General features: G+C 71.0%; 798 protein-coding genes, 5 tRNA genes, 6 pseudogenes and 2 riboswitches (2 of these 811 cut by a window edge). Of the genes and pseudogenes, 430 read left to right on the plus strand and 379 right to left on the minus strand.

Annotation, left to right across the window (positions count from 1 at the left end; all coding sequences use genetic code 11):
- Positions 1 to 35 carry the 3' end of an N-acetyltransferase family protein gene (locus AC0VYD_RS00785; RefSeq protein ID WP_475478096.1) on the plus strand. The gene continues 433 nt to the left of window position 1, outside the view, so the window shows 35 of its 468 coding nt (coding positions 434-468); its start codon lies beyond the left edge, outside the window; its stop codon occupies positions 33 to 35.
- A 72-nt stretch (positions 36 to 107) separates the two neighbouring features.
- Here AC0VYD_RS00785 and AC0VYD_RS00790 read toward each other — a convergent pair whose 3' ends face one another.
- Complete coding sequence (locus AC0VYD_RS00790) at positions 108 to 734, minus strand: MerR family transcriptional regulator (RefSeq protein WP_475478097.1); 627 nt, start codon at positions 732 to 734, stop codon at positions 108 to 110.
- Between the two features lie 102 nt (positions 735 to 836).
- Between AC0VYD_RS00790 and AC0VYD_RS00795 the strand changes: the two genes are divergently transcribed.
- The 5 genes from AC0VYD_RS00795 to AC0VYD_RS00815 all read left to right on the plus strand — a co-directional run bounded on the left by AC0VYD_RS00795 (position 837) and on the right by AC0VYD_RS00815 (position 4,043).
- Positions 837 to 1,871 carry a hypothetical protein gene (locus tag AC0VYD_RS00795; protein ID WP_475478098.1) on the plus strand — a complete coding sequence of 345 codons (1,035 nt, stop codon included), beginning with the start codon at positions 837 to 839 and terminating at the stop codon, positions 1,869 to 1,871.
- The gene (locus AC0VYD_RS00800) at positions 1,808 to 2,059 is read left to right on the plus strand and encodes a Smr/MutS family protein (RefSeq protein WP_475478099.1); all 252 of its coding nucleotides are present in this window, start codon (positions 1,808 to 1,810) and stop codon (positions 2,057 to 2,059) included. The genes AC0VYD_RS00795 and AC0VYD_RS00800 overlap by 64 nt, the downstream gene beginning before the upstream one ends.
- A gap of 50 nt (positions 2,060 to 2,109) precedes the next feature.
- Complete coding sequence (locus AC0VYD_RS00805; protein WP_475478100.1) at positions 2,110 to 2,388, plus strand: antitoxin of toxin-antitoxin stability system; 279 nt, start codon at positions 2,110 to 2,112, stop codon at positions 2,386 to 2,388.
- Entirely contained in the window at positions 2,385 to 2,666 is a 282-nt protein-coding gene (locus tag AC0VYD_RS00810) for a type II toxin-antitoxin system RelE family toxin (RefSeq protein WP_475478101.1), read from the plus strand. The genes AC0VYD_RS00805 and AC0VYD_RS00810 overlap by 4 nt, the downstream gene beginning before the upstream one ends.
- 267 nt (positions 2,667 to 2,933) lie before the next feature.
- The gene (locus AC0VYD_RS00815; RefSeq protein ID WP_475478102.1) at positions 2,934 to 4,043 is read left to right on the plus strand and encodes a Kelch repeat-containing protein; all 1,110 of its coding nucleotides are present in this window, start codon (positions 2,934 to 2,936) and stop codon (positions 4,041 to 4,043) included.
- A 12-nt stretch (positions 4,044 to 4,055) separates the two neighbouring features.
- Here AC0VYD_RS00815 and AC0VYD_RS00820 read toward each other — a convergent pair whose 3' ends face one another.
- Positions 4,056 to 4,487 carry a DUF5946 family protein gene (locus tag AC0VYD_RS00820; protein ID WP_475478103.1) on the minus strand — a complete coding sequence of 144 codons (432 nt, stop codon included), beginning with the start codon at positions 4,485 to 4,487 and terminating at the stop codon, positions 4,056 to 4,058.
- A 105-nt stretch (positions 4,488 to 4,592) separates the two neighbouring features.
- Here AC0VYD_RS00820 and AC0VYD_RS00825 point away from each other — a divergent pair, with 105 nt between their 5' ends.
- Complete coding sequence (locus tag AC0VYD_RS00825; RefSeq protein WP_475478104.1) at positions 4,593 to 5,156, plus strand: GNAT family N-acetyltransferase; 564 nt, start codon at positions 4,593 to 4,595, stop codon at positions 5,154 to 5,156.
- A gap of 235 nt (positions 5,157 to 5,391) precedes the next feature.
- Positions 5,392 to 5,877 carry a hypothetical protein gene (locus tag AC0VYD_RS00830; protein ID WP_475478105.1) on the plus strand — a complete coding sequence of 162 codons (486 nt, stop codon included), beginning with the start codon at positions 5,392 to 5,394 and terminating at the stop codon, positions 5,875 to 5,877.
- A 212-nt stretch (positions 5,878 to 6,089) separates the two neighbouring features.
- On the opposite strand, the gene AC0VYD_RS00835 is transcribed toward AC0VYD_RS00830, so the two are convergent.
- The 3 genes from AC0VYD_RS00835 to AC0VYD_RS00845 form a co-directional block, all read right to left on the minus strand.
- On the minus strand, positions 6,090 to 6,899 hold the full coding sequence (locus tag AC0VYD_RS00835; RefSeq protein ID WP_475478106.1) for a hypothetical protein: 810 nt from the start codon (positions 6,897 to 6,899) through the stop codon (positions 6,090 to 6,092).
- A 223-nt stretch (positions 6,900 to 7,122) separates the two neighbouring features.
- Positions 7,123 to 8,496, minus strand: a complete 1,374-nt coding sequence (locus tag AC0VYD_RS00840; RefSeq protein ID WP_475478107.1) for an alpha/beta hydrolase domain-containing protein — start codon at positions 8,494 to 8,496, stop codon at positions 7,123 to 7,125.
- Positions 8,497 to 8,624: 128 nt separating this feature from the next.
- Positions 8,625 to 9,563, minus strand: coding sequence for a PfkB family carbohydrate kinase (locus AC0VYD_RS00845; RefSeq protein WP_475478108.1), 939 nt, complete (start codon positions 9,561 to 9,563; stop codon positions 8,625 to 8,627).
- A 207-nt stretch (positions 9,564 to 9,770) separates the two neighbouring features.
- On the opposite strand from AC0VYD_RS00845, the gene AC0VYD_RS00850 reads away from it, so the two are divergent.
- Together AC0VYD_RS00850 and AC0VYD_RS00855 are read left to right on the plus strand one after the other, a co-directional pair.
- Entirely contained in the window at positions 9,771 to 10,607 is an 837-nt protein-coding gene (locus AC0VYD_RS00850) for a VOC family protein (protein ID WP_475478109.1), read from the plus strand.
- 65 nt (positions 10,608 to 10,672) lie between these two features.
- Positions 10,673 to 11,467, plus strand: a complete 795-nt coding sequence (locus AC0VYD_RS00855; RefSeq protein WP_475478110.1) for a VOC family protein — start codon at positions 10,673 to 10,675, stop codon at positions 11,465 to 11,467.
- A 64-nt stretch (positions 11,468 to 11,531) separates the two neighbouring features.
- On the opposite strand, the gene AC0VYD_RS00860 is transcribed toward AC0VYD_RS00855, so the two are convergent.
- The 3 genes from AC0VYD_RS00860 to AC0VYD_RS00870 form a co-directional block, all read right to left on the minus strand.
- Positions 11,532 to 13,103 (minus strand): long-chain-fatty-acid--CoA ligase, encoded by a 1,572-nt coding sequence (locus tag AC0VYD_RS00860; RefSeq protein ID WP_475478111.1) that lies wholly within the window; start codon positions 13,101 to 13,103, stop codon positions 11,532 to 11,534.
- Between the two features lie 107 nt (positions 13,104 to 13,210).
- On the minus strand, positions 13,211 to 14,101 hold the full coding sequence (locus tag AC0VYD_RS00865; RefSeq protein WP_475478112.1) for an amidohydrolase family protein: 891 nt from the start codon (positions 14,099 to 14,101) through the stop codon (positions 13,211 to 13,213).
- A 108-nt stretch (positions 14,102 to 14,209) separates the two neighbouring features.
- Entirely contained in the window at positions 14,210 to 14,698 is a 489-nt protein-coding gene (locus AC0VYD_RS00870; RefSeq protein WP_191273875.1) for an Lrp/AsnC family transcriptional regulator, read from the minus strand.
- Positions 14,699 to 14,886: 188 nt separating this feature from the next.
- Here AC0VYD_RS00870 and AC0VYD_RS00875 point away from each other — a divergent pair, with 188 nt between their 5' ends.
- Both AC0VYD_RS00875 and AC0VYD_RS00880 read left to right on the plus strand, forming a co-directional pair.
- Positions 14,887 to 16,164 carry an MFS transporter gene (locus tag AC0VYD_RS00875; protein WP_475478113.1) on the plus strand — a complete coding sequence of 426 codons (1,278 nt, stop codon included), beginning with the start codon at positions 14,887 to 14,889 and terminating at the stop codon, positions 16,162 to 16,164.
- 371 nt (positions 16,165 to 16,535) lie between these two features.
- Complete coding sequence (locus AC0VYD_RS00880; protein ID WP_475478114.1) at positions 16,536 to 17,822, plus strand: MFS transporter; 1,287 nt, start codon at positions 16,536 to 16,538, stop codon at positions 17,820 to 17,822.
- 75 nt (positions 17,823 to 17,897) lie between these two features.
- On the opposite strand, the gene AC0VYD_RS00885 is transcribed toward AC0VYD_RS00880, so the two are convergent.
- The 5 genes from AC0VYD_RS00885 to AC0VYD_RS00905 form a co-directional block, all read right to left on the minus strand.
- Positions 17,898 to 18,638 carry an anti-sigma factor gene (locus tag AC0VYD_RS00885; RefSeq protein ID WP_475478115.1) on the minus strand — a complete coding sequence of 247 codons (741 nt, stop codon included), beginning with the start codon at positions 18,636 to 18,638 and terminating at the stop codon, positions 17,898 to 17,900.
- Positions 18,632 to 19,222 carry an ECF RNA polymerase sigma factor SigK gene (sigK, locus tag AC0VYD_RS00890; protein ID WP_452540257.1) on the minus strand — a complete coding sequence of 197 codons (591 nt, stop codon included), beginning with the start codon at positions 19,220 to 19,222 and terminating at the stop codon, positions 18,632 to 18,634. Before sigK ends, AC0VYD_RS00885 begins: the two co-directional genes overlap by 7 nt.
- A gap of 145 nt (positions 19,223 to 19,367) precedes the next feature.
- Positions 19,368 to 20,018 (minus strand): fasciclin domain-containing protein, encoded by a 651-nt coding sequence (locus AC0VYD_RS00895; protein WP_475478116.1) that lies wholly within the window; start codon positions 20,016 to 20,018, stop codon positions 19,368 to 19,370.
- Between the two features lie 97 nt (positions 20,019 to 20,115).
- Positions 20,116 to 21,816 (minus strand): molybdopterin-dependent oxidoreductase, encoded by a 1,701-nt coding sequence (locus AC0VYD_RS00900; RefSeq protein ID WP_475480145.1) that lies wholly within the window; start codon positions 21,814 to 21,816, stop codon positions 20,116 to 20,118.
- 89 nt (positions 21,817 to 21,905) lie between these two features.
- Positions 21,906 to 22,520 carry a fasciclin domain-containing protein gene (locus AC0VYD_RS00905; protein WP_475478117.1) on the minus strand — a complete coding sequence of 205 codons (615 nt, stop codon included), beginning with the start codon at positions 22,518 to 22,520 and terminating at the stop codon, positions 21,906 to 21,908.
- A gap of 241 nt (positions 22,521 to 22,761) precedes the next feature.
- Here AC0VYD_RS00905 and AC0VYD_RS00910 point away from each other — a divergent pair, with 241 nt between their 5' ends.
- Positions 22,762 to 24,354, plus strand: a complete 1,593-nt coding sequence (locus AC0VYD_RS00910; RefSeq protein WP_475478118.1) for an OmpA family protein — start codon at positions 22,762 to 22,764, stop codon at positions 24,352 to 24,354.
- Between the two features lie 160 nt (positions 24,355 to 24,514).
- Here the strand turns inward: AC0VYD_RS00910 and AC0VYD_RS00915 are convergent, their stop codons facing one another.
- On the minus strand, positions 24,515 to 25,303 hold the full coding sequence (locus AC0VYD_RS00915; RefSeq protein ID WP_475478119.1) for an SDR family NAD(P)-dependent oxidoreductase: 789 nt from the start codon (positions 25,301 to 25,303) through the stop codon (positions 24,515 to 24,517).
- 136 nt (positions 25,304 to 25,439) lie between these two features.
- Here AC0VYD_RS00915 and AC0VYD_RS00920 point away from each other — a divergent pair, with 136 nt between their 5' ends.
- Entirely contained in the window at positions 25,440 to 26,093 is a 654-nt protein-coding gene (locus AC0VYD_RS00920; RefSeq protein WP_475478120.1) for a TetR/AcrR family transcriptional regulator, read from the plus strand.
- A gap of 74 nt (positions 26,094 to 26,167) precedes the next feature.
- Here the strand turns inward: AC0VYD_RS00920 and AC0VYD_RS00925 are convergent, their stop codons facing one another.
- The 7 genes from AC0VYD_RS00925 to AC0VYD_RS00955 all read right to left on the minus strand — a co-directional run bounded on the left by AC0VYD_RS00925 (position 26,168) and on the right by AC0VYD_RS00955 (position 36,231).
- The gene (locus tag AC0VYD_RS00925; protein ID WP_475478121.1) at positions 26,168 to 26,857 is read right to left on the minus strand and encodes a hypothetical protein; all 690 of its coding nucleotides are present in this window, start codon (positions 26,855 to 26,857) and stop codon (positions 26,168 to 26,170) included.
- A gap of 164 nt (positions 26,858 to 27,021) precedes the next feature.
- The gene (gene lpdA, locus AC0VYD_RS00930; RefSeq protein ID WP_475478122.1) at positions 27,022 to 28,428 is read right to left on the minus strand and encodes a dihydrolipoyl dehydrogenase; all 1,407 of its coding nucleotides are present in this window, start codon (positions 28,426 to 28,428) and stop codon (positions 27,022 to 27,024) included.
- A gap of 126 nt (positions 28,429 to 28,554) precedes the next feature.
- Entirely contained in the window at positions 28,555 to 29,535 is a 981-nt protein-coding gene (locus AC0VYD_RS00935) for a DedA family protein (protein WP_475478123.1), read from the minus strand.
- A gap of 131 nt (positions 29,536 to 29,666) precedes the next feature.
- Positions 29,667 to 31,349, minus strand: coding sequence for a hypothetical protein (locus tag AC0VYD_RS00940; protein WP_475478124.1), 1,683 nt, complete (start codon positions 31,347 to 31,349; stop codon positions 29,667 to 29,669).
- 73 nt (positions 31,350 to 31,422) lie between these two features.
- On the minus strand, positions 31,423 to 32,529 hold the full coding sequence (locus tag AC0VYD_RS00945) for a winged helix DNA-binding domain-containing protein (protein WP_475478125.1): 1,107 nt from the start codon (positions 32,527 to 32,529) through the stop codon (positions 31,423 to 31,425).
- 116 nt (positions 32,530 to 32,645) lie between these two features.
- Positions 32,646 to 35,024, minus strand: a complete 2,379-nt coding sequence (locus AC0VYD_RS00950) for a trehalase-like domain-containing protein (RefSeq protein WP_475478126.1) — start codon at positions 35,022 to 35,024, stop codon at positions 32,646 to 32,648.
- 490 nt (positions 35,025 to 35,514) lie between these two features.
- Entirely contained in the window at positions 35,515 to 36,231 is a 717-nt protein-coding gene (locus AC0VYD_RS00955; RefSeq protein WP_475478127.1) for a class I SAM-dependent methyltransferase, read from the minus strand.
- A gap of 171 nt (positions 36,232 to 36,402) precedes the next feature.
- Here AC0VYD_RS00955 and AC0VYD_RS00960 point away from each other — a divergent pair, with 171 nt between their 5' ends.
- The 5 genes from AC0VYD_RS00960 to AC0VYD_RS00980 all read left to right on the plus strand — a co-directional run bounded on the left by AC0VYD_RS00960 (position 36,403) and on the right by AC0VYD_RS00980 (position 40,333).
- Positions 36,403 to 37,233, plus strand: coding sequence for an SDR family NAD(P)-dependent oxidoreductase (locus tag AC0VYD_RS00960; RefSeq protein ID WP_475478128.1), 831 nt, complete (start codon positions 36,403 to 36,405; stop codon positions 37,231 to 37,233).
- A 107-nt stretch (positions 37,234 to 37,340) separates the two neighbouring features.
- Positions 37,341 to 37,604 (plus strand): phosphoribosyl-ATP diphosphatase, encoded by a 264-nt coding sequence (locus AC0VYD_RS00965; protein ID WP_191273940.1) that lies wholly within the window; start codon positions 37,341 to 37,343, stop codon positions 37,602 to 37,604.
- 87 nt (positions 37,605 to 37,691) lie between these two features.
- Positions 37,692 to 38,546: an ATP phosphoribosyltransferase gene (hisG, locus tag AC0VYD_RS00970; RefSeq protein WP_475478129.1), complete on the plus strand. Its 855-nt coding sequence runs from the start codon at positions 37,692 to 37,694 to the stop codon at positions 38,544 to 38,546.
- Positions 38,547 to 38,735: 189 nt separating this feature from the next.
- Positions 38,736 to 38,894, plus strand: a complete 159-nt coding sequence (locus tag AC0VYD_RS00975; protein ID WP_475478130.1) for an LPXTG cell wall anchor domain-containing protein — start codon at positions 38,736 to 38,738, stop codon at positions 38,892 to 38,894.
- Positions 38,891 to 40,333, plus strand: a complete 1,443-nt coding sequence (locus tag AC0VYD_RS00980; protein WP_475478131.1) for a glycosyltransferase — start codon at positions 38,891 to 38,893, stop codon at positions 40,331 to 40,333. The genes AC0VYD_RS00975 and AC0VYD_RS00980 overlap by 4 nt, the downstream gene beginning before the upstream one ends.
- Before the next feature lie 49 nt (positions 40,334 to 40,382).
- Here the strand turns inward: AC0VYD_RS00980 and AC0VYD_RS00985 are convergent, their stop codons facing one another.
- The gene (locus AC0VYD_RS00985) at positions 40,383 to 41,864 is read right to left on the minus strand and encodes a cellulase family glycosylhydrolase (RefSeq protein ID WP_475478132.1); all 1,482 of its coding nucleotides are present in this window, start codon (positions 41,862 to 41,864) and stop codon (positions 40,383 to 40,385) included.
- Between the two features lie 58 nt (positions 41,865 to 41,922).
- Here AC0VYD_RS00985 and AC0VYD_RS00990 point away from each other — a divergent pair, with 58 nt between their 5' ends.
- The gene (locus AC0VYD_RS00990; RefSeq protein WP_475478133.1) at positions 41,923 to 42,495 is read left to right on the plus strand and encodes a hypothetical protein; all 573 of its coding nucleotides are present in this window, start codon (positions 41,923 to 41,925) and stop codon (positions 42,493 to 42,495) included.
- A gap of 175 nt (positions 42,496 to 42,670) precedes the next feature.
- Here the strand turns inward: AC0VYD_RS00990 and AC0VYD_RS00995 are convergent, their stop codons facing one another.
- Together AC0VYD_RS00995 and AC0VYD_RS01000 are read right to left on the minus strand one after the other, a co-directional pair.
- Positions 42,671 to 43,201 carry a hypothetical protein gene (locus tag AC0VYD_RS00995; protein WP_475478134.1) on the minus strand — a complete coding sequence of 177 codons (531 nt, stop codon included), beginning with the start codon at positions 43,199 to 43,201 and terminating at the stop codon, positions 42,671 to 42,673.
- 151 nt (positions 43,202 to 43,352) lie between these two features.
- Positions 43,353 to 43,757, minus strand: coding sequence for a DoxX family protein (locus AC0VYD_RS01000; protein ID WP_475478135.1), 405 nt, complete (start codon positions 43,755 to 43,757; stop codon positions 43,353 to 43,355).
- A 133-nt stretch (positions 43,758 to 43,890) separates the two neighbouring features.
- On the opposite strand from AC0VYD_RS01000, the gene AC0VYD_RS01005 reads away from it, so the two are divergent.
- On the plus strand, positions 43,891 to 44,601 hold the full coding sequence (locus tag AC0VYD_RS01005) for a spermine/spermidine synthase domain-containing protein (protein WP_475478136.1): 711 nt from the start codon (positions 43,891 to 43,893) through the stop codon (positions 44,599 to 44,601).
- Positions 44,602 to 44,628: 27 nt separating this feature from the next.
- On the opposite strand, the gene AC0VYD_RS01010 is transcribed toward AC0VYD_RS01005, so the two are convergent.
- The 7 genes from AC0VYD_RS01010 to trxA all read right to left on the minus strand — a co-directional run bounded on the left by AC0VYD_RS01010 (position 44,629) and on the right by trxA (position 51,036).
- Positions 44,629 to 44,847, minus strand: a complete 219-nt coding sequence (locus tag AC0VYD_RS01010) for an EF-hand domain-containing protein (protein WP_475480146.1) — start codon at positions 44,845 to 44,847, stop codon at positions 44,629 to 44,631.
- A gap of 197 nt (positions 44,848 to 45,044) precedes the next feature.
- Positions 45,045 to 45,953 carry a phosphate ABC transporter permease PstA gene (gene pstA, locus AC0VYD_RS01015; protein WP_475478137.1) on the minus strand — a complete coding sequence of 303 codons (909 nt, stop codon included), beginning with the start codon at positions 45,951 to 45,953 and terminating at the stop codon, positions 45,045 to 45,047.
- Positions 45,950 to 46,954: a phosphate ABC transporter permease subunit PstC gene (gene pstC, locus AC0VYD_RS01020; protein WP_475478138.1), complete on the minus strand. Its 1,005-nt coding sequence runs from the start codon at positions 46,952 to 46,954 to the stop codon at positions 45,950 to 45,952. Before pstC (AC0VYD_RS01020) ends, pstA (AC0VYD_RS01015) begins: the two co-directional genes overlap by 4 nt.
- A 106-nt stretch (positions 46,955 to 47,060) precedes the next feature.
- Positions 47,061 to 48,206, minus strand: coding sequence for a phosphate ABC transporter substrate-binding protein PstS (pstS, locus tag AC0VYD_RS01025; protein ID WP_475478139.1), 1,146 nt, complete (start codon positions 48,204 to 48,206; stop codon positions 47,061 to 47,063).
- 385 nt (positions 48,207 to 48,591) lie between these two features.
- A complete protein-coding gene (locus tag AC0VYD_RS01030) occupies positions 48,592 to 49,377 on the minus strand; it encodes a response regulator transcription factor (protein ID WP_475478140.1) in 786 nt (261 codons plus the stop codon).
- A gap of 49 nt (positions 49,378 to 49,426) precedes the next feature.
- A complete protein-coding gene (gene pstB / locus AC0VYD_RS01035) occupies positions 49,427 to 50,299 on the minus strand; it encodes a phosphate ABC transporter ATP-binding protein PstB (RefSeq protein ID WP_475478141.1) in 873 nt (290 codons plus the stop codon).
- 314 nt (positions 50,300 to 50,613) lie between these two features.
- Positions 50,614 to 51,036: a thioredoxin gene (gene trxA, locus AC0VYD_RS01040; protein WP_475478142.1), complete on the minus strand. Its 423-nt coding sequence runs from the start codon at positions 51,034 to 51,036 to the stop codon at positions 50,614 to 50,616.
- Positions 51,037 to 51,263: 227 nt separating this feature from the next.
- Here trxA and AC0VYD_RS01045 point away from each other — a divergent pair, with 227 nt between their 5' ends.
- Positions 51,264 to 51,611: a YidH family protein gene (locus tag AC0VYD_RS01045; protein WP_475478143.1), complete on the plus strand. Its 348-nt coding sequence runs from the start codon at positions 51,264 to 51,266 to the stop codon at positions 51,609 to 51,611.
- Complete coding sequence (locus tag AC0VYD_RS01050; protein ID WP_475478144.1) at positions 51,608 to 51,976, plus strand: DUF202 domain-containing protein; 369 nt, start codon at positions 51,608 to 51,610, stop codon at positions 51,974 to 51,976. Before AC0VYD_RS01045 ends, AC0VYD_RS01050 begins: the two co-directional genes overlap by 4 nt.
- Positions 51,977 to 52,223: 247 nt before the next feature.
- On the opposite strand, the gene AC0VYD_RS01055 is transcribed toward AC0VYD_RS01050, so the two are convergent.
- From AC0VYD_RS01055 to AC0VYD_RS01065, 3 genes are all read right to left on the minus strand, one after another.
- Positions 52,224 to 53,207, minus strand: a complete 984-nt coding sequence (locus tag AC0VYD_RS01055) for an NAD-dependent epimerase/dehydratase family protein (RefSeq protein WP_475478145.1) — start codon at positions 53,205 to 53,207, stop codon at positions 52,224 to 52,226.
- Between the two features lie 87 nt (positions 53,208 to 53,294).
- Positions 53,295 to 54,008 carry a PIG-L deacetylase family protein gene (locus tag AC0VYD_RS01060; protein WP_475478146.1) on the minus strand — a complete coding sequence of 238 codons (714 nt, stop codon included), beginning with the start codon at positions 54,006 to 54,008 and terminating at the stop codon, positions 53,295 to 53,297.
- 107 nt (positions 54,009 to 54,115) lie between these two features.
- Positions 54,116 to 54,868, minus strand: a complete 753-nt coding sequence (locus AC0VYD_RS01065; RefSeq protein ID WP_475478147.1) for a WbqC family protein — start codon at positions 54,866 to 54,868, stop codon at positions 54,116 to 54,118.
- Positions 54,869 to 55,201: 333 nt separating this feature from the next.
- Between AC0VYD_RS01065 and AC0VYD_RS01070 the strand changes: the two genes are divergently transcribed.
- Positions 55,202 to 56,758, plus strand: a complete 1,557-nt coding sequence (locus tag AC0VYD_RS01070; protein WP_475478148.1) for a glycosyltransferase family 2 protein — start codon at positions 55,202 to 55,204, stop codon at positions 56,756 to 56,758.
- A gap of 122 nt (positions 56,759 to 56,880) precedes the next feature.
- Positions 56,881 to 57,306, plus strand: a complete 426-nt coding sequence (locus AC0VYD_RS01075; RefSeq protein ID WP_475478149.1) for a DUF3817 domain-containing protein — start codon at positions 56,881 to 56,883, stop codon at positions 57,304 to 57,306.
- Here the strand turns inward: AC0VYD_RS01075 and AC0VYD_RS01080 are convergent.
- From AC0VYD_RS01080 to AC0VYD_RS01105, 6 genes are all read right to left on the minus strand, one after another.
- Positions 57,282 to 58,082, minus strand: coding sequence for an SURF1 family protein (locus tag AC0VYD_RS01080; protein ID WP_475478150.1), 801 nt, complete (start codon positions 58,080 to 58,082; stop codon positions 57,282 to 57,284). The two genes, AC0VYD_RS01075 and AC0VYD_RS01080, sit on opposite strands and share 25 nt — an antisense overlap.
- A 363-nt stretch (positions 58,083 to 58,445) precedes the next feature.
- Complete coding sequence (locus AC0VYD_RS01085) at positions 58,446 to 59,477, minus strand: Fic family protein (RefSeq protein WP_475478151.1); 1,032 nt, start codon at positions 59,475 to 59,477, stop codon at positions 58,446 to 58,448.
- A 558-nt stretch (positions 59,478 to 60,035) separates the two neighbouring features.
- Positions 60,036 to 60,554 (minus strand): type II toxin-antitoxin system RelE family toxin, encoded by a 519-nt coding sequence (locus AC0VYD_RS01090; RefSeq protein ID WP_475478152.1) that lies wholly within the window; start codon positions 60,552 to 60,554, stop codon positions 60,036 to 60,038.
- Complete coding sequence (locus AC0VYD_RS01095; RefSeq protein WP_475478153.1) at positions 60,554 to 60,859, minus strand: prevent-host-death family protein; 306 nt, start codon at positions 60,857 to 60,859, stop codon at positions 60,554 to 60,556. Before AC0VYD_RS01095 ends, AC0VYD_RS01090 begins: the two co-directional genes overlap by 1 nt.
- A 91-nt stretch (positions 60,860 to 60,950) precedes the next feature.
- Positions 60,951 to 61,142: a type II toxin-antitoxin system VapB family antitoxin gene (locus AC0VYD_RS01100; protein WP_191276325.1), complete on the minus strand. Its 192-nt coding sequence runs from the start codon at positions 61,140 to 61,142 to the stop codon at positions 60,951 to 60,953.
- Between the two features lie 99 nt (positions 61,143 to 61,241).
- Positions 61,242 to 61,781, minus strand: a complete 540-nt coding sequence (locus AC0VYD_RS01105; protein ID WP_475478154.1) for a DinB family protein — start codon at positions 61,779 to 61,781, stop codon at positions 61,242 to 61,244.
- A 150-nt stretch (positions 61,782 to 61,931) separates the two neighbouring features.
- Here AC0VYD_RS01105 and AC0VYD_RS01110 point away from each other — a divergent pair, with 150 nt between their 5' ends.
- The gene (locus tag AC0VYD_RS01110) at positions 61,932 to 62,699 is read left to right on the plus strand and encodes an alpha/beta fold hydrolase (RefSeq protein WP_475478155.1); all 768 of its coding nucleotides are present in this window, start codon (positions 61,932 to 61,934) and stop codon (positions 62,697 to 62,699) included.
- A 70-nt stretch (positions 62,700 to 62,769) separates the two neighbouring features.
- Here AC0VYD_RS01110 and AC0VYD_RS01115 read toward each other — a convergent pair whose 3' ends face one another.
- Entirely contained in the window at positions 62,770 to 63,180 is a 411-nt protein-coding gene (locus tag AC0VYD_RS01115) for a VOC family protein (protein WP_475478156.1), read from the minus strand.
- Between the two features lie 355 nt (positions 63,181 to 63,535).
- Here AC0VYD_RS01115 and AC0VYD_RS01120 point away from each other — a divergent pair, with 355 nt between their 5' ends.
- The 5 genes from AC0VYD_RS01120 to AC0VYD_RS01140 are packed head-to-tail and all read left to right on the plus strand — an operon-like array spanning position 63,536 to position 66,358.
- Entirely contained in the window at positions 63,536 to 64,417 is an 882-nt protein-coding gene (locus tag AC0VYD_RS01120; protein WP_475480147.1) for an ABC transporter ATP-binding protein, read from the plus strand.
- Positions 64,414 to 65,268 carry an ABC transporter permease gene (locus AC0VYD_RS01125; RefSeq protein WP_475478157.1) on the plus strand — a complete coding sequence of 285 codons (855 nt, stop codon included), beginning with the start codon at positions 64,414 to 64,416 and terminating at the stop codon, positions 65,266 to 65,268. The genes AC0VYD_RS01120 and AC0VYD_RS01125 overlap by 4 nt, the downstream gene beginning before the upstream one ends.
- Entirely contained in the window at positions 65,261 to 65,530 is a 270-nt protein-coding gene (locus AC0VYD_RS01130; protein ID WP_452540334.1) for a helix-turn-helix transcriptional regulator, read from the plus strand. Before AC0VYD_RS01125 ends, AC0VYD_RS01130 begins: the two co-directional genes overlap by 8 nt.
- A 42-nt stretch (positions 65,531 to 65,572) precedes the next feature.
- Positions 65,573 to 66,133: a hypothetical protein gene (locus tag AC0VYD_RS01135; RefSeq protein WP_475478158.1), complete on the plus strand. Its 561-nt coding sequence runs from the start codon at positions 65,573 to 65,575 to the stop codon at positions 66,131 to 66,133.
- Between the two features lie 39 nt (positions 66,134 to 66,172).
- Entirely contained in the window at positions 66,173 to 66,358 is a 186-nt protein-coding gene (locus tag AC0VYD_RS01140) for a type II toxin-antitoxin system Phd/YefM family antitoxin (protein WP_475478159.1), read from the plus strand.
- Between the two features lie 4 nt (positions 66,359 to 66,362).
- On the opposite strand, the gene AC0VYD_RS01145 is transcribed toward AC0VYD_RS01140, so the two are convergent.
- Complete coding sequence (locus AC0VYD_RS01145) at positions 66,363 to 67,031, minus strand: class II aldolase/adducin family protein (RefSeq protein ID WP_475478160.1); 669 nt, start codon at positions 67,029 to 67,031, stop codon at positions 66,363 to 66,365.
- A gap of 312 nt (positions 67,032 to 67,343) precedes the next feature.
- On the opposite strand from AC0VYD_RS01145, the gene AC0VYD_RS01150 reads away from it, so the two are divergent.
- The 5 genes from AC0VYD_RS01150 to AC0VYD_RS01170 all read left to right on the plus strand — a co-directional run bounded on the left by AC0VYD_RS01150 (position 67,344) and on the right by AC0VYD_RS01170 (position 74,743).
- Positions 67,344 to 68,870, plus strand: coding sequence for an aldehyde dehydrogenase family protein (locus AC0VYD_RS01150; RefSeq protein WP_475478161.1), 1,527 nt, complete (start codon positions 67,344 to 67,346; stop codon positions 68,868 to 68,870).
- A gap of 208 nt (positions 68,871 to 69,078) precedes the next feature.
- Positions 69,079 to 70,647 (plus strand): GMC family oxidoreductase, encoded by a 1,569-nt coding sequence (locus AC0VYD_RS01155; RefSeq protein ID WP_475478162.1) that lies wholly within the window; start codon positions 69,079 to 69,081, stop codon positions 70,645 to 70,647.
- Positions 70,644 to 71,810 carry a quaternary amine ABC transporter ATP-binding protein gene (locus AC0VYD_RS01160; RefSeq protein WP_475478163.1) on the plus strand — a complete coding sequence of 389 codons (1,167 nt, stop codon included), beginning with the start codon at positions 70,644 to 70,646 and terminating at the stop codon, positions 71,808 to 71,810. The genes AC0VYD_RS01155 and AC0VYD_RS01160 overlap by 4 nt, the downstream gene beginning before the upstream one ends.
- Position 71,811: 1 nt before the next feature.
- The gene (locus AC0VYD_RS01165; protein ID WP_475478164.1) at positions 71,812 to 73,770 is read left to right on the plus strand and encodes an ABC transporter permease; all 1,959 of its coding nucleotides are present in this window, start codon (positions 71,812 to 71,814) and stop codon (positions 73,768 to 73,770) included.
- Positions 73,771 to 73,825: 55 nt separating this feature from the next.
- A complete protein-coding gene (locus tag AC0VYD_RS01170; RefSeq protein ID WP_475480148.1) occupies positions 73,826 to 74,743 on the plus strand; it encodes a glycine betaine ABC transporter substrate-binding protein in 918 nt (305 codons plus the stop codon).
- A 329-nt stretch (positions 74,744 to 75,072) separates the two neighbouring features.
- Here AC0VYD_RS01170 and AC0VYD_RS01175 read toward each other — a convergent pair whose 3' ends face one another.
- The 8 genes from AC0VYD_RS01175 to purS form a co-directional block, all read right to left on the minus strand.
- On the minus strand, positions 75,073 to 75,321 hold the full coding sequence (locus tag AC0VYD_RS01175) for a hypothetical protein (protein ID WP_475478165.1): 249 nt from the start codon (positions 75,319 to 75,321) through the stop codon (positions 75,073 to 75,075).
- A 108-nt stretch (positions 75,322 to 75,429) separates the two neighbouring features.
- Positions 75,430 to 77,412 carry a hypothetical protein gene (locus AC0VYD_RS01180; protein ID WP_475478166.1) on the minus strand — a complete coding sequence of 661 codons (1,983 nt, stop codon included), beginning with the start codon at positions 77,410 to 77,412 and terminating at the stop codon, positions 75,430 to 75,432.
- Between the two features lie 324 nt (positions 77,413 to 77,736).
- Positions 77,737 to 78,303, minus strand: a complete 567-nt coding sequence (locus tag AC0VYD_RS01185; RefSeq protein ID WP_475478167.1) for a hypothetical protein — start codon at positions 78,301 to 78,303, stop codon at positions 77,737 to 77,739.
- A gap of 246 nt (positions 78,304 to 78,549) precedes the next feature.
- Complete coding sequence (gene purL, locus AC0VYD_RS01190; protein WP_475478168.1) at positions 78,550 to 80,844, minus strand: phosphoribosylformylglycinamidine synthase subunit PurL; 2,295 nt, start codon at positions 80,842 to 80,844, stop codon at positions 78,550 to 78,552.
- 80 nt (positions 80,845 to 80,924) lie between these two features.
- Positions 80,925 to 81,458: a hypothetical protein gene (locus AC0VYD_RS01195; protein ID WP_475478169.1), complete on the minus strand. Its 534-nt coding sequence runs from the start codon at positions 81,456 to 81,458 to the stop codon at positions 80,925 to 80,927.
- Positions 81,459 to 81,499: 41 nt separating this feature from the next.
- Entirely contained in the window at positions 81,500 to 82,195 is a 696-nt protein-coding gene (gene purQ / locus AC0VYD_RS01200; protein ID WP_475478170.1) for a phosphoribosylformylglycinamidine synthase subunit PurQ, read from the minus strand.
- A gap of 258 nt (positions 82,196 to 82,453) precedes the next feature.
- Positions 82,454 to 82,933 carry an ATP-binding protein gene (locus AC0VYD_RS01205; protein ID WP_475478171.1) on the minus strand — a complete coding sequence of 160 codons (480 nt, stop codon included), beginning with the start codon at positions 82,931 to 82,933 and terminating at the stop codon, positions 82,454 to 82,456.
- Positions 82,934 to 83,120: 187 nt separating this feature from the next.
- On the minus strand, positions 83,121 to 83,363 hold the full coding sequence (gene purS, locus AC0VYD_RS01210) for a phosphoribosylformylglycinamidine synthase subunit PurS (RefSeq protein ID WP_014910038.1): 243 nt from the start codon (positions 83,361 to 83,363) through the stop codon (positions 83,121 to 83,123).
- A 276-nt stretch (positions 83,364 to 83,639) separates the two neighbouring features.
- Here purS and AC0VYD_RS01215 point away from each other — a divergent pair, with 276 nt between their 5' ends.
- Entirely contained in the window at positions 83,640 to 84,275 is a 636-nt protein-coding gene (locus AC0VYD_RS01215) for a sigma-70 family RNA polymerase sigma factor (RefSeq protein ID WP_475478172.1), read from the plus strand.
- Between the two features lie 292 nt (positions 84,276 to 84,567).
- Here the strand turns inward: AC0VYD_RS01215 and AC0VYD_RS01220 are convergent, their stop codons facing one another.
- Complete coding sequence (locus tag AC0VYD_RS01220) at positions 84,568 to 85,626, minus strand: lysostaphin resistance A-like protein (RefSeq protein WP_475478173.1); 1,059 nt, start codon at positions 85,624 to 85,626, stop codon at positions 84,568 to 84,570.
- 521 nt (positions 85,627 to 86,147) lie between these two features.
- Between AC0VYD_RS01220 and pdhA the strand changes: the two genes are divergently transcribed.
- The 3 genes from pdhA to AC0VYD_RS01235 are packed head-to-tail and all read left to right on the plus strand — an operon-like array spanning position 86,148 to position 89,672.
- Entirely contained in the window at positions 86,148 to 87,263 is a 1,116-nt protein-coding gene (gene pdhA / locus AC0VYD_RS01225; RefSeq protein ID WP_475478174.1) for a pyruvate dehydrogenase (acetyl-transferring) E1 component subunit alpha, read from the plus strand.
- 3 nt (positions 87,264 to 87,266) lie between these two features.
- Positions 87,267 to 88,247: an alpha-ketoacid dehydrogenase subunit beta gene (locus AC0VYD_RS01230; protein ID WP_475478175.1), complete on the plus strand. Its 981-nt coding sequence runs from the start codon at positions 87,267 to 87,269 to the stop codon at positions 88,245 to 88,247.
- Between the two features lie 18 nt (positions 88,248 to 88,265).
- The gene (locus tag AC0VYD_RS01235; protein ID WP_475478176.1) at positions 88,266 to 89,672 is read left to right on the plus strand and encodes a dihydrolipoamide acetyltransferase family protein; all 1,407 of its coding nucleotides are present in this window, start codon (positions 88,266 to 88,268) and stop codon (positions 89,670 to 89,672) included.
- Between the two features lie 371 nt (positions 89,673 to 90,043).
- Here AC0VYD_RS01235 and AC0VYD_RS01240 read toward each other — a convergent pair whose 3' ends face one another.
- Positions 90,044 to 90,976, minus strand: coding sequence for an AEC family transporter (locus AC0VYD_RS01240; protein WP_475478177.1), 933 nt, complete (start codon positions 90,974 to 90,976; stop codon positions 90,044 to 90,046).
- 441 nt (positions 90,977 to 91,417) lie between these two features.
- On the opposite strand from AC0VYD_RS01240, the gene AC0VYD_RS01245 reads away from it, so the two are divergent.
- Positions 91,418 to 91,597 carry a hypothetical protein gene (locus AC0VYD_RS01245; RefSeq protein WP_475478178.1) on the plus strand — a complete coding sequence of 60 codons (180 nt, stop codon included), beginning with the start codon at positions 91,418 to 91,420 and terminating at the stop codon, positions 91,595 to 91,597.
- 26 nt (positions 91,598 to 91,623) lie between these two features.
- On the opposite strand, the gene AC0VYD_RS01250 is transcribed toward AC0VYD_RS01245, so the two are convergent.
- The 10 genes from AC0VYD_RS01250 to AC0VYD_RS01295 all read right to left on the minus strand — a co-directional run bounded on the left by AC0VYD_RS01250 (position 91,624) and on the right by AC0VYD_RS01295 (position 109,033).
- Positions 91,624 to 92,055 (minus strand): GerW family sporulation protein, encoded by a 432-nt coding sequence (locus tag AC0VYD_RS01250; RefSeq protein ID WP_475478179.1) that lies wholly within the window; start codon positions 92,053 to 92,055, stop codon positions 91,624 to 91,626.
- 93 nt (positions 92,056 to 92,148) lie between these two features.
- The gene (locus AC0VYD_RS01255) at positions 92,149 to 94,179 is read right to left on the minus strand and encodes a protein kinase (protein WP_475478180.1); all 2,031 of its coding nucleotides are present in this window, start codon (positions 94,177 to 94,179) and stop codon (positions 92,149 to 92,151) included.
- A gap of 22 nt (positions 94,180 to 94,201) precedes the next feature.
- Positions 94,202 to 96,295 (minus strand): protein kinase domain-containing protein, encoded by a 2,094-nt coding sequence (locus AC0VYD_RS01260; RefSeq protein WP_475478181.1) that lies wholly within the window; start codon positions 96,293 to 96,295, stop codon positions 94,202 to 94,204.
- Positions 96,296 to 96,311: 16 nt separating this feature from the next.
- Positions 96,312 to 98,372, minus strand: coding sequence for a WD40 repeat domain-containing serine/threonine protein kinase (locus AC0VYD_RS01265; protein ID WP_475478182.1), 2,061 nt, complete (start codon positions 98,370 to 98,372; stop codon positions 96,312 to 96,314).
- 175 nt (positions 98,373 to 98,547) lie between these two features.
- Complete coding sequence (locus tag AC0VYD_RS01270; RefSeq protein ID WP_475478183.1) at positions 98,548 to 100,644, minus strand: protein kinase domain-containing protein; 2,097 nt, start codon at positions 100,642 to 100,644, stop codon at positions 98,548 to 98,550.
- Positions 100,645 to 100,747: 103 nt separating this feature from the next.
- Positions 100,748 to 102,799, minus strand: a complete 2,052-nt coding sequence (locus AC0VYD_RS01275) for a protein kinase (protein WP_475478184.1) — start codon at positions 102,797 to 102,799, stop codon at positions 100,748 to 100,750.
- Positions 102,800 to 102,890: 91 nt separating this feature from the next.
- A complete protein-coding gene (locus tag AC0VYD_RS01280; RefSeq protein ID WP_475478185.1) occupies positions 102,891 to 104,954 on the minus strand; it encodes a protein kinase domain-containing protein in 2,064 nt (687 codons plus the stop codon).
- Between the two features lie 17 nt (positions 104,955 to 104,971).
- Positions 104,972 to 107,065, minus strand: coding sequence for a WD40 repeat domain-containing serine/threonine protein kinase (locus AC0VYD_RS01285; protein ID WP_475478186.1), 2,094 nt, complete (start codon positions 107,063 to 107,065; stop codon positions 104,972 to 104,974).
- A gap of 195 nt (positions 107,066 to 107,260) precedes the next feature.
- Complete coding sequence (gene solA / locus AC0VYD_RS01290; protein ID WP_475478187.1) at positions 107,261 to 108,472, minus strand: N-methyl-L-tryptophan oxidase; 1,212 nt, start codon at positions 108,470 to 108,472, stop codon at positions 107,261 to 107,263.
- A gap of 189 nt (positions 108,473 to 108,661) precedes the next feature.
- A complete protein-coding gene (locus AC0VYD_RS01295) occupies positions 108,662 to 109,033 on the minus strand; it encodes a hypothetical protein (protein ID WP_191276415.1) in 372 nt (123 codons plus the stop codon).
- 584 nt (positions 109,034 to 109,617) lie between these two features.
- Between AC0VYD_RS01295 and AC0VYD_RS01300 the strand changes: the two genes are divergently transcribed.
- Positions 109,618 to 110,901: an MFS transporter gene (locus tag AC0VYD_RS01300; RefSeq protein ID WP_475478188.1), complete on the plus strand. Its 1,284-nt coding sequence runs from the start codon at positions 109,618 to 109,620 to the stop codon at positions 110,899 to 110,901.
- Between the two features lie 55 nt (positions 110,902 to 110,956).
- Here the strand turns inward: AC0VYD_RS01300 and AC0VYD_RS01305 are convergent, their stop codons facing one another.
- Positions 110,957 to 112,378, minus strand: a complete 1,422-nt coding sequence (locus AC0VYD_RS01305; protein ID WP_475478189.1) for an MFS transporter — start codon at positions 112,376 to 112,378, stop codon at positions 110,957 to 110,959.
- 57 nt (positions 112,379 to 112,435) lie between these two features.
- Between AC0VYD_RS01305 and AC0VYD_RS01310 the strand changes: the two genes are divergently transcribed.
- On the plus strand, positions 112,436 to 113,260 hold the full coding sequence (locus AC0VYD_RS01310) for a helix-turn-helix transcriptional regulator (RefSeq protein WP_475478190.1): 825 nt from the start codon (positions 112,436 to 112,438) through the stop codon (positions 113,258 to 113,260).
- Positions 113,261 to 113,525: 265 nt separating this feature from the next.
- Here AC0VYD_RS01310 and AC0VYD_RS01315 read toward each other — a convergent pair whose 3' ends face one another.
- On the minus strand, positions 113,526 to 114,266 hold the full coding sequence (locus AC0VYD_RS01315; RefSeq protein ID WP_475478191.1) for a UTRA domain-containing protein: 741 nt from the start codon (positions 114,264 to 114,266) through the stop codon (positions 113,526 to 113,528).
- 362 nt (positions 114,267 to 114,628) lie between these two features.
- Between AC0VYD_RS01315 and AC0VYD_RS01320 the strand changes: the two genes are divergently transcribed.
- Genes AC0VYD_RS01320 through AC0VYD_RS01330 form a run of 3 tightly spaced genes read left to right on the plus strand, consistent with a single transcriptional unit; the run spans position 114,629 to position 115,448 of the window.
- Positions 114,629 to 114,871, plus strand: a complete 243-nt coding sequence (locus tag AC0VYD_RS01320) for a hypothetical protein (RefSeq protein WP_475478192.1) — start codon at positions 114,629 to 114,631, stop codon at positions 114,869 to 114,871.
- Positions 114,871 to 115,203: a hypothetical protein gene (locus tag AC0VYD_RS01325; RefSeq protein WP_475478193.1), complete on the plus strand. Its 333-nt coding sequence runs from the start codon at positions 114,871 to 114,873 to the stop codon at positions 115,201 to 115,203. The genes AC0VYD_RS01320 and AC0VYD_RS01325 overlap by 1 nt, the downstream gene beginning before the upstream one ends.
- Positions 115,200 to 115,448 carry a hypothetical protein gene (locus AC0VYD_RS01330; protein WP_475478194.1) on the plus strand — a complete coding sequence of 83 codons (249 nt, stop codon included), beginning with the start codon at positions 115,200 to 115,202 and terminating at the stop codon, positions 115,446 to 115,448. Before AC0VYD_RS01325 ends, AC0VYD_RS01330 begins: the two co-directional genes overlap by 4 nt.
- A 223-nt stretch (positions 115,449 to 115,671) precedes the next feature.
- Here AC0VYD_RS01330 and AC0VYD_RS01335 read toward each other — a convergent pair whose 3' ends face one another.
- The 12 genes from AC0VYD_RS01335 to AC0VYD_RS01390 form a co-directional block, all read right to left on the minus strand.
- Positions 115,672 to 117,489 carry an acyl-CoA dehydrogenase gene (locus AC0VYD_RS01335; RefSeq protein ID WP_475478195.1) on the minus strand — a complete coding sequence of 606 codons (1,818 nt, stop codon included), beginning with the start codon at positions 117,487 to 117,489 and terminating at the stop codon, positions 115,672 to 115,674.
- A 308-nt stretch (positions 117,490 to 117,797) separates the two neighbouring features.
- Positions 117,798 to 119,585 carry a thiopeptide-type bacteriocin biosynthesis protein gene (locus AC0VYD_RS01340; RefSeq protein ID WP_475478196.1) on the minus strand — a complete coding sequence of 596 codons (1,788 nt, stop codon included), beginning with the start codon at positions 119,583 to 119,585 and terminating at the stop codon, positions 117,798 to 117,800.
- On the minus strand, positions 119,582 to 121,039 hold the full coding sequence (locus AC0VYD_RS01345) for a hypothetical protein (protein WP_475478197.1): 1,458 nt from the start codon (positions 121,037 to 121,039) through the stop codon (positions 119,582 to 119,584). The genes AC0VYD_RS01340 and AC0VYD_RS01345 overlap by 4 nt, the downstream gene beginning before the upstream one ends.
- On the minus strand, positions 120,991 to 122,808 hold the full coding sequence (locus AC0VYD_RS01350; RefSeq protein ID WP_475478198.1) for a YcaO-like family protein: 1,818 nt from the start codon (positions 122,806 to 122,808) through the stop codon (positions 120,991 to 120,993). Before AC0VYD_RS01350 ends, AC0VYD_RS01345 begins: the two co-directional genes overlap by 49 nt.
- Complete coding sequence (locus tag AC0VYD_RS01355; RefSeq protein ID WP_475478199.1) at positions 122,799 to 124,604, minus strand: hypothetical protein; 1,806 nt, start codon at positions 124,602 to 124,604, stop codon at positions 122,799 to 122,801. The genes AC0VYD_RS01350 and AC0VYD_RS01355 overlap by 10 nt, the downstream gene beginning before the upstream one ends.
- Positions 124,597 to 125,745 (minus strand): hypothetical protein, encoded by a 1,149-nt coding sequence (locus AC0VYD_RS01360; RefSeq protein WP_475478200.1) that lies wholly within the window; start codon positions 125,743 to 125,745, stop codon positions 124,597 to 124,599. Before AC0VYD_RS01360 ends, AC0VYD_RS01355 begins: the two co-directional genes overlap by 8 nt.
- 4 nt (positions 125,746 to 125,749) lie before the next feature.
- The gene (locus AC0VYD_RS01365; RefSeq protein WP_475478201.1) at positions 125,750 to 128,488 is read right to left on the minus strand and encodes a lantibiotic dehydratase; all 2,739 of its coding nucleotides are present in this window, start codon (positions 128,486 to 128,488) and stop codon (positions 125,750 to 125,752) included.
- Positions 128,485 to 129,366: an ABC transporter permease gene (locus tag AC0VYD_RS01370; RefSeq protein WP_475478202.1), complete on the minus strand. Its 882-nt coding sequence runs from the start codon at positions 129,364 to 129,366 to the stop codon at positions 128,485 to 128,487. Before AC0VYD_RS01370 ends, AC0VYD_RS01365 begins: the two co-directional genes overlap by 4 nt.
- Complete coding sequence (locus AC0VYD_RS01375) at positions 129,363 to 130,340, minus strand: ABC transporter ATP-binding protein (RefSeq protein ID WP_475478203.1); 978 nt, start codon at positions 130,338 to 130,340, stop codon at positions 129,363 to 129,365. Before AC0VYD_RS01375 ends, AC0VYD_RS01370 begins: the two co-directional genes overlap by 4 nt.
- Positions 130,341 to 130,421: 81 nt before the next feature.
- Entirely contained in the window at positions 130,422 to 130,604 is a 183-nt protein-coding gene (locus tag AC0VYD_RS01380) for a thiazolylpeptide-type bacteriocin (RefSeq protein WP_191275677.1), read from the minus strand.
- A 185-nt stretch (positions 130,605 to 130,789) separates the two neighbouring features.
- Positions 130,790 to 130,972 (minus strand): thiazolylpeptide-type bacteriocin, encoded by a 183-nt coding sequence (locus AC0VYD_RS01385; RefSeq protein WP_191275675.1) that lies wholly within the window; start codon positions 130,970 to 130,972, stop codon positions 130,790 to 130,792.
- 247 nt (positions 130,973 to 131,219) lie between these two features.
- A complete protein-coding gene (locus AC0VYD_RS01390) occupies positions 131,220 to 132,053 on the minus strand; it encodes an aldo/keto reductase (RefSeq protein ID WP_475478204.1) in 834 nt (277 codons plus the stop codon).
- A gap of 194 nt (positions 132,054 to 132,247) precedes the next feature.
- Between AC0VYD_RS01390 and AC0VYD_RS01395 the strand changes: the two genes are divergently transcribed.
- Entirely contained in the window at positions 132,248 to 132,850 is a 603-nt protein-coding gene (locus AC0VYD_RS01395) for a suppressor of fused domain protein (RefSeq protein ID WP_475478205.1), read from the plus strand.
- Positions 132,851 to 133,152: 302 nt separating this feature from the next.
- On the opposite strand, the gene AC0VYD_RS01400 is transcribed toward AC0VYD_RS01395, so the two are convergent.
- The 4 genes from AC0VYD_RS01400 to AC0VYD_RS01415 all read right to left on the minus strand — a co-directional run bounded on the left by AC0VYD_RS01400 (position 133,153) and on the right by AC0VYD_RS01415 (position 135,333).
- Positions 133,153 to 133,353, minus strand: a complete 201-nt coding sequence (locus AC0VYD_RS01400) for a DUF397 domain-containing protein (RefSeq protein ID WP_475478206.1) — start codon at positions 133,351 to 133,353, stop codon at positions 133,153 to 133,155.
- A 5-nt stretch (positions 133,354 to 133,358) separates the two neighbouring features.
- On the minus strand, positions 133,359 to 133,865 hold the full coding sequence (locus AC0VYD_RS01405) for a DUF5753 domain-containing protein (RefSeq protein ID WP_475478207.1): 507 nt from the start codon (positions 133,863 to 133,865) through the stop codon (positions 133,359 to 133,361).
- Between the two features lie 422 nt (positions 133,866 to 134,287).
- Positions 134,288 to 134,479 carry a DUF397 domain-containing protein gene (locus AC0VYD_RS01410; RefSeq protein WP_475478208.1) on the minus strand — a complete coding sequence of 64 codons (192 nt, stop codon included), beginning with the start codon at positions 134,477 to 134,479 and terminating at the stop codon, positions 134,288 to 134,290.
- 11 nt (positions 134,480 to 134,490) lie between these two features.
- Entirely contained in the window at positions 134,491 to 135,333 is an 843-nt protein-coding gene (locus AC0VYD_RS01415; protein ID WP_475478209.1) for a helix-turn-helix domain-containing protein, read from the minus strand.
- Between the two features lie 424 nt (positions 135,334 to 135,757).
- On the opposite strand from AC0VYD_RS01415, the gene AC0VYD_RS01420 reads away from it, so the two are divergent.
- The 6 genes from AC0VYD_RS01420 (at position 135,758) to AC0VYD_RS01445 (ending at position 141,025) form a co-directional block, all read left to right on the plus strand.
- The gene (locus AC0VYD_RS01420; RefSeq protein WP_475478210.1) at positions 135,758 to 136,270 is read left to right on the plus strand and encodes a hypothetical protein; all 513 of its coding nucleotides are present in this window, start codon (positions 135,758 to 135,760) and stop codon (positions 136,268 to 136,270) included.
- 159 nt (positions 136,271 to 136,429) lie between these two features.
- Positions 136,430 to 136,948: an ATP-binding protein gene (locus tag AC0VYD_RS01425; protein ID WP_475478211.1), complete on the plus strand. Its 519-nt coding sequence runs from the start codon at positions 136,430 to 136,432 to the stop codon at positions 136,946 to 136,948.
- Positions 136,945 to 137,418: a hypothetical protein gene (locus AC0VYD_RS01430; RefSeq protein ID WP_475478212.1), complete on the plus strand. Its 474-nt coding sequence runs from the start codon at positions 136,945 to 136,947 to the stop codon at positions 137,416 to 137,418. Before AC0VYD_RS01425 ends, AC0VYD_RS01430 begins: the two co-directional genes overlap by 4 nt.
- Positions 137,419 to 137,520: 102 nt before the next feature.
- Positions 137,521 to 139,572 carry an acyltransferase family protein gene (locus AC0VYD_RS01435; RefSeq protein ID WP_475478213.1) on the plus strand — a complete coding sequence of 684 codons (2,052 nt, stop codon included), beginning with the start codon at positions 137,521 to 137,523 and terminating at the stop codon, positions 139,570 to 139,572.
- Positions 139,573 to 139,763: 191 nt separating this feature from the next.
- Entirely contained in the window at positions 139,764 to 140,066 is a 303-nt protein-coding gene (locus AC0VYD_RS01440; protein WP_191275659.1) for a helix-turn-helix domain-containing protein, read from the plus strand.
- Positions 140,067 to 140,164: 98 nt separating this feature from the next.
- Positions 140,165 to 141,025, plus strand: coding sequence for an alpha/beta fold hydrolase (locus AC0VYD_RS01445; RefSeq protein ID WP_475478214.1), 861 nt, complete (start codon positions 140,165 to 140,167; stop codon positions 141,023 to 141,025).
- Between the two features lie 169 nt (positions 141,026 to 141,194).
- Here the strand turns inward: AC0VYD_RS01445 and AC0VYD_RS01450 are convergent, their stop codons facing one another.
- From AC0VYD_RS01450 to AC0VYD_RS01460, 3 genes are all read right to left on the minus strand, one after another.
- A complete protein-coding gene (locus AC0VYD_RS01450; protein WP_475478215.1) occupies positions 141,195 to 146,255 on the minus strand; it encodes a DNA repair ATPase in 5,061 nt (1,686 codons plus the stop codon).
- 11 nt (positions 146,256 to 146,266) lie between these two features.
- The gene (locus tag AC0VYD_RS01455; RefSeq protein ID WP_475478216.1) at positions 146,267 to 148,312 is read right to left on the minus strand and encodes an SPFH domain-containing protein; all 2,046 of its coding nucleotides are present in this window, start codon (positions 148,310 to 148,312) and stop codon (positions 146,267 to 146,269) included.
- A 210-nt stretch (positions 148,313 to 148,522) separates the two neighbouring features.
- Positions 148,523 to 148,960 (minus strand): nuclear transport factor 2 family protein, encoded by a 438-nt coding sequence (locus tag AC0VYD_RS01460; protein WP_475478217.1) that lies wholly within the window; start codon positions 148,958 to 148,960, stop codon positions 148,523 to 148,525.
- 340 nt (positions 148,961 to 149,300) lie between these two features.
- Here AC0VYD_RS01460 and AC0VYD_RS01465 point away from each other — a divergent pair, with 340 nt between their 5' ends.
- Positions 149,301 to 152,273, plus strand: a complete 2,973-nt coding sequence (locus tag AC0VYD_RS01465) for an AfsR/SARP family transcriptional regulator (protein ID WP_475478218.1) — start codon at positions 149,301 to 149,303, stop codon at positions 152,271 to 152,273.
- A gap of 22 nt (positions 152,274 to 152,295) precedes the next feature.
- Here AC0VYD_RS01465 and AC0VYD_RS01470 read toward each other — a convergent pair whose 3' ends face one another.
- Positions 152,296 to 152,454: a hypothetical protein gene (locus AC0VYD_RS01470; protein WP_475478219.1), complete on the minus strand. Its 159-nt coding sequence runs from the start codon at positions 152,452 to 152,454 to the stop codon at positions 152,296 to 152,298.
- A gap of 305 nt (positions 152,455 to 152,759) precedes the next feature.
- Between AC0VYD_RS01470 and AC0VYD_RS01475 the strand changes: the two genes are divergently transcribed.
- The 12 genes from AC0VYD_RS01475 (at position 152,760) to AC0VYD_RS01530 (ending at position 184,174) form a co-directional block, all read left to right on the plus strand.
- On the plus strand, positions 152,760 to 154,058 hold the full coding sequence (locus tag AC0VYD_RS01475; protein ID WP_475478220.1) for a helix-turn-helix domain-containing protein: 1,299 nt from the start codon (positions 152,760 to 152,762) through the stop codon (positions 154,056 to 154,058).
- A gap of 124 nt (positions 154,059 to 154,182) precedes the next feature.
- Complete coding sequence (locus AC0VYD_RS01480; protein ID WP_475478221.1) at positions 154,183 to 154,623, plus strand: cobalamin B12-binding domain-containing protein; 441 nt, start codon at positions 154,183 to 154,185, stop codon at positions 154,621 to 154,623.
- The gene (locus AC0VYD_RS01485; protein ID WP_475478222.1) at positions 154,620 to 155,888 is read left to right on the plus strand and encodes a methylaspartate mutase; all 1,269 of its coding nucleotides are present in this window, start codon (positions 154,620 to 154,622) and stop codon (positions 155,886 to 155,888) included. The genes AC0VYD_RS01480 and AC0VYD_RS01485 overlap by 4 nt, the downstream gene beginning before the upstream one ends.
- Positions 155,889 to 155,948: 60 nt before the next feature.
- The gene (locus AC0VYD_RS01490) at positions 155,949 to 156,953 is read left to right on the plus strand and encodes an asparagine synthetase A (RefSeq protein WP_475478223.1); all 1,005 of its coding nucleotides are present in this window, start codon (positions 155,949 to 155,951) and stop codon (positions 156,951 to 156,953) included.
- Complete coding sequence (locus AC0VYD_RS01495) at positions 156,950 to 158,212, plus strand: glutamate synthase-related protein (RefSeq protein ID WP_475478224.1); 1,263 nt, start codon at positions 156,950 to 156,952, stop codon at positions 158,210 to 158,212. Before AC0VYD_RS01490 ends, AC0VYD_RS01495 begins: the two co-directional genes overlap by 4 nt.
- Positions 158,213 to 158,323: 111 nt before the next feature.
- Positions 158,324 to 167,833 (plus strand): amino acid adenylation domain-containing protein, encoded by a 9,510-nt coding sequence (locus AC0VYD_RS01500; protein ID WP_475478225.1) that lies wholly within the window; start codon positions 158,324 to 158,326, stop codon positions 167,831 to 167,833.
- Positions 167,834 to 168,105: 272 nt separating this feature from the next.
- Positions 168,106 to 168,894: a thioesterase II family protein gene (locus AC0VYD_RS01505; protein WP_475478226.1), complete on the plus strand. Its 789-nt coding sequence runs from the start codon at positions 168,106 to 168,108 to the stop codon at positions 168,892 to 168,894.
- 72 nt (positions 168,895 to 168,966) lie between these two features.
- Entirely contained in the window at positions 168,967 to 169,998 is a 1,032-nt protein-coding gene (locus AC0VYD_RS01510) for a TauD/TfdA family dioxygenase (protein ID WP_475478227.1), read from the plus strand.
- On the plus strand, positions 169,995 to 171,830 hold the full coding sequence (locus AC0VYD_RS01515) for a non-ribosomal peptide synthetase (protein WP_475478228.1): 1,836 nt from the start codon (positions 169,995 to 169,997) through the stop codon (positions 171,828 to 171,830). The genes AC0VYD_RS01510 and AC0VYD_RS01515 overlap by 4 nt, the downstream gene beginning before the upstream one ends.
- 146 nt (positions 171,831 to 171,976) lie before the next feature.
- Positions 171,977 to 182,503, plus strand: a complete 10,527-nt coding sequence (locus tag AC0VYD_RS01520; RefSeq protein WP_475478229.1) for an amino acid adenylation domain-containing protein — start codon at positions 171,977 to 171,979, stop codon at positions 182,501 to 182,503.
- Between the two features lie 2 nt (positions 182,504 to 182,505).
- On the plus strand, positions 182,506 to 182,706 hold the full coding sequence (locus AC0VYD_RS01525; protein ID WP_475478230.1) for an MbtH family protein: 201 nt from the start codon (positions 182,506 to 182,508) through the stop codon (positions 182,704 to 182,706).
- A 166-nt stretch (positions 182,707 to 182,872) separates the two neighbouring features.
- Positions 182,873 to 184,174, plus strand: coding sequence for an MFS transporter (locus AC0VYD_RS01530; RefSeq protein ID WP_475478231.1), 1,302 nt, complete (start codon positions 182,873 to 182,875; stop codon positions 184,172 to 184,174).
- 47 nt (positions 184,175 to 184,221) lie between these two features.
- Here the strand turns inward: AC0VYD_RS01530 and AC0VYD_RS01535 are convergent, their stop codons facing one another.
- The gene (locus AC0VYD_RS01535) at positions 184,222 to 184,911 is read right to left on the minus strand and encodes a DUF1449 domain-containing protein (RefSeq protein ID WP_475478232.1); all 690 of its coding nucleotides are present in this window, start codon (positions 184,909 to 184,911) and stop codon (positions 184,222 to 184,224) included.
- A gap of 500 nt (positions 184,912 to 185,411) precedes the next feature.
- Here AC0VYD_RS01535 and AC0VYD_RS01540 point away from each other — a divergent pair, with 500 nt between their 5' ends.
- Positions 185,412 to 188,237: an AfsR/SARP family transcriptional regulator gene (locus AC0VYD_RS01540; protein ID WP_475478233.1), complete on the plus strand. Its 2,826-nt coding sequence runs from the start codon at positions 185,412 to 185,414 to the stop codon at positions 188,235 to 188,237.
- Here the strand turns inward: AC0VYD_RS01540 and AC0VYD_RS01545 are convergent.
- On the minus strand, positions 188,230 to 188,418 hold the full coding sequence (locus tag AC0VYD_RS01545) for a hypothetical protein (RefSeq protein ID WP_475478234.1): 189 nt from the start codon (positions 188,416 to 188,418) through the stop codon (positions 188,230 to 188,232). The two genes, AC0VYD_RS01540 and AC0VYD_RS01545, sit on opposite strands and share 8 nt — an antisense overlap.
- Before the next feature lie 305 nt (positions 188,419 to 188,723).
- On the opposite strand from AC0VYD_RS01545, the gene AC0VYD_RS01550 reads away from it, so the two are divergent.
- Entirely contained in the window at positions 188,724 to 189,170 is a 447-nt protein-coding gene (locus AC0VYD_RS01550; RefSeq protein WP_475478235.1) for a response regulator transcription factor, read from the plus strand.
- Between the two features lie 16 nt (positions 189,171 to 189,186).
- Here AC0VYD_RS01550 and AC0VYD_RS01555 read toward each other — a convergent pair whose 3' ends face one another.
- Positions 189,187 to 189,372, minus strand: coding sequence for a hypothetical protein (locus AC0VYD_RS01555; RefSeq protein ID WP_475478236.1), 186 nt, complete (start codon positions 189,370 to 189,372; stop codon positions 189,187 to 189,189).
- A gap of 173 nt (positions 189,373 to 189,545) precedes the next feature.
- On the opposite strand from AC0VYD_RS01555, the gene AC0VYD_RS01560 reads away from it, so the two are divergent.
- The 7 genes from AC0VYD_RS01560 (at position 189,546) to AC0VYD_RS01590 (ending at position 199,921) form a co-directional block, all read left to right on the plus strand.
- Positions 189,546 to 190,457: an LLM class flavin-dependent oxidoreductase gene (locus tag AC0VYD_RS01560; protein ID WP_475480149.1), complete on the plus strand. Its 912-nt coding sequence runs from the start codon at positions 189,546 to 189,548 to the stop codon at positions 190,455 to 190,457.
- Between the two features lie 164 nt (positions 190,458 to 190,621).
- Positions 190,622 to 190,801 carry a plantaricin C family lantibiotic gene (locus AC0VYD_RS01565; protein ID WP_475480150.1) on the plus strand — a complete coding sequence of 60 codons (180 nt, stop codon included), beginning with the start codon at positions 190,622 to 190,624 and terminating at the stop codon, positions 190,799 to 190,801.
- 450 nt (positions 190,802 to 191,251) lie between these two features.
- Positions 191,252 to 191,440: a plantaricin C family lantibiotic gene (locus AC0VYD_RS01570; protein WP_475478237.1), complete on the plus strand. Its 189-nt coding sequence runs from the start codon at positions 191,252 to 191,254 to the stop codon at positions 191,438 to 191,440.
- 245 nt (positions 191,441 to 191,685) lie between these two features.
- On the plus strand, positions 191,686 to 194,568 hold the full coding sequence (locus AC0VYD_RS01575) for a type 2 lanthipeptide synthetase LanM family protein (RefSeq protein ID WP_475478238.1): 2,883 nt from the start codon (positions 191,686 to 191,688) through the stop codon (positions 194,566 to 194,568).
- Between the two features lie 116 nt (positions 194,569 to 194,684).
- Positions 194,685 to 194,888, plus strand: coding sequence for a class II lanthipeptide, LchA2/BrtA2 family (locus AC0VYD_RS01580; protein WP_475478239.1), 204 nt, complete (start codon positions 194,685 to 194,687; stop codon positions 194,886 to 194,888).
- Positions 194,889 to 194,963: 75 nt separating this feature from the next.
- A complete protein-coding gene (gene lanM, locus AC0VYD_RS01585) occupies positions 194,964 to 197,777 on the plus strand; it encodes a type 2 lanthipeptide synthetase LanM (protein WP_475478240.1) in 2,814 nt (937 codons plus the stop codon).
- Complete coding sequence (locus AC0VYD_RS01590) at positions 197,777 to 199,921, plus strand: peptidase domain-containing ABC transporter (RefSeq protein ID WP_475478241.1); 2,145 nt, start codon at positions 197,777 to 197,779, stop codon at positions 199,919 to 199,921. Before lanM ends, AC0VYD_RS01590 begins: the two co-directional genes overlap by 1 nt.
- Before the next feature lie 178 nt (positions 199,922 to 200,099).
- On the opposite strand, the gene AC0VYD_RS01595 is transcribed toward AC0VYD_RS01590, so the two are convergent.
- From AC0VYD_RS01595 to AC0VYD_RS01605, 3 genes are read right to left on the minus strand one after another with little or no spacing between them, the layout of a single operon-like run.
- The gene (locus AC0VYD_RS01595) at positions 200,100 to 200,870 is read right to left on the minus strand and encodes a hypothetical protein (protein WP_475478242.1); all 771 of its coding nucleotides are present in this window, start codon (positions 200,868 to 200,870) and stop codon (positions 200,100 to 200,102) included.
- Positions 200,870 to 201,778, minus strand: coding sequence for an ABC transporter ATP-binding protein (locus AC0VYD_RS01600; RefSeq protein WP_475478243.1), 909 nt, complete (start codon positions 201,776 to 201,778; stop codon positions 200,870 to 200,872). The genes AC0VYD_RS01595 and AC0VYD_RS01600 overlap by 1 nt, the downstream gene beginning before the upstream one ends.
- A gap of 24 nt (positions 201,779 to 201,802) precedes the next feature.
- Entirely contained in the window at positions 201,803 to 202,045 is a 243-nt protein-coding gene (locus AC0VYD_RS01605) for a DUF2599 domain-containing protein (RefSeq protein ID WP_475478244.1), read from the minus strand.
- Positions 202,046 to 202,395: 350 nt separating this feature from the next.
- Here AC0VYD_RS01605 and AC0VYD_RS01610 point away from each other — a divergent pair, with 350 nt between their 5' ends.
- The 3 genes from AC0VYD_RS01610 to AC0VYD_RS01620 all read left to right on the plus strand — a co-directional run bounded on the left by AC0VYD_RS01610 (position 202,396) and on the right by AC0VYD_RS01620 (position 205,587).
- A complete protein-coding gene (locus AC0VYD_RS01610; protein ID WP_475480151.1) occupies positions 202,396 to 203,757 on the plus strand; it encodes an MFS transporter in 1,362 nt (453 codons plus the stop codon).
- Between the two features lie 96 nt (positions 203,758 to 203,853).
- Positions 203,854 to 204,291 carry a YciI family protein gene (locus AC0VYD_RS01615; RefSeq protein WP_475478245.1) on the plus strand — a complete coding sequence of 146 codons (438 nt, stop codon included), beginning with the start codon at positions 203,854 to 203,856 and terminating at the stop codon, positions 204,289 to 204,291.
- Positions 204,292 to 204,333: 42 nt separating this feature from the next.
- Positions 204,334 to 205,587: an RNA polymerase sigma factor gene (locus AC0VYD_RS01620; RefSeq protein WP_475478246.1), complete on the plus strand. Its 1,254-nt coding sequence runs from the start codon at positions 204,334 to 204,336 to the stop codon at positions 205,585 to 205,587.
- Positions 205,588 to 205,719: 132 nt separating this feature from the next.
- Here AC0VYD_RS01620 and AC0VYD_RS01625 read toward each other — a convergent pair whose 3' ends face one another.
- Positions 205,720 to 206,283: a CGNR zinc finger domain-containing protein gene (locus AC0VYD_RS01625; RefSeq protein WP_475478247.1), complete on the minus strand. Its 564-nt coding sequence runs from the start codon at positions 206,281 to 206,283 to the stop codon at positions 205,720 to 205,722.
- Positions 206,284 to 206,345: 62 nt separating this feature from the next.
- Here AC0VYD_RS01625 and AC0VYD_RS01630 point away from each other — a divergent pair, with 62 nt between their 5' ends.
- Together AC0VYD_RS01630 and AC0VYD_RS01635 are read left to right on the plus strand one after the other, a co-directional pair.
- A complete protein-coding gene (locus tag AC0VYD_RS01630; protein ID WP_475478248.1) occupies positions 206,346 to 207,182 on the plus strand; it encodes an alpha/beta fold hydrolase in 837 nt (278 codons plus the stop codon).
- 93 nt (positions 207,183 to 207,275) lie between these two features.
- Positions 207,276 to 208,259, plus strand: a complete 984-nt coding sequence (locus AC0VYD_RS01635) for an NAD-dependent epimerase/dehydratase family protein (protein WP_475478249.1) — start codon at positions 207,276 to 207,278, stop codon at positions 208,257 to 208,259.
- 337 nt (positions 208,260 to 208,596) lie between these two features.
- Here the strand turns inward: AC0VYD_RS01635 and AC0VYD_RS01640 are convergent, their stop codons facing one another.
- Positions 208,597 to 209,142 carry a carboxymuconolactone decarboxylase family protein gene (locus tag AC0VYD_RS01640; protein WP_475478250.1) on the minus strand — a complete coding sequence of 182 codons (546 nt, stop codon included), beginning with the start codon at positions 209,140 to 209,142 and terminating at the stop codon, positions 208,597 to 208,599.
- 138 nt (positions 209,143 to 209,280) lie between these two features.
- Here AC0VYD_RS01640 and AC0VYD_RS01645 point away from each other — a divergent pair, with 138 nt between their 5' ends.
- Entirely contained in the window at positions 209,281 to 210,132 is an 852-nt protein-coding gene (locus AC0VYD_RS01645; RefSeq protein WP_475478251.1) for an AraC family transcriptional regulator, read from the plus strand.
- 46 nt (positions 210,133 to 210,178) lie between these two features.
- Positions 210,179 to 210,889, plus strand: a complete 711-nt coding sequence (locus AC0VYD_RS01650) for a glutamine amidotransferase (RefSeq protein ID WP_475478252.1) — start codon at positions 210,179 to 210,181, stop codon at positions 210,887 to 210,889.
- A gap of 206 nt (positions 210,890 to 211,095) precedes the next feature.
- On the opposite strand, the gene AC0VYD_RS01655 is transcribed toward AC0VYD_RS01650, so the two are convergent.
- The gene (locus AC0VYD_RS01655; protein ID WP_475478253.1) at positions 211,096 to 211,692 is read right to left on the minus strand and encodes a Uma2 family endonuclease; all 597 of its coding nucleotides are present in this window, start codon (positions 211,690 to 211,692) and stop codon (positions 211,096 to 211,098) included.
- 126 nt (positions 211,693 to 211,818) lie between these two features.
- Positions 211,819 to 212,838 carry an ethyl tert-butyl ether degradation protein EthD gene (locus tag AC0VYD_RS01660; RefSeq protein WP_475478254.1) on the minus strand — a complete coding sequence of 340 codons (1,020 nt, stop codon included), beginning with the start codon at positions 212,836 to 212,838 and terminating at the stop codon, positions 211,819 to 211,821.
- A 184-nt stretch (positions 212,839 to 213,022) separates the two neighbouring features.
- Here AC0VYD_RS01660 and AC0VYD_RS01665 point away from each other — a divergent pair, with 184 nt between their 5' ends.
- A complete protein-coding gene (locus AC0VYD_RS01665; protein ID WP_475478255.1) occupies positions 213,023 to 213,187 on the plus strand; it encodes a hypothetical protein in 165 nt (54 codons plus the stop codon).
- Positions 213,188 to 213,308: 121 nt separating this feature from the next.
- On the opposite strand, the gene clpB is transcribed toward AC0VYD_RS01665, so the two are convergent.
- The 5 genes from clpB to dnaK all read right to left on the minus strand — a co-directional run bounded on the left by clpB (position 213,309) and on the right by dnaK (position 220,504).
- A complete protein-coding gene (gene clpB / locus AC0VYD_RS01670; RefSeq protein ID WP_475478256.1) occupies positions 213,309 to 215,936 on the minus strand; it encodes an ATP-dependent chaperone ClpB in 2,628 nt (875 codons plus the stop codon).
- Positions 215,937 to 216,021: 85 nt separating this feature from the next.
- Positions 216,022 to 216,567 carry a heat shock protein transcriptional repressor HspR gene (locus tag AC0VYD_RS01675; RefSeq protein WP_475478257.1) on the minus strand — a complete coding sequence of 182 codons (546 nt, stop codon included), beginning with the start codon at positions 216,565 to 216,567 and terminating at the stop codon, positions 216,022 to 216,024.
- Positions 216,564 to 217,724, minus strand: coding sequence for a molecular chaperone DnaJ (gene dnaJ / locus AC0VYD_RS01680; RefSeq protein ID WP_475478258.1), 1,161 nt, complete (start codon positions 217,722 to 217,724; stop codon positions 216,564 to 216,566). Before dnaJ ends, AC0VYD_RS01675 begins: the two co-directional genes overlap by 4 nt.
- A gap of 148 nt (positions 217,725 to 217,872) precedes the next feature.
- Positions 217,873 to 218,604 carry a nucleotide exchange factor GrpE gene (gene grpE, locus AC0VYD_RS01685; protein ID WP_475478259.1) on the minus strand — a complete coding sequence of 244 codons (732 nt, stop codon included), beginning with the start codon at positions 218,602 to 218,604 and terminating at the stop codon, positions 217,873 to 217,875.
- 43 nt (positions 218,605 to 218,647) lie between these two features.
- The gene (dnaK, locus tag AC0VYD_RS01690) at positions 218,648 to 220,504 is read right to left on the minus strand and encodes a molecular chaperone DnaK (RefSeq protein ID WP_475478260.1); all 1,857 of its coding nucleotides are present in this window, start codon (positions 220,502 to 220,504) and stop codon (positions 218,648 to 218,650) included.
- Positions 220,505 to 221,124: 620 nt separating this feature from the next.
- Between dnaK and AC0VYD_RS01695 the strand changes: the two genes are divergently transcribed.
- The gene (locus tag AC0VYD_RS01695; RefSeq protein ID WP_475478261.1) at positions 221,125 to 223,344 is read left to right on the plus strand and encodes a (Fe-S)-binding protein; all 2,220 of its coding nucleotides are present in this window, start codon (positions 221,125 to 221,127) and stop codon (positions 223,342 to 223,344) included.
- Positions 223,345 to 223,470: 126 nt separating this feature from the next.
- On the opposite strand, the gene AC0VYD_RS01700 is transcribed toward AC0VYD_RS01695, so the two are convergent.
- Entirely contained in the window at positions 223,471 to 224,727 is a 1,257-nt protein-coding gene (locus tag AC0VYD_RS01700) for an alpha/beta hydrolase (protein WP_475478262.1), read from the minus strand.
- Positions 224,728 to 224,800: 73 nt separating this feature from the next.
- Between AC0VYD_RS01700 and AC0VYD_RS01705 the strand changes: the two genes are divergently transcribed.
- Positions 224,801 to 225,400: a TetR/AcrR family transcriptional regulator gene (locus tag AC0VYD_RS01705; RefSeq protein WP_475478263.1), complete on the plus strand. Its 600-nt coding sequence runs from the start codon at positions 224,801 to 224,803 to the stop codon at positions 225,398 to 225,400.
- A gap of 107 nt (positions 225,401 to 225,507) precedes the next feature.
- On the opposite strand, the gene AC0VYD_RS01710 is transcribed toward AC0VYD_RS01705, so the two are convergent.
- Positions 225,508 to 225,837 (minus strand): hypothetical protein, encoded by a 330-nt coding sequence (locus AC0VYD_RS01710; RefSeq protein WP_475478264.1) that lies wholly within the window; start codon positions 225,835 to 225,837, stop codon positions 225,508 to 225,510.
- Positions 225,838 to 226,551: 714 nt separating this feature from the next.
- Here AC0VYD_RS01710 and AC0VYD_RS01715 point away from each other — a divergent pair.
- The 3 genes from AC0VYD_RS01715 to AC0VYD_RS01725 all read left to right on the plus strand — a co-directional run bounded on the left by AC0VYD_RS01715 (position 226,552) and on the right by AC0VYD_RS01725 (position 231,341).
- Positions 226,552 to 227,556: an ABC transporter ATP-binding protein gene (locus AC0VYD_RS01715; protein WP_475478265.1), complete on the plus strand. Its 1,005-nt coding sequence runs from the start codon at positions 226,552 to 226,554 to the stop codon at positions 227,554 to 227,556.
- 86 nt (positions 227,557 to 227,642) lie between these two features.
- Positions 227,643 to 228,485: an ABC transporter permease gene (locus AC0VYD_RS01720; RefSeq protein ID WP_475478266.1), complete on the plus strand. Its 843-nt coding sequence runs from the start codon at positions 227,643 to 227,645 to the stop codon at positions 228,483 to 228,485.
- Positions 228,486 to 228,674: 189 nt separating this feature from the next.
- Positions 228,675 to 231,341 (plus strand): sensor histidine kinase, encoded by a 2,667-nt coding sequence (locus AC0VYD_RS01725; protein ID WP_475478267.1) that lies wholly within the window; start codon positions 228,675 to 228,677, stop codon positions 231,339 to 231,341.
- Between the two features lie 46 nt (positions 231,342 to 231,387).
- Here AC0VYD_RS01725 and AC0VYD_RS01730 read toward each other — a convergent pair whose 3' ends face one another.
- The 3 genes from AC0VYD_RS01730 to AC0VYD_RS01740 form a co-directional block, all read right to left on the minus strand.
- Positions 231,388 to 232,143, minus strand: a complete 756-nt coding sequence (locus AC0VYD_RS01730; protein WP_475478268.1) for a hypothetical protein — start codon at positions 232,141 to 232,143, stop codon at positions 231,388 to 231,390.
- Between the two features lie 168 nt (positions 232,144 to 232,311).
- On the minus strand, positions 232,312 to 232,809 hold the full coding sequence (locus AC0VYD_RS01735) for a hypothetical protein (RefSeq protein ID WP_475478269.1): 498 nt from the start codon (positions 232,807 to 232,809) through the stop codon (positions 232,312 to 232,314).
- A gap of 304 nt (positions 232,810 to 233,113) precedes the next feature.
- Positions 233,114 to 233,686, minus strand: a complete 573-nt coding sequence (locus tag AC0VYD_RS01740) for a gamma carbonic anhydrase family protein (RefSeq protein WP_473037012.1) — start codon at positions 233,684 to 233,686, stop codon at positions 233,114 to 233,116.
- A gap of 375 nt (positions 233,687 to 234,061) precedes the next feature.
- Between AC0VYD_RS01740 and AC0VYD_RS01745 the strand changes: the two genes are divergently transcribed.
- Both AC0VYD_RS01745 and AC0VYD_RS01750 read left to right on the plus strand, forming a co-directional pair.
- On the plus strand, positions 234,062 to 235,315 hold the full coding sequence (locus AC0VYD_RS01745) for a cell division protein DivIVA (protein WP_475480152.1): 1,254 nt from the start codon (positions 234,062 to 234,064) through the stop codon (positions 235,313 to 235,315).
- A gap of 124 nt (positions 235,316 to 235,439) precedes the next feature.
- Positions 235,440 to 235,889 carry an N-acetyltransferase family protein gene (locus AC0VYD_RS01750; protein ID WP_475480153.1) on the plus strand — a complete coding sequence of 150 codons (450 nt, stop codon included), beginning with the start codon at positions 235,440 to 235,442 and terminating at the stop codon, positions 235,887 to 235,889.
- Here the strand turns inward: AC0VYD_RS01750 and AC0VYD_RS01755 are convergent.
- The gene (locus tag AC0VYD_RS01755) at positions 235,880 to 237,592 is read right to left on the minus strand and encodes an MDR family MFS transporter (protein ID WP_475478270.1); all 1,713 of its coding nucleotides are present in this window, start codon (positions 237,590 to 237,592) and stop codon (positions 235,880 to 235,882) included. The genes AC0VYD_RS01750 and AC0VYD_RS01755 overlap by 10 nt on opposite strands.
- Before the next feature lie 192 nt (positions 237,593 to 237,784).
- Between AC0VYD_RS01755 and AC0VYD_RS01760 the strand changes: the two genes are divergently transcribed.
- Positions 237,785 to 238,387: a TetR/AcrR family transcriptional regulator gene (locus AC0VYD_RS01760; RefSeq protein ID WP_475478271.1), complete on the plus strand. Its 603-nt coding sequence runs from the start codon at positions 237,785 to 237,787 to the stop codon at positions 238,385 to 238,387.
- A gap of 136 nt (positions 238,388 to 238,523) precedes the next feature.
- Here AC0VYD_RS01760 and AC0VYD_RS01765 read toward each other — a convergent pair whose 3' ends face one another.
- Positions 238,524 to 238,844: a hypothetical protein gene (locus AC0VYD_RS01765; protein ID WP_475478272.1), complete on the minus strand. Its 321-nt coding sequence runs from the start codon at positions 238,842 to 238,844 to the stop codon at positions 238,524 to 238,526.
- A gap of 182 nt (positions 238,845 to 239,026) precedes the next feature.
- Here AC0VYD_RS01765 and AC0VYD_RS01770 point away from each other — a divergent pair, with 182 nt between their 5' ends.
- Positions 239,027 to 239,677: a class I SAM-dependent methyltransferase gene (locus tag AC0VYD_RS01770; protein ID WP_475478273.1), complete on the plus strand. Its 651-nt coding sequence runs from the start codon at positions 239,027 to 239,029 to the stop codon at positions 239,675 to 239,677.
- Between the two features lie 76 nt (positions 239,678 to 239,753).
- Here AC0VYD_RS01770 and AC0VYD_RS01775 read toward each other — a convergent pair whose 3' ends face one another.
- Positions 239,754 to 240,134, minus strand: coding sequence for a RidA family protein (locus AC0VYD_RS01775; RefSeq protein ID WP_191275515.1), 381 nt, complete (start codon positions 240,132 to 240,134; stop codon positions 239,754 to 239,756).
- 188 nt (positions 240,135 to 240,322) lie between these two features.
- Between AC0VYD_RS01775 and AC0VYD_RS01780 the strand changes: the two genes are divergently transcribed.
- A complete protein-coding gene (locus tag AC0VYD_RS01780; protein ID WP_475478274.1) occupies positions 240,323 to 241,921 on the plus strand; it encodes an N-acyl-D-amino-acid deacylase family protein in 1,599 nt (532 codons plus the stop codon).
- Positions 241,918 to 242,823, plus strand: a complete 906-nt coding sequence (locus AC0VYD_RS01785; RefSeq protein ID WP_475478275.1) for a sugar kinase — start codon at positions 241,918 to 241,920, stop codon at positions 242,821 to 242,823. The genes AC0VYD_RS01780 and AC0VYD_RS01785 overlap by 4 nt, the downstream gene beginning before the upstream one ends.
- Positions 242,824 to 242,855: 32 nt before the next feature.
- On the opposite strand, the gene AC0VYD_RS01790 is transcribed toward AC0VYD_RS01785, so the two are convergent.
- The gene (locus tag AC0VYD_RS01790; RefSeq protein WP_475478276.1) at positions 242,856 to 243,221 is read right to left on the minus strand and encodes a MerR family transcriptional regulator; all 366 of its coding nucleotides are present in this window, start codon (positions 243,219 to 243,221) and stop codon (positions 242,856 to 242,858) included.
- A gap of 64 nt (positions 243,222 to 243,285) precedes the next feature.
- On the opposite strand from AC0VYD_RS01790, the gene AC0VYD_RS01795 reads away from it, so the two are divergent.
- The gene (locus AC0VYD_RS01795) at positions 243,286 to 244,011 is read left to right on the plus strand and encodes an SDR family oxidoreductase (RefSeq protein WP_475478277.1); all 726 of its coding nucleotides are present in this window, start codon (positions 243,286 to 243,288) and stop codon (positions 244,009 to 244,011) included.
- A 68-nt stretch (positions 244,012 to 244,079) separates the two neighbouring features.
- On the opposite strand, the gene AC0VYD_RS01800 is transcribed toward AC0VYD_RS01795, so the two are convergent.
- A complete protein-coding gene (locus AC0VYD_RS01800; RefSeq protein ID WP_191275509.1) occupies positions 244,080 to 244,391 on the minus strand; it encodes a hypothetical protein in 312 nt (103 codons plus the stop codon).
- 247 nt (positions 244,392 to 244,638) lie between these two features.
- Between AC0VYD_RS01800 and AC0VYD_RS01805 the strand changes: the two genes are divergently transcribed.
- Together AC0VYD_RS01805 and AC0VYD_RS01810 are read left to right on the plus strand one after the other, a co-directional pair.
- The gene (locus AC0VYD_RS01805; RefSeq protein ID WP_475478278.1) at positions 244,639 to 244,938 is read left to right on the plus strand and encodes a DUF6412 domain-containing protein; all 300 of its coding nucleotides are present in this window, start codon (positions 244,639 to 244,641) and stop codon (positions 244,936 to 244,938) included.
- Positions 244,939 to 245,034: 96 nt separating this feature from the next.
- Complete coding sequence (locus AC0VYD_RS01810) at positions 245,035 to 245,742, plus strand: YidC/Oxa1 family membrane protein insertase (protein ID WP_475478279.1); 708 nt, start codon at positions 245,035 to 245,037, stop codon at positions 245,740 to 245,742.
- Between the two features lie 57 nt (positions 245,743 to 245,799).
- Here AC0VYD_RS01810 and AC0VYD_RS01815 read toward each other — a convergent pair whose 3' ends face one another.
- From AC0VYD_RS01815 to AC0VYD_RS01825, 3 genes are all read right to left on the minus strand, one after another.
- Positions 245,800 to 246,417: a superoxide dismutase family protein gene (locus AC0VYD_RS01815; protein ID WP_475478280.1), complete on the minus strand. Its 618-nt coding sequence runs from the start codon at positions 246,415 to 246,417 to the stop codon at positions 245,800 to 245,802.
- Between the two features lie 66 nt (positions 246,418 to 246,483).
- Positions 246,484 to 246,972, minus strand: coding sequence for a DUF3291 domain-containing protein (locus AC0VYD_RS01820; RefSeq protein ID WP_475478281.1), 489 nt, complete (start codon positions 246,970 to 246,972; stop codon positions 246,484 to 246,486).
- A 32-nt stretch (positions 246,973 to 247,004) separates the two neighbouring features.
- Positions 247,005 to 247,682: a helix-turn-helix transcriptional regulator gene (locus AC0VYD_RS01825; protein ID WP_475478282.1), complete on the minus strand. Its 678-nt coding sequence runs from the start codon at positions 247,680 to 247,682 to the stop codon at positions 247,005 to 247,007.
- Between the two features lie 84 nt (positions 247,683 to 247,766).
- On the opposite strand from AC0VYD_RS01825, the gene AC0VYD_RS01830 reads away from it, so the two are divergent.
- Together AC0VYD_RS01830 and AC0VYD_RS01835 are read left to right on the plus strand one after the other, a co-directional pair.
- The gene (locus tag AC0VYD_RS01830; RefSeq protein ID WP_475478283.1) at positions 247,767 to 248,399 is read left to right on the plus strand and encodes a YigZ family protein; all 633 of its coding nucleotides are present in this window, start codon (positions 247,767 to 247,769) and stop codon (positions 248,397 to 248,399) included.
- Between the two features lie 118 nt (positions 248,400 to 248,517).
- On the plus strand, positions 248,518 to 250,047 hold the full coding sequence (locus AC0VYD_RS01835; protein ID WP_475478284.1) for a hypothetical protein: 1,530 nt from the start codon (positions 248,518 to 248,520) through the stop codon (positions 250,045 to 250,047).
- A gap of 119 nt (positions 250,048 to 250,166) precedes the next feature.
- Here the strand turns inward: AC0VYD_RS01835 and AC0VYD_RS01840 are convergent, their stop codons facing one another.
- From AC0VYD_RS01840 to AC0VYD_RS01855, 4 genes are read right to left on the minus strand one after another with little or no spacing between them, the layout of a single operon-like run.
- Entirely contained in the window at positions 250,167 to 251,306 is a 1,140-nt protein-coding gene (locus AC0VYD_RS01840) for a methyltransferase domain-containing protein (RefSeq protein WP_475478285.1), read from the minus strand.
- Complete coding sequence (locus AC0VYD_RS01845; RefSeq protein WP_475478286.1) at positions 251,303 to 251,812, minus strand: hypothetical protein; 510 nt, start codon at positions 251,810 to 251,812, stop codon at positions 251,303 to 251,305. The genes AC0VYD_RS01840 and AC0VYD_RS01845 overlap by 4 nt, the downstream gene beginning before the upstream one ends.
- On the minus strand, positions 251,809 to 252,030 hold the full coding sequence (locus AC0VYD_RS01850; protein WP_475478287.1) for a hypothetical protein: 222 nt from the start codon (positions 252,028 to 252,030) through the stop codon (positions 251,809 to 251,811). The genes AC0VYD_RS01845 and AC0VYD_RS01850 overlap by 4 nt, the downstream gene beginning before the upstream one ends.
- Entirely contained in the window at positions 252,027 to 252,242 is a 216-nt protein-coding gene (locus AC0VYD_RS01855; RefSeq protein WP_475478288.1) for a hypothetical protein, read from the minus strand. Before AC0VYD_RS01855 ends, AC0VYD_RS01850 begins: the two co-directional genes overlap by 4 nt.
- 197 nt (positions 252,243 to 252,439) lie before the next feature.
- On the opposite strand from AC0VYD_RS01855, the gene AC0VYD_RS01860 reads away from it, so the two are divergent.
- Both AC0VYD_RS01860 and AC0VYD_RS01865 read left to right on the plus strand, forming a co-directional pair.
- Positions 252,440 to 253,291 carry a helix-turn-helix domain-containing protein gene (locus tag AC0VYD_RS01860; RefSeq protein ID WP_475478289.1) on the plus strand — a complete coding sequence of 284 codons (852 nt, stop codon included), beginning with the start codon at positions 252,440 to 252,442 and terminating at the stop codon, positions 253,289 to 253,291.
- Between the two features lie 34 nt (positions 253,292 to 253,325).
- Positions 253,326 to 253,490: a DUF397 domain-containing protein gene (locus AC0VYD_RS01865; RefSeq protein ID WP_475480154.1), complete on the plus strand. Its 165-nt coding sequence runs from the start codon at positions 253,326 to 253,328 to the stop codon at positions 253,488 to 253,490.
- A 215-nt stretch (positions 253,491 to 253,705) separates the two neighbouring features.
- Here AC0VYD_RS01865 and AC0VYD_RS01870 read toward each other — a convergent pair whose 3' ends face one another.
- Positions 253,706 to 254,392, minus strand: a complete 687-nt coding sequence (locus AC0VYD_RS01870) for a hypothetical protein (RefSeq protein ID WP_475478290.1) — start codon at positions 254,390 to 254,392, stop codon at positions 253,706 to 253,708.
- 507 nt (positions 254,393 to 254,899) lie between these two features.
- On the opposite strand from AC0VYD_RS01870, the gene AC0VYD_RS01875 reads away from it, so the two are divergent.
- Genes AC0VYD_RS01875 through AC0VYD_RS01885 form a run of 3 tightly spaced genes read left to right on the plus strand, consistent with a single transcriptional unit; the run spans position 254,900 to position 255,827 of the window.
- Entirely contained in the window at positions 254,900 to 255,361 is a 462-nt protein-coding gene (locus tag AC0VYD_RS01875) for a hypothetical protein (RefSeq protein ID WP_475478291.1), read from the plus strand.
- A 16-nt stretch (positions 255,362 to 255,377) separates the two neighbouring features.
- Complete coding sequence (locus AC0VYD_RS01880; protein WP_475478292.1) at positions 255,378 to 255,554, plus strand: hypothetical protein; 177 nt, start codon at positions 255,378 to 255,380, stop codon at positions 255,552 to 255,554.
- 21 nt (positions 255,555 to 255,575) lie between these two features.
- Positions 255,576 to 255,827: a hypothetical protein gene (locus AC0VYD_RS01885; RefSeq protein ID WP_475478293.1), complete on the plus strand. Its 252-nt coding sequence runs from the start codon at positions 255,576 to 255,578 to the stop codon at positions 255,825 to 255,827.
- 434 nt (positions 255,828 to 256,261) lie between these two features.
- On the opposite strand, the gene AC0VYD_RS01890 is transcribed toward AC0VYD_RS01885, so the two are convergent.
- Positions 256,262 to 256,903: a hypothetical protein gene (locus AC0VYD_RS01890; RefSeq protein ID WP_475478294.1), complete on the minus strand. Its 642-nt coding sequence runs from the start codon at positions 256,901 to 256,903 to the stop codon at positions 256,262 to 256,264.
- Between the two features lie 249 nt (positions 256,904 to 257,152).
- Here AC0VYD_RS01890 and AC0VYD_RS01895 point away from each other — a divergent pair, with 249 nt between their 5' ends.
- From AC0VYD_RS01895 to AC0VYD_RS01920, 6 genes are all read left to right on the plus strand, one after another.
- Positions 257,153 to 259,093, plus strand: a complete 1,941-nt coding sequence (locus tag AC0VYD_RS01895; protein ID WP_475478295.1) for a methylmalonyl-CoA mutase family protein — start codon at positions 257,153 to 257,155, stop codon at positions 259,091 to 259,093.
- Positions 259,090 to 261,339, plus strand: a complete 2,250-nt coding sequence (gene scpA / locus AC0VYD_RS01900) for a methylmalonyl-CoA mutase (RefSeq protein WP_475478296.1) — start codon at positions 259,090 to 259,092, stop codon at positions 261,337 to 261,339. The genes AC0VYD_RS01895 and scpA overlap by 4 nt, the downstream gene beginning before the upstream one ends.
- Complete coding sequence (meaB, locus tag AC0VYD_RS01905; RefSeq protein WP_475478297.1) at positions 261,336 to 262,358, plus strand: methylmalonyl Co-A mutase-associated GTPase MeaB; 1,023 nt, start codon at positions 261,336 to 261,338, stop codon at positions 262,356 to 262,358. The genes scpA and meaB overlap by 4 nt, the downstream gene beginning before the upstream one ends.
- Before the next feature lie 351 nt (positions 262,359 to 262,709).
- Positions 262,710 to 263,081 carry an STAS domain-containing protein gene (locus AC0VYD_RS01910; RefSeq protein ID WP_191275438.1) on the plus strand — a complete coding sequence of 124 codons (372 nt, stop codon included), beginning with the start codon at positions 262,710 to 262,712 and terminating at the stop codon, positions 263,079 to 263,081.
- Between the two features lie 367 nt (positions 263,082 to 263,448).
- Positions 263,449 to 264,432 carry a LacI family DNA-binding transcriptional regulator gene (locus AC0VYD_RS01915; protein WP_452540623.1) on the plus strand — a complete coding sequence of 328 codons (984 nt, stop codon included), beginning with the start codon at positions 263,449 to 263,451 and terminating at the stop codon, positions 264,430 to 264,432.
- A gap of 113 nt (positions 264,433 to 264,545) precedes the next feature.
- On the plus strand, positions 264,546 to 266,513 hold the full coding sequence (locus tag AC0VYD_RS01920) for a glycoside hydrolase family 31 protein (protein ID WP_475478298.1): 1,968 nt from the start codon (positions 264,546 to 264,548) through the stop codon (positions 266,511 to 266,513).
- Here the strand turns inward: AC0VYD_RS01920 and AC0VYD_RS01925 are convergent.
- Positions 266,503 to 268,539 (minus strand): beta-galactosidase, encoded by a 2,037-nt coding sequence (locus AC0VYD_RS01925; RefSeq protein ID WP_475478299.1) that lies wholly within the window; start codon positions 268,537 to 268,539, stop codon positions 266,503 to 266,505. The genes AC0VYD_RS01920 and AC0VYD_RS01925 overlap by 11 nt on opposite strands.
- Positions 268,540 to 268,587: 48 nt before the next feature.
- On the opposite strand from AC0VYD_RS01925, the gene AC0VYD_RS01930 reads away from it, so the two are divergent.
- The 3 genes from AC0VYD_RS01930 (at position 268,588) to AC0VYD_RS01940 (ending at position 274,229) form a co-directional block, all read left to right on the plus strand.
- A complete protein-coding gene (locus tag AC0VYD_RS01930) occupies positions 268,588 to 270,813 on the plus strand; it encodes a glycosyl hydrolase family 95 catalytic domain-containing protein (RefSeq protein ID WP_475478300.1) in 2,226 nt (741 codons plus the stop codon).
- Between the two features lie 148 nt (positions 270,814 to 270,961).
- Positions 270,962 to 273,733, plus strand: a complete 2,772-nt coding sequence (locus AC0VYD_RS01935; RefSeq protein WP_475478301.1) for a cellulose binding domain-containing protein — start codon at positions 270,962 to 270,964, stop codon at positions 273,731 to 273,733.
- 211 nt (positions 273,734 to 273,944) lie between these two features.
- Positions 273,945 to 274,229 carry a type II toxin-antitoxin system Phd/YefM family antitoxin gene (locus AC0VYD_RS01940; RefSeq protein ID WP_475478302.1) on the plus strand — a complete coding sequence of 95 codons (285 nt, stop codon included), beginning with the start codon at positions 273,945 to 273,947 and terminating at the stop codon, positions 274,227 to 274,229.
- 5 nt (positions 274,230 to 274,234) lie between these two features.
- Here AC0VYD_RS01940 and AC0VYD_RS01945 read toward each other — a convergent pair whose 3' ends face one another.
- The 3 genes from AC0VYD_RS01945 to AC0VYD_RS01955 are packed head-to-tail and all read right to left on the minus strand — an operon-like array spanning position 274,235 to position 277,816.
- Positions 274,235 to 275,146: a carbohydrate ABC transporter permease gene (locus AC0VYD_RS01945; protein WP_475478303.1), complete on the minus strand. Its 912-nt coding sequence runs from the start codon at positions 275,144 to 275,146 to the stop codon at positions 274,235 to 274,237.
- The gene (locus AC0VYD_RS01950) at positions 275,143 to 276,162 is read right to left on the minus strand and encodes an ABC transporter permease (RefSeq protein ID WP_475478304.1); all 1,020 of its coding nucleotides are present in this window, start codon (positions 276,160 to 276,162) and stop codon (positions 275,143 to 275,145) included. Before AC0VYD_RS01950 ends, AC0VYD_RS01945 begins: the two co-directional genes overlap by 4 nt.
- Entirely contained in the window at positions 276,155 to 277,816 is a 1,662-nt protein-coding gene (locus AC0VYD_RS01955; protein WP_475478305.1) for an extracellular solute-binding protein, read from the minus strand. Before AC0VYD_RS01955 ends, AC0VYD_RS01950 begins: the two co-directional genes overlap by 8 nt.
- 201 nt (positions 277,817 to 278,017) lie before the next feature.
- Here AC0VYD_RS01955 and AC0VYD_RS01960 point away from each other — a divergent pair, with 201 nt between their 5' ends.
- From AC0VYD_RS01960 to AC0VYD_RS01970, 3 genes are all read left to right on the plus strand, one after another.
- Complete coding sequence (locus tag AC0VYD_RS01960) at positions 278,018 to 280,864, plus strand: glycoside hydrolase family 3 C-terminal domain-containing protein (protein WP_475478306.1); 2,847 nt, start codon at positions 278,018 to 278,020, stop codon at positions 280,862 to 280,864.
- A 161-nt stretch (positions 280,865 to 281,025) separates the two neighbouring features.
- Positions 281,026 to 283,536 carry a PEP/pyruvate-binding domain-containing protein gene (locus tag AC0VYD_RS01965; protein WP_475478307.1) on the plus strand — a complete coding sequence of 837 codons (2,511 nt, stop codon included), beginning with the start codon at positions 281,026 to 281,028 and terminating at the stop codon, positions 283,534 to 283,536.
- 67 nt (positions 283,537 to 283,603) lie between these two features.
- On the plus strand, positions 283,604 to 283,807 hold the full coding sequence (locus AC0VYD_RS01970) for a hypothetical protein (protein ID WP_475478308.1): 204 nt from the start codon (positions 283,604 to 283,606) through the stop codon (positions 283,805 to 283,807).
- 108 nt (positions 283,808 to 283,915) lie between these two features.
- Here the strand turns inward: AC0VYD_RS01970 and xylA are convergent, their stop codons facing one another.
- A complete protein-coding gene (gene xylA, locus AC0VYD_RS01975) occupies positions 283,916 to 285,073 on the minus strand; it encodes a xylose isomerase (RefSeq protein ID WP_475478309.1) in 1,158 nt (385 codons plus the stop codon).
- 108 nt (positions 285,074 to 285,181) lie between these two features.
- Complete coding sequence (locus AC0VYD_RS01980) at positions 285,182 to 286,420, minus strand: ROK family transcriptional regulator (RefSeq protein WP_475478310.1); 1,239 nt, start codon at positions 286,418 to 286,420, stop codon at positions 285,182 to 285,184.
- 73 nt (positions 286,421 to 286,493) lie between these two features.
- Here AC0VYD_RS01980 and AC0VYD_RS01985 point away from each other — a divergent pair, with 73 nt between their 5' ends.
- Positions 286,494 to 287,075, plus strand: a complete 582-nt coding sequence (locus AC0VYD_RS01985; RefSeq protein WP_475478311.1) for a GNAT family N-acetyltransferase — start codon at positions 286,494 to 286,496, stop codon at positions 287,073 to 287,075.
- Positions 287,076 to 287,100: 25 nt separating this feature from the next.
- The gene (locus AC0VYD_RS01990; RefSeq protein ID WP_475478312.1) at positions 287,101 to 287,571 is read left to right on the plus strand and encodes an NUDIX hydrolase; all 471 of its coding nucleotides are present in this window, start codon (positions 287,101 to 287,103) and stop codon (positions 287,569 to 287,571) included.
- A 40-nt stretch (positions 287,572 to 287,611) separates the two neighbouring features.
- Here AC0VYD_RS01990 and AC0VYD_RS01995 read toward each other — a convergent pair whose 3' ends face one another.
- From AC0VYD_RS01995 to AC0VYD_RS02015, 5 genes are all read right to left on the minus strand, one after another.
- On the minus strand, positions 287,612 to 288,079 hold the full coding sequence (locus tag AC0VYD_RS01995) for a hypothetical protein (protein ID WP_475478313.1): 468 nt from the start codon (positions 288,077 to 288,079) through the stop codon (positions 287,612 to 287,614).
- Between the two features lie 197 nt (positions 288,080 to 288,276).
- Positions 288,277 to 288,537: a DUF6504 family protein gene (locus AC0VYD_RS02000; RefSeq protein ID WP_191275397.1), complete on the minus strand. Its 261-nt coding sequence runs from the start codon at positions 288,535 to 288,537 to the stop codon at positions 288,277 to 288,279.
- 111 nt (positions 288,538 to 288,648) lie between these two features.
- On the minus strand, positions 288,649 to 289,428 hold the full coding sequence (locus tag AC0VYD_RS02005) for a M48 family metallopeptidase (protein WP_475480155.1): 780 nt from the start codon (positions 289,426 to 289,428) through the stop codon (positions 288,649 to 288,651).
- A gap of 257 nt (positions 289,429 to 289,685) precedes the next feature.
- Positions 289,686 to 290,372, minus strand: a complete 687-nt coding sequence (locus AC0VYD_RS02010) for a DivIVA domain-containing protein (RefSeq protein ID WP_475478314.1) — start codon at positions 290,370 to 290,372, stop codon at positions 289,686 to 289,688.
- A 32-nt stretch (positions 290,373 to 290,404) separates the two neighbouring features.
- A complete protein-coding gene (locus AC0VYD_RS02015) occupies positions 290,405 to 290,530 on the minus strand; it encodes a hypothetical protein (RefSeq protein ID WP_475478315.1) in 126 nt (41 codons plus the stop codon).
- A 520-nt stretch (positions 290,531 to 291,050) separates the two neighbouring features.
- Here AC0VYD_RS02015 and AC0VYD_RS02020 point away from each other — a divergent pair.
- Positions 291,051 to 292,421 carry an LPXTG cell wall anchor domain-containing protein gene (locus AC0VYD_RS02020; RefSeq protein WP_475478316.1) on the plus strand — a complete coding sequence of 457 codons (1,371 nt, stop codon included), beginning with the start codon at positions 291,051 to 291,053 and terminating at the stop codon, positions 292,419 to 292,421.
- A gap of 108 nt (positions 292,422 to 292,529) precedes the next feature.
- Here the strand turns inward: AC0VYD_RS02020 and AC0VYD_RS02025 are convergent, their stop codons facing one another.
- Positions 292,530 to 293,441, minus strand: coding sequence for an N-acetylmuramoyl-L-alanine amidase (locus AC0VYD_RS02025; RefSeq protein WP_475478317.1), 912 nt, complete (start codon positions 293,439 to 293,441; stop codon positions 292,530 to 292,532).
- A gap of 398 nt (positions 293,442 to 293,839) precedes the next feature.
- On the opposite strand from AC0VYD_RS02025, the gene AC0VYD_RS02030 reads away from it, so the two are divergent.
- Positions 293,840 to 295,018: a hypothetical protein gene (locus tag AC0VYD_RS02030; protein ID WP_475478318.1), complete on the plus strand. Its 1,179-nt coding sequence runs from the start codon at positions 293,840 to 293,842 to the stop codon at positions 295,016 to 295,018.
- 209 nt (positions 295,019 to 295,227) lie between these two features.
- Here AC0VYD_RS02030 and bldC read toward each other — a convergent pair whose 3' ends face one another.
- Together bldC and AC0VYD_RS02040 are read right to left on the minus strand one after the other, a co-directional pair.
- Entirely contained in the window at positions 295,228 to 295,431 is a 204-nt protein-coding gene (bldC, locus tag AC0VYD_RS02035) for a developmental transcriptional regulator BldC (RefSeq protein WP_013155387.1), read from the minus strand.
- 706 nt (positions 295,432 to 296,137) lie between these two features.
- On the minus strand, positions 296,138 to 296,971 hold the full coding sequence (locus AC0VYD_RS02040; protein ID WP_475480156.1) for a DUF8083 family protein: 834 nt from the start codon (positions 296,969 to 296,971) through the stop codon (positions 296,138 to 296,140).
- A 253-nt stretch (positions 296,972 to 297,224) separates the two neighbouring features.
- Here AC0VYD_RS02040 and AC0VYD_RS02045 point away from each other — a divergent pair, with 253 nt between their 5' ends.
- A complete protein-coding gene (locus AC0VYD_RS02045) occupies positions 297,225 to 297,452 on the plus strand; it encodes a DUF3073 domain-containing protein (RefSeq protein ID WP_191275385.1) in 228 nt (75 codons plus the stop codon).
- A gap of 154 nt (positions 297,453 to 297,606) precedes the next feature.
- Here AC0VYD_RS02045 and purM read toward each other — a convergent pair whose 3' ends face one another.
- The 3 genes from purM to AC0VYD_RS02060 form a co-directional block, all read right to left on the minus strand.
- The gene (purM, locus tag AC0VYD_RS02050; protein WP_475478319.1) at positions 297,607 to 298,671 is read right to left on the minus strand and encodes a phosphoribosylformylglycinamidine cyclo-ligase; all 1,065 of its coding nucleotides are present in this window, start codon (positions 298,669 to 298,671) and stop codon (positions 297,607 to 297,609) included.
- A gap of 117 nt (positions 298,672 to 298,788) precedes the next feature.
- Complete coding sequence (gene purF / locus AC0VYD_RS02055; RefSeq protein WP_473036943.1) at positions 298,789 to 300,285, minus strand: amidophosphoribosyltransferase; 1,497 nt, start codon at positions 300,283 to 300,285, stop codon at positions 298,789 to 298,791.
- A 65-nt stretch (positions 300,286 to 300,350) separates the two neighbouring features.
- Positions 300,351 to 300,803, minus strand: a complete 453-nt coding sequence (locus AC0VYD_RS02060) for a sterol carrier family protein (RefSeq protein WP_475478320.1) — start codon at positions 300,801 to 300,803, stop codon at positions 300,351 to 300,353.
- Between the two features lie 454 nt (positions 300,804 to 301,257).
- Here AC0VYD_RS02060 and AC0VYD_RS02065 point away from each other — a divergent pair, with 454 nt between their 5' ends.
- Positions 301,258 to 301,875, plus strand: coding sequence for a DUF47 family protein (locus tag AC0VYD_RS02065; protein WP_473036941.1), 618 nt, complete (start codon positions 301,258 to 301,260; stop codon positions 301,873 to 301,875).
- A 40-nt stretch (positions 301,876 to 301,915) separates the two neighbouring features.
- On the opposite strand, the gene AC0VYD_RS02070 is transcribed toward AC0VYD_RS02065, so the two are convergent.
- Positions 301,916 to 303,475, minus strand: a complete 1,560-nt coding sequence (locus tag AC0VYD_RS02070; protein WP_475478321.1) for a PucR family transcriptional regulator — start codon at positions 303,473 to 303,475, stop codon at positions 301,916 to 301,918.
- 169 nt (positions 303,476 to 303,644) lie between these two features.
- On the opposite strand from AC0VYD_RS02070, the gene AC0VYD_RS02075 reads away from it, so the two are divergent.
- Positions 303,645 to 304,901, plus strand: a complete 1,257-nt coding sequence (locus AC0VYD_RS02075; protein ID WP_475478322.1) for an NAD(P)/FAD-dependent oxidoreductase — start codon at positions 303,645 to 303,647, stop codon at positions 304,899 to 304,901.
- Positions 304,902 to 304,973: 72 nt separating this feature from the next.
- Positions 304,974 to 305,432, plus strand: a complete 459-nt coding sequence (locus AC0VYD_RS02080) for a GreA/GreB family elongation factor (RefSeq protein WP_475478323.1) — start codon at positions 304,974 to 304,976, stop codon at positions 305,430 to 305,432.
- Between the two features lie 61 nt (positions 305,433 to 305,493).
- Here AC0VYD_RS02080 and AC0VYD_RS02085 read toward each other — a convergent pair whose 3' ends face one another.
- Complete coding sequence (locus AC0VYD_RS02085) at positions 305,494 to 306,462, minus strand: hypothetical protein (RefSeq protein WP_475478324.1); 969 nt, start codon at positions 306,460 to 306,462, stop codon at positions 305,494 to 305,496.
- Positions 306,463 to 306,668: 206 nt separating this feature from the next.
- Between AC0VYD_RS02085 and AC0VYD_RS02090 the strand changes: the two genes are divergently transcribed.
- Positions 306,669 to 307,085: a PaaI family thioesterase gene (locus AC0VYD_RS02090; protein ID WP_475478325.1), complete on the plus strand. Its 417-nt coding sequence runs from the start codon at positions 306,669 to 306,671 to the stop codon at positions 307,083 to 307,085.
- Positions 307,086 to 307,134: 49 nt separating this feature from the next.
- On the opposite strand, the gene AC0VYD_RS02095 is transcribed toward AC0VYD_RS02090, so the two are convergent.
- From AC0VYD_RS02095 to AC0VYD_RS02125, 7 genes are all read right to left on the minus strand, one after another.
- Positions 307,135 to 308,100, minus strand: coding sequence for a nucleoside hydrolase (locus tag AC0VYD_RS02095; protein WP_475478326.1), 966 nt, complete (start codon positions 308,098 to 308,100; stop codon positions 307,135 to 307,137).
- Positions 308,100 to 308,879, minus strand: a complete 780-nt coding sequence (pstB, locus tag AC0VYD_RS02100; RefSeq protein WP_452540680.1) for a phosphate ABC transporter ATP-binding protein PstB — start codon at positions 308,877 to 308,879, stop codon at positions 308,100 to 308,102. The genes AC0VYD_RS02095 and pstB (AC0VYD_RS02100) overlap by 1 nt, the downstream gene beginning before the upstream one ends.
- A gap of 19 nt (positions 308,880 to 308,898) precedes the next feature.
- Entirely contained in the window at positions 308,899 to 309,978 is a 1,080-nt protein-coding gene (gene pstA / locus AC0VYD_RS02105; RefSeq protein WP_475478327.1) for a phosphate ABC transporter permease PstA, read from the minus strand.
- Entirely contained in the window at positions 309,975 to 310,940 is a 966-nt protein-coding gene (gene pstC, locus AC0VYD_RS02110; RefSeq protein ID WP_475478328.1) for a phosphate ABC transporter permease subunit PstC, read from the minus strand. The genes pstA (AC0VYD_RS02105) and pstC (AC0VYD_RS02110) overlap by 4 nt, the downstream gene beginning before the upstream one ends.
- Before the next feature lie 305 nt (positions 310,941 to 311,245).
- The gene (gene mshD / locus AC0VYD_RS02115; RefSeq protein WP_475478329.1) at positions 311,246 to 312,223 is read right to left on the minus strand and encodes a mycothiol synthase; all 978 of its coding nucleotides are present in this window, start codon (positions 312,221 to 312,223) and stop codon (positions 311,246 to 311,248) included.
- 140 nt (positions 312,224 to 312,363) lie between these two features.
- Positions 312,364 to 313,521 (minus strand): hypothetical protein, encoded by a 1,158-nt coding sequence (locus AC0VYD_RS02120; RefSeq protein ID WP_475478330.1) that lies wholly within the window; start codon positions 313,519 to 313,521, stop codon positions 312,364 to 312,366.
- Positions 313,522 to 313,807: 286 nt separating this feature from the next.
- A complete protein-coding gene (locus AC0VYD_RS02125; protein ID WP_475478331.1) occupies positions 313,808 to 314,578 on the minus strand; it encodes a winged helix-turn-helix transcriptional regulator in 771 nt (256 codons plus the stop codon).
- 108 nt (positions 314,579 to 314,686) lie between these two features.
- Between AC0VYD_RS02125 and AC0VYD_RS02130 the strand changes: the two genes are divergently transcribed.
- From AC0VYD_RS02130 to AC0VYD_RS02165, 8 genes are all read left to right on the plus strand, one after another.
- On the plus strand, positions 314,687 to 314,944 hold the full coding sequence (locus AC0VYD_RS02130; protein WP_473036928.1) for a MoaD/ThiS family protein: 258 nt from the start codon (positions 314,687 to 314,689) through the stop codon (positions 314,942 to 314,944).
- A 34-nt stretch (positions 314,945 to 314,978) separates the two neighbouring features.
- Positions 314,979 to 315,245, plus strand: coding sequence for a glutaredoxin family protein (locus AC0VYD_RS02135; RefSeq protein ID WP_475478332.1), 267 nt, complete (start codon positions 314,979 to 314,981; stop codon positions 315,243 to 315,245).
- Between the two features lie 348 nt (positions 315,246 to 315,593).
- Positions 315,594 to 316,286 (plus strand): redox-sensing transcriptional repressor Rex, encoded by a 693-nt coding sequence (locus AC0VYD_RS02140; RefSeq protein WP_475478333.1) that lies wholly within the window; start codon positions 315,594 to 315,596, stop codon positions 316,284 to 316,286.
- Positions 316,287 to 316,430: 144 nt separating this feature from the next.
- On the plus strand, positions 316,431 to 318,005 hold the full coding sequence (locus AC0VYD_RS02145) for a glutamyl-tRNA reductase (RefSeq protein WP_475478334.1): 1,575 nt from the start codon (positions 316,431 to 316,433) through the stop codon (positions 318,003 to 318,005).
- Entirely contained in the window at positions 318,002 to 318,958 is a 957-nt protein-coding gene (gene hemC / locus AC0VYD_RS02150; protein ID WP_475478335.1) for a hydroxymethylbilane synthase, read from the plus strand. The genes AC0VYD_RS02145 and hemC overlap by 4 nt, the downstream gene beginning before the upstream one ends.
- A gap of 133 nt (positions 318,959 to 319,091) precedes the next feature.
- Complete coding sequence (locus AC0VYD_RS02155; RefSeq protein ID WP_475478336.1) at positions 319,092 to 320,783, plus strand: bifunctional uroporphyrinogen-III C-methyltransferase/uroporphyrinogen-III synthase; 1,692 nt, start codon at positions 319,092 to 319,094, stop codon at positions 320,781 to 320,783.
- 41 nt (positions 320,784 to 320,824) lie between these two features.
- Positions 320,825 to 321,823, plus strand: a complete 999-nt coding sequence (gene hemB / locus AC0VYD_RS02160; protein WP_475478337.1) for a porphobilinogen synthase — start codon at positions 320,825 to 320,827, stop codon at positions 321,821 to 321,823.
- Between the two features lie 136 nt (positions 321,824 to 321,959).
- Positions 321,960 to 322,562: a bifunctional DNA primase/polymerase gene (locus AC0VYD_RS02165; RefSeq protein ID WP_191275694.1), complete on the plus strand. Its 603-nt coding sequence runs from the start codon at positions 321,960 to 321,962 to the stop codon at positions 322,560 to 322,562.
- A gap of 27 nt (positions 322,563 to 322,589) precedes the next feature.
- Here AC0VYD_RS02165 and AC0VYD_RS02170 read toward each other — a convergent pair.
- From AC0VYD_RS02170 to rraA, 3 genes and pseudogenes are all read right to left on the minus strand, one after another.
- Positions 322,590 to 322,717 (minus strand): annotated as a pseudogene (locus AC0VYD_RS02170) (LuxR C-terminal-related transcriptional regulator); the annotation flags it as partial.
- 82 nt (positions 322,718 to 322,799) lie between these two features.
- Positions 322,800 to 323,957 carry a calcium/sodium antiporter gene (locus AC0VYD_RS02175; RefSeq protein WP_475478338.1) on the minus strand — a complete coding sequence of 386 codons (1,158 nt, stop codon included), beginning with the start codon at positions 323,955 to 323,957 and terminating at the stop codon, positions 322,800 to 322,802.
- 362 nt (positions 323,958 to 324,319) lie between these two features.
- Complete coding sequence (gene rraA / locus AC0VYD_RS02180) at positions 324,320 to 324,802, minus strand: ribonuclease E activity regulator RraA (protein ID WP_475478339.1); 483 nt, start codon at positions 324,800 to 324,802, stop codon at positions 324,320 to 324,322.
- Positions 324,803 to 325,097: 295 nt separating this feature from the next.
- Here rraA and AC0VYD_RS02185 point away from each other — a divergent pair, with 295 nt between their 5' ends.
- The 5 genes from AC0VYD_RS02185 (at position 325,098) to AC0VYD_RS02205 (ending at position 329,405) form a co-directional block, all read left to right on the plus strand.
- Positions 325,098 to 325,769, plus strand: coding sequence for a phosphatase PAP2 family protein (locus AC0VYD_RS02185; RefSeq protein ID WP_475478340.1), 672 nt, complete (start codon positions 325,098 to 325,100; stop codon positions 325,767 to 325,769).
- Positions 325,770 to 325,932: 163 nt separating this feature from the next.
- Positions 325,933 to 327,234, plus strand: coding sequence for a glutamate-1-semialdehyde 2,1-aminomutase (gene hemL / locus AC0VYD_RS02190; RefSeq protein WP_475478341.1), 1,302 nt, complete (start codon positions 325,933 to 325,935; stop codon positions 327,232 to 327,234).
- Positions 327,235 to 327,288: 54 nt separating this feature from the next.
- Entirely contained in the window at positions 327,289 to 327,924 is a 636-nt protein-coding gene (locus tag AC0VYD_RS02195) for a histidine phosphatase family protein (protein WP_475478342.1), read from the plus strand.
- 219 nt (positions 327,925 to 328,143) lie between these two features.
- A complete protein-coding gene (locus tag AC0VYD_RS02200) occupies positions 328,144 to 328,242 on the plus strand; it encodes a 30S ribosomal protein bS22 (protein WP_013155353.1) in 99 nt (32 codons plus the stop codon).
- Positions 328,243 to 328,469: 227 nt separating this feature from the next.
- Positions 328,470 to 329,405, plus strand: coding sequence for an NAD-dependent epimerase/dehydratase family protein (locus AC0VYD_RS02205; RefSeq protein ID WP_475478343.1), 936 nt, complete (start codon positions 328,470 to 328,472; stop codon positions 329,403 to 329,405).
- A 76-nt stretch (positions 329,406 to 329,481) separates the two neighbouring features.
- Here the strand turns inward: AC0VYD_RS02205 and AC0VYD_RS02210 are convergent, their stop codons facing one another.
- Positions 329,482 to 330,288 (minus strand): HAD family hydrolase, encoded by an 807-nt coding sequence (locus AC0VYD_RS02210; RefSeq protein WP_475478344.1) that lies wholly within the window; start codon positions 330,286 to 330,288, stop codon positions 329,482 to 329,484.
- A 248-nt stretch (positions 330,289 to 330,536) separates the two neighbouring features.
- Between AC0VYD_RS02210 and AC0VYD_RS02215 the strand changes: the two genes are divergently transcribed.
- From AC0VYD_RS02215 to AC0VYD_RS02240, 6 genes are all read left to right on the plus strand, one after another.
- Entirely contained in the window at positions 330,537 to 331,685 is a 1,149-nt protein-coding gene (locus AC0VYD_RS02215) for a putative quinol monooxygenase (protein WP_475480157.1), read from the plus strand.
- A gap of 239 nt (positions 331,686 to 331,924) precedes the next feature.
- Positions 331,925 to 332,623 carry an LmeA family phospholipid-binding protein gene (locus AC0VYD_RS02220; RefSeq protein ID WP_475478345.1) on the plus strand — a complete coding sequence of 233 codons (699 nt, stop codon included), beginning with the start codon at positions 331,925 to 331,927 and terminating at the stop codon, positions 332,621 to 332,623.
- Positions 332,623 to 332,946 (plus strand): TlpA family protein disulfide reductase, encoded by a 324-nt coding sequence (locus tag AC0VYD_RS02225; RefSeq protein ID WP_475478346.1) that lies wholly within the window; start codon positions 332,623 to 332,625, stop codon positions 332,944 to 332,946. Before AC0VYD_RS02220 ends, AC0VYD_RS02225 begins: the two co-directional genes overlap by 1 nt.
- A 149-nt stretch (positions 332,947 to 333,095) precedes the next feature.
- Positions 333,096 to 333,182, plus strand: coding sequence for a putative leader peptide (locus AC0VYD_RS02230; protein ID WP_355267795.1), 87 nt, complete (start codon positions 333,096 to 333,098; stop codon positions 333,180 to 333,182).
- Between the two features lie 390 nt (positions 333,183 to 333,572).
- Positions 333,573 to 334,418, plus strand: a complete 846-nt coding sequence (locus AC0VYD_RS02235) for a sulfurtransferase (RefSeq protein ID WP_191275304.1) — start codon at positions 333,573 to 333,575, stop codon at positions 334,416 to 334,418.
- Positions 334,415 to 334,720 (plus strand): DUF1416 domain-containing protein, encoded by a 306-nt coding sequence (locus AC0VYD_RS02240; protein ID WP_191275302.1) that lies wholly within the window; start codon positions 334,415 to 334,417, stop codon positions 334,718 to 334,720. Before AC0VYD_RS02235 ends, AC0VYD_RS02240 begins: the two co-directional genes overlap by 4 nt.
- A 134-nt stretch (positions 334,721 to 334,854) precedes the next feature.
- Here the strand turns inward: AC0VYD_RS02240 and AC0VYD_RS02245 are convergent, their stop codons facing one another.
- Positions 334,855 to 335,100, minus strand: coding sequence for a hypothetical protein (locus tag AC0VYD_RS02245; protein WP_475478347.1), 246 nt, complete (start codon positions 335,098 to 335,100; stop codon positions 334,855 to 334,857).
- A 398-nt stretch (positions 335,101 to 335,498) separates the two neighbouring features.
- Here AC0VYD_RS02245 and AC0VYD_RS02250 point away from each other — a divergent pair, with 398 nt between their 5' ends.
- From AC0VYD_RS02250 to AC0VYD_RS02260, 3 genes are all read left to right on the plus strand, one after another.
- Entirely contained in the window at positions 335,499 to 337,691 is a 2,193-nt protein-coding gene (locus tag AC0VYD_RS02250) for a hypothetical protein (RefSeq protein WP_475478348.1), read from the plus strand.
- 86 nt (positions 337,692 to 337,777) lie between these two features.
- Complete coding sequence (locus AC0VYD_RS02255) at positions 337,778 to 339,034, plus strand: MurT ligase domain-containing protein (RefSeq protein WP_473036910.1); 1,257 nt, start codon at positions 337,778 to 337,780, stop codon at positions 339,032 to 339,034.
- Between the two features lie 11 nt (positions 339,035 to 339,045).
- Positions 339,046 to 339,759: a type 1 glutamine amidotransferase gene (locus tag AC0VYD_RS02260; protein ID WP_191275293.1), complete on the plus strand. Its 714-nt coding sequence runs from the start codon at positions 339,046 to 339,048 to the stop codon at positions 339,757 to 339,759.
- Positions 339,760 to 339,849: 90 nt separating this feature from the next.
- Here AC0VYD_RS02260 and AC0VYD_RS02265 read toward each other — a convergent pair whose 3' ends face one another.
- Positions 339,850 to 342,030, minus strand: coding sequence for an Orn/Lys/Arg family decarboxylase (locus AC0VYD_RS02265; RefSeq protein WP_475478349.1), 2,181 nt, complete (start codon positions 342,028 to 342,030; stop codon positions 339,850 to 339,852).
- A 391-nt stretch (positions 342,031 to 342,421) separates the two neighbouring features.
- On the opposite strand from AC0VYD_RS02265, the gene AC0VYD_RS02270 reads away from it, so the two are divergent.
- Positions 342,422 to 343,123, plus strand: coding sequence for a DUF4352 domain-containing protein (locus tag AC0VYD_RS02270; RefSeq protein ID WP_475478350.1), 702 nt, complete (start codon positions 342,422 to 342,424; stop codon positions 343,121 to 343,123).
- Between the two features lie 31 nt (positions 343,124 to 343,154).
- On the opposite strand, the gene ygfZ is transcribed toward AC0VYD_RS02270, so the two are convergent.
- Together ygfZ and AC0VYD_RS02280 are read right to left on the minus strand one after the other, a co-directional pair.
- Entirely contained in the window at positions 343,155 to 344,174 is a 1,020-nt protein-coding gene (gene ygfZ, locus AC0VYD_RS02275) for a CAF17-like 4Fe-4S cluster assembly/insertion protein YgfZ (RefSeq protein WP_475478351.1), read from the minus strand.
- Between the two features lie 345 nt (positions 344,175 to 344,519).
- A complete protein-coding gene (locus tag AC0VYD_RS02280) occupies positions 344,520 to 345,065 on the minus strand; it encodes a heme-binding beta-barrel domain-containing protein (protein ID WP_473036905.1) in 546 nt (181 codons plus the stop codon).
- A 216-nt stretch (positions 345,066 to 345,281) separates the two neighbouring features.
- Between AC0VYD_RS02280 and AC0VYD_RS02285 the strand changes: the two genes are divergently transcribed.
- Together AC0VYD_RS02285 and AC0VYD_RS02290 are read left to right on the plus strand one after the other, a co-directional pair.
- A complete protein-coding gene (locus AC0VYD_RS02285; RefSeq protein WP_475480158.1) occupies positions 345,282 to 346,058 on the plus strand; it encodes a hypothetical protein in 777 nt (258 codons plus the stop codon).
- A 4-nt stretch (positions 346,059 to 346,062) separates the two neighbouring features.
- Positions 346,063 to 346,425, plus strand: coding sequence for a DsrE family protein (locus tag AC0VYD_RS02290; RefSeq protein WP_475478352.1), 363 nt, complete (start codon positions 346,063 to 346,065; stop codon positions 346,423 to 346,425).
- Positions 346,426 to 346,545: 120 nt separating this feature from the next.
- On the opposite strand, the gene AC0VYD_RS02295 is transcribed toward AC0VYD_RS02290, so the two are convergent.
- The 5 genes from AC0VYD_RS02295 to AC0VYD_RS02315 all read right to left on the minus strand — a co-directional run bounded on the left by AC0VYD_RS02295 (position 346,546) and on the right by AC0VYD_RS02315 (position 351,505).
- Complete coding sequence (locus AC0VYD_RS02295; protein ID WP_475478353.1) at positions 346,546 to 347,292, minus strand: phosphoglyceromutase; 747 nt, start codon at positions 347,290 to 347,292, stop codon at positions 346,546 to 346,548.
- Positions 347,293 to 347,382: 90 nt separating this feature from the next.
- Complete coding sequence (locus AC0VYD_RS02300; protein ID WP_475478354.1) at positions 347,383 to 347,895, minus strand: YbjN domain-containing protein; 513 nt, start codon at positions 347,893 to 347,895, stop codon at positions 347,383 to 347,385.
- 68 nt (positions 347,896 to 347,963) lie between these two features.
- Positions 347,964 to 349,274, minus strand: a complete 1,311-nt coding sequence (mshA, locus tag AC0VYD_RS02305; protein WP_475478355.1) for a D-inositol-3-phosphate glycosyltransferase — start codon at positions 349,272 to 349,274, stop codon at positions 347,964 to 347,966.
- A 109-nt stretch (positions 349,275 to 349,383) separates the two neighbouring features.
- Positions 349,384 to 350,376 carry an alpha/beta hydrolase gene (locus tag AC0VYD_RS02310; protein WP_475478356.1) on the minus strand — a complete coding sequence of 331 codons (993 nt, stop codon included), beginning with the start codon at positions 350,374 to 350,376 and terminating at the stop codon, positions 349,384 to 349,386.
- Between the two features lie 169 nt (positions 350,377 to 350,545).
- Positions 350,546 to 351,505, minus strand: a complete 960-nt coding sequence (locus AC0VYD_RS02315; RefSeq protein ID WP_475478357.1) for a YbgA family protein — start codon at positions 351,503 to 351,505, stop codon at positions 350,546 to 350,548.
- Positions 351,506 to 351,591: 86 nt separating this feature from the next.
- On the opposite strand from AC0VYD_RS02315, the gene AC0VYD_RS02320 reads away from it, so the two are divergent.
- On the plus strand, positions 351,592 to 352,899 hold the full coding sequence (locus tag AC0VYD_RS02320) for a cryptochrome/photolyase family protein (RefSeq protein WP_475478358.1): 1,308 nt from the start codon (positions 351,592 to 351,594) through the stop codon (positions 352,897 to 352,899).
- A gap of 48 nt (positions 352,900 to 352,947) precedes the next feature.
- Here the strand turns inward: AC0VYD_RS02320 and AC0VYD_RS02325 are convergent, their stop codons facing one another.
- The 3 genes from AC0VYD_RS02325 to AC0VYD_RS02335 form a co-directional block, all read right to left on the minus strand.
- Entirely contained in the window at positions 352,948 to 353,112 is a 165-nt protein-coding gene (locus tag AC0VYD_RS02325; RefSeq protein ID WP_191275266.1) for a hypothetical protein, read from the minus strand.
- A 4-nt stretch (positions 353,113 to 353,116) separates the two neighbouring features.
- The gene (locus AC0VYD_RS02330) at positions 353,117 to 353,554 is read right to left on the minus strand and encodes a hypothetical protein (RefSeq protein WP_475478359.1); all 438 of its coding nucleotides are present in this window, start codon (positions 353,552 to 353,554) and stop codon (positions 353,117 to 353,119) included.
- A 123-nt stretch (positions 353,555 to 353,677) separates the two neighbouring features.
- The gene (locus AC0VYD_RS02335; protein WP_475478360.1) at positions 353,678 to 354,202 is read right to left on the minus strand and encodes an O-acetyl-ADP-ribose deacetylase; all 525 of its coding nucleotides are present in this window, start codon (positions 354,200 to 354,202) and stop codon (positions 353,678 to 353,680) included.
- 643 nt (positions 354,203 to 354,845) lie between these two features.
- Here AC0VYD_RS02335 and AC0VYD_RS02340 point away from each other — a divergent pair.
- From AC0VYD_RS02340 to AC0VYD_RS02355, 4 genes are all read left to right on the plus strand, one after another.
- Positions 354,846 to 355,394 carry a DUF4352 domain-containing protein gene (locus AC0VYD_RS02340; protein ID WP_475478361.1) on the plus strand — a complete coding sequence of 183 codons (549 nt, stop codon included), beginning with the start codon at positions 354,846 to 354,848 and terminating at the stop codon, positions 355,392 to 355,394.
- Positions 355,395 to 355,800: 406 nt separating this feature from the next.
- Positions 355,801 to 356,163 carry a BlaI/MecI/CopY family transcriptional regulator gene (locus AC0VYD_RS02345; protein ID WP_475478362.1) on the plus strand — a complete coding sequence of 121 codons (363 nt, stop codon included), beginning with the start codon at positions 355,801 to 355,803 and terminating at the stop codon, positions 356,161 to 356,163.
- Between the two features lie 5 nt (positions 356,164 to 356,168).
- Positions 356,169 to 357,113, plus strand: a complete 945-nt coding sequence (locus tag AC0VYD_RS02350; RefSeq protein ID WP_475478363.1) for a M56 family metallopeptidase — start codon at positions 356,169 to 356,171, stop codon at positions 357,111 to 357,113.
- Between the two features lie 131 nt (positions 357,114 to 357,244).
- Positions 357,245 to 357,544, plus strand: a complete 300-nt coding sequence (locus AC0VYD_RS02355; RefSeq protein ID WP_191275256.1) for a DUF2516 family protein — start codon at positions 357,245 to 357,247, stop codon at positions 357,542 to 357,544.
- Positions 357,545 to 357,643: 99 nt separating this feature from the next.
- Here the strand turns inward: AC0VYD_RS02355 and AC0VYD_RS02360 are convergent, their stop codons facing one another.
- The 3 genes from AC0VYD_RS02360 to AC0VYD_RS02370 form a co-directional block, all read right to left on the minus strand.
- Entirely contained in the window at positions 357,644 to 357,838 is a 195-nt protein-coding gene (locus AC0VYD_RS02360) for a DUF397 domain-containing protein (RefSeq protein ID WP_475478364.1), read from the minus strand.
- Between the two features lie 269 nt (positions 357,839 to 358,107).
- Entirely contained in the window at positions 358,108 to 358,296 is a 189-nt protein-coding gene (locus AC0VYD_RS02365; RefSeq protein ID WP_475478365.1) for a DUF397 domain-containing protein, read from the minus strand.
- A gap of 9 nt (positions 358,297 to 358,305) precedes the next feature.
- Positions 358,306 to 359,148 carry a helix-turn-helix domain-containing protein gene (locus AC0VYD_RS02370; protein ID WP_475478366.1) on the minus strand — a complete coding sequence of 281 codons (843 nt, stop codon included), beginning with the start codon at positions 359,146 to 359,148 and terminating at the stop codon, positions 358,306 to 358,308.
- 202 nt (positions 359,149 to 359,350) lie between these two features.
- Here AC0VYD_RS02370 and AC0VYD_RS02375 point away from each other — a divergent pair, with 202 nt between their 5' ends.
- The 3 genes from AC0VYD_RS02375 to AC0VYD_RS02385 are packed head-to-tail and all read left to right on the plus strand — an operon-like array spanning position 359,351 to position 360,137.
- The gene (locus AC0VYD_RS02375) at positions 359,351 to 359,569 is read left to right on the plus strand and encodes a hypothetical protein (protein ID WP_475478367.1); all 219 of its coding nucleotides are present in this window, start codon (positions 359,351 to 359,353) and stop codon (positions 359,567 to 359,569) included.
- Positions 359,569 to 359,904 (plus strand): hypothetical protein, encoded by a 336-nt coding sequence (locus AC0VYD_RS02380; RefSeq protein WP_475478368.1) that lies wholly within the window; start codon positions 359,569 to 359,571, stop codon positions 359,902 to 359,904. The genes AC0VYD_RS02375 and AC0VYD_RS02380 overlap by 1 nt, the downstream gene beginning before the upstream one ends.
- Entirely contained in the window at positions 359,904 to 360,137 is a 234-nt protein-coding gene (locus AC0VYD_RS02385) for a hypothetical protein (protein WP_475478369.1), read from the plus strand. The genes AC0VYD_RS02380 and AC0VYD_RS02385 overlap by 1 nt, the downstream gene beginning before the upstream one ends.
- A 515-nt stretch (positions 360,138 to 360,652) precedes the next feature.
- On the opposite strand, the gene AC0VYD_RS02390 is transcribed toward AC0VYD_RS02385, so the two are convergent.
- From AC0VYD_RS02390 to AC0VYD_RS02400, 3 genes are all read right to left on the minus strand, one after another.
- Positions 360,653 to 363,052, minus strand: a complete 2,400-nt coding sequence (locus AC0VYD_RS02390) for a hypothetical protein (RefSeq protein WP_475478370.1) — start codon at positions 363,050 to 363,052, stop codon at positions 360,653 to 360,655.
- A 92-nt stretch (positions 363,053 to 363,144) separates the two neighbouring features.
- Positions 363,145 to 364,077 (minus strand): neutral zinc metallopeptidase, encoded by a 933-nt coding sequence (locus AC0VYD_RS02395; RefSeq protein WP_475480159.1) that lies wholly within the window; start codon positions 364,075 to 364,077, stop codon positions 363,145 to 363,147.
- Positions 364,078 to 364,217: 140 nt separating this feature from the next.
- Complete coding sequence (locus AC0VYD_RS02400) at positions 364,218 to 365,177, minus strand: neutral zinc metallopeptidase (protein WP_475478371.1); 960 nt, start codon at positions 365,175 to 365,177, stop codon at positions 364,218 to 364,220.
- 159 nt (positions 365,178 to 365,336) lie between these two features.
- Between AC0VYD_RS02400 and AC0VYD_RS02405 the strand changes: the two genes are divergently transcribed.
- Together AC0VYD_RS02405 and dtd are read left to right on the plus strand one after the other, a co-directional pair.
- Complete coding sequence (locus tag AC0VYD_RS02405; RefSeq protein ID WP_475478372.1) at positions 365,337 to 367,187, plus strand: DUF2207 domain-containing protein; 1,851 nt, start codon at positions 365,337 to 365,339, stop codon at positions 367,185 to 367,187.
- 62 nt (positions 367,188 to 367,249) lie between these two features.
- On the plus strand, positions 367,250 to 367,675 hold the full coding sequence (gene dtd / locus AC0VYD_RS02410; protein WP_475478373.1) for a D-aminoacyl-tRNA deacylase: 426 nt from the start codon (positions 367,250 to 367,252) through the stop codon (positions 367,673 to 367,675).
- Between the two features lie 19 nt (positions 367,676 to 367,694).
- On the opposite strand, the gene AC0VYD_RS02415 is transcribed toward dtd, so the two are convergent.
- The gene (locus tag AC0VYD_RS02415) at positions 367,695 to 368,336 is read right to left on the minus strand and encodes a pyridoxamine 5'-phosphate oxidase family protein (RefSeq protein ID WP_475478374.1); all 642 of its coding nucleotides are present in this window, start codon (positions 368,334 to 368,336) and stop codon (positions 367,695 to 367,697) included.
- A 67-nt stretch (positions 368,337 to 368,403) separates the two neighbouring features.
- Here AC0VYD_RS02415 and pdxR point away from each other — a divergent pair, with 67 nt between their 5' ends.
- The 4 genes from pdxR (at position 368,404) to AC0VYD_RS02435 (ending at position 374,020) form a co-directional block, all read left to right on the plus strand.
- On the plus strand, positions 368,404 to 369,834 hold the full coding sequence (gene pdxR / locus AC0VYD_RS02420) for a MocR-like pyridoxine biosynthesis transcription factor PdxR (protein WP_475478375.1): 1,431 nt from the start codon (positions 368,404 to 368,406) through the stop codon (positions 369,832 to 369,834).
- A 483-nt stretch (positions 369,835 to 370,317) separates the two neighbouring features.
- Positions 370,318 to 370,620, plus strand: coding sequence for a hypothetical protein (locus AC0VYD_RS02425; RefSeq protein ID WP_475478376.1), 303 nt, complete (start codon positions 370,318 to 370,320; stop codon positions 370,618 to 370,620).
- Positions 370,621 to 370,790: 170 nt separating this feature from the next.
- Positions 370,791 to 371,516, plus strand: coding sequence for an ABC transporter ATP-binding protein (locus AC0VYD_RS02430; protein ID WP_475478377.1), 726 nt, complete (start codon positions 370,791 to 370,793; stop codon positions 371,514 to 371,516).
- A complete protein-coding gene (locus tag AC0VYD_RS02435; protein ID WP_475478378.1) occupies positions 371,513 to 374,020 on the plus strand; it encodes an FtsX-like permease family protein in 2,508 nt (835 codons plus the stop codon). The genes AC0VYD_RS02430 and AC0VYD_RS02435 overlap by 4 nt, the downstream gene beginning before the upstream one ends.
- Positions 374,021 to 374,262: 242 nt before the next feature.
- On the opposite strand, the gene AC0VYD_RS02440 is transcribed toward AC0VYD_RS02435, so the two are convergent.
- Entirely contained in the window at positions 374,263 to 374,961 is a 699-nt protein-coding gene (locus AC0VYD_RS02440) for a response regulator transcription factor (protein WP_017581312.1), read from the minus strand.
- Positions 374,958 to 376,151, minus strand: a complete 1,194-nt coding sequence (locus AC0VYD_RS02445; protein ID WP_475478379.1) for a sensor histidine kinase — start codon at positions 376,149 to 376,151, stop codon at positions 374,958 to 374,960. The genes AC0VYD_RS02440 and AC0VYD_RS02445 overlap by 4 nt, the downstream gene beginning before the upstream one ends.
- Positions 376,152 to 376,275: 124 nt before the next feature.
- On the opposite strand from AC0VYD_RS02445, the gene phoU reads away from it, so the two are divergent.
- The 3 genes from phoU (at position 376,276) to ispF (ending at position 378,260) form a co-directional block, all read left to right on the plus strand.
- A complete protein-coding gene (phoU, locus tag AC0VYD_RS02450) occupies positions 376,276 to 376,938 on the plus strand; it encodes a phosphate signaling complex protein PhoU (RefSeq protein WP_191276163.1) in 663 nt (220 codons plus the stop codon).
- Positions 376,939 to 377,275: 337 nt separating this feature from the next.
- A complete protein-coding gene (locus AC0VYD_RS02455; RefSeq protein WP_026129182.1) occupies positions 377,276 to 377,758 on the plus strand; it encodes a CarD family transcriptional regulator in 483 nt (160 codons plus the stop codon).
- A 31-nt stretch (positions 377,759 to 377,789) separates the two neighbouring features.
- Positions 377,790 to 378,260, plus strand: coding sequence for a 2-C-methyl-D-erythritol 2,4-cyclodiphosphate synthase (ispF, locus tag AC0VYD_RS02460; RefSeq protein ID WP_475480160.1), 471 nt, complete (start codon positions 377,790 to 377,792; stop codon positions 378,258 to 378,260).
- 193 nt (positions 378,261 to 378,453) lie between these two features.
- Here ispF and AC0VYD_RS02465 read toward each other — a convergent pair whose 3' ends face one another.
- Positions 378,454 to 380,385, minus strand: coding sequence for a DUF2637 domain-containing protein (locus tag AC0VYD_RS02465; RefSeq protein ID WP_475478380.1), 1,932 nt, complete (start codon positions 380,383 to 380,385; stop codon positions 378,454 to 378,456).
- Positions 380,386 to 380,804: 419 nt separating this feature from the next.
- Between AC0VYD_RS02465 and cysS the strand changes: the two genes are divergently transcribed.
- The 3 genes from cysS (at position 380,805) to AC0VYD_RS02480 (ending at position 386,629) form a co-directional block, all read left to right on the plus strand.
- On the plus strand, positions 380,805 to 382,208 hold the full coding sequence (gene cysS / locus AC0VYD_RS02470; RefSeq protein WP_475478381.1) for a cysteine--tRNA ligase: 1,404 nt from the start codon (positions 380,805 to 380,807) through the stop codon (positions 382,206 to 382,208).
- A gap of 202 nt (positions 382,209 to 382,410) precedes the next feature.
- Positions 382,411 to 383,391: a 23S rRNA (guanosine(2251)-2'-O)-methyltransferase RlmB gene (rlmB, locus tag AC0VYD_RS02475; protein ID WP_475478382.1), complete on the plus strand. Its 981-nt coding sequence runs from the start codon at positions 382,411 to 382,413 to the stop codon at positions 383,389 to 383,391.
- A 109-nt stretch (positions 383,392 to 383,500) separates the two neighbouring features.
- Positions 383,501 to 386,629, plus strand: coding sequence for a BTAD domain-containing putative transcriptional regulator (locus AC0VYD_RS02480; protein ID WP_475478383.1), 3,129 nt, complete (start codon positions 383,501 to 383,503; stop codon positions 386,627 to 386,629).
- 9 nt (positions 386,630 to 386,638) lie between these two features.
- Here AC0VYD_RS02480 and AC0VYD_RS02485 read toward each other — a convergent pair whose 3' ends face one another.
- Positions 386,639 to 387,283, minus strand: coding sequence for a response regulator transcription factor (locus AC0VYD_RS02485; protein WP_475478384.1), 645 nt, complete (start codon positions 387,281 to 387,283; stop codon positions 386,639 to 386,641).
- Positions 387,271 to 388,173: a sensor histidine kinase gene (locus tag AC0VYD_RS02490; protein WP_475478385.1), complete on the minus strand. Its 903-nt coding sequence runs from the start codon at positions 388,171 to 388,173 to the stop codon at positions 387,271 to 387,273. The genes AC0VYD_RS02485 and AC0VYD_RS02490 overlap by 13 nt, the downstream gene beginning before the upstream one ends.
- A 571-nt stretch (positions 388,174 to 388,744) precedes the next feature.
- Between AC0VYD_RS02490 and AC0VYD_RS02495 the strand changes: the two genes are divergently transcribed.
- The 5 genes from AC0VYD_RS02495 to AC0VYD_RS02515 all read left to right on the plus strand — a co-directional run bounded on the left by AC0VYD_RS02495 (position 388,745) and on the right by AC0VYD_RS02515 (position 394,985).
- Entirely contained in the window at positions 388,745 to 389,455 is a 711-nt protein-coding gene (locus AC0VYD_RS02495; RefSeq protein ID WP_475480161.1) for an ABC transporter ATP-binding protein, read from the plus strand.
- 2 nt (positions 389,456 to 389,457) lie between these two features.
- Positions 389,458 to 392,004, plus strand: coding sequence for an ABC transporter permease (locus AC0VYD_RS02500; protein WP_475478386.1), 2,547 nt, complete (start codon positions 389,458 to 389,460; stop codon positions 392,002 to 392,004).
- A gap of 152 nt (positions 392,005 to 392,156) precedes the next feature.
- Positions 392,157 to 393,137 (plus strand): ATP-binding cassette domain-containing protein, encoded by a 981-nt coding sequence (locus AC0VYD_RS02505; protein WP_475478387.1) that lies wholly within the window; start codon positions 392,157 to 392,159, stop codon positions 393,135 to 393,137.
- Positions 393,134 to 393,961: an ABC transporter permease gene (locus AC0VYD_RS02510; RefSeq protein ID WP_475478388.1), complete on the plus strand. Its 828-nt coding sequence runs from the start codon at positions 393,134 to 393,136 to the stop codon at positions 393,959 to 393,961. The genes AC0VYD_RS02505 and AC0VYD_RS02510 overlap by 4 nt, the downstream gene beginning before the upstream one ends.
- A 64-nt stretch (positions 393,962 to 394,025) precedes the next feature.
- Positions 394,026 to 394,985 (plus strand): ArsR/SmtB family transcription factor, encoded by a 960-nt coding sequence (locus AC0VYD_RS02515; RefSeq protein ID WP_475478389.1) that lies wholly within the window; start codon positions 394,026 to 394,028, stop codon positions 394,983 to 394,985.
- Between the two features lie 87 nt (positions 394,986 to 395,072).
- Here AC0VYD_RS02515 and AC0VYD_RS02520 read toward each other — a convergent pair whose 3' ends face one another.
- The 4 genes from AC0VYD_RS02520 to AC0VYD_RS02535 form a co-directional block, all read right to left on the minus strand.
- Positions 395,073 to 395,282 carry an MbtH family protein gene (locus AC0VYD_RS02520; protein WP_475478390.1) on the minus strand — a complete coding sequence of 70 codons (210 nt, stop codon included), beginning with the start codon at positions 395,280 to 395,282 and terminating at the stop codon, positions 395,073 to 395,075.
- Positions 395,283 to 395,355: 73 nt separating this feature from the next.
- Complete coding sequence (locus tag AC0VYD_RS02525; RefSeq protein WP_475478391.1) at positions 395,356 to 403,152, minus strand: amino acid adenylation domain-containing protein; 7,797 nt, start codon at positions 403,150 to 403,152, stop codon at positions 395,356 to 395,358.
- A gap of 31 nt (positions 403,153 to 403,183) precedes the next feature.
- Positions 403,184 to 404,542, minus strand: coding sequence for a serine hydrolase domain-containing protein (locus AC0VYD_RS02530; protein WP_475478392.1), 1,359 nt, complete (start codon positions 404,540 to 404,542; stop codon positions 403,184 to 403,186).
- Between the two features lie 598 nt (positions 404,543 to 405,140).
- Positions 405,141 to 405,374 carry a hypothetical protein gene (locus AC0VYD_RS02535; protein WP_475478393.1) on the minus strand — a complete coding sequence of 78 codons (234 nt, stop codon included), beginning with the start codon at positions 405,372 to 405,374 and terminating at the stop codon, positions 405,141 to 405,143.
- Positions 405,375 to 406,191: 817 nt separating this feature from the next.
- On the opposite strand from AC0VYD_RS02535, the gene AC0VYD_RS02540 reads away from it, so the two are divergent.
- The 4 genes from AC0VYD_RS02540 (at position 406,192) to AC0VYD_RS02555 (ending at position 421,869) form a co-directional block, all read left to right on the plus strand.
- The gene (locus AC0VYD_RS02540; protein ID WP_475478394.1) at positions 406,192 to 420,255 is read left to right on the plus strand and encodes an amino acid adenylation domain-containing protein; all 14,064 of its coding nucleotides are present in this window, start codon (positions 406,192 to 406,194) and stop codon (positions 420,253 to 420,255) included.
- A 107-nt stretch (positions 420,256 to 420,362) separates the two neighbouring features.
- Positions 420,363 to 420,435 (plus strand) — tRNA-Thr (locus AC0VYD_RS02545).
- Between the two features lie 748 nt (positions 420,436 to 421,183).
- Positions 421,184 to 421,456: a hypothetical protein gene (locus tag AC0VYD_RS02550; protein ID WP_475478395.1), complete on the plus strand. Its 273-nt coding sequence runs from the start codon at positions 421,184 to 421,186 to the stop codon at positions 421,454 to 421,456.
- A gap of 164 nt (positions 421,457 to 421,620) precedes the next feature.
- A complete protein-coding gene (locus tag AC0VYD_RS02555) occupies positions 421,621 to 421,869 on the plus strand; it encodes a hypothetical protein (protein WP_475478396.1) in 249 nt (82 codons plus the stop codon).
- Between the two features lie 192 nt (positions 421,870 to 422,061).
- Here the strand turns inward: AC0VYD_RS02555 and AC0VYD_RS02560 are convergent, their stop codons facing one another.
- Both AC0VYD_RS02560 and AC0VYD_RS02565 read right to left on the minus strand, forming a co-directional pair.
- A complete protein-coding gene (locus AC0VYD_RS02560; protein WP_475478397.1) occupies positions 422,062 to 424,641 on the minus strand; it encodes a glycoside hydrolase family 9 protein in 2,580 nt (859 codons plus the stop codon).
- A gap of 130 nt (positions 424,642 to 424,771) precedes the next feature.
- Positions 424,772 to 425,341 carry a TetR/AcrR family transcriptional regulator gene (locus tag AC0VYD_RS02565; RefSeq protein ID WP_475478398.1) on the minus strand — a complete coding sequence of 190 codons (570 nt, stop codon included), beginning with the start codon at positions 425,339 to 425,341 and terminating at the stop codon, positions 424,772 to 424,774.
- A gap of 101 nt (positions 425,342 to 425,442) precedes the next feature.
- On the opposite strand from AC0VYD_RS02565, the gene AC0VYD_RS02570 reads away from it, so the two are divergent.
- Complete coding sequence (locus AC0VYD_RS02570) at positions 425,443 to 426,354, plus strand: alpha/beta hydrolase family protein (RefSeq protein ID WP_475478399.1); 912 nt, start codon at positions 425,443 to 425,445, stop codon at positions 426,352 to 426,354.
- A gap of 142 nt (positions 426,355 to 426,496) precedes the next feature.
- On the opposite strand, the gene AC0VYD_RS02575 is transcribed toward AC0VYD_RS02570, so the two are convergent.
- Entirely contained in the window at positions 426,497 to 426,691 is a 195-nt protein-coding gene (locus tag AC0VYD_RS02575; protein ID WP_191276188.1) for a DUF1918 domain-containing protein, read from the minus strand.
- Positions 426,692 to 426,821: 130 nt separating this feature from the next.
- Here AC0VYD_RS02575 and AC0VYD_RS02580 point away from each other — a divergent pair, with 130 nt between their 5' ends.
- Positions 426,822 to 427,028 carry a hypothetical protein gene (locus tag AC0VYD_RS02580; RefSeq protein WP_475478400.1) on the plus strand — a complete coding sequence of 69 codons (207 nt, stop codon included), beginning with the start codon at positions 426,822 to 426,824 and terminating at the stop codon, positions 427,026 to 427,028.
- 16 nt (positions 427,029 to 427,044) lie between these two features.
- Here AC0VYD_RS02580 and AC0VYD_RS02585 read toward each other — a convergent pair whose 3' ends face one another.
- The gene (locus AC0VYD_RS02585) at positions 427,045 to 427,491 is read right to left on the minus strand and encodes a hypothetical protein (RefSeq protein WP_475478401.1); all 447 of its coding nucleotides are present in this window, start codon (positions 427,489 to 427,491) and stop codon (positions 427,045 to 427,047) included.
- A gap of 131 nt (positions 427,492 to 427,622) precedes the next feature.
- On the opposite strand from AC0VYD_RS02585, the gene AC0VYD_RS02590 reads away from it, so the two are divergent.
- The 6 genes from AC0VYD_RS02590 (at position 427,623) to leuE (ending at position 432,808) form a co-directional block, all read left to right on the plus strand.
- Positions 427,623 to 428,432, plus strand: a complete 810-nt coding sequence (locus AC0VYD_RS02590) for a DsbA family protein (RefSeq protein ID WP_475478402.1) — start codon at positions 427,623 to 427,625, stop codon at positions 428,430 to 428,432.
- A gap of 5 nt (positions 428,433 to 428,437) precedes the next feature.
- Entirely contained in the window at positions 428,438 to 429,373 is a 936-nt protein-coding gene (locus AC0VYD_RS02595) for a cytochrome c biogenesis CcdA family protein (protein WP_475478403.1), read from the plus strand.
- The gene (locus tag AC0VYD_RS02600; RefSeq protein ID WP_475478404.1) at positions 429,363 to 430,607 is read left to right on the plus strand and encodes a PQQ-binding-like beta-propeller repeat protein; all 1,245 of its coding nucleotides are present in this window, start codon (positions 429,363 to 429,365) and stop codon (positions 430,605 to 430,607) included. Before AC0VYD_RS02595 ends, AC0VYD_RS02600 begins: the two co-directional genes overlap by 11 nt.
- 55 nt (positions 430,608 to 430,662) lie before the next feature.
- Complete coding sequence (locus tag AC0VYD_RS02605; RefSeq protein WP_475478405.1) at positions 430,663 to 431,040, plus strand: BlaI/MecI/CopY family transcriptional regulator; 378 nt, start codon at positions 430,663 to 430,665, stop codon at positions 431,038 to 431,040.
- Positions 431,037 to 431,984 (plus strand): M56 family metallopeptidase, encoded by a 948-nt coding sequence (locus AC0VYD_RS02610; RefSeq protein ID WP_475478406.1) that lies wholly within the window; start codon positions 431,037 to 431,039, stop codon positions 431,982 to 431,984. Before AC0VYD_RS02605 ends, AC0VYD_RS02610 begins: the two co-directional genes overlap by 4 nt.
- 125 nt (positions 431,985 to 432,109) lie before the next feature.
- A complete protein-coding gene (gene leuE / locus AC0VYD_RS02615) occupies positions 432,110 to 432,808 on the plus strand; it encodes a leucine efflux protein LeuE (RefSeq protein WP_475478407.1) in 699 nt (232 codons plus the stop codon).
- Between the two features lie 131 nt (positions 432,809 to 432,939).
- On the opposite strand, the gene AC0VYD_RS02620 is transcribed toward leuE, so the two are convergent.
- The 5 genes from AC0VYD_RS02620 to AC0VYD_RS02640 all read right to left on the minus strand — a co-directional run bounded on the left by AC0VYD_RS02620 (position 432,940) and on the right by AC0VYD_RS02640 (position 438,647).
- Complete coding sequence (locus AC0VYD_RS02620) at positions 432,940 to 434,193, minus strand: ATP-grasp domain-containing protein (protein ID WP_475478408.1); 1,254 nt, start codon at positions 434,191 to 434,193, stop codon at positions 432,940 to 432,942.
- A gap of 54 nt (positions 434,194 to 434,247) precedes the next feature.
- The gene (locus tag AC0VYD_RS02625; protein WP_475478409.1) at positions 434,248 to 435,624 is read right to left on the minus strand and encodes a methylaspartate mutase; all 1,377 of its coding nucleotides are present in this window, start codon (positions 435,622 to 435,624) and stop codon (positions 434,248 to 434,250) included.
- Positions 435,621 to 436,058: a cobalamin-dependent protein gene (locus AC0VYD_RS02630; protein ID WP_475478410.1), complete on the minus strand. Its 438-nt coding sequence runs from the start codon at positions 436,056 to 436,058 to the stop codon at positions 435,621 to 435,623. The genes AC0VYD_RS02625 and AC0VYD_RS02630 overlap by 4 nt, the downstream gene beginning before the upstream one ends.
- 78 nt (positions 436,059 to 436,136) lie before the next feature.
- Positions 436,137 to 437,351, minus strand: coding sequence for a fatty acid desaturase (locus tag AC0VYD_RS02635; RefSeq protein ID WP_475478411.1), 1,215 nt, complete (start codon positions 437,349 to 437,351; stop codon positions 436,137 to 436,139).
- Between the two features lie 39 nt (positions 437,352 to 437,390).
- Positions 437,391 to 438,647: an MFS transporter gene (locus tag AC0VYD_RS02640; RefSeq protein WP_475478412.1), complete on the minus strand. Its 1,257-nt coding sequence runs from the start codon at positions 438,645 to 438,647 to the stop codon at positions 437,391 to 437,393.
- Positions 438,648 to 439,271: 624 nt separating this feature from the next.
- Between AC0VYD_RS02640 and AC0VYD_RS02645 the strand changes: the two genes are divergently transcribed.
- From AC0VYD_RS02645 to AC0VYD_RS02690, 10 genes are all read left to right on the plus strand, one after another.
- Positions 439,272 to 440,018 (plus strand): SDR family NAD(P)-dependent oxidoreductase, encoded by a 747-nt coding sequence (locus AC0VYD_RS02645; RefSeq protein WP_475478413.1) that lies wholly within the window; start codon positions 439,272 to 439,274, stop codon positions 440,016 to 440,018.
- 41 nt (positions 440,019 to 440,059) lie between these two features.
- Positions 440,060 to 440,386: a YciI family protein gene (locus tag AC0VYD_RS02650; RefSeq protein ID WP_475478414.1), complete on the plus strand. Its 327-nt coding sequence runs from the start codon at positions 440,060 to 440,062 to the stop codon at positions 440,384 to 440,386.
- A 1-nt stretch (position 440,387) separates the two neighbouring features.
- Entirely contained in the window at positions 440,388 to 441,698 is a 1,311-nt protein-coding gene (locus AC0VYD_RS02655; RefSeq protein WP_475478415.1) for an aminotransferase-like domain-containing protein, read from the plus strand.
- Complete coding sequence (locus tag AC0VYD_RS02660) at positions 441,695 to 442,948, plus strand: ATP-grasp domain-containing protein (RefSeq protein WP_475478416.1); 1,254 nt, start codon at positions 441,695 to 441,697, stop codon at positions 442,946 to 442,948. Before AC0VYD_RS02655 ends, AC0VYD_RS02660 begins: the two co-directional genes overlap by 4 nt.
- Before the next feature lie 67 nt (positions 442,949 to 443,015).
- A complete protein-coding gene (locus AC0VYD_RS02665; protein ID WP_475478417.1) occupies positions 443,016 to 444,128 on the plus strand; it encodes an LLM class flavin-dependent oxidoreductase in 1,113 nt (370 codons plus the stop codon).
- A 127-nt stretch (positions 444,129 to 444,255) separates the two neighbouring features.
- A complete protein-coding gene (locus tag AC0VYD_RS02670; RefSeq protein WP_475478418.1) occupies positions 444,256 to 444,768 on the plus strand; it encodes a flavin reductase family protein in 513 nt (170 codons plus the stop codon).
- 16 nt (positions 444,769 to 444,784) lie between these two features.
- Entirely contained in the window at positions 444,785 to 446,473 is a 1,689-nt protein-coding gene (locus AC0VYD_RS02675) for a GH3 family acyl-acid amido synthetase (RefSeq protein WP_475478419.1), read from the plus strand.
- Positions 446,470 to 447,366: an alpha/beta fold hydrolase gene (locus tag AC0VYD_RS02680; RefSeq protein ID WP_475478420.1), complete on the plus strand. Its 897-nt coding sequence runs from the start codon at positions 446,470 to 446,472 to the stop codon at positions 447,364 to 447,366. Before AC0VYD_RS02675 ends, AC0VYD_RS02680 begins: the two co-directional genes overlap by 4 nt.
- Positions 447,359 to 448,567, plus strand: coding sequence for a mandelate racemase/muconate lactonizing enzyme family protein (locus tag AC0VYD_RS02685; RefSeq protein WP_475478421.1), 1,209 nt, complete (start codon positions 447,359 to 447,361; stop codon positions 448,565 to 448,567). Before AC0VYD_RS02680 ends, AC0VYD_RS02685 begins: the two co-directional genes overlap by 8 nt.
- Entirely contained in the window at positions 448,567 to 449,451 is an 885-nt protein-coding gene (locus AC0VYD_RS02690) for an FAH family protein (protein ID WP_475478422.1), read from the plus strand. Before AC0VYD_RS02685 ends, AC0VYD_RS02690 begins: the two co-directional genes overlap by 1 nt.
- A 58-nt stretch (positions 449,452 to 449,509) precedes the next feature.
- Here AC0VYD_RS02690 and AC0VYD_RS02695 read toward each other — a convergent pair whose 3' ends face one another.
- The gene (locus AC0VYD_RS02695) at positions 449,510 to 451,153 is read right to left on the minus strand and encodes a nucleotidyl transferase AbiEii/AbiGii toxin family protein (protein ID WP_475478423.1); all 1,644 of its coding nucleotides are present in this window, start codon (positions 451,151 to 451,153) and stop codon (positions 449,510 to 449,512) included.
- Between the two features lie 102 nt (positions 451,154 to 451,255).
- On the minus strand, positions 451,256 to 451,846 hold the full coding sequence (locus AC0VYD_RS02700) for a TetR/AcrR family transcriptional regulator (RefSeq protein ID WP_475478424.1): 591 nt from the start codon (positions 451,844 to 451,846) through the stop codon (positions 451,256 to 451,258).
- 81 nt (positions 451,847 to 451,927) lie between these two features.
- Between AC0VYD_RS02700 and AC0VYD_RS02705 the strand changes: the two genes are divergently transcribed.
- Positions 451,928 to 452,800, plus strand: coding sequence for an oxidoreductase (locus tag AC0VYD_RS02705; RefSeq protein ID WP_475478425.1), 873 nt, complete (start codon positions 451,928 to 451,930; stop codon positions 452,798 to 452,800).
- 82 nt (positions 452,801 to 452,882) lie between these two features.
- Here the strand turns inward: AC0VYD_RS02705 and AC0VYD_RS02710 are convergent, their stop codons facing one another.
- The 5 genes from AC0VYD_RS02710 to AC0VYD_RS02730 all read right to left on the minus strand — a co-directional run bounded on the left by AC0VYD_RS02710 (position 452,883) and on the right by AC0VYD_RS02730 (position 459,287).
- Positions 452,883 to 455,405 carry a penicillin acylase family protein gene (locus AC0VYD_RS02710; RefSeq protein WP_475478426.1) on the minus strand — a complete coding sequence of 841 codons (2,523 nt, stop codon included), beginning with the start codon at positions 455,403 to 455,405 and terminating at the stop codon, positions 452,883 to 452,885.
- Between the two features lie 171 nt (positions 455,406 to 455,576).
- Complete coding sequence (locus AC0VYD_RS02715; protein ID WP_475478427.1) at positions 455,577 to 456,632, minus strand: nitronate monooxygenase; 1,056 nt, start codon at positions 456,630 to 456,632, stop codon at positions 455,577 to 455,579.
- Positions 456,633 to 456,723: 91 nt separating this feature from the next.
- Positions 456,724 to 458,004 carry an MFS transporter gene (locus AC0VYD_RS02720; RefSeq protein WP_475478428.1) on the minus strand — a complete coding sequence of 427 codons (1,281 nt, stop codon included), beginning with the start codon at positions 458,002 to 458,004 and terminating at the stop codon, positions 456,724 to 456,726.
- 120 nt (positions 458,005 to 458,124) lie between these two features.
- Entirely contained in the window at positions 458,125 to 458,625 is a 501-nt protein-coding gene (locus tag AC0VYD_RS02725) for a hypothetical protein (RefSeq protein ID WP_475478429.1), read from the minus strand.
- A 143-nt stretch (positions 458,626 to 458,768) separates the two neighbouring features.
- Positions 458,769 to 459,287 carry an ATP-binding protein gene (locus AC0VYD_RS02730; RefSeq protein ID WP_475478430.1) on the minus strand — a complete coding sequence of 173 codons (519 nt, stop codon included), beginning with the start codon at positions 459,285 to 459,287 and terminating at the stop codon, positions 458,769 to 458,771.
- Between the two features lie 245 nt (positions 459,288 to 459,532).
- Here AC0VYD_RS02730 and AC0VYD_RS02735 point away from each other — a divergent pair, with 245 nt between their 5' ends.
- Together AC0VYD_RS02735 and AC0VYD_RS02740 are read left to right on the plus strand one after the other, a co-directional pair.
- Positions 459,533 to 460,354, plus strand: a complete 822-nt coding sequence (locus tag AC0VYD_RS02735; protein WP_475478431.1) for a helix-turn-helix domain-containing protein — start codon at positions 459,533 to 459,535, stop codon at positions 460,352 to 460,354.
- Positions 460,341 to 460,523: a DUF397 domain-containing protein gene (locus tag AC0VYD_RS02740; protein ID WP_475478432.1), complete on the plus strand. Its 183-nt coding sequence runs from the start codon at positions 460,341 to 460,343 to the stop codon at positions 460,521 to 460,523. The genes AC0VYD_RS02735 and AC0VYD_RS02740 overlap by 14 nt, the downstream gene beginning before the upstream one ends.
- A gap of 118 nt (positions 460,524 to 460,641) precedes the next feature.
- On the opposite strand, the gene AC0VYD_RS02745 is transcribed toward AC0VYD_RS02740, so the two are convergent.
- Positions 460,642 to 461,187, minus strand: a complete 546-nt coding sequence (locus tag AC0VYD_RS02745; RefSeq protein ID WP_475478433.1) for an NUDIX hydrolase — start codon at positions 461,185 to 461,187, stop codon at positions 460,642 to 460,644.
- A 570-nt stretch (positions 461,188 to 461,757) separates the two neighbouring features.
- Complete coding sequence (locus AC0VYD_RS02750; RefSeq protein ID WP_475478434.1) at positions 461,758 to 462,942, minus strand: restriction endonuclease; 1,185 nt, start codon at positions 462,940 to 462,942, stop codon at positions 461,758 to 461,760.
- Between the two features lie 265 nt (positions 462,943 to 463,207).
- On the opposite strand from AC0VYD_RS02750, the gene AC0VYD_RS02755 reads away from it, so the two are divergent.
- Genes AC0VYD_RS02755 through AC0VYD_RS02765 form a run of 3 tightly spaced genes read left to right on the plus strand, consistent with a single transcriptional unit; the run spans position 463,208 to position 465,474 of the window.
- Positions 463,208 to 463,996: a hypothetical protein gene (locus AC0VYD_RS02755; protein ID WP_475478435.1), complete on the plus strand. Its 789-nt coding sequence runs from the start codon at positions 463,208 to 463,210 to the stop codon at positions 463,994 to 463,996.
- A gap of 39 nt (positions 463,997 to 464,035) precedes the next feature.
- Positions 464,036 to 464,983, plus strand: coding sequence for a NaeI family type II restriction endonuclease (locus tag AC0VYD_RS02760; RefSeq protein WP_475478436.1), 948 nt, complete (start codon positions 464,036 to 464,038; stop codon positions 464,981 to 464,983).
- Entirely contained in the window at positions 464,980 to 465,474 is a 495-nt protein-coding gene (locus AC0VYD_RS02765; protein ID WP_475478437.1) for a very short patch repair endonuclease, read from the plus strand. Before AC0VYD_RS02760 ends, AC0VYD_RS02765 begins: the two co-directional genes overlap by 4 nt.
- Here AC0VYD_RS02765 and AC0VYD_RS02770 read toward each other — a convergent pair.
- On the minus strand, positions 465,430 to 466,548 hold the full coding sequence (locus AC0VYD_RS02770) for a DNA cytosine methyltransferase (RefSeq protein WP_475478438.1): 1,119 nt from the start codon (positions 466,546 to 466,548) through the stop codon (positions 465,430 to 465,432). The genes AC0VYD_RS02765 and AC0VYD_RS02770 overlap by 45 nt on opposite strands.
- Before the next feature lie 344 nt (positions 466,549 to 466,892).
- Here AC0VYD_RS02770 and AC0VYD_RS02775 point away from each other — a divergent pair, with 344 nt between their 5' ends.
- Together AC0VYD_RS02775 and AC0VYD_RS02780 are read left to right on the plus strand one after the other, a co-directional pair.
- Positions 466,893 to 467,618: an HNH endonuclease gene (locus AC0VYD_RS02775; RefSeq protein ID WP_475478439.1), complete on the plus strand. Its 726-nt coding sequence runs from the start codon at positions 466,893 to 466,895 to the stop codon at positions 467,616 to 467,618.
- 31 nt (positions 467,619 to 467,649) lie between these two features.
- Positions 467,650 to 467,850, plus strand: a complete 201-nt coding sequence (locus AC0VYD_RS02780) for a hypothetical protein (RefSeq protein ID WP_475478440.1) — start codon at positions 467,650 to 467,652, stop codon at positions 467,848 to 467,850.
- 208 nt (positions 467,851 to 468,058) lie between these two features.
- On the opposite strand, the gene AC0VYD_RS02785 is transcribed toward AC0VYD_RS02780, so the two are convergent.
- Genes AC0VYD_RS02785 through AC0VYD_RS02795 form a run of 3 tightly spaced genes read right to left on the minus strand, consistent with a single transcriptional unit; the run spans position 468,059 to position 472,854 of the window.
- On the minus strand, positions 468,059 to 468,718 hold the full coding sequence (locus AC0VYD_RS02785) for a TetR/AcrR family transcriptional regulator (protein WP_475478441.1): 660 nt from the start codon (positions 468,716 to 468,718) through the stop codon (positions 468,059 to 468,061).
- A 9-nt stretch (positions 468,719 to 468,727) separates the two neighbouring features.
- Complete coding sequence (locus AC0VYD_RS02790) at positions 468,728 to 471,343, minus strand: PEP/pyruvate-binding domain-containing protein (protein WP_475478442.1); 2,616 nt, start codon at positions 471,341 to 471,343, stop codon at positions 468,728 to 468,730.
- The gene (locus AC0VYD_RS02795; RefSeq protein WP_475478443.1) at positions 471,340 to 472,854 is read right to left on the minus strand and encodes an MFS transporter; all 1,515 of its coding nucleotides are present in this window, start codon (positions 472,852 to 472,854) and stop codon (positions 471,340 to 471,342) included. The genes AC0VYD_RS02790 and AC0VYD_RS02795 overlap by 4 nt, the downstream gene beginning before the upstream one ends.
- Before the next feature lie 268 nt (positions 472,855 to 473,122).
- Between AC0VYD_RS02795 and AC0VYD_RS02800 the strand changes: the two genes are divergently transcribed.
- Positions 473,123 to 473,878: an SDR family NAD(P)-dependent oxidoreductase gene (locus tag AC0VYD_RS02800; RefSeq protein WP_475478444.1), complete on the plus strand. Its 756-nt coding sequence runs from the start codon at positions 473,123 to 473,125 to the stop codon at positions 473,876 to 473,878.
- A 60-nt stretch (positions 473,879 to 473,938) separates the two neighbouring features.
- On the opposite strand, the gene AC0VYD_RS02805 is transcribed toward AC0VYD_RS02800, so the two are convergent.
- Positions 473,939 to 474,208, minus strand: a complete 270-nt coding sequence (locus AC0VYD_RS02805) for an HPr family phosphocarrier protein (RefSeq protein WP_475478445.1) — start codon at positions 474,206 to 474,208, stop codon at positions 473,939 to 473,941.
- A gap of 451 nt (positions 474,209 to 474,659) precedes the next feature.
- Here AC0VYD_RS02805 and AC0VYD_RS02810 point away from each other — a divergent pair, with 451 nt between their 5' ends.
- Positions 474,660 to 476,393 carry a phosphoenolpyruvate--protein phosphotransferase gene (locus AC0VYD_RS02810; protein ID WP_475478446.1) on the plus strand — a complete coding sequence of 578 codons (1,734 nt, stop codon included), beginning with the start codon at positions 474,660 to 474,662 and terminating at the stop codon, positions 476,391 to 476,393.
- A gap of 147 nt (positions 476,394 to 476,540) precedes the next feature.
- Here the strand turns inward: AC0VYD_RS02810 and argJ are convergent, their stop codons facing one another.
- Entirely contained in the window at positions 476,541 to 477,701 is a 1,161-nt protein-coding gene (gene argJ, locus AC0VYD_RS02815; RefSeq protein ID WP_475478447.1) for a bifunctional glutamate N-acetyltransferase/amino-acid acetyltransferase ArgJ, read from the minus strand.
- 173 nt (positions 477,702 to 477,874) lie between these two features.
- Between argJ and AC0VYD_RS02820 the strand changes: the two genes are divergently transcribed.
- Positions 477,875 to 478,906 (plus strand): serine hydrolase domain-containing protein, encoded by a 1,032-nt coding sequence (locus tag AC0VYD_RS02820; protein WP_475478448.1) that lies wholly within the window; start codon positions 477,875 to 477,877, stop codon positions 478,904 to 478,906.
- Here the strand turns inward: AC0VYD_RS02820 and otsB are convergent.
- Positions 478,875 to 479,696, minus strand: a complete 822-nt coding sequence (gene otsB, locus AC0VYD_RS02825) for a trehalose-phosphatase (protein WP_475480162.1) — start codon at positions 479,694 to 479,696, stop codon at positions 478,875 to 478,877. The two genes, AC0VYD_RS02820 and otsB, sit on opposite strands and share 32 nt — an antisense overlap.
- 223 nt (positions 479,697 to 479,919) lie before the next feature.
- Entirely contained in the window at positions 479,920 to 480,204 is a 285-nt protein-coding gene (locus AC0VYD_RS02830) for a DUF3263 domain-containing protein (protein ID WP_475478449.1), read from the minus strand.
- A gap of 230 nt (positions 480,205 to 480,434) precedes the next feature.
- Here AC0VYD_RS02830 and AC0VYD_RS02835 point away from each other — a divergent pair, with 230 nt between their 5' ends.
- Positions 480,435 to 481,595: a S8 family serine peptidase gene (locus AC0VYD_RS02835; RefSeq protein ID WP_475478450.1), complete on the plus strand. Its 1,161-nt coding sequence runs from the start codon at positions 480,435 to 480,437 to the stop codon at positions 481,593 to 481,595.
- A 217-nt stretch (positions 481,596 to 481,812) separates the two neighbouring features.
- The gene (locus tag AC0VYD_RS02840; protein WP_475478451.1) at positions 481,813 to 482,418 is read left to right on the plus strand and encodes a GrpB family protein; all 606 of its coding nucleotides are present in this window, start codon (positions 481,813 to 481,815) and stop codon (positions 482,416 to 482,418) included.
- Positions 482,419 to 482,499: 81 nt separating this feature from the next.
- Here the strand turns inward: AC0VYD_RS02840 and AC0VYD_RS02845 are convergent, their stop codons facing one another.
- A complete protein-coding gene (locus tag AC0VYD_RS02845) occupies positions 482,500 to 483,945 on the minus strand; it encodes an alpha,alpha-trehalose-phosphate synthase (UDP-forming) (RefSeq protein ID WP_475478452.1) in 1,446 nt (481 codons plus the stop codon).
- A 327-nt stretch (positions 483,946 to 484,272) separates the two neighbouring features.
- A riboswitch (SAM riboswitch) is annotated at positions 484,273 to 484,412 on the plus strand.
- Between the two features lie 13 nt (positions 484,413 to 484,425).
- Here AC0VYD_RS02845 and thrC point away from each other — a divergent pair.
- The 3 genes from thrC (at position 484,426) to groL (AC0VYD_RS02860) (ending at position 488,184) form a co-directional block, all read left to right on the plus strand.
- Positions 484,426 to 485,685 (plus strand): threonine synthase, encoded by a 1,260-nt coding sequence (thrC, locus tag AC0VYD_RS02850; protein WP_475478453.1) that lies wholly within the window; start codon positions 484,426 to 484,428, stop codon positions 485,683 to 485,685.
- Between the two features lie 65 nt (positions 485,686 to 485,750).
- Positions 485,751 to 486,029: a ubiquitin-like small modifier protein 1 gene (locus AC0VYD_RS02855; RefSeq protein WP_191276270.1), complete on the plus strand. Its 279-nt coding sequence runs from the start codon at positions 485,751 to 485,753 to the stop codon at positions 486,027 to 486,029.
- Between the two features lie 523 nt (positions 486,030 to 486,552).
- The gene (gene groL / locus AC0VYD_RS02860) at positions 486,553 to 488,184 is read left to right on the plus strand and encodes a chaperonin GroEL (RefSeq protein WP_475478454.1); all 1,632 of its coding nucleotides are present in this window, start codon (positions 486,553 to 486,555) and stop codon (positions 488,182 to 488,184) included.
- A 109-nt stretch (positions 488,185 to 488,293) separates the two neighbouring features.
- Here the strand turns inward: groL (AC0VYD_RS02860) and zwf are convergent, their stop codons facing one another.
- From zwf to AC0VYD_RS02875, 3 genes are all read right to left on the minus strand, one after another.
- Positions 488,294 to 489,715, minus strand: a complete 1,422-nt coding sequence (gene zwf, locus AC0VYD_RS02865; RefSeq protein ID WP_475478455.1) for a glucose-6-phosphate dehydrogenase — start codon at positions 489,713 to 489,715, stop codon at positions 488,294 to 488,296.
- 121 nt (positions 489,716 to 489,836) lie between these two features.
- On the minus strand, positions 489,837 to 490,283 hold the full coding sequence (locus AC0VYD_RS02870; protein ID WP_475478456.1) for an NUDIX domain-containing protein: 447 nt from the start codon (positions 490,281 to 490,283) through the stop codon (positions 489,837 to 489,839).
- Positions 490,284 to 490,373: 90 nt separating this feature from the next.
- Positions 490,374 to 490,754, minus strand: coding sequence for a hypothetical protein (locus tag AC0VYD_RS02875; protein WP_475478457.1), 381 nt, complete (start codon positions 490,752 to 490,754; stop codon positions 490,374 to 490,376).
- A gap of 470 nt (positions 490,755 to 491,224) precedes the next feature.
- On the opposite strand from AC0VYD_RS02875, the gene AC0VYD_RS02880 reads away from it, so the two are divergent.
- Complete coding sequence (locus AC0VYD_RS02880) at positions 491,225 to 491,512, plus strand: ribbon-helix-helix domain-containing protein (RefSeq protein WP_191268917.1); 288 nt, start codon at positions 491,225 to 491,227, stop codon at positions 491,510 to 491,512.
- Positions 491,513 to 491,771: 259 nt separating this feature from the next.
- On the opposite strand, the gene AC0VYD_RS02885 is transcribed toward AC0VYD_RS02880, so the two are convergent.
- A complete protein-coding gene (locus AC0VYD_RS02885) occupies positions 491,772 to 492,527 on the minus strand; it encodes an SAM-dependent methyltransferase (RefSeq protein WP_475478458.1) in 756 nt (251 codons plus the stop codon).
- A 140-nt stretch (positions 492,528 to 492,667) separates the two neighbouring features.
- On the opposite strand from AC0VYD_RS02885, the gene AC0VYD_RS02890 reads away from it, so the two are divergent.
- A complete protein-coding gene (locus AC0VYD_RS02890; protein ID WP_475480163.1) occupies positions 492,668 to 493,270 on the plus strand; it encodes a Uma2 family endonuclease in 603 nt (200 codons plus the stop codon).
- A 28-nt stretch (positions 493,271 to 493,298) separates the two neighbouring features.
- Here AC0VYD_RS02890 and AC0VYD_RS02895 read toward each other — a convergent pair whose 3' ends face one another.
- A complete protein-coding gene (locus AC0VYD_RS02895) occupies positions 493,299 to 495,122 on the minus strand; it encodes an ABC transporter ATP-binding protein (RefSeq protein WP_475478459.1) in 1,824 nt (607 codons plus the stop codon).
- Positions 495,119 to 496,846, minus strand: coding sequence for an ABC transporter transmembrane domain-containing protein (locus tag AC0VYD_RS02900; protein ID WP_475478460.1), 1,728 nt, complete (start codon positions 496,844 to 496,846; stop codon positions 495,119 to 495,121). The genes AC0VYD_RS02895 and AC0VYD_RS02900 overlap by 4 nt, the downstream gene beginning before the upstream one ends.
- Before the next feature lie 198 nt (positions 496,847 to 497,044).
- Between AC0VYD_RS02900 and AC0VYD_RS02905 the strand changes: the two genes are divergently transcribed.
- Positions 497,045 to 497,827 (plus strand): hypothetical protein, encoded by a 783-nt coding sequence (locus AC0VYD_RS02905; RefSeq protein ID WP_473036820.1) that lies wholly within the window; start codon positions 497,045 to 497,047, stop codon positions 497,825 to 497,827.
- 72 nt (positions 497,828 to 497,899) lie between these two features.
- Here the strand turns inward: AC0VYD_RS02905 and AC0VYD_RS02910 are convergent, their stop codons facing one another.
- A complete protein-coding gene (locus AC0VYD_RS02910; RefSeq protein WP_475478461.1) occupies positions 497,900 to 498,355 on the minus strand; it encodes an NUDIX hydrolase in 456 nt (151 codons plus the stop codon).
- 137 nt (positions 498,356 to 498,492) lie between these two features.
- Here AC0VYD_RS02910 and AC0VYD_RS02915 point away from each other — a divergent pair, with 137 nt between their 5' ends.
- Positions 498,493 to 499,593 (plus strand): zeta toxin family protein, encoded by a 1,101-nt coding sequence (locus AC0VYD_RS02915; protein ID WP_475478462.1) that lies wholly within the window; start codon positions 498,493 to 498,495, stop codon positions 499,591 to 499,593.
- A gap of 41 nt (positions 499,594 to 499,634) precedes the next feature.
- Here AC0VYD_RS02915 and AC0VYD_RS02920 read toward each other — a convergent pair whose 3' ends face one another.
- Positions 499,635 to 500,606 carry a R2-like ligand-binding oxidase gene (locus AC0VYD_RS02920; RefSeq protein ID WP_475478463.1) on the minus strand — a complete coding sequence of 324 codons (972 nt, stop codon included), beginning with the start codon at positions 500,604 to 500,606 and terminating at the stop codon, positions 499,635 to 499,637.
- Positions 500,607 to 500,832: 226 nt separating this feature from the next.
- Between AC0VYD_RS02920 and AC0VYD_RS02925 the strand changes: the two genes are divergently transcribed.
- Complete coding sequence (locus AC0VYD_RS02925) at positions 500,833 to 501,069, plus strand: hypothetical protein (protein WP_475478464.1); 237 nt, start codon at positions 500,833 to 500,835, stop codon at positions 501,067 to 501,069.
- A gap of 6 nt (positions 501,070 to 501,075) precedes the next feature.
- Here AC0VYD_RS02925 and AC0VYD_RS02930 read toward each other — a convergent pair whose 3' ends face one another.
- The 5 genes from AC0VYD_RS02930 to AC0VYD_RS02950 form a co-directional block, all read right to left on the minus strand.
- Positions 501,076 to 502,722: a DNA repair helicase XPB gene (locus AC0VYD_RS02930; protein WP_452540912.1), complete on the minus strand. Its 1,647-nt coding sequence runs from the start codon at positions 502,720 to 502,722 to the stop codon at positions 501,076 to 501,078.
- 123 nt (positions 502,723 to 502,845) lie between these two features.
- Positions 502,846 to 503,292: a hypothetical protein gene (locus AC0VYD_RS02935; protein WP_475478465.1), complete on the minus strand. Its 447-nt coding sequence runs from the start codon at positions 503,290 to 503,292 to the stop codon at positions 502,846 to 502,848.
- A gap of 60 nt (positions 503,293 to 503,352) precedes the next feature.
- Positions 503,353 to 503,853: a hypothetical protein gene (locus AC0VYD_RS02940; RefSeq protein ID WP_475478466.1), complete on the minus strand. Its 501-nt coding sequence runs from the start codon at positions 503,851 to 503,853 to the stop codon at positions 503,353 to 503,355.
- 145 nt (positions 503,854 to 503,998) lie between these two features.
- Entirely contained in the window at positions 503,999 to 504,421 is a 423-nt protein-coding gene (locus AC0VYD_RS02945) for a hypothetical protein (protein WP_475478467.1), read from the minus strand.
- Between the two features lie 121 nt (positions 504,422 to 504,542).
- Positions 504,543 to 507,005, minus strand: a complete 2,463-nt coding sequence (locus tag AC0VYD_RS02950; RefSeq protein WP_475478468.1) for a helicase-associated domain-containing protein — start codon at positions 507,003 to 507,005, stop codon at positions 504,543 to 504,545.
- 164 nt (positions 507,006 to 507,169) lie between these two features.
- Here AC0VYD_RS02950 and AC0VYD_RS02955 point away from each other — a divergent pair, with 164 nt between their 5' ends.
- The 4 genes from AC0VYD_RS02955 (at position 507,170) to AC0VYD_RS02970 (ending at position 513,230) form a co-directional block, all read left to right on the plus strand.
- Positions 507,170 to 507,967 (plus strand): hypothetical protein, encoded by a 798-nt coding sequence (locus AC0VYD_RS02955; protein ID WP_475478469.1) that lies wholly within the window; start codon positions 507,170 to 507,172, stop codon positions 507,965 to 507,967.
- Between the two features lie 447 nt (positions 507,968 to 508,414).
- On the plus strand, positions 508,415 to 508,798 hold the full coding sequence (locus tag AC0VYD_RS02960; protein ID WP_475478470.1) for a cold-shock protein: 384 nt from the start codon (positions 508,415 to 508,417) through the stop codon (positions 508,796 to 508,798).
- Positions 508,799 to 509,095: 297 nt separating this feature from the next.
- On the plus strand, positions 509,096 to 509,851 hold the full coding sequence (locus tag AC0VYD_RS02965) for a DUF3027 domain-containing protein (protein ID WP_475480164.1): 756 nt from the start codon (positions 509,096 to 509,098) through the stop codon (positions 509,849 to 509,851).
- Positions 509,852 to 510,089: 238 nt separating this feature from the next.
- Positions 510,090 to 513,230: a sacsin N-terminal ATP-binding-like domain-containing protein gene (locus AC0VYD_RS02970; RefSeq protein ID WP_475478471.1), complete on the plus strand. Its 3,141-nt coding sequence runs from the start codon at positions 510,090 to 510,092 to the stop codon at positions 513,228 to 513,230.
- 84 nt (positions 513,231 to 513,314) lie between these two features.
- Here AC0VYD_RS02970 and AC0VYD_RS02975 read toward each other — a convergent pair whose 3' ends face one another.
- Both AC0VYD_RS02975 and AC0VYD_RS02980 read right to left on the minus strand, forming a co-directional pair.
- Positions 513,315 to 513,668, minus strand: coding sequence for a hypothetical protein (locus tag AC0VYD_RS02975; RefSeq protein ID WP_475478472.1), 354 nt, complete (start codon positions 513,666 to 513,668; stop codon positions 513,315 to 513,317).
- Positions 513,665 to 514,033 (minus strand): hypothetical protein, encoded by a 369-nt coding sequence (locus AC0VYD_RS02980; protein ID WP_475478473.1) that lies wholly within the window; start codon positions 514,031 to 514,033, stop codon positions 513,665 to 513,667. The genes AC0VYD_RS02975 and AC0VYD_RS02980 overlap by 4 nt, the downstream gene beginning before the upstream one ends.
- Positions 514,034 to 514,187: 154 nt before the next feature.
- Between AC0VYD_RS02980 and AC0VYD_RS02985 the strand changes: the two genes are divergently transcribed.
- Positions 514,188 to 514,421, plus strand: coding sequence for a GntR family transcriptional regulator (locus AC0VYD_RS02985; protein WP_475478474.1), 234 nt, complete (start codon positions 514,188 to 514,190; stop codon positions 514,419 to 514,421).
- A 95-nt stretch (positions 514,422 to 514,516) separates the two neighbouring features.
- On the opposite strand, the gene AC0VYD_RS02990 is transcribed toward AC0VYD_RS02985, so the two are convergent.
- Positions 514,517 to 515,392, minus strand: coding sequence for an MOSC domain-containing protein (locus AC0VYD_RS02990; RefSeq protein WP_475478475.1), 876 nt, complete (start codon positions 515,390 to 515,392; stop codon positions 514,517 to 514,519).
- A gap of 199 nt (positions 515,393 to 515,591) precedes the next feature.
- Between AC0VYD_RS02990 and AC0VYD_RS02995 the strand changes: the two genes are divergently transcribed.
- Positions 515,592 to 517,163 carry an MFS transporter gene (locus tag AC0VYD_RS02995; RefSeq protein ID WP_475478476.1) on the plus strand — a complete coding sequence of 524 codons (1,572 nt, stop codon included), beginning with the start codon at positions 515,592 to 515,594 and terminating at the stop codon, positions 517,161 to 517,163.
- Positions 517,164 to 517,232: 69 nt separating this feature from the next.
- Here the strand turns inward: AC0VYD_RS02995 and AC0VYD_RS03000 are convergent, their stop codons facing one another.
- Complete coding sequence (locus AC0VYD_RS03000) at positions 517,233 to 518,735, minus strand: DUF7059 domain-containing protein (RefSeq protein WP_475478477.1); 1,503 nt, start codon at positions 518,733 to 518,735, stop codon at positions 517,233 to 517,235.
- A gap of 53 nt (positions 518,736 to 518,788) precedes the next feature.
- Entirely contained in the window at positions 518,789 to 519,064 is a 276-nt protein-coding gene (locus tag AC0VYD_RS03005; protein WP_475478478.1) for a DUF2530 domain-containing protein, read from the minus strand.
- A 221-nt stretch (positions 519,065 to 519,285) separates the two neighbouring features.
- Here AC0VYD_RS03005 and AC0VYD_RS03010 point away from each other — a divergent pair, with 221 nt between their 5' ends.
- The 3 genes from AC0VYD_RS03010 to thpR all read left to right on the plus strand — a co-directional run bounded on the left by AC0VYD_RS03010 (position 519,286) and on the right by thpR (position 522,964).
- Positions 519,286 to 520,743 carry an NCS2 family permease gene (locus AC0VYD_RS03010; protein ID WP_475478479.1) on the plus strand — a complete coding sequence of 486 codons (1,458 nt, stop codon included), beginning with the start codon at positions 519,286 to 519,288 and terminating at the stop codon, positions 520,741 to 520,743.
- 162 nt (positions 520,744 to 520,905) lie between these two features.
- The gene (locus tag AC0VYD_RS03015) at positions 520,906 to 522,357 is read left to right on the plus strand and encodes an MFS transporter (protein WP_475478480.1); all 1,452 of its coding nucleotides are present in this window, start codon (positions 520,906 to 520,908) and stop codon (positions 522,355 to 522,357) included.
- Between the two features lie 25 nt (positions 522,358 to 522,382).
- On the plus strand, positions 522,383 to 522,964 hold the full coding sequence (thpR, locus tag AC0VYD_RS03020) for an RNA 2',3'-cyclic phosphodiesterase (RefSeq protein ID WP_475478481.1): 582 nt from the start codon (positions 522,383 to 522,385) through the stop codon (positions 522,962 to 522,964).
- A gap of 188 nt (positions 522,965 to 523,152) precedes the next feature.
- Here the strand turns inward: thpR and AC0VYD_RS03025 are convergent, their stop codons facing one another.
- Positions 523,153 to 523,872, minus strand: coding sequence for a 3-keto-5-aminohexanoate cleavage protein (locus tag AC0VYD_RS03025; protein ID WP_475478482.1), 720 nt, complete (start codon positions 523,870 to 523,872; stop codon positions 523,153 to 523,155).
- Positions 523,873 to 523,965: 93 nt separating this feature from the next.
- Here AC0VYD_RS03025 and AC0VYD_RS03030 point away from each other — a divergent pair, with 93 nt between their 5' ends.
- The 3 genes from AC0VYD_RS03030 to AC0VYD_RS03040 all read left to right on the plus strand — a co-directional run bounded on the left by AC0VYD_RS03030 (position 523,966) and on the right by AC0VYD_RS03040 (position 526,674).
- Positions 523,966 to 525,060: a hypothetical protein gene (locus tag AC0VYD_RS03030; protein ID WP_475478483.1), complete on the plus strand. Its 1,095-nt coding sequence runs from the start codon at positions 523,966 to 523,968 to the stop codon at positions 525,058 to 525,060.
- A gap of 211 nt (positions 525,061 to 525,271) precedes the next feature.
- Positions 525,272 to 525,895: a hypothetical protein gene (locus AC0VYD_RS03035; RefSeq protein WP_475478484.1), complete on the plus strand. Its 624-nt coding sequence runs from the start codon at positions 525,272 to 525,274 to the stop codon at positions 525,893 to 525,895.
- Positions 525,892 to 526,674 (plus strand): lysostaphin resistance A-like protein, encoded by a 783-nt coding sequence (locus AC0VYD_RS03040; RefSeq protein ID WP_475478485.1) that lies wholly within the window; start codon positions 525,892 to 525,894, stop codon positions 526,672 to 526,674. Before AC0VYD_RS03035 ends, AC0VYD_RS03040 begins: the two co-directional genes overlap by 4 nt.
- Positions 526,675 to 526,767: 93 nt before the next feature.
- Here the strand turns inward: AC0VYD_RS03040 and AC0VYD_RS03045 are convergent, their stop codons facing one another.
- Entirely contained in the window at positions 526,768 to 527,862 is a 1,095-nt protein-coding gene (locus tag AC0VYD_RS03045; protein ID WP_475478486.1) for a DUF418 domain-containing protein, read from the minus strand.
- 307 nt (positions 527,863 to 528,169) lie between these two features.
- On the opposite strand from AC0VYD_RS03045, the gene AC0VYD_RS03050 reads away from it, so the two are divergent.
- The 3 genes from AC0VYD_RS03050 to AC0VYD_RS03060 all read left to right on the plus strand — a co-directional run bounded on the left by AC0VYD_RS03050 (position 528,170) and on the right by AC0VYD_RS03060 (position 531,104).
- Positions 528,170 to 528,793, plus strand: coding sequence for a hypothetical protein (locus AC0VYD_RS03050; protein ID WP_475478487.1), 624 nt, complete (start codon positions 528,170 to 528,172; stop codon positions 528,791 to 528,793).
- Between the two features lie 102 nt (positions 528,794 to 528,895).
- Positions 528,896 to 530,821 (plus strand): ICP22 family protein, encoded by a 1,926-nt coding sequence (locus AC0VYD_RS03055; RefSeq protein WP_475478488.1) that lies wholly within the window; start codon positions 528,896 to 528,898, stop codon positions 530,819 to 530,821.
- 79 nt (positions 530,822 to 530,900) lie between these two features.
- The gene (locus tag AC0VYD_RS03060) at positions 530,901 to 531,104 is read left to right on the plus strand and encodes a hypothetical protein (RefSeq protein ID WP_475478489.1); all 204 of its coding nucleotides are present in this window, start codon (positions 530,901 to 530,903) and stop codon (positions 531,102 to 531,104) included.
- Between the two features lie 131 nt (positions 531,105 to 531,235).
- Here the strand turns inward: AC0VYD_RS03060 and AC0VYD_RS03065 are convergent, their stop codons facing one another.
- Positions 531,236 to 531,517 carry a hypothetical protein gene (locus AC0VYD_RS03065; RefSeq protein WP_475478490.1) on the minus strand — a complete coding sequence of 94 codons (282 nt, stop codon included), beginning with the start codon at positions 531,515 to 531,517 and terminating at the stop codon, positions 531,236 to 531,238.
- 75 nt (positions 531,518 to 531,592) lie between these two features.
- On the opposite strand from AC0VYD_RS03065, the gene AC0VYD_RS03070 reads away from it, so the two are divergent.
- The 17 genes from AC0VYD_RS03070 (at position 531,593) to AC0VYD_RS03150 (ending at position 558,023) form a co-directional block, all read left to right on the plus strand.
- On the plus strand, positions 531,593 to 532,417 hold the full coding sequence (locus tag AC0VYD_RS03070; RefSeq protein WP_475478491.1) for a MerR family transcriptional regulator: 825 nt from the start codon (positions 531,593 to 531,595) through the stop codon (positions 532,415 to 532,417).
- A gap of 789 nt (positions 532,418 to 533,206) precedes the next feature.
- On the plus strand, positions 533,207 to 534,073 hold the full coding sequence (locus AC0VYD_RS03075) for a hypothetical protein (RefSeq protein ID WP_475478492.1): 867 nt from the start codon (positions 533,207 to 533,209) through the stop codon (positions 534,071 to 534,073).
- Between the two features lie 128 nt (positions 534,074 to 534,201).
- Positions 534,202 to 536,595, plus strand: a complete 2,394-nt coding sequence (locus tag AC0VYD_RS03080; RefSeq protein WP_475478493.1) for a hypothetical protein — start codon at positions 534,202 to 534,204, stop codon at positions 536,593 to 536,595.
- Between the two features lie 27 nt (positions 536,596 to 536,622).
- Complete coding sequence (locus AC0VYD_RS03085) at positions 536,623 to 539,727, plus strand: hypothetical protein (RefSeq protein ID WP_475478494.1); 3,105 nt, start codon at positions 536,623 to 536,625, stop codon at positions 539,725 to 539,727.
- Positions 539,728 to 540,034: 307 nt separating this feature from the next.
- Positions 540,035 to 540,364: a hypothetical protein gene (locus AC0VYD_RS03090; RefSeq protein ID WP_475478495.1), complete on the plus strand. Its 330-nt coding sequence runs from the start codon at positions 540,035 to 540,037 to the stop codon at positions 540,362 to 540,364.
- 138 nt (positions 540,365 to 540,502) lie between these two features.
- Positions 540,503 to 541,804 carry a hypothetical protein gene (locus AC0VYD_RS03095; RefSeq protein ID WP_475478496.1) on the plus strand — a complete coding sequence of 434 codons (1,302 nt, stop codon included), beginning with the start codon at positions 540,503 to 540,505 and terminating at the stop codon, positions 541,802 to 541,804.
- Between the two features lie 297 nt (positions 541,805 to 542,101).
- Positions 542,102 to 543,649: a phage tail tip lysozyme gene (locus AC0VYD_RS03100; protein ID WP_475478497.1), complete on the plus strand. Its 1,548-nt coding sequence runs from the start codon at positions 542,102 to 542,104 to the stop codon at positions 543,647 to 543,649.
- Between the two features lie 114 nt (positions 543,650 to 543,763).
- Positions 543,764 to 544,807, plus strand: coding sequence for a hypothetical protein (locus AC0VYD_RS03105; RefSeq protein WP_475478498.1), 1,044 nt, complete (start codon positions 543,764 to 543,766; stop codon positions 544,805 to 544,807).
- The gene (locus AC0VYD_RS03110) at positions 544,807 to 545,457 is read left to right on the plus strand and encodes a hypothetical protein (protein ID WP_475478499.1); all 651 of its coding nucleotides are present in this window, start codon (positions 544,807 to 544,809) and stop codon (positions 545,455 to 545,457) included. The genes AC0VYD_RS03105 and AC0VYD_RS03110 overlap by 1 nt, the downstream gene beginning before the upstream one ends.
- Before the next feature lie 164 nt (positions 545,458 to 545,621).
- A complete protein-coding gene (locus AC0VYD_RS03115) occupies positions 545,622 to 546,713 on the plus strand; it encodes a hypothetical protein (RefSeq protein WP_475478500.1) in 1,092 nt (363 codons plus the stop codon).
- A gap of 3 nt (positions 546,714 to 546,716) precedes the next feature.
- A complete protein-coding gene (locus AC0VYD_RS03120) occupies positions 546,717 to 547,400 on the plus strand; it encodes a hypothetical protein (RefSeq protein ID WP_475478501.1) in 684 nt (227 codons plus the stop codon).
- 42 nt (positions 547,401 to 547,442) lie between these two features.
- Positions 547,443 to 547,955, plus strand: a complete 513-nt coding sequence (locus AC0VYD_RS03125; protein WP_475478502.1) for a hypothetical protein — start codon at positions 547,443 to 547,445, stop codon at positions 547,953 to 547,955.
- Between the two features lie 95 nt (positions 547,956 to 548,050).
- Positions 548,051 to 548,968, plus strand: a complete 918-nt coding sequence (locus AC0VYD_RS03130) for an AAA family ATPase (RefSeq protein WP_475478503.1) — start codon at positions 548,051 to 548,053, stop codon at positions 548,966 to 548,968.
- Between the two features lie 266 nt (positions 548,969 to 549,234).
- A complete protein-coding gene (locus tag AC0VYD_RS03135) occupies positions 549,235 to 551,019 on the plus strand; it encodes an AAA family ATPase (RefSeq protein ID WP_475478504.1) in 1,785 nt (594 codons plus the stop codon).
- Between the two features lie 123 nt (positions 551,020 to 551,142).
- Positions 551,143 to 553,413 carry a hypothetical protein gene (locus AC0VYD_RS03140; protein ID WP_475478505.1) on the plus strand — a complete coding sequence of 757 codons (2,271 nt, stop codon included), beginning with the start codon at positions 551,143 to 551,145 and terminating at the stop codon, positions 553,411 to 553,413.
- Between the two features lie 157 nt (positions 553,414 to 553,570).
- Complete coding sequence (locus AC0VYD_RS03145) at positions 553,571 to 557,575, plus strand: type IV secretory system conjugative DNA transfer family protein (RefSeq protein WP_475478506.1); 4,005 nt, start codon at positions 553,571 to 553,573, stop codon at positions 557,573 to 557,575.
- A gap of 178 nt (positions 557,576 to 557,753) precedes the next feature.
- A complete protein-coding gene (locus AC0VYD_RS03150; RefSeq protein WP_475478507.1) occupies positions 557,754 to 558,023 on the plus strand; it encodes a hypothetical protein in 270 nt (89 codons plus the stop codon).
- Positions 558,024 to 558,171: 148 nt separating this feature from the next.
- On the opposite strand, the gene AC0VYD_RS03155 is transcribed toward AC0VYD_RS03150, so the two are convergent.
- Positions 558,172 to 559,179, minus strand: a complete 1,008-nt coding sequence (locus tag AC0VYD_RS03155; protein WP_475478508.1) for a glycerophosphodiester phosphodiesterase family protein — start codon at positions 559,177 to 559,179, stop codon at positions 558,172 to 558,174.
- A gap of 125 nt (positions 559,180 to 559,304) precedes the next feature.
- Entirely contained in the window at positions 559,305 to 560,426 is a 1,122-nt protein-coding gene (gene serC, locus AC0VYD_RS03160; protein ID WP_475478509.1) for a phosphoserine transaminase, read from the minus strand.
- A gap of 225 nt (positions 560,427 to 560,651) precedes the next feature.
- Here serC and AC0VYD_RS03165 point away from each other — a divergent pair, with 225 nt between their 5' ends.
- From AC0VYD_RS03165 to AC0VYD_RS03185, 5 genes are all read left to right on the plus strand, one after another.
- Complete coding sequence (locus tag AC0VYD_RS03165; RefSeq protein ID WP_475478510.1) at positions 560,652 to 564,254, plus strand: ABC transporter substrate-binding protein; 3,603 nt, start codon at positions 560,652 to 560,654, stop codon at positions 564,252 to 564,254.
- Between the two features lie 13 nt (positions 564,255 to 564,267).
- Positions 564,268 to 564,921: a pyridoxamine 5'-phosphate oxidase gene (pdxH, locus tag AC0VYD_RS03170; RefSeq protein ID WP_475478511.1), complete on the plus strand. Its 654-nt coding sequence runs from the start codon at positions 564,268 to 564,270 to the stop codon at positions 564,919 to 564,921.
- Positions 564,922 to 565,334: 413 nt separating this feature from the next.
- Complete coding sequence (locus AC0VYD_RS03175; protein WP_473036786.1) at positions 565,335 to 566,033, plus strand: iron-dependent transcriptional repressor DtxR; 699 nt, start codon at positions 565,335 to 565,337, stop codon at positions 566,031 to 566,033.
- A gap of 152 nt (positions 566,034 to 566,185) precedes the next feature.
- Positions 566,186 to 568,471 (plus strand): SpoIIE family protein phosphatase, encoded by a 2,286-nt coding sequence (locus tag AC0VYD_RS03180; RefSeq protein WP_475478512.1) that lies wholly within the window; start codon positions 566,186 to 566,188, stop codon positions 568,469 to 568,471.
- Positions 568,472 to 568,733: 262 nt separating this feature from the next.
- Positions 568,734 to 569,537 carry an NPP1 family protein gene (locus AC0VYD_RS03185; RefSeq protein WP_475478513.1) on the plus strand — a complete coding sequence of 268 codons (804 nt, stop codon included), beginning with the start codon at positions 568,734 to 568,736 and terminating at the stop codon, positions 569,535 to 569,537.
- Between the two features lie 132 nt (positions 569,538 to 569,669).
- On the opposite strand, the gene AC0VYD_RS03190 is transcribed toward AC0VYD_RS03185, so the two are convergent.
- A complete protein-coding gene (locus AC0VYD_RS03190; protein ID WP_475478514.1) occupies positions 569,670 to 569,837 on the minus strand; it encodes a hypothetical protein in 168 nt (55 codons plus the stop codon).
- 40 nt (positions 569,838 to 569,877) lie between these two features.
- Complete coding sequence (locus AC0VYD_RS03195; RefSeq protein ID WP_475478515.1) at positions 569,878 to 571,020, minus strand: acyl-CoA dehydrogenase family protein; 1,143 nt, start codon at positions 571,018 to 571,020, stop codon at positions 569,878 to 569,880.
- A 205-nt stretch (positions 571,021 to 571,225) separates the two neighbouring features.
- On the opposite strand from AC0VYD_RS03195, the gene AC0VYD_RS03200 reads away from it, so the two are divergent.
- From AC0VYD_RS03200 to AC0VYD_RS03215, 4 genes are all read left to right on the plus strand, one after another.
- Positions 571,226 to 573,268, plus strand: coding sequence for an MDR family MFS transporter (locus AC0VYD_RS03200; RefSeq protein WP_475478516.1), 2,043 nt, complete (start codon positions 571,226 to 571,228; stop codon positions 573,266 to 573,268).
- Positions 573,269 to 573,418: 150 nt separating this feature from the next.
- Positions 573,419 to 574,561: an acetyl-CoA C-acetyltransferase gene (locus tag AC0VYD_RS03205; protein WP_475478517.1), complete on the plus strand. Its 1,143-nt coding sequence runs from the start codon at positions 573,419 to 573,421 to the stop codon at positions 574,559 to 574,561.
- Between the two features lie 110 nt (positions 574,562 to 574,671).
- Entirely contained in the window at positions 574,672 to 574,968 is a 297-nt protein-coding gene (locus AC0VYD_RS03210) for a toxin-antitoxin system HicB family antitoxin (RefSeq protein WP_191268842.1), read from the plus strand.
- Positions 574,965 to 575,441 (plus strand): type II toxin-antitoxin system VapC family toxin, encoded by a 477-nt coding sequence (locus tag AC0VYD_RS03215; protein WP_475478518.1) that lies wholly within the window; start codon positions 574,965 to 574,967, stop codon positions 575,439 to 575,441. The genes AC0VYD_RS03210 and AC0VYD_RS03215 overlap by 4 nt, the downstream gene beginning before the upstream one ends.
- A gap of 64 nt (positions 575,442 to 575,505) precedes the next feature.
- Here AC0VYD_RS03215 and AC0VYD_RS03220 read toward each other — a convergent pair whose 3' ends face one another.
- From AC0VYD_RS03220 to AC0VYD_RS03230, 3 genes are read right to left on the minus strand one after another with little or no spacing between them, the layout of a single operon-like run.
- On the minus strand, positions 575,506 to 576,150 hold the full coding sequence (locus AC0VYD_RS03220) for a hypothetical protein (RefSeq protein ID WP_475478519.1): 645 nt from the start codon (positions 576,148 to 576,150) through the stop codon (positions 575,506 to 575,508).
- Between the two features lie 49 nt (positions 576,151 to 576,199).
- Positions 576,200 to 577,432: a winged helix-turn-helix domain-containing protein gene (locus AC0VYD_RS03225; RefSeq protein ID WP_475478520.1), complete on the minus strand. Its 1,233-nt coding sequence runs from the start codon at positions 577,430 to 577,432 to the stop codon at positions 576,200 to 576,202.
- Between the two features lie 57 nt (positions 577,433 to 577,489).
- A complete protein-coding gene (locus tag AC0VYD_RS03230) occupies positions 577,490 to 579,442 on the minus strand; it encodes an acyl-CoA dehydrogenase family protein (protein WP_475478521.1) in 1,953 nt (650 codons plus the stop codon).
- A 345-nt stretch (positions 579,443 to 579,787) separates the two neighbouring features.
- Here AC0VYD_RS03230 and AC0VYD_RS03235 point away from each other — a divergent pair, with 345 nt between their 5' ends.
- Both AC0VYD_RS03235 and AC0VYD_RS03240 read left to right on the plus strand, forming a co-directional pair.
- Positions 579,788 to 580,612: an exodeoxyribonuclease III gene (locus AC0VYD_RS03235; protein ID WP_475478522.1), complete on the plus strand. Its 825-nt coding sequence runs from the start codon at positions 579,788 to 579,790 to the stop codon at positions 580,610 to 580,612.
- A 32-nt stretch (positions 580,613 to 580,644) separates the two neighbouring features.
- Positions 580,645 to 581,556 (plus strand): ribokinase, encoded by a 912-nt coding sequence (locus AC0VYD_RS03240; protein WP_475478523.1) that lies wholly within the window; start codon positions 580,645 to 580,647, stop codon positions 581,554 to 581,556.
- A gap of 48 nt (positions 581,557 to 581,604) precedes the next feature.
- Here AC0VYD_RS03240 and AC0VYD_RS03245 read toward each other — a convergent pair whose 3' ends face one another.
- Positions 581,605 to 582,210: a YceI family protein gene (locus tag AC0VYD_RS03245; RefSeq protein ID WP_475478524.1), complete on the minus strand. Its 606-nt coding sequence runs from the start codon at positions 582,208 to 582,210 to the stop codon at positions 581,605 to 581,607.
- A gap of 329 nt (positions 582,211 to 582,539) precedes the next feature.
- On the minus strand, positions 582,540 to 584,285 hold the full coding sequence (gene argS / locus AC0VYD_RS03250; RefSeq protein WP_475478525.1) for an arginine--tRNA ligase: 1,746 nt from the start codon (positions 584,283 to 584,285) through the stop codon (positions 582,540 to 582,542).
- A gap of 98 nt (positions 584,286 to 584,383) precedes the next feature.
- Here argS and AC0VYD_RS03255 point away from each other — a divergent pair, with 98 nt between their 5' ends.
- Positions 584,384 to 584,815 carry a protein-tyrosine phosphatase family protein gene (locus AC0VYD_RS03255; RefSeq protein ID WP_475478526.1) on the plus strand — a complete coding sequence of 144 codons (432 nt, stop codon included), beginning with the start codon at positions 584,384 to 584,386 and terminating at the stop codon, positions 584,813 to 584,815.
- Positions 584,816 to 584,828: 13 nt separating this feature from the next.
- Here the strand turns inward: AC0VYD_RS03255 and plsX are convergent, their stop codons facing one another.
- Positions 584,829 to 585,911: a phosphate acyltransferase PlsX gene (gene plsX, locus AC0VYD_RS03260; protein ID WP_475478527.1), complete on the minus strand. Its 1,083-nt coding sequence runs from the start codon at positions 585,909 to 585,911 to the stop codon at positions 584,829 to 584,831.
- Between the two features lie 454 nt (positions 585,912 to 586,365).
- Between plsX and AC0VYD_RS03265 the strand changes: the two genes are divergently transcribed.
- Positions 586,366 to 587,709: a KamA family radical SAM protein gene (locus tag AC0VYD_RS03265; protein ID WP_191269104.1), complete on the plus strand. Its 1,344-nt coding sequence runs from the start codon at positions 586,366 to 586,368 to the stop codon at positions 587,707 to 587,709.
- A 242-nt stretch (positions 587,710 to 587,951) separates the two neighbouring features.
- On the opposite strand, the gene AC0VYD_RS03270 is transcribed toward AC0VYD_RS03265, so the two are convergent.
- Together AC0VYD_RS03270 and AC0VYD_RS03275 are read right to left on the minus strand one after the other, a co-directional pair.
- The gene (locus AC0VYD_RS03270; RefSeq protein WP_191268812.1) at positions 587,952 to 588,185 is read right to left on the minus strand and encodes a DUF397 domain-containing protein; all 234 of its coding nucleotides are present in this window, start codon (positions 588,183 to 588,185) and stop codon (positions 587,952 to 587,954) included.
- 451 nt (positions 588,186 to 588,636) lie between these two features.
- On the minus strand, positions 588,637 to 589,539 hold the full coding sequence (locus tag AC0VYD_RS03275) for a helix-turn-helix domain-containing protein (protein WP_475480165.1): 903 nt from the start codon (positions 589,537 to 589,539) through the stop codon (positions 588,637 to 588,639).
- 298 nt (positions 589,540 to 589,837) lie between these two features.
- Here AC0VYD_RS03275 and AC0VYD_RS03280 point away from each other — a divergent pair, with 298 nt between their 5' ends.
- Together AC0VYD_RS03280 and AC0VYD_RS03285 are read left to right on the plus strand one after the other, a co-directional pair.
- Positions 589,838 to 590,389, plus strand: a complete 552-nt coding sequence (locus AC0VYD_RS03280; protein WP_475478528.1) for an ATP-binding protein — start codon at positions 589,838 to 589,840, stop codon at positions 590,387 to 590,389.
- Between the two features lie 145 nt (positions 590,390 to 590,534).
- Complete coding sequence (locus AC0VYD_RS03285; protein ID WP_452540999.1) at positions 590,535 to 590,897, plus strand: STAS domain-containing protein; 363 nt, start codon at positions 590,535 to 590,537, stop codon at positions 590,895 to 590,897.
- Positions 590,898 to 591,036: 139 nt separating this feature from the next.
- Here the strand turns inward: AC0VYD_RS03285 and glmS are convergent, their stop codons facing one another.
- Positions 591,037 to 592,890 (minus strand): glutamine--fructose-6-phosphate transaminase (isomerizing), encoded by a 1,854-nt coding sequence (gene glmS / locus AC0VYD_RS03290; RefSeq protein WP_475478529.1) that lies wholly within the window; start codon positions 592,888 to 592,890, stop codon positions 591,037 to 591,039.
- A 332-nt stretch (positions 592,891 to 593,222) separates the two neighbouring features.
- Between glmS and coaA the strand changes: the two genes are divergently transcribed.
- Together coaA and AC0VYD_RS03300 are read left to right on the plus strand one after the other, a co-directional pair.
- A complete protein-coding gene (coaA, locus tag AC0VYD_RS03295) occupies positions 593,223 to 594,134 on the plus strand; it encodes a type I pantothenate kinase (RefSeq protein ID WP_475480166.1) in 912 nt (303 codons plus the stop codon).
- Positions 594,135 to 594,316: 182 nt separating this feature from the next.
- Positions 594,317 to 596,529, plus strand: a pseudogene (locus tag AC0VYD_RS03300) (HelD family protein).
- Positions 596,530 to 596,611: 82 nt separating this feature from the next.
- On the opposite strand, the gene AC0VYD_RS03305 reads toward AC0VYD_RS03300, so the two are convergent.
- Positions 596,612 to 597,340 (minus strand): DUF998 domain-containing protein, encoded by a 729-nt coding sequence (locus AC0VYD_RS03305; protein WP_475478530.1) that lies wholly within the window; start codon positions 597,338 to 597,340, stop codon positions 596,612 to 596,614.
- A 238-nt stretch (positions 597,341 to 597,578) separates the two neighbouring features.
- Between AC0VYD_RS03305 and AC0VYD_RS03310 the strand changes: the two genes are divergently transcribed.
- Positions 597,579 to 598,481 (plus strand): universal stress protein, encoded by a 903-nt coding sequence (locus tag AC0VYD_RS03310; protein WP_475478531.1) that lies wholly within the window; start codon positions 597,579 to 597,581, stop codon positions 598,479 to 598,481.
- Positions 598,482 to 598,497: 16 nt separating this feature from the next.
- Here the strand turns inward: AC0VYD_RS03310 and AC0VYD_RS03315 are convergent, their stop codons facing one another.
- Positions 598,498 to 598,881: a MerR family transcriptional regulator gene (locus AC0VYD_RS03315; protein ID WP_475478532.1), complete on the minus strand. Its 384-nt coding sequence runs from the start codon at positions 598,879 to 598,881 to the stop codon at positions 598,498 to 598,500.
- Between the two features lie 65 nt (positions 598,882 to 598,946).
- Between AC0VYD_RS03315 and AC0VYD_RS03320 the strand changes: the two genes are divergently transcribed.
- The 4 genes from AC0VYD_RS03320 (at position 598,947) to AC0VYD_RS03335 (ending at position 603,116) form a co-directional block, all read left to right on the plus strand.
- Positions 598,947 to 600,188 (plus strand): MFS transporter, encoded by a 1,242-nt coding sequence (locus AC0VYD_RS03320; RefSeq protein WP_475478533.1) that lies wholly within the window; start codon positions 598,947 to 598,949, stop codon positions 600,186 to 600,188.
- Positions 600,189 to 600,585: 397 nt separating this feature from the next.
- The gene (locus AC0VYD_RS03325) at positions 600,586 to 602,394 is read left to right on the plus strand and encodes a phosphoenolpyruvate carboxykinase (GTP) (RefSeq protein WP_475480167.1); all 1,809 of its coding nucleotides are present in this window, start codon (positions 600,586 to 600,588) and stop codon (positions 602,392 to 602,394) included.
- Positions 602,395 to 602,538: 144 nt separating this feature from the next.
- Positions 602,539 to 602,787, plus strand: coding sequence for a toxin HicA (locus AC0VYD_RS03330; protein ID WP_475478534.1), 249 nt, complete (start codon positions 602,539 to 602,541; stop codon positions 602,785 to 602,787).
- Positions 602,784 to 603,116, plus strand: coding sequence for a type II toxin-antitoxin system HicB family antitoxin (locus AC0VYD_RS03335; RefSeq protein WP_475478535.1), 333 nt, complete (start codon positions 602,784 to 602,786; stop codon positions 603,114 to 603,116). The genes AC0VYD_RS03330 and AC0VYD_RS03335 overlap by 4 nt, the downstream gene beginning before the upstream one ends.
- Before the next feature lie 82 nt (positions 603,117 to 603,198).
- Here AC0VYD_RS03335 and AC0VYD_RS03340 read toward each other — a convergent pair whose 3' ends face one another.
- From AC0VYD_RS03340 to AC0VYD_RS03350, 3 genes are all read right to left on the minus strand, one after another.
- Complete coding sequence (locus tag AC0VYD_RS03340) at positions 603,199 to 603,741, minus strand: hypothetical protein (RefSeq protein WP_475478536.1); 543 nt, start codon at positions 603,739 to 603,741, stop codon at positions 603,199 to 603,201.
- Between the two features lie 77 nt (positions 603,742 to 603,818).
- The gene (locus AC0VYD_RS03345; protein WP_475478537.1) at positions 603,819 to 605,474 is read right to left on the minus strand and encodes a sodium/solute symporter; all 1,656 of its coding nucleotides are present in this window, start codon (positions 605,472 to 605,474) and stop codon (positions 603,819 to 603,821) included.
- Positions 605,471 to 605,893 (minus strand): hypothetical protein, encoded by a 423-nt coding sequence (locus AC0VYD_RS03350; RefSeq protein WP_475478538.1) that lies wholly within the window; start codon positions 605,891 to 605,893, stop codon positions 605,471 to 605,473. The genes AC0VYD_RS03345 and AC0VYD_RS03350 overlap by 4 nt, the downstream gene beginning before the upstream one ends.
- Before the next feature lie 235 nt (positions 605,894 to 606,128).
- Here AC0VYD_RS03350 and AC0VYD_RS03355 point away from each other — a divergent pair, with 235 nt between their 5' ends.
- The gene (locus tag AC0VYD_RS03355; protein WP_475478539.1) at positions 606,129 to 607,325 is read left to right on the plus strand and encodes an IS110 family RNA-guided transposase; all 1,197 of its coding nucleotides are present in this window, start codon (positions 606,129 to 606,131) and stop codon (positions 607,323 to 607,325) included.
- A gap of 33 nt (positions 607,326 to 607,358) precedes the next feature.
- On the opposite strand, the gene AC0VYD_RS03360 is transcribed toward AC0VYD_RS03355, so the two are convergent.
- The 5 genes from AC0VYD_RS03360 to fdhD form a co-directional block, all read right to left on the minus strand.
- Positions 607,359 to 608,147, minus strand: a complete 789-nt coding sequence (locus tag AC0VYD_RS03360) for a LytR/AlgR family response regulator transcription factor (protein ID WP_475478540.1) — start codon at positions 608,145 to 608,147, stop codon at positions 607,359 to 607,361.
- Positions 608,144 to 609,160, minus strand: a complete 1,017-nt coding sequence (locus AC0VYD_RS03365; RefSeq protein WP_475478541.1) for a sensor histidine kinase — start codon at positions 609,158 to 609,160, stop codon at positions 608,144 to 608,146. The genes AC0VYD_RS03360 and AC0VYD_RS03365 overlap by 4 nt, the downstream gene beginning before the upstream one ends.
- Before the next feature lie 268 nt (positions 609,161 to 609,428).
- On the minus strand, positions 609,429 to 611,123 hold the full coding sequence (locus AC0VYD_RS03370) for a solute symporter family protein (protein WP_475478542.1): 1,695 nt from the start codon (positions 611,121 to 611,123) through the stop codon (positions 609,429 to 609,431).
- The gene (locus AC0VYD_RS03375; protein ID WP_475478543.1) at positions 611,120 to 611,521 is read right to left on the minus strand and encodes a DUF485 domain-containing protein; all 402 of its coding nucleotides are present in this window, start codon (positions 611,519 to 611,521) and stop codon (positions 611,120 to 611,122) included. The genes AC0VYD_RS03370 and AC0VYD_RS03375 overlap by 4 nt, the downstream gene beginning before the upstream one ends.
- A 265-nt stretch (positions 611,522 to 611,786) precedes the next feature.
- Positions 611,787 to 612,668: a formate dehydrogenase accessory sulfurtransferase FdhD gene (gene fdhD / locus AC0VYD_RS03380; RefSeq protein ID WP_475478544.1), complete on the minus strand. Its 882-nt coding sequence runs from the start codon at positions 612,666 to 612,668 to the stop codon at positions 611,787 to 611,789.
- A 184-nt stretch (positions 612,669 to 612,852) separates the two neighbouring features.
- A riboswitch (guanidine-III (ykkC-III) riboswitch) is annotated at positions 612,853 to 612,919 on the plus strand.
- A gap of 31 nt (positions 612,920 to 612,950) precedes the next feature.
- Between fdhD and AC0VYD_RS03385 the strand changes: the two genes are divergently transcribed.
- Positions 612,951 to 613,265, plus strand: coding sequence for a DMT family transporter (locus tag AC0VYD_RS03385; protein ID WP_475478545.1), 315 nt, complete (start codon positions 612,951 to 612,953; stop codon positions 613,263 to 613,265).
- A gap of 64 nt (positions 613,266 to 613,329) precedes the next feature.
- Positions 613,330 to 613,686, plus strand: a complete 357-nt coding sequence (locus AC0VYD_RS03390; protein WP_475478546.1) for a VOC family protein — start codon at positions 613,330 to 613,332, stop codon at positions 613,684 to 613,686.
- A 46-nt stretch (positions 613,687 to 613,732) separates the two neighbouring features.
- Here AC0VYD_RS03390 and AC0VYD_RS03395 read toward each other — a convergent pair whose 3' ends face one another.
- The 11 genes from AC0VYD_RS03395 to AC0VYD_RS03445 all read right to left on the minus strand — a co-directional run bounded on the left by AC0VYD_RS03395 (position 613,733) and on the right by AC0VYD_RS03445 (position 624,093).
- Positions 613,733 to 614,251 (minus strand): DUF2087 domain-containing protein, encoded by a 519-nt coding sequence (locus AC0VYD_RS03395; RefSeq protein ID WP_475478547.1) that lies wholly within the window; start codon positions 614,249 to 614,251, stop codon positions 613,733 to 613,735.
- A 96-nt stretch (positions 614,252 to 614,347) separates the two neighbouring features.
- Complete coding sequence (locus AC0VYD_RS03400) at positions 614,348 to 615,160, minus strand: HAD family hydrolase (RefSeq protein ID WP_475478548.1); 813 nt, start codon at positions 615,158 to 615,160, stop codon at positions 614,348 to 614,350.
- Positions 615,161 to 615,234: 74 nt separating this feature from the next.
- Positions 615,235 to 616,173, minus strand: a complete 939-nt coding sequence (locus tag AC0VYD_RS03405) for an STM4011 family radical SAM protein (protein ID WP_475478549.1) — start codon at positions 616,171 to 616,173, stop codon at positions 615,235 to 615,237.
- A gap of 5 nt (positions 616,174 to 616,178) precedes the next feature.
- Positions 616,179 to 617,585, minus strand: a complete 1,407-nt coding sequence (locus AC0VYD_RS03410; RefSeq protein WP_475478550.1) for an STM4012 family radical SAM protein — start codon at positions 617,583 to 617,585, stop codon at positions 616,179 to 616,181.
- Positions 617,582 to 618,430 carry an STM4013/SEN3800 family hydrolase gene (locus AC0VYD_RS03415; RefSeq protein ID WP_475480168.1) on the minus strand — a complete coding sequence of 283 codons (849 nt, stop codon included), beginning with the start codon at positions 618,428 to 618,430 and terminating at the stop codon, positions 617,582 to 617,584. Before AC0VYD_RS03415 ends, AC0VYD_RS03410 begins: the two co-directional genes overlap by 4 nt.
- 68 nt (positions 618,431 to 618,498) lie before the next feature.
- The gene (locus AC0VYD_RS03420) at positions 618,499 to 619,707 is read right to left on the minus strand and encodes an STM4014 family protein (protein ID WP_475478551.1); all 1,209 of its coding nucleotides are present in this window, start codon (positions 619,705 to 619,707) and stop codon (positions 618,499 to 618,501) included.
- Positions 619,704 to 620,762: an STM4015 family protein gene (locus AC0VYD_RS03425; RefSeq protein WP_475478552.1), complete on the minus strand. Its 1,059-nt coding sequence runs from the start codon at positions 620,760 to 620,762 to the stop codon at positions 619,704 to 619,706. The genes AC0VYD_RS03420 and AC0VYD_RS03425 overlap by 4 nt, the downstream gene beginning before the upstream one ends.
- Positions 620,763 to 620,826: 64 nt before the next feature.
- A complete protein-coding gene (locus AC0VYD_RS03430) occupies positions 620,827 to 621,909 on the minus strand; it encodes an STM4015 family protein (RefSeq protein WP_475478553.1) in 1,083 nt (360 codons plus the stop codon).
- Between the two features lie 29 nt (positions 621,910 to 621,938).
- The gene (locus AC0VYD_RS03435; protein WP_475478554.1) at positions 621,939 to 622,229 is read right to left on the minus strand and encodes a hypothetical protein; all 291 of its coding nucleotides are present in this window, start codon (positions 622,227 to 622,229) and stop codon (positions 621,939 to 621,941) included.
- Positions 622,230 to 622,378: 149 nt separating this feature from the next.
- Positions 622,379 to 623,437, minus strand: coding sequence for an STM4015 family protein (locus tag AC0VYD_RS03440; protein WP_475478555.1), 1,059 nt, complete (start codon positions 623,435 to 623,437; stop codon positions 622,379 to 622,381).
- A 164-nt stretch (positions 623,438 to 623,601) separates the two neighbouring features.
- Entirely contained in the window at positions 623,602 to 624,093 is a 492-nt protein-coding gene (locus AC0VYD_RS03445; RefSeq protein ID WP_475478556.1) for a MerR family transcriptional regulator, read from the minus strand.
- Positions 624,094 to 624,150: 57 nt separating this feature from the next.
- Between AC0VYD_RS03445 and AC0VYD_RS03450 the strand changes: the two genes are divergently transcribed.
- The 3 genes from AC0VYD_RS03450 to AC0VYD_RS03460 all read left to right on the plus strand — a co-directional run bounded on the left by AC0VYD_RS03450 (position 624,151) and on the right by AC0VYD_RS03460 (position 626,977).
- Positions 624,151 to 624,741, plus strand: coding sequence for a class I SAM-dependent methyltransferase (locus AC0VYD_RS03450; RefSeq protein ID WP_475478557.1), 591 nt, complete (start codon positions 624,151 to 624,153; stop codon positions 624,739 to 624,741).
- 91 nt (positions 624,742 to 624,832) lie between these two features.
- Positions 624,833 to 625,624, plus strand: a complete 792-nt coding sequence (locus AC0VYD_RS03455) for a class I SAM-dependent methyltransferase (RefSeq protein WP_475478558.1) — start codon at positions 624,833 to 624,835, stop codon at positions 625,622 to 625,624.
- Between the two features lie 114 nt (positions 625,625 to 625,738).
- Positions 625,739 to 626,977: a phospholipase D-like domain-containing protein gene (locus AC0VYD_RS03460; protein WP_475478559.1), complete on the plus strand. Its 1,239-nt coding sequence runs from the start codon at positions 625,739 to 625,741 to the stop codon at positions 626,975 to 626,977.
- Between the two features lie 88 nt (positions 626,978 to 627,065).
- Here the strand turns inward: AC0VYD_RS03460 and AC0VYD_RS03465 are convergent, their stop codons facing one another.
- The gene (locus AC0VYD_RS03465) at positions 627,066 to 627,287 is read right to left on the minus strand and encodes a hypothetical protein (RefSeq protein WP_475480169.1); all 222 of its coding nucleotides are present in this window, start codon (positions 627,285 to 627,287) and stop codon (positions 627,066 to 627,068) included.
- Positions 627,288 to 627,620: 333 nt separating this feature from the next.
- Positions 627,621 to 627,693, minus strand: a tRNA-Arg gene (locus tag AC0VYD_RS03470).
- A 476-nt stretch (positions 627,694 to 628,169) separates the two neighbouring features.
- Between AC0VYD_RS03470 and AC0VYD_RS03475 the strand changes: the two genes are divergently transcribed.
- Positions 628,170 to 629,225, plus strand: coding sequence for a D-alanyl-D-alanine carboxypeptidase family protein (locus tag AC0VYD_RS03475; protein WP_475478560.1), 1,056 nt, complete (start codon positions 628,170 to 628,172; stop codon positions 629,223 to 629,225).
- A gap of 110 nt (positions 629,226 to 629,335) precedes the next feature.
- Here AC0VYD_RS03475 and mscL read toward each other — a convergent pair whose 3' ends face one another.
- The 4 genes from mscL to AC0VYD_RS03495 form a co-directional block, all read right to left on the minus strand.
- Positions 629,336 to 629,743, minus strand: coding sequence for a large conductance mechanosensitive channel protein MscL (mscL, locus tag AC0VYD_RS03480; RefSeq protein WP_475478561.1), 408 nt, complete (start codon positions 629,741 to 629,743; stop codon positions 629,336 to 629,338).
- Between the two features lie 78 nt (positions 629,744 to 629,821).
- Entirely contained in the window at positions 629,822 to 630,478 is a 657-nt protein-coding gene (gene cpaB, locus AC0VYD_RS03485; protein ID WP_475478562.1) for a Flp pilus assembly protein CpaB, read from the minus strand.
- Between the two features lie 196 nt (positions 630,479 to 630,674).
- The gene (locus tag AC0VYD_RS03490) at positions 630,675 to 631,067 is read right to left on the minus strand and encodes an FmdB family zinc ribbon protein (protein ID WP_475478563.1); all 393 of its coding nucleotides are present in this window, start codon (positions 631,065 to 631,067) and stop codon (positions 630,675 to 630,677) included.
- 271 nt (positions 631,068 to 631,338) lie between these two features.
- Positions 631,339 to 631,962 carry a 5-formyltetrahydrofolate cyclo-ligase gene (locus AC0VYD_RS03495; protein WP_475478564.1) on the minus strand — a complete coding sequence of 208 codons (624 nt, stop codon included), beginning with the start codon at positions 631,960 to 631,962 and terminating at the stop codon, positions 631,339 to 631,341.
- A gap of 171 nt (positions 631,963 to 632,133) precedes the next feature.
- Here AC0VYD_RS03495 and galU point away from each other — a divergent pair, with 171 nt between their 5' ends.
- From galU to AC0VYD_RS03535, 8 genes are all read left to right on the plus strand, one after another.
- Positions 632,134 to 633,075: a UTP--glucose-1-phosphate uridylyltransferase GalU gene (gene galU / locus AC0VYD_RS03500; RefSeq protein WP_191268748.1), complete on the plus strand. Its 942-nt coding sequence runs from the start codon at positions 632,134 to 632,136 to the stop codon at positions 633,073 to 633,075.
- Positions 633,076 to 633,233: 158 nt separating this feature from the next.
- Positions 633,234 to 634,460, plus strand: coding sequence for a molybdotransferase-like divisome protein Glp (gene glp / locus AC0VYD_RS03505; protein ID WP_475478565.1), 1,227 nt, complete (start codon positions 633,234 to 633,236; stop codon positions 634,458 to 634,460).
- 143 nt (positions 634,461 to 634,603) lie between these two features.
- Positions 634,604 to 635,107, plus strand: a complete 504-nt coding sequence (moaC, locus tag AC0VYD_RS03510; protein ID WP_473036730.1) for a cyclic pyranopterin monophosphate synthase MoaC — start codon at positions 634,604 to 634,606, stop codon at positions 635,105 to 635,107.
- Entirely contained in the window at positions 635,100 to 635,609 is a 510-nt protein-coding gene (locus AC0VYD_RS03515) for a MogA/MoaB family molybdenum cofactor biosynthesis protein (protein ID WP_475478566.1), read from the plus strand. Before moaC ends, AC0VYD_RS03515 begins: the two co-directional genes overlap by 8 nt.
- A 254-nt stretch (positions 635,610 to 635,863) precedes the next feature.
- The gene (locus AC0VYD_RS03520; RefSeq protein WP_475478567.1) at positions 635,864 to 636,583 is read left to right on the plus strand and encodes a GNAT family N-acetyltransferase; all 720 of its coding nucleotides are present in this window, start codon (positions 635,864 to 635,866) and stop codon (positions 636,581 to 636,583) included.
- A gap of 403 nt (positions 636,584 to 636,986) precedes the next feature.
- Entirely contained in the window at positions 636,987 to 637,682 is a 696-nt protein-coding gene (sepX, locus tag AC0VYD_RS03525) for a divisome protein SepX/GlpR (protein WP_475478568.1), read from the plus strand.
- Between the two features lie 69 nt (positions 637,683 to 637,751).
- A tRNA-Ala gene (locus tag AC0VYD_RS03530) sits at positions 637,752 to 637,825 on the plus strand.
- 376 nt (positions 637,826 to 638,201) lie between these two features.
- Positions 638,202 to 638,819: a TetR/AcrR family transcriptional regulator gene (locus AC0VYD_RS03535; RefSeq protein WP_475478569.1), complete on the plus strand. Its 618-nt coding sequence runs from the start codon at positions 638,202 to 638,204 to the stop codon at positions 638,817 to 638,819.
- Between the two features lie 45 nt (positions 638,820 to 638,864).
- Here the strand turns inward: AC0VYD_RS03535 and AC0VYD_RS03540 are convergent, their stop codons facing one another.
- Together AC0VYD_RS03540 and AC0VYD_RS03545 are read right to left on the minus strand one after the other, a co-directional pair.
- On the minus strand, positions 638,865 to 639,587 hold the full coding sequence (locus AC0VYD_RS03540) for a response regulator (protein ID WP_475478570.1): 723 nt from the start codon (positions 639,585 to 639,587) through the stop codon (positions 638,865 to 638,867).
- A 316-nt stretch (positions 639,588 to 639,903) separates the two neighbouring features.
- Entirely contained in the window at positions 639,904 to 640,578 is a 675-nt protein-coding gene (locus tag AC0VYD_RS03545; RefSeq protein WP_475478571.1) for a hypothetical protein, read from the minus strand.
- Positions 640,579 to 641,492: 914 nt separating this feature from the next.
- On the opposite strand from AC0VYD_RS03545, the gene AC0VYD_RS03550 reads away from it, so the two are divergent.
- Positions 641,493 to 642,020 carry a hypothetical protein gene (locus AC0VYD_RS03550; protein WP_475478572.1) on the plus strand — a complete coding sequence of 176 codons (528 nt, stop codon included), beginning with the start codon at positions 641,493 to 641,495 and terminating at the stop codon, positions 642,018 to 642,020.
- A gap of 43 nt (positions 642,021 to 642,063) precedes the next feature.
- Here AC0VYD_RS03550 and AC0VYD_RS03555 read toward each other — a convergent pair whose 3' ends face one another.
- The 3 genes from AC0VYD_RS03555 to AC0VYD_RS03565 form a co-directional block, all read right to left on the minus strand.
- Positions 642,064 to 642,372 (minus strand): sec-independent translocase, encoded by a 309-nt coding sequence (locus AC0VYD_RS03555; protein ID WP_475478573.1) that lies wholly within the window; start codon positions 642,370 to 642,372, stop codon positions 642,064 to 642,066.
- A gap of 169 nt (positions 642,373 to 642,541) precedes the next feature.
- Positions 642,542 to 642,745: a cold-shock protein gene (locus AC0VYD_RS03560; protein ID WP_017543917.1), complete on the minus strand. Its 204-nt coding sequence runs from the start codon at positions 642,743 to 642,745 to the stop codon at positions 642,542 to 642,544.
- 333 nt (positions 642,746 to 643,078) lie between these two features.
- The gene (locus AC0VYD_RS03565; RefSeq protein WP_475478574.1) at positions 643,079 to 644,716 is read right to left on the minus strand and encodes a dolichyl-phosphate-mannose--protein mannosyltransferase; all 1,638 of its coding nucleotides are present in this window, start codon (positions 644,714 to 644,716) and stop codon (positions 643,079 to 643,081) included.
- Positions 644,717 to 644,827: 111 nt separating this feature from the next.
- Between AC0VYD_RS03565 and rsmI the strand changes: the two genes are divergently transcribed.
- Entirely contained in the window at positions 644,828 to 645,703 is an 876-nt protein-coding gene (rsmI, locus tag AC0VYD_RS03570) for a 16S rRNA (cytidine(1402)-2'-O)-methyltransferase (protein WP_475478575.1), read from the plus strand.
- A 66-nt stretch (positions 645,704 to 645,769) separates the two neighbouring features.
- Positions 645,770 to 646,432 (plus strand): AIM24 family protein, encoded by a 663-nt coding sequence (locus tag AC0VYD_RS03575; protein ID WP_475478576.1) that lies wholly within the window; start codon positions 645,770 to 645,772, stop codon positions 646,430 to 646,432.
- 127 nt (positions 646,433 to 646,559) lie between these two features.
- Here AC0VYD_RS03575 and secD read toward each other — a convergent pair whose 3' ends face one another.
- Positions 646,560 to 649,199 (minus strand): protein translocase subunit SecD, encoded by a 2,640-nt coding sequence (gene secD / locus AC0VYD_RS03580; RefSeq protein WP_475478577.1) that lies wholly within the window; start codon positions 649,197 to 649,199, stop codon positions 646,560 to 646,562.
- Between the two features lie 123 nt (positions 649,200 to 649,322).
- Positions 649,323 to 649,784: a hypothetical protein gene (locus AC0VYD_RS03585; RefSeq protein ID WP_475478578.1), complete on the minus strand. Its 462-nt coding sequence runs from the start codon at positions 649,782 to 649,784 to the stop codon at positions 649,323 to 649,325.
- A 270-nt stretch (positions 649,785 to 650,054) separates the two neighbouring features.
- On the opposite strand from AC0VYD_RS03585, the gene metG reads away from it, so the two are divergent.
- On the plus strand, positions 650,055 to 651,872 hold the full coding sequence (metG, locus tag AC0VYD_RS03590) for a methionine--tRNA ligase (RefSeq protein ID WP_475478579.1): 1,818 nt from the start codon (positions 650,055 to 650,057) through the stop codon (positions 651,870 to 651,872).
- 66 nt (positions 651,873 to 651,938) lie between these two features.
- On the opposite strand, the gene AC0VYD_RS03595 is transcribed toward metG, so the two are convergent.
- The 3 genes from AC0VYD_RS03595 to AC0VYD_RS03605 are packed head-to-tail and all read right to left on the minus strand — an operon-like array spanning position 651,939 to position 653,538.
- Complete coding sequence (locus tag AC0VYD_RS03595; RefSeq protein ID WP_475478580.1) at positions 651,939 to 652,916, minus strand: NAD(P)-dependent alcohol dehydrogenase; 978 nt, start codon at positions 652,914 to 652,916, stop codon at positions 651,939 to 651,941.
- 2 nt (positions 652,917 to 652,918) lie between these two features.
- On the minus strand, positions 652,919 to 653,188 hold the full coding sequence (locus AC0VYD_RS03600) for a hypothetical protein (RefSeq protein WP_191268714.1): 270 nt from the start codon (positions 653,186 to 653,188) through the stop codon (positions 652,919 to 652,921).
- Positions 653,188 to 653,538, minus strand: coding sequence for an ArsR/SmtB family transcription factor (locus AC0VYD_RS03605; RefSeq protein ID WP_475478581.1), 351 nt, complete (start codon positions 653,536 to 653,538; stop codon positions 653,188 to 653,190). Before AC0VYD_RS03605 ends, AC0VYD_RS03600 begins: the two co-directional genes overlap by 1 nt.
- A 161-nt stretch (positions 653,539 to 653,699) precedes the next feature.
- On the opposite strand from AC0VYD_RS03605, the gene AC0VYD_RS03610 reads away from it, so the two are divergent.
- The gene (locus AC0VYD_RS03610) at positions 653,700 to 654,623 is read left to right on the plus strand and encodes a TatD family hydrolase (protein ID WP_475478582.1); all 924 of its coding nucleotides are present in this window, start codon (positions 653,700 to 653,702) and stop codon (positions 654,621 to 654,623) included.
- Positions 654,624 to 654,656: 33 nt separating this feature from the next.
- Here the strand turns inward: AC0VYD_RS03610 and rsgA are convergent, their stop codons facing one another.
- The 4 genes from rsgA to AC0VYD_RS03630 form a co-directional block, all read right to left on the minus strand.
- Positions 654,657 to 655,778 (minus strand): ribosome small subunit-dependent GTPase A, encoded by a 1,122-nt coding sequence (rsgA, locus tag AC0VYD_RS03615; protein ID WP_475478583.1) that lies wholly within the window; start codon positions 655,776 to 655,778, stop codon positions 654,657 to 654,659.
- Positions 655,779 to 656,063: 285 nt separating this feature from the next.
- Positions 656,064 to 656,945: an MHYT domain-containing protein gene (locus AC0VYD_RS03620; RefSeq protein ID WP_475478584.1), complete on the minus strand. Its 882-nt coding sequence runs from the start codon at positions 656,943 to 656,945 to the stop codon at positions 656,064 to 656,066.
- A gap of 162 nt (positions 656,946 to 657,107) precedes the next feature.
- On the minus strand, positions 657,108 to 657,935 hold the full coding sequence (locus AC0VYD_RS03625; RefSeq protein ID WP_475478585.1) for an MHYT domain-containing protein: 828 nt from the start codon (positions 657,933 to 657,935) through the stop codon (positions 657,108 to 657,110).
- A 187-nt stretch (positions 657,936 to 658,122) separates the two neighbouring features.
- The gene (locus tag AC0VYD_RS03630) at positions 658,123 to 658,761 is read right to left on the minus strand and encodes a TetR-type transcription factor C-terminal domain-containing protein (RefSeq protein ID WP_473036708.1); all 639 of its coding nucleotides are present in this window, start codon (positions 658,759 to 658,761) and stop codon (positions 658,123 to 658,125) included.
- Between the two features lie 300 nt (positions 658,762 to 659,061).
- On the opposite strand from AC0VYD_RS03630, the gene AC0VYD_RS03635 reads away from it, so the two are divergent.
- The 4 genes from AC0VYD_RS03635 to AC0VYD_RS03650 all read left to right on the plus strand — a co-directional run bounded on the left by AC0VYD_RS03635 (position 659,062) and on the right by AC0VYD_RS03650 (position 661,467).
- Positions 659,062 to 659,763: a carbonic anhydrase gene (locus tag AC0VYD_RS03635; RefSeq protein WP_475478586.1), complete on the plus strand. Its 702-nt coding sequence runs from the start codon at positions 659,062 to 659,064 to the stop codon at positions 659,761 to 659,763.
- A gap of 331 nt (positions 659,764 to 660,094) precedes the next feature.
- Entirely contained in the window at positions 660,095 to 660,595 is a 501-nt protein-coding gene (locus AC0VYD_RS03640) for a hypothetical protein (protein WP_475478587.1), read from the plus strand.
- 98 nt (positions 660,596 to 660,693) lie between these two features.
- Positions 660,694 to 661,065: a hypothetical protein gene (locus AC0VYD_RS03645; RefSeq protein ID WP_191268698.1), complete on the plus strand. Its 372-nt coding sequence runs from the start codon at positions 660,694 to 660,696 to the stop codon at positions 661,063 to 661,065.
- A 156-nt stretch (positions 661,066 to 661,221) separates the two neighbouring features.
- The gene (locus AC0VYD_RS03650; protein ID WP_473041055.1) at positions 661,222 to 661,467 is read left to right on the plus strand and encodes a hypothetical protein; all 246 of its coding nucleotides are present in this window, start codon (positions 661,222 to 661,224) and stop codon (positions 661,465 to 661,467) included.
- An 81-nt stretch (positions 661,468 to 661,548) separates the two neighbouring features.
- On the opposite strand, the gene AC0VYD_RS03655 is transcribed toward AC0VYD_RS03650, so the two are convergent.
- The 8 genes from AC0VYD_RS03655 to AC0VYD_RS03690 form a co-directional block, all read right to left on the minus strand.
- A complete protein-coding gene (locus AC0VYD_RS03655) occupies positions 661,549 to 662,553 on the minus strand; it encodes a sugar phosphate isomerase/epimerase family protein (protein ID WP_475478588.1) in 1,005 nt (334 codons plus the stop codon).
- Positions 662,554 to 662,631: 78 nt separating this feature from the next.
- Positions 662,632 to 662,988 carry a ThuA domain-containing protein gene (locus AC0VYD_RS03660; RefSeq protein WP_475478589.1) on the minus strand — a complete coding sequence of 119 codons (357 nt, stop codon included), beginning with the start codon at positions 662,986 to 662,988 and terminating at the stop codon, positions 662,632 to 662,634.
- Positions 662,989 to 663,168: 180 nt separating this feature from the next.
- On the minus strand, positions 663,169 to 664,041 hold the full coding sequence (locus tag AC0VYD_RS03665) for a sugar phosphate isomerase/epimerase family protein (protein ID WP_475478590.1): 873 nt from the start codon (positions 664,039 to 664,041) through the stop codon (positions 663,169 to 663,171).
- A complete protein-coding gene (locus AC0VYD_RS03670; protein ID WP_475478591.1) occupies positions 664,042 to 665,253 on the minus strand; it encodes a substrate-binding domain-containing protein in 1,212 nt (403 codons plus the stop codon).
- A gap of 6 nt (positions 665,254 to 665,259) precedes the next feature.
- Positions 665,260 to 666,354, minus strand: coding sequence for an ABC transporter permease (locus AC0VYD_RS03675; RefSeq protein WP_475478592.1), 1,095 nt, complete (start codon positions 666,352 to 666,354; stop codon positions 665,260 to 665,262).
- Positions 666,351 to 667,430, minus strand: coding sequence for an ABC transporter permease (locus tag AC0VYD_RS03680; RefSeq protein WP_475478593.1), 1,080 nt, complete (start codon positions 667,428 to 667,430; stop codon positions 666,351 to 666,353). The genes AC0VYD_RS03675 and AC0VYD_RS03680 overlap by 4 nt, the downstream gene beginning before the upstream one ends.
- The gene (locus tag AC0VYD_RS03685; protein WP_475478594.1) at positions 667,427 to 668,986 is read right to left on the minus strand and encodes a sugar ABC transporter ATP-binding protein; all 1,560 of its coding nucleotides are present in this window, start codon (positions 668,984 to 668,986) and stop codon (positions 667,427 to 667,429) included. Before AC0VYD_RS03685 ends, AC0VYD_RS03680 begins: the two co-directional genes overlap by 4 nt.
- Positions 668,983 to 670,149, minus strand: coding sequence for a Gfo/Idh/MocA family protein (locus AC0VYD_RS03690; RefSeq protein WP_475480170.1), 1,167 nt, complete (start codon positions 670,147 to 670,149; stop codon positions 668,983 to 668,985). Before AC0VYD_RS03690 ends, AC0VYD_RS03685 begins: the two co-directional genes overlap by 4 nt.
- A 115-nt stretch (positions 670,150 to 670,264) precedes the next feature.
- On the opposite strand from AC0VYD_RS03690, the gene AC0VYD_RS03695 reads away from it, so the two are divergent.
- Both AC0VYD_RS03695 and AC0VYD_RS03700 read left to right on the plus strand, forming a co-directional pair.
- Positions 670,265 to 671,497, plus strand: a complete 1,233-nt coding sequence (locus AC0VYD_RS03695) for an ROK family protein (protein ID WP_475478595.1) — start codon at positions 670,265 to 670,267, stop codon at positions 671,495 to 671,497.
- Between the two features lie 68 nt (positions 671,498 to 671,565).
- The gene (locus AC0VYD_RS03700; RefSeq protein WP_475478596.1) at positions 671,566 to 671,850 is read left to right on the plus strand and encodes a hypothetical protein; all 285 of its coding nucleotides are present in this window, start codon (positions 671,566 to 671,568) and stop codon (positions 671,848 to 671,850) included.
- A 45-nt stretch (positions 671,851 to 671,895) separates the two neighbouring features.
- Here AC0VYD_RS03700 and AC0VYD_RS03705 read toward each other — a convergent pair whose 3' ends face one another.
- The 4 genes from AC0VYD_RS03705 to AC0VYD_RS03720 all read right to left on the minus strand — a co-directional run bounded on the left by AC0VYD_RS03705 (position 671,896) and on the right by AC0VYD_RS03720 (position 675,308).
- Entirely contained in the window at positions 671,896 to 672,807 is a 912-nt protein-coding gene (locus AC0VYD_RS03705; protein WP_475478597.1) for a hypothetical protein, read from the minus strand.
- Positions 672,808 to 672,868: 61 nt separating this feature from the next.
- The gene (locus AC0VYD_RS03710) at positions 672,869 to 673,780 is read right to left on the minus strand and encodes a hypothetical protein (protein ID WP_475478598.1); all 912 of its coding nucleotides are present in this window, start codon (positions 673,778 to 673,780) and stop codon (positions 672,869 to 672,871) included.
- Positions 673,781 to 673,899: 119 nt separating this feature from the next.
- On the minus strand, positions 673,900 to 674,469 hold the full coding sequence (locus AC0VYD_RS03715) for a hypothetical protein (protein WP_475478599.1): 570 nt from the start codon (positions 674,467 to 674,469) through the stop codon (positions 673,900 to 673,902).
- 206 nt (positions 674,470 to 674,675) lie between these two features.
- A complete protein-coding gene (locus tag AC0VYD_RS03720; protein WP_191268684.1) occupies positions 674,676 to 675,308 on the minus strand; it encodes a DUF6069 family protein in 633 nt (210 codons plus the stop codon).
- Between the two features lie 89 nt (positions 675,309 to 675,397).
- Between AC0VYD_RS03720 and alr the strand changes: the two genes are divergently transcribed.
- The 6 genes from alr (at position 675,398) to AC0VYD_RS03750 (ending at position 680,401) form a co-directional block, all read left to right on the plus strand.
- Positions 675,398 to 676,525, plus strand: coding sequence for an alanine racemase (gene alr / locus AC0VYD_RS03725; protein ID WP_475478600.1), 1,128 nt, complete (start codon positions 675,398 to 675,400; stop codon positions 676,523 to 676,525).
- Between the two features lie 117 nt (positions 676,526 to 676,642).
- Positions 676,643 to 677,155, plus strand: a complete 513-nt coding sequence (tsaE, locus tag AC0VYD_RS03730; protein ID WP_475478601.1) for a tRNA (adenosine(37)-N6)-threonylcarbamoyltransferase complex ATPase subunit type 1 TsaE — start codon at positions 676,643 to 676,645, stop codon at positions 677,153 to 677,155.
- Between the two features lie 12 nt (positions 677,156 to 677,167).
- On the plus strand, positions 677,168 to 677,839 hold the full coding sequence (gene tsaB, locus AC0VYD_RS03735) for a tRNA (adenosine(37)-N6)-threonylcarbamoyltransferase complex dimerization subunit type 1 TsaB (protein ID WP_475478602.1): 672 nt from the start codon (positions 677,168 to 677,170) through the stop codon (positions 677,837 to 677,839).
- The gene (gene rimI, locus AC0VYD_RS03740) at positions 677,827 to 678,312 is read left to right on the plus strand and encodes a ribosomal protein S18-alanine N-acetyltransferase (RefSeq protein WP_475478603.1); all 486 of its coding nucleotides are present in this window, start codon (positions 677,827 to 677,829) and stop codon (positions 678,310 to 678,312) included. The genes tsaB and rimI overlap by 13 nt, the downstream gene beginning before the upstream one ends.
- Positions 678,305 to 679,336 carry a tRNA (adenosine(37)-N6)-threonylcarbamoyltransferase complex transferase subunit TsaD gene (tsaD, locus tag AC0VYD_RS03745; RefSeq protein WP_475478604.1) on the plus strand — a complete coding sequence of 344 codons (1,032 nt, stop codon included), beginning with the start codon at positions 678,305 to 678,307 and terminating at the stop codon, positions 679,334 to 679,336. The genes rimI and tsaD overlap by 8 nt, the downstream gene beginning before the upstream one ends.
- 108 nt (positions 679,337 to 679,444) lie before the next feature.
- Complete coding sequence (locus AC0VYD_RS03750; protein WP_475478605.1) at positions 679,445 to 680,401, plus strand: zinc-binding dehydrogenase; 957 nt, start codon at positions 679,445 to 679,447, stop codon at positions 680,399 to 680,401.
- A gap of 82 nt (positions 680,402 to 680,483) precedes the next feature.
- Here the strand turns inward: AC0VYD_RS03750 and AC0VYD_RS03755 are convergent, their stop codons facing one another.
- A complete protein-coding gene (locus AC0VYD_RS03755) occupies positions 680,484 to 682,622 on the minus strand; it encodes a coiled-coil domain-containing protein (RefSeq protein ID WP_475478606.1) in 2,139 nt (712 codons plus the stop codon).
- 383 nt (positions 682,623 to 683,005) lie between these two features.
- A complete protein-coding gene (locus AC0VYD_RS03760; protein WP_475478607.1) occupies positions 683,006 to 684,277 on the minus strand; it encodes a THUMP-like domain-containing protein in 1,272 nt (423 codons plus the stop codon).
- Positions 684,278 to 684,503: 226 nt separating this feature from the next.
- On the opposite strand from AC0VYD_RS03760, the gene groES reads away from it, so the two are divergent.
- The 10 genes from groES to AC0VYD_RS03810 all read left to right on the plus strand — a co-directional run bounded on the left by groES (position 684,504) and on the right by AC0VYD_RS03810 (position 696,516).
- Positions 684,504 to 684,812 (plus strand): co-chaperone GroES, encoded by a 309-nt coding sequence (gene groES, locus AC0VYD_RS03765; protein WP_191268663.1) that lies wholly within the window; start codon positions 684,504 to 684,506, stop codon positions 684,810 to 684,812.
- Positions 684,813 to 684,930: 118 nt separating this feature from the next.
- Positions 684,931 to 686,535: a chaperonin GroEL gene (groL, locus tag AC0VYD_RS03770; RefSeq protein ID WP_191268661.1), complete on the plus strand. Its 1,605-nt coding sequence runs from the start codon at positions 684,931 to 684,933 to the stop codon at positions 686,533 to 686,535.
- Positions 686,536 to 686,717: 182 nt separating this feature from the next.
- A complete protein-coding gene (locus AC0VYD_RS03775) occupies positions 686,718 to 687,368 on the plus strand; it encodes a sigma-70 family RNA polymerase sigma factor (RefSeq protein WP_475478608.1) in 651 nt (216 codons plus the stop codon).
- A 276-nt stretch (positions 687,369 to 687,644) separates the two neighbouring features.
- A complete protein-coding gene (gene guaB, locus AC0VYD_RS03780; protein ID WP_475478609.1) occupies positions 687,645 to 689,135 on the plus strand; it encodes an IMP dehydrogenase in 1,491 nt (496 codons plus the stop codon).
- Between the two features lie 120 nt (positions 689,136 to 689,255).
- Complete coding sequence (locus AC0VYD_RS03785; protein ID WP_191269080.1) at positions 689,256 to 690,362, plus strand: GuaB3 family IMP dehydrogenase-related protein; 1,107 nt, start codon at positions 689,256 to 689,258, stop codon at positions 690,360 to 690,362.
- 188 nt (positions 690,363 to 690,550) lie between these two features.
- Complete coding sequence (locus AC0VYD_RS03790) at positions 690,551 to 691,417, plus strand: lytic transglycosylase domain-containing protein (protein WP_475478610.1); 867 nt, start codon at positions 690,551 to 690,553, stop codon at positions 691,415 to 691,417.
- A gap of 159 nt (positions 691,418 to 691,576) precedes the next feature.
- Positions 691,577 to 693,310, plus strand: a complete 1,734-nt coding sequence (gene glpD, locus AC0VYD_RS03795) for a glycerol-3-phosphate dehydrogenase (RefSeq protein ID WP_475478611.1) — start codon at positions 691,577 to 691,579, stop codon at positions 693,308 to 693,310.
- Positions 693,311 to 693,398: 88 nt separating this feature from the next.
- Positions 693,399 to 694,430, plus strand: coding sequence for a hypothetical protein (locus AC0VYD_RS03800; RefSeq protein WP_475478612.1), 1,032 nt, complete (start codon positions 693,399 to 693,401; stop codon positions 694,428 to 694,430).
- Positions 694,431 to 694,463: 33 nt separating this feature from the next.
- Positions 694,464 to 694,928, plus strand: a complete 465-nt coding sequence (locus AC0VYD_RS03805; protein WP_475478613.1) for a hypothetical protein — start codon at positions 694,464 to 694,466, stop codon at positions 694,926 to 694,928.
- Between the two features lie 64 nt (positions 694,929 to 694,992).
- Positions 694,993 to 696,516, plus strand: a complete 1,524-nt coding sequence (locus tag AC0VYD_RS03810; protein WP_475478614.1) for a 3' terminal RNA ribose 2'-O-methyltransferase Hen1 — start codon at positions 694,993 to 694,995, stop codon at positions 696,514 to 696,516.
- 58 nt (positions 696,517 to 696,574) lie between these two features.
- On the opposite strand, the gene AC0VYD_RS03815 is transcribed toward AC0VYD_RS03810, so the two are convergent.
- Complete coding sequence (locus AC0VYD_RS03815; protein WP_475478615.1) at positions 696,575 to 697,828, minus strand: RNA-guided endonuclease InsQ/TnpB family protein; 1,254 nt, start codon at positions 697,826 to 697,828, stop codon at positions 696,575 to 696,577.
- A 170-nt stretch (positions 697,829 to 697,998) separates the two neighbouring features.
- On the opposite strand from AC0VYD_RS03815, the pseudogene AC0VYD_RS03820 reads away from it, so the two are divergent.
- The 4 genes and pseudogenes from AC0VYD_RS03820 to guaA all read left to right on the plus strand — a co-directional run bounded on the left by AC0VYD_RS03820 (position 697,999) and on the right by guaA (position 706,130).
- A pseudogene (locus AC0VYD_RS03820) lies at positions 697,999 to 700,537 on the plus strand (polynucleotide kinase-phosphatase).
- Between the two features lie 276 nt (positions 700,538 to 700,813).
- A complete protein-coding gene (locus AC0VYD_RS03825; RefSeq protein WP_475478616.1) occupies positions 700,814 to 703,252 on the plus strand; it encodes an endonuclease/exonuclease/phosphatase family protein in 2,439 nt (812 codons plus the stop codon).
- Positions 703,253 to 703,415: 163 nt separating this feature from the next.
- Positions 703,416 to 704,429 (plus strand): UDP-glucose 4-epimerase GalE, encoded by a 1,014-nt coding sequence (gene galE, locus AC0VYD_RS03830; RefSeq protein ID WP_475478617.1) that lies wholly within the window; start codon positions 703,416 to 703,418, stop codon positions 704,427 to 704,429.
- A gap of 120 nt (positions 704,430 to 704,549) precedes the next feature.
- Complete coding sequence (guaA, locus tag AC0VYD_RS03835) at positions 704,550 to 706,130, plus strand: glutamine-hydrolyzing GMP synthase (RefSeq protein WP_475478618.1); 1,581 nt, start codon at positions 704,550 to 704,552, stop codon at positions 706,128 to 706,130.
- 82 nt (positions 706,131 to 706,212) lie between these two features.
- Here guaA and AC0VYD_RS03840 read toward each other — a convergent pair whose 3' ends face one another.
- Positions 706,213 to 708,078, minus strand: a complete 1,866-nt coding sequence (locus tag AC0VYD_RS03840; RefSeq protein ID WP_475478619.1) for a serine/threonine-protein kinase — start codon at positions 708,076 to 708,078, stop codon at positions 706,213 to 706,215.
- A 259-nt stretch (positions 708,079 to 708,337) separates the two neighbouring features.
- On the opposite strand from AC0VYD_RS03840, the gene AC0VYD_RS03845 reads away from it, so the two are divergent.
- The 5 genes from AC0VYD_RS03845 (at position 708,338) to AC0VYD_RS03865 (ending at position 713,576) form a co-directional block, all read left to right on the plus strand.
- Complete coding sequence (locus tag AC0VYD_RS03845; protein WP_475478620.1) at positions 708,338 to 709,288, plus strand: 4-(cytidine 5'-diphospho)-2-C-methyl-D-erythritol kinase; 951 nt, start codon at positions 708,338 to 708,340, stop codon at positions 709,286 to 709,288.
- A 96-nt stretch (positions 709,289 to 709,384) separates the two neighbouring features.
- Positions 709,385 to 710,095: a thiamine pyrophosphate-dependent enzyme gene (locus AC0VYD_RS03850; protein WP_475478621.1), complete on the plus strand. Its 711-nt coding sequence runs from the start codon at positions 709,385 to 709,387 to the stop codon at positions 710,093 to 710,095.
- A 12-nt stretch (positions 710,096 to 710,107) separates the two neighbouring features.
- Positions 710,108 to 711,007, plus strand: coding sequence for a transketolase family protein (locus tag AC0VYD_RS03855; RefSeq protein WP_475478622.1), 900 nt, complete (start codon positions 710,108 to 710,110; stop codon positions 711,005 to 711,007).
- Positions 711,008 to 711,182: 175 nt separating this feature from the next.
- Positions 711,183 to 712,964 carry an ABC-F family ATP-binding cassette domain-containing protein gene (locus tag AC0VYD_RS03860; protein ID WP_475478623.1) on the plus strand — a complete coding sequence of 594 codons (1,782 nt, stop codon included), beginning with the start codon at positions 711,183 to 711,185 and terminating at the stop codon, positions 712,962 to 712,964.
- A 117-nt stretch (positions 712,965 to 713,081) separates the two neighbouring features.
- The gene (locus tag AC0VYD_RS03865; RefSeq protein WP_191268628.1) at positions 713,082 to 713,576 is read left to right on the plus strand and encodes a glutathione peroxidase; all 495 of its coding nucleotides are present in this window, start codon (positions 713,082 to 713,084) and stop codon (positions 713,574 to 713,576) included.
- A 149-nt stretch (positions 713,577 to 713,725) separates the two neighbouring features.
- Here the strand turns inward: AC0VYD_RS03865 and AC0VYD_RS03870 are convergent, their stop codons facing one another.
- Together AC0VYD_RS03870 and AC0VYD_RS03875 are read right to left on the minus strand one after the other, a co-directional pair.
- A complete protein-coding gene (locus tag AC0VYD_RS03870) occupies positions 713,726 to 713,980 on the minus strand; it encodes a DUF397 domain-containing protein (protein WP_475478624.1) in 255 nt (84 codons plus the stop codon).
- On the minus strand, positions 713,977 to 714,750 hold the full coding sequence (locus AC0VYD_RS03875) for a helix-turn-helix domain-containing protein (RefSeq protein WP_475478625.1): 774 nt from the start codon (positions 714,748 to 714,750) through the stop codon (positions 713,977 to 713,979). Before AC0VYD_RS03875 ends, AC0VYD_RS03870 begins: the two co-directional genes overlap by 4 nt.
- A gap of 97 nt (positions 714,751 to 714,847) precedes the next feature.
- Here AC0VYD_RS03875 and AC0VYD_RS03880 point away from each other — a divergent pair, with 97 nt between their 5' ends.
- The 3 genes from AC0VYD_RS03880 (at position 714,848) to AC0VYD_RS03890 (ending at position 717,414) form a co-directional block, all read left to right on the plus strand.
- Positions 714,848 to 715,198, plus strand: a complete 351-nt coding sequence (locus tag AC0VYD_RS03880; protein WP_475478626.1) for a hypothetical protein — start codon at positions 714,848 to 714,850, stop codon at positions 715,196 to 715,198.
- 64 nt (positions 715,199 to 715,262) lie between these two features.
- On the plus strand, positions 715,263 to 715,754 hold the full coding sequence (locus tag AC0VYD_RS03885; RefSeq protein WP_475478627.1) for a hypothetical protein: 492 nt from the start codon (positions 715,263 to 715,265) through the stop codon (positions 715,752 to 715,754).
- Positions 715,755 to 716,160: 406 nt separating this feature from the next.
- Positions 716,161 to 717,414, plus strand: coding sequence for an HNH endonuclease signature motif containing protein (locus tag AC0VYD_RS03890; RefSeq protein ID WP_475478628.1), 1,254 nt, complete (start codon positions 716,161 to 716,163; stop codon positions 717,412 to 717,414).
- A gap of 380 nt (positions 717,415 to 717,794) precedes the next feature.
- Here AC0VYD_RS03890 and AC0VYD_RS03895 read toward each other — a convergent pair whose 3' ends face one another.
- The 4 genes from AC0VYD_RS03895 to AC0VYD_RS03910 all read right to left on the minus strand — a co-directional run bounded on the left by AC0VYD_RS03895 (position 717,795) and on the right by AC0VYD_RS03910 (position 721,138).
- A complete protein-coding gene (locus tag AC0VYD_RS03895) occupies positions 717,795 to 718,769 on the minus strand; it encodes a GDSL-type esterase/lipase family protein (protein WP_475478629.1) in 975 nt (324 codons plus the stop codon).
- A gap of 99 nt (positions 718,770 to 718,868) precedes the next feature.
- Complete coding sequence (locus tag AC0VYD_RS03900) at positions 718,869 to 719,378, minus strand: MarR family winged helix-turn-helix transcriptional regulator (protein WP_475478630.1); 510 nt, start codon at positions 719,376 to 719,378, stop codon at positions 718,869 to 718,871.
- 112 nt (positions 719,379 to 719,490) lie between these two features.
- The gene (locus AC0VYD_RS03905; RefSeq protein ID WP_475478631.1) at positions 719,491 to 720,147 is read right to left on the minus strand and encodes a TetR family transcriptional regulator; all 657 of its coding nucleotides are present in this window, start codon (positions 720,145 to 720,147) and stop codon (positions 719,491 to 719,493) included.
- A 13-nt stretch (positions 720,148 to 720,160) separates the two neighbouring features.
- Complete coding sequence (locus AC0VYD_RS03910; RefSeq protein WP_473036641.1) at positions 720,161 to 721,138, minus strand: fatty acid desaturase; 978 nt, start codon at positions 721,136 to 721,138, stop codon at positions 720,161 to 720,163.
- A gap of 470 nt (positions 721,139 to 721,608) precedes the next feature.
- Between AC0VYD_RS03910 and glmU the strand changes: the two genes are divergently transcribed.
- From glmU to pth, 4 genes are all read left to right on the plus strand, one after another.
- Positions 721,609 to 723,075, plus strand: coding sequence for a bifunctional UDP-N-acetylglucosamine diphosphorylase/glucosamine-1-phosphate N-acetyltransferase GlmU (glmU, locus tag AC0VYD_RS03915; RefSeq protein ID WP_475478632.1), 1,467 nt, complete (start codon positions 721,609 to 721,611; stop codon positions 723,073 to 723,075).
- A gap of 17 nt (positions 723,076 to 723,092) precedes the next feature.
- Positions 723,093 to 724,061 (plus strand): ribose-phosphate diphosphokinase, encoded by a 969-nt coding sequence (locus AC0VYD_RS03920; RefSeq protein WP_475478633.1) that lies wholly within the window; start codon positions 723,093 to 723,095, stop codon positions 724,059 to 724,061.
- Positions 724,062 to 724,450: 389 nt separating this feature from the next.
- The gene (locus AC0VYD_RS03925) at positions 724,451 to 725,047 is read left to right on the plus strand and encodes a 50S ribosomal protein L25/general stress protein Ctc (RefSeq protein WP_475478634.1); all 597 of its coding nucleotides are present in this window, start codon (positions 724,451 to 724,453) and stop codon (positions 725,045 to 725,047) included.
- A gap of 134 nt (positions 725,048 to 725,181) precedes the next feature.
- The gene (gene pth, locus AC0VYD_RS03930) at positions 725,182 to 725,817 is read left to right on the plus strand and encodes an aminoacyl-tRNA hydrolase (RefSeq protein ID WP_475478635.1); all 636 of its coding nucleotides are present in this window, start codon (positions 725,182 to 725,184) and stop codon (positions 725,815 to 725,817) included.
- 25 nt (positions 725,818 to 725,842) lie between these two features.
- On the opposite strand, the gene AC0VYD_RS03935 is transcribed toward pth, so the two are convergent.
- Positions 725,843 to 726,394, minus strand: coding sequence for a TetR/AcrR family transcriptional regulator (locus AC0VYD_RS03935; protein WP_475478636.1), 552 nt, complete (start codon positions 726,392 to 726,394; stop codon positions 725,843 to 725,845).
- 77 nt (positions 726,395 to 726,471) lie between these two features.
- Between AC0VYD_RS03935 and AC0VYD_RS03940 the strand changes: the two genes are divergently transcribed.
- The 7 genes from AC0VYD_RS03940 to AC0VYD_RS03970 all read left to right on the plus strand — a co-directional run bounded on the left by AC0VYD_RS03940 (position 726,472) and on the right by AC0VYD_RS03970 (position 734,778).
- On the plus strand, positions 726,472 to 727,437 hold the full coding sequence (locus AC0VYD_RS03940) for a DsbA family oxidoreductase (RefSeq protein WP_475478637.1): 966 nt from the start codon (positions 726,472 to 726,474) through the stop codon (positions 727,435 to 727,437).
- 334 nt (positions 727,438 to 727,771) lie between these two features.
- Complete coding sequence (locus AC0VYD_RS03945; RefSeq protein WP_475478638.1) at positions 727,772 to 729,316, plus strand: sugar transferase; 1,545 nt, start codon at positions 727,772 to 727,774, stop codon at positions 729,314 to 729,316.
- A 3-nt stretch (positions 729,317 to 729,319) separates the two neighbouring features.
- Entirely contained in the window at positions 729,320 to 730,111 is a 792-nt protein-coding gene (locus AC0VYD_RS03950) for a 3'(2'),5'-bisphosphate nucleotidase CysQ (protein ID WP_452541191.1), read from the plus strand.
- Positions 730,112 to 730,168: 57 nt separating this feature from the next.
- A complete protein-coding gene (cysD, locus tag AC0VYD_RS03955) occupies positions 730,169 to 731,101 on the plus strand; it encodes a sulfate adenylyltransferase subunit CysD (protein WP_475478639.1) in 933 nt (310 codons plus the stop codon).
- Between the two features lie 107 nt (positions 731,102 to 731,208).
- Positions 731,209 to 732,477 (plus strand): sulfate adenylyltransferase subunit CysN, encoded by a 1,269-nt coding sequence (gene cysN, locus AC0VYD_RS03960; protein ID WP_475478640.1) that lies wholly within the window; start codon positions 731,209 to 731,211, stop codon positions 732,475 to 732,477.
- Positions 732,478 to 732,640: 163 nt separating this feature from the next.
- Positions 732,641 to 733,534: a sulfotransferase gene (locus AC0VYD_RS03965; RefSeq protein WP_475480171.1), complete on the plus strand. Its 894-nt coding sequence runs from the start codon at positions 732,641 to 732,643 to the stop codon at positions 733,532 to 733,534.
- 134 nt (positions 733,535 to 733,668) lie between these two features.
- Positions 733,669 to 734,778, plus strand: coding sequence for a glycoside hydrolase family 26 protein (locus tag AC0VYD_RS03970; protein ID WP_475478641.1), 1,110 nt, complete (start codon positions 733,669 to 733,671; stop codon positions 734,776 to 734,778).
- Positions 734,779 to 734,802: 24 nt separating this feature from the next.
- Here the strand turns inward: AC0VYD_RS03970 and AC0VYD_RS03975 are convergent, their stop codons facing one another.
- The 9 genes from AC0VYD_RS03975 to AC0VYD_RS04015 all read right to left on the minus strand — a co-directional run bounded on the left by AC0VYD_RS03975 (position 734,803) and on the right by AC0VYD_RS04015 (position 745,021).
- Positions 734,803 to 735,387: a GNAT family N-acetyltransferase gene (locus AC0VYD_RS03975; protein WP_475478642.1), complete on the minus strand. Its 585-nt coding sequence runs from the start codon at positions 735,385 to 735,387 to the stop codon at positions 734,803 to 734,805.
- Between the two features lie 140 nt (positions 735,388 to 735,527).
- A complete protein-coding gene (locus AC0VYD_RS03980; protein WP_475478643.1) occupies positions 735,528 to 737,033 on the minus strand; it encodes a glycosyltransferase in 1,506 nt (501 codons plus the stop codon).
- Positions 737,030 to 737,488, minus strand: coding sequence for a UDP-N-acetylglucosamine--LPS N-acetylglucosamine transferase (locus tag AC0VYD_RS03985; protein WP_475478644.1), 459 nt, complete (start codon positions 737,486 to 737,488; stop codon positions 737,030 to 737,032). Before AC0VYD_RS03985 ends, AC0VYD_RS03980 begins: the two co-directional genes overlap by 4 nt.
- Before the next feature lie 70 nt (positions 737,489 to 737,558).
- Positions 737,559 to 739,151, minus strand: a complete 1,593-nt coding sequence (locus AC0VYD_RS03990) for a lipopolysaccharide biosynthesis protein (RefSeq protein ID WP_475478645.1) — start codon at positions 739,149 to 739,151, stop codon at positions 737,559 to 737,561.
- Positions 739,121 to 739,996 carry a sulfotransferase family protein gene (locus tag AC0VYD_RS03995; RefSeq protein WP_475478646.1) on the minus strand — a complete coding sequence of 292 codons (876 nt, stop codon included), beginning with the start codon at positions 739,994 to 739,996 and terminating at the stop codon, positions 739,121 to 739,123. The genes AC0VYD_RS03990 and AC0VYD_RS03995 overlap by 31 nt, the downstream gene beginning before the upstream one ends.
- 150 nt (positions 739,997 to 740,146) lie before the next feature.
- The gene (locus AC0VYD_RS04000) at positions 740,147 to 741,370 is read right to left on the minus strand and encodes a phosphotransferase (RefSeq protein WP_475478647.1); all 1,224 of its coding nucleotides are present in this window, start codon (positions 741,368 to 741,370) and stop codon (positions 740,147 to 740,149) included.
- Complete coding sequence (locus AC0VYD_RS04005; protein ID WP_475478648.1) at positions 741,367 to 742,779, minus strand: ligase; 1,413 nt, start codon at positions 742,777 to 742,779, stop codon at positions 741,367 to 741,369. Before AC0VYD_RS04005 ends, AC0VYD_RS04000 begins: the two co-directional genes overlap by 4 nt.
- Entirely contained in the window at positions 742,776 to 744,398 is a 1,623-nt protein-coding gene (locus tag AC0VYD_RS04010; RefSeq protein WP_475478649.1) for a chain length determinant family protein, read from the minus strand. Before AC0VYD_RS04010 ends, AC0VYD_RS04005 begins: the two co-directional genes overlap by 4 nt.
- Before the next feature lie 230 nt (positions 744,399 to 744,628).
- On the minus strand, positions 744,629 to 745,021 hold the full coding sequence (locus tag AC0VYD_RS04015; protein ID WP_475478650.1) for a DUF4190 domain-containing protein: 393 nt from the start codon (positions 745,019 to 745,021) through the stop codon (positions 744,629 to 744,631).
- Between the two features lie 324 nt (positions 745,022 to 745,345).
- Between AC0VYD_RS04015 and purN the strand changes: the two genes are divergently transcribed.
- From purN to AC0VYD_RS04030, 3 genes are read left to right on the plus strand one after another with little or no spacing between them, the layout of a single operon-like run.
- Positions 745,346 to 745,957: a phosphoribosylglycinamide formyltransferase gene (gene purN / locus AC0VYD_RS04020; RefSeq protein ID WP_475480172.1), complete on the plus strand. Its 612-nt coding sequence runs from the start codon at positions 745,346 to 745,348 to the stop codon at positions 745,955 to 745,957.
- Complete coding sequence (purH, locus tag AC0VYD_RS04025) at positions 745,954 to 747,522, plus strand: bifunctional phosphoribosylaminoimidazolecarboxamide formyltransferase/IMP cyclohydrolase (RefSeq protein WP_475478651.1); 1,569 nt, start codon at positions 745,954 to 745,956, stop codon at positions 747,520 to 747,522. The genes purN and purH overlap by 4 nt, the downstream gene beginning before the upstream one ends.
- A gap of 22 nt (positions 747,523 to 747,544) precedes the next feature.
- Positions 747,545 to 748,405 carry a bifunctional methylenetetrahydrofolate dehydrogenase/methenyltetrahydrofolate cyclohydrolase gene (locus AC0VYD_RS04030; RefSeq protein WP_475478652.1) on the plus strand — a complete coding sequence of 287 codons (861 nt, stop codon included), beginning with the start codon at positions 747,545 to 747,547 and terminating at the stop codon, positions 748,403 to 748,405.
- Between the two features lie 83 nt (positions 748,406 to 748,488).
- Here the strand turns inward: AC0VYD_RS04030 and AC0VYD_RS04035 are convergent, their stop codons facing one another.
- Positions 748,489 to 749,094 (minus strand): FHA domain-containing protein, encoded by a 606-nt coding sequence (locus AC0VYD_RS04035; protein ID WP_475478653.1) that lies wholly within the window; start codon positions 749,092 to 749,094, stop codon positions 748,489 to 748,491.
- A 529-nt stretch (positions 749,095 to 749,623) separates the two neighbouring features.
- Here AC0VYD_RS04035 and AC0VYD_RS04040 point away from each other — a divergent pair.
- Together AC0VYD_RS04040 and AC0VYD_RS04045 are read left to right on the plus strand one after the other, a co-directional pair.
- Positions 749,624 to 749,983 (plus strand): DUF3017 domain-containing protein, encoded by a 360-nt coding sequence (locus AC0VYD_RS04040; protein ID WP_475478654.1) that lies wholly within the window; start codon positions 749,624 to 749,626, stop codon positions 749,981 to 749,983.
- A 183-nt stretch (positions 749,984 to 750,166) separates the two neighbouring features.
- Positions 750,167 to 751,384: an NADP-dependent isocitrate dehydrogenase gene (locus AC0VYD_RS04045; protein ID WP_191268573.1), complete on the plus strand. Its 1,218-nt coding sequence runs from the start codon at positions 750,167 to 750,169 to the stop codon at positions 751,382 to 751,384.
- A gap of 542 nt (positions 751,385 to 751,926) precedes the next feature.
- On the opposite strand, the pseudogene AC0VYD_RS04050 reads toward AC0VYD_RS04045, so the two are convergent.
- Positions 751,927 to 753,179: pseudogene (locus AC0VYD_RS04050) on the minus strand (LCP family protein).
- A gap of 152 nt (positions 753,180 to 753,331) precedes the next feature.
- Positions 753,332 to 754,450, minus strand: a complete 1,119-nt coding sequence (locus tag AC0VYD_RS04055) for a galactokinase family protein (RefSeq protein WP_475478655.1) — start codon at positions 754,448 to 754,450, stop codon at positions 753,332 to 753,334.
- Positions 754,451 to 754,653: 203 nt separating this feature from the next.
- Here AC0VYD_RS04055 and AC0VYD_RS04060 point away from each other — a divergent pair, with 203 nt between their 5' ends.
- The 5 genes from AC0VYD_RS04060 to AC0VYD_RS04080 all read left to right on the plus strand — a co-directional run bounded on the left by AC0VYD_RS04060 (position 754,654) and on the right by AC0VYD_RS04080 (position 760,167).
- Positions 754,654 to 755,769, plus strand: a complete 1,116-nt coding sequence (locus AC0VYD_RS04060; RefSeq protein ID WP_475478656.1) for a YihY/virulence factor BrkB family protein — start codon at positions 754,654 to 754,656, stop codon at positions 755,767 to 755,769.
- Between the two features lie 150 nt (positions 755,770 to 755,919).
- Positions 755,920 to 757,092 (plus strand): glutamate--cysteine ligase, encoded by a 1,173-nt coding sequence (locus AC0VYD_RS04065; protein ID WP_475478657.1) that lies wholly within the window; start codon positions 755,920 to 755,922, stop codon positions 757,090 to 757,092.
- Between the two features lie 27 nt (positions 757,093 to 757,119).
- Positions 757,120 to 758,355 (plus strand): M20 family metallopeptidase, encoded by a 1,236-nt coding sequence (locus tag AC0VYD_RS04070; protein ID WP_475478658.1) that lies wholly within the window; start codon positions 757,120 to 757,122, stop codon positions 758,353 to 758,355.
- Between the two features lie 79 nt (positions 758,356 to 758,434).
- A complete protein-coding gene (locus AC0VYD_RS04075; protein ID WP_475478659.1) occupies positions 758,435 to 759,532 on the plus strand; it encodes an adenosine deaminase in 1,098 nt (365 codons plus the stop codon).
- Positions 759,517 to 760,167, plus strand: a complete 651-nt coding sequence (locus tag AC0VYD_RS04080; protein ID WP_475478660.1) for a PH domain-containing protein — start codon at positions 759,517 to 759,519, stop codon at positions 760,165 to 760,167. The genes AC0VYD_RS04075 and AC0VYD_RS04080 overlap by 16 nt, the downstream gene beginning before the upstream one ends.
- 527 nt (positions 760,168 to 760,694) lie before the next feature.
- On the opposite strand, the gene AC0VYD_RS04085 is transcribed toward AC0VYD_RS04080, so the two are convergent.
- Positions 760,695 to 761,519 (minus strand): purine-nucleoside phosphorylase, encoded by an 825-nt coding sequence (locus tag AC0VYD_RS04085; RefSeq protein WP_475478661.1) that lies wholly within the window; start codon positions 761,517 to 761,519, stop codon positions 760,695 to 760,697.
- Positions 761,520 to 761,840: 321 nt separating this feature from the next.
- Between AC0VYD_RS04085 and AC0VYD_RS04090 the strand changes: the two genes are divergently transcribed.
- The 3 genes from AC0VYD_RS04090 to AC0VYD_RS04100 all read left to right on the plus strand — a co-directional run bounded on the left by AC0VYD_RS04090 (position 761,841) and on the right by AC0VYD_RS04100 (position 764,389).
- Positions 761,841 to 763,223 carry an NAD(P)H-quinone dehydrogenase gene (locus tag AC0VYD_RS04090; RefSeq protein WP_473036611.1) on the plus strand — a complete coding sequence of 461 codons (1,383 nt, stop codon included), beginning with the start codon at positions 761,841 to 761,843 and terminating at the stop codon, positions 763,221 to 763,223.
- A 148-nt stretch (positions 763,224 to 763,371) separates the two neighbouring features.
- Entirely contained in the window at positions 763,372 to 763,740 is a 369-nt protein-coding gene (locus AC0VYD_RS04095) for a TFIIB-type zinc ribbon-containing protein (RefSeq protein WP_475478662.1), read from the plus strand.
- Positions 763,741 to 763,753: 13 nt separating this feature from the next.
- Complete coding sequence (locus tag AC0VYD_RS04100; RefSeq protein ID WP_475478663.1) at positions 763,754 to 764,389, plus strand: P-loop nucleotide/nucleoside kinase family protein; 636 nt, start codon at positions 763,754 to 763,756, stop codon at positions 764,387 to 764,389.
- On the opposite strand, the gene AC0VYD_RS04105 is transcribed toward AC0VYD_RS04100, so the two are convergent.
- Both AC0VYD_RS04105 and AC0VYD_RS04110 read right to left on the minus strand, forming a co-directional pair.
- Positions 764,386 to 765,627 (minus strand): chemotaxis protein CheA, encoded by a 1,242-nt coding sequence (locus AC0VYD_RS04105; protein WP_475480173.1) that lies wholly within the window; start codon positions 765,625 to 765,627, stop codon positions 764,386 to 764,388. The two genes, AC0VYD_RS04100 and AC0VYD_RS04105, sit on opposite strands and share 4 nt — an antisense overlap.
- A 198-nt stretch (positions 765,628 to 765,825) precedes the next feature.
- Positions 765,826 to 767,316: a dicarboxylate/amino acid:cation symporter gene (locus AC0VYD_RS04110; RefSeq protein ID WP_475478664.1), complete on the minus strand. Its 1,491-nt coding sequence runs from the start codon at positions 767,314 to 767,316 to the stop codon at positions 765,826 to 765,828.
- Between the two features lie 525 nt (positions 767,317 to 767,841).
- Between AC0VYD_RS04110 and AC0VYD_RS04115 the strand changes: the two are divergent.
- Positions 767,842 to 768,006, plus strand: a pseudogene (locus tag AC0VYD_RS04115) (Uma2 family endonuclease); the annotation flags it as partial.
- 217 nt (positions 768,007 to 768,223) lie between these two features.
- Here AC0VYD_RS04115 and AC0VYD_RS04120 read toward each other — a convergent pair.
- The 3 genes from AC0VYD_RS04120 to AC0VYD_RS04130 all read right to left on the minus strand — a co-directional run bounded on the left by AC0VYD_RS04120 (position 768,224) and on the right by AC0VYD_RS04130 (position 771,927).
- A complete protein-coding gene (locus AC0VYD_RS04120) occupies positions 768,224 to 769,993 on the minus strand; it encodes an acetyl/propionyl/methylcrotonyl-CoA carboxylase subunit alpha (protein WP_475478665.1) in 1,770 nt (589 codons plus the stop codon).
- 87 nt (positions 769,994 to 770,080) lie between these two features.
- Positions 770,081 to 770,320 (minus strand): acyl-CoA carboxylase subunit epsilon, encoded by a 240-nt coding sequence (locus AC0VYD_RS04125; RefSeq protein WP_475478666.1) that lies wholly within the window; start codon positions 770,318 to 770,320, stop codon positions 770,081 to 770,083.
- Positions 770,317 to 771,927: a carboxyl transferase domain-containing protein gene (locus AC0VYD_RS04130; protein ID WP_473036604.1), complete on the minus strand. Its 1,611-nt coding sequence runs from the start codon at positions 771,925 to 771,927 to the stop codon at positions 770,317 to 770,319. The genes AC0VYD_RS04125 and AC0VYD_RS04130 overlap by 4 nt, the downstream gene beginning before the upstream one ends.
- Positions 771,928 to 772,190: 263 nt before the next feature.
- Between AC0VYD_RS04130 and AC0VYD_RS04135 the strand changes: the two genes are divergently transcribed.
- A complete protein-coding gene (locus AC0VYD_RS04135) occupies positions 772,191 to 774,836 on the plus strand; it encodes a phosphoenolpyruvate carboxylase (RefSeq protein ID WP_475478667.1) in 2,646 nt (881 codons plus the stop codon).
- 109 nt (positions 774,837 to 774,945) lie between these two features.
- On the opposite strand, the gene AC0VYD_RS04140 is transcribed toward AC0VYD_RS04135, so the two are convergent.
- Entirely contained in the window at positions 774,946 to 775,554 is a 609-nt protein-coding gene (locus tag AC0VYD_RS04140) for a Uma2 family endonuclease (protein WP_475478668.1), read from the minus strand.
- 129 nt (positions 775,555 to 775,683) lie between these two features.
- Between AC0VYD_RS04140 and AC0VYD_RS04145 the strand changes: the two are divergent.
- The 4 genes and pseudogenes from AC0VYD_RS04145 (at position 775,684) to AC0VYD_RS04160 (ending at position 779,071) form a co-directional block, all read left to right on the plus strand.
- Positions 775,684 to 776,525, plus strand: a pseudogene (locus AC0VYD_RS04145) (biotin--[acetyl-CoA-carboxylase] ligase).
- Positions 776,526 to 776,628: 103 nt separating this feature from the next.
- Positions 776,629 to 777,150 (plus strand): PH domain-containing protein, encoded by a 522-nt coding sequence (locus AC0VYD_RS04150; RefSeq protein ID WP_475478669.1) that lies wholly within the window; start codon positions 776,629 to 776,631, stop codon positions 777,148 to 777,150.
- Between the two features lie 143 nt (positions 777,151 to 777,293).
- Positions 777,294 to 778,289, plus strand: coding sequence for an adenylate/guanylate cyclase domain-containing protein (locus AC0VYD_RS04155; protein WP_191268538.1), 996 nt, complete (start codon positions 777,294 to 777,296; stop codon positions 778,287 to 778,289).
- Between the two features lie 146 nt (positions 778,290 to 778,435).
- Positions 778,436 to 779,071: an MBL fold metallo-hydrolase gene (locus AC0VYD_RS04160; protein ID WP_475478670.1), complete on the plus strand. Its 636-nt coding sequence runs from the start codon at positions 778,436 to 778,438 to the stop codon at positions 779,069 to 779,071.
- 80 nt (positions 779,072 to 779,151) lie between these two features.
- On the opposite strand, the gene AC0VYD_RS04165 is transcribed toward AC0VYD_RS04160, so the two are convergent.
- Both AC0VYD_RS04165 and AC0VYD_RS04170 read right to left on the minus strand, forming a co-directional pair.
- Entirely contained in the window at positions 779,152 to 780,915 is a 1,764-nt protein-coding gene (locus tag AC0VYD_RS04165) for a glycosyltransferase family protein (RefSeq protein ID WP_475478671.1), read from the minus strand.
- A 163-nt stretch (positions 780,916 to 781,078) separates the two neighbouring features.
- Positions 781,079 to 782,077: a LysR family transcriptional regulator gene (locus AC0VYD_RS04170; protein WP_475478672.1), complete on the minus strand. Its 999-nt coding sequence runs from the start codon at positions 782,075 to 782,077 to the stop codon at positions 781,079 to 781,081.
- A 131-nt stretch (positions 782,078 to 782,208) separates the two neighbouring features.
- Between AC0VYD_RS04170 and AC0VYD_RS04175 the strand changes: the two genes are divergently transcribed.
- From AC0VYD_RS04175 to AC0VYD_RS04185, 3 genes are read left to right on the plus strand one after another with little or no spacing between them, the layout of a single operon-like run.
- Positions 782,209 to 782,859: a succinate dehydrogenase cytochrome b subunit gene (locus AC0VYD_RS04175; RefSeq protein ID WP_473041046.1), complete on the plus strand. Its 651-nt coding sequence runs from the start codon at positions 782,209 to 782,211 to the stop codon at positions 782,857 to 782,859.
- Positions 782,860 to 784,806 carry a fumarate reductase/succinate dehydrogenase flavoprotein subunit gene (locus AC0VYD_RS04180; RefSeq protein ID WP_475478673.1) on the plus strand — a complete coding sequence of 649 codons (1,947 nt, stop codon included), beginning with the start codon at positions 782,860 to 782,862 and terminating at the stop codon, positions 784,804 to 784,806.
- Positions 784,803 to 785,549, plus strand: coding sequence for a succinate dehydrogenase/fumarate reductase iron-sulfur subunit (locus tag AC0VYD_RS04185; RefSeq protein ID WP_475478674.1), 747 nt, complete (start codon positions 784,803 to 784,805; stop codon positions 785,547 to 785,549). The genes AC0VYD_RS04180 and AC0VYD_RS04185 overlap by 4 nt, the downstream gene beginning before the upstream one ends.
- A 63-nt stretch (positions 785,550 to 785,612) precedes the next feature.
- On the opposite strand, the gene AC0VYD_RS04190 is transcribed toward AC0VYD_RS04185, so the two are convergent.
- The 5 genes from AC0VYD_RS04190 to AC0VYD_RS04210 form a co-directional block, all read right to left on the minus strand.
- A complete protein-coding gene (locus AC0VYD_RS04190) occupies positions 785,613 to 786,131 on the minus strand; it encodes a P-loop nucleotide/nucleoside kinase family protein (protein ID WP_475478675.1) in 519 nt (172 codons plus the stop codon).
- Positions 786,132 to 786,164: 33 nt separating this feature from the next.
- Entirely contained in the window at positions 786,165 to 786,800 is a 636-nt protein-coding gene (locus AC0VYD_RS04195; RefSeq protein WP_475478676.1) for a GNAT family N-acetyltransferase, read from the minus strand.
- 107 nt (positions 786,801 to 786,907) lie between these two features.
- A complete protein-coding gene (locus tag AC0VYD_RS04200; RefSeq protein WP_475478677.1) occupies positions 786,908 to 787,543 on the minus strand; it encodes a GNAT family N-acetyltransferase in 636 nt (211 codons plus the stop codon).
- A 49-nt stretch (positions 787,544 to 787,592) separates the two neighbouring features.
- Positions 787,593 to 788,321 (minus strand): TrmH family RNA methyltransferase, encoded by a 729-nt coding sequence (locus AC0VYD_RS04205; protein WP_475478678.1) that lies wholly within the window; start codon positions 788,319 to 788,321, stop codon positions 787,593 to 787,595.
- 123 nt (positions 788,322 to 788,444) lie between these two features.
- On the minus strand, positions 788,445 to 788,834 hold the full coding sequence (locus AC0VYD_RS04210; RefSeq protein ID WP_475478679.1) for a DUF3054 domain-containing protein: 390 nt from the start codon (positions 788,832 to 788,834) through the stop codon (positions 788,445 to 788,447).
- A gap of 224 nt (positions 788,835 to 789,058) precedes the next feature.
- On the opposite strand from AC0VYD_RS04210, the gene AC0VYD_RS04215 reads away from it, so the two are divergent.
- Positions 789,059 to 790,864 carry a serine/threonine-protein kinase gene (locus AC0VYD_RS04215; RefSeq protein ID WP_475478680.1) on the plus strand — a complete coding sequence of 602 codons (1,806 nt, stop codon included), beginning with the start codon at positions 789,059 to 789,061 and terminating at the stop codon, positions 790,862 to 790,864.
- Between the two features lie 100 nt (positions 790,865 to 790,964).
- Here AC0VYD_RS04215 and AC0VYD_RS04220 read toward each other — a convergent pair whose 3' ends face one another.
- A complete protein-coding gene (locus AC0VYD_RS04220) occupies positions 790,965 to 793,172 on the minus strand; it encodes a S9 family peptidase (protein ID WP_475478681.1) in 2,208 nt (735 codons plus the stop codon).
- Between the two features lie 99 nt (positions 793,173 to 793,271).
- Here AC0VYD_RS04220 and mshB point away from each other — a divergent pair, with 99 nt between their 5' ends.
- Together mshB and AC0VYD_RS04230 are read left to right on the plus strand one after the other, a co-directional pair.
- Positions 793,272 to 794,138 (plus strand): N-acetyl-1-D-myo-inositol-2-amino-2-deoxy-alpha-D-glucopyranoside deacetylase, encoded by an 867-nt coding sequence (gene mshB, locus AC0VYD_RS04225; protein WP_475478682.1) that lies wholly within the window; start codon positions 793,272 to 793,274, stop codon positions 794,136 to 794,138.
- A gap of 139 nt (positions 794,139 to 794,277) precedes the next feature.
- Positions 794,278 to 794,682, plus strand: a complete 405-nt coding sequence (locus AC0VYD_RS04230; RefSeq protein WP_475478683.1) for a hypothetical protein — start codon at positions 794,278 to 794,280, stop codon at positions 794,680 to 794,682.
- Between the two features lie 18 nt (positions 794,683 to 794,700).
- On the opposite strand, the gene AC0VYD_RS04235 is transcribed toward AC0VYD_RS04230, so the two are convergent.
- From AC0VYD_RS04235 to AC0VYD_RS04250, 4 genes are all read right to left on the minus strand, one after another.
- A complete protein-coding gene (locus AC0VYD_RS04235; protein WP_475478684.1) occupies positions 794,701 to 795,771 on the minus strand; it encodes a site-2 protease family protein in 1,071 nt (356 codons plus the stop codon).
- A 99-nt stretch (positions 795,772 to 795,870) separates the two neighbouring features.
- The gene (locus AC0VYD_RS04240; protein WP_475478685.1) at positions 795,871 to 796,611 is read right to left on the minus strand and encodes an SDR family NAD(P)-dependent oxidoreductase; all 741 of its coding nucleotides are present in this window, start codon (positions 796,609 to 796,611) and stop codon (positions 795,871 to 795,873) included.
- Between the two features lie 51 nt (positions 796,612 to 796,662).
- Positions 796,663 to 798,024, minus strand: coding sequence for a hypothetical protein (locus AC0VYD_RS04245; RefSeq protein WP_475478686.1), 1,362 nt, complete (start codon positions 798,022 to 798,024; stop codon positions 796,663 to 796,665).
- A 162-nt stretch (positions 798,025 to 798,186) separates the two neighbouring features.
- A complete protein-coding gene (locus AC0VYD_RS04250) occupies positions 798,187 to 798,444 on the minus strand; it encodes a putative acetyltransferase (RefSeq protein WP_475478687.1) in 258 nt (85 codons plus the stop codon).
- A 184-nt stretch (positions 798,445 to 798,628) separates the two neighbouring features.
- On the opposite strand from AC0VYD_RS04250, the gene fdxA reads away from it, so the two are divergent.
- Complete coding sequence (fdxA, locus tag AC0VYD_RS04255; RefSeq protein ID WP_014908468.1) at positions 798,629 to 798,949, plus strand: ferredoxin; 321 nt, start codon at positions 798,629 to 798,631, stop codon at positions 798,947 to 798,949.
- A gap of 120 nt (positions 798,950 to 799,069) precedes the next feature.
- The gene (dapC, locus tag AC0VYD_RS04260; RefSeq protein WP_475478688.1) at positions 799,070 to 800,185 is read left to right on the plus strand and encodes a succinyldiaminopimelate transaminase; all 1,116 of its coding nucleotides are present in this window, start codon (positions 799,070 to 799,072) and stop codon (positions 800,183 to 800,185) included.
- Positions 800,186 to 800,245: 60 nt separating this feature from the next.
- Here the strand turns inward: dapC and AC0VYD_RS04265 are convergent, their stop codons facing one another.
- Complete coding sequence (locus AC0VYD_RS04265; protein WP_475478689.1) at positions 800,246 to 801,148, minus strand: hypothetical protein; 903 nt, start codon at positions 801,146 to 801,148, stop codon at positions 800,246 to 800,248.
- A gap of 334 nt (positions 801,149 to 801,482) precedes the next feature.
- Between AC0VYD_RS04265 and AC0VYD_RS04270 the strand changes: the two genes are divergently transcribed.
- The 3 genes from AC0VYD_RS04270 to AC0VYD_RS04280 all read left to right on the plus strand — a co-directional run bounded on the left by AC0VYD_RS04270 (position 801,483) and on the right by AC0VYD_RS04280 (position 804,445).
- On the plus strand, positions 801,483 to 802,319 hold the full coding sequence (locus tag AC0VYD_RS04270) for a 2,3,4,5-tetrahydropyridine-2,6-dicarboxylate N-succinyltransferase (RefSeq protein ID WP_475478690.1): 837 nt from the start codon (positions 801,483 to 801,485) through the stop codon (positions 802,317 to 802,319).
- Positions 802,320 to 802,500: 181 nt separating this feature from the next.
- A complete protein-coding gene (gene dapE, locus AC0VYD_RS04275) occupies positions 802,501 to 803,565 on the plus strand; it encodes a succinyl-diaminopimelate desuccinylase (RefSeq protein WP_475480174.1) in 1,065 nt (354 codons plus the stop codon).
- Between the two features lie 103 nt (positions 803,566 to 803,668).
- The gene (locus tag AC0VYD_RS04280) at positions 803,669 to 804,445 is read left to right on the plus strand and encodes an LOG family protein (RefSeq protein ID WP_475478691.1); all 777 of its coding nucleotides are present in this window, start codon (positions 803,669 to 803,671) and stop codon (positions 804,443 to 804,445) included.
- 64 nt (positions 804,446 to 804,509) lie between these two features.
- Here the strand turns inward: AC0VYD_RS04280 and AC0VYD_RS04285 are convergent, their stop codons facing one another.
- A complete protein-coding gene (locus AC0VYD_RS04285; protein WP_475478692.1) occupies positions 804,510 to 804,941 on the minus strand; it encodes a hypothetical protein in 432 nt (143 codons plus the stop codon).
- Positions 804,942 to 805,002: 61 nt separating this feature from the next.
- On the opposite strand from AC0VYD_RS04285, the gene AC0VYD_RS04290 reads away from it, so the two are divergent.
- The 4 genes from AC0VYD_RS04290 to AC0VYD_RS04305 all read left to right on the plus strand — a co-directional run bounded on the left by AC0VYD_RS04290 (position 805,003) and on the right by AC0VYD_RS04305 (position 808,341).
- Complete coding sequence (locus AC0VYD_RS04290; RefSeq protein ID WP_475478693.1) at positions 805,003 to 805,500, plus strand: hypothetical protein; 498 nt, start codon at positions 805,003 to 805,005, stop codon at positions 805,498 to 805,500.
- Positions 805,501 to 805,720: 220 nt separating this feature from the next.
- A complete protein-coding gene (locus AC0VYD_RS04295; protein ID WP_475478694.1) occupies positions 805,721 to 806,326 on the plus strand; it encodes a hypothetical protein in 606 nt (201 codons plus the stop codon).
- A 260-nt stretch (positions 806,327 to 806,586) separates the two neighbouring features.
- Positions 806,587 to 806,754 (plus strand): DUF3117 domain-containing protein, encoded by a 168-nt coding sequence (locus AC0VYD_RS04300; protein ID WP_017542172.1) that lies wholly within the window; start codon positions 806,587 to 806,589, stop codon positions 806,752 to 806,754.
- 93 nt (positions 806,755 to 806,847) lie between these two features.
- Entirely contained in the window at positions 806,848 to 808,341 is a 1,494-nt protein-coding gene (locus AC0VYD_RS04305; RefSeq protein ID WP_475478695.1) for a leucyl aminopeptidase, read from the plus strand.
- A 68-nt stretch (positions 808,342 to 808,409) separates the two neighbouring features.
- Here AC0VYD_RS04305 and AC0VYD_RS04310 read toward each other — a convergent pair whose 3' ends face one another.
- Positions 808,410 to 809,000: an O-methyltransferase gene (locus tag AC0VYD_RS04310; RefSeq protein WP_191269047.1), complete on the minus strand. Its 591-nt coding sequence runs from the start codon at positions 808,998 to 809,000 to the stop codon at positions 808,410 to 808,412.
- Positions 809,001 to 809,319: 319 nt separating this feature from the next.
- On the opposite strand from AC0VYD_RS04310, the gene sigE reads away from it, so the two are divergent.
- The 4 genes from sigE (at position 809,320) to AC0VYD_RS04330 (ending at position 813,267) form a co-directional block, all read left to right on the plus strand.
- Positions 809,320 to 809,937 (plus strand): RNA polymerase sigma factor SigE, encoded by a 618-nt coding sequence (gene sigE / locus AC0VYD_RS04315; protein ID WP_191268495.1) that lies wholly within the window; start codon positions 809,320 to 809,322, stop codon positions 809,935 to 809,937.
- A 2-nt stretch (positions 809,938 to 809,939) separates the two neighbouring features.
- Entirely contained in the window at positions 809,940 to 810,644 is a 705-nt protein-coding gene (locus AC0VYD_RS04320) for an anti-sigma factor family protein (protein WP_475480175.1), read from the plus strand.
- Positions 810,641 to 811,714, plus strand: coding sequence for a transcriptional regulator (locus AC0VYD_RS04325; protein ID WP_475478696.1), 1,074 nt, complete (start codon positions 810,641 to 810,643; stop codon positions 811,712 to 811,714). The genes AC0VYD_RS04320 and AC0VYD_RS04325 overlap by 4 nt, the downstream gene beginning before the upstream one ends.
- Positions 811,715 to 812,211: 497 nt before the next feature.
- A complete protein-coding gene (locus tag AC0VYD_RS04330) occupies positions 812,212 to 813,267 on the plus strand; it encodes a S1C family serine protease (protein WP_475480176.1) in 1,056 nt (351 codons plus the stop codon).
- Between the two features lie 103 nt (positions 813,268 to 813,370).
- Here the strand turns inward: AC0VYD_RS04330 and AC0VYD_RS04335 are convergent, their stop codons facing one another.
- Positions 813,371 to 814,510: an Mrp/NBP35 family ATP-binding protein gene (locus AC0VYD_RS04335; protein WP_475478697.1), complete on the minus strand. Its 1,140-nt coding sequence runs from the start codon at positions 814,508 to 814,510 to the stop codon at positions 813,371 to 813,373.
- Between the two features lie 394 nt (positions 814,511 to 814,904).
- Between AC0VYD_RS04335 and AC0VYD_RS04340 the strand changes: the two genes are divergently transcribed.
- The gene (locus AC0VYD_RS04340) at positions 814,905 to 815,903 is read left to right on the plus strand and encodes a lysostaphin resistance A-like protein (protein WP_475478698.1); all 999 of its coding nucleotides are present in this window, start codon (positions 814,905 to 814,907) and stop codon (positions 815,901 to 815,903) included.
- On the opposite strand, the gene AC0VYD_RS04345 is transcribed toward AC0VYD_RS04340, so the two are convergent.
- The gene (locus tag AC0VYD_RS04345) at positions 815,894 to 816,427 is read right to left on the minus strand and encodes a GtrA family protein (RefSeq protein WP_475478699.1); all 534 of its coding nucleotides are present in this window, start codon (positions 816,425 to 816,427) and stop codon (positions 815,894 to 815,896) included. The genes AC0VYD_RS04340 and AC0VYD_RS04345 overlap by 10 nt on opposite strands.
- 195 nt (positions 816,428 to 816,622) lie before the next feature.
- Here AC0VYD_RS04345 and AC0VYD_RS04350 point away from each other — a divergent pair, with 195 nt between their 5' ends.
- Complete coding sequence (locus AC0VYD_RS04350; RefSeq protein WP_475478700.1) at positions 816,623 to 817,780, plus strand: 5-(carboxyamino)imidazole ribonucleotide synthase; 1,158 nt, start codon at positions 816,623 to 816,625, stop codon at positions 817,778 to 817,780.
- Positions 817,777 to 818,310 (plus strand): 5-(carboxyamino)imidazole ribonucleotide mutase, encoded by a 534-nt coding sequence (gene purE / locus AC0VYD_RS04355; RefSeq protein WP_475478701.1) that lies wholly within the window; start codon positions 817,777 to 817,779, stop codon positions 818,308 to 818,310. Before AC0VYD_RS04350 ends, purE begins: the two co-directional genes overlap by 4 nt.
- A gap of 57 nt (positions 818,311 to 818,367) precedes the next feature.
- Here the strand turns inward: purE and AC0VYD_RS04360 are convergent, their stop codons facing one another.
- On the minus strand, positions 818,368 to 818,967 hold the full coding sequence (locus AC0VYD_RS04360; protein WP_475478702.1) for a TetR/AcrR family transcriptional regulator: 600 nt from the start codon (positions 818,965 to 818,967) through the stop codon (positions 818,368 to 818,370).
- Between the two features lie 69 nt (positions 818,968 to 819,036).
- Here AC0VYD_RS04360 and AC0VYD_RS04365 point away from each other — a divergent pair, with 69 nt between their 5' ends.
- On the plus strand, positions 819,037 to 820,587 hold the full coding sequence (locus AC0VYD_RS04365) for an MFS transporter (protein ID WP_475478703.1): 1,551 nt from the start codon (positions 819,037 to 819,039) through the stop codon (positions 820,585 to 820,587).
- 13 nt (positions 820,588 to 820,600) lie between these two features.
- Here the strand turns inward: AC0VYD_RS04365 and AC0VYD_RS04370 are convergent, their stop codons facing one another.
- The 4 genes from AC0VYD_RS04370 to AC0VYD_RS04385 all read right to left on the minus strand — a co-directional run bounded on the left by AC0VYD_RS04370 (position 820,601) and on the right by AC0VYD_RS04385 (position 825,298).
- The gene (locus tag AC0VYD_RS04370) at positions 820,601 to 821,326 is read right to left on the minus strand and encodes a TNT domain-containing protein (protein ID WP_475478704.1); all 726 of its coding nucleotides are present in this window, start codon (positions 821,324 to 821,326) and stop codon (positions 820,601 to 820,603) included.
- Between the two features lie 161 nt (positions 821,327 to 821,487).
- Positions 821,488 to 822,894, minus strand: a complete 1,407-nt coding sequence (locus tag AC0VYD_RS04375) for a UDP-glucose dehydrogenase family protein (RefSeq protein ID WP_475478705.1) — start codon at positions 822,892 to 822,894, stop codon at positions 821,488 to 821,490.
- A gap of 183 nt (positions 822,895 to 823,077) precedes the next feature.
- Positions 823,078 to 823,773: a YIP1 family protein gene (locus AC0VYD_RS04380; protein WP_475478706.1), complete on the minus strand. Its 696-nt coding sequence runs from the start codon at positions 823,771 to 823,773 to the stop codon at positions 823,078 to 823,080.
- Between the two features lie 22 nt (positions 823,774 to 823,795).
- Positions 823,796 to 825,298, minus strand: a complete 1,503-nt coding sequence (locus AC0VYD_RS04385) for an LCP family protein (protein WP_475478707.1) — start codon at positions 825,296 to 825,298, stop codon at positions 823,796 to 823,798.
- A 295-nt stretch (positions 825,299 to 825,593) separates the two neighbouring features.
- Here AC0VYD_RS04385 and AC0VYD_RS04390 point away from each other — a divergent pair, with 295 nt between their 5' ends.
- The gene (locus AC0VYD_RS04390; protein ID WP_475478708.1) at positions 825,594 to 826,589 is read left to right on the plus strand and encodes a glycosyltransferase family 2 protein; all 996 of its coding nucleotides are present in this window, start codon (positions 825,594 to 825,596) and stop codon (positions 826,587 to 826,589) included.
- Between the two features lie 104 nt (positions 826,590 to 826,693).
- Positions 826,694 to 827,725 (plus strand): DUF4429 domain-containing protein, encoded by a 1,032-nt coding sequence (locus tag AC0VYD_RS04395; RefSeq protein ID WP_475478709.1) that lies wholly within the window; start codon positions 826,694 to 826,696, stop codon positions 827,723 to 827,725.
- A 15-nt stretch (positions 827,726 to 827,740) separates the two neighbouring features.
- Here the strand turns inward: AC0VYD_RS04395 and AC0VYD_RS04400 are convergent, their stop codons facing one another.
- Both AC0VYD_RS04400 and AC0VYD_RS04405 read right to left on the minus strand, forming a co-directional pair.
- Complete coding sequence (locus AC0VYD_RS04400) at positions 827,741 to 828,520, minus strand: glycerophosphodiester phosphodiesterase (protein WP_475478710.1); 780 nt, start codon at positions 828,518 to 828,520, stop codon at positions 827,741 to 827,743.
- Positions 828,517 to 829,287, minus strand: coding sequence for an IspD/TarI family cytidylyltransferase (locus AC0VYD_RS04405; protein WP_475478711.1), 771 nt, complete (start codon positions 829,285 to 829,287; stop codon positions 828,517 to 828,519). Before AC0VYD_RS04405 ends, AC0VYD_RS04400 begins: the two co-directional genes overlap by 4 nt.
- A gap of 611 nt (positions 829,288 to 829,898) precedes the next feature.
- On the opposite strand from AC0VYD_RS04405, the gene AC0VYD_RS04410 reads away from it, so the two are divergent.
- From AC0VYD_RS04410 to AC0VYD_RS04450, 9 genes are all read left to right on the plus strand, one after another.
- The gene (locus AC0VYD_RS04410) at positions 829,899 to 830,744 is read left to right on the plus strand and encodes an ABC transporter permease (protein ID WP_475478712.1); all 846 of its coding nucleotides are present in this window, start codon (positions 829,899 to 829,901) and stop codon (positions 830,742 to 830,744) included.
- Positions 830,745 to 830,851: 107 nt separating this feature from the next.
- Positions 830,852 to 831,661 carry an ABC transporter ATP-binding protein gene (locus AC0VYD_RS04415; RefSeq protein ID WP_475480177.1) on the plus strand — a complete coding sequence of 270 codons (810 nt, stop codon included), beginning with the start codon at positions 830,852 to 830,854 and terminating at the stop codon, positions 831,659 to 831,661.
- A gap of 192 nt (positions 831,662 to 831,853) precedes the next feature.
- Positions 831,854 to 832,576, plus strand: a complete 723-nt coding sequence (locus AC0VYD_RS04420; protein ID WP_475478713.1) for a hypothetical protein — start codon at positions 831,854 to 831,856, stop codon at positions 832,574 to 832,576.
- Positions 832,573 to 833,304, plus strand: a complete 732-nt coding sequence (locus AC0VYD_RS04425; protein WP_475478714.1) for a DUF5941 domain-containing protein — start codon at positions 832,573 to 832,575, stop codon at positions 833,302 to 833,304. The genes AC0VYD_RS04420 and AC0VYD_RS04425 overlap by 4 nt, the downstream gene beginning before the upstream one ends.
- 33 nt (positions 833,305 to 833,337) lie before the next feature.
- On the plus strand, positions 833,338 to 834,069 hold the full coding sequence (locus AC0VYD_RS04430) for a phosphocholine cytidylyltransferase family protein (RefSeq protein WP_191268455.1): 732 nt from the start codon (positions 833,338 to 833,340) through the stop codon (positions 834,067 to 834,069).
- Positions 834,070 to 834,074: 5 nt separating this feature from the next.
- The gene (locus AC0VYD_RS04435) at positions 834,075 to 835,124 is read left to right on the plus strand and encodes an iron-containing alcohol dehydrogenase family protein (RefSeq protein ID WP_191268453.1); all 1,050 of its coding nucleotides are present in this window, start codon (positions 834,075 to 834,077) and stop codon (positions 835,122 to 835,124) included.
- Positions 835,102 to 835,872, plus strand: coding sequence for a CDP-alcohol phosphatidyltransferase family protein (locus AC0VYD_RS04440; protein WP_475478715.1), 771 nt, complete (start codon positions 835,102 to 835,104; stop codon positions 835,870 to 835,872). Before AC0VYD_RS04435 ends, AC0VYD_RS04440 begins: the two co-directional genes overlap by 23 nt.
- Positions 835,873 to 836,167: 295 nt before the next feature.
- Positions 836,168 to 836,998, plus strand: coding sequence for a glycosyltransferase family 2 protein (locus AC0VYD_RS04445; RefSeq protein WP_475480178.1), 831 nt, complete (start codon positions 836,168 to 836,170; stop codon positions 836,996 to 836,998).
- 28 nt (positions 836,999 to 837,026) lie between these two features.
- Positions 837,027 to 837,218: a hypothetical protein gene (locus tag AC0VYD_RS04450; RefSeq protein ID WP_475478716.1), complete on the plus strand. Its 192-nt coding sequence runs from the start codon at positions 837,027 to 837,029 to the stop codon at positions 837,216 to 837,218.
- 56 nt (positions 837,219 to 837,274) lie between these two features.
- Here the strand turns inward: AC0VYD_RS04450 and AC0VYD_RS04455 are convergent, their stop codons facing one another.
- The 5 genes from AC0VYD_RS04455 to AC0VYD_RS04475 form a co-directional block, all read right to left on the minus strand.
- Entirely contained in the window at positions 837,275 to 837,622 is a 348-nt protein-coding gene (locus AC0VYD_RS04455; protein WP_452546276.1) for a hypothetical protein, read from the minus strand.
- Between the two features lie 400 nt (positions 837,623 to 838,022).
- On the minus strand, positions 838,023 to 838,628 hold the full coding sequence (locus tag AC0VYD_RS04460) for a malonic semialdehyde reductase (protein WP_475478717.1): 606 nt from the start codon (positions 838,626 to 838,628) through the stop codon (positions 838,023 to 838,025).
- A 135-nt stretch (positions 838,629 to 838,763) separates the two neighbouring features.
- Positions 838,764 to 839,930 carry a glycosyltransferase gene (locus AC0VYD_RS04465; protein ID WP_475478718.1) on the minus strand — a complete coding sequence of 389 codons (1,167 nt, stop codon included), beginning with the start codon at positions 839,928 to 839,930 and terminating at the stop codon, positions 838,764 to 838,766.
- 244 nt (positions 839,931 to 840,174) lie between these two features.
- Positions 840,175 to 841,539, minus strand: a complete 1,365-nt coding sequence (locus AC0VYD_RS04470) for a nucleotide sugar dehydrogenase (protein ID WP_475478719.1) — start codon at positions 841,537 to 841,539, stop codon at positions 840,175 to 840,177.
- A 100-nt stretch (positions 841,540 to 841,639) separates the two neighbouring features.
- Positions 841,640 to 843,388: a glycosyltransferase family 4 protein gene (locus AC0VYD_RS04475; protein WP_475478720.1), complete on the minus strand. Its 1,749-nt coding sequence runs from the start codon at positions 843,386 to 843,388 to the stop codon at positions 841,640 to 841,642.
- Positions 843,389 to 843,641: 253 nt separating this feature from the next.
- Between AC0VYD_RS04475 and wecB the strand changes: the two genes are divergently transcribed.
- The 3 genes from wecB (at position 843,642) to AC0VYD_RS04490 (ending at position 848,958) form a co-directional block, all read left to right on the plus strand.
- Complete coding sequence (gene wecB / locus AC0VYD_RS04480; protein WP_475478721.1) at positions 843,642 to 844,751, plus strand: non-hydrolyzing UDP-N-acetylglucosamine 2-epimerase; 1,110 nt, start codon at positions 843,642 to 843,644, stop codon at positions 844,749 to 844,751.
- A gap of 104 nt (positions 844,752 to 844,855) precedes the next feature.
- Positions 844,856 to 846,610: a hypothetical protein gene (locus AC0VYD_RS04485; RefSeq protein ID WP_475478722.1), complete on the plus strand. Its 1,755-nt coding sequence runs from the start codon at positions 844,856 to 844,858 to the stop codon at positions 846,608 to 846,610.
- Positions 846,611 to 846,765: 155 nt separating this feature from the next.
- Positions 846,766 to 848,958, plus strand: a complete 2,193-nt coding sequence (locus AC0VYD_RS04490) for a glycosyltransferase (RefSeq protein ID WP_475480179.1) — start codon at positions 846,766 to 846,768, stop codon at positions 848,956 to 848,958.
- A gap of 22 nt (positions 848,959 to 848,980) precedes the next feature.
- On the opposite strand, the gene AC0VYD_RS04495 is transcribed toward AC0VYD_RS04490, so the two are convergent.
- Together AC0VYD_RS04495 and AC0VYD_RS04500 are read right to left on the minus strand one after the other, a co-directional pair.
- Positions 848,981 to 850,267, minus strand: coding sequence for a sensor histidine kinase (locus tag AC0VYD_RS04495; RefSeq protein ID WP_475478723.1), 1,287 nt, complete (start codon positions 850,265 to 850,267; stop codon positions 848,981 to 848,983).
- Positions 850,268 to 850,331: 64 nt separating this feature from the next.
- Positions 850,332 to 851,000 carry a response regulator transcription factor gene (locus AC0VYD_RS04500; protein ID WP_017570862.1) on the minus strand — a complete coding sequence of 223 codons (669 nt, stop codon included), beginning with the start codon at positions 850,998 to 851,000 and terminating at the stop codon, positions 850,332 to 850,334.
- A 218-nt stretch (positions 851,001 to 851,218) separates the two neighbouring features.
- Between AC0VYD_RS04500 and AC0VYD_RS04505 the strand changes: the two genes are divergently transcribed.
- Both AC0VYD_RS04505 and AC0VYD_RS04510 read left to right on the plus strand, forming a co-directional pair.
- Positions 851,219 to 851,935, plus strand: coding sequence for a hypothetical protein (locus AC0VYD_RS04505; protein ID WP_475478724.1), 717 nt, complete (start codon positions 851,219 to 851,221; stop codon positions 851,933 to 851,935).
- A 167-nt stretch (positions 851,936 to 852,102) separates the two neighbouring features.
- Positions 852,103 to 852,666, plus strand: a complete 564-nt coding sequence (locus tag AC0VYD_RS04510) for a hypothetical protein (protein ID WP_475478725.1) — start codon at positions 852,103 to 852,105, stop codon at positions 852,664 to 852,666.
- A 98-nt stretch (positions 852,667 to 852,764) separates the two neighbouring features.
- Here AC0VYD_RS04510 and AC0VYD_RS04515 read toward each other — a convergent pair whose 3' ends face one another.
- Entirely contained in the window at positions 852,765 to 854,873 is a 2,109-nt protein-coding gene (locus tag AC0VYD_RS04515) for a bifunctional metallophosphatase/5'-nucleotidase (protein ID WP_475478726.1), read from the minus strand.
- Between the two features lie 383 nt (positions 854,874 to 855,256).
- On the opposite strand from AC0VYD_RS04515, the gene AC0VYD_RS04520 reads away from it, so the two are divergent.
- Positions 855,257 to 855,745: a hypothetical protein gene (locus tag AC0VYD_RS04520; protein WP_475478727.1), complete on the plus strand. Its 489-nt coding sequence runs from the start codon at positions 855,257 to 855,259 to the stop codon at positions 855,743 to 855,745.
- Here the strand turns inward: AC0VYD_RS04520 and AC0VYD_RS04525 are convergent.
- A complete protein-coding gene (locus tag AC0VYD_RS04525; protein WP_475478728.1) occupies positions 855,730 to 856,830 on the minus strand; it encodes a serine/threonine-protein kinase in 1,101 nt (366 codons plus the stop codon). The two genes, AC0VYD_RS04520 and AC0VYD_RS04525, sit on opposite strands and share 16 nt — an antisense overlap.
- Before the next feature lie 167 nt (positions 856,831 to 856,997).
- Between AC0VYD_RS04525 and AC0VYD_RS04530 the strand changes: the two genes are divergently transcribed.
- The 8 genes from AC0VYD_RS04530 to AC0VYD_RS04565 all read left to right on the plus strand — a co-directional run bounded on the left by AC0VYD_RS04530 (position 856,998) and on the right by AC0VYD_RS04565 (position 865,956).
- A complete protein-coding gene (locus AC0VYD_RS04530) occupies positions 856,998 to 857,858 on the plus strand; it encodes a hypothetical protein (RefSeq protein WP_475478729.1) in 861 nt (286 codons plus the stop codon).
- Between the two features lie 101 nt (positions 857,859 to 857,959).
- Positions 857,960 to 858,361, plus strand: a complete 402-nt coding sequence (locus AC0VYD_RS04535) for an MmcQ/YjbR family DNA-binding protein (RefSeq protein ID WP_475478730.1) — start codon at positions 857,960 to 857,962, stop codon at positions 858,359 to 858,361.
- A 19-nt stretch (positions 858,362 to 858,380) separates the two neighbouring features.
- Positions 858,381 to 860,633 carry an SF1B family DNA helicase RecD2 gene (gene recD2 / locus AC0VYD_RS04540; RefSeq protein ID WP_475478731.1) on the plus strand — a complete coding sequence of 751 codons (2,253 nt, stop codon included), beginning with the start codon at positions 858,381 to 858,383 and terminating at the stop codon, positions 860,631 to 860,633.
- A gap of 54 nt (positions 860,634 to 860,687) precedes the next feature.
- The gene (locus AC0VYD_RS04545) at positions 860,688 to 861,116 is read left to right on the plus strand and encodes a (deoxy)nucleoside triphosphate pyrophosphohydrolase (protein ID WP_475478732.1); all 429 of its coding nucleotides are present in this window, start codon (positions 860,688 to 860,690) and stop codon (positions 861,114 to 861,116) included.
- Between the two features lie 168 nt (positions 861,117 to 861,284).
- Entirely contained in the window at positions 861,285 to 863,177 is a 1,893-nt protein-coding gene (typA, locus tag AC0VYD_RS04550) for a translational GTPase TypA (protein ID WP_475478733.1), read from the plus strand.
- A 110-nt stretch (positions 863,178 to 863,287) separates the two neighbouring features.
- Positions 863,288 to 863,953, plus strand: a complete 666-nt coding sequence (locus tag AC0VYD_RS04555) for a DUF6758 family protein (RefSeq protein ID WP_475478734.1) — start codon at positions 863,288 to 863,290, stop codon at positions 863,951 to 863,953.
- 60 nt (positions 863,954 to 864,013) lie between these two features.
- On the plus strand, positions 864,014 to 864,889 hold the full coding sequence (locus AC0VYD_RS04560; RefSeq protein WP_475478735.1) for a PHP domain-containing protein: 876 nt from the start codon (positions 864,014 to 864,016) through the stop codon (positions 864,887 to 864,889).
- A gap of 104 nt (positions 864,890 to 864,993) precedes the next feature.
- Entirely contained in the window at positions 864,994 to 865,956 is a 963-nt protein-coding gene (locus AC0VYD_RS04565; RefSeq protein WP_475478736.1) for an MBL fold metallo-hydrolase, read from the plus strand.
- 87 nt (positions 865,957 to 866,043) lie between these two features.
- Here the strand turns inward: AC0VYD_RS04565 and AC0VYD_RS04570 are convergent, their stop codons facing one another.
- Both AC0VYD_RS04570 and AC0VYD_RS04575 read right to left on the minus strand, forming a co-directional pair.
- Positions 866,044 to 866,952, minus strand: coding sequence for an alpha/beta fold hydrolase (locus AC0VYD_RS04570; RefSeq protein ID WP_475478737.1), 909 nt, complete (start codon positions 866,950 to 866,952; stop codon positions 866,044 to 866,046).
- A gap of 52 nt (positions 866,953 to 867,004) precedes the next feature.
- On the minus strand, positions 867,005 to 868,522 hold the full coding sequence (locus AC0VYD_RS04575; RefSeq protein ID WP_475480180.1) for a DEAD/DEAH box helicase: 1,518 nt from the start codon (positions 868,520 to 868,522) through the stop codon (positions 867,005 to 867,007).
- Positions 868,523 to 869,147: 625 nt separating this feature from the next.
- On the opposite strand from AC0VYD_RS04575, the gene AC0VYD_RS04580 reads away from it, so the two are divergent.
- From AC0VYD_RS04580 to AC0VYD_RS04590, 3 genes are all read left to right on the plus strand, one after another.
- Positions 869,148 to 869,837 (plus strand): ferritin-like fold-containing protein, encoded by a 690-nt coding sequence (locus AC0VYD_RS04580; RefSeq protein WP_475478738.1) that lies wholly within the window; start codon positions 869,148 to 869,150, stop codon positions 869,835 to 869,837.
- Positions 869,838 to 870,012: 175 nt separating this feature from the next.
- Positions 870,013 to 870,324 carry a DUF6401 family natural product biosynthesis protein gene (locus AC0VYD_RS04585; protein ID WP_191268426.1) on the plus strand — a complete coding sequence of 104 codons (312 nt, stop codon included), beginning with the start codon at positions 870,013 to 870,015 and terminating at the stop codon, positions 870,322 to 870,324.
- Positions 870,325 to 870,591: 267 nt separating this feature from the next.
- Complete coding sequence (locus AC0VYD_RS04590) at positions 870,592 to 870,834, plus strand: hypothetical protein (protein WP_191268425.1); 243 nt, start codon at positions 870,592 to 870,594, stop codon at positions 870,832 to 870,834.
- Positions 870,835 to 870,934: 100 nt separating this feature from the next.
- Here AC0VYD_RS04590 and AC0VYD_RS04595 read toward each other — a convergent pair whose 3' ends face one another.
- The 3 genes from AC0VYD_RS04595 to AC0VYD_RS04605 all read right to left on the minus strand — a co-directional run bounded on the left by AC0VYD_RS04595 (position 870,935) and on the right by AC0VYD_RS04605 (position 873,202).
- Positions 870,935 to 871,735, minus strand: a complete 801-nt coding sequence (locus tag AC0VYD_RS04595; protein WP_475478739.1) for a mechanosensitive ion channel family protein — start codon at positions 871,733 to 871,735, stop codon at positions 870,935 to 870,937.
- Positions 871,736 to 872,045: 310 nt separating this feature from the next.
- The gene (locus AC0VYD_RS04600; RefSeq protein WP_475478740.1) at positions 872,046 to 872,693 is read right to left on the minus strand and encodes a TetR/AcrR family transcriptional regulator; all 648 of its coding nucleotides are present in this window, start codon (positions 872,691 to 872,693) and stop codon (positions 872,046 to 872,048) included.
- A 278-nt stretch (positions 872,694 to 872,971) separates the two neighbouring features.
- Positions 872,972 to 873,202, minus strand: a complete 231-nt coding sequence (locus AC0VYD_RS04605; protein ID WP_475478741.1) for a hypothetical protein — start codon at positions 873,200 to 873,202, stop codon at positions 872,972 to 872,974.
- A 282-nt stretch (positions 873,203 to 873,484) separates the two neighbouring features.
- Between AC0VYD_RS04605 and moeZ the strand changes: the two genes are divergently transcribed.
- Together moeZ and AC0VYD_RS04615 are read left to right on the plus strand one after the other, a co-directional pair.
- Positions 873,485 to 874,648 carry an adenylyltransferase/sulfurtransferase MoeZ gene (gene moeZ, locus AC0VYD_RS04610; protein WP_475478742.1) on the plus strand — a complete coding sequence of 388 codons (1,164 nt, stop codon included), beginning with the start codon at positions 873,485 to 873,487 and terminating at the stop codon, positions 874,646 to 874,648.
- Positions 874,649 to 874,830: 182 nt separating this feature from the next.
- Complete coding sequence (locus tag AC0VYD_RS04615) at positions 874,831 to 875,217, plus strand: SPW repeat domain-containing protein (protein WP_475478743.1); 387 nt, start codon at positions 874,831 to 874,833, stop codon at positions 875,215 to 875,217.
- A 24-nt stretch (positions 875,218 to 875,241) separates the two neighbouring features.
- Here AC0VYD_RS04615 and AC0VYD_RS04620 read toward each other — a convergent pair whose 3' ends face one another.
- Together AC0VYD_RS04620 and AC0VYD_RS04625 are read right to left on the minus strand one after the other, a co-directional pair.
- Positions 875,242 to 876,195 (minus strand): DMT family transporter, encoded by a 954-nt coding sequence (locus tag AC0VYD_RS04620; protein WP_475478744.1) that lies wholly within the window; start codon positions 876,193 to 876,195, stop codon positions 875,242 to 875,244.
- A 32-nt stretch (positions 876,196 to 876,227) separates the two neighbouring features.
- Complete coding sequence (locus AC0VYD_RS04625) at positions 876,228 to 876,929, minus strand: ArsR/SmtB family transcription factor (protein ID WP_475478745.1); 702 nt, start codon at positions 876,927 to 876,929, stop codon at positions 876,228 to 876,230.
- 59 nt (positions 876,930 to 876,988) lie between these two features.
- Between AC0VYD_RS04625 and AC0VYD_RS04630 the strand changes: the two genes are divergently transcribed.
- The 3 genes from AC0VYD_RS04630 (at position 876,989) to AC0VYD_RS04640 (ending at position 884,192) form a co-directional block, all read left to right on the plus strand.
- Positions 876,989 to 877,345, plus strand: a complete 357-nt coding sequence (locus tag AC0VYD_RS04630; RefSeq protein ID WP_475478746.1) for an MGMT family protein — start codon at positions 876,989 to 876,991, stop codon at positions 877,343 to 877,345.
- 87 nt (positions 877,346 to 877,432) lie between these two features.
- On the plus strand, positions 877,433 to 880,573 hold the full coding sequence (locus AC0VYD_RS04635) for an ATP-dependent helicase (RefSeq protein ID WP_475480181.1): 3,141 nt from the start codon (positions 877,433 to 877,435) through the stop codon (positions 880,571 to 880,573).
- Positions 880,566 to 884,192 (plus strand): ATP-dependent helicase, encoded by a 3,627-nt coding sequence (locus tag AC0VYD_RS04640; protein WP_475478747.1) that lies wholly within the window; start codon positions 880,566 to 880,568, stop codon positions 884,190 to 884,192. The genes AC0VYD_RS04635 and AC0VYD_RS04640 overlap by 8 nt, the downstream gene beginning before the upstream one ends.
- 119 nt (positions 884,193 to 884,311) lie before the next feature.
- Here AC0VYD_RS04640 and AC0VYD_RS04645 read toward each other — a convergent pair whose 3' ends face one another.
- Both AC0VYD_RS04645 and AC0VYD_RS04650 read right to left on the minus strand, forming a co-directional pair.
- Positions 884,312 to 884,548, minus strand: coding sequence for a DUF397 domain-containing protein (locus AC0VYD_RS04645; protein ID WP_475478748.1), 237 nt, complete (start codon positions 884,546 to 884,548; stop codon positions 884,312 to 884,314).
- On the minus strand, positions 884,545 to 885,408 hold the full coding sequence (locus AC0VYD_RS04650) for a helix-turn-helix domain-containing protein (RefSeq protein WP_475480182.1): 864 nt from the start codon (positions 885,406 to 885,408) through the stop codon (positions 884,545 to 884,547). The genes AC0VYD_RS04645 and AC0VYD_RS04650 overlap by 4 nt, the downstream gene beginning before the upstream one ends.
- Between AC0VYD_RS04650 and AC0VYD_RS04655 the strand changes: the two genes are divergently transcribed.
- The gene (locus AC0VYD_RS04655) at positions 885,334 to 885,546 is read left to right on the plus strand and encodes a hypothetical protein (RefSeq protein ID WP_475480388.1); all 213 of its coding nucleotides are present in this window, start codon (positions 885,334 to 885,336) and stop codon (positions 885,544 to 885,546) included. The two genes, AC0VYD_RS04650 and AC0VYD_RS04655, sit on opposite strands and share 75 nt — an antisense overlap.
- 108 nt (positions 885,547 to 885,654) lie before the next feature.
- Positions 885,655 to 885,975 (plus strand): hypothetical protein, encoded by a 321-nt coding sequence (locus AC0VYD_RS04660; RefSeq protein WP_475478749.1) that lies wholly within the window; start codon positions 885,655 to 885,657, stop codon positions 885,973 to 885,975.
- 192 nt (positions 885,976 to 886,167) lie between these two features.
- Here the strand turns inward: AC0VYD_RS04660 and AC0VYD_RS04665 are convergent, their stop codons facing one another.
- On the minus strand, positions 886,168 to 886,821 hold the full coding sequence (locus AC0VYD_RS04665) for a DUF4333 domain-containing protein (protein ID WP_475478750.1): 654 nt from the start codon (positions 886,819 to 886,821) through the stop codon (positions 886,168 to 886,170).
- Positions 886,822 to 887,081: 260 nt separating this feature from the next.
- Positions 887,082 to 887,624, minus strand: a complete 543-nt coding sequence (locus AC0VYD_RS04670) for an EF-hand domain-containing protein (RefSeq protein ID WP_475478751.1) — start codon at positions 887,622 to 887,624, stop codon at positions 887,082 to 887,084.
- A gap of 159 nt (positions 887,625 to 887,783) precedes the next feature.
- On the opposite strand from AC0VYD_RS04670, the gene AC0VYD_RS04675 reads away from it, so the two are divergent.
- Complete coding sequence (locus tag AC0VYD_RS04675; RefSeq protein ID WP_475478752.1) at positions 887,784 to 889,166, plus strand: dipeptidase; 1,383 nt, start codon at positions 887,784 to 887,786, stop codon at positions 889,164 to 889,166.
- A gap of 118 nt (positions 889,167 to 889,284) precedes the next feature.
- Positions 889,285 to 890,235 (plus strand): NAD(+) diphosphatase, encoded by a 951-nt coding sequence (gene nudC / locus AC0VYD_RS04680; protein WP_475478753.1) that lies wholly within the window; start codon positions 889,285 to 889,287, stop codon positions 890,233 to 890,235.
- Positions 890,236 to 890,375: 140 nt separating this feature from the next.
- On the opposite strand, the gene AC0VYD_RS04685 is transcribed toward nudC, so the two are convergent.
- Together AC0VYD_RS04685 and AC0VYD_RS04690 are read right to left on the minus strand one after the other, a co-directional pair.
- Complete coding sequence (locus AC0VYD_RS04685) at positions 890,376 to 890,858, minus strand: ANTAR domain-containing protein (RefSeq protein WP_473036508.1); 483 nt, start codon at positions 890,856 to 890,858, stop codon at positions 890,376 to 890,378.
- A 108-nt stretch (positions 890,859 to 890,966) separates the two neighbouring features.
- Complete coding sequence (locus tag AC0VYD_RS04690; RefSeq protein WP_452546525.1) at positions 890,967 to 891,227, minus strand: mycoredoxin; 261 nt, start codon at positions 891,225 to 891,227, stop codon at positions 890,967 to 890,969.
- Between the two features lie 261 nt (positions 891,228 to 891,488).
- Here AC0VYD_RS04690 and AC0VYD_RS04695 point away from each other — a divergent pair, with 261 nt between their 5' ends.
- The 6 genes from AC0VYD_RS04695 (at position 891,489) to AC0VYD_RS04720 (ending at position 896,741) form a co-directional block, all read left to right on the plus strand.
- On the plus strand, positions 891,489 to 893,600 hold the full coding sequence (locus AC0VYD_RS04695) for an ATP-dependent DNA helicase UvrD2 (RefSeq protein WP_475478754.1): 2,112 nt from the start codon (positions 891,489 to 891,491) through the stop codon (positions 893,598 to 893,600).
- Positions 893,593 to 894,480, plus strand: a complete 888-nt coding sequence (gene tesB / locus AC0VYD_RS04700) for an acyl-CoA thioesterase II (RefSeq protein WP_191268412.1) — start codon at positions 893,593 to 893,595, stop codon at positions 894,478 to 894,480. The genes AC0VYD_RS04695 and tesB overlap by 8 nt, the downstream gene beginning before the upstream one ends.
- Positions 894,481 to 894,756: 276 nt before the next feature.
- Entirely contained in the window at positions 894,757 to 895,110 is a 354-nt protein-coding gene (locus AC0VYD_RS04705) for a hypothetical protein (protein ID WP_475478755.1), read from the plus strand.
- A 204-nt stretch (positions 895,111 to 895,314) separates the two neighbouring features.
- Positions 895,315 to 895,593, plus strand: coding sequence for a WhiB family transcriptional regulator (locus AC0VYD_RS04710; protein ID WP_191268410.1), 279 nt, complete (start codon positions 895,315 to 895,317; stop codon positions 895,591 to 895,593).
- A gap of 56 nt (positions 895,594 to 895,649) precedes the next feature.
- Entirely contained in the window at positions 895,650 to 895,808 is a 159-nt protein-coding gene (locus tag AC0VYD_RS04715) for a hypothetical protein (RefSeq protein WP_473036505.1), read from the plus strand.
- A gap of 366 nt (positions 895,809 to 896,174) precedes the next feature.
- The gene (locus AC0VYD_RS04720) at positions 896,175 to 896,741 is read left to right on the plus strand and encodes a M48 metallopeptidase family protein (RefSeq protein ID WP_191268408.1); all 567 of its coding nucleotides are present in this window, start codon (positions 896,175 to 896,177) and stop codon (positions 896,739 to 896,741) included.
- 13 nt (positions 896,742 to 896,754) lie between these two features.
- On the opposite strand, the gene AC0VYD_RS04725 is transcribed toward AC0VYD_RS04720, so the two are convergent.
- The 6 genes from AC0VYD_RS04725 to AC0VYD_RS04750 all read right to left on the minus strand — a co-directional run bounded on the left by AC0VYD_RS04725 (position 896,755) and on the right by AC0VYD_RS04750 (position 899,947).
- A complete protein-coding gene (locus AC0VYD_RS04725) occupies positions 896,755 to 897,015 on the minus strand; it encodes a Txe/YoeB family addiction module toxin (RefSeq protein ID WP_475478756.1) in 261 nt (86 codons plus the stop codon).
- Positions 897,012 to 897,266 (minus strand): type II toxin-antitoxin system prevent-host-death family antitoxin, encoded by a 255-nt coding sequence (locus AC0VYD_RS04730; protein ID WP_475478757.1) that lies wholly within the window; start codon positions 897,264 to 897,266, stop codon positions 897,012 to 897,014. The genes AC0VYD_RS04725 and AC0VYD_RS04730 overlap by 4 nt, the downstream gene beginning before the upstream one ends.
- A gap of 71 nt (positions 897,267 to 897,337) precedes the next feature.
- On the minus strand, positions 897,338 to 897,535 hold the full coding sequence (locus AC0VYD_RS04735) for a hypothetical protein (protein ID WP_475478758.1): 198 nt from the start codon (positions 897,533 to 897,535) through the stop codon (positions 897,338 to 897,340).
- A 31-nt stretch (positions 897,536 to 897,566) separates the two neighbouring features.
- Positions 897,567 to 897,950, minus strand: a complete 384-nt coding sequence (locus AC0VYD_RS04740) for a hypothetical protein (RefSeq protein WP_475478759.1) — start codon at positions 897,948 to 897,950, stop codon at positions 897,567 to 897,569.
- A complete protein-coding gene (locus AC0VYD_RS04745) occupies positions 897,941 to 898,513 on the minus strand; it encodes an NUDIX hydrolase (RefSeq protein ID WP_475478760.1) in 573 nt (190 codons plus the stop codon). Before AC0VYD_RS04745 ends, AC0VYD_RS04740 begins: the two co-directional genes overlap by 10 nt.
- Positions 898,514 to 899,947, minus strand: coding sequence for a zinc-dependent metalloprotease (locus tag AC0VYD_RS04750; RefSeq protein WP_475478761.1), 1,434 nt, complete (start codon positions 899,945 to 899,947; stop codon positions 898,514 to 898,516).
- Between the two features lie 120 nt (positions 899,948 to 900,067).
- Here AC0VYD_RS04750 and AC0VYD_RS04755 point away from each other — a divergent pair, with 120 nt between their 5' ends.
- From AC0VYD_RS04755 to AC0VYD_RS04765, 3 genes are all read left to right on the plus strand, one after another.
- The gene (locus AC0VYD_RS04755) at positions 900,068 to 901,138 is read left to right on the plus strand and encodes an NAD-dependent epimerase/dehydratase family protein (protein ID WP_475480183.1); all 1,071 of its coding nucleotides are present in this window, start codon (positions 900,068 to 900,070) and stop codon (positions 901,136 to 901,138) included.
- Between the two features lie 91 nt (positions 901,139 to 901,229).
- Positions 901,230 to 901,667 (plus strand): molybdenum cofactor biosynthesis protein MoaE, encoded by a 438-nt coding sequence (locus tag AC0VYD_RS04760; protein ID WP_473036497.1) that lies wholly within the window; start codon positions 901,230 to 901,232, stop codon positions 901,665 to 901,667.
- A 126-nt stretch (positions 901,668 to 901,793) separates the two neighbouring features.
- Positions 901,794 to 902,861 carry a YlbL family protein gene (locus tag AC0VYD_RS04765; RefSeq protein ID WP_475480184.1) on the plus strand — a complete coding sequence of 356 codons (1,068 nt, stop codon included), beginning with the start codon at positions 901,794 to 901,796 and terminating at the stop codon, positions 902,859 to 902,861.
- A 499-nt stretch (positions 902,862 to 903,360) separates the two neighbouring features.
- On the opposite strand, the gene AC0VYD_RS04770 is transcribed toward AC0VYD_RS04765, so the two are convergent.
- Entirely contained in the window at positions 903,361 to 903,870 is a 510-nt protein-coding gene (locus tag AC0VYD_RS04770) for a PPA1309 family protein (protein ID WP_475478762.1), read from the minus strand.
- Between the two features lie 296 nt (positions 903,871 to 904,166).
- On the opposite strand from AC0VYD_RS04770, the gene AC0VYD_RS04775 reads away from it, so the two are divergent.
- From AC0VYD_RS04775 to AC0VYD_RS04785, 3 genes are all read left to right on the plus strand, one after another.
- Positions 904,167 to 907,130: a UPF0182 family membrane protein gene (locus tag AC0VYD_RS04775; protein WP_475480185.1), complete on the plus strand. Its 2,964-nt coding sequence runs from the start codon at positions 904,167 to 904,169 to the stop codon at positions 907,128 to 907,130.
- A gap of 261 nt (positions 907,131 to 907,391) precedes the next feature.
- A tRNA-Met gene (locus AC0VYD_RS04780) sits at positions 907,392 to 907,468 on the plus strand.
- Between the two features lie 260 nt (positions 907,469 to 907,728).
- Positions 907,729 to 907,805: transfer RNA gene (locus AC0VYD_RS04785), tRNA-Met, on the plus strand.
- 108 nt (positions 907,806 to 907,913) lie between these two features.
- Here AC0VYD_RS04785 and AC0VYD_RS04790 read toward each other — a convergent pair.
- From AC0VYD_RS04790 to hisN, 5 genes are all read right to left on the minus strand, one after another.
- On the minus strand, positions 907,914 to 908,633 hold the full coding sequence (locus tag AC0VYD_RS04790) for an ABC transporter ATP-binding protein (protein ID WP_475478763.1): 720 nt from the start codon (positions 908,631 to 908,633) through the stop codon (positions 907,914 to 907,916).
- Positions 908,634 to 909,668 (minus strand): permuted SH3 domain-containing protein, encoded by a 1,035-nt coding sequence (locus tag AC0VYD_RS04795; protein WP_475478764.1) that lies wholly within the window; start codon positions 909,666 to 909,668, stop codon positions 908,634 to 908,636.
- 10 nt (positions 909,669 to 909,678) lie between these two features.
- Positions 909,679 to 910,914, minus strand: a complete 1,236-nt coding sequence (locus tag AC0VYD_RS04800) for an ABC transporter permease (RefSeq protein WP_475478765.1) — start codon at positions 910,912 to 910,914, stop codon at positions 909,679 to 909,681.
- Between the two features lie 229 nt (positions 910,915 to 911,143).
- The gene (locus tag AC0VYD_RS04805; protein WP_475478766.1) at positions 911,144 to 911,677 is read right to left on the minus strand and encodes a hypothetical protein; all 534 of its coding nucleotides are present in this window, start codon (positions 911,675 to 911,677) and stop codon (positions 911,144 to 911,146) included.
- Positions 911,678 to 911,770: 93 nt separating this feature from the next.
- On the minus strand, positions 911,771 to 912,580 hold the full coding sequence (gene hisN / locus AC0VYD_RS04810; protein WP_191268397.1) for a histidinol-phosphatase: 810 nt from the start codon (positions 912,578 to 912,580) through the stop codon (positions 911,771 to 911,773).
- A gap of 170 nt (positions 912,581 to 912,750) precedes the next feature.
- Here hisN and AC0VYD_RS04815 point away from each other — a divergent pair, with 170 nt between their 5' ends.
- Together AC0VYD_RS04815 and AC0VYD_RS04820 are read left to right on the plus strand one after the other, a co-directional pair.
- On the plus strand, positions 912,751 to 913,338 hold the full coding sequence (locus AC0VYD_RS04815; protein WP_473036491.1) for a TetR family transcriptional regulator: 588 nt from the start codon (positions 912,751 to 912,753) through the stop codon (positions 913,336 to 913,338).
- Between the two features lie 10 nt (positions 913,339 to 913,348).
- A complete protein-coding gene (locus AC0VYD_RS04820; protein WP_473036490.1) occupies positions 913,349 to 913,642 on the plus strand; it encodes a DUF2087 domain-containing protein in 294 nt (97 codons plus the stop codon).
- A 59-nt stretch (positions 913,643 to 913,701) separates the two neighbouring features.
- Here the strand turns inward: AC0VYD_RS04820 and AC0VYD_RS04825 are convergent, their stop codons facing one another.
- Positions 913,702 to 914,302, minus strand: the 3' portion of a protein-coding gene (locus AC0VYD_RS04825; RefSeq protein ID WP_475478767.1) for an NAD(P)-dependent oxidoreductase. The gene runs 293 nt beyond the window's last position; the window shows 601 of its 894 coding nt (coding positions 294-894); its start codon lies beyond the right edge, outside the window; it ends in the stop codon at positions 913,702 to 913,704.

Raw genomic sequence — 914,302 nt, forward strand, 5'->3', positions numbered from 1 at the left:
GCGTGGACCGGATGTGCTTCGAACTGCGCCTCTGAGGAGGACCGGCCCCGGGGCCGGTGCGACGGCCGGGACGGGCCCGGGGGACGCGGTGCGGTGCGGGTTCCGGCTCAGCTCCCGTGGCGGCGACGGGCCTCGCTCGCCTGGGCGAGGCGGCGCAGGGAGGCCAGGAGCCGTTCCCCCAGCACGGTGCCGACCACCACGGTCCTCAGGACACCGTCCAGGTTGGTGACGCCCTCCACGTAGTCGTGGTCCAGCCGGGCGGTCTGTCCGGCGGCGTCGGCGTAGCCGTCGAGCCACTCCGGGGTCAGCTCGAAGCCGGAGCCCTCCAGGGCGGCCATCACCCGGGCCAGCTCCTCGCGCAGGGCGGAGCCCGGGTGGACGTGCCAGCCGTGCCGTTCGGTCAGGGCGTCCGCGGCGGCCAGGTCCTCCTCGCTCACGTCGCCGCCGTCCCCGGGCCCGCCGTCGACCCTCTTCAGGGTGAGGCCCATGAGGTCGCCGAGTTCGGGGCGCTGGTCCCCGTCGATCACCTGGAGGAGGTCCCGGGTGGCGGCGACGGAGAGCCCGCCGACCTCCGTGAGCGCGCCGATCAGGCGGAGCCGGTCCAGGTGGCTCTCGTCGTAACGGGCCTGGTTGGGGCTGGTGAGCTCGCCGCGGTGCAGGAGCCCCTCCCGCACGTAGTACTTGATGGTCGGTACGGAGACCCCAGAGCGTTCGCTCAGTTCCGAGATGCGCATGCCGTTCCTTCGGGGGCGGAGGCCCCTTGCGCCCGCGCCCCAAATTATGGATAGTTAGCTTATCCGTAGTGGATAGTGTGAATATCTACCTGAGGGGTCCTCATGTTACCGTCGTCCGTCGCCCGGGGGTTCCGGGCAGCCCACCACTGGCACCGGCCGCTCATGGCGGCCGCCTACGCCTGCGTCCTCCTCCTCGCCGTGAGCGCGGTCGGTCTGGCCGTCGACGACCGTGTCGTCAACGGTGAGGCGGCCTGGCTGAAACCGTTCAAGTTCTCGCTGTCGATCATCGTCTACAACGCCACCCTCGCCTGGCTGCTCTCCCTGGTCGTCCGCCGGCGGCGGACGGGCTGGTGGCTCGGAGCGGTGGTCGCGGCCATGTCCCTGGGGGAGATGGCCCTGATCATCACCCAGGTGGCCCGGGGCGAGATGAGCCACTTCAACAACTCGACCGCGTTCGATTCCGCCGTCTACACGGTCATGGGCGCCATGATCACCGTGCTGTGGGCGGCGACCTTCGCCATCGGGGCGATCCTCCTGTTCCAGCGGATCCGTGAGCGCTCCACCGGCTGGGCGATCCGGATCGGGGTGGGGATCGCGCTCCTGGGGATGGGCGTGGGGCCCCTCATGACCAGCCCGACCCCGGCCCAACTGGAGGAGTCCTCCGGAGGAGCCCCGGACGTCGTCGGCGCGCACACGGTAGGTCCGGCCGACGGCGGCCCCGGCCTGCCGTTCGTCGGATGGAGCACGGTCGGCGGAGACCTGCGGGTCGGCCACTTCCTGGGCATCCACGGACTCCAGGTCATGGTCCTGCTCGTACTGGTCCTGGGCGTCCTCTCGGCCCGGTTCCCCCGCCTGCGTGACGACGGCACGCGCCGCCGCCTGGTGGCCGTGGTCGGCGCCGCCTACACGGGTCTGACCGCGCTGACCGTCTGGCAGGCCCTGCGCGGCCAGTCCGTGGTCTCCCCCGACGCGCTCACCCTCGCCGTCGGCGGGGCGGTCACCGTTCTCACCGTTCTGGGGCTGGTGTGGGCCCTGCGCGTATCATCCGGGCAGGCGGACCGGGAGGACGAAGAGTGCGACTCAAACTCGACCTACACGACATCTTCAACAAGGGGCGGAGCATCGACCAGGCCCTGAACGACATCATGGACGAGGCCGAGCGCAAGAAGGCCAAGACCGTGGAGATCATCCCGGGCAAGGGTTCGGGCCAGTTGAAGAAGCGGGTGCTGCGCTTCCTCGACCGCAAGGACGTCAAGGCGCGCTACCACCGGGTCGAGAAGGACTCGAGGAACTTCGGCCGACTGTTCATCTATTTTCGGCACTGATGTCAGGTTCAAGAGCCGCCAAGTTGGCCAACTTGGCGTAGTATGGCGACATGAGTGCTGACCCTGTCGAGCTGTCTGTGGCCGAGGCCCGTGACCACTTTTCCCAGCGCGTGAACAGAGCTGCCTTCGGGGACGAAGTCACCTACGTGACGCGAGGACGCAAGCACGAGCGTGTTGCCGCCATCGTCCCGATCGAGCTGGTCGAGGCCTACGAAGAGCTTCTCGACGAGCAGGACGGCCGTGTCGCGCATCAGAGGCTGGAAGAGATCCGGTCCGGTGGCGCCGAGGTCGTGTCCGCCGAGGATGTGGCCAAGGAGCTTGGCCTGTGACGGACGGGCAGGCGCGTCCCTACGAGGTGGTGTTCGACGGTCGGGCCGGTAAGGAGCTCGGCAAGTTGGACAAGCCCGTGGCTCGTCGCGTGTACGCAGCCGTGATGGCCTTGGCTGAGGAGCCACGCCCGGACGGGTGTCGTCAGCTCAGCGGCTACCCAGGTCTGTGGCGTATCCGGGTGGGCGACCATCGGGTGGTCTACTCGATCGATGACGGCCGACTTGTCGTCCTCGCCCTGCGTGTCGCCCATCGTCGTGAGGTCTACCGGAAACTCTAGGGTCAGCCTTCCGGAAGTACGTCGGTGTAGGTACTTCGGCCGGCTGTTCATCCACTTCAGGCACTGACCTCCGGCGGCTCGACGGGTGAGGAGCACGAAGGCCTGCTCCGCCCCGACCTCGACGTTCCGGCCCGAGCCCGGCCCGGGCCCCGGTCCACGCCGCCCTTTCTGGTACTGGTGTGGGTGCGACGGGGCGGCTCCGCGGAAGCAGGGCCTGTCGCCGTCTGCTTCCCCCTGTCATCCCCCGTCGAATGTTGGAGCGATCGCATGCGCGTCACGGGCCGATCGGCGTCCCTCGCGGCCTGCCTGGCCGCAGCAGCCCTGGCGGCCACGGGCTGCACGGCGCTCAAGCCCGAGGAGTGGGACGTGGCCGTCTCCGTCGGTGAGCTGCCCCCGGCGCCCTTCGGCACACGCGTCGACCACAGCTTCGTGTGGACCGGTGCGGAACTGTTCGTCTGGGGCGGGAGCAGCGATGGGCCCCACGCCGACGGCGCCGCCTACTCCCCGGACACCGACTCCTGGCGCGTGATCGCGGACGCGGACCTGGAAGCGCGCACCCGGCACACCACCGCGGTCCTCGGGGACCAGCGGGTACTCGTCTGGGGAGGCGTCACCGACACGCTCTCCGGGGACGAGGACGGCCGCATGGCCAGGGACGGTGCGATCTACGACCCCGGAACCGACTCCTGGGAACCGGTCGCCGACGCTCCGGAGGCGAGGGACCTGGCACCGGTGACCGTGGCGGGCGACCACGTCGTCTTCGGGGGAGGCGGCTACGCGAGCGGTCTCCTGGTGTACTCGCTGCAGGACGACACCTGGGACTCCGTTCCGGTGACCGGTGCCGGGGAGCGGTTCCGCGTGTTCGACCTGGTGACCGCCGACGACGAGGTCGTTCTGGCCGGGGCCTCGTCCGACCGCGTGTTCACCGGTCGGTTCCGGGTGGGAGACACGGGTGTGTCCATGGTCGAGTTCGCGGACGTCGAGGAGCCGTACGGGGCGTACCTCGGGCTGGCGGCCCTTCCGGGGAACGGGGCCCTCCTGGCGGTCGAGGAGGGCCGCGAGGGGCACCTGTACGAGATCGACGGTCTGGGGCAGGCCGCGACGGTACACGACGCCGGTGCTTTCCAGCCGCCGGTGTACCCGGTCTCCTACCCCCTGCTGTCGGGGGAGATGGCCTTCGTGGAGGGGCTGGGCGTGCTCTCGACCAACGCCGGGGAGTTCAGCGTGTGGGACGCGGACACCGGTCTGACCCACCGGTCCGGGCACGAGACGCTCGACGGCTACTGCGGCCCCGTCGAACCCGTCGGCGCGCAGCTCCTGCTCGGTTGGGGCGGCCGGTGCGAGACCGGCGGGGTCAGGATCGACCTGCGAGCCTAGGCTCCCGGGTGGTCAGCCCCGCCACGCGGCCAGGGTCGCCTCCGACCAGGCGCGGACACGTCCGGGGTGGCCCTCGGCGGGGAAGGCGCCGTCCGCCGCGACCTCCGCGACGGTGTACGTGAACCCCGCGGGAGCCCTCGGGCCGGGAGTTTCGTCCGCCCGGTCCCGCCGCAGCACCCGGTGGGAGTTGGCGCGCCGGGCGTGCTCGGTCAGCCGGGTCGCCGCCTCGGCCCCGCCCCCGACGTAGGCCCGTAGTAGTTCCAGTAGGAAGGCGTGCGAGCCCGTGGTGAGGGACGCCGGGTGCTGCAGGCGGTAACAGGCGACGGCGACGCCGTGCAGCGGCCCCCAGGGCTCCTGACGGGAGTGGTCCAGGGCCAGCAGCCGTCCGAACAGTTCCTCGCACGGGACCTCGCCGGCGGCCCCGCATTCCGGGCAGGTGTCCATTCCTGAATGCTTTCGCACGTGCCCCGGGAACGCGAGCAGTTTTCCCGCGGCACCGGATCAGGAGGGGCTGCCGGGGTTGACGCGGGTGTGGCCGCCGGAAGAGGCTTGCCGTCTCTCCGTCTGATTCCGACACCGACCGGGGGCGACGCCGTGGGCGGGAAGCAGGCCGTGGTCGAGACCGGGCGGCTACGGCTGGAGCCCCTGGCGGCCGGGCACGCCGACGACGTGGTGCAGCTGTTCGGCGACCCCGCGATGAGCACCCATCTCGGCGCGGACCTCTCGGCGGGCGGACTGGCCCGGACCATGGTCGACAACCGGCTGGCCTACGACGGACCCCCGGAGCTCGGCCACTGGGCGATCCTCGGCCAGGGGCGGGTGGTCGGCCTGGCGCACCTGCGGCCCTCCCGGGAACTCCCGGGGGACCTGCCGGAGATCGGTTGGTACCTGGGCCGCCGGTACGGGGGGAGGGGGCTGGCGACCGAGGCCGCGCGGGCCCTGCTGCACCACGGACTGGACGGGCTCGGGCTCGCCTCGGTCTGGGCGCTGGTCCACGTCGACAACGTTCCCAGCCTCCGGTTGGCCGAACGGCTGGGCTTCCTCGCCGTGGGCGAGGGCTTCCACTACGACGGCCCGCACCGGGTCCACGTCGCCCTGCCCGACCGCGTCTGAGCACGGGACGGCGTGCGCCTGCGCGGTCAGACGACGAAGGTCCCCTTGCCGGGGAGCGTCTTGACCAGTTCCCGGTCGCGGAACGCCTGTCATCGCACCACCTCGCGCTGAAGGTGGTTTGGTTTCCCGTGTCCGGTTGTGGCCACCCCGTGCCCAAAGCTCGGCGCGAGGGCAATCCGTCCAAGCGCTCCTTCTACAATCTGGAGCACTTGTCCCCCACAAGACGAGGATCTCTGTGCGACTCAAGACACTCGGACGTGCTGTTGCGGCCCTGTCCCTGGCCACTGCGGCGACCCTGGTGGCCGCTACTCCGGCGTCAGCCCACACCCTGGCCCGGGCGGTTGTCTCCCAGGAGGGATGTGACTGGTCCAACGGCAACTACACGGTTTTGCACTCCGGCGCGATCGCGGTGAACACGACCGGCCACTACGAACGCCTGGGCACGTCCTACCTGCTATGGAACGCTCAGTACGGCCAGAACTGCGTGGTCACCATGCGGACCGGTAGCGCGCACGGACCCGCGACCGACACCACCGCCCTCCTCGAAGTCCAGACATCCTCCGGCCAGAGGCGCTACGAGGACTCGAGTACCTACGGCCACTACGCTGCCGCCTCCGGACCAGCCCAGAACCAGTGCGTCAGGTCCACCTCCATGATTGTCTCCCCTGACACCGGCTATGTCGGTTGGGGCGGTCGCGGCGAGTGGGGCAACTGCAACTGATCCCCGAGCCGGTTTCCGACGGCTTTGCGACGGTCATCCCCGAAAGCTAGACGGAACGTCTCGCCATGAGGGCGCGAAGAACCGGCCCCCGCGCAACACACGGTTGCGCGGGGGCCGGTTTCGGATTCTCGCCCGACCCGAGGCGCTACCCGGCATCAGGGCCACACTCATCGGTCACTGGCCCCGGTGGCGGGCTTTCGGGAGAGCCGGCCCTACTCCGGGCACGACGTGTCCTCGGGAACGGTCTCCCGCAGATCCTGCGCCGTCACGCCCTCGGGAAAGACGTTCTCCTCGGGGTCATCACCTTCCGGGGGAGGACTGGGCACCCGTGGCGTCTGGTCCTCTTCCAGCGGCTTCGCGTGCGGCTCGGCCTGGGCCAGCTCGCGCGCCAGCGCCCCGACAGCCTCGCCCATCATCCGGCCCTCGAGGGTTCCTTCCCCCCGTAGCACCGGCTCGGAGGAGTTCCGGCGCACCTGAGCCGAGGCCACACGCCCCCCGCTCTCACCGCTACCGACCACACCGCCGTCCGCCGGAACGACCGAGTTGTTGTCCAGCCCCATCCACTGGGCCGGTTGGCGCCCGTCCCCGGGGGTGCAGCGGGCTTCCTCCCAGTCGATCGCCATGACGTAGTCGTGCCCCACCTCCACGCGAGGCTGGTCCTGCGTACCGATCGGCCTCAGGTCCTCCGCATTACCGGTGAACACGAAGCCCCACGCGGAGTACTCGTAGGTCTCCGGTGCCGGCTTCGCCGGGTCGGGTGCGGACCACAGAACCTGCTCCACCTCCAGGGTGACGGTGCGACCGACCATGCCCTCCCCGCGCTCGACCTCGACCGGCAGCGGTTCGTGGACCTCCTCGTCCACGGCACGCACCAGAACCGCGTGGTCGGCATGGGTCACCCAGTCCTGGGCGGTCTCGCCCGGCTTGCGGTAGGAGGCGCTGGCATTGGTCAGGGGGAGTTCGTCCGGGTCGGGTTCGTAGGTCAGGGTGTTGAAACCGACCGTGGCCGTGGCGGCGGCCACGGTCACACCCGCGGCGGTGAACGCCCACGTGCGTCTGCTGATACGAGAGATAGGGGGATCCTCCTGGCTCGTAGGTCGCGTTGGTCATGCCGGTGTCGTGAGCTTCCGGACTCTGATTGTCACCTACGCAGAAGAGTGGCGGGAGTACGAGGGCCCCGGCAGCATCGACACCGGGAGGGGTCCCGCCGGACGGGCCGACGGGCCCCCTCTCTCCCCCCTCGGACTACCACCAGGGGTAGCTGGCCTCCAGCGCACTCCTACGGGAGGCGTGTGCGTCCTCGTGCCGGATGTAGCCCCCGCGCTGGGCCCGGTTCACGGCCTGGAGCACCTGGGCGGCGTACCCGCCCCGGCGCGGGTACAGCTCCCGCAGGGTCTCCTCCTCGAAGGGGACGTGGGCGCCCAGCAGGACGCAGAACGGGTCGCCGGTGTTGTCGCCGTGGTTGAGCGCTGTGGCGACCTCGTGTTCGGCCAGCCGGATCCCGCCGAGCTGGTTGCCGTGCTCGTCACGGCTCGCCGTGGTGGCGTCGTCCCACTCCAGGCGCGGCGCCACCGGGGGCGCCGTACCGTCCTCGACCCAGTCGATCACGTGGTCGTAGGCCGCGTTCAGCACGTAGTGGAACGGGACCCGGCTGTACGGGGGCCGGTCGCACCGCTGCGGTTCGGTCGCCGGGTTCTCGCGGGCGATGAGCGGGGCGAAGGTGCGGTACTCGGTGTGGCCGACGTGCGCGGTCCCGGCGACCTCCCAGCGGCGGAAGTGCTCCGAGTCCGGCTCCCGGCTCTGGGCCCTGAACCGGACGTCGGTCTCCGCCATGAGCCGCATGACCGGTGTGCTGCTCTCGTCCAGGGCGGTGGGGGCGCCGTGGATCATGAAGGCGTCCACGGCCTCGTGGTCGGGGTGGAACCGGTTGTGGTACTCGGCCAGGTACCGGGCCGACTGGGAGTGCCCGGTGGCGACGACCGTGTCGACGCCGAACCCGGGCAGCGGGTCGACGCCCAGCGGCGCGCGCAGGGCCCTCGCGGTCTGGGAGTAGATGTCGAACGCCGGGGCGTCGGACAGTTCCGGGCCCCCGACGGTCAGGTCCCCGTAACGGTCGGGGTCCCAGGCGCGGAGGGCGTCGACCCCGACCCGCTGGGCGGAGAGCCCCACCCAGACGTGCCCCTCACCCATGAAGTACTCGTGGGACAGGAACCAGTCGATCTCGATGTCCTGGCCGAAACTGACGTTGTTCCACTCCAGGAAGGCGGTGCCGCTGAAGTCCTCGGCCCGGGCGGGGCGGCGGACGACCATCCGGGTGAGGTAGGGGACGGACCCCGCGTCGGGGAGCTCGGCGGTGCCTTCGAGCAGGAACTCCTCCTCGACGTAGTCGTGCGCTGCGAGGTCGGCCTCGATGGGGTCCTCCTCCTGGATCGGTGGGACCTCGGGGCCGTCGGCGGACATGAAGGGATAGGAGTCGGCGGTGACGGGGACCGGGCCGGACACGGTGGCGGTGGCGCCGTCCACGGGTTCGGCCCGGGCCGGTACCGCTCCGAGCAGGCCGAGGGAGACGGTCGGTGCGAGCAGGAGGGCGCCGAAACGGAGGGGGGATCGGGGGGACATCCGCAAGTTCACCTCAGGAGTGGTTCGGTGTTGCGTGGATGCTAGGCCGGGGTGTCCGGGGCGACAAGGAGTTCCGGAGCCCGGGTTCCCTCCGCGGGCAGGACCGGTGGAAGCACCGATGGGGCCCGTCAGCGGAGCGCGAGGAACGCGGTGATCTCCTCCGTGGTGGGGGAGGTGGCCGGGCCGCGCCGGGTGACGGCGAGGGCGGCGGCCGCGTTGGCGCGGCGGGCGGCCTCCAGCGGCGTCAGGCCCGAGGCCAGGGCAGCGGTGAACACGCCCACGTGCGCGTCGCCCGCACCGTTGGTGTCGACCGCGGTCACGGCGAAACCCGGGACCCGTCGGGGCGCCGTACCCGCGGTGGCGACCAGGCAGCCCTCGGCGGAGTCGCGCAGGACCACCACCCCGGTCGGGCGGATCCGTTCGGACAGGAGCGCGGCGGCGTGTTCGAGGGCGGCGGCGTCGCGGGGGGCGATGCCGGTGACTGCGGCGGCCTCGGCGGCGCTGAGGCTGAGGACGTCGGTGCGGGCCAGCACCGGGCCGAGGGTTTCGGCGGGGATGTCGCCCGCCACGGGGGCGGGGTCCAGGACCAGCCGGACGCCCTCCGGGAGCGACCCGATCCAGGTGGCCAGCTCGTCCGCGCGCGGTCCGGGCAGCAGCGAGTACCCCACCGTGTAGACGAAGTCCCCCTCCGCCGGGCGCAGGGCGCGCAGGTCGGACAGGGGCAGGTCCGTCTCGGCGCCCAGGTGGGTGACGAAGGTGCGTTCCGCGGAGGAGTCGACCAGGGCCACACAGAAACCGGTGTCCTCGGGCCTGGGCGGGTGCGCCACCCCCACCCCCTCCCCGCGCAGGGCGGAGCGGACCGTCTCCCCTCGGGGGCCGGTGCCGTGCGCCCCGCCGTAGACCACCTCCATACCCGACCGGGCCGCGGCGGCGATCACGTTGAACCCGCCGCCCGGCAGGCTTCGGGCGGTGTCGGCGAACACGCCGCCGCCCCGTTCGGGCAGGGCGTCGACGGACATGACGACGTCGATGATCACCGGTCCCACGTGGTGGAGGAGTCCTGACACGGATGGGCCCTTTCGTCGGGTGCGGTCGGTGGCCGGGATCGGTCGTCGGATGGCGCGGCCGGGTCCGGAACCGGATCATCCCGCATCCCCGGTGACCGGTGTCCGGCGGCCGGGCGCCGGACCGGTTGTCGAGTTTTTGCCGCGACGTTCCCGCACGGGAGCGGTGTTCGGCCCCAGACTCGGAGGAGAGCAGCGACGGGAGGCAGCATGATCACGACCGATTTCGTCACGGGCTCGCCCTGCTGGCTTGATCTGGGAGCCACGGACATCGAGGCCTCGGCCGACTTCTACGGGAGGGTGTTCGGCTGGCAGGCCGTGTCCGCGGGCGCCCGCATGGCCGGCTACAGGGTCATGAACTCCGACGGCGCCGCCGTGGCGGGGATCGGTCCGCGTATCGACGAGGACGAGCCCCCCGAGTGGGGCGTACAGTTCTGGGTCCCCGACATCGAGGCCGCGGCCCTGCGGGCCCAGGAGCTCGGCGGGACGGTCCTGGTGGAGCCGACGGCGCTGTTCGAGTTCGGCCAGCTGGCGCACATCACCGACCCCCAGGGCGGCTGGTTCACGCTCTGGCAGCCCGGAACCTTCACCAGTGCGCAGGCCGTGGACCGGCCGAACACGCTCTGCTGGGTGGAGCTGTGGACGCCCTCGGCGCAGGGCGCCAAGGAGTTCTACGGCGGTCTGTTCGGCTGGGAGTTCAAGGACGTCGAGCTGCCCGGGGACCAGGGCGTCTACTCGACGGCCCGCCCGGCGGGTCTGGGCGACGACCGGTACTTCGGCGGACTGATGGACATGGCGGCTGACCAGCTGCCGCAGGCCGAGGGGCGGGCCGACTGGCATCCGGTGTTCCAGGTCGCCGACTGCGACGAGGCCGCCGCCGCGGTCAAGACGGCCGGGGGCCAGGTGCACATGGGCCCCGAGGACGCGCCGGGGGTGGGGCGGCTGGCGGTGTGCTCCGACCCCTTCTCCGCCGGGTTCGTCGTGCTCGACCCGGGCGCGGGGCGGCTCCACCCGGAGGAGGGACTGGTGGGGCCGGGCCGGTCCTGAGGGAGCGGCCCCGGACTGTCGGTACCCCGGAGCACACTCGTGGGGAGCCACTACGGGAGGCAGGCATGATCACCACCGACTACGTGATCGGTTCGCCCTGTTGGGTCGAGCTGACCACCTCGGACGCGGACCGCGCGGTCGAGTTCTACGGGAGGGTGTTCGGCTGGACCGCCGAGTCGGCCGGACCGGACGCCGGCGGGTACCGGAAAATCCTGTACGAGGGGGCGCTGATCGGCGGGCTCGGGCCCCGGACGGACGCGGCCCACCCCGTCACCTGGTCGGTCTACCACAACACACCGGACCTGGAGATGTCCTTCCAGCGGGCCCGGGAGCTCGGCGCGACCGCCCTCGTCGAACCCGTGGACGTGACGGGGCTGGGCCGGACGGCCCACCTGGCCGACCCGCAGGGCGGGACGGTCGCGCTCTGGGAGGCCGGAACACTGCCGGGCATGGAGCGGACCGACGGCCCGAACACCGTCATGTGGACCGAGCTGTGGACGCCCTCGGCGCAGGGCGCCAGGGAGTTCTACGGCGGTCTGTTCGGCTGGGAGTTCAACGACGTCGAGCTGCCCGGCGGCCAGGGCGTCTACTCGACGGTTCGCCCGGCGGGGCTGGGTGAGGACCGGTACTTCGGCGGGATCATGGGCGTGGCCCCGGCCGACCTGCCGCAGACGCAGGGGCGGGCCGACTGGCACCCGGTCTTCCACGCCGCCGACTGCGACAGGTCCGCCGCCGAGGTGGAGGCCGCCGGGGGCCGGGTGCACATGGGCCCGGACGACGTACCGGGGGTGGGACGGCTGGCGGTGTGCTCCGACCCGCTCGGCGCGGGGTTCGTCCTGCTCACCCCGGACCCCGGTTAGCCCCGGGCAGCGGCCCCGACGCCGTGCGTCGGTGCCGCTGCCCGGGACGAGCCGCCGCCGTCCCCTACTGCCGGGCCACGGCGGAGGCGCCGCCGCGCAGCACGAACTTCTGGATCTTGCCGGTGGCGGTCTTGGGTAGCTGCCGCACGAACTCCACCTGGGTGGGGGCCTTGAAGTGCGCGAGGTTGTCGCGGGCGAAGGCGATGACCTCCTCCTCCGTCGCCGCGGCCCCCTCGCGCAGTACCACGCAGGCGCGCGGGGTCTCGCCCCAGCGCTCGTGCGGGACGCCCACGACCGCCGCCTCCAGCACCGCCGGGTGGCGTAGCAGAACCCCCTCCACCTCGACCGAGGAGATGTTCTCCCCGCCGGAGATGATCACGTCCTTGATGCGGTCCTGGATCTCCACGTAGCCGTCCGGGTGGGTGACGGCGGCGTCGCCGGTGCGGAACCAGCCGTCACCCATCGCCTTCTCGGTGGCCTCGGGGTCGTTGTAGTAGCCCTTCATCACGACGTTTCCGCGCACGGTGATCTGGCCGACCGTGGTCCCGTCCCAGGGCACCTCGGCGCCGGACCCGTCGACCACGCGGAGCTCGCCGGAGGTGATCAGCTCGACGCCCTGGCGGGCCTTGACCGCGCCGCGTTCGCGCACGGGCAGGTCCCGGTGCTCGGGGCGGGGTTCGCAGACGGTGATGAAGGGAGTGGTCTCGGTGAGCCCGTACACGTGGGTGACGGTCCAGCCGAAGTCCTCCTCCAGCCGCTCGATGGTCTCGGCCGCGGGCGAGGCTCCGGCGGTGACCACGTGCACCCCGGCGGGGACGGGGCCGCGGGTGGCGTCGGGGGTGTTGGAGAGCATGATCAGCACCGTGGGGGCCGCGCACAGCCAGGTGACCTCCTCGGTGCGGATCAGCTCGAACACCTTCGCCGGGTCCATGGCGGGCAGGCACACGTGGGTGCCTCCGGCCGCCGTGACCGTCCAGGTGTAGGTCCAGCCGTTGGCGTGGAACATCGGCAGGGTCCACAGGTACTTCTCGCCGAGCCCGATGCGCAGGTGCAGCAGGGTGCCCACCGAGTTCATGTACGCGTTGCGGTGGGTGATCATCACACCCTTGGGGCGGGCGGTGGTCCCCGAGGTGTAGTTGATGGTCAGCAGGTCCGTCTCCGCGATCTCCGGGCGTGTGAAGCCGGGGTCGGACGCGGCGACCAGGGACTCGTAGTCCTCCCAGCCGGGGCGGGTGCCCTCCAGGGCCACGAACCGCTCCACGTCCGGCATCCGGTCGCGTACGCCGTCGACCGCGTCGAGCTGGTCGGAGTGCACGCACAGCACCTTGGCGCCGGAGTGGTTGACGATGTAGACGAAGTCGTCGGCGGTCAGGCGGAAGTTGACCGGGACGAGGACGGCGCCCAGTTGCGGCACCGCGTAGAAGGACTCCAGTTGCGCGTGGGTGTTGGGTGCGATGTAGGCGACCCGGTCGCCGTGCTCCACGCCCATGCCCTGGAGGGCGGACGACCAGCGGTCGCAGCGGTCGAAGAACTGTTCGTAGGTCAGCCGGAACTCCCTGTCGACCACCGCCTCACGCCGCGGGTACAGCCTGCGGGTGCGGCGGGCGAACTCCAGGGGGGTCAGGGTGAGTTCCATCGTGCCCTCTCTGTGTGTGGTGCTGCCTGTGGTGCTGTGTCGGAGCGGTTCGTTGTGCGGTCCGGGGCGTCGGCCCGGTGGCGCCGCGCCGGAGCGGTCGTCCGGGTTCACAGCCCGAAGAGCCCGGCGGCGTTGTCGTGCAGGACCCCTCGGAGCCAGTCGGGGCCCAGGTCCAGTTCGACCAGGACCCGCAGCTGCTCGCCGTAGGAGTAGGGGATGTTCGGGAAGTCGGTGCCCAGCAGGACGCGGTGCCCCAGGTCCCGGAGCCGGGGGAGTTCGGCCCGGGGGTAGGGGGCCAGGCGTTCGATGAACGGGGTGAACGCCATGGTGGTGTCCAGGTGGACGCGGTCGTACCGTTCGGCCAGGTCCAGGAAGGCCGAGTACTCGGGGGCACCCGCGTGGGCGACCACGGCGGTCAGGCCCGGGTGGGACCGGAGGACCTCGGAGAAGGGTCCGGGTCCGGTGAACTCACCGGGCAGGGGGCCGGACCCGCAGTGCACCACGACCGGGGTCCCGGAGTCGGCGAGGGCTCCCCAGACGCCGCTGAGCAGGGGGTTCCTCGGGTCGTAGCCGCCGACCTGGAGGTGGGCCTTGAAGATCCGCGCCCCCGAGCCGATCGCCTCGGCCACGTAGTCCACGGCCTCGGGCTCGGGGAAGAAGGTGGCGCTGCGCAGCGAGTCGGGGTGCCGGGCGGCGAAGCCGGCGCCCCAGTCGTTGAGCCAGCTGGCCATGCCGGGCCGGTGCGGGTAGGAGAGCGCGGTGAAGTACCGGACCCCGAAGGCCCTCAGCAGGGCGACGCGGTCCTCCTGCGTCTCTCGGTAGGTGATGGGCCAGACGCCCTGCCCCAGGGCGTCGAAGTGGTCCCACACCTTGCGCAGGACGTTGTCGGGCATGAAGTGCGTGTGCACGTCCACGAGGCCGGGGAGTCCGAGGCCCTGCCAGAGCCGGCGGATCTCGGCGCTCTCGTCGGCCCCGGGAGGCGATGAGACTCCAGTCACATCGGCCAGCCTACGACGGGCCCGCCGGGCCGGGTGTCCGGGTGGGCCCGGCGGGTCCCTCCTGCCGGTCGGAGGCCGCTGGATCCGTGGTGGCCGTGGGCCGCCGGGTCAGTGGTGGCGGCGGTGGGCCCGGGCGTTGGCCGGGGCGATCCGGTTGTTGCGCAGGTGTTCGTAGACGATCGAGGCGCGCACGTCGGCGACCTCGGGGCGTTCGGTCAGCTTGTCCACGACGAAGGCGTACAGGCTGTTGTTGTCCGGCAGGGCCACGTGCACCAGGAAGTCCTCGTTCCCGGAGGTGACGAAGACCGACAGGGTGTCCGGCAGGGCCCTGACCCAGTCGCGGAAGGCCTCGATGTTGTGCCGGGAGGGCTTCACCACACTCACGGTGATGAGCGCCTGGACCGGACGTCCGATGAGTTCGAGGTCCACGTCCAGCAGTGAGCCCCGAATCACACCCTTCTCCCGCAGCGCGCGGGTCCTGTCCAGCGTGGTCGTGGGCGATGCGCCCACCGCCGCGGCCACGTCGCGGTTGGTTTTTCGTGCGTCTGACTGGAGTTCGGCCAGGATCGCCGTATCTAGTTCGTCAAGATCAGCCATGAACGCAGTTTACCCGTACTTAATACGGGTTGTTGTGTTTGACTCCGGAGCATGCGTAACATTTAAGCGAAAAGGTCGTATTTGGCTCGCCAGGAAGAGACCCTTCCCTGGACGGCAGTGTCGCCCGCCGGTCGGCCCCGCTCTGGTGCAACGCCGCACCACCGCAACACAAAGGGACGTCCTTCACCATGAGACCTTCCTCTGTCGTGGCCGTCACCGACCGATCGTCGGTACGCCCGGAACTACGGGGCCGTATCCTGGCCCTGGTCGCCATCGTCTGCGCGGCGCTCAACCTGCGCCTCGTGGTCACCTCGCTGTCCCCGCTGTTGACCACGGTGGGGGCGGAGTTCGGCTTCGCCGCCACCGTCGTCGGCGTCTTCGGCACCCTGCCGCTGATCGCCTTCGCGGTCTTCGGCCTGGTCACCCCAGCGATCATGCGCCGCCTGGGTCCCGAGGCCACGGCCGCGCTCAGCATGCTGCTGGCAGGCGCGGGCCAGGTCCTGCGCGCCTTCGCGCCCGACACCGGAACCCTGCTGCTGCTCACCGGGGTCGCGCTCACCGGCGCCGCCCTGGGCAACGTCGTGCTGCCTCCGCTCATCAAGCAGTACTTCCCGGACCGGCTGGCCACCCTGAGCACCGTTCAGATGGTCGCCATCCACATCGGCGCCCTCTTCCCGCCCCTGGTCGCCGTCCCCCTGGCCGAGGTCGCCGGATGGCGGGTGGCCCTGGGCTCCTGGTCCCTCCTGGCCCTGGCCGCGGCCGTGCTGTGGGCCTTCCAGTGGGCCGGGTCCGGGTCCACCGCGCCCCGGGCCCCCGCCCCCTCCGGCGGGGCGGCCCTGGCCCGTCCGATCTGGCGGGTGGGCATGGCCTGGCGGATGGCACTGCTGTTCGGCATGGTCACCTGGAACGTCTTCACGCTGTTCACGTGGCTCCCCGCCCTGCTCACCGACGCCGGGCACAGCGCTGCCATGGCCGGGAGCATGGTCTCGCTGATGGTCGGCACCAGCCTGTTGTTCGGCCTCGTCGCACCCACCGTCACCCTCCGGGCGGCCAACACCTTCCCGATCGTCGCCCTGGGGCTGGGCGGCTACGCGGTCGGCTACCTCGGTGTGGCCCTGGCGCCGCAGTTCGTTCCGGTGTGGGCCCTCTTCCTCGGCCTGGGCACCAGCCTGTTCGTGGTCACCATGACCATGATCAACGCGCGGAGCGCCACCCCGCAGGGCGCCGCCGCCCTCTCCGGGTTCGTCCAGGGCGCGGGCAGCGGTATCGCACTGGGGGGTCCGCTGCTGTTCGGCCTCCTCGGCGAACTCACCGGCGGGTGGACCGCCTCCTACGCGCTGATCGCCGGAGGGTCGCTGCTCGTGGCCTTCGTGGTCGCCTACGTCGAACGCACGCCGTGGACGATCGAGGCCGCGGCCCAGGGGCACCTCCCCGGCCGCCGGGCCGAGGAGCTCCTGCACGACTAGGCCGCGCACCGCACGGTCCGGTCGCGGGCGGGGCCCGGTACGGCGCCCTCCGGAGCGGTGGCACCTTCCGGAGGGCGCCGCCGGGCGCGGGACGCACGAAGCCCCGAACGGTGCACATGAGGCCGATAGTGGCCATTTCCCTGAATAGGCGCCACATACTTACTCAAAAGCTCGCTGATGCCCACAACAGGCGCATAATGGCGACATGAGCAACCCACCCCCCGAAACACCCTCCTTCGTGCTTTCCGCATTCCGCACCTGACACCCGCGAACCGCATGCACACCGTGCCGGGGGCGACAGGACCGATGCCCGGAGCGGGATCCCGGGCCGTCCCGACCCCCTCGGGGAACACGACGGGGGCCCACACGCCATGACGATGGAACGGCGAAAGCCGCACCCGCTCCCGGCCCCGCCGGTGGACGGTGCGGCCGCGGCCGCACCCCTCCTGCGCAACCAGGACTTCCAGGCCCTGTGGACGAGCCGCTTCCTCGCGGGCCTGGGCAAGGAGAGCGGCGAGGTCGCCTACCCCCTCCTCATGCTGCTGCTGGCCGGGTCGGCGGCCCAGGCCGGAGCCGTCGGCGCCGCCCAGGTGGCCACCGCCATGGTCACGGCGGTGCTCGGCGGGGCACTCGCCGACAGGGTCGACCGGCGCACCGTACTGCTGGTCTGCGACCTCGGCCGTCTGCTCCTCCTCGTCTCCTTCGCCGCCGCGCTGTTCGGCGGCTACGCGACGGTCACCCTGGTGGTCTGTGTGGCGGTGGTGTCCTCAGCGCTGATGGGGGTCTCCAACCCGGTCGCCATGGCCGCGGTCAAACAGCTCGTGCCGCCGTCGCAGATGGCTGACGCGGCCGCGCAGAACCAGATCCGCTTCTTCACCACGACCGCCCTCGGCGCGCCCGTCGCCGGGTTCCTCTTCAGCCTGGGCCGGGCCTTCCCCTTCCTGGGCGAAGCCTTCTTCTACCTGCTGTCCGCGGCCCTGATCCTGCGCATCCGCAGGCCCATGCAGGCCGACCGCCCGGCCGAGACGGAGCGGTGGAGCCTGCGCGGCTCGGTGAGCGGCTTCGCACTGCTGGCCAGGCACCCGATCCTGCGGCCGATGATGCTGTGGATCGTCGGTTTCAACGTCGCCTTCACCCAGACCGGGGTGTTCCTGGCGCTCATCGCCACGGCCGACGACCGGGGGGCCGACAACCTCGTGGTCGGCCTGACCGTCTCCCTGGCGGGGACCGGCGGTCTGTTCGGCGCCCTGGTCGCGGGGACCGTCGTGCGCTGGGTGCGGCCCACGGTGATCCTGCTCTTCACCGCCTGGCTCGCCCCCGTGTGCGCGCTGGCGCTCCTGGCCGCCCCGGGCGTGCTCTCGCTCGGGCTGATCGCGGGCTGCGTGTTCGCCGCGGTTCCGTGTGTGAACGCGGTGTTCTACGGCTACGTCGCGACCTCCGTGCCCGACCACCACCAGGGGCGGGCGCTCGGCGCGGTGACGTTCATGTCCCTGCTGTCCCAGCCGGTCGGGATCCTCACCGTGGGGATCGTCTTCGACCTGGCCGGGCCGTCCCCGGTCTTTTTGATGATGGCCGTCGTTTCGGCGCTGGCCGCCCTGTTCACGCTCGGCCCCACCACACGTGACCTGCCCCGGCCGGAGGAGATCGCGGTTCCCTGACCGCGACCCGGCCCCGGAAACGGAGCGGCCCCGCCGAGGGGCGGGGCCGCAGGAGGGAACTCCCGGGTCGGCGGGTCAGCCCGTGACCGGCATCGCCATCACCGGCTCGGCGGTGGGCTGCTGCGAACCTCCCTCGGGCTCGATGGTCACCGCGACGCCCTCGGTCAGCTCGTCCGGCTCCGCGAGCACCGGCAGCACGAACCCCGAGTCGTCGACGGAGATCAGGCCGGCCGAGTACACGGTGCCGTCGTCCCGGGTCAGCCAGAGCTGGTAGTCCTCGTCGTGCAGCTGTTCCAGGCCGTGCGCGCTGAACACCAGGTTGCCCAGGCTCTCCGAGTGCACGACGGTGACGTTCACGCCCTCCATCGGCTGGGCGCTGGTGGAGACCGCGTCCGGCGCCGAGATCACCGCGGCGATCTGCTGTTCGTTGGCCCGGAGCTCATCCACCTGACGGCGCTGTTCGACCACCAGCGCACCCAGGGCCAGGACCGCGGCCAGGCAGGCGGCCAGGGCCAGCCCGAGAGCCCAGGGCCAGCCGCGCCGCCGGGGCTCGGGCAGGCGTTCGGGCGCCGGGGCGAGTTGGCGGGTCCGCGCGACCTCCTCCAGCACCCGTTCCCGCAGCTCGGCGGGGGGCGTCTGCGCGGTCGCCGACGCCAGCAGGGCGGAGGTCTCGGTGAAACCCCGGACCTCCTGTACGCAGGAGTCGCAGTCGGCGAGATGGTCCTCGAAACGGACGCTCTCGGTCGGGGTGAGGGCGTTCAGAGCGTAGGCGCCCGACAGCGTGTGCAGGTCCTGGTTGAGCGTCCTTCTCACCATTCCACCCCCAAACAGTCCCTCAGCCTGATAAGTCCGTCACGCATGCGCGTCTTGATGGTTCCCAGGGGCGCGGACAGCAGCTTGGCCACCTCACGGTAGGAGTACCCGCCGTAGAAGGCCAGCCGCACCGACTGCTCCTGGAGTTCGGTCAGGGTGTCCAGACATCGGCGCACCCGTTCTCGTTCGAGCCTGTTGGTGGCCTCCTCGGCCACCTCGTCGTAGGGGCGCTCGGTGCCCGCGGCGGCCGCCCTGGCCTCGCGGTCGCTGTTGGCCTGCTCCGAGCGCACCCGGTCCACCGCCCTGCGGTGGGCGAGGGTCATCACCCAGGCCTGCGGGCTCCCCCTGCGGGCGTCGTAGCGGCAGGCGCTGCGCCACACCTCGACCATGACCTCCTGGGCTACCTCCTCCGACTGGGCCGGATCGCGCAGGATACGGCGCACCAGGCCGTAGACGGACGGGCTGATCAGGTCGTAGACCCGGCCGAAGGCCCGTTCGTCGCCGCGTGCGACCAGGAGCAGCAGCTCCTCCAGCCCAGGTGGAACGGCATCGGCCGCCTCCCGCGGTACCGCTGCTGCCCTGTCCATCTGAACCCTTCTCGTCTCGGGGGTACGGCTCTTCGCTCGGAACGGGGGCGGCGCGGGCGCCGCCCCCGGGTCCCGGACCTGGACCCGGACGGCCCGGCGTCAACGCTCGGACCGCCCGGGGGCCTCAGGCCGGAACAGCCTCCCACTAGGAGGGCATCAGGACCGTGTCGACGATGTAGACGGTCGCGTTGGAGGTCTGGACGTTGCCGCAGACCACCTTCGAGTTGCCGTTCACCGTGAACTCCTCGCCGGAGCCCTCCGTGGTGACGTCGTCGCCCTGGAGCGAGGTGAACGTGCCGTCCTCCAGCGCGTCGGGGGCCTGCTCGCCCTCGACCACGTGGTAGGTCAGCACCTCGGTGAGCTGCTCCTGGTCCTCGAGGAGGGCGTTCAGGTCCTCCTCGGGGATCTTGTCGAACGCGTCATTGGTGGGCGCGAAGACGGTGATGTCCTCGGCCGAGTTCAGCGTGTCGACCAGGTCGGCCTCGCCCACGGCGGTGACCAGCGTGGACAGCAGCGGGTTGTTGGAGGCAGCGGTGGCGACCGGGTCCTGGGCCATGCCCTCGAAGCTGCCGTCACCGTCCTCGGGCACCTCGGCGCAGCCCGGGCCGAAGTTCTCGCCCGCGGTCTCGGTGCTCTCGTCCATGTTCTCGTCCATCCCGGTGCCCTCGGTCTCCTCGGCGCTACCGGTCTCGGTGTTCTCCTCGGTGCCGCTGTCGTCCATGCCGCCGCAGGCGGTCAGGCCGAAGGCGAGGGCGGCGGCCGCGGCGGTGGTGGTGAGCGCGCTCTTGCGGATCATTGTTCTCTCCCTTGTCATTACTTCTTCGTGTCCGGTTTGTTGCTGTCCGTGATGGTCTGTTGGTCTGGTGTTCTCTCCGGCGGCCCGGGACCGGGCCTCAGGTCGCCGTGAACTGGATGCGGTGCCAGCCGGTGGCACCGTCGGGGATCGGGTCCACCCTTTCGGCGGGCTGGGTGAAGCCCGTGGAATCGGTGGCCCTGACCTGGACGGAGTGGTTGCCGGGGTCGAGGGTGGTCTCGGCGACCCACTGGACCCAGGTGTCGATCCCGGGGACGGCGGCGAGTTCGGCCTCCCACCAGTCGCCGTCGTCCACCCGCACCTCCACCGCGTCGATCCCGCGGTGCTGGGCCCAGGCGACCCCGGCCAGTACGACCTCGCCGGAGTCGACCCGGCCGAGCGGGGCGGGCACGTCGACCCGGGACATGGTCTTGACCGGTGCCCGCACCCCCCAGCCGCGCTGGGCCCAGTAGGCCTGTTCGTCGGAGAAACGGGTCAGTTTGATGTCGGTGACCCACTTGGTGGCGCTGACGAAGCCGTACAGGCCGGGCACCACCATCCGCGCTGGGTAGCCGTTGACGTGGGGGAGGGGTTCCCCGCCCATGCCGACGGCCAGGAGCGCGTCGCGGCCGTCCATGACGACCTCGGTGGGCGTTCCGCAGGTCCAGCCGTCACTGGAGGTGCTGAGGATCTGGTCGGCGCCGGATCGGACCCCGGCCTCGCGCAGCAGGTCGGCGAGGGGGAAGCCGAGCCACCGGGTGTTGCTCACCAGGTCCCCGCCGACCTGGTTGGACACGCAGGCCAGGGTGATGTCCGCCTCGACGAGCTGACGGGACAGCAGTTCGTCCATGTCGATCTCGAAGGGGCGGTCCACCATGCCGTGCACGCGCAGCGTCCACCGGGTGGAGTCCAGCCTCGGGATGGTGAGCGCGGTGTCGATCCGGTAGAAGTCCTTGTTCGGGGTGGTGAAGCGGGCCAGTCCGGGGATGCCGAGGTCGGCGCCGGCCGGCAGCGGGGGCAGGGCCGAGGCGGGCGCGGGCAGGGCCAGTTCGGCCCGGGAACCCGCGCCGGACGTCAGGGAGGGCAGCCAGCGTCCGAGGGCGCCGGCGGATCCGGCGGCGGCGAGGACCCCCGCCGCGGTGAGGACGAAACCGCGCCTGCCCGGTCCGCGGTCCGGTCCGGGAGCGGGGGCGGCGGTCGTGGCGCCCTCCGCGTCCGCCATCGGCTCGTCCTCCCCTTCCGGGCCCACGGGGCCGGACCCCTGCGCGGTCCCGTGGGCGTCCTCCTCCTCGCTGCCTGCTTCGGTCCCGTTCGGCGGGCCGGTGAGGGATCGCGCCTTCCTCAGCAGGAGGGCGAGGGCCACGGCTGCCGCCGCCGTACCGACGACCACGGCCGAAGCCGCCCCCAGGTCGTCGGCACGGCGGAGGACGACGGCGGCGAGCCCCGCCGCCGCGAACACCAGCAGTCCCGCGTACCCCACCAGGGGGCGGCGCAGAGCCACGACACCGAGCACCGCCCCGACCAACACGAGGACGACCAGCACTCCGGTGATCAGGACGGCCTTGTCAGCCGTACCGAAGAGCGAGATCGCCCACTCCATGAGGAACGGGGGACTGTTGTCGACGAGCGCGTCGCCGACCGTGACCACGGGAGAGGTCGCGCGCAGGAGCCCGGCGGCGAGTTCGCCGAAACCGAGCGCCGTTGCGACGACGATCAGGCCGGTCGCCACACCGACGGCAGTTCGCCGTCCGCCGTGTGACCGGTTCTTTTCCCCACGTGTCCTGGTGTTCACGTGGGGCATTCGGGGCCGGCGCGGGAACGGATTGGTGGGCATGGCTTTTTTTCTCGGTTTCTTTTTCGACGGGCTCCGGCGGACTCTGCGGGCACCGCTCAGGAGGGGAGGAGGAGCATGCCCACCACGTGGACCGTGGCGTTGGCGGTCCGGACGTCACCGCAGACCACGGGTGCGTAGCCGTTGACGGTGTACTCGCCGTCCGAGGCGGTGGCGCGCAGCAGTCCGCCGTTGCGGGAGTCGAACACGCTCCCGTCCAGCTCCTCGGTCGGGACCCGTCCCTCGACCACGTGCTGGTTGAGCACGTACGCCAGGCCCTCCGGGTTCCCGAGGATGTCGTCCATCTCCCCGTCCGGATACATGTCGAAGGCGTCGTCGGTGGGTGCGAACACGGTGAGCCCCTCGGCCGCGTCCAGGTCCTCGCTGAGTCCGGCCCGCTCCAGGGCCTCGGACAGGTTGCCCAGGACCGGGCTGTCGGCGATGGCCGTGGCGAACGGCTGCCCGGCCATCTCGTCGAAGCTTCCCGCCCCCTCGCCGGGGAAGTCCGAGCATCCGGGGCCGAAGGGCTCCGCCGCGCCCCCGACGTCGGCCGAAGCCTCCCGCGGGGTCTCCCGGGCGGCTCCCTGCCCGGCCTGGTCCCGGTCACCGCCGCCGCAGGCGGCCAGAACCAGCACGAGGGCCGCCGCGGCCGAGGCGAGGGTGGTCTTGCGCATCTTCACGCCTCCGAGGGATCTCCCTTGGTAACAGAACTGTAACTCTACGTGACTGATGCCGGTTGTGCGGTGTCCGACTCACCCGTTTCGGCAGGTGCCGGTAACCGAAGAATCCCCCATAGGGATCACCCCTGGCCAGGACGGTCGACGGCGGTCCTACCGGGACGCTGTGGTCGGTTCGGCCCCACGAGTGCTGCAGGATGTTGCCCGTACGTCTCCTCAACGATCGGAGTTCCCCCACATGGCGCGGAAGACGCCCCTCACCGTGGTCGCGCTCATGGTCTCGGGCAGCCTCCTGCTCAGCGGCTGTACCCCTGTGTCCGACTGGTGGTCCGAGACCTTCGGCGACGCGTCGGGTCCGCCGGAGGTCAGGGAGGAGTTCCCCTACGTCCGTGAGGGCCGCATCTTCCAGGACACCGGCCAGGACGCCGAGATGCGTTTCTCGATCACCGGCCTGGAGCGGACCGACGAGTACACGGTCATGCACTACGAGGTCACCTACCTGGACGACTTCACCGGGCCCAACCGGAACCTGAGCATGGCGCACACCCTCGTCGACCCGCTCACCGGCCGGGTGTACCGGCAGTTCCTCGACGGGGAAGGCCTCAAGTACGGCTCGGAGAGCCCGAACGGGGACGGCCTCTACCCCGTGCACGACGGGGTCACCAACGAGTACACCCGCTACTTCCCGCGCATCCCCGACGAGGTCGCGCAGGTGACCTTCGTCGGCAGCGGCCTGGGCGCCATGACCGGTATCCCGATCCAGGACGTGGAGGCCGAGCGGGAGGCCCCGGAGAACCCCAACGGACCGGACCACCTCACCCTCGACAACCCGCCCGGACGAGGCGAGAACCTCACCTTCGCCAACCGGGCCCCCGACGAGGACGCACAGGCCGACGAGGGGTGGGTGCAGAGCTTCGTCGACTCCGAGGTCGCCTCCACCACCCGTGACGGCGACCGCGAGATCATCTCGCTGCACTCGGACGTGATGTTCGAGTTCGACCGCTCGGACCTGACCGAGAGCGCGGCCGACGTGGTGCGGCGCGCTGCCACCACGCTGGCGGACAACGTCGACCCCGACGACCCCACCATCACCGTCATCGGCCACACGGACGGCATCGGGGACGACGCCTACAACGACAACCTGTCGGTGGAGCGCGCCGAGTCCGTGCGCGACCTGCTCGCGGAGGAGCTCGGCACCGACTACAGCCTGGAGGTCGAGGGGCGGGGCAAGCGCGAGCCCATCGCGCGCGAGGGCGGCCCCGACGACGAGCAGGCGCGCGCCCGCAACCGCCGGGTCGAGTTCTCCTACGTCTTCAACCCCACGGTCGAGGCGACCGAGGAGGAGGAGTACGACGACGACGGCCTGGGCGCGGCCCAGCGCAACGTCACCTGGCCCGCGCCCTACAGCGACGACCCGGGCTCCCTGGTCGCCGAGGGCGAGGAGGGCGGGGTACGCCTGGAGGTCTACCCGCTCCGCCGGGACGGCGCCTACGTCATCGGCACCGTGGCGATGACCAACACCACCGACGCACCCCTCACCCCCGAGCTGGGCGGTTCGGAGACGGTGGCGGGCGGCCCCGAGCAGTTCAACAAGGGCACGCTCGGCGGCTTCCAGCTGTTCGAGCCGGAGAGCGGACTGGTGCGCTACGTGGCGCAGATGGACTTCGGCGAGAACCGCTACAGCAGCTTCGCCGAGGAGGTGCACATGATCCAGCCCGGCAACACCCACGAGCTGGTCGCGGTCTTCCCCGCGCCCCCGGTGGACGTGGAGGAGCTGACCCTGCGCGCCGGCCCGTTCGGTGAGTTCGAGGAGATCCCGGTCGACTACTAGCAGCGTCCTTCCCGGGCCGTCGCCTCGCGTCGGCCCGGGGCCGAGGACCGGCCCGGCCGCCGGGCGAGGGGCCGCCGCCCGTTGCGGCGGCCCCTCGTGTTCGCGGGGTTCCCGGGTCTGCTTCCCCCGCCGGGTCCCGGGGCCCGGCCGGGGCGGCGGGTCAGAAGTGGGTGCCGCCGTCGACGCGGAGTTCGGTACCGGTGACGAAGGCGCCGTCGTCGGAGGCGAGCATCGCCACCACCGACGCCACCCGGTCCGCACCGGCGAAGCCGCCGTCGCCGAGGGCGGGGGACAGCTTCGCGAACAGGCCCATGTCGGCGTCCTCGGGCAGGCCGGGGCCGCGGCTCTGGCCGCTGGCGCCGCTGCCGTCGGTCATGCCGCTGGAGACGGAGCCCGGCTGCACCGAGTTGAACCTGATCCCCTCCTTGGCGTATTCGCTGGCCAGCGCGTGGGTCATGGACTGTACGCCGCCCTTGCTCGCCGCGTAGGCCGCCATGTACGGGTGGGCGAAGACCGCCGAGGTGGAGCTGAAGTTGACCACCGCCGGGCCCTCGCCCCCGCGCAGGGCCGGGAGGGCCTCGCGGATCACCAGGAAGGTGCCGACCAGGTTGATCCGCAGGATCCGTTCGAAGTCCGCCAGCGAGGTCTGCTCGGTGTGTGCGGAACGCAGGACGCCCGCCGCGTTGACCAGGGCGTCCAGCCCGCCCAGGGCGTCGACGGCGGCGCGCACCCCTGAGCGCACGGAATCCTCGTCGCCGATGTCCATGACGACGGTGGCCAGCCGGTCCGCGCCGTTCCCGGCCCGGTCCAGGGTGTCCTTCAGTCCGGCCTCGCTCACGTCCGCGGCGACGACGCTGCCGCCCTCGTCGAGGATCCGCAGCACCGTGGCCTGCCCGATGCCGGACCCGCCGCCGGTCACCAGGGTGCGGCGTCCTTCGTAACGGTTCATGGCCTTCTCCACTCTCTCGGCGTCCGGTTCCGTGCCCCGGGCGCACACGCTCTACTGCACACTATGTCTTGATGGCACGTTTTGCCACCAATGCAAACCGTGCCATGGTGGCGCGTGCGGGAATAGGATGGCGGTGATGAACACCGAGACCTCCGAGGGGCCGCAGCGCCCCTCCCTCACCGAACGCCGCAGGGCCGACACCCAACTGGAGATCGCGCGTTCGGCCGCCGCGCTCTTCGCCGAACGGGGGGTGGACGGCACCACGGCCGAGGACGTCGCCCGCGCCTGCGGGGTGTCGCTGCGCACCTTCTACCGCTACTTCCGGACCAAGCAGGAGGCGGTCGGCCCGCTGCTGCTCACCGGCGCGGACCAGTGGCGGGAACGGCTCGGCGAACTGGAGCCCGGGCACGGGGTGGCCGAGGCGGTGGAGCGCTCGATCACCGAGGCGCTCACACCCCGGGGGGAGAACGAGACCGAAGCGCTGGAGTGGACCCGCGCCCTGGTCCGGGCCGCCCGGGAGGACGCCTCCCTGCGCGCCGTCTGGTACCGGGTCAACCAGGAGTCCGAGGAACTGCTGGTGCCGGTGCTGGCCCGCGCCACGGGGCGGGAGGAGGGGGACCTCGTGCTGTGCCTGGCCGCGGCGGCGGTCACCGACGCGGTGCGGCTGTCGATGGAGAGGTGGGCGGCGGGGGACGCCTCCGCCCTGGGGGAGGAGGGCCCGGCCGTGCTGGTCACGCGCTGTCTGCGTGCCCTGGGGGCGGGCGTCCTGGACGGACTGGGGCCGGGCTGAGCGGGCCTGCCGCCGACCGTGCGGCGCCCGGGGGCCGTGCCCCCGGGCGCGTGTTCCGGGTGGTCCCGGGAGTCCTAGTTCCGGATCTGGCCGGCGGCCTGGAGGACGACGCGTTCGAGGTCGCCGCGCTCGACCTCGTCGAAGTAGGCGATCGCGGTGACGTGGAAGTCACCGGGCAGCTGCAGGTACAGGTGGCGGCTGGAGCCGTCCACGGTGCCGACGTACTCCAGGTCGCCGCCGAGGTCGTCGGAGTCCTCCGTGTGGTAGGTGTCCACGTCCACGTCGACGTCCACCTCCCAGTTCATCTCCGCTTCGGAGCCGGGCACCCGCACGACGTCCGGGTTGGCGCTGGGGTCGGCGCCCGAGGTGAACACGAGGGTGAACGAGGGGGTGCCCGGATCGGTGCCCCCCTCGCTGAACGTGCAGGAGAGCTGCTCGGCGTCCTCGATCCCCTCGACGGGCCCGCTCTCCTCGGTCAGGACCGTCCCCGGGGCCACGCCCTCGACGATCTGGGCCGCGCCCGCGGCCTCACACGACTCGGGGAGGCCGTAGGACGAGGCGACCTCCTCCTGGCCCTCCTCCGCGTCCTCGGGGCTCGGGTCGGCGCTCGCCTCCTCCGTGGGGGCGTCCGCGTCGCCCGACGACAGGTTCAGGTCCAGGTCGAGGTCGACCACGTCGCAGCCGACGAGGACGACACCGCCGATGACGACCGCGGCGACGGCTGTGCCCAGGCACGAAAGGGGTGTGGAGGGGATCAGGCGCATGGGTGGCTTTCGGTTCGGGGTGCGCCGGGCTGTGGGAGGGGGCTCCGGCGGGGGACACAGGGAAACCTAGCAAGTCCGGCGGGTCCGGGGCGCCCTCCCCGTCACCCGGCTGCGGGGCCGGTTCCGGGGCGCTCCCGGGACCGGCCCCGCGGACCGTGGGCGGATCAGAAGTTGATCATGTGGCCTGCCAGGCCGTGCACGGCCTCCTTGACCGCTTCGCTGAGGGTGGGGTGGGCGTGGATGTTGCGCGCCACCTCGTGCACCGTCAGGTCCCACTGCTGGGCCAGGGTCAGCTCCGGAAGCAGCTCGGTGACGTCCGGACCGACCAGGTGGGCGCCCAGGAACTCCCCGTACCCGCCGTCGGAGATGATCTTCACGAAGCCCCGGGTGTCGCCCAGGCCGTGCGCCTTGCCGTTGGCCATGAACGGGAACTTGGCGACCCGCACGTCGAAGCCCGCCTCCCTGGCCTCCTTCTCGGAGTACCCGAAGCTGGCGATCTGCGGCTGGCAGTAGGTGGCCCTCGGGACGAACCGGTAGTCGATCTCCTGGGTCTCGGCGCCCGCGATGGTCTCCACCGCGACGATCCCCATGGCCTCGGCGGTGTGCGCCAGCATGAGCTTGGCGGTGACGTCGCCGATCGCGTAGATGTGCGGGACGCTGGTGCGGCCGCGGGAGTCGATGTCGATGGCGCGCCGTTCGGTCAGCGCCACACCCGCCTGCTCCAGGCCGTAGCCCTCGACGTTGGGCTCGAACCCGATCGCCTGCAGGAGCTTCCCGGCCTCCAGGACCTGCTCCTTGCCGTCGGTGCCGGAGACGGTGACCCTGACCCCGGAACCGGTGTCCTCGACCTTCTCCACCCTGGTGGAGGTCATGACCTTCACACCGAGCTTCTTGTAGGCGCGGGCGATCTCCTTGGAGACCTCCTCGTCCTCCATCGGCACCATCCGGTCGAGGAACTCCACGATGGTGACGTCGACCCCGTAGTTGCTCATCACGTAGGCGAACTCGACGCCGATGGCGCCCGCGCCCGCGATGATGATGCTCCCGGGGAGCTCCTCGCTGAGGATCTGCTCCTCGTAGGTGACGACCCGCTCGGACAGGGAGGTCCCCGGGATCAGCTTCGTGGACGACCCGGCGGCGATCACCGCGTTGTCGAACGTGACGGTGCTGGTCGATCCGTCCTCGCCCCTGACCTCGACCGTGTGGTCGTCGACGAAGGTGCCGCGCCCGTTGAGCTCGGTGATCCCGTTCTTCTTCATCAGGAAGTGGACGCCCTTGACCCGGCCGTCCGCGACCTCGCGGCTGCGGCTGAACGCCTTGCCGTAGTCGAACTCGACCGTCCCGTCCACCCTGATACCGAACAGGTCGGCGTCGTTGTGGAACAGGTGGGCGAGTTCGGCGTTGCGCAGGAGCGCCTTGGAGGGGATGCAGCCCACGTTGAGGCAGACCCCGCCCCAGTACTTCTCCTCGATGACGGCGGTCTTGAGGCCGAGCTGGGCCGCGCGGATCGCGGCGACGTAACCGCCCGGCCCGGCGCCGAGGACGACCAGGTCGAAGTGTTGCTGTCCCATGACGGGATCTCCTTGAGTGTGTTTGTGACGCACCCAGTGCAGCCGGCTTGCCCGGGGTGTCGGATTGCCGAACGCCAGCCTAGTCGCGGACCCCGCCTCCGCGCGTGACCATGCGCGCCCGCGACCCTACTTTCGGGAGTCCTCCCCGGCCACGGGGCCGGAATCCGTCCCGGTGAGGCCAACGGGGGCTCCCGGGACGCCCTCGGCCCCGGCGGAGTCCCCGGTTCCGGCGGAGTCCCCGGTTCCGGCGGAGCCCTCGCTCCCGGCGGCGAGCCGGGCGGTCTCGGCGTCGTAGGCCTCGGCCGCCTCCCTGAGGGCCCGCGCCCTGCGCTCCCGCTGGTCCTTGACGCTGGTGCGGACGGGGATCGCCGTCATGCCGAAGATGAGCGCGAACGTGAGCCAGACGGCGTACCTGTCCACGAGCAGGACCACGTCCACCCCGGCCTGCCCCGAGTGGTACCCGACGAAGGCGACGACGGAGGTGATCATCAGGGCGCCGATCACGTCCAGCAGCAGGTAGGTGCGCAGCCGCATCCCGCTCACCCCGGCGATGATGTGCGGGATGCCGCCGGGGACGCCCGGCAGGTAGCTCAGCGGGATGAACAGCCGCATGATCCACGGGTTCATCGTCTCCAGGCGTTCGGCGAACCGTCGGCCCCGCTCACTCGGGACGAGGAAGTGCACGATGCCGCGTCCCCAGCGGCGGCCCACCCACCAGAAGAGCCAGTCGATCTTCACCTTGCCGACCACGCCGGCGACGAGCACGAGCCACACCGGGCCCTGACCGGTGCCGGCGAAGGCGGAGGCGGCCCCGACCGCGGCGTGGCTGCCCGTGACGAAAGCCAGGGGGATCGGGTGGTCCGCGACGAAGAGCGGACGCAGCGGCATGGTCAGGAGGAAGAACGCCGGAACACCGATGAGGAGCCAGAGCAGGACCTTGTCCTGCCGCTTCATGCTGCCCTGCCAGGGCTTCATTCCCTTCCACTGGGCCCTGCCGCGCTCGGCCTCCTCCCGGTCCCACTTCTGCCTGGCGGCCTTGAGGGCCTCCTCCCGGGTGGGGCGGGGGGCGTCCGGCTCGCTGTGCCGGGAAGCGGTGTTCGAGGTCATGCCAGTACTCTCCCGCGACCGGGGGATCCCCGGTAGATGTCGTCGTCATCGCACCGCAGTGAGGTACGCGTGGCCCGGCCCATGACAAGTGTCAGGTGTCGGCCGCCCGGGCCCGGTGGCCCCCTGGTTCCTCAGCGCTCGGGCGGTCGCATCGGCCACTTCCAGTGCGGGGCCCAGGTGCTGCTGTCGGAGACCCCGGGCGGCATCGGGGGCAGCAGGCGCGCACCGGGCGGGAGGCCGTCGTCGAGGGGGTCGGGCGCGTGTGCCGGGGCCGGTTCCGGCAAGGGCTCCGGCTCCCGCACGGGGTCCGGCTCATGGAAGGGCTCCGGTTCCTGGAACGGGTTCGGAGCGGAGAGCGGATCGGGGTCCCGGAGCGGCCGGGGGGAACGCCACACGGGTTCGTCCGGGTCCGGCCCGGCCGACACGGGATCGATCGGCCCCAGCTGGTCGGAGTCCGGTTCGGCAGCGGTCGGGAGGGCGGACCAGGGAGCGGGGACGGAGAAGTCGTCGGGCTCGTCGGACTCATCCGGCCCCTCGGGCGGTTCGGCCGGGGACGCCGAGGCGGGCCCCGGGCTGATCGGGACGTCCTCGAACGCCGGGGACAGTCCCGGCTCGGGTGCGTCCAGGGTCGGGTTGAGGGCGCCGAACGGCGCCGACATCGGACCGGAGTCCACCTCGGCGAAGTGCGCGGCCACCCCGAAGTGCCGGGGCGGCCGACGGTGCGCGCCGGTGTCCTCGTTCTCGATCGGCGGGGCCTGCGGGTGGCGGACCGAGCCCGCCGGGTGCATCCGCGACCACCACGCGGCGGCCTCGTCCGGGTGCAGCTCCTCCAGGACGGTGAGGGCGCCCGTGATCTGCGGGTGCCGGCGTCCCGCCCGCCATGAGTGCATCAGTGACTGCGGTTCCAGGACCAGGACCCGCTCGCCGTCCACCAGGGGGATGTCGCCGGGGTAGGCCTCGTTCCCGACCCAGGTGCCGTCGCCGCCGACCAGGTCCCACTCGCCGCGCACCACGTCGGCCAGCGGGTCCACCGGGCCGTCCAGGGAGGCGGCGACCCAGCGGGGGTCCGGGCGGGTGCCGGGCAGACGGTGCCCCTCCTTGCCGATGAGGGCGTCGGCGAGCAGGGTGTGCAGTTGGAAGTTGTCGCTCACGCCGTCGAAGCGCACGCGAAAGCCCCGCCAGGAGGCCCGGTCCAGGACCAGTATCCGGCTCACCTCGGACATCCGCAGCAGTTCCGCCACCTCGCCGAACTCGCTCAGCCGGGTGGAGAGGGCGTGCACGATCTGTCCGAGCTCGTTCAGCGCGCCGGGGTCCGCGCGCACCGCCGAGCGCACCCCGGGGTCGCCCAGCATGGCCTTGGCGGCCAGGCCGTACCGCAGGGAGGTCCACCAGCCGGCCGTGGCCAGCGGGGCGTTGTCGCCGAGGACCTCCTCGACCCGCTTCTCCTCCGCCTCGCCGGCGTCGTTCGGGGAGGGCAGCGACCCGCCGCCGGTCTTCTCCCAGGCGTGCATGAAGGCCGCGGCGGCCTGGCCGTAGCTGCCGAGCTGCCGCAGCACCTCCAGGCCCACCTGGCCCGCGGGGGCGCCGGACTCCACGAGGGCTCCGGCCAGGACCGACAGGTCGGCCGCGACGCCCGCGTGGGGTTCGCAGTCGCTGAGGACCGGAGTCAGCGCCTCCAACGCGATGGTGAGTTCCTCCCGGGGCACTTCGGAGGAGAGCCGGAACACGTCGTGTACGGCCTCCGGGAAGTCGGGTGCCTGGCTGGCGGCGGTGTCGAGCACACGTTGGAACGCGGCGCGGAACTCTTCAGTCACCCCAGAATCCTGTCATACCCGCCCGTGCTCTCCGTGGTCAGGACGCACGTGCACAAAACGGGCGGACGAAAACTCAGGCGGGGTCGGTGAAACGGACCTCTCCGCCTTTCTGGCCTGGGGAGAGAAAGGCGAGAAGGCGAACTCCCTCGGCGGTGATCTCCTCGGTTTCCAAGCTGTTCAGCGGGCGGAAGGGTGTGACGTCCAGGGAGGGCGCGCGGCGGCTCCGGTCCACCCGCCAGGCCGCGCCGACCTCGCCGTCGACGAGCACCGTGGCGGGCGGCATCCCGTTGCGCGCCGAGATGCGCCGGAGGTTCTCCGCGGAGATCACCCGGCTCCGGTCGGCGTGGCCGCGGAGCAGGTTGTCGAAGTCGTAGAGGAAACGCACCGGCGCCGGGGAGTCCGGCGCGGGACGCGGGGCGTCGGGCAGGTCGAACAGTTCCGTGCCCGCCTCGTCGCGGAAGGACACCAGCCGTTCGCGCAGTCCCTCCAGCACGCCCCTCAGCCGGGTCAGCCCCGACCAGGCCTGCGCGTCCCGCACGCTCGCCGGGCCGAAGGCCGCCAGGTAGCGCAGGACCAGCGCCTCCCGGTCCGGTCCGGGCGCCATGGGCCGCCCGGTCCAGGTGTCGGCCGGGGCCAGCGCCGCCGGACCCGAGGCGCCCCACACCCCGCGCGGCGGTACCTGCACGACCGGCAGCAGGCAGCGGACCATGTAGGACAGGTGCTTTCCGGGCACGCCCTCCCACCGTTCGCCGAGCCGCTCTCCCAGCTCCCCGGTGGTGAGCGGGCGTTCCTCCAACAGCTCCCGGCCCAGGGCGACCAGTGCCTGTCGGTCCACCCCGGCGGTGGCCCTGCCGTGCGTGCTGTGCGCGAGGTCCCGCTCGACGACCTCCTGGGTGGTCGGCCGCAGCCAGCTGGCGTCCTCGGCGGAGACCAGGTGCAGGGTGGAGCGCATCAGCGGCATCCGGACCAGGGCCCCGTCGGTGAGCAGCCGCCCCACCCCGTGCGGGTCCGGGTCCTCCATCCGGCTCTGCAGCCCGACGTACCAGCTGTGCGTGGTCTGCGCCTGGAGTCCCGCCAGTCGGCCGACCACGTCCGCCGCCGACCCGTCCACGCGGCTCAGCAGGAGTTGGCGGTCCAGGGTGGCGCGGTTGAGCGCGCGTCGGCTGAGGGTCGCGGACATGAGGGGTCCCTCCCGTGGTTCCGGAGTGTGCCGGAACCCTACCGGCAGGGTCGGACGGGACGGGGGTCCTGCGGACCGGGCGCGGGACGCGCGCCCGGTCCGGGAGCGGTCGGGTCCTAGAAGCGGTCGAGGAGCTGGGCGCAGCGGATCAGGCCCAGGTGAGAGTAGGCCTGCGGGTGGTTGCCCAGCGCCCGCTCGGTGACCGGGTCGAACTCCTCCGGGATCAGCCCCGTCGGCCCGGCGCAGTCCACCAGGTGCTTGAACAGCTCCTCGGCCTCCGCGCGGCGCCCGGTCAGCAGGTACGCCTCGATCAGCCACGTGGTGCACAGGTGGAAGCCGCCCTCGCCGCCGGGCAGGCCGTCGTCGCGGTGGTAGCGGTAGACGGTCGGGCCGCTGCGCAGTTCGGCCTCCACCGCGGTGACGGTCGCCTGGAAGCGCTCGTCGGAGGGGTCGATCATCCCGGACAGGCCGATGTGCAGCGAGGCGGCGTCCAGGTCCACGCCGTCGTAGGCGGTCGTGTAGGCCTGGGCCTCCTCGTTCCAGCCCTTCTCCAGGACCTCCTCCGCGATCCGCGCGCGCAGTTCCGGCCAGGTCGGGTCCACGGTGCGTCCGTACCGTCCGGCGAGGGCGAGGGCGCGGTCCAGCGTCACCCAGCACATCACCTTGGAGTAGACGCGCTGGCGGGGCTCGTCGCGCTCCTCCCAGATGCCGTGGTCGGGCTCGTGCCAGCGGCGGGCCACCGCCTCGGCCATGGCGCTCACCAGGTCCCAGTCACGGTCGGAGAGCTCACCGCGCACGCCGGCGAGCTGCGCGACGAGTTCGACGACGGGGCCGAACACGTCCAGCTGCACCTGGTGGTCGGCGAGGTTGCCGATGCGGACCGGGCGCGAACCCGCGTAGCCGGACAACGACTCGATGACCTCCTCCGGACCCAGACCGGTACCGCGCAGGCTGTACAGCGGGCGCAGCAGTTCGGGTCCGGGCAGCGACTCCACGACCCGGTGCACCCAGTCCAGGAAGGCCTCCGCCTCGGCGGTCGAACCGAGTGAGACCAGGGCCTGGACGGTCAGGGCGCCGTCGCGCAGCCAGCAGTAGCGGTAGTCCCAGTTGCGGACGCCGCCGACCTCCTCGGGCAGGGAGGTGGTGGCCGCGGCCATCACACCGCCGGTCGGTGTGCACAGCCCGCGCAGGGTCAGCGCGGAACGGGCGGCGAGGGACTTCTCGGTGAGGGGGAGTTCCAGGGTCTCCAGCCAGGACGACCAGTGCCGTGCGGCCTGCTCCTGGCGCTCGGCCTCGGTGTGCTCCCCGACCGCCAGGGAGTCGGTGCCGCAGCGCATCTCCAGCACGACCGGGCGCTCGGAGCGCGGGTGGACGGTGGCGCGGGCGACGTCGTCGGTGCCGTCGTGGTCCACGTGCCACTCCACGCCGGGGGAGCGCAGGACCATGGGGAAGTCGGCGCCCTGGATCCGCAGGCCCTCGGGTTCCACGGTGATGCGGATCGGTGCGCGGCCGAAGTCGGGGCGCGGGGCGAACTCGACGGTCGCGGGGGTGACGCCGCCGATCACCCGCACCAGGTCGGTGCGGCCGGGGCCGGTGCCGTGCGCCAGGTAGTCGGTGACCTCCAGGCGCGACCAGCGGGTCCGCACGGCCATGGTGCCGGGCAGGTAGCGCTGGCCGAGGGGCAGGCCGCCGTGCGCGGGGGCGATCGCGAAGACGCCCGCCTGGCGGCCGCCGAGGACCTCGGCGAAGAGTGCGTTGGAGTCCGGTTCGGGGTGGCAGAACCAGGACAGGCGCGCGTCCGGGCCCAACAGGGCAACGGAGGCCTGGTTGGACAGCATGGACATGCGCTCGATGGGGGTGGGGCGCTCCCCGAACACCCAGGAGCGCCGTTCGGTGGCGAGCAGGGACAGCAGGGTCGCCGCGGTCGGGGTGTCCGGGACGCGGTGCGCGGCCGCGGTGGGCTCCTCGCCGACCCGCACGCCCGCGTCGGCGCCGGCGTTGAGGTTGGCGAAGACCGGCTCCTCGCCGTCGCCGCCGCCGATGTAGAGGATCGCGGTGGCCTCGACCTGTCCGCGCAGCAGCTCCAGGGCGGCGGCCTTGTCCGCGGGCGGGGCGTCGGGGCCGGTGCCGGAGTGGTGCGGGTCGATGGTGAGGTCGGTGTCGAACTCGGTGCCGTAGGCGCCCACGAGGCGGATCTCGGCCGGCAGCCGGGACAGTGCGGCCAGGTCGCGCAGGGGGCGGGCGGAGATGACCGCGCACACGGTGCCGGGCAGGTCCGCGAGGTCGCGCAGGGCGCGGACGGCCTCGGGCAGCGGGCCCCTGCGGCCGGAGTCGACCGGGGCGAGGGCGCCGTCGTAGTCGCAGGCCACCAGCAGGCGCGAGGTGCGGGCGAGGGCGGAGACACGTTGCCGGACGTCGAGGGGCATGGCCTCAAGGGTCGTGTCGGACCCCTGCGGGTCCGCCGGAGCCGTCTCGACCATCTGGGTGAGCGTCACGTTGCCTCCTCCACTGGTCCACTGCCGACCTGGGAAATAGGTGAGATTCAGGACTCCGCGCACATAGGTCCGGTTCACACAGGTTTGGTGTGTCGAACGTAGATCCAGGGATGGTGGCGCGGGATGAGCCTCGGGGGACTTTGAACAGACTTAAGAAACATTTAACGTACAAGAGGACGAACCGGTTGTTCCGGCTGTTCTGGAAAAAGTCAGGTACCCCAGAAGTCAACGCGAGACTACCCGCGCCCCACGGCAGGTGGGGCACGAGTTTTGTGTGATGCAGGTCACCAATAACGGAATGTCCGGAACTGGGCGAGGTCTGCGCCGGTCACGGGACGTCCAGGCCACCGCCTCCACGGCGGTTCCCGGCGTCCGCGGGCCCGGGCGCGCGCTCCGCGTCGGGCGACGTGTGTTGGGACACCCCGGGCACGACGGACCCCGCCCCGGCGCGAACGTCCGTTCGCGCCGGGGCGGCGGGGCGGTCCGCGGCTCAGGAGCTGGAGGACTCCCACTCCGGTTTGCGCAGGTGGTGCACCCACGCGGGCGGGATGTTGGCGAACACCTTCTCCGAACCGACCCCGTAACGGTCGATCCAGTCCTGCACCAGCCAACTGGTCCTCGCCTGGCGCAGGTAGTCCTCCCGCCGGGCGATCACCGCCTTGACCTCCTTGGTGTACAGGTATCCGTAGAAGGAGAGGGTGCCGCCGGGGCGGAGCACCGTGAAGTAGTAGTCGAGGATCCCCTTCACCTGGTCGGCGGTGAAGTTGGCGAACGGCAGGCCCGACACGATCACGTCGTAGGTGCGGTCGGTTCCCATCTCGTCCACGAGGCAGGCGTGTACCTCGGTGCTGTCGGCGACCGCCGACAGCACCGGATCGCTCTCCAGGAGGCTCTCGACGTAGGACGCGAACTCGGGGTTGGCCTCCACGAGGTCCGCGGTGTCCCCCGGGCGCATCGCAGCGGCGATCCCGCGGCTGATGGCACCGGTCCCGGCACCCGCCTCCAGGATGCGCAGGGGCTGGTCGGGATCGGTGCGGAAACGGACGTGGTGTGCCATGGCGTGCGCCAGCGCGCTGCTGCTGGGCACGATGGAACCCGTCGCATGGAAGGTGCGCAGCGCCTGGCTGAAGAAGAGTCTGGTGTCACGCAGACGCTCGTCCAGCCTGAGGGCGGCAAAGGGTCCGGCGGGGCTCTGGATCTCGGACATGAGTGAACGCTAACGCCTCAGTGTCGCCCGGGGGAGTCCGTGCGGTCCTTTGTCCGGGAAACACCGCGTGGCCATCACCACCGCCCGGACGGGAACCCCGCACCCCCCGAAGCCCCCGCCAGGGGACTCGGGCCTCCGGCGGCCGGAACCGGGCAGCCTACGCTGAGGGGCATGAGCGACACCGAGAAGGCCCCCGCCGCCCCCGACCGCCCCAGGACCGCGCTGGTCACCGGGGCCTCCAGCGGTATCGGTGAGGAGTACGCCCGCAGGCTCGGCCAGCGCGGCTACGACCTCGTCGCGGTCGCCCGCAGGGAGGATCTCCTGACCGACCTTGCGCAGGACCTCCGGGAACGCTTCGGGAACGGGGTCGAGGTCCTCGCCGCCGACCTGGGCACCCCCGAGGGCCTCGCCTCCGTCACCGGGCGCCTGGCCGCCGACGGCACCGGGGCCGCGGCCCCGATCGACCTGTTGGTCAACAACGCGGGGCGGGGCGACGGCGGCACCTTCGCCGAACAGGACCCCGGCGAGATCGACGCCATGATCGACCTCAACGTCCGGGCCGTCCTCCACCTGGCCCGCGCCGTGCTGCCCGTCCAGATCGCCCGCCGCGCCGCCGGGTACGAGGGCAGGCTCGGCGTCCTGAACGTGTCCTCGATGGCAGGGGAGGTCCCCGCCAACCCCGGCGGCTCGGTCTACGGCGCGGGCAAGAAGTTCGTCACCCTGTGGAGCGAGAGCGTCGCCGCGGAGGTGCGCGGGCGGGGCGTCCACGTCACGGCGGTCCTGCCCGGCTTCGTGCGCACCGACATGACCCGGGGCGTCCAGGACCAGGGGCTGCCGGAGTTCGCCTTCGTGCCCAAGGAGCGCATCGTCCGCGACTCGCTGACCGCCTGGGCCGCGGGGCGTTCCGTGGTCGTCCCCGGCGGCCAGTACAAGGTGGCAGACGGTCTCCTGCGTGTCCTGCCCCGCTCGCTGGTGCGCGCGCTCGCCCGCCGGATGGCCTGAGAGGCGCCCCAGGCCCTCTCGAATGCTGAGACTTCCGGTCCCCGGTTGGTCACGGGGAGTCGGATGCGCCTACTCTGGTACCGCACTGTCGGTCGAGGAAAGACACCATGAAGACCTTCGAAGAGCTGTTCGCCGAGCTGTCCGGGAAGGCGCGCTCCCGCCCCGAGGGGTCCGGGACCGTCGCCCAACTCGACGCCGGCGTCCATGCCATCGGCAAGAAGGTCGTCGAGGAGGCCGCTGAGGTCTGGATGGCCGCCGAGTACGAGTCGGACGAGCAGGCCGCCGAAGAGATCTCGCAGCTCCTCTACCACCTCCAGGTTCTGATGCTGGCCCGTGGCCTGCGCCTCGAGGACGTCTACAAGCATCTCTAGGGCCTGCCCCCCGCGCCCCTCCCGGGCGCGGACGCGGACCGGCCCACGGACGTCCCCGAAGCCGCAGAACCAACCAAGGAACCCATCATGCCCGACATGCTCAGAATCGCCGTGCCCAACAAGGGCCAGCTCTCCGAACCCGCCGTCCAGATGCTGGGCGAGGCCGGTTACCGGCAGCGCAAGAGCAGCCGCGACCTCGTCCTGGTCGACCCCGACAACAACACCGAGTTCTTCTTCCTGCGCCCGAAGGACATCGCCGTCTACGTGGGCGAGGGCATCCTCCAGGCCGGGATCACCGGCCGCGACATGCTGCTGGACTCCGGTGCCCCGGTGGACGAGGTCCTCCCGCTCGGCTTCGGCGGATCCACCTTCCGTTTCGCGGCCCCCGGCGGCGGCCGGATGAAGGTCTCCGACCTGGCGGGCAAGCGCATCGCCACCTCCTTCGACGGCCTGCTCACCGCATACCTGGAGCAGCAGGGCGTCGACGCGCGCGTCATCCACCTGGACGGCGCGGTCGAGAGCTCGGTGCAGCTCGGTGTGGCCGACGCGGTGGCCGACGTCGTCTCCACCGGCACCACCCTGCGCAACGCGGGGATGGAGACCTTCGGCGACCCCATCCTGGTCTCCGAGGCGGTGGTCATCCGGCCCACGGACGCCCCCGAGGACCAGCAGATCGAACAGCTGCTCCGCCGTCTGCGCGGCGTCCTCGTGGCACGCGACTACGTGATGATGGACTACGACGTGCACGCCGAGAAGCTGGAGCCGGCGGTCGCCCTCACTCCGGGCATGGAGGGGCCGACGGTCTCCCCTCTGCACCGCGAGGGCTGGGTGGCGGTCCGGTCGATGGTCCCGCGCAAGGACGCCCAGCGCATCATGGACGACCTGTGGCAGCTCGGCGCCCGCGCCATCCTGGTCACCGACATCTACGCCTGCCGCCTGTAGGAATCCTCCCCCGGGCCGGACCGCCCCGTCCGTGCGCGTCGTGCGGCGCATACGCGTCGGCGGGAGCACGGTCCGGTCATTGGGAAGAATTGACGGCTAGTTTGCCCTGGTCGGAATGTTGTTCGCGGCTTTTCCTCCCCTTTCGGAGGCAGAGTGTGAGCGAACCGCACCCGACCGAGGAGAGAGCCCATGCCCTACGGATCAACGGCCGGACCCGGCGCCACCCTGGCGGCGACCGGTTTCGCCACCGGTTACTTCTGGCTCGTCGCCACCGGCCTGGTACTGGTGGTGGTCGGCGCACTGCTCGTCCGGATGACCTTCCGCCGCGGTGTCGGACCCGTGGAATGACGGCTCCGGAGAAGGACCGCCCCGCCACGGTCCGCCGTCCCACCCCCGAGGGCCTGCCGACCGACCCCGAGCTGCCCGCCGCCCGCTGCGCGCCACCCGGGACCGCCGTCCTGTGCGGATCGCTTGCCCTGGCCGGCTTCGCGCTCTGGGGGCTGCTGCACGTCTTCGGGGCGGTGTCCCACGCCGGGTCCGGCGGTTCGAGCCTGGCCCTGGTCTGGCTGACCTGTTTCCTGCTGCTCTGGTGGGTGCCGCTCGCCTGGTTCGAGCGCCCCGTCCGGGCGTCGCAGGAGCAGCACCGTGCTCTGGACGAGCTGACCGTGACGGTGCAGATCCCCGTCTACAACGAGGACCCGGAGATCCTCTGGGCGTGCCTGTGCTCGGTCCTGGCCCAGTCCCGGCCGGTCCAGCGGGTGCGGGTGGTCGACGACGGGTCCAGGGACGCTGAGACCGGCGAACCCGTCGACTACGCACGGATCCGTGACGCCTTCCTGGCCCGGGCCGAGGCGGCCGGGGTGGAGGCCACCTGGGACCGGGTGCCGAACCGGGGAAAGCGCTTCGCGCAGATGCACGTGCTCACCGAGGACGACGCCGACGTGTTCGTCACCCTCGACAGCGACTCGGTCATGGACCGCCACGCCGTCCGCGAGGGGATGGCGCCCTTCGCCGACCCCGCGGTGCAGTCCGTGGCCGGGCACGTCCTGGTCCTCAACGACCGGGCCAACCTGCTCACCCGGATGACGTGCCTGCTGTACCTGCCCTTCACCAGGGGCCTGCGCAGTGCCCAGTCGGTCATGCGCAGGGTCACCATCAACTCGGGGACGCTCGCCCTCTACCGCGCCGACGTCGTACGACAGAACGCGGGGGCCTACGAGAACGAGCACTTCTGGGGCCGTCCCATGCAGATGAACGACGACTCCATGCTCACCTTCTACGCGCTGCTGCGCGGGGACACCGTGCACCAGCCCTCGGCGCTGGTGTTCACCCTGGTGCCGGAGAGGTTCGGGCACTACTTCGGACAGCAGCTGCGGTGGATGCGGGGGACGACCGTCCGCCACCTGTGGTGGCTGAGGTACATGCCGTTGGGCGGGGTGGTGTTCTGGGTGACGGTCACCGAGTACCTCCACATGCTGCTCGGCGTCGCGGTGCCCGTGGCGATCCTGGCCGACCCCGGTCTGCGCGAGCAGTGGGGGGACATCGCCCTGGCAGCACTGGTGGTCGGCACGGCCGTCAGTTACGTGATGGCGCTCCGGATCTTCGCGGTGCGCCGGGAGGGAGAGTCGACCGGCTACCGGTGGCTGCTCTTCCTGTGCGCGCCGGCGGCCACGGTGTGGCGGATGGTCGTGCTGCGCCCGCTGTACCTCTTCGCGGTGCTCACCTGCCGCCGGATCGCGAACTGGGGCACCCGGGAGCGGGTGGAGGTCGCCGCGGCACGGGTCTGAGGAGGGGCGTCGCCCCGGGCCCGGGGGCGACGCCCGCGGGGCGGGACCCTCACCCCGGCACGACGGTCAGGGCGGTCTCCTCGCCCTCGGTGGAGCCCGGGACGGCCACGTGCAGCACCCGCGTGTCCGCGTCCCAACGCGACGTCCACCCGCTGTCCCCGGCCGGGGTGTCCACGGTCAGCTCGAACCCGTCGCCGGGCCCGGTGCCGAAGGTGGCCTCCGGCAGGTACAGCTCGGTGGATCCGGACACCTCCGCGCGTTCGGTGTACCGGACCGACAGTTCGCCGGAACCCGTGTCGTAGCCCCATTCCAGCGGTTCACCGGCGATCGCGCGCGGGTAGGGACGGTTCATCACGTCGGCGAGCGGCCCGGGAACGAGCCGGTCGTCCTCGTCCCGTCCCTCCCACGGGCCCCAGCCGTCGAGGTCGTTCGACCAGTAGGTACGCCCGGACGCCATCGCCTCGGTCTCCGCCAGCACCCGCCCGACGAACTCCGGAGCGCCCTCCCCGGACATGTCCAGGCCGAACTCGCCCAGCACGATCGGGGCCTCCAGGCGTTCCCCCACCAGTTGGACGCTGCGCGACCACGTGTCCACGCTCCTGTCGATCCGGCCCCTGGAATCGCCCTCGTAGGACTGCCCCAGATCCATGGGCAGCGCGTACAGGTGCGGGGCGTAGACGATGCGCGGATCGCCCTCGCGCGGATCGTCGAGGCGGGGCAGGAAGGAGGGCAGCCCCCAGTTCACGCCGACGGCCTGGCCCTCCACGAAGATCCACGTGTCCTGGTCGACCGAGCGGATCCGTGACATGGAGCGGCGGTAGAGCTCGGCGAGCGGCCCGGTCTCGAAGTCGGCGCCCTGGAGGCTGCCGCCGAAGGGTTCGTTCATCAGGTCGTAGCCGATCACCGCCGTGTTCCCGGAGAACCGTGCGGCCACGTGGCCCCAGGCGTCGGCGTAGGCGTCCATCAGTTCCGGGTGTTCGCCGGTGGTGCCCCAGAAGTGGTCGAAGGACCGGATCACCCCGGGCTCCAGGTAGACGAGTTCCCACATCTCCTGGCTCTCCACCGGCAGCCCGTCGTTGTGGGTGGCCCACGCGGGGGCTCCGTTGCCGGAGTGCTCCTCGGGGCTGGTGTGGCGGCCGTAGAGGTCCTGGTGCATGTCGAGCAGCACGTTGTAGCCCCGGTCGGCGTACCACTCGACGCGTTCGTCGACGGCGTCCAGGTAGTCCTCGTCGTAGACGCCCCGCTCGGGTTCCAGCGCCTGCCACTGGACGAGGAGGCGGACGAAGTTGGTGCCCGTGGCGTCGTACTCGGCCTGGACGTCGTCCTCGGTGATCCACGGCAGCCGGTCGGGGTCGTCCTTGGCCGAACCGGAGGTGTTGAAACCGTGCAGGAAGAGCGCCCGCCCCCGTTCGTCGGTGACGTACCGGGTGGGCCCCGGGTCCTGGCCGGTGAGCGCGGCGGCACCGGTTCCGAGGAGGAGGATGACGGCCAGGGCGATCGGGACGGTCCTGCGCTTGCTGATGCGCTGCATCTCGCTCCTGGGGGGTGGGGAGCAGGGGGGATGTGGTGATGAGACCTAAATCACTATCATGCAAAGGGTGAACATTCTCCGCAACAGCCTCCGAAACCCCCGGAATCTTCGAATCCCCTCCGTCGCCGCGGTCGCGTCCCTGGTCCCCTGCCTGCTCTTCGGCAGCACCGCCTTCCTCGCCTGGCTGGGCGCCCGCGCGGCCTGGCTGATGCTGCCCACCTCGCTGGGCGTGCCCTTCGCCTTCCCGAGGCTGAGCTTGGCCGCCGTGGTCGGCCAGCCCGGTTGGAGTCTGGCGACCGAACTCGCCGCGGTGCTGGTCCTGGCCGCCGTCGCCGCCTGGTGGACGTACCGGGCGCTGGAGCTGCGCCCCGGGGCGGACCCGTGGCGGGTGCTGCTCTCCGCCTGGGCCGGTGTGCTGCTCGGCCTGGTCCTCGCCAACGCCCTGCGCGCGGCCGTCACCGCCCTGGCCGCGGGGGCGGGGGCGCTGCCGTTCCTGGCCTACGCCTTCGCCGGAGCGCTCTCCGGGCTGCTGTGGGCCCTCTGCCTGGGCTGGGTGTGCGCGGCCCCGGTGGCCCTGGTCCACCGGTTCACCGGACGGGCCCGGACCGTGGGGGAGCCCGCCCCGGTCTGACCCGGTCCCTTCCCGGGGACTCGTCGTTCGTCCACAGGCTGTGCATAACTCGGGTCACGGGTGATCCTCCGAAAGCCCCTGCTCCTCCGGGCCCTGCTCTCCCGTTTCCGGATCTCCCGTGTTCGTCCACAGGCTGTGGAAACAGAACCCTCCCGCCATTGGCCGAAATCTCGGATCACCCGGTGAATCCGGGCGGGAGAATCGACCGGATGAGTTTCCCGTCCCTCGGACACACCCACGATGGAACACCGCTCACCACGTCGGGTTTGGCGGGGTGCACATGTCCGGGGCAGAGCGGCGCGGGTTCTCCGCGGGTGCTCTCCAGAACCTCCTCCTGAAGCTGGTCCGCGAGCATGATCACCGCTTCGGCGTCCGGCAGGGAGTCCGGGAGCCTCACCATGGAGCCGATCCCTCTGGGGTCGAGGGACAATCCGACGAGCACCCCCGGTTCGCCGCCACCCGGATAGGTCCTGTCGAATTCCAGCTCCAGGGCGGAACCGGGTTTGAGGCCCGTGTCGAGGACAAGAGAATTGACGTTCTCCGTGGCCGTCACGGTCAGAGCGCAGACACGAGGGTTCCCGGCCTGTCGCAGCACCTCCTCGGACCACTTCCGCACGAGGCCGACATCTCTTTTCCGGCTCACTTCACCTCCCTGTATCCGTTTCCGGCGGGTGTCACGGGGAGCCCCGGCGACCCTATCGACCACGGCCGCCCTCCGCCCTGCTCCACAGGCGCGCGGCGCGGACCCCGAAAAACGGCGAACGCCCCCGGCCGGGGGCCGGGGGCGTGCTCGTGCGCCGGAAGGCGGACGCGCTCAGCTCCTCGTTCGACTGACGCCCGCCCCGTCTCCCGGAGGATCAGGCGGAGGACCCGGACCTGGGCCGCGACTGGAGCGCCGCCCAGATCAGGGGGATCTGCAACGGCACCCGCCCCCAGGCGACGACCTTGTTGTCGGCCGCCGACGGCAGGCGCCCCGAACCGGAGTCGAGCGCCATCTGGACGTTGGCCGGCCACACCGCCAGGAGCAGCGCGGCGCTGGCCGGACCGGCCCACCTGCGCCGGGTCAGCAGCCCGACCCCGCAGGCCAGTTCGGCGGCGCCGCTGCCGTACACGAACGCCCGGTGGGCGGGCAGGCGCCGGGGCATGATCGACTCGAACGTTCTGGGCGCGGTGAAGTGCAGTACCCCCGACCCGAGGAACAGGCCCCCCAGTGCGAGCGGGGCCGCTCCGCGCAGCCTCTCCAGACGTTTGCCCATGGTCATGCACACTCCTCTCGTGACGCGCCGCAACCAAAGCTACTCGCTGGTAAGCAAAGGGGTCCGCACCGGCCCTCCCGAAGCGGCGGAAGGTCCCGGACCCAACGGGCGGAGCGCCCCGGCGGGCACAATGTGGAACATGAACCAGCGAACGCGAGACCTCGCCCCCGAGGGCGAGACGGTCACCCTGGCCCGGGTGACCGGTGAGACCGGCGGTGACCTGGTGCTGCGCAGGGTGGGCGCACACTACGAGATCTACTCCAACGGGATCTTCCTGATGGACACCCGCGATGGAACCTCCGAGCGGGAGATGGTGCGTGCGAGCCTGGCCGGACTCCCCGCGGGCCGCTCGCACGCCCGGGTGCTGATCGGCGGCCTCGGCGTGGGCTTCTCGGCCCGTGAGGCCCTCGACAACCCCCGCGTGTCCCGCGTGGACGTGGTGGAGCTCGAACCGCAGGTGATCGCCTGGCACGACGACGAACTCGGCGAGGCCGCCGAGTACGTCCACCGCGACCCCCGCTGCCGGATCCACAACGCCGACATCGTCGCCTGGCTGGCCGAGGCCTCCGCCGCCGCCAAGCCCAGCCGCTACGACGTCATCTGCCTGGACACCGACAACGGCCCCGACTGGACCGTGGTGGAGAACAACAACCGCCTGTACGAGGCGGCGGGCCTGGAACAGCTCGTCCGGTTGCTGGCCCCCGGCGGTGTGCTCTCCTTCTGGAGCGCCAACGCCGTGGACAGCTTCGAGGAGCTGCTGCGGACCCGCTTCGGCTCGGTGGAGGTCGCGGAGGTGGTGGTCGCCCGGGGCGTCCCGGACACCGTCTACCTCGCCTCGAACCCCCTCTGACCCCACCGCCCCGGCGGCCGCCCGGTCTCAGCCCCGGTCGCGGGACATGTAGGCGGCGAACTCCTCCAGGGAGATCCGCTGGTCGCCGTCGGAGTCCATCGCCCGCACCGCCTCGGCGGCCTGCTCCTCGGTGGTCTCCTCGCCCAGGTTGCGCATCAGCGAGGTCAGCTCCTGCGCGGAGATGAGGCCGTCGCCGTCGGTGTCGACGAGGGTGAAGGTGGCGGCGTACTCGGTGGTCTCGGCCATCGGGGCTCTCCGGATCTGCTGGGGAAGGGGCCCGGCCAGGGTACCGGTGGCCGCCTGCCCGGACCAGTGGACGGCGCGGTCGCCGGGCGGCCCCGCTCCGGTGCCCGGCGGGGGAGGGAACACGGAAGGGGCCGTGCCTCCCGCTGCGGACAGCGGGCGGGCACGGCCCCTCGGTGGCGACAGTTGGTCGACGGGGCTCAGCGGGAGCCGGTGGAGGCCTTCGACCCGATCCAGCGGGCGATGACGGTGAACGCCAGCACCAGCACGAACAGGCTCAGCGCGGCGCCCCAGGCGCGGTCGATACCGGCCTCGAAGGGCTGGGCCGCGCCCCGGTACAGCTGGATGGGGACCGCACCCTGCGGTTCGCCCTGGAAGGCCGTCACGACCAGGCCGGAGCCGAAGGCGGTCAGCAGCAGCGGCGCGGTCTCACCGATGCCGCGGGCGATCGCCAGCATCGAACCGGTGGTCAGGCCGGGGGCCGCGGCGGGCAGGACCGTGTGCACGATCGTCTGCCACCTGCGGGCGCCCAGACCGTAACTGGCGTTGCGGATCTCGTTCGGGACCAGCCGGAGCATCTCCTCGGCGGACCGGGTGACGATCGGCAGCATCATCACGGCGATGGCCACCGCACCGGCGAAGGTGCCGAAGCCCATGCTGCCCCAGCCGATCACCACCAGGCCGTAGACGAACAGACCCACGAAGATCGACGGGATACCGGTCATCACGTCGGTGAAGAAGCGGATCGCGGAGGTCATCCGGTTCGGGCCGTACTCGACGATGTAGACCGCCGTGGCGATACCGAACGGGATCGACATCAGCACGGCCAGCGCCATGATGTACAGCGTTCCGAAGAACCCGGCCGCGTAGCCGCCGCCCTCGCGCCGGGGCGGGGGCTCGGTCTGGGTGATGAAGTCCAGGTTGATCACGCCGATGCCGCGCCGGGTCACCTCGAAGACGATGAGGACCAGGGGGATCATGGCGAGGACCATCGCCGCGGTCAGGACCACGGTCGCGGAGCGGTCCTTGAAGCGACGGTAGGAGGAGCCCTTGGGGCGTTCGCTCAGCGGAACGTGCCGGCGCGGCGGGGTGGAGGTCATGGTGCTCATACGGCGGCGTCTCCCGTCATGCGCCCCAGTCGCCAGACGATGACGCGGGCGAGGATGTTGACGATCATCGTGACCAGGAACAGGGCGACACCGATCGCCATCAGTGCGGTCCTGGCCTCCGGGGCGGCCTCACCGAAGGTCGCGGCGATGTGCGAGGCCATGCTGCTGCCGGTGCCGAACAGGCTCGCTCCCCAGGCCTGGGAGCCGCCGATCAGCATCAGGACAGCGATGGTCTCGCCCAGGGCGCGCCCCAGGCCCAGCATCGCCGCCGCGACGATCCCGGAGAAGCTGGCCGGGAGGACCACCTTGCGCAGGACCTCCCAGCGGGTCGAACCGAGGGCGTAGGCGGCCATCCTCTGGTCGATCGGGTGCACCACGATGACCTCGCGGATGATGGCGGTCATGATCGGCAGGATCATGATGGCCAGCACGATCCCGGCGGCCAGGTAGCCGACGCTGCGGACCGGGCCCTCGAAGAGGAAGAACCAGCCGAGGACGCCCTCCAGAAACTCGAAGAAGGGGCGGAGCACGTTCGGCAGGAACCAGTGCAGGCCCCAGAGGCCGAAGATGACGCTGGGCACCGCGGCGAGCAGCTCCACCATGTAGGAGAGCGGCTTGGCCAGGCGGTTCGGCGCCAGGTGGGTGATGTAGAAGGCGACCATGATCGCCAGCGGAAGTGCGATCAGGATGGCGATGGCCGAGGTCACCAGGGTGCCGTAGATGAACGGCCAGGCGCCGTAGGTGCCGCTGATCTCGAATCGGGAGCTGCCGGCGGTCCAGTCCTCGCCGAGCAGGAAGCCGAAGAAGCCCTCCTTGGCGAAGACGGGCCAGGCCTCGGACGTGGTGCGGATGACCATCAGGGCCAGGATGACCAGCACGATGGCGCCGCAGAGCGTGACGGCCCACTTGAAGATCGGGTCGGCCATCCTCCCCTTGCCGGACCTCAGCGTGCCCCGCCGGGGTTCCTCCGGGGCCGGGGCCTCGGGGGCCTCAGTGGACATGTTGCTTCTCCTCTTGATGGCTTTCGTGGGAGTGGGAGAGCGGTACGCCCCTGCGGGGACGGGGGAGGCGGGCCGGGGGCGCGTGCGCGCCCCCGGCCCGGTGGTGCTACTCCTGGTCGGAGTCGCCCTCGGTGTCGCCGTCGGCGGCACCCTCGTCGGAGCCGTTCTCGGAGTTGGTCTTCTCCAGCTCGGCGATGACGCGGTCGGTCAGTTCCGGGCCGAGGGGCGCGTAGCCCAGCTCACCGGCGAGGTCCTGAGCGCCCTCGTCGGTCAGCGCCCAGGTCCAGAAGTCGATGATGGCGTCGGCGGAGGCCTCCTCGTAGCCGCAGGTGTAGGTGAAGATCCAGTTGGTGCCGGCGATCGGGTAGCCCTCGCCGCCGATGTTGTCGATGGCGAACTGGAAGTTCTCCGGGACCTCGGCCTCGTCGGAGGCCGCGATGGTGGCCTCCAGGGTCGGCTCGATCGGGGTGCCGTCGGCGTTCACGACCGAGGCGACGGCCAGGTCGGACTCCTGGGCGAAGGACTGGTTGATGTAGCCGATGCCGCCGGGGTTCTGCGAGATGCCCTGCGCGACACCGTCGTTCTGCTGGCCGCCGACCAGGCCGGAGGCCCAGTCGAGCTCCTTGCCCTCGCCGTACTCGTCCGCCCACGACTCGACCTCGGTGCTGAGGTAGTGGGAGAAGACCGCGGTGGTGCCGGAGCTGTCGGAGCGGTGGACCGGGACGATCTCGTCGCTCGGCAGGTCCATGTCCGGGTTGAGCTCGGCGATCGCCGGGTCGTCGAAGGTGGTGATCTCGGTGGAGTAGATGTCCGCGATGGTCTGCGCGTCCAGCACCAGACCGTCGAGGTCGGGGTTGCTGAAGGCGATGACCACGGAGCCGAAGACGACCGGGAACTGGACGGCCTCGCAGCCGCGGTTCTCGGCCGCGAAGGCCAGGTCCTCGTCGGTGAGGTGGGCCTCGGAGGAACCGAAGTCGACGGTCTCCTCCAGGAACTGCTCCACACCGGCGCCGGAGCCGACGCTCTGGTAGTTGATGTCGACGCCCGGCTGGACGTCGTTGTTGTAGGTGTAGATCCAGTCCTGGAACAGGGGGTCGGGGAAGCTGGCACCCGCGCCGGTCAGTGACGCGCTGAGGTCACCGCCGCCGCTGCCGTCGGCACTGTCGCCGTTGTCCCCGCCACCGTTGCTGCACGCCGCCGCGAGCAGGGGGATGGTCGCCAGAACGGCGAGCTTGTAACGCCCGTTGCGCATGTCGTAGTTCTCCTCGTTGAATCACCGCTGTCGGGGCTGACGTGAAACGACAGTAAGCGTGCAGAAAGGCGCCGTGTCATCGAAATGAAGGACATCCGGTAGAAGGAGGGTGAATGGCGGGTAAATGAGGGTTACTATTTGATAACGGCACCTGTGTGTAGTGGTGCCGATGGCTGTGGGTAACCCTGAGTGGCCCGCTCTGACCTGGAGTTATGACGAGGTTCTCGGGTGTGTCGACGTGGGTTCGTGGTCGTTTGTATGACAACTTCCACTTTCCACGGATTCATCTGTCCGTTGGTCTGGTGAAAATGACCCGAACATGAATATCGGGCCTCTCCGCGGTTTCCGGAGGGCCCTGGAAAAGGTCCCGACTTCCTTCGTGCGGTTACCCGCCGTTCGCCGTGTCCAGCCGGTACCCGATGCCGCGGACCGTGTGGATGAACCGGGGCTGGGACTCGGAGTCACCGAGTTTGTGCCGCAGGCGGCGGATGTGCACGGCGATCGTGTTGTTCACCGGCGGGAGCGGCTTGCGCCAGACCTCCGTCCACAGCTCCTCCCGGCTGACCACTCTGCCGCTGTGTCTGAGCAGGAAGTCCATGATCCCGAACTCCCGCAGCGCCAGGTTGACCGGATGCCCGTCCACGAACAGCCGGTGTCCGAGGGCGTCCAGCTCCAGGTCGCCCGAGCGCAGCGCGGCGGAGACGCCGGCCTCCACCGGCGGCAGCCCCTCCGCCCCCGGCAGAGAACCGCGCAGCAGAGCCGACAGCTCGGGGATCCGGTACGGGCGGTTCACGCACGCCGTGGCGCCCGCGGCGAGCGCCCGCATCGCCCGCTGCGAGTCGCCCGGGCCCACCCCGATCAGGATGGGGATGTCCGTCGCCCGCCGGGTCACCCGCACCAGGGTCTCCAGTTCCACCTCGGGCGGGGTCGAGTTGGTCAGCAGTGCGTCCGGACGCGCCATCCCCACCCGCAGCAGGGCCTCGGCCCCGTCCAGGCAGACCGTGATGTCCACGTCGTGACCGCTCAGTGAGAGCACCAACTGGTGCGACTGCTCGGACTCGGGTTCCACCAGCAGGACCCTCAGCGGACCCTCCGTCCGCTTCACCCGAACCTCGGCGTCCGGCACGCCGGAAGGCGGCGGCACCGGTGCGGAGGAGGTGAGCGCGGGCATGGGCGGGTCCACTTCGTCGAGAGGGGTGGTACTGGGCGCGGGCGCTCGGTTACCCGAAGCGGCCCGAGATGTAGTCCTCGGTGCGCTGGTCGGCGGGCTTGCTGAAGATCTTCGCCGTTTCGTCGAACTCCACGAGGCTGCCGTAGCGGTCCCCGGCGTCGTCCACACCGGCGGTGAAGAACGCCGTGCGGTCCGAGACCCGGGCCGCCTGCTGCATGTTGTGGGTGACGATGACGATCGTGTACTCGGCCGCCAGCTCGTACATGAGGTCCTCGATCTTGAGCGTGGCGATCGGGTCGAGCGCCGAACAGGGCTCGTCCATGAGGATGACCTCGGGGTTCACCGCGATGGTGCGCGCGATGCACAGGCGCTGCTGCTGGCCGCCGGAGAGGGCGAAGGCGCTCTCCTTCAGCTTGTCCTTGACCTCGTCCCACAGGGCGGCCTTGGTCAGCGTCTCCTCGACCAGGTCGTCCATGTTGCCGCGCACCCCGTTGATCCGGGGACCGTAGGCGACGTTGTCGTAGATGGACTTGGGGAACGGGTTGGGCTTCTGGAAGACCATCCCGATCCGGCGGCGGACCTCGATCGGGTCCACGTCGGAGGCGTACAGGTCCTCGCCGTGGTAGGTCACCCTGCCCTCGACCCGCGCTCCCGGGATGAGGTCGTTCATCCGGTTGAGCGTGCGCAGGACCGTGCTCTTGCCGCAGCCGGAGGGGCCGATCATCGCGGTGATCTGACGCGGGCCCACCTTCATGTTCACGTCACGGACGGCCTTGTTGGACCCGTAGTGGATCGACAGGTCGGAGATGTCGAAGACGGGGTTGCCCAGGTCGGGAACCTCGCGGTTGTACCGGACGGTGTCGGGGGCGATGCCGCGGCCGGACTCGGTTCCGCGCGGGGTCGCGGTGTTGCTGACAGACATGGGGCCACTTCCGGGTCGGACGGAGCTCGTGTGCACGTGGGGGGTGAAACCCGCGGAGCGCGGTCGATACCCATGAAAATATGCCTGCGTGAAGCTGGGGTGAACGAACCCCGTGGCCAAGGTGAACGTGGGCGGTGGAGTGCGAAGCCCCCGGTGACGAACCGGTGTCGTCCCTCGGCCGCCGTGCTGCCGCAGCGTCTGTCCCCGGCACGGAACGGGGCGTGTCGGGGGTCCCGGGCCCCGAACGCGACCGCCCCGACGTCCGAGCACCCGCCGGGGCGGGCGGTGGGACGTCGGGGCGGTCGGGGTCCGCGTTACTGCGGGGTGTCGCCGGCCTGCTCGGCGACCTTCTGCTTGACCTCTTCCATGTCCAGCTCCCGGGCCTGGGTGATCAGGCTCTCCAGGGCCTCGGCGGGAAGGGCGCCCGGCTCGTTGTAGATGACCGTCTGGTCACGCACGATCATCAGGGTCGGGATGGACTGGATCTTGAACTCGAAGGCGAGCTCGCGCTGCGCCTCGGTGTCCACCTTGGCGTGCACGATGTCGGTGTGCTGCTCCGAGGAGCTCTCGAACACCGGGGCGAACTGCCGGCAGGGTCCGCACCAGTCCGCCCAGAAGTCGATCAGGACGAAGCTGTTGTCCTTGAGCGTCTCGGCGAAGTTGTCTTTGGTGAGTTCGACGGTGGACACGTGGTCTCCTGCTCTTCGTACGTCTTGTTGGTGTCGACCGGTGGCCAACTGCCATCCTCTTGGGTCCTACAGCGGTGGTGCCCACTCGTTTGTTCCACATGCCCCGACGGCGGTCCGAGCACCCCTCCTGGCTTGGAGGTTTCCGACCCAACACGTGTTGCATACCTGTTTGGGAGGAAAGACCGATCGAGGCTAGTGTCGGTTCTGGGACACGGGTTCATTGTCGTGACCGGAGCCCTTGTCGGGGGGCCGAACGCCGAAAACCGGGGGGACCGATGAGCGCTGAGGTGCCGGAGGGCGACCGGCCCGTCGACTACCGGTTCACCCTCGCCAACGAACGTACCTTCCTGGCCTGGATCCGCACCGCGCTGGCTCTGCTCGCGGGGGCGGTCGCCGTACTCCACCTGCTGCCGCTGAACTGGGAGGCGGCGCCCCGCACCCTGGTCGGTCTGACCCTGGCCGGGCTGGCCGGTGTCGTGACCGTGTACGCGCCGCTGCGCTGGTACCGCGTGCAACGCGTCATGCGCCGCGGCGGGGCCCTGCCGATGAGCCCCCTCCCGCTGATCACCACGTTCGCGGTGGGACTCGTGTGCCTTCTGGTCCTGCTGGGGAACCTGCTGTGAAACCGGGGGTGGAGAGGGACCCCGGCCTCCAGCCCGAGCGCACCCTGCTGTCCTGGCAGCGCATGCTCATCCTGCTGGCCGTGGTGGGCCTGCTGTACCTGCGGGGACCGCTCGACCCCGGCTCCTCCGCCGTGCCCGAGGTGGCACCGGCGCTCCGGGTGGGCGTCATGGCCTTCACACTCATGCTGGGAGCGGCCCTGGGCCTGCACCTGTGGTGGAGGTGGCGGAGCACCGGCCACGGACTCCGTGACCCCCGGACGGGGCAGCCGCCGCGGAACGTGGCCAGCCCCTGGGCGATGGGCCTGCTGAGCGCGGGTGTGCTCGCCCTGACGGTGGTCGTGCTGACGACGGTGGTCGTGCCGTGAGCCGGAGCCGCGGGTATGCCCCGTCCACGGGCGGGACTCGGGGTCCGGTACCCGGGGTGCGGGAGACGGCCGGTGCCGGGCCCCTGCCCTCGGGCGGGCGTCGGGGCGCCGGGCCGGCGGCGAGGCGGGGACCGGGCCTCGCGTGCGCCTCCTCTCCTGCCTGTCGGTCAGCGGCCGTGGAACGGCCGCGGGTCAGGCGGACCGGGTGGCGGGAACCCGGGTGCCGCCTTCCTCGTCCGGCCCGGGGTCAGACCGGTTCCGGCACCGAGCGGGCCGAACGGCGGTGCCGCACCAGGGAGCCGATGATGTCGTTCAGGTCCCTCGTCGGCTCGTAACCGATCAGGCGCGCGGCCAGGGAGGTGTCGGGGTAGCGGCGCTGCATGTCCTCGTACCCCTCTCCGTAGGCCTGTTCGTAGTCGACGTAGGTGATCGCGCTGGAGGAACCGGTCAGCTCCACGACCCGGTCGGCGAGCCCCTTGATCGAGACCTCCTCGCGGCCGCCCAGGTTGACCGCCCGGTTGTAGGCCTCGGGGGTGTCCATCAACCGCGTCAGGGCGGGGACCACGTCGTACACCGATCCGAAGCAGCGGCGCTGGGTGCCCGTTCCGTACACGGTGATGGGATCCGACGACAGCGCCTGGTCCACGAACCGGGGGACGACCATGCCGTACCGCCCCGTCTGCCTGGGCCCCACCACGTTGAAGAAACGGGTGATGACGCAGGGCACGCCGGACTCCGTGCCGTGGATGTAGGCGACCAGTTCGTCCAGGCCCTTGGCGGCCGCGTAGGACCAACGGCTCTTGATGGGCGAGCCGTAGATCCGGTCGTCGTCCTCCTTGAGGCCGTCGGCGTCGTTCTTGCCGTAGACCTCGCTGGTCGAGGCGACCATGTAAGGCACCCGGTGCCTGACCGCGGCCTCCACGACGTTCTCGGTGCCGTGCAGGTTGATCCGCAGGGAGCGGAGCGGGTTGTCGACGATGTTGTAGACACCCACCGCGGCGGCGAGGTGGAACACGGTGTCCGCCTCCGCGACGAGCTCGTCGACCAGCTCCCGGTCCAGGATGTCCCCCTGGACGAAACGGAACCCGGGTTGGTCCTTCAACTGGGACAGGTTCGACAGTGAACCGGTCGAGAGGTCGTCGAGCACGGTGATCTCGTGTCCCTGCGCGATGAGGTGATCGCTCAGGTGTGAGCCGATGAACCCGGCTCCACCGGTGATGACAGCCTTCATGGTTTCCCCTCCACTACGGACTGGGCGGATGTTCTGCTCTTCACGGGGGGTGGGTCGTGACGGGTGGGGGAGTTCGCGCGTCGTCGGTCAGGCCAGGTGGCGCAGGACGTGGTAGCCCTCGCCGAGGGCCACCCCGGCCTGCATGCCCCGGAGGACGGCGAGGCTGCGCAGGGTGAGTTCGGAGCGGGTGTGCGGGTGCTCGTGGCTCTGGGAGCCGTACAGCTCCATGCCGTGGAGCTTGGCAGCCAGGTCCTGTTCGGCGAGTTCGACGATGAGGTTGGGGGAGCACACGGGTTCGGTCCGCCACTGGTCGGCGGCCTCCTCGTAGGCCAGCACCAGCCGGGGGTGGTGGCGCAGGAGGGTGTTCGAGGGGCGCAGGGCCGTGTGGGCGGCCTCGGCGGTGGCCTGGTGGTCCTGGTTGTAACTGGTGCGGTGCGGCAGGAGCACCACGGTCGGCCGCAGGCGCGCGATCGAGAGCGGGCTCTCCCGCTCGATCAGCTGTGTCAGGTCCACCCGGGGGGAGGAGTCCAGCCTCAGGTGGTGCGTGTCGCCCGGCAGAGCCATGTGCCAGTCGTCCCAGCGGAAGTGTTCGGAGACCTTCTTGATCTCGGTGTAGCGCTCCTCCGCGGTGGAGAAGCCCCTCGGAGACTGGTCCGCGGTGTCGCCGACCGTCAGGAACTGCACGAAGACCTCCGCGCCCGCGTGCTTGGCCTTGCTCATCAGGCCGCCGCAGCCGAGGGTCTCGTCGTCGGGGTGGGGGGCGTAGACCAGGAGGCGCTCCTGTGACCAGTCCGTCGTCATGCCAGTTTCCCGTCCTTTGCCGAAGTGGGCGATCGGTTGTTACCCGAGCCGTCGGAACCGCTGCGCCCGAGGGTTCGGGTCGGCGGTGCCCCGCTCGCTGACCCTGGTCAGCCGCGGGACCTTGCCTGTCGGAGCACGCTCAGCGCATCCGGTCCGGCGTTGAGTAGGAGGTCGATCGCCGACAGGCGGGGCGCGAATTCGTCGGCGGGTCCGCGTGTGTGCTGCCGGTACACCGGGTGGTCGAAGTCCTGCCACTCGATGTCCACCCCGTAGCGGTTCATGATCCCGGGGTCCAGGTAGTCCCTCGCGCCCGCACCGGAGAGCAGGGTGTGCGCTCCGGCCTTGGCGCAGATCTGGGCGAGCAGCTCGCTCTTCTGTCCGGGGAAGTCCCCGAGTTCGCTGGCGCGCAGAATCGGTGTGTCGATTCCGAAACCGCGTGTCAGCAGGCGGGTGGTCGCGATGGCCAGCTCCGCGAGGTCCTCCCACCCGGTCTCGTACAGCTGGGCGATTTCTTCTGCGTAATCGTCCCAGTACGGGGCTTTTCGGTAACAGTGTTCAGCCAGCGCCCTGTAGTGCTTGGTTCGCCATTTGTGTGTGTTGTCAATCTTCTTGTCCAGAATGGTCTCGTCACGGCTGGCCTGCGTGACGGGCACGGTCAGCAGCACGGGCTTGCCCGGTCCGGCGACGTAGTTTCGGTTCTGCCAGCCTCGGCGCTCGAACTGAACCGTGTCGAGCATCACGAAACAGTCGGAGCGGTCGATCTTGTCGATCAGTCCCAGCCAGGGCCAGTAGTGCGGCTGGTGCACCGCGGCCAGGACGCGGTCGGTGTCGCCGCTGTTCGAGGCAGTTCTCCCACTCACGGGCTCCGGGGCTGCGCGGGCAGGATCTGGCGAGGGGGATCTCGGGTCGCCGATCACGCCGGGCGTTCTCCTTGTCTTGTCCTGTTGCGTTTCGCGAGGATTTCCCGGGCACTGTGTGACCTCGGGCAAACCGGGGCGGCACCATCGCCGACGCCTCGCCTCAAATATCTTCTAATGGGTACCACCTCACGCAAGCCCGTGTATACGATTTGCGTGGCCTACATAGGACGCGAACCCGGGTGAACCCACCGGTCGCGTAGGGCGTCAACCTAACACCGACTTTGTGGGTTAATGTCGGTCCGAAACCGATAACTTTCGGAGGGTCCCAGGCCTGTGCGTATTGCGCGTTTCATCGGTGGTCTACTGACCGGGTTGATCGCCCTGGTCCTGGCCGCCGCACTCTTCGTCTACTGGTTCGACTTCGCGACGTCGATGGCGGCAGCCGCCGGCATCGGCGCCCTCGGCTACGTGTTCCTGTGGATGGCCTTCGGGCTGAACCTTCTGCTGTGGACCGTGGTGGGCCTGCTCAGGCTGGCCGAGGGCGGGGCCCGGGGCGCCCTCCGGCGCGGCTCCCGGGGACGTCGGCCGCGGGTGGCCCCCGGCGGACGCGAGCGCGAGCGGGTGCTCGTCGGCGCGGCGGGCGCGGGCGGCGGCACCGCGCTGTCCGAGAGCGGGGCCGGAACCGGCCCCGTCGGCGCGGACGGCGTCGAAACGGTGGCCTCCGACGGCGCCGCGGCGGTTCGGGACCCCGAGGCCACCACCCTCGCCGTCATCATCCCGGCGCACAACGAGGAGCCGGTGATCGGCACCGCGATCTCCTCCGCGCTGGGCCTGTTCGACCGCTGGGACATCTACGTCGTCTCGGACTCCTCCGGGGACGCGACAGCCGAGATCGCGGCCAGGACCGGGGTGAACGTCCTCGAACTCCTCACCAACCGGGGCAAGGCCGGGGCGATCGAAGCGGTCATCGAGGAGTTCTCGCTGACCGAAAACTACGACGGTGTAGTGATCCTGGATGCTGACACCGAGCTCGACGCAGGGTATGTGGAAGGCGCCAAACGCCAGCTGGCCGACCCGGGTGTGGCCGCCGTCGCGGGCTTCGTGGTCTCGGAGTGGAAACCGCGGGAGCGCAACGTCATCGGGCGGATCATCTCCGCCTACCGGGACCGGCTGTACTTCATGCTCCAGTACTTCATGCGCTTCGGGCAGACCTGGAAGCGGACCAACGTCGCCTTCATCGTCCCGGGGTTCGCGAGCGTGTACCGCAGCCGTGCGCTCAGGGAGATCACCGTCAACCCTCCGGGGCTGGTGATCGAGGACTTCAACATGACCTTCGAGGTGCACCGCAAACGCCTGGGCAGGGTGTCGATGCGGCCGGACACCAAGGCCTACAGCCAGGACCCGTTCACCTTCCGGGACTACCGAAAGCAGGTGGGCCGCTGGACGCTGGGCTTCTGGCAGACGGTCCGGCGGCACGGGGTGTGGCCGAGCTTCTTCTGGCTGGCCCTGGCCCTGTACATCCTGGAGGTCGTGCTGGTCTCGTTCCTCTTCCTGGTCACCGTGGCGATCGCGGTGTTCGTGCTCGTCGGCACGTTCGGCGGGGACGTGGCGGCGGGCCTGCCGTTCTTCACGGAGGGGTTCACCGCGGTCACGGCCTTCCTCCCGCTGACCGCGCTCGCGATCGGCCTGCTCGTCCCCGACTACATGCTCACCTGCGTCATGACGGTGGTGCGCCGCCGGCCGTCCTACCTCCTCTACGGCCTGTTCTTCTTCCCGATCAGGATCGTTGACGCCTACCTGTCCCTGCGGATGATCCCGAAGGCGTGGACGGCCAAGTCCGACGGGCGGTGGAGCAGCCCCACCCGGGTCGCCAACAAGGACAGGAAGTAAACCCGCACCGAACTGCGAAAATGTGAGATTTTCCGGGCGCGGCCACCCCGGGGGCCCGCCGCGGTGGACAGCGCTTAGCCTCGATGGAGGGGACCCGACCCTCCTCGGGGCGAAGTTGTTGAATGGGTGAGGTCGTAGTGGACAAGAGGCGTGTTTCGTTCGCGTTGTACCGGGTGCTCGCTTACATCACAGGTGTCTTCCTGTTGGGCCTGACCTTCGTGGCCATGCCCGCCAAGTACCTGGTCGGCGAGAGTTCGATGTTCGCCCTGGCTCCCGCTCCCGAGGGCCTGGAGCACTGGTTCGGCCCCGAGTCGCCGCTGATGCTCTTCATCGCGATGCCGCACGGCTACGTCTACATGGCCTACGTGCTCGTCGTCCTGTGGGTTTCCCTGGACCGTCGCTGGGGCGCGGGCCGGACCCTGGGCGTCGTGCTCGCGGGCACCGTCCCGGTGCTCGGTTTCGTGGTCGAGCACCGTGTGGTCAGGTCCGAGAGGGCCGGGGAGCCGGCGTCCGCGGGTGCGGTTCAGGAGCCCGCGTCCGTCGGCTGATCCGGGTTCCGTCCGCTTTCCTCCGAGGCCCCGCCCGTGTTCCGGGTGCGGGCCTCGGCCAGTTCACGGCGCATGAGGATGATCCAGAACGCCACCCCGGAGGCGCCGAACATGGCCCACTGGACGGAGTAGCTGAGGCTGCGCCAGTTGATCGAGAACTCGGTGGGCGGCTCGGGCGGCGGCATCGGGGTGAGCCCGCCTGCCGCGGGGTCGCTCCCGGGCAGGGTGAGGTAGGCCGCGTAGAGCCGGTAGTCCCACTCGCCGACCAGTACCGACGGGGCGATCCGCTCTGCTGTTCCCGCCTCGGACTCGCCCATGGGGACGAAGCCCTCGGAGGAGTCCTGGGGCGGTTGGAGCCAGCCGGTGACGGTGACCTCGCCCTCGGGGGAGGGGGGCGGGTCGGTGCCGTCCGCGGACCAGCCCCGGTTCACGGTCAGGGCCACGCCGTCCTCGGTGACGAGGGGGGCGACCACCGCGTAGCCCTCGGCACCGTCCATCCGCTGCGGAACCAGGAGTTGGGCGTCGGCGTCGAAGCGCCCCCGGGCCCGGACCGCGGTGTTCGCGGTGAGGTTGGGGTGCAGGTAGGTACCGGGTTCTCCCAGATCGGTGACGGGCACGGCGTCGGCCAGGTCCTCCACCGGGTTGGTGATGACGTCGCGGTCGGGTTCGAACGCGCGGTTGCCCTGCCAGTAGGCACCGGCCGTGCACACCAGGGCCACGATCAGGGCGGCGAGGTGGAGGCCGAGCCAACGCGGGCTGAGGAGCGGTGATCTCACCGGTCCAGGCTATGCGCGGCCTCCGAGCGGCTGATCATGACCCCGTGTTGACGATGGCCACAGCCACTTGGCGGTTCCCCGGCCGAGGAATGAAGATCACTTTAAGTAGTTTCTCGTAACGGAGGGTTGTTCTTCGTGGGTGTGGTGGGTAGTGTCTCTATCAACGCGGAACGACACGATCGCTTCCGCGTGAGAGACCTTCAAGGCCGCGACTCCAGGGGGGAGGAGTCGCAGGCCGCTTCCCAGAGCGAGGGTTGCCTCCGTACTTTGAGGGGGGATGCGGAGGCGACCCTCGCCACCTCGTAGACGGGGCGGGCCCACCGGTCGGTGGACCCGCCCCGTTCCCGTGGTTGTCTCCGGGGGTCAGCCGGGGTGTCCCCGCTTTTTCGTGGATCGTTGGTGCTTCGTCTTCCGGTAGGCGTCCAAGGCCTTGCGGGAGCTCTGCCATGTCCCGTCCGGGGTCTGGAAAGCTTCCAGCCTTCCGCGTTGCGCGGCCTGGCGTAGGGCTGGGAGCGAGAACTCCTCGTCCGCGAGTGAGGTGAGCGGGACCATGCGCGCGGGACCAGCCACGTTGGGGACGATAAACCGTTCGAGGTTGTCGATCATCGCCCGCGCGATCAGTTCTCCCAACGACCCCGGGTCTCCCGCGTCGGCTCGTTGCATGGCGGTCAGGTAGGCGGGACGCTGCCGTTTGAGGATGATGACCGGGGGATACCCTAGACGCACCAGGATGAGGTTGAGCACCAACCGCCCCGTGCGCCCGTTCCCGTCGATGAAGGGGTGTACCTGCTCGAAGGTGTTGTGGAGCACCGCGAGTTTTTCCGGCAGGGGTTCCTTCCCCTTCGCGTCCGTGCGCTCGAGCCCAAGCTGGCGCACCCGGCCGACCCAGGCGTCCATTCGGGCGGGGACGAGCGGCCACGAGGGTGGAACCATGCCGGCGGAGAACGGATGGATGTCGTGTTCCCGATAGTTCCCCGGCCCCTCCCTGTCGGTGGCGTCGGGGTGCGGCGCCACGTCCCACACCGGTGTCATGGAAATCTGGTGAATGTGCCGAACCTCGCCAATGGTCAGAAGCCTCCCGTCATGCCATTCGCCTGGTTCCAGCGCCTGTCGATAGACCCAACGAGCCGCGTCCGCGTAGCCGCGGACCTCGTTGTACTCCTTCAGCGGCTTCGCACCCACCGCGCGTCCTTGGTCCAGCAGTGCTTGGACCTCGCGCAGGACGAGAGTGTTCCCTTCCAGAGCTGTCGAGTGATGGGCCTCAAGGTGCCAGATGTCGTCCCAGACGGCTCTTGCCTCGCGCGGATCAGGCAGGCCCCCGTACCGTTGCAGGTCCTCAATGGCTTTCTCCAGCCGTTGGTAGACGGTGGCCCTGCTCGGCCTTCCTCGTCCCACACGACACCCTTCTCATTTTGATAAGCCTGGTGAGTAGCGAAATGAACTTATCAACATTAGGTGTCGGGCGGCCCTGTTTCGCCTGAGGGGGCGGGGGTCTGAGGTGATCGTGGACGTGGTGCCTGACGTAGTCTTCGCGCTGGGGCCGATCGTCTGTCCGACTATGCGTGTCGAGGTCAGAGAGACGGGTGCGGCACTGTGACGACAGGCGGAGACGGGGCGAAGGGCTGAGTCGTTCCCAGCTCGGGCGCCCCGCTGTTGATACCCGTTCTGATACTGCCGCCCGGGTACCAGGGTGTCCCGGGATGCTCCCGGATGCACCGGAAGCGTTGCCCTGCCTGCTCTTACGGGGCCCTGATGGTTTCCGGACGCGCTTGGTTCCGCTGTCGACACGGGATGCGGAGGCGACCCTCGCCACCTCGTAGACGGGGCGGGACCACCGGTCGGTGGACCCGCCCCGTTCTTGTCGTGCCACGAGGACTGGTCCGTCCGTTCGCCCGTGCGGTTCCACTGCTCTCTCGGAAGCCGCACGCGCCGCAGGCGCTGACCAGCTGGTCGTCACCGGGGGCGCGCCCGGAAGTCCGCCCAGAGGTCCACGGCCTGTTCCAGATCGAGGGCGGCCACCTCCTCGGCAGGCATGCCGACGGTACGGACCAGGCGTTCGGCCAGCCAGTCCGGGACGGGTTCTCTCCTTGGCTCCGACTCATGCGGTACGGCTCCCGCGGGTTTGCCGAGATGCTCGATGACGACCGCGAGCTGCTGGGCCGCCGGGGTGTCCTTCCCGGCGGCCCGGACCCGTTGGGAGGCCTCGGCGTAGACTTGGGCGTCCGCCCGTGCCCCGACCGCCCAGACCTCGCAGATCTCCACGTTCTTCCCATCGGTCACGCGGTACACGATGCGCCAGGTGTTGCGTCCGACGACGAGTTTCCGAAATCCCGTGAGTTCGCCACCCAGGGGGTACCCGGCCTCCGGATTCTTCTCCAGGAGAAGGATCTTTTTGAGGACCCTGGGCACGGCGTCCGGGCCGAGCCGCCTCAGGTCGTCGATGGCGGCGTCGGTGAAGGTGATCTCGACCATCAGTCCCCGGGGAGTTCTTCGAGTGAGGCGCGGCTGTGCCCGAAAGCGGTCAGTACGTCGTCCAGGGAGGTTCGCTGTCCACTGTCGGTGAGCTCCCGTGCCAGGACCAGGGCAAGATCTCTGAGGTCCGTCTCGGCTCTCTCCAGTTCCGCGAGTCGGGAGAACGCGACCACGGCGGCCACCGGCTCGCGTCGGCGGGTCACGATGACCTCGGTCCCCTGCTCCGCGTCCTGGACGATGCCCGCCACGCCGCGTCTGGTGGCGTCGGTGACACTGATCTCCTGGGTGTGCTCAAGAATCGCCATTCTTCAACTGTATAGGAAGTTATATAGATTGGCAGCGGTGTCCGCCCTGGGTGGCGCGGTCCGCATGGCGGGGCTCTCGGGCGGGTTCCGGTCAGTTCCGCGGGCGCCGCCGCTTCGGGGGCTCCGTCCTGTCGCGCTCCCTGAGGGTCTCGGCCCTGCTCCGGTGGCGCGCCGCGTAGACCCGCAGGGCCAGGTTGACCGCGTCATCCTCGCTCCGGGCACCGGAGAACCTCATGGCCTCCCGGAGGGCCTCGTCGTCGATGTCGATCCAGGTCGGGCTCACGCCGCACTCCTTGGCGCTCAGGAACGTGTGGGACGTCCCCATCGTCTCGCACACTGAGGGTGACGTGAGCACTACCGAAGGGTGCGATCCGTGTCGGGGTCAGCCCATGGTCTTCTGTCCGTCCAGCGACTCGCGGATGATGTCGGCGTGGCCGCAGTGCTGCGCGGTCTCCCGGATCAGGTGCAGCAGGACGTCGCGCGCGCTCCACGAGGTGTCCTCGGGGAACCACGGCGCGTCCGGGAGCTTCCGGCTGACCTCCAGATCCGGCAGGGCGCGGACGTAGGCCTCGGTCTCCTCCGCCGCCCGCGCGTACTCGGCGAGGACGCCCTCCAGGGTCTCGCCGTCGACCAGGCGGAAGGTCTCCTCGTGGCGCTCGAAGGTCTTCGGGTCCTCGTAGTCGACCTCCTTCGGTCCCTCCTCGATGAACCCGACCCACCCGCGCTCCACCTCGGTCAGGTGCTTGGCCAGGCCGGCGAGGGTGAGCTCGCTGGCGGTGGTGCGCCGGGCGGCCTGCTCCCGGTCGAGCCCCCTGAGGGTGGTGAGCAGGAACTCGCGCTGCTGTGCGAGGAAGAACAGGAGCGTCTCCCTCTCGTCCGAGCGGGCGCGGTCCGGGTTCTGCTCCGCCGTCTGCACTGTCATGGCTCTCCTTCGTCCGGTTCGTCCTGGTGCTCCGAACTCTAGAGAGCATGGCGGTCAGTTACTGTCCTCTGTCTGGTCGGCATGGCCGGACTTTCTGGCTTCGGCGAAAGCCCTGCGGTTAACCTGGCGGTCTGGCGACCCGGAGGTTCCATGGCCCTGATACCGCTCCAGTACCGACTCGACGGCCCCGTGCACGCGCCCGTCGTGCTGCTCGTGCCGCCGTTCGGCACGAAGATGTCGGTCTGGGAACCCCAGATGCCCGAACTCACCCGCAACCGCCAGGTGCTGCGGATCAACCACCGGGGGCACGGGACCTCGCCGGCGCCCGAGGGGCCCTACTCCGTCGAGGACCTGGCCCTGGACGTCCTCGGTGTCCTGGAGGGTCACGGCTTCTCCAGGGTCTCGGCCGTCGGTGCCGGGTTCGGCGGATCCCTGCTGCTGTGGATCGCCGCCAACTCCCCGCGAACCCTGGAGCGGCTCGCGCTGCTGGCCGGGACGCCGCGCACACCGCCCATGCACCGCTGGGACCGTGTCGCCTCGCGGGTACGGGGGGCGGGGTTGGAATCGGTCACCTCGGACGTGGTCCTGCCCTGGTTCACCCCGGACCTGACCGAGGACCGCCCGGAGGTCGCGGCCCGGTTCACCGAGGACTTCGGCAGCACCGACCCGGGCGCCTTCGCGTCGATCTGCGACACCGTGGCCGGAATGGACCAGCGCAACCTGGTCTCCGGCGTGCGCGCGCCGACCATGGTGGTCTCCGCCGCGCACGACCCCCTGCTGCCGCCCGGGCACGGGCGCAGGCTGGCCGACGGGCTCTCCGACTCCCGGTTCGAGGTGGTTTCCGGGGCCGCGCACCTTCTCGGGGTGGAACGCGCCGACCGGGTCAACGAACTGCTCGTGGAGCACGTGGCCGCGTGAGGGGGCGCGGTCGCACACGGACCCCGTGCGCGGCCCCGGGTGCCCGGTTCCGCGTCCGCCGGGGCCGGGCTCAGGTCTGGTCGGGCACCGGGATCAGCGGGCTGTTGATCTCCAGCAGGTAGCCGTCCGGGTCGCGGAAGTGGGAGGCGCGGATGCCCCACGCGGTCCAGTCGCGGGGTTCCATCACCTGCCGCGCACCGTCCGCGACCAGGCGGGCGGCGGCCTCGTCCACGTCGTCGACCTCGAAGATGATCGCGAGCCGGTCCTGGTGGGGCAGTTCCGGGTCGGCGGTGTCGGTCTCCAGGGCCTCGGCCATCACCTCGCGCTGGTTGATCGCCAGCCTGGTCTGCGAGTGCACGTCGAACTCGGCGTAGCGGCTGTTCTCGTCGCCCCAGAGGACGGGGAGCTTGAGGATGTCGGCGTAGAAGCGGAAACAGGCCTCGTAGTCGTTGACGAGGAGCCTGGTGTAGCTGAGGCGCATGGAAGTCTCCTGCCGTGCGGGTCGGTCGTCGGCACCATTCTCACGTCCGAGAGTGACGGATCACTGAGTATCCGTACCCGGATGTTCTGTGGCCGGATGTGGCCACATTCTTTCCGTTTGCCTGGTTGACCTGCGGTTTCGGTTCTGGAACCCCGTCTCAGAGCGGGCACGGCCGCCCTTCGGTCCTCGACCCTCCTGGGCTCAAAAATGTAGTAGGAGTACTATCAATCAAAGTAGACCAAGTACGAAAGGAGGGAGAGCTGTGACGAACCAGGCACCCACGGACCGGTCCAGGGTCTGCCCTGCGGCCTCCGGTCACCCCACCGAGACCGTGCTGCGGGCCAGCGGCCTGCGGATGAACTACGGCAGCACCGAGGTCCTGAAGGGGGTCGACCTCACCGCGCGACGGGGCGAGGTGATCGCGCTCCTGGGCCCCAACGGGGCGGGCAAGACCACCACCATCGAGATCCTGGAGGGCTTCCGGCGCCGATCGGCCGGAGAGGTCGAGGTCCTCGGCTCCGACCCGGAGCACGGCGACAAGGAGTGGCGCTCCCGCCTCGGGGTGGTCCTGCAGTCCTGGCGTGACCACGCCGCCTGGCGGGCGCGGGACCTGCTCCACCACTTCGGCCGGTTCTACGCCCCCCACTCCCGGCCCGGCCGCGTCCGCCCGCACGACACCGACGAACTCCTCGCCCTGGTCGGCCTCACCGAACAGGCGGACCAGCGGGTCAAGACCCTCTCCGGGGGCCAGCGCCGCCGACTCGACGTGGCGATCGGCGTGGTCGGCCGTCCCGAGGTCCTCTTCCTGGACGAACCCACCGCCGGGTTCGACCCGAAGGCCCGCCGGGACTTCCACGACCTGGTGTTCCGTCTCGCCGACGAGGAGGACACCACGATCCTGCTCACCACCCACGACCTGGACGAGGCCGAGAAACTCGCCGACCGCATCCTCCTCCTCGCCGGGGGCACGATCGTCGCCGACGGCAGCGCCGACCAGCTGGCCCGCCTGGTCGCCCGGGACAGCGAGGTCGTCTGGACCGCTGACGGCGCGCGCCACGTCCACAGCACCGACAACCCGGCCAGGCACGTCGCTGAACTGTACGCCGTGCACGGGGACGGGATCACCGACCTGAAGGTCACCCGGCCGTCCCTGGAGGACGTGTACATGGCCATGGCCCAGCGGCACGAGAGCGGAGACGCCGAGAGCGCCGCCGCCGACTTCGGGGAGATCCGATGAACAGCACCCTCAACGCGCTCCGGGCAGGCCTCTCCCGGGGCTGGATCGAGTTCACACTGTCCTTCCGCAGCGCCCAGGAGCTGTTCGGCTACCTGTACATGCCGCTCCTGTTCCTGGGGATGGCCATCGCCTTCAACAGCACCGGGATGGCGGACGACGAGGGCCACCCGATCGGTGCGGTCGTCCTCAGCGGCGGCGCGGCCTTCTTCCTGGTGATGCTGGGCGTGACCACCGTCCTCCAGGTCCTGGCCAACGAACGGGAGGACGGCACGCTGCTGCGGGCCAAGGCCGTTCCGCGCGGGCTGCTGGGGTACACCGTCGGCAAGGCCGTGCACGTCGCGGCCATGTCGGTCACGGCCATGGCCCTCATGGTGGTGCCGGGACTGCTGTTCGTCGACGGTTTCGGCTTCGAGCGGTGGACCGACGCCCTGATCCTGCTCTGGGTGTGCGTGCTCGGCATGCTCGCGCTCGCACCCATCGGGGCGATCATCGGCTCTTTCATCACCAACCCGCGTATGGGGGTCACGCTGGCGGTGTTTCCCACCATCCTCATCGTCATGGCCTCCGGCCTCGTGTTCCCCTTCGAGTTCATGCCCGACTGGGTGCGGGCCGTCGGCCAGATCCTGCCGGTGTACTGGCTCGGGCTGGGGGTCCGCGCCGCGATGCTGCCGGATTCCTACGCCGCCCTCGAACTCGCGGGATCCTGGCAACTGCCGCAGGTGGCGGGGGTTCTGGCAGTCTGGGCGCTGGTCGGGCTCGTGGCTGCCCAGTGGGTCCTGCGCCGGATGGCACGGCGCGAGTCCGGGTCACGGGTCCAGGCAGCCCGAGAGGAAGCGATGAAGCGTGCCTAGCGAGAAGTCGAACGGCCGCCGTGCCAGGTCGGCGGCCACCACGGAGACGATCCACAACCGGATCGCGGTACTGCGGGCCGAACGAGGCGTCTCCCGCCGGGAGTTGGCCGAGGCCCTCGGGGTCCACTACCAGACCGTCGGCTACCTGGAGCGGGGCGAGTACAGCCCCAGCCTGCACCTGGCGCTGCGCATCGCGAAGTACTTCGAGGTGCCGGTCGAGGTCGTCTTCTCCACCGAACCCTTCCCCCGCATCGGCCAGTGACGGCCCTGTCCGGGACGCCCGACTCCGCGAAGGAGAACCGCCATGAAGAGAAGCCCCGAGGAGCGCGCGGAGGCCTACCTCCAGAAGCTGACCGCCCGGTTCGAGGACCCGAAGATCCGCGGGCTGTGGGCCGACCGGTCGGCCCGGCGTCGCAGGTTGTTCCTGGCCCTGATCCTGGCCTTGCTGGGCACCGCGGCCCTGACCTCGCTGGCGCTGTCCCAGAGCACTCTGGCGGTGCTCGGCTCCAGCCTCGCCCTGCTTGTCGTTCTGATTCCCCTGAGCACCACGTTCCAGGTGCTCGAAGCCGGATCACGGACCACGCACGGCTACGAGCTGGTGGTGGACGAGCGGCAGCGCGCCGAGATCGAGAGCGCCCGCTCCCTGGGCCACTCGATCACGTCGGCCCTGCTGATCCTGGCGGTGGCGATCGCCGGTGCCGCCCACGTGCTGAGCATCAGCCCCGCGGCCGACCACACCGTTCCGATCGGCGTCTTCCTCCCAGTGGCCTGGGTCGTGCTGGTGGTCCACCGCTCCTTCCCCGCCTGCTACCTCGCCTGGACCCAGCCCGACGAGCTCCCCGACGACGAGCCGGCCGGTCACTGAGACCGGCCACTGGCGCCCTCCTCCGGGATCATGGTGCCCATGCGTACGATCACCGAGAACGAGGCGGCGGGGAACTTCGCCGAACTGCTGGAAGAGGTCGGGAACGGGGGACGGGTGACCATCACCAGGAGAGGTGAGCCGGTCGCCGTGATGGAGCCAGTCTCCCCGCGGACGCTCGACGGTTTTCGTGCTGCTGGCGTGAGGACCGACCCGCCAGCCGACTGACGGGCTAGTAGGAGAAGGGGTCCGGCCCGGCCCAGCCGTAGGTGTCGCGCTGGCGGACCTGGTCCAGTTCGTCCTCGGAGATCACCCGGGGCTCGCCGAGCTGACGGGCGCGCAGGTAGGCCGTGCTGAGCCAGTCAAGCAGCCGGAGGTTCTCCAGGGCGTGCTCCAGGCTCCGGCCCAGGACGATCCCGCCGTGGTCGGCGAGCAGTGCGGCGTCCCGGCCCTTGAGGGCCTTGACCGCCTGGTCGGCGATGTCCCCGGTGCCGTAGAGGGTGTACGGGGTGACCGTGATCGCCCCGCCCAGGGCCGCCGCGCGGTGGTGGACCGGGGGGAGTTCGGCCAGCACGCTCGACACCGCCACCGTGTCGGCGGTGAAGGCGTTCACCACGGCGGTGGTCTCGCGCCCGTACTCGGCGGCCCGGCGGTGCACGGCCATGTGCAGGGTGGTCTCGGCGGCGGGGTCGCGCCTGCCCTCCAGCATCCGGTCGTCCAGGGACATGACCGGGCAGTCGTGCGGCTGGATCTGGTCCAGGGGGACACCGTGGGGGGTGACGACCACCAGGTCGCCGCTGCGGACGCTGACGGTTCCGGCCTCGCCGGGGGCGGAACCCGGGTGCTGGGCGATGGCGCGGGCCGTCAGGCAGACATCCCGGCGTTCCTGTTCAAGCAGCATGCGTTCCTCGGTGGGGTTCGCGGGCGGCGGTCCATGGGGTGCGTCTCGGAAGGTGCCGGACGAACCGGCTTAGGTACACCTAAATGTACGTCAAAGACTCGTTCCCGTATTCCCCAGGTGGGTGTGTCCTGCCGTCCGCGGGTCCGCCCGGAACGTAGGAGTGACGCAACGGCCCTGGTGATGTGGGCCACGGGGAAGGCGTCCCGAGGTGCGTCATTTTCCCTGATCAGTCAGGGTTGTGGGAGCGTTGTGGCGTATGTGTCCTATGAGACGAGGCAGTTTGTGACTAGCGATCTTGGGCAAAAGGGATCCGTGAATCAGCCCTACGTAACCCTGCCGTCCGTGCCGTACCTGTCCGAGCCGGGATCGGCCGAGGCCACCAGCCTGTACATCGACGGCCAATGGCGAGCGGCGAGCAACGGTCGGGTCCGGGAGATCCTGGACCCCGCCGACGCCTCCGTTCTGACCATCGTGAGCGAGGGCGGCAAGGCCGACGCCGAAGCCGCCATCGCCGCCGCACGACGTGCCTTCGACACCGGTGAGTGGCGCCGTACCGACGCCGGCGAGCGCGGTCAGATCCTCGGTCGGATCGCCGACCTGCTCCAGCGCGACCGCGAGGAGATCGCGGTCATGGAGTCGCTGGACACCGGCAAGACCATCGAGGAGGGCGGGATCGACGTCGACGACGTCACCAACGTCTTCCGCTACTACGCCGGTCTGGCCGACAAGGAGGCGGGCCGACTCGTGTCCGCGCCCGAGGGCGTGCACAGCAAGGTGGTCTACGAACCCGTCGGGGTCTGCGGCATGATCACGCCGTGGAACTACCCGCTGCTCCAGCTCGCCTGGAAGATGGCCCCGGCCATCGCCGCGGGCAACACCATGGTGATCAAGCCGAGCGAGGTCACCCCGGTGACCACCGCCAAACTGGTGGAGCTCTCCACCGAGGCGGGCATCCCCGCGGGCGTGGTCAACCTGGTCACGGGCAGTGGACCCGACGCCGGCGCGCCGCTGTCCGAACACCCCGACGTCGACCTGGTCTCCTTCACCGGCGGACTGGTCACCGGTCGGCGGATCATGGCGGCCGCCTCCGAGACGGTCAAGAAGACGGCCCTGGAACTGGGCGGCAAGAACCCGAACATCATCTTCCCCGACGTGGACCTGGACACGGCCGTGGACTACGCGCTCAACGCCGCGTTCTTCCACTCCGGCCAGGTGTGCTCGGCCGGTGCGCGGCTGATCGTGCACAACGACATCCACGACGCCTTCACCACCGAACTCGCCCGCCGGGCCGAGGCCATCCGTATCGGCCGCGGCCAGGACGAGGGCGTGCGCTGCGGCCCCCTGGTCTCGGCGGAGCACCGGGCCAAGGTCGAGAAGGCGGTGGCGCGCGGTGTCGAGGAGGGCGCCAGGATCATCGCGGGCGGCAAGCGCCCCGACGACGAGGCCCTGAAGGACGGCTACTTCTACCGCCCCACCGTGTTCGTGGACTGCGACCGGTCCATGGACATCGTGCAGGCCGAGGTGTTCGGCCCGGTCGTGACCGTCGAGCGCTTCGAGACCGAGGAGCAGGCGGTCGAGCTCGGCAACGACACCGACTACGGGCTCTCCGGCGGTGTCTGGACCAACGACACCGCACGCGGCGAGCGCGTGGCCGCGGCCCTGCGCCACGGCACCGTGTGGATCAACGACTACGGGCCCTACATCCCGGGCGCCGAGTGGGGCGGCTTCGGCCGCAGCGGAGTCGGTCGCGAACTCGGCCTGGCCGGTCTGGACGAGTACCGCGAGGCCAAGCACATCTACCGGAACCTGGCTCCGGAGCCGCAGCGCTGGTTCGGGTGACAGACCAGGCGGTCGCGGGCGGCGGGGCCGTCCGCGACCGCGGAGCCGTCCGGCGGCGCGGGTCCGTCCTCCGCGCCGCCGGGCGCTTCCCCCCGAAGGAACGCCCACAACCGAAGACATGACAAACGAATACACACAGAACACACAGGTCGATTTCCCCCCGAAATCCCCCCGAGCAAAACATAACGAGAGGATTCGGGCCGTTTCCATGAACGAAACCACCTACGACTACGTCATCGTGGGCGGAGGTACGGCGGGTTCGGTGATCGCCAACCGGCTCACCGAGGACCCCGACACCACCGTCTGCGTCATCGAGGGCGGTCCCGACGACCGGGACCTGGAGCACGTGCTCCGGCTCCGCGACTGGCTGAGCGTCCTCGACAGCGACCTGGACTACGGGTACACCACGACCGAGCAGCCCAACGGCAACTCGCACATCCTGCACTCGCGTGCCCGGGTGCTGGGCGGCTGCTCCTCGCACAACACGCTCATCAGCTTCCGGCCGTTCGCCGAGGACCTGGACGAATGGGTCGCGGCGGGCGCCGAGGGCTGGGACAACGCCACCGTGCAGTCCTACGCCGACCGGATCAAGTGCAACATCGTCCCGGTCGCCGAGAAGGACCGCAACGAGATGGTCAAGGACTGGGTGTCCGCGGCCTCCGAAGCGGCGGGCGTCCCGGTCATCGAGGACTTCAACGCGCTGACCTCGCACGGCGGCGGCTTCGCCGACGGCGCCGGCTTCCTGTCCATCGCCTACGACCCCTACACCGGATACCGCTCCTCCGCCTCGGTCGCCTACCTGCACCCCGTCATGGACGTGCGGAAGAACCTCACCGTGATGCTGGAGACCTGGGTCGGCCGGATCCTCTTCGAGGGTGAGCGCGCCACCGGCGTCAGCGCCACGACCTCCGGCGGCGGGCGGGTCACGGTCAACGCCCGCCGGGAGGTCATCCTCGCCGCGGGCGCCGTCGACAGCCCCCGCCTGCTGATGCTGTCCGGTGTCGGCAACGCGGAGGAACTGGGTTCGGTCGGTATCGAGAGCCGCCACGACCTTCCGGGCGTCGGCGAGAACCTCCAGGACCACCCCGAGTCGATCATCATGTGGGAGACCAACGAACGGGTCCCCGAGAACACCGTGATGAACTCCGACGCCGCCCTGTTCGTGCGGCGCGACAAGAGCGACCCGCGCCCGGACCTGATGTTCCACATCTACCAGATCCCCTTCGACGACAACACGAAGCGGCTGGGCTACGACTCCCCCGAGGACGGTTACGCGGTCTGCATGACCCCGAACATCCCCCGGTCCCGCGCGCGCGGCAAGCTCTACCTCACCAGCAGCGACCCCGCGGTCCAGCCGGCACTGGACTTCCGGTACTTCACCGACCCGGACGGCTACGACGAGAGGACCATCGTGGACGGGCTGAAGATCGCCCGCGAGGTCGCCGAGACCGAACCGTTCAGGTCCTGGCTCAAGCGCGAGGTCGCCCCCGGCCCGAAGGTCCGAACGGACGAGGAGCTGTCCGAGTACGGCCGCCGCGCCGCGCACACCGTCTACCACCCGGCGGGCACCTGCAGGATGGGCGCCGCCGACGACGACACCGCCGTGGTCGACCCCCGCCTGCGGGTGCGGGGCCTGAAGGGCCTGCGCGTGGCCGACGCCTCGGTCTTCCCGACCCTGCCCACGCCCAACCCCATGGTGATGGTCCTCGCCCTGGGCGAGCGCGCCGCGGACCTGATCCGTCAGGACCGCGCCGCCGACGATGAGGAGACCCGATGAGTACTCAGGCCACCGAGGCGGCCCCCTCCGCGGGCTCCTCCGACGTGACCTTCTCCGTCCGCAACCTGTGGAAGATCTTCGGCAGGAACGCCGACAAGGTCATCGGCACCGAACTGGAACGGGCCGACCGGGACCGCATCAAGGAGGAGACCGGCTGCACCGTGGCGGTGCGCGACGTCTCCTTCGACGTGCGTCCCGGGGAGATCTTCGTGGTCATGGGGCTTTCCGGCTCCGGAAAGTCCACACTGATCCGCTGCCTGACCCGCCTGATCGAGCCGACCGCGGGGTCGGTCCTGCTCGACGGGGAGGACATCGAGGCAGCCAGCGACCAGCGGCTGCGCGAGCTCCGCAGGCACAAGATGGCCATGGTCTTCCAGCACTTCGGGCTGCTGCCCAACCGGAAGATCATCGACAACGTCGCCTACGGGCTGGAGGTCCGCGGGATGCCGCGGGCCGAACGCTACGCCCGGGCGCGCGAGATGATCGACATGGTCGGCCTCTCCGGCAACGAGAACGCCCGCCCCGGCGAGCTGTCCGGCGGCATGCAGCAGCGAGTGGGCCTGGCCCGCGCCCTGGCCGTCGACCCGCAGGTGCTGCTGTTCGACGAACCGTTCAGCGCACTGGACCCGCTGATCCGCAGGGACATGCAGAACGAGGTCGCCCGGCTCCAGCGGGAACTGAACAAGACGGCGGTGTTCATCACCCACGACCTCCAGGAGGCGCTCAAACTGGGCGACCGCATCGCCATCATGCGCGACGGCGAACTCGTCCAGGTCGGCACCCCGGAGGAGGTCGTGGGACGGCCCGCCAACGCCTACGTCGCCGACTTCACCTCCGACGTCGCCCGCACCACCGTGCTCACCGCGCGCTGGCTGGTCCGCGACGCCTACCCCGACGAGCGCACCGACGGCCCGGTCACCGAACCGGGCACCGTCCTCGCCGAGGTCCTGCCGATGCTCGCCGCGAGCACCGCCCCGGTCCGGGTCGTGGAGGGTGACACCCTCCTCGGCTACGTCGGCCGTGACGACGTGCTGCGCGCCATCGCCGAGGACCAGCTGGAGGGGGCCGACCAGGTCGCCGCCATCGAGGAGGAGACGGTGGACGAGATCTCCGACGAGGCCACCGACCACGGCGGCCCGGCACCGACGGGGGGCGGAGGGTGACATGGCCACAGTGACCGAATCCGCCGGTGCCACGAGCACCGGCACAGGGTCCTCCAAGGGTTCCGGGGGGTTGCTGCGCAGCACGTGGGTCCAGGCCCTGGCCGTGGTCGCCGTGCTGGTCGCGGGCTACTGGCTGACCCGCTGGGCCGGCGGCCCGTCCTGGGCGGGAAGCTTCCCGACCGGGATCGGCGAGTCCTTCATGGCGTGGCTCGACGGCATCTACGCCTGGATCGTCGCGAACCGCAACGAGAGCCCGCTGTTCCTCTACTTCTTCAACTACATCTCGGTGGGGCTGGGATCGGCCGTCGTGCTGATCAACCAGTTCCTGACCTTCCTCACCTGGGCCGGGGTGACCGTCCTGGGCGTGCTCGCCGCGTGGCGGATCGCCGGATGGCGGGTCGCCCTGGTGGTGCTCGCCACCTTCGCGGTGTTCGCGCTCACCGGGCTGTGGAACGAGTCGATGACGACGCTGTCGCTCATCATCACCGCGGTCTTCATCGCCCTGCTGTTCGGCGTCCCGCTCGGTATCCTCGCCGGTCGCAGCGAAGGGTTCTACCGGGGCGTCCGCCCGGTGCTGGACTTCATGCAGATCATGCCGGCCTTCGCCTACCTGCTGCCGTTCGTGCTGCTGTTCGGCATCGGCAACCCGGCGGCGGCCGTGGTCACGGCGGTCTACGCGCTTCCGCCGGTCGTGCGGATCACCGCGCTGGGCATCCGCGAGGTCAACAAGGGCGCCGTCGAGGCGACGACCTCGCTCGGTTCGACGCCGTGGCAGATCCTCACCAAGGTCCAGCTGCCGATGGCCAAGCGCACCATCCTGCTGGGCGTCAACCAGACCATCATGCTCGCGGTCTCCATGGTCGTGATCGCGTCGGTGATCGGTGCGGGCGGTCTGGGTGACGCGATCTTCCAGGCGCTGACCAAGATCAACGTCGGACAGGCCTTCCAGGCCGGCCTGGCGATCGTCATGCTGGCGATCGCGCTGGACCGGGTCACCGGTGCGGTCGGCCACGGTGCGCACACCCCCGACATCCCGGAGAAGTACCGGATGCCGCTGCTGGGCGGCGGGCTGGCCCTGGTCATCCTGGTGGTGGCGCTCGCCCGGCTCGCGGACCTGGGCGGCTGGCCGCGTGATTGGTCGGTCGATCTCGACAAGCCGGTCAACGCCCTCAACGACAGCGTCGAGGCGGCGATCGGCCCGGCCTCCGCCGCACTCGGAACGTGGACGCAGACCTGGGTGCTGGGTCCGCTGAACGGCCTGTTCACCGGTTCGCCCTGGTGGCTGGTGGTGCTGGTGGCCGCCGCGCTCGGCATGGTCTTCGCCGGGTGGCGGGCCGCGCTGGTCTCCGGGATCTCCTTCCTGGCGATCGGTCTGCTGGGCGTGTGGGACAACGCCATGGACACCCTGTCCCAGGTGTTGGTGGCCACGGTGGTCACCATCGCGCTGGGCGTGCTCGTCGGCGTGCTGATGTCGCGCAGCGACGTGTTCGCCGCGATCCTGCGGCCGGTCCTGGACTTCATGCAGACGCTGCCGCCGTTCGTCTACCTGATCCCGGCGGTGGCACTGCTCGGCCTCGGCCCCGTCCCCGCACTGGCGGCCGCGGTCATCTTCGCCCTGCCGGCGGTGATCAGGCTGGTCAACGACGGCATCCGCGGTGTCCCGAAGGGCACCCTGGAGGCCGCCCTGTCCCAGGGGTCCACCAGGTGGCAGCTGCTCACCAAGGTGGAACTCCCGATGGCGCGCGGTTCCCTGCTGCTGGCGGTCAACCAGGGCATCATCCTGGTGCTGTCCATGGTCGTCATGGGTGCGCTGGTCGGCGCCGGCGCGCTGGGCAACGACGTCGTGCTCGGCCTGGCGCAGAACGAGCTGGGCCTGGGCATCGCATCGGGTCTGGCCATCGTGTTCCTGGGGCTGTTCCTGGACCGTGTGACGCAGGGAAGGAGGGCACCCCGTGCCTAGGCTGCTGAGAAGGCGAAACCTGACCCGGTTGTTCGCCGTGGGACTGGCACTGGTGATGGTGAGCTCCTGCGCGGTGCGCACCGACCAGATCGCCCGGGACCCCAACACGGTCCGGATGGCCGTCAACAACTGGGTGGGGTTCGAGGCCAGCGCCGAGGTGCTGGCGTACATCCTGCGCGAGGAGATGGACTACGAGGTCCAGTTGGTCCGGGTGGACGAACAGCCCTCCTGGCAGGCCCTGGACCAGGGCGTGCTGGACGTGATCCCGGAGAACTGGGGCCACGAGGACCTGTTCGAGCTGTACGGACCCGAGGGCAACGGCACCGTCGTGGACGGCGGCCCCAACGGCAACGAGGGTGTGATCGGCTGGTACGTCCCCGCCTACCTGGCGGAGGAGTATCCGGAGATCACCACCCTGGAGGGGCTGAAGGAGAACACCGACCTGTTCCGGACGGCCCAGACCGGGGACAGCGGTGAGTTCCTCGCCGGTGCGCCCGGGTTCGTCAGCCAGGACCAGGGGATGATCAACGCCTTCGACCTGGACCTGGAGATCGTCTACGCGGGCTCGGAGGCCTCGCAGATCACCGAGGTGCGGCGGCGCTACGCCGAGGAGGAGCCGGTGCTCTTCTACTTCTACGATCCGCAGTGGTTCCAGGAGGAGGTCGACCTGGTCAAGGTCGACTTCCCCGACTACTACGAGGGCTGTGACGCCGACCCGGAGTACGTGGACTGCGACTACCCGGTCTATGAGCTGAACAAGATCTTCCGGGCCGGGTTCGTGGAGAACAACGACCACGCCTACCGTTTCCTCGACAACTGGCAGTGGACCAACTCGGACCAGAACGCCGTCGCGCAGATGATCGCCGACGAGCAGCTGCCCCCCTCGGAGGCGGCCGAGATCTGGGTGAACGAGAACCGCGACGTCTGGGAGGAGTGGCTCCCGGAGGGCTACGAGGACCGCCAGAAGGGGTGATGCTCCTCCGGGACTGATCCCGTAGGAGACAGGACCCGTCCGGGGTCCGTCGGGGGCGGGGGCCGCGGGGCTCCCGCCCCTGCTTTCGTGGGGCGGCCGGGGCGAGGCCCCTTCGTGTGCCCCACCCGCACCCCCGGGGCGGAGTTCCGCGCACCCGGCGGGGCGCGGTGAACCCCGGGCCGGGGGCAGGAACCGGCCCGGGGCTGATCGACCACCCAGATCCAGACGGATGATCACCGTGCGTCACTCTAGCCCTGTTCGGTGCCGTGCACCCGGGCTTTGTGATGATCGGTGACCGGGGCGCGGTCCGGGCCGTGCCCCGTGCGCTCTCAGCGGCCGGGACGCTCCGCGTGGAGTCGGCGGTTCACCCAGTACACGTTCACGCAGGACGCCACGAACCCGAGCCCCAGGACGACGGCCAGCCAGGTCTCGTCGGTCCAGAGCACGGCGGCCACGGTGCCCGACAGGAGCACCAGCGCCCCGAAGAGGGCCAGGACCAGCCGGAACCCGAGCGCGCTCGCAGGCCGGTCGTGGCTCCCGAGTGCCCCCTTCAACCTGCCTCGTCTGGCACGTTCCATGTCCGCACACCTCCCTGACCCCACTCCTACCCCGGCCCGCCGCGTCCTACGGGTCGCGGGGGACGACGAAGGGGGCGGGTTCCCGCTTCTGGCCCGCGTCCGACCGGTTCAGAGATCCATGTCCTTGCCCTCCTCCTGTTCGTGAGTCTCCTGACGCCCCTTCTTCCTGCCGATGAGGCCCTTGCCACTGCCCTTGCTGGCGGCGGCTCTCAGACGGGACACTGTGTCCGGGTTGCTTTGTTTCGCGGCTGCCCTTACCACTGAGCGCACCCCCTTCTCCTCCCAGCTCTCCATCTTCAGGGTCCTGGTCACGGTACGGGGGTCGGGTTCCCGCTTCTGGCCCGCATCAGGGTTGTGGATCATGAAGTCGGTGTGGTGGAAGTGAACGGAGATCGGGCGTTCGAGCTTGGCGGTGTTCATGGGACCGCTGGACTCGAAGACGCCCGGGGAGAGCGGTCTGCCCAGCTTGGGTTCCCACTTGTCGATGAAGGCGAACAGGTGCGGGAGGGCGCTCTTCCCCACCTTCTTGTCGAGGTACCCGTGTCCCATCATGAGGTCGCCTTGGTGCCGGTCGGGGTTGTCCTCGGCGAAGCGCTTGGCTGCCGCTTTGACGAGCTGGTCGCTGCAGATGTTGAGGTCCAGATCGCTGGGCTCGGGTTTTCCATGCTCCTCGGGCAAACCCATCTTGAACTTGCTGTCGAAAGGCCAGCGCAGGGGGATGTTCTGGGAGCTCTCCTCCCACGAACGCATGCCCGCTTGGGCTTCCGGATAATCGGCCATTTCGGCTGATCTCGGCATCTCCTTGTGCGGTCCGGAGAAGAAGTCCGCCGCGCTTCCCTTGAGGCGGATATCGAGCCCCGACGGGTTCGACCCGTCACGTATGCACGCCTCCGCCAGCTCCTTACGGAACTGCTGAAAGATCTCGGGCGTCATCCCCAGCGGGGCCTCGTTGGTGATCAGCCACCTGATCTGGATCGGCTTGATGCCGAGGCGGTCCAGATCCTCTCCGGTGGGTGCGTAACCGGAGTCATCGCGCGGCCACCACGCCGGGAGATCCGTCTCTCCGGCGAGGACACGTCTGATCTGTTCGTCGATCGGGTTCGCGGGGTCGAGCTCGGCATCGACCCTGAGCGGTCGCCAGGTCGATTCCGTGCCCTCGGGCACGGACAGGAGTGGCCGTTCCGGCTCACGTCCTGTGCCGTGTGCCGTCCCGTCCAATCGGGGGGTGCCCAGCCCGAAGCCGACCGACGCGGCCTGTCGGGCACCGTGCTCCCACGCTCTGGAGTGGAACACGCCGTCCAAGGTGACCGGAGGGTCGCTCGCGCGTGCGACCCAGGTCTTCTGATCGAGGGAGCCCATGCCCGTGGTGGGGAGGGAAACGATGTCCTCGGCGTTCAGACGGCCGATGAGAACCGTGCCGTAGCCGCGGTGCTGCTGTACCCAGTCGACAGCCGTCTGACGATCCGCGAACCAGCACTGCAGGGGGCGGTCGGGGACCTCGATGTCCGTGCCGGTCTCCAGGTCGGACCAGGCGGGACGTGCTCCACCGTCCGGCCATGCCATGGGACGGTAGCCGACGAGCTGGGAGATGCCGCGTTCCCGGAGTTTCTCCTGGGTCAGTTCGTGCTGGGTACTCAGGAAGTCCCGGAAGGCTTCCCTGTTGTAGAGGAGCTCCAGGTCTACTTTGTTGCGTGCGTCCGGACTCATGTTCCATTCGAGCGCGTCAGGGAGACCGAACTCCTCCCGAGCGACCTCCTGGAGAGCGAGTGAGCGGACGTTCCGGTTGGAACCGTGCGACCAGGAGCCCATCACCGCGCGTACTGCAACCTCCCGTATCAGGGTTTCTGCTTCGGGGCTGTCCATCCGGGGGGCGTTCCGTGAGTGGTGCCGGGGGTCGGCCGGATCGAGCTCGCTGACATGCAGGACCTCGGCGCCCAATGACGGGTCCTCAACATCGTCGGGTACCAGGACGTAGCCGGGGTCGCCCAGCCGGTTGTCCATGTTGGTGCCGATCTTCTCGCCGAACGCCGACATGACGATCTCGGACGTCGTGGAGGCCATGCGTTTGGCCAGTTCCCGAGCGGCTGTCACTTTGGCTTCCTTGGCGGAGCTGACTCTGCCGTGGTCATCGATCAGTGCCTCGGCGGTGCGTTGGCGGTCGATTCGTTCCTGTGACCCTGGGGCAGGGGACGGGGTGCGGTTCAACCCTGACAGGTGGGGGGTGTCGGGTTCCGTGGACAACGGTGACTCCGTACCAGTCGTGTGCGCGGCCTGGCGCCTTGCACTGCCGTAGCTACTTCTTGCTCTTCAAAGGTTCCGGGCTCGAAAGAGGGGCCGGGCGTGCCGTGGGCCGGGGTACGCACCTGAGTGTTTTCTGAGGCCTGAACCTGCCTTGGTGATCAGCGCTCCTGGAGTTCAGTGCCCCTGGAGGAAGTCTTCTGCCTGGCCGCGCAGTTCCCTGGGTGCGACGGCCCAGATGGGTGCGCGCATGAATTCGAGGAGTTTGACCTTCTTGACCTCTCGGGGCGCGTCCCGGCTCAGTCCCAGGTATTTCCACATGTTGTCGAGAGTTTTGAAGGGCATGTCCCATGTGAAGGCTTCGCCGGTCTCCATGGTTCCGTAGGGATGTGGCATGACGAAGACCTCGTCGGCGGTGGCGGCGGGCACGACATCAATGATCCTGAGCCCGAGCTGCTCGACGACGCCTCGGAAGAGCAGGCGGTGTTCGTCGACCGTCTCGTCCGAGGGGAGTTCTCCCCGCTTGTCGTAGAACAGGGCCAGGACCCAGCCGTCCTCGCTGACTTTTCCGAGGTCGATGATCAGCTTGTTTCCGATGCCGTTGTCGAAGGCACGGTGCGCGATGCTCCCCGAGGCTCCGGGCCCCTCCGTTCGAGGAGTTTCCTCCAACTGAAGCGTTCGGAGAAGCCATTGGTACTGGTCGTCGGTCAGCTCACCGGTGGTGAGCATCCGAAGTACGGACATGACCCTCATGGTGGCGGCTACCTTTCTGGGTTCTCATCTGTCCGGAACAGGGGTGGAAGGAGGCGTAGCCATGCTTTCACTCCCGTATTCCCTTGTATAGCTGCATTTTGAGCCCTCCTCGGTCGGACCGGGTTCACGGCCGCGGCCCGCCTTCTCGTCGGAACCAGGACGGGAACGACACTGCTCAGGACACACGAAAGGGGACGCCCCCGGTGGGAGCGTCCCCTCGTCACACTGGTGTCAGGCCTACACGCCGTCCATCAGGGCGGGCAGGGCCGCCTCGTAGGCGGTGCGCAGCTCGTCCAGACCGATCTCCACCGAACCGCCCGGGTGGGTCACCGACAGGCTCTCGCCGCCGACGGAGCCGATCCGGGCGACGGGCACACCGTGCTGGGCGGCCAGCGCCGTGAACGCCTCCTCCTCGCCGGGGCCGACCGCGACCAGCGCGCGGGCACCGGACTCGCTGAACAGCGCCGTGAACGCGTCGCCGTCCACCTCCACCCGCAGCCCCCTGCGGCCGCGCAGCGCGGACTCGGCCAGGGCGACGGCCAGTCCGCCGTCGGACAGGTCGTGGGCGGCGACGGCCAGACCCTGTTCGGCGGAGGCGGCCAGCACCTCGCCGAGCGCGGCCTCGGCGGCCAGATCCACCTGCGGCGGGAGTCCGCCCAGGTGGCCGTGGACCACGTCGGCCCAGGCGGAGCCGCCGAACTCGGCGCGGGTCTCGCCCAGCAGGAACACCCGGGCGCCCTCGGTGTCGAAGCCGGAGCGCAGGCGCTTGTTCACGTCGTCGATCACGCCGAGCACACCGATGACCGGGGTCGGGTTGATCGCCACGTCGCCGGTCTGGTTGTAGAAGCTGACGTTGCCGCCGGTCACCGGAGTGCCGAGCTGCTGGCAGGCGTCGGCCAGGCCGCGGGTGGTCTCCGCGAACTGCCACATCACCCCGGGGTCCTCCGGCGAGCCGAAGTTGAGGCAGTTGGTGACCGCCAGCGGACGGGCACCGGTCGCGGAGACGTTCCGGAAGGCCTCGGCGTAGGCCAGCTGGGTGCCCGTGTACGGGTCCAGCCGGGTGAAGCGGCCGTTGCCGTCGGTGGCCAGGGCCACGCCGCGGTCGGAGTCGTCGGAGATCCGGATCATCCCGGAGTCGTGCGGGGCGGACACGACGGTGTCACCGCGCACGTAGCTGTCGTACTGCCGGGTGACCCAGCTCGGGTCGCCCACGCCGGGGGCGCCCAGCACCTTCAGGAGCTGTTCACGCAGCTCGGCGTCGCCCTCGGGCCGGGCCAGCCTCGCGGCGTCGTCGGCCTGGAGGGTGTCCTGGGAGGCCGGTCGGGCGTAGGGGCGCTCGTAGACCGGCCCCTCGTCGGAGGCGGTCCGCGGCGGCATGTCCACCACGGTCTCGCCGTGCCAGGTCATCACCAGGCGGCCGCCGCGCTCGGCCTCCTCGGGGGTCACCTCGGTGACCTCGCCGATCTCGGCGGCGAGGATGCCCCACTTGTCGCAGACCGAGAGGAAGGCGTCCATCTTGGCGGGCTCGACGATCGCCATCATGCGCTCCTGCGACTCACTCATGAGGATCTCCTCGGGGGTGAGCCGGTGGTCGCGCAGCGGGACCCGGTCCAGCTGGATGTTCATGCCGCCGGTGCCGCCCGCGGCCAGTTCGGTGGTCGCGCAGGAGACACCGGCCGCCCCGAGGTCCTGGATGCCGACCACCATGTCCTCGGCGTACAGCTCCAGACTGCACTCGATGAGCAGCTTCTCCATGAACGGGTCGCCGACCTGGACGCTGGGCCGCTTGGACTCCGATTCCTCGTCGAAGGAGGCGCTGGCCAGGACGGAGGCGCCGCCGATGCCGTCGGGTCCGGTGGTGGAACCGAACAGGACCACCTTGTTCCCCGGGCCGGGCGCCTGGGCGAGCTTGATGTCCTCGTGCTTGAGCACACCCACGCACAGGGCGTTGACCAGCGGGTTGCCGAGGTAGCTCTGGTCGAAACCGATCTCGCCGCCGATGTTGGGCAGGCCGAGGCAGTTGCCGTAGAAGGAGATGCCGGAGGTCACGCCGGGCAGCACGCGCTTGGTGTCGTCGGCGTCGGCGGGGCCGAAGCGCAGCGCGTCCATCACGGCCACGGGGCGGGCGCCCATGGTGAGGATGTCGCGGACGATGCCGCCCACACCGGTGGCCGCACCCTGGTGCGGCTCGACGAAGGAGGGGCTGTTGTGCGACTCGATCTTGAAGGTGACCGCGCGCCCGTCGCCGACGTCCACGACGCCCGCGTTCTCACCCATGCCCACGAGCAGGGCGTCGTTCTCGGGGGCCTTCTCGCCGAACTGGCGCAGGTGCACCTTTGAGGACTTGTAGGAGCAGTGCTCGCTCCACATGACCGAGTAGATGGCCAGCTCGGCCGCGGTCGGACGGCGGCCCAGGATCTCGCGGACCCGCTCGTACTCGTCCCTGGCCATACCCAGTTCGGCGTACGGCTGCGGTGTGTCCGGGCTGTCGGTCGCCTGGGCGACGGTGTCGAGACCGGGTACTTCAGACATGCGGTGGTTCCGTTCGGGTGTCGCGGAGTTGCGCGGAGGTGGAGGCCGAGCCCTGGCTGTGTCCGTCGCCCGGCACCGGGTCAGTAGGCGGGCATGCCCGCGTTGCCGAGCATCAGCACCGGCAGGGCGTCGGCGGCCGGGGCCGAGGAGTCGGCCACCAGGGTCGTGCCGTCGGTGAGGACGGAGTCCGTGAGCGCGATGTCGTCCGCGGATTCCGCGTCCGGTGGGAGCTCCTGCTCCCAGCCGTCGGCCAACAGGTGCTCGTACACCGACCGGATGACCTCTTCGGTCTCGGTGTCGAGCTCCTCGCCGTCCTCACCGGCGACCAGGATCAGCCGGAAGCAGTGCCCCTGGGCGCAGTGCGCCTCGTCCTGGTCGACGTAGGACAGACCCGGAGGGGGGCTGCCCAGCGCGCCGACGTCCGGCGGGGGGTCGGGCTGTTCGCCCTGCTGCCCCTGTCCGGGCTGTTCCTGCTGGCCCTGGCCGCCGGGACCGGCGACAGGGGGAGCGTTGAAGGACTGGAAGAGGCCGATGGCCCCGGAGACCACAAGGCCGACCACGACCAGCCCCACGAGTACGTACAGCGTTCTCCGGGAGCGCAGCAGCGCCATCATCGCGAGGATCGTCCCCCTGTCGGGTGAGTCGGGCCGGGGTGTCAGGCGTGCGCCGGGGCGCCGACCTTCAGATGGCTGAGGACCGAGGTGAAGAAGCCCAGACCCTCCGTGGAGGGGCCGGTCAGGGCTTCGACCGCGTGCTCCGGGTGCGGCATCAGACCGACGACGTTGCCGTGCTCGTTGGTGATCCCGGCGATGTCGCGGCGCGATCCGTTGGGGTTGCCGCCGACGTAGCGGGCGATGACCCTGCCCTCGGCCTCCAGGCGGTCCAGGGTCTCCTCGTCGGCGACGTAGCTGCCCTCGCCGCTCTTGAGGACGACCAGGACCTCCTGGCCCCCGGTGTAGTCGTTGGTCCACGCGGTCCGGGTGTTCTCCATCCGCAGGACCTGGTCGCGGTTGACGAACCGCAGCGAGGAGTTGCGGGTGAGGGCACCGGGAAGCAGGTGGCTCTCGCACAGGATCTGGAAGCCGTTGCAGATGCCCAGGACCGGCAGGTCGCCCGAACGCGCGGCCGGGACCAGCTCGGACATCAGCGGGGCGAACCGGGCGATGGCGCCGCAGCGGAGGTAGTCCCCGTAGGAGAAGCCGCCGGGCAGGACCACGGCGTCGACCCCCTTGAGGTCCGCGTCCGCGTGCCAGAGCGCGACGGGTTCGGCGCCCGCCAGGGAGACCGCGCGAGCGGCGTCCTTGTCGTCAAGGGAGCCTGGGAAGGTGACGACGCCCACACGGGCTGTCATGAGCACACTCCGAGTTTGTTGTTCGACGGGGAGAAGTCGGTGCCTGACCCCGTCACGGGGACGGCGCATCCGCTACTTCCGCAGCGTACCCGCTCACCTGTGCTCGGATACGACGGTCACCCCCTCGGGAGGGGTCCGGCCTGTGTGATCCTCCCAGACGGGGCCCTGTGGAAGGGGGTTCGGGTGTGCGACCCGACAGGTCGCGTGGCGTGCGTCACTGGGCGAGCGGAAGCCGAAGGGCTGGTGGGGACCGGAGGGCTACAGGAGTGCGAACCGTGCCGACGGGTGCTCGCGGTCGAGGTCGTCCTCGCTGGCGGGACCGCAGGAGGTGACGCGTTTGCGCAGGATGACGGTGGTGTGGGGTTCGCCTCTGAAGTCGACCTCGTCCATGAGGTACCGCATGAGCAGGATGCCCCTGCCCGATTCCGAATCCAGACCGGGCAGGGGCGCGTGCTCCGAGGTGAAGCGGCGGACGAGTGCCGCGGTGTCCGGAGCTCTGCCGGTGTGGGATATCCGCAGTTCGCACCAGCCGGTGGCGAGCTGGGCCTCGACCGAGTAGTCGGTGGCGGGTCCCCCGTGTTCGACCGCGTTGGCGCAGGCCTCGGAGACGGCCAGCAGGATGTCGTCGACACAGCCCCGGAAGATCCCCGACCTGCCGAGGAGGACGCCGAGTACGTCGCGTGCGACGGAGACCGTGTACGCCTGTCTGGGGAGGGAGATCGAGAAAACGGTGCCCATCCGTGTACCTCTCGTGCTCCTGTCGGTTACCAGCTCGGCACGTTAGGAAGCCTTCCCGAGGCTGCTCCGGGTAAAACGAACAGCCGCGCCCCCGGGGGGACGCGGCTGAACATCTTGGACACTTCCGACATTTGGTGTGTCGGAGCGGGGCGGTCCGGGTACCGCCGGAGCCAGGGGCGGTCCGGTCCTAGGCCGGGCGGACCTCGAAGTCCTCGATGACGGTGTTGGCGAGCAGGGTCTCGGCCAGGCGGCGGACGTCGGCGAGCTTGGCCTCGTCCACCTCGCCCTCGACCTCGACCTCGAAGCGCTTGCCCTGGCGGACCTGTTCGACCCCTTCGAAGCCGAGGCGGGAGCAGGCGCCGGCGATGGCCTGGCCCTGGGGGTCCAGGATCTCGGGTTTGAGCATGACGTCAACCACGACGCGGGCCACGGGTCCTCCACAGGAAAAACGGGTATGCCACTGCTCCGCCGGTCGAAGGGCACCTCGTCGGGACGCGCCTGGCGGGCGACGCCAGCGTATGACACCCGGGGACGCGTCCGTGTCCCGGCCAGGGGACACGCAGGGGTTTTACTGCATCCTTACCGGGACTGGAGATGGAATCGATGCGGTCGTGACCCGGATCACGGCAATTGATGTCATCATTGGGAGCGTGATGCTGCGTCTAACAGTGTGGAAGTGATCGTTCGGTCGTCCCGAGGGGGAATCTTGACGACTCTCGAAAAGGATCAGACCTCCACGACCGGTGCCACCCGCGACGAGGAACAGACACTGGACTTCGCCACCGCGGTGACACCGTTCGCAGACCAGCTCTATCCGACGGCCCTGCGGATGACCCGCAACCCGGCCGACGCCGAAGACCTCGTTCAGGAGACGTTCGCGAAGGCCTTCGCCAATTTCCACCAGTTCAGGGCCGGCACCAACCTACGGGCCTGGCTTTACCGGATCCTGACCAACACTTTTATCAACAGTTACCGGAAGAAGCAGCGGGAACCGCGTCAGGAGACCACTGACGAGATCAAGGACTGGCAGCTGGCCGCCGCGGAGGCGCACACCTCGTCCGGGATGCGCTCCGCCGAGACCGAGGTCCTGGACCACCTGCCCGACTCCGACATCAAGCAGGCCCTGGCCCGACTGCCCGAGGAGTTCCAGGAGGTCATCTACCTCGTGGACATCGAGGGCTACGCCTACAAGGAGGTCGCCTCCCGGATGGGGACGCCTCTGGGGACGGTCATGTCCCGACTGCACAGGGCGCGCCGCCAGCTCCGCGAGATGCTCGCCGACTACGGGCGCGAGCGCGGTATGCGCGTTCCCGAGCAGCAGGCCCGGGCCGCGTCCGCATAACCGGACACGGTCGGCGGTGGGCGAACGGACGAGAGCCTCCGGACCAGGGGTTCGGAAGGCGTCCGAGAAGGCTCCGGCGAACGGTTTCACACCGCCCGGAGCGAGCGGGGCGAAATCCGCCCGAAGAAGCGGTGGGAAAAGCGTCACCGGCCTCCGGCGGCCCTGACGGGGTCGGTGTGGACATACGCGGTGGCTCCGCTTCGGGCGACTCATGGATTTCTCACGGAAAACGCACCGACAGTGACTCCTGGTGGATGTCGGTGCCTTTGCCGTGCCCGAAAACGGAATCGGTTCAGACCGTTCCCGGACCCGTTCGCGCAACCGGTTCCGCACCTGGGCCCGGCTCCGGCATCGGAGTCCGGGGCGGCCCCGTACGCCGGGTCCGGAACCACACCACGGCCGCGATCACGATGAGCAGCGCGCAGGGCGCCAGCATGACCGGTGAACCGGCCCCCATCGAACGGTCCATCCCCTCGGCGAGGTCGGTGTGCGTGACGACCACGAGCAGGAAGGCGACCGTGTTGTTCACCGCGTGGACGACCACCGCCAGCTCCAGGCCGCCGGTCCGCCACGAGACGAGCGCCAGGGTGGCGCCGAAGACGAAGTAGTAGACGTTCAGCCAGGGGTCGAACGCCGCGTGCGCCACCATGAACAGCAGGCTCGACACCACGACGCCCAGGACGAGGGCCGTCCGCGGTCCCCGCCCCCAGCTCGCGGCGACCCGGAAGGCCAGCCCGCGGAAGCCGTACTCCTCACCGGCCGACTGCAGCGGCGTCAGCAGTATGAGGACGGCGAACATCAGCACGAGGTCGGTGTACGGCCAGTCCGTCTGCTCGTAGGGCATGAGGAAGGTGAAGGCGCTCATGTAGACCGTCCAGACCGGCAGGATGACCAGGAGCGCCCGGCCGAACACCTCCATGCGGAAGAGCGACAGGACCGAGTGCAGGGAGGCGCCCCTCACGCCGTACAGCCATCGCTGGATAAGCATGCTCCACGGCAGGAGCAGGGCGATCCCGAGCAGGCCCGCCGCCTGGTTGACCGGGGTGATCTCGAACTCGCCCTCGAACATGTCGCCCCTGCCGAGCGCGGCGTCGATCAGGAAGCCGAGGATCGTGAACCCGAAGGAGAAGACGAGCATCCCGCCCATGAGCAGCGCCAGAGCGGCGATGCCCCGCCAGATCCGGCGCTTGTCCGTGCTGAGGACCTCGTGGTACTCCCGGCCGGGAGGCACCGGACGCGGGCCGCGGCGCCCGCGCCGCGCAACACCCGCCCCGGGCGGCGGGGGAGGACCGGGAGGAGCCGTCGGTGGGGTCTGCGCGGATGCCGGAGGTCGCTGCTCTTCGTGGTTCATGCCCAGAACCTAACTTCGGTGCGGGCGGGCCCGGCAGTCCTTCGAATCACCGCTTTCCCCTGCGTTCCGCACGGGTCGACCGATGACAGATGTCATCCGGAGGCTGACCTTCCCGCCAGCCGGACCGTGCCGTTCGGCAAACGGGTTCCGTCATGGACGCGGAGGCCCGCCAGCCCCGGGCTGTGTCCCGCAGTATCGGCCCTCCTGCACGCCTGCCGCGGCCGGACCGGGGGTGTCCCGGACAGGGCTCTATCCACCCGTTGCGGACACGTTGCCACAAAGTAGTTGGAAGGCCTTGTACATGCTAGGAAGCCCTGGTATCTAGCCTGGTCACGCGTCCGGGAGTATGGGTCGCGCAGCGTAAAAGGTGTCGTCGGGGGCTTGCGCTCTCCATGGTGAGTTCTGTCACGATGTGGGGAGGGCTGTCCGCGCCCGCCCGACACCCTGGGTGCGCGTGGACCGTTAAACGGTCGATCAGCGTTCACCCACGCGAAGTCGGCCCCGAGAACCCGAGGAGCGACGTGTCGGAAACCGCCGCGCACGAGGAACCGGAGCTCATCCAGCTCCTGACACCCGAAGGGGAGCTCACACAGCACCCCGACTACCCCCTGGACATCAACGCGGAGGAGATCCGCGCTCTCTACCGGGACCTGGTCCTGGTCCGCCGGGTCGACAGTGAGGCCGTCTCGCTGCAGCGCCAGGGCGAGCTGGGCCTGTGGGCCTCGCTCCTGGGCCAGGAAGCGGCGCAGATCGGCTCCGCCCGCGCGCTCCGCGAAGACGACATGGCCTTCCCCTCCTACCGCGAGCACGGCGTCGCCTGGTGCCGCGGCATCGAACCCAAGGAACTGCTCGGCATGTTCCGCGGGGTCACCAACGGGGGCTGGGACCCGCACGAACACGGCTTCCACCTCTACACGATCGTCATCGGCAGCCAGGCGCTGCACGCCACCGGCTACGCCATGGGCATCCAGCGCGACGGCGCCGTCGGCGAGGACGGCACCGCCGTCATCTCCTACTTCGGCGACGGGGCCACCAGCCAGGGCGACACCAACGAGGCGTTCAACTTCGCCTCGGTGAACAACGCCCCCGTGGTCTTCTTCTGCCAGAACAACCAGTGGGCGATCTCCGAGTCGCTGGACCGCCAGACCCGCGTACCGATCTACCGGCGCGCCGCCGGGTTCGGCTTCCCCGGCGTGCGCGTGGACGGCAACGACGTCCTCGCCTGCCTCGCGGTCACCCGCGCCGCCCTCGACAACGCGCGGACCGGCAACGGCCCCACGCTGGTGGAGGCGTTCACCTACCGGATGGGCGCCCACACCACCAACGACGACCCCACGCGCTACCGTGACGCGGGCGAGCTCGACGAGTGGAAGGCCAAGGACCCGATCCTGCGCGTCCGCCGCTACCTGGAGCAGAACGGCCTCGCCGACGAGGCCTTCTTCACGCGGATCGACGAGGAGGCCGACAGGGTCGGCGAGCAGGTCCGCACCCAGTGCCGGTCCATGCCCGACCCCGAGCCGCTGGAGATCTTCCACGAGGTCTACGCCGACCCCAACGTCCACATCGACCAGCAGCGGTCCGAGTTCGCCGACTACCTGGCCTCCTTCGAGAGCGCCGGCGCGGAAGGGGGCCGCTAGGCCATGGGAACCAACCTCACTATCGGCAAGGCCATCAACGCGGGCCTGCGCGCCGCCATGGAACACGACCCCAAGGTCCTGATGATGGGCGAGGACGTCGGCAAGCTCGGCGGCGTCTTCCGGGTCACCGACGGCCTGTACAAGGACTTCGGCGCGGACCGGGTCATCGACACCCCCCTCGCGGAGTCCGGCATCGTCGGCACCGCCATCGGCATGGCCATGCGCGGCTACCGGCCCGTGGTGGAGATCCAGTTCGACGGGTTCTTCTTCCCCGCCGCCAACCAGACCTTCACCCAGCTCGCCAAGATGCGCCGCCGTTCGGCGGGCAAGCTCGCCATGCCGGTCGTCATGCGCATCCCCTACGGCGGCGGCATCGGCGCGGTGGAGCACCACAGCGAGTCCCCCGAGGCCTACTTCCAGCACACCGCCGGGCTGCGCGTGGTCACCGTGGCCAACCCGGAGGACGCCTACTGGATGATCCAGCAGGCCGTCCGCTCCGACGACCCGGTCATCTTCCTGGAGCCCAAGCGGCGCTACTACGAGAAGGCCGAGGTCGACACCGGGGCCTCCCTCGCCGAGGTCACCCCGATGGGCGCGGCCCGGATCGCGCGGCCCGGAACCGACTGCACGCTGCTGGCCTACGGTCCGATGGTCAAGACCGCCCTCCAGGCGGCCGAGGCCGACACCGACCACTCCATCGAGGTCATCGACGTGCGCTCGCTCTCGCCGGTCGACTACCCCACCATCACCGAGTCGGTGAGGCGCACCGGCCGCCTCGTCGTGGCGCACGAGGCCACCCTCACCGGCGGCCCCGGCGCGGAGATCGCGGCCCGGGTCACCGAGGAGTGCTTCTACCACCTGGAGTCGCCGGTCATCCGCGTGGCCGCGTTCGACACCCCGTACCCGCAGTCCAGGCTGGAGGAGCACTACCTGCCGGACCTGGACCGCGTCCTGGACGGGGTCGACCGGGCGTTCGCGTACTAGATCGGGGAACCGCAAGACATGGCGATTCACAAGAGCACGCCCGCGGTCGACGGCGTGCAGACGTTCAAGCTGCCCGACGTCGGTGAGGGGCTGGTCGAGGCCGAGCTCCTCACCTGGTACGTCAAACCGGGCGACACCGTCGCGGACGGTCAGATGATCTGTGAGATCGAGACCGCCAAGGCCGTGGTCGAACTGCCCTGCCCGTTCGCGGGCACGGTCAGGGAGCTGCTGGCCGCCGAGGGCGAGACGGTGGAGGTCGGTTCGGCCATCATCACCGTGGACGACGGCACCGGCGGCTCCGGCGGCGGGGACTCCACCGGCGGGCCCGCCGCAGGCGGTGCCGAGGAGACCGAGGAGCGGGAGAAGCCCCTCGTGGGCTACGGCGAGAAGGCGACCTCCACCCAGCGCCGCGCCCGCCGCCGGCCGACCCCCTCGGGCCCGGTGTCCGCACCACCGCCCAAGCTCACCGAACCCGCGCCTGCGAACACCCCCGGCGTCATGGCGGCCCCCGCGGGCCCCGAACCCGCCTCGGGCCGTCCGCTGGCCAAGCCGCCGGTGCGCAAGCTCGCCAAGGACCTCGGGGTGGACCTGGCGACGGTCACACCCACCGGCAAGGGCGGGATCGTGACCCGCGAGGACGTGCACGCCGCGGCCGGGGCCGAGCAGGCGCCGAGCCCGGCCGCCGCGGAACCGGAGGCCGCGCCCGCGCCGGACCGTACCGCCCGTGAGGTGCGCGTACCGGTCAAGGGCGTGCGCAAGCACACCGCCGCGGCCATGGTGAACAGCGCGTTCACCGCTCCGCACGTCACCGAGTTCCTGCAGGTGGACGTCACCAGGACGATGAAGGCCGTGGCCCGCCTGCGCGAGCGCCCCGACTTCGCCGACGTCAAGGTGTCGCCGCTCCTGCTGGTGGCCAAGGCCCTGCTCATGGCGGTCCGCCGCCACCCGGAGGTCAACGCCTCCTGGGACGAGGAGAACCAGGAGATCGTGGTCAAGAACTACGTGAACCTGGGGATCGCGGCCGCCACCGAACGCGGCCTGGTGGTGCCCAACATCAAGGACGCCGACTCCCAGACCCTTCCGGAGCTGGCGGCGTCCCTGAAGGCCCTGACCGAGACGGCGCGGTCGGGCAAGACCAGCCCGGCCGACATGTCCGGCGGAACCATCACCGTCACCAACGTCGGCGTGTTCGGCGTGGACGCGGGTACGCCGATCATCAACCCGGGTGAGGCCGCCATCCTCGCCTTCGGGCAGATCCGCGACATGCCGTGGGTCCACAAGGGCGAACTGAAGATCCGGAAGGTGACGACCCTGTCGCTGTCCTTCGACCACCGGCTGGTCGACGGTGAACTGGGATCGAAGGTGCTGCGCGACATCGGCACCGCTCTGGAGGACCCGGAGCTGACCGCTCTGGCCTGGGGCTAGCCTCCGAAAACCCCGGCCCGGCCCTGCAACGTGGCCGGGCCGGGCGCCCTCACGGGCCCGGCAGGAACACGGGGCCGGTGCGACCCGGATGCGGTCGCACCGGCCCCTTCCGCACGGGTACCCGCACCGGACCCTGCCCGTGAGCGGTCCCGGCCGCAGGTCCCCGAGGGCTCTCCGCCAGATCTCCGGGCGGCGCCCCTCACGTGGACGGGCCCGTCCCCCAAGGGGGTGGGGGCGGGCCCTGGGGATGAGTGTGCCCGCTACTCGGCCATGACCAACCTTTTACGCCAGCCTTTCCCGGTGCCTGCCCGGGCCCTGCCGCGCCCCGTGCGGCGGACCCCTCCTGCGCGGGCCCCACCCGGCCCGCGGCCTCAACCCAGCAGGAAGGTGATGGCGAACAGCGCCGGGACGGTGAGGAGGGTCGTCAGCAGGACCACCTCGCGGACCAGGGCCTCGCCGGTCCGGTACTGGGTGGCGTAGTTGAACACGTTCTGCGCGGTGGGCAGGGCGGCCAAGACCACCACCGAGAACAGGTCCGCGCCCGCCAGCCCGAACACCAGCGAGCCCAGGGCCCAGGCCGCCAACGGCTGGCCCGCGGACTTCAGGGCCACGGCGAGCAGCACCGGAACCTGGTCGGGGCCGCCGCGCCCCGGAACGGAACTGCCGTGCAGGGAGATCCCGAAGGCCAGCAGCATCGCCGGAACCGCCATACCGCCGACCAGTTCGAACGGTTCCATGAGCGGTGCGGGCGGCGCCCAGCCGGAGGCGGAGACCGCGACCCCGGCGACGGACGCGATCACCACGGGGTTGCGCACGGGGGTGCCCAGCGAACGGCGCAGCACCGGCCCGAAGCCGCGCACCCCGCCGTTGTTCAGGTCCAGCACGGTCAGCGAGACCGGAGCGAGCACGAGCAGCTGGAAGAGCAGGACCGGAGCGACCAGGGTGGCGTCACCGAGGACGTACACCGAGATGGGGATGCCGAGGTTGCCCGCGTTGACGTACGAGGACCCCAGCACGCCCACGGTCGTGCGCCCCACGCCCCACCGCCGGAGGATCCCGGCGGTGAGGAAGACCAGAGCGACGGCCACCACGCTCAGGACACTCACCAGGACCCGGTCGGACACCAGGATGGACAGATCGGTGCGCGCGAGGATCGTGAACAGCAGGGCGGGACTGGCCACGTAGAACGCCAGTCTGCTCAGGACCTCCCCGGCCCCCGGGCCGAGCAGCGGGATCCGTCCGAGCATGTAGCCGATGACGACGACGCTGGCGATGACTCCGAACCCGACGATGACCCCGGACAACGCGCGCCCTCCGAACAACAGTGCGGCCGAAACCAGCCGAGGCTATCCGAGCGCTCCGGAAAGCGGTACGTCCCCGGTCACACCACGGGCTGTCACCGGGGGCGGAGCGGTTCAGGAGCCGGAACCGGGGGCGGATCCCGGGGACGGCTCCCACACAGGCATGAGGGGGTGCTCTGGTCCAGGTTTCCGGCGCATCGCTTCTCAGAGGTGGGGTCTCGACGGAGGAGAAGACAGAGCGAACTTTACCGTCATCAACCGGATCGACAAGGGAAGCAGTAGGACAGCGAGGGCTTTCGGGAAGCGGGTTCCATCGGGAAGATCACCACCTCGATACACCAGGTCCTCGACAAGGATCGCCAACTTCCGCAGGAGGGTTCTTGCTGACATCGGGTTCCTGAGCGGGGCGTTCTCAGTGACGATCCGAACCTGACGAATGACCTGATGATCGTGCGCTCGGTCCACGCGCTGGTCGCGGACGAGGAGATCCCGTTCTCGGAGTCCGATGTGGAGGAAAGCCTCAGGATCGAGGGCGAACTCGTGGAGAACCCCGCCCAGTGGACGACCGAGAGGCCGAGCTATGTCTCCTTCCTGCTCGATGAGGTCGAGGCCGCTTTCTCCTGACGGGTTCGCTCCCCTGAGGGCTGCCCCTAACGCCCTGACTCCTGCTGTTTCTCCTGTGCTGCGGCGATCCGCTTGCGGCGGCGGGCTTCCTTTACGGAGACGCTGACGATACGGGTGGCGGCCACCGCGGTGATGACGGCCAGCGGGATGGCCAGGGTCGCGGCGGGCTGGCGGATGGGGCGGAAGGCCGCCCCCTCGGGGGTGAGGACCAGGAAGCCCGACGGGCGGACACGGGTGCAGCCCGTACCTCCCGCGCCGTCACCGCCGAAGAACGGGACGTTCCCGGTGCCGCCGCCCATGATGCTCAGGGAACTGACCCGGGCCACCGGGACCACCGTGGTGCCCCCGGAGGTCACCGGGGATCCGAAAGCGGTGGTGGAGCTGGCGGCGGAGCGGGTGTTGTCGAGCAGCGAGTTCAGCGCGGCCATCGCGCCGTTTCGGACCTTGTTCCTGGGCATGCTGCGGTTCCTCTCCGGCGGCGGATACGTGATGTCACGCTATAGCGGACGACACCCGGTGACGGGGATCGTGTGGCGTCTGGAGTGTTCGCCTCACCCGATGACGTCAAGGGTTTCCAGGGTGTCCGGGTCGATGATGTTGACGTTCCCGTCGGCACCGACCCCGGCGATCACCTCGGGGTGGAAGGCGGCGCCCAGGAGCATGGGGTCCTCGTTCCCGGTCAGAAGGTCCTCGCCGGTCTCCACGTCCCACAGGTGGGCACGGCGGACGGTGCTGCGGTCGGCCGGGTCCTCCTCCTCGGTGGAGTGGTACCAGGCGATGTGCACCAGTCCGCGTTCGGCATCGGGGGTCAGCGACCTGACGTAGGCGCCGAAGGGGACGTCGGCGTAGTCGTCCAGGGGGAAGGTGCCCAGCTCGGAGTCGTCCTCCAGGTCGTGCCAGACCACTTCGCCGTTCCTGACGTAGAGCACCTGGTTCCGTCCGGGGACGGTCGCCATCGTGGGCGAGGCGAGGTTGCGGACGGTCTGGAGAGGATCGCCGGTCTCCACGTCCCAGACAGTGATGGTGTCGCTCCCGGAACCGGCGAGCCTGGTGTCGTCGAGGAAGGCCAGCGAACGGGTGCTCTCCCCGTCGTTGAAGGTCCGCACCAACTCGCCGGTCTCCACGTCCACCACCCCGATCGAGTCGTCCCGGTCGACCTCGTACCTGGTGGAAGTGCCCAGAGCCAGCCACCGGCCGTCAGGGCTGAAGGCACTGGCCGACACGGACGTGCGTTCCCGGCTTCCGTCCGGGCGAGGCGCCGGCTGGGCGCCCAGGTGGTCCTGGGTGCGTCCGGTGGGGACGTCGTAGGTGGTCGCCAGCCGGTAGGGGGGCCTCTCCTCCCGCTCGGCCTCTTCGACGTCCTCGGCCCGGACGGCCGAGACCCGGCAGCCGACCGGGGAGAACACCGCGTCGCGGACCAGGTCCGCCCCCTTCGCGGGGACGGCGAGCAGTTCGCCCTCGCGCCAGTCCCACAGACTGAGCCCGTGGTCGTCTCCGGCCAGGGCCAGCACGTCGCCGTCGGGGGAGAACACCGCCTCCCCGGCGTTGAGTTCGCCCTCCCACCCGCCGGGTTCGGAGAAGCCGATCCCGTCCAGGCAGGCCACGTCGTCCGGGTCGGCGTCCGTCGGGTCCGAACCCCCGTCCGCGGTGCTCTCCTCGGGCAGCGCGAACAGGCGGTCGTACCCCCAGACGGCGCCGGTGGCCGCGACAAGGGTCAGTGCCAGTGCCCCGGCGGCCAGCCCGATGAACCGGCCCCGGCCGCCGGCCTCGGGAGCGGCGGGTCCTACGGGCAGGACCCGCCGCATGGCGACGGCCGAGGAATCGATCACCGAGGCCAGTTCCGGGGGCCAGGGGGCGGCGGAGGCCGTCCCGCCGAGCATGCTGACCAGGTCGACCGCGCTGGGTCTGATGTCGACGTTCTCCCGCAGACAGGCGTCGACCGCGCCTCGGAGTTGCAGGGGCACCCGGTCGAGGCCCTCGGGCCCCTCGACCCCGCTGGCCGCGAAGCACAGGACCGCCGCCCAGGCGAACACGTCACCCGCCGGGGAGCCGCCGCCCTCGGGCGGATCGAACACGCCGCCGGCGCCGTTGCGGGTTTCCGGGGAGGGGATCAGGCCGGGGTCGGCCAGCAGCGCACGGTCGCCGGTCAGCAGAACGTTTTCGGGGGTCAGGGTCCCGTGGGAGCGCTGTGCGGTGTGCAGCGCGGCCAGCCCCCGGGCGGTGGCCAGGGCGAAGGAGTGCAGGGCAGCGGTCGGGAGCGGGCCGCGGCTCCGGACCAGCCCGTCCAGGTCCGGCCCCGGCGGGCGTTCGGTGGCGACCCACGGGACGGGGGAGTCCAGGTCGGCGTCGAGTACGGCGGCCACGTTCGGGCCGCCCAGCCCGGAGGCGCTCCGCACCCGGTGGGTGAAGGCGGACCGCGAGGCCGGATCCGTGGCCTGGTCGGAACGCAGGATGCGTACCCGGACCGGCGGTTCACCCGGTGCCGCCCCGAGGTAGGAGCGGGTGTGGTGGTCCTCGCCCAGCCGGGCCAGGAGCCGGTATGGGCCCGCGGAGGGCGGGTCGTACGGGTGCAGGGCAAGCATGGGTCTCGTCAGTCCGTCCGGCTCACTCGAAGACGTCGATGGGTTCCAGGGAGAGCGCGTCCCGGATCTGGACCTCGTCCACGTCGGGAGGGAGTGTGGCGATGACGTCGCCGTCCGGGTGCACGTCCAGGAGGGCGAAGGCGAGGCCGCCGTCCTCCGTCTCGGGGGTGACGTCCTCGGCTGTGCGGACGTCCAGTACCCGGTAGCTCAGGGTGGCGCCACCGTTCTCGTCCTCCTCGCTCATGTAGAAGGCGTACAGCAGACCGTGTTCGCGGTTCAGCGCGACCTTGGCGGTGTCGCCCTCGGGTGGGTCTTCGGCCTCGTAGTAGGTGCCGCCCTCGCCCTGGTTGACGTCGACGACGAGCGGGCCCAGGGGGTGCATCGCGACGACGAGGTCCTCGGTGTAGAAGTCCAGCGCGCGGAAACCGGGGAACGGCAGGTTCCGGGCCAGGTGCAGCTCCTCCCCGCTGGCGGTGTCCCACACCCGCAGATCGCCCCGGCCGTCCTGGGCGGCCAGCCGGTCGCCGGAGGGGGAGTAGGCGACGCTGTGGCCGCGGGGGCTGCCGGTCTCGTAGCGGGTGACGTCCTCACCGGTGGCCAGGTCCACCGTGTAGACCCCGCCGTTGCTGTCCTCGAAGGTCCTGTCGGCCATGGCCAGGGCTGTCCCGTCGGGGGAGAAGGCCACGGAGCGGACGTCACGCCCCTCCAGGTGGACGGTGTGCTCCCCGGTCTCCAGGGAGTACACGTGGGCGCCGTCCTCCGAGCCGTGGGCGAGGAGGCAGTCGCCGGGGCTGAACTCGATCTCCCGGAAGGGGGTCTCGCCGGACAGTTCGATCGCGGCGAGTTCGGTTCCCTCCCGCCAGTCCCACAGGTGGACGACGTTGTTCTGGAGGTGTACCGCGAGGACCGAGCCGTCGTTGGAGAAGCGGACCGACCCGGCGTCGGAGGGGACCGCTGGTTCGGGGGCCGCGGCACCGACGTACTCGGGTGCCAGGTGGACGGTGGGGTCGCACCGCTCGCGGAGGGGGGCCTCCGGTCCGGTGCCCTCTCCCGGTTCCTGTGAACCGCTCTCCTGGTCCGCCCCGGCGTTCTCCTCACCGGAGCCGAACGGCCCCGTCACGGCCCACACCCCGACCCCGGCGATCAGGACCAGCGCGGTCGCTGCGGCGCCGACCAGGGCGAGGGCGCGGCCACGGTTGTTTCCCACGGGGGCCGGCTGGGTCTCCGGGAAGGCCCGGAGAACGGCGAGGTGGTCACGGGTGAAGCCGTCCAGGACGGCGACGGCGGTCTGCGGCAGCCACGCCCCCGCGGACACTGCGGGCGCCACCGGACCGCCGAGGGCCTGGAGTGCCTGTTCAGCGGTGGGTCTGCGGGCCGGGTCCCTGTCCAGGCAGGCCGAGAGCAGGCCGAGCAGGGACGGGGGCACCCCGTCCAGGTCCGGTTCCTGGTGGTCGATCCGGTAGGCCACGGCGGAGGGGTGGCCGTCGCCGAACGGCCTCCGCCCGGTGAGGGCGAACACCAGGACGGCGCCGAGGGCGAACACGTCGGCGGCCGGGCCGGACCCCTCGCCCTGGGCGGTCTCCGGAGCCGTGAAGCCCGGCGTGCCTGCGAAGTCGGACGTGTCCGCGCCCGGTGTCTCGTCCATGGCCCGGGAGATCCCGAGGTCGATCACCCGGGGGCCGGTCGCGGCGACCAGGACGTTGCCGGGCTTGAGGTCGCGGTGCACCACCCCGGAGGCGTGCAGGCGGGTGAGGGTCCGGGCGATCGCGCAGCCCAGGTACCGGACGGTGGGCTCGGGCAGGGCGCCGCCCCGGCGGACCACCTCCTGGAGGGAGGGCCCCGGAACGAACTCGGTGGCGAGCCACGGTGCGGAGCCGGTGGTGTCGGCGTCCAGGACCCGGGGGAGGTCGCCGCCGGTCGCCTGCCGGGCCCGGCGGACCTCGTGGGCGAAGCGCTCGCGGAACTCGGGTTCGTAGGCGAACTCGGGGCGCACCACCTTGACCGCCACCGGCTGGTCGCCGGGGTCCAGCCCCAGGTGGACGTGGCCCATGCCGCCGGAGCCCAGCGGGGCGATGATCCGGTAGGGGCCGATGCGGGCGGGGGTTCCGTTGGTCATGGAGTGCACGGCCGTCTCAGTTGATCTCGTTGACCACGTCGAGGGTTTCCGGGTCGAGGAGGAGCAGGGTGTCGTCGGCGAAGGTGGCGATCACCTCGTCCTCGGGGTGGACGGCGAGGATGTCGACCAGGAGGGTGTCCCCGGAGACCAGCTCCTCCCCGGTGGCCACGTCCCAGGCGCGGCCACCGGACGGGCCCACGGCGGTGAGGTCCAGCCCGGCGGAGTAGAGGGTCCGGCCGTCCGCTGAGAACTCCATCCACAGGTAGTCGCGTTCGGTCTCGATCTCCTGGACGACCTCGTCCGCCTCGTAGTCGTACAGGGCGATGCTCTCGTCGGGCAGTTCCACGGCCACGACGGGTCCGGCGGGGGAGAAGGCGTACCGGTTCCAGTGCGCCGCGGGCCAGCCGGGCCCCTCCGGCGACGGGGATTCGTCGCCGAGATTCTCCACGTCGTACATCGTCACCAAGGGCTCGTTGTACTGCTGTCTGACCATCAGGTACTCGCCGTCGGGGGTGAAGTCGGTACCGACGACCGGGCCCGTGTGGTCGGTGGAGAACACGACGGTGTCCTCCTCCCAGTCCCACACGTACAGTCGCGGGTCGCCCGGGTGGAAGACGGCCATGGCGACCAGGGAGCCGTCCGGGCTGATCGAGACGGCGCTGAACTCCTCGATGTCCCCGGGGTCCTCCTCGGCCAGGTCGAAGAGGGCGAGGACCTCCTGGTCGGGGCCGAACACGGTCGTGGTGTCGGCGTAGGTACCGGCCATGGTTCCGTCGTCGGCGAGGTCGAAGGTGGAGGGTTTGGGGTCGAACCGATGCCGGAAATCGCCACTCTCCCAGTCCCAGAGGGTCATCGCGTCCGTGGTGTGGACGTACACCCCGGAACCGTCCGGGGTGAAGGCCAGGCCGCTGACGAAGGAGTCGAACCCCGTCTCCCCGTCCCACTCCTCGACCGGGCCGTCCCGGCCGCCGGGGGCTTCGCTGGCGTCGGCGCCCTCCCCGGTCGCTTCGCCCTCCTGCCCGGCGGCGCTGTCGGGGTTCGCGTCGGACCAGGGCTTGAGTACGGCCAGGCCGATGCCCGCCGCGAGGACGAGTGCGGCCGTTCCGGCTCCGGCGGCGATGAGGCCGGTGCGCCGCTTCTTCGGGGACCGGGGTGCGGCGGTGGTCTGGAACGGGCTGTCGGGGGCGGCGTGGACGACCTGGTGTGCCTGGTGCTGGTGGGCGTTGATGGACTGGTTGATGGTGGTGGGGAGCCAGCCGTGTTCTGCGGGTGGCAGGGGTTGGGTGGAGAGGGTGTGGACGATCTGGTCGGCGGTGGGCCGCTCGGCGGGGTCCTTGGCCAGGCAGCGGGCCAGCAGCGGTCGCAGGGCCTCGGGGACCCCGCCCAGGTCGGGCTCCCCTTTCACGACCCGGGCCAGGAGCGCGGCGGACTTCCCGGTGCCGAAGGGGGCCCGGCCGGTGGCGGCGAAGACCACCGTCCCGGCGAGGGAGAACACGTCGCTGGCCGGGCTGGTCTCGTGGCCCATGACCTGTTCGGGTGAGGCGTAGGCGGGGGTGCCGAAGGCCTGCCCGGTTTTGGTGAGCACGGTGCCCTCGACGGCGCGGGCGATACCGAAGTCGATCACCTGGGGTCCGCGGGGGGACAGCAGGACGTTGGAGGGTTTGAGGTCGCGGTGCATGAGACCGGCGGTGTGGATGCCCTGGAGGGCGTTGGCCAGTCCCAGGGCGAGGACCCGTAGCGAGGGTTCGGGGAAGGGGCCGTGTTCCCGGACGGCTTCCTTGAGGGTGGGGCCGGGCACGTACTCGGTCGCCATCCAGGGTGCCGGTGCGTGGGTGTCGGCGTCCACCACGTCCGGGGTGAATGGCCCCGTGACCATCTGGGCGGTACGCACCTCGCGGGCGAAGCGGGCCCGGAACTCCTGGTCCCGGGCCAGCTCCTCCCTGACCACCTTGAGTGCGGCCAGGCGGCCCTGCGGGGTGCGGACCAGGTACACCTCGCCCATGCCGCCCGCGCCGAGACGGGCGAGGAGCCGATGGGGGCCGATACCGGCGGGGTCGGTGGACGCGAGGGCAAGCACGGGGCCGGGCTCCTAACGGTCATGAGGCGGATGGGGGCGGGAGGTATGTGGTGGGGTGCCGCTGTGGTGTGAAGGTCCGGGGGATTCGTGCTGTGCCGGGGTCGGCAGGCGGTCCCCGGGCCCCGTTCCGGTGGACCGTTCGGCCGGTCCGGCGGGGTGTCCCGTCCCGGGCGGGTCACCCGGGGAACTCGTGCAGGACCTCGAAGGTCCCGCCGTCCAGGACGAGGAGGCGGTCGTCGCCGGGACCGGGCGGGATGGTCGCGACCACCGTGCCCTCCGGATGGAAGGCCGCCTTCGAGTAGAGCCGGACCCCCTCCCCGGTCAGCAGGTCCCCGGTGGCGGTGTCCCACACCCGGCCGCCCCGGGATGCGGCGCCCTCCGCCCCGCTGGCGGCCAACCGGGACCCGTCCGCGGAGAAGTGGATCTCGTACAGGTCGTTGCCGCCGGTGTCGGGGGCCTCGAAGGGGGTGGTCTCCCCGCTTTCCAGGTCGTACAGGGCGATGTCCCGGTTGCTGGTCTTGACGGCGAGCAGTGAGGGATCGGTGGGGTGGAAGGCCAGGTACTTCAGGTGGTGCGTCCCGGCCTCCTCGTGCGGCACGGCGGGGAAGCCGTCGTTGGGGAACTCCACCACGGCCTCCTCTGTGGCCAGGTCCCACACGGTCGACCTCCCGGTGCCCGCGGAGTCGCTGACGGCCAGGAGGGTGGCGTCGGCGTTCAGGTCGGGGTTGCGCGTGTGGCTCTCGGTACCGAGTTCGAACTCCACCTCCTCCGCCTCCAGGTCCCACACCTGTACCAGGGGCTCGTTCCCGGCGTCGTTGACCGAGACCGCCACCCGGGTGCCGTCGTCGCTCAGGTCGGGGCGGCTCCAGTCCTGGAGTTCCGGGTCCTCCAGGTAGTGGGTGATCTCGTGGTCGGGATTCCAGACCACCAGGGCGTCGAGGAAGCCGCCCGCGATGGTGCCGTCCGCGGCCACGGCCAGGCTGTTGGGCCGTGCGTCGAAGCGGTGGAGTTCCTCGCCGGTCCGCCAGTCCACCTCGACCAGGTGGTCGGTGCCGGTGACGTACAGGCTCTCCCCGTCAGGGGCGAACGAGGCCCCCGTGAGGGTGTCGCCGAAGACGTCGGACGGCTCCGCCGGGGCGTCGCCCGCGGTCCCCTCCGCCGCCTCGTCCCGCCCGTCACCGGCGGCCCCGGTGGAGTTAACGGCCTCGTCGGTGCCCTGACCGGGCAGGGGGACGGTCGTCAGGAGGCCGAGTGTCCCGGCCATCAGCACGGTGGCGAGAGCGGCGGCGCCGACGATGAGTGCGGTGCGGCCCCGTGTGCCCGGAGGAGGGGTGACCGGGGCGGGATCGCCGGGGCCCCCGGAACCGCCCCTGGCCGGTGCGCCGTCGGCCGCCTCGCGGGACGCCGACCGGTGTGTCTCGATGGACTGGTTGACCGTGGTGGGGAGCCAGCCGTGTTCTGCGGGTGGCAGGGGTTGGTCGGAGAGGGTGCGGACGATCTGGTCGGCGGTGGGCCGCTCGGCGGGGTCCTTGGCCAGGCAGCGGGCCAGCAGCGGTCGCAGGGCCTCGGGGACCCCGCCCAGGTCGGGCTCCCCTTTCACGACCCGGGCCAGGAGCGCGGCGGACTTCCCGGTGCCGAAGGGGGCCCGGCCGGTGGCGGCGAAGACCACCGTCCCGGCGAGGGAGAACACGTCGCTGGCCGGTCCGACGCCCCGGCCCACGATCTGTTCGGGTGAGGCGTAGGCGGGGGTGCCGAAGGCCTGCCCGGTTTTGGTGAGCACGGTGCCCTCGACGGCGCGGGCGATACCGAAGTCGATCACCTGGGGTCCGCGCGGGGACAGCAGGACGTTGGAGGGTTTGAGGTCGCGGTGCATGAGACCGGCCGAGTGGATGCCCTGAAGGGCGTTGGCCAGTCCCAGGGCGAGGACCCGTAGCGAGGGTTCGGGGAAGGGCCCGTGTTCCCGGACGGCTTCCTTGAGGGTGGGGCCGGGCACGTACTCGGTCGCCATCCACGGCACGGCGCCCTCGGTGTCGGCGCTGAGCACAGCCGGTGTGAAGGGTCCGCGCACGCGCTGGGCGGTACGCACCTCGCGGGCGAAACGGGCCCGGAACCCGGGGTCGTGCGCGAGCTCCTCCCGGATTACCTTGAGCGCGGCCAGGCCGTCGTCGGGGGTGCGGACGAGGAGCACCTCGCCCATGCCTCCTTCACCGAGCCGGGACAGCACCTGGTGGGGGCCGACGTGTTCCGGGTCGGCGGACGACAGGGGAGGCACGTGTGTTCAGCTCCTCGAGGTGGGGACCGGACACCAGTCTGCCCGGTTTCGCGGAGATTCCGGCCCCGGGCCCCGTCCGTCCGGCGGGCGCCCCGCTCCGCCGTCAGCCCAGCCGCTCGACCGTCTCGAAGGTGTCGGGGTCGACCAGGACCAGTTCGCTGTCTTCGACGGTGCTGGCGGCGAGGACCTCGCCGTCCGGGTGCGGCGTCAGGACGCTGTAGGCGCCGATCTCCTCGTTGCCCTCGGCGAGGTTCTCACCGGATCCCAGGTCCCAGACGTAGTTCTGGTAACGCCACGACCCGGGCCCGGTGCCCACCTGCCAGGTCGCGTACACCCTCTCGTGCGCGGAGTCCACCAGGAGCTCGATGAGCAGGGGGTCGTCGTCGGTCTCGAACTCCTCCCGGGTGAAGGAGGCGACCTCGGTACCGGTGGTGTAGTCGGTGATGACGATCCGGTCCCCGTCGAGGTGGGCGACCTCGGTCCGGCCCGGGGCCGCGGCCAGTGTGTTGCCCGAGGTTCCCCTGACGACGTGGACCTCCTCGCCGGTGTCCGCGTTCCAGACGTGGATCCCGCCGTAGTTCCCGGTGGCGAGGTGGTCCTCGTCCACGAACACGGTGCCGTACTGCAGGCCCGGGGCCATCGGCTCCCCCGCCTCCCCGGTGGCGGTGTCGACCACCACGGTGCTCGCGCCCTGGTCGGTGGTGTTCATGGTCACCGCCAGCCGACCGCCGTCGGGGGAGAAGGCCAGGCCTTCGACATTCCTCGGTTTCAGCAGCCAGCGGCCGTCCTCGTCCGGGCCCTCCTGGGGGCCCATGTGCTCGGTGGTGGTACCGCCGGGCAGGTCGTGGGTGTACCCGAGGGCCACCGGGTGCTCGCGGCCCTCGTACTCGACGGACTCGGTGACGGCCACCGTGCAGCCGACCGGGGAGAACACCGGGCGGTGCCCGTAGGAGACGTCCTCCGTCGGCCGGGCGACCTCCTCGCCCCCGCGCCAGTCCCAGATGGTGAGTCCCGCGGTCGAGGTGGCGGCGAGCACGTCCCCGTCGGGGGAGAACACGGGCTTCCAGAAGTCGGCGTCGTCCGGGACCGGCTGCTCCGGTGCCGGGTACCCCGACTCGTCCAGGCAGCCCGCGTCGGTGATCAGCCCGCCGCTTCCGCCGTCGCTCCCGCCGCCCCCCTCGGCCCGCGGCCCCGGGGCCGCGGCCTCCTCGCCCAGAACGCGGTTGAGCACCGCCCCGGCGGTCGCGAGTACCACCAGGGCCAGCGCACCGGCCCCCACCGCCAGGAGGCGGCCCCGGCTCCGCCCGGAAGCGGCGCCCTCCCCGTGCGGCTCGCGGGGGGAGGGCGCGGCGGCGCTCAGCATCGAACGCTGGGCGTCGGCGACCGCTTCGACGGCGGCCCGGATCGGAGGCGGCCATCCCGGGGGCTCGGCGGGCCCGCCCAGCATCCGCACCAGGTCGTGTGCGCTGGGGCGCAGCCGCGGATCGAGTTTGAGGCAGGTGTCGACCAGACCGCGCAGCTGCAGGGGGACTCGGGCGAGGCCGTCGGGGCCCTCCACACCGCTCGCGGCGAAGCACAGGGTGGAGGCCCAGGAGAACACGTCCGCGGCCGGGGCGGCCCCGCCCTCCGGCGCAGTGAACGCGGGGTGCGGGGCGTGCTGTCCGGTGTCGTTGACGGCCCGCTCCAGACCGGGGTCGGCCAGCAGCGCGGTCCTGTCGGACAGCAGTACACCGTCCGGCCACAGCGAACCGTGGGCGCGGCCCGCGGAGTGCAGGTCGACCAGACCCTGGGCGAGGGCCAGGGCGAGCGGGTGCAGGGCGTCCGCGGGCAGGGGGCCGTCCCGGCGGACCAGGTCGGCCAGGCTGGGGCCGAGCGGCCGGGAGAGGGCGGCCCAGGGCACCGCGCCGCGCAGGTCGGCGTCGCGCACCGGGCACACGTGGGCGCTGTCCAGCCCGCGGGCGGACTCCACCCGGTGGGCGAAGGCCGAACGGAAGGCGGGGCTGGTGGCGTACTCCGGCCGGAGGACCTTCACCGCCACCGGGTCCTCCACCCCGGCCGCGCCCAGGTAGACGCGCGCGTAGGCGTCCTCGCCGAGGCGGGCGTACAGGCGGTGGGGGCCGACGGAGGGCGGGTCGTGCGGGTGGAGAGGGAGCATGGGCCTTCCCGGTTCGGGAGCGGTCGTGTCGGTGGACGGCGGCGCCGGGGCGGTGCCCGTCACTGGGATGGACACCGCCCCGGGGTGCCGATCAGTGGAACTGGTCGACGATGCGCAGCTCGACGGCGTCCACGACCCACACACCGCTACCGGAGGCGGGGACGCCGATGATGACCTCGCCCTGCGGATGGACGCTGATCTCCCACAGGAAGCCCTCGTCGGCCTCGGCGGTCAGCTCCTCGCCGGTGGAGTACTCCCAGACCTTCATGAACCCCCTCTCCGCGTCGTAGTCGGACGGGAGGTAGGTGGCGTACAGCCGGTCGGCCTCCAGGCTGTACCGGTAGTCGAACAGCTCGACGTCCTCGTCCAGGTCCTCGGCGAGGAAGGAGGTGCCCTCCTCCTTGTCGGAGACGACGTTCTGTTTGTGCACCCCGTTCACGTCCGGGTAGAGGAGGGTCTCCTCGTCGGCGAAGTTCAGGGCCCGGCTGTTGAGCCGGGGGACGTCCTCGGCGGAGGCGACGACCTCCCCGGATCCGGTGTTCCAGACCGTCGACGTGTCGAGGGCGCCCTGGGCGGCGACGTGCTCGCCGTCCGGGGACAGGGCGATCGCGTCGACGGTTCTGCTGCCCTCGGTGTAGGCGGTGACGGTCTCCCCGGTCTCCAGGTCGTACACGAGGACGGCGGAGTCGACACTGATGTCGTAGTTCCCGACGAACAACCGGCTGCCGTCGGGGGAGAAGGCGAGCGACCTCACCTCGTAGCCCTCGGACAGCACGGTGTGCTCCCCGCTCTCCAACGAGTACACGTGCGCGCCGTCGTCGGAGGGGTAGGCGAGCAGGCAGTCGTCGGGGCTGAAACGGGGCTGCCCGTACAGGTCCGGGATCTCCGTCTCGATGAGCGCCAGCTCCTCCTTCCCCCGCCAGTCCCACAGGGCCACACCGCCGCTCCCGGAGACCGCGAGGACCTCGCCGTCGCTGGAGAAGCCGGTGTAGAACATGCCCCCGTCGTCGTTGGGCGCGGTCATCTCCTCCTTGGCCGCCTCCCGGAACTCCGGCGCCAGGTGCTCGGAGGGGTCGCAGGTCTCGCGTTGCGGGGCGGACTCCTCCGCTGCGGGGTCGGACCCGGACGGATCTCCCGCGCCCAGGCCCGCGTCCCGGGCGGCCCACACACCGATGCCGGCGACCATCGCCAGGGCGACCGCCGCGGCTCCGGCGATCAGCAGGCGTCCGCCGAAGCCGCCCCTCCCGCCGGGGACGGGGGCCGACCGGACCGCGTCCCGGTACTCCTGCGCGATCTGGTCGATCCGCGCGGCGGCGGCCTGGGGGAGCCAGGCGGTGGCGGAGGCCGCGGGCGCGGTGGGGCCGCCGAGGGCCTGGAGGACCTGTGCCGCGTTCGGCCGCCGGGCGGGGTCCTTCTCCAGGCAGGCGGTGATGATCCCGCGCAGCGGTGCCGGAACGCCGTCGAGGTCGGGCTCCAGGTTGCCGATGCGGTAGAGGACGGCGGAGGGGTGTCCGTCGCCGAAGGGGCCCCTGCCGGTGAGCGCGTGGACCAGGACCCCGCCGAGCGCGAAGACGTCGGCGGCCGGACCGGTCCCGTCCCCGTGTACGGCCTCCGGGGCCATGTACCCCGGCGTGCCGGTGATCTTCTCCTCCTCGTCGCCCCGGGGGTCCTCCATGGCGCTGGCGATACCGAAGTCGATCACCTGCGGTCCGGCCGCGGAGACCATCACGTTGCCGGGTTTGAGGTCGCGGTGGACCAGCCCGGTGGCGTGCACGCGCTCCAGGGCCTGGGCGATGCCCCGCCCCATGAAGCGCACGGACTGCTCGGGGAGGGGGCCGGCGTCCTGGACGAGGTCCTGGAGGGAGGGGCCCATGACGTACTCGGTGGCCAGCCACGGGGTCTGGCCCGCGGTGTCGGCGGCGAGCACCCGGGGCGTGTAGTTGCCGCGGACGCGCTGGGCGAGTTCGAGCTCGCGGGCGAAGCGCTCCCGGAAGCCGGGGTCGTAGGCGTACTCGGCGCGGACGACCTTGACGGCGGCGGGGGAGCCCGACGGGTCCAGCCCGAGGTAGACGCGACCCATACCGCCGGAGCCCAACAGGGCGACGACGCGGTAGTGGCCGACCTGGCTCGGATCGTTGGGGGCGGGTTGCTGCATGGTGCCTTCCGGGAGGGTCAGTTCACTTCGGCGACGACGTTGAAGTCGGCGTCCATGACGACGATGGTGTAGACGCCCGCCTCGACGACGGCGGTGAAGAGGTGTTCGCCGTCGGGGTGGACGCCGAGGGGGACGTTGAGGACGGGGCTGCCGCCCGTCTCGACGAGCTCGCCGCTCTCCGCGTCCCACACGAACCCGGATTCGTCGCTGAGGTCGGAGGTTGCGCCGTAGACCAGGGAGCCGTCGGTGGAGAACTCGACCTCGTAGAGCTCCTCGTGTTCGAGCCCGGGGGACTCCAGGTCGCGGACCTCGCCGGTACCGATGTCGGCGATGTGGGCCTCCCGCTGGTCCGTGACCATGGCCAGGCTCGTGCCGTCACCGGCCAGGGAGACGTCGTAGTACTCGGCGCCCTCGAAGACCTGGAGCTCCTCACCGGTCTCGGGGTCCCAGACGTACACGCCGAGGTGGGCGGCGTAGCCGGGCTCGGCGACCACGGCGACCAGGGCCGAGTCGTCGGGGGTGTAGAACATGTCCGCCAGGTAGCCGTCGACGGCGAACTCGTTGCGCACCTCGCGGGACTCCACGTCCCACACCTGGATGAGCGGGTCGCCGTCCGCGGTTCCGTCGTCGGAGGCGAGGTTGGCCACGGTGGCGCCGTCACTGGTGAGCGCGGGCGTGTCGTACTGGCCGCGGTCCTCGCTGTTGCCGCCGAGTACGGCGACCCGGTTCTCGCTGCCGCCCTCCCACACCTCGATGTAGGTGGCGGTGGTACCCGCGGCGAAACCGCCGGGGGTGACCACGGCGCCGGTCGGGACGGGGGAGTACTGGTCGGTCACCGTCCCCTCCCGCCAGTTCCAGGAGGAGAGCGTTCCGGATCCGAAGACGTGCAGGGTCTCCCCGTCCTCGGAGAAGCTGAGGTCGTAGAGGAAACCCTCCAGGGTGACGGCGGCCTCCTCGTCTCCGTCACCGCCCTCTTCGCCGTCACCCCCGCCGCTCGCGCCCTCCCCGTCCGCGGGTTCACCGTCGGCGGTGCCCCCGGAACCGTCCTCCTGGGAACCGAGGGGGAGCGCGGTCAGCGCGAAGGCGCCGCCGCCCAGCAGGACGAGGGCGGCGGCCGCGGCGGCCGCGACCGTTGCGGCCCGTCCCCGCCACCAGGGACGATGGCCGCCCCCGTGGTCGGCTTCCCCGCGCCCGGCCGCGGGTACGGTGGTCCGCTCGGCGGCCTCGGCCTGCCGCAGCTCACCGGCCTTGGCACTGATCTGTTGGTTGACCTGCGGGGGGAGCCAGCCGTGTTCGGCGGAGGGCAGCGGGAGTCCGGAGAGTTCCCGCTGGACGGCCTCGGCGTCCGGGCGCTGGTCGGGATCCTTGGCGAAGCACCGGGCGAGCAGGTCGCGTAGCGGACCCTCGGGTACGGCCCCCAGGTGCGGGTCGCTGTTCATGACCTTGTTGAGGGTGCTGATCGCGCTGCCCTCGCCGAACGGCGGTCTGCCGCCGGCCGCGAACAGCACGACGCCCGCCATGGAGAACACGTCGGCGCGCGGGGACACGTTCTGTCCGGTGATCTGCTCGGGCGAGGTGTAGGCGGGGGTGCCGAAGGTCTGGCCGGTCCGGGTGAGGACGGTGCCCTCGACGGCGCGGGCGATGCCGAAGTCGATGACCTGGGGTCCGCGCGGCGAGAGCAGGATGTTCGAGGGTTTGAGGTCGCGGTGCACGAGGCCGGCCGCGTGCACGGTGGCCAGGGCGCGGGCCAGGCCCAGGACGAGGACCCGGAGCGACTCCCCGGGAAAGGGGCCGTTCTCCCGGACGGCTTCCTTGAGGGTGGGGCCGGGCACGTACTCGGTGGCCATCCACGGCGTGGCGGCGTCCGGGTCGGCGTCCACGACCGAGGGGGTGAAGGGTCCGCGCACGTGCTGGGCGGTGCGTACCTCGCGGGCGAAGCGGGCCCGGAACTGGCTGTCGTGGGCCAGGTCCTCCTTGACCACCTTCAGGGCGCACAGGTGCCCGTCGGGGGTGCGGGCCAGGTACACCTTGCCCATGCCGCCCGCGCCGAGGCGGGCGAGGAGCCGGTGCGGACCGATGGCGTGGGGGTCGTCGGAGGAGAGGGGTTGCACGGCGGTGTGGTCCTTACTGCGTGCGGATACGCGGTGGGGCCCGTGTTCCGGCAGGTCCTTGGGGGTGTCCGGGGGGCGGGGTACCCCGCCAATGTAGCTGCTCGGCGACAAAGCACCCAGGTGTGTGTCCTGTTCCGGCCGACTCCGAACCGTCGCGGCCAAGGACGGCGACAGGGGTGGTGTGAGCGGCCGACCTCACAGGTGCGAGGGAGGGGAGTCCCAGCGGTGCGGGTCGAACATACCGACGGGCAGGTCCGTGCGGCCGTCCCGGGCCAGGTCGGCCAGGGCCAGGCCGACCGCCGACGCGAACTTGAAGCCGTGCCCGGAGAAGCCCCCGGCCAGGATCAGACCGGGCAGTTCGTTCCGGCGGCCGATGAGGAAGTGCTCGTCCGGGGTCATGGTGTACATGCAGGACGCCATGCGGTCGGGCAGCGGCGCGACACCGCGCAGCCCCGCCGCCAGTGCGCCCAGGCGGCGCGCGTCGGCCTCGTCCGGCGGACGCGGGCCGGTGCCGGGGTCGACGGGTTCGCCCCACTGGGAGCCGGCGGGCCGGGTGGTGCCCGCTCTGACCCCGGGCGGCTCGGCGTGCACGCCGATCTTCACGGTACGGCCTCCGTCCATGCTGGGGAAGCCGTACCAGAGGGCGCCGTCGGGTTCCTCGCGGGCGAAGACGGGTTCGGGGGCCGAGGGGCCGGAGGCGGGTTCGGTGACGCGGAACCAGCCGAGCACACGGCGCTCCACCCGGATGCCGCCGCCCAGGCGGGCGGTTCCCGGCAGGAGCCCGGGGAGCCAGGCCCCGGCGGTGACGATGACGCGCCGGGCACGGATCTCGGTGTCGCCGACCCGTACGCGGGGGTGGTCCGGGTCGGGTTCGATCCGGGTGACGGCGCGGCCGGTCCACACCCGGGCGCCGGCCAGGCGGGCCAGGCGGACGGCGGCGAGGATCGAGGCTTCGGGCAGGACCGCGCCGGCGTCCGCCTCGAAGACGCCCGCCTCGCCGGTGCGTACGGCGTGCCGGGGGTGGCGTTCGGCGAGTTCCTCGGCGGAGAGGCGTTCGTGGGCCAGGCCGTGGTGTTCGGCGGCGGCGACGGAGCCGCGGATGACGCCGGAGTCGGGTCCGCCGAGCATCAGGGCGCCGGAGCGCACCACGAGCCGGGACCCGGAGGCCTGCTCGAGTTCGTCCCAGGCGCGCCAGGCGGCCTGTACGAACGGGACGTACTCGGCGCCTTCCAGGTAGGCGGTCCGGATGATCCGGGACTCGCCGTGGCTGGAGCCCCGGTCGTGTCCGGGGGAGAACTGTTCGACCCCGATCGCGTCGACGCCCTCACGCGCGAGGCGCCACAGGGCCTGGGCGCCCATCGCGCCCAGCCCGACCACGACGGTGTCGGTCTCGACGCGTGTGGTCATGGGGCGGCAATTCTTACGAGCGTGAGGAGTGAGGACGCCGGGAGTGTTCTGCGAGACGGGTCAAGCCGCTGTCGAGCAACGAGCGTCGGGCGCAGACGAGGATGCTGTACTTGCTGCACCCCGGATATCTCCCCTTCCGGGGGCCCGAACACGGGCCGAAGCGGAGCGGAGGCCCAAAACCAACACGGGTCAGGCGGCCACCGGCTGGCGGTGCGTGTAGTAGTGCGCGGGCTCCGGAACCTGGGCGAACGGGTTCAGGAGGGCTGCGGCACCGACCGGGTCGCTGGCGGGGTGAGACATCGTGCCGCCCTGGAAGAGGTCGTTCCAGAAGAAGCGGCCGTCCCGGCACCAGACGTTGACGTCGCGCATCACGGAGGCGACGGCCATCTCGGAGGAGCCGGACCAGTACAGGGGGCGGGAGGCCACTGAGGCGAGCTCGCCCAGCAGCGCCGTGATCGCGCGCTCGGCGCAGAAGGCGTGCCGGGGCTTGTGCTTGATTCGCCTGGCGAGGGCCGACTTCGCCCGGGAGGCCCGGGGGTTGTTCAGGCGCCAGTGACTCAAGGTCGTCTCCAGTGTGTGTCGGGGTACCGCGGGTGTGCTGACCGTGTGTGCTTGTTGCGGCCACGTCGCCGCGGTTCGAGTCCGGTCCGCCGCGTCCAACCGGAGTTGGCGACCTCGCTCCGCGAAGTTGGTGAGGCGTGAACGATGTCGTTACCTCGTAGTTATCCTTCGCGCTCCGGATGCTAGCAGTAACTGACCCCTCGTAGTCGAGGCTTTCAAGAGTGACGCATCTCACATCTAACGAATGGGCATCGACCTGTTTGGCGAGAGAACCTGCAGTTCAACGGGCTCTTTTCGAACACCAGTCTGCGTTTTCTTTTCGTGATAAAGGGGCTGTAGTCCCGTGCTGGTTGTCGTGAGACTCACCCGTTTTCGGCACCCATCGCGCATCGTGTGTCACTCGTAGTGACTTTACGCAGCTTGTCGGGTCTTTGCCCGTCTGGGATGGGTTCTTGTCGGAGCCGCACCCGCTGCCGCCGCGGGGATTCCCGGCCGCTTTGCGTTCCTGGTCACCCCGGTGTACTGGGCGTTCAACGTTCTGGAGGACACTGGAAGGCGGGTCGAACCAGGGGAGAAGTTGCGAAGTGACACAGACCGAGACATCCGGTGACAGGACGCCCGTGAGCGGAGGTTCCTCCGCGGAGCCGACGGGCGGCGCCCGCGCCTGGCTGGTGTGGGGCGTGGCGGTGGGCGGCTACTTCCTCGCCATGCTGCACCGCAACGGACTGGGCGTCGCGGCGCTGGAGGCCCAGAGCAGGTTCGACGTGGGGCCCGCGCTGCTGTCGCTGCTGCCCATGCTCCAGCTCCTCGTGTACGTCCTCCTCCAGGTGCCCGCCGGACTGCTCGCCGACCGGCTCGGCCCCCGGTACACCCTGGTCATGGGCATGGTCGCGATGGCCCTCGGTTCGTGCCTGTTCGCGCTCGCCCCGGGGGTCGAGGTGGCCGTCGCGGGGCGGTTCCTCATCGGTCTCGGCGACGCGCTCGTGTTCCTCAACGTCATCCGGCTCGCCGCCCTGTGGTTCCCGCGTGCGCGGTACGCGCTGGTCAGCGGGTTGACCGGGGTGGTCGGCGGTACCGGTCAGGTGGCCAGCGCGGCCCCGCTGGCCTGGGCACTCGGCGGGGTCGGCTGGGTGGCGGCCTTCCTCGCCACCACCGGCCTGACCGTCCTGATGGCCCTCCTCGTGCTCCTGGTGGTGCGTGACCGCCCCGCAGGCGCCGCGGGGCGCTCCACCGTCGCCGACCCCATATCCGTCTGGGCGGCGCTCAGGGAGGCGCTGAGGGCTGACGGGCCCCGGATCGGCATGGCGCACCACGCGGCCGTCATGGCGCCGTTCACGATGATGATGGTGCTCTGGGGCTACCCGTTCCTCGTGGGCGGCCTGGGGCTGTCCGAGGGCACCGCCGCCCTCACCCTCACCGGACTGGCGGCCGGGGCCCTGTGGATGGCCCCCGTCGCGGGGCTGTTGATCGGCCGTTGGCCGGGGGTGCGGGTGTACTTCGCGTTGACCCTCGGGGGATCGCTGAGCCTGGGGTGGCTGCTGCTGGTCCTGTGGCCGGACGGGGCTCCGGTGCCCCTGGGGATCATCGTGCTGGCGGTGAGCGCGCTCGGTCAGACCATGGCGCCCACGATCTCCTTCGACTTCGCCCGAGACGGCATCCCAGCGAGCCGTACCGGTGTCGCCTCCGGCCTGGTCAACATGAGCGGCTTCACCACCGCCGTGGTGTGCACGGTGGCGGCCGGGGCCGTCCTCCAGGCGCTGCCGGACGAACCCGCCTCCTACCAGTGGGCGTTCCTCCCGATGGCCCTCACGACCACCCTGTCCACCTGCGTGCTCGCCGTGTTCATCGGGCGCCGCACTCGGGCCTGAGCGCCGGGCCGAGGACGCCACCGGCTATCCCGGCAGCGTCCCCTAAGCCACCCGCTCAGCCCTTCGGCGCGGGGTCCCCGGACCGGCGGAGCAGCACCGCGGCGAGGGCGCCACCGGCCAGGAGCGCGGTCCCCGCGACCACTACGCCCAGACGCGTACCGGCGACCACCGCCGCGTCCGGCCCCGCCCCGGCCGCCGCGGCCGCGACCGTTCCCAGGACCGGGGTCCCCACGGTCAGGCCGATCTGCTGCGCGGTGTAGGCCAGACCGGTCGCCAGCCCCTGCTCGGAGTCCCCGATGCCCGAGGTCGCCGTGATCATGTACCCCACCACGCACAGCACGTGCCCGAACCCGGCGACGGCGGTGGCCGCCAGCAGGAGCGGGTACCCCGAGTCCTGGCCGACCAGGGTCAGGCAGAGCGTGCTCGCGCCCTGGAGCACCAGGCCGAGCACCAGCGTGTTCCGGACCCCCGCCGCCGTGACGATCCGGGAGGAGACCGCACCGCCCAGGACGGCGGCCGCGCCCAGCGCCGCGAAGGTCGCCCCGGCCGCCATCGGGGACATCCCCCGCACGTGCTGCAGGTAGAGGGTGAGCAGGAAGACCGTGCCGGTCATCATCGAGAAGGTCAGCAGCCCCATCGTGTTGCCCCAGCGAACCGAGGGGCGGCGGAGCAGGGTGAGGTCGACCAGCGGGTCGCGCACCCGGGACTCGGCGGCCAGGAAGGCGGCCAGCAGGACCGCGCCGAGGACGAGGGAGCCGAGGGTGACCGGGCTGACCCACCCCTCCCGTTCGGCGGAGGTGATTCCGAAGATCAGCGACAGCAGGCCCCCGGTGACGGTGACCGCGCCGACCAGGTCCAGGCGCGGACTGTCCCCGTTGCGGCTCTCGCGCACCAGGAGCGGTGCGGCGACCAGGGCGGCGAGGCCGAACGGCACGTTGACCAGGAGGGTGAACCGCCAGTCGCTGAGCTCGGTGACGACCCCGCCCAGGACCACTCCGGTGAGGAAGCCCAGGGACAGTAGGGTGCCGTTGATACCCAGGGCGCGCTCGCGGAGGCCGCCCTCGGGGAAGGACGTGGTGAGCAGGGACATCGCGGCCGGGGTGAGCATGGCGGCGGCCAGGCCCTGGCCCGCGCGGGCGGCGATCAGCACTTCCGGGGACCAGGCCAGCCCGCCCAGCAGGGAGGCGGCGGTGAACAGCGCCATGCCGCCCAGGAACCACCTGCGGCGGCCGAAGAGGTCGGCGGCGCGGCCGAACAGAAGGAGGAGTCCGCCGGAGGGGAGGGCGAAGGCGGTGATGATCCACTGGAGGTCGTGGAGCCTGAAACCGAGGTCGGTGCCGATCACCGGTAGCGCGACGATGAGGATCGAGAAGTCGAGCGCGAGCATGAACTGGGTGCCGCACAGCAGCAGGAGGACGAGGCGCTGGCGTCCGGTGAACGCGGGCGCCGCGGCTCCGGTAGAGGGTGTGGTGGTCATACGCAGCAGCCTCGCGGAGCCGTCGACACCGAGGAAGACGGTGTTTATCGTGACACTGTGAAGACCACCCAGAGCGTTCGCCGCCGCGAGGAGTTGCGTGAGTTCCTCCGCAGCCGCAGGGCCCGGATCGGCCCCGAGGGCGTGGGCCTGCCCCCGGGCGGGCGCCGCCGGACGCCGGGGCTGCGCCGCGAGGAGGTCGCCGTCCTGGCCGGGGTGGGGACCTCCTGGTACGTCCAGCTGGAGCAGGGACGCGACATCACCGTGTCGGCCTCGGTCCTGGACGCGATCTCCCGGGCCCTGCGCCTGGCGCCGCTTGAGCGGGACCACCTGTACCGTCTGGCCGGTGCCAACCCGCCTGGCGGGGCCGTGGAGCGCGGGCCGGGCACGGACGAGGTCTGGAGGCTGGTGGAGCACTGGATGCCCAACCCCGCGCACGTGCTGGACCGGTACTGGAACGTCATGGCGCTGAACGGGGCGGCCCGGGAGGTGTTCGGACTGGAGCCCGGGACCAACTGTCTGAGCGCGTTCTTCACCGTCCCGGCCTACCGGGGCCTGCACGAGTACTGGACGGACATGGCGCCCACCCTGGTCGCCGAGTTCCGCCGGGACGCCGCCCGGTACCCGGAGGACCCCGGTTTCGGACGTCTGGCCGCGGAGCTGCGGGCGGCCAGCGGTGATTTCGCCGATCTGTGGTCCCGGCACGACGTCGTCAACGACGACGGGGGAGTGAAGGGCGTGGCCCACCCCGTCCTGGGCCGCCTGGCCTTCGAGCACTCGGCCCTGCACTTCCCCGGCCGCCCGGACCTGCGCCTGGTCCTCAACCTCCCGCTGCCCGGAAGCGGCACCGCCGAGGCCCTGGAGCGGCACATGGCGTCCCGCTGAGACGGGTCAGCCGGCGCTCGAGTCCAATCCGGGCGGCTGTTTGTGCTGGCCGGTCATCGGGGTGGCGATCCCGCTGTCCGCGCCGGTCACCGCACAGCCGTTGGAACGACTGCGGTTGGCCTGAGCCAGGTTGTCGGCGGCGGTCTGGCGGAAGAGGCTCCACCGTGATCGGGGCGTGTGCGTAGGTGCCCGGGGCGCAGCGCGTGCGGGAAAGTCATCAGGACGGAACGGCCCCGGCTGCCCGCCGGGGCCGTTTCCCGGGCGGTCAGAACTGGTCGCTGTCGACAGCCTGGCCGATGGGGAAGGTGTGTCGGGACGCGGCGCAGATCGTCTCGAGGGCGTGGATCGGAATGTCCTCGGTGGAGTAGCTGACCCTGAGTACCTGCACGACCCACTCTCCCGGCACCTCGAGCAGATCGGCCTCGTAAGGGGTGGCGGGGCGTGCGGTCAGGGTCTCCACGGCATGGCCGAAGCGGTGCCCGAGGTCCTCGATGGCGGTCTGGAGTGTCGGTAGGACGAAGCCCTCACCGTCGAGGCGGGTGTTCTCGCCGACGTCCACGCGGAAGTACGACGTCGAGATCCTGACCGGCACGCTGTTCGCCCAGAACATCTTGCGCCGGGCGATGACTGGATCTCCCGGCTCGACCTGCAGACCCTGGGCGACATGCTCGTTGGCTGGCTCCTGACCGACGAACAGCATCCTGCGCTCGGGGGTGAGGCCCTGCTGCTCGGCCTCGGTCAGGTAGAGCGACTTGGAACCGCGCGTGCTCGGCGGGGTCGGTAGCGCTCGCTGGACGAGTACCCGGGGCTGCGGCCCCAGAGGGCCGGTCGGTGCTTTGTGGGCGGGCTCGTCGCCGCCGGCCTTCTTCATCTGGGACACACGACCCGGGGACACCCCCAGGTGCCGGGCGATGTCCTCCTGACGCATCCCGCCTTGTTGGGCTTCGATGATGGCTCCTCGGCGGATGCGCGAAAGCTCCACGCTCTGCCCCTGCAAGCTGTTCATGGCGGCGGAGGCAGCACGGGCTCTGTCTAGCGGGTCCGGCGTAGCTGCGATGTCATGCAATGTCCTCGCGTCCAAGGCAAATCCTCACTTCGGGTGCTCCACCAGAACTTTAGCCCCCCTATTGCGTTTGCCGAAAGGGCGGGTTACTGTCGTCACACGCGAAGGTTTAGCCCCTATAAAGTCGACGGTTCGTCGTCGGCGTGCAGGCGGTGGAGCGGTTGGCGGTCACATATCCAGTGTGCCCGAGGTCGCTCGACCTGAGCGTGGCACCGCATGGTCTGGCTTGGCGGTCACGGCCGTGTGGTGTCCTCCCGAGGACTTTCCCTGCCGGGACCCCCGGCGCCTGACGAAGGAGCCGCGCTGTGTCGCGATACCTGTCCGAGTTGGCGCACGTGCGCTGGCTCGCCTCCGATACCACGTACCGTCGTCGCCCCCGCAGGGCAGGGCGTGTGCGTACGTACGCCGCCAAGCCGCGAACCTTCTCCGGAACCCGCCCGCCCCGTCCGCCGTTGGTTCCCTCGCCCCGGCGCCCGCTGGACACCGCTCCCCTGGACGTCCTCCAGGCGGTCCTGTCCGGTCTGCGCCGGTTGGGAGTGTCCTTCTGATGCTGAACACGCACACCTGTGACCTGCTGGCCGCCGTAGAGGAGGCTCTGCGCCCTCCCACCAAAACCACCCCGGGCGAGCTGAGGTGCTGGTACACCCGCACTCTGCGCCGCCGTATCCCGATGATCCGTGAAGCCCTGCGGATCGCACATCAGGACGGCGACATCGAACTGGCTATCTACCTGGTCGATCAGGCGATCACCGACCATCCCGCCACCGGCGTGGTTTCGGCCTCCGGGAGCGGGACGGTGTCCGCCCGGGTCCGGCGCAGGTTCAAGGGCCAGGACGGCTCTGTCAGGTCCTGGCTGAACTCCGGAAGGCGGGCACAGTGAGCGATGAACTCCCCGTCCCCGAACGGGTCCTGTGCGACCTGCTGCACCGCCACTGGCGGATGACCATCGAAGGCCGGGGCGCCGACGTCAGGTTCGTGGCCCACCGGCCCATCGGCTGGGCCGGCGAGGGCGATCCCTTCGAGCGGATCATCGCTTCCACCCGCACCGAACTCCTCCGCCTGCTCGCTCACCGCCACCTCGGGGCCGCCGAGACCAGGAGGGAACCGCCCCCGGTCTCCTCCTGAGCCGAAAGCTGGCGTCGGGCAACCCGCACCCGCGCAACCCTCCACCACAACGGGTCCTCACCCTGCCCACCCCGACCCCGCCCCCGCAGAACGCCCGAGGGGCGGGACGAACGAATCGTCCCGCCCCTCGGCGGTGGTTCAGTACCTCGCGCTGTCCTGCACTGCACTCGCGCTACCTCGCGCACCCCCGCGCCGGTACGCCGGCCGGGGTGCTCGGGAAGACCTAGAAGGCCTCCTCGGGAACCTCCATGAGGCCCAGGTTCACGTTCTGGGCCACCTTCAGCTCGGACTCCACGCGCGGCAGGAACTGCTCGGCGAAGAAGCGCGCGGCGGCGATCTTGCCGGTGTAGAAGTTCTTGTCGTCGTCGCTGGCGCCGTCGAGGCTGTTCAGCGCGATCTCGGCCTGGCGGAGCAGCAGCCAGGCGAGAACGACGTCACCGAAGGCGAAGAGCAGGCGGACCGAGTTCAGGCCCACCTTGTACAGCTCGCGGGAGTCCTCGGCGGAGCCCATCGCGTGGCCGACCATGAGCTCGACGATCTTCTCGGTCTGGCCCAGGGCGGACAGCAGGAGCGCGCGCTCCTCCTTGAGCTGGCCGTTGCCCGCGTCGCTCTCGGCGAAGGCCCGGATCTCGGCGGACAGCTTGCCGATGGCCTGGCCACCGTTCTTCACGATCTTGCGGAAGAAGAAGTCCTGGGCCTGGATCGCCGTGGTGCCCTCGTAGAGGGTGTCGATCTTGGCGTCCCGGATGTACTGCTCGATCGGGTACTCCTGCAGGAACCCGGAGCCGCCCAGGGTCTGCAGGGACTCGGCGAGCAGGTTGTAGGAACGCTCCGAGCCCACGCCCTTGACGATCGGCAGCAGGAGGTCGTTCATGGCCTCCAGCTCGGTGACGTCCTCACCCTTGGAGTGCGCGATCTGGATCGCGTCCTGGGTGGTGGCGGTGTAGAGGACCAGCGAACGCATGGCCTCCACGTACGCCTTCTGCGTCATGAGGCTGCGACGCACGTCCGGGTGGTGGGTGATGGTGACCTTCGGGGAGTTCTTCGCCCCGGCGAGGTCGTTGCCCTGCACGCGGTTCTTGGCGTACTCCAGGGCGTTCAGGTAACCCGTGGACAGGGTCGCGATCGCCTTCGTGCCGACCATCATCCGCGCGTACTCGATGATGAGGAACATCTGGCGGATGCCGTCGTGCTTGTCGCCGACGAGGTAACCGATGGCGGGGTGCTTGTCGCCGAAGGTCAGCTCACAGGTGGTGGATGCCTTGAGGCCCATCTTGTGCTCGACGTTGGTGACGTAGGCGCCGTTGCGCTCACCGAGCGAGCCGTCCTCGTTGACCAGGTACTTCGGCACCAGGTAGAGCGAGAGGCCCTTGGTGCCGGGGCCGGCGCCCTCGGGGCGGGCCAGCACCAGGTGGAAGATGTTCTCGGTCATGTCCTGCTCGGCCGAGGTGATGAAGCGCTTCACACCCTCGATGTGCCAGGTGCCGTCGCCCTGGTCGGTGGCCTTGGTGCGGCCGGCGCCGACGTCCGAACCGGCGTCCGGCTCGGTCAGCACCATGGTGGCGCCCCAGCCGCGCTCGATGGCCATCTCGGCGAACTTCTTCTGCTGCTCGTTGCCCTCGGAGTGCAGGATGCTCGCGAAGCCGGGACCGGCCGAGTACATGTGGATGGAGGGGTTCGAGCCCAGGATCAGCTCGGCCGCGGACCACACCAGGGAGCGGGGGGCGCCGAGGCCGCCGAGCTCCTGGGGGAGGTCGAGGTTGTACCAGCCGGCGTCCATGTAGGCCTTGTAGGACTTCTTCAGGCTCTCGGGGATGGCGACGGTGTTGGTCTTGGGGTCGAAGACCGGGGGGTTGCGGTCCGCGTCCTCGAACGACTCCGCGACGACGCCCGTGGCGAGACGGTTGATCTCGTCCAGGATGGTGCGCGCGGTCTCCTCGTCCAGCTCCTCGAACGGGCCCTCGCCCAGTACGTCTTGGCGCTTGAACAGCTCAAAGAGGTTGAACTCGATGTCGCGCAGGTTGCTCTTGTAATGCGTCATGGACAGCTCCGCTGTGTCCCTGGCCGCGGTGTCTGTACACGCGGATCTACCGGCTAGTAACAAGTCAATGTTACTACTGAGTAGCCGCAGACGCCAGTGACGATAGACACTTGTGTCCTCCAGGCCATGCCGAAAGCGCGAAAGGGCTGTTCAGGGCGGTTTCCCCGGTGTCCTGGGCGGCAGCATGGCCGCGCTCCCATCCCCCTGGTGTAACCGCCTTCCGGGGCCGCCTTCCGGGAGCGGTCCACGGCGCGGCGGTCCTGTCGCCGGTGCGGCCCCGGCCGTCGAGGACCGCACTGCGGGCAGGATCACCGGTATCCGGCGGGTCCGGACCCGACCGGAAGCAGGGTGAGCACCGTCCGGTCCACCCCGTCCAGGTGCAGCAGCGCGTTGGCCGCGTCGTCGGCGAACCCCGACACCACCAGGGACCGCAGCCCCAGCGCCGCCGCGCACAGCGACAGGTTCTGCGCCACGTGCCCGCACTCCTGGAACAGCAGCCGCAGCGCCCGCTGGCCGTACCCCTCGCGGAGCCGACCCAGGTCGCCCACCAGGAGCACCAGCGCCCCCACCGTCCCGGCCACGGCCCCGGGGTGCCCGTCGGCCTCCGCACGCAGGAACGGCGAGAGCTCGACCAGCCGGTCCACCCCCGTGGGGCCGTCCGCGCGCAGCAGCCGGTGCTCCTCGGCCCGGTAGCGGTAGGTGCCCGGTTCCAGTCCCCGCACGTGCCGGGCCACCACCCACACCTGGGTGGCGTAGGCCGCTCCCGGCGAGGGGTGGGTACGCGGCGGCACCCGGTACCCGGACCGGCCCTCCCCACCGGACCGCCTGTCCCCTCCGGCCCCACCGGGCCCTTCGCCACCACCAGACCACCCGCCACCACCGTGCCCTCCGGCACGGCTGTGGCTGACCCCGGCCCCGTGCCCGAGCAGCGCCGACAGCTCGTCCAGACCCAGCCGGGAACCGTAGTCGCCGTGCCAGCTCGCCCGCTCGGCGAGCGCCCCGCCCAGCGGCGCGGTGAGCGGAGCTGGCTCGGGAAGGGCGACCAGCGGAGCCCCGGCGGCCTCCGGCCGGACCCTCTCCGCGGGCACCGGCCGCGGCAGGTGGGCGCCTCCGATGGTGTCCGGAAGGTACTTGCTGGCCTCGGCGTACACCCGGTCCGGGGCGCCCACCCCGGGCTCGAAGTAGTCGCCCGGAGGCTCCCAGCGGGGGTAGCACAGCGACAGCAGCCAGGCCACCCGGCGTTCGTCGTCGATGTCCAGACCGAGCCGGTTGTGCGTCATGTGCAGCAGCGACCACACGATCCGGTCCAGGCCGTTGGCCAACCCCTCCTCGGCGCCGATCTCCCGCAGCCGCCCCACGGCCCTCCGCAGCCCGCGGTCCCACAGGTGGTGGGTGGACGATCCCTCGCCCGCCACCAGCCGTTCCACCCGGGGCCGCCGCTGCAACCACCGCGAGGGCGCCGAGTGGAAGAGCCGTTCCGCCTCGGCCCTCGCCCGGCTCCCGCCACGGGCGACCTCGGCCGAGTAGTCCCAGGTGGCGTAGTAGCCGCGGGCCTGCCGGACGGCCTCCACGTCGTCGAACCCGAGCACCCCGAACGCCAGCGCGGTCAGGTCGGCGGCCACCACCTGCCGCTGGTGCGGCTCGGGCGCCGAACGCAGCACGGCGAGCGCGATCCGGGTGCTCTCGGCGAAGAAGTCCTCGCAGACCTCCAGGGCGCGCGGGCCGCCGTACCGCTCGGTCTCGGGTTCGTACACCGCCTCCAGCACGGCGCCGTCGGCGTACCAGCGCTCCGGGTCCGCCTCGGGCAGGTCCGCGTAGTAGGCGTCGCTGTCCAGTGCCAGCGCGGACGCCGAGGTCTTCTCGGCCAGGGCGCGCATCCGCTCGGCGAAACCCGCGACGGCCGCCGCGTCGGCGTCGAGGAACCGGGCCCGCAGGTGCGGGCCGCCGTCCCAGTAGCGCAGGTAGAACCAGTCCTCGGCGTGCCCGGCGGCGACCAGCTCCTCCGCGTGCGGGGCCAGGTGCTCCAGGAGGAAGGAGTCGATGTCCGCGCGGCTGCGGTGCAGGTACACGTACACGGCGGACCAGGTGCGGGTCATGGGATCTCCGGGGGGTCGGTGTCCGGGGCCGCGTCGACCGGGACGTCCAGGTAGGTGCCGCGTTCGGAGCGCACCCACAGTTGGTAGGCGGGGGTCTGCCCGGGGGCCAGGCCCAGGGCAGCCGCCCAGTCCTCCTCCGAGTAGTTGCGCATCGGTCGTGCGCACAGCCCGGTGGCGGCGGCGCCGAGACAGCCCCACTGGGCGGTCCAGCCGAGCAGGGTGTGCAGGACGGTTTCGGCGTGCCGGGCGCCGTGGGCGCGGGCCCAGGCGGGGAAGTCCACTGCCAGGGTGTACCCGAGGGTGGCGGAGAAGTTGCTCTCCCCGGTGCGCGGGACCCCGCGTGCGGGCCCCTCGGAGCCGTCGGCGCGGAGCTCGCGCACGGACCGGTCGTCCACCCGGTCGCCCTCCAGCACGTGCCGGTACAGCCGCAGGGCGTCCGGTTCGGGGAGGGAACCGTGAACCGCGGCGAACGCCTCGGCCAGTCCCGCGGTGACCGCCGAACCCCTCTCCGGACTCACGTACGCGCTCGTCACCAGGTTCGCCGTGGAGACCCCGCTGGTCCGCTCGTCCAGCCATCCGCGGAGGGAACGGCCCGCGGGGGAGACGGCCGCCGCCACCCGCGCCGTGGCTTCGGGTGCGATGCCCGCCGCCCCGTCCGGACCGGTGGTGATCGCGGCGACGGGGGCCATGCCCTCGGGGAGCAGCGGGGCGGCCTCCGCGCAGGCCAGGTGGGCCGGGTCCGGGTGGGTCCGGGGGCTGAGCCCGGCCCGGGTCAGGGTCAGACCGAGGGTCGCCAACAGGTGGCCCCCCTCCAGCCGGGCCAGGGAGGGGCGCAGACTTCCGTACTCGGGCGGATACCGGTGAGGGTCCACCGCCACCACCAGACGGGCTTCGGACAGAACCCCTTCCAGGTCCGGGTCCGGCAGCGCCTCGGCGTCTCCGACCGGCTGGAGCGCGTGCGACTGCGGGTCCATCCGCAGGCACCACCGGGTCCCCTCGCGGGGCAGTAGGAACAGGTCCGCCCCGAACAGGCCCCTCGGGGAGGGGTAGGCGCGGTGTACCGGGTACCGGTCGGCCGCCGAGATCCGGCGCACCCGTACCGCCTCCACACACGCGGCGAGCAGGCGCTGCGCTGGTGACCACGTCCCGCCGAGGGTGAAGGCGTCGAGGGCGCGCAGCGGGGCCAGAGCGGGCAGGGGCGGTCGCACCTGCCCCGCGACGGGTCGGGCCAGGCCGTTGGACAGGCCCTCACCGAAGAACAGCGTCTCGACCCCGGCCACGTCCTTGCCGTACGACTGGGCGTGGAAGTGCGCGAGCGCGCTTTCGAGCCCGCTGCGGCGCGAGGCACCGGGGACGCGGCGGGCGTCGGAAGAACCGCCGGTCACGGGACCGGAAGAGCCGCCGGTCACGGGAAGGGGTGCGGTACCGGGTACGTCGTGCCGGGCGTGTCCCATGGAACTCCTCCCTCGAACAGCTCGGATGCGCGGGTCAGCCGCTCCAGCGAACGGGTCCGGCGGTGGGTGTGGCCGAAGGTCATCGGCAGGGCGCCGGGGACGATCACCTTGACCGAGCGGGTACCGGACGCCTCCGTGTACGGCGCGCTGCTCTGGTCCACGACCACCACGTCGAGCCCGAGCCCGTGCACGGCCGCCAACCGTTCGCGCAGCACCGAGGCGAGGTCGGTCCCGGCGAAGGAGGACGGCCAGCCGGCGGTGAACTCCCCCATGCCCACGCTGCCGCCGGGGTGTTCCAGGAACTCCCACAGGGGCCGGGCCTCCCACAGGCCGTGCATGCCGGTGTGGTCCTCCAGGGTGCGGACGAGGGTGAAGTCGTCGAGCATGGGGCGGCACCGCTCCACCGACACCGAGGGCCGCATCCGCACCCACTTGGGGTACATCAGCGCGTTGGTCGCGGTCTCCTCGACCGCGGCCATCAGTGCGCGGCGCGGGTCCGGGTGGGTCCCGGTGGCCAGGCTGAGCGCGGGCGCACGGCCCTCGCGGACGGCCTCCTCGGGCGCGGTCACCACGGCCATGACGGTCGGTACCCCCAGGTCGCTGGTGAGGTCGTACAGCCGCAGGCGGAGCCCCCGCTCGGTCAGCAGGTCCGCAAGGTGCAGCAGATCCGGGTCGTCGGCCCCCTCGATCAGGCGCAACCGGGTGCGCGAGTACCAGGCGAGCAGGAAGGCGTCCCGCTCCACCACCTCGAACAGGCCGTACAGGACGGCCTCCGCCAGCGTTCCGCCCACGGCGCAGCCGTTGGAGGACTCGTACAGGAACCGCTCCCGGGCGCGGCCCGCGTGCCAGTACGCGACGTGCTCGGGGACCAGGACGCGGCGCCGTTCCCGCGTCGACCACCCCCACACCCAGGTGGTGGGCGTGTGCGGGGTGTAGGGGACGGGCTCGAACGCGGGGTGCCCGTACCACTCGGGTTCGTGCAGGCCCAGGTCGGCGGGGTCTACGGCGTCCTCGGCCACCTCCGCGTACGAGCCGTGCACCGTGGCCGCGCCGGACAGGCGCCTGCCTCCGGTCACCCGCTCCACGCCCTCGAGGAAGGCGGGCACCTCGCTGGCGGTGAAGCGGGTGGAGCGCCCGTAGCCGCCCTCCCGCACCGCGCGCCCGGGGGCGACGGTCTCGCAGGTCGTCAGGGCCAGGGGCGACTCCTCGTCCCGGTAGACGTGGGCGACGGGCCCGAACCTGAAGTCGAGCAGCCGCTCCCGCAGGACGAGACGGTCCACGGCGCGGGTGCGCAGGGCGTCGCCGACGACCGGCTGGGCGGTGTCCAGGTCCGGGCCGCGGCTCCCGGCGGCGTCTGCGGCCGGACCGTCGACGGTGTCCGCCGCCGAGAGCCCCCGGCCGCCGGGGAAGCAGTGGCCGCAGTCCGGGTGGGGGACGAAGCGGTGCCGGGTCACCTCGCCGGTGCGGCAGTCCAGGGCGAGCAGGCACAGGCGCAGGACGGCGGGGTCGGTGGCGCCGACCAGCTCGGCGAACACGTCCGCCCAGAGGTCGAAGAGGCCGGCCGGCGCGGACCGGTCGGGGGCCGTCTCCCCCTCCACGTCGGTGCGCCAGAGCCCGGCGCACCGCGAGCAGCCCGGAGACCCGTCCGGGGTCCACGGGCCCAGGACGGCCAGGGCGCCGCTCATCGCGGTGTGCAGGACCCCGTCCGACACGGCCACCGCACGCGGGTCCTCCAGGGTCGCTCCCACGGGGGACGGGTTCAGGTCCATACGGCCACCGCCGAGTGCACCCCGCGGGAGCGCCAGTACCCGGCCCCGCCCGGCGCGGCCACCCGCACCGCTCCGGTGCCGAGGGCCCACCGGGCGAGCGCCGAGGTCACCGCCTCCGTACCGGTTCCCGACCGCGCCAGGACGGCGCGGGGCGCCTCCTCGGCGAGCCGGACCGCCGCGACCGCCCGGAGCAGTGCCTCCCGGACACAGGCGTCGGGGTCGGGGGAGACACTGGCCCCGAGGACGGTGTCGGCCCCCAGGCCCGCGCCGACGGGGTTCGCGCTGGCGGGGTCCGCGCCGTCGGCCGGGACCACCCGGGCCCGCAGCAGCCCGGTTCCGTCCAGCTCCTGGACGGTCAGTTCGGCGGGCACACCGCACCGCAGGGTGAGGGCGGTCCACATCCGGCGGGCGGCCGGCGACAGCACCGGGGTTTCGACGTCCTTCCAGCCGCCCTCGCCGCGGTTCAGGAGGAGGTCGCCCACGGCCGCGCCGACCGCGGCCGACGGCGTCAGCCCCAGCCCGAGTCCGGCGGCTCCGGCCCCGGAGGGGTCGTCGCCCGCGACCGCAGGGTTGCGCCAGACCACCTCGTGTAGGGCGTTGACCAGGGCGTCCTCCCTGGCCTGGGCGGTGGTGAACCCGCATCCGGCGCGGTCGCCGGACAGGGCCAACCCCACCGGGAGCTGGGGCAGGTCCCCGGGGGCCGGTTCTGTGAGGGGGCCGAACACGCGGTCCCACAGGAGGGTGAGGGCGTCCAGGCGGTCGGGGACCACCAGGGGGTCCGGTTCCGTCCCGGGGCCCGCCCCGGGGGCGGACGTGCCGGTGGGCGGCGGTTCCGGGGCGGGCAGCGCGCCGGGCGCCGTCGGATCCAGCGGCTCCGGGACGAGGAGGGTGTGCGGTTCGCTGACCAGCTCGTCCGTGGTCACCATGAACTCGGGGTCCGGCTCGGCGGCGTCCGCGGCGTCGTCCTCGACGCTCCGTGCCACGTGCGCGACCAGGGCCAGCGCCAACTGGGCGGCGGCCAGGGCCCGGGTGACCCGCAGGGCGGCCCCGTCCGGTTCGAGGTACGCCGGGTCGGGTTCGCGCCGGTCGAGCCAGGCGCGCAACCTCCCCGACAGGTCCGGGGTGCCCGGGAGGTTGCGCGGTCCGGTCAGCCAGAGCCCGCCGTCCGCGGCGACCACGTGCTCGGACTCTCCGCCGGGCGCCCCTCCGGATTCCCCACCGGGCTCCCCGTCGGCCACTCCGTCCGGCACGCGGATCCGGGCGGTCAGCAGCACCGGTCCCCCCGGGCCGGACCGGGTGTCGGCGTGCACCTCGCCGAACCCGGCCCGGGCCAGGGCGCGCCGGACCTGTGCCTCCAGCAGCGGGCACGCCGAACGCACCCGGACCGTGCTCGTGCGCAGCGCGGCCAGTGCGGCGTAGGGACGGCGGGTCGCCGCCTCCAGGTGCGGGTAGGCGGCCCGTTCCGCTTCGGTGAGGGAGGCGGGTTCGGGTTCGAGTTCGCGGAGGAAACCGTGTTCCTCCAGTTGGTCGAGGATGCCCGCCAGGAAGGGGCGCCCCTTCTCCGGGAAACCCCCCAGCAGGGAGGGGCGGTCGAAACCGGCGCGCAGGGACGGTTCCAGGGCCCGCCACACGGCGTCGGCCCGGGACCCCCGGACGACGACGGCGGTGGCGCCCATACTCAGCGCCACCCCCTCGGACGCCAGGGAACGGGCGCGGACGGCGCTCTTGAGACGCACCGGGGAAGGGGTTCCGGTCGGGGCGCCGGTGCCGGTCGGGGTCGCGGTGGTCTCAGGCATCGCCCACCCACGGAAGGGTCGGCCGGAGCTCCGGGTCGCTGCGCTGGTGGTCGACGACCCTGCGGACCGTCTCCTCCCAGCGCTCGCCCACCACTTCCTGGGCGGCCTCGGTGAACAGGTACGCCACCGAGTACCGCTGGATCGGGGTGACCCCCATCAGCGGCAGCAGGTCGAAGAAGCAGTTGATCAGGAACCGGAACGCCGCGAACCCGTACCCGTCGCCGAGCCGGGTGAAGTCGAGCTTGCGGAACTCCCGGTGGAAGTCGCTGTAGGAACGATCGTCCGAGCCGCTCCAGCGCACCCGCACGTCGTCCCCGAACCTCGCCGCCTGCTCCTGCCGTTCCGGGTGCGGGAACGGCAGGATGTGGTCCTGCCCGGCCAGGGCGACCGCCTCGGGCAGCCACCGGTCGACCCACTCGGCCCAGTCCAGCGCGAGGGGGTCCTCGCCCGTACCCTCGTGCACCCCGCGCAGGGAGGCCACCAGCCCCTCCCGCTGTGCCAGGTAGGAGGCGGCCAGCCGTTCCTGGGCCCGCCCCTGCGGGTCCGACCAGTGGAAGTACTCCTTCCAGTGCGAGAGGAAGGCCTGGTAGCCCGATCTGAGCCCCCACTCGGGGTAGCGCGTCGCGATCGCGCCCATCCCGGCGAACACGTTCGCGAACACCGCCCGCTCGCCGCCGCGGCCGCCCGCCTGACCGGCCACCCGGGAGAGCCCGTCGGTGAGCACCCGGCCCTTGAGCGCGACCGCCTCGGGACCGCGCAGGAACGTGTCGACCGGGTCGCCGGCCAGCCTCCGGGTGGAGTTGTCCGGTTCGATCGGGGCGTAGGGGCCCTCCACCAGTTCCAGGCGCCCCATCCGCTGGGAGAACTCCTCATAGCGGGCGGGGTCCAGCCGCCGCCGGGAGGGGTGCCGCCGCAGGAAGTCCCGGACCTCCTCCCGCGCCCCGGTCACCGCGGCCTCCACCGCGTCCGGGTCGCCGTCCGCGTAGAGCACGCAGTGCGGTCCGCGCAGCCAGTGCAGGTGCAGCCAGGCCGCGGTGACCCCCGCGCGGGCGGCGGCCGTGCGCGCCGCGGGCAGGAGGCAGTCGCCGAGCAGGGCGCTCTTGTCGCTGTCGTGGTAGTTGACTCTGAGTCCGACGGTCAAGGGGTCAGCCTCGCTTCGCCTGGGGGATCGGGGGGTTCGACGGACCGGGGGCGTCGGCGCCGCCGTTGTCGGCGGGCCGGACGCGGGGGACCGTGGAGAGTTCGAGGAAGACCTCGCCGGCGTGCGAGCCCGCGGGCCCGTTCGTCACCGGGTGCTCCCGCGGGTGCGGGCGCAGCTCCTCCGCCATCAGCGTCGGGCCCAGGTGGGCCAGGCGTTTGGCGGCGGTCCCGGTGTGCAGCCTGCTCAGGAAGTCCACGTGCTGGGGCTTGGGCGCCATGGCGCGCTCCAGCGGACCGAGCCTGGCCCCCTGGAGCGGCCGGACGAACACCTCGTCCGGCAGGTCCCGGCGGGCGCGCTGGACGTTCACCCGCCGGTGCAGCTCGGCGGGGGACTCCCCGGGCCGGGCGGTGAACACGGACGCGTCCAGACCCCACCTGCGCCGGAACAGGGTGAGGGAGCCGAAGCCGATCCTGGGCGTGCCGCCCTCGAAGCCCTGGCCGGTCCAGCGTTCGTGCAGGTCGATGGTGAGGTCGCCGAAGGAGAAGAACGGCGAGTCCGCGACCATCGCCACGAGCATCTCGTCGTAGGGCAGCGCGTGCGGCACCAGGAAACCGGTGTACACCGGGTCGATCTCCCGGCCGTCCTCGCGGACCAGGCGCAGCCCGAGCGGGGTGTGCACCAGGGTGAGGTCGCGGGTGGCGGGGCCGGGGAGCAGGGTGGGTTCGTCCCGCAGGGCCAGCTCCTCGTCGGCCAGCGCGGGCGACAGGTTGGCGTTGAACCCCAGCGCCGACCGCATGTGCACGGTGTCGGCGTCCTCCGGTCCGAGCCGCCGCACGTGTTCGGCCACCCGCTCCCGGACACCCGGCGGCAGTTGGCCGAGGAACCGGCTGAAGTACCGGGCCCGACCGCCGTAGAGGTGGTTGACCACCAGTTCGTCGCCGGCCACCTGGCCGAACACCGCGAAGGAGCGGCGGGCGGCGAACTCCCGGTCCGGCAGCACCGCCGCGACCTCGTCCACCGCCTCCGGGGCGACCTCCGCGTGCTCCCCGCCGGAGCGGCCCAGCTCCACCAGGTGGTCCACGGCCCGTCGCCGCGCGGCCAGGACCCGCAGGAGGTCCTCGTCCGCTCCGGCCAGCGCGGCGGGCTCACCGTCCATGAGCGCCTGGGTCAGGGGGAAGGCCGCCCTCGCGTGCTGGGCGAAACCCTCCAGGTCCGGGCAGCGCCCGCCCCGGCCGTACCGGGACACGAACACCTGCTCCAGCGCGCCCGAGAGCACCCGCTGGTCGTCCAGCGCGAACAGCAGGGGCATCAGCCGTTCCAGGTCCGCAGACCACCGCCGGGTCCGGCTGCGCCCCACCGGGACGCCCCGCGACACCAGGCAGTCCTCCACCACCGGGGAGGTGGCCGACCCCGGAACCCCCACCGCCGCCGACCACAGCCGTTGCAGCCGGAGCACGTCCTCGGCGCGCCCGGCCCCGTCGGACTCGGCGAAACCGGACAGCACCTCCTCGGTGGCCTCGAAGGCCGTCGCCACCCGGGCCGCGGCCTCGCCCGGAAGCGAGCGGGCCAGCCGGTGCCAGCGGCGGGTGAAGTCGGGGGACTGTTCGGCCGCGGGCGACCAGGGGACCAGGACACCCGCGCCGATGAGCTGGTCCAGCACACCCATGGCCCGCTCGGTGCCGCAGCCCAGGTCGGCGGCGACCGCGTCGCGCAGCCCGTCCAACCGCACCGGCGCGGCCGCCTGTCTCTCCAGGACCGACACCAGTCGGCCCCAGCTGCCGGTCAGGGGAAGCCGCACCTCCTCCTCGCCGAAGGCCTCCGCGCGCAGCCCGGGAGAGGGCGGGGCCCAGCGGCGGCGGCGCACCACCAGCCGTTCGCCCCGGTCGTCGGTTTCGCGCCGGGCGCCCCCGGTGAGCACCCACTCCAGGCCCAGCCGGGCCTCGGGGTCGGCGGCCAGCGCCCGGGCGGCCTGCCGGGGCAGCAGGCGCCGCAGCTCGGCGTGCGAGGTGAGGCGGAACGGTTCGCCCCCGCCACCGGCGTCCTCCCACGGGGCCGGTCCGCCCCCGTCCTCCAGGGGGGCGAAGTGCACGCCGGTGTGCAGCGAGTACGGGCTGACCTTCAGGGTCGACCGGGAGAAGTACCGCACCAGCGAGGCCTCGGCCTTGCGCATGCGCTTGTCCGGCTCTCCGGTGGCCACCGCCCGGGCGGCCACCGCCCGGTGCAGGTCGGGGCTGGACAGGGCGGTGGCCCGGTCGACCCCGGGGTCGCGCGCCCAGGCGGCCAGGACCGCGCGCTCCTCGCGCAGTGAGTCCCCGTGGGCGGCGTCCATGCGGGCGGCCGCGGCCCCGGTGGCCCGCCAACTGGCCACCCACCGCCGCAGCAGCGCGAGTTCGCGGGTGATCGGGTGCGAGTACAGGGACTCCCGCGGAGGCCGCCGGTTGAACACGGCGCGTTTGGCCGCCAGGGCCTCACGCCGGTAGGCGTCCTGGTGCGGGGTGCCCGACCCCAGTCCGGGGGCGGCCCGGTGCAGCTCGTCGAGGAGCCGCTCGCGCAACCGCTCCCGTTCGTGCTCCTCCCGGGCCAGGACGGTGACCAGGTCGCTGTCCACGGCGGTGGCCGCGTCCCCGGGGCGCAGCCACCGGTGCGGGTGGGGGTTCACCCGGGAGACCAGGTAGGGGCCCTCCACGACCTCGAAGGACCGGGCGGCCGGGGCCTGTGCGAGTTCTGACGACGGTGTGCTCAACCCCGCGCCCCCTCGGAGTCCCGGCGCCGGTTCCTGGCGGAGCCGAACCCGCGCGGCTCCCGCTCCGAGGCCCACCGGAACCAGCGCAGGGCCACCACGGTTCCCAGCAGCGACCAGGCCAGCAGCAACCACACCGACGGCCAGTCCCACACGGGGCCGGACTCGGAGAGGGCGCCCTGGATGAGGACGGTGAGCGGGCGGCCCGGAAGCAGGTCCGTCACCGCGCTCACCGCGTCCCCCAACGGCAGGACGATGAACCCGCCCGCCAGGAACGCGGCCGGGAAGAAGATGCCGTTGACCATGGGCACGGCGGCGTCGGCGTTCGGCGGCAGCAGGGAGGCGGCCGCGCCCAGCGGCGCCAGGCACACGAAGCCGAGCAGCAGCGCCGCCAGCAGTTGGGGCAGGCGCGCCGGGTCGACCGTCACCCCCATGCCCAGCAGTCCGATCGCGGTCACCACGCCCAGCACGATCACCGCGGTGAGCAGGGTGTTCACCAGGTACGCGCCCATCACCGTCGCGGGGCTGACCGGGGTGGTCCGGAAGCGCTTGAACAGCCCGTGGTGGCGGCGGATCGCCAGGCCGATCGCGACGTTGGCGAAGGCGACGGACATCAGCGCGAAGCCCAGGATGCCGCCGAAGCTCAGGTTGGCCTGCGTGATCCCGTGTTCGCCCACGAGCCTGACCTCGTCCGCCCGGGAGCGGAACGCCAACCCGAACCCCACGTAGAACATCACCGGCATGAGCACGATGAACGCCAGGGTGATGGGGGAGCGCCAGAACTCCTTGAGCTCACCGTCCACGTGCAGCCAGAAACTGCTCGGGCGGCGGGTGCGCGGCGCGCGGCGGGCTGCCCCGGGGCCGGTTCCGGTGGTGCTCATTCGCTCTTCCCCGCTCCCAGTGCGCCGTTCTCCGCGGCACCGCTCTTGCCTGTTCCGTGTGCTCCCGGGGCGCGGCCCCCGGAACCGTTCTCGATCATGGCCACGTAGGCGTCGTCCAGGGTGGGCGGCACGATCGTCAGGCCGGTGATCCGCGTCCCCTCGTCCTCGGCCCACGCCCGCACGCGTTCGACCACGGAGTCCTGGTCGTCGGTGAGGATGCGCACGCGCCCGTTGACCAGCTCCGCCCCCTCGGGCAGGCGTCCGCCGACCCCCTCGGGTTCGGCGAACTCCACCACGGTGAACGCCGCCGAACCGCGCACGAGCTCGTCCGGGGTGCCGGAGGCGATGAAGTCCCCGTCGCGGATGACGTCCACGCGGTCGGCGAGTTCCTGGACCTCGGTGAGGTCGTGCGAGGTCAGGACCACGGTCGTGCCGCTGTCGCGCAGCCCCGCCACCAGGGCGCGGATCCGGCGGCGCGAGACGGGGTCCAGCCCCGTGGTGGGCTCGTCGAGGAAGAGCAGCTCCGGCCGTCCGGTGAGTGCCAGCGCCAGGTCCAGGCGGCGGCGCTGGCCGTCGGAGAGCGACTTGACCAGGGCGGACCGTTTCTCGGTGAGCTCCACCTGTTCGAGGGCCTCGTCGACACCGAGCGGGTCCGGGTAGTAGGAGGCGTGGCGGCGCAGGATGTCGCGCACCGACAGGCCCGGCTCCAGCATGGTCTGTTGCAGGACCACGCTCATGCGGGTGCGGAGTTCGGCGAAGTCGCGGCGGTTTCCGGGGTCGAGCCCGAGCACCTCGACCCGTCCCGAGGTGCGTCCCCGGTGTCCCTCCAGGATCTCGATCAGCGTCGTCTTGCCCGCCCCGTTGGGGCCGAGCAGTGCGGCGATCCGTCCGGTGGGCACTTGGTAGGAGATGCCGTGCAGCACCTCTCCCTTCCCGTAGTCCTTGGTGATGTCCGTGGCGTTGATCGCGTACACGTGCGGCCCTCGTGGTGCGTGTGCTGGGGGGATCGGGGCGTGGGGGCGGCCCCGGCGAGAGGGCCGCCCCCGGTCAGCGGGTCAGCCGCACGAACCCGACGAGCAGCAGCTGCTGGAGCCGCAGCACGAGGTGGAGGTGCAGGAGCTGGAACCGCTTGTGGCTCCGGTCTCGGGGACGGCGACCGCCTCGCGGACGCTCATCACCTCCATGTCGTCGAAGTCGAGGTCGGGGAGTTCGATCGCGGGGGATTCCTGGATCGCCATCGGGCACCTTCTTCTGGGTTTTTCAGGGGATTCGGGTACTGAATGTTCGAGCGCACCCGGGAGGAATTCACGTCTCGATCCGAAGATGCGGAGTGAATTCCGTTCGTGGGGGGTTTGGGGATGGTGTCTGGGGGAAAGCGCCCTGTTTCGGCGCTGGGGCGCGGCGGGGTCCGCGGAGCCGGCCGTCAGCCGCAGGAGCCGCCGGAGCAGCAGCTGCTGGAGCCGCAGCACGAGGTGGAGGTGCAGGAGCTGGAACCGCTTGTGGCTCCGGTCTCGGGGACGGCGACCGCCTCGCGGACGCTCATCACCTCCATGTCGTCGAAGTCGAGATCGGGCAGGTCGATCGCTGGCGCCGTCGAATGGGGCATTGTGGCCTCTTCGTTCGTATCTTCCATGCTGATCCCCCGGGCGGGAAAGAAAGTAACACGGAGTCGACCCAGGTCGATAGAGGTTGTATTGATCCTTTTCCCGGGTGTGGCCCCGGGTTATCCCACGTGTCACGGGGGAGAGCGCGAACCGGAGTGGTCCCCGGTCCCGAAAGGTGTCCGATATCGACCGTGAAAGGCGCTCAGGTCCTGAATCGGTCCGACGTCTTCGGCCTTTCCCGCACCCGGGTCAGAGCAGTTCGAGCGGGGTGCGCCCCTCCGGAGGGGGGAACCGCTCGTTCAGCACCCGCAGATCCTCCTCGGTCAGACGCAGGTCCAGGGCGGCACGGTTCTCCTCGACGTGTGCGAGCTTCGTGGCCTTGGGGATCGCGCACAGGCCCCCGCCCGCGAGGACCCAGGCGACGGCGACCCGCGCGGGGGAGGCGCCGTGGTCCTCGGCGACGCGCCGCAGCACCGGGTCGTCCAGCAGCCGCCCCCGCTCGGTCGGGGAGTAGGCCATCACCGGTATCCCGTGGTCGCGGCACCACGGCAGGAGCTCGTACTCGGGGCCGCGCCGGGAGAGGTTGTAGAGGACCTGGTCGGTCGCACAGGCCTCACCGCCCGCCAGCGACCGGAGTTCGCGCATGTCGTCGGTGTCGAGGTTGCTCACCCCGAACTCCCCGATCTTCCCCGCCTCCCACAGCTCGGTGAAGGCCTCCAGCGTCTGCTCCAGCGGTACCCCGCCCCGCCAGTGCAGCAGGTACAGGTCGATGCGGTCGGTGCCCAGCCGACGCAGGCTCTGTTCACAGGCCCTGACGGTCCCCGCCCGGTCGGCGTGGTGCGGCAGGACCTTGCTGACCAGGAACACCTCGTCGCGCCGCCCCTCGATCGCCGCTCCCACCACCCGCTCCGCACCGCCGGAACCGTACATCTCGGCGGTGTCGATCAGCCCCGTCCCGAGGTCGAGCCCGTGCCGCAGCGCCGTCACCTCCTCCTCGTGGGCGGAGGGGTCCTCGCCCATGCCCCAGGTGCCCTGCCCCAGCACCGGCAGCTCCCCGCCGGACGGTAGTCGCAGGTGTCTCATGGCCGTTCCCCTGTTCCTGTGGTCCCGGGCGTCCCTGTGCTCCTCGACCTCCCGGACCCCTATCCCTCACCACTTCACCCCCACCCGAAACAGGGGACGCGGTGCCCCGGATCCGGCAGAAGGGGCCGGCGGCCCGGTACCCGGCAGCCGCATATCCTCTGAGGTGCACCGACCCCGAACCTGGAGCGCGCACGATGCTGGAACTGCTGCCCGGACTCACCCAGATCTACGAGGGGTGGGCGCAGCACTACCCGGACGTGCAGCCGCTGACCGTCCAGTTCCCCGCCGGCGAGTCCGAGCAGGGGATCGACGGCGTGCTCGCCTACCCGATGGAGGGGCACTGGCTGCTCGTCACCTTCGGCCTCACCGAGCTGGGGGAGAAGACCAGCGAGGAGAAGCGCGTCTCCGGCGCCGGGTTCGAGTTCACCTGCCGTATCCCGCGCGAGGACGGCGACGAGACCGTGCCCGCGTGGATCCTCCGCGTCCTGCACGCCCTGTCCCGGCAGTACGTCGCCGGTGTGCAGCTCGACGTCGGCCACTGGATCGTCACCCCGTCTCCGCTGGGCGGCGAGGAGTCCAACGGGGACATGACCTCACTCGCGATCGTCCCCGACGCGGACATGCGCATCCTGGACACCGACAACGGCCTGGTGCTGTTCTTCCAGGTCGTGGGACTCATGGCCGAGGAGGGCGAGTACGCCCAGGACGCCGACACGGTCGCCCCGATCGTGGCCCTGCTGCGCGACCGCGACCCGAAGATGATCACCGACCCCCGGCGCGAGACCATCCGGCTCTAGCGTTCCCCGGCGGCTTCCCGCCCCTCTTTCCCCCGTGAGCTTGCTACCAGAAGCAAGTTCGGCGCCGAAATTGCCCCTGGTAGCAAGATCACGGGGGGTGCAGGGGGTCACGGGGAGGAGGCGGGGTTCGGTGCCTTGGACCTGGCCGATGCTGGGTATCCGGAGAAGGCGTGCGCGACAGCTTTGGCGGCCCTTCCCGTCGCCCAGCGAGGCCCTTTCACAGATCCGGGAGTGGTCGGTCTCATGAGCGCCCGCGCCCCCGGTCAGTCACAGTGGCCGGGGGCGCGGTCGGTTCGGAGGGCTCAGCCCTGGTCCTTCCGGGCCGTGGTGAGCAGGGCGGCCCACTCCGCACCTGGGAAGAGCAGATGCCCGGCCTGCCGGTTCTGGGTGTCCCGCACCGCTGAGACGCCGGGCAAGTCTGCGACCTCAACGCAGTTCTGCCCCTGTGGCTGGCTGTAGGAAGACTTGCGGAAAGCGGAGTTCGGGATAGTCGAGTTCATCATCGTTCCTAGGTGATCATTTCTGTCAGGCGCTTCACAGTCTCATCTGGGGTGAGAGCGGCGATGCGCAGATGGCCGAAGGTGTTGCGGTAGCGGGCCACCTCGTCCGGTTCTTCCAGGTACAGCCCGTCAGGGTCCGTCTCCAAGAAGACGATCGACGGGTCGGCTGCCTCGGGGAAATCCATGATCACGAACGGTCCGCCCAACCCTGGAGTCAACCGGTGTTCCGGCGTCATCTGTATCGTCGTTGTCGCCGCCTGAGCTGCTTCCAGTAGGTATGAGGCCTGTCTCTTGAGTACGTCCGGGTGCTCGGACAAGGCGAGCAATGACGCCTCCGAGAACACTGCCCACAGCTCTGGGGGATCACTGTTGAGGATGCGCTGCCGTTCGATGCGAGCATCGACCGCCCGCTGAATGCCGTGCTCGTCACCGACCTTCGCTGCTCTGGCGAGCACACGCGAATACTCGGGGACCTGGAGCAGGTCGCGGATGAGACCCGTGGTGATCCCGGTCATGCGGAGGAACGATATCGGGATCGACCACGCCCCGCTTCCCTGCGGGTTTTCGCTGAGGCCAACTCGCGTATCCCGCGAGGTTGCACGGGGCCGAAAGCACGGGGTATCCGTGACGAACACCAGTACCCCCGCGCGTTCCGGTTCCCGTCGGTCACCGGCAGGAGATTGACGGCCTGCGCGCGGCGCCGTCCTTATGGTGGCCGTTTACCACGTGTGGTTCGGCCAGGTCTCGGGGCGTCGCCCTCTTCCTGCTGCTCGCCCCCGGCGGATGCCTGGCTCTCAGTGTTAGCGCCCTCTAGGTGTCGAGGGCGCCCTTGTGCCGGATGCCACCGCACTCGATCAGCTTCGGGAGTGGGCGGCCTCATGAGCGCCAGCGCCCCCGGTCAGTCACAGTGGCCGGGGGCGTGTTCGGTCTGGAGAACTCAGACCTGGTCGGTACGGATGGTGCTGAGAGCGGCGGTCCACGCCGCTCCAGCGAAGCTGAGGTGCCCGAGGTCCCTGTTCTGGGTGTCGCGCACGGCCGCACCGGCAGGAAGGTTAGCGACTTCGACGCAGTTGTCGCCCCGGCCGCTGTAAGACGACTTCCGGAAGTGCAGGTCGGTGGATGAGCGCATGGGAGTCCTTGCTAGATGAGTGATTCCAAGTACCGGAGCGAGGCTTCGGGCGACTCTGCCGAGCCGCAGACGTGGCCGAAGATGCCGACGTAGTTCTGGATGGCCTCGGGCTGTTCCAGGTACAGGTCCTCGGTCGCGGCCTCTATGTACACCAGGGGCAGGTCTGCCGGGTCGGGGAAGTCCAAGATCATGAAGGCCCCCTCCATCGCGGCGTGGGAACCAGCTTCGTCTCGGAGCACCTGAATATCGATGTTCGGCCGCTCGGCGATGGCGATGAGATGCCGGATCTGGTCCGCCATCACCTTGGGCCCGCCGACTCGCTTGCGCAGCGCCGCCTCATCGATCACCGCCCACACGCTCGGAGCGGCCTCTGCAGCGAGGATCTCCTGCCTCTTGAGTCGCCCCGCCACCTTGCGCTCGATGTCGTCATCGCTCAGCACTCGACTACCCCGTAGTACCGCAGCAGCGTATTCGGGAGTTTGGAATAGCCCAGGGATCAGCAAGGCTTCGTAGGTGCGGATCATCGAGGCGCCGGTTTCGAAGTCAGCCAGGCCGCCTCTGAGAACGTCCTTGAAGTCGATCCACCAGCCTCGCAGGCGTGACTCACTTGCCAGAGACACGATGGCGTCGCGCATCTCGTCGGGTAGGTCGTAGACCTCGGCGAGGTCCTTCATGTCGCGGACGCTCGGGAGCTTCCACTCGTTGCGCTCCATACGCGAGAGCTTGCCGCTGGACCAGCCCAGCTGCTTGTTCACGCTCTCGATCTTGAGGTTGCGATCCTCGCGCATGCGTCGGAGCAGAGCGGACAGTCGGCGCCTTCTGGCGCTGGGGCTGTACCGGCTGTCGGCCGCCATGTGTCACCTCCTGGCCCGCCTGATCATAGGCCAGGCAAAGGGAATCAGACATATCACCTAGATGCGAATCACATCTTGTGAAAAGCATTGCACGTATCGCATGATGGTTATCCGCGTTCGTCTATGCCGCCCTCACTCAGCGGCATCCGAATACCAGGAGCCGCGCTATGCCGCGTTGCTTGAACCTGTCTGAGCTGGCCTCTGTGCGCTACCGCGCTACCGAGATCCTGCGTCGCCGCCGTCCCCGCAGGGCCGGGCGTGTGCGTGCCTTCGCCGCCAACCCCCGTATCCACTCCGAGGCGCGGCCCTCCCACCCGGCTCGCCCTCCGCTGATCCCGGCGCCTCGGCGGCCGTTGGACACCGCGCCCTCGGAGGTTCTCCAGGCTGTGCTCGCCGGACTTCAGCGGCTGGGGGCGGCGGTCTGATGCATGACGTCTACACCAGGGACCTGTTCACCGTCATCGACAACGCACTCCGGCCGCCCGCTCACCTCACGCCCGTGCAGCTGGCCGAGTGGCATTCGCACGCCCTGCGCGGTCGCCTGCCCCTGATCCGGGAAGCTCTGCGCCTCGCCCGCGAAGAGAACGACGCCGAGCTGGCCGCCCTTCTGATCGACCAGGCCATAGCCGACCACCCCGACCCGCCCCGCGCGGTCCGGACGGTCGGCGGGGGCGGGGCCCGCGTGCCGCATCCCTTGCAGAACCCGCGTTCCGAGGGTGAGCTGCCGATCCCCGAGCACCTCCTGGGCCCGCTGCTCCACAAGCAGTGGAACCTGACCATCGAGGGTCAGCCGCCCCACGGACAGTACGTGGCCCGGCGTCCGATCGGCTGGACGGGTGAGGGCGACCCCTTCGAGCGGATCACCGCGCCCACCCGTCGCGAACTGCTCCGGTTGCTCGGTCACCGCCTCCGGGGGACCGACCCGTCTGCCGCATAGAACCCGGCACGTCTTCGAGCCCCGCATGCCCGCTGCGGTACCGGCCGCCAAGGCCCGGCGGGCGCGCGGCCCCTCAGTACTCATGAAAAAGCTCTGGCGGGTGCGCCAAACACCCCCAGAGCAGGCCGACAACCACCACTGAAGAGAAGAGTTGCCGACATGGCCATTGTGTCAAACATCCTCACTCCCACGCCCCCGTTCGCGGGACGCCGCTGGACCTCCCGGATCTACCCGGGCGAGCTGGCCCACACCAGCGGGGTGCGCGCGGACCTGGCCGCCGACCTGTTCCGGGTGGCCGGGATCGGTGAGGAGACCAGCGAGAACATGGTGCTGTGCCTGAGCGAGATGTTCGCGAACGCCTGCGCGCACTCGCGTTCGGGGCAGGGCGCCGAGGGGCGGGTGGTCCGCACGTTGTACATGCCCACCGCCAGCAGCATCCAGGTCGCGGTCGTGGACGACGGGACGCGCACGGACGCCGTCGAGTCCCAGGGGCCGCAGATCCCGCAGGAGCGGACGTCAAAGGAGTGGGCCGAGGCCGAGCGCGGCCGGGGCCTGCTGCTCATCCACCACCTGGCCGACCGTTGGGGCACGCGGTCGGTGGTGGACTTCCCGTTCTGCGCCGGACTGGGCACGGTCACCTGGGCCGAGTTCACTCTGAACGGTGGTGGTCAGGGATGACGGCCACCGGAACCAGGGTGCGGTCCGTGCTCGCCGAACCCAGGGGACGCCGCTTCTCGCGTCCGGGCGCGGCCCCGGCCCGACTCGCGGCCCAGCGCCCCCGGCGCGACCAGCACACCCGGACCACCGCTCCGGAGTCGTACGAGGCCCGTCGGGCACGGCTGCTGCGCCAGATGGAGGGCAACCCCCGAGTCGCCTACATGATCGAGCGCGGCGGGCTCCCGCACTGGATGCACGTGGCCCGCCAGCGCCGTGAACAGGCCGGGCGAGAGGCCCGGGAAACCGAACCGGCCTGGGCGAAGGTACACGCCCCCGTGGAACCGGTGCCCCGTACCCGGCGGGGCCGTCACCGTGCCCCGCGCCGCCGGAAGGACCGGCCCGCGGTCGCCGTGAGCGCCGCACTCCTGCTCGGACTGGCAGCCGCGGAGACGATCGGTCAGGGGGTCTTCCGGGCAGCCGGACTCCTCTGATCCCCGCCCAGCCCGTACGGGACTCCGTTTCCCCGCGGGTTTGCGTGGACGTCAGCTTTCGTATCCCGGGCGGTCACACGGGGCCGCGAGTCTGGTCTCCCCGTGAAAGCGATCAGACCCGACTCGCGCCCCGCCGTCCCCAGCGCCGGCAGCGCCCTTCCCTCGAAGACCGGTCACCGCCAGGAGATCGACGGCCTCAGAGCGGTCGCCGTCCTCCTCGTGGCCGTCTACCACGTCTGGTTCGGCCGGGTCTCCGGCGGCGTCGACGTCTTCCTGCTGATCACCGGCTTCCTCATCACCGGTTCCCTGGTGCGCGCGGCCGAACGCGGCAGCCTGCGCTACGGTGCCTTCCTCAGCCGCCTGGCCGCGCGCCTGATCCCCACCGCGGCCCTGGTGATCGCGGTGTCCCTGGTGGGTTCCCGCCTCCTGCTCCCCGAGGCCCGCTGGCGCGACACGATCGCCGAAGCACTGGCCGCCGCGTTCTACCACCAGAACTGGCACCTGGCCCTCGGGTCGGTCGACTACCTGGCCCGCGACGAGGGGACCGGGCCCTTCCAGCACTTCTGGTCACTGTCCGTCCAGGGGCAGTTCTACCTGCTGTGGCCGGTGGGGATCGGCCTGGCCGTGTGGTGGGCCGCCCGGCGCGGTCACAGCCCGCACCGGGTGCTCCTCGTCGTCCTGGGCGCGGTCCTCGCCCTCTCGCTCGCCTACTCGGTGTTCATGACCCGCACGGACCAGCCGTGGGCGTACTTCGACACGGGGGCGCGCCTGTGGGAGTTCGCCCTCGGCGGCCTGCTCGCGCTCCTCCTGCCGTACCTGAACCCGCCCCGGGCCGTCCGGATCCTGCTGGGCTGGTTCGGTCTGGCCGCCCTGGTCCTGTGCGGTGTGCTCCTCCAGGTGTCCACGGTCTTCCCCGGCTACGCGGCCCTGTGGCCGACCCTGGCGGCGGTCGCGGTCGTGGTCGCCGGAACCACCGGTTCCCCCTGGGGCGCCGACCGCTGGCTCACCATCCGCCCGTTGCGCTACCTGGGTTCGATCTCCTACGCCCTGTACCTGTGGCACTGGCCGGTGCTGGTGTTCTACCTGGCGGTCGCCGACCGCACCCTCGCCGGCCCGCTCGGCGGCGCCGCCGTCCTCGCCCTCTCGGCCGCTCTCGCCGCGGCGACCACCCCGCTCTCGGACCGGATCGTCGCCGTCGGCCGGGGACCGGTGCGCGCCCCGCTGGTCGCCGCCGCCTGCCTGGTCCCCCTGTTGCTGTCCACAGGCCTGTGGACAGCCCGGATGGACGCCCAGCAACGGCAACTGGAGGCGCTGCTCACCGACCCGGCCCGCTACCCCGGCGCGGCCGCGCTGCTCACCGGAGACCACGGCGAGTACCCCGACCCGGTCCATCCGCCCCCGGCCTCCGCCGCCCAGGACGTCCCCGTCACCTACGACGACGGCTGCAACCAGTCCACCTCCGGAACCGAGGCGCTCACCTGCGTCTACGGGACCGAGGGCGCGGAGGAGGCCGACCGCACCATCGCCCTGGTCGGCGGCTCCCACGCCGCCCACTGGTTCCCCGCCCTGGAGCAGATCGCACAGCGCCGGAACTGGCGGCTGGTCAACATCACCAAGGGCGCCTGCCTGTTCACCGACGCGCCGCAGCTCTACAAGGGCGAGCCCTACACCGAGTGCGCCGAGTGGAACCGCGCCGTCATGGCCGAACTCGAAACCCTCCGCCCCGACGCGGTGTTCACCACCGGCACCACCACGAGCCTGGACACCTCCGCGGGCTTCGGTACGGAGACCGTGGTGGACGGCTACGTCGACCGCTGGCGGGAGCTGGACTCCCTCGGCATCGAGGTCGTCGCCGTCCGCGACACCCCGCGCCTGCCCTTCGACGCCCCCGACTGCCTCTCCGCCGCCACCCCGCGGGAGTGCACGGCCTCCCCCTCGGAGTCGATGGCCGAGGAGTCACCGCTGGACGGCGCCGAACTCCCCCCGAACGTCACCGTCCTCGACCTGACCGACCACTTCTGCGAACCCGGGTCCTGCAGCCCCGTCGTCGGCAACGTCCTCGTCTACTGGGACAGCAGCCACGTCACCACCACCTACATGCGCACCCTCGCCCCGGAACTGGAGAAACACCTCCTCACCGCGACCGCCTGGTGACGTCCCCGGAGGCAGGTTTCCCCGAATAACCAGCCTTTACAACCTGTGAGTTATATACCTATGCTGGTGTGGGAAATCGAACTGGAACTCATCAAACCATGGCTGGAAGCCCCGGGTCAGGGCTCCTACGAGCAAGTGATCGCGGCACTCGAAGTGCTGGCCGCGCACGGGCCGGGAAGAGGAGGGCACTGATGACGGACCTTCGAGACATGCTGGCCAAGCGTCCCGTCGATCGCGAAGCGGTGGACCGGCACAAGCAGCGCCTGCTGGACGAGGTACGGGCCTACCGGCTGCGTGAGCTCAGGGAGGCGGCCGAGCTCACCCAGGTGCAGCTCTCCCGGCAGCTGAACGTCAGCCAGAGCAGAGTCTCCAACATCGAACGCGGGGAGATCGACCACACGGAGGTCGACACCCTACGCAAGTATGTGGAGGCGCTCGGGGGGAAGCTCAGCGTGACTATGGAGATCGGAGGCGAAAGCTTCCCCATCGTCTGACTGTCCGAAACGGAAGTGATGTTGCTTCGACGGGTTGACACCACCCACCGGCGTCCACCGAACCAAAGCAACTCCACCACGCGAAACCGGGGGCACCGATGCGGTCCGAAGAACAGCTGATCCGGGTCGGCGACGTGGAGCTCTGCACGCAGTCCTTCGGGGACGCCGAGCACCCGCCGATCCTCCTGATCGCCGGGAACGAGACGTCGATGGACTGGTGGGAGGACGGGTTCTGCGAGCGCCTCGCCGCCGCGGGGCGCTTCGTCGTGCGCTACGACAGCAGGGACACCGGGCGGTCGACCCGGTTCCCGGTCGGTGAGCCCGGCTACTCCGGGGACGCGCTCATCCACGACGCCGTCGGTGTACTGGACGGCTGGGGGCTGCCCCGAGCTCACGTCGTGGGTATCTCCTCGGGCGGCGGCATCGCCCAGTACCTCGGTGTGTGGAACGCCGACCGGGTCGCCTCGCTGACCCTGATGTCCACCACGGCGGTGAGTTCCGGGGACCGGCACCCGGACCTGCCGCCGCCCAGCGCCGCCGTCTCGAAGTCGTTCGCCGACCCGCCGCCCGACCCGGACTGGTCCGATCCGGAGGCCGTGGGGGAGTACATGGTCGCCGCGGAGCACGTCTTCGCCGGAGACGCCCCGGTCGACCCGGACCGGATCCGGCGGATCGTGGAGCGGTCGATGGAACGCGGCGGCGACATGGCCTCCGCGGCCAACCACTGGCTGGTCGGAGGGTCGCCCCTGGGTGACCGGCTCGGCGAGATCACCGCGCCCGCCCTCGTGCTGCACGGGCGGGAGGACCCGCTCTTCCCCTGGCGGCACGGTGAGGCCCTCGCGGCCGAGATCCCCGGCGCCCGCCTGCACCTGGTCTCCGGTGTGGGCCACCAGCACCCGCCGCCGGAGCGATGGGACGAGGTGGTCGGGGCGATCGCCGAACACACCGCGCCCGGTTAGCCACCCCGGCCGGTCACCGCTCCGGCGAGGCGAACGGTCCCAGCGATGCACCTCGTCGTCCCCGCCGACACCGACTCCCGGTCCGCGATCACTCGCCCGGTCTCCTCCGGGTACGCCTCGGGGCCGGGCGCGCGCCCGGCCCCGAGGCCGTGTTCGGCCGTCATCGCGGTCAGTCGCGTTCGAGCGCCGTGCTGATCTCGCCGACCCGGTCGGCCAGCAGCCCCATCGCGCCGATGGCCCTGGTCATCGGGTCGTCGTCGGACCCGCCCAGGGCGCGGCCCCTGCGGAAGCCCTCCTTGACCTCCCTCCAGCGCGCCTCCTGCTCGGGCGTCATCACCCCCCGCAGCTCGGCGAGCTTGAGCAGGTTGGCTTCGGCCCCGGAGGTCAGGGTCTGGGCCTCACCGAGGTAGTGGTCGTCGATGACGGCCTCCACCTCGGCGTCGTTCATGACCGGGACGATCTTCTCCGCGAGCCGGTTCATGTTCCGGTAGGAGCCCTGGAGCTGGAACGGGGGCTCGGTCCGGGCGTCCTCGGACTGGGCCGCCGAGGCGATGTAGGCCTGGTTGTTGGCCAGCACCACCTCCTGCACCCGCAGCAGCTTCCGCAGGACCGACACGATCCGGTCCACCTCCGCCGCCGAGTACGGGTGCTTCAGCCGGTCCGTCCCGACCGAGTCGTCCCCCTGGGCCATCCGCACGAACGTGTACACGTCCTCCCGGTCCCGGGTGGACAGCGGGGACAGCGTCTGGTTGGAGGTGAGCGCGTTCTCGATGTAGCTGAGCGCGAACAGCTCCTCCTTGCCGGACAGCACGTCGCCCAGGTTGTACACGTCGGCGCGGTTGGCGAGCATGTCCGGGATCCGGAACCGCTTGCCCTGCTCGGTGTACGGGTTTCCGGCCATGCACACCGCGAACCTCTTGCCGCGCAGGTCGTAGGTCCGGGTCCGGCCCTCCCAGACGCCTTCCATCCGGCGCTGCCCGTCGCACAGGGAGATGAACTTCTGCAGCAGCTCCGGGTTGGTGTGCTGGATGTCGTCCAGGTACAGCATGGTGTTGCTGCCCATCTCCAGTGCGAAGGAGATCTTCTCGACCTCCTGGCGGGAGGTGGCGTCCGGGGCCTCGGCCGGGTCCAGCGAGGTCACCGAGTGCCCCAGCGCCGGTCCGTTGACCTTGACGAACACCAGGCCGAGCCGGCTGGCCACGTACTCCATCAGGGTGGTCTTGCCGTAGCCGGGCGGCGAGATGAGCAGCAGCAGGCCGCTCTGGTCGGTGCGTTTGTCGTCTCCGGCCGCGCCCAGCTGCTTGGCGAGGTTGTCGCCGATGAGCGGCAGGTAGGACTCGTCCAGCAGCCGGTTGCGCACGAACCCGCTCATCACCTTGGGCCGGTACTCCGCCAACCGCAGGCGTTCGCGCTCCCGGGCCACCAGCAGGTTCCGTCTGCGCTGGAAGTCCCGGTAGGCGGGTACGTCGACGGTCCGGAACCGCCGGGTGCGCGGCAGGATCTCGTCGAGCCGGACCTCCAACGAGCGCTCGCTGATCCGCGGGTGCGCACCCAGCAGACCCGCGACCTGCTCGCTCACCGCAGCCGAGGACTCGTACCGTTCGATGCCCTCGCCCCGGTCGGGGGAGGTCCCCCCGGTCAGGGCGATCGCCGCGGCCTCGGGCAGGTCGCCCGGGGCCGGGGGCTCCTCCAGGGTGGTCGCGTACGCCTCCAGCCACGCCGTCACCAGCTGGTGCCGTGCCGCCAGGTCGCCGTCGAGCCCGCGCAGGTCCTCCTCGAAGGCCGTGCGGGTGGTCTCCCTGGTGCTGCCCAGCGCCCGGTGGAACCGGTCCAGGAGCTGGCGGGCGCCCGCACCCGAGACGAACCCGCGCTCGGCGGGCCCGTCCGCGGCCAGCTCCTCGAACAGGTAGTCGCCCACCAGATCCAGGTCGACGTCCTGGTGCAGGCCGGTGTCGGTGAGAAAGGCGTCCACGCCCTCGGCGAGTTCGCCGCGCAGCCCGTCGATGGCCGCGGACCTGCGCGCGCCGAACACGCTCCGGGCCCGTGCCAGCGAGGACGCCCGCGTCTTCCAGGCCGACCGCTGATCCCTGTCGGTGCCGTGTGCCCAGAACAGCTGGGCGACGGCCCGGGCCTGTCCGGGGTAGCGCAGCAGACCCGCACCGGCGCGCAGCCGCAGCAGCGCGGAGAGGATCCGGGCGGCGTCGTGGTCGTGCACGCCCCGCTCGTACCCCTCGTCGTACCGGGTCTCCGCCACCCCGCGCACCAGGGACCGCAGCGAGTCCCCGTTCTCGGCGTGCAGCTCCGCGTCGTGCAGGGCGTCGAGAGTCAGACCCTCCGCCCCCTCCTCGGCCGCCGCCAGGATCGAGGTGGCCAGGTACTCGGCCCGGTACACCTCGGGGCTCTCCGAGACCAGCAGCCGGTCCCACAGGTGCCTGGTCTCCTGGAAGGCCTCGTCGGTGACGGGCACCCGGAAGTCGGTGCCGGTGACGGCCACCGACATGTGTCCGTCGTGCGGTGTGAGGGTGAGGTCGATCGGCTGGGTGTTGACCGCGAACCGGTGCCTGCCCAGCCGGACGGTCTCCCCTCCGGCGCCGCCCTCGAACAGGTCGGTGCGGTCCCGCAGGGCCCGCCCCGCCTCCTGCCGGGCGGCCAGGACCTGGCCCTGGAGCTCCTCGGCACGCACGGTCTCGCCGAGTTCGCGCATCTCCTCGACGGTGCGGCGCAGCCGCGCCACCATCGCGTCCGAGGCGAAGTAGGTGTTGACCTCCTCCAGCGTGGTCAGCGCCGCGACCCGCCGGTGCACGCCCTCCAGCACCCGGGCGGCCGAGGAGGCCAGGCGGTCGGCCCGCCGGGAGCGCTCGTCGACCAGCGCCTGCTTGCGGGTGGAGAAGGCCTCGTAGACGTCCTCGCGCTTGTCCGACAGCTCCTGGAGGAAGTCGTCGAACTCGGCGAAGCGCGACTCCAGGTTCTCCAGTTGGAGCATGATCCGGCCGAGCTGCTCGTCGCAGTGCTCCGGGGTGTCCGCGGCGGCGATCGCCCCGGTGATGGCCTGCCCCAGCAGGGCGAACTCGGCGGCGAACTCGGCCCGGCCCTCCAGGGCGAGCAGCTCCCCGCGCCGTGACTCCAGTGTGGCGCGGGCCCGGTTGACCCCGGCCATCACCTCGCTGATCCGTTCCAGGATGCGGGTGCGGACCTGGGCGTCACCGATGTCGAGGGAGCCGATCACCTCGGTGACGACCTGCAGGCCCTCGGTCTGTTCGGCGATCCGTTCACCGACCGCGGTGGCGGCGCTGACCGCGCCCAGGGCCTCGGCCTCCTCGACGAGCCGGTCCACCTCGGCGTGGTAGCCGTCGAAGGCGTCGTCCTGTTCGAGGAAGGCCACGGTGCGGCGCCCGACGGAGGCGATCTCCTCGCCGAGGCTTTCCTCGACCGCGTCGATCCGGCCGGTGTCCGCGTAGCGCATCTCGCGCAGCGTGGCGGCCTGCCCCTGGGCGCGGCGCAGGTCGGTCAGCCGGCCCACCCACCCCTCCGCCGAGCGCGGGGTCTCGCCCCGGGACCGGCGGATGAGCGCGGTGACCTTCTCCTCGGTCTCACGGAGGCTCTCGTCGGCCTGCCGGGTGAGTTCCTGGACGGTCTCGAACTCGTCCAGGACCCGCTCCGCGGTGGAACGCACCTCGCCCAGCGGGTCGGCCAGGTCGCCCAGTTCCGCCTCTCCCAGCCAGTGGAACCGGTCCAGGACCCGGCGGCAGGACGAGATGAGCGCCTCGAACACCTCGGTGGAGGGCCGCATGTCCTCGGCGATGCGCGCCACCGACAGGCACTCGGACACGCCCTGGACCAGTTCGGCGTTGCCGATCCGCTCCAGCGGGCCGGTGCCGACCGGTTGCGCGGCCGCGTACACGTCGGACACGTACGGGGTCTGCCACACCTGCATGGGGTGCACCCGGGTGGGCTCCCCCGAGTTGTCGCGGAAGACCGTCATCGTCCCGTCGTCGAACAGCGAGTAGCCGTGGCAGACGATGGGGTTGGCGACCTCCTTGCGGATGGTGTTGTACGACAGCAGCAGGCTGCGGCCGTCCGCCCTCGAGTGGAAGACGTACAGGACGTCCTCGCCGTTGGGCGAGCGCACCACCCGCTCGAACTCCAGGTCGGTGACGTCGGTGTCGAAGGTCCGCGCGACCCCGGTGGCCAGGTAGTAGCCGCCGGGGAAGATGAGCCCCTGGTCGTCGGGCAGGCGCTGGCAGGACTGGCCGATGCCGTCGAGGCGCTCGACCTCCTTGGTGCGCGTGTTGAAGACCAGGTGGCGCCAGGTCGTCTCGTTGTAGGGCAGGACGCGCAGGAGGACGAGCGCGCCGACCCGGGCGTGGTACACCGAGGCGTCGGCCAGGCTCTGCAGCGGTTCGTCGACGGGTTCGCTGTAGACGCCCTCGCCGACCTCGGTGTTGTTCTCGATCTTGACGGTCAGGTCGCCGCCGACCGTCTCCACGAACAGCGTGTCGTGGACGGAGATGTGCGGGTGCCGCCCCTGGACGTGGTCCTCGCGGGTGGCCTCCGTCCACTCGAAGTCGTGTGCGGGCGGGAACACGTGGTCGCGTTCGCCGCGGTCGTCCAGGTAGGTGATCCCGCCGTCGGGAGCCACCGACCACCGCAGGACCCGCACGTCCTCGGTGCGCGGGCCGGTCTGGAACACGGCGAGGAGCCGGTCCTCGACCCGGCGCAGCTGGAGCAGGCGGGCGTCCCGGTAGTAGCGGTAGAGCTGGGTGAACTCCTGGCGGAACCGCTCGTGCGCGAGCAGCCCGGGGACGGCGTCCTCGGGCGCGTCGGTGAACTCGAAGGAGGTGTCGCCGTGCTCGTACCGGTGCAGGGAGAACACGTCGCTGACGTGTGTCTGGCTCTGCATGCCGATGTAGACGTTGTAGCCGAAGAGGATCATGTCCCCGTCGGCGGCGTCCCCGACGGAGCGTCCGACGCTCACGATGTCCCGGGGCACGCAGTTGTGTTCGGTCCGGATGCGCTCGGTGCCGCGCAGGGAGAGCTCGGCGGAGCCGAAGACCTCCAGTCGGCGGTTGTTGAGTTCCTCGGTCCGCCGGGCCAGCTCACCGGTCTGTTCGCGGAGCCGGGCGCGGAGCACCTCGTAGGTGCCCGCGTCCAGCGACCGCGCGTCCTCGGTGTCGGGTCCGGGGCCTTCGGTCTCCTGGGACTGTGTTTCCTGGGAGTGGGCCTCGGTCACGGAGGACTACCTCACTGCTTCACGGGGGCGAGAGCGTTCACGGGGAGCTGGTCCAGGCCCATGGAACGGGCCGTGGTGAGCAGCCTGTCGAGCTTGCCCGCCTCGGGGCCGCCCGCGGCGATGAGCTTGAGCAGCAGCGCGGAGACGGTGAGGTTCTTGACGTCCTCGGTGCCGGCCTCGGACACGAGCTTCCTCATGTCCTCCGCGAAGTTGCCCTCGCCGTTCAGCCAGCCGTTGCCCAGGGCCTGGACGGTGTCGGAGTTGCCGACGAAGCCGTCGACGGCCTTGCCCATGCCGATGGAGTTGACCATGCGGTCGAAGAAGGCTCCGTCGCCGCCGACGATGCTGATGTCGGCGCTCTCCAGGCCCGCGGCCATCGCGGTGGCCTGGGCCTCGGCGACCTGACGGTGCACGTCGATCCCGGCCAGACGGACCTCCTTCTCGGCGTCCAGGCGCAGGCGGTACTCCTCGTGCTCGCGGCTGACCTGGTCCAGGGCGGCCATGGCCTCGGCCTTGTCGGTCAGGCCGGCGGCCTCGGCACGCAGCTTCTTCTCCACCGCGTCGGCCTCGACCTCGGCCTTCTCGCGGGCCACGACGGCCTCGGCGCGGCCGAGCTTCTCGACGGCCTCGGCGTCCTGCTGACGGACCTGGACCTCGGCCAGGCCGGCGGCCGCGGCCTCGGCCTGCAGGCCCTCGGCGAGGCGGATCTTGGCGCGGGTGTCCAGTTCGGCGGCCTGCTGGCGGGCCTCGGCGAGCGTGAGCTCCTCCTGGGCCCGGTGCTTGGCGGCGGCCTCGGCGGCCTCGGCGGCCTTGATGTCCTTGACCAGGTTCTCCTGGGCCTCGGCTTCGGCGTGGATGATGATGGCCTGGCGCTGGCGCTCGGCCTCCTCCACGGCGCGGAGCTTCTTGATCGCCTCCTCCTGCTCGGCGACGGTGCGGTCGACGGCCACGCGCTCGCGGACGACGTCGGCGACCTCGCGCTTCTCGGCCTCGACCTCCTTGTCCTTGGCGATGCGGCTCAGCTCGGTCTCGCGCTCGCGGCCGATGACCTCCAGGAGGCGGTCCTTCTCGATCCGCTCGGACTCGATGGCGATGACGCGCTCGCGGTTCTTCTCGGCGACCGCGATCTCACGCTGCTGGTTCTGCTGCTGGACGCCCAGTGACTCGGAGGTGCGCAGGTTGGCGGCCTCGGCCTTGAGCCGCTCCTCGGCCTGGACGCGTGCGGTCTCGGCCTCCTCCTGGGCGCGGATGATCTCGATCTCGCGCTTGGCCTTGGCCGCGGCCTCCTCGCGGCGCTTCTCCAGCTCGGCGAGGGTCTCGGCGGTCTCCGTGTTCTGCCGGTCGATCTCCTTGCGGCGGTCGTTCTCGAACTCGTTGGTGCGCTTGTGCTCGGAGGCGGTGCGCTCCGTGATCTTCGAGATGCCCTGCGCGTCGAGGATGTTGTTGGCGTCGTGCTGGTGCAGCGGGGTCTGCTCCAGCTCGTCGATGGCGACGTCCTCGAGGATGTAGCCGTTGAGGTCGGTTCCGATCAGCGAGACGATCGCCTGGCGGAACTCCTCGCGCTGGGTGAACAGCTCCTCGAAGTCGAACTGCTTGCCGACCGTCTTGAGGGCCTCGGAGAACTTGGAGTTGAAGAGTTCCTGGAGGGTGTCCTGGTCGCTGGCGCGCTCGGTGCCGATCGCCTTGGCGACCTTCTTGACGTCCTCGGCGGTCTCGTTGACCCGGACGTAGAAGAACACCTTGATGTCCGCGCGGATGTTGTCCTTACAGGTCAGACCGTCGCGTCCGCCTCGCTCCAGGGTCAGGCTCTTGAGCGAGATGTCCATGATCTCGGCCTTGTGCAGGACCGGGAGGACGATCGCGCCGGTGAAGGTGACGTGGACGTCCCGCACCTTGGAGATGATCAGGGCCTTGCCCTGTTCGACCTTGCGGAACAGCCTCGTCACCATCAGGAGCAGGGCGATGAGGACGATGACGCCGACAGCCAGGGCGACACCGGCGGTCAGGAAGGCCGCGTCGGCTGCCTCCTGCCCGGTGGAGGACGCGCTCAGCAACACGTGGGGGCCTCTTTCTGGGAGGTGAACGGGGATCGGCTCGGCACCAGGAGGGGGCACACGGCGGTGGGGCGCCGCTTCCGGGTGAGGAGCGTTCGTCGTGGTCTGTGACGCGCCCTGGCAGCGAACGGTTCCGCGTGGACCGGGAGGGCCCCGTCGGCCCCGGTCGGCCACGGACCCGGTGAGGGGGCTGGCCCGGGGGCGTGACCGGGTCTACCCCCCGCCGCGCGGCCGGTCCGCGTAGCGCGGGGACAGGAACCGCCGCTGCCCGAGGATCAGGCCGTCGTCCGCCAGGGTGAAGATGTCCACGAAGTCCACCTCCTCGGGGGCCTGGCCGGGCCCGTGCGGCGGCACCACGAACCGGCCGACCGCGGCGACGTCTCCGGACTGCCCGAACACGCGGTAGAGATCATGGAAACCCCGGGGTCGGAACGGATCTCCGTAAAGCCTTTCGGCTTCGTCGCGCCCGTGCGCGAGTGGAAGGTCCGGCCGCTTTATCTGCACTTTTTCTGCGAGGAGCGACGCGTATCCGTCAATGTCTCCGTGATCCAGATAGTGATACGAAAGCCGAACGTGATCCACTCCGAGTGAGGTTATCGTGGCTCCTGGTGATGGGCGGTTGTGATCGTTTCCGACTGGCGGCACGCCCACTCCTCTCTGCTCCGGCCTCCTACGTGGTCACGGATCGTCATGGTTCCGCCCCGGTGGTCACGGAGTGTGTGTCGGTTCTGGTTCCAGAATGGCCGCCGCCCCTATTGGCTCGCTATCGCACGGCTACCACCCGTTCCCCTGTTGTTGGCGGCCTGATATTGACGATCTGCTTTTCGAGTGGCTAAGTTGTCCGGAAGGATCCGAGCGTAATCCTGGTCGGTCTACCCCGACCCCGTTTCCTAAGGGGCCCGATATCGGCTTTGAAACACTTGTCGAGGGCGCGGGAGATCCTCCCTTTAGAATTCTCGGGCCTCTTCAGGTCGAGGATCCGGCAGGTCAGGTGCGCATCCCCCCGGGGCGGCAGCAGGTCGTTCTCGCCGCTCTGCTGCTGGAGGCCGGGTACGTGGTGTCCACCGACTACCTCGTGGACGCGATATGGGACGAGGACCCGCCGGGGACCGCGCGTACACAGGTGCAGATCTGCGTCTCCCGACTGAGGAAGAGCCTCGCCCCGACCGGCGCCGTCCTGGTGACCAGGCCCCCGGGGTACCAGTTCCAGACCGACCCCGACTCGATCGACGTGCGTCGCTTCGACCGGCTCACCGCCGAGGCGGAGGTCCTCGGCCGGGAGGGCCGGGACGCGGAGGCGGCGGCTCTGCTGCGCAGGGCGGCCGGACTCTGGAGCGGTCCCACGCTCAGCGGTATCTCCAGCCGCAGCCTCGCCACCAAGGCCGCACGCCTGGACGAGGCCCGTACCAACGTCATCGAGACCTACATCGACCTCGAACTGGGGCTCGGTCGCCACAGTGGGCTCATCGGCGAGATCAACGCGCTGGTGCAGGAGTTCCCCCTCCGCGAGCGCCTGAGGGGACAGCTGATGCTCGCCCTCTACCGCTCGGGGCGGCAGGCCGAGGCGCTGGACGCGTACCGCAGCGGCCGGGACCTGTTCGTCGAGGAGCTGGGCCTGGAGATGGGCGAGGAACTGCGCACCCTGGAGGCGGACATCCTCTCGGGAGCCCCGGGCCTGCGGCTGAGCACGGAGGCGGTCGGCGACCGGATGCCCCAGGCCCCCGTCCGCGCGGCCCCGGCCCCCCGGGCCGAGTCGGCGCCCGAAGCGGCGGCGGCCCTCCCCGACGAGGCCGACCCGTACCACGGTTCCGGTGAGGCCCGGCCCCGCCAACTGCCCGCCGACACCGCTGACTTCGTCGGCCGCGCCGAGTCGGTCAGGACCGTGGAGGTCACCCTCACCCTCCCCGAACGCGGCCACGCGGTCGGTGTCGCCGTCGTCATCGGCCGCCCGGGGGTCGGCAAGAGCGCCATGGCCGTCCATGTCGCGCACCGTCTGCAGGACGAGTACTTCCCGGACGGACAGCTCTACTGCGACCTGCGCGGCAGCCGCGACACCCCCACCGAGACCGCGGACGTGCTCGCCCGCTTCCTCCGGGCCCTGGGGATCCCCGGCCAGTCCATCCCCGAGGGCCGCGACGAGCGCGCGGAGATGTACCGGAGCCTGCTGTCCGAACGCCGGGTCCTGCTCGTGCTGGACGACGCCGGATCGGAACGCCAGGTCGGAGACCTCCTTCCCGGGAGCCCGGGCTGCGGTGTGATCGTCACCAGCCGGGCCAGGCTCACCGGTGTGCCCGGGGCCGTTCTCGTCGAACTCGACGTGTTCGACCGGGACCAGTCGTTCGACCTGCTCCGCCGCATCGTCGGATCCGGCCGGGTGGACGCCGAGCCCGTCGCGGCCGACGCCCTGGTGCGTTCGGTCGGACGGCTGCCGTTGGCCCTGCGCATCATCGCCGCCCGCCTGGCGGCACGCCCCCACTGGTCCCTGGCCTCCATGGTCAACCGGCTCTCCGACGAACGCCACCGTCTGGACGAACTCACCCACGGAGAGCTCGGTGTCCGAGCCAGCCTCAGCCTGACCTACGACGGCATGGACGCCCTCACCCGCCGGAGCCTGCGCCTGTTCGCCCTGGCCGACGGACCGAGCCAACCGGGCTGGATCGCCGGAGCCCTGCTCGACGACCACCGGCGTTACCCGTCCGACCTGCTCGAACCCCTAGTGGACGCGCAGATGCTGGACGTCACCGGGATCGACCCCGGCGGCGACCCCCGGTACCGGTTCCACGACATCATCCGGCTGTTCGCCCGGGAGCGCCTCCTCGACCAGGAACCCGAGCCCGACCGGAGCGCGGCCGTCGGCCGCCTGGTCGGCGGGTGGCTCAGCCTGGTGGACGAGGCGAACCGCCGTATCCACGGCGGGGACTACCTGCTCCTGCACGGCGAGGGGGCCCGGTGGCGTCCGCCGCGTGTGCTGACCGAGGCCGTCCTCGACGACCCGATGGAGTGGTTGGACAGGGAGCAGGGCAACCTTTACGCGGCCGTGGAGACCGCGGCGGACGCGGGGCTCGACGAACTCTGCTGGGATCTCGCGGTGTCCCTGCTCACACTGTTCAGCCGACGCTGCCACCCGGACGAGTGGGCCCTCACCAACCAGCGGGCCATGGAGGCGGTGCGCACCGCCGGCAACCGGCGCGGGATGGCCGCGATCACCTTCTCCAACGGCTGCCTCTACCTGGACCAGCGCAGGAACGGGGAGGCACGCGCGGAGATGGCCTCCGCCCTGGACATCTTCACCGGGATCGACGACCCGCTCGGCCGGGCCAAGTGTCTGCGCGAACTCGCCCATCTGGCGAACGCCGACGGCGACCGCGGGCGCGCCCTGGACTACGGGTCCCAGGCCTATGCGGTCTTCGAGTCGATCGGCGACGTGGCCGGGATGGGCCGCACCCTCCTGCTCACCGGGCACGTACGCATGACCCTGGGCGAGGAGGAGCGGGGTATGGACGAACTCGTGCGGGCCCGCCGGTGCGCCGAGACCACCGGCGACCCGCGCAGCCGCGCGCAGGTGCTGCGCAGGATCGGACAGTACGCGCTGCTGAGGGGGGACCACCGGGAGGCGCTGGACATCTTCACGGACTCCTTCGAACTGGTACGCGAGCTGCGCGACCCGATCGGTGAGGGCTACCTCCTGCACGACCTGGGACGGGCCTGCGGAAGGCTGGGGCGTACGGGCGAGGCCCGGCGCTTCTTCGGCCGGGCGCTGGCCGTACGCGAACACATCCGGGACGGAGAGGGCGCCGCCGAGGTCGCACTGGACCTGGCGCGTCTGCTCCAGGACCTGGGGGAGCACGGACAGGCCGTCGAACTCGCCGAGAGGGCGGCCGGGGTCTTCACGGACAAGGGGAGGGAACTCCAGCGCGCCGAGGCCGTGAGGATCGTCGGCACACCGCCCTCCGAACGCTGGTAGACCCGCGTCGGCGGTGTTCGGTCTACGGCTCCCAGGGGTCGTTGTTCGCGGTTTCCCCGGAGGCGGGTGCGCCGGGCGTCAGGGTGGCCCCGGCGTGGGCGGCGGTTCCGGTGAGGACGATCGGGGCGAGCGCGGCGGTGGCGGCGATGACCGCGGCGGCGAGGGCCTTGAGGAGCTTCATCCGTCTGCCTTTCGTGTTCGTTCCTTCGATGAACACGAATCTAGAAATCAGCGGCATCCCCGAGTCGATGGTTTGGCTATCACGCCGCTATCCCCTGTCCCGGACGCCCGGGGGACCCGAAGCATCCCCGTTTTCCTCCGTGTCATCGCAGCTGGAAGCGGTATCGGCGATTTCGTTACGTCGGTGCTCGGGCGGGGTCCCGCCGACCCCGGACCGTGGGTTTCCCGGACGATGCGCTGGAGATAGTGCTCCTTTCCAGAATGGGCCCCGTTCCTAACTGACCCACAGGAAAGAGGACGCAGAGGATGGCATCCCCCACCGAGAACCATCGCTTCGGCGGTCTGCTCCGCCGGTACCGTGCACGGTCCGGACTCACCCAGCAGGAGCTGGCCGACTTCTCCACCATCAGCGTCCGCGCCATCCGGGACCTGGAGCACGGCAGGGCCATGCACCCGCGCAGGGACACCCTCCGGTTGCTGGGAGAGGCGCTGCGGCTCAGCGACCGTGACCGCGAGGACCTCCGGGCCGCCGCGGGAAGGCGTACCGGGCACGTGGTCAGCCTGTGCGGCCCCGACGCCGTCACCGCGCCCCCGCCGACCGCCGGGACCCCCATCCTGGGCCGGGAGGAGGAGGCGGCGGCCCTGGCGATGGCACTGGCCGCGCCGGGCCGCCGGCTGGTGACGGTGACCGGGGCCCCCGGGGCGGGCAAGAGCCGCCTCGTGGTCGAGGTCGCCCAGCGCTACCACCGGTCCTGCGGGCTCCCCGTCCTGCTGGCCACGGGTTCCGGCCACGGCGCACCGGCGGCGCCCGCCGGCGAGCTGGGCGGTCTCGTCGAGCGGGCCGTGGAGGGCCTGTTCGGCGAGGGTTCCCCGGACGCGGAGAACGACGGGACGGCCGACCTGGCACGGGCGGTGGGCGACCGGCCCGCGCTGCTGGTCCTGGACGCTCCCCGTCCCGGGACGCCCGACGACGCGGTGCTCGCCCGCCTCCTCCGCGACTGTGCCGCGCTGCGGGTGCTCGCGGTGGCCGACCATCCCTACGGCCAACCCGGTGAACTGGTCTTCCCCCTGGCCGCACTCACCCCGGCCGCTGCCGTCGACGTGCTCGACTGGCACCTGGGGGAGGCCAGGATCTCGCCCGGCCCCGGCCTGCGGGAGACCCCCCACCTGGCCGAGATCTGCACGCTGGTCGACTGCCTCCCCGGCGCACTGGTCTGCGCGGCCACGTGGCTGACCCTCTACGACCCGGCCACCCTGCTGTCCTGCCTGCGTGAGGACCCTCTGCCGTTCCTCAGCCCGTTGACCGGGCCCGCCGCACCCGGCCTCGTCGAGGGCCTGCGCCGGGCTTCGGCCGCCCTGGTACCGGACGAGGAGGCCGTGCTGGACCTGCTCTGCGCCACGGCCGACGGCGAGCGCGCGGACGGCCTGGCCCGGATCGGCGGCATCCCCCTCGCCGACTGCGGGAGGGCGTTGAACAGCCTGATCAACCGGGGGCTCGTGCGCTGTGAGCGCGGTACCGGCCAGGCCCGGGTGCACACGCTCAACCTGATCCGCGTCCTGCGCGCCGCGCACGCCCCACGGCCCCCGTCCCGGATCGCTGCCTGATCCGCGGTCGGCGCACATGCCGCCGAATCTGCCGACAGCACTTCCCGTTCTCCGTCCGAGCCGGACGTACCTTTTCGGTGAGGAAAGAAATCAACGGCCAAGCGCCATTGTCGAGGTGGGATAGATGTTCCGTGGTGGCGTTACGGGTTTCCGGCCCAAGTCCATCGTTTCCAGTACCGTTTCCGACTCCCATACCTGGAACCTCATCTTCATGCAGCTCCTGCTGGAGGAAATGGGTCACGAGGTCGTTAATATCGGGGCCTGCGTTCCCGAGGACCTGCTGGCGCTCGCATGCCTGGAACACCGCCCGGACCTGGTGGTGGTGAGCAGCGTCAACGGCCACGGGTTCAACGACGCGCTCGGACTGGTCCGGCACCTGCGCGCTGTGCCCGGACTCGAACGGGTTCCTCTGGTGGTGGGCGGGAAACTGGGCGTGGACGGAGTCCGTGACGTCGGTTTCACCCGTCGGCTCCTCAACGAGGGCTTCGACGCGGTCTTCGACGAACACGAACTGGACGGCTTCCGCGAGTTCGTGTCCGTGCGCGGGCTGAGGGCGGTCTCATGACCGCGGCACCCGCCCCCGCGGCCGACCGCGTTGCGTTCGGTGACTTCGTCGCCGCCGCTGAGCGCAGCGGACACCTGGTCGTCCAGCCCCGCATGGGGTTCGGAGACCTCGAACGGATGCGTTCGGGACTGGCCGCGACCAGGGCCGCCGACGCGGTCACCGTGGGAACCCTGACCCTGGACAGCTACACCCGGACCGGCAACCACGAGGCGGTCCGCCGAGCCCTGGCGCGCGGCGTCAAGCTCAACGGCTACCCGATCGTCGCCCGGCCGGACCACGAGACCCTGGCGCTGCTCGACGGGGTACGGGACGCGGGCTTCCCCGTGCAGGTCCGCCACGGCTCGTCCCGGCCGCAGGACATCTTCCGCACCCTGACCCGCCTCGGGCTGGAGGCCACCGAGGGCGGACCCGTCTCCTACTGCCTGCCCTACAGTCGGACCCCCCTGCGTGAAGCGGTGGACTGCTGGGCCGAGAGCACCGAACTCCTCGCCGAGTCCGGTGAGGACGGGCGCCGACCCCACGTGGAGAGCTTCGGGGGGTGCATGCTCGGCCAACTCTGCCCGCCCAGCCTGCTCGTCGCGATCAGCCTGCTGGAGGGCGTCTTCTTCCGGCAGCACGGTATCCGCAGCATCTCGCTCAGCTATGCCCAGCAGACCCACCCCGCACAGGACGAGGAGGCCGTGCTCGCCCTGCGCGAGCTGGCGGGCGAGTACCTGCCCGACAGCCAGTGGCACGTCGTGTTCTACGCCTACATGGGTGTCTACCCCCGCACGCCCCGGGGCGCGGCACTCCTGATGGAACAGGCGGCGCGCACGGCGGTGCGGGCGGGTGCGGCGCGCATCATCGTCAAGACCGAGGCGGAGGCCCACCGCATCCCCACCATCGGAGAGAACGTCCGCGCACTGGAGAGCAGTGCGCGGGCTGCCGAGACGGCCGGCCCGCGCGTGCGCACGGCCGGGGACAGCGGCGTCCTCAACGAGGCCCGCGCGCTCATCGAGGCGGTCCTGGACACCGACCCGGACGTCGGACGCGCCCTGCCGCGGGCCTTCGAACGGGGCTGGCTCGACCTCCCGTTCTGCCTGCACCCCGACAACCGGGGCCGGGCCCGCAGCTACATCGACGACCACGGCTACCTGCGCTGGCTGACCACGGGGGACATGCCGATCCCCGTGTCAGTGGACTCGGCGGGGCACCCCCCGCTGACCGCCGACAACCTGCTCATGATGCTCCACCACGTCGAACAGCGCTACGACCGGGTCATCTGAGCGGTTCCACCAGCACACCCCCCACGACCGCCGACACCGGCGTTCCGAAACGGAGGACCCATGAACGACCACGGCAACCCCGACGGAGTCCGGACCATCCCGCCCCTGGGGGAGCACCTCGGTTCGCAGACCACGCGCGACATCATGCTCATCCAACAGGAAGTCCTCGCGGCGGCCCGCGACCACCTGCGCGGACAGGGTTTCGTCGAGCTCCTCCCTCCCCTGACCGGGCCGGTGACCGACCCCGGGGGACGCGGCTCCAAACAGCTCGACGTGGACTTCTACGGGCACCGATACAAGCTCATGACCAGCGCGATCCTCTACAAACAGGCGTCGTTGCGCGGTTTCCCCAAGCTCTTCTACATCGCGCCGAACGTGCGCGCCGAACCCCCGGAGACCGCTTCCACCGGGCGTCACCTCTTCGAGTTCCACCAGATCGACGTGGAGATCGCGGGGGCCTCCCGCGACGACGCCATGCGGGTGGCGGAGGGGATGCTCACCCGCATCGTCGGGCACGTGGTCGAGAGGGTCCCCGAACTGCTCCGCGGCCTCGGCCGGGACACGGTCTTCTTCAAGGAGCTGCTCCGGGGCGGCTTCGAGCACCGGACCCACGCGGACGCCGTCCAGACCCTGCGCGGCACGGGCCACGACCAGGACGCCGGGGCCGAGATCGACTGGGAGGGCGAGGCGGTCCTGTCCCACAAGGCGGACCGGCCGTTCTTCGTCACCGACTACCCCAAGGGCTCCCGCGGCTTCTACGACAGGGAGGACCCCGAGCGCCCCGGTGTGCTGCGCAACTTCGACCTGCTGGCGCACGGCGGCTACGGCGAGCTGGTCAGCGGCAGTGAACGCCAGTCCGACTACGCGGCGATCGTCACCGGTATCCGGGAGAGCGGGGAGAACCCCGCCAAGTACGGCTGGTACCTGCAGGAGGCCCGCCAGGGCATCCCCGACAGCGCCGGTTTCGGGATGGGACTGCAACGGGTCCTGCGCTACCTGACCGGCATGGACTCCCTGTGGCAGGTCACCGCCTACCCCAAACTCCCCGGGGTGGTGTCGGCATGAACCGCCTGCATGCGGAGGGCCTGCCGGAACAGGCGATCCGCGACCGCGCCCGCCGGGGCGCGGCCGCCGTCTTCCCTCCGGACAGCGCCTACGGGGCGACCGTCATCGGGGCCGACGTCACCTCCCGCGGCACGGAGGATCCGCTCGACGCGGCACGCCTGGTGCCACCGGTGTTCATGCCCCGGCGCCTGGAGAAGCTGATCGACCTGGCCCGCGAACCGCTCTTCGGCGACGTCGACCTGCGTACCCGGATCGGCGGCTTCGTGTCCGAACTCCCGGTGTACGTCTCGGCCTTCGGCTCCACCCAGGTGGGTGCGGAGCTCGCCCTGGCCGCGGGACGGCAGGCCGGCCGACTGGGGATCCCCATGGTGGTGGGCGAGAACGTGGTTCCCACGCACGGCTACCGCACGGACTCCTCCCTGCTGCGCAGGCTGGAGGCCTACGGCGAGGAGCTGCCCGAGGCGAGCGGGGGCGTCGTCGTCCAGCAGAGCACGGAGGACGCCGACGCCGAGGTGTGGAACCAGGTCTACTCCGACCCCGCGGCGGCACCGCTGCTGGAGTCGGGCCGGCTGGGGTTCGAGCTGAAGGTCGGCCAGGGCGCCAAACCCGGTCTGGGCGGCATGACCATGGTCGGTGACGAGGACGCCGACCGGCTCTCGGACCGCTACGACGTCAGCGGCCGCCTGGACCCCCGGGGCGGACTGTGCCTGCGCAGTTCCAGCCCGGGCACGTTCACCGCGGAGATCCTCGACCAGCAGATCAAGTTCACGCGCAACAACTTCCCCCGGGCCTCGGTCTGGGTGAAACTCCCGCCCGGCCGCGACATCGGGAACGCCGCCCGGGTGGCCTGGGCGGCGGGGGCGCACGCCGTCACGGTCGACGGGGCCGAGGGAGGTTCGGGCTGGGCCCCGTCGGTCTTCCTGGACCGGGTGGGCCTGCCGCTGGGCGAGTGCCTGCGCAGGGTCGGTACGCCGGACGGGTGCCTGCTCGCCTCGGGGCGGATGTGGGAGGCCGGACGGTCCGTCGTCGCCCTCGCCCTGGGGGCGCGGGCCGTGGGACTGGGCCGCGCCGCGCTCCTCGCGGTGGACGAGGACCCCGAGAACGGCCTGGTCAACCTGGTTCGCGCACTGGCCCTGGAGGCCAGGCTGCTCATCAGCGCACTCGGTAAGTACTCCCCGGACGCACTGGACGCCGAGGACGTCCTCCTGCCCGGGTCCCCCGCCGCCGCGGTCGCGGCGGAACCGCTCTCCGTCCGCTGAGGGACCGGTCCTCCCCGCCTCCCGGGGAGGACGGAGCCCTCCTCAGCCCGTCACGGCCCTCCGCCGACCGGAGGCGCCTGTCCACGATATTCAGAAAGGTAGGAGACATCGATGCTCTGCGAATTCGATGACGTCCGGCCGCTCAACGAGGCGCAGAGCGGAATCTGGTTCACCCAGGAAGCCGACCCCGAGAGCCCGATGCTCAACAACGGGGAGTACTACGAGATCACCGGCCCGCTCCAGGCCGCCGTCCTGGAGGAGGCCGTGGGGCGCGTCGTGGCGGAGAGCGAGATCCTGCGCACACGCTTCCTGGACACGGAGGCCGGGCCCCGGCAGCGGGTGGACCCGGAGCTGACCTACCCCATGCGTGTCGTGGACCTCAGCACCGCCGAGGACCCCGGGGGCCGGGCGCTGGCGATGATGCGCCGGGAGCTGGCCGTCCCCCCGGACGTGACCCGCGGCCCCCTCTACGGGCACGTGCTCTTCCACCTCGGCGGGCAGCGCCACATCTGGTTCCACCGGGCGCACCACCTCATGGTCGACGGATACACCTTCATGCTGCTGGCCCGCCGGGTGGCGCAGGTGTACACCGCGCTGCTCTCCGGCGCCGACACCGGGCGGCCCCTCGGCTCGTTCCGCGAACTGGCGGCCGAGGCGGCGGCCTACGAGGCCGGACCGGAACGCGAGGAGGACCGTCGCTACTGGACCGGTTACCTGGACGGGGCCCCGCACCACACGGCGCTCACCCGGAGCCGGGAGGAGCCCAGCCCCCGTTACCTGCGCTCCACCCGGATCATCGACGAGGAGGGCGTGGCCCGCATCAGGCGGGCGGCGGAGCGGTCCGGGACCCGGTGGAAGCAGTTGCTCATGGCCGCGGTGGCCGCCTACACGCAGCGGTGGACGGGGGAGCGCGACATCCTGCTCAGCCTTCCGGTGACCGCGCGCACCACCGAGCTCAGCCGCCGGACCCCGGGCATGTACTCCAACGTCATCCCGCTGCGCCTGGCCGTGGACCCGGCCCTGCCCGCGTCGGAGCTGGCCCGGGACGCGGCCGCCGCACTGCGGTCCTGCCTGCCGCACCAGCGGCACCCGGTCGCGGCCACCCGGCAGCTGCTCGGCCAGACCCCGCAGACCCGGCGCGAGTTCGGCCCGCTCGTCAACATCATGTCCTTCGACTACGACGTCGATTTCGGCGGACTGCCCTGCGTGCCGCACAACATCTTCCAGGGCCCCATCGAGGAGCTGCGGATCGACATCCTGCAGCGCGGCCGGGACGGCGCCCTGCACGTCGACTTCGACGCCAACCCGGCGGTCTTCTCCCCCGAGGACCTGGAACGCCGCACCGACTCGTTCGTCCGGCTGCTCGACTCGCTGTGCCGGGACCCCGAGACTCCCGTGGGCGACCTGGAGCTGGTCTCCGGGGCCGAGTACCGGCGGGTGGTCGAGGAGTTCGGCCGCCGGGCGCCGGAGGCCGCGCCGGACCTGACCGTGCACGAGGTGTTCGAGGAGCGCGCGGCGGCCGCGCCGGACGCCGTCGCGGTGGTCTTCGAGGGCGCGGAGGTCTCCTACGGCCTGCTGAACGGCCGCGCCAACCGTCTGGCACGCCATCTGCGCGAACTCGGGATCGGGGCCGGGGCCACGGTGGGCGTGCTGCTGGAGCGGGGCGAGGAGTTCGCCGAGGTGCTGCCCGCGGTGCTCAAGACCGGCGCCGCCTACCTGCCCCTGGACCCCGCCTTCCCCGACGAGCGTCTGGCCACCATGGTGTCGGCGGCCGGCGCGGACCTGGTCGTGACCAGGTCGGGGCTGGCCTGGCGGCGGGTGGGCGCTGAGCGCCTCGTCCGGATCGACGCCGTGACCGAGGCCGCGGCCGTGGCCCGCCACGCCGCCGACGACCTCGGCCTGCCGGTACCCTCCGGCGCCGCGGCGTGCGTGATGTTCACGTCGGGTTCGACCGGGGTGCCCAAGGGAGTGGTGGCTCCGCACCGTTCCGTGGTCTCCACCCTCCTGGGGCAGGACTACCTGGACTTCGGTCCGGAGCAGGTGTGGCTGCAGACCGCTCCGGTCTCCTGGGACGCGTTCGTGCTGGAGTTCTGGGGTGCCCTGCTGCACGGATCGGTGTGTGTCCTCCAACCCGGGCAGGCGCCCGAACCGACCCGGATGGCGGCTCTGGCCGCCGAACACGGCGTCAGCTCCATGTGGCTCTCCGCGGGCCTGTTCAACCTGGTCCTGGACGAGCACCCGGAGGTGTTCGCCGGCGCGCGGCAGGTCGTCACCGGGGGCGAGGCCCCCTCGCCGGAGCACATGCGCCGGTTCCTCGAAGCCTTCCCCGAGGTACGGCTGCAGCACGGGTACGGCCCGGTCGAGAGCATGGTCTTCACCAACGCGCACCGGGTCACCGGGATCGACGGACCCGTGGTCCCCGTCGGCGCGCCCATCGCCCACCGCAGCTGCTACGTGCTGGACGGCCGGTCGCGCCCCGTTCCGGTGGGCGTTCCGGGTGAACTCCACGTCGGCGGCGCGGGGCTCGCGCGGGGTTACGCGGGGCGTCCGGATCTGACGGCGGAGCGGTTCGTGCCCGATCCCTTCGGGGAGGCGGGGGAGCGGATGTACCGCACCGGTGACCTGGTCCGGTGGACCGGTGACGGGGAGTTGGAGTTCCTGGGCCGGGTGGACGACCAGGTGAAGGTGCGGGGTTTCCGGGTGGAGCCGGGTGAGGTCGAGGCGGTGCTGTCCGCTCTGCCCGGCGTCGCCCAGAGCGCGGTGGTGGTGCGGGAGGACCGTCCGGGCGATCGGCGGCTGGTGGCCTACGCGGTACCCGAGACCGGAACGGAAGCCGACCCCGCCGCCCTGCGCGCCGACCTCGCCCGGACACTGCCGGACCACATGGTGCCCTCCGCCGTCGTGGTCCTGGACGCGCTGCCGCTCAACTCCAACGGCAAGCTGGACCGGCGGGCCCTGCCCGCACCCGACTACGCCCGCGCCTCCACCGGCCGGGCCCCGCGCACTCCCCAGGAGGAGATCCTCTGCGGCGTGTTCCGCGAGCTCCTGGGAGCGGAGGCGGTCGGCATCGACGACTCCTTCTTCGACCTGGGCGGGAACTCCCTGCTCGCGACGAGGTTGGTCAGCAGGGTGCGTTCGGTGCTGGGGGCGGAACTGGGCCTGCGGGAGGTGTTCCGCGCACCCACGGTCGCCGGGATCGACGCGTTGGTCCGCTCCGTCTCCGGCGGCACGGTGCGCAGACCGCTCACGGCGGCCGAGCGCCCCGAACGGGTACCGCTGTCCTTCGCCCAGCGCCGCCTCTGGTTCCTGCACCGCATGGAGGGGCCGAGCGCGACCTACAACGTTCCGGTGGTGCTGCGGTTGCGCGGCCGGGTGGACGAGGACGCGCTCCGGGCGGCGCTGGCGGACGTGGCCGACCGCCACGAGGCCCTGCGCACGGTCTTCCCGTCCGTCGCCGGTGAGCCGTTCCAGCGGATCCTGTCGGACCGGCCGGTACTGGAGACCGAGGACACCGCGGACGGGGAACTCCGGGCCGGGATCGACCGCGCGGTGCGTTACGCCTTCGACCTGGAGACGGAGATCCCGATCCGGGGACGGCTGCTGCGGACGGGGGACGGCGAGTCGGTCCTGGTCGTCCTCGTTCACCACATCGCCAGTGACGGCTGGTCCATGGGACCGCTCATGGACGATCTTGGCTCCGCGTACACCGCCCGGTCGCGCGGCGGGGCCCCGGACTGGGGAGACCGACCCGAGCTGGCGGTCCAGTACGCGGACTACGCGCTCTGGCAGCGGGACGTCCTCGGTTCGGAGTCGGATCCGGACAGCCTGATCGCCAGCCAGACGGCCTTCTGGGAGCGGACCCTGTCCGGCGCTCCACAGGTCCTGGAGCTGCCCGCCGACCGGCCCCGGCCGCAGGTCGCCTCCCACAGGGGCGAGACAGTCGGCGTCGGCATCCCCGCGGACCTGCACCGCGCGCTGACGGACCTGGCCGCCGAGCACGACGTGACCCTGTTCATGGTGCTGCAGGCCGCGCTGGCCGTCGTGCTCGCCCGCTCGGGCGCCGGCGCGGACGTCCCGATCGGCACCCCGGTGGCCGGGCGTTCCGACGAGGCCCTGGACGACCTGGTCGGGTTCTTCGTGAACACGCTGGTGCTGCGTACGGACGTGTCGGGCGACCCCTCGTTCGGAGAACTGCTCAGCCGGGTGCGCGAAGCCGACCTGGCCGCCTTCGACCACCGGGACGTGCCCTTCGACAGGGTCGTGGAGGCCCTGGCGCCGACGCGCTCGACCGGACACCACCCCCTGTTCCAGGTCATGCTGGTGCTGCAGAACAACGCCGACGCGGGTCCGGATCTGCCGGGCCTGGAAGCCGCGATGGAACTCCACTCCATGGGTGCGGCCAAGTTCGACCTGACCCTCGACCTCCACGAGGAATCCGAGGCCGGAGCCCCCTCGGGGATCTCCGGAACCCTGGAGTACGCGGTCGACCTGTTCGACCGGGACACGGCGGCGGCTCTGGTGGCCCGTCTGGAGCGGGTGCTGGCGGCGGTGGCGGACGACCCCGGTGCCCGGGTGGCGCGGATCGACGTGTTCTCCGCCGACGAGCTGCGCCAGGTGCTCACGGAGTTCGGCGGCGGCGGGGCCGAGGCCGCGGACGGTCGGGTGTTGCACCGGGTGTTCGAGGAGCGGGTGGCGTGTTCGCCGGGTGCGGTGGCGCTGGTGTCGGGGCGGGATCGGGTCTCGTATGGGGAGTTGAACGCGCGGGCGAACCGGTTGGCCCGGTATCTGCGGGACCGGGGGGTGGGTTCCGGCCAGTTGGTGGGTGTGTACCTGCCGCGGGGTCCGGAGATGGTGGTGGCGCTGTTGGCGGTGTTGAAGGCGGGTGCGGGTTACACGTTGCTGGATCCGGCCTTCCCGGCGGCCCGACTGGAATCGGTGGTCGGGAACGCCGGTATCCGTACGGTCGTCTGCGACTCCGCGTCGCGCACGGCCCTGGACGTGCCCGGTTCGCGCAAGGTGCTGATCGACGCCGAGGAGGAGGCGATCGGTGCCCTCGGAGCCGAGGACCTCCGTGTGGAGGTGTCCCCGGAGGACGTTGCGTGTGTGATGTTCACGTCGGGTTCGTCGGGTGTGCCCAAGGGGGTGGTGACGGCTCATCGGGGTGTGGTGGGCACGTTCTCGGGTCAGGACTATCTGGATTTCGATGCCGACCAGGTGTGGTTGCAGTGTTCGCCGGTGTCGTGGGACGCGTTCGCGTTGGAGCTTTACGGTGCTCTGCTTTTCGGTGGGTGTTGTGTGTTGCAGCCGGGTCAGCGGCCGCGTTTCGATGCGATCGCTGATCTGGTGGTGGAGCACGGGGTGACGAATCTGCAGATGTCGGCGGGTTTGTTCAATGTGATGTTGGATGAGCGCCCTGAGGTGTTCGATGTGGTGCGTGTGGCGATGACGGCGGGTGAGGCGGCGTCGGTTGCGCATGTGGCCAGGGCTTTGGGGGAGCATCCCGGGGTTCGGGTGGTGAATGGTTATGGTCCGGCGGAGAACATGGGGTTCTCGACGAGTTTCGAGGTGGTCTCGGTCCGGGCCGGCCAGCGCTCCATCCCCATCGGGAGGCCACTGCGCGGTACCCGCGTCTATGTGCTCGACCAGTGGTCGAACCCGGTACCGGTGGGCGTGCCCGGTGAGTTGTACATCGCTGGTCGTACGTTGGCGCAGGGGTATCTGCGGCGTCCGGATCTGACGGCGGAGCGGTTCGTGCCCGATCCCTTCGGGGAGGCGGGGGAGCGGATGTACCGTACCGGGGATCTGGTCCGGTGGACCGGTGACGGGGAGTTGGAGTTCCTGGGCCGGGTGGACGACCAGGTGAAGGTGCGGGGTTTCCGGGTGGAGCCGGGTGAGGTCGAGGCGGTGCTGTCCGCTCTGCCCGGCGTCGCCCAGAGCGCGGTGGTGGTGCGGGAGGACCGTCCGGGCGATCGGCGGCTGGTGGCCTACGCGGTACCCGAGACCGGAACGGACCTCGACACCGACGCCGCGCGCACCGGCCTGGCCCGGACGCTGCCGGAGTACATGGTGCCGTCGGCGGTGGTGGTGCTGGAGGCGCTGCCTTTGACCGCGAACGGCAAGTTGGACCGGCGGGCCCTGCCCGCTCCGGACTTCGCGGCTGCGGTCTCGGGGCGCGGGCCCCGCGACCTGCGCGAGGAGGTCCTGTGCGGGTTGTTCGCCGAGGTGCTGGGGTTGGAGCGGGTCGGGATCGACGACTCCTTCTTCGACCTGGGCGGGCACTCCCTGCTCGCCACCCGGCTCATCGCCCGCATCCGATCCATCCTCGGGGCCGAAGTGGGGCTGCGGGAACTGTTCGCCGCCCCCACGGTCGAGGGAGTGGCGGAGTCCATCGAAGCGGCGGGCGAGAGGTGCTCCCGTCCGGGCGTCGTGCCCGCGGTCCGCCCCGACGTACTTCCGCTCTCCTTCGCGCAGCGGAGGCTGTGGTTCCTCAACCGCCTGGAGGCGGGGAGTACCTCCTACAACGTTCCGCTCGTCCTGCGGCTGCGCGGTGAGATCGACGCGCAGGCGCTCCGTGCCGCGTTCGGCGATGTCGTCGGCCGCCACGAGGCCCTGCGTACGGTCTTCCCCGCGCCCGGAGGCGAGCCCCGCCAGCGCGTCCTCGGGGAGGACGAGGCCCGGTCGCGCCTGAGCCTCACGGTCGCGGACTGCCCGCCCGACGGGGTGGGGGAGGCCGTGGACACCCTGGTGGGCAGGGTCTTCGACCTGGCCGAAGACCTTCCGGTGCGTGCCGACCTGCTGCGGACCTCCGATCGGGAGGCGGTACTGGTGGTGCTGTTGCACCACATCGCCACCGACGGCTGGTCCGAAACGGTCCTCCTGCGCGACCTCGCCGAGGCGTACCGCGCCCGCAGCGCCGGTGATTCCCCCGGTTGGAGTCCCCTGCCAGTGCAGTACGCCGACTACACGCTGTGGCAGAACGCGCTGCTGGACGAGGAGGAGCCGCAAAGCCCGGCCGCCGGTCAGCTCGACTTCTGGCGCCGGGCCCTGGACGGGGCCCCCGAGGTGTTGGAACTGCCCGCCGACCGGCCCCGGCCCGCGGTGGCCTCCAACCGCGGCGAGAGCCTCGCCTTCTCCCTCGACGCGCAACTGCACGGACGGCTGCGGGAGATCGCCCGATCCCGGGGATGCACGCTGTTCATGGTGCTGCAGGCCGCGCTGGCCGTCGTGCTCGCCCGCTCGGGCGCCGGTGACGACGTCCCGATCGGTACACCCGTGGCGGGACGTGACGACGAGTCCCTGCACGACCTGGTCGGGTTCTTCGTGAACACGCTGGTGCTGCGCACCCGTGTCGACCGGGACCGCGCGTTCGCACGGATCCTGGACGGGGTCCGGGACGCGGACCTGGCGGCGTTCGAGCACCGGGACGTGCCCTTCGACAGGGTCGTGGAGGCGGTCTCGCCGACCCGGTCCATGGCTCACCACCCGCTCTTCCAGGTCATGCTGGTGCTCCAGGACGGCGTCGGCCAGACGATGCCCGGACTGGACGCGGAACGGGAGCCGTTCGGCTGGCGGATCGCCAAGTTCGACCTCACGTTCTCCTTCTCCACGGGGCCCGAGGGCGTGTCCGGTGCGCTGGAGTACGCGGTCGACCTGTTCGACCGGGACACGGCGGCGGCTCTGGTGGCCCGTCTGGAGCGGGTGCTGGCGGCGGTGGCGGACGACCCCGAGGTCGTGCCGGCCGAGATCGAACTGCTCTCCGCCGGGGAGCGTGGGCGTGTGCTGACGGACTTCAACCGGTCCGGCTCCTCTCCCCTGGACGGTCGGGTGTTGCACCGGGTGTTCGAGGAGCAGGTGGCGTGTTCGCCGGGTGCGGTGGCGCTGGTGTCGGGGCGGGATCGGGTCTCGTATGGGGAGTTGAACGCGCGGGCGAACCGGTTGGCCCGGTATCTGCGGGACCGGGGGGTGGGTTCCGGCCAGTTGGTGGGTGTGTACCTGCCGCGGGGTCCGGAGATGGTGGTGGCGCTGTTGGCGGTGTTGAAGGCGGGTGCGGGTTACACGTTGCTGGATCCGGCCTTCCCGGCGGCCCGACTGGAATCGGTGGTGGCCTCGGCGGGGATCGGCACGGTGCTCGCGGATTCGGACGGCCGGGGTGCGCCGTCGGCTCCGGGTGTGCGGTTGCTGTCGGTGGACGGGGCCGGTGTGGCCGCGTACGGCGACTCCGACCTGGAGGTCGAGGTCTCGTATGAGGACGTTGCGTGTGTGATGTTCACGTCGGGTTCGTCGGGTGTGCCCAAGGGGGTGGTGACGGCTCATCGGGGTGTGGTGGGCACGTTCTCGGGTCAGGACTATCTGGATTTCGATGCCGACCAGGTGTGGTTGCAGTGTTCGCCGGTGTCGTGGGACGCGTTCGCGTTGGAGCTTTACGGTGCTCTGCTTTTCGGTGGGTGTTGTGTGTTGCAGCCGGGTCAGCGGCCGCGTTTCGATGCGATCGCTGATCTGGTGGTGGAGCACGGGGTGACGAATCTGCAGATGTCGGCGGGTTTGTTCAATGTGATGTTGGATGAGCGCCCTGAGGTGTTCGATGTGGTGCGTGTGGCGATGACGGCGGGTGAGGCGGCGTCGGTTGCGCATGTGGCCAGGGCTTTGGGGGAGCATCCCGGGGTTCGGGTGGTGAATGGTTATGGTCCGGCGGAGAACATGGGGTTCTCGACGAGTTTCGAGGTGGTCTCGGTCCGGGCCGGCCAGCGCTCCATCCCCATCGGTGGTCCGATCGGCGCCTCCAGGACCTACGTCCTGGACGACCGCCTGCGCCCGACCCCAGTCGGAGTCCCGGGTGAGTTGTACATCGCTGGTCGTACGTTGGCGCAGGGGTATCTGCGGCGTCCGGATCTGACGGCGGAGCGGTTCGTGCCCGATCCCTTCGGGGAGGCGGGGGAGCGGATGTACCGCACCGGTGACCTGGTCCGGTGGTCGTCATCCGGTGATCTCGACTACCTGGGCCGGGTGGACGACCAGGTGAAGGTGCGCGGTTTCCGGGTGGAGCCGGGCGAGGTCGAGGCGGTGCTGTCCGCTCTGCCCGGCGTCGCCCAGGCCGTGGTCGTTGCTCGTAGCGACCACGGCGGTGCCGCCTCGCTCGTCGCGTACACGGTCCCGGTCGCCGGCGCGGAACTGGACGGATCCGCCGTTCGCGCCGCGGTGTCCGACGCCCTGCCGGAGTACATGGTGCCCTCGGCGGTGGTGGTGCTGGAGGCGCTGCCGTTGACCGCCAACGGCAAGCTGGACCGGCGGGCCCTGCCCGCTCCGGACTTCGCGGCTGCGGTCTCGGGGCGCGGCCCCCGCGACCCGCGCGAGGAGGTCCTGTGCGGGTTGTTCGCCGAGGTGCTGGGGCTGGAGCGGGTCGGTATCGACGACTCCTTCTTCGACCTGGGCGGGCACTCCCTGCTCGCCACCCGGCTCATCGCCCGCATCCGATCCGCCACGGACACGAAGACCACGCTGGAGGACGTCTTCCGCGCCCCCACCGTGGCCCAGCTCGCCGAACGCCTCGACCGAGCGCCCGTGACCCGGGCCCGGCCGGCCCTGCGCCGCCGCACCCAGGCCGGGGTGGAACTCGGCGGCTGATCCCGCCGACCCCGCCCCCCCGCAGCGGCCGGGCCCCTGACCGGGGCACCGGCCGCTGCGCCGTTCGCTCCCGCGGCCCGGCTCCGACGTGAGGCAGAAAGCCGACTCCGAACTGCCGCCACCTTGCCGTCACTTCCTGCCTCGTACGCCGCGGACACGGGCATATCTTTCCATTATTCGATCAGTTCCACAGAAGGAATTCCCGATGGCGGGCCGGGTGGCCCCGGGGATTGACGTCGGCCCGTAAGTGTGAACTGGAAAGGAACGGAATGATGGAATTCGAAAACGAATTGGCCGCGAGTGAGATCCTCTGGGAACTGCGGCGCGGTTCTCCCGGTGCCCCGTCCCTGTTGATCCTGCCCCACGCCGGAGGCAACGCCCACTACTACGCCCAGTGGGAGGAGCGCCTGCCCGAGGGGGTGGGCCTGCTGGTGGCCCAGTACCCGGGCCGGGGCTCGCGGTTCACCGACGACCTGCCCGAGAGCATCGACGACCTGGTCGCCCCGATCGTGGCCCTGCTCGCCAAGGACCACCGTGACCTGGTGGTACTCGGCCACAGCATGGGGACCCTGGTGGCCTACGAGGTCGCCCGGGGGCTCACCGAGGCCGGGCGCCCGCCCCGGGCACTCATCGGATCGGCCTGCCGCGCCCCCTTCCTGCCCAACCCCAGCCCGGTCCTGCCCGAGACGCTCTCGGACGAGGCCCTGGTGGAGGCGATCAAGGCCCGGGGCGGCACCGACCACGAGATCCTCGACGAGCCCGAGCTGCGGGAGATCATCCTGCCCTCGATCCGAGCCGACTTCTCCCTCGACGACGCCTACCGGCGCGATGACGCCGTGCGCACCCTGAACGTCCCCGTGACGATCGTGGGCGGCGACGCGGACTCCGTCGTCCCGGTGGGCGACCTCGTGGAGTGGCGCGAGGTGAACCGGGGCGAGACCTCCGTCGAAATCCTCTCCGGGGGCCACTTCTACTTCGACGAGAGCGAGGAGAACATGGCCCGCTTCATGGCGGTCATCGGTTCGGTGACCGCGTCGGTGTCCGTCGCACACGCGTCCTGAACAGCCCGGCGGAACGAAGAAGAGACCGTACGCAGCGCGGGTGGTCGGACCCGTGAGGAAGAAGGAGGAAGAATGTCGTTGGTAACCGAGAGGACCACGCCGCGCCGCGAGGCGGGCAAACCCTCGATCATCGAGATCCACGGTGCGCGGGACATGGACGAGGCCGTCCGGATCCTGGAGCGCGAGCGCGCCGCCATCACCGGTGAACTGGCCTCGGCGGGCAGCGTCCTGGTCAGGGGCCTTCCCGTCCGGGACGCCGCCGCCTTCGGCCGGGTCCGCGACGTGCTGATGCCCCAGCCCGCCGCCTACAAGGAGAAGGCGACCCCGCGCACCGACTTCGGCGGCGGCGTGTTCTCGTCCACCGACCTCCCCGCCATCCAGCCGATCCGCCTGCACAACGAGAACAGCTACACCCTCGACTTCCCGGGCACCCTGATGTTCTGCTGCGTCACCGCCCCCGAGAAGGGCGGCGCGACGACGGTGGGCGACATGCGCGAGGTGCTGGAGCTGATCCCCGAGGACCTGCGCCGCAGGTTCGAGGAACACGGGTGGCTGCTGGTGCGCAACTACTCGGCCCTGGCCGGCCTGCCCTGGCAGACCAGCTTCGCCACCGAGTCCCCCGCCGAGGTCGAGGCCTACTGCGCCGAGAACGTCATCGGCTGCGAGTGGCTCGACGCCGAGACGCTGCGCACCCGCCAGCGCCGGTCGGCGATCATCACCCATCCGGGTACGGGGGAGCGGGTCTGGTTCAACCACGCCGCCTTCTGGAGCCGGTGGTCCCTGGACGAGGACGTCCGCGACGTGCTGCTGGAGACCTACGGCGAGGACGGCCTGCCCTTCGAGACCTTCGTCGGTGACGGCACCCCGCTCACCCGGGAGGAGGCCGACGCGCTCAACGCCGCCTACACCGAGGCCACCCGCAGGGAGACCTACCAGGTGGGCGACCTGCTGCTGGTCGACAACATCCTCAACGCGCACGGCCGGGAGGCCTTCGAGGGCGACCGGAAGATCCTCGTCGCCATGGGCGACCCGGTGCCCCTGGCCGACTGCGCCCCGACCGCTCCCCCCGCCACCGGCACGAGCCAGACCGGGAGCGCCCAGTGACCACGTGGACCGAACCCCTCGCAACCCCGGCCGGGCGCGACGGCGCCGTCCGGGACATCCTCGACCGCCTCGCCGAAGTGCCCGGGGGCCGCGACGCCGTCGTCGACGGAGACCGCGTCCTCACCTTCGACCAGCTCAGGGCGGGCGCCGTGCACGTGGCCCGCGCCCTGGTCGGCCGGGGCATCGGCCGTGAGCGCGTCGTCGCCCTGTGCATGCCCCGCGGTGCCGACCTGGTCCTGGGCCTGATCGGCACCCTGACGGCCGGCGCGGCCTACCTGCCCGTCGACCCGGCCCTGCCCGCCGAGCGCCGCCGCCACCTGCTGGAGAACGCGGCCGCCGACCTGGCCGTCGTGCCCTGCACGGCGGGCGGGGACGGTCACGGGGACTGCGGCCGTGCGGAGGGGGCCGCCGCCGAGACCCTGGCCATCTGCCAGATCGTTCCCGTGCGGACCCCGGCCGAGGCGGGCCAGGAACCCTTCCTGCCCGCGGCCGTCAGCCCCGGCAACCTCGCGTACGTCATCTACACCTCCGGGTCCACCGGTCGGCCCAAGGGCGTGGAGGTCGCCCGCGCCTCGGTCTCGGCCCTCCTGACGGACCTGGAGGACGAACACCTGGTCGGTCCCCCCGGCGGCCGCGTGGGCTGGAACGCCTCCGCGTCCTTCGACGCCTCGGTCCAGCAGTGGGTCCGCCTCTGCAGGGGTGACACCGTCGTCACCCTCGACGACCGGACCCGGTCCGACCCGGCTGCCATGGCCCGGCTCATCGACGAGCAGGCCCTGACCGACCTGGACATCACCCCGTCCCACGCCGACCTGCTGCTCGACCACCTGGAGGGACGCCTGGGCCCGGACCGCGCGGCGGGTCCGCTGACGATGCTCATCGGAGGCGAGCCCATCAGCCCGCCCCTGTGGCAGCGCCTGAGCGCGATGGCGGAGCAGGGATCGATCCGCGCGGTCAACGTCTACGGGCCCACGGAGTGCACCGTCGACGCGACCGCGGGCTGGATAGACCCCTCCCGCGAACCGCACATCGGCTCCGTCCTCCCCGGTCTGGAGCTGCGCCTGCTGGACGAGCGCCTGCGCCCGGTGGCGGAGGGCGCCGCCGGTGAGATCTACCTCGCCGGGCACCGGGTGGCCCGCGGCTACCGCGGAGCCCCCGGCCTGACCGCCGAGCGCTTCGTCCCGGACCTCGCTGCCGCCGACGGTTCGCGTATGTACCGCACCGGTGACCTGGCCCGCCGCTGCGAGGACGGCCGCCTGGAGTACCTGGGCCGGGGAGACCGCCAGGTCAAACTGCGGGGCTTCCGCATCGAGCCCGGTGAGATCGAGGGCGTCCTGGGCTCCCACCCCGGTGTCGCCGAGGTGGTCGTCGACCTGCGCGACCTGGCCGGGGGCCCGGCGCTGGTGGCCTACTACCGGGCGCGCGGAGCCGGACCGGAGCGGGGGCTGCGCGACCTCGCCGCCACCGAGCTGCCCGGCTACATGGAGCCCGCCGCCTACGTGGAGCTCACCGAGTTCCCCAGAACACCCAGCGGCAAGCTCGACCGCGCCGCCCTGCCCGACCCCGAGCCGACGGTCCGGGACCGGGACGGCGAGGACGGCGCGGACCTGAGCCCCGTGGAACAGCTCATCGCCCAGGTGTGGGCCAAGGTCCTCGGCGTCTCGGTGATCGGTGCCCAGGACGACTTCTTCCGTCTCGGCGGCCACTCGCTCCTGGCCATCAAGCTGGTCTCCCAGGTCAAGGCGCGGATGGGGGTGAAGATCCCGCTCAAGGCCGTGTACGAGAACCCGAAGTTGCGCGACCTCGCGTCCGTCATCGAGTCCGAGGTCTGAGTGGGCGCTCTCGCTCGGAGAACCCGCCCGGCCGAACCCGCCCGCGGGGGGTCGATCTCCTGTCCTCGACCCCTCGCCGGCCCCCGAACGACCCCGTAGGCCCGCACGCCAGACCGGCGGCGAACCCCATCCGAGAAGGAGTAACCGTGATCCCCCTTTCCTACGCGCAGCGGCGGCTGTGGTTCGTGAACCGTCTTGAAGGGGCGAGTTCGACGTACAACGTGCCGGTGGTGGTGCGTTTCGGTGCTGGTCTGGACGCCGGTGTGCTGGAGGCGGCGCTGGGTGACGTGGTGGAGCGGCACGAGGTTTTGCGGACGGTCTACGGGGAGCAGGGGGGCGAGCCCTACCAGCGGGTGCTGGGCCCGGATGAGGGCCGTCCGGTCTTCGAGGTGGTGGAGTGCGCGGCCGGGGAGGTGGACGCGCTGGTGGGGGAGTTCGCGCGTACGCCTTTCGACCTGGCGGTCGACCGTCCGGTGCGGGTGCGTTTCCTCTCGTGTGGTTCGGGGTTGTCGGTGCTGGTGGTGTTGGTGCACCACATCGCGACGGACGGTTGGTCCGAGGGCGTGTTGGTGCGGGACCTGGCCGGGGCCTACGCCGCACGGCGTGGGGGCCGGGTTCCGGAGTGGGAGCCGCTGCCGGTGCAGTACGCCGACTACGCCCTGTGGCAGCACGACGTTCTCGGCAGCGCGGACGACCCCGAAAGCCTCCTCGCCCAACAGCTGGGCTTCTGGAACCGGACGATGGAAGGCGCCCCCAGTCCGCTGACGCTGCCCTTCGACCGGCCGCGTCCGGCCGTCCCGACCGCACGTGGTGCGCAGGTTCCCCTGGACGTCGACGCGGACCTGCACGCGGAACTCTCACGGGTGGCCGGGGAACACGGCTGCACCCTGCTGATGGTGGTGCAGGCGGCCCTGGCGGTCACGTTGTCCGAGGCCGGCGCCGGGAACGACATCCCCCTCGGGACTCCGGTGGCCGGCCGTGACGACGAGGCCCTGGACGACCTGGTCGGTTTCTTCGTCAACTCCCTGGTCCTGCGTACCGGCGTCGACCCGGACCAGACGTTCGCGGAGATGCTGGCCGGGGTGCGTGAGACCGACCTGAAGGCCTACGTGCACCAGGACGTGCCCTTCGACCTCGTCGTCGAGAGCCTCAACCCGAACCGCGCGGTCGCGCACCACCCGCTCTTCCAGGTGACGGTCGCGGTCAACGGAGAACCGGGCGGGCAGACGGCGTTCGAGGGCGTGGAGTCGGTGGAGCTCTCCTCCGTCTCCACCGGTGTGGCCAAGTTCGACCTGGCCGTGGGCTTCACCGAGCGCAGGGACGGGACCGGTTCCCCGGCCGGTCTGGCCGGTGTCCTGGAGTACGCGGTCGACCTCTTCGACGCGGACACGGTCCGGGCCGTGGCTACGGTGCTGGAGCGGGTGCTGCGGGCGATGGCCGAGGACGCCTCGGCGAGGGTGGGTGCCGCCGTGCACCTGTCAGACCCGGAGCGCACGGCACTGACAGCCCGATGCGCCCAGGAACCCGCTGCGGAGGCCGAACAGGACGGCCCGGCGCCGGGGGGCGCACAGACCCCGCGTCAGGAGATTCTGTGCGGGTTGTTCGCGGAGTTGCTGGACCGGGACTCAGTGGAGCCCGGGGAGAACTTCTTCCGTGCGGGCGGTAACTCGTTGCTGGCTCTGCGCCTGGTCTCGCGGGTGCGTTCGGTTCTGAACGCGGAGGTGGGGCTGCGGGACTTCTTCCGTGATCCGACGGTGCGGGGTGTGGACCGGTTGGTCACCCAGGGCCGGGGCGCGTCCGCTCGCCCGGCTCTGGTGGCGGCGGAGCGGGGTGCGGAGTCGCCGTTGTCGTACGCGCAGCGGCGGCTGTGGTTCGTGAACCGTCTTGAAGGGGCGAGTTCGACGTACAACGTGCCGGTGGTGGTGCGTTTCGGTGCTGGTCTGGACGCCGGTGTGCTGGAGGCGGCGCTGGGTGACGTGGTGGAGCGGCACGAGGTTTTGCGGACGGTCTACGGGGAGCAGGGGGGCGAGCCCTACCAGCGGGTGCTGGGCCCGGATGAGGGCCGTCCGGTCTTCGAGGTGGTGGAGTGCGCGGCCGGGGAGGTGGACGCGCTGGTGGGGGAGTTCGCGCGTACGCCCTTCGACCTGTCCGTGGACCACCCGGTGCGGATCCGCTGCTTCGCTCCTGGTTCCGAGGCTCCCGTACTGGTCGTTCTGATGCACCACATCGCCACCGACGGTTGGTCCGAGGGTGTGCTGGTGCGGGACCTGTCCGAGGCCTACGCCGCGCGGCGTGGGGGCCGGGTTCCGGAGTGGGAGCCGCTGCCGGTGCAGTACGCCGACTACGCGCACTGGCAGAACGACCTGCTCGACCCCGCCGACCCGGACGGGACGGCGGCGGGTCAGCTCGACTTCTGGAGCCGGACACTGGAGGGGGCGCCACCGCTCCTGGACCTGCCCCTGGACCGCGCCCGCCCGCAAACCCCCACCCACCGCGGCGAGAGTGTCGGCTTCGAGGTGGACGCCGACCTGCACGCGGGACTGGCGCGGCTGGCCAGGGAACACGGCTGCACCCTGTTCATGGTCCTCCAGGCGGCCCTGGCGGTCGCCCTGCGCAGGGCCGGTGCGGGGGAGGACGTTCCGCTGGGTACTCCGGTGGCGGGCAGGGCGGAGCCGGAGCTGGACGACCTGGTGGGGTTCTTCGTGAACACGCTGGTGCTGCGCACGGACGTGGCCGGGGAGAAGACCTTCGCCGAGGTCCTGGACGGGGTGCGCGAGGCCGACCTGGCGGCGTTCGACCACCAGGACGTGCCCTTCGACCTGCTGGTGGAGGAGCTCAACCCCGAGCGCTCCACCGCACACCACCCGCTGTTCCAGGTCACGGTCGCACTCAACCAGGCCGACACGGAGGGGTCCGCCTTCGGCGGTGAGTCCGTGGAGGTCACCTCGGTCGCCACCGGCGCGGCCAAGTTCGACCTCGCGGTCGGCTTCGTGGAGCACCGCGACGGGACAAGTGCCCCGGCTGGTCTGGCCGGTGTCCTGGAGTACGCGGTCGACCTCTTCGACGCGGACACGGTCCGGGCGCTCGTCGCGGTGCTGGAGCGGGTGCTGCGCGCGATGGCCGACGACGTCTCGGTACGTGTGGGTTCCTGCGTGGAACTGACGGAGCAGGAGCGCGCGGCGCTGACCACTCGTGTCGTTGAGCGGGTGCCCCCCGTGGGCAGCGGTGAGGGCGAGGCAGGACCTGACGCGCCCCGTACGAGCCGACAGGAGATTCTGTGCGGTTTGTTCGCCGGGTTGGTGGGTCGGGGTTCGGTGGGGCTGGGGGAGAACTTCTTCCGTGCGGGCGGTAACTCGTTGCTGGCTCTGCGCCTGGTCTCGCGGGTGCGGTCGGTGTTCGGGGTGCAGGTGGGGGTCCGGGACTTCTTCCGTGATCCGACGGTGCGGGGTGTGGACCGGTTGGTCACCCAGGGCCGGGGCGCGTCCGCTCGCCCGGCTCTGGTGGCGGCGGAGCGGGGTGCGGAGTCGCCGTTGTCGTACGCGCAGCGGCGGCTGTGGTTCGTGAACCGCCTCGAAGGGGCGGGTTCGACGTACAACGTCTCCGTGGCCCTGCGTCTGCGCGGTGCACTCGACGTACCCGCCCTCGAAGCCGCTGTCGGTGACGTGGTGGAGCGGCACGAGATCCTGCGCACCGTCTTCACCGAGCACGAGGGGCAACCCCTCCAGCACGTGCTCGGCGCGCAGCAGGCCCGCGAACGCCTCGCCCTGAGGGTGAGCGCGGTCCCCGAAGCCGCCGTCGCCGCCTCGGTCGAGGAGATCAACGACCACGCCTTCGACCTGGCCGAGGACCTGCTCGTGCGCGCCGAACTGCTGAGGACCGGCGACGACGAATCGGTTCTGGTGGTCTTGGCGCACCACATCGCGACGGACGGCTGGTCCGAGGGTGTGCTGGTGCGGGACCTGTCCGAGGCCTACGCCGCGCGCTGCCGGGGCAGGGCCCCGGAGTGGGAGCCGCTGCCGTTGCAGTACGCGGACTTCGCGCTCTGGCAGGAGGCCCTGCTGGACCGGACCGACCCGGAGGGCCTGGCCGCGGCTCAGCTGGACTTCTGGAGGGGGGCTCTGGAGGGCGCGCCCGAGGTCCTGGACCTGCCGTTGGACCGTGCCCGGCCGGCCGTGCCCTCGCACCGGGGCGGGAACGTCGCCTTCGGTCTGGACGCCGACCTGCACGGGCGGTTGCTGGAGATGGCGCGCGCCCATGGCTGCACCCTGTTCATGGTCCTCCAGGCCGCCCTCGCGGTCACGCTGAACCGTTCGGGCTCGGGGGAGGACGTTCCGCTGGGCACTCCGGTGGCGGGCAGGACGGAGCCGGAGCTGGACGACCTGGTGGGGTTCTTCGTGAACACGCTGGTGCTGCGCACGGACACCTCCGGGAACCCGGCCTTCTCCGAGTTGTTGGAGCGGGTGCGCGAGGCCGACCTGGCGGCGTTCGACCACCAGGACGTGCCCTTCGACCTGCTGGTGGAGGAGCTCAACCCCGAGCGCTCCACCGCACACCACCCGCTGTTCCAGGTGATGATGGTGCTCCAGAACAACACCGTCGTCGAACCGCACCTGCCGGGCCTGAGCGTCAGCCCCGAACCCTTCGGCTCACACGCTGCCAAGTTCGACCTCACCTTCGCCTTTCACGAGGGCCCCGAGGGGATCACCGGTGTCGTCGACTACGCCCGCGACCTGTTCGACCGGCGGACCGCGGAAGGACTCGGTGAGCGCCTGGTCCGGGTGCTCACCGCCGTCGCGGACGATCCCGGAACCGGTGTCGCCGATATCGACCTGCTCACCGACGACGAGTTCCGCTCCCTGGTGACCGACGTCAACGACACCGCGGCGGGCGAACCGTCGGCCCTCGTCCACACGCTTTTCGAGGAACGGTCCGCCGCGGCGCCCGACTCCGTGGCGCTGGTGTTCGAGGGCGCCGAGCTCACCTACACCGAACTGAACACCCGGGCCAACAGGCTCGCCCGCCATCTGCGGGCGAACGGTGTCCTGCCGGGCACGATGGTGGGCGTCCTGCTGGAACGCGGTGTCGACTACGCCGTCGCGCTGCTGGCCGTGCTCAAGGCCGGTGCCGGATACGCCCCCCTGGACCCGGCCTTCCCCGACACGCGGTTGGCGGCGATGGCGTCGGCGTCCGGAGCCGGTCTGGTCATCACCCGCGCCGGTCTGCTGGAGCGGGAGACGGGAGCGGTCCGCCTCCTCCCCGTCGACACCCTCGCCGTCCCGATCGCCGCACACGAGGGCACCGACCTCGCCCTGGAGCTGTCACCGCTGAGCACCGCCTGCGTGATGTTCACGTCCGGATCATCCGGCGTGCCCAAGGGGGTGCTCGCCCCGCACCGGGCCATCGTGTCCACCTTCACCGGCCAGCACTACGCCGAGCTGGGACCCGACCGGGTCTGGCTGCAGTCCGCCCCCGTCTCCTGGGACGCCTTCGTCCTGGAGTTCTGGGGAGCGCTGCTGCACGGCTCCGTCTGCGTCATCCAGAGCGGCCAGGTCCCCGAACCGCCGCGCATGGCCGAGCTGGTCGCCGAGCACGGAGTCGACTCGCTCTTCCTGTCCACCGGCCTGTTCAACCTGGTCGTGGACGAGTACCCCCGGGTCTTCGACGGAGTACGACAGGTCCACGTCGGTGGCGAGAAGCCCTCCGCCGAACACATGCGCCGATTCCGCGCCGCGTTCCCCGACACCAGCCTGCACAACGGGTACGGGCCGGTGGAGAGCATGGTGTTCACCCATTCCCACCGGGTGCGCGACCGGGAGGACGGGCCCGTGCCCATCGGGGGCCCGCTCGGCAACCGCCGGGGCTACGTCCTCGACGAGCGTCTGCGGCCGGTGCCCGCGGGCGTCCCCGGGGAGCTGTACGTGGCGGGTGCCGGGCTGGCGCACGGATACGTGGGGCGCCCCGACCTGACGGCCGAACGCTTCCTGCCCGACCCCTTCGGGGAGGCGGGGGAGCGGATGTACCGCACCGGTGACGTCGTCCGCTGGACAGCGCCCGGTCGCCTCCAGTACCTGGGCCGCGCCGACGACCAGGTGAAGGTGCGCGGTTTCCGGGTCGAACCGGGTGAGATCCAGGCCGTGGTCGCCGCGATGCCCGGGGTCGCCCAGACGGTCGTCACCGCCCGCAGGGACCACAGCGGGGCCATGGCCCTGGTCGCCTACGTCGTCCCCGAGGCCGGAGCGGTCCTGGACGGCGCCCGGGTCCGTGCCGCGGTCGCGGAGGCGATGCCGGACTACATGGTGCCCTCCGCCGTGATGGTCCTGGACGCACTGCCGTTGAACACCAACGGCAAACTGGACAGGCGCGCCCTGCCTGCTCCGGACTTCGCGTCCGCCACGGGTTCGGGGCGCGGTCCGCGCGGACCGCGCGAGGAGATCCTGTGCGGGCTGTTCGCCGAGGTGCTGGGGCTGGAACGGGTCGGTGCCGACGACTCCTTCTTCGACCTGGGCGGCCACTCCCTGCTGGCCACCCGCGTCATCGCCCGGATCCGCTCCGTGCTCGGCGCCGACCTCGGACTCCGGGAACTGTTCACCTCGCCCACCGTGGCCGGGGTAGCCCGGACGGTCGAGGCCGCCGGGGACCGCTCCGCGCGCCCCGGCGCGGTGCCCCAGACGCGGCCCGAACGCCTTCCGCTCTCCTTCGCCCAGCGCAGGCTGTGGTTCCTGCACCAGATCGACGGCCAGGAACGCGCCTACAACATCCAGACGGTGCTGCGCCTGGACGGTCTCCCCGACCCCGAGGCGTGGTCGGCCGCGCTGGCCGACGTCGTCCAGCGCCACGAGGTGTTGCGCACGGTCCTGCCCAGCGACCGGGGCGAGCCCTACCAGCAGGTCACGGACGGTTCCGACATCCGTCTGGGGGTGAGCGAGCACGAGGCCGAGCAGATTCCGGACGTGCTCCGGGAGATCGACTCCCACGTCTTCGACCTGGAGTCCGGGCCCCTGGTGCGCGCCGACCTGCTGCTCGCCGGTGAGGACGAATCGGCCCTGGTGGTCCAGATGCACCACGCCATCGGTGACGGCTGGTCGCTCGCCCCCCTGGTCGGAGACCTCCGGGAGGCCTACGCCGCGCGGTGCCGGGGACACGCCCCCTCGTGGGACGCGCTGCCCGTCCAGTACGCCGACTACACGCTCTGGCAGAACGCACTGCTCGGCGATCCCGAGGACCCGGAGTCGGCGCACAGCCGACAGGCCCGCTACTGGGAGCGGACCCTGAGCGGGCTCCCCGAGGTCGCGGAGTGGCCGCTCGACTTCCCCCGCCCCGCCGAGGCCCGCTACACGGGCGGCACCGTCACGACCGTGCTCGACGAGGACCTGCACGCCGGACTCCGGCGCATCGCCCGCGAGCACGACTGCACCCTCTTCATGGTGGTGCACGCCGCGCTGGCCGCCCTGTTCACCAGGATGGGCGTCGGCGACGACATCGCCGTCGGCACTCCGGTGGCCGGCCGCACCGACCCCGCTTTCGACGACCTCGTCGGGTTCTTCGTGAACACGCTGGTCCTGCGCACCGACACCTCCGGCTCCCCGACCCTCGCCGGACTGCTGGCCCGGGTGCGGGAGGCCGACCTGGCCGCGTTCGACCACCAGGACCTGCCCTTCGACCACGTGGTGGAGCTCGTCAACCCGACGCGCAGCACCGCACACCACCCCCTCTTCCAGGCCATGCTCTCCCTGGCGACGGGTGAGGTCTCCGCCGTTCCCGAGGGGACGGACCCGGGCCGCTACGGCCGCGCCGAGACCGGTACCGCCAAGTTCGACCTCGGCTTCACCGTCGCCGACCGCGCGCCGGACGGGACCCGGCCCGCGGCCATCGCCCTGGAGTACGCCACCGACCTCTTCACCGAACGGACCGCGCGGGACCTCCTCCGGCGCCTGGTCGCGGTGATGGGCGCCTTCACCGCCGACACCGGGCGAAGCCTCGACGAGCTCGACGTCCTCCTGCCGGACGAGCGGATCCGGCGGCTCGCGCCGACGGACGCCCAGGAGCCGCCCGAGCACCGGCCGACCTTCCTCGGACGGCTCGCGGAGCAGGTGCGCCGCACCCCGGACCGGACCGCGGTCATCTTCGACGGCAACGAACTCACCTACCGTGAGCTCGACGTCCGGGCCAACCGCCTCGCCCACACGCTGATCGGCCTGGGGGCGGGTCGTGACCGGCCGGTGGCCCTGCTGATGGAGCGTTCGGCGGACCTGCTCGTCGCCATGGTCGCCGTGCTCCGGAGCGGTTCGCCCTTCCTGCCGCTGGACCCGCGCAACCCCGCGGAACGGCTCACCGGCATCATCGAGGACTCCGGGGGCGGGCTGCTGCTGACGGACGCGCACACCGGCTCGCACGAGGCCGTGCGCGGGCTCTCCGCATCCGTCACCGTGCTGCCCGCCGACGAACCGGTCTCCGCGCCGGACGCCTCCTGGGACGAACCCCGCCCGCTCCCGCACCCCGACTCCCTCGCCTACGTCATCCACACGTCCGGGTCCACCGGACGCCCCAAGGGCGTGGCCGTCACCCACGCCAACCTCGCCCACCTGCTCCGCTCCCTGGAGGACGGCGGCTTCTACCTGAGCGAACCCGGGGTCAGCGCCTGGACCGCCAGCGCGGCGTTCGACGCCTCCGTGCAGCAGTGGGGGCCGCTCTGCCGAGGGGACGCGGTGCTGGTCGTGGACGACCGGACCCGCGAGGAACCGGACGCCTTCGCCCGGGAGCTGCTGCGCCACGGCGCCACCTACCTGTGCCTGACCCCCACCCACTGGGAGCTGGTGCGCGACGGGCTCCTCCAGCGGCCGAAGGACCTCCCCCCGCTGCGCCTCGCACTCGGAGGGGAGGCCGTACCAGCCCAGGTGTGGACCGAACTGGCGGCCGTGACAGACCGCGTCGCCGCGTTCAACCTGTACGGCCCCACGGAGGCCACGGTCGACGCCACGATGGCGACCGTGGCGGGGGAGCACCCGCACATCGGCCGGGGCCTGCCGGGCACCCGGACCCTCATCCTCGACGAACGGCTGCGGCCGGTGCCCGCCGGCGTCGTCGGCGAGCTGTACCTGGCGGGCGGGGGAGTGGCCCGCGGGTACCTGCACAGGCCCGGCCTGACCGCCGGACGGTTCGTCACCGACCCCTACGGGGAACCCGGTTCCCGGATGTACCGGACCGGGGACCGCGCCTCCCGGACCCCCGGGGGCGACATCCGGTTCCACGGGCGCTCGGACGACCAGGTCAAGATCCGCGGCTTCCGGATCGAACCCGGCGAGGTCGAGGCCGTCCTGTGCGCCCACCCCGACGTCGCACGGGCGGCGGTCGTGGTTCGCGAGGACCGTCCCGGAGACACGAGGCTGGTCGCCTACCTCGTGGCCGGGGCCGGACGCGGGATCGACCCCGACGAGCTGTCCGCGCACGCGGCACGATCACTGCCGGGGTACATGGTCCCCGCGGCGACCGTCGTCCTGGACGCCCTCCCGCTGAACTCCAGCGGCAAACTGGACAGGAACTCCCTGCCCGCGCCCCGCTACGCCCCCACCGAGGTCGGGCGCGAGCCGCGCACCCCGCGCGAGGAGGCGCTCTGCGCGCTGTTCGCCGAGGTCCTGGGGCTGGAACGGGTCGGAATCGACGACTCGTTCTTCGACCTCGGCGGGCACTCCCTGCTGGCCGCGCGGCTGGTCGGCCGAGCCGGAACGGAACTGGGCGCTGATCTCAGGGTCCGGGACGTGTTCCGCTCGCCCACCGTCGCCGGGCTGGCGGCCGAGACGGACCGGGGACGGCCGGGGCGGTCCCCGGCCGACGCGGGACCGGGCGGCGGGGCGGTGCCCGAGAACCCCGCCGACGCCCTGGACGTCCTGCTTCCCCTGCGGACACGGGGGGAGCGGCCACCGCTCTTCGCCGTCCACCCCGGAATGGGCATGAGCTGGTGTTATGCCGGCCTGGCCCGGCATCTGGCCGAGGACCAGCCGCTCTACGGCCTGCAGACGCGGGCGCTCACCGTTCCCGGGGAGCTGCCGCACAGCGTCGCCGAGATCGCCGAGGAGTACCTGGAGCGCGTCCGCTCCGTCCGGCCGCACGGCCCGTACCGGTTCCTGGGCTGGTCGTTCGGCGGCATCGTCGCCCACGAGATGGCGGTCCGCCTCCAGGCCGCGGGGGAGGAGGTCGCCTTCCTCGGACTCATGGACTCCTACCCCGTGCCGCCCGGCGCCGAGCGCACCGACTTCACCCAGGAGGAGGTCCTGGCGATGATGCTCGACCTCCCGGCCGACGCCGGCCCCGCCGGAACGCCGGTCGACCGCGCCGCGGTGGTCCGGGCCGTCCAGCAGGGCGATCCGGTCCTGGCCGAGTTCGAGGAGTCCGACCTGGCGCTCCTCGTGGACGCGGCGGTCAACCACGCGGTGGTCATGAACCGCCACACCCCCGGAACCTTCACCGGGGACGCGATCTTCTTCCGCGCCACGCGCGGGAGAACCGAGTACTCGCCCCTGGCCGAGTACTGGAGGGAACACGTCGACGGCTGCATCGACATCCACGACATCGACTCCACGCACATGGGGATGACCCGCCCGGAGCCGGTGCGGCAGATCGGCCGACTCGTGTCCGCCCAGATGGAATCCACCCCCTTCGAACAGCTGAGGAGCTGACGATGAACAACCCGTTCGACAACACCGAGGGCACCTTCTACGTCGTGGTCAACGCCGAGGGCCAGCACTCCCTGTGGCCGTCCTTCGCCGACGTCCCCGCCGGCTGGGAGGTCGTCGCGGGCGAGGACACCCGCGAGGCCTGCATGCGCTACGTCGAGGAGAACTGGACCGACATCCGGCCCCGGAGCCTCGCCGCCGTCTGACCGGCACCCGTTTCGCACCACCGGTGCGGGCCCGTGCGACGGGCCCGCACCCGCACCACCGCGGTCCGCCCCACCCGGTCCCGGGCCGTACGGCCCGTCGCTTCCCCGGACGCACCCCCGCACCCGTACCCCGCGCCCCCGCCACCAGGAATTGAGAGCTGAGAACATGGCAGTGCAGACCAGACCGGGCAGATCGGTCCGCGGCCTGGGCCGCGACTTCCACCGTTTCTGGATCGGAAGCATGAGCAGCAGCGCTGCCGACGGCATCATGGCGACCGTCCTCCCCCTGATGGCCGCCATGTTCACCAACGACCCCGTACTGGTGGCCGGGCTGGCCTTCGTGCGCTTTCTGCCGTGGCTGACCTTCGGCCTGTTCGTCGGCGCGCTCGTCGACCGCCTGGACCGGGGCAGGGTGCTCATTGCCGCCAACCTGGTGCGCGCCGCCACGCTGGTGGTACTCGCGGTGGTCGTGGCCTCCGGCAGCGCCACCATCTTCACCCTCTACGCGGTCATGTTCGTGGTGATGTCCTGCGAGGCCTTCTACGACATCGGCGGCCGCGCCCTGATGCCCGAACTGGTCGCCAAGACCTCCCTGGACCGGGCCAACAGCCGTATCGTCGGAGGCCGTGTGGTCGTCCAGGACTTCGGCGGCGCCCCCATCGGCGGTCTGCTGATCGTGGTCGCCGCGGCGCTCCCGATCGCGGTCAACGCCGGGGCCTACCTGCTCGGCGCGCTCATCCTGATCGGCCTGCCCCTGAGCGCCCGGCGCCCCGGGGGCGAACAGGCGGACCCGGGTGCGCGTGCCGTCTCCGTCCTCGCCTCGGTCCGCGAGGGGACCTCGTTCCTCTGGAACGACCGGCCGCTCCGGTACCTGGCACTGCACGGGTCGCTGGTGGCCATGGGCTTCATGCTCCAGTCCTCCGTGCTGGTCCTCATCCTGCGGTCGCACTTCGGGGTGCCCGAGGCGCTGTACGGCGTGTTCATCTCGTCGGCCGCGCTCGGGGCGCTGATCGGCGCCCTGTCGGTCTCCCGCGTGGTCGCCCTCCTGGGGCGCTTCCGCACCGAGGCCGTCGCCTACACGGTGATGGGCGCCGGGTGCATAGGGTTCATCCTGTCGCCCAACGCCTACGCCGCCGGGTTCTTCTGGGCCCTGATCGCGGTCGCCATGGCCGTGTCCAACACCGTCATCATCGGTGTCGCCCAGCTCGCCATCCCCGCGGAACTGCGCGGCCGGGTGCTGGGCTCGGTACAGATCTTCGCGATGACCTTCAACGCCTGCGGCGCCCTCGTCGGCGGCTTCCTCGGCCGCGTCGACCTGCGGCTGCCCTCACTGGTCGGCGGGGCGATCGTCATCATCGCCACACTGCTCTTCCTGCCCGCGCTGCGGACCATGACCCGGCGCGCCAACGAGGCCGAGGAGCGCGATCGGCTGGAGGCGGAACGCGACGAGCGGGCCGGAGCGGCCTAGCCGCGCGGGTGGAGGGGTCCGGGGCGGCTGCCCCGGCACGGCCCCGGTCAGGACTGGCCGGGGTCGAGTGCTGCGTCGAAGGCGGTCACCAGGAAGACGTCCTCGCCGGGGTCGTGGTCGAAGATCAGTGCGGTGCTGCCCAGGGGAAGGAGCTCGCCGCCGGTGGTGCGCACCGGGACGGAGATCGAGGCGCCGCCCGCGGTGGTGATCTCGGCCCGGCCGAAGTCCTCCCTGGCCTCGCCGATCCGGATCACGCAGGTGCGGCCGACCAGTTCGTGCTTGGAGTCGCTCCTGCGCCGGGGCAGGAGGCGCTGGAGGCCCATCACGACACCGCTGGTGACCGCCCAGGCGGCGACCAGCGCGATGACCAGCACCACGGCGCCGAGCGCGTACAGCAGCGGGGCGGAGGCGGTGTCGACGAGGGTGGTCAAGATGCTTCCCATCATGCTCACGAACCAGGCGACGCAGATCAGCATGGTCAGGGCCACGGTCACGGGGACCCGCCCGACCCGTCGCCCACCATCCTCAGCGGAAGCCTTCGGTGCTGTTCCTGTCAGACCCGTCCTGCCCAGGAGGGCGCTCAGACCGGCCGCGTCGCCGTCGGCGTCCACGCTGTCGAGCATCTCGGTGTCGGCGGCGCCGACGATCACGAAGATCCAGTAGCCCAGGACGACGACGAGCATCGGGGTGAACAGGACGGTGGGGAAACCGAAGGCGGTACTCAGGAAAAGACCCATCCGTCAATCCTCCCGTATCTTCAACGGTGTCCTCGGCGCGGTGTCCGTGCCATCTTCCACCACCCTGTGGACGCGCCGGCGGCGCTGACGGTTCCAGAAACCTGTCGAACGCCCCGGCCGACCGGGGACGGCGCGGTCCTGTGGCTGGGCGGAGGGGCGGGCCGCCTCCGAAATTCTCCGCTCCGCATTCGCGTTCCACGGCCCCGGGGCGGATCTGCGGAATCTTCGTGGCAGCGGCCGCCCGGCACACCGTGCGGGAACGTACCGGTGAATTACCAGGAGTGATGTTTCCTGTGCCGATATGGGCTCGCGAGGGTGGCAGGTATTCCGGGCCGCTCCAGAAATTTTCCTGTGGTATAAAGCGCCTGGGTGGTAGCTGACCCTCAAGGAATTGGTGTATCACGATGGGTATTCCTTCCGGAGCCGAGTGCGACGCCGGGGAATTTCATTTCCGGTTGCTGGGCCCGCTCGAAGTGGTCGGCCGTGAAGGATCCCTCCGTGTGCCGAGGGGGCGCCAACAGGTCGTACTGGCGCTGTTGCTGCTGGACCCCGACCAGGTGGTCACCACGGAGAGCCTGGTCGACGCGCTCTGGGTGCACGACCCACCCGAGACGGCCCGCACCCAGGTACAGATCTGTGTCTCCCGGCTGCGCCGCCTCCTGCGGCCGACCCGGGTCACCATCGACACCCGTCCGCCCGGCTATCTGCTCCGGACCGACCCGGAGACGGTGGACCTCCACCTGTTCCGCAGGCGGGTGCGTGCGGCGGTGCCACTGGAGAAGGAGGGGCGGCTGGAGGAGGCCGCCGCCCTCCTGCGCGAGGCGGACGCCCTGTGGCGCGGACCGGCGCTCAGCGGAGTCGAAGTGGAGCCCATGCGGACGAGGGCCCGGCGGATCGACGCCGAGAGGGTCGACGCCATCGAACAGCGGGTGCGGATCGAACTCGAACTCGGTCGACACGCCCACCTGGTCACGGAGATCCCGGCCCTTCTGGAGAAGCACCCGCTGCGGGAACGCCTGGGCGCCCAGTTGATGCTCGCGCTCTACCGTTCGGGCAGGAAGGCCGAGGCGCTCCGGGTCTACCGTTCGATGCGGGACCTGCTCATCGAGGAACTGGGGCTGGAACCCGGGGCCGAGCTGCGGGCCCTGGAAACGGCCATCCTCAACCAGGACCCGGAACTGGGGCCCCGGCCCGCTCCGGGAGTTCCACCCGCCCCGCCTGGCTCCCTCCCGTCCGAGCAGAACACCCTGTTCCAGCTTCCCAGTGCCACATCGGACTTCGTCGGGCGCGAGGACGTGGTCACCGCCGTCACGGACGTCCTGGTCTCCGCGGAGGGGGCGACCGGGATCGCGGTCCTGCTGGGCCCGCCGGGGATCGGTAAGAGCTCAGCGGCCGTGCACATCGCTCGTCGGCTGTCGGACGAGTACTTCCCCGACGGCCAGCTCTACTGCGACCTGAGAGGCACGAACGAGGTGCCGCTGTCCCCGTCGCGGGCGCTGGGCCGGTTCCTCCGAGCACTCGGCGTTCCGGGGCAGGCCATCCCCGACGACCTGGACGAACGCGCGGCGATGTACCGCGGTCTCCTGGCGTCCCGGCGGGTCCTGGTGCTTCTCGACGACGCCGCTTCGGAGACTCAGGTGACGCCGCTCATCCCCGGTGGCGACGGATGCCGGGTCCTGGTCACCTCACGCGCCCGCCTGACGGGGCTGCCGGGCACCCGCCGCTTCGACCTCGGGCCGCTGGACGAGGGACACGCGCTCTCCCTGCTGCACCGGGTGGTCGGGGCCCGCCGGGTGGAGCAGGAACCCGAGACGGCGCGCACCCTGGTGGGGCTCGTGGGTCGCCTGCCGCTGGCGCTCCGGATCGTGGCCGCCAGGCTGGAGGCCAAACCGCACTGGACGCTGGCGAAGATCGTCGCCCGCCTCTCCGACGAACGGCACCGGCTCGACGAACTGGTGCACGGCGACATGACCGTGCGGGCCAGCCTCTCGCTCACCTACGACGGGCTGGACGCGGACGCGGCAGGGGTGTTCGGGCTGCTCGGCCTGGTGGAGACGCCCACCATCCCGGTCTGGGCGGCGGGAGCCCTGCTGGACGACCGCCGTGCGTTCCCCTCCGACCTGGTGGAACCGCTCGTCGACACGCACATGGTCGACACCTTCGGCATCGACTGCGCAGGAGAACCCGTCTACCGCTTCCACCACCTGGTCCAGGAGTACGCCAAGGAGAAGGCGGACCAGGGTTCCGGCTCCGGGAGGGAGCAGGTCCGCCGACTGGTCGGCGGCTGGCTCTTCCTGCTGGAGGAGGCGAACAGGCGTGTGTTCGGCAGCAACCTGCTCCGGGTACGGGGGAGCGGGGTCCGCTGGTCCCCGCCCCGGGCGTACGTCGACCGGTTGCTCACCGATCCGCACCGGTGGATCGAACTCGAGCGGAACAACCTGCTGACCGCCCTCAGGCAGGCGGCCGAACACGGTCTGGACGAGGAGTGCTGGGAACTGGCCTCGCAGTTCTGTGTCTACGCCGAACGGCGCGGCTTCTTCGACGACTTCGAGGAGGCGCTGCGACTGGCGACCGAGGCGGTGGGGGCGGCGGCCAGTGTCCGAGGCACCGCCGCCATGGATTTCGCGACCTGTTCGCTCCGGCTCAACCGGGGGGAGAACGAGGCCGCCGACGAGGCTCTCACCCGGGCGCTCGCCGGTTTCTCGGAGGTCGGGGACCGGTTCGGTGTCGGCCTGTGCCATGCCTGGCTCGCGGAGTCCGCGTACATGCGCCAGGACCTGGACGAGGCGTGGTCCCTGTGCGGGGCGGCGCTGGGGGACTTCGAAGCGGTCGGGAACCCCGGCGCCATGTGGCGCCCCCTGATGCTGTCGGGGCGGATCCGTACCGACCAGGGCAGGTACGCGGACGGGCAGGACCACCTGGACCGCGCCCTGGGGTGTGCCGAGACCTCCAGGGACCCCCGAGCCATGTCCCAGGTTCTGTACCAGATGGCCAGGGCCGATCTGGCCTGCGGGGAGAACCTCCGGGCCGTGGGGCGCTTCCACGACGCGCTGGAACTCATCGCCCGCCCCGGCGACCCCGTCGGTGAGGCGCTCATCGGTTTCGGACGGGGCCGTGCCCACCTCGCCCTGGGCGAGGTGGACGCGGCGAGGAAGTCACTGGAGCGTTCCCTGGAACTGTGGGAGCACCTGGGCGAAGACGAGGAAGCGGCACAGGTCAGGGATGTCCTCGACGGGATCTCGACCAGCGGGGCGGACATGGTCGGGTTCCCCTGGGCAGGTCGTGCTCACCGGAGCGACAGGGGGTCGGGGGAGCCGGTCACCTGATCCAGTTTCCGCTGCAGTCGTCCTCGATGAGCCAGTCCTTGCACGGGACCACCACCCAGAGGTCCCCTCGCTTGTCGGTGCGGGCCCCCTCGGAACCGGACTCGGCCTGGACGGGGGACGCTGTCAGCGATGAGAGCGCCGCGGCGATGGCGAAGGCGACGGCCATACTGCGAACTCGCACGGAAACCTCCGGGTGGATGGGGAAGGCTGCTGCTTTTGGGAGCGCTCCCCACACTAGGGGCGGAGCCTCGGCGACGTCCTATCCCCTCGCTATCCCTCCTGCTCTCGACCCGATCGGGAGGTCGATGCCCCCCACCTCCACCGACGGATGTCTCCGGTGCGGCGGTCTCCGTGCCGGGTGCGTCACGGACGAACGGGCGGGGATGGTCGGCCGATAGCGACCGGCGCCCCCTCCCTGCTTGGCTTTCCACGTTCGATTCCTGACCGCGCAACCCCCCAGCTCGATCAGTGCACGAGGAACGGCCGATGTCCGAACGAACTCCCATTCACCGACCCGAGGCGGAGACCCAGTCGACCGGGTTCGCCGGTTGCCGCTGTTTTCCGGTCCCCGCGCACGACAGCGGGGCCTTCGAGACCCTGACACACCGTGAACGCGAGGTCCTCACGCTGCTGGGGGCCGGCCTCTCCAACCGGCAGATCGCCCGAAGGGCGGGTGTCACGGAGCGGACGGTCAAGGCGCACGTCACGCGTGTCCTGGAGAAACTTCCGGCTCAGTCGCGACTGGAGGCCGCGCTCATCGTGATCACGCACCACTGGAGCCGCTACCACCGCAACGGCGAAACCGGATGCGGAGGAGTCGCCGTCCCGGAGACCGGCCGGGGGGTCCGCGCCGACACGGCGCCCCCGGGTGAACGGCTCGCCGACGGGGAGGTGAACGCCTCCGGATGCGGCGGACGGAAACCGGGCGGGTGAACGGTCCGGGACCGACTCACCCGCAGTTCCAGGGCGGCTGCGGGTCGGTGGTGACGCACAAGGCGATCGTCGGGGTGAGGCAGAGGGCGAAGCTCGGGCAGGTGAGCATGGAGTTGACGGGGCCGGTGTCGTCGGACGCGGCCGATCCGGACAGTGCCTGGTCGTTGATTTCGTCAAGGATTCCCGTGTTCCTGTCACGCATCTCCGGCCTCCCGTTCAATGACTCCTGCCGAGTCTCGGTTTGGATTTCGGTGATCAATGTTTCACGTATGTGAAAACGGTTCAATTGGACCTTGGGGGGTGGTCCGCTGGCTGGGGCGGAGAAGATGATCTGTTTTCGAACTAGGTGGAGGAGTGTTTTCTGTGCGCGTGTCCGTGGTCTATCCGACTCAGCCCCGGAAGGGGGGAGACGTTTTTCCCTACGCCGAACTGGTGGCTGCGGGGAAGGCCGAACGGCTGTGGATGGGGTCTTCGCTCCACGCCGAGACGCACCAGCAGATGGCCTTCCTCGCCGGTGCGGGGTACGGGATCCCGGTCGGTACTTCGGTGACGCTCACCCCGCTGCGGCACCCCTTCGAGGCGGCGGTGGAGGCCCGTTCCCTGGCCCTGTTGACGGGACGGCCCGTGGTGGCCGGTTTCGGAGCCTCCGCGCCGCAGTTCGTCAGCTATCTCCGGGGTGCCCCGTACGAGCGTCCCGCCGCGGTGGTCGGTGACTACCTCCGCGAGGTCCGGGCCTTCCTGGCGGGACGGGACGGCGCGCTTCCAGCCGTGGAACACCCCGGGGTGGAACTCGGCGCGGGGGTGCTCCGGCCAGGCATGGCCAGGGTCGCGGGTGCCGTCGCCGACGTCGCGATCACGTGGATGACGCCGCCTGGATACCTCTCCGGAACCCTGATCCCGTCTCTGGAGGAGGGTTCCGCCGGCGAACGTGAACGGCCCCGGGTGGTGTCGGTCGTGCACGCCGCGGTCGACCGTCCGGGAAGGGATCCCGTGCGGCTCGCCTACGCGGCGGCCGCCGGGCACCTGACCCTCCCGCACTACACCGACATGCTCCGGAGGGCGGGCTCCGACGTCCACGCCGATGATCCGGTGGCTGGGGCGCACCGTCTGGTCGAGGACGGGGTCTTCCTGTTCGGAAGCCCCGAACGGATCGCGTCTTCCCTGAGCGGGTACGCGCGCGCCGGCGTCGACGAGGTCGTCGTCAACACGGCCGGGGCGCATCTCCTGCTCGGGTCGGAGGCCGCCGTGGAGGATGCGGACGAGGTTCTGCGGGAGTTCGGAGCGTGATGCTCCGGGTGCCCGTGGTGAAATTCTGTCAGCGTCTCCTGTTTTCCGCGCTCCTTCCCTAAAGTCCAATGGTTTCTTTGGGTGGAAACTGCCAGGGTTCTTTGTGTGGGGGCGATCGTCCCCCTTCTGGATTATGAGAAAGGTTGGTGGTTTCCGTGTCCGACATGAACGCTTCCATTTTCGAGGAGATTCAGGACCAGGGTCTGGACGGTGTGTCCGCCGGTGACGCCGCGAACCCCAACAGCTGGCCCCACACCGTTGCCACGCTGTGCCTTGCCAGCATTCTTGGCGGAAACGACGGTTGGCTCTGCACGATGACCGTCGAGTGCCAGGCGACCTGCTGATCTCCTGAGGGGGATCGTTCGGGTGGTGCGGGTGATCTGGAATATCCGCACCGCCCTCCCCGGGGCGGTGGTCCGCACGGATTCCGTTCCCGTCTCTGGAGGAGGGTTCCGCCGGCGAACGTGAGCGGCCCCGGGTGGTGTCGGTCGTGTCGCGTCCTCCCTGAGCGGGTACGCGCACGCCGGCGTCGACGAGGTCGTCGTCAACACGGCCGGGGCGCATCTCCTGCTCGGGTCGGAGGCCGCCGTGGAGGATGCGGACGAGGTTCTGCGGGAGTTCGGAGCGTGATGCTCCGGGTGCCCGTGGTGAAATTCTGTCAGCGTCTCCTGTTTTCCGCGCTCCTTCCCCAAAGTCCAATGGTTTCTTTGGGCGGAAACTGCCAGGGTTCTTTGTGTGGGGGCGATCGTCCCCCTTCTGGATTATGAGAAAGGTTGGTGGTTTCCGTGTCCGACATGAACGCTTCCATTTTCGAGGAGATCCAGGACCAGGGTCTGGACGGTGTGTCCGCCGGTGACGCCGCCAACCCTGCCAGCTGGGGGATCAGCCTTGTGCATGGGCCAGTGCTCTGTGGTCTCAGCTACCTCGGTGGCAACGACGGCAACGTCTGCAGTCTGACCGTCGAGTGCCAGGCGACCTGCTGATCTCCTGAGGGGGATCGTTCGGGTGGTGCGGGTGGCCTGGAACATCTGCACCGCCCTCCCCGGGGCGGTGGTCCGCACGGATTCCGTTGAGTGGTGTGGTGTGCAGTCATGCATGAGAACTCTGGAGCTATGGGATGGCCAAGGAAGAATACGATTCCGTGTCTCGGGTGCTGGAAACCTATATTCCAGAGCTTCCCTCCGGTGAGAGGCGGGACCATGTGCGGAGCAGACTCCGGGCAACCCCGGTGCATGATGAGCCGGTCTCCGAGGAGCAGGTCCCCGCTCCGGATCCTTATGATCCTGACCTCGATCCCGAAGGACAGTTCGGAGACTACTTCCGGCACCTCGTCATCGCCTGGACCCGGGAGCTCGGGCAGAGGGTGGCGCAGTTCTCCGGCCTCAGTGAGGACAACTCGGTCCTGAGGGACTTCACCGGCGCACAGAGCCAGGCGGTCGCCGGCCTGCTGACGCGGAGCCTTCTCCAGGAGCTGTTCCTGAGGAGGTCGCGGGAGCTGCTCCAAGGCGGGAGTCCCGAGGAGCGGTACCGGAGCTTCCGGGAGTGGACGAACAGCCCGAAGGGGCACCGGACACTCCTGACACGGTATCCACACGCGTTCCGGATGGCGCGGGACCGGGTACGTGCGGCTGCGGCCGAACTCCTGCACATCCTGGCCCAGGTCGAGCTCCACCGTAAACGGTTGGACTCCCTGGCGGGTGTCACACCGGGGTGTACGGTCTCCACTGTTCTGGCGGGTCAGGGGGACGTGCACAACGGTGGTCGGTCCGTCGCGCAGGTCGTCTTCGAACACGGGGGGCGTGTCCTGTACAAACCCCGGCCGATGGACTCCGAAGTCGGGTTCAACGCCCTCGTCTGCTGGTTCAACGAGCGGTTGGGAACGAGCCTGCCCACGGTGTCCGTGCTCCCCTGCCGGGGTGAGGGGTTCGTCGAGTACGCGCGGACGGAGTCCCCCCGGTCCCAGAAGGACTACTTCGCCCAGATCGGGCAGCTCCTCGCCATCCTCTACCTGCTCAAGGCCATCGACATCCACTTCGAGAACGTGGTGACCTCCGTGGAGGGGCCGGTGGTCGTCGACACCGAGACACTGCTGACGCCGCGGTTGGACACCGGGGAGCCGGAGGAGGGCGAGTCCGCGCAGGGGCGGGCGAACGCAATACTCAGGGAGTCGGTCATCGGCATCGGTGTGCTCCCCCTCACGATGAGTAAGCCCGGACAGGAGGGCATCGACATCGGGGTGATCGGCTACGACCCGGGCCAGGAGGCTCCGTACAAGAGCCTGCAGGTCCGCAATCCCGGACGCGACGACATGTTCGTTGAACTCGTCAAGGGCCGGGCCGGTAACGCCACCGCGAACCTCTCGGTGGCCCGAGCGGTCGACGTTCCCGTACGGGAACAGCGGGACACGATCAAACGTGAGCTGCGGCGGGTGCTGGAATACGTGGCCGACCACAAGAAGGAGACCCTGGCGGCCATCGAGGAGTTCCTCGGAGACGCCTCGTTCCGGTTCCTCAACAACCCCACGGTGTTCTACAGCCAGATCCTGCGGATGGCGACCCATCCGGACGCGGTGGCGGATCCCCTGGTCAGGGCGGCGGTGCTCGGCCGAGTCTTCCTGAACGCCGGCCACACGTCCGGGATCGTCGACGACGAGGCACGTCAGCTCGCAGAAGGGGACGTGCCCTATTTCCACTACTCGCCGCGTTCGCGGGCGCTGTTCGCCGGAGACGGCCGGGTCGTTCTCGGCGAGGCCTTCACGGAATCGGGGTTGGACGCGGTCAGGGAACGTGTCTCCGGCCTGGGGCCCGAGACCGTTGACCTGCAGGAGTCCCTGGTCGATCTCTCCTTCGTCGGCAAACTGCCGCTTCGGGACGACCTCACCGGCTTCGTTCCGAGGCGACTGCCGGGGAACGCACCTGTCCGGGTCGACAGGACCCGTCTCCTGGACGAGGCCGTCCGCGTCGGTGACATGCTCGTGGACGGCATGATCGACGGTCCTGACGGGAGACAGCCTCCGGTCTGGATCGCGCCTCAGGTGGTGATGGTCCCCGAGGGGCATGAGTGGAGTCCCGGCGTTTCCCGGGAGGACCTCTACAGCGGTGTCCCCGGGATCGCCCTGGCCCTGGCCGGGTTGGCCCGTGAGACGGGGGAGGAACGCTACCGGAAGGCGGCTCTGAGGACCATCGAGCCGTTGGAGGAGGCACTCCGGGACCTTTCCGGGACAGAGGCGGGTATCTCGGTCTCCGCTATGTCCGGCCCGGACGGTGTCGTCTACGCGCTGGCCACCGCCAGGCGTCTGCTCGGCGGCGGTGGGCTGGGCATCGGTGACATGGCACGTCTCCTCCGGTCGAAAACCGGCACACCGGCCATGGTCGACTTCACCACCGGTGCCGCGGGAACACTGGCGATCTGCCTGTCCCTGTACCGGAACGCCACCGGAGACGAGGACCGCAGAGCCGCGATGGAGGCGGCCAGGGTCTTCGCCGACTTCCAGGTCGAACGCGCGGGTGAGCGGGGGGCAGCCGACGGAAGGGTCACCGATTACACCGGTTACGCGCACGGGGCGATCGGAATCGCCCCGGTACTGCTCGAATACTCCTCCCTCACCGGAGACCACGACACCCGCGAACTCGGTACCCGGATGGCCGAGGCGGTCCGCGACCTGCGGACCGACGCGGACCAGGGTTGGCCGCGGAACTGGGACGGCGACACGTACTCCCACGCCTGGTGCCACGGGGCACCGGGCATCCTCCTGGGTGCCCTCGAAGTGACACGTCACGCCCCGGGGCTGTTCGGCGAGGACACACTGGCACGCCTCGCCGAGCTGACGATGGCACGAGGGTTCGGCAACAACCCCACCTACTGCCACGGCGACCTGGGCAGCCTGGAGACCGTCATGCTCGCGGAGCAGGTGCGCCCCGGGCTGTTCGGCCGGAGCGTCGACGACCTCTACCCCCGGCTGTTCACGGAGGTCGTCGAGCGCTACTCGCTGAGGGAAGACACCAAGTACTCCCACAGCAACGGCCTCATGGTCGGTCAGGCAGGGATGATCTGGTCCGTCCTCCGCCACCTGGACCCCGAGACCTACCCGTCAGTGGTGCGTCTCGAATAGGACGACCGCTCCCGGGTGCACGAACAGGCCATCGGAACGTTCCTGTACCCGGCGAGCGGTTCTGCCGGGGTCCTGAAACCCCAGGAACCCCACGGAATCGAGAAGAGGAGAACGACATGGACAAGATCTCCATGGACAAGAGCAGCGGATTCACCCCTGAGGACGAGCTGATGCAGATCACCGAGCTTCCCGGTGCCGGTGCCGTCGACGCCGCGCCCAACAGTTGGGGCACTATCAGCGTGATCATCTCCGCCGCGTCCGCTATCAGCAATGCGTGGGGCGACGGGTGCCCCACCACGGCCTGCACCACGCGTTGCTAGAGCGCTGACCCCCAGGGCGCCCCGGCCCGGTGCCGGGGCGCCCCCAGGTTTTGGACGATCCAGGAAAGAGGCTCCATGTCGCGGCTAGAGGATGATTCACTTCGACAGATGGTGGACGGGCTGATCGAGGAGAACTCCGACGTCTTCGGCGGGTTCTACCGTCCCGTCCTGACGGAGTGCGCTGAGAGGCTCCGGAGCTGGGAGTCGACCCGGGACTGGGCCGCCCCGGAGTTCGTCCACCTGGAGAAGGTCGTCGACTCCACCCTGCGGTCCGTCATGGGCCTGTGCCACTCCATCGGTGTGCGGAGCCTCATCTCCCTCTTCCGTGCTCGGAGGGAGGACGCCGCAAGCGAGGCGTTGGGCTACGCCGACTTCCACACCCACCTCAGCGGGGATGAGGGCCGAAACGAGCTGTTCGATGCCTTTCCCGAACTGCGCCGCATCCTGGTCCAGACGTCACTGGGCCGGGTGGAGGGCGTGGCGGAGGTCCTGCACGGGGCATGGGAGGACCGGAAGGCGATCACTGACGCCTTCGGTGTGCGCGGCCCGATCACGTCGCTCGTCTCCGGACTGGGCGACGCACACCGTGGTGGGCGGACCGTGTGCTTCGTGACCTGGGAGGAGGGAGGTTCACTCGTCTACAAACCGCAGCGCCGGAGCTGCTACGGCCTCATCGACGAGCTGCGACGACTCGTCGACGACGACGGATCCTTCTTCGGCCCCCTCTACCCGCGGGCGGTGGTCGGAGCCGAGCGTATGTGGCAGGAACCCGTGACCCACACGGATATCGGCCAGACGCACGGCCCTGCGGGTTACTTCCGTCGTTTTGGCAGGTCATCAGCTCTTCTGGGTATGCTCGGTGCCAACGACCTGCACCACGAGAACCTGATCGCCACCGCCGACGGGCCGGTCGTGATCGACACGGAGACACTGGTGTCGCTCCCAGGCCAGGTGTCCCCGGGCGAGCCGCACGCCATGGCCGCGGACGTCGAGAACTCGGTACTCAGCTCGTACCTGTTTCCCACGCCCTACCATGGTGTGTCCTTGGACGTCGACCTCTCGGGCATCGGCAACGTCCGCCCGTGGAAGTCGAGCCGGATGGAGTCCTTCCTCGTCGTGGACGAGGGAACGGACGACATCAGGTTCGACACCGTCGCGGTCAAGATCGGGACGGGGCCGAACATGGCGACCGTCGACGGAACTCCGGTCGACCCCCGACTCTGGTCCGAGGAGGTCACCGCCGGTTTCCGGGAGGCCCACGACCGGCTCCGAGGCCGCAGGGGGGAGATCGAGGAGGCCGTGAGGCGGTTCGGCGGATGGTCCGTCCGCCAGATCGTTCGCCCCACCTACGTGTACGCCCGCTTCCTGGACGCCTCCACACACCCCGCCTACCTGCGTGACGGAAACGACCGCAAGGCCCTCTTCGACAAGTTGCCCAAGCGTCTGCGCGGTATCGGGGAGGGGGCGGTGGACGCGGTGTGCGCCGAGGAGACCCGCGCCATGCTCGACATGGACGTACCCTTCTACGAGGTCGGGTGCGACTCACGGGCCGTCCTGGCCAACGGCGGCGAGGAGGTCGCCCACGCGGTCGCGAGCACGCCCCGGCAGTGCGCGCTCGACCGCGTCGACGCCTTCTTCTCCCGCCCGCCGGAACGGGACGCCACCTACATCCGCTACGCCCTCGCCTGCGCGACGGACGACGTCTGGGCCGAACGGGGCGATCCCGGCACCAGCGAGCCGCCCGGCGGTGCCGACGCCGGGCTGCTGGAGGACCCCCGGGAATGGCACGACCGGCTCCGTGCCCTGGTCGTTGGGGCCCCCGACCGGCCGACGTGGCTCGCGCCCTCGCTGCGGGGCTCCAAACTTCTCCTGGACACGGTCAACGCACACCTCCACGAGGGCGGCGGGCTGATGTTCTCCCTCGCCGCTACGGAGTCGACGGAAAGCGGATCACTGCTGGGGGCCGGCACGGCCGACGTCTACGCGGAGGCGGTACGGACACCGGAGGATCCGGGGACGCCGCTGGAACTGTCCCCGTTCACCGGCGCCCTCTCCCGGCGCGTCACCGGTCTGGAACTGGAACGGCTCGGGGTCTCGCTTCCGCACTCGCTGCCCGAGGTGGATTCCGGAATCCTCGCGGCCGGTGGTGCCGACCGGATGAGCGCCGAGGACTTCGACTACCTCAACGGCCTCTCCGGATACCTGGTCTACCTGGCCGAGTACACCGATCCGGGCGGGCCCCGGGTATCCGGGGCCGAACTCGACGGGCTCCTCGCCCGGCTCGTCGAGTTCGATGGCCCGCCGGAGGAACACTCCGGAGAGCTGGGCCTGGCACACGGGCGGTTCGGCCGCATCGCCGCGATGAGCGCCATGGCGGACCGGGCCGAGGGTGGCGCCGAGGGCGTGCGTCGGCACCTGGAGTGCTTCGCCGACGCCTACCTCGCACACCGCTGGGTCGACGACGCGCTCCGGGACCCCGCCGCGGAAGCGGCATGGTGCAAGGGGTACACCGGGGTGGCCTTCGCCCTGGCCAAGCTCCTGCGGGCCGTCGGGCACCCGATCGCGCGGATTCGGGAGGAGATCGCCCCCGAAGTGGCCCGGGTGGTCGGCGCCGACCTGGGGAGCGACCTGAGCCTCTGCCACGGAGCGGCCGGCCGGATCGCCGTGCTCTGCTGGCTCGCTGACCGGCTCGACTGGCCCGAACTACGTACCGAGGCCAAGGGGCTCGACGCCCGGTTCCTCGACCGCCACGGCGACGGCTCCTGGACGTGCGGGGTCGGGACCATGCGGGACCTGCCCTCGTTCCTCTTCGGGATCTCCGGTTGGTACCACACGCGTTCGGTCCTGCACTCCGGTGCCGAACTTCCACTGTGTTTCGGAGGACGTTGATGCGTACACGCCGCGTACGGGAGGTCCAGCAGTTCACCCAGACCGAGTGCGGCCTCTGCTGCATCGCCATGGTCCTGTCCGCCTACGGTTCGCGCGGGTCGGTGTCGAAGCTGCGGCGCGACCACGAGACGGGGCGCGACGGCCTCTCGCTCAAGGACGTCGTCACCATCCTCCGCGACTACGGCATGGAGGTCCGGTCGTTCCGCGCCGGGGTGAGGAAGCTCGACGAACTCCGGTTCCCGCTCGTCGCCCACTGGGACGACAACCACCTGGTGGTCCTGGAGGAGGCCACCGATACCACGGTCACCGTGGTCGACCCGGCCGCCGGGCGCCGCAGGTACCCGATCCAGGAGTTCCAGGAGCACTACAGCGGCATCGTCATCGAGGCGACGCCCACCGAGGACTATCGCCCGGTCGTCCAGCGGGACCCGAGCGTGTGGTGGGAGTTCCTGCGGTCACTGGCGAGCGTGAGGGGCGCTCTCGCCCGGATCTTCGCGGTCTCCCTGCTGCTCTACGCGTTCATGCTGTGCGTGCCGATCGCGGTCCAGGTCGCGATCAACGGCCACGACGCGTACTTCGCGGATTCACCGCTGGCGCCGCTGCTGGCCATGCTCCTCCTACCCATGGTGCTCTACTACCTCATCTCCTTCTTCCGGAGCCTGAGCCTGGCCTCGGTCATCCGCAGCCTCGGCGAGGTGATGATGGGCAAGGCCTTCGGGAAACTCCTGGCCCTGCCCTACAAGTACTTCGCCGGCCGGTCCCAGGGCGAACTCATGTACCGGCTGGCGAGTATCTCCTCGATCCGCGACATGCTCTCCAACCAGGCGACGGCGGTAATGCTGGACGTCGGCAGCCTCTTCGTCGTCTTCGGCTACATCTTCTACCGCTCCCCCCTCCTGGGCGCGGTCGCCCTGGGGGTCTTCGCCTGCATGGTCGCGGTGGCCGTGGCCAGCTACGGCCCGATCCGGTCGGTGACCAAGCGGGAGATCGGCGCCAGCGCCGAGTCGACCAGTATCCAGATGGAGGCCCTGTCCTCGATCGAGACGCTCAAGGTCTCGGGGATGACCGGGCCCTTCTACGACAACTGGCGCGGGGTCTACGCGGGTGCGATGAAGCAGACCTGGCGGCGGATCGTCCTGCAGGGCGCGGCCTCCAGCGGGTACTCCGTGTTCCAGGTCTTCGGCCCGCTGATCGTTCTGATCACGGGACTGTGGCTCGTCCACGATGGACGGCTCGACCTGGGCTCCGCGGTGGCCGTGCAGACCCTGACCGCCACCAGCCTCGGCATGGTGACCTCGCTCTCCGGCGCCTTCACCCAGCTCATCACGGCCAACGCCCAGGTGGACCGGGTCGGCGACATCCTGAACCACCCGTCCGGGAACGAGATGCCCGGCGACCGGCGGCCCGCGATCACCGGGGAGATCTCCCTGCGCGGTGTGGGGTTCGCCTACCCCGGAACCAAGGTGCCCGTCCTGGAGGACGTGTCGTTCGACGTCCCGGCCGGTTCCCGGGTCGCGATCGTCGGTAGCACCGGCTCCGGAAAGAGCACGCTCAGCAAGCTCCTGATGGGCCTCTACCCCCTGGGGGCCGGTGAGGTCAGGTATGACGGAGTTCCGCTGACGGAGTTCGACGCCGACTGGTTCTACCGGCACGTGGCCTACGTCCCGCAGGAGATCTCGCTCAGCAACAGGTCCATCGCCGACAACATCCGCTTCGGCCTGCCCGACGCCGACACGGACACGGTCCGGCAGGCCGCGCGCGAGGCACAGATCGACCGGGACGTCGAGGTGATGCCGTTGGGCTACCACACCCAGGTCAGGGAGATGGGCGGCAGCCTGTCCGGGGGACAGCGCCAGCGCATCGCCATAGCGCGCGCCCTCGCTAGACGGCCCCGGGTGCTGGTCCTGGACGAGGCCACGAGCTCCCTGGACACGGTGACCGAGGCAATGATCGCCGGGACGCTGGACGGACTGGAGTGCACACGGGTCATCATCGCCCACCGGCTCTCCACCGTCATGAGCGCCGACCTCATCGTGGTCCTCCAGGAGGGGAGGGTCGTACAGACAGGACGGCACGAGGAACTGGTGGGCGCACCGGGCCCCTACCAGGCGCTGGTGAGATCACAGGTCGACGTCGGGGCGTGAGTGGGCGGTCGCCTCCCCGCGCCACGACAGTGCCGGGGTGCCCACGGCCCTCCCCGGCGAGAGCCGTGGGTACCAACGCCTCGGCGCAGTGGTCCCGGAGGCTTTCCGGGGCGGACGGCGCGGAGCGGACCAGGCCTTCCGAGCCTGGTCCGCTCCGCGTCCGTTGAGTGCCACCGGCTCACGGGTCGCGGCGGAAGACCGTCCACTGGCCGGCGGCGACCGCCGCCACCGTCCAGGCGAGCAGCACCAGCAGGCCTGCGCCCGGTGTCAGGGCGCCGTCGGGGACCTCACCCCGGACCATCATCTGCGCACCCGCCTGGTCGGGCAGGAAGCGTGCCGCCTCCCCCACCTTCGGAATGTTGCTCAGGATGGTCGAGAGGGTGAAGAACAGGGGCACGAGGATCCCGATGGACAGTGCGGCGCTGCGCAGTACCGCGGCCACACCCATGGAGAACACGCACAGCAGGGTCACGTACAGCGTCCACGCCAGTAGTGAACGGAGGGCGTCCTCGTCGTCCAGTCCCGCGCCGTAGCCGCCCAGGACGGCCTGGGTGGCGAAGAACACGGCGAAGGCCGACACCAGTGAGAGGACGAGGAGGAGCGCGCCGACGCTGAACACCTTCGTGCCGTAGAAGACGCCGCGTCGGGGAACGGCTGCCAGCGTGCTGTGGATGCTCCCGGTGGAGTACTCGCTCGTCACGGTCAGGACCGAGAAGATCACGAGCACGATCACCCCCAGGTGGAACCCGCTGAAGGCGGTGGCCACGGGGTCGACCCCGGCCGCTGCCGCCTGGGCGGGGGTGTCGAAGCGGCTCGTGACGTAGTACCCCGATGGGAGCCCCACGGCCAGGCCGAGACAGGGGAAGAGGAGGAGGAACCAGGCCGTGGACCTGAGTGTGCGGATCTTCGTCAGTTCGAACGAGACCGCCGCGGGAATCGTCGTCGCCATCATCGCTCCTTCGCCTGGTATTCGACCGTGCCCACGGTGGACTGCATGAACGCCTCCTCCAGGGAGGCGGTGCGGGGGCTGAGCTCGTATACGGGCACCCGGTGCTCGGAGGCGAGCCCGCCGATCGTCTCGGGGGTGGTCTCGTCCGCTTCCAGGGAGCCGCCGTCCCCGTCCCTGACCTGGATCCCCTGTTCCGTGAGCAGGTCGCGCATGCGCTCCGGTTCCGGTGTGCGGACGAGGACGTAGGAGCGGGAGTTGCGGGCGACGAACTCGTCGGCGGACATGTCGGCGAGCAGCCGCCCCTGCCCGATCACGATGAGGTGGTCGGCGGTCAGCGCCATCTCGGCCATGAGGTGGGAGGAGACGAACACGGTGCGGCCCTCGGAGGCGAGGTGTTTCATGAAGCCCCTGATCCAGTGGATCCCCTCGGGGTCGAGACCGTTGACGGGTTCGTCGAGGAGCAGGATCTCCGGGTCTCCGAGGAGGGCGGCGGCGATTCCGAGCCGCTGACCCATGCCGAGGGAGAGCCCCCTCGCGCGCTTGTCGGCGACGGACTCCAGGCCGACGGACTCCAGGACCGCGCCGACACGGCGGTCGCGAATCCGGTTGGAGCGCGCCAGTCCGAGCAGGTGGCCGCGGACGGTGCGTCCGGGGTGGACGGCCCTGGCCTCCAGCAGCGCGCCGACCTTCGTCAGCGGCTGCGCGTGGTCCGCGTAGGGTTTGCCGTCGATGAGGGCCTCACCGGAGGTGGGGCGGTCGAGACCGAGGAGGGCCCTCATGGTGGTGGACTTTCCCGCGCCGTTGGGGCCGAGGAACCCGGTCACCTTGCCGGGGTTGACACGGAACGACAGTTGGTCGACCGCGGTCCTGCTGCCGTAGCGCTTCGTCAGTTCTCGTACTTCGATCACTGTCTCTCCTGGTTTCCGTGGATGTCAGGGGTTGCAGGCTGCGAGGAGGGGCCGGAGGATTCCGGTGTCGGGACGCCGGTCCTCCGGGCTCCAGCTCTCCTTCGCCCGGGCTACCTGGGACATCGGGTGGCACCGGTACTGGTCGAAGAGGTTGTTCCGATCGGCCGAACCCAGGCTCACGGCCTCGGCCGGGTCGGCCATCGGGTGGACGGAGAGCAGGGCCAGGGCGAGGGTCGCGGTCCTTCCGCGAGTGGGGGTCGGGTTCATGGTGTGGGTTCCGTGTCGGAGACGGGACACGGAGAGTCAAGGGGATGGGGAGGCACAGGGGCTATCACCGGGTTATCCCGGGAGGGCCGACCGTGCCGTGCCGGTGCTGGGAGAGCGGACACCGGTCCAGGGCCGGATTCACTCCGCGTGACCGCACGTGAACGGTCCGGGTCCCCGCTCCGGCTGTCCGCGGACCCGTACCGCAGGTGTTCCGTGACCCGTAGTTGACCAATCACGGGCAGTCTGGGGCCGGTCGGAACGCCCCCATGCCACGTGAAAGGGACACACCCCCTGTGAACAGTGCATCCCCCGCCCGGGAGACCCCCGGGCAGAAGACGGCGAAACCACCGATGGGACGGGACTTCAACCGGTTCTGGGCCGGGAGTCTGGCCAGCAACCTGGGCGACGGGATGATGCTGGTCGCGTTGCCGCTGGTGGCGGCGATGCTCACCAACGACCCCCTGCTGGTGGCCGGGCTGACCGCCGTCCGGTTCCTGCCCTGGCTGCTGGTCGGGCTGTTCGCCGGCGTGGTGGTGGACCGGGTGGACCGGGGCCGCCTCATGGTCCTGACCAACCTCGGCCGCGGCGGAGCCCTGGTCGCCCTGGCGCTGCTGATCGTCACTGGGCACGCCTCGATCTGGGTCCTGTACGCGGTCATGTTCACCGTGATGGTCTGCGAGGTCTTCTACGACCTGGCCGGGCGCGCGATGCTGCCGGACATCGCCCCCGCCGGGGCGATCGACCGGGCCAACAGCAGGCTGGTCGGCGGGCAGACGGTAACCCAGCAGTTCGCGGGCGGCCCCGTCGCCGGTTTCCTGTTCGCGGTGGCGGCGTTCCTGCCCCTGGCGGTCAACGCCGGCGCCTACGTCCTGGGCGCCCTGGTGCTGCTCGGCCTGCCGCTGGCGGTGCGCCGCCCCGCGAAACCGGCGGAGGGGGACCCCGCGGCCTCCGGGTCGGCCGGGGGCGGATCGGTGCGCTCCGTCCTCGCCGACGTACGACAGGGCGTGGCCTTCGTCTTCCGGGGGAGCTCCCTCGGTCCGGTCATGGCCTTCAACGTGGCCGTGAACATGGCGTTCATGGCCCAGTCCGGTGTCCTGGTGCTCCTGGTCCAGGAGCACTTCGGGGTGCCCGCCGCCCTCTACGGCGTCTTCCTCGGCTCCTCCGCGGCCGGTGCTCTGCTGGGCGCGTCCACGGTGAGCGCCATCGTGGCCAGACTGGGCCGGTTCCGGACCGAGACGGCCCTGTTCACCCTGGCCGGGCTGTCCTGTCTCGCCTTCGGCCTGTCCCCCAACGCCTATGCGGCCGCGGCGGCCTGGGCGTTGATCGCCTTCGCCATGACCTCGTCCAACGTGGTGATGATCAGCGCCATCCAGCTCATCGTCCCCGGCGCGCAGATGGGCCGGGTGATGTCCTGTGTGCAGGTGTTCGGCGCGGGCTTCGCGCCGTTCGGCGCGGTGCTGGGCGGGCTGCTCGGCCGGGTGGAGCTGTACTACGTGCCGGTGGCCACGGGACTGGTCATGTTCGTCGCCCTGGCCCTGTCCGTCCGCGCGTTGCGGCGCCTCACCGTCCAGGCGGACGGGGCCGAGGCGGCGCAGGTGGCCGAAGCGGAACAGGCGGCCGCGCCCGCGGGGCACGGGGAAGGGGACCGGGGCCGGGACGGGCGTGCCGACCAGGGTGAACGGGGGCGGGAACCGGGGCAGGGGGCCGGGTAGGAAAAAACTTCGGGAAGGGTGTCGATCCGGGCCCGACCCGTTCGACGTACGGGTGAGAGCGGGGGAGAACACCCCCCATGACGAGAGGCGAACACCATGCGTTACCTGATGTCGATCATGTCCACTCCCGAGGACGAGGCCGCCGCCTACGACATCGGCCCGGAGGTCTACGAGGAGATGGCCAGGTACAACGAGGAGCTGGTCAAGGCCGGTGTCATGCTGACCGGTGAGGGGCTCGCGCCCACCTCCGAGGGGGCCGAGATCCTCTTCCGCGACGGCGATGTCTCCGTCACCGACGGCCCCTTCACCGAGGCCAAGGAGTTCATCGCCGGGTACTGGATCCTCCAGGTGTCCTCGCACGAGGAGGCCGTGGAGTGGGCCAGGCGCTGCCCGCACCCCCCGAAGGGCAGCGGCGCCGAGATCAAGCTCCAGCTGCGCCGGATCGGTGAGCTGGAGGACCTGGACCGGATGCCCGAGGAGCTCAAGGAGCGCGAGCGCGAACTGCGCGCCGAGCAGGAGCGCCGGAACGGCTGAATCCTGTTGCGCCGGTGCGGCCCGCGGTGCTGAGATGGTGCCGTGGGCCACACCGGTGTCGAACGCGAGGTGGAGGCGGTCTGGCGGATCGAGTCGGCCCGCCTCGTCGCCGCGCTCACCAGGATGGTCGGTGACGTCGGCCTGGCCGAGGAGTTCGCGCAGGACGCGCTGGTCTCCGCCCTGGAGAAGTGGCCGGAGGAGGGCGTGCCCCGCAAACCCGGTGCCTGGCTGACCACGGTCGCCCGGCGCCGCGTCCTCGACCGCTGGCGGCGGGACGAGCGCTTCCGGCTGCGCATGGTGGAGCTGGGGCGCGAGGTCACCGAGAACGACGGGCAGGCGGAGTTCGACGCCGTCCTGGAGGAGGACTACGGTGACGACCTCCTCAAGCTGATGTTCGTGTGCTGCCACCCGGTCCTGCCCACGCAGGCCCGCCTCGCCCTCACCCTGCGGTTGCTCGGCGGCCTCACCACCGACGAGATCGCCCGCGCCTTCCTCGTGCCCGAGTCCACCGTCGCCCAGCGGATCGTGCGCGCCAAGCGCACCCTCGCCAGGAAGGGGGTCCCCTTCGAGGTTCCCGCCGGCGAGGACCGCGACGCCCGTGTCGGCTCCGTGCTGGAAGTGGTCTACCTCGTCTTCAACGAGGGGTACACGGCCACGTCGGGTGAGCGCTGGCTGCGGCCGGAACTGTGCGAGGAGGCCATGCGCCTGGGCCGGGTCCTCGCGGAGCTGCTGCCCGAGGAACCCGAGGTGCACGGGCTCCTCGCGCTGATGGAGCTGCAGGCCTCCCGGTTCCGCGCCCGGGTCGGCCCCGACGGCGGCCCCGTCCCCCTCGCCGAGCAGGACCGGTCGCGCTGGGACCGGCTGCTCATCGGCCGGGGGCTGGCCGCGTTGGAGCGGTCGGTTCCAGCGGACCCCGCCCGCCCGCGGGGCGTCTACTCCCTCCAGGCCGGGATCGCCGCGAAACACGCGGTGGCCCTGCGGGCCGAGGACACCGACTGGCACGGGATCGCCGACCTGTACGAGCCCCTGGTCCGCCGCACCGGATCCCCCGTGGTCGAACTCAACCGGGCGGTGGCCGTGTCGATGGCGCTCGGCCCCGGCGCAGCACTGGGCATCGTCGACGCCCTGCGCGATTCCGGGACCCTGGACGGCTACCACCTGCTCCCGGCGGTCCGCGCCGACCTGCTCGAACGCCTGGGCCGCACCGAGGAGGCACGAGCCGAGTTCGGACGGGCCGCCGATCTCACCCGCAACGAAAGCGAACGCGCGCTCCTGTCGGAGCGGGCCCGGCCCTGAGGCCCGCGCCCGCAGCCGGTGGGCGGCCGCCCTTGACCTGGCGGGGTACTCCGGTCCTGGCGTCCCCGGCCGCTTCGTGCACCACGGCCCGGCGCGACCTCCCCCGACCGGCCCGGGCCCGCGCGGTCCGGGTCACGATCGGCCCGGTGACCGGCGGGCCCGGTGGTTCGCGACGTTGAGCCGGTTACCGCACAGGCTCGGCGTGCAGTAGCGCCGCCGCCCCGCCCGGCTGGTGTCGACGAACACGCCCTCGCACGAGGACGAGGCGCAGTGCCGGAACCGGCTGTGGCCCAGCACGTCGAGGACGCCGAGGAGGCCGGTTCCGGCGAGCACCGCCAGCCGGTCCGCGAGGGGGGCCTCCGGCGCGGTCCCGACGTACCACCGCCACCGGCCGTCATCCTCGCGGTGCAGGGCGGGGCCGACCCCCGCCCGTGCGACCAGGGCGTTGGCGGCCTCGGCGGTCTCGTCCTCGTCCTCCGTCTCCAGGATGTCGCGCAGCCGGTTCCGCAGGGAGAGCACCTCTTCGAGGTCGTCGGCCCCCGGATCGCCGCCGTCGACGCCGTGTTCGGCCAGGAAGTCCCGCAGGGCCCCGGGACCGGCGAGCACCTCTCCGGCCTCGCGGACCAGGGGCGAGGTGTTGACCAGCTCGGTGGCCAGCGCGGCACCCCGCGCGTAATCGTTAAAAGGTATTTTCAAGCCTTACTCCATGTTAGCGTAAGCGTTCCAGAGCAATTATAAGTCTTACATGGAGGTCCGCTGTGCCCACCCGAACCGAAAGCTGGCAGCTCACCGACCGTGTCCGCGTCTCCGGCGGCGAGGTCGCCACCGGGGTCTTCGGGGACGGTCCGCCCGTGGTCCTGGTCCACGGGACCCCGGCCTCCTCCTACCTCTGGCGCGGAGTCGTCCCCTCCCTCGCCCGGCGGCACACCGTCCACGTCTGGGACATGCTCGGCTTCGGCGGCTCCCACCCCGACCCGGGGGTGTCCCCGTCGATCGCCCAGCAGGCCCGCACCCTGGCCGAACTCGTCGAACACTGGAACCTGGAGGCGCCGGGCCTGGTCGGCCACGACATCGGCGGCGGTGTGGTGATGCGGACCCACCTCGTCGAGGGCGTGCCCGCGAACCGGCTCGCCCTGCTGGACGCTGCCGTCATCGGCCCGTGGAACACCCGTTTCACCGAGCACATGCAGCGGCACGCGGAGGTCTACGCGACCATGGAGCCGAGCGTCTTCGCCGACATAGTCAACCCGCGCATGCGCACCGCGACCAGCCGTCCGATGTCCGACCAGGTCGCCGCCGCCTACCTCGCTCCGTGGGCCGGGGCCCGGGGCCAGCAGCGCTGGATCGACCAGGTCGCGGCAGTCAGTTTCCACGACACCGAGGAGGCCGTGCGAAGGCTGGACCGGGTCACCGCGCCCACCCTGGTCCTGTGGGGCGAGGACGACGGCTGGATGCCCGCCTCGATGGGGGACGAACTGGCCGCGGCCGTCCCCGGGGCCCGCCAGGAGAGGATCGCCGGTGCGGGCCACTTCCTCCCCGAGGACGCGCCGGAGGAGACGGCGGAGGCGCTCCTGCGCTTTCTCGGTCCACGGTGACGCGGAACGGCCCGGCGGTGGCTCCGCGCACGCCGGTTCTGCTGTGGGCAGGCAACCCTGGTGTTCGGTGCCCCCGGCCGCGAGACTGTCCGCATGAGGAGACTTCTGGTTCTGGGCGGTACAGAGTTCGTGGGGCGGGCGGTCGTGGCGGACGCGCTCGCCCGGGGCTGGGAGACCACCGTCTTCCACCGGGGACGCCACCCCGCCCCCGAAGGGGTGGAGGTCCGCCACGGCGACCGCACCGGGGAGGGCGGTCTCGACGAGCTGGCGACGGGGGAGTGGGACGCGGTCGTCGACACCTGGTCGGGCGCCCCCTCGGCGGTCACCGCGACCGCCCGCGCGCTCTCCGACCGGGTCGGTCACTACGTCTACGTCTCCAGCCGCTCCGTGTACGGGGCGCCCACGGCTCCCGGCGCGGACGAGGACGCGCCGACCGTGGAGTCGTCCCCCGACGACGACGGTGACTACGCGCGCGCCAAGCGCGGCGGCGAACTGGCCGCGGAGGCGGTGTTCGGTGAGCGCGCCCTGTTCGTGCGGGCCGGGCTCATTCTCGGCCCGCACGAGAACATCGGTCGTCTGCCCTGGTGGCTGAACCGGATCGCCCGGGGCGGGCCGGTCCTGGCTCCCGGTCCGCGTGATCTGCCGCTCCAGTACGTGGACGCCCGAGATCTCGCCGCCTGGACGCTGGACGCGGTGCGCAAGGGGCTGGGCGGCCCGTTCAATCTGGTCAGCCCGGTCGGCCACACCACCATGGCGGGTTTGCTGGAGGCCTGCCGGGAGGTCACCGGCTCCGACGCCGGGTTCCGGTGGACCTCCCCCGAGGTGATCGAGGAGGCCGGGATCAGGCCCTGGACCGACCTGCCGGTCTGGCTGCCCCCGGGCGAGCTGCACGGGACCCTGCACCAGGGCAACGTCGACCGGGCGCTCGCCACCGGTCTGAGGTGCCGCCCGGTGGCGGAGACCGTCGCCGACACCTGGGACTGGCTGCGCGCCGTGGGCGGCGAGGCGCCCCAGCGCCCCGACCGGCCGCGCGTCGGCCTGGACCCCGAGACCGAGGCCCGCGTCCTGGGACCGTGAGACCGGCGAGGCGCCCGGGTGTCTGTCTGGTGGGCGACATCGAGGAGTTGATGTCCGCTGTGCGATCGGTCCTGGCTGATACCGAAGTGAAACCAGACGAACTGGTGGGGGAAGCCGAGTTCGTCTGGTGATTCGCGCCGGTACTCCGTCCGTGCCCACGTCGGGGTCCAGCCCGCCTACCCGCATGGATCCCCGACCCGGTGGGCGGAGGTCCGCCATGTGCGTTTCGCGTCGTCGGTGGTGGGCTCGTCGGGTGTGCGGTGCTGGTGTCGTCGCCGCTGGCGGGACCGCACGGATCGCTCGGCAGCGACGACCCGCACGGCCCCGCCGACCGGCGTCAGTGCGCGGGCCGCAGCCGCACCCCGGGGAAGTCGACCGGAACGTCGAGCGCGATGTTGATGTAGTTGGTGAACAGGTTCAGGGCCACCTGGGCGATGACCTCGACGATGTGCTCGTCGTCCCAGCCCTGGTCGCGGACGGCCTGCACGTCCTCGGGGGTCACCTGCCCGCGGTGCTCCACGAGCTGCAGGGCGAAGCGGAGGAGCGCCGCGGTGCGGGGATCGTCGGAGGTACCGTCCTGCGCGGCCGTCAGGGCTTCCCGGCTGACGCCGGCCTTGCGGCCCAGGGCGGTGTGGGCGGCCAGGCAGTACTCGCACGAGTTGCGGTTGGCGACGGCGACGGCGACCTGCTCGCCGAGCGCGGGACCGAGCGTCCCGCCGGCGAACGCCCCGAACGACGACCACATGCTGGTGAGCGCGGCGGGCGAGTTCGCGACGGCCCGGAACATCGCGGGGACGGTCCCGAACGCTGCGTGGATCTGGTCGAGCTGGTCCTTGACGCCGCCGGTGGCCGACTCGTGCTCGACGAGGTGGACGGTGGACATGGGGTACTCCTTCGGTCGTGACGGAATCGCCCCTCGTGGAAATCCCCGAGGGGCGTACTCACAGACTGACAGCGGAGCGTGGACGAAAAGCGTGAAATCGTCCGCAGTTCGTACCAGATCGTCTGGCATACTGGGCCCGTGGCTTCCATCGACCGGCTCTCGCCCCTCCTGGACCGCTTCCGGGTGCGCACGCGCGTCTTCCACACCGGACCGCTCTGCGGCGTCACGACGTTCGCCGCGCAGCCGGGCCGCGGCTTCCTCCACGTGCTGCGGCGCGGGGAGATGGAGGTGACCCACCGCGGCGCGGACGGACGCCTGGAGCGCCTGGCGATCGACCGGCCGAGCCTGCTCTTCTATCCGAGGCCCCTGGAACACGCCTTCCACAACGCGCCGACGGAGGAATCCGACTTCGCCTGCGCGACGCTCGACTTCGACGGCGGGGCCACGCACCCCCTCGTGCGCACCCTCCCGGCCGTGATCGTCCTGCCGCTGGCGGCGGTCGACAGCCTGGAGCCGTCGCTCGACCTGCTGTTCGCCGAGGTCGACAACGTGCGCTGCGGCCGCCGGGTGCTGGCCGACCGGTTGTTCGAGGTGGTGCTCGTCCACCTCTTCCGGTGGCTCCTGGACCACACCGACGAGCTCGCCCTGCCCGCCGGTCTGCTGACGGGCCTCGCCGACGAACGCCTCGCCCGCACCCTGGTGGCGGTCCACGAGACCCCCGGCGGGCCGTGGACTCTCGCCACGATGGCGCAGGAGGCGCACATGTCGCGCAGCGCGTTCGCCGCCCGGTTCAAGTCGGCCGTCGGGCAGTCGCCGGCCGAGTACGTGACGGGGTGGCGGCTCACCGTCGCACAGGAGCGGCTGCGGGGCGGGGCGACCGTCGCCCGGACGGCGACGGAGCTCGGCTACGCCAACCCGCCGGCCTTCTCCCGCGCGTTCGCCCGCGAGCTGGGGCGGTCGCCCCGTGCCTGGCTGGCCGACGTCCGCTGACCCCGCCCCGTCCCCCACCCGAGATCCACCGAGGAGCAACAACACCATGACACGCGACGCGCTGGCACTCCGACACGTGCCCTTCGAGGACCTCGGACTCCTCGCGCCCCTGCTGGACGCCCGGGGCTACCGGACGTCGTACCTGGACGTCCCGGTCGAGCCGATCACGCCGGAGGCGGCACTGCGGCCCGACCTCCTGGTCGTGCTCGGCGGCCCCGTCGGGGTGTACGAGGACGATGCCTACCCGTTCCTGCGCGCCGAGAGGGAGGCGGTCGGGGCGAGGGTGCGCGCGGGCCTGCCCACCCTCGGAGTGTGCCTGGGCGCACAGCTCGTGGCCGCGGCCCTCGGGGCGGACGTCGTCGCCACCGGGCGCAGGGAGATCGGCTACGCGCCGCTGACGCTGACGGACGAGGGGCGCCGTTCCGTGCTGGCTCCCCTGGACGGCGTCCCGGTGCTGCACTGGCACGGAGACGAGTTCGCCGTGCCCCGGGGTGCCGAGCGTCTCGCGCAGACACCCGGGTTCCCGAACCAGGCGTTCGGCGCGGGGCCGCACGTGCTGGGGCTCCAGTTCCACCTGGAGGCCGACCACGCGCGGATCGAGCAGTGGCTGGTCGGGCACGCGCACGAGCTCGCGGCCGCGGGCATCGACCCCGGCCGCGTCCGTGCGGACGCCGCCGCGCACGGCCCCCGGCTCGCCGAGGCCGCGGTGCGCGTGTTCGAGCGGTGGCTCGACGAGATCCCCCAGGCGTCCGGGTAGGACGGGGCGGCGCGGGGCCGCTACGGCTCACGGGATCCCGCTGGATTCAGGGCGCCCCCTGAGCTGGTCCAGCCCGCGCACGGCGTCGCCGAAAGCCTTTTCCGTGATGGTGAGCGCGGCGGCCGTCGCGCCGTTGGAGCGCCGGGCCCCCGATGGGACCGTGGGACCGGTCCCGGACCCGGGTGCTCGGGGACCCTCTGGATGGACTAGCGGCCGTACCGTTTGAGCCCGGTCGTGTCCAGGGTGATCCCGACCCCGGGGATCTCGACCGTGTGCCCGTAGCCGAGCGTGACGATGCTGCGGTAGCGGTCCCCGTCCGGCTCGCTGTGTACGGTGACGCTGTCGTCGTCACGGTCGACGAGGAGGTAGGCGCCGATCCCCGAGGCGGCATAGGCCCGTGCCTTCTCGACGCGGTCCCGAGCGTTGGTGTCGAAGTCCCAGGACGTCACCTCGACCACGGCGAGCACGCCCCGGGGGTCGGCCCATTCGCCCTGTCCGGCGAAGTGGTCCACGGGTGCGAGGATGCCGTCCGGGCGTGCCCGGCCCTTGCGGTAGGTGTCCGCCTTCAGGCCCTGGCCGGTGACGTTCAGGTCCAGGTCCGCCCGCTGTGTCATGAACTGACGCATCAACCACATGAGGATCGCGTTGTGGTCGCTGTCGGGCACGGGGCGGATCTCCATCTTGCCGCTGAGGTATTCAAGTGTGACGTCCTCGCGGGCGGCGGCTTGGGCGATGACCTCGAACTGTTCGACGCTGAGCTTTTCAGCAGGGGGTCTCGGCGAGGGGTGTTCGGTCACGGTCATGGCAGGCGGTCCTTTCTGGCGTGGGCGCAGGCCCCGGTGCGCGACGCGGACTCCTGGGCCCAGGATACAAGGAGAGGGCACCTGGGACGGGGTGCTCCCGGTAGGGCGGCGCGGGGCCGCTACGGCTCACGGGGTCCCGCTGGATTCAGGGCGCCCCCTGAGCTGGTCCAGCCCGCGCACGGCGTCGCCGAAGAGGTCGTGCAGGAGGTCCTCGTCCCGCTGGTTGTCCGCGCCCGCGGCGGTGATCGCCCGCACCGCCGGGTAGCCGCGCAGGCCGACCTCCGTGGGGCGCCCGGCGCGGATGAGCGTGTGGATCTCCCGGACCGGGTACGTGTGGACGGCTCTGACCAGTTCGGCGAGTTCACCGGTGGCCGCGCCCGCCAGGAGTTCGCCGAGCGCGCCCCGATCACGTACCGCCAACTCGATCCAGCCGAGATAGGTCTGGTCGTTCGGCCACTGGTGCGGCACACCGGGTGAGCCCATCGCCGAACGGGCGTACGGGGGAAGCGGCTCGACGCGCACCCGCATGGCGCTCGGGTGCCCGCTCCACGGGCGCGCCACGTGCTCGGCCAGGTAGCGGTGGAACTCCTCGGCCGGGGCGGCTCCGGCCCGCGGCACGAAGCAGAGCACGAACGTCGGCACGGGGGGAGGCCCCTGCACGGCGGGACCGTTGACGAGGTCGAGGAGGGTGCGGCCGCCGCCCGGGGGCGACAGTTGGGCACCGATGCGGCCGAGGAAGTTGTGTGCGTCGTCGGGGATGGTCTCCCGCGCCATCGGATGGTTCGCGAACGCGGCCAGGTCGGCCTCGGACCGGAAGAGCCCGTGCGGCAGACCCCGGGGCTGGGCCGCGTCCGGCGCCTCGAACGAGACACCTCGGACCCCGGGCCAGAGGTCGGGACGGTTGGCGGCCAGACGGATCTGACGTAGCTGCCACAGGCCCGGGACGCGGGCGAACATGATCCCGTGCACGTCGCGCCAGTAGTCCTCGCAGACTTCCCGCGGGAGGTCGGACCGCCACCAGCAGAAAGCCGACAGGGTCAGTTCGGCGGCGTTCTCGAGCCCGGCCGTGTCCGCCCCGTCGGCACCGGCCCCCGGTGCCTCGTCCGGTCGTGCGGTGTGCCCCGAGAACTGCTTCCCGTCACCCATGGCTGATTCCTACCCGGTGGAGCCGTAGTCCCAGCACGATCGGATCCGGGAGCCCGAGGCGCGTTTCGTCCGCGGGCGCACCGTCCTGGCCGGTGCCGGGTGTCAGAGAACACGGAACGCCGTCGGTGCGTCCTACTGGTGTGGGCCCCTTCACAGGGGGTCCGGAGCGAAAGGGGGACGCACCATGCGCGCACTGACGGCGGCACTGCTGGCCGGAGCCGGGATCGCCCTGGCCTCGTCGGCCGCGGCCGAGGCCGAGGAGAACGGTTTCCAGGTGTCGAGCGAAGCGGCCGGGAACTGGGACCCGAACGGGAACTGGGAGCCCAACGGGGTCTGGGAGCCGAACTAGGTCCTGCCGCCCACGACCACGTCCCGACGCGGCGGCCGTCGGTTCGACCACCGCCGGTACGACGGAGCGGGGCCGCGCCCCGATGGGTGCGGCCCCGCTGGCCCCGGCCCCTACGTCCGGGTCATGCCGGAAGCCGCGGCCCGTCCGCCTTCCTGGTGGTGACCGCCAACCGGTCGCGGTCGTCGTTCACGTCCACCATGACGGTGTCGCCGTCGGTCAGCTCCCCCGACAGCAGCTCCCGGGCGAGCGGGTCGCCGATCGAGGACTGCACCAGACGCCGCAGCGGCCGGGCGCCGTAGTTCGGGTCGTAGCCGGTCAGCGCAAGCCACTCACGCGCCCCCTCGGTCACCTCCAGGTCGAGCTGGCGGTCGGCCAGGCGCCGGGCCAGCTTGTCCACCTGCAGGTCCACGATCCGGGTCAGGTCCTCGGTGGACAGCGCGTCGAACATGATCACGTCGTCCAGGCGGTTGAGGAACTCCGGCTTGAACGTCGCCCGCACCACGTCCATCACGCGGTCCCTGCGCACGGACTCCTCCAGGGACGGGTCCACCAGGAACTGCGAACCGAGGTTGGAGGTCAGGATGAGGATGGTGTTGCGGAAGTCCACCTGGCGACCCTGGCCGTCGGTCAGCCGCCCGTCGTCCAGCACCTGCAGGAGGGTGTCGAACACCTCCAGGTGGGCCTTCTCCACCTCGTCCAGCAGCACCACGGTGTAGGGGCGGCGGCGCACCGCCTCGGTGAGCTGACCGCCCTCCTCGTAGCCCACGTACCCGGGGGGCGCACCCACCAGGCGGGACACCGAGTGCTTCTCCGAGTACTCGCTCATGTCCACGCGCACGATCGCGCGCTCGTCGTCGAACAGGAACTCGGCGAGGGCCTTGGCCAGCTCGGTCTTGCCCACACCGGTCGGGCCGAGGAACAGGAACGAACCCGTGGGCCGGTCCGGGTCGGAGATGCCCGCCCGTGCGCGGCGCACCGCGTCCGACACCGCGGCGACGGCGTCCTTCTGCCCGATGAGCCGCTGGCCCAGCTCCTCCTCCATCCGCAGCAGCTTGGAGGTCTCCCCCTCCATGAGCCGCCCCACCGGGATACCGGTCCAGGAGGACACGACGTCGGCGACCTCGTCGCCGCCCACCTCGTCCTTGACCATGGGGTCGTCCTCGGTGCCCGAGGCCCCGGCCGCGTTCTCCTCCGCCTTGGACGCCTCCTCGACCTGCTTCTCCAGCTGGGGGATCTCCCCGTACATCAACCGGGAGGCCTCCTCGAAGCGGCCCTCGCGCTCGGCCAGCTCCGCCTGGGTGCGCAGCTCGTCCAGCTGCCCCTTGAGCTCACCGACCCGGTTCAGCCCGGCCTTCTCCTGCTCCCACCGTGCCACCAGCCCGTTGAGCCGTTCCTGGTGGTCGGCCAGGTCGGCGCGCAGCTTCTCCAGGCGCTGCTGGCTCGCCGGGTCGGACTCCTTGTCGAGCGCCATCTCCTCCATCTTGAGCCGGTCGACCGTGCGGCGCAGCTCGTCGATCTCCACCGGGCTGGAGTCGATCTCCATGCGCAGGCGGGAGGCGGCCTCGTCGATGAGGTCGATCGCCTTGTCCGGGAGGAACCGCGCGGTGATGTAGCGGTCCGACAGCGTCGCCGCCGCCACCAGGGCCGAGTCGGAGATCTGTACCTTGTGGTGCGCCTCGTAGCGGCCCTTCAGGCCGCGCAGGATCGCGATGGTGTCGGTGGCCGACGGCTCACCGACGAACACCTGCTGGAAGCGGCGCTCCAGCGCGGGGTCCTTCTCGATCTTCTCCCGGTACTCGTCCAGGGTGGTCGCGCCCACCATGCGCAGCTCACCGCGGGCCAGCATCGGCTTGAGCATGTTGCCCGCGTCCATGGCGCCCTCGGCGGCACCCGCGCCCACCATGGTGTGGAGTTCGTCGATGAAGGTGATGATCTGGCCCTCGGACTGCTTGATCTCCGAGAGCACCGCCTTCAGCCGCTCCTCGAACTCGCCCCGGTACTTGGCGCCCGCGACCATCGCGGACAGGTCGAGGCTGATCAGGCGTTTGCCGAGCAGCGACTGCGGCACGTCGCCGGCCACGATGCGCTGGGCCAGCCCCTCCACCACGGCGGTCTTGCCGACCCCCGGCTCACCGATGAGTACGGGGTTGTTCTTGGTGCGGCGGCTGAGGACCTGGACGACCCGGCGGATCTCGCCGTCGCGTCCGATGACCGGGTCGACCTTGCCCTCGCGGGCGCGTTCGGTGAGGTCCACACCGAACTTCTCCAGCGACTGGTAGGTGTCCTCGGGGTTCTCCGAGGTGACCCGGCCGGTACCGCGTACCCGCTCGAAGGCCTCCAGCAGCGCCTCCGGGGCGGCCCCCGCCTCGTTGAGCAGCCGGGCGGCCTCGCCGCCGTCGGTGGCCAACCCGACCAGCAGGTGCTCGGTGGAGACGTACTCGTCCTCCATCTGCTGGGCGCGCTGGGCCGCGGTGTTGATGGAGACGATGAGCTGGCGGGAGGAGCTCGGTGAGCTGACCGTGGAACCGGCCGCCTTGGGCAGGTTCGCGATCGCGGCCTCGACCCTGTCCCTGATCCGGTCGGGGTCGGCGCCGACCTCCTTGAGCAGCGGCCGGGTGATGCCTCCGGCCTGGTCCAGGAGGGCGTTCAGCAGGTGCAGGGGCTCGGTCTGCGGGCTGCCGTCGGCGGTGGCCTGGCGGATGGCGGCGGCCAGGGCCTCCTGGCTCTTCTGGGTGAGCTTGTAGTTCATCTCCGGTGACTCCGTTCGCAAGTACTGTCACTCAGGGTGACGCTCGTTGGCCGAACGCGCCCCGTGTCGAAAAGTCGGAACCCTGTCAGCCCCGGGTGGGCCCGCCCGTCCCCGGCTCGTCCTGGTCGCCCTGTCCACTCGGGCCCTGCTGCCCGCCCGGGCCGCCCTGCCCGCCCGGACCCTCGCCCCGGTCGGGGCGTCCGTCCTCGGGCTCCGCGGTGTTGAAGATCGTGACGCGGGTGCGGCGCACCAGCTCTCCGCGCACCGGTCCGCCCTCGGGGCGGGCCGGGCGGCCGCGCCGGGACACCGCCCGGCGGGCCGCCTCGAGTTCGTTGGCCAGGTGGAACACCTGCTCGCGTAGTTGCTCCACCTCGTCCTGCAGCTCCAGGATCCGCTTGATGCCTGCGAGGTTGATGCCCTCCTCCTGCGACAGGCGCTGCACCTCGCGCAGCGTCCGTACGTCGCGCATGGAGTAGCGGCGGCCCCGCCCGGACGAACGGCCGGGGGAGACCAGGCCCAACCGGTCGTACTGTCGCAGCGTCTGCGGATGCATCCCGGCCAACTCAGCGGCCACCGAGATCACGTAGACCGGTGCGTCGGCGCCGAAGGCAGGATCGTTCACGTTGTTCACGCGCCCTTCGCCCGCGCTTCGAGCCCGTCGCGCGGGTCGTAGTCCGACGTCGCCGCTCGGAACTTCTCCAGCGCCTCGCGCGCGTCGTCGTTGAGTTTCTGCGGCACCGCGACCTCGAAGGTGACGAGCATGTCGCCGGCGGTGCCGTCCTTGCGGGTGGCGCCCTTGCCGCGGACTCGCAGTGTGCGCCCGTTCTGGGTGCCCGGCGGTACCTTCACGGTCACCGGGAACCCGCTGAGGGTGGGGACCCGGACCTCGGCGCCCAGGGCGGCCTCGGGGAACGTCACCGGCACGGTGATGGTGATGTTGTCGCCGCTCCTGCCGAACACCGTGTGTCCCTTCACATGGACGACGACGTACAGGTCACCGTTGGGGCCGCCGTGCTCGCCGGGGGCGCCCTTGCCCTTGAGCCGGATCCGCTGCCCGTCGGACACGCCGGCGGGGATACGGGTCTGGATGGTGCGGGTGCTCTTGCCGCGCCCGCTGCCGGTACAGGTGGGGCAGGGGTCGTCGACCACGAGGCCGCGCCCCTTGCACTCGCTGCACGGCTCGGACAGCGAGAAGCCGCCCAGGTTGGTGCTGTCGTGCCCGGTGCCGCTGCACTTGGGGCACATGCGCGGGGCGGAGCCGGCTCGCGCTCCCGTGCCCTTGCAGGTGGGGCACGGGGCCTCGCTGCTCAGCTGGAACGAACGGGTCACCCCGTCCGCGGCCTCGCGGAAGTTCAGTGTGGCCTCGGTCTCGACGTCGGCTCCGCGCCGGCGGCGGGTGGACTCGCCCGCTCGGCCGCGGTTGCCGAACAGACCGCCGAAGAGGTCGCTCAGGCGCTCGCCGCCCGGGGCCCCGCCGCCCCCGGTGCCCTGACCGAAGATGTCGCTCATGTCGAACCCGCCGGGTCCGGCGCCGCCGGGACGGTAGGAGCCGCCGAACATCGAGCGCGCCTCGTCGTACTCCTTGCGGCGCTTGTCGTCCGACAGGACGTTGTACGCCTCGGAGATCTCCTTGAAGCGGTCCTCGGCCTTGGGGTCACCGGTGTTGGCGTCCGGGTGGTTCTCCCGGGCCAGCTTGCGGTAGGACGACTTGATCTCGTCCTTGGAGGCGGTCTTTGAGACTCCCAGGACCTTGTAGTAGTCCTTCTCCAGGTAGTCCTTGGTGCTCATCGACTGGTGCCTTCTCCCGCTGGTGCCGGTTGCGTCCGATGTTTTCACGTGTCCCCGCGCCGGGTGGGGCCGGGGTGCGACCCGGGGGCCGTGACCGACGCTCTCACGCCGGCCACGGCCGCACCAGGCTCACGGGCGTTACCCGCTCCTACTTGTCGTCCTCGCCGCTCTCGCCGTTCGCCTCGGCGGAGGCGTCGGCGGAGTCCGGGGACCCGTCGGCGGAGCTGTCCGCCTCCGTGCCCTCCATCGGCTCCCCGACCACCACGCGGGCGGGGCGGAGAATCCGCTCACCCATGCGGTACCCGGGCTGGAACACCTCGATCACCGTCTGGACGGAGATGTTGGGGACCGGGACCAGGGTGAGGGCCTCGTGGATGTTCGGGTCGAACTCCTCGCCCTGCTCCGCGTACTTCTCCAGGCCCAGCTTGGTGGCCGTGGCCTCCAGGGCCTCGCCCACCGCCTTGAACCCGCCGTTGAGCTCGTCGTGCTCACGGGCCCGGCCGATGTCGTCCAGGATCGGCAGCAGTTCACCGACGACCTGGGCGGTGGCCGCCTCGCGCACGGCCACCCGGTCGCGCTCGACGCGCTTGCGGTAGTTGGCGTACTCGGCCTGGACCCGCTTGATGTCGTTGGTGAGCTCGACGACCCGCTCGTCCGCGTTGATCGCCTCGGTCACCACCGACTCCGGGGTGTCCGGAACCTCGGGGACGTCATCGACCTCGGCCTCGACGACCTCGGGCTCCTCCCCGGTCGCGGGCTCGGCCCCGGAGTCCCGGACCTCGCCGGTCTCGGGGTCGATCCTGCGGTTGTCGCGGATCACCGGACCCTGGTTCTCGTCACCGTCACCGGTGCCGGAGCTGTTCTTGTCCGACAGCGCCATGTCCGACGTTCCCTCCTTCCTCGGCTCTTACCGGACTCCCGGGTCAGGAACCCTGGTTGCCCTTGCCGTTGTCCTCGTCGACGATCTCGGCGTCGACCACGTCGGAGTCGTCGGCGGAGGCGTCGGCGTTCTCGGCGCCGGGCTGGGCGGCGTCCTCACCCTGCTGCCCCTGGCTGTAGATCGCCGAACCGATCTTCTGGCTGGCCAGCGCGACCTTCTCGCTCGCGGAGCGGATGGCCTCGGTGTCGGTGCCCTCCAGGGCGGTCTTCAGCTCGGCGACGGCGGCCTCGGTCTCGGAGCGCACGTCCGCCGGGACCTTGTCCTCGTTGTCCTTGATGACCTTCTCGGTCTGGTAGACGAGGGACTCGGCGTTGTTGCGGACCTCGGCCTCCTCGCGGCGCTTGCGGTCCTCCTCGGCGTACTGCTCGGCGTCGCGGACCATCTGGTCGATGTCCTCCTTGGACATCGCCGAACCGCCGGAGATGGTGACGGACTGCTCCTTGCCGGTGCCCAGGTCCTTCGCGGTGACGCTGACGATGCCGTTGGCGTCGATGTCGAAGGTGACCTCGATCTGCGGGACGCCGCGCGGCGCCGGGGGCAGACCGGTCAGGTCGAAGACGCCCAGCTTCTTGTTGTACTGGGCGATGTCACGCTCGCCCTGGTACACCTGGATCTGTACGGACGGCTGGTTGTCGTCGGCCGTCGTGAAGATCTCGGAGCGCTTGGTCGGGATGGTGGTGTTGCGCTCGATGAGCTTGGTGAACACCCCGCCCTTGGTCTCGATGCCCAGCGACAGCGGGGTGACGTCCAGCAGCAGGACGTCCTTGACCTCGCCCTTGAGCACACCGGCCTGGAGCGCGGCACCGATGGCCACGACCTCGTCCGGGTTGACGCCCTTGTTGGGCTCCTTGCCGCCGGTCATCTCCTTGACGAGGTCGGCGATGGCGGGCATCCGGGTCGAGCCGCCGACCAGGACGACGTGGTCGATCTCGCTGAGCTGGATCCCGGCGTCCTTGATGACCTGCTGGAACGGGGTCTTGGTCCGCTCGACCAGGTCGGAGGTCAGGCGCTGGAACTCGGCGCGGCTGAGCTTCTCGTCCAGGTGCAGGGGGCCCTCGGCCGAGGCCGTGATGTAGGGCAGGTTGATCTGCGTCTCGCTGGAGCTGGACAGCTCGATCTTGGCCTTCTCCGCGGACTCGCGCAGGCGCTGCAGCGCCATCTTGTCCTTGGCCAGGTCGACGCCGTTGGAGTTCTTGAACTTCTCCACCAGCCAGTCGACGATGGCCTGGTCCCAGTCGTCGCCGCCGAGGTGGTTGTCGCCGTTGGTCGCCTTGACCTCCACGACGCCGTCACCGACCTCCAGCAGGGAGACGTCGAAGGTGCCGCCACCGAGGTCGTAGACGAGGATGGTGGCCTCGTCCTCCTTCTCCAGGTGGTAGGCGAGCGCGGCCGAGGTGGGCTCGTTGATGATGCGCAGGACGTTGAGGCCCGCGATCGTGCCGGCCTCCTTGGTGGCCTGGCGCTGCGAGTCGCTGAAGTAGGCCGGGACGGTGATGACCGCGTCGGTCACGTCCTCGCCCAGGTACGCCTCGGCGTCGCGCTTGAGCTTCTGCAGGATGAAGGCGCTGATCTGCTGCGGGTTGAAGTCCTTGTCGTCGATCTTGACCGACCAGTCGGTGCCGATGTGGCGCTTGACCGAGCGGATGGTCCGGTCGACGTTGGTGACGGCCTGACGCTTGGCCACCTCGCCGACCAGGACCTCACCGTTCTTGGCGAAGGCCACGACCGAAGGGGTGGTGCGGGAGCCCTCGGCGTTCGTGATGACCGTCGGCTCGCCACCCTCAAGGACCGCGACACACGAGTTCGTCGTACCGAGGTCGATTCCGACCGCACGTGCCATGGTTGTTTCCTCCGTCAAAGTTGAGTCGTTCAGACGTAAGTTTGCTTCGTCGGGTGGCGGCTGTCAAGTCAGTTGAGTCAACCCGACTCAAGTTACTTCCTACGACCTGACAACGGGTGGCCGGGCCGGGATGTTCCCGACCTGGACCGATTCCACCTGGGAAATGGGCGAACCCCGGGACAACTCGGGGAGATCCTTGACCTGGAATCCAGGGATGTGCGGGGGTTCTCGGGGTTGTCCCGGGGGGAGGGGCGGCGGGGGAGGGCGGCCCCGTGCCGGGCGGTTGGGACACGACCGGTGGTCCTACCGATGCCTCGGTGTCCCCCGTTCGTTCCGTTGTCGGCTTACATAGAGACGTGTGGTGTGTTCGGGGGAGACTCCGGTGCACCCGAGTGGTTCTGTTGTGCTGTGGCTGGCTACGGTTGGCACCCGCGCCGTCGGGGCCCGCAGCCCGATCGCGCGCGGGCGATGGATGACAGGAGGGGCGGGGCTGCCGCTGATGCCGGGTCGTCGAGGCCCAGGGTCGATGGTCGCCGTGCTATTACTCGCTAGTAACATCAAAGATGACCTCCGGTGTGTGGCGCACCGGACGACGAAAGCAGGATGGGAGGCCACGGACGATGCATCCTCTGTACTTGACGCTGGGCATCATCACCTCGGTCTTCGCCGTGGTCGCGCTTGCCTTGTTCGCTCTGGGCGGTTACCAGATCTGGCGAACTGTGAGTGTGGGCCGACCGGTGGAGCCGGAGCGCACGGAGTCGCTGGGCAAGCGGCTCACGATGACGCTCATCGAGATCCTCGGGCACACGAGGATGCTCAAGCGGCCGTGGGTCGGCGTGGCCCACTGGTTCGTGATGGTCTCGTTCCCGCTGCTGTTCTTCACGGTCGTCGAGGCCCAGGGCGAGGTCTTCGACCCGCACTTCAAGCTTCCGGTGATCCACGACTGGGCCGTCTACGGCCTGGCCATCGAGATCATCGCCGCGGCCAGCCTCGCGGGCATCGTCGGCCTGACGATCTACCGCCTGCTGAACGGCCCCCACCGCAAGGGCAAGCAGTCCCGGTTCTTCAACTCCAAGACCTGGACCGCGTACTACGTCGAGGCCTACCTGTGGGCCCTGCTGATCTCGATCTTCGTGATCCGCGGCCTCAAGGTCGCCCTCGAGGACTTCCCGTTCCCGACCTGGGCCACCCCGGTCTCCCACGCCGTGGGCGCGGTCATGCCGACCGACGCCGCCGTGGCCGAGCCCGCCATCGCGCTGGTCGCCGCGTTCAAGCTGATCATCAGCTACCTGTTCTTCGTGGTGCTGTACTTCAACCTCACCATGGGTATCGGTTGGCACCGGTTCGTGGCGCCGTTCAACATCTTCTTCAAGCGCAACGCCGACGGGTCCCCGACCCTGGCCGGCGCCAAGCAGATGATGGACTCCTCCGGCAAGAAGCCCCTCGACTTCGAGGAGGCCGACCCGGACGAGGACCCGTTCGGCGCCGGCAAGCTGGAGGACTTCACCTGGAAGGGCCTCCTCGACTTCACCAGCTGCACCGAGTGCGGCCGCTGCCAGTCGCAGTGCCCCGCCTGGAACACCGGCAAGCCGCTCTCGCCGAAGAAGGTCATCCTCGACCTCCAGGCGCACGCCTACGAGAAGGCCCCGTACCTCCTCAAGGGCATCACCGAGGAGACCCTCGCCGAGGCTCCCGACAACAGCCACGCGGGCGTCGACGTCCTCGCACTCCTCAACAAGCCGCTGGTCGGCACCGAGGAGGAGGGCGGCGTCATCCACCCCGACGAACTGTGGGCCTGCACCAACTGCGGCGCCTGCGTCGAGCAGTGCCCCGTGGACATCGAGCACATCGACCACATCCTGGACATGCGCCGCTACCAGGTCATGGTCGAGTCCAACTTCCCGTCCGAGGCCAACACCCTGCTCAAGAACCTTGAGAACAAGGGCAACCCGTGGGGCATGGCCGAGGACCGGCGGATGGACTGGATCGAGGAGCTGGCCTCCCAGGAGAACCCGGTCGAGGTCCCGGTCGTCGAGGACAAGCTGCCCGAGGGCACCGAGTACCTCTTCTGGGTCGGCTGCGCCGGCGCCCTGGAGGACCGCGCCAAGAAGACCACGAAGGCCATCGCCGAACTGCTGGACATCGCGGGCGTCAAGTTCGCGGTCCTGGGCGGCATGGAGGCCTGCACCGGCGACCCGGCGCGCCGCCTGGGCATGGAGTACGTCTTCCAGATGCTGGCCCAGCAGAACGTGGAGACGCTCAACGACGCGGGCGTCACCAAGATCGTGGCCAGCTGCCCGCACTGCTTCAACACCCTGGCCAAGGAGTACCCGCAGCTGGGCGGCACCTACGAGGTCGTCCACCACAGCCAGCTGCTGGCCAAGCTGGTCGACGAGGGTCAGCTGACCCCGGTGAACTCGATCGACGAGAACATCACCTACCACGACCCGTGCTTCCTGGGCCGCCACAACAAGGTGTACACGCCTCCGCGCGACATCATGGCGCAGGTGCCCGGCGTCAAGACCCAGGAGATGCACCGCCACAAGGAGCGGGGCTTCTGCTGCGGCGCCGGCGGTGCCCGCATGTGGATGGAGGAGCGGATCGGCAAGCGCATCAACACCGAGCGGGTCGACGAAGCGCTGACCACCAACCCGGACACCGTCTCCACCGCGTGCCCGTTCTGCCAGGTCATGCTGGGCGACGCGATCAACGAGAAGAAGTCCGCGGGCGAGGCCAAGGAGTCGCTGGAGGTCGTCGACGTCTCCCAGCTGCTGCTCCGTTCGATCAGGAACGAGGGACCGGCCGAGTCCGGTGAGGACAAGGAGACCGCTGACGCCTAGGAGCTGACGCGGTCCTCCGACGGACCACCGCACACGGTGAGGGGCGGGGTGCCCGGCGCACCCCGCCCCTTCGTGCTGCCCGGGGGGGCGGTCGCACGGGTGCCGCCGAGGGCGGCGGGCGAGGGTTCAGAGGTGCTCGCGGAGGAAGCCGTCGACCGTGTGCCGCGTGATCTGGCTGGCGAACCCGCCCCAGTTGAGGTCGTACATGTGCTCGGTCCAGGGCAGTTCCACGTGGCGGTGCGGCACCCCCGCCCCGTCCAGGGCGGCGGCCGTCCGCCGGTTGTCCTCCGGGCTGACGAACAGATCGTGCCCGGCGGTGAGCAGCAGGGTCGGCGGGGTGTCCGGTCCGATCAGGCGCAGGGGCGACATCGCCGCGTACTCCTCGGGGACCTCGTCGGCGGAGCCGCCCATCATGCGCTCCTCGCTCTCCACCAGCTCGGCGCCGACGGGGGAGTGACGCATGCGCCAGGGGAAGTCCGGGGCGTCGGCGGTCGTGTCGGTCGCCGAGTACCAGGCGATCACCGCCGCGACCTCGGGGACCTCGGTGTCGCAGCTGGGCGGGTGGTCCGAGCCGTAGGTGGCGAGCAGCGCCAGCAGGGCTCCGGCGGACTGCCCCGTGACGGCGATGCGTTCGGGGTCGCCGCCGTACTCGGCGGCGTTCCCGTGGACCCAGCCGAGCGCGCACCGGACGTCGCGCACCGCCTCTCCCCCGGCGCCGTCGGGGAAGAAGCGGTAGTCCACGTCGAACACCACGCGCTGCTGCGGGACACCGTCCCCGGGGGAACCGGAGCCACCGGCGTGGTCCGTGCCGTCGGCCAGCCAGGTGTCCCAGCGGGGGAGCATGCTCTGCGGCATGTCGAACGCCCCGCCGTGCACGTTCACCACGACGGGCAGGGGTTCGTCGGCGGATCGTGCGGGCCGCCAGACGTCGAGCTCCAGGGGCTCGCCGTCGACGGTGGCGTACTCCAGGGTGAGCGGTTCGCGGTCGGCGGAGGTGGCGAGCCCGGCCGTGTACTCCGGCAGGCTGAGCGGCGCTCCCTCCTCGCGGGCGGTCGACCACAGCGACGCGGCGGGGACCAGGGCCACGACCAGCAGGACGGCGTTCAGCCCGGCCAGGGCGAGGGCCGCCCCGCGCCGGGGGGCGGCGGTTCCGGTGCCCCGGGGAGCGAGGAGCGCCAGAGCCAGCCCGAGGGCGGCCGGAACGGTGAGGAACAGGGAGAACTCCAGGGCCAGCAGCGCGTACTGCCAGCCGGCCCAGGACACGGGCGGGAGCAGGACGAGCGCGGTCGCGGCGGTTCCGGGGAGGGCGAGCAGGGCGGACAGGGTGAGGAGTGCCGCACGGGCCCGGGGGCGGGTCCGGTGCGTGCGCGCGGAGTAGGGCATGGGCCACCTCTTTCCGATACGTTCGTATCGATACGAACGTATCAAAAAGATGGGGGTGTGTCAGAATGGGCGGGTGCCGAAGGTCGTAGACAGGGAAGCCCGCCGAGGTCGGATCGCCGAGGCGATCCACCGCATCGCCGCCCGCGAGGGGCTGGAGGGGGTCAGCGTCCGGGTGGTCGCCGCGGAGGCGGGGCTGTCCGTGGGCGCGGTCCAACGGGAGTTCGCCGCCAAGGACGAACTGCTGCACTTCGCACTGCGCGCCTCCATCGACGAGGTGTTCGCGCGGTTCGACCGGTTCCGGGTGGGCCCCGGCGGCCTCACCTTCGCCGAGGGGCTGCGGCAGGTGTTCCTGGACCTGCTGCCCACCGACGGACGGCGCCGGGCACAGGCGCGGATCTGGTCCGCCTTCTACGCGCGCGCGGCCGTCGATCCGGCCTTCGCCGAGGTCCTGTCCGAGCTGGACGCCCAGGCCAGGAAGCACCTCCGCCTGGTGCTGGAGTACGCCCGCGACCGGGGAGAACTGGCGCCCGGGCAGGACCCGGCGGCTCTGACGGAGCTGCTGATCGTGCTCGTGGACGGCCTGTGGCTCACCTGCGCACGCCTCCCGGAGGACGCGGACCTGTCCCCCCAGCGCGCGGCGGTGGAGTCGGCGGTCGCCCTGGTGGCCGGCTGACCGCGACCGAGGCCACGGCCACCAGGGCGGGACACCGGGCGCCCCGCCCCTTTCGCATCGCCGGGCACCGTACGGCCGGGGCCGCTCCCCGGCCGGGGTCGTACGGGTCAGTCCAGGACGACCAGGTGGTGGGTGATGAGCCCCGAAGTCGGGACGGAGGGCGGGCAGCGCAGCTCCGCGCTGCCGCTGCCCCGGACGACCTCGGAGGAGACGAAGGCGAAGCCGAGCAACAGGGCGCACCGCCCCGAGGCCCGCCAGCGGAGGTCCTCCGCCTCCGTCTCACAGGTGTAGGAGACGTGGCCGAGACCGAGGTTGGGGGACGTGGTGCAGTCGATGCGCTCGTCCTCGCCGGCAGCGGCGGCGGCCGTGCCGGGCACGAGCAGGGCGGTCAGGGCGACGGCCGCGGCGAGGGTTCGGGCGGGACGGGGCAAACGCATGGGATCTCCTTGGAGGGGTCTCCGGACGGGAGCCACCATGATGCGGAGGCCGTTCGAGGGGCGACTATCGCTCGGCTATCGCTCCTCCCGCACGCTCCCGCCGGAACCGCTTCCGTGTTCCCGTCCGCGCGCCTGGTCGTTTCGGTTTCCCGGCGAATTGCTTTCCGTCCCTGGTGTTCGGAAAAGCCCTTTTCCCTCCCCGGGGGTACGACGGTGAAGGGGCTGTCATTCGGGTCGTCATGACTGGTCAGTCTGGGTTCCTCCCGGTGGGCGGGTGCTGCCCGAAGTGCCTGTCCGGCCTCCCTGGAGGCGGAAACACCCCCACCGGATGATGCTTTCCGGGAAGAAGGCGGCCAATGCGCGGCCCCGCGGTTCCGGTGCACCGGGCAATAACGCATTCCGCCCACACGGCCGGGAGGATTCGTGTAGAAAGTTGACAACCGCCGAGGGGCCGCGCCCGACGTGAGTAGTGAGGGGACGGGCGCGTACCCGCCGGCGGTCGCGATCGCGCCCGCACGTGAGGTGAAGAAGGGGCACGTGCGGGCGCGGCCGCACCACCACGCGCGGAGCGAAGGGATCCCGGCCCCGGAGAGCCGGGTTTCCTCACCGACGAACCGATGACATTTGTCAGTGCCGGAGCCGGGTGAAGTGCCATCGCGGGCCGGTGACAGGAGCGTCTGTCGGCGGGGGACCGGTTCGCGGGAGCCTGGGGGCATGACGACGACAGCGAACACCGAACCGGCCGCCGCGAACCAGGACCCCGCCCAGACCGGGGGGCCGTCGGTGGTCGTCCGCGACCTCCACCAGCACTACGGCGACTTCGAGGCGGTCAAGGGCGTCTCCTTCGAGATCCGGCCCGGTGAGCTCTTCGCGCTCCTGGGCACCAACGGCGCGGGGAAGACCACCACCATCGAGACGCTGGAGGGCTTCCGCCGACCCAGCTCCGGCAGTGCCCGGGTCTTCGGCCGGGACCCCTTCAACCAGCCCGCCGGGGTCCGTGAACGCGTCAACGCGGTCCTCCAGGGCAGCGGACTCCTCGACGACCTGAGCGTGGACGAGAACCTCGGCCTCGCCAGCGATCTCGCCGCCGCCCCCCGCGACGCCGACGAGGTCCTCGGGCTGGTCGACCTCACCGACAAGCGCAGACTCCGCGTCCGCCAGCTCTCCGGCGGCCAGAAGCGCCGACTCGACCTGGCGCTGGCCCTGATCAGCGACCCCGAGGTGCTCTACCTCGACGAGCCCACCACCGGCATGGACCCCGAGGCCAGGAACGAGACCTGGAAGCTCATCAGCGATCTCAAGGAGAGCGGAGTCGCGGTCCTGCTCACCACGCACTACCTGGAGGAGGCCGAGCGCCTCGCCGACCGCCTCGCCATCATGCACCGAGGCCGGGTCCACGTGGAGGGCACCCTGGCCGGGGTCCTCGCGGGTTGGGGCGACCGGGTGAGCTTCCTGGTCCCCAGTGACGTGCGTACCGCCGACCTGCCCGAGGTCGAAGGGGCCGAGGTCGAGGTGCGGACCCGGGACCAGGCCCTGTGGGCCACCTACACGGTCACCGGCGGCGAGGTCGCCGACCGCGCCCACCACGCCGTGTCCGCCCTGTTCGAGTGGGCCCGTGAACAGCGGACGACCCTCCAGCACCTCCAGGTCCGCGGCGCCTCCCTGGAGGACGTGTTCCTCCGGGTGGCGGACGACACCGCCGACACGCTCCCGGAGTGAGACACCGGGTCCGACCCGCCCCATCCGCCCCACCGGGGCCGCCCGCCCCCACCGCGCGGCCCCGCACAGACCCCAGGAGAAACCCGATGACCACGACCACTGCCCCGGCCCCGGACCGGGGGGCCGCCCGCACACGGACCGCCCCGGGATGGTTCCGGCAGACCCTGCGCCTGACCCGTACCGAGTTCACCCTCTTCGTCCGGTACAAGACCGCGTGGCTGTACCTGGTGATGCCGCTGGTCCTGTTCATGCCGCTGACGTCGGTGCCCAGCACCCCGGCCTTCGGTGACTTCACCACCCTCGACCTCTCCTTCGCCGCGGCCGTCCTCGGAATCGGCCTGATGCTGGGCATCGGCCACCCCTCCAACGTGTTCGCCGCACGGCGGGAGTCGCTGGTCCTCAAACGGCTCCGGGTGAGCGGGGTCCCGCAGGCGGCGATCTTCGGCGGGGTGGTGGCGCTCGTCGTCCTGTTCACCCTGCTGCTCGCCGCGCTGGTCATCGCCGTCGGCGGCAGGGTGCCCGCCGACCCGGTGCTGATGCTGGTCGCGGTGCTGCTGGGCGCCGTCGCCATGAGCCTGGTCGGCCTGCTGATCACACCGCTGGTGCGCAACGCCGAGTCCGCGCAGATGTTCTCGATGGTCCCGATGCTGGCGCTGCTGCTCACCGGCGGGGTCTTCTTCCCGCTCGACCTGCTGCCCGAGCCGGTGCGCGTGGTCGCCCAGTTCCTCCCGGTCGCCCCGACCGCCGAGATGGCCCAGGCCGCCTACACCGGTTACGACGTCTTCGGCGGCGTCGAGGGCGCCGAGGCGGTCGGCACCGCGGCCCTGTGGACCGGCGCCCTGCCGGCCATCGGCGTGATGCTCGTGTGGATCGCTGTCCTGGCGCTGCTGGTCCACCGCTACTTCAAGTGGGACCCCCGCCAGCCGTAGGGCGGGGCCGGGACACCCGCGCCGGGACGCCCGGGACGGGGGCGCCCCGGCCCGGCCGCGCCGAGGGGAGGGCCCGGAACGGGACCGGGCTGTGGACAACGCCCGGAAGGGCCCGACGCGCTCTAACGTGAGGGGGAGCGCTGCCGGGGCCGCCCGGCACCGACGTACTGACGGCGCAGGGAGGCGGACGTGGTGAACCACGGTGCTGGTGCGGTGGAGACGGCGCCGCCCGGCCCCGGGAACCGGCCCGGTCCGGGGGACGCGGAGGGGCTCGCCCCGTCGGAGGCGAGCAGGAGCTTCAACCGCAGGGTCCGTCGCGCCCGGACGCTGTGCCTGTGGAGTACGGCGCTCTTCCCCCTGGTCATCCCCTTCTGGGCCGCGTCCGGGCTGCTGACGGAGCTGGACCTGGACACCCCGGCCGACCAGCCGGAGCTGCTCACCGCGGTCCGCTCCCTCGTGGTCCTCCTCGCCGCAGTCCTGTGCTCGGCGGCGATGTTCCGGATGATCCGGGACCGGCTGGACGGGGCGCGGGCCCCGGACCGCCGCCTCTACCGGAGCACGTTCGCCCTGCTCGCCGTGGTCGCCCTCTTCCTGTGGCACACCCCCAACGTCTTCTTCATCTGCGCCAGCACGTGGGCCATCGTCGTCTGCCTGGCGCCAAGGGGACGGCTCCTGCCCCCCACACTCCTCCTGGCGGCACTGCCGTGGGCGAGCGCTCTCGTCTCGCCCCGGGAAATCTCCCTCCTCAGCCTGCTGGGGCACGGCATCGTCACGGTCCTCTGGGGCGTCTTCGTCTGGCTGAGCCTGCTGTACACCGTCTGGCTGTGGGACCGGATCCGGGAGGCGGTCGAGGGGGAACAGGCCCGGGCCCGGTTGGCGGTGGACGGGGAACGGCTCCGCTTCACCAACGACATCCGGGAGCTGCTGGGGCACGAACTCGGCTCGCTGGAAATCGGCGCACGGCGGGCCGGCGGGCTCCTGCGGACCGATCCCGAAGCGGCGAAGGCGGAGGTCGACCGGGTCCACGACCTGGCCAGGACGACACTGCGGCAGGTGCGCTCGGTGGTCCGGGGGTACCGCGACATCGACCTCGGCACGGAGGTGCGCTCGGTCCGCGCGGTCCTGGAAGCCAACGGGACCGCCACCAGCGTCACCGGGCTCGACGGCCTCCGACTGCCGTTGGACACCTCCGCCCTGGCCGCCTGGGTGGTGCGCGAGGGCGGCACGAACGTCCTGCGGCACAGCCGTGCCCACCGTTGCCGGATCGCCTTCTCCGTGCTGGAGCCGTCCGGGGACGGGCGCCGGGAACTCGTCGTGGAGATGGTCAACGACAGGGCCCGGAAGGACGGGCGGGGCGGAGCGGACTCCGGCAGCGGTCTGGCCGGGCTCACCGAACGGGTCGACGGGGTGGGCGGCACCCTGACGGCGGCCCGGACCGACGGCGGCGGCTTCCTGCTCCGGGCCGCCCTCCCCCTGCCCGACGGGCCGGTCCCCCCGGAGGACGGTGTGCGCGGCCCGGACCCGCTCGCCGTGTCGGACCGCCGGACCGGGAACGCGCCCCCGCCGGGGTCCACCGCCGCGACAGCTGCCGCGGACCCCGGCGGGGATCCCCCCGGGCCCGACGACGCCCCGGCACCGACAGGCCCGGAAACGGATGCCCTCCAGGGGGAGGGCGTCGACCCCGGCGGCATGGCCGACGACCGACGGGTCCGGATCGCCCGGCGGATCATCATGGGGGTGATCGGCCTGAACGGCCTGATCCTGGTCGCCCTGGCCTTCGGAGACGTCCTCGTCAGCCTCCAGCTCGGCGTGCCGCTGTGGCGTTCGGCGGTGGGTACGGCCCTGGCGGTGGTGGTCGCCGTCCTGCTCGTGCGGCTGCTCCGGGAACGGGTGGACGGCAACCGGCAGCCGAGCCCGAAGCTCTTCTGGACCTCGGTGGTGCTGCTGCTGGCGGCAGCCGTGTTCCTGCGCTCCCCGCCCCTGACCCTGGTCATGATCGGTTTCTGGTGGGGGACCGGGATCTTCTTCACCTCGCGCCGGTCCGGGCTCCTGGTCACCCTCCTGCTCCTGCTGTCCCCCCTGCCGCTGATCCCGACCTTCTTCGACCCGAGCGAGGTCGACCCCCTCGCCTACGGCCTGGTCTGGCTGGCCGCGGCCGCCGCCGCGCTGCTCCAGGTGACGGCCACGCTCGGCACGGTCTGGCTGTGGGACATCAGCCGTGAGGCGGTCGCCGGGCAGCGGGCCCGCGCCCGGTTGGCGGTGACCCAGGAGAGGCTCCGGTTCGCCCGGGACATGCACGACCTGCTCGGGCACAGCCTCTCGGCCCTGTCGGTCAAGGCCCAGTTGGCCGGGCGGCTCGTGGACCGGGCCCCCGAACGGGCGGGCACCGAGATCGCGGAGGTCCAGGCCCTGGCCCGTCAGGCGCTCCAACAGGTGAGGTCCGCGGTCAGCGGGTACCGGGAGGTCGATCTGCGGGGTGAGGTGGAAGCGGTCGCGGCCGTCCTCGGCTCGGGTGGTACCAGGGCGGAGGTCACCGGCCTGGACGGGCTGGAGCTGCCGCCGGAGGTCGCCGAACTGGCCGCCTGGGTGGTGCGTGAGGGCGGCACGAACGTCCTGCGGCACAGTGAGGCCGAGGCGTGCCAGATCAGTTTCGCGATCGCCCGGGAGGGCGACGACGGGCTGAGACAGCTGGTCGTGGAGGTCCACAACGACCGTGCGAAGGGGGAGGACGCGGAGTGCTCCGGCGGCAACGGGCTGGCCGGCCTGTCCGAGCGCGTCGCCCTGGGCGGCGGAGCGCTGTCCGGGGCCCGGACCAGGGACGGCGGCTTCCTGCTCCGCGCGATCATCCCGCTGTGATTCGTCAGCGCCGTGATCCGTCAGCCCTTCGGCCCCACAGGCGTACTCAGAGGACTCTGACCGAGGAGAGGGCGGCGTCGATGCCCTCGGTGGCCTCGTTCGTGCCACCGGTGTCGAGGCCGAGCACGAAGGCGCCCTTGCCTCCGGCGAGTTCGACCACCAGGAACCGGCCGTAGGCGTCCGCACCGTTCCCGGGGCCGCTGCCCACGGTGGCACCGAAGGCGGGCAGGCCGTCCACCTCGGTCTGCCCGGACGGTTCGGCCCACACGTCACCGCCGTCGGTGACCAGGTCGCCGACCATGTCCACGGCCATACGGACCCCGGAGACCGCGACGGGTTCCAGGGAACCGAGGTCCTCGGTTCCGGTGACGATGATCGCGTCCGGGTCCTCCGCGGATCCGTAGACCGCGTACGAGGAGAACTCCGCCGGGACCTGGTCGTCGCCGAGACGTTCCCAACCCTCGCCGGGCAGTTCGTAGGCCAGCCCCGCCCTGGGGTCGGTGACGGTGCCCTCCCCGTCGGGCCCCGCGCCCGGACCGGCGGTACCGTCCTCCCCGTCCTCCTCGGTGCTCTCGCTTCCGTCGGCAGCCGGGGCGGTTTCCGCGCCGGACCCCGGGCCCTGTTCGGAGAGGAACCAGATGAGACCGACCGCCGTGACCAGGAGGAAGAGAAAGGTCACCGCAAGGGCGACCGTGAGGGCGGTACGGCGGGTGCTGTCGGTGCCGTTCTCGTCGTGCCGTCGGCGGCGGAGGCCGGAGGCGCTGTCCTCCTCGTGCGCGGTCCGTTCGGGCGCTGTGTTCACGTCTGGCTCCTGAAAGGGTGCTGGCCGTTCCCCGGGCCCCGGGGCCCAGAGAGGCAGTACCCGTTGCACCCGCACGCGGAGCGGGATCGGCGTGGCCGGATCGGGCCGTTTTCGGCCGGAGCGGAGCCTGCTGCGGCGGGGCGGGCCCCGACCGGGCGGCCCGGCCCCTCAGGTGTGCCGGACGTACCAGGGAAGGAACGGTTCGCACCTGGGGTGCGGCGGCCTGGTGTCGGAGCCGGTTCCGTGGGCGGGCAGGACGACGGTCGCGGAGCGGTGACCGGTACGCAGGGGCACCGCGGGGTCGGGGTGCCGGCTCTGGCCGGCCTCCTCCAGCGGTCCGGGGTCGCGCGGTGCCGTCTCCTCCGGCTCTTCGCCCCGCGTCCCTTCCCCGGGGCGGACGGGATCGCGGGGCCTGGGCGGGGCCTGGACACCGCCGTCCGGGGGTTCATCCGCCGGAAGGCCGTGCGGGTGGCCGTCCTCCGCCGATACCGCGGGGGGAGCGCAGGCCCCGGCCCCCGTGGTGAGCCCGAGGACCCGGTCGAGCTCGGCGGGGCTGAGGGCGTGGTCGGCGTCGGCCACGGCGATGAGGACCTCGGCGTAGAGTTCGATCTCGTCCAGGGCGACGTGGTCGTGGAGACGGTTGCGCAGACCCGGGGTACTCGCCACCACTCACCTCCCGGGACAACGGCGTCGCAGGACAGGACGGCAGCCCCTGCGCGGGGCGTTGTGGGCGCGGGCGCGACGGAACCGTTCCCACAGGGCGAGAGGACCCCCAGGCTACGTCCGCCAGTGCCCGGGGCGCATGACTCTTGTGGACCAGTGGCCCGCCCACCCGGGTTAGCCAGAGGCCGGTGGCCCTCTCGGGGGAGGGGTGCGGGGCCTCCCCCGAGAGGGCCATCCGGTCGCGGGGCCGGTGCCCGGGACCGCTGTGCGGACGCGGTCCCGGGACGCGTGTGAGCCGCCGCGCGGGTCAGCGCCAGGTGACGTCCTGGTGCTGGACGGCGTAGCCCGCGTAGGCGGTGGGGGTGTGCTCCAGCACGAGGCGGTCGTCGTCGTTCAGTTCCCGGACGACCTTCCCGGGAAGGCCCGCCCAGAGGGTGTCCGGGGGGACGGTCTTGCCGGGCGGTACCAGCGAGCCCGCGGCGACCAGCGCGCCCCTGCCCACCCGGGCGCCGCCCAGCACGATCGCCCCGATACCGATGAGCGCGCCCTCCTCCACGATCGCGCCGTGCACCATCGCCTTGTGGCCCAGGCTCACGTCGTCGTGCAGGATCGCCGGCTGGCCGGGGTCGGAGTGCAGACCGCACTGGTCCTGGATGTTGACCCGTTCACCCACCACGATGTCCTCGGTGTCGGCGCGAAGGACCGATCCGTACCAGACACTGCTCCGGGGGCCCAGCCGGACGCGTCCCACCACGACGGCTCCGGGAGCGATCCAGGCGGTGGGATGGATCTCCGGTTCACCGAAGGGCGCCCCGCCGATCCACGGCCCCGGTGCCTGCGGGGCCTGCTCCGCCGCCGGTCCGTCCGTCGCGCTGCCCATGTCACGGTCCTCTCGAACGTAGGTCCCCGGGGCCGGAGTGCGGGAAGTTGACCGCTCTGCCCCCGTACGGGGATGATCGCGCATACCTTAGTAAGAACGTGACCAGGGTCCGCACGGCGATGTACCTGTCAGGGATCTTGACGCTGGGGCGCAGCGCGTGTCTACCTTGGTCGTTTGGACGGTGTCCACGGCGTTACGCTCCGCTCTCGGCCGGTGCCCCTCATCGCGCCGAACCGGAGCACGAAAAACCATCTTCGGGCCGACCTCACCACAGGGGCCCGGCGGGTGTTTCTGTGACAAATGGGTACGGGGCTACTCTCACCATCTGCGACGCGCAGTCAACGGTGTTAAGGACATGAAGGGCACATGAGCGATATGTTGCCGGGCGGCGGACTGCAGCAAGACAGGTTCCCGACAGTGCGCAAGGGCGGCTACGACAAGGCGCACGTCGACGACTACTACGTCCGAATGGACAACCAGTTCAAGGACCTCCGCGAGCGTCTCCAGCGGATGGACGACGAACTGGAACAGTACAAGCGCGACCTCGCGATCGCTCGGGAGAAGGCCCAGGTCAAACCTGAGCACGAGCAGATCAGTGAGCGTATGGCGGAGATCCTCCGGATAGCCGAGGAAGAGGCCAAGGAGCGTCGCTCCCGGGTCGAGGCCGAGGTGAAGGAGGCCCAGAAGAAGGCCCAGGAAGAGGTCGCCAAGCACCGCAAGGACTCCGAGGAGCACGCCGAGAGGATCGTCTCCTCCGCGCGCACCGAGGCCAACGAGATGGTCGCCGGTGCCAAGAAGGAGGCGGACCAGCTCCGGGAGCAGGCCAAGCAGGAGGGCGACCGCCGTCTGAGCGAGGCGGAGGCCAGGGCCAAGAAGATCCACGACACGGCGGACCGCCGTCTGGCCACGCTGACGGCCACGCACGCCGAGGCGCTGCGCCGACTGAAGGACATGCACTCCACGCTGGCCGACCTGGTCGCGGCCGAGGACCGGGCCGGCGCCTTGGAGACGGGCCTGTCCCGCGAGGACGCGGCGTCCGCCCCGGCGGAGGCCCCCGGGGATCAGCGCGACTCCGGTCAGCAGAGCCCGGGTCGGCAGAACGCCGGCCAGGCCAAGCAGGCAGCCAAGCCCGAGGGCGGGGCTCCGGAGGACAAGGCGGCCCAGGGCCGGGCTCCGGAGGACAAGGCCGCTGGGAACAAGGGCTCGGAGGGCGGGGCCCCTGAGGCCGCCAAGCCCGCGGCCCAGCCGGAGAAGGACGAGGCCACCACCAAGCTTCCCCCGCTCCAGCAGGAGTCGGACGAGGCGACGGTGCGCATCAAGCCGGTGCCCAAGCCCGACCAGGCCAAGCAGGAGGGCCCGAAGCCGGAGGTGCAGCAGGACGAGGGCAAGGGCGGCGACCCCAGGGCCGCGGCCGCGCAGCCCCCGCAGGGCGCCCGCTTCACCGGCCCGGCTCCCGGCGGACAGCCGCAGGCCCACCAGCAGCAGAGCGGTCCGCAGCAGCCCCCGGCGGCCCCGCCCGCCGACGAGGTCGGCGGTGACCCGGGCATCACCGGGGTCTACCGGCGACCGGAGGGCCCCCAGCAGCCGCCCACGGGCGACGAGGGCGTTCGGATCATCCGTAAGCCCTGACGGGCGGAGCTCCGCCCGTCAGGTGACGGGGGCGGGACCAGGCCGGTCCCGCCCCGGTGCTTTGTGGTCAGTTGTAGGGGGACGTCCGCCTTGTCGCAGGCTGTCGGCTACGATGCCGACAGCCATGATGATACGCGCGGCCATACGGTCTGACCTCGGTGCGATCCTGCGCCTCCTACGCGACCTCGGTGACACCACTCATACGCAGAGCGCGCACGTTCGCATGTCCTCAGCGGCCGTACGCGCCTGGACCCGGATGGAGAACGACCCCGACCGCACCGTCCTGGTGGCGGAGCGCAGGGGGCAGATCATCGGGACCCTGGACCTGCTGGTGGTGGCCAACCTGACCCACGACGCCCAGCCCTGGGCGGTGGTCGACAACCTCGTCGTCGATCCCGAGACCAGGCGCCAGGGCATCGGCAGGGCGCTCATGGAGGACGCCCTGGACCGCGCCACGCGCGCGGGCTGCTACAAGGTCGAACTGCTCTCCTACGAGGGCCGCCAGGGGACGCAGCAGTTCTACGCCTCCCTGGGCTTCGACGAGTCGTCCGCGGGCCTGCGCCGCTACCTCTGAGTCCCCGGCACGGCTTCGCCGGCCGGGGCCGTCCTCCCGGGGCCGCCGCGCAGCGGCACACCCCTCATGAACGACACCGCCACCAGGCCCAGCGCCGCGACGGGGATCCCGGCCACGAACACGCCCTGCATCGCGTGGTCGAAGGCGCCCACGATCACCTCGCGTACGGGTTCGGGCAGTGAGTGCACCAGCTCCGGAGAGCCCTGCGCCGAATCGGCCGCCTCCTCCAGGCCGATCGCCAGCGCCTCGGCGCCGGAGTCGGTGCCGTTCGCGGTGTCGGCGGCCAGGCGCTCCCGTGCGGCGGTGGCGGCGGAGGCGAGTTCGTCGTTGAGCCGGCTCACCATCACCGCGCCGAAGGCCGCCACGCCCATGGCACCGCCCAGGTTGCGGAAGAAGGTGACCGAGGCGGTCCCGGACGCGAGGTCCCGCACCGGCAGTGAGCTCTGGGTGGCCAGCAGCAGGAGCTGCATGTTGAGCCCGAAGCCGAGTCCCACGAGCATCTGCCCCGCGACGACCGTGGTCAGCCCGGGGTCGGCCTGGGCCAGGCTCAGCACGGTGAACCCGAGCACGCACAGCACCATGCCGACGACCGGGTAGGCCTTCCACCGGCCGGTCCCGCTCACCGCGAAGCCGGAGCCGATCGAGGTGACCAGGAACGAGCCCACCAGGGGCAGCGTCATCAGGCCGGACACGGTCGGGCTCATGCCGTGGACCATCTGGAGGTACTGCGGCATGTAGATGATCAGGCCGAACATCATCATGCCCACGGCCACCGAGCCGACGGAGGCCAGCACGAAGGTGCGGTCGCGGAACAGGCGGGCGGGGATGATCGGTTCCTTCGCGCGGCGCTCGACCAGGATCGCGGCGGCGGTCAGCAGCACCGAGGCGCCGCCCATGGCGTACGCGGCCGGTGAGTTCCACGGGATCTGGGTGCCGCCCAGGCTGATCAGGACGATCACCGTGCTGGCGGCGCCGAAGATCAGACCGGCGCCCAGCCAGTCCACGGACGGTTTGCGGCGCGGGGTGAACGGCATCCGGAACATGAACTGGATGACGCAGAACGCCACCACGGCGAGCGGAACGGTGATGAGGAAGCACCAGCGCCAGCCGAGCGGGCTGTCGACGAGGAAGCCGCCGACCAGGGGGCCGAGCACGGTGGAGACGCCGAAGACCATGCCGATCAGCCCGCTGTAGCGGCCGCGCTCCCGTGGGGAGACGACGTCGCCGAGGATGATGTTGGGCAGGGTGGCCAGGCCGCCTACGCCCAGTCCCTGGAGGGCGCGGGCGGCGATCAGCCAGTTGATGTCCTGGGCGAATCCGGCGGCGAGCGAGGCGGCGATGAAGACGCCGAGGGCGATCTGGAAGAGGAGTTTGCGTCCCCAGATGTCGGAGAGCTTGCCCCACACCGGTGTGGACGCGGTCATGGTCAGCAGGGCGGCCGTGGCGACCCAGGCCAGCCGGTCCTGGCCGCCGAGCTCGCCCATGATCGTCGGCAGGGCGGTGCCGATGATCGAGTTGGTGAGCATCGAGGTCAGCATCGCCAGCACGAGGCCGACCATGATCCGGCGCACGACCCGGCGCGGGGGGTACTCGGGTGCGGGCCCGGCCGGTTCGGCGGGGGACGGGGACGCCTGTGGGGGAGGGGACCCGGGGATCCGGGACGGTTTCCGTGGCTTGGATCTCCCGCGTACCGACTGTTCCATGAGGCCCCCGATTCCGGACGCACGAAAGCCCCACGGCACACACACCGGGGGCAAGCATCCACCTCAGGTATATGTAAACGCTGTTGACCTGTCAAATCGGTATCTCTACGCCCGTTCCGGTATGCGCCGGGTGCACCGAGGTGCCAACCTGGAAACCTGAAAGCCAGACCGCGGCCACCAAGGGGTGTGCAGATGGACCATCCGGACAGGACCGGAGGCGGTGCCGAGGCACCGGTGCGTGGCCGTGAGGCGACCAGGGAACGAATTCTCGCCAGCGCGAAGGCGTTGTTCACCAGCGAGGGGTACGGGGCGGTCTCCTCCCGCAAGATCGCCTCGCACGCGGGGGTGAACGTCGCCCTGATCAACCGCTACTTCGGGTCCAAGGCCGGACTGCTCACCGAGATCCTGCGCGAGGACGGCGTCTTCCCCAGGCTGATCGAGGAGGGTCCGCCGGAGGGGCTGACGGAACGGCTGGCCGAACACTCGGTCAGCCGACTGCACGGCGAGGGGAGCCCGCTCCAGCTGTCGCTGGACGACTCGGCCGGCGACCCCGACCTCCAGGCGGTCTACCAGGGGCGGCTCAAGAGCGCGCTGATCGAGCCCCTCGCCGCCTACCTGGGCGGCAGGGACGCGCGCGTGCACGCCTCCCTGGTCGCCGCCGTGCTGATGGGAGTGGGCCGGGTCCGGCGGGTGGAGGGCGCGACCGCCCTGCGCGCGCACGACCGCGAACAGCTCAAGGAGCGGGTGCTGGCCCTGTTGGAACTGTGCCTGAAGGACTTCGACGCCTCCGATTAGGGAGTCCGGGCCTTGGGTTGCTCCCGGGCCCGGCGGCCCCTCCCGGGGCGCACGGTCGCCGAACGCGAGGGCCCCGGCCCTCCCGGGGAGAGGGGCGGGGCCCTGCGGGACGAGGTGTCCCGGGCGCTCCGGGGGCCTAGAGCGGCAGGGCGCTGACCGCCGCGGCGACGCCGCCGATCGGCAGGATGAACGCCCAGTACTGCATCGGCACGAAGAAGAACGTGTGCGCGTTGCGGTACACCACCGGCTGGCCGGTGGCGGGGTGGAAGCCCTGCCTGGGCGCGTTCAGCTTCCTGCCGGCGAAGTAGACGCCCACGGCGCCGAGGACGAGGCCCGCGCCCGCACCGAGGCCCGCGGAGTCGCTGCCCAGGAATTCGGCCGCGAGGAAGCCGAGGGGGACGGTGAAGACCGCCGCGATGAGGACGACGAGAATGCCCCAGCCGTTCCAGATGATCATGTTTGACCTCTATGAGCTGTTTTCGTGGGGGTGTGGACGGTCAGTGGGATACGTGTGGCGAATGGGTTGTTCGGGGTTTTTCCTGAGTCGCGGGGCGGATGCCTCGCTTTTTGCCGTTCCGGCAAGGGGACTCGCTCGGCCCGCCGCCACCGAGCAGAGTGGTAGGCGGAGGTGGTCGGCACATGGCCCACGAACACGAGTCCCTGCCCGAGGAGATGGGCGAGGACTTCTGGAACGAGCGGTACCGCTCCGGTGAGCGGATCTGGAGCGGGCGGCCCAACCGGCACCTGGTCGCGGAGGCCGGGGAGCTGCCCCCGGGGAGGGCGCTGGACGTCGGCAGCGGCGAGGGCGCGGACGCGCTGTGGCTGGCCGAGCGGGGATGGCGGGTGACCGCGGTCGACATCTCGTTCGTGGCGCTGGACCGGGCCGCGGCGCACGCCGCCGAGCGGGCACCGGACATCGCGGAACGGATTACCTGGCTGGAGGCGGACGTGACCCGGTGGTCTCAGCCGACGCCCGGGTTCGACCTGGTCACGGCCCAGTTCATGCACCTCTACCCGGATCCCCGGGCGCGGTTGTTCGCGGGCCTGGCCACCGCGGTGGCGCCCGACGGTGAGCTCCTGGTGGTCGCGCACCACCCCAGTGACCTGGAGCAGGGGGTGCCGCGTCCGCCGGACCCCGAGCTGTTCTACGGGGGTGAGGAGGTGGTCGCCGCGCTCGCCGAGGGGGAGTGGGAGGTGCTCGTCGACGAGGCCCGGCCGGGGGAGCAGACCCTGGACGGCACCACCTACACCGTGCACGACCTGGTGGTCAGGGCGCGCCGTATCGGGTAGGTGGTGGTCAGGGGGCCGGCCGCGCCGGTGGAACCGCCTGTCGGGGCGGCCGGTCCGTCACAGGTGCGGAGTGTCGTCAGTCGCGGAGCTTGGCGACGACGTCGATTTCGACGAGGATGTTCGCCAGGTCCGAGCCCACGGTGGTCCGCACCGGGTAGGGGGCGGTGAAGTGCTGTTCGTAGACGGCGTTGAACTCCGGGAAGTCCGCCTTGAGGTTCTCCAGGTGGACGGTGGCCTTGACGACGTCGTCGAGGGTGAGGCCGTGTTCGGCGAGTACGGCGGAGACGTTGGCCAGTACCTGGGCGGTCTGTTCACCCACGGTCGGCGCGACCCGCCCGGTTTCGGGGTCCTGGGGACCGAACCCGGCCGTGTACAGGAACCCGCCCGCCACGACGCCCTGGCTGTAGGCTCCGGCCGGAGCGGGGGCCCTGTCGGTCCGGACCGCCTTCTTGGACATGTGACTCCTTCGGTCGGGTCTGGTGTGCACCTGCGCGTGCCGGTGCCCGTGCTGGTCCGCCGGCGGCAGGTCACATTTACTGGCAACAAAGTTACCAATTTTCTTTCGCGCAGCGTATCTTGGGCCACACCGGCACGTCGGCGGCAGCCTCGCCGCACCGGGCGCCGGGGACCCCGAACGGAGGAACAGTGCAGCCCGAGACCGTACTCGCCGGAGGACGGGTGATCGACGGCAGCGGCGGCCCCTCCCGCCTCGCCGACCTCGTCCTGCGCGACGGCCGCATCAGCCATATCGTCCCGCCGGGGAGCGCCAGGACCACCGGAGACGTGATCGACGTGACCGGGCTCGCGGTCGCCCCCGGGTTCATCGACATGCACGCCCACTCCGACCTCGCCCTGCTCGCCGACCCCGCCCACGAGGCCAAGGTCTGCCAGGGCGTCACCCTGGAGGTGCTGGGCCAGGACGGGCTCGGCTACGCCCCCGTCACCGACGGCACCGCCGAACCGATCCGCGAACAGATCGCCGCCTGGAACGGGACACCGGAACTCGACCACTCCTGGCGCACGGTCGGCGAGTACCTCGACCGGATCGACCGCGGCTCCGCGACCAACGCCGCCTACCTCGTCCCCCAGGGCAACGTCCGGATGGCGGTGGTGGGCAACGAGGACCGGCCGGCCACGGAAGCCGAGGTCGACCGCATGCGCACCATCGTCGCCCGGGGCATGGCCGACGGCGCGCACGGGCTCTCCTCCGGCCTGACCTACACCCCCGGCATGTACGCCGGCGACGACGAGATCGTCGCCCTCCTCGAACCCGTCCGTGCGGCGGGCGGCTACTACTGTCCCCACCACCGCAACTACGGCTCCAGGGTCGTGGAGTCCTACCAGGAGTGCCTGGACGTGGCCCGCCGCGCCCACGTGCCCCTCCATCTCGCGCACTGCCACGTCAACTTCCCGCAGAACCGGGGCCGGGCCCCCGAGGTCCTCGACGCCATCGACGAGGCCACCGTCCGGTACGGCCTCGACGTCACCCTCGACAGCTACCCCTACCGGGCCAGCGCCACCTACCTCGGCGCCCCGCTGCCGAGCTGGTCCCAGGAGGGCGGGACCGCCGCCGTGCTCGACCGCCTGCGCGACCCCGGCACCCGGGCCCGCATCCTGCACGAGATCGAGGTGGAGGGCACCGACGGCAACCATGGCATCCCGATGGACTGGAGCACCCTCGTCGTCACCGGGACCGCGGACCCCGCGCTCTCCTGGGCCGTGGGCTCCTCCGTAGCCGACCTCGCCGAACAGCGCGGCGAGGCCCCGGGCCGGGTGTACGCCGACCTGCTGGTCGCCGACGAACTCCGCAGCGGCTGCCTCCTCCAGGTCGGCAACGAGGAGAACATCCGCGCGATCATGCGGCACAGCGCCCATACCGCCGGCAGCGACGGCATCCTCGTCGGCGACCGGCCGCACCCCCGGGGCTGGGGCACCTTCCCCCGCTACCTGGGCCACTACGTGCGCGAACTCGGCGTCCTCAGCCTGGAGGAGTGCGTCCGCCACCTGACCTCGCGCCCCGCCCAACGGCTCGGCCTCACCGACCGGGGGTCCATCCAGCTCGGCGCCGTCGCCGACCTCGTCGTGTTCGACCCCGACACCGTGGACGCCCGGGCCACCTACGAGGACCCGCGCCGCACCCCCGTGGGCGTCGAACACGTCATGCTCGCCGGCGAGTTCACCCTCCGGGACGGCAGGCGCACCGACCGCCTGCCCGGCCGGTCGGTCCGCAGGGGCCGCCGATGAGCGGGATCGACGCGGTCTGCGTCGGAGAGACCATGGCCGTGCTCACCTCCCCCGAGGCCCTGGCGGAGGGGACCCGGCTGAGCGTGGGCACCGGCGGGGCGGAGTCGAACACCGCCGTGGCGCTGGCCCGGCTCGGACACCGGGCCGCCTGGGTGAGCCGGGTCGGCGACGACCCCTTCGGCAGGATCGTCACCGGCGCCGTCGCCCGCCGCGGGGTCGACGTGCGCGGGGTGGAGGTGGATCCCGGACACCCAACCGGCCTGTACGTGAAGGACACCGCGCCCGGCGGGGCGGGGGTCCTGTACTACCGGCGGGGGTCGGCGGCCTCGACGATGTCCGCCGCGGACGCGGAGAAGGTGTGGTCCCGGGGGCCCCGGCTGGTGCACCTGTCCGGGATCACCCCGGCGCTGTCCGCCCGCTGCGCCACCCTGGTCGAGTACCTGCTCGACCGGCGCTCCGGAAACGGCGCGCTGCGTTCCTTCGACGTCAACCACCGGCCCGCCCTGTGGGCCGCACGCGAGGCCGGGCCGGTGCTGCTGGACCTGGCGCGCCGGGCCGACGTGGTGTTCGTCGGCCGTGACGAGGCCGAACGCCTGTGGGGCACCCCCGCCGCGGAGGACGTCCGCGCGGTCCTCCCGGAGGTGCCGACCCTGGTGGTCAAGGACGCCGCGCACGGGGCGACGTGTTTCGAGGGGGCGGACACCGTCTTCGTGCCCGCCCCGCCGGTCGAGGTCGTGGAGGAGGTCGGCGCGGGCGACGCCTTCGCCGCCGGGTACCTGTCCGGCCTGCTGAAGGGCCTGCCCGCCGACCGCCGCCTCGCCCTGGGCCACGCGGCCGCGGGCGAGGTCCTGCGTTCGCGCGGCGACACCCTCGAGAGCGTCCCCCGGGAGCCGGGGCCCTGAGGGCGGGGCGCCGCTGGTGCCGGCCGCAGTTCTCAGCGAGCAGCCGGGAGCTGTCCGCTGTGGTCGTCGCCGGCGGTGATGAGATCGTCGAGCCGGTGAAGCGTGTGGGTCATTTCCTCGACCCGGTCCGCGAGGCGGTCGCGTTCGGTGCGCAGCATGTGGCGCTGCGTTTCAGTGGTGCGGCCGTTGTTCACGCAGGGCAGCAGCGTCGCGATGGAGCGGCTGCTGAGGCCGGCCGCGTAGAACCGCTGGAACAGGCGTACCGCCTCGACAGCGTCCTCGGTGTAGCGGCGCTGCCCCGACGCTGTCCGCTCTGGGCTGAGCAGGCCCTGCTCCTCGTAGTAGCGCAACGCCCGCACGCTCACCCCGGCCCGACGCGCGAGCTCGCCGATCTTCATCGTCCGCTTTCCGCCTTTCCTGCACTTGACCCTCACGCCGACGTGAGGTTTTAGTGTAGCGGGCATGGACATGAGAAACGAGATCGCCCTGGTCACAGGGGCTAACCGGGGTATCGGGCGCAGCTTCGTCACCGAGTTGCGGCGCAGGGGCGTCACAAAGGTCTATGCGGCCGCCCGCCGACCGGAGACCGTGCCCGAGGCGCCCGGAGTCGTCCCGCTGGAACTGGACGTCACCGACGACGGGTCCGTGACCCGGGCCGCGGCCACGGCCAGTGACACGACACTGCTCATCAACAACGCCGGAGTCTCGACCTTTGCGCGCCTCACCGACGGTGCCGAGGACGACATCCGGCTGGAGATGGAGACCAACTTCTTCGGCACCCTGCGCACGGTACGCGCCTTCGCGCCGGTCCTGGCCGCCCACGGCGGCGGTGCCGTGCTGAACGTGCTGTCGGTCATGGCGTGGATGGCGTTCGAGCACTCCAACAGCTACGGGGCGTCCAAGGCCGCGGCCTGGGCGCTGACCAACGGTGTCCGGTACGAACTGGCCGCCCAGGGCACCCAGGTCACGGCGCTGGCCATGGCGAGCGTCGACACCGAAATGATGGCCGGCATCGAGGACGAGAAGTCGGATCCCGACGCGATCGCCCGGGAAGCGCTGAGTGGACTGGAGGCCGGTTCCCTCGAAGTGCTGGCCGACGGGCGCACGGCCCGGTGGAAGGCCCGGATCGGCGAGGACCCGGCCCTGCTGTACCCGCAACTGTCCGTACGGGACGCCGCCAGGCCGTAAGGCCGTACCGCCCGGGGCGGAGGCGGACACCCTCGGCCGCTGTCCCGGGCCGGCGCCTGCGTGACCCTCTAGCCGATGACGATGGCCCCGGCCAGGACCGGGGTGCCGAAGCGTACGGAGCCGTTCCCGGAGGCCAGGGTGCGGCTGCCCTGGCAGCTGGTGCCCGCGAAGAGGGCGAACCGGGACTCGCCGTCGATCTCGACGACCCCTCCCTGGCCGGTCTCCAGGACGCGGCAGCCGCCGTTCTCCACGGTCTGCTCGTGTCCGGACTCGAAGGTGACGCGGACCGGCGCGGTCTCCTCCTCCTTGCTCGACATCCCCGAGATGGCTCCGGCGATGGTGGCGGACATGGTGGCAAGGTTCGCAGGGCGGATCGGCACGGGATTCCCCTCTTCACCGGGCTCACACGAGCCCTCAAGACACAGGTACTCAAGACGCGGCCGGGCGCAGGAGGCGCTGCCGAGTACGGAGTTGGCTACTCTGTGTCATTTAGCTACAGGATCACGTGAATGGAGGGGACCGGCGGCGGAGTGTCGGCGGATTTCTCCCTGGGGTGAACGGGTGCTTTGTCGGCTTGGTGCCGTCTGGGTACGATCGGTTCCACCGGACGGGGGAGGGAGGAAGCGCGTGCAGTACCTGCTGCCGTTCCTGGAGTTCCTCACCTTCGGTTTCCTGCCCGCCGACCTCCCGTTGCCCGGTGTTCCGGGCGGGGCCCTGACCCTCCTGGTCGTGGCGGTCGGCGCGGTCCTGACCTGGATGGCCCTGCGCGGCACGGCCCCGTGGCCGGTCGGCGACACCGCCACCGGTACGGCGCACGCGATGCGCCGCAGATCGAGGAAGCTTCCGGTCCTCACACTGTGTGACCCCGACGCGGCGGGCAGGCCGCGTCCCAGGGCACCGGGCGCGGCCCTTCCGGCCGCTCGCTGACCCGCGCCCCGGGGCGGTGTCCACACACGCCCCCGCCGCGCCGCGGCTCCGAGCGGCCCGACGTCTGAACACCCCATCCGGACGAAGGGCCTCACCTTGTACACCCTCGGGCCGATCGCGGCCGCCATCAACCTGCTCTCCGCTGTCCTCGCCGCACTGACCGGCATACTCACCCCGCTCACCGGAGCCCTGGCCGCCGGGCTGGCGGTCCTCGCCCTGACCGTCGCCGTCCGGCTCCTCCTGCTGCCGTTGGGGGTGGCCCAGGTGCGAGCGGAGAAGCAGCGCGCCCGGCTCGCGCCCCGGCTGGCCGAGATCTCCGAACGCCACGGGAGGAACCCGGAACGGATGGTCGCCGAACAGCGCAGGGTCTACGCCGAGGCGGGGACCTCTCCGCTGGCCGGGTGCCTGCCGGGGCTGGCCCAGATCCCGCTGGTCATCGCCCTGTACGGGCTGTTCGTCGGGGCCGGCGCCGGTGAGGAGCCGTTGCTCGCGCACACCTTCGGCGGCGTCGAACTGGGTTCCACCCTCGTCTCCAGCGCCGAAGGGCTCTTCATCGCACCCGTCTTCGCCGTACTCCTCGCGCTGCTGGCCCTGGTGGCCTGGGCCAACCGCCGTTACGTGGTCCTGCCGATGACGAGGAACGGCCCGGTGCGTTCCCCGATGCTCGGGGCGCTGTCCTACATGCCGTTCACGACGGTGGCCGTCGCCGCGTTCGTGCCGTTGGCGGCCGGGCTCTACCTGTTCGCCTCGACCGCCTGGGCGCTCGCGGAGAAGGTCGTCCTGCGCCGGGTACTGCCGGACTGAGTTCCAGTGCCTCCCCGGCCCCGCGCGCCGGAGTCGGGGCCGACCGGGGCCGGTCCCCTAGAACTCGACGGTCACGCAGGCCAGGCGGTCGCCCGCGCTGCCCGCGTGGCCCTCGTGGGTGGCGGTGTGCTCGTCGTGCAGGACCAGGGACTGCGCCTCGCCCTCGCGGAACTCCCAGTCGACGGTGGCGGTGACGAAGGCGTTGCCGCCGTCGTCGGTGGTCATGTCCAGCCAGACCTCGTTCTCGGGGTTGGCGTACTCGGGGTCGCTGGAGGGCTCGCCCTCCGCGGCCTCGGGGTCGACCTCGTTCTGGTAGTGCGGTCCGGCGTCGCCGGGGTCGTCGCCGCACTTGCCGGTGTGCACGTGGGCGCCGAAGTCCCGGTCCGCCTCCAGGCCGGTCCCGGTGAACTGCACGAAGGTGGAGCCCTCCTGGACACGGACCTGGACGTCCGCGGTGGCGCCCTCTGGGACGGCGGTCTCGTCGTAGGTGACCGCCCCGGCGCCCTGCCCCGGCGGGAGGAAGGTCGAGGCGGTCACGCTCGGGGCGGTGGTGGGCTGGGCCGCCGGGCTGTCGGTGGCGGCCGATCCGTCGTTGGTGGAGGGCGTTCCCTGGGCGCAGCCGGTGGCGAGGAGGGCGGTCAGGGCCAGACCGGTGGCCGTTGGCGTAATGCGCATCTCGGGACTCCCGGGTGTTTGTTGCTGTGGATGCCCGCAACGTTACCCAAGGTGTGTGTCAGATAACTACGGGTGCGAGAACTGTGGTGTGGCCGGAGGGTCGAAGGGGTCCCTGAGCGTGAACGCGTCGGGGCCGGGGCCCTTGGCGCGCAGGGTTTCCAGGCGCCGCCCGCCCTCCTCCGGTGTGGGGACGGTACCAGCAGGAATCCACCACAGCGCCAGATGGGCGCCGGAGAACCGGTGGAACCAGTCCCTGCGCTGGCGCAACAGCTCCAGGTGCTCGGTCCGGTAGGTGAAATCCCACAGCGACTGCACCGTCTCCCACACCGAGAGGTTCACCAGGACCTCGGTGCCGAACGGGCGCATCTTCGTCGCGTCCGGCTCCCCCTCCTCGGCCAGCCGCCACACGAAGCCGGGAGAGCGGTCGGCCAGGGCGTTGATCGGGTCGAGGAGGTCGGTGAACCCCGACATCGAGGGTTGGTCCAGGGGTTCCTTGAGCGTGCCGACGTTGATCTGGGCGAGATGGAACGAGGGGTGGGGTGAGGGGTTGCTCATGGGGTCAGGACACCACGGGCCCGGTTTCTATGTCAAGAATCATTGTTTTTGGAAATGACCACGCAGCACCGCCCGGCTTCCGGGGCCAGCCGGGCCTCGGCGGCCTCCTCCCCCCGCGCCTGGGCACGGGCGGCGAGCATGCCCCGCACCAGTTCCAGGTTGAGGCCGCAGGCCAGCGGCGGGAAGTCCCGGGCCAGCCGGTGGAACGGGCAGTTGCGCAGCCGGAACCCGGACCCGCCCGCCTCCCCCTCGGGGTCGGCCTCGGGCTCGTAACCCCGTGCACGCAGCAGTTCCAGCACCGACCCCGCCTCGGTGGCCGCGCCGATCCGGCGCCCCTCCTCCCGGGCCGCCGCGTGCAGGGACTCCTCCGCGCCGTGCCGTTCCACCGCCTCGGCCAGCACCCGGGCGGCCAGTTCGTAGTCGCGCGGCGGCAACTGGATCGAGACCTCGTGCGCCGAACGCCGGTACAGCTTGGCCGGTCGGCCCGACCCCGGCCCCTCGCGGCCGCTCACCTTGCGCCGGACCACCTCCAGCAGGCCCGCCTCCGCCAGCCGGTCCAGGTGGTGCGCCGCCAGCGTGCGCTGGATTCCGAGCGCCTCCGCGGCCTCACCCCGCCCGACCTCGCCCCCCGAGTCCGCGACGTAGTCGTACAGCCTGCGCCGCAGGGGGTCGCCGAGGGCCCGGGCGGCATCGATTGTGGAGTCGTCCATGCCCCCATTGTGCTCCGGCAAAGCCCGGCCCCGTCGGGATGGCAGACTGGTGCGGCCCACCACGACCCCTGCTGAACAGGCGACATGCGAACGATCAGACGCGGCGGCGAACACGAGATCGAGATCAGGAAGTCCCGGTTCATCTGTGCCATGGCCAGAGCGGACAGTGAGGACTCCGCCCGCGCGTTCATCGCCGCGAGGCGCAAGGAGCACTGGGGTGCCAACCACAACTGCACCGCCTACGTGCTGGGCGACGACGGCGCGGTACAGCGCTCCAGCGACGACGGGGAACCCGCCGGGACCGCGGGGGTCCCCATGCTGGAGGTCCTGCGCCACCGCGGGATCACCGACACCGTCGCCGTGGTCACCCGCTACTTCGGCGGGACCAAACTCGGGGCGGGCGGCCTCATCCGCGCCTACGGGAACTCGGTGTCCGCCGCGGTCGAGGAGTTCGGGCTGCTGGAGCGCCGTCAGCTGCTGGTGGTGGACGTGTTCGCCGACTACGTCCTGGGCGGGCGGCTGGAGAGCGACCTGCGCGACTCCTCCCTCACCGTCCGGGATGTGGCCTACGAGGACCGGGTCCGCATCGAGGTGGCGCTCCCCGAGGCCGACCTGCCCGGCTTCGAGATCCGGCTGGCCGAGCTGACCGGAGGCAGGGCCGCCTTCGAGGTGAGGGGCACCACGGTCGTCGAGGTGGAACCCGGGTCCGGCTCCTGAAGGCACGGGTGGCGCGTACACAGAGCGGTAACGAGTGGTCGGCCCTGTGTACCCACCCGACCGTTTCCCGGCTTAGGATTTGCCGTGAACGTCATCGTTTCGTGGGGAGAGACCGTCAATGCGCAGCTCACGCGTGCCCCAGGCCCTGACCTGTGGCCTTGCGGTGCTGCTGGTCGCGGGGTGCACCGAGGACCCCGAACCGCCCGCACCCGCTCCCGAGGAGGAGCCCTCCCCGGTCCCCACCGCCTTCGCGGGCGAGGCGCCGCCCGGAATCGAGGGCGACGTCCTGCGCTACCTGCACGGTGACGGAGCCGAGGTCCACGACATCCTGGACGATCCCCTGGGCGTGCGCATCAGTCCCGTCGGCGGGGCCTTCCTGATCAGCTCCGGGGGCGAGGACCGCCACCTGCTGCACGACGCGGCCACCGGCGAGACCCTCTGGGAGGGGCAGGCGCGCTTCCGCGGGTTCGACGTCGACTCCGGGGGCGAGACCGTCCTGCTCATGGCGGACGGTGACGAGGCCCCCTTCGTCCTGGGCGCGGACGGCGAGACCCGCTGGGAACCGGAGGCCCCCGGGGACGCCTACCTCGACGGGGTGGCGGTGCGCCGCCCGGCCGAGTGGAGCACGGAGGAGCCCTACGGCGACTACTCCGTACTGGACACCGACGGCGGTGAGCTGTGGTCCTACACCTTCGAGCCTGAGCCGGAGGAGGACGAGGAGGACCCGGAGTCCGAGGGGGATCCCGAGGACGCCGGGACCGAAGAAGGCGAGGAGCCCGAGGAGGGCGGGGAGGACGCGGACGAGGCCGGGGAGGGGCCCGGTCAGCTCGGCGTTCCGGTGGCCGCCTGGGACGACACCGTGCTGCTGGACTCCGGCGACTCTGCCCTGCACGCCCACTCCCTGGACCCGGAGGAGGCCGGGGAGCGCCTGTGGTCCGCGAGCGCGGGCGACGAGGAGCTGGACCTGCCCGCCACCGCGCCGGTCTCGGTACCGCAGGTCCTCGGTGTCTTCCGGACGCCCGCGCCCGAGGGGGAAGAGGCCGGGGAAGAGGACGGTGAGGAGGACGGGGCCGGACCGGACGTGGTCCTGCTGCGCTGGGCCCAGCCCGAGGCGCCCTCGATCCTGTCCGCGCACGACGCCGCCGACGGCACCCCGCTGTGGACCCTGGAGGAGGCGGGGACCAACCCGGTCTCCCGGAAGTTCGACGAGGCCGGGGCCCCGGGCAGCCTCTACGACACCGACACCGCGACCCTGCTGCTGCCGCAGGCCAGCGGTGAGGCCACGTTCGTCGCCGTGGACCTGGTCGCGGGCGAGGTCCGCTGGGGCCTGGAGGAGGAGGCCGGTTCGATCTCACCGGCCTTCGCGCACGGCGGCCTGGTCTACGGGGACCTGCGCTCCAACGAGGAGGGCGACCCGCAGTTGGTGCTGGACGCCGAGACCATGGACGTGGTCGGTGAGGACCTCTCCGCGTACGTGGAGGCGGTCACCGACACCGGGCACGCCATCCTCGTCCAGGACCGCCAACGGTTCGTCTTCGGCCCCGAGCCCGAGCCCGAGGAGGAGAACAGCGAGGCCCCCGACGGCTCCGAGCCCCCCGAGGACGGGGACGAAGACACCGGGGACGCCCCGGAGGGCGACGCCGGCTGACGGCCCCGCCGGAACACGTCGATCAGCCCCCGGATCACACGAGGGGTCGCGTTCAACGGCTGGTACGTCACCCCGGAACGGCACCCCCTGGCACCGACCCCGGCGAGACCGGTGCGGGACTACCCACGAACGGACCAGAGAGCGTGCTGGGGGCTGTGTACCCACACCGTCTGCGTCCGCCGGTCCGGGTCGACGGTCAGCCCGAAGTCGGTCACGGCCGGGCGGCCCCGGCCCTCCCAGGTCCGCCAGGCCCGGTAGGCCTCCTCGAACAGGGCGCGCGTCCCGCCCTGTTCGACCCTGCCGTCCGCGTGCAACCGCGCCCAGGAGGGGCAGGTGGTCGAGGCCAGCCACACACACGGGTCGGTGGCGTCCTCCCCCATGCGCAGCCCGTAGGTCCAGCCCGGCATCAGCAGGGACAGCAGGAGCGCCCGTTCCCCGTCGAGCCACGGCTCGCGCGGGTCACCGGGCACCTGTTCGGTGGAATCGGCCACGGTCTCCGGCCCCGGAGCGGGCCGGCCCGGGCGGCGCTGCCCGCGCGCCCACATGAAGCTCAGTCCGCCCTCGAAGCGGCCCTCCGCGTAGTTGCGGGTCGCGTCCAGGACGGCGAGTACCCCGCCCGGCAACCCCGGCGTCGGGGCCCACGGGGTCACGATCCGGCCCCGCCCCCGCATATGCCGCAGCCACGCCGCCGGAACCTCGGAGACCGTGCAGGTGGCGACCAGACGGTCGTAGGAGGGCAGCCCGCCGGTCCGCTCGCCGTCCCCGGTGCGGACGTCGGGGCGGAACCCGGCGGCGGACAGGGCGGCGCGGGCGGAGTCGGCCAGCTCCGGGTTGATCTCGACCGTGGCCACCGAGTCGGACCCGAGCAGCTGCGACAGCAGGGCCGCGTTGTAGCCGGTGCCGGTGCCGATCTCCAGGATCCGGTGTGCGGACCCGATTCCGGCGGCGGTGAGCATCCGCGCCATCACCGAGGGGGCGCTGGAGGAGGAGGTGGGCACCCCCGTGCCGCCGGGGGCGCCGTCGTCGCGCTGGGTGGTGAGCGCCTGGTCGGTGTAGGCGGCCCGCATCCACTCGGCGGGGTCGGCGGCGCGGTCGTAGCGGGTGCGGTCCTCACCCCACACGGTGTCGGGCAGGAACCGGTGCCTCGGCACCTGCGCGAACAGGCGGGCGATGTGCTCGGGGGCGCCCTGGGCCCGGAGCCGGGCGGCGAGGGCCTGGGCGAGGGGAGCGTGGTCCATGCCCACGGTGTGCCCGCTCATGTGGTCCCCGTCCCGTTGCACGCGGTGCAGGCCACCCAGCGGGAGATGTTCCTGCCGGGGGAGGAGCCGTCAGAGGTGACCCACGTTCCGCCCTGCCCGTTGCAGGCTCCGCACGCGGCGGCGGTGGGCGGCTGAGGGGCGGTCTGGTCCTGGTAGCGGCCGTAGCGGGCCATGGCCTGGTCGTGTCGGTGCTCGCTGGGGGTGAGCGGTCGGTCCGGGCCGGTCCTGGGCACGGTGGGCTGGGGTGCGGTGGGCTCGGGGGCGGCGGGCGTGGGCTTGGGCTCAGCCACGGGGGTTTCTCCGTTCTTGTGGTGGTCGATCAGGGCGGCCAGCAGGCCGGGCCGGGTGGGTGCGGCGATGCGTTCGTGGGGGTTGCCGGGGCCGGTCCAGCCGATGGGCCGGTAGGCCACGTATTCGGTGTCGGGCGGGGCGCCCTCGATGGTCAGGACCCAGCGGCCCGCGATGAGTTCGTCCAGGACGTTGTCCAGCTCTGGGCGGGCGCTCACCGGACCCGCTCCAGGGGGGAGTGCCACACCAGCGGGTGGGCGTGGGGGTCGCGCTCGGTGCCCCGCGCCAGGCGGGTGATGTGGCCCCGGTGGGCTTCGTAGACGGGGTAGCCCTGGGCGTCGGGGCCCACGTAGCCGATCGCGGTGTGGTGGGTGCGCGCCCAGGTCCGCAGCGCGTCGGTGTCGGGCAGTTCGCGGATGTCGCACACGTGGTTCATCGGGCCGCCCCCAGGCGGTGCAGTCCGGCCAGGACGGCGTGGAGGAGGTCCAGGGGAGCGGCCTCCAGCGGGCGGCGCGGTGCGGGGATGCGGGGGAGCGGGGCGAAGGCGCGGACCCGGGAGGCCCGGCGGGGGCGTCGGCGGCGCATGGTTTCGGTGGCCAGCCAGCGCACGTGTGCCAGCTCGGACAGGTTCAGGTATCGGGGCGCCATGAGCGCACACCTCCTGGATCGGTGCGACTGGTCAGGTCGCGGTGAGTTCTGGTCCACCCATAGTGACCCCTTGCCTCCAAATTTTCAATACAAAGATTCGGATTAATGAGATCCTGGCAACAAAAGTTTCGCGAAAGGGGTGATCTACCATCGGGACAGACCGACGAATGACCAGGAAGAGCAAGGGAGCGCGCGCTGTGACGGACCGCTACAGCCCCACAATCCGACGCCGCCGCCTCTCGGCCGAATTGAGACGTTTGCGTGAGGCGTCCAAGCTGACCGCCGAGCAGGTCGGCGACAAGCTCGGCTGGTCACGCGGTCGGCTCACCAACATGGAGCTGAACAAGTGGAAGCGTCCGGACCCGGTGATCATCCGGGCCTTGGCCAACCTCTACAAGGCGCCGCCAGAGGTCACCGAGGGCTTGGTCCTGCTCGCCCGCCAGTCCCGAGAAAAGGGATGGTGGACCCGCTATGGCGATGTGTTCACCGACGCGTACGTCGGGTTCGAAGCTGAGGCCTCCGCTGTGTCGACCTACCAGACGATGGTGGTTCACGGTCTGCTTCAAACTCCGGAGTACGCCGCGGCGTCCACTCGAATCGGTCGATCCCGATCGCCTGGCACCATCGATCGCGTGGTTCAGGCTCGACTGGTGAGGCAAGAGGTGCTCGACCAGGACGATCCGCCGAAGCTCTGGTGTGTCTTGGATGAAAGCGTGCTGCTCCGCCCCGCCGGTAACAAGCAGGTGATGCGTGACCAGATCACGAAGCTCATTCACCTCATCGAGACCGCCGACCACATCAAGATCCAGTTGCTCCCGCTGGACGTGGGGCTCCATCCCGGCATCGCGGGGAGCTTCACCATCCTGGACTTCGCGAATCCCCTCGACCCATCCATCGCCTACATCGAGACCCGCACCGACGGTCTCTATCTGGAGGAGACCGAGGAGATCCAGGTTCACCGGGATGCGTGGGACGAGATTCGGGTGATGGCACTTCACCCGGATGCCAGCGCTGACCGCATGCGTCAGATCGTCAAGAAGTACGAGTAGGAAGACCACCGTGTACCAGAACAAGAACGAACAGATGACCTTCCGCAAGTCGTCTTACAGCGCCACGGCGAACGACTGCGTCGAGGTCGCTGACCTGCCCGCTGGTGCTGCCGTGCGTGACACGAAGAACCGCGCCGCCGGACACCTAGCTTTCGACGCCCGTGAGTGGGAGGCCTTCCTCGGGGCGCTCCCGCAGTAGCGCACAACACAAGAGGCCCCGGTGACCAAACCGGGGCCTCTTCGTGTACCAGAACAGCTCTCAGTCTACGGGGACGAAGCCCCAGTGGAAAGCACAGCCCAAGGTCATACATGCGCACCCTTGCCGACGTGTGCCCACGGCGTACTCGGTAGTGCCCATGCCGCGCCTGCCGTCCTGGCTGGGCGGTTCCGGGTTCGCCCAGGGGTCTGGCGCTATCAGGCGCTGTAGAACGAGAAGGAACCGTACTGGGAGATGCTCAGTTCCCAGTCGCTGACGTCCCCGCTCTCCTCGTCCAGGCTCTGGCAGAGGAAGGGCGCCTCCCCGCCGGTCTCACCGCGCTCGACGTCGGACTCCATGTCGCAGAGCACGTACTCGCTCTCGGTGTGCGCCCGGAGGGTGTCCTCCACCACCTCGCGCACCAGCGGGCCCTCGGGCATCTCCCAGCCGTAGTTGATCATGATGCCGGAGGACTCGATGTTGATCGTGTACTCGAACTCCTCGTCCAGGAAGTTCACCGTGCAGGTGACGGACTCGCCCTCCTCCCCGGCGATCTCGGGGCACTCTGCGGTGGCGTCGGGGTCGGTCACCGAGGCGAAGGTGGAGACCCGCTCCAGCGCCTCCCACGCGATGCGGTCGCCCAGGGGAGCGGAGGAGTCGGGCTCGGCGGGCAGGTCGGCCTCGTCGATCTCGGGGGCCTCGGCGGGGACGGGACCCTGGTTGAAGGATGAGGCGTCGACCTCGGTGGTCTCCTCTTCCGCCACGGTTTCCTCGACCTCCTCGACGGCAGCCGTGTCGGTCTCGGCGGGTTCCGGGTCGCCCCCGCCGCAGGCGGCGAGAGCCAGGGCCGAACCGGCGGCGGTCAGACCGAGGGCGATGCGGTGTCTGCGGGCGGAGTTCAACATGGGGGTCCTGTTCGGAGGAAGCGTCTCGGACACCCCCTTAGGCTCCTGGCCAGGGCATTTGGTTCCCCTGATTTGGCTTTTGTGGCTCACGTCACACATTGGGGATGGTGATGTGGGCGGTGGGAGGCAGCTTTAGGCCAACTCCCCCTTCCCCCTTGGCCTCCGGCGCCTTCCGGGCGCTTGCGGACGAGGCTGCAGGATGTGGGAGCCACGGGGGGCTGCCTATTCGTGGAGCAGGGGCCGCATCCGGCCACCGCCGGACGGCCCGGTTCGTCACCGCATGTCATGAGATTTTTTCCTGTGTTTTCCGGTGGGGCGGAGTCAGATTTGCCTAGTTCAACCCTTGCATCGGTGCATAGGAAATTTTACGTTGGCTTCCCGGGTGCCTTGCGGAGAAAATGCATGATGCATTTATCTTTTTTGCGAGTGCCTTGTTGTTGCCTTTGATAAATTTATTGGGAGGTTTCGATGTTTGCTGCGCGCGCGGTTCGTTCAACGTGGCTGGCCGTGGCGATGGCCATCACCATGGCCTTTGTCGCCACCACGCCGGCGCAGGCTGGTGGCCTTGCCCAAGCTGGCTCGCTGAGCGCAGAGCAGCGCCAGGTCCGCGATGCGTTCGTCGACAGCTACCAGAGCGCGTCGGTTGGCCAGTCGTTCGACGTCACCAACGCTGAGGGACGGGAACTCACCTTTGTCAAGACGGCCGAAGGTGTGCGGGTATCCGACGGCACAGCCGATAGCATCACCGACAGCAGTACTACGCAGCCCATGGCCGCCGACTTCTGCCTGGCGGCTGCTCAGGCCGCCGTGTACGCGATCGGAGCCGCGGTCTTCGCGGGTGTTGCCGCCTCAGGTGGAACAATCGCTGTAGCGGGTGTGGTCATCGGGCCCTCTGTCGCGGGGATGTTCTCCGCGGCCCTGGCGGGCGGTGGCGGCCTGTCGGCGCTGATCGCCCAGTACATCTGCTAGTTGCAGCGGAGAGAACATGAACGTGGTCGTGATCCTCGGATGGCTCGAATTGGCTCTGGGGGTGGGGGCCCTGTCCTGGATGGCCTGGCATGCGCGCAATGGGCGCAGCCCTGCCCAGCAGCGCGGATTTCGTCCGATCATGGCCGTGATCGCCATAATCAGCGTCCTGTTCGTGATCGCGTTGGTCATCTGACGCGGAAACAATGAAAGGATAATGGTGCGAATCGCTGTTCGATTTCCTGCGACGCTTTCCTTGGGTCTTGTCGCATCCTTCTCGGTGTTCCTCGGTCTCGTGGCAGGGATCTGCGGAGACACTCTTGTCGAGCAAGCCACCGCGCTTCTGGCCGTCCCCGCCGCTCTGGCGGGTTTCGGGTTGGTGATCGACCGGGCACTGCACACGCCGCAGGCCCCTGCGGTCGCCAGCGGTGTGCATCAGCGGCATCTTGACGTGACAGCAGCCGCCTAGCTCGGCGTTTGACCTCGGCCCGTGGTCCGAACACTGTTCCGGTCACGGGCCGAGTAGTTCTCCGGACCACGCGACGGCCTTCGCTTGATCATGCACAGTGGCCAGGTGAACACCACGAGGGCTGCAGCCATGCGTGGTGTCGCGCCTGGCCTCCACGGCCGAGTCGCTGTCGGCACTGTCCCGTTCGCGCATCGAACTTCACACCTGCCTGCTCCGACGCCGCCTTCGGCCTGTGCGACGCACCCACCGGTGCTCCGACGACCGCCTTGTACTGGCGGCCGACACGGGCCATGGCGCACGGGACGGGCCCTGGTAAGGCACGGCGAGTGTGTGCCCGCCCGAGCATGGGCGTGTTCCGTGGCCGACGCCCCGGCGAAGGACGCAACGGCCCCTGTGTGTCGTCCTGGGAGCATGCGAGCAGGGAGAGCGGCGGCCTAGACCTCCTCGATGGAGTAGCCGAGGAGGATGTCGTAGGTAACCAGGTACTCCTCGGTCTCCCCGGTCTCGTCGTCCAGGGCCGTGCACGTCACCTCCTCCCCGTCGGTGGCGGTCGCCACCTCGCCCTCCAGGCCGCAGTCCACGTAGGGCATGAGGCTCCAGACCCGGATGTCCTGCTCCAGGTTCTCCACGATGATCGGCCCGGTGACCAGCCGGGCCTCCTCGGCGGCGTAGTCCGCCGTACTGCGCTCCTCGTCCAGTTCGACCAGGTACTCGAACTCCTCGCCGAAGTAGGTGACGACGCAGGTGTAGCTCCCCTCGGCGTGCAGGTCGACCTCCGGGCACTCGGCGGTGGCGTCCGGGTCGGCGGTCCAGCTCAGTTCGGAGACCTTGACCAGGGCCGTGTGCGCGTTCCGCTCGTGCCTGGGGGAGCCGGGGGCGGGCTCGGGCGGCATCAGCGACTCGTCGATGCTCGGCCCCTTCGTGTTCTCGGTGGGCACCTCGCCGTAGGTGAAGCCGGAGGTGTCGACCTCCGGGGCGGATTCCGCCTCCGAGGCACCGTCCCCTCCGCAGGCGGTCAGCGCCAGGGCGAGACCGGACGCGGCGAGGGGGAGGAGGGCGCGGGTGCAGGACTGCATGGGGAACGCTCCTGGGCTGGTCGGGGACGGGGCTGCGGTGCGTGCCCGTCGGCACTCCGTGTGGGTGTCCGTGCGGACACGTTCGGTTCGCCCCCGTGGGCCACTGTGGCGCATGTCATACTCTGGGGCCACGGCGGCGTGTGGGGCGGCTCGGAGAGCCCGCAGGTCAGGGTGGCTGGAGGTAGCCATGTGCTCGCCACCACACCCCGGCGCACCGAAACCGAACCCTGTTCTCTACCATCTCGGAGTATGGACGTCCCTGAGAGCGGGGCCGCCGGCGCAGCGGTCCCCAACCTGGCCGAAGGCTTCCCGGCGGCCACACGTGAGCGGTGGCGCGAACTCGTCGCCGGGGTTCTGCGCAAGAGCGGTGTCGCCGAGGAGGACCTCGGCGACGCCCCCGAGTCCGTGCTGGCCACGCCCACCTACGACGGGTTCGGCATCGAACCCCTCTACACCGGCGCCCCGCCCGCGGCCGACCCCGGATACCCGGGCCTGGCCCCCTTCACCCGCGGCTACCGTCCGGACGGGGCAGTGGCCGGGGGGTGGGACATCCGCGCCCGGCACACCGACGCCGACCCCGCCGTGCTCCGCGACCGAATCAACAGCGACCTGATGAACGGTGTGAGCTCGCTGTGGATCTCGGTGGGCGGCGGCGCGCTCCCCGTGTCCGAACTCGGCGCGGCGCTCACCGACGTCTACCTCGACCTGGCCCCCGTGGTGCTGTCCGCGCCCGGCCCCGACGCCATCGACGCCGCGACGGCCCTGCTGGCCGCGCACGCGGACGCCGGGGTCCCCGCCGACCGGGTCGTCTCCCACCTGGGCCTGGACCCCCTCACCGCGGCCGCGCTGGCCGACGAGCGCCCCGACGTGCGCGGCCCGGCGCGTTTCGCCGCCGAACACGCCGCCGCCTACCCCGGTCTGGGCCTGTTCGTCGCCGACGGCACCCTGGTGCACAACGCGGGCGGTTCCGAGGCCCAGGAGACCGGTGCGGCGATCGCCGCCGCGACCGCCTACCTGCGCTCCCTGACCGAGGCCGGGTTGGACCCGGCCGACGCCGCGGGGCGGATCGAGTTCCGGCTGGCGGCCAACGCCGACCAGTTCGCCGTCATCGCCAAACTCCGCGCGGCCCGCGCCATGTGGAACCAGGTGCTCCAGGACTGCGGCGTGCCCGCCGAGCAGCGCGGTATGCGCCTGCACGCCACCACCTCCGAGGCGATGACGACCCGCCGCGACCCGCACGTGAACATGCTCCGCACCACCGTGGCCTGCTTCGCCGCCGGCGTGGGCGGCGCCGACGCGGTCACCGTGGAGCCCTTCGACGCCGCCGTGGGCCTGCCCGACGACTTCGCCCGCCGGATCGCCCGCAACACCCAGTCGCTGCTCATCGAGGAGGCGCACCTGGCCCGGGTCATCGACCCGGCCGGGGGCTCCTTCTACGTCGAGGCGCTGACCCGCGACCTCTACGTGGCCGGATGGTCCTTCTTCCAGGAGCTGGAACGGGCCGGGGGGATCGCCGAGGCGATCGGACACGGCCAGCTGCGCACGGCCGTGGACCGGGTGTGGCAGCGGCGCCGCCACGACCTGGCCACCCGCGCCGCCCCGCTCACCGGGGTCAGCGAGTTCCCGAACCCGCACGAGGGCCTGCTGGTGCGCGAGGAGGACCCCGCCCGCCAGGGCGGAACCGCTCCGGGCGGTTTCCCGGTGCGCCGCTACGCCCAGGAGTACGAGGCCCTGCGCGACCGCTGTGACGCCCACACCGGCGACACCGGCCACCGGCCCACGGCCTTCCTGGCCACGCTGGGGCCGGTCGCGGCGCACACCGCCCGCGCCTCCTTCGCCACCAACCTCCTCGCCGCCGGAGGCATCGGGGCCGCCGACCCGGGCCCGCTGGAGGACGCCCGGGCGGCCGCGTCCGCCTTCACCGACTCGGGCAGCCTGGTGGCGGTGATCTGCTCCTCGGACGGGGTCTACGACGAGCACGCCGAGTCGGTGGCCCGCGCGCTCAGGGGTGCGGGCGCCCGCCGGGTGCTGCTGGCCGGACCGCCGAACGACGCCTACCGCCGGGCCGGGGTGGACGCCTTCGCGCACCGGGGCTGCGACGCCGTCGCCCTGCTCACCGACCTGGTCGACGTGCTCCTCACCGACCCCCCGACCACCACGACCGACACCGCACAGGGGGCGAGCGCATGATCCCCGACTTCTCCGACGTCGATCCCCGCCCACCCGCCTTCACCGCCAACGGCGGCCGGGGCGCGGCCGACTGGCAGCGCGCCCTGGAAGGAGCCACCGGCAAGGCCGCCGACGCCCTGGAGTGGGAGACCCCCGAGGGCATCGGCGTCAAACCGCTCTACACCCCCGCCGACCGCGAGGGCCTGGGCTTCGTGGACGGGCTGCCCGGCATCCCGCCCTACCTGCGCGGGCCCTACCCGACCATGTACGTCAACCAGCCCTGGACCATCCGGCAGTACGCCGGCTTCTCCACGGCGCAGGAGTCCAACGCCTTCTACCGCCGCAACCTGGCCGCCGGACAGAAGGGCCTGTCGGTCGCCTTCGACCTGGCCACCCACCGCGGCTACGACTCCGACCACCCCCGGGTGGCGGGCGACGTGGGCATGGCCGGAGTGGCGATCGACTCCATCTACGACATGCGCCAGCTGTTCGACGGGATCCCGCTGGACCGGATGAGCGTGTCCATGACCATGAACGGCGCGGTGCTGCCCGTCCTGGCGCTGTACATCGTGGCCGCCGAGGAGCAGGGGGTGCCGCCCGAGAAGCTGTCGGGGACCATCCAGAACGACATCCTCAAGGAGTTCATGGTCCGCAACACCTACATCTACCCGCCGCAGCCCTCGATGCGGATCATCTCCGACATCTTCGCCTACACCTCGCAGCGGATGCCGCGGTTCAACTCCATCTCGATCTCCGGCTACCACATGCAGGAGGCCGGGGCCACCGCCGACCTGGAACTGGCCTACACCCTGGCCGACGGGGTGGAGTACATCCGCGCGGGCCAGCGGTCCGGCCTGGACGTGGACGCGTTCGCGCCGCGGCTGTCGTTCTTCTGGGCGATCGGGATGAACTTCTTCATGGAGGTCGCCAAGCTCCGCGCCGCCCGCCTGCTGTGGGCGCGCCTGGTCAAGGACCTGGGAGCCGCCAAGGACAAGTCGCTGAGCCTGCGCACCCACTCCCAGACCTCGGGGTGGTCGCTGACCGCCCAGGACGTGTTCAACAACGTGGCCCGCACCTGTGTGGAGGCCATGGCCGCCACCCAGGGCCACACCCAGTCCCTGCACACCAACGCCCTGGACGAGGCGCTGGCCCTGCCCACGGACTTCTCCGCGCGTATCGCCCGCAACACCCAGCTGCTGCTGCAACAGGAGTCGGGGACCACCCGGGCGGTCGACCCCTGGGGCGGCAGCTACTACGTGGAGAGCCTCACCCAGCAGCTCGCCGAGAAGGCGTGGGCGCACATCCAGGAGGTGGAGAAGGCCGGGGGGATGGCCGCGGCGATCGACGCGGGGCTGCCCAAGATGCGCATCGAGGAGGCGGCCGCCCGCACCCAGGCGCGCATCGACTCGGGCCGCCAACCGGTGATCGGTGTCAACAAGTACCGGCCCGAGACGGCCGACGACATCGAGGTGCTCAAGGTCGACAACACCCGGGTGCGCGCCGAGCAGCTGGACAAGCTGCGCCGCCTGCGCGCCGAACGCGACGACCACCGGGTGCGGGCCGCCCTGGACGCCCTGACCGAGGCGGCCGGGCGCGAGTCCAGGGCCGACGCGGAGCTCACCGGCAACCTGCTGGCCGCGGCGGTGGACGCGGCCCGCGCCAAGGCCACGGTCGGGGAGATCTCCGACGCGATGGAGAAGGTGTTCAACCGCCACTCGGGTCAGATCCGTACCATTCAGGGTGTGTACAAGGACGAGGCGGCCGGGAACGCCGACGCCGCCGGGCTGATGGACCGGGTGGGCGCCCGGGTGGAGGAATTCGCCGGGGCCGAGGGGCGCCGTCCCCGCATCCTGGTGGCGAAGATGGGCCAGGACGGCCACGACCGGGGGCAGAAGGTCATCGCGACCGCCTTCGCCGACCTGGGGTTCGACGTCGACGTGGGCCCGCTGTTCCAGACCCCGGCCGAGGTCGCCGCCCAGGCGGCGGAGGCCGACGTGCACGTGGTCGGGGTGTCCTCGCTGGCGGCCGGGCACCTGACCCTGGTGCCCGCGCTCCGGGAGGAGCTGGCCGCGCTGGACCGCGAGGACATCATGATCGTGGTGGGCGGGGTGATCCCGCCGGGGGACTTCGCCGAGCTCCGGGAGGCCGGTGCGGCCGCGATCTTCCCGCCGGGCACGGTGATCGCCGAGGCCGCGATCGACCTGCTCGACCAGTTGGAGGAACGTCTGGACCCGGACCACCCGGGTTCCGCCCGGGAAGGGGAGTGAGCGTGGCGGTGCGCGGGAGGCGCCCGGTGGACGTGGACGCCCTGGCCGAGGGCGTCCTCTCCGGGCACCGGCCGACCCTGGCCAGGGCGATCACCCTGGTGGAGTCGCGCAGACCGGACCACGCGCGCGCCGCCCAGGAGCTCCTGGTGCGGCTGCTCCCGCACACCGGCGGGGCGCGGCGGGTCGGGATCACCGGGGTGCCGGGGGTGGGCAAGTCGACCTTCATCGACGCGCTCGGCACCCGGCTGACCTCCTCCGGGCACCGGGTCGCGGTGCTGGCGGTGGACCCCTCCTCGACCCGCACCGGCGGCAGCATCCTCGGGGACAAGACGCGCATGGCCGACCTCGCCGTGGACCCGAACGCGTTCATCCGGCCCTCGCCGACGGCTGGCACCCTCGGCGGGGTGGCGCGGGCGACCCGGGAGACCATGCTGCTCATGGAGGCGGCCGGGTTCGACGTGGTCCTGGTGGAGACCGTGGGCGTGGGCCAGTCCGAGGTCGCGGTCGCGGCGATGGTCGACTGCTTCCTCTTCCTCACCCTGGCGCGTACCGGCGACCAGCTCCAGGGCATCAAGAAGGGCGTGCTGGAGCTGGTGGACGTGGTCGCGGTGAACAAGGCCGACGGGCCGCACGCCGACGACGCCCGCAAGGCCGCCCGGGAGCTGTCCCGGGCCCTGCGCCTGCTCCACCAGGTCCACCCCCGGTGGCGACCGCCGGTGCTCACCTGCAGCGGACTGACCGGGGACGGGCTGGACGAGGTGTGGGAGACGGTGCTGGAGCACCGGCGGGTGCTGGAGGGGGACGGCTCCCTGGCCGAGCGGCGCAGCGCCCAGGGGGTGAGCTGGATGTGGGACCAGGTCCGCGACCAGCTCATGGACACGTTCCTGCGGGACCCGGAAGTGGCCGGGCTCATCCCGCGGATGGAGGAGCAGGTGCGTTCGGGCGGGAACACGGCCACCCTGGCCGCGCGCACACTGTTGGATTCGTTCACCCGGGGTGACCGTCCCCGGGAGGGATGAACGGAACGTGACCGGTCCGGGGGTGACGGAACGGACGTGCGCGGGGCGATCGGTCGTACCGGGCGTCATGTCGTGAAATAACCCACGGTAAAAGGGTGATACCGGGGCATTGGCCGGGGGTTCTTGCCCATGAGGCGAAAATTTCTTGCCTGATGGCATTCCCGTGGGGGCGGTTCGCTTATACCGTGTGTGTCCAACGACTTACCAGGCCGCTCGGGCGCGCAGGCGTTCCCCTCACCGGACCGGCTCTGTGGGAGTGGAGCCGGGACCGGTAGTCGTTCCCGGCCGGGCTGCGTATGGTTAAGCGAAGGGGCCCCGCACCATCTGAACGTGGGGCCGGGAGGAGTGAACGTGCACAGGCTCGGGCTGAGCACGCGGTTCGAAAGCCGCAGCGTCATCGTCGCGATCGAGGGAGAACTCGACATCGCGACCGCCGCCGACCTCCAGGAACACATCAGGACCGCGATCGAGGACCACGGTCCGTGGCTGATCCTGGACCTGTCCGCCCTGGACTTCATGGACTCCAGTGGGCTGAACGTCATCATCAACGCCTACCGGAACGTCCGTGAGCTGGACGGGTCCCTGTCGTTGGCGGCTCTCAACGAACGCGTCACCAAGGTCGTCCGCCTGGTCGGCCTGCACCGTCAGGTTCCGGTCCACCAGACCGTCGCCACCGCCGTCGCGGCGATGGAGGCCCTGGAGGCCAAGCGCCAGGCCGGTTAGCCGCCGACCGTCTCCGCCACCCGTTCCGAGCGCCCTGCCCAGGGGCATCACAGCCACAGTCGAGCCCGCCTCCTCACCCGTGCGGACACGGGTCGCTCTCGCCTGCCCCGGTGCGCCCGGGTTCGTGACCGAGGACGGACACACCGCGCCCGAGCCGACTCCCCGCCCCCTGTCCGACGCCCTGAGCCGCGTCCGGTCCGGCGCCGCGCTTCGCCGGGGCCTACGATGCCCGGCACGGGCGGAGCCCGGGAGGGCCCGCAGATCCCGGGTAGGCTCGTTCCGGCCGGGGCCGCCAGGGGCATTGCGCCAGGGTGGCCGGGTGCGTAACATTCCATCGAATCGATTCGACAACTGACGGGACGGCACGGTGCGGATCTCCGATGTGGCCCGGCACGCCGGGGTTTCGCCGAGCACGGTCTCCTACGTCCTCAGCGGAAAGCGGTCGATCTCGGAGTCCACCACCCGCCGGGTCCGGGAGAGCATCGAGGCCCTGGGCTACCAGCCCCACGCGGGGGCGCGCTCCCTGGCCAGCCGCCGCACCAGCGTCATCGCCCTGGTCGTCCCACTGCGGGACGACGTCCACGTTCCCGTGGCCATGCGGTTCGCGGTCTCCGTCGTCACCGCCGCCCGCACCCACGACCACGACGTCCTCCTGCTCACCCAGGGGGAGGGACCGGACGGTCTGCGCAGGGTCGCGGGCAGCGCCATGGTGGACGGCGTCATCGTGATGGACGTGGAGGCCGACGACGCGCGCGTGCCGGTCCTGCGCTCCCTCGGCCTTCCCTCCGTGCTTATCGGGGTCCCCGAGGACACTGAGGGCCTGACCTGCATAGACCTCGACTTCTCCGCCGCGGGCGCGCTCTGCGTGGACCACCTGGCGGACCTCGGCCACACGGACGTCGCCTTCGTCGGCCAGCCCCCCTCGGTCTACGAGCGGCGCACCGGTTTCGCGGAGCGGACGCTCGCCGGCTTCGAGGCCGCCGTGGCGCGCCGGGGCCTGCGAGCCACCAGCCATCCCTGTACGCCCGAGTCCGCCAGCCACGTCGCGGACACCCTCCAGCGCGAGCGCCCGGACCTCACCGGCGTCATCGTGCACAACGAGCCCTCCGTCGGGCCGCTCCTGGACGCCTTCGCCGAGCACGGTCGGAGCGCTCCGGAGCTGTCCGCCCTGGTGATCGGCCCTTCGCCCCTCGTTCCCCAACCGCTGACCTCGGTGGACCTGCCCGCCGAGGAGCTCGGCGGACGCGCGGTCCGTCTGCTCGTGGACAAGATCGACGGCCTCGGAGAGCCCGGGGTCACCCTGCTCGAACCCGGTCTGACCGACCGGGGCAGCACCGCGCACCGGACCTGAGCCCCGACCGGGCCGTCCACCGCCCGACCCGCCCAACCGCCCCTGCCACCCCCGAGCCAGGCCCGTTGTCGAAGCGCTTCGACACTCCTGCCACCCCTACAGGAAGGACCGACGTGTTCAACGAGATCGAGGACGGATTCGAGTGGCGCGGCAGCCACCAGGTCCTACGCGCACAGGCGTGGGGGACCGACGGTATCCGCGTCCGCTCCGCGCTGTCCAACATCCGCGAGGACCTGCCCGGCGCACTGACGGAACGCCCTCCGGGTCCGGCCGAGGTGCGTATCGGTGACACCGCCGTCCTGGTCAGCGGATCCCTCACCCTGGAGGTGAGCGCCGACGGCATGCTCCGCTTCACCCGCGGTGACACGGAGCTGCTCGCCGAGGAGCGCGCCCACTTCTGGTGGCCCGGCCCCCGCGTCTACACCTCCACCGGCAACGGCTACTACCGGATCGAACAGCGCTTCCGCGCCTACGAGGACGAGCGCATCCACGGCCTCGGCCAGCACACCCACGGGTTGTTCGACCAGAAGGGCGCGGTCATCGACCTCGTCCAGCGCAACGCCGAGGTCACCATCCCCTTCCTGGTCTCCTCCCGCGGCTACGGGATGCTCTGGAACAGCCCGGCCACCGGAAGGGTCGAGCTCGCCGACAACGGGACCCGCTGGGTGAGCGACAGCGCCCGCCAGATCGACTACTGGGTCACCACGGGCGACGGCCCCGCCGACATCCTGTCCCGCTACGCCGACGCGACCGGCCACCCCCCGATGCTGCCGGAGTTCGCCTCCGGCTTCTGGCAGTCCAAGCTCCGCTACCGCACCCAGGACGAGCTCATGGCGGTGGCCCGCGAGTACCGCCGCCGCGGCCTGCCGCTGTCGGTGATCGTCAGCGACTTCTTCCACTGGACCCACCTGGGCGACTGGAGGTTCGACCCCCGGGAGTGGCCCGACCCCGCGGCCATGGTGGCCGAACTCCGCGAGATGGGCGTGGAACTCATGGTGTCCGTGTGGCCCTCGGTGAGCCCGCTCAGCGAGAACCACGCCGAGATGCTCTCCAACGGCTACCTCGTCGCCACCGAGCAAGGACCCCCCGTGCACGCGGACTGGGCCGACAAGGGGGTGGACTCCCAGGTGCAGGTCTCCTTCTACGACCCCACCAACCCCGAGGCGCGCGGGTACCTGTGGGAGCGGATCCGCCGCAACTACCACTCCCTGGGCATCCGCCTCTGGTGGCTCGACGCCTGCGAACCCGAGCTGAAACCGGGCCACCCGGAGAACCTGCGCTACCACGCCGGCCCCGGCACCGAGGTGGGCAACATCTACCCGCTCGAACACGCGCGCGCCTTCCACGAGGGGATGCTGGCCGCCGGCGAGGAGGAGGTGATCACCCTGTGCCGCTCGGCCTGGGCGGGCAGCCAGCGCCACGGCGCCGCCCTGTGGTCGGGCGACATCGCCCCTACGTTCGCCTCCCTGCGCACCCAGGTCCGGGCCGGGCTCAACGTCGCCATGTCCGGCCTCCCCTGGTGGACGACGGACATCGGCGGTTTCCACGGCGGTGACCAGGACTCGCCCGAGTACCGCGAGCTGATGGTCCGCTGGTTCCAGTACGGGGTCTTCTGCCCGCTGACCCGGCTGCACGGATACCGGGAACCGTTCTCGCACGACCTCTACCCGCAGATGTCCGGCGGCCCCAACGAGGTGTGGTCCTACGGCGAGGAGGTCTACGGGATCCTGCGCGAACTGCTGTTCCTGCGCGAGCGGCTGCGCCCCTACGTGATGGAGCAGATGCGCGCCGCCCACGAGCGGGGGCTGCCGCCCATGCGCCCGGTGTTCGTCGACTTCCCCGAGGACCCGAACACCTGGGGCGAGGGCGACCAGTTCCTCCTGGGCCCGGACGTGCTGGTCGCCCCGGTCACCGAGTACGGGGCCCGGACCAGGGACGTCTACCTGCCGGCGGGGGCGTCCTGGACCGACCCGTGGACGGGGCGCGTCCACCAGGGCGGCAGGGTGGTCACGATCAACGCGCCGCTGGACCGGGTCCCCGTACTGCTGAGGGAGGGGGCCGACCTCCCGATCACGGGCTGAGCCGGCCGTGCAGCACCGCCGCGCCGCCGCCCCGCACCGTCAGGCCCTCGGCCGCCGCGTCGGTCAACAGGTCCACGGCCCCGGGGGCGAGCCCCAGCCCGGCCGGGTCGACCCGGTACGGGGCGTCGGCGTGGTTGAGTACGAAGACCCAGGTGAGGGTGCCTTCGACGCGCCGCACCAGCTCCACGCCCGGGTCCGACCCGAACGGGGACCCTGGCTCGGGCCGCAGGTCGGCGTCGGTGGCGTCCTGCCCGGCGCCCGCCGCCCCGACCCCGGCCAGCAGAGCGCCCAGGGCCGTGTCGTCCAACCGGACGGACAGGTACCAGGCGCTCCCCGCGCCCCGGCGGTTCCGGGTCAGGACGGGTTCCCCGGCGTACGGGCCCGACCGGTGGACGGCCACCGCCTCGGCGCCGGTCGTGCGGACCGCCTCCGTCCAGCCGCGGACCGGGCCGAGGCCGGTGTCGAACAGCTCGGTGTCCGGGGCGGGGCGCAGCTCCTCCACCCGGACACCGAGCAGGTCGCGCAGCGCACCCGGGTAGCCCCCGGTGCGCACGGTGCCCTGCGGGTCGGCGATACCGCTGAACGGGGTCACCACCAGGGTCCCGCCCCGCTCCACGTAGTCGGTCAGGTGTGCGGCGGCCTCGTCGGAGAGCAGGTAGAGCGAGGACACGACCAGCAGCGGCACCGGCGGCAGCGGCCGGTCGGGGCGGACGAGGTCCACCGTGCGGCCCGACCGCCACAGCACGCGGTGGACCTGCCGTACCGCGCTCAGGTGGTCGAGCCCGGAGTCGGGAAGGGAGGCCGCACCCATCGCCCACCAGGACTCCGGGTCCCAGGTCAGGGCGGCGTCGGCCGGGACGGGGGCCTCGGCCGCACCGGCGGCCCTGGGCAGCAGGGAACCGAGCTCGCACACCTCGCGGAAGATCCGCGAGTCGGGACCGGCGTGCGGGACCATCCCCGCATGCCACTGCTCGGAGCCTCCCCGGGAGGCCCGCCACTGGAAGAACATGGCGCCCCGGGAGCCCCTCGCCACGTGGGACAGGCTGTGCCGGACGATCTCCCCGGGGGCCTTGGCGACGGTCCGTCCGGGGGTGTACACGACCCCCGCGGCCTGCTCCATCAGCAGCCAGGGACGGCGCCCGCCGGGGACGCGGGCGGCGTAGGAACGGGCGAGGTCGGCTGCGAAGGCGGTCTGGGCCGCGGCATCGGTACCGGTCCCGGACGGGTAGTCGTCCACGGCCACCAGGTCCACGTGTTCGGCCCACTTCCAGGGGTCCACCGGGACCCAGTCGCCGAAGGCCAGGTTGGTGGTGACCGGGACGGCCGGGTTCGCCTCCCTGAGCACCCCGCGCTGGGCCAGGTAGTGGTCGAGCATCGCGTCCGACAGGAAGCGCCGGAAGTCCAGTACGTGGGCCGGGTTGGCCAGGTACTGGGTCGCGCGCGGGGTCCGGACCTGTTCCCAGTCGGAGTAGTGCTGCCCCCAGAACGCCGTCGTCCAGGCCTCGTTCAGTGCCGCCAGGTCACCGTGCCGCCTGCGGAGCCACTCCCGGAACGCCCGGTCGGCGTGGACGGAGTGCGACCACGTGCCGTACTCGTTGTGTACGTGCCACAGACGCAGGGCCGGGTGCGCGGAGTACCGTTCGGCGAGCGCCCGGACGATCCGCTCGCAGGCCGCCCGGTAGGCGGGCGCGGTCACGTCGTAGGTGTCCCGGCTGCCGTGGGTCAGGCGTACCCCCTCGGCGGTCACCGGCATGGCGTCGGGGTGGGCGGCGCTGAACCAGGGCGGCGGGGAGGCCGTGGGCGTGGCCAGGGCGACACCCACTCCGGCCCCGTCCAGCCGGTCCATCTCGCGGTCCAGCCAACCGAAGTCGAACTCCCCCTCGCGGGGCTCCAGCAACGACCACGAGAAGACCCCGACCGTCACCAGGTTCACCCCTGCCCTGCGCATCAGCCCGATGTCCTGGGCACGTACCTCCTCCGGCCACTGCTCGGGGTTGTGGTCTCCGCCGAACCACAGCACGGACATGGCGCACGCTCCCTCGTACCCGCTGACACGACCCGGTAAGGATGCCCCGTGACACCGACCAGCGACAGCCCCCCAGACCGAACGATTCGTACCCGCTCGCCCGTCCGCGACTGGGAGGACGCTCTGATCAGCGGGAACGGCAGCCAGGGTGCGCTCGTGCACTCCGGGCCGGACCGGACCCGGCTCACCCTCTGCCACGAACGCCTCTTCCTGCCGGTCCGGGAGCCGCTGCCCGCACCGCACACGGCCCCGATCCTGCCCGAGCTCCGCGCGCTCCTGGGCCGGGGCGAGTCCCGGGCGGCGGCCGAGCGGATCACCGCGCTGGCGGCGGGGGAGGGGTACCGGGGCACCCACTGGATCGACCCCCTGGTCGGGGCGGCGGAGCTCGCCCTCGTCCCGGCCCGTCCGGTACCCGGCCCCCTCACCAGGTCCTGCGACCTGGACACCGGGGTGGTCACCGAGGAACTGCCGGACGGGACCCTCCACCGGGTGTTCGCCTCCCGGGCCGACGACGTCGTGGTCTGTGAGTTCCTCCGGGCCCGGGGGCTGGAGGGCAGACTCACGCTGGGGACGCTCCCCGAGGAGCCGCCGGTGCCGCTGTCGGCCCGGGCGGACGCCGGGACCGATCGGCTCTCGCTCACCGTGACCCTCCCGGACCGCCCGGCGGGCGCCGCGCCCGGGTACACGGTGACCTGCGCGGTCACCTTCGAGGGCGGGACGGTCCGACCCGACGGGGGCGGGCTCGCCGTGCGCGGCGTCCGTCGGCTCACCCTGGTGCTCCGGACGGAGGTGGCCGCCCCGGGCGCCGAACGGTCCCCGGCGCCCGCCGTCCTCCCGGGGAAGCGGACCGGCTCTCTGCTGGAACGGCACCGGACCCTGCACGGGGAGCTCATGGGCCGGTTCCGCCTGCGCCTGGACGGCGCCGGCCCGGGCCGCGGCCGCGGGGCCGCCCCGGAGCGGGTCGCCCGGCTGGTGGACGCGGGCCGGTACGCGGTCATCTCCGCCTGCGGGGACCTCCCGCCCACCCTCCAGGGGGTGTGGAGCGGAACCTACGATCCGCCCTGGCGCTCGGGGTACACCTTCGACGGCAACCTGCCCTCGGCCCTGGCCGGCCTGCACCCCACCGGTACCCCCGAGCTCATGACCCCGCTGTTCGACCTGATGGACGCCTTCGCCGAGGACCTGCGGGAGAACGCCCGGCGCCTCTACGGGTGCGGGGGGATCCTGCTGCCCGCGCACGCCTCCACCAGCGGACGCCACAACCACTTCGGCCCCGAGTGGTGCCTGACCTGCTGGACCGCGGGAGCGGCCTGGGTCGCGCGCCTGTACTGGGACCACTACGCCTACACCCGGGACCGCGCCTTCCTGCGGGAGAGGGCCCTGCCGTTCTTCACCGAAGCGGCCGAGTTCCACGAGGACTTCCTCTGCGCGGACGGCTTCTCCCCCTCCTACTCGCCGGAGAACACCCCGGCCGACGGGGACGGGCAGGCCTGCGTCAACGCGACCATGGACGTCGCCGCCGTCCGCGACCTGGCGCGCAACCTGGTGCGGACGCACCGGGCCCTGGGGCTGCCCGGGGCCCGCAGGTGGGTCCGGCTGGCCGCCCGACTGCCCGGTTACCGGATCGGCCCCGACGGCTGCCTGGCCGAGTGGGCGGGGACGGCCGGGCCGGTGGCGCAGACCGACCGGCACGCCCACCGGCACGCCTCCCACCTGTATCCGCTCTGGTACGAGCGGGATCCGGCCTTCGCGGACCCGCGGCTGGCCGGGGCCGCGGCCCGGGCGGTACGCGCCCGCCTGGCCTGGTGGCGGGGGCAGGAGGCGGACGAGATGGCCTTCGGGCTGGTGCAACTGGGGCTGGCCGCGGCGGCGCTGGGGATGTCCGAGGAGGCCTGCGAGGCGGTGTCCCTGCTGGCCGAACGGTACTGGCGGCCGACGATGGTGCCCACGCACAACCGGGGGAGGATCCTCAACGTGGACATCGGCGGGGGTTTCCCGGCGCTGGTGGCGGCGATGCTGCTGGGTTCGGCCGAGGGCAGGGTCGACGTCCTGCCGGCCCTGCCCCGGGAGTGGGCCTCGGGGTGCGCGGAGGGGCTGCGGGCCCGCGGGGGCGTGGCGGTGGACCGGCTGGAGTGGGGGCCGGACGGGGTCCTGGTGGACCTGCGGGCCACGGTGGCCGGCCCGCTGCTGGTCCGTATGCCGGACGGCGACCGGAGGGTTCGGCTGGCGGCTGGGGGAGCGGTGCGTCTGCACGGGAAATTGCGGAACGGCTGAGCCCCGGTATCGAAGCGATTCGAAATAATCTCGGAAACCCCCGTTGACGTTCTGTCATAGCGAATACACACTGACAACCACAATTCCCGCCGGAGGCAGTCCCCCGTACGGGTCGGCGGGAGTACCCCCACACCGAGGAGTCCCGCTCATGACCGGATCCAGGACATCCCCCGAACGACCATGGAAGCGCTCCCAGGATGCGAGGGGCCGAAAGGCGGCAGCCGGTGCAGTCGCCGCCCTCTCCGCGGCCGCCGTCGCCGCGGCCCTCCTCGGCCCCGGAGGCGTCACGACCGCGGCCACCGCCTCCGCCGCGGCCGCCGAAACCGACTACGCCTGGGACAACGCCCAGATCGCCGGCGGCGGGTTCGTCCCCGGGATCGTCTTCAGCGAGACCGAACCCGGCCTCGCCTACGCCCGCACCGACATCGGCGGCGCCTACCGCTGGGACCCCGGCACCGAGCGCTGGCAGCCCATGCTCGACTGGATCGGCTGGGACGAGTGGGGGTGGACCGGCATCGTCAGCCTGGCCACCGACCCGGTCGACCCCGACCGCGTCTACGCCGCCGCGGGGACCTACACCAACGACTGGGACCCGAACAACGGGGCCATCCTGCGCTCCGACGACCGTGGTGAGACCTGGGAGGTCACCGAGCTGCCCTTCAAGCTCGGCGGCAACATGCCCGGCCGGGGCCTGGGCGAGCGCCTCATGGTCGACCCCAACGACAACAGCGTCGTGTACTTCGGCGCCCGCGGCGGCCACGGCCTGTGGCGCAGCACGGACCACGGCGCCACCTGGGCCGAGGTCGAGGAGTTCCCCAACCCCGGGGACTACGTCGAGGACCCCGACGACGAGTGGGGCGTGCACGACGACATCACCGGGGTGACCTGGGTGGAGTTCGACCCGCGGACGGGCTCGGCGGGTTCGGTCACGCAGGACGTCTACGTGGGCGTCGCCGACCTGGAGAACACCGTCTACCGGAGCCGGGACGGCGGGCAGAGCTGGGAACCGGTCCCGGGGGCGCCCACGGGGCACCTGCCCGCCCACGGCGTGCTCGACCACGAGGGCGGACAGCTCTACGTGGCCACCACGTCCACCCCCGGACCCTACGACGGGGACTCCGGCGACCTGTGGCGCTACGACACCGCCGAGGAGGAGTGGACCAGGATCAGCCCGGTCCCCTCCGACTCCGAGGACAACTACTTCGGCTACGGCGGCCTGACCATCGACCGGCAGAACCCGGACACCCTCATGGTCGCCACCCAGATCTCCTGGTGGCCGGACATCCAGATCTTCCGCAGCACCGACCGCGGCCAGACCTGGTCCCAGGCCTGGGAGTACGGCGCCTACCCGGAGCGGGTGAACCGCTACGAGATGGACATCTCCACCGCGCCCTGGCTGGACTTCGGCGGCGGCGGAGAACCGCCCGAGACCCAGCCCAAACTCGGCTGGATGACCCAGGCCATGGCGATCGACCCGTTCGACTCCGACCGGTTCATGTACGGCACCGGGGCCACCGTCTACGGCAGCGACAACCTGACCAACTGGGACTCCGACACCGCGTTCGACATCGAGGTGAAGGTCCACGGCCTGGAGGAGACCGCCATCCACGACCTGGCGAGCCTGCCCGGCGGCCCGCTGGTGTCGGTGATGGCCGACATCGGCGGCTTCACCCACCACGACCTCGACGAGGTCCCCGGCCGGATGCACCAGCAGCCCTACTGGGGCAACGGCACCAGCGTGGACTTCGCCGAACTCGAACCCTCGCTCGTGGTGCGCACCGGTGACGCCGAGGACGACGCCACCTCCCACATCGGGATCTCCGACGACGGCGGCGACAGCTGGTGGCAGGGCTCCGAACCCGGCGGGGTGACCGGCGGCGGGACCGTCGCCGTCGCCGCCGACGGTTCGTCGGTGGTCTGGAGCCCGGAGGGCACCGGGGTGCACGCCTCCACCAGCCGGGGTTCGTCCTGGACCGCCTCGACCGGGGTCCCCGAGGGGGCGCGGGTGGAGGCCGACCGGGTCGACCCGGACGTGTTCTACGCCGTCGCCGACGGGGTCTTCCACACCAGCACCGACGGCGGGGCCACCTTCACCGCCTCCGGCTTCGACGGCCTGCCCGCGGAGGGGAACGTCCGCTTCGGCGCGGTTCCTGGCCACACCGGCGACGTGTGGGTCGCGGGCGGGGCCGAGGACGGCACCTACGGGATGTGGCGCACCACGGACGCCGGCGCCACCTTCGAGCGGATCGAGGCCGTGGACGAGGGCGACGCGGTCGGCTTCGGCGCGCCGCCGCCCGGCGCGGACTACCCGGCCGTCTACACCAGCTCCCGGATCGACGGGGTCCGCGGGATCTTCCGTTCGGACGACGCGGGCGCCACCTGGGTCCGGGTCAACGACGACCGCAACCAGTGGGGCTGGACCGGGTCCGTGGTCACCGGTGACCCGGACGTCTACGGGCGGGTCTACGTCGGTACCAACGGCCGCGGCATCGTCTACGGCGACCCGGTGGAGGGGGACGACGGCCCCGACCCGACCCCGTCGCCCTCGCCCACAGAGGACCCCGACCCCTCGCCCAGCCCTTCGCCGGAGCCCACCGCGGGGCCGGGCACGTGCGAGGTCGGTTACGACGTCGGCGCCACCTGGCCCGGCGGCTTCCGGGCCGACGTGATGGTGACCAACACCGGCTCTGAGACCGTCGAGGGCTGGGAGCTGGCCTGGGACTTCACCGCGGGCGAGGAGGTGACCAGCCTCTGGAACGGTTCCCACACCCAGACGGGCAGCACCGTCACGGTGACCGGCTCCGAGTGGAACGGCCGGATCGCCCCGGGCGAGGCGGTGTCGGTGGGCTTCAACGGGTTCGTGGACGGCGAACCCTCCGTGCCCGAGGGGTTCACGCTGAACGGACAGACGTGCGACTGACCCGCTGACCTGGAGCATCCGGCACACGGGGCCGGGAACCGGACGCACGGTTCCCGGCCCTTGACGCGACCCCGCCCCCGCCCGTGGGCCGTGGACCGTGGTCACCGGTGGCCCGGGCGTCCGCGGCAGTACCCGACGGCCGCGGGACCGTCCACGGCGGCCCGGCCCGAAACTCCCACGGCAACGGATGTACATCCGGCACCCTGGAGACATGAACGAGCCCCTGACGGCGACCGTGTCCGAGGTGCGACGCCGCCTCGCCGACACCATTGAACGCGCACGCCGTGATCACACCCCGACCTTCATCACTCAGAGGGGGAGGACCACGGCCGTCCTCATCGATGCCGACGACTACCGGCGTCTCCTGCGGATCGAGCGGGCCGCCGAGAACGCATGGCTCAACCGCCTCGCCGACGAGTCGGAGCAGGAAGGGCGTGCGGATTCCGTCTCCTCGGAGGAGATGGTCCGTGAACTCGCCCGGGGCAGGGGGGCCTGACGGCCTCAGCCCTTGACGGCGCCGATGATGACCCCCTTGGTGAAGTGCTTCTGGACCAGCGGGTAGACGAACGTGACCGGAACCAGGGCCACCACCACGATCGCCATCTGGATGGCCAGGTTCGGCGCGGAGGCGGTGCCCTGGACCGCCTCGCCCACCACCGAGCTGGAGCTGATCTGCTGCCCCTGCTGCACGTACTGGCGCAGCACCAGCTGCAGGGGCCACTTGGAGTTGTCGTTGATGTACAGGACCGCGTTGAAGAAGGCGTTCCAGTAGCCGACCGCGTAGAACAGGCCGATCACCGCCGTCACGCCCTTGGACATGGGCAGGACGAGCCGGGTCAGGATCGTCCACTCACCGGCCCCGTCCACCCGGGCGCTGTCGGAGATCTCCCCCGGCAGGTTCATGAAGAACGCGCGCATCACCACCAGGTTGAACGCGTTCACCGCCGTGGGCAGGATCAGCGACCAGTAGCTGTCGATCAGACCCATGTCGCTGACCAGCAGGTACAGCGGGATCATGCCGGGGGCGAACAGGAAGGTCAGCAGCACGGCGAACAGGAGCGGCCGGTGCCACAGCGAGCCCGGCCGGGAGAGCCCGTAGGCGGCCAGGATGGTCGCGGCCAGGCTCACGGCCGTACCGACCAGGGTCACCCCCAGGCTCACCAGTACGGCACGGGTGACCACGCCCCCGCTGAAGAGGTCGGCGTAGGCCTGGAACGAGATCCCGGCCGGGACCACCACCAGGCCGCCCGCCGCGTTCACCGCGGACGCGGGCGACAGGCTGGTCAGGACCACGACGTACAGGGGCAGGACCACGACCGTCGCGATCGCGGCCAGGGCGGCGTTCTTCGTGAGCCGCGTCGGTAGGCCCGGGCGCTCCGCCCACACGGGGCGGTCCTTGAAGAGAGTGCTCATACTCGCCTGTAGATTCCGTTCTCACCCATCCGGTGGGCCGTCTTGTTGGCGATCAGGATGAGCACGAGGCCGATCAGGCCCTTGGTCAGGCCCGCCACCGCCCCCGCGCTGAAGTTCCCGGTGACCAGGGTCTGGTGGTAGATGAAGGTGTCGAGCACCTCGGACACACCGGAGCCGAAGGCGTCCCGCTGGAGGAAGAACTGCTCGAAGCCGACGTTGAGGATGTCGCCGAGCTTGAGGATGAGCAGCAGGACGATCACCGGCCGCAGCCCGGGCAGGGTGATGTGCCATATGCGCCGCCACCGCCCCGCGCCGTCCACCGCTGCCGACTCGTAGAGGTTCTGGTTGATCGCGGCCAGGGCGGCCAGGAAGATGATCGTCCCCCAGCCGGCGTCCTTCCAGATCATCTGGGAGGTGACCACGAACAGGAACGCGTCCGGGTCGGACATGATCTCCAGGGGCGCGTGCCCGTTCTGCCGCAGCATCTGCGAGACCAGCCCGGCCCCGCCCAGGATCTGCTGGAACAGCGTCACCACCAGCACCCAGGAGAAGAAGTGCGGCATGTACACGATGCTCTGCAGCAGCAGCCGCAGCCGGGGGCTGAGCACGCTGTCGAGCAGGATGGCCAGTGCGATCGGAATGGGGAAGAAGAACACCAGCTGCACGGCGGCGATGGTCAGCGTGTTGCCGACCGCGTTCCAGAACCGGGGGTCGCCGAAGAGCCGCTCGAACTGGGCCAACCCCACCCACGGGCTGCCGAGGACGCCGTCCCAGGGGTTGTAGTTCTGGAACGCGATGACGTTGCCCAGGGTCGGCGCGTAGTGGAAGACGGCCAGCAGCCCAATGGCCGGGAGGGTCATCAGCAGCAGCTGCCAGTCCCGGCGCAGTCTGGCCCCGAGTGAGGGGCGGTTCCCGGTCCGGGGCCGGGGGCGGTGCGCGGGTCGGCGGTCGTCCCGCCCGCCCCCGGGGGCCGGGGCCCCGAGGGTGGTCGCGGGTCCGCCGGAGCGGTCAGTCACGGCCGTGTTCCTGGAGGACCTCCAGGTAGAACTCCCGGCCCTCTTCGCCGCCGTCCCGGCGCCAGTCGTCGATGGCGGTGTCCAGCGCGGACAGGTCCTCGCGGCCCCGGATGACGTCCTCCACCCGGTCGGTCAGCGGCAGTTCGGCGGCGGAGAAGCGGTCCGGCCGCTGGATGCGGATCCCCGCGAAGGGGTCGTCCTCGGCGTAGGCGATCGCGTCGTTGTACCAGGCGGTCTTCCAGGCCACGAAGTCCGGGTACTGGCTCTCGGTGATGGCCGGCGGACGGCCGCTGATGAAGTAGTAGCCGTCGTTGACCTCGGAGTTGCCGAGGTCGGTGAGCTCGGGGGCGCCGTGCTCGTTGCGCTCGTGGTGCACGCCCTCCTCCCCGTACCGGTAGTCCATGTACTCCTGGGTGCCGAAGGGCGCCGCGCAGAAGTTCACGATGGCGAGGATCTCCTCGATCTGCTCCGGTTCCATGCCCTTGCGGACGAACACCGACTGGCTGGACGGGTCGTTGCGGTGCAGCACCGGGTCGCCGCCGTCGTGGCCGAGGGCCGGCAGCAGGTCCAGGCGGAAGTCGGGGTTGTCTCCGAGGATCTGGCCGTAGGCCTCGTGCCAGGCGCCGAGGCCGTCCTGGTTGAAGAGGATCTGGCCGGAGTTGAGCAGCTCCTTGGCGTTGTCGCCCTGGGCCACCAGGTCGGGGTGCACGAGTCCGGCGTCGAAGACGCGCCGCATGAACTCCACGCTGGCGCGCCACTCCTCGGTCTCGAACATGTGGACCAGTTCGCCGTTCTCGTACCGCCACTGTTTGGGGGCGCCGAAGATCTGCCGGGCGGTCAGGCTGATGTCGCCGAAGGCCCAGCGGTTGTTGTCGGGGTCGTTGACCTCCTTCCCGAGTTCGAAGAGCTCCTCGGAGTCGGCGGGGACCGCGAGCCCGTACTCCTCCAGGAGGTCGCGCCGGTACAGGATCCAGTTGCTGAAGGGTTCGGAGGGCCAGGGGATCCCCTGGAGCTGCTCGTTGAAGACGTTGGCGCGCCAGGCGTCGCTGTCCAGGTTGGCCAGCAGCGGGTAGGCCAGCGCCGCGTCCCCGGCCAGGTAGGGGGTCAGGTCCTCGAAGAGTTCTCCGACGGCCCGGTTGAACTGGGGGATCAGGTTGATCACCCAGTCCGGGAACATCGTGATGTCGGCGACGTCGCGCCCGGCGACGACGGCGTTCATCTTGTCGATGATCGTGTTCCCGTCCTGGAAGTTGAACTCGACCGTGGCGCCGATCCGATCGTTGACGTGGTCGTAGAAGGAGTTGTTGCCGAGCCCGGGCGGCACCGGGCCCCACATGGGGGTCATCGCCGTGTAGTGCCCGCCCGAGCCCCGCACGTCCGCGGCGGCCCGGACGAAGCTGTCGGGGTAGGCGGTGAAACCGTCGGGGGCGCCCGCGACCCCGGGGATGTCGGGGACGACCGCCTCGAAGGGCTGGAAGGTGGGGATCAGGTCGTTCAGGTCGGTGGCGGCGGAGGCCGAACCCCCGCCGCCGGTCTCGCCGGCCCCGCCGGAGCAGCCGGAGAGCATGCCGGCGGAGAGTGCGGTGGCGCCGGTGGCGCCCATCAGACTGAGGAAGCGACGGCGGCTCGGAGCCGGAGTCGGGGGGAGTGACATCACGGTCGTTCCTTTGGTCGGCCGGGTCGCCAACGCCCGGGGGTAGGAAACGCTAGGCCATTTTGCTATGAATTGTCTTGGCCGATTAGAGAGTCAAATTACTGCAACGTGATCTAGCACACAAGGCCTCTGTGGTCCAAAGTCGAAGCGGTTCGATTTTGGTACGACGCGGCTCGGTCCCGACTGGGAGAAACGCCCCTGATGAGCACCACGAACCCCACCCGACAGACCACCGAGGACCGAGTCGAGGAGCTGATCCGGAGCCTGACCCCCGAGGAACGGCTGGGTCTGCTGCACCAGTACCAGGCCCCCGTCGAACGGCTGGGCCTCGCCGCCTTCCGGACCGGCACCGAGGCGCTCCACGGCCTGGCCTGGCTCGGTGAGGCCACGGTCTTCCCCCAGGCCGTCGGCCTGGCCGCCAGCTGGGATCCGGCACTGCTGCGCCGGGTCGGCGAGGCCACCGCCACCGAACTCCTGGCCGTCCGCCGCCGGGACCCCCGGGCCGGGCGCAACGTGTGGGCCCCGGTGACCAACCCGCTCAGGGACCCCAGGTGGGGGCGGAACGAGGAGGGCTACTCAGAGGACCCGTGGCTCACCGGGCTCCTCGCCGCCGCCTACGCCAGGGGCCTGGCCGGGGACGGGCCGCGCCCGCGCACGGCACCCACGGTCAAGCACTTCCTCGGCTACAACAACGAGACCGACCGCTGCACCACCTCCAGCGACCTGCCGCCCCGGGTCCTGCGCGAGTACGAGCTCCCCGCCCACCTGCCCGCCCTCAGCCAGGGCGCCGCACTCGCGGTCATGCCCTCCTACAACCTGGTCAACGGCAGGCCGGCGCACCTGAGCCCGCTCATCAACCGGGTGCTGCGCCGTGCCGCGCCCGGACGGATCCTCGTGGTCAGCGACGCCCACGCGCCCGCCAACCTCTTCGGGCTCCAGGGGTTCCACCCCGACGGGCCCACCGCCTACGCGCACGCCCTGCGCGCCGGACTGGACAGCTTCACCCAGGACGACGACCGCCCCGAGGCCACCCTCGCCCATCTGCGGGAGGCCCTCGACCGCGGGCTGATCAGCCAGGAGGACGTCGACGAGGCGGCCCGCAACGTGCTCTCCGTCCGGGTCCGCCTCGGCGAGTTCGACCCCGAACCCCGCCACGAGCAGGTCCCGGAGGAGGTCGTGAACTGCCCCGGGCACCGGTCCCTGGCCAGGGAGGCCGCCACCCGCTCACTCACCCTGCTCCGCAACGACGGCCTCCTGCCGCTGCGGGCACCGCTGCGGATCGCCGTGATCGGACAGCTCGGCGACACCGTCCTGGAGGACTGGTACAGCGGGACCCTCCCCTACGCCGTCACCGCGCGCCAGGGCCTGGCCGAGCACTGCGAGGTGGAGTTCGTCGAGGGCACCGACCGGATCACCCTGGAGAGCGGCCGGGGCCGGGTGGTCCTCGGCGCCGACGGACGGCTCCGCCTGGCCTGGGCCCCGCACGGACAGGGGGAGGAGCGGTCGGATGAGGAGGCCGACCTGTCCGGCCTCTTCGACCTCCTCGACTGGGGCGGCGGGGCGCACGCCCTGCGCTCGGCGGCCAACGGGCTCCACGTGGACGAGGCCCCCGGCGACGCCCTGGCCTGCACCGCGCCGGGTCCGGGCACCTGGGAGGTCCGGCAGACCTTCCTGCTGACCCGGTCGGCGGACGGGGTCCGGCTCACCCAGGTGCACACCGGCCGTCACGTCACCGTCGCGGAGGACGGCGCCCTCCGGCTCGGCCCGGAGGGCGCCGAGGGCACCTTCTTCCGGGTCGGGGGACTGGGGTCGGGAGCCCGGGCGGCCGCGGAGGCGGCGGCCCGGGCCGATGCCGCGGTGGTGGTCGCGGGCGACCACCCCATGGTCAACGGCCGGGAGACGCAGGACCGCACCGACCTGGACCTGCCCGCCGCGCAGGAGCGGGTGCTGCGGGCCGTGCACGAGGCGAACCCGGACACCGCCCTGGTCCTGTGCAGCGGGTATCCGTACGCCGTGAACTGGGCGGACGCCCACATCCCGGCGATCGTGTGGTCGGCGCACGGCGGCCAGGAGTACGGGCGGGCGCTGGCCGACGTCCTGCTGGGCCGGGCCGAGCCCGCGGGGCGCCTCACCCAGACCTGGTACCGGGAAACCGCCGACCTCCCGGACCTGCTGGAGTACGACGTCATCGGCGCGGGCGGAACCTACCTGTACTTCGGAGGGACCCCGCTCTACCCCTTCGGGCACGGCCTCGGATACGCGACGGTCGAGTACGGCCGGACCCGGGTGCGGGTCCGTGACGACCGGGTCACCGTCGAGGTACCCGTCACCAACACCGGCGACCGCACCGCCGAGGAGGTCGTGCAGGTCTACACCCGGCAGACGGACTCCCGGGTGCGGCAGCCCTTCCGGACCCTGCGGGGCTTCGCCCGGCTGCGGATCGGCCCGGGGCGGACCGAGGTCGCCTCGGTCTCCTTCGAGGTGGACCGGCTGGCGGTCTGGGACACCATCGGGGACCGCTTCGTGGTCGAGGAGGCGCCCCGGGAGGTCCTGGTGGGGCGCTCGGCGTCGGACGTGGTCGCCACCGTGCCCCTGGACGTCCCGGGGGAGCCGATCCCGCCCCGGGACGCCTTCACCGCCTGGTCGGCGGACCGGTACGACGAGGCCCACGGGGTCCGGCTGTGCCCCGTCGCCCCGGAGCCCGGGCCGGTGGGGCCGGACGCGTCCGAAACCGCGGTCCCGGGGGACGCGGTGCGCGCCCAGGCCGCCGGCGCGTGGGTGGCCTACCGGGACGTGGACCTGGGGGCCGGCGCCGCCGAGCTCCGGGTGGGCGCCAACGCGCCCCGGGCGGCCACCGTCCGGTTGCGCCTGGGCGACCCGGTCACCGGAGAGGTCCTCGCGCGGGTGCCGGTCCCCGCGGGCGACGGCGCCTACGACTTCACCGAGGTCCGCACCCCGGTCCGCGGCGCCTCCGGTGTGTGCGACCTGTACCTGGTCCTGGAGGACGCCGACACCGCGGTCTCCGAGCTGGTCCTCGGCGCCCCCTGAACCGCCCGGCGCCCCGACGGCCCCGCCCCGACGGCCCCGCCCCGGACTGGTCCCGCTCTCCCCTTCCGCCGCTCCGTGCCGCACGGGCCCTGTCCGTACCCGCCTTCCGGGATGCAGGATGGGTCCGTGTGCCACGGAGTGACGAACGAGGGCGGGAACCTGTGCGGGTACTGACACTGGACCGGATCGACCCGGACCTGACCGGCCTGGTCGGGGGCAAGGCCGCCGGTCTCGCGGCGGCGCTCCGCGCGGGCGAGCGGGTGCCGCCGGGGTTCTGCGTCACCACCGAGGCCCACCGCGCGGGCGAGGTGCCCAGGGACGAGGTGGCGGCGGCCTACGAGGCGCTCGGCGGCGGCCCGGTCGCGGTGCGCTCCAGCGCCACCGCCGAGGACCTGCCCGACGCCTCCTTCGCCGGGCAGCAGGACACCTACCTGAACGTGGAGGGGGTGGACGACCTGGTCGGGGCGGTGCGCCGCTGCTGGGACTCCCTCTGGACCGACCGCGCCGCCGCCTACCGCCGGGACCGCAGGATCGACGACCGGTCCGTCCGGATGGCGGTGGTCGTGCAGCGCATGGTCGACCCCCGGGCGGCCGGAGTGCTCTTCACCGCCAACCCGGTCACCGGCACCCGCGGGGAGACGGTTCTGGACGCGGTCCCCGGCCTCGGTACCGCCGTCGTCGACGGTACGGCCGAACCCGACCGCTACCTGGTGCGGCCGGACGGGAGCACCGAAGGCCCCGACGGCGGCTGCCTGCGCCCGGAGGAGGTGGCGGCCCTCCACGCCCTGGGACGGCGGTTGCAGAGCCACTTCGGTGCGCCCCAGGACGTCGAGTGGGCCGTCGACCGGGACGGGACCCCCTGGGTCCTGCAGTCCCGGGCGGTCACCACGCTCTTCCCGTTGCCGCCGGCCCGCGCGGACGGGCCCGGGGTCTATCTGGAGGGCGGTCACATGCAGGGCATGCTCAGGCCCTTCACCCCGTTGGGCTTCGCCGTGCTCATGGAGGTGTCCCGGGACTGGTTCGCCGCCTTCACGGCGGACGGCGGGCGGGGCCCGGAGTCGTGGATGGTGAACGTGGGCGGGCGGCTCTACCTGGACCTGACCGGCCTGGTCCGGGACCGCAGGACACGCGACAGCCTGCCCGGGGCCCTGGCCCTCTACGGCCCCGGGGCCGGCCGGGCGGTCCGGGGCCTTCTGCGGGACCCGCGGTTTGCCCCGCGGCCGGGCCGCCCCCTCCGGGCCGGGGCGGTCCTGCGCGGTGTGCGGGCGGCGGCGCCGCTGCTGGCGGGCTTCGCCGCGGACGCCGCCCTCGCCCTCTGGAACCCGGCCCGGACCAGGGAAAGGGTGTTCGGCCTCGGGGAACGGGCACGGCTCGGCGCGAGGCGCACACCGGAGCGGGTGGTGACGGTCCGGGACCGGCTGGAGTACGCCCGGCACCTCCAGGCCCCGGTGATGTCCGGGCAGATGATCGCCATGCTGGGCCCCCTGTACGCGGGCCTGGTGGCGGCGAAGCTGCCCGAGTACCTGCTCAACGGGGTCGCGGAGCCGTCGGAGGTCGCGGTGGTCCTCGGCGGGATGCCGCACAACGTCACCACCGGGATGGACCTGGAGCTGTGGCGGTTGGCGGAAGGCGCCCGGGAGCACCGGGAGCTGCTGACGGGGACGCCGCCGGAGGAACTGGCCGAACGCCACCTGGCCGGGGACCTGCCGGACATCGGACTCGCCGGCTTCCTGGACCGGTACGGGCACCGGAGCGCCGCCGAGATCGACATGGGCGTGCCCCGGTGGGCCGAGAACCCGGCACCGGTGTTCTCCGCGATCGCCAACTACCTCCGGGTGGACGACCCGGAACAGTCGCCCGAACGCCGGTTCGGGGCGGCGGCCGAGCGGGCCGTCCGGATGCGGGACGAGCTCGTGCGCAGGCTCGCCCGGACCAGCCCGCTGCGCGCCCGGCTGACCGCCTTCCTGCTCGACCGGGCGCGCGAGCTGTCGGGGCTGCGGGAGTATCCCAAGTTCGTGTGGCTGTACGCGCTGGCCGAGGTGCGCCGTCAGATGCTGTCGGTGGGCGGGGAACTGGTCGCGCTGGGCAGGCTCGACCGGGCCGAGGACGTGGTCTTCCTGGACTTCGACGAGGTCGGTGAACTGCTGGACGGGGCCGAACTCCGGGCCCTGGTGGCGGAGCGCAGGGCCGATTACCGGCGTGAGCTCGGCCGCCGCAGGGTGCCGCCGCTCCTGCTCTCGGACGGCACCGACCTGGAGGCGGCCCTGCCCGCGCTCCCCCCGGCCGAGGGCTCCGAGGGGGAGCTGAGGGGTGTCGCGGCCTCCCCGGGAACCGCTACCGGGGCGGCGCGGGTGGTGCGTGATCCGGCGGGCGCCTCGCTGGCGCCCGGGGAGATCCTCGTCGCGCCGACGACCGACCCCGGATGGACCCCGTTGTTCATGACCGCGGGAGGGCTGGTGGTGGAGACCGGGTCGACGGTGGCGCACGGCCCCACGGTCGCCCGCGAGTACGGCATCCCCTGCGTGATCTGTGTCCCCGGGGTGACCGAACTGGTCCGCGACGGCCAGACGGTCACCGTCGACGGGTCCGCTGGCACGGTTCGGATGGAGGAGCCGGGGGAACCGGAGGAGCCGGGGGAGAAAGACGGGCCGGAGGGAACCGGGAGCCCCTGACCCGAGTCATAGGGGGACCATACGGCGGTCTCGTATGGGTAACGGGCATCTCGGGTGGAGGGCGGACATGAACGAGCAAACGACACGCCCCCGGTCCGCTCACCGACATCCCGGGGCCCTGTTCGGCCGGACGCAGGTCTACGCGCAGAACAACCCGCGTTCCTACGCCGTCAGGGCCGTCCTCGTTCTCCTCGGCCCGTGGGCCAGGCGCTACCGCCAGCGCGCCCGTGACTTCGCCGAGCTCTACGACGCCCGGCGGCGCCAGGGCTGACCGCCGCTCCGGCACTCCGGGAGGCCGGTGCGCCTTCCGGACACGGAGACCCCGCCCCGGGCACACCGGCACGCGGCCCGGGGCGGGTGTCCCGCAGGGGCTCCGGGGTCAGCGGGTGCCGAGCAGGTGCTCCAGGGCGAGCTGGTCCAACCGCTCGAAGTGGTAGCCCCGCTGGCCCACGGTCTCCAGATCGATCTCCTCCTTGAGCAGGTCCGCGACGCCCTCGCCCGGGGAGAGGGTGGGCTCGGCCAGCTCGGGGACCCGGGCCTCGGCCAGGGCGGTGGCCACCTCCGGGTCGGCACGGAAGGCGGCGGCCCTGTCCCGCAGGATCAGGTAGTTGCGCATGCAGCCCGCCGCGGACTCCCAGACCCCGGACATGTCCTCGGTCCGGGGCGGTTTGAAGTCGAAGTGCCGGGGGCCCTCGTAGCCGGACCGCTCCAACAGGTCGACCAGGAAGAACGCCTCCTTGACGTCACCGGCGCCGAAGCGCAGGTCCTGGTCGTACTTGACGCCGCGCTGGCCGTTGAGGTCGATGTGGAAGAGCTTGCCCGCCCACAGGGCCTGGGCGACGCCGTGCGCGAAGTTGAGCCCGGCCATCTGCTCGTGCCCGACCTCCGGGTTGACACCCACCATCTCGGGGTGTTCGAGCTCGTTGATGAAGGCCAGGGCGTGGCCGACGGTGGGCAGCAGTACGTCGCCGCGCGGCTCGTTGGGTTTGGGCTCGATCGCGAAGCGCAGGTCGTAGCCCTGCTCCCGGACGTAGGAGCACAGCAGATCGAAGGCCTCGCGCAGCCGGTCCAGGGCGGCGTGGTCGTCCTTGCCCGCCTCGGTCTCGGCGCCGTCCTGGCCGCCCCAGCACACGTAGGTCCTCGCCCCGAGGGAGACCGCGAGGTCGATGTTGCGGATGACCTTGCGCAGTGCGTACCGGCGCACGTCGCGGCTGTTGGAGGTGAAGCCGCCGTCTCGGAAGACGGGGTGGGTGAACAGGTTGGTGGTGACCATCGGCACCGCCATGCCGGTCTCGTCCAGCACGCCGCGGAAGCGCTGGAGGATCCGGTCGCGTTCGGAGGGCGAGCTGCCGGGCGGGACGAGGTCGTCGTCGTGGAAGGTGACGCCGTAGGCGCCGAGGTCGGCGAGGCGGTGGACCGCGTCGACCGGGTCGAGCGGGGGGCGGACCGGGTCGCCGAAGGTGTTGACGCCTCGCCAGCCCACGGTCCACAGGCCGAAGGTGAAGCGGTCCTCGGGGGTGGGCCGGTGGTCACTCATGTGCGCTCCTGGAGGGTGGGTCCGTGGACGGTGCCGGACCCGATTAGTTTGTCTAGAGACACAACTAATTGTCAACGGGGTGGGCCGCACCACACCGCGCCCGGGCTCCTACGGCGGGGGCAGCGGCAGGGCGCCGGATTCCAGGCCGTGGATCATCACGGCCGCACCGCCCCGGGAGGCGGCGCTCATCCCCAGGTCCGAGGGCTCCACCCGGCAGCCGCCCGCCTCCGGAGCGAAGGAACCGGCCCGTGCGGCCTCGCGACAGCGGGGGACCAGCCACCGCGCCATCGGCACGAAGTAGCCGCCCAGCACCACGGCGCCCGGGTTGACCACGTTCACCAGGGTCGCCACCCCGCGGCCCAGCCACGTCCCGGCCCGCTCCAGCGCGGCCACGGCCGTGGGCTCACCCGCCGAGGCGCGGTCCACCGCGACCGCGACCAGTTCGGCGACCTCCGCGCCGGACAGCGGGCGTCCCGGAACCAGGTCGGGCAGGGCGGTGCGCAGGATCGCCCCGATTCCGGCCAGCGCCTCCAGGCAGCCCCTGCGGCCGCACGAGCACTCGGGGCCTCCGGCGTCCAGTTCCAGATGCCCGATCTCCCCCGCGAACCCGCCCGCCCCGCGCAGCAGCTCGCCGCCGACCAGCACACCCGCGCCGATCCCCACCTCACCGGTCACGTACACCAGGTCGGGCAGTCCGGCGAGGGGGCCGAAGCGGTACTCGGCCATGGCGCCGAGGTTGGCGTCGTTGTCGACCAGGACGGTCGCCCCGGCCAGGGCGGATCCGGCCAGGCGGGAGAGCAGGAGCTCGCGGAGCGGGACCTCCCGCCAGCCCAGGTTGGGGGCGCGCCGCACCGTTCCGGAGGGGGCGTCGATCAGCCCGGGGACCGCCACGCTCACCCCGACCACGGTGCGCTCGCGCAGCTCCGGCGCCTCGGTGACCTCCCGGAGCGTGTCCGCGATCCGGTGGGCGCAGGCCCGGGCGCCCGCCGAGCGGGCGTCCAGCGGTACGTGCCGGTGCACCAGTTCCCGGTGGAGCAGGTCCACGGCCACCACCGACAGGAAGTCGACGTTGACCTCCAGGCCGACCGCGGCGACCGAACGCTCGTCCGGGGCCAGCAGGACCCCGGGGCGGCCCACCCGCCGCTGGGAGGTCTCACCGGTCTCCCGCACCAGGCCGCGGGCCGTCAGGTCGGAGACCAGGCTGGAAACGGTGGTCTTGTTCAGTCCGGTGGCGGCGGCGACGGCGGCGCGGGAGCACGGGGCGTGTTCGCGGACGGTGCGCAGCACGGTGCGCAGGTTGCTCTCCCGGACGGTCTGGAAGCTCACCGTCCCCGTACCGGTCGCCACCCCGTACCCCCTGCCGCCGACTGCCGCGGAAAACCCGTTGCCCGTGTGTGGGGGCGCTGGTTGGATTCCCATCATGGTGCCTTCAGACGTGTTCCGCGACCAGCCCGTCCTCGTCGGGGGCCGGGTGCGGTTGGAACCGCTGGGCGTCGCCAACGCGGGCGAGGTGATCCCGGGGATCGTGGACATGGACCCGCAGGTGCGCAGGCTCACCGGTACCCACCGGGAGTTCACCGCCGAACAGCTGCTCAGGGTGTTCGCGGCCTGGGAGCAGCGGCACGACCGGGCCGACTGGGTGGTCCGGGAGCAGCGGGGCGGTGCGGCCGTCGGTGACTGCGCGCTCATCGACCTGGACCCGGACAACGCCGAGGCGCACTACCGGATCGCGCTCAGCTCCATGGAGCACACCGGCAGGGGCTACGGCACCGAGGCCACCGACCTGGTCCTGGAGTACGCCTTCGAGACCGCGGGGCTGCACCGGGTGGCACTGGAGGTGTTCGCCTTCAACACCAACGCGGAGAGGTCCTACGCCAGGTCCGGCTTCGTCCGGGAGGGCGTGTGGCGCCAACACCTGCGCTGGGACGGCGAGTGGCACGACGCGGTCCTGATGTCGGTCCTCGCCGACGAGTACGCCGAACTCCGCCGCCGGCGCGGCTGACCGGTCCGGCGTTAGTGTCGGTGGCATGCCCGTTCCCGATTTCCTCCGGAAGCTGCGCCAGCACGTCGGCCACGACCTCCTCCCCCTGGTGGGTGTGACCGCCGTGGTTCTCGATGACGGCGGCCGGGTGCTGCTGCACCGGCGCTCCGACGACGGTCGCTGGGCCACCCCGGGCGGCATCCTCGAACCCGGGGAGCAGCCCGCCCGGGCGGTGGTCCGTGAGGTGCGGGAGGAGACCGGGGTGCTGGTGGAGGTGGAGCGCCTGGCCACCGTGATCGGCCAGGAACCGCACACCTACCCCAACGGCGATCAGGTGCAGTTCCTCGATCTCGCCTTCCGCTGCCGCCCCGTGGGCGGTGAGCTCGGGGTCGACGGCGACGAGAGCCTCGACGTGGGCTGGTTCGCCCCGGACGGACTGCCGCGGATGGCCGACCGGATCCTCGAACGCATCCGCTGCGCCCGCGAACCCGGGGGCGAGCCCCACTACGAGCGCTGACCCCGGGGTCGGTGCTCGGTTCGGGGCCCGGACGAACGGGTCAGCCCGACGGTCCGGTGTCCAGACGGCGGTGCCACCAGGCGAGGTCCGCCCAGGGGCCGCCTGTGGGGAACAGCGGGTCCGGCAGGGTGCGCTCCTGGTAGAGGCGGTCCAGCGCGCTGACCAGTCGCCGCAGCTCCCCGCGAGGCCCCGGTGGCAGGTCGGTGATCGCCTCCTCCAGGCCGTCGCGGACGAACCTGATGTCGTCCCGGGCACAACCGGGGCAGCAGTCGAAGCGGGCGGGGCGCGGGTAGAGAGGACCGCGCCCCGACGTGACGAAGCCGCGGTAGCGGGTCAACGCGGTCGCGGTGGCCCCCACGCTGCGCGGGTCGGAGGCCCGTTCGAGGCGGTGGATCGCCAGGCAGGTGCGGGCGGACAGGCCCGGGACCGGGCGCGGCGGGGGGAGGCGGGTCGGCCGGGGGAGCTGGTCGGTTCGTGCGCGTAGCGCACCCGGACGCCTACGCGGCATCGGCCTTTCGGAAGCTCATGGGGGACATGATGGCGCGTGCGGTCGGCGCGGGCAAGAGCCCGGTCGGCCCCGTCCGGGAGGGCAGCGGCCCGGGTCTGCGCGGGACCGGTGCGGGAGCGCGGGTGTCCGCCGGCCCGAACGCCTGCCCGGCAGGCGTTCGGCGCCGTGCTGTCCGGGCCGCGGAGCCGGCTCCGTGCCTAGTTCCACTGGCGCCGCATGGTCCAGCGGTCCGAGGCGACGTCCCGGGTGATGTCGATGATGCTGGGAACGCCCGACTCCGACTCGGCCGAGACGCGGAGCAGGTGAATCTGTGTGGCCGGGACGCCAGGGGCCTCGGGGCGGGCGGGCCAGTCGCCGATGATCCTGCGCACCCGGAAGGTGTGGCCGCGCCAGGTGAACTGGGCGGGGTTGCCACGGTCGGTGGAACGGACGTCGATCTGTTCGTTCAGGAGACTCACCCGAACACCATATCGAACACGCGTTCGACGGAGTCAAGTCCCTCGGAGGTCGGCGCGGTCCGTGTCCCCACGGGGCAGGTGTGCCGGTCCGCCCGTGTTCCGGGGCGGGAACTACAGGAACACCCGGCCGCGGCGAGTGCGGTCGCGCAGCGCGGCCATCCGCCTGGTGTTGCTCGGACGCCGGGAGAGCAGGTGGTAGAGCAGCAGCGAGCACCCCCGGTCGGTACGCGCCCGGGCTGCCATCTCGCCCATGTTCACCCGCGTGTACAGGTTCGGGCCCCCCGCGAACAGGTGTACCGCGTGCACCCCCTCGGGCAGGTGCGCGTGGGCGTGGTTGTCGGCCGTGTACTCGGCGGCGCGGGACAGCGCGGAGCCCAGACCCGGAACCAGGTCGGCACCGACGGTGGCCAACCGGCGCCAGTACCCGGTGTGCCCGGCGGCCACATGGCCCACCTGGTGGGCGATGAGGAACGCCAGGGCGTCCGGGTCGCGCAGGCGGCCGTCCCCGTCGAACAGGGCGTCGGGCAGCACCAGGTAGCGGCGGAGCCCGTGCGCGGCGGCGTCGGTGCGGGCGGAGACCGGACCGACCCGCACGTACGCCTCCGGGGGCCGGGACAGCCCCATGTCCGTCGCCAGGGACACCACCGTCCGGTGGGCCTCGGGGAACTGGGTCGGTGAGATCCGGACCGACTCCGCGCACTCGCGGGCGTAGCGCATACCGCGCACCGACCAGCACGCCAGGGGTGCCGCGGTCAGTGCCAGCGCGGTCCACAGCACCGACCCGGAAAAGGACCACACCAGCCTCAGCAGAACCGCGGTGAGCGCCAGGGACACCGTCGCGCACAGGACGAACAGCGGTTTCTCCCAGGGATGCGCGGACGCTGGAACGATCTCCTCGTCGGTGTCCAGCCCGCACGGTTCCCGCGTGGGCCCGTGCGGGGAGGACCGGTGCGCGGTCAGCCGTCCGGGGGTGGCGGCGGTGCAGCCGGGAACCCCGTGGACCGCACAGGCCGGAGAGTGCCCTGGCGTCGCGTGTGGCACGCTGCTCCCCCCTCGGAACGCCCGTGTCTCAGGGTGATTACTCCCTGTGTCCAAATATTACTTTCCGCTTTCCTTTGTTCGGGGTGGCGGAGGCGGCGTGTCCGGTGTCAGGAGCGCTCGTAGTGGCGCAACTCCTCGGCGAGTACGTCCAGGAACCGGTTGACCTGGGCCGGGTCGTACCCGGGGCGCGCCCGGGTGGTGGCGAACTGGACCCGCTCCACCTCCTCGGAGGTGAGGGTGGCCCGTTCCGGCCGCCCCTGCTGGAGGACGTCCAGCGTGTACTCGGCGCGGTCCAGGAACTCGTCGACCTCCTGCTCGTTGTAGCCGGTGGTCAACCGGGTGGTGGCGAAGCGCTGCTCGCGGATGTCCTGGGGGGCCATCCGCGGTCCGGGCGGCGGTGGACCGGTCGGCGGCAGGTCCTGGTGGTGCGGCCCCTGCGGCACCCGGCCGGTTTGCGCGGGGCCCGTCCCGCCGGGGTGCGGAGGCAGGGGCGGGGGCGGGGCGGGCTGGCCCAGGCCGCGCCCGGCGAGGTCGGCCACGACGAGGTCGAGGAAGTCGTCCACCTCGTCCTCGCGGTATCCGGGGCTCATCCGGGTGGTGCGGAAGCGGGAGTTGCGGATCTCGTCCGCGGTGAGCAGCGGGCCCTTGCGCGGTCCGCCCTCCAGCGCCACCAGTGTCGCCTCGATCCGGTCGAGGAGTGCGTCCACGTCCTCCTCGTTGTAGCCCGGGCGCAGGCGCACCGTGTGGAACTTCTTGTTGCGGATGTCCGCCGGTGTCAGAGGCATGGTCCCCATTGTGCAGTTCACGGGGTTCTCGGGGGGCGCTGTCACAGGTCCGCGTGTGGCTCGGCGGCGGACCCGTCGCCGGTGGTGTCCCGGGCGGCGCGGACCCGGAAGCGGTCGCCCCCGTGCGGTGCGGCGACGGGGAGGGGGGAAGGGGCGGGGGAACTCATGGACGGCATTATGCCGACGGTGAGTGGCATGCGCCACAAATACCAGTGGTTCTGGCCGGGTGCGGACACGAGTGTTGCCTGCACGAGCGTTGCCTGGTCAGGGAGTCGCCCCGCATGGGACGTATTCCCCATAAGACGCCTGAGTCCTATTGAGGTTTACCGGAATCCAAAAGATTAACCCATATTATTGGGTGCCGTTACTCAGGGCATTGGCATGACCATCGTGACCTTTTTGATATCGAAAGTCCGATGGTTTGGCATTTGTTGGCATGTACTCTCGTTGTGGCGAATGGAAAGCAGTCAGGCCGGTTCTTCCGGCCCTTGCCCTCTGCGGGCCGAAACCGCGCGAGCTTTCTGTTTTTGCAGGTCATGGGCTTCTGTGTGCCCCGACCGTCCCCCATACGACCCTGGTCCGTGCTCCACGCTCCGAGAATCCCCACCTCTGTTGTTCCGGTGGTGGAAGGCGCGGCCAGGCCCGGCCCAGACACATATGGGCTCGGACGACCCAAACGAGGATGACTTGAAGAACGCTCCCCGAATCACGGCGCGCCGCGTCCTCCAGGGCGGTGCCGCCTTCGCCGCGCTGGGCGCTCTCAGCCTGGCCACCGCGATGCCCGCCCACGCCGACACCTATGGCTGGGCCTACGCTTCCGCTGTTGGCGGTCAGGGCTCCTCGGAGACCTACATCACCCAGGAGCAGACGGTTTCCAACCCGTTCTCCACCACCATCGGTGACTGGCTGGTCGTCAACGGCACCACCACCGCCACGGTGAACGCCGACGGCGCCACCGCCACCACCGTCATCGACTCGGCCAAGATCTCCGTCACCGCCGAGAACGTCGAGGACATCCTCGACCCCGAGGACGAAGAGGACGAGGACGAGGACGACGACCTCGACGAGGACGACGAGGAGGAGACCCCCGAGGACGAGGAGGGCGGCGACCCCGAGGACGAGGAGGGCGGCGACCCCGAGGACGGCAACGGCGAGGGCACCGACCCCGAGGACGGCAACGGCGAGGGCACCGACCCCGAGGGCGGCGACCCCGAGGACGGCAACGGCGAGGGCACCGACCCCGAGGACGGCGAGGGCTCCGGCGACCCGTCGGAGGCACCCACCGTCGACCCGACCGAGGCCCCCGTCGAGGAGCCCTCCCAGGCCCCCACCGAGGAGCCCACCGGGACGCCCTCGGACTCCGCCGAGGAAGGTGGCGCGAACAGCGCCGAGGAGTCCCCCGAGGCTGCCTCCTCCGAGATCGTTGACTTCGAGGAGAACTCCGAGCTGGTCGACGGCAGCGAGACCGTCATCCTCGAGGGGACCATCTCCGGGATCACCGTCACCACCACCCAGAGCTGGGACGGCGAGGTCAGCCACCACGCTGACGCCGGCACCTTCAAGTCGGAGCCCATCATGCTGTCGGGTGAGGACGGCGGTGAGGAGCTGGTGCTGAACATCCAGCCCTCCGTGGACCAGGGCGTCGTGCAGACCGAGGACGCCGGCTTCCACTGGAACGACGCGTACACCAACCTGTACATGAACTTCCTGGTCGACGACGAGTTCGTTGCCGGATACTCCATCGCCGAGAGCGCCGCGGGCATCACCACCGGCGCGGTCGACGACGGCGGCGACGGTGACGACGGCAACGGCAACGGCGACGACGGCAACGACGACGGCGACAAGGGTGACGACAAGAACCCGCCGCAGAAGGAGCGCGACGAGGACACGCTCCCGAAGACGGACCCCGAGGACGCCCAGCCCCTCGCCCAGACCGGTTCGCCGGTCGCCGGTCTGATCGCGGCCGGTGCGGCGATCGCCGCTGGCGGTGGCGCCGCCGCCTACCTGGCGCGTCGCAAGAAGAAGAACGACGAGGTCGCCGAGACCAACGAGGACTAGTAGCGCCTCCGAGCCGCTCGCACGGGCGGCCGTCGTGACAGAGGGCCCCGGGGCCGCCGCTCAGGCGTGCGGACCCGGGGCCCTCTCCGTGCGTGCGCGGGTCCGCGCCTACTCGCGCATGAGGTAGGTGGCCAGACCGCGGGCGATGGCGTCCGCGGCGTGCTCACGCCACTCGGGGTCCTCCAGGAGTTCGGCGTCCTCGGCGTTGCGCATGTTCCCGGCCTCAAGGAACACCTTCGGCACGGTGGAGAGGTTCAGCCCGCCCAGGTCGGTGCGCTCGTCCAGCCCTTCCCCGGCGAGGTAGTCGGCGTAGGGGACGTCGCTGCCCTCGAGGTACTCGCGGCGGATGTCCTCGGCCAGGAGGGCGGAGGGCTCCACGATCTCCTCGGTGAGACCGGGCACCTCCCCGGGGGTGATGACGTGGAAGCCCCGACCCGACTCCGGTCCGCCGTCGGCGTGGATGGACAGGGCGGCGTCCGCCTCGTTCTCGTTACCGATCTCCGCGCGCTCGTCGATACAGGGGCCCACGCTCTCGTTGTCCTCGCGGGTGAGGATCACCGTGGCGCCGTCGGCCTCCAGGCGTTCCTGGACGAGCAGGGACAGCTCCCAGTTGAACTCGTGCTCGGAGTAGCCGTTCACGCTCTGGGCCCCGACGGTGTCACAGGCCTTCTCGCCGTTGCCCACGGACACCTGGGTGTTGATCTCGCCCGGGGCGGAGGCGTTGCCACCGTTGTGGCCGGGGTCGATGACCACGACACGGTCGCCGAGCGGGCCGTCACCGGGCGGGGTGGACCCGTCCTCGGCCGGAGCGCCGCCCTCTTCGGCCGGGACGCCGCTCCCGGTGCCGGGGCCGCTCGCTCCGTCCTCGGGGCCGGGTAGCGGCGGTGCCGCGGTGGGGTCGGCTCCGGGTGCGCCTCCGGCCGGGGCCGAGCAGGCCGTGGTCCAGAGCGCGGCGAACGAGAGCAGGGCCAGGGCGCGTGCGGCGCGGCTCCGGCGCCCCGGTGGTGCGGAGACGGGCATGTCCACAACCTAGCCGGTGCCCGCGACCCCGACGTACCCGCACAGAGCGGGACGGAGGGCGCATGGCGGAAGTCCAGGAGCGGACAAAGGGCGCTTCGGTGTTTCCCCAGTTCCAGGCGTTTCACCGACAGTTGACCAGCACCTCGGGGCCACCGTTTGGTCGTCACCGGGGCGGTTTCCGTTTTGTGATCAACGCGTTAGGCTCACCGTGTGGAACGCCTTGTACACGCAACTCCACAGCGATCAGCATCTTGACCGGCCGGAGGGGCACCGAGCCCGCCCGCCCGGAACACCGCGCCCGGCCAGCCAGGTCTGCCAGAAGCTCCCGGACCGCCGCTTCAGCGGAACGGGAGCGGCCCCAGTGCCGGGCATCCCCCAGATACAACAGGAGTGTTGTGGTGACTCCCGCCGAATCGTCCGCCCGCCGCATCGTCGCGGGCGGCACCCTCTTCCTCGCGCTCGGCGCGCTGGGTGTCGCCTCCGCGGCTCCGGCCGGGGCGACCCAGTTGCTCTGGGCCAACGCCCAGGCCTGGGCTGCTGACGGTGACCTGGTGGCGGGTTACTCCACCGCCGTCAGCGTCGGCGGGGAGACGGAGGACGACGCGGGAGCGGAGCAGCTCCTGGGCCCTCTGGCCGAGTACGCACAGGTCGAGGGGGAGAGCCGCACCCTGGTCAACGGCAGCGGGGCGCTGTCCGAGGCGGTGGTCGAACAGGCGACGGTCCGGCTCGGCGTCAACGACCTGATCGACCTGGGCATGATCGATCTGGCCGACGAGGCCGGGGACCCGCCCGCCCGGCCGCCCGAGGAGGAGCCGCGGGGGAGCGGCCCGGAGGACGGCCCGGCCGAACGCACCCCCCGGGAGCGGGAGCCGGAACGGGAGTCCCAGCAGGCGGAGGAGCCGCTCCCGCGGACGCCCCCGCAGATCCCCACCCGGGGGCCCGGCACCGTACCCGAGGAGGACGTCGTCATCCTGGGGGAGGAGGACTCCGAAACCGTCTCCGCTGACGGCAACGCGGTCGAGTTCACCCTCGCCGGCGTGCGGGCCAGCTCTGCCGCGGCCTACACCGGGGAGACCGAGGCGAGCCTCGAACACGGAGAGTTGACCGCCTTCGGTGAGCCCGTGGCGGACTTCGACGGTGACCACCTGGCCGAGCAGACCCTGGAGGTCCTCGACGAGGAGGGCGGGACCCTGACCGAGGTGCCCGTCAGCGTTCGCTTCCTGGCCAACGAGGACGTCTTCGATGACGAGGAGCGCGCCTGGGACGGCAAGGGCGTCCAGGCCTCGCTCACCGTCTGGGTCCAGGTGGGCGACCCCGAACTGGAGAACGGTTTCGTCGTGGACTTCGCCGACACCTGGGCGGTCGGCTCCACCCACGGTTCGGCCACGCCTCCGGGGGCGGACGAGCCGGACGAGGGCCAGCAGGAGGTGACGGCACCGGCCAAACGGCTGGCCACGACCGGGGGTTCGCTCGCCGCACTGGTCGCCGCCGCGGTGGTCGCGGTCGGCGGCGGTACCGCCGCCACGTTCCTGGCCCGCAAGCGCACCACCGCCATGGACGACCGGATCGAGGACTGATCCGCGACCGGACCGCTCCAGGGCCCGTGGCACCGCCTGCCCCCGATGAGGGTTCCGGTCCCCTTCCGGGGCGGGGCCGATCGGGGTGGCGGACGCGGGCGGCGTCGAGGGAGGGCGGGCCACCTGTCCGGGTGGCCCGCCCTGGAATTTTCGTCAGCAGCCGGAGTTCGTCCAGCCGTTCCCCCCGGAATCGGCACAGACCGGGGAGATCACTCCGTACGCTGGCTGGGGATCCCGGCCAGCAGGGCGCGGACCTCAGTCTCGCGGTAGCGGCGGTGGCCGCCCAAGGTGCGGATCGAGGTCAGCTTTCCCGCCTTCGCCCAGCGTGTCACGGTCTTGGGGTCAACGCGGAACATGGTGGCAACCTCAGCGGGGGTCAACAGGGGCTCCGCCTCGGGCGTGCGAGTTGACATGTGTACGGCCTCTCCTCCTGGATCTGTGTGCCGATCCTTGAGCCTTATTCCTGGCACTTGGCCCGGATGTCCAATATTTCCACTAGGTCCATATTGGCACCACCCGAGGTGATTGCGCGACCACTCCAAGCAACTTTGCACGTGGGAGGCCATTGAAAGCCGCCCGTGGCCGCGTCACGCTAAGTGATTCTAGCGACACGTTTAGTGGCATGTGGCGTATTCGGTCAAAACTTCGTTCTCGGGCCTCGTTTTTCTCGATCCGGAGAGCCTGAAGTGCTACGGCAGGCTGACCGAAAATCGAGGGTCAAGGCCGGGGGAAGGTTGCGCAAGCCCTGGTCGGCTGCTGTGCGGAGAGGGGTGGGGCGGGGTGGCGCGCGGTGCGCCGGTTTGCTTCGGCTGGTGGGTCGGGCCACGCGGATCCTCGGCGCGGCGGGGGTTTCACGATTACGTAGAGTGCACTCAGTGACCGGCTGGCTACAGTCTATGTCGATCCCTATCGGGCGTTATGCCCAGTTTCACGATGCTTGATGTCGCGCCTCGGCCGGTCAGCCGTCCGCACCGCTGTCACGTGCGCAAAGAGGGCCGCTTCTGGCCGAGAAACCTGGTGTACCAGGTTGTCCCACGGCGTGGCGCGGCCCCGCGCCGGCGCTCGGATGACGACATTCGAGGTCCGGGTGCCCGCGAAACCCGGGGGAGGACGTGACCGTCAGTTGGCGTGCCCGAGGGCGCGCACAGACCTCCAGCGCAGGGTGATCCGCTTGCGGAGCTCCGTCACGCGGGCCCCGTCGCCCTTCGCGAGCGCCTCGACGGCCTCGGCCACCTCGGCAACCGAGTGGTCCTCGCTCAGGTGGTCGTCGCTCAGCAGGTGGGGCAGCCCCCCGTAGTCCAGCTCGAGGAGGGAGTCGGGGTGGGCGGTCGTGGACAGCCAGTCCAGGAGTTCCTCGGTCGAGGAGGACACCGCGTGCTCCCCGATGCGCTCGCGCAGCACCGCCGCCGTGTGCTCCAGGCGCCGAGTCGCCAGCGCGGTCCTGGTCAGGTACAGCAGGGTCCTGGTGTTCCCGGCCGACAGGACGAGACAGCGCTCCTGGGGCTCGAAGGGGACGAACCAGGGGACCGGGACCGTCCAGTTGCTGGACAGGATCCCCGGCTGGACCCGCGCCCCGGACTCGCGCCACTGCCGGTAGCCGGCCTCGGCCCGCTCGGCCTCCCGGGCCGGTACGCACGCTTCGGCCAGGGGCCGCGGCACGGAGCCGGTGAACTCGTCGAAGGCGCGCCAGGAGCGCAGCCGGGTCTGCCACGGGCACACGTACAGCCGCTCGTTCACCCGGCGCAGGTAGGCGTGCCCGCTCTCCTCGACGGGGGCGACCGCCGGCGGCGTGGTGATGAGTCTGCCCAGGCTCTCGGTGTGCTCGGCGGCCAGGGCGTTGACACGCCTGGGGCGGTCGGCGGACTCCGCGTACCCTTCCCAGTGCCGGCGGTCACGGGGAGAGAAGGCCGTGACCGGCTGGTAGACGCGGAGATAGGCGGTGTAGGGCAGCACGATCGCATCGTGGCACAGATCGTTCCGTCTGGCACTCACCGTGAGAAGTCCCAGGCCGGGAAGGGTTGCGTGCGCACACCGCATCCGTCACACCCGGGTGGCGTAGGCACGGCGGGGTCCGACCAGGTACGGTTGTATGTGTACGTAAGCTGACGCCTGTCGTCAGTCGCGTTTGACGGCCGTCAGCCTGGTAGTGCGGGTTAGTAAGTGATCTGGGGTTCGTCGGAACCCAATCGTTGAGGGGGTCGAGCCAATGGGGCGCGGCCGAGCCAAGGCCAAGCAGCAGAAGGTCGCACGGAAGCTCAAGTACAGCTCCGGTGGGACCGACCTTGATCGGCTGCGGTCGGAGCTGGGTGTCGCTGAGGACGAGGGGTCTCCCTCCGGGCCGTTGGGTCCGGACGATCCCTACACGGAACCTCAGGACGACCTGGTCGACCGTTACGCGGATCTTGCCGACAAGTACTCGGAGTCCGACAAGTAGGCGTCGGATTCGGCCGAGTCTTTCAGGTCGCTCGGATAACAACCGCTGACCTGTAGCGGCCACGGTCTCCCACCCGGGGACCGTCGCGGACAGGTGGATATAGCCGGTGCGAACCACTGCAGTGGTTCGCACCGGCTATGTTCGCGTCCCTGCCTCACGTGTTCCGGTACTCGCCGTTCAGTACGGCCCGGCCGGAACCGTTCTGCACCACGCCGAGGCGCCAGGCCCGTACACCGCGGTCGGCGAGCACGCCCAGGGCGCGCTCCGCGTCGTCCGCGGCGACGATCGCCACCATGCCCACACCCATGTTGAACGTGGCCTCCATGTCCTCCCGGCCGATCCCGCCCTTCTCGGCCAGGTAGCCGAAGACCGGCAGCGGGGCCCAGGTGGAACGGTCCAGTTCGGCGTCCAGGCCCTCCGGCAGCGACCGGGACAGGTTCGCGGCGAGGCCGCCTCCCGTGATGTGCGAGTAGGCGTGCACCTCGACGGCCGAGGTCAGGGCCACGCAGTCCTTGGCGTAGACGCGGGTCGGGGTCAGCAGCACCTCGCCGAGGACCCCGCCCAGCTCCGGGACCTGCGAGTACAGGTCCAGGTCGGCCTCGTCCACGATGTGCCGGACCAGCGAGTAACCGTTGGAGTGCGGGCCGGAGGAGGCCATCGCGATCACGGCGTCGCCATCGCGCACCCGGTCCGGGCCCAGGATCGCGTCACCCTCGACCACACCGGTTCCGGCCCCCGCCAGGTCGTACTCCTCGGGGTCCATCGCTCCGGGGTGCTCGGCGGTCTCGCCCCCGATCAGCGCGCACCCCGCCTGGTGGCAGCCCTCCGCGATACCGCCGACGATCTCCGCCACGCGTTCGGGCACCACGGCGCCGGTCGCGATGTAGTCGGTCATGAAGAGGGGCTCGGCACCGCTGACCACCAGGTCGTCGACGACCATCCCGACCAGGTCGATACCGATGGTGTCGTGCTTGTCCATCTGCTGGGCGAGCATGACCTTGGTGCCCACCCCGTCGGTGGAGGTGGCCAGGACCGGGTCCCGGTACCTGGCCGTGTCCAGGCGGAACAGGCCGGCGAAGCCGCTGGCGTCGGTGACCTGCTCGGGTCGGCGGGTGCGCGCGACGTGACGCTTCATCAGGTCGACGGCGCGTTCACCGGCGGCGATGTCGACGCCCGCGGCCGCGTACGCGCCCGTCGTCCCTGTGCTGTCGGCTGCCACGCGAGTTCTCCTCGTTTTCGGTGGTGTACGGCTGTCCGCGGCCCTGTTCCAGGGCACGCCGGAGGATCCGGAAGGCGCTTCCGGGCGCGGCGGACCGGACCGGTCCGCCGCGTGGTCTCACTTGGGGCTGGTCGCCAGAGTGGAGCCCTCAGGGGTACCGCAGGCCTTCTCCAACAGGTACTTGCCCTGGGAGTCGGCGTCCACCTCCAACGGGTACACCCCGTCGAAGCAGGCGCGGCACAGCTGGTCCTTGGGCTGCTCGGAGGCGGCCACGAGCTCGTCCAGGTCCACGTAGGCCAGCGAGTCCGCGTTCACCGACTCGGCGATCTCGTCCACCGACAGGTTCGCGGCGATGAGCTCGGCACGGGTGGCGAAGTCGATGCCGTAGTAGCAGGGCCACAGCACCGGCGGGCTGGAGATCCGCACGTGCACCTCGGCGGCGCCCGCGTCGCGGAGCATCCGGACCAGGGCGCGCTGGGTGTTGCCGCGCACGATCGAGTCGTCCACGACCACCAGGCGGCGGCCCTCGATGACCTCGCGCAGCGGGTTCAGCTTGAGCCGGATACCCAGCTGGCGCAGGGTCTGGCTGGGCTGGATGAACGTGCGGCCCACGTAGGAGTTCTTCACCAGGCCCTGGGCGAAGGGGATCCCGCTCGCCTCGGCGTACCCCACCGCGGCGGGGGTGCCGGACTCGGGGACCGGGATGACCAGGTCGGCCTCGACCGGGTGCTCCCTGGCCAGGCGGCGGCCTACCTCCACCCGGGTGGAGTTCACGTTGCGCCCGTTCATGGTGGTGTCCGGGCGCGCCAGGTAGACGTACTCGAACAGGCAGCCCTTGCGGCGGGCCGGGGCGAAACTGCGGGAACGGACGCCGTCGCCGTCGATCACCAGGAGCTCGCCCGGCTCGATCTCGCGGACGACCGTGGCGCCCACGATGTCCAGGGCCGCGGTCTCACTGGCGACCACCCAGCCGCCGGCGCCGGAGGTCTCCCCGAGACGGCCGAGCACGAACGGGCGGATGCCCTGCGGGTCGCGCGCGGCGTAGAGGGTGTTCTCGTCCATGAAGACGAGGGAGAACGCACCCTGCACCTTGGGGAGGAGCTCCATGGCCGCGTCCTCGAGTGCCTGGCCGTCCTTGGCCCTGGCCGCGAGGAGGTTGGTGAGGACCTCGGTGTCGGTCGTGGCGCCGCGCCGTTGGTCGGGCAGCAGCGCGGCCAGTTCGGGCGTGTTGATCAGGTTGCCGTTGTGGCCGAGCGCCAACCCCCCCTCACGCGCGGTGTAGAAGGTCGGCTGGGCGTTCTCCCACACCGGTGAACCGGTGGTCGAGTAACGGCAGTGGCCGATCGCGAGGTGGCCTCCCAGGGAGTCGAGCGTCGCCTCGTTGAAGACCTGGGAGACCAGTCCCATGTCCTTGTAGACGACGATCCGCTCCCCATCGCTTGTGGCGATGCCCGCGGATTCCTGGCCGCGGTGCTGGAGCGCGTAGAGGCCGAAGTAGGTGAGCTTGCTGACTTCTTCGCCGGGTGCCCAGACCCCGAAAACGCCGCAGGCGTCCTGCGGGCCGCGTTCGAGCGGATCGAGGTCCATGGAGAGCCGGCCGTCGGAGTACGACACAGGCACAGCTTAGCCGCTGGCCGAAGGCGGGGTGCCAACCGGGGTCGGAGGTCGCCGCAGCGGGCTCACGCCGACGGCCCGCCCGGCCACAGCGGAAGGTGCTCGGACAGGTCGGAGCGCACCCCGCTCGCCCGCACGTCGTGCCCCCCGACCGCGTCCTCCCAGCCGGTCCGGCCCCCGGCCAGCCGCAGCCAGGTGAGGGGGTCGGCCTCGACGACCCCGGGCGGGGTGCCGCGCGTGTGCCTGGGCCCCTCGATCACCTGGACCGCCCCGTACGGGGGCACGCGCACCTCCAGGCTGTGCCCCGGGACCCGGTCGGCCAGGACCGCGAGGCTGCACCGGACCGCGGCCTTCAGCAGCGGCCGCAGCGGTTCCTCGGCGCGCAGGGCCGCCCGCACGGACGCGGCCACCGCCTCCTCGTCGGTGCCCTCGAAGGCGGGTTCGCCCAGGGCGGAGAGCTGTTCGTCCAACGCGGCGCGCAGGCGCCGCACGGCGCCCGGGGTCAGAGCGGAAGGCATGCGCAGATCCTAGACCGGGCGAAGGACCCGGTGCAGGTCCGCCGGGGGCGGAGACCGCTGGCCCGGGTGATCGGAAGGGTGAACACCGGGGATACTTGTCTTTGCGAAGGAATAGCCCGAAGGTGGACATCGGGGTATTCCGGTGCGACTGTCCACCGGTCTCCGCTCGATTGGGTGATTCCTGTCTCAGCGCCCCGCTGGCCAGCGGGAGCAGGACACGGTAGCGTCCCGAACCGTCCCGGTGTCGTCCGAGATTGGGAGGATTGCGAGGGAAGCCGCGCCCCGCGGCGTTCCACGCGTCGACACAGACAGATGAACGAGGGGTGACCGCACCCGGACCCGCCTCCCCCAGTACGGGGCCGGCGCGTGGGAAGCCCACGCTGTCGCGCTGAAGCAGCTGGTCAGCGCCCTTAACATCCACCAAGGAAGACCACCGCACCATCGGGAGAACGACGTGCGCCTGCGCTTGCGCCCGCGTGATGACAGCTACTACGAGATGTTCACCGATTCGGCGAACAACCTGGTCATCGGGGCCCGCCTGCTGGTGGAACTGATGAGTGACGGGGCCGATCGGGAGGCCATCACCGAGAAGATGCGTGCCTGCGAGCACGCCGGTGACGACGCCACCCACGCGATCATGCGCCGGCTCAACAAGAGCTCCGCACCCCCGCTGCACCGCGAGGACATCTACCGACTCGCCTCCAACCTGGACGACGTCATGGACTCCATGGAGGCCGCCGTCGACCTCATCGGCCTGTACGGGCTGGAACGGCTCCCCAAGGGCATCATCGACCAGATCGAGGTGCTCGAGCGGGCCGCCGAACTCACCGCGGAGGCCATGCCCAGACTCCGGTCCATGAGGGACCTCACCCGTTACTGGATCGAGATCAACCAGCTGGAGAACCAGGCGGACCGCATCTACCGCAAACTCCTCGCCAAGCTGTTCAGCGGGGAGTACGAGGCGCTGACCGTACTCAAACTCAAGGACGTCATCGAGGAGCTGGAGACCGCCGCCGACGCCTTCGAGCACGTCGCCAACACGGTGGAGACCATCGTCGTCAAGCACGGGTAGAGGGGGGCCGCGCCTTCCGGCCAGGTGCCCCCGGGCGCTCTCAGGGGGTTTCCCCGTCGGGTGCGTGGGCCTCCAGTGCGATGGCCAGGGCCAGCCGCATCCTGGGCTGGTCCAGGCCGAGCGCGGTGACCTCGGCCATCCTCCGCATACGGTGCCGGACCGTGTTGGGGTGCACGCCCAGCTCCTCCGCGGCCCTGTTCGGGTCGCCCTGGGCCCGGAGCCAGGCACGCAGCGTGCGCGTGTGGTGCGTGCCGTGCGCGGCGTCGTGGCGTGTGAGATCGGCCACGGGGCCGTCGGCCGGGCGCCGACCGGACGCGGAGGCCATTCGCAGGCGGTGGACCAGTACCTCGTCCCAGGACTCGTCGTAGGCCACCGAGGCCCTCCCCGGTCGGGAGGCGTGCAGGGTGAGGCTCTCGTCGGCCTCCCTGCGGCTCGCCGAGAGCCCCGCCAGGTCCGCGGGCGCGCCGATCCCCGCGTTGACCACCACGTGCCCGGGCAGGGACCGGGTTGTCTGCGCCACCCACTCCCGGGCCGGGGCGGGATCGGCCCCGCAGGGCAACACCGTGTAGACGGTGCTGCCGAACACGGTGCTCCGGCCCGGGCGCGACCAGCCGAACCCGGTGGTGGCCCGCTCGAAGGTCATCAGGGTGGCGGAGTGCCGTTCGTCGGGGGTGTGGGCCTGGAGGGCGACCACCCGGTGCGGTGTCGCGGCCAGTCCCAGGCGCCCGGCGGCCTCGGTCGGGTCCATCGCCCCCTCCAGCAGGCGGCTCACCAGGTCCGACTCCACCTGCCGCTCCAGGTCCGCGCTGACCCTGGTGCGCAACAGGTGCAGGGCGACGGTGCGGGCGCCCTCGGCCAGCAGTACCGAGCGCTCCCCGTCCAGCGGGCCCTCGCAGACGGCCCAGACCGAACCCAGGAACTCCCTCCCGACCCGCACCGCCGCCGCGGTGCGCCCGCCCAGGCCCAGGGCCGGTTCGGGAGGCAGGAACACCGGCTCCGCGGACGAGGCCAGGTGCGCGACGACCCCTGTGCGTTCGAGGTGGTGCTGGACCGCCTCGGGGACCCTGCGGCCCAGGATGGTGTCCCACCGGGCCCGGTCGGCCTCGGTCTGGCGGTCCGAGTAGGCCAGCACGCGCAGGCCCGGGTCCTCGATGGTGACCGGCCCGCCGACCCGGGCGGCGATCGTGTCCGCCAGCGCGGGCAGGTCCGCCGGGCCCCTCCCGGCCTCGGTCTCACCGCCCTCCAGCACCAGCCCGTACACCACGCCGGCGGCCTGACCCCAGGACACCGCCGGGTCCACGACCAGGAGTGCGATCCCGCCCGACCGGGCCCGGGCGGCGGCCTCCCCGTGCGGGTCGGCCGCGTCCTCCCGCGCGGTCCGCACCACGACGGCCAGGGCCCGGGACCGCTCGGCGAGCTCGACCGCCAGGAGCGGGTCCTGGACGCCCACCGCGAGGAGGACGTCGGCCTCCTCCGGCCCCGGCGCGGCGGGATCGTGCACGGCCACGCCGCGCAGCACCGTGTCCGCGGCGGGGCGCGGGCCCACCAGCCGGGTGCCGTACGTGCCGAGGATCGTCACCAACCGGTCCAGCAGCACCATCGAAACCGTTCCTTTGACCTCTGGTCCCGGCTCTGTCCGTTGTCGGGATCCCACATGAGCGTACGTCGAGATTGTTGTGGAGGGACAAAGGACGCGTCCTGCTTCCGGGGGAGACTCTGGTCGGGTGCGGTTCCGTACCCGTCAGTCAGCATGCACAGGAGAACTCGCCATGTCCGGGAAGGGCGCGGGCGCACCGCGTACCGTCATCGTCGTCGGGGCCGGGATCGTCGGTCTGTCGACCGCCTGGTTCCTCCAGAAGTACGGGGTCGGGGTCACCGTGGTCGAACGCGACACGGTGGCCTCGGGCTCGTCCTGGGGCAACGCGGGCTGGATCGCACCCGGTCTGGCCGTTCCGCTGAACGAGCCGGGTGTGCTGGGCAACGGGCTGAAGGCGCTGTTCGACCCGAAGGCTCCGCTGTCCGTGCCGCCCACCGCGGACACCGGACTCCTGCACTTCCTGGCGTCGTTCGCCCTGCACAGCGGGCAGGCGGCCTGGGAACGGGCACTGCGCGGCAACGTCCCGCTCAGCTCGGCCTGCCTGGACGCCTTCGAGGAGCTGTCCGAGGGCGGGGTGTCCGCCAGGGTCGAGTCCTCCCCGGTCACCGCGTTGTTCACCGCGCACAAGCACGCGGCCCGGCTGGTCATGGAGCTGGACGCGGCCCGCGAGGCAGGGCTGCCGCTGGCCTACACCGCCCTGGAGGGGGAGGCGGCCCGCGCGCAGGTGCCGCTCGCCTCCGAGGCGGTGCGGGCCGGGGTGCGGATCGACGGGCAGCGCCACGTCAACCCCGGCGTGTACACGCACGCGCTCGCGGACTCCGTGCGCGAGCGCGGCGGGAGCGTGGTCGAGGGGTTCCGGGTGACCGGGGTGGAGGCTCGTGAGGGCGGCTTCCGGTTGCGCTCGGCGCACGGGGAGACGGAGTCGGCGGACGCGGTCGTGGTGGCCACGGGGGCCTGGCTCGGCCGTCAGGCGCGCCCCTGGGGCGTCAACGTGCCGCTGCGGCCGGGCAGGGGCTACAGCTTCATGGTCCCGACCGCGAGACCCGTGCCCGGGCCCGTGTACCTGCCCGAGGTGCGGGTGGCCTGCACTCCGCACGGCGAGGGGCTGCGGGTCGCCGGGACGATGGAGTTCCGCGACGTCGACGCGCCCCTGCGCACCGAGCGGATCAGGGCCATCACGGATTCGGCCGAACCCTATCTGGCCGGTGCCGACCTGCGCAGGCGCACCGACGAGTGGGTGGGCTCCAGGCCCGTCACCTCGGACGGCCTCCCCCTGGTCGGCCCCACCCGGATCCCGGGGCTGTACGTGGCGGGCGGGCACGGCATGTGGGGTCTCACCCACGGTCCGATCACCGGCCGCCTGCTCGCCCGGACGGTAGCCACCGGGGTCCCGTCGCCGGTGCTGCGGCCCTTCGACCCCCTCCGCTGACCCCGCCCCGCACCCGTCCCAGCAGCGCCCCGCCGAACCCCGGCGGGGCGCCATGCGTACAAGGAGGATTCCATGGCCGAGAACAACCGCACCTGGCTCACCCCGGGGACGTACGAACGGCTCACCGCCGAACTGGCCGTCCTCACCGGCACGGCCGACCCCGAGGAGTACGGCTTCACCGGCATCGAGGACAGGGACGCCCGTGAGGCGCGCGTCAACCGGATCCAGGACCTGTTGAAGGACGCGGTCGTCGGGGAGGCGCCGCCGGACGACGGCATCGCCGAGCCCGGCATGGTGGTCACCGTCCGCTACGGGGACGACCCCGAGCCCGAGACCTTCCTGTTGGGCGTGCGCGACCGCGCCGACTCCGACGGGATCCCGGTCTGCTCGCCCGACTCACCGCTGGGCCGGGCCCTGATCGGGGCCGCCCAGGGGGAGGAGCGCACCTACACGGCGCCCAACGGGCGGACCCTGGGGGTCAGCCTGGTGCGCGCCGTGCCGTACGGATCGGAGGCAGCGCAGGTGCCCTGAACCGTGGCGGGGCCGTCGGTGTCGACGGCCCCGTCCGGGGCGCCCCGGTGAGCGGGTGTGTTCAGGCTGCGTCGCCGGAGAAGTGCAGCGGGGCGTAGAGCCGGTTCCCGTCCTCGTCGAAGAACTCCAGGGTCCAGGACAGGTAGGTGTCCTCCTCGTCGGCCCAGCAGTCCGCCTCCCAGCTGCCGCTCTGGCCCGGTTCCAGGTTCTGCGGCGGGTTGACGGTCTCGCCCAGGACCGGGGCGGAGGACTCCTCCAGCGGGTCGCCCACCGCGCACGTGCTGGTGACCGAACCGGTGTGGACCGTCCGGTCCGTGCCGTTGGTGATCTCCACCGTCCAGGCGAAGTAGTCGTCGCCCTCCTCGGCGGCCCCCTCCGTGGCCTCGTCCGAAGGCTCCTGCGTCGGCTCCTCCGAGGGCTCCTCCGTGGCCTCCTCCGAAGGCTCCTCGGTGGCCTCCCCGGTGGCCCCGTCCTCCGCCGGAGACCCGGGTGCCCCGGTGGTCCCGTCGGTGGGGTCCCCCGTGGTGTCCCCGGTGGCCTCCGCCCCCTCGTCACCCTCCTCGGTCTCCTCCCCGGTGGGAGCGGCGGGTTCGGTCTCCTCGGAGGTACCCTCCTCCTCCGGTCCGGTGTCCTCGTCGGAGGTGCCGGGAGAGGCGCCGCCGGGACCTTCCCCGTCCTCCCCGGTGGTGCCGTACTCCTCCACGGACTCGGTCCTGCGTTCCACGGGACCCATCGAGACGGTGAAGCCGTCCTCGAACTCGTGGCTCTCCCCGAGACCGAGCGAGACCGGTTCGTCGGGGAGGTACGGGGGTTCCTCCTCCCCGCCCCGGGGCGGCGGGGTCCGGGTGGGCCCCTGGCCGTCGGGGTCCCGTTCCCCGGGGCTCCGCGTGGTCTCTTCGGGGGCCTGTGTGGTCTCGGTGTTGTTCTCCGTGTCCTGTTCCTGGTCGCCCGTGGTGGTCGCGGTCTCGGGCCCGCAACCGACGAGGGCGACCAGGAGAACGGCGGCTGGTACCGACGTGAAGCTGCGCACCACCATCATCCTCCCTCGCTCAAGGGGGACCCTAGGTGAGATAGGCCCACAAAAAGGGGCAATTTGCCAGAGTCGAACAAAACACATCCCGGCCAGTGACCCGTCGAGCGACGGTCCGGGCGCGCACGGTATCCGGGCGGGCCCGCACCGGGAGGCGGCCGGGCCGGACCCTAGAGTGGCGGTACCGCGCACAGGAAGGACGCCCCGTGGCCGAGGAGATCACCCCCGAGCTCGCCGCCCTCGTCCTGGAGGCCCAGCCCTTCAGCAGGCTGGTCCAGGCCAGGATCACCGTGTTCGAGCCCGGCCGCGCCGTACTGGAGGTCGGTGTCCGCGACGACCTCCTCCAACAGAACGGGTTCCTGCACGGCGGGGTGCTCTCCTACGCGGCGGACAACGCGCTCACCTTCGCGGGCGGTACCGTGCTGGGCGCCTCCGTGCTCACCAGCGGTTTCTCCATCGAGTACCTGCGCCCCGGCCGGGGGCGGCTGCTCAGCGCCCGAGCCCACGTCCTGGAGTCCACGCGGCGGCGGGCCGTGTGCCGCTGCGACCTGGTGATGGTAGACGACGAGGGAGCGGAGAAGCTCGTGGCGGCGGCCCAGGGCACCATCGCCCTGGTCGAATGAGCGCGGACCGTTCCCCGGGGGCGCCCCGGAACGCCCCCGGCCGCCCGGCTCACAGGCCGGTGACCGCCCGGGGCGGCTCGGTGTCGCGGGACAGCAGCTCCAGCACGTACCCGAAGAAGCCCTCCGCGTCGATCTCCTCGACCACCCGGGCGTTGGGCTCCAGCCCGTGGACGCCCCAGGACATCGCCGCGTAGCCGCGGGTCAGTTCCCCGGCGGTCTCCACGTCCACGTGGTAGCGCGAGGCCCGGCGGACCAGCTCGGGGTGCAGCAGCACCGCGGCGGTCAGCGAGTCGGGGTGCGTGGTGCCGTCGATGCCGACGCTGCGGTCGAACTCCAGGGTCGGGCCGCAGATCCGGGTGAAGAACCGGGACAGCGGGGTGCCCAGCGCGGCGATCTCGTCCAGCCGCTCCTGCCCGAACACGGCCTGCCGCAGCGTGAGCGGGTCCCAGGGCACCACGGTGATGTCGAACCCGGCGGCGAACACCGCCTTGGCGGCCTCCGGGTCGACATAGAAGTTGAACTCGGCGGCGGCCGTGATGTTGCCGCGCCCGTTGTTGGACCCGCCCATGACGTACAGCGACTTCACGTTGCCCGCGAAAGCCGGGTCCCTGACCACCGCGGCGGCGATGTTGGTGAGCGGGCCGATCGCCACGACCGACAGTTCACCGGGGTTCTCCGCGGCCATCCGAACCAGGGCGTCCACGGCGTGCTCGCCGCTCGGCTCCAGCCCGTCCTGGTCCATCCGGAGCCCGCCGGACCCGTCCCCGTGCACGTTCTCCGCGCTCACCCACTCGCGGACGAGGGGGCGGCGGCAGCCCAGGTGGACGGGCACCCCGGTGCGCCCGCCGGCGACGTTGAGCGTCATGAAGGCGTTGCGCACCTGCTGCTCGAAGCCCACGTTCCCGGCGACCATGGTGATCGCCCGCAGGTCCGCGGCGGGGTCCAGCAGCCCCACCAGCAGGGCGACGCAGTCGTCCTGGGCGGTGTCGGTGTCGATCACCAGGGGGGTGCTCATCACCCGAACCGGCCGGTGATGTAGTTCTCGGTGTCCTTCTGCTCCGGGCGGGTGAAGATCTGGTTGGTCTCGCCCATCTCGATCAGCCTGCCGGGCTTGCCGGGGGCCGACAGGTTGAAGAAGGCGGTCCGGTCGGAGACGCGGGCCGCCTGCTGCATGTTGTGCGTGACGATCACGATCGTGTAGTCCTCCTTCAGGTTGTGAATGAGGTCCTCGATCGCCAGCGTCGAGATGGGGTCCAGGGCGGAGCAGGGCTCGTCCATCAGCAGCACGGACGGCCTGACCGCCGTGGCGCGGGCGATGCACAGGCGCTGCTGCTGGCCGCCGGACAGGCCCGCACCCGGCTTGTTCAGGCGGTCCTTGACCTCGCCCCAGAGGTTGGCGCCGCGCAGCGACTCCTCCACCAGGTCGTCGGCCTCGGACTTGCTCATCCGCTTGTTGTTGAGCCTGGCCCCGGCGATCACGTTGTCGTAGATCGACATCGTGGGGAACGGGTTGGCCTTCTGGAAGACCATGCCGATCTCGCTCCGGACCATCACCGGGTCGACCTCACGGCCGTAGATGTCGAGGTCGTCGAGGAGGACCTTGCCCTCGGCCCGGGCACCGGGGGTGACCTCGTGCATCCGGTTGAGGGTGCGCAGGAAGGTGGACTTGCCGCAGCCGGAGGACCCGATGAACGCCGTCACCGACCGGGGCTCGATGGTCATGGACACGTCCTCCACGGCGAGGAAGTCGCCGTAGTAGACGTGGAGTCCGGAGACGTCGATTCTTTTCGCCACAGGATGTACCTCGAGTGCTCTAGCGGGACTTGGGTGCGAACAGGCGGCCGATCAGGCGTGCCAGGACGAACAGCAGCATGACCGTCAGGACCAGCGTCAGCGCCGCTGCCCAGGCCCTCTCGTAGTTGACGGCCCCGCCCATGCGGAACTGCGAGTAGATGAACACCGGGAGGTTCATCATCTGGCCGTCGAACAGGTTCCAGTTGATGGCGACGGCCGAGGATCCCGCGGTGAGGACCAGAGGTGCCGTCTCTCCGATAACACGCGCGATGGCGAGCATGATTCCGGTGGTCAGACCGGCGGCCGAGGTGGGCAGCACCACCTTGGTGATCGTGCGCCACTTGGGCACGCCCAGGGCGTAGGAGGCCTCGCGCAGGTCGCGGGGGACCAGGCGCAGCATCTCCTCGCTGGAGCGGACCACCACGGGGATCATCAGCACGGCTAGGGCGACGGCGCCCGCGGCACCGTTGGTCATGCCCGGGCCGAAGAGCATCATCCACAGCGCCACCACGAACAGACCCGCGACGATGGAGGGGATGCCCGTCATGACGTCCACGAAGAAGGTGATCACCTTCTTCAGGCGGCCCTGGGCGTACTCGACCAGGTAGACGGCGGTCAGTACGCCGATCGGCACCGAGATCAGCGTCGCCATGCCGGTGATCGCCAGGGTGCCGACGATCGCGTGGTAGACGCCGCCCGCGTCCATGCTCGGCAGGACACCGTTCATCGACACGGTGAGGAAGTACCAGTCGAAGCGGTCCAGGCCGTAGCTGACGACCGTGTACAGCAGGGACACCAGCGGGACCATCGCGAGCAGGAACGCCGAGTAGACCAGCGAGGTGACCAGGCGGTCCTTGGCCTTGCGGCCGCCCTCCACCCTGGCCGAGGCGGTCACGGCGATGACCACGTAGGAGACGCCGGTCAGCAGGGCCCACAGGACCAGGCCGAAGGAGGCGAACGCGGCCAGTACGCCCGCGACCACCGCGGCGCAGACGAGAAGCAGGACGGCGGGGAAACGGCTCGGCAGGGCGCCGGCGCGCAGTTCGCTCTTACCCGGTCCCGCTTCGGGCCCGGGGGGTTGCGTGGTCGTCATGCTCATGCGGACTCCTTGTTGCCCCGGGCCACGACGTAGCGGGCGCCCATGTTGACGGCCAGGGTGATCGCGAACAGGACCAGACCGGCGGCGATCAGCGCGGACACGCCGTAGCCGGTGGCCTCCGGGTACTGGAGCGCGATGTGCGCGGCGATGGTCTGGTTGCCGCTCTGGAGCAGGTTGAAGGAGATCGCCAGGGACGGGGAGAGGATCATGGCGACCGCCATGGTCTCGCCCAGGGCGCGGCCCATGCCGAGCATGGCGCCGCCGACGATGCCGGACTTGCCGAAGGGCAGGACGGCGAGGCGGATCATCTCCCAGCGGGTGGCGCCCATGGCGAGCGCGGCCTCGCGGTGGCCCTGCGGGACCTGGTGGAACACGTCCCGCGACATCGCGGTGATGATCGGCAGGATCATGACGGCCAGGACGATGCCCGCGGTGAGCAGGGTCCTGGCGGAGGTGGAGGCGGGCCCGGCGAAGAGCGGGATCCAGCCCAGGTAGTCGGTCATGCCGTCGTAGACCGGCACCAGTTCCGGGGCGAGCACCATCATGCCCCAGAGGCCGTAGACGACGCTGGGGATCGCGGCGAGCAGGTCCACCAGGTAGCCGAGCGTCGTGGCCAGCTTGCGGGGCGCGTAGTAGACGATGAACAGCGCGATGCCGATCGCCACCGGGGTGGCGAGCAGGAGCGCGATCGCGGCGGCCATGACCGTGCCGAACGCCAGCGAGGCCACACCGAACGACGGGTTCTCCCGGACGTTGGCTTCCCATGACTGGCTGGTCAGGAAGTTCGAGGTGTTGGCCGCCAGCGAGGGCCAGGCCTGGATCAGCAGGAAGGCGGCCACACCCGCGAGGATCAGCAGGATCAGGAGGCCCGAGCCTCGGGCGAGCCCGGCGAAAACGACATCGCCGATCCGGCGCTTGCCCGTGGGCGGCGGTGCCGCCTGGGGCGCGTCCGTGGTCGTCATGGGTTCTCCGGTTCGGAAGGGTTGCGGGTCCGGTCGCTCGGTCCGTGTCCCACCGGGACGGCCGTGCGCCGCACGGGGGACGACCGCCGTGTCGCGGTCGACGCGAGGACGACAGCCGAACCGCGCCGAATGTGAAGGTAGGCGTAGGAGGTGACCAGTTGTCCCAGGAAAGGTGAACGGGAGGTGAACGCGGTGTCGCACTCCCGTGGCGCAAAGGAGTTCGGTCGGTGAATGTGACAAGACGCACCCCGAAAACGGTCCGTCTCGCACGCCGAATCCGCTTCGGACGGGTGGCTGCCGGTCGCTCAGCCCCGGTCGCCGGACGGGGCGAACATCACGTCCGTGTCCCACATGGAGAAACCGAGGGACTCGTACAGGCGCACCGCCGCCTCGTTGTCCCCGTCCACGTACAGGTGCACCCAGGGCAGCCCGGCGTCACGCAGGTGGGCCAGCCCGGCCAGGGTCAGGGCGCGGCCAAGGCCGGTGCCCTGCCAGTCGGGGTCCACACCGACCACGTAGACCTCACCCACGGTCTCGCTGTCGCTGAGCCCCGCTCCGTCCGCGTGCGTCTTGGTCCAGTGGTAGGCGGCGATCGAACCGCTGTTGGTGACCGCGACGAAGAAGCCCCGCGGGTCGAACCAGTCCTCGACCTCCCGCTGGAGCAGGTCGTCCAGGGTCAGGGAGCCCTGCTCGGGATGGTCGGCGAAGGCTCGCGCGTTCGCGTCCAGCCACGCCTGCTCGTCCTGGCCCACCACGAAGGGGCGGATCCGCACCTTCTCGGCCACCTCCGGCCGCAGGGCGGGCTCGGGGATCTCGGGCGCGGTCCACGGCCCGCCGGGCACCTCGGGTCCCAGGTCGCGCAGGGGCATCCGCATCTTGTGGAGTTCGCGGGCGGGGACCCACCCTTCGGCCTCCGCCACCGAGACCGCTCCGGGCGTCCGTCCGTGCGCCCACACCCGGACCCCGTCCGGTCCGGCGTCGGCGCGGACCGACCGCAGCAGCGCGGAGCCGTGCCCCCGGCCACGGTGGGCGGGGGCGACCACGACCTCACCGGAGTCGGGTTCGCCCTCGACCCGTTCGACGAACGCGAAGCCCACTGCCCGGCCGTCCTCGGAGAGCACGTGGAAGCGGCTGCTGCCGGCGGGGGCTCCGTGCCTGATCCGGAGCAGGGTGTGCTCGGACAGGGGCGGGACCCCGTCGGCGGCGCGCGCCGCCTCAGCCAGGCTGAGGACGGGTTCGGCCAGTTCGGGTGCGAGGTTGTCGGTGACTAGCGGGGTACTCATGAGCCAGAATCCTAGATCCTGTTGACCGAACTCCTGGCCCCGACGCCCGCTTCCGGCGGTTTCCGGAGCGGGGGCGCGGAACCCGGCGCGCTCCCGGGTCCCGGAGCGGCTCCCGGGACCCGGTTCGGTGCGGGTGCCGGTCAGCCCTTGCGGCGCCTGCCCTGGTAGCCGCCGCCGACCCGGACCCTGCGGGTGGGGGCGAGCGGGGTGGCCAGCAGCAGGGCGAGCAGGAACGCGGCGAGCAGGACCGCTGGAGTGACCGAGGGGCCGAGGTCCGTGTGGTCCGCGGCGATCTCGGTCTCGGTGTCCTCGTCCTCCTCGGAGCTGGGGGTGACCAGCGGGAGTTCGGCGAGGTCCTCGGCCGGGCCCGGGGCGAGGTCGGGGAGCTCGGCCTCCTCGCGTGGGAGCGTGGGGATGCTCGCGCTGCTGGTGGGCGCACTGCTGACGTTCGAGCGCGGCGACCGGCCGGAGTCGTTCGAGGGGGTTCGGTCGTTGCCGGAGTTCCTGTTGCCCGAACCCCCGTCGCCGGGCCTGCCGTTCGACTCCTTGTCGGTGGTGTCAGCGGTCGGTGACGGTTTCGGTGTGGGCGTCCCCGACTCCGACTCCGTGGGGGAGGGCGGGGACGGTGTGGGGCTGGAGGGCTTGATCGGTTTCTCGGTGGGGCTCGGGCTGGGGGTCTTGGTCGGCGGGTCGGTCGGCGACGGGCTGGGGGTCTTGGTGGGTTTCTCGGTGGGGCTCGGGCTGGGGGTCTTGGTCGGCGGGTCGGTCGGCGACGGGCTGGGGGTCTTGGTGGGAGGCGGGGTCGGCGTCGGCGTGGGAGAGGGAGAGGGGGAAGGCGTGGGCTCGGTGACCTGGACCGACCAGGTGGCGGCGGCGTACTCGTCCGCCTCGGCGCCGACGCACCCGCTCTCGGCGTCGGCGAACGCGTAGGCCAGGGTCGCCACCACGTCGACCGTCTGGCGGGCCGGTCCGTCCACCGTGCCGAGCGGGAGGCTGGCGCCCGGGGCGACCTCGGCCCCGGCAGGGAAGCCCTCGCTGCGGAAGTCGGAGGCCGCAACGTCCAGGCCGATGAGGCACAGGGTCAGTTCGCCGCTGTTGTTGGTCACAGTGAGGGGGTTGGGCGCGAGCTTGGTGCCCGCCTCGACGGTCTCGGCGGGGCGGTCGAAGGCGAGGGAGGCCGCGACCGGGTCGGCGTGCGCGGGCGCCATCACGGCGATCAGTGTGGAGCCGACGAAGGCGGCACCGATGACTCTGAGCAGGCGGGGTCTGTGCGGGGCGGGGGTGGCGGGGGACGGCATCGGTGCGATCTCACTCCTCCGGTGACGCGCCATTGCGGCTCGGACCGCACCCGGACGCAGGGCTCCGCCGCGCCTGCCATGCCCCGTCCGTCGGGTGCGTCAACGATCTTAGAGCGTGTGAACGCGGAGTACGAGAGCGAGCGCGCTGGGTTTTGGAATCGCCTGTCCGCCGGGGGCGAATCGGACTCTTCGGGAGGTAATGATCTCGACGAAGGACTCCGGGGCGCCCTCGCGCGAACGCGGGCGCCCCGGGGTGGTCGTGACCGGCGGTGCCGGGCCCGGGCCGTTACGTGGTCCCGGCCTCAGCGGAACGGGCCGCGGGCAGTTGCTCCGCCGGGTCGCCCGCAGTGTTCGCCGCCGGTGCCGCCTTGGCGTCCGGGACGAAGCGGTAACCCACGTTCCGGACGGTTCCGATGAGCGACTCGTACTCCGAGCCCAGTTTGGCGCGCAGCCGCCGGACGTGGACGTCGATCGTCCTGGTGCCGCCGAAGTAGTCGTAGCCCCAGACCTCCTGGAGCAGCTGCGCCCGGGTGAACACCCGGCCGGGGTGCTGCGCCAGGAACTTGAGCAGTTCGAACTCCTTGAAGGTGAGGTCGAGGATGCGTCCGCGCAGGCGGGCGATGTAGGTGGCCTCGTCGATCACGAGGTCACCGCGGCGGATCTCGTCCGGGTCGTCGGCCCCGGCGTCGGCCGAACCGACGGCGAGGCGGAGGCGGGCCTCGACCTCGGCGGGTCCGGCGGTGGCCAGGACGAAGTCGTCCACCTGCCAGTCCGGGGTCAGCGCCGCGACGCCGCCCTCGGTGAGCACGACCAGCAGCGGACAGTCCAGCCCGGTGGTGTCGAGCAGACGGCAGAAGTTGCGGGCCGCCGCCAGGTCGGTCCGGGCATCGACCAGAATGGCGTCAACCGGGGTGCCCGAGTTTCCGCCGGCCCCGGAGGCCAGCAGGGCTCCGGCCTCCGCGGGCGCCACCCGCACCGAGTGCAGGAGGAGTCCGAGGGCGGGAAGAACGTGGTCGGACGGTTCGTTCGAGTTCGTCAGTAGCAGCAGATGGCTCATGCGTCTCTTCTCGTCGGCCCGCGTGTAACGGGCGATCGAAGGCGCCATTGCCCCCGGTGAAGATTGTTTAATACGTCGCCTCCGAGCAACTCCAAGGATAATCAACAGATGGCGAAGTGCACTATCCGGTACTGGGCTTCCGCTAAGGAGGCCGCTGGAACAGCTGAGGAGACCGTCGATGCGCACACCCTCGCGGCGGCTCTCGAAGCGGCGTGTCACCTGCACCCCGACGACCGTTTCCTGCGCGTGCTGGGGGCTTCCTCCCTCCTGGTGGACGAGCAGCCGGTCGGGCGCAGGGCACATGGCGAGGTCGCGGTCGCGGACGGGACTGTGATCGAGGTCCTACCGCCCTTCGCGGGCGGATGAGGGGCCGGAAAGCGTGACGGAATCGGAGCGAAACATGGCGGAAACCCCTGCGTGGTCGGAAAAGGCGCGCGTGGTCATGCTCGGCAGGGCCGGGTGCCACCTGTGCGAGGAGGCGTGGTCGGTCATCGAGCGGGTGACGGACGAGCTCGGGGCGGACCGGGCGGAACAGGATCTGGGGTCGGTGCCGGAGGCGGACCGGGAGGAGTACTGGGACAAGATCCCGGTGACCTTCGTCGACGGGCGCCGTCACGACTTCTGGCGGGTGTCGGAGGGGCGCCTGCGCGCGGCGCTGTCCCCCTGAGCCGGTGCGGCCCCGTGGACCCGCGCGGTCCGGCCCCGGGTCCGGGTGCGGAGCGGTGCCCGGACCGGCGGTGGCACGTCCGCGAAAGGCACGGTTCCCTTTCCGTCCGTTCGGAATACGGAAGGTGTGATCTCTCGTTTCGGCCGGGTCTTCCGATGTCCTATTTGTGTGAACCCATCCCTGGGGTGTCACATGGGACCCCACTTTGTGCATGCTTTCACAAGCACGTAATCTGGGGTTCCCAGAATCAGCAGGGCGGGGAAGCCCGTGCGGCGGCGGTGTTCTGCACAGGAACCGCGCGTGCTCCCGTACCCGCCCGAACCGACCGCCGCCCAGGAGCACCCGCCTGTGACCAGTCGTCCGCCTCGGCCCCGGGAGAGGGGAATCCCGGAGGCCACCGTTGCCCGACTTCCGGTCTACCTCCGAGCCCTCCAGACCCTCCAGGGCCGCGGCACCGCCACCGTCTCCTCCGAGGGGTTGGCCGGCGCCGCCGGAGTGAACTCGGCGAAGCTCCGCAAGGACCTGTCCCATCTGGGGTCCTACGGGACCCGCGGGGTCGGTTACGAGGTCGAGTACCTCATCTACCAGATATCACGTGAGCTTGGTCTCACCCAGGACTGGTCCGTGGCCATCGTCGGCATCGGGAACCTGGGACGCGCACTGGCCAACTACGGGGGCTTCGGCACCCGGGGCTTCCGGATCGCGGCCCTGCTCGACGCCGACCCGGACGTGGTCGGCCTGACCGTGGCGTCGCTGGACGTGAGGCATATTGACAGCCTGGAGGAGGTTGTGCGCTCCAAGGGCGTGTCCATCGGTGTGATCGCCACACCGGCCGGCTCGGCCCAGGGCGTCGCCAGCCGCTTCGTGGAGGCGGGGGTGACCAGCATCCTCAACTTCGCCCCCGTCGTGCTGAATGTGCCGGACGGGGTCGATGTGCGTAAGGTCGACCTGTCCATCGAACTCCAGATCCTCGCCTTCCACGCACAGCGCAGGGCCGACGGCGACGGCCAGGCGGAACGGATGGGACTGGAAGTGACATGAGGCGGGCGGGGCCCGGACCAACGGTCCCGGGGCCCGTGAAGCGGTGGCGAAGAGCGAGCGTACGCCGCGTTTCGGGGGGCTGACGGCGGGGGACCCCGGCCGTACCCGAACATGGAGAGACATAGTGCCTGCATAGGAGTGCGGATGAGTGTCCTGGCCCTGGGGTTGAGCCATCGGAGTTCGCCGGTGGCGCTGCTCGAACGCGTCGCCCTGAACGGGCAGACGCGTGCCAACGCGGTCGGGGAGATGGTGGGTTCCGACGCGGTCAACGAGGTCATGGTGGTCTCCACCTGCAACCGCACCGAGGTCTACGCCGACGTCGCCGGTTACCACGCCGGGGTGGCCGCCATCACCGAACTCCTCTCCTGGCACACCGGGGTGACCCTCGGTGAACTCTCCGAGCACCTCTACGTGCACTACGAGGACAGCGCGGTCCAGCACCTGTTCTCCGTCACCTGCGGCCTCGACTCCATGGTCGTCGGCGAGGGCCAGATCCTCGGCCAGGTGCGCGACTCCCTCAAGGAGGGCCAGGAGACGGGCTCGGTCGGTCGGGTCCTCAACGACCTCGGCCAGCGCGCCCTGCGCGTGGGCAAGCGCGCCCACACCGAGACCCACCTCGACCACGCCGGGGCCGACATGGTCAGCTTCGGCCTCACCGTCGCCGCACGCGGCCTCGCCCGACCCGTCGCCCGCCACCACCCTCAAACGCCGCCTCCGGCGCAGTTCCTTCCCCCTACCCCGAACCCGGGCATCCCCGCGGCCGACGTCACCCCGCCCGCGGGCTGCCCCATGTCCGACCGGGGCGCTCCAGCTGAGCCGAGCGCCGCTGAGCGGACCGCAGTGGACGGGCCAGCCTCCCGCACCCTCAGCGCCGACCTGCCCGCCGGTCCGCTCACCGGCACCCGCGTGCTGGTCCTGGGAGCCGGTTCGATGAGCGCGCTGTCCGCCAACACCGTCGCCCGCCAGGGCGCCGGGACGGTCATCGTCGCCAACCGCACCCACGAGCGCGCGGCACGCCTCGCGGAGTGCCTCAACGAGGCGTACGACACCGTGCACGCGAGCACCGTCCCCTTCGCCGAGGCGGCCGAGACGCTCGACGGGGTCGACCTCGTCATCTCCTGCACCGGCGCCCAGGGGCTCGTGCTCACCGCCGACGCGGTGGCCGCCGCGACCGAGGGGCGCACCCGCCCCCTCGTCTTCCTGGACCTGGCCCTGCCCCGCGACATCGACCCCGCCGTACGCGACCGGCCCGGGATCCGCCTCGTCGACATCGAGGACCTCCGCCAGGCCGCCGCGACCGGCGCCGACACCGCGGGCGGGCGCTCCAACGCCCTCCTCCTCGTACGCGGGATCGTCGACGAGGAGGTCAACGAGTTCCGTTCGGTCCGCCGCGCCAACGAGGTCGCCCCCACCGTCGTCGCCCTGCGCGCCCAGGCCCGCGACGTCGTCGAGTCCGAGCTCTCCCGCCTCCACGGCCGTCTGCCCGACGACCTCGACGAGCGCACCCGTGAGGAGATCGGCCGGGCCATGCGCCGTGTCGCCGACAAGCTCCTGCACAGACCGACCGTCCGCGTGAAGGAACTGGCCGCGGCCCCCGACGGGGAGTCCTACGAGGCCGCCCTGCGCGAACTGTTCGACCTCGACCCGCAGTCCCCGCAGACCGTGGCCGACCAGGGGCGGCCCGTCGCCGCCGCGCGGCCCGCACAGGAGAAGGCATGACCGCCACACCCGCCAGGCTCGGCACCCGCCGCAGCACCATGGCCACCACCCAGTCCCAGGGGGTCGCCGACACGATCACCGAGCGGACCGGTCAGCGAATCGAACTGGAGCTCATCACGAGCTTCGGCGACGTCACCAAGGCCCACCTGACCCAGCTCGGCGGCACCGGGGTGTTCGTCAACGCCCTGCGCGACGAGCTGGTCGCGGGGACCATCGACTTCGCGGTGCACTCGCTCAAGGACCTGCCCACCACCCCCGCCGAGGGTCTGGTCCTCGCGGCCATCCCCGAGCGGGACGACCCCCGCGACGCCCTGTGCGCCCGGGACGGCCTCAAGTTCGCCGACCTGCCCGCCGGGGCCAGGATCGGCACGGGCTCCCCGCGCCGCGTCGCCCAGCTGGCCGCGCTCCGCCCCGACCTGGTCTACCTGCCGATCCGCGGCAACGCCGAGACCCGCCTGGGCAAGGTCTCCTCCGGCGAACTCGACGCCGTGGTCCTGGCCTACGCCGGTCTGGGCCGCGTGGGCCGCCGCGACGACGTCACCGACGTCTTCGAGCCCGAGCAGATGCTGCCCGCGCCCGGCCAGGGCGCGCTGGCCGTGGAGTGCCGGTCCGAGCGGGCCGACGCCGACCTCGCCTACCTGTCCGCCGTCGACCACGCGCCCACCCGCGCCGAGGTCGTCGCCGAACGCACCGTGCTCGCCGAACTCGAAGCGGGCTGCGCCGCGCCGGTCGGCGCCTACGCCGAGTACACCGAGGGCCGCCTGCGCCTGCGGGCCGCCGTGGTCGCCACCAACGGCGCCACCGCCGTGCGCCGGGAACGCACCATCGACCTCGACTCGCCCGGGGACCTCGACACCGCCGTCGCCCTGGGACGGGACCTGGCCCGACAGATGATCGCCGAGGGCGCCGACCGCATCGTCGCCGAGGCATTCGCGGAGAGGGACACACCCTAGACAGCCGGAGAACGACCCGGGCAGCACCTCAGCCGCACGGGGGAACACCAGAGCGGGTCGCCCCCGCCGCACCGTCACCGCCCCGGAGCCCGCGTCCCGGGGCGCAGGCGACCCACACACGAGGAGCCAGTACGTGAACGCCAACGCCAGCCCCCAGCCGGAGGAACCGCGTCGCCGCGCGCGCGTGCCCGGTCACGTCGCCCTGGTCGGTTCCGGTCCGGGCGGGGCCGACCTGCTGACCCTGCGCGGCGCCGAGCTGCTGCGCCGCGCCGACGTGGTCATCACCCTGCGCGAGCCCGCCGCCGAGGAACTCGCCGGTTTCCGCCAGGAACTGCTCTCCCACTGCTCGCCGGACGTCACCGTGGTCGAGGCCGCCGAGTGCGGCGGGGACATCAACACCCTCGCCGTCACCCGCGCCCGCGACGGGCAGCGCGTCGTGCGCCTGTACTCGGGGGACCCCTTCTTCGGCTGCCGCGGTGCCGAACTGGTCGCCGCCTGCAAGGAGGCCGGGGTGGAGGTCGAGGTCGCCCCGGGCGTCTCCTCGATCACCTCCGTCCCGACCTTCGGCGGCATCTCCCTGCTCGCCGACGGCCAGGCCGAGGTGCGCGTCCTGCACGCCCGCCCCCGCGGAGACGCGGAGGTCGACTGGCAGGAGGCCGCCGCCAGCGACGCGCCCCTGGTGATCCTGGGCGCGGACGCCCCCGCGGGGGAGGCCCCCGAGCACCAGGGGCCCGGGCTCGACGTGGTGTGCAAGACCCTCGTCGCGGGCGGGCGCCCCGCCACCACCCCCGTGGCGGTGGTGCGGGCCGGAGGCACCACCAAGCAGACCACCGTCACCTCGACGCTGGCCCGGCTGGTCGCCGAACTCAAGTCCACCGACGCGAAGAACCACCACGTCACGGCGCCCGCGACGATGATCGTCGGCGCCCCGGTGGCCCGCCAGCCCGAACTCTCCTGGTACGAGACCCGGCCGCTGTTCGGCTGGCGCGTCCTGGTGCCCCGCACCAAGGAGCAGGCCGCCGCCCTCTCCGACCAGCTGCGCGGATACGGCGCGGTGCCCGAGGAGGTGCCCACCATCTCGGTGGAACCGCCGCGCACCCCGCAGCAGATGGAGCGCGCCGTCCGCGGCCTGGTGACCGGCCGCTACCAGTGGGTCGCCTTCACCTCCGTGAACGCCGTCCGCGCCATCCGCGAGCGCCTGGAGTCCTACGGCCTGGACGCCCGGGCCTTCGCCGGGGTCAAGGTCGCCGTGGTCGGTGAGGCCACCGCGCGGGCCGTGCGGGACTTCGGCATCCAGCCCGACCTGGAGCCCCCGGAGGACGTCCAGTCCAGCAAGGGGCTGGTGGAGGTCTGGCCGCCCTACGACGCCGAGATCGACCCCATCGAGCGGGTCCTGCTGCCGCGCGCCGACATCGCCACCGAGACCCTGGCCGCCGGGCTCACCGACCTGGGCTGGGAGATCGACGACGTCACGGCCTACCGCACCGTGCGCGCCGCGCCCCCGCCCCAGCCGGTCCGCGAGGCGATCAAGGGCGGCGGCTTCGACGCCGTGCTCTTCACGTCCTCGTCCACGGTGCGCAACCTGGTGGGGATCGCGGGCAAGCCGCACAACACCACCGCCATCGCCGTGATCGGCCCGGAGACCGAGAAGACCGCGATCGAGTTCGGCCTGCGCGTCGACGTCGTGGCACCGAAAGCCTCGGTTTCCGCCCTCGCCGAGGCGCTTTCGGAGTACGGTGCGGCCAAGCGCAAGGAGGCGATCGAGGCGGGCAAGCCCGTCCTCAAGCCCAGCCAGAAGCGCCGCGGCCGCCGCCGCAAGCTCTGACCCGACCACCCCGAACACCCCGAACACCCGGGAGCCCCGAGATGACCGCTGCCAGACACGACGCCGAGTTCCCCGTCGCCCGGCCGCGCCGCCTGCGCCGAGGGCCGGCGCTGCGCCGTCTGGTCGCGCAGACGCGGGTGCTCCCGGAGAACCTCATCCTGCCGCTGTTCGTCAAGGAGGGGCTCACCGAGCCGGTGGCGATCTCCTCGATGCCCGGCCAGGTGCAGCACACCCGGGAGAGCCTGCGCAAGGCCGCCCGTGAGGCGGTCGAGGCGGGGGTCGGCGGACTGATGCTGTTCGGGATCCCCGAGCACAAGGACGCCGTGGGGACGCAGGCCGACGACCCGGACGGGGTCGTCCAGGTGGCCCTGCGCGATTTGTCCGCCGAGGTCGGCGACGACATCGTGGTGATGGCCGACCTGTGCCTGTGCGAGTACACCGACCACGGCCACTGCGGGCCGCTGGAGGAGAGCGGGCACGTCGACAACGACCTCACCCTGGAGCGGTACGCGTCCGTGGCCGTCGCCCAGGCCGAGGCCGGAGCCGCCGTGGTCGCGCCCAGCGGCATGATGGACGGCCAGGTCGGGGCGATCCGCGCGGCTCTGGACCGGGCGGGGTTCCCGCACGTGCCGATCCTGGCCTACGCGGCCAAGTACGCCTCCGTGTTCTACGGCCCCTTCCGCGAGGCGGCCGAGGGCGCGCCTCAGTTCGGTGACCGGTCCGGCTACCAGCAGGACCCGGCCAACGTCCGCGAGTCCCTGCGCGAGGTGGCCCTGGACGTGGCCGAGGGCGCCGACATGGTCATGGTCAAACCGGGTCTGGCCTATCTCGACGTGGTCGCCAAGGTCGCCGAGTCCTCCCCCGTACCCGTGTCGGCCTACCAGGTGAGCGGTGAGTACGCGATGATCGAGGCGGCGGCCGAGAAGGGGTGGCTGGACCGGGAGCGGGCGATCCTGGAGACCCTGACCTCCTACCGGCGCGCGGGGGCCGAACAGATCCTCACGTACTGGGCCACCGAGGCGGCCCGACTGCTTCGCTGACGCGACCAGGCCCCGTCCCGGTCGCGGCCGCCGGGCGCTGGGCCAACCGGCCGGCCGCGTCCGCACCGATGACGACCGGGGAGTCTTGATGGCCGACGTGCTGTACCGACGGAAACGACGCCACGCTACGGACAGCATGCTGGAGTCGGCGCTGCGCTACGCGGGCCTGGGCTGGCCCGTGGTCCGGGGAGCGGCCCCGGGCGGCGACCGGGCGTGTACGTGCGACCGGATGGGCTGCCCCGACCCGGCCGCCCACCCGGTCACCGCGGCCTGGGGGGTGGAGGCCAGCACCGACGCGGAGACGATCCGCCGGTGGTGGACGGCGAGCCCGCAGACCAACATCGTGCTTCCCACCGGCCGGGTCTTCGACGTCCTGGACGTACCCCGCGAGGCCGGTGTGATGGCCCTGGCCAGGATGGGACGCGCGGGGGTCCCGGCGGGCCCGGTCGCCTCCCTGGACTCGCGTTACCTGTTCTTCGTCGCCACCCGCTCCCCGACGGACGAGGACGAGTGGTGGTCCTGCCACCTGGACTGCGTCCCCGAGGCCGTCGAGGAGATGCCCGGCCTGCGCTGGCACTGCCGGGACAGCTTCGTCCTCGGTGCGCCCTCCGCCCTGCCCTCCGGCGGACACGTCACCTGGATCCGGACCCCGCGCGACGTCGAGGGGGCGGTGGTGCTCCCCGACCCCATCGCGGTCCTGGACATCCTCAGCGACGCCAGCGAGGAGTTCGCGGTCTGAGGGCCGCCTCCGGGTTTCCCGGCTCCCGCGTTCGTTGACCCACGGGGCCAGCCGGGTGCGGTCCCGCAGGTCCGGTTTGCGCAGGATGCTGGTGACGTGGTTCCTGGCCGTGCCCCGGTGACGAACAGCGCGCGGGCGATCTCCCGGTTGGTGGCGGACGGGTCGGCCTCCGGATCCGCGTGGACCGGGTGAGCGCACCGGCACGTGGGGCGCCCCGCGGTCAGGCGCCCTCAGGGGTCAGGGAGAACCGTCGCGGGGGGACACGGCGGTCTCGGGTTTGCCGTCGCGGCGGTGGGCGCTCAGTTCGTAGACCATCACCGCCACCAGCCACACCGCGGTGATCGGGATGACGAACCACAGCATCGCGGCGCTGAAGGGCTCCAGGAACGCGTGGTCGGTGGCCTGCACGACGAGGTAGGTGATGTAGGCCGCGTAGAAGCCGACGAGCAGCGCGCCCTCCCAACGGGCCACGCCCAGCCTGGTCACGGCTATGGGCAGCAGCACGAGTGCCACCGCCACCATGATCGGCAGGTCGAAGCGCAGGGCCGCCGGGGCGACGGCGATCCCCACGGGGGACACCATGGCGGTGATTCCCAGGACCGCGCCGATGTTGAACACGTTGCTGCCCACGATGTTGCCCACCGCCATGTCGCGTTCGCCCCGCATGACCGCGACGACGCAGGTCACCAGTTCGGGCAGGGACGTACCGACCGCCACCACGGTCAGCCCGATCAGCAGGTCGCTCACCCCCAGCGCCGTGGCGATCGCGCTGGCCCCGTAGACCAGCAGCCGTGCCCCCGCCACCAGCAGGCCCGCGCCCAGGGCCACGAGCACCAGGTCGCGCAGGACCGACTTCGTCTTCGGGGCGGCCCGGAACGGCCCGCCCGTAACCGGGCCGGAGCTGTCGGCGCCCACCCGGACGGAGACCGGACCGGGCGCCGACCGCCGCCGTGAGACGAGCACCGTCACGGTGACGTAGACCAGCAGGATCGCGAACAGCAGAGCACCCTCGAACCGGCCCAGGTCTCCGTCCAGGGCCATCAGGAGCACCGCCACCGACAGCGCCGCCATCACCGGGATGTCGGCGCGGACGACCTGGGAGTTGACCGCCAGGGGGGCGAACACCGCCGACGCCCCGAGCACCAGCAGGATGTTGGCGATGTTGCTGCCCACGACGTTGCCCACGGCCAGCCCCGGATACCCCGAGAGCGCGGCGTCGGTGCTGACCGCCAGTTCCGGGGCCGAGGTCGTGAATGACACCACGGTCAGACCCACGACCAGTGAGGACATCCCCAGGGTCCGCGCCAGCGAACCCGCGCCGCGGACGAGTGACTCACCTCCGGCCACCAACAGAACGAATCCCGCCACCAGAGCGAGGATCACCAGTACGTTCACGCGAACCCTTCGATCGTGTCGCTGTGCTGCTGCGCCGCGCCAGGCGTGTTGGTGAGGACCGGGGCGACACACCGCGGAGCCGGTCGTTGACGGCGAGCACGTGCAATCCCGGCCCGAGGGCGCGGCCCGGGCGGTTCTGCTGGACGCAGCCGCGGTGTTCTCCGCTGTCCTGTCCGGTCGTCGCAGGTCCGGCGGGCAGGGCGTTCCTCTCACCTCTTCGGCGGTTCCAACGTAGCGGACGGGCCGCCGGGAGGTGGTGGATACAGGTCGGACACCGGCCCGCGCCGCCACCGTGATGGCGGTCGGCGCAGGGCCGGTCGGCGCCCTCGGGGCCCAGTGGCGCGGTACCAGGTCCGCGGAACCTAGAGCATCGAGGCGTTGACGACGACGCCGTCGTGGTCGCTGTAGAGCCACTCGCCCGGGACGAAGGTGACGTCGCCGAAGGTGACCGGGACGTCCTGGCGGCCGGCGCCGTCCTTGAGGGATTTGCGGGGGTTGGAACCGAGGGCCTTCACCCCGAGTTCCAGCCGTCCCAGGGCGACGGTGTCGCGGACCGCGCCGTTGATGACCACCCCGGCCCAGCCGTTGCGCACGGCGGCCTCGGCGATCATGTCCCCCATCAACGCGCTGCGCGGGGACCCGTTGCCGTCCACGACCAGGACGGCGCCCTCGCCGGGGGAGTTGAGGAGCTGCTTGACCAGCCCGTTGTCCTCGTGGCAGCGGACGGTGCGGATCGGCCCGGAGAACACTTCGCGCCCTCCGTACTGCCGGAACTGCGTGGAGCAGCTGCGCAGGGTGTCGCCGTGGTCGTCGATCAGGTCCGCCGTGGTGAAGTTCGTGGCCATGACAGCTCCGGTCTGTGAGCAGGGCCCGGGGCCCTGCGGAGGGAACGGGTGGACCAGGCCAAAGTTACTTGTTGGTAGAACGATGCCTTCCGAGCGGGGCCGCGTGTCTCCTTGGTCGATGGTCCCCGTCTCTTTGGTCGGGATCGCGCTTTCGCGTCCCTTTCGGGCTCGGGCAGATGACAGGATGAGGACCTTCCCGTCATTCATTCGTGGGAGTCCCGTCACCGGGGCGTCGCCCAGCCCTCCCCCTGCTGCCCGAGCGACCCTTCTCCCCGTACGACCCCAATGGAGAGAGATGGTCTCCGAGATCTTCGCCATCAGCGCCGCCTGGTCACGTGCGGTGATCGAGTTCGCCGAAGGACTCGACCCCTGGGCGCGGACCGCCGCCCAGTGGGGCACCGACCTGTTCCTCGGCGTCTTCGCGCTCCTCTTCCTCATGGCCTGGTGGCGTGCCCGATCCGCCGGTTCCCGCCTGGTCGGTCTGGCACTCCTGGCCCCGGTCGCCACCGTCATCGCCTACTTCGCCAGCGTGACGGTCAAGTCGTTCTTCCAACAGTTGCGGCCCTGCCAGGCCATGACCGACCTGAGCACCATCGCCACCTGCGACCCCGTCGGCGACTGGTCCTTCCCCAGCAACCACGCCGCCGTCGCCGGAGCCGCGGCCGCCGCCGTCATCATCGCCTGGCGCCGCTTCGCCGTGGCCGCGGTCCTCTTCGCCGTCCTGGAGGCCTTCTCCCGGGTCCTCGTCGGCGTCCACTACCCGCATGACGTCACCGTCGGCCTCCTGGTCGGCGCCGCCGTCGCCACCCTGGTCTGCCTGCTGGCAGCCCGGCCGACGGCCTTCCTCGTCGACCGGCTCGCCGAGAACGACCGCCTCCGCCCCCTGCTCCGCGCCCGGGCGGCCCCCGGTCCCGGTCCCGGTCCCGAGATCGAACAGATACGCGAGAAGGCCCACAGCAGCGCCTGACCCCCGGGACCCCTGACCCCCGCCCCCCGGCGCTGCCGGTCCGGGACCGGGCCACCCCGCCCCGCCGAGCCGCCGCTCGGCGGGGCGGGGCCCGTGTGCTGGTCGGAGCTCATGCGGGGCGGGTCACGGTCACGGTGGCGGGGACAGCTGACACACTGGTGAGGTGGGTACTCAACAGACTTCAGCAGAGCTTTTCCAGCGGGCGTCCGCCGTCGTTCCGGGCGGTGTGAACTCGCCCGTGCGCGCGTTCGGGGCCGTCGGCGGCACCCCGCCGTTCTTCGTCAAGGGCGAGGGGCCCTACCTCACGGACTCCGAGGGCCGACAGTACGTCGACCTCGTCTGCTCCTGGGGACCGCTCATCCTCGGCCACGCGGAGCCCTCCGTGGTGGAGGCCCTGCACGGTGCCGTCGCCGCGGGGACCTCCTACGGCGCTCCGACCCCCGGCGAGGTCGAACTCGCCGAGCTGATCGTCGAGCGCACCCCCGTGGAGAAGGTCCGTCTGGTCAACTCCGGGACCGAGGCCACCATGTCCGCGATCCGCCTCGCCCGCGGGTTCACCGGGCGGAGCAAGATCGTCAAGTTCGCCGGCAACTACCACGGCCACGTCGACGCGCTCCTGGCCGCCGCCGGTTCCGGCCTGGCCACGTTCGCCCTGCCGGACTCCCCGGGCGTCACCGGGGCCAGCGCGGCCGACACCCTGGTGCTGCCCTACAACGACACCGAGGCCGTCGAGCGCGCCTTCGCCGAGCACGGCGACGACATCGCCTGCGTCATCGCGGAGGCCTGCCCCGCGAACATGGGCGTCGTCCCGCCGAAGGCCGGGTTCAACGCCCGGCTCAAGGAGATCGCGCACGCCAACGGCGCCCTGCTGATCCTCGACGAGGTCCTCACCGGTTTCCGGGTCAGCGCCTCCGGCTGGTACGGCCTGGAGGGCGTTGCCCCCGACCTGATGACCTTCGGCAAGGTCATGGGCGGCGGGCTTCCCGCCGCGGCCTTCGGCGGCCGCGCCGAGATCATGGACCGCCTCGCCCCGGACGGCCCCGTCTACCAGGCGGGCACCCTGTCCGGGAACCCGCTGGCCACGGCGGCCGGTCTGGCCACCCTGCGCGGCGCCACCCCCGAGGTCTACGCGCACATCGACCAGGTCTCCGTCCGGGTGCAGGACGAGGTCGCCAAGGCGCTCAGCGCCGAGGGCGTGACCCACCGCCTCCAGAGCGGCGGCAATCTGTTCACGGTCTTCTTCACCGACCGGGAGGCGACCGACTTCGACAGTGCCCGCACCACGGACACCGAGGTGTTCGCCGCGTTCTTCCACGCCATGCTCGAACAGGGCGTCTACCTGCCGCCCGCCGCCTTCGAGGCCTGGTTCTTCTCCTCGGCGCACGACGAGGCCGCCGTCGACAGGGTGGTCGCGGCTCTGCCCGCGGCCGCGCGGGCCGCGGCGCGTGCCCAGGACCGGGGCTGATCCGATGCCCGAGCCCCGAGAGAAAGTCCTGACTCCAGCCAGAAAGCTGTCACGATGACCACGACCACCGTCGTTCACCTGCTCCGGCACGGCGAGGTGTACAACCCGGAGAGGGTCCTCTACGGGCGACTTCCCGGCTACCACCTGAGTGACCGGGGCCAGCAGATGGCGGAGATGGCCGCCGACTGGTTCGAGGGGCACGACGTCGCGGCCCTGTTCTCCTCGCCGCTGGACCGCACCCAGGAGACCGCCGTCCCGCTCCAGAAGGCGTTCGACCTCCCGGTGACCCTGGACGACCGGCTCATCGAGTCGGACAACAAGTTCGAGGGGATGGCGCTGTCCGCGAGGTCCGTGCGCGACCCCCAGGTCCTCAGACGGCTCTACAACCCCTTCAAACCGTCCTGGGGCGAGCCCTACCAGGAGATCGTTGACCGAATGGTCGCGGTCATCAAGGCCGTCCGCCGGGCTGCCTGGGGCCGTGAGGCCGTGTGCGTCAGCCACCAGCTGCCGATCTGGACGGCCCGTCGCGCGGCCGAGAGCAAGCGCCTGTGGCACCGTCCCGACCAGCGCGAATGTAACCTGGCCAGTGTCACGTCGCTGACCTTCACCGATCAGAAGCTGGTCAGCGTCAGCTACGCGGAACCGGCCGCCGTGCTCTACGGTGGCGGTCCGTCCCTTCCCGGGGCGTGACCCGCTCCGGTTGCCCGTAGCGGTAAGCTTGGGCCACGGGTGCGGTAGACGTGCGTCTTGCGAGCGTCGTCCTCCCCGGGGTCCGCCCCGGTCGCACCGGCCACCCGCGTCGTGCGCGCGTGTGCCCGAGCGAGCCCAGCAACCGCATCCGAACCAGCAGGTGTTCGTCACCGGTGGTTCGGCATGTCCGTACTCACTCGTCAGCGAGAAGGTGATCCCATGGGTTCCGTCATCAAGAAGCGCCGTAAGCGGATGGCGAAGAAGAAGCACCGCAAGCTGCTCAAGCGCACGCGTGTCGCGCGTCGCAACAAGAAGTAGGACCGTTCGCGGCGTACGTCGTCTCTCCGCGGGCGAGGGCGGGCCAAGGCACGCCCCGGGCGCGGAGATACTTCACTTTCCCTGCCCGGCATCCGCCGGAGCAACGGAATTTTCTGGGTGAACCACTGTTGTGTTTCACGGGTCGCGGTAGCCGGTTCACCCCATGCGGGTGAACGGTCCGCGGGCCTACCGGACAACCACCGTCTCCTTCCAAGGAACGTGTCGCCATGGCTCGTGTCGTACTCGTCACCGGGGTGTCCAGCCCCCTCGCCGCCGGGGTAGCCCAGACCCTCGGCAAGGAGCCCGGTGTGCACCGGGTGATCGGCGCGGACTCCGCCCCGCCGCCGAGCGGGACCACGGGGGTCGAGTACCAGCACGTCGACCTGCACGACGGCAGCCTGGACCGGATCGTCGCCGAGTCCGGCGCCGAACTGGTCCTGCATCTGGGCCTGGACACGCTGAAGGGCCCCAACCGGGAGGACGACCTCCTGGGCACCATGAGGGTCCTGGGGGCCGCCCAGCGCTCCTCCACGGTCCAACGCCTGGTGGTGCGCTCCAGCGCCACCCTGGACGCCGACGACGCGGCTGAGGTCGAACGGCACACCCAGGGCCTCCAGCGCCGCCGCCCGGACCTGTCCGTGGCCGTTCTCAGGTTCGCCAACCTCATCGGACCGTCCGTGGACACCCCCCTCACCCGGTACATGGACTCCCGGGTCGTGCCCACCGTCATGGGCCGCGACCCGCGCGTGCAGTTCCTGCACGAGGACGACGGTGCCGAGGCGCTGGTGCGGATGGCGCTCAGCGACCGGACCGGCTCCTTCGACGTCTCGGCGGCCGACGCCGTCCCGCTCTCGCACTGCCTGCGCCGCATCGGCGGCCAGCGGTTCCCGGTCCCGGCACGCGGCCTCAGGGTGCTGCGCGGTGTGGCCAAGCACGGCCGGATCGACTACGCCAGCTCCAGCGCCGCCCGTGCGGCGGGCGCCGGCCTGACCGCGTCCAGGCTGGACCCGGAACCGCTGTACAGCGCCCTGGACTGGGTGCCCTCCTACAGTTCGGTCGAGGCGTTCGAGGCCTACGCGCACAGCCGCGGCGGCTCTCCTCGCGGCGCCGGGCTGCGCCCGGTCCACGTCTTTGCCCTGGCCCGCGCCACACTCGGCCGCTAGGCGGCGCCTCCGAGGCGCACAGGGGCCGCGAACCCCCTCGCCGGGTGTTCGTCCGGCCTCACCGGCCGGAGCTCCGTCAGTGCGTGCTGAGGGCTCTTCGGTGCCTGACCGCGCGCATCGCCACGGCCCCGGCGACGGCGCCCGCCATGGCGGCGGGCAGGGCAACCTTCAGCGCCGCCCGGTGCCTGCGGAAGTCGTGGACCGGCCACTCGTGGGCGCGCGCGTACCGGCGCAGGTCCCCGTCCGGGTTGACCGCGTGCGGGTCACCCACCTGGGAGAGCAGCGGGAGGTCGTTCGAGGAGTCGCTGTAGGCCGAGCAGGCCCCCAGGTCCCACCCCTCCTTCCGCGCCAGTGCGCGCACCGCCACGGCCTTGGCCGGGCCGTGCAGCAGGTCGCCGTTGAGCCGTCCCGTGTACACCCCGTCGATGCTCTCCGCCTCGGTCCCCAGTGCGCCGGTGAGCCCCAGCCTCCGGCGGATGATCTCCGCCAGCTCCACCGGTGTGGCGGTGACCAGCCACACCGGCCGTCCGGCGTCCAGGTGCCCCTGCACGAGCGCGCGGGCGCCCTCCCAGATCCGGCTGGCCATGGTGTCGTCGTAGATCTCCTCGCACAGGTTGACCAGGTCGTCCACGTCGTGTCCGGCCACGAAGGCCAGCGCCGCCTCACGCGCGGCGTTGATGTGCTCGGGCTGTTCGCTGCCGGTCACCCGGAACACCGTCTGCCCCCAGGCGAACCGCATCAGGTCACGGGTGGTGAACAGGTCGCGGGAGGCCAGGCCGCGGGCGAAGTGGTAGATCGACGCGCCGCGCATCAGTGTGTTGTCCACGTCGAAGAAAGCGGCTCCGGGGCCGACCGGCTTCGGGGAAACGGCGTCGTGTGACACGGTTCTCTCCTGGCTTGGGTGGGGGAGGCGGCCCTCCGGTGTCCGGGGTGGCGCTCCCCGCGTACTGCGAGCCTACGACCACCCGCGGGTCCGGTGGGGTCGCTGTACGACAGCGTCAGGACGGGTGAGGAAGATCACAGTGTCGAACCCGGGTTTGGCCTCCACTCTGCGGGATCTTCCCTGAGACTGTCCCGCCAAAAGTGCACGCTGTGCATATCCACCCGTCGGCGTGCAGCATCATTGTCGAGATGGTCACGGTAGGACTGACATTCATAAGCGCGTTGGTGGGCTGGAGCGCCACCGCCGCGCTGACCGCGTATGCCCAGCGCCGCCCCAGTGTCTCCGCGATCGCTTGGCTGGTCGCCGCCCTGGGCGTCACCGTCGGACTCAGCGCCGCGGTGATCGGTGTGCTGTTCGACTTCGGGGAACTGACCTTCCGGCTGCTGCACATCGGTATCAGCCTGACAGGTCCGCTCTTCGTGGCCTGGGGCGCCTTCGAGTACGCCGTCCGTTCACCGAACGGCCGCTTCACCGTGCGCCTGTTCATGAGCGCCCTGACCATCGTCCCCCTCGTGGTGCTGAGCGTCGACCGGATCAGCGGCCGGTTCGACGCGGCCTTCCCGCCGTTGGGCGCGCACTACGACCTGATCCCCCGCGCGCTGGTGAACGGCGCGCAGGGCTTCGCCGCGCTCCTTCTCGTCCTCGTGTTCGTCGCCGTCCTGCGGCGCGGGACCCGTGGCCCGGGCACGACCGACCTGGCGGTGCTGGGCCTGCTCGTCCTCAGCGTGCTCCTGTCCGTCGTGGTCGGCCGCGCGGGGCTGGGCGCCCTCGGCCCGCTGCTGATGCTCGGCGCGGTCTCCTCCCTCTGGGGTGCCGGGGCGTTGGCGGCCAGGCCGCGTCGAGACCCCTACGACGATGACGACTACGACGACGAGTACGACGACGAAGACGACGATCTCGACGAACTCGACGACGAACCCCAGGAGCAGCCCGTGCGCCGCAAGCGCCGTAACGCCGACCCCTACGACGACCTCTACGGGGACGCGCCCACGGCTCCGCCCGCCAAGCTGCGCGGCGTCATCACGATCTACACGCTCGGCGAGGGGCAGGGGGACGGGTTCGACCAGCTCGCCAACGCCGTCGTCGCGGAGGTCGCCAAGCGTGAGCCGGACACCCTGCTGTTCGCCGCGCACACCGTGCCGAGCGCGCCCCTCCAGCGCATCGTCTACGCGATCTACCGGGACGAGCTCGCCCAGGAGGAGCACGAGCGGCAGCCGCACACCATGGAGTTCACCCGCCTGCTGTCCAGGCACGTGGTGGCCACCAACGTGATCGAGCTCTCCCTCTCCGGCGCCGCGGCCAACGACGGCCTCGCCGCCATGCTGATGCCCCGCTAGCAGCGGTTCCGCGGTGCACGAACCCCGGCGCGGGCCGGGGCCTCCTCCGCCGCCGCCGGGACCCGCCCCGCGGACGCAACCGAGTCCGGGCCGCCTGCGTCCCATCCGGGGTGAAGTAACCTTCCCTACGGGTTTTTCATGACCGGCACCCGTCGGGTGCCGTTGGCGTGTGACCGAGACCGGCCGGATGACCCAGCCGACAGGCGCGCCGGAGCGAAAGAAAGTGTGCTGGGATTCCGATGCGTAAATTTCTTGTCGTCCTCCTGATCCTTCTCGCCGTGCTGGTGGTGGCGGCTGACGTCGGGGCGCGTTCGTTCGCGCAGAACACCCTGGCCGAGCGCCTGGCCCAGCAGATGGAGATGTCCGAGGAACCGGAGGTGTCCATCGAGGGCTGGGCCTTCCTCCCGCAGGTGGTCGGCGGGACCTACACCGAGGTCAACATCCGGGCGGCCAGCGCGACCATGAGCGGGGTGACGGTCGAGAGGGTCGACGCGACCGCCTCCGACGTCGAGGCGCCGCTGAGCGACCTCATGGACCAGCCCACGGTGACCGCGGGCCGGGTCGACGGCTCCTTCGTGGTCCCCTACGCCTACTTCAACCCGCACCTGCCCGAGGGCATGACCATCAGCACCCAGGACGGCGAGCCCCGCATCAGCGGCGAGCTGGCCATCCCCGAGCTGGGCATCAGCGCCCCGGTCTCCGCGGGCGGCGAGTTCACCGTCGACGGCGACAACCTCTCCGTCACCCCGGTCGACATCCAGGTGGGCGACGCCCCCATCGACGTCAGCGGCGCGGTCGCGGGCATGCTGACCTTCAGCGCCCAGGTGCCCAGCCTGCCCTTCGGGCTGACCGTCACGGACATGGAGGCGACCTCCAGCGGCCTCAAGGTCACCGGTACCGGCAACGACGTCCCCCTGATGGGTTCCGAGGCCGCCTGATGGGACCGGACGCCGAACGGCTCGGCGCCGACGTGCTCGGCGCCGAGCTGGGCGCGAGGGCCACCCTCGTGCAGGTCTCCAGCGCCTTCTGCCAGCCCTGCCGGGCCACCCGCCGCATCCTGGGGGAGGTGGCGGACATGGTCGAGGGTGTGGCGCACCTGGAGGTCGACGCCGAGTCCAGGCTCGACCTGGTGCGGAGCCTGGAGATCCTCGGGACCCCCACGGTGTTCGTGCTCGACGCCTCCGGCCGGGTCGTCCGCCGCGCCCAGGGCCAACCCCGCAAGGCCGACGTGATCGCGGCGCTCGGCGAAGCGGTGCTCTGACGTGCGGACCGGCCGACCGGGGCGAGCCGTTGCCGGGGCCTGCGCCCGGGCCTGTGGCACCGGATCCGCCGTCTCACGGAATGAGACAACCGTCTTGTGATCCAGGCCACCAGTGACAAGAGTGCGGTCCGGCCTGTAGCGTCTGGGACGTGACTTCCTTGACGAGCGCGTATCTGACGAAGCGACGTGCGGTGGACTTCTGCCGCGTCGCCGCCGCGCTCTGTCCGTGTCCCTAGGGCGGACGGGGGCCCTTCGAGCCCCCGCTCGCTGACGTGCGACCGGACCTTCTCCGAGCACACGGCCGGATGACCGACGACGTCTCCGGGACACCGGCTCCCACGAACGGCCCTCCGACCTCCAACGGACGGTTCTCCTGGATGTCCGCGCCCCGAAGACCGCCGAGGACGCCCGGTCACGTGCCCGAACGGATCGCCGCCGCAACCGCCCTTCCCAACGCGTAGTGCTTCCCCTCGCCGCCCGGCCCGCGCCGGAGGTGAACGGTAACCGGACGGTTGCCGCCCCCTTGCGGGGAAGCCGCCTGAAACCCCTGTTCCGGGCACCGCCTCCCGGAACGCGACGCACCGACCGCACACGCGACACCGCACTTCAAACACAGGAGGTTCCCCATGAGCCGCTCCGACGTCCTTGTGGACGCCGACTGGGTGGAGGCTCACCTGGACGACGCCAACGTCGTTCTGGTCGAGGTGGACGAGGACACGTCCGCCTACGACAAGGGCCACATCCCCGGCGCCGTCAAGATCGACTGGAAGACGGACCTCCAGGACCCGGTCCGCCGGGACTTCGTCGACCGGACCGGTTTCGAGAAGCTGCTGTCCGCCAAGGGCATCGGCAACGACGACCAGGTCATCCTGTACGGCGGCAACAACAACTGGTTCGCCGCCTACGCCTACTGGTACTTCAAGCTCTACGGCCACGAGAACGTCCGCCTGCTGGACGGCGGCCGCAAGAAGTGGGAGCTCGACTCCCGCGAGCTCGTCGAGGAGGTCCCGGAGCGGGCCGCCACCGAGTACCGGGCCAAGGAGCAGGACTCCTCGATCCGCGCCTTCCGCGACGAGGTCGTCGACGCCATCGGCGCCAAGGACCTGGTCGACGTCCGCTCCCCCGACGAGTTCACCGGCAAGCTGCTGGCCCCCGCGCACCTGCCGCAGGAGACCTCGCAGCGCCCGGGCCACATCCCGACCGCGCGCAACATCCCGTGGGCCAAGACGGCCAACGAGGACGGCACCTTCAAGACCGCCGACGAGCTGCGCGAGCTCTACACCGAGGCCGGGGTGGACCTCGACAAGGAGATCATCGCCTACTGCCGTATCGGCGAGCGCTCCTCGCACACCTGGTTCGCCCTGCACGAGATCATCGGGCTGGAGAACGTGAAGAACTACGACGGTTCCTGGACCGAGTACGGCTCCCTGGTGGGCGTGCCGGTCGAGCTCGGAGAGGCGGAGGCCAAGTGAGCGACAGCTGCGGAGCACCCGAGGGCGGCGTGGCCCTGGCCGACGTCGACGCCGGCAACCAGGCGGTCATCCAGGGCACGGTGACCCGTGACGGCCAGCCCCTGCGCGGCGCCTACGCCCGACTGCTGAACGAGTCCGACGACTTCGTGGGCGAGGTCGCCACCGGGGACGAGGGCACCTTCCGCTTCTTCGCGGCCGACGGCGCCTGGAAGGTGCGGGTGCTGGCCTCCAAGGGCTTCACCGGCGAGTACCCGGTCACTGCCGAGGTCGGCAAGGTCATCGACATCCAGGTCCAGGCCTGACCGCACGGGGTCGAGCCGCTGAGGGCTGACACCACCGAGCGCACACGGCGCCGGTGCCGACGGAACGATCCGTCCGGCGCCGGCGCCGTGCCGTTTCTCCGGGCCTTCGGAGGCCGGTCCCGGGTCCGCGGGGCTCACCGCCGGATGAAGCGTTCGGCACGCCGGTGGCGCTGTGCGATGTGCGGGCCGATCCCCTCACGTCGGCGTTCGTCGAGGTGCTGACCGGGTCCGAAACCTCTCGCGGATCCCGCCACCCGGAACGGCGCACGCCCGTGCTGCCGGTTCCGGACCACGTCCGCCACCGTGCACACGAACACCCCCGTCGCAGCGATGGTCAGCAGTACGTTGAGAGCCGTTTCGGCCAGCTCGGACCAGTTCACCCCGACCCCTCCCTCCCCGGTGCCGCGGACCTGCCGGACCCGGCGTCCGGGCCCCGGGCGGCGAGCGCCTCGTCGGCCTCGATCGCCCTGTTCCCGTGCCCGAACGGATGCCGCCGGACACCGGCACCGCCGCGGGGTTCCGTGCGGGTTCGGGACGATGAGTTTTCCACAGGCGGCGGTTGGGGCTGGCAAGCGGTGGACGGCCCTGCTTCACTGATGATCAAGGTCATGCCGTTCGGAGCGGCCGGGCGCCCCGGTGCCCGACTCCGGCACGGCTGGCCCGCGGTAAGCACGCCGGGAGCCGATCCCAGTCCCCGACCCCCGATCCGGTGGCCGGAGCCCCGCGTGAAGGATTCCCGGCGGTTCCTCTCTCCCGCCGGTCAGGAGGTGTTCGGACGGTGCCCACACCACGGTCGTCGGCGACCGCGGCCAGCACGCCCCGGGGCGAGACGGGACGCACCTACATCGGCTGGCGGCACAGGATCGTGCTTCCGCCGCCGGGCCCCGCCCCGCGCCGCCCCGCGCCCGCGGACTCCGAGGCGCTCAGCGAGGAGTGGGTCGCGGGACAGCTCGACAGCGAGGCGCGGACCAACCGGCCGCTCTACTTCACCCTGGCGGGGCTCGGGTTCCTCACCCTGGCCTTCCCGCTGCTGTGGAACCTGCGGATCCTGCCGGGCAGCCTGGCCCTGGGCGGGGTGCTGGCCTGTACGGCGATCGCCGCACCGGTGGTCTTCGCCCTCGTGCAGAGCCGGCAGGTCATGGCCGACCGGCTCGCCCGGGCCGAGGAGCGGCTGGCCGAGGATCGGGCCGAACGCGAGCGGGTCCTGCACGAACAGCAGCGCCGACACGCGCACCGGTACACCGAGTGGCAGGCCGCCGCGCGCGCCTACGAGGCCCAGCCGCGCTGGTACGGGCTGACCGTGCCCTCCGGGACCTCGGCGGTGCTCGTGGTCGGCGGCACCGACACGGGCTGGTCGGCGCTGCTCACCACCATCGGGGTGTCCCGGCTCCGGGAGGGCGGCGACCTCACCGTCGTCGACCTCACCGGCCGTTCCGTCGCCCGTGAACTCGTCAACCTGGCCCGGCGCTGCGCGGTGGAGCCCCGCCGGTGGGTGCTCCCGGCCGACCTGCCCAGGATGACCCTGGGCACCAACCTGGACGCCGGTCAGCGCGCCCGGATCCTCTCCGCGGTGGCCGCCGCCTCCGGTCAGATCGAGGACGTGGACGCCGACGAGACCCTGCTGCTGCGGTTGCTGGAGGTGCTCGGTCCCGGTGTGGGCATCGCCCGGCTCATCGGGGGGCTGCGCGCCCTGGTGACCCCGCAGGAGGACGCCGCCGAGGACGACCCGGCCCTGGCCCTGCTCACCCGGGAGGAGCGCCTCCGGGTCCGTGCCCGCTGCGCCGACGACCCGGGGGTGCGCGAGCGGGCCTGGGCGCTGGAGAACCGGCTCAGCCCCTTCGAGGCGGTCGGTACCCGCGCCGACGACGGCGCCTACGCACAGGTCAAGATCATCTCCACGGACCGGGCCTCGGGGCGGTCCGCGGCCCGTGTCTACGGGACCTACGCCGTGGCCGCGCTCAGCGAGCTGCTGGAGACCCGCGCGCCCGAGCCGTCCCCGGCCGGCGGCCGGGGACGCGGAGCCGGGCCGGGCCGGACCCGCAGCGTGGTCGTCTGCGGGGCCGAGACGCTCCCCGACGAGGAGGTGGACCAGGTTCTCGGCGCCGCCGCGGAGGGCGGGGTGGAGGTGGTCCTGATGTTTGGCACCGCGGTGCCCGCAGCCCTGGAACGCTTCACCGACCCCGCCTGTCTGCCGGTCGTGATGCGCCAACCGGACGGGGCCGAGGAGGTCGGGAGGGCGGTCGCCGCCGCCGCCGGGGGAGCGGCGGACCCCCGGCGCCTGGAACTGCACCGGCTCACCGAGGTGATCGGTGACGAGGTGGCCGGGCCGGCCGTCGGGCCGGACGGCTCCGAACCCGGTGAGAGCGTCGACGGGGAACCCCTCTTCCCCTCCCCGCACACCGAGTCCGGCGCCCTCATCCGCAACGCGGCCGCCGCGGTCGCCCCGCTCGACCTGGTCCGTCATGTGAGATCCGCCACGGCCTGGGGGCGTGCCACCGCCCGGGCCGAGGGAGCCGACACCCCCGTCCGGATCGGGGTGCAGGAGGGACCGGACGTTCGCACCAGCGGACTGGACGCCGAGGCGCTGCGGGGGCTGCCGCACACCGCGGCTCTGGTCCTGGCCCCCGACGGCCCGGTCGTCGCCGACACCAACCCGGGTATCCTCACCCTGTCCACGGCCACTCTGGCCACGGTGGAGGGCTCCCGGAACACAGGTTCGGGCGGGGGTGTCGGGCACAGTGGTGTCACCGACGGCACCGCCGGGGGTCCGGGGGACGGACGGCGTCCGCCGGAGGTCGGACCCCGGATCGTGCCGCCGGGCGGGACCGTGCGGGCCGACACGCCCCAGACGTCGAACGGGGTCGACGGCAGGCAGTCCCCGGAACCGGTGCGGACCGTCGACCTGTCCGACCCGGAGCGGGTTCCGCCCAATCTCGGGCCGCCGCCCGAGCGTTTGGACTGGCGGGTCTGAAGGTCGATGGACAATAGGCTTGGCCCGACACATCGCCCGCCGCCGAAGTGTGTTCGTGCGGGTGATCTAGCGATCGTGGAGATTTGATGAGCGAGCTTCCCTTGCGCGCCCAACTGGCCTCGGTACTGGGCAGGAGCGCAGCCAGCCTGTCCAGGGCCACCGGACGCGGAGACGGCTCCGTCATCGGTGGGCGCGTCGCCCTCAAGGTCGAACCGGACCTGCTCGCCAAGCTCGCCCAGGGCCGCCGCCTGGCCCTGGTCAGCGCGACCAACGGAAAGACGACCACGACCCGGCTCATCGCGCAGGCCCTGCGCGAGTACGGCGACGTGGCCACCAACGAGCACGGCGCGAACATGCCCACCGGGCACATCACGGCCCTGGCCGACAACAAGGCGGCGGTCAACGGTGTGCTGGAGGTGGACGAGAAGTACCTCCCGCAGGTCCTCAAGGCCACCAACCCCGCCTTCGTGGTCCTGATGAACCTGAGCCGCGACCAGATGGACCGCGCCTCGGAGATCAACCTGCTCGCGAAGAAGTGGCGCACCGCCCTCTCGCAGACCAACACCCACGTCATCGCCAACGCCGACGACCCGCTCGTGGCCTGGGCCGGGCTGGGCGCCCCCAACGCCACCTGGGTGTCGGCCGGGCAGCGCTGGAAGGAGGACTCCTGGTGCTGCCCCGAGTGCGGCGGTCACCTCAAGCGCGAGGTCGACCCGTACTGGGAGTGCCCCGAGTGCGGCCTGGCGCGTCCCCGGACCGCCTGGGAGGTGGACAACGCCGACGACTCACTGGTCGTCCCCGGCGGTCAGCGGATCAAGCTCCGGATGAACCTTCCCGGTGACGCGAACCGCGCCAACGCGGCGATCGCCGCGGCCACCGCAGCCGGTTACGGTATGCACCCCGAGCGCACCATCGAACGGCTGCGCGAGGTCACGTCGGTGGCCGGGCGCTACACCTCCGTGGTCACCATGGGGGTCGAGGTCCGCCTGCTGCTCGCCAAGAACCCGGCCGGGTGGCTGGAGTCCTTCGCGGTCCTGGACCCGCCCCGGGTCCCCGTGATCCTCGCGGTCAACGCGCAGATCCCCGACGGCAAGGACACCTCCTGGCTGTGGGACGTGGACTACACGGTCCTGCGCGACCGGAGGGTGTTCGTCATGGGTGAGCGCCGCACGGACCTGGCGCTGCGCCTGGAGACCGACGGGGTGCCCTTCGAGGTCGCCGACCGCGTGGACGAGGTGCTGGGCCGGCTCAAGGCCGAGCGCCCCGACATCACCAAGGTCGACGTCATCGCCAACTACACAGCCTTCCAGCAGATCCGCACGGCGTACGGCCGCGTCCAGTAGGGGAGACACACATGTCGAACACCAGCAGCGCCCTGCGGATCGTGTGGATCTACCCCGATCTGCTCAGCACCTACGGGGACCAGGGCAACGTCCTCATCCTCAAGCGCCGCGCCGAGCTGCGCGGCATCCCCACCGAGATCGTGCACGTGCACTCCAGCGACCCGGTGCCCGAGCAGGGCGACATCTACCTGCTCGGCGGCGGCGAGGACCGGCCGCAGATCCTGGCCGCCGACCGCCTGCGCGCCGACGGCGGGCTGGCCCGGGCCGCAGCGCGCGGCGCGTGCGTGTTCGCGGTCTGCGCGGGATACCAGATCATCGGGGAGAGCTACGGCGACGACGAGTCCAACCCGCTGCCCGGGGTGGGCATCCTCGACATCCGCAGCGGCCGCGGCCAGACCCGCGCCGTGGGCGAGATCGTCGCCGACGTCGATCCGGCCCTGGGCGTCGGCCGGATCACCGGCTTCGAGAACCACCAGGGCCGTACCGTGATCGGCCCGCAGGCCCGTGCGCTGTCCACCACGGTGAAGGGCATCGGCAACGACGACCACACCGAGGGCGCCTACCAGGGGCAGGTTCTGGGCACCTACCTGCACGGCCCGGCCCTGCCGCGCAACCCGGAGCTGGCCGATCTGCTGCTGCGCTGGCGTGTGGGCCAGCTGAACCCGCTGCCCGCCTCCTGGGGCGAGCGCCTGCACGACGAGCGCCTGACCGCCGCCCTGCGCTAGCGGAGCGTTCGGGCACGTGCGAGCCCGGTGCGGGGGCCTCCCCGCACCGGGCTCCGTCGTCTCCGCGGGTGCCTCGCAGAGTTCGACGGCTCACGCGGTTCGACGGGGCAGGCAGTTGATCGCGTGCGCTCCGGTCTCCCCGTCGCGTTCGATGCCGTGGATCCCGGTGCCGAACCCGGGAAAGGAGCGTTCCTGCTCCTCCATCGCCCTCAGGTAACGCAGGCGTGCCCCGTCAACAGGACCCGTCCGTTCCCCCGGCAGCAGCAGAGGGATTCCCGGAGGTGTGGCCACGACGGTGGAAGCGGCGACCCGGTCGGCTGCCTGTGCGAGCGGGACCCGGTCGACCTCGCCCCGGCGGACGCTGCGGTGGCACTGCGCCGGGGTGAGGGGGGCCTCCGGTAGTTCGGTGAAGGCCAGGTCCAACAGGCGGGTCAGGTCCGCTCGCTCGTAGTGCGCGTGCAGCTTCGAACACAGCTCGGGCAGGGTCAGTCCGGCGTAGTGCGAAGGATGTCGTCTGGCCAGGTCGGGGAGGGCCTCGATCATCGGCGCCCGGTCGTCGTACAGGTCCCTGAAGTGCTGGAGGGCCCTGAGCAGCCCCAGGCTCTTGGCTCGGGTGTTGCCCAGGGAGAACAGGACGAGGATCGTGTAGGCACTCGTCTTCTCCACCATGATCCGCTGGGCCTCCAGATAGGCGGCCAGCACCGGTGCCGGGATCCCCCAGGTGCCGTCGTCTCCACCGAAGCGTGCACCCGGGCACACGATGGTGACCTTGAGGGGGTCGAGCATGCAGTAGCCGCTCTCCAGCCCCTGGAAGCCGTGCCAGTCGGCGTCGGGTTCGAGTTCCCAGCAACGGTTCTCGGAGACGAGGAGTTCCAGGGGCGCCTCGGCGAAGGGCAGGCGGTTCCCGGATGCGGGGTCGGGTACGTCCGGGGGCTGCCACAGGTCGAAGAACCAACGCGAGGTGTCTCCGGCCGGGGAATCGCGGAGTCTCAGGAAGGCCTGCCGGAAACGGACCGCCTCGCGTATCGCGTCATCGACCAGGTTGTGCCCCGAAGGACCGTCCAGCATCCCCGTGGCCACGTCGAGCGAGGCGATCATCGGGTAGAGCGGCGAGGTGCTGGCGTGCATCACGTAGGTCTCGTTCAGCTGCTCGGCGGACACCGGGGCGCGTGGCGCCGAACGCACGTGCAGCATGGCGCCCTGGGAGATCGACGCCAGGACCTTGTGGGTGGACTGTGTGCTGAACACCGTCGGTCTCTCCGGACCGGGAAGGGACCCCGAGTGCACGGACATGCCGTACCGCCGACGGTAGAGGGGGTGGAAGCGGGCGTAGCCGAACCACGCCTCGTCGAAGTGCACGCGGCCGGTGGTCCGGGAAAGGAGTTCGCTGGCCCGGACGGCGTCGTAGCACACTCCGTCGTAGGTCGAGTTGGTCACCACGGCCATCCGCGCACCGGAGTCCGCTCCCGTGTCCGGGGCGTCCAGCTGCGCCGGTGTGACGGGGCCGATCAGCCCCAACCGGTTGCGGGTGGGGAGCAGGTACACCGGCTGGGCGCCGCTGATGACGAGCGCGTGCACGATCGCCTTGTGACAGTTGCGGTCGACCAGCACCGTGTCCTCCGGTGCGAGGCAGTGATGGCCGACGATCCGGTCGGCTGACGAGGTGCCGTTGAGAACGAAGAACGTGAAATCGGAACCGAAAACGCGTGCGGCATTGCGTTCCGCTGCGCCGATCGGGCCCTGGTGTTCGAGAAGGGAGCCGAGCCCGGGAGCCGACACCGAGAGGTCGGTTCGGAAGAGTTTCTCGCCGTAGTATTCGAAGAAAGCGCGACCGACGGTGGATTTGAGGAAGGCGACGCCGCCGGCGTGACCGGGCGTGTGCCAGGAATAGGGTTTTCCCCGGTCGAACTCCACCAGTGCCTGAAAGAACGGGGGCAGGTGGGGCAGGGACGAGTCCTCGACCGCCGCGCTGATCCGTCCCGCGATGAAGTCGGCGGTGTCCTCCTCGGGGAGGACGTCGCCGGCCACGGTGCGTCCGGGGAGGAGGGGTTCCAGATCCGTCGCATCCGGGGACGGGGCGAGGAAGACCGGGACGCCGTGGTGGCGGGGCATCGAGCGGTCCAGCAGTGCGAACCACCCGGCCTGTGGCCCGCCTCCCGGGGCGGCGGCCGTGTCGATCACCAGGGCGGCCGCGTTCGGCAGCAGGTCCGGCCTGCTCAGGAGTTCTTCCGGAGAGCCGGCCCAGGTGACCGCGAAACCCCGTTCTGCCAACGACTGGGCCACATACTGGAATCTGTGTTCGTCCGGTCCTGCGATGAGAACGTTTCTGAACCGCAATAGTCCCCCTGTGCTTTGAGGTTGGTCAGATGGGTTTTTTCTTTTATCCCCTTGAGGTCGGGCATGAATCATGTCGCCGTGGACACACTTTTCTTTCCGGGTCCCGGCGGTTCTCTTATTAATTTTTGGAAGTCTTCTTTGTGCTGTTGGTCTGCTTCTGGGTCGGTTTCTTTCCCCTGGGCCCGTGCCGGAGTCTGTGACGCGGGACACGGGCGCTTTCGGCCACCGGTTGCCCGACGGGGCGTGGCCCGTCCTCCGCGGCCCCCTGGCCCGTCGGCTTCTGGTGGCGGAGGAATGTCCGGGGCGTGATCCGCGTCTCAGTGGTATGAGTACGAGTGATCCCCGTCCGCCGTCACCGGGGCGGGTCTCCACGGTGGTACGCGTCCTCGCGATCCCCGTGGCGGTGATCGTCGCCGGGGCGGCGTTCGCGGTCACCCTGCTCGCGCTGAGCTCGCTCTCCCTGCCGAACGTCCAGGTGGTGCTCGGGGAGGAGGAGTCGTCCTCCGGGCCCGCGTCCGCACCGGAGCCGCCGGAACGGAGCGAACCCGGGGCCGAGGAGGCCGAACCGGAGGGGACCGGGCCCGAACCGGCCCCGGAGCCCGCGGAGCCGCGGACCCCGGCGGAGCCCGACTCCGTCCCGCCCTCCTCCTACGAGGGGGCCACCACGGCGGTCGGCGTCTTCCGGGTCCACGTCGAGACGGCCTACACCGACTCCACCGTCACCAACGGCAGGGGTTCCCACGCCGAGGCCCCGTCCGGCTGGGAGTACCACATCTACCGGCTCAACGTCACCAACGAGGGCTCCTCCCCGGCAATCTTCGACAGCTCGGGAACGGTGGGCACGACCACGGACGGCCGGTCGTTCGGCAACGACATCGACGCCGAGCACACCGTCGCCTACGACTACTTCTGGGGTGAGATCGCCCCGGGCGCGACCGTCACCACGCACATCATGTTCCTGGCTCCGGTCGGCACCGAGTTCGCGCACGTCCTGGTCTCCGGGCAGAGCGACCTGCGCCCCGGCTGAGCCGGGTCCTCTCCCGTCCGGGGCGCCCCGGCTACCTCGGCTTGCGGCGGAAGTCGTCGAGCTTGGCGTTGGCTCCGGTGTCCGGGTCCACGATGACCTCCTGGCCCGCGGCGATGCCGTCGACGACCAGGTCCGCGTCGACCGGGGCGGTGCGCTTGACCAGCCCGAGGGCGATCGGGCCCAGCTCGTGGTGGCGGGCGGAGGTGCCCACCCGGCCGACCCTGCGTCCGCCCAGTTCGATGTCGCTGCCCACCTGCGGCAGGCGTTCGGCGGTCCCGTCCAGGTGCAGCATCACCAGGCGGCGCGGCGGGCGGCCCAGGTTGTGCACGCGCGCCACCGTCTCCTGTCCCGGGTAGCACCCCTTCTCCAGGTGCACGGCGGAACCGATCCAGGCCATCTCGTGCGGAATGGCGCGGTCGTCGGAGTCCAGCCCGGGGCGGGCCCGGTGCGCGGCGATCCGGTGGGCCTCGTAGGGCCACATCCCCGCCGGGCGGGCCCCGGCGGCGGTGAGCTTCTCCGCGGTGGCGACGAGGTCGCCCGAGGGCACGAACAGGTCGGTCTGGTCCCCGGTGTCCCGGGTGGCCGCGGCCTCGACCGCGCCCGCGGCCTTCGCGCGGTCCGGGCCGAGCACGGTCAGCACGGCGAAGGAGTCGGAGAGGTCCTCGACCTCCACCCGAAGCATGAACACCATGGAGTCCAGGAACTCCGCCAGCGCGGGGCCGCCGCCGGGCTCGGTGTGGATCCACGTCGCCTCACCGTCGTCCACCAGGGACAGGTGGTGGCGCAGGTGTCCCCGGGTGTCCAGGACCAGGGACTCGGTGGCGGTTCCGGGGGCGAGGTCCCGGGTCAACTGGCTGGTGATGTCGTTGAGCCAGCCCAGGCGGTCGGGACCGCTCACCCGCACCACGCCCCGGTTGCTCCGGTCCACCCAGGCGCTCGAACGTTCGATCGCACGTGCCTCGTGGGAGGGGTCGCCGTAGTGCGCGGCGACGTCGGAGTCGGGGCTGTCGGCGCTCACGGCACCGGGTGTGGTCAGCAGCGGCGAAGTCATACCGCAGAGGTTATCCGGCCCGGCAAACACTCCGAGGGCACAGCTCTGACCTGGGGATACAGATCACAGAAAATCACTTGCCGCAGCCCGGCGACGGCACGTACCTTCAGAGGCACGCAGGAAAGGAGGTGGTCCAAGAGATGGTTGATTCTAGGACTGGCGAGGTGTTCGTCCGCTAGGGCGACGCTGAGCATTCGCTCGACGTCGCTCGTGCGAATCCCAGACGGACACCCGAACCCCGGGCTGCCGGACCTTGTCCGATCCGGCCCCGCACGACGCGGGAGACAGCCCGGGGTTCGTCCTGTCCGCTTCCGGCCCGTTCGGGGCCCTCGCGTTGCTTCCGTCCTACTTCCCGCCGGCCTTCTTGAGCTGTGCGGACATGTAGGAGCGCAGGTCGTGGCCGCGCGCGGCCAGGTCCCAGGCGTAGCCCAGGGTGTCGCGGTTGTCGCCGAACAGCCCGTAGAGGCGGTGCGAGGCCTTGACCTCCAGGCCGGTGATGGTGTGCATCACCGCGTTGGTGGCCATCTCCACCCGGTTCGCGAACACGTTGCCCAGGTAGGACTCGATGAACCCCTCGTTGTGGGCGATCAGCACTTCCAGGTGGATGATGTTCTTGTCGTCGTCCTTGGCGTACTGGGCGGTGTCCTCCTCCGACAGGGCGCGCCAGTAGCCGGACTCCTCCGTGATGAGCTCACCGAGCGTGCCGTCGGCCTTCATCCGCCAGGCCCGGCTCCGATAGTCCAGATAGGGCATACCGTCCCTGACGGTGAACTCGACCTCCTGCCCGAACTGGAGCTCTTCCTCGTCGGCGTAACCGGCGACGCCGACGCCCTCCCAGCGCCCGAACAGGAACGACAGTTTCTCCAGATCGGGGTGTACCTCAGCGTCCATAACCATCGAGACTAGCGGTGACCGGGGAGTGGCGGTGACGCCCACGCGCGGGCGCCCTCCGGGCAACCGGTGAGCCTTGGACTGGACATGCCCAATTGGCCCGGCTTTCCCGGAGAACTGGTAAAGATTGTCAGCAGACACGGTGTGGTCACAGGGGCTCTGCACCCGCCGTTGTCGTCGACCTCCTACTCGCTTCCAAAGGGGCTGCCTGTGTTAATGGTGATCGGTGTGGCGCTGCTCGCCATCGCGGCGGTCCTCCTGCCGCTGGCCGTCATCGGGCTGCGCCGCTGGCTGCGGCAACGGGGGCTCGCGCAGCTCCTCCCCAGCGCCCTCGCGGCCCGTGAGGGCCAGCGGGTGACCCTGACCGGTGTGGCCGCCCCCGGCCCCGCCGGGCCCATCGAGTCCGGGCTGGCCGGGGCCGAGTGCGTGTGGCACGGCCACGAGGTGCTCCGCCACTACCGACCGCTCGCCCGTGACCGGGCCGACGGCGCGGTCAGCGAGCGCGCCTGCGACTCGATCGCCGACTACGGTTCCGAGGACCTCTTCGGCCTGGTCGCCGAGGGCCGGTCCGGTCGGTCCGAGCGCGTCTACGTGGCGCCCGGGGGCGCCGAGCCGCGGGACGCGGAACTGTGCCTCAAACGCCTGGTCGGCCGCCCCCAGCCCGGGGTCGCGGCCGCCGCCGACGACCTTCTGCCCCGGGTCCGGGGCAGGATCTCCGGTGTCTTCCGCGGCGAGACCATCGAGTTCGAGTACCGCGAGTGGATCATCCGTCCGGGCGCCCGCCTGCGCGTCACCGGACAGGTCCGGGTGCGGGACGGCCGGGTGGTGCTGGTCGCCCCGGAGGGCGGTTCCCTCAGCGTCGAGCACGGGGTGCTGGAGCGCCCGGCCCGGGTCTCGCCCCGCCGCAGGGAGGCGGTCCTGCTGCTGGTCGCCTTCGCCGTCTGCGCGATCGCGGGCGCGATCGTCACCGCCGCCGCGTTCTCAGTAGGCTGACGGCATGACTCGCTCCCTGGTGATCAAGGTCACGGCCGGTGCTGACGCCCCCGAGCGCTGCAACCAGGCCTTCACGGTCGCGGCGGCGGCCGTCGCGAGCGGGGTCGAGGTCTCGCTCTGGCTGACCGGGGAATCCGCGTGGTTCGCGCTGCCCGGCCGGGCCGAGGACTTCGAGCTCCCGCACGCGGCCCCGCTCCAGGACCTGTTGGCCGCCGTGCTCGCCGCCGGACGCGTCACCGTGTGCACCCAGTGCGCGGCCCGCCGGGACCTCGGCCAGGGGGACCTGATCGAGGGCGTGCGCATCGCGGGCGCGGCCGCCTTCGTCGAGGAGAGCATCCGCGACGGTGCCCAGGCCCTGGTCTACTGAGGCCCGCTGACCCGCTGACCCGCTGACCCGCTGACCCGGCTGCCGCCCGGGCGTCCCGTCCCGGGAACGGCCGCGCCCGCACCGCCTGGTGGCGGCACGGGCGCGGGAGGGCGGTCCGGGCTACTTCTTGCCCTGGTTGGCGACGGCCTCGATGGCGGCCTTGGCGGCCTCCGGGTCGAGGTAGGTGCCGCCCGGGTTGGTCGGCTCGAACCGGTCGTCCAGCTCGTACACCAGCGGGATGCCGGTGGGGATGTTCAGCCCGGCGATGTCGGTGTCACTGACCCCGTCCAGGTGCTTGACCAGAGCGCGCAGCGAGTTGCCGTGCGCGGCGACCAGCACGGTCCGGCCCGCGGCCAGGTCCGGGACGATGCTGTCGTACCAGTACGGCAGGGCGCGGTCGAGTACGTCCTTGAGGCACTCGGTGCGCGGGAGCAGCTCCGGCGGGAGCAGCCCGTAGCGCTTCTCCCCGGCCTGGGAGTAGGGGTCGTCGTCGGCGATGGGCGGCGGGGGCGTGTCGTAGGAGCGGCGCCAGGTCATGAACTGGTCCTCGCCGTACTCCTCCCGGGTCTGCGCCTTGTCCTTGCCCTGGAGGGCGCCGTAGTGGCGCTCGTTGAGGCGCCAGGAGCGCTCGACCGGCAGCCAGTGCAGGTCGGCGGTCTCCAGCGCGAGGTTCGCGGTGCGGATCGCGCGCTTGAGCAGCGAGGTGTGCAGGACGTCCGGGGTCACCCCGGCGTCCTTCAGGAGTTCGCCGCCGCGGCGGGCCTCCTCCTCGCCCTGTGCGGACAGGTCCACGTCCACCCATCCGGTGAACAGACCCTTGGCGTTCCAGACGCTCTCGCCGTGTCGAAGCAGTACCAGAGTTCCCATGGGGACCAGCCTAGCCAGCCGCCCCCACTGCTCCTCCCCCGGCTCGCACCCTTGCTCCGCCGGCCCGTCCGGGCCGCGGCCCGCACGGGTCTACCGGTCCTCCCCGGTCTCGGCCAGGTGGGCGAAGGCCCTCAGGTTGCGGGTGTCGTGACCGCGGTCGGTCCGCCACTTCCACTCCTTGCGGATCGCCGAGGCGAAGCCGAGCTCCAGTGCGGTGTTGAAGTTCTCGTCCGAGTAGGTGAGCACACAGCCCAGCAGGCGGTCCACCTCCTCCGGGGTCACCCCGCCCAACGGCAGACGGCCCCGGAGGTACACGTCGCCGACCTCGTCGGAGGCGAACGCCATCCCGTAGGTGTCCGAGTTGCGCCGGGTCAGCCACTGGTAGAACGCGGCGTGGTTCTCGTCGGGCTGGCGGCAGAAGAACGAGGTCAGGGTGAGGCTGTGCGGGCCGGCCTCCAACCACACCATGGTCTTCAGCTTGGCCGTTCCGGGGATCGTGACCAGGAACGAACCCTCACGCGGGCACTCGACCTCCAGCCCGGCCTCCGCCACCGCCTCGGAGATCGCCCTGATCGCGCTCTCGCGTACCGATTCCGTTCCCACGTTCTCCCCTCTCGTTCCTTCGGCGCGGTCCGCCGTCCGGTCCGTTCCGCCTGCCCGGCACACGGCCGTCACCGGCACGCGGCCATCCGGAGCCCGCACGGGGCGGGAGCGGGGGCGAGGGCGTCCCGGTAGGCGTCCAACAGCTCGTCCACGGTCCGCGACCACCCCAGGGTGGCGGCGTGTCCGGGTGCCGCTCCGGCCAGCTTGGCACGCCATGCCGGTTCGTTGATCATCCGGTCCAGCTCCGCGGCGTAGTGCCTCGGGTCGTGCCCCTCGACCAGGACCCCGGAGACCCCCGCGGACACCGCCGTGGTCAGTCCGCCCACCCGGGCGGCCAGCACCGGGGTGCCGCAGGCCTGGGACTCCACGGCGACCAGGCCGAAGGACTCGGAGTAGGACGGCACCACGGTCACGGTCGCGGCCCGGTAGTAGTCGGCCAGCCGGCGCCGGTTCTGCGGCGGTTCCATCCGCACCACGTCGGCCACGCCCAGCGAGCGGGCGAGGTCGGCGAGCAGGCCGGGTTCGCGTCTGCCCTCGCCGGACAGCCCGCCGACGATCCCCACCACCAGGCGGGAGCGCAGCGACGGGTCGCGTTCGAGGAGTTCGGCGGCGGCCCGGATGAGCACGTCCGGGGCCTTCAGCCGCTGGAGGCGGCCCACGAACAGCAGCAGTTCGGCATCGCGGGGCAGGCCGATCCGCCGCAGCGCCTCGGAGCGGGAACCGGGGGTGAAGGTCTCCAGGTCGACGCCGGGCGGGATGGTGCTGATCTGTTCGCTGCGGGCACCGTAGAAGCCGGTGAGCTGGCGCGCCTCGTCGTCGGTGTTGGCGATGAGCCGGTCGGCCTGGCGGACCAGTTGGTCCTCGCCTCGGACCCGCGCCTCCGGTTCGGGGGCGTCCCCTGCGGCGAGCGCGGCGTTCTTGACCCGGGCCATCGTGTGCATGGACTGCACCATCGGTACGCCCCAGCGCCGGGCCGCCACCACGCCGGCCCGGCCGGACAGCCAGTAGTGGCCGTGCACGAGGTCGTAGTGGCCCGGAGCGCCCTGGGCCTCGGCGCGCAGCATCCCGAAGATGAACGGGCACAGGTGGTCGGCGAGAGCGTTCTTGTCGAGGTGGCCGTAGGGGCCGGCGGGCACGTGCCGCACGTTCACGCCCGGCGCGAGCTCGACCACCGGGGGGAGCTCGGGGCTGGTCGCACGGGTGAACACGTCCACGGCCACGTTGCGTTCGGCCATCCTGCGGGCCACCTCGACCACGTAGACGTTGAGCCCTCCGGCGTCACCGGTGCCGGGCTGGTCGAGGGGGGAGGTGTGCAGGCTGACGGTCGCGATCCTCGAGGGAACCGACGCCTGATCTCCCAACGGAACGGATCCGGACACCGGTGGTCCCTCCAGTTCGTGCGTACAAGCCGTAGTCGTCAACAGCGACGAAGGTACACACTGTTCCCCACCGGACGGTCCGAGGGGGCCGGTGTTGACCCGGGCCGGGTCACGGCCTTGCGGACCACCCGGCCACCAGGAAGTCCACGGTTTCGGGGAAGGTGCGCTTCCACGTGTCCAGGTCGTGGCCGCCCCGGGGGTGGAGCGTGGCGACCGTCATACCCCGCTCGTCGAGCAGTCCGGCGAACCGTTCGGCCTCGCCGTGGATGCTCCCCCGCTGGAGCGGGGTGTGGTCCCGGCGCCCCTCCACCAGCATGAACCGGAGGTCGCGCACCTCCTCCCGGTCCAACAGCAGGTCGGGGGAGTGCGGGTCGGTGTCCCCGCCGAAGGTGCCGTGGGGGTCGTCGACCCGGAAGTACCCGGCCCAGCTCACCACCTGGGAGTAGAGGTCGGGGTTGCGCAGGGCCAGAGCGGCGGCGCCGTAGCCGCCCATGGAGAAACCGCCGACGGCCCGCAGGGAGTCGGGGCGCGGGTGTTCGCCCTCCACCGCGGCCACGACGGGGCCGGTGACGAAGCTCTCCAGCGCGAACCGGCCGTCGTGGGCGTCGCCCCACTCGGTGTTGGTGCCGCCGGTCTCCTGCCCGTACGGGGCGGCGATGACGAACTCGACCCCCGAACGGCACATCTGCCGGTCCAGGAGGCTGCCCAGGTCCGCGTCCATCAGGGTGCGGTGGGTGGAGGCGGAGCCGTGCAGCAGGTAGAGCACGGGCAGGTCGGCGCTGTCCAGGCCGGGCGGGCGCCGGATCCACAGGGGGCGCCCGCCTTCGGGTGCGCCGGGGTCGGCCAGGGTGACGACCTCGTTCCTGCCGGGTTCCTCGCAGACCGCGACCTGGCCCGGGCGGGGGATCGGCGCCGGCGTGGAGTCCGCGGCCGGCGGGAGGCGCGCGTGCCCGTGGGCCAGCTCGGGTCCGGCGGTGTTCAGGTGGCCGGTGATCCGCTCGACCAGCAGTTCCGGGGACGTGGTGGCCAGGGACGCCGCGACCAGGATGACGGCGCAGGAGGAGACGAGCACGGTGGCGCGTCGGGGGAAGGAGGCGAACACGTCGGAACCTCGCGGGTCGGGGGCAGCCGGGAACCGCGTTCTACACGGCCAGGAGTGTGACCCACTGTAGTTGAACGTGCTCTGTGCGTGTGGAAAATACGGCGTGCCTTCTCGGGGCCGTCAGCCTGTGTCGGGCCCGTTCCCGGTCGGACCGCCGCGCCGTCCCCGGTCAGACCGCCACCGGGTGGCGAAGGCGCAGGGGGTCGGGGTAGGGGCGCAGGTAGGTCTGGCTGTCGGCCCACGCCACGTCCTCCGCCGCGCAGTGGTGCCGCAGCAGCGCCACCGGGAGGCTGAGCGGCGCCTGCCCCTCCCGGTACTCCTCGATCCCGGCCAGCAGGTCGTGCCTGCGGGCGTCGTCCAGCAGCGGGCTGATCATCCCGAAGACGTGCTGGAGCGCGTTGGCGTGCTTGCCCCGGCTCGACTTCACCGCCAGCGCCCGGTGGAAGGCCTCCGAGTAGGAGGCCGCGATCTCCTCGGAGTCGCCGGTGCCGGCCCGGGCCACGATCCGCCCGGTCTCCCGGTAGCCCTCCGGGGAGTGCGCCATCAGCTGGAGCTTGTGCCGGGCGTGGAACTCCACCAGGTCGCGCGGGCGCCAATCCGATTCCAGCAGGGTGCGCAGCCGCGCGTGCGCGAACACGCGCTCCACGAAGTGCTCCCGCAGCACCGCGTCGGAGAGGCGGCCCTGCTCCTCGACGGGCAGGTCGGGCAGCAGGGCGGTGAGCCGGGCGGCGAAGGCGCCCCGGCCGGTCCCGCGCAGCCGGTCGGCGTTGTCGTCGAACACCGGGAGTGCGTACAGGCCGCAGCTCGGCGACTTGTTCTTGAGCACGTAGCCGTCCAGGCGGCGCAGCTCCCGCAGGTGCCGGTCGGCGACGTTGGCGAGGTCCTCGGTGTGGTCGGTCCCGTCCTTGCTGGAGATCACCCGGTCGGAGCCCTCCGAGTCCTGGAGGCGCAGGGTCGGCCGGGGGACCCCCAGGCCGATCTCCGCCTCCGGGCAGACGGGCAGCCAGTCCACGTGCCGGTCCAGCTCCTCGGTGAGGAACTTGTAACGGGAGTGGCCGCCGTTGTAGCGGACCGGGGCGCCGATGAGGCAGCTGGAGACCCCGACGACGGGCCGAGGAGGTGTGTTCATGCTGGGCCCCTACCCCGGCAGACGCGGAGCAATCATCAAGGGATACCCGTAGTAGTGTTTCGGTATCGCAAAGTGAAGGAGTCCTGTTGGGTGTCCCCGACATCGTCCTGTTCACCCAGGACCTGCGCCTGCACGACCACCCGGCGCTCACCGCGGCGCTGCACGGCTCCGGGACGGTCGTGCCGCTCTTCGTCCTCGAACCCCCGCTCCTGCGCCGCGCCGCCCGCAACCGCATCGCCTGTCTCGGTGAGGCCCTCGCCGACCTGCGCTCCGGTCTGCGCGGGATCGGCGGCGACCTGGTCCTGCGCCGGGGCGACACGGCGGCCGAGGTCCTCGCCCTGGCCCGGGAGACCGGGGCCCGCACCGTCCACCTGAGCGCTGGCGTGAGCGCCTTCGCGCGGCGGCGGCTGTCCCGCCTGAGCGCCACCGGGTTGGAGGTGCGCACCCATCCCGGACTGACCGTCGTCCCCCCCGGTGCCCTCACCCCGGCCAGGGGCGACCACTACAAGGTGTTCACGCCCTACTGGCGCGCCTGGGAGGCCGCGCAGCGCCGTGAGCTCCTGCCCGCGCCCGAACGCCTCCGGCTGCCGGAGGGGGTCGCGCCGGGCGAGCTGCCGGACCTGGCGGACGGGGCGGACGGGGCGGGCGCCCTCGCCCCGGACCGCGTCCGCGGTGGCGAGGCCCCGGCGCGGGAACGCCTGCGGACCTGGATCGGGGGCGGTCTCGCCGACTACGGGGACCGGCACGACGACCTTCCGGGCGCCGCCACCTCGCACCTGTCGGCCGACCTGCGGTTCGGCTGCCTGTCACCGCTGGAGGCGGCCCTGCGCGCCCGGGACCTGCCCGGCGGCCCGGAGTACGTCCGCCAACTGGCCTGGCGCGACTTCCACCACCAGGTCACGGCCGTCTTCCCCCAGATCAACACCCGGGACTACCGGCCCCGCCAGCGCGAGTGGCGCCGGGACGCCGACGCCCTCGCCGCCTGGAAGGAGGGGCGCACCGGGGTGCCGGTCGTGGACGCGGGCATGCGGCAGCTGCTCCGGGAGGGGTTCATGCACAACCGCACCCGGATGATCACCGCCGCCTTCCTCACCAGGACGCTGCGCGTGCACTGGCGGGAGGGGGCCGCGCACTTCGACGCGCACCTCACCGACGGGGACGTCGCCAACGAGTACGGGAACTGGCAGTGGGTGGCCGGGACCGGTAACGACACCCGCCCCAACCGCCCGTTCAACCCCTCGCGCCAGGCCCGCCGCTTCGACCCCGAGGGCGTGTACGTGCGGCGCTACGTGCCCGAGCTCGCGGACCTGCCCGGGGTCCGCGCCCACACCCCGTGGCTGGAGGGGGGCGGGGTCGGCGGCTACCCGGCACCGATCGCCGACCCCGGCCGCTGAACGGGGACCGCGGGCGGCCGTGCGCCTCGGCTCCGGGGAAGGAGCCGGTCAGCGGTTGTAGTGACCGCAGTTGGGACAGGTGCGCACCCCGGCGTTGAGGTACTCGCCGCACCTCTCGCACAGACCGACGATGGGTTTGTCGTGCTTGGGGGACATGGCCGGCGCCGACAGGGGCAGCCGGGGGAGTCGTGGGTGCTGGGGGGCGGGCTTCAAGGTCTCAACCTTCCGTCTCGGCGAGCCCGTCGATGATGTCGTCCAGGACCAGGGCGCGGTCCGCGGCCGACATCAGGCGCAGTTCCCGGAGTGCGGGGACGGTGTCCACCCCGTCGCCCTCGCCGCCCGTCACCGTGCACACGCGCATGCAGTGCTGGGTGGGGGGCTGCCAGAAGTCCCGTTCGTCGATGGGGGCGATGCGGTAGACCGTCGCCGGGTACTGGGAGGGCCGGCTGTGGGAGTGCCACTGTTGGACACGGGACAGGACGAAACCCGTGATCAGGGAGTCGAAGACGCCGCCTGACGACAGGTCGGACAGGGCGTCCTCGTCGCCCTCGGCCCGGCAGGCGTCGCACCCGGCGAGTTCGGCGCGCAGCAGCCAGCGGGCGCGCGCGTGACTCACCTCGGGGTTCTTGAGCTTGCTCGGATGCCGGTGTCCCATGCAACGGAGGGTACGACGGACCCGGACGGCGCGCGGGAACCGGGTCGCCCGCCCGCGTCCGGGGCCGCGGTCCCCGCCGGACGCGGGCGAGGCGCGTGCCCGCACGGAGCACGCGCGGCTTGTTCAGGCGGCGTCGAACGCCCGGCGGAACGCGGCCAGCGCGGTCTCGCTGAACAGCACCAGCTCCACCCTGGGCACCGTGACCTCGGCGTTGTGCAGGGCGTCGACGGCGATCCGTGCCGCGTCGTCCAGCGGCCAGCGGTACACGCCGGTGGAGATCGCGGGGAAGGCCACCGACTCCGCGCCCAGCCCGTACGCGACCCGCAGAGATTCGGTGAAGCAGGAGGCCAGCACGGCGGAACGGTCCTCAAAGGTGCTGTACACGGGGCCGACGGTGTGGACCACCCAGCGGGCGGGCAGGTTCCCGGCGGTCGTCGCCACCGCCTGACCCGCGGGGAGGCCGCCGCCGTAGTGGGAGGCCCGCAGTTTCCGGCACTCCGCCAGAACGGCCCCGCCGCCCTTGCGGTGGATGGCCCCGTCCACCCCGCCGCCGCCCAGCAGGGAACTGTTGGCGGCGTTGACGACCGCGTCCACGTGCTGTTCGGTGATGTCCCCCCGGGACAGGTTGATTCGCGTCCGGTCGGCCATGCTCTCTCCCTCGAACGGTGTGACACCGCCCCTGTCCGGGACGGGGCGCAGGTCACCCCGGGGCGGCGGTGCCCGTCATGGGGCCGCCGGGCGGACCTGGCCGCGGGGCATCGAAACCCTTCCCCGCGGATGATCCGTACTTAACCCGGGGGTGCCACAGCAAGTAGTGGAACCCACGGTAAACCAATCGGAATGCCGTGTGCTGCGAGGGATTACAGGCTTCTGAACTGTAGGAATGTGATTCCGTCAGAATGCCTTGTGCGGCTCGTGGTTTCATCAGAAAGGCTCATTCGGGTTCTGACCACTCCGAATCGGTGGCGGCCGAAAGGGAACTCGGCTACGCTCGCCGTTCAGCCGCCCCCGCTCATCGTGCGGCACCGATCCGAAGCTCTTTCGGGTTCTCTCTTCGCGGCGCCCGCTCCGCTGCCCCCCATCCGCGTACAGACCGGAGCACCCCATGTCCTATCCCCCGTCCGGTCCCCAGCAGCCCCCTTACGGGGGGCCGCCTCCGTCCGGTCCCCAGCAGCCCCCTTACGGGGGGCCGCCCCCGTCTGGTCCCCAGCAGCCCCCTTATGGAGGGCAGCCCCCCTACGGGCCGCCTCCGCCGCCGCCTCACGGACCGCCCCCGCCCCCGAAGCAGGGCATGTCCACCGGCGGGAAGGTCGGACTCGGCTGCGGCGGATGCCTCGTCATCATCCTGCTCCTCGCACTCCTCGGCGGCTGCATGTCGCTGCTGTCCAGCGACACCTCCGAGGAATCCGCACCTGCCACCAGTTCGACGTCAGAGGAGCAGGAGCAGGAGCAGGAGGAGGAGACCGCAGCCGAGGAAGAGCCGGAGGAGGAGCCCGCCGAGGAGTCCGCGGTCACGATGACCGCCACGAACGCGGGCACCGTCGGCGACACGATCGACGACACCGTCTACACCGCGATCGACATCGAGGTCGTCAACGACTCCGACGAGCCGATCGACGTCAACCCGATCAACTTCACCGCGGTCCTCGCCGACGGCACGGTCGTGAGTGACTGGGCCAACACGATCTTCGCCGACATCGACACCATCGACGCCGTCACCCTCCAGCCGGGGCAACGCGCCTCCGGGCAGATCGCCGTCGTCGGCGAGGTCGACGTGGCCACCGTCGAGATGGGCGACATCCTCGGTCTGGGCGACCCGATCGTCGCCGAAGTCCAGTAACACCCCGCAACGAGAACGCCCCCGGGCGGTGCCGCCAACACCGGTCCGGGGGCTTGGTCCTCACCCTGACCCGGCCAGGGGCGGACCCGGTGAGCGCCGGGCCACGCCCCCCAGGGCGCCCCGGAGCCTGCTCCCGCCGTCGGCCTCGGCATCGCCGCCGGACTCATTACGGCCGCGGTGGGGGCTGATCGTGATGGCGCCTGCCCACGACCGCTCTCTCCCTCGAACGGTGTGACACCACCCCCACCCGGGGCGGGGGTTCAGGTCACCCCGGGGCGGCGGTACCCCTCGCGGGGGTCGCGGTGCGGACCTGACCGCGGGGCCTTGAAACCCTTCCCCGCGGGTGATCCGTACTTAACCCGGGGGTGCCACAGCAAGTAGTACTACCCATCGTAGACTTAGGTATATGAATCGGCTTGGCGAACTTGAACGCGCGGTGATGGATGTACTGTGGGCACGCAACGAACCAATGACGGTTCGCGAGGTCGGCAAAGCACTCGCCGAGCGGGATCTGGCCCACACGACCGTCATGACGGTGCTCGACCGGCTGGCCAAGAAGAAGGTCGTCGACCGGGCACGTGAGGGTCGTGCGTGGCGGTACCGTCCGGCAGCCAGCCGTGAGAACTACGTGTCGGAGCTGATGTTCGACGCGCTCGGTCAGACGGTGGACCGTGACGCGGCCCTGGCCGCCTTCGTCCAGTCCATGGACGGCCAGGAGGCTGAAGCGCTCCGGCGCGCACTCTCGGAAACCGAGCAGCCAAGGAACTAGTCCGTATGGTCAGTGCCGCCCTCCTCACCCTCGTCGCGGTGAGCTGTCTCGTCGCCATGGAGGCTCTCCATCGGGCGAAGTGGCCCTCCCGCGGTCCCTACACGGCTGTCATCGCCTGGCAGGCCCTGGGGCTGGCCTGGGGTGTGTCCACCATCGGCGCGCTGCTGGCCTACGGCCTGTCCTCCTACGAACTCGGTGCCGCGGGCGGTCTGATGGCCGCCGCGACCGACCTGTTCACCGGTGAGCTCCTCCTGGCCGAGTTCTCCCAGGGGGTCGAGGGAGTCAGCCACCTGGCGGCCGTGGCCCTGGCGGTCATCCTGACTCTGGTGCTCTTCTCCGGGCTCGTCGCCTCCTTCGTCCAGGTGGTCCGGGTGCGCAGGCGCCACCACGACCTCCTCGAACTGGTGGCCAGCGAGCATCCCGACGTGCCCGGCGCGAGGGTGGTCGACCACCCCGCTGCCGCCGCCTACTGCCTGCCCGGTGTGCTGCGTTCCCAGGTGGTGATCAGCGCCGGTGCGCTGGAGGTGCTCGACACCCGCGAGCTCGCCGCCGTCCTGGCGCACGAGCACGCCCACCTGCGCCAGCGCCACGACCTGGTGCTACTGCCGTTCTCCTCGCTCAAGCGGGCCTTCCCGCGGGTGCGGCTGGTGCGGACCTACTACGAGAGCGTCGCGCTGCTCATCGAGATGTGCGCGGACGACCAGGCGCGGCGCAGGAGTTCCTCCCGTGAGCTCGCGATGGCGCTGCTGCGCTTCGGGGCTGCGGGTGCAGCGCCGGTCCCGGTGGGGGCGATGGCCGCCGCGCAGGCCGCCGAGCCCGCCGTGATGCAGCGCGTCAACCGCCTCCTGCGCCCCGACGACGAACTCCCGTACCACGCGGGCGCGGTGATCATGGGGGCGTCGGCCTTTCTGCTGGCCGCCGTCACCTGTCTCTGGCACATCCCGATCTGATTCCCGCCGGTCGGTGCATGGCCGGTCGCTGTGATCCCTGACTCCACCGGGCACGATTTTCGGCCGCTGTCCGTTTACCGTGGAGAGCGGGCGGAACCCCGTTCGGACGCGTGTGGCGACTGGAGTGAGTCTTGTTCTTCTGGATCTGGCAGCTGATCTACCTCGTGACCTTCGTGGCCAGCCTCTACGCGTTCATCGAGGCGCTGCGCACCTCGGAGCAGGCCTTCGTGGTGATGGACAAGCAGACCAAGAAGCTGTGGGTCATCCTCACCGGTGTCGCGACGGGTGTCTCGCTGCTCGCGGTGCTGACCGGTACCGGCATGTTCGTCATCCTGGGTCTGGTCGCGACCCTCATCTTCCTGCTGGACGTGCGCCCCGCCGTCAAGGGTGTGGGCGGTAACCAGAACAACGGCCCGTACGGTCCCTACTAGGGGCGGTCTTCCGGCTTCTGGGGCCAGGTGGGGCCACACCCGCCCGGCCCTTCGGGGTGAGGCGCTTGGCCTCGGTCCGCGGCCTGTTTTGTCTGGTGGTTACGTGTTCGTGCGCACGGTTCCCAGAAGCGCCCGCCATTCGGCGGCTCCGAACGCGAGGTGGCCGGACTCCCGGTTCTGGGTGTCGCGCACAGCAGTGCCGGTAGGCATCTCGGCGACCTCTACGCAGTTCTGCGTGGTGGACCCGCTGTAGCTGCTCTTGCGGAAGTTCAGGGCGGGGGAGGTTTCTGGCATCGGTGCCTCTTCAGTTCTGGAAGGTGCTCAGCTCGTCCTCCCGAGGATGCCACCCTCAACCCCTGTCTCAGCGGAGTTTCCCAGAACTGCGCCGACAGCCGCTGGTGACGGTCGGTGTCTTCCGCTCATGCACGGCAGGGTCCGTCTTGCTGGAGCTGTTCTGAGAGCTGCACCTGCTTCCGGACAAGACGCCTGAACGGTAGAGTGCTCGCGGAACGAGTACACGTAGGCCCCCAGGTTTTCGCCTGGGGGCCTACGTTCTGCCAGGGTCAGCCCCGCGTCCGAACGCCCTCGACGAACGCACGCCACTCCGGCGATTTGAACGCCAGATGCCCGTGCTCGCGGTTCTTCGTGTCACGGACAGCGGACAACCCCGGCGCGTCGGCGACTTCCACACAGTTCTGCTGCTGCGTGTAGGACGACGTGCGCCAGGATGCCTCAGTAGGGAACGAGTACATCGGCTCTTCCTATCGGGTGATCATCTTCTTCAGGTACGGAATGGTCCGCTCTTCATCCAGTGCCGACGTGCGGATGTGGTCCCAGAGCTTTCGGTACTGAGTGACCTCAGCTTCGCGCTCCAGGTATAGCCCGTCCGTGTAGGTCTCCAGGTACACGATGGGCCGAGCAGGTTCGACAAAGTCCATGATCACGAACGGCCCCGCGAGCCCAGCATGCACCCCTGCATCGGTGGGCAGCACCTGGATGGTGACGTGGCTCGATGAATCGGCGAGGGCGATCAGGTGCTCGATCTGCTCACGCATCACCTCAGGCGCGCCCGCGAGCCGTTGGAGGGCATGCTCTTCGATGACCGCCCACAGTTGCGTCGGACTCTCCCCAACGAGGATCTGCTGCCTCCTGATCCTCGCGTCGACAGCGCGCTGGATGTCCTCGGGATCACGCCAGAGTCGAGCCCGCTGCATGATTCTGGCCAGGCCCGGTGTCTGGAGCAGTCCCGGCACGCCGAACGCTTCGTAGTTCGCGATGCTCGTGGCCTCGGCCTCCAGCTCGACGTAGGAGCCAGTGAGGATGTCGTCGTACCGGGTCCACCATCCGCGCTGCTGAGCATGCCGGACCAGTGTCAGCACGGCCTCGTACTGCGGGTCCGCAGGATCAATGCCGTACTCCTGGAGCAGCGCCTTGATCTCTACGACGCTCGGCTTCTTGCGCTCTCCGGTCTCGATGTGGCCGAGCTTGGCCCGGGACCACTCGACTCGCTTGGCGACATCCTCCAGGGAGAGTCCAGCGTCCTTACGCATCCTCCGGAGGATCGCAGAGAGCTGACGCCTTCGGATCGTAGGGCTGGCTGCCACCGTGGCCTTCCTGACGCGTGCGCGCTGTTTCTTCGTGGTGCTGATGGTAACTCCCGGAACGAGAAAACGGACATTTAGCAATCTATGGATTGCATTCTATTGGGTAGCACTTGAATCCTAGATTTCTAGGGTTCAGTATGGGGTTGTACTCGTTCCCCTGTGCCGCCCCGTTCCAGGCGGTACTTGAACCCAGGAGTTCGCCGTGCAGCGATACCTGAACCTGTCCGAGTTGGCGCATGTGCGCTGGCTGGCCATCGAAACCATGCGCCGTCGCCCTCGCCGCCCCCGCCGGGCCTCCCGGGTCCGCGCCTTCGCCCCGCTCCCTCGGATCCCCGCCCCGCGCCGCCCGCTGGACGCCGTCCCCCTGGACGTGCTCCGTGCGGTCCTGGCCGGGCTGCACCGCCTGGGGGTGGCTCTCTGATGCTGGACGCTCGAACCCACGACCTGCTGGTCGCCGCTGAGGAAGCCCTCCGCCTTCCCCCGCCGTCCCGCCCCTGGTGGAGTGGGGTGGGGAACCAGCGCACCCGAACCCTCCACCGCCGCCTCCCCCTCGTCACCGAGGCGCTGCGGGTAGCCCACGAGCAGGACGACATCGAACTCGCCACGGACATGATCGACCGGGCCGTCGCGGACCACCCCGCCCACACCACCGGTCAGGCTGTGCGCTCCTGGATTCGCCACCAGCTCAGGGTCGAGGGCAACCCCCGCGACCAGCACGACCTGCTGATCTGGCTCCGTTATCGGGGGTGGGTGTGATGACCACGCTCCCGGTTCCCGAACGGGTGCTGTGCGACCTGCTGTACCGGCACTGGGTGCTGACCGTCGAGGGCAAGTCCCCACGCACCGAGTTCGTCGCCTACCGGCCCATCGGCTGGTCCGGGCCTGGTGACCCGCACGAGCGGATCAGCGCTCCGACTCGTCTGGAGTTGCTGCGCCTACTCACCTACCGACACCTGGCCACGCACACGACCCAACCCCGAGCTGACTGACCGCTGAGCCGGGGCTGCGTAGCTCCCGCGCGTTCGGTGTTTGTGGCTGGCACCGAACGCGCGGGCTCACTCGTCATCCCGTCAGAACCATCCCCGCAGGTGCGGGGAGCACGGCCAAGCTTGAGGCATACCGCCCTGAGAAGAAGGGGCCACCCCCGCACATGCGGGGAGCACTGGCTTGGCACGGGACAGCCGCCCCAACCATCAGGACCATCTCCGCGTGCGCGGGGAGCACTCGGTCACCTGCTGCACAGGCGATCGACTGTCGGGACCATCCCCGCGTGCGCGGGGAGCACTGGAGTCCGGTCCGGAGAAGGCCACCAAGTGGCGGACCATCCCCGCGTGCGCGGGGAGCACCCTTCTTGACCTGCGGCTTCACCCGGCCCGAGTGGCGATTTCCTTCACTTCTCCGGAAACGGACATAAGCGGCGCGGCGAATGGCCCCCACCCGCTTCCACCGAACTCGCACACAGGCCCCCTCCACCCCTTTCGCACCTCGGACACCCGCCCGGAACTCAACCGTTCCCCGCCCCGGGCGGCGTGGGCATCACCTCGCACAGCGCCTGCGCGTAGGCCGGATCACTCGTGTAGTACGAGTGCCCCAAGATCTCCGGGCGCCGCGCCTCCCCGGGCGGCGCGTCGTAACAGCGCGGGTCGGGCAGCGGCTCCGCCTGCTCCACCACCGCCTCCCCGCGACCCTCCGGACCCATACGTCGCACCGGGCCCGCGATCGCGTCCGTCACCCGCCACAGGTTCCGCCAGGCCGACACCCTCTCCGTCAGGTCACTGAACGACGCCGGACCGAAGTACGCCGGGAAGTACCTCGCGTACAACCGGTCCAACGGCGACCCGTGGGTCACCAGCGAGATCCGGCCCCGGCAGTCCCTCGGCAACTGCCACACCGTCGCCGCCGCCAGCACCGACCCCTGCGAGTGGCCGGACAACACCACGGCGGCGCCCTCCCTGGCCATCCACGCCACCCGGGCCGCCAACTGGGGCACCGCGCGCTCCGCGTAGGACGGCGGCGCCAGGGGATGCGCCACCCGGGGCCAGAAGGTCCCCACGTCCCAGACCGCGCCCACGGCCTGCCTGGTCGGCCGGTCCCGGTAGGCACTCCGCCCGATCCAGACCAGCGCCACCAGACACGCCCCGCCCAGGATCGAGCCCACACCCACCAGCAGGTCCAACGCGTCCTGGGCGACCCCCCGGAACTCCCCGGCCACCACCGTCGGAGCGTCCACCGGAGCGGCGACCAGGTTCCCGGTGAGCGCCGAGTACAGCGCCAACCCCACCAGCGGCACCACCGGCAACAGCAGCGCCCCCAGCACCTTGGGCAGCACCTCGGTCATCTGCCCGGCCGCCCTGGCCCGGGCGATCTCCCAGGTCCGCCGGTCCCGCACGCTCCGCGAGTACAACGAGGTCACCTCGGGCAGCTCCGCCCGCACCGCACCGCGCAGCCGCAGCGCCAGCACCGCCACCACGCCCAGCACGATCACCGCCTCGAAGGCGAACGCCAACTGCAGCCACGAGTACGCCATCGGCGGCGACAGCGCCAGACAGTCCGTCTCCGGTGCGCTCACCGAACCGCAGCCGCTCAGCCACAACGCCCCCTGGTACACCAGGGCCGCCGAGAACCCGCCGCCCAGCAGCGCCCCCAGCGCCGCCGTCGACGGCCCCGCCAGCCCCCGCATCGCGGTCCGCGGGTGCGGCCTGTCCACCGAGAACAGCACCAGCGCCGCCACCAGCAGCACCAGCACCAGCGCGCCCTGCACCGCGAAGAGCGAGTTCAGCATGGTGCCGCTGCCCGGCAGCCGCCCCGACGCCTCCCACCCGGGCCGCGGCCACACCGTGTACACCGCCACCACCGCCACCAGGACGAGCACGGCGTCCCGCAGGATCCGGCAGAACCGGTCCGCCCGGGCGTTCCACCGCGGATCGGCGCCGGGCACCAGCACACTCGCGGTGCTCGTCGCCGCCACCGCCCCCAACAGGACCGCCAGCACCAACCCGAACCACCACGCCCCGGGGTCGGTCAGCGCGTCCCCGCCCCGCGCGGACAGGTCGTACCGCAGCGGCGGGACCAGCAGCAGCGCCGCGACCGTGCCGACCGCGACCGCGATGTGCGCCGACCGCAGCCGCGCCATGATCTCGCTGTTGCGCCAGAAGTCCGGATGGCTGAGCGGGGCGTCCTCGGTGTGCTCGGGCGGCACCGGACCGGTCACCACCTCGTAGTCGGCGGCGGTCCGTCTGGACAGCCGCCACAGCACCGCGACCACCGCCGCGGGCAGCACCGCCCCGACCACCAGCCCCCAGCCGGGCGCGGACAGCGGGGAGGAGGCCGACGCCAGGAACGCCAACCAGGGGCGCGCTCGGACGCACTCCTGCCCCTGCCCGGCGCACTGCCAGCCCACCAGGTCCATCCCGACCCCGGCCGCGGCCAGGGTGATCAGCACCGTCAGGGACAGCGCCAGCAGGCGGACCCCGGCCCCGTAGGCGGTGCTGGCGGCCCTGCGGACCCCGGTCTGGTCCCGGTCCATCCGTCCGGGCCGCATCCAGTACGCCACGTTGACCATCATGAACGGCAGCAGCAGGAGCCAGAACGCCCGCGAGGAGCTGCCGGAGGTCAGGTTGCCCCAGGCGAAGATCTCCCGCCGCACCCCGGGGACGGTCTCGGTGTCCCGCTCGCGGCGCCAGCGGAAGAAACCCGCGAGCCGGTCGCCGCCCACGCGCATGGCGGGCTCCACGTCCAGCAGTTCCTCGGCCTGGCCGCCGCTGACCCCGTGCACGCGCAGTTCCACCCGGTCGGGGCCGGGTACGGCTGGGGGCGCCGCGGCGGGTTCGGCGCAGGGGGTCCGGGGGTCGGGGGTTCGGCTGACCGGCTCGTGCGAGCCGGGGAGTTCGGGGGAATCCGGCATGTCAGCATCCTGCCACGCAAAGTGGTGACGGGGCACTGGTCATCGTGAGGTTGTGGACGAACCCGGGGCGGGGCCCGTCCGGGGAGGGCGCGTTAGCCGACCAGGTCCTCGTCGTCCACGTCCCAGGTGTTGCAGGCCCCCGGGGACTGCTCGTCCCAGCCGGTCCGCGTCCACCGCACACTGTTGTCCGAGGAGCCGTGCGTGCGCTCCTCCTCCGGCCCGTCCTCGCGGTCCGCGGTGGCCGAGGCGTCGTCCAGCAGCGCGGACAGGTCCTGCGAGCCCAACGGGTAGCTCACCCGAACCGACCCCAGGAACGCACCCGCCAGGCAGTTCGCCTGGAGTTCGCTGCGGCGCGTCCACGAGTTGCGGCCCGCGTCGTCCTCCTCCAGCTGGCGCTGCTCGTGGTAGTACTCCAGCAGCCCCGACTCGCCCTGCACGTGGTGGGCGTACTCGTGGGCCAGCAGCGACGCGTAGACGACGCTCTCCTCCGAGCCGTTCCACTTGTCCACCACGTCCGAGGTGCCGATGTAGACGGCGCCGCTCGCGCTGCAGTAGAACGCCCCCGCGGCCGAGGGGTAGGCGCGGCACGGACTCACCCCCGGCTCGTCCCAGAACACCCGGTCCGGCGGGGAGAACGGGATGCCGGCCCGCTCGAACTGGGTCTGCCACACGTCGTCCAGGCAGTCGGCGACCCGGTGCAGGAACCCGCCCATGGACTCGGCGCTCTCCACGTCCAACTCGGGGGCCGGGCACGGCAGCGGACTCAGTCTCCCGGTGTCGTACAGCGGGTTCGAGACCAGGGCGGTGCGTCCGACGGGCCTGTCGGGCACGGTGGTGCCGGGCAGTCCCCGCTGGCCGCTGGGCGTGTCCTCGACAAGGGCGCCCCGGCCGGGCTTGTCGTCCCCCTCGGCGCCCGCCCGCCCGGCCACCGTGTCCGTGGCGGGGCCGCTGTCGTCGACGGTGGTCCAGGAGAGCAGCGACAGCGCCAGCAGGGCCACGAGGAGGCCGCACACCGCACCGAACACCCGCCGGTTGGTCCGGTGGGCCCTGCGGGAGTGGGCGAGGCGGGCGGGGACGTCCGGATCCCCGGGGCCGACCCCGTCGAATCCGGTCCGGTCGAACCCGGAGCCCCCGAAACCGGGGCCGCCGCGGCCCAGGCCACCGCTCACCGCACCAGCTCCTCGTGGGCTTCCCAGGTGTTGCAGGACGCCGGGTCCACACGGTCCAGGCCGTGCGCGGTCCACAGACGACCGTTCTCCACCGACCCGTGCGTGCTCGTGCCCGCCCGGTCGGAGCGCCGCCCGACGTCGTCGAGGATATTCGCCCGCTCGGACGCTCCGTAACCGAGTGACTCCTCGGAGGCGCCGACGAACACCCCGCCCAGGCAGTTGGCCTGGAGTTCCTTGCGCCGGGTCAGCTCCTGTGCGGTCTCCTCGTCGGAGCCGGCCCGCAGGGTGCGGAACTCGGCCAGTATCCGCGACTGCCCCTGCACGTGGTGGCCGTACTCGTGGCTGAGCAGGAACGTGTACGCCTCGGGGGCGTCGTTGCCGGCCGACGCCGCCACGATGTCCTCCACCCCCAGGTAGAGGCCCTGGTTGGCCTGGCAGTAGAAGGCCGCGGTGCCCTCGCTGGGGAAGGGACCGCACGGGCTGTGCCCCTCCGCGTGCCAGTACACGCGGTTGGGCGAGGAGAACGGGATGCCCGCCTCCTCGAAGTACTCCCCCCAGGCCTGGTCCAGGCAGTCGGCGATGGCGTGCACGAACGCCTCCATCGACTCCGGGTCCCCGGTGTCCATGGCCGGCGGGGTACAGGTCACCTCACCCAGCTCGCCGGGTACGTACAGCGGGTTCCGCCCGAGCGGGTCGTCCACCGACACCCGCTCCGCCTCGGAGGGGGCCTGGTCCCCGCCCCCGGCCAGCAGCTGGCCCGGGTCCGGGCCGAGCGGGTTCCCCCAGGCGGGCTGGGCCGACGGCAGCAGCGCCGAGAACGCCAGGAACCCGGTGAGCCCGACCGCGGCCAGGCCCGTGCCCAGGGACAGGGAGGCGCCCACCCCCATCCGCTGGAGGAAGCCGGGGCGCTCCGCCCACGGGTCCGCGACCGGACCGGGCCGCCGGGCCCTCACCACGGAACCGGGCCCGCGCGCAGGGGGAGGCGCGGTGCGCCCGGGGAGCTGTCGGGTACGCCCGGGGGACAGGCGGGCGCCTTCGTGGAACACCGGTACGCGACGCCGCTGTGGGCGCCCTGTGGGCACGGTCCGTGTACGGACCGGATAGGCTCTCGCGACATGTGGTGGGTCGGCTCCTGGCGCCAGGCCGTCGTGTTGGCGACGGCCCTACTCGTGTTCTCCTCGCTGGTCCCGGTGGTCGCCGTGGCGTGGCCGGGAGGAGAGGCGCACGCGGCGACGGCGGCCGCACCGGAGACCACAGTACCGGGGCGCGAACCGGCGGTCACAGCCCACCGTTCCACCACAGACCGGACCATCACCAACGACATCCGCCTCGAACTGGACCAGTCGGGCGTGCTGCGCGGCGAGGAGTCCATCCGTTTCGACGGTCCGGCCCCCGAGGAGTTCACCCGGGCCCTCACCGCCACCATGCTCTATGACACCGACCACGACCGCAGGTTCGAGATCGGCGGGATCTCGGCGGTCGACTCCGACGGGGCCGCCCTCCAGGTCGAGACCGAGGAGACCGACGGCGCCCTGCTCGTGCACATCCCCACGGAGGGCACCCGCGGGGTGGAGCTCGGCTACCGGGTCGAGGGCACCGTCAGCGAGGTCGCCCAGGGAGTCCAACTGGAGTGGCGGGCCGTGGGCGCCTACAGCCACACCGTTCAGTCCACGGACGTCACCGTCACCGCGCCCATGCCGCCCGAGGCCCTGTCCTGCCTCGCCGGGGAGCCCCGCAGCGCCATGTACTGCACCGCCTCCGACATGGGCGGGGACGCGGTCGTCGCACACTTCCTCCAGGCCGACATGACCCCCAGCGACCGGCTGGACATCGTCGTCAACTACCCGCCCGGGACCGCCGAGGGCGAACCCATCCTCACCCGCCGCTGGTCGCTGGCCTCGGCCTTCCAGGTCACCCCGGCCACCGGGAGCGCGTTCGGGCTCCTGCTGCTGGTCCTGGTGGGCGGCCTGGTGGCGCTCATCCGCGTCCGCGGCCGCGACGAACGCGCGCTGCGCAGGGAGGCCGCGCGGGGCGACCACGCCCCGGTGGCCTCCGGCGAGCACGGGCGCGTGCGCTTCGCCCCGCCCGACGGCGTCCACCCCGGCCAGATCGGGACCCTCGTGAACGAGACGGTCGACATCACCGACCTGACCGGCGCTGTCCTGGACCTGGCCGTGCGCGGGTACATCCGGCTGGAGGAACTCCCGCAGGAACACTTCACCTCGGTGGACTGGCGGCTGGTCCGCCTCGACGGGCCGCCCGGCAGGAGCCTGCTCTCGCACGAGTGGCTGCTGCTGGACGCCCTCTTCGGCGACCAGCGCACGGTACGCCTGTCCGAGGTGGGCTCCCTCGGCCGGTCCGTGGACTTCCCGGAACGGATCGACCGGGCCCGCGAGGAGCTGTACCGGGACATGGTGCGGCTCAAGTGGTTCTCCCGCCCGCCCGACCGGGTCCGGGGCGTGTGGACGCTCACCGGGATGCTGCTCACCACCGCGGGGGTGGTGCTGACCGGGTTCCTCGCCATGTTCACCAGCGCGGCCTTCTCCGGGCTGGCCGTGATCATCGCGGGCGCCGCGGTCACCGCGGGCGCCCAGTACATGCCCGCCAAGACCAGGCTCGGCAGCTCCGTCTACGCGCACACCGTGGGATTCCGCGAGTACCTGCTCAGCCCCCGGTCCCGGAACGCCCCGCCCGGGCAGCGCGTGGAACTGTACTCGCGCTACCTTCCCTACGCGGTGATCTTCGACGACGTCGACCGCTGGGCCAACATCCTCGCCGCCGCCGCGATCGCCGACCTCAGCCCCGAGGAGCTCACCGGGGACGGCCTGGCCTGGTACACGGGCCCGAGCGAGTGGCGGATCGAGGACTTCGCGGACTCCATCCACACCTTCGTGGTGACCCTGACCGGCGTCATCGCGAGCACGCGCCGCGCACGGCTGCTCAACCAGCTCCAACGGACGAGGTAGGCGGCGCACGGGGCCGGTACGGCCGGCGGCGGGCACAGGAACGAACAACAGAGGGGGAACCCATGCGCGCGGTCGTGCAGCGGGTGTCGCACGCTTCGGTGACGGTGGACGGCGAGGTGGTCGGAGAGATCACCCGGCCCGGCCTGATGGCCCTGGTGGGCGTCACCCACACCGACACCGGGGAGGAGGCCCGCAAGGTCGCCCGGAAGCTGTGGACGCTGCGGATCCTGGCGGACGAGAAGTCCTGCTCCGACGTCGGCGCCCCGCTCCTGGTGGTCAGCCAGTTCACCCTCTACGGCGACGCGCGCAAGGGCCGCCGCCCCACCTGGCAGGCGGCCGCCCCCGGACCGGTCGCCGAACCCCTGGTGGACGCGGTCGTCAGGGAGCTGCGCGACCAGGGCGCGGAGGTGGCCACGGGGGTGTTCGGCGCGCAGATGTCCGTGGGCCTGACCAACGAGGGGCCGTTCACGGTCATCGTCGAGGCCTGACGGACGGGGCGGTCCCCGCTCAGCGGCCGGTGACCCGGGCCAGGACGTGCTCGGGGGCGGGCAGGTCGTGGGTCAGTCCGGGGTCGGTGACCGGCGGGTCGAACACCGTCCGGACCGGCTGCACACCCGCCCAGATCGGGGTGGCGTGGTCCTGGGGGTCGTCGTCCGGCGGCCCCGTGCGCACCTTCACCGAGGCCTCCTCCAGGGACAGCGCGAGTACCCGGGTGGCCGCCATCTCCTTGGCGTCGGGCCGTCGGACCACGTCCCACTGGCCCGGCGCGAGCTGCTCGGTGATCGCCCGCAGCCCGGCGGTGCGCTCCTCCTCGTCGGTGACCAGCCGAGGGGTACCGAAGACCATCGCGGAACGGTGGTTCACCGAGTGGTGCATGCCGGACCGGGCCAGCACGATCCCGTCCACCAGGGACACCGTCACGCACACCTCGCCCTCCGCCCGCAGGGACCGGGCGCCGGTCGAACCGTGCAGGTACAGGGTGTCGCCGATCCGCCCGTAGCCGGTGGGCATCACCCGGGGGGAGCCGTCCACGACCACGCCCAGGTGGCAGATCAGCCCCTCGTCGAGGAGGTCGTACAGGTCACTGCGGTCGGTCCGGGCCTTGTGCTTGGCGCGCTTGAGTCGTGTGCGTTCTGTGGTGGAGAGCATGCGACTACCTTAGACAGAAGTGGATATCCGAACCATGGCCACTTCTGGCAGGAAGTGAAAGACCACTTTGCCCCGTCACATCACCGAGCCCCCGGTCCGCCTCGACCGTTCCGCAACCGTCCCGCTCACCGCCCAGCTCTCCGGCGAACTCCGCGAGGCCATGTCCTCCGGTGCGCTCCGCGCCGGTGAACGGCTGCCCTCCAGCCGGGCCCTGGCCACCCAGCTCGGGGTGAGCCGCACCGTCGTCACCGACGCCTACCAGCAGCTCTACGCGGAGGGCTGGCTCGACGGCCGCCACGGATCGGGCACCTTCGTCGCCGAACACGAGCCCCTCCCGGGCCGGCGCGACGGGCTCTCCGCCGCAGCGGAACGGCGGGCGGGGACGCAGGCGGAGGCGGAGACCGGGCGCGACCGCCCCTCCCGCGAGCAGCTGCGCCGGGACGGCGTGGTCAACCTGCTGCCGGGCGCGCCCTGGGTCCACGGCCACGACCGGGCGGCCCTGCGCCGGGCCTGGCGGCACGCGGCCGAACAACCCCCCTCGGACGACCCCGACCCCCGGGGCCGACCCGAGCTGCGCGCACTCCTGGCCGAACACCTGCGCCGCACCCGCGGCGTCCGGGTGGGCCCGGAGAACATCCTGGTCACCCGGGGCACCGGCAACGGCCTCGACCTGCTCGGCGCCGTGCTCGGACCGGGTACCCGCGCCGGGGTGGAGGACCCCGGCTACGGCAAGGCCCGCAGCATCCTGGCCGCCCGGGGCGCGGAGATCGTCCCCTGCCCCGTCGACCACGACGGCATCCGGCCCGAGGACCTGCCGGACGACCTCTCCGTCGTCTACACCACGCCCGCCCACCAGTACCCGCTGGGCGGTCGCCTTCCCCTGCCCCGCCGCGAACGCCTCCTGGCCTGGGCCCGCCGGACCGGAGCCCTGGTGGTGGAGGACGACTACGACGCCGAGTTCCGCTACGACGTGGCGCCCCTGCCCGCCCTGTACGGCCTCGACCCCGAACGGGTCGTCCTGCTCGGCACCCTCTCCAAGACCCTCGACCCCGACCTCGGCATCGGCTGGATCGTCGCCGAGCCCGCCCTGCTCCAGCGCCTCGTCCGGGTCCGGACCGAGCTGTCCGACCGCACCAGCGGCCCGCCCCAGGCGGCCACGGCGCTCCTGCTCGAACGCGGGGACCTGGACCGGCACCTGCGCCGGATGCGCCTGGAGTACGCCCGACGGCGCGCCCTGCTCGTCGAACACCTCGGCCCCCGGCTGACCGGGGACACGGCCGGGCTGCACGTACTGCTGCGCCTGCCCGAGGCGGCGGTGGCCCCCGTGATCAGGGCGGCCGCGCAGGAGGGGGTCCTGGTGGAGGACACCAGCCGGACCAGTTACGGAGCACCGACCGTGCACGGGCTGGTCATCGGCTACGGGTCCGCGGGCTGGGGGGAACTGCGGCGCGCCTGCCGGGTGCTGGCCCGCGCCGTGGACAGGTACGCCCGGGCCTGACCGGGACCGGGCATGGCGGGTCCCGTTGACCCGCAGGCCCGTCAACGGGCCCGGGGAGCCGGAGCGCGGTCTCCGAGCGGCCAACCCTGATGAAGCCGCCAGGCCGACAGGTCGGCCACAGGGCGAGCTCCGACGCCATGGTTTCCACCTTCAGGTGACCAGCTACTCCGATGCAGAAGAAAACCGGTGGTGAAGCCTGCTGGTGCACCAACCCTTGACAAGGTTAACAACGGCGTCGATGTAGAGCATGGAAAGGCATTTGGCAAGCGGCCATCGGAGTAGATGTCCGCAACCGGCCATCTATTTTCCCCGTAACTGGCCTCGCCCGACAGGTTGACCTGCGGCTTCGATGTTGGAAAAGCTCTACGAGCTGCACTTATGAAGTGCCATGTTCACCCATTGACCCATATTTGCGAGGTGTTTACGCTTCTCGTGCATCTGCAAGCAAAAGGGAAAGGGTCATTCGTGCAACTTGCTCGCACCTTGAGGAAAACGACTGCCGTCGCGTTCATGTCCGTGGGACTGGCCGCAGCCGCCGCTGTTCCTGCCTGGGCCGACAGCGCCGTCGACAGCGAGATGAGCGCCATGCTCAGCTGTGCCAAGGGCGTCGGTAGCAGCGGCGACGCCTACGCGAGCTGCAGCGGGAGCTTGGGGGAGGAGTGGCGTCTGCGCGCGGACTGCCCCTTCCAGCCCGACCGCTACTCGAGCTGGCAGAACGGCGACGGAAACGTCACCGTGAGCTGCACGGTCGGGGACGCGCGCGAAGCGCGCATCGAGATGCGCTAACCATTATCGGTGCCGCTCCGAACGATCCCCATCGTCTTCGCTGAATACATCCTTGAAGCTGGGAGTCGCGGGGGCGAAAATACATAAGGTACCGTGCAGCGGCGGCTGTGTGCGGTGGCGATACACCATTGCACACAAACCGCCGCTGTACGGCTCCAAAAAATCGGGCGGTGACGGTGGCCACTGAAGAACAGGTACACATCGAGAACACGACGCTACCTTTGCAAATGGACGGGGTGGTCCAGGAGTACGGCGTGGGCGAGGCCCGGGTTGTAGCCGTCCGGGAAGCATCGTTGCGGATCGAACGTGGAGAGGTGGTCGTGCTCTGCGGGCAGAGCGGCGCCGGAAAATCCAGCCTCCTACAGATCGCCGGATGCCTGGCCGAACCGACCCGGGGAACGGTGCGAGTCGACGGCGACGATGTCATCGGCATCGGCGCGAAACGCCGTGCTGACCTACGGCGCCGCCGCATCGGCTACGTCTTCCAGGAGTACAACCTGTTGAGCGTGCTCACAGCACAGGAGAACGTCGCGCTCCCGCTGGAGTTGGAGGGCGCGCGTGAAGCACGGAGCCGCGCCCTGACCGCGCTGGAGGAACTGGGGGTCGACCGTCTGGCCGACCGATACCCGGGGGAGATGTCCGGTGGTCAACGTCAGCGTGTGGCGATCGCCCGCGCGTTGATCGGCCCTCGCCGGTTGGTCATCGCCGACGAGCCGACCGGTGCGCTGGATTCGGCGGCATCCCAGGCGGTCCGGGAGGCACTGGTTGCTCGGGCGCGTGAACACGGTGCGGGTGTGTTGGTGGGCACCCATGACCAGGAGTGGTTGGCGCTGGCCGATCGGGTGCTGGTGATACGCGACGGCGTTCTCGGCCCGGCCCGGGGGGACATGCTGTGAACAGGCCGCTCAGTCTGGTCCTGGCTTGGCGCATGCTCAAACAGGACGGCAAACGTGCCCTGCTGGGGGCGGGGCTGCTCGGCTTGCCGGTGGCCGTCGCCGTGTTGGTGCAGATCCTCTACAGCACCGCCGTACCTACTCCTGAGGAGGAACGGACAGCGGCCATGGGCGCCGCCCAAGCGCGAGTGCACGCCGAGACGGACGAAGCCTCCCTCACACGGCTGAGTCAAGCCCTCCCCGAGGGAGCGAGAGTCGTTGCGGTCTCCAACTCCGTGCTCCCTGTGGCGACCGGGCACGGTTCGGTTCCCACCTCGGTAGTCCTGACGGATGCGGCCGACCCGCTGACCCGTGGTCTGCTGGAGGTCGTCGAAGGTCGCGCCCCCGAACGCGGCGGTGAGGTACTGGCCAGCCGACACCTCACCGAAGCTACGGGGGCGGGGGTCGGCGATCGCCTGACCGTGGGCGAGGACAGCACTGTCACCGTCACGGGGCTGGCGGTCGATCCCACCGACTACGAGCGTGATTTCCTCGTCGCCCTCCCCCAGGGCGGGGTGTCGGCCGCCTGGGACGAGAACACCGGGCCATGGGTGATCGGGGGACTGCCCCCGGAGATGCGTGAACCGGAGCTGGTGGAGCTGCTCGGTCCACTCGGCTTCACCGTGGACCCACGCACTCCTGGCCCCACACCGGACGCACCACCGTCGGCCGAGGACACCACGGGTGACGATGACCGCGCGGTGCTGTTGTTCACCGCCCTGGGCCTGGGCGAGGTCGGACTGTTGGCGGCGGCCGTGTTCACGCTCTCCGCGCAGCGCCGCCGACGGGACATGGCACTGCTCTCGGCGGCCGGAGCCCGCCCCTCCCGGTTGCGCCGGGTCCTGATGACGCACGGTGTGCTGGTGGCGGCGACCGGGGCCCTGGCCGGAACGGCCCTGGGTATCGCGGCCGCGCTGATCGGACAACCGTTGGGAGAGCAGATCACGGGCATGTCCTGGGGGACGCCGGTGATCCGTCCGGACCAGCTCGTGTGGATCGTCCTCCTGGCCTTGGCGGCGGGTCTGGTCGCCGCGTGGCTTCCGGCGAGGTCGGCGGCACGCCGGGGCCCCGCCGTTGCGCTGCGGGACACTCCCCACGCCGTGATCCGTCGGCGCCGCGCGTGGTCCTGGCCGGCCCTGGCAGCGGTGGGCCTGGTCATCCTCGTCGGCGGCACAGCAGTGGGGACCGTTCCGCTCGCTGGGGTGGGGGCCATCGCCTACGCACTCGGGTTGCTCGGCTCCTGCGGCTTGTTGTTGCACGCTTTGTCGGCGGTCGCCGCACACCTTCCGGTGCGGACACGGGTGGCGCTACGAGGCCCTGCCCGCAGCCGGTCGCGGTCGCTGCCCCTGGCGGTGGCGATCTGCGCGGTCACGGCCGCGGCCTCGGTGGCCGGAGTGCTCATCCACAGCGCCGACCAGTACAACGCACGTACCTACGTGCCCGAACTCCTCGAAGGGCAGGCCATGGTGAGCGGTCCCCTGCCCTCCGACGACGCCGCGCTGAGTCCACTCACCCAGGCACTGGGTGGAGCGGAGGTCGTCCGGATCCCGTACGCCGCGGCGACCACGGATGACGGTCCGGTGCGCCTCGTCCTGGACAACGCCGCGTGGCGGTGCTCGACCTCCACCGACGGGGGCAGCGCCCCACAGGAGTGTGCACAGGATCTGCCCGCGGGCCTCATACCCATCCAGCCCATCGCGGTGGGTGGCGAGAATCTGGTCTTGGCCCTGTTCCCTGAACAGGGCCAACGGGAACAGGCCCTCCGTGCGCTCCGGGACGGACGGGTCGTCCTGACGGACGATGCACTCCAGCACAGCTCCGGGCAGGCCCTCCTGCGTCCGGGGACCGGTCCCTCGGAGCAAGCCGTGCGGCTGGACGCAGAACTCGTGATCCCCGAGGGGGTCCAGACGCGACTGCCTCACGCCCTGATATCGCAGCAGTCCCTGGTCGAACACGGCCTCGTGGCCGGTCCGGTGCGTGAGGCCCTGTTGGTGACGGAGACGACGCCCACGTCCGGGCAGGTCGACGCAGCGCACGCTGCGGCCAACCGTCACCTGGGGGGTCACGCCAACCTCTACGTCGAACGCGGCTACGACGGAACGGAGATCTCCTACGTCCTGTGGCTGTTCACCGGGTTGGCCGCCGTCACGGCTGTGGGGACCGCGGCCATCGCGGGGGCACTCTCGGCTGCGGAGAACGCCCGTGACGACGAGGCCATGGTGGCGGTGGGCGCGCGGCCCCGGTTCGTGCGCCTCATGGTCGCAGCACGCTTGCTGGCCCTGGCCGTTCCGGCAGCTCTCCTGGGCCTGGTCGGCGGCAGTGTGGCGATGGCCGCGGCCCTGCAGGCGTGGGGCGACTGGCCACCTGCGATTCCCTGGGGGCCACTGGCCGCCATGGTGGCCGTCACCACCGTCGCCGCCTGGCTCACCGGCTACCGGACGACACGGCGATCCGCTGGGGCCGTATGAGGGACGTGTAAATCCCATGCCGCCATGGCAGCGGGCACGCCGAGCCGCTGGAGCAGCGACGGGACCCGGCCCTTCTCCGGGCACGACGGAGAACGGGCCGTGCCGACGGCCCGCAGGGTCGGGTAGGGAAGCCGGGGGACAGGGGTCCCGGGGGTGGAGCGGCCACCGCCCGGGACACGGGAGTCGGAACTCGAAGGAGGACCGGAACGGGGAATCCGGAGAAGGGATCTCCCGTGCCCGGGCTATTCGACCTCGACGGTGACCGGCTCGAACTTGTAGCCCAGACCGCGCACCGTGACGATGTACCTCGGGTTGCCCGGGTCCTCCTCGATCTTCGCGCGCAGCCGCTTGACGTGCACGTCGAGGGTCTTGGTGTCACCGACGTAGTCGGCGCCCCACACCCGGTCGATGAGCTGCATCCGGGTGAGCACCCGCCCGGCGTTGCGCAGGAGCACCTCCAGCAGCTCGAACTCCTTCAGCGGAAGCTGTACGTTGTCGCCCCGCACCGTCACCACGTGCCGCTCCACGTCCATCCGGACGGGGCCGGCCTCCAGCGCGGCGGGCAGCACGACCTCGTCCTCGCCCCGGCGGCGCAGCACCGCGCGGATACGCGCCACGAGCTCGCGTGAGGAGAACGGCTTGGTCACGTAGTCGTCGGCGCCCAGCTCCAGACCGACGACCTTGTCGATCTCGGAGTCCTTGGCGGTCAGCATGATGACGGGGACGTTGGACTTCTGCCGCAGGGTCCGGCACACCTCGGTGCCCGACAGCCCCGGCAGCATCAGGTCCAGCAGCACCAGGTCGGCGCCGGTCCGGTCGAAGGTCTCCAGAGCGACGGTGCCGGTGGGGGCCACCGCGACCTCGAAGCCCTCCTTGCGCAGCATGTAAGACAGGGCGTCGCTGTAGGACTCTTCGTCCTCTACTACGAGTACGCGCGTCACTGTGCCGTCTCCTGGTGGTTGTCGTTCCGGGACGCGTCGAGCTCCCGGCTCTCGGGTCTGGGCAGACGCAGTGTGAACGTCGACCCCGACCCCTCCTTGCTCCACACGGTCACTTCTCCACGGTGGTGGGTCATGATGTGCTTGACGATGGCCAGGCCGAGACCGGTACCACCGGTGGCCCGGCTCCGAGCGGCGTCCACACGGTAGAACCGCTCGAAGATCCTCTCCAGGTCCTGCTGCGGGATGCCGATCCCCTGGTCCGCGACACTGATGTCCACGGTGGACCGGGAGACCTCCACGGACACCGCGACCCGCGTTTTCTTCGGACTGTAGGCCACGGCGTTGGCGATGAGGTTGCGCAGGGCGGTGCCGAGCATCGCCTCGTCGCCCAGGACCCTCACCCCCTCGGCCCCGCTGCCGACCAGCTCGATCCCCTTCGCGTCGGCGGGCATGCGCACCGTGTCGATCGCCTCCTCGACGACCGAGCCGAGCTCCACCGGGGCGGGTTCGGCGATGGGTTCGGCGCCCTGGATGCGGGAGAGCGTGATGAGGTCCTGGATGACGGCGGTGAGCCGGGAGGCCTCGGTCTGCATGCGCTCGGTGAACCGGCGCACCGCTTCGGGATCGTCACTGGCGTCCTGTACGGTCTCCGCCAACAGGGACAGCGCCCCCACCGGGGTCTTGAGCTCGTGGGAGATGTTGGCCACGAAGTCCCGGCGGACCGCCTCCACCCGGCGGTGTTCGGTCTGGTCCTCGGCCAGCACCAGCACCAGGCCGGTGCCGCCCAGCGGGGCGACCCGTACGGCGAAGGAGGTGGCGTCGGGTCCGAACTTGCGTACGGCCACCTCGATGTCGGTCTCCCGGATCACCCCGTCGCGCCGGACCTTGCGGGCCAGGGTGAGGAGTTCGCCGATGACGAGTTCCTCGCCCCGGACGATGCCGAAGGCCCGGGCGGCGGAGGAGGCGCGCAGCACCCTGTCACCGGAGTCCAGGACCACGGCGGAGGAGGGAAGCGCGGACAGGACCTCGGCGATCCCGGGCGGGAGCGTGCTGCCGTCGTGGCGCTGTGACGGCGGCTCCTCGCGCTCGGTCCGGGTACGGAAGAGTGGGCTGGCGGCGACGACGCCGATGGCGACGCCCGCGACGAGCCCGATGATGCCGACGACGGCGGCGAGAAGTTCCCCTTGCACGATTCGATCGTAAACGTGCGGACTGGGGCTTTACCCGGTCAGGGCATGCGACACAACCGAGGTTCTTCCATCGTTCACCGAACCTTGGCCGATTCTTCAAACACAGACTGGGAGCATTGACGACATGCGCGATACCTACCACGAGGACCTCGACAGCCTGAGCGAACGCCTCGTCGAGATGACCAGGCTCGCCAGGCACGCCGTCGCGCGTGCCACCACGGCCCTGCTGGACAGCGACCTGAACGCGGCACAGGAGGTGATCTCGGGCGACGAGGCGATCAACCAGCTCGACCAGGAGATCGAGGACACCGCCTTCAGCCTGATGGCCCGGCAGCAGCCGGTCGCCTCCGACCTGCGGACCATCATCACCTCGCTGTACATGCGCGGCGACCTGGAGCGGATGGGCGACCACGCCGTCCACCTGGCCAAGATCGCCAGGCGCCGCCACCCGGACTCGGCGATCCCCAAGCCGGTCCGCTCCATCGTCCTGGAGATGGGCCACCAGGCGGAGCTGCTGGTCACCAAGGCGGGTGAGGTGATCACCGAGCGGGACGCCGACACCGCTCTGGAGCTGGACAAGGACGACGACCGGATGGACCGGCTGCGGCGCAAGCTGCTCCAGCGCATCCTCGCCCCGGGGTGGGAGTACGGGGTGGAGGCCACCATGGACGTCACCCTGGTCGGCCGGTTCTACGAGCGTTTCGGCGACCACGCGGTGCACGTAGCGGACAACCTGGTCTACATGGTCACCGGGGAGAAGAGCGAGGACTACGAGCCCGAGGCCTGAGCGGGAACGGCGGTCCGAGCGGCCTCGGGGCGCGGGAGGGTCACGGCCGGGTCAACCCGATCCGAAATTGTGACCTATATCGCTGCGAGCCCTCGCGGAGGGTGTTCGGGCGGGCGCGAACCCTACCCTCCAAGCGCCCTCCGGGGGAACGCGCTTCGGCTGGCCAGCAGGGGTGGAGGCCTCTCCCGGCCCGCTCCGGCCGGTTGTCCGAGACTCCTCGGGTACACTTTGTCAAGCCCTAAAAAGTGTGTTCTGACCTGCGTGTTCGCAAACCTAATAGGTACGTTAAGTCATGGATTCATGGTATCCTTGTGGTAGCGGAAGGGGTACCTGTCACATGGCTTTCAAGGTCGGCGACACTGTTGTCTACCCCCATCATGGGGCTGCTCGTATTGAAGCGATCGAGACTCGCACCATTAAGGGCGAGGACAGAACCTACCTCGTTCTGAGGGTTGACAAGGGCGATCTGACGGTGCGCGTGCCGGCTGCGAACGCCGAGGATGTCGGCGTTCGTGACGTGGTGGGGCAGGAAGGCCTGGACAAGGTCTTCGAGGTGCTGCGCGCACCTCACACCGAAGAGCCCACCAACTGGTCCAGGCGCTACAAGGCGAACCTGGAGAAGTTGGCCTCCGGCGACGTCAACAAGGTCGCCGAGGTGGTCCGGGACCTGTGGCGTCGGGACAAGGAACGCGGCCTGTCCGCGGGCGAGAAGAGGATGCTGGCCAAGGCCCGGCAGATTCTCGTCAGCGAACTAGCGCTCGCGGAAAAGACCAACGAGGACAAGGCGGAAGCCCTCCTCGACGAGGTTCTGACGAACTGATAGTCGCGGAATCACGTAATTCATGACGAAAATGCCTCGGGTGGGCGTCGGAACCGACGTCCACCCGTTTTCTCCTGGACGAACACTTTTTCTCGCCGGTTTGGAATGGCCGGGAGAAGACGGTGTGAGCGGCCATTCCGACGGTGACGTCGCCGCCCACGCGGCGTGCGACGCGTTGCTGTCCGCCTGCGGGCTCGGCGACCTCGGATCCAACTTCGGCACCTCCGACCCGCGGTGGAAGGGCGCCTCGGGCGCCGCACTCCTCGCCGAGACCGTCGCGCGGGTGCACGGGGCAGGTTTCGAGATCGGCAACGTGGCCGTCCAGATCATCAGCAACCGACCCAAGTTCGCCCCCAGGCGCGACGAGGCGGAGAAGACCCTCTCCGCGGTCGTGGGCGCGCCGGTGAGCATCTCGGCGACCACCACCGACGGTCTGGGCCTCACCGGTCGCGGCGAGGGCATCGCGGCCGTGGCCACGGCCCTGTGCGCGCCGCGCGACTGACACACGCACACCCGGGCGGCCGGGCACCGGAGGGATCGGTGCCCGGCCGCCCGCGTGCGTCCTGAGGCGTCCACCCGCCCCGCCCACGGGTCTTCCACGGGCTCAGGGACGGGTCCGGCGGACCCCGGGCCGCGCACGCGGCGCCGGTGGATCCTTCGGACCGGCGCCGCCCGTTTTCTGCTCCTGCTCGGGGTCAGCGCTCGTCCGGCGGCAGGGGCTCGCTGCGCACCCGTCGGGAGGGCGGGCCGGAGGCGAAGTCCGACAGGGGCGGGCGCTTCGGTTTGAGGACCATCGGACGCTTCTCCACCGGCTGCCTCGGCTCGGACCGCGCCGGTGCGGTCGGTTCCGCCACCGGTCCGTGTTCCGGCTCCGTGGACGCCGCCCGCCCGGCCGCCCCCTCCGGCTCCGGGGCGGGTTCGGGGTCCTGGGCGGGCAGTTGTTCGGGTTCGGGCAGCGGCTCCGGCTCGGGGGCCGCGGCACCGGGCGGCACCGTGTCGAAGCGGAAGGCGGCGCGCACCTCGGGACCGGTGTCGTGGTCCAGGGCCGGGGTCCCCTCCACGGAGGGCTCGGACGCCCCCTCGGCAGGGAAAGCGGAATCGACGGGGTCGTCGTCCTCGGGCGGTGTCCACACCGGTGGCACGTAGTCGGCCAGGGGCGAGGGAGCGCCGTCGTCGGACGGGGGCTCCCACAGAGGTCCGGCCTCCGGTTCGGATTCCGCCACAGGCTCCGCCTCGGGTGCGGTCTCGGCCCCGGCACTGGTTTCGGGCCAGGTCTGCCACGAAACAGCCTCCTCCGAAACAGCTTCCCCGGGGTCCGTCGGCTTCGCCCCGGCGACGGGTGCGGGTGCCGGTTCGGGGTCCACGGAGGGCTCGGCGGCAGCAGGTGCGGGCACCGGCGCCTCGGCCTCGTCCGTGCTGGGGTCGGCGACCGGGGAATCGTGCTCGAAGCCCTCGTCGGCCGGGTGCTCGGGGTCCGCGGCGAACGGTTCGGTCCCCGGGCCCGCAGCGGAACCGGAACCGGACCCGAGCCCGGGTCCGGGGATGGAGGCCTCCTCCGGGGCGGGGGCCGCCGCGCCGGGTACCACCGGGGGCTCCTCGGCCGCGCGCCTGATCGGGTTGCCGCCGTCGCGGGACCGGCGGGGGAGCGGGAGGACGGGCACCGAGGGTTCGTCCGGGTCCTCCAGGCCCTCCGGGTCCTCCAGGCCCTCCGGGTCCCCGGTCCGTTCGACGCGGCCCGCGGAGCCGGCCTCGGTGGAGGTCCGGTCCTGAGCCCGTTCGCTTCCGGCCCCTGCGGCCCCTGCGGCCCCTGCGGCCCCTTCGGCCCGTTCACGGTCCTCCGCGGCTTCGCGTTCCTCGCGGTCCGCCCGTTCGCGCTCCTCGCGCTCCCGCCCGGCCTGTTCGAGGTCCTCGCCTTCGCGGTGTTCCCCCTCCTCCCGCCCGGCGCGGTCCCGGCGCAGAGCGGAGGTACGGGCGGGCAGCGGCGGGGCCGTCCCGGCGGAGTCGGTCCCCCCTGCGGCGCGCGCCCCGTTCTCCTCCGCCTCCTCCGTCGGCAGGCCGGGGTCGGCGGGATCGTCCTCGTCGGAGCCCAACCGCAGCAGGCGGGTCTGGAGCGTCTCCGCGTCGCGCTCGTCCCGGGCCGTCTCCTCCGGGTCCGGCCAGTCCGTTCGGGCGCCGGTGCGGTCGCGCAGCACGGTGGTGCGGTCGTCGGAGGGCTTCGGGCGGGGGCGCGCGGTGGTGCCGCGCCTGCGGATGTGCGCCCGTACGGCCATCCACAGCAGGAAGGCCACCAACAGCGCGGCCAGTGGAGCGACCGCCACCACGACCTCGACGATCCCCCGGTGGTCGGCCGCGATGCCGTCCACCAGGCCCCTGCTGTACAGCACCATCGGCACGGCCGCGGCGAGGACGAGCAGGGGGATGAGGACGAGGTCCACCCACAGGCGGTCGCCGGGCGGGGCCGACCGCAGCACGTAGCTCACCCAGAAGGCCATCAGGACCAGCAGGGTGAAGGTCACCGGGAAGACGTGCGCGAGGAGGGAGCCCCCGCCGTGCACGACCCGGGCGAACTGGTAGATGCCGTGGTAGGCGAGGACGAGGGCGCACAGGGCGATGACACTGACGAACACGGCGCCACCGACGAGAGCACCGGCTCCCGCGCCGCGACCCGCGGTCCGACCGTTACGCGTCCCTGTCTCGGGGGCTTTGTTGAAAGGGGCCATCGTCATCGCAGCGTAGTCGAGCCGATGCCGCTAACACGAGATTCCGGCCGATTCCGGCTGCTTCCCGAAGCCGACAGATCAGGGCGTTATGTAGTGTCCTGTCGGAATTGGTAGAGGGTGTCGGCTGGTCCCCCGCCGAAGCCGCCCCGTAATTCCGGGTCATCTCACATGCGTACCCGCCTAATACGGCTCATCCCATATGAGTTCTCCGGACTGTCCCCAGCGCTCCGGGGTGCGGAGGGGGACGCGTCGGGGGGATAACGGTGTCGGCGGTGCCTGCTGGTTTGTGATGCTCCCGTGAGGGGAAAGCGGATAGTCTTGACAACGTGAGTCTGCGCTTCTATGACACCAGTGCCCGACAGGTCCGCGACTTCACCCCGCTGCGTGAGGGGTGCGCGTCCCTGTACCTGTGTGGTGCCACCGTGCAGGCACCGCCCCACATCGGCCACATCAGGTCCGGGGTCAACTTCGACATCCTGCGCCGTTGGCTGACCCACCTCGGCTACGAGGTCACCTTCTGCCGCAACGTCACCGACATCGACGACAAGATCATCAGGGTCGCCGCCGACGAGGACGTTCCGTGGTGGCAGGTGAGCGAGCGCAACCAGCGCGCCTTCAGCTGGGCCTACGACGTCCTGGGCTGCCTGCCGCCCACCGTCGAGCCGCGCGCCACCGGCCACGTGCCGGAGATGGTCGAACTGATGCGGCGGCTGATCGACGCCGGACACGCCTACGCGGCCGACGACGGTTCCGGTGACGTCTACTTCGACGTGCGCTCGCATCCCGCCTACGGCGAACTCTCCAACCAGCGCCTGGACCAGGTCGTGGAGTCCGCCGACTCCGACCCGGACCGGGACAAGCGTGACCCCCGGGACTTCGCCCTGTGGAAGGGCGCCAAACCGGGTGAGCCCAGCTGGGACACCCCCTGGGGCCGCGGCCGCCCCGGCTGGCACCTGGAGTGCTCCGCCATGGCCACCAAGTACCTGGGCCCGAGCTTCGACATCCACGGCGGCGGGCTCGACCTGGTCTTCCCGCACCACGAGAACGAGCAGGCGCAGTCGCGCGCCGCGGGTGACGGCTTCGCCCAGTACTGGCTGCACAACGGCATGCTGAAGGTCGGCGGCGAGAAGATGGCCAAGTCGCTCGGCAACTCGATGCGGATCCCGGAGATGGTCCGGAAGGTCCGCCCGGTGGAACTGCGCTACTACCTCGGTCAGGCCCACTACCGCTCCACCATCGACTACTCCGAGGCCGCCCTCCAGGAGGCCGCGACCGCCTACCAGCGCATCGAGGGCTTCCTCACCCGGGCCGTCGAGGTGCTGGGCGCCGTCACCCCGGCCGCCGACGTCCCCGCCGAGTTCACCGAGGCGCTCAACGACGACCTCGGGGTCTCCCAGGGGCTCGCCGTGGTCCACGGCCACGTCCGGGAGGGCAACACCGCCCTGGGGGCCGGGGAGAAGGAGCGGACCCAGGAACTCGCGTCGGAACTGCGCACCATGCTCGGGGTGCTCGGCCTCGACCCGCTCAGCGAGCAGTGGGCCGCCAGCGGCGACCAGGGCCTCGCCGAGGTCGTGGACGCCCTCGTGGCCGTCGCCCTCGAACAGCGCCAGGCCGCGCGCGGCCGCAAGGACTACGCCGCCGCCGACGCCATCCGCGACCGGCTCGCGGAGGCCGGGGTGGTGGTGGAGGACACGCCGCAGGGCCCGCGCTGGGACCTGCGCCGCAGCTGAGGGCCCGGGTACGGCCCCGGCCCGGGGCCCTGCCCGGCGCCGGAGGGCCCGCCCGGCCGGGCCCCGCCGCCGCGGACGACGCGTGTGGTAGCGCGTCGGCACTAGGCTGGGAGTTTGCCGCCGCTCATCGGCGTCGCGGCTACCCCACTGGCCGGAAGAGCGCTTCCGGCATGCTCGCAACACGTATCGGGAGGCGGCGACCATGCCGGCGAAGAAGAGCAAGAAGGGCCCGACCAAGGGCAGCGGCGGCAAGAACCGCCGTTCCCTGGAGCCCAAGAGCGGTACCCTGCCCGCGGAACAGCGGCACTGGTACGACGGCAAGCAGCGGTCCAAGACCGCCAAGCAGCAGCGCGCCAGGACCGGAGGCCCGGACGCGGGTTCGGACAGCCCCCGCAAGGAGCGCTCGCCCAACCGCCCCGACAACTCCGACCTGCTGATCGGGCGCAACCCGGTCGTCGAGGCGCTGCGCGCGGGCATGCCCGCGATCCGCCTGTTCCTGGCCAACAGCCTCGACCCCGACGACCGCGTCAACGAGGCCGCCAAGCTGGCCGGCTCCCAGGGCGTGGACGTCGTCGAGGTGAACCGCACCGACCTGGACCGCCGCTGCGAGAGCAACGGCCTGCCCGGCGCCACCCACCAGGGCATCGTGCTCCAGGTCCGCCCGTACCAGTACTGGGCGGCCGAGGGCCTGCTCGACAAGGCGCTGGCCTCGGACACCCCGCCGCTGATCGTCGCCCTGGACGGGGTCACCGACCCGCACAACCTGGGCGCCATCGCGCGTTCGGCCGCCGCCTTCGGCGCGCACGGCCTGCTCATCCCGGAGCGGCGCGCCGCCAGCGTGACCATGTCCTCGTGGAAGACCTCCGCCGGGACCCTGGCCAAGCTGCCCGTCGCCCAGGCCACCAACCTGACCCGCACCCTGGAGGCCTACAAGAAGGCCGGGCTGTTCGTCGCCGGACTGGACGCCGACGGCGACACCCAGCTGCCCGACCTCGAACTGGCCACCGGTCCGCTGGTGGTGGTCGTGGGCTCCGAGGGCAAGGGTCTCTCCCGTCTGGTCCGGGAGTCCTGCGACGTGGTCGCCAGCATCCCGATCAGCGGTGCCGAGTCCCTGAACGCCTCCGTCGCCGCGGGGGTCTCCCTCTACGAGGTCGCCCGCCGCCGCGGGGCCCGGGCCGAATAACCCCCGGGGCTCCGAGGGGACGGTTTCGGTCGGTCCTCCGGGACGACCGGGGCTGACGCGGCGCCGAGGGCGTTTGTGAGGCCGGTGCCGGTCTGGCAGATTCGGGTCTATGCGCGTAGAGATGCTGGGGTCCTTCGGGGTTCGGGACGGTCAGGGTCGGTCGCTGGCCGTGCCCGGGGGGCGTGTGGTGTCCCTGCTGGCCCGACTGGCCCTGTCCCCGGGACAGGTGGTGCCCACCGGGGCGCTGCTGGAGGACCTGTGGGACGGGGCCCCGCCGGACGGCGGCCACAGCACCGTCCAGCGGCTGGCCTCCAGGGCCCGGTCCCACCTGCGCGACCAGGGCGTCACCGAGCTCGGACCGGTGGCGATGCCGGGTGGGTACATGCTCGACGTCCCGTCCGAAAAGGTCGACTCGCACGTCTTCGAACAGCTGGTCGCCCGGGGCGGGGCCCTGCTGCGCGGCCACGACCCCCACGGGGCGGCCGAGACACTGCGCCGTGCCCTGGAGCTGTGGCGCGACGAGCCCCTGGTGGACGTGCGCGGGCGCTTCGCCGAAACCGAGCGCCAACGGCTGGCCGAACTGCGCCTGAGCGCCACCGAGGACCTGATCGAGAGCGGGATCCGCGCCGGGGACAAGGCCGACCCGGTGCCGGAGCTGCGGGCCGTGTGCGACGCCCACCCGCTGCGCGAACGCTGCCACGGCCTGCTGGTGCTGGCCCTGCAGCGGAGCGGCCGCGACGGCGAGGCCCTGGCCGCCTACGAGCGCCTGCGCACCACGCTGGCCGAGGAACTGGGGACGGAGCCCGCGCCATGGCTCCGCGAACTCCACACGAACATCCTGCGCGCGGTGGCGCCGCCCCGGCACGGCTGGTCCAACCCCTACCTCACCCGGTTCTTCGGGCGCGAGCGGGAGCTCGAATCGATCGGTGCCCTGCTCGGGCGCACCCGGTTGGTGACCCTCTTCGGCCCCGGCGGCGTGGGCAAGACCCGCACCGCGGCCGAGTTCGCCTCCCGCGACGAGGGCGGCGACCGCCCGGTCCACTTCGTGGAGCTGGCGGTGGTCCGCGACAGGAACGGCATCGTCGACGCGCTGGCCGACGCCGTCGGGGTCGGCGGCGGTTCGCTCGCGGTCGGCCAGGACCCGGGACCCAGCCGCCTGTCCCAGGTGCTCTCCGCGTTCTCCGGCAGCCGGGCCCTGTTGGTCCTGGACAACTGCGAGCACCTGGTGGACGACGTCGCCGCGGTGCTCGTGGGCCTGCTCGCGCACTGCCCGCAGCTGCGGGTGCTCGCCACCAGCCGCGAACCCCTCGCGGTCAACGGGGAGGCGCTGATCTCCCTGGACCCGCTCGGGCTCCCCGAGGGGGACCCCCGGCAGTCCACCGCCGTGGCCATGTTCGTCGAACTGGCCTCCCTGACCAGCCCGGGCCTGGTCTTCGACGACGAGGCGATGGGGACGGTGGCGCAGATCTGCCGACGCATCGACGGACTGCCGCTGGCCATCGAACTGGCCGCGGCGCGGACCCGGTCGATGTCCCTCCAGGAGATCTCCCGGCACCTGGAGGAGCGTTTCACACTGCTGTCCACCACCCGCAGGCCGGTCGCGAACCGGCACCGCACCCTGCGCGCCGTGCTGGAGTGGAGCTGGAACCTGCTGACCGACGAGGAGCGCACCGTCGCGTGCCGGATGTCGGTACTCCCCGGCGGTGTGACGGAGTCCGCGGCCGCCGCGGTCTGCTCGGGCAGCGGCGTCACCCCGGAGGACGTGCCGTTCCTGCTCGCGGGCCTGAGCGACAGGTCGCTGCTGCGCACCGCCGGCTCCCCGCAGGGCCGGACCCGCTACCGCTTCCTCGAAACGACCCAGGCGTACGCGCGCGAACGGCTGCTGGAGTCCGGGGAGTCGGAGAACGCGTGGGCCGGTGCCATCGCCCACCACATGGACCTGGTCGAGAACGCCGCCCGGGAACTGCTCGGGCGCGGACAGGCCGAGGCGCTGCGCTCCCTGGACGAGGAGTACGACAACGTCATGGCGGTGCTCCGGTACGTGTCGGAACAGGGGGACATGGCGGTGGCCGCCCGCCTGACCCGCGCCCTGAGCTGGTACTGGGTGCTCCGCGGCAGGTATGAGGACGCCTCCCGGTGGACGGGGGAGGTCGCCGACCGGGAGGAGGAGCTCCCCGGGGACACCCGGGACGTGCTCCGGGCGCTGCGGGCCATGCTCCCGGTCCAGGAGGACGCGGGTCGCGACGACACGGGGCAGACCGACGCCGTGCGGCTCGCGACCGACGCCGAAGCGCTCTCCGCCTACCCGCCGTTGGCCGTGATCGGTCTCAGGTGCGCGCTGGCCGCCGGGGACTGGGAGCTGGTCGGCTCGGTCATCGACGCCACCCGGGAACACCCCCACCCCTGGGTGCGCGCGGCCGGACTCTCCTACCGGGCACTGTGGGCGGAGGCCCGGGGGGACTCGGAGAGGGCCGAGGCCGCCACGGAGGAGGCCGCCGGGGCCTTCCGCGCTGTGGGGGACCGGTGGATGACCGCCCAGCTCCTCAGGGCCCTGGCCGAGTACCAGTCGCTCCGGGGCGAGGGGGACCACGCGGTCCGCGGGCTGCGGGAAGCCCTGGAACTGACCGGCTCGGTGGGGGAGAGCGCGAGCCTGGCCGTGACCGTGCTGATCAGCCTCGGCACGGAACAGATGCGCGCCGGCCTCCTCGAGGACGCCGACACCACCTTCGCCCGGGTGCTCAGCGCCGAGCCGGCCCCCATCGTCGAACACCGGATCCAGTGCCTGGCGCGGATGAGCGACCTGGCCCTGGCCCGGGAGCTGACGGGGCAGGCGCGGAGACTGACCTCCGAGGCGCGCGCCCTGCTGGACGACGCCCGCCAGGACACCGCCTACCTGCGAGCCGAGGTGCTGCAGCGCGAGGCCGCGGTCGCTCTGGCCGAGGACGACCCGGAACGGGCCCGGGAGGCGGCCTCGGCCGCGCTGGAACTGGCGGTGGAGCTGGGGATGAACTCCTACTCGGCCTCCGTCCTCGAACTCGTGGCCGGACTGGAGTCGGCCGGGGGCGACGCGCGCGCCGCGGCCCGTGCGCTGGGCACGGCCGCGCACACCCGCGGACGCCGGGACCAGGGGAGCCCCCGGGTCCGCGCTCTGCTGTCGCACCTGGAGAAGGAGCTGGGACGCGAGGAACTCGAGGCGCTCATGGCGGAGGCGGAGCGGGAGCCGCACGGTTTCCGGTGACCGTGCGGCCTACTTCCTGAGGTAGGCCAGGACCGCCTGGACGCGCCGGTGGCCGTGGCCCGGGCCGGACAGGCCGAGCTTGCCGAAGATCGCTCCGATGTGCTTGCTCACCGCGGGCGTGGACAGGCCCAGCAGGGAGCAGATGCCCGCGTTGTCGTGGCCCTGGGCCATGAGGTCGAGCACCTGGTGTTCGCGGTCGGTCAGGGAGCTGAGGGGGTCGCTGGCCGGGCGCCCGCCGATGAGCTGGTCCACCACCTCCGGGTCCAGGGCGACACCGCCCCGGGCCACCCGGGTCAGCGCCTCCACGAAGTCGCTCACGTCCCCGACCCGGTCCTTGAGCAGGTAGCCGACCCCGTTGGTGCCGCTGCCGAGGAGCTCGCCCGCGTACTCGTCGTCCACGTGCGCCGACAGGACCAGCACCGGCATGTTCGGGACCCGCCGCCGTATCTCGGCGGCGGCGCGCAGCCCCTCGTCGGAGAAGCTCGGCGGCAGGCGCACGTCGATCACGGCGGTGTCGGGCCGGTGCCGGTCGAACAGTTCGAGGAAGGTCTCCGCGTCCTGTGCGGCGCCCACCATCTCGAAGCCCTCCACCTCCAGCAGCAGGGAGAGGCCCCGGCGCAGGAGGGCGTCGTCCTCGGCGATCAGTACACGCATGGGAATCTCGCTTCCACTGTGGTGGGTCCGTCGGTCGGGCTGGAGATGCTCAGCTCCCCCTCCAGGGAGGCGACCCGTCGGCGCAGGCCGGCCAACCCGGTCCCGGAGTGCTCGTCCGCTCCGCCGCGGCCGTCGTCGGTGACGCGGACGAGGACGGAGCCCTCGGTGCGGGTGAGGACCACCGAGGCATGGGAGCCGTGGGAGTGTTTGTGGACGTTGGTGAGCGCCTCGGCCACCACGAAGTACGCGGCGGTCTCGACGGCGACGGGGGCGCGGCCGAACCCGGCCGCGTCCACGGAGCAGGGCAGGGGGCAGCGGGCGGCCAGGGAGGAGACGGCCGAGGCCAGCCCCCGGTCGGCCAGCAACGGCGGGTAGATGCTCCGGACGACGTGGCGGAGTTCGCGCAGGGCCTCGTCGGCGGCGTCCTTCGCGGTCTCCAGCAGGTCCCGTGCCCGCTCGGGGTTCTCGGCCAGTACCCGTTCGAGGAGCCCCAGGTGCACGCGCATGGCGACCAGACGGTTCTGGGTGCCGTCGTGCAGGTCCCGTTCGATGCGCAGCAGTTCGGTCCGGTGGACCTCCAACGCGTCGTCGCGCGAGGCCGTGATCTGCGTGATCCGGGCGAGTAGCCCGCTGTCACCCCTGGTGAGGGTGCGGTGCGCCAGCCGGGCGTGCCAGAGCGCGAACCGGGGGACCAGGGTCAGGTACAGGGCGAGGTAGACGAGGCCGACGAGCGGGGTGGCCGCGGCCGCCAGCCAGGAGTCGACCCGGTACAGGCCCGGGTTGACCGCGTACTCGGCGGGGAGCAGCCACCACCACAGCGGGCAGGTGAAGGAGACGGCGGCCCCGACACCGAGGACCATCGTCACACAGCCGACCACGGGTCCGGTCACCGAGTTCACCAGGGCCCAGCGCATGGCCGCGAGAAAGGCGGGGCCACACTCCCCCCTGCCCTGGGCGCCCGGTTTTCCGTAGCCCCGTGCCCAGAGGTGGGAAACTGCGTGTTCGCTGTCCCTGGTCGCGGTCCGGACGAGGCCAGTGCCGACCCATCGGCGCAGTGGATAACCGATGATAAGGGCAGTTGTGGCCTGGGCGAGAAGAAGGAGTACGAGAAGGAACCAGGCGTTCAGACAGGAGTGGAAAGCGCGGACGACGTACAGGGTTTCCGCAATCGTCCGCCGCCGCGCCTCGTGCAGGCGCGCCGCTCTGACCGGGGGGATTGCTCTGGTTGCGGAGGGTGTTGTCCTGCTGGTGCGGCTCTTGGTCCTCAACCTCGCCCCCTGCCGTGGCCACCTTTCCAGAAAAGGAACGAATCCCTGGAGGGTGTTTTTTGTTTCGTCTTCTGGTGTACGATTCGGGAAAGTCCAACAGGGGGTTTGAATGTCGCCGGTGCATGGGTCGGACGTCGCCGCTGAAAATGGTGGGGAAGTTGTTTCGGAGGCGACTGCCAGCCTTCCGCTTCGAATGGACAGAGTGTATCGGAGATACGATTGTGCGGGGAGGTCGGTCAGTGCCCTTGCGGATATTTCCCTATCCGTTGCCAAGGGGAGTTTCGTCGTGCTAATGGGCCCTTCGGGTTCGGGTAAGAGCACCTTTCTGCACTGTGCCTCCGGCATGGACCGGCCCACCGGGGGCGAGGTCCGGCTGGGCGGCGTCGCCCTGTCGGGGCTGTCCGAGAACGAGCTCACCCGGCTGCGCCGCGAGCGGGTCGGCTTCGTCTTCCAGGCCTACAACCTGCTGCCCTCGCTCGACGTGCAGGACAACGTCACCATGCCGCTGCGACTGGCCGGGGCACCGCTCGACCGGGACTGGGCCGACCGGGTCCTCGAACGGGTCGGCATCGCGGACCGGCTCGGACACCGGCCCGCGGAGCTCTCCGGCGGCCAGCAGCAGCGCGTGGCCATCGCCCGCGCGCTCATCCACCGCCCGGACCTGGTCCTGGCCGACGAGCCCACCGGCGCACTGGACTCCGACACCGGCGGACGCGTCCTGCAACTGCTCCGCGACAGCGTCGACGAACTCGACCAGACGGTCCTCATGGTCACCCACGACCCGGTCGCCGCCTCCTACGCGGACACCGCCCTGTTCCTCGCGGACGGCCGGATCGTCGACTCCCTGGACCGGCCGACCGCCCCGGCCGTGGCCGAGCGGATGAGCCGCCTGAGGAGGGGGTGAGGGTGCTCTCCGTCGCAGCCAGGACCCTGCGCGCCCGCAAGGGCGCCTTCGCCGGGACGTTCCTCGCCCTGGCGTGCGCCTCGGCCCTGCTCACCGCCTCCGGGGTGCTGGTCGAGTCGGGACTGCGCGCCTCGGTGGAGCCCTACCGTTACGCCGGGGCCGACGCGGTGCTCGGAGGCGACACGGAGGCGGACTTCGGGGGACGCCACCGCACCACCAGCGCCGCTCTGTCCGAACCCGTCGGCCTGCCTGCGGAGACGGTCGAGGAGGCGGCCGCTCTTCCCGGAGTGCGAACGGCGGTGGGCGACCACCGGCTCGCCCTCGACGCCGTGCCCCCCGGACCGGACGAGGACGTGACACCGGTGACCGGGCACGGGTGGGACACCGCCCCGCTGGGCCCCTTCACGCTGGTGGAGGGGGAGGCGCCCGGGGGTGCCGGAGAGGTGGTCGTCGACGAGCCGCTCGCCGAGACCCTTCAGGTCGGGGTCGGCGGCCGGGTCGAACTGGTCGAGGGCGACGGGACCCGGGTCTACGGGGTGAGCGGGATCGCCCGGCACGGGGACGGCGCCCGGGCGCGGGAGCAGGTGCTGTTCCTGCACACCGGCGAGGCGGCACGGCTCGCCCCGGACCCGGACTCCTTCCACGCGGTCGGTGTGGTGGCCGCCGAGGGCGCCGACACCGACCGGCTCGAGGACGACCTGGCCGCCGCCGTACCCGACGCGACCGTGTACGACGGCGGCGCCGCCAACCGCGCCGAGTTCGCCGACGTCGGTCAGGGGCGCTCGCTCCTGCTGACGGTGGCCCTCGCCTTCGGCGGCCTGGCCGTGCTCATCGCCCTGTTCGTGGTCACCACGACCCTCGCCCTGTCCACCAACCAGAGGTTCCGCGAGTTCGCCGTGCTGAGGGCGATCGGTGCGACCCCCCGACAGGTCGCCCGGATGGTGTGTGCCGAGGCACTGCTGCTCTCCCTGGCCGCCGGCCTGCTGGGCTGCGTCCCCGGCGCGCTGGTCGCCGAGGCCCTGAGGTCGTACTTCGCCCGCCTGGGCGCGGTTCCGGCGGATCTGCCGCTGGCCCTGGGGCCGTTGCCGTTCCTGGCCGCCGTGCTGTCGGTCGTGCTCACCGCCGTCGCCGGAACCACCGCCGTGGCCGCGAGCGCGGCGCGTACCCCGCCGGTGGAGGCACTGCGCGAGGTGCGCGCGCCGACACCGCCCGAGCTCCCCGCGTGGCGCCGGAGCCTGGGCCTGCTCTGCCTGGTCCTGGGTGTGAGCGCCGCGATGACCCCGCTCGGCATGCGGACCGAGGCCGGTTCGGCCGGTACGGGCGGGGCCGCCCTCGTCCTGGTGCTGGGCATCGCCCTGCTCGGCCCGGCACTCACGCGCCCGGTCCTCGGTGCGGCCGGGCGCCTGCTGCGGAGGTCGCCGATCAGCGGGTTCCTCGCGGCGGCGGCCGTCACGGCCGACCCCCGCCGGTTCGCGACCCTGCTCACCCCCCTGGTGCTCGCGGTCGGTTTCACCCTGACCATGGTCACCACCCAGACCGTCCTCGCGGCCGGCGCCGAGCGGCAGGTGGAGCAGGGCATGGGCGCGGACGCGGTACTGCGCGCCACCGGGGTCTCCGGGATCGCCCCGGAGACGGCCGCGCGGGTTTCGGCCCTGCCGGAGGCGGGATCCGTGTCGGTCCTTCGGGAGACCTCCGTGATCCTGCGGACCGACCTGTTCGGGGACACCGAACCGATGGAGCTCAGGGCGCAGGGTGTGGCCGCCGGTGCCGCCGGGACGCTCCTGGACCCCGGCGCCGTCGAGGGGGACCTGGTCGACCTGGCCCCCGGGACCGTCGCGCTGGAGCGCTCCAGCGCGAACCTGGCCGGGGCGCGGGTCGGCGACGAACTCGAGGTGGTGCTCGGTGACGGGACGCCGACCACCGTCCGGCTGGTGGCCGAGTACGAGCGGGGGCTGGGCTTCGGCCAGGCGCTGTTCCACGAGGAGGACCTGGCGGGGCACAGCGGACCCCCGCGGCGCCTGCTGGTGGGCGCCGCCGAGGGGCACGGCCGGGAGCAGCTGGAAGAGGCCCTGGCCGCGGTGGCCGCCGAGCGCCCCGGCCTGGAGACGGAGGGGACCGACGGCGTCGCCGCGGACAGCCGGCCCGAGGCGCGCGTGGCCGCCTGGATCAACTTCGCCGGGCTCGGGGTGATCCTCGCCTACGTCGCCATCGGTGTGCTGAACTCCCTTGTCATGGCCACCTCGGGGCGATCCCGGGAGTTCGCTCTCCTGAGGTTGATCGGTACGGAGCGCCGCGTGGTGGTGCGGATGGTCCTCCTGGAGGCCGCCGTACTGGTGGCCGTGGCCGTGCTGCTCGGCACCCTCGTCGCCCTGGTCCCCCTCTCCCTGCTCAGCGTCGCCTTCCTCGGCACGCCGCTCCCGCCCGGGCTGGGCGGCCCGTACGCGGTGGTGGCGGGGGCGACAGCGCTCGTCGGCGTGGCGGCGGTCCTCGTCCCCACCCTGCTCGCACTGCGCGCCCACCCCGCCGAAGCGGTCGGTGTCCGCGACTGACGGAGCGTCAGCGCAGCTCACAGCGTTTTCCGTTGGTCCGCGGACACCGCGGCGGTCACTGCCCGGACCAACCGGTCACGGGTGTCCGCGAACTGACCGGGCACTGACCGCGCGCTCTGTGAGAGTTCCTCCGTACAGAAGGAGGAACACCAATGAACACCTGTATCCAGGCAGAGGGCCTGGTCAAGCGGTACGGGGCGAACACGGCCCTGGACGGGGTCTCGCTCGGTATCCCCCGAGGAAGCATCCAAGGCGTGCTGGGACCTAACGGCGCGGGCAAGACGACCACGGTACGCATCCTCGCGACGCTGCTGCGGCCGGACGAGGGGACCGTCTTCGTCGACGGCCACGACGCGCTGCGCGACCCCGTCTCCGTGCGCGGGATCATCGGGCTGACCGGTCAGTACGCCTCCGTCGACGAGGAACTCACCGGGATGGAGAACCTCGAACTGGTCGGGCGCCTGCTGGACCTGTCCGGACGTCAGGCCCGGGTCCGCGCCCGCGAGCTCGTGGAGCGCTTCGAGCTGGTCGACGCCGGCGACCGCCCGGTCAAGACCTACTCCGGCGGTATGCGGCGCCGCATCGACCTCGCCGCGAGCCTGGTCGGCCGCCCCCGCGTGCTCTACCTGGACGAGCCGACCACCGGACTGGACCCGCACAGCCGCAACCGCCTGTGGAGCATCGTCCACGGCCTCTCCGACGAGGGCACCACGATCCTGCTCACCACGCAGTACCTGGAGGAGGCGGACCAGCTCGCCGACCGGGTGACGGTCATCGACCAGGGGCGCGTGGTCGCGGAGGGCGCGCCCAAGGAGCTCAAGCAGCGCGTGGGCTCCCAGACCCTGCACGTACGCCCGGTGGACCCGGCCGACGTGCGGCGCACCGAGGAGATCCTCACGGAACTGCTGAGCGGGGTGCGCCCCAGCGTCGACGGCGAGCGCGGACTCCTCAGCGCCCCCGTGGAGGACCCGGTCCTGCTGTCCGCACTGGTGCGGAGGTTGGACGACGCCGCGATCAGCACCGACGAGCTCGGCCTGGGCCTGCCCAGCCTCGACGACGTCTTCCTCACCCTGACCGGCCAGAAGGCCGGCAGGGCAGAGCCGACCGCCGCAGAGAAGGGAAGCAGCACATGAGCGCCACGGCCACCGTCGACGCGCACCCGTCCGTGGAGCCGAGCCCCCGGATCCGGATCGGCCCCGCCACCGCGGCCAGGCACGGGATGATCCTCGCCAGCCGCAACATCCGCTACCTGGTCCGCACACCGTCGTCCCTCATCGACACCGTCATCCAGCCCATCCTCTTCCTGGTGGTCTTCGTCTTCCTGTTCGGAGGGGCCATCGCGGGGGACTGGCAGTCCTACCTCCAGACCCTCGTCCCCGGCCTGATGGTGCAGATCACCATGTACGCCAGCATCGGGACGGGCATGGCCCTGAACACCGACATCTCCAAAGGCGTCTTCGACCGCTTCCGGAGCCTGCCGATCGCCCGCTCCGCACCGCTGGTCGGCGCGGTGCTCGGCGACGTGCTCCGCTACGTGGTCGCGCTGACCGTCCTGTTGCTCCTGGCCTTCGCACTCGGCTTCCGGATCCAGACCGACCCGCTGTCGGCACTGCTCGCCTGCGCGCTGGTCGTGGTCTTCGGCCTGACCCTGTGCTGGATGTCGGTGATCATCGGCATGGTCGCCACCGGGCCCCAGGCGGTGCCGGGCATCGCGATGGCGGTCATCCTGCCCCTGACCTTCGGCAGCAACATCTTCGCCGCACCCGAGACCATGCCCGGCTGGCTGGAGGTCTGGGTCGGGATCAACCCGGTCACCTACTTCGTCGACGCCGTCCGCGGGCTGATGCTCGGCGGTCCCACGGTCATGCCGATCCTCATCAGCCTGGGTGCCGTGGCGGGCATCCAGATCGTCCTCATGCCGCTGGCCCTGCGGGCCTACCTGCGCCGCGTGCGCTGATCCGGCCGCCGGACCGGTCGGTCGAAGAGAAAGGAACGGAGCGTTGTCGAGGATTCACCTCTCCATGGAAGACGTCGGTCGGACCCGTGTACACGGTGAGACCCCCATGCTCGTCGAAGCCGCCCTGGCGGCCGGCCCCCTGCGCGGTGAGGGTGGCAGGGGCGGGGAGAACTGGGTGCGCCGTGCGCGGACCGCCCTGTCGTCCGTGCCCGTGGTGCGCTCGGACCTGGAGAAAGTGGAACGCCTCGCCCCGGTGGTCCTGCCCGCGCTGTTGGAAGCCGCCGGTCCCGGTGCAGACGCGTCCCCCGGCCCGGTCGGCGAGGAGGCCCGCTGGGCGCTCTCCGTGCTCGGCCGTCTGCACCGCTCGGTCCTGGCACCCGCTGGAGCGGTGCTGCGCGGCCAGCACTCCACCGCCGGGAGCCGGATCGGCCGGACGATGAACCTCTCGGGTGTGCTCGCGGGCCTGGAGTCCGTGGGCGCCCGCGTCCACAACGAGAGCGGGCTCGTGCTCACCGTGGACGACGGCGAGGACCGGACGATACGCCCGGAGGGGAAGGGCATGGTGCTGATGCCCTCGGTCTTCCTCGACGATGCTCCGAGGGCGGTGCACTGGACCGTTCCGCGCGCGGACGGCGACTCCGTCCGCACGGTCCTGCTGTTCCCCGCGCGCGAACCCGGAGAACACCTCGACACACTGCTCTTCGGCACCACCCCGGGGGCGACGTCCCTGGGGCGGCTGCTGGGAAAGACCCGGTCAGCGATCCTGGCCCGACTGGTGGCCCCCTTCTCCACCGGGGAGTTGGCCGCCGCCCTCTACGTCTCCCCGACAGTGATCAGCGAACACACGGCGATCCTTCGGGAGGCGGGTCTGATCACCACGGCCAGGGAGGGCAACCGTACCCGGCACCTGGCCACCGATTTCGGGCTGGCCCTCCTGGGATGCGGCATCCACGCAGCCAGGACGGCCCCGCCCCGCGCGTCCTCCCGCGCGCGGGGGAGGCGGTGGGTGGCCGAAAAGGTCTGACCGCCCCTCAGCGGAACGGGGGAGGGGCGCCGTGCGAACCACGGCGCCCCCCGGGAGTCCACCGCCCGTCGCGGGCGCGGTTCCGACTCAGCCGGCCGAAGCGGCCACCAGGCTGGCGGGCCGCATGTCCGTCCAGTTCCTCTCCACGTACTCCAGGGCCTCGGCCCGGGGGGAGGCGTCCAGAGCGATGTCCCAGCCGTCGGGGACCTCGGCGAAGACGGGCCACAGGGAGTGCTGGCCCTCGTCGTTGACCAGGACGAGGAAACGGGCGTCGTTGTCGTCGAAGGGGTTGCTCATGGTGGTGGTCCTTCCTTGTGTTCGGGGGCGGATCGGATGCCGGACGGGAACGGCCGGCGTGCTCTGGGCCCGTTCACTCCCGGCGGGTTCGCCCGCGCGGACGCCGACCGACCGTGTCGACCAGCTCGCGCAGCCCCGAGGCGAAGTCCTCGGCCAGCGCGCGCACGGTTTCGGGCCGGTGGCGGTGCTCGGAGTAGGTCCAGGAGAACTCCAACCGGTCGTCGGTGACGCTGCCGGTCACGTCGAGCAGGCTGGTGCGCTCCTCCTCGGGCGCGTGGTCGCTGGCGGGGACCTCCAGGAAGCGGTCGATGAGTCCGCCCCCGCCGTGGTCGCCGAAGCGGCCCAGGTAGTTGAAGGTGACCGGGACACGGGCCAGGGGCGCCAGGGGTGCGGCCAGCCGCTCCGGACCGAGATAGCGCAGCGCACCGAAGCCGATCCCGTCGGGAGCGGCGCGCAGCGCCTTCTTGACGGCGGTCACCGAGCGCGCCGCGTCCTGCCCCCCGGGCAGCTCCAGCAGAACCGGGTAGATGGTGGTGAACCAGCCGACCGTGCGGGACAGGTCGACGTCGTCGAACAGGTCCTCGCGTCCGTGGCCCTCCTTGGCGACGAGCAGGCGCGGCACGCCGCTCCACTCGGTGAGGGTCCTGCCCAGGACGGCCAGGAGCACGTCGTCTATCCGGCTGCGCAGCGCGCCGGGGACCCGGCGCAGGAGCAGGTCGGTCTCCTCCGCCGTCAGCCCCGAGGCGATCACGTGCTGGGAGGCGACGTCGTTGGGCCCGGTGTCCAGGTCCACCGGGACCGTGGCGTCCGCGCTCCGGGCGGCCAGGCCGGCCCAGTGCGCGGCGTCGGCGTCGAAGCCTCCCTCCGCGGTGAACCCGGTGATCCTGTCGGCCCAGACCGGGAACGGGGTGGTCCCGGCGCCCAAGCCGACCGGAAGCCCGGAACCGAGCTGGCCGTAGGCGGTGACCAGGTCCTCCAGCAGGATGCGCCAGGACACCCCGTCCACCACCAGGTGGTGCGCGCGCAGGAGCACCCGCGGCCCCAGAGCGGGCCCGGCGTCGAACACCACGGTCTCGAACAGGGGGCCGTCCGCCAGCCTGGACCGGGGGCGCTCCCGCCCGGCCTCCCGCTCCACGGCGCGCTCCAGGGCGGCGGGCCCGGGAGGGGAGACGCCGACCACGCGAACGGACCGCTCCGGGTCCGCGGCGCCGTCCAGGTGCTGGCGCGGCTCGGGCCCGTCGGTGCCGACCCGCAGCCGCAGCATGTCGTGGTGGGCGAGGACCGCCTCGGCGGCCCGGGCCCACAGCTTCGGGTCGGTGTCCGGAGCGGCTTCGAACAGCAGCGACATGTCGAAGTGCTCGGGGCGGCGCGGGTGGGTCTCGAAGAACCACCTCTGGACCGGGGTCAGCGCCACCTCTCCGGCGACCGGCGCGGAGGCTTCGGCGCTCTCCTGGGAACCCGCGCGCTGTTCCAGGGCCGCGGCCAGGTCCGCGACGGTCTGGTGCTGGAAGGTGTCCTTGGTGGTGATCTCCCACCCGGCCTGCCGGACGCGGGACACCATCTGGATACTGAGGATCGACTCCCCGCCGAGGGCGAAGAAGTTGTCGTCGCGCCCGACGCGGTCGGTCCCCAGCAGTTCGGCCCAGATCTCGGCCAGACGGGTCTCGGTGGGACCGCGGGGAGGGGTGTGCGCCGCGCCGTCGGACTCGGGCACGGTCGGTTCGGGCAGGGCCCGCCGGTCGACCTTGCCGTTGGCGTTGATCGGGATGCTCTCCAGCGGGACCACCGCCGCCGGGACCATGTAGTCGGGCAGGTCGGCGCGGAGCCGGTCGAGGACCGCCTCGGGACGGAGCCCGGCCCCCGGGGCCGGGACGGTGTAGGCCACCAGGGACCGGGCCCCGGAAGCGCCGCGGTGGACCTGGACGGTGGCCTGGGCGACCTCCTCCAGGCGCACGAGCGCGGCCTCGACCTCGCCGGGCTCGATACGGAAACCGCGCAGCTTGACCTGCGCGTCCGCCCGGCCCACGTACTCCAGCCGCCCCCCGTTGTTCCACCGGACGAGGTCGCCGGTGCGGTAGAGCCGCCCGCCCGGTTCACCGGGGTCGGCGACGAACCGTTCGGCGGTAGGACCGGGGCGGCCGTAGTAACCGCGGGCGACGTCGCCGCCGACGTAGAGCTCGCCGACGGCGCCGACCGGGACCGGGCGCAGGGACTCGTCCAGGACGTGGAACCGGCTGCCGTCCAACGGGCGGCCGATCGGGACGGGGTCCGGTGTGGGGCCCTCGGGGACGGTGTGGTGGGCGGCGAAGGTGGTCGTCTCGGTCGGGCCGTAGCCGTTGGCGACCGTGGTGCCGGGGCAGGCGGTGCGCACGAGCTCCACCGCGTGCGGGCTGGCCGCCTCCCCGCCGGTGATGACCTGGACCATGCCGGTGAAACAGGCCGGGTTCTGGGCCGCGTACAGGTTGAACAGGGCGGCGGTGACGAAGGTGGCGGTCACCCCGTGCCGGGCGACGACGTCGGCGAACCCGTCGGCGTCGAGCCGTCCGGGCGGGGCGACCACCACGGTGCCGCCGGTCAGCAGCGGAGCCCAGATCTCGTAGGTGACCGCGTCGAAGGCGTGCGAGGAGTGGAACAGGACCCGCTGCCCGTGGTGCCCGGACCAGCGCCGGTCGGTGGCCAGGCGCACCACGTTGCCGTGGGTGACGGCCACGCCCTTGGGCCTGCCGGTGGAACCCGACGTGTACATGACGTAGGCGAGCCGCTCGGGGTGGACGTTCTCCGGTTCGGGGACCCGGGTACCGGGGCGCGGGGCCCGGGCGGGGTCCGTCTCCTCCGCGTCCAGGTCGAGCACGGCGACGCCCTCCGCCTCCGGCACCCGTGGGGCCATCGCGGAGTCGGTGAGCACACAGGGAGCGGAGGTCTCCGCCAGGAGGCGGCGGATCCGCTCGGGCGGGTCGTCGGGGTGGATCGGGACGTAGGCTCCGCCCGCCCGCAGGACCGCGAGCATCGCCGTCACCACACGGGGCCCGCGCTCCAACAGCAGCGGAACGGGGGTCTCCGCCCGAACGCCCAGACCGCGTAGCCGGTCGGCCAGGGACGAGGACAGTTCGTCCAGGCGGGCGTAGGTGAGCTCGGTCCCGTCCCACGCCAGGGCGCTCGCCTCCGGCGACCGGGCGACCTGCCGGGCGAACAGCTCCGGCACCGAGGTGACCGGAGCACCGGCCTCCCCCGTGCTCCAGTCGGCCAGGGCCGCGGCCTCGGCCGGGTCGGGAGCCGCCTCCAGGGCGCGCAGCGGCGCGCCGGGGTGTTCGGCCAACGCGCCCAGGACCGCGCGCAACAGGTGCGCGACCCGGTCCGCGGTGGCCGGGTCGAAGAGGTCGGCGTCGTACTCCACCGCACCGAGCAGCCGCGTGCCGTCCTCGACGAACTCCACCGTCAGGTCGAACTGCGTGTGCTCCCTGGCGACGGTGTAGTCCGAGCCGGACAGGCCCTCGGCCCGCCACGGGGCGCCGGGCGCGTTCTGCAGGGCCACCAGGGCCTGGACCAGGGTGGGACGGGACGGGTCGCGTTCCTGCCCGGTGGCCTCGACGACCGTGTCGAAGGGGACGTCACCGTGTTCGAAGGCCGCCAGGACCGTGTCGCGCATGTCCGCCAGGAGGCGCGCTCCGGTGTCCCCGGGCCGGACCCGGGCGCGCAGCGCGACCGTGTTGACGAAGAACCCGACGACGTCCTCCAGTTCGGAGCGGCCCCGGCCGGAGGTCACCGTGCCCAGGACGAGGTCCCGCTGCCCGGTGAACCGGGACAGGGCCAGGGCCGTCGCCGCGGCCAGCACCATGAACAGGGTGACGCCGTGCTCCGCCTCGAGGACGCGGACGCGGGCCATGACGTCCTCGGGGACCTCGAACGTGCGCGTGGCGCCCCGACCGCGCCGCTGGGCCGGCCGGGGCCGGTCCGTGGGCAGGGCCAGGGGCTCCGCCCCGGAGAGCGCCTCGCGCCAGAAGTCCAGTTGTCTCTCGAAGCCCTCGCTGCGGCGGAACCGGTCCTGCCAGACCGCGTAGTCGGTGTACGCCAACGCGGTCTCGGGGAGCCCGGCGGCCGGGGGAAGGTCCGCGGCCCGTGCGTCCGGACGGCTCCGGGCGGCCTCGTAGAGGGCGCCGAGCTCACGGACCAGCACGGACATCGACCACGCGTCGGTGATGATGTGGTGCATGCCGATGGCCAGCACGTGGTCGTCCTCGTCGACCCGGACCAGCAGGACCCTGGTCAGCGGGCCCGACGCCAGGTCGAAGGGCCGGGAGGCGAACTCCGCCACGAGTCCGGCCAGGCGGTCCTCGCGTTCCGGGCCCGGGACGCCGTCCAGCACGGTTTCGGACAGGTGCGGGTCCGTGTGCTCCAGGACGGCCTGCCGGGGCCGGCCGTCCTCGCTGGGGAAGACCGTGCGCAGGGATCCGTGCCGCACGAACAGCGCCTCCAGCGCCGTGCGCAGTGCCGTGACGTCCAGGTGCCCGGAAAGGCGCAGCGCGCCGCCGGAGTTGTACGCGGCCCCTCCGGGCGCGTACTGGTCGAGGAACCACATGCGCCTCTGGGCGGCGGACAGCGGGATCGGACCCTCGTGCTCGGCCCGGGTCAACGGGGGAGCGGACTCGCCGCCCCCGTCCTCGTGGAGCTCGGCGAGCCGGGCCACCGTGGGCCGCTCGAACAGGGCCCGGAGCGGGAGCCGGGTGCCGGTCCGGTCCGCGGCCCTGGCGAGCACGCGCACACCGCTCACGGAGTCGCCGCCGACCCGGAAGAAGTCGTCGTGCACGCCGACCCGCTCCAGCCCCAGGACGTCGCACCAGGCCTCGGCGAGCAGGCGCTCCGTCTCGGTACGGGGCGCGACGTGCTCGGCCTCGGAACGCCCGGCCCAGTCCACGGCCGGAAGCGCGCGGCGGTCGGTCTTGCCGTTGGGGGTGAGCGGGATCCGGTCGAGGACGACGAAGGCCGCCGGAACCATGTAGGAGGGGAGGGAACCGGCCCCGGCCGCGAGCTCCTCGCTGGTGGGGGCGTGCCCGGGCGCGGGGACCACGTAGGCGACCAGCCGCCGCTCGGTACCCGTCCCGTCGACCGCCAGGACCGCCTGCTCCACGCCGGGGAGCGCGGTGAGGACCCCCTCGATCTCGCCCGGTTCGATCCGGTGGCCGCGGATCTTGACCTGGTCGTCCGTACGTCCCAGGAACTCCAGCTCGCCCCGGTGGCGCCGGACCACGTCACCGGACCGGTACATGCGCCCGCCGGGGGGCCCGAACGGGTCGGCCACGAAACGCCCCGAGGTCAGACCCGGGCGGTTCCAGTAGCCGTACGCCAGGCCGTCGCCGGCGATGTGGAGCTCGCCGGGGACGCCGTCCGGGACCGGGCGCAGCCACCGGTCGAGGACGTACAGGCGGGTGCCGGCCACGGTTCCGCCCAGGGGCGGTACGCCGGCCCCGGCCAGGGGTTCGCTGATGGTCGCGCAGACCGTGGACTCGGTCGGCCCGTAGGCGTTGTACATCCTGCGACCCCGGGAGAACCGGTCGACCAGCTCTCCGGGGCAGGCCTCGCCCGCGACGAGCAGGTGCTCGACCGGGCCGAGGTCGTCCGGTTCCAGGCCGGGCAGGAGCGCGGGCGGCAGGGTCACGTGGGTGATCCCGTACGTGCGCAGGGCCCCGACCAGGTCCTCGCCGTGCAGGGACTCGCGGGGGAGCAGGACCGACGTGCCGCCGTTGAGGAGGGCCACGGCGAGCTCGGCGATGGCGGCGTCGAAGCTCGGGGAGGCGAACTGGAGCATCCGGGAGCCCGGGCCGACGTCCATCCGCTCGCCCTGGGTTGCGGCCAGCGCCGCCAGCCCGTGGTGCGGGACCAGCACCCCCTTGGGGAGCCCGGTCGAGCCGGACGTGTAGATCATGTACGCGGGGTCCGCCGGGCAGACCGGTTCGCGCCACGGCCGCGCGGTGTCGAGGTCGTCCTCCGCGAGGGAGAGCAGGGCCGTCCCCTCGGGCAGCGGGGCGCCGTGCGCCTCCGGCCCCACCACCACCGCGTGCGGCGCGGCGTCCCGGACCATGTGGGCCAGCCTCTCGGCCGGGTACTCCGAGTCCAATGGCAGGTAGACGGCTCCCGCGTACATGATGCCGAGCAGGACCTCGCCCTGGCGGGCGTCGCGTTCCAGGCACACCCCCACGCGGTCGCCGCGGCGCACGCCGCGCGAGCGCAGGTGTCCGGCGATACGGGCGGCCCGCGCGTCGAGGTCGCCGAACGTCACCGTGCGCCCGGCGTCCACCAGTGCGGGGGCGTCGTGGCGCATGGCGGCCTGCTCGGCGATCATCTCCGGGAAGGTGCGCGGCAGGGGTCCGGCGGGACCGCGACCGGCCTCCCGGGTCCGTTCCTCCGGGCCGGGGCCGGCCAGGGCCAGCGCCCGCAGCGGACGGTGGTCGGCGGCGGACTCCAGGACGCGCACCAGGTCGTCCACGAGGCGGGCGACGGTGTCCCGGTCGAACAGGTCGGAGTTGAACTCCGCGCTCGCGGCGACGCCGTCCGCTCCGGGGTGGAACTCCAGGGTCAGGTCGAAGACCGACTGCTCACGGCGGATCGGCAGCGGGGTCGCGGCCAGGTCCCCCAGGGTGCCGCGTTCCGCGGCCCCGTCGACCGCGTTCTGGTAGACCACGGCGGCCTGCACCAGCGGCGGGACCGCCGGGTCGCGCTCGGTGAGGACCGTGTCGACGACGGTGTCGAAGGGGACCTCGGAGTGGTCGAGGTCGGAGAGGAAACCGGCGCGGGTCCGCTCCAGCAGCGCCCCGAAGGAGAGGTTCTCGTCCACCGTCTGCCGCACGGCGAGGGTGTTGACGAAGAAGCCCATGATCCGGTGGAGGCGCTGGTCCTCGCGTCCCGCCGTGACGGTGCCGAGGACGACGTCCTCGGAGCGGCTCCAGCGGGCCAGGGTCACCTGGACCGCCGTCATCAGCACCATGAAGAGGTTCGCGTTGTGCTTCTCGCCCAGGCGTTCCAGGGTGCGCGCCAGCGCGGGGTCCAGGGTGAACGGCAGGCTGTCGCCGCGGGTTCCGCGGGTGGCGGGGCGGGGGCGGTCCGTGGGCAGTTCCAGGACCGGTGGTTCCGCGAGCCTCTCGCGCCAGTAGGCGACGGAGCGGTCGAACGAGGCGCCGCCGAGCCGTTCCCGCTGCCAGGCGGCGTAGTCGACGTACTGGGCGGGCAGCTCGCCGAGCGAGGAGGACAGTTCCGCCGGTCCTCGGCCGGGGTTCTCCCGGGCGGCCCGGTAGAGGTGGTCCAGTTCGTCCTGGAGGACGCCCAGGGACCAGCCGTCGGTGACGATGTGGTGCAGGCACACCACGAGGACGCTGTGGTCGGCGCTCGCGACCAGCAGCCGCACCCGCAGCAGCGGGCCGGTCGTGATGTCGAAGGGCCGGGCGTACTCCCGGGCGGCCAGCTCCGCCAGCCGGTCGTCGTCGGCGTCGGGCACCGGGGTCCTGCCGAGGTCGACCTCGAAGGGGGCCCCGACGACCTGACGGCCCTCGCCGTCGACCTCCACGAAGGTCGTGCGCAGGGCCTCGTGCCGGTGCACCAGGGCGGTGAGGGCGCGTCGCAGGGCGTCCTCGTCCAGGTTCCCGCGCAGGTCGAGTGCGAGGGCGGAGTTGTAGTCGGTCCGGCCGGGGATCATCTGTTCCAGGACCCAGAGCCGCCGCTGGGCGAAGGAGAGGGGGTTCGGTTCGTCCCGGGAGACCCTCACCAGGTCCCGGCCGGGTCTCCTGCGGTCGCGCAGGCGCCGCAGGACCTCCTCGCGGGCACGTACGCGGTCGCCGCCGGAGCCGGTGCCGGCGGTGTCGTTGACGGGCGCTTCGCTCATGGGTTCGTCCTCGTCGTCCGGTGCGGGATGGTCAGGCGTTCGGCTGGACGGTCCGCGCGCTGCGGCGGAGGGTGCGCCCGTTGTACTGAAGGGCCGTGACGCGTGCCGGACCGGAGTGGTCGGTCAGGAAACGGCCGCTGAAGGAGGCGCCGCCGTACCGGTCGGCGGTGACGGAGAAGGTGGAGTCCGGCCCGGTGCTGAGGACGCCTTCGAACCCGTTGTCGACGGAGAAGCGGTAGGAGTCGCCGGCGGGGGTCACCCGCACCGTCAGCCCGCCGTTGCTGTAGCTCCCGGTGATCTCCGGGAGCTGCGCCGTGAGGCCCGTCGAACCCGTGACGGAGGGCTGCCGGTAGTGGCCGACGTCGAGCCCGGCGCCGCGCAGTCCCACGAGGAGGTCCTCCCAGGCCTTGATGCCGGTGGTCGCGTTGGTGGTGAGGGCGAGGGCGGATCCGCCCTGCGGGTCCACCCGGAGGTGGCAGGTGGCGCCGTCGAGCGTGCCGTCGTGTCCGTACCAGAGGCGGTCCCCGGCCAGGTGCAGGGACCAGCCCGCGCCCCAGCCGTCAGCGAGCCCGAACGGGTCGGCCGCGGGGACGGAGCGTCCCATCTCGTGCAGGACGGCCGGTGCTGCGATGTCCCCGTCGAGTCCGGCGTCCCCGGGATCCAGGAACGCGCGGGCGAAGTCGACCAGGGCGGTCGCGCTGGCGGCGACGCCGCCGGCCGGGGCGAGCGCGGTCTCGATGTGGAAGTCCACGGGGTGGGCGCTTCCGTCCGGCGTGACGGCGTGGCCGCCGACCAGCCCGGGATCGGCGGAACCGGGTCGCGGGTCGGTGACGAAGGCCAGGTCAAGGCCGGTGGGGTCGCACAGATAGGACTCCACGGTCTCCCACCAGTCCTGCCCGGTGACGTTCTCCACCAGGTGGCCCGCGACGACGTAGCCGGTGTTGGAGTAGGAGAACGCGGTGCTCGGCGGGTTGATGCGGTCGTCGGCGCCGAGGGAGCCGACGTAGCGGCGCACGGAGTGGTCCGGGGCGCCGACCGGAAGGTCGGACACGAGCCCGGAGGTGTGGCTGAGCAGCTGGCGGGCCGTCACGTCGGCCAGCGGGTGGCCGACCGAGGCCGTGCCCGGCCCCAGGTGACGGGAGACGGGTGCGTCGAGGTCGATGTCGCCGTCCTCCACGAGCTGCATGATCAGGGTGGCTGTAATGATCTTGGACACCGAACCCAGGGGGAACCTGGAGTGGACCGTCGTCTCCCTTCCGGTGCCGGTCTTCTCCACTCCCACCGCGAACTGGTGGAGTTCACCGCGGTGGTAGAGGGTCATCTGGGCGCCCGGGACGTGGTTCTCACGCAGGGCGCCCCTGAGGATTTCCGAGAGCTGTTCGTGCCGCACGACTTCTCCTTCGGGGGGTGGGGAATGGAGGGAAACCTTCGGTGAAGACGGGTTTCCGGTGCGCCCGGCGGTGTCACGGCAGTTTGCTGCACCAGTCACGGATACTCACATATACCATTCTTTCTGGCAAGAGATTCGGATGTAACTTGAACTCGTGAGTAACAAGTGCCGATGGGAGGGCGGGGTTATTGGGCCGTGTGCGGAGTCTGACCTCTGATTTCGTGGATTCGCCGCTATCCGTGTTCCCGTGCCGGGACCGTGGGTTCACTGAACCGCTAATGCCATCCTGGTCTGCGGAGCCCCGGGTTTACCGCGCCGCCGAAAAGTATCGGCCGGATGCGGCCATGTGACCTCGGGCACAGCAGCGAAAATGATCTTGTCGGCCGCTGCGTCTTGTTTTCGCATTTTCACCGAGAGTAATTCTGCGGCTACTGGAGGATTCGGGCCGTGGGTCGGGCTTTATGGTGCTGCCCGCCCCGGGCGGACGGGAAAATACCAGAGGTAAAAGGTTGTCGAACACATGAAAACTCCGCCGCGGGGGCGGCGGAGTCGGGAGGCGGGGCCCGGGGCGGCGGCTCCCTCCGCCCCGGGAGCTGGGTCAGCGCCGCCGGACGTGGTGGACGATCAGGGTGGCGACGGCCGCGACGGTCACGAGGCCGAAGCAGAGGCTGATCGCGGGGTGGAACCCGCCCAGTGACGTGACGCCGTTCCCGGCCAGGCCGAGAACGATGAGCACCCAGAGCAGGGCGCGCAGGCGACTGCCCGGGCGGGACCGCCGCGCGCTCGGGTCGGGGCGGTCGGCGGTGTCCTTGATGCGGTAGGGGTCGGTCATGACTGCGCTCCTCGGACGGGGTGGCCGGTGGTGAACACGGGCTTCGCGCGTGCTTTCCGTCTTCTGCCTCCAAGGCTAGGGAGGTCGGCGGCCCGGGGGCGATCCCGCGAACTGCCCAACCGTGGTGGTGCAGGCTGTACCACCGGCCTCCACGGCTCCCCGTCGGGGCGCCCGGGAGTGCCCGTTTCTCCGGCCGTCGTGTTTCCGTGCGATCGGTCAATGAATACCGATGGGTGACCCTACTCGTTGGAAACATTATTCTCGGTGTTCATATGGCCTCTTCCTCTTCGTGGTGCACATCAATGCGAACCGCATTGCCGGGTGTTGGTGGTGGCGTTCCGGTGGCACCCGGATAACCTTTGGCGTGTTCCGGGCCACCCTCCCGGGCGGGGGCGTCTTTTACCCCCGGTCCTCCCGGGGCTGCCGTTCCACGGTCCGTGGTGGGAGGAATCCCGGCCCGAAAGTGCAGTTCGCAGCGCTTTCCGGTGCTCTTGGTGGCCCCGCGCCCGGGCCCGGTCGGGTGCTCCATTTTCCCGAGGCCACCAAGGGTTTTGCTGTCTCTCTTGTGTCCGGGTCCGGCCATTTGCGTCTCACTGTGCGGCGGGCGGCCCATCATCATGTGCCTGACCTGCGGAATGAGGATATAGCCGTATCTCTTGCTCTACCCAGGGGTATGGGTGAGTATCGGTTCTGGTCGAACCTGGCTGTCCTATGTCGCGTGGAGCGTCGGGCAATCCACTCTGCAGGAGAACGACAAGCAGCCGTTCCGATGTTTTTCACAGCCCAGTCGCACCTGAATCCAGGAGTTTTCATCGTGATGCCCTCCCAGGGAACCCAGCGCCCCGAGTACGTCGACCGGACTCCGCTGTCTGCTTCGGTTCCGGAGGTGTTTGCGGAGCAGGTGGTGCGGGTGCCGGGGGCGCCTGCTGTGGTGGGTGGTTTTGGTGAGGTGTCGTATGCGGAGTTGGATGCGCTGAGTGCGGGTGTGGCTTCGTTGTTGTGTGGTGGGGGGTTGGCCGCTGAGGGTGCGGTGGTGTTGGTGTTGGAGCGTGGTCCGCATGTGGTGACGGCGATGTTGGGTGTGTTGCGTGCGGGTGGTGCTTATGTGCCGGTGCATGGTGATGATCCGGCGGAGCGTGTGGCGTGGTTGGTGCGGGAGACGGGTGCGCGTTTCGTGCTGACCGATGCGGCTTCTCGTGGTCGGGTGCCTGGGGGTTTGGGTTCGGGTGTGCGGGTGGTGGACCTGGACGAGGAACTCACACCCGGGGCCTCGAAGGCGGGAACTCCGGCAGCGGCGGTGCCGAACACAGCGGTGACGGACGCGGCTGTGCCGGAAGGGCACGGGACCGCGCAGACCGATGAGTCGTGGCGGGAACAGCGGCAGGACCCCGCCTCCCTTGCGTATGTGATGTTCACGTCGGGTTCGACGGGGTTGCCCAAGGGTGTGGCCGTCACGCATGGGGATGTGGTGGCGCTGGCGTTGGATGGCCGGTGGGGTGGTGGTCGTGATGAGCGGGTGCTGTTCCATTCCTCGCATGCTTTCGATGCGGCGACGTATGAGGTCTGGACGCCGTTGTTGCGGGGCGGTGCTGTGGTGGTGGCGCCTGCGGGGCGGATCTCGGCGGAGGAGTTCGGGGCGGTGGCCCGGGAGTTCGGGGTGACGTCGACGTTTGTCACGGCGGCTTTGTTCAACCTGTTCACGGCGCAGGACCCGGGCTGTTTCGCGCCGTTGCGTGAGGTGATGACCGGGGGTGAGGCGGCGAATCCGTTGGCGGTGGAGCGGGTGGTGCGGGCGTGTCCGGGCACGGTGGTGGCCAATGGTTACGGGCCGACGGAGACCACGACGTTCGCTGCGCATTTCGCGGTGGATCCGGGGGACGTGCCGGAGCGGTCGGTGCCGATCGGTAGGCCGTTGGAGGGGATGAGTGCCTGGGTTCTGGATGGGTTTTTGCGTCCGGTGCCTGTGGGTGTGGTGGGTGAGTTGTATGTGGGTGGTGCGGGTGTTGCTCGTGGGTATTTGAATCGTCCGGGGTTGACGTCGGAGCGGTTTGTGGCTGATCCGTTTGGTTCGGGTGGGCGGTTGTATCGCACGGGTGATCTGGTGCGGTGGGACGTCCGGGGCCAGTTGGAGTATGTGGGGCGTGCTGATTCGCAGGTGAAGATCCGGGGTTTTCGGATCGAACCCGGTGAGGTCGAGTCTGCTCTGTTGGGGTTGTCGGGTGTGCGCCAGGCCGTGGTGGTGGTGCGTGAGGACACTCCGGGTGTGCGGGTGCTGGTGGGTTACCTGGTGGGGGAGGAGCTCGACGCCGAGGGGTTGCGGGCCCGCCTGACCGAACAACTCCCCGCCTACCTGGTCCCCTCCGCGCTCGTCACGCTCGACTCGATGCCCCTGAACCAGAACGGCAAGGTGGACCGGCACGCGTTGCCCGCCCCCGAACGCGACACCGCGGCCTACACGGCTCCCCGCACCGACACCGAACGCGTGATCGCGGACGAGTTCGCCTCGGTTCTGGGTGTGGAGCGCGTGGGGGTGCACGAGGACTTCTTCGCGCTGGGCGGGGACTCCATCCTCGCGGCCCGGGTCCTGTGGCGCCTCGACGGCCTGCTGGAGACGGACTTCGGCCAGCGTGCCCTGTTCCGCCACCGTACGCCGGAAGCCCTCGCGCAGGCGGGTGGGACCGACAGCAGGAAGAGCCCCCTCCGGCGGGCCGACCGGGACCACCCGCTCCCCCTTTCCGCCGCGCAGCGCCGCCTGTGGTTCCTGCACCAGATCGAGGGCGCCAGCGCCGAGTACTACACCGGTGCGGGCTTCCGCATCCGCGGCTCCCTCTCCCCGGAGGCGCTGTGCACGGCCCTCACGGACCTCCAACGGCGGCACGAGGCGCTCCGCACCACCTACGACACGGTCGACGGTGAACCCGTACAGCTGGTACGCGACCCCTGGGACGGGAACGAGCTGCTGTCCGTGGCGGACCTGAGCGGCCTGCCCGAGGAGCAGCGCGCCCTCGCCCTGGACGAACACCTCCTGCGCGAGGTGAACACCCCCTTCGACCTGGTGCACGGTCCCGTGAACCGGGCACTGCTCATCGCGCTCGCGGAGGACGAGCACCTCCTCGTGCTGAGCACGCACCACATCGCCTGCGACGGCTGGTCCGTGGACGTCATGGTCCGCGACCTCGCCGCGTTCTACCGTGCGTCACTCGAAGGGACCGAACCCGGGTTCGTGGAGGGGGAGCCCGACTACGCCGACTTCGCGGTCTGGGAACAGGGCCGCTGGGCGGAGCCGGACGTGCGGGAACGCCTCGCGTACTGGGCACGCGAGCTGGAGGAGGTGCCACCGCTCGCCGTGCCCACCGACCGGCCCCGACCGGCCCAGCGCACGACCTCCGGTGCCGTCCACCGCTTCACCCTCTCCCGTGAGCAGGCCCGCGGCCTGGTCGAACTCGGCCGGGAGCAGGGGGCGACCCTGTTCATGTCCCTGACCGCGATGACCCAGGTGCTGCTCGCCAACGCCTCCGGAAGCAGGGACGTCGCGCTGGGGATCGCGTCCTCGGGGCGCGACCACCGCCAGGCGGAGGACATGGTCGGGTTCTTCGTGAACCCCCTGGTGATCCGCTCCCGGCTGGTCCCCGGCATGACCGTGTCCGACTTCCTCGGCGCCGTGCGCGACCGCATCGAGGAGGCCTTCGAACACGAGCTGCCCTTCGACCGGGTGGTGGACGAGGTCGTGGCCGAGCGCGACCCCAGCCGGGGACCGCTCTTCCAGGCGCTGATGGTGTTGCAGAACGCGCACACCGGCGCACTCGACCTGCCCGGACTGGACGTGGACCCGGTCGAGCTGCCCAGGGCCTCGGCACTGTCCGATCTGGTTTTCGAGTACACGGAGCAGGACGACGGCATCCGTGTCGCGATCGAGTACAACACCGACCTCTTCGACCACCGCCGCGTCCTCGGTCTGGCCGACGCCCTGTCCCGTCTGGTCTCGCTCGCCGTGGCCGAACCGGAACGGGGTCTGGCCGCGGTCGACCTCCGTACCGAGACGGACCGGGCCGAGCTGACCGCCTGGAGCAGCAACGAGGCCGCTTCCCTGCCCGCTTCGGTTCCGGAGGTGTTTGCGGAGCAGGTGGCGCGGGTGCCGGGGGCGCCTGCTGTGGTGGGTGGTTTTGGTGAGGTGTCGTATGCGGAGTTGGATGCGCTGAGTGCGGGTGTGGCTTCGTTGTTGTGTGGTGGGGGGTTGGCCGCTGAGGGTGCGGTGGTGTTGGTGTTGGAGCGTGGTCCGCATGTGGTGACGGCGATGTTGGGTGTGTTGCGTGCGGGTGGTGCTTATGTGCCGGTGCATGGTGATGATCCGGCGGAGCGTGTGGCGTGGTTGGTGCGGGAGACGGGTGCGCGTTTCGTGCTGACCGATGCGGCTTCTCGTGGTCGGGTGCCTGGGGGTTTGGGTTCGGGTGTGCGGGTGGTGGACCTGGACGAGGAACTCACACCCGGGGCCTCGAAGGCGGGAACTCCGGCAGCGGCGGTGCCGAACACAGCGGTGACGGACGCGGCTGTGCCGGAAGGGCACGGGACCGCGCAGACCGATGAGTCGTGGCGGGAACAGCGGCAGGACCCCGCCTCCCTTGCGTATGTGATGTTCACGTCGGGTTCGACGGGGTTGCCCAAGGGTGTGGCCGTCACGCATGGGGATGTGGTGGCGCTGGCGTTGGATGGCCGGTGGGGTGGTGGTCGTGATGAGCGGGTGCTGTTCCATTCCTCGCATGCTTTCGATGCGGCGACGTATGAGGTCTGGACGCCGTTGTTGCGGGGCGGTGCTGTGGTGGTGGCGCCTGCGGGGCGGATCTCGGCGGAGGAGTTCGGGGCGGTGGCCCGGGAGTTCGGGGTGACGTCGACGTTTGTCACGGCGGCTTTGTTCAACCTGTTCACGGCGCAGGACCCGGGCTGTTTCGCGCCGTTGCGTGAGGTGATGACCGGGGGTGAGGCGGCGAATCCGTTGGCGGTGGAGCGGGTGGTGCGGGCGTGTCCGGGCACGGTGGTGGCCAATGGTTACGGGCCGACGGAGACCACGACGTTCGCTGCGCATTTCGCGGTGGATCCGGGGGACGTGCCGGAGCGGTCGGTGCCGATCGGTAGGCCGTTGGAGGGGATGAGTGCCTGGGTTCTGGATGGGTTTTTGCGTCCGGTGCCTGTGGGTGTGGTGGGTGAGTTGTATGTGGGTGGTGCGGGTGTTGCTCGTGGGTATTTGAATCGTCCGGGGTTGACGTCGGAGCGGTTTGTGGCTGATCCGTTTGGTTCGGGTGGGCGGTTGTATCGCACGGGTGATCTGGTGCGGTGGGACGTCCGGGGCCAGTTGGAGTATGTGGGGCGTGCTGATTCCCAGGTCAAGATCCGGGGTTTCCGGATCGAACCCGGTGAGATCGAAACCGCGCTCCTCGGCCTCGACGGTGTCGCGGAAGCCACCGTCCTGGTCCGCACCGCCCCCGCAGGCGGACGACACCTGGTCGCCTACGTCGTCGGGCACGACGCGGGCCTGACCCAGGAGGACGCCGACGAACTACGCGAACGGCTGTCGCGGGACCTGCCCGGGTACATGGTGCCGCACGCCGTGGTGGCACTCGACACCCTGCCTCTGACCCCGAACGGCAAGGTGGATCGGCGTGCGTTGCCTGCTCCTGAGGTCTCGGCGGGTGGTGATTCCTATGTGGCGCCGCGTTCGGAGGTGGAGCGGGTGCTGGCCGGGGTGTTCGCTTCGGTTCTGGGTGTGGAGCGCGTGGGGGTGCACGAGGACTTCTTCGCGCTGGGCGGGGATTCGATCCTGAGTATTCAGGTGGTCTCGCGGGCTCGGCGTGAGGGTGTGGTGGTCACTTCCAAGGAGGTGTTCGGTCGGCCCTCGGTGGCTGCGTTGGCCGAGGTCGCCCAGATGGAGACGAGCAAGGCCTCGGTGGTGGGTCCGGTGTCGGGTCGGGTGGGTCCGACACCGATCACGGAGTGGTTCTTCGCCACGCATCCGGTGGCTCCGGACCATTTCACGATGGCGGTGCTGTTGGACTTGGCCGAGCCGGTCGAGGTCCCGGTACTGGAGCAGGCGTTGGATGCGTTGGCGGTCCAGCACGACATGCTGCGTCTGCGGGCGGATGGTCAGGGTCTGCGGGTTCTGGCGGCGGGGGGGTCCTCGTTCGGTCTGGCGGTGGTGGACCTGGGCGGGTCGGATCCGGGTGAGCGTGCTGGTGTGGTGCGTGAGCGTGTCGAGGCGGAGCAGGCTTCCTTGTCGTTGGAGCGGGGTCCGGTGGTGCGCGCGGTCCTGTTCCGAGAGGGGGACGCTGAGCGGTTGTTGTTGGTGGCGCATCACCTGGTGGTGGACGGTGTGTCCTGGCGGGTGTTGTTGGAGGATCTGGGGTCGGCTTATCGGCAGCTGTCCGCGGGCGGGGTGGTTGATCTGGGTTCTCGGAGTACGCCTTTCCCGGTGTGGGCGGAGTGGTTGGCTCGGCACACCACCGAAGGCGGCTTCGACGACGAGATGGACCACTGGTCCCGTACCGGCATCCGAGCGGAAGTCCCCCGGGACCACGATGCCCCCGGCAACGGCCGGGTCGCGGACCAGTCCGTCGTGACCGTCTCCCTGTCGGAGCGTGTGACGGGGGAGTTGTTGCGTGAGGTTCCGGGGGTGTTCCGGACACGGGTCAATGACGTGTTGTTGGCTGCTCTGGGCCGGGTGTTGTGTGGTTGGACCGGTGAGGACCGGGTGTTGGTGGATCTGGAGGGTCACGGTCGTGAGGAGTTGTTCGAGGGGGTGGACACCTCGCGGACGGTGGGGTGGTTCACCAGTATGTTCCCGGTGGTGCTCTCCTCCGCCGATGGGTGGGAGTCCCAGGTCAAGGGGACCAAGGAGATGCTGCGGTCGGTGCCCCGTCGGGGGGTGGGCTTCGGTGCCCTGCGCTACCTGGGTTCGCCGGAGCAGCGTTCGGTTCTGGCCGGTCTGCCGACTCCGCGGGTGAGCTTCAACTACCTGGGCCGCTTCGACACCGGAACCGGAACGGAGAACCTGTACACCGGGTTCGAGCTCAACCCCGGCGGGGAACACGCCCCGGAGGAGGAGCGCCCCCACCTGATCGACGTCGTCGGCCGCTTCGAAGGCGACCGCCTCACCTTCGACTGGTACCACGCCGAAACCCACCACGACCGGGCCACCATCGAGGAACTCGGCGCGCTGCTCATCGACCGTCTGACCGATCTGGTCGGGTTCTGTCTGGGTGAGGGTGTGGGTGGTGCGACTCCGTCGGACTTTCCGTTGGTGTCGTTGGACCAGGTTCAGGTGGACCGGTTGGTCGGTGACGGCCGGGATGTGGCGGACGTGTGGCCGCTGACGCCGATGCAGCAGGGCATGTTCTTCCACACCTTCCTGGAGCCGGATTCGCCCTCCTACTTCGAGCAGGTGGTGGTCGAGCTCGACGGCGTGCAGGACCTGGAGGGTTTGGGTCGTGCGTGGGGTTCGGTGGTGGAGCGGCATCCGGTGCTGCGCACCACGGTGGCCTGGCAGGGGTTGGACGAGCCGGTCCTGCTGGTGCACCGACGGGTGGGGACCCCGGTGTCTCAGGTGGATCTGCGCGGTCTGGGTGAGGCGGAGCGGGATCGGGCGGTCGCCGCTTTCCTTACTGAGGACGAGGCCGAGGGGTTGGACCTGGTGCAGGGTCCGCTGCTGCGGGTGGGGCTGCTGCGTGTTTCGGACAGCCGTGTGGTGGTGGTGTGGACGTTCCACCATCTGTTGTTGGACGGTTGGAGTCTGCCGCTGGTGCTGGAGGACGTCCTCACCGCCTACCGGGGAACACCGCTACCGGCACGAGCGGACTTCCGCCCCTACCTCGAACTCCTCAGCGAGCAGGACCCCGCCGAGGGAATGCGCTACTGGCGCGAACTCCTGGCCGACGTCGAGGCACCCACCCCGTTGCCCTACGACCGCACACCAGGAGACGTCCGCCAGGTCAGCTCCACCGGAAAGTCCGGGCACACCCTGACCCCGGCCCGCACCGATCGCGTGCACGGTTTCGCCCGTGAGCACGGTCTGACGGTGAACGCGCTGGTGCAGGGCGCCTGGGCGCTGCTGCTGTCAGCCCACTCGGGTGAGGACGACGTGGTGTTCGGTGCCACGACCTCCGGCCGGCCCGCCGACCTCCCCGGGGTGGAGTCCACCATCGGACTCTTCATCAACACCCTGCCGGTCCGCACCACCCTCAACCCCGCCGACCGGACCGTCGACTGGCTCCGCGACCTCCAGAACGGCCTGGTGGAGTCACGCCGCTACGAACACCTGCCGCTCAACAGGGTGCAGGCCCAGAGCGGACTACAGGGGAACACCCAACTGTTCGACAGCATCGTCGTGTTCGAGAACTACCCCGTGGACGAGGAGTCCGCCCGGGCGCACGGCGTCACCGTGGAGAGCGTCACCGCGAGGGAGGCCACCAGCTACCCGCTGACCCTGGTCGCCTACGACGGCTCCGCCATCGACCTGCAACTCCGCTACGACCCGGCACTGTTCTCCGCGGCCACCGTCGACCGGCTGCTGGAGCGGCTCGCCCGCCTGGTGGACGACATGGTCGCGCACCCCGACCGCCCCCTGGCCGGGCTCGCACTCCTCGACAGCGAGGAACACGACCGGGTCGAGGCCTGGGGCGACGGCGGAGCCCCCCGACAGCTCCGGACGGTCCCCGACCTCTTCGCCGCCCAGGTGGCACACCGACCGGACGCGACCGCGCTGTCCGCAACCGACCGGGAATGGACCCGGGCCGAACTCGACTCACGGGTGCGCGCCATCGCCCGGCGCCTGACGGACCGGGGCGTGGGAGCCGGAGACATCGTGGGGGTGCGCCTCGAACGCGGTCCGGAGCTCATCGCCGCCTTCCTCGGGATCATGACCGCCGGTGCCGCCTACCTTCCGATCGACCCGAACTACCCCGACGCCCGCCAGCGCTTCATCGCGCAGGACTCCGGGGCGACCCTCGTCATCACCGGGACCGGTCCCGTCGACACCCTGCCCGGGGACCTGGAGCAGGTCTCCGTCGCCGACCTCTGGCGAGTGACGGACGACGGGCACGGTGGGAACGGGGGCGCCGCCCCCGCGCGGCCGAGACTGGACGACCTCGCGTACCTCATCTACACGTCGGGTTCCACCGGCACGCCCAAGGGCACCATGGTGACGCACCGGGGTGCCGCGGAGCTGGCCGAATCCATGGCCGAACGCTTCGCCACCACGGAGGACACCCGGGTCCTGCAGCTGGCCTCGCCCAGCTTCGACGCCTCGGTGATGGAAGTCCTCATGGCCCTGGGCGCCGGTGCCCCCCTCGTGCTCCCGGAACCGGGTCCGCTCGTGGGCGAGGACCTGGCGGAAGTCCTGCTGCGGGAGCGGATCGGGCTGACGATCATTCCCCCGTCCCTGCTGGCCTCGGTTCCCGAGGGGGACTTCCCCGCACTGCGCACCCTGGTGGTCGGAGCGGAGGCCTGCACCGAGGAACTCGTGCGGCGCTGGGCCCCCGGACGGCGCATGGTCAACGCCTACGGCCCCACCGAGATCACCATCGCGGCCACCCTCAGCGACCCGCTCGTCCCCGAGAGGACCCCGCCGATCGGCCGCCCTGTACTGGGCACCCGACTCCGGGTGCTGGATGGGTTTTTGCGTCCGGTGCCTGTGGGTGTGGTGGGTGAGTTGTATGTGGGTGGTGCGGGTGTTGCTCGTGGGTATTTGAATCGTCCGGGGTTGACGTCGGAGCGGTTTGTGGCTGATCCGTTTGGTTCGGGTGGGCGGTTGTATCGCACGGGTGATCTGGTGCGGTGGGACGTCCAGGGTCAGTTGGAGTATGTGGGGCGTGCTGATTCCCAGGTCAAGATCCGGGGTTTCCGGATCGAGCCCGGTGAGGTCGAGTCCGCTCTGTTGGGGTTGTCGGGTGTGCGCCAGGCCGTGGTGGTGGTGCGTGAGGACGCCCCGGGTGTGCGGGTGCTGGTGGGTTACGTGGTGGGGGAGGAGCTCGACCCCGCGGGGTTGCGGGCCCGCCTGACCGAACAACTCCCCGCACACCTGGTCCCCTCCGCGCTCGTCACGCTCGACTCGATGCCCCTGACCCCGAACGGCAAGGTGGATCGGCGTGCGTTGCCCGCTCCTGAGGTCTCGGCGGGTGGTGATTCCTATGTGGCGCCGCGTTCGGAGGTGGAGCGGGTGCTGGCCGGGGTGTTCGCCTCGGTTCTGGGTGTGGAGCGCGTGGGGGTGCACGAGGACTTCTTCGCGCTGGGCGGGGATTCGATCCTGAGTATTCAGGTGGTTTCCCGGGCTCGGCGTGAGGGTGTGGTGGTCACTTCCAAGGAGGTGTTCGGTCGGCCCTCGGTGGCTGCGTTGGCCGAGGTCGCCCAGATGGAGACGAGCAAGGCCTCGGTGGTGGGTCCGGTGTCGGGTCGGGTGGGTCCGACACCGATCACGGAGTGGTTCTTCGCCACGCATCCGGTGGCTCCGGACCATTTCACGATGGCGGTGCTGTTGGACTTGGCCGAGCCGGTCGAGGTCCCGGTACTGGAGCAGGCGTTGGATGCGTTGGCGGTCCAGCACGACATGCTGCGTCTGCGGGCGGACGGTCAGGGTCTGCGGGTTCTGGCGGCGGGGGAGTCCTCGTTCGCTCTGGCGGTGGTGGACCTGGACGGTGTGGCCCCGGGTGAGCGTGCTGGTGTGGTGCGTGAGCGTGTCGAGGTGGAGCAGGCTTCCTTGTCGTTGGAGCGGGGGCCGGTGGTGCGTGCGGTCCTGTTCCGTGAAGGGGACGCTGAGCGGTTGTTGTTGGTGGCGCATCACCTGGTGGTGGACGGTGTGTCCTGGCGGGTGTTGTTGGAGGATCTGGGGTCGGCTTACCGTCAGCTGTCCGCGGGCGGGGTGGTTGATCTGGGTTCTCGGAGTACGCCTTTCCCGGTGTGGGCGGAGCGGTTGGCTCAGCACACCACCGAAGGCGGCTTCGACGACGAACTCCCGTTCTGGCGGGCCCTGGCCGAAGAGTCCGCCGACCAACCGCCGAGCCGTACCGAAACCGACCAGAACACCAACGCGACCGAGGACGTCGTCTCGACCCGGCTGTCGGAGCGTGTGACGGGGGAGTTGTTGCGTGAGGTTCCGGGGGTGTTCCGGACACGGGTCAATGACGTGTTGCTGGCTGCTCTGGGTCGGGTGTTGTGTGGTTGGACCGGTGAGGACCGGGTGTGGGTGGACCTGGAGGGTCACGGTCGTGAGGAGTTGTTCGAGGGGGTGGACACCTCGCGGACGGTGGGGTGGTTCACCAGTATGTTCCCGGTGGTGCTCTCCTCCGTGCAGGGGTGGGAGTCCCAGGTCAAGGGGACCAAGGAGATGCTGCGGTCGGTGCCCCGTCGGGGGGTGGGCTTCGGTGCCCTGCGCTACCTGGGTTCGCCGGAGCAGCGTTCGGTTCTGGCCGGTCTGCCGACTCCGCGGGTGAGCTTCAACTACCTGGGCCGCTTCGACACCGGCGGCGAAGGGCTGCACACCAGCATGACCCTCACCGGAAGCGAGTCCCCCGACGAACTCCGCGCACACGAGATCGACATCGTCGGCAGGCTGGAGGACGACCGGCTGGTCCTCAGCGCGGCCTACTCCCGGGCGCTGCACGACACCGCCGCCGTCCAGGACCTCGTCGACCGGCTGGAAGCCGAACTCACCGATCTGGTCGGGTTCTGTCTGGGTGAGGGTGTGGGTGGTGCGACTCCGTCGGACTTTCCGTTGGTGTCGTTGGACCAGGTTCAGGTGGACCGGTTGGTCGGTGACGGCCGGGACGTGGCGGACGTGTGGCCGCTGACGCCGATGCAGCAGGGCATGTTCTTCCACACCTTCCTGGAGCCGGACTCGCCCTCCTACTTCGAGCAGGTGGTGGTCGAGCTCGACGGTGTGGACGACCTGGAGGGTTTGGGTCGTGCGTGGGGTTCGGTGGTGGAGCGGCATCCGGTGCTGCGCACCACGGTGGCCTGGCAGGGGTTGGACGAGCCGGTCCTGTTGGTACACCGACGGGTGGGGACCCCGGTGTCTCAGGTGGATCTGCGCGGTCTGGGTGAGACGGAGCGTGAGCGGGCGGTCGCCGGTTTCCTGGCCGAGGACGAGGCCGAGGGGTTGGACCTGGTGCAGGGTCCGCTGCTGCGGGTGGGGCTGCTGCGCGTTTCGGACAGCAAGGTGGTGGTGGTGTGGACGTTCCACCATCTGTTGTTGGACGGTTGGAGTCTGCCGCTGGTGCTGGAGGACGTCCTCACCGCCTACCGGGGAGCGGCCGTTCCTCCCAGGCCCGCCTTCGACGACTACCTCACCCGGCTCGTCGAGCAGGGCACCGAGGAGGGTTACGCGTTCTGGCTCCGTGAACTCGAGGACGTGGAGGGCCCCACCCCGCTGCCCTACGACCGTGCTCCCGCCCGGGTCCGGGCCGCTCGCTCCGTCGAACGCCGGGAGGTGTCCCTGCCCGCCGAGGACGCCGCGGCCGTCCAGGGTTTCGCCCGTGAGCACGGTCTGACGGTGAACGCGCTGGTGCAGGGCGCCTGGGCGCTGCTGCTGTCGGCCTACTCGGGTGAGGAGGACGTGGTGTTCGGTGCCACGACCTCCGGCCGGCCCGCCGACCTCCCCGGGGTGGAGTCCACCATCGGTCTCTTCATCAACACCCTGCCCACCAGGGTCCGGACCGACCCCAACGCACCGGTGGCGGCGTGGCTCCGCGACGTCCAGGAGAACCAGGCGCGGGCCCGTACCCACGACTACCTGCCGCTCAGCAGGATCCAGGCCGGGGTGGGGCTCCCGGGGGACACCCAGCTGTTCGACAGCGTCGTCGTGTTCGAGAACTACCCCGTGGACGAGCGCCCGGCAGGCGATGACGGCCCGACGGCCAGGCTGGTCGCCGCCAACGAGGCGACCAACTACCCGCTGGCCCTCAGCGCCTACGCCTCCGACGGGGTCCGGCTGCTGCTCGGCTACGACCCCGCCTGCTTCGACACCGCCACCGTCGACGTCCTCCTCGACGACCTGGCGAGGATCCTGCTCTCCCTCACCGAGGCCCCGGACCGGCCCCTGGGCCGGGTCGCCTCCGCGGACCCCCGCCGCGCCCTCGGGTTCAGCGCGGGCGAGGACCCCGACCCCCGCTCGGGGACCGTCACCGGGCTGTTCGCCGACCGGGTCGCCGAGCACCCGGAGGCGCTCGCGGTCACGGGCTCCGGCCGGAAGTGGTCCTACGCCGAACTCGACGCCGAGTCCGGGGAGCTCGCCGAGCACCTGTGCGCGCTCGGAGTGGGTCCGGGGTCGAGGGTCCTCCTGCTGATGCCGCGTTCCCCGCGGGTGGTCGTCGCGATGCTCGCCGTCCTCAAGGCGGGCGCCGCCTACGTGCCGCTGCACGACACGGTCCCGACCGAACGGGTCGGGCAGATGGCGCACGGGGTCGGGGCGGACGTCGCGATCGCCGACCCCGCAATGGCGGAGCGCTGCGCCGGCCTCGGATCCGTGGTCCGGTACGGCCCGGACGGCCTGACCGCCCCGGAACGCCGCCCCGTCGACCCGGTGACGGTCCCGGCCTCCGCGGCCTACACCATGTTCACCTCGGGCTCCACCGGGGTGCCCAAGGGCGTGGTGGTCGACCACCGCGACATCGTCGCGCTCAGCGCCGACCACCGGTGGACCGAGGGCCACGAGCGGGTGCTGTTCCACTCTCCGCACGCGTTCGACGCCGCCACCTACGAGGTGTGGGTGCCGCTCCTCAACGGCGGGACCGTCGTGGTGGCCGACGAGACGGTGTCCGCACCGGTCCTCCGGAAGACGGTCACCGAACAGGGCGTGACCGCGGTCTTCCTGACCACGGCCCTGTTCAACCTGTTCGCCCACCAGGACCCCGCCTGTTTCGAGGGCCTGACGGAGCTGTGGACCGGCGGCGAGGCGGCGGACCCGGCCTCCTTCGTCCGGGTGCTGGAGACCTGCCCCGACACCAGGCTCGTGCACGTGTACGGGCCCACCGAGTCGACCACGTTCGCCACCTGCGGGCCGGTGGACCCCGAGGAGGCCCGGGCCGGGCTGTGCCCGATCGGCCGCCCCATGGACGGCACCGGCACCTACGTCCTCGACGGAGCCCTGCGGCCGGTGCCGCCGGGAGCGGTCGGAGAGCTCTACCTGTCCGGGGACGGTCTGGCCCAGGGCTACGACCACCAGCCCGCACTGACCGCCGAGCGGTTCGTCGCCGACCCCTTCTCCCGCGGCGGGCGGCTCTACCGGACCGGCGACCTCGTGCGCTGGACCCGGGACGGCCGCATCGTCTTCGTCGGCAGGGCGGACGGGCAGGTCAAGCTGCGCGGTTACCGGATCGAACTCGGCGAGATCGAGAGCGCCCTGCTCCAGGGGGAGGGCGTCGCCCAGGCGGTCGCCGTCGTGGCCGAGGCACCTTCCGGCGGACGGCAACTGGCCGCCTTCGTCACCGGGACCCCGGACACCACCGGCCTCCGGGAGTCCCTGGAACAGCGGCTGCCCGCCTACATGGTGCCGTCGGTGCTCACCGTGCTCCCGGAACTGCCGCTCAACCAGAACGGCAAGGTCGACCGCAGGCGCCTCCCCGACCCCGACTGGCAGGGCGCCGCGGCGCCGGTGCACGTCGCTCCGCAGACCCCCACGGAGGAGGCCGTCGCCGAGGTCTGGACCAACACGCTCCGCCTCGAACGCGTGGGCCGCGACGACAACTTCTTCGACATCGGCGGTGACTCGGTCCGCAGCCTCCAGGTGGTCCGCGAGATCGAGGAGCTGCTGGACGTCAACGTCCCCGCACACCTGCTCTTCGACCACCAGACGCTGCGCGCCTACGCTGAGGCCGTCGAGGAGGTGCTCATGGAGCAGCTCTGACCTCGCAGAACCCGTGTGACCGGTGCCGGGTGCCGCCGAGTAGGCCACCCGGCACCCGAACCGGTACCATTCTGTTGGACGCACCGGGGCCCGCCACCGGACGGTCGGCCGACGTAGCTCAATTGGCAGAGCAATCGCCTTGTAAGCGATAGGTTAGGGGTTCAAGTCCCCTCGTCGGCTCTCTCTTTGCCTGACCTGGGACAACACTCCAGGCGAGATCGCTACCACGTAGCTTCGTCGCCTGGAGAGCTATCGCCTGTGGGTGCCCGGTGTGTGGGCTGGACCTCTCCTGTCTCCGGTGGTCTTCTGAGCCACCATCCATGACGTACAGGCCCTCCGGCCCCTGGTGCAGAGTGTCCCGCCGATCAGGTCCCACCTTGGGCCGAGTCGGCGCGGACCGGCCCAGCCGCACAGCGACCAGGGACACGACTGACCACCTGTGCCGCTGGCTCCGCGAACCGAAGCGCACACGCCGCCTGGCCCGTGAGCCCTTCCAGCGGTTGGGGCGGGGCCGTGAAACGCGGCTCCTTGGAGTGTCGTGTTGTGCTGCCGGGGCGTCCGCGCGAAACCTGAAACCCCTGATTCTATTATCTCCTCCGAGTGCGCCCAGCTCCTGATTGGACCGTTGCTCCACTCAAGAGCCGGGGCCTCCTGCACCGTCTATGCTGCTCCCACAACCGGGCTGGAGAGGTCACCCGCGCTGCTCCGGTTCCTCAGCCCCGAGCGGCAGGAGAAAAAGGATCGGCGAAAGGGTGCTGTGAAGCGGAGGCAACTGGAGCGGGCATGGGGAGCGATGAGGCCCTCTTGTGTCTTCTGGATCGCCCGTGCCACGATCTACCTTTGGGCTTTGGATAAAATTTAGTGCAACACCTGGTGTCCCATTTTCCCGATATGGTTGGGCGCCTTTGTTCCTCTTCCTGGTTGGAGTGTGCAGAGATTGGTCTGGGAATATCTGTGGGCGAGCATCACTGTCTATGCTGTGTCCCTGGTGATGTTTTTGTTGGCGTGGGTCTTCTATCGAAAATACGATAAGATCCAGGACTTTTTCCTGAGTGGCCTTCCTCGATTTTTTAGAGTTGAGGAGTACAGGCGGGGGAAAATTTATTCATTCAACAAGAAGGCTTCGGTGGCCTTCTTTGTGTTTCTCGGTTCGATGTCCGCGTTCTATGCAACCAAGGGCTTGGTGCTGTTCTTTGGATGAATATATTTATTTGATTTTGACTCTCCGATGATTCGTTTTTCTGGCAGGTGCAAGAGTCGTCAGCGTGCTTGGTCGGGTCCATGGCCGGCGATGACGCATTTGTGCAGTCAACTCCCCGGGGGTAGGGGAAATCCTGTTTCTTTTCGTACGTTGAGGAGGTTTTGATGGCTGACTGGGTGTGGGTGCTGGAGGGGTTCGACCGCGTTTCCGAGTTCTGTCGCGCGCGTCATGTCATTCCCGAACTTTCGGATGACGATGCGAGATATTTTCTAGGATTGGATGACTTCGGATATGGAGATATGTTTGACATAACCGAAGCTTCCCTCGCTGAGTTGTCAGTCCGATTTGGTCTGGAGGTGTTCCCGAAGGATTTCGAGTACCTGCTCGGCAGGGAGGCGGTTGAGTGTTCCTGAACTAAATGGTCGGGATGTGTAATTTTATGGAAATGGTTGCGGGTGGGGCGCCCGACGAGGCCGAGCCGACGGGGATCCGCACGTCGTGGGCTGCTTTCGAACCAGCTCGGTGTCGGACGGGACGGCCCGCGACCGTGTGCCCGCTCCCGGGAGCGGGCACACGGTCGCCTCGGGCGCGGCCGGTGCGGACGGTCAGCCGCAGACCGTGCCGTTGAGGGTGAACCGTTCCGGGGACGGGACGTGCTCCGACGGGTTGTGGCCCACGAAACCGAAGGTCACCTCACCGCCGGCCGGGATCACGGAGTTCCAGTCCAGGTCGCTGGCGGTCACCACGCGCCCGGCCTGTGCGAGTTCCGAGCTCCACGAGCGGTCCACCGTCTGCCCGCCGGGGAAGGACCAGTCCAGTTCCCAGCTGCTGACGGGCTCGGTCCCGTTGTTGCGGACGGTCACCTGGGTGTTGAACCCGCCTGACCAGACATCGTGTGTCGAGTACTCCACCTCGCAGTCGGAGGAGGCGGGCACGGCCGCTGTGCCCTGGTCGGCGACGAAGCCGGACACCCAGGCCAGGGTCGAGTTCCAGTTGATCGTCAGCTCGTTGGTCGCCCACGCGTCGATGTGGTCGATGTAGCAGAACTGCGGCGCGCAGCCCTCCAGGTTGGCCCGGCTCACCGGGTCCCAGGTGCCGGTGTCGGAGTTGGGCCCGCCGGACAGGGTCCCCTTCGGCGGGTTGGGCAGGGCGGGGTCGAGCTGGTGGGCGTACCAGCGGCTGTGCTGGTTGACCGCGTCGTTGGTGCCGTAACCGGTGACGTAGGACTGGTTGAGCGCGTTGCGCCCCAGGACGTAGTCCATCCCCTCCAGCACGGCGTCGCGGTAGCGTTCGTCGGCGCTGATGTCGTACGCGGTGGCGAGCACGGCCATGTTGTTCAGGACCAGGTTGTTGGAGCCCCAGGCGAAGACCCCGCTCCCGGGGGAGTAGGCCAGGCCGTACGGGTGCTCGCGCACGTTCTCCAGGTACTGCTCGGCACCGTCGAGCACGGAGTCGCGCACCTCGTCGCGGTCGGCCAGAGCGCTGGGCACGGTGGCCAGCTGCAGGCGCCCCAGCGGCGCGGTCCAGCGCCAGTCGAAGCCGTCCGCGGTGAACACCTCACCGGTGTGCAGTGCGGAGGAGGTGAACGCCTCCTCGTACTCCGCCCCGCCGGTGGCCAGGTAGAGTTCCGCGGCCGCCCAGTAGAACTCGTCGTCCACGTTGTCGTCGTCGTAGGGGCCGCCGCCCGCGCCCGTGGGGTCGGCGTAGCGCTCGGGCTCGGCCACGGCCGCCTCCCAGGCGGTCTCCGCCGCGGTCAGGCAGGTCTCGGCGAAGCCGGAGTCGTAGGGGGCGAACACCCGGGAGCACTGGGCCCCCGTGGCGGCCAGGTTGAGGGTGGCCGCGGTGGACGGCGGGTGCAGGTACCGGGGCTGCGGGTCGTCCGCGGGCATCATCGGCAGCCCCGTCCACTCCAGGTCGTGGACCTTGTGGTGGGCCATGCCCGCCAGCTCCTCGCCCTCGGGCACCTGCATGCTGAGCAGGAACTCCATCTGCCAGCGGGCCTCGTCCAGCACGTCCGGTGCCCCGTTGCCGCTCTCGGGCACCGCCAGGGCGCCGTCCCCGACCCGTCCGGGGTCTCCGGTCGGCGCGGTGTGGGCCCTCTCGTAGACGCTCATGAGCTGGTGGACGGAGATGCCCCCGTTCACCACGTACTTGCCGTGGTCGCCCGCGTCGTACCAGCCGCCGGAGACGTCCAGTGAGTAGTCGCAGGGCGTGTCCGGGTGGCAGGTCACCCCGGTGTCGCCCCGGTTCGGTCCGACACCGGTGTGGCCGGCCGCGCGCCCGTAGCCGGGAGCGATCCCGTCGAGGATCTCGATGCCGCTGCGCTGCGTGTAGTAGAAGTTCAGCGAGTCCGTGGCCAGCTCGGCGTAGGGCTCGGCCGTGATGCCGAAGGGGTGGCTGGTCTGGCCGTCGGAGGTCAGCGTGTAGCCCTCCCCCTCCGCGGTGAGGTGACCGAAGTCGATGGTGTGCACGTTCTGCCCGGAGGTGGCGTCCGTGCCGCGGGGTGTGGACGTGCCCTCGGCGACGACCGTTCCGTCGGCGTCGGCGACCTCCCAGGGGAGGCCTTCGGCGGCCTCGGTGACGACCGTCGCCGCCTTGGGTCCCTCGGGCAGGTAGGCGACCTGGTTGACGCGCACGCGCGGTCCGGTGTCCGGCTCGTAGACGGGGGGTTCGGCTCCGCCGACGAGGGAGACCTCGTGCAGGCAGAACGTCCACGCCTGCTCGCTGCCGCCGATCTGGAAGGCCACCTGGGCGTCGTCGCGGTCGGTCGACGCGGTGAACACGTACTCGTGGGTGGTCGGCTCGGCGCTGAGGACCGGGCGCTCGTCGAGTTCGGTGCTCCAGGGGTCCACGGGCTCCTGTACGAGGGAGCGGATGGGGCGTCCCTCCAGACCGGAGGCGGTGAAGGAGAAGCCGTAGGACTCACCGGCCGTCAGTGCGACGTCGTCCTGGCCGACGATCACCTCCCACGGGTCGCCGGTGCCCCCGGGGACGTCGACGCACAGGACCCCCTCGGCGGCGTCCATCTCCGCTCCGGGACTGGCCCACCAACCGGCGGTTCCCTGGCTGAAGTCGCCGTTGGAGATCTGCTGGGGCGGTTCGTCGGCGTGGGCGGGGGCCGGGCCGAGCAGGCCCGCGGCGAGCGTTGCTGCCGCGCTCAGGGCGACGGCTTTTCGAAGAGGCACGTGGTTCCTTCCGCTGGGGGGTGGCGGCATGGAGTGGGAGCGCTCCCAATAGTGTGATCATTGTTGTGTTATGGCTCACATTTGTCAACGGGGGCAACGGCGGCCGCCCCCTCCGGGCCGGGTTCTGCCGCTATGCCTCGCGACGGCATCCGGCGAGGAGGGTCGCGACCATGTGCTTGGCATCGGCCCTGTCGTAGTCGGGGCCGGTGATGCAGAGGTTTCCGATGGCGCGCATGAGCGTGTAGGCGGTGATGCCGGGGCTGAGTTCGTCGTCGGCGGCGCAGGCGTCGAGCAGTGTCGCGCAGGCCGGGACCAGGGTGTCGAGCATGAGGGTGTGGAGCTTCTCCAGTCCTGGATCACCGGACCCCAGGGCGGCGCTGAGGCCGTGCTTGGTCACCAGGAACTCCACGAACGCGTCCGCCCAGCGGGTCAGGGCGGTGAACGGGGAGGCTGATTCCTCCAGGAGTCGGGGCGCGAGTGCGGTGCAGGTGTCGATCTGGTGCCTGTAGACGGCGGTGACGAGGTCCGCCCGGGTCGGGAAGTTCCGGTAGATCGTGCCCACGCCGACGCCGGCGCGTTCGGCGATGTCGCGGATGGGGGCTTGGACGCCCTGGTCCACGAAGACCGCCGACGCTGCCGACAGGACGCCGCTGCGGGTGCGCTGTGCCTGTGCCTGACGTACTCCGACCGGTTCCGGCACGGATCCTCCCTTGCTCGCGGAACAATGTTCCGCTAAGTTGGCGGAACGGCGCTCCGCCAAAGTATGACAGAGCGATCCATGGAGAAAGCGTAGGTCTCCCCATGCCTTCCAGCCACCTCGACCAGCGGATCACCGCGGTCAAGCCCATCACCGTTCCCGCGCCCGGCCGCAGCCTCGACCTGCAGGTGAAGGTCACCGCCCCGCTGTCGGGACAGAACCTTCCCGTCATCGTGTTCTCCCACGGCAACGCATGGTCCCTGGACGGATACGAACCCCTCGTCGACCGGTGGGCAGCCGCCGGATTCATCGTCGTGCAGCCCACCCACCTGGACTCCCGCCGCAACGGCATCGCGTGGGACGACCCGCGCTTCGCCACCATCTGGCGGGTCCGGATCGCCGACCTCCACGCGGTCATCGACGGCCTCGGCGACATCCTTCGCCAAGCCGGCGGCCTGGAGGGCCGCGTCGACCATGAGCGCATCGCGGTCGTCGGCCACTCCTGGGGGGCCCAGACAGCCGGCGTGGTCCTCGGCGCGCGCGTGCTCGACGCCGACGGCTCTCCCGGAGAGGACTTCTCCCACTCCGCGGTCTCGGCCGGCGCGCTGATCGCCGCGACCGGAACCGGCGACACCCTCACCCCGTTCGCCGCCGAACACCTTCCGTTCATGAGGCCGGACTACTCGACCATGACCACCCCGGCCCTGATCGTCGCGGGCGGCAAGGACCAGTCGCAGCTCTCCACCCGGGGGCCGGAGTGGTTCACCGACGCCTACCACCTCAGCCCGTCCCCGAAAGGTCTGCTCACCATCGCCGAGGGCGAGCACACCCTGGGCGGCCTCGCCGGCGAGATGGCCGCCGAGACCACCGACGAGGACCCCGCCCGCGTCGCCCTCGTCGCCGACGCCGTCTCCGCCTACCTCCTCGACGCCTTCAAGCTCAACGACGATGCGTGGACCGCCCTCGGCAACGCCGCTGCGACCGGCGACGATACGTGGAGCATCACCAGCAAGTGAACCCGGCCAGAGCGCGCTGCCGACCGGGCCGGGAGCGGGCTCGGGAGGCGATCGGCTCCGCCCCGGCCACGCGGCGAAGCCCCGGCGCGTGGCCGGGGCTCCGGTCGCTCTTCGGCCGACCCGTGCTCGGGCCTGCGTCTTCTCAGTCCTGCGGTTCCCGGGGGTTCACCACGGTCTCGGGCCCCGGGTAGATGACCCGCTCCTCGCCGTCGGCGAAGCGGACCAGGTAGGGCGGGCCGTTGTCGGCCCCTCGGACCTCGATGATCTCGGCGTTGTGCTCGCCCTTGGAACTGGTGACCCCGTGCGTGTGCAGGCGGTCTCCGGCGGTCGCTCGCATCTGCCCTCCTGCTGTTCGACGACCGGCCTCCCCCGGGCCGGCCACAGTCGGGTGGTACCCGCGCCGCGGTCCGGATGAACCCCGTGGAACTGGTGAAACAGCGATCAACCGGACGTCCTACGATGTGCGGGTGAACAAGCTCTCCCCAGTCGTCGCGTTCCTCGTCTTCGTGGGCGTGTTCGTGCTCTCGCGTACCGCCACCCGGGACTTCCTGGCCTCCTGGGTCGCCCTGGAGGGGGTGGTCCTCGGGCTGGCCTCCCTGGTGGCGTCCGTGCTCCTGTCCGCTCTCGCCGCGGGGGCGGTGCTCTACGCCTCCCGGCTCATCTCGGGGGAGTAGGCGGCTGCCCGGGGGGTCAGGGTGCGGCGGCGGGAGCCGGGCAGGAGGCGTTCGCGCGGAGCCGAGCCCGCAGGGCCACGGCCAACAGGGCGAGCCCGACGGCGGCGAGCAGGGGCTGGACCGGGGCGAACCAGGCCATGGCGCCGCTGGTGCCCAGAGCCAGCAGGACGATCTTGTTGCAGACCGGGCAACCGATCGCGAACCAGGCCAGGAGCCCGCCGCCGAGCCCGCGCCTGCCCCCGGGGCCGCCGGAGTCCTCGGGGACGGGACGGGTGTAGGTGGCCAGGAGCAGCCCGGACAGGACCGCCGTGGCGGCCCACACCGGGTAGGACCACCACGTGGGGTCGATCTCACGGGCGAAGATCCCGTTGGGGATGAGGACCGCTGGCAGGCCCAGGGCCAGCAGGGTCAGGGAGGTGCCGACCGCTGCGACCGCCCACTGCCGTGTACCCCAGTCGCGCATCTTCCGTCCTTCCCGGGCCGTCTCCGGCGCTCAGCCTCGTGGCGGTGTCCGGCCTACCGGGATGCCGCCGTTGATTTCTATCGCCAATAGAATACTCTCTACTCGTCATAGAAAACGAGGACGGGGGCGGCATGCCGAAGGGCGACGAGAGGTCCGGCGACTCCGAGCGGTCGCGCGGGACCAGGGGGCCGAAGGGCGCCCCGGGGACGAAGGACTCCGCACGCGGAACCGTGTCACCACTGCTCCTGGGCGGCGCGGTCCTGCTCGCCCTGGTGGTCGCGGTGGCCGTGGGCCTGAACCTGGAGGGCGACGGTGAAACCGGGGAACCGGACGCGCCCGAGGCCGCCTCCGTGGTCGACCACGTCGACGAGGAGCAGCGCGAGTGGGGCCAGGAACTGGCCCGCCGCACCGCCGACGACCCCGCGGCCCTGGGCCGTGAGGACGCCCCCGTGGTCCTGGTCGCCTACTCCGACTTCGGCTGCCCCTACTGCGCCGCCTGGTCCCAGGAGACCCAACCCGAACTGGTCGAGCGGTACGTGGACTCGGGCGACCTGCGGATCGAGTGGCGGGAGTTCCCCTACCTCGGCGAACTGTCGCGGACACTGTCCGCCGGAGCCGTCGCCGCGGGCGAACAGGACTCGTTCTGGGAGTACCAGGAGGCCGTGTTCGCGCACCAGGAGGAGCTCAAGTCCGCCAACGACCCGGACACCCTCCTGGCGGAGATCGTCGAGGACCTGGGCCTGGACGGCGACCGGTTCCAGGAGGACCTGGACTCGGAGCAGAGCGCCGCCGCCGTCAGCCGTGACTTCGTCGAGGGCCAGCGGATCGGGGTGAGCGCCACCCCCGCCTTCATCGTCAACGGCGACCCCGTCATGGGTGCGCAACCCCTCGACGTCTTCCTCCAGAGCATCGACACGGCCCTCGCCGCGGCAGGGGAGTGAACACCGTGGACATCGGATTCGTCGCCGCGGTGCTCGGCGGGCTGCTGGCCCTGCTCAGTCCGTGCAGCGCCCTGCTGTTGCCGTCCTTCTTCGCCTACGCCTTCCGCGACCCGGGACGGCTCCTGCTGCGCACCGGGGTCTTCTACGCGGGACTGTGCCTGACCCTGGTTCCGCTCGGAGCCGGTTCGGCCATGGTGAGCGTGCTCTTCCACGGCCACCGCGACCTGCTCATCAATACCGCGGGCGGCCTGCTCATCGCCTTCGGCGCCGCCCAGGTCCTGGGGCTCGGCTTCACCTGGGGAGTCCTGGCGCGGGCACAGAGCCGGTTCGCGGGCGGCCGGGGGAACCTGTCCGTCCTGGGCCTGGGCGCGGTCTACGGCCTGGCCGGGTTCTGCTCCGGGCCGATCCTCGGGGCGGTGCTCACCGTGGCGGCGACCGGGACGCCTGGCCGCGGCATGCTCCTCATGGCCGCCTACGGGCTGGGCATGGTGCTGCCGATGTTCTTCCTGGCACTGCTGTGGGACCACTACGACCTGGGGCGCCGCCGCTGGCTGCGCGGCCGGACCGTGGAGGTCGGCCCGCTGCGCACGCACACGAGCGGGCTACTGTCCGGCGGACTGTTCGTGGGGATCGGCGTGCTGTTCGTCGCCTTCGACGGTACCGCCTCGATGGCCGACCTCCCCGGCACCGGCTGGATGGCGGAGCTAGCCGACAGGGCCCAGGCGCCGCTCGCGCGGCTGGGCGGCTCGACCGACCTGGTGGCCCTGGCGGCTCTCGCCGCCGCGGTCGCCCTGGTGGTGGGCGGATCCCTCCTCGCCCGGCACCGGAACCGGTCCGGGGCGGAGACCGAGGTGACGGGAGCCGAACAGGCCGGAGCGGAGGCCGACGGCACCGGGACCGCCGCGACCACGGCCGAGGGGGAGGCCGCGCGTGCGGAGTAGGAACACGGTGCCCGTCGCGCTGGCGTCCCTCGTCCTGCTCACCGCCTGCGGGCCGGGAGGCGGGGGCACCGGCGACGCCGAACCGAGGAACGAGCCGGCCGCGTCCCCGCCGCACGTCTCGGGCGCCCTCCCGTACCCCCTGGCGGGCCCGGCCCAGTGGACGGCGCCCTTCTCCTCCGAACCCAAGGCCGCGGGTTCCACCTTCGTCGGGGTGGCGCAGGACAGGCAGGGCGGCCCGATCCGCTTCCTCGGAGTGGACCGGGGCGGGGTCACCCGCTGGGCCGCCGAACGGGACCCCGACTGCACCGGCTTCACGGTCACCCGCGCGGAGGACGGCGGTGCGCCACTCGTGGTGCTGATGGACCGGGAGCCCGATCCGGGCGGGGGCCTCTTCGCCGCCGTGACCACCGCGTCCGCCTACGACCCCGAAACCGGGGAACGTGTGTGGGGGCCCACCGAGGTGCCCGGGACCCTGGTCGGCCCCGGACTGGTGTTCGCCGCGTTGCCGGGCAGCGTGATGACCGATGCGACCGGCCCGAAGGCGGCCCTGGGCGCGGCGGACGGGAAGGTGGTCGCGGACGAGGAGGACGGGGACGCCGTCCTGCACGAACACCACGGCATCCTGCTCGTGCACCGGGACGGGGCGCTGCGCGCGGTCGGCCCGGAAGGGGCGGACCTGTGGACCCACACCGACCTGGAGGTGCCGGCCGAACTCGGGGCGGAGCCGGTCCGGGTCGGTTACGGGCCGCGCCCCGCCAGCGACTCCGCCGCGGCTGTGGCGCTGGAATGGACGGCGGACGGGGGCGACGGCCGTTCGGAGGATGCGGACACGCTGCTCCACACCGTGCACGACCTGCGGACGGGGGAGCGGCTCCTGACGCTCGCCGCCCACACCGAACCTCGCCTGCGCGGTGACGGCCTGGGGCGCACCGTGGTCCTCGCGGCGCGCCCCGGAGAAGGAGAACCGACACTTTTCGGCCTGGCCGGGGCGGAACCCGCGCCGGTCTGGGAGCTTCCCGCACTGCCGGATGAACGCCTCGACGGACTGGTCGGCGGCATCCTGTACACCGACGGCGGGCAGGCGCCCCGGGCGGTCGACGCGGACACCGGAGAGGTCGCTTCGGAGGACACGGCGGGCCGGGCCCCGGCCGCGGCCCTCCCCGGCGGCCCCGCGATCCTGGCGGTCCCCGGCGGGGACGGCGGTTCCGCCCTGGTAGCCCTGCCCGTCGGCTGAGCGGTACGGGGGATGCCTATTCTTGGACGGACAAGCGCACGACGAACGGTGGGCCATGAGTAACACGGCTTCCGGGCTCGGATCACTGGAGTCCGCGGTCATGGCGGTCCTGTGGGCCGCCGGGCGTCCGGTGAGCGTGCGCGAGGTGGTCGAGGGGCTGGCCGACCGCGAACCGGCCTACACCACAGTCTCCACGGTCCTGGAGAACCTGCGCCGCAAGGGCTGGGTCGACCGGGAGCGCACCGGTCGGCTGTGGTTCTACCGTGCCCTGCGGGACCGGGCCTCGCACGCCGCCGACCGCATGCACGGCGCCCTGGACGACAGCGGGGACCCCCGGGTGGCCCTGCTGCGCTTCGTCGACCGGATGGACCCGGACGACCTCGACGTCCTGCGCGGGCTGCTCGCCGAGGTCCCCCGGGACGAGGACCCGTGACCTGGTCGGTGGCGGCGCTCGCCGCCCTGGTGCTGTGGAGCGCCACGGGCTCCCGGGCGCTGCGGGCCCTCCACCGGGGCCTGGGCGCCACCGCCCGGACGATGCTCACCCTGTGGACGCTCGCCACCGCCGCGTGGCTGCTGGCCTGCGCCGCCCTGCTCGCCACCCTGGCCACCGGGGTGATGGGTCCCGGGGTGAAGGCGCTGGTCGCCGCCTGCGCCGACCTGTTCCAGGCGGTGCAGCAGAACGGTGCGCAGAACGGGCTCGCGGTCGCGGGACTCCTCGGCGCCGCGGGGCTGGCCCGGCTCACGTGGACGGCCGTCGGCCGCCACAGGGACCGGTCGGTCCGGATCAGGGAGTACGCCCGGGCACTGGCCGTTGCAGGACGGCGCCGCACCCTGCACCTGGACCGGGTCTGGCTGCTGGAAAGCCCCGAACCCGCCGCCTACTGCGTACCCGGCCGCGGGTTCGGCATCGTGGTGACCAGGGGAGCCGTCGACCGGTTGACCGGGCCCGAGCTGCGCGCGGTCCTCGCCCACGAGCGGGCCCACCTGAACGGACGCCACCACCTCCTGGTCACCTGGACGCGGCTGCTCGACACGGCCTTTCCCGGGGTGCCGCTGCTCCGCGCCGCCGCGGGGGAGGTCCCCGAGCTCGTGGAGTGGGCGGCCGACGACCGGGCGGCCGAGGAGGCCGGACCGCACGCACTGGCCCATGCCCTGGGGATCATGGCGGCCTCGGGTGCGGACGGCCCCGAACCCGCCCTGTCGGCATCGGGCGCCTGCCCGGTACGGCGGGTGCGCCGCCAGGTCCGGCCGGCGGAACCCGCCGCCGGCTGGGCCGCCCACGCCGGCGCGGCGCTGTTCGTGGTGCTGCCGCTGGCCCTGGCGGTGCTGGCCACGGTGCTCAACGTCGCCGTGCCGCCGTGCGAATGCGCGGGCTGAGGACGCGCCGGGGCCCGGTGCCCCGGAAGGTGCCCTCGGTGCATCGCCCGGCCGCGGCGTCCGCCTGGTCACAAAGTAGGGGTCGGGGGTGCCGGACACCGGTGCCCGGATGAAAAACTCCGCCCATGCTCGGTATCACTGACCTGCCCACCTACCTGGCAGGACTCGTCCTGATCGTGCTCCTGCCGGGGCCCAACTCGCTGTACGTGCTGTCCGTCGCGGCACGCGGCGGAACCCGCACCGGGTACAGGGCGGCCGCGGGCGTGTTCACCGGCGACGCCGTGCTGATGCTGCTCGCCGCGGTCGGCGCGGCCTCGCTCCTCCAGACCACCCCGCTGCTCTTCACCGTGGTGAAGTACGCCGGGGCCGCCTACCTGGTCTGGATGGCGATCGGGATGCTGCGGTCCGCCCGTGCCCTGTGGACCTCCCGGCACCGGTGGGCCGAGGAGCAGCGGGCCGCCGACGCCGCCGCGGACACCGCCGCCGTCTCCGCGGGAGCCGCGGGGCCGGGCATCGGCGGAGCGGAGCGCCCCTTCCGCCGGGCTCTCGTGGTCTCCCTGTTCAACCCGAAGGTGATCCTCTTCCTGATCTCCTTCTTCGTGCAGTTCGTCGACCCCGCCTACGCCTACCCGGCACTGTCCTTCCTGGTGCTGGGCCTCCTGCTGCAGCTCGTCAGCCTGCTCTACCTGTCGGTGCTGATCTTCGGCGGGACCCGCCTGGCAGCGGCCTTCGGGCGGCGCAGGCGGCTCTCGGCGGGCGCCACCTCCGCGGTCGGGGCCCTGTTCCTCGGGTTCGCGGTCAAGCTGTCCGTCAGCAGCGCCTGACCGCGTCCCCGCACGGCGGTCCTCGGCGGCGTCCGAGCCGTCCGCCCGCCCCGCCCCGCCCCGGCGCGCTTGCGCGGACGGCGGAGAGGAGGAGCCCCGGCGGCCCGGACCCCGGCCGCCGGGGCCGCGGCTCAGTCCGACACCGGTTCGGTGACGAACCGCACCGAGGCGTCCAACCTGCGGGCCAGGGCCTGTGCCTCCTCGGGGGTGTCGGCACCGACGGCGATGTGCGCGATCCGGTTGCCGACCGAGCGGTGCGGTTCGATGACGTCGCCGGGGCTGACGGCCAGTTCCGCGTGGAGCAGGTTCGGGTGGGCCAGCACCTCGTCCCAGCCCTCGACCGCGACCAGACGGCCCGAAGGGGGAGTGAGGAAACGGATCGCGGCCCCCCGCCGGGGCCGGAGCGAGGCGCGGTCGACGGGGTTGCCCAACGCGTCGTCGTAGACCAGGCCGAACCATTCGAGGCCGGGGATGACGTGGGGCAGCATGCGGTGGATCCAACCGCCCGCGTTGCGCACGTGCACCTCGCCGAGGACGACGCCGCGTTCGGTCCACCACAGTTCGACGTGGAACTGCCCGTAGCTCAGCTCAAGGGCGGTGAGGGCGGCGACGACCTGGCTTTCGATCTCCTGCGCGGTCCGGTCCGGGATGATCGCGGGGATGACGTACTCGGTCTCGAAGAAGTTCGGCGGCGGCAGCAGTTCCTTCGAGGTCAGGGCCAGCACGTGGGGGGCGCCGTCGAGGAAGAGGCCCTCCGCGCTGAACTCGGGCCCCTCCACGAACTCCTCGACGATGAAGGAGCCCCGACTCCCCTCCGGCAGGAACTCCAGCGCCCCGGCCAGCGCCTGCGGCCCCTCGATCCGGGTCACGCCCTCGCTGCCCATGGCGTCCCGCGGCTTGACCACCCAGGGGCCGGTGGACCCCCGCAGGAAGTCGTGCGCCTCCGCCTCGTCCGCGCAGACCCGGAACCGCGGCTGGGGGAAGCCCGCGGCGGCCAGTTCGGCCCGGGCCTCGTCCTTGGTGCGGACCCGGTGGACCGCCTTCGGCTGGTTCCCGGGGCGGCCCAGCGCGGCCGCGGCCTCGGCCACCGCCTCCTGGGCCATCTCCCGCACACCGAAGACGACGTCGAAGCGGTTGCCCGCCTCGGCCTGCGCACGCGCCCACTCCGCGCTCGCCCCGCGCACCTCGAAGTCGACGGCGGAGGCGGCGTCGGCGAGTTCGGTGACCGCCGGAGTCGCCGCCAGGGTGGCCTCCTGGTTCGTGACGTGCACTCTCAGGCCGCGTGCGTGCGCCTGGCGGATCGCCGTTCCGACGACGTCGACGGCGAGAGTGGCGTTTCCGGCCCCTCCGACGAAGAGGAGCTGGAGGGAGGGCTGGTCTGTCATGTGAGTTCCTCGGTGAGTCATCTGTGCGGGCGGCTCGGTCGTTCGGGGCGCGGGTCAGGTCCCTGACGCGGCGCTTTCCCCGAAGACGTTCAGGAAATAGTTGATGTCGCAGGTCAGGCCGCGCGCCATGTCGCCCATCCGGGAGGCGCCGCCCCTGTCGGCGAGGCTCTCCCGGTTGCGGCGTAGCGTGCGGTCGGAGAAGGGGAGCGCCCCGGGGCTCAGGTAGCGGATGGCGCCGTCGGGCGCACGGCGCGGGATGACCTCGGAGCGCGCGTACCGGCTGGCGCTGAAGGGGATGTCGAGCCTGCCCTCCGCGAAGGCGGACTCGATGCCGCCGTGGAGGCAGGGGGCTGCCAGGACCGGCTCCACGATCTCGGCCACCTCCTCCAGGACCCACTCCAGCTCGGCGCCGACCCGGTCCTCGTCGAGCGCGATGAAGTCCAGGAGCGGTGAGTTGGCGCGGGAGGCGAGCAGCAGCCCGTCGATGTTGGCGCGCGTGTCGGGGATTCCGTACGCCTCCAGGTAGGTTTTCGTGATCAGTTTGGTGGCACCGCCCAGGCGGGCGAGCAGCGCGCCGTAGAGGATGACGTCCTCGGCGTGCGACCGCTCCCTGGGGAAGACGCCCATGAACTCGTGCAGTACCGCGTGGACCTCCACCTCCTCGGGCAGGTAGCGGGCGGCGAGCACCGGGATGGCCCGCAGCGCGGCCACGTCCTGCTCGAAGTGGCCGCCCTGCGGGTACGCCACCGAGATGCAGCGCACCCCCTCGCGGGCCGCGGCCACCGCCTCCAGGACGCTGACGGCCAGCGAGACCGACGGGGGTACGAGCACGGCGGTGAGCGTGCCGAACAGCTCGCGGTCGATGACCAGGCCCCGCCTGGCCAGGTCCCCGCAGAGCGCGTCCACCTCCCGCCAGGCCGCCAGCGAATCGCCCAGCGGCACGGCCTTCGAGTAGGGGAGGTTGTACGAGATCCCGCCGCCCTCGAAGGAGGTGATGCCGGAGGCCACCGAGGTCTCGAACAGGCGGCGCGCGTCGGGCGAACCGTGCCGCACCTCCAGGGGGGCGGACACGGCCTCGTTGAGCTCGCGCCCCCTGGGCCAGCCGTGGGTGACGAGGGGGTAGCCGTTGAGTTCGGCGGAGTTGCGCAGCAGCACGGCGCGGGCGTTGTCGAAGTGCTTCAGCCGGGTGTGCGAGTCGATGGTGATGGTGAGGATGCCCGGTTCGGCGTGCCGTTCCAGGTCCCGCAGCAGGGTCAGCATCTGGGTGTGCGAACCCACGCCGCAGCGCGGTTGCAGGGCGACGCGCCCCGCGGCGCGCGCCGCACGCAGAACCTCCGCCGCGGTCGGTTTGCCCAGCTCCCGGACGTAGGCGAGGGACTCCGAGATCGTCGGCGGCTCCGGGGGCTCCGGTGGCGGTGCGGCCGCGTTCACCGTGCGGTGACCGGCTGCGCGCTGCGGGTACGGAGCCCGTCCAGGACGGTCGGCAGCTGCTCGGGGTCGGACAGGACGAGTTCGACGCCGAGTTCGCGGAACCGGTCGTCGTCGGCGGCGTCCTTGTTGCTCCCCACGGAGAGGTTGCCGCCGAGGATGACCGGGCAGTCCAGGAGGCCTGCGGCGCGGGCCCGCGGCAGGTCCTGGAGGTCCTCGTAGGCGTGCCCGTTGAGGCTGCCGATGATGACGGCCTCGGCTTCGGGGTGTTCGGCGTGGGCGGCGGCGAACTCGGCCACCGGGGTGCAGGCTCCGAGGTTGACCACACGGAACCCCTGGGCACGCAGGGAATGGGCGATGAGCTGGTTGGCCACGACGTGGGCGTCGCTGGCCGCCACGCCGAGGATGACGGTTCGGGTCAGGGGTTCGGGTCTCATGTGCAACTCCCGGAGGTCTTGTGTGGGTGGCTGTCCCGCGGCCGGGCTGGGTGACGGAGGCGGACGGCCGGGCGGAGGTCAGTCGTCGAACGCGGCGAACAGTTCGCGTTGGCTGACCTCACGCAACCGGGCGACGTCGTACTTCTCCGGGTCCGCGACGGACAGGGAGTCGAAGACCAGGTTGACCGCGGGCACCAGGCCCCAGGCGTGGCGGTAGGCCGGCCAGCCCGGGCTCCCCCGGTCGGCGTCCAGTTGGCGCTCGAAGATGTAGTTCGCCCACTTCGGGGTGGCCGGGTAGCGGTGGTGGAAGTCGTGCACGACCGTGTCGCCGGTCAGGACGAGGTACCGCGAGGGCGCGTGCACGAAAAGCATGCGCGCGGTCCACCTCGTCCAGGCCGCGGCGCGGCGCAGCGGCGGCAGGTCGGGGGAGGGCGCCGGCTCGCCGATGAAGATGGCGTTGGTCAGGCTGCCGAAGTACTCCTTGCCCCGGTGCTCGGTCACGTCCGGGGCAGGGAAGGTGTGTTTCACGCAGAGCCGCAGGGTGTTGCTCACCTGGAACAGCGGGAAGAGCGGAACGAGCCAGGCCAGGAGCAGCATCGGCCAGGTCCCGGTGGCGACGGTGGCGATCGCGGCGACACCGTAGAGGGCGACGCTGGCGGCCTTCTCGCTGATGTCCGAGCCGTGCCAGAAGGAGCGGATACGGGCCACCGCGAAGGTGAGGTGGAACCAGGGCGAGACGATCTTCCCCAGGACCCGTCGCCACATCTGTCGGCGGGTCATCCCCGGGTGCAGGTCCAGACTCACCAGGAACGCCTGGACCGTGGGGTCCCGCAGCGTCATGTGGTGGGCCGCGTGGTGGTCGCTGACGTGTTCCCGGCTGTACCGGCCGAAGTGCTGGATGATCAGCAGGCTGGAGGTGGCGCGGCCGATCGCGGCGTCCAGGCGGCGCCTGCGGTACATGTTGCGGTGCGCGCACTGGTGGTAGACCATCATCCGCAGGTTGCGCATGCCGTGCAGGGTGACGGCCCAGCCCGGTAACAGGAGCAGCAGCCAGAAACCGGAGAGGGCCAGGCCGACGCAGCTGATCGCGGTACCGGTCAGCATGGACAGGCCGGCGGTGGTCAGATGGAATCCGGGGGTCCACCAGGACAGGGGGCCCTGGCCGGAGATCGGTTTCCCAGTGAATACCGTGATCGGATACTGAAGGAATCGTGGCAGGGCGCGCATGGTTTCGCGCGGGTCCGAGCGGTCAGCGGACGCCTCGGAACCCAGACCGTTTCCGATAGTTGTCATCACATTCTCTTCGTGGCAGGTGTCGATTCAGCTTGAGTTCTACGGTTTCGCGTCCTGGGGCTGTTCTTCGGGGAGTTCGCGAAGTTTTCGCACCGGTGAGAGGAAAACGGGCAGGAAGGCTGTCGCCATGAACGCCCCGCCCACCCACAGGGCGGCCTGCACCCCGACCAGTTCTCCCAGAACCCCGGACAGGGCGGCGCCGACCGCGAGGGCTCCGGTCAGGAGAAACCGGAAAGTGGCGTTCATCCGGCCGAGCAGGGAATCGGCGGTCATGCGCTGGCGCAGGCTGACGCCGAGCACGTTGTCCATGCCGATCTTGAACATGGCCAGGAACCAGCCGGCTCCGGCCAGGTACAGCCAGAAACCCTGGCCGACCAGGGGCACGAGCAGGCCGGCGGGTGACAGGACCAGCCCGGCGAGGCCGAGGGTGCGCCCGTAACCGAGGCGGGCGGCGACGGGCCGGGCGCAGCGGGCGCCGCACAGCAGCCCGACCCCGCCGGCCGCCCAGAAGAGGCCCAGGGTGGCCGAGGACAGGCCGAGCTCGCGGACGAACCAGATCGGGAGCATGGTGTTGACCACGGCGGACCCCAGGTTGGCCAGGGCCGCGGTGAGCACGAGCGCCCGCAGTTCCGTCCTGCCGAAGACGTGCCGAAGGCCCTCCCCGATCTGCGCCGCCAGCGGCGGGGCCTTCTCCCCCCGCGCCGCGGCAGCCGCGGGTGCGTGCCGGAGGCTGGTGAGCCGCAGGGCCGAGGCCAGGTAGGCGCCCGCACTGACGACGAGGGCCACGGGTGCGGTGAGCAGCGCGACCAGTCCGCCGCCGGCGCTGCGTCCGGCCACGTTGCCCGCCGCGATCAGCGTGTTGATGTCGGCGTTGGCCTGGACCAGGCTGCGGCGGTCCACGAGGGAGGGCAGCACGCTCTGCGAGCCCACGTCGAAGAAGACGGTGGCACAGCCGTTCAGCAGCACGATCGCGTAGAGGTGGCCGAGGGTGAGCATGTCCGCCCACCAGGCCAGCGGCACGGTGCAGAACAGCAGCGCTCGGCACAGGTCCGCCGTGATCAGTACCCGCCGGTGGCTGAGCCGGTCCACCCAGGCCCCGGCCGGCAGGCCGATGAGGAGGAAGGCGACGGTGCTCAGGGTCGCGAGCGCGCCGACCTGCCCGGGGCCGGCGTCCAGGGCGGCCACGGCCACGAGCGGTACGGCCACGTAGCTGATGTTGGTGGCGAGCTGACTGAGCGTGGAAGCGGCGAACAGCACACGGAAGTCACGTACGCGCCAGGGAGAGTCGGGTCGCATGGTTTGTCCGTCCGATGGTTGGTCCGGAGCCGCTGTTCTGGAAACCCCGTCAGCGCCAGGGATATTTGGCACCGAGTTCCATTTTCTTCGATTAATGGCCGAATGTGGCCATGATCATTGTTACTTATGTCCTCATTCGGACACGAGGGCTGTTGGCAATGGCCGAATCCGGCCATGGGCGTGGTTCTGGGGCGGTGGGAGGAGGGGGTTTTCGGTGGAAAATCCCAGGGCCGCCGCGGCTGTGGATCGTGATCATCATGCCTGAACTGCAAGAACTCGAAAAATCCTTAATTGGCTGCCCGTGCTGTGCGGGAATCAAGGTAGCGGCCGCGCCAAAGAATCAACAATGTGATCCATGTCACATTGACGCTCATGTTGTGCTGATGCACGATCGATTGCGGTTCTCCTGGTTGATCAAGATCTTTTTCTCTGCAATGCATATTTGTTGATCAGCGCCTTTCAAAATTGGCGCCGTGTGCATTTTCGGCAAACGTCAGGTGAATCCGGGTCGGCGAATTGCATCCGTGGTGATTCGGGTCGGCCCCCTGCCGGTAACCGCCGTTGTGCCAGGCAGGACCACTGCTCGATCACGGACACCCCCACACACAGGTCAGGTGAAAGCAAGTGACCGCACGTACCGCCCTCATGATCGGTGCCGCCGGCGGAATCCTCTCCGAGGCGGCCCGAGGGCTCGCCCGGGAGGGGCACCCCCTCGTCCTCTTCGACAAGGACGAGGAGGCCGTCACCCGCCTGGCCGAGGAGCTGGCCCCGCGGACGAAGGTCGACGTGGTCCTCGGCGACATCACCGACATCCCCGCGGCCGAGCGGCAGCTGACGGAGATCACCGAACTGCACGCCCCGTCCGTCCTCGTGAACGGCGTCGGCGGGGACACCCGGGTCATCGGTTACGCCGACCTGGAGCGCGGCCATTTCGAGGAGACGTACCTGGAGAACGTGGTCAGCACCTGGATCGCGGTCAAGGTGGTCGCGCCCCGCATGGCCCGGGACGGCTACGGGCGCATCGTCAACTTCGCCTCGACCGGCGGGCGGACCTACAGCCGCTTCAACAACGCCGCCTACGTCGGCGCGAAGGCGGCCGTCATCGGCATGACCAAGCAGATGGCACACGAACTCGCCGGCACCGGTGTGGTGGTGAACGTGGTCGCGCACGGGCCGATCGCCACCGACCGGGTCGCGGGCGCCTTCGAACGCCGTGACGAGGCGGCGCGCAGGGCCGTCCTCTCCCGGCTTCCGATGGGCCGGTACGGCACGGTCGCGGAGGCCGCCGGGAGCGTGCTGCACCTGTGCTCCGAGAGCGCCGGCTACTCGACCGGTTCCGTCATCGACATCAACGGCGGGCTCTACATGTGAGACCCCCCGCCCCCGCAGGAAACAGCGCACAAGGAGCTGGTGTGGCGAAGTTTGTCGTCCAATTCGAATACAACGTGGACCGGGCGGGCCGACAGGGCCTGCACCCGGCCCACGCCGAGAACCTCCACCGGCTCGCCGACAGCGGTGTCCTGCTGCTCGGCGGACCGCTCACCGGTGAGAACTCCGGACTCCTGCTCTACGAGGTGGACGACCGCGAGGAACTCCGGCGAGTACTGGACGAGGAGCCCTACGTCCGGGGCGGGATCGTCGCCAGGACCCGGATCCACGAATGGGAGCCGGGCAAGGGCAGCTGGATCCGCGCACTGAACCGCGCCGAGGAAACCCCCGCCCCGGAAGGAACCCGCTGACATGCTCTCGCTCAAGCAGGACTCCCTGCACGCAGGGGTCGTCGACCCCGAGATGGGTTCCATGCGCGTCCTCAGCGAAACGGCGCTGAGGTTCCCCGACGCACTGTCGTTCTCCTCGGGCGCCCCCTACGACGGCAACCACGACCTGGCCGACCTCGGCCGGCACATCGAGCGCTACATCGGGCACCTGCGTGAGAAGGGCGTGCCCGAGGAGCGCATCACCCGCTCCCTCTTCCAGTACGGGCCGGTCAGCGGAATCATCCGGGACGATGTCGCCCTGATGCTGAAGCAGGACGAGGGCATCGACGTCCCGGCCGAAGCCGTCATGATCACGCACGGCTTCCAGGAAGCGGCCCTGATCACCCTGCGCGGTCTGTGCACCTCCGCCGACGACGTCCTGCTGTCGGTCTCGCCCGCCTACGTCGGCATCCGGGGCGCGGCGCGGATGCTCGACGTCCCCATCCGCGGGATCCTCGAAGGACCGGACGGGCTCGACCCCGAGGCGGTGGCTGCGGCGGCCCGCGAGGTGCGCTCCGAGGGCAGGCGCCCGGCGGCCCTCTACCTGGTGCCCGACTTCTCCAACCCGTCCGGCACGGTGGTCCCCCTCGCAGCCCGACGGCGACTCCTCGAAGTCGCAGCCGAGGAGGACCTCGTGATCCTGGAGGACAACCCGTACGGGCTCTTCGCCCGCGAGGGGGCGTCACTGCCCACCCTGAAATCCCTGGACACCGACCGCCGGGTCGTCTACCTCGGCTCCTTCGCCAAGTCGGCCTTCCCCGGCGCCCGCCTCGGCTACCTGGTCGCCGACCAGGAGGTCACCGACACCGAGGGGGCCACCCGGACCCTCGCCGAGACGCTCTCACCGGCCAAGGCGATGTTCACGGTCGGATCCTCCTCCCTCTCCCAGGCAGTGGTCGGCGGCATCCTCGTCGCCAACGGCCACGACCTGAGATCCGCCACCCGCGAGCTGGCCGCGGTCTACCAGGAGCGGCTGGAGACGACCCTGGACGCCCTGGCCGAGCACTTCCCGGCCGACGGGGACCACGGCGTCACCTGGAACACCCCGAGCGGCGGGTTCTTCCTGGTCCTGAAGGTCTCCTTCGACGCCGACCTCGCGGCGATGGAACGCTCGGCCCGCGACTACGGGGTGAGCTGGGCGCCCATGAGCATGTTCTACCTCGACGGAGGCGGCCGAAGGCAGATCCGGCTCGGTTTCAGCAACCTGGCACCCGACGCGATCCGCGAGGGCATCGCGCGGCTGGCCCGTTTCGTCAAGGAAACCCCGCACGAGACCCCCGAGGAACAGTTTTGAGCCCCCGAACGCCCACCGCCGTCGTCGTGGACGGCTACTCGGCAGGAAACTTCTACCCGGGGGCCTTCGCCTCCGCCGGCGCCCGGGTGGTCCACGTGCAGAGCACACCGGAACTTATCCCGACCATGCGCGCACCCGAGCTCTCCGCCTACGCGGAGAACATCGTTTGCTCCGACGGGGACCGGCTGGTCGAACTCCTGCGGCCGTACGACCCGGTCGCCGTCGTCCCCGGTCAGGAGTCCGCCGTGCGGCTCGCCGACCGGCTCAGCGCGGCACTCGGCGTGAAGTCCAACGGCACGGAACTCTCCGCCGCCCGTCGCGACAAGTACGAGATGATCGAGGCGCTGCGCCGGGCCGGGGTGCGCTGCGCCGACCAGTTCAGGAGCGACGACCCCGGGCTGATCGTCAAATGGGCCGAGGACCGCGGGGACTGGCCGGTGGTGGTGAAGCCGGTCAGCTCGGCCGCCTCCGACGGCGTCTTCGTCTGCGAGGACGCGGAGGAGGTCCGGGCCGCCGCCGAACGGAACCTGGGCACCCGGGACATCTTCGGCTTCGCCAACACCGAGGTGCTGGTCCAGTCCTACCTCCGGGGCACGGAGTACATCGTCGACACGGTCAGCTGCGACGGCCACCGTTACGCCTGCGGGGTCTGGCGTTACGAGAAGCGGATGCTGCCCTCCGGCCAGCGGGTCTACAACCGGGAGATCCTGCTGCCCTCGGAACGGAGCCCGGTTCCGGAGCTGATCTCCTACGTCGACGAGGTGCTCGCGGCACTGGACGTGCGTTGGGGACCCGCGCACGCCGAGGTCATCGTCACCGACCGGGGACCGGTCCTGGTCGAGATCGCCACCCGGCTCAACGGCCTGCTGAACCCCGGGTTCCAGCAGCTGTGCCTGGGAGCCGACCAGGCCGGGCTCTCCGCGGCGGCCTACGTCCGCCCCGAGGAGTTCGTCCGGGAACACGGCGGCCGGACCTACCGCAGGCTCCGGTCCGCCTACAGCTACAACCCGGCCACCGCGCTCGACGGTGTCCTTGAGCGGGTGGACCAGGAAGTCCTCGACCGGATCAACGAGCTGCCCAGCGTGTTCCTGACCAGCCTCAAGTACGGGCCGGGCGACCGGATCCGCCCCACCACCGACCTGCTCTCGGCCGCCATGCGGATCTACCTGACCGCGGCCGACGACGCCCGGCTCGCAGCCGACTACGAGAAGGTCCGCGCGTTGCAGGAATCGGTCTACCGCCTCTCCTGACCCGGACGCACCACGCTCACACCCCCACCCGGATCTTCCCCACACCCCCCATACCGGAGGAACAGCTGTGCACAGCCGCATCGGCATCTTTCTGTCACCCGTCCACGAGACGGGGCAGGACCCGCACCTGGCGATCCACCGCAACCTCGACCTGGTCGAGCGCGCCGACCGCCTGAACTTCGACGAGGCGTGGTTCGGCGAGCACCACACCCTGGGCTGGGGCCTGGTCGGCGCCCCGGAGACCCTGATCGCCGCAGCCAGCCAGCGCACCCGCCAGATCAGGCTCGCGCACGGCGTGGTCCCGCTCTCCGGCCACCACCCCTTCCACGTCGCCAGCCGTGCGGTACACCTGCACCACCTGGCCCAGGGCCGTTACATCCTGGGAGTGGGGCCGGGTGTGCCCTTCGACGCCACCATGTTCGGCCTCGACGGGACGGTCCAGCGCAGACGCCTGGACGAGGCCCTGCCCACCCTCCTCGAACTGGTCAACGGCGAGGAGCGGGTCACCCAGAAGACCGACTGGTACGAGCTGAGGGACGCCAAGCTCCAGCTGCCGCGGTTCGGGGACGGCCCGATCGAGGTCGCCATGGCCACCTCCGGCACCTCGGTGACCAGCCCCCGCCTCATCGGCCGGTACGGGCTGAGCATGACCTCCTTCGCGCTCCCGTTCGCGCTGATGACCCCGGGCGCCCCGGACCACATCGGCCTGGCCCAGCAGTGGAAGCACGCCGAGGAGGCCGCCGAGGAGTTCGGGCAGACGCTGCACCGCCAGGACTGGCGCATCGCCCTGCCGGTGCACGTCGCCGAGACCAGCAAGCAGGCGTTCGCCGAGGTCCGAGAGGGCTACGACCGCTGGTTGTTCGAGTACTTCGGCAGGGCCGCGGGCCGCAGCGTCCAGCCCCCCGGCGTCCCGCGGGACCAGCTCCTGGAGGCCCGGGTCGAGGCGGGCGGCGCCCTCGTCGGCTCCGTCGACGAGGTGGTCGCCGGTATCCGCCGGATGCAGGAGGCCACCGGCGGATTCGGAACCCTCCTGGTCTACGCCGCGGACTGGACCTCCTACGAGAACACGAACCGCAGCCTCGAGCTGCTGGCACGCCACGTGGCCCCGCGGATCACCGGCGCCGCGGCCCGCCCGCAGGAGGCCGTCGACTGGGCGATCGCCAGCCGCGCCTCCCAGTAGCCCCCGGTGGTCCGCCACAACCGTGCGTCCGGGAACGCCGGACGCCCAGGAACGAACGCCGGAACAAGGGGAGAGACTTCGCATGCTGCAACAGGCCAGGTCGGCGCGCCGTCCCTTGGACCAGCGTTTGTTCCGTGACCTCCTCGGCCGATTCGCCACCGGGGTCGTACTCGTCACCGCGCGTACGGAGGACGGCCCCGCGGGGATGGCCGTCAACTCCTTCACCTCCGTTTCACTCGACCCCCCGCTCGTCGCCCTGTGCGCGGCCCACACCTCGACCACCTGGCCGCGTATCCGGGCCGCCGGGAACTTCGCGGTCACCATCCTCGGGGAGGGGCACGCCGACCTCTGTCGGCTGTTCAGCGACCGCACCGCCGACCGGTTCGCCGGGCGCGAGTGGGCCCGCACCCCGGCCGGCCACCCCGTCCCGGCGGACGGCCTGGGCTGGTTGGACTGCGGGATCAGCGCGATCCACCCGGCGGGCGACCACGAACTGGCCATCGCCTCGACCAACGACGGAGCCCTGGCGGATCCGGCGGACCCCCTGGTGTTCCACAGGAGCCGGATCCGCCGACTGGCGCCCGAGCCGTCCGCACCCGCGGAGCCCGTCACCCGCCGGCGTACAAGAAGAACGAGCTGAGGAAGAAGCTGACACCGTGGGCAGTACGCAGTGGCAACAGCACTGGCGCACACGCCGTGTTCCGTTCACCGAGGAGTGCCAGCAGGCCCGGGAGGCCTTTCTGGTGGACCTCAAGGACCCGGGTGCGGCACAGGACCGGGTCCTCGACGACGTCATCACCCTGTGCGCTGATTCGCTCCACTGGAAGGAGCACGGCTACGACGCGGTCGGGGCCGCCCCGGAGACCTTCCGGGACACCCTCCCCGTGAGGCGCTACGGCGACTTCACCGGGGAGATCGACCGGGAGACCCGCACCAAGGGCGGGACACTGTCCTGCAGCCCCGTCCTGCGCTGGCTGAAGACGAGCGGTACGACGGGTGTCCCGAAGCGGATCCCGTACACCCTGCACTGGCTGCTCAAGTACCGCATCCCGGCGATGCGGGCCATGTGGGGCGTGTACCTGGAACACCACCCCGAGATCCTCGCCCACCCCTACGCCGCGCTCGACACCCAGACCGTCTACGAGAACGTCGACGACCAACTGTCCGGCGTCCCCTACCAGGCGATCAGCAACCGCCACCCGCGGATCAACACCCGGGACTGGAACCCGCCGTGGTCCGCGGCCCCCTGGTTCGGCACCGAGGCGCCCTCCTCGCACTCCGGGCGGATGTACCACCGGATCCGCCACCTCCTCGGCCGGCGGATGCACTTCGTCTCCGCGATCAACCCGAGCACCCTGATCTCGCTGCGGGACCTGATCCGCGAGCACGGGGCCGAACTCGTCCGGGACCTGGCCGAGGGGACCCTCCAGGGCAGGGCGTACACCGACCCGGACCCGGAGGGGGCCCGGCGCCTCCGGGAAGTCCTGGACCAGGGCGAGTTCACCCTCCGGGACGTGTGGCCCTCACTGCGCACCTACAGCTGCTGGCTGTCCTCCTCCGCGAAGCTCTACCAGCCCCGACTGGACGCCCTGCTCCCGGGCACGTCCGCGATGCCGTTCATGAGCTGCGGGACCGAGGGGGTGACGACCATCCCGGTCGACGACTCCCTCGACAGCCAGCCCCTGGCGGTCAACCAGGCCTTCTTCGAGTTCGTACCGGCCGAGACCGACCTGGGCGCCCTGCTCGACGCGGGCGAGCGGGTCGACACCCTGCTGTTCGACGAGGTGGAGGAGGGCCGCGACTACCACCTGATCATGACGCAGGCCAACGGCCTGTACCGGCTGTGGAACGGCGACATCTACCACGTCGACCGGATCGTGGACGGCACCCCGTGGGTGCACTTCGTCCACCGGGACGGGATTTTCCACTCCTTCACCGGCGAGAAGATCACCGAGGCCCAGGTCACCCACGCCATCGAGCAGGCCATGGCCGCCCAGGGCCAGCCGGGCGGGCTCTACCTGTGCGGCCCCAGGTGGAGCGAACCGCCGTACTACGTGGTGGTCGGCGAGGCCTCCGAGTCCGGCGCGGAACTGGACCGGCTCCTGTCGGAGTCGGTGGACCGGGCACTCCAGGAGATCAACATCGAGTACGCGTCCAAACGCACCAGCGGACGGCTCGCCCCGCTCACCTTCTCCACCGTCGCGCACGGCGCCATCGCCGCCTACGCCGAGTCCCGCCGCCAGCAGGGCAACGCCACCCAGTACAAGTACAAGCCCCTCCAGCAGGACACCGACTTCGTCGCCGACCTCCTCGGCGACACGGCACCGACGGGAGCGCACCGGTGATCGAGACCAAGAGGCCCCCTCAGAACACCCGCCGCGAGATCATCACGCTGTCGGCCCGGGACGGGGCCCGGCTGGCCCTGCACCTGTGGCGGCCCAGACGGCGGGCCAAGGGGGCGATCTTCTACTTCCACGGCCTGCAGAGTCACGCCGGCTGGCTGTGGGAGGTCGGCCCCCGGTTCGCTGACAACGACATCGCCTTCTTCGTCCTGGACCGGCGCGGCAGCGGCGTCAGCGACGGCCCGCGCCACGAGATCCCCGACGTGGACACCGTCGTCGCCGACTACACCACCGCGCTGTCGCACGTGCGGGAGGCGGTCGGCGAGGACACCCCGCTGTCCCTCTTCGGGCACTGTCTGGGCGGCTCCTTCCTGGCCGCCCTGTTACACCACTCCGCCTTCACCGTCCGCTACGAGGCCGCCGTCTACTGCTCGACGTGGTTGGGACGGCTGCACTCGCTGCTCGACGAGGGCGAGCGGTCGTCACTGGCCGCCGAACGCGGAACCCAGCTGTGGGACGCGGGGCTCCGGTCGGAGGACTTCACCGCTGACCCCCGCTACCAGCGGTTCATCGACCACGACGACCTGGCGGTGCGCTCGGTCACCCGCCGGTCCCGCGCCGCCCTGCTGGAGCTGGAGCGCCTCTACCTCGACCCGGGCCACCCCGACCGGCGCGAACCGCCCCGGGTGCCGACCGCGTTCGTGTCCGGGCTGACCGATCCCTTCCTCGACCTCGACGACAGCCACCGCGTGTTCAACAGGATGGTCTCCGGCCAGGGGATGATCATCAAGTTCCCGACCGACAGGCACTACCTCTTCTACACCGGCGTCCGCGACGAGATCGTGGACTGGGTGTCGGCCTACACCCTGCTCCGGGGCATGGACCGGGATGTCTGAGGACCGGGCCCGGCTGTACGCGGTGGCGTTGCCGATGCGGGTCGGCTTCGACCACCCGGCGGCCCGCCGTACCACCAGCGACAGTCTCGTCCTGGCCCTGACGGCGGACGGGACGACCGGCACGGGCGAGTGCGCGCCGCGGTCCTACGTCACCGGGGAGACCACCGAAAGCGTGCGCGAGGCCCTGTGCCGCGTCCCGATGGGCAGGCTGTTCGCGCGGCTGCGCACCGTCCCGCCGCAGGACCTCCTGGCGGAGCTGCGCGGGAGGGGCTTCGAGGCGGTCTTCGGGCTGGGCACCGGCGCCGGGGACGGTTCCGGGGCCGACAACAACCTGGTCTGCCTGCTCGAAACGGCGGTTCTGGACCTGATCGCCCGCCGTCTGGGGCTCTCCGCGGCCGAACTCCTCCCCGGCCCGGGCCCGGCGCTCCCCGAACCGTCCGCGCTCCCGGTCTCCCAGGTCCTCGACCTCGGCACCGGAGTCGAGGAGTTCCTGGCCGGGCGCGGCCCCTTCCACTTCGTCAAGGTCAAGGCCTCCGCCGACCCGGACCGGGACGTGCGCACGGTCAGGGCGCTCCGGGACCGGATCGGCCCGGACGTCCCCGTCATGGTCGACGCCAACATGAGCTGGACCCCCGAGACAGCGGTGCCGCACGCGCTCCGGCTGCGCGAGTGCGGGGTGGACCTCGTGGAGGAACCGCTGCCCAGGCGCTCCTGGGAGGCCCTGCGCGTACTGCGCCGCGAGTCCGGTATCCGCGTCATGCTGGACGAGTCGGTCTGCACCCTCGAGGACGCCCGCCGGGCCGTGGACGCCGAGGCGTGTGACGCCGTGAACGTACGCGTGGCCAAGAACGGCGGCCTGCTGAACTCGGCCCGGCTGATCGACCACGCCCGTGCCGCGGGCCTGGCCTTCCAGGTCGGGGTGCAGGTCGCGGAGACCGGACCCCTGATCAACGCCGGCCGGGCGCTGGCCTTCCGCAACCCGGACGCCCTGACCGTGGAGGCGGGCCAGTCCGACCGGTTCTTCGCCGACCCCGACATGATCGTCTCGCCACCGCCCCGGGTGGACCGCCGGACCAACACCCTGGCACCGCCCCCGGGCCCCGGGTTCGGCGTGCGCCTGAGCGCCTCCGCCGAACGCTGGGCGACCCTGTCCTGGACCCGTGACCGCTGGCGTTCCACTACCTCCGAGGTGACCCCCTGATGCCCGTCCTGTACGAATGCACCCACCGGGGTGAGCGCTGTTTCGGCCTCGGCGACCCCGAGGACACCACCCTCCGGCTGTACCCGCTCGGCGACACCGACCTGCACGCCGCCCTGCTCGCGGCGGAGGGCGACACCGCCGCCCTGCTCGCGGCGGAGGGCGACACCGCCGCGCTCGAAGCCGCCCTGACCCGGGGCCGCACACCGGTGCCCGTCCCCGCCGCCGACGTGCGCCTGCGCCCCCCGCTGCTGCCGGACTCCGTCGGCGACGCCGTGGTCAGCGGCTTCATGGCCACCCACCACGTCAAGGCCGACGGTGTCGCGCAGGCACAGCCCAACTGGTTCTTCAAGGGGCTGGGCGACGTCCTGAAGGTCCCCGGACAGACCCTGCGCGTCCCGCCCGGCGCCGTCGCGCTGACCGAGGAGGCGGAGGTCGTCCTGGTCTACCTCACCGACCGGACCGGCGCCCCGCGCTACGTCGGCTACACCTTCGGCAACGACCTGACCGACATCGGCCGCTTCAAACGGCACAACGGCCACCTCTCCTACGCCAAGCTCTGTGACGCCGGGGTGGCCCCCTGGCTGTTCACCGCACCCCCGCCCCGACACGTCACGGGCCACGTCACCATCGAACGCGGGGGCGCCCCCGTGTGGCAGGGCGCCTTCACCACGGGGACCAAGGCCCTCCAGTACGACCTGGACGAGATGATGTCCGGGCTCTTCTCGTACGGGGCGCTGCTCGCCCCGGGGCGCGTGCACTACGTCTACCTCGGCGCGGACCGCAGCAGTTTCCACAGCGGGTTCACCATGGCGGGCGGGGACCGGATCGAGATGCGGTTCGGCACGCACGGCGTCCTGCTGACCAACCCGGTCTCGGCCCGCTGAGCGGGGGCCGGGACGTACCGCCCGCCGGTACCGGACCTGCGGCCCGGCGGGCCGCGCCCTAAGCCTGCGGTGCCCGGGGCGCCCGGTGGAAGACGGGGGCGAGGGCGGCCTCGAAACGGTCCAGCCAGTCGTTGAGGCCGCCCTCCACCCACGGGCAGTCACGGACGAAGTGCGTCCACTCCTGCGGGTCGCAGCACCCCTGTCGGCGCAGGTAGGCCTCGTCCACCAGGTCGGCCTCCGCGCCCATCTCCGGGCGGAGCACCCGCATGAGCAGCTCGTGCGGGAGCGGGTGGGCCTCGGCGAGCAGGACGGCGTCGTAGAGGTCCTTGCCCTGGGGGTACATGTCGGTGCACAACCACAGCACCTTCCACGCCAACGACAGTTCGGGGCCCGCGGCCAGCACGGGGACGTCCCCGAGCACGGTGGCCCGAGGGGGTTCGGGCAGGGGCTCCTGGAAGACCACGTCGATCTGGACCGCGCCCGGCGGCAGGGCCGCCTGCGGGCCGGTCCCGTGCACCCAGGGGATCCCGTGCACCCAGGGGATGACGAGCCGTCGTCCCGAGGCGCGCTCGTAGGTCCAGATGCTCTCCCGGCGGGTGTGCGCCACGTCGAACACCAGCCCCGCGGGGGGTTCGGCCTCCCCGACCGCCGTCACCAGGTCGTCGAGCATCCGTACCGAGTCGTGGTGTTCGGCCGACCTCGTCTCCGGCAGGGTGACGAAGTCCAGGTCGCGGGCCCGGCGGGCCCGGTCCCCGACCCACAGGGGCATGGCCGCGCTGCCGCGCAGGACCAGGCCGTCCGCCCATTCGGTGCCGGAGACCGCGCGCAGGACGTGCTCCATGGCCAGCCGGTTGGCCTCCCACCAGCGTTCGGCGAGCGCCGCGTCGGCGAAGGTCGGTTCGCTGGGCCGGAAGGCGTGGCTGAAGTGTTTCAGGGCCGGGTCGAACACCTGCTCCTGGGTGGCGTGCGGTCCGGCGGTGACCGGCAGGTAGGTGGACGGGTAACCCGGCTCGTACCAGGGGTGGCGGGGGCGGGGCGGGAACTCCACCGGGGCCTCGTCCAGCCACCCCGCGTCCAGTTCGAGGGCGCTGTCGTACACGACGAACTCCCGCTCGAGGCCGATCACCCCGTTCTCTCCGCTGAAGGCAGTTCCCAGCCCGTACGCCCGCAGCTCCTTCAGCAGGGAGAAGTACAGCTCGTAGGCGGTGTGCTTGTCCACGCCGGAACAGCGCTGGGTGACGAACCGTTCCTGGCGCCCGTCCTGGCGGGTGCGCCGGGCGTTGCGGGACAGCCGGGCCCGGTGCGGCGCGACCAGCCGGGAGAGTTCGCCGAGGTCGGCGTCGGCGGGCAGCAGGAGTTTGAGGTGGGTCTCGAAGTAACGGCCCGGTCCGAGCGCGAGCGCCTCCTGGCGGTCGTTCGGTACGTCCGCGTTGTGCGGGGAGACCTCGAACTTGACCCTCGCGACCTCGAACCCGCCCTCGGCCAGCCGTTCGCCCCAGCTCCTGGCGAGCGCGTGCTGTCCGCTGAGTGTGCCGTGGCCGTGGTAGGTGACCATCGGCTGCGAGGGGCTGTCCCCCCGGTCGAGTTCGATGTGCGTGAACTTGAGCCCCTGCTCGGCCGCCCAGTCGGCGGCGGACGCGATGTCGGCCTCACTCTGCGCGCGCAGGGTCAGGTGGGTCTCGAAGTCACCGGCGAATTCCATGGATTCTTCTTCTCTTGGAGGGGTCTGGGAGTTTACGGCCTCCGGTGTGGACGGCGCACCCCGGTTTCGGGGCGTGCCGGGATCGCAGGGGTGCGGGGGACTTCAGTCGGTGCGCGGGCTGAGGCCGGTCATCAGGAGGCGGACGACCTCCCGCAGGCTCTCGTCGACGTCCTCGACGGTGTTGTTGGCGCTGAACGAGGCGAAGCCGTGCAGGGTCGACGCCACGGTGAAGGCGATGGCGTCGGGGTCGCCCGCGGTGATCTCCCCGGTGCGCTGGCCCTCGGCGATGGCGGACAGGACGACGTCGAGCATGTCGCCGACGGCCTCGGCGAGCTGGTCGGAGATGTCGCTGTCGTGCTTGCGCGCGTACATCAGGTCCAGCAGGGCGGCGTTGGACAGCGCGAAGTCCGTGTAGGCGCGGGCCAGGGCCAACAGGTACGCCGCTGTGTCCGGCGTGCCCTTCCCGGCCGTGTCCAGCACTGCCCGCAAACGCTGGAAACCGCTCAGTGCCAGGGCGTCGAGCAGGGCCTGCTTGTCCTTGAAGTGGCGGCCCGGGGCCGCGTGGCTGACACCCGCCTCACGGGCGAGTTCGCGGAGGGACAGCGCGGAGGGGCCGCGTTCGGAGAGGGTGCGCTCGGCGCTGTCCAGCAGGGCGGCGCGGAGGTCTCCGTGGTGGTAGCGACGGTCAGCCATACCGGCCAGCATAGACCGATGTTTACGTTGACATCATTGTTGTCATTGACAACTTCGCGCGGATGCCCCTACTTTGGCCCCATGAGTGAAAACAACGTCAGCCTGCCCGACCTGACCGGCACAACCGCCGTCGTCACCGGAGCCAACAGCGGCCTGGGCCTGGAGACCGCCAAGGTCCTGGCCGGACGCGGCGCCCGCGTGGTCCTGGCCGTCCGCGACACCGGCAGGGGCGAGGAGGCCGCCCGGCAGATCCGGGGGGAGACCGAGGTCCGCCGCCTGGACCTGGCCGACCTGGCCTCCGTCCGTGAGTTCGCCGACGGGTGGAAGGGCGACCTCCACCTGCTGATCAACAACGCCGGCCTCATGGCGATCCCGGAGTCCCGGACCAGGGACGGCTTCGAGACCCAGTTCGGCGTCAACCACCTGGGCCACTTCGCCCTCACCAACCTCCTCCTCGAACACGTCACCGGGCGGGTCGTCACCGTCTCCTCCGGGCTGCACAGGTCGGTCCGCGGCATCCACTTCGCGGACGTCAACCTGGAGGGCCGCTACACCCCCTACCGGGCCTACGGGCAGTCCAAACTGGCCAACCTGCTGTTCACCCTGGAGCTCCAGCGCAGGCTGGACGAGGTCGGCTCGCAGGTGCTGGCCACCGCCGCGCACCCCGGCTACGCCGCCACCAACCTCCAGAGCCGCAGCGGCAAGCCGTTCCTGGACCGGCTGATGCGGATCAGCAACCGGGTCCTCGCGCAGAGCGCCGCCGCCGGGGCCCTGCCCACGGTCTACGCCGCCACCCAGGACGTCCCAGGGACCGCCTTCGCCGGTCCCACCGGGCTGTTCGTGAACGGCGCCCCCGGCCCCTCCAGCAGGAGCGCCGCCGCGCAGGACCCCGCGGCGGCCCGACGGCTGTGGGACCTGTCCGAGGAGATGACCGGCACCTCGTTCCCGCTGTGATCGGGGCGGCCCCGGAAACGGAGAAACGGCCCCGGGGGCGGCGGGGCCGCCTCCGGAGCCGTTCACCGGGCCGGGCCGGTGGTCAGGGGACGAGGGTGAGCTCGTCCGTGCCGGCCTCCCGGACCGCCTCCTCGGTCACCGCCCAGGGCAGGGTCTCGCCCCGCGCCCACAGCTCCAACTGGTCGTCGTAGTTGGGGTGGAAGGCGTGGCCGGAGTTGCCGGTCAGGTGGATCCACCTGGAGGAGTCCCGGTCGGCCAGGTCCACGATCATGCGCATGGACGGCACCGCGGTGATCCCGTACCCCTCGGCCGCGTTCCAACCCGTGGCGTTCACGATGCTCGAACCACCGGAGCTCTCGACCGGGCCGCGGTTGAACAGCCACTCCACCGGGCCGATCCCCGAGGTCCCGAACGATTCGTGGGTCGCGGTGAGGGTGTGCAGGTCGCCCCAGCGCCAGTCGGCCGGGGTGTCGCCGAGCAGCTCCGTGAGCTCGGCCGTCGCCTCCTCCATGGCCGCGGCGAGCACCTCGTCCCGGCCGTCGGCCCCGTTCCCCTCCCACCAGGCGGAGTCGGGGTCCTCCAACAGCCGGGTCACCACGTACATGCCGCGCGAACTGCTGCTCATGTCGAGTTCGCCGAGCTCGTCGAAGAGCAGCGGCAGCAGGTGGCGCCAGGTGGCGTTGTAGAAGGCGGCTCCGGCGGAGTCCGGTTCGTTGAAGCGGTCCCAGTCCGCCAGCAGGGCCTGGGCCTCGGCGACGGCGCCGTCGACCTCCACGTCCAGCAGGTGGGGGGTGATCTCCTCGGCCGCACCGTGGTGGGAGTCCATGAGGACGCGTTCCATGTCCTCCACGTCCACCGGCCCGTCCGCGATCGCCTCGTCGAGCAGGTCGTTGATGCGCTGGCTCCGGTACCCGTAGTCCCAGTCCGCGGTCAGGAAGTGCTCGTAGTCCTCGTCCACGGCCGACTGGTTGGCGGTGACGATCACCCCGGACTCGGGGTTGAGCACGCTGGGGAGTTCGTCGAAGGGGATGTACTCCTCCTCCCAGTCGTAGTCCGAGACCCATCCGGGGGCGGGCCAGCGGCCGTCGCCCTTGCCGCGGACCGGGACCAGACCGGGTGCCTGGTAGCCGATGTTGCCCTCGTTGTCCGCGTAGACGAGGTTCTGCGCCGGGACGTCGAACTTGCTCGCCGCCTCGCGGAAGCCGTCCCAGTCCCGGGACCGGTTCATGGCGAAGAGGCCGTCGGCCACGGTGCCCGGCTGGAGCGCGGTCCACCGCAGGGACACCTCGTAGGGGGCGTCGTCGCCCCCGTCCGGGTTCTCGCCGATCTCGCGCAGGTCGGCGCCGGCCTCGGTGGTCGACAGGATCGGGCCGCGGTGGGTGGAGCGGACGGTCAGCTCGACGTCCTCGCCGCCGGAGACCGCGATGGTCTCCTCGACGATCTCCAACGGGCGCTCCTCGCCGTCCACCACGTAGTGGTCGCCCTCGACCTGTTCCAGGTAGAGGTCCATCACGTCGGGGTTGAGGTTGGTGAAGCCCCAGGCGATGGACTCGTTCTGGCCGATGACCACGCCGGGCAGGCCGGAGAAGCTGAACCCGCTCACGTCGAACGGGCACTCCTCGGTGAGCTCCGTGCAGTGCAGCCCCATCTGGTACCAGGTGGAGGGCATCGACGCGCCCAGGTGGGGGTCGTTGGTCAGCAGGGGGGCGCCGGTTCCGGTGTGCTCACCGGAGACGACCCAGGAGTTGGAGCCCAGGTCGGGGCTGGTGGACGGGCCGAGGAGGTCGGGTACGGCCGCGTGGATCCCGGAGAGCCCCTCGACCGCCGCGAGGGCCTCCTCGGGCAGTTCGGGGGCGCGGCCCAGGTCGGCCTCGGGGGCGGACCCCCGGTGCTCGTCGGTGTCGGTGATGGGGGCGTGCCGCTCGGTCGGATAGGCCGGGTAGAGGTCCTCGATCATGTCCTCGTCGAGGCCCGCGGCGAGCAGCTGGGCGCGTTCGGTCTCCGCCTGGAGGTTGCCGCCCAGGTCCCAGGCCATGGCCTTGAGCCAGGCGAGACTGTCGGTGGGCGTCCAGGGCTCGACGGTGTAGTCGTCCGCGGTGACACCGAGGAGCCCGTACTCCAGGCCGGCCTCCAGGCCCTCGTTGTCGTCGATCCAGGCGTTCACCCCGGCCGCGTAGGCGTCCAGGTAGCGCCGGGTGTCCTCCTCGAGGAGGTCGTACTCCTGCTCGGCGACCCGGCGCCAGCCCATGGTGCGCAGGTAGACGTCGGTCTCCACCTGGTCCGGTCCGAAGAGCTCGGCCGTGCGGCCCGCCGTGACGTGGCGGCGGAAGTCCATCTCCCAGAAGCGGTCCTGCGCGTGGGTGAACCCCTGCGCCACGAAGAGGTCCTCGGCGTCGTCCGAGTACACGTGCGCCACGCCCCACTCGTCCCGGAGCACGGTCACCGGTGCGCCGAGCTCGGGCAGGGACAGTTCTCCGGAGGTCGTCGGGAACGATCGTCGAACCGCCCAGACACCAAGCAAAGACGCGATCAGAGCAAGAGACGCAACAGTGGCGACAAGCCCCAAAAAGACACGAAAAAGGACACGCTTCCGCAATACACCCATGGCGGAACCATAAGGTGTCCTGCCTCACGTGCTCTAGGTCTCAGGACCGGCGTTCCGAATTGTTACCAACTGGTAGGTCCTGCTTTGCGGGCTGACGAGCCTGGTCGGGGGCTCGGCGGGGTCCGAGGGCGGGGGGCCGGGCCCCGCCGGGAACCTCCGCGAGACGGGCCGTCAGGTGCGCGGGGAGTCCCGGAACCGGGCGCCCGCCTCGGCGGCCTCGGCGTACAACCGGGCGACCAGCTCGGCGGCGGGCAGTTCCCGAGCCTGCCGGAAACCGGTGCCCGCCCACAGGGCCATGCCCTCGGGGTCGGCGTCCCGGGCCGCGGCAGCCCGCAGCGGCCTGGTCATGTGGTGCACCTCGGGGTAGGCGGCGGGGGCCCCGGGGTGTTCACGCATGAAGCGGTTGGTCAGGCCGCGCGCCGGACGTCCGGTGAACGCCCGGGTCAGAGCGGTCCCGGTGAAGGCGGGGTCGGCCAGCGCGGCCTTGTGCGGGGGCTGCGCGCCGCTCTCCGGACAGCGCAGGAAGGCCGTGCCGAGCTGGACGGCGACGGCACCGGCCGCCAGGGCGGCGGCCGCGTCCGCGCCGGTCATGATGCCGCCGGCCGCGATCACCGGCACATCGACGGCGCGCACGACCTCGGGCAGCAGTTCCAGGAGGGGGCGGTCGTCACCGTTGGCGGGGTCGAAGGTGGCGCGGTGCCCTCCGGCCTCCACGCCCTGGACGCACACTCCGTCGGCGCCCCGGGACACGGCGGTGCGGGCCTCGTCGACGGTGGTGACGGTGACGACCGTCGCCGACCCCGCCTCCCGCAGACGTTCCAGGACCCCCGCGGACGGGCAGCCGAAGGTGAAGCTCACGAGCGGAACGGCCGCGGAGGCCAGCAGGTCGACCTTGGCGTCCCAGGAGTCGTCGTCATGCCTGGCCGGGCCGACCTCCGTCCCGTGGCGGCGGGCGTCCCCGGCCAGCTCGGACCGGTAGTCGGCGAGCACCGGCTCGGGTGCGGGGGCACCGGAGGGAACGAACACGTTCACGCCGAACACGTCCGTCCCCAGGCTCCGGACACTGTCGATCTGCTCGCCCAGCGCTTCGGCGGACAGGTACCCGGCGGCGAGCGACCCCAGGCCGCCCGCCCCGCTCACCGCGTGCACCAGAGCGGGCGCGGACGTACCCCCGGCCATCGGAGCCTGGAGGATCGGACGCGCCCTCAGGAGTTCGGGCAGGTTCATGGTCTCTCGCTTCCCCCCACGTCAGCGGTTCCCGCCGCACTTGGGCCGCAGGCTAACAGCCGGGGCCGGACCCTCCCCGGACCGGGCCGGTTCAGTGGCCCTCCCCGGCGTCCTCCCGGGCGTTGTTCCGCCGTACGGCCCAGGTGAAGTCCGCGGACTCCGGGAAGAGCCGGGTGAGGACCATGGCGGCCACCGCCAGCACGAGGGCCACCACGGCCAGCGCGGACACGGCGAACGGGATCCCCCACAGCTCCCACAGCCAGCCGAAGGAACCGGTCGTGGCGACGCTCCCGACCAGGGTCGCCACCGTCATCGCCGAGAACATGGTGTTCCGGTTGGCGTCGGTGAACATCAGCTGGCTCCACACCCCGGACAGCACACCGCCCAGACCGATCAGGAACTCCGCGACCACCAGACCGGCGACCAGCGGGACCACCCCGTACGCGGCCAGGACCAGGGGCAGCCCGATCCCCGTCGAGACCAGCGGCCCCCACAGGTGCGGGCGGCCCCGGTCCACCCAGCGCGCACAGGCCGCCCCCGCGGTCAGGGACAGGCTCATCAGCAGGAGCACCAGGCCGTTCAGGCGCACGTCCCCGCCGCCGTACTCGGCCAGCAGCATCGGCTGCCAGGCCACGACGAGCAGCATCGTGGCCACCATCAGGGAGAGCGCCAGGGCCACCTGGGGGACGAAGCGCCGGGACGCCACCAGGAGCACCGACTCGAGGACGATCGCCCCGATCCGCCGGTCCGGCTGGCCGGGGGTGGCGGGGAAGCACCAGGGGGCCAGCGCCGCCAGCAGCAGGATCAGCACACCCCCCAGGGCGATCATCGCCTCGGCCGGCAGCCACGTCCCCGCCACCATCACCGAGGCCGCGCCCAGCACCGAGCCCGTTCTGGCGGACACCGCGCCGACCCGCACGATCCGCGCGATCCGCCGGCTTCGGTCGCGGTCGCCGACCCGGTTGACCAGGATCGCGATGAGGGTGCCGGACTTCAGGGACGCCCCGACGTTGCCCAGGCACACGCCCACCACGGTCAGCGCGAGCCCTTCGGCGGTACCGAGGACCACCAGACCCGTCCCCCACACCGCCAGGCCGACCGTCAGCAGGCGGCGGTGCCCGTACCGGTCGCCCATGGCTCCGCTGGGCGCCTCCATGAGCAGGCCGAGGAGGTGGCCCGCGGCGAGTGTCGCGCCCACGGCCCACGGGTCGGCGCCGCGCGCGATGATCACCGTGACGAAGACGGCGCCGAACGCGAAGTCGGCCAGGGTGTGGACCGTCGTGTAGAGGCTGAGCCGGGCGAGGAGTGTGAACCTGCCGCCCTCGCTGCTCGGCGGTTGCGGGGGTTCTCCTGGGGAGGGGGTGGTCGCCATGGGCGGTCCGCTTCCGTGTGGACCCGTGTGCGGGCCGGTGGGATTTTGCCGACGGTAACAGCGCCCGACCCCGTCACTCCACGTGTTTTCCCGGTGGCTTCCCGGCTCCCGCTCCTCCGTTCAGCCGACGGTGGCGAGGTAGGTGCGGATCACCGCAGCGAGGTCGTTCAGATTGTCCGGGTCCTCTGACACGGGGTGTGGCGGATCCTGCGACGGGTTGGCCAGCAGGTCGCCTTCGGGTACCCGGGGGAGGGGAACCAGCGGTCGTGGTTCGGGCGGTGGGGGCATGTAGGGGCGGGCCAGCGGGCCCGCGTCCTCTTCCGGTCCGGTATCGCGGTAGCCGTTCGCCCAGCGTGCGGATGTCTCCGACAGCCGATGGCCGGGGAAGACGCCGGGTTCGCGCGCGAGGCGCGTCAGTGTCGGCGTCGGCTCGGGTGAGACAGGCGCGGCGGGCAGCCGGGGGCGGTGGGGCGCCGGGGGAAGCGCGGTCCGCTCCCACCTGGGTGTCTGGGGGACGAACACGAACGCCAGGGCCGCCGCCAGTAGTGCGGCGGTGACGGACCAGGCATGGCCGACCAGGGTCCGACGTGGCCTGCGGTGTCGCCCGCTAGGCTGATGCATGATGGCCTCCTGCTCTTTCAGGTGGTTGTCGCGCCCCGGCCCGGTGCTCCTAACACCGGCTGGGGCATCTTCGTGTGTGCTGTTCGGGCGGGTGTCAATGGCCCCTCAGAGCTGCGCTTCCCGCCGATTCGGCGCTCGGGGGTTCAGGCATCGTCGAGGTCGCTCTGGGGATCGATGAACGCCCACACCGTCAGGGGACCGTTGGGGTGGTTGGTCCACCACCATTTCTTCGAGAGCGCAGTGACCACGGTCAGGCCGTACCCGCTGACGCTCAGCTCCCCGGAGTAGTCGCGGACACGGGGGTAGGTGGACGGTCGTCCAGCGCGGGGCCCGTCGTCGGTCACCCTCATCAGGACGAAGTCGCCGGGCATGACCTCCAGGGTGATCCTGACCCGCCCGCATCGACCTCCGGAGGCCGTGTGCCTGACCGCGTTGGTGACCAGCTCGCTGGCGACGAGTACGACCGGAGCGGCCCGGTCCTCGTCGAACCCGGTGGCCTTCCGGCACCAGGCGCGGATGCGTGCGACCTGTTCCGGCCTCCCGTCGAAGTAGCCCGTGGCCTCCCCGCGCCAACGGTCCCTCGCCCGCATCGGAACCCCGCCCACCACCCGACGGTTCTCGTCCTGACCGCACCTCGGCCGTGGGATCTCGTATCCGCTCATTCGGTGCCTCCACTTCGCAATCGCTGCGCCGATGTCACTTTTCCACTTTGATTTAAATGTCCGAATCCTTAGCTCTTGAGATGAAATGATTCACGGGCTCAAGAGGTGGACTGCGACAACACTGCCGGTGCCAGCGAACGGAATTCCACCTGTGCCATTTGTTTCTCACGAACTCTCGCGGAGGCTGGTTGTGCGTGGCACACTGTTGGAAGAGAGTTGAATCTGCTTGATTTCGCTGGAGCGGCATGTCCAGGAAGCCCAATCCCTCGTATCAAAAGATCGCATCTGAACTGCGAAAACTCCGAAAATCCAAGGGGTGGACGCAGGGAAGGCTCGCAGAGAAGCTGAGCTGCTCGTCATCCCTGGTCTCCTACTGGGAGCTAGCCATCTACGCTCCACAACTCAAAGAGTGCAAGGTGCTCGATGAGCTCTTCGGGACGTCCGGTGTCTTCGAACGAGCCTGGACCAGGGCCAACGGCGAGAGCATCTATCCAGCAGGCACACAGACCGCCGTGGATTTTGAGCGGTCAGCAGCAGAAATCCGCGAGTACCACACGATCTTGGTCCCTGGCTTGGCACAGACACCTGACTATGCCAGGGCCACGTATCGCGCGATGCAGCCGTTCGCCACGGAGGAGACCCTGAACCGCTTGGTGGCATCGCGTATGAAACGCCAGCAGATCCTGCTGGGAGCTGATCGGCCGCTATTGTGGATGGTGCTGGACGAAGGCGTGATCCGACGGGTTCTCGGCAGCCAGGCCACGATGAAGGATCAACTGGAACACCTGCTTGAGATGACTGAGGGGCGAGCACTTCGGCTTCAGATCGTTCCTCGGCGCTGCAAGCTTCCCCCAGGTCTCTCAGGCCCCTTCAAGGTCTACACCTTCCCCGATCGTCCAACGGTCGTGACGGCGGAGTACGTGGTTGATGATCTGATCATCGATGACGCGGACCAGGTGCGCTTCTGTGCCACCCTCTTCGGGGCGATCCAGTCGGAAGCGCTGTCGGCGAGCGACAGCTATGAACTGGTGCGACAGGTACAGGGAGAACTCGATGAGCAGCCGTGAGTGGCACAAGAGCAGCTACAGCAGCGGAGTGAACAACAACTGTGTGGAGGTCTCCGAGGGGAGAGCCGTGCTGGTGCGCGACACCCAGAACAGGGAACTGGGCCACCTCGCCTACCCCAGCATCGAGTGGGCCGGGCTCCTCGCCCCCCTCAAGGCGGCCCGACCGTAGCTGGGCCGGGGCGGCTTCCTGCTAGCGGCCGGGGCGGCTCGCTAACGAACTCTCCGAGCGATCCGGTTCCGTTCGCCAACGTGCCCGCCTGACCCGGCTCCTGGGACCTTCGTTCCTGTCAGGAGGCCAGGAGGTGGAGTAGGGCGACAAGGGTTCCTGAGCTTTGTACCCGCCCCTCGGTGACCAGGCTGCGGACCTTGGTCAGGGGGATCCACTCGTAGACACCCTCGTCGAACTCGGTCGGATCCGCCACCAGTTCGGCGCCGCGCCCCACGAAGACGTGGTGAGGGCTTCGAACCGTGCCGATCATCGGCTCGAACGTGGCCACGTGCTCCACCGAGGCGACTCTGTGCCCGGTCTCCTCCAGCGCCTCACGGGCAGCCGTCCGCTCCGGAGCCTCCTCGGGATCCAGTAGGACTCCGGGCAGCTCCCATCCCCACACGTCGGGCACGAACCGGTGCCGGTAGCTCATCAGGACGTGTTCTTCGGCCCGGTCCAGGATCGCGATCACCGCAGCCGACGGCAGGGTTACCGTGTGGTGCTCGAACCTGCTCCCCGAAGGCGTGGTGATGTCGGCCTTACCCAGCCGTACCCACGGGTTGTCGTACAGGGTGCGCTCACCATGCACCACCCAGCGGCCCTGGTCGTCCTCGCTGCTCTCCATGCCCCGAAACTACCGTTCCAAGGTGTGCGTGGAAGGACTTGGCCCGGCTCCAGCGCCCCCTTTAACAAGGGATACGGCTACTGACCCCGCAGGGTCCTTCGCCGACGCCTTGTTCATAGATGACCTCGGGTGGGTAACGAGGGCGCAATGCCCACCTCGACCTCCCCGGCGGCTACATCGAGAACGAGGAGACCTCAGCCAGGCCATGACCCGAGAAGTGTGGGTGGAGCTGGAGGCATCCCGCCGATCGGCCAACTGCTGGCCATCGACAGGGCGACCAAGCAGCCAAAGGGAGATAAACGGCTGTTCGTCTTCGATGGCGGCATTCTCGGCCATGAGTGGCTGAACAAGATCACCCTCTACCCGTCTGACCTGCCAGGGTAAGGCTCCCACGACGTGGCCACGACCGTGTCGGCCATCACCCCCGCTTCGCCCGCTGGAGCATCCATGATGCACACGTATGCGAGCGGGGTACGAACGCCATCTCGAGAACGGCACCCTATTCCGCATCTTTGGTTTCTGCCGCCTCAGGAGCCATGATCGAATTATTTTCCTGGCCTGCGCCACAGCTCAGGGAAATGAAGTTTGTAGCCACTGTCGAACCGATTCCGATGAACTAAAGCCACGGGCTTTCAGGAGATCGACAATATCTTTGCCGCATATGAGGACGACAGGGTGACGGTCGTCTCGGATTTCCTTGTATGCCTGCGAATGGAAATGAGAAGTGGTTACAAACACTCCGAACTCACGATTTCGGAGCCGTGAGATCAGGCGGGCTACATCTCGTACTCCGACGGGCGTGGACGGGTTGTAGCATTTGGCCTCCAGCGCGAATTCGACGGGTACCGGGTCAGCTGCAGGGCCAAGCATGTACTGCCCGATGGCGTCACGCCCTCCATCCCGGTGCGGTGGTGTGACTTCGCACTGGCCTGTGGCAGGTGCCTGCATCCGCCACAGAGCTACGGCGCACTCCTCGAAGTCGTGCCAGCGGCCATGAAAGTATTCAGTGATCTCTGCGAGGAAGGCTTGGCCTTCAGGACCGGGAACCTGTTCGTCTTTGCTCCGTGTATTCACGGTTGCTGGTGCTATCAGGGGCCGGTATTGGTGCCCCTTGACCCAGGCTAGCCATTCGGTTGGGGCGTGAGGCCCTGTTGTGAGACCCGTGGAGATCTCGTGGATCCATTCCCTGGTGACTGAAGCAGTGTCAAGGACTGTGAAGATTGCGCGGTAGTTCTGGAAGCGCTTCCCGCGCGTACTTCTCCATAGCGCGACGAGTTCATCATCCGGGGGCAAGCCCTCAGCGCCTGGCGCCAAGAGTCCTCGAAATCGCACGTCCCGCCCTTGGTGCGCCTTCTGGAAGAGCAGGAAGGGAGGAACCCTGCCTCGGTCGGTGGCAGTTCCAGAGGCGGCCTCGAAGGTGTTCCGCAAGAGGAGATTGCCTCCTCGAGGAGTGTCGTGGAGGTCGTGTCCAGGGCGTCGGTTGTCTCCGTAGTAGGTGAAGCGACCCGTCTGGACGTCGAGCTCGTCCGGCCAGTCCGGCTCCTGGCCGGAGCTGTAGAGGACAGCCACATTGACCGACTGCTTCCAGGGAGAGCCCATGGTCCGGAATCCGCCTTGGTTTCCTACTTTTACCAGGCGGGCGATGGGGTCATCGCCAGTGTTCCCGGCCGTCCCCCCCTTGTAGACAGCGTCTAGAAGGAGGTCGCTCTCGGAGAGGACTGAGAAGGGGAAAGTACGCTCACCGTTGACTGGCATGGAGCGCACCTTATCGGGTGATGTCGCATGTTTAGAAGGCGCTTGTCATGATCTGGTGTCATACGGGAGGCCTGTAGACAAGATATAGCTCGATATGAGAGTGCGGATCCGTCGTGTTTCTGGAGCTTCCTGGTGTGCTGGTGCGAACAGTGGGGAGCTATGCGGACTGCCGTTCCTGCTCTACCTGCATGTTTGCGGAATAATCGTGCTTTTGGTCTAGTATGACTAGGATTTGGTGTATGGGGGGAAATGGGGTTGTTTGTAAATGAAGCAAACGATTGTTACTGATGCTGATGAAGTTCTTCGGAAATTCGCTTGCTCTAGGTCTGGAGAGAGGCTGTTCGACGGTTGGGTCATGGATAGACCACATGTGGCGCGGGAAGTAATGCGGCATCGCACAGAAGTGGTCTATAAGGTTCGATCATCGGATATTGCTGCACTCAGCTCAGAGCATGCAATCGGAAATATTCGCCCAGCTCAGGGGTATAGAGTTAAGATGATTCGGGACTGGTTTCCTGATTTCGCCTTCACGCATATATTTCACTTTTTCCTTGAGGAGAGAGGGGAAGTTTTCTCATTCGAGGAATTTCGTGAGTGGAGTGCGCTCGATCGCTGTCGACCTATGCTTCATGATCCGGCCTGGGGAAAGATCAAAGAGGCTGTCAGTGATGGTTATACCGAGGAGCAAGCAAAGAATGCCATGCGCTGGAGGGTCGGACTGTTCTACTACTCGTTCATCCGAGAGCTCTACGTGATTTCCCGCTTCCGCGAACTGGGACTGGATGTTCGCTTCCACCCGCTGGCCGATGCCCTGTACCGGACGGACACGTGGTTGGGGAACGTCTCGGTGTCTCTGTACATCAAGAACGGAACGTTCAGGAACGGCGCCTCAGGGCGTAAACCGCAGGCAGAGAAGTTGATCGGTCGTGACCGCCCCGACCTTCGCTTCGTAGAGCTCAAGATCCCTACCCAGCGGTTGTGGGGGAGGGTGCATCTGCCAGAGGAGGGAGCTGTCGAAGCGTGTGCAGAGCAGTTGAGGCAGTTGAGTGCATGACTGGTGTTCGTTGTCGCGGGACACCGCTAGTTTGGTGGCGTGCACCTCTTTGATACCCCCCACCAGCAGCCAGGCGTTGCCAGTGCAGACTCTGAGCTCGAACAGGTCTTCCAACACTTGCTGGACCTTGATCAGCACGGTCACCGGTTCGCCTCAGCTCTGCGCAGCACCTTCGACATGCTGCTTGACGGCCAACACACAGGACGCTTCCGATGGGACCAGCTTTACAAGACCGAGAAGACGCATTTCGGAACTCTGGTCGAGATCAACCTCCAAAGGGAATTCAAGTTCCCTGGGGGTGAGGATCTGGACTACCGCATCTGCGGCATCGACGTCGACTGCAAGTACTCGCAGAACCGTGGTGCCTGGATGATCCCGCCAGAAGCGGTCGGGAAGCTCTGTCTCGTCCTGTGGGCTAGTGATGCCCATTCGCGCTGGTGGGCCGGTCTGGTGCGCGCGGATCCGGATTTGTTGAACAGCGGAAGCAACCGCGATGCCAAGCGCACTCTGAACAAGCAGGGGAAAGCATCTGTGCGGTGGCTCTTCTCAGACGCTCAGCTACCGGTGAATGCCCTGCTACACCTGCCTTCAGATGATGTAGAGGCGATCTTCGCACTCAAATCCGGATCGAAGAAGGTCGACGAGCTGTTCCGGCGTGCCCAGGGCATCCCTATCCGACGGGCTGTCGTGGCCACGGTTGCCCAGCAGGATGACTACATGAAGCGGGTCCGGGGCAACGGCGGCTCCCGGTCTAACCTCCGTCCGGAGGGCATCATCATCCTCGGGCAGTATAGGGGGCACCGCGCCATCGCTGCTCAGCTCGGTTTGCCTGTGCCCGGATCAGGCGAATCTGTTTCCGCTCGAGTGGTGCGTGCTGACGAAGGCTCCCATGAGGGAAAGCCCCGGGCGTTCATCGATGGCGGCTGGTGGGTACGGGCTTCTGAGACCGATCCAGTCGAACTAGCTCCCCAACTGCCGAAGGTATGAACGAGTCAACGAAGAAGCCGGACGAGAACGGTCATTGGCACGCTCCAGAGGGGTCTTGGGCATCCTCGGCAGCGAACCGGCGCAGTATGCGGGGAAACCGCAGCCGCGACACCAAACCAGAGGTCGCGCTTCGCCGTCTGGTACACGCAGCGGGACTGCGCTACAGGGTTGCCGCCAAACCGTTGCCCGGAATGCGTCGTACGGCTGACCTGCTCTTCAAACGGACCAGGGTTGCGGTGTTCGTGGACGGCTGTTTCTGGCATGGGTGTCCGGAACACTTCGTGCCACCGAAGACCAACCCGGACTACTGGGAAGCAAAGATCGGTGGGAACACGCGCCGGGACCGGGACACTGATGCTTGGCTGGCCGAGGCCGGGTGGCTGGTGCTGCGCTTCTGGGAGCACCAGGCCCCGGCCGAATGCGCCAACGCTGTTGAGACGGCGGTTTCAGCCCGTAAGAGTGAGCTGACGCGGGGCCAGGACCTCAAGTAGGCCCTCAACCTGTTCTCCCGGTCGCTCGGCACCGTTGTCCGATGCCTTGAGAGCACGGATGATGGCTTCGCCTACGGCCTGGGCCACAGGTGGGGGAAAAGCGTTGCCGACCTGTCGGTAGGCAGCCGTCTTACGACCCTGAAACTCCCAATCGGTGGGGAATCCCTGGATGATCGCAGCCTGTTCCACAGTCAGTTTGGGGCCGCGTTCGCTGTACAGGTCCCGCTTCTTGTCCTTGGTCTGGCCGTGTGGGTCAGCCACCCCGTGTCCGTCCACTCCGAGTTCAGCCCAGGCCCGCTTGGCACGAGTCGGTCCTAGGTCTGCACCTCCGTGCTTCTTCGAGCCGCCTACTAGCGTCGGAGCTACCGTGCCCTTCTCCAGAGCAGCCTGTCGCCACTTGTTGTAGTGCTTCTGGCCCTTGGTAGACGTTCCGAACCGAATGCGCATGGTCTCGTCCAGGGCATCGGCCACGGTGACGACCTCCCCGCTGGCCCGGGGCGGAAGGAAGTGGGAGGCCTCTGGCTCGCGCATCGCCACCAGGACGGCCCTCGGACGAAGCTGTGGGACACCGTAGTCGCGCGCTTCCAGGACGTCCCATCCCAGGACCCGGTATCCCAGGCTCGCCAGTCGGGACCGGATCCTGAGCCGGTAGTCACGGAACTTGTGTTCGGGTTCGAGCAGCCCGCGAACGTTCTCGATCATCACCGCGCGCGGTTCGAGCTGTTTCACCATGTCGAGCATGACGGGGAAGAGGTCCCGTTCGTCATCCTCGCCCAACTGTTTTCCGGCAACGGAGAAGGGAGGGCAGGGGACACCGCCGGCCAGCAAGTCGAGACGCTTGCTTCCCAGGACTTCCTTAAGGTCTTCCATCTTGAAGTCTGTGAGGTCCCACTCGAGGATTTCGCAGTTTTTCCAGCCGTGCCTGCGAGTGTTGTGCCTCAGGGTCTGGACGGCGTGGGGGTCGACCTCGATCAGCGCGCGGTGCTCGAATCCCGCGCGGTGCAGGCCGACGGCTTGGCCGCCTGCGCCCGCGCAGATTTCAACGGACGTGTAGGTGTGTCCTTCACCGGACATACAGCTTCCTCCCTGCCCACGCCCTCACATACCTCATGTGCTGGGCGGAAGGCCGACGATCGGTCCCCCGCTGATCTTCCCAAGGTCTGGGCAGCGGATCTACCGGCAGCGCGGACTTGTGGACAACTGACCTGGCGGAACCCCGGACCGGGCGAGTCTACCGGCGGGGTCCGACCAGTTCCGCGGGCCGGAGCGATGTCTATAAGTATGCCGATGGCTGCCGTAAACTTGCCGGATCTTGCCGCGAAGGTGCCGACAAGTTATGCTGCTCTCACTTGAAGGTAAGGCCGTAGCAGCGGTAGGCAGGGGCAGACCGCCCAGAACAGAGACGGACTCGAACGAGCGTGCCCATAGATGAAGAGCGCCCCGATTGGAACGATCAGTCGCTGGGAGGGCGTATCCGTGTTGCACTCTGGCTGTATGAGCAGGTAGGCGAGGGTGAGCGCTTCCGTAAACAAGCCATGCGGGAAGCCATCCCCGGCGTTGAGCAGATCGACCGGCGTATGCGCGACCTCCGACCAGCTGGGTGGGTCATCAGGACGTACCGCGACATGGCTTCGCTCAGCCCTGACGAGCTGTTTCTGGAGACCATCGGTGCCCATGTGTGGGAACCGGGGAAACGTTCGACCGGCCTGCGAGCAGTCAGCGGGAAGCTCCGTCGTGAGGTCATGGACCGTGATCATCACCGGTGTGTCCGGTGCGGCGTCTCATCCGGTGAGGCGTACCCGGAAGAGCCTGGGACCCGTGCCCGCCTGACCCTCGGCCACATCAACGCACATGCTTACGGATCGAGTGCAGCCCCGGAGAACCTTGTGACCGAGTGTTCCCGGTGCAATGAGACAGCGAGGCAGTTCACTCCTGTGCAGTTCACCGCGGACCATGTCCGAGATCAGATGCGAGAGCTCTCGAAGCGTGAGAAGACCAATCTCCTCTCATGGATGTCTCTGGACCGGCGCCCCATGTCGAGAACTGAGCAAGTGTGGGCGCACTACCGGCAGCTTCCCGGGATCGAGCGGGAGGAACTCCAGCGGGAGCTTGCCCGGATGCTTGGCTCAGAAGGAGAGGGATAACCCATGGGAACCGGACTGCGGAGGCATCGGCATGGTTGACCAACGTGCAGCAACCATCTTCTTCGGCTGCTGTGTGGTCAGCGTTGTCGCTGGCGCGCTTACGCTCTTGGCCGCAGAGTCGTGGCCCGTTGCGATCCTCACAGCAGGGGCGGCTTTCAGCGGCGCGCTTCCACTGCTCAACTCGGTCATCAAAGATGATCTTCATGAGAAGCAAGCCGCCAAGGATGAGTGACAGCAGGACCTTTTGAGCCGGGCGAGGAGTGTGAACCTGCCGCCCTCGCTGCTCGGCGGTTGCGGGGGTTCTCCTGGGGAGGGGGTGGTCGCCATGGGCGGTCCGCTTCCGTGTGGACCCGTGTGCGGGCCGGTGGATTTCGCCGACGGTAACAGTGCCCGGCCCCGTCACTCCACGTGTTTTCCCGGGGGCCGACCGTCCCCGGCCCCTATTTCGGCTCCAGGTCCGGCCCGGCCCCCGCTTCCGGGGACCGGCGGGAGGTCTCGTGGGGCACAGTGTGGAAGAGCGGTACCAGGACCGTGTCCACGATCTCCACCACCAGGCTGTCCGGTACGGGCTCCACCCGGAACAGGAAGTGGTTGCGCAGCAGGGCCTGGCCCACGTCCAGCCGGACGTCCGCCACCGCCTCGGCGGGGATCTCGCCCCGCGCCACCGCCCTGCGGGCGACCTCCGCCATCATCCGCCGTCCCATCCCCTGGGACCGGGTGCGGATCTCCACGTCGTGCTCCGGGTGCGGAAGCGCCTCCCCGAGCAGGCCGCGCAGGGCCTCCCCGGCGGGGCCGGAGAGGGTCCGGGCGCTCTGGCGCAGCAGTACCAGCAGGTCGCCGCGGAGCTCCCCGGTGTCGGGGATGTCCGACGGGTCGGGCAGCAGGTGGTACACCGCGTCCATCACCAGCGTGGCGCGGGAGGTCCAGCGCCGGTACAGGGAGGCCTTGCTCGCCCTGGCCCGCTCGGCGACCCCCTCCATGGTCAACGCCGTGTAACCGTGCTCCGCCAGTTCCTCGATGGTGGCCTCGAGGATGGCGTTGACCAGGGCCTCCCCCCGGCGTCGGGGGCGTTTTCGGTGATCGGTGCTCTCGGCGGACATGTTCGCATCCTACGAAGCTCTGCTGACGCGGCCGCTGCCGCCGTCCACGGTCACCGACTCCCCGTCGGTGAGGACGGTGGTCCCGGTACCGGTGCCCATCACCGCCGGGATGCCGTACTCGCGGGCCACGATCGCGGCGTGCGAGGCGATCGCCCCGGAGTCGACCACCACCGCCGCCGCCCGCTGGAACAGCGGGGTCCACGCCGGGTTGGTGTACGGGCAGACCAGGACGTCACCCTCGCGCAGACGGTGGAAGTCCTCGGCCCCGCGGATGACCCGGACCGGGCCGGTCACCGTGCCGGAGCTGGCGGGGGAGCCCGCGACCAGCGCGTCACCGGTGTCCCGGCGGGGGAAGACCCGGGCGTGGTCGATCAGCGCCACCCCGGACATCTCGGCGCGTTTGGCCGCCCGGCCCCGGGCCAGGGAACGCAGCCGCTCGGCCTGCGCCGCGGGGATCGCGGTGACGTCCCCGACCTCCACCACCTCCTCCAGCCGCAGGTGGAAGACGTCGAAGGCCTCCTCCAGGACCCCCGCGCCCCGGAGCCGCTCCCCGATCTCCAACAGGGAGCGGCGCAGGGTCGGCAGGCTCGCGGTGAAGTAGAAGTGGCTGTCCTCGCGGAAGGCCACCCCGTCCTGCGCGGCCCGCAGCCACCGCTCGACACGGGCCCGGGCACGGCGCCCGCGCAGCAGCGGGTGTTCGAGCAGCCGCTCCAGCGCCCGCGCTGACCGGGAGGCGGTGTCCCGGGCCCCCTCTGGCTGGTCGAGCAGGGAGCGCACCAGGCCCAGCACGACCTCGGGGGACTCGACCAGCGTCGGCGGGCTGACCAGCAGCGGAGACGCGGTCTCCCGCCGCCCGTACTCGCGCAGGAAGGATTCGAGCCCGTCACGGAACTCCGCGAACCCGGTGCCGCTCCCCTCCCCGAGCGCGGCCAGGACCCCGGCCGGTTCCCGTTCGGTGAACAGTCGGCGCAGTTCCGGTACGGCCCGCGCCCGGTCGGCCAGCGCCCGCAGTGCCTCGTTCGAGTCCTCGGTACGGGTGCGGGCCCCGCCCAGCAGGTCGGCGAGCAGTTCCCGGCAGCCCAGGAGACGGGTGGCCAGCGCCATCCGGGCGAGGGCCAGCCCGCTGCCGGGCAGGTAGTCGATCCGCAGGTCCCGGCAGGGGGCCATCAGCGCCAGAGCCCGCGCGGGCACCCCGACCAGCTCGGCCCACGGCAGAGCGGGCAGGTACAGGGCGTCCAGGGCGTCGGCCTCGGAGAGGAACTCCGCCAGCCTCGGGTCCGCGGTCCAGCCGGCGGTCCGGAATCGTCGGGCCCTGCGGGCCAGCCTCCAGGGGGTGAGCAGCATGCGCGGTCCCGGGTGCGGGGAGGGCGGGACGAGCTGGACGACCACGCCGTCCTCCTCGCGCAGATAGTTCTCGAAGGTTCCCTTCAGGCCGTAGTACGACGTGACCTCCCGCATCATCCCGGTGGGGCCGTGCTCCAGCCAGGTGCTCATGTCCATGGGGTAGGGGCGGACCGGGAGGTACTCGGTGAGGATCGCCGCCTGGAACCGCTGGCGCCGGTTGAGCGCGACGGGGGGCGGCGGCAGCGCGGTCATCGGCCGCGCCTGCACGATCCGGAACCGCTGGCCGGACAGGGCCCACTCGATGTCCTGGGGCCGTCCGAAGTGTTCGGCGATGGTCCGAGCGTGCGCGGCCAGGGCGGACAGCTGCCCCTCGGAGAGCAGGGCCTCCCGCGCGCCCGCGCCGCCGTCGGGCGCGTCCGGCGCGCCGCCGTCGGGCGCCTCCGGCCCCCCGGAACGGACGGGTTCCGCCGCCGACCGGTCCTCCTGGCGGACCCCGCCGCCCTCGACCGAGCGGATCACCACCTCACCGCGCCCGGGGGTCCACTCCACGACCCCGCCGCGCTCGTCCAGCAGGTAGTGGTCGGGGGTGACCAGCCCGGACACCACCGCCTCGCCCAGGCCGGCCCCCGCGTCCACGACGATCCGGTCGCGCGCCCCGCTCACCGGGTCGGCGGTGAACATCACCCCGGCCACCTCGGAGTCGACCATGGCCTGCACGACGACGGCGATCCGGACCTCCGTCTGGTCCACCGCCCGCTCCTGACGGTAGGCCACCGCCCGGTCGGTCCACAGCGAGGCCCAGCAGCGGCGGACGGCGTCCACCACGGCGTCGGCGCCGACCACGTTGAGGTAGGTGTCCTGCTGGCCGGCGAAGGCGGCGCCAGGCAGGTCCTCCGCGGTGGCGCTGGAGCGGACCGCCACCGGGACGTCCGCGCCCAGCCGTTCGTAGGCGGTGACGATGCGCTCGCGCAGCCCTTCGGGCAGGGCGGCGCCCGCCACCGCGGCACGCAGGTCCGCGGGTCCGGGCCGTGGACCGTGGCTCTCGGCGGTGCCCTCCCCGGCCCCGCCCTCCACGGCGGCGACCAGATCCGCCAGGCGCACGGACTCGACGACGGCGGCGTAGGCCTCGGTGGTCACCACGAAACCCTCGGGTACCGGCAGTCCGGCGCGTAGCAGTTCGCCCAGGTTGGCGGCCTTGCCGCCGACGGTGGGGAGGTCGTCGGCGCCGAAGGCGTCCAGCGGCCCGACGAACGGGGTACGGGTGGCGGCGGTGGATTTCACGGGTTCTCCTTGAGGAGTTCGGTCTGCGCCCGGGTGCGCAGAGGGAGCGCTGGCAGGGCCAGCGCCAGGAGGAAGGCCAGCCCCAGCAGGGGGGCCACGGTCAGGATCGCCGCCGGTACGGCGGCGCCGAAGGCGGTCTCCACCAGCTCCCGTGCGGGTGCCGGCAGTGCGGCGACGGCCTCCGGGGTGAGGCTGCCGCGGTCTGCGACCCCGGAGGGGACGCGTTCGGCGAAGGAGCGGGTGACCAGCGCGCCCATCAGAGCCACGCCCACGCTGGCGCCGACCTGTCTCAGGAAGAGCACGGAGGAGGTGACCGCCCCGAGGTCGACGGGGTCGGTGGCGTTCTGCGCGGCGAGCATCACCACCTGCATCACCAGCCCGACCCCCAGGCCGGTCAGGAACAGCATCGCCACCAGGCCGGGGACGCCCCCGGCGGACCCGACCAGGCCGAGCAGGAGCGAGCCCAGGGCCATCAGCGCGGTGCCGGTGACCGGGGACCACCAGTACCGGCCGCTTCGGGTGATCAGCCGTCCCGAGACGGTCATGGCGATCAGCGCGCCCGCCATCAGCGCGGTGACCAGGAACCCCGCTCCGGTGGCGGTGGTACCCAGCCCCACCTGGGCGAAGGGCGGTACGTAGGTGAGGGTGCCGAAGAGCGCGAACCCCACCGTGAAGCTGAGCAGGACCGGGACGACGACCCCCCGTCGGCGCAGCAGCCGGAGCGGTAGCACGGGGTCCCGGGCCAGGCGGGCCGAGACCAGCCACAGCAGCAGGGCGGTCAGGGTCGCCCCGGCCAGGGCCGGGGCCGCCCACTCCGGCCCTGACCCGTTCCCGGCGAGCAGGTCGGCCAGGAGCACGGCGCCGACCACGGTCGCGGCGAGCGCGGCGGCTCCGAACAGGTCGACCGGTTGCCGGGTGGTCGGCCGGGGCAGGCGGAGGGTCAGGGCGAGAACGGCGAAGGCGATCACGCCCAGCGGAAGGTGGACGGCGAAGACCCACCGCCAGGAGAACAGGTCGACCAGCACCCCGCCGAGCAGCGGTCCGCCCACAGCGGGCAGCACGGCGAACACGCCGATGATTCCCAGGTAGCGGCCGCGCTCCCGAGGGCTGATGATCTCGGCCAGGGTGGCCTGGCCGCCGATCATCAGCCCGCCGCCGCCCACGCCCTGGAGCACCCGGGCGCCCACGAACACCGGGAACGAGGTGGCCAGGGTGCACAGCAACGCGCCGAGGACGAAGAGGGCCAGGGCGATCAGGAGCAGCGGTTTGCGTCCGAAGCGGTCGCCGAGCCTGCCGTAGACCGGAAGCACGGCGGTGGCGGCGACCAGGTAGGCGGTGATGACGGCGGGCATCCGGTCCAGCCCGCCCAGTTCCCCCGCGATCTCCGGCAGAGCCGGGACGACGGAGGTCTGGTCCAGCGGGGCCAGCAGCATCACCAGCAGGAGTCCGGGCAGGGCGAGGGCCACGGATCTCCGGTGCTCTGTCGGCCCCACTGCGTTGCCAACACTCACTGCGGACCTCCATTCCTCGTCTTTAGAGAACGCCTTGTTTCCTAAGAAGCTAGCCCAACGCTGTAGAAAACGCAACGTTTCCTATTGAGGAGGCGGGTGACCGAGGCGGCTCCCCTGTCCCCCGGGCGCGCCGCCGATCGCGGACGCCCGTCCCGCCGCCGACCGCGGACGTCCGTCCCGGCGCCGGTCCCGTCGGGCGCACCCGCCCCACTCCCGGGCCCGGCCCCCGGATACGCTCGGCGCGACACCTGACCTTGGGAGGAACCACATGACAGCGACCGCGGTCGTCACCGGAGCCAGCAGCGGGATCGGTGCCGCCACCGCGCGCGGGCTCGCCGCCGAGGGCTACGACGTGGTCCTGGTCGCCCGCCGCGCCGACCGGATCGAGGCGCTGGCCGGGGAGATCACCGAGAGCGGCCACTCGGCCCGGGCCCAGGTCCTCGACGTCACCGACCGCGCCGCCGTCGACGCCTTCGCCGGGGCGCTGGACTCCTGCGACGTGCTGGTCAACAACGCGGGCGGCGCGATCGGCACCGAGACCGTCGCCACCGCCGACCCCGCCGACTGGCGGCGGATGTACGAGGTCAACGTCCTGGGCGTGCTCAACATGACCCAGGCCCTACTGCCCAAACTCATCGCCAGCGGCGACGGCACCGTCCTGCTCGTCTCCTCGGTGGCCGGGCACGTGGTCTACGAGGGCGGCGGCGGTTACGTGGCCGCCAAGCACGGGGCCCACACGCTGGCCGCCACCCTGCGCCTGGAGCTGTGCGGGGAGCCGGTCCGGGTGCTGGAGGTGGCGCCCGGCATGGTCAAGACCGAGGAGTTCTCCCTCAACCGCCTGCGCGGTGACGCGGACCGGGCCGAGGCCGTCTACGCCGGGGTGCCCGACCCGCTGAGCGCCGAGGACGTCGCCGACACCATCGTGTGGGCCCTCACCCGGCCCCCGCACGTCAACATCGACCTGCTGGTGGTGCGCCCCCGGGCCCAGGCCGCGCAGCACCGGGTCCACCGTGTTAAGGAGTAGCCGGGGGAGAGCGGGGAGGGCCCTCGTCCGCGGGCCCCTCCCCGCTCCGCGACCGGGTGGCTACCGGGGGTCGAGCTCCTTGGCCAGCAATTCGACGAGGCCGTCCAGGGCCTCCTCCGAGCCCTCGTCCGCACAGCTCAGGGTCACGCTCTCGCCGTGGGACGCGCCCATCGACATCACGGAGAGCACGCTGCGCGCGTCCACCGGCTGCTGGCCCCGACGGGCGACCGTCACGGGCAGGCCGGTCTCGTTGACCGCCTGGACGAACAGGGCTGCGGGCCGCGCGTGCAGGCCCAACTGGGATCCGATGACAACGGTGCGCTCGGGCATGTGAGTCCTTGGAGGGTGTCGGGCGGGCCCGGTACTTCCGGTCCCGGTCACAGCTTGCCGATCCGCCACGGGGGGATCGGGTCCGGCCGCCGGGGTGACGCCCTCGGCGGCCGTGTCGTCGGGTCGGGGGACGGTGACGCCGGGCGGGGACGCGGCGGCCCGCCAGGCCGGAGCCCGGCACAGGCGCTCCCGGAACGCTTCCCGGGCAGGGAAGCCCGCGAGCGCGCTGTCGCCCGCGCCCACGGTACTCCGGGTGCTTCCGGCCCCGGCCGGGTTGTCCACAGATTCGGGATCCGCTCTGGCGGACCGGGCCGATTCCGGGTTGGCTTGGTGTGTCGGGGAACGGAGGACCCGACGACGCGGCAGGCGCCCCCGACCCGGCGCCCACCGCGCGCGGGCCGCCCCGACCGCCGCCCGACCGCCGACCCCAGCTGTCACAGGAGAGCACCCCATGGAGCAGACGGAACCCGTTCCGACCCCCGCCGCCGACGCCCCGCGCCCCGCTCCCGTACTGAGGGGCATCGCGGCCGGGCCCGGCGGTGCCGTCGCCCCGGTCGCCCGGATGTCCGCCCCGCCGGCGCTCCCCGAACGCGAACCCGAGGTCGCCGACCCCGAGGCCGAGGCGGGGGCCGCGCGCGACGCCCTGGAGGGTGTGGCCGCGGAGCTGGAGGGGCGCGCCGCGGACCTGGGCGGCGACGCCGCCGCGGTGCTCAGCGCCCAGGCGCTCATGGCCCGGGACCCCGAGCTGCGACGACAGGTCGAGGAGGGGGCGCGGGACGGCCGCGCCGCCGCCTGGGCCGTGTGGGGGGCGTGCGGTCGCTACCAGGACCTCCTCCTGGCCGCCGGCGGCTACCTGGCCGAGCGCGCGGCCGACCTCTCCGACATCCGGGACCGGGCCGTGGCGGCGCTCCTGGGGTTGCCCATGCCCGGGCTGCCCGACCCCGGCCACCCCCACGTGCTGGTCGCCGAGGACCTGGCACCGGCCGACACCGTCCGCCTGGACGGCGACCGGGTCCTGGCGATCGTCACACGGCTCGGCGGCCCCACCAGCCACACGGTCATCCTCGCCCGCTCCCTGGGCATCCCCGCGGTGGTGGGTTGCGCGGGAGCGGAGAACCTGGCCGACGGCGCGGTCGTGGCGGTGGACGGGGACACGGGCACGGTCGAGACCGACCCGGACCCGGAGGCCGCCGAAGGGGTCCGGCGGCGCGCGGAGCGGCGCCGAGACCTGCTCCGCGCGTCCTCGGGGCCGGGGCGGACCGCGGACGGGATCCCCGTGGCGTTGTTGCTCAACGCCGGTGAGGGCGACCCCGGGGAGGCGGCCGCACACGACAGCGAGGGCATCGGCCTGCTGCGTACCGAGTTCCTCTTCCTCGACCGCGCCGAGCCGCCGACCGTCGCCGAGCAGACCGAGGTCTACACCCGGCTGTTCCGGGCCTTCGCCGGACGCGTGGTCACGGTGCGGACCCTGGACGCGGGTTCGGACAAGCCGCTCGCCTTCGCCGCCACCGGCCCGGAGGACAACCCGGCCCTGGGGGTGCGGGGGTTTCGGACCGCACGCGTCCACCCGGGCCTGCTCACAGACCAGCTCGCCGCGATCGCTGCCGCCGAGCGCGCCGTCGGCACCGCCGGGCCCGCGGCGCGGGTCCGGGTGATGGCGCCGATGGTGTCGACCCCCGCCGAGGCCGCCGAGTTCGCGGACCTGGCCCGCTCGGCCGGGATCGGGGAGGTCGGGGTGATGGTGGAGGTGCCCGCGGCGGCCCTGCTCGCGGACCGCCTGCTGCCCCGGGTGGACTTCGTGTCCGTGGGCACCAACGACCTCGCGCAGTACACGATGGCCGCGGATCGCACGCTGGGCGCGCTGCCCGATCTGCTCGACCCCTGGCAGCCCGCGCTGCTGAGCCTGGTCGGGAGCACGGGCGGGGCGGGGGAGCGGCTGGGGCAGCCGGTGGGTGTGTGCGGTGAGGCCGCCGCCGACCCGTTGCTGGCACTGGTGCTGGTGGGGCTCGGTGTGACGAGCCTGTCCGCGGCACCGCCCGCGCTGCCCGCCGTGCGCTACGCCCTGGCCCGGCACACCCACGCCGAATGCCGCGAACTCGCCGAACTCGCACTCACCGCCGAGGGGCCCGAACAGGCCAGAGAAGCCGTCCGGGGCGCGACCCACCCGGAGGTCGTGGGTCTCTGACCACCCGAGGGGCCGCGGGGCCCGGTACGGACGGGGCGCTCGGGGCGAGAACAGCACTGCGTTCGTCCCGTCCGTCGGGAGAGGCACCGCGACCCCGCGCGCCGGGACCGGCGCGCGGGGTCGCGCGGGTACGCCGAGCGGCGCGGTTCAGGTCGTGTAGTCGGCGTTGATCCTGATGTAGCCCTCGGTCAGGTCACAGCCGTAGACGGTGAACGCACCCTCGGCGATGCCCAGGTCGACGCCGATCACCACCTCGTCGCCCTTCATGTGCTGGGCGGCGCGCTCCAGGGTCTCCTCGGTGGCCTCGGCCGGGAAGGTCTCCACGTCCCCGAACACGATCCGTACGTTCTCCGGATGGACGTCGGTCTCCTCGGAGCACTTGCCCACGGCCATCGCGACCCGGCCCCAGTTGGGGTCGGCGCCGTGCACCGCCGTCTTGACCAGCGGCGAGTTCACCACGGCCTTGCCGATCCGCTTGGCCTGCGCGTCGTCGCGAGCCCCGGTGACCCGGACCTCGACGAGTTTGCCCGCGCCCTCGCCGTCCGAGGCGATCATCCGGACGAGCTTCAACGCCACCTCGTACAGGGCGGCCTCGAACTCGGCGGCCTCCACCGGCCCGGCCAGTCCGTTGGCGAAAACCGCCGCGGAGTCGCTGGTGGAGGTGTCGGTGTCGATGCTCAGGGCGTTGAAGGTCCGGTCCACGACCCGGCGGAACACCGCGTCCAGAACCGGCTGCTCCAGCTCGGCGTCGGTGAAGAACCAGGTCAGCATGGTCGCCATGTCGGGCTCGATCATGCCGACGCCCTTGGCGATCCCGGTGAGGGTCGCCCCGCCCACCGTGGCGGTCGCGATCTTGGGGCGGGTGTCGGTGGTCATCATGGCCGCGGCGGAGCGGTCCAGGTCGGCCGGGGGGAACTCCGCGGGCAGACCGTCCAGGTAGGAGCGGACCTTCTCCATGGGGTAGGGGCGGCCGATGACCCCGGTGGAGGCGATCAGGAGGTCGTCGGGGGCGACACCGGCGGCTCGGGCCACACCCTCCTGGACCTCACGGGCGTCGGCCGTCCCGATCTGGCCGGTCGCCACGTTGGCGTTTCGGGCGATCACCATGACCCCGCGGGCGTGTCCGTCGGCCGCGGCCGCCCGGCTGAGCCTGACGCTCGGGGCGGCGAACCGGGACCGGGTGAACACGGCGGAGACCACCGCCGGGGCCTGCGAGACCACCGCGAAGAAGTCGTCCTTGGGGTCCTTGATCCCGATGTTGCCGGCCACGCCGACGAAACCTGCGGGAACGGGGGTCTTGCTGCTCATCGTCCTCCTCGGAGCTTCGTGGGCGCAAGCCTACTTCGCCACGCCCGAAAGCCCCGGTTACGGCCATGACCTGTGGGGGTTTCGTACTGTGCGGAGACGGTCCGGGTGTGACAAGGCGGAGCGAACGGGGTATCCGCCGAGTGTGGGGTAGACCGCTCGGGGGGAGGCGTGTTGTGCGTGATGGTGACTGGCTCACGGAGACTGGGGCGCGGATCCGCGGTGTCCTGAAGGTGATGGTGGACGCGGGCTGGCTTCCGGGCGGGACCGCCGTGGTCGGGACCGGGGGCATGTGGGAGTTCGTGGCGGTCGGACGGACCGACAGCGAACACGACACGGCACCGGACGTGTCCTACGACGTCGCGAGCCTGACGAAGGTGATGGCGACCTGGCCCCTGGTGGGCCGGGCGGTCGCCGAGGGGGCCCTGGACCTGAACGCCCCGATGTCGGAGTACTTCCCGGGCGATGACCTGCCGGGCGCCTGGGTGACGACCCGGCAGATCCTCACCCACACGAGCCGGCTCGACCAGGTCACCTGGTTGGAGCGCTACGTGGGCACCGACCAGGACCTGGCCGAGGCGATTCTGGCGGATCCGCTGGAGGAGCCCGGCTACCAGTACGTCGACCGCGGGTTCATCCTGCTCGGGCTGCTCCTGGAGCGGTTGTACGGCAAGGGGCTGGACCGGCTGGCCGCCAGCCTGTGGGACGACCTGGGCATGCGGTCCACCGCCTACGGTCCGTTGGCCAGGTCGCCCAGCGTGGCGCCGACCGAGCGCCGTCTCGTCGGCGCGGCGCCCTCCTGGGGCGTGGTGCACGACGAGGCGGCCGCGCTGATGGGCGGTGTGGCGGGGCACGCCGGGGTGTTCAGCACCGCGATCGACCTGGGCGCCTATGCCCGGGAGATGCTCCGCCTGCACGAGGGCGGCGCCGGGGCGATTCCCGGTTCGTTCGTTCGGGAGAGCTGGTCACCGCAGGTGGACGCGGGTGCCCGGCTGTCGAGAGGACTGGCCTGGTTGGTCACCCCGGAGGGGGTGGTCTACCACAACGGTTTCACCGGGACGAGCCTGTTCATGCACCCGGAGAGCGGACGGTACGTCGGTGTGCTCACCAACGCCGTGCACTACGGGCGCGACCGCACCGGGCTGGTGGACCTGCGGGCGGCCGCGCGTTCGGCGCTCACGCCGCAAGCCCACGAATCCTCTCCGTGAGGCGGCCGAGCAGGTCGGCCAGCCCGGCGGGTCCGCCGACGACCAGGTCGGCGGCGTCGGCCACCGCGGTGACCTCCGCGGAGGAGGAGCACACCGTCAGGCCGGACACGCCACGCGCACGCAGCGCGGCCACCGCCTCGAAGGCGGGCAGGTCGCCCAGGTCGTCACCGGCGTAGAGGACGTGGAGCGCGCCCCTCTCCTCCACCAGGGAGGTGAGGGCCGCACCCTTGTCCACACCCTGTGGACGGAGTTCGATCACCATCCGCCCGGGCTCCACCTTGAGCCCCGCGCGTTCGGCCAGCTCCGCCAGGGGTCCGCCCAGCAGCTCCAGCGCCCTGTCGGGGTCGGCGGCGCGCCGGGTGTGCACGGCCAACGAGCGGCCCTTGTCCTCGATCCAGGTGCCCTCCGGTGCGCCGGAGGCGTCCACCAGGCCCGGGAGCTCGGCCCGGACCAGGGCCACCCCGGGCGGCGGGTCGGCGGCCACCACACGGCCCTCGGACCAGCGCTCGGCGCCGTAGTGTCCGAGCACGGTGATGCCGGGTACCCGGTCCAGACCGCCGAGGTCCACCGCGGTGGCGGCGCCGCGCCCGGTGATCACCGCGACGGTGCCCACCAGGTCGGCCAGCTCGGTCAGCGCGGCCACGATCCCCGGTTGGGGGGCGGAGTCGCGCGGGTCGGCGACGATGGGTGCCAGGGTGCCGTCGAAGTCGAAGGCGAACAGTGCCCGCGCGGGTTCGGTGAGCAGTGCTTCGAGCGCGGCCCGCCCGGTCGGGGTGGTCGGTTCGGGCAGTCCGTTCCCACCGGTCGGCTCGTTCTGTGCGTGCGGACCGCTCGGCCTGTTCCGCTCGGGCGTTCCGTGCTGTCGGGGCTGAGGCAAGGCAGGACCCTGTCGCTGTCGATGGGGAGGGCGCGCGTGTGCGGGCCCGGACGGGGCGGTGGCCGCCGACGGGGAGCGCGCGGGTCGGGGTGCGCGGGCTCGGGGGTCTCCCGGGCGGCCGCACTCGGGACGCCGGTCAGAGGTGGATGCCCAACTGGCGCGCGTTGCGTTGGCGTCGGCGGTCGGCGCGCAGCCGACGCAGACGTTTGACGGTCATGGGGTCGAAGGCGAGCGCCTCGGGGCGCTCGACCAGTCCGTTGAGCAGTTGGTAGTACCGGGTCGCGGAGAACCCGAACTCGTCACGGATCGCCTGTTCCTTGGAGCCCTCGAACTTCCACCACTGGCGTTCGAAGGCGAGGATGCGCTGTTCGCGTTCGGCGAGGGCCGACTGACTGCCTTCGGGCGGACCGATATTCGGCATGGGACACCCCCTGGACGGGTAATTGGTTTGTCCGGATCGGCGCGACTCATGCTAGCGACTCGACATGCCGGATGAGGAACGGAGAACCCAGGACTGGCACCAGGGATACAGTTACGTTTCCTACCCTCCAGGCCACTTGTCCAAGCCTGAATCCTGTGCCCATGACAGAATTGCGAGGGTCCGGGGAGGGCCCGGCGGAATGCCGACCGCAACGTTCGAGGGAGCCTGACGTGCTCGGGGGCAACAGCCGTAACAGGACACACACGCGCCATGTACCGGGCGCCGCGGCGGGGGCCTGCGCGGCGCTCGCCGTACTGGGACTGACGGCGGTTCCAGCCGCCGCCGACGGGGTCCCCGACTTCCGGCCGGAGCAGTGGGCTCTGCAGTCCGTCGGGGCACAGGAGGTCTGGGAGTCGACCCGGGGCCAGGGCCTGACCGTGGCCCTGCCCGGTGTCTCCGTGAACGAGGAGCACCCCGATATCCGGGACGACCTGGAGGTGGACACCGAGTTCGGCGGCAACGGCACCGACACCGAACAGGGCACGGCCGCGGCCTCCCTGGTCGCGGGGCACGGACACGGTATGGACGCGGACGGCGGGGTCCTGGGCGTCGCCCCGGAGGCCGAGCTGCTGGTGCTGCCCGGCGACGACCTGCCCGGTGCGATCCGCTACGCCGTGGACGCGGGCGCCCAGGTCGTCCTGCTGCCGGAGGAGGTCGGTACCGACGAGGAGCAGTCGGAGGCCACCGCGGAGGCGGTCCAGGACGGGACCCTCGTCGTCGCCCCCGCCGGCGGCGAGGAGGACCCGAACGTCCTCGCCGTGGGCGGTGTGGACGAGAACGGGGGACTCGTCCCGGACCCGCCCGAAACCTCGTCCGTCGAACTCCTCGCGCCCGGGGCGGCGCTGGAGGCGGCCGGGACGGACATGGGACTGAACGAGGTGACCGGAACCCCCTACGCGGCCGCCGTGGCCGCCGGGGCGGCCGCGCTGCTGCGGGCCGAGTACCCGCAGCTCTCCCCGGAACAGGTCCGTGAGGCGCTGGTCGGGGACGCCCCACAGGGCCCGGAGGGGCTGCCGCTCCTGCACCTTCCCAGCGCTGCCGCCCAGGCCGCGGAGGTCGCGCAGGAGAACCCGCTGCTCGACGAGGACCTGGTCGAGGAGGACTCCCCGGACGTGCCGGTGTGGATCTGGTTCGCCCTGGTCGGCGTCGTCCTCGCCATCGTGGTGATCCTTCTGGCGCTGTGGGTGCGCCGTTCCAGCAAGGACCCCTACGGTGTGGCGGCCGAGCGGCGGACGCAGGACGAGGAGCTGGCCGCCGAGCGGGCCGATCGGGCCCGGGCCGAGGAGCGCCCCTCGCGGCGCAGGAAGGGCGGCCGACGCCGCAGGGGGTAGGGGCGGTCGCCGCGGCGGACGGCCGCGGCCCCGGGCGGCCGACAGTGTTCCGAGCGCCCGCCCGGGACGGGCTCAGGAGCCCTTCGGGCACCCCTCCGGCTTTACTGTCGCGTACGGTCATGCCTGGTCAACGGTCCGTCATGCAAAATCTGCGCGTGCATATGTAAGCGACACGGAGGGTCTTGACTCGCGCACCGCAGGGGACAAGGCTTTGTGGATGTCCTCCCTCGAAACACCCTCTCTGCCCTCGCGAGGAGAAAAGGTGATCGGAGCAGACCCCCGGTCACACCACCTCGTGAACGGTCGTGTGCGCATCTGCGATCCCGACCCGAAGTGGCCCTACCTGTTCAGGCAGGAGGAGGGGCGGCTCCGCGGCGTCCTGGGCGACCGGGTCCTGTCCCTGGACCACGTCGGATCCACCTCGGTGCCCGGCCTGGCCGCCAAACCCTGCCTCGACCTGCTCCTGGCGGTCGCCGACTCCGCGGACGAGGCCGCCTACCTCCCCGACCTGGAGGCCGCCGGGTACTCCCTGGCCATCCGCGAACCCGACTGGTACGAGCACCGGGTCCTCAAGGGCCCGGGCGTCAACATCAACCTGCACGTGTTCACCGAGGGGTGCGCGGAGATCGACCGCATGCGGCTCCTCCGCGACCACCTCACCGAGGACGCCGGGGCGCGGGAACGCTACACCGCCGTCAAGCGCGAGCTCGCCGAGCACACCTGGGACAGGATCCAGGACTACGCCGACGCCAAGACCGGCATCATCACCGAACTCCTCGACGAGGCCGAGGCGCGCCGGGACGGGAGCGCCGGGACCGGCTGAGTCCCGGGCTCCGCCGCAGGGCGTGTCCGGTGAGGGACACGGCCCCGCGACCCCGCCCCGGACGGGCGGGCCGAACACACCTCAGGAGCGCAGCCCCAGCGAGCGCAACTGGTCCTGGAACCAGCGGCGCGGCGGCAGCGCCACGGCCGCCTCCGCCAACTGCTCCCGGCGCTTGCGGCGCTCCGCCTCGGGCATCGACAGGGCCCGGTGCAGCGCCTCGGCGGTCTCCACGGTGTCGTAGGGGTTGACCAGCAGTGCGCCCTCGCCCAGTTCGTCGGCGGCGCCCGCCTCACGGGACAGCACCAGCACGGAGTCCTGTTCGGACAGGACCGGCCCCTCCTTGGCGACCAGGTTCATGCCGTCCCGGATCGGGTTCACCAGCAGCACGTCGGCCATCTGGAACGAGGCCAGCGAACGCGGGTAGTCGTCGTTGACCTCCAGGACCAGGGGCGTCCACTCGGGGGTGGAGAACTCCTCGTTGATCTCCTTGGCGAGCCGGAGCACCGAGTCCGTGTACTCGCGGTACTCGGGCACGTCACCGCGGCTCGGGTAGGCGAACGCCAGGTGGGTGACCCGACCCCGCCACTCGGGGTGCGCCCGCAGCAGCTCCCGGTACGCCTCCAGCCCGCGCACGATGTTCTTGGACAGCTCGGTGCGGTCCACTCGCACGATCAGCCGGGTGTCGCCCACCGCCTCGCGCAGGGTCCGGCGCCGGTCCGCCACGGCGGGCTCCGCGGCGCTCGCCCGGAGTCCATCCTCGTCCGCGCCCAGGGCGTGCACGCCCACCTCGACGATCCGTCCCCCGTGCTCCACCGTGCGCTGTTGGAGGTCCACGTCGGCGCGCAGGATCTCGGCACAGCAGCGCAGGAACGCGTCGGCCCAGCGCGGGCTCAGGAAACCCAGCCGGTCCGCGCCCAGCATCCCCTCCAACAGCTCCCGGGCCACCTGGGCGGGCAGCATGCGGAAGTACTCCGGCGGCGCCCACGGGGTGTGCGAGAAGTGCGCGATCCGCAGGTCGGGGCGGCGCGTCCGCAACAGGCGCGGTACCAGTGCCAGGTGGTAGTCCTGCACGGCCACGCGGGCGTTGTCGGCGGCACCGCTGACCAGGGCCTCGGCGAAGGCGTCGTTGTAGGCGGTGTAGTCCTCCCAGAGCTCGCGGAACTCCGAGCCGAAGGAGGGCTTGTTCGGGGTGTCGTACAGCATGTGCTGGACGAACCACAGGGTCGAGTTGGCCACCCCGGTGTAGGCGCCCGCGAGGGTGTCCTCCGGAATGTCCAGCATGTGGACACGCATGCCGTCGAGGTCGTGCGCCTTGTCCAGACGGGCCTCCGGGGCCTCGGCCGCGGCCCGCCGGTCGGTGTCGGACAGGGCGGCGCACACCCAGAGGCTGTCGATCTCGGTGGCCACGGAGATCATCCCCGAGACCAGGCCGCCACCGCCGCGCCGGTGCTCCAGAGAGCCGTCGTCGGCGGTGGAGAAGGAGACCGGCCCCCTGTTGGAGGCGATGAGGATCTGGGCCTTGTCCACGTGGTCGTCCTCTCGAGAGAATCACGGATGCGGCGGGGAGTGGGACGCTTCCCCGGGGCGTTGCGCGGCGGGCTGTGCGCCCGCGGAACATGCCCCTAGGTCTCGCCTGTGGACAGGGGCCCCAAACACCCCCGAGGTCAATGGTGGAGACCGTCACAGGGCGGAAACACGGCGGGCGCGGCGGCGGCCCCGTGAGCGGCGCCGTCTCATCGTGTCTCACGATATGAGAAGGATGGTGTAATCCGGATCACCCGTCGTGGAAAACCGGTCAACACGTCCGTTACAGTGACGGTGCGCTCTCCAAGCGGAAGTGCGACAACTTCATATTGCTCATCCAGAGGGGTGGAGGGACCGGCCCTGCGAAGCCCCGGCAACCATCTCGACATGTGGACGCGACCACCGCGGACCCGTCGAGGCAGGTGCCAACTCCGGCCTGGGGTCAAGGTGGCCACCAGGAAAGATGAGGGGAGACGCCTCGCCATGGCGATTACCGCCGCTGAACCCACCTCCGTTCGCGCTTTCGGACCCGGAACCGCCCTGTCCTGCCGGGAGTGCGGCGAGCGGTACGAACTCACGCCGATCTTCGCCTGCCAGTTCTGTTTCGGCCCCCTGGAGATCGCCTACGACTTCGGGAACGTCACCCGCGAGGAGATCGAGAGCGGCCCCAAGAACATCTGGCGCTACCGCTCCCTCCTGCCGGTCCCCGACAACGTGGCCGAGCTGCCGAACATGAACCCCGGCCTCACCCCGCTGGTGCGCGCCGACCGCCTCGCCGCCGAACTCGGCCTGAGGTCCCTGCACGTCAAGGACGACTCGGCCAACCCCACGCACTCCTTCAAGGACCGCGTAGTCGCTATCGCGGTCGAGGCCGCCCGCACCTTCGGCTTCACCACCCTCTCCTGCTCCTCCACCGGCAACCTCGCCGGTGCCGTGGGCGCCGCCGCCGCACGGGCCGGCTTCGAGTCGTGCGTGTTCATCCCGGCCGGACTGGAGGAGGGCAAGGTCGTCATGGCCGCCGTGTACGGCGGCAAGGTCGTCGCCATCGACGGCAACTACGACGACGTCAACCGCTTCTGCTCCGAGCTCATCGGGGACGAGGCCGGGGAGAGCTGGGGCTTCACCAACGTCAACCTGCGCCCCTACTACGCCGAGGGCTCCAAGACGCTGGCCTACGAGATCGCCGAGCAGCTCGGCTGGCGCCTGCCCGAGCAGATCGTCATCCCGATCGCCTCCGGCTCCCAGCTCACCAAGATCGACAAGGGGTTCCAGGAGCTGATCAGGGTCGGCCTGGTCGAGGACCGCCCCTACAAGGTGTTCGGTGCGCAGGCCACCGGCTGCTCCCCGGTCGCCAGGGCCTGGGAGAACGGCCACGACGTGATCCAGCCGGTCAAGCCGGACACCATCGCCAAGTCCCTGGCGATCGGCAACCCCGCGGACGGCCCGTACGTGCTGGACATCGCCCAGCGCACCGGCGGCTCGGTCGAGCACGTGGGCGACGACGAGATCGTCGACGCCATCAAGCTCCTCGCCCGGACCGAGGGCGTCTTCGCCGAGACGGCGGGCGGCGTGACCACCGGCGTCCTGTGCAAGCTGGTGCGCGAGGGCAGGCTCGACCCCGAGGCCGAGACGGTCATCGTCAACACCGGTGACGGGCTCAAGACCCTCAACGCCGTCGACTCGGGCGTCACCGCCACGATCAAGCCGTCCCTGGACGCCTTCAAGGCCGAGGGCCTGGCCTGAACCGCCGCCCCGGGGCGAGCCCCGGCCGTATCCCGCCGCACCCACTTCCCAGGAGTACGAACACCATGAGCGCCAGCGTCCGCGTGCCGACCATCCTGCGCACCTACACCGACGACGCCTCCGAGGTCACCGCCGAGGGCGGCACCCTCGCCGAGATCCTCGACGACCTGGAGGCCAACCACCCGGGCATCCGCGCCCGCATCCTCGACGACAACGGCAAGGTCCGCCGCTTCGTCAACGTCTACGTCGGCGACGAGGACGTCCGCTTCGAGAAGGGCCTGCAGACCGAGGTCAAGGACGGTCAGCAGGTCTCGATCATCCCCGCGGTCGCCGGGGGCTGCTGATCGCACGAACCGTGTTGAGGGGGCGGGTGCCGACTGCACCCGCCCCCTCAACGTGTCCGGGGAGCCGCGACCGGGCCGGCTCTTCCGGCGCCGGCGGCGTGCGCGCGCTCCCTGCGCCGACCGAGCACCTGACCCCCGTCGCGCCTGCCCGGGGCCTTGACGGGGCCCGTGGGGTCGGTGGGGTCGGTGGGGCCTGTGGGTCCCACGGGGATCCCCTCGGATGCGCACCCAGGGTTCGTCATCTGTTCGCCGAACGCTCAAATCACCAGATAACAGGCTGTCCGTGCAGGTGGGAGGCGTGTCCGGGGGTAGGGAAATCGTGACCACATCGTTTGCACTCTCCATGGCCGAGTGCTAAAAAAGGGAGTGGTTAGCACTCACCTCTACCGAGTGCTAACCGGATCGAGGCTGCGAGACCGTGGCCCTCCGGCAGCAGGGTTGCCGGGTAGGACGCGGTCGTCCGTCGCGGGCGCACGCCTCGTCCCATCGCGTATCAGCCCGGTCACGGGAGGACAAGAACTCAATGGCAGCCAAACTGATCGCGTTCGACGAGGAGGCCCGTCGCGGCCTCGAGCGTGGCATGAACCAGCTCGCGGACGCCGTGAAGGTCACGCTCGGCCCGAAGGGTCGCAACGTCGTTCTGGAGAAGAAGTGGGGCGCCCCCACGATCACCAACGACGGTGTCTCCATCGCCAAGGAGATCGAGCTCGAGGACCCCTGGGAGAAGATCGGGGCCGAGCTGGTCAAGGAGGTCGCCAAGAAGACGGACGACGTCGCCGGTGACGGTACGACCACCGCCACCGTCCTGGCCCAGGCCCTCGTCCGCGAGGGTCTGCGCAACGTCGCCGCCGGCGCCAACCCGATCGGCCTCAAGCGCGGCATCGAGTCCGCCGTGGCCCGCATCAACGAGGAGCTCGGCAACCTCTCGAAGGACGTCGAGACCAAGGAGCAGATCGCCTCCACCGCCTCCATCTCCGCCGGTGACACCCAGATCGGTGAGACCATCGCCGAGGCGATGGACAAGGTCGGCAAGGAAGGCGTCATCACCGTCGAGGAGGGGCAGACCTTCGGGCTCGAGCTGGAGCTCGCCGAGGGCATGCGCTTCGACAAGGGCTACATCTCGCCCTACTTCGCCACCGACCTCGAGCGCATGGAGACGGTCCTCGAGGACCCCTACATCCTCATCGTCAACTCCAAGATCTCCAACAACAACGAGTTCCTGCCCGTTGTCGAGAAGGTCCTGCAGTCCGGCCGCCCGCTGATGGTCATCGCCGAGGACGTCGCCGACGGCGCCCTGCAGACCCTCGTGGTCAACAAGATCCGCGGCACCTTCAAGTCCGTCGCCGTCAAGGCCCCGGGCTTCGGTGACCGCCGCAAGGCCCAGCTCGGCGACATCGCCGTGCTGACCGGCGGCCAGGTCATCACCGAGGAGGTCGGCCTCAAGCTCGAGAACACCGAGCTGGAGCTGCTGGGCCGCGCCCGCAAGGTCGTCGTCACCAAGGACGAGACCACCATCGTCGACGGTGCCGGTGACGCCACCGCCATCGCCGGTCGCGTGAACGAGATCCGCAACGAGATCGAGCGCACCGACTCCGACTACGACCGTGAGAAGCTCCAGGAGCGTCTCGCGCGTCTGGCCGGCGGCGTGGCCGTCATCAAGGCCGGTGCCGCCACCGAGGTGGAGCTCAAGGAGCGCAAGCACCGCATCGAGGACGCCGTCCGCAACGCCAAGGCCGCGGTCGAGGAGGGCATCCTGCCCGGCGGTGGCGTCGCGCTGCTGCAGGCCAGCGTCCCCGCGTTCGAGAAGCTGGAGCTCGAGGGCGACGAGGCCATCGGCGCCGACATCGTGCGTCGCGCCATCGCCGAGCCGCTCAAGCAGATCGCGGTCAACGCCGGCCTCGAGGGCGGCGTCGTGGCGGACCGGGTCAAGAACCTGGAGCCCGGTTTCGGTCTCAACGCCGCCACCGGCGAGTACACCGACCTGTTCAAGGACGGCGTCATCGACCCGACCAAGGTCACCCGTTCCGCTCTGCAGAACGCGTCCTCCATCGCTGGTCTGTTCCTGACCACCGAGGCCGTCATCGCCGAGAAGCCGGAGAAGGCGGCGGCCCCGGCCGGCGACCCGACCGGTGGCATGGGCGGCATGGACTTCTAGCAGGTCCGTGACACCCGGGCCCTCGGGCCCGTAGGCGCATGAGGTCCGGATACGCGACCTCGCCCGCGACGACCGGGCGGTCCCCGCAGGGGGCCGCCCGGTTTCGCCGTTACCGGGCCCGGCCGCCCGGACGGACCTCGTCGGTCAGCGGATGCCAACCCCCGGAGCCGGGGAGCGCCTGCGCCGACTCCGGTCCGTGGGATCCGGGGGCGTAGGGTTCGGGCTCCGTCGCCAGGTCCACCACCGGATCGACGATCCGCCAGGACTCCTCCACCACGTCGAAGCGCACGAACTGCTCCGGGTCGCCGGTCAACGCCCCGTGCAGCACGTGGTCGTAGGCCTCCCGGCCCCGGCCGAGCTGGCGTCCGACGTCGGCGCCGAGCACCAGCCGTGCCGGGGAGCCGCTCTCCGCCCCCGGCTCGTTCAGCAGCATCTCCAAGGTCAGGCCCGCCCGCGGCTCCAGTTGGAACCGGACGAGGTTGGGCGGTCCCGGGTAGAGGTCGACGGCGGGCCGTTTGAACTCGGCCACCGCCTCCCAGGAGGTGAGCGGCATGTGTTTGCCGGAGCGCACGTAGAACGGCACCCCCGCCCAGCGCGGGTTGTCCACCCGCATGCGCAGCGCGAAGAAGGTCTCGGTGGTGGAGTCGGGCCGCACCCCTGCCGTGTCGAGGTAGCCGCGGTAGCGGCCGCGGACGGTGTCGGCCGGTTCGAGGGTGCGGACGGCGCGCAGCAGGCGCAGCTTCTCGTCCTTGAGCGCCGAGGCCCCGGTGGACACCGGGGCGTCCATGGTGAGCAGCGCGAAGAGCTGGAGCAGGTGGTTCTGGAACACGTCCCGGACCGCCCCGGTGGCGTCGTAGAACGAGCCCCGGTCCGCCACCCCGAAGTCCTCGGCCATGGTGATCTGCACGTTGTCGACGAACCCCCGGTTCCACACGGGCTCCAGCAGGGTGTTGCCGAACCGGGTCAGCGGGAGCCCGCGCACGGGCTCCTCTCCCAGGAAGTGGTCGACCAGGTACAGGTAGTCCGAGGAGAAGCAGGCCAGGAGTTCCCGGTGGAGTTCGCGCGCCGAGGCGAGGTCGTGGCCGAAGGGTTTCTCCACCACCAGGCGCGCGTCCCGGTTGAGCCCGGCCTCGGCCAGGGACCGGGCGACCGTCGTGAACAGGGCGGGGGGAACCGCGAGGTAGTGGGTGCTGTGGGAGTCCCCGCTCAGGGCCTCGCCCAGCTCGGCGTAGGTCCGGGGGTCGTTGAGGTCGCCCGTGACCATGGACATCCGGTCGGTCAGCCCCCGGAGGACGGACTCGTCGGCGGAGCCGGGTCCGGAGGACGACTCGGCGAGGTGTTCGGCCACCGCGTCGCGGGTCCGCCGGCGGAGGGCCGCGGTGTCCCAGTCGGACCTGGCCACCCCGACGATCCGGGCGCGCAGCTCGTTCCTCTCCTCCAGGCGGTAGAGGGAGGGCATCAGGTACTTCTTCGCGAGGTCACCGGTGATCCCGAAGACCACCAGGGTGTCGGTACCGGGTCCTGTGCTCATGCTCTCCCCCGTCGTCGGCCCGCGGCGCCCCCGTCCGGGGCCCGCCCACGCTGGTCTGGGTACCCGAGGAGGGCGGGGGACGCGCCCAAGGGCGTGCCAAGATTCGGCGGAGCGGCCCGGATCAGCGGCTGCCGAGCCAGTCCCGGACGGCCTCCTGCAACCGGGGTGTGAGGTCGCTGCCCGGGTACTCTCCGGCGGGTGCCCAGCGGAACGCGGTGTGTTCTCCGGACAGCGCCACGGGGGAGCCGTCGTGGGGCAGGGCGAAGGTGAACTGCCGGGTGCGGATCCCGCTCCGGGAGTCGTAGTCGAACCAGGTGACGAAGGGGTCCAGTGCGGGCGGCCCCGGCGGGCGGCCGATCTCCTCGGCGAGTTCGCGCTCCAGCCCCTCGCGGAGGCCCTCACCGTCCTCCACCCCTCCGGAGGGCAGGTCCTCCGCCCCGGGGTAGGAGGTGTCGTCCGGTCGGCGGCGGAGCAGCAGGATCCGGCCGTCCCGGTGGACGATCGCGCCCACCGAGAACCGTCCGATCCCGTCCAGGCGGGCGTTCCCGACAAGCGTTTCGAGGTCCATGGCCCGACGTTAGCGGTACGGGAGAACGCGAGGGCCTCGGACGGTTCTCGGGGCCCGGCCCCGGTGGGGCCGGGGCCGGACCCCGGTGGTTCAGCGGGTGCGGGTGATGTGGACCGCCACCAGGGTGGCGAGTGTCCACACGGCTCCGGCCAGGGCCAGTGTGACCACCGCGGGGGCTCCGGCGACGTGGGCCAGGCCGCCGAGCGCCAGCGGGGGGAGGACGGTTCCGGTCAGTGTGAGGAGCGAGGCCGACGCCCTCTCGGCCGTGGAGCCCGCCCTGGCCCTTCCGTGGAAGCGGCCCCAGGCCCCCTCCGTGCCGATGCCCGCCTCCATCCCGTAGGACACGGGGGTTCTGTCGAAGTCGACGTCGGCCCGTGTGCGCGGAGACTCGTCATCGAGACGGATCTCCTCGGTGTGGGTCTCAACCCGAGTCTCCCGCTCCTGCGGGAGCTGTCCCCGGGGATCTCCCATAAACCAACCTCCAGCCGTCGAGGTACAGGGGGCGCCGTTCCGGGTCGGTGGGGGCCTTTCCGTACGGCGCCGGTGACGCCTGAGCGCCGAGTGTCCACATCGTGCACATTACCATGGAGGCTCGTTCGATACATTGATCATGATGATCGAAGATGCATTGACAGCATCTCGTGTCAGGTTGATACACTCCTCCCAATCTGATCAATGACGTGGACGGGATTCCGGAGGGTGCATTGGCGGTGGACGAGTTCAGGTCGTGGGGGTTTCCCGGCCCGCGTGATGACGGGCGTGATCCTCGTGACGGAGCGCTGGCCGGTGGTCCGAGCCCTGCCGCCGTGCCCTGTCGGCCTGCGCTGCCCCGCCCTTCCCGCATGTCGCCCGCGCGGTCCCTCGCGCGGTGCTCCCGGCTTTCTCCGCGGCTCCCCGCTGATCGAGTCCGCTGCCGTCAAGCCAGAGAACGAGGTTGTGTCATGTCACCCAGGAGCACAGGAAGCGAACTCACCGATGCCTCCCAGGGCCGCGGCCGTCCGGCCGGGCGCAGGACGGGCGCGCCCTCGGCGCGTGTCACCGTGAACCTGACCGCGCGCTCCACCAAGGCGTTGGAGGAGGCCGTCGCCACCACGGGTGACACGCAGACCGACGTCATCAACCGGGCCCTCCAGGTGTACGCCTACCTGGAGTCGGTCATGGCCCAGGGCGACCGCGTCTACGTCGAGAACGCCGAACGCCAGGAGCGGGAACGCCTGCGCTTCTTCTGAGAGCCGCACCTTTCGTGTGCCCGGAACCGGGTCATGCGCCCGGAACCGCGTCCGTACCCGTGTCCTGACCGGCCACAGGACGTGCCCGCCTGATCCCGCCCGCGACCACCCCTGCCAGGGGGCAGCCTCCGGCCGTGAGCGTCGGGTGTCCACAGCGCCCGCTCCCGGTCGAGCCCCTCACCCCCCGCGCACCGGGGGCCGCGGGCTCCGGGGTTCCGTCCCCGGCAGCCCGCGGGTGCGTACCGGTGCGGCTCCCGGATCAGACCCGGAGCAGGGTCAGGTAGGCGAAGCCCATGGTCTCCCTCTGGCCGTGGACACGGGCGTGCCGGTGCCGGTCGGCCCGGTCGCGGACCTCCTCGAAGTCGGGGGAGCCGGGGTTCTCCAGGAGCCACTCCTCCCAGCCCAGGCAGTGCCGGTTCTCGAACTCGTCCCACTCGTCCACGGTGGTCTCCGCCAGCGCCAGCAGCCGGAAGCCGTGCGAGAGCGCGAAGTCCACGAGCTCGGGCAGCGGGCGGTACTGCTCACGGGGGATGAACGGCATGGCCGCCATCTCGGTTTCGGTCGGCGGTCGCCTCCAGTAGACCTCCCCGAACGCCGCCCTGCCGCCGGGCCGCACCAGGTCGGCCAGGGCCGCCAGGGCGTTCGCGGTGTGCGTGCGGGGATCGCCGCCCCACACGTGGGTGGAGCCGATGTTGAGCACCGCGTCCGCCGGTTCGCCCCGCCACCCGCCGACGTCCCCGGTCACCAGTTCGACCCGGTCGGCCAGCCCGCGCTCCTCGGCGTTGGCCCGGCCGAGCCGGACGTAGTCCTCGTTGAGGTCGATGCCGAACCCGGTCGCGGTGGGTTCACTGGCCAGGGTGCGCAGCAGGAGTTCGGCCCAGCCGCAGCCGACGTCCACGACGCGGCGGCCCTCCAGGGGGCCGAGTGAGCGGATCAGCCGGGCGGCCCGCTCGTCGTTGAGCGGTCCGTTGAAGTCGGTGTCCCGGTACAAGGGGGGAATCTCGGGGGTGGTCATCCGAGCAGGTTCACCCGGCCGGGTGCGGGCTGTCCACCTGTTTTCCGGCGACGGGCAGAGCTATTGTGCGAAGTGTCGGGTGAGCGGGGGCCCGGATCGCTAGGCTCCCGTTCGGACGTGCGAGCGAGATGAGTCTGGCAATGACGGAGGCCGCTCCGGCGACGGGGACGTCGCGATGGGACTACGTCCTGGGCACCTGGAAAGAGCTGGACGTGCCCGAGGGCTGGCGGGCCGAGATCGTCGATGACAACGGAGTCGTGCTCGTGGCGCCCCCTTCTGACCCGCACAACTACATCGCGGTTCGCATCACCCGAGCGCTGAACGGCGTTGTCCCCGATGACTGGGACGTGTACCAGACCCTCGGGATTCAGCTCCCGGCGATCGAGCGTCTCTATATGCCGGACCTGGTGGTCATGCCGGAGTCGGTGGTCCTCGACCCCGAACAGACACCCTGCCCTGCGGACGCAGCGGAGCTCGCGGTGGAGATCGTGTCGAGGAGCAGCAGGGACGTCGACCGGAAGAAGAAGCTTTGGGGCTACGCGCACGCCCCGATCCCGCTGTATCTCCTGGTTGACGCCTGGGACGAGAACGGGCCCTCCGTCACCCTGTACGAGCAGCCCGGCAACGGCCGGTACAACCAGGCGACCACCGTGGACTTCGGCGACAAGATCCACCTTCCGGAGCCCTTCGGCCTGGAGATCGACACCTCCCGCTTCCCCGGCCCGGACGAGTGGCACTCCTGAGCAACACCGGTCCGGCCGCGGGACGCGTTCAGCCCTCGCCGTGCCAGGCGTGCCACAGTCCGGCGTAGGAACCCCCGCGGTCGAGGAGTTCCCCGTGGGTGCCCAGCTCGCTGACGCCGCCGTCCTCCACCACCGCGACCCGGTCGGCGTCGTGGGCGGTGTACAGGCGGTGCGCGATGGCCACCACCGTGCGGCCCGCGAGCACACCGGCCAGGGAGCGCTCCAACCGGCGGGCGGAGCGCGGATCGATCAGCGAGGTCGCCTCGTCCAGCACCAGCACCCGCGGGTCGGCCAGCACCACCCGGGCCAGGGCCAGCTGCTGGACGTGCGCCGGATCCAGGGGGTCCTGCCCCGACCCCACGCGGGTGTCCAGGCCGTCCGGCAGCGAACGCACCCAGGCGTCCGCACCCACTGCTTCGAGGGCCCGCCACAGGCGCTCGCGGTCCGCGTCGGCCTCCGCCAGGGCCAGCGCCAGGTTCTCCGCCAGGGTGCCCCGGAACACGTGGCTCTCCTGGCTGAGCAGGATCACCCGCTTCCGGCGTTCCTCCGGGGACAGGGCCGCCAGGTCCACGCCGTCGACGCGGACGGTGCCGGTCCCGGGCAGGTGCACTCCGGCGAGGAGTTTGCCGAGCGTGGACTTGCCCGCACCGCTCGGGCCGACCATCGCCAGCCGTTCGCCGGGCCGCAGGTCCAGGTCCACCCCGTGCAGCACCTCGGTGCCCGCGTCGTACCCGAACCGTACGCCGTGGACCTCCACGGCGCCGGGCCCACGGGGTTCGGGTTCGACCCCGGGGCTGGTGGTCTCCGCTGGGAGCTGGACGCCCAGCAGGCGGCGCATCGCGGTGAAGCCCACCATCACGTTGTCGATCTGGTCGATCATGTGGTCCAACGGCTTGGACATCTGCACGGTCAGGAAGACCGCCGTGGCGATCTGCCCCAGTGACAGCTCGCCCTGGGTGTACAGCGCCCCCGCGACCAGGAACGTGGACGCCGAGGCGAACAGGTACGAGAACTCCAGCGGCGGGTACCACACGCACCGCAACCACAGTGTGTACCGCTCGGCCAGGTAGGAGCGGTGCACGTCGGCGTCGGTGCGCAGGTCCTGCCACTCCTGGCGGCCCAGCGCCTCCAGGGTGTGCGCGCCCTCCACGGTGTCGGACACGCCCTGGGTGAGCCGCGAGTACGTGCTCATCTCGGCCAGGTACCCGTCCGGTGCCCGGCGCGCGTACCAGCGTGTGCCCACCCAGATGATCAGGACCGACGGAAGCCACGCGAGCAGCAGGGCGGGGTGCAGGAAGGCCTGTGCCACCAGGATGACCAGCACGGTCGCCAGGCCGGTGGCGATCACCGGCAGCGACTGGCGCACCATGGTGCTGAGCGAGTTGATGTCGCGTCCGGTCCTGGACACCAGGTCACCGGTGCCCGCCCGCTCCACGGTGCCCAGGGGCAGTCGCAGGACCGAGCGCACGAACTCCTCGCGCAGTTCGGCCAGCAGTCCCTCCCCGAAGCGGATCGACTGGGCCACCGCCCCCAGCACGAGGCCGGCGTTGACCAGCAGGGCCGCCACGATGACCAGGGCCATGGCGTCCACGCGAGCCGGTTCGGTGCCGTCGCGGACCGCGTCGACGATCATCCCGAGCACCCAGGGGGCGACCAGCGCAGACGCCGTGGCCAGCGTGTACAGCGCCACCACCCGGAACAGGAGCGGTCCGTGCTCGCGTCCGGCTCGGCGCAGGCGCCGCCACACCACCGGGGCCGGGGCCACCGGTAGCGCGGTCGGTTCGACCGGGGTGAGTGGCGGGCCGGACGGGGGCCTGGCGGCGCCGGAACGCGGCTCGGCGGTCTGGGTCATGTCCTCTCTCCCGCCGTGCGCAGGACGGTGGCGGAGTAGGAGTCCACGCGGAGCAGGTCCCGGTGCGCGCCCTCGGCCACCACACGGCCCTCCTCGACGAACTGGACGTGGTCGGCGCGGTCCAACAGCAGCGGGCTGGTGGTGACCACGCCGGTGGTGCGGCCGGCGCGGGCCCCGGCGAGGCGTTCGGCGACGGCCGCCTCCGAGTGGGCGTCCACGGCGGAGGTGGGTTCGACGAGGACCAACACCTCGGGGTCCCGGAGCAGGGCGCGGGCGAGCCGGAGCCGCTGCTGCTGGCCGCCGGAGTACCCCCGGCCGCGTTCGGTGAGCTCCGCGTCCCAGCCCTCGGGAGACTGGCCGAGCACGTCCTCGGCCGCGGCTGCCCGGACCATCGCGGTGACGTGTTCGTCGGAGGCGGAGCCGTCGGGGTCGAGTTCGTCGCGCAGCCGTCCGGAGAACAGGTGGGCGTCGTTGCCCGCGACCAGGATGCGGCGGCGGACCTCCCGCAGCGGCAGTTCGCGCAGCCCCACGGCACCGGTGTCGGCCCCGACCAGGGCGGCGTCCCCGCCGTCGTCCCGGTGGCGGCCCAGCCGTTCGACGAGGGGGAGCACGTCGGCCTGGTCGGCGCAGACCACGCCGGTGGTCCGCCCGCGGGCGAGGCGTACCCCGCTGGCGGGGTCGTACAGGTCGCACGGGCCCGCGGGGGGCTCGGCAGGGACCTCGGGTTCGGGCAGGTCGTGTTCCAGGCCCAGCACCCGCACCACGCGGGAGGCCGCCACCCTGGCGGTCACCAGGTCGGAGGAGAAGCGCATGAAGAAGCGCACCGCAGTGGCCAGGGCGCCGGTGTAGCCGTAGAAGGAGACGAGTTGGCCCGCGGTGATCTCGCCGACCAGCGCCAGCCGGGCCCCGTACCAGACGATCCCCACCAGGAGCAGCCCAGGGTAGAGGGTGCGGACGGCCTCCAGGGAGGCGTCCGTCCACCCGACCCGGACCCCCGCTGCACGCACCCGCTGGGACTCGGCGCGGTAGCGTTCACCGACCGAGCGCTCACCGCCCACACCGCGCAGGACCCGCAACCCGGTGACCAGGTCGGTGGCCCTGGTGGTGAGGTCGGCCTGCCGGTCCCGCTGGGTGTGCGTGCGGCGGTTGAGCGGCCGCAGCAGCGGGGTCATGCCGACGATGATCAGGGGTACCGCCACCAGCACGATCAGCCCGAGGGTGACGTGCGAGGCCAGCATCAGGAAGCCGACCACCAGGACCGACACCGCGGAGGAGACCGTCAGGTCGGAGCGTTCGTAGAAGGTGCCGACGCGATCGATGTCGTCGGTACCGACCGCCACCACCTCCCCGGTGGGCAGCCGTCGGGTGAGGGTCGGCCCCAGCCTGGAGGAGCGGCGGGTGACCAGCTGGACCGTGCGGTAGGCGCAGGCGTACCAGTTGAAGCAGCTCGCCCGCTCGTACAGGGGGACCACGGCCGCGGCCACCAGGGCGCACAGTGCGATCAGCGCGAACCAGCGGAGCAGGGTGCCGGGGCCGCCGTCGGCCAACCCGGAGTCCAGCGCGGCGCCGAGCAGGTAGGACACCAGGATCGTGCACAGGAAGTAGACCGAGGTGATCAGGGACGCCCACAGTAGGGAGCGCCACTCCCGGCGGGCGAGCCAGAGCAGGTAGCGGTCGGCCGACCGGTGGTCGGGTGTGCCCGGAGGCTGGGGAAGTGCACGCACAGTTCCGGAACCCTAGCCAGGCGGAACGGAAGGCGGCCACTGCTTTTCCGGGGGCGGGCGGCCGGAGGGCTTCCGGGGCCCGGGAAACGGCCGAAGACGGTCAGGTGCGATTCCCGTGAGGGCTCGGTGTCCACTGTTCCGTGTGTCCGGTAGAACTGGATCGCCCCGATCTGACGACTCATGCCACGAGGTATCCCGATGGGACAGACCCCGAACCAACCGCAAGGCCCCTTTCCGTCGGAGCCGGGTCAGCCCCACGGCCCGTGGAGCGGGGGAGGCCCGCCCGCTCCGGGGGCGGCGGCGCCGAAGGGGCGCCGGGGGCTGGTCGTCGGCGCCGTCGCGGGATCCCTGGCGCTGGTGGCGGCCGTCGGCGGCGCCCTGCTGTGGGTGGATTCCGGGCGTGATCTCGTCTCGCTGCCGGACGACTGCTCGGAGGTGGTCGGAGAGGAGGTCCTCCAGGAGGCCTTCGACGGCGCCACCCCCGAGGTCACGGGCGGGTTCGACACCGAGGACACCGACGACCTGGGACTCCACGGGGAGCTGCGGTGCTCCGCGTCCCACGAGGGCGCGAAGTTGGCCGTCACGGTCCTGCTCTCCGACCGGGAGGACGAGAAGAGGCTGGACCTGCGGTTCCAGCAGTACGGTACGCCCGACGCCGAACTGTTCGACGGGGTGCCGGCCGGTGAGCTCACCGAGCACGAATTCGGGGAGGGGACCACCGTCGACGTCCTGTGGGACGAGCCCCCGCTCGGAGAGCGGAGCGTGGTCAGCGTGATCGTCCAGGACTCCGGCGAGGGGGGTTACTTCGTCATGGAGAGCGGTCGGGGCGCGGTGTGGACGGGCAACGCCGTCGTCCTGGTGGGCCTGGACAACTCGATGGCCCCGGAGCCCTCCGGACTGGACGCGCGGAGCCTCCACGAGCGGGTCGAGTCCCTGACGGCGGCCGTGGTGGAGCAGGTGCCGCGGGTGGCCGAGAAGTAGGGCCGGAGCCGGGTCGTGGACCCGGGACACGGGCTGCTCCAGTTCCCGGGGCACCGCTCCCGGAGCGGTGCGCTACAGGGGCAGCTCGCCCCGTTCGTGCAGGACCTCGACCAGGTCCCGCACCGCCGGGGCGCACAGGTCCCGTTCGGCGTAGGAGACCCACACGGTCTCCAGGATCTCGTTGTCGGGCACGATCTCCCCGTCGTGCTCGGCCCCGTAGCAGAGCAGCCGCACCCGGGTCCCGGGGGCCTGGTCGTGCGCCTCCTGGTCGATGGCCGCCACCCGGTGGAAGGTGCCGGGCCGCAGGGCCACGCTGACCTCCTCCAGGGTCTCGCGGGCCACCGCCTCCTCGTCGCTCTCGCCCGGCTCGCGCTTGCCGCCCGGCACGTACAGCAGGTCCTTGCCCTCGGGACGCACACACAACAGGCGGCCGTCCCGGACGTGGACCCAGGCCAGGGCCTCGATGACGGCGGGGCCGCCGTCGGCGGTGCGGGCGGCGGGGGAGGGCACGGGAGAGTTCGAGGACATGTGGCCACTTTAGGACGCGGCGGGCGGAGGCGAACCGCTGACCGACGGTGACCCGAGACACTAGCCTTTCCGGGTAAGCGGTTGCGTACACGTACGGCCCCGCGCCCACGGCCGGGCCACGGCGAGAGCGGACGAACATGGCATCCTCCACTTCCGGCACCGAACCGGGTCTGGGCCCCGACCCCTCGGCCGAGAGCGCCGCCGAAGGGCTCCGACCGCTCCTCGCCGAGAGCTCCAGCGGTGGTGTGCCGCCCCAGACCACGGAGCAGCGCCAGGCGCGCGAACGCGCCTACAACCTCTACAGCGCCGCGATCGGCGCCTGTCTGGGCCGTCGAGACAAGGATCCCTCGCTGGCGGAGCGCGCCGCCCTCCTGCTGTCCGAGGAGGCCCGCCTGCCCTTTCTGACGCCCGACGAGGTCGCCCGGGCCAACAGCGAGCTTCCGGGCGTCGTAGCCGAGCTGCGCGCCGACCCGGTGCGCCCGCCGGTCGGGGCCGGTCCGGGCGACCTGGGGCGCGCGCTCCTCGGGGGCGACCTGGCCGAGCTCTTCGAGCTGGCCCTGCGCGAGCGGCTCACCGGGATCCCGCGTGAGCGCCCCCGCCTGCTGCTCTTCGGCGGGCAGCCCGGCTCCGGGAAGTCCACTCTCCAACGGCTCCTCCTGCCGGTCCTGCCGGAGGGGACGGTCAGTTACGACGGGGACGACCTGCTGCGGCTCTCGCCCGACTACGAGTGGGCGATGAGCGCCGACGACCGGCTGGCGTCCACCGCCGTGTCCGGGCAGGTGGGCGGTCTGCACGGGTACGCGATGGAGCACGTCCGCCGGGGCCGGTTCGACGCGGTGTGCAGCCACCCGCTGGGCCGCGCGGACTGGGCGGCCTCCTGGGTGCTGGGTTTCCGGGAGGCCGGGTACCGGGTGGAGGTCGCCTTCGTGGCCACCCACACCTCCAACAGCCGGTTCTCGCTCTTCGACCGGTACGAGCGGGCCGTCCGCGACCAGGGGTTCGGCCGCTGGCTGCCGGAGCTCCACCACGACCGCTTCTACCTGGGGGTGCCGAACACCGTCGAGTTCCTGGAGACCCACCACCTGGCGGACTCGGTGTACGTGCTCTCCCGGGAGGGCGAGGTGCTCTACGCCAACCACCGCAGGGGCGGCGGGTGGCGTACCGAGCCGTTCGGCCGGATCGCGTTGGAGGCGGAGAGGGGCCGGCGCGAGCTCTGGCACTCCGAGGACACGCACTAGGAGGCGCGACCCGGGCGGGCCGCCTCGCCCGGGCTGCCGGGTCAGGTCTCCAGTTCGGCCATGGCGGCGCGGTCCTCGGCGCCGAACTGCTCCTCCAGCTCCTCCGGGGAGGCGTCCAGGTCGATCCTGGCCAGCGGTACCCCGCGCGCGGACTCGATGGCGCCGAGGCGGCGCAGGGCGCGGTTGCTCGCGTACTCCAGGAGTTCGCCCGGGGGGAGTTCGTAGCGCTGGAGGGCGGGGTCCCCGGAGGGGGTGTCGCCGCGTTCGACGGTCTCCATCACGTGCGGGAGCAGTTCGTTGAGGCGTTCGCTCACCACGTCCCAGTTGCCGTCGTCGGCGGCCACGTGGCGGCGGCAGGTGAAGGTGCCCCAGGCCATGTGGCGGCGCTCGTCGTCGCCGATCCTGCGGATGATCTCGCGCATGCCGGGGAAGATGTCGCGCACGGTGCACACGTGGTTCCAGGCGTAGTAGCCGGTCAGCGCGAGCGAGCCCTCGATGATGTGGTTGTAGGTGACCGAGGCGCGTACCTGGTTGCGGGGGCCGGGGTCGTCCAGGAGGGCCTCCAGCGATCCGGGGAGCTCCTCGTAGAACAGGGCGCGGTAGGCGGGGTTGGCGTCCACGAAGCCGTGCAGGTCGTCCCGGACGCCGATGGCGTCCAGCCACAGCCGGAAGGCCTGGACGTGTTTGGCCTCCTCGAAGGCGAACTGGGTCAGGTACATCTCGTCGCCCAGGCGGCCCTCCGCGGCCATGGCCCGCAGGAAGGGCTGGAGGTCCTCGGTGACCGCCTCCTCGCCCGCCACGAAGAAGGCGCACAGCCGCAGGATGCGGGTCCTGGCCTCCTCGTCGAGCCGCTCCCAGTCCTCGGCGTCCCGGCTGAGGTCGATGTCGGCCGGGTTCCAGAACCTGGCGTTGCCCTTGACGAACAGCTTGAGCGGGAGGGAGTCCCAGTTCAGGCCGCCGCCGCGGAGTGAGTGGAAGCCGCTGCGGTGCGCGGGGGCCGGGGCTTGCGTCATGAGGGGTACCTCCGTGGGGGGTGCACTGCACTCATGATTGGACACGGAGGGCTTTCGTGTAAACCCCTGGAAGTGTCCCGGGTCACTGTCGGCCCGCATCTGGCCCGGTCCGATCCGCCCACCCGGACCGGGCCGGGATCCGGCCGGAGTCAGCGGCGATCCGGCCCCGCCGAAACGGTACGGTCAGGGGAGTACGACCGCATGAACGATCCGATCGGGGGACGACGTGTTCTGTGGTGATCCCGGCAGTTCCGGTTACGCCGCGTGCGCCGGCCAGTCCCAGCTGTTCGCGCTGGCCTCGGTGATCCCCGCGCTGCTCGGCTTCGCGCTGCTGGTGGCCGCCTTCGCCGCGCCCTCCGTGCGGGGGGACCGGATGCTGCGCACCCGGACCCTCAGCTACTCCCTCATCGCCTGGGGCATCGCCGCCGGAACCTACGCGATCGGGGTCATGCCCTCCTTCTGAGCCCGCTCAGATCTCCTCGCCGGCGAGGAGGTCGCCCGCGTCGGCGATCCGGTACGCGTAGCCCTGCTCGGCCAGGAACCGCTGCCGGTGGGCGGCGTACTCCTGGTCCAGGGTGTCCCGGGCGACCACCGCGTAGAAGCGGGCGGTGCGGCCGTCGGACTTGGGGCGCAGCACACGTCCCAGGCGCTGGGCCTCCTCCTGGCGGGAACCGAAGGAACCGGACACCTGGATCGCCACCCCGGCCTCGGGAAGGTCGATCGAGAAGTTCGCGACCTTGGACACCACCAGGGTGCGCAGCTCACCCGAGCGGAAGGCGTCGAACAGCCGCTCGCGCTCCTTGTTGCGGGTCTCGCCCTTGATCACCGGGGCGCCCAGCCGTTCGCCGAGTTCGTCGAGCTGGTCGATGTAGGAGCCGATCACCAGGACCTGCTCCTGCGGGTGGCGTTCCACGATCTCGCGGACCACGGTCGTCTTCGTCTCCGAGGAGGCGCAGAACCGGTACCTGTCCTCGGGCTCGGCGGTCGCGTACGCCAGCCGTTCGGACTCCGACAGGTCCACCCGGACCTCCACGCAGTCCGCCGGGGCGATCCACCCCTGGTTCTCCATGTCCTTCCACGGGGCGTCGTAGCGCTTCGGCCCGATCAGCGAGAACACGTCGCCCTCCCGTCCGTCCTCGCGCACCAGCGTCGCGGTCAGGCCCAGGCGGCGGCGCGCCTGGAGGTCCGCGGTCATCCGGAAGATCGGCGCGGGCAGCAGGTGCACCTCGTCGTAGACGACCAGCCCCCAGTCCTTGGCGTCGAACAGCTCCAGGTGCGTGTACACGCCCTTCCGCCGGGCCGCCATCACCTGGTAGGTCGCGATGGTGACCGGCCTGATCTCCTTGCGGGTGCCCGAGTACTCACCGATCTCGTCCTCGGTCAGCGACGTCCGCCTGAGCAGCTCGGACTTCCACTGGTGCACCGACACCGTGTTGGTCACCAGGATCAGCGTCGTCGCCCCGGTCATGGCCATCGCGGCCGCTCCGACGATCGTCTTCCCGGCGCCGCAGGGCAGCACGACCACGCCCGAGCCGCCCGCGTGGAAGCTCTCGGCGGCCTCCCGCTGGTATCCGCGCAGCTCCCAGTCACCGTCGGCCAGATCGATCTGGTGGGCCTCACCGTCGACGTACCCGGCCAGGTCCTCGGCGGGCCAGCCGATCTTCAGCAGGGCCTGCTTGAGGTTCCCGCGCTCGCTGGGGTGCACCGCGACCGAGTCCTCACCCAGGCGCTCGCCCAGCATCCCCTTGAGCTTCCTGGCCCGGACGACCTCCTCCAGGACGGCCCGGTCCGAGGACTCCAGCACCAGGCCGTGCACCGGGTCGCCGACCAGCCTGAGCCGCCCGTAGCGGTCCATCGTCTCGGCGATGTCCACGAGCAGCGAGTGCGGCACGGGGAACTTGGAGAAGCGGATGAGCGCGTCCACGACCTGCTCGGCGTCGTGTCCGGCGGCACGCGCGTTCCACAGCGCGAGCGGGGTGATCCGGTAGGTGTGCACGTGTTCGGGCGCGCGTTCGAGTTCGGCGAACGGGGCGATGGAACGCCGGCACTCCGGAGCGAGTTCGTGGTCGATCTCTAGCAGGAGGGTCTTGTCGGACTGGACGATCAGGCAGGACACGCGGGACCTTCCAACATGTGCGGAGACGGGGGCGGCCCCAGGTGCAACACCGGAGGCCCTCCGATCATGCCCGCGGCCCCGGCCCCCTGACCGCCCCGGGCCCGTGGTGATCCGGGCCGGGGGTCAGGAGAGGCCGATCAGCCACGCGACGAGGAGGACGAGGAACAGCACCATGAAAACGGAACCCGCCCCGGTGGTGTACCAGGCGTACCGTGCGTGGCGTGCCGCCCGGTCGTGGTCCCGGGTCTCGTCCAGGGAGACGGCGGCGAAGGCCAGGCCGCCGATGGCGAAAGGGTTGAGGCACGCGACCGCCAGGATGATGGACACCACCAGGGCGACGACCGCGCTGGTCCGGCTCGGCGGGGGCGTGCCGTGGGGGTACAGGGGATACGGGGCGGGGCCGGGCGGCGGACCGCCGCGCCAGGCGGGGGCGCCGTAGCCGCTGTAGCCGCCGGTCCCGTGGCCGCCCGGGACGGTGTATCCGCCGGCGGAGCCCTCGTACCCGTGTGACGGGTCGTACGGCGGGCCGGGGGGCCGGCTCGGGGGTCCGTTCTGCCAGTGCTCGCTCATGAGACTGCTTCCGTGTGCGGGCGCCCTCCGGGCTGCCCGTGGGGCGGGAGTCGGGGACGGTCAGGCACCGATGAGGAGGAACAGCACCGCGAGGGCGATCACCGGGACGAGGAAGACCACCGCGAGGGCGGTGTAGGCGAAGGTGCACGCCCAGGTGTACCGGATGTACCTCTCCACCGCGGCGGTGTCGGGGATCCGGACCAGGGCCAGGATCCCCAGCACGATGCCGGGGACGTTGGCGGTCAGGACGAAGAACCACAGCCCCAGGGAGACGCCCAGGACCGGGATCGCCAGGGTGCACACCGCCACGACCAGGGCCGCGACGGCCCCGCCCACGCGGGGCGGCGGGCCCGAGGGGGCCGGGCCCTGCTGGAACGCGGGCGGCGGCGCTGCGGCCGGGTACACGGGCCCGGCCGGGTAACCGGCCGGTGCGGGGCGGGCCGGCCGTGCGGGGGCCGCCGGGGCGCCGGCCGGGGGAGCGCCCGCGGGCGGTCCGGTACCGGGAACGGAGGTCCCGCTCCGCTCCCAGAAGGCCCTGGGGTCGCTCCGGTCACCGTTCACCGCTGGTCGTGTCCCCTCACCTGGCCGTCTTCCGATGCTGTGCCCTTCGGGGCGTCCGCCCTCGGGACGGTCACCCTTTCAGTTCGCATACCCGTCCCACTCGGTGGGGACGCGGACGGAGCCGTACTTGTTCATCAAAAAGGGGTCAGAAGTTGACCACGGGGACGATCTGCTGGATCCAGTCCCCCGCCTGGGTGAACACCACGAAGGTCAACACCACCATCACGAAGAACATCACCGCCGCCGCACCCAGGCAGTACCAGGAGTACCGGGTGAGGACCTCGGCCTGTTCCGGGCGGCCCCGGTCCCGGGCGTGCGCGGCCCGTACCGCGAAGGTGATCCCCGCGATGCCGAAGATCCAGTTGGCGCAGCACAGGGCCGTGACCGCGTGCAGGATCAGCGCCATGGTGGAACTGTGGGCCCCGCCGGTCGAGCCCGCGGGCGCGGTGTCCCGCCGGTCGTCGTCGCGCTCCCGCTCGGGCGCCCTGTCCCTGCCTTCCGGTGCCCGGCCCTCCAGCCCCCGGTCCCGGGGGGAGGAGGCTCCAGGGGGCAGAGATGCGTCGCTCATCCGAATCTTCCTCCGGCGTCCGGGGGCCAACCGATCTGAGGTCACTCTAGGGCCTGGGGGCCTCGCGGGAAGCGCGGGCCGGGCGGCCGCCGAACACCGGCTTCGCGTTCGACTTCCGCGTTCAGCCGCCGTCCCCGAGTTCGGCCACACCGGTGACGCGGTGGATCGCGAACCGGTGCACCGCGTCGCGGGTGGTGTCGTAGGCGGTCAGGAAACCGCCGTCGACCCGGGCGGGCTCCACGATCCGGCTGACCTGGCGCCCGTCGGTGTCGGTGTAGCCGATCCACACCCGGCGCCCGCCGTCGGCCGCGTCGGCCAGTACCTCCATGAGCGCGTTGGCGCGGGAGCCCGCCGTCCCGCCCTCCGGCAGGGACACCGGGATCCGGGCGACGTTCGCGGCCTCGTCGCCGGCCCGCAACGCGCGCACCGCGGCCCGGGCCAGCTCCGGGGCCCGGCCGCCCTCCTCGGGCACGGCGGGCTCGGGTTCGGCCCGGCGGATCTCGGGCTGACTCAGCCGCATGGTTCCGTCACCGCTCTCGGGCACCGGGTGGTAGCCCAGCTGCCGGAGGCGTTCGGTCAGGGCCGCCCGGTTCAACCCGCTGACCACCACGGTCGGGGCGAGGAGCAGCAGTTCCAGGTCCGTGGCCCGGCGGTCCGCGACCAGCTCCGCCAACAGCGCGGGTTCGTCGCAGCGCAGGTAGCTGCCGGCCGAGCCGGTGCGCAGCCTCCCGTGCCTGCGTCCCACGTCCGAGACCAGGTAACGCAGCGCCTGCGGCAGCGGGGTGCGCGAGTGGCGTTCCAACAGCCCGGTGATGTCGGAGACCCCGCGCCCGGCGTCCAGCGCACGGCGGACCGACTCCTCGGTGAAGCGGTACACGGTGGCGCCGCCGGTGGACTCCACGTCGGCGACCAGGGCGAGTTCCCGGGCGAGCCCGGTGACGAGCGGGCCCGGTGCCACGGCGGTCAGGTCGCCCTGGACGAGGATGTGGTCCAGGGGTTGCGGCAGTTCGGCGGCCAGGACCTCGGCGGCGGCGTCCGTCCCGGCGGCGGCTCCTTCCGCGGTGAGCAGGGGGCGCGTGTGCTCGGCGAGCGCTCCCCTCCCGGTCAGCCCGAGTGCGGCGGCCTCGGTCACGGCGGCCCCCGCCAGTTCGGTGTGCACGGGGGACTGGCGGCGGGGGCGCCGCCAGGCCAGCCGGGCGGCCAACGACCCCTCCTCGGGGGCCAGGCCCGGCTCGGCCCCGGCCATCTCGGTGAGGACGTCGAGGCGTGCCCGGGGCGCGGCCGGGCGCACCAGGCCGGGGCCGAGTACGTTGCGTACCCTCCCGCCCGCGTCGCGCGAACCGGTCAGCGAGGCGACCCGGTCCGAATCCAGCCAGGCCAGGGCCAGCCGCAGCCAGCGGTGCTCCGGTGAGCGCTCCCGCCACAGGTCGTACTCGCGGGTCGGCAGCCACTCGCCCGTCACCCGGTTGTCGGTGCCGATGAGCCCGGCGGCCCGCAGGACCTCCAGGTAGAGGGCGGCCGTGTCCTCGTCGGTGTCCATCGCCTGGGCGGCGCGGCGCAGGTCGCGCACGCCCAGACCGCCGTTGCGCAGGACGGCGGCGGGCTCCTGGGACCAGCGCTCCAGGAGCTCCTCCACGGCGCGCAGCACGGTGAAGGCCTGTCCGGCCGCGGCTCGGGCGACGGCCTCCGGGGGGACCCGGCGTCCCTCGAAGGCGGGCGGGGCGGTGCTGACGTCCTGGAAGAGCACCCCCGCGCGCAGGTGCAGGCCGACCTCGCGGGGCAGCGTCAGGGTGTCGTCCCCGGTGGCCACGAGCAGGCCGCGGGCGATGAGCTCCTCCACCGGCGAGGCGGCCGTGGCCAGGCCGACCTCCCTGCGGGCGTCGGAGACGGTGCCGTTGGGCGGTCCCCAGGCGAGGTTGTCCAGCAGGCGGCGCGCGGGATCTCCGACCCGGCTGACGAGGGCGGCGACCCGGTCGGGGTCGGAGAGGGCGGTGGCCACGGTTTCCACGGGCGTGGTGGCGGTGCTGTGCGGTACCAGGTCGTCGGCCAGCCGTTTGGCGGTTCCGTGCGGCAGCGCCGCCAGCAGGGCCCGGGCGGGGGGACCCAGCTGTGCGGGGTGGGGCAGGAGTTCACGCAGCACCTGTACGGGGCGCAGGCGGCCGTGGTCCGGCCAGACCAGGGCGAGGCGGAGCAGGGTGTCCAGCGCCTCGTCCAGCGGGTCCTTCCCCGCCGCGCCGGAGGGGGTCAGGCCGAGCCCACGGGCGATCTCGGCGGGCTGCGCCCCCACCGGCTCGGACAGCCGGTCGTCCCCGAGGGCGACCACGGACTCCAGGACCTGGAGGGTGAACCGGTCCAGTCGCTCCAGGGCGCGCAGCGCCGCGTTGCGCGAGGTCGCGCGGTGGGCCAGGGCGCCGATGTCGGCGGGTACCGGTTGGGCCAGGTCGGGTCGGGCGGTCAGCAGGGCGGTGAGCTCGCCGTCGGAGCGGGAGCGCAGCCAGGAGGTGAACGTGGGGGGACGCCCCGGCGGGCCGCCGTCGGGGCCGTCGCTGCTCCGGCCGGGCCCGGGTCGTGCGTTGTCGGTCATCGGGTCAACGCTAAGCGATGACGCTCCACGGCTCGTACCCGCTCCCCTTCGGTCCCCCGTTCACCGCCTTCGGCGACGGCCTGAGCCGTATCAGGGGAGAAGCCTCCGACCGAAAATGAGAAAGAGGGGTTAAAAGGCAGGTCATTGTGGGCCAATATGGGTCCATGACCCAGCGCTCGGAACAATTGGTACTCGACTACCTCTCCGAGGTCGGACTCGCGCTGCACGGTCGTCTGACAGCCAGGGAGCGGACCGCCTACCTGAGGGGCCTGCGCGCGCGCATCGACGAGCGCCGTCAGGCGGCCGAGAACGACGACGTCGACACCGTGCGGCGGATCCTCCGCGGCTTCGGCTCCCCCGAACACCTCGTGCGGGAGGAGCTCACCGGCCGGGAGCTCGACCTCGAGGACGACGAGATGATCCCGCCCAAACCCCGGCACGCCGACCGTCCGCCGCCGCCCTGGCGGGGCGGCCCCAGCCAGGGCTTCCTGGCCCTGCTGGAGGGCCCCGGCCAGACCGACCAGCGGATGGGCGGACGGACCGCCCGCAGGACCGGGGCGGTCCGCAACTACCGCCTGATCCTGAGGCACCACCCCGCCGAAGCCGTGGCCCTGGCCGTGCTCGTCCTGGCCGGGGTGTGGTGGGACGTCGCCTTCCTGTGGGTGCTCGGCGCCGTCCTCATCGTGCTCAGCCAGGTGTGGGGCGCCCGGGACAAGTGGATCGGCGCGGGTGTGCCCCTGGCGGCCTGCGTCGTCGGGACGGCCCTGTGGGAGGGGGAGGCGCAGTTCGTCGACCAGTACATCCAGCAGGCCCTGTCCGCCACCGGCGTCGTCGGGCTGGGGCTCGCCTCGCTGGCGTGCGTGCTCTACCTCTTCCCGAAGGCCGCCCGCGCGGCCCGGGCGGCGGAGCATGCGGCCGGAAGCAGTCCGGACCGTCATCGCTTGGCAAACCCTGGGGAATAACCTTTCCGGTCGGCCCGTTACCGGGCTTCCCCGGTGGTTGCTTCGGGTAGTCATGTCGGTACACCGCCGCTTTCGCTTCGCGGCGGCCGCGTCGGGTGTCCGGCCGCCAGCCCGGACACCGGCCCGTGGGCAGCGTCCCCGGCTCCGCCGAGTTCCGTCCCGTTTCTCCGCGCCCAGCGGGGCGGGGGCGATGCCGAAGCCACGGGGCCCGGGTGAGCCGTATCCGGGCCCCGTTCCGCGTGTCCGCGGCGCGGACGCGGGAAAGCGCGGTCACGGGTGCAAGCGCTGGAAAACGGCCCCGCCAATACCCTCTCGCGTTGACGAGCCCTCGGGGACTAACCTGGTGCGCACCCATGGAAACCAGGGGCCGCCCGGGGCGGAGGAAAGGGTGGACGGCACCGTTTCCGCTGTTCCCGTGGCCCGTCAGTGAAAGCATGAGGTCTCTACGTGCCCACCGGCAAGGTCAAGTGGTACGACGACGACAAGGGTTTCGGCTTTCTCACCCGGGACGACGGAGGCGAGGTCTTCGTGCACTCCACCTCGCTGCCGCCCGGTACCGCCTCGCTGAAGCCCGGCCAGCGGGTCGAGTTCGGCGTGGCGGAGGGGCGCAGGGGCGCCCAGGCGCTCCAGGTGCAGCTTCTGGAGACGCAGCACTCGGTGGCCAGGGTGCGGCGCAAGAAGCCCGACGAGATGGAGCTCATCACCGAGGACCTCATCAAACTCCTGGAGAACCTCTCCAACGGTTACCGGCGCGGGCGCCACCCCGACAAGCGCGAGGCGGCCAGGGTCGCCGCCGTGCTGCGCGTGGTCGCCGACGACCTGGAGGCCTGACCTCCCCTACGGGGCCGTGGCGGGCGCCTCCGACGTCCGCCACGGCCCCGGCGCAGCGAAACACCCGGACCGGTCCGGTTTCCCGTCCGGGTGCAGAATGAACCGGACAAAAGGGAAGGAAGACCGCCCTCGTCGCGGAACCCCGGTGTCTCGGGGCGCACAAGACTCCGTCAAGAGGGTGTATCGGGCGAACCTTGACCCGCGTTATGGTCAAATCGGTGCCCGCGATCAGTGAGAATGGGGAACGTGAGCCCTTCTCGACGTTCTCCTGTACCGGACAAGGCATGTATCGACGCGGTGGATCTGGCCCGCTCGGTTGCGGCGGAGGTCGGGCGACCCGAATGGGTCGGTGAGCACCTCACCGCCCAGGCCGAGGACACGCGCCTGGTCACCCACTACTTCGAGTGCCTGGACCCCTCCTACCCGGGATGGACCTACTCCGTCACCGTCGTTCGCGCCTCGCGCGCCAAGAACGTCACGGTCAACGAGGTGGTCCTGCTTCCCGGCGAGGGTGCCCTCGTCGCGCCCGAGTGGGTGCCCTGGAAGGAACGCCTGCGCCCCGGCGACGTCGGTGTGGGGGACCTGCTCCCCACCGAAGAGGACGACGAACGACTCGTCCCCGGTTACGCGCAGGTGCCCGAAAACGAGCTCGACGCCGAGGGCATGGACAAGCAGATGGTGTGGGAGCTGGGACTCGGCCGTCGCCAGGTCCTCTCCGAGACCGGACGCGAGCAGGCGGCGGAACGCTGGTACAACGGCGAGGCCGGACCGCGGAGCCCGATCGCCACGGCCGCCCCGGCACGCTGCTCCACCTGCGGGTTCCTGACCCCGCTCGCCGGGGAGCTGCGCCAGATGTTCGGCGTGTGCACCAACGAGTACGCCCCCGACGACGGCAAGGTCGTCTCACTCGACCACGGGTGCGGAGCCCACTCCGAGGTCCGCCGCCCCGCCTCGCAGAACGAGCCGGTCGCACCGGTCGTCGACGAGGTGGGGTACGACCACATCGTCTTCGACGACACCACGGAACTGGAACTGGTATCCAGCGACTCCTGACCGAAACAACGGTCACAGCGGGCCGATCCACCGGACGAACGGGCCCCGTCGCCAGCGCGACGGGGCCCGGTTCCGTCCCTGTCCGCGTCCGCGCCACGCGCCCCGGCCAGAACCTGACCCGACCCCGCCGTCGGCTAGGGTCGACCTACCATCACGCTCGCCCTGCCCGGCCCGGTACGTGTCCGCGAACACGCCCCGGGCCGATCGGACCGCGCGCCCAGCGCAGGAGGAGACCATCATGGCCGAGCCGGTGACCGCTTCGGCGGCCGACCCATTCAACACCGCCGAACTGCGCCGACGCGTGCTCTCGGCGTGGGCTGACGCGCCCGCCCGGTTCCGGGAGGACGCCAACGCCGAAGAGGACTTCGCGCTGGGCGGCTACCGGGACCGCGTGGTGGTCGAACTCGCGCAGAACGCCGCCGACGCCGCCCGCCGCGCGGGCGTCCCCGGCCGCCTCCGGCTGGCCCTGGACGGCGATCGCCTCACCGCCGCCAACACCGGAGCCCCCCTGACCCCGGAGGGCGTGGAGTCACTGGCCACCCTGCGGGCGTCCACCAAACGCGACGACCACGGTTCCGCCGGCCGGTTCGGGGTCGGGTTCTCCGCGGTGGTGGCGCTCAGCGACGACGTCGTCGTGGACTCCGGCGGTACGGCCGTGCACTTCTGCGCCGAACGCGCCCGCGCCGTGGTCACCGACCTGCTCGGCGCCGACGGCACCCACGCCGACCTCGCCGAGGAGGTGGGCCGCCGCGCGGGACACGTGCCGATGCTGCGCCTGCCGTTCCCCGCCGACGTCGCGCCGGAGCGCCCCGCCCCCGGATACGACACCGTCGTCACGCTGACGCTCCGCGACGAGAGCGCCCGGGAGCGGGTCCGGGAACTGCTGGACCGCACCGGGGAGGCCCTCCTCCTCGCCCTGGACGGGCTGTCCGAGGTACGGGTGGCCGCTGACGGGGTCGAACGGGTCCTCACCCGCGAACCCGGGGACGAGGACGCCGGGATCGACCTGGTCACCACGCACGACGACGGCAACGGCACCCGGGTCACCCCGTGGCGGACCGTCAGCCGCTCCGGCGAGTTCGACCCGAACCTGCTCGCGGACCGCCCCACCGAGGAACGCGACCGGGCCGTATGGTCGCTGACCTGGGCCGTCCCGGTCGATCCCGACGGGGGAGCGGGCACGCTGCCCGCCGACGTCGAGCACGTCGTGCACGCGCCGACCCCCACCGACACCGAACTCGACCTGCCCGCCGTCCTCATCGGCACCTTCCCCCTGGGATCGGACCGGCGCGACGTCCAGCCGGGCGCCGCCACCGACCTGCTGCTGATGGAGGCCGCCACCGCCTACTGCGCGCTCCTGCGCCGCTTCGACCCCCGGGCCGCACTCGACCTGGTTCCCGCCACCCGGGTGGGCGGCGGCGCCGTCGACGCGGTCTTCCGCGCCCGGGTCGCCGAACCCCTCCTCGACACCCCGTTCCTGGTCACCGCGGTCGGGCTCCCCGTCGCTCCGCGTGAGGCCGTCCTGTTGGACACCGGCGGCGCGAGCGGCGCCGCCGAACTGGTCGACCTGCTCGCCGAGCTCGTCCCGCCGCTGCTGCCCGGCTCCTGGAGCCCCCGCCACCCGGCCATGGCCGCGCTGCGGGTGCGGCGGCTGGGCCTGGCCGACCTCGCCGACCTGCTCGGCGACACCCAACGGCCGCCGCAGTGGTGGTCCTCCCTCTACGCCGCCCTGGGCAGTGCCGGGGGCGGCGGCGCCGACCTCGACGAGCTCGGCGCGCTCCCGGTCCCGCTGGCCGACGGCCGCCTCGTCCGGGGGCCGCGCTCACTGCTGCTGCCCAGTGAGGACTGGGTGAAGGTCGCCGACGCCGAGGGCAACCGGCTCGACCCCGCGGCCCTGGCCACCCTGGGCGTGCGCGTGGTGCACCCCGAGGCGGTCCACCCGCTGCTCCTGCGCCTGGGTGCGGTGGAGGCCGGCGCCGCCACCGTCCTGGCCGACCCCAACACCGAGGCGGCCGTCCGGAGCTCCCTGGACGCGGAGGCCCCCGAGCCCGTCGCCGAGGCCGTCCTGGACCTGGTCGCCGCCTCCGGGACGACCGTCGAGGACGCGTCCTGGCTGTCCGAACTGGCCCTGCGCGACGACGAGGACGGCTACTCGATCGCCGCCGAACTCCTCGTCCCCGGGGCTCCCCTGGCCGGTCTGCTGGTCGAGGACGCGCCCTTCGGCACCGTCCACGAGGACCTCGTCAGCCGCCACGGCACCGACACCCTGCGCGCGGTGGGCGCCCTGTGGGGGCTGACCGTGGTCCGCGCCGAGGAGGCCGCGCTCGGTGAGGACCTCGCGGGGGCCTTCGACGGCGCGGCCGGGGAGGACGGCCCCGACGGCCTGGAGGACTGGGCCGACGAGGTCCTCGAACGCGTCGGGGACCCCGAACTCCCGCCCGTCGTCCCCGAACTGGTGTGCGTCGCCGACCTCGACTACATCGCCGACGAGGCCTGGCCCCGGGCCCTGGCCATGCTCTCCCGGGGACCGCTCCGCGCGGCCGTCACCGAACCCGCGCGGCTGCTCATGCCGGACGGCCGGGTCGTCGACGTGCCCTCCTACACCTCCTGGTGGCTGCGCAGCAGGGCACTGCTGGACGACCGGGCCCCGGTCGAGCTGCGCACCGCCGACGCCGAGGAAGCGCTCCTGGGCCTCTACGACGAGGTTCCGGCCGAGGTCGACCCCGAGTTCGCCCGGGCGCTCGGCGTCCGCACGACCCTCGCCGACCTGCTCGCCGACCCCGACGGCGCCGACGACCTGCTGAACCGGCTCGCCGACCCGGCCCGCCACGTCGGCCGCACCGCCCTGCGCCGCCTGTGGACGGCCCTGGCCGACGTCGACACCGACCTGGTCACCCCGCCCACCGTGGTCCGCGCGGTCAGGGGAGGGGCGATCGTGGTGGCCGACGCCGAGGACGCCGTGGTGGTGGACTCGCCGGACCTGCTGCCCCTGGTGGCGGACCGTCCGCTGGTGCTGGCCGCCGCGGACACCGCCGAGCGGCTCGCCGACGTGCTCGACCTGGACCTGGCCTCGGAGAGCATCACCGGGAAGGTGAACTCGGCGGGGCGGATCCGTGCGGTCCCCGACGAGGCCGCGCTGTTCCTCGCGGGCGGCGACGAACCGGACCGCACCTACCTGCACCACCAGCAGCTCACGGTGGACGGCGTGGAGGTGGACTGGTACACCGGCGACGGCTCGGTGCACGCCTCGGGCACGGAGGGGCTGGCCCGCGCCCTGTGCTGGCGGGCCGGGCAGTGGTCCCGCCGCCACCTGCTCGCCGCGGTGCTGCGGGACCCGGAGCACGCCGCGTACCTGCTCGCCGAGGCCGACCTGGAGTAGGACGCCGCCCTTCCCCGCTGTCAGCGGGGGTCCCACCACGTCGCCCCCGCCGAGCCGCGGCCAGCGGGGGCGACCGGCTCGGGGTCAGCGCTCCCAGGGCTCGGGGAGCGGGGAGCCGGAGGCCAGGGCGGCCTTCAGCAGGGCCCAGCGGTCCCGGGCCCTGGCGAGGGCCCGCCAGCAGGTGACGGGCTCCCCGGTGCAGCGCAGGGCCTCGGAGAGCGCGTCGTAGTGGTCGGTCACCTCGTGGAATCCCGGGCAGCCGCCGTCGGGGCGGGCGGCCCAGCGGGCGGGCAGGTCGCCGCCGGAGCGCAGCGCGTCGTCGAGGTACCCGAAGACCGCTTCGGCGGAGATCAGCCGGGTCACCGCGTCGGCGGCGAGGCCGGGGTCGTTGAGGAGCCGGGTGAGCCGGTGGGCCAGGGCGTCGGTGTGCTCGCTCACGCGGCCGCCCTCTTCCAGGCGGACTCCCAGGCCAGGTAGGGGCCGCGCACGATCTCCGTCTGGGGGAACTCCTCGTGTCGGGCGTCCTCGACCGGTTTCCGGGGCGCGGGCACCAGCGGAGTGGGGTTCGTGGGTTCGGGTGCGGTGAACGGGTGCGCCGGGTGAGCGGTCGGCAGGGGAGCGGGTTCGACGGACTCGGACCCGACGGGAGCGAGCGCCTGGACGTATCGGCGTACCCGGCGGGAACGGTTGCGCCGGGCTTCGGCTCCCAGCTCCCACAGGTAGCCGCACGGGCTGGTGTGCACTCCGCGCGAGGGCCTGAGAAGCCGTGCGAGCACGGCGAACGGGGACAGTAGGGTATTCACGTCTGCCTGCCTTTTCCAGGTGGACCAGGCCCCGGACGTGCCAGCGTCGCGGGGCCACTTTCATATTCAAGGATCGATAATAGACCAGTTCAGCTATAGCATGCTAGGCGTTCTTGGATTGCTGGGAATATGTGGCCTGCCTAGCGTGCTCAAGATGGAGTGGAAAGAAGGTCTCCCGCGCTGGGTTCAGATCACCGATGAGCTGGAGAGACGTATCCGGGCAGGCGAGTACGGGCCGGGGGACCGGGTCCCCTCCGTCCTCAGCATCATGCAGGAATACCAGGTGGCTTCCGCGACCGCGCAGAAGTCCCTGGTCGGTCTGCGGAGCCGTGGCCTGGTCGAGACCTTCCCCGGCATGGGCTCCTACGTGAAGCGCCCCGACTCCTGAGAGCCGGGGGCCAGCGGGCGGAGCACGGACGGCATCCGCCCGCGGCGCGGAACGGCCCCTGAGCCGGGCGGGAACCAGGGCTCGCGGCCGGACGGTCAGCCTGTGGCCGCGGCCAGCCTCGGCCCCAGGCCCTGCTCGGGCTCGGCCCACTCGGTGACGTCCAGGGCGTCGCCCACGGAGACGGTGCCGGGGGCGGTCACGGCGAACTTCGAGCAGAACGCCACCCCGCCGTCGTCCGCGCGCCGGTACCCGGCCAGGGCGCGCAGCGGCTCGGGGCCCCGCTTCTCCCCGGTGCCCTGGTCGACCGTGGTGACCGCGCACCGGATGCACACCTTGGCGTACCCCAGCTCCGCGCTGCCCAGGCGGACCGACCGCACCCGGTCCTCGGTGTGCGCCTCGGGCCAGCCGGACACGACGATGTTGGGCCGGAAGCGGTCCATTGGCAGCGGGTCGCCGCCAGCGGCGAGGATGCGCTCGTTCAGCAGGTCCAGGGAGGACAGCGACGCCATCACGGCGGCGTGCCCGTCGGCGAAACCGGCGGTGCCCCGGGTGAGCCCGCCGGTCTCGCGCCGGTGGTCGTCGGGGACCCGCACCAGGCGGCTGGGCTCCCCGAGGAACTCGGTCAGCCACCCGGCGGCCTCCTCGCCCTGGTCCACGCCCACCAGGGGCTTGCTGTGCACGGTCACGTCCAGGCGGCGGCCCCCGGGGTCCACGTCGACCTTCACCGGGGCGAAACCCTCGGTGCGCAGCACCAGCCTGGTGCCGTCCGCGTCGATTTCGGGCACGATCCGCGCCATCCGGGGGTCCCTGCGCTGGCTGCGGAAGTCACCGGAGTCGTCGACCACCATGAACGAGCGGTCGTGGGTGATCCCCGCCGGGGTGATCTCGGCGGTGTCCAGGGCGAGCCCGGCGCACCCCTTGACGGGGTAGGCGGCGAGGGCGGACACGCGGGCCGTGGGAGTGGGACTCATGGCCGAAACGCTACCGGTACCGCCGACGGGGGGACCGCACCAGCCCGCGGGGAAGCTGCCGGAGGCGCCCGCCTGGCCGGACCGCGTCCGGGGCCCTCCGCCCCGGAAGATACAGTCACCGGATGCGACCGAGTGCGAGAACCCTCATCCCGGACATCCCGGACACACAGGCCGGGTTCGAGAGTACGGGTGGGCGCCGGTGAGCGAGGCGGTCAGAACCGGGGACCGGCCGGCGGACGGCCGCCCGCTCTCCAGAGCCAGGCGCTGGCTGGTCCTGGCCGCGGTCTCGGCCGGACTGCTGCTCATCTCGGTCGACATGACGATCCTCTACACCGCGCTGCCGACCCTCAGCGCGCAGCTCGACGCCGGTGCCTCGGACCGGCTGTGGATCATCAACGCCTACCCCCTGGTGATGGCGGGCCTGCTGCTGGGGGCCGGGACACTCGGTGACCGGGTCGGCCACAAACGGATGTACCTGATCGGGCTCGTGCTCTTCGGCACGGCCTCGCTGGCCGCCGCCTACGCGCCCGACCCGGCCGTGCTGGTCGCCGCACGCGCCTTCCTGGCCGTGGGCGCCTCGGCGATGATGCCCGCGACCCTGTCGCTGATCCGCATCACCTTCACGGACGAACGGGAACGCGGGATCGCGATCGGGATCTGGGGAACGATGGCGATGGTCGGTTCCGCGATCGGGCCGATCGCCGGCGGTGCGCTGCTGGAGTTCTTCTGGTGGGGCTCGGTCTTCCTGGTGAACGTGCCGATCGTGCTGGCGGCGCTGGTCCTGGCCGCCGTGGTCGCGCCGGGCGGCTCGGGCAGTCCCGACCGGCCGTGGGACCTGCTGGCCTCGGTCCAGGCCATGGCCGGTCTGGTCGGGGTGGTCTACGCGATCAAGGAGGCCACCGGCCCGGAACCGTCCGCGCTCGCCGTCGCGGCGGCCCTGGCCGCGGCCGTCCTCGGCTTCTGGAGCTTCGTACGGCGCCAGCGCGGGCAGGCCCACCCGCTGATCGACTTCGCGCTCCTGCGCGATCCGCGCATCCTCATCGGTGTGCTCGCCGCGGGGATGGGGATGTTCGCGCTCGCCGGGGTGCAGCTGGTCCTCACCCAGCGCCTCCAGCTGGTGCTGGGCTACTCACCCCTGCAGTCGGGGCTCACCGTGGCCGCGACGGCGCTCGGCGCCCTGCCGGTGGGCGTCACCGTCGGCGCGCTGCTGTACCGGCTGGGCGCCCGGCCGGTGATGGGCGCGGGCCTGCTGGCCACCGCCCTGGGCACCGCGGGCGTGTTGGCGTCCGCCTCCGCCCCGCTGGTCTGGACCGTCGCTGGGCTGCTGGTGATGGGGGCGGGCACGGGTGCTGCGATGACCGCCGCCTCCGCCGCGATCGTGGGCAGCGCCCCCGCGCACCGGGCGGGGATGGCCGCGTCGGTGGAGGAGGTCTCCTACGAGCTCGGCAGCCTGACCGGCGTCGCGGTCCTGGGCAGTCTGATGGCCGCCGTGTACACCCGGACCGTCGCCCTGCCCGGCCAGGCGCCCGCCTCGGCTGCCGAGGGGTTGGACGAGGCCCGCGCCGCCGCCGAGGGGATGGACACCGCGGGCGCGCGGGCCCTGCTGGAGGCGGCCACCCAGGCCTTCGACAACGGCTACCGGGCGACGCTGGTCGTCGCCGCCACCGCGCTGTTGGCGGCGAGTGCCTTCAGCTTCCTGCACAAACGGGGCGCGCCCGTGCCGCCGTCACCGGACCAGGGCGCGTACAGGGCGGCGGCGCCGGGCGAGTAGACCGCGGCGAGTGCCCGGGTCGCCGGTCCCGCTGGCCGTCCCGGGCGCCCGGGACGTTCGGCCCCTCCGTCAGCGGGCGACGCGGAAGAAGCCCTCGGAGATCAGGGTGCGCAGGGCCTCCGGGGTGCGTTCGCGGAGCAGGGCCGGGTCCTCACCCATGAGTTCGGCGATGGCGTCCAGCAGCGGGCCGACCGGCATGGTGCCGTCGCAGACGCTGGCCAGGGCCGCCTCCACGGTCCCGATGCGGGCGACCCGGCGCAGCCCCTCGCGCTGGCGTAGGACGATCTTCTCGGGGTCGGGCGCCCCGGGCACGGCCACGCGCTCCTCGACCACGCCCGGAACCAGGGCGACGTGGGCGGACAGCAGGGCCGCGTCGGTGAGGCGGTGGGCGGTCATCGCCCCGTCCACCACGTCCGGCAGGTACGGTCCGACCGGCTGCTCGACCTCGTGCCTCAACTCCTCCACCTTCACGGTGGCGTCCTGGGCGACGTCGTTGCGCAGGCTGATCCAGCCGAAGCCGATGCCCTTGATGCCCTCGCGGTCGAAGTAGTCCAGCCAGGCGTCGTAGCGCCGGGTGTACTCGGGGGTGCCGTGCTCGCAGGAGTCGCGCAGCCACAGCTCCACGTACTCGGCGGGGTCCTGGACGTCGCGCTGCACGACCCAGCCGGAGCACCCGGTGCCGGTGATCCAGCCGCCGACCCGGTCCGCCCAGTCGTCGCCGTCGGTGTGCGTCCAGTTCGCCAGGAACTGGGCCCAGCCGCCCTCGGTGAGGTGTGCGGGGGCCTGGCGGACCAGCTCCGCGCACACGGTGTCACCGGGCAGGTCGGACTCGCGGTAGGTGAAGCGGGCCGACTCGGGGGTGATGACGAACGGCGGGTTGGACACGATCAGGTCGAAGCGCTCGTCCCTGACCGGCTCGAACAGCGAGCCCTGGGCCAGCCGGGCGTCGGTGACACCGGACAGGGCCAGGCTGATCCCGGCCAGGCGCACCGCACGCGGGTTGAGGTCGGTGGCGACCACCTCGCGGGCCCGGGAGGCCAGGTGCAGGGCCTGGACCCCGCAGCCGGTACCCAGGTCCAGGGCGCGTTCGAAGGGGCCGTCCACGATCAGCCGGGAGAGGTTGGCGGAGGCGCCGCCCGCGCCGACCACGTGGTCGTTCCCGGGGACGGTTCCGCTGCCGGGGCGCACCTTGGGGTCGGAGACGACGAAGCCCGGGCGGCCGTCCTCCAGCTCCCAGGGGCCCAGGTGGACGAGGGCGCGGACGGCGGGGCCGTCGGGTCCCTCCTCCACGGTGATCAGACCGGCCTCGGCGAGTTCGTCGACGGGGAGGATGGAACGGGCCGCGCGCGCCGGGATCGGGGTCTGGAGCCACCACAGGCGCAGGAGCAGTCCGAGGCGTTCCTCCCCGCCCGTGGCGCGCAGTGCGGGCACGAGCTGCTCGCGGGCCAGGGCCTTCGCTGCGGCGTCGCCGAGGCGGTCGCGGACACCGGACACCGTGTAGTCGGCGTCGACGAGGATGTCGCGTAGGCGGTCGGCGAGACCGCGCGGGAGTGGGAATTCTGTCTCAGACACCCGCCCATTATCGGGCAGGCGGCAAAGTGCCCCGGTGGGTGCGGCGATCCGGTTCAGCGGGCCCCGGAACCGTCGGCCGTCCGTTCGGTGACCCGATCCGCAGCTTCGTCGCGTTTGCGGAGCAGGCGCGGGATGTAGAGGAAACCGAAGACGCCGAGGGCGATCCCGGTCACACAGACGCCGATCCACCACCGCTCCGAGGAGGGCAGGCCGTCGCCCATGGCAAGGAGCACCACGAGCGCGACCGCCCACGCGAGGGTGCCGAGGGCCGCCGGAACGCGGTAGTCGCTCTCGTGGACTTCGGGGTCTGGCTGGCGAGGTTTGGGCACGGGCCCAGGCTATCCGCTGGTCTGCCGCGAGGGGAGGGGAGCAGCCGTCGCCCCTGCTCGGAGCGGGGATGTGTTGGTCACAGCCAAGGAGCGGATCATCCCACCATATGGTGTTTTCTATGAAACTGATGTGAAACACGTGGCCTGTGTTGTACGAAGATGCAACTAATCTGGCGCAGAATCCTTGTTGTCCAGTAACACGACCAGGTCAGGCTGACGACGTGAAATCACCGAATCCATCCCCCTCCGACGTACCTGCCCAGGACCGGGTCCCCAAGGGCTCGGGCGGCTTCTTCCGCATCTCCGAGCGCGGCTCGACCCTGGGCACCGAGATCCGCGGCGGTCTGGCGACCTTCTTCGCCATGGCCTACATCGTCGTCCTCAACCCGCTGATCATCGGCACCGCCGAGGACGTCAACGGCGAGACCCTGGGCATCCCCGGCGTCGCCGCGATGACCGCCCTGGTCGCCGCCCTCTCCTGTGTCCTCATGGGCGTCGTCAGCCGCTACCCGTTCGCCATCGCGGCGGGCATGGGCCTGAACGCCGTCGTCGCCTACGGCATCGCGCCGCTCATGCCCTGGGCGGACGTGTTCCTGCTGATCATCATCGAGGGCGTCCTGCTCCTCATCCTGGTGCTGACCGGTTTCCGTACCGCGGTCTTCGCCGCGATCCCGCCCGGCCTGAAGGTCGCGATCGCCGTCGGCGTGGGTCTCTTCCTCGCCCTGATCGGGCTGGTCAACGCCGGTTTCGTGCAGGCCGGCGACGGCACCCCGGTCCAGCTCGGCTCGGGCGGCCTCAACGGCTGGCCGATCCTGATCTTCGTCATCGGCCTGCTGCTGAGCATCGCCCTCTACGTGCGCAACGTGCGCGGCGCCCTCCTCATCGGCATCGTGGTCACCACCGTCATCGCGATCGTGGTCGAGACCCTCCTGGGCGACGGCGGCGACCGCCTCGGCTGGGGCCTGACCGTCCCGAGCCTGCCCACCAGCGCGGGCGACCTGATCGCCCTGCCCGACCTCTCCCTCCTCGGCCTCTTCGCCGAGGGCGGCCTCGCCGGCCGATTCTCCGACGTCGGCGTCGCCACCGTCGTGATGCTGGTCTTCACGCTGCTCCTGGCCGACTTCTTCGACACCATGGGCACCATGGTCGGCGTCGCCCACCAGGGCGACCTGGCCGACGAGGACGGCAACATCGAGGGCGCCCGCGGAGTCCTGACCGCTGACGCCTTCGGCACCCTCCTCGGCGGTATCGGCTCCGCCTCGGTCGCCACCCTCTACGCCGAGTCCGCGGCGGGCGTCGGTGAGGGCGCGCGCACGGGCGTCGCCCCGATCGTCACGGGCGGGATGTTCCTCGTCTCGACGCTCTTCACCCCGCTGGTCACCCTGGTCCCCTTCGAGGCGGCCACCCCGGTGCTGGTCATCGTCGGTTTCATGATGATGACCCAGGTGACCGGGATCGACTTCAAGGACCCGGCGATCGGCATCGGCTCCTTCCTGGCGATCATCATGATGCCGTTCACCTACTCGATCGCCAACGGCATCGGGTTCGGCCTGCTCGGCTACGCCTTCGTCATGCTGGTCACGGGGCGGGGCCGCCGGGTCCACCCCCTCCTCTGGCTGATCTCGGTCATCTTCCTGATCCACTTCGCGGAGGCGCCGATCTCCGCGTTGATCAGCTGATCCGGTCCCCGGGGCGGCCCTCCGCCCCGGGGAATGCGGGGCCCGGTGGACGGCGTTGGCACAGATGATGAGTCAACGCCGTTTACTTCTCTGGCCCCGAATCCACTCCACGGTGGTCGTTTCAGTCCCTCCCCGGCGCGGAGCCGCCACGGGGAGGGAGTGATGCGCCGTATCGCGATGTTCCGTTCCCTGGCCGTCCGCAACTACCGGATCTACGCCCTCGGCCAGCTCGTCTCCAACCCCGGCACCTGGATGCAGCGCATCGCCCAGGACTGGCTGGTCCTCCAACTCAGCGGCGGCAGCGGTATCGCGCTGGGGATGACCACGGCCCTGCAGTTCCTGCCCATGCTCCTCTTCGGGCTCTGGGGCGGCGCCATGGTGGACCGCTTCGACAAGCGCAGACTGCTGGTCATCACCCAGTCCACCATGGGCGTGCTCGCGGTCGCCCTCGGCGTGCTGGCCACACTCGGCGCCGCCGAGGTCTGGCACGTCTACCTGTTCGCCTTCGGCCTGGGCATGATCGCCGTGCTCGACAACCCGGGACGGCAGGCCTTCGTCCCGGAGATGGTCGACCGGGAGATGCTGCCCAACGCGATCGCCCTGAACAGCGCCAGCTTCCAGCTCGGCCGGGTCACCGGCCCCGCCGTCGCCGGGCTGCTCATCGGACTGATCGGCAGCGGCCCCGTATTCATGATCAACGGGCTCTCGTTCGCCTTCACGATCGTCGCCCTGCTGATGATCCGCACCGCCGACCTCAACCCCACCGAGCGCATGCCCCGGGGCAAGGGGCAGATCCGGGAGGGGCTCCGGTACATCGGGGGCAGACACGACCTGGTGCTGTTGCTGGTCCTCGCCGGCGCCGTGCAGTTCTTCGGCGCCAACGTGCAGAACCAGATCGCCCTGATGGTCAACAACGTGTTCGAGACCGGGGCCGAGGCCTTCGGGGTCGCCGCCGCGGCGCTCGCGGTGGGCGCCCTGGTCGGCGCCCTCCTGGCCGCTCGCCGCGAGTACCCGCGGCTGCGGCTGGTGCTGATCGGTTCGATGGGCTTCGGCGCGGCCCAGCTCACCGCGGGACTGATGCCCGGTTACGTGGCGTTCGTGCTGGTCCTGGTTCCGATGGGGGTGCTCTTCATGACCTTCGTGACCACGCTCAACGCCACCTTCCAGCTCAGCGTCGACCCGCAGATGCGCGGCCGCGCGATGAGCATGTTCCTGCTGGTGTTCATGGGCGTGGCCCCGATCGGAGCCCCGGTGGTGGGCCTGATCGCCGACGCCTTCGGCCCCCAGGCCAGCCTGACCGTCGGCGGTGTGGTGACCATCGCGGTGGTCGGTGTGATCTCCGTGCTGCTGATGCGGGCCAAGGACGTCCGGGCCCGGGATCTGCTGCCCCGCAGACGGCGCGCTCCGCGGACCGGTGAGACCGGGAAGCCCGAGGTGCCCGGGGAGACCGAGACATCCGGGAGGCCCGGGGAGGACGGAAGAACCGGGCGGTCCTGGGAGGCCGGGCACACGGCGACGCAGCGGTCGCGCGTCCGGCTCGCGGAGGAGTCCGCCGCCCGGGAACGCCCCGGCCGGGGGACCGAGCCGCAGCGGAGCGCCGACCTACGGGGTTGACGGCCCCCGGTGGGAGGATGCCCCCATGAGCCTCTTCGTCGCGCTGTGGCCGTCGCCGCCGGTTCGCGGACGACTGGAGTCCGCGGTGCGCGCGGCCCGGCCCGCGGCCCGGGGACTGCGCTGGAGCCCCCCGCGGGAATGGCACCTCACCCTGGTGTTCCTCGGTGAGGCCGGGGACCGGCTACCCGAACTCACCCGGGGGCTGGACCGCGCGCTGGCGGACCGCCCCGCCCTCGACCTCTCCCTGGAGGACTGGGGCACCTTCCCCCTCCGGGCCCGGCGGGCCTCGGTGCTCTGGGCCGGGGTCGGCGGGCAGGGGCTCCACGAGCTCGCCGAGGTCCTGGGGGAGGCCGCCCGCGCCGCGGGCGTGCCCGTCGCGTCACGTCCCTTCGTGCCGCACATCACCCTGGCCCGGGCCAGGCCGCCCCGGGACGCCGCCGAGACCCTGCGCGTACTCGGCCCCGTGCCCTCCGCCGACTGGTCGGCGGACCGGGTCGACTTCGTGGAGAGCCGCCCAGGAGAACCCGACCGCTACCGGACCGTTCGGACCTGGGGTCTACTCTGGGGTAGCGATTCCCAACGAGCACCGGAGCGGGGCACGTCATGAGCATGCTCACCAACAACCGCAAGCAGCGCTGGCTGCTGCCCGTGGTGCTCGGCTCGATCATGCTCATCGTGGTCCTGGGCGCCCTGCTCGGCTGAGCCCGACCCCGCCGCGACCCTTCGCGGTCGGAACCGACGGCCCGTCATCGCCCGCCCCGCCGTTCGTCGCCCGCGACACCGGGCGGCCCCGGTTCAGGCGGAGGCCAGCGAGAGCGCGTGCGCCACCAGTGCCGCGTTGTCGTGCGCCTCCCTGCCGTCGGGCAGGCGCATCGTGTCCTCCAGCCCGATCCGGATGTCCAGCCCCGCGTCCAGGGCGTCCTCCAGCATCGGCCAGGCCGTCGCGTCCGCGCCGTGCAACAGGCGGGGGACACCCACCTTCGCCCGGTCCAGCAGGGAGTTGATCGCGTCGGCGTTGCGCCGGGCGTCCTCCGCCGCGACCTGGGTCGGCTCCACCAGCACGGCCGCGACCTCCACCCGGGTGGCGACCAGGATCCGCGCGGCCTCCACCGTCCACACCCCCGCCTCCACGGCCACACGGCGGTCGCCCAACAGCTGGATCAGGTCCACCGAACCCGCTTCGTGCAGGTTCACCGAAACCGAGTCCGGTAAGGCCGGGGAGGCCCACCGCTGCACCAGGTCGTAGCGCCGCCACGGGTCGGACTCCGCGGACAGGGACGTGGTCAGCGACACCGGGACGTCCGGGACCTCGGCGCGCATCCGCTCCATGAGCTCCGACACCACCTGGGGCTCCAGTGACTCCGCGCCCCCGTGGTCGCGCGGATGGATGTGCACGGCGGTGGCGCCCGCGGCCACCGCCGAGCGGGCGTCGGTGACGAGCTGGTCGACGGACACGGGCAGGGCCGGGTGCGCGCCCGGACGGCGATCCCCGTTGAGACAGGCGACGATCCTCATGGGTCCCTCCTCGCGGCACTGCGTGTAAGCCGAATGTGCCCGCTCGCGCCCGGGTGCAAGCCACCCGGGACTTCTCCTGGCAGGATGGCGGGCATGAGAAGACCTCTGGCCCTCGTCACGGCCGTCCTGTTCGCACTCTCCCCGGCGGTACCCGCCACGGCCGAGCCCGTGCACCCCGAGGGCGGTACGGGCGGGCCCGACTACCCGCGCGGCAGCGAGGGGCCGGAGGGTTCGGAGGTCGCCTTCGAGTTCCAGGACGAGCGGATCGCCGAGTCCAGCGGACTGGCGCCCTCAAGGCTGCACGAGGGCGTGTGGTGGACGCACAACGACAGCGGTGACTTCGCGCCCGAGGTGTACGCGGTGAACGAGGAGGGCGAGACGGTCGCCACCGTCGCCCTGAACGTGGAACTCCGGGACTGGGAGGCGATCACCGTCGGCCCGGGACCCGCGGGAAAACCGACGGTCTTCGTCGGCGACATCGGCGACAACTTCGGCGGCAGCTGGCCGAACGTCCGCGTCTACCACTTCACCGAACCCGAGGTCCTGGCCGACACGACCATCGACCCGGCGGTGCTCACCTTCACCTACGAGGACGGGGGCCGCGACGCCGAGGGGATGATGATCGACCCGCGCGACGGACGCCTGTACGTGGTGTCCAAGGAGTTCGCGGGCAGTGTGTACACGGTCCCGGAGAACCTGGACCCAGACGGCGAGAACGTCCTGAACAGGGTCGACTCCGCCCCGCTGTTCGCCACCGACGCCGCGTTCAGCCCCGACGGCAGCCGCTACGCCATCCGCACCTACTGGGGCGTGACCCTCTACGACGCGACCGACGGGGTGCCGGGCGCCTCGGTGGGCTCCTTCGACCTGCCGGAGACGGAACAGGGCGAGTCGGTGGCGTTCACCCCGGACGGCACCGCCCTGATGGCCGGGACCGAGGGCCCCGGCGCCGAGGTCTGGCGGGTCCCCCTGGAGGGCGAACAGCTCCCCGACTCCGCCGTCGAGGCCGCCGGGGGCGGGCTCCACGCCGACGCGACCGGAGACGGGGACTCGGACGAGGAGGCCGGGGACGGAGCCACCGGGGACGGGGAGGAAACGTCGAACGGCGCCGCCCCGCTCATCTTCGGCGGGGTCGCGGTGGCCGTCGTGCTGATCGGCGGCATCGTCCTCCTGGTCCGCCGGACCTGACCCCGCCCGGGCGCGGCGGCCGAGCCGCACCGCGGGCGCCCCGGACAGGACGTGTCCGAGAAGTCGTCGCGGGGGTCGAGGGGGCGGCCGTACCCCGGCCGAACAGGGTGTCCGGTATCGTGCTGGCCGATTCCGCGCCACATGAGCACAAGAGCGAGCGGACACCGAAGAAACGGCTCGAAACCACCCTCGGACAGCACGGGAACGACTCATGACCGATACCAGTAGCGGCACCACCGAAACCGAAGAGCCCCGTGTCGAACGGACCGTGGCGTTCATCGCCGACCCCAGGGCGACGACGTTCCTGCTGCGCGAGACCGTCTCCCGCCTGGTGGGGAGCCTGAACATCCAGCGTGGCCTCGTGGACCTGACCACGCTGCCAGGGGTTGCCGTCGCCCTGGCGCTGGAGGGGGAGGGCGTGCCCTACGAACTGCTCGACTTCGGTCAGCGCGTCCCCGATGACGATCCGAGCGAGGAGCCGGCGCCGGGGGAGGACGTCACCATGGCCGAGGCTCCGCGGCTGCGTCGAGCCGCCGCCGGGACCTTCGAGACCGGACTCGACCGGATCGGTTCGATCGACGCCAACCTCATGCTCGTCCCGACGGCGCGGGAGGGCGGCTCGGCCCACGCCGAGTTCGCTCGTGAAACACTGCCGGGACTGGTGCTCGACCAGGCTGAGCAGCTCGGTCTGCAGATCCTCGTGATGTGCCCTCCCGAACAGGGGGTGCGCCGTTACCAGAACGGTCTCTGGGTACGCCAGATCATGCACGTGACAACGGAGAAGAAGGCCGCGGAAGCCAACCGGCGGGCCGCCCGGGACGACGGGACGCGATGACGGCTGTGAGAGCCGGTGGCGGACGGTCCTGTTCCTGGTGGGCGATCAGTGCCCAGTGCGTCGGCGGGCTCGCCCTCTACGTCACCAGCTCGCTTTCGGTGGGGCTGCTCTCGGGCTCGGCGGTGCTCGGGGCGATCGTCTCCGGTCTCGTGGTGCTGTGCGCCGTCGCCCTCTGGCGGCGCCGGGCGCCGGGTGCCCGCCCGCCGCGGCCTGTCTCCGCTCAGGCGCACGAGCCCCGGTTCTGGGCGCTCGTCCTCGTCGGCCTGGTGACGTGCTTCATCGGCGGCCAGTCATCGGCGGTGTGGCTCTACGCCGAGTACGGCTCTCCGGCTTTCGACGCCGCGCAGAGCGCCCAGAACACGGTTCCGGTGTTGTTGCTGCTGTTCGCCCTGGTGGTGGCGGCTCCGGCGGGTGAGGAGGCGCTCATGCGCGGCCTGATCTACCCGCTGCTGCGCCGCCGCTGGCCGGTCCTCGCTTCGGCCCTGGTCAGCTCGGTGACCTTCGCGGCCCTGCACGGCAACCCCGTGCAGATCGCGGTGGCGCTGCCGTTGGGGATGCTGCTGGCCTTCGTCTACGAGCACGTTCCCAGGCTCTGGCCGGTCATCGTGTTGCACGCGCTGTTCAATCTCGCCTCGGCCCTGGTTCCCGTGTACCTGGTCGAGGCGATGGCGACCCCCGTGGTGTTCTCGGTCGCACTGACGGGTGTGGTCGCCGTCCTGGTGGCGGTGCACCCGGTCACGGCCGGAGGCGACCGTGAGGGGAAGGCCCTGTCCCGGTGACCGTGTGCCGCCGCCCGTACCCGGGAAGCGGCGCGGGTTTCGTTGCCTGCCCCGGCCGATGGGGCCGTTGTCCCACGCGGTGCCGGGGGAGCGTCACCTTCGCGTGTTCGCGGCCACCAGGTGACGAAGCAGTCGCTCGGCGGGCCCCTGGGCCCCGTGCCGCTCGGCCAGGGAGCACGCCAGTACCGGGAGCGACCAGGCGGCGGCCGCGACGAGCAGCTGCCAGGCCGGGGACAGGGCGTCGGCACCGCCGAGGCGCAGTGTCCCGGCCGTGCACGCCAAAAGTACGGTTTGGGCCAGATAGACGGTCAGGGTGCGTTTCCCGGTGGCTACCAGTGCCCGGCCGAGGACACCTGTGCCCGTTGCGCGGTGTGCGGCGGCAAGGGCGATGAGAGCCAGGTAGGCGGCCCCCGCCAACAGCCCGGCCAGCCCCTGGTGCCAGGCGACGAGAGCGCGTGCCAGGGCACCGGTGCCGTCCGTGCCCGCCCAGAGCACCGGTGTGACGACGGCGGGTACGACGAGCCCGGCCAGGAACAGGGCTGTCAGGCCGTGTCGGTGCCGGTGCGGTTGTTCGATCGGCCCGCGGCCCGCCAACCACGCGCCCAGCAGTGCGCCGGGCAGCGCCATGGAGGAGAGAACCGTCGCCGGCGCCAGGACGACCCACGCCGCCAGATTGGTGACGGCTCCGGTGAGGCCCTCCTCGAACAGGACCCGGGCGGCCGAACCGTGACCGCGGTCCAGGGCCGCCTCCGGGCCCACCACCAGCAGGAAGAGCGTTGAGAGCACACAGACGACGCCGGCCAGAGCCAGAGCGGCCCGCCAGCGGCGAGCGGTGACGATACCGGCGACCGTGATCGTGATGAGCCCGTAGGCCCCCAGGACGTCCTGGGCGAAGACCAGGGCGTGCACCGCGCCGAAGGCCGTCAACCACAGGCCCCGTCGGCGCAGCAGCGCGGTGGCGTGCCGTTCTGCCTGTTCGCGGTCGAGACCAGCGGTCAGGCCCGCCTGGACGGACCTGTGCGCGAGCACGGCCAGCCCGAAGCCGAGCAGGAGTGCGAAGAGCGGGTAGGCCCTCGCGTCGACCAAAAGGTGCAGCAGGCCCGAGACGAGGTCCTCCATCATCCGGGGCGCGTCGGGGTCCTGCCTGAACCAGTAGCGGGTGTTGGCCACGGCGATGAGGAGCAGCATCGCCCCTCGTGCCAGGTCCGGTACGAGCAGGCGTTGGCCGGTTCCGGCCAAAGTGCCCGGTGCCGGAGTCTTCGCTGATCCTTCAGCTCGCATCCCTGGAAATTACCAGGGGCGAATACGCCTCAGGACGGCGGAGCGCGACGACAAAGGCCCAGGTAGAGCTCCCACGGCGGACGTTCTTGCAGGTCTGCGGCGGGGATTCGATACGGGCGTGTGAGGTACCGGCTACCGGGGTGCAGGATGATGCGGTAAAACAGGTTGCGTTATGCCCCCTGGGTTTTCAGCCAAGTTTGAGGAGTCCACTCCCGTGACCAGCATTAATGCCCCTGTTCGACTGGCGGCTGTGAGCCTGGCCTCTGTGCTCGCCCTGACTGCTTGCTCCTCTTCCTCCGTGGCGTTCGACTTTACCGAGAGCTCAGTGGAACCAGCCGAGAGTATCGAGTTCCGTTTGCCCGACGAGCTTGTCGAGCTGAACGAGTCCTACGTCGAAAATGGTGTATTCGAATCCATTACTGTCTCTGCAGTAGAGGCAGAGGATCCCTCGAAATGTGCTATGGAGTTCCAGTTCGAATATTTTGACGGTGGCCACGAACGGCTCATTGAATACATCACAAACGAGGGGGAAGATGGCGAATCCGCGAAAGAGCTCATGGCCTTCCATGTGTTCGGAAAAAAACACACCGAGTCCTTGGAAATCGATGATGAGTACACAACAGTGACGAATCCTGTTACGTGTGTAACCTCGCCGACCGATGTGGAGTTCTTCATGAGAGTGCTGTTTTTGCAGATCGAAGACGAAGGCGGGGAGGGTGCGGTCTCAGAATTCGCACAGGTCAAAGTAACTGCCATGCGGGGCGGTGAACTGTTCGTTCATGATCCCGAGGTTGAAGGCTGGCAGACGGACAGCAATGGTAATTGGATCAAGAGTTAGCATCTGACCCTGCTGAGCAGTCAGATAGCTGAGTCGGCACGGATCGGGTTCAGGCGGCGGCCTATCGCTAAGTTAAGGCAGAAAAAATGAGAGGAGCGGGTCGTGGCGAAGCAGAGCAGACGCCTCAACGCCGAAACGCATGAAGCCAAGGGCCAGCCAGGACCTGGGGCAAACAAGGGTCTTCTTAGTGAGCAAAAAAAATTCGACCAGGAAAGAAGAAGCAAAAACAGGAAGACCAGGCGAGAGGCGGCCTGGCCTAACGGTGATCAGCGTGCCAAGCTCCAACGCGCGGTTGATCGCGAGCAGAGGCGGTTCACGCGGGCTCTTCGCAAGTCAGGCATAACTGCGCAGGACGCCACTCCGGCTGAACAGCGCAGAAAACTCGGGGGTCTGCACCAGAGGTTCGTTTCGGGGATCGTGCGCCGGTGCATCGCTCCTTTCCGGCGTCTGATCAGCCCGATAAACATCATCTCCACCATTGGCAGGGAGTCGGTGATCTGGTCGCTTTCGCAGAAGTTCCGCCCCGACATGGGGCAGCATGCCGACCAGATGTACGCGTTCATGATGGCGGACATCAACGGGCAGGTCGGGAACCCCAGCCGGGAATCAGGGCCCCGTGGGCAGGGAACCGGCCGCAACGCGGGCACCGGGCGGTTCCGCAAGCTGTTGGAAGCTACCCTGCGGCGGGGGCCGCGCACCCCTGAGCCGTTCACTGAACACAGTGCCGCGCTGGTGCAGGTAGGCATCACACAAAACGCCTACGACGAGATGCGCAGACCCGGAGCCGACCGGGAAAAGGTCAGACAGAACTATGAGAGTGCACTGAACGCACTCAACGAGCGCATTCGGACTGACGGCCTGGACCGCGCTGCGGTGGACCGCAATATGCGCGTCATCGTCGGCCACCTCATCGACCGCGACCCTGGTCAAGCGGCGCCCTTTGGCGAACTGGGTCACGGCCAGTACGTCAAGACCGATGCACAGGAAGTGTTCCGGCCGGGTAGTGCCGAGCCGATGCAGGTCTGGGACGGGAACTACGTCAACGCCCATACCGGTGAAAAGCTCACCGAAGGCCCGCTCAACCTGAGAGAGCCGATGGACGCCGACGGTCACCGCACCGCCGTTGCCCAGAGTATTTACGGCGAACTGGCCAGTGCGAGCACTCCGGCCGAGTTCGGCGCGGCCATGGAGCAGTACGTCATCGGCTCCGCCACTCGCAAGTATCCCGAATCGGTCGAGAAGACCGATGACCCCGAGGCGCGCGCACGGCTGAACCGCTCCCGGGCGATGTTCTCGTCCATGCGGGGTGACGGGCTCAGTGACCAGGCCCAGAAGCTGGTGTACGCGGGCGGGCTCTCCGAAGCCATGCGGACCCTGGAGGAGACACACCCGGAGAAGATGGCGCAGTGGCGCCAGAGCCTGGGGCCCGAGTGGGAACAGAGGATGCAGTACCTCGTTGAGGAATACCGGGACTTCGGCGAGCGGGTGGCGACCGAGCGGGAGCAGCAGGGGGAGGCGCAGGTCCGGTCCGAACCGGGACAGGAGGCGCCCTCAGAGCCCGGCCGGGGCAATGATGTTGACCCTGAGGCCCCTGCTGGCCCCGAGGCCGCGGAAGAAGAGCCTGGAACCATGGAGGGGCCTGAGCCCACGGAAGAACCTGAAGCCACCGACGATCCTGAGGTCACGGCTGGCCCCGAACCCACGGACGAGCTTGAGGCCACCAACGACCCCGAAGCCGCTGTGGACGTGCCTACACCGGAAGACCATGAACGTGATGGCGGTCCGAGACCGTTCGAGAACGGACCCGAGGAATCGGACCAGACTGGCAGAGGAGAACCGGTCGATGGATCGGCCCCGCAGGACAGGGGACAGGACTCGGAGGCACCACGGCAAAAGGACGCGCCACAGGCGCGAATCAGTGATCACCTGAGCAGGTTGGCCTCAGAAGGGCCGCAGACCTGGCCGACAGGCCAGCGCCAGGGCGGTCCGCAGGTCGCTTCCCCCAGGGAAGAAGAGCCGTCCAGGTGAGAATCCTGAAACCGGCGGCTGAGTAGACTTCCGACTGATATGAACAGTGACCAGAAACTCAACAGAGGAAGGCAGGGCGATGGAAGAGTCCAAGGCTCCGAAGGAATCCATTGTGGATGCGATCGACTTCAAAGGGCTCATGGGTTTTGTGCCTGGAGAGGACGATGAACTCTGGGAGGAAATGGAGAAGAAGGCGCAGGAGCGTATCGCTCGGGGCGGCGGCGTCGGTTGGGACGCGAAACGGTCGGCCGAGACGGACGGGTACCCGGACCAGGAGAAGTGACATTCCGTCGCATCTTCGGTGACAGCGGGCCACGAGCCCGCTGAGACCGCAGGAGAAGTCGGCGAAGCAACACGGAGGGGTGCACAGGAGGGGAGGACCTCCCGTGCACCTCCTCCGCATGGGGAGTGCTCCTAGTTCTGGTCGAAGATAAAGAGCAGTACCAGAAGATGGGGGATGATGATCGCGGCGATGGCCAGAAACTGGCCTCCCCAATCGATGCCCAGTGGTTCGTTGACCATCGCGATCAGGCGGTCGAAGACGGGGCTGGCCAGTTCCACCACCGGGTCGGTCAGGCCGGACCGGAAGACCAGCCAGAACAGCCCCCACAGCATCGCCACGGCGACGCACACGGCAATCAGGCGTCGCAGGTTGAGCGAACGCCGACCGTACGAGTCGGTTCCGTTCAGGGGCATGGACTCCTCTTCGTAAGCGGCCGATTCGCGCACTACCCTACGGCTTGTCGTTAATGAGGAGCCGGTGAGCGGCAGTTGGCCGACAACGCTACGGGTGGTCGGGCGATCACCGTGGGGGTGGTGGCCTCCCGGGTGGGAGTCACCGTCCGTACTCTGCACCACTGGGACGAGATCGGGCTGGCCGGGCCGAGTGAGCGTACCGCCGCCGGTTACCGGATTTATACGGCCGCGGACATCGCCCGTATCCACTGGGTGCTGATCTACCGGCGCCTCGGGATCTCGCTGTTGGAAGCCGACGCCGGGGCGGCCACCGGGTCATTGCTGCTGCAGCGTGACCGGCTGCGGGAGCGCATCCACGAGTTGGAGCAGATGGCGCAGACCCTGGAACGGATGTCCGAGGCGCCACAGGAGCGAGTCCTGCTATCGGCGGAGGAGCAGGTGACGGTCTTCGGTGAAGGCTGGCGGCCCTCCTGGGCCGCGCAGGTCCGGGAGCATTGGGGCGGTGCCCGGCAGTGGGCGCAGTTCGCCGAGCGCGCTGCGGAACGGACCGCCGAGGACTGGCAGCTGGTCACACAGGGAGTGGGAGCTCTCAACGCCGACCTCGCCGAGGCGCAAGGGGCCTGGGCCGAACCGGAAAGCCAGGAGGCGAACGCCCCGGCCGAACGGCACCGGGGGTCGAAGTGTCTACTTCGACCGCACGCACTCCATACAGATGGTCCTCGGGCAGACGAACGTGGACGATCCGGGGTTCCGGGCACACTGAGACGCCCTCGCGCCCGGCCTGGCGGCGTGGTTGCGCGACGTCATCAACGCCAACGCCCGGGCGCACGGCATCGATCCAAAGACAGCCGTGTGGGAGTAAGCGGGACCAGCGCCTGCACGGGAGCCCTCGGTGCCTGAGCCCAAGCTCCCAGTAGCGCTCCGAGACATTGTGTGTGAAGTGCACCGCATGGCCGATTCCGGCCATACGGCCCCTTCTGTCTCCTGTGGGTCCTCGTTGCGCTTGTGACCTCGCACGATACCTGAGGTATCCGCGCCATCCCCTCCGTGAGGGTGGAACAGACATCCGCAAGAGGAGATAAATCCTGTCAAAATGAGAACTACGGATACGCGCAGCGCAACTCACACCACACAAGGCAACCTAGCCGTGTGGGCACGAGAGCGGAGAAGCAGACCCGTGAAGTTCGAGTTCACCCCACGAGCGGAGTGGGACTCACTCCCGAACACAATCCTGTCCAAGAGCGCGAACAGCCAGGGAAGCGGCCCCCTCTCCCCTGGTGCTGTTCGCTTCGGCTGGCGAGTGAACCGGTACGCGGGCAGATGCGGATCCCACCTGATCGAAAACCTCGTCGGACCTCGAACTCCACACGGCCGAGGGCCCGCTTCCCGGCTCTGGACGGCTCTTCCCTGCTTACGCCCCTGAACAGGGTGTGGGGTCCTTCGTTCCGAAACCACCGGTAGCGGCCACGGCTGTTCGAAACGCCGACCCCCGACAGACGATGCGCTGACCCAGGCCTCTGACCACGTGGCCGGCCCGTGGACGACCGCCCGATTTCCTCGGCGGTCTCCGGGGGCAGCGGTGGCCCACGTGGGCGAGGCGGGAGCGGCTCCGACGGACGGACCCGCGGGCACCAGCCCCTCGCGGAGAAAAGGTGATGCTCGGCTACGAGCGGAAACGGAGTGTGTGGCGTGGCCAAGAGCGTGTTCAAGATCCCCACCAGCCTGGACCGGTCCTTCCTGGACCACGAGATCGCGCTGGCCGGCGGCGGATGGCAGATACGTCCGAAGCCGACGAAGGTGATCCTGTTCTGGGCCGCTTCCCTGCTGGCCCTGTTCTGGGTCTGCACCTCCTCGTTCGTGTCCGACGCCGACTGGTGGCTCATCCTCCTGGTGGCCGTCTGGTGGCTGGCCGCCACCGCCTTCTTCGGCCAGTACTCCAAGACCAAGGAGATGCGGTTCACCTCCCTGCCCGCGCTGGTGGAGTACGTGCCCCGGCCCGCTCGCCGTGTCATCACCAGGCGCGGTGCCGACCCCGGCCCCTTCTCCTCGGTGGTGGGTGTCAAGAACGTGGACGAGAGCGGCTACATCGAATGGTTCGACGGCACCGTCGGTCAGGCCTACCTGGTGGTCGGTTCCGCCTCGGTGCTGGTCTTCGACGAGGACAAGAGGGCCATTCTCAACCGGGTCGACGCGTTCTGGCGCAAGGTCGACACCGACGTCGAGTACATCTGGATCACCACCAAGGAACCCCAGCGGGTCTACCGGCAGCTCGGCAACCTGGAACTCCTCAACCGGGGGCTTGAAGTCCGTGACCCGGAACTGTTCGAACTGCTCGACGAGCGCTATTCGATCCTCAAGGAATACGTGGGCGGACAGTTCAACTCCATCCACCAGTACCTGGTTCTCAAGGCCGACAACCTGGAGGCCCTCCGCCGGGCGCACACCCTGGTGAGGGCGGAGGTCGAAGGCTCCAGCCTGATGGTCAAACAGGCCTCGATGCTGGGTTCCAACGACCTCTACGAGATGCTGCGGACCATCTACACCGTTTCCCGATGAAGCTGCCCTGGGCCTCGAATTCCGTTCTCGGACCACGATTCGCCACGGGGCCCGAGGGAAAAATCGGTTCCAGTTATGATGCAGCGCAGATTATTTTCTGGTATTAGCGGAGAAAGTGAAGGGCGTGCATGAGCACCGGAGCAGGGTTTCCAGGTAGCGCTGCCGGGACCTCGCACGGGCATCTGCCCGGAGCGCTCTCGGAAAGCAAGCGCGCCTCGGCACAGACGGACACGGACGCCTCTGGCCAGCAGGGTGAACTGCCGCAGTCTGCGGCCCCTCCGACGTTTGACAGCCTGTTCCCCGAGCTGACCCAGCAGAAGCAGAAATCCGCTGACCAGGCCGGAGAGGACAAGGATGACCCGTACGCGGGGATGAGCGCCAAGGAGCGCAAGGCCGCGGAGAAAAAGGCGCGCCAGCTGAGTGGAACGTTCGAGGACTATCCGTTCCTGATCGCGCTCAAGCCCAAGGAACGCTACGTCTTCCGTAGCGACTACTTCCAGCTCGACGATCGTTACGCGTGCATCCTCGGTTTCTTCCACGACGACGGTGCGCGTGACGACTTCGGAGCCTTCTGGGGTATCAACCGCATCCCCGTCGGCCTGCCCGAGGGAGTCACCGTCGTGGTACTCGAACAGGTCCGCCGTATGGGTGAGAAGTGGATCGAGGAGAAGATCCGGACGGTCGAGAAGCTCGACCGTATGGAGGAGGGCGAGCAGGCTCAATCCGGAACCATGTCCTCGCGGCGCAAGTCCGCGAAGGTCAGCGACGACATGGAGATCGTCGCCGGGGAGATCCAGGACGGCGCCAGCTATCTGCACGTGCACAACCGGCTGTTGGTCAGGGGCCCCAGCCTGGAGGCCCTCGACGATGCCGTCGACCGGATCGGCCGCCTCTACATCGACCGCTTCGGCACCCTCAAGGTGGCCGCCTACCCCGGCGAACAGCGCCAGGAGCTCACCAACCTCTTCGGCAGGAACGAGCGCAAGCGCGGCAAGGGGTTCCACTTCACCAGTGTGGAGTTCGCCGGGTCCCACTCCCTGGTCACCAACGGCCTCAACGACCCGGCGGGTGAATACGTCGGGTCCATGGTCGGCGACGTCAACAACTCCGCGGTGCTCTTCGACGTCAACGACTACGAGCACCACGTGGTCGTGGCCGACAACGGCGTCAACCCGGTACTGAACCGGGCGCACATCCCCGACATGTGGGGGTCGAAGATCTCCCAGTCCGCCCTGCTGTCCAACGCCCGCACCGTGCACATCATCCTGAACGGTGCGCGCATGGACGATCTGGGGCCGCGCCTGGACGGGCTCACCGCCCGGCTGGACATGAACTCGGGCGACATCAACATGTTCGAGATGTTCGGCAGGACCGAGGACGAACTCGGGATCTTCCCCGCCCACCTGGAGAAGGTCGTCCTCATGGCCGAACAGGCCTACGAGACCACCGACTCGGACCGCTCCATCATCCGCGGTTCGCTCAAGGAGACCCTCACCCAGTTCTACATCGACAAGGGCATGTGGGCGCGCAACGCCAAGCACAACCGGGACCGGCTGCGTGTGGTGGGCATCCCGCACACCCAGGTGCCGCGCCTGCAGGACATCGTCTCCTACTTCGACACCCGGTACCGGGCGCTGGCCAACTCCACCGCCCGCGACGACGAGATGCTGCACGCCTACAACGTCCTGCGCCTGGTCTTCAAGGACCTGCTCGACAACAACGGCGACCTGTTCAACACCCACACCAACGACGAGATCGACGGGGTGGCCGACGCCCGCCGGGTGCTCTACGACTTCTCCAGGCTGCTCAAGCGCGGCAGGGGCGTGGCGATGGCCCAGCTGGTCAACGTCATCGGGTTCGCCGTGGACAACCTGAACCTGGGCGACACGGTGATCATCCACGGCGCCGAGAACATCGACGACCGCATCAAGGGCTATCTCAATGAACAGTTCTCACACCTGTTCCTCCGCGGCGGCCGTGTGGCCTACCTGTACAACGACGTCGACAGGATGCTCGCCGACTCGGAGTTCAACCGCTTCGACGCCGCTGACTGGACGATTCTGGGCCAGATGCGTGACGCGACCGTCACCGAGTACCAGCGCCAACTGCACCAGGACATCCCGCCCGACCTGGAACGGCTGGTGACCACGCGCGGCGAGAACCTGGCCTACCTGCGCCGGGGCCACACCAACGTCGTCTTTCACCTGGACCTGCCGCTGGGCGTCAACCCGGCCCGCGCCGAACGGCGGGCCCGGCTTCTGGGGACCGAGCAGCGCGGCCAGGAGGAGCGTGAGAGGCCGGAACAGTCCTCAGCGGTCGTGGCCGCCCAGGGCGAGCGGGCCGAGGAGAGGTCGCAGCGCGTTACCCAGCAGGGGGCCCAGGCTCGTTTGGAAGCCGAACTCGCGGAACGCAAGGGACGCGTGGAGCCGCCCGGCAAGCGTGCCCAGCGCCGGGGCTCGAAGAAGCAGACTCAGGCCCCGAGTCCGCAGGACGAGGCCCGCCGCACGAAACGGGGTCGCTAGATGGACGTGAGGCAGAAGGAAGCGCCGATGGAGCTGATCGGGCTTTCTCGAGTACGGCGAGCCCCGGACACCGAGGAGGGCACCGGCGGGAAGCCGTTCCGGAGGGCTGGGAAGAGCAGGACAGTGTGGGGCCTGCTGGCGCGGCTGGCCGTGTGGGCGCTGGTCCTGGCTTTTCCTCTGTCCCTACTGTTGGGGGCAGCGGGCACCGCGCACGCCGACGAGGACATCGACGGTCTGTCGTTCTACCGGCTCTCCTCGTCACTGACGGCCCTGTTCTCCACCGCACAGGAGCCCGACAGCGGTGTCAGCTTCGACGAGGAAGAGGAGTCAGAGGCGCAGGGGTGGGACGAACTCCTGGCCAACCCGGCCAGTGCCGGGGCGATGCTGGGGTACGCGGACGAGAATTACAATCCGATCGCAGGATGGCTCAACTCGCGTGTGGCCCAATCCGCGGACAGCATCGGTTACAACACACTGACAGGAAAAGAGGACTCGGGGCTGCAGGGAGTGGACGGGGCGCGCGACTACGCTCTGTTCGGAGCCACGATTAACGGGTTGGGGCTGGACGGTACCAGTACCGGGCTATCGATCCCGTTCGTCAATTTGCTCGTGGGCGGGCCCATCCTCTTCCTGTACGTGGCCATGGCTGCGCTCGACACCCTGTGGTCAGGGATCATCTCTTTCCTGATCTTCATTAATCCGTTCAAGCTTTTCTACTGGGCAGTTGAAGGTATGAGCCCGGAATTCGCTGACGGAATGGTGGGCGGAGAGCCGCCGGAGGGATTCCTCGGGGAACTGTCAGAATGGTTCGGCGAATGGTATCTGGTACTGCTCGAGATATCCTGGACCGTCATGGTTCCGTTGTTTGTATCCACCTTTGTTCTGGGCATTATGATGTTCCAGAAATTGAACAAGGGTGGGGCGCTCAAGAAGCTTCTCATTCGCCTTTTCTTCCTTGTTCTGGGGCTGCCTCTGCTCGGTTCGATGTACACGGGCATGCTCAATGCTATGGCCGTTGCCACTGAGGGGGAAAGTGACGGAGCCACGCGTGTGGTGCTCTCCACCTTCGTGGATTTCGAACGCTGGGCAATGGAGCAGCGATTGCGTGTGCCCGACCAGTCCCACGGTGTATTTATTGAATGGGATCCTTACTCGGGTGCCCCATCCGGACGGTCGCAGGCCAGCGTTCGGGACTTGTCGCTGCTCATCAACGCTCAGGTTCTTGGAGAGGAAGGGGAGATAACCCCGCAAGGGGCCGATGCCGAGGATGCGTGGGGTGGAACCGCGTTGGGGGGAGAGGAGCCGAATCTCCGCGAATCACAGTACGGCGACGTGTCGGACATGCTTCGGCGCTACATGCAAAACTCTCATGTGTTGGCATCCTCGTTCGAAACCGAAGCCAAATCCACGCTGACCGGGTCGGTTGAGAGCTGTCGGCCTGATGAAGACGGGGAGGAGCCTGAGAACTGCAGTAACGAAAGAACCTGGTTCGACGAATACATCGGAGATCCCGAAGACGTCGTCAAAACCGAGGGTAATCAAGTACCTGTCACCGAAAACCCGCTGCTCGCGGTCACTCCGGAAACAGGCCTGCATGCTTTCTCCGACAGGCACACAGGGAACACCACTTTCTCCACCCGAGGTGAGGAGGTCGGAAACTGTGGACTCAGCCTTAGTTCTAGTGGCAGTCCCAGGGCGTGCAACCTCTCTCCGTTGGCGATGTACAACTATCTCAACACTGACTTCGGTGAGACCTCCTACACGTCCTATTCTTCCGGGAAGACCACCAGTGAAGCAACCAGGTCCATTCATAATTCAGTGAACCTGGTGGGGTCCGGCCTGATGAGTTTTGTGTACTGGCTTCACGCCATCGTGATCCTCGGCGCGTTCGCTGTCATCGGATACGGTTATGCCTTCGCGATGATCATGGGCAATCTTCGGCGTAGCTTCCAGTTGATCACGGCCGTGCCGTTTGCGACTCTGGGCGCGATATCGGGTATTGCCAAGGTCATCGTCTACACGATCGCTCTGCTCATGGAGGTCGTGATCACGCTTTTCCTGTACATGTTCGTACAGGAGTTCCTGTTGAGCATTCCGGGGATTATCGAGGCCCCGTTCGTGGAGGCACTCAGCAGTGATGAGGCTACCGCAGCGGCGTTCGTCTCCTTCCTGTTCGCTGGAGGATTCCTCACCATGCTCGTCACATCAGTGTCGATCATCTTGATCATCCTCATCACCATTATGGCGATGCGTTTGCGTAAGACCCTGGTCAAGGCAGTGGAGGACGCCAGTAACAAACTGATTGAAAAGTTCACCGGCAGCTCGCCCGGTGGTGGGGGAGGAGGCGGCGCTGGAAAGATGCCCGGTGGTGCTGGACCAGGGGCTAAGGGCGGCGGTGCCAACCGGACGATGAGCGGCGGTGGCTCCAAGGGCGGAGGAGGTACGAACGTCGGCGGCACCAGTGGAGCTCCCGGCGATGCCACCAGCACGGTGAGCGGAAACGTCGACACCGACGGCACGTTGGAAGGACCTTCCAACGGCTTGTTCGGCGGCGACGACCAGTCAGGAACAGGTTTGGGTCCCAGTGAACAGGACCGCGAAGCCGATGGGCAGGCCGATCTCGGCCGGAAGGTCGAATCCGAGGGTCTGTCCGGCGACCCGTTGGACACCATGGCCAGCTCGACGGAGCAGTCCGCCGCGGGTTATGCGGAGGCCGACAAGAACCGGTTCGGTGCGGGGGTGGAAGGCACCAAGGCGGTTGGGCATGCTGCCGTCGCCGCTGGTCGTGCTGCGGCTGGGGACGGCGCCGGAGCGGCCAAGTCCGCAGGTGAGGCCATGTCGCACGCCGGTGAAGCCCAAACGAAGAACGCGCAGGCCGGCAAGGCTTCGCAACAGGCCGGGAAATCCTCCTTGGACAAGCCGCAGACCAGCGCCAGGTACGACCGGAAAATTCAACAGGGTCAGAAGGTCAAACAGGCCGGGCAAAACGTGTCCAGTGTGGCTGGTGCGGCCGGCGGTGGTACAGGTAGCACCAGCGGAAGCAAGGGAACGGATTCCGCGTTGAAGGCGACCCGTCAGGCCCGAGACCAGAAGCAGTCCGCCAAGCCCCCCAAGAAACGGCGACTCTGGTAACGGAAAGAGAAAACCCGTAAACCCCGATACGAAAGTCAGGGCCATGCTGTTTGGCTCCGTGCCTGCCCTGGAGAGGACCGACGAGAAAACGTTTATAGTTCCCCTAACCCCTGAGTTAGCTATATGGCGGACAAGCTTGCCGTCAACAAGTGCTGACCGTTATAATCACCTGTAGAGAGCTCGCTTCGGAAATGCGCAAGTCCCCCGGTGTTGGACCCCTCACCAGTACGCCAGGCCTGTTGAGCTTTCTGTCGCTGTGCCCACACTGAGTCGAACCAGGCCAGGACCAGAGGACAAGGAAAAAATCATGAACATGACCCATCTCCCTGCCGCTTCATGGGATCTCCTCGGATTTCTTCAAAGTGCCACCGACTATGTGCAGGGGGCAGGTGGAGCCCTTCTCGTCCTGATGGGTACTGCCGGGGTCGTCTGGGGCGGTGTTCTGCTCATCAAGAAGCTCATGGCCTCGCAGCAGGATCAGACCAGTTGGGTCAAGATCATTGCCCTGATCCTCATCGGCGGTGCCCTCATGGTCGGTGGTTTCAATCTCATTGCCAGCATCGCCGCAGGTGGTAAGACCACCATCGAGGATCTGGGTGGCGGGATGGTCCTTCTGGGACTCGAGCAACTGAGATAAGCCGCTGACGTACCAAAGCACCGAAGCAAGGCTGTGCAACGGTAGTTACCGACGAGGGTCGGCGGCGCGGGAGCCGTCGGCCCTTTGTGTGTTCCACAGACGAATCCCCGAAAGAGCGACACGGCAGGAGCACGTCACATGAGCCTGAAGGAATCCGTAACGACGTATGCGGCGAAACTGAAACTGGGACCCCACCACGCCATCGAACGGTTCGGGGTCATCACCGCCTGTTTCGCGGCCACCTTCGCCGTGCTCCTTGTCGGCACCATCGCCTCGGCCACCGTCAACAACCGGTCCAAGATGGACGAGACAGCGCTGTACACCACTTCTTTCACTACGTCCCGGACTGAACTGTCCGGCAGTGTCGAAGGGATCTACACCAATAGCGAAGGCACCCGGGCCCTGGTCCTGATGCGCTTCCGTGATGCGGATGCTGGATCGTTCTCGGCGGATGCAGCCAATTATCAGGCTTTTCTGACCGGAAGCTCCGAACGCCTCGACACCCAGGCGCTCGATACGAACATCACCGGTTCCATCGTCTCCTTCGGTTCCACCGGTTACCTCGGGGTGGTGCTCGACTCCGACGCACCGTTCACCCAACAGATCATGAGCCTGACCCTGCGTGCCAACAGCGAACTGGTCTACAAGGAAGATACGGGCCGAGAGCTGCGCGAGGACTTGCAGGACGACGGTTCCTTCGCCGAGTTCGACCAATGGCGACTGTTCATCAACCCCGGTGCCTCGGGTATCGACGAGGCGATATCCCTGGGATCCAGTCGGATCGACCCGACCTCCCTCTACTACGAACTGGTGGTGGCCGAGCAGGAGGAAGAAATCCGTGCGGAAATGGACGAGCAGCTCCTCGAGATGCGCGCGGTCCTCAGCCGGGTCAACGAATATGAGAACGAGATGAGCCGGGTCAACGTCGACGGGGTTTTCATCGTTCCACCCGAGGTCCCGGAACAGATCACGGGTGATGCTGTCACGGGCGAGCCGTCAGAGGGAGAAAACGAGGCCACGCTGGAACTGCAAACCGACTGGGTGCATCCACGCGGTTTTGACTTCGACTGGCGCCACAGCACAGTCGAAGCAGGATACCTGGACGGAATCATGCCGGGGGACGAGACCTCCTACATCACTTTCCTGGGAGAAAAGGCTCGCGCTGAGAACAGGGAGGACACCCAGTTCTCCCCGAACGAAATGGAATGGCTGCTGACCGACGGCAGTGACCTGAAGGAGTTCGGGAGGTCGAACCAGGCGATGGAACCGCTGAACGACATCATGAACAACACCACGCAGGCCTACCAGGACTATTTTCGCCTCAAAAGCTCTTATCAAGTCGATTCCTACAGCGAACTCCTGGAGCTGGAAGTAGTACTGCGCGGTGTTGATTCGGCTGGGTCGGTGAACTCGGACGAAGAGGTCCTGCTCACCTACTGACGCAGATCATCACGTGGTCAGGTCCGAAAACTCGGGCGATGCGCGAAGTGTAAAGGAGAGGGCCTCATGGCAGGAACAGGTGACGGAGCCGGAGGCACGCGGCCCTCGGTACCCGGCGCTGGAGCATCAGGAGAGGGAGTCAAGGGGCTGCCCGGTCTCGATGGCGCCGTCGGGGGCGGGGGAGCGGGCTCGGAGAAGGGCCCGGCCGGCGGCCCCGGTGATGCGGGTGGTGGAGGTTCCTCCGGCTTGGGGGCGGGGGGCACTTCCGCGGCTCCCAAGGGCGGCTCGGAAGAAAGCATGAAGGGTGTCGGCAAGGGCGCGGCCGTGGCCGCGGCCGTTCCGGCCACCGGGATCGCCGCCCAGCTCGCGATCATCAGCATGTTCCTCACCTGGCTCAAAGGCATGATGGCCGCGATGGTGGCCATGGCCGCGAATCTGATGAGCATGATCACGGCCGCGGTGATGGCGGCCGTGAACGCCGTGGTCAGCGCCGCCATGGCTGTGGGAGCGGGGATCGCCGCAGCGGTCGGCGGGGCCGTCAGTGCGACGACCGGCGCGGTCGCCGCGGTCGGAATGTCACTCCTGGCCCTCGTCGGGATCGGAGCAGGAGCGGCGTCGGCCGTCGGTCAGAACAACTCCACCGCCCAGCGCGACGCCATGCCCCCGGACTGCCGTCCGGAGGCCGAGGCGACCATTCAGGAGATCGACGACAGCACTGCGGACGACATCGACGAGGACATGGAGAAGATGGCCGAGAAGGTGTACTCGGTTCTCGCTGGCTGGGGGATGCCGGACGAGAACATCGCCGGTGTCCTCGGGAATTTTCAAAAAGAATCCAACATGGACCCGACGAAGGTCGAAATGATCGGCGGAGAAAGCTTTGGCATTGACGATACGAAGCGGGATGCCGAAGAAAAGGACTTCAAGTTCTCTGAGCTTGATACCGGCGATTACGATCACATCAGCCACGGAGTTGATGTGCTGGGGATCGGCCTGGGGCAATGGAGTAACTCTCGCAACGGGCGGCTGCGGGATTTTGCCGATGACACCGGCGGCGAGTGGTATGAATTTGAAACCCAGATGCAATTCCTGATATCTGGTGACGACGAAGTGTACGTCAATGTTGTGAACGAGTTCATTGATGATGACTCCCCTTCGATCAGTGGATCTACCCAGACTTGGCTGGAGAAATGGGAGATCGCACACGATATGGGTGCGGAGGAGATTTCCCAGCGTGAGGGGTACGCGCAACTGTGGTTCGCGAAGATGGATGAGTGGGAAGCCGATACGGACCTGGCCGATTCCCTCCTGGGGCAGGCTGACGCCACGGTGGACAAAGCCAATCAGAACCGCCGCGACGCCGTGGTGGCGGAATGCCGTACCGTCAGTGCGGGCGGGGGCGGGAGCATTTTCAGCGAGGGTGACCTGATGGAGTGCGGGACTCTGCAGGTACATTCGGTCACCTGTGGGCTGCACGAGCACCTCCATGAGGAGTTCGGCGGCTTCTACGAATATGCCGGTGGTTACCGCCAAGGGGACCCGGGAAACCATGGCACCGGCGAGGCCATCGACTACATGATGGTTCCAGCAGATGGGGATACAACAGTTCCGACCCCTGAGATGAAAAGAACAGGTGACGAGATCGCTGCGTATCTTGCCGCCAATCATGAGAAATACCAGGTCAAGGGCATTGTGTGGAATCACCGCATCTGGAGTGTTAAGCATGATGCGGATAAGACTGGCGACTGGTATGAAGTCAGCCGGTGGGCGAATGATCGTGGAGGCGATACGAAAAATCACATCGACCATGTTCATGTTTCTGCGGGCCCGTCGGATTTCGCGTGATCGTGTGAGGAATAAATAACCCCTTGGGTGGTGTCGTCGTTTTGCTTTTTCGGTGTGGAAATTCTGTTCTCTGGCGGAGCGGGGTCCCCGGTGTGATGGGAAAGGAGCGCGGCTGTGCCAGCCGAAGAACGTGATGGCCGCGACTCGGGCTCTTCGGGTGAGGGCACCTCACCGGAGGAGCACGGAGCGGCGGAGAAGAAGCCCTGGCACCAGCTGAGCCGTGAGGAGGTGATGGAGCGCCTCGAGAACTACCAGGCCAAGCAGCGGGCCAACCGCAAAAGGTTGACCGGGGACGATGTGCAGGAGATGCTGCGCGAGCGTCGCGCCCTGCGACAACAGCGTAAACAGGAACGCAGGGAACAGCGTGACAGCGGCCAACCGCCTCGACGCGATGTGGGCCGGACCATGCGGTTGAGCCTGGGCGGGGCGTTACTGGTCGGGGCGATCGGAACCGGTTCCCTGGCTGCTTCCAGCACTGACTCCAGTGAAGCCCAGGCCCAGCACAACGAGCAGGCCCTCGCTCTGCTCAAAGGTGAGATCCGTGCTTTGGAAGCCGATACAGGGGATGAGCAGGACGCCTCTGCTTCGGAGGAACAACTGGTGCAGGCGGTGGAGCGAGCCCGTGAGAAGGGTGAGCAGATCGGCCAGACGCAGAACACCTACCAGGAGCTGTTCGCCGACCTGAACGACGCGGACCTACCCGAGCCCGGTGGGAGGAACGCGGACGAAGACGGGGTCTACGCGCCGTTGGACGAACTGCGCAAGGAACTCGCCCCCCTCTTCGACGAGTCGGCGCGCATCGTCGAGAACGAGGACCTCTATTACCCGGATGCGCACACGATCTACGGCCCCACCGAGATCGACGTACTCGCCCCCTGGTACCTGCGCGTAGAAGAGGACGGATCCACCTACTCCGATCCCTCTCTGAACTCCTGGGAGCTGGTCTCGGCCGTAATCAGCGAGGAATCGGCCGACAGCGTCGACGTGGCCTGGCTCAACCGCGCCACCGACAGTGGTGAGCTGCTGTCCTGGGCCAGGGCCACCTACAACGTCCAGACCGGGATGTTCCACAGCCTCTATGTCGGAGTGACCACGATCGGTGAACGCGCCCCGGGTGGCACGGACGCGGATCCCGACACAGACACGGAGGAGGCCTGATGGGGTTCTTCCAACGCAACGCCTTCCCCTTGGCCGCGGCCGCGCTCCTCATGGTGACGGCTGGCTCCTTCGCCGTTACAAGGGGCACTCAGGAAGCAGCCCTCCTCGAGCAGGAACAGGAGCTCTCCGAGCTCCGGGCGCTTCGGGACGAGCTGGAGGGCGAGCTGGGCGAGCGGGACCGCTTGGCCGCGGACGAGGCGTTCGGTACCAACACCGCTCGGCTGGACGCTGACGAGCGGCTCATCGGTGAGGTGCTGAACACCGCGTTGACCTGGGAGAGCCATGCCGAGTACGAGAGCGCGCGTTCCTCCATGATGAACGTCTACGGTCTCCCCGAGGACTCGGAGTTCATGACCGCGTTCCTCCCCGAGGCGCCGGTGAACGTCGATCGGGAGGGAACCGAGTACGCGCTCATCGACCTGCTCGGGCTCGACTCCGCTGTGGACGGCTTCCGTACCCATGTGATGGCGGTGACAGGCACCGAGTACTCCTATCTGGTGTTGGTCGATGTGCAGACCACCTCCGACGACGGCCAGGGCAGTGCCAACAGCACGGCGACGGTACTGCTGACCACTGACGGGGACGGCGGGGTGTCCGACGTCGAGGGGTACGCCGCCACCGCTCCGGTGCGCCAGTCCGGGCCCGGCTGACCCGGTGCCGAGGGACCGGCGGTGGCAGACCAGGCGCGGACGCGTCGGAACAGACGGCCGCTCCGTGCCGGAGGCGCGCCGGAAATCACTATTGTGTTTGCTGGAATAACTTTTCTGTTTTATGAGAAAAAATACCTCATTGTCACATAAGGGAGGAGGTCAACGTGGCCGCCAAGAAACGCGGGCCCGAAGAGCCCGAGCGCCGGCCCCTGTTCTTTCTGGACACGACCGGCGACCCCGACCAGCATCCGGACGCCACCCCTCCCGCCGATCAGGGCGGGGACCCCTCACCTGAGCGTTCCGGGGCCAGACGCTTGCTGGTGCGCATCGCGTACTGGTCGGGTACCGGTCTGGGGATCCTGGGCGGGCTGGTGCTGCTGGTCGCCGCTGGTGCGATCAGCTCCTATCACCAGAGCCAGTTGGAGGAGCAGGCCCAGGACGGGTTCGAGGCGAAGCGGAACGTCACCGCCGCTCAGGTGGGACTGGAGGACCTGCCCTCCCGGGAGGAGGCCGAGCGCTGGCTCAGCCAGGCCACCACGGTGAGCGAGAGCATCGCCGCGGCGCAGAACACCTACCTGGAGCACTCCGGGCCGCTGTCCAAGGACGGTCTGCCCGAACGGACGCCTGGGAGGGGGGACACCGACGACTGTGTCTCCTACCTCGACGAAAAGCCCGTCGAGCCGCGCGAGTACACCGGCGCCGAGCTCACTGCCTGCGCCCAGGGGCTGCGGCAGGAGGCTGTCAGCGGCCTGGACCGGCATCTGACCCCGCATTTCGCCGCGCATGTGCGTGACGAGGACGGCTTCAACGCGGTGAGCCAGTGGCACGCCGAGGTACCGGCCCTGGAGGAGCTGGAGGAGGGTGTATCCGCGTCCGCCTTCACCTGGAACGCCCACGAGGCGCACGTTTTCGAGCGGGACGGGTCGATCCCCGTGGTCTGGAGACTGACCGATGACGACACCGGGCAGATGGTCGCCTGGATGCACGGAACCTATGACCCGGTGGTCAAGAAGTTCGACCACATGGTGCTGGGCACGGTCGCCCTCAGCGAAACCGACGGGGATGCCGATTCCGGCTCCGGGGCCGACGAGGACACCGGCACCGATGGTGCGGGAAACGGCTCCAGCGATACCGGTGATAGCGCCGTCGACGAGGACGCCGACGAAGACGACACCGATGCTGGGGCCGGTCCGGGGGACGAGGACAACGGCGACATCGGTGAGGACGCCGCTGATGACGAGGGAGAAGGCGACTAGGAGATGAGTCTGGCCGAGATGGAAGCCTACGAGCGCGAACGCCGGCTCCGTAAGGAGAGGGTCCGGCGCATCGTGTCCTGGTCCCCTCTGGGCGCGGCCGTCCTGCTGCTGGTCGCGGGCGGGCTGGCCGTGTGGTCCGCTTCCTCGGGGCACGAGGCTGACCGTGCGCAGGTCGCGGACCTGGTGGAGGAAGCCGAGGAGGAGGCTGAGGAGGCCGAGAGCGAGTTCCGCGCCACCTGGATCGAGACCTTGGAGCGTTCCTCGACCATAGGCGTCGGACGAGTGGAGAGCGACACCGGAAGAATGCACGAGCTGTTACTCCAGGCCGTGGAGGCAGGGAGTGACGTCTCGATCGATCCGAAGACCCCCGACGAGGAGGAAACCCTCGCTCCGGTCCAGGAGCTGGCCGACGACGGAGTCCCCGGGCTGAGCGCGGGATCGCAGGCCAGTCTGGGAGCGTTCGAGCCGGTAGTGGTCGAGGCCGAGAACACCACCTACTCTTACTTCGCCTACGTGGACGTCTTCGACGCCGACGCCGACGCCGACGCCGACACCGAGGACGGCGACGGGGAGGCCGACCAGGCCTCCGCGGTCGCGACGCTGTCGGTGGCCTGGACAACCGACTACGCGAATGCGGTCACCCGGTTCGACGTCCAGTGGACCGACGAGGCCCCCGAACGCTCCTAACGCACCCCCGCCCCACCCCGTCCCCTGCCAGGAGAACGACATATGAGCCCCGCTCCGCCGACGGACAAGAAGAAGACGAAGTCCACCGAGACCGCATCGAGCAAGCGTGTGAAGAACCGAACGCCCAGGAAGGACTCCGGGGCCGAACAGCGGGCCACCGAGACCGGACAGGACAGGAAGGGCGGTGCCAGACCGCCCCTGGGTACCCGGGTGCGCGCTCGGGTGGGCGATTCGGGTGCCCGGTCGGTGCTGCTGGCCGTCCGCGCCGGTCTGGTGTTCGGCGTCGCTCTGCTCAGCTACGTGACAGCGATGTTCGTCGCGGTGACCGTGGTGCCCAGCACCTTCCTCGTCGTGTCGACCGGAACCGGTGTCGGTCCCACGTCATCCTTCGAGATGCAGGTGGCGTACTGGCTGGCACCCGCCCTGTTCCTCATAGGCCTGGTCTTCGTCCTGGTACTGGTCGTGGTGCGCTGGCTCTGGCGTGCACAACGCCGCTTGGGCGAGCGGGCCCGGCACGCGCTGCTGGGCGAGGAAGCCGGACAGCGAACCCCGTAGGAGCACGTCATACCCGGTAGGCCCCCAGCGCCCCGCTCCTGGACCCCCAAACCTTCGGACCCCCTGAATCCTCGCCCCGAGGAAAGGAGTTTCGCGTGAAGACCGCGCCACTGAAGCTCACTGACCTGTGGCTGCACCGCCTGGCCCGTAACGACGAGGCCAGGACCCAGACCCTGCGCGCCGTGCCCTGCGACATCTCCGTGCGCATGGAGGTGGTGGCGATCCTCCACCACGGACCCGACCTGAACCACCGCCCCTACCTGCACCTGCGCGGGCAGATCGTTCGGATTGTCCCCGACGTCGCCCTGCCCTTCGGTATCACCGAGCTGCCGTTCCGCTCCGGCTCCGAACCGAACTTCGACGCCTTCTACGAGTTCGACACCGAGCAGATGCTCGAGTTGGTCCGCAAGGGTTATTTCGGCCCCCGTTTCCGGGTGCCCGAGGCCATGATCGGCATCGTGTGGGAACTCCCCGCCGTGGTCGACTTCCTCGTGGTCGAGCCGGGCGGCGTCGACCAGCCACCGGTGGTGTTCGCCGGTGTACGCGACCCGAACAGCACCGAGTTCGACGAGGAGAACAGCGGGTACACCCTCGCCGAGTACTTCCCCGACTTCTCGGCGGAGAACTCGGTGCAGGCGGCGGCCGATACCCAGCCCGTGGTGCCCACGCACTCGGAGCAGATCGAGGACCTGTTCGCCGACGAGGAGTTCGACGAGGTCCACCGGGGCCGGGCAGGGCCTTCGCAGTACGACCCCGCCTCGGCCCGGAGCGCGGCGGAGCAGATCCCGAAGAGCGTGTTCGACCAGGTGCTGGCGGAGGTGGAGGTCCAGCGCCGCACCGAGGAGAGCACCAGGCGACCCGGGGTGGACTACGTGCCCGAAAGCCCCGAGGGGTTGCTGCGGGAGCGGATCGTCCCCGGAGTGGAGGCGGCGCTGGCGGATCCGCGCCCGGAGGCTAGGCCCGACGTCCCGGAACGCGGCGCCGGCCCCGAAGGCTTCCTCGACCTGGACTAGGGCTGGGAGGGGCCGACGGAGGGCGGCCCCTCCCAGCCGCATTCCGCGATTTACCGCTTTCTTCTTTCACCTTTTGCGGCTGGCTGCGGGTCGCCCCGAACCGTTGGGGAGGCGACCTGCGACAGCATTTTTGGTCACCGCATAACAAGGCTTCCGGTTTGTCCCAGTTGTGCAACTGCATGCTAGGATCATGCTGATTTATGTGCATAAATTGAGTGGGATCGAGACGAAGTCGTAACCTTCTCGTCCACAAAAGGTGGTGTTGGTTGTTCACCCGCTCCGACGGCTCCTTCGATGACGGGCTCAACGAGCTCTATCCGAAGCTCGCCAAGTACAGCGACCCCCTCAATCCCCCGGAGCGGGAGATCGTCGGTCGCGAACGCGAGATCTCCCAGCTCATGGCTGCCATGTCCCGGCCGGAATTGTGCAACGCCCTTTTGCTGGCTCCCCCCGGGGCGGGCAAGACCGCCCTGGTCCAGGCGGCCATGTCGGCGGACGCCAAGCGGCTCTACCTGGAAATCGACCTGGCGCGGATGATCGCCGGGCTGAGCACGCCCGACGAGATGGCGGCGCTGCTCAAGGGCCTGTTCGACGAGGCGGAGCGGTTCAGTACCGAGGTCCGGGTCGAGCTGGTGCTGTTCATCGACGAGTTCCACCAGGTGGTGCAGCTCAGCGCGGCCTCCGTCGAGGCGCTCAAGCCGGTGCTGGCCGCCTCCGGTGCGCGCGGTATCCGGGTCATCGCGGCCACGACGTTCGACGAGTTCCACAAGTACGTGGCACCGAACCAGCCGCTCATGGAGCGCCTCCAGCGCATCAACGTGAACCCGCCGAACCAGAGCACCACGGTCGAGATCCTCAAGGGGATGGCCCAGCGTTACGGGGTGGGAAACCAGTTCTACGACGACCACCTCTTCGAGCTGATCTACGAGTACACCAACCGGTACATCCCGGCCTCGACCCAGCCGCGCAAGTCCATCCTGGTGCTCGATTCGATGGTGGGGTGGCACCGCCACACCGGGCGTCCGATGGACCGTGCCCTGTTGGCCGACGTCCTCATGGAGTCGACCAACGTCAACGTGGCCTTCAGCGTCGACGCGGTGAAAATCAAACAAGAGCTCGACAGCGCGGTCTTCTCCCAGGACTTCGCCACCAGTGTGGTCGCCAAAAGACTCCAGCTGTGCGTCGCGGACCTCAATGACAAGACCAAGCCGATGTCCTCCTTCCTGCTCACCGGTTCCACCGGTACGGGAAAGACCGAGCTCACCAAGCAACTGGCGAAACTGCTTTTCGGCGACGATCAGAGCCACCTCATCCGTTTCGACATGTCCGAGTTCGCGCGCGAGGACTCCCTGGACCTGTTCCGTTCGGAACTGACCAAACGGGTGTGGGACATGGGGCACGCGGTGCTGCTCTTCGACGAGATCGAGAAGGCCGCCTCCGCGATCACCCGCGTGCTGCTCCAGGTGCTCGACGACGGCAGGCTTTCGGATGACAACGGCCGACAGGTGTCGTTCCTGAACACCTACATCGTGCTCACCACCAACGCGGGCTCGGAGATCTACGAGACCATCGCCCAGTACAACGAGGACGACACCGGCTCGGGAAAGGAGCTGGTGGAGAAGATGAAGGAGATCCGCCGCTCCATCTCCACCACCCAGGGAGACAACAAGTTCCCGCCCGAACTGCTGGGCCGTATCGACGCGATCGTTCCCTTCCAGCCGCTTTCGCGTGAGACCCAGCGCAAGATCGTCAAGAACAAGCTCCGACAGATGCGCCGCGAGGTCATGGTCAAGCACGGGGTCCGGGTCGAGATCGCCGAACGGGTGCTCCAGTACCTGATCGACGACCACGCCGACACCGATTCCAACGCGGGTGGCGCGCGTGCGGCGATCGCGAAGATGACCGACGAGGTCACCATTTCCATCGCCGCCTTCATCAACGCGCACCCCAATGAGCGGGTCCTGCGGGTGGACGTGCGCGGCACGATGCGCAGTGAGGACAAGGCGCTGCGCAAGAGCGACTCCTATGTGGAGGTGACGGCGGCCCGTTAGGGAAACGGCCCGGATCCAGGAGAACTCCCCGGGCGAAAACGCCGTCGAAGAGAGCAGCGGTTCACCGGATGGTCGGCGAAACCAATTCGACAATGCGTGGTACGAACGCGAGAGGATGTGCCGATGGGATTCATGGACGGCATGCGGAAGCAGGGGGCGGACAACGGCACGTCCTCCGACAGCTCGGAGGCGGCCGCCTCGCCGAGCGGTGACGGCAAGAAGCGCCGTAAGCGGAGAAAACCCGAGGAGATGCTGGCCAGCGTGGTGCGCGAGAGCACCGTCAACGCCGCTGTCGACCTGCTCAAGCAGAACGAACCCTTCGTTCTGCCCGGCGGTAATTCCTGGGTGGCTCTGGCCCTTCCGGTGGAGAACATCGGCGGGCTGAGCAAGAAGCAGCAGAAGGACGAGGCCAAGGGCTCGCTCATCGAGCTCATCAACCACGACCTCATCCAGGCCATCACCACCCGTGTCCTCCTCGACGAAGAGGTTCTGGGCATCATCCCCACGCCCCGGACGCTGGACCGTATGGACGAGTACTCGCTGCTCACCAATGCCGTGTACCACTGGATGGTGCTGACTCCGAGCCAGGACGGCCAGGAGCTGCTGGTCAACCCCGTCAACGACAAGGCGGCCAGTTTCGCCGATGCGGTGGCCGTCTCCAACGGCAGCCAGAGCCTGGCCGAGCACCTCCCGCACGTGTGGGCCTGGACCCAGGCCATCGACGGCTTTGCTGAACCCGTGGACTCCGCGAACGCCGCTGCGACAGGTCCGTTCGCGCACACCGGCGCCGCGGGACCCAGCGCAGGCGGTAGTGGCGGCGTGGCCTCCACCGATGACCACAGCACCCCCCATGCAGGCGCTCTGCCCCCCGAGGCCGTTGAGGGCGTCGACCACGACGGACCGGAGGACGACGACTCCGCTGGTGTCGAGGAAGCGCTGATGTTCAGCGGGGAAGCCGACGAGGGCCTGGAGCCGTCGGCCTCCGAAGACCTCGGTGATGACGGACCGGGCGAGTACGACGAAGAGTACGAAGAGTACGAAGAGTACGACGAAGTAGAGCACGAAGACGGGGGCGAGGACACCGCCACCTGGGAACAGTACGTAGAACACAACCGGGATCGGGAGTTCACCGAGGAGGAGGTACGTGCGACCATCGCGCGGCGCTTCCTGTCCGGGGACCTGGACCTCGAAATCGCCCTCGACGAGTTCGAGGCCACGTTCAACACCCGGGCCCCGGCTGTCCAACTGGAGCTGGACGACCAGCCCTCGGGCAAACCGACCGACTGGCTGGGCGAACAGGTCTTCCTGCTGACCAAGCAGGCCAACGCCGAGCTTGCGAAACTCCACCGCGACCACCGCGAGGAACTGCGCAACCTCTTCGTCGAGACGATGAGCCTGCATGCCGAGTCGGTCATGCGCGCCGTGGACGAACAGCGCGAGGGCTCGGTCTACCAGAGGCTCGCGGCCGCCGCCGACAAGGAGTACAGCGAGCTCAAGGCCAAGGCGCCCGAGGACATCAGTGCTCGGCGCACCGAGATCACCCGGCGCTATGAAGAGGACGCCGACAACCGGGCCGAGGTCGCCGCGGCCCAGGCCAGACTGGTGTTCTGGGACCGGGCTCGCCCGGAGTTCGAGCGCAGGATCGCCGACGTGGCCCTCGAGATCGAGCGCCGCAACGAAGAGCGCCACACCCACCGGCGCCAACTGGTTCTGGAGATGCGCCGCAAGGACGCGCACACACGGATGCAGCTGGGCACCACACGCGCCTTCCAGCTGCTGGCAGAGCGTGAAACCGCCCACCGCGAAGCCGAGATGGACCTGCTCAGCCAGTGGAACGCCAAACTCGCACGCTACATCGACGACAACCGCAAACAGGACATCGCCCGCGCCGAGGCGCTGGCCGAACAACTGCAACTGGACACCAGCATCGAGAAGATGCAGGCCGCGCACGCTCAACGGGCGGCAGAGCTCAAGGCCGACCACGAGTCCCAGACGCGCAGGCTGAAAGCCGAACTGGACGGGCTGACAGCCGAGTTGGAACGGACCCGCGAACACGCCCAGGCGCGGATCGGTGAACGCGAAAGAGAGTGGCAGCACAAGGCCGAAACCAATAACCAGATGTACACCGCCCTGGTCGACAAGACACGCAGCATGACCGACACCATGCAGCAGGAGTACGCGAACCAGTTGATGGCACTGAACCGTGCCAACCATGCCAGCATCGAGGAGCTGAAACGCGCCAACCAGGTCCAGAGGCGCGCCAACAAGATCCTCTTCGTGCTCATGGCCGTGGTCTCCCTGGTGGCCGTCGGTGTGGGCGTCATTCTCGGCTGGTGGGTCGGATACAACACGTTCGGCACCAGCGCAATGGTTCTCCCGGTGTGGTTTGGCTAGGGCTCCCGAGAACCATGACGCTGACCAGTGACCGCACGCGGGGCACCATCTCAAGCGAAGGTGGTGCCCTGCTCGTGTTGCCGGCCACGTTTCCGCGTTAACTGACGACCCGCTGGAATGAGCGCATTCAAGCGCATGCACCAACGAAAGGCGCACCATGGCCAAGAGGAGTTCAAGCCCCAAGGCGGGCGCCTGGGACAAGCTCTCCTCGCGCAGAACCGAGGAGACGATCGCCAACCGCGACGTCTACGAATCCCAGCAGCTCGACCGTTCCAGAATCGAACGTCGACGGACCCGGACCTCGCGCACCGTCCTCGCTGTCACGGCAGGCATCCTCCTCGCCGTGCTGATGTGGACCGTGTGGTCGACGGGCCAGTACACGGTGAGCACCGTGTCCGCCTCGTTCAGCGAGCCCGCGGTCCCCGAGTTCATCGAACGCGAGAGGGTGTCGACCGCAGAGTACTGCTACCGCGTCCTGGACGAGACCGGGCAGGTCATGGCTGACCAGCCGTGCTACGGCACCGAGGACGAAGCCCTGGAGAACCCGCCCCAGTGGGTACTCGACGACGTGGCCGCCCAGCAGGCGGAGCTCGACGCCGAACGTGAAGGCCGACCCGATGCGCTCCCGGGCTGGCTCTTCCACCTGACCTGGCTCAAGCTGGCCGTCAGCCTCGGCGCGGGCCTGCTCACGTTCGGTGTGGCCTACCCGCTGCTCATGCGCAACCTCGACGCACAGAACCTGCTGCACGACACCAGGGACATCAACCAGAACCACGGCGACCAGCACATCGCCCTGCCCCAGGAGATCGTGCGCAAGTTCGACTGGTTCCCCGACGCCGGCGCGCACTCGGGCGTGCAGCCCAACTCGATGATCAGCCACGTCATGATGACGAACAAGGGCCTCAAACAGATCCCGGTCGCCCAGCGCGCGAAGGAGGACGTCCTCGACTCCGACGGCGACGTCGAATACCTCAGGGGCGAGATCCTGCGCGATGACGACGAGCAGGCGATCACCAGGAAACTGCCGTTCATCGACGAGAAGTTCGGCGAGGACCTGTTCGAGGCCTCGGGTCTACCGAAGGACAAGCGGCTCCGCAAACGGTTCGACACCACCAGGGTCCCCTACAACCCCGACGGCAAGGACCGCGACAAGCTCGGGAAGTACAGGACCGTCGCGGAGATGATCAACGACGACTGGACCTTCCCCGAATACGAGGTGCAGCGACCCGCCGGTGCCTACATCGTCGACACCGCTCCGGTCAACACCATGGTGCTGGCCATCACCCGTGCCGGCAAGGGGCAGACCTACATCGAGCCGATGATCGACATGTGGTTGCGCGAGAAGCGCCCCAACAACATGGTCATCAACGACCCCAAGGGCGAGCTGCTGGTCAAGCACTACGTGCGGGCCACCATGCGTGGCTTCCAGGTGGTGCAGTTCAACCTCATCAACGCGATGAAGACCGACATCTACAACCCGCTCGGTATGGCCGCGGAAGCCGCCCGTGAAGGCGACTCCACCAAGTGCGCGATGTACATCGAGAACATCGCCGACGTGTTCTTCCCGCTCGACGGCGGCGAGGACCCGGTGTGGCCCAACGCCGCCAACAACGCCTTCAAACGCGCCGCCTACGGCCTCATCGACTACTACCTGGAGGAAGAGCGCGAACTGCGCGACTACGCCGCCCGGGTGGACATGGACCCCAGGGTTCTGGCGACCAAGCTCGACGAGAAGTGGGGCAAGGTCACGCTGTACAACTGCTACCAGCTGTTCGTACAGCTCTCCGCCAAGAAGGTGAAGAACCCGGTCGCCCTGGTCGAGGAGAAGGCCCAGAACGGTGATTTCGGAAACCCGGACGACGGCACGTTCCGTGAGGACGAAGCCGTCGCCGCGATGACGGAGGCCGAGGGCAAGGCGTTCCTGTGGGAGGGCAAGGACGAGCTGGACATGCTCACCCTGTTCTTCAACGCCACCAACGCGCTCCCGGCCAACTCGATGCGCACCCTGGTCGGCAACGCCGACAACGCACTGCGGGCCATGGGCGCGGCGGAGAAGATGCTCGCGTCCGTGTACGGCATCGCGATCACCGCGATGAGTTTCTTCACCGACCCCACGATCTCCACGCTCACCTCGGGTACGCCCAGTCAGAACACCGATCTGGGCGGCCTGAGCTTCCCGCGGCGCATGGGGGTGCGGTTCGCCATGAACTACCTCAGGCGCGACCACCTGATCGGCGCCCAGGCCAGGTGGGACGCCTACTCCGACGCCGCGTTCACCGAGGCCCTGGGGGAGGACTTCGAGCACGAGGACATCGTCTCCCGCGAGGGATGGGCCCGCTTCTACTTCAAGGGCAAGTTCACCGGCGACGTCGCCTACGTCCGGCTCCAGCTGCTGAACCCGCAGACCGGAATGCTGATCCGCACCTTCTACTTCAGGTTCACCAAGGACTACCAGACCTCGCTCAACGGCCGGTTCTTCATCACCGACCCGGTGACCGGCAGGAAGATCGTGCGTAACGGAATCCTGCTGGAGCTGAAGAAGACCGGCAGCGGCTCGTTCGAGCCGGGTAACACCACCTACCCGCAGATGCGGCTGACCAATATCACCGGGGACATGCCGGAAAAGGAGATGGGGCAGGCCTACGCCATCACACAGACGATGGTGCGCTATTCGGAGCAGCCCAAGGCGGTCTTCCTGGTGACGCCGCCGCACCTGATGAAGTACGCCAAGCTCATCCTGATCCTGATCAAGCAGCTCGTCGACCTGAACTTCGACAAGTCGTACATGACCAAGGAGAACCAGAAGCCGCTGTACAAGACCCGGTTCATGCTCGACGAACTCGGCAACCTCCAGTCCGAGGGCCACGGCATCTCCGGGTTCGAGACGATGCTCTCCATCGGTCTGGGCCAGGACCAGCAGTTCACCCTCATCCTCCAGACCCTGCAGCAGCTGCGTGAGGTCTACGGCGAGAGCGTGGACAAGATCGTGCAGGGCAACACCTCCAACATCGTCTTCCTCAAGAGCACCGACGACTCGATGCTCGAAACGCTGGAGAAGATGTCGGGGAAGCGCCACACCACCTACATGGACTCCAAGACCGTGACCCAGGACAAGGGCCAGCTGGTCAAGGGCATGAGCGTGGAGGGCAAGGTCTCCTACACCATGTCGACCAAGGAAGAACCGGTCATCAGCTACAACGACCTGGCGTTCATCTCCGAACGCAACTCGATCGTGTTCCGGGCGGGAGACTCGCCGGTGTGGAACCGCAACGAGATGATCCTGCCGATGAGCTGGCGGCTGTTCAAGGACACGATCGTGCACCCCGGCCACGACTACACGCTCCAGACCATCCCCACGCTGTCCAGCGCACTGGACTTCGATGTGCGCAGGAACCAGCCCGACTTCGAGGCGATGCTGGCCAAGCGCATGCAGCAGGCCGAACTGGCCGTGGGGTGTCGTGAGAAGTACAGGACGGCGCACGACCTCTCCGCGGTCGACGTCGCACGGTTGGACCCCGACACCTACGCCAACGAGGTCATGGAGTTGGTGGACGCCGCCCGTGGTGAGGAGTACGCCGAAGAGCGGGGTATGGGCGGTTCCGACGATGTCGACCCCGAAGACCTTCAGGGCACCGTCGACATGGACGACCTGGACTGGGAGTACGACGAAGCCCTGCAACAACTCGTTGACATCCAGCAGACCCGGATGGACGAGTTCCGGACGAGGCGCTACGCCGACAGGCAGATCAGCCGCGACATGCTGGTCCACTTCTCCTCCGACCCGGAGCGGCCTCACGCGGGCGCTCTGGACGGCCCGTTGGACGGGCAGATCATCGAGGCGTACAAGACGGTGCGGCCCGCACTGGAACAGGACAGAGCCCATTTCTCGACGGGTGGCGACGGCTCATTGCGCAGCGCCGACGGTTCGACGGTCTACATCTCCCGCCAGGACGAGTCCGAGGCGATGCGGCGGCTCCAGCAGGCCAACGACAGCGGCGGGGAGCGGGTGTTCGCCGAGGACCCCGAGCAGCTGGCCGACCTGCACGGCTTCCGTGTCCACGGAGCGTTCTACGAGTTCCTTGCCGAGAAGGACAACTGGTCGGGCCTGGCGCGCGGTGAGTTCGACCGGGCGATGGCCGATGTGATGCGGGAAGAAGAGTAACCACGGGAAGGGGCGGAGGAAGGGTGTGCAACCGTTCTGCTGCACGCCCTTCCTTTCAGGTCGTGTCCGTGGAAGGGGAAATGGTCGCACCGTCGAATTCATCAGCCGGGGAGAAAATCATCCGTTGGTGGAAAACGTAGGATAGAGCGCGAACAGGGGCGCATACGAGGAGGAAACCATGTCCCGAAATCGAGCCAGAACACTCAGCGTGCGCCGTCTCCTCGGTGCGTGTATCGCCGTGGCAATGCTGTGGGGTCTGTTCTGGCTGTTTTTCCTGTCCGGGTTGACGGATCCGCTTCTGGAGGCGGCCCGTCCCGGCTACGACCGCCTGGTCGCGATGATCAACGAGCCGCTGGGAATCGACTGGGGAGGCCACCTCGTGGCCATCGCCGCGGTCGTCGTCCCTCACCTGGTGTTGCTGCTCTTCATTTTCGACCAGAACCCGTAGGACCACCACCGTGGCCCAGTTGGAGAACTGGTGCGTCCTGCGCGGGTTCCGCTGCCGCGGACAACGGATCGGCGGGCAAGGGCATGGGCGCGGCGACTGAGCCGCACCGGGGTGCCCCGGACCCCGGCGCGGGCCCGGGGCCGCGCCGCTACCCGACCGGCTGCGGGTCCAGGAAGTGCTCCCGGCACAGGAAGGCGTGCCGGGAGAAGTCGGAGAACACGCCGTCCACCCCGGCCTCGAAGAAGGCCTCGTACTCGGCGGCGAAGCCCCCGTAGTCGTGGGGGTCGCCGTCCGAGCGCAGCTCGGCGGGGAGGAAGTGGTTCTCGCTGCGGAACGTGTAGGGGTGCACGAGCAGGCCGGCCTCGTGGGCGTTCTCGACCAGGTCGGTGGGTTCGCCCAGGGAGCCGTCCTCCCCGGTGGGGATGACCAGGCTCTTGTGCGGGCCGATGGCGTGTGCGAACGCCGCCACCTCGGCCAGGCCGTCCGGGGTCGTGTAGTGCAGCCAGTGGTCCTCGGTGCCCATCAGGTACACCAGGGGCAGACCGGTCCCGGCGAGCTTGCGCAGGCTCTCCGCCTCGAAGGACTGGAGGAAGACCGGGACCCTCGGCTCCTCGCCGACCAGCTCCGCCTCGCGCAGTGCGGCGATCAGCTTCGGCTCCAGCTCCAGGCCCTGTTCCACGTGGTAGGCCGGGTGCTTGGTCTCGGGGTAGATCCCGATCGGGCGGCCCAGTTCCTCGGTGAGGGCCAGGGCCAGATCGATGACCTCCTGGAGGGTCGGGATCTGGTAGGTCCCGTCCATCACGGCGTTGTCCGGGCGGACCTGGGCCATGCGTTCCCGGGCGCGCAGGCTCCTGATCTCCTCGAGGGTGAAGTCCTGCGCGAAGAACCCCTCCGCCTCGCGGCCGTCGACGGTCCGGGTGGTGCGCCGGTCGGCGAACTCGGGGCGGTCGGCCACGTCCGTGGTCCCGCCGATCTCCTGCTCGTGGCGGCAGATCAGGTGGCCGTCCCTGGTGGCGACCAGGTCCATCTCGATGAAGTCGCCGCCGTGCCGGGCCCCCAGTTCGTAGGAGGCCAGGGTGTGCTCGGGCCGGTGCCCGGAGGCGCCCCGGTGCGAAATGATCTTGATGGGGAGTTCGGTCTTCTTGTTCCTGCGCACAGTGGAACCGTCCTGACAAGCGATGAGCGTGAGTGCGAAAAGGAGGCCGACCCACGTGCGGCGGGTCGGCCTCTATTCTCCAACGTCGGCGGACCGGTTCGGGACGGTCCTGCGGGAGCTCCGTCTCAGGAGAGTTTGGTCAGGACGTGGTCGATGCACTCGGTGAGCGCGTTGACGTCACTGGGCTCCACCGCGGGGAACATGGCGACCCGGAGCTGGTTGCGGCCCAGCTTGCGGTAGGGCTCGGTGTCCACGATGCCGTTGGCGCGCAGGACCTTGGCGATCTGGGCGGCGTCGACCTCGTCGGAGAAGTCGATGGTGCCGACCACCTGGGAGCGCTGGGCCGGGTCGGTGACGAACGGCGTCGCGACCGGGGAGCGGTCCGCCCAGTTGTAGAGGATGGAGGAGGACTCGTGGGTGCGGGCCACGGTCCACTTCAGGCCGCCCTGGCTGTTCATCCACTCCAGCTGTTCGGCGAGCAGCAGCAGCGTGGCCACGGCCGGGGTGTTGTAGGTCTGGTCCTTGGCGGAGTTGGCGACCGCGGTGGGCAGCGAGAAGAACTCGGGGACGTAGCGGCCGCCCGCGGCGATCTCCTCGACCCGGGCCAGCGCCCTGGGCGACATGATCGCGATCCACAGGCCGCCGTCGGCGGCGAAGCTCTTCTGCGGGGCGAAGTAGTAGACGTCGGTCTCGGAGATGTCGACCGGCAGGCCGCCCGCGCCGCTGGTGGCGTCCACGAGCACGAGCGCGTCCTCGTCGGCTCCGGCGACCCGTTCGATCGGGGCGGCCACACCGGTGGAGGTCTCGTTGTGGGTGAGGGCGTACACGTCCACCCCGGCCTCGGCGACGGCCTTGCCGTGGGTGCCCGGGTCGGTGGTGATGACCGTCGGGTCCTCCAGCCAGGGGGCCCCCTTGGCGACCTTCGCGAACTTGCTGGAGAACTCGCCGAAGGCCAGGTGCTGGGACTTGGTGCGCAGCAGGCCGTGGGCGGCGATGTCCCAGAAGGCGGTGGTACCGCCGTTGCCGAGGACCACCTCGTAGCCCTCGGGCAGCGAGAAGAGCTCGCTCACGCCGGCGCGGACCCGGCCGACCAGGGACTTGACCGGCTTCTGCCGGTGGGAGGTCCCCATGTAGTGGGGGCCGGAGGCGGCGAGGGCGTCGAGCTGGGCGGCACGGACTTTGGAGGGGCCGCTTCCGAAACGGCCGTCGGCGGGCAGCAGGTTCGCGGGAATCTGAATCTCGGTCACGTCGACCAGCGTAGTGGTGGGCCCTGCGATGCCGCCGGTCAGGGCGGCAATTGCCGCCGTGAAATCACGTGACGGCCCCAACGCGTTCTCACACTCGCCGTTCTGGCCGATATGGGTCAGCGTTAATCCCGGCACAAGGGATGAATCCCGGGTCCCTTCTGCTGTCTAATGGGGCAGCTGTCAGGGGGGTGGCGAGCACGGTACGAGTGTGGAGGGAGGTTCCGAGTGTCCGACCAGACACCCGAGGCCCGGGACGGGCAGACGGGCAGACCCGCCTTCATCCGGGTCTTCGAGGACCTGCGCCGACGCCCGCCGCGATCGGAGCACACCAGGATCCGGGGGATGGAGCGCCGTGTGGCCCGTCGGCACCCCGCCGAGAAGGGCGAACTCCAGCGCTCGGACGTCGCCGAACCCCCGCCCGTCCTGGACCTGGCGGTCGAGAGCCCCTCGGACCGCGCCGCCGTCCAGCGCATGCTGGTACGCGAGTGCGCCGTCGGTCCGGTGTGGCTGCTGCCGGAGGGGGTCCCCGAGGAAGGCGGTGGAACCGGCGGGAAGGACCCCGGCACCGCGGGCGCCCCCGGCGGTGAGGCCCGCGGCGCCCGGGGGGCACGGCCCTCCGCGGGGCGGGGCCCGCGCTGGCCCTGGTGGACCCGCAGCGCCGACACCGGTTCGCCCCCGCCGCCCCCGCCGCCCCGCCGGGGCCCGGAGGACGAGGACTCCGACGTCACCACCAGGGAGCTGTACGACCTCCTGGAGCGGCTGGTGGACGGCGGGTTCGCGTGGATGGACGACCCGCCCGAGCCGCCGCGCGGACGCAAACCCGCGCCCGCGCCCCGGTTCGCCCGGGCCCGTTCCCTGCTGTGGCTCCGCCGCTGCGACCTGAAGAGCGTCCGGGACCGGTTCTCCAGGGGTGAGGCCACCGAGGAGCACGGCTCCCTCCAGAACAGCAGCAGGGCGCAGGTGGAGGTGATCAACGAACTCCGCCAGGTCCGCCTGGACAGCGCCCGCGCACGCAGGGACGAACTCCTGGACCGTGCCCAGCGCGCCGCCGAGGAGTCGGGGGCCGTGACGGCGCCCAGCCGCTGGGAGCTGGTCCGCAGCCGCTTCGTGGTCTACTGGCGGGCACTCGCCCGCAGCGCCGCCCAGACCTCCCGCCTGGTCACCCGGGCCTCCGGCAAGGCCACCTTCGGCTTCCTCGACGAGAAGGTCCTCACCCCGCTCGCCTTCGTCGTCTCCCTGGTCGTCGCCGCGGCCCCCTTCACCTTCGCCTTCGTGGGCCTGGCCGCGAAGCAGGTCAACGAACTCGTCTCGGTCCTGGTCGGTGCGGGGCTGGTCGCCGTCTACCTGCTCACCGTGTTCTTCTTCTTCCTCCCCTGGCGGCCCTACCTCTGGCTGCACCGCCACCGCTACGTCATGGACCAGAACGGCCGGAGCGGCTCCGACCAGGACACGGAGGAGGGCGCGACGGGCCGTCACCGCGCGCACGGGGTCCACCTCCTCAACCAGCTCAACAACCCCGCCCGCGACCGCGCGCGCATCGACGGCGACACGCGGCCGCCCGGCACCCACCGGATCGCGGTCAACGCCCTTCTGGACGACCTGCACCAGGCCTACGGCGCGAACCGGCGGCGGCTGCGCCACCGGCGCAGGTCCAGACCGGTGCTCGTGTACGACCAGCAGCGCCTGGGCCGGGTCGGCCGCTACCTGGTCTGGCTGATCGAGGAGGAGCGCCTGCGCAGGGCCTTCCCCGACCCCCTGCTGCTGGTACAGGTACGCGACGCCGGGACCGAACCGCTGGTCGGCGGCGCCGTGGACGCCACCCGCCACGAGTCCCTTCCCGAGTTCACCGGGACGGGGAGGGGGACCGGGGCGGTGCGGGCGTGGGCCCGCCGGCGGTACCTGGCCGGGGTGCTCGGCACCGAACGCCTCGTCTCGCAATCCGTCGCGCCGTTGCCGCAGGGGCCCAGGGAACGGTCTTGGCGCAGCACCCCCGAGTGGGTGCTGAGCGGCCCGGTCCTCGCCGGGGCGTGGACCGCCGGTGTCGCGGGGGCGTCCGCGGTCGCGGTCCTGTTCGGGGTGGTGTTCGTACCAGCCCAGGTGCAGGCGCTGCGCCCCTGTGTCCAGGACGGGGTCAGCCAGCCCGACGGCATCACGCGTGTGGGCAGGCAGTGCGTCGGCGTCACCTTCGGCGACTTCGTGTTCCACGACCGGCTGGAGGAGGTCACCGAGCTCATCCACGAACAGAACGAGGCGGTGAGCGCCAGCGGGGACCCCTACGTCACCATCGCCCACATCGCCGAACTGAGCGTCGCCGACCCCGCCGACCCTACCCTCGCGGGGGGTCAGGGCGAACTCCTGGGGCTCGCGTACCAGCAGCGCGAGCACAACCGGATCAAGGACGCCAGGTACCCCCGGATCAAACTCCTCATCGGCAACGCGGGACGGGACTGGGAGCACTCCCTGGTGACCGCTCAGGAGATCGTGGACCGTGCCGAGGACGAGGACCTGGGCATGGACCGCCCGATCGCCGCCGTCGGGTTCGGCCACAGCGTCGTCCCCAACAGCCGCGCCATCCAGAAGGTGGGCGAGGCCTCGATCGCCATGGTGGGGACCACCGCCACCTTCGACGACGTCGCCCGGTACGGCGCGCGGGAGCACAGCGAGTTCTACTTCCCGATCGCACCGGCCAACACGCGTGTCGCTGAGCAGGCCGCCCACTGGGCCAGACAGGGGGTGCCCTGGAGCGGGTCCGACGGGGTGGAGCGCGGGCTCGAACCGCACCGGACCGCCGTGGCCATCGCCAGCGCCCAGACCGACGACGAGGGCGGCAAGCACGAACAGTACGGTCCGCACCTGGCGAGGGAGTTCATCGCGGCCTTCCGGGAGGGCGGCGGCAGCGTGTGGGAGGGCGCGGAGGGGCTCGACGACGACGAGTACGACGGCGAGGGCGTCCTGCTCTACCAGACCGGCGACCCGGAGACCGACACCACCTACGCGGAGCAGCTGGAACGCCTGTGCACCGACGACGACCCACCGGACCTGCTCTACTACGCGGGCCGCTCCGACGACTTCACCGGCTTCTACCGCAGGTTCATCCGGACCGGCGGCCAGGACTGCGTCGACGGGCACATGACGATCCTCGGCGGTGACGACATCTCCAAGTTCGTCTCCGACGAGGAGGGGCTCATCGGAAGCAACGCCGACCACCACTCGGTGTTCTACACGCCGTTGGCGCCCAGCGGTCCCTGGGGCGGCCAGGAACGCGGCCCGGGGAACGACGCGGGCGGCAGCGACCAGGGGTTCTACGAGGACGTCGACACCCTGGTGAGCGACCTGTACGAGAAGGAGGACGAGGACGGGGAGGTGGTCCTGGCGCCCAAGGCGGACCTGCCGTCGATCGCGCACGCCGCCGTGGCGAGCGACGCCCTCCTCGTGGTCTCCGAGGCGCTTGCGGTCACCGGTCTGACCCGGGAGGAGCTGGCGGCGAAGAGCCCGCTGCGGTGGATCGGGCTGGACCGGCACCCGTACCTGCGGACCCGGGAACAGTACGAGGAGCAGCGCGACCTGCTGCACGGCGCGATCAAGGACACCGGCAACCTCACCGGGGTCTCCGGTTACATCGAGTTCGACTCCGACAACGACGGCAACTGGTTCGACGGCCGGATGGTGCAGCTGGTGCTGGTCGGTCCGGCGGTGCGCAACCCCGAGACCGGTGAGCGGCAGCGCCAGCACGTCGTCCAGCGGTGCGGGATGCGCAACGCCGACACCGCCGAACCGGGCGCCCAGTGTCTGCCCGTGGTCCCCGCAGGCGCGCGACGACCGGCGTGAGAGTATGCGTCGTGTGGATCACCAGAACCCTGCCGAACTGCGGAAACCGTACATGGGTGAGCCTCTGCGCCGTTCCGGCCTCGCCGACCTGCCGATGAAACAGTTCCACCTGTGGTTCGACGAGGCCTGCGAATCGGGTCTCGCCGAACCCAACGCGATGGTGCTGTCCTCGGTGGAACCCTCCGGGATGCCGCGCTCGCGCACGGTGCTGATGAAGGGCTACGACGGTTCGGGGCTGCGCTTCTTCACCAACTACACCTCGCGCAAGGCCCGGGCGCTGGACGCCGATCCCCGTGCGTGCGTGGTCTTCCCCTGGCACGCGATCCGCCGCCAGGTCCTGTTCGCGGGCCGGGTGGAACGGCTCGGCGACGAGGAGAACGACCTCTACTTCGCCTCCCGCCCGCGCGGTTCCCAACTGGGGGCCTGGGCGAGCGAACGCCAGTCCCGACCGGTCGCGGACCGGGCCGAACTGGACCGTCTCTTCCACGAGTTCGACTCGGTGTGGGCCGCGGACGAACCCATCCCCAGGCCCGCCTACTGGGGCGGCTTCCGGCTCTTCCCCTCGGAGGTGGAGTTCTGGCAGGGCGGGCAGGACCGCATGCACGACCGCTTCCGCTACCTGCTGGTCGAGGACGGCGGCTGGGAGATCGAGCGCCTGGCGCCCTGAGGCGCGGGTCCGGGTGAGCACAGCCGACCGGTCAGGTGCGCGGGGACCGCCGGCCGGGGTGATGTTGGTCGCGTCGCGGGCGGGTCCGGGAGATGATGGGGCCTGCGGGGGAGATCCGCAAGGGTCTTTTGGATAATTCACGTTTCAACCAGATACCCTGCACGCCTGTGACCTCGGACCCTTGCCCGGCCGGGGTCGCCCGGGCCGAGTGTGTCCGCATCGTGAGACGGTGTCGAAAACCAGGCCCGTCGCACCGCGATATGCTTGGCGTATCGGTGGTCGCTCCCGCGGTCCTGCGGACGCCCCGGTCCCCACTCGGCCCCAGGGAATCACGTGGTCCCGGCCTGTGTTGTGAGAGACCTGCCGTGCCCGCCGTGACCGCGCGCCGGGCGCAGAGCCTTGGGAGGGGAGTCTTGACCGCACACGGGCTGATCGACACCACGGAGATGTACCTCCGTACGGTCTTCGAGCTCGAAGAGGAGGGCATCGTCCCGCTTCGGGCCCGCATCGCCGAACGCCTGCACCAGAGCGGCCCCACGGTGAGCCAGACCGTCGCCCGGATGGAGCGTGACGGCCTGCTGCGGGTCGAGAACGACCGACACCTGGTGATGACCGCCGAGGGCCGCAGGCTGGCCACCCACGTCATGCGCAAGCACCGGCTCGCCGAGCGCCTGCTCGTCGACGTCATCGGGCTCCCCTGGGAGGACGTCCACATCGAGGCCTGCCGTTGGGAGCACGTCATCTCGGAGGCCGTGGAGGAGCGTCTGGTCACGCTGCTCAACGCCCCGTCGGTGTGCCCGCACGGCAACCCGATCCCCGGTCTGGAGGAGCTCGGCCTGGAGGGCTACGCACCCGAGCCGTTCACCGACGACTCCATCGTGCCGATGATCGACGCGGCCTCGAAGACGGAGAGCACCGTCACCGTGCGCCGCATCAGTGAACAACTCCAGCCGGACGCCGACATCATGCTCACCTTGCGCAAATCCGGGGTACAACCGGGGCAGGAAGTCGTACTGCGAGCTTCGGACGACGGAGTGCGCGTCATCGGCGAAGGCGAGGACACCGAGATCCCCGCCGACGTCGCGGGGCACATCTTCGTCGCCAAGCCGTGAAACGTCCGTACACGTTGATTGGTTGCTCATCGGGATTGTCTCATTGCGCTGCGGGAACATTGGCGGTGTTGCTACGCTCGCCCCAAGGTGCGGTCGTTCGGAGTACCCGGAGCGGGCATGTGCGCAGCTCATGACGGCGAGGTGGCGGCTAGATGACACGGTGGGGTGAGCCCTTCCGGGAGAGCGGCGCGCTAGCCAAGGCCGAGGTCGTCGACCAGGCCCAGATCGCCATCGTCGTCATCGACCGGTTCAGCCTCCTTCGCTACTGGAACCCGTACGCGCGCGAACTCTTCGGGTTCGTCGGCGGACGCGACTACGTCGGCCTGTCCCTGCTGGACATCGGCATCCACGAGTCCGACCGCGAACACGCCTCCCAGCTGGCCCGCCGCGTCCTGCGCGGCGAACCCTGGGAGGGCACCTTCGCCGTGCTCAAGGGCGACTCCACCTGGATCCACGTACGGGCCCAGGCCGTGCCCATGCACGACAACGCGGGCGAGATCGACGGCATCGCCCTGATCGCCCGCGAGGCCCTGCGCAGCGGCCGGGTCGAGGAGCAGTACGGCCTGCTCGAACGGATCGGCAGCCGCCTGGCCAGCTCGCTGGAGTTCGACTCCACGGTCAAGGGCGTGGCCGGGATCCTGGTACCCCAGTTCGCCGACCACTGCTTCATCGACCTCTACGACCACGACCGCCTGGTCAGACAGGTCTCCGTGCACGCCGAGGGCTGGTCCCCGCCGCCCCGGACCTGGTTCGACGTCGGCGACGAGGTCCGCTACCCCGAACGCCACTTCGTCACCCAGGCGATGCGCCGCCTGGAGACCGTCGTCAGCAGCGACTACCTCTACGAGAACTCACCCAACGACCGTTCCGACCGGGTCTCCCGGCAGGTCGGCGTCACCTCCGCCATCGCCGCCCCGCTGCGGGCCCGGGGCGAGGTCCTCGGTGTGCTCACCCTGGCGCTGTCCGGCCTCTCGCCCCGGCAGAAGAGCACCTACGGCGGCTTCGACAGGGACCTGGTCGGCGCCATCGCCTCCAGGGTCGCGCTGGCCATCGACAACGCCCGCCTCTTCGAGGAGGAGCGCAGTACCGCGCTCGCCTTCCAGAACAGTCTGCTGCCCAGCCACTTCCCGCCCCTGGACGGGCTGACCCTGGCCCACCGCTACCTGCCCGCCGGGCCGCTCCAGGCACACGGGCACGGCGTCCAGACCCAGGTCGGCGGCGACTTCTACGACGCGATCCCGCTCTCCGCGGGCCGCGTCGGCCTCGTCATCGGCGACGTCGAGGGCCGGGGGCCGCACGCCGCCGCTGTCATGGGGCAATTGCGAGCCGCCCTGCGCGCCTTCGCCCAGGCCGACCGGGAGCCCGCGGACATCCTGCGCGAACTCGACGAGTGGGTACGCCAGCTCGGCACCCCGGACGGGAACGGCGGAGTCTGGATCCCCAGCGTCAGCTGCCTCTACATGGTCTACGACGCCTGGTCCCGGGAGCTGTCCTACGCCAACGCGGGACACGCCTCCCCGCTGCTCATCACGTCGGAGTCGGTCGAGGCCCTCGACCTGGAGGTCACCGACCGCATGCTGGGCGTGCGCGCCAGGGGCGGCTCCGGAGAGGACATCGTCTACCACCAGGCCGACCTGCGTCTTCCCCTGGGCGCGACCCTGGTGATGTACACCGACGGCATGGTGGACCGGCGGCCGGTCGGCGGGAGGGCCGACCCCGAGCGCGCGCTGGCCCGGCTGACCGAACGGGTCGCCGAGGTCGCCGACAAGGACGTGGAACAGATCGCCGAGGCCGCGGTGCACAGCGTTCCGGGCGAACTGGACGACGACACGGCGCTCCTGGTCGTGCGCACCCACTCCGAGGAGCTCGCCCTGCGCGAGGGCTGGTTCCCCTCGGAGGCGTCCACGGTGGGTGCGGCCCGGCACCTGGCGGCCGACACCTTCAAGGAGTGGGGCGTCGACCGCGACCAGGCCGAACTGGCCTGCCTGCTGGTCTCGGAGATCGTCACCAACGTGGTCATCCACGCCACCCCGCACCCGGTGCACCGGGAGTTCACCGGTGGCGGTGTCCTGGACTCGGAGTCCCCGCTCGACTCGGGCGGCGCGGTCGACGAGTTCGACGAGGACTGGAGCGACCTGCTGGAGGCGGTCGCCGAGGAGGACGAGTCCAGCGACGACCCGGGGGACAAGGAGTTCCTGCTCCGGCTCCGCCGGGGGGCCAGCGCGGTGTGGGTGGAGGTCTTCGACCACGACCTGCGCCTGCCCCGGATCCGCAGCGCCGCCGCCGACGACGAGGGCGGTCGCGGTCTGTACCTGGTCGAGCAGCTCGCCAGCCGCTGGGGCTCCCGGCCCACCCCGGACGGCAAGGCCGTCTGGTTCGAGATGCCCATGCACGGCGACGCCGGGGTCGAAGAGGCCGAGAAGGACGACGAGGAGTAGGCGGCGGCCCCGCCGGGCCGCACCCTCCTTCGGCGTCGTCCCGGGCCGGCCGCTCCGTTCCGGGTTCTTTTCCCTGGTCGGGGACCGTACGGCCGTAAACCTGTTTCAGCCTGCGAAAAAAATGCAGCGAACCCTCCTTGATTGCCTGTAGTCGGCTGGTTACTTTATCCAGTGGTAAAGGGTCGATCCGGCTGCTCGAATGGTGGTGCGCGCATTGTCTTCCGGGGGAGTGAAATCGGTTCCGGGTTCCCCGGGTCCCTTCATGGAACAAAGTCCCGATAGGGCCTCGGGATCCAGTCGGTCCCTGTTCGGGGCCGGTCTGCGCGGCGGCGTGTCCCTCCTCGGGGCGCTGGGCCTGGTGGTCGCGCTCGCCACCCCGGCCTTCGCTGCGCCTCCGCCCGCTCTTCCTGCGAATTCGTCCGAGGCCGAGGCGAAATGGCAGCCAGCCTTCGACTACGACACGGACGGCTGCTATTCCACCCCGGCTGTCGGCCCGGACGGAAGTGTCGCCGGAGGGCTCAAGACCTCGGGGGCGCTGAACGGAAACTGCCGGGACAGGTCCGACCTGGACAACACCAATTCCTATTCCCGTGCCAGCTGTGACGGCAGCGGGTGGTGCGCCTACATGTACGCGCTCTACTTCGAGAAGGACCAGGTCCTGCCCGGTTGCTGCGGCCACCGGCACGACCTGGAACACGTCGTCGTGTGGGTGCTCGACGACGAGGCCCGGTACGTGTCCGCCTCCGCCCACGGCGACTACGACACCCGGGCCGCCGAGGACGTCCTGTGGGAGGGCACCCACCCCAAGATCGTCTACCACAAGGACGGCCTCTCGACCCACGCCTTCCGGTTCGCCGCCCATCACGACGACCCGCCGGAGAACCACCACGGCGAGTGGCAGTACCCGGCCCTGGTGGGCTGGGAGGGCTACCCCGAGGGCGTCCGGGACGTCTTCGTGACGGCCGACTACGGGTCCGCCCAGCTCGACCTCAGGGACGACCGGTTCGGTGGCGCCCTGGCCAGGGCGCTCCCCGACGGCGTCGACTTCGCCCCGTACGCCCCCTGATCCCCTGACCACCACGGCCGGGCCCGGCCGTCCGGTCCTTACCCGCCTTCGGACCGTCCACCGGGCCCAGCCCTCCCTCCGGGCGCCGTCAAGGCCCGCCACCCCTCGGGGCGGCGGGCCTTCGGTGCGGGTTCAGCGGTTGGACCAGGCCCACAGCAGCAGGCAGACGAAGACGAAGAAGACCACGATGCCGCTGGTCGCCCAGGGGATGTGGATCCTCGGCCGGAGCTTGCGCACGGCGATGACGAGCAGTACCACCAGCAGCCCCATCACGATGAGGCCGTCCCACGCTCCGCTCATGCTCCGGACCCTTCGGGTTTGGGGGAGGTCCTACACGCCCTTACAGGCCCAGGCCCCGGCCCACGATCTCCTTCATGATTTCGGTGGTGCCACCGTAGATCGTCTGGACCCGGGTGTCCTGCCATGCCCGTGCCACGGGGTATTCCATCATGTACCCGTACCCGCCGTGAAGCTGAAGGCACCGATCCATGACCCGGTTGCACATCTCGGTGGTCCACCACTTGGCCTTGGCGGCGTCCTCGACGGTCAGTTCACCCTTGTTGAGCAGCTCGACGCCCCGATCGACGTAGGTGCGGCCCAGGTCCACCTCGGTCGCCAACTCGGCCAGGACGAAACGGGTGTTCTGGAAGCGCCCGATCGAACGGCCGAAGGCGGTGCGCTCCCGGCAGTAGTCGATGGTGTGCTGGAGCATCTGGTCGGCCGAGGCGACCGCACAGGTGGCGATGGACAGCCGTTCCTGGGGAAGGTTCTGGAGCAGGTGGATGAAGCCCTGGCCCTCGGTGCCGATCAGGTTGGCGGCCGGGACGCGCACGTTGTCGAAGAACAGCTCGGCGGTGTCCTGCGCCTTCATGCCGATCTTGTCGAGGTTGCGGCCCCGGTCGAAGCCGGGCATGTCCCGCTCCACGGCGAGGAGTGAGAAGCCCTGCGCCCCGGCCTCGGGATCGGTCTGGCAGACCACGATCACCAGGTCGGCGTTGATGCCGTTGGTGATGAAGGTCTTGCTGCCGTTGAGGACGAACCCGTCCCCGTCGCGGACCGCGGAGGTCCTGATCCCCTGGAGGTCGCTACCGGTTCCGGGTTCGGTCATCGCGATGGCGGTGATCAGCTCGCCGCTGGCGAAGCCGGGCAGCCAGCGCCTCTTCTGCTCGTCGTTGGTCAGCCCCACCATGTACGGCGCCATCACGTCGTTCTGCAGGGTGATGCCCAGACCGCTGGCGTGTGCCCGGCAGATCTCCTCGTTGACGATCTGGTTGTAGCGGTAGTCGTGCAGCCCGGTGCCGCCGAACTCCTCGGGCACGCCGTGGCCGAGGAGGCCGACCCGGCCCGCCTTGACCCACACCTCGCGGGGCACGATGCCGTCCTTCTCCCACTGGTCGTGGAAGGGAGCCACGTCCCTCTTGAGGAACTCGGCCACCGATTCGCGGAAGAGGTCGTGGTCGGCGTCGAAGAGTTCCCGCTTCATGCGCTGCTCCGGAGGGTGTCGGGGATCACTGGTGTTCCCACACGGTAACCGAATCGAATTCGGTTTTGAAGAGACGGAGGCAAGCCGGGGCAAAGTTCCTGGTCGGATGGGCGGTTCCCGGTGGTCTGGCGGGGCCGGGTTCCTAGTCTGGCCGCAGTGGGGGCGTCGGCGATCCGGGCACGGCCCGACCAGGGGAGGCGATTCGATGGCCAGGGAGAGTACGGCCGACCAGCGGGACCGGAGCGAGTACCGCGGAGGGCGGATCGCGCTGATCATGACCGCCCTCATGCTCACCGTCCTGCTCGCGGCGCTGGACCAGACCATCGTCTCCACCGCCCTGCCCACGATCGTCTCCGACCTCGGCGGCCTCAACCACCTGTCCTGGGTGATCACCGCCTACCTGCTCGCCGTCACCGCCAGCACCCCGCTCTGGGGCAAGCTCGGCGACCAGTTCGGCCGCAAGAGGCTGTTCCTGTGGTGCATCGCGATCTTCCTCCTGGGCTCGGCGCTGTGCGGCATGGCGCAGGACATGCTCCAACTGGTGCTGGCCAGGGGGTTCCAGGGGATCGGCGGCGGCGGGCTCATGGTGCTCGCCTCGGCGCTCATCGGCGACGTCGTCTCACCCAGGGAACGCGGCAGGTACCAGGGCCTGTTCGGGGCGGTCTTCGGTATCTCCAGTGTGGCCGGACCCCTGCTGGGCGGCCTGTTCGTGGACCACCTGTCCTGGCGGTGGGTGTTCTACGTGAACCTTCCGCTGGGGCTGGTCGCCTTCCTGACCGTCCTGGCCGTACTGCCCCGGCAGGTCCCGGTCGGCCGCCGGAACATCGACTACGCGGGCATCGTGCTGCTCGCCGCAACCGCCGTCTGCCTCACCCTCGTGGCCTCCTGGGGCGGCGGTGTCCACCCCTGGCTGTCCTGGCAGATCATCGCCCTGGCCGCGGGCGGTCTGGTGCTGGGCGTCGGCTGGTGGCTCACCGCCCGCAGGGCGAGCGACCCCGTCATGCCGCTCAGCCTCTTCCGCGACCCGACCATCGTCGTCGCCATGGCCATCGGCTTCTGCGTGGGTTTCGCGATGATGGGTTCGATGGCGTTCCTGCCGCTGTTCCTCCAGGTCGTCCACGGACTCTCGCCGACGGCCTCGGGGCTGCACCTGCTCCCGATGGTGGCGGGCATGTTCCTCACCTCGATCACCAGCGGCCGCCTGGTCACCCGGACCGGCCGCTACAAGGCCTATCCGATCGCCGGCATGGCGCTCACCTCGGCCGGGCTCTTCCTGATGTCGGGCATGGGGCCGGACAGCTCGATGCCGGAGATGAGCGCCTACTTCTTCGTCCTCGGCTCCGGACTGGGGTTGGTGATGCAGGTGGTGGTCGTGGTGGTGCAGAACGCCGCCTCCTACGACGACCTGGGGGTGGCGACCTCCTCGGCGACCTTCTTCCGGTCGATCGGAGGCTCCTTCGGTACGGCGGTCTTCGGCGCGGTGTTCGCCAGCCAGCTCGCCGCGAACCTGGCCGAGCGCGCCGGTCGGGTCCAGTTCCCGCCGGGGGTGGATCCGAGCTCCCTGGAGAGCGACCCGAGCGCCGTCGACCGGCTGCCGCCGCAGGTCCAGGCGAGCTTCCTCGGCGCCTACGCCGACGCCATCGACACGGTGTTCCTGTGGGCGGTCCCGGTCGCCCTGGCCGGACTGGTGCTGGCCCTGTTCCTCAGGCAGGTGCCGCTGCGCACCACCATCCGGGCACCGGACCTGAACGAGGCGGTGTCCCCGGTGGCCTCGCCCAGCCGCAGCGCGATGGAGCAGGTGGAGCGCGAGGTCTACGCGGCCTGTGGCGCCGAGGGGGCGGAGACCATGTACACGCGGCTGCGCGAGGCCGCGGGCCTGGAGGTCTCCACCGAGGCCTGCTGGGCGCTCAGCCACCTCGGAGTCAGGGGGTCGCTGACCGTGGCCGACCTGGTCCGGATGTCCTGGCTGGACGCCTCCCGTTGGCGGGACGTGCACCAGGAGATGCTGGAGGCGGGCTACCTGGCCGACGAGGGCGAGCCGTGGGAGCTCAACTGGCGGGGAGAGGACGCCGTGCGGAGCCTGTACGAGGCCCAGCGGACGGCGTTGCGCTCACTGCTGGCCGACTTCGGCCCCCGGGAGCACCCGGACGTGGTCGAGGTCCTGGAGCGGGTCACCGGCGGCACCCTCGGCGACGAGGACGACGCCCCCGGCCCGGGCCGAGGCCGCTTCGACCGCGGCCCGCGCTGAGGCAGTGCCGCCGCGGCGGGCCCTCCGAGCCGCACCCGGCCTGAACTGGGCGGGAGCCTGGAAGGCGGGGGCGGGGTCTTGCCAGGAAGGCAAAACCGAATACAGTTCGGTTAAGCAGGACGTCACATCCCACGCCCCTTGGAGGACCCCGTGGCCGAGGCCTACATCGTCGGAGCAGTACGCACCCCCGTCGGCACGAAGAAGGGTGCGCTGGCCGCCGTGCACCCGGCGGACCTGGGGGCGCACGTCCTCAAGGAGCTCGTCGAGCGCACCGGGGTCGACCCGGCGGCGGTCGAGGACGTCATCATGGGCGTCGTCAGCCAGGCCGGTCCGCAGGCCCTGGACCTGGCCCGCACCGCGTGGCTGTCCGCCGGTCTTCCCGAGACCGTCCCCGGCGTCACCATCGACCGCCAGTGCGGCTCCTCCCAGCAGTCCATCCACTTCGCCGCGCAGGGCGTGATGTCCGGCACCCAGGACCTGGTGGTGGCGACCGGCGTGGAGAACATGGGCATGGTCCCCATGGGCGCCAACGTCCAGTTCGCCGTGGACAACGACCTCCCGCTGTACGGCGAGGGCTGGATCGAGCGCTACGGCTTCCAGGAGATCTCCCAGTTCCGCGGCGCCCAGCTCATGTGTGAGAAGTGGGGCTACAAGCGCGAGCAGCTGGAGGAGTTCGCGCTGGAGAGCCACAAGCGCGCCGCCGCCGCGCAGGAGGCCGGTTACTTCGACTCCCAGATCGCCCCGATCGCCGGGGTGGGCGGGGACGAGGGCATCCGCCCCGACACCACCCTGGAGAAGATGGCCGGGCTCAAGCCGCTGCGCGAGGACTGGGATCTCACCGCCGCGGTCGCCAGCCAGGTCTCCGTGGGCGCCGGCGCGCTGCTCATCGCCTCCGAGCGCGCCGTGAAGCAGCACAACCTGACCCCGCTGGCCCGCGTCGTCCAGCTGTCGCTGGTCGGCGACGACCCGGTCTACATGCTCACCGCCCCGATCCCGGCGACCAGGATCGCCCTGGAGAAGGCGGGCCTGAGCATCGACGACATCGACGTCACCGAGATCAACGAGGCCTTCGCCCCGGTCCCGATGTCCTGGATCGACGAGCTCGGCGCGGACCCGGCCAAGGTCAACCCGAACGGCGGCGCCATCGCCCTGGGCCACCCGCTGGGCGCCACCGGCTCCGTCCTGATGACCAAGCTGGTCAACGAGCTGCACCGCACCGGCGGCCGCTACGGCCTCCAGACCATGTGCGAGGGCGGCGGCCAGGCCAACGTGACCATCATCGAGCGCGTCTGACCCGGGCCCCCGAACGCTGGGCCGCACCCCGGGCCGGGGTGCGGCCCAGCGTCGTGCCGATTGCGGGGAACACTCTTGCCTGCAGGCATGCATGCATCTAGGCTGCGGTCATGAGTCAGATGACGTGGAGAGCCGAAGAAGAGCTGATGCGCAGGGTCAAGTGCTCTGCCGAACGCCGCGGTGTCAGCCTGAACGAGTACGTGACCCGGGTGATGCGGGCGGTGACCGATCCGGACCTGGAGGGCGACGAGGCACGGGCCGTCCGTGCCAAGCTCGCGCAGGCCGGGCTGCTGGACTCCTCGGGTACCCAGCGCTCCCGCCCCAGCCGTGAGGCCGTCGAGAGGGCCCGCCGGGCGGCGGGCGGGGGGACCCAGCTGGAGGATCTCGTGGCGGAAGGGCGCGAATGAGCGTTTTCGCTGACACGTCCGCTGTGGTCAAGCTGTACGCGGACGAGTACGGCAGCCAGGCCGTTCGGGACCTGGCGCAGCCGCTGGTGGTGTCGCAGATGACCAGGGTCGAGGTCCCCGCCGCCCTCTGGCGCAAACACAGGATGGGGGAACTGGGCGTCGAGGACACGCGGGTCCTGGTGGCCGAGTTCGAGGCCGACTACTTCGGCGCTCCCGGTGAGGAGCGGCGCCTCTCGGCGGTCAGGGTCACAGCCGAGATCCTCGAGGAGGCGGTTCGGCTGACGGCGGTGCACGGCCTGAGAGCTTACGACGCCGTGCAGCTCGCCTCCGCCAAGGCCGTTCGGTCCGCCGACCCGGGATGTACCTCATGCGCGGTCTTCGACAAGAACCTGCGTGCCGCCGCGGCACTGGAGGGCTTCTCCCCGCTGCCGGAGGAGACCTCTCTGCACGGCCCCCGCGTCGAGCACGTCTGACCCGCGCCCCCGAACGCCGGGCCGCACCCCGGACCGGGGGCGCGGCCCAGCGTCACGTTCCGTCTCAGGGGACCGCCACCAGCAGGTCGTCGAGGAAGGCGTCCACGTCCTCCTGGCCGTCCTCCCAGGAGCCGCTGAGCACGCCACAGGTCTGGACGAAGCGGAGCTCGTCGTCGCCGTGCCAGAGGACTCCGGCCCGGGAACCGGCGTCCGTCTCCTCGTTCACCGTCTCCACGGCGGTGAACTCCACGCTCTCCCCGTCGTCGGTGGGGACCTCGACCGGGTCGAGCTGGGTGATCGGGGTGTCGGTCAGATCGTCGCCGTACACGTCCCCCGCGACCGTGAGCGACAGCAGCGCGCTGTCCTGGGGTTCGCGTCCCAGTTCCTCGGACTGTTTGGCGTGCCCCTCCATGAGGTTGAGGGTGACGCTGCACCCGTCCCGGACGAAGACCGCCAGCCCCTCTTCGCCGCCCCCGCTGTTCGTCCACGCCGGAAGGTCCTCGGGGACGAGCCAGGCGAGCTCGCCGTCGGTCGGGATGGAGGTGTACTCCCGCTGCGGCTCCTCCGTCTTCTCCGTTTCCACCGCGGCCTCCGCCTCGGGAGCCGCCTCGTCCGTCTCCTCGCCCTGGGCGCAACCGGCGGTCAGGAGCAGGGTCGCGGCTCCGGGTAGGAGGGCCAGTCTCTTCACCGTGTCTGGAATCTCTGGCATGCACCAGATCATGGCAGACCCGGCCAGCGCGTCCGTGGCCGTTTCCGGATCACCTTCGGGGGGAGTCCAGCCCCTCGCCGCCGACACCGTTCTCCAGGCCCAGCCAGGCGGCCATCTCCTTCAGCTGCTCCACCAGTTCGGGCACCGTCTCGGCGAGGGCGTCCTCCTCCAGGGTGACCCGGCGGGCGAGCAGGGTGCCCGAGGCGCGGTCGGCCTTGAGGTCGACCCGGGCCACCAGGTCCTCGCCCAGCAGGAACGGCAGCACGTAGTAGCCGTGCACCCGCTTGGCGGCGGGCACGTAGATCTCCAGCCGGTACCGGAAACCGAACAGCTCCTCGGCGCGGTCCCGCGTCCACACCAGTGAGTCGAAGGGGCTCAGCAGGGCGCGGGCGTCCACCCGGCGGGGGACGCGGGCGTCCTTGTGCAGGTAGGCGGGGCGGCCCCAGCCGCGCACGGTGACCGGGACGAGTTCCCCGGAGTCCACGAGGTCGGCGACGGCGGCACGGGACTCGCTCCCCTTGAGCCGGAAGTAGTCGCGCAGGTGGGGCTCGGTGGCGATCCCGTGGGCACGGGCGGCGATCGCCACCAGCTCGCGGTGGGCCTCCTCCGGTGACGGGTGGGGCAGCGCGTGCACCGCGGCGGGCAGAACGCGTTCGGGCAGGTCGTAGCGGCGCTCGAACTGGGTGTTGCGGCCGTTGGAGGTGAGGTCGCCGATCCAGAACAGGTACTCCAGGCACTTCTTGACCTCGGACCAGTTCCAACCCCAGTGGTCCTTTGCGCGCGGCACGTCGTGGGCCAGGGCGGCCTCGACCTCGCGGGCGGTGGCCGGACCGATCCGGGCCACCTCCTCGTGCACCGCCTTGACCAGTTCGGGCCTGTCCTCGCGGATGCCGTTCATCCACCCCGCCCGCTCCTGGGCGCGGTTGCGTTCCATGCGGTAACGCATGAGGCGGTGGGTGGCGGGCGGTACCAGGCTCGCCTCGTGCGCCCAGCACTCGACCAGCCGCGCCGGGCTGTTAACCGCCGCGGTGGTGGCGGCCCGGTCCAGCAGCGCGGGATCGTAGCCGCCCAACCGGGCGAACACGGGCAGGTACTGACTGCGGGCCAGCACGTTCACGCTGTCGATCTGGAGCAGTCCCACCCGGCGCACGACGCGCGCCAGATGGGCGAGTGTGGGCTCGGAGCCGGGGCGCGGGTCGTGGAAACCCTGGGCGGCCAGGGCGATCCGACGGGCCTGGGACAGGGAGAACTCCGCGTCGCGGCGGGGGTGCGGTGCAGGCATCTGATCACCGTAGGCCCAGCCGACGACATTCCCGGGGACAGGTACCCGGGACGGGGGTCAGCCCATCCGGCGGTGCTGGTTCTCCTTCTCGGAGGGGCCGGGTGCGGCCGGTGCGATCAGCGGTCCGGGGAGCGACGGGTCGAGGACGCCCTCCTCCAGCCAGGTGTAGGAGCCGTCCATCAGGCGGCGGGCGAGCTTGCCGTCCAGCTCGTCGGTGTTGGACCACAGCCCCTCGAAGAGGGTGTCGATCCGTAGCCGGGCCTGGTGGCAGAACACGTCGGCCAGCTCGTACGGGGTGGTGCCGCGCTCGGGGTGCGCGTCCGTGTCGGCACTGGCGCGCACGACCACGGCGCTCATCGCGAACAGTTCGGCGCCGATGTCCACCACACGCCCGAGGAAGCCCTGTTTGACCTCCATCTTCCCCTGCCAGCGCGACATCGCGTAGAACGTGGACCGGGCCAGCCTGCGTGAGGAGCGCTCGACGAAGCGCAGGTGGGCGGCGAGCGGTCCGAACTCCGCGAAGGCCGAGGGCACCTGGCCCCGGCCGACCACCAGGGTCGGCAGCCACCTGGCGTAGAACCCGCTCGCCCGGGCCACGGCACGTGCCCTGTCGGACCGGCTGGTGTCGGGGTCGATGACGTCTCCGGCCACGGACAGGTGCGCGTCCACCGCCTCGCGGGCGATCAGGAGGTGCATGATCTCCGTGCTTCCCTCGAAGATCCGGTTGATCCGCAGGTCGCGCAGCAGCTGTTCGGCGGGCACCCCGCGCTCGCCGCGCGCGGCCAGGGATCCGGCGGTCTCGAAACCGCGCCCGCCGCGGACCTGGACGAGTTCGTCGGCGATCGTGTACGCCATCTCCGAGGCCCACAGTTTGGCGATGGCCGCCTCGATGCGGATGTCGTGCCGCCCGTCGTCGGCCATCTGACTGGTCAGGTCCAGCATGGCCTCCATGGCGTAGGTGGTGGCGGTGATGAAGGAGAGCTTCTTGGCCACCTCCTCGTGCTGGCCCACCGGACGGCCCCACTGGACGCGTTCGCGGGCCCACTCGCGGGCGACCCCGGTGGCCCACTTGCCTCCGCCCGCGCACATGGCCGGCAGGGACAGGCGGCCGGTGTTGAGGGTGGACAGGGCGATCCGCAGCCCGTGCCCCTCCTCGCCGATCCGGTTGGCGGCGGGCACCCGCACCCGGTGCAGGCGGGTGACGCCGTTCTCCAGTCCCTTGAGCCCCATGAAGCGGTTGCGGTGCTCCACGGTGATCCCGGCCGAGTCGCCCTCGACGACGAAGGCCGTGACGCCGCCGCGGTGGCCGGGTCCCTCGGGCACGCGGGCCATCACCACGAGGAGCTCGGCGACCACGCCGTTGGTGGTCCACAGCTTGACCCCGTCCAGCACGTACTCGGAACCGTCCTGAGCGGGCGTGGCCGTGCAGCGCAGCCGCGCCGGGTCGCTGCCGACGTCCGGTTCGGTGAGCAGGAACGCGCTGATCGCGCCTTCGGCGCAGCGGGGGAGGAAGGTGTTCCTCTGCTCCTCGGTGCCGAACATGGCGACCGGTTGGGGGACGCCGATGGACTGGTGCGCGGAGAGCAGGGCGCCGATCGCCGGTGAGACGGAGCCGACCAGCATCAGGGCGCGGTTGTAGTAGACCTGGGTGAGGCCGAGACCGCCGTACTCGGCGGGGATCTTCATCCCGAACGCGCCGATCTCGCGCAGGGCCGCGATGGTCTCGTCGGGGATGCGCTCCTGGAGTTCGATCCGCTGGGGGTCGATGTCCTCGCAGACCTGCCGTAGCTCGGCGAGAAAGGACTCACCGCGGCGACGGGAGGGTTCGTCGGGTTCGGTGAGGGGGTGGATCAGGTCCAGGCGCAGGCGGCCCAGGTACAGCTCCCTGGCGAAGCTGGGCTGGCTCCAACCGCTCTCCCGGGCCTGTTCGGCCACCTGGCGTGCCCTGCGTTCGTCGACCTCGGGTTCGGGGTCCTGGTTGGTGCCGGAAGCGGGTTCGACCGTCGACATGGGCGCGTTCACCTCACTGAGGGAATGGCGAATGTGGTCTGTGTCACAGCCGTACCCGTGGTCACGGTGTCTGACGCCCGTTGCCGTCAACCGGACCCCGCTGTCCCCTGCGGGCCGGTTCGACGGAGCCCCTGATCACGGCCCCGCAGGCGGTTTTCTCCCCATCTCCGGGGAAAAACCTTGCGCGCAATGCGAACCGTTTGGGTGGGTAGGCCGTCCAACGGGACGCGACGGAAACCAACCGTGCATGTGCCGGGAGTCGCCGAACCCCGGTGCGGAGGACGGCCGCACCGGGGTTCCTCCGTGTCCGGCCAGGTCGTCGGCGCGATCCTCTAGCCTTTGGCTGTGCGTATCGCGACATGGAATGTGAACAGTGCCCGCGCCAGGGCCGAACGGATCGGCGACTGGTTGGACCGGAGCGAGATCGACGTCCTCGCCGTCCAGGAGACCAAGGCCCGTGACCACCAGTTCCCCGAGTCGGTCTTCACCGACCGCGGGTACGAGGTCGCCCACCACGGCCTCTCCCAGTGGAACGGGGTCGCGATCGCCTCGCGCGTGGGGCTGGAGGACGTCCGGATCGGCTTCCCCGGCCAGCCCGGCTACGGGGACCCCGAGGAGCCCGAGGCCCGCGCCATCGCCGCCACCTGCGGCGGCGTCCAGGTGTGGAGCCTGTACGTGCCCAACGGCCGCGAGGTCGACCACCCCCACTACGCCTACAAGCTTCGCTGGCTGGAGGCCCTGCGCCAGGCGGGCGCCGAGAGCCTGGCACAGGACCCCGAGGCCCAGATCGCCTACACCGGCGACTTCAACATCGCCCCGCAGGACGAGGACGTGTGGGACACGGCCGCCTTCGAGGGGCTCACCCACGTCACCGAACCCGAACGGACCGCCTTCGCCGGGCTGGTCGACGCCGGTTTCGCCGAGGTGGTGCGCGATCACACCCCCGGCCCCGGTGTGTACACCTACTGGGACTACAAGGGGCTGGCCTTCCCCAAGCGCAAGGGCATGCGCATCGATTTCGTGCTGGCCTCGCCCGCGCTCCGGGCCAGGGTGACCGGCGCGAGCATCGACCGTGAGGAGCGCAAGGGCAAGGGCGCCTCCGACCACGCCCCGGTCATCGTCGCCCTTGACGGTGCCGACAGCCAGCCGGTCGAGCGGCCCGGGAAGTGAGTGGAACAGTGAGCAGCGAAGTGGGTGCCCGGATGAGTACCGAAGCGAACGCGGCGCCGCGCCTGGCCGTCCTCGGCAGCGTGAACATGGACCTGGTGGCCTACGTGGACGAGGTGCCGGACGGCGGTGAGACCGTCACCGGCACCGGCTTCCGGCAGGTTCCCGGCGGCAAGGGCGCCAACCAGGCGGTGGCGGCCGCGCGGGCCGGGGCCGAGGTGGCCTTCCTCGGCGCTGTCGGTGACGACGCCTTCGGCAGCGAACTGCGTGCCAACCTGGCCCGGAGCGGGATCGACGCCACCGGACTGCGCACGGTCCCCGGGGTGTCCGGGATCGCGCACATCGTCGTGGACGGCCACGGCGGCAACCGCATCATCGTCGTTCCCGGTGCCAACGGCGAGGCCGGCGTGGCCGAGGGCGACGAGGCTCTGGTGAGCGGAGCCGCGGCCCTGCTGCTCCAGCTGGAGCTGCCGATGGCCGCGGTGGTGGCCGGTGCCCGTCTGGGCCGGGGCCTGGGCGTACCGGTCTATCTGACGCCCGCCCCCGCCCGGGAGCTGCCCGAGGAGCTCCTGGAGAACGTGGACGTCCTGGTCCCGAACCAGCACGAGGCCGCCGCGATCACCGGGCACACCGAACCGCGCGCCGCTCTGGCGGCGCTGCTGGAGAGGGTTCCCGAGGTGCTGCTGACGCTCGGCGAGGACGGGTCGCTGTACGGGCGCCGGGGCGAGGAGCCGGTCCACGTTCCGGCGCGTCGGGTGGAGGCGGTGGACACCACGGCGGCTGGCGACACCTTCTGCGGTTCGTTCGCGGTCGCCAGGGCGGAGGGACGGACTCCGCGTGCGGCGATGGAGTTCGCCGCGGCCGCTGCCGCGATCTCCGTGGGACGGCACGGAGCCAGCTCGTCGATGGCCTCGCGGGACGAGGTCGAGGCCCTGCTCAGGGGCTGAGGCGCGGGACCGCCGTGCGTGGTCGGGCACGTGCTCTGGGCGGTGCGCTCAGGGCGTGTGTCCGATCTGCTCGAGGAACGGCGCGGGGTCCTGGTTCTGGAGGCGGACCTCCAGCACGATGTCGACGGTGTCGCCGACGATGCGGCCGCCCCAGGGCGTGCCGCCACCGTCGCCGACCCCGAAGTCGGCCAGGCTGATCTGGGTCGTGGCGGAGAAGAAGTGGCCGTGGGTGTCGTCCGGGGAGCCCAGGTCGGGAGCCTCACCGACCCACTCGGAGTTCAGGACGACGGGCACGGTCGTGCCGTGCAGTTCGAGGTCGCCGTGCAGGCGGAAGGAGTTCTGTCTCCTGACCGGCTCGACCCCGGTGGAGGTGAAGCGGATCCGGGGGTGGTGGTCCACGTCCAGGAAGTCGGCGGAGCGCAGGTGCGCGTCGCGGGCGTTGACCCCGGTGTTGAGGCTCGCCGCGTCGATGACGACCTCCACCGAGGACCGCGTGGGGTCCTGGGCCACGTGGACCTGCCCCTCGGCCTGTCCGAAGGCGCCCTGGACCCGGCCGAAGCGCAGGTAGTGGGCGACGAAGATCAGACTGGAGTGCAACGGGTCGAGGTGCCAGGTACCGGTGCCCGGGCCGAATCCCGTCGGAGCGGATGTCATGGGTGATAACTCCCTTTTGCCCGATATAAGACATTGGTCAGCACACTTTAGGTCCGCCCCCTGACCACGACCCGGGGTTCCGCTCCGACCTGCGGAGAGACATTCGACTCGCCTTCACCGAGAAGCCCCCGGAACCGCCTCTGGCAGGGCGGATCACCCCTCGCCGGAGGGCCTCGGACAGCCAGGGGGATTTCGGTCACGGTCGGGCCCGGCCACCCCGGCCGCAAGGACACGAGGCCGGCGGACGCACGAGGGGAGGGCCGGGGCGGTGCGCCCCGGCCCTCCCGGGTCCGGCCGGTCGGCGGGCCCGTGCGGCCCGTCCCGGTGCGCTACATGTGCTCGGGCGATTCCACGCCGAGCAGGTCCAGCCCCTGGACCAGCACGCGCAGTGCCACGGAGACCAGTGCCAGCCGCGACTCGCGCTCGGCGTCGGTCCCGGCGGTCAGCACCGGGCAGTGCTCGTAGAAGACCGTGAGGCTCTGCGCCAGCTCGAACAGGTACGTGGCCAGGCGGTGCGGCTGGAGGAGGTCGCCGACCTGCGCCACCACGGCACCGAAGCCCAGCAGCTTGAGCGCGAGCTCGCGCTCGGCGTCCTCGGACACGGTGATCCGGCCGTCGATCCGCTGCGGGTCCACCCCGCCCTTGCGGAAGATGGACCGGATCCGGGCCTGCGCGTACTGCAGGTACGGCCCGGTGTTGCCGGTCAGCGCCAGCATGCGGTCGAAGTCGAAGACGTACTCGGTGTCGTGCGAGACCGACAGGTCCGCGTACTTCACCGCGCCGATGCCGACCTTGTAGGCGATCTCCGCCTGGCTCTCGGCGTCCAGGTCGGGGCGGTTCTGGGCGACCACGGTCGCGGCCCGCTCGACCGCCTCGCCCAGCAGCGCCATCAGCCGGACCGGCGCGCCGCTGCGGGTGCGCAGGATCTTGCCGTCGCTGCCCAGCACGTTGCCGATCTGCACGTGCGTGGTCTCCACGCACTCCGGCAGCCACCCGGCCTTGCGGGCGGTGGCCCAGACCATCTTGAAGTGCATGGCCTGCGGGGCGCCGACCACGTACAGGATGCGGTCGGCCTTGAGGTCGTCCACCCGGTACCGGACGGTCGCCAGGTCCGTGGTGGCGTAGCCGTAGCCGCCGTCGCTCTTGCGGATGATCAGCGGGACCGGCTTGTCCTCGCGGCCGGTGAAGCCCTCCAGGAACACGCACAGGGCGCCGTCGCTGACCTCGGCGATGCCCTTGGCCTCCAGCTCCTCGCACACGTCGGCGAGCATCGCGTTGTAGCTGCTCTCACCGGCCAGGGCCTCGTCGTCGAGGGTCACACCGAGCTTGGCGTACACCTTGTTGAAGTAGACCCTGGACAGGCCCACCAGCTTGCGCCACAGGCGCAGCGTCTCCTCGTCGCCGCTCTGCAGGGCGACCACCCGGCGGCGCGCACGGGCGGCGAAGTCGTCCGGGTCCTCCCCGGCGGAGTCGAACTTGGTCCGGGCCGCCTGGTAGAAGGCGTTCGGGTCGGTGGTGAGCAGGTCGGCCTCGGCGGACTCCTCACCGACCTCCAGCAGGTGCTCGATGAGCATGCCGAAGGGGGTGCCCCAGTCACCGATGTGGTTCTGCCGGATGACGTTGTGGCCCAGGAACTCCAGGGTCCGGGCCAGGGAGTCGCCGACCACCGTGGTGCGCAGGTGCCCGACGTGCATCTCCTTGGCCACGTTGGGTGCGGAGTAGTCGAGCGGGATGTTCAGGCGCTCCTGCACGGGCACGCCCACGCGGGGGTCGTCGAGGAGCTGGCGGGTCTGGTCGGCGATCCAGTCCTCGCGCAGTGTGAGGTTGATGAAGCCCGGACCGCTGACCTCGACGTCACGGCAGACGTCGGACACGTCGAGGTGCTCCATGATCGCCGCGGAGACCTCGCGGGGCTTTCGGCCCAGGCGCTTGGCGAGCGCGAGTGCGGCGTTCGCCTGGTAGTCAGCGAACTGGGACGGGCGGATGACGGGGTCGGTGTCGGCGAACTCGGGACCGAAGGCGGCGCCGAGAGCGGACTGGACCCGTCGCGAGAGTACTTCCTGCGGGTCGGCCATGGTGCCAAGCCTACCGACCGGCCGTGCCCTTCCCGCCAGTCGTTTACCGGGCGGCACCGCTCCCGTACGGGGCCGTGGCGGCCGGATATCTTCTTCCGATGAGTGATCCGTGGCAGCCGGGGACCGCAGGGCTGCTGAGGCTGCCCTCGGGCCGAGTCGTCCGCGGCCGGGGGCTGGGGTACCCGCTGCCGGAGGGTCCCCGGCCCCAGTTCGCCCTGTACCTGTTGGGCCACGAGCCGCCGACGTTCCCCTGGACGTACCGCTGGGTGCGCTGGGAGGACTTCGGCCTGCCCGCCGACGCCGCCGACGCCGGGGACCGGCTCCGCCAGGCCCTGGACCGGGCCGGGCGGGAACGGGTGGAACTGGCCTGCCTTGGCGGTCGCGGCCGTACCGGGACGGCACTGTCCTGTCTGGCGGTGCTGGACGGGCTCCCCGCCGGGGAAGCCGTGTCCTACGTGCGCGAGCACTACTCCCCGCACGCGGTGGAGACCCCGGAGCAGGAGGCCTACGTGGGCGCCTTCACACCCTGACCGGGGGTCCCGGTCAGCGGTCCTCGCCGCGGCGGTGCAGCCAGTTCGGGGAGCGGGGGTGCACCCTCCGGCGGATCTGGTCGACCAGGCGGCCGCCCGACAGGTCGTGGGCGAGCTGGCAGGCGTGCGCGATGCCCTCGGTGCGGCTGTCGCCGTGCGCGATGACCACCGTGCCGGTCAGGCCGAGCAGGGCGGCGCCGCCGTAGGTCTCGCTGTCGAACCGCTCGCGCAGCCTCCTCAGGGCGCCGCGCTGGAGCAGCGCGCCCGCCTTGGCCGCGGTGGACGAGGTGAGCGCCTCCCTGACGGCGTCCATGGTGAAGGCGGCGGTCCCCTCGATGGTCTTGAGGGCCACGTTGCCGCTGTGTCCGTCGGTGACGACCACGTCGACCTTCCCGGAGAGCAGGTCGTGCCCCTCGATGTTGCCGCGGAAGTCCATGGTCTCGGAGCCCTCCGCGGCGCCGGCGAGCAGTTCACCGGCCCTGCGGATCAGCTTGTTCCCCTTGCCCGGCTCCGAACCGATGTTGAGCATGCCCACCCGGGGCCGCTCCACGCCGAAGGCGGTCTGCGCGTAGGCACAGCCCAGGTGCGCGAACTGGACCAGCATCTCCGGTTTGGCGTCGGCGTTGGCCCCGGCGTCCACCATGATGGTGGGCACCCTTCCGGTGGGAAGGGTCACGGCCAGGGCCGGGCGCAGCACGCCCGGCTGGGTGCGCAGCCGGACCGTGGAGGTGGCCACGATCCCGCCGGTGGACCCGGCGGAGACCAGCGCGTGGGCGTCGCCCCGGCGGATCAGCCGACAGGCCACAGCGGCGCTGGAGCGGGGGCGCCGCCAACTGGCCAGGGCCCCTTCGTGCATCGCGATGTCGTCCTCGGCGTGGACCACCGGGACGTCGCGCAGCGCACCCTGCTCGGCGAGTATCGCGGCGATCTCGGTCCGCCGCCCCACGAGCAGGACGCGCAGGCCCAGCTCGCGCACGGCCCTGACGGCACCGTGCACGATCTCCTGGGGGGCGTTGTCGCCGCCCATGGCGTCCACCGCGATGATCGGCGGTGACGTGCGCGGGGCCGGGGCGTCCGCGTCGGGAGTGCCAGTCACTGCTTCCTCACACGGTCGGTCGGTGTTGGTGGGCGGGGTCCGCGGGGCGGGGTAGTGTGGGCCGTTCGCGCGCTTTCGGGTGGGTTTGCGGCAGGGGCGGGCGAGCCCCGCCGGGCCGCACTGGATGGTGTGGTGACACGCTATCGGGTCGCCCCCGCTCCGCCTGCGGACGGCACGTTCCCGCGCCCGCCTGCGCCCATGCGAGGATACTTGCAGTATGTCCAGGTCAGGGCTGGATATTGCGCAAGGTGGGTACAAATCCCCTAGTAGGGGTATATCCGCTCGCTGGCTCGGTCGCCCGAAAGGCCCCGAGCGCAGACGACAACCGAATTTTCATCCCACGGTGGTCCCCCGGTACCCGTATGCCGGAACCGCCGGATCAGGGCTGCCCTCCTCCCAGGGGAGGCCCCTGTTGAACCAGCAGGAGAGGAGAGGCGTGAGCGTTACGCCTGACGTGGCACAGTCCCCGTCCGCCGGACGTCGGTTTCGTGCCTACACGACGAAACACCTTGACGAGCTCACGGCGCGAGCCGGTCTCGCGGCTGACGAGCAGCTCGCGGTCAAGGCGGTGGCCCATGTGCTTCCGTTCCGGGTCAACAGCTACGTCATCGATGAGCTGATCGACTGGGACGCCGCTCCCGACGATCCGATCTACCGTCTGGTCTTCCCCCAGGCGGACATGCTGCCCCAGCACGACGTCTCCAGGATCGCCGACCTGCTGTCCGCGGGCGCGGGGCGCAAGGAGCTGAACGAGGCCGCCAACCAGGTCCGGGCCAAGCTCAACCCGCACCCCGCGGGCCAGATGGACCTCAACGTGCCCACCTCGGGCAACGAGGAGCCCATCCCGGGGATCCAGCACAAGTACAAGGAGACGGTGCTCTTCTTCCCGAAGCAGGGGCAGACGTGTCACGCGTACTGCACCTACTGCTTCCGCTGGGCGCAGTTCGTCGGCGACGCCGACCTGAAGTTCGCCTCCGGTGAGATCGACCAGATGGTCGACTACGTGCGCTCGCACCCCGAGGTCACCAGCGTCCTGTTCACCGGTGGCGACCCGATGATCATGGGTGAGGGGGTCATCTCCCGCTACATCGAGCCGCTGTTGGAGATCGAGCACCTGGAGGCCATCCGGATCGGGACCAAGGCGCTGGCCTACTGGCCGCAGCGCTTCACCACCGACCCGGACGCGGACGACACGCTCCGTCTGTTCGAGAAGGTCGTGGCCTCGGGCAAGAACCTCGCGTTCATGGCCCACTTCTCGCACCCGAACGAGATGAACTCCGAGCTCGTGCAGGACGCCGTGCGCCGGATCCGCGCCACGGGGGCGGTCATCCGCACCCAGGCACCGCTGATCCGCACGATCAACGACGACTCGGCCACCTGGGAGAGCATGTGGCGGACGCACCTGCGCCACGGCATGGTGCCCTACTACATGTTCGTCGAGCGCGACACCGGCCCGCAGGACTACTTCGCGGTGCCGCTGGCCGAGGCCTACGACATCTTCCGCGGCGCCTACCAGCGGGTCTCGGGTCTGGCCCGGACCGTGCGGGGTCCGTCGATGTCGGCGACGCCGGGCAAGGTGTGCGTGGACGGTGTGACGGAGATCTTGGGAGAGAAGGTCTTCGTCCTGCACTTCATCCAGGCGCGTGACCCGGAGCTGGTCGGCAAGCCCTTCTTCGCCAAGTACGACGAGAAGGCCGCCTGGCTGTTCGACCTGAAGCCGGCGCTGGGCGCCACCCACTTCCCGTGGGAGCAGGCCCCGGTCGGCGACAACGGCCTGGTCGACCCCACCCGCCTCTAGGGCGGGCCGCCGCCGGGGGAGGAGGAGCGAGCCGCCGGCGGCGGGGGCCGCGAAGCGGCCGGCAGTAACGGGCGGAGCCCGGCACCTGGTGGGTGCCGGGCTCCGCTCGTGTCCGCTCCGTGGACGGAAACAGGCCGCCGCGGGACGGGAGTGGACCGCGAGGCCCGACGGATCGGACACGTTTCCTGGGCTGGTCTGTCGGTGGGGGGAGGTGCCCAGGGGGCAGGGGAGGGGGCGCGGGGTCAGTCCAGGAGGGCGTCGAAGTCGCCGGTCTTGGCGCCGCGGACGAAGGCCCTGATCTCCGCCGGCGTGTACACGAGCGCTGGACCCTCGGGGTCACGCGAGTTGCGGACGGCGATGTCTCCTCCGGGAAGCGTGGCGACCTCCACGCAGTTCCCGTCCGGATTGCTCCAACTGCTCTTGGTCCATGCGACCTTCAACCGGTCCGCGGGGACGCCGTTGTAGATCGGGTGCATCTCAACCTCCTGGAACTTCGGGGACGTGTGAGCGGGGTCCACGAGCGGCTCCAGTGCGCCGTACTCGTCGGGCTGGACCATTCTGACCTTCGCCCGCCGTGTCCCAGGGCGGGCAGGGTCGTGCACGATTGATCCGTTCGTCCCCGTGCAAAACCAAAGCGTAGTGCATGCACGTGCATACGTGCTTGCATCAGTAAGTTCTCGCGGGTTGGCCGAGGGTGAACCGACGGTGGAACCGCATGTCACGCCTAACGTTTCGGGGGCCCCGGCGGTTCAGCGTTCCAGGATCGTTTCCCAGTCGTGGCCGAATGCGGACATGCCGACGGCCCCGAGGGCACGCAGGGAGTCCGCGGCCTCGCCCGGGGTCGCCGGTTCGGCCCGGGGCGGTGCGGGACCGGTGGCGGGGGCGCGTCCCGGCGGGCGGGGGCGGAGACCGCCCGGGGCCTCGCGGTCAGGCCCGGTAGCGCTCGAGGAAGCCTTCGAGGATCTTCTCGGTGGAGCCCGGCATGGGGGCCTGGGTGGCGAGGTGGTCCATGGTCTGCGCGTAGCGGCTGGTGTCGTCGAACTTGTCGAAGTAGAGCGCGCTGCTCAGCTGCTCCAGGTAGACCACGTCGGGCAGCTGGGGGGTCGGGAAGCGCAGGATGCTGAACGGGCCGCCGGCGGCGGGGTGGCCGCCCATGGCGAACGTGGCGATCTGGATGGTGATGTTGGGGCGGCGGGACATCTCCAGGAGGTGTTCGATCTGGTCGCGCATCACCTCGGCGTCGCCGTAGGGCCGGTGCAGGACCGCCTCGTCTATGACCGCCCACAGGCGCGGCGGATCGCTCTCGGGCGAGGTGAAGCGCAGCTGTCGGCGCATGCGCATGTTCACGCGGCTGTCCACCTCCTCGTCGGAGGTGGCCGTGCGCGAGAGTTTGATGACCGACCTGGCGTACCCCTCGGTCTGGAGCAGCCCGGGCACGAACTGCACCTCGAAGGTACGGATGACCGACGCGGCCTCCTCCAGGCCCACGTAGACGCCGAACCACTGGGGGAGCACGTCGCCGTACTTGTGCCACCACCCCTGGGCGTTGGCGCTGGAGATCATTCCGACCAGGGCCTCGCGCTGCTCGGGATCGTCCACTCCGTACAGTTTCAGCAGGTCGTCGACGTCCCGGTGCTTGAAACTGACCTGGCCCAGCTCCATGCGGCTGATCTTGGCGTGGGAGGCCCGGATCGCGTATCCGGCGTCGTGCCGGGAAATGCCCTTCTCCTTGCGCAGGCGGCGCAGCTGGGTGCCGAGCAGAATGCGCAGCACGGTGGGGCCACCACTGGAATTGGCGAGGAAATCCTGCGTGACCTGGTGGTTCGGCATGGGGTCGGCGACCACTTCGCCTCCCTGGAGTGGTATTGGCGCGAGCGACCGCTCAGTATACCGATGTGGTTCTTCCGCGCCAGGCCCGGATCCGGCCCGGGAAGCGGGGAAGTGTGCCAACCGGAATCGCCGGTGAGCGGGGGGCGAATTCTTCGTGAGGGGCCTACCGAAAGCAGGACAGAGTCCTATAGTCTTGCCGAACGTTGATCTGCACGTGCATCTGTGGCTTACGTATGTAACTAACGGGGCATAGCGGACAGGCAGGCGTGAACTCGAGGGTTTCCACGCGAGGAGAGAGATGAACACAGAGCTGATGCTCTCGGAGCTCGACGCCGGGGCATCCTGGAACCACCCCCTCCCGGTGCAGGCGCCCGGAGGGGCGTCGGCCGGGCGCTGGGACCCCTCGCTCGGACGGCTGGGGATCGGGGAGTGCGCGCGTACCCTCGACGCCGCGGCCGCCTCCTACCGCGCGGTGCCGGACTCGGTCCGCTCCGCGCGTGAGTTCGGTGTCGAGAGCCTGTTCGCGTGGCGGATGCCGGAGCTGGCGGAGAACCTCCGGCTCGTCGTCTCCGAACTGGTCGGCAACGCCTGCAGGCACGCGGTCTCGGCCGAAGGCCCCGAGCGCACCCGCATCACCCTCCAACTGAGACCCCTGCCCGAACAGGGCACCGTGGTGTGCATGGTCGCCGACCCCAGCCCGCGGGGCCCGGTCCGGGTCGACGCGCACCATTTCGCGGAATCCGGCCGCGGGCTCAGCCTGATCGCCGCTTTCAGTCGGGAATGGGGCTGGGGCCCCGCCCTCGGGCACGGAAAGGTCGTGTGGGCGGTCTGCGCTTCTGATCCGCTCTGACGGATCCCCGATCCCCGGAGGAGGGGTTGTTCCCGTGACTCGGACCGGTGGTGGAGTCCGCCGGGCCGAGTAGGCTGTCAAGGCATGTCGGCATTTGGCCGACGGCGGCAGAGAAACCCCCCGACCCCGAGCCCGGGAGTAAGGCGTGGCCGTACTGGATCCGGACCAGGAACGCTTCCGGTGCGACGGTATGACCGTCGTACACCTGAAGGGCGAAATCGATATCGCCACGGCCGAGGGCGTGTTCACCCGGCTGGCCTCGGCCGCACTCGACAACTGCACCGTCGTCGACCTGTCCGCGGTGGAATTCATCGACGCCTCGGGCGTCAACGCGCTGGTCGGTGCGGTCCGGTCCGCCACCGGCGCCCAGAACCACCTCCTGTTCGCGAGTCCGCCCCGGCAACTGCTCCGGATCCTGGACGTACTCGACCTGCACGGTGTGCTGCCGACCCACCACGACACCGCGGCCGCCTGCACCGCACACCGCACCGACCACGCGGTGCACTGAGGGTGCGCTGAGTTCGGAGCGCGCCGCTCCCCCGGACACCCGAGTGCCGTGGGCGCCCCGGGAACACGGACGGGGCGCGCCGGGCGGGGACGTACCCCGCACCCGACACGCCCCGCACGCCGGGGGACGCGGGCCCGGCCTACTCCACGGTCACGCTCTTGGCGAGGTTTCGCGGCTGGTCCACGTCGTTGCCCTTGGCCAGGGCGAGCTCGCAGGCGAACACCTGCATGGGGATCGTCGAGACGATCGGCTGCAGCAGGGTCGGCACCGCCGGGATCTCGATGAGCACGTCCGAGTACGGCCGCACCGCCTCGTCGCCCTCCTCGGCGATCACGATGGTGCGGGCGCCGCGGGCGCGCACCTCCTGGATGTTCGACACGATCTTGTCGTGCAGCACGCTGCGCCCCTTGGGCGAGGGCACCACGACGACCACCGGCAGGCCCTCCTCGATCAGCGCGATCGGCCCGTGCTTGAGCTCGCCCGCGGCGAACGCCTCGGCGTGCATGTACGCCAGCTCCTTGAGCTTGAGCGCGCCCTCCATCGCCACCGGGTAACCCACGTGGCGGCCGAGGAACAGCACGGTGTCCGCGTCGGCCAGCGAACGGGCCAGCTCCCGGACGGGCTCGACCGTGCCCAGGACCCTCTCGACCTGCTCCGGCATGGTGGCCAGCTGCGCGATCACGGCGTTGATCTCGTCGCCGAACTTCATCCCGCGCACCTGGGCCAGGTACAGGCCGACCAGGTAGCAGGCGGCCAGCTGGGTGAGGAAGGTCTTGGTGGCGGCCACCCCGACCTCCGGTCCGGCGTGCGTGTACAGCACACCGTCGGACTCACGCGGGATCGTGGACCCGTTGACGTTGCAGATCGCCAGTACGCGTGCGCGCTGCTCGCGGGCGTAGCGGACCGCCATCAGGGTGTCCATGCTCTCGCCGGACTGCGAGATCGCGATGACCAGGGTCTGCTGGTCCAGGATCGGGTCGCGGTAGCGGAACTCGCTGGCGACCTCCACCTCGCAGGGGACCCGGCACCAGTGCTCGATCGCGTACTTGGCGATCAGACCCGCGTGGTAGGAGGTACCGCAGGCGATGATGACGACCTTCTCGACCGACCGCAGTTCCGCCGGGGTCAGCCGCATCTCGTCCAGGGAGAGCTGCCCCTCGACCGAGACCCGGCCCAGGAGGGTGTCGGCGACGGCCTTCGGCTGCTCGACGATCTCCTTGAGCATGAAGTAGTCGAAGCCGTCCTTCTCCGCCGCGGAGGCGTCCCAGTCGACGTGGTACTCGCGCACGTCCACGGGGTTGCCGTCGTAGTCGGTGACGACCACGGAGTCGGCGCGCAGCTCGACGACCTGGTCCTGGCCGAGCTCTACCGCGTCACGGGTGTGGGCGATGAACGCCGCCACGTCGCTGGCCAGGAAGTTCTCGCCCGTACCGCGGCCGACGACCAGCGGTGAGTTGCGGCGGGCCGCGACGACCAGGCCGGGGTCGTCGACGGAGATGGCGACCAGGGTGAAGGCGCCCTCCAGGCGCTTGCACACGTCGCGCATCGCCCCGGCGAGGTCACCGTCGCCGCGCCGGTCCAGCTCGGTGCTGAGCAGGTGGGAGGCGACCTCGGTGTCGGTCTCGGAGAGGAACTTGCAGCCCTGCTCCTCCAGTTCGAGCCGCAGGGCGGCGAAGTTCTCGATGATGCCGTTGTGGACCACCGCGACGCGGTGGTCGTTGTCGACGTGGGGATGGGCGTTCACGTCGTTGGGCGCGCCGTGCGTGGCCCAACGGGTGTGGCCGATCCCGGCGCCGTCACCGGAGACCGGACTCCTCTCCAGGGCCTGGCGCAGGTTGGCGAGCTTGCCCGCCCGCTTCTGTGAGCGCAGGGTTCCCTCGCCCAGCACAGCGATACCCGCGGAGTCATATCCGCGGTACTCCAACCTCGCGAGGCCGTCAACGACAACCTCAAGCGCCGGTTGCGGCCCGACGTAGCCAACGATTCCGCACATGGCCGCCAGCGTAAGCGAAAAGTCGTGTCGAATCGACCAACCAGTGCCCCATACCACTGGTTGTTTTCCCAGGTGGCGGTATAGACCATTTGGTGCATCGGGACCAGACCGCGCAGGTGGGGGCCCAGAGCGGGCTCCGAGTGGAGTCGATTCCCCCTCCCCGGGGGTCGACCAAAAAACCTTTCGTGTCGGCCGGGTGAACGTGTGGTTTCCGGCACGTTCCGCCCCGGATCCGGGTAATGGGGGTACCGCCTGCCCGGACCGGGGGAGTGCCTCGTCTAGTGTGGTCAACCGTGTCTCACGCGACGAAGAACGGCATCTCCTCGCCGTACGTGGAACTGGACCGAGCGGCCTGGGCCGCCCTCCGGGCCTCCACACCCCTGTCCCTGACCGAGGCCGACCTCAGCGACCTGCGGGGTACCAACGACCCCACCTCGCTGGAAGAGGTGCGCGACATCTACCTGCCCCTGTCGCGGCTGCTCAACCTGTACGTGGGCGCCACCCAGCAGCGCCACGCCGCGGTGCGCGCCTTCCTCGGCGAGGCCGACCGGCCCTCGCCGTTCATCATCGGTGTGGCGGGCAGCGTCGCCGTGGGCAAGTCCACCACGGCCCGCCTCCTGCGCTCCCTGCTCGCCCAGTGGCCCAACCACCCGGACGTCGAACTCGTCAGCACCGACAACTTCCTCCACCCGAACGCCGTCCTGCAGTCGCGCGGCCTCATGCGCCGCAAGGGCTTCCCGGAAAGCTACGACCGCCGGGCACTGGTCCGGTTCGTCTCGGAGATGAAGGCCGGGGCCGAGCGCCTGGAGATCCCCGTCTACTCCCACCTGCACTACGACGTGGTGCCGGGCGAGCGCCAGACCGTCCACCGCCCCGACATCCTCATCGTCGAGGGCATCAACGTGCTCCAGCCCGCGACCGCGGGCCGCCTGGCCGTCGCGGACTTCTTCGACTACTCCATCTACGTCGACGCCAAGGTCGCGAACATCCGCGACTGGTACCTCGACCGGTTCCGCGAACTGCGCCGCACCGCCTTCTCCGACCCGCGCTCCTACTTCCACCACATGGCCACGACCATCGAAATCGAAGAGGACGAGGCCCTGGACTTCGCCGCCAACACCTGGCGGACCATCAACGAGGTCAACCTGGTGGAGAACATCCGCCCGACCCGCGGCCGGGCGACCCTCGTCCTGTTCAAGGGCGACGACCACCGCGTCAGCAGGGTCCGTCTCCGCAAGACCTGACGCGAACACCACCTCGGCACACACCGCACCTCGGGTAGGATCGCTGGCTCGGCCTCGCCACCCCCCGGGGTCGTGGTGCGCGCTCATGGATCGGAACGAACCGGGCCTGTCAAGGAGACCGGGGCGGGACCGCGCGCACGCGCGAAGCCGCGTCCTGTCCCGCCGAAACCCGAGGTCCCGCCATGACCACGACCGATCCCGCAGCCGTGCCCGCCGACCCCGAACTCCTCGCCGAACGCGAGGCCCTGCACGGGGCCCGCGCCGCTCTGCGCCGCATGCGCGAGGAGGTCGACGCCACCGAACTGCTCTTCGGTGACGCCGCCAAGGACAAGGTCACCGACGCCGCCCTGCGCCGCGGACGCGAGCGCCGCCTGGCGGCCCTGGCCGACATCCCGGGCGCCCCCCTGTACTTCGGGCGCCTGGACTTCGAACCCGGCACCGTCTTCCTCGACGAGGACGCCGACGACGGGGGCCCGGACCCGGTCGGCCCGCCGACGAACCCGACCGGATCCACATCGGCCGCCGCCACGTCCACGACGGCCGGGGCCGCCCCGTGGTCCTGGACTGGCGCGCGCCCATCAGCATCGCCTACTACCAGGCGTCGCCCGGTGAACGGATGTCCGTGCGGGTCCGGCGCCGGTACGGCTTCGGAACCGTCACCGGCCCCGACGGCCTGCCCGAGTCCGTCCTGACCGCCTTCGAGGACGAGGACCTGCTCGTCGGCCCGGACTCGCCCGAGGCCTTCCTGGGCAGCGAACTCCTCAACTCGGAGATCGAGCGCCCCCGCACCGGGCCGATGCGCGACATCGTCGCCACCATCCAGCCCGAACAGGACGCGCTGGTCCGCGCCCCGCTGGAGACCACCCTGTGCGTGCAGGGCGCCCCCGGCACCGGCAAGACCGCGGTCGGCCTGCACCGCATCGCCTTCCTGCTCTACAGCGAGCGCGAACGGCTCTCCCGGTCCGGTGTGGCGATCATCGGACCCAACCGGTCCTTCCTGTCCTACATCCGGGACGTGCTCCCCGCCCTCGGCGAGGTGGACGTCCACCAGACCACCGTCCGCGAACTCCTCACCCGGGACCTGCCGGAGCGCCTGCGGCCCGCCCGGGGATGGGTGCGCCGTACGGAGGCCCCCGGGGCCGCGCGTACCAAGGGGTCCGCGGTGATGGCCGAGGTGCTCCGCCGCGACCTGTGGGCCCACCTGCGGCCCCCGGAGGAGACCGTGATGGTGCGCCGGGGCTCGCGCCGCTGGCGCCTGTACCCGGAGGACGTGCGCCCGCTCCTCGACGAGCTCGCGGCGCGCGGTGTCGCCTACGGGTCCGGCCGCGAACTCCTGTCGCACCGCATGGCGCACGCGATCCTGACCCTGATGGAGGCCGAGGGCGAGGTCTGCGACGACCGCACCCACGCCCAGGTCCGCCGGGACCCGGCGGTGCGCGCCGCGGTCACCGCCCTGTGGCCCAAGGTCGAGCCGCTCAGGCTGGTGCTCGGCCTGCTCACCGACCCCGAGCGCCTGGCCCGCGCCGCAGGGGGGCTGCTCACCCCCCAGGAACAGCAGACCCTGCTCCTGCCGGGAAAACCGCGCGGTCCCAGGACCGCGAAGTGGTCGGAGGAGGACCTGGCCCTGGTCGACGAGGCGGCGGCGCTGATCGAGCGCCCCTCCGGGCTGGGGCACGTCGTCGTCGACGAGGCCCAGGACCTGAGCCCGATGCAGTGCCGGGCGGTCGGACGGCGCGCGGGCGCGGGCTCCCTCACGGTGCTCGGCGACATCGCCCAGGGCACGAGTCCGTCGGCGGCCCGTAACTGGTCGACGCTCATGGAACACCTGGGCAAGCCCACCGGTCACCTGCACACCCTGGACCGGGGGTACCGGGTACCCGCGCAGATCATCGACTTCGCCGCCCGCCTGCTGCCCACGATCGCCCCGCTTGCGCCCGCCCCGTCCGGCCGCCCCCGGCCGGATGCCTCCGGTTCCGGGGCCCATCCCTTCGCGCCGGTCGCGGTGCGCCGCTCACCCGGTGCGCTCCGGTTGCTCCCGACCGCCGGGGAGATCGCCCCGGCCCTGGCACGGGGCTGTCGGGAGGCGCTCCGGGGGGAGGGGTCGGTGGGGCTGATCGCCGCCGACCACCAGCTCCCCGCGCTACGCGAGGCACTGGCCGCGGAGGGGGTGGACGCCCCGCTGCTCGGCGAGACCGGGACGGACACCGCCCGCCTGGTCGCAGTCCCGGCCAGTCTGGCCAAGGGGTTGGAGTTCGACGCGGTGGTGGTCGCCGAGCCGGCCGCCATCGTCGAGGCCGAGGAGCGCGGTGCGAACCGGCTGTACGTGGTGCTCACCCGCGCGGTCAGCACCCTGCACGTGGTGCACGCCCGTCCGCTGCCCGCCGAACTCGCCTGAGCGGTCCGCGACGGCTCGGACCGGCGCCGGTACGGTGCCGGTCCGGGCGGACTTCAGACAGCGGTCCGGGCCGCGGCCTCCGTCAGTCGGCGGGGCGGGCGGTGCTCCGGTGCTCGCGGCGGCGCTTCCAGTGGCCGGGCACGACCCCGACGGCCAGCAGCCACAGGGCGACGGTGACCAGGTGGGCCCGTTCGGCGAGACCGAGGGCGACACCGGGGGAGCCGTCCCCCGAAGAGGCGTACGCCAGGGCTGCCAGGACCAGGACGACCGCGGCGGCCACTGCCTGCGCGAGGGTGATCAGCGCCAGGGCGGGCCAGGCGCGCTCCCGGGCACGCCGCCGGTCCCGGGCCAGGGCCGCCGAGGCCAGCAGTGCGGACAGGACGGCGACCACGGCCAGGACGGTCTGTGTCACCGTCGCGCCCTGCGTCCCCTCCACCAGGGACTCCACCGCGCAGGCCGCGTCCGTGGACACCACGCACCGGCCGGGCAGCAGGGAGGCGGTGAGCGAGGCGGCGCCGAACACGGCCATCGACCACCAGGAGACGGTCAGCCAGCTGCGGGGGCGCTTGGCGCCCAGGGTCAGGCCCAGCCCGGCGGCGAGGACGACCAGGATCGCGGCGGTCCGGTGCGCGCTGTCCAACACCAGGCCGAGAGTGGACTCGGGGTCGGCGAGGGCGCCCGTGGCGGTGTCCGGGCCACCGGGCAGGACGATCTCAAGGGTCCACATGCTGTAGACCACGGCGGCGACCACGGCGGCCACGCGGCCGTCCCGGTAGTCCCAGTGCAGTGTCGCGGTGTTCGAGTAAGGCATGGCGCCCCCAGTCTCCGCTGCTGACTCTTCTGTGTCCCTCGGACGCACCGGTACGCTTCCGCGTTCCCCGCTCCGCCGGGGCACCGCTCGTTCTGGGACCCTACGTCAGCCAACTCGCGTCGGCACTGTTATCCACGGGTGCGTGTTCACACGGCATCATCGTGGAACACAACGGGAACACGGGCTGGCGGGTCCGGGGACCGCGAGGGTACCGACGACCTACGGAAGGGCGCACGTGATGAACGGCGCAGCCACGGCACGATGGGTGATCGTGGGAGTGGACGGCACCGACTCCAGCAGGCACGCGCTGGAGTGGTCCGCGCACCAGGCCGTACTGCGCGGTCTCGGGGTACGTATCGTCGCTGCGGCGAGCCCGCTGGCCACGGAGGACTTCGGGGTCTGGGACGAGGCGGAGGAGAACGACGGGGGCGGGCCGGGGTCGGGCGCCCGGCGGCTGCTCGACCACGCCCGCGACTGGGTGTCCCGGCTGTTCCCCGAACTCTCCGTCCAGACCCGCCTGTCCTTCTCCCGCCCCGCCGAGGCGCTGGTCACCGAGGCGGCCTCGCCCGGGGCGGTGGCGGTCGTGGTGGGCTCGCGCGGGCTGAGCGGGATCGCCGCGGCCTTCGTCGGCTCGGTGGGGATCGAACTGGCCGCCCGCGCGGCGGTGCCGGTGATCGTCCTGCCGAGGGACCACGCGGCCGCGCACGGGGTCCGCAGCAGGGTGATCGTTGGGGTGGACGGCTCCGAACCCAGCCGCCGCGCCCTGGAGTTCGCCTTCTCCCAGGCGGAGTTCGCCGAGACCGACCTGGTCGCGGTCAACGCCTGGCAGCCCCTGGTGGCCTTCGCGGCGGCGACCGGTCCGATCCCGCCGGAGCTGTTCGACGACGCCACCGCGGCCGAGGCGGCCCGTCAGGCCCTGGACGAGGAGCTCGCCGACCTGCAGCTGTTCCACCCCGGGGTCCGGGTGCAGACGCGGGTGGTGCGCGCCCACCCGGTGGTCGCGCTCCTGGAGGAGGCCACCCCCGCCGACCTCATCGTGGTGGGTTCGCGCGGCCGCGGGGGTTTCCGCGGACTGCTGCTGGGCTCGGTCAGCCACTCGGTGCTGCACGGCGCGCGGGGCCCGGTCGCCATACTGCGCTGAGCCGCCCGGCCCCGGACTACCCGCCCGCCGGTGCGGTGGCGCGTTCCGCGCGTACGGCGTCGAGGTAGTCGGCGACCGCGTCCCGGTTGCGGGTCAGGCAGGCGATGCGGCTGTCCATCCGTTCCAGTTCGCCCTCCAGGGTGGCCAGCATCTCCGGTGTGGCGTCGGTGAAGTGGATGACCCGGGGCCGGTCCAGGCAGGGCAGGATCTGACGGATCAGCCTGGTCGGCAGTCCGGCGTCGAGCAGCCCGCGGATCTGGAGCACCCGGTCCACGAACTCCTCGCCGTAACGGCGGTAGCCGTTGGCGCACCGGTCCGGTGTGATCAGGCCCTGTTCCTCGTAGTACCGCAGCAGGCGGCGCGGGGTGTCGGTGCGCTCCGACAGCTCTCCGATTCGCATGTGACCGACCTCACCGGGCCTCGCTTTGACCCTCACACCAGTGTGACGGTCCGAGCATACGCAGCATGCGAGACGACACCAGATCCCCGTACCGGCCCCAGGTTCCGCCCCCCTCTCCGCGTGGGCGGCGCGCCCTTCCGCTGTCCGTCCTCCTGGCCCTGGCGACCGCGGTCTTCGTCACCAGCCTCACCGAGACACTCCCCGCCGGGCTCCTCCCCGCGATGGGGGCGGACCTCCGGGTCAGCGACTCCGCGGCCGGACAGTCCGTGACGGTCTACGCGATCGGCACCGCTCTCACCGCGATCCCGCTCGCCGCGGCCACCGCCGGATGGCGGCGCAGGCGACTGCTGCTCACGGCGATGGGCGCGTTCGCGGTGGCCAACACGGTCACGGCTCTCTCCTCGGACTTCCTCCTCACCATGACCGCACGCTTCGTGGCGGGGACAGCCGCCGGGCTGGTGTGGGCGATGCTCGTCGGGTACGCGCGCAGCCTGGTCCCCGCGCACCTCCAGGGGAGGGCGATCGCGGTGGTCATGGCGGGCGTCCCCGTGGCGCTCTCGCTGGGGGTCCCGGCAGGGACGCTCCTCGGCGGGCTGTTCGGCTGGCGGTCGGCCTTCCTGGCCATGACGGCGCTCACCCTGGTCCTGCTGGTGTGGATCGCCGTCCTGGTTCCGGACCGCCCGGGTCGGGGGCGGGGCGAGAGGCCGACCATCCGCCGCACCCTCGTCGTCCCCGGGGTCGTGCCGGTCCTGGGCGTCACCCTGGTGTTCGTGTCGGCGCACACGGTTCTCTACACCTATGTCGCGGCCTTCCTGACCGGGGTCGGTATGGGCGGCTCCGTGGACCGGGTCCTGTTGGTCTTCGGCGCCGCATCGCTGGCGGGCATCTGGTTCGTGGGTGCCCGGATCGACCGTCACCTGCGGCCCCTGACGGTCACGAGCGTGCTCCTGGTGGCGGTGGCGGTGACCCTTCTCGGGGCCTTCTCCGACGCCCCCGTACCGGTCTACGCGGCAGCCGCGCTGTGGGGTCTGGGCTGGGGCGGGGTACCCACCCTGCTCCAGACCGCCGTGGCCGACGCCGGGGGAGAGGCGGCGGAGACCGCCCAAGCCGTCCTGGTCACCCTGTGGAACGTCGCCATGGCCGGAGGCGGGGTGGTCGGCGGGGTGCTCCTCGCCGGGGTCGGCTTCCCCGCCCTGCCCTGGAGCGTGGTGTTGCTCCTGGTCCCGGTGCTGGCGATGGTGTCCGCCGCCCGGACGCACGGCTTCCCGGCCCGGCGGTCCGGGGCCGGGGAGGGCGCGGGCGGATGAGACACGCCTGCCGGACCGGTGCCCGACGCGGGTCCGGCAGGCGTTCGCCGCCCGGACGAAGCCGCAGGGCGTTGCCGGGGCGGCCGTCATTGGTCTAATCCGTTGGACCCGGCGGTCGACTTCTGCTGTGTGACGAACGGCACCGTGTGTTGGTGCTGGTGGGGCACTTGCCCGCAATCCAGGGGAAAGCGGACCCGAACAGTGCGGGAGCCCTGCCCGCGCGGGCACGTTCCGGCGCGACTTCGGGACGTCGAAAACCCTTGCTGTGCAGCGCAATCCGACTTTCTGTGCCAACGCGTATAGACCACTGGGCTAGACCAATTGGTCAGTGTCGGCACTCGTCGTTCATGATTCGAGGGATCTCGTAATTCGATGAGGAGCCGTTGTGACTGCTGACGTGGGTACTGATGTGGGCGCCGCCCCCACCAAGAACGAGGAACTCGTCTCCTGGGTACGTGAGATCGCGGAGCTCACCCAGCCGGACGAGGTCGTCTGGTGCGACGGTTCCGAGGAGGAGTGGACCCGCCTGACCGACCAGCTGGTCGAGCAGGGCACCTTCACCCGCCTCAACCCCGTCAAACGCCCGAACAGCTTCTACTGCAAATCGGACCCGACCGACGTCGCCCGGGTCGAGGACCGCACCTTCATCTGCTCCGAGCGCGAAGAGGACGCCGGCCCCACCAACAACTGGATCGCCCCGGACGAGATGCGCGCCACCTTCGGCGAGGTCTTCAAGGGCGCCATGCGCGGCCGCACCATGTACGTCGTGCCCTTCTGCATGGGCCCGCTCGGCGGCGACATCTCCCAGCTCGGCGTCGAGATCACCGACTCCCCGTACGTCGTCGTCTCCATGCGCATCATGGCCCGCATGGGCTCGGCCGCCCTGCGGCTGATCGAGGAGCGCGGCGAGTTCGTCAAGGCCGTCCACTCCGTCGGCGCACCCCTGGAGCCCGGCCAGCAGGACGTCGCCTGGCCGTGCAACTCCACCAAGTACATCTCCCACTTCCCCGAGACCCGCGAGATCTGGTCCTACGGCTCCGGCTACGGCGGCAACGCCCTGCTCGGCAAGAAGTGCTACGCGCTGCGCATCGCCTCGGTGATGGCCCGCGACGAGGGCTGGCTCGCCGAGCACATGCTGATCCTCAAGGTGACCTCGCCCGAGGGCAGGTCGCACTACGTCGCCGCCGCCTTCCCGAGCGCCTGCGGCAAGACCAACCTGGCGATGCTCCAGCCGACCATCCCCGGCTGGAAGGTCGAGACCGTCGGCGACGACATCGCCTGGATGCGCTTCGACGCCGACGGTCAGCTGCGGGCCATCAACCCCGAGGCCGGCTTCTTCGGTGTCGCTCCCGGCACCGGTGCCAAGACCAACGCCAACGCCGTGGAGACGCTCTGGGGCAACAGCATCTTCACGAACGTCGCCCTGACCGAGGACGGCGACGTGTGGTGGGAGGGCCTCACCGAGGAGGCGCCCGCGAACCTCACCGACTGGAAGGGCCGCCCCTGGACCCCGGACTCCGACGAGCCCGCGGCCCACCCGAACTCCCGCTTCACCACCCCGGCCGGTCAGGCTCCCACCATCGCCGACGAGTGGGAGGACCCGGCGGGCGTCCCGATCTCCGCGATCCTGTTCGGCGGCCGCCGCGCCTCCGCGGTGCCGCTGGTCACCGAGTCCTTCAGCTGGCAGCACGGCGTCTACCTGGGCGCCAACGTCTCCTCCGAGAAGACCGCGGCCCAGGAGGGGTCCGTCGGCGAGCTGCGCCGCGACCCGTTCGCGATGCTGCCCTTCTGCGGCTACAACATGGGCGACTACTTCGCCCACTGGGTCAAGCTGGGCCAGCGGGCCGACCAGGCCAAGCTGCCGAAGATCTTCTACGTCAACTGGTTCAAGAAGAACGCCGACGGCAAGATCGTGTGGCCGGGCTTCGGTGAGAACAGCCGCGTCATCAAGTGGATCGTCGACCGCCTCGAGGGCGACGCCGCCGCGGTCGAGACCCCGATCGGCTACCTGCCGACCGCCGACGGCATCGACACCGAGGGCCTTGACCTGTCCGCCGAGGACATGGAGTTCGTCCTCGACGTCGACACCGAGGTCTGGAAGCAGGAGGCCGCCCTGGTCCCCGAGTTCTTCAAGACCTTCGGCGACGACCTGCCCGGCGAGCTCTGGGACGAGTACCACGCGCTGCTGAACCGTCTGGAGAGGTAGCGAACCCGACCGGCCCCGTCTTTTCCGCGCGAGGGGGCCGGTCGCACCCGGAGGGGGTGCGGGCACCCGGTGCCCGCACCCCCTCCGGCGTTCCGGTTCGGAGAAGGAACCTTGGGGTAGTATCAATAGTGATACTTTGCGGCCATGGCCAGCCTTGAGAAGATCCTCGCGCGGATGCGGGATCAGCCGAAGTCGATCCGGTTCGCGGACCTGGCGAAGGTGTGTGAGCACTACTTCGGTCCGCCGCGCCGGCGCGGGACCTCCCACCAGGTGTACGGGATGCCCTGGTCGGGGGACCCGAGGGTGAACATCCAGAACGACCACGGAACGGCCAAGGCCTACCAGGTGAGACAGGTCCTCGCCGCGATCGACAAGCTGGAGGAGGAGCGGTGAACAGAGCAGAGCACTACGCCTACCGTGTTCGTTGGTCGGTCGAGGACAAGTCCTACGTCGGAACCGTTGCCGAGTTCCCCTCCCTGTCGTGGGTCGCCCGCACGAGTTCCGAGGCTTTCGAGGGGATCCGCGGCCTCGCCGAGGACACCGTCGAGGACATGGTCGTCTCCGGTGAGGAGCCGCCGCTGCCGATCGGGGAGCGCAGCTACTCGGGGAAGTTCCAGGTTCGTGTCCCCCCGGAACTGCACCGGCGGTTGGCCATCGAGGCCGCCGAACAGAACGTGTCGCTCAACCGGCTCGCCGCGGTGCGGTTGGCCGCGCGCCCGTGACCAGGGGGCCGGTCGCACCCGGAGGGGGTGCGGGCACCCGGTGCCCGCACCCCCTCCGGCGTTCCGGTCCCGCAGGTGCGCACTAGCGGCAGCTGATGTACCCGTTCCGGAAGGTCTTGCCCTGCTCATGCACGTACATGCGGCCCTGGACGTTCCCGAAGCTCCTGGTGCTGAACGTGTAGCTGCGGGTCTGACCGGCGACGATACCGATGCCGGGGCCGTTCTTGGTGCCGCTGCCCAACTGGGCGAGCGAGAACCTGATGGTCAGTTCCGAACCGCTGCGCTTGCTGTAGCTGACGGTCGCGCTCTCGCAGCGGCTGGTCCTCGTGGTCAGGACCCCGTGGGTCAGGGGGAGCGAGTTGGTGTCCAGGGCGCCGACACCCTCGGGGTCCTCCACGGCGGGTCCGTACTCGGGGTTCTCCACCAGGAACGCGTCCAGGCTCTCCACGTCCTCGCCGACCTCGTAGACACCCTCCTCGGTGACGATGATCTCCTGGCTCTCGGTGCGGACCCGGCCCATTTCGGCGAAGGCGGTGCCGGGTACGAGGAACACCACCGACGCGGCCAGGGCGGCCAGGGCTGTCAGGCGGGACGTGTGCTGTGTTCGTCCGGGGGAGAGGGACACGGTGTCCTCCTAGGGGGTTTCGTCAGGGGCGCTGCGAACGTACCCCCGGCGGACCGGGGCACCAAGGCCTTTGGTCCTCAGGGGGAGTGCAGGCGCAGCACCGCGTGCTCCGCCCACTCCGGGGGCCTGGTGAACCGGGACACGGCCATCATCGTCAGGAAGGCCAACGGGATGGTCCAGGCGGCGGGCTGGGCCAGCAGCACCGTCGCCCAGCCCTCGGGGGTGTCGAGCAGGATCGACCAGCCGATGGTCCCGGTGGCGGTCACCCCGCCGACGATCAGGCCCGCGGCCGCACCCGGCAGGGTGAGGCGCCGCCACCAGATACCCAGCACCAGCAGGGGGCAGAAGGTCGAGGCGGCCACCGTGAACGCCCATACCACCAGCACGTTGATGTCGATCATCTGCGCGGGCAGGGCCAGCAGCACGGCCACGCAGGCGCCGACCGCCACGGCCAGCCGCAACCGGGGCACGCTCCCCTGGAACAGGTCGTGGGACAGGCCCCCGGCCAGGGCCAGGAGAAGCCCCGAGGAGGTCGACAGGAACGCCCCGAAGGCCCCCGCCGCCACCAGCGCGGTGAGAACGGTGCCCACCGACCCCGGGACGGCCTGGGCGGGCAGGACCACCGCCACGGTGTCGGTGCCCTGGAGCATCACCAGCTGCGGTGTGAGGACCCGGCCCAACAGCCCGTAGACCGTGGGGAACAGGTAGAACAGCCCCAACAGGGCGATCACGCCCACCGCCACCCGGCGGGCGATCCGCGCGGTCGGGCTCGTGTGGAAGCGCATGATCACGTGCGGCAGGCCCATACAGCCGAGGGTGATCGCGAGCAGTGTCGACCAGGTCTCGAACAACGGGTAGCCGCCCACGTCCAGCAGGGGGGTGCTCCACCGTGCGCTGCCCAGTTCCGGCATGCCGTCCGGGTGCGGGATGGCGGCGCCCGCCGGGAACACGTACTCCGTGCCCCGTTCGACCGAGTGCGCCCCGGGTGCCAGCTCCAGCTCCTCGCCCCCGGCGGTGGTCACGGTGACCGGTTCGTCCAGCCGGAAGTCCGTGGCGACGGTGAACTCCACCGGGGTGGCCTGGGGGAAGTGGGTCCCCCACTCCGGGTGCAGGACCTCGGCCCGCGTGTCGGCGCCCGCGTGCACCACGAGGTAGACCGCGGGCACGGCGAGGAAGAGCAGTTTGACGACGTAGTGGAAGGCCTGCACGTAGGTCGCCGAGCGCATCCCGCCCGCGGCGATCGAACCGCTCACCACCAGCCCCGCCAGGAGCACCCCCACCCAGTAGGGGGTCCCGCTGACCAGGCTCAGCACCACGCCGGCGCCTTTGAACTGCGGCACCAGGTACAGCAGCATGATCACCAGGACCACACAGCCGCAGAGCTTGCGCAGCCGGGGCGCGCCCAGCCGGTACTCGGCGAAGTCCGGCACGGTGAACGCCCCCGAACGGCGCATCGGGCCCGCAACCAGGGCGACCACGGCGACGTAGCCCGCGGTGAAGCCCACGGCGTACCACATGGTGCCCAGGCCGTTCTTGAGCAGTAGCCCGGCCAGGCCCAGCACCGAGGCGGCCGACAGGTACTCGCCGGCGATCGCCAGCGCGTTCCAGTTGGGCGACACCCGCCGCGAGGCCACCAGGAAGTCCGAGGTGGAACGGGCCGCCCGCACCCCGTACACCCCGATGAACAGGCTGGTGGCGAGTACCAGGCCTATCGCGAGAACCGCCGTGCTCATGGCGTCCCGTCAGGTCCGGTACCGGACCCGGGGTGACGGACCCGGTCCTGCTCCCGGCCCCGCGCCTGGCGCTCGGCCCGGTCCTCCAGGCGTTCGGCCGCGCGTACGTGCCACAGCGCCAGGCCGAACAGCGCCGGGTATATCGCCACCGTCAGCAGCAGCCACGACACCGGAACCCCCGCGAGGCGGACCTGCCCCAGGGCCGGGAACAGGGCGAAGGAACCGCTCAGCCCGAACAGCACCGCCGACAGCAGCGAGACCGTGCGCACTGCCGTGCGCCGCTGGGCCCGGAAGAGCCGTCGCGCCGCCTCGGTGTCCACCGGTTCGGGTACCGGGAGCAGGTGCTGCACGGGACGGTTCCCCCGCGCCAGCGCGATGCGGGTCTGCGGGCTGGTGAGCTTCTCCCTGCGCGGGCTCACGGTGGGTCCTACCTTCTTTCATGGGTGAAGCTGGTCATTCGTAAGATCGGTGAGCCCAAGGGCTCCGGGTATGGCTGTCACGGTGAAGCCCGCTCGACGGCTTAAGGAACTTGGCCGCCCGGAGTCCCGCGACGACCCGACCGCCAATTGGGAGATGCGACCCTGATCGCTGCGTAGGACAACGACGGCGCGGTCGTCCGCTGGGAACCCCACCCCTCACCACACATCGGCGGAGGTGCCCGTGCCCCACATCTGGGCCGGTATCGACATCGGCAAGACCCACCACCACTGCGTGGTCATCAACACCGACGGCCAACAACTGCTCTCGCGCCGGGTCGCCAACGACGAGACCGAGCTGCTGGACCTGCTCGCTGACGTCCTGGCCCTGGACTCCGACGCCCTGTGGGCGGTGGACCTCAACCATGGCGGTGCCGCCCTGCTCATCGGCCTGTTGTTGGACCACGGCCAGCCGGTCGTCTACCTCACCGGCCTGGCCGTGCACCGCGCCTCGGCCACCTACCGGGGCGAGGGCAAGACCGACGCCCGCGACGCGTTCGTCATCGCCGACCAGGCCCGCATGCGCCGCGACCTGGGCGTGCTGCGCCCCGGGGACGAGATCGCCGTGGACCTGCGCATCCTCACCACCCGCCGCGCCGACCTGGTCGCCGACCGCACCCGGGCCATCAACCGGTTGCGCGCCCAGCTGCTGGAGATCTCCCCCGCCCTGGAACGCGCCTTGGACGTGACCAACAAGGGCCCCGTCGTGCTGCTGACCGGCTACCAGACCCCGGCCGCCCTGCGCCGTCTGGGCGCCAAACGCCTGGAGACCTGGCTGCGGGCCCGCGGCGTCAGAGGCGCCGCCGCTCTGGCGGCCACCGCCATCGAGGCCGCCCAGACCCAGCGCACACACCTTCCCGGGCAGAAGACCGCCGCGGCGATGGCGGCCCGGCTGGCCGGGGAGGTGATCCGCCTGAACGAGGAGATCGCCGAGGTCGAAACCCTCGTCCAGGCCCGGTTTCACGACCATCCGCATGCCGGGGTGATCACCTCCCTGCCCGGCATGGGCACGATGCTGGGAGCGGAGTTCCTGGCCGCGACCGGCGGTGACATGGCCCTGTTCGGCACTGCGGACCGGTTGGCCGGCTACGCGGGGCTGGCGCCGGTGGCCCGGGACTCCGGACGTGTCAGTGGCAACCTGCGAAGACCTCGTCGCTACCACCGGGGCCTGCTGCGGTCCTTCTACCTGTCCTCGATGTTCGGCCTGCGGTCGTGTCCGGCCTCGAAGGCCTACTACGACCGCAAGCGGGCCGAGGGCAAGGGGCACAAGCAGGCGCTGCTGGCGCTCTCGCGCCGCCGGGTCAACGTGCTGTGGGCGATGCTCCGTGATGGAACGCCTTACCAAGGTTCACCCCCGGTGAGCTTGGCGGCTTGACACCAGCATTGGGAAGTTCCTTCCGACTCGGGGTCACGGCTGGTCCTTGGCCGTCCCCGGAGGGCGGGCCGAACGGCCCAACTGGTCGCGTTTGGCCGCCTCCAGGAGCTGTTCCCGCAGGTGGCGGCCGTGCCTGCGGCTCACCGGGACGTCTCCGGCGGGTGTCCCCGCGACCAACCCGGACGAGGAGGTCACCCGCAGGTCCCGCACCCACGGGATGGCGACGAGGAAGCCGCGGTGCACCCGCACGAACCCGGCCGAGGCCCACACCTCCTCCAGGTAGGACAGCGACAGCCGGATCAGGTGGGTGCCCTCGGCGGTGTGCAGCCGCACGTAGTCGCCCTGCGCCTCCACGAACTGCACGTCGTCGCGTTTGACGAACACGGTGCGTCGGCCGGTGTCGATCTGCACCACGTGCAGGTCCTCGGCGGGGGGCGCCGAACCGCTCGCCCGGCGCAGTTGGGCGATCCGCCCCACCGCCTCGGCCAGCCGCTCCGGGCGGATGGGTTTGAGCAGGTAGTCCACCGCTCCGATCCCGAAGGCCTCCACGGCGTGGCTCTCGGACGCGGTCACGAACACGATCGACGGCGGCTCCGACATCACGCTCAGCACCCGGGCCACGTCCATGCCGTCCAGCCCGGGCATCAGGATGTCCAGGAACGCGGCGTCGATGCTGGTGGTGCCCAGCAGGCGCACGGCGCTGGCGCCGTTGGAGGCGACCAGGACCTCCGACACCTCGGGCATGTCACCGAGGAGGGAGGCCATCTCCTGGCGGGTGGACGCCTCGTCCTCCACCACCAGTACACGGAGTTCGGGTCTCACCGGACCACCACCCCGGGTGCGAACCTCGGTACGCGCACGGTCACCTTCGTCCCTTCTCCCAGCGCGGTCTCGATCACCAGACCGTACTCCGGCCCGTAGACCGCACGCAGCCGCTGGTCGACGTTGGCCAGGCCGACGCTGCGCGACTCCGGCCCTGTGCCCGCCAACAGGGCGCGGGCCAGCTCCGGGTGCATGCCCACGCCGTCGTCCTCGATCTCGATCACGCACAGGGGACCCTCGCCGAAACCGGACACGCTGATGTGCCCCCGTCCCTCCTTGCGTTCCAGCCCGTGCCGGATCGCGTTCTCCACGATCGGCTGCACGACCAGGAAGGGGATGGCGACCGGCAGTACCTCGGGCGCCATCCGCACGGTGATGTCCAGGCGGTCGTGGAAGCGGGCCCGCTGGAGTTCGAGGTAGGTCTGGGTGGCCTCCAGCTCGTCGGAGACGGTCGCGTAGTCGCCCTTCTCCGAGAACCCGTACCGCAGGTAGTCGGCGAAGTCCGACAGCAGGTGGCGGGCCCGGTCGGGGTCGGTGCGCACCAGGGCGGCGATCACCGCCAACGCGTTGTGCACGAAGTGCGGTGAGATCTGGGCGCGCAGGGTGCGCAGGTCGGCGGCGGTGATCCGGGCGCGGGCCCGGCGCAGCGCGGCGTGGTCCAGGCAGTCCGAGACCAGCGCCGCGGCCGCCTCCACGTCCGCCTCCACGGGGTCGCCGGAGGCGAGCAGCGCCCCGGAGAGTTCGTCGGCGACGGTCAGCGGGACGGCGCACACCGACGACCCGTCGGGCAGACGGGAGCGGGCGCCGCCCCCGTACTCGAAGACCTGGGAGAGCAGTCCGGCGACCTCGTCGGTGTCCGGGCACCTCCCGTGGGAGGCCACCGGCCCGTCGAGGTCGGCGAGGAGCACCCCGTCCACGGCCAGGACCTGGCGCAGGCGCCGGGCGGCGGAGTTCACACCGCGCCCGTGCAGCCCGTCCTGGAGGTCGACGCCCAGGGCGTGGACCTGACGCATCAGGTCCACACTCGCCCGGCGTTCCGAAGACGTGGGGCGCCGGGAGGGGGAAAGCCACGACAGCCACCGATAGGACACGGAACGATCTTATCTCCGCAGAATGTGTCGACATTCACGTTGCGGGTGCAGCCTTCCTCGGAGGGCCCGCCGTCCCGGAGGAAGGCGGGCCCTGTGGGCGGGGGCCCGGGCCTGCGGCGCCGGGCGAGGGTGCGCGCCCGGGGTAGTGGCCGCCGGTGACCGGTGGACCGGGCCCCTTGGCAGAGTCGTCCTAGTGGTCGCCCGCCTTCTCGGCTCCGGCGCCGGTGAGGGCGCGGACCTGGAGCATCGCGAACTTCTCGAAGTCGCGTTCCTTGGACGTGTACGTTCCGACGACCGCGCACAGGATGCTGATCGGCACCGAGACCAGAGCCGGGTTGGGCAGCGGGAACCAGGCGAAGTCGGCGTTCGGCATGAGCGCGTTCTCCGAGCCGGAGACGACCGGGGAGAAGAACACCAGGCCCACCGCGCTGATCAGGCCGCCGTAGATGCCCGCCAGCGCGCCGGCGGTGTTGAAGCGCTTCCAGAACAGGCTGAGCAGCAGGGTGGGCAGGTTCGCCGAGGCCGCGATCGCGAACGCCAGCGCCACCAGGAAGGCCACGTTGAGGTTCTGGGCGAAGATCGCCAGGAGGATCGCGACGGAGCCGATCACCAGGGCGGACAGCTTGGCGACCTTGACCTCCTCGGACCCGGTGGCCTTGCCCTTGCGGATCACCGAGTTGTAGAAGTCGTGTGCCAGCGAGGAGGACGAGGCGATGACCAGGCCGGCCACGGTGGACAGGATCGCGGCGAAGGCGGCGGAGGCGATGAGGGCCAGCAGGACCGCTCCGGCCATGTCGCCGCCGATGGTCGTCCCGACGACCTGGGCCAGCTGTGGCGCCGCCGTGTTGCCCGCGGCGTCCTGGGTGGTGATGGCCTCGTGGCCGACGAGCGCCGCGGCGCCGAAGCCCAGCACCAGGGTCATCAGGTAGAAGGTGCCGATGAGGCCGATGCCCCAGTTGACGGACTTGCGCGCGCTTCCGGAGTCCGGAACCGTGTAGAAGCGGATCAGGATGTGCGGCAGACCGGCGGTGCCCAGGACCAGGGCCAGCCCGAGGCTGATCAGGTCCAGCTTGTTCCACATGGTCTGCAGCGGGTCGCCCGCCACCTCGACGCCGTAGCGCAGGCCCGGCTCCAGGAACCCGGCCGCGTTGCCGTTGGCCGCCGCCTGGCTGGCGTTGGCCGCGTCGGTCATCAGGGAGCCCAGGTTGAAGCCGTACAGCGACAGGGTGAGCAGGGTGAGCAGGGCGGCGCCGCTCATCAGGATGACGGCCTTGGTGATCTGCACCCAGGTGGTGCCCTTCATGCCGCCGAACGCCACGTAGACGGTCATCAGCAGACCGACGACGACGATGCCGGCGATCTTCGCGGTCGGGGCGTCCATGCCGAGGAAGGTCTGCCCCTCCTGGATGCCGAGCAGCAGGGCGATGAGCGCGCCCGCGCCGACCATCTGGGCGAGGAGGTAGAAGATCGACACCACCACGGTGGAGACCGCGGCGGCCGTGCGCACCGGGCGCTGCTGCATCCGGTAGGAGAGCACGTCGCCCATGGTGTAGCGGCCGGAGTTGCGCAGCAGCTCGGCGACGAGCAGCAGGGCGACCAGCCAGGCCACCAGGAAGCCGATGGAGTAGAGGAAGCCGTCGTAGCCGAACAGGGCGATCATGCCCGCGATGCCCAGGAAGGACGCGGCGGACATGTAGTCGCTGCCGATGGCCAGGCCGTTCTGCAGCGGGGAGAACCCGCGCCCGCCGGAGTGGAAGTCGGTGGCCGAACGGGTGTTGCGGCTGGCCCAGACCGTGATGCCGAGCGTCGCCGCGATCATGAGCGAGAAGAGGACGATGGTGACCATCCGGCTGCTCTCGCTGACAGCCTCCTGCGCGAGGATCATCGGTCGTCCTCCCTCTTCTGGGCGTTGGCGCCGTTCTGGAGCTCGTCGCGCAGTTCTGCGGCGGGCCGGTCGAAGTTGCGGTTCGCGTACCTCGTGTACAGGACCGCGATCCCGAAGGTGGACACGAACTGGAGGAGGCCGAACACCAGGGCCACGTTGACGCTGCCGAAGAGGTTGGTGCCCATGATGTCGCGCCCGAAGGCCGACATGAGTACGTAGAGCAGGTACCAGGCCATGAAGGCGATGCTCATGGGGAAGATGAAGCGGTACAGGCGCCGCTTCAGGTCGGTGAACCTCGGGTCGCCGTGCATGGCGACGAAGGTCTCGTTGCTGATCGGCTCGTCGCCGCCGTTCCCGTCGGGGGGTGTCGGATCCTTTGTCGGCCTGTCGCTTGCCATGGTTTTCGGTACCTCCGGGGGATGAGCGGGAGCGGTGCTGCTGGTGAACGCAGGTTTCCGCGGCATGTCCGGTTTATGTGACCTGCGTTACTCGGCACTGTAAGGAGCGACACTCCGGATGAGCAGGGGGCGTGCCGGGGCGCGCGCCGAACGCGGGAGGGGAGCGGCAAGCGGTCGCCCACCGTGCGACGAACGGCTCCGTGGTGCGGTGAACGGTCGCCGGGCGGTCGTCCCCCGCACACCGGCGACGCTTCCGGTCGGTCCGCTAGGGGTGCCGCTGGTCCGCCCGGTCCGGGGCCGCGCCGGGATCGGTCGGCTCCTCCGCCAGGAGGATGCGGTGCCTTCCGGCGTAGACGTTCATGGAGTTGCCGCGCAGGAACCCGACGAGGGTCAGGCCCGCCTCCGCGGCCAGGTCGACGGCGAGGGAGGAGGGGGCCGAGACGGCGGCCACCACGGGGATGCCCGCCATCCACGCCTTCTGGACCAGCTCGAAGGAGGCGCGCCCCGAGAGCATCAGCACGCTCTCGCGCAGCGGCAGCCGCTCCGAGCGCAGCGCCCACCCGACCAGCTTGTCCACCGCGTTGTGCCTGCCCACGTCCTCGCGCAGGGCGAGCAGCTCCCCGTCCGGGGTGAAGAGCCCGGCCGCGTGCAGGCCCCCGGTGCGGTCGAACACCCGTTGCGCCTCGCGCAGCCGGTCCGGCAGCACGGCCAGGGTGCCCGCGCCGACCCGCGGGCCGTCCCCGCCCACCGGCCAGCGGGCCCTGGTCCGTACGGCGTCCAGGCTCGCCTTGCCGCACAGGCCGCACGAGGAGGAGGTGTAGAAGTTGCGTTCCAGCGAGGTGTCGGGCTTGGGGACACCGGGGGCCAGGGACACGTCGAGCACGTTGTAGGTGTTCGACCCGTCCTCGGTGGCCCCGGCGCAGTAGCGGATCGCGGCGATCTCGTGCCTTTCGGCCACCACGCCCTCACTGACCAGGAACCCGGCGGCGAGGTCGAAGTCGCTCCCGGGGGTGCGCATGGTGATGCTCAGGGGGGCGCCGTCCAGCCTGACCTCCAGGGGCTCCTCGACCACGAGCGTGTCGACCCGCTCGCTCGCCGCCCCGTCCCGGATCCGCAGGACCCGCTCACGTACGGTGACCCGTCCCACCCTCACCACCGCCTTCCGGTGTCCTCACTGCTCTTCTCCTCCATGATGACGCGGCGCGGCCGTGCGGACGGCGGCCGCCCCGCCGCACCGGCGTCCTTCCCCGGCCGCCTGGGGCCCGGGCGCGCGGTGCCCGGTGGCCCGTGTCTCCACCCCGCCCGGAACTCCCGGCCCGCCGGAGGTGTTGTATGTTCCGAGGACCTGAGGACCCCGGACGAGGTGCGCCGTACCCGGTCAGGACAAGACGGCGCGGACACTGTTCGCACGTCTTGGAGGTAACGGGTCATGGCATGGATCGTTCTGGTGGTCTCCGGCCTGCTGGAAACCGCGTGGGCCGCCGCGCTGCACGCCTCGCAGGGCTTCACCCGCCTCTGGCCGTCGGTGGCCTTCCTGGTCGCCCTCGCCCTGAGCATGGCCGGCCTGGCCTACGCCCTGCGCACCATCCCGCTCGGTACGGGTTACGCCGTCTGGGTGTCCGTCGGGGTCGTGGGTACGGCCCTCGTCGGTATGTTCTTCCTCGGTGAGGGCTTCAGCGTGCCCAGGGCCCTGTGCCTGATCGCGATCGTGGCGGGCGTGGTGGGCCTCAAGGTCCTCGGCTGACCGCTTCCGGCCGCGGAGCGGCTGCGGGGAGCCCGGACCCGGCTCCGGTCACTAGGCTCGCGGGATGAGTCTGGGAACCGTCGACCAGTGGGTCGTCAACGCCGTCGAACCGTCCTCCCTCGCCCGTTTCTGGGCCTTCGTGCTCGGCGGGGACGTCCAGGACCGCGAGGACGGCTGGGCCGTCGTCTACGGAGCCTCCGGACTGCCCCGGCTGTCGTTCCAGCCCACCCCCGAGGCCAAGCGGACGCCCAACCGCATCCACCCGGACGTGCTCGTCGAGGACATCGCCGAGGCCGCACGCGCGGCGGTGGAGCGCGGCGCGAGCCCGTTGGGGGAGGCGGTCACCGACGACCAGGGTGCGTTCCAGGTCCTCCGGGACCCGGAGGGCAACGAGTTCTGCCTGGTCGAGCCGGCGCGCTGACGGCTCCGGCGCCGGAGCCGCCCGAACGCGGCCCCGGCGCCGGGTCTCACCCGTGGCTCCTGGTCAGGCGGTACACGCTGCCGTCGTCCTCGCGGTCGAGGAAACCCTCCTCGACCAGGTAGCGGCGCATGGCGGAGTGGTCGTCGAAGCAGGTGCGGATGGCCGCGTTGACCTCCTTCTCCGTGTACTCCTTCCCCGGGGCGAACAGCCGCCCGCTGATCCGCTCCAGTACCGCCAGCCGCAGTTCACGCCTGGCCGGCATCGTGGTGAGGCGCCCCTGGCGGAAGAGCGCGTCCACCGGTTCACCCGTCCTGTTCTCGTCCCGGTGGGAACGCATGGCCGCGGCGAACACCTCGGTGACCGCCACCAGCCGCACGCCCCCCGCGCCCGAACCCTCCTCCCGGACCAGGCCGTCGCGCACCAGGCGTGCCAGGCGCTTGGCGGCCCTGGCCCCCTGGAGTTCGGCGGCGTCCAACCCCTCGGGCCCGGCGGTGACGATCCGGGCGTACAGCGCGAGCCGTTCGGGTGCGGCGAGCGAGGAGACGAGCTGGGTGGGGTGCGGCACGGCGGATCCTCGAAGACTCGGGAACTACTGGTCCCTGCCACGTTAGGCGCCGCACCGCAGTCGCAGCCAACGATTACCGGTACGCAGAGCCACGGGTCAGGCCTGCTCCAGCAGGCTCTCCACCACGCGGCCCACACCGTCCTCGAAGCTGGAGGGGGCCACCTTCAACCCCAGCGCGGGGTCGAGCAGATCGGGGTGTCCGCTGGACATCGCGTACCCGGAACCGGCCCAGGTCAGGGCGGACCGGTCGTTGGGCATGTCACCGAAGGCCACGACCTCCTCGCGGGACACGCCCCAGCGTTCGCACAGCATCGCGAGCGTGCTGCCCTTGTTCACCCCGGGGGCGCTCAGCTCCACGAGCCCCGCGCGGCCCGAGTAGGTCGCCTCCGCGAGCGGCCCGACCGAGGCCACCGCCGCCTCGTACATCAGGTGCACCGGGTGTGTGCTGGAACGGGCGATGAGCTTGGTGACCGGTGTCGCGGCCTCCAACAGGGCGTCGGTGTCCTCCAGCACCCCGCTCACCCACTCGCGCGGTACCCACGGCTCCAGGTGGTAGCCGGCGTCGTGGTAGAAGCCCGCGCCGGTCTCCACACCGAAGCCCAGTTCGGGCAGGGCGCCCCGGAGTTTGGCCACGATCGTGCCGGAGGTGTCGCGGTCGATGGCCCGCACCAGCGGCGACGGCTCCCCCGGCAGCCGGGTGTGGGCACCGTTGCCGCAGACCACGGCGGCGCAGTCGAACATGTCGGCGAAGATCTCGGTGGTGCGCGGCGGGCGGGCGGTCACGATGACCACCTTGACCCCTGCTTCCACGGCTGCGGTCAGGGCTCGGCGGTTGCGGTCGGAGACCTCACCGCTCCGGCCGAGCAGGGTTCCGTCGAGGTCGGTGGCGATGACTCTGGGAAGGACCATGGGATGGATTATGTCGTCCGCGGGCGACGGTTTCGATGGGTTTTCGGGGCCTGCGGGGGAAGGTCGGCGGAAGTTCACCGGCCGTCCGGGCCGGCCGGGATCCGCTCGATCACCCCGCCCCGGAACACGTCGTACAGGTCCAGGGTCTCCAGGTGCACGTAGCCGATGTGGCAGTCGCAACTGGTCAGCGGGCACGGGGCCGGTCCCAGGCGGGCCGCGAACGACCCGTCGTAGAGGTTGCCCAGAGGGGTGTCCACGAAGTGGCAGCGGCGCACGTCGCCGTCCCCGTTCACGGACAGCACACTCTCACCCGTACGACAGGGCAGCCCGCGGCTGGGGTGCGGCAGGCGGCTGTAGTGGAAGTGCGGGTCGATCTCCTGCCAGGAGGCCGCCTCGGCGTCGGTGTAGACGGCCCCCTCGGCGGCGTTCACCCACAGGTACACCCCCTCGGGCAGGTCGGCGCGCATCCGCACCGCCGCCTCCAGGTGCTCGGGCTGCCCCACCACCCCCACGCTGAACCGGACCCCCATCGCGGAGAGTTCGCGCGCCTTGCCCAGGAAGCGCCCGTGGCTGACCTCGCCCGGGTGGTAGGTGGTCCACAGGGCCACCGAGTCCCGGTCGCAGTCGGCGAGCCAGGCCGTGCGCCCGCTCAGGTTGGTCTGGATCGCCACCCGCTCCACGTGCGGCAGACGGCTCAGCCGGACCATCGCCCGCCGGTACCAGGAGCGGGTCAGCCCCTCGCCCCACGGGGTGAACAGCACCGAGAACCGGGTCCCGGGGGCCTCCTCGGCTCTGGTGGCCACCCAGTCGGTGAACCGCTCCAGGGCGGCCCGGTCCGCGCGCAGGGTCCCGGGGCTGTCCCGGCGCTTGGCGAAGGGGCAGTACGGGCAGTCGTAGTCGCAGCTGGCCAGCGGCCCCCGGTACAGCAGGGTGAGGTGCGCGGGCAGGGCCCGCGCCGTGGCGGGGCGGGCGGGCGCGGGATCGGGAAGGTCGACGGGACCGCAGGTGCTCATACGGCTCACCCCGCCTCGTACTCGGCCATCAGCCGGTTCACCCGGGCGGAGAAGAAGTCCGGGCCGATCGCGTCCGAGTGCGCCAGCCCCTCCTCGGTGAGCCGGAGCAGCCCCGCGCTCCCGGAAGCGCGAGACCCGGCGTCCCGGGCACCTTCTCCGCCCCCGTCTCCCGGTTCCAGCCAGCCGCGTTCGGCCAGCGCCGCGAACTCGACGGGGAAGTCCGCCACCGGGTGCGCGGCGAACCGGGCCGTGTAGTCGGCGACCGCCAGCCCCTCCACGCGCAGCAGCGACTGCAACACGTGCCTCCGGCGCCGCTCGCCGGAGTCCAGGGCGAAGCCGACCTCGGCGCGGTCGAACTCGGCCGCGCCGCGCCCCACGTAGTCGGAGATGATCGACCGCACCCTGCCCACGCCCACCGCGTAGTCGAAGGAGTAGTGGGTCGAGGCGGTGTAGGAGCGGGCACCGCAGCCCAGGCCGACCATGCCGTCGGTCTGGCAGCAGTAGTCCGGGGCCCCGGCCGCCGCGCTGTGCCCGGCGGACTCGGGGGCGTCGGCCCGCCGGAACATGCGCATGGACACCTGCTCGTAGCCGCGTTCGCGCAGGTGGTCGCGGCCTTGGCGGTACAGCGCCAGCCGGTGGTCGTCCCAGGCGCGGGCACGGCGGCCCAGTCCGGTGAGCGGCCGGACGTACAGCGGGTAGAGGTAGATCTCCTCCGGTTCCCAGGACAGCGCGGTGTCCAGGGAGTACTCCCAGGTCTTCGGGGTCTGCCGGTCGATGCCGTAGATCAGGTCCACGTTGAGCCCGGCCCGGGCGTGCTCGCGGATGTCGGCCAGCGCACGGTCCACCTCACCGCGTTTCTGCGGGCGTCCGGCGGCGTGCGCCTCGGAGTCGACGAAGCTCTGCACGCCCATGCTGATCCGGGTCGCGCCGCGTTCGTCCAACACCTGGAGGCGGTCCGGGGTGGCGGTGGCCGGTGAGGTCTCCACCGACACCGGGATCGTGGCGAGGTCCACCCCGAAGGAACGTTCGACCAGGTCGTAGACCCGGACGAGCTCCTCGGCGGTCAGGTAGGTGGGGGTGCCCCCGCCCAGGGCGGCCCGGGCGAACGAGGCGCCCGCGGGCAGTGCGGAGGCGACCGTCGCGGCCTGGCGCTCCAGCGCGTCCAGGTAGGCGGTGACCTGCTCCGCCGGGGGAGTGGAGCGGGTGAAGAGGTTGCAGAACCCGCAGCGCATCTCGCAGAACGGGATGTGCGCGTACAGCGAGAGCGAGCTGACGTCCTCCTCCCGCCACAGGTCGGCCAGGGCGGGCCGCTCGGTGAAGGGCCGGTAAGCGCTCTTGTGCGGGTAGGCGTACACGTACGAGCGGTACGGGGAGTCCGCGCGGACGGGTTCGGCCATCGGGATGACGCTCATGCGTCCTCCTTCTCGGGCTGCTCGGATGCGGGGTCGGCGCCGTACCCGCGGGGGAGGACGGCGTGGGTGTAGGGGACGGTCCAGACGGTCTCGTGGCCGATCCGGTGGCCGGTGTAGCCGTCCTCGCCGTAGGCGGTGCCGTGGTCCGAGCACACGATCGCGAAGCAGGGGCGGCGGGCGGACAGCGCGGCGAGCAGCGGGGGGAGGTGGCGGTCGACGTACTCCAGGGCCGCCGCGTGGCTGGCCCGGGTGTCCCCGTCCTCCCTGGTCGCGCCGGGCAGGTGGAACCAGTTGGGCTGGTGCAGGGCGGCCGCGTTGAGCAGTAGGAACAGGGGCCGTTCCGCGGGGGTGGCGGCGGCCACCTCGACCGCGCGGTCCACCTGGTTCTCGAAGGAGTGCGGGTCGGCGACGCCGAAGGACTCCTCCCAGTGGCTTTCGGCGAACAGGTCCGGCAGCACCGAACCCAGCTCCGACCTGCGGTTGAAGAAGCCCGTGCCACCCACGCAGGCGGTGTGGTAGCCCGCCCGGGCCAGGCCGGAGGCGAGGTCGGGGGCCTCGAACGTCCAGGTGCCGGGTGCGGTGGAGACGCTGCCGGGGAAGGACGCGGCGAACAGGCGCGGGTGCGGGCCGGGTGAGGCCGGGGTGGGCAGGAACCCGGCGAGCATGGCCAGGTGGGCGGCGTAGGTGAAGCTCGCGGGGGAGTGCCGCTCCTCCCAGCCGCCCTCGGGCAGCAGCCGGGCCAGGTTCGGGGTGCGTCCGGCCCCGGCGAGCTCGACCGCCACGTCGTGGCGCAGGGTGTCCAGGGTGAGCAGCAGGATGTCGTGCGTGCCGACCACGGTGTTCATGTCGGGCTGCGCCAGACCTGTGTCCGAGCTGGGTCTGGAGGTACTGGTGGTGTCGGCGGTGCTGGTGTTCATCGGGTTTCCATGGGAGAGGACGGCCCGGGAGAGGCCGGGAGGCGGGACGGGGCGGGCGGGGGTACGGGGAAGCGGCCGGTCGCGAGGGCGTGCAGTTGTTCGGCGTGGGTGCTCCGGCCATCGTGCACGACCCCGGGCAGGAGGTCGCCGAACGCGTTGACCTCGCAGACCGTGAACTGCCGCCAGCCGGGCGAGGCCATCAGGTCCACCCCGGCGTGCAGGGTGCCGGGGAAGACCGCCGCTGCCGCCTCCGCCGTGGCCAGGGCCTCCCGCCAGGCCCGCGGGCCCACGCTTTCGCGCAGGGCCGCCAGGTCGCCGCGGGCGTTGCCCAGGTGCAGGTTGGTCATCGGGGAGCGGGAGGAGCGCACCACCACGTGGGTGGCGCGCCCGGCGACCACCAGGACGCGCAGGTCCACCACGCGCCCGTCGAAGCCCGCCTTGGGCACCCAGCGCTCCACGTGCAGGCCGTCGGGGGCGAGCGCGTCCACGACCGCCGCCACCTCGGCCTCGGTGGTGTAGGTGCGCAGCCGCAGCGAGTTGTACAGCGCCACCGACCCCTCACCGTCCCGCACGAGGTCGGCCGAGGTGACCGCCCTGATCCGGCCGCCCGAACCGGTGGCCAGCGCGACCACCCCGGAGGCCGAGGAGCCGTGCGCGGGTTTGACGAACACCCTCGGCCAGCGGTGTTCGGCCATCGCCGCGCGCAGCGGGTCGTAGCCGGTGACCGGGCCGGGCAGGGCCGGGGCGACCGGGACCCCCGCCGCGTCCAGCCGGGCGTGGCAGCGGCGTTTGTCGCACAGGTCGGCCAGGTCACCGGGGACCTGGAGCAGGTGCGCGCCGGGGGTGGCCGCGACAGCCCCGGAGAGCCGTCCCAGGGCACGGACGAACCCCCGGTGCTGGTCGGCTGTGCCCTCGGCGCGGTGGAGGTCGGGCTCACGGTCCCAGCCGCGAAGCAGGCGGGCGGTGGCGGCGTCCTCGCCCGCCGAGTCCACCCGGACCAGGGCGCCCTCGGGCAGGCTGACCGGTCCGGCGGCCGGATCCGCGAGGTCGCGCCAGGCCAGCGCGACCGGGTCGGCTAGCCCGGCTGCCCGAGCGGCCCCGGTGAACAGCGCCCGACGGCGGTTGCCCGGCACGCACACCACGACCAGCGGCCGGTCGAGCGGGGGCGGAGGGGCCGGGGGCGACGGGGGCGGGCCCGGGCTCACTCGGAGACCGCCGTGTAATAGCGGAGGTCCCCCTTGTAGGGGCTCCTTTCGGGCTCCTTGCGGCCGGAGAGGTCGTGTTCGACACCGGAGGCGGTGAGGGCGGCGCGCAGCCGCTGCTCCATCTCCTCGGACAGGTAGTGGTGGTGCAGGTCCAGGCGCTTGAGGCCGTGGAAGACGGGGGAGTCCAGGAGGGTCCGGGCACCGGTGTCGGTCAGAGTGCCCAGGGACAGGTCCAGCTCCTCCAGGGCCGGGGTGACCGGGGCTTCGGCCAGGGCCGCCACCCAGGTGTCGGTGTGCTCGGTGTTGCGAAGACCCAGGAAGCGCAGGTGCGGGAAGGCGGCTCCGGACAGGACCGGGGCGAGGTCCTCGGCCGTGGTCCTCCCGCAGGCGTACTCCTCCGTTCCGAGCCACAGTTCCAGGTGTTCCAGCTCGGGGAGAAGCGAGGCGCACACGTCCCGGACCAGTGCCGGACGCAGCCCGCCCGACTGCACGGCCAGGTTCCGCAGACCGTGGGGTTCGGTGATCCGCAGACCGAGGTCGCCGCTGCCGCCGCGCACGGTGAAGGAGGTCAGCCGGGGGAGGGCGGCGAGCAGCGGGGCCATGTCTCCGTGCTCGATCCAGGAGAGCTCGTTCTCCTCCTGGAGGATGTCACCGAAGAACAGGGACCGCAGACCGGTGTACTCCGGTGCGCGCTGGATCAGTTCACCGAGGATCTCGCTGTTCTCCGGGGTGTCGTGCTCGGTGTGTCCGACCACCAGAGCACCGACGACCTCGGGCGGTACGAGTTGGGCGAACAGGTTCAGGTACTCGGTGAGGTCCTGCGAGGCGCGGTTGGTGTAGCTCGGCTCCTCCGTGCGCAGGCGCCACGCCACCGAGGCGGGGGCGCTGAGCGCCTCGAAGAGCCGCTCGTACGACGGCGGCAGGCTAGGGTGCCGCTCACCGCGGTTCCTCGCCCACGACATGGCGATGTGGAACTCACGGCGGATGGCCTCCCAACCGGTGAACTCGACCACGGGCAGCCCCGCGTACTCGCTCAGGTGGCTTCCGTTGAGCATGGGGATTCCTGTCAGGGGTAGGGGAACGGGCGGGTGATCGCGAAGCGGACAGGGGCGGCCGGCCTCACTCGCCGACGGCCGGGTAGTAGTCGTAGTCGTCCTCTTGCTGGTCCTCGGCCTCCTCGTCGTCCTCGCCGTGCCCCTTGCGGTCGCAGAGGTCGACCCGGACGCCCGCTTCGCTGAGGGCCGCCCGCACGCGTTCGGTGTTCTCCTCGCCCAGGTAGTGGTGGTGCAGGTCCAGGCTGTCCAGGTGCGCGAACGCGGGCACGGCGGCCAGCAGGGGCTCGGCGTCGCGGTTGCGCAGGGAACCCAGGGACAGGTCCAGGGAGGACAGGCGGGCGGTGACCGGGGCCCCGGCCAGGGCCCGCACCCACACACCGGTGCGCTGGGAGTTGCGCAGGCCCAGGTGGCGGAGTTCGGGGAAGGCCTTCCCGGACAGCAGGGGCGCGAGGTCCTCGGGGGTGGCGTCGCCGCCGTAGTCCTCCACGCCCAGCCACAGCTCCAGGCGTTCCAGCGCGGGCAGTCCGGACGAGAGCACCTCGTGGACCACCCGGCCGGGCAGGCCGCCGCTCTGGAGGGTGAGCGAACGCAGGGCACGGTGTTCGGGAACGTGCAGGGAGAGCGTGCTGGCGCCCTGGTAGGTGTCACCGACCCCGCGTACGGTCAGCTCCTCCAGGCGGGGGTAGGCGGCCAGGAGAGGGGCGAGGTCGCACTGTTGGATCCAGGAGATCTCGTTCTCCTCGAAGGTGACGTCACCGACGAACAGTGAGCGCAGCGCCGGGAAGGCCTCGGCGTGTCCGATCAGAGCGTCCCGGAGGCCGCGTGAGGAGAGGTCGCTGCCGTCGCTGAACCCCCAGTCACCGATCACCAGGGCCCTCACCCGGGTGGTGTCCACCTCCTCGACGAACCTGGCCAGGTAGGGGACGAACTCCTCCCTGTAACTGCTGAGCCGCAGCCGCCAGGCCACCGAGTCCGGCTCCTTCCCGGCCTCCTCCATACGGCCGCGGTGCGGGGTCGAGGCCGGGGGCTCCTCCCCCGCCCTGCGCGCCCTGTAGGCGGCCATGCGGAGGAGGTTCTCCTCCGCGCCCGCGTCCAGGAACTCGACCACGGGGAGCCCGGCGTACTCGGTGAGGTGTTCTCGGATCATCGGTTTGTCGGGCGTGGAGACCCGGTCCTTCAGGGCCGGGAGGAAACGCCCTCCTCCTTCTTCCAGGTGTAGGCGTAGCCGTCCGCTCGCTGGAGCAGACGCACATACTTGTGGTTGATGCCCTGGACGGTGCCCTGGACAGTGGTGATTTTGAAACTCCCCGTGGCACGCACCGCGACCCGCCCAATGTGAGTTCCCGCCTTCTTGCCCCTGGGGACCATGGTCCGGACCAGGTCTCCGGTGGCGAAGGAGAAGAAACGCTTGGTACGGGGCAGGCGCAGCCGGGGAAACCCGTGCCTGTCTGGGCGGGTGTGCGACATGTCTAGCAGTGGCTGGGGACAGACCGGGACAGTGACCACGACCCTTTCCCGGACTCGCTCCGTTCCCGATGCCAGGAACGTCTCCGGGTCCGCTTCGAGGCGGCTCCGGGAACGAACGCTGCGTGTTGCTCACCGAGCCCTGGCCGTCCCTACTCGCTGACAGACGGATAGTAGAGCTCCTCGCCCGCCGACTCGCGGGGCGTTTGGGGGTCGGAGAGGTCGTGTTCGACACCCGAAGCGGTGAGTGCGGCGCCCAGCCGCTGCCGCGTCCCCTCGGACAGGTAGTGGTGGTGCAGGTCCAGGCGTCTGAGGCCGTGGAAGACGGGGGCGTCCAGGATGGTCCGGGCGCCGGTGTCCGTCAGAGTTCCCAGGGACAGGTCCAGGACGCGCAGCTTGCCGGTGAGCGGAGCCTCGGCCAGGGCCGACACCCAGTCATCGGTGTGTTCGGCGTTACGGATGCCGAGGGAGCGCAGCGCCGGGAAGGCTTCCCCGGAGAGGGTTCGGGCCAGGTCGTCGGGGGTGCTGTCGCCTCCGTACCCGTCCGCGCCCAGCCACAGTTCCAGGTGTTCCAGAGCAGGCAGGCGGGTGGCGTCCAGTTCGCGGCATACCAACCCGGGCAGGCCACCGCCCTGGACGGTGAGGCTCCGGAGCGCGTGGTGCTCGGGGAGCAGCAGGTGGAGGGCGGTCTCGCTGGGAACGGGCCGGTCCGGTCGGTTGTGGTGCTCGCCGGTGCCACGGGCGGCCAGCTCGGTGAGGCCGGGGAAGGCGTCCAGGAGGGGACCCAGGTCGGTCTGGCCCATCCAGGAGACCTCGCACTCCTCTCCGACCACGTCACCGACGAAGAGCGAGCGCAGGTTCGGGAAGCGGCCCCTGTTCCCGATGAGCAGGTCCCGCGCCTGCCAGTAGCCGAATTCGGTCTCGAGGGAGGCGGTGATGCCGATGACCAGGGCGGTGATCGGCTCGGTGTCGACCTCGGCTAGAAAGCGGGCGAAGTAGGGCTCGAACTCCTCCTCCGGCTCGAAGCTGACCACCCGCAGCCGCCAGGCGTACGCGCCGGGGTCGGCCTTGGCAGCCTCCTGCGGCTTCACGTGGTGCGTGCCACCGGACCAGCTCGCGCCGTAGGGGGCCTGGCCCTCGTCCATGTCCAGTGCGAGGAACTCCACGACCGGCAGGCCACCGAACTCGGCCAGGTTCTGGTTGAAGGTCACGGTTTCTCCGTAAGGTGTCAGGTGGCCCTCGAGGGCCGGGTGTGGGTCGCGATTCCCCTTTTCCTAACACCCCGTGCGGACGTTCCCGGATCTTTCCACGGGCCGGCAGCCCCGGGCAGGCACCCCTTCGCTCCCGGCCCGGTACACCAGGCAGGCCTGCTCCCTCACACGGGTCGGGAGCCTCCCGCGGAAGCAGAACTTCCAGAGGGTTCCGCCCCCTCCGTGCCCACGGCGACGGTGTCCTCCAGGATCCCCCGCGCTCCCGGGCACTCCAGAAGGTTCGGGTGCCGGCACGCCATGCCGTGCTCCAACATCTCCATCGCCTCGCGCAGCTGCTCCATGCGCTGGGCCAACTCCGCCAGGTGGGCGCCGAGCAGGGACCGCAGGGTCCGCTGGTCCGGCGCGTTGAGGGCCTCGCGGATACGCGCCAGGCTCATCCCCGCCTGCTGCGCCCGCAGGATCAGCTCGACCTGGCACCGCTGCTCGTCCGTGTAGCGCCGCTGTCCGCCCGTGCGCCGGGCCGGTGCGAGCACACCCACCGACTCCCAGTGCCGCAGAACGTGTGTGGCCAGCCCGAAGGACCGGGCCAGTTCGCCGATGGTCAGTTCCCCGCCGGAGCGCCCGTCGACCGGGCGGCTCCCGTTGCTTGACTTCATGTCCACATGAACTTCCAGACTGGGGCTCCTGTCAAGGGACGGCTGGAGGAGGCCATCGTGGACGAGAGAACAGAACGGGTGCGCAGGAGGTACGACCGGATGTCGGGCGGTTACGACCGGGGTGAGTCGCTCCAGCGGTTCTTGATCGGCGACGCCCGCTCCCGGCTGTGCGGCCGGGCCGAGGGGAGGGTCCTGGAGGTGGCGGTCGGCACCGGCCAGAACCTGGGGTACTACCCGCCCGGTGTGGAACTCACCGGTGTCGACCTGAGTCCCGGCATGCTCGACAAAGCCAGGGCACGGGCGGCCGGGCTCGGGTTGCGGCCGGAACTGTCCGAGGGCGACGCCCACGACCTCGCCTTCGGGGACGGGTCCTTCGACACCGTGGTCTGCACCATGGCGCTGTGCGAGATCCCCGACCAGCGGCGGGCGCTCGTCGAGATGCGCCGTGTGCTCCGGCCCGGAGGGCTCCTGCTGCTGATCGACCACATCGAGTACACCCGGTGGCCCCTCCGGGGCCGGGAGGCACGTAAGGAGCGGCCGCGCCGCCTGCCGAGGGCCGTGGCGGCGGAGGCGGGGTTCGAGGTCCGGGAGCACGGCCGGACCACGCTCGGGTTCGTGGAACACGTGGTCGCCCGCCGGAGGGGGTGAGGAGGGAGGGGGTGGGCCGTCGGCCGCCGGGAAACCGGGCAGGTCGGCGGTGCGGCAGGACAACGGGGGTGGCCGGTGTGAAAGTGGTTTCATGGCTACCCACAGTGAACTCCGTGACTTCTGGGAACACCGGCTCGAAGACGACTGGACCGAGAGCGGCGTCGGCTACCGGGCCCTGGGACGGCCCTTCAACAGCTGGATGTACCGGGTGCGCGAGGAGGTCTTCCTGCGCGAGGTCGGACGGCTGGGGCTGGACGGGGCCGACGTGCTCGACGCGGGAAGCGGCACCGGTTTCTACGTACGCCAGTGGGAGCGCCTGGGAGCCGGGGACGTCACCGGCTGCGACATGACCGACGCCGCCGTCGAACGGCTCCGCGGACGCTTCCCGGAGCACCGCTTCGTCCGCCAGGACGTGTCCGAGCTGGACGCCTTCGAGGACGCCGCCTTCGACGCCGCCTCCTGTATGGACGTGCTCTTCCACATCACCGACGACGACCGCTACGCCGCGGCCCTGCGCAACCTCGGCCGGGTGGTGCGTCCGGGAGGCGCCCTCGTCATCTCCGAGAACTGCCTCCAACGCCCCGAGCAGCGCGGCGAACACCAGGTCAACCGGACGCTGGAGACGATCTCGGCGCTGGCGGACAAGGCCGGGTTCGACATCGTGCGCAGGGTACCCATGCTGGTGCTGATGAACGCCCAGGTCGACGCCTCCCTGCCGTGGCGCAAGGTGTGGGGAGGCCTGCTGCGCGCGGCCACGGTCACCGCACCGACGGGATGGCTCGCCGGGGCCCTCCTCTACCGCGTGGACCGGCGGCTGGTCCAGAGCCGCGGGGAGAGCCCGACGACCGAACTGCTGGTGCTGCGGCGCCGTACGCGGGACTGAGCGGTTCGCGCCCGGTCCCGGGACGCCTGCCGGGTTACGGTGGAGTTCCACCTTGTGCCGGGGTGGCCGCTGCGCACGGGGCCGTAGCGGACTTCCTGTTCGGGAGGCGACCGCATGCTGAGACGTTCGACCGTCACGACCTGGGCCAAACGGGGCCTGCTGGGACTGTTGGCCACCCAGGTGGCGGTGGTGGCGGCCCTCGTGGGGGTCGACCACTGGCGCAAGAGGGTGCGGCCGCAGCGGGTCAACTTCCCCCGCACCGAACCGGCCTCGATCCCGGTCGGCGAGACCACCGCCACGGTCTACACCTACGGGGAGAACCTCTTCGAGGACATGCTCGACGCGATCCGCGGGGCCCGCCGCCGGATCCTGTTCGAGTCCTACATCGTCAAGTCCGACGCGGTGGGCCGGGAGTTCAAGGCGGCGCTGATCGAGGCGGCCGAACGGGGCGTCGAGGTGTACGTCGTCTACGACGGTTTCGCCAACCTCGTCGTCCCGCGCTCCTTCTTCCGGTTCCCGCCCTCGGTGCGGGTCCTGCGCTACCCGGCGTTCCGCCCCGGGGTACTGCTGCTGAACGTGCGCAAGTCCGGCCGGGACCACCGCAAGATCCTCTCCGTGGACGGCCGGGTCGGTTTCGTCGGCGGGTTCAACGTGGGCTCCACCTACGCGATCGAGTGGCGTGACACCCACCTGCGTCTCGTCGGACCCGCGGTGTGGGAGCTGGAGAACGCCTTCGCGGACTTCTGGAACGCCAACCGGCACTCGGACCAGCCCGCCCTGGAGAGTTTCGGCACGGCGGAGTGGGACTCGCGCATCCGGGTCCACCGCAACGTCCCCGAGCTGCTGATCTACCCGATCCGGGCGATGTTCCTGGAGGCTGTGGACCGTGCCAGGGACCGGGTGGTCTTCACCCAGGCCTACTTCATCCCGGACCGGGAGCTCGCCAACGTCCTCATCGAGGCGGCCCGGCGCGGTGTGGACGTCAACGTGCTCGTGCCGGAGAACTCCAACCACGTCGTCGCCGACTGGATGGCGCGCGGCAGGTACTCGGAGCTGCTCCGGGGCGGGGTGCGGCTGTGGCTGTACCAGGACGCGATGGTGCACGCCAAGACCGCGACGGTGGACGGCAGGTGGAGCACGATCGGCACCGCCAACGTGGACCGGCTCAGTCTCACCGGGAACTACGAGATCAACGTGGAGATCTTCGACGAGGGCGTGGCCAAGCACCTGGAGACGGTCTTCGAGACCGACCTCACCAACGCCCGCGAACTCACCGAGGAGGAGTGGCGCGGGCGCCCGTTCGCGGCCAAGTTCAGCGAGATCGTCCTGGCACCCTGGCGCGGTTTCCTGTAGACCCGTCGCCTCCCTCCCCGGCCGCCGGGCCCGCGCCGAAACGGGCCCGCACGCGGTCCGGCTCCGCGTCCCCCGCCGGGCGGGGCGGCTAGATGTCGTTCGGGGAGAGGCGGGGGAACTTCCGCGGGAAGAACACGTCGGGTTCGGCTCTGCGCGGCCGGGGTCCGCCCCAGTGCTGCGGTCCGGGCTGGGGGTCCTTCTTGAGCGCCCCCGAGATCGCCGAGGGCGAGCCGCCCCGCTGCCGGGCCCTGGCGGTCCGCGCCGGCTCCCGCTCCTGGTCCCGAGCCGTTTCCCGGCCCGGCCCGTGCACCGGTCCCTCTCCTCCGGTCGCCTTTCCGTCGGTCACGTCGTCTCCCCCCCTGGTCAGCCTGGTTCCCATGATCGACGCAGAGGGCGCCCGAAGCCGGTCCCGACACGAGCGACGGGCGAACTCCGTCAGAATCCGCTCCGGGACCGGTCCGCGGACACCGGTGCGGCCGTCGGTCGGCGGGGTGGTTCGCCGGGGGAGAGCACCTGCGGCGAGGGCTGGGGGAAGGGGCGCGCGGGCATCCGCGGCGACTTGACCGGAACGAGGGGGAATCCTGACCCGTGGAAAGACGTCGGGGTGTCCCCTCCGCGGAGGGGACACCCCGACGTTCAGGCGCGGCCCCGGCAGGATTCGAACCTGCGACACCTGCTTTAGGAGAGCAGTGCTCTATCCCCTGAGCTACGGAGCCATGGGTGCGGCCAGAACCGGATGTTACCCGGTTGCAGGGCCCACCCTAACCCAGGATGGGGATGCATGGGGTTCGGATTGGTGTCGTCCCCCGTCGGCGAAGCCCCCCGCGTGCGCGGCGGAGTACGCTGACCTACGATTGGTTGTCCTGGCAACGGTGTGATGTTGTTCATGTCGCGTGTCGCGATTATGGCTGCTTGCGTGCCTGGGTCACTGTTGGCGAATGGGTGCGACTGTCATCAGGACCCCGATGACCAGGTTTTCCGCCGGATATCGGGCGAGAGAGTCACAGGAGCGGGAGCCAACCGTCCTCAGGTGCGGCCGTCGGGCCGTATCGTCCAGTGTGTCCGCAAGTGGACATGTAGTACGTTGCCTTGCGGCCACGAGTAGGTGTTCGAGGAAAATGCAGCCGGAGGATCATTCGTGCCGTTCACTTCTGATTCGGCGCGGCGGAGGTCCCGCGCACCGGGTAGCGGGGTGCTGACCGTTCTGGGGGCGCGCCACCGGGTCCGGATCGCGCAGGCGCTGACACTCGTGTTGGCCACCTCCCTGCTCGTCGTTCCCTGGTCCGACGCGGCGATCGCCCCGGCGTCGGCCGAGGCGAGCCTGGACGAGCTCCGTGAGAACGCGGAGAACTCCGCCGAAGCCCTGGAGGAGGCGACCGACGAGTACGTCGAGCGTGAGAACGCCCTGGAGGAGGCGCAGGAGGAGTTGATCTCGACCCTCCACGACCTCCAGCAGATCGAGGGCGACCTCAGCGACATGCGCGAACCGCTCGCCCAGTTGGCCAGCAGCATGTACCAGCGGCCGGACGCGGGTGTCCTCGGCACCCTCGCGGCGGGTGAGCTTGACGACGACCTCCAGACGCAGGCCTACGCGGCCAAGCTGTCCGAGGACAACCAGGCGCTCATTCAGGAGGCCACCGACCTGCGTGAGGAACAGGTGGGGCTGGCCGGTGAGGCGCAGGAGCTCCAGACCTTCACCCAGCTCGAACAGGCCGAACTCGCCGCAGAGGTGACAGCGCTGCGCGAACAGTCCGAGGCGAGCATGAACGAGCTCACCGAGGAGTTGGAGGACCGGGGACTGGACCCCGAGGCCTATATGGCGGCCGCCGACTGCGACCCGAGCGCCGCCTCCAACGCGGACGGCTACCCCAACGGGCTGCTGCCCAAGGACGCCCTCTGCTCGCTCTACGACGACAAGTTCCTCAGGGCCGACGCCGCCGTCGACTTCCTCCAGTTGAACATGGAGTACGTCGAGGAGTTCGGCGAGAACATGTGCATCACCAGCGCCTACCGTGACCTGCCGAACCAGCACCGCGTCTACGCCGAGCAGCCGCCCGGGTTCGCCGCGGTCCCCGGGACCAGTAACCACGGTCTGGGCCAGGCGCTCGACCTCGGCTGCGGTATCCAGAACTTCCGCTCGGAACGGTGGAACTGGATGGAGACCCACGGCGCCAAGTACAACTGGATCCACCCGGCCTGGGCGAAGTCCAGCCCGTTCGAGCCCTGGCACTGGGAGTACGAGGGTTAGGGCGCGTTCACCGGACGCGCCCCGGGCCGACGGTACCGTCGGCCGAACCGTCAGGGCGGCCCCGCGGGGCCGCCCTCACGCGTGCGGGGCCGGACTCCCGGCCCTGTTTCCTAGACCGCGGCCTCCGGTGCGACCTCACTGGTGCAGTGGGCGCACTTGGTGGCCTTCTTGTTGATCTCGGTGCAGCAGTGGGGGCACGTGCGGGTGACGGCCTCCTCCGCCTTGGCGAACCTCAGCATCAGCTTGCCCATGGGCATGACCACGAAGAAGTAGAGGATCGCGGCGGTGATCAGGAACGAGATCAGGGCGTCCACGAAGGCGCCGTACAGGAACTGGCTGCCGTTGATCTCGAAGTAGAGGTCCGCGAAGCTGGGGACGCCGCCGAAGATGCCGAGGAGCGGGGTGACGAACCCCTCGGTGAACGCGGAGATGAGGGTGGCGAAGGCGGCGCCGATGACGACCGCTACGGCCAACTGCACCAGATTGCCCTGGAGCAGGAACTTCTTGAAGCCTTCCATGGAACTGCCCTACGTGTTCGTGGTTTCTGATGTGCCCGGTCGGGCGCCCCGACAGCTTTCACCACCTTTGGTCATCGGTCAACCGCGGATAGTGACGGACAGTCGTGAAGTGGCTGCGTGCCCGGCCAGTGCCCTCGCCTCCTCCGACGTGGCGGCGATGAGGATCAGCGCTCCCCGTTCCCCGCCCCCGTCGCTCTCGGAGGGCACCGCGAGCACCGGACGGTTCCCTACCACCTCGACCGCCGGACCAGCTCGGGAGGGCGGGCCGCCCGACCCGTCGTGGCCCGAGGCGGCCAGCACGTCCACCCGGCTGCCCGGGGAGAGCAGGCCGACCGCGCCCGGGTCGGCCACCCGGACCGGGACCGCCACCAGACCGGGCCCGTAGGGGCGTGCCGGAGGGTCGCTCAGACGTGCGTCGGTGAGTACCTCGCCCCGCCGCAGCGGCGCGTTCGGCGCGAGCCCGGTGGTCGGCTCCTCCGCTGCCAGCGCCCCGTCCGGAACGGAGCGGTCCGGTAGGGAGCGGACGGTGAGGTCCCCCTCCGACAGGGGCGCCGTGGCGTCGAGGTCGCGTGCGGCGACGAGGACGTCGGTACTCGGTTCGGGGGGAGGCCGTAGGACGAGGACGGCACTGATCGCTGCCAGGGCGGTCAGCGCCGCGGCGACGGCGCGCCGGTACCGGTCGAGCAGGCGGACCAGGCCGCGCCGGTGCCGGTAGAGGGGCGGGGTGTGGGCCATGCCCGTAACGCTAGGCCGGTCCGGGTCGCTCCGGTGGGTTGTCCACAGGGTGAATTCGCCGGCGGCCGGGGAAACCTGCCGGGGCCGCACCCCGGACGCCGCGCGGACCGGCCTCGCGGTCCGCTCCCGGGCGGAGGCGGCAAAAAGCGCCGCCGAGGGGTCTCGGCGGCGCGTCCGCGGTCAACGGTGCGGTGGCTCAGCTGCTGGTCGCGGCGGTGCTGCCGCTGGTGCTCTTGCTGCTGGAACTGTCGCTGCCACCGGTGGTGGAGGCCGCGGGGGTGCTGGAGCCGGAGTCCGAGGCGGACTTGGCGGAGTCGGTGGAGCCGCCGTCCCCGCCCTCGGTGCCGCCCTTGCTCTCCGCGCCGCCGTCGGCGGAGTTGGAGCCGGTCATGGCAGAGCTGTTCGTCGTGCTCTTCCCGCTGTCGGTGCGGTAGAAGCCCGAACCCTTGAAGACGATGCCGACCGCGGAGTACACCTTGCGCAGGCGTCCCTCGCACTCGGGGCAGACCGTCAGCGAATCGTCGCTGAAGCTCTGCACGACCTCCATCTGGGCGTCACACTCGGTGCACGCGTACTGGTACGTAGGCACTGTTCCGGGTCCTCCTTGCTGGCACTCACACCCGTTGACTGCTAAATAGTACGCGTTCGCCGAACACGGGCGCGACAGCCCCTCACCCGCTCCGCGCCGACCCCGGTGCTCCGGGAGGCCGACCGCACGGCGGGCCCGGTGCCCGGGAGGGGCGTCCGAGGCGGACGTACCGGTCGGGGTGTGGGGTCGCGGACCTCTTCGGGACACGACCGCCAGCAACAACGCTCCGGGTGGTCGGCTTAATCCCCGCTCCGGTCCCGCCGGAACCGGCTCACCCGGCGGACCAGACCGCCGCGCCGGGCTCGAACACGTGCAGTCCGCCGCCCGGGGTCACCACCGCGTCCACGGGACGGTCGTGCGGCTCCGTGGGCAGCTCCCCGACGAACTCCTCGTCGTGGACCACCGCGATCGCCGGGGTGCGCGGGCCCTTGTGGGCCAGGGCCCGGTCGTAGCAGCCCGCGCCGCGGCCCATCCGGTTCCCCCGCCGGTCCACGGCCAGCGCCGGGCAGACCACCGCGTCGGCGTGTTCCAGCGCCCGCGGCCCCTGCCGGCGCCCGACGGGTTCGACCAGGCCCCGCCCGGCCGGTGCGAGGCTGTCGGGACCGTCGAAGACCGCCCAGTCCAGGGAGCCGTCGGGGAGGAAGACGGGGAGGATGACGCGGGTGCCGCGTTTCCACAGCGCGTGCACGAGGGTGCGGGTGCCGGGTTCACCGCCGACGGAGTAGTAGCAGGCCACGGTTGCGCCCCCGGCCAGCCAGGGCAGTCCCAGGAGGGTTTCGCGGACCGCCGAGCCCGCCCGCTCCCGCTCGGGCGCGCTCCTGGCCCGCCGTGCGGTGAGCAGGCGCGCGCGCAGCTCGCGCTTGTCCGGTCGGCTCCGACCGTTCGGGGCACTCATGGGCCCAGTGTGGCACCCGGTCCGGTCCGCTCCGAAGGGGCACGGCCCTGCCCCGAGGGGGTGAACGCCCGGTTGCGTTTTGCACGCCTTCACCCGAAACGACGGGGACTTCTCGGCCATCGGACCGCGTTCGTCCGCGTAAGCCGCTTCGTCTGTCCTAAAGTGCCGTTCATGAGCGCAGACACCGACCAGACGCGACCCCGTAACCACTCCGCCCCCGTCACCAAGGCGGTCGTGCCCGCGGCGGGTCTGGGCACCCGATTCCTACCCGCGACCAAGGCCACGCCGAAGGAGATGCTGCCGATCGTGGACAAGCCCGCGATCCAGTACGTGGTGGAGGAGGCCGTCGCGTCCGGGCTCCGCGACGTCCTGATGATCACCGGGCGCAGCAAACGCTCCATCGAGGACCACTTCGACCGGGCGTACGAGCTGGAGGAGGCGCTCGCGGCCAAGGGCGAGGAGGGCAAGCTCAGGTCGGTCCGCGAGTCCAGCGAGCTCGCCCAGGTCCACTACGTCCGCCAGGGCGAGCCGCGGGGACTGGGACACGCGGTGCTGTGCGCCGAGGCGCACGTCGGCGACAACCCCTTCGCGGTCCTCCTCGGCGACGACCTCATCGAGTCCGCGGACCTGCTCCGCCGGATGATCGAGGTTCGGGAGAGGCACGGCGGCAGTGTGGTGGCGCTCATGGAGGTGGAACCCGAACAGGTCTCCCTCTACGGCTGCGCGGCGGTGGAGGCCACCGGCGAGGACGACGTCGTCACCGTCACCGACCTGGTCGAGAAGCCCTCTCCCGAGCACGCGCCGAGCCGTTGGGCGATCATCGGCCGCTACGTGTGCGACCCGTCGGTCTTCCCCATCCTGCACACCACCCCGCCCGGGCGCGGCGGTGAGATCCAGTTGACCGACGCCCTGAAGGAACTGGCCGGCACCAGCCCGGAGGACGGAGGAGGGGTGCGCGGGGTGCTGCTGCGCGGCAACCGCTACGACACCGGGAACAAGGCCGAGTACATCCGTACCGTGGTCGAGTTCGCCTGCCGCCGCCCCGACCTCGCCGACGAACTCCTGCCCTGGCTGAAGGAGTTCGTGGACCGTCAGGCGCAGCTCCGGGGCTGAACCCGGCGCCGGATCCGGGACACCCGCCCCGGGGGTGGTCATCTGGTCTCCCGGAGGATGCCCCGTTGTTCAGGTCAGGGAGGAAGTCAGAATGGGACCGGAGCCACCCGCCGTGACGGGTGGTGCGCTCCCCGCGCGTACACAACCCGGAAGGACCCATGAAGAGCGTCGAACAGCACATCCTTGATCTTCTGGGGTTGGTCGCCACTCCCGAAGCCACCGAGCTGGACCTGATCCAGGCGCACGGGACCGTGCTCGCCGAACCCGTGACCTCCCCGGTGTCCCTGCCGGGCTTCGACAACTCGGCCATGGACGGGTACGCCGTCCACGCGGCCGACCTGGCCGGGGCCACCGCGGAGGCTCCGGTCGGACTGCCGGTGGTGGCGGACATCCCGGCGGGCGACCCGGAGCCGGCCGCGATCCGCCCCGGCCTGTGCGCCCGCATCATGACCGGCGCGCCCATGCCCACGGGCGCCGACGCGGTCGTTCCCGTGGAGTGGACCGACGGCGGCGCGGTCGAGGTGCGGATCGACCGCCCGACCGCTCCGGGCAGTTTCGTCCGGCGCCGGGGGGAGGACGTGGCGGAGGGGGCGACGGTACTGCGGGCCGGGGCCCGTGTCGGTGCCGGTGAGATGGGGGTCCTGGCGGCCGTCGGGCGCCGTACGGTCCCGGTCCTGCCCCGGCCCCGCGTGGTGGTGCTCTCCACCGGCGAGGAGCTGGTCGAACCGGGCCGCCCGCTCGGGCCGGGCCAGATCTACGAGTCCAACAGCTACATGATCGCCGCCGCGGCCAAGGAGGAGGGCTGCGAGGTCCACCGCCACGGCTTCGTCGGGGACGACCCGGCCACGGTCTGGGACACCCTGGAGGGGCTGCTGATCCGGGCGGACGTCGTGATCACCACCGGCGGGGTGAGCATGGGCGCCTACGACGTGGTCAAGGAGGTGCTGACCCGGCAGGGCACCGTGGAGTTCACCCAGGTGGCCGTGCAGCCGGGCAAGCCCCAGGGGTTCGGGACGATCGGTCCGGACCGGACCCCGATCCTCACGCTTCCGGGCAACCCGGTGAGCGCGTTCGTGTCGTTCCAGCTGTTCGTGCGGCCGGTCCTGCGCGCCCTGCGCGGCCTGGCCCCGGACCCCCTGCCGAGCGTGCGCGCCCGGCTGACCACACCGGTCAGCTCACCGCTGGGGCGCCGCTCCTACCTGCGTGCCGTCGTGGCGGGCGCCGCCGGGCAGGACGCGGTCCCCGAGGTCTCTCCCGCGGTGCGGCAGGGTTCACACCAGTTGTCCGCGCTGGCGGACGCCAACGGGCTGCTGGTGGTCCCGGAGGAGGCCACCGGGATCCCGGCGGGTGCGTTGGCGGAGGTCCTGCTGCTGCCCGACCGCTGAGCGCCGGGAGGGCGCCCGGCCGCTGAGCCGCTGTCGTAGCGGAACGGTAACGTCATCGTGGGACGCGTCACCCCGCGTCCCCGCGGTCGGCCGCCCCGGCGGGCCGCGAGCCCGCATCCGACGACGATGAGTGGTCCCACGCCATGACCGACAGCCCTCAGCCGGAGGCGCACCCCTCCGGCCTCACCCACCTCGACGAGTCCGGTGCCGCGCGCATGGTGGACGTCTCCCGCAAGGACGTCAGCGCCCGCACCGCCACGGCCACGGGCCGGGTGCTGCTGAACCCGGAGACGGTCGCGGCCCTGCGCGGGGGCGGGGTCCCCAAGGGCGACGCCCTCGCGGTCGCCAGGATCGCGGGGATCCAGGGCGCCAAGCGCACCCCCGACCTGGTCCCCCTGTGCCATCCGATCGCCGTGCACGGGGTCGACGTGGACCTGACGGTCGCGGACGACGGGGTGGACGTCAGCGCCACGGTGCGCACCGCAGACCGGACCGGGGTCGAGATGGAGGCGCTCACCTGCGTCATGACGGCGGCTCTCGGACTGGTGGACATGGTCAAGGCGCTCGACCCCGAGGCCGAGGTCACCGGGGTGCGGGTGGAGGAGAAGACCGGCGGGAAGAAGGGGCACTGGAGGCGCGGTGAGTGACACCGTTCACCGGGTCGCGGTGGTGACCGCCTCCAACCGGGCCGCGGCCGGGGTCTACCCGGACCGCTCCGGCCCGGTGGTGGCCGAGCGGCTCCGGGCCATGGGCTGTGAGGTGCTCGGCCCCTGGGTGGTGCCGGACGGTGTGCCGGTCGCCGACGCGATCGAACGGGCCCTCGCGGAGCGGGTGGACGCCGTGCTGACCACCGGGGGTACCGGGCTCACCCCGCAGGACCTCACCCCCGAGGCGACACGCCCGCTGCTCACCCGTGAGATCCCCGGGATCGCGGAGGCGCTGCGCTCGGCGGGCCGGGAGAAGGGCGTGCCCACGGCGATCCTCTCGCGCGGTCTGGCCGGGGTGGCCGAACGCGCCGGGCACCGGGCGCTGGTGGTGAACCTGCCCGGCTCCAGAGGTGGTGTGCGCGACGGGATGGACGTGCTGGAACCGGTTCTGGGCCACGCGATGGACCAACTCCGGGGCGGGGACCACCCCAGGCCCGAATGACACCGGACAATGACCGGAATCACATCCGGGGCATTCCGGGGGAAGGGAATTCCTTGACCTTCGGCCGGATTTCGGTGCAGGAGTGAATGGAGTTTGGAATCGTCCGATTCTTGTGTGGTGGGGGTGACGGCCGCCACCCCACGCGGTCGGAGTGGAATACTGGAAGGCGTCACCGACGAAGGGTGCTCCTGCAGGCGCCAAGGGCCGGTGTCGCATCCGTGCAGGACGGTGCAGAGGGCCTCGGAGGGACGGAAGTGAATCGCAGACAGGGGTGGCCCGTCACCCTTCAGGAGGGGCCGATCGCGCTTCGCCCGCTGCGCCTTCGCGACGCCCCCGTCCTGCGGGAGACCAGGGCCCGCAACGCCGAGTGGCTGCGGCCCTGGGAGCCCACCTACCCGGAGATGCCGCTGCGCACCACCGGGCTCACCCCCTACCTGGCGATGCTCCAGGCGATCCGCCGCGAAGCCCGCCAGGGGCTGTCCATGCCGTGGGCGATCACCTACCAGGGGCGTTTCGTGGGGCAGCTCACGGTCGGCGCCATCGTCTGGGGGTCCGCCAGGTCAGCGCAGGTCGGATACTGGGTCGACAGCACCTACGCGGGGCGCGGGATCACCCCGACGGCGGTCGCCCTGGCCGTCGACCACTCCTTCTTCAACGTCGGACTCCACCGGATCGAGGCCAACATCCGTCCCGAGAACCGTGCCAGTCGGCGCGTGGTCACCAAGTTGGGATTCCGGGACGAGGGCGTGCGCATACGCCAGCTCCACATTGACGGGGACTGGCGTGACCACATCTGTTACGCGCTCACCGCCGAGGAGGTCCCCCGGGGGGTCCTGCGGCGCTGGCACGACGGGGCGCCTTCCGGTCCGCCTGGTGAGGGGGGTTCCGGCCCGGGTTCCGCTTTGGGGCCACAGGGCCCAAACGGTGGTGGGGATGCGCGGGACCCGGCGGGGCCGTACCCGGGGTCGAACTGATCATGACAGCATCACGGGTGCCTTCGGAGCTTAAACCCCTCTTTAAGCACAATGATTCATTACTTTGCGTTGAATTGGCGCTGCGCTCCGCAGTCGGTGCCTGACCTGGTATTTCGAGTGGGAGGGTGCGGCGACCGAAACTGATGGTCCACAATCTTGCGACACTCCGGTCGGAATGTGACGCATTTATGGACACGGGGTCGTACCGTGCGGAACATAGACGCATTGACGATGCGGGCAACGCGTGGATAAGGCACACGGGAATCGCCCCGGTCCGAGGGGGACCGGGAACGATGTCCTTCCGGGAGGCGTCTCTGCTCCCGGAGGGGCGACCAGTCACACGCGGCGCGGTGTCGACGAGGTGTCGATCAACGTTCAGTGGCCGTCATCGTGAGGAGGGGTGATGAGCAGCGCTCCTCTGTACCTGGCCATCGTGGTGGTGTGGCTCATCGTCCTCGTCCCGATGCTGCTGCGGAAGGACTCCGCGGAGACCGCCTACGACGACCTCCGCCGCGAGGACGAGGACACCGGTGCCACAGAGGAGGTCGAGGAGGTCGAGCACGACTCGGAGGGCCTCCCGGCCGACGAGGAGGACCCGGATCTCACCGAGACCCGGGTCATGGCCCGGCCGGGCCTCAGCGGCGAACACACGGCCGCTGAGGAGGTGCCGGAGCGGGACCGGCGCCCCGCGGAACCGAGGCCCCGGCCCCGCCCCGCGGGCGAGCCCAGGGCCCGTGTCATCGCCCGTCGGCGCCGCCGCACCAGTGTCCTCACCCTGCTGAACATCGCCACCGTCGTGGCGGTCGCCCTCGGGCTGGGGCCCTGGTGGGTGGTCGCACCGCCGGTCCTGCTGCTCACCGGGCACCTGGCCCTGCTGCGGGAGGCTGCCAAGGCCGACGCCGAGCGCCGCGAGGCCCGGGCCAGGGCCCGCCGCCAGGCCGTCCTGCGGGCCCGGGCCCAGGCGGAGGAGGCCCGCGAGGCCGAGCAGGAGGCGGAACGCGAGGCGGAGCGGAAGGCCGAGGTCATCGCCCTCATCGAACGCCGGAGCCAGGTCTACGACCAGTACGCCGACGCCCGGCTGCGGGCCGCCGGAGACTGACCGGCCGGTCCGCGCGCACGGTGTGTTCGGACCACCCGAACTTTCCTGCTAGGCTTTGTCTCGTCTTCAGGGGCTATGGCGCAGTCCGGTAGCGCACCTCGTTCGCATCGAGGGGGTCTGGGGTTCAAATCCCCATAGCTCCACCGAAGATGGCGGCCCGTGTCGGTCGGTGAACACTGTTCACCCTCCGCGCGGGCCGCTTCTTTCTGTGCCGGGGCGAGGTTCCCGGGAAGGACGCGGGGCGCGCGGGAAGACGGTGCGCGCAAGAGGAGGGCCCGATCCGGCGGATCGGGCCCTTTCCCGTGCTCCGGCCGTGTCGGACGGGTTCTTGCTGTTCCCTGGTGCGGGCGGTCCCGTCCGGACCGGAGCCTCGAGTCTCACCGGCGAAGCGTCTATCCCCTGCGGCGGGGCGGGCCGGTTCGGGCAAGAGCCTACTCCCGGGCGCCGGAACCGCCAAGGGCCCCGAGGCGGGACGACCTTGTCTTCGCGACGGAAACTTTCCAGTATATAGTTTCAGGCATGGCAGACGGATACCATCACGGAAACCTGCGGTCCGCCGTGCTGGAACGGGCCGCGGAGGTCATCGGGCGGGAGGGTCCCTACGCCTTCAGCCTGCGGTCCCTGGCGGCCGACCTCGGGGTGAGCCACACGGCCCCGAGATACCACTTCGGCAGCCGGGAGGGCGTCCTCAACGCCCTGGCGACCGAGGGGTTCACCGAGTTGGCGCGCCGGTTGCGGGCCAACCGGGAGGCGGACGGTGGATTCCTGGAATCCGGGGTCGAGTACGTCCGCTTCGCCATTGACCACCCGGCGCACTTCCAGGTGATGTTCGCGCCGACCCTGCTCGACGAGGACGACCCCGAACTGGCCGCGGCCCGGGCGTCGGCCTTCGGCGAACTGCGCGCCGGGGTGGAGTCCACGGTCCCGGAGGGGCGGCCGGTGGAGGACGCGGCTGCCGGAGTGGTGGCCGGCTGGTCGATCGTGCACGGCATCGCCACCCTGGCGCTCACCGGGAACCTGGACAGCTCCGGGGTCCGGGCCCTGCTCGGGGACGCCGACCTGCTGACCGTCACCCGGCGCAGCGCCGGACTCCTGTTCAGCCCCCCGGGCCCGCCTCCCGCGACACCGCGGGGGTGAACCCGCCCCCGTCGGCCCTCCCGCGTCTGCCGGTCGGCCCGGCGCTCAGGTGATGTACTCGGCGCGGACGGCGTAGATGGCGGCCTCGGTCCGGGAGTGCACCTGGAGTTTCTCCAGGATGTTGCGGACGTGGTTCTTCACGGTGTTCTCGGTGATGAACAGCCGCTCCCCGATCTCCCGGTTGTTGAGGGAGCGGGCGAGCAGTTTCAGCACCTCGGTCTCGCGCGGGGTGAGTTCGGGGATCTCCGGTCGGCTGGGCGGGGAGCTCTCCTGTTTGGCCAGTCCGGCGAACTCACCGATCAGCTTGGTCGCCATGGACGGGTTGATGAAGGACCGCCCCTGGGCGATGGAGCGGACGGCGCGCGCGATGTCGGTGACCGCTATCTCCTTGAGCAGGTATCCGGTGGCCCCGGCCTTGAGCGCCTCGAACAGGTCGGACTCCTCGTCGCTCATGGTCAGCATCACGAACTTGACCTCGGGGACCTTCGCGCGGATCCGGGGGCAGGCCTCGATCCCGGTGGAGCCCGGCATCATCACGTCCATGAGGATCACGTCCGGGCGCAGTTCGGCGGCGAGGCGGACGGCCTCCTCCCCGTCTCCGGCCTCGTCGATCACGTCGATGTCCTCCTCCTCGTCCAGCACCGACACCAGGCCCCGGCGGAACAGGGCGTGGTCGTCGACGACGAGGACGCGGATCGAGGACGGTGGTGCGACGGGCTCCTCGGCCGCGTGGGGAAGCCGGACGGGCGAGGGGGGGTGGGGACTCACCAGAACTCCTTTTATGTGTGAACCTAAATGTGTCCCATTCGGGGGCGCGCACCCGCCCTTTCCTGTCCCTCGCCAAAGAGGGGGTTCTCGCGCACCGAAGCCTCGGGGTGGTTCGGGTTGCTGGAAGAATCGCAGGTCAGGGTGCCTGTGGGAGGGTGCGGGGGCGGCGGAAAGGAAAAGGCATGAAATGCTCCTGGTGGGGCGTCCGCCCATTCTCTCATGTGCTGGTCGGATTGTGTCGCGTGGTTGGAAATTGTCTGCGATTCGGTGCGGCGTGCTTCCGTGCGGAAGCCGGGCGGACGTACGGCGGGGCCGGTCACACCGTCGAGCCGCTGTCGCGCCCCCGGACGCGGCGCTGCAGGAGTAGGCCCACCAGGGAGACCGCCGTCGCGAGCAGCAGGGCCCACTCGAGCGCGGCGACCCAGGCCGGGACCAGGGACAGCGGGAAGCCGTTCCCGTAATCACAGGTCACCTGCTGCGGAAAGGGCTGGTAGCGGAGGTGTGCCTGCTCGTTGAGGTATCGGGTGCCGAGTCCGCACCTGTTCGGGTCCACGAGGGTGGGGACGAAGGCCAGCAGGAGTACGCAGGCGTAGAGGCTCGCGAGCGGCGCGGGGAAGACGGCGGCGAAGACGGGGAATCGGCCGTCGAAACCCTCGTGCGCCAGGCCGAGGAACTCCAGGGCGAACGCCGTCAGCGCGCAGACCACGACGAGCACCACGCAGACCCACCACACGAACACCAGGGGCCCGGCGCTGGATACCGACTCCCCGCCGGGATAGACGCACGTGATGTTGGGCGGGTAGGAGCTCCGCTCCACCTCGTGCCATCCGCCCGGGCCGACCATCCCGTGCGAACACCGTTCGTCCAGTTCACTGATGCCGGTGACCAGCCCGGCCACGATCCAGACGCCGACCAGGGCGGCCATGAGGGCAAGGGCGGCGTACCAGGAGCGGTTCGCGGCACGGCGGAGGGCCTTCTGCGGTGCCTGCACGGGGGGAGCCTACTGGGCCGGATCGGGGCCGCCGAGTGCTCGGGGCGGCGCACGGTGGAGGGCGCGGGCCGAAGGGCAGCGCAGAATACGCCTCTTCATGCATGACCGAAACCTCCTCCTTCGGGTGGGTGAGGCTGCCGTCCCCGAAGGAACCCGGCCTCCCTTCGGATACACAGGGTGACTGTCCTTCTTCTGGTGATAAGCCGGAGAAGATATGTTCTGTGGTGTTTCCTTCCTTGATGTCCTCCGTGGGTTGATCGTCATGACGTCGAAATACGTGCCGCCGCCATCGGTGCCCACGGGGGTCGGGCCGTCTCCCCGCATGTCGGGCCACAATGGCCCCGTTCTTACTCTCCGTTATGCCGGAGTTCCGGGATTTTGCTCCTCGGGGGTCTTGTTTTTGCAGGTCATCGGGGAGGGGGGTGTTTGGCGCGGGACAATGGAAACTCGCCTGAACTGCGAAGACAGTAACTTGTGCGGCCTTTCGCGGTGTACCGCTGCAACCTTTGGTCGAGACACGCCCAACGAATGGCGAATATTCATCGGCAGCCCTTGTGGAGCGTCCCGGGATAGGACATCTTGGTTGCGGGATGGGCCAGAGACCGAAAGAAAGGTGGATGCCATGACCATGCACGCGAAGGCTGCGCGCAGGAACAACGGCTGGAGCTGGTGGTAGACATCAGCGCGCACTGACCGTTCTTCCGAGAACTCAGGCGATCAGGGGCCCGTTCGACACCGTCGGCGGGCCCTTCGGCGAGTTCGCGCCGGCTCACCCCCGGGCGCGTGACCCACGGGATATCGGACACCTCGACCGCGTCGCGGGATTTGACCGATGACCACACCGGGTAAGAGGCCGTTACACAGCGGGCCGACACAGGCCGGGACCGATCCAACCGTGAAGGGGCGCACCCCCCGTGTCCGACTCCCCCCAGCACCCAGGCGGATACCACCAGCCCGAGGAACCGGAGGGCGGATACGAACGCCCGCCGACGCCTGAACCGGGACCGGTGGTCCGGCCCTCCGGACGCGCCCCGGAACCGGAGGGGCGCCAGCCGGTGGCCGCCGAACGCTTCCGTCGTACCACCAGAGCCAGGAGCAAGGTCATCCCGGCCGAGCGCAGCAGGGGTTTCTGGCGCCTGGGCACGGCGACCGTCTTCTACGTCGTGGTCATCGGGGGCATGGCCGACTACGTCGCACCGGACGTGCGCATCCTGGCTCACCTGGCGTTCTGGCTGATGATCGGACTGGGGTTCCTGGTCGCGCTGGCACGCGAACGCCGCCACGACTGGGCTCCCCGGCCCCGGTGGCCCTGGCTCGCCGCCGCGCTGGGCGGCGCGGTGACGGCGGAACTGCTCATCCTGGCCCTGGGGTCGCCCGCGGTCATCATCGCGGGCGTGGTTCTGTTCGGGCTGGGGGCGTTCTTCCTGATGCTGGTCGGCTGAGGCTCCGCCGGCCAGCATCAGGCCGACGCCCTGCCGCAAACGCCTAGGTCGCCTCGCTGTCGAAGGGCGGGCGCTTGCCGTTCAGGCGGGAGACGGGCTTGCGCTCCGACTCCTCCTCCTCCCAGAAGTGCTTCTGGATGAAGCGCTTGGGGTTGAGGTCCTGTACGTCGAAGTCCTTGTACTCCGGGCCGAGCCCCTCCTTGATGTCGTTGGAGGCGGAGTTGGCCATCGTGCGGAGCTGCCGCAGGACGCGGCCGACCTGCTGCGCGGCCTTGGGAAGCTGGTCGGGGCCGAAGATCAACAGAGCGAGCAGAAGAAGGAGGACGAACTCCCCTCCACTGATGCCGAACATGTTCCATCCTCGCTCTTGGTGTACCGACCGGCTTCAAGCAGGTTAACCGGTATCGCCGGGCTTGGGTAACCGTGTCCCGTCCGTGCGGGGTCCCCTGCCGCAGCGCCCCCGTACACGAACCAGCCCCCCGCTCGGGGAGCGGAGGGCTGGGGAAACGCACGTGTGACGGTCAGACCGCGCGAACGTCCGCCGCCTGCGGGCCCTTGGGGCCCTGGATGATGTCGAACTCGACCTTCTGGTCCTCTTCCAGGTTCCGGAAGCCGGTACCCGCGATCGCCGAGTAGTGCACGAACACGTCGGGCTGACCACCCTCGACGGCGATGAACCCGAAACCCTTCTCAGAGTTGAACCACTTCACGGTGCCCTGAGCCATGTGCTCTCCCTTGGGGACTACGACGGGACCGCACCCTGCTGGTCCCGGGTCGCCGGGCGCCGGACCGACGAAGGGTAATCCCGGATCGACAAGCGCCCACGTGAAGTTCCGCGAGGCGCCTGGGGCATCCATGGAAACTACAACAGCAACCAGTTGCAGACAGTACCAGGGGAGTGGCTTCCTGCCGAGGCTTTTCCGGCAGGAATCCGAGCTTTCCAGGTGTCCTGTTTCGGCTACTCGAAACTGTTGCTTTCCAGCCCTTCTGCCACTAATAGCGATGCGTTCCGGGGAACGGTTTCGACCCGCGCCCCGGCCCTTCCCCCGCTCCGGGTGTCAGGAGGCGTCCCGCCCATAGATCCACACGTCGAACCAGAGCCGGTCCCGCCAGCTCTCCTCAGGCACCGGATAGGCCGAGAGCACCGGGTAGAGGTAGGCGAAGTGGGCGATGACCAACAGGAGCACCACGCCGAAGACCACCCCGCCCAGGGCCCGCAGATAGGGCGCGAAACGGGGGCTCTCCTCCCCGGCGCCCGTCAGCAGGCCCAGCATCAGCACCACGGCCAGGACCAGGAAGGGCAGGAACGGCAGCGCGTAGAAGAGGAACATCGGCCGATCGGGGTAGGCGAACCAGGGCAGCCATCCGGCCGCGACCGCGAGCAGGACCGCACCCGCGCGCCAGTCCCGGAAGGTGACCCACCAGCCGAACATCACGACCAGCGCGATGATGCCGACCCACCACACCACCGGGGTGCCGATGGAGACCACCGAGGTCACGCAGTCGCCGGAACCGCACCCCACGGCCTGGCCCTGGTAGTGGAACATCACCGGCGTCCGCATCACCAGCCACTCCCAAGGGGCCGAGATGTAGGAGTGGTCGCTGCTCAGGTTGGAGTGGAAGTCCATCATCCGGCCGTGGTAGTCGACCAGGCTCCACAGGGCCCTGGCCGGTCCACCCAGGAAGTCCGGCACCCACCCCGGCACCAGACCGTCCGCGAAGTCGCGGTTGTAGCCCCCGCGGGTGAACAGCCAGCCCGACCACGAGACCAGGTAGACGACCCCCGCGACCACCACGGTCTGGAAGAACGCCGGAACGGCGTCGAAGCCGAACCAGCGGCCCACCGGACGCTGCTGTCCGACGCTGCGCCGGGCTCCGTAGTCCCAGGCGACGGTGAGCAGCCCGAAGGCGGCCACGAAGAACAGCGCCGACCACTTGGTGCCGATCGCCAGACCGAAGCACAGACCCGCCGCCAGGCGCCACCAGCGCATCCCGAGCCAGCCCACGGCGGCCAGGTCGGCCCCGGCCTCACCGAGCCCGGCCAGCCGTTCCCGGGTCCTGTCGCGGTCGATCACCAGACAGGTGAACCCGGCCAGGATCCACAGGGTGAGGAAGATGTCCACCATGGCGATGCGGCTGAGCGTGAAGTGCAGGCCGTCCAGCGCCAGGACGAGACCGGCCGTGCAGCCGAGCAGCAGCGAGCGGGTCATGCGGGTGGCCAGCCGGACGAGGATGAGAACGGAGATCATCCCGGCCAGGGCGGAGGCCGTCCGCCAGCCCTCGGGGGTCACGGACGCACCGAACGGCATGATCGAGTACAGCCAGTCGCCGAGCGCGATCATCCACTTCCCGACCGGCGGGTGCACGATGAAGTCGCCGCCGCCGTCCCAGATGTTCGGTTCGCCCTGGGCCAGCAGGGCGTCGGAGTCGTCCAGCGTGTCGTGCTCGTAGCCGAACTGCCAGAGCGCGTAGGCGTCCGTGGCGTAGTAGGTCTCGTCGAAGTAGATGCGGTCGGGCTCGCCGAGGTTGAAGAACCTCAGGGCGCCGGCGAACAGGGCGACGACCGAGGCCCCCAGCCAGCCGAGCCACCGGGGGCCGGGCATGCGGGGAACGAAGCGGGAGCGGACGCTGGACGGTTGGGCCTGGCCCGGGGGGTTCGAGGGCTCTGCCTCGCTGTGAAGTGCGGTGCTGGTCATCTCGGCTCGTAGGTTGGGGTCAGAGATGGAGGTCCGTTGCGGACGGGCCGCGAAACCGGGTTTCGGGTGGCGTGATAGTGCCAACCGTAGCGCGACAGGACGGGGAGAACAGTGGTTGAGGACGTCGGTGGAACGCGGGACTCCGGAAGGCTCGTCCTGGCCGGGTTGCCCATCGGAAACGTGGCGGACGCACCGCCCCGGCTCCTGCACGCCCTGGAGGGCGCACGGGTGATCGCGGCGGAGGACACCCGGCGGCTGAAGCAGTTCGCCTCCCGCGCGGGCATCCGTTTGGGCGGTGATTCCGGGGCCCGTGTCGTCTCCTACTACGACGCGAACGAAAGCCGCCGGAGCGAGGAACTCCTCACCGACCTCAGGAGGGGGGAGGAGGTCCTGGTCGTCACCGACGCCGGGATGCCCGGGGTCTCCGATCCCGGATACCGGCTGGCCGCGGCCTGTGCCGACGAAGGCATCCCCGTCACCGCGATCCCGGGACCGTCGGCGGTGACCACCGCCCTGGTGGTGTCCGGACTGCCCACCGACCGATTCTGCTTCGAGGGCTTCCCGCCGCGCAAGGGCCTCAGGGGATACCTGGCCGAAATCGCGGGGGAGCGCCGCACCATGGTCTTCTTCGAGAGCCCGCACCGGATCGCCGCCACCCTGGAGGCGATGGCCGACGCCTTCGGCGCGGACCGCCGCGCCGCGGTGTGCCGCGAGCTCACCAAGACCTACGAGCAGGTGCGCAGGGGCGGTCTCGGAGAGCTCGCACAGTGGGCCGCGGACGGGGTGCGCGGTGAGATCTCGGTGGTCGTGGCGGGGGCCCGGCCCAGGGCGGAGCTCACCAGCGACGCCGAACTGGTCGCCGCGGTGGCCGAACTGGAGGACGAGGGCGTGCGCCGCAAGGAGGCGATCGGCAGGGTCGCGAAGGAGGCGGGTGTGCCCAAGCGCCGGGTGTACGACCTCGTGCACGGGGTGGTCGGGGCCGAGTAGGCGGAACCTTTTCCGGCGCGCGGCGTCGAACCGGACAGAGACCGTGAACGAAGGAGAAGGCCCCGTATGCGCAGTGAACTCTTCCAGGACGCACAGGAGACCCAGCGGCTGGGTATGCACCGGCAGAACCGGAAGATGCTGAGAGTCGGACTGAACGGTGAGTTCTACGCCCGCCGCGGGTCCATGTCCGCCTACCAGGGAAGCGTCGACTTCTCCTTCCAGGGCGCCGGAAGCGTCGGCCGGTTCTTCAAGAAGACCTTCACCGGCGAGGGCCTGCCGCTGATGCGCGTTTCGGGGCAGGGCGACGTGTTCCTGGCCCACAACGCCTGGGACGTCCACCTGGTCGACCTGGAGGGCGACTCCCTCACCGTCAACGGGGAGAACGTCCTCGCCTTCGAGTCGACGCTGGAATGGGACATCCGCCGGGTCCAGGGCTTCGGCGGCATGGTCTCGGGAGGACTGTTCAACACCGTGTTCACCGGGCACGGGCGGGTGGCGATCGTCTGCAACGGGGCGCCGGTGCTCCTCAACGTCGACCAGCCGACCTTCGTGGACACCAAGTCCGCCGTCGCCTGGAGCAGTTCCCTCTCGGCGGGCATCCGCAGCACGGTCAAGGCCGGTGCCGTCATCGGCCGCGGCAGCGGTGAGGCCTTCCAGCTGGCGCTGGAGGGGCAGGGGTTCGTGCTCGTCCAGCCCTCGGAGGGGGCACCGGCGGCCTACAGCGGCTGAGCCGGTCCGGTATCCGGACGACCCGGTACACCGACAACGGGGAGGGCCCCGGCCCGCGCGGTACGCGCGGACCGGGGCCCTCCTCCGTTCCCGTCGATCCCAGCCGACGGGGGTGCTCCGGACACCCCTAGACCACGGCCCCGTCGTCGGAGTCGCGGGCGGCCTTGGCGGCCACCTTCTGCTTGGCCTTGCGCTCCTTGAGCACGTGCGGGGCGGCCGTCCTGTCCCACCTCTGCAACCAGATGGCCAGCGGCACCGCGACGAAGACGGTGGAGACCACACCGGTGGACAGACCGACCAGCATCGCGATCGAGAAGTCCTGGAGCGAGGCCCCGCCGAGGAAGGTGAGGAAGCTCAGGATGATCAACGCGCCGACGGTCGTGTTGACCGTACGCGGCAGGGTGTTGATCACGGCCCGGTTGGCGATCTCCTTGAACGAGGACTTGTCGTCCCTCGCCCACTCGTCCCGGATCCGGTCGAACACCACCACCGTGTCGTTGACGGTGAAACCGATGACACTCAGGATCGCGGCGAGGAAGACACCGTCGATGGGCTTGCCCAGCCAGATGAACAGCCCGATGACCAGCACCATGTTGAAGGCCAGTGACAGCATCGTGGAGAGGCCGAAGGACCAGCGGAAACGCCAGGCCAGATAGACCATCTGCAGGGCCAGGGCCGCACCGAGCGCGATCAGCGCCCGGTTGCGCAGCTCGTCGCCCATGCTCGGGCCGATCAGCTCGTCACTGACCAGCTCCACACCGCCGGTCGCCTCGTCCAGGGACTCGGCGACGGCCGCCGCGTCGGGGTCGGAGATGTTGCCGGTGCGCACGGAGATGTCGCCGTCACCGGACTCCTGCACCACCGCGGTGTCCGCGCCCGGGAAGTCCAGCGTTCCGATGACGTCCCGGGCCTCGTCCACGGAGAGGTCCTGCTCCCCGGTGATCTCGTACTCCAGGACACGGCCGCCGGTGAACTCCACGCCCCAGTTGGGCGTGCGGACCATCGGGGCGGCGATCGCGGCGACCACGACCAGGGCCGCGACGATGAGGCCGACCCGGCGGAAGTCCATGAGCTGCGGGTTCTTCTCGACCAGCCAGGCGCGGACCCGGCCGATCCCGTTGAGGCCGGTGATCGCCGGGTGCTTCTTGACGACCGAGCGGCGCACGGCCCACTCGACGAACACGCGCGCGATCAGCAGCGCGGAGATCATCGAGGCGATGGTGCCGATGCTCAGTGTGACACCGAAGCCCTGCACGGTGCCGGAGGCGAAGAAGAACAGCAGACCCGCGGCGAGGAGCGTGGTGACGTTGGTGTCCAGGACCGCGCTCCAGGCCTTCTGCGTGCCCTGCACGAAGGCCTTCTCCAGGCTCGGCGGGACCGCCCGGCGACGGCGGCGCGCCAGTGCTCCGGTCTCCTGGGCCTCGGTGGCGTCCTTCATCCCCGCGGACTTGTTCGCCTTGTACGTCTTCTGCTGGCGCTGGTACTCCTCACGCGCGCGCTCGAAGATCAGCACGTTGGCGTCGATGGCCATACCGATCGCCAGCACGAAGCCCGCCAGGCCCGGCAGGGTGAGCGTCGCCCCCAGGGCGACCAGCGCCCCGTAGGCGATCAGGGTGTACACGCCCAGGGCGATCGACGCCAGGAACCCGGCGAGCCGGTAGACCAGCGTGATGTACAGGGCGGTGAAGGCGATACCCAGGACCGCGGCGATGGCGCTGGCCTCGATGGCGGCGGCGCCCAGGGTCGGGCCGACCGTCTGGCGCTGGACCTCGGTGACCGGCAGCGGCAGCGATCCGCCCTCGATCAGCACGGCGAGCTCGTTGGCGCTCTCGCTGGTGAAGTCCTGGCCGCTGATGGTGGTCTGGCCGCCGGCCATGCCCACCTCACAGGCGGTTTCGGCGGTCACCTGCGGGGCGGAGATGATCTGGTCGTCCAGAACGATCGCCACGCGGCGCCGGGGGTCGCCCTCCTGGTAGCAGGCGGCCTGACCGGTCAGCTCCTGCCACTGGTCGCGGCCCTCGCCGCGGAAGCTGACGTTGACGACCCACCCGGCGCCGGTCGCACTGTCGAGTGCGGCGTCGGCGCTGGAGACGCGGTCCCCCTGGATGAAGGTCTCACCCAGCTGGAGCATGGTGCCGTCCTGGTCGGGCAGGGTGAGCTCGACGTCCTCGGGGTTCTCCGCCGAGGGGCCGGCCGGGGCCTGCGGCATGCCGCCCTGGCCGCCCTGGCCGTTGAGGAGTTCCTCCATCTGCTCCTGGGTCACCTCGGGGGTCCCCCCGCCCTCGGCGGGTGCCTCCTCGTCCGCACCGTCGGAGGGGGCGCGGGCCTCGTCCGCGGGCGCGTTCGCGAAGTCGCCGCCGGGGACCTGCGGCATGCCGCCCTGGCCTCCCTGGCTGTCCACGCCGAGAACGGGGTGGAAGGACAGCTGGGCGGTCTGGCCGACGATCTCCGCGGCCTCCGCCGGGTCCTGCACGCCGGGGAGCTCGACGATGATCCGGTTCTCACCGGAACGCGACAGGGTCGACTCGGCCACGCCCAGGCGGTCGATGCGCTGTCGCAGCACCTCGACGACCTTGTCGGTGTTCTCCGAGGTGGCCTCGGTGCCGTCGGCTCCGTCCTGTGTCTCCAGGACGATCTGGGTGCCGCCGCTGAGGTCGAGCCCCAGCCGCGGTGGGATGAACCAGGCCGCGCCGAACGCGACGAGGATGACGAGAAGAGCGATGAGTGCGCGTGTCCAGCGCACTCCCGCTCCCGTTTGACTGGACAAGGGGTGAACCTCTCACTGCGGATGGTGGGTACCGGTCGCGTGCCCGTTCGTTCCGGGCGGGGGGTGCCTGAGGGCCGGTCCCGACGCCCCGCAGGGGCGCGCGGGAACGGCCGACCGGGGTGGTCAGACGATGGTGTGCGCGGTGAGAGGCGGCCCCCGGGTGGGCGGCAGCCCCTCCGCGTCGACCTGTTCTGGGACGGGGTCGTGGTGCGGGAGGGGCAGCGGCCACCACGGTTGGTCCCACACCGCCAGGCGCAGGGCGCACGCGGGGACGGCGTCGGGCAGGTCCCGCAGCACCGAGCGCTGGTCGCAGGTGGAGGCGGGCGGCCCGAGGGCGACCGTCTGGGGCCCGGGGTACGGGCGCGCCTCCTCGGCCGCCTCGTGGGCGGCGCCGTCGTGCCCGTCGTCGGAGCTGACCGCGGGGACACCGACCGCGCCGTGCGCGGGCAGGGCCATGGCGTCCTGCTCCCCGGCCAGACCGGAGGCCACCGGGAAGGACAGGACGACCAGCAGGACCACGCTGGTGATCAGCGATCCGGTCCGCAGGGCAGGACGGGGTACGGCACGGGTAACCGTGGTGACCACCGCCTCAGGGCCGGATCGGAAGGGTCGTGCTGACTCCGGCCGGTGCCCGCTGGCACACGGCCTCGTTCAGCAGAGCATAAGGGCACCCACCCCTCCCGGGGAATCGTGCGGTCGCCCCTGTGGACGACCGCGCTCCCTCCCGGCGAAGGAGCCGGTCCGGTCGCGGCGGACCGCCCCGACCGGACAACGAGTGGATCTCGGAGGCCGCCCCGGCCCGGTAGGGGGGCGAGCGGGTGCCCGGCCACCCCGGGTCACCTTTAGTCTTGAGTCATGTCGTCGAATCGCCACATCCTGACCGCGGTCGCCTGGCCCTACGCCAACGGCCCGCGCCACATCGGCCACGTCTCCGGGTTCGGAGTCCCCTCGGACGTCTTCTCGCGCTTCCAGCGAATGTCGGGGAACAACGTGCTGATGGTCAGCGGCACCGACGAACACGGCACCCCGATCCAGGTGCTGGCCGACCAGGAGGGCGTGAGCGCCCGGGAGCTGGCCGACCGCTACAACCGGATCATCGCCGAGGACCTGGTCGCCCTCGGACTGTCCTACGACCTGTTCACCCGGACCACCACCGGCAACCACTACTCCGTCGTCCGGGAGCTGTTCAGCACGCTCTACGACAACGGCTACGTCTTCACGCGCACCACCAAGGGCGCGAGGTCCCCGTCCACCGGCCGCACCCTGCCGGACCGCTACATCGAGGGCACCTGCCCCATCTGCGGTTACGACGGCGCCCGCGGCGACCAGTGCGACAACTGCGGCAACCAGCTCGACCCGATCGACCTGCTCTCGCCCCGCTCGCGGATCAACGGCGAGACGCCGGAGTTCGTGGACACCGAGCACTTCATGCTCGACCTGCCCGCCTTCGCCGAGGTCCTCACCGAGTGGCTCAGCGGCAAGGAGGGCGACTGGCGCCCCAACGTCCTCAAGTTCTCCCTGAACCTGGTGGAGGACCTCCAGCCGCGCGCGGTCACCCGCGACCTCAACTGGGGTGTGCCGATCCCGCTGGAGGGCTGGAGCGACAACGCCACCAAGCGCATCTACGTGTGGTTCGACGCGGTGATCGGCTACCTCTCCGCGTCGATCGAGTGGGCCCGGCGCATCGGTGAGCCCGAGGCCTGGCGGCGCTGGTGGCAGGGCGAGGAGACCGAGTCCTTCTACTTCATGGGCAAGGACAACATCGTCTTCCACTCGGTCATCTGGCCCTCGATCCTGCTCGGAGCGAGCGGTGGGGGAGACCGGGGCGGGGAGGCCGGGCCGCTCGGCGAGCTGAACGTGCCCACCGAGGTGGTCTCCAGCGAGTTCCTCACCATGGAGGGGCAGAAGTTCTCCTCCTCGCGCCGCGTGGTGATCTACGTGCGCGACTTCCTGGAGCGCTACTCGGCGGACGCGCTGCGGTACTACATCATGGCCGCGGGCCCGGAGAACCAGGACACCGACTTCACCTGGGCCGAGTTCGTCCGGCGCAACAACGACGAGCTGGTGGCGGCCTGGGGCAACCTGGTCAACCGCTCCGTCTCCATGGCGGCCAAGAACCTCGGCGAGATCCCCGCCGCCGGTGAGCTGACCGAGGAGGACCGCAGGGTGCTGGACGCCTCGCGGGCGGCCTTCGCCACCGTGGGCGCCCGGTTGGAGAGGTCGCAGTTCAAGGCGGCTCTCCAGGAGGCCATGCGCACGGTCGCCGAGGCCAACAAGTACATCTCCGACCAGGCTCCGTGGGCGCTCAAGAAGACCGACCCGGAGCGGATGGCGACCGTCCTGCACGTGTCCCTCCAGCTGGTCAGCGACGCCAACACCCTGCTGACGCCGTTCCTGCCGGAAGCGGCCAACAAGGTGTACGCGATGCTCGGCGGGACCGGGACCTGGACGGGCATGCCCCGGATCGAGTCCGGCCACGACACCATCGGCGACTCCGAGGAGAAGGTGGACTACCCGGTCATCACCGGTGACTACGCCGACAACGCCGCGCGCTGGGAGTCGGCCCCGATCGTTCCGGGCACGCCGCTGAGCCGTCCGCAGCCGCTGTTCACCAAACTCGACCCGTCCGTGGTGGACGAGGAGCTGGCCCGCCTGGCCGGCCCCGCGGAGTAGACCCGACAGCACGCGGGGGCCGCACCGGCGGACACGTCCGGCGCGGCCCCGGCGTGTGCGGCCGTCTCAGTCGTCCCCGGACACCCGCAGGACGACGGCCCCTCTCTTGTGTCCGGTGCCGACGTGCCTGTGCGCCTCGACCGCCTGGTCGAGCGGGTATTCCCGGTCCGTGACGGCTCGGAGCGCCCCGGCTTCGGCGAGCTCCCTGATCAGCACGAGGTCCCTGGCCTTGTCGCCCGCCGGCCTCAGCCCGGTGAGCGCGATACCGGCTCTCCTGCGGCCGAGCCTCGTCCACACCGTCTGCCCCATGATCGCCATGCTGGAGACGGTGGTGAGGTAGCGCCCGCCCGTCCTGAGCGCACCGCGGCAGCGCCCGAACGAGCTCTTGCCGACCGCGTCGAAGACGACGTCGTAGGCTCCCCGGGCCCGCGTGAAGTCCTCGACGGTGTAGTCGATCGCCCGGTCGGCCCCCAGGGAACGGACCAGGTCGAGGTTGGCGCCGCTGCACACCGCGGTGACCTCGGCCCCCGTGTGCGCGGCCAGTTGGACGGCCGCGCTGCCGATGCTGCCCGAGGCGCCGTTGACGAGGATCGACTGACCGGACTCCAACCGGGCTGCGTCACGGAGGAAGGGCAGCGCGGTCATCGCCCCCTCGGTCACGGCGACGGCCTCGCCGTAGGTCAGGTCGGCGGACTTCGCCGCCACCGGCGAGTCCTGGGAGACGCAGACGTACTCGGCGTGGGTGCCGAAGCTTCCGCTGAGCGCGACGACCTCGTCACCTGGCGCGAAGCCGCGTACGTTCTCGCCGACGGCCTCGATCCGCCCCGCGCAGTCCGCGCCGAGTACGGGGTACTTCGGCCGGATCGGCCCGAAGGCCAGCCTCGCGGGCAGGGGCTCACCCAGACGGGCGGCGCAGTCCACGGCGGTGACCGTCGCCGCGTGGACCCGGATGAGCAACTCGTCGGCCTCGGGTACGGGCACGGGGACCTCCGCCACGCTCAGCACGTCAGGAGGGCCGAAGGCACGGTGGACTACCGCTCTCATGACTACTCCACCGTCCGGAGGATCTTCTCGATGGAGGTGGCGCGCGAGCGCAGTTCCGCGACGTCGTTGGCCGTGCGCTGTTGCGCGTCGAGGCTGTTCTCGGCCAGCTGCTCGTACCGGTGGACGAGCTGCCGGAGGTCGTCGCGCTGGGCCGCCTCCAGTTTGGTCTTGCGGATGTCGATGAACGCGGCCATCGCGCCGCCGATCAGGATCGTCGCCATGATCAGTACGCCGAACCCGAGGATGGCGCCCGGCCAGGTCGTGAGGTCCATCAGGACTGCTCCTTGGTGTGGGGACCCTTGCCCGGGTCCGGTGTGGTGAGGGTGGCGGCTGCTTCGGCGAGGGCCGACGGTGACAGGTGCACGTCGAAGTCGGCGACCTCGTAGTACTTCATGGCCTTCCCGTCGTCGGAGAGCTCCAGGGTTCCGACGATCAGCCCCGCCGCCTCCAGGCGTTGCAGATGCATGTGAAGGAGGGGGCGGCTGATGCCGATCTCGCGGGCGAGGCCGCTCACGTAGTTCCGGCGGGCGGCCAATGACGCGATGACGCGCAGCCGTAGCGGGTTGGACAGCGCCGCCAGCATGCCGACCAGTTCGTCGCCGGTCGGCGGTGATGCTGTCATCACTCTCCTTCACCTGAAAGGTTTCTCTTACACATGAAAGTAACAGGCTCCTTCTGGAGTGGCAAGGCCCTCCCCGGCACCCGCACCTCCTCCCCGGCCGATCCGGGTGCCCGTCCCGCCTAGAATCACCACGGCGACGCACACGACAACGGGGGCACGACATGGGTAAGCGCAGTGGCAGGGCGGTCAGGGAGCGCAACGCGCAGACGCCGCCCCCGGCGCCCGAGGCGCTGCGCGTGGCGGTGGCCGACAGCCACACCCACATGGACATGCAGACCCCGGACGTCGAGGAGATCATCGCCGCCGCGGAGGGCGTCGGGGTGACCCCGCTCGTGCAGGTGGGCGTCGACCTGCCCTCCTCGCGCTGGGCGGCCGAGATCGCGGCGGCCCACCCGGGGAAGGTGTGGGCCGCGGTGGCCCTGCACCCCAACGAGGCGCCGCGCGTGGTCCACGGTGACGGCGCCGAGGGCGTGGAGGCCGACGACACCGACTGGACGGAGAAGGCCCGTCCGGCGGGCGGGATCGAGGCTCTGGAGGCCGAACTCGCCGAGATCGACGAGCTGGCCGCCCTGCCCCAGGTGGTGGCGGTCGGCGAGACCGGCATGGACACCTTCCGCACCGGGCCCGAGGGCGCCCGCGCGCAGGAGGAGTCCTTCCGCCGCCACATCGCCATCGCCAAGCGCCACGGCAAGGCGCTCATGATCCACGACCGCGAGGCCCACGAGGACGTGCTGCGGGTCCTGTCGGAGGAGGGCGCGCCGGAACGCGTGGTCTTCCACTGCTTCTCCGGTGACGCCGACATGGCCCGGGTGTGCGCGGAGCACGGCTACTTCATGAGCTTCGCGGGCAACGTCACCTTCGCCAGCGCCGAACCCCTCCGCGATGCGGCCAAGGTGGCGCCGCCGGAGCTGGTCCTGGTGGAGACCGACGCCCCCTTCCTCACCCCCAAGCCCTACCGGGGCCGCCCCAACGCCCCGTACCTGGTCCCGCTGACGCTGCGCGTGCTGGCCGAGACCAAGGGGATGGGCGAGGAGGAACTCGCCGGGGTCGTCGCGGGCAACGCCCGGAGGGCCTTCGGGTTCTGACCGGTGCCGGTTCCGACCGGCACCGGGGTTCTGCTAGAACCCGCGCTTGAGACGGGCGGCCTCCCGGCCGGCCCGGTCGTTGCGCTTCCACTCCCTCCGGCGCTCCGCGCGCAGGCGGGCATCGCCCCGGGACCGGTTCCACTCGGCCTCGCGGCGCAGCCTGTACCAGCGTTCGAGGCGCCGGGCGTCGAGTTCCCCCTCGTCCACGGCGGCGTTGACCGCGCACCCGGGCTCGGCGCCGTGGGAGCAGTCCCGGAACCGGCAGCGTTCGGCCAGTTCGCCGATGTCGGCGAAGGTGCGGTCCACACCGCTCCCGTCCCCGGGCACGTCGATGCGGCGCACCCCGGGGATGTCCAGGAACAGCGCGCCCCCGGGCATCGGGATCAGCTGCCGGTGGGTGGTGGTGTGGCGTCCGCGCCTGTCGTCGCGGATCTCGCCGGTGTCCATCACCGTGTCCCCGGCGAGCGCGTTGAGCAGGCTGGACTTCCCGGCGCCCGAGGTACCGAGCAGGACCCAGGTGGAACCGGGACGCAGCCGCGCCGCCAGCTCCGCCAGACCCAGCCCGGTGTGCGCGCTGACGGTGTGCACGTCGGCGCCGGTGGTGACGGTCTCGACCAGTTCGACCACCTCGGGCAGGCGGTCACCGGCGAGTTCGGCCTTGGTGACGGCCACGACCGGGGTGGCCCCGCTGGTCCAGGCGAGGCTGAGGAAGCGTTCCAGGCGGCCCACGTTGGGCCCCTGGTCGGCGGCCTCACAGATCAGCACCGCGTCGATGTTGGCGGCCAGTACCTGGTCGTGGGAGTCCTTGGCCACGCCCTGGCGGACCAGGGTCCCGGCGCGGTCCAGGACGGCCTCGACGAGCCAGGCGTCCCCGGATCGGCGTACGGCGACCCAGTCCCCGCTGCTCGGGCCGGCGCTGTGGTCGGCCTCTGCGGCCTTGCGGACCCGGGGGGAGAGCTTCGCGGTCTCGTGTTGCGGCATGCGGAGCCCGACGGAACCCCGGCGGGCTTCGGTGACCCGGGCGGGAGACAGGGCGTACCCGCTGCCCAGGGCGACGGTGTCGAAGGCGGCCTCGACGCGGGAGTTCCAACCCAGTCGGCCGAGGGGGTGGGCGGAGCTGTCATCGGGTGCGGTGTTCGTGTTGTGGTGACTCACTGCGATCTCTCTGTGGAGCGCGAGCCGGTGCCGACGGACGGGGCCGGAGGTGTCTCCCTCCAGGGCTCACGACCGTTCCGGGGGTGTGTCCTAGGGCTCGCTCGCGACGGGAAGGTTCGGGTTGGGGCCAGACACTGTGCAGGTCATGGCTTGCTCCTCTCGTCAGCGGCCGGCGCGGATCGCACGGCACGCACCGAGCCTAGGACGGGTCCCTCTCCGGCGCCATCGGTTTTCTCGGCGGTCGGCCCTTCGCGCACGCCCGGCTCCGGCGTCCGCGGAGTCACCTCAGCGCCGTCTCGTCCACACGTCGTCGCCGGGGCGGGGCGCCTGTGGTTCGGGCGCGGGCGCCTTCGGGGCGCCGTGCCTGGGGACGTAGTACGCGTCGGCGCTCTGGATGGTGTGCTCCGCCGCCCGGTGGGAGGGTGCGGCGTAGCCCCGGCGCTCGTACTCCTCCTCGCCGCCCAGCAGCAGGAAGAGGCTGCAGATCAGCAGGAAGACGAACATGCCCGTCATCAGGGGCAACAGCAGGTCGCGGGCCCGCATCCCCTCGGGTGCGCCGACATGCATGAAGTCGCTGGGGGTGATGTGCACCCCGGCCATGCCGGTGTAGTGCACGGAGGTGACGGCGACCGCCATGACCAGGGCGGCGAGGATCATACTGCCGAGGCTGCGCAGGTGCCGGGCGAACCAGAGCGCCGCGGTGGCGGCGACCACGGCGATCACACACGACAGGGCGACGTAGGCGGGATCGTGGTGCAGTTCGCCGTGGATGTTCATGGAGGCCATGCCCGTGTAGTGCATGGCGATGACGCCCACACCGAGCAGGGCCCCGCCGCACAGGAGCCAGCCGGTGCTGGGGTGCCTGACCACCAGGTGGAGGGCGAACCCCATGATCAGGACCGGGACGATTCCGCTGACGGCGGTGAGGACGGCGTCGTAACGGATGGCTGTCCCGCTGACGGTGTAGCCGAGCATGGCGATGAAGTGCATCGACCACACGGCCACTCCACCGATGGAGAGCGCTGCCAGGCTCAGCCACTGCCACCGGAAGAAACCCGTCGTACGACGGGCCCGGGAGGCGAAGGCGAGCCCGAGGAAGGATCCGATCGCCGAGACGGCGTAGGCGATCGAGGGGGTTATCCAGCCTTGGGCTAGGAGTTCGGCCACGGTCCTTTTTCTCTACTTTCCATGACTTAAGTCACATTTGTGGCTTGTGTGCATGGAGCCTAAGCAGGTAGGAGGCCGGTTGCCAAGGGGGGTGAGCCTTCTCCGTTGGCCTGATGTGGCCACGGCGGACCTGATCCCGGGCCCGTTCCGGGGTTGCCGGGGTCAGCGGCGGTGGCGGGCGCGTTCGCCGAAGAGTCCGACCTCGTGTTCCCCCTCGCCGGAGGGTCGGGCGTCGCGCTCCTCCCCGTCGGCGGGCCGGGTCCGGCGCTCGTCCTCGCCGGCGTTCAGCAGCAGGAAGAGGCTGCAGATCAGCAGGAAGACGAACAGGCCGGTGATGAGCGGCAGGAGCAGGTCCGGTGTGCTCGCCCCGGGCGGCGGCGTGGTCGGGGTGTTCTCGGCGGGGGTGAAGCTCATGCCGAACATCCCGGTGTAGTGCATGGCCGACACGGCCACGCCCATGAGGAGTGCGGCCACCAGGGAGTACGAGATCCTGCGCAGGTTCAGGGCGAACCACAGCGCCGCCGTGGCGGCGCTCACCGCGATCACGCAGGCGGCCGCCACGTAGGCCGGGTCGTGGTGCAGGTGACCGTGGATGTTCATGGAGGCCATGCCCATGTAGTGCATGCCCACCACCCCGGCACCCGCGATCACCCCGCCGCCGAGGAGCGCGGATGCCGACCGGCGCGCGGTGGCCAGGGTGAGGGCCACGGCCATCACCCCGATCGCGAGCAGGCCGCTGGCGATGGTGAGCGCGGTGTCGTAGCGGATGGCCGCCCCCTGTACCTGGAAGCCGACCATGGCCACGAAGTGCATGGTCCAGATGGCGGTACCGCCGAGGCAGGCGGAGCTCAGGGCCAACCAGGGCCAGCGCCCGGCACCGGAGGCGTCCCTGGCCAGCAGGGCGAACCTCAGGCCGATGAAGGAACCGATGACGGAGAGGGTGTAGGCGGCGACGGGCGTCCACCACCCGTAGGAGAAGTGGTCGATCATGGCGCGGGGCTCCGAGAGGGGGGTTCCGGAAAAAAGGGGACGGTTCCACCCTAGGTGCCCGTTCTGCTTGCCGAAATCCCCGAGAGCCCTTTTTGTGCTGGTCAAAGGGGTCATCCGGGCTGAAAGCTCCGCTTGTCGGGCGTTCCCGCCGTGCCGGGGCGCCCCGGTGATGCTGGGCACACGGGGGTCAGCCGCGGTGGGTGCGCAGCCCCTCGAAGGCGATCCGGCACAGGGAGTCGGCGATCTCCTCGCAGGCCATGCCCCGGTCCGGCTTGTACCACTCGACGATCGAGTTGACCATCCCGAAGAGCAGACGGGAGGCGACCGCGGGGTCGACGTCGCTGCGGATGTCGCCGTCGACGACACCCTCGCGGACCAGGTCGGCGATGAGGTGGTCGAACCTGCGGCGGCGTTCCAGGGCGTGCTTCTCCACCTGGGTGTTGCCGCGGACCCGGAGCAACAGGGTGACGTGGGGGAGTTCCTCCACCAGGACCCGGACGCTGCCGCGCATCACGTGTTCGAGCCGGGCGATGGCGGGGCCGGTCGTCGCCCCCTCCTCGCGGGTGACCTCGAACAGGGCGTCCATGGCCAGGTCGAGGGACTGGCGCAGCAGCTCGGTCTTGCCGGTGACGTGGTGGTAGATCGCGGACTTGGTCACGCCCAGGGCGCGGGCCAGGTCCTCCATGCTCGTGCCGTCGTACCCGCGTTCGTTGAACACGCGTGCGGCCACGCGCAGCACGGAGTCGGCGTCGTGCCCCGGTCGGCCGGAGCGGCGCCTGCCGGTCTGCCGAGGAGCGGCTGGTTCGGATGGGGAAGATCGGGACACGGTTGTCGAATCTACCTTGTGACGGGCGTGGACGTGCGTGAGGCCGCGGTACCCGTCGTGTCCTCCCGGCGCTGCGCCGGGCTCCGGGCGGTGCCCGAGGGAGGGCGCGTGCCGGAGCGGCATGGGACGCGGCCCGTCGCGGGCGCGCCGACCGCACCGGCGGTGGCGCCGTCCCGGGCCGCTGGAAATCGGGGCGTTAGGAACACGTAAATCCCTCTTGTGGGCCTTAGCGGGCCGGAGGTAGCTTTTTTCCGCTTTACGACAAAAGGCCTTTTGCGTGCGAAACGGAAAAGAGATCTCATGGCCATCACCCGCCGCGGTGCCTTGAAAGCCTCGGTCCTCAGCGGCGTCGGCACCGCCGTCGCCACCACCCTTCCGTCCGCGGCCTGGGCGGACACGGATCCGACCGAGACAGCCGCCGTCGACGCCGACAGGGCGCTGCGACTCCTCAGACAGGGCAACAGGCGCTGGGCCCGGCACCACTCCCGGCACCCCCACGAGGGCAGGGCGCGCCGGGCCCAGCTCGTCGGGGGACAGGCCCCCTTCGCGACCGTCCTGGGTTGCGCGGACTCCCGGGTTCCCCCGGAGCTGGTCTTCGACCGCGGACTGGGGGACCTCTTCACCGTCCGTTCGGCCGGCCAGGTCCTGGACGGCTCCGTCCTGGGCAGCCTCGCCTACGCGGCCGAACACCTGCACACCCCGCTGCTCGTGGTCATGGGCCACCAGAGCTGCGGTGCGGTCAGTGCCGCCGTGGAGGCCCACCGCACCGGCGAACTCCCGCCCGGGCGCGTCGGCGGCCTGGTCGCTGAGATCCTGGAGGTCGTGGAGTCCACGCCCGACGACGGCGAGGACTTCATCGACGACTGCGTGCGGGCCAACGCCGAACACATCGCCCGGCTCCTGAGGGAGGACGAGGAGCTGGGCGGGTTCGTCGCGGACGGACGGCTGAGGGTCGTCGCCGCCCGCTACGGCCTGGAGGACTCCCTGGTCTCCTGGCTCTGAGCGACAGTGCTCCGAGCGACCGCGCCCCCGCCCGTCCCTCCGGCGGGGGCGCGCGGGCCGAAGGTCCCGGAAGCCGTCGGAGCACCCAGGCGCCGTCACGGGGCGATCTCCTCCCCTTTCCAGTGCTCCAGGCGCGTTAACCGTACATTCCGTAGAAAACTCCTCTCTTGCCTTTTCCTCCTCAATAACCTGCCAACCAGCTAAGACGCGATAAATGACAGAAAAGCCTGCGGAGGGGACTCCGGGGTTCTATTCTCATGCTGTCCCCAAGGACGTTTTCCGATCCGTCCGCGGATCGGCTCCGCCGTCCCCGATCTCGTAGAGGAACGCCGTGCTCGCCATCGACCAGCAGATGCGGGAGATGCTCCACACGCCAGGGGTGAGCAGTGTCTGCCTCATCGACTGGCGCAGCGGCCGTGCCCTGACCCGGGTCGGTACCGGCGGGGCGGACGGGGTGACGGGTACGGCGGCGATCCTCCAGGCCATCCACAGCGGTCCGCTCTGCGCAGCCCAGTCGGTCGAGGACGTGGTCGTCACCGAAGGCGACCACCACCTGCTGTTCGCCGTTCTGCGCGGGTCCGAGTTCTGCGTCCAGGTGCGGCTGGAACGGGACCGGGGCAACCTCGGCTTCGCTCTGCGCCGACTGCGCTCCCTCGCCGACGACGTCGAGGTCCCGCAACGGGACCGGGGAGGCCCGCCCCGCCGGGGCAGGGGTCCCCAGCCCCGGCCCCGGGCCCTGGTCCCCGTGGACCGCCCGGTGCTGGAACGCGTCCTGGCCGCTCTGCGCACCCTGTCCCTGGGTCGGGCCGGGGCGGGGACGGTGGTCGCGTGACCGGCGGCCCCACCCCGCACCGGCGTGCTCCGGGACTGCGTCGCTGGATCGCCGACCGGGGAGTGCTGCGTCGGCTCAACCAAAGGAAAGAGAAGGACATGCCGAACATCGAAACCGGGCTCAAGGACATGATGGAGATCGACGGCGCCATCGGCGCCGCCGTGGTCGACTACAGCAGCGGAATGGCCCTGGGAACGCTCTCTTCGACCAACGCCCTCGACCTCACCGTCGCCGCGGCCGGGAACACCGAGGTGGTCCGCGCCAAGATGCGGACCATGGACCAACTCGGCCTCAACGACGCGGTGGAGGACATCCTCATCACCCTGTCCGGCCAGTACCACATCATCCGCCCGCTCACCAGCAAGAAGGGGCAGGGGCTCTTCCTCTACCTCGCCCTGGACCGGGCCCGGGGCAACCTCGCCCTGGCCCGTCACCGGCTCAAGGGCATCGAGGGGGTCCTGGAGGTCTGAGACGGGGCCCGGGTCCCGGGACGGGGCCCGGGAGGGGAGCGGTGGAGGCCGGGACCGCCTCCGCCGACCGCCTCCGGTGTCCGGCCCGCGGGCTTCACAGCCCTGCGGTGATGGGGGAGAATACCGGTGACCACCCCCCATGGCATGGAGACCCCTATGTTCCGGATCGCGATCAGTCAGCTCACCGACGGCGGTCGGCGCATCACGCCGGAGCACCGGAGCACCGCCATGTCCGTGGACGAGGCGGTACTGGCCCTTCGCGAACACCTGCCCACCGTCGACACCAGCGCGTTCCACAGCGAGGCGGTCCAGCGCTCGGTCAACCGGGTCAACGACTTCCGCCACGACGTGGACACCGCCGACGGCGGCCACTACCGCGTGGTCATCGCCCCCATGATGTGAACCCGGCCGCACGGGCCCGGCCCGCACCGGGACCCGGAGCGCCGCGGACCACGGAAGGGCCGCAGGCCCCGGGGCCGGTGGTCAGTCCGAACCGAAGGCGGAGTCGAAGGACGCCTCGGGCGGGTCGAAGGCGTTGGCCCGCACGAACCGCACCGCCTCGGCCGCCCCGGTCAGGCGGTCCATGCCGGCGTCCTCCCACTCGATCGAGATCGGCCCCTGGTAGCCGATCGAGTTCAGCACGCGGAAGCACGCCTCCCAGGGCACGTCGCCGCGGCCGGTGGACACGAAGTCCCACCCGCGGCGCGGGTCGCCCCAGGGCAGGTGCGAGCCGAGCCGCCCGTTGCGTCCGTTGCCCACCCGCTTGCGGGCGTCCTTGCAGTCCACGTGGTAGATGCGGTCGCGGAAGTCCCACAGGAAACCGACCGGGTCGATGTCCTGCCACACCATGTGGCTGGGGTCCCAGTTCAGCCCGAAGGCCTCCCGGTGCCCCACCGCCTCCAGCGCCGCCTGGGTCGACCAGTAGTCGTAGGCGATCTCGGAGGGGTGCACCTCGTGGGCGAAGCGCACACCCACCTCGTCGAACACGTCCAGGACCGGGTTCCAGCGGTCGGCGAAGTCCCGGTACCCGGCCCGGATGACGTCGTCGCCGACCGGCGGGAACATCGCCACGTACTTCCAGATCGCCGACCCGGTGAAGCCCACGACCGTGGACACGCCCATCCTCGCGGCGGCCCGGGCGGTCAGCTTCATCTCCTCGGCGGCACGTCGGCGGACCCCCTCCGGGTCGCCGTCGCCCCACACCCGGGAGGGCAGGATGTCCCGGTGCCGTTGGTCGATGGGGTCGTCGCACACCGCCTGGCCCAGGAGGTGGTTCGAGATCGCCCACACGCCCAGGCCGTGGCGCTTGAGTACGTCCAGGCGCCCCTGGACGTACCCGTCGTCCACCGCGGCGCGGGTGACGTCGAGGTGGTCGCCCCAGCAGGCGATCTCCAGGCCGTCGTAGCCCCAGGACGAGGCGAGCGCGCACACCTCCTCGAAGGGAAGGTCGGCCCACTGGCCGGTGAAGAGGGTGACCGGTCTGGTCATCGGGTTGCCTCCATGGTGTTCGGTGCGGGGGTGCGGGGGTGCGGGGGTGCGGGGGTGCGGGGGTGCGGGGGTGCGGGGTCACAGCGCGGTCAGTCCGAGGCCGGTGAGCCGGTCCCGGGCCCAGTCCAGCTCGGCGGCGACCCCGGCGATCAGCCCGCCCCCACCGACGTCGAAGCGGGCCAGGTCCTGCGGGTTGAAGACCTCGGCGTCCTCGGTGTGCTCGGTCTCGAAGCCGTGCTCCTCGGCGAGGGCCTCGTAGAGGGCCACGCCGTAGGGGATGGAGTCGTGTCGGAAGCCGGTGGTCCTGGAGAAGATCAGGGCGGTGAACGGGTCCTGCCCGTCATCGTCCCCCTGTGCCGGGACCGACGTCAGCCCGAGGGCCAACGCGATGCTCGCCGTGACGGCGCCCAGCGCTCGGAGGGGTCTTGTGATCACGGGAAACCTCACCGGGGGGTGGGGGGTCGATGAGTCCGTGCGGCGTGCCGACGCCGACGGCAGGGACGGCAGAACGCGTTCGCGTGGACGACCGGGGGCGGTCGTGCAGCGGGCGCGAACCGTCGGAGAGTTCCTGCTATCGCGTTCGGGAAGCGGGGAGTGGCCGCCTCATCGGTGTGATCAGTGCACGGCGGCTCCTTCCGTCGGGGGCAGGGAACGCAGGTGGGCCAGGCCGTCGACCGCGATCGCGTCCTGGGATGCGGCCAGGGGCCGCCACACGGACGCGGCCGTGGCGATGCTGGCATTGTCGGCCGTGAACGACTCGATGACCAGGGGGCCCGAGTAACCGGTCCGGTCCAGTGCGGTCACGATCCGTGACCAGTCCAGGTGGTCGGCCCCGGGTGCGCCCCGGTCGTTCGCGCAGACCTGGACGTGGTGGATCCTTTCTCCGGCCCGCTCGATCGCGGCCGCCACGTCACGCTCCTCGATGTTCATGTGGTAGAGGTCCAGCGCCAGCCCGCAGTGCCGGGCGGGCAGGTCCGCCAGCGCCTCCAGGGCCTGGTCGACCGTGTTGAGCACGCTGGTCTCGTACCGGTTCAGCGGCTCCACGGCCACCCGGACCCCCGCGGCCGCGGCGTGCTCGACCACGGGGGCGAGCGCCTCGGTGAGTTCCGCGCGCAGCCCCGCCCGCTCGGACGGGGACATCCGCCAGGTGCGTCCGACCGAGGCGTAGGCCGGGCCCGCCACGACGGTGGAACCGACCGTCGCCGCGGCGTCCACGACCCGCCTCAGGTAGTCCTGGGTCGCCGTCCGGGTGGCCGGGTCGGTCGCGACCAGCTCCCGCCCCGGCCCCATCACCAGCACGACGCTGGCGTCCAGGCCCAGACCGTCCAACAGCGTCCGGGCGCGCCGGGGGGCCCAGTCACCGGTGTTCTCCACCGGTAGTTCGAGCACGTCGAACCCCCACCCCGCGACACGGGGCGCGATCCGCTCCAGCGCCTGGTCGGTGAGCGGTGACGTCCACACCCAGGTGTTGACCCCCAGCGCGCGCATCTACCGGTCCACCCAGGCCTCGGGGAAGCCCGGCAGGTCCTCGCCGCCGAACTTGGCGTAGTGCAGGGAGGGCATGGCGGAGTTGCGCTCCAGGTAGTCGTCGAGCTCGTCCTCGCGGATCGGTTCCTGCGGCAGCACCCACTCGGCCGGGACCTCCTCGCCCGCCAGGATCATGCCCGCCGCGATGACCGGGGTCCGCCACTGGAAGTTGGAGTACACCGGGGCGATCGCCGTCAGGTCCTCCTCGTCCCACTTGCGCATGAAGCTCAGCTCGTCCTCGCCGGAGATCACCGGGTAGGGCCGGCCGGCGTCCTCGAAGGCCTCCAGGCCCGCGACCGCGCCGTCGCCCGCGTCCATCCAGATGCCGTCCACGTCGCCGCGCTGGAGGTGCTGGGAGACCAGGTCCTTGATCTGGGCCCCGTCGCCCTCGGTGAACTCGAAGCCGAGGACCTCCAGCTCGCTCTCGCCGAAGACCTGCTGGGCGGCGGCCCAACGGTGTTCGAGCACGTCCACGCCGGGCAGGATGCGCAGCGCCAGCACCGTCGAACCCGGGTCCAGGTTCTCGACCAGGAAGTCGGCGGCGTCGGCGCCGTAGGCGTAGCCGCCGATCGGGTGGATGAACGTGACCATGCAGTCGGAGTTCACGCCGCGGTCGAAGACGATGACCGGGACGCCGCTCTCACAGGCGGTCTCGACCGCGGGGGTCAGGGTCGCGGTGGTGGACGGCGAGATGATGATCGCGTCGCAGTCCCCGGCGTCCACGAACGCCTGGATGTCGGAGATCTGCTGGTTGTCGTCGTCGGCCGCGTCCGAGGAGCGGAAGTCGCCGATCCGGCCCTCCTCGACGAGCTCCTCCACCTGCTGCTCCATGGTGATGAAGCCGGTCACCCGCCACGGGTTGGACACCGAGGCGTTGGAGAAGCAGACGGTGGCGTCCCCGGGGTCGTCGATCGCGAACGCGGAGGTGTCGATCCACTCGGGCTCGATCGCCTGCATCCAGGGCTCGTCATCGGGGCCCTCCGGGGTGATGTCGCGCTGGGCGAGCTGGGTGTCGAACTCGGCCTGGTCGAACCACTCGGCGTCCGGCGTCAGGGAGCCCTCCTGTCCGCCGTCCGCGGCGCCGGGGGCGCCCTCGGGATCGTCGGTCGTACAGGCCGTGAGTACCAGGGTGAGGCTGGCGGCGCCAGCCAGGAGTACGCGTGGCACGCGCATGGGGGGTTACCTCCTGGGAGAGTCGAGCGGTTGCTCGGTCGGGCGGTCCGGTCGCCGTCTCAGGCGCTCCGGCAGTCGTAGGTCGCCGCGGCGCGAGGCGTAGGCCACGGCCGCGATGATGATGAGCCCCTGCGCCGTCGGCTGGATGGTCGACGGCAGGTACAGCTGGTTGAACAGGGTGAAGAGCGCCTCGACGGTGAGGGCGCCGAGCACGGCGGCCACCACGGTTCCGCGGCCTCCGCCCAACACCACGCCGCCGAGGACGACGGCCGTGATGGCGGTGAACTCCAGGCCCTCACCGACCTGGGCGGTGACCCCCGCGAAGCCGCCGATGAGGATGGCCGCGACGGTGGCCGCCAGGGAGGAGCCGACGAAGGCCAGGGTGCGCACCCGCCACACCCGGACCCCGGAGAAGGCGGCGGCGGTGTCGTTGTCACCGGTCGCCATGAGCGTGCGCCCGTAGGGCGAACGCATCAGCAGCACCGCTCCGGCGGTGATGACCGCTGCGATGACCAGCGCCCAGGGGATCTGGCCGAGCACCGGGACGCCCTCGATGCCGTGTCGGCCGAACACGCGGAAGCCCTCCGACAGGGCTCCGGTGGGCGCACCTCCGGTCCAGTGCCGCACGGCGCCGAAGAGGATCAGCATCGTGCCGAGGGTGGTGATGATCGACGGGACCCTCAACAACGTGGTGACCAGGCCGTTGACCAGGCCGACCAGCAGACCGAAGAGCAGCATCACCCCGATCACCGGGAACGTCATCGACTCCTCGCCGTCGATGAGGCGGGCGGCGATCACGACCTGGGCGCCCACCAGGGAGCCGACCGAGAGGTCGAACTCCCCGGAGACGATCACCAGGTACTGGCCGATCGCGAGGATGACCAGCGGGGCCACCTTCTTCGCGAACGCCATCAGCGGCGGCCCCTCGAAGAACGACGGGTTCTGGGTGGCGATGACCGCGAAGATCAGCACCAGCAGCACCGTCACCGTTCCGGTCCCGCTCCGCAGCAGGGAGAGCACGGAACCGGGCCGACGGGGGGCCGCGCCGGCGGCCGGTACGCGCTCCGGGGGACGGGAGGGCGTGGGGGCTGGGGGTGTCATCTCTTTCCTCCCTGGGCCAGCGGTTCCGGCGAGGGCGGTGGATCCGGCGGGCCGGCGGCCGGGGGCGGCGGCCCGCCCGAGGGGAAACGGACCCGGACGGCTGTCCGGGAGAGCTGGCTCCGGGCGTAGAGGGCCACGGCGGCGATCACGATCGTGCCGCGCAGCACGTCCTTGACGAACGGGTCGATGCCCAGGGTGTTGAACACCGTGTCCAGCGTCGCGAGGATGAACACCCCGGCGACCGTCCCGGCAACGCCGCCGCGGCCGCCGAGCAGGTAGGTGCCGCCGAGCACCACCGCCGCGATGGCCTCCAGCTCGTAGCCGTTGTTGTAGACCAGCGTGTTGCCGGTGCCGAAACGGGACGCCAGGAGCAGACCGGCCACCCCTGCCATCACCGAGCACAGCACGTGCGCGGTGATCACGGGCATCTCCGGCCGGACCCCGGACAGGCGGGCGACCTCGGCGTCACCGCCCACGGCGTACATGTGGAAGCCCATCCGGGTGCGCCGCAGGTACAGCACGGCCAGCACCGCCAGGACCAGCATGACCACGGTGGACACCGGGAACACCCCGATCCGGGAGAGCCCGAACGTCTGGAACGCGGCCGGGATCGACCCGGTCGGCCCCTGGAACTGCGTGTCCAGGTACCCCTTGATGACCAGGCCGGTCCCCAGGGTGGCGATGAAGGGGTTGACCCGCAGCCTGGTGACGACCAGCCCGTTGGCCAGGCCGATCAGCGCGGCCAGGCCCAGGGTGGCGCCGACGCCGAGGAGGATCCGGGAGGGGTCCCCGGCCATGGTCAGCCCCGCGACCACCGTGGACAGGGCCGCGACGTAGCCGACCGACAGGTCCAGGGAGCGGCACAGGATGACCAGGGTCATCCCGATGGCGAGGAAGCCCAGCAGGCTGCTCCGGGTGAACAGGTCCACCGTGTTGGCCGCGGTGAGGAGGCTGGCGCCCCGGGCGGCCACGAACACCGCGCTGACCAGCAGGAGGCCCGCCAGGGCGAGGTAGACCAGCCCGGTGGTGCCCAGCCGGGAGCCCAGGTCCCGGGCGGTGGTGGGGACTCGGGTCACGGGGCGGCCTCCTCGTGCCGGTGCGGCTCGGTGGAGCCACCGCGCGCGCTCTCGTGCGCGCCGTCGGGGGGTGCGCCGGTGGCCAGGGCCATCACGGCCTCCTCGCTGGAACCGCCGGGGAGCTCTCCCGCCACCCGGCCGTCCCCGAGCACGACCAGGCGGTCCGCCATACCGATCAGCTCGGGGAGTTCGGAGCTGATCAGCAGGATCGCCACCCCGCTCGCGGCGAGTTCGCGGATCAGGGTGTAGACGGCCTGTTTCGCACCGACGTCGATCCCGCGGGTGGGTTCGTCGAGCACCATCACCCCGGGGTCGGTGGCCAGCCACTTGGCCAGGACGACCTTCTGCTGGTTGCCGCCGGAGAGGTAGCGCACCTCCTGGTGGTGGCCGCCCCGGGCGACCAGTTCCAGCGCGGAGAGGATGCCGGGGATCCGCCGGGCGCGCCGGCCGGAGCCGAAGGGTCCGACGGCGTCCAGGACGAGGCGGCTGTTGGCCAGGATCGACTGGTTCAGTGACAGCCCCTGGGCCTTGCGGTCCTCGGTGACCAGGGCCAGGCCCGCTCGGACCGCCTGCCGGGGCGAACGCGGGTCGGCCCGCCGCCCGTCCACGCTGACCTCGCCCCGGGTGAAGCGGCCGATCCCGAAGAGCGCGTGTGCGATCTCGGTCCGGCCGCTGCCCTGGAGTCCGGCCAGGCCGACGATCTCACCGCCGCGCACCTCCAGGTCGATCCCGTCCAGTTGGGCGTTGCCGCCGCCGCGGACGGAGAGGCGGACCTCGCCCACGTGTTCGCCGCGGGGTTCGAGGCGTTCGGGGAAGACGGCGGAGACGGGGCGCCCCACCATCTTGCGGACCAGGTCGGCCGGTCCGGTCCCGGCGGCCGGGCCGGTGTCCACCAGGTGGCCGTCCTTGAGGACGGTGATGGTGTCCGCCAGGTCGAAGATCTCCCTGAGGCGGTGGGAGACGTAGAGGACGCCCACCCCGCGTTCGCGCAGGCGCCCGATGATCCGGTAGAGCACCTCGACCTCGTGGTCGGCCAGCGCGGCGGTGGGTTCGTCCATGGAGATGACGCGGGCGTCGTGGGAGAGCGCCTTGACGATCTCCACCACCTGCTGTTCGGCCACGGACAGCGAGCGGACCCTCGACCGCGGTTCGATCCCCTCCAGCCCGAGGTCGTCCAGGAGCCGGGCGGTGGCCCGTTCCATGGCGCCCTCGTCCACGAGTCCCCGGCGCCGGGGCTCCCGGCCGAGGAACACGTTCTGCGCGACGGTGCGTTCGGGGAGGAGGTTGAACTCCTGGAACACCGTGGCCACGCCGGCGCGCTGCGCCTGCACGGGGTGTTCGAAGGAGACCTCCCGGCCGGCGAGCTCGATCCGCCCGCCGTCGGCGCGGTGTACCCCGGCGAGCACCTTCATCAGCGTGGACTTGCCCGCGCCGTTCTCCCCGACCAGGGCGTGCAGCTCCCCGGCGCGGAGTTCGAGGTCGACCCCGTGCAGGACTCGGACACCCAGGAAGGACTTGCTGACGCCGGTCATCCTGAGCAGGGGGTGGGTGCTCATGCCCCGCCCACCTCCGGGGTCTCGGCCGCAGGGACGTCGACCCACCGGCGTTCCCGGGCCGAGGCCAGGACTGCCTCGGCGAGGACGGCGGTCCGCAGGCCGTCGGCGAAGACCGGGAGGCCCTCGGGCGCGCTGCCCGCGATGGCCGCCGCGGTGTCCGCGACCAGGGAGTTGAAGCAGTCCTGGTAGCCCTGGGGGTGGCCGACGGGCAGGCGGGACAGCCGTGCGGCGTCGGGGCTGAGCGCGGGGTCATCGCGGGAGACGGTCCCGGTGCGGCCGCGCCCGCCCGCCCACAGGGTCTCGGGCTGTTCCTGGTCGAAGCGCAGGGAGCCCTCCGTGCCGGAGACCTCCAGCACGAGCTGGTTCTTGCGTCCGGGGGAGACCTGGCTGATCACGGCGCTGCCGACGGTGCCGCCAGCGGTGGTGAACTGGAAGGTCACCAGGTCCTCGGTGGTGACCGCGCGTCCGCCGTCCTCCCCGCGGGTGTCGGCGATGCGGGAGGTCTGGGCGCTGACGGCGGTGATGCGGTCGCCGGTGACGAACTCGAGCATGTCGCACCAGTGGGAGCCGATGTCGCCGAAGGCGCGGGTGGGGCCGCCGACCGTCGGATCGACCCGCCAGTTGTCCTCCTCCGGGTAGAGGAGCCAGTCCTGGAGGTAGCCGCCGTGGGCGAGGCTGACCCGGCCGATCGAGCCCGCGGCGACCCTGGCCCGGGCCTCCCGGACCATGGGGTGGAAGCGGTAGACGAAGGGGACCACGGCGACCCGGCCGACCTCGCGCGCGGCTCGGGTGAGCTCCCGCGCGGTCCCGGCGTCGGTGGCCAGCGGTTTCTCGCAGACGACGTGCTTGCCGGCGGAGAGGGCGGCCAGACTCAGGGGGGCGTGCAGGTGGTTGGGGGTGCACACGTGCACCACGTCCACGTCGGGACCGCGGACGAGTTCGAGGGCGTCTGCGTGGGCTCGGGCGATGCCGTTGGCGGCTCGGAACACCTCGGCTTTTTCGGGGGAGGACCCGGCCACTCCGACGACCTCGCCCCCGCTGGCGCGAACGGCGTGGGAGTGGACCCGACCCATGAAACCGGTTCCGATCACCGCGGCCCGGTAGGCCCCGGGGGTGGCCGGTCCGGAGGCTGGGGCCTCATCCGGACCTGTGACCTTCTTCACTGACATGTCCGAGACGTTACGTCCGACTTATGTCGAGCGTCAAGCATAAGTTGCCGGATGTGGACAAAATAGCTGGAGTGGGATCGATCAATAGATCCTGTGCTTCACTGGTTCCATGACGGAAGACGCGCTGACGGCCCCGGGAGCCCCGGGGGCGACACCCCTGCGGAACCCGGGCGCCACCACTGCCGCGCCAGGTGCCGGAACCCTGCTCCGGCTGCTCCGCGACGGCCGCCCACGAACCCGCTCCGAACTGGCCTCCGTCACCGGACTGGCCCGCTCCACGGTGACCCAGCGCGTGGACGCGCTCCTGGCCAGCGGCCTGATCGGTCCGGCGGGCGAGGCCGTCTCGACCGGTGGGCGGCCGCCCACGACCTTCTCCTTCCGGCCCGACGCCCGGGTCGTCCTCGCCGCCGACCTCGGCGCCACCCACGCCCGGATGGCCCTCACCGACATGTCGGGGACGGTGCTCGCCGAGGACCGCGCCGACATCGACATCGCGCTGGGGCCCGAACCCGTCCTGGACTGGGTGGTCGACCACGGCCGGACCCTGCTGGAGTCCGCGGGCCGCGGTACCGACGACCTCCTCGGCTTCGGGGTTGGCCTGCCCGGCCCGGTCCAGCACTCCACCGGGCGCGCGGTCAACCCGCCGATCATGCCCGGCTGGGACCACTTCGACGTCGCCGGCTACGTCAACAGCCGGATCGCCCGGCCCGTGCTGGTGGACAACGACGTCAACATCATGGCGATCGGCGAACACCACGCCACCTGGCCCACCGCCAGCCACCTGCTGTTCGTCAAGGTCGCCACCGGCATCGGCTGCGGGATCGTCAGCGAGGGGCGCGTCTACCGCGGCGCCCAGGGGGCGGCCGGGGACATGGGGCACATCCACGTCCCCAGCGGCGACGACCGTCCCTGCCGCTGCGGCAACACCGGCTGCCTGGAGGCCGTGGCCAGCGGCCACGCCCTCGCCGAGGCGCTCACCGCCGAGGGGATCCCCGCCTCGGGGGCCCGCGACGTGGTGGAGCTGTCCCGCAACGGCTCCGTGCCCGCGCTGCGCGCCCTGCGCCAGGCCGGCCGGGACATCGGCGAGGTACTGGCCGCCTCGGTGAACATGTTCAACCCCTCGGTGATCGTCATCGGCGGCGCGCTCGCCCTGGCCGGGGACCACCTGCTCGCCGGGGTACGGGAGATCATCTACCAGCGGTCGCTGCCGCTGGCCACGGAGAACCTGAGCATCGTCTCCTCCAGGGCCGGCGAGAGCGCGGGCGTGATCGGGGCCGCCGTCATGGTGATCGAGCACTGCCTGAGCCCCGAGCACGCCGAAACCCTGGTCATGGGCGGCTGACCCCCGGCCCGCAGGACACGGTCCCGGCGCGGACCCGTTCCGTCGGTACCGCGCGGCAGGATGTCCGGATGGACAACGCAACCCTCGTCGAGGTCCGGCGCCGACTCCTCTCCGGCCCCCGCAGGTCCTGGGTGCTGTTCGAGCACGGGTCCTGCGTCGTACTCACCGACCCAGGGGCGGACCCAGCGGAGCAGTCGAGTGAGCTGCTGCGGGAGCACGGCCCCGTGCACCCGGGCGGTCCCGCCGGTGACTTCGCGATCGGGATGACCGGGCGTTCGCAGCGCCACCGGGACGGCACCGACCCCGTCGTCGTCCACGTGGAGGACCGACGCGGAGCCCCGGAGCCCGGGTAGGCGGCTCTTCCCGGAGGCGGGGCGGGACGGGCCCCGCCTCCGGACTCAGGAACGGGCGAACGGCACCCGCCACCACCAGTGCCCGTCCGGCACCCCGGACGGCACCGCATCGGGAACGGCGCCCTCGGCCTGCGGCAGCCCCTCCTTCAGCTCCTCGTCGACGTCGTCGACGTCCTCCGGTTCGACCAGGGCGAACGTCACCGCGCCGAGGAAGCCCTCGAACAGGTTCTCCAGCATCGACCGGTACAGGCAGGCCGCGTACCACTCCTCGGCGGGGCCGGTGGCCAGCCGCTCGGTCCGGGACAGCAACCTGCGGATCTCCCCGCCCCGGACCCCCGCGCCCTCAGCGACGAGCAGCCGCTGCTCCTGTGTGCCGACGAGGCGGGCCGAGCCGATTCTGGCGCCCCAGAGCAGCAGCAGCGACTGGTCGAGGGGCACTTCTGGGTCGGCGAGGTCGACCCGGGCACGGTCCAGCAGCTCTTCGGGCGTTCCGGTGAAGGTGTGCACGGGCTTCGCCGGGGGCGCGGGCCAACCGTGGTCGGCCAGGTAGGCCATGCCGTCGCTCCGCACCTCCACCAGGGTGGACAGGGTGACCGCGGCCAACGGGTTCACGGGGACGGCCCGCTCGAAGACCAGGCGCAGCACCCCGTCGTCGACCCCCTTGGACCTTGTCCGCCCGCTCCGTACGGTCTCTGAAGCGGAGGCGTGGTACGAGGGGATGGGGTTCGCGCGCTCAGCGGAGGGCAGATCGTCCAGACGGCGCATGACGTGCGTCGCGGCGTTGACGGGTGAGTCGAAGCCGATGCGGTCGGCGGACTCGCGCAGGGTCTGCACCACGGCCCGGGACCCGGCCTTCAGGTCGACCCGTACGCCGCCCCGGCCCAGGGCGTTCACCTCTGCCAGGTCCCGCTGGAGTCGGTTCTCCACCGGGGATCGGTTGCTGTCGGAGTTCGTCATTCGATGTCCCAGTCTTCGATGTAGTGGTTGCAGAGGAGGAGCTTCGGGTGCCGCCCGTTCCTCAGGTCTGGCCTGGTTCAGGACTCTCTGGCGATTCTGATTTTCTGAACATCGTCGGTACGACGACGCCTGTGCGCTCGCGGTAGAATAATTTGGCGAAGAGTACGTTTCTTCGCGGCGAACGGTCCTCCGGCTCCCCGCCCTGCTCTTGTGGAATCTCCCTTTCGAACGTTATCTCGGCGCCACGGCCCTCGCGGTATCTTTGGAAGCTGGTGACCGCACCCTCCCTGAGGGTCTTCTCCAGACTGTTGAGGTAGGCTTCGACAGGGTGAAGTCCTTCTCGCTCCTCGGCCGGAAGTTCCATGTAGTGCTTGCGGGCGTGGTAGATCGTGGAGGTTTCTTTTCCCATTCCGATCAATGCGGCCTGTCTTCGGAGGAGATCCACGATTTCCGTGTCGCTCGCAGTGAGGTCGATGTGTGTGGATTCTTCACTCCGCAGGCCGCCGAGGATTTCTTTGTCCTTCTCAAACTCCTGTTGGACGTCCAGGTCCGAGTGGAGAATCTGATATTTCGCCTTCTTGAGTTGCTCCACATTGGACAAATCAGGGTGGTTTTCGAGGACATCGTCCAGCGCGGCGTCGTAGAAGGACTTGAAGTACTCGTACCTGTAAGCGCGCTCCTTGAGGTCGGGGGCCCCTTCGAGGGCGAAGCGCAACCCTTCGGCCATTACGGGGCGCACCTCGTCAGATGATTTCCCAGTGGTGCCCATGTGCTCGTAGGCATTATCCACCACCGACTGCGCCAGGCGTTGCCAGGCACGCCCGGTGGGGTCATTGCCGCCCCTCAAACGGTTGATGGCGTCGCCGCTCATGCCGGCCCACTGGAGCGCCGTTTCCAGCTGTCGGGCCTTGAGTTCCCGAGCCTGTTCCCTGCGTTCCTGTCGTGATGGTCCGGCGGGGGGCGGAGTGTTCATAGGAATGATCCCATCAGGGGTGGGGGGTTTCTGTTGGTTCGGCCTCTTCATCGGAGGCGCCGGTCACCGCGTTTCCCAGCCATCGGGGCGGGAGTCGTGGCGCCTCTCATTTGGGGCGTTCACGGGGAGTCGAAGTCCTCCGGGAAGATGTCACCGTAGAAGTATCCGCCGATTTTTCCGTCGATTTCTCGCTGGCTCATGTCCAGGCGCGTGGGCACGCGCCACCACCAGTGGGACTCAGGGACCCACCCAGGAATTTCCTCGGGCGGGACGGGCGGGATTTCATCGGCCTTCTGGGTGTAAAGGGAGTCGACATAGTCCAGTGCGTCGGAGTCGTCCGGGTGCATGAGGTCGGCGAAGGGGACGAATTCGTCGATCAGGATCTGGATCTTGCTCCGGTAGTAGCATGCCTTCAGGAAACCGTCCCCCGAGCTGCGCAGGGAATATTTTCGGCATTTGAAAAAATAGACCCTGAAGCCGAGTCGGTTTCCCTCCATCCGGAGGAGTCCGGCAGCTGCTTCCGTGAAACCGGGAGACCAATTACGGCCGTGGCGGCGGTTGTCCGCCCACAGGGACCTGATGCCTTCCGCGACCCCGGGGAAACCTCTGGTGGCGTTGGGGGCGGCTTCGTCCGCGTTCTCTCGGAGGAGATCGAGTACCACCTGCTCCTCGGGCCTAAACTGATCCATGATCTCCTGACTCCGTTTTGTCAAACACTGTTGCTGTTCCGGTTCCCGCCGAAGGGGCTCGGCCGATGCGATGCGGCGGTGCGCGGGTTGGTTCGGAAGGGGCGGCGCACGGCGAATCCCGGCACGGCACTCCGGGAACACGAAGGGGGCGGGGCCCCGCTTCCGGGCCCCGCCCCCTGGCGTACGGTTCGTACGTCGTCCCGCGGTCAGTCGTCACGGATGCCGTGGCGGGCACGCTCCTCCTCCGCCCTCTGGCGCTCCGCGCGGTAGCGGGCGGCGTCGTACTCGGCGTCCTCCTCCAGCGCGCGGTAGCGCTCGGGGTCGTACTCCCGCTGGTTCACGTCGGGAAGGACGCCCTCGTGTCGCAGCGCGGGTCCCGGGCGGCGGCCGGACGAGGCCGGAACCCGGCTGATGATCGCGGTCCTTCCGACCCCGCGCAGCAGCGAGGCGATCGCGACACCGCACACCAGGTTGATCAGACCCGTGGCGATCTGGCTGGAGATCTCGGCGCCCTGGGTGAAGGGCGTGACGGCCGCGATGGCCGTGGCCAGACCGACGATCCAGCCGAAGAACGAGATCGCCCGGGGCGCGGACAGCAGCAGCAGGTGCAGCAGCGCGGTCGCCAGGAGCGCGACCACGCCCGCCAGGAGCGCGTAGCCGACCGTTCCGGCGTCCCCCAGGTACCCGGCGTCCTCCGGGGCCAGCACCGGGATCCCGAAGATCCCCCTGACCACCAGGGTTCCGGCGAAGATGACCAGTGCGGCGACAACCGCGGTGGCCAGACCGCCGGACCAGAGCCGGGTCACGTTGACGGCTCGTTCACTTCCGTTTTCGTTCATACCGATATCCCCAAATAGGGCTCGAACTCGGTCGTAGCCCACATACCCGCAGCTCCGCAGCGGTAATCCACGCGTGGAACACTGTGGACATGGCTCCTTTCGCGCATGCTCGCGTCGACCTCGACGCGATCACCTCCAACGCCCGGCTGCTCCGTGAGCGGGCCGGGGGAACACCGCTCATGGGAGTGGTCAAGGCCGACGGTTACGGCCACGGAATGCTGCCCGCCGCGCGCGCCCTCGTCGCCGGCGGTGCCACATGGCTGGGGACCGCGTTCGTCAAGGAGGGGCTGGAGCTGCGCAGGGCGGGCGTCACCGTGCCCGTGCTGTCCTGGATCATCCCCCCAGGAGAGCCGGTGGGCGAGGCGATCGAGGCCGGGATCGACCTCGGGGTCAGCCACCGGGCCGTCCTGGACGAGGTGGTCGCCGAGGCGCGTCGGCTGGGCCGGGTCGCCCGGGTCCAGCTCAAGGCCGACACCGGCCTGCACCGCGGCGGGGTCGACCGGGCCGACTGGGAGTCGGTGGTCGGCGCCGCCGCCCGCGCGGAGGAGGAGGGCCTGTTGAAGGTCAGCGGGGTGTGGTCGCACTTCGCCTGCGCGGACGAGCCCGGCCACCCCTCGATCCGGGCGCAGCTGGAGGTGTTCCACGAGGCGCTTGAGGTCGTGGAGAAGGCGGGGCTGACCCCCGAGGTCCGGCACATCGCCAACTCGGCCGCGCTGCTGACCCTGCCCGAAGCCCGGTTCGATCTGGTCCGCGGCGGTATTGCGAGTTACGGACTGTGCCCGATCCCCGATTATGACGTGCCCGGATTGCGTCCCGCGATGACCCTCGAAGCCAAGGTCGCACTGACCAAACGGGCGCCCGAGGGCAGCGGCGTCTCCTACGGCCACCGCTACTTCACCCGGAGTGAGACCACGCTGGCCCTGGTGCCGCTGGGCTACGCCGACGGGGTGCCCAGGGCCGCCACGAACAGGGGTCCCGTCCTGCTGGGCGGCCGTCGCCGCACCATCGCGGGAACAGTCTGCATGGATCAGTTCGTTGTCGATGTGGGAGACGACCCGGTGGAGGCGGGCGAGTACGCGGTACTGTTCGGCGATCCGAGCGAGTGCCCGGCCGTTCCCACCGCCGAGGAGTGGGCCGAAATCCTGGACACCATCCCGTACGAGATCGTCACCCGGGTCGGTGTACGGGTTCCCCGCGAGTACACCGGCGGGGCCTGACGCTCTGCCCGATATCGGTCACGAACCTCCTCCACCCCGCCTAACCTGGGTGAAGAGGTAACTTCGGCGCGCTCGGCCGCCGCCCGGACCACTCACCCGAACGAGCCTGCGAGAGCCATGACAGACACCACAGCCACCACCACAGGCGCGCCCCGCGTCCACGCGGTCACCGCCGCCACGGACGAGGAGATGCGCGTTCTGGGCCGTGACCTCGCCGCCCTCGCCCGCCCCGGAGACCTGCTCATCCTCTCCGGCCCCCTGGGCGCGGGCAAGACCACCTTCACCCAGGGCCTCGGACAGGGCCTGGGCGTGCGCGGCTCGGTCACCTCGCCCACCTTCATCATCTCCCGGATCCACCCCTCCCTGACCGGCGGTCCCGCCCTCGTGCACGTGGACGCCTACCGGCTCGGCGGACCCGCGGAGATCGACGACATCGACCTGGACATGACCCTCCCCGAGTCGGTCACCGTCGTCGAATGGGGTGAGGGCGTGGCCGAGGGCCTGGCCGACGACCGGCTGGAGATCCGGATCGAACGCCACCCCGACGACACCCGTACCGTCCACCTGCGCCCGGTCGGCGCCCGGTGGGCCGACATCGACCTGCCCGGCGCCGTCGCCGGGCGCGGATAGGCGGACAAACCAGTGCTGCTCCTGGCCTTCGACACCGCCACCCCGGCGGTCACCGCAGCCATCGGCGAGACCGGTCCCGACGGCGCCTTCACACTGCGCGCCGCCGCGGGTTCGGTGGACGCGCGCCGCCACGGCGAACTCCTCACACCCACCATCCAGGGCCTGCTCGCCGAGTCGGGCCTGACCCTGGCAGACCTCGACCACATCGCGGTCGGCACCGGCCCCGGCCCCTACACCGGACTGCGGGTCGGCCTGGCCACCGGCCACGCCCTCGCCGACGCCCTGGGCATCCCCTGCCACGGGGTCACCACCCTGGACGCGCTGGCCTTCGCCACCAAGCGCACCGAACCCTTCCTGGGCATGACCGACGCCCGCCGCAAGGAGGTGTTCTGGGCCCGCTACGAGGACCACCTCACCCGGACGGGCGAGGTCCGCGTCGACCGGCCCGCCGAGATCGACACCCAGGGCCTGCCGCTGGTCGGCGACGGCGCCCGGATGTACGCCGAGGCACTGGGGGCCGAGGCGAACGAGCCGCTGCTCCCGGACGCCGCCGCCATGGCCGAACTGGCCCTGCTCCGCCTGCACCGCGGCCAGGGCCTGCCCGAACCCAACCCCCTCTACCTGCGCCGCCCCGACGCGGTCGAGCCCGGCGCCCCGAAGAAGGTCCGACAGTGGGTGAAGTGACCGAGCGGACGCACCTGCGTCCGATGACCACCGACGACGTCCCGGCCGTCATGGCCCTGGAACGCGCCCTGTTCCCGCTCGACGCCTGGAGCGAGGGCATGCTCCGCGATGAGCTCGCCGAGACCGCCACCCGTCACTACCTGGTGGCCGAGTCCGGGGAGCCCGGGGACGCCGCCGTCGTCGGCTACGCGGGGCTGCGGTTCGTCCCGCCCGAGGGCGACGTGCAGACCATGGCCGTCGCCGAGCCGGTGTGGGGGAGGGGGATCGGCCGGGCGCTGCTCACCGGGCTCCTCGCCGCGGCCGGCGAGCGCGGTGTCACCGACATGTTCCTGGAGGTGCGCTCGGACAACCCGCGCGCCCAGGACCTGTACACACGCTTCGGCTTCGAGGCGATCGGCGTACGCCGGGGCTACTACAAGGGTGCGGACGCGATCGTCATGCGGCGCGTCACGGAGAAGGGGACCGATGAGTGAGCCGTTGATCCTGGGGATCGAGACGTCCTGCGACGAGACCGGCGTGGCGCTGGTCCGGGGCTGTGAGCTGCTCGGTGACTCGGTGGCCTCCAGCGTCGAACAGCACGTCCGCTTCGGCGGGGTCGTGCCCGAGGTGGCCAGCCGCGCGCACCTGGAGGCCATGACGCCGACCGTGCGCCGTGCCCTGGACAGCGCCGGAGCGGAGCTGTCCGACGTCGACGCGGTCGCTGTCACGGCCGGGCCCGGCCTGGCCGGTGCGCTCCTGGTGGGGGTCTCCGCGGCCAAGGCCTACTCGATGGCCCTCGGCAAGCCGCTGTACGGGGTCAACCACCTGGTGGGGCACGTCGCCGTCGACCAGCTGGAGCACGGACCGCTGCCCAAACCCGCGATCGCCCTGCTCGTCTCCGGCGGCCACACCTCGCTGCTGCTGGTCAACGATCTGGCCACCGACGTGGTCTCGCTCGGCGACACCGTCGACGACGCCGCCGGCGAGGCCTACGACAAGGTGGCGCGGCTGCTGGAACTGCCCTACCCGGGCGGTCCGCCCATCGACCAGGCGGCGCAGCGCGGCGACCCCAAGACGATGCGCTTCCCGCGCGGCAAGTGGGGCGACGGCACCTACGACTTCTCCTTCTCCGGGCTGAAGACGGCCGTGGCCCGCCACGTGGAGGACACCGACCGCAGGGGCGAACCCCTGGTGGTGGCCGACATCGCCGCCGCCTTCCAGGAGTCGGTGGTGGACGTGCTCACCCGCAAGGCCGTCGACGCCTGTGTGGAGCACGGGGTGAGCACCCTGGTGATCAGCGGCGGCGTGGCGGCCAACTCGGCCCTGCGGGCCCTGGCCCAGCAGCGCTGTACCGAGGCCGGGATCGAACTGCGCGTCCCGCGCCCCCGCCTGTGCACGGACAACGGTGCGATGATCGCGGCCCTGGGCGCCGAGGTCGTGGCGGCGGGCCTGCCGCCGTCCTCGCTCGACCTGGCCACGGACACCTCCCTGCCGGTGGGTTCCCCGCTGGCCGTGTAGCAGGGCCGAAGCTCCCACGGGGCCCCGCCGACCGGCCGGTCGGCGGGGCCGTGTGTTTCGGGCACCCGGGACTGGAACGCGGCTCGGTCTCCGTGGTTGGGTACGGGTATGTTCGCCATCACCGCAGCACGCATCTCCTTCGACGACCCCCTCTCCGGGCTGGAGGCCGGTGAGCGGCCCGACCCCGAACCCCGCGAGGGGTGGACCACGGTCCGGGTCAGGGCCGCCTCGCTCAACCACCACGACCTGTGGAGCCTGCGCGGGGTCGCGCTGGGCGAGGACCGGCTCCCGATGGTCCTGGGCGGCGACGCCGCCGGGATCGACGAGGACGGCAACGAGGTGATCGTGCACAGCGTGATCACCGAACCCGCGGCCCCCGGCCGGTCGCCGCGGTTCTCCCTGCTCTCCGAGGTCCACGACGGCACCCTCGCCGAGAAGGTGCTGGTCCCCAGGGAGAACCTCCTCCCCAAGCCCCCGGAGCTGTCCTTCGAGGAGGCCGCCTGCCTGCCGACGGCCTGGCTGACCGCCTACAGCATGCTCTTCGGCAAGGCCGACCTGCGCCCGGGGTCCACCGTCCTGGTGCAGGGAGCCGGGGGAGGGGTCTCGGCGGCGCTGATCACCCTGGCCTCCCGGGTGGGGCACCGGGTGTACGTCACCAGCCGCAGCGAGGCCAAGCGGGCCGGCGCCCTGGAGCTGGGCGCGTACGCGGCTCTCCCTTCCGGTGAGCGGCTGCCCGAACGGGTGGACGCGGTCTTCGACTCGGTCGGACAGGCCACCTGGAAGCACTCGATCCGCTCGCTCAAGCCGGGCGGTGCCGTCGTCACCTGCGGCGCGACCAGCGGCGACGCCCCTCCGGCCGAGCTCACCCGGGTGTTCTTCCTCCAGCTCCGGGTGCTGGGCTCCACCATGGGCACCAGGGAGGAGCTGGCGGCGCTGGCCGAGATGTGCGTGCGCACCGGGATCCGCCCCCGGATCGACCGGGTCCTGCCGTTGAGGGACGCACGGGAGGGCTTTCGCGCGATGGCCGACGGAGAGCTGTTCGGCAAGGTCGTCCTGACCCCCTGACCCGCGTTCGGACAGCGGGAGGGGCCCGGAGCGTTCGCTGCTCCGGGCCCCTCCTCAACCTGACGGGACGGTCGGCGGGTGTTTACTCGTCGTCGTCATCGTCGTCGCGGCGGCGCTTCTTCTTGCCCTCCCGGCCCGGGCGCAGCAGCGCCTCGGCCAGGGCGAGCACCGTCTCCTCCAGGGAGGAGAACCGCTTGGTGATGTCGTCGTGCGAGTTCTCCACCGCCTCGGTGACGGTCTCCTCGAACTCGTGGCGGTCCGGGCGCTGCTTCAGCTCGCGGATGACCGGCTCCACCGCGGAGGTGACGTGCGAGTCGATCTCGTCGAGCTTGCCGGAGTGGTCCAGCAGCGGGCGGTCCACCAGTTCGGTGAGGCGGCGGTGCAGCTCGCTGACCTCCAGGGTCTGCGGCAGCTGGTTGAGGCGCTGGTTGAGCGCCTCGAGGCGGTCGTCGATGGCCTCCATCCGGCCGTCGACCCCCTCGAAGTGGCCGCTGACGCCCTCGAACTGCCCCTCGACCCCGTTGACCCGGCCGTCGATCCCGTCCAGGCGGCCGTTGAGGCCGTCCAGGCGGCCGTCCACCCGGTCGATCTTGCCCTCGACGCTCTCGAAGCTTCCCTCGAAGTGGCCCTCGAAGGTGTCGAACCGGTCGGTGAGGCGGCCGAGCTCGTGGTCGACCTTGCCGGTGATCTGCGACAGGTGGTTGTCCACCTTGCCGTTGAGCCCTTCGCGGTGCCGCTCCAGCCGCTCGTCGAGCGCGCTCCGGTGGGTCTCCACCTGCTCGGTGAGGGCCTCGGTCAGGGTCTGGTGCCGCTCCTCGGCCTCGGCGGCCAGCCTGGCGTTGTCCTCGGTGACGAAGGTGCGCAGCTCGGCGAGGTCCGCGGCGACCTTCTCGGCGTCCTCGGCGATCCGGGCGGAGAGGGCCTCGGTGCGCTCGGCCACCGAGTCGCGCAGGCCCTCGGCGGTGGCCTCGGCGTGCTCACGGGTCTCGGTGCGGCCCAGCTCGATCTGCTCGTCGAGCTCGGACAGGCGCTGGCGCAGGTGCGAACGCAGGTCGTTCAGGGAGCTGTCGTGGTTCTCCCGCAGCTTGGCGAGCGAACCGGTGACGTCGGCGACGGCCGCGGTGGCCTCGGCGTGGTTCTCCTCGGCCTGGGTGTTCAGGTGGCCGAAGCCCTCGGCGACCTTGTCGGCGAGGGCTTCGTGGCGCTCCTCGGCGGTGGCGGCGAGGGACTTCAGGTCCGAGGCGAGGACCTCGTGGCGCTCCTCCGCGGTGGTGGTGACGGCCTTCAGGTCCGAGGTGAGGGCTTCGTGGCGCTCACCGGAAGCGGTGGCGAGGGCGCCCAGTTCCTCGGCCAGGGCCGTGGTGCGCTCGCCCAGCTCGCCGGTGTTCTCCTGGAGCTTGCCGAGCAGCGTCTCGTGCTGTTCGGCGGTGCGCTCCTCGAAGAACCCGCGCAGTTCGGCCGTGCGCTCGTCGAGGGAGGAGGTGAGCTTCTCACCGAGGCCGGTGCTGGCGGTGTCGAGGGCCTCCCGGCTCTCCCGGACGGCAGTGGCGAGGGTCTCGCGGCTCTGCTCGATCGCCTCGGCCAGTTCGTCCTTGCCCTCGGACAGGGAGGTGCGGACCGTGGTGGTCAGCTCCTCGTGGCGTTCGCCCAGGGTGGTGTCGAGGGCGGACAACGAGGCTTCGATCTGTTCGGCCCGGCCGTTGAGGCTCTCCAGGGCCGCGTCCAGGGCGTCCAGCCGGGTTCCGACGGTCTCGCTCAGCGCGTTGACGCGCTCACCGACCTCCGCGACCTGCTCGGCGGTTCGGTTGCCGGTCTCGGACATGCGCTGGAGACGGGTGAGGGCGGTGTCGAGGTGCCCGGCGACGCGGTGGGTGTCCGCCCGCAGGGACGGCATGTCCGACAGGGGCTTGACCTGCTGTCCGACGACCTCTATGTGTTCGGCGAGGGCTTCGGCCCACTCCGGCGGGCGCGCGAGGAAGTCGTCGATCCGGCCGTCGACCGCGGTGATCGACTCGGCCAGGGAGGTGAGTTCCCGTTCGCGCAGTTCGCGAAGCAGCCACTCCATCCCCTCGAGGCGCTGGCGCATCTCCTCGCTGACGGCGCCCTGGGACTTCTGCTCGGAGACGTGCTCCTGGGCGGCCTGGGAGAGCAGGTCACGCATCCGGTCGGAGACACCGGCCTGACCTCCCCCGTTGAGGAAGTTGTGATTGGTCTGTTCCACCGAGGTGCTCCTTATGGTTCTGGCGCTCCCGTCCGCGTCCGGCCCGTCGCACGGGGGCCGTGCCGGGAGGACGGGTTCTCGATGGTCCCCGGGTGGGCGTCGTTCCGCGCCAGTTGTGCCCCACTGTGATTGAAGTGTGACTGTACGTACACACGGGGGGCGTGGGCCGAGTGCGAGCCGAACCGCGGGGCGGATCAAACAAGCACGGCCTTCCGGGTGAACCCATGAGAAGGGAAAGAATTCAGCGGCGCCAGTTTAACGACATCACCCCGTGTAACCCCAGGGGTTCGCGAAAGATATGGGTGTGGGAGATAACGATACGGTCTGCGCGCCGTGTCCGGAACGCCGTTCGGGAGGGCCGAACCCCGCTCCCCGGGGCCGGATCAGCTTCCCGAGGGCTCCGTGACCTCGCGGCACAGCAGGTAGAAGGGCCTTTCCCCGATTCGGGTGAGAACGATCGTCACCGATTCCGGACCGGAGGCGCGCAGGTCGCGGCGGAGTTTCTCGGTGTCCACCGCCGAACCGCGTTTCTTGATCGTTACCGTTCCGGCACGGTGGGCCCGAACGGAGGAGCGGAGCCGCTTCAGCGAGAACGGCGCGAACTCCACGACCTCCAGCAGTCGCCACAGAGGTGAGGGCTCCGCCCGGTCCGAGGTGAAGTAGGCGATGCGCTCGTCCAGCAGGGCGCCGTCCACCCGCGCGGCGGCCTCCGCCACCAGGTGGGAGCGGACCACGGCCGGATCCGGGTCGTACAGGTAGCGCCGGGCCGCGGCGACGGGCGCGGGCCCCAGGTCCGGGTCCGCGTCCAGGTGCGCGACCGAGCCCTCGCGGGCCAACAGGCCGGAGCGCTCGTGCAGCACCGTCGCTCGGCGGCCGGGTCCCCGGGCCAGGGTCCCGAACCACAGCGCGGTCTCCTTCAGTTCCCCGTCCACCGAGATCCACTCGGCCGAGGCCGTCTCGGGCAGCGCCTCGTGCGGGATGCCCGGAGCCGCCTTCAGGCAGGCCGCCTCCGCCCCCTCCGCCAGCCGGGTGGCCACGTCCCACGGCGGGGAGTAGGCGGCGGGGTCGAAGACCCGGCCCCGCCCGCCGCGCCGGGCCGGGTCGCAGAACAGGAGCGGATAGTCGCCGGGGGCGACCCCGTTCACGTCGCCCTCGCGGACCCGGGCGTGTCCGGCCAGGCCCAGCGCCTCGATGTTGGCGCGGGCCACAGCCACGGTCAGCGGGTCGGCGTCCACGCCCTCCACCGGAACGCCACGTCCGGCCAGGGCGAGCAGGTCGGCGCCGATCCCGCAGCACAGGTCGCCCGAGGCCGCACCGCCCCCCACGGAGTCGGGCAGGCTCCGGGCGGTCCGCTCGGCCCGGTACTCGGCGACGGTCCGGCGGGTGGACTGCTCCAGGCCGTTCGGGGTGAAGAACATTCGCCCGGCGTTCTCCCCGAATTTGGCCCGGCCCCGAGCGCGCAGACCAACCTGGGTCATGACCGCGTTGACCAGCTCCGACACCGGCAGGTCCGGGTCGAGTGCGGCCACCTTCGGATCCTGGCGCAGCCGGGAGGCGGCCGTCAGCGGGTCCCGGGCGGCGGCCGCCGGGTCCACCCCCGCCAGGACCTCCCGCCCCGCGTCGGTGAGCAGCGCCGAGAAGGCGGGCACGCGCATGGATCCTCCTGCTGTGGGCACGACGGTGTGGCGGGCCGTCCCCGTGGCCAGGGCCCCCGCCACATTTCCATTCTGGCACTCTCGGGGGTAGAGTGCTAAATGCGACGAGGCCGGTCTGGCACCCGCGACGACAGGCCGCCGCGGTCGCCCCTTTTACGCAGTCTGTCCGTGCACTCGCATGGGCCGACGATCAGTACACCGAGACTTTGAAGGGGGAGGTCACACAGTGTCGACCGCCACCAAGACCGTGCTGAAGCCGCTCGAGGACCGCGTCGTGGTCAAGACCCTGGAGGCTGAGCAGACCACCGCCTCCGGTCTGGTCATCCCGGACACCGCCAAGGAGAAGCCCCAGGAGGGCGAGGTCCTGGCCGTGGGTCCCGGTCGTCTCGACGACAACGGCAAGCGCGTTGCCCTCGACGTGAACATCGGTGACGTCGTTCTCTACAGCAAGTACGGCGGCACCGAGGTCAAGTACGACGGCCAGGAGTACCTGGTGCTCTCCGCCCGCGACCTCCTCGCGGTCGTCGAGAAGTAGTTCTCGGCCAAGAGCCATCAGGCGTAGAGCCATCTGCATCCCGCACCGGTCGGCCCTCGAAGCCGGGCGGGGCGGGATGTTCGTTTTTGACCCGAACGGTTAGAGGAAGCACTCACACATGCCGAAGATCCTGGAGTTCGAGGACGACGCCCGCCGCGCCCTCGAGCGGGGCGTCAACCGCCTCGCCGACGCCGTCAAGGTGACGCTCGGCCCGCGCGGCCGCAACGTCGTCATCGACAAGAAGTTCGGTGCCCCCACCATCACGAACGACGGTGTGACCGTCGCCCGTGAGATCGAGCTGGACGAGCCCTACGAGAACCTGGGCGCGCAGCTGGTCAAGGAGGTCGCCACCAAGACCAACGACGCCGCCGGCGACGGCACCACCACCGCCACCGTGCTGGCCCAGGCGCTGGTGCGCGAGGGCATCCGCAGCGTGGCCGCGGGCGCGTCCCCGATGGCCATGAAGAAGGGCATCGACGCCGCGGCCGCCAAGGTCTCCGAGATCCTGCTCAGCCGCGCCGTGCCGATCAAGGAGCGCGAGGACATCGCCTACGTGGCGACCAACTCCGCCCAGGACGCCCAGATCGGCGACCTGATCGCCGAGGCCTTCGACAAGGTCGGCAAGGACGGCGTCATCACGGTGGAGGAGGCCCCGACCTTCGGTCTGGACCTCGACTTCACCGAGGGCATGCAGTTCGACAAGGGTTACGTCTCCCCGTACTTCGTCACGGACGCGGACCGCCAGGAGGCGGTCCTGGAGGACGCCCTGATCCTGATCAGCCAGGGCAAGATCGGCAACCTGAACGAGCTGCTGCCGCTGCTCGAGGAGGTCGTGCAGAGCAAGAAGCCGCTGCTGATCATCGCCGAGGACGTCGAGGGCGACGCCCTGGGCGCCCTGGTGCTCAACAAGATGCGCGGCACGCTCAACGTCGCCGCGGTCAAGGCTCCCGGCTTCGGCGAGCGCCGCAAGGCCATGCTCCAGGACATCGCTGTGCTGACCGGCGGCCAGGTCATCTCCGAGGAGGTCGGGCTGACCCTGGAGAACGCCGACCTCTCCGTGCTGGGCAGCGCACGCCGGATCACCGTCACCAAGGACACCACCACCGTCGTGGACGGCGGCGGCCAGCAGTCCGAGGTGGACGACCGGGTCCGCCAGATCCGCAACGAGATCGAGGCCAGCGACTCCGACTGGGACCGCGAGAAGCTCCAGGAGCGTCTGGCCAAGCTCGCGGGCGGCGTCTCGGTGCTGAGCGTCGGCGCGGCCACCGAGGTCGAGCTCAAGGAGAAGAAGCACCGCCTCGAGGACGCCATCTCGGCGACCCGCGCGGCCATCGAGGAGGGCATCGTCGCCGGTGGCGGCGCCTCCCTGGTGCACGCTTCGACCGCCCTGGGCGACCTCGGCATGACCGGCGACGAGGCCACCGGTGTGGCGATCGTCCGCCGCGCGCTGGTCGAGCCGGCCCGGTGGATCGCGGAGAACGCGGGTGCTGAGGGCTACGTGGTCACCCACCGCGTCTCCGAGATGGAGGTCGGCCACGGCTTCAACGCCGCCACCGGCGCCTACGGCGACCTGGCGGCCGAGGGCATCATCGACCCGGTCAAGGTCTCCCGCTCCGCCGTCCAGAACGCCGCCTCGATCGCGGGCATGCTGCTGACCACCGAGGTGCTGGTCGCGGACAAGCCCGAAGAGGACGAGGACGACGGCCACGGCCACGCCCACTAGGGTTCGGCCGTACCCGGTCCGGGGGCGGGGCGCGTCGGCGTCCCGCCCCCGTCCACTACCACGGGAGTGGCGTTTCACACCCGCACCTTTGTGCCAGTTTCGGGCTATTTTCCCAAAATGTAACCATTCTGTAGTTGCTGATTGGAGTGGTTGGGTCCCCAACTGCGGGCATCATTCGTTACGTGACGGATACAGGCGCCCGGGGGGGCGTTACCGCGCAGCGGCCAGGTGCGCCCGCGGGGCGCGAGGAGACCGACCCCGCTACGCGCGAGACGGGGTTGAACCATCTGGGATCACTCGCCGTCCAGGGGGACGACGGGGCCCTGGACTCGTTGCTGCGCGAGGTCAGACCCATGGTGGTCCGCTACTGCCGTACCCGCCTGGCCCGGGTGTCGGGGCTGGCGCACTACTCGGACGACGTGGCGCAGGAAGTGTGCATCGCCCTGCTCACGGCGATCCCCCGCTACCAGGACCGGGGCAGGCCCTTCGCCGCCCTCGTGTTCGGCATCGCCGCGCACAAGGTCGCGGACACCCTGCGGGTCGCGGGCCGGGTGGAGACGGTCCCCACCGACACCGTTCCCGAGCCGCAGGACGACGGCCCGGGGCCCGAGGAGTCGGCGGTGCGCGTGGTCGAGGCGCAGCGGGCCAGAGCACTCCTCGACGAACTACCCGAACAGCAGCGCAGGCTGCTGGTCATGCGGGTCATCACAGGACTTACAGCAGACGAGACGGGACATCTCCTTGGTATGTCGGCAGGAGCGGTACGGGTTGCCCAGCACCGAGCTATTGCTCGGCTTCGGAAGGTGGCCCTGGCGAACCGCCTCCTCCCTTGAGCACGGCGCCGCGTCCCGCCCGGGCCGCCGCCCCTGCCCCAACCGGCCCCGGACCCGCGGCTACTGCCGCTACCCCCGGTGGTCCTCCTGGCGGTGACCCGCCCCGGGGCCGCGTGACGGGGCGGGGCCGCGAACCCGTGGCCTTGATCACTTCGTGATCGAGGTGACCGGGCGAACATCCCATTCCATCTGGCCGGTGCCGGACGACAACCTAGGATGAGACGACACGCGGGGGCGATCCGCGAAGGTGTTGCCGGGAACAGCGGAGGTTGTGTCATGGGCCAGGACCACAGCGACTACGGGGACAAACTGCTCCCGCCGGGGCTGACTTACGACGACGTGCTGTTGGTACCGGCCTACTCCGACCTCCAGCCGGGCGAGGTCGACACCACCACCAAGCTCTCCCGCAACATCTCCCTCAGCATCCCGCTGCTCTCCGCCGCGATGGACACCGTCACCGAGGCCCGCATGGCCGTGGCGATGGCCCGCCAGGGCGGCGCGGGCGTCCTGCACCGCAACCTCTCGGCCCAGGACCAGGCCGCCCAGATCGACCTGGTGAAGCGTTCCGAGGCGGGCATGGTCACCGACCCGGTCACCTGTCACCCCGAGGACGACCTCGCCGAGGTGGAGCGCCTGTGCGCCCACTACCGCATCTCCGGTGTCCCGGTCACCGACGCCCAGGGCGGTCTGGTCGGCATCGTCACCAACCGCGACATGCGCTTCGAGAGCGACCGCTCCCGGCTGGTGCGCGACGTCATGACCACCGAGAACCTGGTCACCGCCCCGGTCGGGGTCAGCCGCGGACAGGCCTTCGAGCTGCTGCGCAGGCACAAGGTCGAGAAGCTGCCCCTGGTCGACGGCCAGAACCGCCTGCGCGGCCTGATCACGGTCAAGGACTTCATCAAGAGCGAGCAGTTCCCCGACGCCACCAAGGACGCCGACGGCCGCCTGGTCGTCGGCGGCGCGGTCGGCGTGGGCACCGAGGCCGAGGAGCGCGCCAAGCAGCTCATCGACGCCGGGGTGGACTTCATCGTCGTCGACACCGCGCACGGCCACTCCGCCGGGCTCGCCGACATGATCGCCAAGCTCAAGGCCAACTCCCGCGCCGACATCGTCGCGGGCAACGTCGCCACCCGGGCCGGAGCGCAGCTGCTCATCGACGCCGGCGCCGACGCCGTCAAGGTCGGTGTGGGCCCCGGCTCGATCTGCACCACCCGCGTCGTCGCCGGTGTGGGCGCCCCCCAGCTCACCGCCATCCTGGAGGCGGGCAGGGCCTGCGGCCCCGCGGGCGTCCCGCTGATCGCCGACGGCGGCCTCCAGTACTCCGGTGAGATCGCCAAGGCCATCGTGGCGGGCGCCAGCACCGTCATGCTCGGCAGCCTCCTCGCCGGTGTCGAGGAGAGCCCGGGCGAGCTGATCTTCATCAACGGCAAGCAGTTCAAGGCCTACCGCGGCATGGGCTCGCTGGGCGCGATGCGCGGCCGGTCCTTCTCCAAGGACCGCTACGCCCAGGCCGAGGTCTCCTCCGAGGACAAACTCGTCCCCGAGGGCATCGAGGGCCAGGTGCCGTTCCGTGGTCCGCTCTCCGCCGTGGCCCACCAGCTGGTCGGCGGCCTGCACCAGTCGATGTGGTACGCGGGCAGCCGGACCGTCCCCGAACTCCGGGAGCGCGGTCAGCTGATGCGGATCACCAGCGCCGGTCTGCGGGAGAGCCACCCGCACGACATCAAGATGACGGTGGAAGCGCCGAACTACAACGCGCGCTAGACGCCGTCGGACCGCCCTCTGCGCGGGGTTGACCGCGGGCCGATAGACTCGCGTCCGCGGTCATGCGCCGGTCGACCGACCGGCGCCGCACGTCAGAGGGGAATCGAAGAGTTGGCTCAGGTGGAGATCGGGCTGGGCAAGAACGGGCGTCGTGCCTACGAACTCGATGAGATCGGGATCGTGCCCGCCCGGCGGACCCGCGACCCGGAGGAGGTGTCGATCGCCTGGCAGATCGACGCCTACCGGTTCGAGACGCCCCTGGTGGTCAGCCCCATGGACAGCGTCGCCTCGCCGAAGACCGTCGTCGCGGTCGGTGAGCAGGGCGGCCTCGGCGTGCTGGACCTCGAAGGTCTGTGGACCCGCTACGAGGACCCCGAACCGCTGCTCCAGGAGATCCGGGAACTCGACGACGTCGCCGCGACCAAGCGGCTCCAGGAGATCTACGCGGCGCCGATCCAGGAGGAGCTGATCGGCCGCCGGATCGAGGAGATCCGCGACGCCGGCCTGGTGACGGCGGCCCGCCTGTCGCCGCAGCGCACCGCCCAGTACCACAGGGCGGTCGTGGACGCGGGCGTCGACATCTTCGTCATCCGCGGTACCACCGTCTCGGCCGAGCACGTCTCCGGGCGGGCCGAGCCGCTCAACCTCAAGCAGTTCATCTACGACCTCGACGTGCCCGTGGTCGTCGGCGGCTGCGCCACCTACACCGCGGCCCTGCACCTGATGCGTACCGGCGCGGCCGGCGTGCTGGTCGGGTTCGGCGGCGGCTCCGGCCACACCACCCGCTCCGTGCTGGGTGTGGCCGTCCCGATGGCCAGCGCCATCGGTGACGTGGCCGCGGCCCGCCGCGACTACCTCGACGAGTCGGGCGGCCGCTACGTGCACGTCATCGCCGACGGCGGCATGACCGGCAGCGGCGACATCGCCAAGGCCCTGGCCTGCGGGGCCGACGCCGTCATGGTCGGTTCGCCGCTGGCCCGCGCCGTCGAGGCGCCCGGCCGCGGCTACCACTGGGGCAGCGAGGCCCACCACAGCGAACTGCCGCGCGGGGAGCGCGTCGGGGTGGGCACGATCGGCGACCTCAAGTCGATCCTGCACGGCCCGGCCTCCACCAGCGACGGATCCATGAACCTCATGGGTGCGCTGCGCCGGACCATGGCCACCTCGGGTTACACCGACCTGAAGGAGTTCCAGCGGGTCGAGGTCGTGGTGAACCCGCACCGCTAGGCCTGTCTTCGCCCGCCCGCCCGCCGCCGCCCGCGCGGGCCCGGGGCGGGATCCGCCTGGGGCGCCCCGGTCGACCGGGGCGCCCTTCGCGTTCTCCCGGGCCGGTGCGACCGGTCGGCGGCGGTGTGTCACTATGGGGCGTGTTTTGCTTTCCGTGATCTCACAGTGACTTCTCCTTGGAGGACCGCATGGGTGACAGCGTGTCCGGTGCCAGCCGGCGCCGTCGGCGCGGACCGGCGATCGCGGTCAGCCTGGCCCTGGTCGTGTGCCTGCTGGTGACGACGGGGGTTGTGGTCCTGGTGGGCCGTGTGTCCAGCGTGCTCGACGACTGGGCACCGCCGAGCGCCGCGGGGGTCCCCTCGGACGGGACGATCGCCACCCCCGCGCACGAGGAACTCACCGGCCCGCCCGAGCAGAGCGGGGTGACGCCCAGGGACGACGGGGAGCCCGACGAGGCCGTCGTGGGCGCGGACGAGCGGCCCCGGCCCTCCGCGGCGCTCCGCCCGAGCGACGAGTGGCTGGACGGGGTCTCGGAGAGCACCGGTGTGCCGCGCCGGGCCCTGGAGGGCTACGCCAGCGCCCAACTGGCGCTCGACGCGGACCAGCCCGAGTGCCGGTTCTCGTGGCCCACGCTCGCGGGGATCGGCTACGTGGAGTCCCGCCACGGCACCTATGCGGGCGGTGAGCTCGGCTCGGACGGGAACACCACCGTGGACGTCATCGGTATCCCGCTGGACGGCACCAACAACACGCAGGCCATCCCGGACACCGACGGCGGAGAGCTCGACGGCGACACCGAGTGGGACCGGGCCATCGGCCCGATGCAGTTCATCCCCGGGACCTGGGCGCAGTGGGGGGAGTCCCTGGAGGGCGTGACCCCGGACCCGCACAACATCGACGACGCCGCGCTGTCGGCCGCCCGCTACCTGTGCGCCAGCGGCCGGGACCTGACGTCGGCGCAGGACTGGGAGTCGGCGGTCCTCTCCTACAACCGTTCCGGCACCTACGTCAGCGACGTCCTGGCCTACGCGCACGCCTACGCCGACGCCGCCTGAGCACCGCCGCGGGCGGGGAGGTAAATCGGTCGTGTCGCGTGTGGCGGCATCCGGCGTCCCCGGCCCCCGGTTAGCCTGAGGGCGTCTTCGGCGGACGCTCGGGCCCCACCGGTCGGGTAGGCGCCTCGCCGGGACACCGATCGAGAGGGAGGACGACGAATGGCGACCACCTGGTTGGGGCCGAAGGGGCGCACCGAGGCGCTCGCGGCGATGGCTGACGAGGAACTCGACGTCCTCGTGGTCGGCGGTGGGATCGTCGGGGCGGGCATCGCCCTGGACGCGGTCTCACGCGGCCTCTCCACGGGGCTGATCGAGGCGCGGGACTTCGCTTCGGGCACCTCCAGCCGGTCCAGCAAACTGATCCACGGCGGGCTGCGCTACCTGGAGCAGTTCGACTTCGAACTCGTTCGCGAGGCCCTCCAGGAACGCGGACTCCTGCTCACCACCATCGCCCCGCACCTGGTCCGCCCGGTGCCCTTCCTCTTCCCGTTCGAGCACCACTGGGAGCGGTTCTACATCGGCGCCGGGGTCACGCTCTACGACGCCCTGGCGCTGACCTCGCGGAACAACCGGGGACTCCCGGCGCACCGGCACCTGTCCAGGTCCGGGGCGCTCAAGGTGTTCCCCGCCCTCAAACGCAGTGCGCTGGCCGGGGCCATCCAGTACTGGGACTGCCAGGTCGACGACGCCCGCTTCGTCACCACGGTCCTGCGCACCGCCGCCGGGCTCGGGGCGCGGATCGCCTCCCGGGTCCAGGCGGTCGAGTTCCTGCGCGAGGGCGAGCACGTGGTCGGCGCGGCCGCCGCCGACCTGGAGACCGGGGAGACGAAACAGATCCGCGCCCGCCAGGTGGTGAACGCCGCCGGGGTGTGGACCGACGACATCCAGGAGATGGTCGGCGGCCGCGGCCAGGTCCACGTGAGCGCCTCCAAGGGTGTGCACCTGGTGGTGCCGCGGGACCGCGTCCAGGCCTCCTCCGGGATGATCCTGCAGACCGAGAAGAGCGTGCTGTTCGTCATCCCATGGGGCCGCCACTGGATCATCGGGACCACCGACACCCCCTGGGACCTGGACAAGGAGAACCCGGCGGCGAGCCGGACCGACATCGACTACGTCCTGGACCACGTCAACCGGGTGCTGCGCACGCCCCTGACCCGCGACGACGTGGAGGGTGTCTACGCGGGGCTGCGGCCGCTGCTGACGGGTGAGTCCGAGGAGACCTCGAAGCTCTCCCGCGAACACACGGTCGCCCACCCGGTACCCGGGCTGGTCCTCATCGCGGGCGGCAAGTACACCACCTACCGGGTCATGGCCGAGGACGCGGTGGACGCGGTGGCGCACGGACTGGGCGGGGCGGTCCCCGCCTCGGTCACCGCCAAGCTGCCCCTGGTGGGCGCGGACGGGTACGCCGCGCTGTACAACCAGCGGCACCGGCTGGCCCGGGACTCGGGACTGCACGTCTCCCGGGTCACGCACCTGCTGCGCCGGTTCGGCTCCTCGGTGTACGACGTGCTCGACCTGATCAGGGAGCGGCCCGATCTGGGCAGCCCCCTCGCGGGCGCCGAGGACTACCTGAGGGCCGAGGTCGTCTACGCGGTGGAGGCCGAGGGCGCCCGCCACCTGGAGGACGTCCTGTCCAGGCGCACCCGGATCTCCTTCGAGACCTGGGACCGGGGCATCGCCGCGGCCGAGGAGGCGGCCGGGCTCATGGCCGAACCCCTGGGCTGGGACCGGGAGCAGATCGAGCGGGAGGTGGAGTACTACCGCAAGGGCATCGAGGCCGAACGCGCCGCCCAGGAGCAGGACACCGACCAGGAGGCCGACGCCGTCCAGCACGGGGCCCCGGAGATCGTCCCGGACATCCACGTCGGCGGGGAGCAGAAGCAGACCTGAGCGGGGTCCGTCGCGCGGGTCGGCGGGGGACGACCGGTCCCCGTCGGCCGGTGGCACGGGATGCCATAACCTCACTGGCATGGCTGGCATGTGGCGATTCGGACGGAACCCGGCGAGGGTGCTGCGCGGCACCGACCTGGAGACGGCGCTGGTGTCCGCCTCCTACGGGACGGACCCGCTGCTGCGCGCCGGCTGCGAGGCGGTGCGCGGGGGCGACGCGGAGGCGGGCGCGGCCCTGCTCGTGGAGACCCGGGAGGATCCGGAGGTCCGCGCCTACCAGGCCGAGGCGCTGGGGCGGGCCGCCGCGGACCGCCCCGACGAGGTCGCCGCGCTGGTGGAGGGGGGTGCCGACCCCGCCGACACGATGCTGTGGCTCGGCCACGCCCTGCTCGCCCGGGCCGTGGCCTCGCCCGCCGGAGGAGCCGACACCACCCGCGCCGACCGGAAGGCCTTCGAGGCCGCCCTGCACGAGGCACGGGTCCCGTTGGAGGAGGCCGCCCGGCGCCGCCCCGAAGACGCCGCCCCCTGGGCCGCGCTCCAGACGGTGGCGATGGGGCTCGGGGACCGGGAGGAACGGGAACGGGCCTGGGCCGAGGCGACCGCGCGGGCGCCCCACCACTTCCCCGCGCACCTGACCCGGGTGCGCTCCCTGGCCCCCAGCAGAGGGGGCTCGGCGGAGGAGATGTTCGCCGCGGCCGGGGCGGCGGCCGACACCGCGCCCGAGGGCAGCCCGCTGCCGGCCGTCCTTGCTCTGGCGCACGCCGAGTACCTGCGCGGTGAGCAGCGCAGGCTCCTGCGGGAGGGCAACAGCGCCTACATCGCCGCCATGAGCCTGGGCCGCCTGCACGGGGAGGCGGTCCGGGAGCTGTTCGCGCTCGCGCGGGGGTGGGCGTCCGCGGCCGTGCCGCACGTGCGCGGCGTCCAGGCCCACCACCTGTTCGGCTGGGCCTTCCACCGCGCGGGGGAGAAGGACCTGGCCCGGTGGCACCTGGGGGCGGTCGGCCGGTACGTCTGCGACATCCCGTGGGCCTTCTTCGGGTCCGCGCGCGCCGAGGCCGCCCTGGCCATGGCCGAACTGGGGGTGGACCCGCGGGCTGACCGGGGGACCGGCGCCGGTTAGGCGCGCCGCGGCCGATGCGGTGAGAATGGGCCGATGAGCCGCACACCCCCCGTGAGCCCCCGCCAAGCCCTCCTCCTCGGCCTCGTGGCCGGTACCGGGGCGACCCTGCTTTCCCTGCTGATCGCCTGGTTCTACCTCGTACTCGTGGTCCAGGTCTCCGGCACCGGGGTGCTCGGGGCCGACGCCGACGAGATGCGCGTCGCCAAGTCCGTGACACTGACCGCCGCACCTCTCCTGGCATGGCTCCTGCTGAGGCTGCTCGGCCTGCCCCACCCCCTGCCGACCGCGCTGCTCTCCGTCCCCTTCTACCTGGTCTACGCCGCCCTGCCCCTCACCGAGTACCCGCTCATGCAGCACCCGCTCTGGGGCAGGGCCCTGGGCCTGGTCGCCATGACCCTCGCGGTCACCCTCCCGGTCCTGGTGACCAGCGGCCTCCACCGGCGCCGCGCCGTACCCCCGGCCTCCCCCGAGGACGGCGGTACCGGTCCCCGGACCTGACACGTCCGTGCGGCGGGCCGAAAAACACTGGTCGGCCTCGGGCGGGGTCGGACACAATGCACGGGTGCTACTGACGATCACCACCACAGCCCGGCCGGCGACGGACCTCGGACACCTGCTGCACAAGCACCCCGACAAGGCGCAGAGCTTCGAGCAGTCCTTCGGGACGGCGCACGTCTTCTACCCCGAGGCCACCGAGGAGCGCTGCACCGCGGCCCTCCTCCTCGAAACGGACCCGCAGGCGCTGTTGCGTACGCGCACGTCGGTGAGCACACCCGACTTCGCCCTGGCGCAGTACGTGAACGACCGGCCCTACGCCTCCTCCTCCCTGTTCACGGTGGCCCTGGGCAAGGTCCTGCGGACCGCCGTCCGGGGTGTGAGCCGGAGCCGTCCCGAGCTGGCCGGCACACCCATCCCGCTGGTCCTGCACCTGCCCGCGGTCCCCTGCCGCCCCGGACCGGAGAAGGCCAGGGCGCTCTTCGAGCCGCTGGGCTGGACGGTCCGGGCCGAACCGGTCCCGCTCGACCCGGGGCTGCCCGGCTGGGGCGACTCGCACCACCTGTCGCTCACCCTGACCGGAACCCTGCGGCTGTCCGAGGCGCTCAGCCACCTGTACGTGCTGCTGCCCGCGATGGAGGGCGGCAACAAGCACTACTGGGTGGACTCCACCGAGATCGACAAGCTCCTGCGCGCGGGCGGCGCCCCGGTCGACGGGGTCGAGGACGAGGCCGGTGCGGGCGCGGGCTGGCTGGCCGGGCACCCCGAACGAGGGTGGATCGCCCGGCGCTACCTCGCCCGCCGGGACGGCTACGTGCGCACCGCCATGGCCCGGCTGGCCGAGGCCGACGACCGGAGCGCCGAGCCCGGAACCGAAGACGGGGAGGCGACCGGGGCGGTCCCGCGCGATCCGGCGGTCGAGGAGCGCGAGCCCTCGCTGGCCGAGCAGCGCGCGGGCGCGGTCCTGGCGGTGCTGGAGGCCGAGCGGGCCACCAGCGTCATCGACCTGGGCTGCGGCGGCGGCAGACTGCTGGAGCGGCTGGTCGGAGTCCGCGCCCTGGACCGGATCACCGGGGTGGACGTCCACGCGGGCAGCCTGGAGGCCGCCCACCGCAAACTCTGCAAGGGCTGCCACCCGGACGGGGGCTGGCGGCACCGGAGCCTGTTCACCGACCACGACGCCCGCCCCGGCGACCGGTCGGCCCGTCGGCCCCGCCCCGAACTGCTGCTCGGCTCCGTGGTCTACCGGGACCGGCGCTTCCACGGCCACGACGCGGCGGTGCTCATGGAGGTCGTCGAACACCTCGACCCCTCCCGGCTGGCCGCCATGGAGAACGTGGTCTTCGGCGACGCCGCCCCCCGCGTCGTCGTGGTCACCACACCCAACGTCGAGTACAACCGCCACTACGAGGGCCTGGCCGAGGGCGCGTTCCGGCACGCCGACCACCGCTTCGAGTGGACCCGCGCCGAGTTCGCCGCCTGGGCCGACCGTGTCGCCGCCGAACACGGTTACACCGTCCGCCGCCTGCCGGTCGGCCCCGAACACCCCGAGACCGGGGCCCCGACCCAGATGGGAGTCTTCACCAATTGACTTCCTCCCCGCTCTGAAGGGACGGGGATTCCGATACGCGCTCGCGCGCGCATGAACCCTAGGGCTCGACCCTCACGGGCCCGGTTTCCTGCTTCGTCGCCGACTGCGGAAGGGAGGACCCTTGCCGACTCACACCAGCTCCCCAGGCCTCACCCGAGTGTTCTCGGGCTGCGACTCGACCAGCCGCAAGGATGTTCTTCGCCGCGTTGACGTCCCGATCGTGTCGGGTGCGGCAGGCAGGACACCTCCAGAACCGGGTGCCCAGGGAAAGCTCGGCCAGCAGATGCCCGCAGTACGAGCACGTCTTGCTGCTGGGGAACCACCGATCGACCACGACCAGGGTACGGCCGTACCGTGCGGCCTTGTACTCCACCTGTCGGCGGAACTCCCCAAAACCGGCATCGAGCACCGACCGGTTGAGCCCGGCCTTCTGGCGCACGTTCCTGCCGGGCTCGTCCACGGTGCCGCGTGCGGATGCGGTCATGCCCCGCACGTTGAGGTCCTCGATCGCGATCACCTCACACTCGCGCACGATGCGTGTGGAGACCTTGTGCAGGAAATCTTGCCGTGCGTGGCGGACCTTGCGGTGCGCCACGGCGACCTTGCGCTTGGCTTTGCGACGGTTGTTGGAGCCGCGCTGTGTGCGGGCCATGCGCCGCTGGTACCGGGCCAGATTCGCAGCTTTACGCTCCAGGTGGCGGGGGTTGGGAACCTTCTCACCCGTGGACAACGTGGCGAAGTCCTTCACCCCCAGGTCGATACCGACCTCACCACCGGTCTGCGGCGCGGGCTCGGGATCAGCGGCCTCCACAGCGAAGGTCACGTAGAAGCGGCCGTCCGGCTCACGCGAGAGGACCACCGTGGTCGGGTCCAACGCAGCCAGGTCCACACCCTCGAACGACCACGCCAGCCGCAGAGCCCTGGTGTGCTTGGCCAGGAACAGGTCGCCGTTGTTGATGCGAAACGCCGACCGGGTGTAGTGCGCCGTCTGGCGGCCGTTGCGGGACTTGAACCTCGGGTGGCGGGCGCGCTTGGCGAAGAAGTTCGCGAACGCCGTGTGCTGGTGGCGCAGGGTCTGCTGCAACGGCACGGAGGAGACCTGGGACAGGAACGCCAGGTCCTCGGTCTTCTTCCACCCGGTCAGGGCGGCGTCGGTGGCCTTGTAGGAGGTCTTCTCGCCGCGCTGGTGGTAGGCGGCGTGCCGCTCGGCGAGGGTCTTGTTCCACACCAGGCGCACGCATCCGAACGTGCGGCCCAGTTGGGCCGCTTGTTCGGGGTCCGGGTAGGCCCGGCACTTGTACGCCGTCCGCATACAACAAAGCATGCACCAAGGAGGAGTATGAGTAAGGCAAAACAGCAGAGTGCAGGCGGGCTATCCCGGATCCCTCCCCGCAGTGAACGACGGGGCATCCTCCGGGAGGTCCTGTGAACGAGTCGAACGACGAGGCCGCCAGCGAGCCCCGAGTGCTCCGCGTGCCCCGGATGGGGCTCGTCCTGCTGGTCGGGGTCTCCGGGTCGGGCAAGTCCACCTTCGCCGCCAGGCACTTCGAACCCACCCAGGTGATCGGCTCCGACTTCTGCCGGGGCATGGTCAGCGACGACGAGAACGACCAGACCGCGACCTCCGACGCCTTCGCACTGCTCGGCACCATCGTGGACATCCGGCTGCGGCGCGGGCTGCTCACCGTCGTGGACGCCACCAACGTCCAGCGCGGGGCGCGTGAGCACCTGATCCGTATCGCCAAGGACAACAACGTCCTCACCACCGCGATCGTGCTCGACGTGCCCGAGGCACTGGCCCGCGAACGCAACCGCGTCCGCCCCGACCGCGACTTCGGCGACCACGTCATCCGCCGCCAGCGGCGCGACCTCACCGGCGGGATCAAGCGGATGGCCCGCGAGGGCGTGCGCAGGGTGTACGTCCTCAGGGGGCAGGAGGAGATCGACGCCGTCCGCATCGAGCTGGAACGCCCCTGGCCGGACCGCACCGAGCTCACCGGGCCCTTCGACATCGTCGGTGACGTCCACGGCTGCCGCTCCGAACTGGAGTCCCTGCTGGCGGAGCTCGGCTACGAACTGCGCCGCGACGGCGAGGGCCGCCCGGTCGGGGCCCGGCACCCGCGGGGCCGCACGGCCGTGTTCGTCGGCGACCTCGTGGACCGGGGGCCGGACAGCCCCGGGGTGCTGCGCCTGGTCATGGGCATGGTCGCCGACGGCGACGCCCTCTGCGTGCCCGGAAACCACGAGAACAAGCTGGTCCGGTACCTCAGGACCGGCAAGGGCCGACTGACCCACGGTCTGGCCGAGACCGTGGAACAGCTGGGCCGGGAGAGCGAGGAGTTCCGCGCACGGGTGCTGGACTTCTGCGACGGCCTCGTCAGCCACCTGCTGCTGGACGGCGGCAGGCTGGTGGTGGCGCACGCCGGGCTGAAGGAGGAGTACCACGGCCGCGCCTCGGGCCGGGTGCGCTCCTTCGCCCTGTACGGCGAGACCACCGGCGAGACCGACGAGTTCGGCCTCCCCGTCCGGCTGCCCTGGGCCCGCGACTACCGTGGCGGGGCGATGGTGGTCTACGGGCACGTACCCACGAACAAGGCCGAGTGGCTCAACCGGACCATCTGCCTGGACACCGGCTGCGTGTTCGGCGGGAAGCTCACCGCGCTGCGCTACCCCGAACGGGAGATCGTGGACGTGGACGCCGAGCGCACCTGGTACGAGCCGGTCCGGCCGCTGGTGGAGAACCCGCCGGAGCGGGACGGCAGGGGCGCCGGCCAGGTCATCGACATCAACGACGTCGGGTTGGGCGACCAGGGGTCCGGGCTGTTCGTCGAGACCGCCCACGGCACCGTGCGCGCCGACGCCGAGAGCACCATGGCCGCGCTGGAGGTGATGAGCCGCTTCGCGGTGGACCCCCGGTGGCTGGTGTACCTGCCGCCGACCATGGCCCCCGCACCGACCGCCGCCGCCCCCGGGCTGCTGGAACACCCCGACGAGGCATTCGCCTCCTACCGGGGCTCCGGCGTCGGGCAGGTGATCTGCGAGGAGAAGCACATGGGCTCGCGCGCGGTCGCCGTGCTGTGCCGTGACGAGACCGCCGCCGAACGGCGCTTCGTCCCGGGTGAGCTCGGCACCGTCCACACCCGCACCGGACGCCCCTTCTTCAGGGACCCCGCGGTCCAGGCCGAGGTGGTCCGCAGGCTGCGGCAGGCGGTCACCGACGCCGACCTGTGGGACAGGCTCGGCACGGACTGGGTGGCCCTGGACGGCGAGATGCTGCCCTGGTCGGCCAAGGCGCGTTCGCTCATCCGCGAGCAGTACGCGTCCGTGGGTGCCGCCGCCCGGGCCTCGCTGCCCGCCGCCTCGGCCGCCCTGGCCGCGGCGGCCGAGCGGGGCGTGGACGTCGGGGGGGCTGGCGGAGACCATCGCGCGCCGCACCGAGCAGACGGAGGCGTTCAGCGCGGTCTACCGCCGTTACTCCTGGGAGACCGAGGGCGCGGACGGGCTGCGCTACGCCCCGTTCATGCTGCTGGCCTCCGAGGGCCGGGAGTACGGCGAGGCCGACCACCTCTGGCACATGGGGGTGGCCGAACAGCTGGCCGGGACCGGCGGGATGGTGGTGTCCACCCGCTACCGGGTGGTGGACACCACGGACCCGGACGCCTGCGCGGCCGCGGCCGCCTGGTGGCGGGAGATGGTCGACCACGGCGGCGAGGGCATGGTGGTCAAGCCGCTGCTCGGTGCCCGGGCCAAGGGCCGCAAGGGTCTGGCCCAGCCGGGGCTGAAGGTCCGCGGACCGGAGTACCTGCGGATCGTCTACGGGCCGGACTACACCGACCCGGAGCGGATCGCGGTGCTCAAGGACCGCAAGCTCGGCCGCAAGAGCGGGCTGGCCATGCGCGAGCACAAGCTCGGGCTGGAGGCCCTGACCCGCCGGGCCGCGGGCGAGCCCCTGTGGCGGGTGCACGAGCCGGTCTTCGCGGTCCTGGCCCTGGAGACCGAGCCGGTGGACCCGAGGCTGTGACCGTGCGGGACCGACGGGCGGGGCGCCTCGTGCGCCCCGCCCCGTCCGGGGCGGGCAGCGGGCCCGGCGGTTGGACCGGTCCGGACCGGTGACGCGGACGCCCGACCCCGGGAGTCCGGGGTTTGGAGGATCACACCGAAACCAGAGCTCTCGGTTGTCGTGTGATCACAACAATCGGACACCGGGTCGCCTTCTTTTCACGTCGTCTCTTTCGGGCGGACATCCGCGAGCGCCATGATGTGGCCGCACCAGACCCCCGGAGAAATCGGAGCAGGCGTGTCCCCAACCCCCTCCAGACCCACAACCCGCGCCTCGGCGGCTGTCGCGGCGGCGGCCCTGGCCGCGGGCCTGCTCGCCCCGGTGCCCGCCCTGGCCGCGGCCGACGGCCCGGTCATCAGCGAGGTGTACGGCGGCGGTGGCAACAGCGGAGCCGAGCTGCGGCACGACTTCGTCGAGCTGGGCAACCCCACCGACACGGCCGTCGACCTGTCCGGGTGGAGCGTGCAGTACCTCCCGGCACGGCCCGGCGACGCCACCCGGGTCCAGGTCACCCCGCTCGACGGAAGTATCCCCGCGGACGGGCACCACCTGGTCCGGCAGTCGGCGGGCAGGGGCGGCACCACCGAACTGCCCGAACCCGACGACACCGGAAACACCAACATGTCGGCCACCGCCGGGGCCGTCCTCCTGGTGGAGGGCACCGACCCCGTCGAGTGCCGCGCCGCTGCGACCTGCGCCGAGGACGGAAGCATCATCGACGTGGTGGGCTACGGCGGCGCCGTGGTGCACGCCACCTCGCCCGCCGCGGGAACCAGCAACACCACCTCGGCCTCCCGGGACTCCGCCTTCACCGACACCGGGAACAACTCCGCCGACTTCACCGTGGCGGAACCGAACCCCGTCAACAGTGCGGGCGAGACGGTCGGGGACCCCGGCGGCGGCGACCCCGGGGACCCGGTCGAACCCGGTGACCTGGCCGTCCACGACATCCAGGGGACCGGCCGGACCTCGCCCCACGTGGGTGAGGAGGTCTCCGGCCTGTCCGGCGTGGTCACCGCGGTCAACGCCTTCGGCAGCGCCCAGGGCTTCTGGTTCCAGGCCCCCGAGGGCGACGGCGACCCCCGCACCAGCGAGGCGCTGTTCGTCTTCACCGGCTCCACCACCCCCGACGTCGCGGTCGGCGACGAGGTCCTGGTCGCCGGACGGGTCAGCGAGTACCGCCCCCAGAGCGGGGCCCAGAGCATCACCCAGCTCGACCGGGCCCGGTGGACCACCGTCTCCCGTGGCAACGACCTGCCCGAGTCGGTCCTGCTCGACGCCGACGCCGTCCCCGAGGCCTACGCCCCGGACCACGGCGGCGACATCACGGATCTGGAGCTGCGTCCCGACGAGTACGCACTGGACTTCTGGGAGGCCCACGAACACATGCGCGTCCGGGTGGAGGACGCCCCGGTCGTCGGCGCCACCGACGGCTACGACGCCCTGTGGGTGACCACCCGGCCCGACGAGAACCCCACGGCCAACGGGGGCGCCCGCTACGGCTCCTACGCGGAGCCCAACAGCGGCCGGGTGAAGATCGAGTCCCTCCTGGACCGGGACGTGCGCCCGTTCCCGAACGCGAACGTCGGCGACACCCTCGCCGGGGTCACCGAGGGCCCGGTCTACTACAGCCGGTTCGGCGGCTACCTGGTCCGCGCCACCACCCTGGGCGAGCACGTGCCCGGCGACCTGGAGCGCACCCCGGTCCGGGAGACCGCGCGGCACGAGATCAGCGTCGCCACGTACAACGTCGAGAACCTCGGCGGCGCGGACGACCAGGCCGACTTCGACGCCCTGGCCGAGGGCTTCGTGGACTACCTGGGCTCACCCGACATCGTCGGGCTGGAGGAGATCCAGGACAACAGCAGCGCGAGTGACGACGGCACCGTGGACGCCGACGTGACCCTGGACCGCCTCACCGGGGCCATCGCGGCCGCGGGCGGGCCCGACTACGAGTGGCGCCAGATCAGCCCCGAGGACAAGCGGGACGGCGGCCAGCCGGGCGGCAACATCCGCAACGCCTTCCTCTTCAACCCGGACCGGGTCCGCTACGTCGACGCGGCGGGCGGCGACGCCACCACCCCCGTCGAGGTCCTGGAGGGCGAGCGCGGCGCCGAGCTGTCCGTCTCACCGGGCCGGATCGCCCCGCAGGACGAGGCCTGGGAGTCCAGCCGCAAGCCGCTGGTCGGCCACTTCCGCGCGCTCAACCGCGACGTGTACGTGGTCACCAACCACTTCAACTCCAAGGGCGGCGACCAGGCCCTGCACGGCGTCAACCAGCCGCCGGAGCGGGTCAGCGAGACCCAGCGCCACGCGCAGGCCGCCCTGGTCCGCGAGTTCGCCGACGATCTCCTCGCGGTGGACCCCGAGGCCAACCTGGTGGTGATGGGGGACCTGAACGACTTCCAGTTCTCCACCACCCTGGACATCCTCACCGGGGACGGCGCGCTCACCAACCCGATGGTGGACCTGTTGGAGCCGCAGGAGCGGTACAACTACGTCTACGACGGCAACTCCCAGGCGCTCGACCACATCCTGGTCAACGGCGCCCTGGCCGGGCGGGTCGACTACGAGGTCGCCCGGATCAACTCCGAGTTCCACGACCAGGTCAGCGACCACGACCCGCAGGTGCTGCGGATCGACACCCGGCGCAGCACCTCGCCCGGACGGGGCTGAGCCCCAGGGCCGGGAGCCGAATCCCGACCAACCGTGACGGGGCGGGCATCGCGACGGTGTCCGCCCCCTCACGTGTCCGGGACACCCTCCCGGAGCCCCCGGACGGCTCGGCGGCTGCCCCTATCCTGGGGGGGTCCGCACAGCCCTCTCCCAGGGAAAATCGATGAACGTACTGCTCACCGGCGGCGCCGGGTACATCGGCACGCACACCGCCGTCGAACTGCTCCAGGCCGGGCACGAGGTCGTGGTGGTCGACTCCCTGGTCAACAGCCACAAGGAGGCCCTGCGCAGGGTGGAGCGGATCACCGGTCGCACGCTCACCTTCCACCGGGCGGACTGCACCGAACCCGAGGCGATGCGCGCGGTGTTCGACCGGCACGACATCGACGCGGTCATCCACCTGGCCGGGCTCAAGGCGGTGGGCGAGTCCGTCCAGCAGCCCCTGCGCTACTACCGCAACAACCTCAACGCGCTCCTGACCCTGTGCGAGACCATGGACGCCGCCGGGGTGCGCGACCTCGTCCTCAGCTCCTCGGCCACCGTCTACGGCGACCCCGACCGGATGCCCATCACCGAGGACACCCGGCTCTCGGCCACCAACCCCTACGGCAGCAGCAAGCTGTTCTCCGAGCAGATCCTGGACGACCTGGCCACCTCCGACCCGCGGTGGAACATCATCTCGCTGCGCTACTTCAACCCGATCGGAGCTCACGCCAGCGGCCTGATCGGGGAGGACCCCCAGGGCGTCCCGAACAACCTCTTCCCCTACATCGCGCAGGTGGCCTCCGGGCGCCGCGAGCGGCTGAGCGTGTTCGGTGACGACTACGACACCCCCGACGGCACCGGCGTGCGCGACTACCTGCACGTCGTGGACCTCGCCAACGGCCACCTGGCCGCCGTGGACCACCTGGCCGACGCCCCCGGACACCGGGTGTACAACCTCGGCACCGGACAGGGCACCTCGGTCATGGAGGGCCTGCGCGCCTTCGAGCGCGCCACCGGGTCGCCCATCCCGTACGAGGTGGTCGGCCGCCGCCCCGGCGACATCGCCGTCTGCTACGCCGACCCCTCCGCCGCCGCTCGCGACCTGGGCTGGAAGGCCGTACTCACCATCGACGACGCCTGCCGGGACAGCTGGCGCTGGCAGTCCGCCAACCCCGGCGGATTCGCGGGCTGATCCGGCCCCGCCGCCCGGCCGGATCCGCGTGCCGGGCGGCACCTCCGCCGGTGCGCCCCGGCCTCGGACAACGCCCTAGACTGGACGGACATCCCATTTTTCTGCGGAAGGTCCTCCGTCGTGTCCGTTGGTGCTGACAGCACGTTCGACACCGTCCTCGTCGTCGACTTCGGTGCGCAGTACGCGCAGCTGATCGCACGGCGGGTCCGGGAATGCCACGTGCACAGCGAGATCGTGCCCTCGACCATGCCCGTCGAGGAGATGCTCGCCAAGAAACCCAAGGCCATCATCCTCTCCGGCGGCCCCTCCTCGGTGTACGCCGAGGGCGCCCCGAGCGTGGGGCCCGAGCTCTTCGAGACCGGGGTTCCGACCTTCGGTATCTGCTACGGCTTCCAGGCCATGACGCGCGCCCTGGGCGGGGTCGTGGACAGGACCGACCTGAGCGAGTTCGGCCGCACCGAACTGTCCGCCGAGGTCGACTCCGTGCTGTTCGAGGGCCTGCCCGAGGGGCTGAGCGTGTGGATGTCGCACGGGGACTCCGTGGTCCGGGCCCCCGAGGGCTTCAGGAGTACCGCCAGCACCGACGGCGCCCCGGTCGCCGCCTTCGAGGACACCGACCGCCGCCTGTTCGGCGTGCAGTTCCACCCCGAGGTGATGCACACCGAGCACGGCCAAGACCTGATGCGCCGCTTCCTCTACGAGGGCGCCGGGTGCCGTCCCACCTGGACGATGGTGAACATCGTCGAGGAGCAGCTGGAGCGCATCCGCGGGCAGATCGGCGACAAGCGGGTCATCTGCGGTCTCAGCGGCGGTGTGGACTCCGCCGTGGCCGGGGCCCTGGTGCAGCGCGCCGTGGGCGACCAGCTCACGTGTGTGTTCGTCGACCACGGGCTGCTCCGCAAGGGCGAGGCCGAGCAGGTCGAGAAGGACTTCGTCGCGATCACCGGCGCCAAGCTGAAGGTGGTCGACGCCGAGGAGCGCTTCCTGTCCGCGCTGGCCGGGGTGAGCGACCCCGAGGAGAAGCGCAAGATCATCGGCCGTGAGTTCATCCGGGTCTTCGAGCAGGCGGCCCGCGAGGTCGTCTCCGAGGCCGGCGAGGGCGGCGCCGAGGTCGAGTTCCTGGTGCAGGGCACCCTGTACCCGGACGTCGTCGAGTCCGGCGGGGGCACCGGCACCGCGAACATCAAGTCGCACCACAACGTGGGCGGGCTGCCCGACGACCTCCAGTTCACCCTGGTGGAGCCGTTGCGCGAGCTGTTCAAGGACGAGGTGCGCAAGGTCGGCGAGGAGTTGGGCCTGCCGCCCGAGATGGTGTGGCGCCAGCCCTTCCCCGGCCCCGGCCTGGGCATCCGGATCATCGGGGAGGTGAACCGGGAGCGCCTGGAGATCCTGCGCGAGGCCGACGCGATCGCCCGTGAGGAGCTCACCCGCGCCGGGCTGGACCGTGACATCTGGCAGTGCCCGGTCGTGCTGCTCGCCGACGTGCGTTCGGTGGGTGTGCAGGGCGACGGCCGCACCTACGGTCACCCCGTGGTGCTGCGTCCGGTCAGCAGCGAGGACGCGATGACCGCCGACTGGTCACGGGTGCCCTACGACGTGCTCGCCCGTATCTCCAACCGGATCACCAACGAGGTGCGCGAGATCAACCGGGTGACGCTGGACGTGACCAGCAAGCCCCCGGGCACCATCGAGTGGGAGTAACCCTCCCCAGGACATGAGCGGGGCCCGGCACACACGGTGTGCCGGGCCCCGCCGCCGTTTCGGGAGCCGCTGTCCCTTGGGGTCAGTCCCTGGTCGGGAAGACGTCGATCCGGGTGGGCTCGGTGTCCGGGGCGTGGGTGAGGGCCAGTATCTCGGGCTCCTCGTCGATCCGGACACTGAACACCAGCTCGCCCTGGGCCTCCTCGCCGGAGGGGACGGCCGACCACAGCTCGGCCTTCTCCTCGGTCGCGGTCGGGGTGTCCGCGGTGACCCATCGGTTGTTGTCGGTCACCAGCTGCTGTTCCCGCGAGCTGAACACGACGGCGGTGTCGCCGAGGTTCTCCAGGACCAGGTCGGCCATGCAGTACAGGCCGTTGTCGATGTTCGAGCGGCCCGGCAGGTTGTCGACGCAGCGGAAGTCGTTGACGCGGTACCGCACCGCGCCGTCCTCGGAGACCGCGGTGCCGTCCTGGCCGGTGGGCTCGGGGACCGTGGGCTCCGCGTCACCGAGGTCGTCGTCGGGCAGGGTCGGCCCGGGGGCGGAGTCGCCGGTCTCCTCCTGCTGGGTTCCACCGCTCTCGGAGGCCATGCCCCTGACGACGAAGGCGATCAGCAGGACGAGGGCCATGACGAGGCCGACGGCGCCCAGGAACAGGCCCCAGTAGAGCCCGTTCCGCCTGCCGGGGGCGGCGGGCCGGTGCGGCGGCGGCGGGACCGGCGGCACGTACGGCTGGGGTCCCCGCTGCTGCTCGGCGGGGGGCGGCACCATCGGGATGGGGCCGGTGGCCGCGGGGTGCTGTGCGGGCGGCGGGCCGGGTGGCGGACGGCGCTGCTGGCCGTGGCCGCCCGGCGGCGGACCGGGCGGGTGCCCGGCCGCGGGGTGGCCCGGGGGCGGTCCCTGCTGGGAACGGGCGAAGTTGCCGGTCTGGTGGGCGGGGGGCGGCATCTGCGGCGGGGCCTGGTAGGGGCCGGGGACCGGATGGCGCATCCCGGTCATGGTCTGGTGCGCCGGGTGCTGCATGCCGGGCGGCGGCCCGGGCGGCATCGGGGGCAGGTTGGGCCGCCACGACTGGTGCAGGGCGTGGGAGACCATGTCGTTGGGGTTGGTGGTGTCCTCGCCGCCGGCGAGTTCCAGGAGCAGGTCCTGGGCGGTGGGCCGGCGGCCCGGTTCCTTGGCCAGGGCCCGGGTCACCAGGCGGTCCAGCGGGCTGTCGAGGTTGCCGATCTGCGGTTCGGCGAACAGGACCCGTTTGCCGAGCGTCATCGCGTCGCCGTTGCCGAAGGGGTGCGTGCCGTTGCCGGCGAAGGCCACCAGGCAGCCCCAGGCGAAGATGTCCGCCGAGGTGGTGACCTGCTCCTCCAGCAGTTGTTCGGGCGCCATCCAGCCGGGGCTGCCCATGACGATGCCGGTCTGGGTGTGGTTGGTCGCGGTGTTCATCGCACGCGCGATACCGAAGTCGATCACCCGGGGGCCGGACAGCGACAGCAGTACGTTGGCGGGCTTGAGGTCGCGGTGGACCAGCCCGGTGCGGTGGATGGCCGCGAGCGCGGCGGCCACGCCCAGGGCGAAGCCGTGCAGCGTGGAGGAGTCCAGGGGACCGTTCTCCGCTATGTGCTCGGCCAGTGCGGTGCCCGCGATGTACTCGGTGACCATGTAGGGACGGTTCTCGAACGTCCCGTGGTCGAGCACCTTGGCGGTGCAGAAGGAGGCGACCTTGCGGGCGTTCTCCATCTCGTCGCGAAAGCGCGCCCTGGTCTGCTCGTCGAAGGCGAGCTCAGGGCGGATGACCTTGATGGCTACCTGGTTGTTCTTCTCCGGCGTGCTGCCCAGGTAGACGGTTCCCATGCCGCCACTACCCAGCTTCCCGGACAGCACGTAGGGACCGATGGTGGCCGGATCTCCGGCGGCCAGCGGTTCCAGGTTCTTCGGGAGCCCATCCGACGGCAAGCGACCCTCCCCGACGGTGTCCAAACTCCGCCTTGCCCCAAGGTAGCGGTGTTTGTGCCCTGATTCCCACTCACGGGCCGGATCGGGCCGTTCGGGGGTCGGGCGGTAACTGACATGACAGTGGTGACGAATCCCGGACCGCCGGGTCCCGCCCTCCTCGGCGCCGGTGTCCGCGCCGGTGGGATGCGGTGAACACGGCGGACCCCGTGCGGGGGTGTGTGTTCACGCAAGGTGGGGGTTCCTTTACGATTGGGGACTCGTGACCGTTAATACCACCGTAACCGTGCGGGTACCCGCGAAGGTGAACCTCCAGTTGGCGGTGGGGCCCAGACGCGAGGACGGATTCCACGCCCTCGTCAACGTGTTCCACGCCGTCTCGCTGTTCGACGAGGTTACCGTCAAGGCGGCGCCGCCGCGTCAGTCGCGTGCCCTCGCCGAGTTGACCGCCGCCGGCCAGTCGGAGTCGCACCTGGCCAGAGTGCCGCTGGACGGGAGCAACCTGGCTGCCCGTGCCGCGACCCTGTTGGCCGAGGAGACGGGGGCCGGTTCCCCCGTCGACATCCACATCGACAAGCGCATCCCGGTGGCCGGGGGCATGGCCGGAGGCAGCGCGGACGCCGCGGCCGCCCTGGTGGCCTGTGACCGCCTGTGGGGCTGTGGCCTGCCCCGGGAACGCCTCCTCGAACTCGCCGCCCGGCTGGGGAGTGACGTGGCCTTCGGCCTGGTCGGGGACACGGCGGTGGGTACCGGGCGCGGTGAGCTCCTGGAGCCCCTGGCGAGTCCGGGGCGGTTCCGCTGGGTCTTCGCGCTCTCCACCCGCGGTCTGTCCACGGCCGACGTCTTCGGCGAGTACGACCGCCTGCGTCCGGACGCCCCCGAGCCGCGCCTGGACGCCGCCCTGGAGGAGGCCCTGGCCGGCGGCGGGGCCCGGGCCCTGGGTCGCGCCCTGAGCAACGACCTCCAGCCCGCCGCGCTGTCCCTGCTGCCCGAGCTCGAGCGGACCCTGGAGGCGGGGCGCTCGGCCGGAGCCCTCGGGGCCCTGGTGTCCGGTTCCGGGCCCACCTGCGCGTTCCTGGTCGGCGGCGGGGACGAGGACCCGGCCGAGGTCGCCGGGCGCGAGGCCGGGGTGGTGGCCGCCCTGCGGTCGACGGGACTGTGCGAGCAGGTGGTTCCGGCGGACGGGGACGTCCCCGGCAGCACCGTTCTGTGAGTGCGGTGCTGTGAGTTAAATCACCCCTGATTTCTCTGTCGTGGAAGGGCCTCCGCCAGTTGACCTCAACCTTGGTTGAGGAAGAACACTGGCGGTATGACGACCGCAGCCACCTTCTCCAGGTACGCCGACCTTCCGGCGCTCATCGGGCTCATGGAGGGCGACGAGAAGCACCACGGGGCTTCCGCGTCCACCCTCGACGTGCTCTGGGTGCTCTACGACCGTGTCCTCGACGTCACCCCCGACACCGCCGAGGACCCGGCCCGGGACCGCTTCCTGCTCTCCAAGGGGCACGGCCCGGCCGCCTTCTACGCCGTACTCGCCGCCAAGGGCTTCCTCGACGTGCCCACCCTGCGCGGCTGGACCGCCTTCGACTCCCCGCTCGGCCACCACCCCGACCGCGTCCTGGTCCCCGGGGCGGAGATCGGCAGCGGCTCCCTGGGCCACGGGCTGCCCCTGGGCCTGGGCACCGCCCTGGGGCTGCGCGCCCGGGGCGTCCGCAGGGCGGACCGCACCGAACCCCGTGTGGTGGTCCTCGTCGGCGACGGGGAACTCGACGAGGGCAGCAACCACGAGGCCATCGCCGCCGCGGGCCGCCTGGGCGCGGACAACCTGACCGTCGTGGTCGTCGACAACGCCTCCGCGGAGCACGGTTGGCCCGGAGGGGTCGGGCGCCGCTTCGAGGTCGAGGGGTGGGCGGTCCGTGAGGTGAACGGGCGCGACCACGACGCACTCGACGAGGCCTTCACCCGTACCCGCGACGGACGGCCGCTGGCCGTCGTCGCCCGCGTCCGCAACGGAAGCTGAGGAGCACCGGCCATGCGTGAGACCTTCGCCGCCACCGTCAACCGGGCCCTGGAACAGGACCCCCGCACCGCACTCGTCCTCGCCGTCATCTCCTCCGGTATGTTCCGGCGCTCGGCCGCGAGGTACCCGGACCGCGTCATCGACCTGGGTATCCGGGAACAGGCCATGATCGGGGTCGCCGGAGGACTGGCGCTCACCGGGATGCGGCCCGTCGTGCACAGCTACGCGCCCTTCCTCGTCGAGCGCCCCTTCGAACAGATCAAGCTCGACCTCGGCCACCAGGACGCGGGTGCGGTGCTGGTGAGCATCGGCGGCTCCTACGACGCCGCCGCGGCGGGGCGCACGCACCAGTCGCCCGGCGACATCGCCCTGCTGGACACCCTGCCCGGATGGACGGTCCGCGTCCCCGGCCACCCCGACGAGGTCTCCGAGGCCCTGGAACTGGACATCCCGGGGGACCACCGCGCCTACCTGCGGCTGTCCGGCACCTCGAACCGGGCGGCCCTGCCGGTCGGCCCCCGCCTGCACGTCCTGCGCACGGGCTCGCCCCGATCCGCCGGGGTGGTGGTCGCGGTCGGCCCGATGCTGGACCGGGTGCTGGAGGCCACCGCCGGCCTCGACGTCACCGTCGCCTACACCTCCACGGTGCGCCCCTTCGACCGGGAGGGGCTCAGCACCCTGGCCGCCGCCGCGGGCAACGCCGACGTGCTCCTGGTCGAGCCCTACCTGCGGGGGACCTCCGCCCACGAGGTCTCCGAGGCCCTGGCCGACCGGCGCCACCGCCAGCTGAGCCTGGGCGTGCCCAGGGACACCGAACTGCGCGCCTACGGCACCCCGGCCGAGCACGCCAGGGCGCACGGTCTGGACGCAGAGGGAATCGCCAAGGCCGCCAGGGACTTCTTCCTGGTGTAGGCCTTTTCCATCAGGCCTGACGCCCAGAACCCGCCCGGGGCCGTGCGTGGTGCGGACCCGGGCGTTCCCCTGCGTCCGCCCGCCCCGCGTCCGCCCGCCCGGTGCCCGGCCGTGCGGGCTGTGCGCGCGGCCGTGTGTTCCGCGCACTGGGGCGCTGACGCCACAATGGAGAGCGATGACAAATCTGGTCAACCTTCAGGACGTGTCCCTGGCCTACGGGCCGCTCGTACTCCTCGACAAGGTGTCCCTTGGCGTGGACGAGGGCGAACGCATCGGTGTCGTGGGCCGCAACGGTGGTGGTAAGTCCACGATGATCTCCGTGCTGTCCGGATTCACCACGCCCGACTCCGGCCGGGTCGTGCACAACCGCGGGCTGCGGGTCGGTTTCCTGCACCAGCGCGACGACTTCCCGGACAGCACCGTCGGCGAGTTCGTGCTGGGCGACCGGGCCGAACACGAGTGGGCCGGCGACCCGCGCATCCGCGACATCCTGAAGGGCCTCCTCGGGGGCTGGGACCTGGACCTGCCCATGTCCGGCCTGTCCGGCGGCGAGCGCCGCCGCTCGGGGCTGGCGCGCCTGCTGGTCGGCGACCACGACCTCATCGTCCTGGACGAGCCCACCAACCACCTCGACATCGAGGGCATCGCCTGGCTCGCCCAGCACCTGCGCGGCCGTCCCGAGGCGCTCGTGGTCGTCACACACGACCGCTGGTTCCTGGACGCGGTGACCAACCGGACCTGGGAGGTCGGGCGCGGCGCCGTCGAACGCTACGAGGGCGGGTACGCCGCCTACGTGCTGGCCAAGGCCGAACGCGACCGCCAGGCCGCGGCCGAGGAGGACCGCCGCCAGAACCTCATGCGCAAGGAACTGGCCTGGCTGCGCCGTGGGGCGCCCGCGCGCACCTCCAAGCCCAAGTTCCGGATCGAGGCGGCCAACCAGCTCATCGCGAACGAGCCGCCGCCCCGTGACTCCGTGGAGCTCGTCCGCTTCGCCAGCTCGCGGCTGGGCAAGACCGTCATCGACCTGAAGAAGGTCTCGGTCGCCATCCCCGAGCGCACCCTGCTGGACGAGCTCACCTGGCAGCTGGGCCCGGGCGACCGGGTCGGGCTGGTCGGAGTGAACGGCGCGGGCAAGTCCACCCTGCTGAAGATCCTCGCCGAGGAGCGCGAACCCGACTCGGGCACCGTGCGCACCGGCCGGACCGTCAAGCTGGCGCACCTGTCGCAGAACATCGCCGAGCTGGACCCCGCCATGCGTCCGCTCCAGGCCGTGATGGACGTGCGGGAGCACATCACCATCGGCAAGCGGGACTACACCGCCAGCCAGATGCTGGAGAAGTTCGGTTTCCGGGGCGACCGGCAGTGGACGCCGATCGGCGACCTGTCCGGCGGTGAGCGGCGCCGTCTGCAGCTGCTGCGCCTGCTCATGGACGAGCCGAACGTGCTGCTGCTGGACGAGCCCACCAACGACCTCGACATCGAGACCCTCACCGAGCTGGAGGACCTGCTCGACGGCTGGCCCGGCTCCCTGGTGCTGGTCAGCCACGACCGGTACTTCCTGGAGCGGATCACCGACCGGGTGCTCGCGCTCATGGGCGACGGTTCGCTGGCGTTCCTGCCCGGCGGGGTCGAGGAGTACCTGGACCGCCGCGCGGCCACCGCCGACGAGGTCACCGTGCCGCTGGGGGCCTCGGAGACGGCCGCCGCCCAGAGCCCGGCCGAGCAGCCCGCGGTCTCCCAGGCGGAGCGCCGCGCCGCGCAGAAGGAGATGCAGCGCGTTGAGCGCCGGATGGACAAGATCGCCAGGCGCGAGGCCCAGCTGCACGAGCAGATGGCCGCCGCGGCCGAGGACTACACCAAGCTCGCCGAGCTCGACGCCGAGGCCAAGACCCTCACCGCCGAGAAGGACGAGCTGGAGATGGTCTGGCTGGAGCAGGCCGAGCTGATCGGCGACTGAACGGTTTCCTTCGGGGCGTGCCTGCCACGGGCGGCTGCCCGGGCTCCTGTGCCCGGTCGGCCGCCCGTAGTCTGCTCACAGGGCGCGTAGCACTGTTCCGAACGTAGAGGAGACCCCATGGCCGACCTGGACCAGATCCCGGTGACCCTGATCGACGGCCGCGAGACCACCTTCGGTGAGTGGTCCGGGAAGGTGCGGCTGGTGGTGAACGTCGCCTCCCGTTGCGGCCTCACCCCGCAGTACGGCGCGCTGGAGGACCTCCAGAAGCGCTACGCCGACCGCGGGTTCACCGTGCTGGGCTTCCCCAGCAACCAGTTCCTCCAGGAGTTCGGCGGTGAGGACAAGATCGCCGAGTACTGCTCGATGACCTGGGGGGTCACCTTCCCGATGATGAGCAAGGCGAAGCTCAACGGGAAGGGCCAGCACCCGCTCTACGCCGAGCTCACCCAGGTCCCGGACGCGGAGGGCAAGGCGGGGAAGGTGAAGTGGAACTTCGAGAAGTTCCTGGTGCTGCCGGACAACACCGTCCACCGTTTCCGCCCGGCCACGGTTCCCGACGCCCCTGAGATCGTCGAGCTCATCGAGAAGCACCTCCCCGAGTCCGCTGCCTGAGTTCTCAGGGCCGGAGCGTCCGGGCGAAGTGCAGGCCCCGGGGGTCAGGACCCCGGGGCCTTGCTGTGTGAAGAGCCCGGTTGGGTTGGGGCCGTCGTCCCTCGGAACCCGGCGGGGAGGGGCGGAAGGGCCGGGGGAGGGGCAGGGGATTAGCGGGCCAGGAGGGAGAGCAGGCGTTCGGCGTCGAACTCGCCGTCCTTGGCTCCGGCGACGAAGGCGTCCCACTCGGCACGGGTGAAGACCAGCGGGGCGGCGTCGGGGTTCTTGGAGTCACGGAGGACGAAGGCCGTGTCTCCCGTGTCCTTGTTCTCTGCCGCGACCTGGTTCCCCGGAACGGCCGCCACCTCGACACAGTTGCCACCTGAGGACGAGTAGGACGACTTGTGGAACTCTCGATTGCTCACAGTAGCTTTTCCAATGCTTTTCGCGACTGACCAACGGGGAGTGCAGCGCCCAGCGCTTGCTTCACCAGACCTTGCAACCGCATGTATCCGGAGGGGTCTTCGTAGATGACGTTACCGTCTACGTGGTCGCTGGAGACTGCGATTCCTCCGTCATACATGTGGAAGACCAGCAGCATGGAGGTCACCCCCAGCAGTAGGGACCCGGTCGGGACCAGGTGCACTCGTACCCGCCCCGTGTCGATCAACCCCAGCAGATGGTGTGCCTGCTCGACCCGAACCTCCGCGGGAACCAGCGTCAGAGCCGTTTCCGGAAACACCGCGACGACCTTCGGATCATTCGCCTTGCGTAGTTTCTCGTAGCGTCCACAGCGCAGGGAAACCAGCTTTTCCAGGTTCGCCCCGGCCTCGCCCATCAGGGATTCCTCGAAGATCAACCGTGCGTAGGAGGGGGATTGCAGAAGGCCGGGGATCAGCAGCGGGCTGATCAGTTCGATGACTTGTGTGAGCTCCTCCAGTTTCCCCAGGTCTCTCATGTAGGCGGGAATCTCCCGGCCCTCGCGGTCATCCGCCCATGCTTTGAGCAATGAACCGTGTGCGCCCGCCGCGTCATCCAGCAGACGGACGTTGTCACGCTTCGGAGTTGATACGCCTGCTTCCCATCTGGATACGGAAGCTGAGGACGTTCCCGCACGTGCTGCGAGCTGCCGTTGTGTCAGCCCTGCCAGTTCGCGCACTTTCACCAGATTTGCCGGAAACCGTGCTCCATCCATGTTGCAAGAATACTCAGAGTGCTTCTGTTATTACCCTGTCCTTGCGGGAAGAGTTATCTCTCTGGCGTATCAGGGCGGTGGCGTCGAGCCTGGGTGCATGGACGTTTTCGAACAGCGGCAGACGCAGACCACCCGGACCACTCAGAGCCAGAACACCGACCCTCGGGCGGAGGTCCTGCACGCCTTCCGTGAGATGCGGGGGCTGACCTTCACCGTGGAGTGGCGGCGCTTCCCCTGGACCCGGGGCGCTGACCTCGAACGCGCCCTGGTCGGCCCCGCCTACCTGGGCAACGTCGCCCTGGGGCTGAAGGACCGCAGCCACTGGGCCTACCAGTCCCGGGACGGCCGTACCTGGCGCTACGTCCCCCGGGCCCAGATCCGCCGCCTGGCGCACGAGGTGGTCGAGGAGTTCGCCGGGTTCGTCCCGCCCCTGCCCCGCAGGCCCTGACAACCGAAGCGGCCCGGCGGTGCTGTAACACCCCGGGCCCGGACAAGTGAAGGAAGCACTTGCCATGACGTACGTTACCGCCGCTTTGTGCACCCTGGTGCGTCTTTTGCGACCCTGTGGCGGGCTGCACGCCGACCCCTCCGGCTACCTGCGCACCCTGGCCGCCGAGTACCGGCGCCGATCCCGCCGGGTCCGCCGCTACACCCTGCCCGAGTACGACAAAGTCCCGCCCAGCAGCACCGACACCCGTGCTTCGGAACCGGCTCCGAACCAGGTCGGCCCGTTCATCCCCCAGCCCCGACGTCCGGTCGACAGCCGCACCCCGGCCCCGGGCACGAACACCCCGGCGCCCCCGCACCCGACCGGGCACCTGTCCCCGCCTCCGGCACTGCTGCCGACTTTCCGTGTTCGTACCGGTGTAGGCGCCGATGCTGTGCCCGTCGCCGTACAGACCGACCTGGTGCGTACCTACTACCGGGAGCACGAACAGCGGGCTCGCGCCGCCCGGGGCCGGGTCGGTCAGGGTTTGGGGGTTTCCCCGTTTCCTGCCGCGTGATGGTGGCCGTCTTTCGCTTCGCGCGTCAAGGTCGTACGTCCTCGCTTCGCTCCGGGCGCTCCACCTTGACCCGCTTCGCTGCGACGGCGGATGGGCGGCTGTCAGGAAACGGGGGGCGTGTGGTCGGGGCGGGAGCGACGGCCCCGCAAGGGGCCCAACCACAACCAACAACCCAGCATGACAGGAATGGAGTTGAGCGCAGACTCCTGGGGTTTGCCTAGCATGTTATTGCGGCTTTCCCTGGGTTATCCACAGGGTTGCTATGGTCCATTTCAAGGACGGGCGGTGACAATAATAAGACTTCCCGGATATAGGCGCCCGGCGGAGAGTTTCCTACTATTGAATTATGACCTTTTCTTTTGCGGCGCCCACGTCGAACACCGGGTCCACCCCGGTGGACGCGGCGGTGCGCGCTGCCCGGGAACAGGTCACCGCCTTCTTCGCCAAGGATCTCGCCCCCGGGTGCGCGGGTGAGGTCCTGGGCCAGGCGACCCGGGTCTGGGAGGAGCTGGACCGGCTCAAACACCAGATGGTCGCGGCCCTGGCCCGTATCGAGGCCAGCGGGCAGCTCCTGGACCAGGGCGGCCACCGGGACTTGGCCAAGTGGTTGCGCCACTCCTTCGCGATATCCGTCGCCCAGGCCGGCGAACTGGCCTCCGTGGGGCGTGCGGATGCCCGCAATTCGATGCCGGACACCATCAAGGCACTGGAATCCGGAACACTTTCCTTCGGAGAGTCCGCCGCCATCGTCAAGAGCGTGGAACGAGCGGTGGAGAAAAGGGATGCCCGGGACAACGAAGACCCGGAGCTGTTTCGGGCGAAGATGGAATCCGGACTGCTCTCCTTCAAGGAAATGCGTCCGAACACCTCGGTCTCCGGGATCGGCCGGGCCGCCCACCAGCTCAGCGCCCGGTTGAACCCGAACCGGGCCGAACACGACCACGAGGCCGCCCACGCCGAACGGGGCGCGAAGCTGACCAGGACCTTCGGCGGGAGCTTCCTGTTCCAGGCCTGGGGGTCGGCCGCCGACGCACTGCGGTTGGAGGCGGCGCTGGAGGGCTACGCCAACCCCTACAGCGCCGAGGACGGCCTTTCCCGGTCCCAGCGCACCTATGACGCGTTCTGCAACGCGGTGGGGTTCGCTCAGTCCCACCAGAAGTGCGAGAAGCCCACCACGGCTGCGGCGGTCATCAACATCCTCGTCCCCGCCACCACCCTGGCCGGCCTGGACGGGGACGACCCGGCCACCACCCAGGACGGGCAGGTGGTGCCGACCAGTGCCGTGCGCGAACTCCTCACCGACTCCCTGGTCCGCCACCTGATGGTGGAACAGAACAACGGTGCGGTGCTGGACGTGGGCCATGAGTACCGGGTCGCCACCCCCCGGATTCGGGCGGCCGCCTTCCTGGGGCACACCACCTGCGCTTGGCAGCACGGGTGCGACGTGCCTCTGAAATGGACACAGGCCGACCACATCGTGGAGTGGTGGCAGGGCGGAACGACCAGCGCCGACAACATCCAGCCCCTGTGCTCGACCCACAACCGGCTCAAACACCGGTGGGGACTGCGCCGGGACAAGAAGAGGTGGGCCGGGCGGACCCGGGGACGTCCGGGACACCCACCAGGACCACCATTCCAGGCATCACCACTGCGTGAATGACCCCGAAGGACCAGACCCCCACCCCCGCATGCCCGTTCCGCCGGAACCCGGCGCCCTGGGCCCACCTCCACTGCCCCTGCCGCCGTTCCTATCGCTGTCGTGCTGGGTTGTTGGTTGTGGTTGGGCCCCTTGCGGGGCCGTCGCTCCCGCCTCGACCACACGCCCCCCGTTTCCTGACAGCCGCTCATCCGCCGTCGCAGCGAAGCGGGTCAAGGTGGAGCGCCCGGAGCGAAGCGAGGACGTACGACCTTGACGCGCGAAGCGAAAGACGGCCACCATCACGCGGCAGGAAACGGGGAAACCCCCAAACCCTGACCGACCCGGCCCCGGGCGGACTCCGGTCGGCGTCCAACCGGGGCCTGAGCAGTGCCGGACCGGGGCTAGCGGACCTGTTCCTCGAAGACCCCGGCGATCGCCTGGGCTCCGGCCAGGTTGGTGTGGATGTCCGGGCCCCGGGTGAGGTCGCACATCCACGTCAGATCGCAGATCTGCTGGAGGTTGACGGGCATGCCCGTCTCACTGTCCGCGGGGACCTCGGTGTCGGTGCCGTCGAAGACGGTGTCCACGTCGGCCACGTCGATCCCGGCCGCCTGGTAGGAGCTGGTCAGCGACTCGTTCACCTCGCCCAGGATCTCGACGGTCCGGGCGGCCAGGTCCTCGTCCGCGTCCTCGGCGGGCTCCGGCTCCTCCCCGGATTCCCCGCTCGCCTCCGCGTCCTCGGAACCCCCGGTGTCCTCCCCGGACTCCGGCTCCTCCAGCAGCGCCAGCGCCAGGAACGGGTTGTAGTAGGTCATGCCGATGATCTGGGTCTCCGGGCCCGCGGCCTCGGTCAGCCGTTCGGCGATCACCGGGACCTCGGTCTCCAACCGTTCCAGGCCGTTCGCGACGCACTCCTCGTCCACACCGACGTCGTCGATGTCGAGTTCGGCCTCGGGGTCGCGGTCCGCGTCCACACCCTCCACGCAGTTGGTGAAGTTGTTGCCGCCGATGGTGAGGGTGACCAGTTCGACCTGGTCGCCGTGCTCCTTCAGGAACGCCTCGGCCTCGTCGAGCTGGGACCCCGCCTCGTAGCGGCTGTCACAGTTGGCGATACCGCCCTCGACGAAGGTCGTGGTGTCCTCGCCGCCGCAGCCCATGCGCTCGTGCTGGAGCGTGGAGTCGGCGTCCTTCAGCGAGCGGTACAGGACGTCCGTGTACCCCTCGGAGGTCTCCTCGGGCTGTCCCTCGGGACCGGGCTGCACACCCACCGTCAGGGAGTCCCCCAGGGACAGGTAGAAGCTCTGCGCCGTGGCCGGTTCCTCCTCGCCCCCTGCGGAGCAGCCCGCCACCACAACGGCCGCGGCGACCGCGGCCATCCATCGGATTCTCAAAGTGCTCTCCAACCAAGGCCCATACTGGAAATGTCGCGCGCCCAGAGGCGGGTTCCCGGTGAGCAGACGGATACCGCCGAGTAACTACCCTTGCTGACCCGAGGGCGCCCTGTCGAGGGGGGCCAGGAGGCGTCTCAGTAACGATGCCAGCTGTTCGCGCTCGGCGGTCGGCATGGGAGCCAGGAGGGTCTCCTCGTAGCTGAGGAGCGAGGCCAGCGCGGCGTCGATCCGCTCGGCCCCCCTGTTGGTCAGCCGGACCAGGACCCCGCGCTTGTCGGCGGGATCGGGGCGGCGGCGGACGAGCTCGGCGGCGGCCAGCCGGTCCACCCGGTTGGTCATGGTTCCCGAGGTCACCAGGGTGGCCCGCAGCAGGCGTCCGGGGCTCAGCTCGTAGGGCGGACCGGACCGCCGCAGCTCGGCGAGCACGTCGAACTCCCAGGGCTCCAGTTCGTGCTCGGTGAAGACGGTGCGCCGGGCACGGTCCAGGTGGCGGGCGAGCCGGGAAACCCGGCTGAACACCTCAAGGGGTGTCACGTCCACGTCCGGCCGCTCGGAGCGCCACGCCTCGATCAGCCCATCCACCTCATCGCGCATGGCACCAGCATATCTCTTGACATCAAGATAGTGGGGCGGGTATGCGTCGCACACCCGCCCCACCGGTGCCGGGGGTGGCGCCCCCCGCGGCGTTGCCGCACCGGAAAACCGGTCAGCCGGAGCGCCTCCGGCGCGTCTGCAGCCTCGGCTTGGCCTCCAGCGAGGAGAGGCCGTTCCAGGCCAGGTTGACCAGGTGGGCCGCGACCACCTCGCGCTTGGGCTTGCGCACCTCCAGCCACCACTGGCCGGTCAGTGCCCACATACCCACCAGGGCCTGCGCGTACATGGGGGCGAGTGCCGGGTCGTAACCCCGTTCGGCGAACTCGTCGGCCATGATGTGCTCGACCTGGCTGGCGATGTCGTTGATCAGGCTGGCGAAACTCCCGGTGCCGGAGGCGACGTGCGAGTCACGGGTGAGCACCCGGAAACCGACACTGTCCTCCTCCACGTAACGCAGCAGGCCCAGGGCTGCCTTCTCGATCCTGTTCCGTGCGTGGTCGGAGGTGAGGGCCTCGCCCATCATGTCCAGGAGCGTGCGCATCTCCCGGTCCACGACGACGGCGTAGATGCCCTCCTTGCCACCGAAGTGCTCGTACACCACGGGCTTGGACACACCAGCCCGCGCGGCGATCTCCTCGACGGAGGTCGCGTCGAAGCCTCGTTCGGCGAACAGCTCCCGGCCGATCTCCAACAGCTGCTGTCGTCGCTCTCTGCCCGTCATGCGCTTGCGGCGCACACGGGGCCTCTGCTCGCTGTCGGCTACTCCCATATGGATTCTGATCCTAGACCTTGACCCGCTTGGCGGCGAGTCGTTTGTTGTTGGGCCAGCGGACCTTGGTGGCCCAGCCGAACTTCTCGAACGCCCAGATGACACGGGCGGAGATGTCGATCTGGCCCTTGAACACACCGTGGCGGGCGCACGTCGGGTCGGCGTGGTGCAGATTGTGCCAGGACTCCCCGAAGGAGGGGATGGCCAGCCACCACACGTTGCGGGAGCGGTCGCGCACCTCGAAGTTCTCCTCGCCGATGGTGTGGCAGATGGAGTTGATCGACCAGGTCACGTGGTGCAGCAGTGCGACGCGCACCAGGCTCGCCCAGAAGAACGCGGTGACCGCGCCCCACCAGGACATGGTGACCAGGCCGCCGATGGCGGCGGGGGCGAACAGGGAGAAGAGCACGATCGGCAGGAAGAGCTTGTCGACGAGGACGACGTCCTTGTCCTTGAGCAGGTCGGGGGTGAAGCGGCGCGGCGAGGTCTTCTTGTCGTCCAGGTACATCCAGGCCATGTGCGCGTAGTACAGGCCCTTGGCCACGGACTTCCAGTCGTCGCCGAAGCGCCACGGCGAGTGCGGGTCGCCCTCGGCGTCGGCGTACTTGTGGTGGCGGCGGTGGTCGGCCACCCATTTGATGACACTGCCCTCGATGGCCATGCTGCCCGCGACGGCCAGCGCGATCCGCAGCGGCCGGTTGGCCCTGAAGGAGCCGTGGGTGAAGTGGCGGTGGAAGCCGACCGTGATGCCCAGGCCGCTGATCAGGTAGAAGACCGTCGCGATGGCGATGTCGGTCAGCGACAGTCCCCAGCCCCAGAAGAACGGCACCGAAGCGACCAGCGCGATCAGCGGGACGAACACGAAGGCGAAGACGGTGTAGCGCTCGGCCTTGCCCCGCAGTTCGGGTTCGTACTCGGGGTTGGCCTCGCGCTTCGGCGCGCCGGGGTCGGTCAGGGCGCTTTCGGTCGGCACCTCAGGGGCTGCGGTCATGGTCTTGCACACCTCGTTATGGAGAACGTCGTCACAGGTCAGGACGGCGTCAAAAGCGCGCAGAGCACCCGCTGGGACGGCCCAACCTATTCCTACGTAACCGTAACCTACGAACCCGTAGGTTTGGCAAGCCCCCGGGGGGAGGCGCTATGTTGGTGGCGAGCGTTCGGACGACACGTCCGCAGCGTTCCCGGATGATGTAATGGCAGCATCTGGGGTTTTGGTCCCCATCGTCCAGGTTCGAGTCCTGGTCCGGGAGCAACTCCGCCGCCGGGGCGCCCCGCGCGCCCGGGCGCGCCGCGCGATCCTCCTCGCCGCGCTCCCACACGGCTGATGGACGCCCGTGACGCGCATGTATCCTTCCCATGTCGGCCGCTGGTCATCCGACGGCCGCCCGCGCGGCATGCGGGTCGCGCCGCCGCAGGGTGAGCCGACGTTCATATGCCAGCTATCACGAGGGGTCTCCTCCAGTGAGCGTGAACCGTCCGGCTGCCGTGATCATTCTCGCGGCGGGTGAGGGCACCCGAATGAAGTCGAAACTTCCGAAGGTCCTTCACGAACTCAACGGCCGCAGCATGCTCGGCCACGTGCTCCACGCATCCCGCGAACTCGATCCCCGAAGCACGGTCGTGGTCGTCGGCCACGCCCGTGACCAGGTGCGATCCCATCTGGAAGAGGTCGCCCCGGAGGCGACCACCGCGGTCCAGGAAGAGCAGAACGGCACCGGTCACGCCGTGCGCATGGCGGTCGAGGACCTCGCCGCCAGGGGCACCGAACTCTCCGGAACCGTCGTCCTCACCTGCGGCGACACGCCCCTGCTGCGCGGTGCGACGCTCGCCTCGCTCGTCGCGGAGCACGAGAAGGAGGGCAACGCGGTCACCGTGCTGTCTGCCCGTGTCCCCGACCCGCACGGCTACGGGCGCATCGTCCGCGACGCCGACGGGAGCTTCACCGAGATCGTCGAACACGCCGACGCCACGCCCGAGCAGCACGGCGTCGACGAGATCAACTCCGGGATGTACGCCTTCGACGGCGCACTCCTGAGCCAGGTCGTCCAGCGCCTGTCCACCGACAACGCCAAGGGTGAGGAGTACATCACCGACGCCGTCGCCCTGCTCCGCGGCGACGGGCACCGGGTCGACGCCTGGAGCGCTCAGGACTGGAACGAGGTCCAGGGCGTCAACAACCGGGTCCAGCTCGCCGAGGCCCGGCGCGTCCTCAACGACAGGCTCCTCACCGAACACATGCTCTCCGGTGTCACGATCGTCGACCCCGCCACGACCTGGGTGGACGCCCGGGTGCACATCGGCGCGGACACCGTGCTCCACCCGAACTGCCGCCTCCACGGCACCACCAGGATCGGCGAGGACGCCGAGGTCGGCCCCGGCGCCGACCTGCGCGACACCCTCGTCGGCGACGGCGCGAAGGTCCGCGAGACCACCGCGGACCGGGCCGAGATCGGCCCCGGGGCGGCCGTCGGCCCCTACACCTACCTCCGGCCGGGCACCCGCCTGGCCGAACGGACCAAGGCCGGCGCCTTCGTCGAGGTCAAGAACTCGAACGTCGGCACCGCGTCCAAGATCCCGCACCTGACCTACGTCGGGGACGCGGACATCGGCGTGGGCAGCAACATCGGCTGCTCCTCGGTGTTCGTCAACTACGACGGGGTCACCAAGTCCCGGAGCACGATCGGCGACCACGTCCGCATCGGCAGCGACAACACGATCGTCGCTCCCGTGCACGTCGGCGACGGTTCCTACTCCGGGGCCGGGACCGTGGTCCGTGACGACGTCCCTCCGGGCGCCCTGGCGATCTCCGAGGGGCACCGGCAGCGTAACGTCGAGGGCTGGACGCAGCGCAAGCGTCCGGGAACTCCGTCCGCCGAGGCGGCGGAGCAGGCGGAGCGGCACAGAGCCGACGACGCGAACAAGCAGTGACTGTGGGGGAGAAACACGTGACCGGCATGAAGGCCACCGGCCAGAAACAACTGATGCTTTTCTCGGGGCGCACGCACCCCGCACTGGCCGAGGAGGTCGCGAAGGAGCTGGGGATCGAGGTGGTCCCCACCCGGTTCGACACCTTCGCCAACGGCGAGATCTTCATGCGGTACCTGGAGTCCGTGCGCGGCAGTGACGCGTTCGTCATCCAGAGCCACGCCGACCCGGTCAACGAGTCGATCATGGAGCAGCTCATCATGGTGGACGCGCTCAAGCGCGCCTCCGCCAAGAGGATCACCGTGGTCACTCCGATCCTGGGCTACGCCCGCCAGGACAAGAAGCACCGGGGCCGCGAGCCCATCTCCTCCCGCCTGGTGACCGACCTGTTCCGGACCGCCGGCGCGGACCGGATGATGGCGGTCGACCTGCACACCGACCAGATCCAGGGCTTCTTCGACGGCCCGGTGGACCACCTGTTCGCGCTGCCGATCCTGGCCGACCACGTCGCCGGCCAGGTCGAGCACTCCGAGATCACCGTGGTCTCCCCGGACGCCGGCCGGGTGCGCACCGCGGACCGCTGGGCGGACCGCCTGGGCGCGCCCCTGGCGATCATCCACAAGCGCCGCGACCCGGACGTCGCCAACCAGGTGAAGGTCCACGAGGTCGTCGGTGAGGTCAAGGGCCGGGTCTGCGTCCTGGTCGACGACATGATCGACACCGGCGGCACCATCGTGAAGGCCTCCGAGGCCCTCTTCGAGCAGGGCGCGAAGAAGGTCATCGTCGCCGCCACGCACGGTGTGCTGTCGGGTCCCGCGGCCGAGCGCCTGCAGAACTCGCGCATCTCCGAGGTGGTCATCACCAACACGCTGCCCGTCCCCCAGGAGCGCTCCTTCGACAAGCTCACGCAGCTTTCGATCGCGCCGCTGGTCGCCCGCGCGATCAGTGAGGTCTTCACCGACGGCTCCGTCACCAGCCTGTTCGAGTAGGACCCGCCGCCTACGGGATCCGGCCGCGCCGGATCCCGGCCGGGCCGCCCCGGCACCGGACTCCGTGCCCGCCGGCGGGACCCGCTCGGGTCCCGCCGGTAGGGCATGTACGGAGTCGTCATCAGAGCCAGTAGACTTGGCCGAGTGTCCCCGTGCCCGGGTGGATTCCTGCGTGTCTCCGCCTGGAAACAACGCGGGCAGGGGTGCGCGACGAGCGTTCCCGGGCCGGACGGGTCCGGTGGCGGCTCGCCGGGCACGCCTGGAACCAGGGCGGTTGCGTCCCCTGCAAGCTGGGTGACCCCGCCGCTTTCCCCGCCCAGGGCGGGAATCGTTCGTACTACTGGAGTCGTGTTCCCCGTACTGCGGGGTTGAACCCGAGGAGTTTTGTCGTGTCCGAGGTACGTATCGCTGCCGAGCCCCGCACGGAATTCGGCAAGGGCGCCTCCCGTCGCGCCCGCCGCGCGGGTAAGGTGCCGGCCGTCCTCTACGGCCACGGCACCGAGCCCCGCCACCTGAACCTGCCGGGCCACGATCTCATGCTCGCCCTGAAGACCCCGAACGTCCTGATTCGTCTCGACGGCCTGGACAAGGACAACCTTGCCCTGCCCAAGAGCGTGCAGCGCGACGCCATCAAGGGCTTCCTGGAGCACGTCGACCTGCTCGTCGTCTCCAAGGGTGAGAAGGTCGAGGTCGAGATCAACGTCTCCCTCACCGGTGAGGTCAAGGCTCCCGGCGTGCTCAACCAGGAGCTCGTCACCGTGACCGTCGAGGCTGAGGCCACCCACATCCCCGAGCGTGTCGAGTTCGACGTCGAGGGCCTGGAGGTCGGCGCCAACCCGACCGCCGCCGACCTGAAGCTGCCCGCGGGCGTTTCCCTGGTCACCGACCCCGAGTCGATCCTGCTCACCGTCTCCGCGCCGCGCGTGGAGGAGGAGCCGGAGACCAGCGGCGAGGCCGCCGAGGCCACCGAGGCCGCCGCCGAGTAGGTCTGTTCGGCCGAACACGACCTGGCGGTGCGCACACCACGCGCCTGACGACCGAACGCGCGGTCCCCGGATGACGGGGACCGCGCGTTCGGCGTTTTCGGGGGTGCCCCCGCGGGTCGGTAGTGTCGGTCGGCATGTGGAACTTGTTGGGCAGGTTGGGAATCCGGAAGAGCAGGGACGGCGAGGACATGGCTGAGGCTGAGCGCTGGCTGGTCGTGGGGTTGGGCAACCCGGGCCCCAAGTACGCGGGCAACCGGCACAACGCCGGGTTCATGGTGGTGGACGCCATCGCCGCGGACAAGGGTGAGCGGTGGAAGGCGCACAAGGCGCACGCCGAGGTCGTCCAGACCCGGATCGACGGTGTTTCGGTGGTGCTGGCTAAGCCGCGCACCTTCATGAACCTGTCCGGGGGGCCGATCGCCGGCCTGGCGAAGTTCTACCGGGTCCCGGCGGAGCGGGTCGTCGTCGTGCACGACGAGTTGGACATCGACTTCGGGGCCCTGCGGCTCAAGAAGGGCGGCGGCTCCGGCGGCCACAACGGGCTGAAGTCGACCACCGCCTCCCTGGGCGGCCCCGACTACCTGCGGGTCCGCTTCGGCGTCGGCCGTCCCCCCGGCCGGATGGACGCGGCCGCCTACGTGCTGCGCGACTTCTCCTCGGTCGAGCGCTCTGAGCTGGACCTGAACGTCGAGCGGGCCGCCGACGCCGTCCGCACGATCCTGACCGAGGGCCTGGACCGGGCCCAGAACATCTTCCACACCGCCGCCTGAGCCCGGCGAGATCCCACGGGCCGAGTCAGCCCCGCAGTAGCCGCCAGGTCGCGCGGGCGTCGGCCCGGGGGCAGGATCCTTCCTCCGCGGCGGCGGCGATCACACCGACCAGAGCCCCCGCCAGATAGGCGGCGTGCAGGGAACCCGGGACGTCGTCGAACCCGGTGGGCCGGGAACCCCGGGCGAAACGGGCGGCCAGGACCTCGGTGATCCGGTCCCGCAGCAGGTTGGTGAAACGGGCGCTGCCCTGCTCGGAGAAGAGCCTCCGATAGAGGACGGCGTTCTCCGCGACGTGCGAGAACAGCTCGTTCAGGGGCTCGGGTACCCGATCGCGGGGCGCGTCCAGGGGGCACAGCTGCGCGCAGCGCGCCACCTGTGCGACCGCGCCCTCCATGGCGTCGGCGACCAGGGCCTCCAGATCGGCGTAGTGCTGGTAGACGGTGGCCCGGTTGATCTCCGCGCGCCGGGCGACGGCAGCCATCGTGACCGCGCCCAGTTCCCGTTCGGCAGCCAGGGACAGCAGGGCCGCGCGTAGCCGGTCGCGGGTGCGCTGGACCCGGGGGTCGTCGGAGTTCATGCCCGCCATCATAGGAAACACCCGCCCTCTAAACAACACTCGTTGCTTAAGCGACGGGTGTCGTTTATGTTTTCGGTATGAGGATCGAAATCTGGGCGGACGTGGTCTGCCCCTGGGCCTACATCGGAAAGCGCCGTCTGGAGCGGGTGGTCGGTGCGGAGGCCGAGGTCGTGTGGCGGCCCTACCGGATCGACCCGTCCGCGCCGGAGGCCGCGGAACCGCTGGACGAGACGCTGCGAGACCCGCACGTGGAGGAGGCGCTGCGTGCCTGCGCTCCGCATCTGACTCCTGAGCGGAACCGGGCCCGGGTGGCCGGAATCGCCGCCGAGGAGGGGCTCGGAGACCGGTGGGGTGCGGCCTGGCGGGCCAACAGCCACGATGCGCACCGGCTGCTCGCGCTCGCCGAGCAGGAGGGCGGTCCGGCGTTGCAGGACTCCGTGGCGGAGCGGGTCCTGCGCGCGCACTTCGTCGAGGCCCTGGACATCTCCGACCCGAGGGTTCTGGCCGGGGTCGCCACCGAGGCCGGGTTCGCGCGGGGGGCAGGTCTGCTGGCCGGGGGCGGCGGTCAGGAGAGGGTTCGGGAACTGTTGCTGTGGGGACGTGCCGAGGGGGTGCGCACCTCGCCGACCTTCGTCACCAACGGCACCGCTCTGTCCGGAGCTCATGAGCCGGAGGTCATCCGCGACTTCCTCGCGCAGGCGTCCGTGCGGCGGCCCGAAGTGATTCCGGAGGAGGTCGAGCGATTGCGGCACTCCGAGGCCCTCCTCGGACTGGGTGACCCGCTGGGCGCGCTCGAACTGCTCCGGCCACTGGTGGAGAGCCACCCCGCTGACCGAGGCGTCCGCCTTCTGTCGGCTCGCGCCTACTATCGTTCCGCCCAGTTGAATCGGGCGCGGCGCACTCTCGAAGGGCTGGTGGCGGAAGGTGCGGACGACGCCTACGCCCGCCTGCTGCTGGGGCGCACGCTCCAGCGCCAGGGTGAGCGGGGCGCGGCCGAGCCGCACCTGCGGCTGGCCGCCGTGATGGACCCCGCGTTGGCCTGACCCCGGCCCGGGCCCGGCCCGTCCGGAGGGCGCTCCCGGCGGGTCACGTTCCGCACAGGGTTTCGGTCCTGGAAGTTCTCGGCGGGTGCCTGTCCCTTGAGGGAGGGCCCCGCCGGTCTCAGAACAGACACATTCTCGGTGGGACCGGGACTTCTTCCCCAACAGGCCGCAACTCCGAGCGACTTTTCCACTACTTTTGGTTACTGTTCGGGGTGGCAGTACGCGTTCTGCGCCCGACGACACGCCCCGCTCACATCCTCCGCGTGAGTCCCGTGGCGCCAGGGGCGGTTACTCCTAGTGAGTACTTGAATCCGTACGCGGTCTTGGGGGACACGTGGTCACAACCAGCGGGGTGGACACCATCCAGGGGAAGCCCTCCGCACAGCAGAAGAAGCGGCCGGAGCCGCGGCGTCCGCACCGGGAGGCGAGGCCGTTCGCGCCCGCCCCGCGGCGGGGCGAGCCGAACACCGGCCCCAGGTCCGAAACATGGCTCCGCCCCTACGTCATCGGGCTGGTCGTCCTCGACCTGGCGGCCGCGTTCGCCGCGACCCTCGCCGGAACCGGGGTCCGCTTCCACGGCTCCCTGCTGGCTGACACCACCCTCCCCTACCTCCTCCTCTCCCTGGTCCTGCCGCCGGTCTGGGTCGCCTTCGTCCGGCTGGGCGGCGGCTACGAGCGGCGTTTCCTCGGGATCGGCACCGAGGAGTACCGCAGGGTCGCGGTCTCCGGGGCGGTTCTGGCCGCGACCGTCGCGATCGGCGCCTACGCCGTCAAGTTCGACCTCGCCCGCGGGTACGTGCTGGTCGCGCTACCCCTGATCGTCCTGCTCAGCCTCGGCCTGCGCTACGCGCGCCGCAAGGCGCTGCACCGGCGCCGCCGGTTGGGGGCGTGCATGAGCGGGGTCGTGGTCGTCGGCCACGGGGTGGCCGCCAGCGACCTCATCCGCCGGTTCCGCGACGAGAGCCACCACGGCATGCGGGTGGTGGGCGTGTGCCTGCCCGAGCACGAGGCCCCGACAGCCGAGGTGGAGGGCTGCCCGGTGCTGGGCACCTTCGCCGACGCCGCCGACGTCGCCGCCCTGACCGGGGCGGACACCGTAGCGGTCCTGGCCTGCCCGGAGATGGACGGCGTGGAGCTGCGCCGTCTGGCCTGGCGGCTGGAGAAGACCGGAACCGACCTGACCGTCGCCTCCGCCCTCATGGAGGTGGCCGGTCCGCGCACCACGATCCGCCCGGTGGCGGGCCTGCCCCTCCTGCACGTGGAACACCCCGAGCTCGTGGGTGCGCGCCGCCTGGTCAAGGGGGCCTTCGACCGCTGCGCCGCGGCGCTCGCCCTCATCCTGCTCTCGCCCCTCTTCCTCGTGCTGTGCGCGCTCATCCGCGCCGAGGGCGGGCCCGCCCTTTTTCGGCAGACACGCGTAGGACGGGGTGGGGTCGAGTTCACCGTGTACAAGTTCCGTACGATGGTGGTCGGGGCGGAGACCCTGAAAACGGTTCTCCAGTCCCACAACGAGCACGACGGTGTGCTGTTCAAGATGCGTCGGGACCCCAGGGTCACGCCCGTCGGGGCGTGGCTGCGCCGTTACTCGCTCGACGAGCTTCCCCAGCTCGTCAACGTGGTACGCGGGGAGATGTCGCTCGTCGGACCCAGGCCCCCGCTGCCGGAGGAGGTCGCCCAGTACGGGCACGACGTCCGACGACGGCTGGTGGTCCAACCGGGAATGACGGGCCTTTGGCAGGTCAGCGGCCGATCCGACCTTTCCTGGGAGGAATCGGTCCGCCTGGATCTGCGGTACGTGGAAAACTGGTCGCTGACGTTGGACATCCAGATCCTGTGGAAGACGTGGTCAGCGGTGATCCGTGGGGCGGGAGCATACTAGCCGGTGAAGAGCATCCGAAACGATCATGAGGTGGCCCGAGACCTGGCGAGCGAGGCCGGACAGCTGCTGCTGCGCCTGCGCGCCCGCCACGGCTTCGACGAGCCCGAGGTTCTGCGCACCCTGGGTGACCGCACCTCGCACGAGTTCCTCTTCTCCGCGCTCGGGCGGCTGCGGCCCAGCGACGCGGTGCTCTCCGAGGAGGGCGCCGACGACCTGGCCCGGTTGAAGGCGAGGCGGGTGTGGATCATCGACCCTCTCGACGGCACCCGCGAGTTCTCCGAGCCCGGCCGCACCGACTGGGCGGTGCACGTGGCGCTCTGGGAGAACGGCGAGCTGGTCGCCGGTGCGGTGGCCCTGCCCGCCCAGGGCAGCTGCCTGTCCACGGTCGACCCGCCGTGGCTGCCGGAGGAGCGCCCGGAGGGCCAGCGGCTGCGCATCACCGCCAGCCGGACCCGGCCGCCCGCGTTCGTGCAGCGGATGGCCACCCAGCTCGGCGCCGAGGTGGTCCCGATGGGCTCGGCCGGCGCGAAGATCTGCGCCGTACTGCTCGGGATCGCCGACATCTACGTGCACGCGGGCGGCCAGTACGAGTGGGACAGCGCCGCCCCGGTGGCGGTCGCGCGCGCCTCGGGCCTGCACACCTCCCGGATCGACGGCTCGGAGCTGCGCTACAACGTAGCCGATCCGCTACTCCCAGATATCCTTGTATGTCGATCGGAATTGTCGGGTATGTTGTTGGCAAGCATCCGCGACGGCGCGGACCTTGACAGCGCCGGTCCGCACGCGGGGGGCTGAACCGAAGACCCTCCGCGGTGGAACCGGCCGTGTGTCGGTATTTCTAAGGCGGATTCCATGGGTCAGGCGAGTCAGCAGGCGCTCGGGCGTTACCAGCTCTCCCAGCTGGACGTTCTTGAGGCCGAGGCGATCTTCATCATGCGCGAGGTGGCGGCGGAGTTCGAGCGCCCCGTGCTGCTCTTCTCCGGCGGCAAGGACTCCATCGTCATGCTGCGGCTGGCGGAGAAGGCCTTCTGGCCCGGCCCGATCCCGTTCCCCGTCATGCACGTCGACACCGGCCACAACTTCGAAGAGGTCATCGAGTTCCGGGACCGCCGGGTGGCCCAGGCCGGGGTGCGCCTGGTCGTCGCCTCGGTCCAGGAGCAGATCGACGCGGGCAAGGTCACCGAACTCACCGGCCGCTGGGCCAGCCGCAACCGCCTCCAGACCTCGGCTCTGCTGGAGGCCATCGAGGAGAACGGCTTCGACGCCGCCTTCGGGGGCGCCCGCCGGGACGAGGAGAAGGCCCGGGCCAAGGAGCGGGTCTTCTCCTTCCGGGACGAGTTCGGCCAGTGGGACCCCAAGAACCAGCGCCCCGAACTGTGGAGCGTGTTCAACACCCGGATCAACCGGGGCGAGCACATCCGTGTCTTCCCCATCTCCAACTGGACCGAGCTCGACGTGTGGGGCTACATCCAGCGCGAGCGCCTGGAGCTGCCCTCGATCTACTTCGCCCACGAGCGGAGCGTGTTCGAGCGCGACGGCATCCTGCTCGCTGACTCCCCGCTCATCCAGCGCGACGCCACCGAGGTGCCCTTCACCGAGACCGTTCGCTACCGCACCGTCGGCGACCTGACCTGCACCGGTGCGGTCAAGTCCACGGCCGTGGAGCTGGACGACATCATCACGGAGATCGCCGCGACCAGGATCACCGAGCGCGGTCAGACCCGCGCCGACGACCGGGCCAGTGAGGCCGCGATGGAGGACCGCAAGCGCGAGGGCTACTTCTAGTCGTGTCTTCTTGGGCCCGTCGGCGCTTCGGCCCCGCGCCCTGACCGGCGCACCTCGCACTTCCGGTTGTTGAACCGCCCCACCCTTCGCACATTGGACCAGGCAACATGAGCAACGACATCCTGCGGTTCGCCACGGCGGGTTCCGTGGACGACGGTAAGAGCACCCTGATCGGCCGCCTGCTGTACGACTCCAAGTCCATCTTCGAGGACCAGCTCGACGCCGTGGAGCGCACCAGCGTCGCGCGCGGCGAGGAGCAGACCAACCTGGCGCTGCTCACCGACGGGCTCCGCGCCGAGCGCGAGCAGGGCATCACCATCGACGTGGCGTACCGCTACTTCGCCACGCCCAAGCGCACCTTCATCATCGCCGACACCCCCGGGCACATCCAGTACACCCGGAACATGGTCACCGGTGCCTCCACCTCCGACCTGGCGATCATCCTGGTGGACGCCCGCAAGGGCCTCCAGGAGCAGAGTCGCCGCCACGCCTTCCTCGCGACCCTGCTCCAGGTGCCGCACCTGGTGCTCGCGGTGAACAAGATGGACCTGGTCGACTACTCCCAGGACCGCTTCGAGGAGATCAAGGCCGAGTTCAGCGAGTTCGCCGCCAAGCTGGACGCGCGCGACCTCACCTTCGTGCCGATCTCCGCCCTGCACGGCGACAACGTGGTGAGCCGGTCCGAGAACATGCCCTGGTACACGGGCTGCTCGCTGCTGCACCACCTGGAGAACGTGCACATCGCCTCGGACCGCAACCTGATCGACGCGCGCTTCCCGGTGCAGTACGTGGTCCGTCCGCACAAGTCGGACGACCCCGAGCTGCACGACTACCGGGGCTACGCGGGCCAGCTCGCGGGCGGTGTCCTCAAGCCGGGGGACGAGGTCACCCACCTGCCCTCGGGGCTGTCCACACGGATCACGAAGATCCTCACCGCGGACGGGGAGGTCGCGGAGGCCTTCTCGCCGATGTCGGTCAGCCTGCTGCTGGAGGACGAGATCGACATCTCCCGGGGCGACATGATCTGCCGCCCCAACAACGCCCCGGTGGTCTCCCAGGACATCGAGGCGATGGTCTGCTGGATGACGGACTCCCGCAAGCTCACGCCGCGCTCCAAGCTCCTCGTCAAGCACACGACCCGCACCGCGAAGGTCATGGTCAAGGACCTGCGCTACCGGCTGGACGTCAACTCGCTGCACCGTGACGAGGCCGCCGACCACCTCGCCCTGAACGAGATCGGCCGGGTGCGGCTGCGCTCCGCCCAGCCCCTGTTCGTCGACGAGTACGCGAAGAACCGGCAGACCGGCGGGTTCATCCTCATCGACGAGTCCACCAACACCACGGTGGGCGCGGGAATGGTCGTCAAGGCCGAATAGCGCGTGCCGGGAGGACAGACCGATCTGAGCGGGGCCGCTTCCGGCGGCCCCGCTTCGTGTCACCGGGAAAAGGCCGAACCATCGTCACGTTCCGGCAAAAGAATCTGACCCAAAGTAATAACCTGGGGAAGTGGATGGATATCGTCTGGTGTTCGTCGGTGGGATGGGCCGCTCAGGCTCCACCCTGATCGAACGCCTCCTCGGGGAGCTGCCCGGATTCTGCTCCGTCGGTGAGATCGTGCACCTGTGGCGCAGGGGGTTGGTGGAGAACGAGCGCTGCGGCTGCGGCCTGGCCTTCGCGGACTGCGGTTTCTGGTGCGACGTGGGCAGGAGGGCGTTCGGCGGCTGGGACCGCCTGGACGTCCAGCGGGTGCTGCGCCTCAAGGACAGCGTCGACCGCACCCGTTTCCTGCCGGGCCTGCTCAACGGGCCGACGGGGGAGGGGCCCCTCGCTCTGCGCAGTGAGCGTTACACCGAGTTCTACCACCGCCTCTACTCGGCGGTCGCGCAGGTCAGCGGTGCTCGGGTGATCGTGGACGCGAGCAAGCACGCCTCGCTGGCGGCCTGTCTGCGCCAGCGGTACGGCGCCCGGATGCGCCTCCTGCACGTGGTGCGCGACCCCCGGGCGGTGGCGCACTCCTGGGGCAAGCGGGTGGCGCGCCCGGACGCCGCCCCGGGCAGTAGCGAGCCGGAGATGGCGCGGTACTCGGCCGGTCGTTCGGCTGTGCAGTGGATGACCCAGAACTCCTCGCTGGACGCGCTGGCCCGGCGGGGGACCCCGACCCTGAGGGTGCGTTACGAGGACTTCGTGGCCGCGCCGGAGGCCGAGTTCGGCCGTATCGCCGACTTCGCGGGCCACACGGGGGACCCGCTCGTCCTGGGGGAGGGCGGTGTGGAGCTGTCCGGGGGGCACGCGGTCTCCGGTAATCCGATGCGCTTCCGGTCCGGCCCGGTCGGTGTCCGCGCGGACCACGGCTGGCAGGAGGGGCTCGCTCCGTGGCGCCGGCGCCTGGTCACGGCGGTGACCACCCCGACACGCGGGCGCTATGGGTACTGATGTCCGCTAGGCGAACCAGGGGGTGTTGCGCGTGCGAAACATGACGTATGGTCATCATGTGAACACTCTGTGTCGTATTCTGGTGGCCTAGGGGGCGATTGGCCGTGGGTAGCGGACCGGTGCGAGGGACGGCGGTGGCGGTGTCGGTGCTACTCGCCCTGGGATTGGTCGGGGCGGGAGACAGCCCCGGCGGCGCTTCGGTGCCAGCGGAGAACCAGCTCCCCGAAAGCCGTCCGGGCCCGAACACGGCTCCGTTCCTCGGCCTGCCCCCGCCGCGTGAGACCCGCTGCACCGTCTCGGACATCCTCGAACCCTCGTGCGGTGTCTGGTGGGGCGCCAGCCCCTACGAAGGCGACGTCGAGTCGCTGGAGTCCGCGGCCGACCGGGACATGGACATCGTCTACACCTGGCGCGGCATCGACCAGTCCGACGTTCCGGGGGAGCGGGAGCGGAGGCTGGTCGCCCAGGGCCGCTTCGTGCACACCAACATCGAGGCCCGCCGGTTCACCCGGTCGGGGCATCCGGACATCGCCTACCGCGACATCCTCGCGGGCCGGTTCGACGCCTCGCTGCGTTCCCAGGCCCGGGGTGTCGCCGAGCTGGAGGTGCCCTACTTCATCACCTTCGACCACGAGGCCGACGGCAAGAACCGCTACAACAACCGGGGCACCCCGGAGGAGTTCGTGCGCGCCTGGCGGCACATCGTCGACCTGTACCGGGCCGAGGGCGCGGACAACGCCATCTGGGTGTGGAACGTGACCGGCTGGCCCGGCAACGTGGACCGCCTCCCCGGGCTCTGGCCCGGCAACGACTACGTCGACTGGATCAGCTGGGAGGCCTACAACATGACCGGCTGCGACAAGATGTCGAACTGGGACCACGTCGACTCCTTCGAGGACGCCCTGTCCCCGACCTACGACTGGATCCAGGAGGAGGGACCCAAACACGGCATCGACCCCGACAAACCGGTCATGATCGGGGAGATGGGCACCACCGACATCGGTCCCGGTGAAACCCTGAAGTGGTACGCGGACATCCCGGACGTCCTCCGGCGCTACGAGCGGGTGCGCGCCGTCAAGCTCTGGGACAGCAAGGTCTCCGACGGCTGCGACTTCCGCGTCCAGGCCAACGAGTACGCCCGGCGCGGCTTCGAGCTGGCCGGCCAGGACCCCTACGTGCACCTGCCGGACCGGGTCCGGCGCCTGGCCGAGTACGCCGCGACCCGGGACAGGTCGCGGGACTGACCCCGGGCCCGGCCGCCGGGCCGGTCAGCCGCCCGCCGGCCGGAGCATGGACCAGGTGCGCGGGCCGCCGTCGGGCAGGTCGTACTCCGCGGTGGCCCGGAAGCCCAACGACTCGTACAGTCCGACGTTCTCCGGCGCCGAGGTCTCCAGGAACGAGGGCACACCAGCCGCGTCCGCCTCGCGCAGCCCGGCGCTGACGACCCCGCGCCCCAGCCCGCGGCCCCGCGACCCGGGGCGGACCCCCACGGTCCCCAGGAACCAGACGGGGCCGGTCGGCCGGTGCCGCTCCATGGCCTCCTCCGCCGAGGCGTAGGCGTCCGCGCGGTCGCCCGCCAGTTGCACCAGGGTGGGCAGCAGGTCCGCCAGGACGGACTCGGCCCCGCCGGAGTCGGGGGTGGACCAGACGGCGACGGCGTCTAGGCCGTCGCTCACCCACACCCGGCCGTGCGGCAGCCCTATCTCGGCGAGGAAGAGCCGTTGGAACTCGCGCAGCCTGGCGAGGTGGTCGTCGGCGGAGATGGTGTGCCGGGTGAAGGGGTAGTCGTGAAAGGCCGCGGCCAGTGTGTCCGCGGCCCCGTCCACGTCCTCGACGGCGGCTTCTCTGATCACGTGCTTGCTGATGGCGCTGTCCCTGGTCCGCTCCGGTGCCCCGCCCCGTGCGGGGCCGACCGCGAGGTTATCGAACGGGCCCGGGCCGGAGCCACCGGGTTTTCGGCCCGCGGCTCCGGTCCGCCCCGCGGACGCCGCCGCTACAGGCCCCTGCCGCGCAGGTGCAGCAGCCGCAGGACCCAGCCCGCCGGAAACCCGCAGACCACCAGGAGCGCCAGGTAGGCCCGCCCCTCCAACGGCCGCCTGCGCAGGGTCCGCCCGATCCACCCCAGCGCCCGGCCGCGCCGCCCGGCGGCCGCCTCGGCGAACGCGATCTGCCCCGCGACCCGGGCGTAGCCGCGCGGCACCAGGGCGAACTCCGGGTAGCGCTCCAGCAGCCAGCGCAACGCGGTGGATATGGTCTGCCACCGCTCGGAGAAGAAGGACTTGCGGTGCCACAGCACCCGCACACCGGGTTCGGGGATGTTGCGGATCGGGCCCCGCCGAGCCAACCGCAGGAGCAGCTCGTAGTCCTCCGCGTAACTGCCGGGGATCTCCTCGCTCACCGTCCCGCAACCGCCGATCATGGCCCCGCGGCGGATCAGGAAGGTCGACGGGTGCAGCTCGGTCAGGCGGGACCTCAGCAGGTCGCCGAAGGTGACGCTGGTCCGGTCCAGGACCCGCTCCGACTCCACCTTGTCGTAGACCACCTGGATGCCGCAGCACACCATGTCGGTCCCCGGCTCCGCGCGCATCACCTCCACCTGCGCCCGGAGCTTCTCGGGCATCCAGGTGTCGTCGTCGTCACAGAAGGCCACGAGGTCGGTGTCGGCGCCCAGCACACCGGTGTTGCGGGCCCCGGCCAGCCCCGGGGTGAGCGTGTTGGTCACCACCCGGACGGGGCGGTCGCCCTCGGCGTGGGCGAGCGAGGTGTCGGGCTGGTCGTTGTCGAACACCACGATGGTGGTGATCCGCCCCGGGTAGTCCTGCTCGATGATCGCCCGCAGGGTGCGGCGCAGCAGCTCGGGACGGTCCCGGGTGGGCACGACCACCGTCACCGCGGGCCAGGTGTCGGCCGGGTCGGGGGCCACGGCCGCCGGGGCCGAGCCGTCCTGCCCCCCGTCGGTGAGCAGGTCGATCAGTTCGCCCGCGCGCAGCGCGGCGCGGTCGGGCCCGTCGTCGGATCCGGGGTCCACCCGGAAGTCCTCGGGGCAGGCCAGCGCCCTGTCGAGGAACGCGTGCAGCTGTTGGGCGGTCGCGCAGGCGTGTACCCGGCCCGCCTCCTCCACCCGCCGGACGAACAGCAGCTGGTGGTCGTCCACGTGCTCCTCCAGTTCGGGGTCCCGGGCGACCACGACGGGCAGGTGTCCGGTGGCCCGGGCCTGGGTGATGGTTCCGGGGCCGCCGTGCGTGACGACCACGGTTGCCCCGCGCATCGCCCCGGACAGCTCCTCTCCGGGCAGGAACGGTGTCCCCGAGGCCCTCACCGGTGCCGAACTGTGGCCGTGCTGGACGAGGACGCGCAGGTCCGGGCGGCGGCGCGCGTAGTCGTCGGCCCAGCGCACCAGCCGGTCGAACGCGTGGTGGTCGGTGCCCAGGCTGACCACCACGTCGGGGTGGTCGCTGCCGTCGGGGCGGTGTGCGGAGCGTGCGGTCTGTTCGGTCACAGGAGCGGTCCTACGGTGATGGCGGTCGGCATGAACGAACGCTGTTCCTCCCACTGGGCGAGGAACAGGCGGGTGAAGGGCTTGCAGAGCCTGGCGGTGAGGGTGGGGGTGTCGATGCGGTCGTAGACCTCGATGTAGACGGTGGGGACACGCGCCAGCCAGGCCAGGACGAAGAACGGCAGGGCGACCCCGGCCCCGGTGCTGACCACGACCGCGGGGCGCTGCGCGCGCATCACCCGCAGGGCCAGAACGGTGTTGCGCAGCAGGTTGCCGACGTTGCGGGTGGTGGGGTGGTGGGCCCAGCGCACCGACTCCCCGGCCAGCGCTGACTCGGCGTCCGTGGTGCGGAAGGTGACCCACACGCGTTCCCGCTCCCGCCACCAGGGGCGCAACGAGCGCAGTTGGGTGAGGTGGCCTCCGCTGGAGGCCACCAGGAGAACCGGTCGTGCAGACATCTCGTGATCAGTCCATCGCTGTGAGTGTTCGATAGTGGATGCGGGGTGCACAGGAGAGCGAAGACCCGGGTCACCTCCGTGGTCCCAGGTGCCCGCGCGCGAGCCAGACCGTGCACAGGTGCCCGGCCGCCCCCGCGAGTACCCCGGCGGTCATCGTCGGCACACCCGGGCCGGCCACCGCCTCCAGCAGCGCCGGCAGGGCTCCGAACCACAGCAGGGCGCTACCGGTCGCCACCAGCACCGGCCGGCTGAACGGATGCAGCACCACGAGGGACCTCAGCTGCCACAACGGCAGGAGCTTGCGGACCAGCACGGCGGCCACCAGAGCCGCCGCCGCGCCCGCGGCCCCGTGCGAGGGCACCAGCAGGACACCGGCCACGACGCTGGCCAGGAGCGACATCACGTTGTTGAGCAGGTTCAACCCGGTTCGCCCGGTCATCGTCAGGACGAGGTCGCCCATCCCCAGCACCGAGGCGGCCAACTGTCCCGTGCACACCACGACCAGCGCCGTCGCCCCCGCGGAGTACTCGGTGCCGAACAGCCGCATCACCTCGGGCGCGAACATCAGTGCCGACAGGTACAGCGGCCAGTTGAGGCAGACCAGCCAGGAGGTCCCCGCCTGGTACAGCGCGCGCACCGATCCGTGCTCCCCGGCCGCCAGCAGTTCCGCGAACCGGGGCTGGGCCGCGTACAGCACCGCCTGGGTGCAGAACTGGCCGACGACCATGACCCGGGTGGCCGCGGTGAACACCGCCGCGCCGGTCAGTCCGTGCAGCAGCGCCACCATGACCACACCGCCCCGTTGGACCCCGGCCTGGGCGATTCCGCCCAGGGCCCGGGGCAGCGCGAACGACCAGAACTCCGCCGGGGTGACCCGGTCCTGGCGGCCTCCCGGCCCGCTCCGCTCCTCCGTCGCCGGGAAGGCGTCACCGGACGGGGAGGCGTCCCGGGGCGGGGGCGCGGCCTCGGCCCCGCGCACGATCCGGCCGAGCCAGAACCAGGCCAGCACCGCCGCGGGCAGGTACGGTCCGGCCCAGGCCAGGGCGAGGAACCCGGCGGAACCGGAGAGCGCGATCATCGCGACCAGGCCCAGCTGCGCCAGCGGACGGCCCACCTTGTCCACCAGGACCGTGACCGACATGTCGTGGTGGGCACGGGTCGCCGCCAGTACGGAGTCGGTGAGTACCGCGAACGGCAGGAAGAGCGCGAGCAGCCGCAGGTAGGAGGCCGCCTCCTCCGGCCCCAGGGCGTCCGCCAGCGGCCGGGCGAGGACCACCAGCAGCACGGAGGCCAGGCAGGCCGCCAGGACCGCGGGGCCCAGCGCCAGCCGCAGCAGCGCCGGGACACCGCCGGGACGGCCGAACATCCGCAGCCGGGCGATGAAGTACACCAGCCCGTCCGGGGCGCCCGCGTTGGCCACCGCGGCCGTGATGAGGAACACCGACGTGGCCGAGAAGAGCAGCCCCGCCGTCTCCTGCGAGAACGCCCGGGTGATCGCCACGATCAGTGCGAGGTTGAGGGCGGCTCCCACCACGGCACCCGCCATGTTGACCGCCCCGCCGCGCAGGACGCGCCCGAGGCCGCGGTCGCGGAGGCCGCCGGGCCCGGCCGGGGAGGGGGCTCGCGTCGGGGTCACGCGCGCCACGAGGGGGTGCGCCCCCACCAGTCGGCGAGACGGGCGTCGCTGTCGGCGAACCGCTCGGTGAGCTCGGCGCGCAGGGAGTCGGGCATGACCGCGCGTTTACGGGCGTTGTGGCGGCCCGGAGCGGTCTCCGGCCCCGGCGGTAGGCCGAGGAAGCGGACGATCCCGCCCAGGGCCCGGGAGGTGCCGTCGAACAGGTCGGCGTAGTCCACCACGTGCATGCGCTCGCGGCCCAGGTGCCGTTCCATCCTGACCAGCTGGTCGACGTAGCGGCCCCGGGCCACGTATCCGTGGTGCTGGTGGGAGTGCGAGTGGTGGCCGGGATCCGCCACCAGCCGTTCCTCGGCACCCGCCAGCCGCTTGTCCTCCAGCTCGACCGCCCGGGCGAACGGCTCCGTCTCGAACCCGCGCGCGCTCTCGTGCGCGTGCGCGGAGTAGGCGCGCTCGACCGGGTCGCGCAGGATCACCACGACCCGCACCTCGGGCAGTTCACGGACGATCCGTTCGGCGGCCAGGGGGTGGAAGAGGTAGTACGGGCTGGACTCGAACGCCCTGACCCGGGGCCGTCCCCGGCGGGCCCGCAGGGTGGCGCGCAGGGGGAAGTGCGAGCGGTACCAGCCCAGCCCGTTGCGGTGGCCGGTGTCGAAGTAGTGGACCCCCTTGCGCAGGACGGGGCCGGTGGCCGCCGGGTGCTGGGACAGGGCCTTGAACAGCGAGGTGGTGCCCGAACGCTGGGCCCCGCAGATGAGGAAGTCGGGCAGGGCCCGGGCGGTGCTGGTCACACCGCCCAGGCCGTCGGCGATCGGCAGCAGGGCGCGCCTGGCCGGGGCGGCGAGGCGGTTCAGAGCAGAGGTGGCCCGGGGCATCGCGAGCTCCTTCGGTGTGGGCGCCGGAGTTCCCCTGGGGAGGGGGCCGGCGCTGCGGGTGTCGGTGCTTGGGGCGCGCCGCTCGGATCGTCGGCGCTGTGCGTGCGGCTGTGTCGGCCGCCGCGGTGGCTCCCGCCCGCGGGCGGGAGCTCACACGGCGTGGGCCGCCTCGTGCGCGGCTCTGTCCTGGAGTCCCTCCAGCGCCGGCAGCAGCCAGTCGTCAACGGCGGCGAGGTCGTTTCCGCTCTCCGACTGGCGGTCGTGGAGGTAGCGGGTGGCGAGGTCGATCAGGTACAGCGCCATCACGGTGGAGACGGCGTGCTCCCGCAGCCCGCTCTCCGCCAGCAGCGGGTCGCGCAGCAGCCGGGAACCGGTGTCCAACCAGCGGTGGACGCCCGGGTGCACCCCGGCCTGGACGGACTCGTTGAGGTCGTAGTGCAGGGCGTCGAACCCGGCGGGCGCGTCCATGGCGAGCCGCTCCCAGTCCCACACGAACGCCCTCCGTGCCGTGCTGGCGATGTTCCACCTGGTCAGATCGCCGTGCCAGGCCCCGAAGGGCAGTGACACGTCCGGTAGGCGGTGGAGCGCGGCACGCAGGGGAGCGGCTTCGGGACGGGCGCCGAGCTTGGCGATGCGCTCGTCCAGCGACCGCCGGTAGGGGCTCGCCGAGAGTCTGCGCTCCCGCACCCGTGCCAGCCCCACGATCTGGGTGACGCAGCGCAGCAGCTGGTGCCGGGTGGGCCGGTCGGTCTGGTCACCGACCGGCAGCGCCTCCTGGACCAGCAGGGGGTGGCCGTTCCACTCGCCGTCGTAGAGCAGGCGCGGCACGGTCACGTCCCGGAGCCTGGACTCCGCGAGGTGGCGCAGGGCCCGGGTCTCCGCCCGCACCAGGCGGGAGGTGAGGTCGTTGATGGCGACCTTGGCGTAACCGATGGTCCGTCCGCCCGGCGTGAGCAGCAGCAGGACCGGTTTGCGGTTGGCGCGCGGCGGCCCCACGTGGATCGCGATGGCGAGATCGCGGTCCAGGGCTGCGGTGAGCGCGTGCTCGATCCCCGGGCCCGCACCCACGTACAGCCGGTCGCGCAGCAGCAGTGGAGCGATCCCGGTTGCGAACGCGCTGGTCAGGAGCAGTGTCCGCAACCGTTCCCGCAGGGAGTGCCCCTGGGAGAAGGAGGTGATGCCACGGGCGGCCGCCGAGCGGTTGTGGGCCGGCAGGATCACCCGCGGGTTGTGCGCGTTGGGCACCGGAAGGTACTGGTTGCCCCGGTTCCGGTGGGCCATCCGCCGCACCGTGCCGTCGTCCGGGCCGAGCAGGCCCCCGCAGGGCCACAGCACCGCCGCGAGGTCGGTCAGATAGGTGGTCTCGCTGTTCACCAGGCACCTCCGCCGGTGCGCGCGGTCCCGCGACTCCGGAGCGCCGGTTCCTCGCACCGCCAGAGCAGGGCGACGGCGATCATGGTGACGGCGAGCGGGGACATGAGCGCGACGTAGAAGAACATGTACCAGAACAGAAGCAGGACGGTGAGCAGGGCGCCCTGCCCGACCGCGGTCGAGGCCGCCCGGTAGCGCCAGGCCACCCGCGCGAAGAACGCGAAGAGCAGGAACGCGCCCACCCAGCCGCTGGCGATGAGGGTCATCCACAGCTGTCCGGCGTTGCCGATGACGTGCTGACCGCAGCCCGGACAGCCGGGAGTGGGGCCCACGGCGATCGATTCCGAGCTGCCCAGACTCTCGCGGGTGGTGCCCCAGCCGACCACCGGGGACAGGTTCGCGGCCTCCACGGACGCGATGTTGGTCGCGGCCCGGCCGTCGTCGCTGTGCGGGTTCTCCGCACGGGCCCGTACGATCTCGGCCAGCGGTGACAGGGCCAGGGCGAGCAGAACCGCGACCACGGCGACGGCCCCGGCCCCGACCAGGACGACCCGCCCCCGGCGCAGCGCCTGGGCGGCGCCGAACGCCAGCGACAGCGCCAACCCGGCCCAGAGCGCACGGTTCAGGGAGTACACGATCGGGACCACGGCCAGCGCGATCGCGGCCAGGGCACCCAGACGGGACCACCCCGGGCCCCCGGCGACCCAGCCCACCACGACCCAGACCAACAGCAGGGACAGCATGTAGCCCCAGACGTTGGTGTACTCCCAGGGCGCCTTCGGGCGGGGCGTCTCGACCCCGCCGAAGACGTCCATGATCTGCGCCGAGGCCGGGTGGATCAGTGTCTGCAGGTAGGGGTCGGCGGCCAGTGAGCCCGGGACCAGGTACTCCAGCGGGGCCGTGAACTCGAACCGGGGCGCGAGCATCCCGAGGTAGCCCCCGGCGATCGTGGTCAGGCACAGCACCGCCAGGGACCACACGACCAGCCGCACGGGGAGTTCGCGCTCGGTCAGGTTGCCCGCGTAGAGCAGCAGCACGGTCAGGACGAGGTAGTTGACCACCCGCAGCAGGGCCCCGGGGTAGCCGCCGCTGTCCGGGACCGTTCCGGGCATCTCCAGCGGAATCAGCGCCAGGCCGAGGACCGTCCACGCCAGGAAGAGCCCCCACAGCCAGAACCCCGGCGGGACCCGCAGCCCCACCGTCCGGTGGCGGCGCACCAGTTCGGCCAGCATCGGCACGGCGAACAGCCAGTACGCGAACTGGCCCATGCCCAGTGCCCACCACAGCGGGTAGCCGGCCAGCAGCCACACCAGCGGCCACCCGGTGACCGGGGCGGCTTCGCGTCCCGGTAGGACCCCCCGGGCCGCACCGGTCGCGTACGGTCCCGGTACGGCGGTGCCACGGCCGGTCAACGCCGGGACCCGGCGGGTACGGCCCCGTGGTCGGCGTGGCCCGGAGCGTCCGCGGCGGTACCGGTGCCGCTGGGTTTGCGCGGGGCCGGGGGAACGGGGCGCGGAGTGGCGGGCGCGGCCGGGACGGGGCCCGGGCCCGGCTGGCGCGGGACGGTGATGGCGCCCGGGACGGTGACGTCGAACCGGGCTCCGGCGGTCACCGTTCCGACCAGGTCCGTGCGGCGGCTCCGGCCCAGCTCGACCACGGGCAGGAGCAGGTCGGCGGAGGAGGCCAGAGCCTGGGCGTCCGCGCTCTCACCGAACGCGGCGGTGAGGACCACCACGAACTCGGCGTGTCCGCGCAGCAGCTCCACCAGTTCCGCGGCGCTGCTCTGGACCGGCGCCGCCGTCCCGGAGCGCCCGTTGCGCAGCACCCGTAGGCGCGGAACGGCGGCGGGGCGGACCTCCAGTTCGGCGGGGTCCTCGCCGTCGACCAGGATCTCGGCTAGGCCGGGGCCCTCGGCCAGCCCGAGCAGTTCGCTGACGGTGTCGGTGCGCGGGTCGGCGCAGACCAACAGGGTCTCGGAGCCGGTCCGGGCGAGGGCCGCCGCCAGGTTCACCGCGGCGGCGGAGCTCGAGCGCCCCGGGGCGGTCCCGGTGACCAGGACGACGCGGCCGGTCCCGTGGTCGGCGAGGCGGGCGCGGACCAGGTGCGCGAACCCGTTGGCGCGCTGGCCGTCCGGGTCCGCCTCGGTGGACAGGCCGGAGCCGGACAGCTCCAGCAGGACGGGGACGGAGCCGATCCGGGCGGTGTCCTCGGTGTCGTGCACGCGCGGGTCCAGTCGGTCGCGGACCAGGGCGGCGAGGAGCCCGGCGACCAGCCCGAGGGCGGCGCCCGCGACCAGCCACAGGAGGGGCACGGGGGAGGTGGGGGTCTCGGGGAGGCCGGCCGGGGTGATGACCTGGCCGGGGGAGACCGTCTCGTGGAGGGCGCTCAGCGGGCTGATGCCGTTGCCGAGGTCGCTGATCTCCTGGCGTACCGCCTCGGCCTGGGCGTCGGCGCTGACCCGGTCCGCGCCGACCGCCCCGGCGTTCTCCGCGGTCAGGTCGGACAGCCTCTCGTAGAGCCCCTCCTGCTCGCCGCGCAGCGCGTCCAGCCGACCGTTGATGAGGGACCGGGCCTGTTCGCCCCGGTGTTCGAGGTAGGCGGCGGCGAGGGCGTCGGCCCCTTCCCGCGCGGCCTCGGGTGTGCGGGCGGAGTAGTGGAGTTCGAGGATGTTGCTGTTGGAGGGGACGGTCACGTCGATCCGCTCACGCAGGTCCGCGGGGGCGGGGTCGCCGGGCAGGGCGTCGGCCATGACGGTGGTGACCTGGTCGGAGAGTACGACCTGGGCCTCGCTGTCCAGGTTGACGTCGCCGGTCAGGCGGCCGGACCGCTCCCCGGTGAACTCGGCCATTCCGGTCGGGCGGACCTGCACGGCGGCGGCCGAGGTGTAGGTCGACGGAACGGCGACCACCCCGGCGGTGGCGAGGACCAGCCCGCCGAGCACCCCGGCGCCCACCAGACGCCAGCGGCGCCTCAGCAGAGCGGTGTACTCCTTCAGTTCCGGTCCGGATGAGCCGGGGACGTCGGTGTCCATCGGGTCCTCTCCACGCAGACATGGCAGCACTTTTAGTAAACGATTGCATACTAAGTGTAATGCCTTTGGCTGCACCTGGTGCTTTGGGAAACAGCCCTTTCCCCAGAGGAAGCTGTCCGGAAACCGGTCGTGACGTGCGGCGACCGGGGACGGGCCCCGGGACGCGCGCGAGGGGGCGGCGGGCCCCTGCCCACCGCCCCCTCACCGGGAGGTCCGCCCTCCCGTCTCTCCTAGCCGCCCACGACCACCGGCGGCAGGCCGGTGTCGGACTCCCAGGCGCTCTCGCACTCCTTCTGGGTGGACACCGTGTGGGCCCTGGCGGAGCAGTCACGGAATTCGGTGACCTCCTCCTGGTAGACGAAGAGGACCGCCAGCATGCTCGTGGACATCACGATCCCGACCACGCCCAGGGCCACGCTCATCAGGGCGCCCGGCGCCTGGGAGCTGTGCGCGCGTGCGGCGCGGCGGGCCCGGAACCCCTGGACGACACCGAACACGGACAGCACCACACCGTAGGGCGGGAGCAGCAGGCCCGCCAGGCCGAGGAACAGTCCCCACAGGCCTCCTCGCTCGACCTTGGGCGGCTGGCCTTCGGCACGGTGCTCCGGGCTGTTGTCGGTCACAGGTTCACTCCTTCGGGGACGCCCCGTACCGCGGGGCGCCGTGGTCCGCGCGCGCCTGCGCGGAGCGGGTGGCGATGGTGGCGCGGAGCCCCGGCCCCCGGCGCCTCCGGGGAGGCGGGGAAGGGCCGGTCCGCGTGAGGTAGACGCTACCCGGCCCGATAGGGTGTGAACGCGGACGGGCCGGATAGGCCCAGGCCTGGCGTCTGTACCAGGCGTACGCGAATCCCGGATGCTGCGCCGTCCCCCGGCGCCCCCGGGGTGGGGACCGGGGGTCCCCACACCGTTCTTCTACACATGAGGGAGAAGCACGCTTTGTCCGCGCGAGTGGTGGTTCTCATATCGGGGACGGGCAGCAACATGGCCGCCCTGATGGAAGCCGCGAAGGACCCCGAATACGGGGCCGAGATCGTCGCCGTGGGATCGGACCGCGAGGGAACACGCGGTGTCGAGGTGGCCCGGGCGGCCGGTGTACCCACGTTCGTCGTACCGTTCCGTTCCTACGCCGACCGGTCGGCCTGGGACACAGCCATGTCCGACCGGATCGCGGAACACACGCCCGACCTGGTGGTCTCCGCCGGTTTCATGCGCATCCTCGGGCCCGCCGTGGTCGGCCGCCACCAGGCCGTCAACATCCACCCGGCGCTGCTGCCCTCCTTCCCCGGCGCGCACGCCGTACGCGACGCGCTCGCCCACGGTGTCCGTGTCACCGGCACCACCATCCACTTCCTCGACGAGGGCGTCGACTCCGGTCCGATCATCGACCAGGTCGCGGTACCCGTCGAGGACGGCGACGACGAGGCCAGCCTCCACGAGCGGATCAAGACCGTGGAGAGGCGGATGCTGGTCGACACGGTCGGCCGCCTCGCCCGCGAGGGCTGGACCATCGACGGCAGGCACGTGCGGTTCGGCCGCACCGACACAAGGAGTTCCAGGTGACCCAGCAGGCCATCAGGCGTGCGTTGATCAGCGTGTACGACAAGACCGGCCTGGAGGCGCTGGGCGTCGGCCTGGCCGAGGCCGGGGTGGAGATCGTCTCCACCGGCTCCACGGCCGCCCGCCTCACCGCGGCCGGCGTCCCCGTCACCCCCGTCGAGGACGTCACGGGGTTCCCCGAGATCATGGAGGGCCGGGTCAAGACCCTGCACCCGGCCGTGCACGCCGGGCTCCTCGCCGACCAGGGCAACCCCGACCACGTCGCCAAGATCGACGAACTGGGCATCGCCCCCTTCGACCTGGTCGTGGTCAACCTCTACCCCTTCTCCGACACCGTTGCCTCCGGCGCCTCCGAGGCCGACTGCATCGAGAAGATCGACATCGGCGGCCCCGCGATGGTGCGCGCCTCGGCCAAGAACCACGGCAGCGTGGCGATCGCTGTCGACCCCGCCGGCTACGACTCCGTCCTGGAGGCCGTCCGGGATGGCGGCTTCACCCTGGAGCAGCGCAAGCGGCTGGCGGGCCTGGCCTTCCAGCACACCGCCGCCTACGACGCCGCGGTGGCCGACTGGTTCGCCGGTGCGTACGCGCCCGACGCCGAAGCCGAGTCCACCGGGTGGCCCGCGTTCCGCGCCTCCGCGCACACCCGCACCGCCGCCCTGCGGTACGGCGAGAACCCGCACCAGAGGGCCGCGCTGTACGCCGAGGCGGGTTCGGCCGGCACCGGCCTGGCCGGTGCCGAACAGCTGCACGGCAAGGCCATGTCCTACAACAACTACGTCGACGCCGACGCCGCCCTGCGTGCCGCCCACGACTTCGACGAGCCGTGCGTGGCCATCATCAAGCACGCCAACCCGTGCGGCATCGCGGTGGGCGCCGACAACGCCGAGGCGCACCGCAAGGCGCACGCCAGCGACCCGGTCTCGGCGTTCGGCGGTGTGATCGCCACCAACCGCGAGGTCGGCGCCGAGCTGGCCGAGCAGATCTTCGAGATCTTCACCGAGGTCGTCGTCGCCCCCGGCTTCACCCCCGAGGCCGTCGAGAAGCTCTCCGGGAAGAAGAACATCCGCCTGCTGGCCGTGGCCGACCCGGCCCGGGGCCCGCGCGTGGAGACCCGCCAGATCAGCGGCGGTCTGCTGGTCCAGGACACCGACGTCGTCGACGCCGAGGGCGACGACCCCGCCACCTGGACGCTGGCCACCGGGGAGGCGGCCGACGAGGCCCTCCTCGCCGACCTGGCCTTCGCCTGGAAGGCCGTGCGGGCGGTCAAGTCCAACGCGATCCTGCTCGCCTCCGACGGCGCCACGGTCGGTGTCGGCATGGGCCAGGTCAACCGGGTCGACTCGGCCGGCCTCGCCGTCTCCCGCGCCGGTGAGCGGGTCAGGGGCTCCGTGGCCGCCAGCGACGCCTTCTTCCCGTTCGCCGACGGGCTGGAGATCCTCACCAAGGCCGGGGTCCGCGCCGTCGTCCAGCCCGGCGGCTCGGTCCGCGACGCCGAGGTCATCGCCGCCGCGGAGGCCGCCGGGGTCACCATGTACCTCACCGGCACCCGCCACTTCTTCCACTAGCCCAGTCAGCGAGGAGCAACGTATGAGCGCGATCGTTCTGGACGGAAAGGCCACCGCGAAGGCCATTCGCGAGGAGCTGGCGGAGCGGGTGGCCAAGCTGCACGCCAGGGGCCTGGCCCCCGGTCTCGGTACCGTCCTGGTCGGCGACGACCCGGGCAGCCACTCCTACGTGCGCGGCAAGCACCGCGACTGCGCCCAGGTCGGCATCGCCAGCATCCGCCGCGACCTGCCCGCGGACGCCACCCAGGAGCAGGTGGAGCAGGCGGTGCACGAACTCAACGAGGACCCGGCCTGCACCGGGTACATCGTGCAGCTGCCGCTTCCCCGGGGGCTGGACGAGAACCGGGTGCTGGGGCTGATCGACCCGGCCAAGGACGCCGACGGCCTCCAGCCGGTCAACCTGGGCAAGCTCGTCCTGATGGAGGAGGCCCCGCTGCCGTGCACCCCGCGCGGCATCGTGGAGCTCCTCAACCGCTACGAGGTGCCGATCCGGGGCGCGGAGGTCGTGGTGGTCGGACGCGGTGTGACCGTGGGGCGCCCCCTCGGCCTGCTGCTGACCCGCCGCTCGGAGAACGCCACCGTCACCCTGTGCCACACCGGCACCCGTGACCTGGCCGAGCACACGCGCAAGGCCGACATCATCGTCGCCGGTGCGGGTGTCCCCGGGCTGATCACCAAGGACATGGTCAAGCCGGGCGCGGCCGTGCTGGACGTGGGTGTGACGCGCACCGACGACGGGCTGGCCGGGGACGTCGCCCTCGACGTCCCCGAGGTCGCCGGGCACGTGTCCCCCAACCCCGGCGGCGTGGGCCCGATGACCCGGGCCATGCTGCTGGTCAACGTGGTGGAGGCCGCTGAGCGTCAGGCCGGTTCGCTGGTCTGATCCGGCTGTCCGGCGTTCCTGCCGCCCGTCCGAGGGGGCGGTCCCGCACGGGGCCGCCCCCTCGCCACGTCCGGGCCGGGCGCTCAGCTCGCCCGGCGGGAGGAGTCGCCCAGCGGCATCGGGCGGACCAGGCCCAGGGCCACGACCTCGTTGGCCAGCCGGGTGCGGCGGTTCTGCCCCTCCGGGATGCGGAACTTCTGGTAGAGCCGGAGCAGGTGCTGTTTGACCGCGGCCTCGGTGACCACCAGTGCTTCGGCGATGTCGCGGGCGGTGGCGGGGGCGACGAAGGCCTCCTCGGAGAGCGCGGGCTGGCACAGGGCGGTCAGTACGTCCAGTTCGCGCCGGGTGAGTTCGGGGGCGGCGCCCCGGCGGAGCTCGATGTCGGGGCTGAGCTGTTCGTTGGGCAGGCCGCCGATCCGGCAGCGGGCGGTGCCGAAGCTCACCACGTCGCCCTCGGCCAGGACGCGCCGGGCGATCGGGCGGCCGTTGACCCGGGTGCCGTTGCGGGACAGGCCCAGGTCGACGACGTAGACGTAGGGCCCCCGGCGGACGAGTTCGGCGTGGAGCTGGGACACGCTCGGATCGTGCAGCCGGATGTCGGTGCCCTCACCGCGGCCGACGGTGGTCACCTCGGCGGGGAGCGGGCGGATGTCCCCGGACTCCTCCACCCGCAGATAGGGGCCGTCCACGGTGGCTCCTCCCGTGCTGGTGGGGCGCGGTCGGTGGGGGTGGGGTCGGCGGTGGGGGAGGGGCGGCTGTCGGGGGGTGGCGGCTCGGTCTACACGTCGCGTGGGCTTCATGGGGGTGGTCCTCGCTCACCGGTGCGCTCATCTCCACTCTGGGTTACCCGGCTGGTACGCGTTCTACGCGCTTACTCCGGAGTTAGGCGGATAAGGCGCGGAAATACGGCTCTGTGGCCGAATCGGGAGTAGGAAACGGTCACTGATGTCCCCGAAGGGGGACAAGTCCGTTTCTGTGAGCTCTGGGGCTCCGGCGGTGCCGTTCACTACAATGGGCGGGTCCTCTCCCGGGTGTCGGGGTCCGTCGCACACGGGCCCGACCGGGGCCACCAGGAACATGAGCCACACTGGAGTGCTGTCCGGTTTCGGACAGTCTCCTTTCGAGGGTTGGCCGGTCTGTGCCAGACGCCCGGGGAGAGGTCGGCAGAACGAGCCGCGCGGCGGCCAAGCAATTCGGAAACGAACAGGTCGGGACTGGGTGGACGACGCGGAGCAGGCTGAGGTGGCGGAGTCGGACGGGCGCGCCCCGGACGGAGGTTCGGGCGCGGTGGAGGGCGGCCGGAGGAAAGTTCCCTACTGGCTTTCCCAGGTGCCCTATGCCCTGGTCCTGTCGGCTCTGGCCGCGGGGATCGCGGTCGTGGCCGCGGCCCACTTCAAACGCGGCCCGGCGATCATCGCGGGTGCGCTGCTGCTCGCGGCGACCTTCAGGTTGCTCCTGCCCAAGGACTGGATCGGTCTGCTGGCGGTGCGCCGGAGGTGGGTCGACCTGCTCACCCTGGTCTCGCTCGCGGGCCTGCTGATCGTGTTGGCCTGGGTGGCGCCGCAACTCTCCGCCTAGGCGTCGAATAAGCTTGATGTCGAGATACTGCGACACCGACAAGCACCGCCTCCCCGGTAAGCACGGATACCGGGCGGGATCAGGGGATTGCCGCGCGCGCGGAACCCGGAGCCGGCCACGAACCGGTTCCGGCCCTCCGCCGCACGAGGCGGTAGCGAAGACTGAAGGGACAGCCACACAGCCATGGCCAAGATCAAGGTCGAAAACCCCGTAGTCGAGCTCGACGGCGACGAGATGACCCGGATCATCTGGTCCTTCATCAAGGACCGTCTGATCCTGCCGTACCTCGACATCGACCTGAAGTACTACGACCTCGGCATCGAGGAGCGTGACCGCACCGACGACCAGATCACCGTCGACGCGGCCAACGCCATCAAGGAGCACGGCGTCGGCGTCAAGTGCGCCACCATCACGCCGGACGAGGCCCGGGTCGAGGAGTTCGGCCTCAAGAAGATGTGGCGGTCGCCCAACGGCACCATCCGCAACATCCTCGGCGGTGTCGTCTTCCGCGAGCCCATCATCTGCGAGAACGTGCCGCGGCTGGTGCCGGGCTGGACCAAGCCGGTCATCATCGGCCGTCACGCCCACGGCGACCAGTACAAGGCCACCGACTTCAAGGTGCCCGGCCCCGGCACGGTCACCATGACCTACACCCCGGCCGACGGCAGCCAGCCGGTCGAGTTCGACGTCGCGGACTTCCCCGAGGCGGGCGGCGTCGCGATGGGCATGTACAACTTCCGCAAGTCCATCGAGGACTTCGCGCGGGCCAGCCTGAACTACGGCCTGGACCGCAACTACCCGGTGTACATGTCCACCAAGAACACCATCCTCAAGGCCTACGACGGCATGTTCAAGGACGTGTTCGAGGAGATCTTCGAGACCGAGTTCAAGGACAAGTTCGCCGCCGCCGGCCTGACCTACGAGCACCGCCTCATCGACGACATGGTCGCCGCCGCGCTCAAGTGGGAGGGCGGCTACGTCTGGGCGTGCAAGAACTACGACGGCGACGTCCAGTCCGACACCGTCGCCCAGGGCTACGGCTCGCTCGGCCTGATGACCTCGGTCCTGCGCACCGCTGACGGCCGCACCGTGGAGGCCGAGGCCGCCCACGGCACCGTGACCCGTCACTACCGCCAGCACCAGCAGGGCAAGCCCACCTCGACCAACCCGATCGCCTCCATCTTCGCGTGGACCCGCGGTCTGGAGCACCGGGGCAAGCTGGACAACACCCCGAAGGTGGTCGAGTTCGCGAACACCCTCGAGGACGTCGTCATCAAGACCGTCGAGGGCGGCCAGATGACGAAGGACCTGGCCCTGCTGATCGGATCCGACCAGGAGTGGCTGACCACCGAGCAGTTCCTCGCCGCCCTGGACGAGAACCTGAGCAAGCGCCTCGCCTAGGAGGTCGGTTCGCGGCGGCCATGAGCCGGCGGTCGCGATGAGACCTTGACCACGCCCGGGCGCCCGCACGAGGGGTGTCCGGGCGTCGTCGTACCCACCGCCCCCGGGGCCGGTGGTGAAAAGCGTGGAAAGCGGTGTTCACGGGGGTTCGGGGTCCCGGTGCGTCGGAAGTTCCCGGCGTGTTTCCCGTGTTCGGGTCACATCGGCGGGGCCGCGGTGGGAGGATGGCAGAGCCGGACAGGGGCCTCGGGTTCCGGGTGCGACGTAGGACACGTGAACACGATTCGCACCTTTCGCGAACTTTGACCTATTGTGGAGACACGCCGGTGAGAACCGGCAGGCCAGAGCGGGTTCAACGCCCCTCGGCCACCACGAGCCGACGTGCCGGCCGTGCGCCCGCTGGGGGGTAGGCGCGCACAGTACGGAACGTCACGAAGAAGGGCCCGTCACTCCGGTGACGGGCCCTTCGCTCGTCCGCGGGCCGGTCCGGGCCCGGTCCGGGCCAGGGCGTCCTCGGCCGACACCCGCTCCGCCGCGCCGCCCTAGTCCTCCATGACCTCCTCGGGGATGGGCTCACCGGTGCGCATGGCCTCGAACATCTGCTCGGACCTGCCCTCGTCCCACAAAACGACCGAACCCACGCCCTCCAGGGTCGGGGTGCTGCCCACCGGCACGGCGGTGGTCCGGGTACCGCCGCGCATCGCCAGCAGCATGCTCGCCAGGTGGCGCAGCTTGTCGCCCTCGTCGACCATGAACGTGTCGGTGCCCGCGAGCACCAGCGGCACCGAACGGAAGGGGTTGACCATCGTGGAGGGTGCGCTGGCCTTCTGGATCAGCGCGGAGAAGAACTCGCGCTGGCGCTGGATCCGGTCCAGGTCGGCGCGCGCGGTGGCGCGGGTGCGCACGTAGCCCAGCGCGGTGCCGCCGTCCATCTCCTGGCAGCCCGCCTCGATGTCCAGGCCCGCCTTCGGGTCCGCCATCGGCTCCTCCGGGCACAGCTCCACGCCGCCGACCGCGTCGACCAGGTCGACGAAGCCGCCCATGCCGATCTCGACGTAGTGGTCGATCCGCACGCCCGAAGCCTGCTCGAAGGTCTGCACGAGCGGTCCCGGACCGCCGCAGACCTCCGTCCCCGCCTCGTCGGTGCCGCACACGGCGTCGGCGAAGGCGGTGTTGATCTTGTTGTCCGCGTACCCCGGAATGGCCATGGGGACGTAGGAGTCGCGCGGCACGCTGACGATCGTGGGGTCGCCGTCGCGGGGCATGTACAGCACCATGATCGTGTCGGTGCGACGGCCCTCGGCACGGCCGGTGGCCAGCTCCTGGACCTGCTCGTCGTCCAGGCCGTCGCGGCTGTCGGAGCCGACGATCATGTAGGTGGTCCCGGGCTGGCGGTCCGGTCGGCCCTCGTAGTCCTGGAGCGCCTCGACCCGCTCCAGCCGCGAGTCCGCCCAGAGGTAGAAGGCGCCGGGGATTACCAGGAGGAGGATCAGCGCCACGACGAACGCGTTGCGGACCTTCCTCCTGCGGCGCTCCTGCGCGCGGCGCTTGATGCCGCGGCCGTCGTACTCGCGTCCGGCGCTGTGGGTGGGGCGCCTCCTCGGGCGGTGCGGGGGCACCCGGTCGGCAGGGGGAGCCGGCGGGTCTCGCCCACCACCCGCTGCTCGGACTCGCGCGAACGGTAGAGCTTCTCGAACGCGTCCGCCCTGCCGGGGTCGCCCCCGCGCCGGAACACGCCCCCTCTGTCGTGTTCACCGGTCGAGCCGGGTTCCTCCCGCTGCCGTCGGTCAGCCATCGAATCGCCTATCTGCTCCGCGCCGTGTGTCCTGGGTGTGTCTTATGTCCCTTGTGATCGCTGAAAGAGTAGTCGGGTTCACCCCGATCTCCCCAGGCGGCCGGGGAACCGCCCCCGGAGGACCGCGGGGGCGGGGCTCCGGGGCAGTCGGCTCAGGACCTCCGGCGGGCCCCGTCGGCGGGTACCGCGGTGCGGATCCGGGGCTCGGGCCACCCCTTCTCCGCGAACGCACCGCGGACCGCCTCCGCGACGCCGGCCGCCCGGTCCTCGCCGACCAGGGCGAGGGCCGTCCCGGCCCACCCCGACATCCGGGCCCCCCGGGCGCCGGCTCGCGCCGCGGTCTCGACCGCCAGCTCCACGGCGGGCAGGGGCAGGCCGAACCGGCGCAGGGACAGGTGGGAGGCGGACAGCACCGGTCCGATCTGCACGGCGCGGCCCGCGCGCAGCAGCCCGACCGCCGCGTTGAGCCGGTGGACCTCGGTGACGGCGTACTCCACCCGGCTGCGCAGCACCGGGTTCTGCAGGCCGCGCAGCGCCTCCGGCAGGTCCTGGACGGCGCGCAGCGGGCCGAGCACGCCCTGGGCCCGCTCCAGCTCGGCGGCGCGGATCGGGCGCGGGTCCCGTCGGGGCAGCTCCCCGGTCTCCAGCACGACCAGCCGCAATCCTGCCCCGGCGAGGTCGAACGGCAGCACGGTAGTCCGGCCGCTGGTCCGGTTCACGCGCACCGCGTGCCCGGCGCGGGCGTCCAATGACACGCTCTGGTCGACGGGACTCCCAGGGGGGAGGCCGGCCCCGGCGAGGTCGGCCAGTGCCAGGGACACCGCCGCGCCGGCCGCAGCGGCACGGCCCAGGGAGGCGTGTGCGGGCAGGCCCGATCCGATGAGGACCCGCACGCCCGCCCCGGTGTCCAGAACGCCCCTGTCGCGCGCGTCGGCCACGGACCCGGCCACGGCCCGGGCCGAGCTGTCCCGGCCGCTCAGCGGGCCGCTGGGCGTCGCCACGTGCAGCTGCCCGTCCGTCGTGGTGCCGACCGCGGCGGTCACCCCCCAGGGCAGGGCCGCGTACAGGGCCGGGCCGGCACCGGCCGCGATGTGTTCGCCCATGAGCGCGAGCCGTCCCGGCGCGTGCCACAGGCCCTCGGGCTCGGCCCCGAAACGCTCTTCGAAGGCGAGCGCCAGGACCCCGTCGCCGGGAACCTCCGGCCAGGCTCCGACCGGCCCCCCGGTCCTCGCCCCCAACACAGCCCGCACCCGCGCCCCGGTGACCCCCACGCGCCGTCTCCGTTCTCGGTTCCCTCAGTGGAAATCCACGTCGATGTACGGTTCCAGTCTGCCGTCACTTCGGTACCGGACGGGTGTGGGGCTTTCCCCGCGAAGGCGCGGTGACGTTAGGTTGTGCCCCTGCGTACGCGGAACCGCCGGAAGGCCGCCGTGAGTGCGGCGGGCGACGGGGGAACGGAACGGACAGGGGGACCATGGCCGCAGCGCTGGACCGGGCGAAGGACAGGGCACGGCACTACCGGAACCTGGCGATGGACACCTACTGGGGGCTGCGGCGCCGGTACCCGTTCGTCGACCACCTGGTGCGTGCCGGTGAGCGCTACTCGGACCGCAGGGGGAACCAGCTGGCGGGCGGGGTCACCTACTTCGCCTTCCTGTCCTTCTTCCCGCTGCTGGCGCTGGCCTTCGCGGTCGTCGGTTTCCTGGCGGCCCGGCAGGTCGAGCTCACCTCCTACCTGGAGGAGGCGCTGGACGACGTGCTGCCGGGGCTGTCCCAGCAGCTGCCCATGGACCAGATCGCCGACGCCCGGGTGGGCGCGAGCGTGCTCGGTCTGCTCGGTCTGCTGTACGCGGGCCTGAACTCGGTGTCGGCGCTGCGGGAGGCCCTGCACTCGATCTGGTTGAAGAACCTCAAGCACGGGCCCAACTTCGTGCTGCGCAAGGCGGGGGACCTGCTGGTCATGGTCGGCCTGGGCTCGGCCCTGTTCTTCACGGTCGCGTTCACCAGCGTCATGCAGACCGCCACGGTTTGGCTGCTCTCCCTGGTGGGGCTGGACGGGTCGTTGCTGGCGAACCTGTCCCTGCGGGCCCTGGCCCTGGTCATCGCCGTCGGTGTGAACATGTGCCTGTTCCTGCTGACCTTCGCGCTGCTGTCGGGGTCCGGACGGCCGACCAGGATGATGTGGCGGGGCGCGCTGCTGGCGGCGGTGGGGTTCGAGGTGCTCAAGAACGTCGCGACGCAGCTGCTGGCCGGGACGCTCAGCAACCCGGTCTACGCGTCCTTCGCCGTGCTGGTCGGCCTCCTGGTGTGGATCAACCTGGTGATGCGCCTGGTGGTGTTCAGCGCGGCCTGGACGGCCACCTGGCTTCCGATGCCGCCGCCCTACACCGGTTCCCTCCCGCTGCCGGAGGAGAACGGTATGGACTGGACCCGGCCGACCCCGGTTCTGCGGCCGTGTGCGAAGGAGCTGGCCGAGCGCCGGTTCGCCCGGCGGGTGCTCGCCCTCGGGTTGTCGCTGGTGGGGGCCGTGGTCGGTGCGGCGGCCGCCGCGACGGCTCTCCGGCCCCGGCGGGAGCCCCAAAGGAAGTGAAAAGCACTTGGAAAGAATTCGCTTTTTTCTGGGTGTTTGATTCCGTATGCGCGAGGTGTGTGACGGGTAGTCCTCCCCTGTCCCGGTTGGCCGGTTCGCCGGGATGAGCGGTGCGTCGGTCACAGCGGCCGCCCCACACCTGGAGGGCACATGGGAATCGCATTCAAAACGTCCGAACGTGCGACGCTCGGGGTCGAGTGGGAGCTTCAACTCGTCGACCGGAGCAGTCGCCATCTTCGGCAGGAGGCGCAGCAGCTTCTCGCGGCCCTCCCCGACCTGAGTAGTGCGGCGGCGGTCCCCCCGCTGCGGCACGAACTCATGCAGTCCCAGGTGGAGGTGGTCACGGGGATCTGCGAGACGGTGGAGGAGGCCAAGCTGGACCTCTCCCGCAACGTGGCCCGGATGCGTGAGGTCCTCGAACCGCACGGAACCACCCTGACCTGCTCGGGGACCCACCCGATCGATGACTGGCGGGACCAGGAGCTCAGCCCCGGCAAACGCTACGGCGAGCTGGTGGACCAGATGCAGTGGCTGGCCCGACGGATCCTGACCTGCGGGGTCCACGTGCACGTCGGTGTGCGCGGGCAGGAGAAGGCCATTCCGATCGTGAACGCACTTGCGAAGTATCTACCGCATTTTCTTGCTTTGAGTGCTTCCAGCCCATTCTGGAACGGCCACGACACCGGCCTGGCCTCCGCGCGCTCGATTGTCTTCGGCGCCCTGCCCACCTCGGGGCCCCCGCCCAACCTCCCGGGCTGGGCCGCTTTCGAGGAATACCTCGAAACCCTTCTCCGGGCAGGTACCATCGCCTCTATCAAGGAAGTGTGGTGGGACATCCGTCCGCACCCGGATTTCGGCACCATAGAGATCCGGATGTTCGACGGCATTCCCACCTTGCGCGAGGTGGGCATGGCCGCCGCTCTCTCCCAGAGCCTGGTGGAGATGTTCGATCACCAGCTCGACCGCGGGTACAGCTTGCCCAGCCCGCCGTCCTGGGTGGTGAAGGACAACAAGTGGCGGGCCACCCGCTACGGACTCGACGCCCGTGTCATCACGGACGCACACGGAACCACGGTTCCGATCCGTGACGACCTCTACGAGCTGGTCCACGAGTTAACGCCGGTCGCCACCCGCCTGGGGTGCGCGCAGGACCTGGACCTGGTCTTCGAGGTCCTGGAGAAGGGCGCCTCCTACGAACGCCAGCGGGCGGTCGTCGCGGCGGGCGGTTCGCTCGAGGACGTCGTGGACCTGCTCTCCGCCGAGTTCGAGGGCGGCCCCACCCGTGCGACGGTCGGTGCCGGCGACGGAGCCGGTGCGCGGTAAGACGTGTAACGAAGAGGGGACCCTCGCATGCAGGGACGTGACCTGCCGGAACAGTTGACCGCTTTTCTGGCGCGCCATGAGCGGGAGCTCAAGGGCTTTCGCCGGGACCTGCACATGCACCCGGAACTGGCCTTCGCCGAGCACCGCACCACCGGCCGTCTGGCCGAACGGCTGCGCGAGGTGGGCCTGCGGCCCCGGACCCTCCCCCAGGGAACCGGCCTGATCTGTGACGTCGGGGACGGACCCGGCCCCACCGTGGCCCTGCGGGCCGACATCGACGCGCTCCCCCTCCCCGACGAGAAGGACGTCCCCTACCGCTCCACCGTCCCGGGCGTCGCGCACGCCTGCGGACACGACGTGCACACCACGGTCCTGCTGGCGACGGGGGCCTTCCTCGCGCAGCAGGACCGTGCGGGAGCCCTGCCCGGCCGGGTCCGGCTGCTCTTCCAGCCCGCCGAGGAGCTCCCCGGCGGGGCGGTGGAGGTCGTCAAGGCCGGGGCGATGGAGGGCGTCGACCGGATCTTCGCCCTGCACTGCGACCCCCGCCAGGTCGTCGGCAAGGTGGGCCTGCGCACCGGCGGCATCACCGCCGCCTGCGACCAGATCATGGTCCGCCTGTCCGGTCCGGGCGGGCACACAGCCCGTCCGCACCTGACCTCGGACCTGGTCTACGCGCTCGGCAAGGTCGTCACCGAACTGCCCGCCGCCCTGTCCCGCCGCATCGACCCCCGGGCCGGTTTCAGCCTGGTGTGGGGCCGGATCAGCGCGGGTTCGGCGCCCAACGTGATCCCCGACGACGCCGTCGCCGAGGGCACCGTCCGCTGCCTGGACGACGAGGCGTGGCACTCGGCCCCCGACATCCTCAAGGGCCTGGTCGAGTCGGTGGCCTCCGCCTACGGCGCCGACGCCGAGGTCACCTACCGCCGCGGTGTCCCGCCCACCATCAACGAGGCCCGCAGCGTCGAGATCATGCGTGAGGCCGCCACCGCGGCCCTGGGCGCCGAGGCGGTCGGATCGACCCCGCAGAGCCTGGGCGGCGAGGACTTCGCCTGGTACCTGGAGCACGCGCCCGGAGCGCTGGCCCGGCTGGGCACCCACTCACCGGACTGGGACGGGCCCATGCTGGACCTGCACCGGGGCACCTTCGACGTGGACGAGCGCGCGATCGGTGTGGGGACCCGGCTCATGGTGAGCACCGCGCTCACCGCGCTGTGGGAGAACGCCCCGGAAGGCGTCCGGGTGGGCGACCAGGCCCTGGCCTGACCGGCGGCTTCTGCCGGATTTTCGGCAACTTCGCGTCGCCGTGTCGGGTCCCCTCCCCGTCCGATGGCATCCTGAGTGGATGAACCAGCCACTCACAGTCGAACAGATCCGGCGGGCGCCGAAGGTACTCCTGCACGACCACCTCGACGGGGGCCTGCGCCCGGCCACGGTCGTCGAGCTGGCCAGGGAGGCGGGCTACACCGGGCTGCCCACCTACGACCCGGTCGAACTGGGGCGTTGGTTCCGCGACGCCTCGGACTCCGGATCCCTGGAGCGGTACCTGGAGACCTTCGCCCACACCACGGCGGTCATGCAGAGCCGTGACGCGCTGGTGCGCGTCGCCGCCGAGGCCGCCGAGGACCTCGCCGCCGACGGCGTGGTCTACGCCGAACAGCGCTATGCCCCGGAACAGCACCTCGAGGGCGGGCTCACCCTGGAGGAGGTGGTCGAGGCCGTCCAGGAAGGGCTCGAACTGGGGGAGAAGCGCGCGGCGGACGCCGGCCGGAGCATCCGCACCGGGCAGCTGGTGACCGCGATGCGCCACGCGGCCCGTTCCTCTGAGATCGCCGAGCTGGCGGTCCGCTACCGCGACGCCGGGGTGTCCGGTTTCGACATCGCGGGGGCGGAGGCGGGCAACCCGCCCACCCGCCACCTGGACGCCTTCGAGTACCTGCGCCGGGAGAACTTCCACTTCACCATCCACGCCGGTGAGGCCTTCGGCCTGCCCTCCATCTGGGAGGCCCTCCAGTGGTGCGGCTGCGACCGCCTCGGACACGGCGTGCGCATCATCGACGACATCACCACCAACGAGAACGGTGTGCCCCGGCTGGGCCGTCTCGCCCAGTACGTGCGGGACAAGCGGGTCCCGCTGGAGATGTGCCCCAGCTCCAACGTGCAGACCGGTGCCGCCGAGTCCATCTCCGAGCACCCGATCCGGCTCCTGCACGACCTGCGCTTCCGGGTCACGGTCAACACCGACAACCGCCTCCAGAGCGGGGTCACCCTGTCGGAGGAGTTCGCCAAGCTGAGCGAGGCCTTCGACTACGACTGGGACGACCTCCAGTGGTTCACGGTCAACGCCATGAAGTCGGCCTTCCTGCCCTTCGACGAGCGTCTCGCGCTGATCAACGGGATCATCAAGCCCGGCTTCGCGCAGTTGAAGTGGGCGACGCACTGATGGCCGGATCCGGTGGTGGTTCCACCACGCACTACTCCACCTCCTCCCGGGTGATGGCGGCGGTGTGGGTCGTCATCGCGGTCCTGCTCCTGCTGGACCTGGTGCTGCGGGGCCAGGACCGGCTGGCCTGGATCGCCGGGGCGGTCCTGGTGATGAGCATCGCCGTGGTCTACGTGGCGTGGCTGCGTCCGCGGGTGGTCTCCACCGAGCGCGGGATCCGGATGGTCAACCCGCTGCGCGAGACCTTCGTGCCGTGGGCGGCCGTGCGGTGGGTGGACGTGGTGGACGTGCTGCGGGTGCACACCGCGGAACGGGTCTACCGCTCGTGGCCGCTGCGTGAGACCAAGCGGGCCAGGGTCCGCGAGAACATGCGCCGGGAGTCGGGTTACCTGGATTCCGACGACGACGGGGACCCGACCCGGATGCGCCCGGTCGACCTGGTCGCCCGTGATCTGCGCCGGGACGCGGAGCGGTACAAGACGCGCCCGCTGAGCGGTCCGATCAAGGACGTCGAGGAGGAGGGGCAGGCCGCCCTGGGGGCCCAGGACCGTCCGCAGACGATGGTCCCGGTCGAGGTCATCGTCGTCCTGGGCGTGCCCGTGCTGCTGTTCGCGGCGGTGCTCCTGCTGGCCTGAACCGTTCCCCTCCCCGACCGGGCCCGGTCCCCGCGCGGTGCGCGGGCGGCCGGGCCCGGTTCTTGCCGGGCCGGGTCCGGCACCGGGGCTCGGGGCGGGGATCCGGTGCGCGGGGTTGACGAGCACCCCGGGGTTCTGCTTAGGTTAGGCATGCCTAAGGGAGAGTGTTCCGGGCGGGCGGGCTTCGCGCGGATGGCCACCCACCCGGATCCCCTCCCGAAGGCGACGCGCGCGGTTCAACTGAATATCGGTAGGAGAAGGTGTCGTCAGCCGCTAGTCCAACGGGGTCTGCGGGGATCCCGAGCGCGGGCGGCACCGGGGAAAGCACCACCTTCGGCCGGACCCGCGGCCGGTACCGTCCATCCCATGGCCTCGGGGTGTACGCTCGCCACGCCGGTACCGGACGCACCGGGTCCGGTCGGGGGTGCCCCACCTCCCCGCACGCACGAAAGCCCGGCACCGCCGGGCTTTTCGCGTTCCCCGGGCCCCACCGGGGCTTCCCGGGTCCGCGGGCGGTGCTGGCCGGGTCAGGCCGCGGCGAGTGTCCGGTTGAGCAGCTCCCCGAGTCTGCGCGCACGCTGGGTGACGACCTCCAGGGCGCGCTCGGACTCGAACGGCTCCAACACGGCTCCGACCGCGTCGTTGCTGACCACGGAAAGCCCCAGCACCTCGGCGCCCATCTCCACCGAGGCGATGGCCTCCAGGACGATCGACCGCCCCACCACGTCCGCGCCCGCCTGGCGCAGGATCTTCAGCTCGGCCGGGGTCTGCAGCTGCGGGCCCGAGGTGGCCACGTACACGCCTTCGGCCAACGAGGCGTCGACCCCGTGGATGATCCCGCGCAGCCGTTCGCTGTAGGCCTCGGTCAGGTCGACGAAGTCGGGGCCGGTCAGCGGGGACCTCGCGGTGAGGTTGACGTGGTCGCGCAGCACCACCGGCTGTCCCGGCCGGTAGTCGGTGCGCAGGGAGCCCGCGGATCCGGTCAGCACCGCGACCCGCGCACCCGCGGCGATCCCCGTCCGCACGGCGTGCGTGACCACCATCGGGTCGAGGCCCTCGTAGAGGTGGACGCGTCCCATGAACACGACCACGCGCTTGTCGCCCACCCACGTGCTCCGCACCCTTGCGCTGTGCCCCTCCGCGGTGGGCGCCACGAAGCCGGGGAGCTCGGTCGCGTCGAACTCGATGTCTGGCGTGCCCAGGGTGTCCGCCGCGCCAGCCCAGCCGGAGCCGAGCACCACCAGGGCGTCGAAGCTGTCGGCACCCGCGCGGGCCAGCAGTTCCTTCGCCGCGGAGCTCGCCAGCTCCTTCGCCTCGCCGGTCGTCCGGGGCAGCTGCTCTGATTCGCTCACAAGTCGGATGCTACCGCTGTGTAATCAGATAGTTCCGGAACGCAACGCAGTGTGTCCGGAGGGCGGAATGTACGCGTCGTCTCGGGTGACCTCGGTGACCAGGGCATGTGGGCTTCCTCGCGTAGGGCGAGGTCAGGAGGGTTTCGGTGTGCCGCTCCGGCCGCCCCCGAGGGCGTTGTCCGGGGTGCCTGCGGTTTTCGACGGTCGGCATGGCCGACAATGGTGGGAAGCGATAAAACCAGGTGGTGCCCTGCCATGCCCGAATATCGCCCCAGACCGGGAACGGGTGTGCCGCACCGCCCGCAGAGGGAGTGAAGCAGCGTGACGAAGGTCGTGATCATCGGTGGCGGGCCCGGGGGCTATGAGCCGGCGTTGGTCGCCGCGCAGCTCGGCGCGGATGTGACTGTGGTGGAGCGCGACGGAATCGGCGGTGCCTGCGTCCTCACCGACTGCGTCCCCTCCAAGAGCCTGATCGCCACCTCCACCCGGACCACGTACGTACGTGAGTCCGCTGACCTGGGCATCCACATCCCCGAGGCGGCGCAGGACAAGTCCTCCGTCGAGGTCGACATCGACCAGGTCAACTCGCGGATCAAACGCCTGGCCCAGGCGCAGTCCGAGGACACCCGGGCCCGACTCGTCAAGGAGGGCGTGGAGGTCATCAGCGGTCAGGCCCGGCTGGTCGATCCGCACATCGTGGCCGTCGGCGACCGCCGGATCACCGCCGACGTCGTCCTCATCGCCACCGGAGCGCACCCCCGCGAGCTGCCCACCGCCAAACCCGACGGTGAGCGCATCCTGACCTGGCGCCACCTCTACGACCTGGAGAAGCTGCCGGAGAAGCTGATCGTGGTCGGCTCCGGTGTCACCGGTGCCGAGTTCGCCAGCGCCTACCAGTCCCTGGGATCGGACGTGACCCTCGTCTCCTCCCGCAGGCTGGTCATGCCGACGCAGGACTCCGACGCCGCCGAGGTGCTGGAGGACGTCTTCATGCGCCGGGGCATGACCGTCCTCAGGCAGACCCGCGCCGAGTCGGTCGTACGCACCGACGACGGTGTCCGGGTCACCCTCTCCGACGGTCGCACGGTCGACGGCAGCCACTGCCTGATGACCGTCGGCATGATCCCCAACACGGAGGGCCTTGGTCTGGAGGAGGCCGGGGTCCGGTTGGGTGACGGCGGGTTCGTCGAGGTCGACCGCGTCTCCCGGACCACCGTCCCCGGTGTCTACGCCGCCGGTGACTGCACCGGGGTGAACATGCTGGCCTCGGTGGCCGCCATGCAGGGCCGTATCGCCATGTGGCACGCGCTCGGCGAGGCCGTGGCCCCGCTGCAGCTGTCCACCGTCGCCTCCACCGTGTTCACCCACCCCGAACTGGCCGCCGTCGGTGCCAGCGAGGACGACGTGCGCAGCGGCCGGATCGACGGCCGCACGGTCACCCTGCCGCTGAACACCAACCCGCGCGCCAAGATGAACGAGGTCAGGGACGGCTTCGTCAAGCTCATCTGCCGCCAGCACACCGGCATCGTCCTCGGCGGCGTCATCGTCGGCCCGCGCGCCAGCGAACTCATCCTGGGCGTGTCCATCGCGGTCCAGCAGCGCCTGACCGTCGACGACCTCGCGCACACCTTCTCGGTCTACCCCTCCCTGTCGGGCAGTGTCACCGAGGCCGCCCGCTCCCTCATGATCGCCTCCCCCGAATAGGGCGCGCTCCGGGGCCGGGGACCGGTCACCGCGGCACACCCGCCGTGTGCGAGTGCAGGGCACACGGCGGGCCGGGTCCTTACCCGCCCTTGACGGGAGCAGGTGTATCTTTACCCGTTCTTGACGGGAAACGGCGTATCTTTCCGGCGTGACCTGTCCAAAGTGCCAGAGCCAGATGCGTACCTTCGACCGCCAGGGCGTCCACATCGACCGGTGTGACGGCTGCCAGGGAATCTTCCTGGACCGGGGTGAGCTGGAACGCCTCGTCGCTGCGGAACAGCAGCACTACGGAGCCGCTCCGCCCCCCGACCCGCAGGCGCCCCCGCCCTACCCGGGCCAGCAGCCCGGCTATCCGGGGCACAAGCCCGCCTACCCGGGCTCCCCGGCCGGCTACGGCGGCTACCGGGACTCGCCGCCCGCCTACCGGGACTCGCCACGGGCCTACCGGGGCTACCAGGACTCGCCCCGCCCCTACCGTAAGCGTCGCAAGGGCTTCCTGGAACAGCTCTTCGACTAGTCGGACCAGAGCCGTGCATCCGCTGATCTGTACACACTGCGGGGAGTGGGACGGGCTACCGGACACCGGAGGCGGCGATCACCTGCTGCGTTGCTCCTCCTGCGGTCTGACCCGACCCTTCCTGCGGCTCCCGCTCCTCTGCGTGACCGGGCCCAGCGGCACCGGGAAGTCCACCGTGGCCCGGAAGCTGCTGGACCGGCTGGGGGAGCGGTTCGTCGTGCTCGAACAGGACCTGCTCTGGGTGGGCGGCCTGCGCGACCCGGCCGAGGAGCACCGCCTGTTCCGCTCCACCTGGCTGCGCACCGCCGCCATGGTGCAGCAGAGCGGGCGACCCGTCGTGCTCTGCGGGACCGTGGCCCCGCCCGAACTGGAACCCCTGCCCGAGCGGGCGCTCTTCTCGGGGATCCACTACCTCGCGCTCACCTGTGATCCCGGCGTCCTCGCCGACAGGCTCAGGGCCCGCCCGGCCTGGCGCGGGTGGGACGAGGCGAGGGTCGCCGAGACGCTGGAGCACCAGGAGTGGCTGGTCGCCGAGGCCGAGCGGCTCCGGCCCCCGGTCACCCTGCTCGACACCACCGAGTCCGGCCCCGGGGAGACCGCGGCCGCGATCCACCGGTGGGTGGACGCGGCCGCCGGAGCGGGCGACTAGAAGTCGAACCCGCCGAAGTCCCCGAAGTCGCCTCCGCCCATGTCCCCGCCGAAGTCGCCTCCGCCGCCCATGTCCTCACCGGCGCCCATCATGCCGCCGCCCATCATCGACCCCATCATGGAGCCCATCATCATGCCGGTGAACATGCCCATCATCATGTCCATGCCGAAGTAGCCGCCGGCGTAGGGCGAGTAGGCGGGCCCGGCGTCGTAGTACGGGCGGCGCTCGCCGTCGACCTCGACCATGCGCACGTCCGGCTGGCCGCCGGTGCGCACCGCCTGGGCGCAGACCGCACACGCGGTGACCGACCTGGGCGACCCGCCGGGCGGGGCCCAGGTGACGTCCTCGGTGGACGGCCCGTGCTGCGGGTTGAAGAAACAGGGCCCGCGCCGCTCGGGGACCGGCTCGCCGTTCATCCGTGCGCGGGTGGCGGTCATGTAGTAGCGGCCGTCCTCCAGCGCACCGGTCACCGACTTGACCTGCTCGGGTTCCTGGATGGTGTCCAGCAGGGACTTGGCCCGGTCGTAGGAGTCCATGGCCCGGGAGTAGTCGTTTCGGGTCTCCTCGTCCACCGCGGACAGGTCGATCTCCAGTCGGGCGACGTCCTCACCGAGGCGGACGACGTCCTCGGTGGCCATCTGCCTGATCTCCTCCAGCTGCTTGGCCTTCTCGGCCTCGCGCTTCTTGCGGCTGTTGTACACGTACCAGCCGCCCGCGGCCACGATCAGCACGAGCACGGCGAGCAGTACGAGGCCGGAGCCGCCGCCCCCGGCGGGGGCCTCGTCGGCGGTCTCCGTGCTCTGGACGGCGTCGGGCACCGCCGCGAGGGTGTCGATCGGGTTCTGGCCCCCCTCGTCGAGGGCCGTCTGCCTGATGGCCTCGGTGTCCTCCAGGTTGGGGGAGGTCACGTAGAAGTTCTCACTTCCGCCCAGGACGCCGTAGGCCCCGTCGCCGACCTCGGCCATGACCGGCTCCATCACGGCGTTCACCCCGGCCTCGGAGGTGGCGACCTCGGACGGCAGGGCCACGTAGTAGACGGGGGTGTCCGCGCCCGCGGAGACGGACTCCAGCGCGGCCACGTCCGCGGCCGGGATCACGTCGATGGACGGGTCGACGAAGACGCCGTCGTCCTCCAGCTCCGCGACGATGTCCTGGGTCTGGGGCGGTTCCCCGGGTGCGTCGGCAGCGGCGGGAACCGCGGCGGCCACCACCGCTCCCAAGGCTCCGGCGGTCAGCAGTGCGGGTGTTACCAGGCGACGCAACATGATCGTTCCTCTCGCTTCCCTCAACCACAGGGACGAACAGGAGGCCGCCGCAGTTCCCGCCCCGGCCCCCTGTCGCTGTTGTCTCCCGCGCGCACGGGACCTTCCCCGCACACGCGACGGGGCCCGCCGAAGTCACTTCGGCGGGCCCCGTCGCAGAACGGTACCTCGGGGTCAGCCTCTGGAACCCGAACCGGCGGACGCGAGGTCCTCCTCGCGGGCCCCGTCCGGACCCGCCCCGTCCGGACCCGCCCCGTCCCCGGCCGGGTCCGCGGCGGTGCGGGCGGCCGCGGCCTCCTCGGCGGTCGCGGTGCCGGGCTCGTCCAGCGGGACGAAACCGGTGGTGCCGCGCGGAGCGTGGTAGCGGACCGGGTCGAGGATGCCCTCGCGCTTGGCGACGATCGCCGGGACCAGGGCCTGACCGGCGACGTTCGTTGCGGTGCGGCCCATGTCCAGGATCGGGTCGACGGCCAGCAGCAGGCCGACGCCCTCCAGGGGCAGGCCCACCGTGGACAGGGTCAGCGTCAGCATGACGGTCGCGCCGGTGGTGCCCGCGGTGGCCGCGGAGCCGATCACCGAGACGAACACGATCAGCAGGTAGTCGGTGACCGCCAGGTCCACGCCGAAGAACTGGGCGACGAAGATCGCCGAGATCGCCGGGTAGATCGCGGCGCAGCCGTCCATCTTGGTGGTGGCGCCGAACGGGACCGCGAAGGCGGAGTAGTGGCGGGGCACCCCGAAGTTCTGCTCGGCGACGCGCTGGGTGACGGGCAGCGTGCCCATCGAGGAGCGCGAGACGAAGCCGAGCTGGACGGCGGGCCACACACCGGTGAAGTACTTGACCGGGGACAGCCCGTTGAGGCGGGCGATCACCGGGTAGACGACGAACACCACCAGGGCCAGGCCGATGTAGATCGTGAGGGCGAACTGCCCGAGCGCACCGATGGTGGTCCAGCCGTAGCTGTAGACGGCGTTGCCCAGCAGGCCCACGGTGCCGATCGGCGCGAGGCGGATGACCCACCACAGGGCCTTGAGCACGACCTCCAGGGTGGAGGCGGTGAAGTTGATGAAGGGCTCGGCCGCCTTGCCGACCTTCACCGCGGCGATGCCCAGGGCCACGGCGATCACGATCAGCTGGAGCGCGTTGAAGCTCAGCGAGGTGGACAGGGAGCCGTCGTCGGCGGCGGAGGTGTTCGCGGCCAGGCCCAGGAAGTTGGCCGGGACCAGGCTCTCGATGAAGGCCAGCCAGGAGCCGTGGGTGGAGGGCTCGGCTGCGGTGGACGCGTCCACGGAGCTGTTCAGGCCCGGACGCACGGTCAGCCCGAGGACGATCGCGATGGCCACCGAGACCAGTGCGGTGACGGCGAACCAGAGCAGGGTCTTCCACGCCAGCCGGGCGGCGTTGGCGACGTTGCGCAGGTTCGCGATGGAGGAGATGACGGCGAGGACGATCAGTGGCGGCACGATCGTGCGCAGCAGCGCCACGAAGGTGGAACCGACGGTCTGGAGGGTGACGGCCAGCCAGTTCGGCGCCTCCTCCTCACCGACGGGACCGATCTGGATGGCGACGACACCGAGGACGAGGCCGAGCACCAGACCGGTGAGGACCTGGGCGGCGAAGGGGAAACGCAGTCTGCGTCTGGGAGCTGTGGTCTGCTCGGACACGGAAGAGAACTCCAGAGATGGGTGGCCGGGCGCACGCGTGCGACGTCACGGGTCGGCGCGGCGGGCCGCGGGATCCCGGCACAGGGGATATGGGCGGGCATCACCGGTAGGGGTGACCTGGGAAGGGTGAGCGGCGCGCTGCCCGGCAGAAGGCGCGGGCGCGCGTGGACCTAGCTACACGCGTGGCTGTCGAAGCGGCACAGGTCGATGTGCCACCTTCGCGTCAGTCCCCAGATGTTCGTCACAGTCGAGAACGATAACCCGGTTTCCTTACCTTTTCCATACGTAAAGGGATGCTTCGGGCGGAGCCGCTGGTCGGAACGCCCGCTGCGCAGGCTCTTCCCGCATCCGGGGGCGACGAGGATCACCCCGCCGCGGCGTCGACGGGTCCGGTGTCCGGGGCGCGCGGGAGGGAACCATCCATGGAGGGGCCGGGGTGGGATGATTTCCCGAAAACACCGTTACGGGGTGACGTGAGTGGCTGCTTTGGGCGATGAGAACGATCCGACGACGGAAGACGACGCCATGTCCCCTCCCGCTGTGGCCGCATGCCCGGACCCTGAGCTCGACGGCATGATGCTGCTGCCGATGCCGCCACAGGACGGGTTCACCGCCGAAGATCTCGACCGGATTCCGAATCTTCCGCGCCACACCGAACTCATCGACGGAAGCCTGGTCCTGGTGAGCCCGTCGTCTACACCTACGAGCTCGATCCGGTGAACACGGCGTACGGGAACCTCCGTACCCATCGTGGGAGGCTCGAAGTGACAGCGCCCTGTGACCTGGACGTCGATCTGCTGCGCATTCGCCGGTACTACTGAGCTCGGGTATCCGGGTGGCCGGATCCGTACGAGGAGGGGAGGCACCGGTCACGGCGCCTCCCCTCCCGTGTGTTCCGGACCGGTCGTCAGGCGTCCTTGATCTCGCAGACCACCGCGCCGTTGCCGACGGTCTCGCCCGCGGTGACCTTCAACCCGGTCACCACGCCCGCCCGGTGCGCGCTCAGCGGCTGCTCCATCTTCATCGCCTCGATGACGACCACGGTCTCGCCCTCGGCGACCTGCTGGCCTTCGGCGGCCACCAGCTTGACCACGGTGCCCTGCATCGGTGAGACCAGTGAGTCACCGCTGGCCGCCGCGGCGCCGCCGCCCTTGCGGGCGGCACGCTTCCTGCGCCCACCGCCGCCACCGCTGGCGGCCGGGGCCGCGGTCGCGCCCAGGGATGCGGGCAGCACGACCTCCACGCGCTTGCCGCCGACCTCCACGGTCACCCGCTCGCGCTCGGCCTCCTCCGCGGTGCCCACCTCACCGGCCCAGGGCTCGATCCGGTTGTCGAACTCGGTCTCGATCCACCGGGTGTAGACCCCGAAGGCCTGGGCCGGGTCGGCGGGGGCGAACGCCGGATCGGTGACCACGGTCTGGTGGAAGGGGATCACCGTGGGCATGCCGCCCACGGTGAACTCAGCCAGGGCGCGGCGCGAGCGCTGCAGCGCCTCGGTGCGGGTGCGGCCGGTCACGATCAGCTTGGCGACCATGGAGTCGAAGGCCTGCGGGACGGTGAAACCCGCCTCGCAGCCGGTGTCCACCCGCACACCCGGACCGCCGGGCAGGTTGAAGTCGGTGATGGTGCCGGGGGCGGGCATGAAGCCCCGTCCCGCGTCCTCGGCGTTGATCCGGAACTCGAAGGAGTGTCCGCGGATCTCGGGGTCGTCATAGCCCAGCTCCTCGCCGTCGGCGATCCGGAACATCTCCCGGACCAGGTCGATGCCGGTGACCTCCTCGCTCACCGGGTGCTCGACCTGCAGGCGGGTGTTGACCTCCAGGAAGGAGATGGTGCCGTCCACCCCGACCAGGAACTCACAGGTGCCCGCGCCCACGTACCCGGCCTCGGCCAGGATGGCCTTGGAGGAGGCGTACAGCCGCTCCATCTGCTCGGGCGAAAGGAACGGCGCCGGGGCCTCCTCCACCAGCTTCTGGTGCCGGCGCTGCAGGGAGCAGTCCCGGGTGGAGACCACCACGACGTTGCCGTGGGTGTCGGCCAGGCACTGCGTCTCCACGTGCCGTGGCCGGTCCAGGTAGCGCTCGACGAAGCACTCGCCCCGCCCGAACGCGGTGACGGCCTCGCGTACCGCTGACTCGTAGGCGTCGGGCACCTCGGCCAGGGTGTGGGCCACCTTGAGGCCGCGGCCGCCGCCGCCGAAGGCCGCCTTGATCGCGATCGGCAGCCCGTGCTCGTTGGCGAAGGCCACGACCTCCTCGGCCGACTCGACCGGGTCGGGGGTGCCCGCCACCAGGGGGGCGCCGACCTTCTGGGCGATGTGGCGGGCCTGGACCTTGTCGCCCAGCGCGGTGATCGCGGCCGGGGGCGGACCGATCCAGGTCAGCCCGGCGTCGATGACCGCCTGGGCGAAGTCGGCGTTCTCGGCCAGGAAGCCGTAGCCGGGGTGGACGGCGTCCGCTCCGGAGGCGTCGGCCACGGCCAGGAGCTTGGCGATGTCCAGGTAGGAGTCGGCCGGGGTGGAACCGCCCAGGCTGTGGGCCTGGTCGGCGACCTTGACGTGCAGGGCGTCCAGGTCGGGCTCGGCGTAGACGGCGACGCTGGCGAGCCCGGCGTCGCGGCAGGCGCGGGCGATGCGCACGGCGATCTCGCCGCGGTTGGCGATCAGAACTTTACGCACGGTGGAAATCCTCCAGCTGGAGCGTGGAGCGGGTCACGCGCCGACCGCTCGACGAAGGGTCTGGGACAACGGGGAGCACGTCAGGGGTCACCTCGTGCTCAGGCGCCAGGCACCGGGGCCCGGACGCAGGGGGGTGCGCATACCGCGTGAGCGGTCCCGCCAACCGGAGGCGGGACGCTCCGGCTCGGGCGCCTCGGCGGCGGCGCGGGCGGCCGCCGCACGGGCGCCGAGGACGGCGGTGAGCACCGCGATCTCCTCCTCGGAGGGCTCGCCGCGGACCACGGTCAGGTGCGGTGGCCGGTGTGAGGGCAGGTCGGGCGCGCTCACAGCGGAATGTTCCCGTGCTTCTTCGGCGGCAGCTGCCTGCGCTTGTTGCGCAGCGCCTTCAACGCCTTGGCGACCTGGACCCGCGTCTCGGAGGGCATGATGACCCCGTCCACGTAACCGCGTTCGGCGGCCGAGTAGGGGTTCAGCAGGGTGTCCTCGTACTCGCCGACGAGGCGGGCGCGCTCGGCCTCGACGTCGTCGGCCGCGGCGAGGGTCCGCCGGTGCAGGATGTTGACCGCCCCCTGCGCGCCCATGACCGCGATCTGTGCGGTGGGCCAGGCCAGGTTGACGTCGGCACCCAGGTGCTTGGAGCCCATCACGTCGTAGGCGCCGCCGAACGCCTTGCGCGTGATCACGGTGATCAACGGGACTGTGGCCTCGGCGTAGGCGTACAGGAGCTTGGCGCCCCTGCGGATGATGCCGTCCCACTCCTGGTCGGTGCCGGGCAGGAAGCCGGGCACGTCGACGAAGGTCAGTACCGGCACGTTGAACGCGTCGCAGGTGCGTACGAACCGTGCGGCCTTCTCGGAGGCGTCGATGTCCAGGCAGCCCGCGAAGCTCATGGGCTGGTTGGCGACGATGCCCACGGAACGGCCGTCCACCCGGCCGTAACCCACCACGATGTTGGTGGCGAACTGGGCGTGCACCTCCAGGAAGTCGCCGTCGTCCAGGACCGACTCGATGACCTGCCGCATGTCGTAGGGCTGGTTGGCCGAGTCCGGGATGAACGTGTCCAGGGCCAGGTCGGCCTCGGTGGTCTCGTCGCCGGGGTCCTCCTCGGGGGCCAGCGGCGGGGCGTCCTCCAGGTTGTTGTCGGGCAGGTGCGAGAGCAGGGTCTTCACGTAGTCGATGGCGTCCTGCTCGTCGGAGCCCATGTAGTGGGCCACGCCCGACCTGCTGGAGTGCGTGGTGGCGCCGCCGAGGTCCTCCATGGAGACGTCCTCGCCCGTGACGGTCTTGATGACGTCGGGCCCGGTGATGAACATCTGGGAGGTTTTGTCGACCATCACGACGAAGTCGGTGAGCGCGGGGGAGTAGACGTGCCCGCCCGCCGTGGCGCCCATGATCAGGGAGATCTGCGGGATGACGCCGGAGGCGTGGGTGTTGCGTTTGAAGATCTCCGCGTACAGGCCCAGCGCCACCACACCCTCCTGGATGCGCGCGCCGCCCCCCTCGTTGATGCCCACGACGGGGCACCCGTTGGTGAGGGCGTGGTCGAGGACCTTACAGATCTTCTCACCGTAGACTTCGCCCAGCGATCCGCCGAAGACGGTGACGTCCTGGCTGAAGACGGCGACGGGGCGGCCGTCGACGGTTCCGTGGCCGGTCACGACGCCGTCGCCGTAGGGGCGGTTGGCGTCCAGGCCGAAGTTGGTGGAGCGGTGCCGGGCCAGTGCGTCGAACTCGACGAAGGAACCCGGATCGAGCAGTGCGTCGATCCGCTCGCGTGCGGTCATCTTGCCTTTGGCGTGCTGTTTCTCGACGGCTCGCTCGGATCCGGCGTGGACAGCTTCGTACCTGCGTCGCTGCAGGTCAGCAAGCTTTCCCGCGGTCGTGTGAATGTCGATCTCAGCCGCGGACAGCGGTTCAGGGGCTTCGGTGGCCATAACTGCCCAGGTTAGCTTCGGGGGGCCGGGCGGCCTGCACGCGGCCCGGGTTACTCGTCAGTAGGTTCGGCTTGGCGTGTCCGGCTGTCGAGGCGGCGCCCCCGGGGCGGGACGGAGTGTAAAAGGCACGCGGGACCCGCCGGAAAACGTGAGCCAATGTGAATTCGACCCGCCCGGCCACAATTGTTAACGCCAGGGCAAAACCGTGGAAATCCACCCCCCGCACGCGTGCCGCCAGGGGCGATCTCGGTAAGGTCGGCCCTATGACAGCGGTAAGTGCAGAACGCGACAGTGCCCGGCAGGAAGTCCCCGAACAGCTCAGAAATGACGTCAAGCTGCTCGGCGAGATGCTTGGAACGGTCCTCGCCGAAAGCGGCGGTGAGGATCTGCTCGCCGATGTCGAGAAACTCCGTCACGCGGTGATCGGCGCCCGGGACGGCGCCGTCACCACCGAGGAGATCACCGAGCTCGTCGGCGCCTGGCCGCTGGAACGCGCCAAGCAGGTGGCCCGCGCCTTCACGGTCTACTTCCACCTGGCCAACCTGGCCGAGGAACATCAGCGCATGCGCGCCCTGCGCGAACGCGACGACGCCGCGAACCCGCCCCGCGAGTCCCTCGCGGCGGCCGTACGCGCCGTCCGCGAGACCGACGGCGGCGAGGAACGCCTGGCCGAACTCGTCGAGGGCATGGAGTTCCACCCGGTGCTCACCGCCCACCCCACCGAGGCCCGGCGCCGCGCCGTCTCCACCTCCATCCTGCGGATCAGCGCCCAGCTGGACGCCTGGCACGCCTCCCACGAGGGCAGCAGCACCGCGGCCGAAGCGCACCGCCGCCTGCTGGAGGAGATCGACCTGCTCTGGCGCACCTCCCAGCTGCGCTACACCAAGCTCAACCCGCTCGACGAGGTGCGCACCGCCCTGGCCGCCTTCGACGAGACGATCTTCGCGACCATCCCGCAGGTCTACCGGGCCCTCGACACCGCCATCGACCCGGAGGGGACCGGAACGCGGGCGCCCCGCGCCACGCCCTTCGTCCGCTACGGCAGCTGGATCGGCGGCGACCGGGACGGTAACCCCTTCGTCACCCACGACGTGACCCGCGAGGCGGTGACCATCCAGTCCGAGCACATCCTGCGCGGCCTGGAAACCGCGTGCAGCCGCACCGCCCGCAACCTCACCGCCTACTCCAACCTCACCCCGGCCAGCCCCGCGCTGCTGGAGGCCATCTCCGAGGCCAAGGCCGCGCACCCGGCCCTGATGGGTGAGATCACCCAGCGCTCACCCAACGAGCCGTACCGCCAGTTCCTGCTTCTGGCCGCCGCGCGCCTGCACGCCACCCGCGAACGCGACGCCGACCTCGCCTACCCGGGTGCCGAGGACTTCCTCGCCGACCTGCGCCTGGTCCAGGAATCCCTGGCCGCGGCCGGGGCGAACCGCCAGGCCTACGGCGAACTCCAGCACCTGGTCTGGCAGGCCGAGACCTTCGGGTTCCACCTGGCCGAACTGGAGATCCGCCAGCACAGCGAGGTCCACGCGGCCGCGCTCGCCGAACTGGAGTCCGGCGGCCCCCGCTCTGAGCGCACCGAGGAGGTCCTCGACACCATCCGGACCGTCTCCTGGATCCAGGAGCGCTTCGGCGTGGAGGCCTGCCGCCGCTACATCGTCAGCTTCACCCGCTCGGCCGAGGACATCGAGGCCGTCTACAAGCTGGCCACCTACGCGCTGCCGCCCAAGCGCGTGCCGGTCCTGGACGTCATCCCGCTCTTCGAGACCGGGGCCGACCTGGAGGCCTCGCCCGGGGTGCTGGCCGGGATGCTCGAACTCCCGCAGGTCCGCCAGCGCCTGGCCGACAACGACCGCCGCGTGGAGGTCATGCTCGGCTACAGCGACTCCGCCAAGGACGTGGGTCCGGTCAGCGCCACCCTGCGCCTGTACGACGCCCAGGCCCGCCTGTCCGCGTGGGCCGGCGAGAACGACGTGCGCCTCACCCTCTTCCACGGCCGGGGCGGTTCCCTCGGCCGCGGCGGCGGTCCGGCCAGCCGGGCCCTGCTGGCGCAGGCGCCGGGCTCGGTCGGCGGACGGTTCAAGGTCACCGAGCAGGGCGAGGTCATCTTCGCCCGCTACGGCCAGGAGGCCATCGCCCGCCGCCACATCGAACAGGTCGGCCACGCCGTCCTGATGGCCTCCACCGACGACGTCCAGGAGCGCGAGCGCGCCGCCGCCGAGCTCTACCGGCCCCACGCCGACACCATCGCCGCCGCCGCGCAGAAGGCCTACCTCGACCTCATCGGCACCGAGGAGTTCGCGGTGTGGTTCTCCCAGGTCAGCCCGCTGGAGGAGCTCGGTGAGCTCCGGCTGGGCTCCCGTCCCGCCCGCAGGGGCGCGGCCAAGGGGCTCGGCGACCTGCGGGCGATCCCGTGGGTCTTCGCGTGGACGCAGACCAGGGTCAACCTGCCCGGCTGGTACGGCCTCGGTACGGGCCTGGCCGCCGTCACCGACCTGTCGGCCCTCCAGGACGCCTACCGGGAGTGGCCGCTGTTCGCGTCCCTGCTGGACAACGCGGAGATGAGCCTGGCCAAGGCCGACCGGACCATCGCCGAGCGCTACCTCGCCCTCGGCAACCGGCCCGAACTCACCGAGACGGTCCTTCGGGAGTACGACCTGACCCGCGAACTCGTCCTGCGGGTGACCGGCCACAGCCGCCTGCTGGAGAACCGCGCCGTCCTGTCCCGCGCCGTGGACCTGCGCAACCCGTACGTGGACGCGCTGAGCCACCTGCAGCTCCGCGCCCTGGAGGCGCTGCGCGGCGAGGAGGCCGACTCCCTGTCCGAGCAGGACAGCCAGCACCTGGAGCGCCTGCTCCTGCTGTCCGTCAACGGTGTGGCCGCAGGCCTGCAGAACACCGGCTGACCCCGGCGACCACACGGTCCGGGCCCCGCGCCAGGGGTTTCCAGGGGGTGTCACGCCCCCTGGGAACCGCCGCAGAGGTGCGGGGCCCGCGGCGTGTCCCCGGTGCGGTTCAGGCGGGGAACGCGCCGGTGTCGAGCGTCAGGTCGAAGGGGTCCGGGATGTGGATCTCCTTGCCGAAGGGAACCTTGGTGATGCTCGTGTACCGGCCGCTCTCCGGATCGGAGAAGAGGGTGACCTCGCCCCTGCCGCTCTCCGGGTCCCAGCGGTCCACCAGCAGGTACAGGGGGATCCCGGCGTGCGCGTAGCCCCACAGTTTGGGCTTGCGGTCCTTCTTCGCGGTGCTCCTGGAGGTCACCTCGACCACGAGGAGCGCGTCCTCGGCGGAATGTTCGGAGCTGCGCACCATGATGGAGCCCGGCAGGACCACGAGGTCGGGGATGTACAGGCTGCTGCGCCAGGGGACACGGAGGTCGATGTTCTGGTGCACACTCGCCTCCGCGAGAGGGCTGTTCTCACGCAGGGTCTCGCGGATGAACCACTTGTTGAGCAGGGCGACGATATGGGCGTGCTCGTCCTTGGGGGGAGTCATGATCCTGATCGCGCCTTCGATGATCTCGGCCCGCCACCCTTCGGGCAGGTCCAGCTCTTCCCAGGCGCGCAACAGGACTTCCCAGTGAGACGGCATGCTCAGCGCAGTCTCCGATTCCGCGATGGTCATCTGTCGCGACACCTCCAGTAGCTGAACGTAGCAATGCACGATCACCTGTGTGCTGGATTCAGCTTAACCGGGGCGCACCCGCCTCCGAGGGTTGTCCACAGAGGATTCCGGCGCTGCTGTAATGGGGCCATGACCGGTGAACACAGCAGTGAGACCCCCCCTCTGGACCGGGCCGCGATCACGGCCGCGGCGGTACGCCCCGGCGGGCTCTGGCGGAGCGTGGAGGTGGTGCCCGAGGCCGGTTCCACCAACACCGACCTGATCGCCCGCTCCAAGGCGGGGGCGCCCGAGGGCACCGTGCTGGCCACCGAACACCAGACCGCCGGGAAGGGGCGGCTCGGGCGCGGGTTCACCACCCCGCCGGGGGCCGCCCTGACCTTCTCCGTGCTGGTGCGGCCCGCCGTGCCGCCCGACTTCCTGGGTTGGCTCTCCCCGATGATGGGGGCGGCCGCCGTCGCCGCGGTCCGTCGAATGACCGGGGTCGGGGCCGTCCTGAAGTGGCCCAACGACGTCCTCGTGCCGGGGGAGGGGGAGAGGGCAAACTCGCCGGGATCCTCGCCGAGGCCGACTTCTCCGACCCCGCCCGGCTCGGTGTGGTGGTGGGCATGGGCCTCAACGTCGCCCAGGAACGCGGGGAGCTCCCGGTGCCGACCGCGACCTCGCTGCGGGCCGAGGGCGCGTCCGGAACCGGCCGGGACGCGCTGCTCGCGGCGGTCCTGGCCGGGTTCGAGGAGCGCTACACGGCCTGGACCGGGGCCGGGGGGAACGCCGGGGCCAGCGGGTTGGCCGCCGAGTACCGGGACGTGTGCGTCACGATCGGGCGCGGTGTCCGCGTCCACCTGCCCGGGGACCGGCTCCTGGAGGGCACCGCGACCGGTGTCGACGACCGGGCCCGGCTGCTGGTGGCGGGTCCCGGGGGCGAACAGGCGCTCAGCGCCGGGGACGTCGTGCACGTCCGGCCGGGGGACTGAGACCGCCGAACGGGAACCGGGGCCGCGGAGCCCGGAAAAGGTCGTCCACAGGGGAGAAACTCGCCTCTCCCGCACGGGGGCGCCCTGTGCCATTATCACCGTTATGGCTATCGCGGACCGCTACCTTTCCGACGACGAGGAACTCGTCTACGTCGCACGCCAGCACTGGACCGTCCTCGTGGGTGAGTTCGTGGCGCTCCTGCTGATCGTCGCGGTCGTGGGCACCGCCCTCTTCTTCGTCCCCTGGAACGAGGACTGGGGGCCGGTCGCCGGGGCCGTCGCGGCGGGCGTCGGTCTCGTCGCCGCGCTGGCCTTCTGGCTCGTCCCCATGCTGCGGTGGGCCACCACCGTCTACATCCTCACCAACCGGCGGCTGATGATACGGGAGGGCATGCTCTCCAAGCAGGGCCGTGACATGCCACTGACCAGGGTCAACGATGTTTCCTTCAATATCACGCTCTGGGAACGGATCATGCGGTACGGAACGTTGTCCATTCAGTCGGCATCAGAGCAGGAGGGCATGGTCCTCCAGCGCGTGCCCCGACCCCAGTGGTTCCAGTCGGAGATCTACCGCCAGGTCAACGTGGCCCAGCGGCCGGACTACCCGGATGGCCCCCAGGGCTGACCAACCGTCCCCGGTGGCCCGCGGCCCCCTGACCCGGAAGGCCGCGGGCGTAAGCTGGTGACGGATCCGACACCGCGCCCCCCGGCCGGTGACAAAGAGATTGCTCCCCGCCGCGGCGGGGAAGGTCCCGTGAAAGAGAACGTATGCCGTCGCGTCCTGACCCGAAAGCGATCGAGTCCGTCCTGCTCGGTGGTGAAGCGGTCTACACCAGGGAACAGGCGGTCGAGCTCGCCGGAGCCGATCCCGAACTGGCCGGGCGCGTCTGGCGCGCCCTCGGCTTCCCCACCCTGGGTGACGACTCGATCATCTTCGCCGAGAGCGATGTCGAGGCGTTGCGTATCGCCAACTCCCTGCTCCAGGAGGGCATCCTCGACGAGGAGGGCGTGGTCCGGTTCGCCCGTGCCATGGGTCAGACCATGGCCCGCCTGGCCGACTGGCAGACCAGCATCCTGAGCACGCTCATCTTCAAGGACGGCAACGACAGCGCCGCGGCCAGCCCCCTGATGAACCAGGTCAAGGAGCTCCTGCCGGACGTCGAGCGCCTGCTGCTGCACATCTGGCGCCGTCAGCTCGCGGCCTCCACCGCGCGCACCCTCGCCGTGATGTCCAACGGCCACGACATCGTGCCGAACTACTACCCGCTGATCGTCGGCTTCGCCGACCTGGTCTCCTTCACAACCCTCAGCCGTGAACTCGACGAGGTCGAGCTCGCCGGGGTCGTGGAGGGCTTCGAGGCCACGGCCGCCGACATCGTCGCCTCCGGCGGCGGTCGGGTCGTCAAGACCCTCGGCGACGAGGTCCTCTACGTCGCGGACTCACCGCTCCAGGCCGCCGACATCGCGCTGCGCCTGGCCTCCGGGGTCAAGACGCACGTGGAGGTCCCCGACGTCCGGGTGGGGGTCGCCTACGGGCCGGTGCTCACCCTGCACGGTGACGTCTTCGGCACCACGGTCAACCGCTCCAGCCGTCTCACCTCCTTCGCCCGCCCGGGCACCGTACTCATCGACGACGCGCTCGCCGAGAGCCTCGAAGAGGAGGAGGGGCTCCAGGTGGTCAAGGTCCGGGCCCGACACGCGCACGGCCTCGGACTCATCCAGCCCTACGCCCTGCGCCGCGACTTCGACGCCCCGAGCACCTGACCGGGGGCCTGGCCGGAAGGACGCCGCCGCCCGCCGCGGGAAATTCCCCGACACCCGGGTGACCGGCGCGGAACGGTGTGTGCGCGGGGGGACCGGCGGGATAAGCTCGAAGCTCCAGCCCCCGTGAGACGTCAGGTGGTGAGCCAGTGAGTTCCCTTTCCCCCGTCCAGCGGCTACGTACTTCCGGAGTCCTCAGTGTGGAGGGCACCGAGTCCAACGTCGAGAACAACGTGTGGATCGTCGGCAACGACGACAGCGCGGTGGTGATCGACGCCTCCCATGACCACGAGCGCATCGCCCGGGGGCTCGGGGACCGTGAACTCATGGCGATCGTGTGCACGCACGGGCACGGCGACCACGTCAACGCGGCGGTGGCCCTGGCCGAGCTCACGGACTCCCCGATCCTGCTCCACCCGGACGACGCCGAGCTGTGGCAGCAGGTCCACCCCTACCGCGAACCCGACGCCCCGCTGCTGCACGGCGAGGTGCTGCGTGCCGGGGACGTGGAGCTCACCGTCCTGCACACCCCCGGCCACACACCGGGCGGGGTCTCCTTCCACGCCCCCGAACTCGGCGTGGTCTTCAGCGGGGACACCCTCTTCCCGGACGGGCCGGGGGCCACCGGCCAGCCCTCGTCCGACTTTCCGACGATCATCGCGTCCATCCGCGACCAGTTGGCCAACCTGCCCGGAGACACCGTGGTGCACCCCGGACACGGCGACTCCACCACCGTCGCCGAGGCCGCCGCGCACCTGGAGGAGTGGACCAGCCGCGGCTTCTGAGCCCGGTGCGGCCCGCACCCGAGTGCTCGGGTCGGCGCCCGGGCTGCCCGGGGCCGCGGCCCGACGGCGGACACCGCCTCTCAGGGCACCGGCATCGGGTCGGCGGTCTCCAGGAACTCCGCCGGGACCCTGACCCCCAGGCGCGCCAGCCGACGCAGGTGGGTCCGGTGGCCGAACCGTTCACGCAGGACCTCGTGCCCGCGTTCGACCTGGTGCCCGTACCGCTCCCCGTCTGCCATCAGCGCCTCGACCTCGGCCCGGACCCCCGCGGGGTCGGTGTAGAGCGCCGCCGCGCCGAAGACCGGTTCGAAGGAGTGCGGCAGCAGGGTCGGCAGGCCCGCGGCGATGGCCTCCAGCGGTGCCCGGCCGAAGGGTTCGAGGTGGCCCTCCCCGGTGAAGTACACGTACGCGTCCAGACCGTGCAGGAAGTCGCGCACCTCCACGGAGTCGAAGTCGTGCACCCGCCAGTGGTCGGGCAGGACCCCCAGGACGCGCTCGGGCGCCTTCGCGCCGCCCAGGACGTGCGTCTCCCAGCCCGGCAGCCCCGGGTAGGCGGCGGTCAGCGCAGCCGGCTCCCCCGGCCACTTGTCCCGGTGGTCGCGCGAGTGCCGGCCGAGCAGGACCCGGCCGTCCGGCGCGCGCCGGGACTCCCGCTGCCAGGCGTCCAGGTCGATGATGTTGGTCCAGTCCTCGTCGGCCAGCGGTATCCCCGCCATCTCCGCGCCGTGGTGCGAGACCATCGCCTCGCGCACCCGTGGGCTGACCGGGTACCAGGTGTGCTCTCCGAGCAGGCTCCGGAACCCCTCCGCGCAGCGGGCGACGTCCCACGCCTCGTTCCTGGCCTCCTCGACTCCGTAGCGCCGGAGCGGGGTCTGGTTGAGCACCACGATCCGACGTGCGGCCTCCACCGAGGGCAGCACGTCCAACGGCCGCTGCCCGATCAGGGGGAACCTGACCACGAGCAGGTCGCAGGTCACCCGCTCGTCGGGGGCGACGAAACGGACGAGGTCGTTGTCCACGGCGGCCAGGACCTTGGGGTTGACGCCCAGGGACTGGTCTCCGGACAGCGCCGGATGGTGGACCAGGCCGGTACGCAGTCCCGCGCGCCGCTGGGCGGTGATCTCCTGGAGGTTGCTGCCGGTCGTGCCCCCGGGAAGCCGGAAGTCGGACATCACCACCACGTCGAAGTGCTGGGAGGGTGCGGGCGGACGCACCCGGGCGGTCAGCAGCAGGGGCACCCCCGACGAACCCCGGGCGTCCCGGGGAGCGGCCAGGTCGGCCAGGTGGGCGTGGTTGCGGGCGTGCTCGGATCCCCCCGTGGCGCGGTGCCAGTTGGACAGGGTCTTGTGCGCTTCGGCCCGGACCCCGGGGCTGGCCCCGCCGTCCGAACCCAGGGCGCGGAGCTGGTCCGTTCCCAGGGTGCTGTACCCGGCCCAGAGCAGGTCCTGTGCGCTCGCCAGACGCTTCTCCGCTCGGGTCGGTGCGGGGCCCCGCTCCCGCAGGGACCGTTCCCGCAGTGCCCACCCCTCCACGGTCCGGTCCGCGCAGGAGTCAGCGGCCTCCTGGATCGTCTCCCGGAGCCGCTCGTCCCGCTTGCGTGCGGTACTCAGTTCGTCCCGGCGTTCGCGGGCCATTCCGTCCAGCCGTGCGCGGACCTCTCCCAGCTCTTCGGACAGGTGCCGACACCGCTCCTCCACGAGACGCCCGGTCCCCAGAGCCAGGAGGGCGAGCCCGGCGAAGGCCAGTGCCAGGGCGGGCCCCGGCGGACTGACGGCGACGGCGACGGCGGCCAGCCCGACGGCGGCCAGCACGATCTGCTTGCGGGAAATCGACCTGAGCCTCATGTTGCGACCACGTTCCGCGTAGAGGATGGGTGCCTCCCGGGCGGGCCCGGTGGGGCGCGCCGGCGGCGGGAGGGACCAGCTTCACCCAGCGGGCGGCGGGGGAGAAGCACCCCGGGTTCAGAGGAGGGTCGCTGACAGAGCGGGCGAAGCTGCCGATGTCGGATCAGTCGCGGTCGCCGGTCCCGTCCGGGAACCGGACCCCCTCCCGGTCGGGTTCGCCCGAGTTCCCGGCGGAGAGGAGGACCTCCAGGTCGGGCCCCAGGTCCTCGGGCGACATCGAGGACAGGTACCCGTGGAGGTGGTGGCGGAAGGCCTCCGCGGAGTGGGACGGTTCCACGTCCCTGCGCTGGGCCAGGGCCACCGTGCGCAGCAGCCGGGGCCGGGCCAGGGGGGTCCCGCGCAGGCCGGGGCGGTTGCGCAGCACCATGCTGGGCACCACCGCCAGGCCCAGCCCGGCCTCCACGAACCGCAGCACGGCGTCCATCTCGCCGCCCTCCACGGCCAGCTCCGGTTCGAAGCCCGAGGCCCGGCAGGCGCGTAGGGTGGCCTCGCGGACGTCGTACCCCCGGCGGAACATCACCAGGGGCCGTCCCTGGAGTTCGGTGATGCGCATCGAGGCGCGCCCGTTCGGCGAGGGCTGTGCGGTGGGGCTCGCCACCACCAGGTTCTCCCGCAGGATCGGCGTGGTCGAGAAGTCGGGGTCGCTGCTGTGCAGCGGGAGGATGATCAGGGCCATGTCCAGCTCGCCGCGGCCCAGGTCGCGGATGAGGTCGCGGGAACCGCTCTCCTCCACGTGGAGTTCGATGCCGGGGAAGCGGGTATGGAAATCGGAAAGCACGTCGGCCAGCAACCCGGCGCACAGGGACGGGGTGGCGCCCAGGCGGACCCGGCCCCGGCGGACCCCGGCGAGCTCGGCGACCTCGCGGCGGGCCGTCTCCAGGTCGGTGAGGATGCGTTGGGCCAGCGGGAGCAGCGCCTCGCCGGCCGGCGTGAGTGTGATGTTTCCCCGAGCACGACTGAATAACGGCGCACCCAACTCACGCTCAAGGCTCCGGATCTGTTTGCTCAAGCTCGGCTGGGCGACGCTGGAAAGCTCGGCTGCGCGGGTGAAATGGCGCGTGCGGGCCACAGCGACGAAGTAGGCGAGCTGTTGGAACTGCATGATCCATAGCCTATGGCTATGGAGGCCAGGGTCCCGATGACTTGGACGTTGGACTTAACCCGAATTTAGAGTGGCAGGCTGTGGCGAACAGTACCTTGACCAAGAAGCGGTCTACGGCCTACGGGTCCACGGTGGCGCTCAAGTCAGCAATGGCGGCCTCCGGTGCGATCCTCGTGCTGTATTTGATCGCGCACATGTACGGCAACCTGAAAGTCTTCGCTGGCCAGGAGTCCTTCGACGGCTACGCCCACGGTCTCCGCGAGCTGGGCTACCCGATCCTGCCCGAAAGCGGCTTCCTGTGGATCTTCCGGATCGTGCTCCTCGCGAGCGTCCTGATCCACATCTACTCGGCGGCGGTTCTGACGATTCGCGCGCGTAGGGCCCGTGAGCACCGTTACGCGGTGCGCAAGCGGGTGCAGCGCACCTACTCCTCCTACACCATGCGCTGGGGCGGTGTGCTGATCGCGCTCTTCGTGATCTTCCACATCCTGCACCTGACGGTGAACGCGATCGCGCCCGGCGGCAAGTCCGACAGCCCCTACGAGCGGCTCGTGAACGGGTTCCAGCCCGAGTTCTGGTATGTGACCCTCTTCTACGTGCTGTCGGTCATCGCTGTCGGCTTCCACCTGCGGCACGGCATCTGGAGCGGCATGGCCACTCTGGGCGCCAACAAGGCCAGCCGTCAGGGCAAGATCAACGCCGTCGCCGTGGTGATCGCGCTGGTCGTGACCGTCGGTTTCCTGCTTCCGCCCCTGGCGGTCACCTTTGGACTGGTGAGTTAATTGTCTGAGAACGACCTCTACATCGAGGGCGCCCCGATCCGCGACGAGAAGGCGCCCGAGGGACCGATCAACGAGCGCTGGGACAAGCGCCGCTTCTCGGCCAAGCTGGTCAACCCCGCGAACCGGCGCAAGCTCTCCGTGATCATCGTCGGCACCGGTCTGGCCGGTGCCGCCGCGGCGGCCACCATGGGCGAGGCCGGCTACAACGTCGTCTCGTTCTGTTACCAGGACAGCCCCCGGCGCGCGCACTCCATCGCCGCGCAGGGCGGCATCAACGCCGCGAAGAACTACCGCAACGACGGCGACAGCATCCACCGGCTGTTCTACGACACGGTCAAGGGCGGTGACTTCCGCTCCCGCGAGTCGAACGTCTACCGCCTGGCCCAGACCAGCGTCGAGATCATCGACCAGTGTGTGGCCCAGGGCGTGCCGTTCGCGCGTGAGTACGGCGGTCTGCTCGACAACCGCTCCTTCGGCGGTGTGCAGGTCTCCCGTACGTTCTACGCGCGCGGCCAGACGGGCCAGCAGCTGCTGATCGGCGCCTACCAGGCGCAGGAGCGGCAGATCGCGGCGGGCACCGTCCAGATGAACACCCGCCACGAGATGCTCGAGGTCATCGTCGTGGACGGCAAGGCGCGCGGCATCATCGCCCGTGACATGGTCACCGGCGAGATCGAGACGCACTTCGCCGACGCCGTGGTCCTGGCCACCGGCGGATACGGCAACGTCTTCTTCCTGTCGACCAACGCGATGGGCTCCAACGTCACCGCCGCGTGGCGCGCCCACCGCAAGGGCGCGCACTTCGCGAACCCCTGCTACACGCAGATCCACCCGACCTGCATCCCGGTCAGCGGCGACTACCAGTCCAAGCTGACCCTGATGAGCGAGTCGCTGCGCAACGACGGCCGGATCTGGGTGCCCAAGGAGGGCGGCGACACGCGCGACCCGCGCCAGATCCCCGAGGGCGAGCGCGACTACTACCTGGAGCGCATCTACCCGGCCTTCGGCAACCTGGTGCCGCGCGACATCGCGTCCCGTGCCGCCAAGAACGTCTGCGACGAGGGCCGCGGTGTCGGTCCCGGCGGTCTGGGCGTCTACCTCGACTTCGCCGACGCGATCGAGCGTCTGGGCAGGGACGCCGTCGAGGCCAAGTACGGCAACCTGTTCGACATGTACCAGCGCATCACCGGTGAGAACCCGTACGAGGTTCCGATGCGCATCTACCCCGCGGTGCACTACACCATGGGCGGCCTGTGGGTCGACTACGACCTCCAGAGCAGCATCCCCGGCCTGTTCGTGACCGGTGAGGCCAACTTCTCCGACCACGGCGCCAACCGTCTGGGCGCCAGTGCGCTGATGCAGGGTCTGGCGGACGGCTACTTCGTCCTGCCGAACACCATCAACGACTACCTGGCGGACGGCCCCTTCGAGAAGCTCGACGAGAGCCACCCCGAGGCCGTCAAGGCCAAGGAGGAGGTCACCTCCCGGATCGACAAGCTGCTCTCCATCAACGGTTCCCGCACCGTCGACTCCTTCCACAAGGAGCTCGGCCACATCATGTGGGACTACTGCGGTATGGAGCGCAACGAGGAGGGCCTGCGCAAGGCCATCGACCTCATCCGGGAGCTGCGCGCCGAGTTCTGGCGCGACGTCAAGGTGCTGGGCACGAACGAGGAGTTCAACCAGGCTCTGGAGAAGGCCAACCGCGTGGCCGACTTCCTGGAGCTGGGCGAGCTCATGTGCATCGACGCCCTGCACCGCCGTGAGTCCTGCGGCGGCCACTTCCGCGCCGAGAGCCAGACCGAGGACGGCGAGGCCCTGCGCCACGACGACGAGTTCGCCTACGTCGCCGCCTGGGAGTTCGGTGGTACGGACAGCAAGCCCGTGCTCCACAAGGAAGCCCTGGAGTACGAGTACGTCGAGATGAAGCAGCGGAGCTACAAGTGAACATCACCCTGCGCGTTTGGCGCCAGAAGGGCCGTGACGACGAAGGCCGGATGGTCACGTACAAGCTCACGGACGTCTCGCCGGACATGTCCTTCCTGGAGATGCTCGACGTTCTCAACGAGAAGCTCACGCTCGAGAACGAGGACCCGGTCGCCTTCGACCACGACTGCCGTGAGGGCATCTGCGGTGCCTGCGGTGTCGTGATCGACGGTGAGGCCCACGGGCCGGAGGTCACCACCACCTGCCAGCTGCACATGCGCAGCTTCAAGGACGGCGACACCATCACGGTGGAGCCGTGGCGGGCCAAGGCCTTCCCGGTCGTGAAGGACCTGGTCGTCGACCGGGGCTCGTTCGACCGCATCATCCAGGCGGGCGGCTTCATCAGCGCCCCGACGGGTACCGCGCCGGACGCCCACGCCAACCCGATCCCGAAGCCGGACGCCGACCGCGCCTTCGACGCCGCGACCTGCATCGGCTGCGGCGCCTGTGTGGCGGCCTGCCCGAACGCCTCGGGCATGCTGTTCACCGCGGCGAAGGTCACCCACCTCGGCATGCTCCCGCAGGGGCAGCCGGAGCGGGCCTCGCGTGTGGTGAACATGATCAACCAGCACGACGAGGAGGACTTCGGCGGCTGCACCAACATCGGTGAGTGCGCCGCGGTCTGCCCGAAGGGCATCCCGCTGGACACCATCTCCCAGCTCAACCGCGACCTGCTGGGTTCCCTCAGCAAGGGCATCAGCTAACCGTTACCCGGTCGTGTGTACGGGCCGCGCCCCTCGGGGCGCGGCCCGTTCGCGTGCGCGGGGTCAGTTCCGGAAGGGCTGGCGCAGCCGGTCCAGGGCTGCCCCGACGTTGGTCTCCAGGTCCCGCACGGAGTCGAGGACCAGGCGCTCGTCGTCCCACGAGGCCAGTCCCGATCCGCGCGCGGCCAGCGAGTCCCACGCGGGTTCGGGGAAGCCGGGCAGGTCGCGCTGGCGCCCCTGCAACCTGCTGCGGTGCAGGTCGGGGTCGGAGCAGACCACCTCGATCCAGGCCAGGGGGACGCGCTGGCGCCCGGCCAGCCCGCGCCACTGCTCCCGGGCGGCCTCGGCGTCGTTGACGGCGTCCACGACCACTGTCTGTCCCAGTGCGAGGACGTCGGCGGCCGTCGCCTCCACAGCCGCGTAGGCGGCCAAGCCCGTGGGCTGGGAGCGGTGGATTCCGGCCCGCCACAGGGCGGCCTCGACGGGGTCGACCGACAGTACGGGGGCGGGCAGGCGCCGCCCGAGTTCCTTGGCCACGGTGCTCTTGCCCGCGCCGGGCATCCCGGCCATCACGATCAGCATGGCACCACCCTTCCAGGGGGCGCCGACAGGCGGTCAGGCGGCGGGGCGGAGCATGCAGTGGGTAGAGGGGAAGGGCGGGTCGTTGACCGCCCGCATGACGCGGAAGCCGTACCTCTCGTAATAGCCGATGTTGCTCGGGTTCATGGTCTCCAGGTAGACCGCGACCCCGTCCGCGTCGGCCTGGGCCAGGCCCGCGCGCAGCAGTGCCGATCCCACACCGGTCCCACGTGCCACGGGGTCGGCGCCCAGGGTGGCCAGGTACCAGTGCGGCTCCTCGGGGGCGGACGCCTTCAGCTCCGCGAAGTAGCCCAGGACCTCCGGGAGCCTCCTCAGGCCCACCAGCGCGGCCAGGTGCGGCAGCGACCGCAGCACGGTGGCCGCGCTCTCCGCGTTTCCCCCGGGAGGGGCCCACAGGGCCGCGCCGCGCACCATCCGGCGCCCGTCCTCCTCGGCCTCGAACACGTCGGCCCGGCCGCGGGGCACGTACCCGAACCCCGCCTCCAGGGCGCTCAACCGGACCGAACGGGCCATGCGCGGGTTCGGGTCCGGGAACAGCCACCGGAAGAGGGGGTCCTCGCAGAAGGCCCGGCCGAGCACCCGGGCCACCTCCGGGACGTCGTCCATGGTTGCGGTGCGGACCGATCCGACGGTGGTGGCGACGGGTGCCATACGCGCTGTCTCCCTCTTCCCGGGGCTCGTCACCGCTCATGTTAGATTACGGGAACATCACGGCGGGTGGCTTTTCGGAAGGGTCCGGGCGCCCCGGGGCCGCCGGGTCAGGAGGCCGGTCGGAGCAGGAAGTAGCTGGTCCCGACGCCCTGGTGCGGGACCTCGTGCACGCAGCGGAAACCGAAGTGCTCGTAGAAACCGACACTCTTGTCGTTGAGGGTCTGGGTGAACACCGGCAGGCTCCGGGAGTCGGCCCCGTCCAGCCCGGCCGTGAGCAGCCCGCCGGCCACCCCGGTGCCCTCGGCGCTCGGGTCCACACCGAGCGCGGCCAGGTACAGATGGGGCTCCTGGGGGGAGGCCATCTTCCACTCGGCGAAGACCCGCACGAACGCGGCCAACCGGGCGCGACCGATCAGCGCACCCCAGTGCGGCCAGGTGCGCAGGGAGACCAGGGGGCCCTCGGGGTTGTTCGTCGGCTGGGCCCACAGCGCTGCGGCGCGGGTCACCGGGGCGGCGCCGGCGCCCTCGGCGGTCTCGGCGACCCGGGTGTCACCCGCGGGGACGTAACCGAACCCGGCAGCCAGCGCGAAGAAGCGGCGGACCTTGGCCATCCGCGTCTCCTCCTCGGGGAAGAGCCAGCGGAAGAGCGGATCGTCGTGGAGCGAACGGCTGAGCACCCGGGCCACCCCGGGAACGTCGTCGAGTGTGCTGGCACGGGCGGTGGAGGCGACGATCGGACTCATCCTGGCTGCTTTCTGGTAGGGGGCGTCCCGCTCATGGTAAGCGGGGCGATCACGGTTGCCGGGCGGCTGCCCCGGCGGCGACCGGCTGGTCGAACACGTGCGCACGGACCCAGGCGTGCATGGCCACGGCGGCCGCGGCGCCGGCGTTGATCGACCGGGTCGAACCGAACTGGGCGATCGACAGCACGGCCGCGCACACCTTCCGCACCTCCTCCGACAGGCCGGGGCCCTCCTGCCCGAACACCAGGACGGTGTCGCGCGGCAGCGGATAGGTCTCCAGGGGGACCGCGCCGGGCAGGTTGTCCACCCCGACCAGCACGAGGCCGCGCTCGGTGGCCCACGCCACCAGTGACTCCGTGTCCGGGTGGTGGTGGACGTGCTGGTACCGGTCGGTCACCATGGCGCCCCGCCGGTTCCAGCGGCGCTTGCCCACGATGTGCACGGCCGCGCAGCCGAAGGCGTTGGCGGTACGCACCACCGATCCGATGTTGAAGTCGTGCGTCCAGTTCTCCACGGCCACGTGGAACTCGTGTCGGACCGTGTCGAGGTCGGCGATGATCGCCTCACGGCGCCAGTACCGGTAGTGGTCGACGACATTGCGCCGGTCGCCGTTGGCCAGCAGCTCAGGATCGTAGTGGTCGCCCTCGGGCCAGGGGCCGGGCCACGGGCCCACACCGACCTCGCGCGCCTCGTCCTCCCCGGGGGCAGGGGCGGCGGGCGTCGCGGCGGCGGTTTCGGGCAGCACGGCGGCGGCCTCGGGTACAGGGTGCTCGTTCATCGCTTCCAGCTTACGAACCGCCCGGGGCCGCCCGAGCAGACCACGGCTCCGTCCGGCCTGACCCGGCGCCCGGCCGTGGGCCGGTGAAGGCTCGGTACCCCCGGGCGGACGTCCCCGTGCAAGTCACGGCCCCGGGTGACGCCGGCCCTGCCGCCTCCGCCGGGCCACCAGCAGGGCCGCGGCCCGCCAACCGAGCATGGTCACGGCCAGGAACAGGGAGGTCACCACTACGAAGGAGAACGGCGCCCCCTCCCCGCCGAGCAGGCGCAGCGGCATCGCGCCCGCGACCGTCACCGCCCACACCAGGACCCCGGTCGGCCAGATCCGGCCAGGGGAGCGCCACGCCAGGGTGACGACCCACCCCAGGGCCAACGCGACCAGGAACGGCCACGCGGTCCCGGCGACGGCGGCCGGCGCCAGGCCGGTCGCGTGGTCGGCCTTGCCCACCACGACGAAGACGAGCACGCAGAGCAGGTCGGCCAGCAGAGCCGCCAGCGGGGTGTACGAACGCATGCCACCAGGCTAGACCTGTCTTCTGCACGGTCTCGGCCGGGCTCGGGGCGGTAGACGCGGCCCCGGGCCGGTTCACGACCGGGCGGGGGCGGGGACCGGCAGTGACAGGATGAACCGGCCGCGGATCGGGGGCATCTGACCCTTCCGGACCGTCCCCGGCGCTCCTCCGAACCCCAACCGTGTCCGGTGCTTCCTCCGTACCCCCGATCGTGAGAATTCGTCCCGTGAACCCTTCGCCCAGCACGCCCACCCGTTCCCCGAACCCCGGCGGGAACACGCCCTTCGACCGTGACCGCCTGCCTCCGGGTGCGACCCCTCCAGCCAAGGGCGACCCCGAACGGCTGGGCGTCTACCGGATCGTGGGGCGGATCGCCCGGGACGCCGCGGGCACGGTCCTGCTCGGGCTGGACGGCGACGGCGCCCCCGCCACGATCCGTCTGGTCTCCGCTGAGCTCGCCGACGCTCCGGACGCGCGCTCCCGACTGACCGCCGAGGTCGGCCGACTCGCCCGCGTCCGCTCCCTGTGCACCGCCGCCTACCGGGGAGCGGACGTTCGGGCCGCCGTCCCCTGGCTGGCCGCCGCGTACGTCCCCGGCCGGACCCTGGCCGAACACGTCGCCGAGCACGGTCCGCTGACCGGCGGCATGCTCACCGCCCTCGCCGCGGGGCTCGCCGAGGCACTGGCCGCCGGGCACGCCGTCGGGGCCACCCACCTTTCCCTGGACCCGACGAAGGTGGTCCTCTCCCCGTCCGGGCCCAGGGTGGTGGACCTCGGGGTCGCCGGGGCCACCGGTCGACGGGTCGCCGCCGCGCGCTGGGCCGCGCCCGAGCAGAGGGGCGCGGACGCCGCCACCGGCTACGCCGACGTGTTCGCCTGGGGGTGCCTGGTGCGGTTCGCCGCCACCGGATGGGAACCGTCCGGGGACGCCGTGGCCGCCCCCGACCTCGGGGCCCTCCCCGAGGAGCTGGTACCGCTGGTCCGGCGGGCCCTGGCGGAGGAGCCCGAGCAGCGGCCCACCGCGCTCCTGCTGCTCCGGGAACTCACCGAGGGGCGGGGCGGGGATCCGGCGGAAGCGGTGGCGGCGCTCCTGGCCGCCGAGTGGACGGGGGTGCGGGCCCCCGAACCCCGCGGGGTGAGCCGGGTGCGAAAGCCCGCGCTGCTGTCCGGCACCGCGGTGGTGCTGGCCGCCGCGCTGCTCGGCGGATGGCTGGTGGTCCGCCCGGGGGAGGAGGCGGCAGAGACCATGACGGAAGAGGCCGCGACGGAGGAGACGGAGGAGGAGTCCTCCGGACCGACCGTCGCCGAGGACCCCGAGGACGTGGACGCGGTGGTGGCCGAGGCGGTCGAGCTGGCCCTGGGGGCGTCCAGCTTCACCACCTATGAGTACCGGTACAGCAACGACGTCGGGGACTCCACACCGACCCACTACCTGTACACCGAGGACCCCGTACCGGCGATGACCCGGGCCAGCTACCTCGGCCCCACCGGGACCGGTGTGCTCGCCCTGGGGGCGGGGCTGGAGGAGTTCGTGCACTTCAGCGACATGCCGGGAGGAGCCGACGGCGGGAACGTGAAGGACTACTACCTGGACCCCGGGCCCCACGCCGGCCCGCTCAGGGAGCCCCGGGCGGAGTGGGAGGCACTGCTCCTCCCCATGGAGGGGATCCTGGCCGAGGACGCGCAGGCCGTCCACCAGGGCACGAACACGTTCGGCGACGAGTCCATCCCCCCGGAGCTGTTGGGCGACGAGAATCCGCTCGAACGCGGCGGGCACCACTACACCGGGACGTTCGTCCACGGCTTCCGGTGGCTCCCCGACCGCGAACCCATGGAGACGGGATACGAACTCTGGATCTCCGAGGAGGGCTACCCGGTCCGACTCGTCCTGGAGGGCGTTCCCGGGAACGGCTCCGTGAACGACGCAGGTGAGCCCCTGACCTACACCCACCAGGTGGACTTCCTCCGGTTCAACCAGCCAGTGGAGGTCGAGGTCCCCGCCGAGGACGAGATCCTCCCGGAGCGCCCCTGACCCCAACTTCTGACCGCCCCGCCACGAACACGGCCCCGGCGCCGCGCGCCCTGTTCGGGCACACGGCGCCGGGGCCGCCGGCTCGGGGAAGGACCAGTCGCTACTCGCCCCGGAGGTTCTCCTTGAGGAAGTCCACCTGCAACAGCAGCAGGTTCTCCGCGGTGACCGGGTCCGACGGGCTGTGGGTCACGCCCGCCAGCGGCAGCACCGTGTGCGGGCGGCCCGCCGCGAGCAGGGCCTCGGACATCCGCTGGGTGTGCGCGAACACCACGTTGTCGTCGATCAGGCCGTGGATCAGCATCAGCGGCCGCTCCAGCTTGGCGGCGTCGGCCGTCAGCGACGTCTTCGCGTACACCTCCTCCTGCTCCTGCGGGGTCCCCAGGTAGCGCTCGGTGTAGTGCGTGTCGTACAGCGCCCAGTCGATCACCGGGGCTCCGGCCACCGCCGCGTGGAACACGTCCGGGCGGCGCAGCACCGCCAGCGCCGCCAGGTACCCGCCGAACGACCACCCGTGGATGCCGACCCGGGTCAGGTCCAGGCAGGCGAACCGCTTCGCCGCGTCCTCCAGCGCCGCCACCTGGTCCTCCAGGACCGGTTCGGCGAGGTCGTGGTGGACCGCCTGCTCATAGGCCAGGTCCACGCCCGGGGTGCCGCGCCCGTCCGCGATGAGGACCGCGAACCCCTGCTCGGCGAACCACTGGGACGACAGGTAGGCGCCGCGGGCGTTCAGCACCCGCTGGGCGTGCGGGCCGCCGTAGGGGGCGACCAGCACCGGGAGGGGCGCGTCGCCCTCGCGGTACCAGGACGGCAGCAGCAGCGCGGTCGGGATCCTCCGCTCCCCGGCCAGCCAGGACTCCACCCGCGGGTCCGGGAGTTCCGGGACCTCGGCGAGGCTCTCGATCTCACCGCGGGTGCGGCGGGTCTCGGTACTGGCGTTGCGGACCACCAGGGTCCGCACCCCGGTGAAGTCCAGGGACCGGTGCTGCACCACGAGGGTGTCACCGCGCAGCCGACCGGAGCGCACGCCCCCGTGCCCGTCGTCGGAGCCCCCGGCCGACCCGAAGCCGTCCGGCAGTTCCACCGGGGCGCAGGTGCCCAGCCGGGTGTCGGCCAGCCACAGCGACTGGTCGCCGGGGCGGCCCTCCGGCGAACCGGAGAACAGCACCCGGTCGCCGTCCACGCCCGCCACACCGCGCACGTACACACCCGCGGGGCTGACCGCGCGCTCGCCCACGTACACCCGGCGCTCGCCGTCACCGTTCTCGCGGCCGATCCACACCAGTTCGCCCGCGGCGGTGAAGTCCGGCACGCCCGGCATGATCTCGACCCACACGCCGTCGCTCTCGGTCCGGGTGGCCGACACCAGCCCGGTGGCGGGGTCGGCACTGAACAGGCTGAGGGTGCGCTGGTCACGGCTCTGCGCGGTGAACACCAGGACGGGGTTGCCGTCCGGGCCGCTGGTCCAGGCCACGGTGGGCACGTACGGCAGCTCCCCGCGGTCCCACTCGATCGGCGTGGGTTCGGGGCGGCCGTCCCGCCGGTAGGCGGTCGCGGACGGCACGGGGAGCACGGCCAACCGCACGTCCGGGTTGGCGGTCCCGGCCGCCGGGTAGCGCAGCGGCTGCGGTTCCTGCCCCGGCTGGTTCGGGTCGCCGACGAACCAGCGGTTCACCTCGGACTCGTCCACCCGGCTGACCGCCAGAGAGCCGCCGTCGGGCGACCACCAGAAACCGCGCACCCGTCCCATCTCCTCGGCGGAGACCAGGTCGGCCAGACCCCAGGTGACGTTCTCTCCGTCCGGCTCCACCAGCACCCGGTCGCGGTCCTCGTCGCCGTTGTCCGCGAGGTCGACGACCCGGACCGCGCCCCGGTGGACGTAGGCCACCCGGTCGCCGGCCGGGTTGATCCGCGGGTCCACGGCCGGGCTGGCCACCGGGAGCTCACGCGGTTCGGTGTCGTCGCCGACCAGGTCGACGTAGAACACCCGGCCGGACAGGGTGAACACCGCACGGGTGAAGGCGTCGTCCACCGTGTACGAGACGATGCCGCCGCCGTGCTCGCGCATCCGCTCGCGGCGGGCCCGCTCCTCGGGAGGCAGGTTCTCGTCGTCGGCGCCGAGCTCCCTGGGGTCGGCGAGGACCGTCGCGGTGCCCGCCTCGGCGGAGTACAGCCACAGACAGGTCGCCCTGTCCGTGCCGCTGCGCCCGCGCAGGAAGGTGACGCGCGCCCCGTCCGGGGAGATCTGGAACGCGCGGGGGACTCCGATCGTGAAGCGCTGGGTTCGGGCCTGTTGGCGAGGAAAGCTCATACGCAGATTGTGGCCCATTCCATGCGGGCCCCGCTCCCGGGCGGACCGGTGCGGCCGTTTGGGCCGGGAAGAGCGCATCCGGCCGGTATTGTTCGCTGGGTGATGGACAGGCGACTGATGATGGTGCACGCGCACCCGGACGACGAGAGCATCGTCACCGGTGCCACGCTGGCGAAGTACGCGGCCGAGGGGGCCCAGGTCACCCTGGTGACCTGCACCCTGGGCGAGGAGGGCGAGGTCATCCCCGCCGACCTCGCACACCTGACCTCCGACCGCGAGGACACCCTTGGCGAGTACCGGGTCGGGGAGCTCGACCGGGCCTGTGTGGCCCTGGGGGTCCGGGACCACCGCTTCCTCGGCGGCCCCGGACACTACCGGGACTCCGGGATGATGGGCGGCCCCGCCAACGGGCACCCCCGGGCCTTCTGGGGAGCCGACGTCGAGGAGGCGGCCAGACGCCTCGCCGAGATCATCCGCGAGGTCCGGCCGCACGTCCTGGTCAGCTACGACGAGCACGGCGGCTACGGCCACCCCGACCACATCCAGGCCCACCGGGTCACCCGGCGGGCCTGCGCCAAGGCCAACGAGCGGGCCATGCCCGGCACGCCCTGGCAGGTCGGCAAGCTCTACGCGATCGCCCAGCCGATCTCCCGGATCGAGGAGTCCATCGCCCGGCTCAACGAGGAGGCGGGGCCCTTCACCCCGCCCCGGGAGGTGTCGGACATCGCCCGGGGCACCCCCGACCAGGTCGTCACCACCCGCGTCGACGCCACCGGCCACTGGGCCGCCAAGGCCCTGGCGATGCGGGCGCACGCCACCCAGATCACCGTGGACGGGGAACGGTTCGCGCTGTCCAACGGCATCGCCCAGGAGATCGACGCCGTCGAACACTTCACCCTGCTGATGGGCCCGCCGCCCAAGGCCGGGGAGGACGGTTACGAGACCGACCTCTTCGCCGGTCTGTGAACCCGAAGGGCCGGGCCGGACGACACGTCCGGGGTGCGGCTCCGCACCCGTCCCGGAGCGCCTACCCTCGTCTTCCGTGACCACTCCTGAAACGGCCCAGACGCCGCAAAGCCGCCCGCACCCGTTCGTGTCCTCGGCGATGACCGTGCTCTCCTTCGCGGTCCTGTTCGTTGCGGGCCTGACCGTGGGGGTGCTGTCCGGGTTCGGGATGGGGTGGCTCGCCCACTTCTGGAACCTGGGAGCGGCGGCGAAGGCCGGAAGCGTCCTCGCCGTGCTCGCCTTCCTGGTGCTGCTGTACGCGGTGTGCCGACTCGCCGGGTGGGGGAGCCGCCGTCAGTCCGGCGCCCTGGGCTTCGCGGTCGGCTACGTGGCGGCCCTGCTCGGCATGCTCGGCTACCTGCCCGGCGGCGACATCGTGTTCTCCGCCAAGCTGGTCAACTACCTCTTCCTGTTCGGCTCCATGGCCGCCCTCGCGGCCGGGGTGGTGCGCAGTGTCGTGCTTCCGGCGCGGCCCGCCCCCGCCGCGCAGCCGGACCGGGCCTAGAACCGGACCGGACCGGCCCTAGGCCCAGAACTGCAGGAGCAGCTTGCCGTGGAACATCATCCCGGGGACGCTCGGGTTCGGCAGGACCAGGTCGAACAGGGTGTAGACCAGGGTGTCGAAGAGGTCCCGGACCACCGGCAGCCACAGCACCGCGAACACCGCGATCGAGCAGAACAGACCGTTGGCCCTGACGAAACCGGTCCACCGGGCGCCCCGGAAGGCGGCCAGGACGTGGTACCCGTCCAGGCCCGGGAGCGGCAGCAGGTTCACCAGCGCGCTGGTCAGGTTGGCGAAGGACAGGAAGGCCATCGCGGAGATCGCCCAGTTCACACTGTCCTGACCGACCGGCACCAACAGTGACACGGTGAGCGCCAACGCGGCCGACAGCAGCAGGCTGGCCAGCGGACCGGCCAGCGCCACCATGACGCGGCGGCCGCGGGTCGGGACGCGTTCCCAGTCCACGTAGGTGGGCGGCCCGTTCAGGCCGAACCCGCCCAGCCCCAGGTAGACCGAGGGCAGTACCAGACCGCCGAAGGCCTCCCGGTAGGAGAAGGGGTTGAACCGCAGGTAGCCGCTACCGCGCAGGGAGCGGTCCCCGGCCAGGTACGCGGTCAGGGCGTGCGCGAACTCGTGCACGGCCACGGACGCGATCCAGCCGAGCAGGATGAGCAGCGGCGGGATCAACGGGGTGACGGCCGTCCCCTCGGCGGCCCAGTCCAGTTCCACGGCGCGCCAGGACAGCCACCCCGCGAACCCGGTCAGTCCGAGCAGCAGGACGAACACCGGGCTGGGCAGGAAGTCCGCCCAGCTCTCCTGCCTGGGCGCGGTTTCCCCGCCCGTGTCCTCGTCGGCGTCTCCGTCCGGAGCCTTCCCCCCGCCCGGAGACTTCTCCCCGGACGCCGGATCGCTTACCGTCCCGCCGTCACCGTCTGCGCGTTCCGCGCCGACCCCGGCGGCGTTCAGGGCGTCGTCGGGCATCTGCTCCCACGGGTCGGCGACGTGTGTCCCGTCGCCGGAGTCCGAGCTCTCGGCGTCGGGAACGGTCACGTCGTCGGGTTCCGCCTGCTGCGGCGGCTCGGGCGTGGGCATGGTGCTCCTGCTGGTCGCGGGTGGTTCGCGCTCCAGGTTAGGCCCTGGCCCGCACCCCTTCGCAGCGGGTGCCGCCCCGGAACCCGGCCGTCGCTCCCCTTACATCCCGCCTGCCACCCGCAGGACGGTTCCGCTGGTGTACGAGGCGTCGGCGGACAGCAGCCAGGAGATCGCACCTGAGATCTCCTCGGGCCGCCCCGCGCGGCCGAGCGGGACGCGCCCCGCCGCCCGGGCCGGACGGTCGGGGGCGCCCATCGCGGCGTGCATGTCGGTCTCGGTGATGCCCGGTGAGACCGCGTTGACCCGGATGCCGTCCGGTCCGAGCTCCTTGGACAGGCCCACGGTCAGGGTGTCGACGGCGGCCTTGGTCGCGGCGTAGTGCACGTACTCGCCGGGGCTGCCCAGTGTCGCCGCGGCGGAGGAGACGTTCACGATCGCGCCACCGCCGCCCCGGCGCATCTCCCGCACGGCGCGTCGGCAGCACAGCAGGTAGCCCAGCAGGTTCACCTCGACCACGCGGCGCAGGTCCTCGGTCGACACGTCCGCGAACGCCCCCAGCGGCCCGGTCACCCCGGCGTTGTTGACCAGCCCGGTGACCGTGCCGAACTCCGCGACGGCGGTGTCGAAGATCCGCTCGACCGCCGCCTCGTCCGAGGTGTCGGCGCGCACGGTCACGCACCGGGACCCGGCCGCGAGCACCTGCTCGGAGACGCGCTCCGCGGCGGCTCCGTCACTGACGTACCCCAGGACCAGGTCGTGGCCGTCCCGGGCCAGTCGGACACAGGTAGCGGCGCCGATACCCCGGCTGCCGCCCGTGACGATGGTGACCTGACGCGGCATCTGCTTCTCCCTCGTTGACCGGAAAACAAGGGGAAGTCTCCCAGGTCGGGCTCAGACCACCGCGCGGGGCGCCACCGCGGACTTGTGCAGGCACGCCACCGCGAACGCCCTCCCCTGAGGGGTGAGTTCCCGGCGGCCGTCGCTGTCGCTCCCGACCACCAGACCGAGCGCCTCCAACAGCCAGCCGACCGCCATGACCATCGCGCGCACCCGGTCGGAGGCGGTTTCGGCGGCGCGCCGGTGCGCGGCCGCGTGCCGTCCCGCGGCGACCGGCGGCTCCACGGGGCGCCAACCGGACTCGGTGAGCACCCGTTCGGCGGCCTCGGCGTCGGAGATCCCCCGCCGGGCGTGCGACCCCAGGCCCTGCGGGGAACGGGCCAGCAGCATGCCCAGCAGGGTCTCCGCGGCGGCCTGCTCGAAGCCGCCGGTCCGGCACAGGGTCTCCGTGGCGGCCTGCCACAGCGCCTCGGGGTCCTCGCGCAGCTGCTGGCCCCGGCGGGTGAGTTCGAGCCGCCGACCGGAACGGCGCACGGCCCGCATGGTCCGCAGTACCTGGTGAAGGGAGATGAGCTGGGTGGCGTCGGTCTCGCTGCGCGGCGGCTCGGGTGAGGTGGACCAGCCGAAGTCCTCACACATCTGCCGGACCACACCGGGGGAGATGTAACCGATCTGGGTGAGGGCGATCCCGTCCGCGGCCAGGTCGAGCAGCCGTTGCAGCGGCGCCATGGCGGCGACGGAACCGCGCGGCACCTCCGCCCCGGCGATGATCTGTCCCACCAGGGGCCACAGGCGCTGCCGGTGCGGGTGCGCGGACGAGGACATCCACGCGCGTACCCGTTCCTCCCGGATCCGGTCCAGGTGGCTGAGCCCCCGCAGGTCGGGCTGGGTGAGGAAGGACCGCGCGAACCGTTCCTGGGCGGGGCGCCAACCGCGTTTGCCGGGGCGGATGTCGCCCAGGGAGATCGCGAGTTCGAGGGCGGCCGCGGTCTCCCGGCGGGCGTGCAGCTCGACGTCGCCGACGGCGGTGCCCCAGGTGAGCTCGGGCAGGTCGGGCGGTTCCACCCCGGACTCCCACATGAGCCTCTCGTACATGGCCAGGCCCGCGGTGTGGTCGGAGTCGTAGAGGGTGAGCAGGGTGGTGGTCTCGGGGGCCGAACAGATCTGCGCGTACCGGTTCAGCTTGAGGAGTTGGAGGAGGTGGCCCAGGGAGCGCACCGCGAACAGCCGGTCGTCGGCGGAGTCCTGGAAGCGCATGGGGAGCTCGTACCAGCAGAAACGCTGCACGGCGTGCTGATTCAGCTGTTGGATCTCCTGCTCGGGGGCGAGCGTGTCCAGGGCCAGACGCGCCGTGTCGGCGGCCCGCTCGTCCCGCCGGGCCAGTTCGGCGAGGGCGGATGCGACTGCCTCCCTCATGATGGGCGCCACCTCCCCGCGTACCTCGTGCCCGGTCCGTCAGGGGTGGGACGGCCGGGCCCGGTGCTTCGTTGTCCGCCCGAGGCCGCGGTTGGGGGAACCACCGTGCCGGGGCTGAGCCTCTCCTACCCCGGAAAGACCGAAGAATGCCTGGACGAACGCTCAGGGCGCCTGCGGGGGGCGCCCGCCGCGCCGACGCGGCGGAACCGGGGGAACGACACGACTCGCGACGATGTCGGCCTCGGCGACCTCCACCGTCGAGTCGTCCCTCCTGCGCAGTGTGAGCACGTTTTCGGCCCAGGACTCGACCACACCGACGATATCGGTGAACCCTCCCTCGGGGAGGGTGATTCGCACGGATACCCGTCGACCGAGGTCCTCCGGAACGATCCTGTGGACCAGTTGCCCGCGCAAGTGCATGAAATCCCGACCCCCGAGTGTGCGATGGGTGTTCTACGACGCCATACTAGGAGGACGACATCTGTGCCAATCGCTTGCAGAGCCCGGACCGCGAACGACGCCCGCACGTCGGGACCGGCTCCGGGGAACTCTGAAGGTCCCCGCCTCCCCCGTGGGTAAGCGGGGGTGAGACAAGGAGTACGACGTGACCTACGTCATCGCGCAGCCCTGTGTTGATGTGCTGGACAAGGCGTGCATTGACGAGTGCCCTGTGGACTGCATCTACGAGGGCGACCGCATGCTCTATATCCACCCGGACGAGTGCGTTGACTGCGGTGCGTGTGAGCCGGTCTGCCCGGTCGAGGCCATCTACTACGAGGACGACCTGCCGGAGCAGTGGTCCGAGTTCTACAAGGCGAACGTCGATTTCTTCGACGACCTCGGTTCGCCCGGCGGCGCCTCGAAGGTCGGCAAGATCGACCGCGACCACCCGATCGTCGCCAAGCTGCCTCCGCAGGCCGAATAGCAGCAACCCACCACCGCATCCCCTTGGCGCAGAGGTTGCGTGGCGTGCACGTGTCGTGCCGACCCCCGGCCGGGGGTCGGCACGACACTGTTGTGTGAGATACAGGATGGAGAGTGCACGATGGGCGAACGGCGACCGGTGACCGACCGGCTCCCGACCTTCCCGTGGGACCGGCTGACGCCGTACAAGAGGACGGCCTCGGCCCACCCCGACGGCATCGTCGACCTGTCCGTCGGCACCCCCGTCGACCCGGTGCCCGCCAGTCTGCGCGGCGCCCTCGCCGACGCGGCCGACTCGCCCGGGTACCCGGCGACCTGGGGCACGCCCGAACTGCGCGCCTCGATCGGGGACTGGCTCGAACGCCGCCACGGGGTACGCGTCGCCGAAGGCGCGGTCCTGCCCACGGTCGGCTCCAAGGAGCTGGTGGCCTGGTTGCCGACCCTGCTCGGCCTGGGCGCCGGCGACACGGTCGTCCACCCCGAACTCGCCTACCCCACCTACGACGTGGGCGTGCGGATCGCGGGTGCCACCCCGGTCGCCTCCGACGGCCTCACCTCGCTCGGCCCGGCCGACGTGAAGCTGGTGTGGGTGAACTCGCCCGGCAACCCGACCGGTCGCGTGCTCGGCGTCGACCACCTCCGCAAGGTCGTGGCGTGGGCCCGGGAACGGGGCGCGATCGTCGCCTCCGACGAGTGCTACCTCGACCTCGGCTGGACCGATCCGCGCCCCGTGTCGATCCTGCACCCCGACGTGTGCGGCGACTCCCACGCCAACCTCCTGGCCGTGCACTCGCTGTCCAAGCGCTCGAACCTCGCCGGATACCGCGCCGCCTTCGTCGCGGGCGACCCCGACCTGGTCTCCGAACTCCTCGCCGTGCGCAAACACGCCGGAATGATCGTGCCCGCCCCCGTCCAGGCAGCCATGAAAGCCGCCCTGGACGACGACGAGCACGCCGTACGCCAGAAGGAGACCTACCGGGCCCGACGCACCAAACTGCGCTCCGCCCTCGAAAACGCCGGCTGGACCATCGAACACTCCGACGCGGGCCTGTACCTGTGGGCCAGCCACCCCGACCACGACTCGTGGAGCGCCGTGGGCGCCCTCGCCAAACTCGGAGTGCTGGTCGCCCCGGGGACGTTCTACGGTCCCGCCGGCGACGGTCACGTGCGGGTGGCCTTCACCGCCACCGACGAACGGGTGGAAGCCGCGGTGAAGCGCCTCGGATCCGGGGCGTAGCGTCGGGGCGTGGTCGGGGTTCGGCGAACCCCGACCACGCCCCGGTGGCTCCGGCCGCCCCTACCGCAGCACCACGCGCCCGTCCGTGGCCTGGTCCTCCTCGACCCGGGACCATTCCTCGGCGCCGTCCACCCCGCTGGACGCCTGCCACCGCTGGTCCTCATAGGTCACCGAGGTGATCCCGTACTCCTCGGCGTGCGCCACGGCCCACAGCGCCATCGCCCAGCCCAGGTCACCCGTTCGGCCCACGCTCCCGCTCCCGCTGTTGCTCTCCGGGTCCACCGGTAGCTGGGCCGGGTCGGTGCCGAACACGCGGGCCATCTCTTCCTGGGCCCCCGCGACGTCGGTGTCCGAGGCCCGCATCTCCTCCACGGCCTCGGCGTCGAACCAACAGGTCACCGAGGGCCCGGCCCGTCCGGTGAACACTTCCGCCATGTCGGCTGACAGCTCCTCGTGCTGGTCGTAGGCGAACCCGTGGGCGCTGCGCTGGACCTGCTGAGCGGCCTCGTAGACGGGCAGGCCCTCCCAGCCGTTCACCTCCGCCAGCTTGTCGTAGAACGACCTGCTGGCGAAGACCGGGTCGAGGATCTCGTCCGGTTCGCCCCACTCCTGGGAGGGGCGCTGCTGGAACAGGCCCAGGGAGTCCAGGTCGCCGTACTCGACGTTGTAGAAGGTGGACTCCTGCCACACCGTCGCGTACGCCACCGTCACCGCCTCCTCCGGCAGATCACGGCTGAAGGCCACGCCGCTCACGGTCGCCGCGTTCACGGCCTGGGCGACCTCCATCTCGTAACGTCCGTCCGCCAGCCCCAGACGGCAACCGGGTTCGGGCTCCTCCTCGGTGTCGAGGGGCTCGAAGGTGGTCAGCACGTAGTAACCCCCGGCGACGAACAGGCCGCAGACGAAGGTGAGGATGAGGAGGATCTTGGCGAACGCGGAGAACTTCCTGCGTTTACTGGGCACGGGCGAACCAAGGGTCGGCGAACGGGTGGAGCGCACCGGGCCCGGTCCCGGGAAGGGGCCTGAGGCGGTGGTGCGCGGGGCGCGCCGGGGTCCTGTCGAAGGTGTTCGGGGGCGGTCCCCGGCGGGCCTCGGCGAAATTGTAGTCGGCGTTGCGAACTCCCACGGGGACCCTCCGGACGGCTTCGCCGAGGGCCGATTCGGTGCCCGGTGCGCCCGACCCGCGCCCCCTCGCCCGTCCTCGGGCCGCCGACCCCCGCTGGAGTGGTGAAAGGCTCAACCCGGGCGGGCGGGGCGCATGCGCCGCACTCCCCGGGAGCGGCTAACGTGGGTTCACATGACCAGCTCGTACAAGAGTCCGCTGCCCGACCAGATCGACGAACTCTGGGCGCAGCGCTCCGAACTCACCCCCGGCCACACCGATGCGCGCGAGATCATCACCGGCGCCATCGACCAGATCGACGAGGGCAAGGCCCGCGTGGCCTTCGTCGACCCCGCCACGGACGACGTGGTGGTCGACGAGCGCGCCAAGCGCTCCATCCTCCTCGGCTTCAAGGTCCTGGACATGAAGGAGTCGCAGGTCGGTGACTTCTACTACCACGACCGCATGCCGCTGAAGACCCGCTTCGACGGCGTCCGCGTCGTCGCGGGCGCGATCGCCCGGTGGGGTTCCCACCTCGCCCCGGGCGTCGTCCTCATGCCGTCCTTCACCAACATCGGCGCCTACGTGGGTTCCGGCACCATGGTCGACACCTGGGCCACCGTCGGTTCCTGCGCCCAGGTCGGCGAGAAGGTCCACCTCTCCGGCGGTGTGGGCGTCGGCGGCGTGCTGGAGCCGCCGCAGGCCTCCCCGGTCGTCATCGAGGACGAGGCCTTCCTCGGCTCGCGCAGCATGGTGGTCGAGGGCGCCCGTGTCCGCAGGGGCGCCAAGCTCGGTGCGGGCACCATCCTCACCTCGTCCACGCGCGTCTTCGACGCCGAGACCGGTGAGGAACTGCCCCGCGGCGAGGCTCCGGCCTGGTCGGTGTGCGTCACCGCCAACCGGACCAAGAGCTTCCCGGGCGGCGACTTCGGCATGCCGGTCCTGCTCGTGCTCAAGCGCCTCGAGGAGGGCCAGGAGCACGACAAGCTCGCCCTGAACGACCTCCTCCGCGAGCACGGCGTCAACGCCTGACGCCGACGCCCGGGCCGTACGTACCGGCGAACGGGGCGCCCTCCACCACGGGAGGGCGCCCCGTCGTCTGTTCTAGGCTGGCCCCATGTCGCGTGCGCGCACCGCACACCGCGAGGTTGCGGTGCGTGTGCGCACCGCACCCCACGACGACCCACACACCTCACCGAAACGGGGCGACACCATGCTGGACCTGACCTCGGACGTGGCGGACCTGACCGCCGCCATCGTGGACATCCGTTCCGAGAGCGGCGACGAGAAGGCCCTCGCAGACGCGGTCGAGAGCGCCCTGTCGGCCCTGCCCCACCTCACCGTCACCCGCGACGGTGACGCCGTCGTCGCCCGGACGGACCTCGGCCGTGAGCGCCGGGTGGTGATCGCCGGACACCTCGACACCGTGCCGATCGTCGACAACGTCCCCTCGCACGTCGAGGGCGAGCGCCTCTACGGCTGCGGCACCTCCGACATGAAGGCGGGGGTGGCCGTCCAGCTCGGGCTGGCCGCTCTGGTCACCGAGCCGGTCCACGACCTCACCTACGTCTTCTACGACAACGAGGAGGTCGACGCCGTCCGCAACGGTCTCCTCCGCCTGTCCAGGAACCACCCGGAGTGGCTGGCCGGCGACTTCGCGATCCTGATGGAGCCCACCGACGGGGTGATCGAGGGCGGCTGTCAGGGCACCATGCGCGTGGACGTGAGGGCGCACGGCAAGCGCGCGCACAGCGCCCGCTCCTGGAAGGGCGAGAACGCCATCCACCGTGCCGGTGCGATCCTGGACGTCCTGCGCGCCTACACGCCCCGCCAGCCGGAGGTGGAGGGCCTCGCCTTCCACGAGGGCCTCAACGCGGTCTTCGTCGAGGGCGGTGTGGCGGGCAACGTCATCCCGGACGAGTGCGTGGTCCGGGTGAACTACCGGTACGCCCCGGACCTGTCCCCGGCGGACGCCGAGGCCCACCTGCGTGAGGTGTTCGAGGGTTTCGAGGTCACGGTCACGGACTCCTCGGCACCGGCGCGCCCCGGTCTGGACGATCCCTCGGCGGCGGCGTTCGTCACCGCGGTCGGTGAGGGCCGGGCCCGGGCCAAGCTCGGCTGGACCGACGTCTCCCGCTTCTCCGAGTTGGGTGTGCCCGCGGTCAACTACGGCCCGGGGGACCCGATGCTCGCCCACACCCGCGACGAGTACGCCGAGATCCCGCAGATCCGTGTGGCTCAGGAGCGCATGGCCGCCTGGCTCACCGGTCGGCGCTGAACCGGCTCCGCCACCGGTCAGCACCGGTGCGGCCGACAACGGTCATCCGCGTGTCACATGTCGTTCGAGTGTGAGCTCGCCCAGGGTGGATAGCTTTACGGGCATGACGGAAGAAGAAGACGTCCGGCGCGCCGGACCACTCACCTACCGCGGCCGCGCCATCCCGGACACCACGACCGACCAGCGGCTCCTCGACCGGCGGGGCCCCTCGGACTGGGTGCACACCGACCCCTGGCGGGTGCTGCGCATCCAGTCGGAGTTCGTGGAGGGATTCGGACTGCTGTCCGAGCTCCCCTCCGCGGTGAGTGTCTTCGGCTCCGCGCGGATCAAACCCGGGACCGAGTACTACGAACTGGGTGTCGAGGTCGGCAGCAAACTCGCCGACGCCGGTTACGCCACCATCACCGGTGGCGGCCCGGGCATGATGGAGGCCGCGAACAGGGGTGCCCAGCAGGCGGGCGGACTGTCCGTCGGGCTCGGCATCGAGCTGCCCTTCGAGCAGTCGCTCAACTCCTACATCGACATGGGGATGACCTTCCGGTACTTCTTCGTCCGCAAGACGATGTTCGTGAAGTACTCACAGGCCTTCGTGGTGCTGCCGGGGGGGTTCGGGACGCTCGACGAGCTGTTCGAGGCGATCACCCTGGTGCAGACCAGGAAGATCACCCGTTTCCCCGTGGTGCTGGTCGGCACCGAGTTCTGGGGCGGCCTGCGTGACTGGGTGGAGTCCAGTCTGCTCAAGCACGGCCTGATCGCGGAGAAGGACATGGAGCTGCTCCACGTCACCGACGACCCGGACGAGGCGGTGCGGATCATCCAGCATGCGCACCTGCACCTGGAGAGCAGGTTCGAGCGTGCGGAGGCCGGTCCCTCCAGCTGACCCGCCGCGCCCCGCACGGGGCCCGCCCCGAGCGGGGCGCGCTCCCGGTCCGAGAACCGGTGCGTCAGGCGAGTCCCCGGCGCACGGCGGCCGGCGGGCGCTCGCCGCGCACCGACGCGACCATGTCCAGTGCCCGGCGCACCCGGTCCGGGTGGCCGGTGACGAACACACGCGCGCCCGCCCAGGCGTACACCGTGGCCAGGGCCACCTCCTCGGCGGCCGGGACCGGGACCGAACCCGCGATCCCGGGCGGTGCGGGAGGCAGGTCGGTGCGCGGGCCCTGCCCGTCGGGGCGCGTACAGCGGACCAGGACGGTGTGTCCCCGCGCGACCAGTTCCGCCACCCGGGTGACGGGCGGCCGGTGCCCGGCGTCCGCGGTCCAGTGGGGGCCGTCGCCGTCGCCCCGGCCCTCCCCGGGCGGGGCAGCCGTTTCGGCGGCACCGGGAGGGCCGGAGACGGAACCGGGAGTCAGGACTCGAAAGCGCGGTTGAGGCACCCGCCGAGTCTCCCACGCGAGGGCACTCCCGGGGGAGGGGCCGGTGTGGCACGATCGGTCCGTGCCTTTCTTCATCATGATCCTGGTCGCCGCGGCCGCGCTCGCCGTTCTCGTCGGCGTGGTCTTCGTCGTGCTCGGCAAGGGCGGCCGACTCGCCCGGTTCGAGGCCGACTTCCCCCCGCTGAACCTGCCCGAGGGGCGCCCCGTGGGCTCCCGCGACCTGGGCGGACTCCTCCTTCCGCTGGCCATGTGGGGTTACCACGTACGCGCGGTCGACGAGCTGCTCGTTCGGCTCACCTCCACGTTGCGCGAGCGGGAGTCGCGGATCGATGACCTGGAGCGGCGCCTGGCCCGCCTGGACCCGTCCCACCTTCCGGGGGGCATCGGGCCCCGGCCCGGGCCGCACCTGCCGGGTGGGGGCGCCCCGCCGGATGATGACGGCACGGAGCGTGATGGGGATCCCGGCACGGATCCCGGTGCCGCCCCCCGGTCGGAGTGGGCCCCCTCCGACCCGGATGACGCCGCCGTCGGCGACGGGAAGAGCGGGAAACGGGCCTGACCCGGGTGCGCCGGGCCCCGCCGAACGCTGTCCGCCCCCGCCGGAACGGCCGCGGACGCGCCGCGGAGCCCCACTCCGACCGAGAGGTATATGTCGTGCATCACATCCGATGTGTCGTTCTCGGTCGGATGTGGTGCGTTCCGGTGCTCTATTCTCAGTCGCTGTACATGCGTACCCCCGCTCCGCCGGAGCGGGCGGACCGTCGGTGAGGATGGCGAGGATGGACACAGCAGCCGAACTCCGGACGGGCGCAGAGGACGGGTCCGGGAGCTCCTCCACCCCGGTGCGCCAGATGTCCCTGTGGCCTCCGCCCCGTTCGACCCGGCACAGCGGCAGGCGCCGCCGCCAGTTCACCAAGGCGGCCGTGACCGTCGCCGCGCTCGCGCTGCTCGGCGGCGGGTCCTTCGCGGTCTGGACCTACCTGGACGGTTCCGACGACGACACGGTCACCGCCACGTCCGACCCCGACGAGTTCGTCGGATCGTGGTCGGGCCGGATGGACCAGGTCGACACCGAGGGCGACCCCGTCGCGGTGTGGGACGCCCAGGTGAGGATCGAGGAGGGCGCCGAACGGGGCAGCACCGCCTGGACCACCTTCTCCTGTTCCGGGACCCTCGAACTGTCGGCGCGCGACGGTGATCGGCTGGTGTACTCCTACACCGAGACCTCCGACCCCGAGGACCGGTGCGTCGACGAGTCGGAGCTGACCCTCTGGCCGGTCTCGAACGGCGGAGGGCTCGAGGCCGAGTGGTCCGCGGTCACCCATGAGGGCACCCGGATGATCTCCACCGGGACCCTGGGGGCCTCCACCGGGAAACTGGACTGAACCGCCCCCGTCGGCCCCGTCCCGAACGGCTCTCGCGAACCTCGCCCCGCGCGGGTTTCGGTCGAGACCGATATAACCTTACTGACCAATGATTTCTTGTCGGTGGGCGCTCGCGGAGGTGGCCCGGCTGTCGCCTGGCGCACACGCAGGGGTCAACCTCCGAGATAATGGTCGAAGCGTGACTCACGTCCCCCAAGCCACACGGGCGCGAGTCGCACGGAACCGGCCACCTGCGAGGAACACTGAGAAAGGGGAATGGCATGGCGGCGATGAAGCCGAGGACCAGCGACGGGCCGATGGAGGTCACCAAGGAGGGTCGCGGCATCATCATGCGGGTCCCGCTCGAGGGCGGCGGCCGTCTGGTCGTGGAGCTCACGCCCGACGAGGCGACCGAGCTCCGGGACGCGCTCCGGGGTGTCGTCGGATAACCGGGTACCACTCGTCCCCCACCTGGGCCGGAACGCCCTGACGACCCCCAAGGTTCCACACCTCCTACACGAGTGAACGATTGTGAGCGGCCTGTGCCATTCGCCACGGAGATCCACCCCGTAACGGGGACCCTCGCCGAATCCACCGCGGACCTGCTGGTCCTCCCCGTACTCATGGGCGAGGAAGGCCCCGAGGCGGTCGAAGGGGTCGTCGACGGCGGACTGACACAGGTCCTTCCGGCCCCGCTCGCAGATCTGTTCGCGCACTACGCGCTCACCGGAAAACCCGGTGAGCTCTCCCAGTTCCCGGTGTCCCGGGACGGGGGCCTGGTCCGCCTGGCCCTTCTCGGGGTCGGTTCGGGCGGCCCCGACGACCTCCGGAAGGCCGGCGCCGCCCTCGCCCGGGCCGCACGGGGCAACGAACGCGCCGCCCTGGCCTGGCCCGGGGCGGACGGGGAGGCGGCCACGGCCTTCGCCGAGGGCGCCCTGCTCGCCTCCTACACCTTCACGCTCAAGTCCGCCGAGGCACCGCGGGCCCAGCGTCCCCTGTCCGCCATCGACGTGGTCGGCGGTGGCGAGGACCTGGCGGAGGCGCTGGCGCTGGGCACCTCCCTGGCCACGGCCACCGCTCTGGCCCGGGACCTGATCAACACCCCCTCGTTGACCAAGGACCCGGAGTGGATGGCGGCCCGGGCACGCGAGGTCGCTGCCGCGGACACCAGGCTCGACGTACGGGTCTGGGACGAGAAGGACCTGGACGAGGAGGGTTTCGGCGCCATCCTCGGCGTCGGGCAGGGCTCCTCGCGGCCGCCCCGGCTGGTCCAGCTGTCCTACACCCCGGAGAACCCCGCCGAGCACGTGGTGCTGGTCGGCAAGGGCATCACCTTCGACACCGGCGGCCTGTCGCTCAAGCCCAACGACAACATGAAGCTCATGAAGACCGACATGAGCGGTTCCGCCATCGTGCTGGCCGTGTTGTCGGCCCTGGCGGCCGTGGGGTCCGGGGTCCGGGTCACCGGTCTGCTCGCACTCGCGGAGAACGCCATCTCCGGTGACGCCACCCGCATCGGTGACGTGCTGACCACCTACACCGGCAAGACCGTCGAGGTGCTCAACTCCGACGCCGAGGGCCGCCTGGTCCTGGCCGACGCCATGGGCTACGCGAGCACCGAGCTCGCCCCGGACGTCCTGGTGGACGTCGCCACCCTGACCGGTGCGGCCAAGCTGGCGCTGGGCACCGGGACGGGCGCGCTGTACAGCAACGACGACGCGGTCGCCGCCGAGATCGAGAGCGCTGGCCGGGACTCGGGCGAGCCGCTGTGGCGGATGCCGCTCACGGAGGACTACGTCCCCACCACCCGCTCCCGGGTGGCGGACCTGGCCAACATCGGCACCCGCGGCAGGGACTTCGGCCCGGCGGGGGCCACCGACGCCGCACTGTTCCTGCGCGAGTTCACCGGCGGCCTGCCCTGGGCACACCTGGACATCGCCGGTCCGGGCCGGTCCATGCAGGAGAGCGGCCTGCTCTCCAAGGGCGGGACGGCCTTCACCACCCGCACCCTGCTGCGCTGGCTCGCCCGGCGGTAGGAGTCCTGCCACGGGGCCTGCGGCGGTCGACGGTGCCGCCCGGGCCCCGTCGCCGTGTCCGGTTCCGGTCAGGGACGGATGGCCGCGAGCAGGCCCTCGCCCACCGGGACCAGCAGCGGGATGAACGACTCGTCCTCCCGCATCCGCTGCATCACCTCGCGCACCGCCACCTCGGCCGGGTCCGGAACCCGCAGCGGCCCGTCCGGCCCCCCGGGAGCGGTCATCACGTTGTTGAACACCACGACCCCGCCCGGGCGCAGCAGCCGTAGCGCCTCCTCCAGGTAGACCGGGTAGGAAGCCTGGTCGGCGTCGACCGAGACCATGTCGTAGCCGCCGTCGGTCAGCCGGGGCAGCACCTCCAGAGCCGTGCCGCGGATCAGCCGGGCCCGCCCCGCTCCGAAACCCGCCCGGGCGAAGGCCGAACGCGCGTAGTCCTGGTAGGCGGCGTTGACGTCCACCGTGGTCAGGATGCCCTCCGGTGCCATCCCCCGCAGCAGCCAGATCCCCGAGGTCCCGCACCCGGTGCCGACCTCCACCACGGAACGGGCCCCGATGGCCGCGGTGAGGAACCGCAGGGCGGCCCCGGTCGCCGCGTCCACCGGCGGGGCCGCGGACCGGACACCGGTGTCGTAGGCGTCCGCCAGGGGGCCGTCGCCCATGGCGGACTCCTCGAACCGGGCCTGCTCGGTCCGGACCCACGCCGTGCGGGCGAGGCTCTCTTCTGCGCTGATGACGGCCTCCCGTGTACTGCCGAATGTCGTAGCCGGGCGTTCTGACCGGGAGACCGTCACCCACCGTAGAATGGTGGTCGCGGCCAGGTAGTCTCCCTGGTCAAAAGACTAGCCTGATCCAGCCGAAACTCCGAGTGTGGCGACGGGAACTTAATCGGCGTCCCCCGGCGTTGAATCGGGATGAACGCACGTTGATCGCCACGAAGTAACCTCCCCCCGACCAACCCTCGTCTGGTGGATCAGCGGGATGAAGGGAGCAGCGGTGCCAGAGACCGGCCCTGCCGTTGAGTTCGAGGCATGGGAACCCCCGAGCTGGGAGGAGGTCGTGCGGACCCACTCCCCACGGGTCTACCGGCTGGCCTACCGTCTCACCGGTAACAAGCACGACGCCGAGGACCTCACCCAGGAGGTCTTCATCCGGGTGTTCCGCTCCCTCGCCAACTACACCCCCGGCACCTTCGAGGGGTGGCTGCACCGCATCACCACCAACCTCTTCCTCGACATGGCCCGGCGCAGGGCCCGGATCCGCTTCGAGGGGCTGGCCGACAACGCCGACGAGCGCCTGGAGGGCCGTGAGCCCTCGCCCGCCCAGCGCTATGACGACCGGCACTTCGACGCGGACATCCAGGGCGCGCTGGACGCCCTGCCCGCGGAGTTCCGCGCGCCCGTCGTGCTGTGCGACATCGAGGGCCTGTCCTACGAGGAGATCGCGGCGACGCTCGACGTCAAGCTGGGCACCGTCCGCAGCCGTATCCACCGGGGCCGCGCCCAGCTGCGCCGCGCCCTGGAGCACCGGCGGGCCCTGACCGCGGAGAACGACGCCCGGGGCGGCGGAGGCAACGTGAAGACCGGGGAGGCGGAGTGAGCATGGACCACCTCGGGGAGCGCCTTTCGGCGCTGATCGACGGGGAGCTGGGCGCCGCCGAACACGAGCGCGCCCTCATCCACCTGGCCAAGTGCGAGCCGTGCCGGTTCGAGGCCGACATGATGCGCAGGCTCAAACGCCGCCTCACCGGGCTCGGCGAACCGGAACCCGACACGGACTTCATGGGACGCCTGATGTCCCGGCCCGACCCGGGCGGACAGCGCGGGCGGGGTGATGGCGGCCCCCCGGGCCCGCCCCCGAACAGCCCTTTCGGGTCCAGCCCGCCGTTGGGGTCCTCCCGCCCCCTGGGCGGGTTCCCCGGGAGCGGGCACCCGGCGGTCGAGCGGGCCGAAGCGGCTCCGCGCCGCGAGCAGCCGCGCACCAGCCCGGAGCGGTACGTCCCGGCCGTCACCGGGCGCCCGGGTGGCACCGACCGGTTCTCCGGCCTGCTGCCGTACTTCTCCGGCGGGCGCTACGCGGTCGCGGGCCTGGCGGTGGCGACGGCGCTCCTGGGGAGCGCGTTCGTCGCGGGCGGTGAGGGGGAGGAGGCTCCGGTTGTGGAGCCCCGTCTGTCCGACTTCGCCGTCGAACACGCGGTGACCAGCCGACAGATCCCGGTGGTCGAGCCGCTACCCGCGGACCCGCCGTTCGACCCCCTGCCCGTGGTGGCCGAGCAGCCCTCGGACCCGACCGAAACGACCCGGTGAGGTCCGGGGAACCCTCTCCCGGTCCGAGTCCAGGCCCCGCATCCGCCGTCTCCGTCGCACTGCTGTGCGCGCTCCTGCTGACCGGTGGGGGCCCGCCCGAGGCGACCTCGGTCCCGGCCGAGGGCGCGGACGACGGTATGGCCGTGCTGGAACGCGCGGCCGGTTCCAACGGCCGTGTGGCCTACTCCGCGATCCGCCAGGTGCGCGGCCCGGAGGGCTCCGGTACCGAGGAGGGGGTCGACGTGCGCGTGGTCAACAGCCCGGGTGCGGGTCTGGCCATGTCCGCCCCGGGAGAGGACGAGCACGCCTTCGTCGTGCTCGCCTCCTCCGCCCTGGAGTCCCTCGACGTCCGCCTCCTGGACGTGCTCGGTGACACCTACCGCGTGGCGGACGCCGGGCCGGCGCACCTCGACGGCCGACGGGCCCGCCTGGTCGAGGCGCTGCGCGCGGACTCGACCGTGGCGGGACGTTTCTGGGTGGACGCCGAGACCGGCCTGCTCCTCGGCCGCACCGTGTACGACCGGGCGGGGGAGCGGGCGTTCAGCACCAGGCTCACCGGCCTGGACCTGGGAGGCGGGGACTGGCCGGAACAGGCCCCGGGCGACGCGCCCTGGGGCGACGCGCTCAACGAGGAGGAGCTGGACGGCCTGCGCGAGGCCGGCTGGGTGGTCCCCGAACACCTGACCTGGAACCTGAGGCTGGTCGACGCCCGGGCCAGACGCTACGGGGGTGAGCGTGTCGTGCACGCGGTCTACTCCGATGGTTTGTCCCAGGTGTCGGTTTTCGTCCAACGTGGCAAGCTGGGAACCGAACATCCCTCCACACTTCGTGACGGATACACCGGAACCGGTGCGGGGGGAAGTGGCGTCACAACAGGACACGACACGATCTTCGGCGGAGACGTGGGCCAGTACCAGAGCGTGTGGCAGGCGAACGGTTTCGTCTACACGGTCCTGGCCGACGCCCCCGCGGACCTGGCCTCCTCGGCGGTGGCCGCGTTGCCAGGACCCGAGGACTCCGGCTTCTGGGCCAGGGTGCTGCGAGGTCTGTCCCGGCTGGGTCTTCTGTAGGGGCCTGGTCCACCGGCGGAGCGTGTGCCGAGCCGGAAGCCAAGCGATGTACGGAGCAGGTCTTGAGTCAGGACAACGACCGTTCGGAACCCGGTGAGGGTCGGGTGCCGCCCCCGCCGAACGGTGGAACCCCACAGCGAGGCGTGCCGAACACCCCCGCCCCGGGTCAGGCACCCGCGCAACCCCCGCAGCGGCCCGGCGGGGCGCCGGTCGTCCCGCCGCACCCCCCGGGAGGCCAGGCCCCCCGGCCCGACCGTTCCGTGAACCAGGCCGCGGGCGGCCCCGGACCGGCCCCGCAAGCCCAGCCCACCCACCAGGCCCCGCAGGCCCAGCCCACCCACCAGGCCCCGCAGGCCCAGCCCACCCACCAGGCCCCGCAGGCCCACGGCCACTTCGCCATGCCTCCGGGAACCTCCGCCCAGTACACCTCGCCCGCCCCCGCCCAGGGGCCGCACCGGGCCAGACGCGGTGTCCCCGCGTGGATGGCGTTGAGCGGGATGCTCGTCGTCGCCCTCATCGCGGGCGGTGCCGGAGGGCTCGCCGGAGGGATGATCGGTGCCGGCGGCGAACCGGAGGCGCCCCCCGAACAGGAGGGGCCGGTCATGAACGAACCTCCGCCCGAGGCGCCCGAGCGCGACCCCGACACCATCGCGGGCGTGGCCCAGCGCGTCAGCCCGAGCGTGGTCTCCCTGCGCAGCGCGGGCGGGCGCGTCGGGGCGAGCGGTTCCGGGTTCGTCATCGAGGGCGACTACGTGGTCACCAACGACCACGTCTCCTCCCCCCTGGAGGAGGACGGCATCGTCGTGGAGTACAGCGACGGCAAGTTCAGCCTGGCCTCGATCGTGGGCTCCGATCCCAGTTCCGACCTGGCGGTACTGGAACTGGAGGACCCCAACGACGTGGAGCCGTTGCCGTTCGGGGACTCCGAGGAGGCGATCGTCGGTGACGAGGTCATCGCGATCGGCGCGCCCCTGGGCCTGACCGGGACGGTCACCCAGGGCATCATCAGCGCCGTGGACCGCCCGGTCAGCTCGGACGAGGGCGAGAGCCAGTTCTTCGCGATCCAGACCGACGCGGCGATCAACCCCGGCAACTCGGGCGGTCCGCTCGTCGACGTCCAGGGCCGGGTCATCGGGGTCAACTCGATGATCGTCACCATGGGCGGGGGCTTCATGGGGGAACAGCAGGGCGGCAACATCGGCCTGGGGTTCGCGATCCCCTCCGCCGAGGCCGAGGAGGTCGTCAACCGGATGATCGACCACGGTGAGACCGCCTACGCGGACCTCGGTGTCACCTACGACACGGAGAGCCCGGTCGTCGGCGCGGTCATCGCCGAGGAGCGGGACGCGGTCGAACCCGGCGGCCCGGCGGACGAGGCGGGCCTGGAACCGGGCGACGTGATCGTCAGCTTCGACGGCCAACGGGTCAACTCCCACGGCGAACTCCAGGCCATGGTGCGCGACCGCGCTCCGGGCGAGGAGGTCGAGCTGGAGTACGAGCGGGGCGGCGACCGGGAGAGCGTCACCGTCACCCTCGGCTCGGACGAGGACTGACCGGAGGGCGGCCGGTGCGACACCACGGCCCCCGAGTCCGGTCGGACTCGGGGGCCGTCGCGTGTCTTCCAACCGACCCGGGCGCTCGGCCGCGGTCCGGGTGTCAGCGGCCGGCGGGGGAGATCCCCAGCTGCATTCCGGCCAGCCCGCGGGGCTTGCCGACCAGCTTCTCGGCGATCGAGATCATCACCTTGCTGGCCTCGGCCTCGGGCTCGGTGAGAACGAGCGGCTTGCCCTCGTCGCTGCCCTCGCGCAGGCGGGTGTCCAGCGGCACCTGGCCCATGAGCGGGATCTCGGCGCCCAGGGTCCTGGTCAGGGCGTCGGCGACGGTCTGACCGCCGCCCTGGCCGAAGAGGTACACCGGGTCGGCGCCCTCCTCCGGCAGGTAGTAGGACATGTTCTCGATGACGCCGGCGATGCGCTGGTGCGTCTGGGCGGTGATGGCGCCCGCGCGCTCGGCGACCTCGGCGGCGGCCTGCTGCGGCGTGGTGACCACGAGCAGTTCGGCGCCGGGGAGCATCTGCGCCACGGAGATCGCGATGTCACCGGTGCCCGGGGGCAGGTCCATCAGCAGGACGTCCAGGTCGCCCCAGAAGACGTCGGAGAGGAACTGCTGGAGGGCGCGGTGCAGCATCGGGCCGCGCCACACCACCGGGGTGTTGCCCTCGGTGAACATGCCCACCGAGATGACCTTGATGCCGTGGGCGGTGGGCGGGAGGATCATGTCCTCGACCTTGGTCGGGAAGTCCGACGCACCGAGCATGCGCGGCACCGAGTGGCCGTAGATGTCGGCGTCGACGACGCCCACCTTGTGGCCCTGGGCCGCGAGCGCGGCGGCGAGGTTCACGGTGACGGACGACTTGCCGACACCGCCCTTGCCCGAGGCGACCGCGTAGACCTTGGTGAGGGAGTTCGGCTTGGCGAAGGGGATCTCCTTCTCCGCCTGCCCGCCGCGGAGCTTGGTCTGGAGCTCCTTGCGCTGTTCCTCGTTCATGACGTCGAGCTCGACGGTGACCTTGGTGACGCCGGCGACCTTGGTCACCGCTTCGGTCACGTCCTTTTCGATGCGGCCCTTCATCGGGCAGCCGGCCACCGTGAGATAGATACCGACGTGCACGGCACCGTCGTCGGCGAGGTCGACGCTCTTGACCATGCCGAGGTCGGTGATGGGACGGTGGATCTCCGGGTCTTGCACCGTTGCCAGGGCCTCGTGGACCTGCTCGGTGGTTGGTGTGGAGGACATGTACTCAATCGTAGGTCAGCGGGACGGGGACTCGTCCTGTGGTGTCGCTCCCAGGACCATCCGTTCCAACAGGGGGCGCGGGGCCCGGTATTCCGGCGCCGACAGGGGGCCGGGCCGGGCCTGTCCGTGCTGTGATCGGACGGTCACGGTACGGCCTTAACGCAGGCGATACATGCCCGGATAGTAGTCTCGGCGCACGATGGGAAATGTGCCACCACAGCCTGGTTCGTCCTGGCCCGCTGCGCCCGAGGGGGCGCAGGGGCCGGTTTCCGGTGGCCACACCCAGGAGCAGACCTGGGCCTGGCCGCCCGGCGGCGGAAGACACACCCCGCCCGGCGGGCATCCGGCGCTGACGCCGGACCCCTCCGTGTGGGCTTGGCCACCGCCGCGTCCGGTGCGGTCGAAGCAGTTCGCCTGCGCCGCGATCCCCGAAGGTGAGTCCTATCACAGGCTTGCCCGGACCTCCCTGTTCCGGTGGTGGATCCCGCCGCTGGCGGTCCTGGTCTTCGCGGTGCTGTTGTTCTTCCTCTGGGTCGGCGTCGTGGTCGTGATGACGATCTTCGCCATCCTCGGCGGCAGCGGCCTGGCCCCGGACTCGGTTCGGGTGGGGGAGATCGCCGGGCTGGCCTTCGGGCTGTCGGCCATCGCGCTGCTCATACCCGTCACCCTCTTCGTGGCCCGCGTCGTGCAGTGGCGCCGGGCCGGGTCGCTGTTCTCGGTCGCGGGCCGGATGCGCTGGCGCTGGTTGGCCCGGTGCGTGTTCGGCGCGGCGGTGCCCCTCACGCTGGGCGCGGGGCTGTTCATGTTTCTCGGCGACACGGCCGCCGCTGCCGGCGCGGTCGGCGACAACGGGGGGACCGAGGTCCTCGCCGCCGCGGCCTCCGTGATCGTGCTGCTGGTGCCCTTCCAGTCCGCGGCCGAGGAGATGACCATGCGCGGGCTGGTCATGCAGCTCGTGGGTTCACTCGGCTCGCCCTCCGGTGAGAGCGCCTTCTCCCGGGTGCTGCGCTCCCCGTGGCCCGCCGTCCTGGCGGGGGGAACCCTGTTCGCCGCGCTCTACGCGGCGACCCACCCGGGGGCCCTGTGGAACACGGCTTCGCTGGTCGTCTTCGGCCTCGGGATGGCCTGGCTGACCTGGCGCACCGGCGGTCTGGAGGCCGCGGTCGGCCTGCACGTGGTGAACAGCCTGGTCCAGTTGTCCCTGTGCGCCCTGTCCGGACGCCTGTCCGAGGTCGGTACCGGCGCAGTGGTCGGCGGCGGGCTGCTCACCGACACCGACACCCCGGTGACCCTGGCCCTGACCGTCGCCCAGGTGGGCCTCTACCTTCTCCTGGTCACCGGCTTCGCGCGCCGTCACGGTGTCAGCCGCCGCAGCGCCGCAGCTCAGCCCTGAGTCCGGTTCGTTCCGTTGCCGGTCGGCCCGTCCGGCTGTTCGCCGTCCCTGTCGTCCCCGCCGTCCCCGAGGCGGTCCCCGGGAGCGGTTTCCGGCTCGGGCGGGAACACCCAGGTGCGGTACGAGAAGAAGCGGAACAGCGAGCCCAGGCCCACACCCACCACGTTCCCGGAGAGGTTCTGCGCGAGGGGGCCGTCGAGGCCGAGCACGTACAGGGAGAAGGCCTGGCAGCCCACCTGGATGAGCATCCCGACCCCGTTCATCACCAGGAACAGGAAGGTTTCCCGGCCGTAGCCGGTGCGGGCGCGGTTCCCGAAGGTCCAGAACCGGTTGCCCACGAAGGCCACCGCGATCGCGCACAGGGTGCCGAGCACCTGTCCGGTCATCGCCTGGGCCCCGTTGGCCCACAGGAGGTTGGTCGCCGCCAACTGCACGACGTAGGCGACCGCGCCCACGGAGCCGAACTTGCCGAGTTCGGCGGCGAGCCCGGGCAGCCGGGGGTACCGGGGGCGGAAGTCGCGCATGGCCTGCGTCCTTCGGTCGCTGGTGGGGTCACGGTCGAGGGGGAGCGGCCTTGGGAGCTCCCCGCCCGCACGCCCTAGACTCTAACCGGGGCTGCGACAGACACCCCGGCCGCGGGTTCCGAGCCGAACGGCCAGGTTCCGCCATGTGCGGGACCGCCCCGCATCCGCGGTTGACGAGCATTGAGTTGAGGAACTGTGAGCGAGCGTAACCGCATCGTCCCCCGCGTAGGAATGGTGGGCGGAGGGCAACTCTCCCGGATGACCCACCAGGCGGGCATCGGACTGGGAGTGGACTTCTCGGTGCTGGCGGCCAGCCCCACCGACAGCGCGGCCCTGGTCTGCGGTGGCGTCACCCTGGGCGACGACCGCGGCCTCGACGACGTCCTGGCCTTCGCCAAGGCCCACGACGTGGTCACCTTCGACCACGAACACGTACCCGAACCCGTCCTCCGCGCGGTGGAGGAGGCGGGCGGGCTGCTGCGCCCGGGCCGTGACGCCCTCCGTTTCGCCCAGGACAAGCTCCGCATGCGCACCCGCATGGCCGAGCTCGGCGCACCCTCCCCCCGCTGGCGGGCGGTGACCACCCTCGAACACGTCACCGGGTTCGCGGAGGGGGCCGGCTGGCCGGTGGTGCTCAAGGCGGCGCGCGGCGGCTACGACGGCAAGGGCGTGTGGGTCGTCGGGGACGCGGGGCAGGCCCGCGGGGTCGTGGACCGCGCGGCCGCGGAGGAGGTGCCGCTCCTGGTCGAGGAGAAGGTGGCCTTCAGCCGTGAACTCGCCGTGCAGGTGGCCCGTTCCCCGCACGGCCAGGTGGCCGTCTACCCGGTCGTGGAGACGGTGCAGCGCGGCGGGATCTGCCACGAGGTGATCGCTCCCGCGCCGGATCTGCCGGAGGACAAGGCCCTGCGCGCCCAGCAGTTGGCCATCGAGATCGCCCAGGCCCTGGACGTCACCGGTGTACTGGCCGTCGAGCTGTTCGAGACCGAGGACGACGTGGTCGTCAACGAGCTGGCCATGCGCCCGCACAACTCCGGGCACTGGAGCATCGAGGGCGCCCGCACCTCCCAGTTCGAGCAGCACCTGCGCGCGGTCCTGAACCTTCCCCTGGGCTCGCCGCGGACCAACGCCCCCTACACCGTCATGGCCAACCTGCTGGGCGGCGAGGATCCCGAGGTCTACCGCCGCTACCTGCACGTCATGGCCAAGGACCCCGAGGTGAAGGTGCACCTCTACGGCAAGGAGGTGCGTCCGGGCCGCAAGATCGGGCATGTCACCGTCATGGGCGACGACTACCGGGACCTCCTGGAGCGCGCCCGTGACGCCGCCAGCTATCTGCGAGGAGAACAGAAGTGACCGACAGCAAGCCCGTGGTGGGCATCGTGATGGGGTCCGACTCCGACTGGCCGGTGATGCGCGAGGCGGCCGAGGCGTTGAAGGAGTTCGGTGTCCCGTTCGAGGCCGACGTGGTCTCCGCGCACCGCATGCCGCACGAGATGGTCTCCTACGGGGCCGAGGCCGCCGGCCGGGGGCTCAAGGCGATCATCGCGGGGGCGGGGGGCGCGGCCCACCTGCCCGGGATGCTGGCCTCGGTCACCACTCTGCCGGTGATCGGCGTCCCGGTGCCGCTCAAGTACCTGGACGGGATGGACTCGCTGCTGTCCATCGTGCAGATGCCCGCCGGGGTCCCGGTGGCCACGGTCGCGGTGGGCGCGGCCCGCAACGCCGGTCTGCTGGCCGTTCGCCAGCTCGCCGCGCACGACCCGGAGCTGGCCGAGCGCATGGCCAGGTTCCAGGAGGAGCTCAGGGAGCAGGCGCACGCCAAGGGCGAGCGGCTGCGCCGCGAGGTGTCCAACGGCGACTCGGCCATGGGTTTCGGCCGCTAGCGGACCGTCCGGGGCAGCCGCGGGTGCGGGCCGGGCGCGCGCCGCCTTCCGGCGGTCTCAGCCCGCCGCGCCCCCGGCCGGCTCCGGGCCGCCCTCGGACAGAAGGGCCCGCAGGCCGTCCATCGCCTGGTCGACGGTGGGCAGGGAGTCCGGGTCGACGAGGTACTGGAGCACGTACCCGCTGACGATGTTGTAGAGCATCGATCCCAGCCCGGCGGCGGTACCGGGGTCGATCCGTTCGGGGGGCAGGCCGAGGACGAGCGCGGCCAGTGCGCGGCGGCCCTCGCCGATCCCCTCCCGGAGCGCCGTGCGCACGTCCTCGTCGAACTGGGCCTGTGCGTAGGCCTGGACGCTCGCGACCAGGAGGTCCCGCTGCTCGGGGAGGGTTTCGAGGAGCGCGGTGACCAGGAGGCGGGCCCGTTCCTCGGGGCTCTCGGTGACGGCCTCCCGCACGGCCTCCTCGAAGACGTCGCCCCAGTCGCTGGTCGCTTCGAGGACCGCGGTGTTCATGAGGTTGTCCTTGGACCCGAAGTGGTATCCGATGGACGCCAGGTGCGCGCCCGAGGCGGCGGCGATGTCCCGGGCGGTGGTCTTGCTGTAGCCCTTCTCCGCCAGGCACTTCCTCGCGCCCGCCAGCAGGTCCTCACGTTGGCTCATGCCTACAGCCTAACATTTTGACGTACGTACATATTGACCGCTGATTTGTACGCACGTACGATCAATTGCATGCACACGACAACGCCACACCAGCGCGCCGCCGGCCGCACGTGGATCGGGCTGTCCCTGCTGCTGATCCCCGCGCTACTGGTCTCCATGGATCTGTCGGTCCTCTTCGTCGCCGCGCCCGCCATCGCCCGGGACCTCGACCCCAGCGCCACCCAGTGGCTGTGGATGATGGACGTCTACGGCTTCGTCCTGGCCGGACTCCTCGTCACCATGGGCAGCCTCGGCGACCGGCTCGGCCGCAGGCGGCTCCTGCTCGGCGGGGCCCTGGCCTTCGGGGCGGCCTCCGTCCTGCTGGCCCTGGCGCCCACCGCGGAACTGTTCGTCGCCGGGCGCGCCCTGCTCGGCGTCGGGGCCGCCACCCTGGCCCCCTCCACCCTCTCGCTCATCCGCGCCCTGTTCACCGACCCCGTCCAGCGCCGAACCGCCGTCGGGCTCTGGACCGTCGCCTTCACCGGCGGCGCCGTCATCGGCCCGATCATCGGCGGGGCCCTGCTGGAGTTCTTCGCCTGGGGGGCGGTCTTCCTGATCAACCTGCCGTTCATGGCCCTGCTGCTCCTCGCGGCCCCCTTCCTGCTGCCCGAGTCCCGCAACCCCGCCGGTGCCGCCTTCGACCTGTTCGGCGCGGCCACCTCGCTCACGGCCGTGCTCGGCCTGGTCTACGCCGCCAAGCGCTTCGTGGAGTACGGCGCCGACGGGACCGCGGCCCTCGCCCTCGTCGTCGGCCTGGTCTTCCTCGCCGCCTTCGTGGTCCGCCAACGGCGCGCGGAGCACCCGCTCATCGACATCTCCCTGTTCACCCGGCCCGCCTTCGCCGCCTCCGTGGCGGGCAACACCGTCGTCGCCTTCGCCGTGGCCGGACTCGGCCTGCTGACCTTCACGTACCTCCAGGTCGTACACGGACTCAGCCCACTGGCCGCGGCCCTGTACGCCCTGCCCACCATCCTCGGAACCGTTCTGGGCGCAGCCCTCGCCGGCTCCCTCGCCGACCGGATCCGCCCGGCCCGGCTCATGGGCCTCGGGCTGCTCGTGGGCGCGGCCGGCTTCGGTCTCGTGGGAGCCGGAGCCGACAGCGGCATCCTGCCGTTCCTGGCCGGGTACACCGTGGTCACCCTCGGCATCGGGGTAGTGGCGACCCTGGCCAACACACTCGTCCTGGCCACCGCCCCGCCCGAGCGCGCGGGCGCGGCGGCCGGGGTGTCCGAGACCAGCACCGAGCTCGGTGCCGCGCTGGGCATCGCCACCCTCGGCACCATCGCCGCCTCGCTCTACCGGTCCGGTGTGGAGCGGGCCCTGCCGGAGGCGGACGGGGCCGCCCTGGAAACCGTCGCGGGGGCGGCCGCCACCGCGGCGCACCTTCCGGAGCCGCAGGCCCGGGACCTTCTGGACACGGCCTTCGCCGCCTACACGTCGGGGGTCGCCACCGCCGCCCTGACCGGTGCCGCCGTGCTCACCGCCGTGGCGGTCCTGGTCCTGGTCGCGCTGCGCCGCCTCCCCGCCGGGACCGAGCCCCAGGGAACTCGAAGCCCCGGCGCGGAGCGGCCGCGAGCGTGACGTTCGTGCCGGGTCAGGTGTTCAGGGTGTATCCCTCGGCGCGCACGCACTCCTCAGCGGGGCGCTGCTCCAGGTAACCCCACTCCAGGAGGCTGTTGACCGGGACGTACCCGTCGCCCCCGGCCTCGGGCACCTCCTCCGCGGGGACCAGGAGCTGCTCGCCGCCGCCGGGCTGCTCGAAGTGCGGGGCGATCGGGCCGACCCACGCGTCCACGGGCAGGGCCACCTCGTAGCAGTTGTAGTTGTGCTCGGGCCCGTCCGGCCAGGTGTTCAGCGAGTCCGGCGGCAGCGCCCGCTCGGAGTACGGCGCGCCCGCGGGGGCGAGGAACGAACCCCGGGGAGAGCCGAACCGGTCCAGCATCCACCCCCGGGGCAACTCCTGGAGCTCCTTCAGGGGCCGACCGTCGGAGACCGCGAAACCGTCGTGCTCGGGGTAGTCCCAGCTCCCGTCGGCGGCCCACCACCGTTCCAGGAACTCGGCGGGGGAGAGGCCGCCGAACCGGTCATAGCCCTCCACCAGGGTGCCGACCGGCCCTTCGGAGGGTAGCTCGGCCGGGCCCAGGCGGCGATCACCGCACAGGTAGCGTTCCAGGTCCTCCTCGCCGGGCGGCGGCGTCAGGACCGGGCACTCGGCGGACTGGACGGCGGGCGGGGCCGGTACGGTCCCAGCGGCCAGGGCCGGGGGTGCGGCCATCAGCAGGGCGACGGCGGTGCCGACCACCACGGGGAACTTCGACATCGGACTCCGTTCGGGTCTCTCGACCCCCTTGAATGCAGAGGGTCATCAAAGAACTACGGAACGAAGTGAATCATGTGCGGGGTGCCACCGCCCCGCGAACACGGGAACGGCCGCCCCTTCCGGAGCGGCCGTTCGGCGTGTTCGCGAGTGCGGTAGGGAGCCTACTGGCGGCCCAGGGCGCGGTAGGTCCAGCCGGAGGCGCGCCAGAACGTCGGGTCCAGGGCGTTGCGGCCGTCCACGATCCGCTTCTGCGCCACCACCGAGGCCAGCTCCTCCGGGTTGGCCTCGCGGAACTCCGCCCACTCGGTGAGCAGCAGGACCACGTCCGCGTCGCGGGCGGCGTCCAGCATGGAGGTCGCGTAGTTCAGCTCCGGGTGCGCCTCGCGGGCCCGCTCCAGCGCCTGCGGGTCGTAGACCGTCACGTGCGCGCCCAGGGAGGCGATGGTGGCGGCCACGTCCAGGGCGGGCGAGTCGCGGATGTCGTCGGAGTTGGGCTTGAACGCCGCACCCAGGACCGTGACGGTGCGCCCGGCGAAGTTGCCGCCGATCAGCTGGCGGGCGATGTCGATCGTGCGCGCCCGGCGGCGCTGGTTGATCGCGTCCACCTCGCGCAGGAACGACAGCGCCGGCTCCACGCCCAGTTCGTCGGCGCGGGCCATGAACGCCCGGATGTCCTTGGGCAGGCAGCCGCCGCCGAAACCCAGGCCGGGGCCGAGGAACTTGCCGCCGATGCGGTCGTCGTAGGACAGCGCCTCGGCCAGCTGGATGACGTCGGCACCCGCGACCTCGGACACCTCGGCCATGGCGTTGATGAAGGAGATCTTGGTCGCCAGGAACGCGTTGGCCGACACCTTGACCAGTTCGGCGGTCTGCAGGTCGGTGACCAGGAACGGGGTGCCCTCGTCGACCTGCTGCTGCCAGAGCGCGCGGACGGCCTTCTCCACCCGCGGGGAGTTGGTGCCGATCACGATCCGGTTGGGCCGCAGGGTGTCCTCCACGCCGAAGCCCTCACGGAGGAACTCCGGGCTCCAACCCAGCTCGGCCTCCTCGCCCGCGGGGGCGAGCGCGGCCAGCCGTGCGGCCAGTGTGGCGGCGGTGCCCACCGGGACGGTGGAGCGGCCCACGACCACGGTCGGCCGTTTCAGGTGCGGTGCCAGGCATTCCACGGCGGAGTTCACGTAGCGCAGGTCCGCGGCGCCGGAGTCGTCGCGCTGCGGTGTGCCCACACAGATCAGGTGCAGGTCGGCGAAGTCGGCGGCCTCCGCGAAGTCCGTGGTGAAGTGCAGGCGGCCGGTCTTGAGGTTCTCGGCCAGCAGCTCGTCCAGCCCGGGCTCGTAGAAGGGGACCCTGCCGGAGCGGAGCATGTCGATCTTGGCCTCGTCGACGTCGAGGCCGATGACCTCGAAGCCCATCTCGGACAGGCAGGCGGCCGTGGTGGCGCCAAGGTAGCCGGTCCCGATGACGCAGACCCGCATACGTTCCGCTTCGACCACTGGGGGTTCCTTCCTCGCTTCCGCACGCGCCTCGTGTGCTGGTTGTTCCCGCTCATGGCGGATCACATCCCGCACGAGGGCAGAAAACGGACATGGTTCGGCCGACGGGTGCCCGTGGGGGACGGTGCATCACCCTACGCGTCGGGGTTTGGCGCGTGACCGAACAACACGTGAACAGTCAGGCGCACAGATTACCGGCGTGCGGGGGACGGTCCGCACCGGGGGAGGAGTGCCGGCACCGGCACTGTGAGCGCCGTCTCAGAGGCTGCCGTCACCGAAGGGGCGTGTCCGGCCCGGGTCCTCGTCCAGCGGGGTCCACTCGGCGCCGGACTCCCCGCGACGAAACGGTGTCGTGGTCTTGTTCGGATCGTCATACCCGCGTACGGGCGAGGTGGGCGGCGGCACCTCCGGAACCGTGTCGCCCACCGGGCCGCCGTCGTTCCAGGGCGGGTCGGCGGCGGGGAGGACCTGTTCCCCCTCGGCGGGGCGGCGTTCACGGCGGCTGTTCGCGACCACGCGCTCCCGGGGAGGGGCGCCGGGCGGGCCGGAGTCCTGCGAGGCGGTCCGCCAGCGGTTCGGCAGCATCGCCGAGCCCAGCAGCAGCACGCCCAGGGGCAGGGCCACCCCGAGACCCTCGCCGCTCGGGTAGAGGAAGCTCCCGTTGTTGAGCCAGTACAGGGCGGCACCCATGGACTCCGGGGAGAAGACCGGCCACAGGCACAGCGCCGCCAGCAGGGCCCCGGACGCGCCCGCGACCAGGGGCGAGAGCCTCGATCCCACCAGGTAGGCGCCGACAAACCCCAACAGGCACAGAACCACCACGGACAACACCGTCGTCACACTTACATCACCCTGGGTGATCTTCGGGAAGAGGTCGGCCGCCCAGGCGGCACCGACCCACAACACCGGGGCCAGGGCGATACCGGCGAGCAGACCGACCAGGTGGCGGAGCACGCGACCCCTTCCTTCGCGGGGATCACCCGCAGACGTTGTCCCTAGCGGTCGTGGTGGCCAGCGCGCCCTCCTCGGAGGGCTCCTCCTCCGGCTGGGTCTCCTCGACCTCGGGGGCCTCGAACCTCGTGTGGTTGAATCCGATCACGACCTGGAGGTCGTCGTCCAGGGTGTCGTCCTCCACCGTCTCCGACCCCGGGAGCGTCCCGGCGACGTACTCGGCGGCGCGCTCCTCGCCCGGACCGTACCTGACCTCGGTGCGCGCCACGTCATGGCGGCTCCAGTTCTCCGCGCCGTCCGTGACGTCGAACCCGGCCGCGCCGAGCTGCCCGTCCAGCCGGGCGCCCAGACCGGGGGCGGCGGTGCCGTTGAACACCCGGAGACTGATGTCGCCCGGAACCGGTTCCTCCTCCGCTCCGGCGTCGTCCCCGGGCGCCGGTTCGACCAGCGGGCGGTCCGCGTTGACCGCCGCGAACATCTCCCGCGCGGCGGGCTCGTCCCACAGCAGGGCGACGTCGCCGCGCGGCGTCCAGTGATTCATGTCGGCGATGGGCACCTGGGCGAAGGTGACGTCCCTCAGGTCGAGGTCGCGCATCTGGTAGGCGAGGTCGTTGATGGTGCTGGTGTCCAGCCCTTCGTCCACGGTCACCGAGGACAGGGCGCTGTCCAGGAAGGCGGTCAGCTTGACCGGGTCGGAGAGCGTCTCGGTGCTCATCGCCCGGTCGAGCATCGCCGACAGCACCTGCTGCTGCCGGTCGATCCGGTCCAGGTCCCCGCGGGGGGTGGCCCGGGTCCGGGCGAAGGCCAGCGCCTCGGTCCCGTCCACCCGGTGTGTTCCGGCCGCCATGTCCAGGTGCGCCTTGGGGTCCTCGATCGCCTCGGGCAGGCACACGTCGATGCCGTCCAGGGAGTCCACCACGTCCACGAAGCCGCTGAAGTCCACCTCGACGTAGTGGTCGATCCGCACGTCGGTGACCGACTCCACCGTCTGGACCGCGAGCTGGGGGCCGCCGTAGGCGTAGGCGGCGTTGATCTTGTCCTCGCCCTCGCCGGGTACTTCCACCCACAGGTCACGGGGGATACCCACCACGGTGAGGTGGTCGCGTTCGTGGTTGAGGCGCACCAGCATGATGGTGTCCGAACGCTGCCCGGGGGTGGACCCCACGCTCAGCGCGTTCTTGTCCTCCCTGCTCATCTCGTCCCGGCTGTCGGAGCCGATCACGAGGAAGGTCAGGCCGCCGGTCTCCTCGGGGCGGTCGCCGTCGGCCATGCCGCCGAACACGTCGAACCGGTTGAGGGAACCCGACATCCACCCGGTGATCGCCCACGAGGTGCCCGAGGCGAGCAGGACCAGCACCGAGAGCACACCCATCAGGAGCAGGCCGTTGCGGTGGCGGCGGATCCGCGCGTCGGGCACGGTGACCCTGCCGGACCGGGTGGAGCGCCGCCCGTCGGGGGGCAGGGGCTGTGAGCGCTCGCGCCGGAACTCGCCCGTTGGCCCGTGCCGTCCGGCGTCGTCGTCGCTCATCGGCATCCCCGTCCCACCCGTTCAACGGTGTCCTCGGTACCTAGGTTGTCACCCGATCGGCCGAAGGGCGCGGGATGTCGACCATCGGCGTGTTGTTCTCCCCTTTGGGTGTGACGCAACCGGCAGCGGAAGCGTTCGCCAGGACCCAAACGTCTCGAAAACCCTTCCCCACCCGGCACATCCGCACACCCGGGCGGCACGGATGAGCGGTGGGTGCGCGTGCAGTACCGTTGAGCGCGCGCGGAACCCCCGTGGCCCGCGCAGTCCCGACACGTCTTGACCTTGGGAAGTGCCCGTGTCCTGGCCGCCTGTCTCCGTCGTCATGCCCGTACTGAACGAAGAGCGCCACCTCGCCGCAGCGGTGGAGCACGTCCTCGCCCAGGAGTACCCGGGCGAGCTCGAAGTCGTTCTGGGCGTCGGCCCCTCCTCGGACCGCACCCGCGAGGTCGCCGACGGCCTCGCCGCGGCCGACCCCCGGGTCAAGGTGGTGGACAACCCCACCGGCAGGACCCCCGCAGCGCTGAACGCCGCCATCGGGGCCTGCTCACACGACATCATCGCTCGCATCGACGGCCACGCGATGATGCCCTCCGACTACCTCCGGGTGGCGGTGGAGACCCTCGACGAGACCGGAGCCGACAACGTCGGCGGCATCATGGCCGCGGAGGGCACCACCCCCTGGGAGAAGGCCGTCGCCGCGGCCATGACCTCCAAGGTCGGCGTGGGCAACGCCCGCTTCCACACCGGCGGCGAGGGCGGCCCCGCCGACACCGTCTACCTCGGCGTCTTCCGCCGCTCGGCCCTGGACCGGGTCGGCGGCTACGACGAGGCCTTCCTGCGGGCGCAGGACTGGGAGATGAACCACCGCATCCGCACCACCGGCGGCACCGTGTGGTTCCAGCCCCGGATGCGGGTCTCCTACCGTCCGCGCCGCAACATGCGCCTGCTCGCCAAGCAGTACTTCCACTACGGCCGCTGGCGGCGCGTGGTCGCCCGCCAGCACAGGGGCACCATCAACCTGCGCTACCTGGCCCCGCCCGCGGCCGTGGCCGGAATCGTCGCGGGTCTGGTCGGAGGGGTGTTCCTCTGGCCGCTGTGGCTGGTGCCCGCCGCCTACCTGGCCCTGATCACGGCCGCTTCGGTCCCGCTCGCCCGCGGTCTGCCCGCCCCCTCGTGGCCGCTGATCCCGGCCGCGCTCGCCACCATGCACATGTCGTGGGGCGTCGGCTTCATCACCAGCCCGCCCGGGCTCGGCGCCGACTCGCGCTCCGCCCAGTCCACCCGGGCCTGATCCGCCCCGGGCCGGTAACGGCCGTATCCGGACGACGTCCGCCCTCGATCGGGGGCGGACGTTCTGCTAGGCAGGTCGGTGAAGGCGGAAGCGGAGAGGGCGGCATGGACGAGTTGCGCGGAGACCAGGCGTCCTGGGTGTTCGACAGTCAGTCGATCGCCATCAGGTACGAGACCAAGGGCTGGTTCAGGAGTCCGCTGCTCAAACTCCTCGAAAGGATGGACGTCCCCGTCTGTGCGGTCCAGGACGTGGACTTCCGTCCCGGTGCCGGGCGCAGGAACGGCTGGATCATGAACCTGCGGCTGCACGAGCGCATGGACCCCTACGCCGCCGTCGGCGCCGCCCTCGACGACAAGGCCCAGCCCTTCCGGCTGACCGGTCCCGCCAGGACCGAGCTGGTCGCCGAGTACCTCGCCGACCAGATCCGCTTCGCCGCCGGCCGGGCCGCGGAACCGGACCCGGCCACCCCCACCCGTCTCGTTCCCGCGCTACCCCTGCACATCCGCACCTGTGAGGGAACCGCCCGCCTGGAACCCGACCGGCTGACCCTGGTCTGGGCGGGAGCCCACGCGAGCGGCTACAAGAAGAAGAAACAGCGCCGCGAGTACGACCTCGCCGACATCACCGGAGTGGAGTGGGCGCCCCTCGACGACTGGGGGTGGGGTTTCGTGCGCATCATCGCCGAGGGGACCGCGGACGCGGCCAAACCCAAGAACGACCTCAACGTGCTGCGGGCGGGTGACGGCGGCAACGAGAGCCACCAGGCCTTCCTGCTCGCCGCGACCGTCACCGCGCACCGCTGGGCCCTGGGCGCGGCCACCCGCGCCGCACTCGGATCCGGCGAGGCCGTCCAGGACGGCGCCGGGCCCGGTTTCGACGACCCGGAGTGGTGGAAGAACGCGGCACGCACCGCCCTGGAGGCCGTACGCGGCCCCCGTCCCACCACGGACCTGCCCGGTGACACAGGCGCGGACGCCGCAGACGGCGGACCAGGCGACGGCGGGGCCCCGCCACAGCCCGCCGACACCACATGGATCTTCGAGCAGATCGAACGGCTCGGCGACCTCCACGCCAAGGGCCTGCTCACCGACGAGGAGTTCAGCACCAAGAAAGCCGAACTCCTCGACCGGATCTGAGCGGCGCGGCCGGTCTCACCCGGCCTCTCCGGTGGTTCCGGCCCCCTCCAGAGCCGCCACCGTCCCGGGCACGTCGTCCACCACCACCGCGTCCATCCCCGCCCCGGCGAACCGGGCCGCGTCCGCCGGGGCCGGGCACCAGGAGATGATCTCCAGTCCGGACCGGTGCGCAGTCTCCACCGTGTACTCCAGGCTGCGGCGGCCCCGCCGGGCCGCATCCCCGTCCAGACCCAGCGCGCGGGCGTCCACCGCCACGATCGGGCAGCCCATGCCCACGGCGCCGGGGACCGCCGAATCCGCGGGGTTGCGCACGTACGGCATCCACGCGGTCGCCACCCCCGGCGCGCCCTCGCGCACCCCCAGGAGAAGGCCGGGATCGAAGGAGCAGACGAACAGTCGGCGACGTCTAGCCTCCCGGCGCAGGAACGGCAGGACGAGCGCGAGTGTCCGCCGCGCCGGGGCGTCCACCCCGTCCTCCATCACCGTCTTGACGTCCACGTCCAGGCCCACCTCGGCCGGGATCGCGGCCAGCCCCTCCTCCAGACCGGACAGCCCCGCCTCCCGGCACTGCGCCTCGGTCAGGTCCACGACCGCTCGACCGTCGTCCAGTGCCGCGTTGTGGAAGAGCACCAGCCGGTCGTCGGCGGTGCGCCGCACGTCGATCTCGACCCAGTCGGCGCCGGTCCGCGCGGCCAGCTCGAACGAGGCGGGGGTGTTCTCCCGGGCGCCGTCGACCACGCCCCGGCCCGCGCCCCGGTGGCCGATCACCTCGGCCGCCCCGAAGACCCCGCTCACAGCGTTCTCCCAGTTTCCGAGGGCGCCTCCGCGGCCGCGTGCGCGCGCATCCGGCGCAGCAGGGTCTCGGCGACCTCCACGTCACCCGGGTTGGTCACCTTGATGTTGCTCTCCTCACCCGGCACGATCCGGACCTCCTCCTCGGGCAGGTAACGCAGCACCACCCCGCAGTCGTCGGTGGCCACCAGCCCGGGGTCGGCCATCGCCAGTTCGTAGGCGCGCCGGACCACACCCAGCCGGAACCCCTGCGGTGTCTGCATCCTGCGCAGCCGGGAGCGGTCCGGGGTCGCCGCGATCGCCTCGCCGCCGCTCCTGCCGGGAGCCACCCGGACCACGGTGTCGGCGCTGGGCACCGCCACCCCCACGGCCCCTGCGTCCCCCAGGGCGCGCACGCACGCGGCGATCGTCGCCGGGCGGACCAGCGGCCGCGCGGCGTCGTGCAGCAGGACCAGGTCGGAGTCGGCCGCCGAAGCCGTCGCGGACAGCGCCGCGTACGAGGTCTCCGTTCTGGTCGCCCCGCCGGGCAGGACCGCCGAGACCTTGGCGAACCCGGCGTCGGAGACGATCTCCTCGACCCGGCCCACGTACTCGCCCACCATCAGCACGACGATCTCGTCCACCTCGGGGCTGGCCTCGAAGGCCGCGATCGAGTGCTCGATGATGGGCCGCCCGTCCAGCGGCAACAACTGCTTGGGGGCGGGGGCGCCCATCCGGGCACCGACACCTCCGGCCAGAACCGCCGCGATCACCCGCGGACCTGCGGACATTTTTTTCCTCCTGCTTGCTTTGGGCCTCCGCTGGCGCTTCGGCCCGTGTTTGTGTTTGCTTGGGTCCTCCGCTGGCGCTTCGGACCGTGTTCGGGCGCCTGAGGGGAGCGTTCTTCATCCTCGTCTACGCCTGGCTCGTTCCTCGCTGGCGGCTTGACTCGTCTTGCAGAACACTCCCGCGCCCGAACGAAAGAACACCCCCTGGGGTGAAGGTAAGCAGGAAGAGGCTCCTCCTGGGGCGGAGGTGAGTGGGAGGGTGCTCTCCCTGGGATCGGGGTGAGCGGGACGGGGCATCCTCTGGGGGCCAGGCGATGGGCGACTCTCCGGGCGGAGCTGAGGACGGTACGGATTCGGGGTGAGCGGCAGGTGGTTGGCACGGTCTGTCCGTTGCAGCGGTAACCTATGGACGCCTGTTGGGCGTGCCTGGTCCACACCTCCTCTGATTCGGTCGTGGAGCCGGGCGTGGTTGGTGACATCCCCCGGTCGCCCGGACACACCCCTGTGCCGGTCCGGTGAGGCTGCGACCGCGTTTTCGTGTGGACGGCCGGTACGCGCAGGCGAGTTCACAGACGCGACTGTCCGGCACACCGTGAACCGGACGATCTCAAACCTTGGAGGTGGCGGTGGCGTCAAGGACGCTGGCCGTCTGGGAGCACCGGAAGGTCGTCGGCCTCCTGGTCCGGCGCGACCTGAAGGTCAAGTACCAGCAGTCCGTGCTGGGTTACGCCTGGACGATGTTGGAACCCCTCGCGCTGACGTTGGTGTACTACTTCATCTTCGGCGTCGTTCTCCAGGCCAACCGCGGCATACCCGAGGGAGCCGATGCCTACGGCGGCTACATCCTCTTCCTCGTCGCGGGCATCCTGCCCTGGACCACCTTCGGTGCGATCCTCAGCGAGGCTCCGCGCGCGATGATCACGCACTCGAAGCTGATCACCACCATGAAGGTCCCCCGCGAGATCTTCCCGATGGCCACCGTCGGCACCAAGTTCATCGAGTACCTGCTCACCTGGCCGGTCCTGCTGATCTTCGTGTTCGCCCTGGGCGGCCGGTTCAGCTGGGAGGGCATGCTCCTCTGGCTGCCGATGGCGATCGTGCTGACCTTCGCGTTCGGCCTGGGCGTCACCCTGTTCCTGGCCTCGGTGAACGTGTTGCTCCGCGACGTGGAGCGCCTGACGCGTATCCTGACCCGGATCCTGTTCTACGGCTCGGCGATCCTGTTCCCGGCCGTCATGGTGCTCGACTCCGGTGCCCCCGGCTGGGTGAAGACGGTCTACGAGCTCAACCCGCTGATGGGTATCTTCCAGATGCACCGCACCGTGTGGTTCCCCGGCTTCGAGGAACTAACGCCCAGTCCTCTCGCGTTGACCTCTGCGGTGGTCGGTTCGATCCTGATGCTCGTTATCGGATACTGGACGTTCCGCCGTCTGGAGATGTCCGTTCTGAAGGAGTTGTGATGGCGTCCACCTACGAGGCCGCGGTCACCAGCGGTCCGGTCATCGAGGCCCGCGGCCTCGGTGTGAAGTTCGCCGTGAACCGCCGCCGCAAGCGCAGCCTCCGTGAGATGTTCATCCACGGCAGCAAACGCGACCCCAACGCCGAGGGCAACGAGTTCTGGCCGCTGCGCGACGTGTCCTTCGACATCGCCAAGGGCGACTGCGTCGGCATCGTCGGCAAGAACGGCACCGGCAAGTCCACCCTGCTCAAGATGATCGCCGGGGTGCTCATCCCGGACGAGGGCAAGGTCAGCGTGCACGGCAAGGTCGCGCCGCTCCTGGAGCTGCGGGCCGGGTTCAACGACAACCTGACCGGCCGCGAGAACGTGTACCTGGTCGGTTCGCTGCACGGCATGACCGAGAAGGAGATCGACGAGCGCTTCGACGAGATCGTCGACTTCGCCGAGGTCAAGCCGAAGTTCATCGACACCCCGGTACGGCACTACTCCAGCGGTATGAAGGTGCGGCTGGGCTTCGCGCTCATCTCCCAGCTGGAACACCCGATCATGCTGGTCAACGAGGTGCTGGCGGTGGGGGACAAGGCCTTCAAGCGCAAGTGCTACGAGGCCATCGACCGGATGCTGGCCAACGAGCGCACGATGGTCCTGGTCTCGCACAACGAGAAGGACCTGCGCCGCTTCTGCAACCGGGGCCTGTACGTCAAGGGCGGTTCGCTGGCCCTGGACACCGACATCGACTCCGCTCTGGCCGCCTACAACGAGGACACCAAGGCGGAGATCGAGGAGCGCAAGAAGAAGGACGAGGCCAAGAAGAAGCGCGCCGAGGCCGCGGAGAAGAAGATCGAGGCCGAGGAGCGGGCCGCGGACCCGGAGGACCCGGACGGGACCGGGGGCAAGGGCGGCGGCCAGACCGCCTGAGGCGCCCGCACAGACCTGGAGAGAGCGCACCCCGGAGGTTCCGGAGGTGCGCTCTTTCGTGTCCGGGACTGTCCGGAACGCCCTCAGCGGTACCGGAACGGGATGTCTGCGGCCATGTGCGTGTCAGTGGTTGATTGCGCACAGAGCGTGGGTGACGGTGACTCCCAGTTGAAACTGGGAGGGCGCGGGCATATGACGGGCACGGTGGCGCGGGCGACCGCGCGGATGTTGGAGCGCAGGCGTGTCACCAGGACGGGGGTGACCCGCATCAGTGTCCTGGTGGCGGTCGCGGCGGCGGTCTGGTTCGGTCGGACCGACCTCGTCGGCGCCCTCGCCGGGTCGGCCCTCCTCGGGCTGGTCCTGTGCTGCGACGCGGTCCGGGACCGGATGCGGGCCAACCGCAGGGACGCACTCACCCTCTGGACCGTGTCCGTGGCGGCCCAGCTCCGGGAGTACGTCGTCTACGTCGGGCTCGCGTTCGGGGCGGCAGTCGGCGGATCCGCCAGCGCCTGGGGGTGGGCGGCCGGGGCGCTGATCGCCCTGGCCCTGCGTGACTCGCTCCTGGTGGCCCGCTCGGCCCCGTCGGCGCCCGCGGGGGCCAAACCCCTCGTGCTGCCCGCGCAGCGTCAGCCTGAGGGCGTCCGGGTGCCCGCGCCCCGGGCGGGGGCGGCGGAACCCGCGCGGGCCCGGGAGGACTCCGGCACGGTGAGGGCCGACGGACCGCCGAGCGCCCTCCCCCTGCCGGTCCTGGCCCGCCGGGTGCTGCTCTTCGGCCAGCCGACCCGGTTCCTCGTGATCGCCGTCGCCGCGACGGTCGGGGACGCCCGGCTCGTATTCCTCAGCCTCATCGTCGGCTGCGCCGTGGCGATCACCGGAGAGCTCGTCGACCCTTCCTCGCGAGGGGTGCGGCGATGAGCACGGCGGAGCCGGAGCGGGACCCAGGGCACACGCGGGAACGGCTCGAACCCGTCCTTCCCGACCTGCGCTTTCTTCGTGATGACAGTCACATCGCAATACTGCTCGGCAGGATCGCCCCGGGGATGGCCCCGCCGCTGCTCACCGCGGTCGCGGGAGCCGTCGTCGTGCTGGTGCTCCTCGCGGCGGGCGGGGGACGGCTGACAGGCATTACCCTGTTCGCACCGGTCGCTGCCCTGCTACTGTCCGGTCTGGCCTCGGGCCACCCCCACGACGGGCGGTACGACTGGCTGGTACCCCCGGTCCTGCGCGTCACCGAGTACAGCTACCTGGCGGTCGTCGGGCTCGCGTCCGGCGTACCCGGTCCACTGGTGTTCGTACTCTTGATGACGGTCGGCTGCCACCATCGCGACGACGTCGCACGCCCCGCTGTCGGTGTGAGCCGACCGGTGTGGGTGCGGCGGGCCGCGCTCGGCTGGGACGGACGGATGCTCGTCATCGCGGTCGGGGGCGCGTTTTCCGCCCTCACCCCCGCCTACGGCATACTCGCCGGATACCTGGCGGTCCTGCTCGTTCGCGAGGCCGGGCGCACCTGGAGCGCGACACCGGTGACCGATGTGCGCGTCAGCGCGGCCACGCCGAGTGGCGGCGCCGTCCTGGGGGATCACCCGATCACCCGCCAGGGAGACGGGGGCCGACCGGCCGCCGGAACGAACGGGGAGGCGTGAAAGCCTCCTCGACCTAAGGAGGAACACGCCCTCATGCTCGGAATGGTTCTCGCCGCAGGCGCCGGGCGCCGTCTGCGTCCCTACACCGACACCCTGCCCAAGGCCCTGGTGCCAGTCGACGGTGAGACGACCATCATGGACATCTCGCTGCGCAACCTGGCCGCCGCCGGGCTCACCGACGTCGTCGTCGTGGTCGGTTACCGTGCCGAGGCCGTGGAGGAGCGCAAGCAGGCACTGGAGGAGCGCCACGGCGTCAAGCTCACCCTCAGCTACAACGACAAGGCCGAGGAGTGGAACAACGCCTACTCCCTGTGGACCGCACGTGAGTTCTTCTCCGAGGGCGTCCTCCTCGTCAACGGCGACACCGTGCACCCGGTGAGTGTCGAGGAAACGCTACTCGCCGCCAGGGGTCCGGAACTGCTCCTCGCGGTGGACAACGTGAAAAACCTCGCTGACGAGGAGATGAAGGTGACCCTCGACGAGAACGGTCACCTCAGCACCATCACCAAGCTGATGGACCCCGCCACCGCAGCGGGGGAGTACATCGGCGCCACCCTCATCGAGGGCTCGCTCGCCCCGCGCCTGGCCGACGCCCTGAAGGCCACCTGGGAGCGGGACCCGCAGCTCTACTACGAGGACGGTTACCAGGAGCTCGTCCGCCGCGGTGAGAAGATCTCCGTCGCCCCCATCGGCAAGGTGGACTGGGTCGAGGTCGACAACCACGACGACCTGGCCAAGGCAAGGGAGATCGCGTGCCGCTACTAGCCCGAATGCTCCCCTCCCCCCTGGCGATCGACGTGCGCCGGGGAGCCATCGCCTCGCTCGGAACGGTGCTGGCCGACCGCCGCATCGCCACCGAGGGCCGCATCGCCGTCGCGGTGGGCCCGGGCCAGGGCGCACAGATCGCCGCTGACCTGGACCTGCCCCAGAGCGAGGTCTTCCAGGTCGAGGAGGGCACCGTCGACGCGGCGACCGAACTGGGCAAGAAGCTGCGTTCGGGCGCCTACGAGGCCGTGGCCGGCATCGGCGGCGGCAAGACCATCGACGTCACCAAGTTCGCCGCGACGATGGCGGGCATCCCGATGGTGGCCGTGGCCACGAACCTGGCCCACGACGGCATCGCCTCCCCCGTCAGCTCCCTGGAGCACGAGGGCGGCAAGCCGTCGATCGGGGTCACCATGCCCATCGCGGTGGTCATCGACGTCGACTACGTCCGGGCGGCCCCCGCGCACCTGGTCCGGTCCGGCATCGGTGACGTGGTCAGCAACATCTCGGCCATCGAGGACTGGGAGCTCGCGGGGCGCGAGAACGGCGAGCCGGTCGACGGCATGGCGGTCACCTTCGCCCGCGTCGCCGCCGAGGCGGTCCTGCACCGCCCGGACTCGATCGACTCCGACGGGTTCCTCAAGGTCCTGGCCGAGGGCCTGGTGCTGTCCGGCATGGCCATGTCGGTCGCCGGTTCCAGCCGTCCGGCCAGCGGGGCCTGCCACGAGATCCTGCACGCCATCACCCAGCTCTACCCGGGCACGAGCAACCACGGTGAACTCGCCGGGCTGGGCGCGCTGTACGCGTCCTACCTGCGGGTCAAGCACCTGGACTGGCCGCAGTCGCGACTGGAGGAGATCCGGAACTGCCTGCTCCGCCACAACCTGCCCATCGTGCCCTCCGACGTCGGTCTCGACGAGGCTTCGTTCGCGCGTGCGGTGGCCCACGCCCCGGGCACCCGCCCGGGCCGGTTCACCATCCTTGAACACCTGAACCTCTCCGAGGACGAGATCGGGCGGAGTGTCGCGGACTATGTCGAAGCCGTCGGTCGCTGAGGTCCGCGCGGGCGGCCAGCCCGCGGGGATCAAGGAGCGCGTCAACGAGGAGCACTGGGCGGGCCGTCTCTACATGCGGGACATCTCCCCGTACCTGACGACCCTCTTCGTGCGCCTGCGCGTGCCGCCGAACCCCATCACCTACCTGATGATGGTGTTCGGCGTGCTCGCCGGGGTGATCGTGGCCTTCGGCGGTCTGTGGTCGGCCGTCCTCGCCGCCGTGTTCGTGCAGATCTACCTTCTGCTGGACTGTTCCGACGGCGAGGTGGCCCGGTACACGGGCCGCACCAGTGTGGCCGGCATCTACCTGGACCGCATCGGCCACTACGTCTCCGAGGTCGCCCTGCTGGTCGGCCTGGGCATCCGCGCCCAGGGCGGGTTCGAGCCGGGCGGCTGGGTCGTCCTGGGCATGGCCGCCGCGCTCGGTGTCGTGCTGATCAAGGCCGAGACCGACAACGTGGTGGTGGCCCGGGCCAAGGCCGGTCTGCCGGAGGGAATCTCCGAGGAGGCCATGAGGCCGAAGTCCTCGGGGCTGAGCCTGGCCCGCCGCCTGGCCTCGATGCTCAAGGTGCACCGCCTCATCCAGGCGGTCGAACTCTCCCTGATCGTGGTGGTGGCGGCCGTGGCCGACCTCTTCCTCGGAGAGCTGGCGGCCACCCGGGTCCTGGTCGCGGCCTGTGCCGCCGTCGCGGTGCTGATGAGCTTCGCGCACTTCGTGAGCGTGCTCGCCTCCCGCCGCCTGGAGTAACGCGGCGGTGACGTTACGGCGTCACTTGTGGAGCCGTGGACGATACCCCGTCCACGGCTCCGTACACTTCGCTTTTATCCTTTCGTTAGTCTGTTTCTGCGAACGTTGACATGTGTCCACCTGTCAGCCGCACGTCGTCCACTGAACGGTCGCAACCATGGCCACACCCGTGATCCCGCCCTCGCAAGGCTCCGGCACGTCCACGACGGGGGACCTCCGAGCGCCCAGAGCCGAACGGAGCAGCTCCCAGGTGCCCGGTACCGGTAAGCCCACCCTGTCCTGTGTCCTGCTCACCATGGGCAACCGCCCTGCCGAGCTCAGGCGTGCGATCACCAGCGTGTTCGAGCAGGAGGAGGCCGACGTCGAGGTCGTCGTCGTCGGCAACGGGGCCGACCTGCCCAAGCTCCCCGAGGGCGTCACCACGGTGCGCCTGCCGGAGAACGTGGGCATCCCCGAGGGGCGCAACGAGGGTGTGCGGGCGACGCAGGGCGACGTCATCCTGTTCCTGGACGACGACGGCTGGTACCGCTCCATGGACCTCGCCCGCCACGTGCGCGAACGCTTCGCCGCGGACCCCGGTCTCGGTGCGCTCTCGTTCCGCATCGCCGACCCCGACGGCGGCCCGGACCAGCGCCGCCACGTGCCCCGGCTGCGGGTGGGCGACTCCCGGCGGTCGAGTGCGGTCACCACGTTCCTGGGCGGGGCCTGCGCCATCCGCCGCACCGCCTTCGACGAGGGCGGCGGGCTCCCGGGCGAGTTCTTCTACGCCCACGAGGAGACCGACCTGGCCTGGCGGATCATGGACGCCGGGTACACCATCGAGTACGACGCCGACGCCGTGATGTACCACCCGGCCGTCGCGCCGACCCGGCACGAGAACTTCTACCGGCTCAACGCCCGCAACAGGGTGTGGCTGGCCCGGCGCAACCTGCCGTGGCCGCTGGCCGTCGCCTACCTGGGCACCTGGGTGGGGCTGACCGTGCTGCGCGAACGCGACCGGGCCGCGCTGAGGTCGTGGTTCTCCGGTTTCCGGGAGGGCTGGCGCGAGGACGCGGGCCGACGCACCCCGATCAGCTGGCGCACCGCCTGGCGGATGACCAGGGCCGGACGCCCCCCGGTCATCTGAGTACACCCGCGACCCCCAGGAGGCGGACTTGGCCGTCGTCAGCCCTCTCGTCATCGGATTCCTGCTTCTCGTCGTCGCCGTCATCGCCCTGGTGGTGACGCTCGTCGTCGTGTCGGCACGGAAGCAGGCGAACCCTCCCCGGGGCCGGGCACCCTACGGCCGACAGCCGCAGCCCGGGCCGGGGTCCGGCCCGCAGGGACCCGAGTACCCGCAGCGGTGAAAAAGGGGCGGGCGCCGCACGGCGCCCGCCCCTCCAGCTTCTTGACAGCGGATCCCTCAGCCGGTGGCGGCATCCACTGGGCGGACCTCATGGGTCCGGGTGGTCGGCACGAAGTGCGGCCAGGTGGGAGTTTCGCATTCGGCGGCGTGGAGCGTGGCGCGAACGTTCGCGGAGAACAACCGGATGGCGTCCTCCAGGCTGTCGGCGCGTACGCCCATCGTCACGCTGAGGGTCCGCTGAGCCAGGCTGCCGACCACGTCGGGGTCGATGATGCCCGGGTCACACTCCTGGAGGCTGTCGAGCTCGTTGATGAAACGGTCGGTGAAGGCGTCGAAGTCACTGTCGGTGGTCGTGCCGTTGCGGCTTTCGAACGACAGGTCGACTGCCAGGTGGTGGATGGTCACCGGTCCTGTTCCTCCCAGCAAGTGGCTCGTCGGAGCTGCCCGAGGAGATCCTTCAGGTAGTTCGCTCCCGAAGGCGAGAGCTTAACGGTTTTAAAGTGCTTGTCCTGGCAGGGGCAGTACATCTTGTAGTACTTCTTCCTGCGTTCGACACGCCATCCTCTGGCCTCCGCACCCTTCAGTACCGATTCCAGGTCCTTGTCGGGGTGGCGTGGTCGGACCATGCGGTATCCCAGCTGCTCGGCGTGTCCGGATGTCGACGCCTGGACTGGGACAGCCCAAGCGTAGGTCAGACGGTACGGCGTCGGGAAGCCCGAGGTGCAAGGTTCGGGAAAATCCGTGACCAGTGTGTACGAGGGGGCGGGCGCCGCACGGCGCCCGCCCCCTTCACCGCTGTTCGGGATCAGATCTCGGTGACGGCCTCTTCGTAGTCCAGCCGCGGCAGGCGGTCGAACCAGGCGTCGGGGCCGGGCTTGCCGATGTTCATGACCACCAGGGGGGTCTGGGTGGAGTCCTCGCCGAAGAACTCCTTGCGGACGCCCTCGGCGTCGAAGCCGGTCATCGGGCCCGCGGCCAGGCCGGCGGCGCGAACGCCGACGATCAGGTAGGCGACCTGGAGGAGCGCGTTCTGCAGGGCCATGGACTCGCGGGCCTCGACCGGCATGCCGGAGAAGTTCTCCCGGGCCTCCGGCACGACCGGGAAGGTCTTCGGGAAGTGCTCGTGGAAGGCGCTGTCAGCGGACAGGACGAGCGTGAGCGGGGCCGTCGAGGTCTTGGGGGCGTTGTTGCCCGCCATGTGCTTCACGAGTCGCTCGCGAGCCTCGGGGGAGCGGACCGCGGTGACGCGCAGGGGCTGGTTGTTCATGGCCGTGGGGCCGTACTTGACCAGGCCGTAGATCGTGCGCAGCTGTTCCTCGGTCACCGGCTCGTCGGTGAAGGTGTTGGCGGTGCGGGCGCTACGGAACAGCAGGTCCTGTGCGTCCTTGTTCAGGACCAGTGTGTCAGTCATATCGAAACCTCGGCCGTGCTCGTGGGTGGTGGTGCCGTCCGGGGACGGCACGCAGCACAACCTAGTTGACTAGGAAGATATTTCACCACGGAACGATGTGTGAGCTCATTCACTCACGAGTACCAGGTGAGCGGTCTATTCGCTGAACGCCGTGCGCGGGCGTCCGCTCTGCCGGGGCGCACGGGGCCGGGGGATCGCAGGGGCCGGGGCGTTGGCCTCACAGACCCACTCCTCCAGCCGTTTCACGAACAGTCGTGCCTGTACCGGCCAGTGGAAGGAGCGCTGTGCGATCCGGTGGCCGGTGCGAGCGTACTCGTGGCGCCTCTCCTCGTCCCGGCGCAGCTCCAGCACGGCCCGCGCTGCCGCCTCCGGGTCCTCGAACGGCACGACGGTCCCGGCCGGGCCCTCCGGGCGCTTGGTCACCAGGGCCTCGGCCATCGGGTTGGGGGTGGTGACCACCGGCAGCCCGTGGGCCATGTACTCCACGACCTTGGTGGGCAGGGAGTGCCGGTAGTTGTCGGTGTCGTGCAGCAGGCTGATCCCGGCCAGGGCGCCGGCCGCGATGCGCAGGGCGCGGTCGTTGGGCACGAAGCCGTACCAGTGCAGGGCGTTCTCCTGGTGGGCGTCGCGCAGCAGCTGCCGGATCCCGTGGTCGGCGCCGCCGATCACCTCCAGGCGCACCCCGTGGTCACGCAGCCGGCGCCCCATCTCGATCATGTCGTGGGCGCCCCGGGCCCTGGACAGGTGCCCCAGGTAGACGACCCGGTCCTCGCCGGGCGCGCGGAGCGGCGCCTCGGGCACGTCGGTGGTGTTGGGCACCACCGGGTGGTCGAGCCGGAACCGGGGCCGGTAGCCCTCCTCGGCCAGCAGCAGGTGCATCCGCCGCTCGGCGTACCGCTCGAAACCGCGCACCACACCGCCGAGCGGTCGGCGCAGCGGCTGCGGGACCCACGGCTTGGTGCGCAGGGCCGCCGGGGTGTCCTCGTGCACGTCCCACACCGTCACCGGTCTCTTGGCGGGCAGGGCCAGCAGCAGTTCGGGGTCGTGGAAGAGCAGGAGGTCGGCCTCGGGAGCCAACCGGGCCAGAACGGTCCGGGCCGCCCGGATCGAGGAGAGCCGGTCACGGCCGGAGGCACGGGGAACGTCCACCGAACGCACCCGGTCCCAGGGGGTCACCCCGCACTCCCGGAAGGGCGCCACGTACGTCACCGTGTGTCCGGCGTCCACCAGGGCCCGTATCTGGCGGTGCAGGATTCGTGCGTCCTCGGGGTGGTGCACAATCGTGGCCACAAGCGCGTGCATCGAGATCACCTACGTGTGTCACCGTTTTGGTCCGACTGGTCCGTGTTCGATGATCCGCTGTGAGGGTGCGGGATCAGCTGCACGACACGGTATTCACCTGCGGAAACACACTGAGGAAAGCCGAGTGGACAAGCGGGGTGGTTCCGGTGAACCTTCGGTGGGCGGACGGTGAACGCGCCGAGGCACGCCGCCGAACGCCGTCTGGCGTCCGGGTCGACGTGCCTCGTGCGGGCCCCCGCGGCCCCTACAGGACCTGGATGCCCTCCCGGTCGGCGCGGCGCCGGAACTGCGCCGGGACCTCGGCGGCCTCGTCCGGGTCGGGGCGGCGAAGGACGCCCCGGGTGTCCAGGAGCAGCCGCGCGTACTCGTTGAGCAGCTTGGGCCGGTACTCGCTGTGGTCGGTCAGCAGAACGGTCAGGTCGGCCTCGGCCAGGGCCTGCTCCAGGTCGGTGGAGCGAGGCACGTCCACCCCGTCCACCTCCCAGGACTCCACGTGCGGGTCGTGGTAGGTGAGCGTGGCGCCCTTGGCGGCGAGCTTGCGGGCCACCGGGCGGGCCGGAGACTCGCGCTGGTCGGCGATGTCGGCCTTGTAGGTCACGCCGAGCAGCAGGACCTTGGACCGGGAGAGCGCGAGCCCGGAGTCGTTGAGCAGCTCCTGGGCGCGCTGGGTCACGTAGGACGGCATCCGCCCGTTGATCTCCTGGGCCAGCTCGACGAACCGGAACGGGTAGCCGAGGGTCTTGACCTTGTAGGAGAGGTAGTTCGGGTCGATCGGGATGCAGTGTCCGCCCACGCCCGGGCCCGGGTAGAACGCCTGGAAGCCGAACGGCTTGGTGGCCGCCGCTGCGATCGAGTCCCACAGGTCGACGCCCAGCTCCTGGCAGAAGACGGCCATCTCGTTGACCAGGGCGATGTTGACGTGCCGGTAGGTGTTCTCCAGCAGCTTGGCCATCTCGGCCTCGCGGGTGCCCCGGGTCCGGACCACGGTGTTCACGAAGTTCTCGTAGAAGGCGGCGGCCGCCTCCCCGCACTCCTCGGTGAGCCCGCCGACCACCTTGGGCGTGTTGGCCACGCCGAAGGTCTGGTTGCCCGGGTCGATCCGCTCGGGGGAGAAGGCCAGCCGGAAGTCGGATCCGGCGACCAGGCCGGACTCCTCCAACAGGGGCCGTACTACCTCCTCGGTGGTGCCCGGGTAGGTGGTGGACTCCAGGATCACCAGGGTCCCGGGGGACATGTGCGCGGCGACGGCCTTGGAGGCGGAGGTGACCGCCCCCAGGTCCGGCCCGCCCTCGGGTGAGAGCGGGGTGGGGACACAGATGACGATGGTGCGCGCCGTCGCCAGGCACGCAGGGTCCGTGGTCGCGCTGAACCCCTTGTCCAGCATCGTGTTCACGTCTTCCGACGACAGGTCGTCGATGTGTGAATCGGCCTTGTTGAGGCCGTCGACCACACGGGCGCTGACGTCGAAACCGGTCACCTTCAGCCCGGCTGACACGGCTTCGGCCGCCAGGGGCAGACCGACGTAGCCGAGGCCGAGGACGACGAGGTCGCTGGCCGAACCGGAGCGCTGCTCGGGGACAGTGGCTGGGTTGGAGGCTGCGGCATCCACTTCGTGGTCACACTCGCATTCGTTTCGTGAACGGGCGCATATATCGAGGACTGCCATTCGGAGTTCTGGAGACCCGAGTGTAGACAGGCATTGCCCTTGGTTACGGGATCTGTCCTGGTCCGGACACTTTCCCGATGAGAACCCGATACGCCTGGTTGTAGCGGTATACGGCCTCGGTCCACGTGCGGTTCGCACCGACGCGTTTCTGTCCTGCTTGGCCGTAGGACGTCCGCTTTTCACGACTGTAGGCGAGTTTTGTGAGCACATCAGCTAGACGTGCCGATTCGCCCGCCGGAATTAACTCTCCGGTCACCCCGGGTTCCACGATCTCCCGCAGGGCGGGGAGGTCGCTCGCGACGACGGGCAGCCCTCCCGCCATAGCCTCCACCGGTTTCAGGGGGGTCACCAGCCGACACACCCGTTCGTCGAGCCTGGGCACCGCGAACACGTCCAGGGCGGCGTGGTGGTGCCGGACCCGGTCGGCCGGGACCCGCCCCGGGAAGTGCGCCGCCCCGGACAGCCCGAGCCGCTCCGCCCGCGCGCGCAGCGCGGCGAGTTCGGGCCCGTCCCCGACGATCAGGGCGTGTGCGGGCTCGCCCCGCTCCCGCAGCAGCGCCACCGCGTCCAGGAGCACGTCCAGCCCCTCGTAGCCGAAACAGCTCGTGGTGGTGCCCGCCACGAACTCCTCCCGGCCGATCCCCAGCCCCTCGCGGACCGCCTCACCCGGCGGCAGCGGCTCCAGGAAGGAGGCGTCCACGGCGTTGGGGACGACCAGTATCCGCTCCGCGGGCACCCCGCGGGCCTCGATGTCGGCACGCATCGCCTCGCCGAGGGTCACCACCAGGTCGGCGGCGAGCATGCACTCCGTCTCGCTGGCGCGTTCGGCCCGGTAGAAGGCGTCGTCGACCCCCCGGGAGGGGTCCCGGGACAGCCAGGACTCCTCCAGGAAGCCGCGGACCTCGTAGACCACGGGCAGCCCGTACCTGCGCCCCAGTTCCAGGGCCAGCCGCGCGTTGTGGTGGTTGCTCGCCGCGTGCAGCACGTCCGGGCGCACCGCCTCCACCAGCTCCGAGGCCAGCCGCAGCCCCGAGTCGAGCTCCTCGGCGCGGTCGGCGGGTGCGGTCCAGGGGAGGAGGCGGTGGTAGGGGACCCCGTCCACCCGCACCAGCGTGCGCGGATCCAGCACGCCCTTGGTCAGCGGGTACCCGGCCCTGGTGGCCACGTGCACGTCCATCCCGGCCTCCCGCTGGGCGAGGGCGATGCGGTGCGTGCGCTGGGTGTAACCAGCGTTGGTGTGCGGCAACGCGTTGGTGACCAGATGCAGGACCCGGACGCCCGCTCCCGGCCGCTCCGGGTCAGGGCCCGTACACCGGTGCCCCGATCCCGCCACCGCCGGTCGCTGAGCGTTCACCGTGTCGTCAGGCCGCGTTGGCGCACCGCGGGTTAACGTGATCCCGTGAAGGTCAGGCGAAACGGACGGGGAGGCGGGGACGGCGCGCCCCGTGGCCAGCGCCGTCCGGTACTGCGCCGTGGTCCGGTGCGGCCCGGGCGGGATTCGTTCGACCAGTTCACGCGCGGTGTCCGCGTCCCCGGCGGCGAGGGCGGCCGCGACCAGGCGCCCCACCCGGCGGGGCGAGGAGCCCCGGGCGGTGGACAGCAGCACCTCGCGTGCCTCCTGGCGTCGCCCCTGGTCCCACAGGGCGTAGGCGCGCGGCAGGGCACCCGATCGGGACGCCACGGCGCGTGCCGTGGTCCGTACGGGGCCGGGCATCAGCCGGGGAGCCAACAGGGGCAGCCGAGCGGGTTCGGAACGCAGATGGTGCCAGGCCAGGGACGCGGTGAACGTCACCGCCCTCGGCCATCGGGCACGCGGACGCGGAACGCGGGGTTCGGAAGTCTGGGAGTCATGCACGGTCAGTCACACAACCACGTGGACGTGGCCGGATGGTGACAACACGGCGACTCCGGTGGAACGGCTGGGGCAAAGAACTCCCCGACCGGCCTCCGCGCCGCCCGGCCCGCCGAGCCGCCGCGGTCACCGGTCCGCCCGGGACCCGCGCCAGAACAGCAGACACCCCCACCGGAAGAAGAAGGAAGCAGCCGTGACAACGAGTGCCCCTCTTGGCAGTCAGGACACCGGGATCGTGCACGTGGTCGGGGCCCGCCCCAACTTCGTGAAGGCCGCGCCGGTGGTTTCGGCCCTGCGCGGCCGGGGCGCGCACCAGACGGTCCTGCACACCGGCCAGCACTACGACGACCGCATGTCGGCCGTCTTCTTCCGCGACCTCGGCCTGCCCACCCCCGACGTCGACCTAGGCGTCGGCTCGGGTTCGCACGCCGCCCAGACCGCCGCCCTCATGGTCGGCCTGGAGAAGGAGTTCACCCGGACCACCCCCGGCATGGTCGTGGTCTACGGCGACGTCAACTCCACCCTGGCCGCCGCCCTGGTCGCCGCCAAGCTCGGCATCCCCGTCGCGCACGTCGAGGCGGGCCTGCGCTCCTTCGACAACACCATGCCGGAGGAGGTCAACCGCCGGGTCACCGACCAGCTCAGCGACCTGTGCTTCGCGACCAGCCCGGAGGCGGTCGGCCACCTGGCGGCGGAGGGGGTGTCCCCGAACCGCGTCCACCTCGTCGGCAACCCGATGATCAACACGCTCCTGGGCAACCTCGACCGCTTCGACGCCGATGCCCTGCGGGACCGCCTCGACCTGCCCGAACGCTATGTGGCGGCCACCCTGCACCGGCCCGCCAACGTCGACGACCCCGCCAACGTCGCCCGGCTCACCGAGCGCCTGCACGAGATCGCCGACCTCACCGACGTCGTCATGCCCGTGCACCCGCGGGGTAAGGCGGCCTTCGACCGGGCCGGGCTCGGCGACCACCCGCGCGTGCACCTGCTCGAACCGCTCGGCTACCTCGACTTCGTCGCGCTCACCCGAGGCGCCGCGGCCGTGGTCACCGACTCCGGCGGCGTCCAGGAGGAGACCACCGTCCTCGGCGTCCCCTGCCTGACCCTGCGCCCCAACACCGAACGCCCGATCACCATCACCCACGGCACCAACCAGCTGGTCACCGAGGCCGATCTCCTGCCGGCCCTGCGCAAGGCCCTGGACGGACGGACCGGCGAACGGATCGGCGACGTGCCGCCGCTGTGGGACGGCCGGTCGGGGGAGCGCATCGCCACCGTCCTCGCCCAGTGGACCAGGTGACCCCATGAACCTCCTCCCCGGGGCGGCACCCGCCCCCACCCGACAGACGGACAGCCCGGGGCCCCGACCCGGGGTCTTTCGACCCGAGCACAAGGTGGCAGACCGTGAAACGGCGTGAACAGAGCCAGACCGAACAGCTTCGGCAAGCCCTGGCCGAACGCGAGGCCCAGCTCCAGGAGGCGCAGGCCCGCCTCGCCGCGGTCGAGGGGTCCACCTCGCTCCAGGTGGGCCGTGCGCTCACGGCGGCCGCCAAACGCCCCGGCCGCTCCCTGGTCAAACTCCCGCGCGACCTCTACCGGCTCTGGCGCCGCAGCGGCAGCACCAACCACGCCGAGCGCCGCCGGGTCGAACCCGTCCGCTCCTTCGACGCCGAACGCCAGGAGGCCCGCCTCCTCACCGGGCTCAGCGGCGGACGCGAGGACCTGCTGGTCGTCGCCACCGTCCTCGGCCCGGCCGTCCAGGCGGCCGTGGACCCCTACCTGCGTTCGGTGCCCCTGCGTCCGCACGACGCCCAGATCGTCATGGACGGGGTGGACGTCAACCTGCTCCTGGTGTCCGCCTCCGCGGCCGCGCCCGGGTCCCCCTGGGCGCACGTGGGGGACCCCGCGGCGGTGGACCGGACCAGGGCCCTGCACTGGGTGCTGGAGTCCGCGGCGGCGCGCGGCATCCCCACGGTCCTGCTCGACGACGCGCCCGCACCGCCCGCCCTGCGCCAGCTCGGTTTCGACCGCGTGCACAAGGGTGACGCGGGGGTGCCGCTGCACCTGTTCAACCCGGTCGCGGCCGAACTCGTCTCCGGCCCCGAGGCCGTCTTCGTCCGCACCGCCCCGGACCTGCCGGTCCCCGACGTCCTCCTCGACCTGGGCGTGGGTGTGGTCGACGCCGACTCCCCGGAGCTGCCCGACGCCCTGCGCGCCGCCAACGTCGCCGTCATCCCGGAGACCGGCCACGGCGACCTGCGCCTGCGCCGACGCGCCTGGGCCTGCGGCACCCGGGTGATCCCGCACCCGGCCGTCCCCGTGCCCGATGCCGAGGACCTGGCGGTCACCGTGCCCCGCCTGCGCGCGGACGGGCCCACCCCCCGCGAGGTGCGTGCCATGCTCCGGCAGGTCTTCCTCGACGAGGCGGCGCCGGTCCGGTTGGCCGCGCTCCTGGACGGCCTGGTCTTCGGGGCGGGGACCCCCGGGACCGAACTCCCGCTGAGCGGCCGCGGCGTCGCGGTCCTGGCCGATCCGGCCTCGGCGGCCGAGGCGGACCGCCTCGCCGAGGACCTCCTGGGCTCCCGGCTGCGCCCCGCCGAACTGGTCGTACCCGACACCGCCGCCCGGATGTCCGGCGTCCAGCGCCTGCGCGCCGAGGGCGTTACCGTGCACACGGTTCGCTCCACCGCCCCCGACACCCCGGAGGAACTCACCCGGGACGTGGCCCCGGCGGATGCCGGCGGGCCCGCCCCGGCCCACTGGGCGTCCCTCGCCGAACGCGCCACCTCGCCGTGGGCGCACCTGTGGACCGGCCCGGTCGGCAGACACCGGCTGGCCGACCTGGTCTGCGCCGCCGAGTGCTCCGGGGCCGACGCCGTGGGAACCCCGGACACCGCGGTGCCGGACGGCCGGGAACCGTCCGGAGCGGGGGAGCGGGGCTTCTTCGACCGCGAGACGGGGAGCCGGCAGTACGTCTTCGTCACCTCGATCACCCCGGAGCTGGCCCGCACCGGGCTGCTGCGGCGCGGCTGGCGCCCGACGGAGTGGAACCGACGCGGTACCAGGCTCCTCGCCCTGGGGCCCGACCACGGATCCGGCACCGACGGCGACAGCGAGGACCCCACGCACGCCGACGCCTCGACCGGAGCCCTCGGGTGACCCGCCGCGCCCGCTCCGCCGCCCTTCGCCCGCTACGGACGCCCACGGCGCAGCCCGACCGCCGCAGTTCTGATTGACTTTCCGGTCGCCCCCGCACGGGCGGCCCACCAGTATCCGAAGGGAAGAACGTGAGCACACCTCCTCCGCGCGCACTCTTGTACGGGGACGTGGACCTCAACATCATCGACGGCTCGGCCATCTGGGCCCAGTCGATGGCGCAGGCCCTGGCCGCGGCCGGATGCGAGGTCACCCTGTTGTTGAAGGCGCAGGTGCGGACCGACCGGCTCACGGCGCCGCTCACGCAGACCCCGGGGGTCCGGGTGGTGCGCCCCTATGAGGACCGCATGCTCCCCGACCTCGGGCCGCGCGGCCTCACACCCGAGCAGGCCGTGGAGCTGATGGGCGGGCTGCACGCCCGCAAACCCTTCGACCTGGTGGTCGTGCGGGGCCGTCGCCTCGCCGGGCTGGCCGCCCAGGAGGAGGCCCTGACGGGTCGCCTGTGGACCTACCTCACCGACTTTCCGCACAGCGTCGGCGAACTGACCGCGACGGCCACCGCGGAGCTCACCGAGATCGCGCTCGCCTCGCGTTTCGTCCTCTGCCAGACCGAGGAGCTGCGGGCGTTCCTGGAGTCGACGGTGCCCGCCGCCTGCAGTCGTTCGGTGCTCTTCCCGCCGGTCGCGGTGGTCCCCCCGGGGGTGGCCGCGGACGGCGAGGCGCACGCCCGTACCCGGCTGGCCTACACGGGCAAGTTCGCACCCGCCTGGAACACCCTGGAGATGACCGGGCTCCCCGAGGAGCTCGCCCGCCTGGGGGTGGATTCCGAACTGGTGATGATCGGCGACAAGATCCACGCGGAGCCCGCCGACTGGGCCAAGCGCATGCGCAGGGCGCTGGAGAGCACGCCGCACGTGGACTGGCGCGGCGGCATGGCGCGGGCCGACGCGCTTCGCGAATCCGCCACCTGCGACTTCGGGATCTCGTGGCGGGACCCGTCCATGGACGCCAGCCTCGAACTGTCCACCAAGGTCCTGGAGCTGGGGGCGCTGGGCCTGCCGGTGGTGCTCAACCGCACCCCGATGCACGAGACCCTGCTCGGCAGGGACTACCCGCTCTTCGCCGGTGAGGACGCCTCCTCGGTGGCCGCGGTGGTCGCCCGCGCCTACCACGACCGCGCCGTGTACGCGGAGGCCGCCGAGCGCTGCCGGGCGGCGGCGGCCGAGCACACCCTGGAACGGGCCGCCGAGAGGTTGCGCGGCTACCTGGCCGAGGCCCTCCCGTCCGCCCCGCGGGGGGCCGACCCCGAACTGCCGCTCAAGGTCGTCATCGCCGGTCACGACCTGAAGTTCTTCACCCGCCTCGCGGAGTACCTGGACTCGCTGCCGGGGCTCGACGTTCGCATCGACGAGTGGGAGGGGCTGAGCACCCACGACCAGTACCGTTCACGGGAGCTCGCCGCCTGGGCCGACGTCGTCATCTGCGAGTGGTGCGGGCCCAACGCCCTGTTCTACGCCAAGTGGAAGCGCCCCGACCAGCGGTTGATCGTCCGCCTGCACCGCTTCGAGCTGTACGCGGAGTGGCCGCGCCGCCTGGACGTCGGGAAGGTGGACGCGGTGGTGTGCGTGAGCCCGCACTACGCCGACCTCACCCGGGAGCTCACCGGCTGGCCCGCCGACAAGGTCGTCGTCCTGCCCAACTGGGTGGACGACCGCCAGCTCGACCGGCCCAAACTCGCCGGGGCCGAGTACTCGCTCGGCATGATCGGGATCGCGCCCTCACGCAAGCGCCTGGACCGGGGGCTGGACGTTCTCGCGGAGCTGCGCCGCATGGACCCCCGCTACACGCTCTCGGTCAAGACCAAACAGCCGTGGGAGTACTGGTGGATCTGGAACCGGCCGGAGGAGCGCACCTACTTCGAGCGCGTCTACCGCCGGATCCAGCGTGACGGCACGCTCGCGTCGGGGGTGGTCTTCGACCCCTTCGGCCCGGACGTGGCGACCTGGTTGCGCAGAGTGGGGTTCGTACTCTCCACCAGCGACGACGAGTCCTTCCACCTGGCGCCCGCCGAGTGCGCGGCCTCCGGTGGCGTCCCCGCGCTGCTGCCCTGGCCGGGAGCGGACACCATCTACGATCCGCACTGGATCCACGACGACCCGGTGGCGATGGCCGAGGCCATCCACGCGACGGTCTCCGAGGGCCGGTTCGGCGAGGAGAGCGAGCGCGCCCGCGCGGAGGTGAACTCGGTGTACGCCCTGGAGAGGGTGCGCTCCCTCTGGAGCGACCTGGTGGTCCGCGGTGAGGTTCCGAAACCGCTGGACTCGGCCGCCCACGCGGGCACGGGGAACTGACCGGGCCCCGGGCGGCCCTACTTCAGACGGGGCCGGTCATCTTCGACAGCCCGCCGGCTCCGGCGGGCAGGAAGAGCGCGAAGGTGGTCGGCCTGGTCTGCACCAGTTCGACGCGGGCCCCCTCGGACTCGGCGATGTGACGGGCCAGGGCCAGGCCGAGGCCGGTGCCGCCGCCTCCGCTCACCTCGCGCTCGAAGATCCTTCCGGACAGGTGGTCGGGGACCCCCTCGCCCTCGTCGCTGACCTCCACGCGGACGGACTGGCCGGTGTCGAGGCGGCGGATGGTCACCGTCCCCGCGCCGTGTTTGTAGGCGTTCTCCACCAGGGTCGCCAGGATCTGGGCGAGGTCGGTGGGGACGGTCATGGCGGTCAGCCCGGGGTCCCCGGTGACTAGGAGCCTGCGCTGCTCCTGTTGGAGGACGGGCGACCATTCGGCCTGCAGGTGGTTGAGGACGGGGTCGAGTTCCACCGGTTCGACCTCGGGGTTCTGGCTCTTGCGGGCGCGGCCGAGCAGGCTTTCGACGGTTTCCACGAGCCGTTCGGTCTGGGCGAGGGCCGCTTCCCCCTCCTCCCGGACCACCTCGGGGTTGTCCGACTCGGCGATGATCTCCTCCAACCGCATGGTCAGAGCGGTCAGCGGGGTGCGCAGTTGGTGTGAGGCGTCGGTGGCGAAGTGGCGTTCGGTGGCGATGAGCCCGGCGATGCGTTCGGCGCTGCGGTCGAGCACCTCGGCGACGCGGTCGGCCTCCGGGATGCCGTAGCGGTGGCCCCACGGCGTGGTCACCCCGGAGCCGAGCCGTTCGGCGGTGGCGGCCAGGTCGACCAGGGGCAGGGTGAGCCTGCGGGCCTGGAACATGGACAGGCCCACGGCGACCCCGATGGCCAGCAGGGACAGGGAGGCGATCCCGAGCCAGGCCCGGACCACGCTCTCCTGCACGTCCTCGCTGCTGGCCCACACCTCGACCCGGGTCTCGCGACTGGTGGTGACGGTGGCTTTGATCAGGTGCGGAGAGTCCGCGGCCTCCGGGTTCAACGACGGGTCGCCCGCGGTCACGGCCGTGGGCGCGTCCGCGGGTGTGATCCGGATGAACCGGTCCGGGTGCTCCCGGCTGAACCGCGTCGGGTCCAGTTCGCCGCGGAGCCCGAGCATGTTGTCGCTCTCGGCCCCGATCAGCTCGGCCTCGCTCTCAAGCTGCCTGCTGCTCTCGTCGTGCACCAGCTTGTAGGTGAGCGCACCCAGGGGCAGGCCGAGCAGCATGACGGCTATGACGGTCACCACCAGGGTGGAGAAAACCATCCGCCTGCGCATGTCACCTCACGTCCGTCCGACCCCGGGGCGGTCGACCGGCAAGTGTGTCGAACCCGAGGCCGGGTCAGTCTCGTTCGAACCGGAAACCCACACCCCGGACGGTCGTGATGTACGACGGCTGGTTGGCGTCGTCACCGAGTTTGCGGCGCAGCCAGGAGATGTGCATGTCCAGGGTCTTGGTCGATCCCCACCAGTTGGTGTCCCACACCTCCCGCATGATCTGTTCCCTGGTGACCACCTTGCCAGCATCGCGTACGAGTACGCGCAGCAGGTCGAACTCCTTGGTGGTTAGTTGCAGTTCGCGTTCGCCCAGCCAGGCGCGGCGCGAGTCGTTGTCGATCCGGACCCCGTGGACCACCGGGACCTCGGCCCCGCCCCGGCGCAGGAGCGCGCGGACACGGGCCAGGAGTTCGGCGAGTCTGAAGGGTTTGGTCACGTAGTCGTCGGCTCCGGCGTCGAGGCCGACGACGGTGTCGACCTCGTCCGCGCGGGCTGTCAGGATGAGGATCGGCGTTCCGTGACCCTCGGCGCGGAGCCGACGTGCCACCTCGAGGCCGTCCATTTCGGGTAGCCCGAGATCCAGGACCATGAGGTCGATGTCTCCCGCACGGGCGCGGTCGAGTGTCTCAATGCCGTTGACGGTCACGTCTACCGTGTAACCCTCGCGTCGGAGTGCGCGCGCGAGAGGCTCGGAGATCGAGACATCGTCTTCGGCCAGCAAAACGCAGGTCATGGAGCCGATCGTAGGTCCAGGGTGGCGCATTTCCCTATTATGCGCGCCGGATGCCCCAAGGTTGGCCGAAAATACGCTAATCACATATCGGTCAAATAGTACAATTGTCCACCATGGGCCTTTTCTTTGCGCGTTCTTGGTGAAACTGGGAAGCTGGATCGAGAGGGTGTTCCCATGCGCCCCGAGAGACGTTTCCCGGACACGGAGGAGCCCCCCACGTGAACCCCAACCCGCCGCCCGGCGGAGGAGAATTCGGACTCCCGCCGCAGGGTTCTCCGCCGGGGCCGCCCCAGAACCACCCGCCCGCCGGACCCCCGGCCCCTCCGCCTTCGGGCAGGTACGGGACCGGGCTGCTCGCGGTGCTCTCCGTGATCGCGGTGCTGGCCGGGGCGTCCTTCCTCGGCGGCGGACTCGCGCTCACCGGGGCGCTCACCGAGCGGATCGCGGCCGGCCGGAGTGAGGGGGCCGCAGAGCCCTCCGCCTCCCCGTCGGCCGCGCCCCCGCCGGAGGAGTCCCCGAGCCCGACCCGGACCCCCCTCCCGCCTCCGGAGCCCACCGGGGAGCCGAGTGGGCCTCCCGAGGAGGGGCCGCCGGAGAAGGTCTCGGCCGAGGACGTGGTCGCGGAGCTGAGCGGGGACTACGAGCTCCGGGCGGGCGTCGACATCACCGGTGAACTGTGCGGGGACGAGGAGGCCGCCTTCGTCTGCACGAGCGCCGTGGACACCGACCTCGTCCGGGTCATCGCCTTCGAGGACGTCCTGGTGGCCTCGGTCGTCATCACGGGCCTGACGGCCCAGATCGCGGAGGACGACAACGACATGGTCGACGCGCAGAACGCCTGCCACATCGTGTTCATCTGGTTCGAGGGCGGCAGCATGGAGCAGTCCGCACGGGACGACATGGCCGACGCCACCGAGGAGTTCGCCGGGTGCTGACGCCCGCTCCCGCCACACCCCGGGTCGATGCGTGCCCAATTGATCACAATGGGTAATAATGGGGTGTTGGTGACGGTTGGCGGGCCCCGGGACCCGGACCCTCACCGGACCTGTCCACTCATCTCGGACACCTGAGCCGGTCCGGGCGGGGCACGCGAGGAGCAGCGATGGCGCGCAGCATCAGTACGGCGGAAGGCATGACGACGGTAAGGCGAGCGGAACCGCGGGCCCGCCGGGGCACGGGACGGGCGGGAGGGTCCGGAGCGCGTGGCGGGCGCGGTCCGGGCCTGCTGACCGCCCTCGCCCTGGCCCTGGTGCTTCCGGTCGCCTTCGCGGCACCGGCCGCAGCGGAGGGCGCCGACCCCGGCGCCGTCGAGTCCGGTGCGGTCGAGTCCGGTGCGGCCGGGGCACGGGAGGCGGAAGGGGCGGCCCCCGCCGGCCCGAACGCCCGGTCCCAGACCCTCTCCCACCGCCACTACTACTCCACCTGGCGCGACGCCCGGACCTACTGGTCACAGGGGAGCCGCTACCCCACGAGCGGTTGGCTGTGGGCGGGGCGGCACTACTTCTTCTGCCAGGTCGAGGGCGAGCCGCACACCGACGGCGAGGGCTACTCGACCTGGTGGGCGCTGACCGACGACGACACCGGCAACCGGGACGTCTTCGTCAGCGCCACGGCCTTCCGGGACAACGAGCCCTGGCAGCCGATCGAGGGCCTCCCCCGCTGCTGAGGCGTCCCCGGACACGGCGCGGGCCCGCCCGAGCGGCTGCTCGGACGGGCCCGCGTTCGTCGTCCCGTCCCGGACCTACCGGTGACCGGACGGCCGGATCAGGCGTCACCCTCCCCGGTGTCCGCCGCCGTCCTGCGCCTACGGCTCAGGTAGATGGCGCTGCCACCGGCGGCAACGGCGATCGCGGCGACCAGGACCAGACCGGTCAGGGCGCTGCCGGTCACCGGCAGGGAACCCTTGTCGCCGTCCTCGTCGTCGGGACGACCGGGCTTGTGCTCGTCGGGGTCGGTCGGTCCGTCGGTGGGGCCGTCGGTGGGGCCGTCCGTCGGCTCCGGCGACTCCGGCGGGTCCGTGGGCCAACCGTTCCCGTCACCGGGGGGCTCGGTCGCCTGCTCGCCGACCACGATGCGGCCGGAACCGCCCTCGGGGTAGTCCGCCGCGGTCACGGTACCGTCGAGGGTCTCGGTGAGGTAGCGCTCCAGGGCGCCCTGGTAGGTCGAGCCCACCACGGTGAAGTCGGCGCCGCGGAAGGGGTACATGTCGCCGCCGGAGGCGGAGAAGTCGATGGTCGCGATCGTGATGCCCGGACCGTCCACGACCTCGCCGTCCTCGACGAGCACCGTGCCGTCGTGCAGGACCGCGCTGCGCACGCGCTCACCGGGGGTGCGCACCTCCCCGTCGCCGTCGACCTCCTGGGCGGTGCCGTCGGGGTCGTAGGCGAAGTTCACCCCGGCGACCTGCATGAACCGGCCGTCGGCGGCGGGCGCCGCGGAGACTCCGTGCTCCAACAGCTCCTTGACCTGCGTCCGGGGGATCTCCGGGACCACCGCGACCTGGTTGGCGAAGGCGGCGATCGAGTAGGTGTCGAGCGCGGTCACCGGACCTGCCGGGATCACCGAGGAGTTGCGGATGCCGCCGCCGTTCTGGATGCCGATCTGCGGCTCGGGGACGCCGTACTCCTCGGCGTTGCGCACACCGGTGTCCAGCAGCGAGTCCGCCATCAGGTTGCCCAGGTTGGTCTCCTGGGTGCGCACGCCCGGGTCCCGGGTCCCGTCCAGGGCCACCTCGCTCTGCGCAACCTCGGTCTCGGAGAGCGCTGCGACGTGGTCGGCCACCGGCTTGGTCACCTGGGCGTCGACCTCGGGGTGCGGCTCGACGGAGTCGTCGACCACGACCGGTCCGGAACGGTCGCTGACGGAGACCAGGCCGCCCTCGGCGTCGAAGTTGATCACCAGGCGGCCGACGTACTTGTAGTCGGAGCCCGCGGTCACGATCGGGACCTCGTCGCCCCCCGCGTCCTCGGTGAGCAGCGGGTAGGAGAGGGGGTCGCCGGTGTCCGGGTGGACGGTGACCTCGTCGCCGGGGACCAGGGCCTCGTCCTCGTCCGCCATCACCTCGTGGCCGCCGCCGGAGACCACGGCGTCGACGCCGGTCAGCTCCTGGGCGACCCGCTCCTCGTAGGTGATGTTCTGCAGGTGGGAGATGAGGATGATCTTGTCGACGCCCTCCTCGGTCAGCCGGTCGACCTCGGCCTGGACCGGGCCGACGACCTCGTTCACCACCACGTCGCGCGGGCTGGAGATGGAGGAGAGCTGTGGGTAGAGCGCTCCGACGACGCCGACCTGCTCGTCCTGCACCCGGACGACGGTACTGGGGGCGATCCGGCCCGAGGCCTCGTGCGCGGCCAGTGCCGGTTCGCCGGACACGTCCACGTTCGCGGCGACCACCGTGGTGTCCTCGCCGAGCTCACCGATGAACTCGGCGTACAGGTCGGGGCCGAAGTCGAACTCGTGGTTGCCCATGGCGACCGCGTCGTACCCGGCGTGGGAGGCGGCGACCGCGTCGTAGAAGGGGGCGCCCTCCTCCTGGGAGGCGGCGAACTCGGGTCCGGGAAGGTACAGGTCGCCGGAGTTGACGGTGACCACGCCGCGGTCCTCGGCCTCGTCGGCCCCCGCGCCGGTGCCGGCGTTCTCGCTGTCCCGGAGCTGGTGGAGCAGCGTCGTGTAGCGCGCGGCCCCGCCGAAGTCCGGTTCGCCGGAAGCGTGCAGGAGGGCTGACTCGGGGTCGTTCCCGTGCAGGACCGTGAGGGTGAAGGCCGCGTCGCCGGGGGTGTCCATGGGCGCGGACGCGCCGGCCGCCGGGGCGAAGGGCACCACCAGAGCGCCCGTCAGGAGCAGTGCGCCGGATGCGCGCACGAGTCTGGACATGTCTGCTGTGACTCCTTTGGGGGATCGTGCGGGAAAGCCGCCCTGGGGAGGGTGGGGGCGGAGTTCGTTCACCCTAGAGGGGGACGGGTGCTGGGGCACGGGCCGCAGGGTTACGATTCGCAGAATCTCCTGTGCGCTCGAAGGTTCCCTGCCTCCGGCGTGTCGTCCGGCGTCACCCTGGGAGATCTCCGGTTGCGCGGTGTGATCTTTTTCGGGCCTCACTCCCGACGTATGGTGTTCCGGGCCCGCGCCGCCACGACCGCACGCCCTACCATGGAGGGAACCGTCGGCTCGATTCCCCTCGGAGGACGTCCGTGTTTCCCTCTGGCCAGGACCCGTATGACCCCGACGCGGGACAGGGCGGGATCCCCTCACAGCGGGGGATGCCCGGCATCGAACCCCACCTGGAGGCGCTCCGCCCCGACGCGCCGATGCCCGGGCGGGTGTCCACGGTCCGCACCCTGATGTTCATCGGCGGTGTCTGCGGGATCCTGCTCGCCCTGCTCTGCGTGACGGGCCTGGCCGCACCGACCGAGGCGATGAACGAGGCCCTGGACGAACAGGCCGCCCTCGCCGCGGAGCAGGGCGTGGCCTGGTCCATGGACGCCGACCTGATGCGTTCCCTCATGGTCGTCATGGCGCTGGTGACCGGGGCGTACGGGGCCCTGTCCGCCTTCCTCGCCAGTCGGCTGCGCAACCGCACCGTGGGGGTCTTCTGGGGCGTCGTGCTGTTCCAGGGCCTGGCGGGGCTCATCCTGCTGTGGAGCCTGCTCGCCGGAGACGTGCTCTCGATCGTGCCGCTCGGTTTCGCCGTCACCATGATCGGCTTCATGTGGGCCAAGGAGAGCCGCGCCTACTACGGGCTGCTCTGAACCGCTCCGCCCGCGCGGCCGAAGAGACCGCCCTCCCGCGGCGGCAGCGGCGCCCGCACCGCGACCCCGGTCCACTGGCGGTCCAGCAGGCCGCGCACCGCCCCGGCGCCGGTCCCGGCTGCTGCCCCGCCGTCCGTGCCGGAGGGCGCCCGCACCCCGCCCCCGGGGCCCTCCAGGGCCAGGGCGGCACGGAGTAGTTCCCCGGAGTCGGGCCGGTCCCCGGGGTCCTTGCTCATGGCCGCCACCACCAGCCTCTCCAGCCCGCGCGGCAGGTGCTGCAGGTCCGGTTCCTCGAACATGACCCTGCGGGCCATCTCCTTCGGCGCCGCCCTCCCGAACGGGTCGTGCGCCACCGAGGCGAAGGCGACCGTCGCCCCCCACAGGAACACGTCGGACCGCTGCGTCGTGGGCTGGTGCTGGTACTGCTCGGGGCTCATCCACCCGGGGGTGCCCAGGTTGTCGCGCTGCCGGGCGGGGCGCTCGTCGGCCAGGGCCTCCGGCGAGGGCAGTCTGAGGTCCCGGTAGGCCCGCCGCATCCGGCGCAGCCGGATCCACTTCGTGGGGTCGGGGTCCTCGACGGGGTGCGCGATCCCGAAGTCCAGCAGTTTGGGGCCCTGCCCGGACAGCACCACGTTGCTCGGTTTGAGGTCGCGGTGCACGACCCCCGCCGAGTGGATCGCGCGCAGGGCCTCGGCCACCCCGACGGCCACCCCGAGGAGCATGCCGCCGCGCAGCCGCCCGAACCTCTCCACGTGGTGCCGCAAGGTGGGGCCCGGTACGTACTCGGTGATCATCCACGGCGGTTCGGCTCCCACGTCGGCGCTGACGAACCGCGCCACCGCCGGGCTGTTGACCCTCGACAGCAGTCGGGCCTCGTGCGCGAACCGCTCCCGGAACCGCTGGTCGCGGGCCTGTTCCGGGTGGACGACCTTCACCGCGAGGTAGCCGTTCACCCCGGGGGAGTCGGCGGCGTAGACCGTGCCCATGCCGCCCGAACCCACACGCCCCCGCATCCGGTGCCCGCCGATCTCGCGGGGGTCCCCCGGTTCGAGCGGGGCGAGTCTGCGTACACCGCGCGCCTTCATGGGTACTCCAACCGGCCGTGGGGAGGGGTCTGCCGGGTCCTATCCCCGGATTCTCCCCGTTCACTCCTCTTCCGTACCGGTGTCCGCCTTCTCCGGGCCCGTTCGATTCCGGGGCCGGACGGTGGAGTGGTAGGAAGTCCCTGTCGAAATCGACAACGAGGACCCCCATGAAGCTCACGTTCCCCGACGGCCACATCGTTCAGCTGACCCCCTGGCTACTGCAGGCGGTGCTCGGCGCCTTCCCCCTGCCCGGCGACGAGGGGCGGCTGGCCCCGTACGAGGCCGACCCCTCGGCCCGCGAGATGCTGATCCGGGAGGGGGCGGCCGCACACGACGGGAACGGCGACTTCATACTCACCGGGCACGGTCTGGAACTCCACCGGTTGGCCACCGCCTCCGCTCCCGGTTCCGCGGACCGGGAAACGGAGGGCGGGAGGCTCACCTGCTCACCCGAGCTGACCCCGGAGGAACTGGCCCGGGTACGGGAGGCGGAGGCACGGCTGCGGGCGGGAGCCCGGGCGTTCCGGCGCGGTGAACCGCTGCCCGCCCCGGTCAGGTACGCCGTCGGCGCCGGTCTCCTCCTGCCGCCCGCGGGCGCCTTCCTCGTCGACTGGTATCTGGACGTGTTCGGCCTGCCCCTGGCCATCACCCTGATCGTGCTCATACTCGTCATGGAGTGGGCGGCCGTGGGCGCGATCCACCGTTACCGGCGCGCCAGGCAGGCCCGCGCCCCCGGCGAGGTCCTGCGCAGGCACGCGAAGCGCTGCCTCGCCCCAGCCGCGCTCGACCCGGTCGCCCGCGGGCTCCTGCTGCGGGTCCAGCGGGTGGTCGACGGCGCCGCGGACCCGGCGGCGCTGGCCGGACAGGAGTGGGAGCTGGCCCGGGAGCTGGCCGGGTACAGCCTCCGCCGGGCCGAGCTCGAGGGGCTGACCGACCCGGACGAGCACGTTCTGGGCCTCATCCACCTGCTGGCCGATCTGGCCCGTGCCGAGGAGCGGGTCCGGGAGCTGGAGGCGGCGCCGGCCTGAGGGGCCCGCGCGGGAGGGCCGTCCACAGGTCGGTGGACGTGCTGCCGAAGGTCGGTGCCCTCTGGCAGTCTCGGAGGGGACGGCGACAGGGGGAGAAGAACGTGACACCGGAACAGTTCATCGACGCGGCACTGTGGTTCCCCGAGTCCGAGGAGAGCGAGCCCTTCGGCCCGGGGCCCCTCGTGTACAAGGTGGCGCGACAGAAGATGTTCGCCCTGCTCACCGGGGGATCCGACGGGGAGCCCGCCACGGTGAACCTCAAGTGCGACCCCGAACTCGCCCTGGAGCTGCGCGGACGGTACCCGGCCGTCACCCCCGGATGGCACATGAACAAGCGACACTGGAACTCGGTGCTGCTGGACGGCACCGTGCCCGACGACGAACTCGTGGAGATGCTCGGGCACTCCTACGTCCTGGTCGCCCGCAGCCTGCGCCGGGCGGACCGGGACCGGGTGCTGGCGGTCCTGGGGGACGAGGCCCCCGAGACCGGCGCCCGGAGCTGAGAGAGGACGAAGGTACACAGTGCCAGCCGCACCCGATCCCGCCGCTCCCCGGTCGGCGGTGGTCCAGGGGGTCCTGGAGCGGATCACCTACGCCAACGAGGAGACCGGCTACACCGTCGCCAAGGTGGACACCGGGCGCGGCGGCAACGACCTGCTCACCGTCGTCGGCTCCCTGCTGGGGGTCCAGCCGGGCGAGGCGCTGCGCCTGCGCGGCCGCTGGGGCTCGCACCCCCAGTACGGCCGCCAGTTCCACGTGGACGACTACACCACCGTGCTGCCCGCCACGGTCCAGGGCATCCGCCGCTACCTCGGCTCCGGGCTGATCAAGGGGATCGGGCCGAAGATGGCCGAGCGGATCGTCGGGCACTTCGGCACCGACGCCCTCGACGTCATTGAGGAGGAGCCCGAACGCCTCATCGAGGTCCCCGGGCTGGGCCCCAAGCGCACCGCGCTCATCGCCGCCGCGTGGGAGGAGCAGAAGGCCATCAAGGAGGTCATGGTCTTCCTCCAGGGCGTCCAGGTCACCACCTCCCTGGCGGTGCGCATCTACAAGAAGTACGGCGACGCCTCCGTCGAGGTGGTCCAGAAGGAGCCCTACCGGCTGGCCTCGGACGTGTGGGGGATCGGCTTCAAGACCGCCGACACCATCGCCCAGGCGGTCGGCATCCCCCACGACAGTCCCCAGCGGGTCATGGCGGGGATCCAGTTCACCCTCTCCGAGTCCGGCAACGACGGGCACTGCTACCTGCCCGAGGAACGGCTCATCTCCGCCGCCGTGAAGATCCTCCAGGTGGAGGCGGGCCTGGTCATCGAGTGCGTGGCCGAACTCGTGGCCGCCGAGGGCATCGTCCGCGAGACCGTTCCGGGGCCCGAGGGGGAACCGGTCCGCGCCGTCTACCTGCTGCCCTTCCACCGGGCCGAGACGGGGCTGGCCTCCGGGCTGCGCGCCCTGCTCCGCACGCCCGAGGAACGCATGCCCGCCTTCGCCGACGTCGACTGGCCCGCGGCCCTGGAGTGGCTCGACCGGCGTACCGGCTCCTCGCTCGCCGAGGCCCAGCGGCTCGCGGTCCGTGAGGCCCTCTCCCGGAAGGTCTGCGTGCTCACCGGGGGTCCCGGCTGCGGCAAGTCCTTCACGGTCGCCTCCATCGTCACCATGGCCATGGTCAAGGACGCGAAGATCATCCTGGCCGCCCCGACCGGGCGCGCGGCCAAACGCCTCACCGAGCTCACCGGCTTCGAGGCATCCACCGTGCACCGGCTCCTCGCCCTGCGGCCCGGCGGCGAGGCCTCACACGACCGGGACAACCCGCTCGACTGCGACCTCCTGGTGGTCGACGAGGCGTCCATGCTCGACCTGATCCTGGCCAACAAGCTGGTCAAGGCGGTTCCGCCCGGGGCGCACCTGCTGTTCGTCGGCGACGTCGACCAACTGCCGTCCGTGGGCGCCGGACAGGTCCTGCGCGACCTGCTGGACGAGGACTCCCCGGTCCCCAACGTGCGTCTGACCCACGTGTTCCGCCAGGCCCAGCAGTCCGGCGTGGTCACCAACGCGCACCGCGTCAACCAGGGGGAGCCGCCCCGGTTCCAGGGGATGTCCGACTTCTTCCTCTTCCCCTGTGAGGAGACCGAGGACGCCGCGGCGATGACCGTCGACGTGGTCGCCCGGCGCATCCCCCGCCGCTTCGGCCTCGACCCGCGCCGCGACGTCCAGGTCCTCACCCCGATGAAGGGCGGACCGGCCGGGGCCGCCAACCTCAACTCGGAACTCCAGGCGGCGGTGACCCCGCCCGGGGAACGGGTGCCGGAGCGCCGGTTCGGCGGCCGGGTCTTCCGGGTCGGCGACAAGGTCACCCAGATCCGCAACAACTACGAGAAGGGGGAGAACGGGGTCTTCAACGGCACCCTCGGGGTGGTCACCGGTATCGATCCTCTCGCCCAGGAGGTGTCGGTGCGCACCGACGAGGATGAGGAGATCAGCTACGACTTCGCCGAACTCGACGAGCTCACCCACGCCTACGCCATCACCGTGCACCGCTCCCAGGGCAGCGAGTACCCGGCCGTGGTCGTCCCCGTCACCACGTCCGCCTGGATGATGCTGCAGCGCAACCTGCTCTACACCGCCATCACCAGGGCCAGGAAGCTGGTGGTCCTGGTCGGCTCCCGCCGGGCGCTGGCCCAGGCGGTCCGCAACGCCTCCTCGGGGCGCAGGCACACCGCTCTCGCCCACCGGCTGCGCCGCGCCCCCGCGGAGGAGGGCCGACCGTTCGGCTGATGGTCCGGAACCGCTGGCCCGCGGTTCCCCCCGCAGCCCCTAGGCTGGTGTCTCGTGCGACAGACACTGATCGTGGTGGGCGCGGCCATCATCCGGGACGGACACGTCCTCGCCGCCCAACGCGCCGAACCCCGGGCCGTACGCGGACGGTGGGAGTTCCCCGGCGGCAAGGCCGAACCCGGGGAGAGTCCCGCCGAGGCGCTCGTCCGGGAGTGCCGGGAGGAACTGGGCGTGACCGTCCGACCCCTCGAACGGGTCGGGGACGACGTCCCCCTGCCCGAACTGGCCGAACGGCACTCCCGTCCGGCCGTCCTGCGGCTGCTGCGGGCCGACCTCCGGGTCGGGGAACCGCAGGCCCTGGAACACCTGGCACTCCGCTGGGTCGCCTCCGGTGGCCTGCACGGACTCGACTGGATGCCCGCCGACGTCCCCTTCCTGGGGCCGCTCACCCCGCTGCTCCGAGCACAGGAGAGCCCCGTCTGAGGCGGCTTTCGGGAGACGTGCGACGCCCTGCCGGGGCGGGCTCCGGGGTGACCAAACTAACCGGGGTGACCTGTACGTTTCCCAACCAGACCACTATGACCGCATAAACTGGCAACGGGCCGTGGCACTCTGCGGTCTCTACCCAGTACAGGAGATCGAGACTTAAGCATGTCCAGCGCTACGCCCGTCGAGGGCTCCGCCCGCCGCAGTGACCTGCGCAACGTCGCCATCGTGGCTCACGTCGACCACGGCAAGACGACCCTCGTTGACGCCATGCTCTGGCAGTCCGGTGTCTTCCGGGAGAACCAGGACGTCGACGACCGTGTGATGGACTCCAACGACCTGGAGCGCGAGAAGGGCATCACCATTCTCGCGAAGAACACGGCGGTGCACTACACCACGCCCGAGGGCGATGACGTGGTCATCAACATCATCGACACCCCCGGCCACGCCGACTTCGGCGGCGAGGTCGAGCGAGGGCTGTCGATGGTCGACGGTGTCGTCCTGCTCGTCGACGCCAGTGAGGGCCCGCTCCCGCAGACCCGCTTCGTGCTCCGCAAGGCGCTGGCGGCCAAGCTCCCCGTCATCCTCGTCATCAACAAGGTCGACCGGCCCGACAGCCGGATCGCCGAGGTCGTGGACGACACCTACGAGCTGTTCATGGACCTGGACGCCGACGAGTCGCAGATCGAGTTCCCGATCGTCTACACCTGCGCCCGTGACGGCAAGGCCTCCCTGGAGCGCCCCGGCAACGGCGAGGTGCCCGAGAACGACAACCTCGTCCCCCTGTTCAGCACCATCCTGGACACCATCCCGACCCCCGAGTACACCCCCGGCGCGCCGCTGCAGGCCCACGTCACCAACCTGGACGCCTCCCCCTTCCTCGGCCGTCTGGCCCTGGTCCGGGTCCAGGAGGGCGAGCTCCGCAAGGGCCAGCAGGTCGCGTGGATCCGCACCGACGGCACCGTCCAGCAGGTCAAGATCACCGAGCTCCTGATGACCGACGGCCTGGAGCGCAAGCCCGCCGAGATGGCCGGCCCCGGTGACATCGCGGCCATCGCCGGTATCGAGGACATCATGATCGGCGAGACCCTCGCCGACCTGGAGAACCCGGTTCCGCTGCCGCTCATCACGGTGGACGAGCCCGCCATCTCCATGACCATCGGTACCAACACCTCGCCGCTTGTCGGCAAGGTCAAGGGCGCCAAGGTCACCGCGCGCCTGGTCAAGGACCGCCTGGAGAAGGAGCTCATCGGCAACGTCTCCCTGCGGGTCCTGCCCACCGAGCGCCCCGACACCTGGGAGGTGCAGGGCCGCGGCGAGCTGGCGCTGGCCATCCTGGTCGAGCAGATGCGCCGCGAGGGCTACGAGCTGACCGTCGGCAAGCCGCAGGTGGTCTCCCGCACCATCGACGGCAAGGTGCACGAGCCGGTCGAGCGGCTGACGGTGGACGCCCCCGAGGACTACCTGGGCGCCATCACCCAGCTGCTCAGCGTCCGCAAGGGCCGGATGGAGAACATGGTCAACCACGGCACCGGCTGGGTGCGGATGGACTGGCTGGTCCCCTCCCGCGGCCTCATCGGCTTCCGTACCGAGTTCCTCACCGAGACCCGCGGCACCGGCATCGCCCACCACGTCTTCGAGAAGTTCGAGCCCTGGTTCGGTGACCTGCGGACCCGCCCGAACGGCTCCCTGGTGGCCGACCGCGCGGGTGTGGCCGTGGCGTTCGCGATGTTCAACCTCCAGGAGCGCGGCACGCTGTTCGTCGAGCCCACCACCGAGGTGTACGAGGGCATGATCGTCGGGGAGAACTCCCGCTCCGACGACATGGACGTCAACATCACCAAGGAGAAGAAGCTCACCAACATGCGTTCGGCCACCGGCGACGAGCTCGTCCGCCTGGTGCCGCCGCGCAAGCTCTCCCTCGAACAGGCACTGGAGTTCTGCCGCGAGGACGAGTGCGTCGAGGTGACCCCCGAGAACGTCCGCATCCGCAAGGTCATCCTGGACCAGAAGGAGCGCGGCCGGATCACCGCGAACAAGAAGCGTCAGCAGCAGTAGGACACCCCGGAGGGCCGAGCGCCCTCCCGGTCCCGGAGCGGGCGGAGTGCGAACGGCACCCCGCCCGCTCCGCGTTTTCGCTGGTCCCGACTCGGGTAGACCCGTAGAACATGAGACCCGAGCCCTCGTGTCCGCGTTGCGGGCGCACCGTACAACCCCCGGGGTTGTGGACCAGCGCCTGGCAGTGCGACGCCCACGGACCGGTGGCGCCCCTCCAGGGAATACGCGCCCCGGGCAGTGCCGCGCTTGAGACCCTCCTTCCGCAGGTCCGGGTCCCGGTGTGGATCCCCTGGCCGCTGCCGGCGGGATGGGTGGTCACCGGGTTCGCCGAGGCCGGGGACGAACGCAGCGGTTCGCTGGCCGTGGCCGTGGCCCTGTCCGGGCCGAACCCGCTCGGCGGAGTCGGCGAGGCCGTCATCGTCGCGGAGGACCCCGGCATCGGCCTCGGAGCCCGCATCGCGGGGTTGGAGGGGCCCGATCCCGGCAACGGGTTCGATTCCGGACCACCCGACGCCAAGGTGCGGTTCGACGGCCACGAGATGGCCCTGTGGAACCTGGACGTGGGCCGGGACCGGGCCGTCTACGCCGGTGAGGCGCTCGCCGACTGGCTGTGGCTGGTCTTCGCCTCCGCTGACACCGGCATGCTGATGTGCGAGGTCAAAGCGTTGCGGGACCTGCGTGACATGCAGGACGGGGGTGTGGCACTGGAACCGCCGTACGGGGCGCCCAGCCCCTTCCTGAGCCGGATCCTGGCACCGCGGGAGGAGCCGGAGTGATCCCACCGCTCGGGCGGCCCGGCCCGAGCGCGAGCGCCTCGACTTACGTACAATCGCCCGGTGACACGTATCGACCTGCACTCCCACAGTTCGGTCTCCGACGGGACCGACACCCCAGCCGAGGTCATCGCGTACGCGGTCGCCGCCGGACTCGACGTACTCGCCCTGACCGACCACGACACGGTCGGCGGGATCGAGGAGGCCGCCAGACACCTGCCCCCCGACTTCACCCTGGTCCCGGGGATGGAGTTGTCCTGCGCCTACGAGGGGTCCAGCGTCCACCTGGTCTCCTACCTGTTCGACCCGGACTCCCCGGGGCTCGACGCCGAGCTGCGCCGGGTCCGCTCCGACCGGGCCTCCCGCGCGGAGGAGATGGTGTACAAGCTTCAGGCGCACGGTGTGGAGGTGACCTGGGAGCGGGTCCTGGAGATCGCCGGGGCCGGACAGGACGAGTACGCCGACGCCAACACCATCGGCAGGCCGCACCTGGCGCGCGCCGTGGTGGAGGCGGGGGCCGCCAGGAACGTGCAGGACGCCTTCGACCGCTGGATCGGGTCCGGCGGCCCCGCGTACGCATCGCGGTACGCGATCGACCCGGTCCGTGCGGTGGAGCTGGTCCGCCAGGCCGGCGGGGTGTGCACACTGGCGCACCCCGCCCGCGCGGAGGGGGCCACCAACGGGGCGGTCCCGGTGGAACTGGCCGAACGGATGGCCGAGGCCGGGTTGGGCGGCATCGAGGCCGACCACCCCTCGCACAACCGGCCGCAGACGAAGTTCTGGCGGGGGGTCGCCGCCGACCTCGGGGTGGTGGTCACCGGCTCCAGCGACGACCACGGGGCCCTCACCGGCCACCGGATGGGCTGCAGGACGACCTCTCCGGAGGCGTTCGACGAGCTCATCGCCCCGGCCACCGGGGTGCCTCTGATCAAGGGCTGAGAGGCCGCCGCTCCCCGGGGTTCGGTACGGTACGGACCACTGCGCGGGAGCGCGACAATAGTCGCAGCGTTTTACTACCCATACCGGACGAAAGGTCTGACGCCGTGTTCTGGAAGCGGAAGTCGAAGAAGCAGGACGGCCAGGAGGCCACCGATTCCGCTGCGGAGGTCGCGGAGGACACCACCGAGGAGACCGGGGACGAGGCGGCCGCGACCGGCGCCGAGCCCGAGGACAAGGGCGCCGGGTCCGAGGACGACAAGGCCGGGTCGGTCAAGGACACCGCGGCCGAGGACGTCGAGGACGACAGCGCCGAGGAAACCGGGGAGAGCGACGGGGCCGACGACGCGGAGGCGGACGACGACTCGGAGACCGCCGCCGGGTCCGAGGACGGCACCGAGGAGGAAGAGGTCGAGGAGGTCGAGGAGGTCGGTGTGACCGGCCCCGACACCGACGGCATCACCCGTGTGCGTACCGCCGGAACCTTCGAGTTCGACGGCGAGAAGTTCGACGTCATCAGCAACACCTGGATCATCGAGGCGGACAAGGAGGGGGTCGTGGTCATCGACCCCGCCCACGACGCCGAGGCGATCATGAAGGCCGTCGGTGACCGCGAGGTCTACCTGGTGGCCTGCACCAACGCCTACAGCCCGCACATCGGGGCCGCGCTGGCCATCGCGGAGGAGACCGAGGCGGACATCGCCCTGCACCCCCGTGAGATGCGTGCCTGGCGCCGCATCCACGGCGCGGAGCACCGTCCCGAGATCGACGTGGAGGGCGAGGGCGCCCTGGACATCGGCGACCTGCACATCGACGTCCTGGCCCTGCCCGGCACCGCCAGCGGCACCGTCGGTTTCTACGTGAGCCAGCTCGGCGCCGTGTTCAGCGGTGACACCCTGCGCAAGGGCGAGCCCGGCATGGTCGGCAACACCTACATCGACTACACGACGCAGCTCGCCTCCATCGGCGAGAACCTGCTGTCGCTGCCGCCGGACACCCGGATCCTCCCGGACCGCGGCCCCTCCACCACCGTCGAGGCCGAGAGCCGCAACTTCGACTCCTGGGTCTGATTCCGAGGCCCCTGTGCCACCAGGACGAACCGCCGTGCCGCCGTCCCCTCCCGGGACGGCGGCACGGCGGTTCCACGGCGTTGCGGGTCAGCGGCGGCCGACGGACTCCGTCTCGTTCCAGAAGGACGTCAGCGCGCTGGACGTGGTCTCGGGGGCCTCGACGTTGGGGGAGTGCCCCGCGCCGGGGACCACCAGGCGCCGAGCACCCAGCCGCTCGGCCATCCCGTCCTGCTCGGCCAGCGGCCAGGCGTCGTCGTTCTCGCCGTAGATCACCAGCTTGGGCACGTCCACCTCGGCCAGCTCGTCGACCCGGTCCGGGGCGCCCAGCAGGTCCTCGGCCATACGGACGAGAGCCAGCGCACTGCTGTTGACGAACCGGTCGCGCAGGAACGCGAGCATCTCGGGGCCGACCTCCCGGGAACGGGCCTCGAGCTCGAAGCGTTCGTCCCACAGTTCGCGGAGGCGTTCGGCGGTGGGGGCCATCGAGAGCGCGGCGATGAGGTTGCGGGTCCGGGCCGCGCCCTGGCCGCTCAACGGTCCGGGACCGGAGCACATCAGGGTGAGGGAGGCCAGCGGGGAGAGTTCGGTCAGCGCCGCCTCACGGGAGACCAGACCGCCGAAGGAGTGCCCCACCAGGTGGACGGGGCCGCCGTCGCCGACCTGGTCCATGACCTCGGTGACCACCCGTCCCAGCGAGGAGAGCCGGTAGTCGGGGAGTTCGACCCCCGGAGGCGGGGTGAGGGTCTCCAGGCCCGGAGACCGGTGGCTCCCGGGCAGGTCGACCGCCACCACCTCCCGCCCGGCCTGGGCCAGGCTCTGGAGGAGGGCGATGAAATCCTCCTTGCTGCCGGTGAAACCGTGCACCAGGACAGCAGGGGCCAACTCTGTGCCGCCGGACGTGGGCAGAGCCCGGAGTGCGGCCACCGGACCGTACGAAAGTCGCAGGTCCGTGTGCCGCACACCCGGCGGCAGATCGAGGAACTCAGGTGTACTCACGTCGGGCAACCCTAGACGATCGGCGGACCGGCCCGGGAGTACCCGACGGTGATCAGGTGTTCTCGGGGTCCCGGCGCACGCCGCCGCGGGTGCGGCGACGACGGCGGACCTTGCGGGCGCCCTCCCCGTCGGAGGACTTCTCGGAGCTGTTCGCGGGGCTCTCGGACCTCACCGCGGTCCTGCCCGCCGAGCCCTCGGCCCCGGTGGCGTTGTCGCCGCCCCGGGTCCGCTTGCGGGAACGGTTGCGGCCGCCTGAGCCGCCTGAGCCAGCGCCGCCGCGCCGACCGCCCTGCTCACGTCCCTCCTTGCGGTCGCCGCGGCCCCGTCGGCCGCCGCGGTCGCCGCCGCGGGGCTGGCCGGTGTCGCCGATGTCCTCGACCTCCTCGGCCTCCAGGCCGGCGTGCTCGCCGCGCCTGTCGACGGCCAGCTTGCCCTTGGTCCCCTCGGGGATGTTGAGCGCCTCGAAGAAGCCCGGCGAGGTGGAGTAGGTCTCCTCCGGCTCGTGGAAGTCCAGGCCGAGCGCGCCGTTGATCAGCTTCCAGCGCGGCATCTCCTGCCAGTCCACGAAGGTGACCGCGGTACCGGTGCGCCCCGCGCGGCCGGTCCGGCCGATCCGGTGCGTGTAGGTCTTCTCGTCGTCGGGCGTCTCGTAGTTGACCACGTGGGTCACGTCGTCGACGTCCAGACCGCGGGCGGCCACGTCGGTGGCGACCAGGATGTTGATCTTGCCGTTGCGGAAGGCGCGCAGGGCGCGCTCGCGCTGGCTCTGGCCCAGGTCGCCGTGGACGGCCGCGGCGGCGAAGCCGCGGGTCTTGAGGTCGCCGGCGACCCGGTCGCAGGCCCGCTTGGTCTGGCAGAACACCATGCTCTGACCGTGGTCCTCGGACTGCAGGAGGCGGGCGAGCATCTCCGGCTTGTCCATCTGGTGGGTCCGGAACGCGTGCTGGGCGATCCGGCTGGGGATGGTCGAGCCGTCGATCTCGTTGTCGTCACCGGCCCGCACGTGGGTGGGCTGGCGCAGGTAGTTGCGCGAGAGGGTGACGATCTCGCTCGGCATGGTCGCCGAGAAGAGCATCACCTGGCGCTCGGTGGGGATCTTGGTGAGGATGCGCTCGATGTCGGGGAGGAAGCCCAGGTCGAGCATCTTGTCCGCCTCGTCCAGGACCACCGCCGAGACCTCGTCCAGCCGCAGGTGCTTCTGGTTCTCCAGGTCCAGCAGGCGGCCGGGGGTGCCGACGACGACGTCGACGCCCTCCTTGAGGCCGTTGATCTGCGGCTCGTAGGAGCGGCCGCCGTAGACGGTCAGGATGCGGCCGCTGCTGCGCTTGCTCGCGGTGGTCAGGTCGGCGGCCACCTGGATGGCCAGCTCACGGGTGGGAACCACGACCAGGGCGCGCGGCCGCTTGGCCGAACCCGGCTTCTCCTGCGCCCGCTGGAGCAGGGGCAGGCCGAAGGCGAGGGTCTTACCGGTTCCGGTACGCGCCTGTCCGATGATGTCGCTTCCGTGCAGCGCGATCGGCAGGGCCAGTTCCTGGATCGGGAAGGGTTCGATGATCCCCTCCGCCTCCAGGGCGTCGGCGAGCTCGGGGCTGACGCCCAGGTCTCGGAAGGTGGTGCTGGGTTTCGTGGTCGTCTCTGTACTACTCAGGGCTCAGGCCTCCATCTAGGCGGGCCACAGCGTTGTTCGTGGCCGCGGCGGGGTGCGGTCGCGGGCGGCTTCTGGCCGCCGCGGAGGGCGCGGCTCACCGGGTTCCCGCTTCGGCGAGGGATCCGTGGTGGCGCTGCCGACTGGACCCGCGCGGCCCGGGGGGTGACCCTGGCCGCTGTCTCTCGGTTCCATCCGCTGGTTGTCGTGTGCGGTGCGTAGCTGGGCGCGTGGGCCGTTGCTCCCTCACGCCGCACTGCTCGTGAGGACACGTTGTGGTGTCCGGCTGACACGTCACCGGGCGCCCGCGTCCGCGGCGCCGAAACGTACTCGCGGGAGGGCCCGCGTCGCGGGGGTGCGGGACGCGGCGCCGTGATCGTGCACGCCGGTCATCACGCTGAGTCTAGCTGCTGGTTCGCCCGGTGCACATACCAGTTCGCCGGGCTGTGGACGGCTGTGACCGTACCCGCTCCCAGGTGGTGCAACCGTTTCCGAGCAGCGTTTAGTCCCCGATTGGGGGGCCTGGGGGACGGGCGATACCCTGGCGGGCATGACCAAAGGCCCCTCCGCCGACCCCGGCGTGATCGATCTGCTCGGACTGCTCGCCTACGCCGAGCTCGGTTCCTTCTTCCGCCTCGCCGACGACGCCGGACTGGCGCCCTCGCTGCGGACCAGGGGCCAGCTCGCCGGTCTGGCCGCGACCGAGCAGAACCACTACCAGGCGCTGCGCGAGCGACTGGTGGAGCTCGGGGTGGACCCGGAGGAGGCCATGGAGCCCTTCGTCGGGCCGCTGGACCTGTGGCACGAGCGCACCGAGCCGCAGAGCTGGCTGGAGAGCCTGGTCAAGACCTACGTCGGCGACGGCATCGCGGGTGACTTCTACCGCAAGGTCGCCGAACTGGCCGACGCGGACACCCGGGCGCTCGTCGAGGACGTGCTCGCCGAGACCGAGCGCGCGGAGTTCCTCGCCGCCCAGGTGCGTTCCGCGCTGGTGGAGAACCCGAAGCTGGCCGGCCGCCTGTCCCTGTGGGCCCGCCGCCTGGTCGGCGAGGCTCTGAGCCAGGCGCAGGCCGTGGCCGTGGACCGCCCGGAGCTCGCCGCGCTCCTGGCGGGCAAGGGGCGGCGCGGGCAGGACCCGGGCGACTCGGGGCTGGACGACCTCGCCGCGGTCAGCCGGATGTTCGCCTCCCTCACCGAGGGTCATGCCGCGCGACTGAACGCCATGGGATTGGCCGATTAGGGCACCGAATCGCCGGTATGACACCGGTTCTGGTTCTTTTGCCATGTTTGACCAGGACTTGGCGCGACTTGGTCAAGGGCGGGTAATTTCCAACACATTCGTTACGATCCATTGGTCCGACGCGCATAGAGTCGATGGAGTTTCCCGTCCCCTGACCACACGAGTAGGTACTTCCATGCCCCGTGGGACCTCCGTGCGCCATCCGCTGGCCGGACTCACCCGTGACTTCCACAAGATCGGCCCCCTGGACGGGCCGGTAGAACCCTGGATGAGCGCTGAGCTGGATCAGCACGCCGCACAGGTGTGCGAGGGCATCGTCTCCGGCGGTGCCGAACTCACCGCGAACACCCTCGGAACCTACCTCCACGGTTTCCTCGACGGCTGCCTCGAACGCGGCTGGGACTCCGAGGGCGCCGACTACGACTGGGAGACCCTCCGCATTCTCGCGATCTGCCGGCTGGCGAGGGAGCGCGGTTTCGTCCGCTAGGTTGGTGGCATCCGCAGCCGGGTGTGACCTACGACGCGAGATGTATCGCGGTCACCGCCCCACGGGTTCTCCGGCGAAAAGCCGTTGCCGAGCGTACGCTGAAACGTACCGGTGAACCCACAGTGGCCGACCCGGGGCCGGTTCACCCCGGTATGACCAGTGTCCTGCGGAATGCAACGTGGGATTCACGGTGTTATCAGGGTCCAGGTGGATCTCGGGCGCCGTGACTGGCGGAGCGGCCCGAAGAGCCGCGAGAAAGGAATGCGAATGAGGAGCGGTCGGCATGGGGCGGCGCGCCCACCGGTCGGCGTCCTGATCCAGCAGGATCGCGTCGACTTCGCGCTTTTCGCACTGATCTTCGTCGTCGCACTCGCGTCGATGGTTTTCACCGGACCCGGGAGCGTTGTCTTCTGGTTGGCGTTCCTTCCGTTGATCGCCACCGGCGTCCTGGCCTTTCGGCGTATCGAACACCTCGCCCGACTGGAGCTGCGCGACTCCGAGTTCCTGTGAACCGGGGCCGCGACGGCGGCACACGACGAGGGCGAGGCCGCACGGCCCCGCCCTCCTTCGCTGCCCGGGCCGCCCCCGCGGGTGACCCGGGTCCGTGCGGTCACACGGTGGGCTCACCGCCCGTGCCGCGCTGCCCCGGCATGCTGGTGGCCTCCCTCTTGGACTCGGTGCTCTTCCCGGCCTCGGCGCTCGGACGGTTCATCGCCGCCTCACGCCCGGCCTGGTAGCTGTCCTCGCCGGTGAGCTGCCCGGTCTCGCGCTCGGCGGCCTCCAGCCAGCGCGCCCAGCGGGACTGCATCGGCTTGATCATGCCGCCGCCGACGCCCACGATCAGGATGCCGCCCACAGTGGCCAGCACCGCGATCAGCACCGGCAGGGTGACGGACACGGCCACGCCCATCTGGTTCAGCGCGGCGATGACACCGAGGGCCAGGATGGCCACGGCGGCCACGTTGGCCAGGAGGCGTCCGTAGGAGAGCCCGCCCAGGGCGCCGGTGACCAGGTCCCGGACGGCCTTGGCGATCATGGCCGTGACCACGACGATCACGAGGGCCACGAGGCCGTTCGGAATCCACGCGATGACGTCGCTGAGCAGTGTGCTCACCGGGTTCGGTCCGAAGACGTTGAACGCCATCGTCAGCACGAACAGCAGCCCGACGTAGTAGATGATCTTCCCGCACAGCTCACTGGCGGTCCAGCGGCTGCGCTCGAAGTACTCGCCCACACCTCCGCGGTGCAGCGCGCGGTCCAGTCCGACGCTGTGCAGGCCCTTGGCGACGGCCTTGCCCACGAACCAGGCGATGATCCAGCCCAGTACCAGGATCACCAGGAAGCCCAGCAGCATGGGCACGAAACCCACAATCGTCTGCCAGGCGTCCGTCAGGCCCTGACCGATGTCCATACGTCTTCACCTCCGAATCGCTAGTTCCACTCAGGGCACCGGTTGGCCGGTGTCCGGCGGATACGGCGAAGAGAAGCGCGGTACTCCTCAGTTCCGCGATACCCGGAGAACGGGAATCGAACCGCTTGTCGGGCGAGCGTCAGGGTGATTGCCAGTCCTTTTCCAGGCAATGGTTAATTCTTTGTTCTTTTGTTTTTCGGGCGGTGGGAGAATGCCCGGTTCTCTGTTGTGTGAAGAGGATTGTGCGGACAAAGGAGAGCCCCCGGCGCGCGTTCGCGCGCCGGGGGCGGTGGCTTCGTCGGGCCGGGGGTCAGTCCCCGGCCTCGCCCTCCTCGCCGGACCTGGCGAGGTCCCAGCCGCTGATCCCGCGCCAGGCCAGCCGGGCGACCAGCTGCTCGGCGGCGTTCTGGGGGACCGAACCGTGGTTGTTCAGCCAGTACCGGGCGCTGGTCTCGGCCATGCCGACCAGGGCGATGCTCAGCAGGTGCGCCTCCTCGTCGGAGATGCTGGTGTCCTGCCGGATCACCTTGCCGATCAGCTCGGCGCAGCGCTGGAACGTCTCTTCGCTCTTCTCCCTGACCGCGGGGAGGTTGCGCAGGTCGGACTCGAAGACCAACCGGAAGGCCTCTCCGTCGCCCGCGACGAAGTCGAAGTAGGCCTGGAAACTGGCGGTGACGCGCTGGCGGTTGTCGTCGGTGCTCTCCAGAGCCTCCCGCTGCTTCTCGACCAGGGCCTCGGAGTGTTCCTCCAGAAGGGCCAGGTAGAGCTCCAGCTTCCCGGGGAAGTGCTGGTAGAGGACCGGTTTGCTGACACCCGCGCGGTCCGCGATCTCGTCCATCGCCGCCGCGTGGTAACCACGGGCGACGAAGACCTCCTGAGCTGCGGCCAGGAGTTGGCGGCGGCGCCTGACCCGGGGCAAGCGGGTGCCCCGGGCGCGGGCGTCTGAAGGAGCTGTCACACCCACACCCTCCGAACTCGGCATGGCAGATGCACGCCATTCATTGGACATCTGCGTGGCTGACGCTGTCGGACCCGGCGTCGGCGCTGTGACGCGGCCCGCAGCTTTTCCCTCATCTTACTGCTGCGTAAGTTCGGTGTGGGCGGCACGGAGCGACGGCTTTCCCGCACGGACCGGGCCGAAAGCCCGCGTCGCAGGTGGGGAGGGCCGCCAAACGCCCGCCGGGCGGGCGAACGGGCCGCCCCCGCCCCGGCGGCGTGCGGGGCGCGGGATCCGCCTCAGCGGTGTTCCTCCTCGTCCGGGCCCACCTCACGCGCCTGTTCGATCACGTCCGCCTCGTCGGCCTGGTCGAAGGCCCCCTCCGGGGGTTCCTCGACCCAGTCGCCCCGGTCCTCGTCCCCGGCCGGGGCGCGCTGTTCGGCCGCGTCGGCCTCGGGTACGGCCGCCGCCGGGTCCTCTCCTGCGGGGGCGGTGCGCCCTCTGTTCCCCCTGGGATCGGAAGATGTCACGGGATCCTCCCAACGTCGTCGCGGAGCGTACGAGCGACACTACCTCCGGGCCGCCGCCGGGAGGGGGATCCGCGCGGGATGAACTCCCGGGCCGCCGTGGTTGGGGAGGTCAGGGCACCGCCCCGGGGGCGACGAGGGCCACGCCTCCCCGGGGTGGGAATGGAAAACCCCACCCGTTAGGTTGGGTATGAGTGCAAGCAGCTTCGCGCACCGCCCCATGTTCCCGTGGGCCCCTCGGCACGGGTGGATGCGAAGCGACCCGAACAGACATGAGGAGTCACCGTGTCGCTGCCGCCGCTGGTGGAACCAGCCGCAGAGCTGACCGTGGACGAGGTGCGCCGCTACTCGCGTCACCTGATCATCCCCGACGTGGGCATGGACGGCCAGAAGCGTCTGAAGAACGCGAAGGTGCTGGTCGTCGGCGCGGGCGGCCTGGGTTCCCCGGCCCTGCTCTACCTCGCCGCCGCGGGGGTGGGCACGCTCGGCATCATCGACTTCGACGTCGTCGACGAGTCCAACCTCCAGCGTCAGATCATCCACGGCCAGAGTGACGTCGGCCTGCCCAAGGCCGAGTCCGCCCGGGACAGCGTCAAGGAGGTGAACCCCAACGTCGAGGTCGTCCTGCACCAGGAGCGCCTGGAGTCGGACAACGCGTTGGAGGTCCTCGCCGACTACGACCTGATCCTGGACGGCACCGACAACTTCGCCACCCGTTACCTGGTCAACGACGCCGCCGTCATCCTGAACAAGCCCTACGTGTGGGGCTCGATCTACCGTTTCGACGGCCAGGTCAGCGTCTTCTGGAACGAGTACGGGCCGCAGTACCGCGACCTGTACCCCGAGCCCCCGCCGCCCGGAATGGTCCCCTCCTGCGCGGAGGGCGGCGTCCTGGGCGTGCTGTGCGCCTCCATCGGCTCGGTGATGGTCAACGAGGCGATCAAGCTGATCACCGGCATCGGTGACCCGCTGGTCGGCCGTCTGCTCATCTTCGACGCCCTGGAGATGAGTTGGCGCGAGGTCAAGGTCCGCAAGGACCCGGACACCGAGCCGGTCACCGAGCTCATCGACTACGAGGCCTTCTGCGGGGCCGTGTCCGAGGAGGCCACCGAGGCCGCCGCGGACTCGACCATCACCGCCCCCGAGCTCAAGGAGCTCCTGGACAACAAGGCCGACGACGTCTTCCTCGTCGACGTCCGGGAGAAGAACGAGTACGAGATCGTCAGCATCCCGGGTGCGACGCTCATCCCCAAGGGCCAGTTCCTGAACGGCAAGGCCTTCGAGCAGCTGCCGCAGGACAAGCGCGTCATCCTGCACTGCAAGTCGGGTGTGCGTTCGGCGGAGGCCCTGGCCGCGGTCAAGGCCGCCGGGTTCTCCGACGCCGTGCACGTGGGCGGCGGCGTCCTGGCCTGGGTCAACCAGGTCGACCCGAGCCTGCCCACCTACTAGGACCGCCCGGCCGACACGCCCGTTGCGGGCGCGGGGCCGCCAGGACGGCGCCGGGGTTCCCCGGCGCCGTCCGTCGTTTTCCGGTGCCGCCCGGTCCTGGGGGCCTCCCGAGTGGGTACAGGTCCCACACGGGGTGCCGCGCCGACCACCGGCGCGCGCCCCCGCCGCAGGGAGGTGGCGTTATGCGTGTGAAGGGACGCTGGGCGGACTGGGTTTCGGTCGTCCTCGGTGTCGCGGTGGGCCTGAGCTGGATCTGGCACGGGATGTACGGGTTCTCCGGCGGGCTGTTCTTCGTACTGGGGCTGGCGGTCGTCCTCGCCGCGGCCGTGTCGCTGACCCGGCCGGGAGCGGTGTCGAGCGAGGTCGGGGTGCTCGCCGTCGGGGCCCTGATCTTCGCGCTGCCGTGGGTCCTGGGCTTCACCCACATCCTCGGGGCCGCCCTGACCGCATGGATCGGCGGCGGGGCCATCGCCGTGCTGGGCGCCGTCGGGCTGGTCATGGCCGGGGCGGCGCGCAGGCGCGACCCCGAACTGGCCTGGGGCGGCCACAGCAACACCGTGCCGGAGTAGTCGCCCGGCCCCGGAGCCGTCCGGTCAGCGCGGGCGGCTCCGCTCCGTCTCGGAGGGCTCGGCGTTCTCCGGCGGCTTCACGGACTCCGGGGGCCGTGCCGCGGCGCCCTGTCCTCGCCGGGAGACGGCCACCCCGGCCAGGCACAGCGCCCCGCCCAGCAGCGCGCCCGGCACCGGTGTCTCGCCCAGGAGAGCCCAGGAGAGGGCCACCACCAGGGCGGGGACCAGATAGGTGGTGGCGCCGAGACGCCCGGCGGGCATCCGGGAGAGGGCGAAGGCCCAGGTGGTGAAGGCCAGCGCGGTGGGGAACACCCCGAGGTAGACGACGGTCGCCGTGGCCTGCCAGGGGGCCGCCGCGGACTCGGAGACCAGGACCCCGGTGAAGGGCAGGCAGGCCAGGGTGCCGACCAGGCAGGCGAAGGCGGTCACCTGAAGCGCGTCGGCGTGGCGCAGGGCGGGTTTCTGGCTGACCACCCCGACGGCGTAGCCCACCGCGGCCACCAGGCACAGGAGCACCCCGAGGACGGAGGAGCCGTCGTGGTCCGTCGTGGACAGGCCGATCACGGCGGCACCGGTGAAGGCCAGGACCGTGCCCGCGACCAGCGGGCGGGGCAGTCCCTCGCCCAGCAGCCGGGCGCTGAGCAGGGCTATGAGCACGGGGCCGAGGTTGACCACCAGGGCCGCGGTGCCCGCGTCCACCTCCTGTTCGCCCCAGTTGAGCGCGACCATGTACACGCCGAACCAGAGCAGCCCGGAACAGACGATGCCGGGCCAGGCGGCCCGAGGGGGCAGGCCGCGCCGGGTGAGCAGGACCAGCAGGAGCAGGATCAGGCTGGCCGTGGCCAGGCGGCCCAGGGCCAGGGCACCGGGGGAGTAGTGCTCCCCTGCGGTGCGGATGGCGACGAAGGCGGAGGCCCACAGCAGCACCGTGGTGGCGGCCGCTGCCAGCGCGGCCCGGGATGGGTTCTGTCCGGTCATGCGCCGAGCCTAGGAGCCGGTTGTTTCGGCGCTCACCGAAACGTCGCGGCCTCCAGGCCCAGCAGGGATTCCAGGGCGTGCGCGCCGCGTTCGGTCACCAGGAGCGCCCGGCCGCCGCGGATCCGTTCGCACCACCCCGCGGCCAGGGTGTGGGAGGCGAGCGCGGCCCCGGCGGCCCCGGCCAGGTGGGGGCGGCGTTCGGTCCAGTCCAGGCAGGACCTGGCCAGCGGCCGTTTCCCGCCCCGGGGCAGGTCGATCCCGAGGTCGGCGAACCAGGACAGTCCGGTGGGGGTGATCGCCCATCCGGTGTCCTGGGTCAGCAGCCCGCGCTCGGCCATGGCCCGGGCGACCGACACCCCCAGGGCCCCGGCGAGGTGGTCATAGCAGGTGCGGGCCCGGGCGAGCGCACGGCGCCGGCGGTCCTGCCCCAGCGAGCCGACCGGCCGGGTGTCGGGGGCCGCGTGGGCCGCCATGCCCTCCACCAGACGGGCGGAACCCGGGTCGGCCAGGCGCACGTAGCGGTGGCGGCCCTGGCGCTCCTCGGCCAGCAGGCGGCCCTCGACGAGCCTGGTCAGGTGCTCGCTGGCGGTGGAGGCGGCCACCCCCGTGTGCCGGGCCAGTTCGCCCGAGGTCCAGGCCCGCCCGTCCAACAGGGCCAGGCACATCGCGGCGCGGGTGGGGTCGGCGAGGAGTGCGGCCAGTGCCGCGAGGCCCCGGCCGTCGGTGTCGGTCATGGATCCAGAATGCCCCAGGCCCGCCGCGGCTGTCGGCGGGGGTGGCTAGGCTTCGCACCATGCCCGAGGAACCCCGAACCCGCACCCCCGGCGACGAGGCACCGGAGGAGGCCCTCGACGACTACACCGAGGAGGTCCTCTCGGTGGTCGAGCGCATCCCGCCGGGCCGGGTGCTGAGCTACGGAGACATCGCCGAGTACGTCGGCCGGGGCGGCCCCCGGCAGGTGGGGGCCGTCATGTCCCAGTGGGGCGGGGGAGTGCCCTGGTGGCGGGTGGTGCGGGCGGACGGGCGCCCCGCCGAGGGGCACCTGGTACGTGCCCGATCCCACTACGCCGCCGAGGGGACCCCGATGCGCCCCCGGAGCGACCGTGTGGACATGCGCCGGGCCCGGTGGGACGGGGACTGCGGAGGCTGACGGCCCGCCCGCACCCCTGGCCGCCCGTCCGGGATGGTCATCCGACTCTGGTGAACTGGGGGCGTGAACACATCCCCGTACCGTCTCGTGCGGCGCGCCCACCAGGTGCAGCCGCCGCCGGTGCTGGACGAGAACCAGCAGCGCGTCGTCGACCACCCGGGCGGACCCCTGCTCGTCCTGGCCGGCCCCGGAACAGGCAAGACCACCACCGTCGTCGAGGCCGTGGTGGACCGCATCGACAACCGGGGCGTGGACCCCTCCCGCGTCCTGGTGCTCACGTTCAGCCGCAAGGCCGCCCAGGAACTGCGCGAGCGCATCACCGGACGGCTGCGCCGCACCACCCGCGAACCCCTGGCGCTGACCTTCCACAGCTACGCCTACTCCCTGATCCGGCGCGAGTTCCAGCGGATGGGCGACCTGCCGCCCCGGCTGCTGTCCGGCCCCGAACAGCTCATGGAGGTCCGCGAACTCCTGTCCTGGGAGTTCCAGGACGGCGCCCCCGGCTGGCCGGAGCGCCTGCGCCCCGCCCTGGAGACCCGCGGTTTCGCGGAGGAGCTGCGCGACTTCCTGATGCGCGCCCAGGAGCGCGGGCTGGGGCCCGGCGAGCTCGCGGAGCTGGCCGCCGAACGCGAGCGCGACGACTGGACCGCCGCCGCCGGGTTCCTGTCCCGGATGAACGGCCGATTCGACATCGCGCCCGTGCCCACGCTCAACTACGCCGAGCTGGTGCGGGTGGCCGCCAACATGCTCTCCGACCCCGAGGTGCAGGAGCGCGAGCGCGCCGCCCACGAGGTGGTGTTCGTCGACGAGTACCAGGACACCGACCCCGCCCAGGAGGAGCTCCTGCGCGCCCTGGCCGGGGACGGCCGCGACCTCGTGGCGGTCGGCGACCCCGACCAGTCCATCTACGGCTTCCGCGGCGCCGAGGTGGACAACATCCTCGAATTCCCCGGCCGCTTCCGCACGCTCCAGCGCACCGACGCGCCGGTCGTGGCGCTGCGCACCTGCCGCCGCAGCGGCTCCGCCCTGCTCGCGGCCTCGCGCGGCCTCACCCGCCGCCTGCCCGCCGTCGCCGCCGCGCACGGCCGGGTCAACGCCCACCGCGACCTCACCCCGGCCGCGGGCGTCCCCGACGGCGAGGTGCACCTGATGATGGCCGACAGCGCCACCCAGGAGGCCGCGGTCATCGCCGACACCCTGCGCCGGGCCCACCTGGTGGACGGGGTCCCGTGGTCGGACATGGCGGTCCTGGTCAGGTCCTCCAGCCGCCAGCTCCCCGTGCTCCGCCGGGCCCTGGCCGCAGCCTCGGTGCCGGTGGTCGTGGGCCCCGACGACCTGCCGGTGGCCGCCGAACCCCTCGTCCGGCCCCTGCTCGGGCTGATCCGCCACGGCCTGCGCCCGGAGGAGCTGGACGAGGAGTCCGCCCGCGAACTCCTGATGAGCCCGTTCGGCGAGGCCGACACCGTCCGCCTGCGCCGCCTGGTGCGCGCCCTGCGCCGCCTGGACCTGGACCGGGCCCGGGAGGCCGGGGACGGCGAGGACCCCGGGTACCGGCCCTCCGCCCGCCTGCTCGTGGACGCCCTGCGCGACCCGCGCGAACTCACCCTGGTGGACCCCGCTGTCGCCGCCCCCGCCACCCGGGTGGCCAAGGCGTTGCGCACCGTGCGCGACCTGGCCGCCGAGGGCGCCGACGCCGAACAGGTCCTGTGGGAGCTGTGGCGCGAGAGCGGCCTCGCCGACCGGCTGCTCCGCGCCAGCCTCGCGGGCGGCCGCCGGGGGGCCGCGGCCGACCGCGACCTGGACGCCGTGGTGGCCCTGTTCGAGAGCGCCGCCCGCTACTGCGACCGCCTGCCGCCCGGTACCCCCGACGGCTTCCTGGAGGACCTGGCCGCCCAGGAGATCCCCGGTGACAGCCTCGCCGAGCGCGCCCCCGACGGCGAGGCGGTGCGCATCCTCACCGCGCACCGCTCCAAGGGCCTGGAGTGGGGGCTGGTCGTGGTCGCCGGGGCCCAGGAGGGGGAGTGGCCCGACCTGCGCCTGCGCGGCTCCCTGCTCGGCGTGGAGGAACTCGTCGACGCCCGGAGCCACGCCGCGGACTCCTTCGGCGCGGCCCTGGCCTCCAAACTCCTGCACGAGGAGCGCCGCCTCTTCTACGTGGCGCTCACCCGCGCCCGGCGCACCCTCCACGTCACCTGCGTGGGCGGCGAGGACACCGACGAACGCCCCTCCCGCTTCATCAACGAGATGGGCCTGGGCGAGCCCGAACAGGTCAGCACCGGCCGCCGCTGGCTCTCCCTGCCCGCGCTCGTCGCCGACCTGCGCTCGGTGGTCACCGACCCCGACGCGCCCGGACCGCTGGTCGAGGCCGCCGCCGCGCACCTGGCCCGCCTGGCCGAGGAGGGCGTCCGGGGGGCCGACCCGGCCGAGTGGTACGCGCTCACCCCCTTCACCGACGACCGCCCCCTCGCCGAGGAGGAGGACACCATCCGGGTGTCGCCCTCCCAGGTGGAGAGCTTCACCAACTGCCAGCTGCGCTGGCTGCTCGAACGCGCCGCCGGGGCCTCCTCCGGCGACTCCGCCTCCGCGCTCGGCACCGTGGTGCACGCCGTGGCCGTCCTGGTCGCCCAGGGCAGCAGCGCCGAGGAGGTGGGCGCCCGGATGGACGAGATCTGGGCCGACCTGGACTTCGGCGGGCCCTGGCAGGCCGACAAGCAGCGCGACCGCGCCGACGAGATGGTCCGCAAACTCCTCAGCTGGGACGCCGGAAACGAGCGCGAACTGGTCGTCACCGAGGAGGGGTTCCGGGTGGACGTCGGCGGTATCGAGATCACCGGCCGCGTCGACCGCCTCGAACGCGACGAGCGGGGCCGCGCCGTGGTGGTCGACATCAAGACCGGCCGCAACAAGGCCGACGACCTGGCCCGCCACCCCCAGTTGGGCGTCTACCAGATGGCCGTGCTCAGGGGCGCCTTCGCCAAGCTCGGCCTGGCCGAACCCGGTGGCGCCGCACTGGTGCACGTCGGCGGGGCCGCATTCAGCAAGAAGGCGCGCGAACAGGCCCAGCCCCCGCTGGGCGAGGACCCCGACCCCGGATGGGCGCAGACCCTCGTGCGCGAGGTCGCCACCGGCATGGGCGGGTCCCGTTTCGCCGCCACCCGCAACACCGGATGCAACTCGTGCGCCGTGCGCGCCTGTTGTCCGGTCCAGGACGAGGGCAGACATGTCTGAACCCAGCACCCCCACCCCCGACCCCCTCCCAGCCCCCGCCCCCGGATCCCCCGGACCGAGTTTCACCCCGGCAGAGCTCGCCCGTCTCCTCGGGCGCCCCGAACCCACCTCCGAGCAGGCCCGGGTCATCTCCGCGCCGCTGGAACCCGGGGTGGTCATCGCCGGGGCGGGGTCCGGCAAGAGCGAGACCATGGCCTCCCGGGTGGTCTGGCTGGTCGCCAACGGGCACGTGCGCCCCGAGCAGGTCCTCGGGCTGACCTTCACCCGCAAGGCCACCGCCGAGCTGGCCGAACGGGTGCGCAGACGCCTGGAGCAGCTGCGCGCCACCGAACAGTTCCCCGAGGAGCTGCTGGACGGCGAACCCACGGTCTCCACCTACAACGCCTACGCCGGGCGCATCGTGGCCGACCACGCCCTGCGCGAGGCGGTCGAACCCACCTCCCGGCTGCTCAGCGAGGGCCAGTCCTGGCAGCTGGCCGCCCGGATCGTCGGGGAGTACGACGGGCCGATGGACCACGTCGACGTCGGCGCCGACACCGTCACCCGCCGGGTCCTGGACCTGTCCGGGCAGATCGCCGACCACCTCACCGGCACCGACCAGGTGCGCGGCGTCGGCCGGTGGATCCAGGCCGAGCTGGACCGGATGACCCGCAAGCCCACCAAGGAGACCCGGGACCTGGTGGACACCCAGCGCCGCCGCGAGGAACTCCTCCCGCTGGTCGACCGGTACAACCACGCCAAACACGCCCGTGAGGCGATGGACTTCGGCGACCAGATGGCGCTGGCCGCCCGCATCGCCCGGAACCACACCGAGGTCGGCCTCATCGAGCGGGGCCGGTTCCGGGTGGTGCTCCTGGACGAGTACCAGGACACCAGCCACGCCCAGCTCGTGCTGTTGCGCGCCCTGTTCGGCGACGGGCACGCGGTGACCGCCGTCGGCGACCCCTGCCAGTCCATCTACGGCTGGCGCGGGGCGATCGCCGCCAACCTGACCAGCTTCCCCACGGACTTCCCGGCCGCGCCCGGACGGCCCGCCTCCGTGCGCCGCCTGTCCGTCAGCTTCCGCAACGGCCAGCGCGTCCTCGACGTCGCCGAACGCATCTCCGAGCCGCTGCGGGCCGAGGCCGCCGACGTGCCCGTCCTGCACCCCGGGCCCGCCCGCCGCGACCGGGGCACCGCCCTGACCGCCCTGTTCACCACCGAGACCGGGGAGGCCGCGTGGATCGCCGACCAGGTGCGCCGCCTGGTCAGGGCCACCGCCGAGGACCCCGGCGGCCCGGTGTTCGCCCCCGACGGCCGGGCCTGGCCCGAGGGCGAGACCGGCGGTGCCTCCGACGGGGCGGTCAGCCCCGGCGACATCGCGATCCTGTGCCGCAAGCGCTCCCAGTTCCCGCCGCTGCGCGAGGCCCTGGAGGCGCACGGCGTCCCGGTGGAGGTCGTGGGCCTGGGCGGGCTCATGCTGGTGCCCGAGGTCCGCGACATCATCGCCACCCTGCGCGTGGTCCACGACGCCTCCGCCGGGAACGAACTGGCCCGCCTGCTCACCGGCCCGCGCTGGCGGATGGGCCCCCGCGACCTGGCCGCCCTCGGCTCCCGGGCCGCCGAACTCGCCCGGCACACCCGCCGCGACCTGACCGGGGCCGCCGCCGAGGAGGGCCCGGAGGGCGAGGACGGCGAGGACCTGCTGCGCCGCACCGTCCTGGACCTGACCGCGGAGAGCGGCAGCCTGGTGGACGCCGTCGACGACCCCGGCCCCGCCGGGAACTACTCCGAGGCCGCCTACGAACGCCTGGGCCGCCTCGCCGAGGAACTGCGCTCCCTGCGCAAACTCGTCGGCCAGCCCCTGCCCGACCTCATCACCGAGGTCGAGCGCATGCTCGGCCTGGACATCGAGGTGGGCGCCCGAACCCACCGGGACCCGCTGTCGGCCCGGGCCGACCTCGACGCCTTCGTCGACCACGCCGTCCGCTTCGTGGGCAACACCGAGGACCCCACCCTCGGCAGTTTCCTGGGCTACCTCAACGCCGCCGAGGAGAACGAGAGCGCGCTCAGCCCCGGGGAGCGGGTCGGCGGTTCGGACAGCGTCAAACTCATGACCATGCACGGCGCCAAGGGCCTGGAGTGGCCGGTGGTGATCGTGCCGGGGGTGAGCGCGGGCAAGCGCGCGCCGCTGTTCCCGGCCAAGGCGCGCGACTCGCTGGCCTGGGTGAGGGCCGAGCACCTGCTGCCGTACCCGCTGCGCGGCGACCGCCAGAGCCTGCCCGTCCTGCAGGGGGTGGACAAGGAGTCCATCGCCGCCTTCAAGGAGGCCGAGGACGCCCGCCACCTGATGGAGGAGCGGCGCCTGGCCTACGTGGCGGTCACCCGCGCCTCCTACGCCCTGGTGTGCACCGGGCACTGGTGGGGCCGGACCGGCAGCAGCCCGCGCGGCCCCTCGGAGTTCCTGGAGGAGGTCCGCGAGGCGTGCGAGCGGGGCGCCGGGAGCGTCGTGCACTGGGCTCCGCCGCCCGACCCCGAGGACACCAACCCGCACGACGACGAGGAGTCCTCCGCCGTGTGGCCGCCCGCCGAGGTGCCCGCGGTGGGGGGCGGGGCCGCCGTGGCCCCGGCCGAGGCCGCGCCCGTGGTGGACCCGGACCCCGGTGCCGACTTCGTTCCCGGCCCGGAGCCGGAGCACGAGTACGAGCCGGAGTACGACCCCGAGTACGACGGCGGACCCCCGCCCCCGTACGACCCGGGCCCCGAGCCCGTGTTCGAGCCGGAGCCCGGGTTCGAGACCGGTTCCGCCCCGGTGGCCGCGCCTGCGGCGGACAGCCGCCGCGCCCAGATCCTGGCCGGGGCCGACCTGGTCGAACGTGCCCGCGCCCGGCTCCGCGCGGGCAGGCCCGCCGGTCCTCAGAAGACCCCCGAGGGGCTGCGCCGCCGCCTCCAGGGGTGGGAGCGCGACACCGAACTGCTGCTCGCCCACCGGGAGACCGAGAGGGCGGGCCCCGGCGACGGGACCGTCCAGGTGGAGCTCCCGGACCATCTGTCGGTGTCCTCCATGGTCTGGCTGGCCCGCGACCCCTCCGCCCTGGCCCGGCAGATCCGCAGGCCGCTGCCCCGGCCGCCCGCGCCGCACACGCGTAGGGGCACGGCCTTCCACGCCTGGTTGGAGCAGCGCTTCGGGCAGCACGCCACCCTGCTCGACGAGCTCCCCGGTGCCGCTGACGAGACGGCGGGGGAGGACGAGGACCTGGCCGAGCTGCAGAGGAAGTTCGAGGAGAGCGAGTGGGGTCCGCGGGTGCCGGTCGAGGTGGAGGTGCCGTTCGAGACGGTCATCGGTGACCGGTTGATCCGCGGCCGGATGGACGCGGTCTTCTACGACACCCTCACCGGCCGCTACGACGTGGTGGACTGGAAGACCGGCCGCCCGCCCGGGAACGGGGCCGAGCAGCGGGCCGTGGGCGTGCAGCTCGCCGCCTACCGTCTGGCCTGGGCCGACCTGGCCGGGGTGGGGTTGAAGGAGGTCCGGGCGGCGTTCCACTACGTGCGGGCGGGGGAGACCGTGCGCCCCACCGACCTGCTGGACGCCGAGGGTCTGGCCGCGCTGATCGCCGGTGTCCCGGAACCGGAGTGAGCCCCGGGGTTCTCGGGGTGCGGGGCGCGGATTCCGCAGCCGAGGGCCCCGGTCGTGACCTGTGATCGGTCACGGCCGGGCTCTGGTCCTGTTGAAGGGGGGCTGGGGGTTGGGGGCGGTTACCCGAGGGCGGTGGTGAGGAAGGAGGTCCACTCGGCGGCGGGGAAGGGCAGGTGCCCGGCGCCCGGGTGTTTGGAGTCCCGCATCGCCGCACCACAGGGCAGCGAGCCCACCTCGACGCAGTCCTGGCCCCGGCCGCTGTAGCTGCTCTTCCGGAAGCTGGTGGGGATCTGAGCGACCTCCACGCAGTCCTGATCCTGTGCACTGTAGGTGCTCTTCCGGAACTCCAGGATCATTCGTTTTCGCTTTCTATCGATGCCTTGACGCTGGCGATGAACCGCACAGATGCAGTCGACGATAGCGCTACGCCCTGTACGTTGCTGAAGGCTACGTTGTACCGCTCGATGTCAGTGGGCTGTTCCAGGTACAGGCCGTCGGCTGCTGTGCTCACATAGACGATCGACGGATCCCTGGGCTCGGGGAAGTCCAAGATAGTGAAGGCGCCCGCCATGCCCAGGTGGGCGCCGCTGGTAAACGGAAGCACCTGGATGTCGATGTTATGGCGCACTGCCAGATGTTCCAGATGCCCAAGCTGCTCCAGCATGATGCTCCGGCTGCCCACGACGCGCCGCAGGACGGCTTCGTCGACTACCGCAGTCATATGAGGAGCTCCAACCCTGGAGAGGATGTTTTGCCGGGTCATGCGAGCTTCGACCTGGCGGAGAATATTCGCATCCTCGGTGGCTCGGCCCCCTTTGAAGACCTCCTCCGCGTAGCGCGGGGTTTGAAAAAGCCCAGGAACAACCTGTGACTGAAATGTCCGTATAGAAGAGGCTTCTCCCTCGAAGTCAGGAAGCGCTTGGTCGCTGAATATGTCCTTGTATCTGGACCACCACCCCTTTTCCTTCGATTCTCGGGATGGGCGATGGAGTGCTTCGCGAGTCTCCTGGTCAATGCCATAGAGGTCAGCCAGGGCGTCCAAGTCTCGTGCGCGCGTGCGGCGGGACTCGGCAGTCTCGATCTTGCCGACTGTGGCTCTTGGGACTCCTGAACCTTTAGCGGCTGCGTCCAAGGTCAGGCCGTGCTCTTCGCGGAGGCGGCGCAACTCGAAGCCCAGTCGTCTGCGTCGGATCGTGGGGCTGTAAGTCCGGTACATAAGGGGCAACCTAGCAAGTCCTTCTCCGATTCTCAGTTATTCGTTGACAACTGGGGCGACAACGCCAACCCGGAGTTCCGCAACGTCTGGTTCTTCCTGGCCAACGACCTCAGCGAGAGCCGCTGGAACACTCTCTGACCTGAGCTCAGGAACGAGAAAAGGGCCCAGAAGACGCGCCAACGTCCTCTGAGCCCCAACACAAACCCTGAAATCCACACTGCGAAATGTAAGAAAGCAGGATCAACGATGAATCCTATCCCCATGCCCCGGTCCTCGCGGGAGAACCGGGTGATCGGTGCGACCTGCCCCACCTGTGAGCACCGCTCCTGCCGGATCTGCCGGGCACAGAGCCTGCCCCGCCTGGGCGGTCACCGGGCGGAGTTCCACGCCGAGCACACCCGAGCCGCGCTGCTCCAGGCTCGGTACCGCCACCTGATCATCTACTTCGGGGAAGCCACCCAGTCCTACTGGGTCGCCTCCCGCGCCGGCCTGTACGAGGCCGGGACCTGGGACGACCTGATCGCCCACCTGTGGGCCCGCGACCAGCTCCGCCGACCGCACCACTAGCGACTCCCCGGGTGACGCCCGCCCGGCCGCCGACAGGTTCCTACCCGGAGGACGCTGTCGGCTGTCCCAGGGCGGGCGATGTCTGCCCGGTGGGTTCGGGCCCCTTTTTTCACGGAGACACCGCCGGGCGGGTGCGCGGCCCGACCACCGTTCGTGCCGGGCCCGTGCACCCGCCCGGGCGGTGCGCCGACGCTACTGGGATTCGTTGAAGCGGATGTCCCACAGGACGTTGTCGCCCTCGACGGAGGTCACCGTGACGGTGATGTGGCGGGTGGCGCCGTTCTCCGAGAACTGGCAGTCCAGCTCGGCCCCCACCTCCGCGACGAGGTGGGTGTCGCTGCAGACGAAGTTCTCGGGCGCGTGGCCCTCCGCCTCCAGCGCGGTGGTCGTCTGGTTGATGACCTCGGTGTTGGTGACCTGGCCGCTGCTCGCGGCGGAGCTGTTGTCGTCGCCGGTCTCCTCGGCGGCCCCGTCCTCGGCCGCGCCCTCGTCCTCGGCGGCGGTTTCCTCGGCCGGAGCATCGTCGACCTTGATGTCCCACTCGGCCCGGTCGCCGTCCACCGAGGTCGTGGTGATGGTCACGCCGCCGGTCTCGCCGCCGTTGGTGAGCTCGCAGCGGATCTCGGCGCCCACCTCCGCGGGCAGGTCCTCGGAGCAGGTGAACTCGTCCGGGGCCTCACCGGTCTGCTCGGCCAGCATCTCGCTGGACTTCTCGGCGACCTCCTCGGCGGAGACGGAGCCGGGGCCGCCGATGCTGAAGTCGAACGAGCAGCCGGTGGACAGGAACAGGGGAAGCGCTCCCAGCGCTGCTCCGGCGATGATTCGGTGACGGGGGACCTGCCGCATCGCGGCCTCCTAGATCTGTGGTGACATGCCACCTGAACGGACGCCGGGTCCGGCGGGAAGGTTCCGAATCCGAGGGTTCCGATACCGGTTCGTGGTCTCGGAGGCCGTTTTGTGAACCGGCTGTCCACGCGGGGAAACCCTGGGTCACGGACGGACGCCCTCCGAAGCCGCCCGGGCGCGCTCCGGCAACGGGGCGCCGGTCCCCGAAGGAGACCCGTGCCGGGCGGCGGAGATCCCCGTCCTCCGCCGCCCGCCTCTGCTCAGACCACCCCGAAGACGAACCCGCCCGGGGAGTCGATGTCGTCCCCGAACAGGTACCGCCGGGCGGACAGCACGAACTCCTCCCGGCTGATGAAGGCGTCCCCGTCCGTGTCCACGTGTGCGAACCTCTTCCGGGCGCTCGGCTCCTCCGCGCCCAGGGCCTTGGCGTAGACCAGGAACTCCTCCTCGCTGATCCGGCCGTCCTCGTCGGCGTCCAACAGGTCGAACACCGCCTCCGCCACGGCCTCGGCGGCGTTGGACCGGTTCCGGTCCTCCGAGGCCGCCTGCATGGCCGCCACGAACGCCTCCCGGTCCAGACGGCCGTCCCCGGCCTCCTCGTGCCCGGCCAGCTTGTGCCACATCACCTCGTACGCCTCCCGGATGGCCAGGGCGCGGGGCGCCTGCGCCTCCAGGCCGTACCCGGACACGTACCGGTCCACCAGCCTCTGGTAGTCGTCCCAGGTCACGGACTTGTCGCCGTCGGTGTCCAGGACATCGAAGAGATCGCTGAACCTGGCTGCGATCCGGGGGTTGGTGCTCAAGTCTTCCTCCTGTCGGTCCGGGACGCCTTCCGTCCCGTCTCCTGTGAGTGATGCGGGCCCCGAACGGTTCCATGCGTTGTGCACCCACCGCCGTTCTCGGGCCGTTCGTCCAGGTCCTAAGGTCGATCCTGACAAGGATGTCTAGGACAAGGACGGCTGATGGACGCACGTGCCTACATCGAGGCGCACCGGGACGAGTTCCTCACCTCGCTCAGGGAGTGGCTGGCGATCCCCTCGATCTCCGCCGACCCCGAGCACCACGAGGACGTGCGCCGCTCGGCCCGCTGGCTGGCCGACCACCTTACCGGGACCGGCTTCCCCACGGTCGAGCTTTGGGAGACCCCCGGGCTGCCCGCCGTGTTCGCCGAATGGCCCGCCGCCGACCCCGACGCGCCCACCGTGCTCGTCTACGGCCACCACGACGTGCAGCCCGTCGACCCCCTCGACGAGTGGGAGACCGAACCCTTCACCCCCACCGAACGCGGCACCTCCCTGTACGCGCGGGGCGCCTCCGACGACAAGGGCCAGGTCCTCTTCCACGCCCTGGGCGTGCGCGCGGCCCTGGCGGCCTCCGGAGCCGAGGCCCCGCCCGTCACGATCAAGCTCCTGGTCGAGGGCGAGGAGGAGTCCGGCTCGGTGCACTTCGCCGAGCTGATGAAGACCAACCGGGAACGCCTGGCCTGCGACGTCGCCGTCATCTCCGACACCACCATGTGGGCGGCCGACACCCCCTCCATGTGCGTGGGCATGCGCGGCGTCACCGACGTCGAGATCAGCCTGTACGGCCCCGAGCGGGACCTGCACAGCGGCTCCTTCGGCGGCGCCGTCCCCAACCCGCTCAAGGTCATGAGCGACCTGCTGTCCGGTCTGCACGACGCCGACGGCCGCGTCGCGGTCCCCGGCTTCTACGACGGCGTCGTCGAGGCCAGCGAGCAGGAGCGCGAACTCATCGCCCGGCTGCCCTTCGACGAGGCGGCGTGGCTGGCCACCGCGGGCTCCACCGCGGCCCGCGGCGAGAAGGGCTACAGCACCCTGGAGCGCGTCTGGCTGCGGCCCACCGCCGAGATCAACGGCATGTGGGGCGGCCACACCGGCGCGGGCGGCAAGACCATCGTCCCCCGCTCCGCGCACGCCAAGGTCAGCTTCCGCCTGGTCCCCGGCCAGGAACCGCTGCACGTCCAGGACCGCGTGCGCGCGTACGTGGAGGCGGGCGTCCCCGACGGTGTCCGCGCCGAACTGGAGTTCGGCGGCCCGGGCGTGCGCGCCTGCGCCTCCGACCTGTCCTCCACCGCGCTGAAGGCCGCCCGCTCCGCGATGGGGCGCGCCTTCGGCAAGGAGGTCCTGTTCACCCGCGAGGGCGGCAGCGGCCCCGAGGCCGACATCGCCGACATCCTCCGAACCCCGCTGGTCTTCCTGGCCGTGGGCCTCAACGAGGACCGTATCCACGCCCCCAACGAGAAGGTCGAGACACCCCTCCTGCTCAAGGGTGCCGAGAGCGCCGCCTACCTGTGGGAGGAGCTGGGCGCCGCCGAGGAGGCCTGAGTCCGCCCGGGGCGCGCCCCGGGGCGCCCCCCGCCCTGCCGCCGGTTCGCCGGGCGGGGGTGCGCACGGGGCCCGGAGGCGTTAAACCTTGAGGAGAACCACGAACCCGGAAGGCCGCATGGAATCCGAAGCCGCACCCCTGCTCGCCCGTTCCACCGTCGACCCCGTCGGACACCGGCGCGGTGACGACGACTGGCTGGCCGCCGCCTGGGCGGACCCGGCCACCAGGGTCCTGGTCCTGGAGGGCGGTGAGCCCGGCAGCTACGGCTGGAAGGCGCTCATGGCCAAACAGTCCCGTGCCCTGGTCACCACCGGCCGCACCCGGGAGCTCGTCCTCACCGACCCGCAGCACGCCCCCGAGGGCGAGCGCTACCTGCTGGGCAGCGACGGGGAGCGCGCCTACTTCGCGGTCCGCTCCACCGCGGAGCTGGCCGCCAACCCGGTGGCCGAACCGGCGTCCCTGCGCGAGGTCGGGGCGGTCCTCAACGACCACGACACCGGCCTGTTCACCCGGGCGATCGCCCTCGCCAACTGGAACGCCAGTCACGGCTTCTGTCCGCGCTGCGGCGCCGGGACCCGGATCGAGAAGGCGGGCCACGTGCGCGTCTGCGAGCAGGAGGGCACCGAACAGTTCCCCCGGATGGACCCGGCGGTGATCATGCTGGTGCACCGCGAGCGCGACGGCCGCGAGGAGGCGCTGCTGGGCAACAACCCGAACTGGGACGCGCACCGCTTCTCCGTGCTGGCCGGGTTCGTCGACGCGGGGGAGTCCCTCGAACAGGCCGTGGTCCGCGAGGTCGCGGAGGAGGCGGGCGTGGTCGTCGACCAGCCCCGCTACGTGGCCTCGCAGCCCTGGCCGTTCCCGCGCAGCCTGATGGTGGGCTACACCGCCCGCGCGGTGGGCCAGACCGAGCGCACCGACGACGAGATCGCCGAGACCCGCTGGTTCACCCGCCCCGAGCTGGCCGAGGCCGTGCACAGCGAGGAGGTCGTCCTTCCGGGGCGGGTCTCCATCGCACGCACCCTCATCGAGCACTGGTACGGCTCGGAGCTCCCCGGCGGCTGGTGATCCCGCGGCCCCGGGCACGTCCCGGCGGCAGCGCACGCCGACTGTGGCGGTGCGCGCACCGGCGGCGGGACGTCCGTCCCCCCGGAAGCGGACGCCCCGTGTCCGTGCCGGCTCCGGTCAACCGGTCCCGGCCGGCCGGTTCAGGTGGAGAGCTCCTCCGGCAGGACGGTCAGCGGGCTGGTGCTGCTCTCCACCACGTCCCGGGCCAGTTCCGCGACCTTGCGGCCACGGGAACGGGCCGAGGAGCGCAGCTTCTCGAACGCCTCGCGCGGCGGCATCGTGTGCCGTTCGGCGAGGACCCCGATCGCCTGCTCCACCACGACACGGGAGTGCAGCGCGTGCTCCAGCTGCGTGATCGTGTGCCGCAGGCGCTCCACCTCCGAAGCCCCCTCGGGGGCCCGGCCGGGCGCCTGCGTCCGAGGACGGTCGGCACCCGCCTCGGAGGTGAGCAGGTCCGCCAGGACCATCGCGCTGACCAGGTCCGGCGTCTCGTGCCCGCTCTGGCCGGTGCCCACACGCCACCCGTGCGGGGTGCGGTGCACCACCTCGACGTCCACCGTGTCGGTGCCCGCTATGTCATGAGGCCTCACATCGTCCCCCAACTCAACACTCCCCGTCATCATGGTCCGAGCTACGGTCTCGGCCGAGCCGTCCCTCGGAACGGGGGTGTCCGCCCCTGGGGGAGGGGTCCCGCCGCGCGGGCCGCGTCCTGCGGCCCGCGCCGTCCGTCCTCAGGACAGTTCGGCCAGCTTCTTCTTCACCTGAGCGAGCGACGGGTTGGTCATCGCGGTCTCGTCCTCGAAGACCACGGTGGGGACCGTCTGGTTCCCGCCGTTCACCTTCATCACGAACTCCGCGGCCTCCGGATTCTCCTCGATGTTCACCTCGCGCAGGGCGATCCCCTCGCGGGACAGCTGGCTCTTGAGCCGCTTGCAGTACCCGCACCAGGGGGTGCTGTACATCGTGAATCGTTCGGTGCCCGTACTCGTCATCTCACTCACGTCTTCTCCGGTCGAAGGTCATGTTCGGGGATCGGTCCCCCCATCCCAACACCAGGGGGCTCCCACCGCTTCCCATGACCGCACGACACAACGTGGGACGCCTCACAGGCCCGACTGGTTCTGGAATGTGTCGATCGGCTCGTTCACCGACCCCGCCGCCGGCACAGGCGGATCCGCTCCCGACGACAGCCGATACTTGAGAGACTGTGCGCCCACGGTAGGACAACCGCCCCAACCAGATGCAGGAGCACCATGGACCCCGACCGCGTCCTGGAGGGACTGGACCCGGAACAGACCGAGGCGGCGCGCGCCCTGCGCGGCCCCGTGTGCATTCTGGCCGGTGCCGGAACGGGGAAGACCAGGGCTATCACCCACCGGATCGCGCACGCCGTGGCCAGCGGGATCGTCTCCGAACAGCAGATCCTCGCGGTCACCTTCACCGCCCGGGCCGCGGGGGAGATGCGCGGACGCCTGCGCTCCCTCGGCGCCCCCAGGGTCCAGGCCCGGACCTTCCACGCGGCCGCCCTGCGCCAGCTCGGATTCTTCTGGCCACAAGTGGTCGGCGGCGAGAAGCCCACCCTGATCGACAGCAAGATCCAGGCGGTGGCGCGGGCCGCCCGCTCGGTCGGCCTGCAACCGGACCGGACCGGGCTGCGCGACCTCGCCAGCGAGATCGAGTGGGCCAAGGTCACCCAGGTGCGGCCCAGCGACTACGACAAGGCCGTGGCCAAGGCCGGGCGCGAGGCGCCCATGTCCACCGGCGAGGTCGCCCGCGTCTTCGAGGCATACGAGGACCTGCGCCGCGAGCACAACCTCCTCGACTTCGAGTCGATGCTCGAACTCACCGCGGGGATGATCACCGAGTACCCCGCGGTCGCCCAGCGGGTGCGCGACCAGTACCGGTACTTCGTCGTGGACGAGTTCCAGGACGTCAACCCGCTCCAGAAACTCCTCCTGGACGCCTGGCTCGGCGACCGCGACGACCTGTGCGTGGTCGGCGACCCCAGCCAGACCATCTACTCCTTCGCCGGGGCCAGCCCGGAGTACCTGACCGGGTTCGCCAACCGCTACCCGCACGCCACCGTCGTCCGGCTGGTCCGCGACTACCGCTCCACCCCCCAGGTGGTGCGGGTGGCCAACCACGTCATCGCGCAGGCCAGGGGCGCGACCTCCGCGAACCACCTCACCCTCCGGGCGCAGCGCCCCGACGGGCCCGACCCGCTCTACCAGGAGTACGACGACGAGCCCGCCGAGGCCACCGGCGTCGCGCGCAAGATCAGCGTCCTGCTGTCCGACGGGGTCCCCGCGAGCGAGATCGCGGTGCTGCTGCGCACCAACTCCCAGTCGGCCGCCTACGAGCAGGCCCTGGCCGACGAGGGCGTCCCCTTCACCGTGCGCGGCACCGCACGCTTCTTCGAGCGCCCCGAGATCAAACAGGCCGTGCACACCCTGCGCGGCGCCCGGCACGGCGCGGCGGGCGAGGAGGCCGAACCCCTCGTCCCGACCGTGCGCCAACTGCTCTCCCAGATGGGGCTGGCGGAGACCGCCCCCGAGGGGCGCCAGGCCAGGGAGCGCTGGGAGTCGCTCTCGGCGCTGGTCCAGCTCGCCGAGGACATGGCCGCCAGGCCCGGACCCGACGGCCGCCCCGTCACCATGGCGGGCTTCGTGGACGAGCTCGAAACGCGGATGGCCACCGAGCACGCGCCCGGGTTCGAGGGGGTGACCATTGCCTCACTGCACTCCGCCAAGGGGCTGGAGTGGGACGCGGTGTTCCTGGTCGGCCTGACCGAGGGCATGGTGCCGATCATCTACGCCGAGACCGACGAGCAGGTGGAGGAGGAGCGCCGGCTCTTCTACGTGGGGGTCACCCGGGCCCGCTCCAGCCTCGCGATGTCCTGGTCGCTGGCGCGCTCGCCCGGCGGCAGGAGGACCCGCAAACCCTCCCGTTTCCTCGACGGCCTGCGCCCCGCCTCGCCCTCCACCGCCAACCGCCGGGACCGGCGCAAGGGCGGGGTCGTGCGCTGCCGGGTGTGCGGGGGCCCGCTGTCCGACTCCACCGAGCGCAAACTCGGCCGCTGCCTGGACTGCCCGTCCACCTACGACGAGGCCCTGCTGGAACGCCTGCGCGAGTGGCGCAGGCAGAGCGCGCAGGAGCAGAAGGTGCCCGCCTACGTGATCTTCACCGACGCCACCCTCCAGGCCATCGCCGAACAGGAGCCCTCCAGCGTCTCCCAGTTGACGGCCGTGTCCGGTGTGGGCCCGACAAAACTGGACCGTTACGGTGAAGCGGTACTCGCGCTGGTCGCGGGGAGGGAACCGGCGGATGCGGACGCCGGTGACGAGGAGGAAGAACCGGATGAGTGAACAAGGTGCGGGGCACACCCGGCAGTCCCTGGCCGATCTGCTGAGGGTCCTGGACCTGGAGCAGATCGAGGTCAACATCTTCCGCGGGATCAGCCCGGACGAGGGGCCCCAGCGGGTCTTCGGCGGACTGGTCGCCGGGCAGGCGCTGGTCGCGGCGGGCCGGACCGTGCCCGCAGGACGGTACGTGCACTCCCTGCACGCCTACTTCATAAGACCGGGCGATCCGGCGGTGCCGATCGTCTACGAGGTCGACCGGGTCCGCGACGGGCGTTCGTTCACCACCCGCCGGGTCGTGGCGATCCAGCACGGCAAGGCGATCTTCACCCTGTCGGCCTCCTTCCACAAGGAGGAGCCGGGGCTGGACCACCAGATCCCGATGCCGGACGTGCCGCCGCCCGAGGACCTGCTCAGTACCCGCGAGCGGCTGCGCGAGGCGTTCGGGAAGGTGCCGAACTTCGTGCAGTGGCACCCGATCGAGACGCGTCCGGTGGGCGCCATGTCGTTCGAGGCCGAACGCGACCCGCAGCTGCGCACCGCCACCAACCCGGTGTGGTTCAAGGTCGACGGCGAACTCCCCGACGACCGCCTCACCCAGGTGTGCCTGATGACCTACGCCTCGGACATGACCCTGCTGGACACGGTGCTGCTCCGGCACGGCCGGTCCTTCGCCGGCATCGCGATGGCCAGCCTCGACCACGCCATGTGGTTCCACCGCCCGTTCCGCGCCGACGAGTGGCTGCTCTACGCGCAGGAGACCCCGACCGCGCAGGGCGCGCGGGGACTGGCCCGCGGCCTCGTCTACACCCGGGACGGACAGCTCGTCTGCTCCGTGGTGCAGGAGGGGATGATCCGCGTGGTCGACGCGGAGGGCTGGGGCTGAGGACCCCCGTCGGCGGGGCGTGTCCGCCCCGTCCCCGCCACCCCGTACGGCCCCTGCCCTGCCGGAGGGGTGCGGCCCGGGCCCGGAGTGCGGTGGTCAACGCTCCCAGGCCCTCTCCCATTCCCGTGAAGTTCTGGCCGGATGCGGACGTTTTCGCAGGTCAAAAATAGGTTGCCTTGTTTGCTGGGCTGACCGTAGTGTGTACACCGTCGCAATGACCGCTCTCGGCGCAGGTGCAAGACCCTGCGCCCGACTCTGAAGGAGGTGCCCGATCTCATGACCACGAAGAACACGATGAACCCCGGTTTCGCTGCTGCTTGGCAGCTGTTCTCGTCGCGCGTCGCCTCGGGCGCCAGCCTGGGCGGTAGCACCACCATGGTCGCCACCATGGGCAGCCGTACGAACACCGAAAGTGGCACCGCCGCCATCGGCATGGCCCAGCTCCTCGGAGCCGGTCTCGTGTCCGAGCGGACCGGTGTGCCCGCTGGCGGTGCCGTCGGCGGCCTGCGCCACGAGTCCGAGCTCGCCCTTGATCGAGGCGAGTTCACCGGCGGCTTCGAAGACGCATCGCACGAAACCCCGCGCCTGTACGGCGCATCGGGGGAGTGTCCACGGAAGATTCCGGCCTAGAGCAACACGGGCCGAGAGTTTCGACCGTGGCCGCGGACCCCGATACAGGGGCCGCGGCTTTCTTTGTATCTCCGTAGGTTTCCCGTCCCCCAGGGACGAGGGAGAAGACGGCGGCATCGCAAGTCCAGGTCCCGCACCGGACCTGTTCCGGTGACTGAACACCGACCGCGTTGTACGAACGATCAAAGATCTTGGAGGGCACCGATGCTTGCGTCGGTCCTGGAAACGCCCGCGCTGGGCGAGGTCGACATCCCCTGCCGCAACGAGCCGGACCTGTTCTTCGCGGAGTCCCCCGCCGAGGTCGAGCAGGCCAAGGCGATCTGCGGAGCCTGCCCGATCAGGGAGCAGTGCCTGGCGGACGCCCTCGAACGGCGTGAACCCTGGGGTGTCTGGGGCGGGCAGCTGCTCGTCTCCGGCCAGGTCGTGGCGCGCAAGCGCCCGCGCGGCCGCCCCCGGAAGAACCCCGCGCCGGTCGCCGCCTGACCGCTCGGGTGATCCCGGCCTCCCCGAAAGACCACTGACAACCGAAGGACTTGACGATGATGCAGGAACTCATGCAGATGGTGGAGCGTTCCGACGAGGAGCCGCGCGAGCACCAGATCAGAAGGCTCGGTGCCCGACAACTGCGCGCCCGCCAGCGCGAGGAGCGCCGTGCGGAGCAGACGATCATGGAAATCGCGTGGTCACGGCTATGTTGACCGGGGCCCGCTGAGCGGTGCCGAAGGCCCTGGTGGACCGGGGCCGGGGCGGCGCCGCTCAGCGCTCGGCGCGGTCATCCGTGCGGGACCGGAGGACGACGGGGCCGGACGGTCGCACCCTCGGCGGGGGTGCGCCGTTCGGTCTCGTTTGTATAACCAAAAGTGCCGGAAGGCGCCGAATCGGGCCCCGATATGGTCTCCGTCACCGGCCAAAAATCGCCCTGGTCAGAGCGGAACCCGGTACCCGGGGCCGTTTTTCGGTACGGAGCCGGTGGACGGGCGTGGACGGACATCGTGTCAGACAAATGACATTTCGGTACAAGGCACACCTGTTCGGGAGCGCTTCGCTGGGCTACCGTAAACTTCGTGCCCTCGAACACCAAAATCGAGGTACGACGCAGTCCTCGTCGCCGGCGCACAGTGTCGGCCTACCGGGACGGGGACACCACTGTCGTCCTCGTGCCCGCGACGTTCTCCCGCGCAGAGGAAAAGCGCTGGGTGGACCAGATGCTGCAGAAGCTCGACGCACGCGAGGGCCGCAGGCGCCCCGGGGACCGAGAGCTCCACGCCCGCGCGGTCGAACTCGCCGAACGCTACCTGGGCGGAACCAGGCTGCCCGACAGCGTCCGCTGGGTCGACAACCAGAACTCCCGCTGGGGCTCGTGCACCCCCGACACCGGTACGATCCGCATCTCCCGCCGCGTCGCCGGGATGCCCGCCTGGGTGGTGGACTACGTCCTCGTCCACGAACTCGCGCACCTGCACATCCCGCACCACGGCCGGGACTTCTGGGACCTGGTGCGCCGCTACCCCAAGGCCGACCGGGCCCGCGGATACCTGGAGGGGTTCAGTGCGGGCAGCCGATCCGAGGGCTGCGCCCACGCCGAGGAGGACGAGGACCTCGAAGCCGACGAGGTCGCCTTCGAGGAGTGAGTCGGAGCGCGTCCTACTTGCCGTAGTGGTAAAGGCAGGCCACGATGCGGATCTCGTCCTCGTGGATTCGGTAGACCAAGCGGTGCTCGTCGGTGATCCGGCGCGACCAGTAGCCATGGAAGCCGTGGCGCAGCGGTTCGGGCTTGCCCATGCCGTCGTTGCCGTGCCGATCGATGTCCTTGATCAGGGTGTTGACGCGCTTCAGGACCTTGAGGTCCTGTCCCTGCCACCAGACGTAGTCCCCCCAGGCGTTCTCCGCCCAGACCAGCTTCATTCGGCCAGGCCCCGCTCTATCCCGTGTCCGGACTCCAGCTGCTCGATAGCGTCGACCAGGCGCCGGGCGTTCGCCGGGCTGCGGAGAAGGTAGGCGGTCTCTCTGAGGGATTCGTACTCGGACAGAGCCATCATCACCACGGGCTCGTGTCCCGCTCTGGTGATGATGACCTCCTCACGGTCGTTCACGACCGCGTCCATGGTGGCCGCGTAGTTGGCGCGGGACTCGGAGTAGGTGATCGTCTTGGTCACTGTTCCTCCTGGGTTGCCAGCGCGATGTGCACCAGGAGCCATTGTACAGAAAGTTGTACACCCGGGCGCGGTCAGTCGCCGAACCCGGTGACCGGCGGCGGCTGGGGTAGGAACGGGTTGCCGGGGTCGTCCGGGCCGACCGTCTGCCAGCCGTACTCCGGCTCCGGGCCCTGGCCGACCCGGCTCGGGGCACCGGTCACCACGTACAGCAGCGCCATGAAGGCGGCGGCGACGAGGGCCAGGACGGCAACGGTGCGGGCAGGACCCATGGGGGTGTGTCCTTCCTCGGATCCGGGCCGGTCAGCGGCCCCGGGGGCGGTCCGGATCGCCCAGCCCGGCACGGGCCCCGGCGAGATCGGCGGCGACCCGGCGCAGAGCCAGCGCGCTCACCACCAGCAGGATCCCGAACACGGCCGCGTAGTAGGCGGTCATCCCGCCCCACTCACCGGACACGCCCGCGCGCCCCAGCACCGCGACCAGCAGCACGGCCAGGAACGCGCAGATGACCTGGCCCAGGCGCAGGGAACGCTCCTTCTGCCGCACGCGGGCCAGGGCCACCTCGCGGGGGGACGCCAGACCCGCGCGCTCGTCGGCGAGCAGCCTGTCGAGGGCCTTCCTGCCACGACGGGCGGCCAGCACGATGAACAGTCCGCCGAACATGCCGGCGACGGTGATCAGGGACACTGCGCCGCCCCCCGGGGAAGCCGGGACCGGACCGCCGCGGCGGCCGCCCCGACCAGGTCCCGCACCGAGTCGTCAGTGGGCTCGGGCAGCTCCCCGACGGGGAACCAGCCCAGGCCCTCGGACTCGTCGGGGTCCCGGACCAGGACCGCCTCGGCGGGGGCCAGGGCCGCGTACTGCACGTCCAGGTGGAAACTGCCGCCGCCGCACGGCACCGAGTGGCGGTCCAGCCGCACCGGCCGTGGCAGCAGGGTCAGGCCCGTGATCCCGGACTCCTCGACGGCCTCGCGCAACGCGGCGCCGCCCAGGGTCCGGTCCCCGGCCTCGCAGTGGCCGCCGGTCTGCAACCACATCCGGTGGATGCGGTGCAGCACCAGGGCCACCCTGGAACCGTCCGAGGAGATGATCGCCGCCGACGCGGTCAGGTGCCCGGGCAGGCAGGTGCGCCACATACCGTCCGGGTGGGCGTCCAGGTGCTCCACGTAGGAGCGGCGAAGCTCCTCCTGCCCGTCGTCGGGCGCGTCCCAGCCGCCCAGCACCGATCGGGCGTCCGCGTGCAGTGTCACCTACTCGCCGTCCCTGTCGTCCTCGTCCCCGCCGGACCCCTCGCCGGGCTTGGGCTTCTCCGAGCCGTCGGGTTCGGTCAGCGACGAGATGTCGAAGTCCGGACCCTCGAACTCGCTCCGCCCGTGCACGAAGGCGTCCGGGTCGGTCAGGTCGTCGCCGGTGGGCATCAGGTCCGGGTGCTGCCAGACGGCGTCGCGGCCCTCCACGCCCCGGGCCTCCTCCAGCGCGGTCCACAGGGCTCCGGCCTCGCGCAGACGGCGCGGGCGCAGCTCCAGACCGACCAGGGCGGCGAAGGTGTGTTCGGCGGGGCCGCCGGTGGCACGGCGCCGACGGGTCGTCTCGGCCAGGGCCCCGGACTGCGGGAGCCGGTCGGCGACGGCCGAGGACACCACGGTCGCCACCCAGCCCTCGATCAGGGCGAGGGTGGTCTCCAGCCGCGTCAGCGCGGCCTTCTGCTGCGGGGTGTCCTCCGGCTGGAGCAGGCCCTCGGGGCCCATGCCGCCGGACATCGCCTCCTGCAGCGCCTCGGGGTTGGTGAGGTCGATCTCGCCGAGTTTGTCCTCAAGGCCGCTGACGTCGAACGACATTCCGGCCGCGTACTCCTCGACCAGACGGGACACGTGCGAACGCAGCCACGGAACGTGCGAGTAGAGGCGGTGCACGGCCGCCTCCCGGGCGGCCAGGTACAGGCGGACCTCGTCCTCGGGGATCTCCAGGCCCTCACCGAAGCGGGCCACCCCCGAGGGCAGCAGGGCGGCGTTGCCCTCACCCGCGAGCGGCAGGCCGATGTCGGTGGTGCCGATCACTTCCTGGGCGAGCTCGCCGATGGCCTGACCGGCCTGCTGGCCGACCATCATGCCGCCCATCTGCTGGATCATGCCCAGCAGCGGACCGGCGACGGAGGCCATCTCCTCGGGCAGGTTCTGCCCCATGGCCTGTACGGTCTTTGCGGTCAGCGGGTCGCACAGCTGCGCCCACGAGTTCATCGTCTTCTCGATCCACTCCGACCGGCTCCACGCCTGGGCCGTCTGGAGCCCCGACGGCAGGTCGGTAGCCTGGTCGAGCCACAGGTCGGCGAGGCGCAGCGCCTCCTCCACCCGTGCGTAGTCGGCGGGCGGCACACTCGGGTCCCCTTGCTGGGACACCGCGTGCCGCGCGATGTTCTTGGCCATGTCCCAGTTGATGCCGGACGTCGAGGACGTCTTCTCCGCCTCGGGCGCGCCGGGGGTGGGCTGGGACGACATCATGTCCGCGAACTGGCGGAGCATGTTGGCCATCTGTTGCGGATCGCCGAACGGGAAACCGTCCGGCATTCCGGAGTCCCCCCCGCCCGGGCGGCCGCTGCCGGCACCCGAGCCGGAGTCGCCAGAACGGCGTCCGGACTCGTCATCGGGATCGTTCGGCATGCTGAAACCGAAAGGCAGGTCGCTCACAATCAGACCTCAGGCAGGATTAGGTTTGGTCTCCACTGTCACGTTAGCTGGGAGTCGCCCGGAGTGAATACCGAAAGCAACCAGGTTCGCCCAGAGCACAGCCCTCCGGACCCGGCGGGCATGGTCGTGGCGGTCACCGGTGCCGCCTCCGGAGTGGGCCGACTCCTCGTGCAACGCCTGGCCGCGCCAGAAGGTTCCATCGCCGCACGCGAGGTCGTCGCGATCGACGAGGAATTCGCTGACCTGCGCGGAGTCACCTGGCGGATCGCCGACGTCCGGGACCCCGGCCTCGTCTCGCGGCTGGGCGGCATCGACGTACTCGTGCACACCGCCGTCGACCGCTCCCTGGACACCAAGCCCTCGCTGCGCCGGGCGGACAACATCCGGGCGGCCCAGACGGTCCTGACCGCCGCGGCGGCCTCCGGGGTCCCCCGGGTCATCCTCGTCACCAGCACCATGGTCTACGGCGCGGCCCCCGACAACCCGGTCCCGCTGGACGAGAACGCCGCCCGCGTCTCCGACAACAGCGAGGGCCTCATGGGCGACTTCGCCGAGATCGAGGAGTTGGCCGAACGCGCCCGCCGGGCCCACCCCGGCCTGACCGTCACCGTGGTGCGGCCCGCACCGCTCGTGGGGCCGGAACTGGACACCCTGCTGAGCCGGCACTTCTCCGCGCCCCGGCTGCTCACCGTCAAGGGCCACGAACAGCACTGGCAGTTCTGCCACGAGGACGACCTCGCCTCGGCCCTGGCCCACTGTGCCCTGCACGGGGTGACCGGTGAGGCCGGTGTGGTGGCCGTGGCCTGCGAGGGCTCCCTGACCCAGGGTGAGGTTGAGGCGATCGCGGGCATGAAGCACTTCGAGGTCCCCGCCAACCTGGCCTTCGGCGCGGTCCGCCGCCTGCACCAGGTCCGCATCACCCCGGCCGCCGCGGGTGAGATCAAGTTCCTGGTCTACCCGTGTGTGGTGGACTGCTCGGCCCTGCGCGAGGCGGGCTGGAGGCCCGGCCACGACAACGAGTCGGCGCTGGAGGCGCTCCTGGACGCCAAGAGCGGCAAGCACGCGATCGCCGGACGCAGCCTCGGCCGCAAGGAGGTCACCATCACCGCGGCCGGCGCCGCGGGCGCGGCGGCCGCCGCCATCGGAACCGCCGCCGCCATCCGCCACATGCGCAAGCGCGGAAAGGCCTGACCTGCGGGGGAAACCCGGAGCACGGGAAGCCGCACGTGCGGAGGGCACGTGCGCGAGCGTCGTTCGCCGGGCGTCTTGATACGGTTTCCACGTGGAACAGATCACTCTCGCGGCCGTACGCGACACGCCCCTGTCCGTCGACGAGGTCCTGGCGGCGGTGGCCGACCCCAGAGCCGGCGGCACCGCGGTCTTCATCGGTACCGTCCGCGACCACGACCACGGTCGGGACGTGTCCGCCCTGGCCTACTCGGCCCACCCGAGCGTCGAGGCGCAGCTGCGCGTCGTCATGGAGAAGGTGCTGAGCGACACCTCCGTCCCCGGGCGCCCCCTCGTGCGGATGGCCGCCACCCACCGGGTCGGCGACCTGAGGATCGGCGACACCGCCGTGGTCGTCGCCGTCTCGGCCGAACACCGCGAGGAGGCCTTCGCGGCCTGCCGCAGGCTCATCGACGACCTCAAGGCCCAGGTGCCCATCTGGAAGAACCAGGCCTTCGAGGACGGCGGGGCCGAGTGGGTCGGCTCCCCCTGACCGGGCGGCCCCCGACCCTTCGCTGAGCTCCGACAGGCGCCCCCGCGACCGGTGACGGCCACCGGGGACGCCTGAGCACCGGAGGGTCCCCGGGGGCTCTAAGGTGTCAGCATGGTTCGTCGTGTCATGACCCTTGTCGCCGCACTCGTCCTGCTTGCCGGGCTCGGATACGGCAGTCTCCTGCTGCCCATGCCCTACCTGGTGGCCGCACCCGGTGTCACCCTGGACACCATCGGGGAGCAGGAGGACGGCCAGCCCATCATCGGCATCGAGGGGGCCGAGGACTACGAGCACGACGGGTCGCTCTCCATGGTGACCGTCCAGTACGCGGGCGGCCCCCAGCACCGACTCAACCTCTTCACCCTGGTGACGGCCTGGATCTCCCCGAGCCAGGCGGTCCTGCCGGAGGAGCTCCTCTTCCCGGCCGGGCGCTCCCAGCAGGAGGTCAGCGAGCGGCAGACCGTCCAGATGAACGACTCGCAGACCAAGGCCACCGCCGCGGCCCTCGACCAGCTCGACATCGACTACGAGGCTGTCCCCCGGGTCGCCGAAACCGTCGAGGGCATGCCGGCCGAGGGAATCGTCGAACCGGACGACGTCATCGTCGCCGTCGACGGTGACCCCGTGCCCACCAGCACCGACGGCGCGTCCCCCGAAGAGCCCCTGGGCAGCGCCTACGTCGTGGACCGGGTCAGCGCGCGCGAGGCCGGGGAACCGGTCGCCCTCACCCTGGAGCGCGACGGCGAGGAGGTCGAGGTCGAGGTCGAGACGGTCAGCAGCGACGACGGTTCCGCCGCGGTCGGTGTGCTCATCACCGACGACATGGACTTCCCCGTGGACATCGACATCACCGTCGGTGAGATCGGCGGCCCCAGCGCGGGCATGATGTTCGCCCTCGGGATCATCGACCGGCTCAGCGAGGAGGGCATCACCGGCGGGGCCAGCGTCGCCGGTTCCGGAACCATCTCCACCGACGGCCGGGTCGGCGGGATCAGCGGTGTCCCGCAGAAGATGGTCAGCGCCCAGCGCGACGGCGCGGAGTACTTCCTCGTGGCCGCCGACAGCTGCTCCCAGGTCGCCCAGTCGGCCGCCTACGGCGAACTCGAGGTGGTGCGCGTCGAGACGCTCACCGACGCCGTGGACGCGCTGGAGACCATCCGTGAGGGCGGCGACGACCTGCCCCGCTGCGAGTAAGAGGGACATACGACGAAGGGACCCCCGGGCCGTGCGGCCCGGGGGTCCCTTCGTCTCGGCCATGCCCGCTCAGCTCAGCCGCGGGAGGAGCATCCTTCCGCCCGCATCAGCCCCTGAGGAGTAGATCCGGTTAGCCTGCCTTCGCCCCAGGGGATGTGCCCGCTCTTCCGCCTCAGCCACAGGGGGAGTGCCTCCCACACACCTCAGCCGCAGGGGGTGCCCCTGCCTGCTCACCTTCGCCCCAGGGGGTACCCCTGCGTGCTCACGGTCACCCCAGGGGGTGTTCTTTCGTTCGAGCGCCGGGGAGGGTTCTGCAGGAGGAGTCAAGCCGCCAGCAGGGACGGGTACCGCGCCGTAGGCGTCCGTTGAGGGTGGTGGCGGGCGACGGGTGGGCGAGCAAGGCGTGGACGAGGATGAAGAACGCTCCCCTGAGGCGCCCGAACACGGGCCGAAGCGAAGCGGAGGACCAAAGCAAACACAACGGAGGACCAAAGCAAACTCAGCCCTCCTCCAGGTCCAGGGTGAGGGCCAGGGCCGAGGTCAGGGCGGGGATTAGGTCCGGGCCGTTGAGCACCTCGGTCTCGCTGTCGTGGCTGCGCATCCGCATAGCGCAGTGCCGCGAACCGTCGCGCAGCACGCCGGCGACCATACGGATCTCCTCGGTCTCCTTGTCCGAGCCGGCGGGGTCCTCGCCCGCGGCCAGGGTCTCGTCCGAGCCCTTCACCACCAGGCGTTCCATGACCAGCGCGCAGCCGGCCACCCCCTCGGGCCACAGGATGCGGCCCAGGGCCTCCTCCAACGGGACGTCTCCGGGCAGCGCCTCCTGCTCGACGGGGGTCAGCTCGTCGGGGCTCACGGGGGATTCGATCCCCAGCATCCCGGCGAGGGCGGGTTCCGCGGCCAACAGCTCCGAGGTGGGGACCAGGGCGTACAGCCCCAGCGGGCGGTCCCACCCCTGTTCGGCGGCGTGGCGTTCCAGGTCCATGACGGCTTCGCGAATGTTCGACACGTTTCCATGGTGGCCGATGTGGGAGCCTCGCCGAGCCCGTTCGGCGGCAGTAGGGTCGCAAAGGTGCCGTGCGGTTGCGACTCCGATACCCCAACGATGCAGCCTTGTCACCCGCTGATGGGTGATTTCGGGAACCCGACGGCCACCGATTAAGTTTTTAGTAATAAGGCGCCACACGCGCACCGAACGCACCTACCAAGTCAGAACGAGGGGGAGGCGTGAGCTTTCGATCGCCCGGCGCACCACCTGCGCGTATGCCTCGCCGATCAAGGTTGCTCGCGCCAGTCGCGGCGACCGTGGTCGTCATCATCGCGGCGTTGATGATCGCCGCGAACTTCTGGACCGACTACAAGTGGTTCAGTTCCGTCGGCTACACCTCGGTCTTCCTGACCGAGCTGTGGACCCGAGTCCTGCTGTTCGCGGTGGCGGGGCTCGTGATGGCGGTCATCGTCGGCGCGAGCATCTTCTTCGCCTACCGGGCCAGGCCCGGCGTCCGGCCGATGAGCCTGGAACAGCAGGGCCTGGACCGCTACCGGCAGTCCATCGACCCCCACCGCAAGCTCTTCTTCTGGATCGCGGTGGGTGCCCTGGCCCTGTTGGCCGGTGCGGCCGCCAGCGGTGACTGGCGCTCCTACCTGCAGTTCATGAACGGTGTCGAATTCGGGGTGAACGACCCCGAGTTCGGTATGGACATCTCGTTCTTCGCCTTCACCTACCCGTTCATCCGGGTGCTGCTCGGCTACCTGTACGCGGCCGTCATCCTGGCGTTCATCGCCGCGGTGGTCGTGCACTACCTGTACGGCGGCGTCCGTCTGCAGAACGACTCCGGCCAGCGCGCGACCCCAGCCGCCCGCGTGCACCTGTCGGTCCTGCTGGGCCTCTTCGTGCTGCTGCGCGCCGGGTCCTACTGGTTGGACCGCTACGGGCTGGTGTTCTCGGACCGCGGTTACACCTTCGGTGCCTCGTACACGGACGTGAACGCGGTCAAGACCGCACTCACCATCCTCACCGTCATCTCGGTGATCTGCGCGGTCCTCTTCTTCGCCAACATCGTCTTCAAGAACACGCTGATCCCGGTGGCCTCCCTCGGCCTGCTGGTGCTGTCCGGCGTGGTCGTCGGTGTGGCCTACCCCGAGATCGTGCAGCGTTTCCAGGTCGACCCGAACGAGCAGCGCCTGGAGAGCCCCTACATCGAGCGCAACATCGAGAGCACCCGTGAGGCGTACGGCATCGCGGACGCGGAGGTCGAGACCTACGACGCCACCACGGAGCTCACTCCGCAGGAGCTGGCGGCCGAGGCCGACACCATCCCCAGCGTCCGTCTGGCCGACCCGGCGGTGGTCTCGCAGACCTTCCAGCAGATGCAGCAGGTCCGCGGGTTCTACCAGTTCCCGGACGTGCTGGAGGTCGACCGCTACCCGGACTCCGAGGGCAACCTGATCGACACGATCGTCGCCGTCCGAGAGCTCGACGGCCCGCCCGCCGACCAGGACAACTGGTTGAACCGGCACCTGATCTACACCCACGGCTTCGGCATGGTCGCGGCCGCGGGCAACCTGATCGACGACGAGGGCCGCCCGGTCTTCACCGAGTACAACATCCCGCCGCGCGGTGAGCTGAGCGACGTCACGGGCGAGTACGAGCCCCGGATCTACTACGGCCGCGAGGGCGCCGACTACGTCATCGTCCAGGCCGAGCAGGAGTACGACTACCCGCTCGACTCGCAGGAGAGCGAGGGGGACGTCCCGACCCTGGAGGACGCGGCGGAGCCCAGCCCCAGCCCCGAGGCCGACGAGGCCCGCGTCCCCGCCGACTCCGCCGAGGAGGACGCGGCCGCGGACGAGGAGCCGGCTGCCGAGGAGGAGCCGGCCACCGAGGAGGGCGCCGACGAGGGCGGTGCCGACGGCGAGGGGTCCCAGCAGTACAACAGGTACGAGGGCGACGGCGGCGTCGAGCTCAACAGCTTCTTCGACCGCATCCTGTACGCGATCAAGTACCAGGAAACGAGCATCCTGCTCAACAGCGCGATCACCGGTGACTCGCGGATCATCTATGAGCGGGACCCGCTGGACCGGGTCGAGAAGGTCGCACCGTTCCTGACCGTGGACAGCCGCCCCTACCCGGCGGTGGTCGAGGGCAGGATCGTGTGGATCGTCGACGGGTACACCACCTCCGACGGCTACCCGTACGCCAACCGGATCGACTTCACCCAGGCGGTGACCGACACCTTCACCGACGGTTCGGCGCAGCAGGTCGGCGCGCTGCCTGGCAACGAGGTCAACTACATCCGGAACTCGGTGAAGGCCACCGTCGACGCCTACGACGGCAGCGTCACCCTCTACGGCTGGGACGAGGAGGACCCCGTCCTCCAGACCTGGAAGGGCGCCTTCCCGGGTGCGGTGGTCGGCAAGGACGACATGAGCGAGGAGCTCGTCCAGCACCTGCGCTACCCGGACGACCTGTTCAAGGTGCAGCGCGAGATCATGCGCGAGTACCACGTGACCGACGCCGCCTCCTACTACGGCGGTCAGGACTTCTGGTCGGTGCCCAACGACCCGACCACCGAGGGGGACCTGCCCGAGCCGCCCTACCGCCAGACCATCAACTACCCCGGCACCGAGGGGGCCAGCTTCTCGCTGACCAGCACCTTCGTGCCGCGGGGTCGTGAGAACCTGGCCGCGTTCATGGCAGTGGACAGTGATCCCCAGTCCGAGGACTACGGGCAGTTGAAGCTGCTGCAGCTGCCTCGGAGCACGGTGATCTTCGGTCCCGGGCAGGTGCAGAACGCGTTCGACGCGGACGCGGACGTGCGTGAGGTGCTGCTCCCGCTGGAGCAGTCCAACGCCGAGGTGACCCGGGGCAACCTGCTGACCCTGCCGTTCGCGGGCGGTCTGCTCTACGTGGAGCCCCTCTACGTGCAGGCCGGTGGCGGCGGAGCCGCGTCCTTCCCGCTGCTCCAGCAGGTCATGGTCGGCTTCGGTGAGGAGGTCGCCATCGGCAGCAACCTCCAGGAGGCCCTGAACAACCTGTTCGAGGGCGGAGAGGGCCCGCTGCCCGAGGAGGGCGCGGACGCCGAGGAGGGCACCGAGGACGAGGAGTCGTCCGAGGCCGGATCCGGTGACGAGGGCGCCGACACCGACCTGACCGAGGCCCTCAACGAGGCCGTCGAGGCCTGGGAGGAGGCACAGGAGTCGAGCGAGGAGGCCGACGAGCGCCTGCGCGAGGCCCTGGAGGCTTTGGAGGAGGCCGCGGAGAACTAGGTCCGCACCGCCCCCCGCGGTGACTGCGGCAGCGGGGGTGCCGGACGCTCCTGAGAGCGCTTCGCAGGACGGGGCGGGATCCTTCCGGGGTCCCGCCCCGTTCGGCTTCCCCCGGCCCGTACGCCTTCGTGCAGGCCCCGCACGAAGGCGTACGGGAGGCTCCCCGGGGTGTTCGGCGGCGGCCCGGGGACAGGGTGCGCCACGTCTCCGTCGCCTGATTTGGCTTTCCAGGCGGGGCGCGCTAATCTGAGAACACAACGACGCGGGGTGGAGCAGTTCGGTAGCTCGCTGGGCTCATAACCCAGAGGTCGCAGGTTCAAATCCTGTCCCCGCTACCAAGATCGGACCCGGGAGAAATCCCGGGTCCGGTGCTTTTCCCGGTTTTTCCGCCTCGGCGGGGAATCGGGAGCGTGTATCGGCGACGGTGCGCGTGCGCGGCGAAAATGCCGGTGCTGACCACGAGGAAAGCCTGGTAGAGTAGCCAAAGGCCAGGTCGGCCAGCCGACCAGGACAAACAGGTGGATCTCCGATCGGTTTAAAGCAAAACAAGCCGATTTGCCACCCAGGGTCAAAGGCCCTAAAGTAGAGATCACAACGACGCGGGGTGGAGCAGTTCGGTAGCTCGCTGGGCTCATAACCCAGAGGTCGCAGGTTCAAATCCTGTCCCCGCTACCAAGAAAGCGCCGGGTGGAGAAATCCACCCGGCGCTTTTTCGTGTGCGCGGACCCCGTATCCGACGGGATTGTGCCCGGCACCGCCCCGGAGGACGTTGCCGGGCACGGCTCAGCGGGTGCGGCCCTCCACCAGCTCCACGACCCGGTCGGCCCGCTCGGCCACCTTCGGGTCGTGGGTCACCACGACCACGGCGGCGTCGCGCACCCGGGACTGGTCGATCAGCTGGTCCATGATCATGGTGCTGCTGGCGGCGTCCAGGGCGCCCGTGGGCTCGTCGGCCAGCACCAGGGCGGGTTCCCGGCTCAGGGCGCGCGCCAGGGCCACACGCTGCTGCTCACCGCCGGACAGCTGGTGCGGCTGGGAGTGTAGCCGGTGCCCCAGACCCACCGCCTCCAACAACTCCCTGGCACGCGTTCGGCGGCGCAACAGGGGGACCCCGCCCAGCACCATCGGAACACCCACGTTGGCCAGGGCGGAGCGTCGCTCCAACAGGTGGAACTGCTGGAACACGAAGCCGATCCCGTCCCCGCGCAGCCGCGACCTGCGGCCCTCCCGCAGAGACGTGGTGTCGACCCCGTCGAAGGTGTAGGCACCGCTGCTGGGTTCGTCCAGCAGGCCCAACACGTTCAGCAGGGTGGACTTGCCCGATCCCGACTGGCCCACGATGGCCACGACCTCGCCGCGGCTGACATCGAAGGTGCAGTCGTGCAACACGTCGATCCGAGTGCCGGAAACCATGAAGTGCCTGGTCAGGCCCTCCACGCGGAGTAGCGGGGGAGTGGTCCGCCGTCCGGTCGCGGCCACCGGACGGGGAGTGTCGACCGTCATCTAGCCGTCCGTCCCGTACATGTCGTCCATCTCCTCGTCGGCCTCGCCGGGGACGTCGAAACGCGGGTCCAGCGGGACCGGGTCCATGACCGTCTCGCCGACGCTCAGCCCCTCGGTGACCTCGACGAGCTGCCCGTCGGACAGCCCCAGGGAGACCTCGCGGGCCTCCTCGGTGCCGTCGTCGCCGATCACGGTCACCTCGCCCTCCTCGGCGGTGCCGCGCACGGCGGTCACCGGGACGACCACGACGTCCTCGGCCTCGCCCGTGCTCACCGACAGCTTCCCCCGGACCCCGTCGAACACCTGCAGGTCCGAGGGGACCCGGCAGGACAGCTCGGCCCCGGGGCCGCCGCCTTCGGACTCACCGGCGAACGGGTCGAACTCCTCCGGTTCGGGGGCGGGAGCCGAACCCTCCTCCGCCGAGCCCAGGGAGATGAACTCGCACTCGGCGGACGGCGGCCCCTTGTCGATCTTGAGCATGATGTCGCTCGGGTCCTCGTAGAGCCGGTACAGGTCGTTGGCGGGGACCGTGGCCACGGCGCGGAACTCGTCCGGTGCGACGGTGGCCACCGCCGCACCCGGTTCCAGGACGTCGCCGACCTGGACGTCGTCCATGCCCCTGATCGTCCCGGAGGCGGGCGCGTACAGGGTGACCTCGGTGGTCGCGGGCCCATCGTCCTCGTCCGCCCCGGCCGCACCCGCGGCGCCCTCCGCGGGCACCGACACGTTGAGGATCGGGGCACCGTTTTCCACCGCGGCGCCGTTGTCCAGCCACAGGTGCGTGACGGTGCCGCCCTGGCGTGTCTTGAGCGACTTGCCCGGCTCCGGTCGGACGGTCGCGTCGAGCACGAGCAGGGAACTGACCGTGCCCAGTTCCACCTCCACCGGCCCGCCGTCCGCGTCCGCCGCGGACTGCTGGAGGAGCTCCTCCGCCGCCGGGTCGGCGCCTCCCGTGCGGGACAGCAGGAGGTAGCCCGAACCGAACAGGCCCAGAACCAGAATGAGGGCCGCGCCGATGATGATCCACTTCTTCACGTGTTGTCTCCTATTCCCGCAGCCCGGCGACGACGGACGCGCGCAGCGCCCTGATCGCGGGGATGATCCCGGCCAAGAGGCCGACGAAGGCCGCGCTGCCCAGGCCGACCAGCGCGGCCGAGGGCGGAACCGCCATGCTGATGTCGGGCGGCAGCCACACGAAGCGGCCGATGAGGGCCCCGCCCGCGGCGACCAGGGCCCAGGACAGGGCCAGGGCGATCAGCCCGGCGACGAACGCGACCACCACCGCCTCCATGACCACGGCCACGAACAGGGTGAACCTGCTTGCTCCGAGCGCCCGGTAGGTGGCGAGCTCGCGGCGCCGTTCCCGCACGGTGACCAGGCCGACGTTGAGGACGCCGAGCAGACCCGTGGTGAGGGTGATCACCGCGATGCCGATCAGTCCCAGGGACAGGTAGCCGATGATCTCGTTGGTCATCTCCGAGTAGTCGGTGCGGTAGGCCATGAGGCTCTCCCGGCTGTCGACCCCCCACCGCCAGCTGGCTGAGACGAGGCGGTCGGTGAACTCCTCGCCGAAGTCCGCTTCCTCGGCTGCGGTGTCGGAGGGGTCGATCCGGGCGAGGTAGCTGACCTGTGCGGCGGAGTTGTCCCCGGGGTTCCAGGAGGGGCCGAAGACGATCTCCCCGGAGGAGGGCGCGCGCAGCAGGTAGGCGCTGTGCCAGCCGCCCTCGAACACGGAGCTCTGTGAGACACCGACGATCCGGACGTCGGACCAGCGGTCTGTGCCGATCTGGACGTCGGTGTAGTCGCCGAGCTCGGCGGCCAGGGCCTCGTTGACCACCATCACGGGCGCGTGTGACTCGAGGTCAGCCTCGGTGAACCACCGGCCCTCGGCCATGTTGATCCGGCGGATGTCCCCGAGCGCGACGTCCACACCGACGATGCTGATGTCCCGGATGACCTGGTCGCCCTTGCGAAGCGGGGGCGAGTCCTCCATCCGGTTGTGGACGGAGATCTCCAGGGCACCAGCCCGGCCGAGGTCCTCCTCGAACGCGTCGAGGTCGGTGACCTGCTCGAAGACACTGACTTCCATGGTCGCCGCGCGTCCGGCGTTGGCCTCGCTGTAGGCGGTGGCGTAGCGCTGTCCGAGCTCGCCGGCGGTGACCACCATGATCAGGGCACCGACACCGACGACGATGCCCGCGCAGGACAGGATGGTCCTGGCCACGTTGGCCCGGGAACCGGCGAATGCCAGTACGACCCCGGCGGTGAGGGAACGCAGCATGAAGCCCTTTCCCGTCTGTCTGTAGGGCCCGGCGCGGCGTCGGGCGGCGCCGGGGCGCCCCGCGTCGGGCGGGGTGTCAACAGAACCATCGCGGGTGTGGGGGGTTTCGGTTCACTGGGAACCGGGTTTTCTCGTGGCCGAACCCGGACACGCGTCGTCACGGCCGGGGACCCGGGCGCGGCGGCGGGGGAGGCGGTCCGCTCCGGGCCGCGGCCCCGGCGCCGCGGACCTACTCGACCTCGAAGCCGTCGCAGGTGAGGGGTGCACCGCTTCGACTGTCGGACCACACCACCGTGTACACGCCGGGCACGGTCTCCCCGGCGCCGAAGTCCTCGGGGTAGTCCAGACGCGCCCACGCGTCCCCGGCCAGGTCGGCCTCGGCTGCGGCGGCCTCCCCGTCGGGTCCGGTCACGGAGGCGAGGACGGGGCCGGAGTGCTCCGCCTCGGAGTCGGTGAGGCCGAGTCCGACCGGTTCGCCGCCCCCGACCACGGTGCGCGGTGCCTCGCTGCGCCAGCCGCCGGGGAGTTCGGGGTCCACGGCCGGGGTGCAGGCGTAGCGGGCCGGGTCGAACAGGGTGTCGGGCGTGCCGAGCCCGAGCGGACCGGGGGCGGCGCTCTCGCGCACGGTCTCGGCGATCATCTCGCTGAGCTGCCGGGGGCTGTGGCCGTGGCCCTCGCCGCAGGCGGTGGCCAGGAGCAGGACCGCCCCGCAGAGCGCGACCGTGCGCCGCAGGTGGGTTCGGGTGGTCAGCACACAGCGCACATTACTACCCTGCGTGCTGAAGTGGGTGCTCTTTGTGGTTTACGGGGGCGGGTCAGCCCGGGAGACCGCGCCGGGAGCACCCCCTCAGAGCACTCACTCGGGGCGGCGCAGCGGGGTGGGTCCGCCGTTGAGCCAGGTCAGTACCTGGTCGTGGATGGCCCCGTTGGTGCACACCAGCGGCCCGCCGTCCTCGAAACCGTCACCGCGCAGGTTGGTGGCGCGGCCGCCCGCCTCCTCCAGGATGATCGGCAGCGGGGCCGCGTCCCAGAGCGAGAGCTCGGGTTCGGCCGAGATGTCCACGGTCCCCTCCGCCACCATCACGTGCGACCAGAAATCGCCGTAGGCCCGGGTCCGCCACACCGAGCGGGTCAGTCCCAGGAACGACTCCAGCCGCCCCTGCTCCTCCCAGCCGGTCAGTGACGAGAAGCTCAGTGAGGCGTCCGACAGCTCCGTCACCTTGGAGACGTGGCAGCGCGAGGCCTTGGACAGGCTCCTGCCCGTCCAGGTCCCGCCGCCCTTGGACGCCCACCAGCGCCGGTGCAGCGCCGGAGCCGACACCACGCCCACCACGGGGCGGTCGCCCTCCAGCAGGGCGATGAGCGTCGCCCACACCGGGACGCCGCGCACGTAGTTCTTCGTGCCGTCGATGGGGTCGATGACCCACACCCGGTTGCTGTTGCCGGTCCTGCCGTACTCCTCGCCGACCACCGCGTCGCGGGGGCGGGCGCGGGAGAGCACGCTGCGCAGGGTCTCCTCGACCATGCGGTCGGCTTCGGTCACCGGAGTGAGGTCCGGTTTGGTGTCGACAACCAGGTCAAGCGCGCGGAAGCGCTTCACCGCGATGTCGTCGGCAGCGTCGGCGAGCACGTGGGCCAGCCGCAGATCATCGTCAAAGGACGCCATGGCCGACAACGCTACCCTCCCCGGCACGAACACGCCCAAGGCAGCACCCCCGCGTGATCAGAGTGTTAGGGGGAGCACGGGGCGCCGGGGGAGCCAGGGGTGCGCCGGTGCGGGAGCGGGTCCGGGGCCGGAGCACGACGGGAGGCGAGGCCGGATGCGAGGATGGGGGAATGGCAAGCGTGAGCGGAGACAGGCGGCCCCGGGAGGGCACCGGGGCGCGTGAACGCCTGATGGACGCCGCCTACGCCGAGGTGCTGGCGGGGGAGTGGGGGGAGCGGCGGATGGCCGACATCGCCGCGGCCGCCCAGGTGTCCAGGCAGACCCTCTACAACGTCTTCGGCAGCAAGGAGGGGTTGCTCCAAGCGGTGGTGGTGCGTGAGGTCAACGCGCTGCTCGACACCGTGGTGGGGGTCCTGGAGTCCGACGGGCGCGACCCCGCGCACGCGGTGAGCCGCACGACCAGGATGGTCCTGCTCGCGGCCCGGGACAACCCGCTGCTGCGCGCGGTGGTCACCGGTGACGACGAGCTCCTGCCCGTCCTCACCACCAGGTCCGCGCCGCTCCTGGACGCCCTGGGGGAGCGCATCGTGTGGACGCTGCGGGAGCACTGCCCGGAGGCGGACCCCGCCGTCACCGAGGCGGTCGCGGACGTGACCCTGAGGCTGATCGTGTCGTACTCCCTCCAGCCCGTCGACCCGGACCGGGCCGCCCACAGGGTGGAGATGGTCGTGCACGGCATGCTGCCCGTGGACCGCTGAGGAGACCGTGGTGCTGGAAGGGCCGGGACCGAGCGAACCCGAGCGCCGCGAGGTGCTGCGGACCCACATGCCCCGGGGACGGATCACGTCCCTGCCGGTCCGCCGCACGGACCGCCTCGTCCTGCTCGACCAGGTCGCCCGTGCCTTCGAGCCGGGCGTCCGGTACACCGAGGAGGAGGTCAACGCGGTCCTGCGCCGGTTCACCGCCGACCTGGTGGTCCTGCGCCGCAGTCTCACCGACGAGGGCTTCATGGAGCACGACCGGACCCGCTACTGGCGGTGCGGCGGCACCGTCGACCTGTAGGGGGTGTCCGGCGTGCGCCGCACGCCGGACACCCCTCGGCGGTCCCGGGACGGTGGACTCTAGGAACGCTCGACGAGCAGTTCCAGGGCCCCGGTGCCGTCCTCGTGTGCGAAGCCCTGTGCCAGGCGCTCCGCCAGTAGTTCGGAGTAGGGCGCCAGGAGCCGGAAGTCCACTCCCCGCTCCCGGGCCGCCGCGGCCAGGGTGCGGTTACCGGAGACCTGCATGGCCAGGTTGGAGACCACGTCCCTGGTGTAGTCGCCGCTGTCGATCTGCTCGGCCATCGTGTCCGCTGCGGACGCCATCGCGGTGAGCCACGAGGTGAGGAGCTCGGCGAACCCCTTCAGCGGCATCTCCTCACCGCGGACCAGGGCGAAGGCGTGGGTGATCCCGGCCAGCATGCCGTTCATCGCGCTGAGCAGGGCGATGTCGTACAGGGCGGCCGCTCCCGGCCGGGCCCCAGCGAAGCGGACGCCCAGGGGCGCCGCGAGAGCGGGCCGGTGCCGGTCGAAGACCGCCCGCGAGCCGCCGTAGAACACGTAGCCTCCGGCTTCGGGAACGCCGACCATGGGCGGGACCGCCATCACTCCGCCGCTGAGGAAGCGGGCGCCCCGGTCCTGGGCCCACGCGGCGCGGGCGTCCGCCTGGCCCGGGGTTCCGGTG

It is taken from the genome of Nocardiopsis sp. iso_40 (assembly GCF_056173285.1).

Coding starts and splice junctions, on each gene's coding strand:
- AC0VYD_RS00790 (WP_475478097.1), bottom strand. CDS start 734: ATGCGCATCTCGGAACTGAGCGAACGCTCTGGGGTCTCCGTACCGACC.
- AC0VYD_RS00795 (WP_475478098.1), top strand. CDS start 837: ATGTTACCGTCGTCCGTCGCCCGGGGGTTCCGGGCAGCCCACCACTGG.
- AC0VYD_RS00805 (WP_475478100.1), top strand. CDS start 2,110: ATGAGTGCTGACCCTGTCGAGCTGTCTGTGGCCGAGGCCCGTGACCAC.
- AC0VYD_RS00815 (WP_475478102.1), top strand. CDS start 2,934: ATGCGCGTCACGGGCCGATCGGCGTCCCTCGCGGCCTGCCTGGCCGCA.
- AC0VYD_RS00820 (WP_475478103.1), bottom strand. CDS start 4,487: ATGGACACCTGCCCGGAATGCGGGGCCGCCGGCGAGGTCCCGTGCGAG.
- AC0VYD_RS00840 (WP_475478107.1), bottom strand. CDS start 8,496: ATGTCCCCCCGATCCCCCCTCCGTTTCGGCGCCCTCCTGCTCGCACCG.
- AC0VYD_RS00850 (WP_475478109.1), top strand. CDS start 9,771: ATGATCACGACCGATTTCGTCACGGGCTCGCCCTGCTGGCTTGATCTG.
- AC0VYD_RS00855 (WP_475478110.1), top strand. CDS start 10,673: ATGATCACCACCGACTACGTGATCGGTTCGCCCTGTTGGGTCGAGCTG.
- AC0VYD_RS00860 (WP_475478111.1), bottom strand. CDS start 13,103: ATGGAACTCACCCTGACCCCCCTGGAGTTCGCCCGCCGCACCCGCAGG.
- AC0VYD_RS00870 (WP_191273875.1), bottom strand. CDS start 14,698: ATGGCTGATCTTGACGAACTAGATACGGCGATCCTGGCCGAACTCCAG.
- AC0VYD_RS00875 (WP_475478113.1), top strand. CDS start 14,887: ATGAGACCTTCCTCTGTCGTGGCCGTCACCGACCGATCGTCGGTACGC.
- AC0VYD_RS00880 (WP_475478114.1), top strand. CDS start 16,536: ATGACGATGGAACGGCGAAAGCCGCACCCGCTCCCGGCCCCGCCGGTG.
- AC0VYD_RS00885 (WP_475478115.1), bottom strand. CDS start 18,638: ATGGTGAGAAGGACGCTCAACCAGGACCTGCACACGCTGTCGGGCGCC.
- sigK (WP_452540257.1), bottom strand. CDS start 19,222: ATGGACAGGGCAGCAGCGGTACCGCGGGAGGCGGCCGATGCCGTTCCA.
- AC0VYD_RS00895 (WP_475478116.1), bottom strand. CDS start 20,018: ATGATCCGCAAGAGCGCGCTCACCACCACCGCCGCGGCCGCCGCCCTC.
- AC0VYD_RS00900 (WP_475480145.1), bottom strand. CDS start 21,816: ATGCCCCACGTGAACACCAGGACACGTGGGGAAAAGAACCGGTCACAC.
- AC0VYD_RS00905 (WP_475478117.1), bottom strand. CDS start 22,520: ATGCGCAAGACCACCCTCGCCTCGGCCGCGGCGGCCCTCGTGCTGGTT.
- AC0VYD_RS00910 (WP_475478118.1), top strand. CDS start 22,762: ATGGCGCGGAAGACGCCCCTCACCGTGGTCGCGCTCATGGTCTCGGGC.
- AC0VYD_RS00915 (WP_475478119.1), bottom strand. CDS start 25,303: ATGAACCGTTACGAAGGACGCCGCACCCTGGTGACCGGCGGCGGGTCC.
- AC0VYD_RS00920 (WP_475478120.1), top strand. CDS start 25,440: ATGAACACCGAGACCTCCGAGGGGCCGCAGCGCCCCTCCCTCACCGAA.
- AC0VYD_RS00925 (WP_475478121.1), bottom strand. CDS start 26,857: ATGCGCCTGATCCCCTCCACACCCCTTTCGTGCCTGGGCACAGCCGTC.
- lpdA (WP_475478122.1), bottom strand. CDS start 28,428: ATGGGACAGCAACACTTCGACCTGGTCGTCCTCGGCGCCGGGCCGGGC.
- AC0VYD_RS00935 (WP_475478123.1), bottom strand. CDS start 29,535: ATGACCTCGAACACCGCTTCCCGGCACAGCGAGCCGGACGCCCCCCGC.
- AC0VYD_RS00945 (WP_475478125.1), bottom strand. CDS start 32,529: ATGTCCGCGACCCTCAGCCGACGCGCGCTCAACCGCGCCACCCTGGAC.
- AC0VYD_RS00955 (WP_475478127.1), bottom strand. CDS start 36,231: ATGTCCGAGATCCAGAGCCCCGCCGGACCCTTTGCCGCCCTCAGGCTG.
- AC0VYD_RS00960 (WP_475478128.1), top strand. CDS start 36,403: ATGAGCGACACCGAGAAGGCCCCCGCCGCCCCCGACCGCCCCAGGACC.
- AC0VYD_RS00965 (WP_191273940.1), top strand. CDS start 37,341: ATGAAGACCTTCGAAGAGCTGTTCGCCGAGCTGTCCGGGAAGGCGCGC.
- hisG (WP_475478129.1), top strand. CDS start 37,692: ATGCCCGACATGCTCAGAATCGCCGTGCCCAACAAGGGCCAGCTCTCC.
- AC0VYD_RS00975 (WP_475478130.1), top strand. CDS start 38,736: ATGCCCTACGGATCAACGGCCGGACCCGGCGCCACCCTGGCGGCGACC.
- AC0VYD_RS00980 (WP_475478131.1), top strand. CDS start 38,891: ATGACGGCTCCGGAGAAGGACCGCCCCGCCACGGTCCGCCGTCCCACC.
- AC0VYD_RS00985 (WP_475478132.1), bottom strand. CDS start 41,864: ATGCAGCGCATCAGCAAGCGCAGGACCGTCCCGATCGCCCTGGCCGTC.
- AC0VYD_RS00990 (WP_475478133.1), top strand. CDS start 41,923: ATGCAAAGGGTGAACATTCTCCGCAACAGCCTCCGAAACCCCCGGAAT.
- AC0VYD_RS01000 (WP_475478135.1), bottom strand. CDS start 43,757: ATGACCATGGGCAAACGTCTGGAGAGGCTGCGCGGAGCGGCCCCGCTC.
- AC0VYD_RS01005 (WP_475478136.1), top strand. CDS start 43,891: ATGAACCAGCGAACGCGAGACCTCGCCCCCGAGGGCGAGACGGTCACC.
- AC0VYD_RS01010 (WP_475480146.1), bottom strand. CDS start 44,847: ATGGCCGAGACCACCGAGTACGCCGCCACCTTCACCCTCGTCGACACC.
- pstA (WP_475478137.1), bottom strand. CDS start 45,953: ATGAGCACCATGACCTCCACCCCGCCGCGCCGGCACGTTCCGCTGAGC.
- pstC (WP_475478138.1), bottom strand. CDS start 46,954: ATGTCCACTGAGGCCCCCGAGGCCCCGGCCCCGGAGGAACCCCGGCGG.
- pstS (WP_475478139.1), bottom strand. CDS start 48,206: ATGCGCAACGGGCGTTACAAGCTCGCCGTTCTGGCGACCATCCCCCTG.
- AC0VYD_RS01030 (WP_475478140.1), bottom strand. CDS start 49,377: ATGCCCGCGCTCACCTCCTCCGCACCGGTGCCGCCGCCTTCCGGCGTG.
- pstB (WP_475478141.1), bottom strand. CDS start 50,299: ATGTCTGTCAGCAACACCGCGACCCCGCGCGGAACCGAGTCCGGCCGC.
- AC0VYD_RS01045 (WP_475478143.1), top strand. CDS start 51,264: ATGAGCGCTGAGGTGCCGGAGGGCGACCGGCCCGTCGACTACCGGTTC.
- AC0VYD_RS01055 (WP_475478145.1), bottom strand. CDS start 53,207: ATGAAGGCTGTCATCACCGGTGGAGCCGGGTTCATCGGCTCACACCTG.
- AC0VYD_RS01060 (WP_475478146.1), bottom strand. CDS start 54,008: ATGACGACGGACTGGTCACAGGAGCGCCTCCTGGTCTACGCCCCCCAC.
- AC0VYD_RS01075 (WP_475478149.1), top strand. CDS start 56,881: ATGGGTGAGGTCGTAGTGGACAAGAGGCGTGTTTCGTTCGCGTTGTAC.
- AC0VYD_RS01090 (WP_475478152.1), bottom strand. CDS start 60,554: ATGGTCGAGATCACCTTCACCGACGCCGCCATCGACGACCTGAGGCGG.
- AC0VYD_RS01095 (WP_475478153.1), bottom strand. CDS start 60,859: ATGGCGATTCTTGAGCACACCCAGGAGATCAGTGTCACCGACGCCACC.
- AC0VYD_RS01105 (WP_475478154.1), bottom strand. CDS start 61,781: ATGACAGTGCAGACGGCGGAGCAGAACCCGGACCGCGCCCGCTCGGAC.
- AC0VYD_RS01110 (WP_475478155.1), top strand. CDS start 61,932: ATGGCCCTGATACCGCTCCAGTACCGACTCGACGGCCCCGTGCACGCG.
- AC0VYD_RS01115 (WP_475478156.1), bottom strand. CDS start 63,180: ATGCGCCTCAGCTACACCAGGCTCCTCGTCAACGACTACGAGGCCTGT.
- AC0VYD_RS01120 (WP_475480147.1), top strand. CDS start 63,536: ATGAACTACGGCAGCACCGAGGTCCTGAAGGGGGTCGACCTCACCGCG.
- AC0VYD_RS01125 (WP_475478157.1), top strand. CDS start 64,414: ATGAACAGCACCCTCAACGCGCTCCGGGCAGGCCTCTCCCGGGGCTGG.
- AC0VYD_RS01135 (WP_475478158.1), top strand. CDS start 65,573: ATGAAGAGAAGCCCCGAGGAGCGCGCGGAGGCCTACCTCCAGAAGCTG.
- AC0VYD_RS01140 (WP_475478159.1), top strand. CDS start 66,173: ATGCGTACGATCACCGAGAACGAGGCGGCGGGGAACTTCGCCGAACTG.
- AC0VYD_RS01145 (WP_475478160.1), bottom strand. CDS start 67,031: ATGCTGCTTGAACAGGAACGCCGGGATGTCTGCCTGACGGCCCGCGCC.
- AC0VYD_RS01155 (WP_475478162.1), top strand. CDS start 69,079: ATGAACGAAACCACCTACGACTACGTCATCGTGGGCGGAGGTACGGCG.
- AC0VYD_RS01160 (WP_475478163.1), top strand. CDS start 70,644: ATGAGTACTCAGGCCACCGAGGCGGCCCCCTCCGCGGGCTCCTCCGAC.
- AC0VYD_RS01165 (WP_475478164.1), top strand. CDS start 71,812: ATGGCCACAGTGACCGAATCCGCCGGTGCCACGAGCACCGGCACAGGG.
- AC0VYD_RS01170 (WP_475480148.1), top strand. CDS start 73,826: ATGGTGAGCTCCTGCGCGGTGCGCACCGACCAGATCGCCCGGGACCCC.
- AC0VYD_RS01175 (WP_475478165.1), bottom strand. CDS start 75,321: ATGGAACGTGCCAGACGAGGCAGGTTGAAGGGGGCACTCGGGAGCCAC.
- AC0VYD_RS01185 (WP_475478167.1), bottom strand. CDS start 78,303: ATGTCCGTACTTCGGATGCTCACCACCGGTGAGCTGACCGACGACCAG.
- purL (WP_475478168.1), bottom strand. CDS start 80,844: ATGTCTGAAGTACCCGGTCTCGACACCGTCGCCCAGGCGACCGACAGC.
- AC0VYD_RS01195 (WP_475478169.1), bottom strand. CDS start 81,458: ATGATGGCGCTGCTGCGCTCCCGGAGAACGCTGTACGTACTCGTGGGG.
- purQ (WP_475478170.1), bottom strand. CDS start 82,195: ATGACAGCCCGTGTGGGCGTCGTCACCTTCCCAGGCTCCCTTGACGAC.
- AC0VYD_RS01205 (WP_475478171.1), bottom strand. CDS start 82,933: ATGGGCACCGTTTTCTCGATCTCCCTCCCCAGACAGGCGTACACGGTC.
- AC0VYD_RS01220 (WP_475478173.1), bottom strand. CDS start 85,626: ATGAACCACGAAGAGCAGCGACCTCCGGCATCCGCGCAGACCCCACCG.
- AC0VYD_RS01230 (WP_475478175.1), top strand. CDS start 87,267: ATGGGAACCAACCTCACTATCGGCAAGGCCATCAACGCGGGCCTGCGC.
- AC0VYD_RS01235 (WP_475478176.1), top strand. CDS start 88,266: ATGGCGATTCACAAGAGCACGCCCGCGGTCGACGGCGTGCAGACGTTC.
- AC0VYD_RS01245 (WP_475478178.1), top strand. CDS start 91,418: ATGATCGTGCGCTCGGTCCACGCGCTGGTCGCGGACGAGGAGATCCCG.
- AC0VYD_RS01250 (WP_475478179.1), bottom strand. CDS start 92,055: ATGCCCAGGAACAAGGTCCGAAACGGCGCGATGGCCGCGCTGAACTCG.
- AC0VYD_RS01255 (WP_475478180.1), bottom strand. CDS start 94,179: ATGCTTGCCCTGCACCCGTACGACCCGCCCTCCGCGGGCCCATACCGG.
- AC0VYD_RS01260 (WP_475478181.1), bottom strand. CDS start 96,295: ATGACCAACGGAACCCCCGCCCGCATCGGCCCCTACCGGATCATCGCC.
- AC0VYD_RS01275 (WP_475478184.1), bottom strand. CDS start 102,799: ATGCTCCCTCTCCACCCGCACGACCCGCCCTCCGTCGGCCCCCACCGC.
- AC0VYD_RS01280 (WP_475478185.1), bottom strand. CDS start 104,954: ATGCAGCAACCCGCCCCCAACGATCCGAGCCAGGTCGGCCACTACCGC.
- solA (WP_475478187.1), bottom strand. CDS start 108,472: ATGACCACACGCGTCGAGACCGACACCGTCGTGGTCGGGCTGGGCGCG.
- AC0VYD_RS01305 (WP_475478189.1), bottom strand. CDS start 112,378: ATGACCACCACACCCTCTACCGGAGCCGCGGCGCCCGCGTTCACCGGA.
- AC0VYD_RS01315 (WP_475478191.1), bottom strand. CDS start 114,266: ATGAACAGCTTGCAGGGGCAGAGCGTGGAGCTTTCGCGCATCCGCCGA.
- AC0VYD_RS01325 (WP_475478193.1), top strand. CDS start 114,871: ATGCTGAACACGCACACCTGTGACCTGCTGGCCGCCGTAGAGGAGGCT.
- AC0VYD_RS01335 (WP_475478195.1), bottom strand. CDS start 117,489: ATGACGCATTACAAGAGCAACCTGCGCGACATCGAGTTCAACCTCTTT.
- AC0VYD_RS01340 (WP_475478196.1), bottom strand. CDS start 119,585: ATGACCCGCACCTGGTCCGCCGTGTACGTGTACCTGCACCGCAGCCGC.
- AC0VYD_RS01345 (WP_475478197.1), bottom strand. CDS start 121,039: ATGGGACACGCCCGGCACGACGTACCCGGTACCGCACCCCTTCCCGTG.
- AC0VYD_RS01350 (WP_475478198.1), bottom strand. CDS start 122,808: ATGGACCTGAACCCGTCCCCCGTGGGAGCGACCCTGGAGGACCCGCGT.
- AC0VYD_RS01355 (WP_475478199.1), bottom strand. CDS start 124,604: ATGCCTGAGACCACCGCGACCCCGACCGGCACCGGCGCCCCGACCGGA.
- AC0VYD_RS01370 (WP_475478202.1), bottom strand. CDS start 129,366: ATGAGCACCACCGGAACCGGCCCCGGGGCAGCCCGCCGCGCGCCGCGC.
- AC0VYD_RS01380 (WP_191275677.1), bottom strand. CDS start 130,604: ATGGCGATCCAGGAATCCCCCGCGATCGAACTCCCCGACCTCGACTTC.
- AC0VYD_RS01385 (WP_191275675.1), bottom strand. CDS start 130,972: ATGCCCCATTCGACGGCGCCAGCGATCGACCTGCCCGATCTCGACTTC.
- AC0VYD_RS01390 (WP_475478204.1), bottom strand. CDS start 132,053: ATGAGACACCTGCGACTACCGTCCGGCGGGGAGCTGCCGGTGCTGGGG.
- AC0VYD_RS01395 (WP_475478205.1), top strand. CDS start 132,248: ATGCTGGAACTGCTGCCCGGACTCACCCAGATCTACGAGGGGTGGGCG.
- AC0VYD_RS01400 (WP_475478206.1), bottom strand. CDS start 133,353: ATGATGAACTCGACTATCCCGAACTCCGCTTTCCGCAAGTCTTCCTAC.
- AC0VYD_RS01405 (WP_475478207.1), bottom strand. CDS start 133,865: ATGACCGGGATCACCACGGGTCTCATCCGCGACCTGCTCCAGGTCCCC.
- AC0VYD_RS01410 (WP_475478208.1), bottom strand. CDS start 134,479: ATGCGCTCATCCACCGACCTGCACTTCCGGAAGTCGTCTTACAGCGGC.
- AC0VYD_RS01415 (WP_475478209.1), bottom strand. CDS start 135,333: ATGGCGGCCGACAGCCGGTACAGCCCCAGCGCCAGAAGGCGCCGACTG.
- AC0VYD_RS01420 (WP_475478210.1), top strand. CDS start 135,758: ATGCATGACGTCTACACCAGGGACCTGTTCACCGTCATCGACAACGCA.
- AC0VYD_RS01425 (WP_475478211.1), top strand. CDS start 136,430: ATGGCCATTGTGTCAAACATCCTCACTCCCACGCCCCCGTTCGCGGGA.
- AC0VYD_RS01430 (WP_475478212.1), top strand. CDS start 136,945: ATGACGGCCACCGGAACCAGGGTGCGGTCCGTGCTCGCCGAACCCAGG.
- AC0VYD_RS01440 (WP_191275659.1), top strand. CDS start 139,764: ATGACGGACCTTCGAGACATGCTGGCCAAGCGTCCCGTCGATCGCGAA.
- AC0VYD_RS01445 (WP_475478214.1), top strand. CDS start 140,165: ATGCGGTCCGAAGAACAGCTGATCCGGGTCGGCGACGTGGAGCTCTGC.
- AC0VYD_RS01470 (WP_475478219.1), bottom strand. CDS start 152,454: ATGAAGCTCCTCAAGGCCCTCGCCGCCGCGGTCATCGCCGCCACCGCC.
- AC0VYD_RS01475 (WP_475478220.1), top strand. CDS start 152,760: ATGGCATCCCCCACCGAGAACCATCGCTTCGGCGGTCTGCTCCGCCGG.
- AC0VYD_RS01480 (WP_475478221.1), top strand. CDS start 154,183: ATGTTCCGTGGTGGCGTTACGGGTTTCCGGCCCAAGTCCATCGTTTCC.
- AC0VYD_RS01485 (WP_475478222.1), top strand. CDS start 154,620: ATGACCGCGGCACCCGCCCCCGCGGCCGACCGCGTTGCGTTCGGTGAC.
- AC0VYD_RS01490 (WP_475478223.1), top strand. CDS start 155,949: ATGAACGACCACGGCAACCCCGACGGAGTCCGGACCATCCCGCCCCTG.
- AC0VYD_RS01495 (WP_475478224.1), top strand. CDS start 156,950: ATGAACCGCCTGCATGCGGAGGGCCTGCCGGAACAGGCGATCCGCGAC.
- AC0VYD_RS01500 (WP_475478225.1), top strand. CDS start 158,324: ATGCTCTGCGAATTCGATGACGTCCGGCCGCTCAACGAGGCGCAGAGC.
- AC0VYD_RS01505 (WP_475478226.1), top strand. CDS start 168,106: ATGGAATTCGAAAACGAATTGGCCGCGAGTGAGATCCTCTGGGAACTG.
- AC0VYD_RS01510 (WP_475478227.1), top strand. CDS start 168,967: ATGTCGTTGGTAACCGAGAGGACCACGCCGCGCCGCGAGGCGGGCAAA.
- AC0VYD_RS01525 (WP_475478230.1), top strand. CDS start 182,506: ATGAACAACCCGTTCGACAACACCGAGGGCACCTTCTACGTCGTGGTC.
- AC0VYD_RS01530 (WP_475478231.1), top strand. CDS start 182,873: ATGGCAGTGCAGACCAGACCGGGCAGATCGGTCCGCGGCCTGGGCCGC.
- AC0VYD_RS01535 (WP_475478232.1), bottom strand. CDS start 184,911: ATGGGTCTTTTCCTGAGTACCGCCTTCGGTTTCCCCACCGTCCTGTTC.
- AC0VYD_RS01550 (WP_475478235.1), top strand. CDS start 188,724: ATGTCCGAACGAACTCCCATTCACCGACCCGAGGCGGAGACCCAGTCG.
- AC0VYD_RS01555 (WP_475478236.1), bottom strand. CDS start 189,372: ATGCGTGACAGGAACACGGGAATCCTTGACGAAATCAACGACCAGGCA.
- AC0VYD_RS01565 (WP_475480150.1), top strand. CDS start 190,622: ATGAACGCTTCCATTTTCGAGGAGATTCAGGACCAGGGTCTGGACGGT.
- AC0VYD_RS01570 (WP_475478237.1), top strand. CDS start 191,252: ATGAACGCTTCCATTTTCGAGGAGATCCAGGACCAGGGTCTGGACGGT.
- AC0VYD_RS01580 (WP_475478239.1), top strand. CDS start 194,685: ATGGACAAGATCTCCATGGACAAGAGCAGCGGATTCACCCCTGAGGAC.
- lanM (WP_475478240.1), top strand. CDS start 194,964: ATGTCGCGGCTAGAGGATGATTCACTTCGACAGATGGTGGACGGGCTG.
- AC0VYD_RS01590 (WP_475478241.1), top strand. CDS start 197,777: ATGCGTACACGCCGCGTACGGGAGGTCCAGCAGTTCACCCAGACCGAG.
- AC0VYD_RS01595 (WP_475478242.1), bottom strand. CDS start 200,870: ATGGCGACGACGATTCCCGCGGCGGTCTCGTTCGAACTGACGAAGATC.
- AC0VYD_RS01605 (WP_475478244.1), bottom strand. CDS start 202,045: ATGAACCCGACCCCCACTCGCGGAAGGACCGCGACCCTCGCCCTGGCC.
- AC0VYD_RS01610 (WP_475480151.1), top strand. CDS start 202,396: ATGGGACGGGACTTCAACCGGTTCTGGGCCGGGAGTCTGGCCAGCAAC.
- AC0VYD_RS01615 (WP_475478245.1), top strand. CDS start 203,854: ATGCGTTACCTGATGTCGATCATGTCCACTCCCGAGGACGAGGCCGCC.
- AC0VYD_RS01635 (WP_475478249.1), top strand. CDS start 207,276: ATGAGGAGACTTCTGGTTCTGGGCGGTACAGAGTTCGTGGGGCGGGCG.
- AC0VYD_RS01640 (WP_475478250.1), bottom strand. CDS start 209,142: ATGTCCACCGTCCACCTCGTCGAGCACGAGTCGGCCACCGGCGGCGTC.
- AC0VYD_RS01650 (WP_475478252.1), top strand. CDS start 210,179: ATGACACGCGACGCGCTGGCACTCCGACACGTGCCCTTCGAGGACCTC.
- AC0VYD_RS01655 (WP_475478253.1), bottom strand. CDS start 211,692: ATGACCGTGACCGAACACCCCTCGCCGAGACCCCCTGCTGAAAAGCTC.
- AC0VYD_RS01660 (WP_475478254.1), bottom strand. CDS start 212,838: ATGGGTGACGGGAAGCAGTTCTCGGGGCACACCGCACGACCGGACGAG.
- AC0VYD_RS01665 (WP_475478255.1), top strand. CDS start 213,023: ATGCGCGCACTGACGGCGGCACTGCTGGCCGGAGCCGGGATCGCCCTG.
- clpB (WP_475478256.1), bottom strand. CDS start 215,936: ATGAACTACAAGCTCACCCAGAAGAGCCAGGAGGCCCTGGCCGCCGCC.
- dnaJ (WP_475478258.1), bottom strand. CDS start 217,724: ATGAGCACCAAGGACTACCTGGAGAAGGACTACTACAAGGTCCTGGGA.
- grpE (WP_475478259.1), bottom strand. CDS start 218,604: ATGGCGCTGTCGGACAAGAACAGCTCCGGCACCGGTGACGGTGACGAG.
- dnaK (WP_475478260.1), bottom strand. CDS start 220,504: ATGGCACGTGCGGTCGGAATCGACCTCGGTACGACGAACTCGTGTGTC.
- AC0VYD_RS01695 (WP_475478261.1), top strand. CDS start 221,125: ATGCATCCTCTGTACTTGACGCTGGGCATCATCACCTCGGTCTTCGCC.
- AC0VYD_RS01700 (WP_475478262.1), bottom strand. CDS start 224,727: ATGCCCTACTCCGCGCGCACGCACCGGACCCGCCCCCGGGCCCGTGCG.
- AC0VYD_RS01710 (WP_475478264.1), bottom strand. CDS start 225,837: ATGCGTTTGCCCCGTCCCGCCCGAACCCTCGCCGCGGCCGTCGCCCTG.
- AC0VYD_RS01715 (WP_475478265.1), top strand. CDS start 226,552: ATGACGACGACAGCGAACACCGAACCGGCCGCCGCGAACCAGGACCCC.
- AC0VYD_RS01720 (WP_475478266.1), top strand. CDS start 227,643: ATGACCACGACCACTGCCCCGGCCCCGGACCGGGGGGCCGCCCGCACA.
- AC0VYD_RS01740 (WP_473037012.1), bottom strand. CDS start 233,686: ATGGGCAGCGCGACGGACGGACCGGCGGCGGAGCAGGCCCCGCAGGCA.
- AC0VYD_RS01745 (WP_475480152.1), top strand. CDS start 234,062: ATGTTGCCGGGCGGCGGACTGCAGCAAGACAGGTTCCCGACAGTGCGC.
- AC0VYD_RS01750 (WP_475480153.1), top strand. CDS start 235,440: ATGATGATACGCGCGGCCATACGGTCTGACCTCGGTGCGATCCTGCGC.
- AC0VYD_RS01755 (WP_475478270.1), bottom strand. CDS start 237,592: ATGGAACAGTCGGTACGCGGGAGATCCAAGCCACGGAAACCGTCCCGG.
- AC0VYD_RS01760 (WP_475478271.1), top strand. CDS start 237,785: ATGGACCATCCGGACAGGACCGGAGGCGGTGCCGAGGCACCGGTGCGT.
- AC0VYD_RS01765 (WP_475478272.1), bottom strand. CDS start 238,844: ATGATCATCTGGAACGGCTGGGGCATTCTCGTCGTCCTCATCGCGGCG.
- AC0VYD_RS01770 (WP_475478273.1), top strand. CDS start 239,027: ATGGCCCACGAACACGAGTCCCTGCCCGAGGAGATGGGCGAGGACTTC.
- AC0VYD_RS01775 (WP_191275515.1), bottom strand. CDS start 240,134: ATGTCCAAGAAGGCGGTCCGGACCGACAGGGCCCCCGCTCCGGCCGGA.
- AC0VYD_RS01785 (WP_475478275.1), top strand. CDS start 241,918: ATGAGCGGGATCGACGCGGTCTGCGTCGGAGAGACCATGGCCGTGCTC.
- AC0VYD_RS01790 (WP_475478276.1), bottom strand. CDS start 243,221: ATGAAGATCGGCGAGCTCGCGCGTCGGGCCGGGGTGAGCGTGCGGGCG.
- AC0VYD_RS01795 (WP_475478277.1), top strand. CDS start 243,286: ATGGACATGAGAAACGAGATCGCCCTGGTCACAGGGGCTAACCGGGGT.
- AC0VYD_RS01815 (WP_475478280.1), bottom strand. CDS start 246,417: ATGCGCATTACGCCAACGGCCACCGGTCTGGCCCTGACCGCCCTCCTC.
- AC0VYD_RS01820 (WP_475478281.1), bottom strand. CDS start 246,972: ATGAGCAACCCCTCACCCCACCCCTCGTTCCATCTCGCCCAGATCAAC.
- AC0VYD_RS01825 (WP_475478282.1), bottom strand. CDS start 247,682: ATGGACGACTCCACAATCGATGCCGCCCGGGCCCTCGGCGACCCCCTG.
- AC0VYD_RS01830 (WP_475478283.1), top strand. CDS start 247,767: ATGCGAACGATCAGACGCGGCGGCGAACACGAGATCGAGATCAGGAAG.
- AC0VYD_RS01835 (WP_475478284.1), top strand. CDS start 248,518: ATGCGCAGCTCACGCGTGCCCCAGGCCCTGACCTGTGGCCTTGCGGTG.
- AC0VYD_RS01840 (WP_475478285.1), bottom strand. CDS start 251,306: ATGAGCGGGCACACCGTGGGCATGGACCACGCTCCCCTCGCCCAGGCC.
- AC0VYD_RS01850 (WP_475478287.1), bottom strand. CDS start 252,030: ATGAACCACGTGTGCGACATCCGCGAACTGCCCGACACCGACGCGCTG.
- AC0VYD_RS01855 (WP_475478288.1), bottom strand. CDS start 252,242: ATGGCGCCCCGATACCTGAACCTGTCCGAGCTGGCACACGTGCGCTGG.
- AC0VYD_RS01865 (WP_475480154.1), top strand. CDS start 253,326: ATGACCTTCCGCAAGTCGTCTTACAGCGCCACGGCGAACGACTGCGTC.
- AC0VYD_RS01870 (WP_475478290.1), bottom strand. CDS start 254,392: ATGTTGAACTCCGCCCGCAGACACCGCATCGCCCTCGGTCTGACCGCC.
- AC0VYD_RS01880 (WP_475478292.1), top strand. CDS start 255,378: ATGAACGTGGTCGTGATCCTCGGATGGCTCGAATTGGCTCTGGGGGTG.
- AC0VYD_RS01885 (WP_475478293.1), top strand. CDS start 255,576: ATGGTGCGAATCGCTGTTCGATTTCCTGCGACGCTTTCCTTGGGTCTT.
- AC0VYD_RS01890 (WP_475478294.1), bottom strand. CDS start 256,903: ATGCAGTCCTGCACCCGCGCCCTCCTCCCCCTCGCCGCGTCCGGTCTC.
- AC0VYD_RS01895 (WP_475478295.1), top strand. CDS start 257,153: ATGGACGTCCCTGAGAGCGGGGCCGCCGGCGCAGCGGTCCCCAACCTG.
- scpA (WP_475478296.1), top strand. CDS start 259,090: ATGATCCCCGACTTCTCCGACGTCGATCCCCGCCCACCCGCCTTCACC.
- AC0VYD_RS01925 (WP_475478299.1), bottom strand. CDS start 268,539: ATGTCCGTGCTGTGGTTCGGCGGAGACCACAACCCCGAGCAGTGGCCG.
- AC0VYD_RS01935 (WP_475478301.1), top strand. CDS start 270,962: ATGACCGGATCCAGGACATCCCCCGAACGACCATGGAAGCGCTCCCAG.
- AC0VYD_RS01940 (WP_475478302.1), top strand. CDS start 273,945: ATGAACGAGCCCCTGACGGCGACCGTGTCCGAGGTGCGACGCCGCCTC.
- AC0VYD_RS01945 (WP_475478303.1), bottom strand. CDS start 275,146: ATGAGCACTCTCTTCAAGGACCGCCCCGTGTGGGCGGAGCGCCCGGGC.
- AC0VYD_RS01955 (WP_475478305.1), bottom strand. CDS start 277,816: ATGTCACTCCCCCCGACTCCGGCTCCGAGCCGCCGTCGCTTCCTCAGT.
- AC0VYD_RS01960 (WP_475478306.1), top strand. CDS start 278,018: ATGAGCACCACGAACCCCACCCGACAGACCACCGAGGACCGAGTCGAG.
- AC0VYD_RS01970 (WP_475478308.1), top strand. CDS start 283,604: ATGAACGAGCAAACGACACGCCCCCGGTCCGCTCACCGACATCCCGGG.
- xylA (WP_475478309.1), bottom strand. CDS start 285,073: ATGAGTGACCACCGGCCCACCCCCGAGGACCGCTTCACCTTCGGCCTG.
- AC0VYD_RS01985 (WP_475478311.1), top strand. CDS start 286,494: ATGGTGCCTTCAGACGTGTTCCGCGACCAGCCCGTCCTCGTCGGGGGC.
- AC0VYD_RS01990 (WP_475478312.1), top strand. CDS start 287,101: ATGCCCGTTCCCGATTTCCTCCGGAAGCTGCGCCAGCACGTCGGCCAC.
- AC0VYD_RS01995 (WP_475478313.1), bottom strand. CDS start 288,079: ATGCCGCGTAGGCGTCCGGGTGCGCTACGCGCACGAACCGACCAGCTC.
- AC0VYD_RS02010 (WP_475478314.1), bottom strand. CDS start 290,372: ATGGGGACCATGCCTCTGACACCGGCGGACATCCGCAACAAGAAGTTC.
- AC0VYD_RS02015 (WP_475478315.1), bottom strand. CDS start 290,530: ATGAGTTCCCCCGCCCCTTCCCCCCTCCCCGTCGCCGCACCGCACGGG.
- AC0VYD_RS02025 (WP_475478317.1), bottom strand. CDS start 293,441: ATGCCCGTCTCCGCACCACCGGGGCGCCGGAGCCGCGCCGCACGCGCC.
- bldC (WP_013155387.1), bottom strand. CDS start 295,431: ATGTCAACTCGCACGCCCGAGGCGGAGCCCCTGTTGACCCCCGCTGAG.
- AC0VYD_RS02045 (WP_191275385.1), top strand. CDS start 297,225: ATGGGGCGCGGCCGAGCCAAGGCCAAGCAGCAGAAGGTCGCACGGAAG.
- AC0VYD_RS02060 (WP_475478320.1), bottom strand. CDS start 300,803: ATGCCTTCCGCTCTGACCCCGGGCGCCGTGCGGCGCCTGCGCGCCGCG.
- AC0VYD_RS02070 (WP_475478321.1), bottom strand. CDS start 303,475: ATGGTGCTGCTGGACCGGTTGGTGACGATCCTCGGCACGTACGGCACC.
- AC0VYD_RS02075 (WP_475478322.1), top strand. CDS start 303,645: ATGTCCGGGAAGGGCGCGGGCGCACCGCGTACCGTCATCGTCGTCGGG.
- AC0VYD_RS02080 (WP_475478323.1), top strand. CDS start 304,974: ATGGCCGAGAACAACCGCACCTGGCTCACCCCGGGGACGTACGAACGG.
- AC0VYD_RS02095 (WP_475478326.1), bottom strand. CDS start 308,100: ATGAGCACCCCCCTGGTGATCGACACCGACACCGCCCAGGACGACTGC.
- pstA (WP_475478327.1), bottom strand. CDS start 309,978: ATGAGCATGACGACCACGCAACCCCCCGGGCCCGAAGCGGGACCGGGT.
- pstC (WP_475478328.1), bottom strand. CDS start 310,940: ATGACGACCACGGACGCGCCCCAGGCGGCACCGCCGCCCACGGGCAAG.
- mshD (WP_475478329.1), bottom strand. CDS start 312,223: ATGAGTACCCCGCTAGTCACCGACAACCTCGCACCCGAACTGGCCGAA.
- AC0VYD_RS02120 (WP_475478330.1), bottom strand. CDS start 313,521: ATGCCGTCCCCCGCCACCCCCGCCCCGCACAGACCCCGCCTGCTCAGA.
- AC0VYD_RS02125 (WP_475478331.1), bottom strand. CDS start 314,578: ATGAGCCATCTGCTGCTACTGACGAACTCGAACGAACCGTCCGACCAC.
- AC0VYD_RS02130 (WP_473036928.1), top strand. CDS start 314,687: ATGGCGAAGTGCACTATCCGGTACTGGGCTTCCGCTAAGGAGGCCGCT.
- AC0VYD_RS02135 (WP_475478332.1), top strand. CDS start 314,979: ATGGCGGAAACCCCTGCGTGGTCGGAAAAGGCGCGCGTGGTCATGCTC.
- AC0VYD_RS02145 (WP_475478334.1), top strand. CDS start 316,431: ATGAGTGTCCTGGCCCTGGGGTTGAGCCATCGGAGTTCGCCGGTGGCG.
- hemC (WP_475478335.1), top strand. CDS start 318,002: ATGACCGCCACACCCGCCAGGCTCGGCACCCGCCGCAGCACCATGGCC.
- hemB (WP_475478337.1), top strand. CDS start 320,825: ATGACCGCTGCCAGACACGACGCCGAGTTCCCCGTCGCCCGGCCGCGC.
- AC0VYD_RS02165 (WP_191275694.1), top strand. CDS start 321,960: ATGCTGGAGTCGGCGCTGCGCTACGCGGGCCTGGGCTGGCCCGTGGTC.
- rraA (WP_475478339.1), bottom strand. CDS start 324,802: ATGGCCACGAACTTCACCACGGCGGACCTGATCGACGACCACGGCGAC.
- AC0VYD_RS02185 (WP_475478340.1), top strand. CDS start 325,098: ATGGTCTCCGAGATCTTCGCCATCAGCGCCGCCTGGTCACGTGCGGTG.
- AC0VYD_RS02195 (WP_475478342.1), top strand. CDS start 327,289: ATGACCACGACCACCGTCGTTCACCTGCTCCGGCACGGCGAGGTGTAC.
- AC0VYD_RS02200 (WP_013155353.1), top strand. CDS start 328,144: ATGGGTTCCGTCATCAAGAAGCGCCGTAAGCGGATGGCGAAGAAGAAG.
- AC0VYD_RS02205 (WP_475478343.1), top strand. CDS start 328,470: ATGGCTCGTGTCGTACTCGTCACCGGGGTGTCCAGCCCCCTCGCCGCC.
- AC0VYD_RS02215 (WP_475480157.1), top strand. CDS start 330,537: ATGGTCACGGTAGGACTGACATTCATAAGCGCGTTGGTGGGCTGGAGC.
- AC0VYD_RS02220 (WP_475478345.1), top strand. CDS start 331,925: ATGCGTAAATTTCTTGTCGTCCTCCTGATCCTTCTCGCCGTGCTGGTG.
- AC0VYD_RS02225 (WP_475478346.1), top strand. CDS start 332,623: ATGGGACCGGACGCCGAACGGCTCGGCGCCGACGTGCTCGGCGCCGAG.
- AC0VYD_RS02235 (WP_191275304.1), top strand. CDS start 333,573: ATGAGCCGCTCCGACGTCCTTGTGGACGCCGACTGGGTGGAGGCTCAC.
- AC0VYD_RS02255 (WP_473036910.1), top strand. CDS start 337,778: ATGAGCGAGCTTCCCTTGCGCGCCCAACTGGCCTCGGTACTGGGCAGG.
- AC0VYD_RS02260 (WP_191275293.1), top strand. CDS start 339,046: ATGTCGAACACCAGCAGCGCCCTGCGGATCGTGTGGATCTACCCCGAT.
- AC0VYD_RS02270 (WP_475478350.1), top strand. CDS start 342,422: ATGAGTACGAGTGATCCCCGTCCGCCGTCACCGGGGCGGGTCTCCACG.
- ygfZ (WP_475478351.1), bottom strand. CDS start 344,174: ATGACTTCGCCGCTGCTGACCACACCCGGTGCCGTGAGCGCCGACAGC.
- AC0VYD_RS02280 (WP_473036905.1), bottom strand. CDS start 345,065: ATGGACGCTGAGGTACACCCCGATCTGGAGAAACTGTCGTTCCTGTTC.
- AC0VYD_RS02285 (WP_475480158.1), top strand. CDS start 345,282: ATGGTGATCGGTGTGGCGCTGCTCGCCATCGCGGCGGTCCTCCTGCCG.
- AC0VYD_RS02290 (WP_475478352.1), top strand. CDS start 346,063: ATGACTCGCTCCCTGGTGATCAAGGTCACGGCCGGTGCTGACGCCCCC.
- AC0VYD_RS02295 (WP_475478353.1), bottom strand. CDS start 347,292: ATGGGAACTCTGGTACTGCTTCGACACGGCGAGAGCGTCTGGAACGCC.
- AC0VYD_RS02315 (WP_475478357.1), bottom strand. CDS start 351,505: ATGAACACACCTCCTCGGCCCGTCGTCGGGGTCTCCAGCTGCCTCATC.
- AC0VYD_RS02330 (WP_475478359.1), bottom strand. CDS start 353,554: ATGGGACACCGGCATCCGAGCAAGCTCAAGAACCCCGAGGTGAGTCAC.
- AC0VYD_RS02335 (WP_475478360.1), bottom strand. CDS start 354,202: ATGGCCGACCGGACGCGAATCAACCTGTCCCGGGGGGACATCACCGAA.
- AC0VYD_RS02340 (WP_475478361.1), top strand. CDS start 354,846: ATGTCCACCGGCGGGAAGGTCGGACTCGGCTGCGGCGGATGCCTCGTC.
- AC0VYD_RS02345 (WP_475478362.1), top strand. CDS start 355,801: ATGAATCGGCTTGGCGAACTTGAACGCGCGGTGATGGATGTACTGTGG.
- AC0VYD_RS02350 (WP_475478363.1), top strand. CDS start 356,169: ATGGTCAGTGCCGCCCTCCTCACCCTCGTCGCGGTGAGCTGTCTCGTC.
- AC0VYD_RS02360 (WP_475478364.1), bottom strand. CDS start 357,838: ATGCCAGAAACCTCCCCCGCCCTGAACTTCCGCAAGAGCAGCTACAGC.
- AC0VYD_RS02365 (WP_475478365.1), bottom strand. CDS start 358,296: ATGTACTCGTTCCCTACTGAGGCATCCTGGCGCACGTCGTCCTACACG.
- AC0VYD_RS02380 (WP_475478368.1), top strand. CDS start 359,569: ATGCTGGACGCTCGAACCCACGACCTGCTGGTCGCCGCTGAGGAAGCC.
- AC0VYD_RS02385 (WP_475478369.1), top strand. CDS start 359,904: ATGACCACGCTCCCGGTTCCCGAACGGGTGCTGTGCGACCTGCTGTAC.
- AC0VYD_RS02390 (WP_475478370.1), bottom strand. CDS start 363,052: ATGCCGGATTCCCCCGAACTCCCCGGCTCGCACGAGCCGGTCAGCCGA.
- AC0VYD_RS02405 (WP_475478372.1), top strand. CDS start 365,337: ATGTGGTGGGTCGGCTCCTGGCGCCAGGCCGTCGTGTTGGCGACGGCC.
- dtd (WP_475478373.1), top strand. CDS start 367,250: ATGCGCGCGGTCGTGCAGCGGGTGTCGCACGCTTCGGTGACGGTGGAC.
- AC0VYD_RS02415 (WP_475478374.1), bottom strand. CDS start 368,336: ATGCTCTCCACCACAGAACGCACACGACTCAAGCGCGCCAAGCACAAG.
- phoU (WP_191276163.1), top strand. CDS start 376,276: ATGCGCGATACCTACCACGAGGACCTCGACAGCCTGAGCGAACGCCTC.
- AC0VYD_RS02455 (WP_026129182.1), top strand. CDS start 377,276: ATGGCTTTCAAGGTCGGCGACACTGTTGTCTACCCCCATCATGGGGCT.
- ispF (WP_475480160.1), top strand. CDS start 377,790: ATGCCTCGGGTGGGCGTCGGAACCGACGTCCACCCGTTTTCTCCTGGA.
- rlmB (WP_475478382.1), top strand. CDS start 382,411: ATGCCGGCGAAGAAGAGCAAGAAGGGCCCGACCAAGGGCAGCGGCGGC.
- AC0VYD_RS02480 (WP_475478383.1), top strand. CDS start 383,501: ATGCGCGTAGAGATGCTGGGGTCCTTCGGGGTTCGGGACGGTCAGGGT.
- AC0VYD_RS02485 (WP_475478384.1), bottom strand. CDS start 387,283: ATGCGTGTACTGATCGCCGAGGACGACGCCCTCCTGCGCCGGGGCCTC.
- AC0VYD_RS02495 (WP_475480161.1), top strand. CDS start 388,745: ATGGACAGAGTGTATCGGAGATACGATTGTGCGGGGAGGTCGGTCAGT.
- AC0VYD_RS02505 (WP_475478387.1), top strand. CDS start 392,157: ATGAACACCTGTATCCAGGCAGAGGGCCTGGTCAAGCGGTACGGGGCG.
- AC0VYD_RS02510 (WP_475478388.1), top strand. CDS start 393,134: ATGAGCGCCACGGCCACCGTCGACGCGCACCCGTCCGTGGAGCCGAGC.
- AC0VYD_RS02515 (WP_475478389.1), top strand. CDS start 394,026: ATGGAAGACGTCGGTCGGACCCGTGTACACGGTGAGACCCCCATGCTC.
- AC0VYD_RS02520 (WP_475478390.1), bottom strand. CDS start 395,282: ATGAGCAACCCCTTCGACGACAACGACGCCCGTTTCCTCGTCCTGGTC.
- AC0VYD_RS02525 (WP_475478391.1), bottom strand. CDS start 403,152: ATGAGCGAAGCGCCCGTCAACGACACCGCCGGCACCGGCTCCGGCGGC.
- AC0VYD_RS02535 (WP_475478393.1), bottom strand. CDS start 405,374: ATGACCGACCCCTACCGCATCAAGGACACCGCCGACCGCCCCGACCCG.
- AC0VYD_RS02540 (WP_475478394.1), top strand. CDS start 406,192: ATGCCCTCCCAGGGAACCCAGCGCCCCGAGTACGTCGACCGGACTCCG.
- AC0VYD_RS02555 (WP_475478396.1), top strand. CDS start 421,621: ATGGCTGACTGGGTGTGGGTGCTGGAGGGGTTCGACCGCGTTTCCGAG.
- AC0VYD_RS02570 (WP_475478399.1), top strand. CDS start 425,443: ATGCCTTCCAGCCACCTCGACCAGCGGATCACCGCGGTCAAGCCCATC.
- AC0VYD_RS02575 (WP_191276188.1), bottom strand. CDS start 426,691: ATGCGAGCGACCGCCGGAGACCGCCTGCACACGCACGGGGTCACCAGT.
- AC0VYD_RS02585 (WP_475478401.1), bottom strand. CDS start 427,491: ATGCGCGACTGGGGTACACGGCAGTGGGCGGTCGCAGCGGTCGGCACC.
- AC0VYD_RS02590 (WP_475478402.1), top strand. CDS start 427,623: ATGCCGAAGGGCGACGAGAGGTCCGGCGACTCCGAGCGGTCGCGCGGG.
- AC0VYD_RS02605 (WP_475478405.1), top strand. CDS start 430,663: ATGAGTAACACGGCTTCCGGGCTCGGATCACTGGAGTCCGCGGTCATG.
- leuE (WP_475478407.1), top strand. CDS start 432,110: ATGCTCGGTATCACTGACCTGCCCACCTACCTGGCAGGACTCGTCCTG.
- AC0VYD_RS02620 (WP_475478408.1), bottom strand. CDS start 434,193: ATGACAGACCAGCCCTCCCTCCAGCTCCTCTTCGTCGGAGGGGCCGGA.
- AC0VYD_RS02630 (WP_475478410.1), bottom strand. CDS start 436,058: ATGAGACCCGAACCCCTGACCCGAACCGTCATCCTCGGCGTGGCGGCC.
- AC0VYD_RS02635 (WP_475478411.1), bottom strand. CDS start 437,351: ATGACAACTATCGGAAACGGTCTGGGTTCCGAGGCGTCCGCTGACCGC.
- AC0VYD_RS02640 (WP_475478412.1), bottom strand. CDS start 438,647: ATGCGACCCGACTCTCCCTGGCGCGTACGTGACTTCCGTGTGCTGTTC.
- AC0VYD_RS02655 (WP_475478415.1), top strand. CDS start 440,388: ATGCTCTCGCTCAAGCAGGACTCCCTGCACGCAGGGGTCGTCGACCCC.
- AC0VYD_RS02685 (WP_475478421.1), top strand. CDS start 447,359: ATGTCTGAGGACCGGGCCCGGCTGTACGCGGTGGCGTTGCCGATGCGG.
- AC0VYD_RS02690 (WP_475478422.1), top strand. CDS start 448,567: ATGCCCGTCCTGTACGAATGCACCCACCGGGGTGAGCGCTGTTTCGGC.
- AC0VYD_RS02695 (WP_475478423.1), bottom strand. CDS start 451,153: ATGGAATTCGCCGGTGACTTCGAGACCCACCTGACCCTGCGCGCGCAG.
- AC0VYD_RS02700 (WP_475478424.1), bottom strand. CDS start 451,846: ATGGCTGACCGTCGCTACCACCACGGAGACCTCCGCGCCGCCCTGCTG.
- AC0VYD_RS02705 (WP_475478425.1), top strand. CDS start 451,928: ATGAGTGAAAACAACGTCAGCCTGCCCGACCTGACCGGCACAACCGCC.
- AC0VYD_RS02710 (WP_475478426.1), bottom strand. CDS start 455,405: ATGGGTGTATTGCGGAAGCGTGTCCTTTTTCGTGTCTTTTTGGGGCTT.
- AC0VYD_RS02715 (WP_475478427.1), bottom strand. CDS start 456,632: ATGAACCTGCCCGAACTCCTGAGGGCGCGTCCGATCCTCCAGGCTCCG.
- AC0VYD_RS02720 (WP_475478428.1), bottom strand. CDS start 458,004: ATGGCGACCACCCCCTCCCCAGGAGAACCCCCGCAACCGCCGAGCAGC.
- AC0VYD_RS02725 (WP_475478429.1), bottom strand. CDS start 458,625: ATGCATCAGCCTAGCGGGCGACACCGCAGGCCACGTCGGACCCTGGTC.
- AC0VYD_RS02730 (WP_475478430.1), bottom strand. CDS start 459,287: ATGAGCGGATACGAGATCCCACGGCCGAGGTGCGGTCAGGACGAGAAC.
- AC0VYD_RS02735 (WP_475478431.1), top strand. CDS start 459,533: ATGTCCAGGAAGCCCAATCCCTCGTATCAAAAGATCGCATCTGAACTG.
- AC0VYD_RS02740 (WP_475478432.1), top strand. CDS start 460,341: ATGAGCAGCCGTGAGTGGCACAAGAGCAGCTACAGCAGCGGAGTGAAC.
- AC0VYD_RS02745 (WP_475478433.1), bottom strand. CDS start 461,187: ATGGAGAGCAGCGAGGACGACCAGGGCCGCTGGGTGGTGCATGGTGAG.
- AC0VYD_RS02750 (WP_475478434.1), bottom strand. CDS start 462,942: ATGCCAGTCAACGGTGAGCGTACTTTCCCCTTCTCAGTCCTCTCCGAG.
- AC0VYD_RS02755 (WP_475478435.1), top strand. CDS start 463,208: ATGAAGCAAACGATTGTTACTGATGCTGATGAAGTTCTTCGGAAATTC.
- AC0VYD_RS02765 (WP_475478437.1), top strand. CDS start 464,980: ATGAACGAGTCAACGAAGAAGCCGGACGAGAACGGTCATTGGCACGCT.
- AC0VYD_RS02770 (WP_475478438.1), bottom strand. CDS start 466,548: ATGTCCGGTGAAGGACACACCTACACGTCCGTTGAAATCTGCGCGGGC.
- AC0VYD_RS02780 (WP_475478440.1), top strand. CDS start 467,650: ATGGTTGACCAACGTGCAGCAACCATCTTCTTCGGCTGCTGTGTGGTC.
- AC0VYD_RS02785 (WP_475478441.1), bottom strand. CDS start 468,718: ATGTCCGCCGAGAGCACCGATCACCGAAAACGCCCCCGACGCCGGGGG.
- AC0VYD_RS02800 (WP_475478444.1), top strand. CDS start 473,123: ATGACAGCGACCGCGGTCGTCACCGGAGCCAGCAGCGGGATCGGTGCC.
- AC0VYD_RS02805 (WP_475478445.1), bottom strand. CDS start 474,208: ATGCCCGAGCGCACCGTTGTCATCGGATCCCAGTTGGGCCTGCACGCG.
- AC0VYD_RS02810 (WP_475478446.1), top strand. CDS start 474,660: ATGGAGCAGACGGAACCCGTTCCGACCCCCGCCGCCGACGCCCCGCGC.
- argJ (WP_475478447.1), bottom strand. CDS start 477,701: ATGAGCAGCAAGACCCCCGTTCCCGCAGGTTTCGTCGGCGTGGCCGGC.
- AC0VYD_RS02830 (WP_475478449.1), bottom strand. CDS start 480,204: ATGCCGAATATCGGTCCGCCCGAAGGCAGTCAGTCGGCCCTCGCCGAA.
- AC0VYD_RS02840 (WP_475478451.1), top strand. CDS start 481,813: ATGTCCTCCCTCGAAACACCCTCTCTGCCCTCGCGAGGAGAAAAGGTG.
- thrC (WP_475478453.1), top strand. CDS start 484,426: ATGGCGATTACCGCCGCTGAACCCACCTCCGTTCGCGCTTTCGGACCC.
- AC0VYD_RS02855 (WP_191276270.1), top strand. CDS start 485,751: ATGAGCGCCAGCGTCCGCGTGCCGACCATCCTGCGCACCTACACCGAC.
- groL (WP_475478454.1), top strand. CDS start 486,553: ATGGCAGCCAAACTGATCGCGTTCGACGAGGAGGCCCGTCGCGGCCTC.
- zwf (WP_475478455.1), bottom strand. CDS start 489,715: ATGAGCACAGGACCCGGTACCGACACCCTGGTGGTCTTCGGGATCACC.
- AC0VYD_RS02870 (WP_475478456.1), bottom strand. CDS start 490,283: ATGGACCTCGAAACGCTTGTCGGGAACGCCCGCCTGGACGGGATCGGA.
- AC0VYD_RS02875 (WP_475478457.1), bottom strand. CDS start 490,754: ATGGGAGATCCCCGGGGACAGCTCCCGCAGGAGCGGGAGACTCGGGTT.
- AC0VYD_RS02880 (WP_191268917.1), top strand. CDS start 491,225: ATGTCACCCAGGAGCACAGGAAGCGAACTCACCGATGCCTCCCAGGGC.
- AC0VYD_RS02885 (WP_475478458.1), bottom strand. CDS start 492,527: ATGACCACCCCCGAGATTCCCCCCTTGTACCGGGACACCGACTTCAAC.
- AC0VYD_RS02890 (WP_475480163.1), top strand. CDS start 492,668: ATGACGGAGGCCGCTCCGGCGACGGGGACGTCGCGATGGGACTACGTC.
- AC0VYD_RS02895 (WP_475478459.1), bottom strand. CDS start 495,122: ATGACCCAGACCGCCGAGCCGCGTTCCGGCGCCGCCAGGCCCCCGTCC.
- AC0VYD_RS02905 (WP_473036820.1), top strand. CDS start 497,045: ATGGGACAGACCCCGAACCAACCGCAAGGCCCCTTTCCGTCGGAGCCG.
- AC0VYD_RS02910 (WP_475478461.1), bottom strand. CDS start 498,355: ATGTCCTCGAACTCTCCCGTGCCCTCCCCCGCCGCCCGCACCGCCGAC.
- AC0VYD_RS02915 (WP_475478462.1), top strand. CDS start 498,493: ATGGCATCCTCCACTTCCGGCACCGAACCGGGTCTGGGCCCCGACCCC.
- AC0VYD_RS02920 (WP_475478463.1), bottom strand. CDS start 500,606: ATGACGCAAGCCCCGGCCCCCGCGCACCGCAGCGGCTTCCACTCACTC.
- AC0VYD_RS02935 (WP_475478465.1), bottom strand. CDS start 503,292: ATGAGCGAGCACTGGCAGAACGGACCCCCGAGCCGGCCCCCCGGCCCG.
- AC0VYD_RS02945 (WP_475478467.1), bottom strand. CDS start 504,421: ATGAGCGACGCATCTCTGCCCCCTGGAGCCTCCTCCCCCCGGGACCGG.
- AC0VYD_RS02950 (WP_475478468.1), bottom strand. CDS start 507,005: ATGACCGACAACGCACGACCCGGGCCCGGCCGGAGCAGCGACGGCCCC.
- AC0VYD_RS02955 (WP_475478469.1), top strand. CDS start 507,170: ATGACCCAGCGCTCGGAACAATTGGTACTCGACTACCTCTCCGAGGTC.
- AC0VYD_RS02970 (WP_475478471.1), top strand. CDS start 510,090: ATGGCCGAGCCGGTGACCGCTTCGGCGGCCGACCCATTCAACACCGCC.
- AC0VYD_RS02985 (WP_475478474.1), top strand. CDS start 514,188: ATGGAGTGGAAAGAAGGTCTCCCGCGCTGGGTTCAGATCACCGATGAG.
- AC0VYD_RS02990 (WP_475478475.1), bottom strand. CDS start 515,392: ATGAGTCCCACTCCCACGGCCCGCGTGTCCGCCCTCGCCGCCTACCCC.
- AC0VYD_RS03015 (WP_475478480.1), top strand. CDS start 520,906: ATGCGCCGTATCGCGATGTTCCGTTCCCTGGCCGTCCGCAACTACCGG.
- thpR (WP_475478481.1), top strand. CDS start 522,383: ATGAGCCTCTTCGTCGCGCTGTGGCCGTCGCCGCCGGTTCGCGGACGA.
- AC0VYD_RS03025 (WP_475478482.1), bottom strand. CDS start 523,872: ATGAGGATCGTCGCCTGTCTCAACGGGGATCGCCGTCCGGGCGCGCAC.
- AC0VYD_RS03030 (WP_475478483.1), top strand. CDS start 523,966: ATGAGAAGACCTCTGGCCCTCGTCACGGCCGTCCTGTTCGCACTCTCC.
- AC0VYD_RS03035 (WP_475478484.1), top strand. CDS start 525,272: ATGACCGATACCAGTAGCGGCACCACCGAAACCGAAGAGCCCCGTGTC.
- AC0VYD_RS03040 (WP_475478485.1), top strand. CDS start 525,892: ATGACGGCTGTGAGAGCCGGTGGCGGACGGTCCTGTTCCTGGTGGGCG.
- AC0VYD_RS03045 (WP_475478486.1), bottom strand. CDS start 527,862: ATGCTGCTCCTCATCGCCGTGGCCAACACCCGCTACTGGTTCAGGCAG.
- AC0VYD_RS03060 (WP_475478489.1), top strand. CDS start 530,901: ATGGAAGAGTCCAAGGCTCCGAAGGAATCCATTGTGGATGCGATCGAC.
- AC0VYD_RS03065 (WP_475478490.1), bottom strand. CDS start 531,517: ATGCCCCTGAACGGAACCGACTCGTACGGTCGGCGTTCGCTCAACCTG.
- AC0VYD_RS03080 (WP_475478493.1), top strand. CDS start 534,202: ATGAGCACCGGAGCAGGGTTTCCAGGTAGCGCTGCCGGGACCTCGCAC.
- AC0VYD_RS03085 (WP_475478494.1), top strand. CDS start 536,623: ATGGAGCTGATCGGGCTTTCTCGAGTACGGCGAGCCCCGGACACCGAG.
- AC0VYD_RS03090 (WP_475478495.1), top strand. CDS start 540,035: ATGAACATGACCCATCTCCCTGCCGCTTCATGGGATCTCCTCGGATTT.
- AC0VYD_RS03095 (WP_475478496.1), top strand. CDS start 540,503: ATGAGCCTGAAGGAATCCGTAACGACGTATGCGGCGAAACTGAAACTG.
- AC0VYD_RS03100 (WP_475478497.1), top strand. CDS start 542,102: ATGAAGGGTGTCGGCAAGGGCGCGGCCGTGGCCGCGGCCGTTCCGGCC.
- AC0VYD_RS03110 (WP_475478499.1), top strand. CDS start 544,807: ATGGGGTTCTTCCAACGCAACGCCTTCCCCTTGGCCGCGGCCGCGCTC.
- AC0VYD_RS03120 (WP_475478501.1), top strand. CDS start 546,717: ATGAGTCTGGCCGAGATGGAAGCCTACGAGCGCGAACGCCGGCTCCGT.
- AC0VYD_RS03125 (WP_475478502.1), top strand. CDS start 547,443: ATGAGCCCCGCTCCGCCGACGGACAAGAAGAAGACGAAGTCCACCGAG.
- AC0VYD_RS03140 (WP_475478505.1), top strand. CDS start 551,143: ATGGGATTCATGGACGGCATGCGGAAGCAGGGGGCGGACAACGGCACG.
- AC0VYD_RS03145 (WP_475478506.1), top strand. CDS start 553,571: ATGGCCAAGAGGAGTTCAAGCCCCAAGGCGGGCGCCTGGGACAAGCTC.
- AC0VYD_RS03150 (WP_475478507.1), top strand. CDS start 557,754: ATGTCCCGAAATCGAGCCAGAACACTCAGCGTGCGCCGTCTCCTCGGT.
- AC0VYD_RS03180 (WP_475478512.1), top strand. CDS start 566,186: ATGACACGGTGGGGTGAGCCCTTCCGGGAGAGCGGCGCGCTAGCCAAG.
- AC0VYD_RS03185 (WP_475478513.1), top strand. CDS start 568,734: ATGGAACAAAGTCCCGATAGGGCCTCGGGATCCAGTCGGTCCCTGTTC.
- AC0VYD_RS03190 (WP_475478514.1), bottom strand. CDS start 569,837: ATGAGCGGAGCGTGGGACGGCCTCATCGTGATGGGGCTGCTGGTGGTA.
- AC0VYD_RS03195 (WP_475478515.1), bottom strand. CDS start 571,020: ATGAAGCGGGAACTCTTCGACGCCGACCACGACCTCTTCCGCGAATCG.
- AC0VYD_RS03200 (WP_475478516.1), top strand. CDS start 571,226: ATGGCCAGGGAGAGTACGGCCGACCAGCGGGACCGGAGCGAGTACCGC.
- AC0VYD_RS03210 (WP_191268842.1), top strand. CDS start 574,672: ATGAGTCAGATGACGTGGAGAGCCGAAGAAGAGCTGATGCGCAGGGTC.
- AC0VYD_RS03215 (WP_475478518.1), top strand. CDS start 574,965: ATGAGCGTTTTCGCTGACACGTCCGCTGTGGTCAAGCTGTACGCGGAC.
- AC0VYD_RS03220 (WP_475478519.1), bottom strand. CDS start 576,150: ATGCCAGAGATTCCAGACACGGTGAAGAGACTGGCCCTCCTACCCGGA.
- AC0VYD_RS03225 (WP_475478520.1), bottom strand. CDS start 577,432: ATGCCTGCACCGCACCCCCGCCGCGACGCGGAGTTCTCCCTGTCCCAG.
- AC0VYD_RS03230 (WP_475478521.1), bottom strand. CDS start 579,442: ATGTCGACGGTCGAACCCGCTTCCGGCACCAACCAGGACCCCGAACCC.
- AC0VYD_RS03240 (WP_475478523.1), top strand. CDS start 580,645: ATGAGTACCGAAGCGAACGCGGCGCCGCGCCTGGCCGTCCTCGGCAGC.
- AC0VYD_RS03245 (WP_475478524.1), bottom strand. CDS start 582,210: ATGACATCCGCTCCGACGGGATTCGGCCCGGGCACCGGTACCTGGCAC.
- argS (WP_475478525.1), bottom strand. CDS start 584,285: ATGGCCGACCCGCAGGAAGTACTCTCGCGACGGGTCCAGTCCGCTCTC.
- AC0VYD_RS03255 (WP_475478526.1), top strand. CDS start 584,384: ATGAGTGATCCGTGGCAGCCGGGGACCGCAGGGCTGCTGAGGCTGCCC.
- AC0VYD_RS03270 (WP_191268812.1), bottom strand. CDS start 588,185: ATGCACCCGATCTACAACGGCGTCCCCGCGGACCGGTTGAAGGTCGCA.
- AC0VYD_RS03275 (WP_475480165.1), bottom strand. CDS start 589,539: ATGCCGAACCACCAGGTCACGCAGGATTTCCTCGCCAATTCCAGTGGT.
- AC0VYD_RS03280 (WP_475478528.1), top strand. CDS start 589,838: ATGAACACAGAGCTGATGCTCTCGGAGCTCGACGCCGGGGCATCCTGG.
- glmS (WP_475478529.1), bottom strand. CDS start 592,890: ATGTGCGGAATCGTTGGCTACGTCGGGCCGCAACCGGCGCTTGAGGTT.
- AC0VYD_RS03305 (WP_475478530.1), bottom strand. CDS start 597,340: ATGCCTTACTCGAACACCGCGACACTGCACTGGGACTACCGGGACGGC.
- AC0VYD_RS03310 (WP_475478531.1), top strand. CDS start 597,579: ATGAACGGCGCAGCCACGGCACGATGGGTGATCGTGGGAGTGGACGGC.
- AC0VYD_RS03315 (WP_475478532.1), bottom strand. CDS start 598,881: ATGCGAATCGGAGAGCTGTCGGAGCGCACCGACACCCCGCGCCGCCTG.
- AC0VYD_RS03320 (WP_475478533.1), top strand. CDS start 598,947: ATGCGAGACGACACCAGATCCCCGTACCGGCCCCAGGTTCCGCCCCCC.
- AC0VYD_RS03330 (WP_475478534.1), top strand. CDS start 602,539: ATGGCCAGCCTTGAGAAGATCCTCGCGCGGATGCGGGATCAGCCGAAG.
- AC0VYD_RS03345 (WP_475478537.1), bottom strand. CDS start 605,474: ATGAGCACGGCGGTTCTCGCGATAGGCCTGGTACTCGCCACCAGCCTG.
- AC0VYD_RS03365 (WP_475478541.1), bottom strand. CDS start 609,160: ATGCGTCAGGTCCACGCCCTGGGCGTCGACCTCCAGGACGGGCTGCAC.
- AC0VYD_RS03370 (WP_475478542.1), bottom strand. CDS start 611,123: ATGATCCTCGCGCAGGAGGCTGTCAGCGAGAGCAGCCGGATGGTCACC.
- AC0VYD_RS03375 (WP_475478543.1), bottom strand. CDS start 611,521: ATGGCAAGCGACAGGCCGACAAAGGATCCGACACCCCCCGACGGGAAC.
- AC0VYD_RS03385 (WP_475478545.1), top strand. CDS start 612,951: ATGGCATGGATCGTTCTGGTGGTCTCCGGCCTGCTGGAAACCGCGTGG.
- AC0VYD_RS03390 (WP_475478546.1), top strand. CDS start 613,330: ATGAGTCTGGGAACCGTCGACCAGTGGGTCGTCAACGCCGTCGAACCG.
- AC0VYD_RS03400 (WP_475478548.1), bottom strand. CDS start 615,160: ATGGTCCTTCCCAGAGTCATCGCCACCGACCTCGACGGAACCCTGCTC.
- AC0VYD_RS03405 (WP_475478549.1), bottom strand. CDS start 616,173: ATGAGCACCTGCGGTCCCGTCGACCTTCCCGATCCCGCGCCCGCCCGC.
- AC0VYD_RS03410 (WP_475478550.1), bottom strand. CDS start 617,585: ATGAGCGTCATCCCGATGGCCGAACCCGTCCGCGCGGACTCCCCGTAC.
- AC0VYD_RS03415 (WP_475480168.1), bottom strand. CDS start 618,430: ATGAACACCGTGGTCGGCACGCACGACATCCTGCTGCTCACCCTGGAC.
- AC0VYD_RS03425 (WP_475478552.1), bottom strand. CDS start 620,762: ATGCTCAACGGAAGCCACCTGAGCGAGTACGCGGGGCTGCCCGTGGTC.
- AC0VYD_RS03430 (WP_475478553.1), bottom strand. CDS start 621,909: ATGATCCGAGAACACCTCACCGAGTACGCCGGGCTCCCCGTGGTCGAG.
- AC0VYD_RS03435 (WP_475478554.1), bottom strand. CDS start 622,229: ATGTCGCACACCCGCCCAGACAGGCACGGGTTTCCCCGGCTGCGCCTG.
- AC0VYD_RS03445 (WP_475478556.1), bottom strand. CDS start 624,093: ATGAAGTCAAGCAACGGGAGCCGCCCGGTCGACGGGCGCTCCGGCGGG.
- AC0VYD_RS03455 (WP_475478558.1), top strand. CDS start 624,833: ATGGCTACCCACAGTGAACTCCGTGACTTCTGGGAACACCGGCTCGAA.
- AC0VYD_RS03460 (WP_475478559.1), top strand. CDS start 625,739: ATGCTGAGACGTTCGACCGTCACGACCTGGGCCAAACGGGGCCTGCTG.
- mscL (WP_475478561.1), bottom strand. CDS start 629,743: ATGGAAGGCTTCAAGAAGTTCCTGCTCCAGGGCAATCTGGTGCAGTTG.
- cpaB (WP_475478562.1), bottom strand. CDS start 630,478: ATGGCCCACACCCCGCCCCTCTACCGGCACCGGCGCGGCCTGGTCCGC.
- AC0VYD_RS03495 (WP_475478564.1), bottom strand. CDS start 631,962: ATGAGTGCCCCGAACGGTCGGAGCCGACCGGACAAGCGCGAGCTGCGC.
- galU (WP_191268748.1), top strand. CDS start 632,134: ATGAGCGCAGACACCGACCAGACGCGACCCCGTAACCACTCCGCCCCC.
- glp (WP_475478565.1), top strand. CDS start 633,234: ATGAAGAGCGTCGAACAGCACATCCTTGATCTTCTGGGGTTGGTCGCC.
- moaC (WP_473036730.1), top strand. CDS start 634,604: ATGACCGACAGCCCTCAGCCGGAGGCGCACCCCTCCGGCCTCACCCAC.
- sepX (WP_475478568.1), top strand. CDS start 636,987: ATGAGCAGCGCTCCTCTGTACCTGGCCATCGTGGTGGTGTGGCTCATC.
- AC0VYD_RS03535 (WP_475478569.1), top strand. CDS start 638,202: ATGGCAGACGGATACCATCACGGAAACCTGCGGTCCGCCGTGCTGGAA.
- AC0VYD_RS03555 (WP_475478573.1), bottom strand. CDS start 642,372: ATGTTCGGCATCAGTGGAGGGGAGTTCGTCCTCCTTCTTCTGCTCGCT.
- AC0VYD_RS03560 (WP_017543917.1), bottom strand. CDS start 642,745: ATGGCTCAGGGCACCGTGAAGTGGTTCAACTCTGAGAAGGGTTTCGGG.
- AC0VYD_RS03565 (WP_475478574.1), bottom strand. CDS start 644,716: ATGACCAGCACCGCACTTCACAGCGAGGCAGAGCCCTCGAACCCCCCG.
- AC0VYD_RS03575 (WP_475478576.1), top strand. CDS start 645,770: ATGCGCAGTGAACTCTTCCAGGACGCACAGGAGACCCAGCGGCTGGGT.
- metG (WP_475478579.1), top strand. CDS start 650,055: ATGTCGTCGAATCGCCACATCCTGACCGCGGTCGCCTGGCCCTACGCC.
- AC0VYD_RS03595 (WP_475478580.1), bottom strand. CDS start 652,916: ATGAGAGCGGTAGTCCACCGTGCCTTCGGCCCTCCTGACGTGCTGAGC.
- AC0VYD_RS03600 (WP_191268714.1), bottom strand. CDS start 653,188: ATGGACCTCACGACCTGGCCGGGCGCCATCCTCGGGTTCGGCGTACTG.
- AC0VYD_RS03605 (WP_475478581.1), bottom strand. CDS start 653,538: ATGACAGCATCACCGCCGACCGGCGACGAACTGGTCGGCATGCTGGCG.
- AC0VYD_RS03610 (WP_475478582.1), top strand. CDS start 653,700: ATGGGTAAGCGCAGTGGCAGGGCGGTCAGGGAGCGCAACGCGCAGACG.
- AC0VYD_RS03625 (WP_475478585.1), bottom strand. CDS start 657,935: ATGATCGACCACTTCTCCTACGGGTGGTGGACGCCCGTCGCCGCCTAC.
- AC0VYD_RS03635 (WP_475478586.1), top strand. CDS start 659,062: ATGGCCATCACCCGCCGCGGTGCCTTGAAAGCCTCGGTCCTCAGCGGC.
- AC0VYD_RS03645 (WP_191268698.1), top strand. CDS start 660,694: ATGCCGAACATCGAAACCGGGCTCAAGGACATGATGGAGATCGACGGC.
- AC0VYD_RS03650 (WP_473041055.1), top strand. CDS start 661,222: ATGTTCCGGATCGCGATCAGTCAGCTCACCGACGGCGGTCGGCGCATC.
- AC0VYD_RS03655 (WP_475478588.1), bottom strand. CDS start 662,553: ATGACCAGACCGGTCACCCTCTTCACCGGCCAGTGGGCCGACCTTCCC.
- AC0VYD_RS03665 (WP_475478590.1), bottom strand. CDS start 664,041: ATGCGCGCGCTGGGGGTCAACACCTGGGTGTGGACGTCACCGCTCACC.
- AC0VYD_RS03670 (WP_475478591.1), bottom strand. CDS start 665,253: ATGCGCGTGCCACGCGTACTCCTGGCTGGCGCCGCCAGCCTCACCCTG.
- AC0VYD_RS03675 (WP_475478592.1), bottom strand. CDS start 666,354: ATGACACCCCCAGCCCCCACGCCCTCCCGTCCCCCGGAGCGCGTACCG.
- AC0VYD_RS03685 (WP_475478594.1), bottom strand. CDS start 668,986: ATGAGCACCCACCCCCTGCTCAGGATGACCGGCGTCAGCAAGTCCTTC.
- AC0VYD_RS03695 (WP_475478595.1), top strand. CDS start 670,265: ATGACGGAAGACGCGCTGACGGCCCCGGGAGCCCCGGGGGCGACACCC.
- AC0VYD_RS03700 (WP_475478596.1), top strand. CDS start 671,566: ATGGACAACGCAACCCTCGTCGAGGTCCGGCGCCGACTCCTCTCCGGC.
- AC0VYD_RS03705 (WP_475478597.1), bottom strand. CDS start 672,807: ATGACGAACTCCGACAGCAACCGATCCCCGGTGGAGAACCGACTCCAG.
- AC0VYD_RS03710 (WP_475478598.1), bottom strand. CDS start 673,780: ATGAACACTCCGCCCCCCGCCGGACCATCACGACAGGAACGCAGGGAA.
- AC0VYD_RS03715 (WP_475478599.1), bottom strand. CDS start 674,469: ATGGATCAGTTTAGGCCCGAGGAGCAGGTGGTACTCGATCTCCTCCGA.
- AC0VYD_RS03720 (WP_191268684.1), bottom strand. CDS start 675,308: ATGAACGAAAACGGAAGTGAACGAGCCGTCAACGTGACCCGGCTCTGG.
- alr (WP_475478600.1), top strand. CDS start 675,398: ATGGCTCCTTTCGCGCATGCTCGCGTCGACCTCGACGCGATCACCTCC.
- tsaE (WP_475478601.1), top strand. CDS start 676,643: ATGACAGACACCACAGCCACCACCACAGGCGCGCCCCGCGTCCACGCG.
- tsaD (WP_475478604.1), top strand. CDS start 678,305: ATGAGTGAGCCGTTGATCCTGGGGATCGAGACGTCCTGCGACGAGACC.
- AC0VYD_RS03750 (WP_475478605.1), top strand. CDS start 679,445: ATGTTCGCCATCACCGCAGCACGCATCTCCTTCGACGACCCCCTCTCC.
- AC0VYD_RS03760 (WP_475478607.1), bottom strand. CDS start 684,277: ATGCGCGTGCCCGCCTTCTCGGCGCTGCTCACCGACGCGGGGCGGGAG.
- groL (WP_191268661.1), top strand. CDS start 684,931: ATGCCGAAGATCCTGGAGTTCGAGGACGACGCCCGCCGCGCCCTCGAG.
- guaB (WP_475478609.1), top strand. CDS start 687,645: ATGGGCCAGGACCACAGCGACTACGGGGACAAACTGCTCCCGCCGGGG.
- AC0VYD_RS03790 (WP_475478610.1), top strand. CDS start 690,551: ATGGGTGACAGCGTGTCCGGTGCCAGCCGGCGCCGTCGGCGCGGACCG.
- glpD (WP_475478611.1), top strand. CDS start 691,577: ATGGCGACCACCTGGTTGGGGCCGAAGGGGCGCACCGAGGCGCTCGCG.
- AC0VYD_RS03800 (WP_475478612.1), top strand. CDS start 693,399: ATGTGGCGATTCGGACGGAACCCGGCGAGGGTGCTGCGCGGCACCGAC.
- AC0VYD_RS03805 (WP_475478613.1), top strand. CDS start 694,464: ATGAGCCGCACACCCCCCGTGAGCCCCCGCCAAGCCCTCCTCCTCGGC.
- AC0VYD_RS03815 (WP_475478615.1), bottom strand. CDS start 697,828: ATGCGGACGGCGTACAAGTGCCGGGCCTACCCGGACCCCGAACAAGCG.
- galE (WP_475478617.1), top strand. CDS start 703,416: ATGAACGTACTGCTCACCGGCGGCGCCGGGTACATCGGCACGCACACC.
- AC0VYD_RS03850 (WP_475478621.1), top strand. CDS start 709,385: ATGACGACCGCAGCCACCTTCTCCAGGTACGCCGACCTTCCGGCGCTC.
- AC0VYD_RS03855 (WP_475478622.1), top strand. CDS start 710,108: ATGCGTGAGACCTTCGCCGCCACCGTCAACCGGGCCCTGGAACAGGAC.
- AC0VYD_RS03860 (WP_475478623.1), top strand. CDS start 711,183: ATGACAAATCTGGTCAACCTTCAGGACGTGTCCCTGGCCTACGGGCCG.
- AC0VYD_RS03865 (WP_191268628.1), top strand. CDS start 713,082: ATGGCCGACCTGGACCAGATCCCGGTGACCCTGATCGACGGCCGCGAG.
- AC0VYD_RS03875 (WP_475478625.1), bottom strand. CDS start 714,750: ATGGATGGAGCACGGTTTCCGGCAAATCTGGTGAAAGTGCGCGAACTG.
- AC0VYD_RS03880 (WP_475478626.1), top strand. CDS start 714,848: ATGGACGTTTTCGAACAGCGGCAGACGCAGACCACCCGGACCACTCAG.
- AC0VYD_RS03885 (WP_475478627.1), top strand. CDS start 715,263: ATGACGTACGTTACCGCCGCTTTGTGCACCCTGGTGCGTCTTTTGCGA.
- AC0VYD_RS03895 (WP_475478629.1), bottom strand. CDS start 718,769: ATGGCCGCGGTCGCCGCGGCCGTTGTGGTGGCGGGCTGCTCCGCAGGG.
- AC0VYD_RS03900 (WP_475478630.1), bottom strand. CDS start 719,378: ATGCGCGATGAGGTGGATGGGCTGATCGAGGCGTGGCGCTCCGAGCGG.
- AC0VYD_RS03905 (WP_475478631.1), bottom strand. CDS start 720,147: ATGGGAGTAGCCGACAGCGAGCAGAGGCCCCGTGTGCGCCGCAAGCGC.
- AC0VYD_RS03910 (WP_473036641.1), bottom strand. CDS start 721,138: ATGACCGCAGCCCCTGAGGTGCCGACCGAAAGCGCCCTGACCGACCCC.
- pth (WP_475478635.1), top strand. CDS start 725,182: ATGTGGAACTTGTTGGGCAGGTTGGGAATCCGGAAGAGCAGGGACGGC.
- AC0VYD_RS03935 (WP_475478636.1), bottom strand. CDS start 726,394: ATGAACTCCGACGACCCCCGGGTCCAGCGCACCCGCGACCGGCTACGC.
- AC0VYD_RS03940 (WP_475478637.1), top strand. CDS start 726,472: ATGAGGATCGAAATCTGGGCGGACGTGGTCTGCCCCTGGGCCTACATC.
- cysD (WP_475478639.1), top strand. CDS start 730,169: ATGGGTCAGGCGAGTCAGCAGGCGCTCGGGCGTTACCAGCTCTCCCAG.
- cysN (WP_475478640.1), top strand. CDS start 731,209: ATGAGCAACGACATCCTGCGGTTCGCCACGGCGGGTTCCGTGGACGAC.
- AC0VYD_RS03965 (WP_475480171.1), top strand. CDS start 732,641: ATGGGCCGCTCAGGCTCCACCCTGATCGAACGCCTCCTCGGGGAGCTG.
- AC0VYD_RS03985 (WP_475478644.1), bottom strand. CDS start 737,488: ATGTCTGCACGACCGGTTCTCCTGGTGGCCTCCAGCGGAGGCCACCTC.
- AC0VYD_RS03995 (WP_475478646.1), bottom strand. CDS start 739,996: ATGCCCCGGGCCACCTCTGCTCTGAACCGCCTCGCCGCCCCGGCCAGG.
- AC0VYD_RS04010 (WP_475478649.1), bottom strand. CDS start 744,398: ATGGACACCGACGTCCCCGGCTCATCCGGACCGGAACTGAAGGAGTAC.
- AC0VYD_RS04030 (WP_475478652.1), top strand. CDS start 747,545: ATGAGCGCGATCGTTCTGGACGGAAAGGCCACCGCGAAGGCCATTCGC.
- AC0VYD_RS04045 (WP_191268573.1), top strand. CDS start 750,167: ATGGCCAAGATCAAGGTCGAAAACCCCGTAGTCGAGCTCGACGGCGAC.
- AC0VYD_RS04060 (WP_475478656.1), top strand. CDS start 754,654: ATGGCCGCAGCGCTGGACCGGGCGAAGGACAGGGCACGGCACTACCGG.
- AC0VYD_RS04065 (WP_475478657.1), top strand. CDS start 755,920: ATGGGAATCGCATTCAAAACGTCCGAACGTGCGACGCTCGGGGTCGAG.
- AC0VYD_RS04070 (WP_475478658.1), top strand. CDS start 757,120: ATGCAGGGACGTGACCTGCCGGAACAGTTGACCGCTTTTCTGGCGCGC.
- AC0VYD_RS04075 (WP_475478659.1), top strand. CDS start 758,435: ATGAACCAGCCACTCACAGTCGAACAGATCCGGCGGGCGCCGAAGGTA.
- AC0VYD_RS04130 (WP_473036604.1), bottom strand. CDS start 771,927: ATGGCCACCGAAGCCCCTGAACCGCTGTCCGCGGCTGAGATCGACATT.
- AC0VYD_RS04135 (WP_475478667.1), top strand. CDS start 772,191: ATGACAGCGGTAAGTGCAGAACGCGACAGTGCCCGGCAGGAAGTCCCC.
- AC0VYD_RS04140 (WP_475478668.1), bottom strand. CDS start 775,554: ATGACCATCGCGGAATCGGAGACTGCGCTGAGCATGCCGTCTCACTGG.
- AC0VYD_RS04150 (WP_475478669.1), top strand. CDS start 776,629: ATGGCTATCGCGGACCGCTACCTTTCCGACGACGAGGAACTCGTCTAC.
- AC0VYD_RS04155 (WP_191268538.1), top strand. CDS start 777,294: ATGCCGTCGCGTCCTGACCCGAAAGCGATCGAGTCCGTCCTGCTCGGT.
- AC0VYD_RS04165 (WP_475478671.1), bottom strand. CDS start 780,915: ATGAGGCTCAGGTCGATTTCCCGCAAGCAGATCGTGCTGGCCGCCGTC.
- AC0VYD_RS04170 (WP_475478672.1), bottom strand. CDS start 782,077: ATGCAGTTCCAACAGCTCGCCTACTTCGTCGCTGTGGCCCGCACGCGC.
- AC0VYD_RS04190 (WP_475478675.1), bottom strand. CDS start 786,131: ATGCTGATCGTGATGGCCGGGATGCCCGGCGCGGGCAAGAGCACCGTG.
- AC0VYD_RS04195 (WP_475478676.1), bottom strand. CDS start 786,800: ATGGCACCCGTCGCCACCACCGTCGGATCGGTCCGCACCGCAACCATG.
- AC0VYD_RS04200 (WP_475478677.1), bottom strand. CDS start 787,543: ATGAGTCCGATCGTCGCCTCCACCGCCCGTGCCAGCACACTCGACGAC.
- AC0VYD_RS04205 (WP_475478678.1), bottom strand. CDS start 788,321: ATGAACGAGCACCCTGTACCCGAGGCCGCCGCCGTGCTGCCCGAAACC.
- AC0VYD_RS04210 (WP_475478679.1), bottom strand. CDS start 788,834: ATGCGTTCGTACACCCCGCTGGCGGCTCTGCTGGCCGACCTGCTCTGC.
- AC0VYD_RS04220 (WP_475478681.1), bottom strand. CDS start 793,172: ATGAGCTTTCCTCGCCAACAGGCCCGAACCCAGCGCTTCACGATCGGA.
- AC0VYD_RS04230 (WP_475478683.1), top strand. CDS start 794,278: ATGACCGTGCTCTCCTTCGCGGTCCTGTTCGTTGCGGGCCTGACCGTG.
- AC0VYD_RS04235 (WP_475478684.1), bottom strand. CDS start 795,771: ATGCCCACGCCCGAGCCGCCGCAGCAGGCGGAACCCGACGACGTGACC.
- AC0VYD_RS04240 (WP_475478685.1), bottom strand. CDS start 796,611: ATGCCGCGTCAGGTCACCATCGTCACGGGCGGCAGCCGGGGTATCGGC.
- AC0VYD_RS04245 (WP_475478686.1), bottom strand. CDS start 798,024: ATGAGGGAGGCAGTCGCATCCGCCCTCGCCGAACTGGCCCGGCGGGAC.
- AC0VYD_RS04250 (WP_475478687.1), bottom strand. CDS start 798,444: ATGCACTTGCGCGGGCAACTGGTCCACAGGATCGTTCCGGAGGACCTC.
- dapC (WP_475478688.1), top strand. CDS start 799,070: ATGGGCGAACGGCGACCGGTGACCGACCGGCTCCCGACCTTCCCGTGG.
- AC0VYD_RS04270 (WP_475478690.1), top strand. CDS start 801,483: ATGACCAGCTCGTACAAGAGTCCGCTGCCCGACCAGATCGACGAACTC.
- dapE (WP_475480174.1), top strand. CDS start 802,501: ATGCTGGACCTGACCTCGGACGTGGCGGACCTGACCGCCGCCATCGTG.
- AC0VYD_RS04280 (WP_475478691.1), top strand. CDS start 803,669: ATGACGGAAGAAGAAGACGTCCGGCGCGCCGGACCACTCACCTACCGC.
- AC0VYD_RS04295 (WP_475478694.1), top strand. CDS start 805,721: ATGGACACAGCAGCCGAACTCCGGACGGGCGCAGAGGACGGGTCCGGG.
- AC0VYD_RS04300 (WP_017542172.1), top strand. CDS start 806,587: ATGGCGGCGATGAAGCCGAGGACCAGCGACGGGCCGATGGAGGTCACC.
- AC0VYD_RS04310 (WP_191269047.1), bottom strand. CDS start 809,000: ATGGGCGACGGCCCCCTGGCGGACGCCTACGACACCGGTGTCCGGTCC.
- sigE (WP_191268495.1), top strand. CDS start 809,320: ATGAAGGGAGCAGCGGTGCCAGAGACCGGCCCTGCCGTTGAGTTCGAG.
- AC0VYD_RS04320 (WP_475480175.1), top strand. CDS start 809,940: ATGGACCACCTCGGGGAGCGCCTTTCGGCGCTGATCGACGGGGAGCTG.
- AC0VYD_RS04330 (WP_475480176.1), top strand. CDS start 812,212: ATGCTCGTCGTCGCCCTCATCGCGGGCGGTGCCGGAGGGCTCGCCGGA.
- AC0VYD_RS04335 (WP_475478697.1), bottom strand. CDS start 814,510: ATGTCCTCCACACCAACCACCGAGCAGGTCCACGAGGCCCTGGCAACG.
- AC0VYD_RS04345 (WP_475478699.1), bottom strand. CDS start 816,427: ATGCGCGACTTCCGCCCCCGGTACCCCCGGCTGCCCGGGCTCGCCGCC.
- AC0VYD_RS04360 (WP_475478702.1), bottom strand. CDS start 818,967: ATGAGCCAACGTGAGGACCTGCTGGCGGGCGCGAGGAAGTGCCTGGCG.
- AC0VYD_RS04365 (WP_475478703.1), top strand. CDS start 819,037: ATGCACACGACAACGCCACACCAGCGCGCCGCCGGCCGCACGTGGATC.
- AC0VYD_RS04370 (WP_475478704.1), bottom strand. CDS start 821,326: ATGTCGAAGTTCCCCGTGGTGGTCGGCACCGCCGTCGCCCTGCTGATG.
- AC0VYD_RS04385 (WP_475478707.1), bottom strand. CDS start 825,298: ATGAGCGACGACGACGCCGGACGGCACGGGCCAACGGGCGAGTTCCGG.
- AC0VYD_RS04395 (WP_475478709.1), top strand. CDS start 826,694: ATGGACGAGTTGCGCGGAGACCAGGCGTCCTGGGTGTTCGACAGTCAG.
- AC0VYD_RS04405 (WP_475478711.1), bottom strand. CDS start 829,287: ATGTCCGCAGGTCCGCGGGTGATCGCGGCGGTTCTGGCCGGAGGTGTC.
- AC0VYD_RS04415 (WP_475480177.1), top strand. CDS start 830,852: ATGTTCATCCACGGCAGCAAACGCGACCCCAACGCCGAGGGCAACGAG.
- AC0VYD_RS04420 (WP_475478713.1), top strand. CDS start 831,854: ATGACGGGCACGGTGGCGCGGGCGACCGCGCGGATGTTGGAGCGCAGG.
- AC0VYD_RS04425 (WP_475478714.1), top strand. CDS start 832,573: ATGAGCACGGCGGAGCCGGAGCGGGACCCAGGGCACACGCGGGAACGG.
- AC0VYD_RS04430 (WP_191268455.1), top strand. CDS start 833,338: ATGCTCGGAATGGTTCTCGCCGCAGGCGCCGGGCGCCGTCTGCGTCCC.
- AC0VYD_RS04435 (WP_191268453.1), top strand. CDS start 834,075: ATGCTCCCCTCCCCCCTGGCGATCGACGTGCGCCGGGGAGCCATCGCC.
- AC0VYD_RS04440 (WP_475478715.1), top strand. CDS start 835,102: ATGTCGAAGCCGTCGGTCGCTGAGGTCCGCGCGGGCGGCCAGCCCGCG.
- AC0VYD_RS04445 (WP_475480178.1), top strand. CDS start 836,168: ATGGGCAACCGCCCTGCCGAGCTCAGGCGTGCGATCACCAGCGTGTTC.
- AC0VYD_RS04460 (WP_475478717.1), bottom strand. CDS start 838,628: ATGACTGACACACTGGTCCTGAACAAGGACGCACAGGACCTGCTGTTC.
- AC0VYD_RS04465 (WP_475478718.1), bottom strand. CDS start 839,930: ATGCACGCGCTTGTGGCCACGATTGTGCACCACCCCGAGGACGCACGA.
- AC0VYD_RS04495 (WP_475478723.1), bottom strand. CDS start 850,267: ATGCGCAGGCGGATGGTTTTCTCCACCCTGGTGGTGACCGTCATAGCC.
- AC0VYD_RS04500 (WP_017570862.1), bottom strand. CDS start 851,000: ATGACCTGCGTTTTGCTGGCCGAAGACGATGTCTCGATCTCCGAGCCT.
- AC0VYD_RS04510 (WP_475478725.1), top strand. CDS start 852,103: ATGGCGCGCAGCATCAGTACGGCGGAAGGCATGACGACGGTAAGGCGA.
- AC0VYD_RS04515 (WP_475478726.1), bottom strand. CDS start 854,873: ATGTCCAGACTCGTGCGCGCATCCGGCGCACTGCTCCTGACGGGCGCT.
- AC0VYD_RS04520 (WP_475478727.1), top strand. CDS start 855,257: ATGCCCGGCATCGAACCCCACCTGGAGGCGCTCCGCCCCGACGCGCCG.
- AC0VYD_RS04525 (WP_475478728.1), bottom strand. CDS start 856,830: ATGAAGGCGCGCGGTGTACGCAGACTCGCCCCGCTCGAACCGGGGGAC.
- AC0VYD_RS04530 (WP_475478729.1), top strand. CDS start 856,998: ATGAAGCTCACGTTCCCCGACGGCCACATCGTTCAGCTGACCCCCTGG.
- typA (WP_475478733.1), top strand. CDS start 861,285: ATGTCCAGCGCTACGCCCGTCGAGGGCTCCGCCCGCCGCAGTGACCTG.
- AC0VYD_RS04555 (WP_475478734.1), top strand. CDS start 863,288: ATGAGACCCGAGCCCTCGTGTCCGCGTTGCGGGCGCACCGTACAACCC.
- AC0VYD_RS04580 (WP_475478738.1), top strand. CDS start 869,148: ATGACCAAAGGCCCCTCCGCCGACCCCGGCGTGATCGATCTGCTCGGA.
- AC0VYD_RS04585 (WP_191268426.1), top strand. CDS start 870,013: ATGCCCCGTGGGACCTCCGTGCGCCATCCGCTGGCCGGACTCACCCGT.
- AC0VYD_RS04590 (WP_191268425.1), top strand. CDS start 870,592: ATGAGGAGCGGTCGGCATGGGGCGGCGCGCCCACCGGTCGGCGTCCTG.
- AC0VYD_RS04595 (WP_475478739.1), bottom strand. CDS start 871,735: ATGGACATCGGTCAGGGCCTGACGGACGCCTGGCAGACGATTGTGGGT.
- AC0VYD_RS04615 (WP_475478743.1), top strand. CDS start 874,831: ATGCGTGTGAAGGGACGCTGGGCGGACTGGGTTTCGGTCGTCCTCGGT.
- AC0VYD_RS04620 (WP_475478744.1), bottom strand. CDS start 876,195: ATGACCGGACAGAACCCATCCCGGGCCGCGCTGGCAGCGGCCGCCACC.
- AC0VYD_RS04625 (WP_475478745.1), bottom strand. CDS start 876,929: ATGACCGACACCGACGGCCGGGGCCTCGCGGCACTGGCCGCACTCCTC.
- AC0VYD_RS04630 (WP_475478746.1), top strand. CDS start 876,989: ATGCCCGAGGAACCCCGAACCCGCACCCCCGGCGACGAGGCACCGGAG.
- AC0VYD_RS04640 (WP_475478747.1), top strand. CDS start 880,566: ATGTCTGAACCCAGCACCCCCACCCCCGACCCCCTCCCAGCCCCCGCC.
- AC0VYD_RS04645 (WP_475478748.1), bottom strand. CDS start 884,548: ATGATCCTGGAGTTCCGGAAGAGCACCTACAGTGCACAGGATCAGGAC.
- AC0VYD_RS04650 (WP_475480182.1), bottom strand. CDS start 885,408: ATGTACCGGACTTACAGCCCCACGATCCGACGCAGACGACTGGGCTTC.
- AC0VYD_RS04660 (WP_475478749.1), top strand. CDS start 885,655: ATGAATCCTATCCCCATGCCCCGGTCCTCGCGGGAGAACCGGGTGATC.
- AC0VYD_RS04665 (WP_475478750.1), bottom strand. CDS start 886,821: ATGCGGCAGGTCCCCCGTCACCGAATCATCGCCGGAGCAGCGCTGGGA.
- AC0VYD_RS04675 (WP_475478752.1), top strand. CDS start 887,784: ATGGACGCACGTGCCTACATCGAGGCGCACCGGGACGAGTTCCTCACC.
- nudC (WP_475478753.1), top strand. CDS start 889,285: ATGGAATCCGAAGCCGCACCCCTGCTCGCCCGTTCCACCGTCGACCCC.
- AC0VYD_RS04685 (WP_473036508.1), bottom strand. CDS start 890,858: ATGATGACGGGGAGTGTTGAGTTGGGGGACGATGTGAGGCCTCATGAC.
- AC0VYD_RS04690 (WP_452546525.1), bottom strand. CDS start 891,227: ATGACGAGTACGGGCACCGAACGATTCACGATGTACAGCACCCCCTGG.
- AC0VYD_RS04695 (WP_475478754.1), top strand. CDS start 891,489: ATGGACCCCGACCGCGTCCTGGAGGGACTGGACCCGGAACAGACCGAG.
- tesB (WP_191268412.1), top strand. CDS start 893,593: ATGAGTGAACAAGGTGCGGGGCACACCCGGCAGTCCCTGGCCGATCTG.
- AC0VYD_RS04705 (WP_475478755.1), top strand. CDS start 894,757: ATGACCACGAAGAACACGATGAACCCCGGTTTCGCTGCTGCTTGGCAG.
- AC0VYD_RS04710 (WP_191268410.1), top strand. CDS start 895,315: ATGCTTGCGTCGGTCCTGGAAACGCCCGCGCTGGGCGAGGTCGACATC.
- AC0VYD_RS04715 (WP_473036505.1), top strand. CDS start 895,650: ATGATGCAGGAACTCATGCAGATGGTGGAGCGTTCCGACGAGGAGCCG.
- AC0VYD_RS04725 (WP_475478756.1), bottom strand. CDS start 897,015: ATGAAGCTGGTCTGGGCGGAGAACGCCTGGGGGGACTACGTCTGGTGG.
- AC0VYD_RS04735 (WP_475478758.1), bottom strand. CDS start 897,535: ATGGGTCCTGCCCGCACCGTTGCCGTCCTGGCCCTCGTCGCCGCCGCC.
- AC0VYD_RS04755 (WP_475480183.1), top strand. CDS start 900,068: ATGGTCGTGGCGGTCACCGGTGCCGCCTCCGGAGTGGGCCGACTCCTC.
- AC0VYD_RS04765 (WP_475480184.1), top strand. CDS start 901,794: ATGACCCTTGTCGCCGCACTCGTCCTGCTTGCCGGGCTCGGATACGGC.
- AC0VYD_RS04790 (WP_475478763.1), bottom strand. CDS start 908,633: ATGACGGTCGACACTCCCCGTCCGGTGGCCGCGACCGGACGGCGGACC.
- AC0VYD_RS04800 (WP_475478765.1), bottom strand. CDS start 910,914: ATGCTGCGTTCCCTCACCGCCGGGGTCGTACTGGCATTCGCCGGTTCC.
- hisN (WP_191268397.1), bottom strand. CDS start 912,580: ATGGCGTCCTTTGACGATGATCTGCGGCTGGCCCACGTGCTCGCCGAC.
- AC0VYD_RS04815 (WP_473036491.1), top strand. CDS start 912,751: ATGGCAAGCGTGAGCGGAGACAGGCGGCCCCGGGAGGGCACCGGGGCG.